The sequence below is a fragment of the Dactylosporangium roseum genome (assembly GCF_025264685.1).
GTDB lineage: Bacteria > Actinomycetota > Actinomycetes > Mycobacteriales > Micromonosporaceae > Dactylosporangium > Dactylosporangium roseum.
Window position 1 is genome coordinate 6,650,022 of the sequence record NZ_CP073721.1, and the last position, 919,861, is coordinate 7,569,882.

The window sequence follows — 919,861 nt, forward strand, 5'->3', positions numbered from 1 at the left end:
CCGTCGATGAACAACTACCTCTTGACAGCGTGATGGGACCGTCCGACAACGGCAATCAGCTAATCAACCCAAGCATTCCGAATAACGCGGAGTTGCGGCTGGAACCTGTCCGCCAAGGCCACGGCGCTACAGTCGGGTCTGCCGACGTTTCCCGCCTGGTGGACTCAACGAAGTTCACCGGCGCTCAGTCGATCGCCTTGGCCAGGGAACTGCCCACCGACGCCCGGCGTGGCCTGCTGCCGCAGGTGATCTCGACGTACGAACCCACCGCAGCCACGTCGACCGGCTTTGACCGGCAACGCCTTGGTAATCTCGGCGAGCAGGCGGCCGGAGACAAGCGTGACACCGTTTCGACCTGCGCTCAACCACGCCGAACTGGCCTTCTACGGCGCGATAGCGTGGTTTCCGGGCACGACGAGGGTGGAGCTGCGACTTCGGCACCGCCCGCACGCAGGTCGCCTTCCAAGTCGAGCCTCAATGAAGGGCAGCTCCGACGGGAGCTGCGACCCAGCCAATCGGCGGTCGGGCCGTCGAGGATGCCCCGGCCTCAATGAAGGGCAGCTCCGACGGGAGCTGCGACCGCCCAGCCGAACTTGATGTTCGCGGCCGCGCTTGTCGCGCCTCAATGAAGGGCAGCTCCGACGGGAGCTGCGACTTTTGCGGGTCATCTCCCTCCATATGGACTGACCCCGCCTCAAGAAGGGCAGCTCCGACGGGAGCTGCGACCCACGAGGGCCTCGGCCGGGCCGGGCGCGGGCTGCACGCCTCAATGAAGGGCAGCTCCGACGGGAGCTGCGACGAACTGCCGCAGGTTCAGCTCGTGCTCGCGCAGCAGGCCTCAATGAAGGGCAGCTCCGACGGGAGCTGCGACGTCGTAGTCCATGGCTGACCCCATGACCGGAAGCAGGCCTCAATGAAGGGCAGCTCCGACGGGAGCTGCGACGCTGCGCGCCTCGCGGACCCGCATGGCGAGCAGCGTGCCTCAATGAAGGGCAGCTCCGACGGGAGCTGCGACGTGCGAGGAACTTTTCCTTCCCGACGACCTTTACCTTGTCGCCTCAATGAAGGGCAGCTCCGACGGGAGCTGCGACCTCGCGAACGGCACGGTCGGGCACGTTGCGTGGCCTCAATGAAGGGCAGCTCCGACGGGAGCTGCGACGTCATCGGATGCCATGCCGGCGGCGATCTGCGCCTGGCCTCAATGAAGGGCAGCTCCGACGGGAGCTGCGACCAAGACGGCGCCGGTGCCGCACAAGACGGCGGGCATGCCTCAATGAAGGGCAGCTCCGACGGGAGCTGCGACTCGGGCACCTGCTGCGGGGCGATGGCCTCGTGCACGCCTCAATGAAGGGCAGCTCCGACGGGAGCTGCGACCAGGACCCGGACGGCAACCCCGAACTCAAGGCGTCGCCTCAATGAAGGGCAGCTCCGACGGGAGCTGCGACGGCTCCGCCTGCTTGACCTCGGCCTCGGCCTGCTCGCCTCAATGAAGGGCAGCTCCGACGGGAGCTGCGACGAGGTACTGCCGGGCGAGCGCCGCGTCCTGCTCCGTGCCTCAATGAAGGGCAGCTCCGACGGGAGCTGCGACTTTCCCCACTGGGGTACCCCGGGACACCCGCCGCCTCAATGAAGGGCAGCTCCGACGGGAGCTGCGACCCAGCCCGGCCACGGCGTCCCAGATCGCCGCGACGCCTCAATGAAGGGCAGCTCCGACGGGAGCTGCGACAGGTACGGACGCCACTGGCCGCGTGTGGTGTGGACGCCGCCTCAATGAAGGGCAGCTCCGACGGGAGCTGCGACATCTCCTTGACGCAACCAAGCCATACCGGACTGCACGCCTCAATGAAGGGCAGCTCCGACGGGAGCTGCGACGACGCCCGCCGGCCTCGTGGGGCTCGGCGGGCGAAGCCTCAATGAAGGGCAGCTCCGACGGGAGCTGCGACGCTCTCCGGCCTGATCTGGCGCCAGATGGTGCGCGCCTGGCCTCAATGAAGGGCAGCTCCGACGGGAGCTGCGACCTGCCCTTGCCGCCCGGGCAGAAGACGCCGCCGCCGGGCGGGCCTCAATGAAGGGCAGCTCCGACGGGAGCTGCGACATCGTACGCGCCAGATGCGCCGCGCCGGCCGCCGCGCCTCAATGAAGGGCAGCTCCGACGGGAGCTGCGACGCCAGGACGGTGTCCCCGCTTTTGGCGGCGGCGGCGCCTCAATGAAGGGCAGCTCCGACGGGAGCTGCGACTGGTACGAGCCAGGGTTCGTGTCGGCGACGCTCGGAAAGCCTCAATGAAGGGCAGCTCCGACGGGAGCTGCGACACTGCTCCTCCTTGATGCCGACGTCTTCGGGGTAGCCTCAATGAAGGGCAGCTCCGACGGGAGCTGCGACTTGCGGTAGCAAGCCGGCGGCAGGTCCGGGCGGGTCCGGGCGCCTCAATGAAGGGCAGCTCCGACGGGAGCTGCGACTGGGTTCAGATTTTAGTACCCGGTGAGCAGCACTGACGTAGGCTCGCCGCGAAGGGTGGGTTCCAACGCTTCGGTACAGGCCTCTCAGATGGCACAGAAGGTCACGCATCAAGGAAAACATCCCTGGCAGGGTGGCATGCGACGGCTCCACGCATACGGCCGGGATGACGGAGGCTTCGCCGACGATCTAGAGAATCGCCGGCCCATGATCCGCGATCGTGCGGCTACGGCCCATCACGTCGAGCGTACTGCGTTGATTATCCTCAATGAGCCTTTCCGAGTAACGGCGCGCGACGCTGGGTAGTCACTTGCGCCACCGTGGTGGTGACACGCCGGACCCGTTACGGTGCAACGAAAGACGCAGCACCCAGGTATGCAGGTGGTCCGCTCACAGATCAACTTCATAGGGCGCTGCGTCGACGATGACACATCGGTCCTGCCGGTACACGACCAGACGGTGGCCTTCCTGGCCGGGCTGCTGACCGCGAAGCGGTGCGGCGCGGTACCCGCACCGGCACGCGGGCGTTGTCCTGCCACGACCAAGCGGTCCTGGTCCCGCGCTGGTTCCTGGACGACACCCGGATGAGTCAGCTCGACCGGGACAACGCGATCGGCAGACCCACCGGCTACGCCTACCTCCACGAAGGCATCGACGTCCTCACCGCCCGCGCCCCAGCCCGCACGGGGCACTGCTGACCGCCAAGGCCGCCGGCCACAGCCACGTCACCATCGACCGCACGCTAATCGAAACGGACCGGTGCCGCACCCCAGGACCCACACCCGGGGAGATCTGTGGTCGTCCGGCAAGCACGCCAACCACGACGGCAACATCCAGGTCATCACCGTGCCGGACGGCTGGCCGACCTGGACCTCCGACGTGCGACCCGGCCGCGAGCACGACACCATCGCGATCCTACCCGCCTCACCGCCGCGGACGGTGACCTGCGCGCCCTCGGCGACCTGGGACTACGAAGGCGAAGCCGACACCATCACCGTGGCGTTCAAGACACCCCCAAGCGCGGCCGGCTCACCCTCGCGCAACAGCAGCTCAACCACGCCCACAACGGCGTGCGAGCCATCGCCCGAACGAGGCAACGCCCTCCGCAAGCTGACCCCCCGGGCGCTGCGTAACGTGAGCCTGTGTCCGGGCAGCTCGGGAAGATCGTCGCCGCAGCGCTCGTTCGCTCCACTTCGAACCCGCCCGCACAACCTGAACCGTCAACTCAAACCGTTGCTCGGAATGGCCCAGCATGCATCTGTCGGCTTCTGCGTCTCGCAGAGTGATCCTTCGCCAATGTCAACTCGCAGCACAGTTGTCAACGCAGCCGCGGGTGGGCAACACGGTCGCTTTGCTTGAGGACGCCCAGCCGCGGACAGTTGACCCGTCACTCGCTCACCAGCATCGCCCGTGCCAGGCTTAGCGAGTGACCGCGACTCCGGCATCAACCGCGTTTACGCCAGTTCTGGCTGCTCGGCTGGCGTCCGATGCCGCAGCGGCGGCCGGGCTGATTCCAGGAACCCCCGAGCTCATCCGTCTCGGTTCGAATGCTGTGCTGCGGTTGTCCGGGGGCGTTGTGGCCCGGATCGCTCGAGATGAGTCATGGTACGCCGTTGCGGAGCGCGAGGTTCGAGTTGCGCGCGAGCTGCATGACGCCGGCGTGCCGTGTGTGCGGCCGTGGCCCGTTCCCCAGCCGATCTCGGTCGACGGTCATCCAGTGACCTTCTGGGCCGAGATCCCGGGACCACGCCGCCGTGCTCCAATAGCCGATCTCGGTGCGGTCCTTCGGCAGTTGCACACTGTGAACGACACATCACTGCGGCAACGTCTGACGCCGCTCGACCCTTGGTCGCATACGCCGGGACGCATCGAGCGGGCCCCCATCCGCGACCGTGACCGACGAGTCCTTCGTGACGTGCTCGATGAAGTACAAGACGCCTGGCCGCTCGCCGAATTCGACTTACCCAACGGGGTTATCCACGGCGATGCTCACGCCGGCAACCTCATTCAGGATCCTGGTGGCGCGCCGGTGCTGCTCGATTTCGATTCCGTGTGTACTGGTCCGCGGGAATGGGATCTGGCCCCGACCGGCTTGTACGCGGTCGCGCTCGGCTGGATCAGCCGGAATGACTACGCCGGCTTCGTCGACGCGTACGGCGGGTTCGACATCACCACCGCGCCGGCGTTCCCGCTGTTGGCGCGCATGCGGGAACTGCGGATGACCGCGTGGCTTGCCATGCACACGACCGAATCCGAACGGCTCGCCGCGGAGGTTGAGCACCGCGTCGCGTGCCTTGCCGACCCTCAGCTCCCCCGGCACTGGTCTGCTCGTTAGTCCTGGCGGACGGCCTTCAAGGTCTGGCTCGCCTCGCTAGCCAGCTCTCGCGCTTCGTCTGTGCCGACTCGCCGTAGCACCCGGCCGAGGTCGGCCAGGAAGTCCAGTGCCCGGCCCGAGCGCAATTGGGCCACCGCCGTTATCGCGGTGCGAGCCGTCGCGTACGACGTACCACCTGGCGCATGCCGAACGTCCAACGTCGCCAGCTTGACCAGCGAGAAGGTGCGTCCCCGAGTGTCTGCCGGATCGTGACGGTCCACCGCCAGGCGCAGTCGCCGGGCCGCGTCGATGTCCGGGTCTGCCAGCGCCAGCGGGTAGAGTGCGTGCCCGCAGTCGCCGAGCAACTGGGCATCGTCGTAGAACCACAGCCACGGCGGGTCGTCCTGCGGGCGGCGCTGCGCATACAGGGCCTCGGCCTGGTCGACCGCAGTGATCGCTTCAGCGGTCCGGCCCAGCACTCCATACGCGCGGGCCTCGAGCACTCGCAGCATCGCGCGGGTCGTCGCGCTCGCCGACCGTTCGCCGGCCTGGGCCAGGGTCGTAAGCTGCAACGCGGTAACGCCATCGCCGAGGTGCACAGCTTGCCGGGTCATCCCCGACAACACGTTGTGACGGCTCGGCCAGCATTGCGCCTCGGCCGCGATCTGCAATGCGATCAGGAAGCATCGCCTCGCGGTTTCGTGGTCGCGGGCGTCCATCGACATGAACCCCGCCAGCCGCCCCAGCCGGGCCACCGCAACCATCCATGCCGCGCGTACCTCTGATGTCCGGAACGACGCCCGCAGCAGGGCGTCCTGCACCCAGGCGAGCTGCCCCAGTGCCAGTGACCGCACCACCGTCCGGCCGCCCCCAGCGTGATCCGCCCGCTCCATCCCGTCGATCACCTGGTGGAGGTCGGCGACGTCGACCTGCCCGATCCGCGTCGGCGTACCGGGGACCAGGCTGGCCGAGAGCCCTGCCAGCACGCCGGAGCCGACAGCGCCGATCGTTGCCCCTGCCGTCAACGCCAGTAACTGCTCGTCAACGTCGATCCGAGCCGCAACAGCCTTGCCGCGGGTACTGCGTCGCGCAACGAAGCCGAGTTCCGCGTCGCTCTTGACGGAGAATACGGCCCGGAACGCTTCCCGGTAGTGCCGTCCTGGCCAAGTGATCACGCCACGCTCGATCCGGCCGACGTGATCGGCATCGATCGGCGGTCGACTGCCGGCCGCCTGCCAGATGTGCTGCGCCACGAGCTCTGCCACCTGCCCCTCGGTCAGCCGCGCTGCCGACCGATGTGCCGCGAACCTCTCGTTCCGTGGCATATCAACCCCAACCGATGGCGAGACCTGCTTCCGGCGCCCCGAGCCGTCGCTCGCGCTCAGAATGCCGGTCAACTTGCCGGTCTGTCTGTCGTGTCGTCCTCCGTTTGCAACGCGGTGACCACCCGTAACAGTGGAACCGCAGCGCGCCACATCGTAGCGCTTGGATCACACAGAACGAACATCATTGATGGGAGGAACTCGACATGGCGCGGGCAGCGGCCGAGTTAAACCCCTTTGCCTCGCCCCGGCACTACCTCGGTGCAGGGCTCCGAGCGTGGCGGCAACTCCGCGGATACTCACTGGCGCAGCTTGGACGCGCCGTTCACGTGTCCGGTGACCTTCTGGGGAAGGTCGAAAAGGCGCAACGCCGACCGGCCGAGGAACTCATCAAGCGGTGCGACTTCGACTGGCGTTTCTAACAGACTTCTGGCCGTCGTGACTGCGGTGGCTGATGGTGGCGGCCAGATCTCACAGTTCCACGCATCGAGGAAGGCATTGGCGCGTCGGCGGTGACGCGCGGATGCGTCATGCCCACCGGCGGCCGGTCGGTGGTTCACGAAAGTCGATTGGGAGGACGAGCGGCGTGAGTACGACACAGCGGCTGCCGATGCCAGGTGGCGGGACGCCCGTGCAGGGCGGTGGGTATCGGCCGGAGTTGCGGAGGACCCTCGGGTTCCGCGATCTGGTGGTGTACGGGTTGGTGTTCATGGTCCCGATTGCACCGTTCGGTATTTTCGGCTCCGTCTACGCCTCCTCCGGCGGGATGGTCGCGCTCGCCTACGCGGTGGGGATGGTGGCCATGCTGTTCACAGCGGCGTCGTACGCGCAACTGGTGAAGGCGTTCCCATTCGCCGGGTCGGTGTACAACTACGCCGGCAGGGGCATCGGCGCGCCGGTCGGGTTCCTGGCCGGGTGGGCAATCCTCCTGGACTACCTGCTCGTGCCGAGTCTGCTGTATCTGATCGCGTCGGTGGCGATGCACGCCACCGTTCCGGCGATCCCGGTCTGGGCCTGGCTGATCGGGTTCGTGCTGTTCAACACGATCGTCAACGTGTACGGGATCAAGATGACCGCCCGGATCACGATGGTCATGCTCGCCGCTGAAGCGGTCGTCCTGGTCATCTTCCTGACCGCGGCCGGGATCGCGCTGCTGGAGGGCAAGGGTCACGGGTCGGTGTTCTCGCCGGTGTACAACTCGACGACGTTCACCTCAGCGGTGGTGTTCGGGGCGGTGTCGGTGGCGGTGCTGTCGTTCCTCGGCTTCGACGGCATCTCGATGCTGGCCGAGGAGAACCGCGGCGGCGCCGCACAGATCGGCAGGGCGATGCTCGCCGCGCTCGGACTGGCCGGGCTGCTGTTCATCGCCCAGACCTGGGTTGCGGCCCTGCTGGTCCCCGACCCGCCCGGCCTCCTCACCAACGGCGACCCGGACGGGGTGGCGTTCTACGACGCGGCCGAGGTCGCCGGCGGGCCGTGGCTCGCCACGCTCACCGCGGTCGCGACGGCCGTCGCGTGGGGCGTGGCGAACTCGATGGTCGCGCAGGTCGCCACGTCCAGGCTGCTGTTCGCGATGGCGCGGGACCGGCAACTGCCGCGGTTCCTGCGCAAGGTGTCGGTCAAGCACGGCGTCCCCGCCAACGCGATCGTGCTGACCGCGGTGCTGTCGGTGGCGATCGGCCTGTACATGGCGTGGCGCTCCGACGGGATCGCGCTGCTCTCCAGTCTGATCAACTTCGGGGCGCTGTCGGCGTTCCTGGTCCTGCACGTCGCCGTTGTCTGGCACTACCTGGTCCGCGGAAAGTCCCGCAACCTCGTCGCGCACCTGCTGCTCCCGGCGGGCGGGTTCGCGATCCTCACCTACGTCGTGATCAACGCCAACGTCGCCGCGCAGCGTCTCGCCCTGATCTGGCTCGGCGTCGGCGTCCTCGTGCTCGCCGGCCTGTACGCGGCCGGTCGACGCCCCACCCTGTCCGGCATGAGCACCCCGACGGAGCGGGAGCGGGCATGACCAACGCAACGAGCACCAACCCGAGCGCGGCGTCGGATCCGCCGACGGTCGTCGAGCATGTGCTGAGCGAGCCGGACCTGACGTACCAGTTCGGCGGCGGCCGGTACCCGATCGCCGACGTGCTGCCCGGCCAGGTACTGCGCACCAGCACCGAGGACTGCTTCGGCGGCGCGGTCCGAACCGTCGACGACCTGCCGTCGCAGGTGTGCCAGGGCCGGTTCAACCCGGTCACCGGCCCGTTCCGCGTCCTCGGCGCCGAACCCGGCGACACCCTCGCCCTGCACTTCGTGCGGATCGACCCGGCCCGTGACTGGGGCATGTCGGCGATCTTCCCGCACTTCGGTGCCCTCACCCGCACCCACGCCACCGCGATGCTGCACGAGCCGCTGCCGGAGACCGTCTGGCGGTACGACATCGACCCCACCGCCGGCCTCGTGCGCTACCGGGCCCGCCGCAGCGCCTACACCGTGGAGCTGCCCCTCGATCCGATGCTCGGCACCGTCGGTGTCGCCCCCGCCGCCGACGAGGTCCGCTCCAGCATCGTCCCCGACGTCCACGGAGGGAACCTCGACACCCCTGAACTGCGGGCCGGGACCACGCTGTACCTGCCGGTGAACGTGCCCGGGGCGATGTTCAGTCTCGGTGACGGGCACGCCCGGCAAGGGCAGGGCGAGGTGTGCGGCGTCGCGGTGGAGACCGCCATGCACGTGACCGTCGCCGTGGACGTCATCAAAGGCGTACCGACCGCGTTGCCGCGGATCGAGACCGACCACCAGTTGATCTCCATCGGCGTGGGTCGTCCCCTCGAAGACGCGTTCCGCGGCAGCCAAAACGACCTCGTCCGGTGGACCACCGAACTGACCGGCCTCGACCTCTACGACGCCTACCAGCTCGTGTCCCAGGCCGGCCGGGCCGCTGCGGGCAACGTCTGCGACCCGAACTACACGATGCACGCCGCCATCGACACCACGATCCTGCGCGGCGCGTCGGCGTACGACGGAGCACACCGGCGGCTGCGCGAGCTGGCCCGGTCGATACGGTCGTGACTGGCGATGACCTACCCGATTGGTGACGCACCGCCCCCGAATCTGCGGCAGCCGCTGCGGGTCGAGCTGTTCTTCCTCACCCACTCCGAAACCGGCGAACCCCTCACCAACGCCAGCGCACACGCCGTCGCCCTCGCCGGTGCGGCCCTCATCGACGACCTGTTACGGCCCGTCGAGCGGATTCGGATCGTCGGACCGCAGGTCGTCGTCGTCAACGCCGACCTGTCCGGCGACCCGGTCGCCGATTGGGTCGTGCGCATAGTTGGCGCGCACCGCGGTACGTCTGTGCTGGACCGGCCGCAGCGGTCGTACTCGGTCCGTGACGCGGTCCGGGCCATCGCGGTGCACGCCTACGACCGCACCGCAGCCGGGATGTACGCCGGGGACCTGGTCCAGGAGCTCAAGCGGCGCAGGTTGAGCGGCGGCCGGCGCCGGTACCCGCCGACGGACCCTGGGGTCATCGCCCGGGTGCGGGGCCGGTTGTGCAGCGTGCTGGCCGGCCACACGCCACCGGACCCGCAGACCGCCGCGCTCGCCGGCCTGGTCCTCGCCCTCGACCTGACGTCCGAGCTGTACCTCGACGGTTCCGGCCTGGACGTCCGCAGCCTGCTCAAAGCGCTGGTCGACTGGGTCGGGCGCGGCATGCCCGAGGTCCAGCAGTTGATTGCTGCTACCGACGACCTGATCGCCGAGGCGGCGGTCGCAGTCTACGGATAGCTGCGACACCTGGCGCCACAGAGGCACGCGGACCGCGACGAGCGCTCGGCCCGTGCGATCGGCGGCGGCCGGGCGCCGGACGGACGACGGACGGCCCACCGCCGAAGCCGCCGCCGTCCACGCGGGGTGGTCCTGCCTTCGTGCCTCCCAGGAAGCCGGGGCCACCCCGCACCACTACCTGTACGCGCGCGGTGCCGCGAATTCATGGAGCAGATGTCACAGTTCTCACCATGGCTGTGGACGATCTGCCGGACTGGTTGGCGGTCTGGTGTCTGAAACGACTCGGCGCCGAGCCTGCTGAGATGCTGTTCGGGCTTGAGCAGATCTCGACGGTGTTCGGTCTTCGGTTGACCTCGGGCGCAGAGGTCATGGTAAAGGCGCGCGAGGATGACGGCCGGGCCGTGTCCTGTGTGGCGGCGCAGTTTCAGTTGGCCGAGCGCGGATTCCCATGCGCGCGGCCACTGACGTCGGTGACGAACGTCGGTTCGCTGGCCGTGCACGCTGAGGACTTCCGGCCCGGTGGCGACATCCTGCACGGGCAGACGCCCGACGTGGCCGTGCGCTATGCGCAGGTGTTCGCCCGGCTGGCAGCCGAGCTGGCCTATGTGACCGTCGCGCCTCCGCTGCCAAATCCGCGCTGGGTTCGCTGGGACCACACTGATACCGGGTTGTGGCCGGCGATCGACTTCCTCGACAGGCGGGACCAGAGCATGGTGCCTGCGCATGTCGTCGACACGGCTGAGCAAGCGCGCGACAGGCTCCTAACCGCCGATCTGCCGTGCGTACTGGGCCATTCCGACTTCGAGGCGCAGAACTTGCGCTGGCACGGCCGGGAGGTGTGGGCGGTGCACGACTGGGACAGCCTGGCATGGCAACCGGAAGCAGCACTGGTAGGAGCGGCGAGCGGAGTATTTCCCAGAGGTGCCGGGCTGCCCACGCTGGCGCCGATCGGGAGTTCCGAGGCGTTCCTGCTGGCTTATCAGGACGTCAGGGGCCGGGCGTTCACAGCCGTTGAGCTGGAGATCGCCTGGGCGGCCAGCCTGTGGCCGGCAGCGCACAACGCCCGCTGGGAGGCACTACACGGCCAACCCCCGGTGTGCGGCAACGCGCTCCAAGCGCAAGCAGCCGAACGTCTCCGCCGAGCGAACGCCTAGAACGCGTCACCATGGCGGGTCCCGAACTGGCGAACACACGAACCTGCCGCCAGCAGGCGGGATCCGAACTCGCCGACAAACGGGCCCCGGTTTCACCGACGAAACCACGCAACCTGCTGCTGAACAACGACAGTGCCACCTGTCCGTTGCCAACGAAGTCTGTCTGTGCCATCAGATCCTGTTTCAGACGAGCTTCTTGTCATTGAAGCGTGTCCGCGTGGACGGCGGTTGCGCACGCTCGCCAAGAACGTCCCGTTACCCGGAGTGACGTTGGGCCAACTCGCGGAATCCTGTCATGCCGATGAGCGGTCGCCGCGACATGCGCATCCTGCGGGCGTCGGTGGATGCGCGTGTCGTACAGGGTAGGACCGAGTGGACGATTTGTGGACCCGTGAGGGCAGGGTCTGGGGCACCGGACACGAGCGCGGTTGTCGATACTGAGTCCATGTGGAAGTGGTGGTCCGTCTGGGGATCGGTAGTCCTCGCGCTTGGCCTCGGTACCGGGTTCTTCCCGGGCAGTTCGACCTGGGCGACGGTCGACCATTGCTACGTACGGATGGGCGACTGGACGCCGGACGAGACCAGGTGCACCGGGCACTGGTCGACCGCGGGGTTCACCGTCACCGGCGGGGTGCACGGGGTCACCGTCGGTGGGTCCGAATGGCCTGCGATCGGGCCGCAGCAGCCCGACGGCTGGTACGAGGTGAGGGTGTCGGACTCGGCCCACAATCACTCGGCTGTGGCGGTGCCGGGCGCGGCGGTGGTGTATCCGGCGCTCGTCTGGTTGGTCCGCGTGGTGCTGCTCCTCGTGGTGGTGGCCTCGGTCGTCGTCTTGGTGAACCGGGCCAGGGATCGGTGGTATCTGAGGGCATACGAGCGGGAGTTGCGAAATCGATGATCGTGAGGTCGAGTTTCCTGGAGGCACCCTTCAATCTGGGTGACCGTGACATAGACGAACTACTGGTCACGAGCTTCCTCGACGCACTGCCCGGACCGACCCGGGCCGGGCATGGACTGGCCAACGAGCTTCTCGAACGCCTCCACACAAGGTTCAACCTGGTCCGACCCTGCGGATGACGTCTATCAAGCTCGGTGGGGGCCATCGCAACATACTCATCTGGCACCCGGATTGATCAAGGTCACGTACTCGCTCATGCCGCCGTTGGTGCGTGGTTGCGGCGGGGTCGACCGTGGCTGGTCATGGACCGTCAACGGCTCGCCGTGGCCGACGCTTCTCTGTCTTGCCGATGTGCGGATGTTCAGGGCAGGGTGGAGCCGGGTACGTTCCGCGCGTGTTCGACGGCTTCATCGATGAGCGGATCGGCGTGGGGGAGGTGGAGCTGCGGGTCCGGCATGCCGGGCGAGGGCTCCCGGTGCTGCTCATCCACGGGCATCCGCGCACGGGTTCGACATGGCACCGGGTTGCCCCACAACTGGTGAGTGATGGCTTTGCGGTTGTCTGCCCTGATATGCGCGGCTACGGGCGGTCCGGCAAGGCAGAGCTTTGTCCGGACCACTCGCAGCAGTCCAAGCGTGCGGTGGCCGGGGACATGGTCCGGCTGATGGTGGCACTGGGACATTCGAAGTTTGCTGTGGTTGGACATGACCGCGGCTGTTACGTGGCGTTGCGGTTGGCGCTGGACCATCCCGGCGTGGTCAGCCGGCTGGTGGTCATGGACGGTGTTCCCATCAGCGAAGCGCTCGCCAGATGTGACGCAACGTTCGCTCGGGACTGGTATCACTGGTTCTTCTACGCCCAGCCTGACAAGCCGGAGCGGGCCATCACCGCCGATCTCGACGCTTGGTACGACAGCGTACGGCCAGGCGCTATGGGCGCCGAGAACTATCGCGGGGTTCGTGAAGCCATCCACGACAAAGCCACCGTGCGGGCGATGTTGGAGGATTACCGGGCCGGCCTCGGAGTCGACCGGGATCACGAGGAAGCCGACCGGCGCGCTGGTCGCACCGTCCGTTGCCCGACGCTGCTATTGTGGTCGACCCGCGACGACATGGAGGGCCTCTACGGCGATCCACTCGCCGTGTGGCGGCCTTGGGCCCCGGACCTACGCGGCGAGCCGATCGAGTCCGGCCATCATGTCGCTGAGGAAAACCCCGATGATCTGGCGGAAGCACTGCACCGCTTTCTCGCTTGATCGACGCAGCCCCCGAGCCATCCGCTCATGTCGCGAAGCGCTCGCTACCGAACGTGGCGGGGGATGCCGCCACGTTGTGCCGATGAGCGTGCACGACCTGAAAGGCGTTGGCGGGCGGAATGTCGCTCGCGCCCGTCAGAACCACCGAGCGCTGTACCGTAGTGCAGTGCGGGGACTGATGATCATTGGTGGCACGCTCCTCGCACTGTCCTGTTTGTCGTGCGGAGCGCTGGGCGTCGAAGCCAACGCCGAGGGGCTGCCTGGCGCTCCCGGACATGACGGCCTCGTCGCCGCGCTGTTGGTCGCGATGTTGGTTCTGCTCGCTGCCGGCTGGCTGTGCGTCGCGTGGGCCTGGACCGGTCGCCGACGGAGCCGGTGAGCCGAAACTGGGCGGGACGCAACGCCTCACGGCTTGTCGGCCGCCGTGAAGGGCGTCGCCTCGCCTACGACTGGGTTCCCAGCAGCGCGGACGGCCGAGCAGACCCTGCACCGGTTCATAGTAGCGGTGTGAGGCATCCGATTCTGTCGATGTGCGCGGGGTGAGCCGCAGGCCTCAGGTGGTTGCAGGAGACGCCGGCTTCAGACGCTTTCGCTCGACAACGCTTGTTGCCGTCACCACACTCAGCGGCGGCACGTCCTTCGCGACAACGGCGCCCGCGCCGACGACCGAGCCGCGACCGATTGTCACTCCAGGGGTGATCGTGGCTGCAGCGCCGATCCACACGTCATCCTCGATGACGATGGGCGCGTGTGTGATGAAGTCGTACCGCTCGTCGAGGTCGACCGGGTGTCCGGCCGTACTCAGAGTCACTCGGGGACCGATCAGGACGCGGTCACCTATGGTGATGCCCCCGTAGTCGAGGAAGAAGCATCCCTGATTGATGAACACGCGCTCTCCGAACGATGCTCCAAGCCCATAGTCGCAATAGAACGGTGGCTGGATGGACAGCGAGTCAGGGATCGGTTTACCGAAGATCTCGGCCAGCACCGTTCTACGCGCGTCGAGGTTGTCAAACGGCAGCACGTTGAGGCGCGAGGTCAGGTTCATGACGAGCTGTACGCGCTCCGCGAAGGCGCGTGACTCATGCGTCCGTGCTCGTAGGCGTTGCTCGTTGCGCACGAAGCGATGCTGGCACAGCGAGTCAGAGACCCGATGACGACCCACCGGTAGGGAACGCGTCACTCCGTGATAGGGGTCCGCCTCTGCATGCCAATTGCCGATCGCCGTGCCGTCACCCGTTCGAGTCGCTGCGGACGAAGTTCACTGGCACACGGACAAACCTCGTTGGCAAAAGACACCACTCTTCCGCAGGTCGCGCCGCGCTTCCGTTGCTCCGAGCGACCCGCCCTCGATAGAGACCTGCGCCACTACAGGTTGACGTCGATGCTGCGTCAGGGCTCGTCTCGACTTGGCGTGCTGAACAAGATCCCGCCGTGGAGGTCGCGTGCCTGCACCGCATTGCCCTCGACGGTTCCGGAGACGTTGTTGGCCACGGCGCCGTCGCTGGCGGTCAGGTGTGGTGCGAGCTCGCGCCACGCACCTCGCAGGTCGGTCTTGAATGCGGGGTCTTCGGCTGCGGTCTGGGCAAGCTGCTGCTGGAGTTCTTCGATCCGGGTCTCGTCCGCCGGGTCGGCTTCGGCGCCGGTGAGCGCGGCCTGCGCGGAGGCCCGTCCCTGGAACGCGCGCTGCACCAACCGTGCCAACGCCTCGAACGCCGCTCTGCCGCCCTCGGTGAGGCCCTCGGCGGCCTTCGTCGCCAAGGCGCCCGCGATCGCAGTGACCATTTCCTGATCCATCCCCACCACACCCGTCCTGTGCAACTAGCTGTCGTCGGCTCCTATCCACCGAGCCATCGGAGCGTAGACGCCGATCTATGACAATGACGCCTGCCCGTCGCACATTCGTCATGATAGCGCCACCGTGGGTAATATTGATCTCGATTCCTGGAGCAGCGTCGTGGCCGAAAAGTGGGAAGCGAAGCCCTCGGCGTCATTCCTGCGGCGTTGGGGGAAGTCGTCCCACGAGTTGGGGCAGACGTCCGGCGACGGAAGTTGCCCGGATATCTGGGAGCTCGACAATGGTGACGTCGCGATCATCGGATCGGACCTGACCGCCGCATATGAGACCAGGTTGCCGGACTGGGTGAGCGTCGATCCCGGGTGAACGGATCGTGATCATCCCGCGGAAGACGATCCTCGCGGCGAAGGTGGACATCCCGGATGCGTGATCTTCTCGCCGGAGCCGCAGACGAACGGATGGAGCTGGACGCCTACCTGGCCGACTTCGAGCGGAGCTTCTGGGCGACGACCGAGCCCGGGTTCTGGAAGTTGGAGCGCCAGCAGTTCTTCAAGGAACCAGGAAATGCAAGCTGGGAAGCGTTCGCAAAAGGAGACCGGGACGAGTCGCTGCGGATTCTCGAAGCCGGTCGTCGTGACATGGCCGACTACTATCGGAGGACCAGCGAGCGAGGGTTCGTGACACGACGCGTTCGCGTTGTCGAAGAGTCCATCATCCCGTATCTGCAGTGGGAACTTCAGGTGTTGCGGATGCGGGACGAGTTCGGCGGTGCCGTGCGCGTTGTGGACCGGGTCGCTGAGTTCGAGCACGACGGCCCGCTCCCGGAGGTCTACACCCTCGGGTCCGGTTGGAGGCGGCGGTCTCGGGCGACGTGGTCCAGGCCCGGGACGTGCACGGTGGGGTGCACTTCCATCGCTCCGGGCCAGGCTTCGAGGTGCTGCCGTCGCAGCTTCCCGGTGATGTACGAGGGTTCGTCAAGAGGAGGTGACTGGGTCGTCCTACGCCCGACCCAGTCACACCTACCAGGATCAACTGGACGGGATGCCGGCGACCTCGACGTCGATGCCGTCGCCGCGCAGCCGCCGAACGGGCCGGTAGAGGGCCACCTGCGAAAACGTGAACAAGGTATTGGCGGTCAGCGCCTTGCCCGAACCGAGGGCGACGCCGTACACAACCTTCTTCGGCTTGAACGCGGCCGTGACGGCACGGCTCGGGTCGGCCGCACGCACCATCCTGGCAACTGGACCCAGGACGGGCACCAGGTGACGTTCTTCCTCGAGTACGACACCGGCACCGAACGGCCACTGTCCCGTCTGGTCGACAAGCCGCGAAAGCCGGACTTTTCGACGTGCTCCTCGTCTACCGACTCGACCGGTTCAGCCGCAGCGTCGCCAACCTCCTCGACCTCATCAACCAACTCGAACAATCCGGCGTCAGGCTCTCCTCCGCCACCGAACCCGTCGACACCGGCGGACCCTTCGGCCGCATGATGCTGCAACTCCTCGCCGTCTTCGCCGAATTCGAACGCAACATCATCATCGACAGGGTGAAAAGTGGCATGACCGCGAAAGCGAACAAGGGCAAATGGGCCGGCGGCAACCGCCCCTACGGCTACCTCGTCGAACCCGGCACCAACACACTCATCCCGCACCCCGAGGAGACACCCACCCTCCGCGAGATCTTCCGCCTCTACACCCAGGACCGGCTCGGCACCCCGCCGACGACATCGACCAACTCGTCCTACAAGCCCTCCACGACTTCTACACCAACACCGACCTGACCCTCATCACCATGATCGAAAACGCCAACGCCCAACACGCCGACACCACCGACGACCGCCACGCCGAACTCGCCACCCGCATCGCCACCGAAGCCGCCATCAACCGCTACCACGCCGCCTTCGAAGCCGGAACCATGGACGACACCACCGCCGGACCCCGCATCCGCGACCTCCGCAACCAACTCGCCCAGCAACAGACCCGCCGCGCCCAACTCGACGCCCAACCAGCCACACCCGAACCCGAAACCCTCGCCCGCGCCTACCTACAACACGTCATCACCACCGCCGCCAGCGAAGCAGCCATCGAAACCCTCATCGCCGAAGTCAAACTCACCGACCAAGGAGTCATCCCCGTGTTCAAGATCCCCGCCCCAGACACACCGATGCCCCCGCCCGACCCGGACGGGGGCATCAACGAAGAAGGATCACCGGTTCGCACAATGGTGCGTTCGGTGGGGCGGGCGGGACTCGAACCCGCGACCAAGGGATTATGAGTCCCCAGCTCTAACCTGCTGAGCTACCGCCCCGAGCGTCGCAAGCTTACCGACCCGCGCAACCCGAATGCGGACCCGAAACGGTGTCAGGCTACCCCAGACATGAAAATGGCCCCGATAAGGGGCCGTTCAGAGCTCCCGCGATAGGACTCGAACCTATAACCTGCCGGTTAACAGCCGGCTGCTCTGCCAATTGAGCTACGCGGGATCGCGCGTCTCCCCGGACGTTGTCCGTCCGAGGGCGACCGGGAAAGAGTACAGCACGAACCGGGGTCCTCCGCCACCGGGTATCCGCCGTGGCGCCGGACTCCACCTCATCGTGTGCCAGATCTTGGCAAAGGGGCCGCAAGATCGATGTGTCGGAACGACGATGGACGGGTAACTCAACACAAGACGGCGTCCAGGCAACCTGGTCGATTCGTGCGCCGTCCAGAAGGAGGTCGTCGCATGCGCGGCAAGCTACTGTTCCTCGGCGGCCTGGCCGCGGGCTTTGTGCTCGGCGCCCGGGCGGGCAGGGAGAAGTACGAAGAGCTTAAGGCCACTGCTCTGAAGATCAAGGAGAGCCCGACGGTCCAGGAAGCCGCCGGGGTCGTCCAGGAGCAGGCGACGCGGCTCTACAGCGAGGGTAAGAGCAAGATGACCGACAGGCTGGCCAACAGCCGCTTCGCCGAGACCGACTTCGGCCAGCGGCTGCTGCACACGTCGGACACGCCGGCGATCGAGCGGGACACGCTGGCCACGACCGGCGCGCCGAGCACGGGCATGGGCTCGAACTCGACGAAGCCGCCGACCACGCCCGGCCTGTAGGGCCAGCACAGCGACAAAGGGGGCCGGCCCCAGCGGGGGCCGGCCCCCTTGTACGGCCAAGAACGCCTCACCGGCGGCCACCCGCACGTCGATGCCATCGGCCGCGGTGACGTCACCGAACCGCTTGACCAGCGCAGTCGCCGCGATCAACGCCCCGCCATCAACCACGCGCCGGCCCAGGGGTACGGCATTCAGCTTTCCGAGGTGTTTACCATGCACGGGTGCGCCTCAACCCGCGCTGGCTGGGGCTGGCCGCGTCCGTCCTGCTGGCAGTCAGCGGTTTTCTCGCCGGCAAGCCCTACCACCACGACGCAGCGTGGATCACCGGCGTCGTGGTCTGGTTCGGCGCGCTGATCCTGCTGGTCCGCGCCTGGTGGGCAATGCGTGACGAGCCGTCGCCGGGCAGCCTCCTGCGCACCGCCGCGCTGTGGAGCCTGCCGGTGCTCGTCGCGCCGCCGCTCGGCGCGCAGGACGTCTACGCGTACGGCTGCCAGGGTCAGCTCTTCAACGCCGGCCTCGACCTCTACCGGGTCGGGCCGTCCGCCCTGCCGTGCACCTGGCTGTCGGCCGTGCCGCCGCTGTGGCGCGACACCCCCACGCCGTACGGGCCGCTGTGGCTCGCGATCGAAGGCGGCGTGGCCGGCCTGGCCCACGGCGACATCCTCGTCATGGTCGGCCTGCTCCGCGTCGTGGCCGTGCTCGGGCTGCTGCTGTGCGTCGCCGCCGCGCATCGGCTGTCGCGGGGCAACGCGCTGCTCGCCGCCAGCCCGCTGGTCCTCGTCCACGTCGTCTCCGGCGCCCACAACGACATCCTGCTGGCCGGCTTCGTGCTCACCGGGTTCGCCCTCGCCGCCCGGCGCCGGCCGGCACTCGCCGGGCTCGCCTTCGGCCTCGCCGTGGCGGTCAAGGTCACGGCCCTTGTCGCCGCACCGTTCGCGGTGCTGCTGATGTGCTTCGGCGGTACGGTCCGGCGCCGCCTCTCCCCCGTGACGTTCACCGCCGCGCTGATCGGCGCGTACGCCGTCCTCGCGGCCGTCACGTCCCACGGTCTCGGCTTCCTCGGCGCGCTCGACTCGACGACGACGATGGTGCAATGGCTGTCGATCCCGACCGGGGTCGGCATGGCCGCCGGATACGTCCTGCGCGTGCTCGGCGCCCCCGACGCCTCCGACACCGCGGTCGCGGCCGCGCGGGCCGCCGGGTTCGTCGTGCTCGCCGCCGCGCTGCTGGTCCTGTGGCTGTGGGCTCTGCGCGCCGCTCGGCGGCGGCCCGACTCGGCCGCCCAGCCGGTGCTCACGGCCGCCGGCGTGGCCCTGCTGGTGGCAGCGGTGCTCGGCCCGGTGTTCTACGCCTGGTACGCGATCGCCGGCATCGCCGTCCTGGCCGGGACGACCCTGACCGGCCGGCTGCGGACCGTGGTGCACGCCGCCGCGGCGGGCCTGGTGTTCCTCACCCTGCCGGACAGCCTCGGCCTGGCCACGAAGACCAAGGTGCCGGGCGCCTTCCTCGACGTGGCCCTGGTGGTCGCCGCCGTGGTCTGGGCGGTGCGCCACCGGCCGGCGGTGCGGGCGCTCTGGTCCGGGCCGCGGTCCCCGGCGACCCCGGAGGTCCTGCGGACCCCGGCGCCGTGACCCGCGGTCAGGGTGTCGGGCCGGCGCCCGTCTTCGCCCAGGCCACCAGCTCGGCCGTCTGTTCGGCGACCTCCGGCGCCGCGGGGTCGACGCCCTCGTCGTAGCGGACCGTCCAGCGCAGCCCGTTGACCCCCGGGACCCGGCGGCCGACGACGCGGACGCCGGCGCGGTCGACCAGCGGGTGGTGCGAGGTGTGGGCGATCGACTTGTTGACCCGCACCCGCACCTGCTCCGGGACCCGGTCCGGGTCCAGCAGCGTGAGGACGAGCGGCGGCAGGTCCTCCATGACCACGTAGTCGCCGCCGTCGGCCGCGGGCAGCTCCCGCGCCGCGATCAGGGAGAGCTGCCGGCCCGACCAGGCCGCCTTGTGGATCTCGTGCCAGCCGAGCCGCGCGTCGGCCCCCGACAGCCAGAGGCCAAGGTTGGTGGCGACCACGACGCTGTCGCCCGTCGTGCCAGCCCACGCCACGATCCGCTCCTCGGCGTCGAGTTTCGGACGCTTGGCCGCCGGGAGCCGGCGCTTCTTCAGGAAACCGAACATGCCATCCGCACCTTCACCAGCGGCTCGCGCCGCGATCACGCAGCGCCCGGGCGTGCTGCTCCAACGACACCAGCTCGCTGAACAGGCGCAGGTGGTCGTCGGCGTTGGTCACCGGGTTGATGCGCTGCAGCTTGGACTTGAGCTCGGCGATCGTACGGTTGAGCGCCGGTAGCTGCAGCCGGATGATCGTCGCCTCGACATATCGCGGGTCCGGCTCGCCGTCGAGCCGCAGCGGTTCGACGGCCAGCTCGGTGACGAGCGCGCTGGCGGCCAGGTCGGTGCACGCCTCGCGGACCCGCTCGATCCACACCACGCCGCCGGTGCCCGACGAGGCGCCGCCCGCCTCGGCGATCGCGGTGCGCAGCGCGGCGTAGGTCGGATGCCCGTAGGCCTGCGCGCCGACCGCGTCGAACATCGGGCCGGCCAGCACCGGTTGCTGGAGCGCGAGCTTCAGCGCCTCGCGCTCGACCAGGCCCTCCGGGCTGTCCGGGGCGACCACACGCCGCTGCGGCGGGACGACCGGGTCGACGACCCCCTTCGCCGCCGCGTTGACCGCCCGCTGGACCGTCTCCAGCTCCATGCCGAGATCGCCGGAGAGTTTGCGGGCGTACTCCGGGCGCAGCGTGCGGTCCTTGATCTTGGCGACCAGCGGCGCGGTCGCCTTCAGCGCACCGACACGGCCCTCGGCGAGGTCCAGGTCGAACCGCTGGATCACCGACCGCAGCGCGAAGTCGAGGAGCGGCTGCCGGTCGGCGACCAGGTCGCGCACGGCCGCCTCGCCCTTGGCCAGGCGCAGCTCGCAGGGGTCCATGTTGTCGGGGCCGACCGCGATGAACGTCTGCGCGACGAACCGCTGATCGTCCTCGAACGCGCGCAGCGCCGCCTTCTGCCCGGCGGCGTCGCCGTCGAACGTGAAGATGATCTCGCCGCCGTAGCCGTCGGCGTCCATGAGCAGCCGGCGCAGCACCGCGATGTGGTCGGCGCCGAACGCCGTGCCGCAGGTGGCGACGGCCACCGGCACGCCGGACAGGTGGCAGGCCATCACGTCGGTGTACCCCTCGACGATGACCACACGGCTCTGCTTCGCGATCTCCCGCTTGGCGAGATCGATGCCGTACAGCACATGGGACTTCTTGTAGAGCGGCGTCTCCGGCGTGTTCAGGTATTTCGGGCCGTCGTCGTCGTCGAACAGCTTGCGCGCGCCGAACCCGATGACCTCACCCGAGATGTCCCTGATCGGCCACAGCAGGCGGCGCCGGAACCGGTCGATCAGGCTGCCGGAACGCGCCTCCCGGGACAGGCCGGCGCTGGTCAGCTCGGCGGCGGTGAACCCCTTCTGCCGCAGGTGCTTCGTCAGCGGATCCCACCCCTCGGGCGCGAAACCGCAGCCGTACCGCTCGGCCGCCTCCCGGCTGAAGCCGCGCTGGGCGAGGAACTCGCGCGCCGCGCGGGCGCCGGGCGTGCCGAGCTGCTCGGCGTAGAACCGGGCGGCCTCCGCGTGCGCGGCGATCAGCCGCTGCTTCTGCCCGGTCTGGCGGATCGGCGCCGGACCCGCCTCGACGAAGCGCAACTGCAGGCCGGCGCGCCCGGCGAGCCGCTCCACCGACTCCACGAACGTCAGGTGGTCGTGATCCATCAGGAACTTGATGGCGTCACCGCCCGCACCGCAGCCGTGACAGAAATATACGTTTCGAGCGGGTGAGACGTTGAAGGACGCGGTCTTCTCGTCGTGGAACGGGCAGAGACCCTTGAGGTTGCCACCGCCGGCCGACTTGAGCGTCACGTGCTCGGAGATGACATCAGCGATCGCGGTGCGCTCGCGCACCAGGGCGATGTCCTCGTCCCTGATCTTGCCGGCCAATCGCCACCTCCCCAGACCCGACGCCTTACATCCTGCCTCGGTCCTGCCCGGGGCCGGACGGCGGCTGCGGCGCTTGGCCTCACCGCACCGACAATTTACGTCTCGCGGGGCGGCGCCGGCCGGTCGCCCCGTGCGATGCTGCCGTCATGCCGAGCCCAGCACCCAGGTTGCGCGACGACCGGCTCGCCTGGCTAGCCGTGCGGGACCGGCTCAGCCGCCGCGGCCGGCGCCTCCGGCCGCTCGGGTGGCTGGTGGTCGTCGCCACATTCGGCATCTGGCTCGTGGCGCGGCCCCGCGGACGCGGCGCCGCGCGGATGGCCGCCTACTCGGTCGCGGTCGACCACGTCACCGGCTACCTGGACGACGAGGAGCGCAAGAGGTTGCGCGCCGACGCAACGCTACCGCCGTGGTTCCTCTTCGAGGTCGAGCGCGCCGCACGGCGCGGCCGCCGGGGCCGCGCCCTGCCGGAGGGCCGGGAGACTCGCCGGGAGCGCCGTCGCCGCCTCGCCGTCCGGTTCGTGCTCGCCGCGGTCGTCTGTGCCGCGTTGGTACTGGCACCGACCGTCTGGATCCGGTTGTCCTCGGCCGGTCGGATCGTCACCGTCGGTGACGCACCCGTCGCGGATGTGGCGATCGTGTTCGGCGCGCAGGTGGCGCCTGGCGGCAGTCAGCCGATGCCCTTCCTGAAGGGCCGCCTCGACACCGCGATCGACCTGCTGGCCGCGGGCAAGGCGCGGGCGCTGCTGGTTTCCGGCGACGCGCGGGGCGGCTCGGGCGACGAGGTCCGGGTGATGCGTGAGTACCTCGCCGGCCGGGGCGTCGACCCGGCGCGGATGGTCGTCGACCCGTACGGCCTCGACACGTATGACACCTGCCGCCGGGCCCACGACGTGTACGGGGTGCGCCGCGCCCTCCTGGTCAGCCAGGAACTGCACCTGCACCGGGCGATCACGCTGTGCCGCCGGCTGGGTGTGGCCGCGGTCGGGGTGCCGGCCCGCTGCGAGGGCTGCCGGTCGGTGACGATCTGGTACAACACGGCCAGAGACGTCGCCGCCGGGCCGAAGGCGGCATGGGAGGCGGTGCGGCACCGGCCGCCGGCCGTACCGTCGCCACCGGACCCTGCGCTCGATCGGGCAATCCGTCCATAGTGGACCAGGTCGGCACTGTTCCCGCCGGATCCGACGCTTCGCGACGACACGCGGATTTTCGCGCGACATGCACCGGACGGGCGACAACCGCTTCCGCCACGCCCGGCCGCGCATCGCGTTTCCGGCGTGTCCGGCGGACCGCACCGGCATACTTGACCAGGTCCGCGGCGCCGACGGGAGATCGGCGCGATCCGATTTCCCGTGTGATGGGTGGTGCGTGTCCGGTGACGGTCACCAGACGAGACGCTGGGCGGCACGGCTGATGGTCATCGTGTTGCGCAACGTGGACGACGTCCTCGCCTGGGCCGGCCGGCTCGTCGACCCGGCCCTGCGCGCCGCCGTCACGCGGCTGCCCGAGCCGTCCCGGCAGATCGCCGACCTGCAGCTCGGATGGGCCGACGGCCCGCGCTCCTGCGCCGCGCACGAGCGGTCCGCGCTTACGCTGGTCTGCGCCGGCGCCGTGGGTGGCGACCCGCACGACGCGGTGCCGGCCGCGGTCGCCGTCGAGCTGCTGCACCACTGGGCCGAGATCCGCCGTGACCTGCGCGCCGGCGACCTGACCCGCAAGCACCGCCCGACCGCCTGGAGCGTCTTCGGCGCACAGCCGGCGACACTCGGTGCCGAGGCCCTTCTGGCGCTCGCGTTCGACGTGGCGGCCACCGGCGACCCGACTCGCCCGGCGGTCCCTCCCGTGGGCCGCACCACCCCCGAGCCGGTCCGCCCGGTGTCCGGTGCGGTGCGCCAGGCGACCTGCGAACGGACCGGCCCGATCACCGGCGGCACGACGGTCCGCGTCCTCGGCGACACCGTCCAGCAGCTCCTGCACGGCGACCACACGACGCTGGTCCTGGGCGACCGGACCACTGGCGATCGGGGCGATCTGCTCCGGGAGTGTCTCGGCGCGGCCGAGCGCCACGCCGGCGCTCTGCTCGGCAGCGCCTGCGCGCTGGGCGCCCTGGCCGGCGGCGGCGACCGTGCGCAGGTCGAGCAGTTACGGCTCTTCGGGGTGCGGCTCGGCTTGGCGGTGCAGTTCGCCGACGATCTGCTGGGCATCTGGGGCGATCCGGCGCAGACCGGCCGCCCGAGGTACGCCGACCTGCGCCGTCGCCGCCGTTCCCTGCCGGTGACCGCGGCGCTGGTGGCCGGCGCGGACGAACTGGCGGAGGTGCTGGGCCGCGAGGACCGCCTGGGCGACACCGACCTGGAGCGGGCCGCGAAGTCGATCGAGCAGTCGGGCGCCCGCGCCTGGTGCCGGCAGCAGGCCGACGATCTCCTGGCTCAGGCGCTGCTCGCGCTCGATCTGGCGATCCCGTCCCCGGCCGCGGTGGCCGAACTGGTGGCCCTGGCCAGACGCGCCACCCGTCACTCGGCCTGACCCGCGGCGGGGTCTGCGCGCGAGACCGCGGTGTCAGGCCAGGGCCGTGACGACCTGCTCCGCTCGCGACGCGTGCTTCTGGTACGCACCCGGGAACGCCGAGCGCTGCACGGCCTGGGCCGCCGCCGCCACGCTCATCCGCTCCCAGCCGCTCACCTGTGCCAGCGCGTTGTAGAAGAGCATCGCCGAGTGGGCCGGGTCCATCAGTTGCGGCACCGTGCCCCAGCCCTGGCTGGCCCGCTGCTGGAACAGGCCGACCGAGTCGTGGTCGGTGGAGACGCCCTGGTGCGGCAACCGCAACGACGACGGCACCGCCGAGCTGGCCACGTTGTGCAGGTCGCTCTCCTGCATCGCGGTCGCGACCGCGACGACCAGCGCCCGCCGCGGCATCCCCTGCGCCTTGCCCTGCCGGACGATGATCGCGGCGTTGTCCATCTGGAGCTGGTCGAGCCCGGCGACCGGCTGGGGCCGTGCGGGTGCGGCCGCCACCGGAGGCGCGGGCAGGGTCGCGGGCAGGGTCGCGGGCGGGGTCGCGGGCGCCGACGACTGTGCCGGCGAGGGCGCCGGGACCGTCTGGACGAGCGCGGTGTCCCGCGCATACGCGGGCGGGGCGCCGAACACCGACAGCGAGGTGTCCACAGTAGACTGCTGGCCGCCGGAGCCGGTGGCCAGCAGCGAGAGGGAGAGCGCGGCGACGGATGCGGTGCCGATCTTGAGCGGCAACAGCACCGACCGCCGGTGACGTGGTTGGAACTGACGTGGCAACGATTTCACAGCAAAGTCCTCAAGCAGGCGGCGCGGAATCAGCGCACGGCGAAGCACGCACCGCAGCGGCGCGTGAACATGGACGACGCACGGGAGAGGGCGCGCGGAAACGGCGCGACACGCGAAGTCGCGCTGGCGTCGGGTTCAGCGGTGGAGCGCTACGACCGAGCGCTCACCCGTCTGCGAGGGAGACGGCGGGCGGCCGCTACGGGAGCATGTGCGTAAGCATGCTTGTGCAAGACCCTGGAACTCCTTCCGAGGCCGCCTACCGGGTTAGCTGACGGGTTCGGGCGGGAGGATTCGCCCTACCACGGCCAGGCCGCGGATACACCCCAGGACTTCTTGGGTCCCCGGCTCGCGATCGGATCGCGACTCGACGGCGCCCGCCCGGCGGCACCGGAATCGGCACTCGACGACCGCGGCGGACGACCCGACACTACTGGGCAGGTTCCGGCCCGGCCAGCCGCAGCAATAGAATCCCACCCGCCGCATCTGCACGCTCACCGTCCGCCATCACACGTCCGGTCACCCCGATCCGGTGTCGATGGCCTTGACCAGGTACATCGCTCGATCGGCCGCTCGCGGGACCGCTCCCCGGACCGTCGAGCGTGGCGTCGATCACCGTGAGCCGACACCGACCCGCACGCACATCTCATGACCGCCGTATCGGCGGTCGCGGGCCCTGATCGCGACCATGGACGCGGCGGGATCGTCCGACCGCGGTTCGTGGATCGCGCAAGGCCGCGAAGCCGAGCCGTGCGGTCGTCCGTCACCCCGGGTGTCGCTACGCGAGGGTGACGCACAGTCGTGCGGGTGGTGCCTGTCGCTCATGATCGCCGCTGGCCCCGGGACGGCGCGTTCCGGGCCGGGCGACTCCATGATCATGGGAAAGATGTGGCTATCGGGGCAGCCAGATCTTTCCCATGACCGGCCGGCGCGGCACTGTCAGCCCAGCAGCTCCCCCAGCGGCACACCGGGGTCGGCGAGGCGGACCAGGTCCACCGGCGTGCCGGACCAGCCGGCCCGGACCAGCTTCTGGATGTCGTCGGTCACGTCCCAGACGTTGACGTTCATGCCGGCCAGCACGCGACCGTCCTTGACCCAGAACACGATGCACTCCGGGGCCTTGCCGTCCACGATCGACGGGTCGCCGCGGAACACCACCCGGTCGTAGCCCTCCGGACCGACGTGACCGCTGTACTCCATGCCCAGGTCGAACTGGTCCGTGAAGAAGTACGGTACCCGGTCGTAGACGACCTCTTCTCCGAGCAGGGCCTTGCCGGCCGCCTTGCCGCCGTTCAGCGCGTTGGCCCAGTGCTCGACCCGCACGCGCCGGCCCAGCAGCGGGTGTTCCTGGTTGACCACGTCGCCGGCGGCGTAGACGTCCGGGTCGGAGGTGCGCAGGCCCGCGTCGACCAGGATGCCGTCGTCCACCGCCAGACCGCCGTCGACGGCCAGCTCGGTGTTGGGCCGGATGCCGATGCCGACGACCGCGACGTCCGCGGGGAGTTCGGTGCCGTCGGCGAGGATCACCGACGACAGTGTGCCGTCGCCGCTGAAGGAGGCGACGGACGTACCGAAGCGGAAGTCCACGCCGTTGGCGCGGTGCAGGTCGGCGTAGACCGTCGCGACCTCGTCGCCGAGCACCTGCCGCAACGGCAGGGCGGCCTGCTCGACCACGGTGACGTTGGCGCCGTGCTTGCGGGCCGCGGCGGCGGTCTCGAGGCCGATCCAGCCGGCGCCGACGACCACGACGTTGTTCGCGGCGCGCAGGTCTTCGAGCAGCGCGTCGGACTCGTCGATGGTGCGCAGGTAGCGCACCCCGTGCAGGTCGGCGCCGGGGACGGAGAGCGTGCGGACCCGGGATCCGGTGGTGAGGAGCAGCTTGTCGTACGGCAGCACGTCGACGCCGTCGAGGGTGACCGTGTGCGCGACGGGGTCGAGGTGGGTGGCCCGGGTGGCGAGGCGCAGGTCGATGCCCTGTTCGTCGTACCACGACAGCGGGTGGACGAACGCCTTCTCCCGTGCCTCCTCCTTGCCCAGGAGATGCCCCTTCGACAGCGGCGGCCGCTCGTACGGCCGCTCGATCTCCTCACCGATCAGCACGATCCGGCCGGTGAAGCCCTCGGCGCGCAGCGTCTCCGCCGCCTTCGCGCCCGCGAGGCTCGCACCCACGATCACAAACGTCCGCTCGTCAGCCATGTCCGTCAGCCTTCCGCAATCGCTCGTGCCACGCCAGCGCCGACAGGTCGGTCAGGCTGGCCACCTGGTCGACGACCACCCGCAGTCGGGCGGCGTCGTCGGGGGCGGCCCGCCACATCGGCGCGAAGACCGGGTCGAGGCCGCCGGGCGCGCGGTCCAGCAGCCCGGCGACCAGCTCCTGCAGGACGGTGACCTCGTGGGCGTACCGCTGCGAGGAGCCCGGGCGGCGCATCACGTACCGCAGGGCGATGCCCTTCAGCAACGCGCACTGCGCGCGCACCAGCGGCGGCACGACCAGGTCGGCGGCGTAGCGCCGGACGGGTCCGTCGCCGTGGACCGCCCGGGTGGCGGTGACCGCCGCGGCGGCGAACCGGCCGGTGAGCACGCTGGTCATCCGCTTGAGCGCGACCTGCGCGGTGTGGCTGCCGTCGTAGTCGTCGAGCGGTGCGAACACCGGGTCGGCGAGCAGGTCGAGCAGGATCAGGTCCAGGTCGGCGGCGGGCTCCCGCGAGTAGGCCGCTGCGACGTCGGCGCACAGCGCGGCCCGCTCGCCGACGTCGGCGCGCAGCGGGGCGAGGTGGACGTAACCGCCGTGGATGCCGTCCTCCAGGTCGTGGACCGAGTAGGCGACGTCGTCGGCCCAGTCCATCACCTGCGCCTCGAGGCAGCGGCGGCCGTCCGGCGCGCCGGCCCGCAGCCACTCGAAGATCGGCAGGTCGTCGGGGTACACGCCGTACTTGCGGCTGCCGGGCCGGCGGGTCCAGGGGTACTTGGAGACGGCGTCGAGCGCGGCCCGGGTAAGGTTGAGCCCGGCCGATCCGCCGCCGGGTGCCGTCACCTTCGCCTCCAGGCGGGTGAGCACCCGCAGCGTCTGCGCGTTGCCCTCGAACCCGCCGCAGGCGGCGGCGACCGCGTCGAGCGCGTCCTCGCCGTTGTGCCCGAACGGCGGGTGGCCGAGATCGTGCGCGAGTCCCGCGGTGTCCACGACGTCGGGGTCGCAGCCCAGCCGGGCGCCCATCTCCCGGGCGATCTGGGCGACCTCCAGCGAGTGGGTGAGCCGGGTGCGCAGGAACGCGTCGGCGCCGGCCGTGTGCACCTGGGTCTTCGCGGCGAGCCGGCGGAACCCCGCCGAGTGCAGGACACGGGCCCGGTCGCGCTGGAACGGTCCCCGCCCGTTGTCGGCGGAGGTCGTGCTGACGTCCTTCAACGGCTCCTCGACAAAGCGCTGGGCGTCTCTCGGCGGCTCTTCGGCACCGCGCTGCGCGTCAGGCGTCACGGTTCGAGCTTAGAGCCGTCCGCATCATGTGGCGCCGGGATCGGTACGGGAGGTGCCGCCGCCGGTGCGCGCTCCGCCGGCGGCTCGTTGAGCGCCTCGACCATCGGGGTCATCAGCACCTTCACGGCCGCGACGATCGGGATGGCCATGAGCGCGCCGACCACGCCCAGGACGGCCGCGCCGACGAGCGCCGCCAGCAGCACCGCGATCGAGGACAGGTCGACGGTGTTGCGCAGCACACGCGGCGCGATGAGGTAGTTCTCCGCCTGCTGATAGGCGACGAAGAAGATCGCCAGCACGACGGTCGCGGGCCAGAGGTCCGTGGTCACCAGCGCGACCACGGCGCAGCCGACGGCGCCGACGGTCGCGCCGATGAGCGGGATGAGGTCGGTGATCGCCACGAAGAACGCCAGCGGCAGCGCGAACGGCACGTCGAGCGCGAACATGCAGACAAACGCCGAGACGCCGGCGAACAGCGAGATGATCAGGTTGCCGATCATGTAGCCGCCGACCTTGTCGACGACCACGTTGATCGCCTGGGCGGCGCGGGGACGGCCGGTCCGGGGCACCAGGCGCACGATCCCCCGCCGCAGCCGGGGCAGGTCGGCCATGAAGTAGACGGTGAGCACGATCACGAGCAGCACGTTGACGAGCGCGCTGAAGATGCCGGTGATGACGCCGACGGCACCGCCGCCGACCTTCTCCGGCAGCGTCCGGGCGAGCTCGGTCAGGCGCTGGGTGAGCCCGTACCGGTCGGCGATCTCACGGTAGGCCTGGGACCGCTCGGGCAGCTCCTGGAGGTACTGCGGCACGTTGCGCAGCAGGTCGCCGGCCTGCCCGACCAGCGGCGGCACCAGCGACCAGACGACGACGGACAGCAGCGCCAGGGCGAGCACGAGGATCACCGCCACGGCGACCGAGCGGCGCACCCCGTGACGGATCAGCAGACGGACCGCCGGGTCCAGGCTGATCGCCACGAACAGCGCGATGATCACCTGGACGAGCACCTGGCGCACCGTGTAGAGCGCGTAGGCGCCCAATCCGACCGTGAGCAGGCCCAGACCGGCGGCGACGCTCAGGCGGTACACCTTGGCGAAGGTCATCTGTCCGGCCGGATGACGCAGAACTCGTTGCCTTCCGGATCGGCGAGCACGATCAGCGCCGCGCCGTCGGGCTGGCCGACGTCCACGTGGCGCGCGCCCATGTTGACGAGGCGCTCGAGCTCGGCGTCGAGGTCGTCGGGGCGCAGGTCGAGGTGCAGCCGGTTCTTCGCGTGCTTCGCCTCGTCGTGGCGCAGGAAGACCAGACGGGGATGCCCGTCGGCGGCCGGGCCGACCACGACCTCGCCGGGCGACACGCTTTCGACCCGGTGGTCGAGCACCTCGGCCCACCAGCGGCCCAGACGCTCGGGGTCGATCGCATCGACGATCAGGGCATACCACCGGCTCCCCAATGCACACCTCCGTGGTCGGCGTGGGGTCACACCTTACGCCCAGCCGGCGGTCGTCGCAGCCGAGCCGCCGTGACCCGGGATGGAGCACGGAGCGCGGCACCTTAGCGGATTTCCACCCGGCCTGTCAGCCAAACGTGCGTTTTGCTAAATTCAAGAACCGATTGGGTTTGTGTTCGTAGACGAACGCATGGCGTAGGTAACGGACGAGCGCACGGTAACTTGCCGGTGTGCATGCTTCCGGCCGCCGCCGGGACCCAGCGCACCCCCGAGCCAGCGGAACGGAAAGACCCCACCTGTGCCTGCGATCGATGACTGCCTGCGCCGTGCCATGACCATCCGCGGGGCCATCGGAGCGAGCCTCATCGACTACACCACCGGGCAGACGCTCGGCCTGGAGGGTGGCCGGGGCGACGTCGCGCCGCACGCCGACCCGTCCGCCGCGGCGCTCGGCACGGCCAGCGTCATCCACGCCGCGATGCAGACCGCCGCGTACGCACCGGCCACACCCGGCGACGCCGTGGAGGACGTGATCATCAGCACTTCCGCGGCCTACCACCTCATCCGGCCGGTGCGCACGAGATTCGACTCCCGCCTGGTCCTGTACGTCTGGCTGGACCGGGCCGAAGGCAACCTGGCGATCGCCCGGCGCCGGGTCCGCTCGCTCGCCGACGACCTCGCGTGAACGCCGGCGGAGCGGAGGCGCGGGCGGCCGCGCCGGGATCGCCGCGGTTCGCCAAGGGCACCACCCCGGCGAAGGCACTCGGCCGGCTGGCCGAAGCGGGCGCCACCGGTGCGCTCACCGTCATCGGCGCGCCCGGTGGCGTGGTGTTCCTGCGCGACGGGCGGGTCAACGCGGTCGACTCACCGGCCGCGCCGGGCGCCGACCGGTTGCTGATCGCCTGTGACAAGGTGCCCGAGGCGGTGTGGGAGACCATCCCCTCCCAGCCCGCCCGCGCGCTGGTCGAAGGCGGCCACGTCACCTCGGCCGAGATGGAGCTGTGTGCCCTCCAGGCATTGTGCGACGCGGCATTCTTCGTCCTGTCGACACCGCGTCCCGAGCTGCGGTTCGCATCCGGCGTCGAGCACTGGCTCGGCGCGGACGGCACCGTGGCGACGGACTGGTTGTGCGACCAGGTCGAGCGTCAACAGCGCATGCTCAACGAGGTGCACCCCTCGGAAGTGATGGACTATGCCCCGGTCGTGCCGGTCCTCCGGCCCGGACTCGACCAGGTGCTGCTGTCCGGTCTGCAGTGGGAGATCGTGTTGCACGCCGACGGTCAGCGCACCCCGCAGGACCTGGCCGGCCTGCTGGGATGCTCGGCCTACGCCGTGACGCTCGACGTGCGCCGGCTCGCGGCCGCGGGACTCGTTGAGGCCCCGGCGACCGAGGCGCCGGCGCCCGTCATCGACGAACCCATGGCATCCGCGAACCCCGCGGAGCGCGCAGTGCTGCCGAAGCGGGTGCCCGGCACGTACACGTTCGACGACCCGCCCGCCGGGACGCGGCGTCAGCTCCCCGCCGGGGTGAGTGCCCTCGCGGTGCTTCCCGGTGCGATCGACAAGGCGCCGGACGACACGCTGCTCAAGCGGATCCGTTCGGCGCTGCAGTCGCTGCGCTGACCTCGCGAACCGGCCGCCCCGGCAGGGGCGTCCCGAAGGAGGAACCAACCGGATGAGAACCGACGCGGAGCTGCGCGGGGAACTGCTCGCGGAGCTGCGCCGGCTGCGACAGGTGGTGCCGGAGATCACCGGCTGCCTGATCGCCAGCACCGACGGGCTGCTCATCGTCGACGACGCCCAGGCGGTGGTGGTCGAGGGCGTCGCGGCGCTCGCGGCGGCCTGCCTCGGCGTGAGCCAGCGGATCGCCGACAGCGCGGGGCACGGCGAGTTCCAGGAAGTGGTCATTCGCAGCGGCGGCGGACACGTCGCGATGTACACCGCCGGCAACGGCGCGGTCCTGGTGCTGCTCGCCGACGCCGACGCCAACGTCGGCCGGCTGCATCACGAGGCCCGCCGGGCGACCCAGGTGGTGACCCAGGTCGTGGCGGCGGCGGCGCTGAGCTTCGCGCAGACACTGCCGGAGGCTCACCGGCTTCCGGAGCCCGAGCCGGCGCCGTGGTGAGCCGCAACGGCGGCGCGCACCGCCGGCCCCGGCGCCCGACGGTGGACGCCGTACCACCTACTCCCCCACCCGGAAATGATTTCGATCGGTCGGCGCCCCTGGCGGCCGACCAGGCACAACTTACGGAGGTAGCAATGGCTGACATGGAGACGGCTCTCAAGGAGCTGATGACCATCGACGGCGCTGTCGGTGTCGCGCTGGTGGACTACAACAGCGGCATGGCGCTCGGCGTGCTCGGCGGCTCGAAGGATCTCGACCTGACCGTCGCCGCAGCCGGGAACACCGACGTGGTGCGGGCCAAGATGCGCACGATCGAGATGCTCAACCTCAAGGACGGCATCGAGGACATCCTGATCACGCTGCACAACCAGTATCACCTGATCCGGCCGCTGACCGGCCGGTCCGGCAAGGGTCTCTTCCTCTACCTGGCGCTGCTGCGCTCACGGGCCAACCTCGCCCTGGCTCGGCACCACCTGAGCCGGATCGAGGAGGAGCTGGAGATCTGACACCTGCCGTGAGAAGAGGCCGGGGCGCCATTGCCCCGGCCTCTTCCGCGGTCACCGGGAGTCGGACCCGGTGGACTCGATGACCGCGCGGCCGGCCTCCAGGCGGGCCACCGGTACCCGGAACGGCGAGCAGGACACGTAGTCGAGGCCCACCTCGTGGAAGAAGTGCACCGACTCGGGGTCGCCGCCGTGCTCACCGCAGACGCCGAAGTGCAGGTCCGGCCGGGCGGCGCGACCCTCCTCGACGGCGATGCGGACCAGCCGGCCGACCCCGTCGCGGTCTATCGACTCGAACGGTGAGACGCCGAAGATGCCCAGTTCGAGGTACCGCCAGAAGAACGCTCCCTCGACGTCGTCCCGCGAGAACCCCCAGCCCATCTGCGTGAGGTCGTTGGTGCCGAACGAGAAGAAGTCGGCCGCCTGCGCGATGTCACCGGCGGTCAGCGCCGCCCGCGGCACCTCGATCATCGTGCCGATCTTCACGTCGACCTCGAACTCGCGGATGATCTTCTCCGCCTCGGCGCGGATCGTCTCGAGCTCCTGCACGGCGCCGACGAGCGGCACCATGATCTCCGGACGCGCGTCCGGCACCTGCGCCGCCGCCTCGACGATCGCCCGCACCTGCATGGCGAACAGGCCCGGGATCACCAGGCCGAGGCGCACGCCGCGCAGGCCCAGCATCGGGTTCTCCTCGTGCATGCGGCGCACCGCGTCGAGCAGGTCCTTGTCGTGACCCGGGTCCTGACCGCGCTCCTCGGCGACGGCGACCTTCACCGCGAGGTCCTCCAGCGGCGGCAGGAACTCGTGCAGGGGCGGATCGATGAGTCGTACGGTCACCGGCAGCCCCGCCATCGCGCGGAACAACTCGACGAAGTCCGACCGTTGCAGCGGCAGCAGCTCGTCGAGCGCCGCGTCCCGCTCGGCGGCGGTGCGGGCCAGGATGAGCCGCTCCACGAGGGCACGACGCTCACCGAGGAACATGTGCTCGGTCCGGCACAGGCCGATGCCCTGCGCACCGAACCGGCGAGCCCGGGCCGCGTCCTCGCCGGTGTCGGCATTGGTGCGCACGCGCAGGCGGCGCCGCTCGTCGGCGTGGGTGAGGATCCGGTGCACCGCCGAGACGAGCGGGTCGGCCTGCGGGTCGAGCGTGCCCTCGAAGTACTGCACCACCGGGGACGGCTGGACGGGCACCTCGCCGAGGTAGACGCGTCCGGTCGTACCGTCGAGGGAGATGAGGTCGCCCTCGGAGACGACGTGGCCGTTGACCGTGAACTGTCCCTTGTGGACGTTGACCTCGAGCTCGTCCGCGCCGCACACGCAGGTCTTGCCCATGCCACGGGCGACCACGGCGGCGTGTGAGGTCTTGCCGCCCCGGCTGGTGAGAATGCCCTGCGCGGCGATCATTCCCGGCAGGTCGTCCGGGTTGGTCTCGCGGCGGACGAGGATGACCCGCTCGCCCTCCTTCGCCATCGCGACCGCGTGCTGCGCGTCGAAGACCGCCTTGCCGGACGCCGCGCCCGGCGAGGCACCGACGCCGCGGGTCAGCCGCTCCGGCTCCTCCGTCAGGTCGAACGTCGGGAACATCAACTGGGCCAACTGGTTGCCGTTGACCCGCTTCGTGGCCTCGTCGAGATCGATCACGCCCTCGTCGACGAGGTGGGTGGCGATGACGAACGCGGCCGCGGCGGTGCGCTTGCCGACACGGGTCTGCAGCATCCACAGCTTGCCGCGCTCGATGGTGAACTCGATGTCGCACAGGTCGCGGTAGTGCTCCTCGAGCTTGGCCATGATGGCCATCAGCTCGTCGTACGACCTCTTGTCCAGTTGCTCCAGCTCCTGCAGCGGCATCGTGTTGCGGATGCCGGCGACGACGTCCTCGCCCTGGGCGTTGGGGAGGTAGTCGCCGTACACCCCCTTCTCACCCGTCGCGGGGTCGCGCGTGAACGCCACGCCGGTGCCGGAGTCCGAGCCGAGGTTGCCGAAGACCATCGCGACGACGTTGACCGCGGTGCCGAGGTCGGCCGGGATGCGCTCCTGCCGGCGGTACAGCACGGCCCGGTCCGCGTTCCACGAGCCGAAGACCGCGCCGACGGCGAGGTCGAGCTGCTCACGCGGGTCCTGCGGGAAGGCCATTCCGGTGTGCCGCCGGAAGATCTCCTTGTACGTCCCGACGAGGCCCTTCAGCCCGTCGGCGTCGAGGCCGACGTCGTCGCGGATCCCCTGGGCGCGCTTCGCTTCGTCGAGCGCGTGGTCGAACTCCTCGCCGGGCACGCCGCAGACGGTCTTGCCGAACATCTGGATGAGCCGCCGGTACGAGTCCCAGGCGAACCGCTCGTCGCCGCCGGCCTGGGCGGCCAGGCCCGCGACGCTCTCGTCGGTCAGGCCGACGTTGAGGACGGTCTCCATCATGCCGGGCATCGAGAACTTGGCCCCGGAGCGGACGGACACCAGCAGCGGATCGGAAGGGTCGCCGAGCTTGCGGCCCATCTTGCCTTCCAGGGTGGCGAGATGCTGTTCGATCTCGTCCCTGGCCGGCACCTCGCCGGTCCGGAGATACTCGCCGCAGGCGTCCGTGGTGATCGTGAAGCCGGGCGGGACCGGCAGGCCGAGGTTGGTCATCTCGGCCAGGTTTGCTCCTTTGCCCCCGAGCAGATCCTTGAGATCGCGGTTGCCTTCTTCGAAGTCGTAGACGAACTTCTCCACAACGCCTCCATACCCTCGCCGCTGCGGCCCAAGTCATCGTTAGGTCCGGGGTGTGCGGCAAACCGTAAGGCGTCGTTCCGGCATTCGGCACCGCCAGGTGACGAGTCGCACAACGATTGGTATTTTCGTCGATTGCCGGAGCTTTTGGGAGCGATCCCACGTGCACAATCGCGCACGAGAGCGCTCTCTGAGACTTAGGCCACTCGCGCGTTTCCACACTTCGGCATGTGTATAGCTGCACCCCACGACGCTTTTCCGCGCACGATCAATCATCACTTCCGCGCACTGCCCACAACCCCTCACCGAGGGATGAAACCCGAGGTGGGCCCGCGAGAGCACACCCCGCCCCCGTTCGCCGATCCGGCGGCCGACTCCCCCGAGGCCCGGATTCGGATCCCGAGGACACTTCTCGACCGACCGCTCCCACGACCAGACCGCTCTTCTCGACCGTGCCGCGGCCGACCGCGGCCGGGACCGGTAAAGCCGCCCGCCTCATCCACCCCCACCCGCCAAGCCACCCCCCACCAACCGCCCCCGCCACCTCAACACCCTGCACCCGCGGCCCAACGCCGGGGTGGCGCACTCCGAGCCGGGCGACTCCATGATCATGGGAAAGACCTGGCTATCGGGGCAGCCACATCTTTCCCATGATCATGAGATCGAGCGGCACGGCGGCGAATTGCGCCGGAACGCGCGCCGGCCGGCACGCCTCGGCGGCGACACCTCCGAGATCCGCATCCGAATTGCCGGCCTTGTTCGGTTTGACCAGGGGAAGTTGAGCTGAACTACGTGGCCTTGTGTCGGGGCGGCCACTTCACATTTCCCTTGATCTACGAACCGCAGCCGTACCACCCGGCCGCCGCACACGTGATCGCGAAAGCATCGCGATCACAGCCACAACCCGGCCAGAGCCCACGACGACAACCCCACCGGGCATGATCGCGGGGTTCGTGACAGCGATCGCAAGTCGTTTGGGGTGGCCGGTGCGGGCATGCCATGCTCAGAGGCGTGCCGCTGCAGCTCGGGACCTTCACGGTCGATCCGCCCGTGGTGCTCGCGCCCATGGCCGGGATCACCAACGTCGCGTTTCGACAGCTCTGCCGTGAGCAGGGGGCCGGGCTCTACGTCTGCGAGATGATCACGACCCGCGCCCTCGTGGAGCGCAACCCCAAGACCATGGGCATGATCACGTTCGGGGTCGAGGAGCGGCCCCGCAGCGTGCAGCTCTACGGCGTCGATCCTGCCACCATCCGCAAGGCCGTGGAAATGGTCGTCGATCAGGACCTGGCCGATCACATCGACATGAACTTCGGCTGCTCCGTGCCGAAGGTGACCCGCCGCGGCGGCGGCTCCGCGCTGCCGTGGAAGCGGCGGCTGTTCGAGTCGATCGTGCGCTCCGCGGTCGAGGCCGCCGACGGGCTGCCGGTCACCGTCAAGATGCGCATCGGCATCGACGACGACCACCACACCTTCATCGACGCCGGGCGCATCGCCCAGGACGCCGGCGTCGCCTGGGTCGCCCTGCACGCCCGGACGGCGGCGCAGCGTTACTCCGGCCAGGCCGACTGGGACGCCATCGCCGCCCTCAAGGCCGCACTCGACATCCCGGTCCTCGGCAACGGTGACATCTGGGAGGCGGCCGACGCCCTGCGGATGATGGCCGAGACCGGCTGCGACGGCGTGGTCATCGGCCGTGGCTGCCTCGGCCGTCCGTGGCTTTTCGCCGATCTGGCCAATGCCTTCGCCGGCCGCCCCGAGCGGACCCTGCCGTCACTCGGCGAGGTGGCCCGGCTGATGCACCGCCACGCGCAGCTACTGACCGAGTGGCTGGACTCCGAGCGCGAAGGCGTGACCGACTTCCGCAAGCACGTCGCCTGGTACCTCAAAGGCTTCCCCGTCGGCGGCGAGCTCCGCCGTGCCATGGCCATGGCGTCGTCGCTCGGCGAACTGGCCGGCCTCCTGGCCCAGCTCGACCACGCCGCGCCGTTCCCGCGCGAGATCCTCGGCCAGCCGCGGGGTCGCACCGGCACCCCGGGCAAGGTCGTCCTGCCCAACGGCTGGCTCGCCGATCGCGACTCGGACGTGATTCCCGAGGGCGCCGAGCTCGACGACAGCGGCGGCTGATCCGGTCCCACGCGTGGAACTTTGGGTGCCGTACCGGCGACAATCCAACCGTGGAGTGTGAGCGGTACCGAGAGGCGCTGTCGGCGAGGCTCGACGGCGAGGACGAACCGATCGAGCCCGGGCTCGTCGACGCCCACCTGGCAGGATGCGTCGCATGCCGGCGGTGGGAGCGGGACGCACAGGCCGTGACCCGGCTGGTGCGGCTCCAACCCGTCGTCGCCACCCCGCTGCCCGTCGAGCGGCTGCTCGCCGGGTTCACCGCGCCGCGGCGGCAGGCCGCGGCGGCAAGGCAGCAACAGCAGGAACAACATGAACAACAGGAGCAACAGCGGAACCGCCACCGGCGGCTGCTGGTACAGGTGCTCCGTGTCCTGCTGGGAGCGTTCGGCGCCGCGCAGTTCGTGCTCGGCATCGCCCAGGCCGCGACCTCCGCGACCACGACCCACGTGCACGACGCCGGGCACCTCTTCCACGAGTCCGCCGCCTGGAACGTGGCGATCGGCGCCGGCTTCGCCTGGATCGCCACCCGGCGGGCCACCCCGGCGGGCGCACTGCCGATGCTCACCGCGTTTGTGGCCCTGCTCGCGCTGCTGAGCACCAACGACCTGGTCACCGGCCGGGTCGAGACGAGCCGGATCGTCAGCCACGCCTTTGTGCTCGCGGGCTACGTGATCGTGCTGGCGCTGTCGCGCCCCGGCCTCGACCCCGGCCGCCCGCCCGCCGGCCGGCAGGGTCCGCCCTGGCGCTGGCGCCGCCCGCCGGTGCTGGACGAGGAGCCGGCCCCGTCCCCCGCCCGGCTGCGCGTGATCCAGGGCCAGGCCATGATGCCGAGCAGCGACCGCAAGGCCGCATAGCGCCTGTTGCGTCGCTGGGGTCGAACGCCGGCCGCCGTGCCGATGGCGGCCGTCGTTACACCGGTTGCCTAGCCTAGGATGTCAGGCCCGCCGCAGCAGGTACGTGTCCATGATCCATCCCTTGGCGGCGCGCGCCTCACGCCGTACCGACTCGATCTGGTCTATCACCTTGTCCAGACGGCCGGCGATGAGCAGCTCGTCGGGCGTGCCCAGGTAGGCGCCCCAGTAGATGTCGATGTCCTGGTCGCGGTACGCGCGGCAGGCGAGGTCGGCGTCCAGCATGATCACGACGTCGTCGCAATCCTCGGGCCAGCCCGCGGCGAGGCGGCGCCCGGTGGTGATGTGGATCGGCCCGGCGACCCGGTTGAGAGCTACCCGATGGCGGGCGGCGAGCACCTGGACGCTGCTGATGCCGGGGACCACCTCGTAGTCGAGTTCGCCGTGTGCGGCGATCGTCTCGAGGATGCGGATCGTCCCGTCGTACAGCGCCGGATCGCCCCAGGCGAGGATCCCGCCGACGCCGTCCTCACCGAGCTCGGCCATGACGGCCTCTTCGAGGATGCGGGCCCGCTCGTCCCGCCAGTCCCGCACGGCCCCCCGGTAGTCGGCGGCGACCCGGTCGCGGGGCGGGTCGGCGAGTGTCACGGTGCGGTAGTCGCGCCCGGTGACATATCGCTCGCAGATCGCCCGCCGCGCCTCGGTAAGGTCAGCCGTCGTGGCTCCCTTGTCGAGGACGAAGAACACGTCGACGGCGTTCATCGCGGTGACCGCCTGCATGGTGACATGCTCCGGATCCCCGGCCCCGATCCCGATGACCAACACCTTGCGCATGCGGTGGACGCTACCCGAACCGCGGACGATGTCCGCACCGACCGGAGACATGATGGAGTCATGAACGAGCGGTGGACCGAAGTGCTCCGACTGCTGGCCGGCGTGATCCCGCCCGGACCGGCCACCGTGGTCGTGGACGGCACCGACCCACAGACCGCCGCCGTCGCCGACCGCCTGGCCGACGCGCTCCGCGCCGCCGGCCGCCCGTGTCACCGCGTGCCCGGCATGGCTTCCGGCGGTGCGCTGGACGCCGCCTCGTTGCCCGGCGGCGCGGTGGCGGTCGCGGATGGTCCCGAGTGGCGGGCGTGTCCTCCCCGCGACGGCTGGCAGGTGGTGGTCTGGCTACGGACCTCGCGGCACCGGCACACGGCCGACGGGAGCCGTGGCGGGAGTGCGGACGTCGTCGTCGACCTCCAGGACCCCGAGTGGCCCGTGGTGCGGCACGTGGACACCCGGCTCGCCGACATCCACCGGTGGTACGTCGCCGAGTCGCGGGCGTTCTTCGGCGCGAAGGCCGCGACCTGGGATGCCAAGTTCGGCGCCGACCTGCCGGCCTATGCGGCCGCGGTCGAGCGGGCCGGGCTGCCCGAGGGCGGCACGGTCGTCGACGTCGGCTGCGGCACGGGCCGGGCCCTCCCGGCACTGCGCGCGGCCGTCGGCGCGGCCGGCGCGGTCCTCGGCCTGGACCTGACGCCGCAGATGCTGGCGGTCGCCCGGGAGCCCGCCCGCGCCGCGGGCGCCGCCCTGGTCCTCGGCGACGCGCGCCGGCTCCCGCTCGCCGCGGCGACGGTCGACGCCGTCTTCGCGGCCGGGCTCGTCATGCACCTGCCCGACCCCGACGCCGGCCTGCGCGAACTGGCCCGCGTGACCCGCCCGGCGGGCCGCCTGGTGCTGTTCCACCCGTCGGGCCGCGCCGCGCTGGCCGCCCGGCAGGGCCGTGCGCTACGCCCCGACGAGCCGCTGGCCGAGGGGCCGTTGACCGGGGCGACGGGCCGCGCCGGTTGGGAGCTCATCCGCTACGAGGACGCTCCCGGCCACTTCTTCGCCCTGGCCACCCGCCGCTGATCCGCTACCTCGCGTTGCGGACCGGGACCTCCGCCTTGAGCAGGCCACGGGCGACGAGGAACGCCCGCGCCGGGTCGCGGTCCGCCTCGGGCAGCAGCCTCCAGGGCAGGGCCAGAGCGCCGGCGCTGTTGTCGGCCACGACCACCCAGAACCCGTCGGTGTCGTCGACCCGCCTCACCGCCTCCCAGCCGTAGCCGATGCTGAAGCTGGGTGTACTGGCGCGCACCTCGTCGTCGGTGAGCTCATACGTCGCGGTCTCGGCGAACAGGCCGGTCCGCGCCTTGGCGACGGCCCTCGGGAGCAGCCACGGCAGCCCGAGCACCGCGGCGCCGGCCGTCAGCGGGGCATAACCGGAGGGGTGACCCCCGACGACCAGGACGACACCGGCGATCACCAGCAGCGCACCCAGCACGTACAGCTTGCGGAACTTGCTCCGCAGCGCCGCGCGCACCTGTCGTCGCGCTCGCACCGGGTCCGGCGGGACCGTGAGTCTGATTTCCATCGCGGCCCCCGATCATCGACGCCTGCCGAGACAGTACGGCACGTCGAGGACGGCCGGCCAGCAGCCCGCGCCCGACGCGTCCGACGGCCCGGACCTCGGCGGTGACCGACGAACCGACGCCGGACGGCAGCGGGTCAGATGCCGTCGGTGGCCGACCCGACCGTCCAGTAGACCTGGTTGTACTCCTCCAACTCCAGCGGCTGTCCGGCGCCCGCCGACCGGTACGTCGTGACGCCGCAGTTGGCCGGCGACTGCCCGCCGGGCCACTTGTGCGCCTGCGAGTAGCTCCAGTCCTCCAGCAGGAACCGGAAGCAGCGCAGCGTGCCGCCGTGGGTCACGACCATGACCTTTTGCCCGACCCGCTCACGGAACAGGTCACTGAGAAACGTGTGGACCCGCCCGGTCACGTCGGCGAGGCTCTCCCCGCCCGGCGGCCGGGCCATGAACCCGCCGAACGTCTGCCAGTACTCGTTCAGCCACGGGAACGCGGCCTCCGCCTCCCCGGTGGTCATGTCATACGCGAAGCCGGGGTCGCGCTCACGGATGAACAGGTCGGCCTTGACCTTCATCTGCCGCCGTTCATCCGAGCCGTACGCACTGAGGATGTCCTCGGCGGTCTGCACCGTCCGCGCGTATCCACTCGTGTAGACGTAGTCGAACGTGCCGAACCGCTCCCGGATCCCGTGTCCGGTCTGGGCGGCCTGCTTGTGCCCGTCGGGCGTCAACTCGATCAGGTGGTCGGGCACCCCGCGGACGACTTGTCGCGCCGCGTCGTCGGCGAAATACACACTGCCTTTCTTCGCCTGATTCCGGGCTGATTCGGCGTGCCGGACGAGCACCAGGAGGGAGGGGCCGACAAAGTCCATCTAAGACTCGTACTGCTCTTCCGGCACCGGGATCAAGGTGACCTCCGACACCTCGATGAACGGGATCGTCTCCCCGTTGACGGTGTCCTTGATCTCGCGGCCGCTGTACTTCCCCGTGACCCGCAACCACTGCTCCTCGGCCAGCCCGTCGGGCAGCTCACCGCCGAGTGCGACCTTGACCGGCCGGGCGTCGGCGGCGCAGCAGCTCACCATCATGCGGGCCAGCAGCCACGAGCCCTCGGGCCCGTGCATGGCGAACCCGGACAGTTGCACCCGCCGCTCCCCCAGCGACACCCCCCGGTCGAACACCGCCCGCGACGCATAGTCGAGCATCGTCAGCTTGACCGGATCTCCCGCCGGCAGCGGCGCGAAGTCGGACTTCGCGACGAGCGCCGACCCGGATCGGCCCGCCGCATACGACCCGAGCGCCGGCGGGGCCACCAGCAACAGGCCGAGCACCGGCGCGAGCAGCAGCCAGGCGACTCTTGGGCCGCCCGCTGCGTGCCCGTGCCCGTCGTCGCTGCGACCGTCGTGACCGTCGTGCGCGTGCGGGTCGTGGCCGTCCGCTGCGTCGCTGTGGGCCTTTCCGGCAGGGGCCGGGACGGTTGCCGGTCGGGGCCTCAACTCATACCACAACGTGAAGATCCCGGCGAGGACCAGGATCGCGCCGGAGAGCACGAGATAGGGCTGGAGGCCGGCCTTGACGTAGTTGAGGTACTGGTCCGTGAGGCTGGCGCGCAGCACCGCTCCCCCGACCAGTAGCAGGACGACCGCCTGTGCCTGCCGGTTCACAACAGCACCGTTCCGACCACGGCCGACACTCCGATCGCGAGCACGAACGTGGCCGGCGCGAATCGCAGGGCGAAGGACCTGCCGAAGATGCCGGCCTGCATGGCGAAGAGCTTGAGGTCGATCATCGGCCCGACCACCATGAACGCCAGCCGGGCCGTCATCGAGAACTGGGTGAGCGACGCCGCCACGAAGGCGTCGGCCTCCGAGCAGATCGACAGCAGCACCGCCAGCAGCCCGAGCACCAGGATCGCGACCGCCGGATCGGCGGCGAGCTGCGCCAGCCACTCCTTCGGCACCACCACCGCGATGACCGCCGCGCACGCCGCGCCGATGACCAGGAACCCGCCCGCGTGCAGCACGTCATGGCGCACCGAGGCCCAGAAGGCCGGCCACTTCGCCATGCCGTCGAGGTGCGGCCGCTGCGGCATGCGCAGCCAACTGCCCTTGCCGAACGCCTGCCACAGCCAGCCCATCAGGCAGGCGACCACCAGGCTGGCGACGGCCCGGGCGACGACGACCCTGGGCTGACCGGGGAACGCCACCGCGGTGGAGACCAACACGATCGGGTTGACGGCCGGCGAGGCCAGCAGGAACGCGAACGCCGCCGCCGGTGTGACCCCGCGCCGGACCAGCGCCCCGGCGACCGGCACCGACGCGCACTCGCAGCCCGGCAGCACCACACCCGCGGCGCTCGCCGTGGGCACGGCGAGCGCCGGATGCCTGGGCAGCGCCTTGGCGAAGAACGAGGGCGGGACGAAAACCGCGATGACGGCCGACAGCACGACCCCGAAGACCAGGAACGGGATCGCCTGCGTCATCACCGAGACGAACACGGTCAGCCAGGTCTGCAACGCCGGAGCGGCGAGTGCGTCCGTGATCGGCCCCCGCAGCAGCACGACGATCACCAGCAGCGCCGCGAGCACCTCGACGGAGCCGACCCGCCGGGCCCGCTTCGGAGGAGCGGCGGCGGGTGGTTCGGTCTGCTGGGTGAGCGTCACGGGAGGAGGCTACCGTGTCGATTGGTACCGTCGGCATGAAGCGCTGACGAATACTTCGGAGAGTGATGGCATGGTGGCGGAGTTCGATTCCATCGGCTGTGCCCTCGCACACGGCGCGGTCGAGCCGGCCCCGGACGGCCGGTCCCTCGTGGCGGTCTTCGACTCCCCGGTGGCGACGCACCTGATGCACTTCGCGGCCACCTTGGGATATCGGGTCGCGCTCGCCGAGCCGGGCCTGGACAAGGTCACGATCGATGCCGACACCGACGTGGTCGTCACCGACCACGACCGCCCGGAGCTGGGCGTGGCGCTGCGGGACGCGCTCGCCTCACCGGCCCGCTGGGTCGGCGTGATGGGCAGCCCCAGGCACACGGCTCCGCACATCGAGGCCCTGCGCGGGCTGGGCGTGCCGGACACGGACATCGACCGGGTGCACCGCCCGATCGGCCTCAACATCGGCTCGAAGACTCCGGCGGAGATCGCGTTGGCGACGCTGGCCGGCCTGCTGGCCGACCGCAACGCCCGCCCGGGCGGCTTCACGTTCTGAGCCGGAAAGTTGACCTTGGCCGAATCCGTGGCCGGGGCACGGCTCGACTTCGCGCTTTGGGGGGCCAGGCGGAGGGTGCGGAGTTCTTCGGTGGCGGGTTGAGCTGGGTATGTGTCAAGAATTCTGGCGGCGACGAGGGTCCGGCGCGCTTGATGATCACGCCAGGCCGCGAAGTTGAGCCCAACGACCTCTTGTCAAACCGGACCAGGCCGACAATTCGGGCGCTGGCCTCGGAGGCGTCGCCGCCGAGGGCGCCGACCGGCACGCGTTCCCGCGCAATCCCGCCGCCAGGCCGGGCGACCCCATAATCATGGGAAAGATCCGGCTATCGGGGCAGCCACATCTTTCCCATGATCAGGGGGTCGCCCGGACCGGAACACGCCGTCCCGGGTCCAGCGGCGACCGCAAGCGACAGACACCCGACCGCACAACTGCGCGTCACCGCCCCGTAGCGGGACACCGGGGGTCGACCGACGACCGCACGGCGGCCTGCCACATGCCACACGCGGTGCGGCGACCCGGTTGGGCGATCGACCAAGATCAACTGGGCTCCGCGGGCCTCAGCAGCCGGGCAGGCGCTCGATCAGGTACGACTCGACCTGGTCGAGGGAGACGCGGTCCTGGGCCATGGTGTCGCGGTCCCGGATGGTGACCGCGTTGTCGTTGAGGGTCTCGAAGTCGACCGTGATGCAGTACGGCGTGCCGATCTCGTCCTGGCGACGGTACCGGCGGCCGATGCCCTGGGCGTCGTCGAAGTCGACCGTCCACCGCTTGCGGAGCTGAGCGGCCAGGTCACGGGCCTTCGGGGACAGGTCGGTGTTGCGGGACAGCGGCAGGACGGCGGCCTTGACCGGGGCCAGCCGCTTGTCGAACCGCATGACCGTGCGCCGGTCGACGCCGCCGCTGGTGTTCGGCGCCTCGTCCTCGTCGTACGCCTCGAGCAGGAACGCCAGCACGGCGCGGGTCAGGCCGGCCGCGGGCTCGATGACATACGGCACCCAGCGCTCCTTCTTCTCCTGGTCGAAGTAGGAGAGGTCGACACCGGAGTGCTTCGAGTGCGTGGTCAGATCGAAGTCGGTCCGGTTGGCGATGCCCTCGAGCTCGGAGAACTCGGTGCCGCCGAAGCGGAACCGGTACTCGATGTCGACCGTGCGCTTCGAGTAGTGGGAGAGCTTCTCCTTGGGGTGCTCGTAGAGACGCATGTTGCCGGACGAGATGCCGAGGTCGACATACCAGTTCCAGCGCTCCTGCAACCAGTACTCGTGCCACTGCTCGTCCGAGCCCGGCTCGACGAAGAACTCCATCTCCATCTGCTCGAACTCGCGCGTGCGGAAGATGAAGTTGCCCGGGGTGATCTCGTTGCGGAAGCTCTTGCCGACCTGCGCGATGCCGAACGGCGGCTTCTTGCGCGCGGCGCCCGCGACGTTGTTGAAGTTGATGAAGATGCCCTGGGCGGTCTCCGGCCGCAGGTAGTGCAGGCCCTCGTCGTTCTCGACGGCGCCGAGGTAGGTCTTCATCAGGCCGTTGAACATGCGCGGCTCGCTGAAGGTGCCCTTGTTGCCGCAGTTGGGGCAGTTGAGCTCGCCGAGCACGAACGGCTTGTCGGCGTGCTTCTCGACCCACGCCTCCTCGAGGTGGTCGGCCCGGAAGCGCTTGTGGCAGGACGCACACTCGGTGAGCGGGTCGACGAACGCCTCGACGTGACCGGAGGCGACCCAGACGTCACGGGCGAGGATGACCGCCGAGTCCAGGCCGACGATGTCGTCCCGCTGCTGGACCATCGTCCTCCACCACTGGCGGCGGACGTTGTCCTTGAGCTCGACGCCCAGCGGACCGTAGTCCCAGGCGGAGCGGGTGCCACCGTAGATCTCGCTCGACGGGAAGACAAAGCCACGGCGCTTCGCGAGGCTGACGACGGAATCGATGCGATCGGCGGGCACGGTTTTCCTCCTAGGCCTCACGGCGACTGGCTGTCGGCAAGGCGGTTGTGTGAAAGACGGTCAGAGCGGGCAAACCGTCAACGTCACCATTGACGGTACGGTTACGCCGGAACAGGCCGCACCAGATTATTCGACGCCCCCGCAGATGACATATCGGGTGCCTTCCTGGCTCATGGTGAACTCCATGAGCCGCTCGACCCGGCCCCTCTGCTGGACGTGCGCCGGCACGACGATGTCCTGCTGAATGACGACCTCGTCCTCGTCGACCGAGAACGCGACCACCGGCGACGATCCGTAGTGGTCCTTGAACCAGCCAACGGAGTGGTTGCGCTGTTCCGCCGCACAGAGATACTCGTCGCGGGCGGCCTGGAAGTTCTGCGTCTGCAGCGCTCCGAGGTAGCCCCGCACGACGTCGGCGACCTGCGTGCGGGTCAGGTTGTCGGCGAACGCGACGAGGAAGCCGCCGCCGAGGACGCCACCCACGCAGCAGATCGCGAGGACGAGCCCGCCGACGCCGAGGCCGATCCAGAGGCTCTTCATGTCGCGGTCGCGCGGCGGCGCGGCGAACGGCGCGACGACACCCGGCCCCGGCGGCGGCGCGGGCACCTCGTCGACCTGCGGCGCCGTCATGTCGAGAAGCCTAGAAGCATGCCCAGCAGCATGCTCGAAAGCCTAGCCAACCTCAGGCCCGATCACTCGCCGTCACCGTGAGCTCGCCGCCCGGCGCCACCGAGGCCAGCACCTCGAACGCCGACGGCTCGTCGAGCGACTGGGCGAGCAGCGGCGTGGCGTGCATCTTCACGTCGAAGTTCGACAGCGCCCGCCGGTACGCGCCGACGGACGCCCATTCGGTAACGATGTTCCAGTGCGCGGGGTCGTCGAACGCACGTCCCAGCCGGCCGCGGAGATACCCTGGGCAGGCCGCGAGCGCGCCGAGCGCGGCGTGCGCCCGCTCCACGAACCCCGACGCGTCGGATTCCACCACGAATCTGGTCACCACGAGCATGTCGCGAAGCATACGGACCCGAGGAGTCAGATGAGCCAGCGTGCCCTGAGCCGGCTGGGCCGGCTCAATCCGACCGTGGCGTTCCTAGGCGTGGGCGCCTACGTGTTCGTCGCGCTGATCCTGCCCGGGATCGTCGGCGCCGCGCTGCTGGTCCTGCTCGCCGCGGGGGCCGGCTGGCTGTTGACGAAGACCTGGCCGGTGCAGCCGCCCGGGACCCGGATCGCCCGGCTCGTCATTCTCACGCTCGTCATCGCGCTCACGGTGGTCAAGGCCACGTAGTTTGACAACGATTATCATTATCGGGCAGGCTCGACACCGTGGTGCTAGAAGTGGAGCAGGCCGTGGTCGCCTACGACGGCCGGCCCGTGCTCGGCGGCGTCTCCCTCAAGGTCGCCCCCTCCGAGGTGGTCGCGATCCTGGGCGCCAACGGCTCGGGCAAGTCAACGCTGGTCAAGGCCGCACTCGGGCTCGCGCCGCTGGTCGGCGGCGAGGTGCGCCTGTTCGGCACCCCGCTGCGCCGCTTCCGTGAGTGGCACCGGCTGGGCTATGTGCCGCAGCGGATCGGCGCCGGCAGCGGCGTCCCCGCCACCGTCCGCGAGGTCGTCGCCGAGGGGCGGCTCGCCCGCCGGGGCTTCCTCCGCCTGCCGAAGCCGGCGGACCGCCGCGCGGTCGGCGAGGCGCTCGCCGCGGTCGGGCTCGCCGACCGGGCCCGCGAGCCGGTCTCCGTGCTCTCCGGCGGTCAGCAGCAGCGGGTGCTCATCGCCCGGGCTCTCGCCGGGGACCCCGAGCTGCTCGTCCTCGACGAGCCGACGGCCGGGGTCGACGCGGCCAGCCAGGAGGCGTTCGCCGCGTGCCTGCACCGGTTCGTCGGGCAGGGCGGCACGGTCGTGTTCGTCGCGCACGAGCTGGGGCCGCTGCGGCCGCTGATCACCCGCGCGGCCGTCGTCCACCACGGCGAGATCGTGCACGACGGCGCGCCGCCGGAGACCGACGACGACCACGTGCACCCCCATACGGGTGCCGCATGAACCTCTTCGCGCACGAATTCATGATCCGGGCCCTGGTGGGAGCCCTCGTCACCGGCGCCGCCGCCCCGGCCATCGGGATCTACCTCGTCCAGCGCCGCCTGTCGCTGATCGGCGACGGCATCGGCCACATCGCGCTCACCGGTGTCGGCTTCGGCCTGCTGTTCCACCGGTCGCCGGTGATCATGGCGGTGATCGCCGCCGTGCTCGGCGCCGTCGTCATCGAGCTGGTCCGCGAGCGGGGCAAGACCTCCGGGGACGTCGCCCTGGCGATGCTGTTCTACGGCGGCATCTCCGGAGGGGTCGTACTGGTGAACCTCTCCGACACGCAGAGCAACCGCAGCCTCGTCTCGTACCTGTTCGGCTCGCCCCTGACGACCAGCCCACAGGACCTGGCGGTGATGCTCGTCCTGGGCTGCGCCGTGCTGGCCGTGGCGGTCCTGCTGCGGCCGTGGCTGTTCGCGGTCTGCCACGACGAGGAGTACGCCCGGGTCTCCGGCCTGCCGGTCCGCACGCTCAACCTGCTGCTCGCCGTCACCACCGCCGTCACCGTCACCGTCGCCATGCGGGCCGTCGGCCTGCTGCTGGTGAGCGCGCTGATGGTCGTACCGGTGGCGACCGCGCAGCAGATCACCCGCGGGTTCAAGGTCACCATGCTGGCGGCCGTCGTCCTCGGGCTGGTCGTGTCCGGTGGCGGCGTGTGGCTGTCCGCGGTCAGCGACACCGGGCCGGGCGCCACGGTGGTCCTGCTCGCGGTGGCCGGGTTCTTCGTGGTCACCGTCGCGACCTCGGCCGTGCGGGCGGTACGGCGCCGGACCCGCTCCCAGCCGCAGGCAAAACCTGAGAACGGTTACCGTTACGCATATGTCGACGAGTGACGGCTACGAGGCGGCGGGTGAGCTGCTGAGGGCCCTCTCGGCCCCGCTGCGGATCCGGATCGTGACGGAGCTCGCCGCAGGTCCCCGATGCGTGCACGAGCTGGTCGAAACGCTGGGCGCGGCGCAGCCGCTGGTGTCGCAGCACCTTCGTGTCCTGCGCGGCGCCGGCGTGGTGCGCGGCGCCCGGCGGGGCCGGGAGATCGCCTACTCCCTGACCGACGAGCACATCGCGCACATCGTCGCCGACGCCGTGAGCCACGTCCGCGAAGCGGACTAGCCGCCCCTCGTCCCGTGTCGATCTTGCAGTTATGGTGCCGCGACACTCCCATGATGTCCGGGTTTGTCAGGCACCACAACTGCATGATCAACGCGGTGAGGGAGGGCGGCGGCGGACGTCCTGCGCCGTCGACGGGCCCGGCTCCCAGGCCGAGGTCCAGGCGCCCTCCGCCGGGGGCGGGATCACGCCCTCCTCCAGCGACAGGTACCGGCCCCGCAGCACCCGCTTCGCGGCGGCCACCTCGATCGAGTCGGCGTTGTCCCACAGGTCGCGGAACAGGGCCTCGACGCGCAGGGTCGCCTGACGGCAGAACAGGTCGGCGAGCTCGACGCCCTCCGGCCGCTCGACGCGCTCGGTGCGGGCCTTCACGCACGCGGCCGACATGGCGAACAGCTCCGCGCCGATGTCGACGATCCGCCCGAGGAAGCCCTGCTTGTGCTCCAGCTTGCCCTGCCAGCGGGCCATGCCGTAGAACGTCTCGCGGGCCAGCTTGCGCGAAGCGCGCTCGACGTATCGCAGATGCGCCGCCAGCGGCCCGAATCCGCCGAACCCGCCGGGCAACTGGCCCTTGCCCGCGACCAGGGTCGGCAGCCACCTGGCGTAGAAGCCGCCGGCCTTGCCGGCCGCCTTCGCCTTGCGGCCCAGGTCCGCGTCCGGGTCGATGATGTCGCCGGCGACCGAGAGGTGCGCGTCGACGGCCTCACGGGCGATCGCCAGGTGCATGATCTCCGTCGAGCCCTCGAAGATGCGGTTGATCCGCACGTCGCGCAGGATCTGCTCGGCCGGGATCGGCCGCTCGCCGCGGGCGGCGAGGGAGTCGGCGGTCTCGTAGCCGCGGCCGCCGCGGATCTGCACCAGCTCGTCGGCGATCTTCCAGGCCAGCTCGCTGGCGTAGAGCTTGACCAGGGCCGCCTCGATGCGGATGTCGTTGCGGTCGTCGTCGGCGAGGCGGCAGGACACCTCGAGCATGGCCTCCATGCCGTAGGTCGAGCCGGCGATGAACGCGATCTTCTTCGCGATCGCCTCGTACGCGCCGATCGGCCGACCCATCTGGACCCGCTCGGCGGCCCACTCACGCGCCACGTTGAGGCACCACTTGCCGGCGCCGACGCACATGGCCGGCAGCGACAGCCGGCCGGTGTTCAGCGTGCTCAGCGCGATGCGCAGGCCCTGGCCCTCGCCGCCGATGACGTTCTCGGCCGGCACCCGGACGTCGTGGAAGCGGGTCACGCTGTTCTCCAGGCCGCGCAGGCCCATGAACGCGTTGCGCCGCTCGATCGTCACGCCCGGCGCGTCGGCCTCGACGACGAACGCGGTGATCCCGCCGCGATGCCCCCCGCTCTTGGGCACGAGTGCCATGACCACGTAGAGGGTGGCGAGGGTGCCGTTGGTCGCCCACAACTTCACCCCGTTGAGCAGGTAGTCACCCTCCGGCGTCGGTACGGCCGAGGTCCGCAGGTTGGCCGGGTAGGAGCCGACCTCCGGCTCGGTCAGCAGGAACGCCGACACCTCGCCGGCGGCCAGCTTGGGCAGGAACCGCTGCTTCTGCTCGTCGGTGCCGACAAGTTTGAGCGGCTGCGGCACCCCGATGGACTGGTGCGCCGACAGCAGCGCGCCGATCGCCGGGCTCACGGACCCGGCGAGCATCAGGGCGCGGCAGTAGTCCAGATTGGTGAGGCCGAGCCCGCCGTACTTCTCGTCGATCTTCATGCCGAACGCGCCGAGCTCCCCCAGGGAGCGCAGCACCTCGTCGGGGATGCGGGCGTCGCGCTCGATCTGCTGTCCGTCGACCTCCGCGGACAGGAACGCGTCGAGCTTGGACCGGAACTCCGCACCCTTCGCCAGGCGCTCGGTGTCGAGGGCGGGCAGCGGGTCGATCAGGTCGAGACGGAAGCGCCCGAGGAACAGCTCCTTGCCGAAGCTGGGCTTGCGCCACTCGGACTCGCGGTTGGCCTCGATCACCTTGCGGGCCTCGCGCTCGGTGTGGACTGCGTGGGTCGGAACCTGCGTAGCGTCGGTGGTCGCCATGCCAACCCCCAGGTAGACGGGCTATACGAGCCAGGTTATTACCCGTCGGTAGCCTGCGCTATACATCGAGCCACGATGGCATCGGCCACAGCCTGCGGGGCCTGGTCCGGGATCCAGTGGCTGATCTCCGCAAGCGGCACGAACCGGTAGTCGGCCGCCACGTAGGACGCGCACGCGCGGGCCGCCGTCGAGCCGATCGCCAGGTCGCCGTCGCTCCAGACGTACGTCGTCGGCACCCGCACCGAACCGAGCCCCAGCAGGTCGAGCTTGTTCATCGCGCGGTACCAGTTCAGCGCCGCGGTCAGGGCACCCGGCTCCAGCAGCGGCCCGAGGTAGGTGTCGACACCCTCGCCGGTGAGCCCGGAGCCGGCGAAGAACGCCCGCAGCCGCCGCGCGTCGTCCTCCAGCAGGAGCGTCTCGGCCTTGCCCACCTGCCGGAACAGCTTCATGTAGGCGGACCGCTCGCGCTGGTCCGGATCGGTCGCGTAGGCCCGCGCGAACGCATGCGGATGCGGCACGGACACCGCGGTCAACGTGCGCACGCGGGCGGAATGCCGCAGCGCCACGTGCCAGGCGCAGATGGCGCCCCAGTCGTGCCCCACAAGATGTACCGAACCGAGATCCAGGGCGTCGAGAACGGCCACGACGTCGAGGACGCACTCGGTGATCCGGTAGGCGTCGACCGGCTCCGGCCGGGCGCCGGGCGAGGTGCCCCGCTGGTCGAGGGCGTAGGTGCGCAGGCCGGCCCGGTGCAGCAGCGGCGCGACCGCCGACCACTCACCGCTGTGCTGCGGGAAGCCGTGCAGCAGCAGCACGGGCGGGCCGTCCTCGGGCCCGCCGGGGAACACGTCGAACACGAGCGAGCGCACCGTGATTTTCATGACCCGAGACTACGAGGGTCGGACATTCACTGTTACCGTCAGGAAACAACTTCACATCCGACAGGGGAGCGCACAGCGCTGAGAGTGCGGCGGCCGCCGGGAGCGGCGTCGCAGACCCTCGAACCTGATCTGGGTAATGCCAGCGTAGGGAGCTCGGTCACCTCCAGCCGCCACGTCCGACACCGGGCGTGGCGTCGCGTCTCCTTCTGGTTCACCCGCGAACTGGGAGGCACCGTCCAATGCAGACCCGTTGGCGCACCGTCGACATCGTCGTCGCGTCGATCATCGCCGTGGCGTTCGCCGCCGTGTTCTACGCCTGGAACAACCTGTGGAACGTCCTCGACGGCTGGGCGCTGCCCTGGCGCGCCGTCATCTACGGCATCTGGCTGGTGCCGGGCGTCCTCGGGCCGCTGGTCATCCGCAAGCCCGGTGCCGGCCTCTACACCGAGATGGTCGCGGCCTCGGTCTCCGCGCTGTTCGGCTCCTCGTGGGGCATCATGGTGGTGGTGTCCGGCCTGGTCCAGGGCATCGGCGGCGAGTTCGGCTTCGCGCTGACCGGCTACCGCGGCTACCGCCTCGGCAACGCGCTGCTCGCGGGCGCGCTGGCCGGCGGCGGCGCCGCGCTGTTCGACCTCGCCAACTACTACGGCGACGTGTTCACCGCCACCCAGAAATGGACCTACGCCGGGCTCGTCGTGCTCAGCGGCGCGGTCGTGGCCGGAGCGGGTAGCTGGGCGCTGCAACGATCGCTGTCGAAGACCGGCGTCCTCGACCGGTTCCCGTCGGGCCGCGAGCGGGTGGCCGTCTGAGCACCGTCGAGTTCCGGGACTTCGGCTGGCGGCACGCCGGGCGCAGGGCCTGGGCCGTTCGCCACGTCGACCTGCGGATCGAGCACGGCGAGCGGGTGCTGCTGCTCGGCGCCTCCGGCGCCGGGAAGAGCACTCTGCTCGCCGCGCTGGCCGGCCTGCTCGCCGAGGACTCCGGCGACCAAGAGGGCCGGGTGCTGGTCGACGGCCGCCCGGCGCGGGAGATGCGCGGTGACGTCGGCATCGTGTTCCAGGACCCGCAGACCCAGCTCGTGATGAGCCGGGCCGGCGACGACGTCGCCTTCGGCCTGGAGAACCGCGGTGTGCCGGCCGCGGAGATCTGGCCGCGGGTCGACGCGGCGCTGGCGGCCGTCGGCTTCCCGTACGGCCGGGACCGCGACACGTCGGCGCTCTCCGGCGGCGAGCAGCAGCGGCTCGCGATCGCCGGCGTCCTCGCGCTCCGGCCCGGCCTGCTGCTGCTCGACGAGCCGACCGCCAACCTCGACCCGGACGGCGCGCAGCTCGTGCGGACCGCGCTCGCCAAGGCGCTGCAGGACGTCGACGCCACGCTTGTGCTCGTCGAGCACCGCGTGGACGAGGCCCTCCCGCTGGTCGACCGGACCGTCGTGGTCGGCGACGAGTCCGACGCGGTGTGGGTGCCGGGCGCGTCCCTGCCCGGCCGCAGGGCGACCGCCCCGGCCGGCGACGCGCTGCTCACGACCGAGCGGCTCGCCCTCCCCCACGACGTCCTCGACACGACCGTGCGCGCCGGTCAGGCCCTGGTCGTCGAAGGGCCGAACGGCGCCGGCAAGTCGACCCTGGCCCAGTTGCTCGGCGGCCTCACGAGGCCGAGGTCCGGTCGTGTCGTCGCCAGTCGTACGCTGGCCGGCCCCGACGCCGCCCGACCGCCGCACCGGTGGCGGGCCGCGAAGCTCGCGGGCCGGATCGGCTCGGTGTTCCAGAACCCGGAGCACCAGTTCGTCACCGACACCGTCCGCGGCGAACTGGCCCTGGGCGGCGCCTCGCAGTCCACTGTGGACGAGCTGCTGACCCGGCTGCGGCTCGACCGGCTGGCCCAGGCCAACCCATACACGCTCTCCGGAGGCGAGCAACGCCGGCTCAGCGTCGCGACCGCCCTGGCCGCCGCCCCGGCGCTGCTGATCCTCGACGAGCCGACGTTCGGCCAGGACCTGCGCACCTGGCGCGAGCTGGTCGACCTGCTCGCCGACCTGCGCGACGAGGGCCGCGGCCTGGTCCTGGTCACCCACGACCCGCAGCTCGTCGAGGCGATCGGCGACCGGCGGCTGGTACTGCGGAGATGACCACCTGGCTCGCCGAGCGGGACGCGACCGCGAAGCTGCTCGCCGCGACGCTGCTGACCGCGGCCGTGCTGACCACGGTCGACCCGCTCGTCACCGCGGTCGCGATCGCGGCCGAGCTCGCGCTGCTGCCGTTCACCGGCGTGCCCGCCGGGGTGCTGTGGCGCCGCGGCTGGCCGATCCTGGCCTCGGCCGCGGGCATCTTCCTGTTCACGGTGCTGCTCGGCGCGCAGGACAGCCCGGTGCTCGCCCACGTCGCCGGGCTCGACGTCCGGGAGAACGCGGCCGGCTACGCGCTGCGGCTCGTCGCCGTCGGCCTCCCCGGGTTCATCGTGTTCGCGACGATCGACCCCACCGACCTCGCCGACTCCCTCATCGCCCACCTGAGGGTGTCGCCCCGGTTCGCCATCGGCGCGCTCGCCGCGTTTCGGCTGGTGCCGCTGCTCGCCGACGAGTACCGCCTGCTCGGCCTCGCCCGCAGGGCGCGCGGCATCGACGCGGGCTGGCATCCCGTACGACGGCTGCGGTTGTTCTTCTCCACCCTGTTCGGACTGCTCGTGACGGCGATCCGGCGCGGGATCCGGCTGGCGACGGCGATGGAGGCGCGCGGCTTCGACCGGGACACCCCGCGCACGACCGCCCGGCCGACGCGTTTCGGCCGGCCGGACGCATTGGTGGTGATCACCGGCGGGATCCTTGCCGCCGTCGTGATCATGCTGAAGTTCGCGCACACATAGACAGGCGGCCACCTGTTGTCCGATCCCCCGACCCGGCCTCCTGCCACTACAACCACCGACAGCGTCGATCTTGCAGTTGTGGTGCCTGACAAACCCGGGCATCGCGGGAGTGTCATGGCACCACAACTGCAAGATCGACGCGTAGAGGAGGGAGGAGGAGGCGTTGCTCAGGTTGTCAGGGTTGGGATCACCGGGTTGGGGATGGCGCCTCCGAAGCGGCGGTCGCGCTTGGCGAACACCTCGCAGGCATACCACAGGTGGCGGCGGTCGAAGTCGGGCCACAACGTGTCCACCGACACGAACTCGGCGTAGGCCGCCTGCCAGATCATGAAGTTTGACGTCCGCATCTCGCCGGAGCTGCGGATCATCAGGTCGACGTCCGGCAGGTCGGGCTCGTCGAGGTACCGCGCGAAGGTCTTCTCCGAGATCCGATCCGCCTTCAGCCTGCCGGCCGCGACGTCCTCGGCGATGCGGGCCGCCGCGTCCGCGATCTCGGCCCGACCACCGTAGTTCACGCACATCGTGAACGTGAGCTTGTCGTTGTGGCGGGTGAGCTGCTCCGCGTATTCGAGCTCGCTGATGACCGAACGCCACAGCCTGGGGCGGCGGCCCGCCCAGCGGACACGGATCCCCATCTCGTGGAACTCGTCGCGGCGCCGGTGGATGACCTCGCGGTTGAAGTTCATCAGGAAGCGGACCTCGTCGGGCGAGCGCTTCCAGTTCTCGGTCGAGAACGCGTAGGCGCTGATGTACTTCACGCCGAGCTCCAGCGCCCCCTCGATCACGTCGAACAGGGCCGCCTCGCCGGCGGTGTGCCCGGCGGTGCGGGGCAGGCCACGCTGCTTCGCCCAGCGGCCGTTGCCGTCCATGATGATCGCCACGTGCTGCGGCACGGCCTCCTTGGGCAGCGCGGGCGGGCGCGCGCCGGTCGGGTGCGGCGACGGTGGACGGAAGTCCCTGGCTCTGCTCACGAAGCGTTGTCCTTTCCGTGGTGACGATCCGCGCCGCGTTCACCGCTGAGGTCACGCGCCGCAGGCGTCGACCGGTCACAGTCGTCGCTGAGGTCACGCGCCGCAGGCGTCGACCGGTCACAGTCGTCGCTGAGGTCACGCGCCGCAGGCGTCGACCGGTCACAGTCGTCGCTGAGGTCACGCGCCGCAGGCGTCGACCGGTCACAGTCGTCGCTGAGGTCACGCGCCGCAGGCGTCGACCGGTCACAGTCGTCGCTGAGGTCACGCGCCGCGGGCGTCGACCGGCTTCGGTGATCTCTGTCGACCAGCGGAAGCGAGCGTAGCGCGCGCTCCAGATGCCACTGGAGGTGCGCGGCGACGAGCCCGCTGGCCTCGCGCCGGAAGACGCCCTCGCTCGCGTCGGCGGTCGCCCAGTCACCGTCCGCGAGCGCCGCCATGAGGTCGATCGTCGCAGGCGCGGGGTGGCCGGCGCCGGGTGGGCGGCAGTCGGGACAGACGGCGCCCCCGGCCGGCACCGAGAAGCCACGGTGCGGTCCTGCCGTGCCGCACACCGCGCACTCGCGCAGCGCCGGGGCCCACCCGGCGACGCTCATCGCGCGCAGCAGGTAGGCGTCGAGGACGAGGCTGCTGGCGTGGTCGCCGAGGGCCAGGGCGCGTATCGCCCCGAGCGTCAGCAGGTACAACCGCAGCGACGGCTCCTGCTCGATCGGCGTGAGGCGCTCGGCCGTCTCGGCGATGGCGCTGGCGACCGTGTATCTCGGGTAGTCGTCCAGGAACCAGCGGCCGAACAGGTCGACGCCCTCGACCTGGCTGATGACGTCGAGCGTGCGCCCCTCCAGCAGTTGTACGTCGACGTGCCCGAACGGCTCCAGCCGGCCGCCGAACTTCGACGTGGTGCGGCGCACCCCCTTGGCGACGGCCCGGATGCGCCCGTGCCGCCGGGTGAACAGGGTCACGATGCGATCCGACTCGCCGAGCTTCTGCAGGCGCAGCACCACCGCGTCGTCCCGATAGAGCTTGCCCCGGAAGCTCATCAGAATCCCAGGCGACGCAACTGCTTGGGGTCGCGCTGCCAGTCCTTCGCGACCCGCACGTGCAGGTCGAGGTAGACGCGGGCGCCGAGGAGATCCTCGATCTCGCGCCGCGCGCGGATGCCGACGTCCTTGAGGCGGCTCGCGCGGTGCCCGATGACGATCGCCTTCTGGCTGGACCGCTCGACGTAGATGTCGGCGAAGACCTTCGTCGCGGCGCCGTCCTCGCCCGGGATGACCTCCTCGACCAGCACCGCGATCGAGTGCGGCAGCTCGTCGCGCACGCCTTCGAGGGCCGCCTCGCGGATGAGCTCGGCCATCAGCACGTGCTCGGGCTCATCGGTGATCATGCCCTCGGGATACAGTTGCGGCGAGCTCGGCAGGTGGCCGATCATCACGTCGACGAGCGTCTCGACCTGCTCACCCGAGACGGCGCTGACCGGCACGATGTCGACGAAGTCGCCGAGGTCCTGCACGGCGAGCAACCGCTCGGCAAGGTGCCTCTTGTCGACCAGGTCGGTCTTGGTGACCACGGCGATCAGCTTCGCCTTGAGCGCGGCGATCTCGCTGCTGATGAACCGGTCGCCGGGGCCGATCGCCTCGTCGGCCGGCAGGCACAGCCCGATGACGTCCGTCTCGCTCCAGGTGGCCCGGACCAGGTCGTTGAGCCGCTCGCCGAGCAGCGTGCGCGGCCGGTGCAGTCCGGGGGTGTCGACCAGCACGAGCTGTGCGTCGGGCCGGTGGACGACGCCACGCACGGTGTGCCGGGTGGTCTGCGGCTTCGCCGACGTGATCGCGATCTTCTGCCCGACGATCGCGTTGGTGAGCGTCGACTTGCCGGCGTTGGGACGTCCCACGAAGCAGGCGAAGCCCGCGTGGTAGTCCCCGGAGGTGTGCTGCACGATGGTTCAGCGTACTCAGACTTCCATCTGCAATTGGCGGGGGCGTTGCGCAGGTGTCGTGACGGTCGCTCCCGGGCGGGCCACCTGGAGCTCGACGGTGCCTTCCACGAGCCCTCGGCCGGCGGAGCGGAGCACGATCCGGCCGGGCATGAGGCGCGCGAGTGAGGTCGGCACGGCGCTGCGCTGCTCGGTGGCGAGCACGAGGTGGACACCGACCGCCTTGCCGTCCGCCGCCACCCTCGTGAGGGTCTCGTTGAGCAGCACATCGTGGCCGTCGACGAGCACCAGCACGCGGGCGCCGTGGTGCTCGGCGAGCGCGGCCCGCTCCATGACGAGGTTCTCGATGGTGCGCAGCAGCTCCAGGGCGGCGGCGCCGCTGACCCGGTAGACACGCACGGCGGTGCCGTCGTAGCGGCGGGCGAAGGCGGCCGCGATCGTGTCGAGCAGCGTGGTCTTCCCCGCGCCGGCCGGGCCGTAGATCAACAGGTGGCCGAGCTCGTCGAGGTCGAGCTGCCAGACCTGGCGGGCCTGCGAGTTCGGCAGGTCGACCATGCCGATCGGCGCCGCGAACGCCGGGCCGTCGGGGAAGTCCAGCTCGTCGAGCGTGTACGTGGCGGCGAGCGGTGGCTGCCAGGCCCGCGGCTGGTCCGGCACACGGGCCTCCCGGTGCGCGGCGCCGATCGCCTCGACCAGGCGCCGCAGGTCGGTCCGGTCGCCGTCCTCGGTCACCGGGCCGGCGGCGTCGGCGTCGAGGCCGGACTCGAAACGGACCTCGGTGATCGTCGTCGGCAGGGTGCGCCGGCTGTTCGGCGAGCGGGCGCCGCCGTAGGCGACCTGCACCGGCTCCGGCTCACCCGCGCCGACGCGCACGAACGCCCGGCCGGGCAGCAGCGGAGACAGGTGGGCGGCGTCCGGCCGTTCGAGCACTTCGAGGCTGTCGACCTCCTCCTCGACCCGCAGTGCGATCCGCAGCGACGCCTCGGCGCGCAGGTCGTCGTCGACCACACCGTGCGGCGCCGCCGTGGCGAGCAGGAGGTGTACGCCCGAAGTCCGCCCTCTGCGGGCCACCTCGCGCAGGCCGGTCACGAACTCGGCCGCCACGGTGGCGAACTCGGCGACCACGATGAGCAGGTTGGCCGGGGCGGCCGCCGGGTGCTTGCGCTCCATCTCGGTGATGTCCTTGACGCCGTGGCGGCGCAGGATCGCCTCCCGGCGGCGGACCTCGGCGTTGAGCGAGATCAGGACCCGGCGGGCCTGGTGCTGGTCGTCGTCGGCGAGGAGCCCGACCGTGTGCGGCAGCGCGACGCACTCGGCGAACGTGTCCGTGGGGATTCCGTCCGCCAGTTCGTCCACGAGCACGAAGGTGAGCCGGTTCGCCGGGTAGGTCGCGGCGAGCGCGGCGAGGTACGACCGCAGCAGCCAGGAGCGGCCCGAGCCGGCGACCCCGGTGACGAGGCCGTGCGGGCCGTCGCGGCGCAGGTCGACGGTGACCGGCCCGGTGCCGCCGAGACCGATGGGCGCGCCCAGGCCGCGGTCGCGGGTCGCCGGCACCCACCGCTTGACGATCGCGCTCGGGGTGACCTCCCCGAGGTTCAGCACCTCGACGAGCGGCGCGATACGCGGCGCCGCGCCGCCGCCCGCGTCCCGGGTGGCGGCGAGGGCCCGGGCGACCCGGTCGGCGACGGCCAGGCTCAGCCCGTCGGCCTGCTGCTTGACCACCCCGGCGGGGAGGTCCTCGGCCCGCTCGGCGCCCACCAGCAGGCTGATGCCACCCCGTGGGCCCTCTTCGACCAGCCGGGCCAGCGCGTCGGGCCGTACCAGATCCGGATCCGGAAGCACGACCACCACGTGCGGTGTGAACGCCTCCGCGATCGCGTGCCGTCCCCGCCGGCGCTGGCGCAGGAGCGCCTCCACCAGCGCGAGGATGCGGTCTCGGTCGTCCTCGTCGGCGGCGACGGTCCGCGCGCCGGGCGCGATCGCGGCGGTCAGCGTGCGGGTGTGCGGCAGCCAGCCGGTCCAGGCCCACCGCGCCACGTCGCCGGGGTGGCACAGGACGACCAGCCCCAGGTCGTTGGGGCGGACGAGGGTGGCCAACTGGACTACCCACGAGCGCAGCACCGCCTCGCGGGTGTCGCCCACGGCACCGAGCGCGCCGAGCGCGCGCAGGTCCACCTCGACCGGCACGTCGAGGTCGACGGCGTGCCGCTCACGCAGGGCGGTGATCCGGTCGGTGTGCGCGGGGTCGAAGTCGCCGGTCGTCGCCGCCTGCTCGAACCGCAGCCGGCTCGGCTGGTCCGCGGTGCCGCCGCGCAGCACGAGGAAGTCCCGGTCGTCGGAGCGGCGGATGGGCTGCTCCCGGCGCTCGGCGGCCCGCGCCAGATGCGCCAGGCTCGGCACCTCGGCCCGCCGGCCGCGCATGACGGACCGGTGTTTGACGGCCGCGTCGACCTCGGCCCGGTCCATGGCCGCGGCGAACTCGGCGGCCGGATCGGCCGGGTTCCGCCGGAACCGGCGCTTCTTGAGCGGTTGCGGTACCGCGGGAAGCCACACGGCCGGCGGCGGCCCCTTGGGCGCGGGCTGCTCCGCCGGCACCTCCTCGACGGTGATCAGGGTGGCGCCGAGGCGCAGTAGCTGGCCGTTCGTCAGGGTGACCGTGCCCTGGAGCGGCTCCCCGTCCAGCTTCGTGCCGACCGGCGAGCGCAGGTCGGTCGCGGCCACCTCGTGGCTGCCGATGCCGAGATGCAGGTGCCGCCGGCCCGCGGTCGGGTCGTTGAGCACCAGGTCACCGGCGGGATCGGTGCCGATGACGAACTCGCCCTGCCGCAGCGGGAGCCAGGTGCCGGCGTCCGGGCCGGCGACGACGAGCAGCTCGAACCGGTGGTCCCCGTCGTCCTTCGGCAGCGGCGGCTGCTCGGGCGGGCCGAGCAGGAGGACGTCGCCGCAGCGCAGGCCCTGCTCGCTGACGGGCTTGGCCGGGTCGAGCCGCTTGCCGGTGCGCTCCAGCCAGGCCCAGGTGGTCTGCTGGGGGCGGTCGGCCGGGTCGAGGGTGGCGAGGTACGCGGTGATCAGCTCGGTGACACTGCCGCCGGGGTCGGCCCGCAGGCGGACCGTCCGGTCCATGGTCGCCGTCGAATCCCGGCGCGCCACCCGCACGTCGATCAGCAGGTCCATGGACCGGCACCTTCCTTCCCGCGCAGCGTTGCCCGTCGTCGGTCTCCAGAAAGCCTGGTGGCGGGGCGGACGCACTGCAGGGCTCCGCCCTCGACAGTAAGCGCCGCGACGCCGAGTGGATCGCATCGACGCGCGCCAGGATTTCGCGCTATACGCTCCTAAAACGGGTGTAATGCCACGCGGGTTACCCTCGCTGGCCACGGCAGTCCGCTTCCGTCGTTCTTGAGCGGCGCTAGTCGGTCACCGTGGCGAAGACGGTCGCGTCCGGGGCGGCCAGGTGAATCGGGGCCGACGGGGACACCGCGCGGACGGCGGACCGGCCCGCGGTGTCCAGCGCGGAGGCCTCCGTCACGACGGCGGCCGCCTCCAGCTTCGTCGCGCCCGACGACACGGCCGACGCCACGGCGAGCTGCAGCGCCGTCAGCGACAGCGACGGCAGCGTCACCGACGCCGCGTTGTACGTCCGGCCGTCGCCGTCGCGAACGGCCGCGCCCTCGGCGGCGCCGATCCTCGCGCGGGCCGCGCGCGCGAGCGTGACCAGCTTGGCGTCCTCGGCGGAAAGCTCAGGCATCGGCGTGTTGCCTCTCGGTCTCGGGAGTCGCCTGCTCCTCGTCCTCGGGCTCGGCCCGGCGGACGAGGAGGGTGTCGATGCGGTTGCGCCGGCCGGCCGTGCCCTCGGCGACGAGGACCAGGCCGCCGACGACTGCGGTCGCGCCGGGGATCGGCACGCGGCCGAGGGCCTGCGCCAGCAGGCCCGCCACCGTCTCGACCTCGTCGGCGGGCAGTTCGACGCCGAACAGCTCGCCGAGGTCCTCGATCGGCAGGCGGCTGGTGACCCGGACCGCGCCGTCGGGCAGTTCCTCGACCGGTGGGCGCTCCGCCACGTCGTACTCGTCGGTTATCTCGCCGACGATCTCTTCGAGGATGTCCTCGATCGTGACGAGGCCGGCCGTTCCGCCGTACTCGTCGATGATGATCGCCATGTGGGTGCGCGCCGCCTGCATCTCGCGGAGCAGGTCGTCGACCGGCTTGGACTCCGGCACGAACGTGGCGTCGCGCATCACCTGGGCGACGGGCATCTCGGTCGCGCCCTTGTCGTCGCCGGCGGTGCGGCGGACGAGATCCTTGAGATAGACGATGCCGAGGACGTCGTCGACGTTCTCCCCGACGACCGGGATGCGGGAGAAGCCGCTGCGCATCGCGAGCATCATCGCCTGGCGGACGGTCTTGTGCGCCTCGATCCAGACCATCTCGGTGCGCGGGACCATGACCTCGCGGGCGATGGTCGTGCCCAGCGCGAAGACCGAGTGGATCATCTCGCGCTCGCCGTGCTCCACCACGCCGCGCTGCTCGGCCAGGTCGACGAGCTCACGCAGCTCGATCGTGGTCGCGAAGGGGCCTTCGCGGTACCCCTTGCCGGGCGTGACGGCGTTACCGATGAGGATCAGCAGGCGGGCGAGCGGCCCGAGCGCCGTGCCGAGCCAGCGCACGAGGGGCGCGGCGATCCGGGCCACGCTGTACGCGTGCTGGCGGCCCATCGTGCGCGGGGCGACCCCGACCACGACGAAGCTGACGACGGTCATCGAGCCGGCCGTGATCAGCGCCGCCAGCCAGTCGCGGTCTCCCCCGACCGCTGCCGCGGTGACCAGCGCGACGAGTGTCGTCGCGGTCAGCTCGCAGAGCAGTCGCAGGAGCAGGAGCAGGTTGATGTACCGAGCCGGGTCGGCCGCGACGACCTGCAGCGCCCGGGCGCCGGGGCGGCCCTCGCGGGCGAGCTCGTGCGCACGGGCCGGCGACACCACGTTGAGGGCGGCGTCGGTCATCGCGAACAGACCCGCGAGCACGACCAGCCCGGCGGCCGTGGTCAGCAGGGTGGCGTCGTTCAACGGGTCACGACTTTCGCCAGCTCTCGAGCAGGCGCGCCTGGAGGCCGAACATCTCGGCCTCCTCCTCCGGCTCCGCGTGGTCGTAGCCGAGCAGGTGGAGCGTGCCGTGCACGGTGAGCAGCGCCAGCTCGTCGATCGTCGCGTGCCCGGCGGCGGCGGCCTGCTTGGCGGCCACCTCCGGGCACAGCACGATGTCGCCGAGCAGGGCCGGCTCGCCGCCGCCCTCCCCGGGGCCGTGGTCGACACTGCCCTCGTCCATCGGAAACGCCAGGACGTCGGTCGGGCCCTCGCCGTCCATCCACCGGTGGTTGAGCTCGGTCATGTACTCCACGTCGACGAGCAGGATCGACAGCTCGGCGAGCGGGTTGACCCCCATCTCGTCGAGAGCGTGCCGCGCCACTGCGAGAATGGTGTCGGAGTTGACGTCGACGCCGGACTCGTTGGCGATCTCGATGGACAACAGGGCTCCTGACTGGGTCAGCGTCGTCGCCCGTGCCGGCCGCCTTGTGCGGCGCGGTCCGGGACGGCGCGCACCGGCTGCTCTGCCTCCTGCGCTTCGTCCCACCGGGCATAGGCGTCGACGATCTCACTCACCAGCCGGTGGCGCACGACGTCGGCGCTGCCGAGCTGGGCGAAGTGCACGTCCTCGACGCCGTCGAGGATCTCACGGACCACACGCAGACCGCTGCGCGTCCCCCCGGGAAGGTCGATCTGCGTCACGTCCCCGGTGACGACGACCTTCGAGCCGAAGCCCAGCCGGGTCAGGAACATCTTCATCTGCTCGGGCGTGGTGTTCTGCGCCTCGTCCAGGATGATGAAGGCGTCGTTGAGGGTGCGGCCACGCATGTAGGCCAGCGGCGCGACCTCGATCGTCCCGGCGGCCATCAGCTTCGGGATGGACTCCGGATCGAGCATGTCGTGCAGCGCGTCGTAGAGCGGGCGCAGATACGGGTCGATCTTGTCGTAGAGCGTGCCGGGCAGGAAGCCCAGCCGCTCGCCGGCCTCGACCGCCGGCCGGGTCAGGATGATCCGGTTGACCTGCTTGGCCTGGAGCGCCTGGACGGCCTTCGCCATGGCGAGGTACGTCTTGCCGGTGCCGGCCGGCCCGATGCCGAACACGACGGTGTGCTGGTCGATCGAGTCGACGTAGCGCTTCTGGCCCAGCGTCTTCGGCCGGATCGTGCGGCCCCGCCGGGAGAGGATGTTGAGCGTCAGCACCTCGGCCGGGCGCTCGGTGGTGTTCTGCTCGAGCATGCCGACCGCGCGCCGGACGGTGTCCGGTGTGAGGGCCTCACCCTTGCGCACCAGCTCGATCAGCTCGCTGAAGATGCGTTCGGCCAGCGCATTGTCCGCGGCCGCGCCGGTGATGGTGATCTCGTTTCCCCGAACGTGCACGTCGCTCTGCACGGACCGCTCGACGAGCTTGAGAATCTCGTCTCCGGCGCCGAGCAGTCTGACCATCGTGTGCGGGTCGGGAACCGTGATCTTGCTGATGGCCCGCACGGGCTGCTCCGACGACGCTGCCGGCGTGGGGGTTGGGGTCTCGGTCATACCTTGGCCGCGTTGGGCCTCAAGCACCTGCTTCCGGGCTCGCTCCTGTCCTGGCCTCTCATGGTATCGGCTGACCGCCCGGACGGCCGTTCCCATTTCTCCCCCGAACCGGTTCAGTCGAACATGTCAACCCCCGGGGAATCCCGTCGAACGTCCGCGGCGTGCCGTCGGGGGCTGGTAAGGAGGCAGATGACCGATTTTCAGGGAGGTCCCCGCAATGGTCGTACGCAGCGGATACATCGACGGTGAGCCGTGCTGGGCCGACGTGGTCGCGCCCGACGTGCCGGCGGCGCGGCACTTCTACGCGGCGCTGTTCGGCTGGACGTACGTCGATACGGGGGCCGACTTCGGCAACTACGTCATGTGCTGCAAGAACGACCGGATCGTCGCCGGGATGAGCCCGCCGATGCCGGGCTCCGAGCCGCTACCGGCGGCCTGGAGCCTGTACCTCGCGTCGCACGACCTGGCGGACACCGCCCGCCGGATCGACGAGCACGGCGGCAAACTGCTCGTCGCGCCCATGGAGATCCCGCACAACGGCCGGATGCTGTTCGCCACGGACCCGTCGGGCGCGGCGTTCGGCGCGTGGGAGCCCGGCCGGCACACCGGCTCGCAACTGTTCGACGAGAACGGCGCCCTGTGCTGGGCGGAGGTGAACACCCGGGAACCGACCGTGACGGACTTCTTCTACCACGGCCTGTTCGGCTATCGGCAGACCCGCGTCAACGGCGGCGGCGAGCAGTTCGACTACGCCGCGTGGAGCCTCGGTGACGCCGACCCGGTCGCGGGCCGGCTGACGATGACCGAGGCGTGGGAGGGCGTGCCGCCGCACTGGATGGTCTACTTCGCCACCGACGACACCGACCGGGCGGTGGCCCGGATCGCCGCGGCCGGCGGCGAGGTGCAGCACGGCCCGTTCGACTCGCCGCACGGTCGCATCGCCGTGGTAGTAGACCCAAACGGCGCCGTATTCACCCTGATCAGCCGCTAGCCCCCCACCCCCTTTTCTCCGCGTCGATCTTGCACTTATGGTGCCGGGACACTCCCTGAATGCCCGGTTTGTGGGGCACCACAACTGCAAGATCGACGCGGGAAGGAGGGGGTGGGCGTCGGGGGGACGGATTAGAAGGCGTGGCCGTCGAAGGCCTCCTGGCTTCTCGTGAAGCGGTAGGTCGCCCAGTGCATGCGCACGACACGGGCCTCGTCGTCGCGGGTCAGGCGGAGCAGCTCGCCGGCCTCGCGCCCGGACACCGTCCGGAACACGTCGGGCTCACCCTCGACCGGCGCGAACACCGCCGGCGGCCGCTTGCCGGGCTGGTCCACGCTCCGCGCGTGCGGCGCCCCGTCGCGCCAGGTGAAGACGTACTCGAAGCCCTCACCCCACCAGCGGCCGAGCATCGAGCGGTACCGCTCGGGCACCTGCGGGCCGGGTGTCCACGGCGTGATGTCGGCCGGGTCGTGCTCGACGACGGCGGCCAGCAACCGGTGCGGGAGTTCGATGATCGCGCCGGCGGTACCTGACGAGCCGAGCGACGCCACCGCGAGCGCACCCGGAGTGCCGCCGCCGACCCTTCCGTAGACGCCCGCCAGGAAGCCCGGCATGGCACCGTCGTGGCCGACGTGCAGGACCCGCTCGCCGCCCGGCTGCGGCTGGAGGACCAGCCCGAGGCCGTACCCGCGCGCCCACAGCACGTCTTCGGTCACGACCTGCGGGGTGCGCATCTCCTCCACGGTCGGCGCGGCCAGCACCGAGCCGGCCGGGTCCATCTCCCGCGGATCGGCCAGGAACGCGGCCCAGCGCGCCATGTCGGCCGCGGTGCTCCACAACTGGGCGGCCGGTCCGATCGCGCCGAAGTCGTCCGGCTGCTCCGGGTGCGCGTAGTCGGACCAGGCGTCGACCATGTACCCGACCAGGGGCCGCCGCGGGGTGACCGTCGTGTCGTGCAGGCCGAGCGGCTCGAGAATGCGGTCGCGCAGCACCTCCTCCCAGGTGCCGCCGCGCAGCCGGCCGACGACGTGGCCGAGCAGCGCGAACGCCAGGTTGGAGTAGTGGAAGCGCAGCCCGGGCCGCAGCACCCGCTCCGCGCGGTCGAGCTGAGCGAGCAGCGTCTCGACGTCGACGGCGGTGATGCTGTCCCACAGGTCGCCGTACGGCTCGCGCTGGAGCCCCGACAGGTGCGAGAGCATTCGCCCGATGGTCAGCTCACCGTGGGCCTTGACCGGCAGGTGCCTGGCGAGCTGGTCGTCGAGGTCGAGCAGCCCGTCGTCGCGGCACTGCATGACGAGCGCCGCGGTGAACGTCTTCGTGACGGACCCGATCCGTAGCTGGCTGTCGGCGCCGACGTCCGCGCCGGCCTGGAACGTCCACAGAGGACGATCGGCCCGGTGCACCGCGACGCTGAGGGCCGGCACCCGGGCGTCCGCCTGCACCTGGCGGACCATCCGCTCGTACCGCTGTGCCGGCTTCATGCCGTAACACCCCGGCGGGATGCCCACCTCCGCCGCGCTCCGGCGGTCATGCCGCGACCATCGGGCCGAGCGGCCTGCCGCCGAGGATGTGCGCGTGGACGTGGAAGACCTCCTGGCCACCGTGCTCACCGACGTTGAAGAGCACACGGTAGCCCCGCTCCGGCAGGCCCTCGGCCTCGGCCACGACCGCGCAGGTCCGCAGCACCTCCGCGGCGAGAGCCGGGTCGGCGGTCGCGAGCTCGGCGACGTCGCGGTGGTGCGCCTTGGGGATCACCAGGATGTGGACCGGGGCCTTGGGTCCGATGTCACGGAACGCGAGCGTCCGGTCGGTCTCGTGGACCACCGTCGCCGGGATCTCGCCCGCGACGATGCGGCAGAACAGGCAGTCATTCGTCACGTTCGCATCTTAGGTTCCCCGCGCGCTGATCATGGACGATAGGCTGCGCGGCATGGCCGGACGCAGAGTGTTGGTGACGGGCGCTTCACGCGGTATCGGCAGGGCCATCGCCCGAGCGTTCGCCGCACAGGGCGACCGGGTCGCGCTGCACCACCGCAAGTCGGCCGGGCTCGCCGAGCAGGTGCGCGCCTCCCTGCCGGGCGAGGGGCACGTCGTCGTCTCCGGCGACCTGGCCGACCCGCTTGCGGTCAGCGCCTTCGTCGACGGCGCGGCGCTGGCACTGGGCGGCCTGGACGTGGTCGTGAACAACGCCGCGATCGCCGTCGAGCACCCGATCCTCGAACAGGACTACGCGCAGTGGCAGGCGGCCTGGCAGGAGACGCTGGCCGCGAACCTCCTCGGCCCGGCGAACGTGTGCTGGTGCGCGGCCCGGCACCTGGGCCCCGGCGGCCGGATCGTCAACGTCTCGTCGCGGGGCGCGTTCCGCGGGGAGCCGCGCTACCCGGCGTACGGCGCGGCGAAGGCCGGGCTGAACTCGCTGACCCAGTCCCTGGCCCTGGCGCTCGGCCCGCACGGGATCGCGGTCTCGGCGGTGGCCCCGGGCTTCGTCGCCACCGACATGGGTCAGGCGATCATGGATGCCGGCGACGGTGCCGCGATCCGGGCACAGAGCCCGTTCAACCGGGTGGCCCGCCCGGAGGAGGTCGCCGACGCGGTCCTGTTCCTGGCGTCGTCGGAGTGGTCGTCGGGCACGGTGCTGGACCTCAACGGCGCGAGCCACTTCCGCTGACCGGACACCCGCGCGGTCGACCCGGCAGCTCACCGCTACCAGCGGCCCAGCCGGACGGACAGCGCCGACAGGGCCGCCGCGCCGGCCGTCGACGTGCGCAGCACCTCGCGGCCGAGGCGGACCGGGGTGGCGTCGGCGAAGGACGCCAGCTCTTCGGGGGCGACGCCGCCCTCCGGCCCGACGACCAGCGTGATCTCGCCGGAGGAGGGGAGGTCGACGGCCGACAGCGGTACCGTCGCCTCCTCGTGCAACACGAGCACCGTCCCGGACAGGGACAGTTGCCTGGTCGTCCGGGCCTCGGTGACCTCCGGCAGCCATGGGCGGCGGGACTGCTTCACCGCCTCGCGGACCGTGGACCGCCAGCGTTCGAGCGGCCTGGCGTCCTTCCAGCGGGCGATCGACCGCGCCGCCTGCCACGGCACGATCCGGTCCACGCCGACCTCGGTCAGCAGTTGTACGGCCAGCTCGCCCCGCTCCCCCTTCGCGATCCCCTGCACGACGGTGATCGAGGGGTCGGCGGCCGGCACGTGCTCGACGTCACCGAGGGAGAGCTCGAGGGCGCCCTTGCGCGCGGCGGTCACCGCGGCCCGGACCAGGCCGCCCCGCCCGTCGGACAGGAGCAGCGCCTCACCCGCGGTGAGACGCTGCACGTCGGCCGCGTGGTGCCCCTCCGGCCCGTCGAGCCGGAAGTCCGGTCCCGCCGGCAGCGACGGGACCAGAAAGAGCGGCAGGCTCACGCCGCCTCCGCTGCGCTCCGGCCGCGCGAAGACCACACCGAACCCATGGTCACGCGTGCCCGTTGAAGGCGTCGCGCATCCGGGAGAAGAAGCCGCCCTGCTTGGACAGCTCGGCGACCTCCTCGCCGCGGGACCGGGCGAACTCGCGCAGCAGGCGCTCCTGCTCCGGCTCGAGGCGCGTGGGGGTGCGGACGTCGAGGTGCACGTAGAGGTCGCCGCGGCCGGTGCCGCGCAGGTGCGGCACCCCCTTGCCGCGGATGCGCAGCGTCGACGACGGCTGGGTGCCAGCCTTGACCTCGACGGTCTCCTCGCCGTCGAGGGTCTTGATGGTCAGCCGCGTGCCGAGGGCCGCGGCCGTCATCGGGACCGTGACCCGGCAGTGCAGGTCGTCGTCCTTGCGGGAATACACGTCGTGGGGACGCTCGTGAATCTCGACGTAGAGGTCGCCGGGCGGGCCGCCGCCGGGGCCGACCTCACCCTGCTGGGCCAGCCGGATCCGCATGCCGTCCTCGACCCCGGAGGGAATCTTCACGGTGAGCGTGCGGCGCGTGCGGACCCGTCCGTCGCCGCCGCAGGTCCCGCACGGGTGCGGGATGACCGTGCCGAAGCCCTGGCAGGCCGAGCACGGCCGGGCCGACACGACCTGGCCGAGGAACGTGCGCTGCACCGACTGGACCTCACCCCGGCCGCCGCAGATCTCACAGGTCTGCGGGTGGGTGCCGGGTGCGGTGCCGGCGCCGGAGCAGGTGCCGCAGACGACCGCGGTGTCGACCGTGATCGGCGCCTCGACGCCGAACGCCGTCTCGTGCAGGTCGAGATCGAGCCGCAGGATCGCGTCGGCGCCGGGCCGGGTGCGCGGGCGCGGCCCGCGACTCGACGTCGTGCCGAAGAAGGCGTCCATGATGTCCTGGAAACCGACGAACGCGCCGCCGGCCGGTCCGCCGCCACCACCGGCGGGCGCCAGCGGATCGCCACCCAGGTCGACCATCTCCCGCTTGCGCGGGTCGGACAGCACCTCGTAGGCGGCGTTGATCTCCTTGAACTTCTCCTGCGCCACGGGATCGGGGTTGACGTCCGGGTGGAATTCGCGGGCCAACCGACGGTAGGCCCGCTTGATCTCATCGGCTGTGGAGTCCCGTTTGACGCCGAGGATCCCGTAATAGTCCTTCGCCACTGAGTCCTATGCCCCTGACTCGTCCATGAGTTTCAACTTTGCGCCAGCAGATCGCCCACGTAGCGTGCCACGGCGCGCACGGTCGCGATGTTGCCGGGGTAGTCCATGCGGGTCGGCCCCAGCACGCCCATGCCGCCCACGACCATCGCGCCCGGCCCGTAGCCCGTCGCCACGATCGAGGTGCCACGCAGGTCCTCGATTTCGTTCTCGTCGCCGATCCGGACCCGGGTCATGCTCGGCTCCACCTCACCGAAGAGCTTGAGCAGGATGACCTCTTCCTCGAGCGCCTCGAGGATCGGCCGGAGCGAGCCCTGGAAGTCGAGCAGGCCGCCGCGGGCGAGGTTGGCCGTGCCGGCGAGCGCGATGCGCTCCTCCGACCGCTCGACCAGCGTCTCCAGCAGCACCGTCGACAGTGCGGTCATCGGCGGACGCAGGTTCGACGAGCACTCCTCGACGAGCCCCTGCACCAGCGGCGGGGTGTCGACCAGCCGCTTGCCGACGAGCTTGTCGTTGATCATGCGGCGTAGCTCGGTGACGTCGTCCGCCAGGATCGGACCGGGCAGGTCGACGAGGCGCTGCTCCACCCGGCCCGTCTCGGCGATCATCACGACCATGAGCCGGGTGGTGGAGATCGGCACGAGCTCGAAGTGCCGGACGCTCGCACGGGACAGGCTCGGATACTGCACCACGGCGACCTGCCGGGTCAGTTGCGCGAGCAGACGGACGGTGCGGTGGACCACGTCGTCCAGATCGACCGCGCCGATCAGGAAGCGCTCGATGGCCCGCCGCTCCGCCTGGCTGAGCGGCTTGACCCGGGACAGCTTGTCGACGAACAGCCGATATCCGGCGTCGGTGGGCACCCGGCCGGCACTGGTATGCGGCTGACGGATATACCCCTCCTCCTCCAGCACGGCCATGTCGTTGCGGACCGTCGCCGGTGAGACCCGCAGGTTGTGCCGCTCGACCAGCGCCTTGCTGCCGACCGGCTCCTGGGTGGCGACGTAGTCCTCGACGATCGCGCGCAGCACCTCCAGCTTGCGCTCGTCAAGGGCCATGACACCTCCTCGAAGACTGGCACTCCCGCGTAGTGAGTGCCAGTCTACGTCGCCGCGGCGACCCACGCGATGATCGTTATGTGCACAATGAGCCGCTTGGGGCATGGTCTGGGGGAAGTTTGTCGACAACAAGTCATGCCGTGTCGCTGGCGTGACTTGATCTGGCCACCTACCGTGACCCCCATGAGTGAACCACCTCGCCCGGGGGACTACGGCTCTCCGTCGGACCCCAACTCCACGCCTCCCTCGTACTCGGTGCCGGGCGAGGCTCCCGGAACCGCGTACCCGCCGCCCACCTCGGGTGCCGGCTACGGCCCGCCGCCCACCTCCGGCGCGGGCTACCAGCAGCCGGGCAACACCTACGGCGCGGGTTACCAGCCGGGCACCTACGGCGCGCCCGGTGGCGCGCCGGTCGGCTACGCCAACAGCGACGAGAAGACCTGGGCGCTCATCGCACACTTCGGCGGCATCCTGGTCGGCTTCATCGCCCCGCTCGTCGCGCTGCTCGTGAAGGGCAACGAGTCGCCCACGGTGAAGGCGCACGCCAACGAGTCCCTGAATTTCCAGCTCACCTGGGGCGTCGGAGCCATGATCATCTCCGTGGTCCTCGGGGTCTGCTCGTTCGGCATCCTGATCTTCCTGCCGTTCCTCGTGTGGATCTTCATCCTCGTCTTCGCGATCATCGCCGGCATGAAGGCCAACAACGGCGAGCTGTACCGCTACCCCGCCACCTTCCGTTTCCTCAAGTAACCCGTCGACCGTGGCGCGCACCCTACGTGAGGGTGCGCGCCACGAGGTCGGCCAGCAGCCGGCCCCGCAGCGTCAGCACCGCCCGGCCCGCCTCGAAGGCGGCGGCGTCGAGCTGACCGTCCGCCAGGCAGTCCCGCGCACCGGCCAGCCCCTCCGGGGAGAGCACCGGCAGCGGCAGCCCGTCCGAGAGCCTGATCCGCAGCAGCACGTCCTCCATGTGACGTTCGTCCGGCGTCAGTACCTCACGTGCCTGCCCCGGCGACACCCCGTCCGCGAGCCGCGCCGCATACGTGTGCGGGTGCTTCACGTTCCACCAGCGCACACCGCCGACGTGGCTGTGCGCGCCGGGCCCGAGCCCCCACCAGTCGCCGCCCCGCCAGTACAGCTCGTTGTGCCGGCAGGGCGACTCCCGCGACCAGTTGGACACCTCGTACCAGCCGAAACCGGCGGCCGTGAGCGTCTCCTCCGCCGCCAGGTATCGATCGGCGGCCACGTCGTCGTCGGGATAGGGCAGCTCACCGCGGCGCATCCGGGCGGCCATGCGGGTGCCGTCCTCGACGATGAGCGCATATGCGCTGACATGGTCCACGCCGGCGTCGATCGCCGTGCGCAGCGAGGACGCGAAGTCCTCGGCGCGCTCCCCGGGTGCGCCGTAGATGAGATCGAGATTCACGCGGGAGAATCCGGCGGCGTGCGCCTCGGCGACCGCGGCCGCCGGCCGGCCCGGCGTGTGGCGCCGGTCCAGGACGGCGAGCACCTGCGGCGCGACCGACTGCATGCCGAGCGAGATCCGGTTGAACCCGGCCGCCCGCAGCTCGCGCAGCGCCGCGCGGTCGACCGACTCGGGATTGGCCTCGGTGGTGACCTCGGCGCCGGCCGCGAGGCCCCAGGTGCGGTCGACGCCCTCGAGGATGCGGCCCAGCTCGGCCGGCGGCAGCAGCGTGGGCGTGCCGCCGCCGAAGAACACCGTGTCGACGCACGGCGGCCGGACCACCTTGGCCGCCAGGGCCAGCTCGTCGAGGACCTGCTCGACGTAGCCGGTGCTCACCACGCCCTCGCCCGCCGTGTAGGTGTTGAAGTCGCAGTAGCCGCAGCGCGTGGCGCAGAACGGCACGTGGACGTAGACGCCGAAGCCGCTCGCGCCGGCGGCGTCGGCGACACCGTCGGGCAACGAACCGTCGGGTGGGATCGGCTCGCCTTCTGGCAGTGCTCCAGGCATTTCACTAGTGTGCCCGCATGTCTCTCGTGCGGGCACAAACCGAGCGGGGCGTGGCGACGCTCACCCTCGACAGCCCGTCCAACCGAAACGCACTGTCGACGGCCCTGATCGAGGAGCTGCTCGCGGCGCTCGCGGCCGCGGAGGCCGACGACACCGTGCGGGTCGTCGTGCTCTCCCACACCGGCCCCGTCTTCTGCTCCGGCGCCGACCTCAAGGAGACGGCGGCCGCCTTCGGCACCGGAAAGCCGCCGATCAACCGGCTCGGCGAGGTCCTGACGGCCATCTGGGAGGGTCACAAGCCGGTGGTCGCCCGGGTGGCCGGCCCGGCGCGCGCCGGCGGCCTGGGTCTCATCGCGGCCGCGGACCTGGCGGTCTGCACCCTGGACGCCACGTTCGCGTTCTCGGAGGTCCGCATCGGCGTCATCCCCGCGGTGATCTCCGCCACAGTTCTGCCCCGGCTGTCGCCGCGGGCGGCCACCGAGCTGTTCCTCACCGGGGACACCTTCGACGGCGCGCGCGCGGCCGAGGTGGGCCTGGTGACCGCCGCGGTGGACGTGGCCTCGCTCGACGCGGCGGTCGCCGGCTACGTCGCGGCGCTGATCCGCGGAGCGCCCGGCGCGCTCGCGGGCACCAGACAGCTCCTGCGCCGACGGAAATCGGACACGTTCCGTGACGACGTGGCGGAGCTGACCGAACTGTCCGTCCGATACTTCGGATCGGACGAAGGGGTGGAGGGAATCCTCGCTTTTCGGGAGAAACGTGACCCGAATTGGATCCCGGACGGGGCGTGACGTCCGAATCTGGTAGCAGCGGGAACGTACGCTGGTCGAGTTCTCTTGACGGGAGGTGACGATGCGTGTCCGGTGGGCGGTCACGGTGACGGCGGTGATCGCCGTCGCCATGGTCATCGGCGCCTATGTCGTCCTGCGGCACTTCGGCGAAAAGCTGCCGTTGCGCCTCCCGGTGGGCAGGGCGTGTGTGGTCAACGCCGGCAACGCCTCGGTCAACGCCGCCTCCGACTCGGCCGCGAGTTCCGGCGCGGTGACGCTGGACGCCGAGCAGATCGCCAACGCCGCGACGATCACCGCCGTGGGCATCACACGCAAGATCCCGCACCGCGGGCTGGTCGTCGCGCTGGCCACCGCTTGGCAGGAGTCCAAGCTGGAGAACCTGTCCGGCGGCGACCGCGACTCCATCGGTCTCTTCCAGCAGCGCCCCAGCCAGGGCTGGGGCAAGCCGGAGCAGATCGCCGACCCGCGCTATGCGGCGAACGCCTTCTACACCGGCCTGCTCAAGGTCAAGGGCTGGGAGCAGATGCGGGTCACCGACGCCGCCCAGGCCGTGCAGCGCAGCGCCCACCCGGAGGCCTACGAGAAGTGGGTCGACGAGTCGGAGATCATGGTGCGCGCGCTGACCGGCGAGGTCACCGGCGCGGTGGCGTGCAGCGTCACCGAGGACGGCAGCCACGGCCCCGAGGCCGCCAGGGCACTCGGCGCGAGCCTGAAGCTCGACTGGGGCAACATCGGCACCGCCGACGCCGCCGACCTCGTCGGCGTGGCGCTGAAGGTCCGCGAGCCGAAGACCGGCTGGCAATATGCGCACTGGCTGGTCGCTCACGCGCAGGAGCACGGCGTCAAGCGGGTCGTCTTCAACGGCATGCAGTGGACGGCAGACAGCGGCGAGTGGGCGCGAGTCACGGAGCGTGGCGGCGTCAATGCCGGTCCGGCCGGCGAGCGGGTCGTCGCCGAGGTCTACTGACAGGCCTTGACGTTCCGCGCGACCAGCGGGTTGTCGCCCGTTCGCACATTGTCAGGAGGCCAACTCCCGAGTCGGGCGGATATGCACCTCGCGTTACGATCGGGCGTTCCCTCGTTGGCAAAAGTAAGGGGAGGACATGACGTCCGCTGCACCCGACTACGACGGTCTCACCGGCTATGAGCCGATCAGCGAGGCCGACCGCAAGGAGTTCCTGGATCAGGGCTTCCTGCTGGTCCGCAACGTCCTGAAGGAAGAGCACCGCGCGCGGCTCGAAGCCGCGATGGACCGGGTCTACGCCGAGGAGAAGGCGGCCGGCTCCAGCAGCATGAAGAAGGACGGCACGCTGCACCTGCTGGGCTTCCTCACGCGTGACGACCTCTTCGGGCACCTGCTGACCCAGCCGACCCTCTTCCCCTACATGTGGGGCCTGGCCGGCTGGAACATCTACACGCACCACAACCACCTCGACATCACGCCTCCGACGTCCGAGGAGGAGCCGCCCTCGTGGGGCTGGCACCAGGACGGGTACCGGCAGAACTCCGACCCGGAGACCATGGACCCGAACCTGCCACGGCCGATGTTCTCGCTGAAGATCGCCTACGTCATCTCCGACCTGTCGGAGACGGGCCGGGGCGCCACCAAGGTCATCCCGGGCAGCCACCTCTGGAACTCGCTGCCCCGCCCGGCCGACACCACGGTGCACAACCCCGACCCCGAGGGCACCGTCGAGATCACGGCCAACCCGGGCGACTGCTTCATCTTCGACCGCCGCCTCTGGCACTCCCGGTCGCCGAACTACTCGGACGTCACCCGCAAGATGCTGTTCATCGGCTACACCTACCGGTGGATCCGCAACCTGGACGACATGCCGATCGACTACAACAGCGAGTGGTGGGCCAACCGCACGCCGGTGCAGCGCCAGTTGCTCGGCGAGGCGACGCACACGGCGAACTACTGGGGCATCAACTGGAACGGGTACATCGACGAGGAGATCCCGCTCCGCAAGGAACTCAAGACGCGCGGCCTTCTCGACCGCTCGATCCCCTGGCTGCGCTAGCGCCGCCGCTCCCCCAGCGCGCCGATCTTGGAGTTGTGGTCCTTCATTTGCCCGGACAGTCGGACAAATCTGGGACCACGACTCCAAGGTCGCGGCACAGAATGGCGGCGCGGACAGCGCAAGGCCCCCGACCGGAAGGGCGGGGGCCGACGCTCGACGGCACTGCGTTACGGCAGCGTACGGCGGCCACGGCCGGCGAAGCCCGCGACCAGGGCCACACCCACGGCGGCCAGGATCACCTGAACGAGCAGCTCGCCCCAGTCGACACCAGGGGTGTCGGTGGAGATGCCGACCGCGTTCGCGATGACGGTGCCCAGCAGCGCGGCGACGACGCCGATGACCATCGTCAGCCAGATCGGAATGCTCTGGCGGCCGGGGACGGCCAGCCGCCCGAGCGCGCCGATGACCAGACCGACGATCAGCGCGGTGATGATTCCGGTGACAGTCACGGTCTCCTCCTCAGAACCTCAACCAGGGGGTTGTGCTTTGCGGTTGAGCTTCTATTGCCCACCGGCTCAGCGGACCAAACGGACAGACGATCGGCTGGTCATCACATCGCGTAACACCGCATCCATGGTTCGGAATGCCATCTCGGGCGGGCTGTCCAGGCGGAACCAGGCATATTCGCTGGCCTCGGCCGGATCGAGGGTGATCTCGCCGGCCGCGATCGTGGCGAGCCAGAAACAGTCGAGCACGGGCAGCGATTCACCCTGAAACTCGTACATGCCAATATACATACCGGTAAAATCACCCAGTTCGATCTCGACGCCCAGCTCCTCGCGGGCCTCCCGGACCGCCGTCGAAGCCGGGTGCTCGAAGCCGTCGCAGAACCCGCTCGGCAGATCCCAGTGCCCCTCCCGCGGCGGCCGCACGCGCCGGATCGCGAGGAATTCCGTGGCGAAGGAGGAGCCGCGGAGGAGCACCACCCCGCCGGTCGGACGGGGATTGACGTAGATGGCATACGAACAGGCGCCGCACACGACCGGCGGCGCCTGTGTGAGCACCCCGCCGCAGCGGGGACAGTGCCTCATTTCTTCGGCTTGTCCCCGCCCGGCGCGTCGGAGGTCGACAGGGCGGCGATGAAGGCCTCCTGCGGCACCTCCACCCGGCCGACCATCTTCATCCGCTTCTTGCCTTCCTTCTGCTTCTCCAGCAGCTTGCGCTTCCGGCTGATGTCACCGCCGTAGCACTTGGCGAGCACGTCCTTGCGGATCGCCCGGATCGTCTCGCGAGCGATGATGCGGCTGCCGATGGCGGCCTGGATCGGCACCTCGAACTGCTGCCGCGGGATGAGCTTCTGCAGCTTCGAGGCGATCGTGACGCCGTAGTTGTACGCCTTGTCCTTGTGCACGATCGAGCTGAACGCGTCGACGGGCTCGCCGTGCAACAGGATGTCGACCTTCACCAGATCGGCCTGCTGCTCGCCGCTCGGCTCGTAGTCGAGGCTCGCATAGCCCTTCGTGCGGCTCTTGAGCTGGTCGAAGAAGTCGTAGATGATCTCGCCGAGCGGCAGCGTGTACCGCAGCTCGACCCGGTCGGCCGACAGATAGTCCATGCCGAGCAGCGACCCGCGCCGCCCCTGACAGAGCTCCATGACCGCGCCGACATAGTCGTTGGGCGTCAGGACCGTCGCCCGGACCGTCGGCTCGTAGACCTGACCGGTCTTACCCTCGGGGAACTCGCTCGGGTTCGTCACGGCGTGCTCGGTGCCGTCGTCCATGATCACGCGGTAGACCACGTTGGGCGCCGTCGAGATCAGGTCGAGGTTGAACTCCCGCTCCAGCCGCTCCTGGATGATCTCCAGGTGCAGCAGGCCGAGAAAGCCGCAGCGGAATCCGAAGCCGAGCGCGGCGCTCGTCTCCGGCTCGTAGACCAGTGCGGCGTCGTTGAGCTTGAGCTTGTCGAGCGCGTCGCGCAGCAGCGGGTAGTCGGAGCCGTCGATCGGGTAGAGCCCGGAGTAGACCATCGGCTTGGGATCCTTGTAGCCCCCCAGCGGCGCGGCGGCCGGCTTGGCGTTGATGGTCACCGTGTCACCGACCCGGGACTGCCGGACGTCCTTCACGCCGGTGATGAGGTATCCCACCTCGCCGACGCCCAGGCCGGTGCTCTTGACCGGCTCGGGCGAGATGACGCCCAGCTCCAGCAGCTCGTGGACGGCGCCGGTCGACATCATGCGGATGCGGTCCCGGGCCTCGATCCGGCCGTCGACGACCCGCACGTACGTGACGACGCCGCGGTAGACGTCGTACACCGAGTCGAAGATCATCGCACGGGCGGCGCCGCCGGACTCGCCCTTCGGCGCGGGGAACTGCCGGACGATCTCGTCGAGCAGGTGCGCCACGCCCACACCGGTCTTGCCGGAGACCCGGAGGCAGTCGTCGGGCTCACAGCCGATGAGGTGGGCGAGTTCCTCCGCGTACTTCTCCGGCTGCGCGGCCGGCAGGTCGATCTTGTTGAGCACCGGGATGATGTGCATGTCGTTCTCGAGCGCGAGATACAGGTTGGCGAGCGTCTGCGCCTCGATGCCCTGCGCGGCGTCGACGAGCAGCACCGCCCCTTCGCACGCGGCCAGGCTTCTCGACACCTCGTACGTGAAGTCCACGTGGCCCGGGGTGTCGATCATGTTCAGCACGTAGGAGCCGCCGGCCAGGTCTCCCTCGCGGACCGCCCACGGCATCCGGACGGCCTGGCTCTTGATCGTGATGCCGCGCTCACGCTCGATGTCCATGCGGTCGAGATACTGCGCGCGCATCTGCCGCGCCTCGACCACCTCGGTGAGCTGCAGCATCCGGTCGGCCAACGTCGACTTGCCGTGGTCGATGTGGGCGATGATGCAGAAATTGCGAATCCGGTCCGGCGCGGTGGCACCGGGCAGGTTCGCGCCGGGGTCGATCATCGGTGGCACAGGCGTCCGTTCTCCGTGCGGGCTTGGGGATCTCGTACATCGTCCCACGCCCGCGCCGTTCCTCCACGCCCCGGCCGCCCCATCCCTCCCCGCTCCGCGATCCCGGCCCCGCGTCCCCCCACACCGCCCCCTTCCGCGTTGATCATGCAGTCCTGGTGCCGAGAAACTCCCAACTTGTCCGGGTTTGTCAGGCACCACAACTGCATGATCAACGCGGAAGGGGGGCCGGGGCGAGGTCCGCGCCGCGACGAAGGGCGGCCAGGGTGAGGGGCAGTGCCGCGACGAAGGGCGGCTAGAGCAGGGCGCCCTCGTCGTGGAGCCAGTCGACGAAGCCCATGGCGACCACCGCGGCGCAGTCGACCAGCTCGGCGATCAGGGCGTCGTGGGCGCCGGAGAGCAGCGGGACCTGCATCTCGGCGTAGATCGGTAGCTGGCCGCGGTCCGTCGGGTCGCCGACGTAGGCCTTGTAGAAGCGCCGCGTGTGGTTCCACTCGTTGACCACACGATAGGACCGGTCGGCCCAGTCCGGCGGGACAGTCGCGTGCGGCCGCGCCCGGATGACCAGGATCTCGTCGGACGGCCCCTCGAGCGTGAACAGCACCGCGTGGCGCTCCCAGAGCGCGAGCAGGCTGCCGTCACCGTCGGTCAGGTATCGGATCTCGAGCTGCTCCAGGGCCTGCATCACCCGCAGCAGCGTCACCGGCGCGAGCTGAGTGCCGTCGTGGGCTCCGTCACACGCCCCGACGGCCTTCGGGGTCTCGTCCTCCCGCGGCAACTGGGCGACATTGGTCCGCGCCTGCTCGACTCGCCATGGCCACCTTGGCATCGTTCCGCGCTCCTTGCTTCCCCGTGCGCCTCCACCCGCATGTGCGGTCCGTCGCCGCTTGTGTTCGCTCGGCGGTGGACCCGAAAGAGGACGGTACCCGTTCGGTCGAGTTTCGGCAGCCCCCAATTTCACCCTTGCACCACCCGTTCGGGTGAGGGTCTTACAGCCGTCTATCCGATGAGGCCATTTCCCGCGGTGCGCTGCCAGGCAGAGCCATATGCGCAGGCCAGGGCCGTCCATGGACCCAAAATTCGGACATCGACAAAGTCTCCGGCCGCCTCGCCCACGAAGCCCATCCGGACGACCCCCTGGACGAGACGCTGCGAGACGGGTATACGCGTGCCGTCACCCATGGTGACCATGATCGGCACATGGTCGAGAAGGGCGTCCCGGAGCATCCGCGAGCCGACGGCCCGTCCGCCGACCCCCTCGGCCGCGGCGGTCCGGACGGTCTGCGCGGCGGCCGTGCCGACCCGGCGGACGTCGAGGGCCGGGATCCGCTCGACGACCTCACCGACACCGAAGGGAATCGACCAACGCCAATCAGTGTCCCGCGATGCGGGAAGCTCGCCGTCCAGACGGGTCAGCAGGTCGGCGCCGAGCACGGTCCGGTCCTGACGCAGCGTCCCCCGGACGCCGCGGCTCACCAGTACACCCCATGGAAGGCGGGACCACAGTGCGACCGCGCCACCCTCCGCGGGCCGCAACCGGACGAGCGCGCCGGGGTCCAGCCGGACCGCCCGGGCGACGAACACCCGGGCGTCGGAGAGGCTGGAACCGGCTAGCCAAGCCACGGCGAGAGGAACTCCCGCTCGATGTCCTTGACCCGGCGGGGCCGGCCGGCCCGCAGGTCGAAGGGCACGCACACGGTGCGCGCGCGGGACGCGATCTCGTCGCCGTCGAAGAGCTCGTAGGCGACGACGAGCCGGCTCACCTTGATCTCCTCCAGCCACAGCTCGATGCGGACCGGATCGCCGTAGTCGACCGGGCGCAGGTAGTCGATCTCATGACGTGAGATGACGATGCCGTCCTCGAACGACGACAACCCGGCCGCCCTCGCCGCGGTGAACATCAAGGCAACGCGTGCCTCCTCGTAGAGCGTGAGGAAGCGCGCGTTGTTGACGTGCCCGTACGCGTCCAGGTCGGACCAGCGCAGGGCGCAGTGGTAGACGAAGCGGGCCACAGTCAGTCGCGGGTGAGCTTGCGGTAGGTGACGCTGTGCGGGCGCGCCGCCTCCTGGCCCAGCCGGTCGACCTTGTTCTTCTCGTACGACTCGAAGTTGCCCTCGAACCAGAACCACTTGGCCGGGTGCTCGTCGTCGCCCTCCCACGCCAGGATGTGGGTCGCGACCCGGTCGAGGAACATCCGGTCGTGGGAGATGACCACGGCGCAGCCGGGGAACTCCAGCAGAGCGTTTTCCAGCGAGGAGAGCGTCTCGACGTCGAGATCGTTGGTCGGCTCGTCGAGCAGGATCACATTGCCGCCGATCTTCAGCGTCAGTGCGAGGTTGAGCCGGTTGCGCTCGCCACCGGAGAGCACCTTGGTCGGCTTCTGCTGGTCGGGGCCCTTGAAGCCGAACGCGGCGACGTAGGCCCGCGAGGGCATCTCGACCTTGCCGACCATCAGGTGGTCGAGGCCGTCCGAGACGACCTCCCAGACGGTCTTGTCACCGTCGAGGCCGGAACGGTTCTGGTCAACATACGACAACTGGACCGTGTCACCGACCCGGACCGTGCCGGCGTCCGGCTTCTCCAGCCCGACGATCGTCTTGAACAGCGTGGTCTTGCCGACGCCGTTGGGCCCGATGATGCCGACGATGCCGTTGCGCGGCAGCGTGAACGACAGGTTGTCGATCAGCGTGCCCCGCTCGTCGAAGCCCTTGACCAGGCCGTTGGCCTCGATGACCACGTTGCCCAGGCGGGGGCCCGGCGGGATCTGGATCTCCTCGAAGTCGAGCTTGCGGGTCTTCTCCGCCTCGTTGGCCATCTCCTCGTACCGCCCCAGGCGGGCCTTCGACTTCGTCTGGCGGGCCTTCGCGTTGGAGCGGACCCACTCCAGCTCCTCGCTGAGCCGCCGCTGCAGCTTGGCGTCCTTGCGGCCCTGCACGGCCAGGCGCTGGGCCTTCTTCTCCAGGTAGGTGGAGTAGTTGCCCTGGTAACCGTGGACGTGGCCGCGGTCGACCTCGGCGATCCACTCGGCGACGTGGTCGAGGAAGTAGCGGTCGTGGGTGACGGCGAGGACGGCGCCCGCGTACTTCTGCAGATGCTGCTCCAGCCACTGGACGCTCTCCGCGTCGAGGTGGTTGGTGGGCTCGTCGAGCAGCAGCAGGTCGGGCGCCTCGAGCAGCAGCTTGCACAGCGCCACCCGGCGGCGCTCACCACCGGAGAGCTGGGACACCTCGGCGTCCGGCGGCGGGCAGCGCAGCGCGTCCATGGCGAGCGCCAGCTTGGAGTCGATGTCCCACGCGTCGGCGTGGTCGAGCTCCTCCTGCAGCCGGCCCATCTCCTCCATGAGCTCGTCGCTGTAGTCGGTCGCCATCAGCTCGGCCACCTCGTTGAAGCGGGCGAGCTTCGCCTTGGTCTCGGCGACGGCCTCCTCGATGTTGCCGAGGACGGTCTTGGTCTCGTTGAGCGGCGGCTCCTGCTGGAGCATGCCGACGGTGAAACCGGGCATGAGCCGGGCCTCGCCGTTGCTGGGCTTGTCCAGCCCCGCCATGATCTTGAGCAGGCTCGACTTGCCGGCGCCGTTCGGGCCGACAACACCGATCTTCGCGCCGGGCAGGAACGACAGCGTGACGTTGTCGAGCACGACCTTGTCGCCGTGCGCCTTGCGCGCCTTCTCGAGCACGTAGATGTACTGCGCCACGGTGCGCCCCTACCTCCGGTCACGATTGCTTGATGTCGGGGTCAATCTTTCCAGGCCCGGCGCCGGACGCCCAATCCGGGCTACGGGCCGGCCGACCGCACGGGGTCGGTGAAGTTCTGGCCCCCGCTGACCTTGAGCTCATCGCGGGTGACCACATACGTGGTGCCGCCGTTCCTCGCGACGAACGCGCCGCCGTTCTGCGTCACGCCGGAGAGGAGGAGGCCGTTGTCACCGGGGACCGGGGTCTCGCCGTCGGCGTAGAAGCTCTTCCGCTTGTCATGGCCTTGATACCACAGCCCGGTGCCGTCGTCCTCGCGGCAGATCCACACCTCACTCTTGTCGGTGCGGACGTACAGCACAACACGCAGCGGCAGGGCCGCATTCCGGTCTTTCGCCCGCACACCAACCCCGATGAAACCCGGGCACTCCTCGGGGGCGCGAGAGCTGGTGACCGTCTTCGTGGGAGACTTTCCGTCACCGGGCAATGACTTACTGTCTTCAATGTTGCGCTTTCCAAGGATATAGCCCATCAGGGCACCGATGATCGTGAGGATGAGCAGTGACAGCAGGACGACCACAACCGTCCGGCTCGACTCCCGCTCGGGCGCGGCCTCGTAGCGCGACATGCTCAGCAGGATCGCACCTGTGAGCCAGCCCGCTGCATGCTGCCAGGCGACCAGAAGGATCAGTAGGCTGAAAGTACGAGGGTGGATCACCCAGGGGGAGGACGCGACACGTGGCTGGAAACAGTTCATTCGTGGTGGTCGCCAACCGGCTGCCGGTCGACAAGGTCGTCGGACCGAACGGCGAGGTGAGCTACCGCAGGAGTCCCGGCGGGCTGGTGACCGCGCTCGAGCCGGTGCTCCAGCAACGCAACGGCACCTGGGTCGGATGGCCGGGCGGGGTCGGCGAGTCGGAGCTGCCGGAGGAGTCCTTTGAGACCGGGGGCGTGCGACTGCACCCGGTCTCGCTCAGTGCGGCGGAGATCGAGCGCTACTACGAGGGTTTCTCCAACTCCAGTCTGTGGCCGCTCTACCACGACGCGGTCGAGACCCCCATCTTCAAGCGCCGCTGGTGGGAGACCTACCGGCTGGTCAACGAGCGCTTCGCGAAGGCGGTGGCCGACGACGCCGCCCCGGGTGCCACCGTGTGGGTGCAGGACTACCAGCTCCAGCTCGTGCCGACGCTGCTGCGGGAGACCCGGCCCGATCTGAAGATCGGCTTCTTCCTGCACATCCCATTTCCCCCCGTCGAACTCTTCATGCAGCTACCCCGCCGGGCCGAACTGCTCAAGGGGCTGCTCGGTGCCGATCTGGTCGGTTTCCAACGACCGCTCGGCGCACAGAACTTCGTCCAGTTGGCCCGGCATCTGCTCGGCACCCGCGTGCGGCGCGGCATCGTCGAGTGGGAGGGCCGGACCGTCCGCGCGGAGGCGTTCCCCATCTCGATCGACGTCAAAGAGATGGAGCACCTCGCCGGTTCGGCGGAAGTGCAGGCCAGGGCCAAGGCGATCCGCACCGAGCTGGGCGAGCCGAAGACGATCATCCTCGGCGTCGACCGGCTCGACTACACCAAAGGGATCGAGCGGAGGCTCAAAGCATTCCGGGAACTGCTGTCAGAAGGACGACTTACAGCGCCGGAGACGGTGATGGTACAAGTGGCTACACCGAGTCGGGAGCGGGTGGAGCACTACCAGACCCTCCGGGTGAACGTCGAACGTGAGGTCGGGCGGATCAATGGTGAGTACGGACGAGTTGGCCAACCGGCCGTGCACTACCTCCATCAGTCGTACAGTCGGGCTGAGTTGGCCGCTTTGTACGTCGCGGCCGACGCCATGATGGTGACTCCGCTGAGGGACGGCATGAATCTGGTGGCCAAGGAGTACGTCGGCGCGCGCGCCGACGGCGGAGGCGCCCTTGTGCTGTCCGAGTTCGCCGGCGCAGCGGCTGAACTGCGTCAGGCGTTCCTGTGTAACCCGCACGACCTCGACGGGGTGAAGGACGCACTCATGCGCGCGATTCACGTCGACCCGGTCGAAGGGCGCAAACGGATGCATGCTATGCATTCCCACCTGCGCTCGCACGATGTCCGTGCTTGGGCGGACGCGTTCCTGGACGCACTCGGCGCAGCGTCATGACACATCCGCAGTCAACCCGCCTAGGGTCTGTTACGTAGTAGAGGCCGGAGCGAGGCGGAGCCCAGGCGCCGCCCGGGCCGCACCCGGCACGGCCGGGCACCGGTGTGGTGTCCGGCCGTGACCGGCGCGGTTCCGGGCGGCGCCTGGGCCCGCCACAGCCCGGCACCGCATCGCGACAGGCCCTTGCCAACCTCCGATGTACAACGACCTCCATCGCTCCCACGGACAGGCCGGACATGAACCAGACCTCGGCGACAGGCAACGTCCTCTCGCTCGACCCGGACCTTCGCGCGGCGGTGCTGCGCGTCGCACGCGTGCCGAACCTTCTGGTCGCGTGTGACTACGACGGCACACTCGCGCCGATCGTCGCCGACCCCACCAAGGCGACTCCCACTGCCGAATCCGTAGCCGCGGTCCGCGCGCTGTCGTCGCTGCCGCAGACGACGGTGGGCGTGATCAGCGGTCGCGCGCTGCGTGACCTCGCCGCTCTGTCGCGCCTCCCCGCCGAGGTGCGACTGGTCGGCAGCCACGGCTCGGAGTTCGACGTCGGCTTCGTCGACGAGTTGCCGCTCGAGCGCCAGCAGCGGCGGACCGAACTCCAGGCCGCCCTCAACGCCATCTGCAAGGACCAGCCGGGCGTGCGCCTGGAGATCAAGCCGGCCAGCGTCGCCGTGCACACCCGGGCCGCGCCGCGGGACGTGGCCCAGCGGGTGTTCGACGCGGTGCGCAGCGGTGCGGCGCTGTGGCCGGACATCGAGATGACCACCGGCAAGGAGGTCATCGAACTGTCGGTGGTGCCGACCGACAAGGGCCTGGCCGTCGACGCCCTGCGCATGCAGGTCTCGGCGAGCGCGATCGTCTACCTGGGCGACGACGCGACCGACGAGAAGGCGTTCGCCCATCTGCACGGGCCCGACCTGGGCATCAAGGTCGGTGTCGGCGACGAGACGCAGGCCCGCTTCAGCGTGAGCGACGCGCAGGCCGCGGTCGCGATCCTCGAGCTGCTGTTACAGACCCGCCGTCGCTGGCTCTTCGGCGAGCAGGCGGTGCCGATCGAGCGGCACTCGATGCTGTCGAACACCCACACCGTGGCGCTGCTCACCCCCTCGGCGCGGGTCACCTGGCTGTGCCACCCGAAGCCGGACTCCGGCGCGGTCTTCGCCGACCTGCTCGGCGATACGGCGGCCGGGCACTTCACGGTCCAGCCGGAGCGCGGCGGGATCCCGCTCGGCCAGCGGTACCGTCCCGGCACGATGACGGTGGAGACCCGCTGGTCGGGGCTCACCGTGACGGACTGGCTCGACCACCACCGCACCGGCAACTCGCTCATCCGCGTGTTGTCGGGCAGCGCGCGGATCCGGATCGACTTCGTGCCGCGGCCGGACTTCGGCCAGGTGCACATCCGCTTGCAGCCGATCGGCGACGACGGCCTGCTGGTGCTGGGGTCCAACGAGCCGATGGTGCTCTACTCCCCCGGCATCGAGTGGGACATCACCTCCGACGGCCACAGTGACCTCGCCCGCGCCACGGTCGACCTCAACGCCGCCGGCGGCACCGCGATGCTCGAGCTGCGCCTCGGCACCGACTCCATCGAGCCGCCGCGGGTGCCGCTCGACGAGCGGCAGATCGCGGCAGAGGCCGCGTGGCGTGACTGGTCCGAGTCGCTCAAGCTGCCCTCGGTCGCGCGTGACCTGGTGAAACGCAGCGCGCTGACCCTGCGCGGCCTGTGGCACAAGCCGACCGGCGCGATCCTCGCCGCGGCGACGTCGTCGCTGCCGGAGGAGATCGGTGGCTCGCGTAACTGGGACTACCGGTACTGCTGGCTGCGTGACGCCTCGCTGACGGCCAAGGCGCTGGTCGACCTCGGCTCGATCGAGGAGGCGGAGTCGCTGGTGCGCTGGACGCTGCGGGTCGCCGAACACACCGACGGCCACCCGGAGCGGCTCCACCCGCTGTACACGCTCGACGGCACCGAGCTCGGCCCGGAGGCGGTCATCGAGGCGCTGCCCGGCTACGCCGGCTCCCGTCCGGTCCGCGTCGGCAACGCCGCCAACGGCCAGGTGCAGCTCGACGTGTTCGGCCCGGTCGCCGATCTGATCTGCGCGCTGGCCGACGTCCGCCCGCCGGACGAGGGCGACTTCGCGCTCATGAACGCGATGGTCGAGGCGGTCGAACGGCGCTGGCACGAGCCGGACCACGGCATCTGGGAGGCCCGCCGCCGGCCCCGCCACTACGTGTACTCGAAGGTCATGTGCTGGATGACCGTCGACCGCGGCATCCAGCTCCTCGAGCGTCAGGGCCGCCCGGTGCCGGACGTGTGGCGCACCCTGCGGGACACCATCGCCGAAAACGTCCTCGACAAGGGCTGGAACGAGAAGATCGGCGCCTACACGGTCGCCTACGGCTACGAGGAGATGGACGCGTCGGTGCTCTGGATCGGCCTTTCCGGCCTGCTCCAGGACGACGATCCGCGGTTCCTGGCGACGGTGCTGGCCGTGGAGTCCGAGCTCCGCGAGGGCCCGACGGTCTACCGGTACCGCTGGGACGACGGCCTGCCGGGCGTCGAGGGCGGCTTCCATCTCTGCACGACATGGATGATCGAGGCCTACCTGCGCACCGGACGGCGGGCGGACGCCGAGGAACTGTTCGCGCAGCTCATCGAGTGCGCGGGCCCGACGGGCCTGCTCCCCGAAGAGTACGACCCGCTGACCGAGCGCGCGCTGGGCAACCACCCGCAGGCCTACTCGCACCTGGGCCTGATCCGCTGCGCGCTGGAACTCGACCACTCCTGACCCGCCCGGCGGGGGCGGGCGCCGCGCCGTGGCGCGACACCCGCCCCTCCCCGCGTTGATCTTGCAGTTGTGGTGCCAGGAAACTCGAAAAATGTCCCGGTTCGTCGCCACCACAACTGCATGATCAACGCGAGGAGGGACGGGGTCAGGCGAGCGTGTTGACCACTGGGCCCACGACGACGACCGCCGGGGGGCGCAGCGCCGCCTCCTTGACCGCGTCGGCGACCGTCGACAGCGTGGCGCGGACCGTGCGCTGGTCGCGCATGGTGCCCTCCTGGACCACCGCGACCGGGGTGTCCGGCGCCCGGCCGTGCTCCTGGAGGATGGCAGCGATCGCCGGAAGGTTCTTCAGGCCCATCAGCACGCACAGCGTGCCCCGCAGCCGGGCCAGGACGGGCCAGTCGACGAGCGACTCAGGGTGACCCGGCGGCAGGTGGCCGGAGACGACCGTGAACTCGTGGGCGACGCCGCGATGGGTGACCGGGATGCCGGCCGCCGACGGCACGGCGATCGAGCTGGAGATCCCCGGCACCACCACGACCGGCACTCCGGCCGCGGCGCAGGCCTGGACCTCCTCGCCGCCCCGGCCGAACACGAACGGGTCGCCGCCCTTCAGGCGCACCACGAACTTGCCCGCGCGCGCCCGGTCCACGAGCACACGGTTGATCTCTTCCTGCGCGACCGACCGGCCATACGGGATCTTGGAAGCGTCGACCAGCTCCACATCGGGCCGCAACTCGTCGAGCAGCAACCCGGCGGCGAGCCGGTCGATCACCACCACGTCGGCGGCGGCCAGCAACCGGCGGCCGCGGACCGTGATCAGCTCGGGATCGCCCGGGCCGGAGCCGACCAGCGCCACCCGGCCGGGGCCGGCGTCGTCGGGCGCGGCCACGGCGTCGACGGCGCCGCCGGCGAGGTCCTCGGCGATCGTGTCGCGGACGGCCACGGCGCGGAGCGGGTCACCGCCGCCCAGCACGGCGACCGTCACGGGGCCGTGCCGGGTGACCGCGGGGGTCCAGGCCGTGGCGGCATGGCGGTCGTCGGCGCGGACGCAGAAGACGCGCCGCTCGGCGGCGGCCTCGCTGACCCGGGCCGCGGCCTCGGGGTCGTCGACCGCGACGTGGACCAGCCAGGCACCGTCGAGGTCGCCGGGCTCGAACCGGCGGGCCAGCCAGGTGAGACGGCCGGCGTCGGCGTGGGACTGGAGGGCGGGGGTGATGTGGGGGGAGACGAGGACGAGGTCCGCGCCCGCGTCGAGCAGGGCGGGCACGCGCCTGGTGGCGACGGCGCCGCCGCCGACCACCAGGACGCGCAGCCCGTCGAGCTGCAAACCGAGGGGGTATGGGGTCACTTGTGGGCTACTCCGGCTGAATCGAAAGTGGCAACCTCGTGCAGCACGCGGACAGCACTGGCCACGATCGGCAGCGCCAGGACGGCGCCGGTGCCCTCGCCCAGGCGCAGGCCCAGGTCGACGAGCGGTTCGAGCTCAAGATAGCCCAACGCGACGGAGGCGCCCGGCTCGGCCGACCGGTGGCCGGCGACCATGGCGGCAACGCTGCCCGGGGCGAGGGCGTGCGCGGCGAGCGCCGCGGAGGCCGCGATGACCCCGTCGAGGAGCACGGGAACGCGCAGCGCGGCGGCCCGCAGGATGTAGCCGGTGAGTGCGGCGTGCTCCAGCCCGCCGACGGCGGCGAGGACGTCGATCGGGTCCTCGGCGTGCAGCCCGACGACGGCAGATGTGACGACCGCCACTTTTCGCGCGTGCGTCTCGCTGTCGATGCCGGTGCCGAGGCCCGTGACGGCCGCCGGGTCGGCATGCGTGAACGCCGCGATGAGCGCCGCCGACGGGGTGGTGTTGGCGATGCCCATGTCGCCGGTCAGCAGCGCCCGGGCGCCCTGCCGCACCAGGTCCTCGGCGACCCGCATGCCGACCTCGATCGCCTCCAGCGTCTCCGCACGGGTCATCGCGGGCTCGACGCTCAGGTCGCGGGTGCCGGCGCGCACCTTGCGGTCCAGCAGCCCGTCCACGGGATCGAGGTCGGCCTTCACCCCGACGTCGACGACCGTCACACCGACCCCGGCCTGCCGTGCGAACGCGTTGACGACCGCTCCCCCGGCGACGAAGTTGGCCACCATCTGAGCGGTGACCTCCTGCGGCCAGGGTGTGACCCCCTGCGCGTGCACGCCGTGGTCACCGGCGAAGATCGCCAGGGCGGCCGGCTGCGGGATCGGCGGCGGGCAGGCGCCGGCGAGTCCGGCGAGCCGCACGGCGAGTGTCTCCAGCGCGCCGAGCGAGCCCATCGGCTTGGTCAGGCGGGCCTGCAGCGCCCGCGCGGCGGCGATCGCCTCGTCGTCCAGCGGACAGATCGCCGCGAGGGTCTCGTTGAGCATGTTCAGCCTCCCAATACGTCGGACAACACGGCGACGAAGGCGTCACTCGTGGCAGTGTTCCGCACGGCAATACGTAACCAGTCCGGGCCGAGTCCCGGGAAGGTTTCGCCGCGTCGCACCGCAAAGCCCCGGGTGCGCAGGGCCGAACGGACCCGCGCACCGTCCGGCACGCGGATGAGCACGAACGCGCTCGCCGGGTGCCCCGCGACCGCGATCCCGGCCTTGTCCAGCGCGGCGACGAGATGCGCGCGGTCACCGGCGAGCCGCACGGCGATCTTCCGCTCGGTCGCCACGGCGCGCTCGGACGAACAGGCGATCGCGGCGGCGAGCGCGGGGGTCGACACGCTCCACAGTGGAGCGTGCTCGGCCAGCCGGGCGATGAGGTCGGCGGGGCCGAGCACGTAGCCGATCCGCAGTCCCGCGAGGCCCCAGGTCTTCGTGAGGCTGCGGACGACGAGGAGCCCCGGCAGGTCCCGCCGCTCGCCGAGCGACTCCGGCTCGCCGGGCACGGTGTCCGCGAACGCCTCGTCGACGACCAGGATCCGGCCCTCCTTGGCGAGGCCGGCGACCGCCGTGGCCGGGTGCAGGACCGATGTCGGGTTCGTCGGGTTGCCGATGACGACCAGGTCGGGCTCCGGAGGTACCGCCGCCAACCGGAACCCGTCGTCCTCCGTCAGGACCAGTCGTTCCACGCGGTGCCCGGCCGTCAGCAGGGCGCTCTCGGGCTCGGTGAACTGTGGATGTACGACCAGCGCCCGCGCCGGCCGGAACGCCTGCGCCAGCAACGTGAACGCCTGCGCCGCCCCGGCGGTGAGCAGCACCTCGTCGACGGGCCGGCGGTGCCGCCGGGCGACGGCGGCCGTGGCCTCCGCCGGGTCCGGATACCGCGCCAGGTGCGCCAGCGATGCCGCGATCGGCCCGCTCAGCCAGGAGGGCGGCGCCTCCTGGCGCACGTTGACGGCGAGGTCGACGAGACCGGGCGCGACCTCCTCGTCGCCATGGAACCGCAGCAGCATCAGGCGATCGTCGCGTATCCGGAGTCGATTTGCCCTAGCTTAAGAATGTGATCGCGCGCACGCTGCGAGTGACCGGCGGTTTCGTCGTCCTCGTCCGGACCGGGCTCGTCGTCGGCCTCGCGGTCGCCGTGCTCGTCTATCCGCTCGTCGCCGTGACGGGCATCGGGGCCAAGCGGGGCGCCGACTCGCTGGCCATGCCGGTCGGTGTGCTGCAAACGGCGCTGTCGGCCCAGACGACACACGTCTACGCCGACGACGGCACCACGCTCCTCGCCCAGTTCTACGAGGAGTACCGCACGTACGTGCCGCTGTCGTCGATGTCCGAGACGATCCGCGACGCCATCGTCGCCGCCGAGGACGCGCGGTTCTGGGAGCACCACGGCGTCGACTACAAGGGTGTCGCGCGGGCGTTCGTCGCCAACCAGAAGGCCGGCAGCGTGTCGCAGGGCGCGTCGACGTTGACGATGCAGTACGTCCGCAACGCCCTGCGCGACTCCGCCGAGACACCGGCCGAGATCAACGCGGCCACCGAGCAGACCGGGGCGCGCAAGCTGCGCGAGATGAAGCTCGCGATCGAGCTCGAGAAACACATGAGCAAGGAAGAGATCCTGGAGCGGTACCTGAACGTGGCCTACTTCGGCCACCGCGCCTACGGCGTGCAGGCCGCCGCCGAGGTGTACTTCTCGAAGCGCCCGGCCGACCTGACGGTCCCCGAGGCGGCGCTCCTCGCGGGGCTGGTGCAGGCGCCGTCGGCGTACGACCCGGCGAACGCCGACCGGAAGGCCGCCACCGAGCGCCGGGACTACGTCATCGGCCGCATGGCCGATCTCCGGTACCTGACCCCGGAGGAGGCGGACGCGGCCCGGAAGGCGCCGATCGCGCTCAAGCTCACCGAGCCCCCGAACGACTGCCTGGCGACCCGGCCCGGCTGGGGCTTCTTCTGCGCCATGTTCCGCTCGTGGTGGAGCGAGCAGGCCGCGTTCGGCGGCAGCCCCCGCGAGCGGATCGACAAGCTCCGCCGCGGCGGCTACCGGGTGGTGACGTCGCTCGACCCGAGGATCCAGGAGATCGCGCAGCAGAAGGTGCTGCAGCGGGAGAAGGCGCGCAGCCCGTACGCGCTGGGTCAGGTCGCCGTCGAGCCGGGCACCGGCCTGGTCCGCGCGATGGCGGTGAACCGGGTCTACTCGCTCGACCGCGCCAGCAACGGCCCGCACTCCGACCCGCGTCAGCGCAAGCGGCTGCGCGGCAACTACCCGAACACGGTCAACCCGTTGCTCGGCGGCGGTGACATGGCCGGGTACCAGGCCGGGTCGACGTTCAAGATGTTCACGATGCTGGCGGCGCTGGAGCAGGGCATGCCGCTGTCGACGTCCATCTACGCGCCGAAGACGTTCGTGTCGAAGTACAAGACCGGCCGGGACAGTCCCGCGCACTGCGGCGCCGACTTCTGGTGCCCGTCGAACGCCTCGGACTCGATGACCGGGCGGCACACGATGTACTCGGGCTTCGGCAAGTCGGTGAACACCTACTTCGTGCAGCTCGAACAGCGCGTCGGGGCCGAGGCCGCGGTCCGCATGGCCGAGCGGCTGGGGCTGCGCTGGCGGACCGGCATCGACAAGCTCCAGGCGTCGGAGGCGAAGGCGAAGACCTGGGGCGCGTTCACGCTGGGCGTCGCCGACACCACGCCGCTGGAGATGGCGGGCGCGTTCGCCACGGTCGTCGCCGACGGGCGCACATGCGAGCCGATCCCGGTGACCTCGATCGTCGACCCGGCCGGTGCCGAGGTCGTCGACGACAAGGGCGTGCCGGTGGCGAAGCCGCGGTGTGCGCAGGTGCTGTCGGCGGACGTGGCGCGGGGTGCGGTCGACGCGGCCCGGTGCGTGACCGGATATCGCGCGGTGACGGGCGACTGCGGCGGCTCGGGCACCGCCGCACGGGTCCACTCGACGGTCCGCCGCCCGGTCGCGGGCAAGTCCGGCACGACCGACGACAACCGGGCCGCCTGGTTCATCGGCATGACACCCGGCCTGACGATCGCCGGTTTCATCGCCGACCCGGACAATCCGCTGCACCGCGTCGGCTCCGGCAACGCCGGCAAGCCGCGGGAAACGGTGGCCGAGACGCTGCGCGACGCGCTGGTCGGCACGCCGTGGCGGGACTTCACGCCGCCGAGCCCCGCGGTCTCCGGCGGTCGAGCCCGCCACTGACCGCCCTCGGCGAGCATCGCCGCCCTGGCGGATGTCGCCGTCCTAGCGGATGTCGCCGTCCTAGCGGATGTCGCCGTCCTAGCGGATGTCGGCGGGGACCAGTGACCAGCTCTCCAGGTCGACCCGTCCGCTGTGTAGCGAGCCGGCGTTGCGCAGCAGCCCTTCATATGTGAAGCCGGCCTTCTCCGCGACCCGGCGCGAGGCCACGTTGCCGGGTGCGACCCGCAGCTCGATCCGCTGGAACCGGTGCTCCAGCAGCAGCGACAGCGCCACGACGGCGACGGCCTCGGGCGCGACACCGTACCCCCGGGCGTCGGCGGCCACCGCGAACGCGATCTCCGTCGACCGGGTCAGCCAGTCGGTGTTCTTCGTCCAGAGGCACCCGACGAGCCGCTCGTCCTCCCGGCGCACGACACCGTAGTGGTCACCGGCCCCGCTGTCGCGCCGCTCCACGGCGAGCTCGGTGCACCAGGCATACCCGTCGAACTCGGTCACGTCGTCCTGCGCGATCGGCAGCCACCGCCGGACGAGCCGTTCGGCGAAGATCTCCCCGACCCGCTTGTCGTCGTCGGCACACAGTGGCCGGACCAGCAACCGCGGCGTCTCGACCAGCAGCGAGGGAAAGCGGCGCAGGGCCACCGACCAGGTCGACACTAGGCAGCCTCGCTCGACCCGCCGGCCGAAGCCGGCCCGGCGTCCTTCGCGGACCCGTTTCCGGGCTTGTCGACGCCCGCGGCCGCCTCGGCCTCCGCGGACCCCTCGGACGTGGCAGCGCGGTCAGCGCCGGTCGCCACGCCCTCGGCGACACCGTCCTCCGGTGGGCCGGACAGTTGCGGCTCGGGGCTCGGCGGCTGCTGCCGGGGCGGTGCGAAAACGGGTGGCGCGGAGATCGGCGACGCCGTGGGAACCGACAACGGCGGCGAGGCGACGTCGTCGACCGGTGCCACCAGGTCGGACCCGGCGGCGGGCATCGCGGTCACGCCCGCCGGCGCCGCGGACACCGGCGCCGGCACCTGTGGCATGGGCGCCGACGAGACCGGCACCGCGGCCGAGGTCGCCGGGGTGGCCGACCGCGGCTGGTCGTCCGCCGACGACGCGGGCGGGGTCGACACGGGCGCGGTCACGCTCGAGGAGAGCCCCGTCAACGGCCGCGGCCCGCCCGAGACCAGGCCCGACCTCTGCTCGGCAACACCGCCGGCCGGGGCGTCGGCGACGTTCGCGGATCGGGTGATCGGCGGCGAGGGCACGGTCGCGGTCGTCGGCACAACCCCAGACGATGGCAGGCCGGCGGCCTCCGCGGGGCCGTTCGCCGAGGAAGGCACCCCAACGCTCGCCCCACCGGCCCCGGTGGACGGGCTGTCCCCAGGCGCCCCAGTGGTACCGGCCGCCGAGGCGCCGACGGCTTCGCCATCGGGCAGGCCCGCCCCTCCCGAGACGGGCGCCACCGGGACGGACGGCGACCCGGTGGGAGCCGACGTGTTCGTGGTCGGCGAGGACGTGGGCGAAGCAGCGGGCGGGACCGACGCCGCGGGCGGCGACGACACACCCGCGGATGCCACGAAGGCCTCGGCCGACGTCCACGGGGTCGGCATCACCGACCCGACACCCGGCCCGAACGGCGAGGACGCCCCGGGTGACGTGGGAGCGCTGGCCGGCCGGCCCGAACCGGCACCGAAGTCCGCCGCGGAGGACACCGGACCGACAGACGGCGCCGAGGACACCGGACCGACAGACGGCGCCGAGGACACCGGCCCGACAGACGGCGCCGAGGACACCGGCCCGACAGACGGCGCCGAGGACACCGGCCCGACAGACGGCGCCGAGGACACCGGACCGACAGACGGCGCCGAGGACACCGGACCGACAGACGGCGCCGAGGACACCGGACCGACAGACGGCGCCGAGGACACCGGACCGACAGACGGCGCCGAGGACACCGGACCGACAGACGGCGCCGAGGACACCGGACCGACAGACGGCGCCGAGGACACCGGACCGACAGACGGCGCCGAGGACACCGGACCGACAGACGGCGCCGAGGACACCGGACCGACAGACGGCGCCGAGGACACCGGCCCGACAGACGGCGCCGAGGACACCGGCCCGACAGACGGCGCCGAGGACACCGGACCGACAGACGGCGCCGAGGACACCGGACCGACAGACGGCGCCGAGGACACCGGACCGACAGACGGCGCCGAGGACACCGGACCGACAGACGGCGCCGAGGACACCGGCCCGGCGGACGGCGCGGAACCGGCCGCGGACGGCGCGGGAGACGACACCGGGCCGGCAGAAGGCACCGGACCGGAGGGCGGCGCGGAACCGGCGGCGGACGGCGCGGCCCAGGGAGAGCGCACGGTCCCGGCGGCGGGTGGCGCGCCCTCGGCGAAGGGGGCGCCGGCCGGGGGCTCGGCATCGCCCGGGAGCGGCAGGGTCGACGCGACGCCGACCGGGCGTGCCGGGCCGCCGGGCGGCACCTGGGCGGTCGGGACCGGGCCGGCCGAGACCTGGCCGGCGGGGACGGTCGTGGGTGGTAGCGGAACCGCCGGAACCTGGGCCGTCGGCACGGCCCGCGCGGCGGGAACGTGGCCGGCCGGGACCTGGGCGGTGGGGATCGCGGAGGACGGGCGGCCGTAGGGGTCGGCGGACGGGGTGGTCCACCGGCCCGGGGCCGGGGCGGCGGTCGCGCTCGCGCCGGCCACGAAGCGGCTGGCGATGCTCGGGTGGCCGGCCCAGTGCAGGCCGAGATAGGAGGCGTGGACGCCGCGCTGGACGAAGCCCTCCGCCGGGCCGCCGGCCCACGTCCACGCGGGCTGCAGGCCGGCCCGCGGAGTGATGGTCGTGCGGTGCATCTTGTGGCCCACGACCTGCGTGCCGATCGGCAGCAGGACGGACGAGCTGCGGGCGGTGGCCTCACGGTAGCCGAGGACCACCAGGTCGGTCTCGCGCGCCGAGGCGTCGACGACCCCGCACATCGGGCGGCCGTTGAAGTCGCGGCAGAGCCAGACCAGGCCGGTGCCCTCGGCGGCGATCGGCTTGCCGGCCGCGGCATGGGCGGCGACGGCGGCGCGCAGGCGGCCGTTGAAGGTCAGCTCCTCCGCATACGACTCCGGCAGGGCGGCGCCGATGACCAGGCCGTCGACGCCTTCGGGCAGGGTCTCGTCACGCAACGGGTCGAACGGCACCACGTCGGCACCGGCGGCCAGCAGCAGCTCGGCGGTCTCCGGGTAGGCGAACGCCACCCCGACGACCGGGCGGCGTCCGATGCGCATGGCGGCGATGGACGCGATCGCGGCGTCGGAGGTGCTGGCGGCGACGATCTCCGCCTCGGCGTTCCACGGGTCGGCGGTGAGCCGGGGCGCCGAGCGGGCCAGCGCCATGGTGCGGTCGATGTCGACGGCGCCGGCGATCACCTCGCCGAGCCGGCGGACGGCGCGCACCGCGTCGAGGTTGTGGTGGACGACCGGGGCGACGCCGTGGTGGCGCGACGGCAGCGGCGCGCCGGCGTCACCGATGTCGGTGAGCGCGTGCCGCCGCAACGCGCCGAGGACCGGGACCCCGATGTCGTCGAGCGCCTCGCGGAGCAACTGCTCGTGCCGTGTGGAGGCGACCCGGTTGAGGATCACGCCGCCGAGCCAGAGCAGCTCGTCGTAGGCCCGGAAGCCGTGCACGAGCGCCGCCACCGACTGTCCCATCGCGCCCACGTCGACGACCAGGATCACCGGTGCACGCAGCAGGCCGGAGATCTGCGCGGTGGACTCGCTGTCGGTGCGCCCCGCGAGCCCGTCGAACAGGCCCATCGTGCCCTCGACCACGGCGATGTCGAGCGATCCGGCCCCGTGCGCGAACAGCGGCCCCATGCGCTTGGCCCCGACCATGCGGGGATCGAGGTTGCGCCCCGGCCGGCCGGCCGCGAGGCCGAGATAGGCCGCGTCGACATGGTCCGGCCCGATCTTGAAGCCAGCCGCACGATATCCCCGCGCGGAGAGCGCCGCCAGCAGGCCGACGGACACCGCCGTCTTGCCGTGCCCAGACGACGGTGCGCTGATCACAAGCCGTGGGATCGTGCTCATCTGTGCTCCTCCGGCGCCAGGGCAGACGTGTGTCCCGGACGATACCGGGTGGGCGCCACCGCGACGGTCCGGAAACGCACGGGATACCGTGCACGGTGTGTACCGGTTTCTCGCGACGCCCCGATGGCTCGGCTATGCCGCGCTGACGGTGGCCGCGGCGGCCGTCATGGTCCTGCTCGGTTTTTGGCAGCTCGACCGATACCATCAGCGCGCGTCCATCAACGAGCGAATCTCGGCGGGCGCCACGGCGACGCCGGTCCCGCTCCCCGAGATTGTCGGCAAGCCGACGCAAGGCCCCGGCTCGGTCGGCCCGGCCCCGCCGGGCGACATCGAGTGGACCCGGGTTCGCGTCACCGGGCACTACGACCCCACGCGGGAGATCCTCGTGCGCGGCCGGACCGTCGACGGCCGGGTGGGGTTCGAGGTGATCACGCCGCTGGTGCTGTCCGACGGGACGGCGGTGCTGGTGGACCGCGGCTGGGTGCCTCCGGCACCCGGGGGTGCGCTCGCCGCGCCGGCCGTGCCGCCGGCGCCGACCGGCGACACCACGGTGGTCGGGCGGCTGCGCCCGCCGGAGAGCCGCGGCGGGGTCCCGCAGGAGGTCAACGGCCGCTCGGAGATCCGCCGGATCACGCCGGCCGCGATCGCGCCCACGCTGCCCTACCCGATCTTCGACACCTACGTGACCGCGGACGAACCCCCCGCCGGGCTGACCGCGGTGCGGCCGGCGAAGGAGAACGCGCTCCAGAACGCCGGCTATGTGCTGCAATGGTGGCTCTTCGCCGCGTTGGCCGTCTTCGGCTTCGCCTACCTGGCACGGCGTGAGGCGCGCGGCCCGGCGTCCGGCGACCTCCTCGCCGACGAGGACGGGGAGAAGGGCGAGGCGGACGGCGCGGACGGCGACGGGGACGGGGACGGCGTGAACAGCGGGGGCGTGCCTCACCGCGCCCCCCGGTGAATCGCCCGCACCGCCTCGATCGTGTCGGCCTCCTCCGGGCGCTTGTCCTCGCGATACCGCACCACGCGCGCGAACCGCAGCGCCATGCCGCCCGGATAGCGCGGTGACGTCTGCACCCCGTCGAAGGCGATCTCCACGACCAGCTCGGGCCGCACCTTGACGACCCATTCCGACTCCTCGACCGCCAGCTCGCGCAGCCGCTCGGTCTGCCAGCGCAGCATCGCGTCGGTCATCCCCTTGAACGTCTTGCCGAGCATGACGAAGCCGCCGGTCTCCGGGTCACGGGCGCCCAGATGGAGGTTGGACAGCCAGCCCTTGCGGCGGCCGTGGCCCCACTCGACGGCGAGCACCACCAGGTCGAGCGTGTGCCGGGGCTTGACCTTGACCCAGGCGGCGCCACGGCGGCCGACGTCATAGGGCGCCGACGCCGACTTGATCACCAGGCCCTCGTGGCCCTCCCGCACCGCGCGTGCGAACGCGGCCTCGGCGTCCTCCGGCGAGGTGAGGATGGTGCGCCCGACCCGCAGATCCGGCGGGACGGCCTGCTCAAGGGCCGTCCAGCGCGCGGACGCCGGCTCGTCGAGGAGGTCGACGCCGTCGAGATGCAGGATGTCGAAGAAGAACGGCCGTAGCACCGACACGCCGTCGCGGCGGGCCGCCCGGCTGAACGTCTCCTGGAACGGGATGGCGCGCCCGGTCTCCTCGTCGACGCCGACCGCCTCGCCGTCGAGCACGACCGACGCCACCGGCAGCGCCCGCACCACCTCGACAAGGCCCGGCACGCGGGCGGTGAGGTCGTCGAGACTGCGGCTGAACACGCGCACGTCGGCGCCGTCGCGGTGGACCTGGATGCGCACCCCGTCGATCTTGATGTCGGCCGCCGCCGGGATGCCCGTGGCGGCGAGGGCCTCCGACGCGCTCTGCGCGCTCTGCGCGAGCATCGGCGCGAGCGGACGGCCGACCGTCAACTGATAGCGCTCCAGGGCGGGTGCCCCGCCGATCAGCGCGGAGACGGCGACGGCCTTCAGGTCGCCGGCCAGGAGCAGGGCGCGGCGGATGGTCGCGGGTGGGAGGCCAGCCGCTCTGGCGAGCGCCTCACCCAGGAGCCCGGCCTGCGCGCCCTGGCGCAGCTCGCCGCTGAGGACGCCGATCAGGAACCGGCGCTCGGGACCGGTGGCGGCGCCGAACAGCTCCCGGACGAGTTGCTTGCGGGACGCCTGCGATCCCTTGCCGGAGAGTGCGGACATCCGCTCGAACGCCAGGTCGACGTCGGCGACGGTGAGGGTGGGCTCGACCGCGGGCGGGGGCAGGTCGCGGAGGCCGGCGTAGCCGACGCCGGTGGTGCGCTGGCGCAGCTCGCCGGAGAGATGGGCGGCACCGGCGGCGATCGTGCGCTCGTCAGCGGTTGCGCCGAGATCGCGCAGCGCCGCGGCGAGAAGGTCGATCTTGACGTTGCGCGCCGAGGCCGCGGCGACCGCATCGGACACCTGTGCCAACTCCAGAAACCGCATACCCGGGATTCTGAACGAAGGGTCCGACAAAAACGGTCGGGAATCGATCAGGGATACGCCAGACGCACCTGATCGAGGACCCAACCCATCCGGCTGACCGCCGTCTCGGGGTGTTCGCCGAACTCGTGGGCCACGAGGGCCGCACAGCCTCGGGGGCCGTGACGCCGGACGCTGATCATGACCGCGCGGCGGATGCGGTCCACGCTGACGTGCTCGGAGGACTGCACGTCGGACACGAAGAGCGCCTCGGCACGGACGTGTTCGAGCAACTGTGGCGTCATGGCCTGCTCCTTTCGCCTGCCATCAGCACACTCTGCGGCCGGAGCACCACGGTGTCCGCCGGGTTGCGGACAGGGTGAGATCGGACGGGCGACAGCCGAACGACACCGGGTGACACGACGGGTGGAATGACCCCCGACGCACGACAAAAGCCCGACTGGTGGACGGCAAACGCGACTTCATGACGGAAAATAGAACACGTGACTACAGTGAGTAAGCATCGATGGGCGACCTTCGTCGCGCTCGGGCTGCTCACCGCCATCGGCGTCGCGATCCTGCAGGTCACCGGCGCCGTGCCGGTGCTGGCCGGCGCCCTCTACACCGGTCTGTCCGCGCTCACCGCGGTGACCGTCCTCGTCGTCACGCACCGCAGGCGGCCGCCCGGCCGGCTCGGCTGGTACCTGCTCGGCGCCGGCCAGGTCGCCTACACGATCGGTGACGCGCTCTACGCCATCGCGTACGCGTCGCACGCCGGCCCGGCGTCGCCGACCGCCGCCGACGCCTTCTACCTCGTGCAGTACCCCCTCCTCGTCGGCGCCCTCGTGGCCTTCGTACGGCGCCGGACGCCGGGCCGGCACACCCCGACGCTGATCGACGCCGGCATCATCGCGGTCAGCGCCGGCCTCGTGTCGTGGGTGTACCTCATCGGCCCGCTGACGGCGGACGAGGGCCTGAGCCCGGCGGCGCGGCTCGTGACCGTCGCCTATCCGGTCGGCGACCTGCTCGTCCTCGTCCTCGGCCTGCGCATCCTGCTCGGCGGCGGTGCCCGTACACCCTCGTATCTCCTGCTCCTGGCGAGCCTTCTGACGACGCTGGGCGCCGACGTCGCCGCCACCCTCTCGCGGGCCAACGTATGGTCGTGCGTCCTGTGGCTCGTGACCTACGCGCTGCTCGGCGGCGCCGTGCTCCACCCGTCGATGAACCGGATCGACGCGCCGGCGCCGGCACACACCACCCGCACGACCGCCGCGCGGCTCGCCGTCCTCGCCGGGGCATCGCTGCTCGCGCCCGCCGTCCTGTTGCTGCGGTACCTCCAGGGCGACGTCAGCGACGTGCCGGTGATCGCGATCACCTGCGCCCTGCTGTTCCTGCTCGTCCTGGGGCGGATGGCCGGCATGGTCGCGGCGCAGTACCACATCGCGGTGACCGACGGGCTGACCGACCTGTCGACCCGCCGGGCGTTCGAGGAGCAGTTGCGCGCCGAGGCCGGCCGCCGGCGGCATCGGGGCTTCGGTGTGGTCCTGCTCGACATCGACCACTTCAAGGCGATCAACGACGAGCACGGGCACGCCGCCGGTGACCGGGTGCTGCGCGACGTGGCCCGCCGCCTGCGTGCGGCCGCACGGGCGGGCGACATGGTGGCGCGGTACGGCGGTGAGGAGTTCGCCGTCCTCGTGCCCGGCGCCGGGGAGGCGGAGGTGGCGGCCCTGGCCGAGCGGGTGCGCCACATCGTGGCGGGCGGCACGGTCGACGTCGGCGACGGCGTTCACCGCCGCGTCACGGTTTCCGTCGGTACCGCGGTGCTGCCGGACGACACGACGGAGCCCGGCGAACTGGTCCAGCTCGCCGACCGCGCGCTCTACGCGGCGAAGCGGGACGGCCGCGACCGGGTCGTCGCCGCGCGGCGCGCCCCGGCCCGTCCGGTCCACCTACCCCGCTCGCGCCGCTCCGAGTTCGAGGCGGCCTAGCAAGGCGGCCAGTTCGGCCGGGGGCACCGGCCGGGAGAACAGGTAGCCCTGTGCGTAGGAGCAGCCCAGCGTGCGCAGCGTCGCGGCCTGCGCCTCGGTCTCCACGCCCTCGGCCACGGTCTGGAGCTCCAGGCCGTCGGCGAGCTGGAGGATCGCCCGCATGAGCGGGGTGTCGACGGCGGTCGCGAGGAACGTCCGGTCGATCTTCAGCACGTCGACCGGCAGGTGGACGAGGTAGGCCAGCGACGAGTACCCGGTCCCGAAGTCGTCGATCGCGATCCGCACGCCCTGCTCGCGCAGCACGTCGAGCCGCGCCGTCGACTCGGCGTCGGCGACCAGTGTCGACTCGGTGAGTTCGAGCACCAGCGCCGCCGGCGGCAGCCCGCTCTCGGCCAGCGCCTGCCGCACCCGGTCGACGAAGTCGGGCTCGCGCAACTGGTGCGCGGCCACGTTGACGGTGACGCTGACGCCCTCGCGCTCGTGCCACTCCCGGGCCTCCGCGCACGCACGGCCCAGGACCCACCAGCCGATCGGCACGATCAAGCCGGTCGCCTCCGCGACCGGGACGAAGACGCCCGGCGGCACCGGATCGCCGTCCGGCGGGTTCCAGCGCAGCAGCGCCTCGGCGGCGGTGATCCTGCCGTCGGCCAGCCGGACCACGGGCTGGTAGTGCAGCGTGAACTCGCCGTCGCGCAGCGCCCGGCGCAGGCCAGCGGCCAGTTCCCGGTACCGGTCGGCGGCGGTGCGCAGCGGCGCGTCGAACCGGACGATCCGGTCCTTCCCGCCGTGTTTCGCCGCGTCGAGCGCCAGGTCCGCGTCGCGCAGCACCTCGGCGGAGGTGCGCTGCTCCGCGACCGTCACGAGGCCCACGCTGGCGGTGAGATGCACCTGACGGCCGGCCACCTGGTACGCCGGGCGCAGTTGCCCCGTGGCCCGCTCGGCCGCGCCTTCCGGAGCGCCGGCCCGCCAGAGCACCGCGAACTCGTCGTCGCCGAGCCGGGCGACGAGGTCGGCGTCCGGCAGCGCGGCCCGCAGACGGTCCGCCACCTGGACGAGCAACGCGTCCCCGGCGGGATGCCCGAGCGCGTCGTTGACCTCCTTGAACCCGTCGAGGTCCAGCAGCGCGACGGTGACGCCGGGCCGCAGGTCGCGCAGGTGGGCGGTGAGCAGGGCCCGGTTCGCCAGGCCCGTCACCGGATCCCGCGTGGCGCGGTGGCGCAGCTCCTGCTCCAGGCCCTTGCGGCGGGCGGACGAACGGGCCAGGGAGCGGGCCAGGCGCTGCGACCGGCGCCGGGCGAGGAGGACGGCGAGGGCCGCCGCACCGAGTGCCACGGCGCCGGCGTGCAGCGACGAGAACTGCCGGAGCATTGCCGGTACCGCCGCGAAGACTCCCACCGCGAGCACGGCGCCGGCGTCGATCAGCAGGCTCGGTCCGCCCGGCAGGGTTGACCTGCGCGGACTGGGACTCGGCTTGCGACGCACGCCATGATGCTATCTACCGAATATCCAATTTTCGGTAGATAACGGACAACACGCGAAAGGCGGGCCCCGTCGGGAACCCGCCTTTCGTCACCGTCTCGGGGCGCTCAGCCCTCGGCGCCACCCCGCCAGTCGAAGCCGGCCTCGACCACGACCTTGTCGGCGGTCGCGGCGATGCGGTCGGCGTAGCGGTTCGCGTGGTGGCCACAGAAGGACAGCTCACCGGAGGTCCCGAAGGTCACCGTCGCCCTGGCGGCAGCGCCGCAGCTATCACACCGCTCCCCCACCAGCTCGGGGACGACATGAACGGCCGGGCGCGAGATCAGCATCGGGGTCATCACAGTCTCCTCGAGTCGAATTGGCGGGGTGCTCGCTGAAATATGGCATTTCCGGGTGTTACGGCTTACCTCGCTAACACTACGTTCGCCTGATTTGAGCGCCTAGTTCAGAAGCGTTGGGTTTGGGTCACACTTGGGTTGCCGAGTCTGTCCGTTCGTCTGATGCGTCGCCGGGGCACTTCACTTACCCGCTCGGCAACATTTCGACACCAGCCTTCCGGCGGACAGCCACTGAGCGCCGGCCGAGCGTGACGAATCCACTGTGGACAGTCGGTCCGGGGCGCGGGCACCCCAACGGCAACTTGCGGCGAACCGCGGGCGTAACCCCGGCTGCCGAATCTTGTGGAGGTCCGGATGACACCGCCGGACGGAAAGCCGCTCCACGAGGATTTCGCCGCCACGGAAGGGCCCGTATCGATGATTCGCCGCCATGCCCGTACATTGATGCCGATCGCCGCACTCGCCATTGGAGCCGGAGTCGGCACCGCCGTCTTCACCGGCAACGCCGGCGCTGAGACGACCGACGTCGTCCGCACGGGCGCGGCGGAGGACGGCTACAGCTCGAGCAGCCGCCCGACCTACAACTTCGGCGCCTCGGACACGCTGGTCGCCGGCCGCCAGGGCGGCGACACGATGGTGACCTACCTGAAGTTCAAGGTCACCGACCCGGGCACCGGGGTCAAGGTCAAGGGCGCCCAGGTGACCCTGAACCGCGAGTCCCGCACCTTCCCCGCCTCGATCTCGCTGAGCAAGGTCGCCGACACGGCGTGGACCGAGAAGGGCCTGACCGGCAAGAACAAGCCGAAGGTCGGCTCGGTCGTCACGACCGTGAAGCCGAAGAGCGGCGCCACGTCGGTGACGTTCGACGTCAGCTCGGTGGTCAAGGGCGCCGGGACGTACACCTTCGCGGTCACCTCGACCGTCGCCAACAGCCCGGCCCGGTTCCGCTCCGCGGAGGCGACCGCCGGCCAGCCGACGCTCGCGCTGACGGTGCTGCGACCGACCACCACCAAGCCGACGACGCCGGCGACCACCGCGCCGGCCACCCCGACCAGCCCGGCCACCCCGACCAGCCCGACCAGCCCGACCAGCCCGGCGACCCCGACCAGCCCGGCGACCGAGCCGACCGGGACCCCTCCGGGCGACTGCACCGTCGACGCCAAGCTGGTGCCGAGCTGCGGCGTGCTGTGGGGCGCGGCGGCCGGCGGCTTCTCCGACGTGCCGCGGGACGAGGCGCTGAAGACGTTCGAGCGCAAGACCGGCCGTACGTCGACCGTCTACCACACGTACCACAAGGGTGACGAGCTCTTCCCGACCAAGAGCGAGATCGCCATGACCAACGACCCGGCCAACCCGCGCGTGCTGATGCTGAACTGGAAGGTCGCCTACGGAACGAAGTGGGCCAACGTCGCCGCCGGCGACCAGGACGCCCGCATCGACCGGCTCTCCAACTACCTGAAGACCAACTACACCAAGAAGTTCTTCATGGTGCTGCACCACGAGCCCGAGAACGACGTGAACCCGACCGCCGGATCCGGCATGACCGCCAAGGACTACGCCGCGATGTTCCGTCACACCGCGCTGCGGATGAGGGCCAACGGAGTGGACAACGCCGTTTTCGTGGTCGCCTACATGAACTACGAGAAGTGGAACAACTCGACGTGGTGGGGCGACCTCTACCCGGGTGACGACGTCGTGGACTGGGTCGGCGTGGACACCTACAACAACGCGCAGCCCGGCGGCTTCCACTACGGCGACTTCAACTACATGATGAACCGCACCACGGACAAGGCGAAGTTCCCGGGCTGGTACACCTGGGCCACCACCAACCACCCGAGCAAGCCGATCATGGTCGCCGAGTGGGGCGTGTACGACTCGTCGCCGACCGTCGTGGGCAAGAACAAGGCCGACGTGTACGCCACCGTGCTGCCGCAGTTGGCCATGATGCCGCAGATCAAGGGCATGGTGTACTTCGAGACCGCGAAGGACCAGAACGGGCACGACATCCGCATGGACGACACCCCGGAGGCGCTCGCCGGCTTCCAGAAGATCGCCGCCGACCCGCGGTTCACCGTAAAGATCTGACACCCCGGTTCCCCCCGGTGAGCGAAGGCCGTCTGGACTAGGTCCAGACGGCCTTCGCCATTCCCCTCTTCTCCCCTCCCCCCACCCTCCGCCCCTTCCTCCGCCCTCCGCGTTGATCTTGCACTTGTGGTGCCGCGACACTCCCACGATGCCCGGTTTGTCAGGCACCACAACTGCAAGATCAACGCGGGGAGCGGGGGCGGTGCCGCCCGCGCGGGGCCGGGGGGCGGGGGCGGTGCCGCCCGCGCGGGGGCGCGGGGGCGGTGCGGCGGTGCCCGCGCGGGGTCCGGTGCGGTGCCGCCCGCGCGGGGGCGCGGGGGCGGTGCCGACCGCGCGGGGGCGGCGCAACTGCGCTGCTACCGCGTGGGTTCTGGATGCGCCACTCACGCGCTCGAACCTTGGTTCTGCAAGCGATCAGAAATGCCAGCTACCGCAAGGGATGCAGACATAATGATGAAGAACACCGCCCGTCGCGCCGTCACCGGCCTCGTCTTCACCCCCGCCGCCGCCGCGGCCGCCGCCTTCTCCTTCGCCGCCGCCGGCTCCGCCGCCCCGGCCGAGGGCGTCGTGCAGGGCGCCGGCGTCGCGGGTGCGCTGCACGACCGGTACATCGTCGTGCTCAAGGACGGATCGTCGGTCAGCTCGGACGCGCTCGCCGGCAAGGTCGGCGGCAAGGTCCGCGCCCGATACGACAACGCGGTGCGCGGTTTCTCCGGTCAGATGAGCGCCACCGCCGCCCGCCGGCTCGCCGCCGACCCGGCCGTCGCCTACGTCGAGCAGGACCGCGTGGTCTCCGTCGAGGCGACTCAGGCGAACGCGACCTGGGGCCTGGACCGCATCGACCAGCAGGCGCTGCCGCTCAACGGCTCGTACACGTACGGCCCGGCGAGCAACGTGACGGCGTACATCATCGACACCGGCATCCGCTTCACGCACACCGAGTTCGGCGGCCGCGCCAGGTCCGGCTACGACTTCGTCGACAACGACGCCGACGCGTCCGACTGCCAGGGCCACGGCACCCACGTCGCCGGCACCGTCGGCGGCGCCACGTACGGTGTCGCCAAGGACGTGAAGCTCGTCGGCGTGCGGGTGCTCGACTGCAAGGGCAACGGGTCGTACTCGCAGATCATCGCCGGCGTCGACTGGGTCACCAAGAACGCCGTCAAGCCCGCGGTCGCCAACATGAGCCTCGGCGGCTCGGCCGGCACCACCCTGGACAACGCCGTCAAGCGCTCGATCGCGGCCGGCATCACGTACGCGGTGGCCGGTGGCAACGACTCCGCCAACGCCTGCGGCAAGTCCCCGGCCCGCCTGCCGGAGGCGATCACCGTCGGCGCGACCGACACCAAGGACACCCGCGCCAGCTTCTCGAACTTCGGCGGCTGCCTCGACATCTTCGCCCCCGGCGTGAACATCACGTCCAGCGCCAACAGCTCCAACACCGGCACGCAGAAGATGTCCGGCACCTCGATGGCGACCCCGCACGTCGCCGGCGCCGCCGCGCTGTACCTCGCCGCGCACCCGGCCGCCACCCCGGCCGAGGTCCGTGACGCCCTCGTCAACGGCGCGGTCAGCGGCGCGGTGAAGAGCCCCGGCTCCGGCTCGCCGAACAAGCTGCTCTACACCGGCTCGTTCAACACCGGCGGCACCGTGACCCCGGCGCCCGCCCCCACCGACCCGGCCACCCCGACCACGCCGGCCCCTTGCGGCGCGGTCACCAACGGCACCGACGTCGCCATCGCCGACCGCGCCACCGTCACCAGCAAGGTCGTCGTCGCCAACTGCACCGGCAACGCCGCGAAGACCTCGACCGTGAAGGTCGCCGTCCGCCACGCCGACCGCGGTGACCTCCGCGTCGACCTGATCGCCCCGGACGGCAGCGCGTACAAGCTGAAGAGCTCGACCTCCGGCGACAACGTGACGAACCTCAACGCGACCTACACGGTCGACCTGTCGACCGAGGCCCGCAACGGCACGTGGACCCTCCAGGTCAAGGATGTCTTCGCCGGTGACACCGGCACCCTGGATAGCTGGACCCTGACGGTCTGACCCGCCGATTTCGCCTACAGCGCCCCGAGTCGCCCGGCTCGGGGCGCTGTAGCGTGGAAAGCAACCGACCAAAACCGCGAATCGGTCTCAACTCGGACGTACCCGTCGGTACGGTGTGGGTCATCATCGAGCCGACCTTGCAAAGGGGACGACCATGAGCACTGCCAGAGAGTCCATCGAGGTGGCGGTCCCCGCACGGATCGCATACGAGCAGCTCGCCCACTTCGAGAACTACCCGCGGTTCATGTCCGGCGTGATGAGCATGGCCCCGATCGACGAGTCGACCGCCCACATGGTGCTCGACATCGGCGGCAGCCGGGCCGAGTTCGATGCGCGGATCACCGAGGCCCGCCCCGGCGAGTTCCTCTGCTGGGAGGCGATGGACGGCCCGCAGGTGAGCGAGGCGCTCCGGCTGGAGCCGATGGCCGACGGCATGACGCGGATCATCGCGGAGTTGCAGATCGACGCCCGGGAACTCATGCCGGCGGAGGAGCATGCGGCGGAGGTACTGAACCGCCGCCTGAAGGCGGACCTGAAGGGCTTCAAGCGTTTCTGCGAAGAGGGTGCGACGCGTATGAGCAACGCGCCGACCAAGGACATCCCGGCCGCCGCGCAGCAGACCTCGGCGGCGGGCACGATCGGCGGCGACCGGGACAAGCCGACGGCCGCGTCCATCGCACGTGGCATCGCGTCCGCGTCCGGGCTGACCCACGCGACGAACGAGCGACCCAACCCGGGCGTGCCGGCCGGCGGCAACCTCGGCCCGATGCACCACAGCATGGAGCGCAACGCCCGCACCCGCCAGGCGCAGCAGCACGACACGTACTGACCCGCCGCGATGGTGGCTGCTGGACCGGGCCGGGCAACCACCTCCGCGTCGATCTTGCAGTTGTGGTTCCGACTTATCCGAAATATCCGGGCAACCCAGGCGCCACAACTGCAAGATCGACGCGGAGGGAGGGGTGGGTGGGTGGGTGGGTAAGGGTGGGCGGCGAGGTGGGCGGAATGCCGGGAATATTGGTTTCGTGCGCATATTATGAGAGTCTGAGTGGCCTAGACGAGCGAGGGGACGATGACCGCGATCCTGGTCGCCGACGACGACATGGACATCAGGGACCTCGTCGCCTTCAAGCTTGAGCAGTCAGGCTACGACGTGGTGGCGGTCGACAACGGGATCGCCGCGCTCACCGCCGCCACCGAGAACCCGCCGGACCTCGTGGTCCTCGACGTCATGATGCCCGGCATGTCGGGGATCGACGTCTGCCGGCAGCTCCGGCAGGACCACGCCACCAAGGGCCTGCCCATCATCCTGCTCACCGCCCGTGCTCAGGAGGGCGACGTCGAGGTCGGCTTCGGCGCCGGCGCCGACGACTACATCGTCAAACCCTTCAGCCCGCGGGAGTTGGTGAGCCGGGTCGAGGCGGTCCTGGCCCGCATGCGCACGTGACCCTCGCCGGCGCCGCGTTCGTGGCGCTGATCGTCATGCTCGTCGCAGTCGTGGTGCTGGGTGGACTCATCGTCGGCGGTCGCGGTGTCCGCCGGACCCGCGAGGCGCGCCGCGCCCGGCTGGCCCGGCCCGCCCGGCAACTGCTGCTGGCCATCGCCGCCGGCGACGACGACCCCGAGCAGATCGAGGAACTGGTGCGCCTGCCCGACGACGTCTGGCTCGCGGTGGAGCCGAACGCGGTGGCCCTGCTCGGCAAGGTCCGCGGCGAGGCGCACGCCACTCTGGTCGACGTCTTCGAGCGCCGCGGCGCCGCCTGGCGGGCCCGGAGCCAGCTTCGCCGCCGCGACCCCGTCGCCCGGGCGCAGGCCGCCGAGGTGCTCGGTAACCTGGGCCGCAAGGACGCGCTGCTGCCGCTGTGCGACCTGCTCGCCGATTCCGACCCCGACGTGCGGGTGGTCGCGGCACGGTCTCTCGGCCGGATCGGCGATCCGGGCGCCACCCAGCCGTTGCTCGCCGCGCTCGCCAGCCGCCGGACGGTGCCCGCGCAGGTGGTGGCGACCGCCCTGACCCGCCTCGGCTCGGGCGCGCAGGCCGCGTTGCTGGCCGCGCTCGACGACCCGCGCGCACCGGTCCGTGCGACCGCCGCCGAGGTGCTCGGCCTGGTCGGTGCGGTCGGTGCGACGGTCCGGGTGGAGAGCGCGCTGCGCGCCGACCCGTCGATCGACGTGCGGGTCCGCGCGGCACGCACGCTGGGCCGCCTGGGCACCCGCACGGCGCTGTCCCCGCTGCTCGACTCGCTCGATCCGGACCGCCCCGCGGTGCTGCGGGCGGAGGCCGCCAGGGCGCTCGGCGAACTCGGCGCGGTCACCGCCGCCCAAGCGCTGACGGCACTGCTGGCCGACCCGGACTACGCCGTCGCGCACAACGCCGCCCGGTCCCTGCTGCGCCTGGGCAACGCCGGGCGGGCGGCCCTGGTCGCCGCCGAGCACCGCGCACACGTCCACCCGCGGCACAGCGCCGAGGACCACGAGCCCGATCCCGAGGTGATGCTCAGCGCCGCGCACGCCCGCGAGGCGCTCGCCGCGGCCGAGCTCGACGATCACCGCAGGCAGACGGCGCCATGATCACCGACTGGGTCCGCGAGCTGCTGCGACTGGCCGACATCTTCATCCTGACGTATTTCCTCGTCATCAACTCGAGCTACCTCGTGTTGATCGGGCTCGCCGGCGTGGAGTTCGTGCACCATCTGCGCCGGGTGCCGTTCGCCGGCCACGAGGAGACGTACCGCAGCCCGCTCACCGAGCCGGTCTCGGTCCTCGTGCCCGCGTACAACGAGTCCGCCGGCATCGTCCAGTCGGTCCAGGCGATGCTCGCCCTGCGGTACCCGGTCTTCGAGGTCATCGTCGTCGACGACGGCTCGTCCGACGACACCTTCGAGCGACTCCGGGAGGAGTTCGGTCTTGTCGAGGTGCCGCGGGTCGTACCCGACGCGACCCCGACCCGCGGCCGGATCCTCTCGGTGCACGTGCCGAAGGACCGCCCCGACCCGCTCGTGGTCGTGCGCAAGGAGAACGGCGGCAAGACCGACGCGGTCAACACCGGCATCAACGTCGCCCAGTACCCGCTCGTGTGCATGGTCGACGCCGACTCGATCCTCGACCCGCAGGCGCTGCTGTCGGTGGCGAAGCCCTTCTCGGACGACCCGGTCCGCACCGTCGCGTCCGGCGGGGTCATCCGCGTCGCGAACGGCTGCACGGTGGTCGCGGGCCGCATCGTCGACGTGCGGATGCCCCGCAACTGGCTGGCCCGGGTGCAGGTCGTCGAGTACCTGCGGGCGTTCCTGCTCGGCCGCACCGGCTGGTCGCGCCTCGGCGGGCTGCTCATCATCTCCGGCGCCTTCGGCATCTTCCGCCGCGACCTGCTCGTCGAGGTCGGCGGCCTCGACCACGACTGCATCGGCGAGGACGCGGAGCTCGTCGTGCGGCTGCACCGGCACCTGCGCCGGCAGAAGCGCGACTACCGCATCGTCTTCGTCGCCGAGCCGGTGTCGTGGAGCGAGGCGCCGAGCACGCCGAAGGTGCTGAGCAAACAGCGTCGCCGCTGGCACCGGGGCATCACCGAGATCCTGACCAAGCACCGCGGCATGATCCTGAACCCGCGGTACGGGCGGATCGGCCTCGTCGCCCTGCCCTACTACGTGCTCTTCGAGCTGCTCGCCCCGGTCGTCGAGCTGGCCGGCGTGATCCTGGTGCCGCTCGGGCTGTACTTCGGGGCGGTCGACGCCGGCTTCGCGCTCGTCTTCGTCGCGGTGGCCTACGGCTACGCGCTCGTGCTCAACCTCGTCGCGCTGGCCGTGGAGGAGTATTCGTTCCACCGGTACCAGCGGTGGACGGACCTGGTCGCGTCGGTGCTCGCCGCCGTGCTGGAGAACGTCGGCTATCGGCAACTGACGGCGGTCTGGCGGACCATGGGCATATGGGCGGCGATCCGCGGCGGCCGCCACGACTGGGGCACGATGACGCGGACGGGCTTCCAGACCGTACTGACGCCGGAGCCGCCGCGGCTGGAGGAGCCGGTCACAGCCAGAGAGGGCGCTCGCGCGGAATCCGGATCGTGAACGTCGTGCCCGCACCGGGGGCGCTGTCGACCGAGATCTCGCCGCCGTGACCCTCGACGATCGTCTTGGTGATGGCCAGGCCGAGTCCGGCGCCCTGCACGGCTTCGCGCACCGCGAACGTGCCGCGGAAGAACCGGGTGAACAGTTGTGGCTGTTCCTGGGGGTCGATGCCGACGCCGTTGTCCCGCACGGTGATCTCGACGTGGTCGCCGGCGGCGCGGGCGGTCAACTCGACGAGACCGCCCTCGGGCGTGAAGTTGACACCGTTGACCAGCAGGTTGACCAGCGCCCGCTCCAACTGCTCGCGGTCGGCCTCGACGGTGCCGAGCTGCCCCTCGACGGCCAGCACCAGCCGGTGACCGCGGCGCTTGGCACGCGGCTCGACGGCGGCGTAGGCGGCGGACAGCACCTCGTGCACGCCGGTCTCGCACGGCTCCAGGTCGAAGACACCGGCCTCCACCTTCGAGATGGTCAGCAGGTCCTCGATCAGCGCGCGCAGCCGGTCGGCGTTGCGGCCGACGACCTCGAGCATGCGCGACTGCGCCGCGTTGAGCTCGCCGGCGTCGCCGGACGTGAGGACCTCCAGGTGCCCGATGACGTTGGTCAGCGGCGTGCGGAACTCGTGCGACACGGTCGCCACGAAGTCGCTCTTCGCCACGTCGAGCTCGCGCAGCCGGGACACCGCCTCGCGCTCGTGCTCGTACGCCTGGCGCAAGGCGTCCTCGGTGCGCTTGCGGTCGGTGATGTCGTGCACGAAGGCGTTGAACGTCCAGCCGAGCATCGGGTCGCGCACGGCCCAGGTGGCGAGCTCCACCGGGAACTCGTAGCCGTTGGCGTGCCAGGCGGAGATCTCGATGCGGTTGTCGAGGACCCGCTTCTCACCCGTCGTCAGGAAGCGGCCGACGCCGAGGTGGTGAGCCTCGCGGAAGCGCGGGGGCACGATCGTGTCGGCGAGTGACCGGCCGATCGCCTCCTCCCTGGACAGGCCGAAGACCTTCTCGGCCGCGGCGTTCCAGCCGGTGATCCGGCCGCCGTCGTCCATCGTGACGAATGCCTCGACGCAACTGTCGAGGATCCGTTCGAGCCGCTGCGCGCCGAACAGCAGCGCCTGCCGGGCGGTCATGCGGTCGGCGACCCGGCCGAGCTGCGTGCCGACGTCCGCCATGATCTCCAGCAGGCCGGGGTCGGGGTCGGCCGGCTCGTGCATGAAGAACTCGAGGACCGCGACCGTGAGCCCACCGGCGGTGACGGGGAAGGCGACGGCCGCGCCGACGCCCTCGACCGGGCCGCGCAGGAACCGTGCGCCGGTGGCGGCGTCGGGGATCCAGACCGGCTGCCCGGTGCGGGCCGCCTCGCCGACGACGCCCTCGCCCTGCGCCAAGACGCGGTTGTCGCTGACCTCGCGCAGCGCGGCGAACTCGCCGGGCCGGTCCTCGTGCCACACGCCGGTGGAGACGAAGAGCCGCGGGTCGTTCTCGTGCGGAAGCCACATGTGCCCGGCCTGCCAGCCGGTCGCCTCGCACACCGCCCGGATCACCGGGAGCCCGGCGTCGATGATGTGGTCGGCCTCGTTCGCGATCCGGGTCGCCTCCTGCAACAGCGAGACGGCGACGAGTCCACGATCCATCGGCACAACATTGATGCTAAAGGTCCGACCCGCCGCCGTTACCCCGTTTCGGGGGAACGACGGCGGGTCGGGCAGCACGGCGGTTACGCGGCGGCAGGAGTGTTGGCCACGGCGGTGACGATCTCCCGCACGTACCGGTAGACACCGACCTCACCGGCGCGGACCGCGTCGCTGGCGGGGACGAGCCGCACGCCGCCCTCGACACAGGCCTGGACCAGCCGCCGGCCGGGCAGGCGGTGCCGCTCGCTGATCTCGATGACGGTGCCGTTGACGCGGCACGCCTCGACCAGTTCGGCGATCGACGCGTCCGGCACCGCCGACTCGTCGATGCCGGCGCGGGCCAGGAAGTCCAGGGGCCGGGCGAGACGGGTCGGCGCGTAGCGGGAGACCCGCTCGACGGCGAGCCCGGTGACGGCGACGACCTGGTCGATCACGTCGAGGGCGCGCATCGTGCCGTTGTCGATGAGACCGCGGACCGCGTCCGGGCTGAGCAGCCCGGCGGGCAACGGCAGGCGGTCGATGCCGACGGAGATGACCTCGAGCCCGTTGAGGTCGGACGGGAAGGCGAGCCAGCCGTCGATGCCGATCGCCTCCACCTCGACGCCGCGGCGCAACACCACGTCGGTGCGCTGCTGCGCCCGCTGGATCGAGGCGAGATACGGCGGGAGCCAGCTCGTGTCCGGGCCGACGCGATCCGCGAACGTGACCTCCGTCAGGCCGGCCTGCTCAGCGGCGGCGACGAGGACGCTGACGCTGTCACGGCCCGACGAGAACGCGGTGTGGACGTGGCCGTCGACGGAGAGGTCGATCATCTGGCGCTCATTTCTGGTACTGGTGGGCGGGACGCGTCTCAGAGTGCCGAGCGTCGGTCCTCCTCGGCGGTCCCGCCTGGGTGCCAGTTGGTTTATTCAGCGCGCTCCATGACCGGGCGGCGGTAGCGGTAGCCGAAGCCGCGCACCGACTCGATCGGTGACGCGTCCGGATCGGTCCACCCGAGCTTGCGCCGCAGCCGCAGCACCGCGAACTTGACCCGCTCCGGCCCGATCCCGGTCGGGTCGTCCCACGCCTGCGCGAGCAGTTGGTTGGGCGACAGCACCGCGCCGGCGTGCCGCACGAGGACGTTGAGCAACCGGAACTCGGTGGGCGTCAGCCGAACCTCGTCGCCGGCGACGAACGTGCGCCGCGCCGCCGGGTCGATGCGCAGCACGCCGTCGTCGTAGACCTCGTCGGCCCACGACGCCGGGCCCGCGCTGCGTCGCAGCAGTGCCTCGACCCGCGCCACCAGCTCGGCGTTGGTGAACGGCTTGGTGAGGTAGTCGTCGGCACCGCCCCGCAGTCCCCGCACCTTGTCCGACTCCTGTCCGTGCGCGGTGAGCAGCAGCACCGGGACGTCACTGACGTCGCGGAGCCGCTCCAGGACCTGCCAGCCGTCCATCCCGGGCAGGCCGATGTCGAGGATCACCAACTCCGGGCGCTCGGTGTACGCGTCGCGCAAGCCGCTGCGGCCGTCCTTCGCGTGCGCGACCTGATGGCCGGCCCGTGTGAGCAGCAGACGCAGTGCCATGGCGATATCCGGATCGTCCTCGACGACAAGAAGTCGGCTCACGATCATCCCCCATTCCGTGCCGGTCGCGTGGGCAACGACAGCGTGACCGTCGTGCCGACCCCTTCAGTACTGGCAACGCTGATGCTGCCGCCGTGCAGTTCGACGATGGCCCGGCTCACGACCAACCCCAGCCCGGTGCCGGGCATCACCTGGCGCCCGACGGCGGCCGTCACGTTCGAGCCGCGGAAGAAGGCGCTGAAGAGCCGTGGCAGGTCGGCGGCGGGGATCCCGACGCCCGAGTCGGCCACGGCGATCGTCCAGCCGTCGTCGGCCGGACCGGCCCGCACGGTCACCCGGCCGCCGCTCGGCGTGAACTTGACCGCGTTGCTCACCAGGTTGTCGACGACCTGGTGGACGCGGGTGTCGTCACAGACGAGATCCGGCCCGTCGGCGCAGTCGAGGGTCAGCTCGAGGCCGGCCGCCAGCGCCGCCGGGATGCGCTCGGTGACGGCCGCCGCCAGCAGCTCCGGCAGCCGGGTCGGCACCGGCTTGAGCTGCAGGGTGCGCGCCTCCAGCCGGGACAGCAGCAACAGGTCCTCGATGAGCCGCAGCAGGCGGTTGGCGTTGCGGTCGATCACGTCGAGGTACGTGCGCTGGTCCTCGGAGAGTGCGCCGCTGGTGGCGTCGCCGAGCAGGTGCGAGAAGGCCACCACCGACGACAGCGGGCCGCGCAGCTCGTGCGCGACCGTCGCGACGAACTCGTTGTTCATGGCGGTCGCCTCGGCCAGCGCCTGGTTGCGTTCCTCAAGCCCGCGGCTGCGCTCCTCCAGCCCGCGCCGCACCGCCACCCGAGCGGTGACGTCCCGCAGGTGGATGAGCGTGCCGCCGTCCGCCTCGCCGGGGCAGGTGACCGGGACCAGGTCGAGCTCCAGGACACGGCCGTCCTCGAAGGCGAGCTCCTCCCCCACGACCGCGCGGCGGCTGCGGAAGCCTTGGCGCAACCGGTCCACCCGGGCGGTGTCGGGGCCGAGCCGCGCGAGGGATCGGGCGATGACCGCGGACCAGTCGAACGGCGCCGGGTCGTCGGGGTCGTGCTCCGGGCTGACGTCGAGCATCCCGGTGTCGAGCAGGCGGTGCGCGGCGCGGTTGGCGAGGCTGACCCGGCCCTCGGCGTCGAGCATCAGCAGCCCGTCGCCCATCGTCTCGACCAACCGTGCCAGGCGCTGCTGCTCGACCCGGGCGGCGCGCTCGGTCTCCCGCTGCCGCGTGACGTCGAGCCCGAAGAAGACGACGGCGCCGACCTGGGCGTCTTCGACGAAGCTGCGGGCGGCGACCTCGATCGTGCGCCACCGGCCGTGGACCGTGCAGACCCGCAGATCCACGGTCCGCTCCGGGTGGCGGCCGGTGCAGCAGGAGAGGAACATGCCGACGGCCGCGGGCCGGTCGTCGGGGTGGATCAGGTCGAGGACGCGGAAGTCGGGCGGGCTGTGCCGGTCGTAGCCCAGCACGGTGGTGAACGAGTCGGACAGCGCGCTCCAGCCCCGGGCCGGGTCGACGAGGAGGATCATCGCCCGCGCGCCGGTGGTGATCGCCCACGCCAGCGGAGAGCCGAGCATCGGCGGTGGCGGCACCGCGTGGCACGGCTGCGCGAGCGCCCGGTCGGCGGCGGCGGCGATCTCACTCGCGGCGGGGAGCAGCTCCGCACGGGCGGGCGCGGCACTGAACTCGACCCGCAGCTCTTGGCCCCACTGCGCGGGACCGACCGGCAGCCGCTCCAGAAGGTCGAGGTCGCCGAGGACCGGGGCGAGCGCGGGGACGATGCCCGCGGTGCGCACCCCCGAGAAGCCGCGCAGCTCGGCCACGAGCCGCTGCGCGTCCACCACGGTGGCCGCGTTCGCCGCACGGACCACCAGGTCGACCACGGCGCCTTCGATCAGGCTCGTGTCGACCAGGCGGTCGGTTTCTCCACGCAAAGCTCTCCTCACCGGCAGCCTTTGCGACATTTGACGCTTACTGTCGGTACACGCATATCCTACGCAATGTAATGACATGTCCTGTAACGTTTCCGGAGGACCGAGCAGGTGCTCATCAGTGGCGGACCGGTTGACATAGCGATCGACGATCGCGGCGTCGTCTGCTCGTGGCCCTCGGAGGCGGCGAAGCTGTTCGGTTACGAACGACAGCGCGCGCTCGGCAGCCGGTTCACCGAGCTGATCCTCCCGGCGCGCCTGCGCGACGTCGCGGTCCCGCCCGGCACCGCGTTCGACGTGCCGGCCGTGCACCGGGACGGGCACGAGCTGCGGATCTCGCTCACGCTCCAGGACGGGCACGGCCTGGTCCAGCAGCTCGCCGAGCGGACACCGCCCGACCTCGAGCTGTTCCTGCGGGCGGAGCGGGCCACCGCGGACCACGACCTCCAGGAGCGCCACCGGCTGCTGACCGAGCTGTCGGACCTGCGCACCGAGTTCATCCGGGTCGCCTCCCACGAGCTGCGCACGCCGCTGACGTCGATCATCACGTTCGCCACGATGCTCGAGGCCGGCGACGACGTGGTCGCGCTGGACCCGACCGACCGGCAGTCCGCGCTCGGCGTCATCCGCCGCAACGCCGAGCGCATGCAACTCCTCGTCGCCGACCTGATGCTGCTCACCCAGCTAGAGACCGCCGAGACGCCGCTGGAGCGGGCGCCGGTCGACCTGACCGCGCTGCTGACCTCGCTGAGCACGGAGGCCGTGGTCGGTCCGGGCCCGGAGCTGCGCGGTGACGACGCCCTGCTGCAGCAGCTCTTCCACACCGCCGTCGCGGTCGCGGCGATCGTCGACGACACCGACCGTCCGGTGTCCGTCGAGGCGTACCACGAACCGGGACGGTGGACGATCCGGGTCGCCGCCCGGACGGCCGTCGCGCTCACCGCCGAGCGCCTGCTGTCGATGCGCATCCCGCACCCCGAGCACCCCGGCGAGCACCGCACCGGCGCGCTCGCGCTCATGCTCGGCCGGGAGATCGCCGCCCGCCACGGCGGCGCCATGGCCACGGCGGTCGACCGGCACGGCGTCACGGTCCGCGTCACGCTCCCGGACGCGTGACGGGCAGGCCCGGCATCTGGCGAACGGCGCCGGCCGCCGCCCAACCGGTGTCCACCGGTGTCCGCCGCTGTCCACCGGTGTCCGCTTGTCCTCCGGTGCAGCTCGGGTGCCGACGAGCGCAGCTCCAGTGCAGCATCTGCCGCTCCGCCGACCCGGCTGCGACGCTTGTCGGGCAACGATTTCCCGTAAACGTGCAGGCCACGGCACACCCCATCGGCAAGGAGCCCAGATGACGATCCGGCTGGTCGCCGTCGACGAACATGTACTGCTCCGGCTCGGTCTCAACCGTGTCGTGGCCACCGTCCCCGACATCACGCTCGTCGGCGAGGCCGGCAACGCCGCCGACGCCGAACGTGTCGTCGCCGAGGCGAAGGCCGACGTGGTCACGATCGACGCGTCGCTGGCCGACACCGACGGCATCAGCCTGGCCCGCCGCCTCCGTGCCGGCAGCCCGGACCTCGGCGTCGTGCTGCTGAGCGCGGTCAGCGACGACAACCTGCTCTACCGGGCGCTCGACGCCGGCCTGTCCGCCTACGTCACCAAGGCGGCGCCGATCTCGTCCGTCCTCGCCGCGATCCGGCACGCCGCCGTCGCGCCCCACTCGTTCACCGCGCCCGGCCTGTCCTCGGCGCTGCCCCGCCGCCGCGGGCAGTCCGGCCTGCTGAGCCAGCGCGAGCAGGAGGTGCTGTCGCTGATGCGCGACGGGCTCAGCCTGCCGGCCATCGCCCAGCGCCTGTCCGTCTCCGAGGCCACGGTCAAGACGTACGTCTCCCGCCTGTACAGCAAGCTGCGCGTGAACAATCGCTCGCAGGCGCTCATGGCCGCCGTCAACCAGGGGCTGCTGGTCTCGGTGGACGCCGCCTGAGACGGCGCTCCGCCTCGGCGCGGTCCGGCGACTTCCGCCGGGCCGCGCTGTCGCGTTTGGTGCGGCTCCGCTCGGTCACCACGTCGACGCGTCACCGCCGAACAGGGTGAGCGCGGCGACCACCGTCATCCCGGCAAGGACGGCCCCGAGACCGTACTCCACGGTGGCGGCACCTCGGTCGCCGCTGAGCGAGCGGGCGCGCAGCTTCGCGAGCAGGTTCGTCATCGGGGATACTCCTTCACGGCACGGGTGACTTTTGGTAGTCACATCATGACTTCAAGTAGCTGCCAGGTCTGTCGCGCACGGGTGTCGACCCGGCGGATGATCACCCAAGACCGGGAAGTTAAGTCGTGAGGGTTGCTGTCAAGGGTGTGTGGTTGCGGTGTGGTGGGGTGATAAGGCAACGGGACTCCGGTAGAACAGGCAGTCGATCAAGATCAGCCTGTGGGGGGAGTCCCGTTGTCGGAGGAGTCTGTCATTGCCGGGGTCGGGTCGGTGCCGGTGGGGGTGTTCGCGGCGGGGCATCTGGGTGAGTTGACCCGGGCTGTGCCGGTGGAGTTGGTGGATGCGGTGTTGGCCGAGACGGGGCGGGTGCAGCGGCGGGTGCGGCGGTTGCCGTCGCGGGTGGTGGTGTATTGGCTGTTGGGGTTGGGGTTGTTCGGCTCGTTGTCGTATCGGCGGGTGTGGGGAGCGTTGGTCGGTGGGTTGGGTGTGGTGGCCGGGTTGGGGGTGTGTCCGTCGTCGTCGGGGTTGGCGCAGGCGCGGCGGCGGGTGGGGGTGCCGCCGCTGCGGCGGTTGTTCCAGACTCTGGCCGGGCCGGTGGCGGGTCGCGACACGGTCGGGGCGTGGTGGCGGGGGCTGCGTACGGTGGCGATCGACGGGTCCACGGTGAATGTGCCGGATTCGCCGGCGAATCGGGCGGTGTACGGCAAGCGGATGGCCCGTGCCGGTGAGCCGGGGTATCCGCTGGTGCGGGTGGTGGCGTTGGTGGAGACCGGGACTCGGGCGGTGTTCGGTGCGGTGTTCGGTACCGGCGTGGGCGGTGAGAGTGGTGAGACCAGTTATGCCGTGGGGTTGCTGGGTCTGCTGCGGCCGGGAATGCTGCTGCTGGCCGACCGTGGCTATGACACCAACATGTTCATGACGAAGGTCACCGCCGCTGGGGCGGGGTTGTTGCTGCGGGTCAAGTCCAGTCGCAAGCTGCCGGTGCTGGACCGTCTTGGTGACGGTTCCTACGCCAGTGTGGTGGCTGGGGTGCGGGTTCGGGTGGTCGAGGCGGTCGTCACGCTGTCCTGTGCGGATGGTTCGACCCGTACCGGTGTCTGGCGGCTGGTCACTACCCTCACCGACGAGCGCCGCTATCCGGCCGGGGCGCTGATCGAGCTCTACCACGAGCGGTGGGAGGTCGAGTCGACCTTCCTGGCGATCAAGCACACCCTGCTGGCTGGGCGGGTGCTGCGTTCGACCACTCCGGACGGCGTCGATCAGGAACTCTACGCACTGCTGACCGTCTATCAGGCGCTGCGGCAGACGATGACCTGGGCCACGGACACCACCGGGGCCGACCCGGACCGGGCCAGCTTCACCATCGCCGTGCAGACCGCCCGCGATCTGACCATCCGCGCTGTCGGGGTGATCACTATCGCGGTCGACCTGGTCGGTGCGATCGGTCGTGCTGTGCTGGCTGACCTGCTACCGGCCCGACGCGCCCGGATCAGCCCACGTGTGGTGAAACGGCCGATCTCCCGTTACGCCTACAAGAACCTGAAAACCCCGAAGATCATCCACCGGATCACCGACATCGCCATCGCTATCGGCACATCAACCAGCCCATTGACAACAGCCCCAGCGGCTTAACTTCCCGGTCTTGGATGATCACCCGACAGCCGGTTGCGGTACAGGTGTCGACCGTCCGGTCAGGGGAATCCTGCGCACCATGGCGTCTCGGGCGCATTTGCGGAAAGTCACCCCTCCGGGGGGTACCGCGGACAAGAATAAAAGGGTGCCAAAGATCGACAGTGGTCTGGCAGCAGCCCGACGGGCACTGATCCCGCTGCTCGTCTGCGCGCTCGCACTGGTGACCGGACCAGCAACGTCCTTCCGAGACGCGGCCGCACCGCTCCACGTCGCGCGTTCCGCGACGGCGCGCGGCTGGCTCCCGGTGATCCCCGCACCGCCGACGGGCGAGATCACCGAGGCCGCACAGGAGAGCAGCCGATGCGCCGACCCGAGCGGCACCTGGCTCGGCATGCGCTGGCGCAACGAATTGCGCTGGCGGGTCAACGAGCGCACCATCCCCGCCTACCTGGGCGACCGCACCGCCGTCGTCGACACGCTGCGCAGCGCGGCAACCACCGTCGACACCGGGCGCAACGACTGCGGCCTGCCCGAGAACCTCGGGATCCAGGAGTCGTACGCCGGGAAGACCGACCACCGGGCCGGCGTGACCGCCGACGGCGGCTGCGGCGAGCGCGACGGCCACAACGCGGTCTCCTTCGGCCGGCTCAACCAGGGACTGCTCGCCGTCACCTGCATCTGGTGGTACGGCGGCAAGGAGAACGGCCGCAGCGTCGAGGCCGACATCCTCATCGACGACACCGAGGGCCTGTTCTTCCTGTCGGTCCCGCCCGGCTGCGGCTCGCGGTGGGACCTGGAGGGCACCATCACCCACGAGTTCGGGCACGCCTTCGGCCTCGGGCACGTGGCGTTCGCCGAGCACGGCTCGCTGACCATGACCGACGGCCTGCCGGACTGCTCGACGGCCTACCGCGGCCTCGGCCTCGGCGACTACCTGACGCTCAAGCAGCAGTACGGGACCAACTGAGCCGCGCGGCCGCGGGCGTTTGCCCGCAACGATCCGGCACCCGGCGCGGAACGAGGCACGCAACCTGACCTGACGACCTTTGAGGGGACCACCCACCCCTCATGGGAGATCAGTTCATGTTGCGCAACCTCAGGAAGTACGTCCTCGCTCCGGCACTCACCCTCGCCGCGACCGCGGCGACGCTCGTCGTGGCCACCGCCCCGGCCGACGCAGCCGTCGTCAGCGTCCAGGTCAAGGGATCGCTGCCGGCCCGCACCGGCGCCGCCAACTGGTGGCCGCAGACCCGAACGATCAAGAACAAGCAGAAGATGACCGTCACCTGCAAGTTCACCGGCCAGTACCTGCGCGGCAACGTCCGCCGCACGGCGCAGTGGGACCGCACCCTGCTCGGCGACTACATCTCGCACGCCTACGTCTCCGGCAACCCGGCGCTGCCCACGTGTGTCGTCGCGCCGCCCCCGCCGGCGCCGGCCCCCACCGCCCCGGCCCCCGCGCCCGCCGTGCCGGCGGGTCCGACCGGGACGATGACCAACGAACAGTTCCTGGCCGCCTCGGTCGGACCGGCCCAGCAGAGCCAGCGCGACACCCGCGTGCCGGCCTCGGTGACCCTCGCCCAGGCGATCCTGGAGTCCGGCTGGGGCCGCAGCTCGCTGTCGGCGAACGACCGGAACTTCTTCGGGATGAAGTGCTTCAACAACAACGCCGGGCAGTACGCCGCGGGCTGCAAGTCCTACAGCACCCAGGAGTGCAACGCGACGGGCGCCTGCTGGACCACGGTGGCGACCTTCCGGTCGTACAACTCCTCGCTGGACTCGTTCCGGGACCACGGCATGCAGCTAAAGTCGTTGAGCCGCTACGCCGCGGCGTTCAACTACACGAACAACCCGAACCAGTTCGTCGCCGAGGTCCACAAGGGCGGCTACGCCACGGATCCCAACTACACGACGAAGCTGGTCACCCTGATGACGAAGTACAACCTCTACCAGTACGACCTGGCGATCTGACCCGCTGACCAGGCCCGCGACGGCGGTCATGCCCGGCTCGTCCCGGGCGTGGCCGCCGTCGCGCGTCCGGGCCGGAACGCGCGCCGGACCTCCGCCCCGGCTTCCAGGGCCGCGACGCACCTCGTGGCGATGCCTTGCGGCGGCCGGCCCCCGATCCGATCAGAAGTCGAGAAGCGCCCGGGTGTCGTCGGCCGTAGTCTTCCCTCGAACGGCCGGCCTCCCGCCGGACGTCGAGCGTCGAAAGGCAGCCCGGAAATGCCAGCGAAGAGTTCCAAGACCGAGTCCGACGGCTTCAGCGCCGAGGAGCGCGCCGCGATGAAGGAGCGCGCCGCCGAGCTGCGCGCCGAGGGCAAGAAGGGGGCCAAGAAGGCCGACGGGCTGCAAGCGGCTCTCGACAGCATCGCGAAGATGGCGCCGGAGGATCGCGCGCTCGCCGAGCGCGTGCATGTGACGGTGACCGCCACCGCTCCCGAGCTGTCGCCGAAGACGTGGTACGGGATGCCCGCCTACGCGAACGCGGACGACAAGATCGTCGTCGCGTTCAAGAACTCGGGCAAGTTCAACTCCCGCTACTCGACCCTGGAGTTCCAGGACGCGGCCAATCTCGACGACGGAGACGTGTGGCCGGTGTCGTATGCGCTCCAGCACTGGAGCCCCGTCGTGGAACAGAAGCTCATCGAGCTGGTGAAGGCCGCGGTCTCCTGACGGTTGTCGGACCGGGCGCTCGGGTCAGCGGTGGTGCGGTAGCAGGCAGGTGACCACCGTGCCCTCGCCGAGGGCCGGCCCTGCCCAGATCCGGCCGCCGTGCCGTTCCACGATGGACTTCGTGATCGCCAGTCCCAGGCCCGTGCCCTGCGTCTGGTGCTCCCGTGAACGGGTCGAACGATAGAACTGGTCGAAGACCTGGTCGATCTCTCCCGGCGGGATCCCCATCCCGGTGTCCGCCACCGTCAACCGCACCTGCTCGCCGTCCAGGTCCGCCGACAGCCGCGCGCTGCCGCCGGGCGGGGTGAACTTCAGCGCGTTGTCCAGCAGGTTGACGACGACCCGCTCCAACTGGTCCGGATCGCCGTGCACCGACAACGGCGTGTCCGGCAGCTCGACGTCCAACCTTACGCCCCGCCGGCCGCGCACCGCCTCCAGCGCTTCCAGCGCACCCGCCACGACGGAGCGCAACTGTACGGGACGAGCGTTGATCCTCACCGTGCCCGCCTCGATCCGCGACAGCATCAGCAGGTCCTCGATCATCGCCAGCAGCCGCCGCGCGTTGCGCTCCACCGCGGCCAGGAGCCGCGCCTGCGCCGGCGCCACCGTGCCCGCGTCACCGTCGACGAGGACCTCCACGTTGCCGAGGATGCTGGTCAGCGGGGTCCGCAGCTCGTGCGACACGGTCGCGACCAGGTCCGCGCGCACCTTGTCCAACTCGCGCAGCCGGTCGGCCGCGTCCCGTTCACGCGCGAGCGCCTGCCGCGTCGCCTCGGCAGCGCGCCGCTCCCGCGTGGCGTCCCGGGCCACGCTGAGATAGCCGATGACCTCCCCGGCCTCGTCGCGGACGGCGCTCACCGCCAGCGTGACGGGCAGCCGGCCGCCGTCGTGCCGCACATATGTCCACTCGCGCGGCTCGGTGTCGCCGGAACGGGCCGGCGCGAGCAGGGTCTCGAGCCCGCCGAGGTCCAGCTCGTCGTGGAACCGCGCCAGGTCCGCCACGCCGACGACCTCCGCGGCGCGGTACCCGAGGAGCCGCTCGGCGCCCGCGTTGAACACCGTCACGACCCCGTGCCGGTCGGCGCCGATGACGGCCCGGTCGGTGGCGGCGGCGAGGACGGCGTGCGAGAAGTCGCGTTCCCGGTCCGCCTGCCGTGTGACCGAGCGCAGGCGCCGGGTCCAGCTCCGCGCCGCGGCGGCGATCAGCGCACCGAGCACGATGACGAGCAGCGTGTGGCGCCACTCCGTCCGGAGCAGGCCCGCGTCACGCACCACGGGGACCAGGAAGACGAGCGCCATCATGGTCACGCCGATCGCGGTGGCGACTCGGCCGTGATGCAGCGCGAGCCAGAAGACCGGCAACAGCGCGAGCGGCTCGTAGCCGGCCGTACCTCCGTCGGCGGCGAGGTCGAGCAGCGCGACGACGCCGAAGAACCCCAGCGCCGGCAACGCCTCGAAGAACGTCGGCAGGCGGCGCCGGAGGGTCATGACGGCGGTCGCCAGCAGTACCACCAGCAGGCCGGTCGCCGAACCGAGGGCCACTGGGCCGGTCCGGGGCGGCAGCCAGGCGACCGCTACCGCGAGGACGGCGACCGACAGGAGTGGCAGGAGGCGCAGCCGGTGGCCGGGTGCGCTCGGCGTGCGCGGTTCGGCGTCGCCGTACAACATCGGTGTCCAATCCGAACCATGAGAACCGGAATCGGGCGACCGGGCCGTTCATCTCCTCAACGATGCCGGCGAGCCGCCGGGCCCCGGTCAGCGAGGTGCCGGCCTCGGCGATGTCCGCGACCGTCGTGGCGATCTCGTTGGTGTGTCCGGCCGCTCTCGCGGTCCGCGGCGGTCCGCTCCTCGCCGGCGCCGGCGACGCTCACCTGGCAGTCGTCGATGCGGGCGATGGTCGCCTCGACGGCGCGGGCGGCCGCGGCGATCGACCGTCTACTGCCGTGCCCTCCCCGAGCTTGTCGACCGGCCTGTTGGCATCGGTGCTGACGTCCTGAGAAGTCGGGTTTGCCGGGGCCGGGTTCGGTGGCTATTTGGCGTCGGAGCGCAGCATGCGGCTCAGCGCGCGGACGGCGACGTCACTCGGCGACGCGGCCTCGCGGTTGACCTTCTGCAGTTCCTGGTAGACCTCTTCGCGATGGACCTGGATGCTCCGCGGTGCCTTGATGCCCAGCCGTACCACGTCGCCGCGCACGTCGAGCACGGTGACGACGACGTCGTCACCGACCATCACGCTTTCACCGGGACGTCGGGTCAGGACGAGCACGAGCCGCTCCTTCGCTGGGCGATAGGCGAACAGTACCCGATTTGTCAGATCACCCGTGCGGAAAGCCCGGGCGCCGCCCCGATCAGGCGACCAGCAGCTTCTGCCGGACCGGCAGTCCGCTGCGGCTGAGCACCAACTGGACCGCCCGGCGGCTGCGCTGGTCGAGCACGATCGGCGCCATCAGGTTGACGGTCGCGTCCTGCGCGCCGTCGCCGGCCGTGACGACGAGCAGCACCAGCAGATCGGACTGATCGGTCACGCCGAGGGCGGCGAGCGTGTCGTCGTCGACCTCGGCCTCGTAGTCCGGGAAGAACTGCGCGGGCGGCACGACCAGGAACCGCAGCCCTGTCGAGTCGACCGAGGTCAGCGCGTAGAGCACGCCGACCTCGTCGAGCCGGACCAGGACGAACCGCCGGTCGTCGGGGAACCCGGGAATCGGCGAGACGAAGTCGATCACCGGCAAGGTGGCGGTCTCCGGTCCCACGGTGGCGACGCTCATAGGTTCCTCACGGTATGGTTCGAGCCGCCCACCTAACGCAGGAAGTCCACCAGCGACGGCTGGATGACCCTCGCGGTCGCGGCCAGCGCGGCCTGGTAGGCGGTCTGCTGCAGGGACAGCTCGGTGATGGTCTTCGGCAGGTCGATGTCCTCGACGTCGGACAACTGGGCTTTCAGGTCGAGCACCCGGTTCTCCGCGGTCTGCTGCATCTGCGAAACCTGATTATATCGGGATCCAACCCCCGAAAGCGCCGCTTGCAGGCGTTTCTGCGCCGTGTCGATGTCGGTGAGGTCGGCCTGCAACCCCGACGGGTTGTTCCGCAGGTTGTCCGAGATGCGGCCGAGGAGGGCGAAGACGGTGTTCGGGCCGGACCCGAAGACCTGGTCGCCACTGGTGTCCACGCGGACCGCGGCGTTGGCGCTGATCATGCGGTTGACCTGGCCGTCGTCGCCCTGGTAGGCGCCGTTGTTGTCGTAGGCGAGGTGGCCGGCCGTCGTGCCGCCGAAGACCGGCCGGTCGAGGTAGGTGGTGTTGGCCAGGTCGATCAGCGACTGGCGCAGGTTGTCGACCTCCAGCGCGATCGCCTCACGGGCCTCGGAGCTGCCGGCCGAGCCGCTGGACAGGCCGGTGAGCACCAGCTCACGGGCACGGTTGATCTGCGTCGAGGCGCTCGTCAGCGCGGTGTCGGCCATGCTCAGCCAGCCCAGTCCGTCGTCGGCGTTGCGGGAGTACTGGTTGAGCGCCGCCATGTCGCTGCGATGCTGCATGGCGATGACGGCACCGCCGGGCGAGTCCGACGCCTTCGTGACGAGCTTGCCGCTGGAAAGCTGGTCCTGCAGCCGCTGGTTGCGGGCGAGATTGACCTGAAGATTGGACAGCGTGTTGGTGGCCATCGACCGTTCTGTGACACGGAAGCCGGGCATCCGTTCCCCCTCCTCGTGCTATCGCTTCATGTTGATCAGCGTGTCCAGCGTCGAGTCGACGGTGCTGATCACCTTCGCCGCCGCCTCGTAGGCGCGCTGGAATTGGATCATGTTGGTCATCTCCTCGTCGAGGCTCACGCCCGACTCCGCCTGCTCGGCGGCGGTCACGTCGTCGGAGATCACCTGCTGGGCCTCCGCGCGCCGGTTGATCGTCTGCGCCTGGATGCCGATGTCGACCACGAAGTTGCGGTAGACGCTGTCCGCGCCGGCGGGGTTCTTCGCGATGTCGGCCATCAGGTTCGCGTTGTCGCCCTGGAACGGGTTGGTGGCAGTACTCGACGCGGCGATCTTCGTCGGGTCGGTGATCGCGACCTTGATGTCCTTGGCGTTGGTACCGCTGAAGAAGTCCCCGCCGAGCTGCGGGCTCGGGGTCGTCGCCGGCGGCACGGTGGTGATGTCGTAACCCTGGTGGTGCTGGGCGTTGACGGTCTGGACGAGCACCGCCGCCACGTTGTCCAGCCCGTCCACGGCGTCCGGCACCGTCTTCGTCAACGCCTCCAGGTGCGAGGCGACCCGGCCGGTCGTGATCGACGCGACCGTGTTGTCGTCGGCGAACCTGACCTGTACCGGCGCCATCGTCCGCCCGTCGACCGAGCTGGTGCCGACCGCCCGCAGCTCCCGGGTGATGTTGCCCTGCACGATCATCGCGCCGGACAGCATCACGTCGACCGTGCCGTCCTGCTTGAGCCGCGCGGTCGCCCCCGTCATCTCGGACAGCTTCAGGACGAGCTGATCCCGCTTGTCGGACAGCTCGTTGACGGGCATGCCCGCCGTCTTGGCCAGCGCGATGCGCGCGTTGAGGTCGGCGACGCCGGCGCTGGTCTGGTTCACCACCGAGAGGTCCGCGTCGAGCGCCTCGCGGGTCGCGCCGAACAGGTTGTCGAGGTTCTGGCGGGTGGTGTTCATCGTCGCCGTGACGGTGTTGGCGCGCGACAGCAGCGCGGTACGGGCGGAGGTGTCCCCGGGCCGGTTCGCCACGTCCGACCACGCCGCCCAGTACTCCGATAGCTGCGACTGCAGGCCGGTGTCCGACGGCTCACCGAGCGCCTGCTCCACATTGGCGAACACCGTGCGGTGCGCCTGGAGGTACTCGTTGAGCCCGTGCTCGGCGCGGGTCCGGTTGGTCATGAACTCGTTGTGCAGCCGCGTGACGGCGGCGACCTCCACACCGTCGCCGCTACCGGTGCTCCTCGACCAGCGGGCCGGGTCGCTGACCGCCTCGCGCGGTGACAACTCCACGCGCTGGCGCGAGTAGCCCTCGGTGTTGACGTTCGCGATGTTCTGGCCGGTGAGGTCCAGGGCGCGCCGTTGCGCGTACAGCGAGGACAGCGCGGCACCCAGGCCGGAAAACGTGCTCATCTACATCGCCTCATCAATCAGCCGCGTGCGGCCGGCGGCGGCTACCGTCTGCCCCTTCGGCCCGTACGTCTCGACGGAGCCGACAACGGCGAGCATGGTCTCGCGAGCCGCCCGGGCGCCGGTGGTCAACAGGTCGCGGTTGGCCTCCGCGAGTGCGCTGACCTCGGCGGTCAGCGTCAGGAACGCCTTGCGGTGCTGGTTGAGCAGTTCCGACCAGGGTGCCGGGGCCGCCTCGGCGAGCTGGGAGAGGCTCGGGTTGGGGCCGAGACCGAGCGAGGCGCCGATGGCCTCGACCTCGGCGGCGCGGATCACCTCGGTGCGCCGGATCTCCTCCAGGACCACTTCGACCTCGCGCGTGGCGTGCGCGAGCCAGCGGGTCCGTCCACCGGCGAGCACGAGCTGCTCCTCCTCCAGCTTGAACAGCAGCAGCTCCAGCATCTCGCGTTCGCGCCACAGAATGCTCGCGAGGTCCGCCAACCCCATGCGCTCCGCCCTTCTGCCGCCGCCGCATTCGTGGTTACACGTCGGCAGGTCGATACGAGGGTTGAGCACAACCTCCTTGCAACTTTGCGTCACCCGGGCGCGCACCCATCGCTTCCGAGGCTGGTCCCGACCAACCAACTCCTGCCACGAAGAGGTTGCCGTGACCACCACCGCCACGCCTTCCGCCACATCGCCGCTGACCGCCTCGGACCTCGACGCCATGGTGCGCAGCCATCTGCCCCTGGTGGGCCACCTCGTCCGGGAGATGCTGGGCCGGCTGCCCGCACACGTCTCGCGCGAGGACCTCGTGTCGGCCGGCATGGCCGCACTCGCCGGTGCGGCAAAGTCGTTCGACCCCGAGCGCGGCATCCCGTTCGGTAGCTTCGCCACCACCCGCATCCGCGGCGCGCTCCTCGACGAGCTGCGCGGCCTCGACTGGGCCAGCCGCTCCGTACGCTCCCGCGCCCGGCGCGTCGAAACCACCCAGCAGGAACTCACCGCGGCCCTCGGCCGCACACCCACCCCGGCCGAACTCGCCGAAACACTCGGCATCACCGTCGACGAGCTCAAAGCCATCGACGACGACGTCCAACGCGCCGTCGTCCTCTCCCTGCAAGGTTTCACCGTCGGCACAGCCGAAGACCTCGTGCCCGAACGCACCGCCGGCCCCGAAGACCTCATCCTGCACCGCGAGCGCATCGGCTACCTCCACCACGCCGTCAACGCCCTCCCCGATCGGCTCCGGCACGTCGTCACCGCGTACTTCTTCGACGAACGCTCGATGAACGACATCGCCGCCGATCTCGGCGTCACCGAATCACGGATCAGCCAACTGCGCGCCGAGGCCCTCGTCCTGCTCCGCGACGGCCTCAACAACCACCTCGACCCGGAGCTGGCCGGTCCGCGCCTTCGCCCCGAGGGATGCGTGGCGCGACGCCGTGCGGCCTACTACACGCAGATCGCCGCCCAGGGCAACCTCACCACCCGCCTGGCGCTGACCACCCCCCTGGGCCTCCCCCGCTCCCCCTGACCCCACCCCCCCTCCGCGTTGATCTTGCACTTGTGGTGCCTCGACACTCCCACGATGCCCGGGTTTGTCAGGCACCACAACTGCAAGATCAACGCTGGGAGGAGCGGGTGCGGGAGGGGTGGGTGCGGGAGGGGTGGGTGCGGGACGGGTTCGTACGGGGTGCGGAAAGTATCTGGATCAGAATGCTTAGTCGTTAACTACGTCTGCCGATAGTTACGGTGAGCGAGCCAGGGACGGCTCGGCAATCACGACCCAATGTCAAGGAGGAACTGTCGTGGGTCTTCGCATCAACAACAACATCGCTGCCCAGAACGCCTACCGGAACCTGTCGGTGACGGACAGCCAGATGAGCAAGTCGCTGGAGAAGCTCTCCTCGGGCTACCGGATCAACCGCGCCGCCGACGACGCGGCCGGCCTGTCCATCTCCGAGGGCCTGCGGTCGCAGATCGGCGGCCTGAAGGTCGCGGTGCGCAACGCGCAGGACGGCATCTCGGTCGTGCAGACCGCTGAAGGCGCGCTCACCGAGACGCACTCGATCCTGCAGCGCATGCGCGACCTGTCCGTCCAGGCGACGTCCACGGGCTCGCAGGACTCCGACGCCCGCGCCGCGGCGCAGACCGAGTTCACACAGTTGACGAAGGAGCTCGACCGCATCGCCACCACCACCAGCTTCGGTGGTCAGAAGCTGCTCGACGTCAGCAGCGCCTACACCGGCACCTTCCAGGTGGGCGCCAACACCAGCAGCGCCGACCAGATCTCGGTCAACCTCAGCACGGCAGCCTTCGGCAGCGGCTCGTCGGTCTCCGGCTTCGACTCGGCCGGTCTCGGTGTGGGCAGCCTCGACATGACCACCTCGGGCACGGCGGCGATCGAGGCGATCGACGCGGCGATCAAGGGCGTCTCGACCGCTCGGGCCACCCTCGGTGCGTACCAGAACCGGTTCGAGCACACCATCAACAACCTCAACGTCGCCGTCGAGAACCTCTCCGCGTCGGAGTCGCGGATCCGGGACACCGACATGGCCCAGGAGATGGTGTCCTTCACCCGCTCACAAATCCTCACCCAGGCCGGCACGAGCATGCTCGCCCAGGCCAACCAGGCACCGCAGAACGTCCTTTCGCTCCTGCGGTAGTCCGGTAGTGACACGCGACGGCGCTCCCGCGGGGGGCGCCGTCGCCGTTTTCCACCGAGGATTTTCCCGCCGAATCCTTCAGTGGCGGCCAGTCGGGCCGATGAGCAGTACGAACGGGCCACGGACGGCCCGGAAACGACCCAACTCAAGGAGGAACTGTCGTGGGTCTTCGCATCAACAACAACATCGCTGCCCAGAACGCCTACCGGAACCTGTCGGTGACGGACAGCCAGATGGGCAAGTCGCTGGAGAAGCTGTCGTCGGGTTTCCGGATCAACCGCGCGGCCGACGACGCCGCGGGCCTCTCGATCAGCGAGGGTCTTCGGTCCCAGATCGGCGGCCTGAAGGTCGCGGTGCGCAACGCGCAGGACGGCATCTCGGTCGTGCAGACCGCTGAAGGTGCTCTCACCGAGACGCACTCGATCCTGCAACGTATGCGTGACCTGTCCGTCCAGGCGTCGTCCACGGGCTCGCAGGACTCCGATGCACGGGCGGCGGCGCAGACCGAGTTCTCGCAGCTCACGCAGGAGCTCGACCGCATCGCCACCACCACCGCCTTTGGCGGGCAGAAGTTGCTCGACATCGGCGGCGCGGGTGCCTACGCGGGCACCTTCCAGGTCGGCGCCAACACCGCCGGCGCGGATCAGATCGCTGTGGACCTCAGCACCGCCGCCTTCGGCAGCGGCTCGACGGTGACCGGTTTCGACTCGTCCGGGCTCGGCGTCAACACGCTGGACCTCACCACGGCCGGGACGTCCGCCATCGAGGCGATCGACACCGCCATCAAGGGTGTTTCGACCGCTCGGGCCACCCTGGGTGCGTACCAGAACCGGTTCGAGCACACCATCAACAACCTCAACGTCGCCGTTGAGAACCTGTCCGCGTCGGAGTCGCGGATCCGGGACACCGACATGGCCTCGGAGATGGTGTCGTTCACCCGCTCACAGATCCTGACCCAGGCCGGCACCAGCATGCTGGCCCAGGCGAACCAGGCGCCGCAGAACGTCCTCTCGCTGCTGCGCTAGGACTGAAAGGGCAAACCTGACGAGGACACGACAGGGCACGGCACCCAGCCAGGGCGCCGTGCCCTGCCACATATCCGGGCGCGGAAGCCTCAAGGGTCCCGGGCGCGGGCCGATGACATGAGCGAACTGACGACACGGCCACGGACGGCCCGACCCGGTCTCAGGGAGAAACGGCATGGGTCTTCGGATCAACAACAACATCGCCGCGCAGAACTCCTATCGGAACCTGTCGGTGACGGACAGCCAGATGAGCAAGTCGCTGGAGAAGCTGTCCTCGGGTTTCCGGATCAACCGCGCGGCCGACGACGCCGCGGGCCTCTCGATCAGCGAGGGCCTGCGGTCGCAGATCGGCGGCCTGAGCGTGGCCGTCCGCAACGCGCAGGACGGCATCTCGGTCGTGCAGACCGCTGAAGGCGCGCTCACCGAGACGCACTCCATCCTGCAGCGCATGCGCGACCTGTCCGTCCAGGCGTCGTCCACGGGCTCGCAGGACTCCGACGCCCGCGCCGCGGCGCAGACCGAGTTCTCGCAGCTCACCCAGGAGCTCGACCGCATCGCCACCACCACGGCCTTCGGCGGCCAGAAGCTGCTGGACGTGGGCAACGCGGCATACGTCGGTACGTTCCAGGTGGGCGCCAACACCGCGGACGCGGACGCGATCACGGTCAGCCTCGGCACGCCGGCCTTCGGCAGCGGCTCGACGGTGACCGGCTTCGACTCGGCCGGTCTCGGTGTGGGCGGCCTCGACCTGACCACCTCGGGCACGGCGGCGATCGAGGCGATCGACACCGCGATCAAGGGCGTCTCGACCGCTCGGGCCACCCTCGGTGCGTACCAGAACCGCTTCGAGCACACCATCAACAACCTCAACGTCGCCGTCGAGAACCTCTCCGCGTCGGAGTCACGGATCCGGGACACCGACATGGCCCAGGAGATGGTGTCCTTCACCCGCTCACAAATCCTCACCCAGGCCGGCACGAGCATGCTCGCCCAGGCCAACCAGGCACCGCAGAACGTCCTGTCCCTGTTGCGCTAGCGGTTTGCCACGCATCGATCTTGCAGTTGTGGTGCCTGACAAACCGGGCATCGTGGGAGTGTCGAGGCACCACAAGTGCAAGATCGGCAAGGGTGGGGTCTATCAAGGAGGTACCGCATGGTCACCGGTGGCAGCGTCGACGGCTTGATCTCAGGGATGAGCACCTCCGCCGTCATCAGCCAACTGATGCAGGTGGAGGCGGCTCCGCAGACGTCGCTGAAGTCGAAGGTCAGCGCACAGCAGAAGGTCGTCACCTCGTACCAGAGCATCAACACGAAGATGTCGGCACTGCTGACCGCGGCGAAGGCGCTCAACGACCCGGTCGCCTGGAAGGGCGCTACGGCGACGTCCAGCTCCGACGCCGTCGTGGCGACCACCACCGCCAGCGGGTCCTCCCAGAGCGGCTCGTTGACCTTCTCCGTGAAGAAGCTCGCCTCCGCGCACTCGCTGGTCTACGGCGGCCGCGTCGCGGAAACCACCGACAGCGTCATGAGCGGCTCCTCGTTCGACATCACGATCAACGGGCAGACGAAGACGGTGACCCCCGCCGACACGTCGCTCAAGGGCGTCGTCGACGCCATCAACAAGACCGCCGACCTCGGCGTGAAGGCGACGGCGATCCAGGCCGCCCCGGGCCAGTACACGCTGCAGCTCACCGCGACCACCACCGGCACCGGCTCGACGTTCACCGTCAGCGGACTCGACGGCCTGGGCGCGGACGCGATCGCGACCCAGGGCGACAACGCCGTGCTCAGCGTGGGCACCACCAACCCGTTCGAGGTGTCGTCGTCGACGAACACGTTCAAGGGCCTGCTCGACGGCCTCACCGTGACCGCGTCGAAGGTCCAGGCGCCGACCGACCCGCCGATCACCGTCACGGTGGCCAGCGACACGGAGGGCATCGCGGCGAAGGTCCAGGCGATGGTCGACGCGGCGAACGCGACGCTGTCGGAGATCGCGACCCAGACCAAGTCCAAGAGCGGCGGCATCGCCGGCGGTCCCCTCGCCGGCAACTCCTCGATGCAGTCGCTCGCCACCACCGTGCTCAGCACCGTGTCCGGCGGCGCCGGCACGTTGGGCAGCCTCAAGGACGTCGGCGTCGAGCTGACCCGCGACGGGCAGTTGTCGTTCAACAAGACGACGTTCCTCGCCGCGCTCAACGCCGATCCGGTGAAGACCCAGTCGTACTTCAACGGCACGACCGACATCGACGGCGACGGCGTCAAGGACGGCTTCGCCGACAAGATGGTCAGCGTCGCGGACAAGGCCACGCAGACCAACACGGGCACCCTCGCCCGGTTCATCACCAGTGGCAACGATGCGATCACCGAGCTCAACGACCGCATCAGCGACTGGGACGTCCGCCTGGCGGCCCGCCAGCAAACGTTGCAGCGGCAGTTCACCGCGATGGAGACCGCGCTCGGCAAGCTCCGCAACCAGTCGAGCTGGCTCGCGGGCCAACTGTCGTCGCTGGGCTAGCGCACGTTTGCTGGCCGGCGCGCGGCCAGGGGCCGGCCTCAGCTCTGAACCAGGCACTCATCCCCTCGGCCCTTGGAGAAACGCATGACCACCCAAGCCCTCCGTAACCGGTACGTCAGCGACAGCGTCGCGACCGCCCCTCCGGCGCGCCTGCTCGTGATGCTGTACGACCGGCTTGTCCTCGACCTGATGATCGCCGGCCAGGCGCTGGAGGACGCCGACCGGTCCACGGCCTCGACCCGGATCCACCACGCGCAGGAGATCATCATGGAGCTCCGCGCGACGCTGGACACCTCCGTCTGGAGCGGCGGACCGGGGCTCGCCGCGCTGTACAGCTACCTGCTCAACGAGCTGGTCCAGGCCAACATCACCGGGGACCGGGCGCGCGTCGAGACCGTCCAGGGCCTCGCGGAGCAGCTCCGCGACGCGTGGCGCGAGGCGGCCGCGCAGGTGACCGGAACGGGACCATGACCGGCGACGGCCACTGGGACTCCGCGTGGAGCACCGCGCTCGACGCCATGGAGCTGGAGGCCGACGAGGTCGAGCAGCTCCTGCGCCACCGCGACCTGCTGGAGCGGCTGCCCGCGGACGCGGCGACGTTCACGCCGCCGCCGGACCTCGGGCCGCTGCCCCTCGCCCTGGAGGACCGGGCCCGCCGGCTGATGCAGCGGCAGCTCGACCTGTCGCGGGAGCTGTCGATCGCCATCGCCGGCAACCGGCAGCAGGCCCGCCTCGTCTCCCGGCTGCACCGTGAGGTCGACCAGAGCATCCCGGTGTTCCTCGACAACCGCACCTGAGAAACCCTCGAAAAGCACCTGAACGCGCCGATACGGGCAGCATGAGCCACATCCCGGTGTCCGTGATCATCGCCGCCGGGGGCAACCCCGACGACTTCCACGCCTGTCTCGAATCGCTCCGGCCTACCCTGGGCATGCGCGACGAGGTCGTCTGCGTCCTGCCCGCCGACCGTCCCGAACTGCGCGCCGAACTGCGGGGGCAGTCCTGGCTCAGCGTCGTGGAGACCGGCGAGCCGGACCCCGGCCGGCGGTGGGCCGTCGGCCTCGAGGCCACCCGGCACCCGATCGTGGTCCTCGTCGACGGCGACGTCGTGCTGTCGGCGTACTGGCTGGACCCGGTGGTCGAGTCGTTCGCCGACCCGGCGGTGGTCGCCGCCGGGCCCCGCTGCCAGCACAGCTACGGGCCGCAGCAGGCGGACCTGCCGGACTCGGCGCTGACGAGCGCCGCGGCGTTCAAGGCGTACGCGCGGGAGTGGCGCCACGAGCACCGCGAGGAGTTCAGCGACGTGGACCGGCTCGGCCCGGTGTGCGTGGCGATCCGCCGGGACGCGCTCGCGATCGCCGGCGGGCCGACGGCGGACCTGCCGTACGAGCGGCTGGCCGTTCAGGGCCGGCTCGTCGTCGCGCAGGCCGCGCTGGTGGCCCATGTCGGCTCGCCGAGGTGCGGGCTCCGCCCGGACGTCCCGGAGCCGCCCGGCGAGCCCCTGCTCTCCGCGAGCCTCATCGTGAAGGACGAGGAGGACGTCCTCGGCCGGTCGCTCGACGCGGTGCGCGAGCTCGTGGACGAGATCGTCGTCTACGACACCGGCTCCGGCGACCGTACGGTCGAGATCGCCCGCGCGCACGACGCCCTGGTCGTCGAGGGCTTCTGGAGCGACCACTTCGGCGACGCCCGCAACCGCTCCCTGGAGCACTGCCGGGGCCGCTGGGTGCTGTGGATCGACGCCGACGAGGTGTTCACCGGCAACGCGAAGGCGGTCCGCGACGCGCTGCGGCACGCCGAGCGCGACGCCTTCTTCGCCACCATCGACAACCAGGAGGGCCACGAGGGCGGCGCCGGCACGAGCACCATCTACTACCCGCGCATGTTCCGCCGGTCGCACGCCCGCATCTACGGCCGCCTCCACGAGCAGGTCGTCGACCGGATCACCGGCCGGGCGCTCAACGGCTCGCTCCTGCCGGACCTCGTGCTCGACCACTCGGGGTACACCCGCCTCCGCGGCCTGGTGAAGAACAAGGCGCAGCGGAACCTCCGGCTGGCCAAGCTGGCCGCCGAGGACATCAGCGGACTCACCGCGGTGGGCAACCTGGCCCGTTCACAGCTCGGCTCGGGCCACATCGAGGAATGCATCGAGACCAGCGAACGGGGACTCGCCCAGGCCAGGGAACACACGCACCACGTGCTGTTCCTCAAGATCCTCGCCGACGCGTACCTCACGGTCGGCCGCCTCGCCGAGGCCAACGAGACGATCGAGCGGCTCCGCGGGATCGCCAACACGCCGTTCACGGTCGGCGAGCACGAGGTCAAGCTGCGGTTCGCCGAGGGCGACTACGAGCGCACGCTGGAGCTCATCGAGGAGCTGCCCGAGTCGGGCGCCAACGACCTGCTCTACGGCGTCGGCAAGGGACGCTTCGCCGGCCTGCACATCGACGCGCTGAGCCGCCTCGACCGCCACCGGGAGGCCGCCTTCCAGTTGCGGCAGGCGTTGCGCGACGGCCGCGTGCCGGTGCCGGTGGCCCGCATGGCGCAGGTGCTCGGCGCCGCGGACGGCAGCCTCGCCGAGGTCGCCGAGCTGCTGCCCCGGGAGGCCCTGCGCGGCCTGCTGTTCAGCATCGCGGAGGCGCCGCCGGAGGCGGCCGACGAACTGCTGGAGGCGTTGTGGCGGCGGTACCCCGGGGAGCCGACGGTGTTGACGCTGGCCGCCCGGGTCGGCCGCCAGGTGCCCCTCATCCGCGCGATGGAGTGGTCCGCCCGCCTGCGCCAGCACGGCTTCCCGGCGCAGTGCACGCTGCTGGCGCTGTCCGCCGACGAGCGCCGGACGCCGCGGGAGCGCACGCTGGCGGCGGCCATCGCGCTGGAGATGTTCCACGACGAGGCCGCGCTGCCCCTCCTCCACGAGGCGCTGTCCTCGGTGCCGGACGCGGAGAGCGAGGCGGTCCTGCACGAGATGCGCATCCTGGCACCCCAGGTGTCCGCGAACATCGAACTGGCCGACGCCTGACCCCGTCGCCCCCGCGCCCCGGGTCCCCGGGGCGCGGGGGCGGTCAGCGGAGCAGGGCCACGTTGTCGAACCAGCCGGCCTTGAGCACCAGGGACAGGTCGACCGGGGCCGCCGAGCCGTCCTGCTGGATCACGGCCAGTCGCCAGCCGTCGGCGACGAGCCCGGCGAGCTGTTCGGCGAACGCCGGCCAGCGCTCGCCCATCCGGTTGCGCACCACCTCGACCGCGATCGCGACGTCGCGCGCCCCGGCCAGCCAGCCCGCCATCCCGGCCAGCACATCGGCCTCGGCGCCCTCCACGTCGATCTTCACCAGCCGCGGGCGGTGTTCCAGCAGCACGGGATCCAGCGGTACGGCGTCGACCGTCACCTCGTCGTGACGGTCGACCCGGAAGTGTCCCGCGTACCAGTCGTCGTGCCGCAGCAGGGAACCGTTGCCCTGGAAGCGCTCGCTCAGGTGGAACGTCAGCGTCTCGGCGCGGGACCAGGCGGCCTGCTCGCGGACCTCGACCCAGTCGTTGTAGTAGTTGACGGCCACGTTGTCGCGCAGCAGGGCCGCCTGGCGGGGACTCGCCTCGTAGGCGAGGACCCGGCCCTGCCGCCCGACGGTGCGGGCCATGAGGACCGTGAGCGCCCCGATGTTGGCGCCGACGTCGAAGGCGGTGTCGCCGGGGCGCAGCCAGCTCCTGACGAAGCCGCAGAGGGCCGGGTCAAAGGCGCCGTTGAGGACCAGGTCCGGGGTGAGGCTCATGTCGGCGCCGTCGCAGTAGAGCTTGTCACCCCACACGGTGCGCACGAGCACCCGCCCGCCGCCGACGTAGACGGCGGCATGCGCCGGCGACGGCGAGGGCGGCGACGCGGCCGGGGCCGGGGCCGGCACCGGGGCGGGACGGCCCAGCGCCCGCAGGGAGCGGGCGTTCTCGGCCGGGTCCGTGCTCAGCTCGACCCGGACCTTCGCGGGCAGGGAGCTGCCCTCCGGCTCGCCGTAGACCACGATGTCGGGCAGGTCGCGCCCGTCGGCGAGCTGGAGCATCACGCCGGCGACGGCGTCGCCCACCGCCTCCGTCGCCTCGGGCACGCCCTTCACGACGAGGGCCAGTTCCGTGCCGGGGACGGACGACGCGGCGTCCAGCGCGCCGGACAGCACGGCCGCGCCGGCCTCCACGAGGTCGGGGTCGACGGTGACGAGGATCCGCTCGGCGGTCCCGCTCAGGGGCGCCACAGGCTTTTCGACGTGCCACGACTTCGCCCAGTGGTGGGCGGCGTACGCGTCCGGGAACTCGTCGCCCGCGCGATGCGGCTCGGTCCAGTGGTACGGGTAGAAGAGCTCCGGCCCGAAGACGCTCGGGACCGGACGGCCCAGGGCGTCCTGCTCGATGAGCGTACGGGTGAGCAGCTCGGGCCCGGTCTGCTCGTTCGGCGGCCGGTCCGGCAGCCAGGCGACCGAGTCGGCGAGCGCCGCCACGACCGCGGCGAAGAAGGGATGGCCGGGCTCGCAGCCGAGCAGCCCGATGCTCGCCCGGAAGCCGTCCTCGCGGGCGCAGAACGCGTCGACCCCGCCGAGGAGGGGTTCGATGTCGCGGAAGCACTCGAAGTCGGTGTCGACGTAGACGCCGCCGTGGGCGAGCAGCAGCTCGTACCGGAAGATGTCGGCCTTCTGCGCCATCGTCGTGGCGGCGTCGAAGGCGGCCTGGTTGACCAGCGGCGGGACGTCCTCCTCCCGCCACAGCCGCAGCTCCCAGCCGGGGTGGTGCCGCGCCCACGTCTCGCCCAACGCCTGCTCGCGGGCCGGCAGCGGACCGCCGAACCAGATGCGGTGGAAGACCCTGGGGATGCGCAATTGCTGGATCACTGCTGTCATCGGAAGCTCCCGACCAGGTCGCGGGTGTGCAGCAGGCGCCGCAGGGAGTCGCTGATCGTGCCGCGCGGCAGCGGGAGGGCGTGCCGGGTCGGGTCGTGGCCGTCGAGCGGGGTGAACGAGGCGACCACGTCGCACGCCCGCCACAGGTCGTCGGCGTCGTCGCAGGCGAGCACCTCGACGTCCCCGACGCCGCTGAACGTGTGGCCGTCCGATCCGATGCCGGTCGACGCCTTCGGCGCTCGGCCTTCTCGGGGCACACCCACGACCAGTACCGCCGCATGCTCCGGCGCGTCGGCCAGCGCCCGCGCCACCTCGCTCAGCAGCGGCGACAACGCGCTGATGCCGACCCGCAGCGGCCGGCCCTCCTCCCGGGCCGCCGCCCGGCGGGCGACCAGCAGCCAGCCGAGGCTCGCCTCGATCGAGCTGACCGTCAGCAGGTCGGAGTGCAGCCGGTCGAGCAGCGTGCCCTTGCCGTGCGGGTCCGGCAGCTTCCGCAGCTCCTCCAGGGTCGTCGGCCAGTTCGCGGTGAGTAGCCGCAGCCGGGCGTCGGCCCGGCGGGCGAGCTTGCGCGCCGTGGCCTCATACGTGCTGCTGCGAAACGCCGGGTGGGTGCGCAGCGCCGGATGCCGCTCGGCGAGGTGTGCCCGGGCCTGGCCGACGCGCCCGGCGCGGCGCATCAGCGACAGCGCGTCGAGCCCGATCCGGACCCGCTGCACGGCGTGCCGGTTGTGCACGACCCTCAGGCCGCGGGGTTTGCCGGCGAGACGGTACGCGAGGTCCGCGTCCTCGGCGAACGAGACCTCGAAGCGGGTGTCGCCGAGCACCGAACGGCGGATCGTCGAGCGGCCGCCCCAGAACTGGTACCAGTCGCCGACGCTCAGGTGCCGCAGGCCCTCGTGGCTCATGTAGACCGTGCCGCGGAACGCCAGCCAGGCCTCGACGCTGGTGGCGCGGTCGGCGGTCGGGCCGGTCCAGCCGAGGACGGCGTCGACCTCGTCGCCGTGTTCGAGGTACGTGCGCAGGTGTTCGGCGAGGCAGCGCGGCGCGGGTTCGTCGTCGTCGTCGAGGAAGAACAGGATGTCGCCGCGGCTCGCCTCGACGCCGACGTTGCGGGCCTCGCCGAGGCCGACGTTCCGGTCGAGCCGGATGAAGGTGAGGTCGAGCCGGTCCAGGAACGGCAGCACGATCGGCTCGGCGCTCTCCGCGGACCCGTCGTCGACCACCACCACGTGGAACCGTTCGCGGGGCAGCGTCTGCCGGCACAGCGCGGCGAGGCACTCGTGCAACGGCCCGGGCCGCTGGTAGGTGGTGACCACGACGCTCATCGTCAGGTCGGTCTCCGGCGGTTCCAGCTCGCCGGCGAGCTCGCGGTACACGTCGGCCCACCCCTTGCCGGCCCGCGGGCTGGAGTGGTCGAGGACCGGGCTGCCCGGGTCGAGCCAGTCCGCCTGGAGGCCGCGGTGGTCGGCGACGCAGACGAGGTCGGCCCGGGTGAACTGGTCGGCGAGGAAGGCCAGGGCGGACTCGCCACGCGGTGGCTGCCAGCCGGCGTGGACGCTGGTGACGAGCGGGATGCCGAGCAGCCACACGCGTTCCAGCACCGCGGCGTCGACCAGTTCCCCGGCGAGGTGCACGTGGACGGCGTCGACGGGCCAGTCGACTAGCAGCTCGGCGAGCAGCCTTTCGGCAGGCGTGTCACCGTGGAACGGCTCCGGGTTGGCGACCTCGAGCAGGAACTTCCGGACCCCTTGGTCCAGCCCGACTTCCCGCAGTGCCGGTTGCTCGGCCCGCACCGGCTCGACGGTGAGCACGTCCCACCCGCGGGCGGCCACCTGCCGGGCAAGATTGGCGCAGCGACGGTACGCGATGGCGTCGCGGGACGGCAGGATGACAGCGACGACCGCCCGGCGTGTGTTGTTCCGCACACGCTCCCCATCGGCACCCGTCCCGCATCGTTGAGAAAACCCCCCCGCCCACCCCGCCCCACCCCACCCCGCCCCACCGCGTCGATCTTGCAGTTGTGGTGCCGGGACACTCCCAGAATGCCCGTTTTGTTAGGCACCACAACTGCAAGATCGACGCACAATGGTTGGCGAGTGTCAGTGGGGGGAGCCGACCAGTTCGCCCTCGACGATCCGGGCGCGGTGGGCGGCCGGCGGGCGGCGGCGCATGAAGCGCGGGGCCCACCAGTTCGCGTTGCCCAGCAGGGTCATCAGCGACGGGAGCACCACCGCCCGGATGACGGTCGCGTCGAGCAGGATCGCCGCCGCCAGGCCGACACCCAACTGCTTCATGTCGATCGTGCTCAGCGTCGCGAAGATGGAGAACACCGCCACCATCACGATCGCCGCGCTGGTCACGACGCCGGCCGAGCCGGTGATGCCGTGCGCCACCGCCGCCCGGGTCGGCATGCCCCGGTCGACCGCCTCGCGGATCCGGCTCACCACGAAGACGTGGTAGTCCATCGAGAGGCCGAACAGCACCACGAAGAGGAACAGCGGTAGCCAGGACACGACCGCGTCCATCGAGGTGAATCCGAGGATGCCCTCGGCCCAGGTGTTCTGGAAGATCAGCACCACCAGGCCGTACGACGCCGCGGCGGACAGCATGTTCAGCGCGATGGACGTCAGGGCGACGACCACCGAGCGGAACGTGAATGCCATCACCAGGAAGGTCAGCACGAGCACGAAGCCCATGACGTAGGGCAGGTTGTGCTTCACGTGGCCGGCGTAGTCGACGTCGGCGCCGACGAACCCGCCGACGGCCGTTTCGGCGCCGGGCACCTGGCCCAGCGTCTGCGGCACGAGCTGCGTGCGCAGCCGGGTCAGCGACTCCTTGGCCTGGTCCGACCGGCCGGTGAACGGGGTGGCGACCTCGAGCGTGGCGACCTTGCCGTCGGCCGAGAACCGGACGTCCGGCGCCTCGTCCAGCGGCGCGAACAGCGGGTCCGCCGCGGCCTTCCGCGCGAGCGTGTCCAGCGCCCGCTCGACCGCCGGTCGCTGCCCGTCGGGCACCCGGACCGCGACGGTGTGCGTGGTGCCGTTGCTGGGGAACGCCCGCACCAGCCGGTCGTACGCCCGCATCGTCGGCGTCGTGCGCGGCAGGTCCTCCATGCCGGGGAAGGCCAGCCGCATGCTGATCGCGGGTGCGGCCAGGGCCAGCAGCGCCAGCACCGAGACGGTGAGCGTCAGGAAGGGCTTGCGGATCGCCGGCCGCAGGATGAAGGACCAGAACCGGCCGCCGGTGCCCTCGGCGCGCGGCCGGGTCAGGCGCCACAGCACCGGCACCCGGGGACGGTCGATCCACCGGCCGAGCTTGGACAGCAGCGCCGGCAGCACGGTCAGCGAGCCGAGCACGGCCACCAGGACGACCAGGATCGAGCCGACGGCGAGCGACGAGAAGACGACGTCACCGGCGAGGAACAAGCCGGCCATCGAGATCGTCACGGCGATGCCGGAGACGACGACGGCGTGCCCGGAGGTCTCGGCCGCGATCTCGACGGCGTCGAGGTGCTTGCGGCCCTTCGCCCGCTCCTCGCGCTCACGGCGCAGGTAGAACAGCGAGTAGTCGACGCCGACGGCCATGCCGATGAGCAGGATGACGCTGGCGGTGGTGTCGGTCGACGGCACCAGGTGCGAGGCGAGCGTCGAGAGGCCGAGCGCGGCGGCGACCGACGACAGTGCCAGCAGGACCGGCACACCGGCGGCGATGAGCGCGCCGAACGCCACGATGAGGATCGCGAACGTCACCGGCAGGCTCAGAAACTCGGCCCGCTTGAAGTCCTTGCCGAGCGTGTCGTCCATGGCCTGACCGATGGACGGGCCGCCGGTCTCCTCGACCCGCAGGCCGGGGTGGCGGCGCTGCACCTCCTCGGTGGCCTTGCGCAGCGGCGCGAGCCGCTCCCGCGCCGTCTCGGGGTCGCCGCTCATGGTCACCCGCACCAGCAGCGCGCTGTTGTCGTGCGACGGCAGCGGCGGGCTCACCTCCGCGACCTCGGGCAGGGCCTTCATCGTCGCGGTCACGTCGTCGGCGGCGGCCCGGGCCTCGGCCGGGTCGAGGGCGCCGGACGGCGCGGTGATCAGCACGCTCTCGGCGGCCGGGGCGTCGAAGTCGCCGTCCTTGACGATGACGTCGGCCCGGCCCGACTCACCGATCGCCTGGTCGGTGCTGGTCGCCTCGACGGTCCCCGCCATGTTGCCGCCGACGAAGCACACGGCGACGAACACGACCCACAGTGCGATCGCGCGCCAAGGATGCTCGGCACTCCACCGTGCCACCCGAACTGTAAGCGGTCTCTTCTCCACGCCGACGACGCTATGGATCGGCGGCGCCGCGAACATCCGGGCCGGACCCCGCTCCCACCCGGATCCGCCCGGTGGGGGCATTCGGGGTTCTCCCTGACACCCGTGACGGGTGAGACGAAAGCCCCGAACCGCCACCGACCTGCCACCGACCGGCAACCAAGCGGCAACCAACCGGCACACCGAACTGCCTCAACATACGACCCCGGGCGCCGATGTGCCCAACGAGCAAGGATCGCTCATCAGTTGCGCCACGGACCGGCGACACACCGACGGGAGTTCGGTCCGTGTTCGAAGACGTCACGTCGGTCGCCCTGCACAGCGCCCTCACCGGGCTGGCCAAGCGGCAGCGGGTGATCGCCGACAACATCGCCAACATCGAGACGCCGGGGTTTCTCGCCGGCCGGGTCCAGTTCGAGGACGCGTTGCGCACCGCTGTCGAGGCGGGTGAGCCCGGCAACGCACCCGTCAGGGTGGCCAGATCGCTGGAGCCGACCCGGGAGAACGGCAACAACGTGAACCTCGACCACGAGGTGCTCTCGAACATCGACACGAATCTGCGGTACCAGACGATGCTGCGCGCCACCGACGACAAGTTCGTCCTGCTGCGCACCGCGATCAGGGGTTGATCATGACCATCTTCAGCGCGATCGGCATCGCCGGCACCGGTGTGACCGTCTACCGCAAGTGGCTGGACGCCATCGCGGACAACGTCGCGAACATCAACGACGCGGTGTCCACGAACGGCGAGGTGTTCCGGGCGCGGTACGTGCAGGCGCAGGCCGTCGGCTACGGATCGGGCGAGGGCGGGGCGGTCGTGGCCGGCACCGCGCTCGGCGACGCCAAGGGCCGGCTGGTGTACGAGCCGGACAATCCCCTCGCCGACCGGGAGGGCTACGTGAAGTACCCCAGCATCGACCTCGGCACGCAGATGACCCAGATGATCATGGCGCAGCGGGCCTACCAGGCGAACCTGACCGTCGTGGACCGCGCCAAAGACGCGTACCAGGCGGCGATCCAGATCGGGAAGGGCTGATCCCCGTGTCCATCGACGCGATCGCTCCCATCGGGGCCGTCTCCGGCCTCTCCCCCGTCACCGCCTCGTCCGGCAGCGGCGGCGAGACCGGCGGCACCGCCGGCGGCGTGGACTTCGGCGCGATGGTGGCGCAGGGCCTGCAACGGCTCCAGCAGGTCCAGGACACCGCCGACGGGCTGGCCGTCCAGGCCGCCACCGGCCGGCTCACCGACGTGCACGACTACATGATCGCGGCGACCCAGGCGAGTCTCGCGACGAGCCTCGCCGCCGCCGTGCGCAACCGCGCCCTCGAGTCGTTCAACGAGATCATGAGGATGCAGGCCTGATGCGCGAGCGGCTCACCGCGCTCGGCCGCCGTGGCGCCGACGGCTGGAAGTCGTTCACGCCGGGGCAGAAGGCGGTCACCGTCGTCGCCGTGCTGGCGCTGGCCATCGGCGGGTACTTCTTCGCGACGTGGGCGGGCAAGCCCACGATGGCCCCGCTGTTCTCGAACCTGGCGGCCGCGGACGCGAGTGCGATCGTCGACCGGCTCAACGCCGAGGGCGTGACGTACTCCATCACCGACGGCGGCGGCACCATCATGGTGCCCAGCGACCAGGTCTATGCCCTGCGCATCTCGATGAGCGGCGCCGGCCTGCCCGCCGAGGGTGACGCCGGCTACGCCCTGCTCGACAAGCAGGGCGTCATGACGAGCGAGTTCATGCAGCAGGTGACCTACCGGCGGGCGCTGGAAGGTGAGCTGGGCAAGACGATCCGGTCGATCGACGGGGTCAATGCGGCGACGGTACACCTCGCGATCCCGCAGAAGGACGTCTTCACCGACGAGCAGCAGCCGCCGACGGCGTCGGTGCTCGTGGACACCGGCACCAAGCCGCTCTCCGGCGACAAGGTGACCTCGATCATCCACCTCGTGTCCTCCAGCGTGGAAGGGATGGAGCCGAACGCGGTCACCGTCGTCGGCGCCAACGGCAAGGTCCTGTCGAGCTCCGGCGACAGCGGCGGCGCAACGGGAGCGGACGGTGCCGCCGGTCTGACCGGCGCGTACGAGCAACGGCTCAACACCGCGTTGCAGCACATGCTCGACACCGTCGTCGGGCCGGGACACTCGGTCGTCAACGTCACCGCCGACCTGGACTTCGACAACACCGAGACGAAGACGCAGCGGTACGTCGCGGATCCGGCCGTGCCGCCGCTGTCGGAGTCGAAGAAGTCGGAGCAGTACACGGGTGGTAACGGCACCCCGGTCGGGGGTGTGCTCGGGCCGGACAACATCCAGGTCCCCAACGGCACCGGTGCCGGCGGCGACGGGCAGTACCAGCAGACGACGGAGACCCGCAACAACGCGGTCGGCATGGTCACCGAGACCCGCAAATCGGCCCCCGGCGCGGTGAAGAAGCTCGCCGTGGCGGTCATCGTCGACAGCTCGAAGGCGCGGATCGACGAGGCGCAGTTGCAGCAACTGGTGTCCTCGGCGGTCGGGCTCGACGCGACCCGCGGCGACCAGATCGCGGTCAGCTCGATGGCCTTCGACACCAGCACCGCCGAGGCCGAGCAGAACGCGCAGGCGGAGGCCACCAAGCAGCAGCAGGCGGAGGTGCGGCAGCAGTACGTCCAGATGGGCGCGATCGTCCTCGCGCTGCTGATCCTGCTGATCGTGGCCGCGCTCCGGCAGCGCAAGAAGCGCAAGGCGGAGAAGCTGAAGCTCACCGAGGAGCAGAACGCCGCGCTGGAGGAGATGCAGGCCGCGATCGAGGCGGCCCGCGCGAAGCTCGCGCTGGAAGGCGGCGGCGGCCCGGGCGGGGCCCCGGCGCTGGAGGGCGGCGGCGCGCCGGGCGACGAGTTCGACCGCGACGGCCGGTTCCGCGACCTGACGACCATGGTGGAGAAGCAGCCCGACGAGGTGGCACAACTGCTGCGCGGCTGGCTCGCGGACCGGCGTGGCTAGGGCGGTGATCCATGACCACGGGTGAGATGACGGGTCTGCGCAAGGCCGCCATCCTGCTCGTGCAGATGGGCAAGGAGGACGCCGCCAAGATCATGTCGCACCTCCGGGAGGCCGAGGTCGAGGAGCTCACCGCCGAGATCGTGCGCCTGGGCCAGGTCGAGGTCGACATCGCCGACACGGTGCTCGCGGAGTTTCACGACATGGCGACCGGCCACAAGTACGTGGGCCAGGGCGGCATGGACTTCGCCCGGGACCTGCTGGAGGCGTCGCTCGGCCGGGAGCGGGCCGGCGAGATCGTCGACCGGCTGAACACCGTCTTCCTGGACGTACCGTTCGGGTTCCTGACCCAGGCGGATCCGCGGCAGCTCCTGTCGTTCCTCCAGGACGAGCACCCGCAGACGATCGCCCTCGTGCTCGCGCACATGACCGCGACCCAGGCGTCGCAGATCCTCTCCGGCCTCCCGCCGGAGCTCCAGGCCGACGTGGCGCACCGGATCGCCGTCATGGACCGCACCTCGCCCGACATCATCCGCCAGGTCGAGGCGACGCTGGAACGCAAGATGTCGTCGGTGCTCCAGCCCAACGACCTGTCCAACGTCGGCGGCCTGGAGCCGCTGGTCGAGATCATCAACCGGACCGACCGGGCCACCGAACGGCTCATCCTGGAGGGCCTCGCCGGGCGCAACCCGGAGCTCGCCGAGGAGATCCGGTCGAAGATGTTCATGTTCGAGGACATCGTCTCCCTCGACGACCGCTCCATCCAGCTCGTGCTGCGTCAGGTCGAGACCAACGACCTCGCCACGGCGCTCAAGGGCGTGCGCGAGGAGGTCCGCCAGAAGGTCATGAAGAACCTCTCGGAGCGGGCCTCGGAGAACCTCGCCGACGAGATCGAGATGCTCGGCCCGGTGCGTCTGCGTACCGTCGAGGAGTCGCAAGCCAAGATCGTCCAGGCCATCCGCACCCTGGAGGAGTCCGGACAGATCGTGATCCGCAGGGGCGATGACGATGAGTTCGTCGGCTGACTACGAGCCGGCCTTCCCGCCGCCGCGGAAGCGGCCGGGCAAGCCGCGGCCGGCCTTCCCGCCGCCGCCACCGCCGCCCGTGACCCCGGCGACACGGGCGTTCCCGCCGCCGGAGCAGCCGGCGACGGTACGGTTCGGCGAGCACGTCCTGCGCGACGACCGTGCCGGTGCGGCCCCGCCGGCCCGGTTCGACGTCGACCTCAGCGAGCGGGAGACGCTGCCGCCCGGCCTCGTCGCCCGGATGCGCGCCGAGGCGGAGGCCGTCGGATACGCCGCGGGCTGGGCGCAGGGCCGCCGGGAGGCGCACGCCGGCGCCGCCGCCGAGGCCGAGCGGATGGCCGCCGAGGCCGCGGAGGTCGCCGAGATGCACCGCCGCCGGGTCGACCGGGCGCTGAAGGCGCTCGGCGCCGCCGCCGACGCCCTCGAGCGCCGCGCCGTGCCCGCCGCGCACGACATCGAGGCACAGATCGTCGAGTCCGCGTTCGCGCTCGCCGAGGCGGTGCTCGGCCGCGAGCTGCGCACCACCGCCGAGCCGGGCCGGGAAGCGCTCACGCGGGCCCTCGCGCTCGCGCCGTCGGCAAGTCCGGTGACCGTACGGCTCAACCCGGCCGACCGGCTGACGATTGGCCGTACGGAACTGGTCATGGACGGCCGCACGGTGACCCTCGTCGAGGACCCGGCCCTCCAGTCGGGCGACGCCGTTGCGGTGTGCGACGCCACGACGATCGACGCGCGGCTGGGGCCGGCGCTCGAACGGGTGCGGGAGGTACTCGAACAGTGACACTGACATCGGCGCTGCGACAGCGGTTCGCGGCGGCCCGGCAGGCCGCCCGTCCCCGCGTGACCGGCCGGGTCAGCTCGATCGTCGGCCTGTCCGTCACCGTGACCGGGATCGAGGGCCGCGTCGGCGACCTGGTCGAGATCGGCGATCCCGAGCGGATGCCGCCGGTGCCCGCCGAGGTCGTGTCGATCGAGGGCGACCGGCTCGCCTGCCTGCCGCTCGGCCCGCTCACCGGGATCGGGGCCGGCAGCCCGGTGCGAAGCACCGGCGGGCCGCTGCGGATCGCCGTCGGCGAACAGTTGCGCGGCCGCGTGCTCGACGGGCTCGGCCGGCCGATGGACGGCGGGCCCGCGCTCTTCGGCCTCGAACAGGTCTCCGTCGAGAACGACGCGCCCGACGCCCTCGCCCGCGGCCGGGTCCAGGAGCCGCTGTCGCTCGGCGTGCGCGCCCTCGACACCCTCGTGCCGTGCGGCCGGGGCCAGCGCGTCGGCATCTTCGCCGGCAGCGGCGTCGGCAAGAGCAGCCTGATGTCGATGATCACCCGCGGTACCGACGCCGAGATCTCGGTGATCGGGCTGGTCGGCGAACGCGGCCGCGAGGTCCGCGAGTTCATCGAGAACGACCTCGGCCCCGAGGGCCTGGCCCGCTCGGTGGTGGTGATCGCGACCTCCGACCAGCCGCCGCTCGTCCGCCTGCGGGCGGGCTTCGTCGCGACCCGCGTCGCGGAGTTCTTCCGCGACGGCGGCGCCGACGTGCTGCTGCTCATGGACAGCCTCACGCGCACCGCGATGGCGCAGCGCGAGGTCGGCCTGTCCGCCGGCGAGCCGCCCGCGACGCGCGGCTATCCGCCGAGCGTCTTCGCACTGCTGCCGCGCCTCCTCGAGCGCGCCGGCCCGGCGCCGGTCGGCAGCATCACCGGCCTCTACACGGTGCTCGTCGAGGGCGACGACCACAACGAGCCGATCGCCGACGCGGCCCGGTCCATCCTGGACGGCCACATCACCCTCGACCGGCGGCTGGCCACGTCCGGCCACTTCCCCAGCATCGACGTCCTGGAGTCGGTGTCCCGGGTCGCCAACGCGGTCACGACCCGCGAGCAGCGCGCGAACGCAACCGTTCTGCGGCGCATGCTGGCCGCCCACCGCGACGTGCGCGAACTGGTCGAGATCGGCGCGTACGTCGCGGGCACCAACCCCGACGCGGACCGCGCGCGCCAGCTCTGGCCGCAGATCAACGACTTCCTCCGGCAGGACATGGACGACACCACCCCGGCGCCCCGGGCGTGGGAGACGCTCGACGCACTGGTGGCGGGTGGCTGATGGCCAAGAGTGGATTCCGGCTGGCCGCGGTCCTTCGGGCCCGCAAGGCACAGGAAGATGCCGCGAAAGCAGCGGTGGTACGCGCACGTGCCGACGCCACCACGGCGGTGGAGATGGTCCGCGCGCGGGAGCGTGACCTCGACGGGCGCAGGGTGCCCGACGCGGCCACCTCGGCGGCGTTCGCGGCCACGCTGACCGCACGCCAGGCGGTCGCGGGCGAGCTCGCCGCCGCGATCGGCGTGCGCCGGCTCGCCGAGGAGACCGTCGAGGACCGCCTGCGCGACCTGACCGAGGCGGCCGTGCAGCGGCGCACGATCGAGAAGCTCCAGGAACGGCACGACGCGACCCGCAAGCGCACCCGGCAGGCCGCCGAGGAGAAGGCCATCGACGACCTGACCACCGCCGCCGCGCACAAGGAGCCCCGCGCGTGACCGGTCCGGAGCGCAGCGGAGGGGCCGGTCACCATGGGCTCAGGGTGGAGGTCAGGCGGCCGGAGCGCAGCGGAGGTCGCGTGACCGTTCCGGAGCGCAACGGAGGGGCCGGTCACCATGGGCTCGGTGTGACGTCAGGCGGCCGGAACGAAGTGGAGGACGCGTGACGGTTTTGGACATGCAGACGCGGATCGCCGAGATCCGCGGCATGATGGGCCTCTCCCGGCCTCCGGCGGCGGCGTCGGGCGACGCGTTCGCGGCGGCGCTCGAGTCCACGATGGCCACGCCCGAGAGCGGCGCGGTCACCGGCGCCGACGTGGTCTCCACCGCGCGGAAGTACCTCGGCACGCCGTACGTCTTCGGCGGCAACACGCCGGAGCGCGGCCTCGACTGCTCGGGACTGGTCCAGCGGGTCTACGCCGACCTGGGGGTCGGCCTTCCCCGGGTGGCCCGGGACCAGGCCCGCGCGGGCACGGCCGTGGCATCGCTCGCCCAGGCCCGCCCGGGCGACCTGCTCGCGTTCGGCAGCCCGGTCGACCACATCGGCATCTACGCGGGCGGCGGCAGGATGATCGTCGCACCGCACTCGGGCGACGTCGTGAAGGTCCAGGACGTGACCACGACGCCGACCGCGATCCGGCGCATCCTGCCGTCGGCCACGGAGCCGCTCGCGCCCGCCTCGGTGGCCGCGTCGGCGATGCGCCCGGCGGCGCTGACCGGCAACGTCCCGTACGCCGACCTGTTCCAGCAGGCCGCCGCGCGGTACGACCTGTCGCCGGCGCTGCTCGCCGCCGTGGCGAAGGTGGAGTCCGGCTTCAACCCGTCGGCGGTCAGCCGTGCCGGCGCCCAAGGCTTGATGCAGATCATGCCGGCGACCGCACGCGGCCTCGGCGTCGACGCGTTGGACCCGCGACAGGCCGTGGACGGCGCGGCCCGGCTCCTGTCGGGCAATCTGCGCCGGTTCGGCGACCTCGACCTGGCCCTGGCCGCGTACAACGCCGGCGGCGGCGCGGTGAGCCGGTACGGCGGCATTCCCCCGTTCCCCGAGACCCAGGCGTACGTGCCGAAGGTGAAGGCGGCGATGGCACAGTTGACGGCGAGGGGGTTCGCGTGACGACCGCTCCCCTGCCCGCTACCCGGGCCGGCACCGCACCGCAGTCCCGCGGCGCCGAACCGGCCCCGACCCAGGACGACGCCTTCGCGGCAGCCCTGGCCGCGGCCGTCCACGGCCGCCTCTCGGAGGGCGCCCCGGTGCACGGCGCCCGCGACGGCCGGGACCGCGGCTCGCCGCCCTCCGGTGGCTTCGCGACGGACCGCGGACGGGCGCGGCCCCTTGCCGAACGCCGGGATCTCGACCACCAGCATGCGGCGGACGCGGTTGCCGCACGCCGCTCGGCCGACGCGTCCGCGGACCGCCGCTCGGCCGAGGCGGCGTCCGACCGCCGCGCCCGGGAAGAGGCGCTCCGGAGGTCTGCGGCGGAGGCGTTCCAGGCCGGCGGCTGGCGACAGCCGGAAAGCATGCGGCAGACAGCACGGCCCGAATCGACCCGGATCGAGTCGGCCCGGATCGAGTCGGCACAGGCCGGCGGGCCGGGCCGAATCGACCGGAACGCTCCCGGACCCGCAGAGTCGGCGCGCTCCTGGAGCAACTCGCCCGCCGGCGCGCCGCCCGCCGGCGCCGCAGCGGGTCCGGCCATCGGCAGGACGGACGTCCCGGCCGGCGTCCGGCAACCAAACGGCGCACGGCCGCCCGTCCCGGCCACGGCCCCGAACGGCACTGTGACCAACGGACCGGCGCCCGACGGGACAACCACGACCGGGACCTCGGCCACCGGCACGACGACTGCCGGAACCCCGACCGCGGAAACCACGACCGCGGAAACCACGACCGCAGGAGCCGCGACGGCTGGAACCAGGGTCGCGGGGGCTACGGCCCCTGAAAGCATGACCATTGGAACGACGGCTGCCGGGACCACGATCGCCGCATCCGCCATCAGGGGCATGACCACCGCCGGCATGACCACCGGAACCGCGGTCGTCGGTCGGCCGGATGGCGTCGGCACCGTGCCGGGCGGCACGGCTGCCGCGTCGCACCGGCCCGGCACCGCTGCCGGAACCCCGGGCGGCGCGACGGCCGCGGACGGGCCGAACGGTCCTGCCGTACCGGGTACCGGGGCCGCCGACGGGACGGACGGCACCGGCCCCGACGGCACCGTGCGGCTGACAGGCCTGTCCGGCAGCAGCCCGACAGGTACCCGAGCCTCCGTCGCCGGGCCGGGCGGCACCGTGCCCGGCACACCGGCCGCAACAGGCGCACCGACGGTCACGGAAGGCGCCGCGACCGGTGCGGCAGGCGCCTCCGGTGCGGCGGCGCCGGGCGCCACCACCGACGCGCCGGCCACTACCACGACGGAGGCGCCGGGCAGTGCCACGACCGGCGCAGCGAGCGGCGCCGCGACGGGCGTGCCGAGCACCGGCGCCACGAACGCACCGAACAGCGGCGCAGCGGGCAGCACCGCGACAGACACACCGAACACCGGCGCGACGGACGCACCGAACAGCGGCGCGACCGGCGCAACGGGCAGCACCGCGACAGACACACCGAACACCGGCGCGACGGACGCACCGAACAGCGGCGCGACCGGCGCAACGGGCAGCACCCCGACAGACACACCGAACACCGGCGCCACGAACGCACCGAACAGCGGCGCGACCGGCGCAACGGGCAGCACCCCGACAGACACACCGAACACCGGCGCGACGGACGCACCGGAACGTAGTGCGACGGGCACGCCTGGCGGCGCTGTGACGGGCACGCCTCGTGGCACCGTGACGGGCGCACCGGACGGCGGCGCGGCCGGGTCACCGGATGACATCGGCGCGGCCCGGTCGGCCGGCACCGGTGGCACCGAGCAGGCGAACACCGACCCCGCGGGCCAGCCGGCCGCCGGCGTCGGGGAGCGGCTCGCCGGTGGAGAGCCGCAGCGCACCGGAGCGGGTGGCGACGCCGGCAGTGGCGGGACGCAGGCCGCTGGGCCGGGCGTCACCGGTGCGGCAGCGGCCGACGGCGGCCAGGGCAGCGGCGCCCAGGGCAGCGGCGCCCAGAACAGCACCGCCCAGAACAGCACCGCCCAGGACAACTCCGCCCAGGACAACTCCGCCCAGGACAACAGTGCCCAGAACACCGCCCAGGGCAGCGCTCAGAACAACACCGCCCAGGGCAACGGCTATCCGACCGGCGGGGTCGTCCAGACCGGCCCCACCACCCGCGATGGGCAGCACGGCCTCACCGGCGGCGGGCAGGCGGCCGCGGCCGTGGCGGGCGCGGCGCACCGCCGTGGCGAGAGTGTCGCCGCCTGGAGCGGACCCGCCGTCGAGGACACGGCCCAGGACCAGGCCACCGCGGCCGGCGGCCGGCAGGAGACGATAGACGTGGCCCAGCCGGGACGGCCCGCGGCCGACGCCGCCATGGGTGCCGCCCTCGCCGGAGACCGCGTGGGCACGCCGCCGGGCCAGCAGGTGACGGCGGCGGGCGGGGCGGGGGCTCAGCAGGTACCGCTGCCTCAGGCGGCCATCGCCGGGCAGGTCGCGATGGTCCTCACGCCCCTTCGGAAGGGGCCCGACGGGGTGCACCGGATGACCATCCATCTCGACCCCGGGGAGCTCGGGGCGGTGAGCATCGTCGCGGAGGTGCGCGGCGGCGCGATCACCGTGCAGTTGCAGGCCGGCAGCGACGCCGGGCGGGCGGCGTTGCAGGCCGCGCTGCCCGAGCTCCGACAGGACCTCCAGCAGGCCGGATTCGGCGGCTGCGAGCTGGACCTGCACCAGCAATCGTCCCCGGGTGGCAACCCGCCGCAACAATTCTCAGGTTGGCACCCCGGGGGTCGATCTGACCAGCGTGCGCCCGAACGTCGCGCGGAAACCCCCGATCGGGGGACGCAGCCGGTGACGGAGGACGCGACCGGCGCGCTGGATCTGCGCGTCTGAGCGAAGGAGACACAGCCATCACCACGCCGACCCCGGTCAGCGGGAACGTCAGCGACTACGTGCCGAAGACGAACGCGCCGGCCAAGAAGCAGGACAGCGACGATCCCGCCAAGCCCGCCAAGCCCGGCGGCGACCTGGGCCGGGACGCGTTCCTCAAGCTGCTCGTCGCGCAGTTGCGGAACCAGGATCCGACCGCGCCGATGAAGAACACCGAGTTCCTGGCGCAGACGGCGCAGTTCACCGTGGTCGAGAAGCTCACCGACATGGCGACCATGGAGCAGAACCTGCTCAACGCGCAGCTACAGCTCGGTGCCAGCAACCTCATCGGCAGGACGGTCACGTACACCGACGCGGAGGGCAAGGAGCACTCGGGCGTGGTGTCGTCGGCCACGTTCGCGGGCAGCAGCCCCACCGTTCGGGTCGGCGACACGGACGTCGCGCTCTCGGCGGTCAAGGAAGTCCGCCAAACCCCGGTAACCCCGGCAACCCCGGCGTCCTGACAACCCGCTGTCGAAAGGAACCCCACCCCAATGCTTCGCTCACTCTTCTCCGGCATCAGCGGCCTGCGCGCGCACCAGCAGATGATGGACGTCACCAGCAACAACATCGCCAACGTCAACACCGTGGGCTTCAAGTCGTCGCAGACGGTCTTCCAGGACACCCTGAGCCAGATGATGCGCGCCGCGGGCGCGCCGCAGCCGGGGCAGGGCGGCACCAACCCGGCGCAGGTCGGCCTCGGTGTGCGACTCGGCGCGATCAACACCAGCTTCGTACAGGGCTCCGCGCAGACGACCGGCCGCGCGACGGACGTGATGATCTCCGGCGACGGCTTCTTCGTGGTCAACTCGGTCAACGAGCAGCTCTACACCCGGGCCGGCGCGTTCAACTTCGACGCCGAGGGCAAGCTGGTCACCCCGACCGGCGCCGCCGTGCAGGGTTGGCCCGCCGTCAACGGCGTGGTCAACACCAACGCGCCGATCGGTGACATCCGGCTGCCGATGGGCACGCTGATCGCGCCGCGGGCCACCACCACCATGGTGATCGCGGGCAACGTGCCGGCGAACGCGCCGGTGAACACCACGATCCCGCGGTCGATCCAGACGTACGACGTGCAGGGCAACGTGGTGACGCTGACGACCAACTTCGAGCGGACGGCGGCGGGCTGGGAGGTCAGCGTCAGCGACGGCACCACGCCGTCGGCACCGGTCAGCGTCACGTTCGGGCCGGACGGCCAGATCACCGGCCCGACCTACACGGACTCGGAAGGCAACACCAAGGTCGGCCTGGTCTACGACCCGGACAGTGACGGTAACGGCGTGACGGTCGACCTGGCCGGGCTCACCGAGTACACCGGCGACACGACCGTCAACGTGCTGAGCCAGAACGGCGCACCGGCCGCGACGCTGCAGTCGTTCACCATCAACCCCGACGGGCAGTTGGTCGGCATCTTCTCCAACGGCAACAAGCAGACCGTCGCGCAGCTCGCCCTGGCCAACTTCAACAACCCGCCCGGCCTGGAGAAGGTCGGCGACTCGCTCTACCGGTTCACCGTGAACTCCGGCCTCGCCCAGGTCGGCGCGCCCGGCACCGTCGGCCTCGGCACGCTGCAGAGCGGCGCGGTCGAGATGTCCAACGTCGACCTGGCGCAGGAGTTCACCAACCTGATCGTCGCGCAGCGCGGCTTCCAGGCGAACTCGAAGGTCATCAGCACGTCGGACGAGGTGCTGCAGGAGCTGGTCAACCTCAAGCGGTAGTTCCTAGGAGGGCTCCTTGATCCTGCTCACCCGCCTCAACGGCCCGGTGTTCGCGCTCAATCCCGACCTGATCGAGCGGGCCGACTGCACCCCGGACACCGTCATCACGCTCGTCGACGGAACCAAGTACATCGTCGCCGAGTCGTTGCCGGAGCTGGTCGCGCTCATCAGGCAGTACCGGGCCTCGGTCGTCGCCGACGCCCAGCACCTGGCCGGGCAGACTCCGGACGAACGTGCGGACGCGGCCGCCGAGCGGATCAAGGAGACCAACGTCGTCCGTCTGCACCGTCGGGAGCGCTGAGCGGTATGGATCCGGCAACCATCGTCGGCATCGTGCTGGCCTTCATCGCGGTCTTCACCGCGCAGATCCTCGAGGGCGGCAGTCCCGGCAGCATCTTCCTCCTACCGCCGCTCATCCTGGTGTTCGTCGGAACGCTGGGCGCCGCGATGGCCGGCGGGACGCTCAAGGACACCCTGGGCCTGGTCGAGTCGTTCAAGCGGGTGCTGCTCAGCAAGGCGGCGACGCCCGACGCGCTGGTCGAGGACATCGTGAAGCTCGCGGAGAAGGCCCGCCGGGAGGGCCTGCTCGCGCTCGAGGACGCGATGAAGGAGGTCCAGGACCCCTTTCTCAAGAAGGGGTTGCAGCTCGCGATCGACGGCACCGACTCCGAGGAGCTGGCCGCCATCCTCGAGGCGGAGGTGGACGCGAAGAAGAAGGCGGACAAGCAGGCCGCGACGTTCTTCACCGCCATGGGCGGCTACGCGCCGACGGTCGGCATCATCGGCACCGTGCTGGGCCTCATCCATGTGCTGGAAAACCTCAGCCAGCCCGAGAAGCTGGGCCACCTGATCGCGGGCGCCTTCGTGGCGACCCTGTGGGGCGTGCTGTCCGCCAACGTCCTGTGGCTGCCGATGGGCGCCAAGCTCAAGCGCATCTCCGAGATGGAGGTCGCGCAGATGGAGCTGGTCATCGCCGGGATCATCAACATCCAGGCCGGCGCGAACCCGCGGCTGGTGGCGCAGAAGCTGCGCAGCCTGCTGCCGCCGGGCGCCGCGAAGCAGAAGGAAGCCGCGTAGCCAGGACCTAACCGCGCTGCACCCCGCCGCAACTCACGCGTCGGCCGGTCGGGCCGATGTCCCCTCCGAGGACAGTACACACCCACGGAGGGGAGGCCGTCGTGAGCGGTGGCGGACACGCGGCCAAAGGCAGCGGACACAGCAAGCGCACCAAGCGCCACGAAGAAGAAGAACACGAGAACCACGAGCGGTGGCTGGTCTCCTACGCGGACATGATGACCCTGCTCATGGTCCTGTTCATCGTCCTGTTCGCAATCTCCCAGGTCGACCAGAAAAAATTCACCGAACTCAAAAACGGCCTCGCCGTCGGGTTCGGCAACCCCTCCGTCGCCTTCAACGGCGGCGAAAGCAACCTGATGGAATCCTCCGACAGCGACTCCCCCATGGACCTGTCCTCCGGCATCGGCGGCACCACCAGCGACGCCACCGCCATCCAGGACGCCGTCGCCGCCAAGGAACGCGCCCAAGCCTCCCAACGCCAAAGCGCCGCCCAGCGCGAAGTCCAGAACTTCGAGCAGATCAAACACCAGATCACCACGGAACTGACCCGCCAAGGCCTACAAGACCAGGTCCGCTACAGCATCGACGAACGCGGCCTCGTCGTCACCATCGTCACCACCGCCGTCGTCTTCGACGGCAACCAAGCACAACTGCTACCCACCGGCCAGCAGATCATCGCCGCGGTCGGACCCGCCATCGCCGCACTCCCCAACACGATCGAAGTCGACGGCCACACCAACCAACTCACCGCCGGCACCGGCACCTACCCCAGCGGCTGGGAACTGTCCACCGCCCGCGCCTCCACCGTCGTACGCCACCTACACACCGACGCCGGCATCCCCGAAACCCGCCTCCAAGCCACCGGATTCGCCGACACCAAACCCCTCTACCCCACCACCGACCCACGCGCCGCCGGCCTCAACCGCCGCGTCGAGATCATCGTCATGTCCAACCTGCCCGCCGACACCCGCGCCCTGCTGCCCTCGGCAGCCACCGACTGAGGGGAGCACCCACATGGCCAACACCGACAAGACCACCACGGACACCCCCAAACCGGGCCGCAAAAAGAAACTCGTCATGATCCTGGCCATCGCCCTGACCGCCCTCATCGGCGGCGGCGCCGGCGGCTACTTCATGTTCCGCCCCACCACCACCAAAGCCGAACCCGAACCCGAACCCGGCGCCGTCATCGTCCTCGACGCCGTCACCATCAACCTCGCCGACGGCCACTACCTCAAACTCAAACTCAGCCTCCAGGCCACCGCCGACGCCGGCGAAGCCCCCGACGGCTCCAAAGCCCTCGACATCGCCATCGCCCTCTACAGCAACCGCGACATGGCGGAGCTGCTGAGCAACGACAACCGCGAGAAGTCGAAGCACGAGCTCAAGGAAAAGATCGTCAAGGCGTACACGGAGAAGAAGACCAAGCTCGTCATGGACGTGTACTTCACGACGTTCGTGATCCAGTAGCCCCGACCGGGCGGATCTGGGGGTTTTTGCGAAACCTCCAGGTCCGTTTCGGCCGTTTTACGTCAAGCTGCACCCGAAAAGACCGATGGTAGGAGAGTGACGCAGTCTTCGTCCGCGACCGGCAGCGGCCGCACGCCCGGCAAGATGAGCCGGCGCGGTGGCAAGAGCTCCGGTCCGGAGCCGTATGACTTCCGGCGTCCGACCAAACTGTCCCGGGAGCACATCCGAACGCTGCAGATCGCCTACGAGACCTTCGCCCGCCAGTACGCCACGCTGCTGACCACGAGCCTGCGCGCCGTGTCCCAGGTCAGCCTGATCTCCATCGAACAGCTCACCTATGACGAGTACATCAGCGGCCTGTCCAGTCCGACGATCGTCGCGATGTTCACCATCGACCCACTGCCCGGTACCGCCATCCTGGAGTTCTCCCTGAGCACCGCCATGGCCTGCATCGACCACATGCTGGGCGGCCCCGGCGGCCCACAGCCGCAGCGACCGCTGAGCGACATCGAGACACCCCTGCTCCACGGGCTCATCGATCGCACGCTCGGCGAGCTCCGCTACGCCTTCGAGGGCATCGTCGCGCTGCGGCCGGAGATGACCACGATCGAGTACAATCCCCAGTTCGCCCAGGCCGGAGCGGCCTCCGACGCCGTGATCGCGTCGTCGTTCGAGATGCGGGTGGGCACCGAGGAATGCGTGGCCACCGTCTGCCTGCCGTTCGGCTCGATCTTCCCGAAGCTGCAGGGTGAGCGCGGTGACGCCGTCCTGACCGACGCGCAGCGGCTCGCCCGGGAGGCCGCCTACCGCAACGTGGTCGCCGGCCTCGAAGGCGCCCCGATCGAGGTCGCGGTGCGCTTCCAGCCGGTCCGGATGCACCCCGCCGACCTGATCGGCCTGCGCCCCGGCGACGTCGTGCCCCTCGCCCACACGACGTCGACCCCGCTGGCCGTCACCACCGCGGACATCACGTTCGCGTACGCCGTGCCCGGCGCGCAGGGCAACCGCATGGCCTGTCTTGTGGTGCCCAACCCGCAGCCGGGTCAACGACCGACGAGCCGGCCCTCCGGACAACTCGGCCAGAAGAACCGTGCTGAGGAGACCAGCCGATGACCATCGCCACCAACGAGGCCCTGCTGGGTCGGGCAGAGGCGGCCGCGCAGGCCGCCGTGGCGCTGCTGCCCGCCAGCTCCCCGCTCTCCGTCGGTGCGCCCACGCAGAACCTCGACGAGCTCACCATCGACGGCCAGGCGGTCCGCGCGCGGTTCGCCGGTGCCGCACAGGGCGAGGTCGCGATCGTCGTCACGCAGGACCTCGTCGAGGCGCTGGCCAACTCCCCCATGGGCAGCCTCGACCTGAGCCAGGCGGTCCGGCCCGCGCTGGAGGCCGCCGCGGCGACGATCGGCCCGGTGGTGGTCGACCCGGGCACGGTGCTCGAGCCGGCCGACGCCATGGGGCAACTGGTCACCGCCAACGGGCTGCTCGTACCGCTGACCGGGGAGGCCGGTGTGCAGGCGGTGGTCGGCATCGCCATCGCCGCCGAGGTGGTCGGCGACCGCGAGGACCGCGACAACGCTCGGCCGGAGCGCGGCGAACGCGGCGGACGGCCGGCGTTCGACCTGCTGCACGACGTCGAGATGGAGGTGACCGCGGAGCTCGGCCGGACCCGGATGAGCGTGCGCGAGCTCCTTTCGCTGGCCCCCGGGGCGGTGATCGAGCTCGACCGCGCCGCCGGCGGCCCGGCCGACCTGCTCGTCAACGGCCGGTTGATCGCGCGCGGCGAGGTGGTCGTCATCGACGAGAACTTCGGCATCCGGATCACCGAGATCGTCGGTCCGGGCGACCGGGCCTGAGCCGGGGAACCACGATGATCGAGCTTGCTTTCCGCGTTCTCTGCTCACTCACAGTAGTATTGGCAATACTCTGGGCAATTGCACGGCTGGTCCGACGCCCGCTCACCGGCCGTGGTGGAGGAACGGTCACCGTGGTCGCACGCCAGCAGCTCAGTCGCGGATCCTCGGTGGCCGTGGTCAAGGTCGCCGATCGCGCGCTCGTCCTCGGCGTGAGCGACGCGGGGGTCTCCCTCCTCGCCGACGCCGACGCCACGCTCTTCCCGGAGCCGCCGCCGGCCGAGAACCCCGTCGGGCAGGCCCTGAAGGTGTTCCGGAGCGCCAGGTGAAAGGGGTCGTACTGGCCGCGGTCGCGCTCGTGTGCGCCGTGCTGCTGTTCGGCCCGGCCGTCGCGGCGGAGGCCGCACCCACGCCACGGCCGCCGGCCCCGCCGAGCGCGCCGGTGGTCGACGGGTCGCCGGACGGCACCGTCAACATCGACATCGACGGCGTCAAACCGAGCCAGTCGATCACCATCCTGATCGCGCTGACGCTGCTCTCCGTCGCGCCCGCGCTGCTGCTCACCTGCACCGCGTTCACGAAGATCTTCGTCGTGCTGAGCATCACCCGCAACGCGCTCGGCCTCAGCAACGTGCCGCCCAACCAGGTCATCGCCGGCCTGGCGCTGTTCATCAGCCTGTTCATCATGTCGCCGGTGCTCTCCGACATGAACAAGGACGGCGTGCAGCCCTACCTCAAGGGCGAGAAGACCCAGGCCGTCGCCTTCAAGGACGGCGTCCAGCCGCTCGAAGCGTTCATGCTCAAGCAGACGCGCAAGGACGAGATCGCACTCTTCACCAAGATCGCCGACCGGCCGATGCCGAAGAACAAGGACGACGTGCCGCTCACCACGCTCATCCCGGCCTTCGTGCTCTCCGAGCTGCGGGCCGCGTTCATCATCGGCTTCGTCATCTTCATCCCGTTCCTGGTGATCGACATGGTCGTCTCGGCCACCCTCATGTCGCTGGGCATGATGATGCTGCCACCGGTGACCATCGCACTGCCGTTCAAACTCCTACTGTTCGTGCTGGTCAACGGCTGGGGACTGATCCTCACCGCGCTCGTGGCCAGCTATCGAGGTTGACCGCCCCGTCCGGGAGGCGGGGGGGTATCCACGGAAGGGTTCCGATGACCGACACCAAGATCATTGAACTCAGCATGCAGGCCATGACGATCGCCGCGAAGCTCGGCGCGCCCGTCCTGCTCACCGCGCTCATCGTCGGCTTCGTCGTGTCGCTGTTCCAGTCGGTGACGCAGATCCAGGAACAGACGCTGTCGTTCGTCCCGAAGGCGGCCGCGATCGGCGTCGCACTGCTGTTCGCCGGCAACTGGATGCTGCACGAGATGGTCACCTACACCGAGCAGCTCTACGCCCAGATCCCGAACCTCATCAACGGCGCCTGATGGACGTCGGCGTCCCGCTGAGCACGGTGCTGGCGATCCTGCTGGCATCGATCCGCGCGGGCGTCTGGCTGGCCCTGTGCCCGCCGTTCAACAACCGTGGCACCCCCGCGACGGTGAAGGCGCTGCTGTCGGTGGCGATCGCGCTGCCGCTGTCCCCGAAGCTGGCGACGCAGGTGCCGCCGGACATGTCGGCCGGCCTGCTCGTCGCCAACGCCGTGGAGCAGGCCGTGGTCGGCGCCGCGCTGGCGTTCCTGACGATGCTGCTCTTCGCCGCGACCCAGATCGCCGGCAACCTCGTCGACCTCGTCGGCGGCTTCAGCCTGGCCTTCGCGTTCGACCCGTTGTCGCTCCAGGGCAACGCCGTCTTCGGCCGGTTCTACGGCCTCATCACGATGGCGATCATGTACGCCACCGACTCGCATCAGCTCATCCTGCGCGGCTTCACCCAGTCGTACAAGGCGATCCCGCTCAACGGCACCATGTCGATGAACAACTTCACGCAGTTGGTGACCACCGGCGCCGGCCAGATGTTCCTGGCGGGCCTGCAGATCGCGGCGCCGCTCATCGCGATCATGCTGTGCGTCGACGTGGCGCTGGGCCTGCTGACCCGCGCGGCCCCGGCGCTGAACCCGTTCGCCTTCGGCTTCCCCGCGAAGATCCTGCTGACGCTCACGGTGGCCGGGACGGCGATGATGCTGCTGCCGAACGCGATCGCCAACCTCACCACCCGGTCGCTGACGCTGGTGCTGCGCCTGCTGAACGGTTGACGACCACAGCAGCGCCGACGCGACGGCCACTTCACGATCCAGCCAGGCCGCGCAGTGGAGCCGTGCGGCCCGGCGGCGCTAGGTCGGCGGGCCCGCGGGCAGCACGTTGGTGTGCAGGCCGGCGGCGGAGCCCTTGGACTTCAGCAGCATGATGAAGGCGAGCACCCGGGCCACCGCGCCGAAGAACTCGGCCGGGATCTCGTCGCCGATGTCGCAGGCGCCGTAGAGCGCCCGGGCCAGCGGCACGTCCTGCACAAGGGGGACGCGATGCTCGGTGGCCACCTCACGGATCTTCGCCGCGATGATGCCCGCGCCCTTCGCGACCACCCGCGGTGCGCCCTTCGCCGGCTCGTAGCGCAGCGCCACCGCCACGTGGGTCGGGTTGACCACGACCACGTCGGCCTTCGGCACGTCCGCCATCATGCGGCTGCGGGCCATCTCGTGCTGCCGCTGGCGGATCTGGCCCTTGACGTGCGGGTCGCCGTCGCTCTTCTTCTGCTCCTCCTTCACCTCTTCCTTCGACATCTTGAGCTGCTTCATGGTTCGCCGGCGCACGACGGCGTAGTCGGCGGCGGCCAGCACCAGACCGGTGGCGGCGGCGACCCGCACGACCCGCAGGACGGTGTCGGCGACCATCCCGATGACGGTCTGCAGCGGGATGGTCGTCGCCGACAGCAGGGCGGGCACGAGGGTCCGCATCGTGTTGTAGACGACCAGGCCGAGGACGATCACCTTGAACAGCGACTTCACGGACTCCCACAGGGCCTGCCCGCCGAACGCCCGCTTGATGCCGCTGAACGGGTTGAGCCGCTTGAAGTCGGGCTTGAAGAGCTTCGTCGCCGGGCGCAGGCCGCCCTGCGCGGCTGCGGCCAGGATGGCGAAGACGAGCAGCCCCACCGTGATCGGCGCGATCAGGACGACCAGGTCCTTCGTGGCGATCTTGACCAGCTCGAGCGCCTTCTCCGGCTCCGGGTCGACGAAGGCCTGCGTGGCGCGGGAGAACAGCATCTCGCTCCGCGACAGCGTCTCCCGGCCCATCCACGGAATGAGGAGGCTCGCGAGCAGCACCCCGCCCCACGCGCCCAGGTCGGGGGTGCGCGCCCGGGTGCCCTCGCGCCGGGCCTGCCGCTTCTTCTGCTCGGTAGGCTGCTCGGTCTTCTCGCCGGCCATCGCTCCTCGCGCTCCGGACGGCGCCTACGCGGCGCTCGACCCCAACGCGCCCTCGATCGTCTTCATCGACCAGCCGACCGCCGCGAGGTACGCCTTGGCCAGCTCGCCGGAGGACACCGGGGAAAGCGACAGCGCCTGCTCGTCGGCCCGCTCGTACGCGCGGACCACCGACAGCACCTGGCCGAGGCGGCCGTGGCCGTCGATGAGCGCCTCGGCGACCTCGACGGTCAGGGGCAGCCGCGACACCAGCTCGGCGACCGGCTCGGCGATGAGCTCCGCGACCCCGGCGAGCAGACCGACGGTGAACGCCGCGTCGCCGGACAGGCCGAGCCGCTCGGCGACCGTCTGGCACAGCCGGGCCCGGGCCATCGTCGACGACAACTGATCCTCGCTCGCCGACTCGGCGACGTCGCTGACGAGCATGAGCGCGGCCCACTGCCGGATCTTGGCCGAGCCGAGGAGGACCACCGCGTCCCGTACCGAGGCCACCTTCCGGGGCAGCCCGGCCGCCGCGGAGTTGGTGGCGCGCAGGACGCGGTACGACAGGGCCGGATCGCTCCGTACGATCGCGCTGACCTTCGTGATGTCGGCGTCCTCGGCGGTCACCGCGCCCAGCAGCTCCAGGCGGCGCAGGCGCGACGGCGACAGGGACACCGCGGTCAGCACCTGGGGACGGCCCACCGCGTACCCCTGAAGCAGATCGAAGCCGAAGCGCTTGGCGAGGAGGATGTGCTCCTCGGTCTCGACCCGCTCGGCGACGAGCTTGACGCCGCTGTACCGGCGGACCTGGTCGACGACCTCGGCGAGCTCCTCGGGCTCACGGATCAGCAGGTCGAGCTTCACGTAGGCGGCGAGGCCGAGCAGCCGCTCGTGACCGAGGCCGAAGACGAAGTCGTCGAGCGCGATCTCGTAGCCCTGTTGGACCAGCCGGGCGGTACCGGCGATCACCGTGTCGTCGATCTCGACCGTCTCCAGGATCTCCAGGATGGCGTGGTCGGGGTCAAACGGCAGCGGCAGGTCGCCGACGAGGAAGTCACGGGTCAGGTTGATGAAGCACTTGTGCCCGCCGACCAACTGCTCCAGCCCGAACTCGGTGAACGCGTTGACGATGACCTGGCTGGTGGCGTACGCGCTGCGCCGGGTCGCCTCGACCTCGCCCGCCGCACCGCGGAACAGCAGCTCGTAACCGACGACGTGACCGCTCCAGTCGTAGAGCGGCTGGCGCCCGATGTGGACGAGCTGCGTCGGTTCGGCCCGGGGCGGGTCGCCGTCCGACCCGGAGCGGGAAGAGGCTGTCGCGCGTTGCACGGTCAGAGGATCGGCACCCGGCGCTGCAACCAAAGGAAAACCCTCAGAACTACCCGTTCGGCACCGATCAGGGGGATGTTCCCCGGTCAGCCTGGAGTGGAGAGCGTGCCGAAGCGCCTGACGCAGTACATCGTGCCGATCGGCATCGTGCTGATCATCCTCATGATGGTCGTACCGCTGCCGGCCGTCGTGCTCGACACGCTGATCGCCGCCAACATCACGCTGGCGCTGGTCATCGTGCTCGTCAGCATGTACGTCAAGCGGCCACTCGAATTCTCCTCGTTCCCGTCGCTGCTGCTCATCGCGACACTCTTCCGGCTGGCGCTGAACATCAGCGCGACCCGCCTGGTGCTCACCGACGGCTTCGCCGGCAACGTCATCGACGCGTTCGGCCACTTCGTCGTCGGCGGCTCGCTCATCGTCGGCCTCGTCATCTTCCTGATCCTCTTCATCGTCCAGTTCATCGTCATCACCAAGGGCGCGGAGCGGGTCGCCGAGGTCGGCGCCCGGTTCACGCTCGACGCGATGCCCGGCAAGCAGATGGCGATCGACGCCGACCTCAACGCCGGCCTGATCGACGAGGCGACCGCACGGAAACGGCGGAGCGAGATCACGGCCGAGGCGAACTTCTACGGCGCGATGGACGGTGCGTCGAAGTTCGTCAAGGGCGACGCGATCGCCGCCATCATCATCACGCTGGTCAACCTCATCGGCGGCTTCGCGATCGGCATGCTGCAGCGCGGGCTGTCGGCCACCGACTCGATCCAGACGTACTCGCTGCTGTCCGTCGGCGACGGCCTGGTCTCGCAGATCCCGGCACTGCTGCTGTCGGTCGCGACCGGCCTCATCGTGACCCGGTCGGCCAACGACGGCGACATGAGCACGACCGTCAGCCAGCAGCTCGGCCAGAACCGGCGCGCGCTGATGATCGGCGGCGGTGCCGCGCTCGCCCTGTGCCTGATCCCAGGCCTGCCGAAGCTGCCGTTCCTGCTCGTCGGCGCGGTGGTGCTCATCATCGCGCAGCGGCTGCCGAAGCAGCGCCCGGACTCGGCGGAGGCGCAGACCGAGGAGGTCCAGGAGGCACCACCGCCGGACCCGACCGAGGTGTTGCTCGGCGAGATGCGGGTCGACCCGCTGGAACTCGCGCTCGCGCCGGACCTGGTCGACCTCGTCGACGCCAGCGGCGGCGACCTGTTGGAACGCGTGCGGGCACTGCGCCGGAAGGTGGCGCTGGAGCTCGGGATCGTCATGCCACCCGTGCGCACCCGCGACGACCTCGAACTGCCGCTGTCCACCTACGTCGTGCGGATCAGCGGCGTCGAGGTGGGCCGCGGGCAGGCACCGCCCGGCACCGTGCTGGCGATCGGCGAGGGCCTCGAGTTCCTGCCCGGCCGGGCCGGCGTCGAGCCGGTCTTCGGCCTCGCCGGCAAATGGGTGCCGGCCGAGCTGCGGCATCAGGCCGACCTCACCGGCGCCACCGTGGTCGACCGCGCCTCGGTCATCATCACGCACCTGGCGGAGATCGTCCGCATCCACGCGAGCCGGCTGCTCGGCCGCGAGGACGTCCGCAACCTCACCGAGGTCGTCAAGCGCACCCACCCGGTGGTCGTCGAGGAGCTGACGCCGGCCGCGCTGAGCCTCGGCCAGGTGCAGCGGGTGCTGCAGACGATGCTGGACGAGGGCGTGCCGATCCGCGACCTCGTACGCATCTTCGAATCCCTGTCGCTACAGGCGAAACAGTCCTCGGATCCAGACTCCCTGGTCGAGGCGGCCCGCGCGGCGCTCGGCCCGGCGATCGCCAACCGCTACGCCCAAGACGGCACGCTCACCGCCATCACGCTCGAACCGAGACTGGAGCAACAGCTCCTGGAATCCTTGCGCCCGACCGAAAGCGGCCTGCAGTTGCTCATCGACACCGGACGCGCCGAGTCGATGCTCGCCGACCTGACCCGACTGACCGAGCAGGGCGAGGAGCGGGGCGTCAGCCCGGTGCTCGTCTGCTCGCCACAGCTTCGCAGCGCGCTGCGCAAGCTGGTACAGATGGCTCTACCACGTTTGCCGGTTTTGTCGTACTCGGAGATCGCCGGGAGTACGCTGCGGGTTGAGACTATTGGGGTGGTGAACGGTGCCTACCCGGTTGCTGCTTGAGGGTCGTGACCTCGAGGAACTGCTCGCGCAAGTCCGCGCGGAGCACGGGCCCGACGCTGTCGTCGTCTCCGCCGAGAAGGTCCGCACCGGCGGTGTCGGCGGCCTTTTCGGGACCCAGAAATACGAACTGACGGTTGAGGTCCCGGATGCCGCTGGGACAACTGAACCACCCGCCGGGCCTACCGGCCAAGACGACACGCCGAAACGAGCACTGAGTATCGAGGATCTGGCTGCGATGGCGGATGCCGCCGAACGACCACGGGCGTCGGGCTCCGGGGCCGCGTTCGCGGAGATGCTCGCGGCGGAGCGCCCGACGACGGCCGCCGACGCGCTGAACCAGCTCCTGGCCGGGGAGGCCGGCGCACCGGCCGAGGAGTCCGCGGCGCCGTCGGTGCGGCCCTTCCGGCCCAGCGCCAACCAGCCCGTGGCGAAGCTCGGCATGCGGCAGGTCAACGCGGGCCCGGCACCGGCGACCACCCGGCCCCAGGCCCCGGCGGGACCGCAGGACCGCGTCGTCGCCGGCCCCAACCGCGGATCCGTCGCCGCCGGTCGCGGCGCCGCCCCTGGTCGCCCGGAGCCATCGGGGTTCGACCGCACCGGCTACGTGCCACCAGGTTCCGTCCGTCCCGACCCGGCCGGTTTCCGGCCGGGTGATTCCCGGCAGGAGTCCGTAATGCCTGTTGAAGCGACCGCCACCGTGGAGAAGCCGCGCACGCCTCCCGCGAGCGAACGGCTGGCCAGCGCGTACAACCCCCAGGGCGGAACGCCGTCCGAACCGGCCGAGCGCATCGAACGGCCCGAGCGGCAGACCGCGCTGTCCCGGAAGCTGCAGTCGCTGGGGGTGCCGACCGACCTCGCGTTGCGGGCCACTTCCGCCGACACGTACAGCGCGATCGTCGAGGCGTTCGCCGCGTTGCCGGACGCCGAACCGGCACCGGACGCGCCGGGCGAGACGCTCGTGGTGGTCGGCGAGTCGGCGCACGCCGTGGACGTGGCCCGCTGGGTCGCCGAGACGCAGCGCCTCGACGGCGACCACATCCTCTTCGCCGGCCGCAACGCCGCCGCGGCGGGGATCGAGGCGAAGCGCCGGATCACCGGCCCGCACGACGCCCGGCTGTGGGCGAAGAAGCTGCGCAAGTCCGACGCGCCGAGTGTCGTCGCGGTCGAGGCGGCGCTGGACGAGGCGCACTGGGCGGCGGCCATCATCGAGGCGGTGCGGCCGGTCGCGGTGTGGGTGGTCGTCGACGCGAGCCGCAAGACCTCTGACGTCGCGCACCACCTTCAGGGCCTGCGCCGGGTCGACGCGATCTGCCTGCGCGGGACGATGGCGAGCGGCGACCCCGCCAGCCCGCTGTCGCTGCGGCTGCCGGTGGCGCTGCTGGACGGGCGGCCTTCCACGCCGTACCAGTGGGCGGCGATGCTGTGCGAGCGCCTGAGCCTGGTGGGCGGCTGAGATGCTGGGCATGGCGCGGTTCTCTACGCTGTTCCTGGCGTTGCTGATCGCGTCACCCGCGCTGTACGCCGGCTTCGTCACCCATGATCTCGACACCCAGACGGCCCTGCTGCGCCTGCTCATCGCCGTCCCGGTCGCCGCGATCATGCTCGCCGTGTTCCGTGTGGTCACCGGCACCTACGGCAAGCCGAAGGAGAAGCCACCGGCCGGGGGCGCCGAGCCGACCGGCGGCGCGCCCTTGAAGGCCGAGGCCGTGGCGGGTGAGCCCTTCCCGCAGCGCCGGGCGGAGGACAGCAACGGATAGGGGTTCGCCCCGAACCTGGAGCGTTCCGGGAGCCGGGGTCGCACGTCTCGCGCAAAGGAGACGGTCACCGGCGGGCGGTGGCAGGCTTCAGGCATGGACGAGTTCGACGTGGTGGTGATCGGCGCCGGGCCGGCCGGTGCGAGCGCCGCGCTCGCCGCGCGCCGGGGCGGGGCGAGCGTGCTGCTGCTGGACAAGGCCGGCTTCCCCCGGGACAAGCCGTGCGGCGACGGCATCGCGCCGCACGCCCTCGACGTCGTGCGCGGGCTCGGGGTGACCGGGCTGGAGGAGGGCTTCGCGCCGGTGCCGGTGCTGCGCCTGACCGGGCCTGGCGGCGGGACCGTGGCGCGACCGCACCGGCGGCCCGCGTACACGATCCCCCGGCTGGTCTTCGACAACCGGCTGGTGGAGGCGGCAGCCGCGGCCGGTGCGGTGGTACGGCGGCACGCCGTGCGCCGCCTGGAGGAGCGCGCCGGCGGCGTGGTGGTCGACGGGGTGATCGGCGCGCGGACCGTGGTCGGGGCGGACGGGGCCTATTCATCGGTACGGAAGGCGCTCGGTCAACCGGCCAACGGTCCCGGGCACCTGGCCCTCGCGATCCGCGGCTACGCGACCGCGCCGGTGGGCGAGCCCGAGCAGCGGATCGTCACGGCGGCGGCCCGCTGGCCCGCCTACGCGTGGTCGTTCCCGATCGGCGACGGGCGCGCCAACATCGGCTACGGCGAGGTGCTGCGCGGCTCGCCGCTCTCCCGCGCCCACCTGCTCGACCGGCTCGCCGCGTTGCTGCCCGACCTCGACGTGGCCGGCGCGACCGATCTGCGCGCGCATCACCTGCCGCTGTCGACGCGGCGCCCGCTCCCGGCGCGGGGGCGGCTGCTGCTCGCCGGCGACGCGCTGTCGCTCATCAACCCGTTCACCGGGGAGGGCATCTTCTACGCGGTGCTGTCCGGCGCGCTCGCGGGGGCCGCGGCGGTCCACACCGACGCGCCGGCGCGCCGCTACCTGGCCTCGCTGCGCCGGCGGCTGGGCCGTCACCTGCGCCACTCCCGCGCGGCGGCGCTGCTGGGCGGGCGCCGCTGGATCGTCGACGCGGCGGTCCGCGCGGCAGCGGGTGACCAGCGGGTGTTCGACACGCTGGTCGAACTCGGCCTGGGCGACGGCCGCCTCACACCGCGCACGATCGGCGCCATCGCCCGCCACGCGGCTCGCCGCTGAGCTCAGCTCAGGTTGGCGGCCATGCGCTCCAGCGTGCGGACCGTGGTCAGGTAGTCCTCGTCCGGCACGCCCGCGGCGACCCGCTGCCGCAGCGTTGCCACCTCGGCCCCGATCCGTTCCCGCGCCGCCGTGCCGGCCTCGGTGAGCCCGTCGGCCGTCATCCAGCCGCGGGCCACGAGATCACCGACCACCTCGGCGTAGGGCCGCTCCCCCGGTCCGAAGAACGGATCCGCGGGGCCCAGCCCGTTGAGCACCTGCCAGTGCCGCCGCCGCAGCCCTTCGGCGGCGAGCACCGCCGCGAACGCGGTCTCGATGCGGCCGTCGAGCTCCTTCAGCCAGTACCCGATAGGCTTCGACACAACAACATCACTCCTGGAATGTAGATAACAAAGATTATGCACATGTCCGAAGGGGAAGCGCTAGCCGCCGTGGAGTCCGCCATGGTCGCGATCCGGCGCCGGCAGACCCGGCGTGCGCTGGCCCGCGGCGGTGGCCTGCCCGACGGCGTCGACCTCGCGGTGTTCGACGTGGTGGACGCCGTCGAGGCGGCCGAGGCGAGCGGCGGGCGGGCGACTGTGACGGACATCGCGGCCGCCCTCGACGTGGCGCAGCCACGGGCGAGCAAGCTGGTCGCGGCCGCCGTCGACGCGGGGCTCGTCCGCCGGGAGGCCGACCAGGGCGACGGCCGGCGGGCCTTCCTGGCGCGCACCGTAACGGGCCGGGAACTGTCCGATCGGGTGCACGCCGCACGCCGGGCCCGGTTCGCCGACGCCACCGCCGGGTGGACCGCCGCCGAGCGCGCGACGTTCGCGCTGCTCCTGACGCGGTTCGTCGACGGGCTCACCGAAACGGCGCCGAACGCGCACTGAGCGTCGATTCTTCAATCCCGGGTGGTGCAGTAATCTTCGCGCCAGGGGTGATGCGGTTGACGGGCGGTGACAGCCAGGGCGGTCATGTCATCGAGCCTGCGCTGTCCGACCTCGCGCGTCACTGGGTGGCCGCCGTCCGCCGGACCAGTTATCTGGACCACGGCGCCGAGGCGTTGCGGCGCCGGTTCGAGGAGCTGACTCGCCGGCTCGCCGGCGCCATGCGCGCCGAGCGGTTCGACCCTCGGATCGGCACGGCAGCCGGGGCCGCGATCGTCGATCTCGGCCTCACCAGTCCCGAGGCCCTGCGCCACTCGATCTCGGTGCTCGCCCGGCTGCCCGCGGTGGTCGACGGCAAGCCCGCCGACACCGACGAGGACCGGTTCGGCGCGCTGCTCGGCGCGTTCGCCGCCGGCTTCGCCGCGGCCAGCCGTCAACGCATCCTGGACGACCAGGAGCGCATCCGCCGTGCCTGGAGCCGCACGCTCACCGACGCCGAGCACAACCTCCAGCGCGAACTGGACCACCAGGCCCACCACGATCCGCTGACCGGGCTGCCCAACCGGGTCCTGCTGTATCGGCACCTCACCGACACGCTCCGCGACGCGCCCGACGGCGCGCGCATCGGGGTGTGCTTCCTCGACCTCGACGAGTTCAAGACCGTCAACGACACGCTCGGCCACGGCTCCGGCGACCGGCTCCTCGTGGCGTTCGCCGACCGGCTGCGGGCCTGCGTCAACGGCGCCGGCCACTTCGTCGCACGGGTCGGCGGTGACGAGTTCGTCGTAGTGGCCGGCGGCACCAGGAGCGCCGAGGACATGATCGGGCTGGCCGAGACGATGCTCGCGGAGCTCAGCAAGCCGGTCCGGCTCGACGGCCAGGAGCTCGCGGTGTCGGCGAGCATCGGCATCGTCGAGCAACCGGCCCGGGGTGCGGACCCGGAGGAGCTGTTGCGCGCCGCCGACGCCACGCTCTACCTCGCGAAGGCCGACGGCCGGGCCCGTTATGCGGTCTTCGACGCCACCCGCAACGCGCAGCAACTGTTGCGGTACGGGCTGACCGGCCGCCTGGCGGGCGCCCTGGAGCGCGGTGAGTTCGAGCTGGTCTACCAGCCGCTGGTATCCCTTGTGGAGGGACGGCTCCGCGGCGCCGAGGCGCTCCTGCGCTGGCGCCATCCCGACCTCGGCACGGTCTCGCCGAACACGTTCATCCCGGTCGCCGAGCAGTCCGGCATGATTCACGCGCTCGGCCGCTGGGTCCTGCGCGAGTCCTGCACGGCGGCTGCCGCCTGGCAGCGCAGCCGTCCCGACACTCCCCTGCTGGTCAGCGTCAACGTCTCCCCGCGCCAGTGCACCGACCCGCGCCTGCTGGAGGACGTCGAGCACGCGCTGACCGACTCCGGGCTGCACCCGGCCAACCTCCAGCTCGAGTTGACCGAGACCGTCCTCATGCAGTCGACCGGCCGGCCGGTGCAGACCCTGCGCAAGATCGCCGACCTGGGTGTGCGCATCGTCATCGACGACTTCGGCATCGGCTACTCCAACCTGGCGTACCTGCGCCACCTCCCCGTCCACGGCCTCAAGCTGGCCGGCGCCTTCATGGCCGGCATCCGCTCCCTGGCGAGCGACCACGTCGACGAGCAGATCGTCGAGACCGTGATCCGCCTGGCCCACACGCTGCGGATGACCGTCACCGCCGAGGGGGTCGAGACCGCCGACCAGGCCGGCCGCCTGGCCGCGCTGGGCTGCGACCTCGGCCAGGGCTGGCATTTCGGCCGCCCGATCGCTCCGGCCGGGATCCCGGCGCTGCGGTGATCCGGCTGTAGCTACGGCATCGAGCGGTTCAGGCGGATCCAGCGGTAACCGTAGGGGCCCAGCTCCAGCGCGCTGAGGTCGCCGACCTCCCGGTACTCCCGGTCGGCGAAGACGTCGTTGGGCTGGCGGCCCTCCGCCGCCAGTTGCCCCAGGTCGACTTCCGCCTCCGCGGTGCCCAGGTTGTGCAGGAACACCATCGTGCCGGTCGGGCCGTCGGCGCGATGCACCAGGACACCCGGCGGCATGGGCTGGTCGATGCAGGTACACGTGCCGTTGCCCACCTCGGGGCTCTCCCGCAGGGTGCGGATCATCCGCTCGAACCACGCCAGCAGCGACCGGTCGTCGTGGCGCTGCGCGGTGACGTTCACCTTCTCGTAGCCGTAGTCGCCGCCGGCGATCACCGGCCGGATCGGTGTGCCGTCGGTGAAGCCGCCGTTGCCGGTGTACGACCACTGCATCGGTGTGCGGATCGCGAAGCGCCCGGGCTGGGAGAGGTCCTCGCCCATGCCGATCTCCTCGCCGTACCGCAGCACCGGCGTGCCGCGCAGCGTGAACTGCAACGAGTAGGCCAGCTCCAGCCGCCGGCGGTCACCGCCGAGCATCGGGGCCAGCCGGCGGCGGATGCCCCGGTCGTACAGCTTCATCGAATCGTCCGGGCCGAACTCGGCGAAGACGTCCCCGCGCTGCTCGGCCGTGAGCCGCGACAGGTCGATCTCGTCGTGGTTGCGCAGGAACGTGGCCCACTGCCCGCCGTCCGGCAGCTTCGGTGTCGTTCGCAACCACTCGACGATCGGCTCGGGGTTCTGCCGCGCCAGCGCCAGCACCAGGCGGCCGTTGAGCATGAAGTCGAAGAGCATGTGGATCCGGTTGCCCGAGCCGCCCGCGTCGCCGAAGTACTCGGGGAGCCGCTCCGGCTCGACGTTGGCCTCGGCGATCAGGACCGCGTCGCCGCGGCGCCATTGGACGTGCTGGCGTAGCTCGGAGAGGTAGGCGAAGTCCATCGGGGCCTCGGCGCGGCCCGGCTCGGTGAGCTCGATGATGAACGGCACCGCGTCCATGCGGAAGCCGGCGACACCGAGCTGGATCCAGAACGCCAGCACCTTCTTGATCTCGGTCCGCACCCGCGGGTTGGCGAAGTTCAGGTCCGGCTGGAAGTCGTAGAAGCGGTGGTAGTACCAGGCGCGGGCCTTCCGGTGGTACGTCCATGTCTCGGACTGCTCGCCCGGGAAGACCATGCCCTGACGCCGGTCGGCGGGCTCGGTGTCACTCCAGATGTACCAGTCGCGGTAGGGCGAGTCCTTGGAGGCGATCGCGGATCGGAACCACGGGTGCTCGTCCGAGGTGTGGTTCACCACAAGATCGATGATCACCTTGATGCCGCGGCCGGCGGCCTCGTGCAGCAACTCCGCGAAATCGCCGAGCGTGCCGAGCCGCGGATCGACGTTGTAGAAGTCGGTGGCGTCGTAGCCGTCGTCCCGGCCGGGCGTCGGATGGATCGGATGCAACCACAGACAGTTGACTCCGAGCCTGGTCAGATAGTCGAGACGACTGATGAGACCTTGAAAGTCACCGATGCCGTCGCCGTCGGAATCCTGGAACGTCTCGACGTCCAGGCAATAGATGACGCTCTCGGTGTACCACCGCTCGCTCATGTGGTTGGGGTAACCCGAATCGGCGTCCGCTCAAACGCCCGCTTGCGTGTGGCATCCCCCGACCGCGAGGATGGCTCTCGGGGGGCTGATGGTCGACTTCGCCGGCGCGTTACGTGACGCCATCCAGGCACGAGGCCTGGGACTGGAGCGCATCCAGGAGCGGTTGCGCGCCGAAGGCTATTCGGTGAGTCTCGCCACGCTCAGCTACTGGCAGACCGGCCGGAGCCGGCCGGAGCGCCGGGAGTCGCTGGCCGCGCTGGCCGAGCTGGAGAAGATCCTCGAGGTGGAGCCGGGCTCGCTGGCCGCGCTGGTCGGACCGCCGCGCCCCCGCGGCCGCCACCTGCACAAAAGCCAGGACACTCACGACCTCGGCGCCTTCTGGACCGAGCGCGACCTCATCGTCGACCTCGCGCAGGGCATCGACACCCGTTGGGACGAGCGGCTGACCCGGCTCAGCCAGCACGACCGGGTCACCGTCGGCCCCGACAAGGGCGAGGTCTCGTTCCTCGTGCGGCAGGTCCTGCGCGCCGAGGCCGACGGGCCGGACCGCTGGGTCCTGATCGTGCGCCTCGACGAGCAGGAGCGCCCATTGCCACTGCTCACGCCCGTGCGCAACTGCCGCCTGGGCCGGGTGGTGGAGCACCCGGAGAGCGGCCTGCTGCTGGCCGAGTTGTTGTTCGACCGGCCGCTCGCCAAGGGCGAGACGGTGATCACCGAACACGCTCTGCACAATTATCCGCCGTTCCCATTGGCGACCAACTATGAGCGCAAGTTCCGGCTGCCCGTCCGAGAATACGTGGTCGAGGTCTGTTTCGACCCCGCGGCGTTACCGCGGGCCGTCTATCAGTTCCAGCAGATGGACGGCCAATCGGAACAGGTGACCACGATCGAGGTCGGCGGCGGCGACTCGGTGCACGCCATCGCCCTCGACTACGGGCCCGGCCGTTACGGCCTACGGTGGGACTGGGAGTAGTACACGCTGGTCACAGCACCTTGGACGGCAGGGAAGAACAGCGGGGCGCCGGTGTGGCCAGCGCCCCGCCTCTGTTCCCGGAAAAAACCGGCGTCACCATCGGAACGGCTGGGATGTCGCCGCGACGGTCAGGGTGGAACGCATGTGCCGCCTCCACAAGGAAGTTCATTCTCCTTGCCGATGAAGTTATTCGGAGGCAGGCCGGCACGGGAAGATCTTCGGCGCCCTTAACAGTTAACGCTCGGCCCTTCGGCCGGATTAACAGTTAAGAGTAAAAGCCGGGCGGTTGCACCCGCCGACTTGTGCGACCGTCCGCGGTGACCGCCGGCGCCGGGCGCCACGGAGTCGACCCGCCGCACCAGCCGAACGGGGAACGCCACCAGCGGCACGCGCCGCGGCGGGCGGAGGTGCGGCGTGTGCCCGCCCGGCGCGACACCGGATCGCGCCGGGGACGGGCGTGTCAGCCGGCCAGGGCGATCGCGATGTTGCCCGCGCCGTAGCCCGAGACCTCGACCTTGAGGTCCAGGCGGCGGCCCAGTGCCAGCAGCCAGTTGACCGCGTCGGCCGGCGGAGTCTCGCCCGGCAGGAACGTCTGGTGCAGTTTCAACCGCGGCGCACCCTCGCGGTTGATCAAGCCGGCCAGGATGTTGCACACCTCGGTGGCGTTCTCGCCGATCATCTTGGAGATTTCATTGTCTTCGATGCATGCCTCCGCCCCGCCCGGCGGGATCAGCCCGATCGCCGCTCCCGCGTACGCGGTGAGCTTGAAGTCCATCCCGATCACGGCGTTCAGGTGCAGGCGCTCGTCGGTGTACAGGGCGACCAGGGTCCGGGGGATGTCGGCCGCGCGGAGCGGATCGGCCGGGCTCACGGTGACCGGCCGGCCGAGGAGGTCGTCAAAAAGATCCTTGACGGCCTTGGGAACGGGCAGAACATGCGACATGGTTCATATCATCCCAAAATAGGGTCGAGTGCGTCGCGGAACGTGTCGGCCGTGAACGGTTTGGTGACCAGGAACAGCGCGCCGGCGTCCTCGGCGGCCTGCCGCATCTCCGGGGTGCCCTCCGACGTCACGAAGCCGAACGGGACCGTGTTGCCGTTGGCGCGCAACATGCGCAGGACCTCGACCCCGGTCATGTGCGGCATGTTCCAGTCCGACAGCACCAGGTCGGGCTTCTCGGAGACCGTCTTGTCGAAGGCCTCCTGCCCGTCGCAGGCCTCCACGAGGTCGTGCCCTTCGTAGCCCGCCTGGCGCAGGGTGCGGGTCACGATCTGCCGCATGACCCGGCTGTCGTCGGCGATGAGAATTTTCATACAGGTGCTCCAGCAAGGTCGGTGGTGCTCTCCAGAACGGTGACGGTGACGGCCTCGTCCATCCAGTTCCCGTCGAGGTGGCACACCTCGGTGACCGCCGGGTACCGCCCGGAGGCCCCCTCGACGTGCACGTGGGGCAGCGACAGGGCGCACGGCTCAGGCAGCAGGCTCTTGACGTTGCCGCCGATGATGTTGGCCAGTTCGCCGAGGGCGTCCGCGACGTCCTCCTCGGTCACCTCGTCGAACTCGATGCCCAGCAGCGCGGCCGCGACGTTGCGGGCGGCCGCGTCGGAGCAGCTCACCAACACGTGGCCGCGCCACGCCCCGGTCACCGAGACCGACGCCGTGACGTCGGCGACATGCTTCTCCGCCGGTGTCGGGACCAGCGGACTCGCCCCGTCGAGGTCGAGATAGGAGGACCAGACCTGCTCGGCGATCACCTGCAGGTCGTCTTCGGTGGGGTTGGTCATGCTGCCACTCCGTTCGGGACGAGGCCAAGCAGAGCAAGCTTGTCGATGATGGCGTCCGGGGTGAAGGGCTTGATCACGTACTCGTGCGCCCCCGAGGCCAGGGCCCGGACGATCTGGCTCTGTTCGCTCTCGGTCGTGACCATCATGAGCGTCATCCCGCGCAGCCGCGGCTCGGCGCGGACGGCCGTGACGAACTCGAGCCCGTTCATCTCGGGCATGTTCCAGTCGACGAGCGCGAGGCCGGGGATCTCGCCACCACCATCGAGAACCTCGGCCTTGAGGTAGTCCATCGCCTCCTGGCCGTTGCCGGCCTCGACCACGTCGAAGCCGAGTTGTGCCACGATTCGCTTCAGGATCAAGCGCATCGCGCGCGAGTCGTCGATCACCATGGTGAGCATCTGGCGTCACCCCTTTCCTACAGCGCTCACTGGAGCGGCGGTCGTCGGCGCCTTGCGCAGCTTGTACGCGGACGTGCGCCCGGCGACCACGCGCTCGAATCTGTCGTCGATCCCGATCGTCGTCTCGGCCGAGCCGAGAAACAGCCAGCCGTCCGGGCGCAGCGTGCCGGCGACGCGCTGCAGTACCGTGCGCTTCGTCTGAACGTCGAAGTAGATCAGTACGTTGCGGATGAACACGATGTCGAACTGGCCCATCGGCGGAAACGGCGCGGCCAGGTTGAGCCGCCGGAAGGACACCCTCTTGCGCAGGGCCGTCGCGACCTGCCAGTGCGCGCCGACGCGCTCGAAGTGCTTGACCAGCAAGGGCGCCGGAAGCCCGCGGTTGACCTCGAGCTGGGTGTAGTGCCCCGCCTCGGCGCGCGTGAGCATCTCGGTGGAGATGTCGGTGCCCAGGATGTCGAAGGACCAGCCGGGCGGGAGATTGTCCTGGAGGACCATGGCGATCGTGTAGGGCTCCTGGCCGCTCGAGCTCGCCGCCGACCACACCTTGATCGAGCGCGTCGCGGCGCGCCGGGACAGCAGATCCGGCAGTACCGTGTCAACCAACTGTTTGAACGGTTCACCGTCGCGGAAGAAGGACGTCTCGTTGGTGGTCAGGGCGTCGACTATCTTGCGGTGGATCTCCGGCTCGGGCCGATGCTGGGCGCGGTTGACGAATTCCGAGACCGTCGGCAGGCCGGACTGGCGGGCCAGCGGCAGCAGCCGGGCCTCGACCAGATACTCCTTGCCGGCCTCCAGCACGATCGCCGCGTCGCGTCGAACAAGGCCGCTGATGAAGGCGAACTCCTGGGCAGTCAAGGTCATCGAGTCACCTCCATGGACTTCGCGCCGCGACCACCTGCGGTACGGCTGATCAGATGGTTCGCGATGTCGCCGAGGGGCAGCACGGCGTGGGCGAGGCCCGCCTGCGCGACCGCTCCCGGCATTCCCCAGACAACCGAGGTCGCCTCGTCCTGCGCCACGATCTCGGCGCCGGCGGAGCGCAACTGCTCCGCCCCGCGCTTGCCGTCCTGCCCCATGCCGGTGAGCACGATGGCCAGGGTCGCGCCGCCGTAGACGCGGCCCACGGAACGGAACAGCACGTCGACGGCGGGCCGGCAGAAGTTCTCCGGCGGTCCGGTGTTGAGCTTGGTGACCACCTCCGCGCCGCGACGGTAGACCTCCAGATGGAAGTCCCCCGGCGCGATGTAGACGGTGCCCGCCTTGACGATCATGTCGCCGGTCGCCTCGACGACGTTCAAGGCGGCGGTACGGTCGAGCCGCTCGGCGAACATCTTGGTGAACACGGGTGGCATGTGCTGGACCACGACGACCGGCACCGGCAGGCTCGCCGGCAACGCGCGCACGACCGTGGTGAGCGCGTCCGGCCCGCCGGTCGAGCAGCCGATCGTGACGACGTCGACGGCGCCGGCGCGAGGCGTCGCACGGATCGGCGGCGCGCCGGGCGCACCGGGCGGCGGCGCCTGCGGTGCGGTGCCGGGTGCGCGGACCGCGCCGGGCAGTGGCGGGACGGCGGGACGGGTCAGCGGCGGCGCCAGGGTCCGGTTGCCGCGCCCGGGACCGGCGGGGGCGCCGGGGCGCGTCGGCGGCGCCAGCACGGCACGGCGGCCGCCGCACAGCGCGTGGATGCGGGGGATGATCTGCTCGCGGACGCTGCGTATCGACTCGGCGACGCTGCCGACGTTGGCCGGCTTGGTGACGTAGTCACTGGCGCCCGCGGCCAGCGCGTCGAGCGTCGCGGTGGCACCGGCGGCGGTGAGCGTGCTGAACATGATGACGGGCAGCCGGGCGTACCGGGCGCGGATCGCGCGCAGCGTCTCGAGGCCGTCCATGATCGGCATCTCGATGTCGAGGGTGACCAGGTCGGGCCGTAGCTGCTCGATCTTCGTCAGGGCGATACGGCCGTTGGGGGCGGTGCTCACGACCCGGATCTCGGGGTCGTCGCTCAGCGCGTCGGTGATCAGACGCCGGACGACGACCGAGTCGTCCACGACCAGAACCGAGATCACGCGCCTTGCCTCCAGCACCGGGGGCCTCCGGTGTTGCGAGGCCCGTCACGTCCAGCGGGCTAATCGGCGCTGTGTTGACGGCGCTGAGGAAATTCCCAAAAGAACCGCCCCTGCCCGGAGCATCCCGGACAGGGGCGGTCTGGCCTTCGACGCCTGGTTCAGCCGGCCAGCGGACCTATCGCGGTGAAGTACGGGTCGAGCAGTCGCCGTGTCGTGGCGGAGTCGAGCAGGTCGCGGACCATGAGCGCCTGGACCGCGCCGCTGAGCAGGTTCCACACGCCGCCGGCGCGGTCGGCGACCGGCACGCCGGACCGGTCGAGCGCCTGCACCAGCAGAAGCTGGGCGGCGGCGCCGGCGCGGACGCGGCCGGACAGGAAGACCGCCCAGGACGCCGAGTGCACCGCGGGCGCCCAGTCGGAGAGGCCGGGACGGGCGCTGTCGGTGACCTTGTTCAGCCGCTGCATCTCGTCGGGCGACAGGGCGCCGACGCGGCTGAGCAGGCGCCGGACGTCGTCCTGCTGCGGGCCGAGGTCATGCCGGCGCTCGGGCAGCGCGCGCTGGGCCGCGGTCCACGGGGCGCTCAGCCGGCGCCGGGACTCGTCGGAGAGCAGTTCGCGCAGGTAGGCAGCGGCGGCGGCGTCGGAGAGCACACCGGTGGCCTTGCTGGCGACGGGGCTTTGCCGCTGCCGCGGGGTGCGCGCCTGGGGCGCCGGCATCGACTGCCGCGCCGGGCGCTTGCCCCACGTCCAGTCGAGCACGTCGTACCGCAGGCAGTGCAGGAGGCCGTCGAGCGTGCCGAGCGGCGCCCGCTCGATGACGGTCAAGGTGCCAGTGTCGGCGACGGCGGCGCGTCGCTCCTGGGCGGCGGCGTCGACGTCCCGCCAGAGGTCAGCCCGGTCCCAGTCGTCATCGGCACGCGCCGACGCGACCGCGTCGAGATCACTCTGAGTGAGCATCAGGCCATGCAACAGCACATCGGCCGCGGCCGATCCGCCCTGCAGACGGGAGAGGTCGAAGCCGAGAACGGGGGCGCTAACCAGGCTGTACATGGCAACTAGTCTGCAACGAAGCTGCACCCCGGTCTGTCCACCGAAAGGGTCGGGGGCAACGCCGGGCAGTAGCCCTGCGTCACCCCCGGAGTGTAACCCGACCGGCGGCTCAGATCTTGAACCGCGCGACGAGCGACCGCATCTCGGCCGACATCCGAGACAATTCCGAGGCAGCGCGTTGCGCTTCAGTCACGTTGCGTGACGTTGCCTGCGCCGCCGACGCGACGTTCGAGACGTTGGCGGCGATCTCCGCGGACCCGGTCGCGGCCTCGCTGACGCTGCGGTTCATCTCGTTTGTCGTCGCGGTCTGCTCCTCCACCGCCGAGGCGATGGTGAGCTGGTAGTCGTTGATCCGGGCGATGATCTCGCCGATCTCGCCGATCGCGCCGACCGCGCCCGTGGTGTCGGCCTGGATCGCCTCGACCCGCCGGGAGATGTCCTCGGTGGCGCGGGCGGTCTCCTGCGCCAGCTCCTTGACCTCGTTGGCGACGACGGCGAAGCCCTTGCCGGCCTCGCCCGCCCGGGCCGCCTCGATGGTGGCGTTGAGCGCGAGGAGGTTGGTCTGCTCGGCGATCGAGGTGATCACCTTGACCACGTTGCCGATCTCGGTCGACGACTCACCGAGACGGCTCACCGCCTGGTTGGTCGACTCGGCCGCGATGACGGCCTGCGACGCGACCTTCGCCGCCTCGCTCGCGTTCTGCGCGATCTCCCGGATGGAGGCACCCATCTCGTCGGTGCCGGCGGCCACCGTCTGCACGTTGCGCGACACCTCCTCGGCCGCGGCCGCGACGACGTTCGCCTGGTCGCTGGCCTCGCCGGTGCCGGACGCGATCTGGGCACTGATCCCGGTGAGCTGGCTCGCCGAGGATGCGAGCGAGGACGCGGTCTGGTCCATCGTCTGCACGGTCGTACGCATGCTCTCGGTGGCCTTGTTGAGCGTCTGGGCCATCACGCCGACCTCGTCCGTGGACCGTACGTCGACGCACTGGCTCAGGTCGCCCTCGGACACGGCGCCGAGCACGTCGGCGACCCGCCGCAGCGGCGCGACGACCAGCGACGTCACCCACAGGCCGATGCCGAACGCGGCGAGCAGCCCGACGGCGGCCGCCAGGATCATGAGGTTCCGGCTGGTCCTGTAGTCGTTCTCGGCGGTGGCGCGCCACTGCTCGGCCTCGGCGACCTCCGCGTCCTGCAGCCGTCCGATCGCATCGTTGGCCTTCTGCATCAGCGGCTGGCCCTTGGCCGTCATGATCTGGACGTACTGGTCGACCCGGCCGGCTTCGATGACCGGATTCGCCTCGGTGTCGCGCACCGTCCGGTAGCCCTGGACCGATTCCTCGATCAGCTTGAGGTCGCCGCCCCGACCCGCCGGCGCGCCGTCGCGGTACCGGCTGATCGCGTCGGCCAGGGCGGCGTCCGCGGCCCTCTGCTGGTTCTCGTTCAGCGCGCCGAGAATGTCCGCGATGCCCTGCCGCATGTCCGCCAGCGCCACGAACTGCTTGTTCTTGGTCGTGAAGTGCCGCATCCGGTCGTTGGCGCCGCTCAGCGAGTTGAGCCCGAGGACCGTGACGAGGACGGTGACGACAGCGGCGAGCAGGACGGCGGCGAGCAGCTTGATCCGGATGCTCCGGTTGGTGAGCCAGCCCATCAGTTCTCCTCGCGGGTGGCGCTGAACGGGTTGGTGTTGACGGCCTTGTTCGTGTCCAGCGCCAGCATCAGCCGGCCGTCGAGCTTGAACGTGCCGGTGATGAGCTGCCGGCTCGGGCCGGTCAGCGTGTCCGGCGGCGGCTCGAACGTGTCGTCCTGGAGCGTGACCACCTCGCCGATCCGATCGACCAGCAGCGACACCGACTCCTCGTCGGTCTTGACGATGACGTTCATCGCCGGCTCCGAGCTCTTCGTCCGCGGCGGCAGGCCGAGCTGCACGCGCAGGTCGACCGCGGCGATCACCTGGCCCCGCAGGTTGAAGAGTCCCCCGACGGACTCGGGCGCCAGCGGTACGGGCGTGTACTGGTCGAAGGAGAGGACCTCCTGGACCTTGGCGACGTCGAGGCCGAACAGTTGGTCGGCGACCTCGAAGGTGGCGTATTGACGGCTGGCCATGCTCAGGCTCCGGCTGGCTGGTAGGTGGTGAAGGCGTCGGTGCCGCTCTGGTACGGCTCGTGCTGCTCGTACGGATCGATCGAGGTGTGGAACATCGGGTCGGCGGCGAGAATGGCCCGGCGGACGTCGAGCAGTTCCGTGACGCGCTGCTGGATGACGGCCGAGCCGAGCAGTCCGTCGTCGCCGAAGTCGCGGCGGGAGTCGTCCAGGCCCTCCTCGACGATGTCGAGGATCTTCTCGACGGCGAGGGCGACCGATCGGCCGTTCTCGGTGTAGACGACCACCGGCACCGTCGGGCCGGGCTCCGTCTCGTAGGCGCCCAGCAGGTGCGCGAGGCGCAGCACGGGCAGGATCTGGTCGCGGTACTGCACGACCTCCCGGCTGCCGGTCCGCTCGATGCGCTCGACCGGGAACTCCTCGAGCCGGGTGACCATGTCCAGCGGGATGGCCACGCGGCGGTCGCCGACACCGGCGATGAGCAGCCGGTCGGCGTTGTCGCGGCGGCGGCGCACCGTGGTGTCCGCCTCGACGCGCTCCCCACCGGCGGCCAGGTGGGCCCGCCGAGCGAGCGACGCGACGTCGAGGATGAGCGCGACCCGCCCGTCGCCGAGCAGGGTGGCGCCGGCGTAGACGCCGATGTCCTTGAACCGCGAGGTGAGCGGCTTGACCACGACCTCCTCGGTGTTGAGGACGCGGTCGACGACGAGGCCGAACCGCTTGCCCTCGGCCTGGAGGACGGCGACGTAGACGTCGGTGTCGTGCTCGCCGTCGCGAGCCAGACCGAGCATGTCGTCGAGGTACACCAGCGGCAGCAGCTTGCCGCGCAGGCGGTAGACCGGCGCACCCATCGCGTGCTCGACCACCCGGCCGGACTGACCGTCCAGGTAGACCAGCTCGTGCACGGCGACCTGCGGGATGACGTACCGCTCCCGCCCGCACTCGATCGTGAGCGCCTGGATGATGGCGAGCGTCAGCGGAATGGTCAGCCGCCAGGTGGTGCCCTGGCCGACGACGGAGTCGACGTCGACGGCGCCGCCGATGCGCTCGATGTTGGTCTTCACCACGTCCATGCCGACGCCGCGGCCCGAGACGTTGGTGACCGCCTTGGCGGTGGAGAAGCCGGGCCGGAACACCAGACCGAGGATCTCGCGCCGGTCCATCGTCGCGAGGTGGTCGCGGGAGACCAGGCCCTTCTCGACGGCGATCCGGGCGATCTTGTCCGGGTCGATGCCGGAGCCGTCGTCGCGGACCTCGACGATGACGTGACCGCCCTCGTGGTAGGCGCGCAGGGTCAGCGTGCCCTCGGCCGGCTTGCCGGCGGCGACGCGCTCCTCCGGGGTCTCGATGCCGTGGTCGACCGCGTTGCGCACGAGGTGGGTCAGCGGGTCCTTCACCGCCTCCAGCAGCGACCGGTCGAGTTCGGTCTCCTTGCCCTCCTGAGCGAGGCGGATCTGCTTGCCGAAGGTCGACGACAGGTCGCGGACGACCCGGGGCAGCTTCGACCAGAGGTGGTCGATGGCCTGCATCCGGGTCTTCATCACCGATTCCTGCAGTTCGGAGGTGATGAGGTTGAGCCGCTGGCCGGTGCGGGTCATGCTCGGGTCGGCGACCGAACCGATGGCCCGCACGAGCTGGTTGCGGGTGAGCACGAGTTCTCCGACGAGGTTCATGAGCTTGTCGAGCAGGTCGACGTCGACGCGGATCGACTGGTCGGCGACGCTGCGCCGGGTGGCACCGTCCTCGCCCGGCTCGGCGCCCGGCCCGCCGGACGGTTTCGGCGCGGCCGCGGCCGGCTTCGGAGCAGCGGGCGGGGCCGGCGGGGCGGCGGGCGCGGCGGCAGGGGCGGCGGGCGCGGAGGCGGCAGGGGCGGCGGGCACGGCAGACCCAGCAGGGCCGGCGGGCGCGGCAGGAGCGGCAGGTGCCGCGGTGGTGGCGGGCTGGGCCGGGGTGGCACCGGCCGGCGGACCGGCGGGCACGGCGGCGGCCTCGATGATCACCGGCTGGATCACGACGGGCTCGACGACAACCGCCTCGACAACATGCTCGACAACATGCTCGACAACATGCTCGGTGACCGGTCCGGCAGTGGCCGGCGCTGAGGCCGGAGGCGCGGCAGAGGAGGCAGCGGCAGCAGGAGCGGCAGGCACGGCCGCGGCGGCGGGCTTCGCCTCGTCGGTGATGCAGGCGTTGACGGCGGCCACGACCTCGGAGTCGTCGCCCTCGAGTTCCCGCCCGTGCTCCTCGATCTCCGACAGCAGCCCGCGCACGGTGTCGACCATGCGCAGCAGCGCGTCGGTGGTCGCCGGGGTCATTCCCTGGGCGCCGTCGCGGAGCCGGGACAGCAGCGACTCCCCGACGTGCGTTACCTTCTCGAGCCGGTTGAAGGCCAGGAACCCCGAGGTGCCCTTGATGGTGTGGATCGTCCGGAAGATCGACGACAGCAGCTCGCGGGAGCCCGGCTGGGCCTCCAGCGCGACCAGGTCCCGGTCCAGTTGGTCGAGGTTCTCGTGGGACTCCACGAGGAACTCCTGAACAATGTCACCCAACTCGCTCACGGCCAGGCGCTCCTTTCGACCCCACCGGGGACACACGCACGCATCGGGACGGACCCACCGGGACAATCGGCACCACGACGGTCCGGTGAAGGAGATTTGTTGCACTTCGGCGAGCAAAAGGTGACGCTGTGTTATCAGCGCGGCGTCGACAGCTCTACCGGGCGGGGGCCGTCGTGCGGGTCGCGGCGCACGAGCGTCGCCTGGCGGATCAGCCGGCGGTCCGTGCTGAGCTTCGGCTCGCAGGTCACGAGCGTGAGCAGCGGGTTTGCGCCGGGCGGCGGCGGCCCGAGCACCTCGTGCCGCTCGGGGCCCACGACGCTCGCGTCCATCACGCGGTAGACGAACCAGGCGTCGCCGGTCTCGAGCAGCACCGGCGCGCCGATCCGCAGCCGGTCCAGGTCCCAGAACACGCCCGGGTACCGGTGGCCCGCGATGCCGGTGTTTCCGGTCGTACCGATCGGTGCCGTGCCGGGAATGTAGCCGGGGCCGAGGAGCAGGTGGGCGTCGTCGACCCCGTCGACCACAACGAGCGCGAGGCCGAGTGTCGGCAGGTGCAGCCGTGCGACCGGGACCGCCGGCGCCGACGGTGTCGCGGCCGGGCGCGCGCCGCCGGCGAAGGGCATCGCCGCCGCCTGCCGGGACCGGGCGGACGGCGTCGCCCCACCGGCCGCCCACTGCTCGTCCAGCACGCCGGTGAGCCGCTCCTGGGCGCTGTGCACCTCACGGACGCGACTCCACCAGTTCCAGGCCGTCGTCCCGCCCAGCGCCACCCCCGAAGCGACCATGAGCACGGCGGCCACGAGGAGCAGGCGCGTCGTGCGATCTGCACGCCGTACACCCATAAATACCACTATAGAGTTTCAAATGCGGGCATATGGGCGCTCCGGCGGGACGCGCAGTCGAGCGCCTGGCCGAGCGGTTCCGGGACCCACCACCATGCCGCCGCGGGTCAGCGGCGACCCAGAGCCGGAAGCCGCGGGAGCTGGGAAGGCGCGCGAGCACCGAAATGCTGATCCGCCATGCACCCCGTCGCGCAACCCGGCTGCACCGCCCGTAGCGGTTCATGGGAGTGTGCGGATCTGGCTCTGGTTCCTGGCGTTCGCCTCGGTGGCGTCGATCGTCGCCGCGGTGCGTTTCCCGATCGGCGAGGGCGTTTACTGGGTTACGGTGCAACTCGTGTGCGTCGCCGCCGGCGTCGCCGGGCTGCGCCGCCACCGGCTCGCGCCGAGCGCCGCGTGGTGGCTGCTGCTGGCGGCCGTCGCCGTCTCGGCGGCCAGCACCGTCGGCCGTACCCTGTTCCCCGGCGGGCCGGACGCGATCCAGAGCGGATACCTGCTGGCCTACCCGCTCACCGCGGCCGGGCTGTGGCTGATCGCGCACCGCCTGCGCCCGTGGTCCTCCACCCGGCTCCTCGACGCGACCATCGTCGCGATCGGCAGTGCCCAGGTGACGTGGGCGTTCGTCCTGTACCCGCTGCTGCACCGCGCCGGGCTGGACCAGCTTGCCACGGCCGGGATCGCCCTGCTCGCCGTCTGTGAACTGCTGGTCGTGGCGCTGTTGCTGCGGCTCGGATCCGCGCTGCGGCCCGGCGTGGCCGCGTTCCTGCTGCTCGGCTCGATCTCCGCGATGGTGCTCACCGACGCGACGTGCGTCGTCATGTACGTGCTGGGCCGCGGCGCCGCCGTGATCAGCTCCGTCACCTCGATCGGCTGGCTCGTCTGGAGCTTCCTGCTCGCCGCCGCGATGCTGCACCCGGACCTGCGCCGGGCCGGTGAGCGGCCCCGCCCCGCCCCGGCCGAGAGCGGCACGCCGATCGCCGGCTTCGTCGGCCTGGCCCTGCTCGGCCCTGCCGTGCTCGTCGCGAACCTGGTCCTGCGCCCGGGTGCGGACTCCTGGCGGCACGCGCTGGTCCAGGCGATCCTCACCGGCGCGCTGATGGTGGCGCTGGTGCTGCGTCTCGGCCGGGCGCTCACGGAGCGCATGAGCCTGCAGCGGGAGCTCGCCTTCCGCGCCCAGCACGACGTCCTGACCGGCCTGGCCAACCGGGAACTCTTCCGCAAGAGCCTCCAGGCCCGGGTCGACGCGCCCGGCGAGCTGGGCCTGCTCGTCATCGACCTCGACGGGTTCAAGGACGTCAACGACACGCTCGGCCATCCGGCCGGCGACGAACTGCTGCTGGAGGCGACCGCGCGGCTACGGTCGGCGGCCTCCCCGGGCGACCTGATCGCCCGGCTCGGCGGTGACGAGTTCGCGGTGGTCTGCGCGCCCGATGCGATCGACGGGCTCGCCGCGCGGGCCGTGCTGGAGCTTGCCCGGCCGTACGAGGTCGCGGGCCGCGAGCTGCGGCTGACCGCGAGCATCGGAGCGTACGCGGGTCGCCCGGCCACGACCGGCGAGGCGGCGCAGAACGCGGACATCGCGCTGTACGCGGCGAAGGAGGCGGGCCGGAACCGGTTTGTGCGGTACCACCAGGCGCTGCGTGCGGCCCACGTCGCGCACACGGTGCTCGCCGACCAGCTACGCGCCGCCGTCGACGGCGGTGGCGGCTTCGCCGTGCACTACCAGCCGGTGGTCGACGTGGAGACGGCCCGCGTCAAGGCGGTCGAGGCGCTGCTGCGGTTCACGGCGCTGGACGGCACCCCGGTCTCGCCGGCGACGTTCGTGCCGGTCGCCGAGGAGATCGGGCTGATCAGCCGGATCGGCTCGTGGGTGCTGGAGCAGGCGTGCGCGGACGCCCGTGCGTGGCACGAGGAGCACGGCATCTCGGTGACCGTCAACGTCTCCGGCCGCCAGTTGCGCGACCCGAAGTTCGCCGACGAGGTCCTCGCCACCCTGAAGCGGACCGGCCTCCCGGGCCCCGCGCTGGTACTGGAGATCACCGAGACGGTGCTCGTGACGGCCTCGCTGCAGGAGACGGCCGAGGTGAGCCGCCGGCTGGCCCGCCTGCGCGCCTTCGGCATCCGCATCGCGATCGACGACTTCGGGACGGGGTACTCGTCGCTCGCCTATCTGCGGACGCTGCCGATCGACGTGCTGAAGATCGACCGGTCGTTTGTCTCCCGGATCGAGGAACGCCAGGAAAAGGCGCTCTTCCGCGCGGTGGTCGAGCTGGCGCGGAGCATGTACCTCCAGCCGATCGCCGAGGGCGTCGAGACGACGGGCCAGGCCTCCGTGCTGCGCGAGCTGGAGTGCGGCCTCGCCCAGGGCTTCCTGTTCGCCCGGCCGATGCCGGCGGCGACGCTGTCGTCGGTGCTGACCTCCGGCCTGGTCAGGCAGTACACCTAGCGCCTCAGGTCCGGCCGTCGCGGTCCTGCGCGGTCCGGAGCGTGGACGAGTGGGGCACCCAGTCGGCGAGCCGCACGGGATGGCCGAGCTTGCGCAGCTTCGCCACCACGTCGGGGTCGTCGTCGACGACGATCTCGATCGTCGACTCCCGCGCCATCCGGGCCAGTTGGCCGGCCTTGAACTCGCGGGCCGGGCGGCGGTCCCCGGCCGGGCGCATGAACAGCAGCTCGCCGGGCAGCTCGTACCGGTGCAGCCAATCCGTGGTGACCTGGCGCAGGTGCTCCGGGCGGCCGGTCAGCCAGACGAGGATGTGCTCCCGCGCGTATCGCCGGGCAAGCTCGATCCCTTCCTCCAGCACCGGGTCGCGGCCGGCCGCGGCGAAGAACCGCGCCCAGTCCTTGGGGCGGCGGTCGAGGTGGCGGAGCCGGTGCCGGACGTCGGCCACGACCCCGTCGATGTCGAAGACGGCCAGCGACGGGTCCATCCGGCCATTCTGCCGAAGTCACCCCAACCACCACCCCAGACGCACCGGCAACGGTGGTGGCCGACGGGCCGCCATCACCCCGACTTCGTCGCCCATTCCAGAGTTTTCGCAGGTCAGCCCGGAGTAGGCTTCGCACCGAAACGCGGCGCCGCGGCAGAGCGACGACGGGGACGGTGCTGGTGTCGCCGGCCTCACCGCGCGAGTGAAGGGGGTGTCCGCTTGATGCGGATCGATGTGTCCGGCCTCCGGGCCGCCCGAGTGGAAAGCTCCCGAGTGGAAAGCTCCCGAGTGGAAGGCTACGCCCATGTGGCCGCCTGAACACGAGCGCTTCGCGGACCGGACGGCCGCCGGCCGTTTGCTGGGCACCGTGGTCGCGGCTCACCTGCGGCAGTTCCCGGCCACCGTTACCGCGCAGACGCCACTGGTGCTCGCCCTGCCGCGCGGCGGGGTCCCGGTCGGATACGCGGTGGCCGAGGCCATCGGCGCCGACTTCGACCTGGTCATCTCGCGCAAGATCGGCCTGCCGTGGCAGGCGGACCACGGGGTCGGGGCGATCGCCGAGAACGGCCCACCGGTCTTCGACCGCAGCGAACTCGCCTGCGTCGGGCTCACCGTGAGCGACATGACCCCCGCGGTCCAGCGCGAGCGTGCCGAGTTGCGCCGGCGCCAGGAGCGCTACCGCGGGACCCGGCCGGCTCCCGACGTGACCGGACGGGTGGTGGTGATCGTCGACGACGGCCTGGCCACCGGGGTGACCGCCCGGGCGGCGGCGCGGGCACTACGGGCGGGCAAGCCGGCCCACCTCGTGTTCGCCGCGCCGGTGTGCGCGGCAGAGTCGGTCGACCTCCTCACCTCCGACGTGGACGCGGTGCTCGACATCCACAGCCCCCGTGAGTTCCACGCGCTCGGGCTCTACTACACCAATTTCGCCCCGCTCACCGACGCGCACGTGGCGGAGATCTGCTCGCTCGCGTGGAGCACGGACAAGGTACCCGCGCCGGTGTAGCCACCAGAAGAATCGCGCTCTGCCCGCCCCTGGTGTTTATAACGCCGCGGGCGGGTAGAGCATCACCCCATGAGGGCGGGAGATCTGCGAGCCAGCGTCGAACGGCGGGGTGACGCCACCGTCGTGCGCCTCGGCGGCGTGCTGGACGTCGATACCTGCCCTTCGCTGCGCTCGGCCGTCATCGCGTGTCTCGCGGCCGAACCCTCGGTGATCGTGCTGGACGTCGCCGACCTGCGCCACCGCGACGATGTGGCGTTGACGGTACTGCCCGCCCTCGCCCAGCACGCCGCCGCGTGGCCCGGCAGCGCCGTCACACTGGCCGCCGCTCCCCCGTCGCTCGCCTCGGCCCTCGACCGCATGGCGGTCGCGCGCTTGGTGCCGCTCTTCCCCACCACCGACGCGGCGCTCGCCCACCGGCCGGACTCCTCGGCGCCGCACCGCCTCCGGGCCACCCTGCAGCCGATGGTCGACGCAACCGCCGCGGCCCGGCACCTGGTCGGCCGCGCGTGCCGGCTGTGGGGGGTCAGCCGGATCGGCGACCTCGCCGAACTGGTCGTCACCGAGCTGGTCAGCAACGTCGTGCGCCACGCCCGGACCGAGATGGAGGTCTGCGTGGGGCTGCGCCGGCGACTGCTGCACATCTCCGTGCGCGACCACAGTTCCGCGCTGCCGCGGCCCGGCGCCACGAACGACTCCCTGCGCGAGGACGGTCGCGGCCTGCTCGTCATCAGTGCGTTGACCGCCGCGTGGGGCTATACGCCCGTGCCCGACGGCAAAGTCGTCTGGGCAACGCTGCGAATTTGACGGAAAAACCTCACCCGCCAGGTCACCCCTTCGCGTGGAAATCGGCGACTTCGCCGTGCGTACAGTGATGCGGAAAGCAAATCCGCCCACGTCCAAGACCGCACGCTCAACCGCGAATCGCCTTGCCCCGCAACGCGATGGGATAGGGGGGAGTCTCCACCATGGAGACAATGCCCATAGAAAAGAACCGATTTGATTCGGTACTTTCACTGGAGATCTGGCGCAATGGCGACGACGAAGTTCTACGCCCGTCCGGAATCCTCGACTACGCGGCAAGCCTCGATCTGCGCGTTGCGCTGTTCGAGCGTCTCGACGCCGGGCAGATGCGCCTGACCGTCGACCTCTCCCGCCTCCGCCTCCTCGACTGCGCCGCCGCCGACACGCTGCTGCGCGCCCAGCTCGAGGCCCAGGAACGCGGCGGTGCCCTGCACGCACCCGGCGCCACCGACCTCGTGCTCGACGTCCTCGAGATCATCGGGGCGGCGAAGCAACTCCGCGCGTACGACGACCCGCCGGCCGGGTCCCCGCCCGTCGAGGAGACCGACGGCGAGGAGACCGAGCCGCCGAGCCAGTGGACCACGGTCAACGAGCTGCTGCGCCAGGCGGCGGCGATGGACCGGAACGACCCGCGGCGCAACGCGTTACGGGAACGGGCGATCGAGCACAGCCTGCCGCTCGCCGACCGGCTCGCCCGCCGGTTCCACGGGATGGGTGAGTCACCGGCCGACCTCAGCCAGGTCGCCGCGCTCGGGCTCATGAAGGCGATCGACGGCTTCGACCCGGACTACGGCACCGACTTCGGCGGCTACGCGACGCCCACGATCGTGGGTGAGCTGAAGCGGTACTTCCGGGACAAAGGCTGGGGCGTGCACGTCCCCCGCCGGCTCCAGGAGCTGCGGATCGAGATCAACCGGGTCCGCGACACGCTCGGCCAGCGCCTGGGCCGGTCACCGACGCCGCGCGACGTGGCGGACCATCTCGGGGTCGACGAGGACCAGATCCTCGAGGCCCTGGTCGCGTCTTCGGCGTACCGGCCGGTCTCGCTCTTCGCGCCGCTCGGCGGGGACGACGACGCCGGCACGCTCGCCGACGTCCTTGGCGACGACGACCGGGACATCGACGGGGTGGAGTTCCGTCAAGCCATCAAACCGCTCATCGCCCGCCTGCCAGAGCGCGAACGGCGCATCCTCTCGCTGCGCTTCTACGGCAACCGCACCCAGGCGCAGATCGCCGCTGACCTGGGAATCTCCCAGATGCACGTGTCCCGGCTGCTCAGCCGGACGCTCGACGGTCTGCGGAGGGCATTGCTGGACGGTTGAAACGGTTGAGATCAGCCGCGCTCGGGTAGTAAGCCCTCCGGTGCGGGCGCCGATGCTGTTGCCTGCGCGGCTGAAGGGGGAGATGTGACTGACCTCCACACGGTGGAGATCGCCGCGGTGCTGCGACAGCTCACCGCACGCCTCATCGCCAGCGACGACCTCGACGAGGCGCTCGAGGATCTCGTCGACACCGCGGCCGATCTCGTGGAGGGCGCGTCATGGTGCGCGGTGACGCTGGTACGGGCGGGCGGGCCGTCGACCGCCGCGGCGTCGTCCGAGTTGCCCGAGGAGCTTCTCGACAGCCAGTACCACAGCGGCACCGGACCCTCGATGGAGGCGATCCGCGCCAGGGATCTCATCCTGAGCGACGATCTCACCGTCGACACCCGCTGGCCGGAGTGGCGTGAGCGGGCCCTCGCGGCCGGTGTGCGGGGTGTGCTGACCGTGCCGGTCGACATCGACGAGCAGGTGGTCGGCGCGCTCACGGTGTATTCGGCCGAGTCGGGCCGGTTCACCGCGGACGTCGGGCTGACCGCGGTGCTGGTCGCCGAACACGCCGGGCTGCTGCTGGCCGCCGTCCTCGACCGCGGCCGCCAGGCCGGGCTGCACGCGGCGCTGGCCGAGGCCCTGGCCGACGGCGAGACCGTGAACCGGGCCATCGGCATCATGATGGTCCAGCGGGGCTGCTCGGCCGAGGCCGCGCTCGACGGCCTGCAACGCACAGCCAGCCGGCTGGACCTGCCGCTGTCGACGGTGGCGCAGCGCCTGGTCGAGACCGTGGAGCGCCGCGCCACCGTGTGAGCGCCCTAGACCGTCAGCGTCCAGCTATCGAGGCGGCCGGCGGCACCCTTGTACGAGTCGCGGACCCGCAGCTTCCACGCGCCGTTCTTCTGGCGGCTCGACATGTTCACGGTGTAGACGGCGTCGAGGTTGGCCGCCTTGTCCTTCTTGCTGGCACCCTTGAGCCGCTTCACCGAGCCGTTCGGCGCGATCAGTTCGACCACCAGGTCGCCGCGCTTGGGGTGCACGACGTGGACCTCGACGCGGGTCGCCCGCGACGCCTTGCCGGGGCAGCCGCTGACGACCACGGGGCTGGTGCCCTGGCCGCGGTCGCGCACGACGACGTCGGCGTCGTTACGCTTCACGTTGCAGGGCAAGACCACCGGGGCCGGGGTGGTCACGGGCGCGGCGACCGGGGCGGTGACGACGACCGGGACGGGCGTGCCGACGGTGACGAGGAGCCGGTTCGGCGAGCCGGCACCGGGGTTGGTGACGGCGTTCTGCACGGCGTTGGTGACGAGGGCGTCACGCACGGCGGCCGGGGTGGCCGCCGGGTTGGCCGAGAGGTAGAGGGCCGCGGCCCCGGCGACGTGCGGCGTGGCCATGGAGGTGCCGCTCATGACCGTGGTGCCGGCGTCCGAGGCGCGGCTCGCACTGGTGATCGCCACGCCCGGCGCGAAGATGTCCACGCACGCGCCGTAGTTCGAGAACGAGGCCCGGGTGTCGTTGGCGTCGACGGCGCCGACCGTGATCGCCTCGGCGGTACGGGCGGGAGACACCGTGCAGGCGTCCTGGTTCTCGTTGCCGGCGGCGACGGCGTAGGTGACCCCGGTGGCGACGGAGTTGCGGACGGCCTGGTCGAGCACGCCGCTGGCGCCGCCGCCGAGGCTCATGTTGACCACGGCGGGCTTCTGCGCGTTGGCCGTGACCCAGTCGATACCGGCGATGATGCCGGAGTAGCTGCCGGAGCCCTGGCAGTCCAGCACGCGCACGCCGACGAGCTGGACGCCCTTCGCGACGCCGTAGGTCGTGCCGCCGATCGTCCCGGCGACGTGGGTGCCGTGGCCGTGGCAGTCGCTCGCGTCGGTGTCGTTGTCGACGAAGTCGTAGCCGGACCGGGCCCGCCCGCCGAACTCGCTGTGCGTCATCCGGATCCCGGTGTCGAGCACGTAGGCGGTGACGTTCGAGGCGGCGGTGGGGTACGTGTACGTTCCGCTGAGGGGCAGGCCGGCCTGGTCGATGCGGTCCAGCCCCCACGGGGCCGAATACTGCGTGTCCGCGAGTTTCACGGTCTTGTCCTGCTGGACGTAGGCTACGAGGGGGTTGGCGGCGAGGCGCTTGGCGGCCCTTTCCGAAAGCTGGGCCGAGAAGCCGTTGAGGGTCTTGCTGAACGACCGCCGCACCTTGCCCCCCACCTTGCCGGCGAGCACACTGGCGTCGGCGTGGGCGGAGTCCTTGAGCACGACGATGTAACGATCGCGGATGACCCCGTCCTCGTTCGCCCCGACGATCCGCCCTTCAGCGGGCGCCGCGACAGCGGCCGCCGAGACCGCAGCCAGCCCGCCGACCGCAACACTGGCGACGATGGCGGCACGCAGGAATACTCGCATCGGGCAGACCCTTCCAACCGGACGACATCGGCAGCCCCAATGCTGAAAACCGCAGGGTGCTGCCCCCGTAGGCGTTCAGTTGCCGCAAGGTTGCGCCCGCGTCCTTCCCCGCCCGCACCCGCGACCCGCCGAGTCCCGGCCCAGCGGCGGAGAACACCGAGAAGCCCCACAGCCCCGTCGGGCACACCACGCCCCGCGAGGCAACACCGTTCCCACCGCCCTCTGGCCACACCCGCTTACCCCGACTCCCAGCTCCCAGCCCCGACTCCCAGCCCCTGGCCCCCGACTCCCGGCTCCCAGCCCCAGCCCCGGCCCCAGCCCCGGCCCCAGCCCCAGCCCCAGCCCCGGCCCCAGCCCCAGCCCCGGCCCCGGCGAGGATGGCCCGGCGAGGATGGCACCGGCTGAACGACCACTCACAACACCCGCCCGGACACCGACGAACCACCGACTGCGGCAACACCCAACCGGGCGGCCGACCGGGAAGCCAGACACCCAATCGGGACAGCGGCCGATCAGTCGGTCGACTGCAACGCCAGACGCCCGGTTGGCTGACACCCAACCACGGCACCCAACCACGGCAACCGATTGGAGCGACGCCCAACCACGGCAATCGACCGCGGTGTCATCGGCACCCGACCACGGCACCCAACCACGGATCTGACCACGGAACCCGGATTGGGACAGTGCCCAACCACGGCACCCGACCAACGGGAACCGCAACTATTCGGCACCCGACCAACGGCGACCGATTGGAGCGACCCCCAACCACAGCGACCAATTGAGCGGCTGGCCAGCCAGGCCGGGACGGCCAAGCGGGGCGGCCAGCCACCGCAGCCAGCCACCGCAGCCAGCCACCGCAGCCAGCCACCGCAGCCAGCCATTGCAGCCAGCCACCGCAGCCAGCCATTGCAGCCAGCCACCGCAGCCAGCCGGCCAAGCGTGACGGCCAAGACGGCCAAGGGGGACGGCCAGCTATGGCGGCCAGGCACGGCGGCGGGCGGCCCAGGTGTGGCGGGGCTTCGGCGCGACAGCCCCGCCCGTGAGCCTGCCAGCCGTCGACACGATCACGGACGAACGCGATGCGCCCCAAGCGGTGGACCTTAGGAGTGCCGCCCACGGCACGGTTGTGCGGCATGGCGGGCCGCCGCCCCTAGCAACCCTCGACGCACGCGGCAAACTACCGGTCAGCGGCGGGAGTGAACGGCCGCTCGGCGGCAGATGACGACCTCAGCACGGCAAGCCGGTGCCCGATCGAGGTCGGCCCCGCTTGTCAGGCTGCCACTCGCGACGGTGGCCCACGCCGGCCCGGCACCGACGTCCGAGCGAAAGGGCACGACCGGGCGAGCCGGGACAGGCCGGCAAGGGCGAACAGCCCGGCCGCCGGCGTGCGCGCGGCGACAGCCGGATCCGCCATGTGTTCCATCCACGACAGGGCGGCACGCCTCCGGGCGCGCGGATGCCGCTGCCGTCGGGCGGGCGGATTCGGGTCGGAGGTCGCTGGACTCTCGCACCGGGCCTCACCCGCGATCCCGGGCGCCGCGTCGCCGTCGTTTCGCACCGGGCGGCACCCCATCGGCCCCTCGTCAAGGCTCCGCGTGTCACGAGGTGACGACGGCTCGGACCTGCGGTCGCCGATGGGCTCACCGGCACCCCGAGCGGACTCAACCGCCACAGGAACCGGCTCAGCGACAACACCGGCACACCCAGCCACCGCACCAATCGGCCCAGCGACAGCACCGGCACGCCCAGCCGCCACGCCAGCCGGCCCAGCGACAGCACCGGCACGCCCAGCCGCCGCACGAGCCGGCCCAGCGCCGGCCCGGACAGGACGGGCGGCCGCGGGAGGCGACTCGGCGACACGGGCGGCAGCGCCGACGGGCTCGACGCCGCCGCGGGCGCCGTGAGTGGCAGCGCCGGCAGGACGGACGGCAGCGCGGGCCAGCTCAGCGGCGGACCAGGGCCGTTCGGCGTCCATGTCGGTGGGCCCGGTCGCTGGCGTCAGCGGCGCTCCACGAGCGGCAGCCAGCCGCGCCAGTTTGGCCGCGTGCCGGGCCCGCAAGCCATGCCGGCGTGCCTCGGCGAACTCGGCCCGTGCCGCGGCGCGGAGATCGCGCTTGCGTTGCCATTCCGCGTGTGCCGCCAGGAATCTGGCATGCCAGTCGATCGGTGCGAACTCCGCCAGTGCCTCACCCACACCGCCAACATAGAACAACCCGTGCCAATTAATGGGTTTCTGTGGGTAGTGATGTGGTGATGCCGCCGTGGCAGAGGTGGATCATTTCGATGAGGTTGTCGAGGTCGGCGTAGCCGTGGGAGCGGCGTTGGATGAGGCGGATGCCGGCGTTGATGCTCTCGAGGAGCGAGTTCGACAGTTGGAGGTGGATGGCGTTGAGGATGCCGGTGCGGTGGCGGCGCAGTCGCCGGGCGAGGGTGACGAAGGCGTTGATACCGCTGCGTTTGGCCCGGTTGATCCAGCGTCGTAGGTGGTCGGCTGCGTCGCTGGTGGGGACCTGGTAGAGGCGGCGGAGGTCTTCTTTGAGGCGCCAGGCGTGGTGGATGCGGGGGTGTTTGCGGCGGAGCTGTTCGATGATCGCGGTGCGGGTGGGGTCGTGTTGCCCGGCGGGCTGGCGCAGGGCGCCGCGGGCCTTCTGCCAGGTTTGGGCGGGTGTCAGTCCAGCCACGGCGATCTTTACGCCCTGTTCACGGCAGGTCTGGTAGGCCAGGTCAAGCGCTTCGCCGGCCCATTTGATCACGTGGAACGGGTCGAGGCAGATCGCCGCGTGCGGCACGTGGGTGGTGGCGGCGCCGCGGTAGATCGCGGTCATGTCCATGCTGACCGCCTCGATCCGGGCTCGGCCGTCCTCGCCGAGAGACTCCAGGAATCTGCCGAAGACGTCCTGCCTGCGGCCCTCGCCGACGAACACCACCCGGCCGGTGTCGTGGTCGGCGACCACGGTGAGGAACTTGCGGCCCCGGCGGTAGGCGATCTCGTCGACGCCGATGCGGTAGATCGCGTCGAGACGCTCGCTGTCCAGGTGGGTATCGACGAGCCTGGCTACGAGGTGGTCGACGGTCTGCCAGGTGGTGCCCAGCAGCGCGGCCGCGGCGCTCTTGGACATCCGTTTCGCCAGCCAGCAGGCCATATCCTCGAAGTCGCGGGTATGCCGGGCGCCGGGCCGGGCCCACGGCATCCACTCGCTGCGGACCTGCCCGCAGCCGCGGCAGTCGACCCGGCGGATCTCCGCTTCGATCACCACCCGGTACCGGCCGAAGTCGACATGACGCCACTTCCTGCGGGAACGGTCGTACCGGGCCCGGCTGGTCCGCCCGCACGGGCAGACCAGCACCTGCGAGCGAAGCCGGACCTGCACCACCATCGCGGTATCCGTGAAACACACGTCGTCCACAACCGTTCCCTCGAAGCCCAGCAGACGGTTGATCACAGCAGCGGCGCGCACGTGGATCCCTTCGCTCACAACGGTCTTCAGCAACCTGGTGAACGAACCGGCATCCCATGCGCGCCGCCATTTTGTCCGTTACAGCCCCCTATCCCCACCCACAGAAACCCACTAATTGGCACACCCGTACGACAAAAATCCTAATGCGACAGGCAACTGATCGTGGAAAGGAGGTTGTTCAGCGGGCGGCCCATGGTCAGCCTCGTGTCGGCCAGCGACAGGCCGTGCACCGAGGTGGCGTGCGGGGCGTTGGCACTGTAGAACACTACCGGCAGGTCGGCCGTGGTTCGGTGGGCGCGCAGGAGGTCGAGCAGTTCGTCGCCGGCGGCCTTGGGCAGGTGCAAGTCGAGCACGGCCACGTCGAAGTGCGGGTGCTCGTCGGCGACGTCCAGCGCCTCTTGCGGGCTTGCCGCGGTGATCACGTGGTGACCGCCGATCTGGAGCCGGATGGCCGTCGTCTCCCGGATCTCCGCGTCGTCGTCGATGAGCAGGACTCGCGCCATGGCAACATGGTTCCCTTCACGGTGGCTCGCAACCTTCCCAATCGGTCGCGATGCCACCGAGGTAAGGGCGAAGCCCGGCGGGCATGACGACATGAGGGACCCGGGCGACCGGGCCCCTCATGCGCCGAGCCTTACTGACGCGGGCGCCGGCGGCGCATCACGATCAGGACCACCACGACCGCGATGATCACGACCACGGCGCAGCAGCAGGCACCGATCAGGCCACCGCTGGCCCGCGGCCGTCGCTTGGCGACCTCGCCGCCGAACTCGAGCGTCGAGGCGTCGACGACGGTGGCGAGGTAGCTGTACACCCACGCGAAGAGTGCGGTCATCCTGCCACGGTAACCGGTCGTGTCACGCGCGCACCCAGGCGGTGGTGTCCGGCGGCAGGCTGCCGTCGGCCGCGAGGTCGCCGCTCACGAGCAGCACCTCACCCGGGGGCAGCGGGACCGGCACGGCGCCGAAGTTGGTGATCACCCGGACGCCGCCGTTACGGAAATCGACCAGATCATCACCATCGAACCACGTCAGGGTCCCCCCGCCGAGGCCGTACTTGCGGCGCAGCCGGAGCGCCTCGGTGTAGAGCGTCAGCGTCGACCCCGGCATCCTGCGCTGGTACGCGACGGCGAAGCGGTCCCAGTCGCCTGGCTGCGGCAGCCACGACCGGCCGTTCGGGCTGAAGCCGTACGCCGCCACGCCCGGCTCCCACGGGATCGGCACCCGGCAGCCGTCGCGGCCCCGTACCTCACGCTTCGACCGAAACCACGTGGGGTCCTGGCGCACCTCGTCGGGCAGCGTGGTGTGCTCCGGCAGCCCGAGCTCCTCGCCCTGATAGAGGTAGGCCGAGCCGGGCAGCGAGAGCATCAGCATCGTGGCGGCCCGGGCGCGGCGCAGGCCCTGCGCCTCGTCCGGCTGCGGGTCGCCGACGCCGATGCCGCCCTGGGTGGAGTAGCCCGGCGGGAAGCCCATCCGGCTGGCGTGGCGCACGACGTCGTGGTTGGACAGCACCCAGGTGCAGACCGCGCCGACCGGCTCGACCCCGGCGATGCTGGCCTCGATCGCGGTGCGCTGGTCCTGCGCCGTCCACGGCGCCATCAGGTAGTTGAAGTTGAACGCCTGGTGCATCTCGTCCGGACGCACGTAGCGGGCCAGCCGCTCAGCCGGCGCCACCCAGGCCTCCCCCACCATCATCCGGTCGCCGCCGTAGCCGTCCAGAACCTGGCGCCACTGCCGGTACACCTCGTGCACGCCGTCCTGGTCCCACATCGGCGGGATCCGGTGCTCGGCACCCGGACTGGTGATCGGCATCTGCGCCTCGGTCCACTCGGGCAGGCCGCTCTCCTTGACCAGGCCGTGGGCGACGTCGACCCGGAAGCCGTCGACTCCCCGGTCGAGCCAGAACCGCAGCACGTCCTCGAACATCTTGCGGACCTCGGGGAGGTCCCAGTTGAGGTCCGGCTGGCTGGTGTCGAACAGATGGAGGTACCACTCACCGTCCGGAACCCGCGTCCAGGCCGGCCCGCCGAAGACGCTCTGCCAGCCGTTGGGCGGCAGTTCCCCGTCGACGCCGAGACCCTTGCGGAAGTGGTACCGCTCCCGCGCCGGACTGCCGGGCCCGGCGGCGAGCGCCTCCTGGAACCACTCGTGGTCCCAGGAGGTGTGGTTGGGCACCAGGTCGACGACGACCCGCAGACCCCGCTCCTTGGCCGCGGCCATCAGTTCGTCGAAGTCGGCCAGGGTGCCGAAGCGCGGGTCGACGTCGCGATAGTTCGCGACGTCGTACCCCGCGTCTTGCTGGGGCGACGGGTAGAACGGCGACAGCCACAGAGCATCGACGCCCAACTCGACCAGGTGGTCGAGGCGCGACGTGATGCCGCGCAGATCCCCGAGCCCGTCGCCGTCAGCGTCGGCGAACGACCGCGGGTAGACCTGATAGATCACGGCATCGCGCCACCACACCAGTTGACTCACCCCTTGACTCCACCGGCCAGCAGGCCGCGTACGAAATAGCGTTGCAGGGACAGGAAGACGACCAGCGGAATGATCATCGACACGAACGCGCCGGAGGTCAGTCGCTGCCAGTCGTTGCCCCTCGTGCCGGCCAGCTCGGCGAGCCGGACGGTCAGCGGCCGGGTGCCCGGACCGGACGTGAAGACCAACGCCACCAGCAGATCATTCCAGATCCACAGGAACTGGAAGATGGTCAGTGACGCGAGTGCCGGCGTGATGAGCGGCACGACGATCCGCCGGAAGGTCATCGCGGGACCGGCCCCGTCGACCCGGGCCGCCTCGAAGAGATCCTTCGGCAGTTCGGACATGAAGTTGTGCAACAGGAACACGCCGAGCGGCAGGCCGAAGCAGGTGTGGGCGAACCACACCGCGAAGAAACCACCGCCCAGGTCTGTGTACCCACTCATGAGCTTCAGTACCGGGATCAGGGCCATCTGGAGCGGCACGATCTGCAGGGCGAACACGCCGATGAAGATCCAGTCCCGGCCGCGGAAGTTCAGCCACGACAGCGCGTACGCGGCCATGGCGGCGATGCTGACCGAGAACAGCACGGCCGGCACGGTGATGACCAGCGAGTTGACGAAGTAGCTGGCGAGCCGGCCCGAGGAGGACGAGGCGCCGAAGACGACCTCGTTGTAGTTGTCCAAGGTGAGGGTGGGGTGCTTGAAGAACGTCCACCAGCCCGTGGTCTTGATGTCGTTCTCGGGCCGCAGCGACGAGACGAACAGGCCGAACGTCGGGATCGTCCAGACGATCGCGATGACGATCGAGATCACGCTCGCCATACGCGAGGAGAGCTTCCGCCGCACGCGGCCGGCCATGGTGCTCGGCTCGGGCCGGTAGAGCGGATTGGCCTCACGAGCATGAGTGCTGACGGTGCTGCTCATCGGGTCTCCGTTCGGTGCCGCAACTGCCGGACCTGGTAGATGACGATCGGCACGACGAGCACGAACAGCAGCACCGCGAGGGCGGAGCCGCGGCCGCTGTCGTAGGCCCGGAACGCCTGGTTGTACATCTCCAGGGCGAGCACGCTGCTCTTGAACTGACCGCCGGTCGAGGTCCGCACGATGTCGAAGACCTTCAGCGTGGCGATGGTGATGGTCACAACCACGACCACGACCGCCGGGCGGATGCTGGGCATCGTCACCCGCCAGAACATCTGCCACGGGTTGGCCCCGTCCATCCGGGCCGCCTCCAGGATCTCGGCCGGGATCGCCTTGATCGCAGCCGACAGGATGACCATCGCGAAGCCGGCCTGAATCCAGATCAGCATCACGATCATGTAGAAGGTGTTGCCCGGCGAGTTGCTCAGGAACTGCCGCGGCTCACCGCCCAGCCATACCAGGACCTGGTTGAGCAGGCCGATCTGCTCCTGGTCCGCTTCCCGGTAGGCGTAGACGAACTTCCAGATGATCGCGGCGCCGACCAGCGAGATCGCCATCGGCATGAAAATCAGCGACTTCGCGACTCCCTCGCCGCGGGCCTTGTCCACCAGTACCGCATAGATCAGGCCGAACCCCGTGGACAGCAGCGGCACGCACACCACCCAGAACAGGGTGTTGCGCAGCATCAGCAGCGTGTCGTCGTTGGTGAAGATCCAGCCGTAGTTGTCGAACCCGACGAACAGGTCGCCCTGTGCGTCGTAGAACGACAGGTACACCGTGCGAACCAGCGGGTACACCAGCCCGGCGCAGAGCAGGACGAGTGCCGGGCCGAGGAACCCGATCGCGTGAAGCCGTTCCCTGCCCTTGCCCCATCTCGGCAGGATGTCCAGCACGAACAGCAGCATGCCGACGACCAGAACGAAGACGCCCATGTACATGAGCGCCGGCCAGATCTTGGCGACGTCTGCGGAGAAGTTGTACTCCATGGGGGTGTCCTCCGACCAGCCGGGTCCGGCGCCGTGACGCGTGACGCCGGACCCGGGTTCAGTTGGCTACTTGGGCCAGGTGCCTTCGATGTAGTCCAGCGTCGCCTTGGTGTCCTTGGTTCCGTTGATCCAGTCGGTCATGCCGGTCCAGAAGGACTTCGAGCCGACCTGGGCGGGCATCATGTCCGAGCCGTCGAACCGGGCCACGGTGGTCGAGTCCTGCAGAATCTTCACCGATAGCTGGTCGATCGCGCCGGTCACGGCGCTGACGTCCAGGCTCTTGTTGGCCGAGATCCAGTCGCCGAGCTTGGCCTTGCTGTTCGCCCAATCGCCGGAGGAGAGGTAGGTCTGCACCTTGACGACCTCGGGACGGTCGGCGAAGGCCGAGACGAACTCGCCACCCACGAGAGCCGGCTTGCCCTTGGTCGGGTCCAGCGGCGGGAAGTGGAAGGCGAAGACGTCGCCGTCCGCGGCCACCTTCGTGCCCTTCGGCCACTGGTTGGAGTAGAAGTTCGCCTGGCGGTGCAGGCCGCACTTCTTGTCCTTGACCGGCAGGCCGGCCTCCTGGAACGAGGTGGTCACGATGCTCTTCGGGTTGCCGACGTACTTCGGGTTCTTGAGGATCGACGCGGTGCGCTCGGCGGCCGAGAAGATCTTCGGGTCGTTGAACGGGATCTGGTGGTTGACCCACTGGTCGTAGACTTCCGGACCCTGGTCGCGCAGGACGATGTCCTCGATCCAGTCGGTGGCCGGCCAGCCGGTGGCCTCACCAGACTCGATGCCCGCGCACCAGGCCTGGATGCCGCTCGCGGCGATGTCGTCGCTGAGCTTGATCATCTCGTCCCAGGTGGTCGGGACCTTCCAGTTCTTCTCCTTGAAGAGCTGCGGCGAGTACCACACCAGCGACTTGAAGTTCGCGCCCAGCGGCACGCCGTAGGCCTTGCCGCCGACCGTGGCGTAGTTCGCCCAGTCCTTCGACCAGTTCTTGTCGAGGTTCGCCTTGACCGGGGCGGGCAACTCCTTGAGCTGGCCGGCCTTGGCGAACGACGCGAGCAGGCCGGGCTGCGGGAAGACCGCGAGGTCCGGCGGCTGACCACCGTCGGCACGAACCTTGATCTGGGTCTCGAACTCGCCGGATCCCTCGTACTCGATCTTGATGTTCGTGCAGGCCTCGAACTGCTTCCACGACTGCGTCAGCCTGTCGGCCTCGATGTCGCGGATCGTCGCGTAGATCGAAACGGTCGCCTTCTTGTCGACCTTGTATTGCGCGAACGGCGCGCACTCAGGCTTGTCGGCGTTGCTGGAGCCGGAGTCGCTGTCACCGCCGCATGCGGCTGCCGCGAGGGCCATTGTGGCCACACCGGCGAGCGCGAACGCCCGACGCCGCCACGAGGGGACGGCCATGGTTAGCCTCCTTTGGGCTAGACCCGGTCCGGGCGGGTGAACAGCGCCGCCCACGTACCGGTGTGTGCTGTGTTCCTCGGATGTAAGCGCTTGCACGGTTGGTTTGTCGAGGCCTTCCACGGCATTCATCGATAACGAGTGAGTAACACGGCGGACATATTGCTGGATGGCCGTGTGTTGCTAGCCTCGCCCTGTGGCCGACATTCCCGGTTCCGTCAGCATGGAAGACGTGGCCCGGCTGGCCGGCGTCTCGACGGCCACCGTGTCACGCACGCTTCGTGGGTTGCCCAACGTCGCCGACGAGACGCGCGACCGTGTCTTGCAGGCCGCCCAGTCGCTGTCGTACGTCGTCTCGCCCTTCGCGTCGCGCCTGGCCACCGGACGCACCCACACGGTCGGGGTGATCGTGCCGTACGCCTCCCGCTGGTTCTTCGGCCAGATCGTCGCGGGAGCCGAGTCGGTACTACGCGAGCACTCGCTCGATCTCCTGCTGTACAACCTCGGCGACATCCCGGCCCGGCAGCGGTTCTTCGGGCAACTCCCGCTGCGCCGCCGGGTCGACGCCGTCCTCACCGTCGCGATGCAGTTCGCCGACGCCGAGCTGTCCGCGTTGGGCAGCCTCGGCGTGCCGATCGTCGCCGTCGGTCACGACGTGCCGGGCGCCGGCTGCGTGCGCATCGACGACGTCGCCGCCGCGGCGACCGCCGTCCAGCACCTCGTCGGCCTGGGACACCGGCGGATCGGCATGATCTCCACGTACAACGACCAGAGCATGTTCCTGCCGGTCGCCCACGCCCGGCGGCGGGCGTACGCGGAGACCCTCGCCAAGGCGGGCATACCGCTGTCGGAGGACCTCGTCGTCTCCGTGCCGCACGGCATGAACGGCGGGGAACAAGCGATGCGTCGCCTGCTCACGCTCCCGGAGCCGCCGACCGCGGTCTTCGCGGAATCGGACGAACTGGCGTTCGGCGCGCTGAGCGCCCTTCGCCGTACCGGACGTCACGTATCGGTCATCGGCTTCGACGACCACGAACTGAGCGCGTTGCTCGACCTGACGACGGTCCGGCAGCGAGTTTTCGAGCAGGGCGTGCTCGCCGCGGGGATGCTCCGCCGCGCGATGACCACGAGCGGGTGGACCCCGGAAGAGCTGCTCATGCCCACGACCCTGGTCCTGCGGGCGTCCACCTGGCCGGTTGCGGTTAGGACGGTCGACGCCGGGTAGGTCGCGGGCACCAGATTGGAACTCGACCGGTACCCCGGGGGTGTGCCATGACAGCTGAGATGCCGAACCCGCCCGCAACGTGGGACCAGCCCGACGACGAACTCGACGAGCTTGTCGGGCCCGACTCCGACCTGATGGAGGAGGAGCCTGACCAGGCCCCGCAGACGGACTTCTTCTGGGAGGACGACGAGGAGTAAGGGCGGAGTCCGGCGGGCGGGGGTATCTCGTTGGTGATGCCCGTGGGGGGCGTGCTACGGTTACCTCCGTTCAGCCGGGCGCCGCTAGCTCAATTGGCAGAGCAGCAGACTCTTAATCTGCGGGTTGTAGGTTCAAGTCCTACGCGGCGTACAAGATCAACAAAGCCACGGCCTGGGGAAATCCTCCCCTGGCGTGGCTTTTCGATTGTCCACGATGGACGATTGTGTGATCGGCGTGCGATCCGTAGCGTTCGCTACACGTCGACACAGCCCGACACCAGGCGATTAGCCGATATGACGTAGGGCACATGCTAATGCGGATATGCGGCGATGAGTGCCATGACGGCGCAGGTTCGAATCCCGCCGGGGGCACGTCACAGAACTGCAAACGCGCAGCGCAACTGGCCGATCACTGAATGCGGACGCTAGTTTCCTGCTCACGTAGACAGCCAACGGTGCCCCGGATGTGAATGCCCGGGCCGCCGTTGCATTTGTCGTATCGAGCCAACGCACCCGCGAGACGGCATACCTGGTCGTGTCCCTGCCCGCCGACCAGGCACAGCCAGCCGACCTGCAGCAATGGGCACGGCTGGAATGGCACATCGAAAACCGGCTGCACCGGGTCCGCGACGAAACCTTCCGCGAAGACGCCCACCAAGCCCGCACCGACAACGGACCCGCCGTCGCAGCCGTCCTCCGCAACACCGCGATCGGGTACCACCGCAGCAACGGCGAACCCAACATCGCCCGAGCCACCAGACGCGCCAACCACCGACCACACGACCTCATCGACGCCGTGACCAGGAACTACCCGACTACGCAATGACCCTGCTGGTCGTGGGTGGGCATCGAGCGTTCGGAACTGTTCGGAACGATCCAAGTGGATTGACCTGCGGATGAGCGGGCTGTTTAGCTCGGAACAGGAAGACGAGCACCCGTCATCAGGAGGATGCATGCGCAAACGCCCACTACTGGCCGGTTCGACTCGTACGCGTCGCATGTTGACCAGTGCGGTGATCGGAACCGCAGTGGTTCTCGGCACAACGGGGGTTCCTGCACAAGCTGCCAGCGCTTGCGTAGGCTCCGGGATCGACCGGGTCGGTGGCACCTACACTGAGGTATCGTCCAACTGCATCGTCGTCGGATCAAGCCATACCACAGTCATGTATGAGGTGTTCGGGGATAGATTGCACCCCAACCAGCGCGCTGTGGTCGAGGTATACGGGATTGAGCACGGCAAATCTACATGGTACTCCCTGGGGACAATCGCTCCGGGGCCGTCTATTCTTTACACGGTGCCGTGGGGCAAGCACACAGGCACGCCGAAGATCCGCATCACGGCAACAAGTGCAGGCGGTGCCACCATCGCGAAGATCATCTTCAATCACTGAGCTTAGAGACCGTCAATAGGGCGGGAGTCGGTCAGGGCAGTGGTTTGAGGTAGCAAACAGGCACGGGCGTGTCGATCATCGGAGTTCTCGACGCTCTGCGACCGACAAGGACGCCCGTGCCTGCCATCCCATCATCGCCGTTGGAACCTGTCTGGGTCGAGTTCGCCACGCTGCTGCCCGAACGCGGCGAGTTCCATCCCGATCACCCGCTGGGCTGCCACCGCCGTCGCATCCCGGACCGGGTGGTGTTCGAGCACCTCGTCGACGCGCTGGTGCACGGGTCGGGCTATGAACGTATCGCCACCGCCGGGTGTTCGGACTGCACCATCCGCCGCCGGCTCAAGGCCTGGGCGGCTGCCGGCGTCCCCGAACGCGTCCACGCGGTGGCCCTCGCCGCCTACGACCGGATCATCGGCCTGCAACTGGCCGACATCACCGCGGACGGGTGCATCACCAAGGCCCCCTGCGGCGGAGACAAGGCCGGACCGTCCCCAGTGGACAGACGCAAGAGCGGCCTGAAACGCTCGACCGCCACCGACGGTGCCGGTGTCCCCCTCGGCATCGTCTCCGCGGGCGCCAACCGCCACGACTCACCCCTGCTCGGCCCGACACTGCAGGCGGCCACCGGCCAGGTCGGTACGCACTGGCCCGACGACGTGACCGTCCATCTCGACGCCGGCTACGACTCCAACGTCACCCGTGCTCTGCTCGACGGACTGGGTCTGCACGGCGAGATCGCCCGCAAGGGCGTCCCCACACTGGTGCAGGTCGGCAAACGGTAGGTCGTCGAGCGTACCCACGCCTGGATGAACGGCTACGGCAAGCTACGCCGCTGCACCGACCGCGACGGCACGATCGTGGACTTCTTCCTCTACCTCGCCGCCGCGTTCGTCACCGTCCGTGCACTCATCCGCGAGGCCCGAACCCGGTACCGCTGGTCGACCAGGCCCACCACCCGCCGCCTCAAGTGATCCAATTGACGGTCTCTCTTACGTAAGCTCGGTCCTTCGATCAAGCGCAGACGTTCTTGATGATTGGCCGCGAATCCGGCGGCCTCTGCCTGGCGGTACATCACGACGATCGGCTGATGGGCCCGGCCCGCTGCGGCGAACGTCGCAGACGGTGACGTGGGAGGCCTTCTGTCGGCGGACCCACCATCATCCGCAGTGGACCGCTATGGGTCAGGCTGTCGTAACCTGAGTGTCACCAGGTACGTGGACGCGCGTGTCGGTCGGCAAGCCCTGAGTGTCGCGAGGCCCGGGCATGCGCATAGCGTGGTCAGCTATGCGTGGCGCGAACAAGATCCCCGATGCCGACCAGGCTGCCGACGACGCAACGGTCCGTTTGACGGGGGCGGAGGCGCTGGCCAACGTGCTGGCCGTGCTGCAGTTGTGCGGCGCGGGCAAGCTGCGCTGCAGCGAGAAGACCCAGCGGCCGTCCGCCGCCACCGTTGCGGGGGTGGCGGAGGTGCTGGCTGGCGGGGACTTCTATCCCACGGAGCCGATCGCGGCGTTCGCCTGGCCGCTGCTGATCCAGGCCGGCGGGCTCGCCGAACTGGCCGGTAGCCGGTTGCACTTGACCGCGAAGGGTCACGCCGCGTTGGGTCGGCCGCCGGCCGAGACGATCCGTACGCTGTGGCGCTCCTGGGTCGGTAAGGCGGTTATCGACGAGCTGAGCCGGGTCGAGCACATCAAGGGCCAGCGCACCGCCAACACGCTGACCTCGGCGAAGACCCGCCGGCAGGCGGTTGCCGCGGCGCTGTCCCGCTGCCCGGCCGGCGAGTGGGTGGCGATCGACGACCTGTTCGACACGATGCGACGCGGCGGGCTGTCGCCGACGGTGGCGCGCAGCGACCGGGCGTTGTGGCGGTTGTACTTCACCGATCCGGAGTACGGTAGCCTCGGCTACGCCGGGTACGCGGACTGGCCGATCTTGGAGGGCCGCTACACCCTGGCGGTGCTGTTCGAGTACGCCGGCACGCTGGGGCTGTTCGACCTCGACTACACCGACCCGGCCGGCGCCCGGGATGACTTCCGCGGCAACTGGGGCACCGACGAGCTGGAGTATCTCAGCCGCTACGACGGGCTGCGGGCGGTGCGGCTCAACGCCCTGGGCGCCTACGCCCTGGGCCTGACCGACCGCTACCAGGCGCCCACGGCGGATGCGGCGGTGGCCGGGGCGTTGAAGGTGCTGCCCAACCTGGACATCGTGGTCACCGGCGAGCTGCCGCCAGCCGACCGGTTGATGCTGGACGCGTACGCGCAACGCACCGCGGACCGGGTCTGGGCATTGCGCGAGGCGACCCTGCTGGCCGCGCTGGACGCCGGCCGCGGGCTCGATCAGCTCCGCGAGTTCCTGGCCGCCCGCGCCACCCATGAGCTACCCAATCCGGTGACCACCCTGCTGGCCGACGTCACGGCTCGTACCGGGCGGCTCCGCAACCTCGGTGTGGTCCGCCTGGTGGAGTGCGCCGACCCGGCGCTCGCCGTCCTGATCGCGGGTGACCGGCGGCTGCGCGGCCTGTGCCAGCCGGTCGGTGACCGGCACCTCGCCGTGACCATCGACCGGGATCCGGAATTTCGCAAGGCGCTACGGGCGCTGGGCCACATCCTGCCGACCGACACCCCCGTCTGACCGCCGCCCGAGCGCACCAAGGAGGATCGGACCAATGCAGCCCACCCCAAGCCCGACACGGGGCGCGCCCCGCGCGACGGTGTACCAGATGGCCTACTTCCCACCCGAGCAGTACGAGGCGGCCTGGGCCCAGGGCCTGCTGAATGCCACGAGCCACCGCGACCACGGCGACTACCGCCGGGAAACCGAACAGACCATGCAGGCCCTCGCCGAGCGGTCCGCCACCTCGATCCGGATCGTCCGGATGGACGTGCCTGACCTGCTCGCCTACGCGCAGCGCACCAGCAAAGACCCAGCGCAACGCCGGACCCGCCTGGCCTACACCGGGTGGCTGCACGAAACCGGCCACACCGGCTACCTCTGGCCGCCCGAGCGCAACTCGCCCTGCTGGTGCGGCTCCGGCGCCAAATACAAGAAGTGCTGTGGCAACCCTGCCTTCCTCGCCATCGAGCCCCCCGACCCGGCCTCGCTCGTCCTGCGCATCGAACTCGACGGCGTCGCGCCGTGCGTGTGGCGGCGGGTAGCCATGCCATCGAACACGCCACTGGACATGGTGCACCGGATGATCCAGGACGCGATGGGCTGGTACGACGAGCACATGTACGCATTCGAAACCGACGAGCACACCATCATCGACCCCCGCTCCGACTCCGGTGAGCCTCACGCCGACGGCGAACGCCTGGTGTCCATAGCCACCGAAGCGGGCGCCACGTTCACCTACGTGTACGACTTCGGCGACGAATGGACGCACACCATCACCGTCGAGGAGATCCGCCCCGGCGGCCCCCACAATATGTTCACCATCCTCGACGGCGGCGGCGCGTGCCCACCCGAAGACACCGGCGGCGCGGCCCGGTACCAGCACCTGCTGGGCGCGCTGGCCGACCCTTCCAGCCCGGAACACGACGACGCGGTCGAGCGGCTCGGCGAAGACTTCGACCCCACCCGCTTCCTCGGTGCAACCACCGGGCAGGGATAGCGGCGGCCACCAGTCGGCGCCGCAAAGCCCGGGTACTCGGCGAGTTCCTGGACGCCACGAAGGCCGCAGGCTGAGGAACCCGTCGACCGGCCCAACCCGAATCGGTAGCGCCTAGCATGCTTGGCCTAGCCCGATAGACTGGGCCTGTGAGCCGCCACACTGACGATGAGCTGCGCGCCGTGATCGCCGAGTATGAGGCGACCAAGAAGGCCGCCCTCGCGAAACGCGACGCCTCGCTGCGAGCCTTTTACGCTGCGGGCTGGCGGGCCGTCGACCTGCAACGCGTCACCGGATACAGCCGCGAGACCATCCGCCAGGCGCTGCACCCGGAGGTCCGTCTCGCCGCCAACACCAGCCGTCGCAAATCGGCCAGCGCCGCCGCCCGGCCACCGGCCGACTACGTCCCCTACGGCGACCGGAAGCAGTACCTCGTCGCGGACAGCCTCGACGACCTCCGCGGCCCCACCTCCGGCACCGTGACGTTGCCCCATCACCTCGACTGGTCCGGCAACGCCGACTACGTCCTGGACCGACCCGCCCGTCTCGCCTCGATGTACAAGACCGTCCTGACCGAGGCGACAACGGTCGACGACCTCCACTACTGGCTCGACGGCGCATCACTCCTCCAGCTCTGGCCACAACTCTGGCTGCCGCCTGCGCTACGCCGCTTGTGGGAGCACCGATTCCCCGAACTCGCCGCAGCTCGAGCCGCGGCGGCCTGATCGTGGACGCCTTCCACGAACGGCTGGCACGGCTCGGCCTGTCCGCCGCCGACCGCTACGGCTTCGCCCTCGCCGGCGGCTACGCGGTACAGGCCGCCGGTCTCCTGCAGCGACCAAGCGAGGATTTGGATCTGTTCACCGCCTGGGACCGCCGCAGCGAGTTCAGCGCCGCGGTGTCCGCGGTCATCGACGCGTACCGGGGCGACGGCCTGGACGTGCGCGTTGATCTCCAGTACGACACCTTCGCCCGCCTCACCGTGACCGACGCACATATGGCATGCACGACCCGGCCCTGACCGCGCTGCGTGCCCGGTTCGCAACATGGCGCGCCGCACTACTCAACGCGGAAACCTGACACGGCGCGCCGACACCGGGTGCTCCACGGGCGCTCGGACGCCGCAGGACAGGTCCCTCTCCCCCGGACGTATCCGAGATCCTCGAACAGCTCAGCGCTGACCAAGGACACCAATGAGGTCTCCGATGCGCTCGCTTGGATGAGCGGGCAGGCCGGGAAGGCGTAGTCCAGGGCACTCGCTGGTGAAGATCGCGATGCCGGCAACGACCTCGACAGCCATCCATCAGGCGGCATGAGTTGCCCTGTGTCAACCTCCGGCTTGCTGATCCGTGTAGCTACCTTCGCGGCGACGATGCGGGTTTGCGACCGTCTACCTGGAGCCGAAGGGCGTGTACGTGCAGCTATGGCCCTCCGTGTTCAAACGCCGGGCGCCCGGCACCGCCCAGTCGTGGAGCACGTCCTCGGAGGCTCGATCAAGCACGGTCAGCGGATCACCGCAATCAGCGACGAACTCCTCGACGTCCTGACGTCGGCATACCGCGAGGCAACCAACCCGACTTCGACTTGATCGACCGCATTTCCGCCACGCAAGCCGCTTTGCCTGAGTGCTCGTGGGTGCTTGGGCTTCAACCCCTAAGCTCGCATAGATGAGCGGTGACGTTGAGCCCGTCCGGCCGCTGGCGTCTAGATGAAGGTCATCTCCAACCCGCGCTGAACGAACGCGGCAAACCGGCGCGGGCGCGGCACCGGCACCGAGCCGGGTCAGGGGCACCGTCGCCGCGCTTGTGGTCGCGCCACCGGCGAATCGATCACCGCGTGATCGACATGCGCATCATGCGACCAGCGCTGGTTTGCGCAGGCCACGGCCGTGCTACGACAGCTCGTCACCACGCGCGATCTGTTCGAGCACCGCAACGGTCTGAGCGGGTCGCTTTGCCGCGACGCCGATGGCGTTCATGTGGACCTTGTAGGGATCGGTTGTGCTCGAGTCCGAAAAGTACTCTGCGTGGTCGAGATGCTCGAGGTAGACCACATCGGGCACCCGCTTGGGCCCCGACCGGAAGATCGAGAAGGAGTTGCCGGTCTCGGCACGCAACCCTTCGCGGCTTGGCAGCACCTGGATGGTGATGTTCGGCGCTTCCGTGGCCTTGACCAGGGCAGCGATCTGCTGCTGCATGACCTGGGGCGCCCCGATCTGTTGGCGCAGTGCCATTTCGTCGATCACTGCCCACAAGACCGTCGACCTGCGCTCGAGCAGCATGCGTTGTCGGTGCAACCGCAACTCGACCCGACGAGCGACTTCGGAACGCGGATAGCGCAGGCCGATCACCTCCTGTGCGTACTCAGGGGTCTGGAGCAGCCCGGGTATGAAGCGGATCTCGTACGTACGGATCGTCTGGGCCGCGGATTCGAGAGCCAGGTACGGGTCGAACCAGTCGGCCACGACGTCGCCAAACTCTCGCCACCACGGCGAATCATTCGCCAGCGACACAACCTCCAAGAACGCCCGCTGCTCGGTTGGTTCGACGACACCGTACAAATGGAGCAGCGCGCCCAAATCGCTTTCCTTGATCTTCACATGGCCGGACTCGATCCGACTGATCTTGGATCCTGAGCTTTGCAGATACCGCCCTACCGCTTCGCAGCTTCGCCCGTTGCGTTCTCGTAAGTTCCGCAGTTGCTCGCCGAGCAGTCGTCGAAAGATATTGGGAGAACCGAGTGTGCCGTTCCCCGCCTGAGCGCCGCTCGCCATGACGTCCTCCTGATCGCGTCGGCGTTTCCAAGGCGTTGCGTCTTGATCAGGGGCGATTGCGCGAAGAGTCTCGCCGCGCTCGCGTTCGGCCTGGCAGCACGTGTCGAGCGAGTCGCCCGGCAAGGCCGAGGCTCGCGGCGCCCGCAGCGGCGGCGAGCGTGGATTGCGCGACGAGCGCCGCACCTATCGCGAAGCCCATCAATGTACAGATCAACAACATGGACGGCCAGATTCCTGGAATCGCGCGGCGGGCCGCGGCATGCGGTGAACGGCGTCGACATCGACGCACCCGGCTGGTCACGGCGGTATCATGCCGACCTACCGGAACCCGTGCAAGCGAACCTGCACGTGTGCATGCACGTGCGGATGTCAGTTTGCCGACCCTGGTTGAGGAGCCATATGGCCCACAGTTCGGCCGGGCACGCGCGCCGTTGTCCTACCGGCGAGGAACCACGCGAGATCCGCGATGACCTTCTCAACATGGCCGCAGTTTCCCGCGACAAAACCAACGCTCAGCGACAGAGCGAATCGAACGGCCGAACCAATTCATGATCGCGACGGAACCGCGGTTGCCAGTAGACCGGGAGAACGATCCGGTGCCGGGTGTGGCCATATTGCCACGGCGGTATGGTCGGCGACCCCGACAGAAGCACGGGGCCGCGGCGCCGACCCGACCACCAGGAGCAGGACGTCCGGCCGCCAACCGAGCCGCGACCCCGAAGCGGCGAGGTCAGGGCTTGAGCTTGAAGTTCTCCAGCGCGATGTCGATGTACTGGACGTCGTGCGCGAAGGTCTTTGCCGGGGACGCGACGATCGCGACGTACAGCCCGGCGCCCTTGCCGTCCGGCACGTTGAACACGACGTAGCGGCCCTGAAGGATGACCGCACCGTCACGAACGACCTCCCAGTCGGCTTGGATCCCGGCCCATTTCTGCACCGTGATGCTCTTCGTCCGTGGGCCTTGAAGATTTGCCGCTGGTACGCCCGCCTTGATGCCCTTCACATAGCGCTCAATGTTGGCGTCCAGCGAGCGCCGGGCGTCCGGCGGCAGCGAGGAGTCCGCCGCGCCGAACGAGAACTTCCGATCGTGGTCCTCCTTCGTTCCCTTGTGGCGCAGCCCGAGGATGCTGTCCGGGTCGAACTCCCATTCCGCGGTGGACGGGACCAGCGACGTGAAGTGTTCACCCTCTGTGGGCCCGGTGGCCAGATCGGGCTGGCCCGCCGACGGAGCACCTGATGACGCCCGCCCGGGCACGGCCGAGGACGACGCCACCGACGGTGGGGTCGACGATGTCGTCCCGTCGGCGGAGCAGCCACCGGCGGCGAGGAGGAGCAGGACCGCAACGCAGGCTCGACCACGATGCACGACAATCTCCGTCCGGGGCGGGCTGGATGTGGCCGAGCGGCGGTCGCCCGGTCCGCTGTCGATGGTGCGCACGGTGCGACATTTGATCAATCGGTCAAGGGCCCGCACCTCGTGCACCGAGTCACGGTGAGGAGGACGGAAAGTATGGTCGCCATGTGTACGGCCGCGCGGAAGATCATCCAGACGTCGGTTGACATCGGGATCACCCAAGAAGGTCCGCTCTCCGAAAACCCCATGACCGGGTCGCGCTGACCTACGTGCGACCGTGCGGCACCTCCCGTAGCGCGACGCCGGGGTTGACGATCGACGAACAGGGCTCCTCACCCTTTCGGCATCCGCGGTCGCCGCGCCGCGAAATCGCGCCTTGATGATGGGCCGAAACGTCGGCGTCCGGTCGGCCCTGGTGCCAGGATCGGGGGCATGAACCAGGAGCAACGGTCAAAGATCGCGCATGGCCGCGGTTTCCTCGCCGCCCTGGACCAGAGTGGCGGCAGCACACCGAAGGCGCTGGCGCAGTACGGGGTGCCGGCGTCGGGCTATGCGACCGAGGGCGAGATGTTCGACCTCATGCACGAGTTCCGGTCGCGAATCATCACCTCGCCGGCTTTCCACGGCGACCGCGTCCTGGGCGCGATCCTGTTCGAGCAGACCATGGAGCGCGACGTGGCCGGCACGGCCGCCCCGCTGTACCTGTGGGAGCACAAACAGGTTGTTCCGTTCGTCAAGGTGGACGAGGGGCTCGCCGACGAGAAGGACGGCGTGCGGCTGATGAAGCCCTTCACCAAGCTGGACGACCTGCTCGCGCGGGCCACCCGCCGCCGCGTGTTCGGCACCAAGATGCGCTCGTTCATCACCCGGGCCGACCCGTCCGGTGTCGCCGCCGTTCTCGATCAGCAGTTCGGCTATGCCGAGCGGATCCTCGACGCCGACCTCATGCCGATCCTCGAGCCCGAGGTCGACATCTCCAGCGACGAGAAGCAGTCAGCCGAGGAGTTGCTGCGGCAGGGCGTCCTCGACCGCCTGCCGGCACTGCCGGACGGGCGGCAGGTGATGCTCAAGCTGTCCATTCCGACCCGGGACGACTTCTACACCGAGTTGATCGAGCATCCGAAGGTCCTGCGGGTGGTCGCCCTGTCCGGCGGCTATTCCCAGCATGATGCCGACGTCCGGCTCGCTCGCAACCACGGTCTGATCGCCAGCTTCTCTCGGGCGCTGACCGAGAATCTGCGGCACCAGCAGACCGACGACGAGTTCAACCGGGTGCTCGACACCTCCATCGCGGGCATCTACAGCGCCTCCACGACGTGAGGGACCTTCCGAGCCTGTGACGGCGACGTTCGCCCCGGGCAAGGCCGCCAAGCCCAGGTGACCCGCCGCCTTCCTCTTCGGCGGGTGCCGGTGCGGCATGGGGCGGGCATGGGGGCCAGCAGGTATCCGCGGGTGCGGAAATCGGTAGCCGGAGAATCCCGCTGGCGTCGAGGTGCTCCCTCACCGGTACGAGAGAACGTGGAGTGAACATCCACACCCCAGTGTGAACAGGTGATCCCCATGACGACTCGCCCGGTCGACCCGGTGCTGAGCATGGCACTGTTCGTCTCCGACACCCCGATGACATACGACCTGGACGACGCGACCGTTCGCGAAATTGTCGACCGCACGCTCGAACGACTCGGCGCGGACGAGTGCTACGCCCGTGCCGCGGAAGTGTTCGGCGACCGCCCCGACGTGGCGCTCGACCGGATCACGTGGGCCCGCGAGCTGTGCTCCCGGGCGCTGACGCCCGCGCTCGCCGGCGTCTGACCGGTGCCGCACGGGCACGGCGACCGGTGCCCGCCGGCTACGGCACCGAACGGATGCGCAGCACGAACACACTGCCGAGGAGGGTCACGACGGCGGTCAGCACGTACAGGACGGAATAGCCGCCCAGGTGTACCACGATCGGCGCCGCGAGTGCAGGCCCCAGCACTTGCGGCGCCGAGTTGGCGATGTTGATGACGCCGAGGTCCTTCGCCCGGTCCGTCGCCTGTGGGAGCACCTGGGTGATGAGGGCGGCGTCAACCGCCATGTAGACGCCGTACCCTGCGCCGAGGACCGCCGCGGCGACCACGGCGACCGGCCACGTCGGCCAGAACGCGAGCAGCAGCGCGGCTCCGGCCATCACGATCCCGGACCAGATCACGAAGACGCGCCGGCGGCCGGTGCGGTCCGAGCGCTGGCCCGCCACCACGGTCGTGGCCATGAGCGCGACGGTGTACACGAGGATGAGAACGAGCAGGCCGGTGTCCGGGTCGGCCACCCGCACCCGGTCCTGTAGGAAGTAGAGCAGATACAGAGTGCCCAGCGCGTTGCCGAGCTGGACCAGGAACCGGGTGATCCAGGCCCACGCGAAGTCGGGGTGCCGGCGCGGGCTGACCCAGAAGCCGGCGAGCGAGAACCTGGGCCGGTCCGCGCGCTGGAGCCGGTCGTCGGCGGTGAACAGCACGAACGGTACCGGCAGCAGCACCACGAGGACCGCGAGCGCGATGTAGCCGGTGCCGGTCCCGGTGACGATCACGGTGACCAGCACGACGCCGAGCACCACCCCGAGCACCTGCGGGATGCCGACCCAGCCGGAGACCGCTCCACGCTGGTCCACCGGCACCCGGTCGGGCACGGCCGCGGTCAGCGTCGCCAGCATGGTGTTGAGGCAGATCTGCGCGGCGACCCAGCCGAGTGCCACACCGAGGATCGTGTGCTGCCCGGCGAGGAGCACGAGGGCGGCTCCGGCCAGGAGCGCACCGCCGAGGGTCCAGCCGTGCCGGCGGCCGAAGCGGGCCGTGGTGCGATCGGAGAGCGCGCCGGCGAGCGGGTTGACCACGACGGCCGCGGCGGCGCCGAGCGCGGTCACGATGCCGAGCATGCTTTCCTTGTCGCCGGGGCTGATCGCCTGGATCTGGTTGGGCAGCAGCACCTGGATCGGTGTGAAGAAGCCCATCCAGACGGCGAGGTCGGCCAGCATGAGCAGGGCGATCCAGCGCGGGCGGACCCGCACGACGGGCTCGGCGAACGCCGGCGCCGTGCGGGCCGCCGGGGGGAGGGAGGGCAACCGGGGCGGGGTCGGCGGCGGCTCCGGCATCGGGACTCCCCACGAGATCAAGAATGCGCAAGGTAGCCGCGACCCTAACGGCGATCGGCGACAACCTCAACGGGCCGTCGGGTATGCCGTCGATACCGTTGCGGAAGACGCTGCCGGAGCAGCGCGACGGCAGCGTCCACGCGGTCGCCGGGCGTCAGCTCCCCGCGGTCCGGTCCGAGCCGGCGGAAAGCCCGGGAAGGCCCGTGAGGTGCCCCTGGCGGGGACTTCGCGGCTCCTGCCGGGTGACCGGGGCGAGGCCGGCGGCCAACTCCTGCAGCAGCGTGGACAGGATGAGCAGCTTGTCGTGGGTGTCGATCGGCAGGTTGCGGAAGCCGGCGATCCACTCCGCGCTGTCCACGGCGTGATCGTTTCGCGGCGGCCGGCTCGCGCGCCGCTCCCGTGCGGGGGGCTCGGCCTCACCGTCGCCGTCGAGGGCGGGCAGGCCACCCGCGAGGATGCGCCGGACGCTGCCCGCGCCCCAGCCCAGGGCACGCTCCAGCCGGCGCAGGATGTGCGGCCGGTACGAACCGCGCTGGCCGCTCTCGAGCTGGTAGAGCGTGGCGGGTGACGGGCCGCCGACGCTGTGGACCTCGCGCTGGGTGAGGCCGAGCTCCGCGCGCCGCTCGCGGACGAGTCGCCCGAGGTGGTCCCAGGCAGCCTGATCGGAGCTCACCTGCTCGTCGCTGCCCCGGCTCATGCTCCACATCATGCCGGACGCCGCCCTGGTCGTTCCGCATCCTGGCGGGTGCATCGAGATCGATTCGTCACATCAGTACTGCCATCAAGCCTTCATAGGGCTAGATAGGGATTCTTACGTCAAGTTATTGACTCCTAGAGCTACATGTGCCTACGGTGGCGAGAACTTGATCGAACGTTTGTGCGATCCGCGATGAGGAGAACCAGCGTGACCACCCTCAGCTTCAGCCGCGCCAGCAAGGAGCAGGCGAAGGCTCGCATCGCCTTGACCGGGCCGACCGGCTCGGGCAAGACCTACACGGCGCTCATCGTCGCCGGGGAGATCGGTCAGCGGGTCGCCCTGATCGACACCGAGCGGGGCAGCGCGTCCAAGTACGCCGACGAGTTCACCTTCGACACCCTCCAGTTGACCCGGTTCGAGCCGTCGGCCCTGATCGACGCGCTGGCGGTGGCCGCGCACGCCGGCTACGACGCGCTGATCGTCGACTCCTTCTCGCACTTCTGGTCCGGCACCGGCGGCATCCTCGAGCAGGTCGACCACGCCGCCAAGCGCGCCGGCGGCGGCAACAGCTTCGCCGGGTGGAAGGAGGCCCGGCCGATGGAGCGGGCGATGATCGACGCGCTGCTGGCGTACCCGGGCCACGTCATCGTCACCATGCGCGCCAAGACGGAGTACGTGGTCGACAGCGACGAGCGGGGGCGCAAGGTGCCGCGCAAGGTGGGGCTCAAGCCGGACCAGCGCGACGGCATCGAGTACGAGTTCGACATCGTCGGCGAGCTGGACCAGGAGAACACGCTCGTGGTCGCCAAGTCCCGGGCGAAGTCCCTGTCCGGCATGGTGATCCACGAGCCCGACGGACGCTTTGCCGGGCTCGTCCTGGAGTGGCTCGACGCCGGCCGGCCGGCCCCGACCGTGGCCGACTACGTCGCCGCCGCCGCGGACCCCGAGGCCGGCTACGACCAACTGCGCAACCTCTATGAGGAGGTGGCCCGGCGCCACCTGCTCGAGGCCGCCGTCCTGGACCCCGACGGGCGGCCGATCACCCTCGCGAAGCTGATCGTGCAGCAGGGCAACAAGGCCAAGAACCGGGTCGTCCGAGCCGCGGACACCGACCAGGACCGCTGGCGCGAAGCGGCATGAGAGACGGTCGCGGTCCGCAGCGCGCGGTGGAGGACGCGTGAGCCTGCATGAGGACGTCACCGCGCTGGCCGTGCTGAAGGCACTGCGCGACACCGTGGACGCCGAGTACCGGGCCGCCCACCGCCGGGTCCTCGACCGGCTGTGCACCGCTCCCGGGCACGGGCCGACGCGGGTGACCCTCCCCGATGGCACGCTCGCGGCCACCGTCACGATGGTGTACCCGGCGCCGGCCGCCGTGGTCGTCGACGACGAGGCCCAGTGCGACCTCACCGGGGTGCGGGTCCGGGTGCGGGCCCGCGCGAGCTGGCAGCGGGACCTGCCCGACAGCAGCGAGGAGATCGGCCGGGCCTGGCAGCGCGGCGAGATCGACCTGCGCGAGCTGCTCCGCGTCCCCGGCGGCGGGCCATGACCAGCGCCCGCGCCCACGACGAGGACTCGCTGAGCACCGCACTGTGGGTGCTGGTCGCGCACACCGGTCACCACCGGTGCGCGGGCTGGACCTTCGAGGAGCGCGACGAGCTGCTGAAGTGCGCCTGCGGCACCCCGCTGTACCAGTTGCGAATGATCAATCAGGAGGCGTCCGAGGATGACCCCCGCTGAGACCGCGCGGCTGGTCACCCTCGTGCGGGTGATCTGTCCGTCGCCCGAGCCGGCAGCGGCCTGGCACCGCTCGCTGGCGGACCTGAACGCGCCCGACGTGTTCGCCGCCGCGATCCGGCTTGCTCGGCGGCGGTGCGACGTCACCGCCCGCGACGTGCGCGCCGAGGTGCTGGCCAGGCACGAACACCCGCCCGCGGACGGCAGCGCCCTCCACGTGGCGTGCCCGTGGTGCGGCGCGCCGCCCGGGCGGCCCTGCACCGTCCGCGGCACCGACGTGCGGCTGCGGAAGGCCCCCGCCCATCCCGTCCGGCTCATCATCGCGGAAGGAACCAGTCATGACCGGTGACACCGTCATCACGATCGTCGGGAACCTCGTTGAGGATCCCGAGTTGCGCTCCACAGCGAACGGGCAGGCCGTCGCGCGGTTCCGGATCGCCTCGACCCCGCGCTATCTCGACCGCCAGACCAACGAATGGAAGGACGGGGAGAGCCTCTTCCTCACCTGCATCGTCTGGCGGCAGACGGCCGAACACGTCGCGCGGTCGCTGGAGCGCGGCATGCGGGTCATCGCGCACGGCCGGCTGCGCCAGCGGTCGTACGAGGCGACCGACGGCCAGCAGCGGACCGTGTTCGAGCTCGACGTCGACGAGGTCGGCCCCAGCCTGCGCAACGCCACCGTGAGGGTCACCAGGAACGCGCCGGCCGGCAACCCGGCCAGGATCGAGGAGAAGGTCCCCTTCTAGCGGGGAACCCGGTTGAATCGGCATCGTGGAACACCTGCCCGTCACCCCTGTCCTTCCCCGGCTGGTCGACGCCCTCGCCGCCGGTAGCGCCGTCCTCGTCGCGCCGCCCGGCACCGGCAAGACCACCCTCGCCCCGCCGGTGCTCGCCGACGCCTTCGACGGACGGGTCGTCGTCGCCGAGCCGCGCCGGATCGCCGCCCGCGCCGCCGCACGGCGGATGGCGGACCTGCGCGGCGAGCGGGTCGGGGACACGGTCGGGTATTCGGTCCGCGGCGACCGCAAGGTGGGGCCGCGCACCCGGATCGAGGTCGTCACCACGGGACTGCTCGTGCGGCGGCTGCTCGCCGATCCCGAGCTCGCCGGCACCGGGACCGTCATGCTCGACGAGTGCCACGAGCGGCACCTCGACACCGACCTGGCCCTCGCCTTCCTCATCGAGGCCAGGAACACCATCCGGCCCGACCTCAGGCTGGTCGCCGCCTCGGCCACCGCCGAGGCCGGGCGGTTCGCGGTGCTGCTCGGCGGGGAGGTCGTCGAGGCCGACAGCCCGCTGTTCCCGATCGAGGTCCGCTGGAGCCCGCCGGACCGGCCGATGCCGCCGCCGCGGGGAACGCGGGTCGACCCGGGGTTCCTCGACCACGTCGCCGCGGTCACCGCACGGGCCTGGCGGGAGACCGGCGGCGACATCCTGGTGTTCCTGCCCGGCGTCGGTGAGATCCGGCACGTCGCGTCGAGGCTCACCGTCCCCACCGCCGTCCTGCACGGGCAACTGCCGCCGGGGCAGCAGGACGAGGTGCTGACGAGGAGCGCCGGACGGCGCGTCGTCCTGGCCACCGCGGTGGCCGAGAGCAGCCTCACCGTGCCGGGTGTCCGGGTCGTCGTCGACTCGGGCCTGGCCCGGGTGCCCCGCGTCGACCACGCCCGCGGGCTGGGGTCGTTGGTGACCGTACGGGCGGCGAAGGCCAGCACCGTCCAGCGCGCCGGCAGGTCGGCCCGCGAAGACGACGGCGTCGTCTTCCGGTGCTGGTCGGAGGCGGACCACGAGCGGCGGCCCGAGCAGCCGGAGCCGGAGGTGCGCACGGCCGAGCTGACCGGGTTCGCGCTCGCGCTGGCCTGCTGGGGCCACCCGGACGGCCACGGGCTGACGCTGCCGGACCAGCCGCCCGAGGGGGCGATGGCGGTGGCCCGCCGGACCCTCCAGGCGCTGGACGCCGTCGACCACGACGGCAAGGTGACCGCGAAGGGCCGGCGCATGAACCGGGTCGGCGCCCACCCACGGCTGGCCCGGGCGCTCCTCGACGGCGCGCCGCTGGTCGGCGCCCGCAAGGCCGCCGAGGTCGTGGCGCTGCTGGCCGAGGACGCGCCGACCGGCAGTGACGATCTCGCACACGAGCTGCGCAACCTGAACGCCGCCACGAGAGCCGAGGCGGAGCGGCTGTACAGGGCCGTCGACAACCCGGTCGAGCGGCGCACCACGGACGACCGGGCCGCGGGTGTGATCGCCGGCCTGGCCTACCCTGAACGGCTGGCCCGTAGCCGGGGCACCGGCTACCTGATGGCCGGCGGCACCGAGGCCGAGCTGCGCAAGGGCTCGGCCCTGGAGGGGCACCGGTGGCTCGCGATCGCCGCCGCCGACCGCCCCACCGGCAGCGTCAACGCCAGGATCCGGCTCGCGGCGGCGATCGACGAGCAGACCGCGCGGGCGGCCGGAGCCGCCCTCTTGTCCACAATGGACGAGATCACCGCCGACGGCGCCAAGCGGGTCGAACGCCTCGGCGCGATCATCCTGGCCGAAAGGGACATCCGGGCGCCGGAGCTGGTCGAGCAGGCCCGACGCGAACGGCTGCGGCAGCAGGGCCTGCCCTGGACGCCGCTGCGCCGCCGGATGGCGTTCCTCCACCGGGCGCTCGGGGCGCCGTGGCCCGAGGTGACCGACGACGCGATCCTGGAGCATGACGCCGGCGCCGTGGACCACACCCTCCAGGCCATGCTGCCCTGGCCCGCCGCCAAGGACCTGGAAACGCTGGCCCCGGAACGGATCCGCGTGCCGAGCGGATCCCTGCTCCGGGTCGACTACGCCGATCCGGAGCAGCCGGTGCTCGCCGTCAAAGTGCAGGAGGCGTTCGGCTGGCTGGAGACCCCGGCGATCGCCGGGACGCCGGTCCTGCTCCACCTCCTGTCCCCCGCCGGCCGCCCGGCCGCGGTCACCCGGGACCTGGCCTCGTTCTGGCGCACCGGATATCCCCAGGTGCGGGCGGAGTTGCGCGGCCGTTACCCGCGTCATCCTTGGCCCGCGGACCCGCTGACCGCCACGCCGACGCGCCGGACGAACCCGCGCCGCTAACCCACCCCGGCCGTCACCCCGGACGGAGCCCGCCACACCGCACGCTGGAGGCAGGACGAGGGAGGCGCGTATGAGAGACGACCTGCCCGCGCTGGCCGCCGAGGCGTACGTCTACGGCTTTCCGTTACTGTGCGACCTCGGTGCGGTCGAGCGCGACGTCAAGACGAGTCCCTTCAACGTGTTCGTCCATCGGCGCGACCTCGCCGCACCCGGACCGCACAGCGCCAACGCCAACCTGGACCTGCTGTACTCCACCGCCCACCTGGACATGTCCGGCGGCCCGCTGTGGCTGCGCGTGCCGGACACCGGCGGTCGCTACCACGTCGTGCAGTTCGTCGACGCCTGGACCGACAACTTCGCCTACGTCGGCAGCCGCTCCACCGGCTCCGAGGAGCGGGAGTTCCTGCTCGTGCCGCCGGGCTGGGCCGGCCGGGAGGCGCCGGGGGCCGACATCATCCGGGTACCGACGATGATCGCCACCCTCATCGCCCGGTTCGCCTGCGACGGCCCACGGGACACCGCGCACGTCAACGCGTTGCAGAACGGTCTCTCGCTGGAGCGGATGTACCCGCACGTGCCGATCGACGGCCTGCCGAAGCCACAGGCCGGCGTTCCGGACGAACTGTGCTTCTTCGAGGGACTGCGGCGGTCGCTGGCCGCGTTCCCGCCGTCGCCGGCCGAGCGGCGTTACCAGCGCCGGTTCGCGGCCCTCGGCGTGCTGGAGCGCGGCAACTCGCCGTACCCGACGATCCCCCGGGAGCTGCGGGACGCCCTGCGCGAAGGGCTGGAGCGCGGCCGGGACGTGCTCGAGGAGGCGGCGACCTCGGGCCACGCGCTGGTCAACGGCTGGATCAACGACCTGCACACCTTCGACTACAACCTCGACTACTTCGAGGTGGGCACCCTGGACACTCCGGAGTGGACGGTCGCGGACCGCGACACCGCCCACCGGATGCGCGCGGTCGCGGCCCGGACCGGCCTGTGGGGCAACCACGCCTACGAGGCCGTGTACCCGACCGTGCACAAGGACCCCCACGGCGACCGGCTGAACGGCACCCGCGCGTACCGGATCCGCTTCGAGCAGCCGCCGCCCGTCGGCGCCCGGTGGTCGCTGACGATGTACGACGCGCCGCAGTCCCGGCTGGTCCCGAACGAACTGGACCGGCACTCCGTCGGCAGCCAGACCCCCGGGCTCCGGTCCGGCCGCGACGGGTCGGTGACGGTGCTGATCCAGCACGAGCGCCCCGCCGACGACGTCAATTGGCTGCCCGCGCCCGAGGGCGCGTTCCGGCCGGTACTGCGCATGTACGAGCCGGACGCCGCCGTTCTGCGCGGTGAGTACCGGCTGCCGCCGGTCGCGCCGGCCTGACGACGGTGCTCACCGACCCGGATCCGCGCCGGGAGGTGGTCGCGACCGCACCCGGCGGTGTCGTGCGGGCCGGCCCCCGCGACGGCGGCGGGCTCGTCGTCACAGTGATCCTGCCCACGGCGGCACCGAGCAGTGAATACCCGACATGACGGCTTGCCCCGGTGCGGCAGACTCGGGGGATGCTCGCGCCGCCCATGTCGACCGCGGAACTGATCCGGCTCATCGAGTCGGGGACCCGCGTGAAGTACCTCCACTTCTGGGGGCACCGTCCGCGCCCTGACGGGTCGATCGGCGCGAGCTGCCTGAGCCAGTGGTGGCCGGTGGAGTTCACCGTGGACGGTGTCGGATTCCCGTCCGCCGAGCACTACATGATGTGGCGCAAGGCGCGGCTCTTCGGCGCCGGCGACGTGGCCGCCCGGATCCTGACCGTTTCGCACCCGAACGAGGCGAAGACGCTGGGTCGCACGATTCCCCGCTTCGACGAGGCGACCTGGGCGCGGGAACGGTTCGGCATCGTCGTCGAGGGCAACCTCGCGAAGTTCGGCCAGCACCCCGATCTGCGCGCGTTCCTGATCGGCACCGGCGACCGGATCCTCGTCGAGGCGAGCCCGCTCGACCGGGTCTGGGGCATCGGCCTCGCCGCGGACGACGAGCGGGCGAGCCGGCCGGCCCGCTGGCAGGGGGACAACCTGCTCGGCTTCGCCCTGATGCGGGTGCGCGCCGCGCTGGTGGCGTCATGACCCGTTCTCCGCGGCGACGCGGGCGGGTGGCCACCCGCGGGAACGAGCCGGAGCCGCTCCCGGCGTGGCTGGCCTGGCCGGTCCGGGTGATCGCGGTCATCGTGGTCGTGCCGTTCAAGCTGGCCTGGGACGGCCTGGTCGCCGTCGGCCGCTTCCTGTGGCGGTACGGGTTACGGCCCGTCGCCTGGTTCGTCTACCGGTGGATCCTGCGCCCCGTCGCGTACGCGCTCCACTACGCCATCTGGGTGCCGGTCCGCTGGCTCGCCGTCCACGTCTTCTGGCGCCCGCTGGCCTGGCTGGGCAAACACGTCCTGATGCCGCTGCTGACCGCGCTGTGGAACGGCCTGGTCGCCTTCCTGCGCTGGACCCTGCCGTGCTGGCGCTTCCTGGGCCGGGTCCTGGTGACGGCGGCCGGTGCGGTGGTCTGGACGCTGCGGTTCCTGTACCGCTACGTGCTGACGCCGGTCGGTGTCGGCGTGTACCGCTTCCTGCTGCGCCCGATCGGCCTGACGATCGCCTGGATCTGGCGCTGGATCGTGGTCCCGATCGGGACGGCGGTGGCCTGGGCGTGGAACCACTCGGTCGTCCTGCTGTGGCGCTACCTCGTGGTCATCCCGGTCTCCTGGACGTGGCGGACGCTGGTCGTCCCGCCGGTGCGGTGGGTCCACGCCGCGATCCTGCGCCCCGCCGCCGACGCCGTCCGCCGCGTCCTGGCCACGCTGGGCCTGCGCTGACAGCGCGGCGGAGGGGCCGACCCGGCACGGTGGCCCCTCCGGCCTGGCTCAGCTCACCGGCTCCAGCGAGCGCCGCGGAGCTTCGTGCCGCTCGACCTCGACGTGCGGCAGCAGGCGGTCCAGCCAGCCCGGCAGCCACCAGTTCGCCTTGCCCAGCAGGGCCATCGCCGCCGGCACCAGCACCAGCCGGACCACCGTCGCGTCGATGAGCACCGCCACCGCCATGCCGACGCCCATCATCTTCACCGTCACGTCCGGATCCAGCGCGAAGCCGACGAAGACCGCCACCATGATGGCCGCCGCGCTGCTGATGACCCGGCCGGTCGTGGACAGGCCGCGGATCACGCTGCCCTGGGCGTCGCCGGTGGCGAGCCAGTCCTCGCGGACCCGGGACAGCAGGAACACCTCGTAGTCCATCGACAGGCCGAACAGGACGGTGAAGAGCAGGATCGGCACCCAGCTCGACACCGGCGTCGCGTGCGGCAGGCCCACCGCCCGCGCGCCGAAATCGGTCTGGAACACGGCCGTCATCACGCCGTAGGCCGCCGCGACCGACAGCAGGTTCATGGCCGCCGCCTTCACCGCCACGACCGGCGCCCGGAACAGCACCGTGAGCAGCAGCAACGACAGCGCCACCACGAACGCGACCACGATCCACAGCCGGGACACGAGCCGGTCGGAGATGTCGGCGAACGTCGCGACCAGGCCGGTCACCAGCACCCCGTCGGAAACGACCGAAGTGCGCAGGTGGTCGAGCAGGTCCGTGGTGCGCTCGTCCTGCGGTCCGGTGGCCGGCTCCACCACGACGACGGCCGCGGTGCCGTTGACCGCCGGCGGGGTGACGACGGCGACGCCCGGGGTGGCACGCAGCCGCGTCACGAGGTCGTCGAGGACCACGCCCTTGGTGAGGTCGACCGCGAGGACCAACGGGCCGTTGGCGCCGGGGCCGAACTCCGCGGAGACCAGGTCGTACGCCCGCCGGCTCGTGTTCGACGTGGGCTGGCTCCCGGCGTCCTGCGGCCAGGTCCGCAGGCCGAGCATCGGCGCGGCCAAGCCGACCAGCACGACGCAGGAGATGACGGCCGCGAGCACCGGGCGCCGGCCGACGCGGGCGGCCCAGCGGGCGGTGAACCCGGGCCGCGACGGCGCGGCGGCCGCCTTGCGGGCCTTCCGCGGGAGCACCCGCCGGCCGAACAGGCCGCACAGCGCCGGCACCAGGGTCACCGCGGCGATCATGACCGCGCCGACGGCGGCGAACGTCGCGTAGCCGAACGAGGAGTAGACCGGCAGCGTCGACAGCTTGAGTCCGAACAGGGACACCAGGACCGTCAGGCCGGCCACGACGACCGACGCGCCGGCCGTGGCGTTGGCCGCGACGGCCGCCTCGCGCGGCGACAGGCCGGCGCGCAGGCCCTCCACGTGGCGGGCGACGAGCAGCAGCGCATAGTCGATGCCGACGCCGAGGCCGACCATCGTGGCGATCGTCGGCGCGGTACCGCTGATGTCAGTCACCCGCTCCAGCAGCGCGATCAGCGCCGTGGCCACGCCGAGACCGGCGATCGCCACGACGATCGGCAGCCCGGCCGCGACGACCGAGCCGAGCGCCGCCACCAGGATCAGCAGCGCCACCACGATGCCGACGGCCTCGGCGGTGCCGCTCGGCGCAGTGATGTTCTCGGCGACCTGGCCGCCGAGTTCGACCTGGATCCCCTCCCGCACCAGCGGCGCGGCGGCGGCGCGCAGCGCGTCGACCCCCTCGGAGCCCTGGAAGTCGGTGACCGGAATGTCGTACCGCACCGTGACGACCGCCGTGTCGCCGTCGTCCGACATCCGCGGCGGCGAGACGATCGCGGCACCGGGAAGGCCCGCGAGCCTGCCCCGCAGCGCCTCCAGCGCGGCCGGGTCGAGCGGCTGCCCGGCGTGCACGACGACGCGCGCGTCGGCGCCGGACATCTGCGGGAAGTGCTCCCGCAGGAACTCGGTGCCGGCCTGCGACTCGGTGCCGGGGACGTTGTAGTCGTCGTGCGGTGTGCCGCCGAAGCCGGTCGACAGCGCGGTCAGTGCGACGAGCACGATCAGCCACGCGCCGATCGTGCGCCAAGGATGGGCAGCGGCCGCTCCACCGAGCCGGCCGAGGAATCGAGACATGCCGCCAAGGTGCGGCAAGCTGCTTTCAGCCGACTTGGAGTCCACTAACGACGGACCAGGCAGGCACCGCGACCGCGCCGCAGCACAGGCTCGCCGCCGCGAACGACCACCAACGCGGAGCCTCGCGCCGGCCGAGCAACGCGGCCGTCACCGCGACGGCCCCGACGACCTGGGCCATCGCCTGCGCGAGCCACCAGCCGGTGACCGGCCAGGAGCGCAGCGCCATGGCCGCGCCCTGCCCGGCGAGCAGCGCGAGCGCGCACCCCGCCGCCACCGCGGCGGCCCGGTCCCCCGATCGGCGGATCGTGTGGCCCAGCCAGCCCAGCAGCGTGCCGCCGACCGCCGAGGCCACCAGCCAGAACAGCGCGGCCTCCCCGACCCGGAACAGGCTCTCCGCCGTGGCGGAGCCCCCGTCCTCGAGCGTGGCGCCCGCCCAGCGCGAACCGTCGACGGCGATCAGGCCGTAGTAGACGACGGTGGCGATCGCGAGGAGCGCGGCCGCGGCGGCCATCGACCGGCCGCGCCGGTCGGCCACGAACCCGGCGACCAGGGCGGCACAGCCCCAGGCGAAGCCGCTGCTCGTCAGCAGCAGTCCGAGCGCGGACCACGGCGGGCCGAGAAAGTCGACGCCGAATGCCACTCCGCCGAGCACCACGGCCGCCCCGGCCACCCATCCCCACACTGATGCGACTTTAGAGGGACTGGGCGGCACTCCGCGCAGGATAGGTGTGGAGTCCTGTGGTGGCCCAGGCGTCCACAGGACTCCACGGCCCGGGGTGCGGCCGGAGCTCAGTTGGAGGTGTAGCCGGGGACGTCCGTGGTGCCGTCGGTGGCCTCGATCCGGTCGACCTCGCCGTCGAAGTCGTCGTCGTGGTAGATCACGTCGATCTTGCCGTCGTGATCGTTGTCGTACGCGACCCGGTCCACCAGGCCGTCGCCGTTGGTGTCCCACATCGCCACGTCGGTCAGGCCGTCGTGATTCTCGTCCGCCAGCAGGACGTCCACGGTGCCGTCGCCGTCGCTGTCGTAGCCGGCCGTCGCGATGTCGCCCGCCAGGGGGTCGGCGGTGGAGACCGAGGGGTCCGGATCACCGGTGTCGGCCGCGCCGAAGCCGGCCGACACGCCCTCGACGCCGAAGACGGCGTCGGGGTCCGCCAGGTCGCTGGGGTCCAGGTCAAGGTCATAACCGTCGGACTGCAGGCCGAAGTCACTCATGTCGGTCACCTTTCCAGCAGCGTCGAGGCGATTGTCACCCGGTAGGCGGCCGACCAGCCAGGAAGAGGGTCTACGCCCTGGGCGCCGGCGTCGACGGGGTGTCCGGCCGGGGGTCGGCCAGGGTGGCGCGGCGCATCCCGTACACGAGATAGAGCACCAGGCCGGCCACCATCCAGATCAGGAACCGCACCCAGGTCACCACCGGCAGGTTGAGCATCAGCCACAGGCTGGCCAGCACGCTCGCCAGCGGCAGCCACGGCACGCCCGGCACCCGGAACGCCCGGGGCAGGTCGGGCCGCTTCCGGCGCAGGACCACCACGCCGAGCGACACGACGACGAACGCGAACAGGGTTCCGATGCTCGTCAGCTCGGACAGCTCGGACAGCGGTACGAACCCGGCCAGCACGGCGACGATGACGCCGGTGATCGTGCTCATGACCCAGGGCGTGCCGAACCGCGGGTGGACCTTGGCGAGGACGGGCGGCAGCAGTCCGTCGCGGGCCATCGCGAACGACACCCGCGACTGGCCGAGCAGCAGCACCAGGATGACCGACGTGATGCCGCAGACCGCGCCGAGCGCGATGAGGTCGGCGGCCCAGCCCTGGCCGACCACGTCGAACGCCTTCGCCAGCGGGGCGGCGGTGTCGAGGTCGGTGTACTTCACCATGCCCGTCACCACGAACGACGTGGCCATGTAGAGCACCGCGCAGATGACCAGCGAGCCGATGATGCCCCACGGCACGTCGCGCTGCGGCCTGCGGGTCTCCTCCGCCGTGGTGGCCACGACGTCGAAGCCGATGTAGGCGAAGAAGACGATCGACGCGGCGGCGACGATGCCGAACCAGCCGAAGTGCTGCGGCGTCATCCCGACGAGGATCTGCAGCAGCGGCGCGTCGGCGCCGGACTGCCGCTCGGCGGTCTCGGCCGGCGGGATGAACGGCTGGTAGTTGGCGGCCTTGACGAAGAACAACCCGAGGCCGATGACGAACAGCACGACGGCCACCTTGACGACGACCAGCGTGCCGGTCACCCGGCCGGAGAGTTTCGCACCCAGGATGCTGACGACCGTCAGGGCCACGACGACGAAGATCGCACCCCAGTCCGGGACCGCCTTGTCCCCGGCGAGCCAGGTCGGCAGGTTGAGCAGGTCCTGGAGGTACGCCGACCAGCCCCGCGACACCACCGCCGCACCGAGCGCCAGCTCGAGACAGAGGTCCCAGCCGATGATCCACGCGATGAACTGGCCGAGCGTGGCGTAGGAGAAGGTGTACGCCGAGCCGGCCACCGGCACGGTAGAGGCGAACTCCGCGTAACACAGCGCGGCCAGCGCACAGACGACCCCGGCCAGCGCGAACGACAGCACGATCGCCGGTCCGGCGTTGCGGGCGGCCTGCTGGCCGGTGAGCACGAAGATGCCGGTGCCGATGATCACACCGACGCCGAAGACGGTGAGGTCCACCGCGGACAGGTTCTTGCGCAGCCGCTGGCCGGGCTCGTCCGTGTCGTGCATGGACTGCTCGATCGACTTGGTCCGGAAGAGCGAGGACATACCGACGACATGCCCGCGGCGGTGCGCGCTTACACGTCGGCCGCCTCCACCGTGCCGATCTTGCAGTAATGGTGCCGAGACACTCCCTGAATACCCGGTTTGTTTGGCACCCCAACTGCAAGATCGATGCGCAACGAGCCGGCGCGCTAGGCCGGCACCCGCTTGAGCGTCATCACGTGCTCGACCAGCGCGATCAGCACGTCCTTGGCCGAGCGGCGGTCGCGGGCGTCGCACAGCACGACCGGCACGTCCGGGTCGAGGTCCAGCGCCTTCGCGATCGCCTCCGCGCTGTGCTTCTGGACGCCGTCGAAGCAGTTCACCGCGACGAGGAAGGGCGTCTTGCGCCGCTCGAAGTAGTCGACCGACGGGAAGCAGTCGGTCAACCTTCGAGTGTCCGCCAGCACGACCGCACCGAGCGCGCCCAGCGCCAGTTCGTCCCACAGGAACCAGAAACGGTGCTGACCCGGGGTGCCGAAGAGGTACAGCACGATGTCGTCGTTGATGCTGATCCGGCCGAAGTCCATGGCGACCGTCGTGGTTCGCTTGTGCTCCACGCCGTTGACGTCGTCGACGAGGACCCCGGCGTTGGTCAGCACCTCCTCCGTCTGGAGGGGACGGATCTCGCTCACCGCGCTCACCAGCGTGGTCTTGCCGACGCCGAACCCACCCGCGACGAGGATCTTCACCGCGAGGGGGATCGAGCCGTCAGAGCGCTCGGAGACCATTGACAACCGCCTTGAGGATGCGATCGTCGGGCCGCTGCGGCCCGACGGATTGTTCGTACTCCGGTTCGTGCATCTCGATGAGCCCCTGCTGGAGCAGGTCGCCCAGCAGGACGCGCACCACGCCGAGCGCGAGATCGAGATGGGAGGCGAGCTCGGCGACCGAGACCGGCTCGCGGGCGCGGGCGAGGATCGCCCGCTGCTCGGGCACCAGGTGCACCTCGCCGGCCCCGTCGGCCCGGCTCAGCACGAAGGCGACGAGGTCGAAGGCGCCGACCGCCGGCCGGGCCCGGCCGCCCGTCACCGCATACGGACGCACCACCGGGCCGGCCTCGGAGTCCAGCCAGTCGTGGTCACCCGACATCGGTGGGCGCGTCCGCTCGTGCCGGCGCGGTGAGGTACTGGCCGACCCTCGTCACCAGCATCGCCATCTCGTACGCGATGACCCCGATGTCGGAGTCGGCGGCGCTGAGCACCGCCAGACAAGCGCCCTGCCCGGCAGCGGTGACGAACAGGAACGAGTTGTCCATCTCCACGATGGTCTGACGGACCGACCCGCCGTTGAACTGCCGTCCGGCGCTGCGGGCCAGGCTCTGAAACCCGGAGGCCACGGCCGCGAGGTGTTCGGCGTCGTCGCGGCCGAGCTCGTCGGACGCGCCCATGAGCAGCCCGTCGGCGGAGAGCACGACGGCATGCTGGGCCGACTCGACCCGCTCGACGAGGTCGTCGAGAAGCCAGTCGAGCTTGCCGGTGCGGCTCGTCGAGTGCGTCACCTATGCGTCCCTTTCCGGAGTGGATTGATCGTCGGCCAGCGCGGCGTCGCGACGCCCGCGCGTGAAGCCGGCCTGCAGCGACGACATCATCGCCCGCGTCTGCTCGGGCGAGCGGCCGCCGACGCCCGTGGTCGCGAACCGCGCCGCCGGGATGCCGTCGACGGTGTGCTCGTCGTCGGAGCGCTCACGCAACTGCGGTGCGAGGTTCGCCTGCCGCCGCCGCCTGGGCAGCCCGTCGTCCGTGAGCTCGGGCTCCTCCGGCCGCGGTGGTGGCGGTGGCGGTACCTCCAGGGTCTCCACCGCCTGCGGCTCGATCGTCAGTTGCGGCGGCGGGCCCACGTCCTCGATCGTCGGCCGCACCACGTCGGCGGCGTCCAGCTCGAGCACGGCCTCGACGGCGTCCGCCTGCTGCTCGGCCGCGGTCGAGGCGGTCAGCTCCGGTGGCGCACCGGCGATGAGGTGCGGCGGGATGAGCACGACCGCCGTCACACCGCCGTAGGCCGACGACCGCAGCGTCACCCGCACGCCGTGCCGGGCCGCGAGCAGCGCCACGACGAACAACCCCAGCCGGGCGCTGTTGCCGGGGTCGAAGTCCGGCGGGTGCAGCAGCCGCTGGTTGGCCTCCTCGATCGCCTCCGGCGCCATGCCCAGGCCGCGGTCCTCGATCTCGAGCGCGTAGCCGTTGGGCACCAACTGGCCGCTGATCTGTACCCGGGTGTGCGGCGGCGAGTAGGAGGTGGCGTTCTCGATGATCTCGGCGAGCAGATGGATGACGTCGGCGACGGCGCGGCCGACCAGCGACGCCTCCGGCAGCGCCAGGAACCCGACCCGCGCGTAGTCCTCGACCTCGGAGACCGCGCCGCGGACCACGTCGACCATCGGCACCGGGTTGCGCCAGCCGCGGCCGGGCGCCGCGCCGGCCAGGATGACCAGGTCCTCCGCGTGGCGGCGCATGCGGGTGGCGAGGTGGTCGACGCGGAAGAGGTCCTCCAGTTCCTCCGGATCGGTGGTGCGCCGCTCCATGCGGTCGAGCAGCGCGAGCTGCCGGTGCAGCAGCGTCTGGCTGCGCCGGGCGATGTTGAGGAAGACCTCGTTGAGACCGCGCCGAAGCTGGGCCTCGTGCGCGGCGGACTCGACGGCGGTGCGCTGGACGGCGCTGAACGCGTTGCCCACCTTGCCGATCTCGTCCGCGCCGTATTCCAGGGGCGGCGCCGCGGCGGCCACGTCGAGCTCCTCGCCGTGGCGCAGCCGGCCGACCAGCTCCGGCAGCCGCACGTCGGCGAGATTTTGCGCGTCCTGGCGCAGGCTGGTCAGGCGGCGGATGAGCGAGCGACCGATCCGCACCGACAGCGCGATCGAGATCGCGACCGCGAGCAGGCCGAGCACCGTGGCGCCGACCAGGCGCACGATGATGCCGACGGCGACCGGCTCGGACTCAGTGATGATCTTCGCGCCGGAGTCCAGGTCGAAGGTGCGTAGCTGTTCGGAGAGCTTGTCGTAGGCGTCGCGCCAGGCGGCGATGTCGATCGGCAGCGGCGCGGTGGCCCGCGCGTCGGCGAGGATGCGGTTCTCGAACTCCCGCACCCGCTTGTAGGCGTCGCCGGCGACGATGCCGTTCCAGATCGTGCGGCCCGGCTCCGGTAGCGCGGCCGTGGCCTCGGCGTAGGCGGTGCGTGCGGCCCCGATCGCCGCGATCAGGTCGGAGCTCTCCGTCTTGACGAACTTGCCGGCCGTGGCGACGCCGTTGACCAGTGCGTCTTCACGGGCGAACAGCTCCCGGGCACGGCTGGTGGCGATGACGGTGCGCCCGTCGCGGCTCAACTCGGCGTGGCTGATGCCGGGCAGCGCGTTGTACCACCGGTAGATCGCGTCGATCGGCCCCGCGTACATCTCCATGGCACCGGCCCGGTCGACCTGCCCGAGCCGGACGCCGGTCCGGCCGCCGGTGAGCTGGTCGAGCGACGTCAGCACCTCACGCAGCCGGCTGCGGGCGAGCTTCGGCAGGGCGTCCTGGACATCCTGGCGCTCGGCCCGGCCGCGGAAGTCGGCGACCGCCTTGTCGGTCTTCGTGCGCTGCTCGGCCAGGGCGGTGGTCGCCGGCTGGCCCTCCACGCGCCCGCTGGCGATGTAGACCAGCGAGAGCTTGCGCTCGCGCTGGAGCTCGACGATGACCGTCTCGGACGGCTTGCCGGTCAGCTCGTAGTACGTCTTGCTGTCGAAGACGGCGAACGCGGCGCCCGCCGTGAGGCTCGTCGCGAAGATCCACATTCCCACGAGCGAGGCGATCGGCGGCAACAACAGCGCGATGATCTTCGCGCGGATCGACCACGTGCGGATTCTCCACGAGCGGCTCTTCATGCGGTCCTCGATGGGTCGCTTGACAGGAGGGGGTATCGCTGCGGTTTTGCACTATCGGTGCTGCTTTTTGTGCTGCGGGAACCCGGTGTTCGTCGCACAGGGGGCAATATCTCCGGGGCATGATACGGACAGCCGGGCCGGGAAGTCATCAACGAGGTGTTCGGCGTTCCGGACCGGGCTCCTCCGTGATCTCCCCCGCGGCCCGGTGTGCGGGCCGCCTGATCTGGGCAGGGCGCCCGCCATGCGTGGTGGACGGTGGATGTTCGCGATCGGCGCCTGGACGATGTGCACGGCGGCCCTGAGCGTGCTGGGGATCAGCAAGGCCGCGCACTTCCGGTCTGAGCTGTTGTCGTCCACGGTCCGCCGACCCGCGCCGGTGGTGGCCAGCGCCTCGCCGTCCGTGTCCCCGTCGCCCGCACCGCGGGTGCTGACCACGCCGGGCGGCAGCGTGGTGGCTCGCTGTGATTCCAAGCTGGTATGGGTCGACTGGTTGAGCCCGGCGGCCGGGTTCCGCGTGGAGGACGCCACCCACGGCCCGGCACCCGAGTCACGGGTGACCTTCAAGGCCGACGGCAAGCTGGTGCGCGTGGTCGTGCGCTGCGCCGCCGACGGGCCGCACGCCGAGGTGACGCCGGGCTGAGGCCGGTCCTACAGGTAGAGGCCGACCTTCGGCGGGTCGTCCTGGACCGCCACCCGGCCGGCGCCGTCGCGCAGCTCGTACAACTCGGCCAGCGTCGCGCCGTCCGGACCGATACCAGCCGCGGTGCCGAGCCAGGCCGCGGCCTCGCCGAACGGCAGCGGCGCCACGTACAACTGGGCCAGACACCGGCCGGGGCGGACCACCGCCGGGTGCAGCCGGGCCAGGTCCTCGTTGGTGGTGATCGCGACCAGCACGTCGCGGCCCTGGCCGAGCAGCCCGTCGGTCAGGTTGAGCAGGCGGGACAGCGCCTGCCCGCTCTCCTGCTTGGCCTCGCCGCGGATCAGCTCGTCACAGTCCTCCAGCAGCAACAGCCGCCACCGGCGCGGGCTGTCGTCGTCGCTGTCGACGCCGAGCGCGGTGTCCATGAGGTACGCCGGGTCGCGGAACAGCCGCTCCGGGTCGAGCACGCAGTCGACCTGGCACCAGCCGTGCCACTCCCGCGCGATCGTGCGCAGCAGTGTGGTCTTACCGGTGCCGGGCGGCCCGTGCAGCAGCAGGAGCCGGCCGCCGACCTGGTCCGCGGTCGTCGCGATCAGCCGGTCGAGGGCCTCGGCGGTCTTGGCGGCGTAGTTGCCCCGGATCTCGCCCCACGACTGGGCGGTGATCTGGCGCGACCTGCGGCGCGGGCCGTGCTGGCCGTGGTGCCAGAACCCGATCTCGACCGACGCGGCGGACTGCGGCGGCGGCTCCTCGGCCCCGGCGACGGCGGATTCCAGGATGCGCTCGGCCAGGTCGGGGTCGACGGCGGTGACCGTCACCGAGCCGTTGCGGCTGTGGTGCCAGCGGGTCGCGCGCAGTGTCCAGCCGTCGCCGGCCGCGAGCGTGGCGCGGTCCTGGTCGTCGACGGCCTCGCGGAGCACGGTCGAGCCGGCCGGCAGCAGGGTCGCGTCCTTGCGCAGATTGGTCAGGCGCTTCGTGCGGGCGTGCGGCTGCTGGCCGCTGACGAAGGCCGACAGCGCCAGGACGTCGAGCACGTCGAGCACGCTGTCGCCGTCGTCGACCCAGGAGGCGACGGGGAGGGCGGTGGCCGGATCGACATGACGCATGCTCTCCAGGATCAGGCTGGTTCTCCTTCCAGTACACCAATTTTCCCGGCGGCCTCGGCAGTTCTCACCAGCAACGGCGGGCACACGGCGGTGCCCGTGCCGCGGATCGCCATCGTCGCGCAGCGCTGCGCGACGCCGGCCGACTCGGGAATGTCCGCGCCGGCCAGGCGGGCGAGCACGAACCCGGCCGCGTACGCCCCGCCGGCACCGGCCGCGTGACTGCGCCGGGCCGGTGCAGCAGAGGTGTGCGCGGTCGCGCCGTCCTGCGTCATCACGACCGAGCCCTCCGCGTCGAGCGTCACCGCGACGATCGCCGCTCCGGTGTGCCGCAGCAGCAGCCCGCGGGCCGCCCCGATCGCGCCGATGCGGTCCTCGTCCACGGCGACCGGGGCCGCCTCGCCGAGGACGCGGCACGCCTCGGCGTAGCTCGGCGTCACCAGGTCGGGGCCGATCGGCGCCCACGGGCCGAGGTTGTGCGCGTCGACGGCGAGCAGCGGCAGGTCGAGCCGGCGCGTGGCGAGCACGGCGCGGACCGCCGGACCGAGGGTGCCGATGCCGTAGTCGCAGACGACCACCGCGTCGGGCCGCTCGCCGAGGGCCTCGTCGAGGCGGCGCACGACCGACTCGGCGGCCGACGGCGGCAACGGCGCGGTGTCGCCGTCGTCGAAGCGGACGAGCACGTGTTCCTCGGCGACCACCCGGCGCTTGGTGACGGTGCGGCGGCCCACGGCGGTGACCAGCCGATCGGCGACGCCGCTGTCCCAGACGCAGGTACGCAGCCGGGCACCGTCGTCGTCGTCACCGACGGCGCCCACGAGCGTGGTACGGGCACCGAGCGCGGCGAGGTTGGCGGCGGTGTTGGCGGCGCCACCACACACCTCCCGGGTGACGTCGAGCGCGATCACGGGGATCGGCGCCTCGCGGCTCAGGCGGGTCGGCGTGCCGGCGAGCCAGCCGTCGAGCAGGGCGTCGCCGACGACGAGCACGGAGGCGTCACGCCACGCCGCGGCGAGTGCGGAGAAATTACCTGGGGACCTCACCGCACGCGCGTACCCGGCCCCGCGCGAATCATGCCCTGCGACAATTGGCTGATCGAACGCGTAGACGTGGCGATCATCGGCGGTGGGATGGCCGGCCTCTCCCTCGCCGCGGAACTCGCCGAACTGGACGGCCGGTTGGTGGAGCGCTCGGGTGGCACCCGGGCGCCGTTGCACGTCGCGGTGCTCGAGCGGGAGAACCAGTTCGGCTACCACACCACCGGCCGATCGGCCGCCGCGCTGCTGGAGAGTTACGGCACCCGGGAGGTCCGTGCCCTGACCCGCGCGTCGCGCACGATCCTCGACGCGCTGGGTGCCGAGTCGGGCCGGCCGCTGCTGCGGACCCGGCCACTCGTCTGGGTCGCGCGCGAGGACCAGCTCGACGCCCTCAACGCGCTGCTGACCGCCAACCCGGCGCTGCGGGCCGTCGACCGGGTCGGCGCCCGGACGCTCTGCCCGGCCCTGCGCCCGGCCGCCGTCGCCCGCGCCGCCGTGGAGCGCACCGCGCAGGACGTGGACGTCGAGGCACTGCAGCAGTTGTACCGCGCCCGGGCCGCCGCGGCCGGCGTCGCGCTGCGCACCGCGATCGGCCTCGAGTCCGGTGAGCGGGACGCCGACGGCTGGCGGCTCACCACCGACCGCGGCGACCTGCGTGCCGGCCTGGTCGTCAACGCCGCCGGCGCCTGGGCCGACGCGGTGGCCGGCCGGCTCGGCGTGCCGGCCGCCGGCCTGACCCCGCTGCGCCGGACGGTCGCGATCGTCAACGCGGCCGGCGTGCCGCCGGCCTGGCCGCTCGTGCTGGACATGGGCGACCGTTTCTACTTCCGCCCCGCGAGCGGTGGCCTGCTGATGTCTCCCGCCGACGAGACCCCGTCGCCGCCGGCCGACGCGGTGGCGTCGCCCGGCGCGGTGGCGCTGGCGGTGGAGCGCGTCCGCGAGGTGACGACGCTCGACCTCGGCCCGGTGCGCACGAGCTGGGCCGGACTGCGCACGTTCACGGCGGACCGCAACCCGATGGTGGGGCCGGACCCGAAACAGGAGGGCTTCTTCTGGTTCGCCGGCCAGGGTGGTACGGGCATCCAGACCGCGCCGGCCCTGGCCCGCCTGGCGGCGTCGATCCTGCTCGGCGAGCCGTACGAGGTGCCCGGCCTCCGCAGGTCCGCCCTCGCCCCGCGCTGACCTCTCCGCGGCTTTAGCCGGGCTTTGCCCCTTTTCACCGGTAGCATCAACGTTACGTGCTTGCGGGTTGGGGGTGACATGCCGCAACTCGATACCGATGTGCTGGCGCAGCCCGAACGACTCGCCTCCCTGAGTCGCGCCCGAGCGCTGCTCACATCCTCGAAGGCGCCCGTCGACGGCCTGGTCCGCCTCGCCGCGCGATCCGTGGTGGCCCCGGTCGGGCTGCTCACGCTGGTCGACACCGAGTGCCTGCACATCGTCGCCAGGCACGGCCTCCCACCGGACCTCGATCTGGCCACGACAGCGCCGGCGACCAGCTCGTTCTGCCGGCACGTGGTCAGCGGGGACATCCCGCTCGTGGTCAGCGACACCCGGACCGACCCGGTGCTGCGCGACCTGGCCGTCGTCCGCGACCGGGGCATCGCCGCATACCTCGGTCAGCCCGTGCACGACCGCTCCGGCCTCACGCTCGGGGCGGTCTGCGTCACCGACTCCGTGCCCAGGCACTGGACCGCCGACGACGTCACCGCCATCGCCGAATGCGCGTCCCTGCTGGAGGTCATGCTGGCCGCCGAGACGACGCGCGAGGACATGGCCCTGGCCGCGGCCGAGACGGATGCGGTACTGGAGACGGCGCTCGAGGCGTTCGTCGGCATCCGGCTGAGCGGCGAGATCACGCGGTGGAACCGCGCCGCCGAGCGCACCTTCGGCTGGTCGGCAGAGGAGGCGATCGGCAGGCGCGTCGACGAGATGATCATTCCCGAGCGCTTCCGCGCCGCCCACCGCGCCGGCCTGGCCCGCATGGCCCGGGGCGGCGTGCCGAAGCTCGTCGGCCAGCGGCTCCAGTTGTACGCGATCAACCGGGCCGGGGACGAGTTCCCGGTCGAGATCACTCTCAACGTGATCGACGGACCGTTCGGCCGGCACGCGCACGCGTTCATCTACGACATCAGCGAGCGGGTCACCGCCGAACGGCAGCTCGCCCGGGACCGGCACTTCCTCGGCGCGCTGCTCGACAACCTCGACGCCGGCGTCGTCGCCTGCGACGAGCGCGGCAAGCTGATCCTGTTCAACCGCGCGATGCGCGAGATCACCGGCACCGACGCGGATCGGTCGGCGGGCCCCGTGTGGGCGGAGCGGTACCGTCCCGTCCTCCCCGACGGCACGCCGATCGGCCCCGACGACCTGCCACTGTCCAGGGCGTTCCACGGCGAGCACGTCCGCGACGCCGAGTTCGTCATCCGCCTGCCCGACCGGCCGCGCCGCGCGTTCACCGCCAACGCGCAGCCGATCCGCGACAGCGACGGCAACCGGCTCGGCGCCGTCGCCGCGCTGCACGACGTCACTGACCGCCGGCGGGCGCAACGGCTCATCGAGTGCGAGCTGGCGGTGTCACGCATCCTGGAGCACACGGCCACGATCGAGGAGGCCGGGCCGCACCTGCTCGAAGCGGTCGCCAAGACACTCCAGTGGCCGCACGGCGAGCTGTGGCTGGTCGACAAGGTCGGCAACGTGCTGCGCAACGCCGCGATGTGGACCGAGCCCGGCTACGAGATCCCGGAGCCCGGACCACTCGCCCCCGGCACCGGAGTCTCCGGCGTCGCCTGGCAGACCGGCCAGTCCGAGTGGATCCCGGACATCTCGGTGGTCGGGAGCCGGCTCAACACACCGTCGCTGGCCGAGCACGGGCTGCGGGTCGGCCTGGCCGTCCCCATCCGCGACGGCTCCGGTGTCACCGGCACGATCAGCTTCTTCGGCGACGCGGCCGAGGAGCCCGAGCAGTCGCTGATCGCGCTGCTGTCCGGCATCGCCGCGCACATCGGGCAGTTCCTCGAGCGCCGCCGCGCCGAGGACCTGGCCAAACAGCTCGCCCGGGCGAAGGACGAGTTCATCGCCCTGGTCGGCCACGAGCTGCGGACGCCGCTGACCTCGATCTCGTCGTACACCGAACTGCTCCTGCACGACCACGACGACGAGTCGACCCGGGCCCATTTCCTCGCGGTCATCGCCCGCAACGCCGAGAACCTCCGCGCGATCATCGACGACCTGCTCGACCTCGCCGGGCTCGAGAGCGGCTACGTGACCATGGTCGAGCGGCCGGTGGACTTCGCCGCCGTGGTCCGCGAGGTGGCCGGGGCCAACGCACCGGCGGCCCGCGAGAAGGATCTTGACGTGTCGGTACGGCTACCGGACCGTCCCGCGCCGGTCTCCGGCGACCTCCCGCGCCTGCGCAAGGTGGTCGATCACCTGGTCACCAATGCGGTGAAATTCACACCGGCCGGCGGGCGGGTGGAGATCGAGCTCGACAGTGATGTGGCGGGAGTCACGCTGCGGGTCACGGACACCGGGGTCGGCATCCCGGCCGAGGAGCGTTCGCGGCTGTTCGAGCGCTTCTTCCGCGGCTCCAACATCCGTAACCAGGGCGTTCCGGGCACCGGTCTGGGCCTTGCCATCAGTCGTACGGTCGTCGAGCGGCACGGCGGGACGATCACGGTAACCGATCACGGCGACAAGCCGGGGACGACGTTTGTCGTACGACTTCCGGCCTACTGCCCCTGAACTGCACGCCGCCGGATCTGAGGCAGACTGGGTGACATGCGTGGACGGCGATGGACCCTGATCGGCGTCGTGGTGAGCACACTGGTGCTCGCCGCGTGCGGTGACTCTGGCAACAGCACATGGAAGGGCGGCTCCTCCGGGCCGTCGGCCGCCGCCGGGAAGGTGCACATCTCCTCCCCGGCCGACGGCGCGAACGACGTGTCCACGGCCACCGCGATCGCGTACTCCGCATCCGGGACGGCGACCGTCACGCTGAAGGACTCGACGGGCGCCACCGTGGAAGGCGCTCCGGCACCGGCCTCCTCGGCCGGCGCCTCGCCCTCGGCCGACGGCGTGTCGTGGCTGCCCGCCAAGCAGTTGAAGTACGGCACGGAGTACACGGCCACGGTGACCGCCGACGGCGCGACGACCTCGGTGAAGTTCACCACCATGGCGAAGCCCGCGAACCTGGCCCGGATCTCCAGTCAGATCGGCGACGGCATGGTCGTCGGCGTCGGCATGCCGATGATCCTGTCGTTCGGCGTGGAGATCCCGAAGGACAAGCGGGCCGAGGTACAGAAGCGGCTCTTCATGTCCTCCAACCCTCCGCAGGAGGGCGCCTGGAACTGGTTCAGCGCCAAGGAGGTCCACTACCGCCCGAAGGAGTACTGGCAGGCTGGGACGAAACTCTCCCTGCGGGCCGCGCTGGGCGGCGTGTCGTTCGGCGGCAAGTGGTACGGCGAGAAGGACATCACCGTCGACGCCGTGGTGGGCAAGAGGCTCATCATGGAGGTCGACAACGCGACGAAGAAGATGACGGTGACCGAGGACGGCGTCCTGCTCAAGACGATGCCGGTCAGCCTGGGCAAGCCCAGCAGCCCGTCGGACAGCGGCAACTTCATCGTCATGGTGAAGAACGAGATGGAGTGGTTCGACTCGTCGACGTACGGTGTGCCGGTCGACTCCCCGGACGGTTACCGCACGAAGGTCCAGTTCCCGCAGCGGATCACGTGGAGCGGCCAGTACATCCACGCCGCCCCCTGGTCGGTGCAGGACCAGGGCAAGCGGAACGTCTCCCACGGGTGCGTGAACATATCGTTGGAGCTGGCACAGTGGCTCTACGGCGTGACCCACATCGGCGACCCGGTCATCGTGAAGAACACCGAGTCGCGCGTGAAGTACGGCGACGGCTGGACCGACTGGGAACTCCCCTGGGACCAGTACGTCAAGGGCAGCGCCCTCCCCGTCTGACACCCGTCGCCTTCAGTCCGGCCCCTTCCCGGCCACGGCCCTCCCCGGTCCGGGTCCCTCACCCGCGGTCGCGACGTTCTTGGGCGCATACCCTCCCCCGGGCACGGAGCGGCAACGCCGCTCTCTTCCTCCGGGGCCGTTTTGGCTGGCCGGGGTGGGACCTGGTAGCCTGATTCATCGCGCACGGTGACGCGTCGCTGCTCCTTGCGCCCAAGAAAACCAACCGAGCTATAAGACGAGGCTGTCGCGTGGCGAACATCAAGTCCCAGATCAAGCGCAACCGGCAGAACGAGAAGCGCCGCCTGCGCAACAAGTCGGTCAAGTCGTCGCTGAAGACGGCCATCCGCAAGTTCCACGAGGCGGCCGCCGCCGGTGACGCCGACTCGGCCACCGCGCTGCTTCGTGACGCTTCCCGCAAGCTGGACAAGGCCGCCAGCAAGGGCGTGATCCACAAGAACCAGGCCGCCAACCGCAAGTCGTCCATCACGAAGAAGCTGCACACGCTGACCACCGCCGCCTGATCAGCAGCTTTCTCCTCGAAAGGCGCCGCCCGGCTGGGCGGCGCTTTCGTGTTTTCCCAGCTCGAGGCACGCCACCACCGAGGTGTACCGCCACCGAGGCACGCCGACCGGCGCGCGTTCCGCCGCGATCCGCCGCCATGCCGCTCGACCTCATGAATGGGAAAGATGTGGCTACCCCGATAGCCAGATCTTTCCCATGATCAAGCAGTCGCCGGCCCGGAACGCGCCACCTCGGGTCCAGCGGCGACCACGAGCGACCGACATCCGCGCACGACTGTGCGTCACCGTCCCGTAGCGCAACACCGGGTTGACAGACGACCGGACGGCTTCGCTTCGCGGCCTCGGCCTATGACCCCGCGAACTCCGTGGCCAAGAAGGCTCCTGCCAAGCGGCGCCGGCCGCACACCCAGCCCTGCCTCCGCCGATCCAGCCCGAAGTTTCCCTTGATCCGCGAACCGCAGCCGCACCGCCCGGCCGGCCTCAACCGCCGCACACGTGGTCGCGAACACATCGCGATCACAGCCGGAACCCGACGACGGCAAACCCCACCGTTTCAAAGATTGTGGAGCGTTTTTGCACCTCTGGGTGCAAAAACGCTCCACAATCATGAAACTGGTCGCCCTGCTGCGTGCGCTTAGGCCGGCGCCCCGGCCGTGACTGCGGCACGTTCACGATCACCAGCACTGCGGCCGGCTGGTTCGGCCACGGTGCTGATGATCACGGAGCCACGGGGTGCGACCTGCTCTCCCCGCTCCACCGCAAGCCCGATGAGGAAGCGGGCCGTCGGAGTCACGGACCGCCACACATGAGTGGAACATGAGCGTCACAGCCCTGGGACCTCGGCGGACGAGCCGCCGCCACCCGGCCCACGGGCCGGCCGCCGTGCTCGCGGCGCTCGAACCGGGCCCACCGGCTGGAGCAGGCAGGTGTCAGGCGTCAGGCGAAGCGGCCCTGGTTGATGCCGCCCGTGCGCTGGCGGGCCAGGTCGTCGTCCATGCGCCACTGGCGTTCGGCGTGGCGGCCGGTGGTGAAGTGGCCGGACGAGAAGTTGTCCGTCGTGTCGTCGGCGCGACGGCGGCCGGCGGACTGCTGCTTCGCGTGCCGCCCGCCGCTGGTCGCCTCACGATTGTACGCCCGCTCGCCCTCACCGTCGCGGAACTGACCGTCGTCGAACTGACCGTCGTCGAACTGACCGTCGCCGAACTGGCCGCCGCGGAACTGGCCCTGACCGTACCGATCGTCGCGGAACTGGCCGCCGCCGTGGTACCCGTGCTGGTCCACCTGCTCCGACCGGTACCCCTCGCCGCGGGCCGCCTGCTCCGGGTCGGTCTGCGCGTACATCGAGCCGTACGAGCCCTCCGCCGAAGCGTAGGCACCCTGCGACGCGTCCCACCCGCTCTGGCCGCTCCAGCCCGAGTGCTGCCCCCACGCCGCCTGGTTCGCCCAGCCGGTGTCGTCGTCCCAGTCGAGCGAACTGCGCTCGTACCGCAAGCTGTCATCGTCAGCGTGCGCCGCCTGCGCTCGCCAGGTGGCCTGGTCGCCCCAAGCCTCACGGCCGCCCCACGCTGTCTCGTCGCCCCAGTTGGCCGGGGTGCCGCCGGTCGCCGGGGCGCTCCACACCGCCTGGTCGCCCCACGCGCCGGTCTCGTCGCCCCACGTCGGCCGGTCGCCCCACGTCGGCCGGTCGCCGCTCGTGGCCTGGCTGCCCCACGTCACCTCGGCGGTCCGGTCGCCGTGGCCGTTCGCCGCGTGCTGCGCGGGAACCTCGGCGTGCTGGTCGGCAACGTCCTCGGCAGGGGTCGCATAGGGAGACTCACGAGGTGCCTCGTACGGCGGCTCGGTGCCAGGCGAGATGCCGTAGTCGGGTGCGGCCTGCGAGTCGGAACCGGAAGCCGCGGCCGCCCGGGCACCGCCGTCACGGGCCGGCACCGTGATCCGGATGACGCCGACCTTCTTGCGCTGCGCCGGCGGCTCGGTGGCCACGGGTGGGCGGGCGGCGGTCCGGGTCGCCGTGCCGGAGCCGGTGTCCGCGCCGTCGGACGAGCCGACCCGGGAGGCGACGGAGCCCCCCGACGCGCGGGCGATCTCGGCCCGGTCGAGCGCGGTCGTGGTACGCCGTGGCACCGACGTGCTCTCGCCGGTCCGGGCATCCGAATCCACCCGAGGGGATGACACCCGATCGGATGAATCCCGCGCGGCGGAACGCGTCTGCGTGCGAGCCCGGCGCGAACTGCCGATCACCATGTCGTTGACCTTCACCATGACGGCGACGACCGCCGGCAGCACGGGCACAGCCCACCAGCTCACGAACTCGGCGAGCGCGAGCAGGACCCCCACCGCGATCATGCATTCGAAGAGCAGGAAGCTCACGAAACCGCCGATGTGCAGGTGGCGTAGCCGCAGTACACGCACGTAGAGCGGCGCCTGCGAGGCGAACCCGTTGCTGGTCGTCATCGTCCTATTCCTCCACCGCGCGCTGCGACCACTGCGAACACAGCCCGCTCGAGCGCATAGCCGCGGTCGTCCGATCCACCTTTCACGGCGGCGTTGCACTCTGCCGCCGCTCGCATGGCATCAACGAGTGCCTCGGCCGTCCAGCCACGGGCTTGGCGCTGCGCACGCTCCACCTTCCATGGAGGCATTCCCAAACTTCCGGCGAGTTGATATGCGCTCCCCTTGCCCGCAGCGGCCACCCGGGCGACGGTGCGGACGCCGTCGGCGATGGCGTCCGCGATCGGCACCGGGTCGACGCCGACGTGCAGCGCCCAGCGCAGCGCCTCCAGCGCACCGGCGATGTCGCCGACCATGACGGCGTCGGCGACGGTGAAGCCGGACACCTCGGCGCGGCCCTTGTAATACCGCGCGACGGTCGCGGCGTCGATCCGCCCGCCCGTGTCCGCGATGAGCTGCGAACACGCCGCGACCAGCTCGCGGAGGTCGTTGCCGACGGCGGCCAGCAGCGCCTCGGCGGCGTCATCACCGATCTTGCCGCCCTGCCGGCGGATCTCGTTGCGCACGAAGTCGACCCGCTCGCGGTGCTTGCCGATCTTCATGGCGGGCACCACGTCGGCACCGGCGGACTTGAGCCCGTCGGCGAGCGCCTTGCCCTTGGCGCCGCCGGCGTGCGTGACGACGAGGATCACGTCGTCTTCGGGATCGGCCGCATACGCGACGAGCGCCGCCGACGCGTCCTTCTTCACGTCCTGCCCGTCGTTGACGACCAGGACCCGCCGGCCGCCGAACAGCGACGGGCTGAGCATCTCCGCCAGCTCACCGGCGACCAGCTCACCGCCGGGACGCTGCCGCACCTCCGTGTCGGGATCCTCGGCACGGGCGGCGTTGACGGTGTCGGTGACGGCGCGCGAGACGAGCAGCTCTTCGTCGCCGACCACCAGGCGGATGCGGGGAAGGTTGGACACGGGACTCATCGTGTCACGGCGGCGAGCCGACCGGCTTCCGCGACAACCGCGAGGTCGCCCTCCTGGTCGGTCCGCAGGACCCTGGCCCCGCCGCGCACGAGCCGCGACAGCAGCACCGGGCTCGGATGCCCGTAGTCGTTGCCCGCACCGACGCTGACCAGGGCGATCCGCGGCGCCACGGCGTCGAGGAACTCCTCGTCTTGAAACGCGCTGCCGTGGTGGGCGACCTTCAGCACGTCGGCACGCAACTCGCCCGGGGCGGCCGCCGACCGGAGGCTGAGCTGCTCCTCGGTCTCCGCGTCGCCGGTCAGCAGCACCCGGACGCCGCCGGTGGTCACCATCAGGACCAGCGAGTTGTTGTTGGGGTCGGACCGGGTGCCGGTCGTCGGCCCCGCCGGGCCGAGGACCGCCAGCCGCACCTCACCGACCGTCATCACCTGCCCGGACTGCGCGTCGCCGGAGCGCAGCCCTCGGGCCAGCACCGCCGACCGGCCCGCCGCAGGCTCCGGGAACGGCGGCAGCAGGAGCCGGTCGACGGTCCGTCCGCGCAGCACCCCGTCCAGGCCGCCGATGTGGTCGACGTGGAAGTGGCTCAGGGCCAGCAACGGCACGTGCCGCACGCCCAGCCGGCGCAGGCAGCCGTCGGCGGCCTCCGGGTCCGGTCCGGCGTCGACCACCACCGCCGAGGCCCCGCCCGCCGACACGACGAGCGTGTCGCCCTGACCGACGTCGCACGCCACGATCAGCCAGCCGGGCGGCGGCCAGCCACCGGCCAGCAGGCGCACGGGCGTCGCGCCGAGCACCGCCGCGACGGCGACGACCAGGGCGAGCCGTCGCACGACGGGCCGCTTCGCGGCGATCAGCAGCACGGCGAGCAGCCCACCCAACAGCAGCCCGCCGAACGTGCCGCCGGGCCACGGCACGACACCGTCGGGCACGTCGGCACCGTGGTGTGCGATGGCCACCAGCCACCGGGCCGGCCAGGAGGCGAGCCAGGCGGTGAACTCCGCGACGGCCGGCAGCACCGGCGACAGGACAGCCGTGACGACCCCGACGACCGTGGCCGGCGCGACGGCCGGCGCCGCCAGCAGGTTGGCGGGGATGGTGGTGAGGCTGACGGTCGCCGACATGCCGGCGATCACCGGTGCGCACGCGGCCTGCGCGGCGGCGGGCACGGCGAGCGCCTCGGCCGCGAACCCGGGCCAGCCCTTGGCCTTCAGTGCCTCGGTCCAGCGGGGCGCCAGGAGCACCAGGCCGCCGGTCGCCAGGACCGACAGCGCGAACCCGGCGTCGACGGCGAGCTCGGGATCGAACACGACGAGGACCAGGACGCCGGCGGCGAGCGACGGCAGCGCCGCGCGCGGCCGGCCGAGCGCCAGTGCCACGAGGGCCAGGCCACCCATGGCGGCCGCGCGCAACACGCTCGGCGACGGGCGGACCAGGATGACAAAGCCGATGAGCGCCAGCACGCATACGACTGCGGCGACCCGCGGACCGGCGCGGCACCAGCGGACGATCATCAGCATCAGCCCGACGACGATCGCCAGGTTGGCGCCCGAGACGGCGGTCAGGTGGGTCAGGCCGGTCGCCTTGAAGTCGGCGGCGAGGCCCGGATCGAGGCGGCTGGTGTCGCCGACCACCAGGCCCGGCAGCAGGCCGCCCGGCTCCGGCGGGAGGGGGCCACAGGCGCGCTGGAGGCCGGCGCGCAGCACACCGGCCGCACGCTGCACCCACGGCGCCGGCGTCACGCGCTCCGGCGCTCCGGCCGAGATGAGCGCCGCGCGCAGGTCGCCGCCGTCGGGCGGGGAGAGCCGCCCGGACGCCTCCACGTCCTGGCCGGGCAGGAGGCCGAGCCAGGCCCGGTCGCGCGCCAGGACCAGCACCCGCGCCCCCAGGTCGACCCGGGTCTCGTCGGCGGTGCGGAGCCACGTGAGCCGCGCCGGCACGACGACGGTCGCGTCGCGGCCCACCGTCGAGCGGCCGAGGCGAGGGTCGTCGGTCACCTCGAGTCCGAAGCGGACAGTGGCGTGGCTGGCGGCAAGGCCGGCGAGCGGCTGCGCGTCACGCTCGCCGACCCGGGCGGCCGAGGAGGCTGCCCCGCAGGCGACGCCGAACAGCACCGCGGTCACGATCCATCGCGTCCGGCGCAAGACCCGCACCGGCGCCGGCACCGGCCGGTCGGCCGTGCCGAGGGCGAGCAGCGAAGGCCAGGCCGCCGCCAGGACCAGCGCACCGATCACCACCGCCCAGCCGGTGTGCGCGGGAAGGAACAGGGCGGCCAGCGCCGAGAGCCAGCAGCCCAGCGCGGCCCCGGTCAGGCGGAAGTCCGTGGTCATACCGTGACCCGGTCCTTCAACTGCTGGAACTTGGCGTCGCCGATGCCCTCGACCTTGCGCAGGTCGGCGACCGCGCGAAAGCCGCCGTGCGCGTCGCGATACTCGACGATGCGCCGCGCCAGCACCTCACCGACCCCGGGCAGGGTCTGCAGCTCGGTGGTCGAGGCCGTGTTGAGGTTGACCGGGACCGGGCCGGTGCCGGCCGCCGACGCGGCGCCCGGCGGCTGCGGGACGCCGACGGCGACCATCTCCCCGTCGACCAGCTTGCGGGCCAGGTTGAGACCGGTGAGGTCGACGCCCGGCAGGGCACCGCCGGCGGCCTCGATCGCGTCCGCGACCCGGGAGCCCGCCGGAAGCCGGACCAGGCCGGGACGGCTGACCTTGCCGGTGACGGAGACGACGAGGAGCGCGGGTGAGGCGGGCGGGGAGGCGGAGTGCGCCGTCTCGGCCCGCGGCGCAGGCGTCACCTGCGGGCGGGAGCGCCAGGCGAGGAAGGCCGCCACGCCGACCACCAGCACCGCCAGCACGACGAGCACCCGCACGCCGCGTCGCCCGGGGTCGAACGCGGACACGGCGGGCCGCGGCGGGGCGGCGGAGTCCCACGGATATGCCGGTGGGTCGGCGGGGTCCGCGGGCAGGCCGACCACCCGGGCCAGCCGGCCGGCCACCGCGGCACGGTCGTCGCCGTCGTCATCACCAGAGCGCCACATGACCCGGCACGGTAGGCCGGATCACCGTCCTTCCGCCGACCGCGGAACCTCGATCTGTGGACAACGCTGCCCTTGTGGACAACCGGCGGTCACTCGGTCCGGTGCACCACCACGGCCACCATTCCCGGGCCGACGTGGGCGCCGACCGCCGCGCCGACCTCGGTCAGGCAGGCGGCCCGCAGCCGCTCTCCCAGCCGCTCCTTCAGCGTCGTCAGCAACGCGTCCGCCCGGTCGGGGGCCGCCAGGTGATGCACGGCCACGTCCACCACGGCGTCCCCCGCGGCCTCGTCGGCGATGTCGACCAGGCGAGCCAGCCCGCGCCCCGCGGTCCGTACCTTCTCCCGCACCACGACACCCTGCTCGGTGGTGTGCAGGATCGGCTTCACCGACAGCGCCGTGCCGAGCAGGGCCGCGGCGGCACCGATCCGCCCGCCCCGGCGCAGGAACTCAAGCGTGTCGACATAGAAGAGGGTGGTGGTACGGCCCACCGCCTCGACCGCCGCCGCCCGCACCTCCTCGAGCGAGCCACCCGCGGCCGCGACCGCGGCGGCGGCCAGCGCCGGGAAGCCCAGCCCCATTCCGGTCGACTGCGTGTCGACGACCTCGACCCGGCCGTCGAACTCCGCACCGGCCAGCACGGCGGCGTCATAGGTGCCGGACAGCTTGGCCGAGAGGTGGACGGACAGCACGGCCTGCGCGCCGGCGTCGAGCAGCCTGCGGTACACCTCGGCGAACGCCTCGGGCGACGGCCGCGAGGTCGTGACGGCGACCCGGCGGGCGTTCAGCGCCTCCGCGACCGTGGCGGAGTCGATGTCGACGGTCTCCAGGCCGGGCACGCCGTTGACGACCACGGCGAGCGGGACGACGGTCAGCCGCCGGACCGGATCGTTGGCCAGGTCGAGAGGCAGATATGCGGTGGAGTCGGTGACAACGGCGACGGAGGGGTGTGAGCCGGCCATGACCGCACCGTAGCCGATCCGGCGTCCCTTCCGGCCTAGCCTTCCTTGATCGACACCACCTGGAACGGCAAGCCCTGCTGGCAGGTGGTCAACATGTCGGGCTGCGGCACGCCGGTCACGGTGAGCGTCGTGCCGCTGCGCAGCTTGGCACGGTCGCCGCCGAGCAGCAGATAGGACTTGTCACCCACGGCCAGCAGGACGCAGCCGGGCTCCACGCCGTCGCGAACCTGCCCGGTGACGGTGATGGCACCCGCCGCGGGCCGGGACGGCACCGCGGATCCCGTCGGCGAGGCGGACTCCGACGACGTGGACGGCGAGGGCGAGGGCGGCGCCGCGGCGGTGGACGGCGGCGCCCCGACCGGGTCCGACCCGTCCGCCGACCCGCACCCGGCCAGCGCGAGAGCGGCGAGCGCGACGAGTCCGAAGTGCCGAAGTCTCATGGTTCCTCTGACGTGGCTGTGCCGCGAACGGTTCCCTCTGACGCTACGGCACGTTGTGCGCCGCCATCCGCCAACCGTGCACTGTGTCATACAACAGTAGCGTGGAGTGACAGTTGTGCAGCGCGCCGAGTGTCGGCGCGAACTCCACCGGCCAGCCGAGCAGGGCACACGTCGCATGCCGGGCCGCGCCCCCGTGGGTCGTCGCCACGATGACCGCGCCCTCCGGTGCCGCGTCGACGGCCTCCTGGAGGGCGGCGGCGACCCGCTTGCTCAGCGCGTCGACCTCCTCGACCCCGGCGTCGTCGACGGGCTCGCCGCGGCGCCACCGGGCGAACGACTCCGGCCAGCGGGCCGTGATCTCCGGATGGGTCAGGCCCTCCCAGTCACCGTAACTCCGCTCACGGAGCCGGGCGTCGTATCGCACCGGCAGGTCCACCAGCGCCGCCAGGCCGGCCTGCGTGTCGGCGGCACGCCGCAGATCGCTGGAGATGAGCACGGTCGGCCCGAGTGCGGCCAGCCGGGGTGCGGCGGCCCGGACCTGCTCGACACCGGTCTCGGACAGGGCGACGTCGGTCTGGCCCTGAATGCGGCCGCCGACGTTCCATTCGGTCTGTCCGTGGCGCCACAGCACCAACAGCGTCATGCGCTGGCCGGCAGGTCGCGATCCACGAACTCGATGGCCGGGCAGTCCTTCCACAGCCGGTCGAGTGCGTAGAACTCCCGCTCCTCCGTGTGCTGCACGTGGACCACGATGTCGACGTAGTCCAGCAGGACCCAGCGGCCACCCCGCTCACCCTCGCGACGGACCGGCTTCGCCTTCTCGGGAAGCTCCAGCAGTCGCTCCTCGATCGCGTCGACGATCGACAGGACCTGGCGCTCGTTGGGCGCAGACGCCACGAGGAACGCGTCGGTGATGACCAACTGGTCGGCCACGTCGAGGATGACGATGTCTTCGGCCTTCTTGTCGGCGGCCGCCTGTGCAGCGGTGAGCGCCAGCTCTCGGGCTCGCTCAGTGGCGGGCACCGGACTCCCTTCGTCGAACGGCCCCGGCTGTCGGAACTGCGAAGTCCGCCGGGCTCGTTCTAGCCTCTCACGCCGGTACGACAGTTTGCTCCTCAGTTGTTGCCGACTTTTCGGTACAAGCCGCGCTTTGCGATGTACTGCACCACGCCGTCCGGCACCAGGTACCAGACCGGCATGCCCGCCTCGACGCGGCGCCGGCAGTCCGTGGACGAGATCGCCATCGCGGGCACCTGGACCAGGCTGACCGTGGAGGCCGGCAGGTGTTCGGCGTTGAGGTCGAACCCGGGGCGCGTCACCCCGATGAAGTGCGCCAACTCGAAGAGATCGCCGGCGTCCTTCCATGACAGGATCTTGTCGAGTGCGTCGGCGCCGGTGATGAAGAACAAGTCAGCTTCAGTACCGTATGCACGCCGCAGATCACGCAGCGTGTCCACGGTGTAGGTCGGCCCGCCACGGTCGATGTCGACACGGCTCACCGTGAACCGCGGATTCGACGCGGTGGCGATGACCGTCATCAGGTACCGATCCTCGGCCGGGCTGACGGCCACATCGCTCTTCTGCCACGGCTGTCCGGTGGGCACGAAGACGACCTCGTCGAGCTCGAACCGGTCGGCCACCTCGCTGGCGGCGACCAGGTGGCCGTGGTGGATCGGATCGAACGTCCCACCCATGATGCCCACACGCATCACCGCATCGTAATGATCAGCGGGGCCCGGTCGGCAACCCGCCGTGGTGCCGCTCGTCACCCACCCACCCGAGCCGTCACCTACGCAGGGTGTCGGGGCCGGCGTCACCCCGTCCACCCGAGTGTCACCCACGCAGGGTGTCCGGGCCGGCGTCACGGCACCGGCCCGGACCGCCCACGTGTAGCGTTGCGCGCATGACACTGCCCCACCCGAAGGGCCAGTTCGACAACTCCCGCGCGCAGTGGCGCTCCGCCCCTGGCGACAGTCACGGCAGCCGGGTCGAGGTCGCCTTCGTCGATGACCTCATCGGCCTGCGCAACGGCGCCGACCCGAAGAGCCCGGTCCTCGTGTTCACCCAGGCCGAATGGGACGCCTTCGTGCTGGGCGCCAAAGACGGCGAGTTCGACGTCTGACGCTCACGTGTAGAGCAGCGACCGGATCGGCGTGAGCCGGCCCAGTCGCGGCGCGAGCGCGCGGATCCGCAGGGCCAGTGTCACCGCGTGCAGCGCCGCCTCGTCGTCCGGCGGCACGTAGCGGCGATGCCGCACCAGCCAGTCCGAGACCTCCCGCCAGTCGAACACGGGCCGCCTGGGATGCGGCCCGACCGGCGGCGGCAGCGGCCAGGACCGCACCGCGTCGAGCGGCTGCCCCACCCGCTCCGCGATCGTCTGGAGTGTGACCAGCGGATCGTCGGCCGCCGCCGAGACCGTCACCATGCCCGCGCCGTCGAGGTCCCGGACTCCCGACACGATCGCGTCGGCGGGGCTCGGTGCGTCGCGGTCGATGGCGACCCAGGATCCGCCCTCGGCAAAGCCGTCCGGCACCACCTCCACGCAGGCGTCACCGGCCCGGTCGAACAGCCGGTCGACCTGCTCCTCCCCGACCTCCCCGGCCACCACCAGCCGGAACTGCCACAGCATCACCGCGACCCCCGCCCGCACACCCGGTGCCGGTGGGTGAACGCGTCGATCCGCCGCGCCACCCGTTCCGCCGCGGCCCCCCGTGGCACCTCGGCCGGCACCCCCAGCCAGCCCCGGCACACCGGGCATTCGAGCCGCATCCAGGCCCGTTCGTCGTCCACCAGCGTCCCCTCCCCCGTCGATCGACGTAACTGCGTGACTCCCAGCCAACACCGGAACGCCTCGCTTGGGAGGGGCCATAGAGGGGGCCAGCACACGTATCGACATATACGGACATAGCATCCGACATGACGTGCTAGGCTGGCGACGTGCGGATGAAGAACAATAGCTGGCGCGCCCTTTAGGGGCGGCCTACCTTCGCGCACGCAGACGCACGATCCCCACACACGACAGGCCGTCCGATCCGGGCGGTCTTTTTGGTGTGCGCCGCGCGGATCCCCCACTCCAGACGGAGGGAAACCCCATGTCCAAGCGACGCATCTCCGGCTTCAAGCCCACTGGCCCACTGCAGTTCGGCAACTACATGGGCGCGATCAGACCGGTGGTCGAGGGCCAGCACGCCCAGCCGACCGTGGTGTTCATCGCCGACCTGCACGCGCTCACCGTGCGACACGACCCGGCCGTGCTGCGGAGATCGTCCATGGAGGTCGCCGGCCTGCTGCTGGCGTCCGGGATCGACCCGGAGAAGACCGTGCTGTACCGCCAATCGGATCTGCCCGCCCACACCGAACTGCACTACCTGCTGGAGTGTGTGGCGAGCTACGGCGAGACGCACCGGATGATCCAGTTCAAGGAGAAGGGCGGCGGTGGCGGCTCACGGCTGTCACTGCTGACCTACCCGGTGCTGATGGCGTCCGACATCCTGCTGCACGACATCGAGGAGGTCCCGGTCGGCCGGGACCAGCGCCAGCACGTCGAGCTGACCCGCGACCTGGCGGTGCGGTTCAACGAGCGGTACGGCCCCGTGCTCACCGTCCCGCGGGCCGTCCATCCGGCGGTCGCGGCGCGGGTGGCCGACCTGGCGGAGCCGACCACCAAGATGGGCAAGACCAACGCCTCGACCGGCGGGGTGCTGTTCCTGCTCGACCCGCCGGACGTGCTGCGCCGCAAGGTCATGCGGGCGGTGACCGACACCGGCACCGAGGTCGTGCACGACCCGGAGCGCAAGCCGGGCGTGTCGAACCTGCTCGACCTCCTGGAGGCGTGCACGGGCGAGCAGCGGCGCGACTTCCGCGGCTACGGCGAGCTCAAGGCCACCGTCGCCGACGCGGTCGTCGCGACGCTCGCCCCGATCCAGCAGAAGTATCACGAAATTGACGAGACCTACATCGAGGAGATCCTGCGGGACGGCGCCGAGCGCGCCCGGGAACGGGCCGACCGGACCGTCAGCAGGGTGCGCGAGGCGCTCGGCCTCACAACCGCACGGCCCGCTCCCGCAGGTAGCCCAGTGAGGCCGGTGACGGCCTCGGCACCGCACTGAAGCGCGCCGGCCGGAAGTCGATCTCCTCGGTCAGCAGGTCGGCCTCCACCAGGAGGGCCCACGGCACGTAGAAGATCTTCTCGCCGGGGATCGATACGCCGACGAAGTCGACCGCCGGCAGCAGCGCCGGAGTCCCGACCGCCCAGACGGCGGTGGTGAACGTGCCGCCGTCCGGCCGGGCGGCCAGCGTGCACTCCACAAGGCTCGGGTCGCCGAGGGTGCGCCGCTGGTGCTCGGCGACGTCGGCGGCGAGCCGGCGCCGGGCCTTGCCCGCGGCGTGGAAGGCGGGGTGCCCGCGCTCCGGCTCGAACGGCACGACCCGGCCGTCGTCGTCGGTGGTGTAGGCCATCGGCGACAGCGGCCGGGGCGTGCGGGCGTACTCGTCGGCGGTGAGCTCGAACAACTGCTCGACGAGCCGCGGCTCGTCGGCGCAGACGAGCAGCATCATGGTGCTCGGCAGGAACGCCACCGCCCGGCCGCCGACCTGCTCGTCGAGCTCGGCGAGCCAGCCGTCCAGAAGCACCCAGGAGACGAGCTGTTCCCCGTCGTAGTCGGGCACGTGCAGTACCGACGGACCGAACAACGCGGCGGAGGACGGCAGCTCGGCCCGGGCGAGGGTCCGGTGGTGGGCGGCGGCGAAGATCTCTTCGGCGGCCACGCCCCAGCGCACCGGGCTGTCGAAATCGAGCGGCACCTCGTCGCAGAGCACCACCTCGTCGAGGTGGGGCAGGGCGGGCCGGCGCAGTGTGCGGGTGCCGCGGGCGGCGTGCCGGAGGGCGATCCGCAGCCTGGGCAGCGCTTCGACGAAGGAGCCGGGTTGTGCGGGCGGGGTGAGGCTGTGCGTGACGAACTCACGCACGAACTGCTTCTTGTCGCCGGGATTTCGTTGGTACTGACTGAATGCCTTGGCCAGGAAGAGCCAGCTATACGCGTCCTGCCCGCACTCGCAGACGATGGCGAACTGACTCGGGCGGAACTCGGCGTCACGGACCCCGCGTCTGCGGAGCTCGGCCAGCACCTGGTCGGCGAAGCGTTCCCGGGGTGTCCGGGCCGGTCGGGTCAGCCGTTCGAGGATGCCCACCGACCAGACACTAGCCTCATGCGAGCTCAGACGCGATGGGCTCCGGCGCGATGGCCAGTTTTTCGTAGCACAGGCTGAGCGGGCTATGGACGTATGGGCTATATCGGGGAATCAGTCGGTAACCGGTCGATTCGTACAAACGGATGGCCTCGGGCCGGCGGGCCCGGTTTCGGGCCGGACGAGCGGGTAGTGCGAGCCCACGGCGAGCAGCGCCCCGCAGGCGACCCCGGCGCCACCGACGACCGCGACGAGATCACGGGCGGTCGCGTCGACCGCGTAGACGTGGCCCTCCCGACCACCGTCGCGCGCCCGCGGCTCGACCTGCTGGTCGACCACGAGCGCGATCACCTCCGAGTCGTCGATGGACGTTGCCCGATCAACATGGAGTGACGAGATCTGTTGCGCGCCGGGTCAAATTTCGCCGTCGTCGCCCTCGGCACCGGGTGAGACTTCCAGCTCCTCATAAGGCTGCCGACGGGCCTTGCGCATGGCCTTGCGCTCGGCCGCGCCGACCCGCTTCGACGGCTCTTCGAGGCGGTAGTCGGTGCCCCGATTGCCTGGCACGAACTCTTCTCCGGCGAAGTGTTCGGGCTGCCAGTCGAATTCACGGACGCCAATGCGGACCGGATCTCCGGGGTTGGCGCCGGCCTTCCTGAGGGCCTCTTCGACGCCGAGCCGGGCGAGTCGGTCGGCAAGGTATCCGACGGCCTCGTCGTTGTCGAAGTTGGTCTGGCGCACCCAGCGCTCCGGCGCCCCGCCCTTGACGACGTAGACGCCCTCGCCGTCGCGGCTGACGGTGAAGCCGCTGTCGTCGACCGCGACCGGGCGGATGACGATGCGGGTGCGCTCCGGCGGCGGTGTCAGCCGGCGCTGCCGCTCGACGATCTCGGACATGGCGAACGTCAGCTCGCGCAGGCCCTCCCGGGTGACCGCGCTGACGTCGTAGACGGGGTGGCCGCGCCGCTCCAGCTCGGGCCGGATGATGTCGGCGAGGTCGCGCCCGTCGGGCACGTCGACCTTGTTGAGCGCCACGATCCGCGGCCGGTCCTCCAGCCCGCCGTAGGCCGCCAGCTCCGCCTCGATGGCGTCGATGTCCGACACCGGGTCACGGTCGGTCTCCAGCGCCGCGGTGTCGACCACGTGCACGAGCACCGCGGTGCGCTCGATGTGCCGCAGAAACTCGAGGCCGAGCCCCTTGCCGGTGGCCGCGCCGGGGATGAGGCCGGGCACGTCGGCGACCGTGAACGTGTTGTCGCCGGCCTGCACGACACCCAGGTTGGGCACCAGCGTCGTGAACGGGTAGTCGGCGATCTTCGGCCGTGCCGCGGAGATCACCGAGATCAGCGACGACTTGCCGGCCGACGGGAAACCCACCAGGCCGACGTCGGCGACGCTCTTGAGCTCCAGGACGACGTCGAGCTCCTCACCGGGCTCGCCGAGCTCGGCGAAGCCGGGCGCCTTGCGGCGGGTGCTGGCCAGCGACGCGTTGCCCCGGCCGCCCCGGCCGCCCCGGGCCAGCTCCAGCTCGGTGCCGGCGCCGACCAGGTCGGCGATGACCTCACCGCCCACCGTTTGCACGACGGTGCCGTCCGGCACACGCAGCACGAGCGACTCACCGTTGGCGCCGTCACGGTTGCTGCCTGCGCCACCGTGGCCGTTGCCGGCCTTCTGGTGGGGGTGGAAGTGGAAGTCGAGCAGGGTGTGCACGCCGGGGTCGACAACGAGCTTGACGCTGCCGCCGTGGCCGCCGTCACCCCCGTCGGGGCCGCCGAACGGCTTGAACTTCTCACGGTGGATGGAAACGCAGCCGTGCCCGCCGTCGCCGGCCTTGATGTGCAACACGGCCCGGTCAACGAACGTGGTCACGACGAAATCTCCTCATTGCCACTCGTCCGCGATCTTGGACTTGCGGTCCCTACTTGTCCGAAAGGTCGGCACACAGCGGGGACCGCAACTCCAAGATCTCGGTGGCGAAAAACGACGGCGGGCCAGGAGCACGACACTGCCCCGGCCCGCCGTCGGTAAAGTGAACTCAGCCCTCGGCTGGGGTGATGCTCACGGTCTTGCGACCGCGCTTGACGCCGAAGGTCACGTGCCCCGCGGCGAGCGCGAAGAGCGTGTCGTCGCCGCCGCGCCCCACCAGGTCACCCGGGTGGAACTTGGTGCCGCGCTGCCGGATGATGATCTCGCCGGCGTTGACCAACTGGCCACCGAACCGCTTCACGCCGAGCCGCTGGGCGGCGGATTCGCGCCCGTTCCGCGAGCTGGACGCACCCTTTTTGTGTGCCATCGCGCTTGCCTACTTCCCGGTGGAGATGCCGGTGACCTTGACCTGGGTCAGCGGCTGACGGTGACCCTGGCGCTTGTGGTAGCCGGTCTTGTTCTTGAACTTGTGGATCCGGATCTTCGGACCCTTGGTGTGGGCGACGACCTCTGCCGTCACCGCAGCGTTGGCAAGCTTGGCCGCGTCGGTGATGAGATCCTCGCCGTCGACAAGCAGGACGGCGGACAGCGTCAACGCGTCACCCGGCTCGCCCGCGAGCTTCTCGACCTCGATCACATCGCCCTCGGCGACCTTGTACTGCTTGCCGCCGGTCTTGACGATCGCGTACATGGGACGCGGACTCCTGTCGTAGCTACTGGCGGGTTTGGTCGGACGCGCTGCGGGGAAGCAGGCACGCAAAAGACCCTGCGCACGAAAGTGCGCTTTAGAGAGAGTACGCCATGGGCGGCGCACTCCCCAAATCAGGGTCGGGTCCGGCGGCGGACGCCACCCCGACGGGTCCGGCGGCGGGCACCGTTGCCCGACGGCTCGTCCTCGTCCTCGTCGGCGTTGTCCGGATCGTCCTCGGTGGCGATCGGCGTGAACTCCGCCTCCTCCTCGACGTCCTCGACGACGTGAGTCGCGTCGACGGCCTCGGCCATCTCCTCCGACGACTCCTCGGCGACCGCAGCGGCGCCACGACGGCCACGCCGCCGCCCCGCACGCGCCGGTGCGGGCGCGTCGGCCTCCTCCACGCCCGTGGTGACGGTCGCGGACGCGACCTTCGCCACGGCCGCGTGACTGTGGCCGTTGCCACCGCCGCCGCCACGCTTCTCCGGGATCGGCTCGGTATGGATGATCAGGCCGCGCCCCTTGCACACCTCACACGTCTCGCTGAAGGCCTCCAGCAGGCCCTGACCGACCCGCTTGCGGGTCATCTGGACCAGGCCGAGCGACGTGATCTCGGTGACCTGGTGCTTGGTCCGGTCCCGGCCCAGGCACTCGGTCAGGCGGCGCAGCACGAGCTCCCGGTTGGACTCCAGCACCATGTCGATGAAGTCGATCACGATGATGCCGCCCAGGTCGCGCAGCCGTAGCTGGTGCACGATCTCCTCGGCCGCCTCGAGGTTGTTGCGGGTGACCGTCTCCTCGAGGTTGCCGCCGGCGCCCGTGTACTTGCCGGTGTTGACGTCGATGACGGTCATCGCCTCGGTCCGGTCGATGACCAGGCTGCCGCCCGACGGCAGGAACACCCGCCGGTCGAGCGCCTTGATCAACTGCTCGTCGATGCGCTGCTCGGCGAACACGTCGCCGGTGCCGGTGTAGCGCCTGACCCGGTCGACCAGGTCCGGCGAGACGTGCGACAGGTAGGGCTCGACCGACTCGTAGGCGTCGTTGCCCTGGATCACCAGCTCGCGGAAGTCCTCGTTGAACAGGTCCCGGACGACCCGGACGACCAGCTCGGGCTCCTCGTAGAGCGGGGACGGCGCGCTGCTGGTGGCCGACTTCTCCTGGATCGCCTCCCACTGCGCCTGTAGCCGCTTGACGTCGCGCGCGAGGTCGTCCTCCGACGCGCCCTCGGCGGCGGTGCGGACGATGACACCGGCACCGTCGGGCACGAGGTTCTTGAGCACGTCACGCAGGCGCTTGCGCTCGACGTCGGACAGCTTGCGGCTGATCCCGGAGGCGTTGCCGTTGGGCACGTAGACCAGGTGCCGGCCGGACAGCGCGATGTGGCTCGTCAGGCGGGCGCCCTTGGTGCCGATGGGGTCCTTGGTGACCTGCACCAGCACCGAGTCGCCGGACTTCAGCGCCTGTTCGATGGTGCGGGTGCGGCCCTCCAGTCCGGTGGCGTCCCAGTTGACCTCGCCGGCGTAGAGCACCGCGTTGCGGCCCCGCCCGATGTCGACGAACGCCGCCTCCATGCTGGGCAGGACGTTCTGCACACGGCCGAGGTAGACGTTGCCGACCATCGAGCTCGACGTCGCCCGGGTGACGTAGTGCTCGACGAGCACCTTGTCCTCCAGGACCGCGATCTGCGTGCGGTCGTTCTTCTGCCGGATCACCATCTCGCGGTCGACGGCCTCGCGGCGGGCGAGGAACTCGGCCTCGGACAGGATCGGCGGGCGGGTGCGGCGCTGCTCACGGCCGTCCCGGCGGCGCTGGCGCTTCGCCTCCAGCCGGGTCGAGCCGGAGACGCCCTGCACCTCGTCACGGGCGACCTGGCGCGGCTCGCGGATCTTCACGACCACGTGCGGGTCGTCGGCGGCCTCGGCGTCGGCGGCACCCTTGCGGCGGCGACGGCGACGGCGGCGGGTCAGACCCTCGCCATCCTCGTCGCCCTCGGTGTCGTCGGAGGCGTCGGCCTCGGCAGCGGCCTCGTCGGTCTCGTCCTCGGCCTCCGCCTCGGCGGCCTCGTCGAACTCGTCACCGGCCGCGCCACGGCCCCGGCCACGACCGCGACGGCCACGCCGGCGGCGCCGCCGGGTGGCACTGTCGAGGTCGTCGTCCTCGTCCTCGTCCTCGGTCTCCGACTCGGCCTCGGACTCGTCGGTCTCGGCCGGCGCCTCGACGGCTGCGGGTGCCTCCTCGGCGACACGGCGGCCACGGCGCCGGCGGCTCCGGCCGACCGGCTCCTCCTCGGCCGCCTCTTCCTCGGCGTCGTGCGGCTTGGTGGGCACGGACGGCGGGACCTGCTCGCTCGGCGGCATGAACAGCAACTGGACGGCGGGGACGGCGCGGCGGCCACGGCGCGCGGGCGGCTGCTCAGCCACCTCGGGCTCCGCCTCTTCGATCACCTCGCCCGCCGGCTCCTCGGCGGCGGACTCCTCGGCGACCGGCTCCTCCAGGGAAGAGGCGGCCGGCTCCTCCACAGGGAAGGCGGCCGGCTCCCCCTCGATCGAGGCAGCCGAGGCCCCCACGGGAGCGGCGCCCGGGACCTGCGCGGAAGCGGCGCCCGAGGCCTCCGCGGGAGCGGCAGCCGAGGCCTCTTCGGGGGCGGTCGCCCGGGTGCGGGTCCGGCGGGCCCGGGTCGCCTTCACCGGCGCCACCGGCTCGTCGATCGGCAGGACCTGCTGTCCGGACTCGCCGATTTCGCCCGTTTCGTCGGGAATATCACTAACCGCCGCTTTCCGTCGCCGGCGTGTGACCGGCGGTGGAACGGCGGCCTCCTCGGCAGCCGCCGGCTCCTCGACCGGCGCCTCAGCGGCGGCCTTGGTGGTCCTGCGGCGGGTCCGCCGAACGGGGGTAGCGGTCTCTGCTTCGTTGGCTGCGGCAGTTGCCACCGGCTCGTCGCCGGTGGCCTCGCCGCTCGCCGACTCGTTGTCGAACATGCGGACGTTCTCCAGTTCTGGCGCTCCCGGGCGCGCGACAACGCAGCCACACAGGGGCACCGCATATATGTTGTGCCGGCGGAGGTATCCGCTCACACGGACGATCCGCCGTTAAGATCCTCACCGACGGGGGACCGCCGGCGCTCGCCAAGTCTGCCAGCTTCGATACCGGCGGCCGGCGGCCCGCCACCTGGCGAAACGCCGAACACTACAGCGACGAAGCCCCTACGACAGCCGCCGGTCGATCCGCGGCGAGCGGGTCGACGAGCTCACCCTGCTCGGTCAGCACGCCCTGAGCCAAACGGGTCGCCCGAGGCGGGACCGGCGGCTCCAGGTCGGCCACAACTCGCAGGCCGGACAGCACATCGTCGGGTCGCACGGTCGGGGTTCCCTGCCGCACGACAAGGTCGAGTATCGCACACGGTATGTCGGTGACCTCGGAAGGTACGTCAGCCGCCGCCGAATCCGACCCCACGACGGCGAGCCGGACGACGGCGGCACGCGTGTCGAAGGTCCGGCGACCCTGCTTGGTGAGCCGCTCGACGAGCACCTCACCGGCGTCGAGGAACGCGCGCACAGCGACCGAGGCGTCGCCGGGCGTGATCCCCGGCAGCTCGACCCGCCAGATCCCGATGTCGATCCGGTCGGCCAGGCTGCCGCCGCCGTTCAGCGGCGACTGGACCGCCTCGAGCACGTCGAGCCCGGGCGAAAGGGCGGCGTCGAGCGCGAGCCGGAGCTCCGCCGGGTCGACCTTGGCCCGCAGGCCGATCTCCAGGTATTCCGCCTCGCTGGCCACCCCGGTCGGGGCGGCCGACGCGTAGGAGACCTTCGGGTGCGGGCTGAAGCCCTGCGAGTAGGCGATCGGCACGTTGGCACGCAGCAGCGCCCGCTCGAACGCACGGGCGAAGTCGCGGTGTGACGTGAACCGCATGGGTCCGCGCTTGGCGTACCGCAACCGGATCCGCTGGACGACCGGCTCCTGGTTGCTCTCCGGCTGCCGCTTAGCCATGCGGCACCCGGAGTCCGGTGCCCACCGGGGTGAGCGGCAGCAGCTTCTTGCCGGTCGGGCCGATCTGGATCTCGGTGTCCTGGCTCGGGCAGACGCCGCAGTCGAAGCACGGGGTCCACCGGCAGTCGTCCTGCTCGTAGCCGGTGAGGGCGTCCTGCCAGTCCTGCCAGAGCCAGTCCTTGTCCAGGCCCGAGTCGAGGTGGTCCCAGGGCAGGACCTCGTTCTGGTCCCGCTCCCGCGTGGTGAACCAGGCGAGGTCGACGCCGAATGCCGGCAGCTCGGCGGCGGCCGCGTCGATCCAGCGCCGGAAGGAGAAGTGCTCGGACCAGCCGTCGAAGCGCCCGCCCGCCTCCCAGACCCGGCGGATGACCGCGCCGACCCGCCGGTCGCCCCGGCTGAGCAGGCCTTCGATCAGCGACGGCTCGCCGTCGTGGTATCGGTAGCCGATCGCCTTGCCGAGCGACCTGTCCGAGTTGATGGCCTCCTTGAGCAGCTTGAGCCGCCGGTCGATCACCTCCGGCTCGGCCATCGACGCCCACTGGAAGGGGGTGTGCGGCTTCGGCACGAACCCGCCGATCGACACCGTGCAGCGGATGTCCCGCGCGCCGGTGGCCGAGCGGCCGGCCCGGATGACCTCGTGCGCCAGTTTGGCGATCTGGAGCACGTCGTCGTCGGTCTCGGTCGGCAGGCCGCACATGAAGTACAGCTTCACCTGGCGCCAGCCGTTGGTGTACGCCGTGACGACCGTGCGGATCAGATCGTCCTCGGTGACCATCTTGTTGATCACCTGGCGGATCCGCTCCGAACCGCCCTCGGGCGCGAACGTGAGCCCGGTGCGCCGCCCGTTGCGGGACAACTCCTGGGCGAGCGTGACGTTGAACGCGTCGACCCGGGTCGACGGCAACGACAGCGACACGTTGGTGCCCTCGTACTGCTGGGCGAGGCCGGAGCACATGTCGCCGATCTCGGAGTGGTCGGCCGAGGACAACGACAGCAGCCCCACCTCGCGGAAGCCGGAGAACTCCAGCCCCTCCTGGACCATCTGCCCCACGGTCGTGATGCTGCGCTCCCGCACCGGCCGCGTGATCATGCCGGCCTGGCAGAAGCGGCACCCACGCGTACAACCCCGGAAGATCTCCACGGCGTAGCGCTCGTGCACCGTCTCGGCCAGCGGCACGAGCGGCCGCTTCGGATACGGCCAGGCGTCGAGGTCCATCGTGGTGCGTTTGTGCACCCGGAACGGCACGTCGGCCCGGTTGGGCACGACCCGCTGGATGCGCCCGTCGGGCAGGTAGTCGACGTCGTAGAAGCGCGGCACGTAGATCGACTCGGTGCGGGCGAGCCGCAGCAGCAGCTCGTCGCGCCCGCCCGGCTCGCCCTCGGCCTTCCACTTCCGGACGATGTCGCTGATCTCCAGCACCGCCTCCTCGCCGTCGCCGAGCACGGCGGCGTCGATGAAGTCGGCGATGGGCTCCGGGTTGAACGCGGCGTGCCCGCCCGCGACGACGATCGGGTGCCGGTCGTCACGCTCGCGGGCATTCAGCGGGATGCCGGCGAGGTCGAGCATGGTGAGCAGGTTGGTGTAGCCGAGCTCGGTGGCGAACGACACGCCGAACAGGTCGAACGCGCCCACCGGGCGGTGGGCGTCGACGGTGAACTGCGGCACGCTCTCGGCCCGCATGAGCCGCTCCAGGTCGGGCCAGACCGCGTAGGTGCGCTCGGCGAGCACGTCGGGCTGCTCGTTGAGCACCTCGTAGAGGATCTGCACGCCCTGGTTGGGCAGGCCGACCTCATAGGCGTCGGGGTAGGACAGTGCCCAGCGCACCGTGGCCGCGTCCCAGTCCTTCACGACAGCGCCGAGCTCACCGCCGACGTATTGGATCGGCTTGCTGATCCTCGGCAGCAGACGCTCGAGTTGCGGAAAGACGCTCGTGACGCTCACGGAGTACCAGCCTACTCACCCATCCATCCGGCGCCGACGGGGCGCCCGGCCGTGTGGCTGGGCCGGCGGCGGGGTGGCCGGGTGCGGTGCGGGGATCGGCAGGGTGACGGGGCTGCCGGCCTTCACCCTGAACGGCTTGCCGTGGTGGCGCAGCGACAGCTCCCCCTGATCCACCACGTACGTCGCGGCGTTGTGGTTGACGTCCACCCGGAGTACGTCGCCGTGGCAGGTGATCGCGAACCGCAGCCGATCGAGCCGGCCGGGCAGCCGGGGCATGAACGCCAGCTCGCCGCCGTGGTCGCGCATCCCGCCGAAGCCGGCGACGAGCGCCAGCCAGGTGCCGGCCAGCGACGCCATGTGGAGGCCGTCGCCGGCGTTGTGCTGCAGGTCGTAGAGGTCGACGAAGGCCGCCTCGCCGAGGTAGTCGTAGGCCAGCTCGGTGTGGCCGACCTCGGCCGCCATGACCGCCTGGGTGCACGCCGACAGCGACGAGTCACGGACGGTCCGCTCGTCGTAGTAGTGGAAGTTACGGGCCTTCTCCTCCGGCGTGAACCGGTCGCCGCGCCAGTGCATCGCCAGGATCAGGTCGGCCTGCTTGACGACCTGCCGGCGGTACAGGTCGAAATAGGGATAGTGCAGCAGCAACGGGTAGTGGTCGGCGGGCGTGCCGGCGAAGTCCCACTCCTGGTGCAGTGTGAAGTGCGCCGACTGCTGATGCACCGCCAGCTCGTGGTCGTAGGGCACGTTCACCCGGTCGGCGGCGTCGCGCCACGACGACAGTTCCTCGTCGTCGACGCCGAACCTCCGGGCCAGCTCGGGGTGCCGCTCGGCCGCCGCGGCGGCCTGGCGCAGATTGTGCTGGGCCATGAGGTTCGTGTAGATGTTGTCGTCCGCGATCGCGCTGTACTCGTCGGGGCCGGTCACGCCGTCGATGTGGAAGACGCCGTGCCGGTCGTGGTGGCCCAGCGAGCGCCACAGCCGGGCGGTCTCGACCAGCACCTCCAGCCCGAATTCGGCCTCGAACCGGTGATCGCCGGTCGCCTGCACGTAGCGCACCACCGCGGCGGCGATGTCGGCGTTGACGTGGAAGCCCGCGGTGCCCGCCGGCCAGTAGGCCGAGCACTCCTGTCCGCGGATCGTCCGCCAGGGGAACGCGGCGCCCTTCAGGCCGAGGGTCTTGGCCCGCTCGCGGGCCAGGTCGAGCGTGTCGTGCCGCCACCGCAGCCCGTCCCGCGCGGCCTGCGGATGGGTGTACGTCAGGACGGGCAGCACGAACGATTCTGTGTCCCAGAAGACGTGGCCGTCGTAGCCGCGCCCGGTCAGGCCCTTGGCCGCGATCGGCCGCGCCTCGGCCCGCGCACCCGCCTGCATGAGGTGGAACAGCGCGAACCGCACCGCCTGCTGGATCTCGGCGTCGCCGTCGATCTCGACGTCGGCCTGGTCCCAGAACCCGTCGAGGAACCTGCGCTGCGCCTTCACGAGCCCGTTCCAGCCGCCGAGCCGGGCCGCCGCGATCGCGCCATGCACCTGATCGCGGATCGCCTGCCGGGAGCGCTGGCTCGACCAGCCGTAGGCGAGGTACTTCACGATCCGCAGCCGCTGCCCCGGCTGCAGCTCGCACGCGAACGTCGTGCGCGCCCAGTCCTCCGTCGTCTCGGTGTGCGCCTGCACCGGCACCGGCGCTTCGACCTCGTGGTCCATCTCGGCGCCGAGCCGCAGCCAGCTCGCGTGGGTGCGGTGCAGCAGTTGCGCGTCGAGGTCGCGGGCGTGGTGCGACTCCCCGGTCAGCGCGTGCCCGAGCGCCGCCGCCACCCGCGGGTCCTTGCTCGGCTCCGGGGTGTCCTCGTTGGCCACCAGCTCCGACTGCACGATGATGCGTGCCGGGTCGGCGACCGGCTCCACCTCGTAGAGGAACGCGGCGACGGACCGCTGCTCCAGCGACACCAGCCGGGTCGTGGTCAGCTTCATCCGCTGCTCGGCCGGCGAGATCCACTCGACGTCGCGGCGCAGCGTGCCCGTGCGCAGGTCGAGGACCCGCTCGTGGGCGACCAGCTTGCCGTACCGCACGTCGAACGGCTCGTCGTCGACCAGCAGCCGGAAGACCTTGCCGTTGGTGACGTTGACGATCGACTGCCCCTCCTCCGGGAACCCGTATCCGGCCTCGGCGTAGGGCAGCGGCCGCTCCTCGTAGAACGAGTTCAGGTAGGTGCCGGGGAGCCCGAACGGCTCCCCCTCGTCGAGGTTGCCGCGCAGGCCGATGTGCCCGTTGGACAGGGCGAACAGCGACTCGGTCTGCGCGAGGTCGTCGAGATCGAGCCGGGTCTCCCGCAGCGCCCAGGGCTCGACCGGAAACTTGGCCATCAGCCCTCCAGAAGCTTCGAGAGATCCGGTACGACCAGATCGGCGCCGTTGCGCCGCAGGTCCTCGGCATGCCCGCCGCCGATCCGGTCGACGCCGACGACGAACCCGAAGCCGCCGGCCCGCCCGGCCGCGACCCCGGCGAGGGCGTCCTCGAAGACGGCCGCGTTCTCCGGCGGCGTGTCGAGCCGGCGCGCCGCCGCCAGGAACGTGTCGGGCGCCGGCTTGCCCTTCAGGGCCTGCTCGCGGATGGTCAGGCCGTCGACGCGGATCTCCAGCAGCCGGTCCAGCCCGGTCGAGGTGATCACCTGCAGGGTGTTGGCGCTGGAGCTCACGACCGCGCGACGGAGGCCGGCCTCCGATGCCGCCTCGAGGTAGCGCACCGAGCCCGGGTACGGCCGCAGGCCCCCCTCCCGCAGCAGCTTCAGCAGCAGCACGTTCTTGCGGTTGCCGAGCCCGTTGACAGTCTTCGCCTCGGGCGGGTCGTCGGGCGTTCCCTCGGGCAGCGTGATGCCGCGGGAGGTCAGGAAGTCGCGGACCCCGGCCTCCCGGGGCTTGCCGTCGACGTAGTCGTTGTAGTCGTGGACCGGGTCGAACGGCCGCTGACCCTGACGGTCGCGCAGGAACTCGTCGAAGGTCGCGGTCCACGCCTTGTTGTGAATGACCGCCGTAGGGGTCAACACACCGTCAAGATCGAACAGGCACGCTGTCACGTGTTCCGGTAGGCCCAGCACATTCGCCACCGTATCCGGGTTCGGCGAGCGCCAAACCTCCGTTCTGCGACACGTGCGCGCGGTGGTTAGCCTTCGAGGTGTGACACAACCGCCGGACGAGTCGCCGACCCTGCGGCAGCCGGCCGAGCCCGGTTCCCCGACCTGGGTGGGATCGGCGTCCGTGCCGCCCGGCGGCTCCCGCCGGCGGCGGCAGTGGGAGGACACGCTCGACCTGCCGGCCGAGCCGCAGACCCTGCAACAGCCGGTGGCTCCGCCACAGCCCGAGATCCGGTACGTCCCGGTGCCGGTGCCCGGCCACCCGCACGGCGGCTACGGCCCCCTGCCGCACGGCTACCGCCCGCCGCCGCCCGGCTACGCCCCTCCCCCGCCCGCCTACCGGCGGCGCCGGAGGAAGTGGCCGTGGGTGCTGCTGTTCCTGTTCGCGCTGTGCGCGGGCTGCTGCGGCGGCTCGTATGCGTGGGCCCGCCCGTACTGGGTGCAGTATCCGGCGACGGTCGACACCGCGGCGACGGTCCCCGGCCTGACCCGGACCAGCGACGCGGCGGCGAAGAAGACCGCCGAACAGTTGCAGACGTCGCTGACCTCGGACCACCTCGACGAGAGCGGCTTCACGGTGACGTACCAGGACGCCACGAACCGGCAGCAACGAGTGATCGTCTTCGGCGCGACCCGGTTCATCACCGACCCGGCGCGCGACCTGGACGCGAGCATCCGCAAGCTGGGCACCAAGATCCAGATCTCGGACGTGCGGGAGGTCGACCCGGGCGTCTTCGGCGGTGAGCAGCGCTGCGCCACCTCCCGCGTGGACGGCCGCTCGGCCGCCGTCTGCGGCTGGTCCGACCACGGCGTGATCGCGATCGCCGTCTTCACCGGCAAGTCGGTCGACCAGGCCGCCACGGCGACCCGGAACCTACGCGGATCGATCGTCCGCCGTGACTGACCGGCCCCGCCGCGTCCACCGTCCACAACGCCGGGATCGGCAGGCAGGTCAGGTCGTCGCCGAGGTTTCGCCGCCCTTGTGGCCGTTGGTGTCGGCGAGTTGGTCCGGCCGCTTCGGGGCGTACCGCCCGACGTACTCCTGGCCGGTGAGCTGCTGGATCGCGTTCATCAGCTTCAAGGTGACCTCGCGCAGGCCCCGGCTGTCGACCTCGCCGCCCTGCCACTGGCTCAGGTCCAGCGGCTCGCCGACGCGGACCTTCACCTGCGGGCCCAGCCTGGGCAGCGAGGCACCGATCGGCTGGACCTTGTCGAAGCCGATCAGGCCGATCGGGATGATCGGTGCCGGCGCGTCCAGCGCCAGCTTCGCCACGCCCGGCCGGCCCCGGTAGAGCCGGCCGTCCGTCGAGCGGGTGCCCTCCGGGAAGATCCCCAGCACGTGGCCCGCGCGCAGGACCGGCAGGGCCGCGTCGAGGGCCATCAGGCTGGCCCGGCCGCCGGAGCGGTCGACGGGGATCTGGTTCAGCCCGTACATGACCTGGCGCATCACGGCGCCCTTGAGGCCGGGACCGAGGAAATACTGGTCCTTGGCCAGGAAGTAGACGTTGCGCGGCATCAGCGCACCCATCATCACCGAGTCGATCACCGATTGGTGGTTGCTCGCCAGGATGGCCGGTCCGGTCAGGGGCACGTTGTCCAGTCCGATGATCTTCGGTCGCCAGAGCAGCCGCGTCAGTGGCGAGGCCACCATCTTGCCGATCGCATAGAGCGCGGACAAATGCCCTCCACCAGGCCGAACAGACGATGCCGCGCACACTCTAACCGCCGCCGACCCTCCGGTCAGCCGGAGATGTCCACAGCGTGTGCAACACCACCCGCGGACTCACGACGCAACGACCACGAGCACGACCGCACCCCCTTTCCGCGTCGATCTTGCAGTTGTGGTGCCGCGACACTCCCGCGATGTCCGGGTTTGTCCGGCACCATAACTGCAAGATCGACGCAGAAAGGGGGGTGCGGTGGGACCTAGCGGGGGGCGCGGGTGATGGCTACGCGGACCGGGGCGCCCTCGCCGACCTCGCCGGCGAAGCCGGCGGGCGGCGGCACCGGGCCGAGCGTCACGGCGTCGGCCAGCGTCTCGCCCGCGACGAAGGACAAGTGCGCGGCCAGGGCGTCGGCGACCGCCTGCGGGCCGTCGACCACGACGGTGATGCGATCCGAGACGTTCAGGTCCGCGTCGCGCCGCGCCTGCTGCACGACCCGCACCAGGTCCCGGGCCAGTCCCTCGGCCGCCAGTTCCGGCGTGACCGTGTTGTCCAGCACGACCACACCCTCGCCGCCGGGCAGGGGCGCCGACTGCGACGGGTCGGCGGCGACCAGCTTCAGGTCGTACTCGCCTTCCTGCAAGTCGACGCCGCCGGCCACGACCCTGCCGCCGACCAGGCCCCAGTCGCCCGCCTTCACCGCCTTGATCACCTGCTGGACCTCCTTGCCCAGCCGGGGACCGAGCACCCGGGGCACGAGCGTGAGGACCCGCGAGCAGTGGGCCGCGACGTCGTCGGTGAAGTCGACCGCCTTGACGTTGACCTCGTCGGCCACCAGCGCGGCGAACGGGCGCAGCGCGGCGGCGTTGGGGGTGGCGACCGTCAGGGTCGACAGCGGCAGCCGGACCCGCAGCCCGCGCGCCTTGCGCAGCGACAGCGCCGCCGAGCAGACGTCCCGGATCGCGTCCATGTCGGCCACCAGGTCGTGATCGGCCGGGAACTCGTCCGCGGACGGCCAGTCGGTCAGGTGCACGGAACGCTCGCCGGTCAGGCCCCGGTGGATCTCCTCCGCGGTCAGCGGCGCCAGCGGCGCGACGACCCGGGTCAGCGTCGACAGCACCGTGAACAGCGTGTCGAACGCGTCGTGGTCGCCCGACCAGAAGCGGTCGCGGGAGCGGCGCACGTACCAGTTCGTGAGCGCGTCCAGGTACGAGCGCACCGTCGCCGACGCGCCGGACAGGTCGTAGGCGTCGAACTGCCGCTCGACCACGGCCACCAGCTCGCCCGTCTTGGCCAGCACGTACCGGTCCAGCAGGTCCGCGCTGTCGGTCCGCCGCCGCGCGGTGTAGCCGTCGGCGTTGGCGTAGAGCGAGAAGAAGTACCACACGTTCCACAACGGCAGCAGGACCTGCCGGACCGCGTCGCGGATGCCGACCTCGGTGACCGGCATATCACCGCCGCGCAGCACCGGCGAGGCGACCAGGAACCAGCGCATCGCGTCGGAGCCGTACTCGTCGAACACCCGGTAGACGTCCGGGTAGTTGCGCAGGCTCTTGGACATCTTGCGGCCGTCCTCGCCGAGCAGGATGCCGTGGCTGACGCAGTTGCGGAACGCGGGCCGGTCGAACAACGCCGTGGCCAGCACGTGCATGGTGTAGAACCAGCCGCGGGTCTGCCCGATGTACTCCACGATGAAGTCACCCGGGTAGTGGTGCTCGAACCACTCGGCGTTCTCGAACGGGTAGTGCACCTGGGCGAACGGCATCGAGCCCGACTCGAACCAGCAGTCCAGCACCTCCGGCACCCGGCGCATCACGGACTGCCCGGTCGGGTCGTCCGGATTGGGCCGGGTGAGGTTGTCGATCTCGGGCCGGTGCAGGTCAGCCGGGCGCACGCCGAAGTCGCGCTCGAGCTCGTCGAGCGAGCCGTAGACGTCGACCCGCGGATACTGCGGGTCGTCCGACTTCCACGCCGGGATCGGCGAGCCCCAGAACCGGTTCCGGCTGATCGACCAGTCTCGGGCGTTGGCCAGCCACTTGCCGAACGAGCCGTCCTTGATGTGCTCGGGCGTCCAGGTGATCTGCTGGTTGAGCTCCACCATCCGGTCGCGGAACCGCGACACGGCGACGAACCACGACGACACCGCCTTGTAGACCAGCGGTGTGTCGCAGCGCCAGCAGTGCGGATACGAGTGGGTGTAGGAGTCGTGCCGGACGACCACGCCGGCCGCCTTGAGGTCGCGGATCACCGGCTTGTTGGCCTCGAAGACCTGCAACCCCTGGTAGGCGGGCACCAGTGAGGTGAACCGGGTGTGCTCGTCGACGGTCACCACCGTGGGGATGCCGACCGACGCGCACGCGTTCTGGTCGTCCTCGCCGAAGGCGGGCGCCATGTGCACGACACCGGTGCCGTCCTCGGTCGTGACGAAGTCCGCGCCGATGACCTGGAAGGCGTTCGGCGTGTCCGCGAGGAAGTCGAAGAGGGGGGTGTACCTCCTGCCGACGAGCTCGGCGCCGCGGACCGACCCGACGCGGGTCGCGTTCGCCAGCTCCTTCTCGTAGGCGGTCACGCGCGAGTCGGCGAGGATGTAGCGGACGCCGCCCTCCTCGAAGACCGCGTATTCGATCTCCGGGCCGACCGCGATCCCCAGGTTCGACGGCAGGGTCCACGGCGTGGTCGTCCAGACGAGGATCCGCTCACCGGTCTCGAGCTGGAACGCGACGGTCAGCGCCGGATCCTGCCGGTCGCGGTAGACGTCCTCGTCCATGCGCAGCTCGGTGTTGGACAGTGGCGTCTCGCAGCGCCAGCAGTATGCGAGCACCCGGAAGCCCTCGTAGACCAGACCCTTGTCGTGCAGGGTCTTGAACGCCCACATGACGCTTTCCATGTAGTCCAGGTCGAGCGTCTTGTAGTCGTTGGTGAAGTCCACCCACCGCGCCTGCCGGGTGACGTAGCGCTCCCACTCGTTGGTGTAGCGCAGCACCGACTCCTTGGTGGCCGCGTTGAACTTGTCGACGCCGAGCTGGAGGATCTCGGCCTTGGTCGTGATGCCGAGCTGCTTCTCCGCCTCGACCTCGGCGGGCAGTCCGTGACAGTCCCAGCCGAACCGGCGCTCGACGCGGAAGCCCTTCATGGTCTTGTACCGCGGGACGACGTCCTTCGCGTAGCCGGTGAGCAGGTGGCCGTAATGCGGCAGGCCGTTGGCGAACGGCGGGCCGTCGTAGAACACGAACTCGTTCGAGCCGTTCACCCCGGCGTCGCGCTGCTCGACCGAGGCCTCGAACGTCCCGTCCTGGGACCAGTAGTCCAGGACCTCGCGCTCGATCTCCGGCAGGTTTGGACTCGCCGGGACGCCCGCACCGGTCTTGTGCATGGGGTAGGCCATCGGGGGCCACTCTCCTCGCGTGGTCTGCGGTTGCCTGTCCACGCGGGGACGAACCCGTCACCGGGTCCGCGGTACCACCCCGCTTGCCGCCGATGGTGCCTTGGCGGCCGCTCGTTGGCCGGCTGTGACGGGCCGGTCCCGTCCGGTTCTACTGAGGCCGCGGTCTTTTTCCGACGCCCGGCCCGTTCTTCCGGAGGCTCACCGGTGATGGCCGGGTCGACGCCTGTACACCGAGGATAGCGCGCCGCCGAAACCCGTTTCCTCGGTGCCATCGACATGCGGTCCACGGGCAGCGGCTACTTCGCCCTCACCTGTCGATCAAGGACATCCTGACGGTCGGCTCCAACAACGGTCACCTTCATCACCGCGCCGTCCTGCGTCCGACTGGAGGACGGTATGCGCCCCGACCAGGTCGCCGTCGGCCTGCCGGGCGACCCGGGCGCCAGGGTGGTCTCCCCGACGTCGTCAACCAGTCGCCGTCCTGCCTAGCGCGTTCCGCCGCCGTGCCGCTCGACCTCATGATCATGGGAACGATGTGACTGCCCCGACACAAGGCCGCGAAGTTCAGCCGTGCGGTCGCCTGTCCACCCCGGTGTCGCGCTATGGGATGGTGACGCACAGTCGTGCGGGTGGTGTCTGTCGCTCATGATCGCCGCTGGACCCGGGATGGCGCGGTCCGGGCCGGGCGACTCCAGATCATGGGAAAGATGTGGCTATCGGGGCAGCCGTATCTTTCCCATGATCATGGGATCGAGCGGCCTGGCGGTGGATCGCGGCGGACCGCGGAACCGCCGCCCGTTCGAGAGCGTTCCTCCACCAACACCATGCGGGGGCGGGTGCCCCGGCACCCGTCCCCGCACGTCTGCGCGCGATCGGCGGGTCAGCGGCCCGTGCCGAACGCCGGGGGCGGCGGGACCACCGGCACCACCGAACCGGGCATCACACCGGGTCCGGCGGTCGTGGGAGCGGTGCCGGGCACCATGCCGGCCGCGGTCGGGCCGGGGATGGTCGCGGTGGGGTTGGTGGGCACCGGCTCGGTCGGGCAGCTCGCGGTCGGAGTGGGGACCGCCGTGCCCGTCGCCGTCGGGTTCGGCACGACCGTGTCAGTCGGGTTCGGCACGACCGTGTCAGTCGGGTTCGGCACGACCGTGTCAGTGGCCGTCGGGTTCGGCGCCGCCATGTCCGTCGCCGTCGGCAGCGGCTCGACAGGACCGGTCGGCAGCGGGGTGGAGCCGTTGCTGCCGGGCGGGATGATGATCGGCGCGCCGGTGTCCGTCGGTGTCGGCAGCAGCGTGCCGGTCGGTGCTGGCGTCGCGGTCGCGCACGGATCGGCGAAGATTCCGCCGCCGTCGGTGGGCGACGCCGTCGGATCGGGCGGAAGGGCGGTCGTCGGCAGCGTCCCCGGAATCGGCGGCAGCGTCTCACCGGCCGCCGCGGGCCGGGCGGTCTGCGCACCGGCACTGGTCTGCTGCGCCACGCCGGCGATCATCACCGCGAGAAAACCCACCGCGCCGACAACGACGGATGTCCGGCGCCGCCGACGGGTATCGCCCGGGTGATTCGACCGGCGCTCTGTCGGATTGTTTTCGTCTGTGACTGGCATTTCGTCACACCCCCGTTGTTCTCGACTCACCCTCAGGCTTGCAACGCGGGTGGACGTTCGGGCGGAAAGCCAGCATTTTCGAGCGGACTTCGCCGCTCTGTGGTATCAGTTCGCGAAGTCCGGGAACCAGAGGGCGATCTCGCGCTTGGCGCTGTCCGGAGAGTCCGAGGCGTGGACGAGGTTCTCGCGGTTCGACAGGGACAGGTCGCCGCGGATGCTGCCGGGGGCGGCCTTGCGCCCGTCCGTCGCGCCGATCAGCGTGCGGACCACGGAGACGGCTTCGTCACCGGAGACGATCAGCGAAACGAGCGGTCCGGCGGTCATGAACTCACGCAGCGGCGGGTAGAAGTCGCGCTCCACGTGCTCCGCGTAGTGCTGGTCGGCGAGTGCGACGTCCATGGTGCGCAGGGTCATCGCGTCGATGGTCAGCCCTTTGCGCTCCAGCCGGGCGATGATCTCGCCGATGAGACCCCGGCGTACGGCATCCGGCTTGATGAGAACGAGCGTGCGCTCGGCCACGACGATCCTCCAAGTAGGTTGGTACTTGCCGGGAGCCTACCCAGCGTCACCGTTCGCGCCCCGCCAGGGTGCCGGAGACTTCCGTTTCCGCGATGATCGGGCATAGCCTGATGTCAGTCGTCTGGGGAGGTCGACTTGCCGTCCAGCAACCGTGCGCCGTCGTCCGGCGGCAGGAGGCTCGCCATCGGGCTGCTCATTGTCGTGGGCGGATTCCTGGCATTCTGCGGATTGGGCATGGCGGAGCCGCTGGTGGTCGCGCTCGGCATTGTGCTGGCCGCCGTGGGCCCGGTCCTCATCGCGGTCCTCAATTCGCGCAACAAGGTGCGCCAATACGTTTACGGACAGGCGACCGTCGACGACATTTCCCCGCGTCCGACGCTGGAGGGACGCACCGCCCGCGGCCGCATCCGCCTCACCATCCGCGCGACCGGCATCAACGGCGTCACCGTCTCGATCCACGATCCGGCCGTCCCGCTGACCAAGTGGCCGGAGCCCGGCGCGACGCTGCCGGTGCGGGTGGTCAAGGGCAACCCGCGCAAGGTGACCATCCAGTGGGACCGGGTGCAGACGCACCGGGAGGCCATGGAGGCCGAGCTGGACGAGCCGGTCGGCGGCATGGCGACCGGCGCGGAGCATTACCCGCTCGCCGGCGACGAATACGGCTCCGACCCGCTGGACCTTCCGCCCGACGACCGTCCCACGCTGACCGACCTGCCGCCCATCACGGCGCCGATCGCCGAGCCGGCCCGCCGACCCGGCGGCCGTATGACGGCGGTGGCGGAGCGGACCTCCACCCTGCGCGCCGCGCCGGCCCCGCGCAGCGAGCCCGACCTCGACGCGCGACCGGTGGCGGAGTCCCAGCCGGAGCCGGTCACCGGATTGCCGGCCGGAGCAGCACCGGAGCACGAGACGGGGCTGCTGGTCGACGCGCCCGCCGAGAAGGGCGGCGACTCGCCCAACGGACCGATCGAGACCCGCGCGGCCCTCGGCGGTGTCGGCGCCCCGGCCTCGGACGAGCCGGCCGCCGGCCGGCTGCCGTCGAAGCCGGTCTCCGGGGGCCCGCACCGCCGCCCGAGTCCCCGGCCGCACCGCCGGCCGGGTTCACCCGACCGCTCCCGCCGACCGGCGAAGGAGGAGCCCGACAGCCTCGACCTGATCGGCACCGTGGCGGCCCCGGAGCAGTACACGATCCCCGAGGGCGGCTCGCTCCTGGCCGCACCGCCCCGGTCTCCGGAGCCCGGGACGCTGCCCCCGGACCCGCCGCCCGAAACGCCGGCCACCGGCTCCGCCACCACGACCGTCGACACCGGGCCGGCACCGACCGAAACCCCGCCGGACGACGTGCCACCCGCGGCCACCGACTCCGCCACCACGGCCGCCGTCTCCGGCGAGACCGGGCCGGTGCCCGCCGAGGCCGTGCCCGACCGGGGCCCCGACACGTCGGCCGAGACCGTGCCGCCGGCCGTGATCTCCTACCCGGACCGCGAGACCGAGCAGCCGCCCACCCGCGTGCCGCGCCTGGACCGCTCAGCCTTCCTGACCGACGAGTCCACCGCCGAAACGGACACCGGGCAGGCCGGGAAGGCGGCCGGCGAAACACCCGCGGAGGCCACGCACGTGACCCCGGTCGAGACGCTCGAGGGCACCATCCTCGACGCGCCCCGCGACGACACCGACGACACCGACGCCGCCGACACCACGGACGAAGCGGCCCCGGACGAGCAGCCGCCGGCCGCGAGCGGCACCGACCGGCCGGTGTCCGCCTGGAGCAACGGGCGGGGGCCGGTGGGCGCGGGGCTGTACAGCGCTCCCTTGATCTGGCCCGCACCGTCCCGCCGCGGACCGGCGGACCACGACGAGGCGGCGACGCCCGACCCGTATGCGACGGAGCACTACCTGCCCGAGGACCAGCTCGAGGAGCAGCCGCTGTCCGAGGGTGCCGTCGCCGAGTTCCTCGCGACCGCACCGCGTCCGCAGTCCATGCCGCTCAACGGGGTCAACGGCGTCAGCGTCACGCTGATCGTCTCCGACCTGCGGCGGTCCCGCCGGTTCTACCGCGACACGCTCGGACTGACGGAGCTGGACAGCGGGCCGACCAGCGCGGTGCTCGCCACCGGCGACGCCCGGGTGGTGCTGCGCCGGGTGGCGGACATGCCGCCGGTGGACCGCCGGGTCGTCCACCTCAACCTCGAGGTGCCCGACGTCTACGAGGCCTACGAGCGCCTCCGCGAGCAGGGCGTCGACTTCGTCCACCGGCCGCGGGTCGTGCCGCAGGGCGAGCAACTGGAGCTGTGCTCGGCGACGTTCCGCGACCCCGACGGGCACGCGATCGCGCTGACCCGCTGGGAGCTGCGCCGCTGAGCGAGCGCTATTCGCGGTAGCGGCGCAGTGTCTCCTCCGCCTGGGCGCGCATCAGATCGCGCAGCTCCGCCGGTTCGAGAACCTCGACGTCCGGCCCGAAGCGGCCCAGGTCGATCCGCGCGTGCTCGAACGACTCGATCGGCATGACGACCCGGACCCAACCGTCCGCGTCCGGCTCACCGGCGGTCTCCCGCAGCGCCCGCTCCGCGACCGGCCCCAGCATCCACCACATGCCGGCGGCGCGCGGCCCGACCCGTACCGTCGCCGCACCACCGCTGTAGAGGGTCTGTTGCAGCCGGTCGGACCACTCCAGCCAGTACCGCCGCAGATCGAACCCCGGCGGGCGCTCGAAGTGTTCGTCGAGCACGGTCACCGCGCCGACGCGGGAGACACGGTAGCCGTTGACGCGCCGGCGGCCGTGGGCCACCAGATACCACACGGTGCCCTTGAGGACGAGGCCCAACGGTTCGAGGGTGCGCTCCACCTCGGTGTTGTCCCACTTCGTGTACCGCACGGCGATCCGCCGCTGCTCCCACAGCGCACCGGCGACGGCGTCGAGGTGCGACGGCGCCTCCGGGTCACGGAACCAGCCGGGCGCGTCGACGTGGACCCGTTCCTGGATGCGCCCGGCCGTCGACCGCTGCTCGTGCGGCAGGGCCGCGAGCAGCTTGAGCCGGGCAGCCTCGAGCGTGGTGCCGAGCCCGAGGTGCTCGGCGGTCGCGCCGCTGCCGGTCAGGAAGAGCGCGGCCGCCTCGTCGGTCGTGAGCCCGGTCAGGTTGGTGCGGTAGCCGTCGACGAGCTGATAGCCGCCGGCCGGGCCGCGATCGGCGTAGACCGGCACGCCGGACGCGGACAGCGCCTCGACGTCGCGGTAGACGGTTCGGACCGAAACTTCGAGCTCGTCGGCGATCTGCCGCGCGGTCAGCCGGCCGCGCGTCTGCAGCAGCAGGAGCGTCGACAGCAGCCGGCTCGCGCGCATCAGTCGGGTTTGTTGGCGTAGACCGACCTGCGCACGTACAGCACGTACAGCCAGGTCAGCCCGAAGAGCACACCCAGCGCCACGAACGACCAGTGCAGCGCGCCGCCGGCCAGCAGGGCGACCTGGACGGCCAGGCCCGCGTACCAGGCCCAGGCGTGCCGCAACAGCCCGCAGAGGGCGAAGCTGACGACGGCGAGGGCGACACAGAACCAGATCGCGGCGGTGTTGTCGCCGTGGCCGAGCTTGGCCAGCGGCAGCAACGCCAGCAGGAGGACGACCCCCTCCACGACGAGCGCCGCTGCCCCGACACCGCGGACGGCGGCGCCCGGATTCTTCAGCCCGGCCGGGGTGGTCATCGCTTCAGCAGCCCTCGGGCGTCGGCGACCGTGACGACGGAGCCGGTGATGAGGATGCCGATCGTCCCGGGAACCGCGTTGTCGGACTCGGCGAGCGTCACCGCCGTGTCGATGGCGTCGGGGAAGTCTGCCACGACGTGCACCCGGTCCGGGCCGAAGACCTCGTCGGCGAGCGCGCCCAACCGCGCCGCCGGCATCGCCCGCGGCGACGAGTTGCGGGTGATCACGACGCTCTCGGTGATCGGTTCCAGCAGCTCCAGCATGCCCTCGACGTCCTTGTCGGCGAGCGCCGCGACGACCGCGACGAGCCCGCTGAACGCGAACTCCTCCGTGAGCGCCTTGACCGTCGCCCGCATGCCGGCGGCGTTGTGCGCGGCGTCGAGCAGGATCGGCGGCGAGTTGCGGATGCGCTCCAGCCGGCCGGGCGAGGTGGCACCGGCGAACCCTTCGCGGACCGCCTCGGCGTTGAGCGCCCGCTCCGCGCCGGCGCCGAGGAACGCCTCGACGGCGGCGAGCGCGACGGCCGCGTTCTGTGCCTGGTGCTCGCCGTGCAGGGGCAGGAAGATCCCCTCGTACACACCGGAGAGTCCCTGGAGCGTCAGCACCTGCCCGCCCACGGCGAGGTCGCGTTGGATCACGCCGAACTCACGCCCCTCGCGGGCGATCGTCGCGCCGACCTCCGCGCAGCGCTCCAGGATCGGGCGCATCGCCTCCTCCGGCTGCAGTGCGCAGATCAGCGTCGATCCTTTGTGGACGATGCCGGCCTTGGCCAGGGCGATGTCCTCGATCGTGTCGCCGAGCCACTCGGTATGGTCCAGGCCGATCGGGGTGATGACCGTGGTCTGCGCCTGTAGCACGTTGGTGGAGTCGTCGGCGCCGCCGAGGCCGACCTCGACCACGGCGACGTCGACGGGCGCGTCGGCGAACGCGGCGAACGCCATCGCCGTGGTCATGTCGAAGTACGTCAACGGCTCGTCGCTGCGCGCGTCGAGGTACTCGGCGAGCGGTGCCACCTCCCCGTACACCTCGACGAACCGCTCCTCGCTGATCGGCTCGCCCTCGATGCTGATCCGCTCGGTGACGCTCCGCAGGTGCGGGCTGGTGTACCGCCCGGTCCGCAGCCCGTGCGCGCGCAGCAGCGAGTCGATCATCCGGGCCGTCGACGTCTTGCCGTTGGTGCCGGTGAGGTGGATCGCCGGGTACGCCCGCTGCGGGCTGCCCAGCGAGTCGAGCAGCGCCTCGATCCGCCCCAGGTCGAAGACCATGCGGGTGAAGCCCCGCCCGAGCAGCGCCTGGTCGACCTCCGAAAACGTCGTCACGGTCACAGGGCTTCCAGTTGGGCGGCGATCCGCGCCAGGTCGGCCTCGGCGGCCTCCAGGCGCTGCCGGACCCTCGCCACGACCTGCTCGGGTGCCTTGTCGGTGAACGCCGGGTTCTCGAGCTTGGCGCGGTTCTGGGCCGCCTCCTTCTCCGCCGCCGCCTTGTCCTTGGTGAGCCGGGCCCGCTCCGCCGCGACGTCGATCGCGCCGCGCGTGTCGAGCTCGACCGTGACACCGACCCCCACCGCCAGCTTGGCCGTGGCGGCGAAGTCGGCGCCGGCCGCGTCGAGCCGCGCCAGCGAGCGGATCAGGCCCTCGTGCCCGGTCAGGCCGGCGGCGTCGAGCCCTTCGAGCCTCGCGACGACCCGCTGCGACGGCTTGACGCCCTGGTCGGCGCGGAACCGGCGGACCTCGGTGACGACCCGCTGGAGGTTGAGCACCTCGGTTTCGGCCGCGTCGTCGATCCGGCCCGCCTCGGCGGTCGGCCAGGCGGCCCGGACGACGGTGCGCTCGCCGGTCAGCGTCGTCCACAGCTCCTCGGTGACGAACGGGACGATCGGGTGCAGCAGCCGCAGCAGGCTGTCGAGGACATGGCCGAGGACCCGCCGGGTCCGGTCCTTCGCCGCCTTGTCGTCGCCGGTGAGGACCGGCTTGGTCAGCTCGAGGTACCAGTCGCAGACATCGTCCCAGGCGAAGTGGTACAGGGTGTCGCAGACCTTGGCCAGCTCGTACGCCTCGAACTGCTCATCGACCTCGCCGATGACGTGCTGCAGGCGGGACAGGATCCACCGGTCGACCGGCGAGAGGTCCGACTGCGCCGGCAGGCCGCCCTCGACGGTCGCGCCGTTGCTCAGCCCGTACCGCGTGGCGTTCCACAGCTTGTTGCAGAAGTTCCGCGCACCCTGGACCCAGTCCTCGCTCACCGGCACGTCCGCGCCCGGGTTGGCGCCCCGCGCGAGCGTGAAGCGGGTGGCGTCGGCGCCGAACCGGTCGATCCAGTCGAGCGGGTCGACGACGTTGCCGAAGGACTTCGACATCTTCTTGCCGTGCTGGTCGCGGACCATGCCGTGCAGCATGATCACGTCGAACGGCTGCCGCCCGTCCATCGCGTAGAGGCCGAACATCATCATCCGGGCAACCCAGAAGAAGAGGATGTCGTACCCCGTGACGAGGACGCTCGTCGGATAGAACTTCGCCAGGTCCGGGGTCTCGTCGGGCCAGCCGAGCGTGGAGAACGGCCACAGCGCCGAGGAGAACCAGGTGTCGAGCACGTCGGGATCCTGGGTCCAGCCCTCGCCGGTCGGCGGCTGCTCGTCCGGGCCGACGCAGACGACCTCGCCGCCCGGCCCGTACCAGACCGGGATGCGGTGACCCCACCACAACTGGCGCGAGATGCACCAGTCATGCATGTTGTCGACCCATCCGAAGTACCGCTTGGTGAGCTCCTCCGGCTCGACGCGGACCCGGCCGTCCCGCACGGCGTCCCCGGCAGCCTTGGCAAGGGGTCCGGTACGGACGAACCACTGCAACGACAGCCGCGGCTCGACCGTCGTGCTGCACCGCTGGCAGTGCCCGACGGCGTGGACGTACGGCCGCTTCTCGGCGACGATCCGCCCCTCCGCACGGAGCGCGGCGACGACCGCCGGGCGCGCCTCGAACCGGTCCAGCCCGAGGAACGGCCCGTGCACCGTGATGACACCGTGCTCGTCCATGATCGTCAGGTTGGGCAGGTTGTGCCGCTGGCCGATCTCGAAGTCGTTGGGGTCGTGTGCCGGGGTGACCTTGACCGCACCGGTGCCGAACGACGGGTCGACGTGCGCGTCGGCGACGATCGGGATCCGCCGGCCGGTCAGCGGCAGCTCGACCTCGGTGCCGACCAGGTGCCGGTACCGCTCGTCGTCGGGGTGGACGGCGACCGCCGTGTCACCGAGCATCGTCTCGGCGCGCGTGGTGGCCACGACGATCGAGTCGTCACCGTCGCCGTAGCGGATCGAGACCAGTTCGCCCTCGTCGTCGGAGTGCTCGACCTCGATGTCGCTGAGTGCCGTGAGGCAGCGCGGGCACCAGTTGATGATGCGCTCGGCGCGGTAGATCAACCCGTCCTCGAAGAGGCGCTTGAAGATGGTGAGCACCGCGCGGGACAGGCCCTCGTCCATGGTGAACCGCTCGCGGCTCCAGTCGACGGAGTCGCCGAGCCGGGTCATCTGCCCGAGAATCTTGCCACCGGACTCGGCCTTCCACTGCCAGACCCGCTCGACGAACTGCTCGCGGCCGAGGTCGTGGCGGGACTTCCGCTCGGTGGCCAACTGGCGCTCGACAACGTTCTGGGTCGCGATGCCGGCGTGGTCCATGCCGGGTAGCCACAGCGCCTCGAACCCCTGCATCCGCTTCCGGCGGATCAGCGAGTCCTGGATGGTGTGGTCGAGGGCGTGGCCGATGTGCAGCGAGCCGGTCACGTTGGGTGGCGGCAGCACGATCGTGAAGGGCGGCCGATCGCTCTTCGCGTCTGCCTGGAACAGCCCGTCGGCTACCCATTGCTCATACCGCCGCTGCTCAACGTCACCGGGGGTGTACTGAGCCGAGAGCGCCGGGGTTGCCTGCCCCGTTCGTGGAGTATCCGTCACAAGCAAAGTCTAGAACTGTCGCACGGGGGGTCTACGCTCGCCAGTGCCCCCTCACTCAGGAGACTGATCGACGGTGACCTACCCGCCAAACGCGCCCGACGACGAGCCTCGCTCGCAGCCGTTCCAGCCGATGTCGTATGACCTCGCGCCGGAGTTCGGCACCCCACCGCCCGCGAGCAACCCGCCGCGGGCGAGCGAGCCTCAGTACGGCGGGTCACAGTACGGCGGGTCACAGTACGGCGGACCGGCAGCACCCGCTTCCGGTGGCTACCAGCAGCCCGGCCCGGCGTACCCGGTGTCTGGCGGCCACCCTCCGCAGCCGGCCTATCCGGGCCCGGTGCCGCAGCCTGTCTATCCAGGGCCCGCCATGGCGTCCCCGGTGCCACCGCTCATGCCGGCGCCGCCGCCGAAGAAGGGCAACGGGCTGAAGATCACGCTCGGCGTCGTCGGAGGCATCTTCCTCATCTGCGCGATCGCCGCCTGCGTCTTCCTCTACCCGGTCTTCTCCGAGTCCGGCGCGCACGTCACCGCTCCTCCGACCTTGCCCGGCAAGCTCACCAAGGCGAACTCGCCGACCATGCAACAACTGGTCGACGAGATGGAGAGCGAGCTCAAGACCGACCTGGGCACGACCGACGAGGTCGCCGCCGGCATCTACAGCGACGGCACCACGGACGACATCTTCATCCTGGTCGCGGCCACCTCCACGATCCTGTTCCCCGACACCGAGTTGGACAACGCGTTCAAGAGCCTCAGCGGGGAGTCGTCAGGCGGCCTGACGCTCGGCGCCAGCACAAAGTACGACCCCGGCAAGTGGGGCGGCACCCTCAAGTGCGCCACCGGCACGAGCGACGACGTCAGGATGACGATGTGCGCCTGGGCCGACCACGGCAGCCTGGGCATCGGCGTCTTCGTCAACCGCGGCGCATCCGAGTCCGCAGCCCTGTTCCGCGACATCCGCGACGTCGTCCAGTCCCGCTCCAGTTGACCTCTGGAAAGTTGACCTTGGCGGATCTCCGTGGCCCTGACCACGGCTCGACTTTCGCACTTTTGGGTGGCTGGGCGGCGGCTTCGGTCCGGGCCAGGTGGACGGCGTGGAGTTCTTCGGTGGCGGGTTGAGCTGGGTATGTGTCAAGAATCTGGCGGCGATCAGGTCCGGCGAAGCTTGATGATCACGCAAGGCCGCGAAGTCAGGCAACGACCGCTAGTCAACCGAACAAGGCCGACAATTCGGACACGGAGCCCGGAGGGGTCGCCGCCGGGGCGTGCCGGTCGGTGCGCGTTCCGCCGCAATCCGCCACCACGCCGCTCGACCTCATGATCATGGGAAAGATATGGCTGCCCCGATAGCCACATCTTTCCCATGATCATGGAGTCGCCGGCCCGGAACGCGTCGCCCCGGGACTCAGCGGCAACCCACGAGCGATCCGACCGTGGGGAGGTCCACCAAGGTCAACTCTTTGTGGGGCGCCGGGGGTCAGGCACGGTGTTCGATGGCGTTGCGGAGCTCGAGCGTCGCCTTGTGGGCGTCGGGCAACTGCCGGCCGGGGAGGAGCGCGATACCCACCGAGCCGTTGTCGGCCCAGCCGCACACTGGTAGACCTTCGTCCTGGGTCTTGGTCACGCCGCAGCGCATGAGCCCGCCCAGATCGCCGGCGTCCATGTCTCGGATGTCGCTCACACCGCCGCTGTTGTCGGACATGACGTCGAACGCGGACTTCAGCGAGGTCTCGGGCTTCCAGATCCTTGCGGTGCCGGCGACGAGAATGACGCTGTTGGCCTGGTCCTTGTAGATCAGCCCGACAGTCTGGTCCAGGTTGACCCCGGTAGCGATGGCGTCGCGGATGTATTCGGCGGTGCTCTTCGCGTCGTCGCTCTGGTCCAGCGTGAATGCGCCGACCCGGTCCGGGGACTGGACCTTTGTGTCGCTCTGCTGGAGCACCCGCACCGCCGCCGGGCCGTACACCGCGCCGGAGACGAGGAGCGCGGCAGCGGCCACCGCGGCGCAAATGATGGCGATCCGCTTGATCGGCAGGCGCGAAGCCACCGTGGACGCTTCCTCCTGTGGGGCGTTCTCCGGCTCGTCCTGCGAGCCGAACAGGCCGGTGTTCGCGGTGTCAGGGTCGACCATCGGCGCAGCGTAGCAGCGCCGGCTCAACGCCGTTCGGCAGCCGCCGCACCCGCCCCGAGCACGGACAACGGGCCGTTGAAACGAGTCGAGGGCCGCCCAACGGGCGACCCTCGATCGAAAGTTTGTCCGGCGGCGTCCTACTCTCCCACACTCTCACGGGTGCAGTACCATCGGCGCTGGAGGGCTTAGCTTCCGGGTTCGGAATGGGACCGGGCGTTTCCCCTCCGCTATGGCCACCGTAACACTATGAACCTATCAACCCCGCACACCCACACACCCCACAACAGGGCCCGCAGAGTGCGACCGGTATTGGTTCAGAATCACACAGTGGATGCGTCAACACCTTCACCACCCATCCCCACCCAAAAGGCGGGAACGGTTACGAGGTCAAGTCCTCGGCCTATTAGTACCGGTCAGCTCAAACCTGTCACCAGGCTTCCACCTCCGGCCTATCAACCCAGTAGTCTCGCTGGGGGCCTTAACCCTCAAGGGGTGGGATACCTCATCTCGAAGCGAGCTTCCCGCTTAGATGCTTTCAGCGGTTATCCCTTCCGAACGTAGCCAACCAGCCGTGCTCTTGGCAGAACAACTGGCACACCAGAGGTTCGTCCGTCCCGGTCCTCTCGTACTAGGGACAGCCCTTCTCAAGTATCCTACGCGCACGGCGGATAGGGACCGAACTGTCTCACGACGTTCTAAACCCAGCTCGCGTACCGCTTTAATGGGCGAACAGCCCAACCCTTGGGACCTACTCCAGCCCCAGGATGCGACGAGCCGACATCGAGGTGCCAAACCATCCCGTCGATATGGACTCTTGGGGAAGATCAGCCTGTTATCCCCGGGGTACCTTTTATCCGTTGAGCGACACCGCTTCCACCTGCCAGTGCCGGATCACTAGTCCCGACTTTCGTCCCTGCTCGACCTGTCAGTCTCACAGTCAAGCCCCCTTGTGCACTTGCACTCAACACCTGATTGCCAACCAGGCTGAGGGAACCTTTGGGCGCCTCCGTTACATTTTAGGAGGCAACCGCCCCAGTTAAACTACCCACCAGACACTGTCCCTGAACCGGCTCACGGCCCAAAGTTAGATACCCAAATCCAACAGAGTGGTATTTCAAGCTTGCCTCCACAACCACTGGCGTGACTGCTTCACCGGCTCCCACCTATCCTACACAATCGAATTCGAGTACCAATGTCAAGCTATAGTGAAGGTCCCGGGGTCTTTCCGTCCTGCCGCGCGTAACGAGCATCTTTACTCGTACTGCAATTTCGCCGGGCCTGTGGTTGAGACAGTGGGGAAGTCGTTACGCCATTCGTGCAGGTCGGAACTTACCCGACAAGGAATTTCGCTACCTTAGGATGGTTATAGTTACCACCGCCGTTTACTGGCGCTTAAGTTCTCCGCTTCGCCGTTACCAGCTAACAGGTCCCCTTAACGTTCCAGCACCGGGCAGGCGTCAGTCCATATACGTCGTCTTACGACTTAGCATGGACCTGTGTTTTTAGTAAACAGTCGCTTCCCCCTGGTCTCTGCGGCCACCAACCGCTCCACCAGCACGTGGTCTCACCATCGGTGGCCCCCCTTCTCCCGAAGTTACGGGGGCAATTTGCCGAGTTCCTTAACCACAGTTCGCCCGATCGCCTCGGTATTCTCTACCTGACCACCTGTGTCGGTTTCGGGTACGGGCCGCTCGAAACTCGCTAGAGGCTTTTCTCGGCAGCATGGGATCACTGACTTCACCTGAAACGGCTCCGCTTCACGCCTCACCCACAAGTGCCGCGGATTTACCTACGACACGGGCTACACGCTTGCCCCGGCACAACCACCGGCCGGGCCCAGCTACCCTCCTGCGTCACCCCATCGCTTGCCTACTACCACCCAAGTTCCCAAACTCCAGCCCTCACCCCGAAAGGATCAGACCATCGCAAGGTTAGTACAAGCAGGTTCAGCATGGTCGCTTCTACGCGGGTACGGGAATATCAACCCGTTATCCATCGACTACGCCTCTCGGCCTCGCCTTAGGCCCCGACTCACCCAGGGCGGATTAGCCTGGCCCTGGAACCCTTGGTCATCCGGCGGCAGGGTTTCTCACCCTGCTTTCGCTACTCATGCCTGCATTCTCACTCGCGTCACCTCCACGACTGGATCACTCCGCCGCTTCACCGGTGACACGACGCTCCCCTACCCATCCACACACCTGGACCCTCAACCGAAGTCTCAGGCCGGGTACATGTGTGAATGCCACAGCTTCGGCGGTGTGCTTGAGCCCCGCTACATTGTCGGCGCGGAACCACTTGACCAGTGAGCTATTACGCACTCTTTCAAGGGTGGCTGCTTCTAAGCCAACCTCCTGGTTGTCTATGCGACCCCACATCCTTTACCACTTAGCACACGCTTAGGGGCCTTAGCTGGTGATCTGGGCTGTTTCCCTCTCGACTACGAAGCTTATCCCCCGCAGTCTCACTGCCACGCTCTCACTTACCGGCATTCGGAGTTTAGTTGACTTCAGTAAGCTTGTAGGCCCCCTAGGCCATCCAGTGCTCTACCTCCGGCAAGAAACACGCAACGCTGCACCTAAATGCATTTCGGGGAGAACCAGCTATCACGGAGTTTGATTGGCCTTTCACCCCTAACCACAGGTCATCCCCCAACTTTTCAACGTTGGTGGGTTCGGCCCTCCACGCGGTCTTACCCGCGCTTCAGCCTGCCCATGGCTAGATCACTCCGCTTCGGGTCTAGGACACGCGACTCAAACGCCCTCTTCAGACTCGCTTTCGCTACGGCTACCCCACACGGGTTAACCTCGCCACGCACCACTAACTCGCAGGCTCATTCTTCAAAAGGCACGCCGTCACCCCAGCCAAACGACTGGACGCTCCGACGGATTGTAGGCGCACGGTTTCAGGTACTATTTCACTCCCCTCCCGGGGTACTTTTCACCTTTCCCTCACGGTACTCGTCCGCTATCGGTCACCAGGGAGTATTTAGGCTTACCAGGTGGTCCTGGCAGATTCACGGCAGATTACAGGAGTCCGCCGCTACTCGGGAACACGCCAACACAGACCGACAGTTTTCGCCTACCGGACTATCACCGTCTACGGCACCGCTTTCCAGCGGACTTCGACTAACCATCGATTTTCTGACTGCGCGACCGGCCGGCAGACCAGTCAAGACACGTCCCACAACCCCGACCACGCAACCCCTGCCGGGTATCACACATGACCGGTTTAGCCTCATCCGCTTTCGCTCGCCACTACTCACGGAATCACAATTGTTTTCTCTTCCTGCGGGTACTGAGATGTTTCACTTCCCCGCGTTCCCTCTATCCACCCTATGTGTTCAGGCGGAAGTGACACCACATGACTGGTGCCGGGTTCCCCCATTCGGACACCCTGGGATCACAGCTCGGTTGACAGCTCCCCCAGGCCTATCGCGGCCTCCCACGTCCTTCATCGGCTCCTGGTGCCAAGGCATCCACCGTACGCCCTCAGCAACTTGACCACAAAGCTTTAAAGATGCTCGCATCCACTGTGCAATTCTCAACCAACACCAAACCCACACCATCTTGTCAGCCCAAGCCTCCACCCACCCAGGGGTGCGGTCCTCGAACTGGTGCGGATCCCGTCTGAAACCAACCCCACACTCACGTGCTGGTTGTTTCAGGACCCAACAGGGTGCCTGCACGCTCCCGCGAACCGCATCCAGAGCCGTTCCACGCCGACTCACGCCAGCAGTACTAGACATCTCGGACCGTTGTCCGCAAAAACTTCGCCAGTGTCTCCGCCATCGAGCACCCCACCGTCACACTCGGACAGTGCGGGCTCCTTGCACGCTTTCACGTGAAGGTGCTCCTTAGAAAGGAGGTGATCCAGCCGCACCTTCCGGTACGGCTACCTTGTTACGACTTCGTCCCAATCGCCAGCCCCACCTTCGACGGCTCCCTCCACAAGGGTTAGGCCACCGGCTTCGGGTGTTGCCGACTTTCGTGACGTGACGGGCGGTGTGTACAAGGCCCGGGAACGTATTCACCGCAGCGTTGCTGATCTGCGATTACTAGCGACTCCGACTTCACGGGGTCGAGTTGCAGACCCCGATCCGAACTGAGACCGGCTTTTTGGGATTCGCTCCACCTCACGGTATCGCAGCCCTTTGTACCGGCCATTGTAGCATGCGTGAAGCCCTGGACATAAGGGGCATGATGACTTGACGTCATCCCCACCTTCCTCCGAGTTGACCCCGGCAGTCTTCGATGAGTCCCCGGCCGAACCGCTGGCAACATCGAACAAGGGTTGCGCTCGTTGCGGGACTTAACCCAACATCTCACGACACGAGCTGACGACAGCCATGCACCACCTGTGAACGGCCCCGAAGGACCCGACATCTCTGCCGGATTACCGAACATGTCAAACCCAGGTAAGGTTCTTCGCGTTGCATCGAATTAATCCGCATGCTCCGCCGCTTGTGCGGGCCCCCGTCAATTCCTTTGAGTTTTAGCCTTGCGGCCGTACTCCCCAGGCGGGGCGCTTAATGCGTTAGCTGCGGCACAGAGAACCGGAGAGGCCCCCCACACCTAGCGCCCAACGTTTACAGCGTGGACTACCAGGGTATCTAATCCTGTTCGCTCCCCACGCTTTCGCTCCTCAGCGTCAGTATCGGCCCAGAGACCCGCCTTCGCCACCGGTGTTCCTCCTGATATCTGCGCATTTCACCGCTACACCAGGAATTCCAGTCTCCCCTACCGAACTCAAGCCTGCCCGTATCAGCTGCAAGCCCACAGTTGAGCTGCGGGTTTTCACAGCTGACGCAACAAGCCGCCTACGAGCTCTTTACGCCCAATAAATCCGGACAACGCTCGCGCCCTACGTCTTACCGCGGCTGCTGGCACGTAGTTGGCCGGCGCTTCTTCTCCAGGTACCGTCACTCACGCTTCGTCCCTGTCGAAAGAGGTTTACAACCCGAAGGCCTTCATCCCTCACGCGGCGTCGCTGCATCAGGCTTCCGCCCATTGTGCAATATTCCCCACTGCTGCCTCCCGTAGGAGTCTGGGCCGTGTCTCAGTCCCAGTGTGGCCGGTCGCCCTCTCAGGCCGGCTACCCGTCGTCGCCTTGGTAGGCCATCACCCCACCAACAAGCTGATAGGCCGCGAGCCCATCCCAAGCCGAAAAACTTTCCACACCATGTGATGCCACACGACATGAATATCCGGTATTAGCCCCCGTTTCCGAGGGTTATCCCAAAGCCTAGGGCAGGTTACTCACGTGTTACTCACCCGTTCGCCGCTCGAGTACCCCGAAGGGCCTTTCCGCTCGACTTGCATGTGTTAAGCACGCCGCCAGCGTTCGTCCTGAGCCAGGATCAAACTCTCCAACAAAAACCTCTGTCAGTGAATCAATCACCCGGCAACAAACATGTTGTCACCAAAGGAATCCCAGACACGATCAAACGACCATGCCACGGGGCAAAACTTCATTTGGCACTGGCTTAACAAGCACCCTGTTGAGTTCTCAAACAACCAACACACACCGCTGCGGTTCACAAGCCTTGATCACCGCATCCGGGGCAACTTCTCTACTTTACCAGTTCGCCCTCCGTTGTCAAGTCCCTAGTTCAGAACTCTTCAACATCGGGCGGTTTCCCGAGCATAACAAGGCTGCCGCTTCCGGCGATCTTGTTCGGGGGATCCAGCAGGACCGGCCGGCACTGGAGCTACACGCTCGCTTGCCCGCCCGGCTCCCCACCGGCCTATCTATTGTACCAGCCCGTTCCGCACTGTCAAGTCCGCGTTTTCCGCTTCCTAGCCGTTCGGGACGTTGCACCCGAGCATGACCCTGTGACCGTTTCCGGCTGAGGTCTTGCTCGGGATTTCGGCGGGCCGGCCGACTCGAATGAGCAGCCCGGCTCCCACCGGCTGACACACCTTACCCGGTCGGCTTCGCGATCGCAAAACCGCTCTCGCACCGCCCTGGCGGTCCCAATCCGACGAGCCGGTCATTGCCGGCCAGCACCTCGGGACCTGGAGAACCGTACGGGCATCGCAACACCGGCGTCAAATCGGTCGTGCAGGACCGGACCCGACCAGGGAGGATGACGGGATGACGCCCAACCCGCGCGCAGACGCGTTGATGGCGATGCTCTTCCCGTTGTGGCAGCTCGTCATCGGTGCGGTCGTCGCCCTGGTCCTCGTCGTGGCGACGATCCGGCTCGCCCGCCGCGGCCCGTCCCGCATGGGAACAGTGTTGCTGATCACGGGCGGTGCGATCGTCGGCATCACCGTCTTCGGCATCCTGACCGCTCGCACCCCCTGACCGACCCTCAAAGCCGGCGGTTCGCCAGGCTCGGCAATGTGGCACGGATCTCGGCCAGCCGATCGAAGTCGAGATCGGCGAACGTGACACCGACGACATCGGGCGCCTGGGCCACCACGGTCCCCCACGGGTCGACCACCATGCTCCGGCCGAAGCAGGTGCGATCCGGATCATGGTTGCCGATCTGTCCCGCCGCCAGAACGTAACACTGGTTCTCGATGGCCCTGGCGCGCAGCAGCACCTCCCAGTGATCGCGACCGGTGTGCAGCATGAACGCCGCCGGCACCACGAGCACGTCGGCCCCGTCGATCGCGAGCCGACGGTACAACTCCGGGAAACGCAGGTCGTAACAGATCGTCAGCCCGACATGGGCCTCCTCGACACGCACCAGCTCGAGCGACGACCCGGGCGCCACACTCGCGGACTCGTGATACGAGACACGGCCGGGGATCTGGACGTCGTAGAGGTGGATCTTCCGGTACGTCGCGGCGAGCGCTCCCGTGCGATCGAAGACGAGCGTGGTGTTGAAGGTGTGGTCCGGGTCCGGCCCGATCTCGTGGAAGGACCCCGCGTGGACCCACATGCCGAGTTCCCGCGCGGCGTCGGCGAAGAAGGCGGCGAACTCCCCGTCGACGGGCTCCGGCTTCGGCGCGGTGTCCGCTCGCCCGAGGTGGTCGACGTATTCGGGCAACACCGCGAGATCCGCGCCGCCGGCGGCGGCACGCTCAAGTAGTGACCGGGCGACCCGCAGGTTTTCCGCCCGGTCGTCACGGGCGTTGAGCTGACACACCGCTACGCGCATACCGGTCAGCCTACGGCGAGCACGAGGGCTACGCTCACCGTGCTGTTACGCGGACTTCTCCTCGCGGTCCGCACGGCGGCGGCCGACCCGGTGCGCGGCGAGGTCCCGCGGCACGATCGTCGGGATGACCTTCTCGAGGACAACCTCGCGAGTGATCAGCACACGAGCAATGTTCGGGTTGCTGGGCACCTCGTACATCACGCTGAGGAGAACCTCCTCCATGATGGCGCGGAGTCCGCGGGCGCCGGTGCCCCGAAGGATGGCCTGGTCGGCGATCGACTCGAGGGCCTCGGGCGCGAACTCCAACTCGACGCCGTCGAGCTCGAACAGGCGCTGGTACTGCCGGACGAGCGCGTTGCGCGGCTCCGTGAGGATCTTGACCAGTGCGTCGCGGTCGAGGCTCTTGACGCTCGTGATGACCGGCAGCCGCCCGATGAACTCGGGGATCAGGCCGAACTTGAGCATGTCCTCCGGCATGACGTCGCTGAAGGCGTCGTCGGCGGTCCGGTCGGTGATCGAGCGCAGGTTGGCGCCGAAGCCGGTGCCGCCCTTGCCGACCCGCTGCTGGACGATCCGGTCGAGTCCGGCGAAGGCACCACCGCAGATGAACAGCACGTTGGACGTGTCGATCTGGATGAACTCCTGGTGCGGGTGCTTGCGCCCGCCCTGAGGCGGCACGTTGGCGACCGTGCCCTCGATGATCTTCAACAGGGCCTGCTGGACACCCTCGCCGGAGACGTCACGCGTGATGCTGGGGTTCTCCGACTTGCGGGCGATCTTGTCGACCTCGTCGATGTAGACGATGCCGGTCTCGGCCCGGCGGATGTCGTAGTCCGCGGCCTGGATCAGCTTCAGGAGGATGTTCTCGACGTCCTCGCCGACGTATCCGGCCTCGGTCAGCGCGGTGGCGTCCGCGATCGCGAACGGCACGTTGAGCATCCGGGCGAGCGTCTGGGCCAGGTGCGTCTTCCCGCAACCGGTGGGGCCGATGAGCAGGATGTTGGACTTGGCGAGCTCGACGCCGTCGCCGCCCGAGTTGCTGCCGGACTCGGCCTGGATCCGCTTGTAGTGGTTGTAGACCGCCACCGCGAGGGCCTTCTTGGCCTGGTCCTGCCCGACGACGTATTGGTCGAGGAAGGCGCAGATCTCCATCGGCTTGGGCAGCTCGTCGAACTTGACGTCGCCCGGCTCGGCGAGCTCTTCCTCGATGATCTCGTTGCAGAGGTCGATGCACTCGTCGCAGATGTAGACGCCGGGGCCGGCGATGAGCTTCTTCACCTGCTTCTGCGACTTGCCACAGAAGGAGCACTTGAGTAGGTCGCCGCCGTCGCCGATCCGTGCCACCTACGATCTCCCTGCCTTCGGCCGGACCATGCGTCCGGATCGCATCTCTTGCCCTTGCCAGCGCCCTTGGAGCTTCCCCGTCGACCGGCGGGCCGCCGCCGACGCTGGCTACTGCCTCGACGTTACCTGGTGGTCGCCCGTATTCCGACCCCCTACACGGGGGTGTCTTTCAGCCTGGCGCCCGACGGCAGTCTTCGGCAACCTCATCGGCTCGCCGAACCGCGTGGTCAGGCGAGCCGATGAGGCGGGTGAAACCGAGTCTGTACCTCAGGCGCCGGAGGCGACCAGGGCGGACTTCTTGCGGCTGACCAGGATGTTGTCGACCAGGCCGTACTCCTTGGCCTCCTCGGCCGTCAGGATCTTGTCCCGGTCGATGTCCTTGCGGACCTTCTCGATGGGCTGGCCGGTGTGCCGCGAGACCATCTCTTCGAGCTGGGTCCGCATCCGCATGATCTCCCGGGCCTGGATCTCGATGTCTGAGCCCTGCCCGTAGCCGCCCTCGGTGGCTGGCTGATGGATGATGATGCGCGAGTTGGGCAGCGCGAGGCGCTTGCCCGGGGTGCCCGCCGCGAGCAGCACCGCCGCCGCGCTCGCCGCCTGGCCCAAACACACCGTCTGGATGTCGGGCCGGACGTAGAGCATCGTGTCGTAGATCGCCGTCATGGCCGTGAACGAGCCGCCCGGCGAGTTGATGTAAACGATGATGTCGCGGTCCGGCTCGTTGCTCTCCAGCGTCAGCAACTGCGCCATCACGTCGTTGGCCGACGCGTCGTCGATCTGCACGCCGAGGAAGATGATCCGGTCCTCGAACAGCTTGTTGTACGGGTTGGTCTCCTTGATGCCGTACGACGTGCGCTCGACGTACGACGGCAGGATGTACCGGTTGTGCACCTCGCGCAGCGCCGGGGGCAGGCTCAGATCCGTCATGGCTTCGCTCCTCAGGCCAGAGTTCCGGCGCCTTCCGGAGCCTGCTGGGCCCCGGTGATCACCTTGTCGATGAAGCCGTAGTCCCGCGCCTCTTCGGCGGTGAACCAGCGGTCACGGTCGGAGTCGGCCTCGATCTGCTCGAGCGACTGCCCGGTGTGGAACGCCACGCGCTCCTGGAACATCCGCTTGGTGTAGAGCATCTGCTCGGCCTGGATGGCGATGTCGGAGGCCGTGCCCCCGATGCCGCCGGACGGCTGGTGCATCATGATCCGCGCGTGTGGCAGCGCCATCCGCTTGCCGGGCGCGCCGGCGCACAGCAGCAACTGGCCCATGGAGGCGGCCATGCCCATCGCGACAGTCGCCACGTCGTTGCTGACGAACTGCATGATGTCGTAGATCGCCATGCCCGAGTAGACAGAGCCACCGGGCGAGTTGATGTAGAGCCAGATGTCGCGCTCCTCGTCCTCGGCGGCGAGCAGCAGCATCTGTGCGCAGATCCGGTTGGCGACCTGGTCGTTGACCTCGCTGCCCAGGAAGATGATGCGCTCCTTGAGCAGGCGGTTGAACACCGAGTCGTCGAGCGTCAGGCTCGTGTCCGCGCCCCTCCCGCGCCCCTGGGGCGCGGAACTGACTGGCGACGCTGGAATATGCAGGTCGGTCATGGCAGCCCTTCGCAAGAGTCTTGTACTTGCCGACCCTAACCGGTGCGGGGAGCGCCAGCTTCCCATGCTCACCGCATTTCGCTATGAGCGCACCGTGGTCGAGCCGGAGGGCGCTCACCCTCCGGCCCACCCGGATCAGTGGTCGTGGCCCTCGTGGTCGCCGTGGTCGTGATCCTCGTGGCTGTCGGCCGCGCCACGCAGGTCGTCGAAGCTCAGCGTGTTGCCCTCGCTGTCGAGGATCTTGACCCGCTCGAGGACCAGCCCGAGGGCCTTGCCGCGGCGCACGTCACCGAAGACCGCACCGGCCACGCCGGCCTGCACCAACTGGTCGTAGTACTGCTGCGGGCCCATGCCCGCCCGCTGCGCCCGGTGGACGATCTCGTGACCGAACTCGTCGTCGCTGACCTGAATGTCCTCGGCGTCGGCCAGGGTGTCGAGCACCAACTGGACCTTGATGCCCTCGACGGCCGCCTCGCTGAGCTCGGCGTCCATCTCCTCGGCCGTCTTGCCCTCGGTCTCCAGGTAGTCGTCCAGGGAGGCGCCGATGCGCTGGAGCTGGTCGTTCATCGACTCCTTGCGTGACTCGACCTCATCCTTGACGACGCCCTCGGGCGCCGGCACGTCGGTCGCGTCGATCACGGCCTTGAGGGCCAGGTCACGGGCCGAGTAGAGCTGCTCCATGCGCTTCACGCGGCTGAGGCGCGCGCGCAGGTCCTCCTTGAGCTCGTCGAGCGCGTCGAACTCGCTGGCGAGCTGGGCGAACTCGTCGTCGAGCTCCGGCAGTTGCTTGTCCTTGACCGACTTGACGGTCACCGACACCTCGGCCTCGCGGCCCTCGAACTCGCCGCCGACCAACTCCGTGGTGAACGTGGTCGAGTCGTCCGCGCCCATGCCGACCAGCACGTCGTCGAGGCCGGGGACCAACTGGCCGCTGCCCACCTCGTGCGAGACGTTGGTCGCGCTGCCGCCCGGCACCTCTTCGCCGTCGACCTTGGCGACCAGGTCGATCTGGACGTAGTCGCCGACCAGCGCGGTCCGCTCGACCGTCTTCAGCGTGGCGAACCGGTCGCGCAGGCCCTTGAGCTGCTCCTCGACGTCCTCGTCGGTCACGCTGATCGCGTCGACGGTGACCTCGATGGCGCTCAGGTCGGGAAGCGTGATCTCCGGACGCACGTCGACCTCGGCGCGGAACTTCAGCGGCTGCCCGTCGGTGAACTCGGTGATCTCGACCTCAGGGCGGCCCAGCGTCCGCACCTCGTGCTCGCGGACCGCGGCGAGGATCTGGGTCGGAATGACCTCCTGCACGGCCTCGTTGAGGACCGCGCCGCGGCCGACCCGCTGGTCGATCACGGCTGCCGGCACCTTGCCCCGCCGGAAGCCGGGGATGTTCACCTGCGAGCCGATCTCCCGGTAGGCCTTCTTCAGGCTGGGCTCGAGCTCAGCGAACGGCACCTCGATTTCGAGCCGCACGCGCGTCGGGCTCAGGGTCTCGACGGTGCTCTTCACAGAACTTCTCCCTCAGTAAGGTCGCGACCGGCCGCTCCAACGGCCGGGTGACGATGGCGGACGCCTGGCATTGTCCCGGTCGGGGTGGCGGGATTTGAACCCACGGCCCCTCGCTCCCAAAGCGAGTGCGCTACCAAACTGCGCTACACCCCGGAGGTTTGCGTCGGCAAGTGTATGCGGTAGGTCCGGCAGCCTGCCGCTCGGTATGCCGATGTCGCACACATCGGACCCCCGTGCTCTGTGCTTGTCCGGATGATTCGGTACGCTGTGAGGCGCGACCGGCAGGCCGGGAGCACGCGGGCGTAGCTCAATGGCAGAGCTTCAGTCTTCCAAACTGACGGTGGGAGTTCGATTCTCCTCGCCCGCTCTCACCCCTATCCCCAGGTCAGACACCTAATCGTCTGACCTGGCGGGATCTTTTCCAAGCCACCGTGCCATTGGCGTGCCATTAGTTGTGGCGGTACTCCATGTGGGGCGCGACGGTCGTCCAGCCGTCCTCTGTCAGACCGAACCAGCCGCTCACTTGGCGAAGCATGTCCGCTTCATCCTTGAATCCTCCGCATTCGCACGAGTAGAGCGGATCGCTCTCCAAGCCGGTCGCCGGCCAACATTCCCGGACGACCAACAGCTTGATCCCGTCCGGCCCGGGCTCGACCCTGACGATCACGGTTCGCCCCGGCCGAGGTGTAAGGGCGAGATCACGGACCAGGTCGTACACCTCGTCCACGAACGCCCTCGGGTACGGCCGAGACATGCTCACCCATCCGGTGACCTCGACCAGGTCACCGGCCCACGCCAGAGCCTTGTCCGAGTCGGGTCCGAACACGTCGGACTCGTGCGCCGGGTCGCCGAGCAGCCCGGTAGCGCCGTCCAACTGCCGGAGCGTCCACGTGCCGGCCGGCTCCGGACTAAGCACCCAGTAGCGGTCAGTGCGCGCCGCCTCGCGGATCAGGTCGACCGCCCGGCGCTCGGGCCGCCGCTCGATCGCCACCCCACCATTGGCCTTGTACTCGGCGTACCTCATGCCAGTCACTGTAGGCGGCATCGGACCACCCTGATCAGGGACTCTTTGGCCGGGAGGGAGAACCGGAACGGCGTGCCGTCCGGGCTGAGGCCCTCCGCCCATGCCCTCACCCGCCAGTTCCCGTCGATACACCCCGTGCTGATCGTGTACTTCCGGCCGGGTGGCGGCGGCGGAATGTCGGTCGCCTTCTGGAAGACGCTGGTCTGCCCGACCTGCAGCCAAGTCTTGCCGTCGCTCGCCTCCCGCTCCAGCCAGAGCGTCAGCGTGTGCCGCTTCGGCGCCGGGTCGCAGTACGCGGTCACGGCCGCCTCGATGGTCCCCTTCCCGCGGCCGGCGATCCACTTCGGCGGCTGAGTCTCCCGCAGGTCGCACGCCTGTTTCCGACCACCGCCGCCGCTCCCCTCCTCGCACTTCGCCGCGATCATGAGCGGAGCCAGGAGTACAAGGGTGACAACAACACCCAATCGGCTGATCATCGCTTCTGTCCCTTCCTCGCTCGTCGGGTGTGCCTCGCGATCCGGCGATCCATGCCGTCCGCGATCTCGCGGTCCCGCTCGCTCGTGGCGTGCTGGTAGATCAGCGCGGCACGCATGCTGGCGTGACCCATGCGGTGCATCAGCTCCCGCGTGCTCGCCCCGGCCGCGGCGGCGAGCGTGTTACCGGTGTGGCGCAGGTCATGGAAGTGGAAGCCGTCCGGTAGGCCGACCTTCCGGACGGTCTCGATCCACCGGACCGACCGGCCGAAATTGCCGGAACGTAGGAGCGCGCCCTTGTCGCCGGTGAAAATCACGGCCTCCGGTCCGTCCGTGACGAACTCACCGTCCAGGTGCTCGCGGAGTACGGCGACCGCAATCTTGGGCAGCGCCACGACCCGGACGCCCGCCTCCGACTTCGGCGCCCCGAACTGGAGACCGCTCCGCAGCGCCGCAAGCTTCCGAGGCACCCGGATCCGGCCGGCGTCGAGATCGACGTCACAGCGCCGCAGCGCCGCAAGCTCACCCCAGCGCAGCCCAGAGAACGCCGCGACCATGATCAGCGCCGAGTGCCGGGGCGGCATGGCGCCGGCGAGCGCGAGGACCTGGTCGACGGTCGCGGTCGGCCGCTCCGGGGTGTGGTACCGGTCGTAGCCCTTGATCCGGCACGGGTTCTCCCGGATCAGCCCGTCCTCTTTGACGGCCGTGTTCAAGATCGCGCGGAGCAGGCTGTACGCCTTGACCGCCTGCGGCTCCGGCGTGCCCGAGTCGAGCAGCCGCTTCCGCCACGACCGGATGGTCGCCGGCTTGATCAACCCGAGCGCCAGCCCGCCGAGGTGCGGCCGGATGTGGAGGCGGTACAGGTCTTCGTAGTTCTCGCGGCTCCGGGGCGCCAGCTTCCGCTCGGCGATCCAGCGAGCGCCGTAGTCGCCGAGCTTGACTTCACCGGCCTCCGGCGCCGTCCAGTCGCCACGGATGATCTCCGCTTCGGTGACCGTCAGCCAGTCCTTCGCCAGTTTCTCGGTGTCGAACGTGTTCGGCGCTGTCCGCTCGATCCCGTCCGGCCCGAGGTACCGCGCCTGAAACCGTCCTGACGGCAGCTTCCGAACGTTGCCGAAACGCCGCCGGCCTTTCCGATTGGCCATTACGCCGCCCTCCCGATCTGCCGCCGCACGTCAGCCCTGCCCAGCGGCGTGATCCGATTCCGGTCGATGTAATCGGCGACGGCTTCCGGGCAGAAGCGCACCAGCCGGCCGACCTTCACGTACTCGATGCGCCGGCCCTGGACGAGTCGCCGGACGAACCGCGGCGTCGTCTTCAGCAGGGCCGCGACCTGCTCTCCCGTCAGCAGCTCCTCACCCAACGGGTGGGTCCTCCTCTCCTCGGTTTGCCGAAAGATCAGGCGGCCCCTGGTCGGCCGCTTCGATCGCTGCTCTGAGCTGGGCGCGTTGCTGGATGCGCGCCGAGATGGCTCGCAAGAGCCGGTGTTGCAGCGGCGGTATGTCCGGGTCGTCGCGGCGGGCCATCTCCCAGGCGACCGGCGCCGGGGTGCCGGGTTTGTGGCCGTCGAGCGCCGAGGTCTGGTCGTGGGCGTCGCTGATGCCGAGCAGGGCTCGGACCCACGCCCGCGTGTCGTACTTGTGGTCAGCCAAGGTCTTGCCGGACCACTGCCGGGAGACGAGCACGCGCCGGCCGCCCATGCCGAGGGTGGTCCGCTGGTGCACCTTCGCCTTGCACCGGCCCGGATATTGGTTCGGCCGCGGGTTCTTTGGCTGCACTCCGTAGCGCAGCCAGTTGGCGCAACGCGGCGAGCAGGGCATATAGCGCAGCTCATGCCAGAACCGCTCAAGGTGCGCCCGCTGCCGGTCCGTCTCGATCGCGTGGCAGGTGTCAACCGACTTGGTCAGGTACTTCGTCAGGTAGCCGATCAGTTTGTCGGCCTTCGGCGTGCCGCCGAGGACGCCTTCGGCGTGGACCTGTGGGCCGAAGCGGGCGACGTGGACTGGTTCGGCGTCCGGGTCGGCGTCGATGGCGTTCAGCGCCTCATCCCATGTCGGCAGTGGCGCTCGGGTGTCCGGGTCGAGGTAGGTCCGCTGGTCGGTGTCCCAGACCGGCGCGTGGTGGTCGGGGTAGACGATCGTGTCGGCGGGCGGCCACCAGACCTGGTGGTAGGTCGCTGCGGTGATGCGGCGTAGCAGGTCACGGGGCATGGTGCCGCGCATCGCGAAGTGCGCGTGCGGGGCGAGCCGGCGCTGTGGCTCGACAGCGCCGAAGTATTGGATGGACCAGCCGGCGGCCCGGCGAGCGTTCTGCCAGAACCGATCGAGCAGGGCCGGGAAGTGCACGGCGTCCCAGGCCGCGCGTCGGTAGTCGTACGTGGTCGGGTCGACCGGGGTGCCGTCCGCGCGGACCCGGCCGTAGCTGTCGAGGGTGAGGGTCAGGAAGGTTGAGGGCTGGAACACCTGTCCGTCGCGGCCTTCGAAGGTCCGGCCGACCGTCTTGGGGGCGATCTTGAGCCGGGGCAGGTCCGGAGTGTCCTGTCGGCGTTTGGTGGACCGGACCCGGCGGAGTGGTTTGGGAGCGTCGGCCTGATCGCCGGCCGGGGTGAGGTGGCCGCGCATCCCCGAGGCGGTGATGGCCTGGTCCAGCTCGGCTATCGCGGCATCGAGTTCGGCGACCTGGTCCCATTCCGCCGCCAGCTCGGCGCGGCCCCGCTCGAAGACGAAGTGCGCGCGAAGGACGATCAGCGAGCGTTGTTCGTCGGTCGGCGCGTCGGGCTCTGGTAGCGGCTCATCGGTGCGGTGCCAGCCTTCCCGGCATTGCTGCTGCCGGAGGCGGCGCGCCCGCTTCGCGCACGGCGGGCACTTGTCTTCGCGCGTGGCGCCGCACGGCAGGTCGATGACTTCGCTGACGCCGGTGGTGAGATCGGTCCGGCGTAGCGTCACCGGGCGGACGCACACGCCGTACTCCTGTGCGAGCTGTTGCAGCGCGTCGACTGCTCGCGGCATGGCGAACCGTGCTGCGCGGGAGCCGGGGCGTTCCGTCGTGACCGTCATCGCCGGGCGGCCCCGTTCACTCTCGCGAACACTTCGGAGAAGATCGGCAGTACCAGCGGCTTCGGCTCCTCCGCGACGACCGGCTCTTGTGAAGGTTCTTCGACGACAGCGGCCGGAGGAACGGATAGGACGAGCTTGATCAGGGCCAGGAAACCGAGGGCAGGCAGAGCCGAGATGCCCCAGCCGGACAGGCCCGGCTTGGCTTCGGCGAACTGGCCTGCGAGGGAGACGGCCACGGCGCCGACGATGAGGACGATCGGGTACCGACCGACCGAGATGCCGTTGCGGCGCCGCCGACGTGCTTCCAGGCCAGCGGCGAGCGGGATCAGCTCGGTGACCATGGCGTTGGCCCAGCCGAACCAGTCGCCGGTGCCGGGTGGCGAGTTGCGCATGGTCCAGTCGTGGACGTGGGTGAACGAGGCGGCGCCGGCCATGCCTGCCACGGCGAGCAGGATCAGGACCTGGGCGCCGCTCTCGATGCGGTGGGTCACCGGCGCACCTGCCCGGCGACCGCACGCTGCAGTTCGGCGGCCATGACCGCGCGGGCCACGACGTCAACGCCCTGGGTCAGCAGGTGCGCCTGTTTGGCCGCGATCGCCTCCTGGCGGTCGAGGTGGGCGCTGAGCCGAAGCTCGATGTGGCTAGCACCGTTGATCGTCTGGGTGCGGGTAGCGACGACGTTTCCGTACGGCGTCGGGCAGGTCAGCGGCCGGGAGCGGTGCTCGCCGCTGGGGTAGCCGTGGCGGGCGGTGCACCGGTGGTCGGCAGCGCACCAGTCGGGACAGACGCGGGTGCTGCGGAACCAGACACGGCCGGTCGCTGATTCCCGGTCGTTGACGCGCAGCGCCGCGACGAACGCGCGGGCGGCGTTCCAGATGTTGGTGTTCATGCTGCCTCGCCTCCGGTGGCGACCGGGCGGAGCCGGCCGTAGGTCTGTGCCAGGTCGGTGACGTCGTTGTCGGTCAGGTAGGAGAAGCGGACGCGCATCGGGGTGGGGCCGCCGTCGAGGACGACGTACGCGACGCCGGGCGAGCTGCGCGGGATGCGGTCGCACAGGGCACCACGGTCCCGGGCGCCTTCGCCGAGGGTGAGGTCGACATGGGCCTCTTCGGTGAGGCGCAGACCGATCCGGGTCGGGAAGAGGTCGCGGAACGGCAGGACCTCTTTGCGCGGGTCTTGCAGGCAGGCGATGACATGGACGCCGACCGCGCGCCCCTGCGTGAGCAGCACGCCGAGCGCCGCTTTGACGCGATCCTTCAGTTGACGATTGGTCAGGTACGCGGTGAGCGCCGCCAACTCGTCGATGACGATCACGATCAGCGGGTCACCGATCGTCGGTACGTGCTGTCGGGTCTTCCCGCGCAGCCGTGCCGTGCGTTCGCGCATGGTGGCGACGGCTTCTTCAAGCATGTCGGCCATGGCCTCGAAGTCGTCGCAGGCGAACCGGGCGAACAGCGGACGCCCAGCGGCCAACTCCATGCCGCCCTTGGGATCGAAGGCCCACACCTGCACGAGGCCGGACGCGATGCCGGCAGCCATGGCCCGCAGCAGGGACCAGATGACCGAGCCCTTGCCCGCATCGGTGGCACCGACGACGAGGACCTGTGTGCCGAACAGTCGCAGCGCGTAGACCTTGCCGTCTTCTCGCCGCCCCAGCGGCAGCGCCGTGAAGTCCGGCACGTCTGCGACCAGGAACGGCTCCACAGTGGCGACGAGCGGATCTGTGCGCAGCAGCGTGACAGTGACCAGGTCGGGCCGCGCACCGGCAGCGACTCGGCAGGCGCGGGCGCCGAAGGTGTGGGCCAGTCGTTCGGAGACCTTGGCGAAGTCGTCCGGGATCTGGCCGGTGACCATCCGGATTGTGAGGACGTCGGCCGCGTCATTGCAGCGGACCCGTTTCAGTACCGGGATCACGGCCCGGCCGTCGAACGTCACCGCGAGGCCGGACGTTGCCATCGCCGGGAGCCAGTGCCGGCGGTAGGTCCAGCGCCGCCATCGGCCGAGCACCGGGTACCCGGCGAACCGCTCGAAGGATGGCCGGTGTGCCAGGAACCATGCCCCGCCGACGACGGCGAGCGCGCCGACCAGGACGACGGGGCCGTACCAGTCGAAGCGCAGGTACAGCCAGCCGAGCAGCAGCGCGGGTGTGGTGACCGGCCAGTGCTTGACCAGGAGCACCCCGAGGCGGAAGCAGTATTTGACCGTCCAGCCGACCAGGACGAGCCAGAGCGGGACCTTGAGGTACGGGGTGCGGACGTTGAACGGTGCCGGTTCGATGCGCTCTCCGCGGATGACGTTGACCAGCGGCACCGCGCTCACCCCCGACCGTCTGCACGACGGACGCGGCGCTCTACCGAGGTCAGCAGGGCGCGGCTGGCCTTGATCGCGGTCGCCATCTGGTCGAGAGCAGCATGCAGGCGCGCCAACTCGTCCGGGCCGCTCCCCCACAGGTCCCACGAGCCCGGTTCGCCGATGTGGTGGTGGTTGATGTCGTGCAGGGCCGCGGCGAAGACGCAGCCGGCTTCGTAGATGCCGTTCAGCTCGATCTCGCCGAACGCTTCGGCTGGTAGCGCGTCCGGTGCCGTGTTGCGGGCAGGGTGAACTACCTTGGCCATAACAGCCTCGCTCCTTTGCTGGGTGGGAGGTTGGGCCGGGGGCGGGAGACTCTTGCCGGAGATGGCCCGCCCCTGCGCGTCCGCTGGGTGTTACGCAGCGGCCTTCGTCGGCCGCGCGGATTCGCCGGGTGCGACCATGGCGCCGGCGCGGATGGACCAGGCGAGCCGGGCGCGGCACTTGTGCGGATTCCGGTCGCCCTTGCAGCCGGTCGAGTCGTTGTACGGCGTCACGGTCATGTCGGTGAACTCGACGGGCGTGACGATGATGCCGCCGGGCAGGCCGATGCCCTCCGGCGGGATCGGCTGGTGCGGCGCGGCGATCTTCACCTTGACCTCGGTGGAGCGGCCGAACTTTCCGGCCTCGGGGTCCTGGTCCATGACCTTGACGACCCACAGCCGGACGCCGTGTTCGTCGCGGGCCTGGTTGTCGGCGTCGCGCAGCTTGTCGAAGTTGACGAGCTTGTCGACGCCGAGGAACAGGGCGCCGTTCGGGAACACGTAGTCGAACGGCACCGGGATCTTGATGGAGCTAGGAACCACGTCTCTCCCCATTCACCGCGGTCGACTTGGCTACTTGACTAACCAAGTCAGTCAAGCGTGACATGGCCGACATGGCTAGTCAAGCTTTTAGCGACGGCGGTTTATGCGAGCGTGAACGAAGAGGCCAGTTCCGGCACATCACGGGACAACACCGCATCGACTGCCAGCAGCGGCCGATCAGCGGCATCAAGCACCGTAAGCAGGGCGACCGCGAGGCAGCGACGGCGCTCCAGGCCGAGCACGGCCGCCTCCCCTTCGGAGGCGAGCCGCGCGCCGAGGCGTTCCACGACGCGATGAGCCTGACCCCGTTCGATGTGGACGAAGAAACCGCCCCCCGGCGGCTCGTTCGTCGCGCCGGCCAAGTCGACGGAGACGAAGACCGTACTGAGCCCGAACGGCGCGGCGCCGGCCAGGCTCAGCAGGTACCGCCGGGCGACGAGCGGCGCACCGACCGGACAGGCGAGCGCCGCAGCGATGCGGACCGTGGCCGCCACCCGCCGGGCATTGAGGAGAGTCGCATGCCGGTCGGCCTGCAACAGGACCTGGACGCGGCGGGGCAGCTCGGACAGGCGGGAGGCCGGACGCTCAAGGACGATCCGGCCCTTGCCTTGCACGCCTTCGACCCAGCCGTGCTGACGCAGGTACTCCAGCGCCCGGACGACGGTGGACCGCGAGGCGCCGAACTCGCGCGTCAGTTGCGCCTCACTGGGCAGCAGGTCACCAGCACGGTAGACCTGCCGGTCGATCCGGCGCTGCAAAGCGTTGATGATCTCGGCGTACTTCGGCGTACTCGATTCGATTGGCACAGCAGCAAAGCCCTTCCGGGGTCAGCTGCGAGCCTCGGCGAGCAGCCTAACCATCGACGCCGCCAGACTCTCGGCCTGCTCCACGGTCAGCTCGGCACCGTCCTCGGCGCCCCGCGGGAATTCGAGCAGCAGCCTTGGCCCTTCACCCCCGTACGTCAGCAGCATCAGGTCGATCACGCTGCCCTCGTCCGGGCCCGAGCAGCCCGTGATCCGCCGTGACTGGTGCATTTCCCACAACACGGTCGGCCGCCCGGCCCCACACTTCGCCCGGTCACACCAATGCGGGTGAACCACTTCAATCTCGCCCACTGCACATCTCCCTGATGCTCGACCTGGCTGCGACAGGCGCAAACGTTCCGTGGAGCGGCACCGGGACGGGCGGGTCTCGGACCTCAGCGTCGGTACCTACCGCCTCCACCCGCCCCGGCGCCAGCCAAACGGGAACCGATAGCCGGTTCGCAGATTTGACTAGCTTGGCTAGTCATATTTTACGGTATGGCTCCCGGTCGATCCGGGCAAGAGGCACACCCAGATGTTTCTCACATGACTAGTCAGGTTCTAGGCTGAGCGCATGAACACCGAAGCGGACGCCCTCGACGGCCTGGACCCGGACGACCCACGCCCGGCCTCGCAGCAAATCGCCAACGTGCTACGCGCCGCAATCCTGACCCGCCGCTTCCAGCCCGGCGAACGCCTGCCTTCACAGAACGAACTCGCCGACCACTACGGCGTCGCCCGGGAGACCGTCAAGTCCGCCTTGCGCATCCTGCGCGAAGAACGGCTGATCGTCAGCCGCCAAGGCAGCGGCGCCTTCGTCCGCGCCCAGACCGAACGCCCGGTCGGCCTCCGCCCGCATATCGAGGCCGCCTTCGAACGCCAGCACGTGTCGATCGACTTCGCCGGCTTCTCCAGCGAAACCCTCCACGGCGCGCTCTCCGAACCGCTCGACAAGATCCGGGCAGGCCGGCTCACCCCGGAGTCGATCGCCATCCGCATCCTGGTCCCCGACCACTCCCAGCCGGCCTCAGTGCCGTCGGCCGTTGACGACCCGGACGCCGACAAGGCCGTCCGCGAACGCGCAACACGGATCAGCCGCCGCCACAGCGAGGCCATCGTCGACTCTGTCCGCGAGCTGGGCGAGCTGGGCCTGGTCCGCTCCGCGACGTGTGAGGTCCGCCAGCACGGAACCGCGGCCCTGTTCAAGGTCTACATCCTGAACAACGCCGAAGCGTTCTTCGGCTTCTACCCGGTCGTCCAGCACACAGTGACCATCAACCGCGACCAGGTCCCGATCTACGACGTCATGGGCAAGGACGTCCCACTGTTCCAGTTCGCCGCCGACGACAATGACGATGACTTGCCCACGCAATACGTGCAGCAGGCCCGAGCCTGGTTCGACAGCGTCTGGAACACCATCGCCCGCGACCAGCAACCATGACGATCTCGGTTGCGGACGTGCTGCGTGGCACAAAAGTCGTCCTACTTGACTTCGATGGGCCTATAGCTGCCCTGTTCGGCGGGGTGTCGGCCACCGCAGCTATCGAGGAGTTGACCGCAATTGCGGCGGCCCACGGGTACGACATCACCGCCGAAGGCCCACCCCAGTTCGTGCAGAAGGTCAGCCAGCTCGGCGACGAGGAACTCCTCCACGCCATCACGGACGCCGCACGAGACGCGGAGGTCCGGGCAGCGGCCAGCGCGGTGCCGACACCCGGGGCCCGCGCTGTGATGCGCGCAGCGCGGGAAACCGGCCGACGAGTCGCCATCGTGAGCAACAATGCCCCGGCCGCCGTCAGCGCCTACCTCGACCGGCACGACCTGGGCCAGGATGTCGACCTGGTCGTCGGCCGGCACGACGGACTGGCGCCGAGGCTGATGAAGCCGCACCCGTACCTATTGACGTTGGCGCTGACGTCGCTCGGCGTGCCAGCCGAGGCCGGCGCCTTCATCGGCGACTCGGTAAGCGACATCGAAGCGGGCCGGGCCGCAGGCGTGGCAGCCATCGGGTACGCCAACAAGCCGGGCAAGCGCGAACGCCTGTCCGCCGCCGGCGCGCACGCCGTCATCGAAACGATGACAGACCTTGCCGACGCTCTCCACGCTGCCGTAGGCAGCGCCTGATGGTCGACTGGCCCGAGTTACCAGCCGGCATCGTCGCCGGTATCGAGAAACGCTGGCCTGATCACGCCCGCGCGTGGGCCGCCGACGTCGAGACCGAGCTGCGCGAAATCTGTGACATGTACGACGCCAAACCCCGGACCGTCCTGCCCGCCCGATACGGCTTCGTTGTAGCAGTCGACAGCCCGCACGGCGGACTCGTCCTGCGGTCCAGCCCTGACCCGGACGCCTCGATACAGGCTGACGTCGCTTCGGCGTTGGCGGACCTCGGCGTGGCTCCCGTCGTCCACGAGACGATCCTGGCACCCTCCGGTCTATGGATGGTGCTGGAGGAGGTCCAACCAGGCACACCCCTCGCGCTCACCGACCGAAGCACCGTCGACCTCAACGCACTCGCGGCCCCATTCGCCGCCATGCTCAACCAGCCGGCGCCACGGCAAGTCCTGCCGTCCGTGTTCGATTGGCTGCGGGAACGGCTGAAGGACGACAACCTCACCGACATGCCCGTCTGGCGGGAAGGACCAGCCCCGCTCAACGAGCGGCAAGAAGCGCTAGGCGTTCTTGATGAGCTAGCGCAAGACACGAAACCGGGGCTGTGCCACGGCGACGCATCAACATGGAACCTCCTAACCAGCGGCGATAGCGGCTGGAAGATCATCGACCCGCGGGGCGTCTCAGGCGAGATCGGATACGACCTGGCAGTGATCGCACTCAAGCTCCGCGGCGACTTGCCGCCGGCTGACTTAGGAAGCCGTCTGGCGAAAGCGGCCGGAACGGATTGGGATCGTGTAAAGCGCTGGATCTCCGTTGCCGAAGCAGCCCGGGTTTAGCGGTTTTGCGCGCCAACGCGCGTTGAAGCTCAACGATATATAGAAAATCAGGGTTACGGCAACCGGGCGTCAACATCCGCAACGAACGACGAGCACACTGCGGCCGCCCTCGACACTGTAGATGAACCGAAATGCATCCGCCCGCCAGAAATTGTTACATCCAACACCGCAATCTGGGTCGCCAGATTGGTATTCTTGCGCTGCTTAGCCGTGAGTTTTCCGAGGCCATGTGCCAGACAATTGCGAACTTGTATAGCCGCCTGCAGGTCACCCCACCCAGCACAGGAGCTTAGCTTCAATTGATGGTGCAGTTGAAATGCACTCTGGCGAGCCCACCAATTGCTAGTTGAGGATAGCTCGATGTCTTCCACCATTCGACCAAGGACAGCAGAGGACATGTCGACACTCTGCAAAAGCAGGCCTATCGAAATAGCATCAATGTACGACTCGGTGATGCTAATAATCCGAAGAAATACCGCCTCCTGGCGCCATTGCTGCTGGTTTGTCGTCGCCTGGAGGGGGCCTTGAGCGATTCTCGGCCTTTGACCTGACCGAGGAGGCCTGCCGCCTAATCTAGTTTCCGCGTGGCGAAGGAGGCGCAACGCCGATTCCGTGAGAGCAAAACGCGGCGTCGCGGATGTAGCCATCACAACTCCAACAGCAATCGGTAGAGTGGAGACGACTGTTTCACTGCAGAAATTTGATTCGCGTTGACCAACCCGATACTATGCAGCTCTTTCATGCCGAGGACATACCACGGACTTAACGCCTCCGGACGTACCCGTAGACTGACATCAAGTTCGCTGAACTCGATCGCCCCTCCTTGCGCCAAGCATAACGACACCTCCGCATGCAGTAGATCGCTGTTCCTCCTTAGTTGACCCCGAACCCAACTAAGTCTCCCGTCCGGCTGCAGAGCCAGCATGCCGCAGATGCGAGCGACATACACCAGCCAGGCTCGCTGCCAATCACTGAGCGAATCCGCGTGATTTTGCGTTAGGGTATCCCATATCTCATCCACAGTGCTAGCATGCGCATCAAACATAGATATGAGGTAGGTACATACCTTCGGGGTAAGAACCGGCACAAATAACGTGAGTGAAACCAAGTACCTAAGGCCACCCTCATCCTCATGATGAGCGAGTGAATTCAGCGCCGACCTGAGCAGTTTAACATCATCATGTCTAAGATTCTTTAGGTCCAACCGGTTCTCATCACGAGGCGGAAGGCTAATGCGCCTCAGAACGCCGTTGGCCTCCTCGGGACTCATAAGACTGCCAGCGTAGTCGTTCGAACCAGGCGACAGAGTTGTGACATCGATCTGAGCGTCATCTTCGTCCACCGGAACTGACGCATTCCTAACAATATAGGTCACAAGTCTAGAAATGTGAGTCTTTTGGTCGCTAAGAACGAGCCCCAGACGTCGGGCCGCATCGCTTACCTGCTCGACCGCCAACTGGGCCTCGTCGTAACCGTTAGCAAGTAACCGGAAATCATCGTTATAGCGCCATAAGACGAGCCCTTGCCTCACAAGGTCTCGCTCTAGCATACGGATGTAGACCTCACTTAGCAGGTCCGAAGGGTCGAGCAGTTGAGGCAGCCCGAAGGCAGTTCCTTGGATTTCCCCAAGTAGGTCTATGAGAACTCCGGTCTCATAGACTCGCCCTACTTGGAACTCAAGCTCGCCTTTCAGGAGATCATGATCGACGTACTGGTAGAACGCTGCAACATCTGCTTCTGCGACGTATTTTGTATGTGCCGGCAAGAGACTCCGGACGTCGCCCGACCCGTCGAGTCCCTGAAGGATAGGACCATTAGCAAACTGACGATAATCTTCCAATGATCTTGTCGGAAACGAAAGCCCCTGGACGACATGATTAGTTAGCGCTCGGTAGGCGATTCGTTCCGCTATACCAACAATCGGGACTGGGCGTACACCCTGTCCGCTCTTCCGGGTATTAACGATCGCTGCTGGGGAGTTAGTCGCACCCACTCTTAAGCGCAGTGCGACCCAGTTTGCGAATTCTTGCGGATATCTTGCCAATACATCTAGCCAAGGTTCGGGCGGAACTAGGTTCCTCCTGGCATTTGCCTCATCTATGACCGCCTGCAAGATGTTGAGCGCTCGGACTTCGGGTTCCGGAATCCGTTCCATCCAAACTCCTACGGTACAGGGGGTCCTAGCGTCCGAACCTCAACGCAACTGCGCTACGATACCCGGTCTTCCGACGAAGCGCAGTAGGGACCTTGGCAGTGCCGAATTCCGCTATGCAGGATCAAGAGGCCGCGCTTGCGCGGCCCCAATGCTCGCTCTGGGCGATCAGCACCATAGCCATCTACTGAACTAGACGAAGCGACGCCGAAGAACGGGCCGACGTCCGATCAACGTGGTCAGGATCGGCGGCATCAGTAGGAGCAACTACAGACGTAACAGTAAGCCCAATCAGCGCCTCTGATAGATCGCTACGAGGTATGCCAAGCTCCTTAGATATACGGTCGACACGCCAGCCGTCCTCTCGCGCAAGGCCTAGCACCTGACGCAACAAGGCTGACTGTTCGTGAGCCTGACCGTCCGGCTCGCTAGATCTGAAGCCCTTCCCACTCAGTTCGATCATCCACGAGCGATATTGCCAATCCGTTATCCGACCCAACTGGTGTAGGCGCCTAACCATCGCGGTGGCCGACACGCGCCAAAATTTCTTCAGACTCATGACGTCGCCAAGCGAGAGTTTTCCAACGATCTGTGACAGCAAGCCGGCCTTCGGCATTAGAAACGCACTAGCGAACGCATTTGCGTCGAGTTCAAACCGCCTAGCGCGGTTCGTCCTCACGTTACGATGCATACACAAGTGGCCAAGCTCGTGAGCCAGATCAAAGCGGACGCGTTCGGCGCTCTTAGATGCGTTCAAGAAGACGAATGGGCGGTCTTCGAACCAGAACGAGAAAGCGTCCACTTCTCGGTCCGTCGCTGGCAAGCCGAAAACCCTGACCCCGCGACTTTCAACCAGTGCAAGCATGTCTCGTACGGGCTTCACGCCCAGCGTCCAGATCGCACGAACCGAATCCGCTGCTTCGACGGGTGAGGGCTCAGCTTCGTAGACCGAAGCCGTCAACTCTTCGATCGATGGTACGTCTACCGGCGGCGTGGCGTACCGCTTATCGATCCATGATGAAAAGCTACGCACCAGCGACGCATGTGTCAGTACACGACGCACTTGGCGGGGCGTCATGCTTGACAACGCCCTAAAGCTTACCGCACCCTCGCCGACCTCATCGATATCTTCGCCATAGAAGAACGACGCCGGAAAGTTTAGAACGTCCGCAATCCGCCCAACCGGAGGACTCTCAACATTTCCTGACTCCCAATCAGTGACAGCTCTGCGGCTCACACCGCAGAGCTGTCCCAACGACTCCTTCGTCAGCCCGCGACGCTCACGGGCCAGCCGAAGTCGGTGTGGATTGAAGTCAGAGGGAATATCACTTACGGTCGACATGAATCTGTGGCGGTTCGTCATCATCGCCGTCCAGATCAACCGGTGTAATGGCAACACCAGTAAATCCGACGTGCGGCAAAATTATGCGTACAGCCCATTGGTCGATTCGACTGTCAGCCCCTAGTGAAACGGGAAGGGACAATTCGCTGTACATCACTTCCTTGCGCGCTTTCAGCAAATAAAACCAAGTCACACATTGCTCGTCATCTTCGGGAGGATCCACGAACTCCGGCAGATTGAACGGCATCTGGCCAATCACGTTCCGCTTAATCCGTCTTGCCGTGATCGGGCCCCGCCTCTTGGCGGTCTTCGGAGGATTAAAGCCGGTGACGCCCGTATTTCCGTCGCCGCCGACTACGGCAATAGCGATTCGGCGCCCAGAGTGATATGAGGTCTCGTAGTTGTTGGTTTGGCCGATCTTCCAGTCTTGGTTGAGATTAAGAAGCTGAGTGCGAAGCTCGCCAACCGTCTCCGCCCACATGACCTGACCCTGGTAGGTCTTCGGGTGCACGGGCAGACAACGCGACGCTCGCTCGTGCCCATGGCGCACCGCTTGTTCAAGGTACGCAGCCCGAAGGCCCATCCGAGCCAGTTCGCGGTCTGCCGCTGCACCCTCGTAGATCTGGCACGCGTCGGACACTGGCCCTACAGCCTGAGTCATTCACCCCTCCCTCAACCAACTTCCTGAAACAGTACCACAGATGCGGTGGTGAAAGAGGAAGATCGAATCGAGAGATCGTTCCACTCAGGCGGGCGTGTCCTGATCGCCTCCGGCGGGGCCTCTGGCTCCGGGGAGGTCGCTCCGCTCCCGCACACCGCCATCCAGGCCGAGCCGAGCAGACCGGCGCCGGGTGGGCCAGGCCGAGCCGCTTCGCGGTCGCCTTCGGCGAGCCTGGCCCGCCCGGCGCCGCCCCGCTCCCCCATGGGTGGACGACGGCATACGGGAGACTCCGCTCAGCGGCCAGCACGACTTGGGGGTGGGAGGCCGGGAAGGAGACGCCGCCCGCGCTCGGCCTGCTGGCGGCGCAAGCGCCGGCATCGGCCGGCGCGGCGGCCCGCATCAGGCTCCGACGCCAGATCGAAACGTGCCATTCGCGTGCCAGAACCACCGTCCGGCCAGGGTCACGAACGGGCACGAGCGGGCGTCAGAATCAACCGCCCACCAGGCCATCCGGACAGATCACCCCGTCGCGAGACGATCTTCCAAACTGACGGTGGGAGTTCGATTCTCCTCGCCCGCTCTCACCCCTATCCCCAGGTCAGACGCCTAATCGTCTGACCTTCCGGGATCTTGGTCTTCCCGCCGCGCTTAGCTGTGGCGGCACTCGATGTCCGCTTCATCCCCGAATCCGGCTCATCCGCGCGAATAGCGCGGATAGCGCGGATCGCTTTCCAAGCCGGTCGCCACCCCACCATCGGCCTTGTACAGACAGCATCGGACCACCCTGATCAGGGACGCTTTTGGCCGAGCGGGAGAAGCCGGGACGGCGCGTCTCCCAGGCTCAGACCCTCCGCCTTGGCCCGCACCCGCCAGTTGCCGTCGACGCAACCGGTGCTGATCGTGTACTTCGGTCCGCCCGGCCCAAGGCCGCGAAGCTGAGCCCGATAGCCCCTTGCCAACCGACCAAGGTCGACAGTTCGGGCGCAGGGCTCGGAGGTGTCGCCGCCGAGGCGCGCCGACCGCCACGCCGCTCGACCTCATGATCATGGGAAACACATGGCTGCCCCGATAGCCAGATCTTTCCCATGATGATGGAGCCGCCCGGCCCGGAACACGCCGCCCCGAGGCCGGCGGCGACCACGAGGCCCACCGAGCGTCCGGTCCTGGTCGATGATTTCCGAACGCTGCCCGGCGAGGTCGCTCCGCTGCTGACGTGGCCGGAGCAGGCAGCCTTCCTCCTGCCGGCGCCGCGGTTTCGGGATCGGGCATTGCGGGCTCAATTCGCCGACGCCGCGCGGGCCCGAGCGAACTGGGGAGACGGCGACCACGGCGAGGCGCTCGCTCTGCGACTGGCTCGCGATGCGCTGTGGGACGCTGAAGTCCGGCGCCAAGCCGTCTAGCCGCACCTGCCGGTGGTCGCCGTCGACGGCTCGCGTGACGTTCCTGACCTCGTCGATGACCTAGCGGCCCGGTTTCGTCTTGGCCGTCCACGGGCGGCAACCGGGGCGCGCGGCGGTCATTGGTGGGCATGAGAGACGCGAAGCCGACGCGACGCGTCGACCTGGAACCTCCTCATTATCGACAGGAATGACCGAAGGCCCACGAGGTAGCTCACCATCGCGAATGCTGTCCGTGTTCAGCGGACAGCCCTCGGACATGGTCACCTCGAAGTGCGACCGCAAGACCGGCTGAGCCTGCCATCGGCCAGCGTTGCGCGCCGCCCCCGTACGAGCAGCGCACGCTATCATCGCTGGCAGCGATGAGACCCGAACGAATACCCGCTACATTCAACTGACCCCCACAAAGGACACCGCGTGCAAGAGCCGCTCAGCCTGGCCGCCCTGAAGCAAGCAGCAAACTCCTTTGCTATCGACTTGAGCAGGAAGAAGATAGCCGAGCTCTATGGAGTTACGGACGGAAAGGCAGTGGGAACGCACGTAGAGGCGGCTTTCAACACGTATATCACCAAATATTACACCCACATCCCCGGCAACGCGGCAAAGGGCATAGACTTCCCCGACCTTGACGTCGATCTCAAGGTCACCTCGATCAAACAACCCCAATCGAGCTGCCCTTTCCGGGACGCGGTCCAGAAAGTCTACGGGCTCGGCTACCATCTGCTGGTGATGGTCTACGAGAAAGCCGACGATCCGGCGACGTCAACCGCCTCTCTCGACATTCGCCACGTGGTATTCATCGATCGCGACCAGACCGCCGACTACCAGATCACCCGAGGGATACGGACGATTCTCAAGAATGCGGGACACACGAGCGAAGCCGCGCAGGACATCGATGCATACCTTGAGGATCGAAACCTGCCGCTAGATCCCGAAAGCCGCAGGCAGCTAGCGCTTCGGATCACCGAAAACCCTCCGGAGCCAGGGTTCTTGACAATCTCGAACGCCTTGCAGTGGCGACTTCAATACGGCCACGCGATCAAGGCGGCACAGGTCGGGAACCAGCTCGGAGTGGAGGATCTTCGTGCCAAATAATGAATTCGGCGACTTTCAGACACCGCGCGCCCTAGCCGCGAAAGTCTTCGAGGTGCTGCCCAAGAAAGAGTGGACCCGGATCCTTGAGCCCACTTGCGGTGTCGGCAACTTCCTTCATGAAGCCGCCGGCTACGCCGCGGACGCGGAGATAGTCGGGATCGAAGTTCAGGCCGACTACGTCGACGAAGCCCGTCTGGCGCGTGCGGAGGTCATCCAGGCGGACATCTTCTCGATGCACCTGGGACAAGACGTGTCGTGGGGCAAGGAGGGACCGCTCCTTGTTGTGGGCAACCCTCCCTGGGTCACCAATGCCCAGCTCAGCAGGCTTGCATCGAGCAACCGGCCGGACCGTGTCAACCTGAGAAATCTCCGTGGCATGGATGCGATGACCGGAGCCTCCAACTTCGACATCGCGGAATTCGTCTGGCTCAAGCTCATCTCAGAGCTTCAGCGGCACAATCCGACCATCAGCCTGCTCTGCAAGACCCAGGTCGCCCGCAACATCCTCGAGTACTGCTCGCAGTTCGGGTTACCGATCTCGTCCGCCTCCGTCCACCTGATCAATGCGAAGCAATGGTTCGACGCGAACGTGGACGCATGTCTGTTCACGGTGGAGGTCGGCACCGGACCGGCCAGTTATGACTGTGCGCTGTACGACTCGTTGGATTCGGTCCGTCCGTCCCGCAGGTTCGGCGTGGCCGACGGTCGCCTGGTGGCCGACATAGATGCATACGGCGAAGGACATCGAGTGGACGGTCATTGCCCGCTCGAATGGCGGCAAGGCATGAAGCATGACGCGGCCGGCGTCATGGAGCTGGTGCATCTGGACGGCCCGCACAGCCGTTCCGGCGAGCCCGTCGACGTGGAGGAGAGCCACGTCTACCCGCTCCTCAAAGGCACGGATGTGTTCCGGGGTAGAACGGGCCTGAGCAAGTGGGTCGTCGTAACCCAGAAGTCGCTCGGCGAGGACACGACGCAACTCGCGCACACCGCTCCCAAACTCTGGTCCTACCTGAACAAAAACGCGGAAGCCCTCGACGGTCGAAAGTCTTCGATCTACCGTAATAGGCCGCGATTCTGCGTTTTCGGAATCGGCGACTATTCGTTCGCGCCGTACAAGATCGCGGTATCAGGTCTCCACAAGTCCGCAGAATTTCGCCTGATCGCGCCGTTGGCGGGAAAGCCCGTGTTCCTGGACGACACGTGCTACCTACTTCCTTTCAACGACCCGCAAGAGGCCGCGCTCGTGCTGGCACTGCTCCGATCGAAGCCGGCTCAAGACTTCTTCCGGACCTTCACCTTCTGGGACGCCAAGCGGCCGATCACCAAAAAGCTCCTGCAGAAGATAGATCTTGGTGCTGTCGCCGCGGTCTGCTCCGACATCGAAATCATTGAATCTGCCGAACGATCCATTCGCGAAATCGGCCCACTGGAAGCGGAGAAGCCCCTCGGTGACTTGTTCGGAGAGATGAAACGCCGATGGGTCAGCACCGAAGCGGTCGCAACCGCCGAGGAACAGCTTTTTTGATGACGGAAGCCACGTGCCGCCCGGACCGAGACCATGGGGTCGGTGGTCAGGAAGATCGCCAACGGACCGGAAACGCGCCGAGCCGGGCCTCGTGCTGGAGGTCGCCGCGGGTCACGTGGTCGGCGGGCTTGGCGCACCGGACCTCCACGTCGCCGGTCGCCGTCGGGGTCGTCTTCACCGCGGTGCAGGTTTCCATGACCGCCGACAATAATCGAACATAGGTGCCAATTAATGGGTTTCTGTGGGTAGTGATGTGGTGATGCCGCCGTGGCAGAGGTGGATCATTTCGATGAGGTTGTCGAGGTCGGCGTAGCCGTGGGAGCGGCGTTGGATGAGGCGGATGCCGGCGTTGATGCTCTCGAGGAGCGAGTTCGACAGTTGGAGGTGGATGGCGTTGAGGATGCCGGTGCGGTGGCGGCGCAGTCGCCGGGCGAGGGTGACGAAGGCGTTGATACCGCTGCGTTTGGCCCGGTTGATCCAGCGTCGTAGGTGGTCGGCTGCGTCGCTGGTGGGGACCTGGTAGAGGCGGCGGAGGTCTTCTTTGAGGCGCCAGGCGTGGTGGATGCGGGGGTGTTTGCGGCGGAGCTGTTCGATGATCGCGGTGCGGGTGGGGTCGTGTTGCCCGGCGGGCTGGCGCAGGGCGCCGCGGGCCTTCTGCCAGGTTTGGGCGGGTGTCAGTCCAGCCACGGCGATCTTTACGCCCTGTTCACGGCAGGTCTGGTAGGCCAGGTCAAGCGCTTCGCCGGCCCATTTGATCACGTGGAACGGGTCGAGGCAGATCGCCGCGTGCGGCACGTGGGTGGTGGCGGCGCCGCGGTAGATCGCGGTCATGTCCATGCTGACCGCCTCGATCCGGGCTCGGCCGTCCTCGCCGAGAGACTCCAGGAATCTGCCGAAGACGTCCTGCCTGCGGCCCTCGCCGACGAACACCACCCGGCCGGTGTCGTGGTCGGCGACCACGGTGAGGAACTTGCGGCCCCGGCGGTAGGCGATCTCGTCGACGCCGATGCGGTAGATCGCGTCGAGACGCTCGCTGTCCAGGTGGGTATCGACGAGCCTGGCTACGAGGTGGTCGACGGTCTGCCAGGTGGTGCCCAGCAGCGCGGCCGCGGCGCTCTTGGACATCCGTTTCGCCAGCCAGCAGGCCATATCCTCGAAGTCGCGGGTATGCCGGGCGCCGGGCCGGGCCCACGGCATCCACTCGCTGCGGACCTGCCCGCAGCCGCGGCAGTCGACCCGGCGGATCTCCGCTTCGATCACCACCCGGTACCGGCCGAAGTCGACATGACGCCACTTCCTGCGGGAACGGTCGTACCGGGCCCGGCTGGTCCGCCCGCACGGGCAGACCAGCACCTGCGAGCGAAGCCGGACCTGCACCACCATCGCGGTATCCGTGAAACACACGTCGTCCACAACCGTTCCCTCGAAGCCCAGCAGACGGTTGATCACAGCAGCGGCGCGCACGTGGATCCCTTCGCTCACAACGGTCTTCAGCAACCTGGTGAACGAACCGGCATCCCATGCGCGCCGCCATTTTGTCCGTTACAGCCCCCTATCCCCACCCACAGAAACCCACTAATTGGCACATAGGTTCTAAAGTCATCCGGATCAAGGATTTGACCTGCGGAAACGTCCGGAACGTGCCCGCAAACGCCCGAACGTCCTGAACGAACCGGGTCACGACAGGCCGGCGGCCCGCGTGTTGAGGTACCGCTGCTGCGGGAGGCTGCTCGTCAGGCTCGCCGCCCGCAGGTAGGCCTCACGCGCCCCCGCGACGTCGCCCGACATCTCCAGCAGGTGGCCGCGCACGGCGTGGAGGCGGTGATCCGACCTGAGGGCCGACAGGCCGTCGAGCAGCGGCAACCCCACACCGGGACCGGACGCCATGGTCACGGCCACCGCGTGGTTGAGCGCCACCATCGGGTTCGGGGCAATGCGCATGAGCAGCTCGTAGAGCGCGACGATCTGCGGCCAGTCCGTGGACGCCGCGTCCGGCGACTCGTCGTGGATCGCCGCGATCGCCGCCTGGAGCTGGTACGGGCCGGTGGCACCCCGCGGCAGGGCCTGCGTGATCAGCGCGACACCCTCTTCGATCATCCCGGCGTCCCACAGGCTGCGGTCCTGGTCGGCCATCGGGACCAGCGCGCCGTCGGGGGTGGTGCGGGCCGGACGGCGGGCGTCGGTCAGGAGCATGAGGGCGAGCAGCCCGGTGACCTCGCTGTCGTCGGGCAGGAGGCGGTGGACCATGCGCGTCAGGCGGACGGCCTCCGTGGACAGGTCGGCGCGGTGCAGCGACGGGCCGGACGTGCTGGCGTAGCCCTCGTTGAAGATCAGGTACAGCACATGCAGTACCGCTGCCAGACGCTCCTGCCGCTCAGCCTCCGGCGGCAGGCCGAAGGGGATGCCGCTGGCCTTGACGCGCTGCTTCGCGCGGGAGATCCGGCGGGTCATGGTGTCCTCGGGCACCAGGAACGCGCGGGCGACCTCGCGGGTGGTGAGGCCGCCGACGGCGCGCAGGGTCAGCGCGACCTGCGCGTCCGGCTTCAGCGCCGGATGGCAGCACAGGAACAGCAGGATCAGCGAGTCGTCGGTGTCGGACACCGCCGGCACGTCGAACGACCAGCGGAAGACCGTCTCCTCGCGCCGTCGGCGGGTCTGGTCGGCGCGCAGCAGGTCGGTCAGGCGGCGGGACGCGACGGTGACGAGCCAGCCGAGCGGGGCGTCGGGGACGCCGGCGGCGGGCCACCGCACGGCGGCGGCGAGCAGCGCCTCCTGCACGGCGTCCTCGGCGGTGTCGAAGTGGCCGTAGCGGCGCACGACGGCGCCGAGGACCTGCGGCGCCAAGGTGCGCAGCAGGTCCTCGGCGGACCCCTCCGGCAGGGCCATCAGAAGCCCAGGTCGGCCGACGACTCCACGACGGGCCGCACGTCGGCGTAGGCGGTGGCGGCCGCACCGGGCGGTGCCGGGCACTCGCCGAGCCGGGCGGCGATCTGGGTGGCCCGGTCGAAGCTCTCGCACTCCACGATCCAATAGCCGGCGAGGACCTCCTGCGTCTCGGCGTATGGCCCGTCGGTGACCAGGCCCGGCACGCCGCCGATCCGGCGGGTGTGCACGGGCGCGTCCAGGCCGCGGGTCTCCACCAGTTCGCCGGACTCCTCCAGCTCGCGGTTGAACTTCGTCATGAACGCGTGCATGGCGGCGAAGTCCTCGGCGGTCCACTCCGTCCCGGTCGGCTTGCCGGCCATCGCGTCGTAGTCCCGCTGCGACGCGTAGGTGAGGATCATGTACTTCACGCGGTCACTCCCTCTCGGCAGGCGCTCTCTCAGCGCATCTCACCGGAGACATCGGTGCCGCCGGAGGGATCCGGACACAGAACCGGCGGAACTGTCTCGCGGAAGAGCTTCACGTGCCGAGCTGGTCCGCGACGTCGTGCAGGGTGCTCACGAGCTGGGTCATCGGCACCGGCTGGCGGCTGGAGTCGGCGATCTCCTTGCCCTCCTTGGTGAACAGCGGCGGGAGGATGTGCAGCCCGGCGTCGAGCGGGCAGTCGGCGACCTCGTCCTGCCAGCCGGGCCAGCGCCAGCTCCGGTAGAACTGGTCGAGGGCGCCGCCGAGCATGGCGTAGAGCCAGTCGGTGTAGCCGAGGCCGAGGTCCTCCCAGCGCAGCGTGTCGGGTGCGAAGTAGTGGATCGTCGGCTGCCCCGACTGACCGGACGGCGCCGGTGACGGCGCGCTGTCACCCTGCCGCCACACGAACTCGCCGCCCATGATGTCCTGCGCGACCACCAGGCCCGCGCCCTCGAACCCGGCGTTGACGGTGTGGATGTCGGGCAGGCGGTGCTCCGGCGCGCCCGAGCCGAGGACGCGCAGCCAGCCCTCGTCGACGACCAGGCCGCCGCTGAGGTAGACGAGCGAGCCCAGCCACGAGTTGGTGGTGACCTGGAGTTTCTGCAGGCAGGACGCGGCCCGGACCGGATCGGTGGGCAGGATCTCGACCGCGCACGGGGAGCCGCTGACCGCTGCCTCGATCTCGGCCCACGCGGACCGGTCGTCGGTGATCAGCTCCGCCAGTGAGCGCACCCGCCAACTGTACGGCCCACGCGGGCACTGGCACGAACGGCGGATTCCCCTTTCCATGATCATAAGGTCGAGCGGCGTGGCGCAACGTGAGCACACCGCCCGCTCAACGCCCGCCGTAGCCGCAGCCCGCGGATGACCCGTCGATCAGCCGGAGGTCAGACGACCAGGGCTGAGCGGAGCGCCGACAGGTCCTTGTCGCGCACGCCCTGCTCGCGGGCCCAGCCGTCCATGCCGCCCCAGCGTTGCCGCACGAGGTCGAGCGTCCGGGCCATCAACGCCGCCTCCGGCTCCCAGACCGTCACCGACGGGGGCCGGGGCGGCAGGCCGAGCCGCTCGACCACGACCCGCACCCGCTCGTGGATCGTCGGCATCGCCGCCGCGGTGGCCGCGTAGTCCTCGGCGATCGCGTCGTCGGGCACGCCGAGCAGGCCCAGCACGACCGCCGCGAGCACGCCGGTGCGATCGCAGCCGGCCTCGCAATGGAACACCGCCGGCAGGGCGTCGAAGCTGGCCAGGAGCCGCACCGTGCCGGCCAGCACGTCGCCCTTCTCCGCCAGCATCGCCAGATAGTGCCCGACCAGGTCGTCGGCGCCGCTGACGTCGGCGATGGGCGCCGGGTAGTAGCCGACCCGCGTGCGGGCCAGCGGCCCCCGGCCGAGCCGCGCCACCTCGTGCTCGCCGCGCAGGTCGATCACGGTCGCGACACCCAGGCCGTCGACGAGCCGGTGCACGTCGGTGCGGGTCGCGTAGGCGAGGGAGTCGCTGCGGAACAGCACACCAGGGCGCACCGCGCCACCCTCCGCGGGCAGGCCGCCCAGGTCGCGGAAGTTGACCAGCCCCTCGAGCGCGCCGTCGAAGGGCCGCCGCCGGCGGAACCACCTCACCAGACGATGCCCTTCAGCCACCCGTAGAAGCTCATGAACCAGCCCACCTCGCGCAGATACGCGATTCCGGCGAGGGTCAGGAACAGGCCGGTGACGGCGTGCGCGCCCTTGGCCGTGCGCCGGACGCGGCCCAAGCGCTGCTCCAGCACCAGCCGGCCGAGCAGGCGGGTCAGCGCGAAGACACCGACCGCGACCGCCAGGACCACGAGGAACGCGAAGAACGGGCCGGTGAGGCTGCCGTCGCTGTCGAGCGCCCAGAGGCCCCAGCAGATGAACGCGATGAACGCGCCGGTGCCGGTCAGCTCCCAGCCAACCTTCAGGGTGCGGGCGCGCTCGCCCCGCTCGGGACGGTACCGCTGCGGCTCGACCGGGTCGACGTCCATCATGCCGGTCGGCTCGGGCGCCGGACGGGTGATCACCTTCGCGCGGCCGCGCATCTGCGGCACGCCGGCGGAGTTGACCGCGACGCTGCCGGGCGAGACGGGCGCGCCGGAGACCGGAGGCGCGGAGACGGGCGGCGCCGAGACCGGGGGCGCGACCGCGGTCGGCGGCGCGGGCTGGTAGAACGAGGTGACTCCCGAGGTGGCCGCCCGCAGGGCGACGAGCTCCCGTTCGAGCCGTTCGATCCGCTGGTACGCGTCGGTCTCCGTGCCCGTCACGGACGGCCGTGCCCGCCCGACGGCGCGGCCTGTCTCGGCGTTGTCGGGCTCGTGCCAGTCGCAACCCACGTCGGGCAGCCCGGCCCGGCGGACGAGGTCGGCGAGGCCGGCCAGCCAGCCCTGCAGCTCACGGGTCTCCGGGCGGTCGCCGGGCCGGTCGGCGAGCGGGGCGTGCAGGTGGTCACGCAGCGCCGGGAGGCCCTCCAGCAGCGGGTGGCGGCGCAGCACGTTCCACGGCGGGGGCGAGGCGTCCTGGTGGCGCTGCCCCTGCTGGTCGCTGCGGCCGTCGACCCGCGGGTAGGCGCCGGTGACCAGGAAGTACGCCACGGCACCGTAGCCGTGCACGTCGTAGGCCGGGCCGAGGTGCTTGACCCCGCCGAACGCCTCCGGGCCGCCGGACTCCGGCGTATAGGCGATCTGGGTGATCTCCTCCTCGCGGTGGTACCGCGCGCCGGTGAAATCGATCAGCCGGACCTCGCCGGTCGCGAGCACCATCAGGTTGGAGGGCTTGATGTCCATGTGCAGGACCGGCGTGGCACCGGTCTCCTGCGGGTGGTGCAGATGCTGCAGTACGACCGCCAGGGTCTTCAGCACGGAGACGGCGTTCAGCCGGCGCGCACCGGGCGCGGACCCGGACCGCTGGGCCACGTATTCCCGCAGGTTGATCCCGTGCAGGTAGTCGTAGACCTGGTAGGGCACCGCGTCACCGGGCGCCGGCCGCTCGCCGGGCCGGTGCGGCGGAGGGCCGTAGAAACCGTCCGCCCGCCGGCAGATGCCCGGCACGCCCCGGTTGTTCAGGTCCATCAGCGCGGCGTCACCCTTGTCCCAGGAACGCAGCTCGTCGGCGATCGGGCGCCGCGGGTCGACCCGGAACACCTTCACCGTCATCGGCGCCGAGGTCACGCCACCGCAGACGCGCACCGCGCGGTAGACGTCGGCCTGCCCGCCCGAGCCCAGATGGGCCACCAGCCGGTACCGCTGGAACGTCTCCGCCAAAGGGCTCGCAGGACCACATACGAGGTCCAGCAACGCACCCTGCGTCATGGTGACACTCCCCCCAGCAACAAATTCGTCCCCCGGACAATTCGAGAGTAACGAGCGCGCAAATCGGTCGCGCTCAGTGAAGGTCACGGGGTAGACACAACCGGATGAGCGACTACGTGCTGCGCACCGCCACCCCCGAGGACTTCGACGCGTTCAGCCGTGTGATCCGCGACGCGTTCGCCGCGCCCGGCGCACTCGACGCCACCGACACGATCCGCACCGTGATCGAGTTCCCGCGGCACCGGGTGGTGGAGCACAACGGCCAGGTCGTCGCCTCCAGCGGCGCCTTCACCCGCGACCTCGCCATCCCGGGTGGCGTGCTGCCCGCCGCGCACGTCACCGCGGTCTCCGTCGCCGCGACGCACACCCGCAAGGGGCTGCTGCGCCGCATGATGACGGAGCAGCTTACCGGGGTGCCCGAGGCGGTCGCCGTGCTGTGGGCCTCCGAGGGGCGCATCTACCAGCGCTTCGGCTACGGCGTCGCGTCCCAGAACGTGACCCTGCGCGTCGACCGGCGCGAGGTCACCCTCCGCACGGCCCAGGAGGACGGCACGCTGCGCGCCGCGGTGCCCTCCGCGGTCGTCAAAGAGCTTTCCGAGGTGTACGACCGTGTGCTTCCCGGCCGTCCCGGCTGGTCGAGCCGCAACGGGACCTGGTGGGCCCACCTGACGAACGACCCGGAGTCCCGCCGGGACGGATACACGGCGACGCGCGCCGTCCTCTATGAGAACCCGGACGGCGGCGTGGACGGATACGCGCGGTTCAAGGTCCGCAACACCTGGGACGACACCGGCCCGAAGCATGAGGTCAACGTGGTGGAGGTGGTGGCCGCCACGCCGGTCGCGTACTCGGCGTTGTGGCGGTTCCTGTTCCGCATCGACCTGAGCCGCACCGTGGTCCTCGGCCTGGGCAACGTCGACGAGCCGCTGTTCCACCTGGTCGACGAGCCGCGCCGGCTGGGCGGCAAGCTGGCCGACGGCCTGTGGCTGCGCATCGTGGACCTGCCCCGGGCGCTGACCTCCCGGAAGTACGCGGCCCCGGTCGACGTGGTCCTCGAGGTCACCGACGCGCTGCTGCCGTCGAACGCGGGCATCTGGCGGCTGCGCGTCGGCGCCGGCGGTGCCCTGGTCAACTGCACCCGGGTCGACTCGGCGCCGGACCTCACGCTGGACGTGGCCGACCTCGGCGCGGCGTACCTGGGCGGGACGAAGCTCGGCACGCTGGCGCTGACCGGCCGCGTGGTCGAGCACCGCCCCGGCGCGGTGGCGGCGACGAGCACGGCGTTCGGCTGGCACGTGACCCCGTCGTCGATCGAGATCTTCTGATGCTCGGCGGGGTGGCCGGGAGGCGGTAGGGTTTGTGGCGTGGGCGGGATTCAGCGCAGGCGGCGCCGCATGCGGCAGCATCAGCCGGTGACGCCTGACCCGGCCGCCACCCCCGCCGACGACCCGGCCCCGGACGCCTCGGAGGAGGCGGACGGCGTTGCCGAGGCGGCGCCGACGAGCCCGGCGCCCGTGACCGCCAAGCCGCACCCGCCGATCCCGCGGCCGCCGCTGCACCCGCCGGTGCCGACATCGGGTGCGCCGGCCGCACCCGGTGCCGCCGGCGGCCACCCGGCACCGCAGACGGCTGCCGGCAGCGACCCGGCCACACGTCCCGGCCCGATCGGCGAGCAGGCCGCCCGGCCCGCTCCGGCAGGCGCGGACGGCCCCGGCGACACGTCCGGCGCGGTCCGTGCGACGGGCGAGCCGACACCCGCCGCCGGGACCGAGACCTCGGACGGCGAGCCGCCGCGGCCGACGCCGCACCATCTCGCGGAGCTGTCGGGGGCGTTCGCGATGACGGCGAGCGTGCACGACCCGGAGGCCGCCGACCACGAGCCGCAACCCGCCCGCGCGGGCCGCGACGACGACCACGACGCTGACCACCATCATCACCACGAGCCGAACCATCACCACCACGACGAGGTGGTGTCGGAGCGCGGCCTGCGCGGCCTGGTCGGCGGGGGCGCCTCGCAGGTGGGTGTCTCGGCGGCCATGCGCGCCCGCGACGCGGCCCGGCCGACCGACGAGGACCTGGCAGCGGCCGAGCGGGACCTCCAGATCATCCGCCGCGGCTGGGTGCCCCGCGAAGAATTGGCCCGCCCCGGCCGCCGGTCCCCGACCGGCTGACCGGTCAGTCCTCCGGCAGCGGCGGGAGGACGTGCGCCTTCTCGTATTCCGCGACCTGGGCGATCCGGCGGACGTGCCGCTCGCCGCCGGAGAACGCGGTCGTCAGAAACGCCGACACGAGTGTCGTCGCCTCGTCGAGGGTGTGCTGGCGGGCGCCGATCGAGACGACGTTGGCGTTGTTGTGCTCGCGGGCGAGCTGGGCGGTTTCGAGGTTCCACGCCAGGGCGGCGCGGACGCCGGGGACCTTGTTCGCGGCGATCTGCTCGCCGTTGCCCGAGCCGCCGATCACAACACCCAGGCTGCCCTCGTCGGCGACGACCCGGGCACCGGTGTGGAAGCAGTAGGCGGGATAGTCGTCGTCGGGATCGAACTTCGCCGGCCCGACATCGACGACCTCATAACCCTGCAGTCCCAGAGCTGAGACCAGGTGCACTTTCAGCTCGTAGCCGGCATGGTCCGAACCAAGGTAGACGCGCATACCCGGCAGTCTGTCAGAACCGGATCAGGCCCAGACACGAGCCTGTCACCAGGACCGCGCCGAGAAGGGCGAGCCCGCCGACCCAGGCGGCGGTGGCGCCCGGCGTGAGCTGCCAGTGCCTCCGCCGGTCCCAGGCAAGGGCCGCCGCGGCGAAGGCGCCGACGCCACTGGCGGCCACCATGGCCGCAACGAAGAACATCATCTGCACATCCCAGGCCGAAGAACAAGCGGCCTAGTGTGTACCACGATCGGGTGACCCGATGAAATTCAGTCGAGCTGCGCGACCACGAGACCGGCGCGGGCCTTGGGGGTGAACCAGGTGCTCTTGCGCGGCATCTTCTGCCGGGCCAGGTTCACGGCGACGAAGTCGTCGACGGTCACCGGCGCGACGAGCACGGCGAGCTCGGCACGACCGGCGTCGACCTCACCGCGCAGCCACTCCGCCGGGTAGTCCCCGCCGACATACGTGATGCGCTTGTCCCCCGGCTCCAGCCCGAGCGTCTCGGCGAAGAGCCGCCGCTCGACGAGGGCGTGGTCGAGGTTGTCGACGACACCGGCCTCCGCCACCCGGGGCAGCGTGGCCGACCAGGCACCGCCGCGCGTGTAGAGGTGCACCCGCCCGCCGGCCGCCGGCACACCGACCGGCCCGGTCAGCGGCTCCAACTCGAGCGCGTCCAGCGGCGCGGTGAGCTCCGCGACGAGGCGGTTGTAGGGCTGGATCGCCACCGACTCGGGCGTGGTGACGACGGCGAGGAAGCGCGGGTAGCCGGCGGTCTGCGCGGCGAGGCTGCGGTGGTTGCCGTCGGCGACGACGAGTTCGCCGCCGCCGGCGAGTGCCAGCAGCCGGTCCCGGATGGCGCCGGCGCCGACGGCCCAGATCTCGTGTGCGCGGCCGGCCGGATCGGTGTCGACGACGGCCGGGCTTCCGGCCTCGGCGACGGCCTGGGCCAGCGCCGTGTGCAGTGCCTCCCCCTGCGCGGTCTGCAGCAGCAGTACGGGCGACAGCAGGTGCTTCGTCGCCTCCGCCAGCGCGACCCGCTCGCGAACCTTCTCGACGAAGACGTCCTCGTTGCGGATGACCGCACCCGGCTCGTCGGCGCTCGTGGAGATCTGGTCGGTCGCCACCATGCACCACAGGCCATATGCCCGGGCGCCGTCCGGCGCGGTGATCCGGTAGAGGACTACCACGTCGCCGGCCGGCACGTAGTGGCCGTCGTCCTTGGCGGCCCGCAGGCGCGCCACGGCGTCGGGCAGGCAGTCCAGGAACGGTCTCCCGACGCTCCCGGGCGCCCGGTGCGGCATCTCCACCGCCAGCGCGCTGGCCGGGTTGGCCGCGATGATCTCGGTGATCTCCGCGTCGTCGGCGAACTCGTCGTAGTTCTGCGCGCCGGTGCCTCCGGTGGACAGCCAGGCGCGTGCGATCGGGTACGCAACCGTCATGTACAGAACGCTATAGCTCAGGCGATCCGGGCCGCGGCACGGGGCACACCCCGTCCCGCAGTGCGGCGCCGCGCGTTGCGGGTCGGCACCGCCGGTGCGAGCGGGTTCGGGGTGCACACGAATGCGAGCGCCGGCGCGGGCTCGGCCGGGACGGGAGCGGCCCACGCGGAGGCGCTCACCACGACCGGCGGCGCGAGCAGCGCGGCGACCTCGTCGGGCAGGTCGGGAAGTTCCTCTTTCCAGGCCCGCTCCTGGACGGTCCAGCGCGTGGTCGAGCTGACGGCGGTCATCTCCGGCCTCCCCATGACGACAGTGTCATTGCACACAGGCAACGGCTCCCGCGCGTGTCGGCGTCGCACCGGCTGTGCGAATTCCAGCGAACGGTACGCGCGACGACCGGGCACGACGCTGTCGCGCTTCGGGCACGAACCGGGCGTACCGCGAGACCTCACACGGTGGCGGGCGAGCGGGTCAGCAGCTTGACGATCCGCAGCGCCACTCCCCCGCGGCGCCGGCGGCGCAGTTCGACCATGTCGGCGAGGGCGTGGATGATGCGCAGGCCACGACCGGTCTCGGCGTCGGGCGGGGCCTCCGGCACGGCGGTCGACTCCAGGCCGAGGCCGTCGTCGACGACGTCGATGATGCACCGGTCGTCCTGGATGGTGACGGTGACCTCGTAGTCGGCGCCCGCCGTGGCGTGCTGGACGGCGTTGGCGCACGCCTCGCCGACGGCCAGGCCGATGTCCTCCCGGCAGTCCCTGGTGACGGCGAAGACGGCGAGGGCGGCGTCGAGGACCCGGCGGGTGAGCGGGACGGTCGACCGGTCGCGCGGCAGCGAGAGCGAAAGCCGAATCTCCATGCCCACCGTCGTGCTCCCTTCGCGTCTGGCGCCGCAGGCTTAGGGTGCCCCGGATCGGGGGCGAGGAAACGCTCGGGAACCGCGTCATATAGCGAACTACGCATAAGATGGGTGCATGGGTCACGGTCACGATCACGGGCCGCGCGCGGACGCCGACCGGCGCTGGCTGACGATCGCCCTCGCGCTGATCGTGGGCTTCATGGCGGTCGAGGTGGTCATCGGCCTGCTCGTCAGCTCGCTGGCCCTGCTCTCGGACGCGGCACACATGCTCTCCGACGCCGCGGCGATCGCGATGGCGCTGTTCGCCACCCGGCTCGCCGCACGGCCGCCGTCGGGCGGGTTCACCTTCGGGCTGAAACGCGCCGAGATCCTGTCGGCGCAGGCCAACGGACTGACCCTGCTGCTGCTGTCGGCCTGGATCAGCTACGAGGCGATCGTCCGGCTCGTCACGCCGCCGGAGGTCGGCGGCGGTGCGGTGGTCGCCACGGCCGTGGCCGGCATCGCGGTCAACCTCGTCGCGGTCCGGGCGCTGGGCAAGGCCAACCGGACCAGCCTCAACATCGAGGGCGCGTTCCAGCACGTGCTGACCGACCTGTTCGCGTTCGTCGCGGCCGCGGTCGCCGGCCTCGTGGTGCTGCTGACCGGGTTCTACCGGGCGGACGCGATCGCGTCGCTGGTCGTGGCCGCGCTCATGATCCGCTCCGGGCTCGGGCTGGTCCGCGACTCCGGCCGCATCTTCCTGGAGGCCGCGCCGTCTGGCATGGACCCGGCGGCACTCGGCCGGGAGCTGTGCGCGGTGCCGGGCGTGGTCGAGCTGCACGACCTGCACGTGTGGCAGGTCACCTCGGGCTACCCGGCGCTGTCGGCACACGTGCTGGTCGCGCGGGAGGGTGACTGCCATGCGGTGCGAGCCGCGATCGAGACCCGCCTGCGCGAGCGATGGGACATCGGCCACACCACGCTGCAGGTCGACCACTGCGAGGACGACCCGCACTGCCTGGACTCACACGGTGCTGCGTACCGGGCTGGGGGCTGAGACGGCCCGCACCCGCCGGGTGACGACCCGCTCGGCGACGAACGACAGGAACGGCACGGTGCCGGCGAGCAGGATCAGCGCCGTGAAACCCAGTGTCCACTTCGCCCGCCGGGCCAGGTCGGCGGCGAGCACCAGATAGACCATGTAGAGGAAGCCGTGTGCCGGCCCGACGAGCGCCACGATGGTCTCGTCCTCGCTCGTGTACTTCAGAACCGTCCCGACCGTCAGCACGATCAGCAGCACACCGACGATCCAGGCGATGACCCGGTAGCGGGTGAGGGCGGGGTTCAAAGGCGTCGCGGACATGTACCTCATCCGGGGAAGTCGCTGGGACGTCGGTCAGGGTTGGCGGCGAGCCAGGCGAGCATGCGGTTGTACTCGGCCAGCTCGGGATCGTCGTCGTGCCGCACGGGCACCGGCACCTGCAGCGGGCGCAGGGGCGGCGGCGCGGGCCTGGGCTCGCTGACGCCACGGGCGTCGCGCACGGCCCGAACCCAGAGGAAGACCACGAACAGCGCGAAGAGCGGCCACTGCACCGTGTAGGCCCAGCTCAGCATGTTGCCCGCCGTCGCCCGCTCGTATTGCCACCAACCCGCCAACATGCAGACGGCCACCCCGGCGAGTGCCAGGACATGCCAGAGCACCCACCGAGGTGTGAAGAACCGCCGCACAGGTAGGCAGCCTACACTTCAGTCGAACGAAGGTCCCACATCGCGGGTGCGCTTGATCTCGAAGAAGCCCGGCGTGCCGGCGACGAGCAGGGTGCCGTCCCACAGGCGACCGGCCGCCTCACCCCGCGGCGCGGGGGTGACGACGGGGCCGAAAAAGGCGATGAGCTTGCCGTCGACGCCCGGAACGTGGATCACCGGAGTGCCGACGTCCATGCCGACCGGTTCCATCCCGGCGAAGTGGCTCTCACGCAACTGCGGGTCGAACTCGGTCGACGCCGCGAACTCGGCGAGCCCGGCGGGCAGGCCGGCCTCGGTGAGCGCGGCGCGGTAGAGCTCCTCGCCCGGCTCCTGCTTCTCGTGGTGGATGCGGGTGCCGAGCGCGGTGTAGAGCGGGCGGAGCACCTCGTTGCCGAACTTCTGCTCGGCGGCGATCGCGACGCGGACCGGCCCCCAACCCTTTGCCAGACCCTCCTTGTACTTCTCCGGCAAGTGGTCACGGCCCTCGTTGAGGATGGACAGGCTCATGACGTGGAACCGCACGTCCACCGGACGGACCTGCTCCACCTCGAGGAGCCAGCGAGACGTGATCCAGGCCCATGGGCAGCGCGGGTCGAACCACATGTCGGCGATGACACGATCTTCGGACACGGGACGATCACCTCTCTAGTGAAAGAGTCGGAAATCCGATTCGATCCTTACTCTTGGGCCACTGTCCGTGCCACCCGGGCAGGAGGTGACCTGAGCCACTCCTCCAGTGTGGCCCTGGAACATGGAAGACTCGGAGTGACGCCGTCGACGGGGACGGCCACAGCGATACGACGGGAGACGACACGTGGCCGGTGTACGCAACCTACGCCAGGTTGAGGCGGTCGAGCGGGCTCGCCTGCTCGACGTCGCGGCGTATGACATCAGCCTCGACCTGACGGATGGCGCCGGCCATCCGGGCGAGGGCACGTTCCGGTCGATCACCGAGGTGCGGTTCACCTGCCACGAGCCGGGTGCCGGCACCTTCATCGAGATCGCCGCCACAAGCCTGCGCGGCGCCACCCTCAACGGCGAGCCGCTGGACATCTCGGGCTGGTCGACCGAGGTCGGGCTGCCGCTGACCGGGCTCGCCGCCGACAACGTGCTGGTCGTCGACGCCGACTGCGCGTACTCGACCACCGGCCAGGGCCTGCACCGCAGCGTCGACCCGGTCGACAAGGAGGTGTACCTCTACAGCCAGTTCGAGACGGCCGACGCGCAGCGCGTCTTCGCGTGCTTCGACCAGCCCGACCTCAAGGCGGGGTTCACCTTCCACGTCACCGCGCCGGCGCACTGGAAGGTCATCTCGAACATGCCGCTGGCGAGCCAGGAGGGCCTCACGCGCCACTTCACGCCCACGCCGCGCATGAGCACCTACATCACCGCCGTGTGCGCCGGGCCCTACCACGAGGTCCGTGACACGCACGACGGCATCGACCTCGGCGTCTTCTGCCGCCAGTCGATGCGGCAGTACCTCGACGCCGACGACATCAACCTGGTGACCAAGCAGGGATTCGACTTCTTCCACAAGGAGTTCGGGATCCGCTACCCGCTGCCCAAGTACGACCAGGTCTACTCCCCCGAGTTCAACGCGGGCGCGATGGAGAACTTCGGCTGCGTCGTCCACGCCGAGCAGCACTACATCTTCCGCTCGCCGGTCACCGACTTCGAGTACGAGCAGCGCGCCAACACGATCCTGCACGAGCTCGCCCACATGTGGTTCGGCGACCTCGTGACCATGCGCTGGTGGGACGACCTGTGGCTCAACGAGTCGTTCGCCGAGTGGGCCAGCCACTGGTGCAACACGCACGCGACCCGCTTCAAGGACGCGTGGACGACGTTCCTCTCCGTGCGCAAGAACTGGGGCTACCGGCAGGACCAGTTGTCCTCGACCCACCCGGTGTACTGCGAGATGCCCGACGTCGAGGCGGTCGAGGTCAACTTCGACGGCATCACGTATGCCAAGGGCGCGAGCGTCATCAAGCAGCTCGTCGCGTACGTCGGCATCGACGCGTTCCGCAGCGGCCTGCGCGCCTACTTCCAGCAGCACCAGTGGGGCAACGCGACCTTCGACGACCTGCTGTCGGCGCTGGAGGCCGCCAGCGGCAAGGAGCTGCGCAAGTTCGCCGCGCAGTGGCTGGAGACCGCCCAGGTCAACACGCTGCGCCCGGAGCTGACGATCGCCGCCGACGGCACCTACGAGCGGGTGCTCGTCCGTCAGGAGGCCCCGGCCGCCTACCCGACGCTGCGCACCCACCGCATCGGCATCGGCCTCTACGACCTGGTCGAGGGCGGCCTGGTCCGCCGCGAGCTGGTCGAGGCGGACGTCGACGGCGAGCAGACCGAGGTCACCACGCTGGTCGGCCGCAAGGCCGCCGACGTGTTGCTGCTCAACGACGACGACCTGACGTACGCGAAGCTCCGCCTCGACCCGCGCTCCATGGCCACCGTGGTCGAGCACATCGACGGCCTCGACAACTCGCTGGCGCGCGCCCTGGTCTGGTCGGCCTCGTGGGACATGGTCCGCGACGCCGAGCTGGCCGCCCGCGACTACGTCAAGCTGGTCACCGTCGGCCTGCCGGCCGAGAAGGACATCAACCTGGTGACGGCGACGATCCGCCAGGCCCAGTCCGCGCTGGTCTTCTACGCCGACCCGGCATGGGCGCCACAGGGCTGGGCCCAGATCGCCGCGACGGCCCGCGCCGCCCTGCGCGCCGCCGAGCCGGCCAGCGGCTTCCAGTTGACATGGGCGCGTTCGTTCGCCGCCGCCGCTCGGACACCCGACGACCTGGCGGTGCTGTCGGGCTGGCTGCGCGGTGAGGACGTTCCCGCGGGCCTCACCATCCAGGCCGACCTCCGCTGGGGCATCCTGCATGCCCTCATCGCCAACGGCGCCGCCGACCCGGCCGAGATCGAGACCGAGCTCGACCGCGACCGCACCGCGAGCGGCGAGCGCCAGGCCGCCCTGGCCCGTGCCCTCGTCCCCACGGCCGAGTCGAAGGCCGAGACCTGGCGCAGGCTGGTCGAGGACCACCAGCTACCGAACTGGCTGCAGCGCTCGATGCTGCAGGGCTTCCAGCACTCCACTCAGACGGCCCTCACCGCGCCGTACGCGGCCGCCTACTTCGAGGCGCTGATGACGGTGTGGGAGAACCGGGACAGCGAGCCCGCCGCGGAGTTCGTGGAGCTCGGCTACCCCGCGTTCCAGGTCGGCGAGGAGACGGTGGCCCGCACCGAGGCCTGGCTCGCCGAGCCCGGCCGCCCGGCACCGCTGCGCCGCCTGGTCGGCGAGGGCCGCGACGGCATCGTCCGCGCCCTGAAGGCAAGGGCCAGGGACGCATCCGCGGTGTAGCTGTATCGGTCGTAGGCCGGGCCCGGAGCCGCCGTTCGTTCGGCGGCTCCGGGCCCCGCCGCTGTTTCGGCGCCGTCGTTCTCTCGGCTCAGCCGCGGTTCCTCGGGTGCGCGTTCCGGCGCAATCCGCCGCCATGCCACTCGAGGTTCAGTCGTGCGGGTGGCGTCTGGTCGCTCATGGCCCGGGACGGCGCGTCCGGGCCGGCGACTTCATGATCATGGGAAGGATCTGGCTATCGGGGCAGCCACATCTTTCCCATGATCATGAGACCGACGGCACGACGGCGGATCACGGCCTTGACCCGGGCCCCCGCATGAACTCCACGATCACGAACCGGGGAGACCGGCCGCCCTGGCGACAGCCGGGTCGCGCGGAACAACGGCCCGCGAGCGACAGCGTGCGTGCCCGCAGCGGTCCGGCCAGCGGCTGACGAAGCGGCTGACGAAGCGGCTGACGAACGGCTCAGGAACGACCGGCGTGGTCGGCCATCTGAGCCAGACCGGCGACCAGGCCGCCGGCCAGGTCACCGCCGCCGAACGCGGCAGCCATGGACAGCGCGGCCAGCTTGGCGGCGCGGTCCGGGAGGCGTCGACGGGCCTCGCCGCCCGTCACGATCTCCAGGACGCGCTGGTTGGGTGACACGGCGATGAGCACCGAGTGTGGCGGGTCGGCGAGCTGACCGTGCAGCTTCTCCGTGCTCTCGCGGGTCGGCTCGTCGAGCTCGCCGACGTAGATGCTGAACGTCAGGCCGGTCGACGAGTCGGCCAGCCGGAGCGCCTCATCGAGGCGCAGCAACTGGCGCGTGGTGAACGGCCCGTTGAGAACGTTGGGCTGGCCGACCAGGCCAGCGCCGCTACCACCGGTCACTTGCGCCTCCCATGACGTGCGGCTGCGCCCTGTCGCCGGACCACTCGGTCACGGCCTCATCGCCGCCCGTGGTCAACTCGGGTCGCCGCGTGCCGGGTAGCTCGCGGGCACTCGTCGTCTTGGTCAACTGCTCCGGTGCGGACAGGAACCAGACGGGCGTGAACTCGAACGGCCGTCCGGGCCGGTAGCGCTTGCTACGCCGGGAACCTCCCCCAGCGTAGACGGCGCCCGCGATCAGCACGATGACCGCTACCGGGATCCCGGCGAAGATCAGCGTCGTCTCGATGATGGACAAGCTCAACGCCCCCAGGCGTCGAAGGGACTAAAAGACCGGCTTCACGTTAGCGGGCGCGCATGACCAGCCCGTTGCCGGGGGTATCCGACCTTGAGAACCGGGGTGCCGGCCTGACGTCACCCACCGTCAAGCTCTCGCGTCAGTATGCCGAAATGCGCGACGGTCATGCCCCGATCGGTCACTTCCGTGCGCGTTTCCACATCCCGAAGCATTTCCGAGGCATTTCCGAAGCGCCGCTCGGCCGGGTGCACGCGCCGGCACAGTGGTGACCGCCACTGCGCCCCACCGGGTGGGAGCCCTCACACCGTGGGATCCGCACCACTCCGGCACAACCCGGGCGGGCGGCGCTGCCGCCACCGCCCGGCGGGCGAACACGGGTCAGGCGGCCCGGCCCAGAGCCAGGCTGTCGGACGACAGGTCGAGCCAGTCCGCCCAGCGCGGGTCGGGGGTGCGGTGACCCAGCACGCGCCACGCGACGCCCTTCGGCGCAATGGGGCTGGTATGCAAACGCCAGCCGAGTTCGGCTGGCGTTTTGTCACCCTTGGTGTGGTTGCACCGGGCGCAGGCGGCGACAACGTTCTCCCAGGCGTGCCGGCCGCCGCGGCTGCGTGGCATCACGTGGTCGATGGTCTCGGCCGGGCCGCGGCAGTAGGCGCATCGCCATCCGTCACGGGCGAATATGCCGCGGCGGGAGAGGCCTATGTGCGTGCGGTACGGCACCCGGACGTAGCGGGTGAGCCGGACGACCGAGGGCACCGGCAACTGGTCGTTGGCACTGTGGAGAATGCCCTCACCGTCGGCGACACAGACAGCCTTCGATGTCAGGACCAAGATGGTGGCACGCCTGACAGACACGACACACAGCGGTTCGTAGGTGGCGTTGAGCACAAGCGCACCCGACACTCGTGCGGGTCGTATGTCAGGCATCGCCGTCCCCCTAGCGCGTGAAGGAATCTCCCTGGTCAAGGTCGCTGCGGCGGCTCCGGAACGGCGCCGTGCGCTAATCGTCCCTGATAGATCCTCGGATTGCACGTACTATTTGCGGCCGGCGGGTGAACCTTCACCCGCCCCCGACGGACGTTTGTGCGGACTTACCCCGGTTCGCACCGGTTTCTGAGGAGCTCCGTGATCAGCCCCCTGGCCTTGCCGCTGGAGGAATCCCCCGCCGCCCCGAACCCCGGACCGAGCTGCGTCAAGGTCAGCGACGTCTGCGAGATCGTCTACGAGCAGACCAAGGTCAAGTGGTTGGCCGAGAGCAGCTACTGGGTGCTGGTCAAGCCGTTGACCATCCTGCTGATCGTCATCGTGGCGATGCTGATCCGGGCCTTGATCCACCGGGCGGTCGACCGGCTGATCAAGCACACCGTCGCGGACAACGAGTCGGGCGGCTCGCTCCTGCGCCCCTTCCGCAACCGCCTCCCCACGGCCCTCGCGCTGCCGGCCGAGCGGCGCAACCAGCGGGCCCGCGCGCTCGGGTCGGTGCTGCGCAGCATCGCCTCCGCGGTGGTCTTCACGATCGCGACCATGCTCGTGCTCGGCGAGGTCGGGCTCAACCTCGGCCCGCTGCTGGCCAGCGCCGGCATCGCCGGCCTGGCGATCGGATTCGGCGCGCAAAACCTGGTCAAGGACTTCATCGCCGGCCTGTTCATGCTGCTGGAGGACCAGTACGGCGTGGGTGACGTCGTCGACGTCGGCGAGACGTCGGGTACCGTCGAGGCGGTCGGTCTGCGGATCACCACGATCCGTGACGCCGCCGGCGTGGTCTGGTATGTGCGCAACGGCGAAATCATCCGGGTCGGCAACAAGAGCCAGGGCTGGGCGGTCGTCAACATCGACGTGCCCGTCGGCTTCATCTCGATCGACCAGGCCACCGCGGTCCTGCGTGAGGCCGCCGCCGCGGTCGCCGAGGACCCGGACTTCGTCGACGACTTCATCGACCCGCCGACCGTCCTCGGCGTCGAGCAGATCACCGCCGACGGCGCCGTCCTGCGGACCACGGTCAAGACCTCGACCGAGGCGCAGTGGCGGGTCGGGCGGGAACTGCGCCGCCGGCTCACCGAGGCGCTCGAGCGGGCCGGCATAGCGGCCCAGTTGACCGCCGCGCGCATGTTCATCCGTCCGGCGGTCGACCACAACAGCGACACGGGGCAGGGCGGCCCGACCTGATTCGCCGGAACGGCTGGTTTGTCCAATCTCTCGATCATCTGCGATCAACCCGTCGGGTAGGGTCGCGCGTCGGGTGGTCAGTCGGTTATCGTCCGTTCGTTCAGGTACATCGCTGCACAGTGTCCCGGTCCGGCGCCAGATGACCCCTTTTGGTGCTGAATTAACTGGTATGACCGCGCCCGCGAACGCATAACGCCGCTGTCGTGACCGATGGAAGGGGGCTCCACCGGTGTCAGACCCCGACGAGTCCGCCAACCACCCGGCGACCATCGGCGAGACGCTTGCCAACCGCGAGTATCTCGCCGTTTTCACCGCAAGCTCGCTGTCGTGGTTCGGCGACAACGTCGCGCGCGCCGCCATCATCGCGCTGGTCTACATGCGCACCGAGTCGCCGATCGCGTCGGCCGCGGCCTTTGCGATCAGCTATCTGCCCTGGCTGGGCTTCGGTGCGGTGCTGGCCGCGGTGGCGGACCGCTACTCGTACCGCAAGATCATGATCATCAGCGACGCGCTCCGCATGGTGATCATGATCGGCCTCGCCGTGTTCGGCGGGCTGCCGGTCTTCCTGTTGATCGGCCTGCTGTTCGTCAACGCGCTGCTCAGCCCGCCGTTCGACTCGGCGCGCTCGGCACTGCTGCCCCGGATCGTGCAGGGCGAGCGGTACATCACCGCGCTCACCATGCAGCGCTCGGCCGCCCAGATCGCCCTGATCGCCGGATACGCGGCCGGCGCGGCACTGACCGCCATCGACGCGCGATACGCGCTGCTGTTCAACGCGGCCACGTTCGCCACGTCCGCGCTGCTGATCTTCCTCCGGGTCCAGGAGCGCCCTCCGAGCCTGAAGGTCGAGCAGCGGACCAACCTGATCCGGGAGAGCATCGAGGGTTACTCGGTCGTCTTCCGTTCGCCGGTCATGCGCGCCATCGCGCTGCTCGTCTTCTGCGGCGTCTGCTTCGGCGTGGTGCCCGAGGGGCTGGCCGCGGCCTGGTCGGCCGAGCTCGCCGGCGGCCCCAGCCCCGGCTACCTCGGCGTCATCATGGTCTCCGCCGCGGCCGGCTTCATGATCGGCAGCGCACTGGTCACCTGGCTGGTCAAGCCGCACCAGCGGATCAGGCTCATCCGCCCGGTCGCGATCATCACACCGCTGGCGCTGGTGCCGTCGTTGCTCCACCCGAACATCGTCGGCGTGGTCGCCATGACCCTGATCTCCGGCGCCGCGATGGCCGGCACGCTCCCCGCCACCAACGGGCTGTTCGTCCAGGTGCTGCCCCCGGCGTACCGGGCTCGCGCCTTCGGCGTCATGCAGAGCGGCGTGCAGCTCATCCAGGGCGCCGCGATCGTCTTCACCGGCTGGTTGGCCTCGGACCACGCGCTCGCCGAGGTGGTCGGATACTTCAGCATGGCCGGCGTGGTCATCATGGCCGTGATCCTCACCATATGGCCGACACCCGCCACCATCGCCGACGCGATCGCCGCCAACAAGGTCCAGATCGCCGCGGAGGAGCAGGCCCGCCGGGCCCCGGAGACCGTCGACGACTTCGGCGAGGTCACCATCGACCTGGGCCGTGTCCCGCTGCCGGCCAGGCGGTCCCGGCCCTCCCCCGGCCCCGGCGTAAGCCAGCCGGCGATGCTCGACCCGGCCGAGCGGACCGTCGACCTCTCGGAGCGCACCGCGGAGCTGGGTGGCCTACCACCGCCGCCACCCTCGCAACCGGCACGGCATAGTTGATGGTGTGACGACGGCCCCCAACTTCTACGAGCTCGTCGGCGGCGAGCCCACGTTCCGCAAGCTGGTCGACGAGTTCTACGCAGGTGTCGCCGACGACCCGATCCTGCGCCCCCTGTACCCCGAGGAGGACCTCGGACCCGCCAACGAGCGGTTCCGGCTCTTCCTCATCCAGTACTGGGGTGGCCCCAGCACCTACTCCGAGCGCCGCGGCCACCCCAGGCTCCGGATGCGTCACGCGCCGTTCCGCATCGGCCCGGCCGAGCGCGACGCCTGGCTGCGGCAGATGCGCCGGGCGGTCGACGCCATCGAGCTCGACCCGGAGCACGAGGCTGTGCTGTGGGAGTACCTCGAGCGTGCCGCCCATTTCATGGTCAACTCGGATGACGACACCCCTTCGGGGCTAATCGGACGGATCGGCTGAACAAGCTTCTTTCGTAACGTTTCCTCGTTAGTGGAATAGCGCCCCATGTTGGGTTTCCACGACGAAGGAGCACGAATGCGCCGACGCCTGATCGCCGCCGCGGCGACAGCACTGGCCGCGGTCGCGGTCGCCATCCCCGCCTCGGCGGCGTTGAACCACCCGGCGCCGGTGTCGACGAACCCCGTCGACTTCACGCCGCACGTCCTCGACGGCGAGGTACGCGCCTTCGCTCTGGTCGGTGACACGGTCGTGGTCGGCGGCGACTTCCGGAACGTGGCCGACGCCACCCGGAAGACGCGGTACAAGCGGAGCAACCTCTTCGCGTATCGTGCCTCGACCGGCGAGATCCTGCCGTTCGCGCCGCAGGTCGACGACGTGGTGCTGGCGCTGGCTCCCGGCCCGGACAACACGGTCTACGCCGGCGGCGCGTTCCGGCGGGTCGGCGGCGCGCCGCAGCGCGGCATCGCGCAGCTCAGCCTGGCCGACGGCAGCCGCGTGACCGCGTTCACCGGCACGATCAACTGGGGCGACGTCCGCAGCCTGATCGCCTTCGGGCCGTGGCTGTACGCGGCGGGCTCGTTCAGCCGGATCGGTACGCTCGACCGGGCCGGCCTGGCCCGCCTCAACGCGAGCACCGGGATCGCCGACCCCACGTTCGACCTCAAGCTGGCCGCGCCGCATCTCACGCGGGTCAAGCTCGAGGACCTGGCCCTGACCCCGGACGGCACCCGGCTGGGGGCGATCGGGGCCGTCGAGCAGGCCGGCGGGCAGTACCGGGCCCAGGTCGTCATGGTCGACATCCCCGCCAACGCACCCGCGCGCCTGGCGGACTGGTACACGGACGCGTACACCAAACCGTGCCGGGCGGGCTTCGAGACGTACCTGCGCGGCATCGACTTCGACCCCACGGGCACGTACGCGACGATCGTCTCCACCGGCCGCAAGTGGGGCGAAAAGCTGATGTGCGACACCGCGGCACGGTTCGACCTGCGCGGGACGGGCATGCACCGGCCGCTGTGGATCAACTGGACCGGGGGCGACTCGCTGTACTCGGTGGCCGACACGGGCGCGGCGATCTACGTCGGCGGCCACCAGCGCTGGATGGACAACCCGCAGGGCCGCGAGTCGGCCGGCCCGGGCGCGGTCGCCCGGCCGGGCATCGCGGCGATCAACCCGGTGACGGGCAAGGCCACGGACTGGAACCCGAAGCGCAACCCCCGGGGCGTCGGCGCGCGGGCACTGCTGGCCACGCCGCAGGGCCTGCTGGTCGGCTCGGACACGGACCGGATCGGCAACGAATATCACGGGCGCCTCGCGCTGCTGCCGATCTGACCCTGTGCACGGTTCCACGTCGCGCGGCCCCCGTCTCCGGACGGGGGCCGCACGCTTGTGCCGCACATGCGGAACGGCCCCCGTCTGCTGACGAGGGCCGCTCTCGAATGGGGTGACTGAAGGGATTTGAACCCTCGACACCCGGGACCACAACCCGGTGCTCTGCCAACTGAGCTACAGCCACCATGAACGTGCCCGCTAATAGTAGGGCATCGCCCCCGGGATCCGTCGACAGGGTTATGGCGCGTTCGTGTCACCTTCCCGGCGCAGCTCCGCTGCGATGACCTTCGCCGCCTCGACGTCCGGACCGGGCAGCGGCACGAACAGGGTCCGGCGGTAGTACTCCAACTCGCGGATGCTCTCCCGGATGTCCGCCAGCGCGCGGTGCGCCAGGCCCTTGGCGGGCTGGCCGAAGTACACCCGCGGGTACCACCGGCGGCACAGCTCCTTGATCGACGAGACGTCGATCATGCGGTAGTGCAGGTGGTTGTCGAGCCGGGGCATGTCCCGCGCCAGGAACCCGCGGTCGGTCGCGATGGAGTTGCCGCAGAGCGGGGCCGTACGCGGATCCGGGACGTGCTGGGTGATGTAGTCCATGATGAGGTCCTCCGCCTCGGGGACGGTCACGGACGACGCCCGCACGGCCTCGGTGAGGCCGGATTTGCTGTGCATCTCGCGGACCACCTCCTGCATGCCGCCGAGCTGGGCCTCGTCGGCGTGGATGACCACATCGACACCCTCACCGAGCACGTTGAGATCCGGATCGGTCACCAGCGCCGCGACCTCGATCAGCGCGTCCTTACCCAGATCGAGTCCCGTCATCTCACAGTCGATCCAGACCAAAAGATCACCCACACCAGACAGCCTAGTGTTCATCCGGCCGACTTCTCACTCCTTGATGTACGCAATCGCCCATAGCGCTCGTTGTCGTTGCCCGCCGCGCGCCCGAAGTGTCCTGTCCCGCGCGGGTGACCGCTCGTGCTCCCGCGCGTCTGATCGGCGCCACGCTGCTGGCGACGCTGGCCGGTGCCCTGGTTCCGGCCACTCCGGCCGCGGCGCACACGACGCTGCGGCAGAGTGACCCCGCCGCGAACTCGACCATGCCGGCGTTCCCGGAAGTGGTACGGCTCACGTTCACCGACACGCTGCAGCGCCTTCGGCGGTGCCGTCCCCGACCGCCCCGGCGGTCGGGCCGGGTTCACCGCCTGCCGTCCTCGCGGATCCGGCGTCGACGGCCGCCGCAGCGTCTTCGTCCGGCGGCGGACCGTGGTGGATGTGGCCGGGTTGTGACGGCTGTACCGCTGGTCGCTGCCGGCGGCGGTGTGGTCGTCCCCCTGACGTCTCAGCGGGTGCTGGAGGCTGCGGTGTCGCGGTCCCTGGACTCCTCGGACTCCTCGGACTCCTCGGACCGCTCGGATTCCCCGGACTCCTGGGATTTCTCCGGCTCCGCCACGGCGAGGGGCGCCCAGGTGAAGTGCAGCTCGATGGCGGGCATGGCCGGCAGCGGCGGCAGCTCGACCGGGCCGCGCTCGCCGAGGTCCAGCTCGGTGTCTTCGGGCACGGGGCGGTCCAGCTCGCTCTCGGGCAGGCTCGCCACGTCGACGTCCTCGTTCTCCGCGGCGGGCTTCCCCGGCGCGTCGGCCATGATAGCCGCCAGCGCACCGGCGAGCCTGGGGTTGGAAAGCGTGATCGGGGCCGCCGGCACCGGTTCGGTCGACGACTCATCATCGGCGTCAGCGTCGGCCGTGGCGGCCTCCCCGCCGACCGGCGCCTCGCCGGTGGCATCGGCCGTCCTGCCGGTGGCCCGAGCCTCGGTGTTCGCGGCGCCGGCCGCCTCGGCGGCGCCGCATGTCTCGCTGTTCGCGGCGCTGGCGGTCTGGTCGGCGACGCGCGCATCGATCCCGGCCTCCGCACCGGCCGACGCCTCGTCCGCCGCGCCGGCACCGGCCACCGCCTCGGCACCCGTCGCGGTGCCACCCGCCACCTCGGCGCACGTCGCCGTCGCGGTACCGCCCGCCACCTCGGCGCACGTCGCGGTACCGCTCACCGCCTCGGCGCACGTCGCCGTCCCGGTGGCGCTTGCCGCCGCGATGTCGTCCGCCGGTCCGGTCACGGTCGGCGCCGACGCGGCCGCGACGGCCGTCGGGGACGGCTCGGTGTCCGCCGCGCCGGACTTCGCCGGCTTGTTGAACATCGCCGCCAGGGCATCCTTCGGCGCCGCCAGGTTGCGGCGCAGCGACGCGTGGGTCCGGGTGGCCGGCGTCGGCTGGGCCGGCAGCGCAGGCAGGGCCGGCGGCTCGGTCCGGCGGCGCTGCGGCCAGGCCAGCGTCAGCAGCGCGATCAGGAACAGAGCCACGCCCATCACGAGCAGCCCGGCCGTCGTCGGGCCCAGCCACACGGGAGCCAGCCGGGCGGTGAGCGCGGCGTCGACACCCGGCGTGCCGTCGGCGTTCATGACGACCAGCGACAGATGCCGGCCGCGCAGCGCCGACGGCGACCAGGAGAGCTCCGCGGCACCGTCGACCTGGCTGCTGCGCCCGATCCAGAAGAGCTGACCGGCGGGGACCGGCAACGGCACGGCGGGGACGGCCGCGTCGGCCGGCGCCGGGCGGGCCGGGACGGCCGACGCCTCGACCGGCAGCGGGCCGCGCGCCAGGCGCACCCGGCTGATCCGCGACTGACCGAGCCCGTCCAGGTATTGGGCGACGTCCTCGTCCGGGCCCAGACCGATGAACAGGGGGCCGCCGGACCCACGCGCCGACAGGCTGAGCGTGGTCTGCCCACCCCGCGCGAACGGCGCGTCGGCCCGCAGCAGCGCGTCGACGTCGGGCACGACCACCGCATGACCGTCCGAGTGGACGCGCTCCAGTCGTGCCGTGAACGTGTCGTCGGCGGCGCGATGCTCCATGGTCACCCAGAGTCCGCCACCGGCGAGCGCCAGCGGCACCGCGATGAGCAGCAGCAGCGCGCCGACACCTGCCCGAACCAGACGCACGACCATTGGCAGCGGCCCCTTCCCCCCAGCGTTCTGGAGCCGACAATACCTGCGAAAACCCCGCGAAATGCCCAAAATCGCCGAGACCGGTCGCAGGTTATTTCACCGGCACCTGCGCCGTGACCGTCGACTGGTTCAGGTCGTCGACACGCGCGGTGATCTTGATCTCCCACGTGCCGGGCGTCACGAACGACACCTGCCCGACGGCGTGGTCCTCCGAGATCGCCAGCGTCGGCACGACCAGCGGCTCGATCCCCTTCGAGGGCAGGGCCGCGGTCGCCTTCCACTCGACGACCTTGAGCGGTCCCGAGCCGTCGGGCTTGAGGGCGTACAGGTGGATCGAGTTCTGCCCGACGGTCGCGGGCGAGACGTCGACCTGGAGCTTCATGAGGTTGGTGCTCATCGTGCCGGTGAACGGCCCCGACGGCGTCCGGTCGGCCTGCGCGCTGCGCGCCGGCGTGGTCTGGACCAGCACCGACGTCACCGCGAGCACCACGACGGCGACGGCCACCTCGGTCAGGACGGTGCGCCGGAGCAGGCGGCGGTCACCCCCGCCCACCGCGGGCGCGGCCCCGTCGGCCTCGTCCTCCGCACCGTCCTCGTCCGCCCGCTCCGCGGCGACGGGGACGAAGCGGCGGTTGGTCAGTTGCCGCGAGTACGCCGCGACCGCGAGGACGACGGCGAGCAGCGCGACCTTCGTGATGACGAGGCGGCCGTACGTGGTGCCGGTCAACGCGTCGATCGTGCCGATCTCCACGAGCGCCTGCGCGGTGCCGGCGAGCACCAGCACGGTGATCGCGAACAGCGCCCAGCCGGACCAGACCGGCACGATCGCGGTCAGTTCACGGGTGTTCGCCTGGCGGAGGAGAAACCCGAAGAGCATGACCAGCCCGCCCAGCCAGACGGACATCGCCGCCAGGTGGGCGACGTCGGCGACGACGGTCAGCGTCGGCACCGGCGAGGCGCTCGGATGCCCGGAGATGGGCCAGGTGGCCAGGCCGACGATGCCGAGGATCACCAGCAGCGTCTGGTCGACCTTGCCGGCCCGCCCGGCGACCAGCGGTCGCAGCAGGAGGGCCGCGGCGACGACGACGGCGAACCGGATCAGGTGGGCGGCGCCGAACGGCGTGCCCAGAACCTCTCGCGCGGCGGCGGACGAGACGTCGAAGACGGACGTGCCGGCGGTGTACGGGATCTGGAGGTACAACTCCAGGATCGTGCTCAACGCGAGCAGGCCGGCGCCGACCAGGGCGACCCGGCCGGGCTGCCGGCCGGAGAGCCGGCGGGGCCAGAGGGCGAACAGGATCAGGGCCGGGCCGATGAACAGCACGAGGCCAGCGAACCCGAGGAAGCGCGCGACCGACATGGCGTTCTTGACCACGCCGTCGGTCTGGACCGTCGCGGCGCCGTCGTCGCTGGGTGTCGCGGACACCTCGCCGTAGGAGAAGCTGTAGCCACCGCTGATCGGATGACTGTCGGCCGAGATGACCCGGTAGCTGACGAGATATGTGCCCTTCGGCCCGCCCGGCTCGAGCGGGATGACCAGCTCGGTGTCGCGGGCGACCGGCTTGCCGGTGTCGGCGCGGCTGCCGTCCGGCCCGATGACCCTGATCTTGTCCGGGACGATGCGCACGGACTCGCTGAAGGTCAGCGTGACCTCGCCCGGCAACTGGTCGAGCACGGTGCCGGCGACAGGGGCCGTCTTGACCAGCGTCGCGTGCGCGCTGGCGGGCGCGGCGGGCAGCACCAGGATGAACAACGCCCCGAGAAGCATCGCCAGGGAGATGGACCATCTACGTCGGGTCATGCGTTCATGATTTCGCGCCGATCATCTGCGGATAGTCGGGGGTCGGTCCCGGAAAGTTCCCCTGACGCACCGTCAATTCGCCATGGACGCACCGCTATGGGCCCCCTCGTCCCGAACCCCCACGCGATAGAGTCCACAGCATGACCACGACGCGCCTGGAGCCGGGTGACACCGCCCCCGAGTTCACGCTGCAGACGGACCGCGACGAGCCGTTGTCGCTCGCCGACCTTCGCGGCCGCAAGGTCGTTCTGTATGCCTACCCGGCGGCGATGACCCCCGGCTGCACCAAGCAGGCGTGCGATTTCCGTGACAACCTTGCGTCGCTGAAGGCCGCCGGCTACGAGATCGTGGGCATCTCCCCCGACTCGCCGGCGAAGCTGGCACAGTTCCGCGAGCGCGAGGCGATCACCTTCCCGCTCGTCTCCGACCCCGACCGTTCGGTGCTGCGGGCCTACGGGGCCTATGGCGAGAAGCAGAACTACGGCCGCACGATCCTGGGCGTGATCCGCTCGACCTTCGTGATCGACGAGAAGGGCCACATCGAGCGCGCCCTCTACAACGTCAAGGCGACGGGACACGTGGCGAAGCTCCGCCGTGACCTCGGCCTCGACTGACCCGGGCGGGTCGCGGGCCGACGCAAGATCGGCGTCAAACACACAGGTAACGCGCTCGAAACGGTTTGCGGCCCGTGGCATTCCCGCGCGGTACGTCTCCGGCTACGTGCACCCGAAGGTCGAGACGGAGGTCGGCGAGGCGGTCGCGGGCAGAGCCGCGCCTGGGTGGCGGAGTGGTGCGGGCAACGGGTCGGTACAGTGTGTCTCGGTTGCTGGGGCCGTAGCCCAATGGCAGAGGCACACGGTTTAGGTCCGTGCCAGTGTGAGTTCGACTCTCACCGGCCCCACAGATATTGGCTGTATTTTCGGCGTCGCCCGCTCGTAACTCAGCCGCATCATGACGAAGCTGAATCAGATCATCGCGGTCGAGAAGGGCGTGAAGTCCCGCACGTATCGGCCCAAGGACGAGGAAGGCGAGCAGCTCCCGCCGGAGTCGACCCGCGTGCAGGTGAAGGCCGAGGAGGTCATGCGCCAGACGGCGACCATCCTGACCCGGCTGTTCGACGTCACCGCCACGAAGGACTGGACCAACTGCGTCGCCCGTGCCGACGTGATCGTCGACGGCGAGCCGCTGCTGCGTGACGTGCCGGTCTCCTACCTGCTGTTCCTCGAGAAGCAGTTGGTCGACCTGCTGACGTTCGTGCGCAAGCTGCCGATCCTCGACGCCGCCGAGGCGTGGGTGTACGACGCCTCCGCGGACTGCTACGCCACCGAGCCGACCCAGACCACGCGCACGAAGAAGATCCCGCGGAACCACGTCAAGGCCGAGGCGACCGAGAGGCACCGCAGCCTCATCCGCACCGCAGCCTCATGTGCATCGCGATCCCACGGGCATCGCGATCCCACGGGCATCGCGGTCCCACGGGCATCGCGGTCCCACGGGCATCGCGGTCCCACGGGCATCGCGGTCCCACGGGCATCGCGGTCCCACGGGCATCGCGGTCCCACGGGCATCGCGGTCAGCGCGACGGCGCCCGCACCCGTCCGACCGCCGCGATGGCGTCCTCGGGTTCATCGACACTCACCGTGAATTGCCGCCCACCGAAGTCGAACACCAGCGCCGGCCCGGACCGCACGATCACGGACCGCCCGAGCCCGGGGACCCAGGTCCACCCCCATCGCTGCCCGAGGCTGGACTGCACGTCGATCGCACGCAACTCCCCCACCATCCGCAGCGGCACGGCGATCGGCGGCATCGGCAGCAGCCCATGGCGGATCCGCACGTTGTACATGCTGATCTCCACCCCGACGTGCGCCATCGCCGCGGCCCAGACCAACGCCGCAAGCCCGGCTATGAACAGCAAGGCGGTCAACGCGAGCCACTTGGTCTGCTCGAACGGCCGCTCCGGCGCGGCTAGGTATCCGGCGACGAAGCACACGACGGCAACCCCGAGCCCGGCACTCGTCCGGCGATATCCGATGGCCCGCCCGGACCACAGCAGAAACGACACGCGCGTTGTTCTACCAGAGCAACCACCGGTGTCGCTGCTGTCCATTCCGTGACCGTCCACACTGTTCAATCTCTCACCCCCTGCGACCGGCTCATACTCCACGCCGACCCCCCGACTGCCGGATTCTGGTCAGTTCACGGAGGCCTTCGTTCATCCCGCGCTGGCGCCATCGGCGTCATGTCCGTGCCCAGCAGCGCTCGGCCGGACCTCATCCGGCGTGACCGTGCCCGCGGCGGCACGGCCAGCCTGTCAGCGGGCCCCCGGCGCCAGCCCGCGCTCCGCCATCGCCTCCGCCAGTGCGATCAGCGACCGTACGACGGCATTGCGCCCCTCACCGCCGTGCAGCATCTTGCGCGGCTCGCGGATCCGTTCCACCCCGATGGCGTGCGCCCCGGCCCGTTGTGTCGCCGACATGGCCGAGAACGTCGCACAGACCACTGCGGTCTGCTCGGGAGCCGCCCCGATCGCCTCCAACACCGGCGCCATGGTCCGCACCGCAGGATTGCGCATCGCGAACCCCCGCCCGAGCGTCGGCCCGACCATCGTCCGCAGCCCGAGCCGGTGCAGGTATCGCCCAACAGCAGACTCGCTGTGCGGCGCGTACACGGCAACCGACCGCCCCGTCTCCCGGCACGCGTCGAGCAGGTCCGCAGCACCGACCGTGACCGGAGCCCATCCCGCGGTGTCGAGCTCGGCGTCGTGGGCGATCTGCTCCGCTCGACGCCCGCTGTCCTCCGACACGCCGTGCGCCTCGGCGAGCATGTCGAACGGGTTTTCGCTCGTGTCGACCATGATCGACAAGCGATGCCCCGATTCGAGCAGCATGTCGCGGATTCGCCGGGCCACCACTCCCGGCTCGGGCAGCAGGTCGCCCAGCACGCTGAACGTCAGGACCACGTGGCTGGTCCGATCGAGGATATCGGCGAGGTGGGGTCGGACCCGCAACAGCGTCACCCGTTGATCATGACTTGGCTTCCGTCTCCCGCGACGCGTTATGCCCCTTTCACCCCGCCGCCAGGCGGACAATCGGCCCCGTTCAGACCGGTTCGTCCGATTCAGTCCGCACGTCAGTCGACCACTGCGACCTCGTCGCCAATGGCGATCTTGCCTCTCCCGTCCGGGATCAGGTTGACCCCGAACATGAGCCCGCCCGGAAACTTCCGGTGCCGTCCGAGCACACGTAGCGGCTGACGGCCCTTCTCACCCGTCTCCGGGTCGATGGTGGTCAGCACACACCGACTGCATGGCTTCGGCACGCGGAACGACACGTCGCCGATCACGATCCGCCTGCCGATCCAGCCGTCCTCCGCCCAGGCCGCGGCGCCACCCACTACGACATTGGGGCGGAAGCGCGTCATCTCGATCGGCTCGCCCCCCTCCTCGACCAGCCAGTCGTTGACCGCGTCGAGCGAGGCCCAGTTGGTCAGCAGCAGCGGGAACCCGTCGGCGAAACTCACCCGGTCGTCGGGCAGGCCGTACTCCGGATCGACCCGCCTCCGCGTCGGGTCGTCCAGGTGGACCAGGTGTGCGCGGCGCCCGATCACCTCCGTCAGCCACCGATCCGCCTCGCCACCCGCCGCCGTGGCGGCGATCCACTGCTTGAAATGCCTGACGTCCGTCGTGGTTCCGGCGGGGAATGGCACCTCGATGCTCGACGCCCCTTGCGCTTGGAGCACCAGACCCTGAGAGACGTACGCCGGACGCACTCGCCCGAGCGCCGGCCACTCCCGCTGCGTGATCAGCTTGAGGTCGTCGTCGACGACCAGCCACCGCCGATCGCCGGCCAGCCCCCACGGCTCGACCTCGGCGGAGTCCGCCTCTACGCGATAGCAGCTCTTGATCGGATAGGTCGCGAGATAGGTCAACCGCACATCCCGAGCGTCCCATGTGGTCCCCCCTTCGAGGCAACATTCTGAATGAATTCATGCTGTTGACGCAACTCTGAAAGGAGGCTTACAGTCGCTCCATGGCAACGTCACCGGTCCAGCGGGTGCTGGAATTGTTCGACGGGCAGCGGTTGACGCCCGCACAGCGGCGCATCGCACGCTGCCTGGTCGACCATGCCGGCCGGGCCGGTTATCTCTCCAGCGGCGATCTGGCGGCGCTGGCCGGGGTGAGCCAGCCGTCCGTCACTCGATTCGCGACCGCGCTGGGTTTCGACGGCTATCCGGCGCTGCGCGACCGGCTGCGGGTGACGTTCGACGGCTACCAGCACGCCTCGTCCACAGTGGACGCGGGTTCGGGAGACGCGCCCACGAACCAGTACCAGCGGGCACTGAGCGCCGAGATCGCCAATTTGCAACGTCTCTCCGAGGCCCTCCGCGATCCGGCACCGCTGGCCGAGGCCGGTCGTCTGCTCATCGAGAGCCGACCGTTGCCGGTCTTCGGCATGCGGGCGGCCGCAGCGCTCGCGAGTTCGTTCGCCTACTTCGCGGCAAAGGTGCACCCCGACGTCCGGCTGCTGCGCGAGCAGGGAAGCCTGCTGGCGGATCGGCTGGAACAGGCACATGCGGCAGGCGCAGTTGCGATGCTGGCGTTTGTGTTGCCCCGCTATCCGCGCGAGGCGGTCGACGCTCTGCGCGACGCGCGGGCCGCCGGGCTCCGCGTGGTGACCGTGACCGACTCACCGGTCAGTCCGGCCGCCGCCGAGTCCGACCTGGTCCTGCCCGCCGCCGTGGGGTCGCGGCTGGTGTTCGACCTGCACGCCGCCCCGTCCGCGATGGTCACGATGCTGCTGCAGGCGATGTGCGACGCCGCACCGACCGAGACCCAGGCACGGCTCGAGGCATTCGAGCGGTCTGCCGCCACCCGCCAGGTTTTCCTGCCCTAGCCGAGGAGTCCCATGGAACCGATCCGCGCCCCTCGGGGCACCCAGTTGACGGCGCGTGGCTGGCAGCAGGAGGCCGCCCTGCGCATGCTCATGAACAACCTCGACCCCGACGTGGCCGAGCGTCCGCAGGATCTGGTCGTCTACGGCGGCACCGGCAAGGCGGCCCGTGATTGGCCGTCGTTCCGGGCCCTGGTCCGCACGCTCACGACCCTGGCACCCGACGAGACGATGTTGGTGCAGTCCGGCCGTCCGGTCGGCGTGTTGCAGACCCACGAGTGGGCACCGCGCGTGCTCATCGCCAACTCCAACCTGGTCGGCGACTGGGCCACCTGGCCCGAGTTCCGCCGGCTCGAAGCCCTCGGCCTGACCATGTATGGCCAAATGACCGCCGGCTCGTGGATCTACATCGGCACGCAGGGCATCCTGCAGGGCACCTATGAGACGTTCGCCGCCGTCGCGGAGAAGCGGTTCGGCGGAACCCTGGCGGGCACGCTCACGCTGACCGCCGGCTGTGGCGGGATGGGTGGCGCCCAGCCGCTGGCCGTCACGATGAACGGCGGCGCATGCCTGATCATCGACGTCGATCGCGCCCGCCTGGAGCGGCGTGTGGCCACCCGCTATCTCGACGTCATCGCGGACTCGCTGGAGGCCGGCGTCCGACTGGCGGTGGAGGCGCAGATCGCGCGTCAGCCGCTGTCGGTCGGCGTGGTGGGCAATGCGGCGCTGCTCGTGCCGGAACTGCTGCGGATGGGCGTGCCGGTCGACATCGTCACGGACCAGACGTCGGCACACGACCCGCTCTCCTACGTGCCGAGTGGTGTCGAGCCGGAAGACGTCGCCGATTACGCGGCGCGGAAGCCCGAAGAGTTCACCGAGCGTGCCCGCCACTCCATGGCTCGTCACGTCGAAGCGATGGTCGGGTTCCTCGACCGCGGTGCCGAGGTGTTCGACTACGGCAACTCCATCCGCGGCGAGGCTCAGCTCGGCGGCTTCGACAGAGCGTTCGCCTTCCCCGGCTTCGTCCCGGCGTACATCCGGCCGCTGTTCTGCGAGGGCAGGGGGCCGTTCCGCTGGGCCGCGCTGTCCGGCGACCCGGCTGACATCGCCGCGACCGACCGCGCGATCCTCGACCTCTTCCCGGAGAATGAGTCGCTGCGCCGCTGGATCACGATGGCCGGTGAGCGGGTCGCGTTCCAGGGTCTGCCGGCGCGGATCTGCTGGCTCGGCCAGGGCGAGCGTGACAAGGCCGGGCTACGGTTCAACGAGATGGTGGCCGACGGCACGCTCGGGGCGCCGATCGTCATCGGCCGCGACCACCTCGACACCGGCTCGGTCGCCTCGCCGTACCGCGAGACGGAGGCCATGCGCGACGGCTCCGACGCGATCGCCGATTGGCCGTTGCTCAACGCGCTGGTCAACACGGCGTCGGGCGCGTCGTGGGTCTCGATCCACCATGGCGGCGGGGTCGGGATCGGCCGGTCGATCCACGCCGGGCAGGTCTCGGTCGCCGACGGCACCGAGCTGGCGGCGCAGAAGCTGGCCCGGGTCCTGACCAACGACCCGGCGATGGGCGTGCTCCGCCACGTCGACGCAGGCTATGAGGACGCCGTCGAGGTGGCCGGCTCGGCCGGTCTCCGCGTACCGATGGGAGAGTCGGCATGATGAGCACCGAGCGGTTCGCCGCGCTCTGGGAATCGCTGAGCCCGATCGGCAAGGTCGGGGACGACGGCGGCTACATCCGCCAGTCGTGGACCGACACCGACCTGGCCTGCCGCGAGTGGTTCGTCGAGGAAGCACTGGACCGCGATCTCGAGGTGGAAATCGACCGCAACGGCAATCTGTGGGCCTGGTGGGGCGAGCCGGAAGGCGACAGGGCGGTCGTGACCGGCAGCCACCTCGACTCGGTGCCCCACGGTGGCGCGTATGACGGCCCACTCGGTGTCGTCTCCGGCCTGCTAGCCGTCGATGTGCTCCGCGAGCGTGGTGTCACGCCCGCCCGCCCGCTGGCGGTGGTCGCGTTCACCGAGGAGGAGGGCGCCCGGTTCGGCGTGCCGTGCCTGGGCTCACGACTGCTCACCGGCGCATTCGACCCGGCCAAGGCGCTGCAGCTCCGCGACCGGGAGGGCGTGCGTCTCGGCGAGGCGATCAGCAGGGTCGGCCTCGACCCGGAGCGACTGGGACCCGATCCCGAGCGGCTGGCACGCATCGCCGCCTTTGTGGAACTGCACGTGGAGCAGGGCCGGGCCCTCGATCACATCGACGCGCCGATCGGCGTGGCCAGCGCCATCTGGCCGCACGGCCGCTACCGGTTCGACTTCACAGGCGAGGGCAACCACGCGGGGACAACCCGTATGTCGGACCGTCACGATCCGATGCTCACCCTCGCCCACACCGTGCTGGCCGCCGAGGAGGCCGCCCGGCTGCACGGCGCCCACGCCACCGTCGGCCGGGTCGACGTCGCCCCCAATGCCACCAATGCGATCGCGGCGCGGGCCTCCGCCTGGCTCGATGCCCGAGCGGCCGACGAGGACACCCTGCGACGACTGGTCGAGGTGGTCCACCAGCGTGCCGAGGAGCGCGCGCTGACCGACGGCACGCTGGTGAAGATGACGGCGGAGTCGTCGACGAGCGAGGTCGCGTTCGCCGGCGAGGTCAGCCGGCTCGCCGCGCTGGAGCTCAACGCCCCCGTGCTCCCGACCGGCGCCGGGCATGACGCCGGGGTGCTCGCCGGGCACGTCGACGCCGCCATGCTGTTCGTGCGCAATCCAACCGGCATCTCCCACGCACCGCAGGAGTCGGCATCGGACGCTGACTGCGCGATGGGTGTCGAGAAGCTCGCGGACCTCTTGGCGCGGCTATGCCAGTGAATCGGTCGCCCGTGCGGTATCACTGCGAGCGCGCCTGGCTGCCGACAGGCGTCGCGGCAGACGTGCTCGTCGAGGTTGCCGACGGTCGGTTCACCGCGGTCACTCCGCGGACACCTCCGAATGCGCCGGCTGCCAGCGACGTGGTGCGGCTGCCGGGACTGACGCTGCCGGGGCTGGCCAACACTCACTCGCACGCCTTCCACCGCGCGCTGCGCGGACGCACCCAGCGAGGCCGGGGCACGTTCTGGACGTGGCGCGAGCAGATGTACGCCGTGGCCGGCGCGCTCGACCCGGACTCGTATCACACGCTCGCCCGCGCTGTATACGCGGAGATGGCGCTGGCGGGCATCACCTGCGTCGGCGAGTTCCACTACCTGCACCACGGCCCCGACGGCACCCCGTATGACGAGCCCAACGCGATGGGCGAGGCGCTGCTCGCGGCGGCCGCCGACGCGGGCATCAGGATCACGCTGCTCGACACGCTGTACTTGTCGGCGAGTGTCGACGGCAAACCGCTGGAAGGCGTCCAGCGGCGCTTCAGCGACGGTTCGCTGGACGGCTGGTCCGAGCGGGTCGAGCGGCTGAAGGCCCAGCCGCACGCGAGGATCGGCGCGGCCGCGCACAGCGTGCGGGCCGTTCCGGCCGACCTGCTGGCCGGATTCGCGTATCGGACCGAGGGCATGCCCACACACGTACACCTGTCGGAGCAACGCGCGGAGAACGAGGCCTGTCAGGCGGTGCACGGCCGCACCCCCACGGAGCTGCTCGCCGACCGTGGGCTGCTCGGTGCGCGGGTGACCGCGGTCCACGCCACGCACCTCACCGACACCGACCGCACGGAGTTGGGCGACACCGGCACCGGCGTCTGTTTCTGTCCGACGACCGAGCGGGACCTCGCCGACGGCATCGGCCACGCCCGTGCGCTGACCGACGCAGGCAGCCCGCTCAGTCTGGGCAGTGACAGCCATGCCGTCATCGACCTGTTCGAGGAGGCTCGGGGCGTGGAGATGCACGAACGGCTGCACACCGAGCACCGGGGGCATTTCACGGCTGACGAGCTGCTGGGCGCGGCGAGCGTCGCCGGGCATGTCGCGCTCGGCTGGCCGGACGCCGGCACGATCGCCGTCGGCGCACGTGCCGATCTGGTCACCGTGGCCCTGGACACGCCGCGGACGGCGGGGTGCGAGCCCGATGCGATCTACTTCGCGGCGACCGCCGCCGACGTGCGGCACGTGGTGATCGACGGGCAAGTGGTGGTCAGGGGCGGCGTCCACATCGCGTTGCCGGACGTCGGCGCCGCGCTGGCGGGGGCGATCCGATGAGGTCCTTGCTGATCACCAACATCGGCGAGCTGGTCACTGCCGACCCCGCGTGGGGCGAGGGGTCGCTCGGCATCCGGCGCAACGCCGCGCTGGTGATCGATGATCGGCGGGTCGAGTGGATCGGACGGGCGGCCGACGCTCCGGCCGCCGATGCGCGGGTCGACGCCGGCGGAGCCGCGGTGCTGCCGGGGTTCGTGGACAGTCACGCCCATCTCGTGTTCGCCGGGGACCGGGCTGCCGAGTTCGCGGCGCGGATGGCCGGCCAGCCGTATACCGGCGGCGGGATCCGCACCACGGTCGGCGCGACCCGCGCCGCCTGCGACGAGCAACTACGGACGAACGTGGCCCGGCTGCGCGGCGAGGCGCTGCGGCAAGGCACGACCACGATGGAGATCAAGTCGGGTTACGGGCTGAACGTCACCGACGAGGCGCGCTCGCTGCGGATCGCCCGCGAGTTCACGACCGAGACGACGTTCCTCGGTGCGCACGTCGTGCCGGCCGAATACGCCGACCGGCCCGACGACTACGTCGGACTGGTCTGTGGCCCGATGCTCACCGCCGCCCGGTCGGCAGGCGCGCGGTGGATCGACGTGTTCTGCGAGCGGGGGGCGTTCGACGCTGACCACTCGCGCGCCATCCTGACCGTCGGCGCGGACGCCGGGATGGGTGTGCGCGTTCACGCTAACCAACTGACGGAGGGACCCGGTGTGCGGCTCGCGGTCGAGCTCAACGCCGCCTCCGCCGACCACTGCACGCACCTGAGCCGGGCCGACATCGACGCGCTCGCCGGCTCCGCGACGGTGGCCACGTTGCTGCCCGGCGCCGAGTTCTCCACCCGGTCGCCCTACCCGCCGGCGCGGGCGCTGCTCGACGCGGGCGCGACCGTCGCGCTGGCCACGGACTGCAACCCGGGGTCGTCGTTCACCACGTCGATGCCCTTCTGCATCGCGCTCGCGGTGCGAGAGATGGCCATGACACCGGCCGAGGCGGTGCTCGCGGCCACAAGGGGCGGGGCGGCCGCACTGCGCCGCGGTGACATCGGCCGCCTCACCGTCGGGGCGCGGGGCGACCTGCTCATGCTCGACGCCCCCTCACACCTGCACCTGGCCTACCGGCCCGGGGTGCCGTTGACAACCACCGTCGTGCTCAATGGGGAGCTGGTTTGATCACCATCACCGCCTCTGGCATCACCCCCGACGACCTCGTCGCGGTCGCCCGGGGCAACGCGCGGGTAACCCTCGCGCAGGACGCACTCGACGCCATGCGTGCGAGCAGGGCCATCGTCGACGGCATCGAGCGGGAAGGCCGCCCGGTCTACGGGGTGTCGACCGGCTTCGGCGCTCTCGCCAACACGTTCATCGCGCCCGAGCGACGGGCCGAGCTGCAGCATGCGCTCATCCGCTCGCACGCGGCAGGCATCGGCGCTCCGATGCCGCGCGAGGTCGTGCGGGCGATGATGCTGCTGCGGATACGTTCGCTCGCCATGGGCCGGTCCGGGGTACGGCCCGAGGTCGCCCAGGCGCTCGTCGATCTGCTCAACGCCGACATCACGCCGTGGGTGCCCGAGCACGGCTCGCTCGGCGCGTCCGGTGACCTGGCGCCGCTGGCGCACTGTGCGCTGGTGCTCATCGGTGAGGGCTGGATCCTGGCCAAAGACGGCAGCCGGATCACCGCGGCCGTCGCCGGCGTCAAGCCGATCGAGCTGTCGTCGAAGGAGGGGCTGGCCCTCATCAACGGGACCGACGGCATGCTGGGCATGCTGCTCTTGGCGATCAAGGACGCCGCGCACCTGTTCACCATGGCGGACGTGACCGCCGCGCTGTCGATCGAGGCGATGCTCGGCTCCGACCGGCCGTTCATGCCCGAACTGCACACCATCCGGCCACATCCCGGCCAGGCGGCGTCGGCGGCCAACATTCACCGGCTTCTGCAGCACTCGCCGATCATGGACTCGCACCGCAACGACCTGGTACACGCCGTGCAGGACGCGTACTCGATGCGGTGCGCGCCGCAGGTTGCCGGGGCGGCACGGGACACACTGGAGTTCGCGATCACGGTCGCCGGCCGGGAGTTGCGGTCGATCGTGGACAACCCGGTCGTACTGCCGGACGGCCGGGTGGAGTCGACGGGCAACTTCCACGGTGCGCCGCTCGGCTTCGCCGCGGACTACCTGGCCATCGCCGCGTCGGAGGTCGGGGCGATCGCGGAACGGCGCGTGGACCGGCTCCTCGACGTGTGCCGGTCGCGGGACCTGCCGCCGTTCCTGACACCCGACCCGGGAGTGAATTCGGGGCTGATGATCGCGCAATACACGGCGGCGGGCATCGTCGCGGAGAACCGGCGGCTGGCGGCGCCGGCCAGCGTCGACTCGCTGCCGACGTCGGGCATGCAGGAGGATCACGTCTCGATGGGCTGGGCCGCGACCCGCAAACTCCGCACCGTCCTCGACAACGTCTGCAGCATCCTGGCGGTCGAGTTGCTGTCCGCGGTCCGCGGCATCCAGCTTCGTGCCCCGTTGCGACCGTCGCCGGCCGGGCGGCTGGCGGTGGCGACGGTCGAGCGGTTCGCGGGAGGGCCGGGGCCCGACATGTTCCTGGCTCCGGTGCTCGAAGCGGCTCGCTCGCTCATCTCATCCCGGGAGCTGCGCGCCGAGATCGAGCAGACGACCGGCCCGCTCGACTGATCGGGAGGACCTGCGGCGTGCGAGAGGGCCAGCGGCACGGCGCGCCAGAGCCGCCGGGACCTCACGCAATCCGCAGCGCCGACGTCGCTGGCTGGGACGCCTGTGACGTCCCAGCCAGCCCGAGCAGTCCGGTGACCGGACGGCCGACCTGAGCGGAAAGGAAGGATCAGAGGTGGGCGGCCAGGGCGCGGAACGCCTTGCCGCGGTGGCTGATCGCGTCCTTGTCCGCTGGGGACAGTTCGGCGGTTGTCTTGTCGTAGCCGTCGGCGACGAAGATCGGGTCGTAGCCGAAGCCGCCGTCGCCGCGCGGGGCGCGGATCAGGTGGCCGCGCATCTCGCCGCGGACCACGACCTCGCGGCCGTCGGGCCAGGCCAGCGCGGCGGCGCAGACGAACGCGCCGCCGAGGTGCTCGTCGGGGACATCGCCAAGCTGGGCCAGGACCAGGCGGAGGTTGGCGCCGTCGCGGTCGGGGGCGCCGCTCGGCAGGCCACACCAGCGGGCAGAAAAGACGCCCGGCATGCCGTTGAGGGCGTCCACGGCCAGGCCCGAGTCGTCGCCGACACTGGGCAGACCGGTGTAGCGGACGGCCTCGCGGGCCTTCATGAGCGCGTTCTCCTCGAAGGTGAGACCCGTCTCCGGGGCCTCGGGATACGTCTCGACGTCGTCCAGGCCGAGCAGCTCGACCTCGCTGGCCGCCTCCTCCAGGACTCGGCGCAGCTCGACGAGCTTCTTCTTGTTCCGGGTCGCGAGCAGCAGCTTCATTCGGCGATCGCCTTCTGCTGGAGGGCGTGGAGCTCGGTGCAGCCCAGGGCGCCCAGGTCGACGAGCGTGTCGAGCTCGGCCCGGCTGAAGACCGACTGCTCACCGGTGCCCTGGACCTCGACGAAGTCGCCGGCGCCGGTGCAGACCACGTTCATGTCGACGTCGGCGATGACGTCCTCCTCGTAGCACAGGTCGAGGCGCGGCTCACCGCCGATGATGCCGACGCTGACCGCCGAAACGGAACGGTGCAGCACCTCGGAAGGCTTGCCGGCCAGCTTGCGCTGCGCCGCCAGCCACGCCACCGCGTCGTGCAAGGCCACGTAGGCGCCGGTGATCGCGGCGGTGCGGGTGCCGCCGTCGGCCTGCAGCACGTCGCAGTCGAGGACGATCGAGTTCTCGCCGAGGGCCTTCAGGTCGATGCAGGCCCGCAGGCTGCGCCCGATGAGTCGGGAGATCTCGTGCGTCCGCCCGCCGATCTTGCCCTTGACGCTCTCCCGGTCGCTGCGGGTCGTCGTCGCGCGGGGCAACATGGCATATTCAGCGGTGAGCCAGCCCAGGCCGGACCCCTTCCGCCACCGCGGCACGCCCTCGGTGACGCTGGCGGTGCACAAGACCCGCGTGGCGCCGAACTCGATGAGCACGGACCCCTCCGGGTGCATGCTCCACTGGCGGGTGATCGAAACAGGTCGAAGTTGGTCTGCTGCGCGTCCATCGGGTCGAGCCATACCGCCCACCCTAGTCAAGCGACCTTGCCCGACACGCCGTCGCCCCGTGCCGCTTCGCGCCCGGCGTCGGGGAGCCGAAAGTCGAGGAGGTCGGCGGTGCCGAGCGGGAAGCCGTGGCGCCACTCGGCCCAGCCGAGGCGGAGCAGGCCGGGCGGCAAGCGAGGGCCTAGATGTCGTACCTCGCGCCGGGTCGAGCAACCTCGATGGGTCCGTCGAAGGCTGACGATGCCGCCTCCAGTGTCAGCGCCTCACTCACCCAGGCCGGCACCAGGTGGGTGAGCAGGAGCTTGCCCACGCCCGCCTTGGTGGCGTGCTCGGCCGCCTCCCGGCCGGTGAGGTGGAGGTCCGGCGGGTTGTCCGCGCCGTCGAGGTAGCTCGCCTCGCACAGGAACAGGTCCGCGCCCTGGGCCAGGCGGATCAGCGCCTCGCAGGAAGCCGTGTCGGCCGAGTAGGTCAGCACGCGGCCCTGGTGCTCGATCCGCACCCCGTAGGTCTCGATGGGATGGTTGACCCGGTCGACGGTCACCTGGAACGGACCGATCGGGAAGCTGCCCGGCTGGAGCGCGTAGAAGGTGTAGACGTCGCTGATCGTCATCGGCTCGTTTTCCCCGCCGTAGGCGGCGGCGATCCGCTCGGGGGCGGCGATCGGCGCGTACACCGGCAGGGGCGGGAGCGAGCCGGAGGGCGCGTAGCGCCGGGCCACGATGTACGAGCAGGCGTCGAGCATGTGGTCGCAGTGCAGGTGCGTCAGGAGGATCGCGTCGATGTTGTAGAGCCCGGAGAACCGCTGGAGCGTGGACATGGACCCCGGGCCGAAGTCGACGAGCAGGCGGAAGCCTTCCGCCTCCACGAGGTAGGCGGAACAGGGGGCCTCCGGGCCGGGAAAGCTGCCGGCGCAGCCGAGAACCGTGAGCCTCATGCTGCCCTCAACCCGCCGTCTCCTGTCTGCACGCCGATCTTTGGATCACTCCGGCCAGGTGAGGATAGATCCCATGATCGGACCGCCGGGGACTGCCCGGCCGGTTGCTGCCGCTGGGCAAGGTCCGTCACCGTGCGCAGCCTACGCCGGACTGGCAGCGGAGGCTGAACGATCAGCCTGGAGATGTCGCCAACGTGACAGGGCAGCGTCACGATCCGCGACCACTGTCGTTGCACGCAGTGAGTTCTGAGGTCACGCGCCGCAGGCGTCGGTCGGCCCGGTGCGGATCTGACCAGAGGAGGCGGACGTGAGCGTTGACGTGTCCCGGGTGGCCCGGCGGCTGCGGCGGCAACTCCCGGCCGCGTTCCGTCTGCCGACCGAGGCCGATCCCGCTCCCGAGCCGCGCCATCTGGCCGCGGTGTGCGCGTGGGCGGCCGCGCTGGGGCTGGGCGGCATGGCGGTGGCCCTGCGGGCGTTCGTGGGCCTGATCGCGCAGTACCGCCCCTGGTACACCCCGACGGTCGTCGTGATCGGCCTGGTCGGGCTGGCGTGCACGATCGGCTCGTTTGCGAGCGTGCACCGCCGCCGGCTCCCGTTCGCGCTGCTCGGCGCGGCGTCGGTGAGCCTGGTGGCCGGCTGGATCGTGACCGGGTGGTAGGTCCGGTACGTCAGGCCCAGAGCTGCCCATCGAGCGCGTTCTCGGCATCGGCGAGCGTGCCGCCGTATGCGCCGGTCGACAGGTACTTCCAGCCGCCGTCGGCGACCAGGAACACCACATCGGCCTGCTTGCCCGCCTTGAGCGCCTGGTGCGCGACCGCGAGAGCGGCGTGCAGAACGGCGCCGGTGGAGAATCCGGCGAACATCCCCTCGACCTCGACGAGCTGGCGGGTACGCAGCACGGCGTCGCGGGTGCCGACGGAGAACCGGCGGGTCAGCACCGTCGCGTCGTACAACTCCGGCACATAGCCCTCGTCGAGGTTGCGCAGGCCGTAGACCAGCTCGCCGTAGCGCGGCTCGGCGGCGATGATGTCGACGTCCTCGACCTTCTCGCGGAGGAACCGCCCGACGCCCATCAGGGTGCCGGTGGTGCCGAGTCCGGCCACGAAGTGCGTGATCGTCGGCAGGTCGCGCAGGATCTCCGGCCCGGTCGACTCGTAGTGGGCGCGCGCGTTGGCCTCGTTGCCGTACTGGTAGAGCATCACCCAGTCGGGGTGCTCCGCGGCGATCTCCTTGGCCACGGCCACGGCCCGGTTGGAGCCGCCGGCCGCCGGCGAGAGGATGATCTCCGCGCCGTACATGCGCAGGAGTGCGGTCCGCTCGGACGAGACGTTTTCCGGCATCACGCACACCAGCCGGTATCCGCGCAGCTTCGCCACCATCGCGAGGGCGATGCCGGTGTTGCCGCTCGTCGGCTCGATGATCGTGTCACCGGGGCGAAGACGGCCGGCTTCCTCGGCCGTCTTCACCATCCAGAGCGCCACGCGGTCCTTGACGCTCCCCGTCGGGTTGCGGTCCTCGAGCTTCGCCCACAGCCGGACCTCGGGGCTCGGCGAGAGCCGCGGCAGCCCGATGAGCGGCGTGTTTCCGCACGCGTCGAGGAGGGACTCGTAGCGCGCCACGGGGGTCAGCCCCGCAGCGCGTGGGCGGCGGCGAACGCCAGTGCGCCGCCCGCGACGGCGGGCAGGATCGTCACGGAGTCGCCGTCGTTGAGCTTCGCGTCGAGCGCGCCGAGGAACCGGACGTCTTCGTCGTTGATGTACACGTTGACGAAGCGGTGCAGGTTGCCCTCCCCGGTGATGAGCCGGTCCTTGATCCCCGAGTGGCGGGTGTCCAGGTCGGTCAGCAGGTCGGCGATGGTGTCCCCGGCGCCCTCGACGATCTTGGCGCCACCGGTGTAGCTGCGCAGGATGGTCGGGATGCGAACCTCGATGGCCATGATGTTTTCTCCTCTGGTACGAGCTGAAGCGGTCGACGACTGGACAGGACGGTGCTGCGGGCGAGGTGGTCAGCCCGCGGAACACTCGTAGTCGACGGTCGCCGGGCTCTGCCCGAAGAGGTAGGACTGGACGGCGTGCTGGTCCACGGCGGCATTAACTACCTGAACTGGCTCTTCGGTGATGACTCCGTCCACGATGCGGAACGATCGAATTTCCGTCCGCACCGGATCACGGGTCGAGACCAGCAGGTAGTGCGCGTTGGGCTCGCCGGCGAAGGACACGTCGGTCCGCGAGGGGTAGGCCTCCGTGGCGGTGTGTGAGTGGTAGACGACGACCGGCTCCTCGTCCGCGTCGTCCATCTCGCGCCACAGCCGCAGTTGCTCCTTCGAGTCGAACTCGTAGAACGTCATCGAGCGGGCCGCGTTCTCCATCGGCACGTGCCGCACGGGCCGGTCCGAACCCGCCGGACCCGCGACGATGCCGCACGCCTCGTCCGGGTGGTCCCGGCGGGCATGCGCAACGATCGCGTCGAGGATCGCGGCGTCGATGGTCAGCACGACTGACAGCCTACCGAAACCTGGGTGCGACTTGCCCGTGACGGGCCTCACCCCATGAGTGCGCCCACCAGAGACTCCTGGAGATAGGTCAGGTACTGATAGATGGATAGCTGACCCACCCGCTGAGACGTGGGGTCCTTGAGGATGGCCTCGTCGAGCTCGGCCTCGATGTCGACGTCGTCGTCGATGATGCCCAGCCGCAGGCCCAGCGTCAGCCGGACGTCGGTCAGCGCGCGCAGCCACGCCTCGGCCTGCTCCTCGTCGAGGGCCACCTCGCCACCCTCCACCGGCAGCGCGTCGAGGAGCATGGCCGCCTGCTCGAGTTTCGCCGAGCGGAGGTCGTCCTCCGTGTAGCGGCGCAGGTCGGCCGACGCGGCGGCGTCGTCGCGGTACACGTCGGGGAACAGCCGCTCGATCACCGGATCGGTCCGGTCGAAGCCCTCGGAGAGGAGGGTGACGACCTCGAGCATGACCTCGTTGAGCACGGCCGCCTCGGCCGGGCCGAACCGTGCCACGCAGACCGTGCCGGAGCGCACGAACATCGTCACGACTTGTCCACCGTCGCCCAGAGGCCATACGCCTGCAAACGGGAGGCGTCGTACTCCATCCGCTCACGCGGGCCGCTGGAGACGATCGCCTTGCCCTTGTGGTGCACGTCGAGCATCAGGCGTTCGGCCTTTTCCTTGCTGTACCCGAAGAGCTTCTGCAGAACCCAGGTGACGTAGCTCATCAGGTTGACGGGATCGTTCCAGACCACCGTCACCCACGGACGGTCGGCCTGGGACACCTCGTCAACCTCGACGTGGGTCTCTTCGATCGGTAGGACCTGCGGCGCCGCCATACCAACATGGTGCCATCAAGCGAGCAGCACGCCATGGTCGACCGCATCCCCAGCGATGACGGCGAGTGCCTGACGCAGCTCGGCGTACCGCTCGCCGAGCTCATGCCCGACCTCGACCTCGACCTCGCGCAGGGCGTGTTGCAGCCACCGCCGACAGTCCTTCTTGTCCGGCAGCTTGGGCGGCCCGCCGGGTGACGCTTTCGGTTGCCACATCGCATAACAGCTAGCGTTGAGCCCGACGCCCAGCGGCGGCAGCACCCCGTCGGCCCCGCCGGCCCAGTCGGCATCACCCACCGCGGACAGGTTGTCGACCGCCGCGGCGCCGGTGAGCACGGCGACGGCCGAGGTGGTGGTCACCAGCAGCGCCCGGTCGCGCTCCCGGCCGTCGTCGTGCAGCGATTCGGCGGCCCGCCGGGCGGCGACCCCGATCCGCCGCAGGATCGCCTCGTCCGGCGCCTCGTCGAGCAGCTCGCCGAAGACCGCGCCGATCACCTCGCGGGTGTCGGCGCGCAGCCGGCGGGTCGTGCGGACGGACAGCGCGTGCAGCTCGCGGTCGAGGACATACGGCAGCTCCGGGCACCCCTTGCCCGACCCGAGCTCCTGGACGCAACGCACGTGGATGGTGGCCAGGTTGATCGAGACCTGCTGGACCGCGGCGAGGCGGCGCGCCTCGACCTCCCGGTCGAGGCGCTCCTGCCAGGTGTCACCGACGGCCGAGACGGTCACCGCGGCGACCGCGGCGGGCCGGGCCGTGGGGGCCGCGCGCTGGTCGGACCAGGCCTCGAGCTGGTGGCGCAGCTCGGCGACGCCGAAGATCCCGGCCGGGTCGAGCGAGACCGGGAACCACGATGCGGTGGCCAGGCGCGGACCGCGGGAGGCGAGCAGCGCCCGGTTCGTGGCGAGCATCTCGGGCCAGTGGTCCTGCTGGTCGATGCGGGTGAGCACCAGCGCGATCCGCTCCACCCGCTCGGCCGCGACGGCGAGGAGGTCGAGGTCGGCGCGGGACAGCGGTGCGCCGGCGTCGACCACGAAGAGCAGCCCGAGCCCGTGCTCGGCGGCGTCGAGGACGATCTCGGCGTTGGCGGTGTCCAGGCCCCCGCTGCCGGGCGTGTCGACCAGGGCCACGCGCTTGAGCAGGGCCGCCGGGTGAGTGATCTCGGTCCGGCGGGCGGGCCGCTGGGCGCCGCTCTTCGACGCGGCCGGCGGCCGGGGCTCGCGATGCCCCGGCACGAACGCCTGCACGCCGGGCTCCTCGCCGTGGCGGAACACGCGCCAGCCGTCCCCCGCCGGCACGTCGTCCTGCGCGGTACGGCAGATCAGCGCGTCGACCAGGGCGGTCTTCCCGCTCGACGGGGAGCCGGCGACCACGACGCAGGACCGCGGCCCCGGCGCCGGTCGGGCCTGGGATGACATCCGCCGATGGCGGCTGCCGCGGATCGGCATCGCGGACGCCGGACTGCCGGTCGTCACCTCGGCGCCGGGCGTCGTGACACTCAGATCGATCAGCGGTGCCTGCATGAGTCCAGACCCCATGTGTGACCTCCTTGTGCGCGCCCGGGATGTACCTTCCGCACGCAATGCGGACCGATCCGCGAGCGGCATCGGAACGCTACGTGAACGTGCACTTACGACAGCAGGGTGACTGCTACTCAACTGAATCCGAACGCCTTACTCAAGTTGTCGCTTCCGCTGGTACTCGCAGTAATCAACCTATCGATATGCTGCGACCGTGCCTCCCTGGAGCTTCGTCGGTCGAAACGCAGAGCTGATCCGAGTCGCCGAGGCCGCATCCGGTTCGACCGGTCGCGGTCTGATTCTCGGCGGACCGCCCGGAATCGGCAAGAGTCGATTGCCAAGAGAAGGCGTCAACGCCCTTGACCAGGACAGACTCGCCGTCTGGACGGCGACCGCCAACGCCGCGACGGCCGGACTCCCCCTCGGCGGACTGGCCCAGGTGCTGCCGCCCGACCAACCCGCGGGCGGCTCGCCCGCCGGGCTGCTGCGCTGGGCGGTCGACGCACTGCACCGGCAGGCGGCCGGCCGGCCGATCGTCGTGGCGATCGACGACGCCCACCTGCTCGACCCGCTGTCGGCGGCACTGGTCTACTACGTGGCCCGCTCCGAGAACGCGACGGTCATCGGCACGGTCCGCACCGGCGAGCCGGTCCACGATCCGATCAGCGCCCTGTGGAAGGACGACCTGGTCGAGCGGTTCGAGCTCAGCCCGCTGACCCTCCAGGAGACCTCCGACCTGCTCCAGCAGGTGCTCGGCGGCCCGGTCGACTCGGCGTCCGTCGATCGGCTCTGGCAGCTCTCCCAGGGCAACGCCCTGCTGCTGCGCGAGCTGGTGATCGCCGCGCACTCCGCCGGCGAGGTCATCGAGAGCTACGGCATGCAGCGGTGGACCGGCAAGGTCGACCTGGCGCCGACGCTGACCGAGGTGGTCGACGCGCGCATCGGCAAGCTCACCCCGCAGGAGCGGGCGGTGCTCGAGCTGGTCGCCTTCGGCGAGCCGATCGGCCTGCCGCTGCTGGTCAACGCGACCGACCTGGCCACCGTGGAGACAGCCGAGGAGCGGCAGCTCATCCGGGTCGTGGTCGAGGACCGGCGCACCACGGTCCATCTGGCCCATCCGCTGTACGGCGAGGTCGTCCGCCGCCGCTGCCCGGTCACCCGGTTCCGCCGGCTGCTGGACCAGCTCGCCACGCTCGTCGAGGACAGCGGCGCCCGGCGCCGTGACGACCTGCTGCGGGTCGCGGTGTGGCGGCTCGACAGCGACACCGCGCGTGACCCGGTGCAACTGCTCAACGCCTGCCGCCTCGCGTTCGCGACGTACGACATGGCCCTCGCGATGCGGCTCGGCAAGGCCGCCGTCGCGGCGGGCGGCGGATTCGACGCGGCCGAGACGCTCGCGACGATCCTGATGTTCGCCAACTGCCCCGAGGAGGGCGCGCGGATCCTCGACGAGAACGAGGACCAGATCATCGACGAGGCGCAGCGCAGCCGCTGGCTCGCCGTCCGGCACATCACCTCGCACTGGGGCCTCGGCGACCCGACGACCGTCGACGAGCTCGACCGGCAGGCGCAGAAGCTCACCGACCTGCGGGAGCGCTCGCTCGCCTTGGCCGTCGAGTCCACCATGCGGCTGCACCGCGGCGACTCCGGCCAGGCCCTGACCCTGGCCCGGACCGTGCTGGACAGCCCGGCCAGCGCCCCGGGCCCCCGCGCGCTGGCCCGCAGCATCATGGGCCACCTCCAGGCGATGCGCGGCGCCCCGGTGCAGACGGTGAAGGCGATGGCCGCACTCGACGCCGACGCCGCCCAGTGGCGGGCCGAGGTGCCGTACATTCAGCTCGGCGTCGAACTGGCCCGCGGCACGGCGATGATCCTCGCCGCCGACCTCGAGGCCGTCGACGCGATCGTCGCCGCCGAGTTCGCCGGCATGGCCGACGCGGGCAACTTCCTGCTCGGCTCCGGTTATCTCCAGATCGTCCGGGCCCAGGCCGCCCGGCTGCGCGGCCGTCTCCAGGAGGCCGGCCGGGCGGCCAGCCAGGCGAGCGCGGCGCTGGCCACCGGCCGGATCTTCGTCGCGCTCGCGCACGCCGAGCGGGCGCACATCGCGGCCCTCTGCGGCGACGCGGCGGCCGCCACCGCGGCCTTCGCCGAGGCCGAGCGGGCGCACTACCACTCGATGGAGGTGCTGTACCCCTGGCTGGAGGAGGCCCGGGCGTGGGTCGCGGTGGCCTCCGGCGACATTCCCACCGCCGCCGAGGTGCTGCGCCTGCTGGCCGCCCGCAACCGCAGCGACGGCTTCGCCGCGCACGAGATGTTCGCGCTCTACCACCTCGGCCGGCTCGGTTTCGCCGCCGAGGTCCACGAGCGGCTCGGCGTGCTCGGGCAGACGGTCGAGGGCCGGCTCGCGCCGGCGATCGCGTGGCACGTGAGCGCCATCGCCGAGGAGGACGGTGGCAGCCTGCTGGCCGTCGCCGAGGAGCTCGCGGAGATGGAGCTGAACCTCTTCGCCGCGGAGGCCGCCGCCGGGGCCGTCACGCTGCTGCGGAGCATCCGTTCGCCGCAGACCCCGCGCGCGGCGCAGCGCCTCGCCGAGCTGCGGGCCGAGTGCCAGCTCGCGGCGACGCCGGCGCTGGTCGTACCGCAGCCGATGCTCACCGGCCGGGAGCGGCAGATCGCCAAGCTCGCCGCCGCCGGCGTGCCGTCGAAGGAGATCGCCGACCAGCTATACCTGTCCTCCCGTACCGTCGACAACCATTTGATGCGGGTGTACGCCAAGCTCGGCGTCACCGGGCGCGCCGAACTGGCGGCCGCGCTGCGGTCCCTGCCGCCGGAGGAGTGACAGGGGTCCTATCCGGGGTGGAATAGGGTTGGCGGTGTGACCACAAGCTCGCTGCTGACCGACCATTACGAGCTGACGATGCTGTCGGCGGCGCTGCGTGACGGCACCGCCGACCGGCGTTGCGTGTTCGAGGTCTTCGCACGCCGCCTGCCGACCGGCCGCCGCTACGGCGTGGTCGCCGGCACCGGCCGCCTGCCGTCGCTCATCGCCGACTTCCGCTTCTCGGAGGAGGACGTCGCGTTCCTCACCGAGCGCGGCGTCGTCGACCGGGCGACCGCGCGGTGGCTCGCCGGCTACCGCTTCTCCGGCGACATCGACGGCTACGCCGAGGGGGAACTGTTCTTTCCCGGTTCGCCGATCCTCACCGTGAGCGGCACGTTCGCCGAGTGTGTGGCCCTGGAGACACTGGTGCTCTCGGTGCTCAACCACGACAGCGCTATCGCGGCCGCCGCCGCCCGCATGGTGACCGCCGCGCGCGGGCGCTCGGTCATCGAGATGGGCTCCCGGCGGACGCACGAGGAGGCGGCCGTCGCCGCCGCCCGGGCCGCCTACCTGGCCGGGTTCGCGTTCACGTCGAACCTCGAGGCCGGCCGGCGGTACGGTATCCCGACCACCGGCACCGCGGCCCACGCGTTCACGCTGCTGCACGACTCGGAGCAGGCCGCGTTCGCCTCCCAGGTGGCGGCGCTGGGCAAGCAGACGACGCTGCTCGTCGACACGTACGACATCGCGCAGGGCATCCGCAACGCGATCGCCGTCGCCGGGTCGGACCTGCGGGCCGTCCGCATCGACTCGGGCGACCTGTCGGTGCTCGCCTCGGAGTCGCGGGCGCTGCTCGACTCCCTCGGCGCCACCGACACACAGATCATCGTGTCGGGCGACCTCGACGAATACGCCATCGCCGCCCTGGCCGCCGAGCCCGTCGACGCGTACGGCGCCGGCACCGCGGTTGTCGTGGGTTCGGGCGCGCCGACCGCCGGACTGGTCTACAAGCTGGTCGAGGTTGACGGCCGTCCGGTGGTGAAGCGGTCGGAGCACAAGGCCACGGTCGGCGGGCGGAAGACGGCGGTGCGGCGGCACAAGCCCACCGGCACCGCCACCGAGGAGGTTGTCGTCTCGCTCGGCGCACCCGCCCCCGAGCCGCACGACCGGCTGCTGCAGCGGGCGTTCCTGCGCGACGGCGTGCCCGTGCCCGACCTGCCGACGCTGCACGACTCCCGTGAGCACCTGCGCCAGTGCCTCATCTCGATCCCGTGGGAGGGGCTCAAGCTCTCCGCCGGCGACCCGGCGGTTCCGGTCACGATGCTAGGAGGCTCCGCATGACCCGGGCGTTGATCATCGTCGACGTGCAGAACGACTTCTGCGAGGGCGGCTCGCTGGCCGTCGCCGGTGGCGCCTCGGTGGCCGCCGCGATCACCGAGGTGCTGGCGTCGACGGCTCCGTCATCCACGTCGTGGGAGCACGTCGTGGCGACGCAGGACCACCACATCGACCCTGGCCCACACTTCTCGGCGCAGCCCGACTACGTCGCGACCTGGCCGAAACACTGCGTGGTCGGCACCGGCGGCGTCGACTTCCACCCGGCGCTGGACACGTCGCGGATCGAGGCGGTCTTCGAGAAGGGTGCGTACGAGGCGGCGTACTCGGGCTTCGAGGGCACGGCCGACGGCGTCGGCCTGGCGTCGTGGCTGCGCGAGCGTGCGGTGACCGACGTCGACGTGGTCGGCATCGCGACCGACCACTGCGTGCTGGCGACCGCCATGGACGCGGCACGTGAGGGTTTCGTTACGACCGTGTTGCTCGACCTCACGGCCGGTGTCGCACCTACCACGACCTCGATGGCCCTGGTCACCCTACGGAAGGCCGGGGTGAACCTTGTGGGTGAACCGGTCGTTGCCGAGGGTTGACCAACCGGCGGATGGCACGTGGTTGGACTTGCTGTGTAACAAGCGGCGTGTACCGTCATGCGGGCAAGCGGTTCCGCGAACGATGTGAGGACTTCTCACGTCACAACGTAAGGAGCACCTACACGGAGCGTGGCGAAAGAGGCAAGATTTCGCTACGCTTGCGGGACCTCGAAGGGTCGTCCATGGTGGACGGCTCAGCACCAGGAGGGTCACGTGAAGTTGTCGATCGAGACTCGCCCTTCGGATCAGCGCGAGGCATTGCTGACACTGAGTGGCGAAATCGACTATGAGACCGCTCAGGAGCTCCGTAACGCAGTGAGCTCAGTGCTCGACGGAAGTATCGACCTGCTCGTCATCGATCTTGCGAAGGTCACCTTCCTCGACTCCACCGGGATCGGCACCCTTGTCGTAGCCAAGCGCATCTGTCACAGCATGGGCGTCAAGCTCGACATCCGCCGCCCCAACCCGTTCATCGCACGTCTGTTCGCCGTGGTGGGTGTCAGCGACATCCTCGGCGTGCCGATCCCACCCGGCACCGTCTCGGGCCGGTTGCCCCAGCCTCGCGAACGCGGAGTGACCCAGCCCGCCTGACGCATAGATCACTCTTCATCCGTTCCACCTTTCGGGTTCATGGCATCGACGCATTTGAGTGGCTCTTGCGGTTCGCTCTTGGGAGCGCCTCCACCTGCACTCGGAGGCGCTCCCAAGAGCATCGGGACACCGCCGCGCCGGACCGCAGGCCTTGGCCGACACACGGCCCCAGCCTCGTGACCACACCCCGGCCCGTGTCGCCTCCCCGTCGCGCCACCCGCCCACATGGCTGGCCGGCTGACCCACGTGACACGTCCAGCCCCGCCAGGCACCTCTTACGCCTCGGCTGGCAGCGCTCCGCCGCGGCCTTAACAGATCGGAGTTTTCTGCGGGGTTCCAGGCCGTCATAGCTCCGCGATCATGAATCAACCCGAGGCGCATCCGGCCAATCCGGGCATCTCGACGCGTTGTGGTTGACACCGATTCGGGTTCATGGTCTGGACGTCTTCGCACTGCCAGACGGCAAGGCCGCGAAGTTCAGCCCAACGGCCCCGGTCAACCCTGCCAAGACCGACAATTCGGGCGCCGAGCTCGTGAGATGTCGCCGCCGAGGCGTGCCGCCGTCGCGCCTGCGGCGCAACCCGCCGCCGCGCCGCTCGACCTCATGATCATGGGAAAGATATGGCTATCGGGGTAGCCACATCTTTCCCATGATCTGTCATGGAGTCGCCCGGCCCGGAACCCGCCATCCCGGGTCCGGCGGCGAGCATGAGCGAGAGACACCACCCGCACGACTGTGCGTCACCGTCCGGTAGCGCAACACCGGGGTCGACAGGCGACCGCTCAGCCGGCGCCGGGCCACGCCGACGCGGGCGCGGCACCCGGGGAGCCGGGACGGTGGCCCGGGAGACGGTGCGGCACGTCGAACGCCCCCGGGCCTGGTCTCCAGGCCCGGGGGCGTTCGACGTGCCGCACAGGCGGCGCTAGCGCTGTTCCCTGTAGGTCGCGCCGCCGTCGGCCTCGTGGGTCAGCGGGCGGGCGCCGCCCGGAGGCGGGGCGTCCAGCGAGTGGCCGGGAGCGTGTGCCGGGTAGCGGGCGTCGAAGGCCGGGCGCTCCGAGCGGATGCGCGGCATGCTGTCGAAGTTGCGCAGCGGGGGCGGGCAGGAGGTCGCCCACTCCAGGGACATGCCGTGGCCCCACGGGTCGTTGACCTCGACCACGCGGCCCGCCTTGTACGACTTCCAGACGTTCCACAGGAACGGCAGGGTCGAGATGCCGGTGATGAACGAGCCGATCGTCGAGATCATGTTCAGCGCGGCGAAGCCGTCGGTGTCCAGGTAGTCGGCGTACCGGCGGGGCATGCCCTGGGTGCCGAGCCAGTGCTGGACGAGGAATGTGGTGTGGAAGCCGATCGTGGTGAGCCAGAAGTGAATCTTGCCGAGGCGCTCGTCGAGCATCCGGCCGGTCATCTTCGGGAACCAGAAGTAGATGCCGGCGTACACCGCGAACACGATCGTGCCGAAGAGCACGTAGTGGAAGTGAGCCACCACGAAATACGTGTCCGAAACGTGGAAGTCGATCGGCGGGCTGGCGAGCAGCACGCCCGAGAGGCCGCCGAAGAGGAAGGTCACCAGGAAGCCGATGGCGAAGAGCATCGGCGTCTCGAAGGTGATCTGGCCGCGCCACATGGTGCCGATCCAGTTGAAGAACTTCATGCCGGTCGGCACGGCGATGACGAAACTCAGGAACGAGAAGAACGGCATGAGGACCTGACCGGTCGCGAACATGTGGTGCGCCCACACGCTCATCGACAGGGCGCCGATCGAGATGGTCGCGCCGACGAGGCCCTTGTAGCCGAAGACCGGCTTGCGGCTGAAGACCGGGATGATCTCGGTGATGATGCCGAAGAACGGCAGCGCCACGATGTACACCTCGGGGTGGCCGAAGAACCAGAACAGGTGCTGCCAGAGCATCGCGCCGCCGGTCGAGGCGTCGTAGACGTGCGCACCGAGGCGGCGGTCGGCCTCGAGCGCCAGCAGGGCGGCGGCGAGGATCGGGAAGACCATGATCACCAGGACGCTGGTGACCAGGATGTTCCAGGTGAACATCGGCATCCGGAACATGGTCATGCCCGGGGCGCGCAGCGTCAGGATCGTGGTGATCATGTTGACGGCGCCCAGGATGGTGCCCAGACCGGACAGGACCAGGCCGACGATCCACAGGTCGGCGCCGACGCCGGGCGAGTGGATGATGCTGTTCAGCGGCGCGTAGGCGAACCAACCGAAGTCGGCCGCGCCACCCGGCGTGATGAAACCGATCAGCGTGATCGAGCCGCCGAAGGCGTAGAGCCAGTAGGCGAACGAGTTCAGTCGCGGAAACGAGACGTCCGGCGCGCCGATCTGCAGCGGTGTGATGTAGTTCGCGAACGCGAACACGATCGGCGTCGCGAAGAACAGCAGCATGATCGTGCCGTGCATCGTGAAAAGCTGGTTGTACTGCTCGGGCGACAGGAACTGCAGACCCGGCCGGGCCAGCTCGGCGCGCATCAGCAGCGCCATGAACCCGCCGATCATGAAGAACACGAACGACGTGGTGAGGTACATCAAGCCGATCTGCTTGGCGTCCGTGGTCCGCAACAGCCGAGCGAACGCCGAGCCCTTGACCGGCTTGTGCACCGGCCAAGGCCTGGTGACGATCGGCTTTGGCGCAACGGTGGTCACGAAAGGCCTCCTGAGGCTGTTGAACAAGCTGGCGAGCCAGCTCCGCGAGGTGCCCGCCCGATCACCTGCGCGATCATCACGTCACCTCGGAGGCAGAATAGTCTGCCCTCCCGGGGGCGAATGCGCTGGGGGCGTGCGGTCTAGCGTGTCGGGGCCGGCGCGCCGCCTTCGGCGCCCAGCGAGAACGAGATGGCGCCGGCCGCGATCGCTGCCAGGACCAACAGGACGATGCCCCAGAAGATCAGCCGGTCTGCCGGCGCCGGGCTCTTGACCGCATCGATGAGCCTGGCGCGGACGGGGGCCGCGGCGGGGGGTACCGCGGGCACCTCGGCGGTGGTCGACTCCGAGTCGACGGGCGCGTGTCCCGCCGGAGCCGGCGTCGACGTGGACAGCGCGCGCATCACGATGAGGGTGGCGCCGGCGAGCACCAGGAGCACGCCGAGCACCGCCACGAGGACGGAAATCCAGTCACGCATCACAGCAGGCTAGGAGATTCACACAGGTCACACCAGAGTCTCTGGTGGCCTCGTTCGTCCAGCCGCCGCTCACGACGGTCAAGCGGCCGGCCGAGGAGATCGGCGCCGCCGCGGCGGGCCGGTTCCCCGGCACCCGGTTCGCCGCCGCCGGACCCGGCCGGAGCGCCCTCCTACCCGGGATCACCCACCTGACCTCGATCGGCATGGCCATATCCGCCTGCACGCGGGTACCCGCGACGCTAGACATGGAGGCATGAAGGCCATCACGCTGACCGAGCACGGCGATGCCGGCGGAGAGTCCCTCCAGAGTTTTTCCCTCCAAGACCTGCCCGACCCGCAGATCGGCCCCGACCAGATCCTCGTCGACGTGCGGGCGGCCGGCGTCAACCCCGCGGACCCGCGTCTCAGCGGCGGCGAGATCCCGGGCTGGGACGTCGCCGGCGTGGTGGTCGCCACCGGGCCGCAGGTTCAGAACTTCGTCGTCGGTGACGAGGTCTACGCCTGCGCACAGAGCACCTACGCCGAGCGGGCCGCGGTGGCCGAGCGGGACGCCGCGCACAAGCCCGCCGCGCTGAGTTTCGTGGAAGCGGCGGCGGTACCGCTGGCCGCGCTCACCGCACTCCAGGCGCTGCGCGCCGCCGGTACCGGGGAGGGTGACGTGGTGCTCGTGCACGGTGCCGCCGGCGGCGTCGGGCACTTCGCGGTGCAGATCGCACGGGCGCTCGGCGCGGAACGGGTACTCGGCACCGCGCCGGACACCGACCACGAGTTTCTACGCGAGTTGGGCGCCGAGCCGGTCGAGACCCCCGCCGAGCCGGTCGACGTGGCACTCGACCTGCGCGGTGGCGCGGCGACGGAGCAGGCCTTGCAGCAGGTGAAGGACCCGGCGCGGGCGGTGTCGACCGTGGAGGGGCAGCGGATCACGGACGGCGGCGGCCGGTTCGTCGCGCCGGAGCCCGACGCCGACGGCCTGCGCTGGCTGGCCGACCTGGCCGACAAGGGCCGGCTACGGGTCAACCTGCACCGTGAGCTGCCGCTCGCCGAGGCGGCCGACGCGCACCGCCTGGTCGAGTCGGGCCACGTGCGCGGCAAGGTGGTCCTGACTCCCTGACCCCGCTCCCCCGGTCCGGCCGCTGTGCCGGAGCGGGGACACCGAGGCTGGTCGAACGGCCCCTCCCGGGTGGTGATCCGGCGGCAGGTGTCGTAGCCGGCGAGCGGCGCCCGGGACGGGGTCGCGACCGTGACGATCACCCTCCGAGCTCGACGCGGGCACCAACACGATCGAGGCCGGGAACACCCCCGGCAGGCGGTGTCCCGACCTCGACCGCATCACCGTTGCCCCCCGCTGACCACCCCAGCTCGGCAACGTGTTGTGGCGCAAAGCCTTTGGCGTGACCGTGCGCCGGTGGACCATCCAGGGAGGCTTCCGGCTTCCGGCGCCGGTCACACTGCAAGAATGACGGCCGGACCTGGGTCGCACCCGCAATCGGGCTGGGAACTTCCTGAGTAACGGGCACGACGCTCACCCGCATGGCCCTCTTCGATCTTCCGCTCGACAGGCTCCGGGCGTACCGTTCCGTCGCCAACGCCCTGCCGGCTAGCGCACTCTGAGGGTCTCGCCCAGCAGCCGCACGACGTCGCCGCGGCGCAACTGCCGCCCGCGGCGCGTCTCCACCTCGCCGTTGACGGTGACCTCGCCCTCGAGGATGACTTCCTTGCTCTCCCCGCCGGACTCCAGGACGTTCGCCAGCTTGAGGAACTGCCCGAGCCGGATCATGTCGCCGCGGATCTCGATCTCCTTCACTTCCCGCGCTCCAGGAGTTCGACCATCCGCGGCAGGTTAAAGAACCGGGCCGTCTCGACCGCCGAGGGACCGCCGGCGTGCGGATCGGCACCCGCGGCGAGCAGTGTGCCGACCGAGTCGGGCGACTGGCGGAACACCGCCGCGCCCAGGGCGGTCTGGCCGCGATCGTTGGCACGGTCGACCTCGGCGCCCCGCTCGACCAGCGCGGCCACCGTGTCCGGGTGGTTGTGGTAGGCCGCCAGCATCAGCAGCGTGTCGCCCTTGTCGTTGGTCAGGTCGACCGGCAGGCCGGCGTCGACGTTGGCGGTCAGCTCACCGGTCGCACCCGACCTGGCCAGGTCGAACATCCGGTGCGCGAAGTCGATCACGTCCTGATCGAGCGGTTCACTCACACTGCCAGCGTAGCTGTCGGGCAGTTGACGCCCGTGCCGCCGAACCTTCTGCCGCGGCCGCCCGTGTCATTGGGCACAGCTATGACAAGGAGACGAGAATGCGGAAGTACGTCATGACCGTCGCGGCGGCCGCGGCCGTCGCACTGTCGCTGACCGCCTGCGGCGCGATCGACCTGACCGACCGGGACACCACCGAGCCCGCCGCGTCCGCCGGAGCCTCGGCCGCGCCGTCGGCTTCCACCGGCAAGTCCGCCGACACCGCCGGCGTCAAGGTCGCCGACACCGCGACGCTCGGGAAGGTGGTGACCGACTGGAAGGGCTGGACGCTGTACCGCTTCGAGAAGGACACCCCGAAACCGTCGAAGTCGGTCTGCGAGGGTGAGTGCCTGGTGAAGTGGCCGGCCGTCCCGTACGTGCAGGACATGAAGATCGAGGGCGTCGACCCGAAGCTCATCGGCAAGCTCACCCGCGGCGACGGCACGCAGCAGCTCACGATCGACGGCTGGGCCGCGTACCGGTTCGCCGCCGACGCCAAGCCGGGCGACATCAAGGGTCAAGGTGTGGGCGGGGTCTGGTTCGCCTTCACGCCCGAGGGCAAGAAGGCCCAGGCCGTCGCGGGCACCACCGGCGGCGGATACTGACGTCCCTGATCGCGGCGCCGGCTCCCACCCCCTCGGGAGCCGGCGCCGCCGCGGTCGTGGAGATCTCGTGACGAGGAGCGCGGGGCGGCGAAGCCGTCGGCGCCGAAAAACCGTTGCGGCCGATCTGGGGCGCTGGCTAGGTTGGTCGTACACGGGAAAGGAGGTGGTCCAAAGTTGTGTAGCAATGGGACTCGTGAGGTGGCTGTCCGCTAGTCGCCGTCCTCTGGACTCGCTTCGCGCGACCGCTGGAAGGTGGCGGTCTGGCGAATACGAGACAGTTACCCAGCCCCCGAGGCTTTCCCGGTGTTCGTCCAACCGGGCCTGCGCGTCAGTGTGGGAACCTCGGGGGCTGTTCCATATTCTGACCCCCATGATCTCGGCCGATCGGCTCCGTGCTCACATCGTCGCGCTGACCGCACACGGGCCGCGCTGCGGCGACCTGCCCGGCGTGCCGGCCGCCCTGCGGTACATCACCGATCAGCTCTCCGCACTGGGTCTGGCCGTCAGCGTCGAGCGGTACGGCGGCGAGCTGCACGAGATCAACCTCATCGCCGAGATCCAGGGCGGCACCTCCGACGACGCCGTGGAGCTCTGCGCGCACTGGGACTCGGTGCAGGACAGCCCGGGCGCCGACGACAACGCGAGCGGGGTCGCCGGGGTGATCGAGGCGGCGCAGGCGTTGCGGGACATGGAGCTGCCCGCCCGGACGATCCGGTTCTGTTTCTTCGGCGGCGAGGAGGTCGACTTCGGTGGCAGCGCGGCCCACGTGGAGCGGATCACGCAGCGGACCGAGTCGATCGTGTTCGAGATGATCGCCTGCACGGCGGAGGCCCAGCGGTACCCGGAGCAGTTCCTCGAGCTGATCGAGCCGCGCGAGCGTGGGGACTTCGTCGCGCTGATCGGCGAACCGGACTCGATGCACCTGGTCCAGGAGTTCGCGATGCACGCCGAGGTACCGGTCTTCCCGTTCATCGTGCCCGTCGTCGCACGCGATCTGGTGATGCGCAGCGACCACGTGCCCTACTGGGAGTCGGGCCGCCGTTCGCTGCTGGTGACCGACACCGCCGACTACCGCAACCCGCACTACCACCGCCCGACGGACACCGTCGACACGCTCGACCTGGAGTTCGCGGCCGGGGTCGTCGCCGCGGCGGTCCGGACCGTCACCACCCTCGCCCAGTAGCGAGTGCTGGTGACGCCACTCGCCAGGCGAGCATGCCCTGATCCGGCGGACGCCCGGGAGGCCCGGCCCGGCGTCCGGCCGCCGGCGCCTCCGGACCTGTTGTCAAGGACACACCCGCGAGGCAGCTCGCCGACGCGGTCCAGCGGTTCGTCTCGCCGACGAGAGCGGTTGCTCGTAGGTCGCCGGGATTTCGATCGAGACGTACAGTCTCGGCATGACCGCACATCTCGCCAGCGGCCGCGACGCGGATGTCTACGCGCTCGACGAGCGGCGGGTCCTGCGGCGCTACCGCAGGGGAGGAGACGTCACGTCCGAGGCGGCCGTCATGCGTTACGTCTCGGACCACGGTTATCCGGTGCCCCGGGTCTACGAGGCCGACGGCGCCGATCTCATCCTGGAGCGGCTCGACGGCCCCACCATGCTCCAGGCCCTCGGCGACGGCACCATGCACCTGCGCGACGGCGGTGTGGTGCTGGCCGACCTGCTGGACCGGCTGCACCGGATCCGGGTGCGGTCGGCCACCGACCCCGGCACCCGCATCCTGCACCTCGACCTGCACCCGGAAAACGTCGTGATGACCGAGGGCGGCCCGGTGGTCATCGACTGGCGCAACAGCATCGAGGGCCCGCCGGAGCTCGACGTGGCGATGACGGCCATCATCGTCGCCCAGGTGGCGGTCAATCCGGACCATTCCTTCACCGATCGCGCCGAGGAGTTCCTCGACGTCCTGCTCTCCTGCACGCGTGACAATCCGCTGTCGCAACTGGAGGCGGCCGTCCGGCGCCGCGCCACAGAGCCGCACCTCACCGAGGACGAACTGGCCCACATCCATGAGGCGAAGCTCCTGGTGACGACCATCGCCCGGGCACACCACTGACCGGGGCCGCACGTCGCGGCGGCACGGGCCACCGGCTCCGAGCACCACGGCCGCCCGCCGTCTCGGCGCATGCCCTAATAACCCGATCGGGGCGGCGTCGCGCTCATGGTGCTCGGCCACGCTTTGCCCCATGGAAGAACTTTTTGTTCGCCAGGTGGACATCGGGGTCGCCGACATGGACATCGCCGTCGACGACCAGTTGACCACCACCCGCGTCGTGATCGAGCGCGCCACCGCCACGGACCGGCGCGGCGGCGCCGACCGGGAGCTCCTGCTCGTCTACGGCGCGGCTGAGACCAGGGCCGTGGCCGAGGCCCTGCGTCGCGCGTCGGAGCTTGCGCTGGAGGACTCCTGACAATTATCCAGACGTCCTGAGCCGGGCCCGGACCTTCTCCTTGGACCGCTCCGGCAGTTCCGCCGCGGCGAGGAGCCGCGGCAGGAGCCCGGACTCGATGGTGAGCGCGCGGAACGCCTCCCCGATCGTCACGTCGTGCGCGGGGCTGTGGATCACGCGGACCTCGTCGCCGGCCCGGATCCGGCCGGGGTGGACGACCCGCAGGTACGCGCCGGACGCCCCACGTGCCGTGAACCGCTTGACCCAGGCCGGCTCCTCCAGCCAGCCGGCGAACGTGCGGCACGGGATGCGCGGCGCGGACACCTCCAGGACGACGTCGTCGCCGATGCGCCAGCGCTCGCCGATCAGCGCGCCGGTCACGTCGAGGCCCGATGTGGTCAGGTTCTCCCCGAAGATCCCGCCGGCCAGCTCCCGGCCCAGCTCACCGGCCCACCAGTCGAGATCCTCGCGCGCGTAGGCGTAGACCGCCTGGTCCGGCCCGCCGTGGTGGGCGAGGTCACAGACCGTGTCGCCGGCCACGCCGGTGGCGGCGCTGCCGCGCGGCCCGGGCATGGAGATCTCGACCGGCCCGGCGACGGGGCGCTTGTCGATGCTGGTCACCGGCACGCTGGAGTGGCCGGTGGGCGCGGGGGTGCCGACATTCACGGAGAGCAGGTAGGCCACGGGTGCACCGTAGCCCCGCTGTCACGCCGTCGTAAGGGCCAGGTCGGCGCCGGCGCGGATGCCGGGCCCGCCGATCGTGGTCAGCGCGCCGCCCGGGTCGGCGTGCATGACGCGGGCGCTGGCGAGGTACCGAATGCTCAGATCCTCCGTGAAGTGGCGCCCGTTGAGCAGGCCGGCCGCGGCCATCACGGTGCCGACGTCGAGGCCCCAGAAGCGGTGCCCCTGGTGGCCGTCGCGGTAGTGCACCGCCACGTCGCCGGTCAGGTAGGCGTCGTAGACCACCCGCACGCCGAGCTTCATCCGCAGCCCGACAAGCTCGTCGCCGGGTCCGCCGGAGGGCAGGTCGACGGCGCACGACTCGATGCTGCCGACGCCCCATTCGTGCTGGTAGTCGAGCATCCCGCCGACGGGGAGTTCGATGCGGTACCGCACGGGCACGGTCGGGCTGACCCCGGCCGCCGGCGACCACACGTGGGACGCCGTGCAGGTCAGCCGGGTCGGCTCGGCGGCCAGCGCCAGGCTCACCGGCTCGGAGCCGACACCGGTGACGGATGCGCTCGCGACCCGCAGCGTGGTCGTGACCGGGGTCCAGTCGTGCGACTGGTGCAGAAACCCGTCGAGCTGGGCCAGGTCGGGCGCCCGCCCGAGGCAGGCGGCGACGGCCTCGGCGAGCGCACCCTCGTCGAGCCCGAACAGCGCCCGCTCGTCGCCGGTGACCGGATGCTCGTCCGCGCCGGACGCGTTGACGCTGGATGAGCTGTAGCACAGCCCCGCGATGATCGACAGCTCCACGCCCATGATCTGCCCCCGACCCGACGCTACGTTACGGTCACGTGACGTACTCTCCCACCCGTATCGCAGGCAGCGCCCGCGAACGCCGAAACCGCTCCGATCTTGCAGCGATGCCCGGCCGCGGCCGGGGTCAGCGGGCCGGTGCCGTCCGGAAGGACGCCGACGCCGAGTGCTCGGGGCGGGTCGCGTTGCGCAGCCGCAGCGCCGCGTCGAAGGCTTCGTCATCGAGGCTGCGCTTGGCGGCGGCGGCAAGGTCGGCGGCCTTCGCGGCCTGCCGCTCCATCTCCGACGCCTCCTGGTACGCCTGGAATTTCCGGTCCCGGATGACGCGGCGCAGCATCAGCTCCTGCGCGAACGGATGAGCCGCCGGGTCCCAGCCGTTGCGGTGCATGAGCGCGTCGGCGAGCTCGAAGGCCGAGATCTCGCCCCGCTGATGCGCCGCGTTGACCAACCGCACCAGGTTTTGCCGCCGGATCGCCGGATCATCCTCGACCAGCGGGAACGCGTTGGCCCTGCGGAGCCGTCGCACGGCCGCCTCGGCCTCCTCGTAGGCCCGCCAGGCCGCGTCCTGGGTCCGCTGCGCGCCCTCCCACTCGGCGCGGCGCCGCTCGGCCATGACGTTGGCCCGCTCGGCGGCGACGGCGATCTCGGCGGAATACCGCTCCAGCTCCTTGATCGCCGCGGCGCTGCGCTCCGCCTTGGCCTGGCGCTCCTTGGCGACCTCCGGATCCTTGATCGCCTTCCGGACGCGGGCCCACCACGACGGGCCGGTCTTCTCGCCGCGCCGCGACAGGAGGGACAGGACGAGGAACGTGATGACCACCGCGGCGAGCAGTGCCAGCCAGATGGCCAGCGCCTCGCGCATTCCCTGGGCGAACTCCTGTGCGGCAGCTTCCATGGCAGCACCTTCGAGGGGTCGGACGGCGAACTGAGGGGGACTCGTCGCTTACACCGAGGTGCGAGGTGGTGCGCGGCCGGCGGCGGCGCCCACCTGGGGGTCGCCGGACGGCCACTGCGGCACCGGAACCGGCACCGGCACGGCCGCCGCGTCCGGCGGCTCGCCGGAGGGCTCCACGACCGCCGGTTCTTCCACAGTGGACTGCCGACTGAACGCGATGGACACCTCGGCGACCGGCGCCGATGTCGACTCCACTGTGGACGGCAGGGCCGGGCTGAAGCCGGCGCCCAGGGCGAGGGCGCAGATCGTCAGCGCGATTCGTCGCACGCCACGCCGCAGACGGCTGGCTGGCGCAACGACGGGCATGACTCAAACATGCCCCCTCACCGCGAAGGTCGCAACCCGGAACGGCCGTGGGTGAGATGTCACACGGCTGAACGGCGCCGGTCGAGCAGGTAGCGTGTCGCCCGTGGACCTGACCGTCATCCTCGGACCGATGAAGAGCGGCAAGTCGCTCGAATTGGTGAGCCTGCTGTCCCCGTTGCAATACACGGCGACACGGCACCGGGTGTTCCAGAGTGCCCGGCACGTGCGCGACGCGGGGGTCGTCTCGCGCAGCGGCGCCGCCCTCACGACAGTGAAGGCGGCGTCACTCGCCTGCGCGCTCGACGAGGAGCTCGACGTCATCGGCATCGACGAGGTCCACATGTTCGCGCTCTCCGACATCGACGTGGTGCGTGCGCTGCTGCGGCGCGGCACCCGCGTCGTCGCGGCCGGCATCGACCTCGACCACCGCGGCGAGCTGTTCGCCCCGGTGCGGGCTCTGCTGGAGCTCGGACCGGCGACCGTCACCTACCGGCGCGCCGTGTGCGACCGCTGCCGGGGGTTCAGCGCGGTGTATACGCAGGTGCTCGAGCACGGCGAGCCGATGCTGCGCGAGCTGGCCCCGTCGACCGCGCTGCCGGACGACGGCACCTACACCTACGAGGCCCGCTGCCGCTCCTGTGTCGTGCTGCCGGGCGACAGCGCCGCGGCCCCGCCGCCGAGCCTGGAGCGCGACCGCAACACCGCGACCGTCACCACGGCGGCGAGCGCGAGGCCGTAGCCGAGCCGCTGGGCGAGCAGCGCGGTGATGCCGAGGTCGGCGGCGTAGAGGACCAGCGACCCGGCGACCGCGACCCCCAGCCACTCGACCCGGCCTCCGGCGGCGGCCAGCAGGACGAGCAGCGTGGCGTACCACGGGTAGCCGGGCGCGGTCACCAGCAGCGCACTGCCGACCATCACGGTGGCGGCGGCCCACGGGCGATCGGGATCGGTGGTGCGCAGCACCCACAGGGCGACGGCCGCCAGGACGGCGACGGCGACCGGGGCGGCCCAGGCGTCCGGGAGGACGGTCGTCAGCAGCGCGAACCGGCCGCCGCCCGCGTAGCCCTCCTCCTGGAGGTAGCCGGGGAGGTAGCCGAGGACCTTCGGGCCGACCAGGGCGACGTGCGGCGCGTACACCACCGTCACCGCGGCCAGTGCGCTGATCCCGACCGCGACGGGCCGCCGGCGGGCCAGTGCCGGCGCCACCAGCACCGGACTGAACTTGGTCGCGATCGCCAGCCCGAGCACCGCTCCCCCGCCCCGGGCCCGGCCGCGGGCGACGAGCAGGATCGCCGTCGCGGTCAGCAGGACGGCGAGGAACTCGACGTGGGCGTTGTTGGCCGCCTCCACCGCGACGGCCGGGCACCAGGCCCAGGCGGCGGCGAACCGCCTGGGCAGGCCGGGTGCGAACAGCAGCAGTACCGTGCTGGCGAGCGCGCACAGCGCGGCGGCCAACTGCATCGGCCCGGTGCGGCTCCCCGGCGGCGACAGCCAGTGCACGACGGTGAAATACGCCTCGGCGACCGGCGGGTAGATCGTGGGGACGTCGGGCCGGTTGATGTGGGTGCACCCGGCCGGCACGCACCACCGCCCGTCGGGCGCCCACAGGAAGTCCGGGTCGCGGTGCTCACGCAGCCGCGGTGACGAGGGCGGGTGCCGGTAGGGGTCGGTGCCCGACGCCTGGATGCGCCCGTCCCACACGTAGCGGTACATGTCGTCGCTGCTGCGCGGCGGCGCGAACCCGGCCGCGAGCTGCAGCGCGACCGCCCCGCCGAGCACGAGCGGCACGACCCGCGCCTTGGGCAGGGTCCAGACCGCGACGGCGAACGCGACCCAGGCGATGCCGAGCAGGACGGGCGCCCGGGCGGGGAAGGTGGAGCCGTCGGGCGGATGCATGGCGGCGCCGACGCACCCGACGACGACGCTGAGCGCCAGGACCGCTCTGACCACGCCTCGACGCTATGCGCCACCCCCGGTGCCCGCTCCTTACAATCCACAAACCCTCCGCCCACCCCCCACCCCCTCCGCCTCCGCCGCGTTGATCTTGCACTTATGGTGCCGCGGCACTCCATGAATGTCCGGGTTTGTCGCCACCACAACTGCAAGATCAACGCGGCGGAGGCGGGGGCGGGAGGGGTGGGGGGTCATGCCGCGGTGGACTGGAGCGCGAACTGGGGGGTCGCGACCGGTCGGCCGAAGTGGTAGCCCTGCGCGTAGCGGTAGCCCAGGCGGTAGAGCTCCCGCGCCTGCTCGGCCGTCTCCACGCCCTCGGCGATGGCCTCCAGGTTCAGCCCGTCGCTGACGTTGATCAGCGCGGCGGCGATCACCGAGTGGCGGCCGGCCATGGTGATGTCATCGACGAAGGACTTGTCGACCTTCAGGATGTCGACCGGGCACGTCTGCAGCAGGCCCAGCGACGAGTGGCCCGTCCCGAAGTCGTCCAGCGCGATTCGCACCCCGAGGGCGTGCACCGCGTCGAGGGCCTCGATCGCCCGGCCGCCGCCGAAGACCGCGGTCTCGGTGACCTCGATCGCGAGGCGGTCGGCCGGGAGGCCGGTCGCCGCCAGTACCGCCGCGACCACCTCGGCGAAGTCGGGCTCGGCCAACTGCCGGGCCGACACGTTCACGCTGACCTTGCCGGGGGCCTCCGTGCCCAGGGTGGCGATCCAGGTGGCCGCCTGTGAGCACGCCTCCAGCAGGATCCACGCGCCCAGCTCGACGATCTGGCCGTTGCGCTCGGCGACGGGGATGAAATCGGCCGGGCTCATGAACCCCAGCCGCGGGTGATGCCAGCGGATCAGGGCCTCGACGCCGGCGATCTCGCCGTGCGGAAGGGCGACGATCGGCTGGTACACGAGCTGGAACTGGCCCTGGTCGAGCGCCTCGCGAAGCTGCGCGCCGAGCTGGGCGACCTCCGCGGCACGCTCGTCCAGCTCCGGGCGGAAGCGCTCCTGGCGGCTGCCGCCCTCCTTCGCCGCGTACATCGCCACGTCGGCGCGGCGCAGGATCTCGAACGGGTCGCGGGTGCCCTCGGCGTCGGCGACACCGATGCTGGCCTGGACGAGCAGGTGGTGCTCGCCCGCGAAGACGGGCTCCTCGAGCGCGGCGGCGAGCTCGGCCACCAGCGCGTCGGCGGCCACCTGGCCGGTGTCGGGCATGAGGACGGCGAACTCGTCGCCGCCCAGCCGGGCGACCACGTCGCCGGGGCGCAGGACCCCGCCGAGCCGCTTGCCGACTGCGGCGAGGAGCTGGTTACCGACGGCATGGCCGAGGCCGTCGTTGATGCGCTTGAAGTCATCGAGGTCGATGAAGGCGACCTGCGGTCGGCCGCGGAGCTCGAGCTCGTCGCGGATCAGCTCCTCGAGCAGCCGCCGGTTGGGCAGGCCGGTGAGGTCGTCGCGCATGGCCAGCTCACTGAGCTGCTCGGTCTGGGACTGGACCTTGCCCACCAGATCGGACATCCGGACCACGACCAGCACGAAGAGGACCACGGCGACGACGCCGATGGGGAGCCAGTCGAGGGCGTCGACCCCGGCGAGCCCCTGCCCGAGCAGCAGGACCGGGGCGACGAGGGAGCTCACCGCCAGTACCGTCAGACGCCCCTTCGACAGCCCCGCCTCGAGCTGCTCGACCGGATCGGCCAGGTGGCGCGCCGACGGGTGCACCGCGGCGGCGCCGACGCACAGGCCGGCCAGCAGCCAGCCGACCTGGAGCAGGGCACCCGGGTCGGGAGCGCTGCCGGAGACCACGGAGGTGGTGGCGTCGGTGGCGACCATGAGCGTGACGCCCGCGGCGAGCAGCCGGAAGCTCGGCGTCCGGGCGGCGCGGCCGACGAGCAGCCGGGCGAGCAGCACCATCAGCAGGACGTTGACGGCGGGGTAGGCCAGGACGAACATCCGCTGCACCGGCGAGGTGCCCGTCGCCTCGACGACCGGCCGCATCACGAACACCCAGAACAGCAGGCCGGCGCCGGCACCGGTGATGCAGGCGTCGATCAGGCCGCCCCGGTCCCGGCCCTGCGCCCGCAACAGCAGCCACAGCCCCACCGCGACCACCGGGTGCGCGCCGAGGAAAAACGCGTCGGCGACGAGCGGGAACCCGGTGTGGTGCAGCAGCCGGGTCTCGACGCCGTACGTCACGCCGCCGAGGAACCACACGAGCAGGGCGCCGGCGAGCCAGTACCACAGCGCGGGCCGGTCGGGCCGGTTGCGCCGCACACCGAGCAGCACGAGCAGCACGGTGCCGAGACCGGCGACGCCGTAGGCCAGGTTGGTGAGGTGGTCGCCGCGAGGCAACAGTGGGTAGGCGGCGACGGATACGCCGCTCACCAGCCACCAGACGAGCCAGAGACGCCTGGCCACCCACGTGCTCACGGGTACGTTATCGGCAACTCGCCCCCGCGGGTTGAGTGTTGTCGCCGCCCATCAGTCGTTTCATACCCCCAGGGGGTTTCGGCCGGACGGGTATGCTGGTTGCCATGACGACGGCCACGCCGCGCGGGTACACCGCCACCAAGGACCAGCTCCAGAGCCGCCTGCGCCGCATCGAGGGCCAGGTGCGCGGCGTGGAGAAGATGGTCGACGAGGATCGCTACTGCATCGACGTGCTGACCCAGATCAGCGCCATCCAGGCCGCGCTCGACAAGGTGGCGCTCGGCCTGCTCGATGACCACGCCCGGCACTGTATGCACCACGGGGCACAGGACGGCAAGGGCGAGGAGATGGCGACCGAGATGATGGCCGCCGTCGGCAGGCTGCTCAGACGCGGCTGACGACGTGGAACTGCAGGGTGTGCGCCAGACGGACGGATTCACCTGCGGTCCCACCGTCGCCATGGTCGCCTCGGCCAACCTCGACCCCTCCTACGCCGCCACGATCGGCGACCCGGCCGCCGAACAGCACCGCATCCACCGCGCCGCCAACCGGATCTGGCCGCGCAAGCTCGGCACGACCCCCTGGGGCGTGGCCGCCGTGATCTCCTCCCACGCCGAGGCGCTCGGCACGCGGTACGGCTGGAAGCTCTTCCGGCAGGATCTGGGCGACGTCGTCGCCGCCGTCGAGAGCGGCTGGCCCGTGCCGCTGCTGGTGGGCCGGATCGTGCCCCGGCACTGGGTGCTGATCGTCGGCCACGCCGACGGGGTGTTCCGGTGCTTCAACCCGTCGTCCGGCCGGATCGTCGACGTGCCGATCGAGGCGCTGCACGGCAAACGGGCACAGGGTGTGGGCTTCCCACGCCCGTATGCTGTGGTGCTGCCGTCGGCGTGAGTTTGTGTCGTACCGCGGTGCCATGATCCCGCGCATGACAGCGCTTCGGTTCGTCCGGCCCCAAGGTCATCGCGCACGTCTGCAACGGCCTGGGCCGTTGGGGCGCGGGCACGCACTGACTGGCATCGGCTCATCAGCGACGTCCACGATCGTAACTGTATGGCTGGCCACCCCAGGGCCACCACGATGCCGGCACAGGGATGCTGAGGCGACACCGTCACCGCAGGCTCAGGTCGCCGCGGCTCCCCGCCATCCCCTCTGACCCACCGGCCCATCCGGCACGGATCTGGCATGGCGCGCCCGAGTGCCACATCTGGTACATGCGACTCCTGGACTGGTACCATATCTGGTACAAGTTGCGGCACGGGGAGGCCACATGACACAGGCGATCAGCGCCAGCGAGGCGCGGAAGAGCTTGTTTCCACTCATCGAGCAGGTCAACAACGACCATACGCCGATCGAGATCGTATCTAAGCGGGGCAACGCGGTCCTGGTCAGCAAGGAAGACTGGGACGCGATTGTCGAAACCAACTACCTGCTGCGCTCCCCCGCCAACGCAAAGCACTTGATGGCAAGCGTCGAGCAGTGGCGCTCGGGGCAGGCGACGGAACGGGACCTGGATTCCGACGCGTGAAGCTCAGTTGGACTGACCTCGCCTGGGACGACTATCTGTACTGGCAGACGCAGGACCGCAAGACGCTCAGGCGCATCAACGCCTTGATCGCAGACATCAAGCGCGATCCAGACGGACCTGGCATCGGTAAACCCGAGCTCCTGAGGAACAATCTGGCCGGCCTACGCTCCCGCCGAATCGACGACGAGCACCGCCTCGTTTACGCCGTCACACCAGACGAAGTAACAATCATCTCCTGCCGCTACCGCTACCAGTGACAAACGCGGAACGCGCTCAGTAGCCGCCCCAATCCTCGACTGCCGAGAAAGCCCCGCGCGATAGGGCCGGAGCGAGTGAAGCGAAGCGAGCGCGAAAAACCCACCCATCGCCAAGGGAAAAGGCGCTCCCGCCTTTGATCAGGGAGCGCCTCCGATGGGTGGAGCCGAGGGGACTCGAACCCCTGACCCCCACGCTGCCAGGACCGGACTCGCAAACGCCGCTGACGTGCGCGCAGGTCAGCGGCATATCGCGTGGCTGGTTCCCCGCGACTCCCCGGTGGGAACCGTGATCCACTTCGGAGTGTGGCACGGATGTGGCACGCCACGCCGCGACAAGATCGCCTCAGATCTACCATTCCCCGGCGCCCGACCCACGCCGCTGTGGCGCCGGTCCGTCACGTTCAGCCATGGCTCCGAACTTCCATGTGACCGCATGAGCTTCCACTGAGCGCATGAGCTTGAACGGCTGCTACGAAGATTTCGGCCTCATCGCCCGCATGCTCAACAACGCAAGAACGCCAGGAAGGACAGCGAAGATGCCGAAGATTGCCGCAGCGATTGAGAACCGAGTGGCCAGGTGGTCACGTTTCCGGAGGAAATAGAAGCCCGCGACGATGATATTCACGGCAGCCAGTACCATTACGGCAGCGAATACGTACCCAAGGGGGTTATGGGAAACGCCGTCAAGGACCCGAACGCCGTCGCTCGTCGTTCTGTAAACAGACCTGTCGGCCGGCCACAAGGCAACGGAAGTCAGCGCCGAAAGGCACGTAACGGCGACAAGGAAAATAACTGTTGAGTTCCGTGTGCGGAGCATTGTCGTCCAATCCCAGCCGGGTGCCCAAGGGATGAGCTTGAGCACCCAGCCTATCCGAGGACCGTGTTACCTAGCAATAATGGCGCAGCGTACTACCGTACTTGGAGTCACAGGTACCATCGTAGTGTCCCCAAATGTCGAGTTTGAGGTTCTGGTCGACCGTCCACGGCACAGTGTTCGAGAATCGACCATTCGTGGCGTGGTGCACCCCGCCCGTCCCATGTCCGGCGAGGACGTACGGGATGAAGTCATTTTGGACGCAGCCTTGGAAGCTCCAGCCGTTCGCGGTCCCCCAGCCAGTAGTGTAGCCGCTGCACTCACCACCCCAGTTTGAGACCACATAATTGCCGGAGTCCCAACACCAGTTTAGACTCTGCGTGTGCCCTCCGAGGTCACCGCCGAGGCTAAAAGTCATCGTCCACCGACCACTAGCCCTGCATCCAGACGCGTAGATGGTCGCCGCGGGCTGCTCCACTGCCACATCGTATGTGATGTACTTGCTAGCCGTTCGAGGATCGCAAGTCAGTTCACTGACGGCCGCCGGGCTCAGCTTACCCTCTTGGCCAAACGCCTTGATCTGTGCTCTGAAGTTGGTGAATTCCCCCGCTCCCACCTTGTAGCAGGTGCTGCCCCCAGGCGCCGCCGATGCAGGAGTTGCGGTGAACGAGATCGCCGCAGTTAGAGCGGCGATGAGCACGGCGTAGAGCACACTCTTCCGCGTTCCCAAAACGGGACTCCTTTGATTGAAGGGTGCAACAGCCGAACCGCGTTGGCGCTAGCCTCCCCCGTCAGGCCATTGCTGCTTACCCGGACCGTGTCACATTGCTGGACCGTCCGGCGACCCGCCAAGGAGCAAAGATCACTTCAGGCTGCGCTCACACGATACTCACCGTCACTTGACCCGCCAAAGGCGCCAGAAGTCGGTGCTCATTCAATAGCGTTAGCAATCGATGTTGGTGACTCAACGTGTTGATAACATTTCGATTACGCCAGTTCGTGAGCCTGCAATATCCCTTCAATGTTCAAATGGTGCAATTAGCTTGACGAGCATCGGTGTATGAGATGACGCCCGGCGCGGCAGCTTGCCATACCGCACCAGCAGGAGGTCACGCCGACAGGCGTAACCCTTGCCGCATCAAGGGCGCCGCGACGGTCAAGGTCGATGAGCGGCCGATTGCGACCCTCGATCAGGTGTTCGCCATTGCCGCCGCCATCCAGCCGCGCTATCGGCTGCTCGTGCTGCTGGCGACATTCGCACAACTGCGGTTCGGCGAGCTGGTCGCGCTGCGCCGCCGGAGTATCGACCTGGAGGCGATGGAGCTACGGGTGCGGAAAGCGACCGCCGAAATGGAGGACGGCACCCAGATTGACGTTGATCCGAAGTCCGAGGCGGGTAAGCGCCCGATCAGCCTGCCGCGCGGGCTGATCGCCGACATTGAGCTGCACCTGGCCGAGCACGCCCAGCCCGGCCCACACGGTCGGCTGTTCGTCGGCCCTCAGGGCGGCATCCCGCGACGCCGCAACTTCCACCGCATCTGGCGGAAGGCGCTCAAGAAGGCGGGCATCTCACCCGATCTCGACCTGCACCTTCACGACCTCCGACACACCGGGAGCACCTGGTCGGCACAGAGCGGCGCCACCCTCAAGGAACTTATGGCGCGCATCGGCCACTCCAGCACCCGCGCGGCGATGATCTACCAACACGCCACTCGTGATCGGGATCACGCCATTGCGGCGGCGCTCGATGCCCTGATCGAGGAAGCGGGAAGCAAGATCAACGCCTGAAGTGGCACGGTAGTGGCACGCGGCCCGCTTAACCCTGAGACGATGAACGCCCTGGTGTCGCGATTGTCCGCGATTACCAGGGCGTTTGTCGTGCAATCCGATGGGTGGAGCCGAGGGGACTCGAACCCCTGACCCCCACACTGCCAGTGTGGTGCGCTACCAGCTGCGCCACGGCCCCATCTCGATGTCCGCTCTCGCGGGCACTCACGGAATAGTACACACCCCCCCCACAGGGGGCTCACACCGGGTTCCTAGTTCTGGGTCGGGTCCGCCGGGTAGTGGGCGACGGCCGCCAGCAAGCCTCCCTGGCGGCGGAGGACCATCTGCCACAGGTCGTCCGGCCGGGGGGCAAACGCGTCGCTGGGCAGGGCGTCGAAGACGAACCACGAACCACCCTCGATCTCGCGCTCCAACTGGCCCGGGGACCACCCGGCGTAGCCGGCGAAGACGCGCACGCCGAGGACGCCGGCGACGAGGAGATCAGGATCGCCCGACAGGTCCACGGTGCCGACGGCGCCCGAGACGCGGTTGAAGCCTGCCAGATCCTCCACGCCCGGCCGGGTGCGTGCCAGGCAGATCGCGGCCTCCGGCTGGACCGGGCCGCCTTCGAAGACGACCGGAGGTTCACCCGCCAGGGCGCCCCAGCCGCCGAGGACGTCGGCCACCTGAACCTCGGTCGCACGGTTGAGCACGACGCCCAGAGCGCCGCCCTCTTCGTGCGCTACCACCAGGACGACGGTGCGCTCGAAGTTCGGGTCGCGGAGCGCGGGGGTCGCCACCAGCAGTCGCCCGGTCAACGACTCCATCGCCCTCCCTCGACGCTGTCTCGACCTGCCCCGGCCGGTGCCGGACGACGAGCCGGGTCGCGGCGAACCGCGACCGGTCGGCGTCTGCCCGGACGAGTGTCCTTCCATCCCACCGAGATCCCCGTGCATGGACATCAGCCCCACCAGCAAACATGTCCGGCCGCGCGGACGAGGACCGCACGCGCTGAATGGATCATCGCAGAGCGGGGTGCGAGGGTCATGCCTCGCACCATAGCCTGACCCGCGCGTCACGGTTAGGGTCTGTTGCGTGACCTCACTCGCCGACGTCGCCGTCATCGGTGGTTCCGGGCTCTATGCGCTGCTCGACGACGCGGCAGAGCACATGGTCGACACGCCGTATGGCCCACCTTCCGACCCGATCACGCTGGCCACGGTGCACGGCCGGCGCACCGCGTTTCTGCCGCGGCACGGGCGGGACCACCGGTTCCCGCCGCACCGGATCCCCTATCGGGCGAATCTCTGGGCGCTCCGTGAGATCGGTGTCCGTCAGGTCCTCGCCCCGTGCGCGGTCGGCGGGCTGCGGTCCGAGCTGGGGCCGGGCACGTTCGTGGTGCCCGACCAGCTTGTCGACCGCACGTCGGGCCGCGTCCAGACGTATTACGACGAGGGCGCCGTGCACGTGAACTTCGCCGATCCCTACTGTCCGGTAGGGCGCGAGGTCGTGAAGAAGGTGGCCGCCGAGCACGGCATCGAGGCCGGCGACGGCACGATGGTGGTCGTCGAGGGCCCGCGCTTCTCCACGCGGGCGGAGTCCCGCTGGTACGCGTCGATGGGCGGCGCTGTCGTGAACATGACGGGCCATCCGGAGGCGGTGCTCGCCCGCGAGCTGGCGCTCTGCTACACCTCGATCGCGCTGGTGACGGATCTGGACGCCGGCGTGGAGGGTGACCACGGCGTCACCCAGGAAGAGGTCTTCCGGGTCTTCGGGGAGAACACCGGCCGGCTGCGAAAGGTGCTGCTCGACGTCATCCCGCGGCTGCCCGAGCTGCCGGATGACCCGTGCCAGCACGCCTTGGACGGTCTGCGTTAGGCGGACGCGCCACCGAGCGGCAGGCGCACGACGAAGCGGCAGCCGCCGTCGACGTTGTCGACGGCCACGGCACCGTGGTGCGCCTCGACCAGGCCACGGACGATGGCGAGGCCGAGTCCTCCGCCCGCTTCCTTCGATGGTGTACGGGCCGGAGCACCGCGAAACGCCACGTCGAACACGCGCGGCAGGTCGGCCTCGGCGATGCCTCCGCAGGTATCGCGCACGGCGAGCCAGCCGCCTGCGGCGTCCTGTCCCCCGGTGACCGTCACCGTGCCGTCGGGCGGGGTGTAGCGGATCGCGTTGCGCAGCAGGTTGTTGACGATGCGGGACAGCTCGGGAACCGAGCCGCGGACGGTCGGCCAGCCGCCGCCCCCGCCCGAAGGCTCAGCGACGATCTTGATGTGGGCCGCGCCGGCGAGCGGGCCGGCGGAGGCGATCGCGTCGGAGACGACGTCGCCGAGCGGCACGGCCGACAGCGACAGCCGCAGCGTGCCGGCGTTGATCCGGGACAGCTCGAAGAGGTCGTCGACGAGCGCCGCCATGCGGTCGGTCTCGGCGCTGATCCGCCGGTGGTAGTCGGCGACCGTATCGGGGTCGGAGACCACGCCGTCGTCGAGGGCCTCGGCCATCGCGCGCAGCCCGGCGAGGGGTGTGCGCAGGTCGTGCGACACCCAGGCGACGAGTTCGCGGCGGCGGGCCTCGGCCTCGCGTTCCCGTTCGCGGGCCTCGGCCGCCCACACGCTGGCCCGGGCCAGCCGGCGGCCGGCCCACAGGCCGGCGGCGAGGCTGACGGTCGCGGCGGTGCCGACCACGATCAGCAGGACGTGCAGGTCGTGGTCGGAGATGAACATCTCCATCGACGCGCCGAGGATGCCGGCGAGGACGCTGAGCACGGTGACCAGCAGCAGGACGACGATGTGCGCGGTCACCGACCGGCCGCGCAGCGGACCGCGGAGCAGGAGCAGCCCGGCGACGGCGACGGCGAGGGAGCCGCCGAGTGCCATCACGAAGGTGAGCAGGACGTCACGCATGTTCGTACCGGTATCCGACGCCCCAGACGGTCAGGATGCGCTTCGGTTCCGCCGCGTCGTCCTCGACCTTCTCCCGCAGCCGTCGTATGTGGACGGTGACGGTGGACTGGTCGCCGAACGTCCAGCCCCAGACCTGTTGGAGCAGCTCGGCGCGGCGTAACACCCGGCCGGGATTGCGCATGAGGAACACGAGCAGGTCGAACTCGCGCACGGTCAGCGCGAGCTCCACTCCGCGCAGGCTCGCCGTGCGGCGCGCGACGTCGACCCGCAGGTCCCCGTCGACCAGCTCGGCGACCTGCGGCGGTGCCGGGCTGGTGCGGCGCAGGACCGACTGCACCCGAAGTACCAACTCCCGGGGTGAAAAGGGTTTGGTCACGTAGTCGTCGGCGCCGATTTCCAGGCCCAGGACCCGGTCGGACTCCTCGCCGAGGGCGGTGAGCATGATAATCGGCAGGTCGCGGTCCCGCTCGCGCAGGCGGCGGCAGACCTCGAGGCCGTCGACGCCGGGCAGCATGAGGTCGAGGACCAGCAGGTCGGGCCGCTCCCGCGCATAGGCGGCGAGTGCCGACAGCCCGTCGCCGGCGAGCCGGACGGCGAAGCCTTCCCGTTCCAGGTATCGACGGACGACGTCACTCACGGTCGGATCGTCGTCGACGACCAGCACTCGCTGCCCCACCGTTCGAGGGTAGAGCGCCGATCATCCCCCGCCGGGCCGGTCGGATGACCGTAACGGTTCCGTCAGGTTTCGCCGCCGAGGTCGGTCTCGTACGCCTCGTACAGCAGGTCGGCGCCCCGCTGGCGGTGCTCCCACATCGCCCGGATGAGCTGCGTCGCCTCGCAGCGGACCTCCTCGTGATCACAACTGTCCAGCCGGCCCTCGAGCTCGTCGAGAGCGGACCGCACGGTCTCATGGTCGTCGACCAGAACCGAGAGGTATCGGGCGAGGCGCGGCGCGTCGCCGACCACCCCCGCGTAGAGGCCGGAAGGGCCTTCGGTCCGATCGACATGTTCTGCGAATGCCGCCCTCAACTGGGCGACCGCCCGGCTCACTCCGGGCCGCCATGCCGGATCCCACACCGGCGTCTGGATGGCGTGTTCCATGCGTTGAATACCGCCGACCAGTTCCATGACGCACCTCCGCCGCGATACGTCCCCTAGAACATGATGTGACCTGCGACACACTTTGTCCAGGTCGGCGCGTTGGGATCTCCTGCTCCAGGCCACCGGCATCTCGTCGGGCGGATGTGACAACCTTTCCGGCGCTAGCGTCCCAGAACGGCTCGCAGGCGCGGCGCGAACCCGGCCGGGTCGTCCACGAAGGCGATGTGACCGCCGGGAAACGGCATCGGCTCCGTGCCGAGGGCCGAGGCCAGTGCCGAAGCGGCGAGATCGCATAGCTGGCCCGCCGACTCCTCCCCCACCCCGACCACGATCCGGGTCGGTGTGGCCCGAAGCGCCGGGATGTCGGGCCGCCAGCGGGTCGACGGCCGCATCTCGTGCAGGAACCAGAAGCGCTCGGCCGCCGCCTGCACCGGGTCCGGCTCCGGCGGCGCACCGGCGCCGTCGAAGTCAGGCAGGGGGATGTTCGCGTTGACGAAGAACTTGACCCATGCGCCCGGGATGTCGCCCGAGTTGTACGTGCTGATGATGTCCTCGACCGCCGCGTGCCGCTCCTGCGGGTTCTCGAGCATCTCGTTGAGCGGCGGCTCGTGGGCGATCACGGTGTGCGCCCGATCGGGGTGGCCGAGCGCCAGTGCCAGCGCGGTGACGGCGCCGCCGCTGGAGCCGAAGACCGCGGCCGACCCCAGATCGACATGGGCGATCAGCCGGGCGAGGTCGTCCGCCCGCATTTCGGGTGTCGAGTCCCGGTCCGGGTCGTCGAGAACGCTCCGGTTGACGCCCCGCGGGTCGGTGGTGAGCACGGTGTGGTCGGTGGCGAGCAGGTCGGCCACCGGCGCGAAGAAGGTGGCGTCCATCGGCGCGCCGACGAGGACCACGAGCGGCCCCCGGCCCCGCACCTCGTAGTACAGGGTGGCGTCGGGCACCCGGAGCGAGCCGGCGGTGACGGTTGACGTGCGGTTCATGGGGACCTCCCGGGCGGTACTGTCGGCTACCGTTCACTAAGGGAGACCGCCGCCACGAGGAGGAATCGTCGCTCGTGAGCAAGATTTCTTCGACACTTTCGACGCCGGACCTCGACCTCGCCCGGCGGGGCGACGACGGCGCCTTCACGCGCCTCGTCGAGCCGATGCGCCGCGAGCTGCACGCCCACTGCTACCGCATGCTCGGCTCCACCCACGACGCCGACGACGCGCTCCAGGACGCGCTGCTGCGCGCCTGGCAGGGGCTGGCCCGGTTCGAGGGCCGTGCCTCCCTGCGGTCGTGGCTCTACACCGTCGCCACCCGCACCTGCCTCGACCTCATCGAGGCGCGCGGGCGGCGGGCCCTGCCGGTCGACCTCGGCCCGTCGAGCGACCGCGCCGCGATCGACGACACGCCGCGCACCGACGTGACGTGGCTGGAGCCCTACCCCGAGACCGGCCTGCGCTACGAGCAGCGCGAGGCCGTCGAGCTGGCCTTCGTCGCCGCCCTCCAGCACCTGCCCGGCAACCAGCGCGCGGCTCTGCTGCTGTTCGAGGTGCTGGCGTTCTCCGCCGCCGAGATCGCCACGATGATGAAGACGTCGATCACGTCGGTGAACTCCGCGCTGGCACGCGCCCGGAAGGTGGTGGCGGAGCGGGTGCCGCCGGCGAGCCAGCAGCAGACCCTGCGCAGCCTCGACGACCGGCGCGTCCGCGAGGTCGTCGCCGGCTACGCCTCGGCGCTCGAGCGCGGCGACGCCGACGCGTTGGTGGCCCTGCTGACCGCGGACGTGACCTGGTCGATGCCGCCGCTGCCGCACTGGTACCGCGGGGTGGACGCGGTGCGCGACTTCGCCGTACAACTCCCGATGGACAGGTGCGGCACCTGGCGTCACCTGCCGACGACGGCCAACGCCCAGCCGGCGATCGCGTGCTACCTCGCCGCCGGTCCCGCGGACCCGCACACGGCGTGGTCGATCAACGTCCTGACCCTGCGTGACGACCGGATCGCCGCGATCACGTCGTTCATCGACCCGGTCCTCTTCGAACGCTTCGGCCTGCCCGCGTCCCTCACGCCACCTCGTACGTGACGCGGGCCCGGTCCAGCCGACCTGCCGCCAGATCCTCCTCCGGCACCACGAACGCGACCCGGACACATTCTCCCCAGGCTGTACCCTGCTCCGCCGTCAACTGCAGCAACGGACGAACGCCGCCGTGGTCCGGATAGTAACCGTCGTCGAGCCAGCCGAGGACCTGATGGGGCGCGTACGGCAGGGCGGTCCGCAGCTCGTTGAGCACGGCCATGAGGTCGGGCGCGTCGGTGTACAACAGGGGCCGCAGTTCCGCCGCGGCCAGGTCCGGAGCCGACAGGTCCGGTGTGGCCGTCAACGGCAGGGCGGGGATGACCTCCGGCCCCGCACCGGCGTCGCCGTCCGGCACGTGCAGGACGCGGCCCGCCCGGTCGTCGTCGCGCAGCTCGTCGTCGTAGAAGAACAGCAGGCTGCCCTCGGCGGGGAAGGCCCAGGCCGATCCGAGGATCTCCGCGAGGACCGCGCACCGCAACTGCGCCAGCAACACCAGCGGCTGCCCGTCGAGGTACGGCGGGTCGACCCCGGGTGGCAGGGCTCCCCCGTACGTGCCGGCGGGCCGCCCGTCGCCGTCGACCGTCAGCCGCACCGATGGCCGTACCATCGACAGGACCGCTTCGACAAGGTCGGTGGACAGCGCCCGCGAGCTGTCGTCGAGAGCCGCGCGTAAGACGCCGACGTCCATGGCGGGCCAGTCTGCCATGCTCGTCTCGGCCATGCTCGTCTCCGCCATGCTCATCGAAACGGGACCGGGCCAGAGGGGATCGCGGGACGTCGTCACCGCAGCCGGGCGATGCGGCCGGCCTCGCCGGAGGCCCAGCAGGCCCCGTCGGCGCACGCGACCGCATCGAAGCTGCCCGTGTCGAACCGCTTCCAGGTCCGCCCGCCGTCGTAGCTCACGTCACTGCCGGTCGGACCCACCGCGTACGCGATGTCGCCGCGGGAGGAGCGCCAGGCCGCGCCGGACCGGAACTCGCCGGGTGCCGCCTTCGCGACCGTCCAGGCACGGCCACCGTCACGGCTGGTCGCGGCCGCGTCGGGCGCACTGGTCGGCGCCGTGAAGTCCCCGCCGACGGCGATGCCGTGCCGGCGATTCTGGAACGCGAGCGAATAGATGCCCGCGGTCGCGCCGCTCGGGATCGGGGTGGCGGAGGCGCTCCAGTGCCGGCCGAAGTCGTCCGAGTGGAACACCCGTGCGGCGGCACCGCCACCGGTGGCGAACCACGCGTCGGGGCCGGGCCGCTTCGCGGTCACCAGGCATGTGCCGCTGGCGGCGAACGCGAACTCCCCGGCGAGCGCGGGCGGCATGCCGTCGGTCGGCTGGACGGCCCAGTGCCGGCCGCCGTCCTGCGTGGCCAGCATCCGGAAGCGCCCGTCGACCGGGTCGGAGAGCGCGAGACCGTGCCGGCGGTCGAAGAAGGCGACGCAGTCGTAGAACGCGGCAGGATCGGTGTTGTGGAACGTCTCGGTCCAGCTCTTGCCGCCGTCGTCCGTCACGTACACGCGGGACAGCTCACCCTCGCCGATCGCCAGGACCACCGCGTGCCAAGCGTCGAAGGCCTCGATGTCGCGGAACTGCAGCCCGGTCGTGTCCGGCGGCCCGACCTGCCGCCACGTCCGCCCGCCGTCAACGGTGCGCAAGACGGTCCCCTCCGTGCCCGACGCCCAGGCAACGCGATCGCTGACCGCCGCGAGGCCGCGCAGCCGCGCCGTCGACCCGGAGTCGAGCAGCTTCCACGACGGCTGAGCCCGGCCGAACCCACTGACCGTGGCGACGGTGACGAGCGCCATCGCGAGCACGATCGACATCCTGCGAAGCCTCATACAGCCGAAACCTACTCCTTGACATCGATCAAGCCAAGTACGTTTCGGCCACTTCCCCCCGATCTCGGCTACCCGCCGGCGCATCCCCGTCTCCGACGATGCATCGGCCGCGGTGTACGGTATGCGCGCCATCGGCAGCTCGGATCGCTCCGAACGCACGCGACGTTCCCATCCGCACCACCGAGGGCTGGCCGCCCTGTCGTGAGGTTCTTCGAGTCGCATCCGTGAGGAGGCCGGGCACGCTGTGGACTACCAGGTCTGGTTCGTCCTCGGAGTGCTCCTCGGCAATGGCGTCGGGTGCCTGCTGGCCGTGTTCTGCCTGGTCCGGATGACCGACCAGCGGCGGACGGCGCGCAATCGCCTCCTGCTGATCCTGGCCGGATCGTGGGCGCTGGTCGAGACCGCGCGCGACGACATGCTCTTCGTGGCCGCCACCGCCATCCACATGAGTGACTACCAGGTCCACTTCCTGCTTGCCCCGAGCATGGTGCTGACCGTGTTCGCCGTGCTGTTCACGATGACGGTCTTCTGGTTGGCCGCCACGCGCCCTCGACCACTGTGGACGATCGGCGGAGGGACGGCGGTTGGCCTGTTGTTGGGCGCGATGAGCCTGCAAGCGGCATTCGCCGGCCGTACCGGATCGGCCATGTCGATCGATGTTGCCGATTCTTTGGTGATTGCCGCCGGGCTCGGCGCGGTGACCGGGTTCGCGGTGTGGCTGGGAACCGGGGCCACCCGCCGGTCCGCCGTCGTCACTGCCGTCACCCTGCTGACGATCTGCCTGACGATCGCGCAGTACCGGATCGCCGCGGAGATGACGACCGGTCCGTCCATCCCGGTCGACAGCGACGCGGGGTTCGATCCGATCCAGTTGGGCGTGTTCACCTCGGTGGCATTCGGAGTCCGGGCCATCACGCTCACCGTCATGAGCATGATCGACGAGAACCGTCCGGAGCCCTTGGTGGAACAGGTCGGCGGCCGCGACAGCCGGTAGGCCGCCCGCGGCCGGCGAGACATGACCCGCCGGCTGAACCCGGTCGAATACGCCGGGCCGGCATCCCGCACTGCTGGCGCGCCGAACCCATCCGCTCGACGGCTCACCGGAGCCACCGACATTCCGGACGCTTGATGCATCGACAGTGGTGCATGTGGTCGAACCTCGTGATCCTGGAGACTTTTGGCACCGAGAGCAGCAAAAAGTCTCCAGGATCGGGAGAACCACCCAAACCGCATCTGCCAACGCTACGGATGCGAGCTCGTTTGAGCTTGCGGCACGATTGGGCAAGGCCACGAAGCTCAGTCCAACAGCCCCCTTGCCACCCCCGGGCCAAGGCCGACAATTCGGGCGCGCAGCTCGGCGGCGGCACCACCGCAGTGCGCCGGCCGGCGCGTTCCAGCGCAATCCGGCGCGATCCGGCACCGGGCCGCTCGACCTCATGATCATGGGAAGGATGCGGCTGCCCCGACAGCCAGATCTTTCCCATGATCAAGCAGTCGCCCGACCCGGAGCCCGCCGCCCCGGATCCGGCGGCGACCACGAGCGACCAGACGCACCCCATGACTGTGTGTCACCGCCTCGTAGCGCAACACCGGAGTTGACGGACGACCGCACGGCTGAAATTCGCGGCCGGCATGATCGAGGCGCAGTGCGACCGACTCCCGGACTCCGCGCGGCGCCGCCGCAGTTGTCACTGGACTCGCCTCCATCGCACCCGCTCCAGCAGCGCCAACCACCACTGACATGAACCCGCCCCAGCACGACGCCACGGTCGGGGGTGCCGGTGGGCGCAGCCCCCACCGCGAAGGAGAGGCCGCCCAGCGGTGGAGCCAACCGTCACTGACCTGACCCGCCATAACACGACGACACGGTCGGGGGTGCGGGTGGGCGCAGCCCCCGCCGCGAAGCAGGGGCCGCCCAGCCTGGACTGACCACCACTGACATGAACCCGCCATAGCACGACGCCACGGCCGGGGGGTGTGGGTGGGCGAAGCCCCCCACCGGGGAGCAGGCGAAGCCTGCGCGGCTAATCCGAAACCACCAACGGCAAGCGGCCCCCGCCGCGAAGCAGGGGCCGCCCAGTGGTGGAGGTGCCGGGAATCGAACCCGGGTCCTTCGTCGCTTTGTTAGGACTTCTCCGAGCGCAGCTCGCTGTGCCTCTACTCGGCCCTACCGATCACGCGAGCGAGTCGGTATGACGGGCCCAGTCGCGATTAGTCTCACCGCACGAGCCCCGCGACGAGGCTCGATTGGCCAGCCTTCTAGCTGATGCCGGTTACTGGGCCGAAGGCAATCCCAGACCGACAGATCTCATCCCTTACTTAGGCAGCAAGAGCGAGATCGGAGCGCTTGAAATTGGCGCTTATTGTTTTCCGACGACTGATTCGCGAGACAACGTCGGCTTCCTCGGCTCGCTTCCCCTAACGCTGCGCACAAAGTCGAAACCAGTCACCCCCGCGCGCGAGGTGGTGTTGGCGTGCTGCACCACGCAGCCGTCCCATCTTACCCCCTCCACGCCCCAATATCACTTCCCATTATCACTTCGGAACCGCGGCGCACGGCCGGCCGTCGATCGTGCAGGTGGCCGGCTCGTTGCGGGCTCCCAGGCCCTCGACCTCGAACGAAAGCTGGACCGCGCCGCCCGGCTTGACGGTCCGGGTCGCGTCGACCGGGGTGAAGATCAACTTCAGGCCAGTGCGCGTCATCACCGCGCCCGAGACGTTCCGTACGGACAGGTCCAGTATCGGCAGCATGATCACAACCGTCCACTCGGCGGCGGCCACCGTGCCGGGGTTCGCGACGGTGACCGTCACGCGGTAGGAGGTCAGTTGCAGGGCCTCGGACCGGTATGTGGCGGTCAGTTGGGGAGGCGTCGGCGTGGTGCTCGGCTGCACAGTGCCCGTCGACGGGGCCGCCGGCGACACGGAGGACGACGTTGCCGGTACCACCGGCGCAGACGTCGATCTGGGTGACTTCTCGGCATTCGGCACACCGGGCACCGTGGCCTGCTCCGGCCCGTCCGCGCCCCCGCCCACCTGCGGCGGGTTCGCCGGGTGCGGAGTGGTCGCCTTGCCCACCAGCAGCGCCACCATCGCGATGAGCAGCAGCACCGCGGCGGCTGCCGCGACCGCCTGGCCGCGCTGGTCCGCGGACCAGTCACGGCTCCGCGCCAGCCACGCCCAGCCACTCCGCACCGCCGCACCGCCACGAGCCAAGGGACCGATCCGCGCGGTCCGCGCGGCCGCAGATGCCGAGGCCACCCGCACGGATGCCGCAAGGCCGCCCGCGGGACCCTGCGCGGGTCCGGCCGCCGCCGTGGCCTCGTCCGAGTCCGACGGTGTGACCTTCGCGACTTCCTTCGACTGAGCGCCCAGCACCGCCGCCGCGAACCCGGGCAGCGTCGCCGTCGGACGCGGGCCGGCCGTGGACCACGCCTCCGAGCTCAACCCCGGCGCCGACCGGCTCGACGCGTTCACCTGCTGGGACAGCCGGCTGAACGGGCCGCCCTGGTTGCGCCACACCGTGGTGCTCCCGGCCTCGCCGTGCTCCCCCGCCGCCGCAACCCTCGCCAGCGTCGCCTTGAAAGGACCTTCGAGCAGGGAGTTGTACGTGCTGAGCAGCACCCGCCGCCGCATCGTCCCCTGCGGACCGAGGAACCCGCTCTGCGTCATCGTCAACCGGCTGCCGGAGTCCAGTTCCTCGATCGTGAGCGCCACGACGGTGTGGAGGTTTTCCGCCGCCCAGCGCATGACCAGGCGATTCGGCGCATCGCTGACGACGATCTCACCCTCGACCGGGTCTTCGAGGCCCTCCAGCCGCTCGGCACGGAACGTGAACGTCCCGTTGTCGCGAACCAGGAACCGGCTCGTCGGCAGCCAATCGGTGACCAGCCGGGCGGTCGTGAGTGCACGCCATACCAACGCCGGCGGGTGCTCGAGGTCGACATCGACCCGAATCTCGGTCACGGACGGACTATAGGGCTTCGACGAATTGCTCGCATGGTGGCTGGACGCTACTCAGCCAGGCGTGGGGATTTACTCCGTCCTGCCCTTGTTGCGGCGGCCCACAACGCGAGCGATCTCCCGGTCGGCGTCACGTTTCGCCAATGTCTGACGCTTGTCGTACGACTTCTTACCGCGCGCCAGCCCGAGCTCGACCTTGGCCCATCCGTCGGAGAAATAGACCGACAACGGCACGAGCGTCAGGCCACTCTCCCGCACCTTCGCCCCGATGCGGTCGATCTCCTGGCGCTTCAGCAGCAGTTTCCGGACACGGCGGGGCGGATGGTTGGTCCAGGTTCCCATCGTGTACTCGGGGATGTGCATCGCGTGCAGGAAGACCTCGCCGTCGGAGATCTGGCCGAACGCGTCGACCAGCGAGGCCCGGCCGGCCCGCAGCGACTTGACCTCGGTGCCGGTCAGCGCGACGCCGGCCTCGAACGTGTCGAGGATGTCGTAGTCGTGGCGCGCCTTCCGGTTGGACGCGACCACCTTGCGTCCCTTTTCGCGCGGCATCGACCCCTCCAACGGCTGACCAGATCAGGACCAATGAAGATTACCGCGCCAGGCAAGGCCGATTTCAGCAGAGACAGCCGGGTAGCCAATCGAGCGGCTGCACGGGCCGTCCGTTCACCCGTACCTCGAAATGCAGGTGGTTGCCGGTCGACGCCCCGGTGGTGCCGACTCTGCCGATGACCTCCCCGCGGTGCACCGTCTGGCCGACCTTCACCAGGATCGCCGACTGGTGCGCGTAGCAGGTGGCCAGTCCCTTGCCCTGGTACAGGCCGTGCGAGACGCAGGTGTAGTTGCCGTAGCCGCCGGCCCAGCCCGCCCGCACAACCTTCCCGTCGGCGCCGGCGAGGATGGGCTGGCCACCACCCGCGGCCACGTCGACCCCGGCGTGGAGCTGGTAGACCTTGTACACCGGGTCGAACCGCATGCCGAAGTTGCTCGACTTCCAGCCGCGCACCGGCATCAGGAAGAAGGCACCCGTCTTCGGCGGGATCGCCGTGTTCGGCGGTGCTCCGCCGGCCTTGGCGGGCGCCTTCTGCTGCTTCGCCTCGGCCGCGGCGGCGGCGCGTAGTTCGGCACCGATCCGGTCGCTGTCGACCTTGAGCTGTTCGTACCTCGCCAGGACCGCCGCCCGCTCGGCGGTGGCGACCGCCTCGGCCTTGGCGCTCCGGTCGAGCAGCGTCCGGACGTCCGCGGCCGCCTGCTCGGCGCCGGCCTGCGCGGCGAGTGAATCCTCCAGCCGCTGGCGGGCCTGGTCGGCCGCCTGCTGTGCCCGGCGGCGGGCCAGCTCCGCGGCGGCACTGCGCTGCTTGGCGGCCATCCGCGCGACGGTCAGCTCGTCGACGGCGCGCTGGTTCTCCTCGGCGATCCGGTCGAGGTACGAGACCCGCAGCGCGAGGTCGTTGGGCGACCCGGAGTCCAGGACCGAGTTGAACATCGCGAACCCGCTGCCCTTGTACGCCGCCGCGACGAACACCGATACGTCCTCGCGGGCCTGTTCGACCTCTTCCCAGGCGACGGCATACTCGTCGTCCGCGCGCTCGGCGACGGCCTCGGCGGCTTCGTGATCGCGCTTGGCCTGGCGGGCCTCGGCCTCGGCCGCGATGACCCGCCCCTTGGCGTCGGCGAGGTTGGCCTCGGCCGCCGGCAGCGCGGCGACGGCCGACTGGTGTTCGGCGGCGGCCTGCTTGGCCCGGTCGGTGGCCGCCTCGAGCGTCGCCTCGGTCTCCTGGAGCTGCCGGTCGATGCGGGCCTTGTCGCCCCGGGGGTCCGCGTGTGCGGCGGTGCCGCTGGTGAGCAACAGCATGGTGGCGCCGATGACGGCGACGAGCCGGATCCGGTTCACAGGTAACCCTCCAGTACCACTTGAGGGTTACCGTACGGCATACATCCGGATTTTTCGTGAAATACCGCCTTCTACGGCGCGCCCGAGAGCGCGGCTCGGCAGGAAACCGGCCACCGCGGTCGTGACCGATGCCGGAGACGCCGAAGGGCGGGCCGGTCGGCCCGCCCTTCGGCGAATGCGCAACCGCGCGGGTCAGACTCGCACGTAGAACCGCAGCGTGATCCAGGCGGTGATGGCACTGACCAGGCCGCCGGCGCCGGCCAGGATCGGGAGCATCAGCCAGATGTTGCTCCAGTCGACCGGGAGCAGCACGCTGGCCAAGGCTTTCAGTGAGCCGTCGATGATGAAGACCTTCGCCGCCACCAAGGTGCCGAAGCCGAGGATCGCACCGATCAGGCCGGCGAACACCGCCTCGAGGACGAACGGCATCTGAATGAACCAGTTCGAGGCACCGACCAACTTCATGACCGCGACCTCACGGCGTTTGCTGTAGGCGGCGACCTGAATGGTGTTGGCCACCAGGAGCAGTGCCGCCGCGCCTTGGACGATCGCGACCGTCAACGCGAGCGTCTGGAGCGCGCCGAGCAGGTCGAAGACCCGTTTGAGCAACTGCTGCTGGTCGACGATCTCACTGATGCCGTCCTGCGTGCGCACCTCGTCGGAGAAGGTCGAAACGGTGTTGGGGTCCTTCAGCTTGACCCGGAAGGACTCGGGCAGCGATTCCGGCTTGGTCGCCTGCACGAGGTCGGGCGCGTCGCGGAACTGCGTCTGGAACCGCTTCCACGCGTCCTCCTTGCTCTCGTACTCGACCTTCTTGACCAGCGCGTTGCCCTCGAGGGCGCTCTTGATGTTGTTGCGCTGCTCGTCGGTGACGTCGACCTTGAGGAAGATGGAGACCTCTACCCGCTGGTAGAAGAAGTCCTCCATCTTGCCGACCTGGAAGAACAGCAGCAGGCTGGCGCCGAGCATGGTCAGCGACACGGTCATCGTGATGATCATCGCGATGGTCATGGTGACGTTGCGCCAGAGCCCGGTCAGGACTTCGGACAGGACGTATCTCACGCGCATCGGGTGGGGTTCCTTCCCAGCGGACCCAGCAAAGTTACAGGTGCGGACGGACTACGGCTCGATCAGCCGTAGACACCGCGTGGCTGGTCCCGCACGATCCGGCCACTTTCGATCTCGACGACCCGTCGGCGCATCTGGTTCACGATGTTGGAGTCGTGGGTCACCATGACGACGGTGGTGCCGGTCCGGTTGATCCGGTCCAGCAGCCGCATGATCTCGATCGACGTGTCCGGGTCGAGGTTTCCGGTCGGCTCGTCGGCCAGCAGGATCAGCGGACGGTTGACGAAGGCGCGGGCAACGGCGACACGCTGCTGCTCACCACCGGAGAGCTCGTGGGGATAGCGGTGCTCCTTGCCGCCGAGGCCGACCAGCTCGAGCACCTCCGGGACGACGCGGCGCGCGACGCCCTTCGACTTGCCGATCACCTCGAGCGCGAACGCGACGTTCTCGTATGCGGTGCGGTTGGGCAGCAACCGGAAGTCCTGGAACACGCAGCCGATCTGCCGCCGGAAGGCCGGGATGCGCCACGAGCGCATCGAGGTGACGTCCTTCTCATTGACGACGACCTTGCCCTTGTTGGGGGTCACCTCGTGCAGCAGCAGCTTGATGATCGTGGACTTGCCTGAGCCGGAGGGTCCGATGAAGAAGACGAACTCGCCCTTCTCGATGTTGACGGAGACATCGTCGAGGGAGGGGCGAGACGCCTTTGGATACGTCTTCGTCACGTGGTCAAGCCGAATCACGGGACGTGAGTCTACGCGGTGTGACAACCCAGCCAAGCACACGAGGTGCGGCATGCACCCTTTGCCGGAATTGCCGACACGTTGAGGGGACAAGAACAACAAGCCAGCACGTGATTCCGCACCGAGGTGTGATGTACACCTCATTTTCTCAGCGATCGACGCCGATCACCCTAGGTGATCGGCGGACTGCGCAGAGACGGTCATGCGGCCGGATCCAGTTCCCGCTGCTTGCGCCAGCGGATGCCCGCGTCGATGAACCCGTCGAGGTCGCCGTCGAACACCGCCGAGGGATTGCCCGTCTCGTGCTCGGTGCGCAGGTCCTTGACCATCTGGTACGGATGGAGGACGTAGGACCGCATCTGATCGCCCCACGAGCCGGCCACGTCGCCGCGCAGCGCGTCCATCTTCGCGGCCTCCTCGGCCCGCTTGACGGCCAGCAGCTTCGCCTTGAGCACGCCCATGGCGGTGGCCTTGTTCTGGATCTGTGACCGCTCGTTCTGGCAGGAGACGACGATGCCGGTCGGCAGGTGGGTGATCCGCACCGCCGAGTCGGTGGTGTTGACGCCCTGGCCGCCGGGGCCGCTCGACCGGTACACGTCCACGCGGATGTCGTCGTCGGGGATCTCGACGTCGTCGGTCTGCTCGACGACCGGCACCACTTCCAGCGCCGCGAACGACGTCTGGCGCCGGCCCTGGTTGTCGAACGGGCTGATCCGCACCAGCCGATGGGTGCCGGACTCGACCGAGAGCGTGCCGTAGGCATACGGCGCCTTCACCGCGAAGGTCGCCGACTTGATGCCGGCCTCCTCGGCGTAGGAGGTGTCGTAGACGTCGGTCGGGTAACCGTGCCGCTCGGCCCAGCGCAGATACATGCGCAGGAGCATGTCGGCGAAGTCGGCCGCGTCGACACCACCGGCCCCGGCACGGATCGTGACCAGGGCCTCCCGGGCGTCGTACTCACCGGAGAGCAGCGTGCGGACCTCGAGCTCCTCGATGGCCTTGGTCAGCCCGGCGATCTCCTCGCCGACCTCGGCCAGCGAGGACGCGTCGCCTTCTGCCTCGGCGAGCTCCAGCAGCACCTGGGCATCGTCGAGGCGCGACCGGAGACGCTCCAGCTTGGTGATCTCGCCCTGCACGTAGGAGAGCCGGGAGGTCACTTTCTGCGCCGCCGCCTGGTCGTCCCACAAGTTGGGCGCGGACGCCTCCTCCTCGAGCCCGGCCTTCTCCTTCCGGAGCCGGTCCAGGTCGAGCACAGCCTCGATGTTGCGCAGCGTGCCATCGAGGCTCTTGAGCGATTCGGCGTGGTCCAGAGCAGTCACACTCAAAGACTACGCCGCATCCCCGGCGGCTATTTGCTGGGCGCGCTCTTGAGCCAGTTGAGCGCGGCCCGGTGGTAGCCGACGGCGAACTCCAGCGAGGAGGCGAAGAAGTCGTCGCCGGATTTCTTCGCCTCCCTGACCATCTCGCGGGCCTCGTTCAGGGCGGCGGTGTGCTGCTCGACGGCCTGCGCACAAACGTCCTGGAGTTGCTGGGCCGACTGCTGCGCGCCGAACGCCACCCGCAGGGCGACCGGGTTGCGCAGCGACTCACGGCCGGCGGGCTCGGAGAGCCAGCGGGCGAACGCCCGCTTGCCCGCGGGCGTGATCGCATATGGCTGACTGGAACGCGCGCCGGGCTTGCCGAGCTTGACGTAGCCGGCCTCGGCGAGTGCGGGGAGCTCACGGTAGACCTGGCTGCGCGTCATCGACCAGTAGGGACCCAGCCGACGCTGCGCGGCCGCCATCAACTGACCACCGGTCATCGGGCCCTCGTGCAGCAGGCCCAGCAGGGCCGCCGCCGTCGCGTTGACTCCAGAATCCGCCATGAGCCCTACGCTGTCATCTTTCTCGGGCGCAGTCCAGGATTTCGGCAAATCCACTGTCGACTGTCGCGCTGCGACTGTCGAGTTAGGACTTCGGGAACGTGGGCATCGACGGGAACGCGGGCATCGACGGGAAGTCCGGCAGCGGATCACCGATGCCGGGGAGGCTCCGTCCCGGCGACGGTGCGGTCGAAGGCCGCTCAGTCGGCGGCTTGCCGCCCGCGCCGGGCTCGGCCGACCCCTCCGCCGTCGGCGCGGCGGTGCTCGGCCCGGCGCTCGCCGGCGCCGCCGAGCCCTCCGGCCCGGAGGCCGACGAGGTGACGTTGACCTGGGCCGGCTCCCCGTCGCCACCCCGGCCGAGGGCGCCGGAGAGCAGCAGGCCACCGACCACGAGCAGCAGCAGGAGCGCCACGCCGCCGACGGCCGCGAGCACACGCGGCTCCGGGCGGCGCGCCGCGGCACGCTCAGTCGGCGGCCGCACCGACGGCAACTCCTGGGACTCCAGAGGTTCCTGGGGCTCTTGGGACTCCTGAGGTTCCGGAGACTGAGCAGGATTCGCGTACGACTCCGTCGGCAGATCCGCCACGCCGTGCGGCTCGGTCGGCAGTTCCTCGATCGGCACGGCCATCATCAGGTCGGCCGACGCCGACCCGGCCGCCGGGGACGTCGGGGCGGTCGGCAGCGGCACCCAGTCGACCCGCCGCACGGGCGCCTGGACCGGCGCGGTCTGCTCCGCCGACCGCTGCCAGAAGGTCACCGCCTCCGCGGCCAGCCGGGGCAGCGGCTCGAATCCGTCGAGCGCGCCCTCCGCGACACGCAACCGGCCCATGATCGCGGACGCCGCCGGGCGCATGCGCGGCTCCAGCTCCATGCACGCCTCGATGATCGGCCAGAGCGCGGCCGGCATGCCGGGCGGTGGGACCGGCACGCAGTCGGCGTGCCGGCGCAGGACGTCGTTGGGTGAGCCGCCACGGTACGGGCTGCGGCCGCAGATCAGCTCGAAGAGCACCACCCCGAGCGCGTAGACGTCGGCGGCGGGGCTGGGCGGTCCACCGGCGACGACCTCGGGCGCCACGTATTCCGGGGTGGCGTGCGTCGGACCGGCCGGCTTGTCCAGCCGCCGAGCGACACCGAAGTCGGCGAGCCGCACCGGCCCGCCGTCCTGCGGGACGAGCAGGTTGCCCGGCTTGACGTCGCCGTGGACGATCCCGTTGGCGTGAACGTACGCCAGCGCGTCGGCCACCTGCGCGACGACCTCGGCCGCCACCGCGGGCGGGAGAGGCCCGTCGGCGCGCAGGCGGCGCCGCAGGTCCGGGCCGGCGACGAGCTCCATCGCGATGGCCGTGACGCCCTGGTCGGTGATCAGGTTCTTGACCCGGATCACCGACGGGTGGTCCAGGCCGGCCAGCAGTTCCGCCTCGCCGAGGAAGCCGTCGACCAGTTCGGGCACCTCGGCCGCTTCCGGGCGGAGCAGCTTGACCGCCACCCACTCGTCGGCCAGCGTGTCGTAGGCCCGCCAGACCGCACCGATGGCGCCGCGGGCAACCTCGGACTCGAGCCGGTAGCGGTTGTCGAGAACCGCCTTCGCGCCGGTGACCGTCTTCATCGCCGTCCCTCCCCCTCCCCCGCGACGTTAGGCCCGCGTCGATGCGGCGATCGTGCCCGGCCGGCGCCTTGGCACAAAGAAGGGAGTCAGCGTAGAGCAGGGCGCACAGCCGGCCGCGCGGCTCCCACGGCTCGGGACACAACCGCGGCCCGGGACGGAGCACAGCTCGGGCGCGCCCTGCTCACCGAAGGGGTACCAGCCCGATCGCCAGCGGATTCGTTGGTCGCGGCCCTAAGCTATAGGGTCACGTGTCGTGACGAGAGGCGCACTGGTTGCCTGGCTGCGGAGTCTGGACGCCGACGAGCTCGGGGAGGTGCTGCGCCGCCGTCCGGACGCGCTGGCCCCGCCCGTGCCGGCCGATCTCACCCAGCTCGCGGCGCGGCTCTCGGCCCGGTCCGGGCTCACCGAGGTGGTGGCGAAGCTGCCGCTACCCGCCCTCCAGGTGATCGAGGCCATGGCCGCCTTCCCGGAAGGCCCGGTGCCGCTCGCCGACCTGGCCGAGCGGCTGGGCAGCGCGCCGGACGACACCGGCCTCGACGCCACGCTGCGGGTGCTGACCCAGCGGGCGCTGGTCTGGCCCGATGGCGACAGGTTGTGGGCGCCGTCCTACCTGTTGTTCGACGCGGCTGCCCGGCAGGTGCCGGACGAGCCGTTCGAGCCGGTGCCGCCCGCTCCCCCGCTGGCGCCGGCCGACCGGACGGCGGTCCGGGCCGCGGCCGGGGCCGCGGCGGCCGAGCTGCTGGACAAGGTCGCCGCGCTGCTCGACGAGGCGGCGGCACGGCCGCCGGCGCAGCACCGCGACGGCGGCGTCGCGGCCCGCGAGCTGGCCCGGCTGGGCGTCGAGCCGCTGCACGCGGACCTGGTGCTGGCGGCCGGACTGCTCGGCCCCGACCGCCTGCGCCTGCGGCCGACCACGGCCTGCGGCGACTGGCACAGCCTGCCGCCCGCCGACCAGCTCGCGCGACTCCTGGGTGCCTGGTGGTCGGGGCCGGCGCTGCGGCAGGTCGTCGTCCGGACGCTGCACGACCTGCCGCCGGACACCGCCGTGCCGGACCCGGCGGCGCTGGCGCCGCTCGTGCGCTGGACCGCCCCGCTGCCGGCCCGCCAGGCCGCGGACCTGCCGGAGGCGGTGGACGCGGTCGTCGCGGCGGCGACACTGCTGGGCGTCTGCGCGCTCGGTGCGATCAGCCCGCTCGGCCGCGCGCTCGCCGACAGCCGGCCGGTCGCCGACGTCGCCGCGAAGCTGCTGCCCGAGCCGCCGCCACCGGACGCACTGCGGGTGCGCGCCGTCGGCAGCGTGGTGCTCAGCGACGATCCGGAACTGCTCGACGACGTGGTCGCGGCGCTGCGCCTGCACCGCCTGGCGCCGACCGTGGCGAGCTCCCCGCAGTCCACTGTGGACATACTTGCCGCGCTGCGGGCGGCGGGCTACCGACCGGCGCGCGACGGCGGCGCCGTGACGGTCCGCCGCGCCCGTCCGGCGCCGGAGCGGTCGAGGTCCACAGTGGACGCGGCTGAGCTGGCGCGGCGGCTGCTCGTACCGTCGCAGCGAAACGCCACACCGCTGGAGCAGATCCGGCACAAAGCGCCCCAGCTACGACCCGAGCAGGCTCGGCTGCTGGCCGACGCGATCGAGCGCGGGACGCCGGTGCGGATCCGCTACGTCGACGCGGCCGGACGCTCGTCCGACCGCGTCATCGATCATCCGGAGCTGGCCGGATCGGTCGTGGAGGCGTGGTGCCGGCTACGCCGCGACGATCGCGCCTTCGCGCTCGACAAGATCGTCGCGGTCGCCCTTCCTCGGCCCGACTAGCCCGAGGCCGAGCGGCCAAGCGGTCATCCGTCGCCCCGGTGTCGCGCTACGGGATGGTGCCGCACAGTCGTGCGGGCGGGCGCTTGGTCGCTCGCGGTCACCGCCGACCCCGGGCGGCGCGCTCCGGGCCGTTCGATCTCATGATCATGGGAATGATCTGGCTACCGGGACAGCCGGATCTTTCCCATGATCATGAGATCGAGCCCCACGACGGCGGACCGCTCCGGGCGGCGCGCCTCGGCGGCGACATCCCGAGCCGCGCGCCCGAATTATTGATCTTGTCCGGGGCTGCCGGGCCTGGCTCGCGGCTTTGTGAACTAGGCCATGTGCGGGTAGCGGTGGTCGGTCGGCGGCACGAAGGTCTCCTTGATCGTGCGCGGCGAGGTCCACCGCAGGAGGTTGTGCCACGAGCCGGCCTTGTCGTTCGTGCCGGAGGCCCGACCACCGCCGAACGGCTGCTGCCCGACGACCGCGCCGGTCGGCTTGTCGTTGACGTAGAAGTTGCCGGCCGCGAACCGCAGGAGGTGCGACGCGCGGTCGATGACCTGCCGGTCGGTGGCGAACACGGAGCCGGTGAGCGCATACGGCGCCACGGACTCGGCCTGTGCCACGACGGCGTCGAAGTCGGCGTCGGGGTAGACGTGGACGGCGAGGATCGGGCCGAAGTACTCGGTCGTGAACACCTCGTGCGCCGGGTCGGTGCACTCGACGACGGTCGGGCGGACGAAGAAGCCCTCACTGTCGTCGGTGGTGCCGCCGGCGACGACCGTGCACGACGGGGAGTTCTTGATCCGGTCGAGCGCGGCGGCGTGCCGCTCGAAGGCGCGCCGGTCGATGACGGCCCCGCCGAAGTTGCCGAAGTCGGTCACGTCGCCGTACGCGAGCGAATCCGCCGTCGACGTCAGGTGGTCCTTCACCGTCTTCCACAGGCTGCTCGGCACGTATGCCCGCGAGGCCGCCGAACACTTCTGGCCCTGGTACTCGAAGGCGCCGCGCACGAGCGCGGTGACGAGCGCCCGCGGGTCGGCGGAGGCGTGCGCGACGACGAAGTCCTTGCCGCCCGTCTCGCCGACGATCCGCGGGTACGACCGGTAGTGCTCGAGGTTTTCCGCGACGGCCTTGTTCAGCGTGCGGAAGACCGCGGTCGAACCGGTGAAGTGGATGCCGGCGAGGTCCGGGTCACGCAGCGCGACCTCGGAGACGGCGAGCCCGTCGCCGGTAACCATGTTGATCACGCCGGGTGGCAGGCCGGCCGCCTCGAACAGCCGCATGGTGAAGTGCGCCGCGAACTGCTGCGTCGGCGAGGGCTTCCACACCACCGTGTTGCCCATCAACGCCGGGGCGGACGGCAGGTTGCCGGCGATCGCGGTGAAGTTGAACGGGGTGATCGCGTAGACGAAGCCCTCCAGCGGGCGGTGGTCGAACCGGTTCCACACGCCGGCGGACGACGCGGGCTGCTCCGCCAGGATCCTCTCCGCGAAGTGCGCGTTGAACCGCAGGAAGTCGATCAGCTCGCAGGCCGAGTCGATCTCCGCCTGGATCGCGGTCTTCGACTGGCCGAGCATGGTCGCCGCGTTGAGGGTGTCACGCCACGGGCCGGAGAGCAGCTCGGCAGCGCGCAGGAAGATCGCCGCCCGCTCCGCGAACGGCAGGTCGCGCCAGGCCGGGGCCGCGCTCTTGGCGGCGGCGACGGCCCGGGCGGCGTCGTCGGTCGTGGCGTTGTGAGTGACGCCGAGCACATGGCTGTGGCGGTGCGGCTGCACGACGTCGATCGGCGCGCCGGAGGCCATCCGCTCCTCGCCGCCGATGGTCATCGAGAGTTCGAGTTTCTCGCCGGCCAGCTCGGTCAGCCGGCGCTGGAGTGCGGCCCGCTCGGGCGTGCCGGGGGCATAACCGTGGACCGGCTCGTTCTTCGGCGCGGGCACGGCGGACAGGCCATCCATGAGGGTCTCCCATGTCGTCATCGGCTTGGGTATCTCTCATCCTCGCACGCCTGCCAGGCGCTGTCGGTGGCTCGCGTACTCTCCTTGTTCGTGGGTGTGAAGCGTGCTGAGACGGTCGAACCGGTCGAGGACCCGGTCGACGAGTGGCGGCCGTCCGGCGCCGTGCTCGTGGCCGGGCTGGGCCTCCTGCTCCTTCTGCTCACCCTCTATTCGGCCTACGGCGTCCTCGCCGACGCCGCCGGTGACTTCATGGCCACGACGTTGGCGGCACTGGTGCTGCCGACCATCCTCGTGGCGACGATTCTCACCGGCGTGGCGACCGGTGTCGTGGCGGTCGGCCGTTTCGCGAACGTGGACAGGATCCGGTCCCGGCTGCTCTTCGGAGCACTCGGCGGCCTGCCGGTCGGGCTGCTGGCGATGGGCGGGACGGTCGCGGCATACCACAGAGGACCCGCCATCCCGTATGTCGCCGTGGTCGTCGCGCTGACCGGGGTGCTCGGTGGCGCGGTCGCCGCGATCCGTCCGGTCAGCGCCGCCGCCGCGGGCGCGGCGGGCGGGGTGGCGGTCACGGCGATCGGCCTGATCGTCGCGTACTTCCAGAACGACCTGACCGACTTCTTCGGCAACCAGGAGACCGTCGGCACGATGGCCATCGCGTCGGCCCGCCTCGAGCTGACCACGTCGATCGTCAGCGGGGTCCTCGGCGGACTGGTCACCTATGTCTACCTGCGCCGCACCGGGGTGACGCTGCCCTGGCCGGCCTACCTGCTGGCGGGCGCCGTCCCGGGCCTGCTCACGCTCGCCGCGACCCTGCTGGGCTGGATCGGCCGCCTGCCGCTCGTCGACTTCGTCCGGGATCGCAGCGCCTTCGACGCGCAGATCATCGCCGGCCGTCTGCCCGAGCAGATCAACCACGGCATGATCGTGCTCTTCGCGGGCGCCTTCACGGCGATGATCGCGGTCGGCCGGACGCTGCGCCGGTCAGCCCAATAGCTGGTCGAGCTCGGACGGGTCGTACCACTCCAGCTCGTGGTCCTCGGCGCCGTCCACGGTGAACTGCGAGTCGGGGTCACCGGCCTCGGCCTCCTCGACGACGTCGGCCGCCGCGGCCACGTCGGCCTCGGCGTCGGCGCCGTCCACGTGGATCGCCGCGACGGTCCGCAGCGGCACCTTGCCGCTGACGTCGACCTGGCTGGAGCCGAGTTCGAGGCTGGACATCCTCAGCGCCGAAGCCGGCAGGTCGACCGAGACCACAATCCGCCGCCTGGGCGCCTTGGGGTCGTGGCGGAGCAGCCGCAGGGCGGCCTGGGCGGCACGAGTGAAGGCGACGTATTCGAGCTCCTCCTCGTCGCCCTCCGCATACCACTCGCGCAGTGCCGGGGTGACGGCGTGCGCCTCGCCCGGCGGCAGCTCGCCACTGTCCCGCAGCATGGCGAGCTGGGCGAGGGTCGCCGGGAGGTACACACGCGTCAGGTCCGTCGTCACGCCCCCTGTCCTACACCCTGAGGGCCCACCTTGTCAGGTCGTCGCAACCAGCAGGAGGCCAACGATGGCAAACTGAGGCTCATGGAGCCGCGATTCCTGCTCATGGCCGACGTCGCCGAGCAGTTGAACGTGTCGACCTCGCAGGTCTACCACATGGTCCGCAGCGGGGAGTTGCCCGCGATCAAGATCGGCGGCCGGGGCCAGTGGCGGATCGAGCGCAGCAAGCTCGAGGAGTACATCGAGCGGAAGTACGCCGAGACGGCCGAGTGGGTGCGCACCAACCCTCTGGTGGAGCGCGACGAGGACGAGCCCGCCTGAAACGACGAATCGGTGCATTGGGTGCACCCGCCTTGACCCTGGGTCGTATGGCCATCTACAAACGTGAGGAGGCAATCGAAAGCAAACGCAAGGATTCGGGGGTCCTGCAATGACGACGACGATCGCCGCGAAACGTCCTCGGCGCCGCCCGCGCACCGTCTACGCGCCTTCCGCGGTCGTCCTCCGGCCCGTGCCACCGCTCGACCCGCCCTGCGAGGAGTCGGTCGTCCGGCTGCCGACCCAGCCACCGTCGGACATGGACCTGCTCCCGGTCGACTGGCCCGGCTCCCCGGCCCCGCCCCGCCCGGCTGCGCCCCGCCGAGCGCACGACCCGACGCTGTCGAGCGCACACACCGCCGCCCAGCGCTTCGTCGGCCTGTGCGTGGAGATCCTCAACGGCTACCGCCCGGCGGCCCAGCTCCGCCCGCTCACCCACCCGCAGCGCTTCACGGACATCTCCGACCAACTGCTCCGCCGCACCGTCCGGATCCGCATGACCCCGGGCCAGGCCGCCCGCCACGGCCGGCTCGTCCGGGTCCGCCGCCTGCTGCTCTGCCAGCCCGTCCCCGGCATCGCCGAGGCCGCGGTGGTCCTCGAGCAGGGCGAGGCGACGTGGGCGATGGCCATACGCCTGGAGCATCAGCGCGGCCCGCAGTCCAGCGCCATGCTCGGCTGGCGCTGCACGGTGCTCCAGGTCGTCTGAAGGCTCCGGTGTGTCCGCTGTGGAGGGGCGGCGGGCACACCGGACTCCACGCACCGGACCGTCCCGGCACGGGGCAGGGCGGCCCGGCCGCATCCGGCGCGGTGGCCCTTCACCGATCGAGGGAAACTTCGCGTCGTCGGGACGACCAACAGTTTCCCTCGATCATGGCTCGACCCGGCCGGCACAGCGCGACGCCCGCCTGGACCGGCCAGGCGGGCGTCGCGACAGGAAGGCGTGGCTGCTACGCGGGGCCGCCCGGGGCACCGTGGCAACGCTTGTACTTCTTCCCCGAGCCGCACGGGCACGGGGCGTTACGCGACGGGCCGTTGCTCGACACCGCCTGGCCGGGCGACGGCTTGCGGCCACCGGACGGCACCGGCGGGCCGGAGCGGCGACCGCCGTCGCCGGACGGTGCCGGTGAGGGCCGCTCCCCGCCGATGCCCAGCGCCGGAGCCCGCTCCTGCTCGATCACCACGCCCGCCTCGCCGTCGACGGTGGGGGACGAATACTGCAGCGCGCGCGGCATGCGGTTGCCGCCCAGGCCCTTCGCCCGGATCTCCACGTGCGAGTCCGGCAGCGGCACGACAGGCTGCTCGCCGTCGACCAGCGCCTCGATCACCTCGGCCTCGGCAGGCGCGGGCGCCTCCTCGACGTGGACCTCGAGGTTGAAGAGGAAGCCGACCGCCTCCTCCTTGATGCCCTCCTGCATCTGCTGGAACATGTCGAAGCCCTCGCGCTGGTACTCGACCACCGGGTCGCGCTGCGCATAGGCCCGCAGGGTGATGCCTTCCTGGAGGTAGTCCATCTCGTAGAGGTGCTCGCGCCACTTGCGGTCGATGACGTTGAGCAGCACCTGCCGCTCAAGCTCGCGGACCGCCTCGACGCCGAGTTCCTCCTCGCGCCGGTCGTACGCCTTGTGCGCGTCCTCGATCAGTTGGACCTTGAGGAACTCGGGGTCGATCGTGCCTCCGGCCTCCTCCTCCAGGTCCTCGATGGTCACGCCCACCGGGTAGAGCTGCTTGAGGTTCGTCCAGAGCTGCTCCAGGTCCCAGTCCTCGGACGTCTCGCCGGTGGCCGTCGCACCCTCGACGTAGGCACCGACGACGCCGTCGATCATGTTGCGGACCTGCTCGCTCAGGTCCTCCCCGTCGAGGACCCGCTTGCGCTCGGCGTAAATGACCTTGCGCTGCTTGTTGAGCACCTCGTCGTACTTCAGGACGTTCTTGCGGATCTCCGCGTTTTGCGCCTCGATCTGGGTCTGCGCGCTCTTGATCTGGCGCGTGACCATCTTCGACTCGATCGGCACGTCCTCGGGGATGTTGAACCGGTCCATGACCGCCTCGACCGCGCTGGCGCGGAAGCGGCGCATGAGCTCGTCCTGCAACGACAGGTAGAACCGCGACTCGCCCGGATCGCCCTGCCGGCCGGAGCGGCCGCGTAGCTGGTTGTCGATCCGGCGGGACTCGTGCCGCTCGGTGCCCAGCACGTACAGACCGCCGGCGTCGACGACCTCGTCGGACTCTTCCTCGCAGAGCTTCTCCCAGCGGGGCAGGACGTCCTCGAACGCCACCACGTATTCGTCCGGGGTCTCCTCTTCGGTGAGCCCGCGCTGACGCAGCTCGGCGTTGGCCAGGTATTCGGCGTTGCCGCCGAGCAGGATGTCGGTGCCACGACCGGCCATGTTGGTGGCGACGGTGACGGCGCCCTTGCGACCCGCCTGCGCGACGATCTCGGCCTCTTTGGCGTGGAACTTCGCGTTGAGCACCGCGTGCGGGACACCCCGCTTGCGCAGGAGCTGGGAGAGCAGCTCGGACTTCTCGACGGAGACCGTGCCGACCAGGATCGGCTGGCCGAGGGCGTGCCGCTCGACGATGTCGTCGACGACGGCGTTGTACTTCGCCTTCTCCGTCTTGTAGATCACGTCGGGGTGGTCGACCCGGATCATCGAGCGGTGCGTCGGGATGGAGACGACGCCGACGTTGTACACCTTGTTGAACTCGGCGGCCTCCGTCTGCGCCGTGCCGGTCATGCCCGACAGCTTGGCGTAGAGGCGGAAGAAGTTCTGCAGCGTGATCGAGGCGAGGGTCTGGTTCTCCTGCTTGATCTCCACGCCCTCTTTGGCCTCGATGGCCTGGTGCATGCCTTCGTTGTACCGCCGGCCGTGCAGGATGCGGCCGGTGAACTCGTCGACGATGAGGACCTCGCCGTCGTTGACGACGTAGTCCTTGTCGAGCTTGTACAGCTCCTTGGCCTTGATGGCGTTGTTCAGGTAGCCGACCAGCGGGGTGTTGACCGACTCGTAGAGGTTGTCGATGCCGAGCTGGTCCTCGACCTTGGCGACACCGCGCTCGGTGACCGAGATGGTGCGCTTGGACTCGTCGACCTCGTAGTCGCCCGAGCCGTCCGTGCCGCGCTGCAGGCGCTTCACCACGCGGGCGAACTCCTGGTACCACCGGGCGGACTGCTCGGCCGGGCCGGCGATGATCAACGGGGTCCGCGCCTCGTCGATGAGGATCGAGTCGACCTCGTCGACGATGGCGAAGTTGTGGCCGCGCTGGACGAGCTCGTCCTTGGACCACGCCATGTTGTCGCGCAGGTAGTCGAAGCCGAACTCGTTGTTCGTGCCGTAGGTGATGTCGCAGTCGTAGGCGGCCTTGTGCGCCGAGGACGGCTGGTTGGGTAGCACGGTGCCAACGGTCAGGCCGAGGAAGCGGTGGACGCGGCCCATCCACTCCGCATCGCGCTGAGCCAGGTAGTCGTTGGTGGTGACGACGTGGACGCCTTTGCCGGCGAGCGCATTCAGATAAGCCGGGAGCACACAGGTAAGGGTCTTGCCCTCACCGGTCTTCATCTCGGCGATGTTGCCGTAGTGCAGGGCGGCACCGCCCATGACCTGAACGTCGTAGTGCCGCTGGCCGAGCACCCGGGAGGCGGCCTCGCGCGCGACCGCGAACGCCTCCGGCAGGATGTCGTCCAGCGCCTGCCCGTCGGCGAGCCGTTCCTTGAACTGGTCGGTCATGCCGCGCAGCTCTTCGTCGGTCAGGTCGGCGAACTCGTCCTCCAGCGAGTTGACGGCGTCGGCCACGGCCTTCAACCGCCGCACCATCCGGCCTTCGCCGGCGCGGAGGATCTTCTCGAAAATCGACACGGGTCAGCGCTCCCTCAAACGTCTGCGACCCATCGTAGGCGGCTTTCCGACCGAACCGCCGCCCCTGCCCACCCACTCTACGGACAGTAAGCGACATATCGGTACAAATCACCCGACGTACCGTAGAAATATCCGTCTCCAGACGGCGACCTTTCCGGCAGGATCGGCGGTCATGGAGCCGATCGAACTCACCACCGGCGACGGGCTCGTCCTGCGCGCCTGGCAGGCCGAGGACGCGGAGGACGTCTTCCGCGCCTGCCAGGATCCCCTGATCCAGCGCTGGGCCATGGTCCCCGTCCCCTACCTGTACGAACACGCCGTCGACTTCGTCGGCGCGGGATCGCAGGCCGGCTGGGCCGCGGGGACCGCCGCGCCGCTCGGGGTGTTCGACGCTCGCACGGGTGAACTCCTCGGCTCCGCCGGGCTCGTCACCCTCGACCTGTCCCATCGCCACGCGGAGCTGGGCACGTGGAGCGCTCCCTGGGCGCGGGGCCGCCGGGTCGCCGAGCGGGCCGGGCGGGCGGTGGCGCACTGGGCGTTCGAGTTACTCGGGCTGCGCCGGCTGGTCTGGCGGGCGGAGGTCGGCAACCATGCCTCCCGGCTGACCGCGGAGCGGATCGGTTTCACGTTCGACGGAGTCGTACGAGCTGGGCTTCCGTCGCGCAACGGCGGCTTCGTCGACGGCTGGCACGGCGTGCTGCTGCCCGGCGAGGTCTGCGACACGCCGCCGGCGTGGGTCACGCCGGGCGGCCCCGGCACGCTGCGCGCCCGCGCGTTCAGCCACCCGCCGGAGCGCCTCCCCGCCGGCCCCGGCACGCTGCGGCAACTGCGCGAGAGCGACCTCATCGACGTGGTCGAGACGTTCCGCGACGCCGAGTCGGTCGCCTGGACGTCGATCCCGCTGGACTACGGCCCGGACCGGGCCCTCGCGTTCATCCGGCACGGATACCCCGACGGCTGGCTGCGCGGCACCGGGGCCGGGTTTTCCATGGCCGACGCCGACGACCGGTTCGCCGGCACGATCGACCTGCGGATCAGCCCGGTCGACCCGGTCACGGCCGAGATCGGGTTCACCGCGGCGCCGTGGGTCCGCGGCAAGGGGTACACCACCGAGGCCGCCCGCGCGATCTGCGCCTTCGGCTTCGACAAGCTCGCCCTGGGCCGGATCGTCTGGCGCGCGCACGTCGGCAACGCCGGCTCGCGACGCGTCGCGGAGAAAGTGGGTTTCGTGATCGAGGGCGTCCAGCGCGACGGTTGTGAGCAGCGCGGCGAGCGCCTCGACGGCTGGGTCGCGACCCTGCTGGCGAAGGACCTCGTGCGATGAGCGGGATCAGCCTGCGCCCGTGGCGCGCGGACGATGCCGACGCTGTCGCCGAGGCCTGCAACGACCCCCTGATCCAGCGGTACCTGCCGATGTTGCCCAGCCCGTACACACGGGACGACGCCCTCGCCTTCTTCGAGCGCGGCGACCGCTCCCGGGCCGTCGTCGACGCGGCGACCGGCCAGGTGCTCGGCTCCATCGGATACACGCCACGCAAGGAGGGCACGGCGGAGGCCGGCTACTGGGTGGCACCGGGCGCCCGTCGCCGGCGGGTGGCCACGACAGCGCTGGAGCTGCTCAGCGCGGAGCTTTTCGGCGACGGGACGCACCGGTTGTACCTCACGACGGCGCTGACGAACGGCGCCAGTCAGCGGGTGGCGGTCGCGGCGGGGTTCACGCGCGAAGGCGTCGAGCGCGGCGCCGCCCGGACGCGGGACGGCGGTTGGCAGGACGTGGTCGTCTGGTCGCGGATCGCCGGTGACCTGGCCGGGCCGAGCCGCCGGCTGCTGCCCGACTTCCCCGGCGGCGAGCTGACCGACGGCATGATCGTCCTGCGACCGCTGACCGCCGAGGACGGCGACGACACGTACGACATGCGCATCCTCCCCGACGTGAGCGCGAGGTCCGTGGTGGGCACGCCGGCGGACCCGGAGCTCGTGCGCCGGCAGTGCGCCGAGTCGGTGTCGAAGTGGATCGCAGGGCAGCGTGCGGAGTGCACCATCCGCCGGGCCGACGACAACGCGTACCTCGGCGAGATCGCGCTCTACTACGCGGAACCCGCCATCCAGGAAGCGATAATCGGCTACAGCCTGTCGCCCGTGGCCCGCGGCCAGGGATACGCGTCGCGTGCGGCCGCACTGTTGACCGACTGGGGCTTCAGCGTCGGCGTGGCCCGCATGATCGCGGGGACGGCGCGGGACAACATCGCCTCGCAGCGCGTGCTGGAGCGGGCCGGTTACACACGGGAAGGGATCCAGCCCGGCAAGCTGCCCGGTCCGGACGGGACGCGTATCGACAACGTCGCGTTCGCCAAACTGCGCCCGGCGGCCACCTGAGTGTCACGTGACGTTGCCATGGGTCCTCTGAGATTGGGCCCATGCGTCGATGTGCGGTGTGTCCGGCATTGGGGGTGGCGGCCGGGCTCCCGCAACGCGCTTGTATGCCGTCGTGCGGCGCTGCCTACGGGCGCTGCGCGGCGGCTGCTCGCCTGTGCCTCGCGGCGCCTCGGTGGTGCGGAAGGCGGGCCCTGGCATCGGGCCCGCCTTCGTCACTGCTCTACATCCCTAGGCTCATGACGCCGTAGTCGAATGCCCGGCGGCGGTACACCACGCTGGGACGGCCCGATTCCTTGTCGTTGAACAGGTAGAAGTCGTGACCGAGCAGCTCCATGTGGAACAGTGCGTCGTCGACCGTCATCGGCTCACCGGGATGCTCCTTCTCCCGGACGATGTGCCACGGCTGGTCATCGGGCTCTTCGATCAATTCGAAGCCGCCGGCTTCGGTCGCCGCGGTCTCGGCCGGATTGCCGGCCGGTGCGGCTGAATACCGCTCGGGTGGTGTGAATGCGAGTGACGCGGTCGCCGCGGCGACGGAGACCGGTGCTCGCCGGCCCCGATGGACACGTCTACGGTCAGCGGCGCGGCTGAGCCGGCTGTCCAGTTTGCTGATCGCGGTGTCCAATGCGCTGTAGAAGTCTCCGGCACAGGCCTCCGCACGGATCACCGGACCACGCGAGTAGCACGTGATCTCGACACGCTGGCAATGGTCCGACTGGCGCGGATTGCGCTCGTGAAACAACTCGACGTCGACGCGGATGAGCTTGTGGTCGTATCGCTCGACCTTCTGCAGCTTGTCAGCGACATGCTGCCGGTAGTGGTCGGGCACCTCGACGTTGAGGCCCTTGACGACGATGTCCACTCCTGACCTCCCCCACGGGTCTTTCTCAAAAAAACGGGTTCGGGTTTGGGTTTATGTCTGGACTGCTCGGCCGGAAACGCGCCTCCCCAGAGGCTGAGCCCACGCGGCACGCGACCGAAACTGCGGGTGTCAGCATCCTCCCTTCGTGGCATGGCCACTCAGAGCGTTGGTCGTCTCTCGAAGTTAAACCGAGGACCGCCGCTAGTCACCCCCGGTTCACAAGAACAAGGGTCTCAAGTCCTGAAACCCTCCTCCGGGACTACCCCACGTCGCCCTCGGCGTAACGTTCTGTACATATCAGGACGAACCAGGTCCTTCACCGCCGACGTTGTGTAGCGGCCAGCACCGCGGTTCGTTCCACCGGGATACCCGCTTCACGGAGGTTTGCAACAGCCGCAACAAGCGTCACACCGGTCGTGACGATGTCGTCGACAAGGACCACCGTCGGTCGGCCGCTCACCGACCGGACGGTCGTCGCTCGCTTGGCAAACGACCGGACGGCCGCCTTTCGCACGGCCCCGGCCCGGCCATCGGCGGCTCCCACCGCGCCTTGCCCGGCCGCCGAGCCGACGGCCTCCCGCAATCTCGCCGCTTCGCCCCTTCTGACGGCGAACGCACTCCCGGCCGCCGCCGCCCGCTCCGCGGCCGTCAACTCGGCCGAGTCCCCCGCTTTCGGCAGCGCCCGGAGCGGGACCGCCACGGCCGCTCCGGGCAGCACCTTCGCGGCGGCCTTGGCCAGCCGCAGGATGTGGTCGCCGTACCGCCGACGCGCGGCGGCCGCGGTAGCGGGCACGGGAACGAGGACGACCGGCCCGCGCGGCCCTCTCCCACTGGACAGCGAGCGCATCACCACGGCGGCCAGGGCCTCGCCGAGCACGCCGGTCAGCTCGTGCCGGCGCTCCTCCTTGTACTGCAGGAGCGCCCGCCGCAACGACCCCGCGTACGCACCCAGCGCGTATGTCGGCGGCAGGCCCGCCGGCTCGGGATCGGGCCGTGTCCGCTGCGGCACCGTCGCGCGGAACGCCGCCCGGCACGGCCCGCACAGCGGCCCCGCCGACGGTTGCTCACACCCAGCGCAGGCCGCCGGCAGGACCAGGTCGACAAGATCAGCGAGGAACACGACTCAGTCCGCGTAGAAGGGTGCCTTCGCCGGCGGCAACTGCTGCGGCCCGGTCGGGGAGGCGGACGGCTGCGGCCCTATGAGCTGGAGCGGCCCGATGTCCTGGCTGTACACGTTGTGCGCGACCCCGTTCGACTCGAACATGATCAGCACGCCGCCCTGCTGCCCCGACGGGCTGGCGATACGAACCGACATCTGGGTGATCACGCTCTGCGCGGTGGCGTTGCGGTCACGCTCCGGCAACGGCTTCTCCGCCGTGCTGTCGACCGTGATCGACACCAGCGAATAGGCGTCGCCGGCCAGCGCCGCCGGGTTCCGCGTGCCGCCGACGGCCAGGCTGGTCTCGGTGAGCCAGCCGACCGCGCGGTTCTCGCCGAGCGAGGTGTAGACCTTCCGGTACGTGCCCAGACCGGTCAGCTTGCCGTTGTCGAACAGCAACGACGCGACGTTCACCGCGCCGTTGGAGATGAAGGCGATTCGCCGCCCGTCCGGTGCGACCGCGAGCGACGAAATACCGCTGGTCGGCGCATCCCCCTGCGGGCCGCTCACCTTCTCGACCCTGGCCGGCGCGGAGGCGGTGGGCGGGGTGACCGCCCAGAGCGCCATACCGTCGGAAACCAGGAATAGCTGAGCGGGCCGTTCGATCCACACCGGGCGGGTCAGCTTCGCACCGCTCACGCCCACCGGGAGGTATTTCGACGGGTTCGTCGTGGCGGCGTCGGCGGCGCTGACGTACAGCGTCTGTTTCCCTCGCGGGTCGGGCTGCCGGACCAGGGCGGCGTGGGTCTTCGAGCGGTTGATGGCGGCCGAGACGACCCACGTGTTGTCGCCGCCTTGAGCGAAGATCGTCGGTGTACTACCACTGCTGAGGTCAACCGGACGGGCCACGCCGTCGACGATGCAGAACCGCTCGGGGCTGATCTCGGCCCCGGCCTCGACGGCGGCGTTGTCGCCCTCGAACCCGTCCGAGTGGATGCCCCGCTCCTTGTTCTCGATCGTCAGGGTCACCCGCGGATGCGCCTCGAGCGACCAGCGGATCTGGTTGGCCGCCCGGCGCAGCTCGTCCTCCTTGCCGATCGCCTTGAAGCCCAGGTTGATCGTCACCGCGTCGCGGGTCACGACCGGGATGTCCTTGATGTCGACGTCGGCGGCCAGGCCTTCCGCGACGGGCTGGACGAGATCCGACGGTCTGGCCAGCCACGACAGCACCTGGGCGACGCGCTGGGCCCGGAGCAGCAGCTTCGACATGTACCGCAGGTCGGGCACCAGCTTCTTCCGGCTGTCGACGCCGGTCTCCCAGAAGTAGATCGGCTGTTGCAGGTACCACTCGTCGAGTGCCCAGTCGCTCAGCAGCATCGTGTCCTTCGGCGCGTCCTCGATCATCAGTGGGCCGCCGACGCTCACCACCTTGAAGTTCCAGACACTCGGTTGGCCCCGGTCCTGCGTCGGTTCCTGGTTGAGGACGCCGCGCTCGTCGAGCGTGCCGATCAACTGGCCCTCGACGGAGACGGTCCAGGTGCCGGCCTCCTTGCCCAACTCCTCCGAGATCCTCGCGACCTTGACGACCTGTAGCTTCTGGCCGGGCAACCACCGTGTGCTACCGGACTGCGTCAAGAAGGTCCGCATGCGCTTCTGTGTCTCGGTGCGGGCCTCTTCGGGGTCGGCCCCGGCGCCGTTGCCGCCGACCGAAGACGCCAGGAACCGGGTGACGAGGTCCGATGCTGTAGCGGCGCCCTCCCTGGTCGGCGGCTGCTCGACACGGTCGGGGGTGGCGTTGGCGGTGGCCGCCGGACCGAGATACCTCGGCTCGGTCCGCCCGGGCAGCCCGCACCCGCCGAGGAGCAGCGCCACGAGAGCGACCGTCGCGGCCGCCGTCCTCCGGTCGCGTGTCCTGCCGCCGGGTCGGCCGTTGCCGCCGCTCCCCGGGCTGGTGAGCCGCGGCTTCCGCGGGCCGGTCACCGCTCCTGTCCGCCGCGCGAGACCCCGGCCCCCGAGACCCTGATCGGCGGCGGATTCGTTCGCGGTTCGTCGGCTCACGACGTCTCCCCGATCAGTGCGGTCTCGTCGGCGCGGGCGTCGTCGGGCACGAGGCGCAACGGCGACGAGACCAGCCGGTCGCCGCTGCGGGTCGGCAGCGTGAGGCGGAACTGGGCGCCCTTGCCGGACGCGCCCCACGCCTCCAGCCAGCCGCCGTGCAGGCGGGCGTCCTCCAGGCTGATGGACAGCCCCAGCCCGGTGCCCCCGGTCTGCCGCGCCCGGGAGGGGTCCGCGCGCCAGAACCGGTTGAACACCAGCTTCTCCTCCCCGGTCTTGAGGCCCACGCCGTGGTCGCGAACGGTCACCGCGACGGCCGAGGAGTCGGCGGCCAGGGTCACCACGACCGGCTTGCCCTCGCCGTGCTCGACCGCGTTGCCGACGAGGTTGCGCAGGATGCGCTCCACGCGTCGCGGGTCGACCTCGGCGATGACCTCGGTGTCCGGCGTGTCGACACGCAGCGGGACGCCGCACCGCTCGGCCAGCGATGCCAGCCGCTCGCCGGCCCGGCGCACGACCGGCACCAGGTCGGTCGGCTCGGCGTCGAGCGCCGCGAACCCGGCATCGAACCGGCTGATCTCCAGCAGGTCGGTGAGCAGGCCCTCGAACCGGTCGAGCTCCGCCTGCAGCAACTCGGCGCTGCGCGCGGCCGCCGGGTCGAAGTCCTCGCGGGACGCGAACAGCAGATCGGCGGCCATGCGGACGGTCGTCAGCGGCGTGCGCAGCTCGTGTGACACGTCGGAGGTGAACCGGCGTTGCAGGCGCGACATCTCCTCCAGCCGCACGATCTGCCGCTGGAGGTTGGCCGCCATCTGGTTGAACGCGGCGGCGAGACGCGCCAGGTCGTCCTCGCCCTTGACCCCCATGCGCTGGTCGAGCAGCCCGGCGGAGAGCCGCTGTGCGGTGCGCGCCGCGACCCGGACCGGTTTGACCACGAGCCGGGTCATCATGGCGGCGATCAACGCGAGCAGCGCGACGAGCGCGATGCCGGTGACGGTGACGACCAACGCGACGAACTGGACGAGCTCGTCCTCCGACTGCAGGGGAAGCAGGTAGTAGAGCTCGACGGGGTCGCCGGCGGTCGCCACGCGGGTGCCGAGGACGAGATACTTGCGCGGGCCCATGCCGACGTCGAGGGTGGCGATCTGCTGATACGTGCCGGGACGACTGCCGACGACCTGACGCATCGGCCGCATGGCCGGGATGTTCATGACCTGGTAGGCGCTCTGCTCGGGCCATGACGCGGGCTTGGAGCCGCGCCGCATCACGATGACCTCGGCGCCGGGCACGTCCATCGAGGTGGCCAGGTAGCCCGCCACGGTTTGCAGCTTGCCGGGCAGACCGGGGTCGTCGGCCTGGGTGAAACCCTCGAGCTCGTGCGCGGCGTAGGTGGCACCGCCGGAGATCTGTTCCTTGGCCGTGTTGATCCTGCTCTCTAGCACGCCCTGGCTGATCAGGGACGCGACCGTGTAGCCGAAGGCCAGCACCAGCGCCGCCGACAGCAGGAGCGTGATGCCGACGACCCGGAACTGCAGCGAACGCCGCCACCGGCGCCGGGTCGCCGCCCAGAATCGACGGGCACGCCGGCTCACGGCGAGCGGAACCAGCCGCTTCGGCCGGAGCCGGCGGACCTGGACGAGGACAGGGTCGATACGCATCGCGGAGGCACGACCTAGCCGGTGCCGGCCTTGTAGCCGACACCACGCACGGTCAGGATGATCTCCGGCTTCTCGGGATCAGGCTCGATCTTGGCGCGCAGCCGCTGCACGTGCACGTTGACCAGGCGCGTGTCGGCGGCATGCCGATAGCCCCAGACCTGCTCCAACAGCACCTCACGCGTGAAGACCTGACGCGGCTTGCGGGCCAGGGCCACGAGCAGGTCGAACTCGAGCGGGGTCAGCTTGACCTCGTCGCCGTCGCGCGTGACCGTGTGCGCGGGCACGTCGATGGTGATCTGGTTGCCGGGTGGCCCTATGGTCAGCAGCTCCGGCGCGACGTCCTCACCGCGACGCAGCCGGGCACGCATGCGCGCGACCAGCTCCTTGGGCTTGAACGGCTTCATCACGTAGTCGTCGGCGCCGGACTCGAGGCCGAGGACCACGTCGACCGTGTCGCTCTTCGCGGTGAGCATGACGATCGGCACGCCGGACTCGGCGCGGATGGACCGACAGACGTCGATCCCGCTCATCCCGGGCAGCATCAGGTCGAGCAGCACGATGTCGGGTCGGGTGTCCCGGAACGCAGCGAGGGCCCGCTCACCGTCCGCGACGAACGAGGGGAGGAAACCTTCGCTGCGCAGAACGATGCCGAGCATCTCGGCGAGGGCGGGGTCGTCGTCGACCACCAGGACACGGGCTCTCATGCGGTCCAATATTTCACCTCCACGCCCGAACATGGGAACCCGGCAGCCGATCTTGAGAAAGATGTGCCCGATTGTGTTCGCCTCGTCGACTCTGCGTGACGTGGGCGATTTTTGTCGCCCCGGCCTACTACGGTGTCCGCGTGGAACAGACCAAGGCCGTGATCCCGATGCGTCCGCTCACCTTCGGTGAGTTGCTCGACGCAGCGGTGTCGCTGCTGCGCGTCCATGGGCCGCTCCTGCTGGCGTCGGCCATGGTGCTGGCCGTCTGCGAGCAGGCCCTGCTCTATCCGCTGCGTTCCTGGGCCGGCATGGCACCGCCGCTCAACCTTCCCCATTCCGAGCGATTGGGTTCGTCGTGGCTGGCCTTCTGCGCCGGCCTGGCCACCGAGGGCGCGATCCTCGCGCTGCTGGGCGGGCTGACGGGTGCCGCCGCCGGCCCCGGGTTGCTCGGGCGACCGGTGCGTGCGCGGGAACTGCTGAGGCAGGTGTTCCGGCGGCTCCCGGCGCTCCTTGTGGTCGCCGTCGTGATCGCGGCGATACTGCTGACGAGTTCGCTCGTCATGCTGCTGCCCTGGCTGTTCCTGCTCGGCCTCGTCGGCATGGCGGGCCCGGCGCTGATCGTCGACCGGATCGGACCCGGCCGGGCGCTGGGCCGTTCGTTCCGCCTGGCGTCGGTCGGACTGCGGGGAGCGGCGATCCGCCTGGGTGGATACGTGAGCTGGACCGCGATCCGGCTGGTCCTCGGGTATGTGGCCTATGGGCTGCTGCAGGTTTCGTTGCGCCCGGGTTCGACCGTCTTCACGGTGCTCATCCTGGCCCTGTGGGTGCTGGTCGACTCGCTCGCCTACGCCACACTGGCGTGCGTCGACGCGGTGCTCTACCTGGAGACCCGCATGCGCGTCGAGGGCCTCGACATCGCGATCGGCCGCATCCGCCGCCTGGGCCGGCCGGTCGACCTGGCCGGCTCCGCCGTCCTCGGAGCGGCCCGATGACCCGCGCCTGGGCATTCTTCCTCGACGCGCTCGATGACGTGTTCGGCGTGGCGTGGGTCGTCTTCGTCCTCTTCGTGGGCTCGGTCGTGTTCGGTCTGCTGCACTACTTCTATCCGCGCTGGGTGCCCGACGGTCTGCCGAGTTTCCTCCGGCGGCGCAAGCGGAAGACGACTCAGGAGCCGGCGCCGGAGCTGGTCGAGCCGTTGCCGCTGCCCGATCCGGAGCCCGACGCCGAGCTGCCCGACCTGCCGGCACACGTCTTCACGTCGCTGGCCGACCGGCTGGCCGCCGAGGGCAGGTTCGCCGAGGCGGTCCGCGAGCGGCTGCGCGCCATTGTCCGCGGACTGGTCGAGCGCAGGATCCTCGAGCACCGGCCCGGCATGACCGTCACCGAGCTCGCACACGCCGCCGCGGCCGTCGTGCCGGCCATCGACTCCCCGCTGCGCAGTGCGACGGGCATCTTCTCCGACATCTGGTATGGCGAACGTCCCGCCACCGCGGAGCACGACAACCGGATGCGCCAGCTCGCCGCGGAGGTCGGTGCATGACCGCGACGCCCGTCGACTCGCCACCCGCCGGCCCACCGGCCGCTAGCACACCACCGACCGGCAACCCACCACCGCCGGCCGGCAACGCCTCATCGGCCGGCAAGGCGAAGCAGCCGAAGAAGCCGCGGAGCTGGCGCTGGCTGCGCCTGGTGGTCCCGCCCGCCGCGGTGCTCGTCGTGGTGCTGCTCGGCACCTGGATCTACCAGCTAGAGCAGCCGGACCAGGACGACCCGGCCTACCTGTCGCCGACCAGCACGGCCGACATCGGCGCCGCCGCGCTCGCGGACCGGGTCCGCGCCGCCGGCGTCGACATCCAGCGGGTGACGAAGTCCTCAGACGCGCTGGTCGCCGCCCACCAGGGCGACGCGACGCTGCTGATCACCACCCCGGAGCTGGTCCACCCGTATTACCTGCGCATGCTCAAGCTGCTGCCGCCCACGACCGACGTCGTGCTGATCGAGCCGCGGCTCGACACCGTCGTCGACGCGCTGTTGCCGCTCTGGTCGGCGAAACGGGCGTATGTCAGCGAGGCCCGCGACCCCGGCTGCACGTATGCGCCGGCCGCCGAGGCGGGCCGCGCGGGAGTCCACCGGACCCGATACGGTCCGGTCCTCCAGCGGGAGGCCAGGGAGCTTGCCCGGTGCTACGACGACGCGCTCGTCGTCTTCGAGCGCGGCGCCTCCCGGGTCACTCTGGTGGGCTCGGCCGACCCGTTCCGCAACGACCGGATCGGCGAGCACGACAACGCGAAGCTGGCGACCGGGCTGCTGACTCGTTCGCCCAGGCTGATCTGGCTGGATCTGCATCGTCACGAGCCCCCGCCACTCGTCGACAACAACCCCGGCCTCGGCGGCGGTTCGGCGGCACCGCCGTCCCTGCGCCCGCCGTCCTCCGGTGAGCCGGGCGATCCCGACTTCCCGGTGCGCGGGAAGGACGGCTCAGACGACCCGCAGACCACGTGGGGCGGCGACAACGGCGAGGAGGAGGAGCCGCCCAACCCGCTGTGGCAGGCGTTCCCGCCATGGACGTATGTCGCCGCCGCGCTGCTCGTGATCGTCTTCGTCTTGTCCGCGCTCGCGCAGGCACGACGGCTGGGGAGCCCCGTCGTCGAGCCGCTGCCGATTGTCGTCCGGGCGTCGGAGACGGTCGCCGGGCGCGGACGTTTGTACCAGCGCGCGAAGGCCCGCGCCGAATCGCTGCGGACACTGCGGGCCACCGCCCTGAGCCGGCTGACGCACCTGCTGCGGCTCGAGCCCGACGTCGACCGCCGGACGCTGATCGAGGGGGTCGCCGCGCAAAGTGGCTGGCCCGCGCCGCTGGTCGAGCAGGTTCTCTTCGGGCCGTCGCCAGAGGACGACGTGCAACTGGTCCAAGCCGCCACGAGCCTGGAGCAGTTGCTCAACGCCGTCGCAACCGAACATCCCGTCGCGGCAACGAACGCGCCGGACGCCGCACCCGAAGGAGAGTCCCGGTGACCGACACCGCCATTCCGTTGCCCCAAGGCGCCGCGCCCGACACCGGCGCGCTCCAGGCCCGTGCGGCGCTGGGCCGGCTGCGTGCCGAGGTCGGCAAGGTCGTCGTCGGCCAGGACGCGGTGGTGACCGGCATGGTCATCGCCCTGCTGGCCCGCGGGCACGTGCTGCTCGAAGGTGTGCCGGGCGTGGCGAAGACGCTGCTCATCCGTACCATCGCGGCGGCACTCGACCTGGACTCCAAGCGCGTGCAGTTCACGCCCGATCTCATGCCCGGTGACGTCACCGGGTCGCTGATCTTCGACGCGCGCAGCGCCGAGTTCCAGTTCCGCCAGGGGCCGGTCTTCACCAACCTGCTGCTCGCCGACGAGATCAACCGGACGCCGCCGAAGACGCAGGCGTCGCTGCTGGAGGTCATGGAGGAGCGGCAGGTCTCGGTCGAGGGCACGCCACGCACGCTGCCCGATCCGTTCCTGGTGGCCGCGACGCAGAACCCGATCGAATACGAAGGCACCTATCCCCTGCCGGAAGCGCAGCTCGACCGGTTCCTGCTCAAGCTGACGGTGCCGCTGCCGACCCGCGACGAGGAGCTCGGTGTGCTCCGGGCGCACCACCAGGGCTTCGACCCGCGACGGCTGCGCGAGGCCGGGGTGCAGGCGGTGGCGACGGCAGCCGACCTGGTCGCCGGCCGGGCCGCGGTGCAGCGGGTCGCGGTCGCCGACGGCGTGCTCGCGTACATCGTCGACCTGTGCCGGGCGACGCGGGTGTCGCCGTCGCTGGAGCTCGGCGCGTCCCCGCGTGGCGCGACGGCCCTACTCGCCGCGTCGAAGGCCTGGGCGTGGCTGACCGGTCGTGACTACGTCACACCCGACGACGTCAAGGCGCTGGCCCGGCCGACCCTGCGCCACCGCGTGCGCCTGCGGGCCGAGGCGGAGCTCGAAGGCGTGACGTCCGACGCCGTCCTCGACTCCGTCCTCGCCACGGTGCCGACCCCGCGATGATCACCTGGCGGCCGCCGGCGCTGCTCGCCGTCGGCACACTGCTGCTGGCGCTGTTCGGTGCGACCCTGGGATCGGGGATCAGCCCGGTGTGGCTGTGGGTCGCCGCCGGCGTGCTCGTGCTCGCCGTCGGCGTCGCCGCGCTGCTCGATGGGCTCGCGGCAGCGTCGCCGAGCGAGCTGCGGATGAGCCGGTCCGGCGACAGATCGCTGTGGCTGGGCGAGTCCGGCAGCGTGCGGCTCATCCTGCACAACGGCTCCGGCCGGGTGTTCGTCGGGCAGGTCCGCGACGCATGGGTGCCGTCCGCCGGGGCCACGCCGACGATGCAGGAGGTGCGCATCGAGCCGGGCCGGGCGGTCGCGGTGACGACGTCGCTGACCCCGACACGACGCGGCGACCGGCCCGCCGTGCGCGTGACCGCACGGGCGTACGGGCCGTTGCGTCTGGCGTATCGGCAGAGCACCCGGAAGTCCGCCGACCGGCTGACGCCGGAATGGCGGTTGCGGGTGTACCCGCGGTTCAGTTCACGGCGCATCCTGCCGGAGAAGCTGGCGCGGCTGCGGGTGCTCGACGGGTCGGTGGTGACGCGCGGGCGCGGGCAGGGCACGGAGTTCGACACGCTGCGGGAATACGTGCTCGGCGACGATGTGCGGTCCATCGACTGGCGCGGCAGCGCCCGGCGGTCCGACGTCGTGGTGCGCACCTGGCGGCCCGAGCGCGACCGGCGGCTGGTGTGCGTGCTCGACACCGGGCGCACCTCGGCGGCGCGTATCGGCGACGAGCCGCGGCTGGACGCGGCGATGGACGCGGCGATGCTGCTCGCGTCGGTCGCGGCGCGGGCCGACGACCGGGTCGACCTGCTCGCCGTGGACACCGCGGTGCGTGCCTCGGTGACCAACGTCGAGCGCCGCTCATTGCTGTTCCGGCTGGTGACCGCGATGGCGCCGCTGGAGCCGGCACTGGTGGAGACCGACTTCGGCCTGGTCGCCAGCGAGGTGCTGCGGCGCGAGCGGAAGCGCGCCCTGGTGGTGCTGTTCACCGCGCTGGAGCCGGGCGCGTTGGGCGACGGCCTGCTGCCGGTGCTGCCGCAGCTCGCCGCGCGGCACAAGGTGATCGTCGCCGCCGTCCACGACCCCGAACTGACGCGGATGGCACAGGTCGGCCGGACGCCGAGCGCCGCCGACGTCTACACGGCGGCCGCGGCCCAGCGGGCGCTGTCCGAGCGGGAACGTGTCGCCGCCGCCCTCCGCCGGCACGGCGTCGAGGTCGTCGATGCCCCCGTCGACGAGTTCGCGTCGAGACTGACCGATCACTACCTGGCCCTGAAACACTCCGGCCGCCTCTGAGCGCCGGCCCCGCGATCGGTGGTGGACCAGGATGCGGGGACGGACTATGCGGTCGGGAGCGGGTCCTCGGCCAGGTCCTCCGGGAGGGCGGTCGACTCGCCCGCGGCGGCGGCCTTTCGGCCGAGGACCACGACGTATGCCAGGAAGGCCATCCAGACGATCGCGCCGACGAAGTCCTTCAGCAGCATGGGGATCGGCGCCGGGGTCAAGAAACCCTCCAGCACGCCGCTGATCAGCAGCACCACCACCAGACCCAGCGCCACCAGCATGCCCTCCCGAGCCGCCTCGGCCAGGGCGCGGCCCCTCGTGCGAAACGGGCCCGGCGCGATCCAGGACCAGCCGATGCGCAGGCCCACGCCGGCGCCGACGAACACCGCCGTCAGTTCCAGCAGGCCATGCGGAATGATCATGCCGAAGAAGACGTCGCTCCGGCCGTACGCGATCATCACGCCGCCGACGAGGCCGACGTTCAGGGCGTTGGTGAACAGGACATACACGGTCGGGAGGATCAGGACGCCGGCGGCCAGGACCTCGCCGGTCAGCAGGGCGTTGTTGGTCCAGACCCGCAGGGTGGAGTTCTGCGGCTGGAACTCGCTGTAGTAGCCGGCGAACTCGCTGTTGACCAGCGACTCGATCGCGGCGTCGGAGACGAAGTAGTTCGCCACCTCGGGGTTCGCCGCGATGTACCCCATCAGACCGAACGTCACCAGACAGAAGGCCGTGGCCACCCCGGACCACCAGGGCCAGGCTCGGTAGACGGCCAGCGGGAACGTCGTGGTGAAGAACCTGCCGACCGTGTGGAACGAGAACGACGGCGTGCCGGTGATCGCGTTGCGGCCGGTGAGCACCAGGCGGGACAGCCACGCGACGAGCGCCGGATCGGGCGACCGGCTGCGCACGAGCGAGAGATGGGTCGCCGCGCGCTGGTAGAGCGCCACCAACTCGTCGGCCTCGGCGGCGGTCAACCGGCGGCGCTTGGAGAGCTCCTCCAGCCGCCGCCACTCTCCGCCGTGCTCGGCGACGTACGCGTCCAGGTCCACCCCGGCAGCGTAGACGGACAGGGCACGCGCCGGGGTGCACCGTTGTAGGACACTGTTCGCCATGAGCGTCGCGTCAGCCCCCGAGACTCCCGGCGACCGGCTGGTCAGCGGTGAGGCGGTCGAGCTCGACGTGCGCGTCGCCCGGGCCGGCTCACGGGTGCTCGCCCTGCTGATCGACATCGTCGGCCAGGCGGTCTTGTTCTTCGTGCTGACGATCGTGGCGGGGATCGTCGTGTGGATGACCGCCAACGTCGGCGTCTTCGACGCCGGTCTGGGCCAGGCCATCGTGGTTGTGGTCCTGGTGACGGTGCTGCTGGGTTATCCGGTGTTCTGGGAGACGCTGCTGCGGGGCCGCACTCCGGGCAAGGCGGCCATGGGCCTGCGGGTGGTCCGCGACGACGGCGGCCCGGTCCGGTTCCGGCACGCGTTCACCCGTGGGCTGGTCGGGCTGGCGCTGGAGTGGCCGGGTCTGCTGATGCCGGTGGTGACCTGGCTGGCGAGCATCGGCACCCTGCTGCTCAACCCCAGCGGCAAGCGCCTCGGCGACCTGGCGGCGGGCACCATCGTCATCCACGAGCGGACCCCGGCTAGCTGGGGCTGGGTGCCGGCGATGCCGCCTCCGCTGGCCCGCTGGGCGGCGCTGCTCGACCTCACCGGCCTCGACGACAGCCTCGCGCTGGCCGTGCGACACTTCCTCGCCCGGAACCGGGAGATCGCCGAGCCGGCCCGCACCGCGCTGGGCCAAGCGCTGGCCCGCGAGGTCGCGATGTACACCACTCCCTCGCCACCGCCGGGGGTCCCCGGTTGGGCATATCTCGCAGCAGTACTTGCTGAGCGTCACCGCCGCGCCGCGCGTCAACTGGTGAAGGCGCGGGCCGCGTCGGCGAGCGTGTGGCCGGGCCTCGCGGCGGCACTCAATCCGACAGCGTCCGCGGCGCCGCCGATCACGGGCCCGGTGCCGTGGACCCCGGCGTTCGCAGTCCCACCGAACGGCACCGCCGCCTGGCCGGGACAACCCCGGCCGGGAATGCCGCGGCCGGGCATGATCCAGCCGGGAACCACGCCGACCGTTCACCCGCCGGCGTCGCTGCGCTGACGGTACCGCGCCGGAGCGGGCAAAGCCGGCGGTGCCGCGGAGGCGGGCCGGCGAAGCGGCGATGCCGCCGGCCACGACAGTGGACGGCGGCATCCCGGGTCGGTTCGGTTCAGACGAGTTTGACCGCCTCCGCGTAGTGGCAGGCGCTGCGGTGGCCCTGGCCGCGGTCGGTCAGCGCCGGTTCCTCCTCGACACACCGCTTCTGCTCCGCCGATGTCAGCATCGAGGCGAACTTCGGGCAGCGGGTCCGGAACCGGCACCCGCTCGGCGGCTTCACCGGGCTGGGCACGTCGCCGGTGAGCAGGATCCGTTGCCGCATGCGTTCCTTGCGCGGGTCCGGCAGTGGGATCGCCGAGATCAGCGCCTGCGTGTACGGGTGCGACGCCTTCGTGAACAGTTCCTCGACCGACGCCGTCTCCACGATCTTGCCGAGATACATCACGGCGACGCGGTGCGCGATGTGCCGTACCACCGAAAGATCGTGCGAAACGAAGAGGTAGGACAGCCCGAGCTCGGTCTGCAGGTCCTCCAGCAGATTGATCACGCCGGCCTGGATCGACACGTCCAGGGCCGACACGGGCTCGTCCAGCACGAGGACCTTCGGGCGCAGCGCCAGCGCCCGGGCGATGCCGATGCGCTGCCGCTGCCCACCGGAGAACTCGTGCGGGTACCGGTTGCCGTGCTCCGCGTTGAGGCCCACGGTCCGCATCAGCTCGCGGACCGTCGCGCGGCCCCCGTCACCGAAGAGGCCGTGGATGCGCAACGGCTCGGCGACGATCTCGAACACCGTCATGCGCGGGTCGAGCGAGGCGAACGGGTCCTGGAACACGATCTGCAGATCGCGCCGCAGCGGTCGCATCTGCGCACGCGACAGGCGCGCCAGGTCCTTGCCCTGGTAGTGCACGGTTCCACTGGTCGGGGTGATCAGGTTGAGCAGCAGCCGCGCGGTGGTCGACTTGCCGCAACCGGACTCGCCGACCAGCCCGAGCGTCTCGTTCGCGCCGATGTCGAAGGAGACGTCGCAGACGGCGTGCACCTCGCCGACCCGCTGCCGCAGAATGCCCCGCGACCGGACCGGGAAGTGCTTGACCAGGTTCTTCGCCGAGATGACGGTCTTGGTGCCGGTGTCCACGACCCCGGTCATGTCCCCTCCTCCGAAACCGTGTCGACGTCGGTCGCGAGCTCGGTCGACGCCACGTCGACCAGGTCGGTGTCCACGTCGATCGAGGTGACCGTGAAGACGTCGGTGGCCGAGGCCGACTCGAGCTGCGAGGTGAAGTGGCACGCCGCCGAGTGGCCGTGGGCGACCGGCACCAGGTCCGGCTCCTCCTCGGCGCAGATGTCCTGCGCGAGCGGGCAGCGGGGGCGGAACGGGCAGCCGGACGGCAGGTTCAGCAGCGACGGCGGGGTGCCGACGATCGGCGTGAGTCGCGCGTCCCGGCCCTCGTCGACGCGGGGAAGGCTGCCCAGCAGCCCCAGCGCGTAGGGCATGCGGGGCCGGTAGAAGATGTCGTCGACGGTGCCCGACTCCACCAGCTTCCCGGCGTACATGACGCAGATCCGGTCCGCATGCCCGGCGATGACGCCGAGGTCGTGCGTGATGAGCACGAGCGCGGCGCCGATCTCGGTACGCGCCGCCTCCAGCGCCTCCAGCACCTGCGCCTGCACGGTAACGTCCAATGCGGTCGTCGGCTCGTCCGCGATCATGACCTCGGGATTGTTGGCCATGGCGATCGCGATGACGACCCGCTGCCGCATGCCGCCGGACATCTCGTGCGGATAGTTGTGCACGCGCTGCTCGGCGTGCGGGATGCCGACGACCCGCAGCAGCTCGACGGCCCGGTCCCAGGCGGTGCGCTTGCTGACCTCATGGTGCACGAGGACCGCCTCGGCGATCTGCTTGCCGATCGGGTAGACCGGGTTCAGCGAGGTCAACGGGTCCTGGAAGATCATCGCCAGGTGCTTGCCGCGCACCTTGCTCATCTCCCGGTCGTTCTTGCCGAGCAGCTCCTCGCCGCGGAACTTCGCCGATCCCGTGATGCGGGCCGACTTCGGCAGCAGGCCCATCAGGGCCAGCGAGGTCACCGACTTGCCGGAGCCGGACTCGCCGACGATGCCGAGCGTCTCGCCGCGCCGGAGCGTGTACGAGACGCCGCGCACGGCCTTGACCAGGCCGTCCTCCGTCGGGAACGAGACGCTGAGATCCTCGACCGACAGCACGACGCCGGTCGCGGTGGAGGGAGGATCAAGGGAAATCTCGGTCATCGGCGCACCAGCGTCTGTCGTGGGTCGAAGGCGTCGCGAAGGCCGTCGCCGACGAAGTTGACGGTGAGCGCGATGAGGATGATGAACAGGCCGGGGAAGTAGAACAGCCACGGCTGGTCCTGCACGGAGAGCTTGGCGTCGTTGATGAGCAGGCCGAGCGAGGTGTCGGGCCGCTGCACGCCGAAGCCGATGAAGGACAGCGCCGTCTCGGACAGGATCGTGGTCGCGATGGTGACCGTCGCCGCCACGATGATCGGTCCGAGCGCGTTGGGCAGCAGGTGCCGCACGATGATGCGCATGTCGCTCGCGCCCATCGCCTTGGCCGCCTCGACGAACTCCTGCTCGCGCAGCGACAGCACGACGCCGCGCACCATCCGGGAGATGCCGGCCCACGCCAGGAACGACAGCACCAGGGCGAGGCCCCACCAGCTAGCGCCGCCGCGGAAGTTGACCGCGAGGGTCACCGCGATGGCGATGCTGGGCAGGGTCAGCACCACGTCGGCGAGCCGCATGAGCAGGCCGTCGAGCTTGCCCCGGTAGAAGCCGGCGATCGCGCCCCACAGCGCGCCGAAGGTGGTCGCGATCAGCGCCACCATCAGCGAGATCTTCAACGACTGCTGGGTGCCGCGCATGCTCTGGCCGAGCAGGTCGTGGCCGGCCTGGTCGGTGCCGAGCGGATACTCCGCCGACGGCGGTGAGAAGCTCGGTCCGTCGATGTAGGTGTGGTCGTACTTCCACACGAGCGGCCCGACGAACGCGAACAGCACGATCAGCAGGAACACCACCAGGCTGCCGACCGCGAGGCGGTGCCGCAGGAACCGCCGGGTGACGAGCTCGAACTGGGAGCGCTGCCGGGTGGTGACCTCCTGAACGTCCTGTGGGGCCTTCGTGGCCAGGGTCGGGTTACTCATAGCGAATCCTCGGGTCGAGCACGGCGTAGAGCAGGTCGGCGACGATGTTGAACAGGATCACCACGAGACCGGAGACGAGCAGCCAGCCCAGGATCGAGTTCACGTCCCGCCGGGTGACCGACTCCAGCAGGTACGTCCCCATGCCTGCCCAGTTGAAGACGGTCTCGGTGATCACCGCGCCGCCGAAGATGCCGCCGATGTCGACGGCCGTGATCGTGGTCAGCGGGATGAGCGCGGTGCGCAGCGCGTGCCGGATCATGACCTGCCGGCTGCGCAGGCCCTTCGCCCGGGCGAGGCGGACGTAGTCGCTGTTGAGGACCTCCAGCATGGCGCTGCGCTGGTACCGGCTCCAGGCCGCGTACGTGATCAGCGTCAACGCGATGGTGGGCAGCACCATGTGCCCGGCGATATCAGTGATCTTGCCCCACGTGTCGAACGTGTCGTGGTTGTAATCCTTGTCGCCGAGGGTGTAGAAGGTCTGCGAGCCGGTGCTCTGGTTGTAGGCGATGCCGGCCTCTTTGAGCAGCAGTGCCAGCCAGAACGACGGGATCGACAGCGCGAGAAACCCGGTGAAGGTGAAGCCGTAGTCGACCTTGCTGTACTGCTTGACGGCGCTGATCACGCCGGAGACGACGGCGAGGAGCACCGCGAGCAGCATGGCCACGAAGACCAGCCGTAGCGTGACCCAGAGCCGGTCACCGAGTTGCTCGCCGATGTCGAGGGTGCGCTCGGTCGACTGGCCGAAGTCGCCGTGCATTACCAGGTTGCCGAGCCACGAGAGGTACCGCTCGTACAACGGCTTGTCCAGGCCGAGCCGGTGGGCTTCCGAGAGCCGGGTTTCGAGTGGGACCGGCGGGTTTCGCGCTTCCATGTCGTCGATGGGGCTGCCCGAGAGGGACGCGACGATGAACACGAAGATCGAGGCGGCGATGAGCACCGGTATTCCGATCAGGAGCCGGCGCACCGCATAGGCGATCATGATCTACCTCCGCTGTGACGCAGGACCCCGGACGCCTGCATCGGCGTCCGGGGTCCCCGTGTGTAGATGAGCCCAGACTCAGGCGGCCTTCTGGCCCCACTCCTGGATGTTGTACGTCGGGGTCCACTGCGTCGCGTTGTCGCGGATGTTGACGTAATCGGAGTACGTGAAGGTCAGCGTCGGCTTCTGCGCGAGCGGCAGCACGTACGCCTCCTTCGCCATGATCTCGTTCGCCTGGTTGAGCAGGTCGGCGGCCTTCTTCGGGTCGAGCTCCTGCGCACCCTGCTTGTTCAGCCGGTCGACGTCGGGGTTGGAGTAGTTGCCGTAGTTGCCGCCGCCGCCGGTGACCCAGTTCTGCTCGGCCGAGTCCTGGAAGAGCGGGCTGCCGACCCAGGCGAAAACGATCATGTCGAAGTCGCCGCTGGTAAGCGTCTTGCCCAGCGTCTCGGTGACCTCGATCTTGACCTCGACGCCGATGTTCTTCAGCGCCGCCTGGACCAGCTCGGCGGTGGTGGCACGTAGCTGGTTGCCCTTGGTGTGGCGGAAGCGGAAGGCCGGGACGGGCTCGCCCGCCTTGGTGATGAGCTTGCCGTTCTCGATCTTGTAACCGGCGTCGGTCAGGATCTTCTTCGCCTTCTCGACGTCACCCGAGCCCTGCCCGGTGGACGAGACGACGTCCTTGTAGTTGGGGTCGCCGGGGAAGAAGTTGTGGCTGCCGAGCGGCTTGGCCTGCTTGTCGAAGACGCCGTAGGTCTTGTCGATGACCGACTTGACGTTGATCACCGTGAAGATCGCCCGGCGCAGCGCGAGGTCGGCAAGGTACTTGTTCTTCAGGTTCAGGTCGATGTGCTCCCAGTTGTATCCGTGGCCGATGCGGTAGATGACACCGGGCGTCTCGGCCGCGCCGTTCACCAGCGCCGCGTTCGGCTGCGGCGACATGCCGGTGATCTCCTTGTTGCGCAGCGCCGGGATCACGGAGCCCTGATCGATGATGAACTTGAAGACGACCTTGTCCAGCGACGGCTTGACCTTGCCGTACCACTTGTCGTTCTTCTTGAGGACCAGCGACTGGTTCTTGGTGAACGACTCGATGAGCAGCGGGCCGCCGGACCACGTGGGCACCGTCTCGCTGAACCAGTTGGCGGCACTGGTGACGCCCTCGGGCTTGCTCAGGTCGAAGCCCTGCTTGGTGGCGAGATGGGCGGGGTAGAGCCCGTCCGTGGAGAACTTGCCCCTCCAGTCGGCGTAGGTCTTGCCGTCCTCGAAGGTCAGGGTCACGGTCTTGCCACCGTCGGAGCCGACGATGCTCTTGATGACGTCGTAGCCGGAGCTGCTGGCCGGCGTGCAGTCGCTGCAGTGCTCCTTCTTCCCGGAGTTCTGCTTCCAGCCGAAGATGAAGTCGTCGGCGTTGATCGGCGTGCCGTCGCTCCAGACCGCGTCCGGCTTGATCTTGTAGACCACCGTCTGGGGATTCTGGTTGGTGAGCTCCGCCGAGACCATGAGATCGGTGTTGAGCTGTAGCTGACCACTCGGATCCGACTTGAAGACCTGGGGGATGAGCCCGGACATGGCCTTGGACGCGTCGAGCGTGTTGCCCTCTTCGGTGTTGACGTTCCAACTGGTGAAGCTCTGCTCCAGCCCGAAGACGTATTCACCGCCCGGCTTGGTCTGACCACCGTTGCAGGTGTTCGGGTTCTTCTCGCAGTCCGCAAAACCGGCGTTGGACGTGGGCGTACTCTTGCCTTTGTCGCCGCCGCCACCGCAAGCGGTCAGGGCGAGCACCGTGGCCGCCCCGACCGCAACGAGGCTGGTGAGCCCCTTCGATCTCGTGCGCATGTCCCCTCCAGTCAGAAACGCACACCCCGGCCACGATGGAGGCTGCGGTCGCGGGCACGACCGTGGGCTAACCGGGCCGCGTTGTGGTGCCTAAAGGAAACGACGCGGGCGGCTACGTGCATAGAGGATGTAGAGATTCGTAACTGTCCCGTTATGCGGACTCTTTCGCGACGATTTTCCGTCCTGAATGGACGCTGCGCATTGCAAAGATTACAGATGGTGAAACTAGATCTTGAGATACCTGTCCGGAATGCCCCGGAAATAATCTCCCGAACCTACCCGAATAGCGCACGCCCCCAGTAGTCGTCGGCCGCTTTGATGCCCGGGGGGCAGGCGAACAAACCACTTGACACATGGCGAATGTACTCGTTGAGTGCGTCCTGCCGGGCGAGCTGCGCCTGCATCGGCACGAACTGCTTGCGCGGATCCCGTTGGTACGCAATGAAGAACAGCCCCGCGTCGAGACGGCCGAGCCCGTCAGAGCCATCGACGAAGTTGTACCCGCGGCGCAGCAGCCGGGCGCCGTTGTTGAAGTCGGGGTGCGCCAGGCGGACGTGGGAGTTCATCGCGATGGCGGGCTCGCCGTCGCCGCCGACGGCGGTGAAGGCCGGCTCGTCGAACTCCTTGCTCTTGCCCAGCGGCGCGCCCTCACCCTTGTCGCGGCCGATGATCGCCTCCTGCTCGCCGAGCGAGGTGCGGTCCCACGTCTCGATGAGCATGCGGATCTTGCGGGTGACGACGTAGGAGCCGCCGGTCATCCAGTCCGGTCCGTCACCCGGCTGGACCCAGAGCTGCTCCCCTAGCAGCTTGGTGTCCTCGGCCTTGAGGTTGGCGGTGCCGTCCTTGAAGCCGAACAGGTTGCGTGCCGTGGTCTGGCTGCGCGAGGTCGACGAGGTGCGCCCGAAGCCGAGCTGGGACCAGCGCACGCTCACCACGCCGAAGCCGATTCGGGCCAGGTTCCGCACGGCGTGGACGGCCACCTGCGGATCGTGCGCGCACGCCTGCACACAGAGGTCGCCGCCGGAGAGCTCCGGCTTGAGCGCGTCCTTCGCGAAGCGCGGCAGGTCGGCGAGGGCCGGCGGCCGCTTGTCGGCGATGCCGAACCGGTCCTTGCCCTGGGCGTCCCGGAAGAGCGTCGGGCCGAAGCCGATGGTCAGCGTCAGCCCGGACGGCGGCAGACCCAGCGCCTCGCCGGTGTCGTCCGGCGCCGCCTCGGGCGCGCCGGCGACCGCTCCGATGCTGCCCGCGTCCTTGCCGGCGGCCATCCGGGCCGCCGCCATGGTCCACTTCTGCAGCAGCTCGACCAGGTCCTCCCGCTTGTCGGTGATGACGTCGAAGGCGACGAAGTGCAGCCGGTCCTGGGCCGGCGTCACGATGCCGGCCTGGTGCTCACCGTAGAAGGGGATGGCGGCGCCGGCGTCGGCAGCGTGAGCGGAGTGGTTCACCCCGTCGAACACCTGCGTGCCGACGACACCCGCGGCCGCGGCGCCGAACGCCCCCGCACCGGCGAGCCCGAGCATCTTGCGGCGGTCCATGTCCAACCCTCCATGGTGGATGACCGCGAGGGTGGTATCCCTCGCGGCCACTGCGCCTACTACCTGCCGGCGACCAGCGGGGCGACCTTGCTGATCGGCTCCGCCAGCGCGTTGATCGAGTCGCCGAGCGACTTGAGCTCGTCCTGGTTCAGCTCGTTGTGCAGCCTCCAGCCGTCGCCCTTGCGATGCTTGTCCAGCTCGGCCTGGGCCGCGGCGAACTTGTCGTCGAGGGTCTTCGCCAGCGCGGCGTCCTTCTCCTCGATCACCGGACGGAGCGCGGCGATCGCGGCCTTCGAGCCCTCGAGGTTGGCCGCGAAGTCCCACAGGTCGGTGTGCGAATAGCGGTCCTCCTCACCGGTGATCTTGCCGGTGGCGACCTCGTCGAGCAGCTCCTTCGCGCCGTTGGCGAGCTGGAGCGGGGAGAGCTCGACGGTGTTGGCCTTCTCGACGATCGTCTTCACGTCGGCGAGCAGCTTGTCGGCGATCGGGCCGTCCTTGCTGACGTCCTTGTTGACCCACAGGTCCTGCTCGATCTTGTGGAAGCCGGTCCACTCCTGGCCGGGCTCCAGGTCGCCGTCGCGCGCGTCGATGGCCGGGTCCAGGTCGCCGAAGCTCTCCGCGACCGGCTCGATGCGCTCCCAGTACGTGCGGGCGATCGGGAACAGCGCCTTGGCCTTCTCGATGTCGTTGGCCTTCACCGCGGCGACGAACTCCGTCGTCTTCTCGATGAGCGCGCCGGTCTGGCTCTTCACGTACCGCTGGTAGTCCTGCGTCGCCTGCTTGAGCTTGGCGTCGTCGGTGAGCGGCTTCGAGTCGCCGGTCGCCTTGAAGACGCCCCGGATGCCCTTGCCGATCATGCCCGGCTTGCACGCCGTCTCGTAGGTGCCGGCCGGCAGTTCCACGATGAGCTCGCGGGTCAGGCCGGGCGCGATGTTCTCGACCTCGCCCATGATCCGGTCACCGGACGCGTACACGTAGAACTCGGTGACCTTGCCACCCTTGTTGCTGACGGCGAAGGTCACCGGACCCGCCGACGCCTCCGCCTTCGAGACGGTGCACTCGGTGTCGGTCGCGGTGACGGTGATCTTTCCGTCGCCGGCCGCCGCGGTGTCGTCGCCGGCCTTGTCGTCGCCGCAGGCCGTCAGGCTCAACGCGGCGACGCCGGCGGCGCCGAACGCGAGCAGTCGTGAAGTACGCATGGTTCTCCTACGAAAAGGGGGACTGCCGGGGTTCTCAGGCGCTCGTGCCGGCCGGCTCCGGCGCCGGCTTGGGCGCGGCCGGCTGCTGTTTGCGCAACAACGGCAGGAGGAAGAGGACGAGGACCGGGATGCCGTAGCCCACCCAGGCGATGGTCTCCAGGACCGTCGGCTGCGGCGTGAAGTTGAACATGCCGCGCAGCAGTTCCGCGTACCAGGCGTCCGGGGGAAGCGCCTTGGTCAGGTCGAACGCGTAGGTGTTGAGGCCCGGCACGAGCCCGCTCTCCTGCAGGTCGTGGACGCCGTACTTGAAGATGCCGGCGGCCACGAGGACGAGCAGCGCACCGGTCCAGGTGAAGAACTTCGTGAGGTTGATCCGGATGGCGCTGGCGTAGAGCAGCCAGCCCAGGACGACCGCCGTCAGCAGGCCGAGGCTGATGCCGATCAGCGGCTGTGCGGTGTCCTTGGCGCCTTGCGCCGCGGCGTAGAAGAGGATCGACGTCTCCAGTCCCTCGCGGATCACCGCGAGGAAGGCCATGCCGGCGACCGCGAACGTGCCGACCTGGATCGCCTCTTCGAGCTTGCCGCGCAGCTCGGCGGCCATGCGCCGGGCCATCCGGCGCATCCAGAAGATCATCCAGGTGACGAAGGCGACGGCGACGAACGACGCGACCGCCTCGAACGTCTCCTGCTGCTCGAAGCTCAGCTCCGTGGCGCCGACCTCAAGCAGGGTGGCGAAGCCGATGGAGATCGCGGCCGCGGCGGCTACGCCGGCCCATACCCACTTGAGCAGATGCCTACGGTCGCTCTTGACCAGGAACGCCACGAGGATCGACACGACCAGCGTGATCTCAAGTCCTTCGCGCAGTCCGATCAGGTAGATCGCGGTCATGTGGAGCTCCGTAGGTTAGCAGTACCTAAGTTAGGTCAGCCATACCTTAGACCTGGTTCGAGGTCCGTGTCGAGCCTGGGGCCCGGCCGCGTGACGCGACCGGGCCCCGATGAACTGCGGCGATCAGTAGCGGTAGTGGTCGGACTTGAACGGGCCTTCGACCGGCACGCCGAGGTATTCGGCCTGCTTCTTGGACAGCTCGGTGAGCTTGACCCCGAGCGCGTCCAGGTGCAGCCGGGCGACCTTCTCGTCGAGGTGCTTGGGCAGGGTGTAGACCCCGACCGGGTACTCGTCGGTCTTGGTGAACAGCTCGATCTGCGCGATGGTCTGGTTGGCGAAACTGTTGGACATCACGAAGCTGGGGTGCCCGGTGGCGTTGCCGAGGTTGAGCAACCGGCCCTCGGACAGGACGATGATCGAGCGGCCGTCGTCGAACTTCCACTCGTCGACCTGCGGCTTGATGTTGATCCGGGTCACATCGTCACGGCGGGCCAGACCGGCCATGTCGATCTCGTTGTCGAAGTGGCCGATGTTGCCCACGATCGCCTGGTGCTTCATCCGGGCCATGTGCTCGGCGGTGATCACGTCGAGGCAGCCGGTCGCGGTGATGAAGATGTCCGCGGTCTCGACCACGTCCTCGACCGTGGCGACCTGGTAGCCGTCCATCGCCGCCTGCAACGCGCAGATCGGGTCGACCTCGGTCACGATCACCCGCGCGCCCTGCCCGCGCAGCGACTCCGCGCAGCCCTTGCCCACGTCACCGTAGCCGAACACGACCGCGACCTTGCCACCGATGAGCACGTCGGTGGCCCGGTTGATCCCGTCGATCAGCGAGTGCCGGCACCCGTACTTGTTGTCGAACTTCGACTTGGTCACCGAGTCGTTGACGTTGATCGCCGGGAACAGCAGCGTGCCGCTGGTCTGCATCTCGTACAACCGGTGCACACCGGTCGTGGTCTCCTCGGTCACGCCCTTGATCCCGGCCGCCACCCGCGTCCAGCGCCGGTTGTCCTCGGCCAGGGACCGCTGCAACAGCCGCAGGATCACCGCATACTCCTCCGAGTCCGCGGTCTCCGGCGACGGCACCGCACCGGCACCCTCGAACTCGGCACCCTTGTGCACCAGCAGCGTCGCGTCACCACCGTCGTCGAGGATCATGTTCGGACCCTGCCCGTCCGGCCACAGCAGCACCTGCTCGGTGCACCACCAGTACTCCTCCAGGGTCTCGCCCTTCCACGCATACACCGGCACGCCCGCCGGACGCTCCGGCGTGCCCTCCGGACCGACCGCGATCGCCGCGGCCGCGTGATCCTGCGTGGAGAAGATGTTGCAACTGGCCCACCGCACCTGCGCACCCAACGCGGTCAACGTCTCGATCAGCACCGCGGTCTGGATCGTCATGTGCAGCGAACCGGTGATCCGCGCACCCCGCAACGGCTGCTGCGCGGCGAACTCCCGGCGGATCGCCATCAAACCGGGCATCTCATGCTCGGCAAGCTGAATTTCCTTGCGCCCGAAGGCCGCCAGAGAAAGGTCAGCCACCTTGAAATCGCCGTCGGCGACAGTCTGCGGGCGGTTTCCCTGGTCGGTCCGCGGCGGCAGCGTGCTGGTCAATGCAATCTCCTGGTCTGCATGAGGCTTTGCGGCGACCCCTCACGGTACGCGGCGAGGCTGGGCGGCACCAATCGCCTCGGGGGTCGTCCAGGATGGCGCAAGAACTTCGGGCGCTGGACAGCGCACGGGGCGGTGAGATCACTCCCACCGCCCCGTGCTTCCCCCCGGTTTGGTTCCCCCGCGTGCGGTTCGAGCGCTTTCCGAACCCTGCGTAGCTATAAGACTACGCTTTGCAACCGTCCTGTCAAGCAGATCCGCTTAATTCGGACAAGTCAGGCCGTGAACTGTCGCTCCAACCGGCGAAAGATCCCGTCCGGCTCCTCGATCGCAAGCCGCACGATCTCGTCGGCGCGATCCTGACTGTCCGCGATGCTGTACATCCGCAACTGCGGCGCATTGTTCGAGGCGCGGATGTGCGCGACGTCGCCGCTGGTGAAGAAGATGCGCACGCCGTCGGTGTCGTCGGTCGCCTTCACCGTGCCGAACCCGCCCTCGGCACCGAAATGCCGCGCCGTGAGCACCCGGGCGTTGTCGTCGCCGGCGGCCAGCGCGGCGATCATCCGCTGCCCTACGTCCGACGGGAAGTTGTCGATGAGGCCGGCCTGCGTGAACCGCTGCGGCAGCGCCTGGAACATCGCGGAGACCGGCACCCCGGCCTCGGCGGCCCGGACCAGGCTCACCAGGATCGGCAGGAACGCGTCCCGGGTGGGCAGCGCCGTGAGCGTGCCCGCACCGGCTGTCAGGTCGGCCCCCGTCAGGAAACCGCCGTTGACCTCCCAGCCGACGGGCCGCCGCGCGCCCGCGGCGGCGGCCTCCTGCATCGCCGCGACCACGTAGGGCGAGCCGATGCGCGTCTGGGCGTATCGGATGCCGCCGGCCTCCTCCAGCCGCATGGTGACCGCGTCGCTGGTGCTCACCGGGAACGCGGTGAAGTCCGCCGCCAGCCACTCCGCCACCAGCACGCCGAGGACGTCACCGCGATGGAAGACGCCGTTCTCGTCGACGACGAACGGCCGGTCGCTGTCACCGTCGGTCGAGACGATCGCGAAGACGTCCGGATGGGCCGCGGCCAGCCCCTCGAAGTAGGCCCGGTCCTTCGCGGTCACGTTCTCGCTGTCGATCGGGACGAACACGTCGGATCGGCCCACCGGCACGACCTCGGCCCCGAGGTCCGACAGCAACCGCGTCAGCATGTCCCGGCCCACCGCGGAGTGCTGGTAGACGACCACCTTCCGGCCGGCCAGCGGTCGCGCCGGGAACAGCGACGTGAACCGCTCCAGGTAGGCGCGGGCCGCCTCGTCGGACGGCGCCGGCAGCGGCTCTTCGCGGCGGAGCATGCCCGCGGCGTCGAAGGCCGCCGTCTCCGCCGGGGTGGCGTAGACGGCGGCACGGACCGCCGCCACCGCCTCCGCGATGGACCGCTCGTCGGGCTTGAGCACCTCGTCGTGCTGCTTGTAGAACTTGATGCCGTTGCGGTCGGCCGGGATGTGGCTGCCGGTGACCATGACGGCCGGCACTCCAGCGGCAAAGGCGTGGCGCGCCAGCGCGGGCGTGGGAATCGCCCCCCAGTGGACGGGGGTGCTGCCCTGGTCCGCGATCGCCGCGCGCACCGCCCGGAGGATCCGCGGGGTGCTCTGCCGCAGGTCCCCCGCGATGTAGACCGGACCGGGCGAGAAGCCCGTCTCGCTCTCCAGGAACCGCAGGAAGCCGGCGGTGTTGATGTAGCACTCCAGGTCGGTCATGTCCGTGACAAGGCCGCGCAGACCGGACGTGCCGAATCGGAGCTCCACCGGCTCGTATTTGAGAGTGTCTATCAACCGCATCATTTTCGCCAATCGTCCTTTTGTCCGATACCTGGACCGACTGTGCACCACCGGGCGCACGTCCGGTATGGATGGGCAGGACCGGGCGGTGCGCGCCGGAGCGCGGCAGGGCCGCCGCGGCGAGCGGGCCGCGCTCGCCAGCTCGCGTCGTGGGCCAGGACCCCGATCCTAGCGCCTGCTGGATACCTGAGGCCGGGCTACGGCGGGCCCCAGCCAGGCGACCGGCGCCGGCGCTCTCGCTCCGCCCGCGGTTCGCACTTGTACGACGGTTCACGTCGCGCCACGGATCACCGACCCGGCGGCCATGACGGGACGTCGGGCCACCCCCGGGTCCACTCTATGACGGCCCGGAGTAGCCACTGTGCCCGCTTCGCCGTGCATTGAGATGAGTCGTACCGTGCATTGGCCTCCTACGATCGGATCCGGCTCAGTTGATCCACCAATGGGTTCCGACGTGGAAGAGCAGGTATGGTCCGACGTTCTCGGGTGGTTCTGGCATTCGTTGCGGCAGGAGCATTGGGCGGCGTCGCGCCGGTCCTGATGAACATCTGGCTGCCGGCGGCCGTCGCGTCCATCGCCGGCGCCGTTCTCGCCGCCATCGGTGGCGTCATCGCGGCGCGCAGCTCCGCGGCGCTGGACCGGCGCACCGCGGAGGTCCGGGCCGTGACCGCCCACGCGTGGGTGGACAACGGTGGGCGGTTCCCCCTGGTGCGCGACGTCACCGACCCGGTGCACATCGGCGTCCATCCGGCGGCCTCGGCGGCCGGCGCCGCCGGTTCGGCCCCGGCCGTGCCGACCGGCAACAGCGTCCCGCCGTTCGTGCCGCGCGACGCGATGCGGACGCTCTGCGAGTCGCTCGAACAGGGCGGTTTCGTGCTCGTGCTCGGCGAGTCGACCGCCGGGAAGAGCCGCCTGGCGTTCGAGGCGATGCGGTCGACGCTGCCCGACCACACGCTGGTCGTGCCGACCAGCCGCGAGGCGCTGCAACACGTCGTGAGCCCGGTGCTGGAGGCCAAGCGCTGCGTCGTGTGGCTCGACGACCTCGAGCGCTACCTCGGCCCGACCGGGTTGACCTCGCAGATGGTCACCCGGCTGATCGGCCAGGGCAACCGCCAGGTCGTGCTGCTGGCCACCATGCGCACCCAGGAGCACGCGAAGCACAGCGCGCGATCGCAGGAGTTCGCGGGTGAGCTGGAACGAGAGTTCGCCCGGGTCGGCCGGGACACCATCCGGATGGCCCGCCCGATCCTGCTGGAGCGCCGCTGGTCGGCGACCGAGTTGCAGCGGGCGCGGAACTACACCGACGACTCCCGCATCGCCGACGCCCTCCTGCACGCGGACCGCTTCGGCGTGGCCGAGTACATCGCCGCCGGGCCGCAGCTCCTCATGGACTGGCGCGACGCCTGGAGCCCGGGCGCCCACCCGAGAGGCGCGGCGATCGTCGCCGCCGCGGTCGACGTGCGCCGTGCCGGCCTCCACCGGCCGATCTCGGCCGACCTGCTGTTCGAGCTGCACACGCCGTACCTGGAGGCCAGAGGCGGCAGCGTGCTGCGCCCCGAGAGCCTCGAGGAGGCCCTGCGCTGGGCGACGCAGGCGCTGCACGCCACGAGCAGCCTGCTCATCCCCGCCGGCGGCAATCGCTACATCGCGTTCGACTACCTGGCCGACGCGCTGCAGCGGGACGTCGACGCCGACCCGGTGCCCGAGCACGTCTGGCGGGCGGTCGTCCGGGAAGCGACCCCGCCGGAGGCCTACGACGTCGGCATCGCCGCCCTCCAGCAGGGAAACCGTGACTACACACGGGCATCACTGCAGTCGGCGCTCGACCCGAGCGGCGCGTACAGCGCGGAGGCGCTCGCCTACTCGTTGGGCGAGTCCGGCCAGCCGACCCAGGTGAAGCAGCTCTTCGCCGAGCTGGTCAACGGCCGGGAACGGATGTACGGCAAGAGCCACCCGTACACCCTGGCCGCGCGGCACAGCTACGCGTACTGGGTCGGCGCGGCCGGCGACCCGAAGTCGGCGGCCGACCTGTTCCGGGCGCTGGCGCGCGACCGGGAGCAGCTCGGCGGCCGCGACGATCCGGCGGTCCTGGCCACCCGGCACAGCCTGGCCTACTGGGTGGGCGAGGCGGGCGACCCGAGCACCGCGGCCCGGATGTTCGAAGAAGTGGTGGCGGAGCGGCGGCGGGTGCTCGGCCCGGACGACCCCGGCACGCTGGCCGCCCGGCACAGCCTGGCCTACTGGGTGGGCGAGGCCGGCGACGAGCACGAGGCCGTCCGGCAGTTGCGCGCGGTCGTCGCCGACCAGACCCGCGTCCTCGGCGCCGAGCATCCCCACACGATGAGCTCGCGGCACGACCTGGCCCGGCGCATCGGCCAGGCCGGCGACCCGCGGACCGCCCTGGCCGAGATCGAGCACGTCTACGCGATCCGGCTGCGCCTGCACGGACCCGACCACGTCTACACGCTGGCGGCGCTGCACAGCAAGGCGCGCTGGACCGGCGAGGCGGGCGACCCGAAGACGGCCGTCGCCCTGTTCCGGCAGGTCGTCGACGGGCGCCGGCGGCTCCAGGGTGACGATCACCCGGACACCCTCTACGCCTCGTACCGGCTCGGCATGTGGGTCGGGAAGGCCGGAGACCCCGAGGAGGCGGTCAGAATCCTCCAGGACGTCGCCGAACGGCAGTCGCGGTCGCTCGCCCTGACCCACCTCGACATCGTGCGGAGCCGGCTGGAGCTGGCGCGATACGGCGCGGCGACCGGCCGGGCCGACGACGCCGTGCGCCAACTGGAGGAGCTTGTGGAGAGCATCGATCCCGCGGCGACGGGCAGCCCGGAGATGGCCGAGGTGAAGCGGCTGCTGGAGCGGCTGCGCTGAGTTGTGGACGATTCGCCGTTTCCGTTGGTGACATACGAATTCGGAGGAGCATCAGACCTGAGACACACCCATCCCGACGGAGGCACATCATGACCGACCCGACCGTGCGGGAGCCGTCCATCGTCATCTGGGACCTGGACGGCACCGCCATCACCTACCGCAACCCCAAGCGCTCCCGATACAGCATCGTCCTCAGCAGGCACTTCGGCCAGCTCGCCGAGTTCGACGAGGCCGAGCTCGTCGGGGCGACCGACGCGGGCATCCTGGAGCTCGGCATGCGCCGGGTCGTGGACGGGGCCGACCCGAAGGACCTGTTGCCGGTGCTGCTGCGCTCGCTCGACCTGGAGATGCGGCGCGAGCTGGTCGCCAAGGAGGCGCCGTACGAGCCCTGTGCCGGCGTCGACGAGCTGCTCGACCTCTGCGCCGCCGGGAACATCCCCAACTCGGTGGTCACCGGCAACACGTTCTACCGTGCCACCGAGAAGCTCACCTCCGCCGGCCTCCTCAACCGGTTCGACATGGAGTGGGGGGCGTACGGCGACGAGGCGACCCAGCGGCACGAGCTGGTCGAGACCTGCCTGCGCCGCGCCGCCGTCCGGCTGCGGGCCGACCGGGACCGGCTCGCCACCGTGATGATCGGCGACAGCCCCGCCGACGCCCAGGCGGCCCGGCGCGTCGGCATCCCGGTGGTCCTGGTGGCGACCGGGCACTACACCGCCGAACAGCTCGCCGACTACGGCGCCGACCTGGTGCTGGAGTCCCTGACCGGCAACGGCGAACGGGTGCTGGAGGTGCTCGCGCCGCAGCGTGCGTAAGGCAACGTCCCCCAGCCCTCTGGCAGAGCAAGGATGCAGACATGCCCCTGAGCAGTGACAGTTCCCAGTGGCTCCGCGAGCGGTACCGGCAAGAGTACGAGACCTCCATCCTGATCGGCGACGGCTGCCTGGGCGCCGGCCTGCGCGCGGCGCTCAGCGGGACACGGGCGGTGTGGATCGTGGCGGACACCGACGTCTGGCCCGGGCTGGAAACCGCCGTGACCGGCTCGGCCGCGGACTCGATCGCCGGTGTTCTCCGGCTCAGGGGCGGCGAGGCGGCGAAGTCGCTGGAGACGTGGCGGGCGATCCTCGAGTGGCTGGCCGCGGAGGGCGCCGCCCGGCGTGACATCGTCGTCGCGGTCGGCGGCGGGACGATCTCCGACGTGGTCGGCTACGCCGCGTCGGCGTATCTGCGCGGGGTCCCGTACGTCAACGTCCCGACGACGCTGCTCGCCCAGGCCGACGGCGCGATCGGCGGCAAGGTCGCGATCAACCTTCCGGGAGCGAAGAACGCGATCGGCGGGTTCCACCATCCCACGCACGTCGTCTGCGACGTCTCGACGCTCGCCACCCTGCCGGTGTCGTACCTGCGGGAGGGTTTCGCCGAGATCGTGAAGGTCGCGGTGGCCGAGGCCGGCGGCGAACTCTTCGAGCACCTGGAGCGGGGCATCGGGGGCGCCGACACGTACAGCGCGGCGGAGCTCGCGGCGATCGTGCGGCACAGCGTTCAGATCAAGCTCGACCTGCTACGCGACGACCCGTTCGAGAAGAACCTACGGCGGATCCTGAACTTCGGGCACACCGTCGCCCACTCCCTGGAGAGCGCCACCGGCTACGTCGCGGCCAGCCACGGCTCGGCGGTCGCGATCGGGCTCGCCACCGCCTGCCGCTACGGGGTCGCCGCCGGCCTCACGCCGACGTCGCTCAGCGAGCGGATCCACTGCCTGCTGGACCGATTCGGCCTTCCCACGTCGGTCGAGCCGGAGGCGTGCGACGACGTCATCAAGTTCCTCGACGGGATCCGCCGGGCCCGCGGCGGAAACCTGCTGTACGTCGTGCCGCGCGGCATCGGCGACTTCATCATCCTCGACAACGTCGACCTGGCGCGGCTCTCCGAATCGCTGGTCCGGCCATGACCCCGAGCGGCGCGCCGATCACCTTCGCCGTCGACGCGGGCGGGACATCCACCCGGATGACCGTCCTGCGCGGCGGCACGGCACCGCTGGACGTCGATCTGCCGTCCGTCAACCCGAGCTCGGTCGGCGACTCGACGGCCGACGACGGGGTGCGCGACGTCTTCGCCGTGCTGCGCCACGCTGCCGGCGGCGACGCGGTCGAGGGCGTGTTCGCCAGCGCGGCCATCGGCGGCGGCACCCTGGCGTACTGGCAGCGCGCGGTGGCCGCGGCCATGCACTCGTCCGGCCTGCGCGGTGCCGTCCACGTGATGAACGACGTCGACCCGCTGCTCTTCGGCGCGCCGTTGCGCGGCGTCGGCGGCGTCCTGGTCGTCGGCACCGGTAGCTGCGTGCTCGCCCGGGACGGGGCCGAGCTGCTGCGCCTGGGTGGCACCGAATACCTCGCCTCCGACGAGGGCAGCGCGTTCCAGCTCGGCCGGGCGGGCCTCGTCGCCGCGGTCCGCGCGTACGACGGGCGGGGCGCCCGCACCGCGATCCGCGACCGGCTGGAGCGCGACGCCGGTGTGCCCGTCGACGGGCTCGCCCGGCGGCTGGCCGAGCTGCCGCACCCGAAGACGGCCGTCGCCCGCCTGGCCACGGCGGTGACCGCGGCCTGGCTCGAGGACGGCGACGACGTGGCCCGGGGGATCGTCGAGGGCGCGGTCGCCGATCTCGCCGACATGGTGCGGCACGTGTCGCGGCGGCTCGGCCCGCTCGACTGGGTCATGACCGGCGGCGTCGTGTGCCGCTGCGCGCCCTTCACGGCGCTGCTGCGCTCCGTGGTCGCGGACCGCCTCGGTCAGGAGGTGACCATGACGCTGACCCCGGACTGCCGCCGGCAGGCGCTGAGCATGGTGGCGGCGGACGGCTCGACGGCGAGCCACGACACCCCGACCGGCGCCGTGGTGGTCACCCGGTGACCGCCACCCGGGTCGCCCTCGGCCTGGCCGCGCTCGGCGACGTGACCTTCACCGAAGCCCTGGATCTGGCGACCGGGCTCGGCTTTCGCGCGTTCGACATCCAACTGGACTCGACGCTGGCCATGACCCGGTCGCTGCCCGCTGACCCGGTCGCGACGGCGGAGCTGCTGGCGCGGGAGCTGTCCGCACACGACGCCGAGATCGTCTGCGTGTCCAACGTCCGCGACGCGGAGCTGCTGCTCGGGCCGTACGGCCAACACACCGACGCGGTCCGGACCGGCGACCGGCCGGCCAAGATCCGGCACGCCCGGGCCGCCGCACGACACGCCATCGACGTCGCGGCGGCGCTGCGCTGCCGGCATGTGCGCCTGTACTTCGGCTGCCCCGACCACCTGCTGATGTTTCCCTGGCACGGGCTTCCGCTGACCTGGCGGCACAACGTCGAGCGCATGGTGGAGGCGATCGCCGGCCTGCTCGACCACGCCGCCGACCGCGGTGTCACCGTGTGCGTCGAGCCGCACCCGCGGCAGGTGGTGTTCGACCTGCCGTCGCTGCTCGACGCCCGGTCGCTGCTCGCGGAGACGGCGCGCTCCATCGGCCTGTGTCTCGACCCGGCCAATCTCGCGGCCGGCGGCATCGATCCGTACTCGTACGTGTACGCGCTGCCGGAGCCGCCGCAGTTCGTCCACATGAAGGACGTCGAGTTCTGGTCGCTGCCGACCGTGCCACCCGGCCCGGGCTGGAAGCACTACGGCCGCGGCCGGCCGGTCCGGTTTCGCAACACCGGGAGCGGAAGCCTCGAGTGGCCACGGCTGCGCGACTCCCTCGTCGACATCGGCTTCACCGGAGTCGCCGTGGTGGAGTTCGAGGACCTCATGGTCAATCGTTCGGTCGGGCTGGCCCGGGCGAGGGCCGCGACCGAGGAACTGTTCGCCGCGCCCGGCACCGAGGCGCAGTGGTGGTGAAGCTCGGCCTCGCCTACCTGAACCGGGGTGGCGCCGCCGATCCCGGGTTCGCGGCGGAGATCGCGATCGCGGGTGAGGAGGCGGGGTACGACTCGGTCTGGGCCTCCGACCACGTGGCGGTCCCCGAGGGACTGGCCGCGCTGTCGCCGAACCAGGCCGACCCACGCACGCCGGAGGGCCCGGGCCGCCGGCTGTTCGTCGACCCGTTCGTGTTCCTGTCGTACCTCGCCGCCCACACCAGCCGGCTGCTGCTCGCCACCGGCGTCCTGGTGCTGCCGCTGCGCCACCCGCTCCTGACCGCCAAGGCGGTGTCGAGCCTCGACCACATGTCCGGCGGCCGGGCCGTGCTCGGTGTCGGCGTGGGCTGGCTGGAGGCCGAGTTCCGGCTCCTCGACGCCGACTTCGCCGCCCGGGGCCGCACCACGGACCGCGATCTTGCGCTGCTGCGCGAGCTGTGGGCGGCGGAGAGCTTCACGCCGGTGCCGGGCGAGCGGTGGACCATGGAGCCCCGGCCACCCACCGGCCGGGTCCGCATCGTGGTCGGCGGGGGCACGCCGCGCGCCGCCGCCCGCGCCGTGGCGCACGGCGACGGGTTCTTCGTCTCGGGCGGGCGCGCTTTCGAGCTCATCGACCGCACCCGGTCGCTGCTCGGCGCCCACGGGCGCGACCAAGCCGGGTTCGAGATCACGATGAAGGCGCCGATGGACCCGGCGGGCCTGCGCGCCGCGACCAGGGCCGACCGGCTCCTGGTGCCCGTTGTCCGCGGCAGCGACCTGGCCGTCTGCGCCGGGCGGCCCGAGGACCTCGCGGGCCTAGCCGAGCGGATCCACGGCCTGGGCTGACGGCGTGGAGGCCTGGTAGACCTCGCCGTGGCCGCTCACCGACAGGGCGGGCCGGGCGTCCGGGGCGAACGCCGCCTGCCCGGACGCGAGCGTGACCGGCACGACACCGTCGTCGACCCGGACGCTGCCGGACAGGCACAGCACGATCCGCGGGCCGCCACCCGGCAACCTCACCGCCGAGGCGTCGGCGCCGACGACCGCGCGGTGGAGGACGAAGTCCTGGATCGGCGCCGGGTAGGCCGTCAAGCCCGGCGCCAGCTCCACCGGCCGCGTCACGGGGTCGGTGAGGACCTCGAAGCGCAGCACCCGCAGCAACTCGTCGACGTCGACATGCTTCGAGGTCAGGCCGCCCCGCAGGACGTTGTCCGACGTCGCCATGATCTCGACGCCGACGCCCTTCAGGTATGCATGGAGGTTGCCCGCCGGCATCCAGACCGCCTCGGTCGGCCGGAGCCGCACCCGGTTGAGCAGCATGGCGACGATCACGCCGGCATCGCCCGGGTATTGCTGTGCCAGCTCGACCGCCAGCGCGTAGGAGCTGTGCTCACGGATGCGCGGCCGGCAGGCGGCCACCACGTCGTCGACCAGCTCGGCGTCGGGGTGGGTGAGCAGGCCGCGCACCGCGTCGTGCAGGGCCTCGGCCGGGTCCGGCCGGCGCAGGGCGTCGATCGTCGACTTGAGCCGCGGCACGGCCAGCGCGGACAGGTCGCGGGCGGTCTCCGCCGGATCGCGGAACCCGCACAGCGCGTCGAAGTCGGTGACCGCGACGAGCATCTCCGGCTTGTGCCAGGCGTCGACGTAGGACGCGTGGCCCGCCGCGAACCGCTCCCGCGCCTGCCGCAGGTCCGGATGGGCCTGCAACGACAGCGGCTGGGCCGCGGCCAGCACCTTGAGCAGGAACGGCAGCCGAGGCCCGAACCGCTCGACGCGGGACTCGCCGAGCAGCGCGACCGGATCGGCGGCGATGGCGTCGACGAGCGACGACCCGCTCACCGAGAGCCGGGAGGGGCTGGCCGGGTGGGCGCCCATCCACAGCTCCGCCTCCGGGTCCGCCGTCGGGGCCGGACGCCCCTGGAGGGTCGCGATCGCCGTGCGCGACCCCCAGGCGTACCTGCGGATCGGGCTCTCGAGCAGTTCCACCGCTAATGCGCCTCCGCCGCGGACGGGGCCACCGGCTCCTCGCCTGCCTTCCCCGCCTGGTAGATGTCGGGCTCCAGGTAGATGACACGGGCGATCGGCACGGCCGTGCGAATGCGGGACTCGGCCGCGTCGATGCCGTTGGCGATCTCTTCGGCGGTCTCGTTGTGCCGGACCGCGATCTTCGCGGCGACCAGCAGCTCGTCGGGGCCGAGGTGCACGGTCCGCATGTGGATCACGCGCTCGACCTCGGGTCCATCGGTGATGGCCTTCTCGATCGCGTCGACCTGCTCGTCGGTGGCCGACTCTCCGACGAGCAGGCTCTTCATCTCGACGGCGAGGATCGCGGCGACCGCGATCAGCAGGACACCGATCGCGGCGGTGCCGATGCCGTCCCAAACGCCGTCGCCGGTGATCAGGGTCATGCTGACGCCGAAGAGCGCCAGGATGAGACCGACCAGGGCGGCGAAGTCCTCGAGCAGGATGACCGGCAGCTCGGGCTGCTTGGCCCGCCGGATGAACTGCCACCAGCCGGCGTCGCCCTTGACCTTCGCGGTCTCGACGATGGCCGTGCGGAACGAGAGGCTCTCCATGACGATGGCCGCCACGAGCACCGTCACCGGCACCCACTGCCACGACGTGATCGGCTCCGGGTGACCGATCTTGTGCCAGGCCTCGTAGATCGCGAAGACGCCGCCGACGAAGAACAGCACGACGGCCACGACAAACGCGTAGATGTACCGCTCCCGGCCGTAACCGAACGGATGGCGCGAAGTGGCACGCCGTTGCGCCTGACGGCCGCCGAACAACAGCAGACCTTGGTTGCCGGAGTCGGCGATCGAGTGGATCGACTCGGCCAGCATCGAGGACGACCCGGTGAGCAGGAACGCCACGAACTTGGTGACGGCGATGCCGAGGTTCGCGAACAGGGCCGCGACGACAGCTTTCGTCCCACCCTCTGTGCTCATGGACTGACCAGCTCCTTCATCTCGGACACGGCGGGCACGGCCATGGGGTCGAAGCCGTGTGCGAGTCCAAGATAAATGGAGGCGAAGTCCGGCACGGCGACGAGCGATGCCAATCGCTCCAGGGCGGATCCACCCTCGGCGGTGATCAGACTCACCCGGACACCCCGGCGTTCGGCCAGCTCCTGGACGGCCTCGGCGCGCCGCTCCTCGACGGCCGTCGGCTCGCCGTCCAGCTCCTCCTCGTCGGCGGCGAGGCCGCCGTCGCGCAGCAGCACGAGCCGCAGCCGGGTCGGTCCGCCGCTCTCGTCGTCGGACGGGTCGGCGAAGATGTCCCGGTCGTCCTCGGCGAGCCCGCCGTAGACCCCGTCGAGCAGGCCGACGCGGCCTCGGCCCGCCTCGCCGAGCGCGCCGGCGACTGCCGGATAGCGCGCGTTGGCCGACAGCGTGTCGCCGAACCGCCGTGCGGCGACCGTCGCCAGCGGCGAGGAGCCCCAGACGATCGGCACCGAGTGGGCGAGGTCGAGCGCGAGGCTCTTGCCCGGGTTGACGAACGACTCGAGCGTCATCCGGCAGCGGTCCGCGTCCGCGTCGAGGCGGGAGGCCGTCTCGGCAAGGTCCGCCTCGTTGACCTTGACCAGGCCGAGCTGGCGGGCGGCCAGCAGGACGGGCACCGCCAGGCCCCAGAGGCTGGCCCGGGCCGGGGCACGCCGCGGCACCGGGATGAACGGTGCGCGGAACCGGTCGGCGAGGGCGTGTAGCTGGGTGTCGGGCGCGCCGATCGCGACCAGCCGGGCGCCCCGCCGTCCGGCGGCCTCGGCGGCGGCGAGCGCCTCCGGGGAGCGGCCGGACGCCGACACCGCGATGACCACGTCGGCGGCGCCGACCCAGCCGGGGATGCCGGCGCTGCGGTGCGCCAGCACCGGCACCGGGCAGCGCGGCCCGGCGACGGTCTCCAGGATGTCCCCGGTGCGGGCGGCGGTGCCCACGCCGGCGACGACCACCGCGCGGGGCCGCCCCTCGTCGGCCAGCGAGCTCAGGTCGGTCTCGGCGGCCAGGGCCGCCGACTCCCGCACCTGGGCACCCGCCGACGCGATGGCTCGCAGCATGCCACCGGGATCGTTGCGCTCCAGCGCTTCGGCGTTGTCCAGGAGCGCGAGGTCGATCTCCCGGTGTCCACGCACCCCGGCGGTGCCTTCCAGCGGGTTCACCGCTGGTCCCCGTCAGCGCCGCCCGGGCTCCGGGCCTCGTCGAGCAGGAGCACCGGGATGCCGTCGCGGATCTCGTAGACCCGCCCGCACTCCGTGCAGGTCAGCGTCTGCTCGTCCGCGTCGAGCGTCAGCTCGGCGTGATGTTCGTCGGGGCAACGCAGAATGGAAAGCAGGGCGGGATCGACGGACACGCGTGCCATCTCCTTCGTGCGGTCGTCAGCGGTGGATCAGCCCAAGCATCTCATCGCGCTCCTACGGAGCTTAGTGCGGTCGCCCGCCGCGCACCTCGCAGTCCGGGTTGCCGAGGTGAGATGGAGTAACGGTTGTGGTACAGGATGAGGCATGGCCGAGGAAGGTAACTCTTTTCGGGCGATTCTCGCCGCGCTCGCCGCCAATCTCGGCATCGCGCTCAGCAAGTTCGTCGCGTATCTGTTCACCGGCTCGTCGTCGCTGCTCGCGGAGGCGGTCCACTCCGTCGCCGACACCGCCAACCAGGTGTTGCTGCTGATCGGCGGGCGCCGTGCCCGGCAGCGGGCCAGCCAGTTGCACCCGTTCGGCTACGCCCGCTTCCGGTACTTCTACGGCTTCCTCGTCACCCTCGTGATCTTCCTCGTCGGTGGGGTGTTCGCCCTGTTCGAGGGGTACGAGAAGCTGCACCACCCGGAGCCGGTCGAGTCCCCGGTCTGGGCCTTCGCGGTCCTGGGCGTCTCGATCGCCCTGGAGTCGTTCTCGCTGCGCACGGCGGTGCGGGAGGCGCAGACGTCCCGGCGCGGGCGGTCCTGGCTGCGGTTCATCCGCACCACCCGCTCGCCCGAGCTGCCCGTGGTGCTCGCCGAGGACTTCGGCGCGCTGACCGGCCTGACGTTCGCCCTGGTCGGCATCACCCTCGCCGTCGTCACCGGCGACGGGCGCTGGGACGCGATCGGGACCCTGGCGATCGGCGTCCTGCTCGTCGTCATCTCGATCACCCTGTCGCAGCGGATGCGCAGCCTGCTGATCGGCGAGTCGGCCGACAACATCACCCTCCGGCGCATCGAGGCCGCGATCGAGAGTGAGCCGCCGATCGAGCGGGTGATCCACCTGCGCACCTCGCACCTCGGCCCCGACCAGTTGCTGATCGCGGCGAAGGTGGCCGTGCCGGCGGAGGAGACCATGGCCCGGGTGGCGAAGGCGATCGACCGGGCCGAGGCGCGGATCCGGGCGGAGGTCGACTACGAGTGCTTCATCTTCCTCGAGCCCGACGTGTTCGACCAGCGGCTCTTCGAGGCCGCCGACCGGCCGCCGGGCTCTTCGCAAAAGCCCGGCGGGACTGACTGACGCGCTAGAGCTGGAGGCCGGTCAGGACCATCACCCGTTCCTCGGTGTAGTCGGCCATCGCCGACGCCAGGCCCTCACGGCCGACGCCGCTGGCCTTGGCGCCGCCGTACGGCATCTGGTCGGCCCGGTAGCTGGGGACGTCACCGACGATGATGCCGCCGACGTCGAGCACCCGGTGCGCCTCGAACGCGCGGTCCAGCCGCCGGGTGAACACGCCGGCCTGCAACCCGTACCGCGAGTCGTTGACGGCGGCGAAACCGGCCTCGTCCGACGGGACCCGCTCCAGGACCAGCACCGGGCCGAAGACCTCTTCCGCGACGACCTTCGCCTCGACCGGTACCGCCGCCAGCACCGTCGGCGCGAAGGCGGCGCCCTCGCGCGTCCCGCCGGTCAGGAGCTTGGCGCCGGCCGAGACCGCCTCGGCGACCCACGCCTCGACGCGCTCGGCCGCGGCAGCGCTGATCAGCGGGCCGACGTCGGTCGCCTCGTCGGACGGGTCGCCGGTCCGCTGCCCCTCGACGGCGGTGACGAGCTTGTCGGCGAGGGCGTCGTAGTGCCGCTCGTGCACGTAGACCCGCTGGACCGCGATGCAGCTCTGTCCCGCCTGGTAGTTGGAGAAGGTGGCGATGCGGGAGGCGGCCCAGTCAAGGTCGTCCCAGTCCTCGCAGACGACCACGGCCGCGTTGCCGCCGAGCTCGAGCGTGACGTGCTTGCGCGGGACGGCGTCGCGGATCTGCCAGCCGACCGGGCCGGAGCCGGTGAACGACACGACCGGCAGCCGCGGGTCGGCGACCAGGGCCGCCGCGCGGTCGTTGGGGATCGGCACGATGGACCACATGCCCTCGGGCAGGTCGGTCTCGGTGAGGATCGCGCCGAGCACCAGCGCGCTCAGCGGCGTGGCCGGGGCGGGCTTGAGCACGATCGGCGCGCCGACCGCGAGCGCCGGCGCGACCTTGTGCGCGACCAGGTTCAGCGGGAAGTTGAACGGCGCGATGCCGAGCACCGGGCCGCGCGGCACCCGCTTGACCAGCGCGAGCCGGCCCGTCGCGATCGGGTCGGTGTCGAGACGCTGCACAGTGCCGGAGAAGCGGCGGGCCTCTTCCGCCGCCCAGCGGAACGTCGAGACGGCGCGGCTGACCTCGGCCCGCGACCACTTCAGCGGCTTGCCGTTCTCCGCGGTGATCAGCTTCGCGATCTCGTCAGCGCGCTCCTTCAGCCGTGCGCTCACGTGGTCGAGCGCGGCGGCGCGGGCGCTGGCCGGAAGCGCGGCGGCCACCGGGGCCACGGCCGCCGCCGCGGCAACCGCCGCTTCCACCTGCTCCGGGGTGGCATTGGCGGTACTACCCACAAGGCGCCCGTCATACGGATGCCGGATGTCGATGACGTCGTCGCTGGTGGCCGGGCGGCCGGAGATGTAGAACGGGGTCACAATCCCCATCCTATGCCCGTTCACGACGCGGAAACAGTTGCTCAATGGGTTGTGCGCTGCGGATTCGATGGAAAGATGTGGCTGCCGGCACTCAAAGGAGTGGACATGACCCAGCAACTGCAAAACTTCGTCGGCGGCGAGCCGGTGGCACCCGTCGACGGCCGCTATTCCGACCTGATCGATCCCTCGACCGGCGAGGTCTTCGCCTCGGCACCCGTCTCCGGCGCCGAGGACGTCGACCGTGCGATGCGGGTGGCCGCGAAGGCGTTCGAGACGTGGCGCGACGCGACACCCTCGGAACGCCAGCGGGCGCTGCTCAAGCTCGCCGACGCCATGGAGGACCGCGCCGCCGAGATCGTCGACACCGAGGTGCGCAACACCGGCAAGCCGCGCGCGCTCACCGCCAGCGAAGAGCTGCCGCCGTCGGTCGACCAGATCCGCTTCTTCGCCGGTGCCGCCCGCGTGCTCGAAGGCAAGTCCGCCGGGGAGTACATGAAGGGGCACACCAGCTACGTGCGCCGCGAGCCGATCGGCGTCTGCGCGCAGGTGACCCCCTGGAACTACCCGCTGATGATGGCGGTCTGGAAGATCGCCCCGGCCCTGGCCGCAGGCAACACCGTCGTGCTCAAACCCGCGGACACCACTCCGGCCTCCACCCTGCTGCTGGCGGAGCTCGCGGCCGAGTTCCTGCCGCCGGGCGTGCTCAACGTCGTCACCGGCGACCGCGCCACCGGCCGGGCCCTGGTCTCGCACCCGACGCCCAACTTCGTGTCGATCACCGGCTCGGTCCGCGCCGGCCGCGAGGTCGCCGCCGCCGCGGCGCCGTCGCTCAAGCGCACCCACCTGGAGCTGGGCGGCAAGGCCCCGGTCGTGGTCTTCGACGACGCCGATCTCGCCGCGGCGGCCGACGCGATCGCCGTCGCCGGCTACTTCAACGCCGGCCAGGACTGCACCGCGGCCACCCGCGTGCTCGCCGGCCCGGGCATCTACGCGGACTTCGTGGCCGCGATCAGCGAGCAGGCCGCGGCGACGAAGACCGGCGCGCCGGACGACGAGGACATCCTCTACGGCCCGCTGAACAACGCCAACCAGCTCGCCCGCGTCGGCGGCTTCATCGAGCGGCTGCCCGACCACGCGAAGCTCGGCACCGGCGGCGCCCGCGTCGGCGACAAGGGATTCTTCTACTCCCCCACGGTCGTCTCCGGCCTGCGCCAGGATGACGAGATCATTCAGGACGAGGTCTTCGGCCCGGTCATCACCGTGCAACGGTTCACCGCCGAGGACGAGGCGGTCCGCTGGGCCAACGGCGTCGAATACGGCCTGTCGGCGTCGGTCTGGACCAAGGACCACGGCCGCGCGATGCGCATGATCCGGCGCCTCGACTTCGGCTGCGTGTGGGTCAACACCCACATCCCGATCGTCGCCGAGATGCCCCACGGCGGATTCAAGCAGTCCGGCTACGGCAAGGACCTGTCCATGTACGGGCTGGAGGACTACACCCGCGTCAAGCACGTCATGCACAACATCGAGCTGTGACGTCCGCCGCCGCCCCCCTGATGCGTTGATCATGCAGTTGTGGTGCCCGACAAACCCGGACATCGTGGGAGTGTTCCGGCACCACAACTGCAAGATCAACGCGGTTTGTCGCCCGCGTCGCGGAGGGCCCAGGGCTCGCCGACGGCGGCGACGATCAGCAGACGCATGGGTATCAAGCCTTTCGGCGCAGGCGCGGCAACTGTCCGATGAGGACGACCAGGAACGAGATGACGAACATGGCGGTGCCGATCACGTTGATCTGCGGCGGGATGCCGCGCTGCGCGGCGCCCCAGACGTACATCGGGAACGTGACGACGGTGCCGGAGTTGAAGTTGGTGACGATGAAGTCGTCGAACGACAGCGAGAACGACAGCAGCGCCGCGGCCACGATGCCCGGCATGATCAGCGGCAGCGTGATCCGCAGGAAGGTCTGCGTCTCGTCGGCGTAGAGGTCCATCGCGGCCTCCTGGAGCCGCGGGTCGAGGCCGGCGAGGCGGGCCTTGACGGTGACGACGACAAACGACAGGCAGAACATGACGTGGGCGATCACGATGGTCCAGAAGCCCAGCGGCACCCCGGACGCGACGAACAGCGCCAGCAGCGACGACCCCATCACGATCTCCGGGGTGGCCATCGGCAGGAAGATGAGCGTGTTGGTCGCGGCGCGGCCGCGGAACCGGTGGCGGGCCAGCGCGAACGACATCAGCGTGCCGAGGATCGTCGCGCCGATCGTGGCGAGCAGCGCGATGCCGATGCTCAGCCAGAACGCGTGACCGATGCCGGCGGCGCCGAACGGGTTCGCCCAGTGCTCCCACGTGAACTTGTAGTTCTGCAGGGTGTAGGGGGCGTTGCGGCCGGCGTCGCGAAACGACATGGCGGCGACCACCGCGATCGGCACGAAGAGGTACAGCAGGACGAGCAGGCCGACCGCCATGACCCAGTGGTCCGCGAGGTACCGGCGGACGCGGTGGAGCATCACAGCATCTCATCCGTGCCGGCGCGGCGGACGTAGACGAAGACCGGCACGAGGATCGCCGCCATGAGCGTGAACGACAGCGCGGCGGCGGCGGGGTAGTCACCCACCCGCAGGAACTTCGACTGGATGACGTTGCCGATCATGTACTGCCGGTTCGTCCCGAGCAACTGCGCGTTGATGTAGTCGCCGGCCGCGGGGATGAAGGTGAGCAGCGTGCCGGCCACGACACCGGGCATCGACAGCGGCAGCACGACCCGGGTGAACCGGGACACCGGCCGGGCATAGAGGTCGCCGGCCGCCTCGATGAGCCGTGGGTCGAGCTTCTCCAGGCTGGCGTAGAGCGGCAGCACCATGAACGGCAGGAAGTTGTAGACCAGGCCGGCGATCACGGCGGGGGTCGTCGCCAGGAGCCGGCCGTCGGGCAGTGGCACGTGCAGCGCGGTGAGCGCCGACACGACCGGGCCCCCGTCCGAGAGGATCACCTTCCACGCCAGCGTGCGGATCAGGAAGCTGGTGAAGAAGGGCGCGATCACGCAGATGAGCAGGAGGCTCTTCCACCGGCCGCCCTTGAGCGCGATCGCGTAGGCCAGCGGATAGCCGATGACCAGGCAGATGACGGTCGTGAGCGCGGCGTAGCCGATCGAGCGGCCGAAGTGCGGCAGGTACTCCTGGACCGCGTCGGCGTAGTTGCCGAAGGCCCAGGTCATCGCGTAGCCCTCCGCCAGCGACCCGTCCGGGTCGTAGAGGCTGGTCGCGAACAACTGCACGGCGGGGACGGCGAAGAAGACGATCAGCCAGAGGCCGCCGGGGAGCAGCAGGAGGTACGGCAGCCACGTCTTCCGCGGTTTCTCGAGCTTCACCGGTTGGGTCGGCGTGGACGAGCCAACATGCCCGAGGGCACTCATGTCGCCGCCACTTCCTCCGTGTCCACGACCGGGGCGTGGGTCTCGTTCGCCGGGCGGGAGAGCAGGAAGGCGTGCTCGGGCCGCCAGGAGACGGTCACCTCGCTGGCCACCGCCAGCGGCGCGGCCACACCCGAGTTGGGCACGAACACGGTCAGCTCGTCCCCCCACGGCGCCCGCACCAGATACTGCGTGCTGACGCCCAGGTAGGAGGAGTCGGTCACGATGCCGCGCACCTCGTGGTGGCCGGCCAGCGCCTCGGTGCCGATGCGCAGTTTCTCCGGGCGGACACCGAGCCAGACGGTCCCGTCGGCGGCGCGGGCGCGCGCGGCCGGCACTGAGTAACGGCCGCCGTACGCCTCGACGAGCACGTCGTCGCCGCCGCGCCCGGTGACGGTCCCGGCGAGGAGGTTGGACCGGCCGAGGAAGTTCGCGACGAAGGCGGTGCCGGGGAGGTCGTACATGTCGACAGGCGAGCCGAACTGCTCGATCTTCCCCGCGTTCAGTACCGCGACCGTGTCGGCCATGGTCATGGCCTCCTCCTGGTCGTGGGTGACGTGGACGAACGTGATGCCGACCTCGGTCTGGATCCGCTTGAGCTCCACCTGCATCTGGCGGCGCAGCTTGAGGTCGAGCGCGCCGAGCGGCTCGTCGAGCAGCAGCACCTGCGGGTGGTTGACGAGCGCCCGCGCGAGCGCGACGCGCTGCTGCTGCCCGCCCGAGAGCTGGGCCGGCTTGCGCCTGCCGAAGCCGTCCATCTCGACCAGGTGGAGCATCCGCTCCACCTGCTCGGCGTACTGCTTCACGCCGCGGCGGCGCAGGCCGAACGCGACGTTGTCCGCGATGGTGAGGTGCGGGAAGAGGGCATAGGACTGGAACACCGTGTTGACCGGCCGCTGGTAGGGCCGCAGCCGGGTCACGTCCCGGTCGTCGAGCAGCACCCGGCCGGCTGTCGGCTCTTCGAGACCCGCGATCATCCGCAGGGTGGTCGTCTTGCCACACCCGGACGCGCCGAGCAGCGCGAAGAACGAGCCCCTGGGCACCGTGAGGGTGAGGTCGTCGACCGCCGTGAAGGTTCCGAACCGCTTCGTCACGCCGACCAGGTGGAGGTCGGCACCGCTGGCGCCGGCCTCTTCGCTCCGCTTCGCATCGGTCATGTGTCAGGCTCCGGAAACCGCTTCGAACTTCGCGGCGAACCTCTTGTCCTCCGCCTCGGTCATGGGCTTGAAGGCGTGGACCTTGCCGAGGGTGCCCGCGTCGGGGAAAATCAGCGGGTTGTCGGCCAGTTCGGGGTCGATCTGCCGCATGGCCTCCTGCGCACCCTGCACCGGGCAGATGAAGTTGACGTAGGCGGCCAGCTCCGCGGCGACCTTGGGGTCGTAGTAGTAGTCGATGAGCTGCTCGACGTTGGCCTTGTGGGTCGCCGAGGACGGGATGACGATGTTGTCCGACCACAGCATCAGGCCCGACTCCGGCGTGACGAACTTGATGTTCCCGTCCTCGGCGGCGAGCTGGATGATGTCACCGGACCACGCGACACACGCGGCGAGGTCGCCCTTGGCGAGGTCCTCCTTGTAGTCGTTGCCGGTGAACTTACGGATCTGGCCCGAGTCGACGGCCTTCTTGAGCTTCTCGATGCCCGCGTCGAAGTCGGCCTCCGAGACGTCGGCGGGGTCCTTGCCCATCGCGAGCAGGATCAGGCCCATCGTGTCGCGCATCTCCGCGAGGACGGCGACCTTGCCCTTCAGGTCGGGGCGGGTCAGCAGCTCGTCGACGGTGCGGATCTCCTTGGTGACCTTGGCGTTGTAGGCCATGCCGGTGAGGCCGGACTGCCACGGCGCGGCGTGGTTCATGTCCTTGTCCCACGGCCGGTTCCGCAGCGTGGCGAGAACATTCTTGGTGAAGTTCGGGGTCTTGCTGTTGTCGAACGGCTGGACCCAGCCGAGGCCGACGACCCGCGACGCCATCCAGTCGGTGAGCACCATGATGTCGCGGTCGATGGACTGGCAGGCCTGTAGCTGGTGGCGGACCTTCCCGAAGAACTCGTTGTTGTCGTTGACGTCTTCGTTGTACGAGACCGTGATGCCGGTCTTCGTCTGGAACGCGTCGAGCGTCGGGCGCTTCTTCTCGTCGTTCTTGTCGACGTCCATGTAGAGCGGCCAGTTCGAGAAGTTGATCTTCTTCTCGGTCGCCGACGCGTCGGTGCCGATGCAGGCCGGGCTACCGCTCGCCTCCGGCTTCTTGACGGGCTTGGTGCCGCATGCCGCCAGCGCACCGCCGGTCGCCATGAAGGCACCACCGGCGAGCAGGCCACGCATGAGAGTCCGGCGGGAGAGTCCGGTCGCGTTCAGGAGGGCGGCCACTTCTGGAGAGAGCGGCGGGCGAGAGGGATTTCGCACGGGTGCTCCTACGGATCTCAGTGTCAGCGCCATCCCGCCGAAACAGGCCGGACCAGTCTGTCACGGCTCGCCGCACGCTCAAACCGATCACGATTCCGTAGATCGCCCGTTTCTCCACCATGGAATTAGTTGCCAACAGGTGGTCCTTGGGTAAAAATCCACATGTGACCGAGCCCGTCCTCGACGACGTCAACAAGCGGATCATCGAGCAGCTCCAGCGCGATGGCCGCATGTCGTATGCCGCCCTCGCCAAGGTCGTCGGCCTCTCGGAGGCGGCTGTCCGCCAACGGGTGCAACGACTGCTGGACACCGGCGTCATGCAGATCGTGGCGGTCACCGATCCCCTCACCCTGGGCTTCGCCCGGCAGGTGATGATCGGGATCAAGGTCGAAGGAGACCTCCGGCCGGTCGCGAAGTCCCTCGCCGCGGTGCCCGAGATCGACTACGTGGTCATCTGCGCGGGCGGCTTCGACCTGCTCGTCGAGCTGGTGTGCACCGACGACGAGCACCTGCTCGACCTTCTCAACGACACGATCCGGAGCATCCCTGGCGTGACGGCCACGGAGACCTTCGTCTACCTCAAGCTCGCCAAGCAGACCTATGCGTGGGGGACCCGATGACCGCTCAGCAGCCCGGCGCGGCCCAACTCGACACGGCCGCGCGCGACCACCTCTGGATGCACTTCACCCGCCTCTCGGCGTACCGGAACGCACCGGTGCCGGTGATCGTGCGCGGCGACGGGCCGTACATCTACGACAGCGCCGGCAAGCGGTACCTCGACGGGCTGTCCGGGCTGTTCGTCGTGCAGACCGGCCACGGACGCCAGGAACTCGCCGACGCCGCCGCCAAACAGGCCGCCGAGCTCGCCTACTTCCCCCTGTGGTCGTACGCGCATCCGAAGGCCATCGAGCTGGCCGAGCGGCTCGCCGGCATCGCCCCTGGCGACCTCGACCGCGTCTTCTTCACCACCGGCGGCTCGGAGGCCGTCGAGAGCGCGTGGAAGCTCGCCCGGTCGTACTTCAAGCACACCGGCAAGCCGCTCAAGACCAAGGTGCTGTCCCGCTCGATCGCCTACCACGGCACGTCGATGGGCGCCCTGTCGATCACCGGCATCCCTGTGCTGAAGCAGGAGTTCGAGCCGCTCGTGCCCGGCGCGTTCCGGGTGCCGAACACCAACTACTACCGCCGGCCCGACCAGTCCATGTCCGAGGAGCAGTTCGGCGTCTGGGCCGCCGACCGCATCGCCGAGGCCATCGAGTTCGAGGGCCCGGAGACCGTCGCCGCCGTCTACCTGGAGCCTGTGCAGAACGCCGGCGGCTGCTTCCCTCCCCCGCCCGGATACTTCCAGCGCGTGCGTGAGATCTGCGACCGGTACAACGTCCTGCTCGTCTCCGACGAGGTCATCTGCGCGTTCGGCCGGCTCGGCGAATACTTCGGCGCCACGCGATACGGCTACCAGCCGGACATCATCACCGTCGCCAAGGGCCTCACCTCCGGCTACGTGCCGCTCGGCGCGATGCTCGCGACGGAGCGGCTGGCCGAGCCGTTCCTGGAGGGCTCGAGCTGGTTCGCCCACGGCATCACCTACGGCGGTCACCCGGTCGCCTCCGCGGTCGCGCTCGCCAACCTCGACATCTTCGAGCGCGAAGGGCTCAACGAGCACGTCCGGACCAACTCGCCGGTGTTCCGGTCGTACCTTGAGCGCCTCCACGACCTGCCGATCGTCGGCGACGTCCGGGGCGACGGCTTCTTCTTCGGCATCGAGCTGGTCAAGGACAAGGCCACCAAGAAGACGTTCGACGACCAGGAGTCCGAGGCGCTGCTGCGCGGGTTCCTGTCCAAGGCGCTCTTCGACGCCGGCCTGTACTGCCGCGCCGACGACCGCGGCGACCCGGTGATCCAGCTCGCCCCGCCGCTGATCTGCGACGAGCGGCACTTCGCCGAGATCGAGCAGATCCTGCGGTCGGTGCTGGCCGAGGCATGGGCGCGCCTGTAGAACGGACCGCCATGAGCTACTGGATGTCCGCCCTGCCCCCGGTCGAGCCGCGGGCGGCGCTGCCCGGTGACATCCACGCCGACGCGGCCGAGCTGCGGACGGGCCGCCCGTCGCGCCGCCCTGATGTCCCGGGTCCTCGGCGCCCGACCGGCGTTAGCTGTCGAGGTCCTCGGGAGATACGCCGAGGAGGTTGGCCACCTGCTCGATGATCACGTCGTGGACCAGGTCGGCCAGGTCGTCGTGGTCGGCGGCCCGGAACTCGAGCGGCCGGCGGTACAGCACGATGCGCGGCGGCACGCCGTGGCGGCCCGGACGGCCGGGCAACAGCCGCGCCAGCGGGACCTCGCCGTCCTCCAGCACGTCGGAGTCGTAGACGTTGAGGTCGGGCGGCACGTCCTCGACGGCGAACTCCACGCCGGCAAGCTCCTGGGCGAACCGCTGCTCGAGCTGCTCGACGGAGTCGAGGACCAGGTCGTCGAACATCTCGGCGCGGGTGCGCGACATCGGCAGGGACGCGGGCACGAGTCGACCGCGCAGCCCCCTGCCGTGCCGGTCGCGACCGCGCCGTCCCGGTCCGCTGCGTCGTCGGTCTGGGCTCGCCACCTAGTCAGCGTACTGCCCGGGCCCGATCGCCCGAGCGGGCGTGTCGCCTGGGTCACCACGGCGTGTCGCAGGGCTACCGGGTTGGGCGGAGCCTCGCGGAGCGATACCGTCTGGCCGTGAGGACCCCACGTCGATGCTCGCGCAACGGTTGCCCCCGACAGCCCGTTGCGACGTTGACGTACGTTTATGCCGAATCGACCGCGGTCGTCGGCCCGTTGGCCGCGTTCGCCGAACCCCACTCCTACGACCTGTGCGAGTCCCATGCCCGCGGCCTCACCGCACCGCGCGGCTGGGACCTGGTGCGGCACGAGGGAGAATACGGCCCGCCCCCGCCGACCAACGACGACCTCGTCGCACTCGCCGAGGCGGTCCGTGAGGCGGCCCGGCCGGCACCCCATCGCGAAGAAACCGACCAACAACACCCGCTCGGACGGCGTGGACATCTGCGCGTGATCCCCCCGGATGCATGAAATTGGGCGCCGGCGATGCCGGCGCCCAATTTGCACATGCACTTCCGATCCCGCTAGGCAGCCCGTCGTTTGAGCTTGCGGCGTTCACGCTCCGAGAGACCGCCCCAAATTCCGAAGCGCTCGTCGTGCCCCAGCGCGTACTCCAGGCAGTCCGCCCTCACCTCGCAGCGCGAGCAGATGCGCTTGGCCTCGCGTGTCGACCCACCCTTCTCCGGAAAGAATGCCTCCGGGTCGGTCTGCGAGCACAAAGCGCGTTCTTGCCACTCCGGAGCGTTACCCAGCAGGTCGGCCACGACTGGTCGGCCGTCCATCAGCGTGCCTCCTTCTTGCGCACCGGCGTCAATGCCGGCGCAACCCCCCACGCGGAAGGCGCATGTCCTACAAGGTGTAGTACCTCGGCGCGGTGTTCCCTTATGTCCGCAAGGTGACTGACTGCGCTCACCCTCGAACATCCCCCGTGAAATTACACGCGTGTAATGCGTGCGTCGTCAAGCCGAACCTGATAAATAGGCCCACCCGGGCGATCACTCGTTACCCACGTGCCGTACCCATACCGATGAAGACCCGCCGGAGGTAACGCGCGACACGCCGGACGCGCCGGAAGAAGTCTTCGTGAGTTTGCTCAAGCCACCGCGTCGATAGCCGAAATGGCGGCAGTGATCCAGCGGCTGCTCCTGGGTGTGGCCCTGTCCGTCATCGTCTTCACCGTCGGGATCGTCGGGCTGGGATGGAAGCCCTACGTCGTGACGTCGAACTCGATGGCGCCGGCGATGCACTCCGGTGATCTCGTGTTCGTCGATCCGCACGCGAAGTCGGTGGCGGTGTACGAGATCGTCACGTACACCGACCCGCGCGGTCCCGTCACGCACCGTGTCGTCAGCCAGGCGGCGGACGGGACGCTCGTGCTCAAGGGCGACGCCAACCAGCAGCCGGACGCCAGGGCGGTCGAGCGGAACCACGTGATCGGGCCGGTGCGGCTGATCCTGCCCGGCATCGGCTGGCCGGTCGTCCAGGTGCACACCCACCCGCTGCGCGTCACCGGTGGTGCGTTGCTGCTGGCGATCCTCGTCCCCGGCCGCCGGATCCTCATGCTGCTGCTGCTCGCCGGGATCGTCGCCGCCATCGCCATGGTGCCAACGACCGGAGCACTGCCCTAACCCCCCCTTTTTTTGCGCGTTGATCTTGCAGTTGTGGTGCCTGACAAACCCGGGCATTCAGGGAGTGTCTCGGCACCACAACTGCAAGATCAACGCGCAAAAAAGGGGCGGACGTCGCACCTAGGTTCGGGCGGACACGCGGCCGTAGACGGTCGTGCGCTGGCGGACCGGGCGGCCCGCGGCCTTACCGATGGCCTCGAGTTCCTCCCTCGTTCGGGCGGAGCCGTGCTCCGAGCCGGCCATCCGCGAGATGGTCTCCTCCATCAGCGTGCCGCCGAGGTCGTTGGCGCCGCCGCGCAGCATCGCCACCGTGCCCTCGTCACCGAGCTTCACCCACGAGCACTGGACGTTGTCGATCCGGCCGTGCAGCAACACCCGGGCCATCGCGTGCACGGCCCGGTTGTCGCGCCAGGTCGGGCCGGGCCGGGCGATGCCGGCGAGGTAGATCGGCGCGCTGTGGTGGACGAACGGCAGCGCCACGAACTCGGTGAAGCCGCCCGTGCGGTCCTGGATCCCGGCCAGCACCCGGAAGTGGCCGAGCCAGTGGCCGGGGTGGTCGACGTGGCCGTACATCATCGTCGAACTCGACCGGATGCCCAGCTCGTGCGCGGTGGTGACCACCTCGACCCACGCCGACGTCGGCAGCTTGCCCTTGGTGAGCACCCACCGGACCTCGTCGTCGAGAATCTCCGCGGCCGTTCCCGGGATGCTGTCCAGGCCGGCCTCCTTGAGCTGGACGAGCCAGTCGCGGATCGAGACGCCGGCCTTCGCCGCGGCGGTGACGACCTCCATCGGGCTGAACGCGTGGACGTGCATGCCGGGGACGCGGGCCTTCACGGCCCGGACCAGATCCGCATACGCCGTGATCGGGAGCTTCGGGTCGATCCCGCCCTGCATGCAGACCTCGGAGGCGCCCGCGTGCCAGGCCTCCTCGGCCCGGTCGGCGACCTGCTCGTAGGACAGGCGGTAGGCGTCGGCGTCCCGCTCGCGCTGGGCGAACGCGCAGAACCGGCAGCCGACGTAGCAGACGTTGGAGAAGTTGACGTTCCGGTTGATCACGTAGGTGATGTCGTCGCCGACCGCGTCACGGCGCAGGCCGTCGGCGATGCCGACGAGCGCCTCGAGCCCGGGACCGTCCACGTTGAACAGTGCCAGCGCCTCGGCCTCGTGCTCCTTGTCGAGCAGCTTCGCCGGATGCTCCGCGGCCAGCCTCAGTCCACTGTGGACGTCGCTGTCGAGCCGCTGGACGCTGGTCGTCCGCACGCGGGCGGCGACCTCCTGCCAGTCGCCGTACACCGTGTCGAAGTCGCCGCGGCGGTCGTCGGTGCGGCCCTCGGTGTCGATCGCGGCGTGCAGGTCGGTGCGGCCACTGTCCTCGTAGCCGCCGTCCGGCTCCTGCCACGGCAGGCCGACCGGCATGGCGCGCTCGCCGGCGAGGCCGGTCTCCGCGTCCATCAGCGCCGCGAGGTGGGCCGTCAGGCGGGCGTCGATCCACGGGACGCCGCGTTTGGCGTACTCCGGGTAGATGGTCAGGCGCTCCCTGAGCGTGAAGCCCGCCTTCGCGCTCTGCCGCGCCAGCTCGTCGATGGCGGGCCAGGGGCGCTCGGGATTGACGTGGTCGGGCGTGATCGGCGAGACACCGCCCCAGTCGTCGATGCCGGCCCGCAGCAGGAGACCGTACTCCTCGTCGATGAGGTTCGGCGGGGCCTGGACGCGCGCCTTCGGGCCGAGGACCAGCCGGGTGACGGCGATCGTGGCGGCCAGGTCGTGCAGCTCGGCGTCGGGCATCCCGCGCATCGCCGTGTCGGGCTTGGCGCGGAAGTTCTGGACGATGACCTCCTGGATGTGCCCGTACTCCCGCATCGTCTTGCGGATCGCGAACAGCGACTCCGCGCGCTCCTCGAGCGTCTCGCCGATGCCGATCAGGATGCCGGTGGTGAACGGGACGCCGACCCTGCCGGCGTCGTCGAGCACCCGCAGCCGGACCGCGGGCTCCTTGTCGGGCGAGCCGAAGTGCGGACCACCCGGCTCCGACCACAGGCGGTTCGCCGTGGTCTCCAGCATCATGCCCATGCTCGGCGCGACCGGCTTGAGCCGCTGCAGCTCGGCCCAGGACAGCACACCCGGGTTGAGGTGCGGCAGGAGGCCGGTCTGCTCCAGCACCGCCACCGCACAGGCCCGCAGGTAGTCGAGCGTCGAGTCGTAGCCGCGCTCGTCCAGCCACCGCTTGGCCTGTGGCCACCGCTCCTCCGGGCGGTCACCGAGCGTGAACAGCGCCTCCTTGCAGCCCTGCGCCGCGCCCTCCTTGGCGATCGCGAGCACCTCGTCGATCTCGAGATATTCGCTGGGCAGCCGGTGCGGGACCGTCGCGAACGTGCAGTAGTGGCAGCGGTCGCGGCAGAGCCGGGTGAGCGGGATGAAGACCTTCTTGGAGTACGTCACCACGCCCGGGCGGCCGGCGTCGGCCAGCCCCGCGTCGCGCACCTGGCCCGCCACGGTGAGCAGGTCGTCGAGGGCCGCGTCGCGAGCGGCCAGGAGGACGGCCGCCTCCGTCACGTCGAGCGGGCGACCGTCGGCCGCGCGACGGAGGGCCCGCCGCATCGCGTTGCCCTCGGTACTTCTGGCTGCAAAGGTCACGCATTGCAGCCTAAGCTGCCGCCGAACGGATCAACGCCTACCGCGAATGTGAGTTAATCCCCGATGCCGCCAGGCGAAAAGATCCCGGAGGCCCACCGGGAGGACCTCCGAGATCTCTCGTCGCTTCAGCCGCGGGGCGGGATCACCTGCGTACGCTGCGTGTCGTCATCGTCCCCGGAGGTGGGTGTCCCCAGCACGGTGGTGGCGTCCGGGTCGGCCGGCCGGTCCGCCCGGGCGTGCTGGACGTGCGAGAACGCCGCGGTGGCCTCGGGGTCCGCGGCCTGGTGGGCCACCGTGGCCGTGGCGTCCGGGTCGGTGGGCGCGATGCCGCCCACCGTCTCGGTGTCCGCCGCTGCCTCGGCGTCGGCGACGACCGCGGGCGGTGCCTCGTCCTGGGAGGCCGGGGCGAGCGCCGTGGTGGCGTCGGGGTCGGCCGGCGGGAAGGCGCCCGTCTTGCCGAACGGCGAAGCCGCCTCACCCTCCGCCTGTGGCGCCGGGGCACTGTCCTGCGGTGCCGGGTGCGTGGAGGTGCCGCCCGGCCAGCCGGCCGCGGCGAAGCCCGACGGCGGGGTCGAGGGGTCGCTGTCGGCCGGCGAGGCGGAGACCGGCTCGTCGGCGGCTGCGGTGGCCGATGCGGTGTACGACGCGAACGGCGAGCTCAGCGGCGATTCGGCGGACGGTGCACCGGAGACGGGCTCACCCGTGCCGAACGACGGAGCGCCGGAAGCGGGAGCGCCGAAGCTCGGCGCCCCGGATGGCGGAGCCGTGTACGCGGGTGCCCCGGTCGCCTGGGCACCCGCGTCCGGGGCCCCGAAGGCGGGAGCGCCGGAGGCCGGTGCGGCGTAACCCGGCGCGCCGGACGCCGGTGCGGCCGAGGTCGGCGCGGGCGCCGCGGAGGTGGGTGCGGTGAACGCCGGAGCACCGGTGGACGTGGGCTGGGCCTGCTGCGCGGGGAAGCTCTGGCTCGCGTAGCCGGCCGCGGCGCCCGGGACGGCCGGGTTGCTGCCCGTCGTCTGCGGATTGGCCCAGCCGCCGGTCTGCTGCTGCTGGTAGCCGGGCTGTGCCGGGTAGCCCTGCGGCACCGGGGCGGTCTGCGCGCCGGCCGGGTAGCCGGGCTGCTGCCCGTACTGCTGCTGGGCGTAGGGGTATCCGGGCTGGCCGTACGGGTACGTCGGCTGGCCGTACACACCCTGCGGCGGCTTGGCGGGTGCATATGCGCCGAGGTAGACGCGGATGACCAGGAACAGGACGAGCCCGAGCAGCGCCAGACCGCCCAGGCGGCTCAGGAAGGCGGCGAACACGAAACCGACGCGCACACCATCGGGCTGCAGGTCCCCGATGAGGCCGGCGAGCAGCAGCACCACGCCGAACAGCGCGGCCATCGCATATTCGATCAGCGCGCCGAGGACGACGAGGCGCGCCTTCGGCACCGCCGGCTCGATGTGCGTGGCGATCAGCACCGCGAGGATCGGCAACGCGATGGTCTCCACGGAGACGAACGAGCCGAAGGACGAGCCCGCGTTGCCCAGGAAGTCGCTGGCCAGCGACGTGAGCAGGGTGATCAGCCCGGCGAGGAGCAGGACGCCGTTCACGCCGAGCAGCACGAGGGAGACAAGCTCCCGGTACGGCGAGGTGAACTGGAGCGCCTTCTTCTCTTCCGCGGGTTTCGGCTGAGCCGCGGCAGGCTGGGCCACGGCTGCGTACGGCGAGGTGGCCGGCTGCGGCGAGAACGCCGCGGACGAGGTCGGGTCTGGTGGCTGGGTGCTCACTGGCTCTCCCGAAATGAACACGCGTGGATGTCGCAAACAGGTCGGTCGAAGCCTAGTCCCTGCTTCCGAATCCTGCGTGCACAGGAAGACCGACGGCCCCGCGGAGAAGTGTCGTACTGGTGGGGCAGGATTGACGGCATGCGGATCGTGGTTCTGGCCGGCGGCATCGGCGGCGCGCGCTTCCTGCTCGGCGCGCGTGCGGTGGCCCGGGAGGTGGGTGCCGAGGTGACGGCGGTGGTCAACGTCGGCGACGACGTCACTCTGCACGGACTGCGGATCTGCCCCGATCTCGACAGCGTGATGTATACGTTGGGCGGCGGCGCCGATCCGGAGCGTGGCTGGGGCCGGGTCGGCGAGACCTGGACGGTCAAGGAGGAGCTGGCGGCCTACGGCGCCGAGCCGACCTGGTTCGGCCTCGGTGACAAGGACATCGCGACGCACCTGGTGCGCACCCGGATGCTCGACGCCGGCTATCCGCTGTCCGCCGTCACCGCGGCGCTGTGCGACCGCTGGCAGCCGGGCATCCGCGTCCTGCCCGCCAGCGACGACCGGGTGGAGACGCACGCGGTGGTCGAGGTCGACGGCGCGACGAAGGCGATCCACTTCCAGGAGTGGTGGATCCGCCACCGCGCGGCGGTGCCGACGCAGCGCTTCGTGTTCGTGGGGGCCGAGACGGCCAAGCCGGCAGCGGGTGTGCTGGACGCGTTGGCCGCCGCAGATGTCGTACTTGTGGCGCCGAGCAACCCGGTGGTCAGCGTCGCGCCGATCCTCGCCGTTCCGGCCGTCCGTGAGGCGGTGGTCACCGGCAAGGCGCCCGTGGTCGGGGTGTCGCCGATCATCGGCACCGCCCCGGTACGCGGCATGGCCGACAAGTGCCTGGCGGTGGTCGGCGTCGAGTGCAGCCCGGCCGGCGTCGGCGGCCTGTTCGGCGCCCGCGGCGCCGGCGGCGTGCTCGACGGCTGGCTGGTCGACGAGTCCGACGCGGGCGTCGAGGTGCCCGGGTTGACGGTGCACGCCAGGCCGCTGTGGATGACCGACGAGGCGGCCACGGGCGCCATCGTCCGGGCCGCCCTGTCCGTGGCAGGCGTGTCATGACCGAGGGGATCTCGGTGCTGCCGGTCGTCGGCATCGGCGACGTGCGCCCCGGTGCCGACCTCGCGGGCCTGATCCGGGATGCCGCGCCCTGGATCGCGGACGGCGACATTCTCGTGGTCACCAGCAAGGTGGTCAGCAAGGCCGAGGGGCAGCTCGTCGAGATCCCGCTCGACGAGCCGGCCCGGGAGACGGCCCGCGAGGCGGTCCTGCGCGCGGAGACGGCCCGGGTCGTCGCGCGGCGGGGTGCGACCCGGATCGTGCAGACGCATCACGGGTTCGTGCTGGCCGCCGCCGGCATCGACGCGTCCAACGTCGACCCGACGCACCTGGTGCTGCTGCCCAAGGACCCCGACGCGTCGGCGCGCTGGCTGCGTGACGAGTTCCGGGAGCGCTTCGGGCTCGACGTCGCCGTCGTGGTCACCGACACCATGGGCCGGCCGTGGCGGCTCGGACTCACCGACGTCGCGATCGGTGCGGCCGGGATCAACGCGCTCACCGACTATCGGGGGCGCCGCGACACATACGGCAACGAGCTCCAGCTCACCCAGATGGCCGTCGTCGACGAGCTGGCCGCCGCCGCCGACCTCGTGAAGGGCAAGACCGATCAGGTGCCGGTCGCGGTGGTCCGCGGGCTGCCGATCCGCGCCGAGGGACACGGCACGGGAGCGGCCGAGCTGATCCGGGGCGCCGACGCCGACCTGTTCTCGCTCGGCACGGCGGAGGCCGTGGCCCGCGGGCTGCGCGCCTCGGCGGAGATCTCGGACGCCGCGGCGTTTCAGCCGGGTCCGGTGACGCTGCCCGATCTGCCGTTTCCGCAGACACGGAGCGTGATTCTCCCGGACAACACCGCGGCGGCGATCGTCGCTTGGGCGCCGGCCGGCGACCTCGCACGGGCCGTTGAGGTCGGCATGGAGATCCAGCGACTGCGGGCCATTCTGGCTGCTGAAGGTCTCGCGACGGTCTGGATCGAGGCCGGCGGTGACCCCCGTCTGACGGCCGAGGTGCCGGAAGGTGGTGTGCCCCTCGGCGTCCTGGCGATCGGTCGCGGTAGCCTACCGTCACTATGACGCTGCACGACGACGCACTTGCGGTTCTGACGAGTTGGACGGCGCCGACGACGGAGGCCGAGGCGACCCGGCAGCGGTTTCTCGGATTCGTGCGGTCCGATGCGACCACCATGTGGCGTGAGCACGCGGGCGGGCACGTGACGGCGAGCGCGCTCGTCGTCGACGCGGCAGCCGAGCGGGTCCTGCTCTGCCTGCACGGCCGGATCAAGCGCTGGGTCCAGCTCGGCGGCCACTGCGAGCCGGGCGACCTGTCGGTGGCCGGCACCGCCCTGCGCGAGGCGACCGAGGAGTCGGGCATCACGGGCCTGCGAATCAGCGAGGCGCCCATAGGCCTGGACGTGCACTACGTGCAGTGCTCGGGCGGCCCGTCGCTGCACTACGACGTGCGCTACGCCGCGATCGCGCCGCCCGGCGCCGTGGAGTCGGTGAGCGCCGAGTCGGCCGCGCTCGCCTGGTTCACCCCCGACGCCCTGCCCACCCCACTGGCCGGCGCAACGGAACCCCTGGTCGCACCGGCGCTCGCCTGGGCCAAGGGCGGCGCATAGCTACGGCGGCGGTCGGCGAGCGTCTTGAGTGGGTCCGCGCCCCCGCCTGACCGGCCGTGGCGCGAACCCGCGTCGCGGCCGGTCAGAGCAGCTCTATCGAGCCGCGCTCCTTCAAGGAGTCCACCAGCTTCTTGACGTCCTGGGCACGTGCCCGCGGGCAGATCAGCAGCGCGTCCGGGGTGTCCACGATGATCAGGTCGTTGACGCCCACCGCGGCCACCAGGCGGCCCGAGTGGGGCACCACCACAACGCGCTCCGACTCCTGCATCAGCACCGTCGGCTTGGATCGGGTCGATGACTCCAGCCCCAGGTCGACCACCACGTTGCCGGCCGTGTCGGTCTCCAGCAGCTCGCCCAGCGTGTGGAAGTCGCCGACGTCGTTCCAGCCGAAGTTGCCCGGCACGGTGCCGACCAGGCCGGCGCGGCCGGCGCCCTCCATGACGCCGAAGTCCACGGAGATCTTGGTCAGGCCCGGCCACAGCTCGGCCAGCACCTCTTCCCGCTCCCGCGTGTTCCACGCTTCGGCGATGCGCATCAGGCCCTCGTGCAGCGCCGGCTGCTGGCGGGCGAGCTCGTCGAGGAAGACGTCGACGCGCCAGACGAACATCCCCGCGTTCCACAGGTATTCGCCCGAGTCGACGTAGCGCTTGGCAACCTCGAGGACCGGCTTTTCGGCGAACTCGGCGACCTTGCACACGTCGCCGGTGCCGGTGGGCTCGCCGACGTGCAGGTAACCGTAGCCGGTCTCCGGATGGTTCGGCGTGATGCCGATCGTCATCAAGAGGCCGTCCTCGGCACCCTGGATCGCCTTGGTGAGCGTCTCGGTGAAGGCCGGCACGTCGCGAACCAGTTGGTCGGCGGCGAAGGCCCCCATGACGGCGTGCGGGTCGCGGCGGGCGATCACGGCGGCCGCCAGGCCGATCGCCGCGCAGGAGTCGCGCGGGGTCGGCTCGACAAGGATGTTGCCCTCGGGCAGGCTGGGCAGTTGCCGGGCCACGGCGGCCGCGTGCGCCACCCCGGTGACCACGAATGTCGTCTCCGGCGCCGCAAGGGCCTCCAAGCGGCCATACGTCGCCTGGAGCAGCGACAACGGCGTGCCGGTGAGCGCGTGGAGGAACTTCGGATGACCGGCTCGCGACAGCGGCCACAGCCGCGTGCCACTACCACCTGCTGGAATCACCGCGTAGAACACGGCCCCATCATGCCCAGGAGAGGGCACCTTCCGACAACTCGACGGTGTCGTGTCCATTACCAATATCGCCTGGCCCGGATTCAGAAGGTGACGTCAAGCGCCGACATGGCGTGACGGGTGAGCAGGGTATGAGTGCCGGCGACACCGTCAGTACCGCGGGCCGGCGGCTCTCGCCCAGGCGGCGAGGTGGACCTCGGCGCTCGACTCCCAGGTGAACTCCTTGGCGCGTGCCGCGCCGGCTTTTGCCAGCGCGTTGCGCCGCTCCGTGTCGTCGAGCAGCGCGGCGAGGTCGCGGGCGATCTCGTCGGGGCTGGGGCCGGTGTAGGCGACGGCGTCGCCGCCGACCTCGGGCAGCGAGAGCCGCGGTGTGGTGAGCACGGGTGCGCCGCAGGCCATGGCTTCCAGGATCGGCAGGCCGAAGCCCTCGCCGAAGGACGGATAGGCGGCGACGGTCGCCCCGCCGAGAAAGCCGGGAAGGTCCGCATACCGCAGATAGCCGGGCCGTAGCAGCCGCAGGCGGCTCGGGACCTCGCTGATCGCGGCGTCGATCTCGTCGTCGTGGCCCTGGCCGCCGGCGACCACGAGGGCGGGCGGGTCGGGCCGGTCCCGCACCGCGGCGATCCAGCCACGGATCAGGCTGGGCACGTTTTTCCTGGGCTCCTTGGCGCCGAGGAAGGCGATGTAGTCGGTCGAGCCGAGGCCGAGCCGGGCGCGGACGCGGGCCTTCTCGTCCTCGCTGGGTGCGTGAAACGCATCCGGGTCGACGCCGTGGTACGCGACGTCGATGCGGGTCGGGTCGGCGTCCAGCAGCCGGATCAGCTCGTCACGGGTGGCCTTGCTGGGCACGATGACCCGGCTGGCCCGCCGCAGCGAGGTCTTGATCGCGGAGCGGAAGAAGGTGCGGCGCGACTTGTCGTAATGCTCGGGCTCGGTGAAGAAGGTGGCATCGTGCACGGTCACGGTCACCGGACAACCGGCACGCAGCGGGCAGGTGTAGAACGGCGAGTGCAGCACCTGCGCGCCGACCTGCTGGGCGAGCATCGGCAGGCCGGTCTGCTCCCAGGCGAGCCGGGCGGGCCGGTGCGCCGCCGCCGCGGGCGCGGACATGATCCGGGCATTCGGCAGCAGCCTGCCGTAACGCTCCGCGTCGGTGCGCTGGCAGACCACCGCCAGGTCCGCGTCGAGCGCGCCCAAGGCGCCGAGCAGACCATCGACATAGCGCCCCACACCGCCTCGGTCGGCTGGGACACTCGTGGCGTCTACGAGCACGCGTGGCGGACGGCCGGGGGTCACTTGGCGACTCCTTCTGGACTCGAGGCGACGTTCCGGCCCAAAGCCTACGCCCGATCCGCCGATGATCGATGTCCACGACGCGACTGGACCCGACTTCCACCCAGGATTCAGCCGAGCGGCATCGCTACGTCGCCGGGCAGCCCCACGTCGTAGCTGCCCACGCCGCGGATTTCGAACCGTCCGTCGTGGAAGACCGCGAGATCGGCTCGACCGTCGCCGTCGAACTGTCGCGTCAACGGCGTGTCGCCCGGGTCGCCCAGCCGGACCGGCGGAAGCCCGCCGATCGTGAACTGCTGCGTCGTCGGTGACCACGTCGCCGGCTCGATGTCGCCGTCGCCGTCGAAGTCGGCCGGCACGGCGATCCCGCCGGGCTCGGCGAAGTGGAACTCACGCAACGCGTAGATCGCCCACAACCCGGTCGACGGGCGCCAGATCGCGGCCTCGGCGCGCCCGTCGCCGGTGTAGTCGCCCGGAACGGGCTGGTCGCCGGGTGAGCCGAGCCGCAGTTCGCCGAGGCCCTTGATGTACCAGGTGCTGTTGGCGGGCCGGAAAACGGTCAGGTCGGCCTTGCCGTCGCCGTCGTAGTCGGCCGGTGCCGGTACGTCTCCGGGCAGTCCCCACTGCACCTTCCGCGGGCCTTCGCCGGTGAGCAGCATGGTCCAGTTACCCGTGGTGGGTGACCAGGTGGCCACGTCGACCTTGCCGTCGCCGTTGTAGTCGGCCGGCACGGCGATCTCGTTGGGCCCGGTCGTGAACACCGGCTGCGGTATCCCTTGCAGCCACACGGTGCCGTCGGCCGGACGGTAGGTGGCCATGAGCGTGCGCACGATGTCCGGCTTCACCATGTCACCGAGCAGTCCGGCGGCCCGGTTGCGCATCTGCGGCAACACTTCCATCGCCTTGTCGCCGGGGCACTCGGTGGGGTTGGTCTGCCGGTGCGGGAACACGCGCGGGACGGTGACGGTGGTGCCGACCGGATACCGCGAGGTCGACCCGCCGCCGGTGAGCGTGACGGTACCGCGGGGATCGATGGCCTGGTTGAGTGAGAGTTTCCACGCGATGTACTTCGCGGCGGACTCCACGACGGCCGGCGGCACGCTCGTCGAGCGAAAGTCGCCGATCATGGCGATGCCCGCGGTGCCGGTGTTGAAGCCGCCGGCCTGCGCGCCGACGACCGGCCGGGCAAGGCCTCCGGAGCGCCCCTCCCAGAGCCGGCCGAACCGGTCGACCAGCACGTTGTAGCCGATGTCGCCCCAGCCCCGGCTGACGGTCTGGTACTGGTAGATCGAGCGGAGGATCTTCGGCACGTCGGCCGGGGAGTAGTTGTTGCTGGTCGCGGTGTGGTGCACGGCGACGGCCTTGACGTAGTTGGCGTACTGCGGGCGCCAGTTCATCTGCTGCTCGTTGGCGCCCCAGGCGGCCCGCCGGTTGATCGGCGGCATGAACGGCGTGAGCCCGACCGGCGCGGCCTCGGTCACGGTGGCGGCCGGTGCGGAGTCCAGCGGCGCGTCGGTGGGGTCGATGAGATCGGCGGTGATGTCGTGCGGCACGGATCCGCTGACCGAGGTCACGGAGAGCTGGATGCCGTCGCTGGGTCCGAGCCACAGCAGGTCGGAGCCGCCGCGCTGGACGTCGCCGGCGCGCTCCTCCGGTGCCCGGACGGGGTCGCGGTCCAGTTCCCCGGCGCTCACCGTCTGCCATCTGCTCCACGCCCCGCCCGGCACGTGGTGCCGGACGGCGATGCTAATCGCGCCGACCCTCCCGCTCTCGCGCCAGGTCAGGCCGACGGCGCTGAACCGGCCGGTGGACGCGCGGGTCGTGGTGAGCGTGCGGGTCTGCCGCGTACGGCGGTATCCCTCGGCGAGCGGAACGTCGCTCAGCGTCCCCGACTGTGCGCTGACCCCGGCGGCCGGCCGGTTGAAGTCGCCGAGCGCCAGCCGGGTGACCTGCGGCGTGACACCCTCGCTACCGGGCACCTTGACGGGGTTGGCCCACGCGAGCGGTTCGGCCAGGTCGACGGGCGCGACCGGCGGAACGAACGGATCGAGCGGGTCGGCCGTGGCGGTGTTGCTGCCCGGTGCGACCAGCGTGAGGGTGCAGGCGACGACGGCGACAAGCTTGCGGCGCCGGTATCGTCGCGTTGCCCGTACATGCATGCCAAGATGCTACGGAAGGGATTTTCCGGACATATGGGGAATACAGTTCCTTCACTCTTTGCGGCAATTGTCGCGAAAGACCCGTCACTTCCGCTGTTCACGTTCTATGACGACGCGAGCGGGGAACGGATCGAACTCTCCGGGGCGACGCTGGGCAACTGGGTGTCGAAGACGGCGAACCTGCTCGTCGACGGCTGCGGCCTCGGCCCCGGCGACCAGGCCACCGTCTGGCTGCCGCCGCACTGGCAGACCGCGGCGGTGCTGCTCGGCGCCTGGTCGGCCGGGCTCACGGTGGCCTACGGCGAGCCGACCGCGGCCGGCGCCGACGTCGAGTTCGCCTCGTCGCAGGCCGTCGAGGCGGGCACCCCGGCCGGACCGGCGGACCGGTTCGTGCTCGGCCTGGCGCCGATGGGGATGCCGCTGCGCGCGGTCCCGCCCGGCTGGACCGACTACGTCGCCGACGTGCGGCAGCACGGCGACCACTTCCCGGGCGCGCCCGTCACCGCGGACACCGTCGCGCTGGTCGACCCGGACGGCACGGCGATCGGCCAGGCCGCGCTGATCGAGCGGGCCGCCGCCCGGGCCGCCGAGCTCGGCATCACCGGCGGGCGGGTGCTGCTCGACGCCGACGCCTACCCGTGGCCGGTCGACTGGCTGCTCGCACCGTTCGCGGCCGGCGCCAGCATCGTGATCAGCACGCACACCGACCTGGCGAAGCTGTCTGCCCGGGCCGAAACCGAGCAGGCGACCCGCCTCGTCGGGCCGACGGTCTAGCGCCTACGACTGGCCGCGGGCGCGCGCGGCCTCGAAGTACCGCAGCGACTCGGGATTCGCCAGCGCGCCCTTGGCCGCCGCCTGCTCGACCGGGGTGCCGGTGAGGATGCGCTTCACCGGCACCTCCAGCTTCTTGCCGGACAGCGTGCGGGGCACCGCCTCGACCTGGAAGACCTGGTCGGGCACGTGCCGCGGGGACAGGGCGGTGCGCAGCTCCCGCGCGATCGTGCCGCGCAGCGTGTCGTCGAGCGTCGCGCCGGGTCGCAGCACGACGAACAGCAGGAGCTCCCCCGCACCGCCCTCGGGATCCTCGAGGTGTACGACCACCGAGTCGACGACGTCGTCCAGGCCCTCGACCACGGAATAGAACTCGCTGGTGCCGAGGCGGACGCCGCCGCGGTTGAGGGTGGCGTCGGAGCGGCCGGTGATCACGCAGGCGCCGCCGGCGTCGACGGTGATCCAGTCGCCGTGCCGCCAGACGCCGGGATACGTCCCGAAGTAGGCGTCGGCGTACCGCGAACCGTCCGCATCGCCCCAGAAGGCGACCGGCATGCTCGGCATCGGCGCGGTGATGACCAGTTCGCCGAGCTCACCGACGACAGGCGTGCCGTCGGCCGCGAACGCCTCGACGCGCGCACCGAGCGCCCGGCAGGCGATCTCTCCGGCGTGGACCGGCAGCAGCGGTACACCTCCCACAAACGCGGTGCAGACGTCGGTTCCTCCGGACGCCGAGACCAGCAGCACCCGGTCCGACACCGCCTCGTAGACCCACTCGAAGCCCTCGGCCGGCAGCGGCGCCCCGGTCGACCCGACCCCGCGCAGCGCGGACAGGTCGGCGATCTCCTTCGGCACGATGCCGGCCTTGCGGCAGGACAGCAGGAACGGCGCGGACGTGCCGAAGTACGTCATCCCGGTGGCGGCGGCGACCCGCCACAGCCAGCCCAGGTCGGGGTGGGCCGGGTTGCCGTCGACCAGCACGACCGCGGCGCCGACGGCGGGGGCGGAGACCAGGTAGTTCCACATCATCCAACCGGTGGTGGTGAACCAGAAGAACCGGTCCCCCGCCCCGAGGTCGTGGTGCAGGGCCAGCATCTTGAGGTGCTCGAGCAGGATGCCGCCGTGCCCGTGCACGATCGGCTTCGGCAGCCCCGTGGTGCCGGAGGAGTAGAGGACGTACAGCGGGTGCTTGAACGGCACCGGCGCGAACTCGAGCGGCTCCTCGGTGTCCCGCGTGAGGTCGGCCCAGCCGCCACCGGTGCCGTCGAGGTAGCCGATCTCGACGACCGTCTCGACCGAGGGCAGCGCCTCGCGGATCGCCGCCACCTCGGCGCGGCGGTCGACGGGCTTCTCGCCGTACCGGTAGCCGTCGACCGCGACCAGGACCTTCGGCCCGATCTGCTGCCAGCGGTCGACGACGGAACGGGTGCCGAACTCGGGAGCGCAGCTCGAGAAGATCGCGCCGAGGCTGGCGGTCGCGAGCAGCAGGACGAACGTCTCCGGGATGTTCGGGGCGTAGGCGGCCACCCGGTCGCCCGCACCGACCCCGAGCCGGCGCAGGCCGGCCCGGGCCCGCCGGACCTGTTCGCGCAGCTCCGCGGCGGTCAGCGTGATCGGCTCGCGGGTCTGCGACACGGCGAACACGATCGGCTCGTCATCGGCGACCCCGGGCATGCGCAGCACGTGCTCGGCGTAGTTGAGGCGGGCGCCGGGGAACCATTCGGCACCGGGCATCCGGGCGTCGGCCAGGGTGGCGGTCGGCGCCGCGTGCGCGACGACCTCGAAGTGGTCCCAGATCGCACGCCAGAACTCGGCGGGTCGGTCCACCGACCACTGCCAGAGCGCCCGGTAGTCACCGCCGAAGTCGAGGCCGCGCTCCGCGGACAACCAGCGCAGGAATGTCCCGATACGGGTGTGTTCGAGCACGTCTGCCGGGGGTCGCCACAGCTCCTTCGCCATGCGATCCATCTTGCTGCACGCTCGGACGATCGCTCAGTGTTCTCCACCCCCACCGGATGCCCTGTTCTGGTGTGGGCCGCACGGATGTTCGACGCAGACCCTCCCGGAGTCGCTCAGCCGTCGACCTCGTTCGAGGGCACCTGGCCGGTCGTCGTGGCCCCGCGGTTCGCGGGGCCACCCGCGCCTTCTGGGCCTGCCCTACTGCTCGCGATTTCGATGTCGCTGGATGGCTTCCCGACGGGCGAGACGGTGCTCACGTCGGATTTCCGCCTCTCGGCGGCGCCCCTCGTTCTCCGGCGAGTCGGGCACCACCGCGGGTAGCGGCCGGGGCTTGCCTTCGGCGTCGACCGCGACGAACACGAGGTACGCCGTCGCGACGACCACCGGCTCGGACTCCGGCACCTCGTCCCAGCGCTCGGCCACCAGCCGGACACCGACCTCCATCGAGGTGCGCCCGGTCCAGTTGACCTGTGCGAACGCGTGGACGAGGTCGCCGACGCGCAGCGGCTCCTCGAACACGATCTCGTCGATCGAGGCCGTCACCGCCGTGCCGCCGCTGTGGCGCGCGGCGGCGGCTCCGGCAACATCGTCGATGAACTTCATGATGATCCCGCCGTGCACCGTCCCGTACAGATTGACGTCCACCGCGGTCATGATCCGACTCAAAGTGACCCGTGAGTAGCCAGTCGGACGGCTGGGCGGTCGGCCAATGTGCTCGGTCATGTCGAAGACGGTACGGTGCGAGCCATGCGACACGTGGGAAGCCTGATCGCGGGGATGTTCATCGCCCCGATCGCGTGGCTGCTGATCGCCGTAGGACAGCAGAAATCCGCGAAAACCGTGGAAGGTTGGATCGAGCGCGGCGCCTTCGACTCCGTCGACCTCCTGGCGCCCGCGGCCTACCTGCTGGGCGCCGGCCTCCTGATCGGCCTCATCGCCACCCTGCGCATCTCCCCGGTCGGCCCGATCGTCGCCGGCCTGGCGCTGCTCGCCACGTACGTGAGCCTGTTCATCGATCCACTGTCGACGATGAGCAGCCTGCCCGACGACCTGAAGGTCGGCGGCCTGACCGTCGACCTGAGGGTGCCGATCGCCAACGGCACGACGGCGGTGCTGGGCCTGGCCCTGTTGATCGCGGCGGCGAGCGTGAAACGGTGGCGGACCTGGCCAACGGTCGTCGAGGTGCCCGCGGAGCCGGCCGGCCCGGTCGACATCCACGAGTACCCGCTCGGTCATGGCCCGAAGCCGGTTCCACAGGTCGGCGCCCGCCCGCCGTACGCCACGGCACCCGACCAGACCGCGGCGCTCCCCGCCGGCGCGACGTCGATCCTGCCCGGTCCGCCCGTGCCGTCCTCGGGAGCACCGGCCGGCGCGGGCAGTGGCCCGGGCACGGCCGGCAGTGCCGGCACGGGTCCGGCCGGTGACTTCGGTGCGGGCGGCGGCTTCCGCGCCGCCGCGGCCGGGAGCGGCTTCGGGCGGCCGACGGACGAGACGCAGCCGGTTTCGGCCCCGCCTCCGCCGTTCCAGCAGCCCTCACCGGTTGGCGCCCCGCACGCCCAGGTGTCGTCACCGCCATCGGTGTCCTCGGCACCGCCGGCCTCGGCACCGCCGGTCGCTTCGGCTCCGCCGGCCGCGCAGCCGGCCGTGGCGCCCGGTTCACCGCCCGGACCGTTCCCGCCCACCCCGCCGGGGATGCCGCCTCGGCCGGTTTCCACCGAGCGTTTCACGCCGCCGGGGGCCGCCCACGGGCAGCCCGCCGCCGGCCAGGCCGGCGGGGCTCAGCCGATGCCGGGCGCGCCGCCGGTGGCTTCCGCGCCGCCCGCGTCGGGGCCGTCCGCGGGGGTGCCCGGTGCGCCGGCATGGTTGACGCCTGGCTCGGCAGCAGCGGAGCCGGCCGGGCCGCAGGCGGGATCCGGCTCGGCCGCCGGGATCGGGCAGCAGGATCAGCCGGTTGCCGGTGGGCGGCCGGTGTCCGGAGTGCCCGGCACGCCGTGGACCGGGGCGCCTGCCGGCATGCCGGGCGCTGGACAGGGAACGGCCGGGCCGGGCGGCTCCGCGTCGGAGGATGCCACCGCTCCGTTGCCTACCCGGCCGCCTACGGTGCCGATGTCGCCGCCGCCACCGTACGGTGGGGGGCATCCCCCCATCGACGCGCGGCTCGCGGCCCTCGGGTCCGGGGCGCCGGTCTCGGGGCAGCCGGCCGCCGTGCCACCAGCCCCGCAGCCCGCCCCGGCGGCACCTGCCGCGCAGCCGACCGTCGCACCGCCGACCGCACAACCGGCCACCGCACCGCCGGGTGCACCGCCGAGCCCGCGGCCCGTCTCGGCACCGCCCGTCGCGCCGTCGAGCCCGCAGCCGGGCGCCGCGCCGCTCGGCTCCGGGGCTACCGCGGGTCTGGGTGGGGTGGAGTCGCCGGCGCTCGGGTACAGCCGGTCGGCCGCCGCGCAGCGTCCGGACGCGGCGACCGATGGGGACGAGGCCACGCAGGTGCTCGGGGACGACGGGACCACCGCGGCCGGGTTGCCGTCGCGGGCCGCTCGCGGGCCGGTGGCCGATGCGCCGTCGATTCTCGACGGGCCCCCGTTCGACGGGTTCACGCCGATCCGGCGGGGAGTGCCCGACGAGGAAACCGAAGCCTTCCACCCCGGGCGGCAGGCTCCGGTGCCCTCCCGGCCTCGGCAAGCCACGCCCGGTGAAATCGGGGAGCTTCCCACCGTCGACGTCGACGCGGACGAGGCCACCACCCGACTCGACCCCGATGCCACCGTCAACCTCGGGTTCGGACCACACAGCGCCGACGCCACGACCCGCATCGTGACCGGTCCGCAGGGGTCCGCCGCCGGGGAAGCCACCGGCAACAGCGCCGACGCCGAGGGCGAGCGGAGGGAAGAAGCTCCGCCGGCCTCGCCGTGGGCCGCCCCGCCCCGCGACCGCGGCTGAACGACGCCGAAGCCGGCCGGCGCGTGCGCAGCCGGTCCCGACGAACGCGTCAGAAACCATGGAGCGGGTTCCGCAGCGTCCCGACGAGTTGCAGTGCGGCCGACGGGTCGGCCAGGTCGACCATCTGCCGGTTGTCGCGCAACTGGAGCCGGTTGAGGCAGGACAGCGCGAACTCGGGGGCGAACAGGTCGTACCGCTCGAACCGCCGCGCCAGGTGCGGCACCCGGTCCTGATAGGCCCGCGCGCTCGCCGCGACGGTGCGCCAGAACGAAGACTCGTCGAGGACACCTTCGGTGTGCAGGATGGCGCTGAGGTACCGCAGGAAGCAGTCGAAGACGTCGGTGAAGATGGACAGCAGCTTCACGTCCTCGGGCACGTCCGCCCGGATCCGCTCGACCGCGGGCGGCAGCTCCGCGGAAGCGCTCATCACCACGATCTCCTCGGCGATGTCCTTGAAGATCACGCGCTCGACGACCCCGCCGTCGAGCACCAGGATGACGTTCTCCCCGTGCGGCATGAACGCGAGGTCGTACGCGTAGAGGCTGTGCAGCAGCGGCACGAGGTACGCGTCGAGGTAGCGGCGCAGCCACTCCCCCGGCGCGAGTCCCGACCCGGCGATGAGCGCCGCGGCGAGGGAGCGGCCTTCGTGGCCGACGTGCAGCAGCGAGGCCATCGTGGCGAGCCGCTGCCCGGGCTCGAGCGACGGCACCGGGCTCTCCCGCCAGAGCGCGGCGAGCATCTTGCGGAACGGCGAGTAGCGGTCGGTCGCCGCCTCGAACTGCGGGTTGCGGTAGCCGATGGCGGCCCGCTCGCGCAGGATCGTCAGCCCGGCCGACTTGAGCACCTCGTCGTTCTCGACGATGCCGGCGAGCCAGTCGTTGATGGCCGGTGTCGCCTCCATGTAGGCCGCCGACAACCCCCGCATGAAGCCCATGTTCAGCACCGACAGCGCGGTCTTGACGTAGTGCCGGTCCGGCCGGCTGGTGTTGAAGAAGGTGCGGATCGACTGCTGCGCGAGGTACTCGTCGGGCCCCTCCCCGAGGTGGACCAGCCGCTGCCGGGCGACCTCGGCCGCGAAGGTGACGGAGAGCTTGTTCCACCACTGCCACGGGTGGACGGGGACGAGCAGGTAGTCGGCCGGGTCCAGCCCGCGGTCCACGAGCGACTGCCGGGACGAGGCCAGGAACTCCGGGCCCAGCTCGGCGAGCATGTGCGCCTCGTACGACGTGTCCGCCGAGCAGGTGAAGGTGGTGTGGTCGCGGTGCGCGGCGAGCCAGACGAGCCGCACCGGCCGGGCCGCTTCCGGGGCGTAGCGGTGGTAGTCCCGGAGGCCGAAGCCCAGCCTGCCGTTGTTGGCGACGAAACACGGATGGCCCTCGGTCATCGCGGTCTCGATCGCCTGGAAGTCCGCGAAGGCGAGATCCACGGCCGGCTTGCCGAGCTTGTAGGCGATGCCGGCCAGGGTGGAGCTGAGCTCCTCCAGGTACACCGGAAGGATCTCGGGGGAAAGGCCGAGGGACGAGCGCAGCTCGGTGCAGAAGTCGAGGACGTCGAGCGGGAGCTCCTCGTCGCCGTGGTGGCGGGAGATGCTGCCGGCGTCGATCTGCCAGTGGTCGAGCGCCAGCACCTCGGCCGCGAACCGGTACTCGACGGTGCCGTCGTCGCTGCGCACCACGTACCGCTGCGGCGACGACGAGACCGTGGGAGTCAGCAGCCGCTCGTGGGAGAACTCGGCGAGGGCCTTGCGCAGGAGGTGCCGGTTGGCGGCGTCCCAGCGCTCGGGTGTCAGGTGAGCGATCATGCCGGTACCGCCGCCGCGAAGGCTTCTCGGGTGCAGATGCTCAGCAAGGCGTCCTTCTCCGGTTTGGCGATCCGGCCGACGACGGTGAACCCGACGGCGGCGTTGAGGGCGTGCACGGCGGTGTTGCGAACGTCGGGCTCGACGACGACCCGCCGCACGGCCGGGTCGTCGAAGAGCCAGGCCATGACGGTGGTGATGACGGTCCGCGTGAAGCCGTGGACGGGTGTGTCGGTCGGCGCGCACAGGAAGTGCATGCCGACGTCGCCCGGCCGCGCGTCGAAGAGGCCGGCCAGCTCGACGTGTGCGGGGTCGTAGCGTTCGGCCAGGAACGCGGGCTCGCCCCGGTGCAGGCCGAGGCAGGCGTGGTGGTGCGGGTGATCGGCGATCCGCCGGTACTCGGCGGCGACCTCCTCGGGCGAGGCGTCCCGCATCATCCAGAAGGCGGCCTTGGGGTGGGTCACCCACCGGTGCAGGTACGGGGCCTCGGGGTCCAGGTGGTCGATCGTGAGATCGCCGCGTTCGAAGAGCGTCACGACGCCACCCCGAACTCCTGGAACGCGATGGACTTCTCGATCGGGTAGTGCTCCCGGCCGAGCATCTCGCGGATGATCCACGAGTTGCGATAGGCGCCCATCCCGAGGTCCGGGGAGGTGATGCTGTGGGTGTGCGTCCCGGCGTTCTGCACGAAGACGCCGCGCCCGGTGTGGTCGACGCTGTAGTTGCGGGCCAGGTCGAAGCGGCCGTGGGAGTCCCAGCGGATCCGGTCGCGGATCGGCTCCAGGAAGGCCGGGGTGCGGTACCCGTAGCCGGTCGCCAGCACCAGGCCCTCGGTTTCGAGCGTGAAGTCGCGTTCCTGCTCGACGTTGCGCAGGCCCAGGGTGTAGACGCCGCGCGTCTCGTCGTACGCCGCCGTGCCGACCTCGGTGTTGGTCATCAGCCGGGTGGGGACGGTGCCGTGGACGCTCTTGGCGTACAGCAGGTCGTAGATGTCGTTGACGAGATCGGAGTTGATGCCCTTGAACAGCCCCTTCTGGCCGGCCTCCAGCCGGTAGCGGGTCGGTTCCGGCAGCGCGTGAAAGTAGTCGACGTAGTCCGGTGACGTGATCTCCAGCGTCAGCTTCGTGTACTCCAGCGGGAAGAAGCGCGGCGAGCGGGTGACCCAGTTGAGCTGGTACCCGTGCGTGTCGATCCCACCGAGCAGATCCTGGTAGATCTCGGCGGCGCTCTGCCCGCTGCCGACGACGGTGATGCTGCGCTTGGCCCGCAGCGCCGCGCGGTGCTCGAGGTAGCGCGAGTTGTGGATGACGTCACCGCCGAGGCCCGCACAGGCCGGCGGGACGTGGGGCGGCGTGCCGGTGCCGAGCACGAGGTGCCGCGCGCGGAACTCCGTGTGTCCCACGTGGACGGTGTAGAGCCCGTCCCGCTCGTCGTGCGTGATCGACGTCACCTCGTGGCCGAAGCGGATGTTCGGCAGCTTCGCGGCGGCCCAGCGGCAGTACTCGTTGTACTCGCTGCGCAGCGGGTAGAAGCTCTCGCGGATGTAGAACGGGTACAGCCGGCCGACCTCCTTCAGGTAGCTGAGAAAGGAGAAGGGCGAGGTCGGGTCCGCGAGCGTGACGAGGTCGGACAGGAACGGCGTCTGCAGCCGCGCCGAGTCCAGCATCATGCCCGGATGCCAGTCGAAGTCCGGCCTGGCCTCCAGAAACAGCCCGTCGAGCTCGCCGAGCGGCGCGGTCAGACAGGCCAGGCCGAGGTTGTACGGGCCGAGGCCGATCGCGATGAAGTCATGGGTGGACAAGAGAGGGCTCCCGGGTCAGCCGACGCTGTAGGTCAGGTCGGGCGTCTGCTCGCGGACGAAGCGGCCCGCGTGCTCGGCGACGAGTTCGAGGACCTCGGCGATGTCGTCGAGTGAGGTCTCCGGATTGAGCAGGGTGAACTTGAGGTGGTGCTGACCGTCCACCGTGGTCCCGGCCACGACGGCGGCACCGGAGGCGGCCAGGGCCTCGCGCGCGTGGAGGTTCGCCCGGTCCGCGAGGTCCCGGGCGAGGTCCGCGGGCAGGTCGGCCGGAAGGCCGGTGGGCACGAACCGGAAGACCACGGTGCTCAGCGGCGAGCGGGTGACCACCTCGAAGCGCGGGTCCTCACTGAGCAGGTCGAAGGCGGCCGAGGCACGGTCGACGACCGCGTCGAACAGCTCGCCGATCGCGTCGGCGCCCATGATGCGCAGGGTCAGCCACAGTTTGAGCGCGTCGAACCGGCGGGTGGTCTGGAGGCTCTTGTCGACCTGGTTGGGGATCCGCTGCTCGACCATCCGGGCGGGGTTGAGGTAGTCGGCGCGGTACGTGGCGTGCCGCAGGACGGCCCGGTCGCGGACGAGGACGGCGCTGGAGCTGACCGGCTGGAAGAACGACTTGTGGAAGTCGACGGTGACCGAGTCGGCGCGCTCGATGCCGTCGAGCAGGTGCCGGCGGGTCTTCGAGGTGAGCAGTCCGCAACCGTAGGCCGCGTCGACGTGCAGCCAGACGCCGGCGGCGAGGCACAGGTCGGCGATCGCCGGCAGCGGGTCGATGGAGCCGAAGTCGGTGGTGCCCGCGGTGGCGACGACGGTCATCACGGTCTGCCCCGCCTCCCGGCAGCCCTGCAGCTCGCGGGCCAGGCCGGTCGGGCTCATCCGCCGGTGGCGGTCCGTCTCGACCACGACGACCGCGTCGGGGCCCAGGCCGAGCAGTCGGGCCGCCTTCTGGACGCTGAAGTGGCCGGCCGCCGAGGTGAGGATGCGCAGGTTCGCCCCGGTCCCGGCCTCTTCCCGCGCCATCAACAGGGCCTGGAGGTTGGACTGCGTGCCGCCGCTGGTGAAGACGCCGTCGGCGGCCGGGCCGAGGCCGATGCGCTCGGCGGTCCAGTCGACGAGGCGCCGCTCGATGAGGGTGGCGCCGGCGCTCTGGTCCCAGGTGTCCATCGAGGAGTTGACGGCCGAGAGCACCGCCTCGCCGAGGAGAGCGGGGATGACCACGGGGCAGTTGAGGTGAGCCAGGTACCGCGGATGGTGGAAGTAGACGGCGTCGCGGAGGTAGACGTCCTCGATCTCGTCGAGGGCCTCCCGGACGTCGCCGAGCGGCCGGTCGAGGTCGACGGCGGACACCTCCAGCGCGAGCTGGTCGGGCGTGACCCCGGTGAACGGGCGCTCGGTGGAGCTGATGCGGGTCGCGACGCGGTCGAGGCCATCGGCCAGGGCGCGTCTGTAGCGGTCGACCGTCCTGTTCGTGAAGAGATGTTCGCGGGCGGCAGGGCGCAGACTCATGGACAGGTCCCTCAGCGGTCGCAGAGAAGGTGACGAATCGCCAGCGGCCGAATTAGGTTACCCTAACCTAAGTTTGAGTCAACAGATTCCGCTCTGGACACGGAGCCGATACCGTAGCTCAAGTTAGGTAAGGTTAACCTAAGAGGCGGATCCGTGAACCGCACGATGCGTCGCGACGCGTGGGGCGTTCCGCACCTGTGGGCCGACACCGTCGACGAGCTGGCCTTCCTGCAAGGACAGGTGACCGCGACCGACCGGCGCGGGCAGCTCGACGCCGAGCACCGGCGCGCCGAGGGCCGGTTGGCCGCGATCGCCGGCCCCGCCGAGGTGCCCTGGGACCGGTTCGCCCGGCGAGCCCGGCTCGACGACACCGCACGCCGCTGCCACGAGACGCTCGACGCCCGCACGCGGCGCTGGATCGCGTCCTACGTGGACGGCGTGAACTCCACGGGCCTGCGGTTCCGGCCGTGGACGCCGCTGGGTATCTTCCTGGTCCAGCACATCCTCTTCGGCACGTTTCCCAACAAGCTGTGGCACGCGCACGTCGAGGCGACGCTCGGGCCGGAGGCCGTCGACCTGTTCGCGGTCGAGGGACCGGGCGGCTCCGGCAGCAACGCGTGGTACGACGCCTCGCGGCGCGTCCTCGCCGGCGATCCGCACCGGCTGCTCGAACTGCCGGGGATCTACCAGCAGATCCAGCTCGCCTGCCCGGCCTTCGACGTCGTGGGCCTCGCGTTCCCCGGCGTGCCGGGTGTCCAGCACTTCGGCCAGACCCGCGGGGTCGCCTGGGCTGTGACCAACGCCATGGCCGACTACCAGGATCTCTTCCGCGAACAGTTGCGCCGGGTCGACGGCCGGGTCCTCGTCCGCGACCCCGGCGGCTGGACACCGGTGCCCGCCTGGACCGAGACCATCGAGGTGCACGGCGCGCCGGACGAGCAGACCGAGATCGTCGAGACGGCGCGCGGTCCGATCGTCGACGTCGACCGCAACACCGGCGAGGGACTGAGCCTGCGCACCCCGGCGCGGGTCGAGTCGCGGCTCGGGTTCGAGGCGCTGTTGCCGCTGCTGTGTTCGTCCACCGTGGACGACGTCGCGGCCGCGCTCACGAGCTGGGTCGAGCCGGTCAACAGCGTGCTCGTCGCGGACACCACCGGTGCGGTGCTGCGGCTGGTCGCCGGGCTGGTGCCGGTGCGCGACGACCGCAACCGGCGCGGGCCGGTACCGGCCTGGGACCCGGCCCACGAGTGGCGGCCGGGCTACGCGCCGCTGCCGCGCGTCACCGAGACGGGCTCGGTGGTGACCGCCAACGACCGGCGCCCCGACGACGTCGCCGCCCTGGGCGCCGACTTCGCCCCGCCCTTCCGCGCGGAACGGATCCGAACGCTGCTCGCGGAGGGCGCGCCACCGGAGGCGATCCACCGGGACACGCTGGTCGACACGGCGCTCCTGCGCCTGCTGGACGGCACGGCGGCAGGCGCACGACTATCCGGCTGGGACGGGCGGATGGACGCCGACAGCACGGCGGCGGGCACCTTCGCGGCCTGGCGCACGGCGCTCGCCGGACGGCTGTACGACCATCCGCGCCTGCGCCCGTTGCAGGCGGCCCGCGGCTACGACGAGCTGTTCACGCCGTGGACCGACCCGCGGGCGCGCATCGGGCACGCCCTCGACGGCGTGGCGCTCGGCCTGCACCGGCTCGGCGTCGACGTGCCGTCGCTCGCGACCGCGGCGTTCGAGGACGTCGCCGCCTCCGGGAGCGGCCCGTGGGGCGAGCGGCACCTGCTCGCGCCCGTCGAACTCTCCCCGGCCTGGGACACGCGCGTCCCGCTGGGCGGCGACACCGGCGCGTTGTTGTGCACCTCGAACGTGCCCGGCGTCTCGGACGCCTGCTGGCGGGGCCCGGTCGCCCGCTACGTGTGGGACCTGACCGACCGGTCCCGCAGCCGCTGGATCGTCCCGTTCGGCGCGTCGGATCGCGCCGAGGATCCCCACTTCGCCGATCAGCTCCCGCTCTGGGCCGACGGCCGGCTCGTACCCGCGACACCGTTTGGAGAGCACGTGTACGTCTACGAGGAGAAGATCCCCGACATCGGCCTGTTCCGCCTGGAGGTGCTCCGCCCGGCCGAGCACGCCGAGCTGGTGCACGGCTGGGTCACCGAGCGGCGGGCCGCGTTCTGGGGCATGGGCGGCCATTCGGTGGACGACGTCCGGGAGATCTACGAGTTCGTCGACAGCCTGCCGACGCATCATGCGTTCCTGATGCTGCTCGACGGCCGGCCGATCGGCCTGTTCCAGACCTACGAGCCGGACGCCGACCCGGTGGGCGAGCGCTATCCGGTCCAGCCCGGTGACCACGGCATGCATCTGCTGCTCGCACCGGGCCGGCACCGCCCACGTGGACTGACGGACGCGGTCGGCCCGGCGCTGGCACGCTACATCTTCCGCGACCCCGAGCACCGGCGGATCGTGGTCGAGCCGGACGTCCGCAACCACTTCGCGCTGCGCCGCCTGAAGCTGGAGGGCTTCGTCCTATCAAACGAGATCGACATGCCCGACAAACGCGCCGTGCTCGCATTCCTGACCCGAGCCGCCTTCTTCACACTAAACCCCTAACCCCCTCTTTCCGCGTTGATCATGCACTTATGGTGCCTCGACACTCCCTGAATGCCCGGTTTGTCAGGCACCATAAGTGCATGATCAACGCGGAAAGGGGGGTCAGCCGGCGGCGTGGCCGTGGCGCCAGTAGCCGATGAAGTCGAGGTGTTGCTTGGGGACGCCGCGCTGCTCGACCAGGAAACGGCGGGCGCCCGTGGCCAACGATGACTCGCCGGCCAGATAGCCGTAGAGCGCACCCCGCGGCAACGCGGCCTCTCGCAGCGCCGCCAGGGCCAGCCTGCCCGGCACGCCCTGGCCGTCGCGGACGATCCACCGCAGTTCCACCCCGGCGGGGACCCGGAAGTCCTGCTTGTCGGCCTCCGACGGGACCTCCACGATCGCCAGGCCCCGGGCGTCGTCCGGGAGCGAACCGCAGATGCCGGCGACCGCCGGCATGCCGGTCTCGTCGGTGACGAGCAACGTCCAGTCGTGCGGGTGCCTCGGGTTGTAACCGACACCCTGGTCCAGGATGCCGACCTTCTCGCCGGGCTCGGCGTTCAGCGCGAACTCCGCCGCCGGACCCGAGGTGCCGTCCGGGTCGACGTGCATGACGAAGTCGATGTCGAGCTCGCGCCGCTCCGGTCGCGCGGCCCGCACGGTGTAGCACCGCACCCAGGGGCGCTGCGCCTTCGGCGTGGCGAGGTACTGCGCGTACCACAACCCGGACGTGCGCGTCGGCAATCGCAGCGTGTCCTGGCCCGCCCTGGGCAGGAACAGCCGGAACCACTGGTCGAAGCCCTGCGGCGTGAAGCCGTCCGGGTCGAAGCGGACGGTGACCCGCACGACGTTGGGCGAGACGCGCGCCGAGCCGGCCACCTCGACGAGCAGGACGTGCGGGTCGACGGCCTTACGAATCTTGAAGTTCGCCACGTCACGCCCCCGCCGAGCGAACCAGGCCGCGGGTCACGCCGGTCTTCGTCACCGGCTGGGCGAGCACCAGGCCCGCCCACGTGGCCAGGCCGGCACTGCCGACCATCAGGGCGACGAAGAGCGCCTGGACGGCGACCGCCGTCGAGGCCACGTCGAAGCCGACGTACGCCATCACGGCGTAGATCGCGGTGTGAAAGGGGGTGAGCGGGACGTTGACCAGCCCGGCGATGAACGTCGTGAGCACCCCGGCACCCGGGCGGCGCGGCAGCGCCAGGCCGACGACGGGGCCCAGGAGCCAGCAGACGAACCTGGTGGTGAGGGACTTCATCGGAACACTCCAAAGGCGAAGGCCCAGCGGGCCAGGACGAAGATCGCGTCACGGATCCGGAACGGCACGCGCGGATGTCCGCCGTCGAGCCGTCCTCGCGCCGGTGGAACACGCTGACGGCACGCATCGCCAGCAGCGGCACCGCCTGCGGTCCGGTCGGCGCCGCGGCCGGCGGGCATCCATCGGGGTCTTCCTCGGGAGACACGAGGTTAGGATAGGCGAACCTAACTTATTGCGGTAGTCGCCCGCTTGACGAGGGCGCCCGAGACCGCGTACGTGACGGGCGGCAGCGTCACCTACGGCTCGATCTGGGCTCGCACCTGCCGATCGCCAGGTGGTAGAAAAACTTGGCCGGTCGCCCAGTTTTCCTACCACCTGGCGTTCACCGCATCTCGCGATATCTGCCGCGCAGGCGGTCCAGGCGCTGCCGCTGCTCGTAGGTGGCGCCGAGGCTGATGAGCAGGATGCCCGTGCCGGTGTAGAGCACCAGTTGCATCCACCAGGGCAGGTCGATCCGCACCAGCTCGTTGATCGTGGCGATGACGGTGACCGCCGCGCCGACCGCGACCGGGGCCTTCTGGCGCCGCGCCGCGCCGACCGCGACCGTGATGACGGCCGCCAGGATCAGCAGGACCCGGCGCAGCTCCGGCGACTCCGCGTCGACGACCGCGATCACCAGGCTGGGTGCGAAGCCGGCGACGAGCGCCGGACCGTAGGCGAGCCAGCTCCCCAGCTCGGGCCGGTTGCGGATCTCGATCAGCCCGGTGATGAGGGCCAGCGCGGCGAACGGCAGGGTGTACGCCTCCAGGAGGGCGACCTTGACGGTCACCAGCAGCAGCCAGATGGCCAGCAGTTCGGCGATCGCCGCGGCGACGACGAGCATCGCCCGCTGGCGGGGGCTGCGGCCCTTGCGCGCCGCGGACAGGCCGAGCACCGCGCCGAGCGCGGTCAGTGCCGCGGCGGTGTGCGCCGGTGAGCCGATCGTGAGCAGGACGGCGACGACGGCACCGGCGTATCCGGCGGTCTCCACCGTCATGGCCTCGCGGGTGATGGTCGTGCTGGGGCGCAGGCGGGGCAGCGCCGCGCCGAGCACCAGCAGCAGCGCGGCCACGATCAGCAGCGGGAACGCGCACTGCTTGAGCGTCAGGCCGGCGGCCAGCCCGGCGGCGAGCGCGAAGCCCTCCGCCGTCGAGGCGGCGACGTGCCAGCCGAGCATCCGGCCATTGGTGGTCCGTCCCCAGATGCCGGCGATCGCCCCGACGATCACCGAGCCGGCCAGCCAGGCGAGCGTCTGCGACCGGGTGGCGAGGCTGCCCGCGCCGCCCGCGCCCGCCGCGAGGACGGCGATCACGAACACCAGGCGCCGGGCGTGGATCATCAACCGCCCGTCCGGGCCGTCCGCCTCGGGCGGCACGGTCAGCGCCAGGCCGAGGCCGGCGATCGTGGCCACCAGCAGCGCGAGCGTCGGCTGCACCGGGTACGGCGCGTCGAGCGCCGCCGGTGCGATGAGCAGTGTCAGGGCCGCGCCGGGCACGACGATCGCGACCGCGCGGTTGGCGACCGCCTGGCCGGTGCCGCCGAGCCCGACCGCCATCAGCGCCCCGGCGAGCGTGAGCAGGAACGCGCCGAGGACGTGCGTGTTGTTGCCCGCGTACCGGCCCAGGTCGCCGAGGCCGCCCGCCGTCGCCGGGGTCCCGGTCCAGGGTTGCTGGATCCAGCGGTACGGGCCGGCGAGCGCGGCGAACACCGCCGGCGTGATGAAGACCACGACGATCACGGCCGGGATCCCGGCCGCGGCGGCCACACCGAGCGAGAAGTCGCGCGGCATCCGGACCCGCTGCCACCGGCCGGCGGGCGCGCCGCCGTGGTCGGGCCGGAACGTGCGGGCCGGCTCGAACCCGGTCGGCTCGTACCAGTTCGCGCGCAGCAGCTCGGCGAGCACCCCCAGCAGCGCCGCGGCGGCGGCGTAGACGACCGCGCCGTCGCGCTGCGCGACCAGGGCGGCGAACGCCGTCGTCGTGGCGGCGACGGCGACTCCGCCGGTCACGTACGGCAGGTAGCCGGGCGCCTGCTGGGCCCCGGCCGCGGCGACGGCCAGCCCGGCGGCGCTGGTCGCCAGCGCGGCGATGAGGATGGTGCTGGTCCGGTCGGGGTACAGGCCGCCGACCAGCGCGGCGGCGGCGCCGGCGAACGCGAACAGCGACCCGGCCACGGCGGTGCCGCCGACGAGTGTGAGCGGGCCGTCCTCGGGATCGCCGCGGCGGGTCGCGATCACCCGGGCGAGTCCGGCGATGAGCGCGCCGCTGACCCCCAGCGCGGTGAGCGTGCCGGCGGTCGCGCCCGGCCGGACGAGGCCGCCGCCGACCGCGAACAGTCCGGCGACGAGGGCCGCGCCGAGCCGGGTGTAGGCGGCGCGCCAGCTCCGGGCGTAGCAGGCCCAGACCGCGACCCCGGTCGCCGCCAGCCAGCCGACGATCATCGGCGCCTGCCAGCCGAGGCCTAGGCCGACGGGTGCGCCGAGGGCGGCCAGCACGACCGCGGCGGCGGCGGTGTCGTCGCCGTACGGCTGGGGCAGCGCGATGGCGGCCGCACCCGCCAGCAGGAGCAGCGCGATCGGCACCTGCCAGCCGAACGTGGCCAGGTCCTGAGCGGTGACCGACCAGCTACCGTCGAGCGCGGCCTCCCACGGCGGGTTGGCCGCCCGGATGACCCCGATCGCGCCGATGACGGCCATGGTCCCGGCGTAGAGGCCGGTGCCCAGCCCGACCATGGCCGCGCCGGCGACCGGTCCGCGCCGCCAGTCGTCGGGCAGGGTGCGAGCGGCGACCGCGACCGCGAACACGACCAGCGCGAGCGTCACCACCTCGATGCCCGAGGAGGCCAGGGAGACGGCCCGCGCGACGGCGCTGATCGCGGCGATCGTGACGGCCGCCGCGGCGGCGTCGGCTCCGGTGAACTCGATGCCGAACGTCCGCCGGTCGTCCATCCGCGGCGCGGCCCACAGCATGACCGCGGCCACGAGCATGAGCAGCGCGATGAGGAGGTCGATGGTCGTGGCGCCGTCCGCGACCACGGCCGCGACGGCGACGGCGACGGCGCCCGCGCTGGCCCCGACGAGCAGCGGCGGGCTCTGCTGACCGCGGGCGACCTGGGTGATCGCGGCGTACCCGAGCGTCACGGCGAGGGCCAAGAAGCTCATCACCAACACGACTGCCGCACCGCCGGGCAGGTCGTCGAACAGGATCGCGGTGCCGGCGGCGGCCGCGCCGGGCAACGCGAAGAGGGCGCCGCCGGCGGCCGCGTCGGCGACCCGCTGCCCGACGGTGGCCCCCTCGGCGTCGGTGCGGTGGGGTCGGGGCAGTATGGCGATCCCGGCGCCGGCGGCGGCGATGACGGTGAGCGTCAGGGCGGTCGAGGCCGGGCGGGCCAGGCTCGCCGCCGCCGCGTAGAGGCCGAGCACCAGGGCGGCGCCGAGGCAGACCCAGGCGGTGTGCGCCTCGGCGACGCGCTGTGCGAGCGCGCCGGCCGCGACGGCGCCGGAGACCGCGAGCGCCGGGATGGACAGCCAGGTCAGCCCGAACGCGGCGGGCGCGATGAGCAGCGTGAGCGCGGCGCCGACCACGAGCACGTCGGCACGGAGCTGGTCGGGCGGCGGCAGGCCGGGCAGGGCGCCGTCGCGTGGTTCGGCCCGGCCGGCGGGTCCGGTGCGCCCGCTGAGGATCAGCGCGACCGCGCCGGTCAGCAGGAGCACCGCGAGGACGTACTGCCAGCCGTCCGGACCGACGGCGGTGCGCACCTTGCTGTGGTACGTGCCGAGGTCGGCCGCCCACACCGGCCACGCGGCCCGTAGCGGGGCTGCGACACCGGGGAGCACGCCCACGACGAGCACCAGGGTGCCGACGACGGCGGCGACCGAGACCGCGGTGCGGGGCCCGCGCCGGGCGTCGGACGGCAGCGCCGGCACCAGGAGGGCGGTGATCGCCACGGCCGCCGCCAGGAACACCAGGGCCAGTCCGGGGAAGGCCACCGCGCCGACCCGGGACACGGCCACGATGACGGCGACGGTCGCGATGCCGGCCGCGACGTCGGGCACGCCGCCGCGCCGCCACGACAGCGAGCCGGCGACACCGACTCCGGCGGCGAGCAGCGTGACGCCCGCCGCCCGCAGCGTCTCGCCGAGCTGGTCGGTGGTGACCAGCGCGAGCCCGGCGGCGCCCAGCGCGACGGCGAACCCGAGGGCGAACAGTGCCCAGGCCATGTCGCGCATCAGCGCGTCGGCGATGAGGTTGGTCCGGCCGGTGTGTGCCGGCTCGTTTTCGGCGGCGGTGTCGTCCTGGTGCGTGTCGAGGCGCCGCTGGACCGGCTGCTTGAACACGACGCCGAACGCTAGGTCGATGAGCGCGACGCCCGACAGCGCGAGGGAGAGGCCGGTGGGGCCCTTGATGGCGTCGAACGTGAGCAGCGGCAGGACCGGTTGCAGGGCGATGAGGGTGGCGTACCTCGGCGCGATGAGATGGCTCTGCACGCTGTAGGCGGCGGCGATGCCGGCCGTGGCGAGGCAGACGAGCCCGAGGTAGACGGTGAACTGGATGCGGTCGGCGCCGAGGAGGCGCTCGGAGCGCAGGACGTAGCCGTCGAGCAGGACCAGCAGGAGCGCGACGGAGGCGACGGTCTCGGCGGTGGCACTCAGGCCGCGCCGGACGAGGACGAGCGGGAGGGCCAGGGCGACGGCCGTGATGGCGGCCAGCGAGACGACCCGGCCGAACGTGCCGATGGCGCCGAACGCGTCGACGGTGAGGACGACCGCCGCGCCGGCCAGGAGCAGGCCGCCGAGCGCGAGGACCGAGGCCTGCATGCTCGACTGCGTCGCCTCGGGCTGGTCGGCGGCGGGCGGTCCGTCGTCGCCGGCGCCGCCGAGGGGCCGGCGCATCTGCGGCAGGGGCGCGATCCTGGGCCGCGCCGGGGCGATCACGGGCCGGGCGGGGCCGCCGGCCGGCGTGTCGATGGCGTGGCCCTTCTCGACCGCGTGCGGGGCTCGTGGCGAATACCGCTGCTGCGCCCCCGGCCGTTGGGCCGCCGGCGGCTCGAACGCGGCGGGCGGCGCGCTCTCCACGGGCACGGCATCCGGCTCGCCGTGGCCGCGCAGCGCCCGGCCCAGCAACGGGCGCCGGTTGCGGGTGGCCTGCTCGGCGTCGACCGCCGCCCGGACCTTGCGCCGCAGGCTGTCGCGCTGCGCGGAAGCGTGGGCCAACTGCCGGCGCAGGGTCAGGGTGTCGTCGGTCAGGTCGCGCTTCTTCTGCTCGAGCGCCGCGACCGTGCGCTGGAACATGGCGAGGGCCGCCGCGTCCGGATCGTGCGGCCGGCCGCAACTGCGACAGCCGGTGGCCTCGGTGGACGGACCACCGCACGCCGGGCACGGGTAGGTGTCCACGCCACTCCTCCCGGATCGCGACCGGGATGACCGCGAGCCGCGATCACCCCGAGTCGTTCACGCCTTACTGGGAAGAATGCCTTGTTTCGTCGATCGACGGAAGCGAACCGCTCGTTCGGGAGGTTCCGGTCGTTCCCGGACCCGCCTCAGGCGACGACTGGCCGGCCCATGCCGCGATACTCCCAGCCGGCGGCGGCCCACACCGCCTGGTCGAGGCAGTTACGGCCGTCGATGACCTTCTTCGCGGCGACCAGGTGGTTGAGCGTGTTGGGGTCGGTGTTGCGGAACTCTTCCCACTCGGTGAGAACGCAGACGAGGTCGGCGCCGGTGACGGCGTCGGTGAGCGTCTTGGCATACGTGACGTCGCCGACATCGACCCGGGCGTTGTCCATGCCCTCCGGGTCGTAGACGGTGACGTCGGCGCCGGAGCGGGACAGCTTGCGCACCACCGAAAGGGCGGGCGAGTCACGCACGTCGTCGGAGTTGGGCTTGAAGGTCGCGCCGAGCACGGTGATCCGGGTGCCGGCGAGGTCCGGGCCGGCCGGCCCGTACTGCCGGTCGAGCAGCTCGGCCGAGAGCTGGACGATCTTCTGCCGACGGCGCTGGTTGATCAGGTCCACCTCGTGCAGGAACCGCAGCGCCTCGCCGACGCCGAGCTCCTGCGCGCGGGCCTGGAACGCGCGGATGTCCTTGGGCAGGCAGCCACCGCCGAACCCGACGCCGGCGCGGAGGAACTTGTTGCCGATGCGGGCGTCGTAACCGATGGAGCGGGCGAGCTGCGTCACGTCGGCACCGGCGGCCTCGCAGACCTCGGCCATCGCGTTGATGAACGAGATCTTCGTGGCGAGGAAGGCGTTGGCGGCGACCTTGACCAGCTCGGCGGTCGCGAAGTCGGTGACGACGACCGGCACCTCACGGTCCTCGGTCAGTGCCAGGTCGAAGACGCCCTTGTGGGCGGAGTAGAGCATGCCGGTCGCCCAGTCGGACTTGACGCCGAAGATGATCCGGTTGGGGCGCAGCACGTCTTCGACCGCGACACCCTCCTGCAGGAACTCCGGGCTCCACGCGACCTCGACCTCGAGGTCCTCGGCGGCGTGCCGGCGGACCAGGTTTTCGATCCACTCGGCGGTGCCGACCGGCACGGTCGACTTGCCGACGATGAGGGCCTTGCGGGTCAGGTGCGGCGCCAGGTTGGTGACGGCGCTCTCCACGTGCGACAGGTCGGCGGCCATGCCGTCGGGACGCTGCGGCGTGCCCACACAGATGAAGTGGATGTCACCGAAGTCCGCGACCTCTTCGTAGGAGGTGGTGAACCGCAGACGACCGGCGGAGAGGTTCTTGCGCAGCAGCTCGTCGAGACCCGGCTCGTGGAAGGGGACGTCGCCGTCCGCGAGCTTCGCGATCTTCGCTTCGTCGATGTCGAAGCCGAGCACCTCGTAACCCAACTCGGCGAAACAGATGGCGTAGGTCGCGCCGAGGTAGCCGGTGCCGAGGAAGGTCAGCCGGGGCCGCGCCGAGCCGGACGGTGGAGCTACGACGGGTGGTGTGCTCGGGTACGCGATGGTCACGCCTTGTCTCCGCTCGATCGAGGACTGCGCTGTCGACCTTCCCCCGCACGATTTCCTGCAAACACCCATAGGAACGGACACTTGTGGCGTATAGGGCGGGTTCGAACCGACGTTGCTTCGGCGAGGATAGTCCCTCACCGCCCGGTGCGCCTCCAGCTCATTCGTTACTCGTCGGTATGCTCACCCTCGCAATGGTCCTGAACCCCTGTTCAGGACTACCGGGACAAGGGGGTTGTCGTGTTCGAGGCGTTCCAGCTACCCGAGGAGCACGTGGCTGTTCGCGAGGCCGTGCGTGCGGTGTGCGACGGGAAGGTCGCACCCAACGCCGCCGCAGCCGACGAGACCGGCGAGTTTCCGCAAGCCTCCTACGACGCGCTGCGCGCCGCCGACTTCCACGCCCCGCACGTCCCCGTCGAATACGGCGGCGCCGGCGCGGACGCCCTGGCCACCGCGATCGTCATCGAAGAGGTCGCCCGCGCCTGCGCCTCGTCGTCACTGATCCCGGCCGTCAACAAACTGGGCACCATGCCGCTGCTGCTGGCCGCGTCCGACGAGCTCAAGCGGCGCTACCTGCCACCGGTCGCCAAGGGCGACGCGATGTTCTCGTACTGCCTGTCCGAGCCCGAGGCCGGTAGCGACGCGGCCGGCATGAAGACCCGCGCCGAGCTCGACGGCGACACCTGGGTGCTCAACGGGGTCAAGCGCTGGATCACGAACGCCGGCGTCAGCGAGTACTACACCGTGTTCGCCGTCACTGATCCGGCCGCGCGGTCCCGCGGCATCTCGGCGTTCGTGGTGGAGAAGTCGGATCCGGGGGTGACCTTCGGCGCACCGGAGAAGAAGCTCGGCATCAAGGGGTCACCGACTCGCGAGGTGTATTTCGACGATGTGCGCATTCCGGCAAACCGGATCATCGGTGAGCCGGGCACCGGCTTCGGCACCGCGATGCGCACCCTCGACCACACAAGGGTCACCATCGCCGCACAGGCCCTGGGCATCGCGCAGGGCGCGCTGGACTTCGCGCTGGGCTACGTGCAGGAGCGCAAACAGTTCGGCAAGGCGATCGCCGACTTCCAGGGCATCCAGTTCATGCTCGCCGACATGGGCATGAAACTCGAGGCGGCCCGGCAGCTCACGTATGCGGCGGCCGGCAAGTCCGAGCGCGGCGAGAAGGACCTGACCTACTTCGGCGCCGCGGCGAAGTGCTTCGCCTCCGACGCCGCGATGCAGATCACCACCGACGCCGTGCAACTGCTCGGCGGCTACGGCTACACCAAGGACTTCCCCCTCGAACGCATGATGCGCGACGCCAAGATCACCCAGATCTACGAAGGCACCAACCAGGTGCAGCGCATCGTCATGGCACGGCAGTTGCTCAACGGCTGAGCCGTCCGCGCAGCGGTGCGCGCCTGATCCGCACCAGCACGCGGTGTTTCGGGGCGGGGGCCACGCGACGGCCTCCCGCTCCGGAACGCTGTCGCGGCAGGTGAGCGGTCCGCTCCGGCGCCGGGGTCAGGGACGCTCGACGAGCGACGCCGACAAGGCCGCGTCCTTCTCGGCGACCAGGGCGCGCAAGGACTCCTGGAAGTCGCGCATCTTCGCCAGCAGGGCCGGGTCGGTGGCGGCCAGGATGCGCACGGCCAGCAGGCCGGCGTTGCGGGCACCGCCGATCGAGACCGTCGCCACCGGGACGCCGGCGGGCATCTGGACGATCGACAGGAGCGAGTCCATGCCGTCCAGGTGCTTCAGCGGAACGGGCACGCCGATGACCGGCAGCGGGGTCGCCGACGCGACCATGCCGGGCAGGTGGGCGGCGCCGCCGGCGCCGGCGACGATGACCTTGAGTCCACGGGCGACGGCCTCACCGGCGTAGTCGAGCATCAGGTGCGGGGTGCGATGGGCGGACACCACGCGTACCTCGTGGGCCACCTCGAACTCGTCCAGCGCCTCGGCCGCCAGTCTCATGACCGGCCAGTCCGAGTCGCTGCCCATGATGATGCCGACGTCGGTCACTGCTGATACCCCTCTTCGAGGATTCGCGCGGCCCGCCTGGCCCGCCTGCGGCAGTCTTCCATGTCGTCGCCGAGCACCGTGACGTGGCCGATCTTGCGGCCCTTGCGGACCTGCTTGCCGTAGAGGTGGACCTTGGCGCCGGGCTCCTCGGCGAAGAGGTGGTGCAGCCGCTCGTCGATCGACATGCCGCCGGGCTCGCCGCCGAGCACGTTGGCCATGACAACCGCCGGGGCCGTGCTGCCGGTGTCGCCCATCGGGTAGTCGAGGACGGCGCGCAGGTGCTGCTCGAACTGCGAGGTGCGGGCGCCCTCGATGGTCCAGTGCGCGGAGTTGTGCGGGCGCATGGCGAGCTCGTTGATGAGGATCCGGCCGTCGACGGTCTCGAACAGCTCGACGGCGAGCACGCCGACCACGCCGAGGCGGGTGGCGATGTCGATCGCGAGCCGCTGGGCCTCGATCGCGCGGTCCTCGTCGAGACCGGGGGCCGGGGCCAGCACCTCGACGCAGATGCCGTCCCGCTGGACGGTCTCCACCACGGGATACGTGGCAACCTGACCGAGCGGCGACCTGGCGACGACGGCGGCGAGCTCGCGCTTGAGGGGAACCAGCTCCTCGCCGATGACCTCGACGCCGGGTGGCACGTCGGCGGGCGACCGGGCGACGAAGACGCCGCGGCCGTCGTAGCCGCCGGTGGCGGTCTTCACGATGATCGGCCAGCCGACCTCGTCGCCGAACGCCGCGAGGTCGCCGGACGTCCAGCGCGGGACCGGGAAGCCGAGCGCGGAGAGGTGCCGGCGCATCTCGCGCTTGTTCTGGGCGTACTTGAGTGCGTCGGCCCCGGGCAGCAGCGTGACGCCTTCGGCGGCGAGCGCGCGGATGAGGTCGCCGGGGACGTGCTCGTGGTCGAAGGTGACGACGTCGCAACCCTTGGCGAACTCTCGCACCGCGTTGATGTCGTCGTGCCGGCCGACGTGCACGTCGGCGGCGACGAGCGCGGCGCCGTCCTCGGGCGAGACGGCGAGCACGCGCAACGACTGCCCGAGGGCGATCGCCGCCTGGTGCGTCATCCGGGCTAGCTGCCCACCGCCCACCATGCCGACAACGGGCAGTTCAGTCCGCGAGTCCATAGTGCGGCACAGCCTAGCGCCCGCCGTTCGCCCGCCCGTCGCGATCAGGGCCACACAGCGCCGGAAATCGCCGTTTATATCCGACTTAGGGCGATTCGTGGGCCTCCGATGGCGCCCGAAGTCACACCGAGGAGAGCCCGCCGACCCCGGGACGGCGCGTTCCGGCCCGGTGATCCCACGATCGCGGGAAAGATCTGGCTGTCGGGGCAGCCACTTCTTTCCCACGATCGTGAAGGGCGGGCCGTCAGACGGCGGGGCCGCGCTTGCGGAGTTCGTCGACGGACTGCATGGCCTCGCGGAGTTCGCGCAGCCAGGTGTCGGCGTGCTGGCCGACCAGCGCCACGCACCAGGCCAGCGCCTCGGACCTCGACCTCGCCACACCGGAGTCCACGAGCGTGTCGAGGACCTGGCGCTCCGACTGACGCAGGCGGGTCATCACCGGCGCCGAGTGCGTCGTGAACAGCTCGCGCGTGTCGCCGACCCGGACGCCCCACGAGACCTTGCGACGGTATCGGCGCTCCAACTGCTGCGCGATGCCGATCCGCTGGTCGCGGGTCGTCTCGCGGAAACCCGCGATCCGGCCCTGCTCGGCCGCGGCCCGGTCCGCCTCGCTCGCGTCCTCGGCCGACGCCGGCGGGCTCAGCCGTCCCACGATGAGGATCTCGTCACGATCGATCGTCACCTCGGCCGGACCGTGGAACCAGGTGTCCGGCAGCGCGCCACCGATCCAGGCGGGCGCGTCGTCGGCGGGCGGGGGCTCCGTGCGCGGGCCGCCGCCCCGGCCCCAGGGAACGTCACCTCTTCGCATCATCATCGCTTACTCCCTTGCTCGCGTTTCTCTGATTACACGATTACACCGTTGTAGAGACACGCCAAGGGTCGCGCTGTTCGCCCCGGGAGAACAGCGTGGAAGAAGAGCTCAGCCGAGCCGGCCGACCAGGTCCTCGAGCCCGGTCACCGGAGCGTCACAGACAAACCCCCGGCAGACGTACGCGGTGGGCCTGCCCTCCCGCAGCACGCGCCCCTCCAGCAGCGGGACACCCGCGCGGTCCGGTTCGCCGGCGACGACGACCGCGCCGGGCGGTGCGTGCCACCACGCGGCCGCCACCAGCGGGTCCTCGGCCCCGCCGTGGCCGTCGGGCGTGGCGATCGCGATCTCGAACGGGCCGGAGAGCAGGGCCTCGCCGACCGCGCACGCGTAGCCGGTGAACCGGCCGTGCGTCGCGGCGACCGCGGCCACCGTCGAGAGCGCCCGCTCGGCCGCCTCGCGATACTTCGTGTCGGCCGTCAGCGCGGCATACGTCACCAGGGCCGCGGTGACGGCCGACAGGCCGGACGGGGTGGCGTTGTCGGTCACGTCGGCGGGCCTGGCCACGAGCGTCTCGGCGTCGTCGGCCGTGTCGTAGAAGCCGCCGCCGGGCTCGGCGAAGTGCTCGAGCGCGACGTCGAGCAACTGCCGGGCGAGGTCGAGCCAGCGCCCCTCGCCGGTGGCCTGGTGCACCACGCAGAACGCCTCGGCGACCGCTCCGTAGTCCTCCAGGACGCCGGCCGGTGCGCCGACGACGCCGTCGCGGGAAACCCGGCGCAGCCGCCCGTCGACGAGGTGTGTTTCGGCCAGGAAGGTGGCCACGTCGACGGCGCGCCGCACGGCGTCGGGCCGGTCGTACACCATCCCGAACTCGATCAGCGCCGTGACCGCGAGCCCGTTCCAGGCGGCGACGACCTTGCCGTCCTTCGCCGGCTGCGGCCGCTCGTCGCGCGCGGCGAGGAGGCGCTGCTTGATGCCGAGCCAGCGCTCGACGTTCCGCGGGTCCTCCGGGAGCTGCAGCACCGAGCTGCCGTGCTCGAAGGTGCCCTCCGGAGAGACCTCCAGGAGGTACCGCGCCCAGGCACCGTCGATCTCGCCGACGACCTCGTCGATCTGCTGGGGCGTCCAGACGTACGTGAGGCCTTCGACGCCGTCGGTGTCGGCGTCGAGCGCGGAGATGAAGCCGTGCCCGTCGTAGAGGTCGCGCTCCAGGAACGCCGCGGTCTCCACCGCCACCCGGCGCGCGGTGTTGTTGCCCGCGATGCGGTCGAGCTGGGTGTAGACCCGCAGGAGCAGCGCGTTGTCGTACAACATCTTCTCGAAGTGCGGCACGGTCCAGGTGCCGTCGACGGCGTACCGCGCGAAGCCGCCGGCGAGCTGGTCGTACATGCCGCCGCGGGCCATCCGCTCGCACGTGTACCGGACGACGTCGACGACCTCCTGTCGGCGGGTGCGCTGGTAGTGGCGCAGCAGGAACAGCAGCGCCATGTGCGGTGGGAACTTCGGCGCACCGCCGAACCCGCCGTGCTCGCTGTCGTAGTCGCGCAGCAGCGTCGCCGCGGCGGCGTCCAGCACCGGCCCGGTCATCGGGTTGGCCGGCGGGCGCGCGGCGACCTGCCGGATCGCGTCGACCACGGCGCCGCTCTGCCGGCGCACCGCGTCGCGCTGGTGCTGCCAGGCGTCGGCCACGGCCCGTACCAGTCGAAGAAAGGCGTCCCGGGGGAAGTAGGTGCCACAGTAGAAGGGCTCACCCTCGGGGGTGGCGAAGACCGTCATCGGCCAGCCGCCCTGCCCGGTCATGGCCTGCGTGGCGGTCATGTAGATCGCGTCGACGTCGGGCCGCTCCTCGCGGTCGACCTTGATCGGCACGGTGAGCTCGTTGACCAGCTCGGCGACACCCTCGTGCTCGAACGACTCGTGGGCCATCACATGGCACCAGTGGCAGGCCGCGTATCCCACTGAGATCAACACTGGGACGTCCCGCCGCTTGGCTTCCGCAAACGCATCACCTCCCCATGGCCACCAGTCCACGGGATTGTCGGCATGTTGGAGGAGGTACGGAGAAGTCGCACTCCCAAGCCGGTTCATGACCCAACCCTCTCACACCTGTCGCGCCCTACCGCGACGGTGGATCGGAAACGTAAGTCGCAACGACCCGCCCAGCCGTACAATGTGGCCGGTGGTAGCGTCGGAGCCAGTGTGGATCATGCATTTCACGCACGTGAGCCACCTGACAGCAATCGCAACTGCCGGACTGCTCAGCGATTCCGCCGCACAGGGTGCTTTGTCGTTCAAGGTCGAGGTCGGTAACACCGGCATCAAACAACAGCGGCGACAGCGCGTAGTGCCCGTGGCTCCGGGCGGCGTGGTTGCGGACTATGCCCCCGTCTACTTCGCCCCCCGCAGTCCGATGATGTACGCGATCTTCAAGGGCCGGGTCCCTAACTATCAGGGCACATGCGACGAACTTGTCTACCTGGTGAGCAAGGTCCAGCACATGATCGACCTACGGCTTCCTACAGTCTTCACCGACAGGAACGCGGTGCTCCAGGTCGCGAGGTTCAGCACCCACGCGTCAGAGCTCGCGTCGATGATCGACTGGTCGCTCATGAGGGCGACGTACTGGACGAACACTGAAGAGGAACCCGACCGGCTTGAGCGCCGGATGGCTGAGTGTCTTGTCCATAATGGGGTACCATGGTCTGCCTTCAGCGCAGTGGTGGCTCGCAACGAAGCGCGCGCCCAGCAGGCGACGGCGGCACTCGCGGCTGCGGGGGTGGCAACGCGGGTTTATGTCAGACCCACGTGGTACTTCTAGGGGCATGAGGCAGCGAACATGATCACGCAGGCACACGGCAACCTGCTTGATGCCGACGTCGAGGCCCTCGTCAACACGGTCAACTGCGCCGGCGTGATGGGCAAAGGCATCGCGCTGCAGTTCAAGCGAGCCTACCCGGCCATGTTCCGCGAGTACGCACGAGCAGCCGAGTCCGGAGAAGTCACACTGGGCCGCATGCACGTCTGGCGAACTGGCCTCCTCGCCGGTCCTCGCTTCGTCATCAACTTCCCGACCAAGGGGCACTGGCGTGCTCGCTCCAGCCTTGTGGACATCGACAACGGCTTGACGGACCTAGTCCGAGTGCTGGAAGAACTCAACATCAAGTCAGTAGCCATTCCCCCCCTCGGCTGCGGCAACGGCGGCCTGGAATGGACCGACGTTGAGCCAATGATCAGAACCGCACTGGTCGCCGTGCCCCACGTCGACGTGGTGTTGTACCCACCTGGACCAGCGCCGACCGCGCAGCAGATGAAGACTGCGACCGTCCGGCCGCCGTTGACGCTCGCTAGGGCGAGTCTTATCGGCCTGCTGTCCCGGTATCTGGAGCGCGCGCTTGAGGCGTCACCGATCGAGATCCAGAAGCTGCTGTACTTCCTGCAGGTCGCCGGAGAACCCCTCAAGTTGCAGTACGCGAAGGGTCTCTACGGACCATACGCAGACAACCTTCGCCACGCGCTTCAAGCTCTCGAAGGTCATTACCTGGTCGGTTTCGGCGATGGAAGCGCCTTGGTCCGCGAAGCAGAGCCGATCCGTCCGCTTCCCGGTGCCGATACCGAAGCCGCGAGCTTCCTCGCCAGCCATCCGGTAACGCTGGAGCGTATCGCTCGCGTGCTCGACCTTGTCGAGGGTTTCGAGTCTTCGTACGGCATGGAATTGCTCGCGACGGTGCATTGGGTCAGCGAGCGCGACCCAAACGCGGCCTCGGACGCCACGGTGGCAGTGTCCGCGGTCCGCGCATGGAGCAGGCGCAAAGAACGCATGTTCATGCCGGATCACGTCACGGTCGCTTGGACGGCACTCCGTGACCGAGACTGGATTGCCGCTGCGTAGCCCCGCGGCGTAACGGCGTTGTCTACACGCCGGGCGCGGACCTGCGGGCCCGACGACCTTGGACGAGCACCCTGGCCCTGGGTGCAGTCCAACCGAGCACTCTCAGACATCGAGGTGGTCCCCGGGCGCGGTGTCGAGGACCCAGCCGAACGGCATCGTCGCGTGGACCAGATACCGGTCACCGGCGAGCCGATGCATGGTGACAGTTTGATCGGGGTCCCGGTCGACGGTCCAGTACTGCGGGACGCCCGCCATGGCGTATTCGTGCCGCTTGGTCACCGTGTCGGTCGCCTCGGAGCCGGGCGACACGATCTCGACGACGAGCAGGACATCCCCGGTCGGTAGCCAGACGCCGCCACCCTGCGGTTTGCTCCACACAACGAGATCGGGAATCCGACCGCCCGCCTCGTCACCAGGTCCGAGAATGCGCAGCCCAACCGCCTGGGTGATCCGCTCGGCAGGCCAGCCCGCGACGACCAGCCAGGCCGTGAGGCGGGTCGTGGCGACAGCGTGCTCGTAGCCTGGGGGCGGCATGACCGAGAGAACTCCCTCGGGACTGGTCTCGTAACGGTGGCCGTGGGGATCCGCAGCCATCATCGCCGTGAGATCGTCGAGCGTCACGACGGCCGGCATGTGCCGTCCGACGGCCTCAGCGCTCATGGGGGCCATGCTATCGGGAGCAGGAGTCGCCGCTGCTGGCCCGCTCGACGCGCCGGTCAGCGGCCCAAGCGGGCCAGCAGCGCGGGATCCGCCGGCTCGGCCGCGGTGCGCAGGGTCAGGGTCATCGTCAGGCCGCCGCCGGGAGTGTCGTCGGGGGTGAGGGTGCCGCCCATGGCCTCGGCCAGGCCGCGGGACAGGGCCAGCCCCAGCCCGACGCCGGTGGTGTTGTCGCGGTCGCCGAGGCGCTGGAAGGGCTGGAAGATCTGGTCGCGGTCGGCGGCGGGGATGCCGGGACCGTGGTCGACCACGCGGATCTCGACCCGGCCGGCGTGCTCGCTGGCCGCCACGGTCGGCGGGGTGTCCGCCGGGCTGTACCGCAGGGCGTTGGCCAGCACGTTAACCAGGATGCGCTCCAGGAGCGCCGGGTCGGCGTGCACCTCGGGCAGATCGTCGGGCACCCCGATCCGTACCGCCGCGCCGAGGTCGTCCACGGCCCGCGGCACGGCGTCGGCGACGTCCACCGCCTGCAAGGTCATGGCCAGTGCGCCGGCCTGTAGACGGGACATGTCCAGCAGGTTGGTCACCAGCCGGGTCAGTTTGTCCAGCGACTCCTCCGCCGTGGCCAGCAACTCCTCCCGGTCCGCCGCCGAGAAGGCCACGTCGTCGCTGCGCAGGCTGCCCACCGCCGCCTTCGCCGACGCCAGCGGCGTCCGCAGGTCGTGGCTGACCGCCGACAGCAGCGCCGTTCGCAACCGGTCCACCTCGGCCAGGGAGTCCGCCACCGCGGCCTGCTCGCCGAGCCGCTGCTGGCGCAGCGCGATGGCCGCGTGCGCCGCGAACGCCTCGATCAGCCGCCGGTCCGCCGCCGGCAGCGGATGCCCTCGCAGTACCAGGGACAGCCCGACGTCCACCGACACCTCGGTCTGGCCCTCCTCCGGCGTCAGGCAGGGCCGGTTCCCCGCACTCGCCGCCACCTGCCAACCCGCCTCGACGCGCTCCAGCAGCGTCACGCACTCCAGGCCGAACGACTCCCGCACCCGCTCCAGCAGCGCCGGCAACGGCCGGTCGCCGTGCAGCACGCTGCCGGCGAGGGTCGACATCGTCCGGGCCTCGGCCCCGGCGCGCGCCGCCTCGCGTGTCCGCCGCGCGGCGAGATCGACGACGGTCGCCACCGCGATCGCCACCATGACGAAGGCGCTGAGCGCGAACAGGTTCTCCTGCTCGGCGACGGTGAAGCGGTGCAGCGGCGGGATGAAGAAGTAGTTGAGCAGCAGGAAGCTGCCGACCGCCGCGAGCAGCGCCGGGTACAGGCCGCCGACCAGCGCGATGCCGACCGTCAGGACCAGGAACGCGAGGATCTCGGTGGGCAGGGCGATGCCGGATCGCAGCGGGGTGAGGCCCAGGGTCAGCAGCGGCAGGCCGATCGCGGCGAACGCGAAGCCGGCGAGCCGGCGGCGGCGGGTGAGCCCACCGCCGGTGGCGCGGGGCCGGGGGCGTCCGCGCCGGACCTGCTCGTGGGTGACGAGGTGGACGTCGATCGAGCCGGACCCGGCGGTGGTGGTGGCGCCGACGCCGGGCGCGAGGATCTGGGCGAGCCTGCCCCGGCGGCTGACGCCCAGGACGAGCTGCGTGGCGTTGACACCGCGGGCGAAGTCGAGCAGTGCGGCCGGCACGTCGGCGCCTACCACCTGGTGGTACGTCCCGCCGAGGCTCTCCACCAGCAGCCGTTGCCGGCTCAGGTGGGTCGGGTCGGCCCGGGCGAGGCCGTCGTCGCGGATCACGTGGACCGCCAGCAGGTCCGCGCCCTTGGTACGGGCGGCGATCCGCGCCGCCCGCCGGATGAGCGTGTCACCCTCCGGCCCGCCGGTCAGCGCCACCACGACCCGCTCACGCGCCTCCCACGTGGCCTCGATGTCGTGCTCGGCGCGGTACCGGTCAAGCTGCTCGTCGACCTTGTCCGCCAGCCAGAGCAGGGCCAGCTCGCGCAGGGCGGTGAGGTTGCCGACCCGGAAGTAGTTGCCGAGCGCCGCGTCGACCTTGTCCGGCTTGTAGATGTTGCCGTGCGCCATCCGCCGCCGCAGCGCCTCCGGCGTCATGTCCACCAGCTCGATCTGCTCGGCACGGCGCACGACCGCGTCCGGCACCGTCTCCCGCTGCGTCGCGCCCGTGATCCGCTCGACCACGTCGTTGACCGACTCGAGGTGCTGGATGTTGACGGTCGTCAGCACGGTGATCCCCGCCTCGAGGAGCCGCTCGACGTCCTCCCACCGCTTTCCGGTGGGCACGTTGGAGTGGGCCAGCTCGTCGACGAGCGCGACCTCGGGGCGGCGGGCGATGACGGCGTCGACGTCGAGCTCGGTGAAGGTGGCGCCGCGGTACACGACCGTCCTGCGGGGCAGCACCTCCAGGCCGGTGAGGAGGGCCTCCGTCAAGGGTCGGCCGTGCGTCTCGACGAGGCCGACGACGACGTCCGTGCCGCGGGCCCGCCGGCGCCTTCCCTCTTCGAGCATCTTGTACGTCTTGCCGACGCCCGGCGCAGCACCGAGGTACACCCGCAGCTCACCGCGCGTCATCACAGCTTCGAGCCTAAGACGTCCGTCAGTAGGGCGGCAGTGCCGCGCCGGGCCCAGTCGCCCTACCGACAGACCCTCTCAGGCCGGCTTGACGCCGGCGCGCCGCCGTGCCACAGTTCTAGAACTGTTAACTGTTCTAGAACTGTGGAGGCCGATCATGGGTGATCTCCTCATCCGCCCTCACCACCGGCCCGAGCCCGCGACGCGGCCGCGCGGCCTGATGGGCGACCCCGGACCGCTCGGCCGGTTCGGCGAGCACGGCGGCCGCTACGTGCCCGAGTCGCTGGTCGGCGCGTGCCGCGAGGTCGAGGAGGCGTTCCGCGAGGCGTGGGCCGACCCCGCGTTCCGCGGGCAGCTCGCCGGACTGCTCGCGACGCACGTCGGCCGCCCCACGCCGCTGACCCCGGCGCTGCGACTCTCCGCCGAGCTCGGCAGCACCCTGCTGCTCAAGCGGGAAGACCTCGCCCACACCGGCTCCCACAAGATCAACAATGTGCTCGGGCAGGCGCTGCTGGCCAAGCGGATGGGCAAGACCCGGCTGGTCGCCGAGACGGGCGCCGGACAGCACGGGGTCGCGACCGCCACCGCCGCCGCCCTGTTCGGCCTCGGCGCCACGGTGTTCATGGGCGAGCGGGACATCGAGCGCCAGGCGCTCAACGTGTTCCGGATGCGGATGCTCGGCGCCGAGGTGGTGCCGGTGCGCACCGGGAGCCGGACTCTGAAGGACGCCACCAGCGAGGCGATGCGCCACTGGGTCGGCGTCGTGGACGAGGCGATGTACTGCATGGGCTCCGTGCTCGGGCCCAGCCCGTACCCCTGGATGGTCCGGGAGTTCCAGCGGGTCATCGGTGACGAGGCCCGCCGCCAGTGCGCCACCGAACTGCGGGCCGCCGTGCCGGACTACGTCGTCGCGTGCGTCGGTGGCGGCTCGAACGCGGCGGGGACGTTCGCCGGGTTCGTCGACACCCCCGCCAGGTTGATCGGCGTCGAGGCCGCGGGTGGCGCGGGCGCCGCCGACGGCACCTCCGGCGTGCTCCACGGAACGCGGTCGATGTTCCTTCAGGACGAGAACGGGCAGGTCACGGAGGCGCACTCGATCGCCGCCGGGCTCGACTATCCCGGCATCGGACCGGAGCACGTCCATCTGCGGGACCTGGGCCGGGCGCGATACGTCACCGTCTCCGACGCCGAGGTGATCGAGGCGGTCATGCGGCTCGCGCGTACCGAGGGGATCGTGGCCGCGCTGGAGTCGGCGCACGCGGTGGCGTGGGTCCTGCGCGGCGAGCTGCCGGCCGGATCCACGGTGCTGATCACCCTGTCCGGGCGGGGCGACAAGGACATCTCCACACTGCGGGAGCTGGTGTGAAGACCCTGATGCCGTACGTCACGGGTGGTGTGACGGCCGACTGGGCGTCCTACGTGCACGCGTTCGCCGACGCCGGCGCGGGCCTGGTCGAGATCGGACTGCCGTTCTCCGAGCCCACGCTCGACGGAGCGACGATCCAGGAGGCGACGGCGGTGGCGCTGTCCCGGGGCGCGACGCTGCGCGGCGTGCTCGCCGCGACCCCGCGCTGCGGTGTCCCGCTCGTCGCCAGCACGTACGCCAACCTGGCGCTGCGGCCCGGGTTCTGCGACCGGCTGGCGGAGGCCGGCTTCACCGGCCTCATCGTGCCGGACCTGCCGCTGGAGGAGTCGGCCGAGCTTTCCGAGGCGGCGCGGTCGCGCGGGATCGGCCTGGCGCTGCTCGCCTCCCCCGTCACGCCGGACGACCGTCTGGCCGAGATCGGCCGCCGCAGCCGCGGCTTCGTCTACGCCGTCTCGGTGATGGGCACCACCGGTGAGCGCACGACGCTCGCCGCGCCGGCGCGGGAGCTCGCCGCACGGCTCGCGCCCCGGACCGAACTGCCGGTGTTGCTAGGATTCGGGATCTCCACGCCCGCCCAGGCGGCCGCGGCGGCGCGCGTCGCCGACGGTGTCGTGGTCGGCGCCGCCGTGATGCGCCGGCTGCTCGACGGGGCGGGGCCGGCCGAGATCGGCGCCTACGTGGGCACGATGCGGGAAGCCATGTCTGGAGGGTGACGATGCCGCGCGAGGCCGAGCCCCGGTACCGCGCGATCGCCGCCGACCTGGCCGCGAAGATCCACGCCGGCCGCTACCCGGCCGGGACGGCGTTGCCGGCGCAGCGCGAGCTGAGCGCGGCGTATGGCGTGACGCTGATGACGCTGCGCCAGGCGCTGCGGCAGCTCAGCGACGAGGGGCTCATCGTGCAGCAGGCGGGTCGGGGCACGTTCGTGTCGCCGCCCCACCTGGCGTATCGGCTCGGTTCGCTGCGCAGCCTCGCCGACGACCTGCGCGAGCAGGGGCACGAGGTGCGCACGGCGGTCGTCTCCAGCGGGGCCGGCGACCCGCCCGCGCCCGTCGCGGCACACGTCGGCTCGCCGGCCCTGCGGCTGGAGCGGGTGCGTGAGTTCGCCGGCCACGCCGCGGTGCACCAGGTCTCCTGGGTCCGCCTCGCCCCGCGACTGCTCGACGTCGACTTCACCCGCGTCGCCCTCTACGCGGCGCTCGCCGACATCGGCGTGGCGGTGGCCCGTGCCTCCGAGACGATCCGGCCGGACGTGCTGTCCGGGGATTCCAGCCGGTACCTCGGGGAGCCCGCCGGCACGCCGGTCTTCGTCAGCGACCGGGTCACCTACACGCTGGACGGCACGGCCGTGGTCGCCGACCGGGCCGTGATCCTGGGCCGCGCGATGGAGATCCGCGCCGAACGGGCCGCGACCGGCCTGTCCATGACGTGGGCCGGCGCGCCACAGGCGCTAGACGTGACCGCGCAGTGAGTCGTCGTACGTGACGCCGGGCTCGGTGCCGAGCACGGCGTAGGCCGCCTTCTGGAAGGCGGTCGCCTCGCTGCGGCGCCGCAGTTGGACGGCGACCTCGTCGCACGGCGCGCCGCCGTCGAGCTTGGCGACGCCCCCGGCCGGCAGCACGGCGACCGCCTCCGACGCGCCCGTCGAGCCGTCGGCCGGCCGGTCGGCGATGCCGACGACGGTGGCCGGGACGACGTGCCCGCCGCGCTCCAGGCTGACCCGCTGGCCGATCCGGACGCCGTGCCGGGCCGCCGTCTGCTCGTCGACCAGCAGTTGCGAGTCGCTCGCCGGATACTGCCCGTCCAGTGCCGTGGCGCGGCGCAGCCCGGGACTGCGCACCGCCGTGAGGACCGTCGAGCCCGGCAGCGCCCCCGTCGGCGCGTAGATCTTGACGCCGTAGAGGGTCGAGGCGCACTCGACCGCGGCCGCCTGTGGAAGCGCCGCCAGGGCGGCGACCTGCTGTGCGGTGAAACTGCCCTTGAACCGGACGTCGACCGCACCGGGCAGGTCAGCGAACCGGTCGGTGCCGCCGAAGCGGTCCAGGACGACAAACGCCCCGATTGCCACGACCACGAACCCCAAGCTGAGGACAACCCCCCGTCGCATGTCTCGTGACGGTACGCAACCATCACCCCGGTGAGCCGCTACGAACCGCCGGTCGGGCGGAAAATCACCCGGTCCCCTCGGCACGGAGGTGGCGGCGCTGCACCTGGCGGCGCTCGCGGAGCACGGCGGCGAGCCGCTCCGGTGGCATCGGCGGGTAGAACAGGAAGCCCTGCGCGGCCGTGCAGCCCAGCTCGGCGAGTGCCGCCCGCTGCTCCGGATGCTCCACACCCTCGGCGACGATCCGCAGGTCGAGGCTGCGGCCGAGATCGATCGTTGCCCGTACGATCGCCCCGGCCTTCGGCAGGTCCGACATCTGCGCCACGAACTCACGGTCGATCTTGACTTCTTGCACGGGCACCCGCGTGAGCACCGTGAACGACGAGTAGCCCGTCCCGAAGTCGTCGACCGCGAGCTGGACGCCGAGGCACCGGATACGGGACAGCACGTCGTCGATGACGGGCGAGCTGGACAGCATCACCGTCTCGGTGATCTCCAGGATGAGCAGCTCCGCCGGAAGCCGATGGCGGCCGAGCAGCTCGTCGATCGCCTCCGGTAGCTGCCGATCCACGAGGCTGCGTGGCGAGATGTTGACGGCCACCGGCACCGCCAGGCCGGAGCGGCGCCAGCCGGAGGCCAGGCCGATGGCCCGGTCGAGCACCCAGTGGGTCAGCGGGCCGATCAGCTCGCTCGCCTCGACCGCCGCCAGGAACTGGCCCGGCGCCAGCTTGCCGCGCCGCGGGTGCTGCCAGCGGACCAGCGCCTCGACGCTGGTGATCTGGCCGTTGAACAGCGCCTTGCCGGTCGCCTTGCCGGTCGGCTTGCCGCCGAGCCCGACCGCGGGCTGCAGTTCGAGGGTGAGCTGCTCCCCGGCCGCGAGCGCCTCCCGCAGCTCGGCCAGCAGGGCGAGCCGGTCGGTGCTGGCGTCGTCGCACGCCGGGTCGTACCACGCCACCGGCTGACCGCCGTGTTTCGCCTGGTACATCGCGATGTCCGCCCGGCGCAGCAGCTCGGTCAGGTCCACCTCGCCGGCGGCGGCGACCACGACACCGACCGACGGCTCCTTCGACAGCGCGACGCCGTCGATCCGCATCGGCGCGGCGATCCGCGCGCCCAGCTTGCGGGCCCGCTCGACCGCGGCGGCGAGCGCCAGGTCGGCGCCGCCCGCCGCGAGATCGGTGACGAGCACGGCGAACTCGTCGCCGCCGAGCCGGGCCAGCAGGTCATCGGCGTTGCCCGCGCCGGTGACCCGCCGGGCGATGACCTTGAGCACCTCGTCACCGGCGGTGTGCCCGAGCGCGTTGTTGACCTCTTTGAACTCGTTGATGTCGAACAGCAACAGCGCGACCGGGTCTCCGGGGGTGCACCGGGCGAGCTGCGCGTTGCCCCGGGTGAGCAGGGCGGCCCGGTTGAAGAGGCCGGTCAGCGGGTCGTGGACCGCGTCGTACGTGGTGCGCTCGCTCATCGAACGCAGGGCGTCCTGGGTGATCGCGTCGTGCAGGGCCGCGGCGAGCGCATCACCGAACGCGGCGAGCATGAGCCGGTCGCGGAGGCGCAGCGGGTTGAGGCCCGCGAGCTGCAACTCCCCCACGGTCATCTCACCGACGACCAGCGGCCGGCTGGTCACGGCGGCGCCCCCGCCGGGCGGGATCGGGTCGCCGTAGGCCCGGCCGCCGGCCAGGACCACGCGGGCGGCGGCGGCCTTGAACAGCCGCTTGGCGCCGACCACCCCGGACTCGGCGGCCTCGCGTTCGTCGAGCCGGTTGAGGTCGCGGGTGGCCTCGGCGAAGTCCTGCCACGCGCGGCGGTCGTCGTTCTCGCCGAGCCGGTTGGCGTAGAACTGGTGCAGCAGCCAGAGCACCGGCGGGAGGAGCAGCAGCAGGAGCGGGTTCGTGACGCAGGCCCAGACGATGACCAGACCGGCGGCCACGTTGCCGATGACCATGAGCAGCTTCCTGCTCAGCATCTGCACGAAGGTGGCGCGCAGGCTGCCCCCGCGGACCACGGCGACGTGGACGGAGACCAGCAGGACGGCGACCAGGTAGTAGACGATCGCGCCCGCGCACAGCGCGGCGATGGTGCGGGGTTCGAGCGGCCGGTCGTACGGCGGGTGCACGATCGCGGTCACGATCGCGGCCAGCGTGCCGGCGACGGTCAGGGCAGAGACGCTGAAGAGCAGGTCACGGAGGTGGCGACGGCGCCCGGCGCGGGCGTCGACGGCGCGCAGCAGGGTGTGTGAGATGCCGACACCGACCAGCACGACCAGCGGGACGAGGGCGGCCGGCAGGCTGGCGCACACGACGACGATCGCGGCCTCACCCCAGGCGAGCCGGGCGTGCCCCTCGCCCGCGCGGACGCGGAGGCCGGCGATCTGGGCGAGCACCACGACGCCGAGCCCGGCGAGGACCGCCGACACCAGCCCTCGATCGACGGCGACGACGGCGTGACGATCGAGCGCACCGCCCGGGACACCCGCCGCCACGAGCGCAGCGACCGCCGCGCCGAGGGCGGCGGCTCCTGCGACGGCGGCGTTGAGGCGCGCCGGAAGCGGTCTCATCACTCGGCCGTATCAACCCGCAACAATAACGCTATGCATCCGTACATTTGCATAGCGTGATCAGGAATGCCGGTAGTGAGGGCCGGCTCGGAACGCGTCGACGCGTTCACCATTCGGCCTCCCTTCCCGGCCCACCGGGGAGGCGCGCCCGGCGAAGGGAACGCGCACCCCGTGAAGGCTAAAGCACGGAAGAAAGGCGGAACAGTGGTCGATAATCCGTTTCTGACTCAGATCATCGGTGGCTTCGGTCAGACAGTCGTCGATTTGTCCTCGTCTGAGGGCTTGCCCGGGCCGTCGTCCTGGCCGGGGAACTCGGCCGGCAGACGACGGATGCGGGCCGTCATGTTGCGGATCAGCAGCACCGTGGCGATCGCCAGCAGGACGATGATGAGCAGGCCCATCGGCCCTGCCAGCCCACCTGACCTGGTGTCGCCGAAGTTGTTCTCCGCGAGGATGTCCAAGGCGAGCATGGTCTCACCTTACGCCGGTGAAGAGATCGTCTTCCGGCCGCCGCGTCTCGACGTGCGACTTGACCAGCTCGTAGTCCTCCGTGGGCCACACCTTCTGCTGGATCGGCAGCGGCACCGCGAACCAGAAACCGTCCGGGTCGACCTGCGTGGCGTGCGCACGCAGCGCGTCGTCGCGGATCTCGAAGTACTCGCCGCACGGCACGCGCGTGGTGACTCGCTCACCGACGTCCCGGCGGTTGTCCCACTCCTTGATCCAGTCCGCGTAGGGCGACTCGCCGGTCGCGTCCAGCATGGCCTCGTGCAGCGCCATCATCCGGGCCCGCGACCAGCCCATGTTGTAGTAGAGCTTCAGCGGCTGCCACGGCTCACCGCGGTCCGGGTAGCGCGCCGGATCGGCCGCCGCCTCGAACGCCACCATCGTGACCTTGTGCGTCATGACGTGGTCGGGATGCGGATAGCCGCCCTCCTCGTCATACGTCGTGATGACGTGCGGCTTGAAGCTGCGGATCAACTCCACCAGCGGCGCCGCGCCCTCTTCGGGATCCACCAGGCCGAAGCAACCCTCGGGCAGCGGCGGCAGCGGGTCACCCTCCGGGTAGCCCGAGTCGACGAACCCGAGCCAGGCCTGCCGGACGCCGAGGATCTCGCGGGCACGGTCCATCTCGGCGCGTCGGATCGCGGCGATGTTCTCCCATACGTCCGGACGGTCGAGCTTCGGATTGAGCACGCTGCCGCGCTCACCACCGGTGCATGTGACGACGAGCACATCGACGCCGTCGGCCGCGTATTTCGCCATCGCGGCCGCGCCCTTGCTCGATTCGTCGTCCGGATGTGCATGCACGGCCATCAATCGAAGTTGCTCGGCCACGAGCTCTCCTAAGGTCTGCGTCCAACCCCGCTGCCGGGGCGCCCCGGGTAACGACCCTATTGTGGTCGGTACCTCCGACAAAACGACGAGGACGCCACCCTGTGACAGAGACGCACGCCACAACGAAGTATCCGCCCGGCCGTTACGGCCGCCGGCGGGAACCACGACCGCGCCGGACCTTGCCGGTGATCCTCGTGGCGGCCGTCGTGGTGCTGGCCGGTGTCGCGATCGCGTGGCGCCTTTTCCAGCAGTACGGGCCGCAGGAGTACGAGCCGCAGGTCCAGCGCTTCTACAACATCACCGACGACGGCATCAACGTCGAGTTCGTGGTGCGCAAGGGCGCCGAGAAGGAGGCGACCTGCCGGGTCCGGGCCCGGTCGGCCAACGGCGAGGAGGTCGGACTGGCGGAGGTCGACGTGCCGAAGGGCGCCGCGCCGGTGGTCTCGTACCGCCTCGCGACCAGCGACCGGCCCGTCACCGTCGAGGTTCCGGCCTGCGGCCCGCACCGCTCCAGGTGACCACTCCGGGTGACCGTCCCGGACGAGCGCTCCGCGTGACCGTTGAGCAACGTCCCGCTGAGCGCGCGTAGCCACGGTGATGCGACTCACTGGTACTTTGGTGGTTTGACCAAGCGTGCCCGTAAGGAGATCTTCAGTGTCGACCACCGACGGCGGACAGGCCACCACCTGGCTGTCGCAGGACGCCTATGACCGGTTGCAGGCCGAGCTGGACGAGCTCATCGCCAACCGCCCGGCGATAGCTGCCGAGATCAACGCACGCCGCGAAGAGGGCGATCTGCGCGAAAACGGCGGATACCACGCCGCACGGGAAGAGCAGAGCAAGGCCGAGGGCCGGATTCTCTACCTGAAGGAGTTCCTCCGCAAGGCGGTCGTCGGCGAGGCGCCGACGAGCGATACGGTCGCCCCCGGCACCGTCGTGACGATCCAGTTCGACGACGACGAGGACGACACCGAGACGTTCCTCCTCGGCTCGCGTGAGATCGCCGCGACGACCGAGCTGACCGTCTACAGCCCCGAGTCCGCGCTGGGCAAGGCGATCCTCGGGGCACACCGGGGCGATGCCGTGAAGTACACCGCACCGAGCGGCGCCGAGATCAAGGTCAAGGTCATCTCGTTCGAGCCCTTCAGCGGCTGAGCGCCACCCTTGTTACGCGTCGATCTTGCAGTTGTGGTGCCTGACAAACCGGGCATTCTAGGAGTGTCTCGGCACCACAACCGCAAGATCAGCAAAGGTGGGTCCGGTCGACGGCGAGGGACACCGCACTAGACGTCGAAGGTCACCGTGTAGCCGGCCGAGCGGAGCGCGTTCACCAGCCGATCGGAGTGCTCGGCGCCGCGGGTCTCGACCGAGAGCCCGATCTCCACCTCGCCGAGCCGGAGGCGCGGATCTTGGCGGCGGTGCGCGACGTCGACGACGTTGGCGCCCTGCTCGGCGATGTACGCCAGCAGCTTGGCCAGGTGCCCCGGGCGGTCGCCGCAGCGGACCGTGAAGGCCAGGTACCGGCCCGCGGCGGCCAGGCCGTGCTCGATCACCCGCAGCATGAGCATCGGGTCGATGTTGCCGCCGGACAGGACCGCGACGGCCGGCGTCTCGACCTCGACGACGCCCGCGAGCAGCGCGGCGACCCCGACGCTGCCGGCCGGCTCCACGACCGTCTTGCCCCGCTCCAGCAGCATCAGCAGCGCGCGGGAGATGTCCTCGTCGGTGACCGTGACGACCTCGTCCACCAACTTGCCGACGTGAGCGAAGGTGAGATCGCCCGGGCGGCCGACCGCGATGCCGTCGGCGATGGTGCCGAACGACTTCAGCCGCACCGGGCGGCCTTCGCGCAGCGAGACCGGGAAGGCGGCCGCGCCCTCGGCCTGCACGCCGATGATCCGCACGTCGGGGCGCTTGGCCTTGACGGCCACCGCGAGGCCGGAGATGAGCCCGCCGCCGCCGATGCCCGTCACGATCGTCCTGGCGTTGGGCACCTGCTCGATCAGCTCCAGGCCGAGCGTGCCCTGGCCCGCGATGATGTCGGGATGGTCGAAGGGGTGGATCAGCACGGCACCCGTACGGTCCGCGAACTCGTGGGCGGCGACCAGCGCCTCGTCGACGGTGGCGCCGACGAACTCCACCTGGGCGCCGTAGTTCTTGGTCGCGGCGATCTTCGGTAGGGGCGCGCCGACCGGCATGAACACGGTGGTGGTGATGCCGAGCAGGCCGGCCGCGAGCGCGACACCCTGCGCGTGGTTGCCGGCGCTCGCCGCGACGACACCGCGGCGGCGCTCCTCCTCGCTCAGCCGGGCGATCCGAACGTAGGCGCCGCGCACCTTGAACGAGCCGGCGCGTTGCAGGTTCTCGCACTTGAGCCACGTGTGCCCGCCGAGTTTGGCGGTGAGTGGCCGGCTGGGCTCCACCGGGGTCCGGCGGATCACACCTGCCAGCAGTTCCTTTGCCGCTTCGATGTCGGCAAGCGTCACGAGTTCCGATGGGACGGCGACGGTCATTCCCTGATCGTGCCACCCACGGTGGTCGGTGTTGCGTGCGCGGGCAGAACTACCGTCCAGTCGTCATTCGCCGGGCGCAGGGCGGTGATCGCGGCCGGCAGCAGGGTGACGCCGCGCAGGCGGGCCACCCGGCCGTACTGCGCGCTGGTCGTCCGGGCGATCAGCAGGAGGGCGAAGACCGCGGCGACGACGAACAGCGCGGCGCCGGGCAGGCGCAGCATGAGCTGGCGGCCGAACAGGTCGGCCACGAGCGCGCCGTCGACCGGGTGACCGGCCGCCGCCTGGTCGCGCACGTCGCCGATCTCGTCGACGTTGTCGAGCCCGGCGACGAGGCCCAGGCCGGTCACCAGGCAGGCGGCCAGCAGGCTCACCCGGAACAGCCAGCTCAGCACGGTCATCCGCCGACGCAGCTCGGGCGACCGGCCGACGCTGCCCGTGGTGACCTTCCGGGGCTCCACGCCGAAGGCGGCAAGGTTGGACCGCGCGCGAGTGAGCCAGCCCGCGAACGCGATCGCCGCCACCAGAGCGGTGGCGGCGAGCAGGATCCACGCGACGATCCGCACCGTGGCGGCGAGGGCCGCGGCCCCGGCGCCGGGGCGGTGGGCGGCCCAGATGTCCGCCAGCGGCACGAAGGCGATCAAGAGTTGCGCGAGCGCGGTGCCGGCCACCCCGAGCATCGCGGTGGTCGCCCAGTGCGAGATGGCGCGGATCCTGGTCACCGCAGCCGGGCCGCCATCCGCGGCCACCCGGGCGCGTGCCGGCGCCACGGTGCCCGCTCCTCGATCTGCCCGGCCAGACCGAGCAGCAACAGCTCAGCGCCCGGCGCTCCGACGAGCTGCACCGCGGCCGGCAGGCCGTCGGGACGCACGCCGACCGGGACGACCAGGGCCGGGAAGCCGGCGAAGTTCCACGGCGCCGCGTAGGGCGCGTATCGGGCGTTGGCCAGCATGTTCGCCGTCCAGGACCGAGCCGACCAGCGCTGCGCGGCCGGCGGTGCGGCCGCCAGGGCCGGGGTGACGAGAACGTCGAACCGGCCGTCGGCGAACCAGTTCTGGCACCGCTCGCGCCAGGTGGCCCGGTCGGCGTCGCGGACGAGGCCCCGAGCCAGCGCCTGCTCGCCGAGTGCGGCGTGGCGCCGGGTCCGCGGTTGCAGACGCTCGCGGTCGGCCTCGACGGTGTCCAGGTGCACCGCGGCGAACCAGGTCGCGAGGACCTTGGTCGCCAGCGACGGCGGGTAGACGGGGTCGGCGCGGACCGCCTCGTGCCCCCGGGCGAGCAGCAGCCGGACCGCGTCGCTGAGCCCCTGCCGCGCGCCCGCGTCCGCGAAGACCCCGGCGACGGGGCTGCGGAGGGAGACCGCCACGCGGAGCGTTCCCGGCGGTGTGAGCGCCTGAGGTGTACGGCCGGCGAGCACCGAGAACCCGAGATGCGCATCGGCGACCGTGGTGGCGAGGATGCCGTTCTCGGCCAGCCCGTACCAGTCGTTGGCGCCGATGCCGGCCGGCACCACTCCCCGGCCGGGCTTGAGCCCGACGATGCCGCAGCAGGCGGCCGGGATGCGCACCGAGCCGAGGCCGTCGTTGCCGTGGGCGATGGGCACCAGACCGGCGGCGACCGCGGCCGCCGAGCCGCCGCTAGAGCCGCCCGGCGTCCGGTCGGTGCGCCACGGGTTGCGGGTCACGCCGTCGGCGTCGTCGGTGACCGCCCAGATGCCGAGCTCCGGCATCCGCGTGACCCCGACGACCACCGCGCCGGCACCCCGGAGCCGCCGGACCACCTCGTGGTCCCGGTCGGCGACCGGCCCCCGGGCGGCCGCCGACCCGTTCCACGTCGCCAGGCCGGCGACCGGGGTGTTCTCCTTGACCGCGATCGGCACCCCGGCGAGCGCCAGGTTGCCGAGCTCGGGCTGCTCGTCGACCGTCTCCGCCTCGGCGATCGCGGCGGCGGCGCGCACCTCACGGAACGCGCCGACGATGCGGTCGTAGGCCCGGATCGAGTCGAGGTGATCGGCCACGACCTGCGTGGCCGACGTGTCACCGCGCCGGACGGCACGGGCGATCTCCCTGGCGGTGGCGCCTACCCAGGTGGTGGAGCGGTGCAGCATTCGGGACACCTTCCGTACCGGCGGCGGGTGCGGTCTAGCGCCTGTTTCAACGTTCGCCGGGTGCGCGCCGGGCTCGGGGCGTTCGGCCCGCCGCAGCCCGGCCTCAGCCATGAAACAGGCGCTAGTGTCTCAACGAGCGAGGGCCTGCTCCAGGTCGGCCAGAAGATCGTCGATTGTTTCGATCCCGACGGACAGGCGGACGAGGTCCGAAGGTACCTCCAGCGGGCTGCCCGCGGCGCTGGCGTGGGTCATGCGGCCGGGGTGCTCGATCAGCGACTCCACCCCACCGAGCGACTCGCCGAGGACAAACAGCTTGGCGCGGTCACAGATCTCGACCGCGTGCTCCTCGCCGCCTCGCGCGCGGAAGCTGACCATCCCGCCGTACCGCTTCATCTGCTTCGCGGCGATCTCATGCCCGTGGTGCTCCGGCAGACCCGGGTAGAGCACCTGAGCGACGGCCTTGTGCCGCTGGAGGAACTCGACGACCTTCTCCGCGTTGTCGCAGTGGCGGTCCATGCGCACGCCGAGGGTCTTGACGCCGCGCAGCGTCAGCCAGGAGTCGAACGGGCCGGCAACCGCGCCCATCGCGTTCTGGTGATAGGCGAGGTTCTGCATCAACTCCTCGTCGACGCCCACGAGCGCGCCGCCGACGACGTCGGAGTGCCCGCCGACGTACTTCGTGGTGGAGTGCACGACGACGTCGGCGCCGAGGTGGAGCGGCTGCTGGAGATACGGCGAGGCGAAGGTGTTGTCGACGACCAGCAGCGCGCCGCGGTCGTGGGCGACCTGGGCGAGGGCCGCGATGTCGGCGATGCCGAGCAGCGGGTTGGTCGGCGTCTCGACCCAGACGATCTTCGTGCGGTCGGTGATCGCCTCGCGGACGGCGTCGACGCTGTGGATGGAGGCGGCGGTCCAGTCGAGGCCCCAGCGCTGCGCGACGCGGGCGAAGAGCCGGTAGGTGCCGCCGTATGCGTCGTCGGGGATGACGACGTGGTCGCCCGGCCGGCAGACCGTGCGGAGCAGGGTGTCCTCGGCGGCGAGGCCGGACGCGAACGCGAGGGCGCGGCGTCCGCCCTCGAGTGCGGCGAGGCACTCCTGGAGTGCGTCACGGGTGGGGTTGGCGGTGCGGCTGTACTCGTACCCCTGACGCGGCTGTCCGACCGCGTCCTGAGCGTAGGTGCTGGTCTGGTAGATGGGCGGGATCACCGCGCCGGTCGTGGGATCCGGCTCCTGTCCGGCGTGGATGGCGAGCGTCTCGAAGCCGTGGTTCATGGCACCGACCATAGTGGCGGATAGGCTGGCATGCGTGTCGGCCTGTCTTTTCTGCGCCATCGCGTCGGGCTCCGCTCCGGCGTTCATGGTGGCCTCCTGTGATTCAGCCGTCGCGTTTCTCGACATCCGCCCGGTCTTCAAGGGACACCTGCTCGTGACGCCACGCTCGCACGTGGTGACCCTGCCGGATCTGCCGTCATCCGAGTTGGCGCCATATTTCGGATTTGTACAGGCTGTGGCGCGCGCGGTGGAGACGGGACTCTCGGCGGGCGGGACCTTCGTCGCGATCAACAACAAGGTCTCGCAGAGCGTGCCGCACCTGCACACACACGTGGTGCCGCGGACGAAGGGCGACGGCCTGCGCGGCTTCTTCTGGCCGCGCACCAAGTACGAGTCGGACGACGAGGCGCGGTCCTACGCGGAGAAGATCGCAGCCGTAATGCCTTGATAAGGCATCTCGCGCGGTGGCGCGGCAGACTTGAGTCCGAGCACCTCAAGTTTAAGGAGCTGATTGTGTTCCTGCGGTACAAGAAGCAGCTAGACCTGCCGACCCCGGAGTCGGCCCTGCCCGGCCGTGACGTCGAGATGCCCGTCGCCGCGAAGCACACCGTCCTCGGCACCCCGCTGCGCGGCCCCTGGCCGGCCGGGCTCGAGGTCGCCTATTTCGGCCTGGGCTGCTTCTGGGGCGCGGAGCGGATCTTCTGGCGTATCCCCGGCGTCTACTCGACGTCGGTGGGCTACCAGGGCGGCATCACGAAGAACCCGACCTACGAGGAGGTCTGCTCCGGCATGACCGGCCACACGGAGGCGGTCCAGGTGGTGTACGACCCGGCGAAGGTGTCCTACGAGCAGCTACTGAAGGCGTTCTGGGAGAACCACGACCCGACCCAGGGCATGCGCCAGGGCAACGACGTGGGCACCCAGTACCGCTCGGCGATCTACACCACGACCCCCGCCCAGGCCGCCACGGCCGCCACCACCCGCGAGGCGTTCGCCCCGGTGGTGCGGGCCGCCGGCAAGGGCGAGATCACGACGGAGATCGCCGAGGCCGGACCGTTCTACTACGCCGAGGACTACCACCAGCAGTACCTCTCCAGTGACAAGAACCCCGGCGGGTACTGCAACCACGGTCCGAACGGCATGACCTGCCCCATCGGCGTCGCAACGGTCCCCGACGCCTCCTGAGGTGGAGATTTCCCTTGCTGTCCGTACAATCGTACGGACAGCAAGGGGGCTCGATGACCATCGCAGCATCCGCGCGCTTCGAGTTCCGCCTGCGGCCAGAAGCCAAAAGACGGATCCAGCAAGCGGCAGATCTCGTGCACGAGAGCACGTCAGACTTCGCACGGACGGCGGCGGAAGAGCGCGCCGAACGCGTCCTGCGAGAGCACATGATGGCCACCGCTGTGCCGGCGGAGTTCTTCGACGAGCTTCTTGCCGCGCTCGACCAGCCGGCAACGCCGAACCAAGCGCTGCAGGCCGCCGCGCAACGGGCTCGCCGCATCGTGGAACGACGATAAGCCCAGGTGCCGTTCATCAGCGAAGCCCTGAGCGAGCAGCACGACACCAGCTTCTTCGACAGCAGTAAGCCCGACCTCGATGACTGGCTCCAGCAGCACGCGATGACGACCGAGGCCCGGCGCACGGGCCGCACGTTCGTATGGGACGAGGATCGTCGCGTAGTCGCGTACTACACAATCGCCGCGCATCTCATCGTGCGCCAAGACCTTCCTCGCGCACTCGGCCGGGGCTATCCAGCTCAGATCCCGGCCGTGCTGCTCGCCCGCCTTGCACTCGACAAGACTCTGCACGGTCAGGGCCACGGCGGCGTACTGCTCTCCGACGCGCTCCACCGGATCGTCGTCGCCACACAGACCGTTGCCGCCAGGTTTGTGGTCATCGACGCGATCGACGGGGCGGCCCACGGCTTCTATCAGCACCACGGCTTCCGAGAGATCCCCGGATCGATGCGCCTGGTCCAGAAGGTCAGCGACATCGCCGCCGCACTTTGCCTCTGAGGTACTCCAACCACCAGCAGTACCTTTCAAGTGACAAAACCCCAACGGGTACTGCAACCATGGCCCCAACGGCATGACCTGCCCCATCAGGGTCGGAACGCTGCCTGCCTGATCCCTCGACGAACGAAACGGGCGCCCCTCATCGGGCGCCCGTTTTGCTACCTGCTGGGGACCATGACGGTCCGGCCGTCGACCACCTTGGCGACCAACAACCCGGTGATCACCACCCCATGCTGGGGGTGAGTTTCGACTCGACACTTGCCGGTGTCGATCAACAGCCGGGCCGTCTGCTGTGCACCGCGTTCCTCCATACAAGCTCCTTATCGCCGCTGATTTCTCGGTGACACGTTGATCAGGCGCCACGGTGAACCGTCCGGCACAAGGTGTGCCGCCTCCATCCCGATGTCGGCGAGCTGGCGGCCGACACATGGGTAGTACTGGTACGGCCGGCACACCTGGCACCAGCCGTCCGGACCGGGTTGGTGATCGCCGAAGAGTCGGCGGCTGACCTGCCACATGAGCCGGTTCCGGCACTGGGCCGGCGGATCGAGCGGCGGATTGGTGCGGTTGTACGGCAGCACGGTCACTGCGAGCCTCCCGTGATGACGACGGCTGGTTTGGACGGCAGCCGGGATGAGCGGGATACGGGACCCGGCGACCGCCCAGCCGCGGTGGTCCCTGACGCCTCCACTCACCCCGGCGCCGACTCCGACCATTCCGTAGGTCTCCCTGCTCGGGCATGGCGTCGACGCATGTCACCGTGACATGACGTGCTCGACTCCTCACCGAGGCCGCCTTACGCTCGGCCACATGGCGCACCGAGCCAGCGACCCGCTGCGCGTCCCGGACGAGTTCTGGGCGCGCGACGACGTGCGAGGCGCGCTCACCGAGCGTGACATCGGCACGCTGTTCCAGCTCGTCCGCCGTCATACCGGCGCCAGCCAGACCCAGCTCGGCATAGCGGCCGGGCTCGAACAGGGCTACGTCAGCCGGATCATGGCCGGGCGCAAGGTGATGGTGATCGACGTCTTGGAACGGATCGCCGACGGATTCGGCATGCCGTCGACACCGCGCGTCCTGCTGGGCCTCGCGCCGGGCGGTCACGCCTCGGCCGGCCTGGAACCCCCGGCGGCGGTGTCCGGGACCTGGCAGGACGGCGTAGCGGCTGCGGTCGAGTTGTGGCGAGGTGACGTGGAACGTCGGGAAGTCCTGCGGTACGGCGCCTTCACGGCGGCGGGCTTCACATTGCCCGCGCTGCGCTGGTTCACCGGTGAGGGTCAGGTCGACCTGGCCAAGACCGGCCAACGGGCGGTCGGTCAACCCGACGTTGACATGATCCGCGAGATGACCGGCACCTTCCGGCAGCTCGACAACCAGTACGGCGGCGGCCGCCTGCGGCAGACCCTCGTGCGCTACCTCGACAACGAGGTCACTCCCCTGCTCCGCGACGGCCGCTTCGACCACGCCACCGGCCGCGCGCTGCTCAGTGCCTCGGCCGAAGCCACACAACTCGCCGGTTGGATGGCGTACGACGACGGCGAACACGCGCTCGGCCAGCGCTACATGATCCAGGCGCTCGACCTGGCGAAGGCCGCCGACGACAAGCCGCTCGGCGCGGAGATCCTGGCCGCGATGAGCCACCAGGCCGTCTACCTCGGCGACTCGGCAGTAGCGGTCGAGCTTGCCCGGGCCTCCGGCCGAACGGCGGACCACGCCGGCGTGCCGGTCCTCGTCGCCGAAGCGCTCGTAATGCAGGCCCACGCGCACGCCCGCCTCGGCGACGCGATGACGTGCGCCGCGCTGCTCAGCCGCGCGGAGGTGGCGCTCGACCGGGCCGATCGCAGCCGCGACCCGCAGTGGATCTCGTACTTCGACGAGGCGTACCTGGCCGCCCGCTTCGGCCACTGCTTTCGCGAACTCAAGCAGGGCAAGCAGGCCGAGCGGTTTGCGGTGCAGTCGCTCAAGATGGACAGCCGTTACGTGCGCGGCCGAACGTTCAACCTGCTCCTCCTCGCCATCGCGTGCGCCCAGGTCGGTGACGCCGCACGGGCCTGCGCGATCGGCGACAAGGCGCTGGAACTCACCACACGACTGCACTCGGCGCGGGCACACGGTTACCTCCGCGAGTTGCAGAACAGCCTTGCGCCATACGGGAAGTCGCCAGTCGTGCGGCAGTTCAACACGCGGGTGAGCGCCCTGCTGCGGTAGCTATTCCTTGCGCATCGCCAGCAACCGCAGCAAGCCCGCGACGGAGGCGGCGCCGACGATCTCACCTCGCGCGATCAGGTCAAGGGCGTCGTCGAGCGGGATCCATCCGATACGTTCGGCCTCGTTGACGTCGATCGGCGCGCCGGTGAGGTGTGCTCCCCTGCCGAGGTACAGCAGGTTCTCGGCGTCGGCGGTGCCGACCATCGGCTGGATCGACAGCAGGAACTCGACCTCACGGGGCCGCCAGCCGGTCTCTTCTTCGACCTCTCGGGCGGCGGCGATGGCCGGGTCCTCGGCATCGTCGACGTAGCCGCCCGGCAGCTCCCACACCCAGCGGTCGATGATGAACCGGTGCCGCCACATCATGAGCACCCGGTCCTCGTCGTCGACGACGAGCATCATGGCGGCCTTGGGCACGCGGAGCACGTACTGCTCGAACCGCACGCCGTCGGGTAGTTCAACTTCGGCGATGCTGAGCTTCGCCCGGCGGGTGTCGTCGACGATGCGCTCACCGTGGATGGTCCAGCGGGTCAACTCGGCTGAGCGTCCGTCCGTCACGCATCGACGATAGCGAAGCCGCCGCGCTGGCCGATGCCGGCGCGTGCGGCGCCAGCAGGCTGAGCGCGAGCGGCGACCACCTCAGCCACTCATCCCGTTGGCAAGCCGCAAAGCGGCGCGGCAGCCGAGCGCCCCAACCAGGACGGTGCTCAGCCACCCACGCGCTCGTCGCAGCCCCGGCCGCTTTCCGATGTGTCTCGCTGGCGGCGTCGCGTTCGCCACAATCTACGTCCTGCGGTGAAAGACAGATCAGGCGACAGAGCCCGACCGGTTCGAGGACAGCGCTGAGTCAGAACCGGCGGGGAAGGTCCTGAGGCGGTATTCGAAGTGGTGGTAAATCCAGGTTAACGCCCTCCAACTCGAACGCCGAACCTCCTCGGTGTGAACCCGGGCGGTGCTCGCCACCGACCAGACGAGCAACCCGACCAGCAGCCAGTTCGCGAGAATTGATCGGATATATACGGACAAAATGGGATCATGAGGGCTCGGGGCCAACCGCCCGTGAACAGGAGGGCGACCGGTCATCGATCACCGCGAAGGATCACCAGCATGCACAACGACGACCTCGGTACCGGTCGGCGCCTCAGGGCCCGACCGATACTTCTGGGCGCGGCCGGACTCATGGCGGTGCTCACCACCACCGGTGCGGCCGCCCAGCAGGGGGCCAATGCGGCGAAGACCGCCGATGCCGCCCGCGCCGAAACACCGTCGGCGGCCGCCGGCGCCGAACCGGGCACCAGCACCGACCCGGGAAGCGGCGCAAGCCCGACCGGCAGCGCAAGCTCGACCGGCAGCATGAGCCCGGGCAGCCCGGGACAGAGCGGCACCGCCCCGATCGGCGCGGGCCAGAGCGGCGGCCCAGGCCCGACCGCCGGAGCCGGCACAGCTCCGGGCGGCGCGACGAGCCCCGGCGCCACCACCGCCGGCCGTGCGAGCGCGAGCGCCAGCCCGAGCGCCACAGCCGGTACACCTGGAACACCCGGCGCCGAACCGGCAATCTCCATCCGCAATACGGGCTCGCTGCAGACCGACCGGGCCACGCTCCGCGTCGTGTCCGGCCGGACGGACCTCACCGGCCAGCGTGAGCTGGGCTGGGTGGCGGGCCAGGGCGAGCCGTTCGGCTCCGCGCGCTGCACGCAGGAGCTGCGGCTCGTACCGGGCGGGCCCGTCGTCACGAAGCCCGAGCTGCTGATCTGCTGGCGGACGAGTCCGGTGAAGAGCGTCTACACCGTCGCCGTCTCCCTCGACGGGCACCCGTCGCGGGAGATCAGCGTCGCCGCGATCGACGAGGCGTGGGACGAACTCCGGTAGCCGGCACAAGAACAGAGCGGGGCGCCCCGGCCGGGGCGCCCCGCTTGTCGTTTCAGCGGATCACAGGTAGGCGGCGACGGTGAAGGTCGCGCCGCTGGAGATGATCGACTGATTGCGCTGGGCCGCGGTGGCGCCGATCGAGCCGTTGGCCACGACGGTCACCGTGTAGGTGCCTTCGGGGACGATGGCGTTGGACGTGCCGCCGTTGTTGAGCTTCAACGTGCACAGCAGTTCGCTGTCCGAGACCGTGATGACGTCGGTGCACTCGATCACCTGGCCGTTGGTCTTCACGCCGCTGTTGTCGGCCGGGTCGTACTGGCCCTTGACGAGGTACACGTGGGCGTTGGCCTCGTCGAAGGTGGCCGCGTCCGGGGCCGAGTTGGCCGTGGAGGCGAAGTTCAGGCCGGAGAAGCCCACACCGAGGACGTCGAGCGTGATGTTCGCGCTGTTCGGCGCGGTGTTCGGCAGCACGGTGATGCCGTTGGTGAAGGTGAAGGTGCCGCTCGACTGCACGGTGCCACCGGCGGTGGTCACCGAGACGGTGAACGGCCCACCGGCGGTGTGCGCCGGAGTGATGGCCGTGAACGTCGTCGCGTTGATCGGCGTCACGTTGGTCATGGCCACGCCGCCGACGCTCGCCGTGATCGAGCCAGCGGTCGTCGGGAACGCCGTGCCGGTCACGGTGACCAGGGTGCCGCCCTGCGCCGGGCCGGTGGTCGGCGAGACCGTCGTCGCGGTCGACGGGGTGGCGACGGAGTAGGAGGCGTTGGAGATCAGCGGGCTGCCCGTCACGCCGGTGGCGGCGACCGTGGTGCCCGAGTAGACGCAGAGTCCGTACTTGCCGGCCACGGTGAACGTGGGCATCTTGATCGCGATCTTGCTCGCCGTGATCAGCGTGACCGAGCCGCCGGCGGTGCCGACGCCGACGCCGATGATGGGCGCCGTGGCCGTGCCGCCGATGCCGGTCGTGGCGTTCACCGTCTGGTAGGTCGGGGTGCAGGTGCCAGCGGCGGAGAACTGGAGCTGGACGTTGACGACCGCGGCCGAGCTGTACGGCTTCGTACCGTCGGCGGTGGACGCCGTGACGGTGTTGCCGCCGGTGAGCGGGCCCGTGATGTTGCTGAGGGTGAGCAGGCCGGCAAAGGCCGGGGCGGCCGTGGCGACGAGCATGCCGGCGGCGAGGCCGGCGACCGCGGTGGCTCTTCCGAGCGACCCGCCGATGAGTTTCTTCACGTGCATGTTTGTGGTCTCCTCCGGTGGTCACCACAGTGGGATACGAACTACATGACGTAAAGTAACAGCGTGATAGCTGAGAGTTACTCAAATCGGCACAAGAACGGCCCCGGCAGAACCGGGGCCCGAAGGGTTTTGGCAGGCGAGGGCACATCATCGCGATATATGCGGGGGAACCACGACCTGTGCCCTCGCCTGCCGGGTAGACCCGCCCGATCCCTGGGGAGGACGCCTGGCCGGAGGCGTTCGGAGCCGGCGGAGGCATGCCGGCGACCGTAACCCGGGCGGGTCTTTGTGTTGCGGGACTGCGTAGCGTTGGCGGGCGCGCCGAAGTCTCCGCTGGATCAACGATCGTGCTAGAGGAAGGTTCCCCGGTTGCCGCCGGCGCGGTGCCAACCGCCTCGCGACCGGGGCTTGCTACCGAGGTCGATGCGCCAGTCGGGCATCGTCCGAAGGCTGTACAGGTCGTGGCGGGCGGTCCACGCTTCGTTCCACGGGCGCCGGGACGCCTCGGCGGCGTTCTCCGCGAGCCGGCGTGGCGCGCACGGCCACTCCCGCCCGCACCAGAGGCACTGGCCGTCGGCGTCCGACTCGCTGTGCCGGCTCAGGATCTGTGTGGCGTCCCGCCATAACAGTCGATCGACCACGTCTGTTGGCTCGGACTGGTCAACACTGACCAACTTCCCTACCCCCAAACTCCATGAGGCTTCCTGAGAACCTCCGGACGAAACGTTAAACAGTCGGGCTCGCCGGCGGGGCGGACAAGCAGTGCGACATCCGCCCGACCACTCGAAAGAGGACGGCGTGGCGTACGGGAAGAAGGCCCGCCGAGCCCTTCGGGCGCTGCGGCGGTTGCCCGCATAATGACGCTATGGAGACCCCCCTCTTGTCACGGATCCGCGATGCGGTGATCGGCGACGACCAAGTGATGTGGGGCCCCTTCGGCGCCCGTCGCGTGACGTACGCGGACTACACGGCCTCCGGTCGCGCCCTCGACTTCATCGAACGGTTCGTCCGCGAGGAGGTCCTCCCGAGGTATGCCAACACCCACACGGAGTCGTCCGGCACCGGCCTGCAGACGACGCGCCTGCGCGAGGACGCCCGGCAGATCGTCAACCAGGCCGTCGGTGGCGACGCGGAGACGGTGGTCATCTTCACCGGCTCCGGCTCGACCGCCGCGATCGACAAGATGGTCCACATCCTGGGCCTGCGGGTGCCGGCCGGCCTCGAGGATCGGTACGAACTGTCCGCGCGGATCCCCGCCGAGGAGCGCCCGGTCGTGTTCATCGGGCCGTTCGAGCATCACTCCAACGAGTTGCCGTGGCGGGAGTCCATCGCGGACGTCATCGTCATCCCGGAGGATCACGACGGCCACATCGACCTGGCGCGCCTGCGGGCGGAGCTGGAGCGCCACGCCGAGCGGCCGCTGAAGATCGGCTCGTTCTCCGCGGCCTCCAACGTCACCGGCATCGTGAGCGACACGCACGCGATCTCGGCGCTGCTGCACGAGCACGGCGCGCTGTCCTTCTGGGACTTCGCCGCCGCGGCGCCGTACGTCGACGTGGCGATGTACGGGCCGAAGCCGGGCGAGCACAAGGACGCCGTGTTCATCTCGCCGCACAAGTTCGTCGGCGGCCCGGGAACCCCGGGTGTGCTGGTCGTGCGGCGCGAGGTCCTCACCAACCGGGTGCCGACCGTGCCCGGCGGCGGCACCGTCGACTACGTCAACCCGACCGACCACCATTACATCGCCGACCCCGCCCACCGCGAGGAGGGCGGCACACCTGCGATCGTCGAGTCGATCCGCGCCGGGCTCGTGTTCCAGCTCAAGCAGGCGGTGGGCACCGACACGATCCGCGGGCTCGAGGAGCGGTTCCTGCGCGAGGCGATCGCGTCGTGGCGGACCAACCCGAACATCGAGATCCTCGGCAACCTCGACGCGGCGCGGCTGTCGATCGTCTCGTTCGTGATCCGCCGGCCGCGGGGCCGCTACCTGCACCACAACTTCGTCGTGGCGCTGCTCAACGACCTCTTCGGCATCCAGTCTCGAGGCGGCTGCTCGTGTGCCGGCCCGTACGGGCACCGGCTGCTCGGCATCGACGTCGAGCGCTCGCACCGCTTCGAGCAGGAGATCATCGCCGGGTGCGAGGGGATCAAGCCGGGCTGGGTGCGGGTCAGCTTCAACTACTTCATCTCCGAGGCCGTGTTCCGGTACATCGTGGACGCGGTCCACCTCGTGGCCACCCACGGCTGGGCGCTGTTGCCGCAGTACCGGTTCGATCCGCAATCCGGGCTGTGGAAGCACCGCGACGGCCTGGTCGAGCCGCCGCTGCGGCTGTCGGAGCTGCGCTACGACGAGGCCGGCGAGCTGCGCTGGCCGTCACGGCACGAGCGGGCGCCCGAGTCCGCCCTGTCGGAGTACCTCCGGTTCGCCCGTGACCTGTTCGAGTCCCTGCCACCGGTCGACGAGCCGGACGGTGTCGTCTCCCCCGGCTTCGAGGCGCTGCGCTGGTTCGACCTGCCGGCGAAATCACTGCTGGCGTAACCGCGCCGCCCGAGTCATCCCATCGTGCGTCGTATCGGCCTCCCGAACCCCCACCCCGTCGATCTTGCAGTTGTGGTGCCTGACAAACCCGGACATTCAGGGAGTGTCATGGCACCACAACTGCAAGATCAACGGACCGAGGGGGTTAGGAGAGTCGCTCCAGGAGCATCGCCATGCCCTGACCGCCGCCGACACACATCGTCTCGAGGCCGATCGACTTGTCGTGCCATTGCAGTGAGTTGATCAGCGTGCCGGTGATGCGAGCGCCCGTCATGCCGAACGGGTGGCCGACCGCGATCGCGCCGCCGTTGACGTTGAGCTTCTCCAGCGGGATGCCGAGGTTGCGGTACGACGGGATGACCTGCGCGGCGAACGCTTCGTTGATCTCGACGAGGTCGACGTCGTCGACCGTCATGCCGGCGCGCTTGAGAGCGCTGCGGGACGCCTCGACCGGGCCGATGCCCATGATCTCCGGCGACATCGCGGTGACGCCGGTCGACACGATGCGCGCCAGCGGCGTGATGCCGAGCTCCCGCGCCTTGACGTCGCTCATGATGACCACGGCCGCGGCACCGTCGTTGAGCGGGCAGCAGTTGCCCGCCGTGACGCGGCCGTCGGGGCGGAACACCGGCTTGAGGGCGGCGACACCCTCCATCGTCACGCCGGCACGGGGGCCGTCGTCGGTCGACACCACGTCACCGGACGGCGTCGTCACCGGCGTGATCTCACGAGCCCAGAAGCCATTCTTGATCGCTGCTTCGGCGAGGTTTTGCGAGCGGACCCCGAACTCGTCCATCTCCTCGCGGGTCACGCCCTCGATCTCGGCGAGGTTTTCCGCGGTCTGGCCCATCGCGATGTAGATGTCGGGCAGTTCGCCGTCCTCGCGTGGGTCGTGCCAGTCGTCGGCACCGCCCTCGGCATGCTTGGCGGTGCGGGCGTAGGCGTCGGCGAACCGCGGGTTCTGCCAAGGGCCGCCGACCGCGCTCTGCGCCTCGGCGGGCAGCGCGTCGGAGTTTCCGCGCGCGAACCGCGACACGCACTCGACACCGGCCGAGATGAACACGTCGCCCTCGCCGGCCTTGATCGCGTGGAAGGCCATGCGGGTGGTCTGCAGGGACGACGCGCAGTATCGCGTGGTGGTCGCGCCCGGCAGGTGGTCGAACCCGAGCAGCGTGCCGACGACGCGGGCCATGTTGAAGCCCTGTTCACCGCCGGGCAGGCCGCAGCCCAGATAGAGGTCTTCAATGTCCCGCGGGTCGAGCTGCGGGACCTTGTCGAGTGCGGCCCGGACGATGGTGGCGGTGAGGTCGTCGGGGCGGAGGTCGCGCAACGATCCCTTCGCGGCACGGCCGATCGGGGACCGGGCAGTGGCGACGATGACAGCTTCCGGCATGACTTCACGCTACGCTTCGGTAACCGAACCGGGCGAGCGGCTGTGACAAACCTGTAGACGCTCTCAGGCGGCACCGCGGACCGCCGTCGCCTCCTCCACGGCCGGCAGCAGGGCGTGAGCCCAGACCCGGTAGCCGTCCGCCGACGGGTGGAATCCGTCGTGGCAGAGCGTGCCCGCGTCGGCCCGGAACACGGCACCCGTGCGGGCCGCCAGGTCGACGACCACCGCGCCGGCCGCCGAGGCGGCGGCCGCCTGCTGGCGGGCCATCCGCCGGCTGCGCAAGCCGAGTAGCTGCCGCAGCGGCGGCGCGAACGCGCGCAGCGCGCCGAAGTCGGGGCAGGTGCCGACCACCACGGGAATGGCGGCGTCGTGGAGCCGCCGGCACGCCGCGCCGAGGTGCTCGGCGGCGTCGACGGCCCGGCCGAGGTGCATGACGTCGTTGGTGCCGACGAGGAGGAGGGCGACGTCCGGCTTCGGCCCGACGAGGGCCCGCGCCACCTGCGTGGCCAGGTCGGACGAGCGCGAACCGGCCACCGCGACGCTGGACAGCTCCACCCGCCGGCCGGCCGAGCCCTCGGCGAGCAGCGCGGCGAGTTGGCCGCCGACGGTGTCCGCCACGCGGTCGACGCCGACGCCGAGCGCGGTCGCGTCGCCGAGCAGCACCAGCCGCATCGGCGGCTTGCCGGCGGCGCCGATCGACGAGCGCATCGCCAGCCGCATGTCGGGCTTCGCATACGTGCGGGTCCGGGCCGCGACCGCCTGGGCGGCCAGGACCGCGGCGCCGCCGACGGTCCCGGCGATCACCGTGACGGTCGCGAGGCGAGCGAACCGCCGGACAACGCTCATGTCAGCTCCTCACTGCGTGCGGCACTGGGCTGTCGCGCGGCCTGTTGCGGCAGCCGGTGCCACACCCGGTGGCGCAACTGCGCCCACCGGCCCGCCGGGCCGCGGTCCTTGCCGGCGACCTGGGTCGCGCTGACCTCGGTGCCGGGCCGGTGCACGGCCTCGACGGCAGCCTGCGGCAGGGAACGGATGCCCTCGCCCGACACGAGCGAGGTCACCGCGGCCGGAGTCGGCTCCGTCAACGCTGCCACGACGGTGGGCAACACGGCCTGGGCGGCGGCCAGGTAACCGGCGCCGGACGGGTGGAACCGGTCGACGCTGAACATCCGGTCGGGCTCCGCGTAGAACAGCTCGCCGAGCAGGTCGCCGAGCGACACCGTGCGGCCACCCGCCTCGACGACCGCGATGGTCTGCGCGGCGGCGAGCTGCCGGCTCCAGTGTCGCGCCAGCCAGCGCAACGGCGGCTGGATCGGCCGGATCGTGCCGAGGTCGGGGCAGGTCCCGACGACCACCTCGACACCGGCCGCGCGCAGTTTGCGCACCGCCTCGACCAGGTGCCGCACCGCGGAGACCACGCTCACCCGGTGCGTGACGTCGTTGCCGCCGACGCAGATGACCGCCACGTCGGGCCGGTGCCGCAGTGCCACCTCGACCTGCGGCGGGAGGCCATTGGACTCGGCGCCGACGACCGCGAGGCAGCGCGTCCAGACCGGCCGACGCTGCTGCTCGGCCAGGCCGGCGGCGACCGCCGCGGCGAAGGTCTCACTGGACTGCTCGGCACCGTAACCGGCCGCCGACGAGTCGCCGAGCACCACCAGGCGGATCGGCTCGCCGTCGTAGTCGGCGCCGTACGTGCCGTCGGCGCGCGGCGGCGGGCTGACCACCTGCGGGATCGTCTTGCGGGCCAGCATCGCCTGCCCGAGCACCAGCCCGTAGAACAGCACACCGGCCCCGGCGATGCCGCCACCGCTGACCGCGGCCGCTGTGGCGATTCGCCGCACCTGCTCTGACCGAAGCTTCAACGCCCCCGCCTTCCGTCCCCGAGGTCACCCGCGATCCCGAGGCTAATCTCCACTCCTCGAGTATTCGTCGGCATTCCTCCGGTTGGCGATCGTCCTCATCCCGACCGATCCGGCCCCGCCCGGGTCAGCTCCACCTGAATCAGCACCCTCTGCTCACGAAGCATCGCCGCACGGTAGTCATCCCAGTCGGGATGGTCCCCTCCGGTTGCCCGACGGTAGTAGTCGACCAAGCCTTCGACACTCTCCGGCGGCGGTACGATCACCGCCTCACCCTCGACCTGAATCCAGCGGCCGAAGAAGCCGTCGGGCAGCACGCACACCGCCGCCCACGGGTCACGCCGCAGGTTCTTCACCTTGAACGCCGCCAGCCGACTGCTGATCACCGCCCGGCCGGCGTCGTCGACCGCAACCAGCACCGGCGACATCTGCACGCCGCCGTCCGGCCGTCTTGTCGCCAGCACGGCGTGATGCTGCTCGGCCAGGACGGCTCGAGCCTCGTCGAGATCCATGTCGTCATTCTTACCGCGCCGATCCCAGCGACGGTTGCCGTTGGATGGTGACGGGCACCATTACATTCAGAGGGACCACGGGGACCACAGGGACCACAGGGACCACAGGGAGGTCTGACGACATGGCGGACAGCGCGCTGCGCCGGCGGATGGCGTGGACGGCCCTCGTGCGGGTCTTCAAGAAGGACACGCCGGGGCTCGGCAGGCGGCTGGCCGCCATCCCGCGAATGATCAAGGCGACCTTCAAGGGCGAATACGACGGCGGCGCCCGGCTGGCCATGATCGCTGCCGCCGGTGTCTACATCGTCTCGCCGATCGACGCCGTGCCCGAGCTCTTCCTGCTCGTCCTCGGCGTCGTCGACGACGTGGCGGTCGCGGGATACTTCGCGGGCGCCCTCCTCGACGAGCTCGAACGCTTCCTGGAGTGGGAGAAGCAGCGCGACAGCGTCATCCAGGGGCAGGTCGTCGGGTGACCCGGATTCGGGCTATACGCTGGGCGACGTGCGCTACTACGACAACGTCGTCGAGTTGGTGGGCAACACCCCCCTCGTCCGTCTCCGCAACGTCACCTCCGGCATCTCCGCCAAGGTCCTCGCCAAGGTCGAATACCTGAACCCCGGCGGCAGCGTGAAGGATCGCATCGCGCTGCGCATGGTCCAGGAGGCCGAGCGATCCGGCCTGCTCCAGCCGGGCGGGACGATCGTCGAGCCCACCTCCGGCAACACCGGGGTCGGGCTGGCACTGGTGGCCCAACTGCGGGGATACCGCTGCGTGTTCGTCTGCCCGGACAAGGTCAGCGAGGACAAGCAGAACGTCCTGCGGGCCTACGGCGCGGAGGTGGTCGTCTGCCCGACCGCCGTCGCCCCCGAGGACCCGCGGTCCTACTACAACGTGTCGGACCGTCTGGCCCGGGAGATCCCCGGGGCGTGGAAGCCCGACCAGTACGCCAACCCGGCCAACCCCCGCTCGCACTACGAAACCACCGGACCCGAGGTCTGGGAGCAGACCGACGGCCGGGTCACGCACTTCGTCGCCGGTGTCGGCACCGGCGGCACGATCTCCGGCGTGGGCCACTATCTCAAGGAGGTCTCCGGCGGCGCGGTCCAGATCATCGGCGCCGACCCGGAGGGCTCGGTGTACTCGGGCGGGACCGGCCGGCCGTACCTGGTCGAGGGCGTGGGCGAAGACTTCTGGCCGACCACGTACGACAAGACCATCTGCGACCAGATCGTCGAGATCTCCGACAAGGAGTCGTTCGAGCTGACCCGCCGCCTGGCCCGCGAGGAGGGCCTGCTCGTCGGCGGCTCCTGCGGCATGGCGGTGGCCGCGGCGCTGAAGGTCGCCCGCGAGGCTTCCGCCGACGCCGTGGTGGTCGTGCTGCTGCCCGACGGCGGCCGCGGCTACCTGTCGAAGATCTTCAACGACGATTGGATGGCGCGCTACGGTTTCCTCCGTACCGCCGAGGAGACCCCCACGGTCGCCGACGTCCTCACCGGCAAGGGCGGGCGGATGCCCGAGATGGTGCACGTCCACCCGAACGAGACGGTCCGCGACGCGATCGACTACATGCGCGAATACGGCGTCTCCCAGCTACCGGTGCTCAAGGCCGAGCCGCCGGTCGTCACGGGCGAGGTGGCCGGCTCGATCGCGGAGCGCGACCTGCTCGACGCCCTGTTCTCCGGCCAGGCCCACCTCCACGACATCGTCGAGCGCCACATGACCTCGCCGCTGCCCATGATCGGCGGCGGCCAGCCGGTCGGCGAGGCCGTGGCCCTGCTGGAAAAGGCCGACGCCGCGGTGGTACTGGTCGACGGCAAGCCCGCGGGCGTCATCACGCGCCAGGACCTGCTGGCCCACCTGACGTAGTCGTCTGCCCTGATCGTGGAGCGTTTTGGTCGCGTCCGCAGCGTCGCGTCCGCAGCGTGGCGTCCGCAGCGTCGCGCCCGCCGCCGAAACGCTCCACGATCATGAGGACAGGGCGCGGCGAACAGCGTTCACGCGGTCCGCGGCCTGGACCACGTCGTCCGGGGAGCCGAACCTTGCGAGGTCCGCGGCGACCACCCGCATCTGGTCCGGCAACGCCAGGTCGTTGTCCAGACGTGGAACCGGGACCGCCGGCCGGCCCTCCGCCTCCGCCGAGCGGTCGGCCAGCCACTGGATCGCTTCGTGCACCAGGTCGGACCGGGCAGGCCCGGACACACTGGACGCCGCCCATCGGGACGGCGTCCAGTGTGCGACCTGTCCGATCAGCTTGCGCACGGCAGCGCCGAGCTGATCTTCGTCGGGCATCAGCGTCGCAAGTAGCTCAGCAGGCGCAGAATCTCGTAGTACAGGAAGATCAGGCCGACCAGGATGCCGAAGGAGCAGTACCACGCGTACTTCTCCGGCAGGCCATACCGCACGCCCTGCTCGACGGCGTCGAAGTCGAGGATGAAGGTCAGCGCGGCCACCACGACCACGACCAGGCTGAAGACGATCGGGAGCCAGCCGACCTTGCCGGTGGCGCTGTACTCACGCAGGCCCAGGTTGACGTCGAAGAGATAGAAGAGGAAGTTGGCCAGGCTGAGGACCACGACGCCGATGAGAGCGCCGACCACCATCTTCGTGAAACGTGGCGTGGCCCGCAGGACCCGCAGCTTGTAGAGCACCGCCATGACGGCGAAGATGCCGAAGGTGCCGATCACGGCCTGGATGACGATGCCGTCGTAGAAGCTCTCATACTGCCGGCTGAACAGGCCCAGCGCGACACCCTGCAAGGCGGCGTAGGCGATGATCACGGCCGGGTTGGTCACCCGCGCGAAGGCGATGACCAGGCCCAGCACGAGGCCGGCCACGACCGAGCCGATGAGGGCGATCGCGGTGGCCGCGCTGCCCGCCGGCAGGAGAACCCAGGCGCCGGCGCCGACGATGCCCGTGATCGCCAGCAGGGCGACCGTCCGGACGACAACGTCGTCCAGCGTCATCGTCCGCGGGGCGGCCTGCGGTGGATATCCCGGTGCGTAACCGGTGCCGTAACCCGCCACCGATGAACGCTCTTGTCGCGCCGCCTCGCCAAGGCGGGTGAGCACCGGATTGGAACTCTGCACGATCAGCCTCCAGGGGCGTCGCATTCACATGTACGACCAGGGTACCGCGAACATGACCATACAGTGGAGCGTGCGAGTTTGAGGGTGCCCGGGGCGGGGTTCGAACCCGCACGCCTCGCGGCAGCCGCTTTTAAGGCGGCCGTGTCTGCCGTTCCACCACCCGGGCGTAGAAACGCGTCTCACGGTAGCCCGTCCGACGAACCATCAACACCGACAAGGGGACGGCCGTTACTGTCGTCCGGGTGACCAGCGCTCCACGGACCGACGAGGCGGAGATGGCGCCGCCGGCGGCCACAGCATCGACCGCTCCGCCGTTGCGTGATCGCCGCGCATGGCCTATGGCGGGGCTCGCGGACACCGGCGTCGGCCTGCTGTTCGCCTTGGCCGCGGCGCTGCTGACGCACGGCCTCTGGGCCGATCCGGCCCGCCGGACACTTGCGCTGAACCCGAACGACCAGGCGCTCGACGAGTGGTTCCTCGCCTACGCCACCCGAGCGTACCGCGGCGACTTCAGCCTGGTCACGGGCATGCTGAACGCCCCCGACGGGGTCAACCTGCTGGCCAACGCCTCGCTCATCGGGATGGGACTGCTGTTCGCGCCGGTCACGCTGGCCTTCGGCGTCCCGTACACCTTCGCCCTCCTTGTGGGGATGAACCTCGCGGCGACGGGAATCGGGTGGTATCTGCTGTTCGCCCGGACCATGGGCATGCACCGGCTGGCGGCGGGGATCGGCGGCGCCTTCACCGCGTTCGCGCCGGGCATGGTCTCGCAGTCGAACGGCCACCTGCACATGACCGCCGGCTGGCTGGTCCCGCCGATCGTGTGGTGCCTCGTGAAGCTGAACCGCGAGCGTGACCACGTCATCCGGCGGGGACTGCTGCTCGGCGGGTTGATCACCGCGCAGTTCTTCGTCGGCGAGGAGGTCCTCTTCCTGGCCGCGGTCACGCTGGGCCTGTTCGGCCTGGTGTACGCCGCCGTGGCACGGCCGCCGCTGCGGTCGGTTCTCGCCGGGCTCGCCATCGCGGGCGGGCTGTCGACCGCGCTCCTCGCCTACCCGATCTGGTTGCAGTTCCACGGACCGCAGAGCGCCGACGGCGGGGTGTTCCTGCCCGACTTCTTCTCCGCCGACCTGCTCAGTTTCACCACCGTCTCACCACTCTCCCTGGCCGGCGGCGACGACGCCGCGAAGCTGGTCAGCGGGCCCGCGGAGTACACCGCCTTCTTCGGCTGGCCGGTGCTGCTCGTGGTGCTCGGCGCGACGCTGTGGATGTGGCGGCGCGCCACGGTGGTCGCGGCCGCGCTCACCACTGTCGTGCTCTGCCTGCTCGCGCTCGGCCCACGGGTCGCGATCGACGACCGGCAGACCGAGCAGTGGGCCCCGTTCGCGCTGCTGTCCGGCCTGCCGGTGATCGAGTCCGCGCTGCCGACCCGGTTCGCCCTGGCCGCCATACCGCTGATCGCCTACATCCTGGCCCGAACCGTGCACACCGCCATCACCCGGACCGAAAGCCTCGGCCTGCTCGTGCCGATGGTCGTCGTGGCCGCGCTCGCCCCGCTGGTGCCGGCGCCGCTGCCCGTCCAGGAACGCCCCGCCGCGCCACGGTTCTTCACGCAGGGGTACTGGCGGGGCTACGTCCCAGAGAACGGCACGGTGGTCCCGGTGCCGCTGCCCGACCCGCAGGACCCGCAGGCGATGCGCTGGGCGGCGGCGACCGGCGTCGCGTTCGCCCTGCCGCAGGGATGGTTCATCGGCCCGTACGGCCGCGACGGCCGGGCCGCCGTGGGCGTCTACTCCCAGCCGACGGCCCAGTTGCTCAAACGGGTCGCGCAGAACGGCACCCCGCCCGGGCTCGGCGACGACGACCGGATCGCGTTGCGCCGGGACATCGCCCACTGGCGCGCGTCGTGTTTCGTGCTCGCCGACTGGCAGCCCAACCACACCGTGCTCAAGGACACCCTCGACGCGCTGCTCGGCCCGGGCGAGCGGGTCGCCGACGTCTGGGTCTGGCGAGCCCGCTCGTGAGCCGCTAAGCCGCGATGCGGTCGTGCCCGGTCCGCACCGGCAGCGGGATCGGCTGGGTGACCTCGGTGAAGGCCTCCCGCGGCTCGTGCAGTGAGCCCAGCGCGACGACCTCGCGGCGCAGGACGAGCTGGAGGGTCCAGTCGACCAGCACCCGGATCTTCCGGTTCAGGGTGGGGATCCGGCTGAGGTGGTACGTCCTGTGCATGAACCACGCCGGCACGCCGCGCACCTTGATGCCGTAGACCCGCGCCGCGCCCTTGTAGAGGCCGAGGCCCGCCACCGAGCCCACGTGCTTGTGCTTGTAGTCGACCGGCGCGTGCCCGCGGACCACGGCGGCGATGTTGTCCGCCAGCCGGGAGGCCTGCCGGACCGCGTGCTGCGCGCTCGGCGAGCACAGCGCGCCGGGCTCGTCCGCGGTCAGGTCGGGCACCGCGGCGCAGTCGCCGGCGCTCCAGGCGCCCTCGACCACCTTGCCGTCGGCGTCCACGACCTGCAGCGTCGGCTTGCAGATGAGCGCACCGCGCTGGTTGCGCGGCAGGTCAGTGTCCTGGAGCATCGGGTGCGGCTTGACGCCGGCGGTCCACACGATGGTGTCGGCCTCGAAGCGGTCGCCGTCGGAGAGCTCGACGACGCCGTCGACACACGACTCGAGCCGCGTGCCGAGCCGGATGTCGATGTTACGCCTGATGAGCTGGGCGACGGTGTAGGCGCCCATCTCCGCGCCGACCTCGGGCAGGATCCGGTTGGCCGCCTCGACCAGAACGAAGTGGACCTCGTCCTTCGGGATCTCCGGGTAGTAGCGCAGCGCGCCGCGGACCATGTCCTCCATCTCGGCCAGGGCCTCGATGCCGGCGTAGCCGCCGCCGACGAAGACGAAGGTCAGCGCGCGCCGGCGGGTCGCCGGGTCGGCGGTCGTGACCGCGACGTCGAGCCGGTCGAGCACGCTGTTGCGCAGGTAGATGGCCTCGCCGATGGTCTTGAAGCCGACCGCCTGCTCGCGCAGGCCGGGGATCGGCAGCGTGCGCGACACCGAGCCGGGCGCCACCACAATGTGGTCGTACGGCACCTCTCGGGCCGGGCCGATGATCGGCTGGACGATGGCGACCTTCCGCGCGTGCTCGATGCTCGTGACCGTGCCGGACAGCACGTGGCAGCGCTTGAGCTCGCGCCGCAGCGGCACCACCGTGTGCCGCGGTGAGATGTTGCCGGCCGCCGACTCGGGCAGGAAGGGCTGGTAGGTCATGTGCGGCTGAGGGTCGACGACGGTGACCTCAGCCTCGTGGAGGTGGAGCTTCTTGGACAGTCGCAGGGCAGCGTAGAGGCCGACGTGCCCGGCACCGACGATGAGGATTCGCTTCGCAGCCACGTCGACAACGCTAACGACGGACAGGGGTTAAGAGCAGTCAGGCCACAGACATGTAACGGGCGTTACCTGAGCTGTTACGCGGACCACACAGCCTCGAAGCCGATCGATGGCCGTCGGCGGTCAGGCACGCCGCGCGACGAGCCATGCCAGCGCACCGGCGGCCACCACGCCGACCAGCGAGGCCACCAGGAACACCGGGCCGGCGACCAGTTCGACCACGGCCAGGAGCACCACGCTCACGATCGCGCTGACCGCGACGATCCCGCCGGCACGCAGCAGCCAGCCGAGAAGCACCCCGGGTGCGACGACGGCGTCGTACGGCAGCACCGCGGCCAGCGCGGCGAGGGAGTGCATCAGGTACAGCGCCGTCGACAGGGCGATCAGCCGTGTGACGGTGAGCGGCTGGTCGTACACGAGGGTCCCGATCAGCCAGCCGAACGCGCAGGCGAAGACGGCCAGGCCCACCATGCGGCCACGCGGGAAGGCGGCCGGCAGCAGGGCGACGACCCCCGCGACGACGATGCCGGCGAGGTTCCGCGTCACCTGGGACGGGAACGCCAGCACCATGGACAGCGCGGCGAACACCGCGATGCCCAGCCGGACCAGCAGCGGCCCGGCGGCGGCCCGTTCCCGCACGTCCTTGAACCGGCCGACCCGCCCGGCGAGGTATTCCTGCAATTCGCCGATCATGCGGTCACCGTCCGTCCGACCGCCACGCGCGCGACGCCGCGCAGCACCTCGTCGAGGCTGCCGGCGCCGCCCCACGCCACCACGGGGACGCCGTGCTCGCGCAACTGGGCGATGATGTTCTGCCGCTCCAGGGCCCACAGCCGCTGCGGGATGTCGCCCCAATCGCCGGAGGAGCGCTTCGGCAGTACGGGCGTGCCGAGCGTGTCGACGGCGACCACGAACCTGCCGGCCCGGGCGAGGTTCGCCAGCATCGCCGCCGAGCGGATGTCCAGCAGCGGGGTGAGCACCATGACCAGGGCGTTGCCCTGCACCATGTGCGGGCCGAACGACGACGGCGGCGGCTCGTCGGCGTTGCCCGCCGGCGCGACGTCGAGCAACCACTCCAGCGTGGTCATGTAGTGCCGGCGGCCGCTGGCGGCGCGCAGGTGCCGGACGGTCCCACCGTACTGGAGCAGCGCCACCCGGTCGCCGCGGTGCAGGTAGTGCTCGGCGATGCCCGCCGCGGCGCGGACGGTCGTGTCCAGCACGGAGGCCCGGCCCTCGATGCCGCCGGAGCGGCCGGCCTCGTGCAGCGCGTCGAGCAGGACGACAACCTCGGCGTCGCGGTCGGACAGCGTGCTCACCACGTGGATCTCACGGGTGCGCAGCGAGACCCGCCAGTCGATGCGGCGCAGCCGGTCGCCGGGGCCGAACCGGCGCACGCCGGCCAGCTCGCCGCCCTCGCCGGTGCGGCGGGAGCGGTGCCCGCCGACGTGCCCGGCGGCGCGGGGCACGGCCTCGGCGGCGTCGAAGTGCTCGATCGCCGGATACGCCTTCAGGGACAGCGCCGGCGCCCGCACGGCCCGGCTGACGAGCAGGCCGTCGGCGGCGATCGCATGCGCGGTGACCGGGCCGAGCGGGTGCCGGCCCCAGCGCAGCACCCGGCCGGCGAGGTCGACACCGGCGACGGTGCCGGGCTGGACGTCGACGGCGTACGGGCGGTCGGAGTGCTGGAGGCGCACCCACTCGGGCACCACCAGCCGGACGACCACCAGGTCGAAGCCGGAGGGGTTGGGGTTGCCGACGTCGACCCGGACGTCGAGGTCGCCGCCCTCGACGAGGAACGGCTCGGCGGCGGTCACGGCGACCGTCGGCGTGCGGGCGGGGTGGCGCACCAGCGAGATCGCGGTGCCGAGCGCGAACGGCACGGCCAGCACGACCAGGTCGAAGCGGCCGGTGAGCACGGCGACGAGCACGAGCACGCCGGAGACCAGCACCGCCCGGCCCAGCGCGTGGGTCGGCTCGAACGGCCGCGCGTGGGACCGGGGCCCCGGTGTGTCAGCCATGCCTTCCGCCGTACGTGGGCATCGCGCCGCTCGCGGGCGCCGGCGTCTGCGCCAGCACCTCCGCCACGACCGAGCGGGGATCGATCCGCTTGAGCCACATCTCCGGCCGCAGCGTGATCCGGTGCGCGAGGGCCGGGACGGCGACGGCCTTCACGTCCTCGGGCACCACATAGTCGCGGCCGCTGAGCGCGGCGGCGGCCCGGGCGAGCAGCAGCAGGGCGAGGGAGCCACGCGGTGAGGCGCCGACCAGCACCTGCGGGTGGACGCGGGTCGCCGCGGTGAGCGCCACGATGTATCGCCCGATGGAGTCCTCGACGGCGACGTCCTCCAGCGCGGCCTGCATGGCCAGCAGCGTCTCGGCGTCGACGACCGGCTCGAGGTTGGCCTCCTCCTGGCGCCGGGACATGCGCCGGCGCAGGACGTCCCACTCCTCGTCGGCCTCCGGGTAGCCGAACGAGACGCGCAGCAGGAACCGGTCGAGCTGCGCCTCGGGCAGCGGGTAGGTGCCCTCGTACTCGATCGGGTTGGCGGTGGCCAGCACGTGGAAGGGGGCGTCCAGCCGGTACGTGGCGCCCTCGACCGACACCTGGCGCTCCTGCATGGCCTCCAGCAGGGCCGACTGGGTCTTCGGCGGGGTGCGGTTGATCTCGTCGGCGAGCAGCAGGTTGGTGAAGACCGGGCCGGCGCGGAACGTGAACTCGTGGGCGCGCTGGTCGTAGAGGAACGAGCCGGTCACGTCGGCGGGCAGCAGGTCGGGAGTGAACTGCAACCGCCGGAAGCCGATGCCGAGCGCCTGGGCGAACGAGCGGGCGGTCAGCGTCTTGCCCAGGCCGGGCAGGTCCTCGAGCAGCACGTGACCGCCGGCGAGCACGCCGGCCAGGACCAGCTCGAGGGCGTCACGCTTGCCGACGACCACCGTGCCGACCTGGTCCAGGACCACCTTGGCGATCCGGCCCACTTCGGCCGGTGCGAGCGTCTTCATAGCGCCTCCACCTTCGCGACGATCGATGCTACGTCCCGCGGGCTCGGCACGCGGGACGGTGTGTAGTGCAGCAACTGCCACAGCTCCGCACCGACGATCCGGCGGGCCTGCTCCGGGGCGCTGCTCAACGTGATGCCGTACCGCTGGCGCAGCCTCCCGTCGACGAGGTCGCTCACGCGCGGTACGACCAACGCGGCGAACCTGCCGGGGTCACGCTCACCCCAGACGAGGCGGTCGTCCCACTTGCCGATCGCGAGCCGCAACCCGTCGCCGGTCGGCACAGGGTCGCGCAGCCGCAGCCGATCGGTGGCGGGGTCGGGCGGGCGGACCGGCTCGAGGCCCTTGCCGGTGACCTCGGCCGGTATCTCTTCGGCGCGGACCTGGCGCAGCACCTCGTGCATGATCTGGGTGGCCACGATCGTCAGGAGGACCAGCGGATAGGAGATGCTGTAGCGGGCCGTCCAGAGCACGCCCCAGCCGACCGTGGTCAGCGCGACCGCCACGAACAGCCGCCGGATCCACCACCGGCCGTCGAACGGCCGCGACGGCCGCCGGACCGGGCGCGGGTCGGCGCGCACGGTCGCGCGCCCGGCGTCGAAGAGCTCGTCGAGGCCGACCATCTCGTCGCGGTCACGCGCCACCCGTCACCCCTCCCTGTGCGACCCCGGCCAGTTCCGCGCGGAGCTGGCGCAGCGCCTCGATCGCGGCCCGGCGGGACCGCTCGTCGACCGGGTGCGTGGCGTACCGCGCCTCGCGGTACACCTCGGCGAGCCCTTCCAGCGTCGGCCGGCTCACCCGGTGGCCGCTCAGCAGCCGCGTGACCAGTTCGGTCGGGCTGTCCCCGATCAGCCGCGGGGTGCCGGCCGCGGCGGCGGCCCGCTCCAGGCGCACCCAGCAGGCGATCACCGCGCGCCTCGGGTCGCCGTCGGTGTCGGACAGCTCGGAGAGGCCGGCGTCGACGGCGGCGATGACCTCCTGCCCGGTGTCGGGCGTCATCGGCGTGGCCGCCTGCGGCTCGACGAACAGGCGCGGCTTCCGCTTCGGCGCGGCGTTGCGCAGCAGCATGACCACGAGGCCGGCGATCAGGGCGAGCACGACCGCCGCGCAGAGCGCCACGGCCGCGTACATCAACCAGTCGGGGGTCGAGAACGCCGAGCCGCCGCCCTGTTCACCGGCGACGGTCGGTAACGCGGTCACCTCGGCGGTCGGCCGGGGCGGCGGGCTCGTGGCCTCCGGCGGCGGCACCGGCAGGTTCGTGATCTCCGGCGACGAGGTGGACGCCGCCACGGCCCCGACGCCGAGCACCGCGACGACGGCCAGCACCGGCAACCAGCGGTTGGTGGTGCGGTCCATGAAATCCCGTCGCTCAGTCGGTTCTTCGGTCCAACCCGGCCAGTCCTTTGGCGCGGGCGAGAATCTCGTCCAGCATTCCTGGCGTGAGCCGACCGGTAAAGGTGTTCTGCTGGCTCACGTGGTAACAACCGAGCAACGCGGGGGCACCCTCGGCCTGCCACAGCACGCCGTGACCGAACGGCACCTTACGTGCCGGTGCTACACCGTAGACGGCCTTCGCGGCGGGCCAGAAGGCGGCCCAGGCGAACCCGCCGAGCGCGATGACGACCCGCAGGTCGTCGCGGATCTCGGTGAGCTCCCGATGCAGGAAGGGCGCGCAGGTGTCCCGCTCGGCCGGCGTGGGCTTGTTGTCGGGCGGCGCGCACCGTACCGCCGAGAAGATCCGGGTCGCGGAGAGCGTGAGGCCGTCGTCACGCCCGGTGCTGGTGGGCTGGTTGGCGAGACCGGCGCGGTGCAACGCGGCGAAGAGGACGTCACCGGAGCGGTCGCCGGTGAAGATGCGACCGGTGCGGTTGCCGCCGTGCGCGGCGGGCGCGAGGCCGAGGATCGCCAGCCGCGGGTGGTGCGGGCCGTAGCCGGGAACCGGGCGGCCCCAGTAGGTCTCGTCGCGGAAGGCGGCCCGCTTGGTCCGCGCCACCTCCTCGCGCCAGGCCACCAGCCGCGGGCAGCGCCGGCAGTCGGCGATCTCGGCGTCGAGGAGGTCGAGCGCGTCGGATCGGCGGGCGGCTGGAGCGGGGGTCACCCCGTAACGCTAGCCGAGCCCGCCGCAGCCGCCAGGTGGCTGCCTCGACTCGCGCGTGGAGCGCTGGTGGAGCCGACCGCGGCGGCCGCCTCGACTCGCGCGTGGAGCACTGGTGGAGCCGGCCGTGGCGGCCGCCTCGACTCGCGTGTGTGGAGCGTTGTGGTCGCCCCGGCCACCACAACGCTCCACGATCAACTCGGCCGTCGCCTCGTCACGGGGTCGGGGACAGCGGCGGGGACAGTGACGGGGTCGCGGAGGGGGCGGTGGTCGCCGTGGGCGGTGGGGTGGCGAGGCGGGGGCCCTTGCACAACGGGTAGCTCGGGGCCGGACGGGGGTCGGTGCCGTCGTGCGGGTCGTTGTTCTGGCAGCGCCAGTAGTCACCCAGGGTGATGGGGTTACCGTCCTGGTCGTAGAGCGTCACATTTTGCAACGGGCGGCCGTTTTCGTCCACCGGGAACACGTCCGTCACGTGCGACCAGCGATCGTAGGGCTCGTTCGACTGGTAGCGGAACGTGTTCGTGAACCGGTACAGGATGCCGTCCGAGTTCGCCACCACGAACAGCGCGCCCACCACGGCGACCGCGGTGACCGCGTAGCCCGGCCACTTCGGGGCACGGGGACGGCCCGTCGCGCCGATCCGCACCGACACGACGACCGCCACCGCCAGCACCAACCAGCCCAGCGGGTCGTCGAAGCGGTCGGCCGGGATGATGTCGGCCGCGAAGATCAGGACCACGATGAAGACCGCCCGGGCGACCCACCAGGCCGGGCGCAGCAGGCGCAGGAAGTCGGCCGCGCGCGGGTAGCCGATGAGCCGGCCGACCTTCCGGTCGGCGACGCCGGCGCCCTTGCGGACCCGCCGGACGATGCCGTCGAGACGGCCGGGCAGCGAGGGGCGGGTGGTGGCGGGGGTTTCGAGGCCGGCCGCGGCGCGCAGCTCCGCCGCGTAGGCCACGGGCGGGCCGAGCCGGTCGACGAGGGTGCCGCCCTGCTCCTCCAGCACCTCGGCGAAGTGTGCCGGGAGGTCTTCGAGCAGATCGTCGCGCACCTCGGGCGGCAGGTCCGCCAGGGCGGCGGCGACCCGCTCCAGGTAGTAGTCGATCTCGAGGCTGCTGGACGCCGCCGACTCCGTCATGCCGTCTCCCCGATCAACTGGTCCATGGTCTGCGCGAAGCCCCGCCAGACCTTGCTGGAGGCGCTGAGCTGGGTGCGGCCGGCGGCGTTGAGCGCGTAGTACTTGCGGTGCGGTCCCGCTTCACTCGGGACCACGTAGGTGGTCAGCATTCCGGCCTGGAACAGCCGGCGAAGGGTGCCGTAGACCGAAGCGTCGCCGACCTCCTCCAGGCCGGCCGAGCGCAACCGGCGCAGGATGTCGTAGCCATAGCCGTCCTCCTCCCGCAGGACCGCGAGGACGGCCAGGTCGAGCACCCCCTTGAGCAACTGGGTGGTGTCCACGCCATGCACAGTAGTGCGCATTGCACAGTAGTATCAAGTACAGAAGTCGTGTCGACGCAAAAGGCGGCCCGCTCACTGCGGACCGCCCCGCGAGAAACGACGGCGCCTCCTCGGCGTCGCCGACTCGCACTTCGCGTCTTGCTTCGCGCTTTAGTTCGCGCCCTACTTCACGCCTTACTTCGCGTCGGCGAGGCAGAGGGCGTCGCCGCTGCTGGGGTTGGGGCCCTGCCAGAGCACGTAGTTCGCCTCCGCGTAGGCGTCGCAGACGGTGGGCTCGCTCTTGAGCGCCTCGGACTGCGGCACGCCGCTCTTGATGCCGATGACCTTGTACTTCGCGTCGGCTGCGTCGCACGCCACGATCTTGACGCTGACGCTCTTGCTGCCGGCCTCGGTGATGGTGTCGCCGGCCAGGCAGTCGCCGACCTTCGCGTTCGCCGAGTTGCTCTCGACACTGTCGACGATGTCGTTCCAGGTGTCCTTGGCGAAGAGGAAAATGCCACCGCAGCAGACGAGCGCGAGCACCAGGATGATGCCGACGACGATCAGAATGATCTTGCCGGCGTTGCTCTTCTTCGGAGGCGGCGGCGGGGCGCCGAACGGCGCGCCACTCGCCGGCGGCCCGTACGGGGCGCCGGAGGAGGGCTGCTGCTGCCCATACGGGTCGTTACCGCCGGGCGGCGGGTAACCGCCACCCCCGCCGGGGGGCGGGTAACTGCCGGGCGGCGGGTACTGATCAGACATGTGCTTCCTTCCGGGGTATGCCGCAAAGATCACCCTAACGGATCAAAAGGGGTGTGAGCTTGGAAAATCCACCCTCTTGCCCGCTGGGGACGGCTCACGATAGCGGGAGAGGGCCAATGCGCGCAGCCTCGTGCACTGTCGTATTACGGTGTGCGCCGTGACCGATCTCCTGAAACGACTCGCCGCAGCCCCTGGCGTCTACCGCGGACGCGGCGACGGATTGGAGTCCGGGCCGTTCGTCGCCCGCATCAAGGTGACCTCGGTGGTGCGCGGCAACGCCGTGACACTGGACTACGAGGCGGTCAGCGACAGCAAGGGACTGCAGCACGTCGAGCACACGATCCTCACCACGAGCGAGGCCGGGCGCCTGGAACTGCACGTCACCTGCCTTGAGCTGCCCGGCGTGACCCGATTCGCGGAAAGCCGGCCCGGCGTCTTCAACGCCTACGAGGGCCCCATGCCGGCCAGGATCATCATGACGATGCCGAGTGACGGCGTGCTCACGTACGGGTGGTGGTGGTCCCGCGACGAGGCCGAGCCGCGGGAGCAGTCCCGGGCCGAGGTCCGCCGCACCGGCTGACCTGCGCTGACACAAATCCGACAGGCGAGGGACCCCCTCCAAGATCACGCCGCCCGACTCCATGATCATGGAAAGATGTGGCTGCCCCGATAGCCAGATCTTTCCCATGATCATGGAGTTGCCCGGAACGCGGCCGCCCGGGGCCGGCGGCGACCGCGAGCGACAGACGCCCGCCCGCACGACTGTGCGTCACCGTCTCATAGCGCGACAACGGGGTGGGCAGCCGACCGCACGCCTCGTCTGCGCGCCCTCGGGGAGGGTCAGGCCAGGGAGAACGCAATGCCGTCCAGGATGTCCGATTCCGAGGCTATGACCGAGTCGGCGGCGGACCGTTCCAGGATGATGCGCAGGATGAGGGCGCCGGCGCCGATCACGTCGGCGCGGCCCGGGTGCATGACCGGGCTGGCGAGCCGCTGCTCGGCGGTCGCCGCCAGCAGGTCCGCGGTCACCTTCGCCACGTCGGCGGCGGCGATCCGGGCGCGGTGGATGCGCTCGGGATCGTACGTCGGCAGGTGCAGCGCCAGGCCGGTCACCGTGGTCACCGAGCCGGCGAGGCCGACCAGCGTGCGGGCCCGCGTGCCGTCGACGGCCGCCAGCGCCCGGTCGACCACCGCCGTGATGTCCGCCTCGGCGGCCGCGATCTGCGCCGCGGTCGGCGGGTCGCCGTGCAGGTGCCGCTCGGTCATCCGGACGCAGCCGATGTCGACGCTGATCGCCGCGTCGACGCCGGTCGAGCCCACGACGAACTCGGTCGAGCCGCCACCGATGTCGAAGACCAGGAACGGCGGCTCGGCGTCCAGTCCCCGCACCGCGCCGGTGAACGACAGGCGCGCCTCCTCGTCGCCGGTGATCACCTCGGGCGCGAAGCCCAGCACGCTCGTGACCATCTGCTCGAAGTCTGCCGCGTTCGCGGCGTCCCGCGACGCGCTGGTGGCCACCATCCGGGCCGCCGCCACGTCCGCGGCGGCGATCTCCGCCGCGTAGTCGACGAGGGCGATCCGGGTCCGCTCGACGGCCGCCGGCGACAGCCGCCCGGTCCGGTCCACACCCTCACCCAGCCGCACGATCCGCATCTGCCGGGTGACGTCCGAGAGTTGCCCGCCGTCGACGTCGGCGATGAGCAGACGCACCGAGTTGGTCCCGCAGTCGATCGCAGCTACCCGCTTCACACCGCTCACACCGCGAAGCCTACAAATGCAGCAGCATCCGCGTGTTGCCGAGGGTGTTGGGCTTGACCCGTTCGAGGTCGAGGAACTCCGCGACACCCTCGTCGTACGAGCGCAGCAGCTCCTCGTAGACCGAGTGGGTGACCGGCGTTCCGTCGATCGGCACGAAGCCGAACGAGCCGAAGAAGCGGGTCTCGAAGGTCAGCACGAACACGCGCCGCACTCCGATGTCACGTGCCGAGCTGAGCAGCTCGGTCACGATGCGGTGGCCGATCTTGTGCCCGCGGATCAGCGGATCGACCGCCACGGTCCGGACCTCGGCCAGGTCCTCCCACATGACGTGCAGGGCGCCGCAGCCGACGATCATGCCGTCGGTGTCGCGCTCGGCCACCCAGAACTCCTGCACGGCCTCGTACAGCGTCACCATGGGCTTCGACAGCAGCCGCCGGTCCGCGACGTACATCGCCACCAGCCGCCGGATCCCCCGAACGTCGGCGGTCCGTGCCCGCCGAACGGTTACCTCCATGGCGGTAAGGGTAGTTGCGCGCGGGTGTGGCATCTGACACGTGACCGGGTGCTCATGGTCTCCACGGCGGTGATGGTCCTCGTGGCGGGCACCATGACGGTCTTGTATCTGACCAAGGACGGCACACCGCCGCCGCCGGCATCCGCCCGCACCGCCGGGCCCACTCCGACTGCGAGCGGACCGCCGTCCGCAGCCGCCGCCGGCACGCATCCCATGAAGGCCGGATACGCCGTACGCAACAAGTGGAAGGACGGCTTCAACGCCGAGGTGACCGTGACGAACCTCAGCGCCCAGCCGGTCGAGGGCTGGACCGTACAGCTCGAACTCCCCGAGGCCGTGGACCTCACGTCGACGTGGGGTGCCAAGATCGAGCAGAAGGCCCGGACGCTGACGCTGCGCTCGCAGTCCTGGAACACGTACCTGGAAGCGGGTGGCACGATCCGGATGGGTTTCGAGGCCAAGGGCGAGGCGGCCCAGCCGACCAAGTGCACCATCAACGGGTCACCCTGCTGACAGTTCGTTGCCCGCCCGGCCACCGGGGCCCACATTGTGCGCATGCATCGAGTCAGCTCCCGGATCCTGTCCGTGGCCACCGCCTCCGTGCTCGGCGCCGGCATGCTGGGCTGCGGCCTGATCAACCAGGTCAAGCAGACCGTCGACAACGTCTCCGCGATCAGCGACCTCGCCGATCGCCTGGGCAAGTCGGGCCAGCTCACGTTCACCGCCGAGTACAAGACCGACGACGGCTCGGCCACAACCGTGGTGCAGCAGCCGCCGAAGGCCGCCTACCTGGGCAAGGAGGGCCGCTTCATCCTCACCGAGAACACGCTGCTGTCCTGCTCCGGCCCCGCGAACAAGACGGTGTGCCACAAGAGCCCGGTCCAGCCCGGTCAGCTCTCCTCCGCCGACCGGGCCGCCCACCTGTCGGCGGTCGCCGGCGGCGGCTTCATCAGCACCGAGATGGCGCTGGCCCTGATGACCGCCGCCGCGGTGGTCCCCGGCGTGAAGATCGCACAGAACACCGCCACGATCGCCGGTCAGAAAAGCGACTGTCTCGATGTGACGGGGATCCCGCGGGACAGCGATCCCAACGCGGTCACCGCGCAGGAGTTCCATGTCTGCGTCGCCGAGAACGGCCTGCTCACCCGGTTCAAGGGGGTCGGCACGGACGACAAGCAGCTCGGTGTGGAACTGACGAAATACAGCGAGCAGGTCGACCCGCAGGCGTTCGTGGTGCCCAGGGGCGCGAAGATCATCGAAGGCACGACCCCGCCCGCGCCGGGCAACTGACGTACCTTGACGGGGTGCTCACGCCACCCCGAGGACTTCCCGACGACGCGCTCTCGTCGCTGCTCGTCCGCGAGTGGGGACTCACCGTCAAGTCGCTGACGTATCGGGCGGTCGGCTTCGGCAGCCACCACTGGGAACTCGTCGACACCTCGGGCTCCCGGTGGTTCGTCACCGTCGACGAGCCGGCCGACGCGAACAAGCTGCACGCCTCCCTGTCCGTCGCGATGGACCTGCGGGCGACCGGACACACGTTCTGCGTGGCGCCCATCCCGACGGCCGGCAACCAGCCGATGCTCCGGCACGGGCCGTTCACCGTCGCGGTCTACCCGTTCGTCGACGGCACCAGCTTCGAGTGGAACGCCTTCGCCGGGCCGGAGCATCGCCAGGCCACCCTCGACATGATCATCCAGCTCCACACCGCGCCGCCGATCGTCCGGCGGCACGCTCGCGTCGACGACTTCGCCGTGCCGCATCGGGACGAGGTCGAGCGGGCGCTGAAGCAGCCGGGGCCGGACTGCGGCCCCTACTCCACGGCCGTCGCCGACCTTCTCGTGGAGCACGCAGAACCCTTGCGGAGGGTCCTCGCGCGGTATGACGAGCTGGTCCTCGGGAGCCGGGCGGAGCCCGTGCGCGCCGTCCTCACACACGGCGAGCCGCACTCGGGCAACACGATGCGCACCCCGACCGGGTGGCGGCTGATCGACTGGGACACCGTGCTCGTCTCGCCCCCGGAGCGGGACCTCTGGCTGATCGAGCCGGGCGACGGGTCGATCTTCGCCGCCTACGCCGACGCGACCGGGGTGCTGGTCCGCCCGTCGACGATCATGCTCTTCCAGCTTCGGTGGGCGCTGACCGACATCGCCGTCGAGGTCCGCCGGTTCCGCCGCCCCCACACCGGCACCCCGGACGACGCCGAGGGCTGGGAGATCCTGCGGTCAGTCGTCACCCGGATCGATTGAGATCAAGCGCCGGAGGCGCCGGCCGAATCGGGGTGGACCGACACACACGGGCCGGCGGCCCACCACGCGCCCGCCTGCTCCCGGGTCTCGTCACCGAACGGGTTCACCCCGGGCCCGACGGCAAGTGCATGCCCGAGGTGTACGTGCAGGCACTTCACCCGCGTCGGCATGCCCCCGGCCGACACGCCGGCGATCTCCTCGACGTGTCCGATCTCCTCGCGCCGGCGCAGGTAGTCCTCGTGCGCCCGCGTGTAGGCCGCCGCCAGCTCCGGATCCTCCGCGAGCCGGGCGTTCATCGTCTTCATCAGCCCGGCCGACTCCAGCCGGCTGCACTCCTGGACCGCCCTCGGGCAGGTCAGGTAGTACAACGTCGGAAAGGGCGTGCCGTCGGGCAGGCGCGGCGTGGTCTCCACGACGTCGGGCAGCCCGCACGGGCACCGGTGGGCGACGGCCCGGGTGCCCCGCGGCCTGCGGCCGAGCTGCGCCTCGACCACCGCCAGGTCCTGCTCGGTGGCCTTCTCGGGTTCGCTCACTGCTTGTCCGCCGCCTCGACGCTCGACCACAACTTGCCATACCACGGCCGGGGGGCCTTCTCGGCGCCCGGCAGGTCGGCCGGGTCGGTCTTCGTGGCCCGGCCCGGATCGACGACAACGTACGACTTCTCCCCCGGCAACACCATGTGCAGCCGCTGCCGGGCCTGACTGATCACGTATTCGTCGTCGTCCCACTTCGCCGCGCGGGTCGCCATCTCGGCGATCTTCACGGCCTGCCGCTCCTGGCTCTGCTCCAGGGCGGCGATCTCCGCCTGCTGGGCGAGGTAGACCCGCACCGGGTAGGCATAGGCGAGCAGCAGGACCAGCAGCACGAGGCTCAGCACGATCGCCCGGCTCGTGAACCGCCGCGGCTGTGGTGCCCGGGTGCGCAGGGCCGTGCCGCCGGCCGACACCGCCCGCCGCGCCACGGTCGGCCGGGCCGGGGCACGTCCCCCGCCCGACCGTTGACCGCGGGGCGCCGAGCCGCGGGAGGGCGCGCTGCGCCCACCCGGCCTGGTGCGCTGCTGCATTCCTCCCCCAGGTGGTTCACCGCGTCTGCGGCCCCCGTGATCAGGAGGCCGCAGACCCGAAAAATCGCACTAACGGTACCGCGGGAAGGCCCCACGACCGGCGTAGCGCGCCGCGTCGTCGAGCTCGTCCTCGATGCGCAGGAGCTGGTTGTACTTCGCCACGCGCTCGGAACGCGCCGGCGCACCGGTCTTGATCTGGCCGCTGCCGACGGCGACGGCGAGGTCGGCGATCGTGGTGTCCTCGGTCTCACCCGAGCGGTGGCTCATCATCGTGCGGAAGCCGGCGCGGTGCGCCAGGTCGACGGCGTCGAGCGTCTCGGTGAGCGAACCGATCTGGTTCACCTTGACCAGCACGGCGTTGGCGGTGCCGGTCGCGATGCCGCGGGCGATGCGCTGCGGGTTGGTGACGAACAGGTCGTCGCCGACGATCTGGATGCGGTCGCCGAGCGCGCCGGTCATCGCCTTCCAGCCGTCCCAGTCCTCCTCCGACAGCGGGTCCTCGATGGACACGATCGGATACGAGTCGACGAGCTGCGTGTAGTACGCGATCATCTCCTCCGCCGACTTGGCGGCACCCTCGAACGTGTAGCCGCCGTCCTTGTAGAACTCGGTGGCCGCCACGTCGAGTGCGAGCACCACGTCGGTGCCGAGCGAATAGCCGGCCTTCTCGACGGCCTCGGCGATCAGGTCGAGCGCGGCGCGGTTGCTGTCGAGGCTGGGCGCGAAGCCGCCCTCGTCGCCGAGGCCGGTGGCGAGGCCCTTCTTCTTCAGCACCGACTTGAGCGAGTGGTACACCTCAGCGCCGGTGCGCAGCGCCTCGCGGAACGTCGGCGCGCCCACGGGCGCGACCATGAACTCCTGGACGTCGACGTTGGAGTCCGCGTGGGCGCCACCGTTGAGGATGTTCATCATCGGCACGGGCAGCAGGTGCGCGTTGGGGCCGCCCAGGTAGCGGAACAGGCTCAGGCCGGCCGAGTCGGCGGCGGCCTTCGCGACGGCGAGGGAGACGCCGAGGATGGCGTTGGCGCCCAGCTCCGACTTCTCCGGGGTGCCGTCGAGGTCGAGCATGGCCTGGTCGATGAGGCGCTGCTCGGTGGCGTCGAAGCCGCGGACGGCCTCGGCGATGCGCTCGTTGACGTTCTCGACGGCCCTCTCGACACCCTTGCCGAGGTAGCGCTTGCTGTCGCCGTCGCGCAGCTCGTTGGCCTCGAAGGCACCGGTGGAGGCGCCGGAGGGAACAGCCGCACGGGCGAGGGTGCCGTCGTCGAGCACGACCTCGACCTCGACGGTCGGGTTGCCCCGCGAGTCGAGGATCTCCCGCGCGCCGATTGCTTCGATAGTGGCCACTGTCGTGGAACCCCCTACGTTGGAACGGTGTGTCCGGCCGCCACGGTGCGGCAGGTTCGAGCCTATCCCTCGCCCTGATCTTGCCTGTTCGCGGTCTGTCACCCCAGCGCGTTGATCTTGCAGTTGTGGTGCCTGACAAACCCGGACATCGTGGGAGTGTCGAGACACCACAACTGCAAGATCAACGCGGTTGGGGCGGGCGGTCAGAGGGACAGCAGCGTGCGGAGGTGGCGCGGAGGCGGGGAGCCGTGTGCCAGCATGCGGTCGTGCCACTCGCGCGGGGACACGCCTGACGGGCGCTCGCGGGCTATCTCGCTCACCTCGGTGTAGCCGACGAAGTACGTCGACAACTGCGTCGAGCTCAACTGTGCCCGGCGCCACTTGCCGGCCGCCTCGCCGTCCTCCTGGAAGCCCCGGCCCATCATCAGGGCCATCGCCTCGTCCTCGGTCATGCCGTCGCAGTGGATGCGCTGGTCGATGATCGCGTTGATGCTCATCCTGAGCTGCATCTTGAGCTGCTGCAACCGCACCGGGAGGCCACCGAAGCCCAGCGTGGCCATGAGCTCCTCGGCGTAGACGGCCCAGCCCTCGACGAACGGGCCCGACCAGCCGATCGCGCGGGCCCGGGTGCGGCCGCGGAACCGGCGGGCATGGGCGAGCTGGAGGAAGTGGCCCGGCGTCGCCTCGTGGACGGTGAGGTCGCGCAGCATGTGGTGGTTGTACTCGCGATAGAACGACGCCACGCGGTCGGCGGACCAGTCCGCCGGGGTCGGCGAGATGCAGAAGAACGTCGGCAGCTCGGCGGACTCGAGCAGGCCGGGCGGGTCGCAGTACGCCACCGCGACGCCCCGCGAGAACTCCGGCATCTCCATGATGACCAGCGGGTCGTCGACCAGCGTGACGAGATCGTGCGCCCGGACGAACTCGGTGGCCTCGTCGAGTGACACCTTGGCCAGGTCGACGATCGTGTCGTTGTCCGGCACGTCGGCGGCGAGCCGCGCGAACGCCTCGCGCACGGTGTCGTCGGTCTCCGGCCCTCCGGTCAGCTCGGCGGCGGCGGCGCGCAGCTCGGCACTCACCTGGTCGAGGTTGGCCTCCGCGCGCTCCAGCACGGTCGCCGCGCCCAGCTCGGTGTCGAGCGTGTGCCAGAGCCGGGCCTCCCACAGCCGGCGGCCCAGCCGGGGATCGCGGTCGGACGCGTCGAGCCGGCCGCGCAGCCAGCCGGCGAAGGCGTCGAGCTCGGCGGCGGCCCGCTCCTGGAGCGGCCGGATCACCTCGGTCAGGCCGGGCGCCTCCTTCAGCAGCTCACCCAGCTCCTCTCGGACCAGGCGGGCCGTGCCCGAGAACTGCACGACGGCCGTCTCCACGTGGACGCGCGGCGACTCCTGGAGGACCTCGCGGGCGGTGGACAGCACATCCGGTACTGCCGAAAGCCGCGACGCGACGGCGACCAGACGCTCCTCGGCCGGCGCGAACGGCCGGGAGATGAGCCCGTGCAGCAGGGTGCCCGGATTGTGCGCGAGCGGGTTCCACTCGTGCTCGCGAACCTCGGTCCGCTCGAACAGCATCCGCTCGACGCGGGCCAGCAGCACCGCGTGGTCGACCTGCTCCTGCACGTCAAGGGTGTCGAGATCGACCTGGCTGAGCGCGGCGGAGGCGTCGCGCAGCATGTCGACGTCGCCGGCGACGCCGTCGGACGAGTAGTCCGGCAGCCGGTCGTCGAACCGGTGGTCACCGGCCGACGCGGCGAGCCGCGGATCTACCTCCAGCAATGCGTCGGCGATGTGCTCGGCCAGTGGCACGAAGTCATGCGGCATCCCAGAACCGTATCCCTTACACGAGATCGGCGAGGATGCGAACCGCCCTCGCCAGCTCGTGCGGGGTGTGCGCGGCGTAGCCGAGCACCAGGCCGGCCGGGCCGCGGCCGCGCTGGCGCAGCGACGACAGCGCGAGCGGCCCGAGGCCGGCCGCCGCCGCGCGCTCGGCCACGGCCCGATCGTCGACGCCCGGCGGCAGCTCGACCACCAGGTGCAGGCCGGCCGCGATGCCGCCGATGCGGGCCTTCGGCAGGTGCTGGCGCAACGCGGCGACGGTCGCGTCGCGGCGCTCGCGGTGCAGGCGGCGTGCGCGGCGCAGGTGGCGGTCGTACCCGCCGCCGACCAGGAACTCGGCGAACGCCAACTGTTGCAGCGACGGCCCGCCGTTGTCGGCGTCGGCCTTGGCCGCGCGCAGGTCGGGCAGCCAGGCCTGCGGCGCGACGAGCCAGCCGAGCCGCAGGCCGGGGGCGAGGACCTTGCTCACCGACCCCACGAGGGCGACGCGGTCCGGCGCGAGCCCCTGTAGGCATGCCACCGGCTCACGGTCGTAGCGGTACTCGGCGTCGTAGTCGTCCTCGATCACGAGTCCGTCGACCCGGCGCGCCCATGCGACGAGCTCGGCCCGCCGGCCCGGTGCCAGGACGACGCCGGTCGGGAACTGGTGCGCCGGGGTGACGACGACCGCTTTGGCCCTCGTTCGACCCAGCGCCCGCACGTCCAGCCCGTTGTCGTCGACGGGGACCGGCACGACGTCGAGCCCGAGCCGGATCAGGTGGTCACGCAGCGCCGCCGGGCCGGGGTCCTCCAGCCCCACACGCTTGACACCGGCGTCCAGCAGCGCCTTGGCGAGCAGCGCGAGCCCCTGGGTGACGCCGGCGGTGACGATCAGGCCCTCCGGAGGCACCAGCGCGGCGCGGACCCGGCCGAGGTAGCCGGCCAGTTCACGGCGCAGGCGGGGCACGCCGACCGCGTCGGTGTAGTCGAAGTCGGCGTCGAGCGCGCCGGCCAGTGCCGTCTCGTAGGCGCGCCGCCACCCGGTCCGCGGGAACATGCCCAGGTCCGGCACGCCCGGGCGCAGCGGGGCCACGGCGACCGGGCGGTCGGGTGCCTCGCCGCGCTGCTTGGGCACGGTGGTGACGACGGCGGCGACCACGGTGCCGGAGCCACGGCGGGTCAGCAGGCGCCCCTCGGCGACCAACTGCTCATACGCCCCGACGACGAGTCCCCGGGACACGCCCAGGTCGGCGGCGAGGTCACGCGTGGAAGGCAGCCGGGTGCCGGGCGCGAGGCGTCCCCGCGTGATGGCGTCCCGCAGCGCGCCGACGAGCTGGTCGCCGACCCGCGGCCGGCCGCGGTCCAGCTCGACCAGTGCCTCCCACACCGACAAGTGGTCCTCCAAATCCCGGTTTCGGTGGCACTGTAGCGTGGACCACTGGCCGCCGTACGTTCGACGCCATGACCCGCCGCTACTCCATCTACTGCGTGTTGACCTGCGCGATTCTCGGCGGCTCGTTCACCGTGAGCCGCTCGATCGTCGACTATCCGATCCTCACCGGGCAGGCGGTGCGGTACGCGCTGGCCGCCCTCGCCCTCTTCGGGCTGCTGCTGTTCCGGGACCGGTTGTGGCCAACGGCGCGGGAGTTGGTGCGGCTGGCGGCGGTCGCGGCGACCGGCCTCGTGCTGTTCAACGTGTTGCTGCTCTTCGGGCTACGCCACGCCGACCCCGCGGTGATCGCCACGATCGTCGGGGCCAGTCCCCTGTTGCTCGCGCTGCTGGGCCCGATGCAGGAGCGCCGCCGCCCGACGCCGCAGCTCGTGGCCGCGGCGGCCGTGGTCGTGGCCGGCGCCGGGATCGTGCAGGGCTTCGGCGACTTCGACGGGCGCGGTCTGGTCGCGGCGGTCGGCGTGCTGCTGTGCGAGGCGGCGTTCTCGCTGCTCGCCGCGCCGCTGCTGCCCCGGCTCGGCCCGCTGCGGGTGTCCGCGTGGAGCACGCTGCTCGCCGTCCCGCTGCTGCTGCTCGCGCTGCCCTTCTCCGGCGAGCGGCCCCGGCTCCCCACCGGCGGGGAGTCGGCCGCGCTGGTCTTCCTGGGCCTGGTGCTGACGGTGGTCGCGTTCGTCTGCTGGTACTCCGGGGTGGCCGGCCTCGGCGTCGAGCGCGCCGGCGTGTACGTCGGCCTGGTCCCGGTCTTCGCGCTGGCAACGATGTCCATCGTCGACGGTGTGCTGCCGGCCGGCGTCCGGGTGGGCGGCGTCCTGCTGGTGTCCTCCGGCCTGGTGCTCGGCGCGCGCCGCGGCAAGCACGTTGCGGAGGATGCATGGGATGCTCCAGCGCGAGAGCCTCGGAAGGCGGCGGCGCTGCGTGATCCCTCCGCGTCATGAGCGCTCGGCGCGGCGGACGGCCTCCCGGTAGGACAGCGCCGTCTCGCGCAGGGCCGCCTCGGCGTCGGCGCCCTCCGCCTGGGCCTTCGCGACCAGCGCGAACAGCTTCGCGCCCAGATCGTCGCCGGACGGCGGCGGGACGTCGAGGCCGGCGCGGGCGACCCGCTGGAGGAGCTTCGCGGCGAGGGCCAGCGCCGGCTGGGAGAGCGCGACGCCGTCGACGGCCGAGTCGCGGGCCTTCTCGGCCTTCTTGATCTGATCCCAGTTGGCGATGATCTCGTCGATGCCGCCGACCTCGGTGTCGGCGAAGACGTGCGGGTTGCGCCGGATGAGCTTGTCGACCAGGTCGCCGGCCACGTCGTCGATGGTGAAGCCGGCGGTCTCCTCGCCGAGCCGCGCGTGGAGGACGACCTGGAGCAGGACGTCGCCGAGCTCCTCGCGAACCGCCTCGGTGTCGTCGTCGCGGATCGCGTCGTACAGCTCGTAGGCCTCCTCCAGGAGGAACGGCGCCAGGCTGTGGTGGGTCTGGGCCCGCTTCCACGGGTCGCCGGCCTCTGGGTGCATCAGCCGGTCCATCACCGTGACCGCGTCGAGCAGCCGCGCGCCGGGCGGATCCCACGAGCCGTAGAGCAGCTCGAGCTCGGCCAGGCCGGGCTCCCGGGCGAGCCGCAGGCCCAGCTCCCGGGCCAGTTGCTCGTCGCCGTCGGGCGCGGCCAGCCAGACCACGGTGCCGTGCTCGGCGATGGCTGCCAGCAGCGAGTCGACCGTGGCGGGCACGACCGTGACCGCGGCGCCGGCGGCCCGCAGGCCCTGTGCCTGCTCGGACTCGGCGGCGGCGAGGACCGGATGCGCACGGACCAGGTCCCAAGCCTGTGCGGTCAGCACCCCGGCGGGCAGCCGGGGCGACGTCACCAGCAGGACCACCCTTGGCGACACGGCCGTCAGGCCTCCTTCACCGGTACTTCGCTGTCGCCCGGGAAGGCTACGTCAATCGGCGTTTCGCCGCTCGGAAGGGCCAGCATCACCGGCATCACCAGCCCGCCGTAGCGCGGGTTGACCGTCATGCGGGCCGTGCGGACCGCCTCGGCCAGGGTCTGCTGCGCCTGGAACGCCGCACCGATCTGGGCATTCTGCTTGACCTGCTCATACGACACGACGCCGGACACCTGACCGATCTCGTCGAGCGCGGCGCAGAAGCGGCCGGCCTCGTCGTCGCTCGGCACCCGGGGCGCGCTGCCCCTGAGGATCGCCTCGAAGGCCGGCCAGTAGTTGAGCCACAGCCGCACGTATTCGTCGGAGGCGGGCAGGCCGAAGACGTCGGCGAACGGCGGCGCACCCGAGGCGGTGAGGTGACGCTCGGCCAGGATCCGGTCGGTCACGTCTCCCCAGACCATCAACGACAGCACCTGACCGGCGCTGGTGTGCACGATCGGCAGCATGGCCTCGGCCGGCACCTCGGGGTATTCGCCGGGCCCCCTGCCCGCCTCGATCGCGTCCATCCGGGCGTCATACGCCCGCTTGCGGGCCGTCAGGCGCCGCTCGGCGACGTCGTTGACGGACCGGACGATCGCGTCGACCTCGGCGACGGTGATCTTCCGGTCGCCCACGTAGGCGGCCACGGTGGGCGCCGAACGGCAACCGGCCAGTGAGACGCCGGTGAGGACGGTGGACACGACGGCGAACACCAGACGACGGACACGCATAGCGGACAACTCTCTCACGTACTGTTACGTCGATCTCATGCGGCTCGCGGTCCGAGAACGGTCGTCAGCAGCTCGGCGGCCCAGTCGAGCAGTTGGGTGTCGCGCATCGGTTCACCGCCGACCCGGCGGGTCGACGGGCGGGGCAGCGAGACCGTCTCGGCAGCCGCCTTGTAGACCGCCTCCGGGTAGAGCCGCTTGAGGCGCATCTGCTTGGAGTCGGGTAGCCGCACCTGGGCGAACCGGATGTGCTTGCCCTGCAACGAGACGTCGGTCAGCCCGTGTGCCCGTGCGAGGAACCGGAACCGCGCGACCGCCAGCAGGTTGGCCACCGGGAGCGGGGGCTCGCCGTAGCGGTCCTTCATCTCGGCGACGATCTCGTCGAGCGCGGCGTCGTCCTTCGCCCCGGCGATCTTGCGGTAGATCTCCAGGCGCAGCCGCTCCGCGGCGATGTACTCCAGCGGCAGGTGCGCGTCGACCGGCAGGTCGATCTTGACGTCGACCTCCTCCTCTTCCGGCCGCTCACCCTTGAACTGCTGGACCGCCTCGCCGACCATCCGCACGTACAGATCGAAGCCGACGCCCTCGATGTGCCCGGACTGCTCGCCGCCGAGCAGGTTGCCAGCGCCGCGGATCTCCAGGTCCTTCATCGCCACATACATGCCCGCGCCGAGCTCGGTGTGCTGGGCGATCGTGGCGAGCCGCTCGTGCGCGTGCTCGGTCAGCGGCTTGTCCGGCGGGTAGAGGAAGTAGGCGTAGGCCCGCTCGCGGCCCCGGCCGACCCGGCCGCGGATCTGGTGCAACTGGGCGAGGCCGAGCAGGTCGGCGCGCTCCACGATGAGGGTGTTGGCGTTGGGGATGTCGATGCCGCTCTCGACGATCGTGGTGCAGACGAGGACGTCGTACTCCTTCTCCCAGAAGCCGACCATGATCTTCTCCAGCGCCTCTTCGCCCATCTGGCCGTGCGCGACCGCGACCCGCGCCTCGGGGACCAGCTCGCGCAGCCGGCGGGCGGCACGCTCGATGGACTCGACCCGGTTGTGCAGGTAGAAGACCTGGCCGTCGCGCAGCAGCTCGCGGTGGATCGCCGCGGCCACCTGCTTGTCGTCCTGCGCACCGACATAGGTGAGCACCGGATGGCGCTCCTCCGGCGGGGTCGCGATGGTCGACATCTCGCGGATGCCGGTGATCGCCATCTCCAGGGTGCGCGGGATCGGCGTGGCCGACATGGTCAGCACGTCGACGGAGGCGCGCAACTGCTTGAGGAACTCCTTGTGCTCGACGCCGAAGCGCTGCTCCTCGTCGACGATCACCAGGCCGAGCTGCTTGAACCGGGTCGCGGTCTGCAGCAGCCGGTGGGTGCCGATGACGATGTCCACGCCGCCCTCGGACACCTTCTCCAGGGTCAGCTTCGTCTCGGTCGGGGTCTGGAAGCGCGACAACTGACGGACCTCGACGGGGAACTGGGCCACCCGCTCGGAGAAGGTGTTGAAGTGCTGCTGGGCGAGCAGGGTGGTGGGCACCAGCACGGCGACCTGCTTGCCGTCCTGCACGGCCTTGAACGCGGCCCGCACGGCGATCTCGGTCTTGCCGTAGCCGACGTCGCCGCAGATCAGCCGGTCCATCGGGGTCGGCTTCTCCATGTCGCCCTTGACCTCTTCGATGGCGGCGAGCTGGTCGGGGGTCTCGTGGTAGGGGAACGCGTCCTCCAGCTCACGCTGCCAGGGCGTGTCGGGGCCGAAGGCGTGGCCCTGCGAATTCTGTCGCACCGCATAGAGCTGGATGAGCTGCGCGGCGATCTCGCGGACCGCCTTGCGGGCGCGGGACTTGGCCTTCTGCCAGTCGGATCCGCCCATCTTGTGCAGGGTGGGCGCCTCGCCGCCGACGTAGCGGGAGAGCTGGTCGAGCTGGTCGGTGGGGACGAACAGCCGGTCGCCGGGCTGGCCGCGCTTCGACGGCGCGTATTCGATCACGAGGTATTCCCGGTCGGCGCCGTTGACGGTGCGCTGCACCATCTCGACGTAGCGGCCGATGCCGTGCTGCTCGTGCACCACGAAGTCGCCGGTGCGCAGCTCGAGCGGGTCGATCTGGTTGCGGCGCCGGCTCGGCATCTTGCGCATGTCCTTGGTGGACGCGCCACGGCCGCCGGAGATGTCGGTGCCGGTGACGACCGCCAGGCGGGCCGCCTCGTCCAGGAAGCCGTTGCCGAGGGAGCCGGTGGTGATGGTGACGACGCCGGTGCGCGGCGGGGTGTCGACGGTCTCCACCAGCGTCACGCCGAGGTCGGCGGCGCGCAGGACCTCGGCGGCGCGCTGGGCCGGACCGGAGCCCTCGAAGACGAGCGCGATCCGCCAGCCGTCGCCGGAGAGCCGCTTGAGGTCGTCGACGACCCGCGCGGTCTCGCCGTGGTAGAGCGGCACCGGCTGGGCGGCCAGCGAGATGGTGATGGCGTCGTCGGTGACGGTGGTGCTCTCGTCCTCCTCGCCGAGCCGCCACGGCTCGACCTCGCGGACGGTGTCCTCCGCGGCGGCGAACGGGCTGAGCGACCACCACGGCTGCCCCAGCGAGGCCGCGGCCGCGCGGACGTCGCCCAGGTGGCGGAACGCCGCCGCGCCGAGGTCGATCGGCGCCTTGCCGCCCACGGCCGCCGCCGCCCAGCTCGCCTCCAGGAACTCGTCGCTGGTGCGGACGAGGTCGTGCGCCCGGGTGCGGATCCGCTCCGGGTCGCACAGCAGCACGTGGGTGCCCTCCGGCATGGTGTGCAGCACCAGCTCGAGGGAGTCGGTGCCGCCGAGCAGGGCGGGCGCCAGCGACTCCATGCCCTCCACGGGGATGCCCGCGGCGAGCTTGTCGAGCATCTCGGCGAGCTGCGGGTGGTCGGTGGACAGCTCGGCCGCGCGGGACCGGACCTCGTCGGTCAGCAGCAGCTCACGGCACGGCGGCGCCCACATCTGCTCGACCTTCTCGATCGTGCGCTGGTCGGCGACCGCGAACGAGCGGATCTCCTCGACCTCGTCGCCCCAGAACTCGACGCGCAGCGGGTGCTCCTCGGTCGGCGGGAAGACGTCGAGGATGCCGCCGCGGACCGCGAACTCGCCCCGCTTGGTGACCAGGTCGACGCGCGCATAGGCCAGCTCGGCCAGCCGGACGACGAGCTCCTCCAGATCGGCCGACACGCCCGGGCGCAGCTCGATCGGCTCAAGGTCACCGAGGCCCTTGAGCTGGGGTTGGAGCACCGAGCGCACCGGCGCCACGACGACCCGCGGGCACGGCGCGGCGGCGGTCGGGTGGGCGAGGCGGCGCAGCACGGCGAGCCGTTTGCCGACCGTGTCGGAGCGCGGTGACAGCCGCTCGTGCGGCAGGGTCTCCCAGGACGGGTAGACCGCCACCTCGCCGGGGTCCAGCAGGCAGCCGAGGGCGCCGGCCAGGTCCTCGGCCTCCCGGCCGGTGGCCGTCACCGCGAGGACCGGCCGCTCGGCGGCGACGGCGGCGGCGACGAGCGCGCGCAGCGCCGGCGGCCCGGTCAGGTCGACCTGGTCGGCGTGCTGTCCGGAACGCCAAGCGCGGGCGAGGTCACGGGCCCGGGCCAGGCCCGGGTCGGCGAGTGCGGCGGCAGTGAGACCGGCGAGCTTCATGGTGGTGTGGAGACCCAATCTGCACGGCAAAACAGCCCCGCGCCCGGAACGGACGGGGGTGGTCGATGCGGGTACCAGAGTATCCGGCCGGTATGACACCTCGCCCGGCTCGTCACCGAGCGTGAGAGGCTGGGTAAAGAGAGATGACTCACCGAGCGCGCCCGGGGTGACGCGGAAGCCGATACGATGCCGGTGAAATCGGACAACGCCGTCCCCCAGCCGAGCCGAAGCCATACCTGAGGGGACGTTCTCCATGTCCGCAGAAGCACCCGCGTCGAGCGCCGCCGACGCAGCGCTGCGCGCCGACATCCGCCGGCTCGGTTCGCTGCTCGGGCAGAGCCTCGTCCGCCAGGACGGCCAGCAACTGCTCGACCTGGTCGAAGAGGTCCGTGCGCTGGTCCGCACCGATCCCGAGGCGGCCGCGGAGCGGCTGCACGGGCTCGACGTCGTGACCGGCACCCAGCTCGCCCGCGCCTTCTCGACGTATTTCCACCTGGCCAACATCACCGAGCAGGTGCACCGCGCCCGCGAGCTGCGCCGCATCCGGGTCCGCGAGGGCGGCTGGCTGGAGCGAGCCGCCAAACTCATCGCCGACCGTGGCGTCGGGACGCGCGAGATCGGCTCGATCGCCTCGAAGCTCGCCGTGCGCCCCGTCTTCACCGCGCACCCCACCGAGGCCGCCCGCCGCTCGATCCTGACCAAGCTGCGGGCCGTCGGCGACGAGCTCGACGCCGAGGCGGTCGCCACCGCGCTCGACGGCTCGCTGGAGCCCGACAAGACCCGCACGGCGCGCACCGACCGGCGCCTCGCCGAGCTGCTCGACCTGCTGTGGCAGACCGACGAGCTGCGCCTGGAGCGGCCGGAGCCGTCCGACGAGGCCCGCAACGCCGTGTACTACCTCGCCGACCTGGCCGAGGGCGCCGCGCCGCAGGTGCTCGACGACCTCTACGAGACGCTCAAGGATCTGGGCGTACAACTGCCGCCGACGGCACGGCCGCTCACCTTCGGGTCGTGGATCGGCGGCGACCGGGACGGCAACCCGTTCGTGACACCGGCGGTGACCCGGGACGTGCTGCTCATCCAGCACGAATACGGCATCCGCAGGGCCGAGGGCGTGATCGACGAGCTGATCGACGAGCTGTCGGTCTCGAAGCGCCTGCGCGGGGTGTCGCTGGACCTCTCCGCGAGTCTCGCGGCCGACCTCGACAACCTGCCGGAGCTGCCGGCCCGCTACCGCCGGGTCAATCTCGAGGAGTCCTACCGGCTGAAGCTGCGCTGCGTCCGGCTGAAACTGCAGCACACCCGCGACCGGCTGGCGACCGGCACCCCGCACAAGCCGGGCCGCGACTACCTCGGCACCGCCGAGCTGATCGCCGACCTGGAGCTGATGCGCGCGTCGCTGGCCCGCAACGGCGGCGCGCTGCCCGCGACCGGCAAGCTCGCGTCGGCGATCCGCACGCTGTCCGCCTTCGGCCTGCAGCTAGCCACCCTCGACATCCGTGAGCACGCCGACGCCCACCACGAGGTGCTCTCGCAGCTCTACCGGCGGGTCGGCGAGATCGACTACGCGTCGCTGGACCGCGACGCACGCCGTCAGTCGCTGATCGACGAGCTCACCGGCCGGCGGCCGCTGGCCACGCGCGACACCTCGCTGACCGACAGCGCGCGCAAGACGTTCGACGTGTTCTCCGCGATCCGCGAGGTGCAGGACCGCTTCGGGCCGGAGGTCATCGAGACGTACATCATCTCGATGACGCAGGGCATCGACGACGTCCTCGCCGCCGTGGTGCTGGCCCGCGAGTGGGGCCTGGTCGAGGTGAGCGCCGGCGGCGGCTTCGGCGGCGCGTCGATGGAGTCGGCCCGCGCCCGGATCGGTTTCGTCCCGCTGCTGGAGCAGGCGCGGGAGCTGGAGATGGCCGGTGAGCTGCTCGACGACCTGCTGTCGATCCCGGTGTATCGCGCGATCGTGCGCGCCCGCGGTGACGTGCAGGAGGTCATGCTCGGCTACTCCGACTCCAACAAGGACGCCGGCATCACCACCTCCCAGTGGATGATCCACAAGGCCCAGCGGCAGCTCCGCGACGTCGCCGCCCGGCACGGCGTACGGCTGCGGCTCTTCCACGGCCGCGGCGGCACCGTCGGCCGCGGCGGCGGGCCGACCCACGAGGCCATCCTGGCCCAGCCGTGGGGCACGCTCGACGGCGCGATCAAGGTGACCGAGCAGGGCGAGGTCATCTCCGACAAGTACACGCTGCCGGCGCTGGCCCGGGAAAACCTGGAGCTGACGCTCGCGGCCGTGCTCCAGTCCGCGCTGCTGCACACCGAGCCCCGCCAGCCGGCCGAGGCGCTCGCCCGTTGGGACTCGGCGATGGAGACGGTGTCGACGGCCGCGTTCGCCAACTACCGGGCGCTGGTCGAGAACCCGGACCTGCCCGCGTACTTCTGGGCGGCCACCCCCACCGAGCTGCTCGGCGCGCTGAACATCGGCTCACGCCCGGCCAAGCGACCGAACGCCGACGCGGGCCTGTCCGGCCTGCGGGCGATCCCGTGGGTGTTCGGCTGGACCCAGTCGCGGCAGATCGTGCCCGGCTGGTTCGGCGTGGGCAGCGGGCTCGAGGCCGCGCGGGAGGCCGGCCTCGGCGACGTCCTGCGCGAGATGCACGAGAAGTGGCACTTCTTCGGCACGTTCCTGTCCAACGTCGAGATGATGCTGGTCAAGACCGATCTGCAGATCGCGTCGCGATACGTCGAAACGCTCGTCCCCGAGCAGTTGCGGCCGATCTTCGGCGTCATCCGGGAGGAGTACGAGCGGACGGTCGAAGAGGTGCTCGCGATCACGGGCGAGTCGGAACTGCTCGACCGCCAGCCCGTCCTCCAGCGCACGCTCAGCGTCCGGGACAGTTATCTGCAGCCGCTCCACCACCTCCAGGTCACGCTGCTCGACCAGTACCGTGCGAGCAAGGTCGCCGACCGCGGCTCCTGGCCCGGCGGCCGCAAGGCCTCCCCCGACCCGGCGCTCGAGCGGGCACTGCTCACCACGGTCAACGGGATCGCGGCGGGCATGCGGAACACCGGTTGACCGCTTTGGCAGACTGTCCGACGTGGCTGTGAACGGTTGGGCTGTCGAGGGATGGGCGTTGCCGGACGAGGTGCTGCGGGATGCACCGACCTATACCCCCAAACCGTCGGAGATCGCCGACCTCGAGCTGCTGCTGTCGGAGGCGTACACGCCGCTGACGGGCTTCCTCGGCTCGGCGGACCTCATCGCGCTGCGGCGCACCGGCCGGCTCGCCGACGGCACGACCTGGCCGGTGCCCGTGACGCTGGAGGTGCCGCGCACCCTCGCCGAGCAGCTCGACATCGCCAACCCGCTGCGGCGGGTCCTGGTGCTCGCCGACCTGGAGGGCGCGCCGATCGCGGCGCTGGACACGACCGAGATCTACCCGGCGCGCAAGACCACCGCCGGGGTCGCCGGACGGGTCCGGCGGCTCGGCGACGGCCGGCACGGCGCCTTCCGGCGGATGCGGCGCACCCCGGCCGAGGTCCGCGAGACGCTGCCGGCCGGCCGGATCCTCGGCGTGATCGCCGACCGCCCGCTGCACCGCCCGCAACTCGCCCAGATCGCCCGGGCGGCCCGGACGCTCGCCGCGCACCTGCTGGTCCTCGTGCCGGTCGACAGTCCGGGCCCCGACGGACTCGCGCCGGAGGCCCTGGTCCGCTGCGTACTGGCGGCCCGCGACCGGATGCCGTCCTCCACGATCGTGGCCCTGCCGCTGCCGCACCACGAAGGCGACGACATCCGCGACGCGATGCTGCGGACCCGGGTGGCCGCCGCCTACGGGGTCACCCACCTCCTGGCCTCCAGCGAGTCGATGCTCTCCGGCGGCGGTCTCCGGGTGTTGGTACCTCGTGAGCTCGCCTACGACGGCCGCGACGGGCAGTGGCGGTCGCTCGACGACATCCCGCCCAAGCACCGCCGGCTCCCGCTGACGACGGGGGAGATCGAGGACCACCTCGACCGCGGCACGATCCTGCCCGAGTGGCACACCCCACCGGCGGTCGCCCGCGAGCTGGCCCGGGCCCGGCCGCCCCGCCGCCAGCGCGGCCTGGTGGTCTTCTTCACCGGCCTGTCCGGCTCCGGCAAGTCGACCATGGCCACCGGCCTCGCCGACGCGCTGCAAGAGTCGGGCGAGCGGACGATCACCCTGCTCGACGGCGACATCGTTCGTCGTCACCTGTCCGCCGGCCTGGGCTTCTCCGCCGAGGACCGGGACACCAACATCCGGCGGATCGGCTGGGTCGCCGCCGAGGTGGGCCGCCACGGCGGCGTGGCGATCTGCTGCCCGATCGCGCCGTATCGGGATTCGCGGGCCGCGGCCCGGGAGTTCGCCCGTAACGCGGGCGCCGGTTTCGTGTTGGTCCATGTGTCGACGCCGTTGGCCGAGTGCGAGCGGCGCGACCGCAAAGGGCTCTACGCCAAGGCACGTGCGGGCCTGATCAAGGGGATGACCGGAATCGACGACCCGTACGAGGTGCCACTGGACGCCGAGCTGACGATCGACACGACGGGCCTGTCCCACGGCGAGGCGGTGACAACGGTGCTGCGGTACCTGGGCAGCAACGGCTGGCTGGACCCCCGCCCCCTACCCTGACCCCCCCAACCCGCGTTGATCTTGCAGTTGTGGTGCCTGACAATCCGGGCATTCGCGGAGTGTCTCGGCACCACAACTGCAAGATCAACGCAGTAGGTGCGGTCCGGTCGGCGTTCTCCGCGTGCGCTGAACCGGGCGAATCTGGCGAAACAGGCCATCACGTCACGGCGGCTCATGGCGTTAGCCCCTGGAGAACCTGACGCCGAAGGGGCCGCCGCTTCATGGACGCCAACCGCCCGCACTCCGCCGAATCCGACAGCCCAGGCGTCGACCTGCTCGGCATGGCCCGGCGCCACTGGTGGCTGGTGCTCATCCTGATGGTGGCCGGCGTCGCCGGCGCGGCGCAGTTCACCTCGATGCAGACCAAGGTCTACGAGTCGGCGACGTCGGTGCTGGTCTCGCCGATCGGCAACGGTCAGGACGCGAACTCGACCAGCGGTCGCACCAAGGGTGACATCAACCTCGACAACGAGGCCCAGCTCGTCACCTCCACCACCGTCGCGACCGACGCCGCCGCCCTGATGCGCTCGACGACCCCGCCGGACACCCTTGCCGGGAACGTGCGGGTGGAGGTACCGCCGAACACCACGTTCCTCGTCATCACGTACTCCGCCGGGGATCCCGCCGTTGCCCAGGCTGGGTCGCACGCGTTCGCCGAGGCGTACCTGCGCAACCGCGAGGAGTCCGCCAAGGCCGAGGTCGCCGCCCGGATCGCGATCCTCAACGACAAGATCAGCCAGCTCAACGCCGGCCTCACCCAGATCAACACCAAGCTCGCGACCCTGCGCCCGACCGACCCGAACCGGCCCAACCTGGAGAGCCAGCGCAGCACGGCCACCTCGCAGATCAACACCCTCGCCGGCCAGCTCAACCAACTGCTCACCACCACGGTGAGCGCGGGCAAGATCACCCGCGACGCCGACCTGCCGTCGAGCCCGGTCAAGCCGAACCGGCTGCTCAACCTCGCCAGCGGCGCGATGATCGGCCTGCTGCTCGGCGTCGGCGCGGCGATGCTCCGCGAGCGCCTCGACCAGCGGGTCCGCCGCGCCGGGGACCTCCCCCGCCGGGTCGACGTGGCGGTGCTCGCGGCCGTTCCCGGCCGGGTGAAGCCCCGCCTCGACGACGTCTTCGCGCCGTTCGGCACCGGAGGACGGATCTTCAACCGGCTCCGCAACGAGGTGCTCGCCAGCATCCCGGCGCCGGCCGGAGGCGACGCGCGGGTCGCGCTCGCCGGTCAGGTGGTCGTCGTCGCGGGCGCCAGCCGCGGTGCCGCGTCGACCGTGGTCGCGGCGAACCTGGCCGCGGCGTTCGCCCGTACCGGCGCCGAAACGGTCCTCGTCTGCGCGCACCTGCCCGACAGCCTCGTCGACACCGCCTCGGTCAACCGCATGCTCGGCGTGCGCGCCGTTCCCGGCCTGTCCGACGTGCTCGCCGGACGGTTCTCGCTGAGCAGCGCCACCCAGCGCGCCCCGCGGCACCCGAACCTGAGCGTCGTCACCACGGGCGGCACCGCGAGCGCCGGCGGGCTGCTGCAGTCGCAGGCCCTCCGGGACACGCTCGCCACGCTGCGCGAGCGGGCCGCGTACGTGGTCGTCGAGGCGCCGTCGACGGCGACCAGCGCCGACGCGCAGAGCCTGGCGAGTCTCGCCGACGCCGCCATCGTCGCGGTGGAACTGCGCCGCACCCGCAACACCGAGATCGTCGACGCCGCCGACCAGCTCCGCCGGGTCGGCACGCCGCTGCTCGGCGCGGTCGTGCTGCCGCGGCTGACCACGCCGCGCACCAGTGACGAGCGCGAGCAGGCGCCCGAGGAGCCGACGGTCGCCGACGACATGACGACGGTGCTGGACAAGCTGCCGCCGAAGGAGACCGTCCCGGCGAAGAAGGACGAGGAGCCGGCCGTCACCAAGCGCATCCGCACCACGCCGGCCGCGGCGTCGTCGACCGCGCCGTCGCCCACCGTCCCGGTGCCGCCGAAGCGCCAGAACCGCACGTTCTCGGTCACCCGTATCCCGGCCGAGACGCCCAGTGAGAACGGCGCCGACAAGCGGCGATGACCCTCACCACGCACCCCTCAGCCGCCGCCGACGCGCTGCCGGCGAGGCCCCCGACCCGGGTCGCCCGCCGGCTGCGCGCCTGGCCGCTCACCGCCGTCCTGCTGCTCTACCCGCTGTGGTGGGCGCTCGGCCTCGGTGTCCTCATCTTCTTCATCGCCGCGGTACCGATGCTGTTCGCACTCGTGCGGCATCGCGCCTCCGGGCAGGTCGTCAAGCTGCCGCCCGCGTTCCTGCTGTGGCTGCTGTTCCTGGCGACCGTCCTCTTCGGGCTGTTCACGCTGGGCGCCGACCCGGTCGGCACCGTGCCGGGCACCGCGGCCAGCCGCCTGCTGTCGTACGGGTTCCGCCTCGCCGGTTACCTCACGCTCACCGTCCTGCTGATCTACGCCGGCAACGTCGACCGCCGGGAACTGTCCCAGGAGAAGCTGGTCCGGCTGCTCGCCTGGCTGTTCACGGTCACCGTCGCCGGCGGGCTGCTCGGCATGGTGGCGCCGCGCTTCGAGTTCACCGCCCCGATCGAGCTGCTGCTCCCGCGCCACGTGCGCGCCGACGGCTTCGTGCAGTCGCTCGTGCACCCGACCGCCGCGCAGATCATGAACCTGCTCGGCGGCGAGACGCCCCGCCCGGGCGCGCCGTGGGGCTACACGAACACCTGGGGCAACAACGCCTGCCTGCTCGTCGGCTGGCTGCTCGTCGCCGGCTTCTGCGTCGCGAAGTCCCGCCGCGGCAAGGTGTACGCGGGCGTCACGCTGGTCGTCGCGATGGCACCGATCGTGTACTCGCTGAACCGGGGCCTGTGGATCGGCCTCGGCGTGATGGCGGTGTACGTCGCGGTCCGCCTGGCGATGCGCGGCAGGCTCGCCGCGCTCGGCGCCATCGGGATCGCGGCCGCCGCGGTGGCGGTCGCCGTCGTCACCACCCCGCTCGGTGACGTCGTCACCGCCCGGCTGGAGGACGGCAAGTCCAACGGCGTGCGCATGTACACCACCGAGAAGGCCGTCACCGGCATGCTCGAGTCGCCGCTGATCGGCTTCGGCTCGACCCGCACGACGATCGGCGGACGCAACTCGATCGCCGTCGGCGAGAGCCCGGACTGCGGCCGCTGCGGCAACTTCACCGTCGGTGGCAACGGCCAGCTATGGCAGTTGCTCTACGCGCACGGCATCCTCGGCACCGCCACTTACCTCGGTTTCTTCGTCGCGGCGCTGTGGCGGTTCCGGCGCGACGCGACCCCGGCCGGGCTGGCCGCGTCCGCCGCGATCGTGTCCAGCTTCGCGGCGATGTTCTGGTACAACGCGCTCGTCACCCCGCTGGCCCTGACCTTCCTCGCGTATGCCGTCCTGTGGCGCAACCAGCAGAGGGGTATCCCGCAATGAGTCCACTCAAGACCGCTCCGGCCGCGCTCCAGGTCGACGACGAACAACTCCGGGCGCAGTACATCCAGGAGGTGCTCGGCGTCCTGTACCCCGGCTCCGGCACCGGCTCGGTCGAGTATCTCGTCATTCCCAACGCCCGCAAGCCTCGCCTGCTGGTGCCCGCCGACGACCGGCGGCTCGCCGCGGCCGCGGTGCGCCGGTACGCCGAGCCGCAGTCCCGCCTGGCGAAGCTCAAGCGTGACGCGGTCGTGACCGCGCTGCGGACCGGCATGTCGGGCCTGCTGCTGCGCGACCGGCTGCGCCTGCGCCCCTCCACCGACACCATCGACACGTACCTGGGCGACGCCCTCGGCGAAGCACTGCGTCTCAGTGTCCACATCGGACCGGCTCGGGCGAACCGCAAGCCGGTCCTGCAACTCCTCGCCGCAGACGGCCGGACGCTCGCGTTCGCGAAGCTCGGCACGTCGGCACTGACCCGCACGCTGGTGCGGGCCGAGGGCCACGCGCTCACGGCGGTCGGCACCGCGCCGCTGACCGCGCTGCGGGTCCCGAAAGTGCTGCACGCCGGGCGCTGGGGCGAGCACGAGGTGCTCGTCCAGTCGGCACTGCCGGTCTGGCGGCCCCGGGTGCCGCTGACCGCGCCCCGCCTGGCCGCCGCGATGCGCGAGGTCGCCACCTGCTGCGGCACCAGCCACGGCACGCTCGACGGCAGCGGCTACTGGATCCGGCTGCGGGCGCGGCTGGAGGCGGTCGCCGACAATGCCGAAGGAGGCGTGCTGCGCGCCGCCGCGGAGCGGATCGTGGCGACGGCGGGCAGCACCGACCTCACGTTCGGCTCGTGGCACGGCGACTGGTCCCCGTGGAACATGGCGAGCCTCGCCGACACGATCCTGGTCTGGGACTGGGAGCGGTTCACGCCGGGCGTCCCGATCGGCTTCGACGCGCTGCACCACGCGTTGCAGGTCGGCATCTCCCGCGCCCCGTCGGCCGGGCAGGCGGTCAACGACCTCGTCGGCGCCGCGCCCGAGCTGCTGCTGCCGTTCGGCGTGGTGCACCGGCAGGCGGTCGAGGTGACCGCGCTGCTGTACCTCATCGACCTGGCCACCCGATACGTCACCGACCGGCAGGCGGAGGCCGGCGCCCGCCTGGGCGTGCTCGGCAACTGGCTGCTGCCCGTCCTCGTCGCGCGAGTGGAGGCACTGTAACCATGCCCGTGCAGGTACCCGAGACGATGAAGCGCATCGTCCACTTCGGATCCCGCAACTACGGCCGGCTCACCGCCAACCGGCGGATGCTCCCGTCGTTCCTCATCTGCGGCGGTCAGCGCTGCGGCACCACGTCGCTCTACCGGGCCCTCGCCGCGCACCCCGCCGTCATCAAGGCGGTGCTGCACAAGGGCGTGCACTACTTCGACGTCGGCTACCACCGCGGGCTGCGCTGGTACCGCGGCCACTTCCCGCTCCAGCGCCGCGCCGACCGGGTGCGCGCCGAGTTCGGCGTGTCCGCGCAGACGTTCGAGTCGAGCCCGTACTACATGTACCACCCGCACGCCCTGGCCCGGATCGCCCGCGACCTGCCCGACGTGAAGCTCGTCGTGCTCGTCCGCGACCCCGTCGAGCGCGCCTACTCGCAGCACGCGCACGAGGTGGCCCGCGGCTTCGAGACCGAGGTCGACTTCGGTCAGGCGCTGCGGCTCGAGGAGTCGCGCCTGGACGGCGAGCGCGAGCGGCTGCTCACCGAACCGTTCTCGTACAGCTTCGCCCACCAGCACCACGCGTACCGGGCCCGCGGCGAGTACATCGAGTACCTCGAGCCGATGGCCGCGCTGCTCGGCCGCGACCGGGTGCACGTCGTGGACAGCAGCCTGTTCTTCACCCGGCCGGAGCCCGTCTACGACGCCGTCGTCGACTTCCTCGGGCTGCCCCGCACCGGCTCCTACCCGCCGTTCGAGCGGCACAACGCCCGCCCGCGCAACCGGCTCGACGACTCGATCGCCTCGATGCTGACCGACCACTACCGGCCGTACGACGAGCGCCTCGCGGCGTGGCTCGGGTACCGGCCGTCGTGGATGTGACCGCCACGCTGGAGCGGCCCGCGCTGGAGTCGCCGAAGGGCATGCTCCGGGGCGCGGTCCGCGGTGGTGTCGCCAACCTGGCCGGCACGGTCTGCACCGGGCTCGCCGGCGTGGGCGTCACCTGGCTCGCCGCGCGGGCGCTCGACCCGCGGACGGCGGGCGCGTTCTTCGCCGCCACGGCCACCTTCGGCCTGGGCGTCACCGTCGCGAAGCTCGGCATGCAGACCTCGCTGGTCTACTGGCCGGCGCGGATGCGCGCCACGGGCGACCTGTCCCGGCTCGGCGAGTGCCTGCGGATCGCACTGGGCTCGGTGGCCGCGGCGGGCCTGGTCATCGCGACGGGCCTGTGGTTCGCGGCGGATCTGCTGCCCGGTCGTGCCGATCTGGTACGGGCCCTGGCGGTCTTCCTGCCGGTGGCGGCGCTGAGCGACGGGCTGCTCGCCGCGACCCGCGGCCTGCGCGTGATGCGCCCGACGGTCCTGCTGGACCGGGTCCTCCGCCCGGCGACCCAACTCCTGCTGCTGGCGCTGGTCTGGGCCGCCGGCTGGGGACAGGACGTCTTCGCCGCGCTGTGGGCGCTGCCGTACCTCCCGGTCGCGCTCCTCGCCGGCCTGGCGCTGGGCCGGGTGCGCTCGACGGTGACGGTGCCGGATCGCGGCGAGCCGACGGACTTCACGCCGCGGCGATTCTGGGGTTTCACCGCGCCGCGGGCGGTCGCGAGCCTCGCGCAGATGGCCCTGCAGCGGGTCGACGTGCTGCTCGTCGCCGCCCTCGCGGGTCTCGCGCCCGCCGCGATGTACGCCGTCGCCGGCCGGTTCATGATCCTCGGCCAGTTCGTCAACCAGGGCGTTTCACAGTCGGCGCAGCCGCGCCTCGCCGAGCGGCTGGCCGTCCGGGACACCGCCGGCGCCAACCTGCTCTACCGGCAGGCGACCGCCTGGGTCGTGCTCGCCGCCTGGCCGCTGTACCTGCTCGTGTTCACGTACGCCCCGCTGTACCTGGGCTTCTTCGGCGAGCACTACGAGGACGGCGTCCGGATCACCCGCCTGCTCGCCGCCACGATGCTCGTGGCCACGGCCTGCGGGATGGTTGACATGGTCCTCGCCATGGCCGGACGCACCTGGTGGAACCTCGCCAACGTCGGGCTGGCCCTGATCGTGATGCTCGGCGTCGACGTGCTGCTGATCCCCCGCAGCGGTGCGTTCGGCGCGGCCGTCGGGCTGTGCGCGGCGGTGCTCGTCAACAACCTCGTCCCGCTCGCGCAGGTGGTGCGGGGACTGGGGCTGCACCCGTTCGGCCGGGCCACGCTGCTGGCGTGTGCCCTGGCGGCGGGGTGTTTCGCCGTACCGCAGCTCGCGCTGCTGCCGGTGCACGGCCTGGTCTTCAAGATTGCCGCCACCGGGGCGGGCATCGCGGCGTACGGCTACGCGGTGATGCGGTTCAAAACAGTTCTGATGCAGGGGGGTCGATGAGAACCGACTACGCGGAGGTCTTCCAGTCGGACGCGGCGGTCGACAAGTACGAACGGGTCGTCTACGCACCGGAGACGTACTCGACGGCCGTGAGCATGCGCCAGCGCGCGTTCCTGCGGCGGCTGGTGCGGCGGGAGTTCACGGCGCGCCGGCCGATCCAGCACGACTTCGCGTGCGGCACCGGACGGGCCATCAAGCTGCTGCACGGCGTCGTGCGGGCCGCGCACGGCTACGACGTGTCGGCGCAGATGCTCACGAAGGCCAGGGAGGCCGGCGTCTACGCCAAGCTGCACCAGGTCGCCGAGGACGGCCCGGTGCCCGAGCCGGCCACCGCGGACGGCCCGGCCCTGGTGACGGTCTTCCGGCTGCTGCTCAACGCGCCGAAGGACGTGCGGGACCGGGCGATCGCGTTCGCCGCGCAGATCCTGCCCGAGGCCGATTCGGGGCTGCTGGTCGTGGAGAACCACGGCAACCGCTCGTCGCTGCGCCACCTGCGGCACCGGCGCAACCGGAGCAACGCCTGGTTCGCCGAACTGCACCACGCCGAGGTCGAGCAGCTACTGGCGCGGCACGGCTTCGAGGTGGTCGACCGGCGCGGCTTCGCGGTCTTCCCGCCGGGTGCCTACCGGCGCGACTGGCTGCGCCCGGTGGCCCGCCGGGCCGACGACCTCGCGACCCGCTCCAGCCACCTCTCGGCGGTGGCCACCGACGTGCTCTACGTCGCCCGGCGCATACCGAAGTGACCCCGAAGGGGAACGCATGAAGCGGAGCGTGCTGACCCTTGCCGTGGTGGCCGCCGTCGTCGCGGCCGCCACGGCGGTCACCCTGAGCGTGATGTCCACGAAGGACGGGCCCGGGCCCCGGCCGTCACCGGCCCCCGACACCGCCGGTCCACCGGCGATCGCGACGTCGAAGGGGCCGTTCCAGGCCGGTCCGGTCGGACCGCCGGCCGAGGGCTCGTACCTCGGTGCGTGGGTGCGACCGGAGCGGCTCACGGAGTCGGGCCGGGTCTCGGCCATGACGACGTGGGAAGAGACGCTCGGGCGCCGGATGGCGATCGTCAACACGTACCGCCGCTTCGACGAGAACTTCATCAACGCCTCCGACCGCTCGTTCACCGACCGGGGCACCACGCTGATGCTGTCCTGGGCCGGTGGTGACACGCGGCTCGTCACGATGGGCCGCTACGACGACCTGATCCGCGAGCGCGCCCGCGAGCTCAAGGCGTTCGGCCGGCCGGTGCTGATGCGGTACCGCTGGGAGATGGACCGGCCGAACCTGCGCGCCCAGATGTGGTCGGGCGCCGACTACATCGCGGCCTGGCGGCACGTGCGCGCCATCTTCACGGCCGAGGGCGCGACGAACGCGTCCTGGGTGTGGTGCCCGACGGCGGAGGGCTTCACCGGCGGGTACGCGCCGGAGTTCTACCCCGGCGACGACGTCGTCGACTGGACGTGCGTCGACGTGTACGCCGGCTCGAAGTACGGCAGCATGAGCACGCTGCTGCGGCCGTTCCTGGAATTCTGCGCCGAGCACCCGACGAAGCCGGTGATGATCGGCGAGTTCGGCGTGGCCCGCACGTGGGGCAGCGAGCAGCGGGCATCCTGGCTGCACGACGCCTCGGCGACGTTCAAGGCCAACCCGCAGATCCGGGCGGTGCTGTACTTCGAGTCGGACCCGACGGACAACAAGGGGCCGACGCAGCAGTTCCAGGTGTCGAACGACCCGGTGGTGCTCTCGGCGTTCCGCTCGTCGCTGGCCCAGGACGCGTACTACACCCCGATGCCCCTGACGCCAGCCACGAAGCGCAAACGCCAGAAGTAGCCCGGCCCGTCCGGCACGGCACGGCACGGCCCGGCACGGCACGGCCCGGCCCGGCCCGGCACGGCCCGGCACGGCCCGGCACGGCCCGGCACGGCCCGGCACGGCCCGGCACGGCCCGGCACGGCACGTTGATCTTGCAGTTGTGGTGCCTGACAACCCGGACATTTTCGGAGTGTCGCGGCACCACAACTGCAAGATCAACGCAGTCGTGCGGGCCACGGGGCGGCGCGGGCCACGGGGCGGGTTACGCGCGGTGGGCGGGGCGGTGGGTCAGGCGGTGGTGCAAGGAGCGGGCCAGGAGCGCGGCGGCGAACGGGGCGTCCTCGCGCAGGTAGCGGCGGGCCAGCCGGCGCGGCTCGCGGGCCAGCCGGTCCAGCCACTCCAGGCCCGCCTTCTGCAGCACCGGCCGCGCCCGCCGGACGTCGCCGGCGACGAAGTTCACCGCCGCGCCGCAGCCCAGGAACCAGGTCTCCGGCAGGTCGGCCCGCAGCCGGGCGATCAGGTGCTCCTGCCGCGGGAAGCCCAGCCCGACGTACACCATGTCCGGGCGGCACTCGGCAACACTCGCGCAGGCGTCGGCCAGCCCCGCGGGATCGCGGTCGAAGCCGAACGGCGGGCAGAGCGTGCCGGCCACCCGGAGTCCGGGACACGCCTCGGCCAGCCGCTCGGCGGCCCGCTGCGCGCCGTCCGCGACGCCGTCGGCCGCGGGAGCGCCGCCCAGCACGAAGACGCTCCGCCGGGTCGCCGCCAGGCCGCGCGACAGCGACCAGATCAGGTCCGATCCGGCCACGCGGGCCGGGAGTGAGCGGCCGGCCAGGCGGGCGGCCCACACCAACGGGGCGCCGTCGGCCACCGCCAGGTCGGCCGCCCGCAGGTGGGCCAGCAGCGCCGGGTCGCGGGAGACCTGGCGGAGGATGTCGACGTTCGGGGTGACGATCCAGCCGCCCCGTCCTTCGTCGAGCGCCCGCAGGACGTGCGTGACGACCTCGGGTTCGGTCAACGGGTCGATGGCCAGATCGCCAACGGGGACGCGCCGGGTGTAGCTGCGCAGCATCGTTCGTCCGCAATTCATCGTTAGAGCAACCAGAAACCAGCAGAGCTGGCATATCTACCAAAACGACCAAGGAGGACGCTTGGTACGCGTTCTGTTCCTCGGCGGCCTCGGCCGCAGCGGCACCACGCTGCTCGAACGCCTCCTCGGCGAGCTGCCGGGCGTCTGTCCGCTGGGCGAGGTCGTGCACCTGTGGGAGCGCGATATCGCCGGCGACGAGCGCTGCGCGTGCGGCAAGCGCTTCTCCGACTGCGACTTCTGGCACGCCGTGGGCGAGAAGGCGTTCGGTGGCTGGCACCACGTCGACGTGTGGCGGGTCCTGGCGCTGCGGCACGCCGTCGAGCGCACGCGGTACATCCCGCGCCTCGCGAGCGTCCGGATGACCGCCGCGCAGCGGCTGCTCGTCGAGGAGTACGCCGACTGGTACTCCCGGCTGTACGAGGCGGCCGCGGCCGTCTCCGGCGCCGACGTGCTCGTCGACTCCTCGAAGCACGCGGCGCTGGCCTACTGCCTGCGGTTCGCCCCCGACATCGACCTGCGGGTCGTGCACATGGTGCGGGACAGCCGGGGCGTCGCGTACTCGTGGACGAAGAAGGTGTCCCGGCCGGAGGCGGACGGGGCCGCCGAGATGACGCGCTACTCCCCCAGCCGCTCCGCCCTGCTCTGGAACGCCCACAACACCGCGCTCTCCATGCTGCACCGCTGCGGGGTGCCGGTGAAGCGGGTGCGGTACGAGGAACTGCTCGAAGAGCCGGAGGAGACGCTGCGCGACCTCGCCGGGTTCGCCGGCCTGCCGGCCACCGACGTCCCGTTCCTCAGCGACGGCACCGCCGAGCTGGGACCGTGCCACAGCGCCGCCGGGAACCCGATGCGGTTCAAGGTCGGCCCGGTGCCCCTGCGCCGCGACGACGCCTGGCGGACCGCGCTGCCGGTGCGCCAGCGGCGGGTCGTGAGCGCCCTGACGGCCCCGCTGCTCAGCGCGTACGGCTACCGGGGCGAGCGATGAACACCGCCGCGCACTGGCCGAGCGTCGGCGTCGTCGTCCCCACCCGCAACCGCCCGGGCCTGCTGGCGCGTGCCGTCGCGGGCATCGTCGCGCAGGACTACCCCGGGCCGGTGCGCACCATCGTGGTCTTCGACCAGCACGACCCCGACGTGGCGCTGTGCCGGGGCGGGGAACGGCCGCTCGACGTGCTGCCCAACCTGCGCCGGCCGGGGCTCGCCGGGGCCCGCAACACCGGCATCGTGGCCCTGGACACCGACCTGGTCGCGTTCTGCGACGACGACGACGTGTGGGTGCCGACGAAGCTGCGCCGGCAGGTCCACGCGATGCAGCAGCGGCCACAGGCGGAGTTCTGCACGTCGGCGATCGAGGTGGAGTTCGGCGACCGGCTCAACACCCGCCTCGCCGGCGCCTCCCTGGTCGGCCTCGACGACCTGGTCCGGTCGCGGATGTCGATGCTGCACTCCTCGACGTTCCTGGTCCGCCGCTCGGCGTTCGCCGAGGACGAGATGGGCCTGGTCGCCGAGGACGCGCCGGGCAGCCAGAACGAGGACTGGGACCTGCTGCTGCGGGCGGCGAAGCGCGGCGAGATCGTCCACGTCGACGAGTCGCTCGTGCGTGTCCTGTGGGGCCGGACGTCGATGTTCGCCTACGAGTACGCCACCAAGATGGCATCGCTGCGCTGGATGATGGCGCGGCACCCGGAGATCGCCGGCTCCGGCACCGGCGCCGGGCGCGTCTACGGCCAGCTCGCCTGCTGGTCCGCCGCGAGCGGCAACCGCCGCGACGCCTGGCGGTGGACCAAGGCGGCGGTCCGCTCCAACTGGCGCGAACCGCGCGCGGCGATCGCGCTGGCCGCCGTCACCGGCGTCGTGAAGGTGGAGCGGGTGCTCGGGGCCCTCCACCGGAGGGGCCACGGGATCTAGAGTCCTCGCATGAGAGTACGCATCGGGGAAGGCGTCTCACTCAACGTTCGGGTCCACGGCGAGGGCGGCTCCGGTGGGCCGTTTCTCCTCGTCCACGGCCTGTCGTCCAACGCCCGCCTCTGGGACGGTGTCGCCGAACGGCTCGACGGGCACCCGGTGTTCGCCGTGGACCTGCGCTCCCACGGCGAGTCCGACAGCCCGCCCGGCGGCTACGACACCGCGACCGCCGCGGTCGACCTCGACGCCGTCTGCCGGGAGCTCGACCTGCCGCCCGCGATCGTCGCCGGGCAGTCCTGGGGCGGCAACGTCGCGGTCCAGTTCGCCGCGAGGTTCCCGGCACGGGTCCGGGCGCTGGCGCTGATCGACGGCGGCTGGATCGATCTCACCACCCGGTTCTCCGACTGGCAGTCGTGCGCGGCACGCCTGCGCCCGCCGGACGTGAGCGGCATGACCGCGACCGAGCTACGCGCCCGGCTGCGCGCCGCCCATCCCGACTGGGCCGGCTGGGCGATCGAGGCCACGGTCTTCAGCCTGGCCGTCGGCCTCGACGACCGGCTCACCCGGCGGCTGCCGATCCCGCGGCACATGCGGATCCTGCGGAGCATGTGGGACGACCCGCCGCAGCCCTACTTCCCGCGGGTCGAGGTCCCGGTGCTGGCCGTGCCGGCCGGCACGAAGACACCCGACCTCGACGGGCTGCGCGACGTGCGCGTCCGGCCCTACCCAAACGGCGACCACGACCTGCACGCCCAGCATCCCGCGTCGATCGCGGCCGACCTGATGAGCCTGCGATGACGTCGGGGCTACTCGTTGTCATGGGGTCGGGCGAGACCGCGCCGACGATGGTCAAGCCGCACCGGGAGATCTTCGAGCGGTGCGGCGACCGGCCCGCCGTGATGCTCGACACCCCGTACGGCTTTCAGGAGAACGCCGACGACATCTCCACCCGCGCCGTCAAGTACTTCGCCGACAGCACCGGCCGGCAGGTGTCCGTGGTCGGCTGGCGCAGCACGCCGGCGCCCGGCCTCGCCCGGGAGCGGGCACTCGCCGAGCTGCGTGGAGCCGGGTGGCTGTTCGCCGGGCCGGGCAGCCCGACCTATGCGCTGCGGCACTGGACGGACACGGAGATTCCGGCGGTACTGGCCGAGGCGCTCGCCCGCGACGCCGTCGTCCTCTTCGCCAGCGCCGCCGCCCTGACGCTCAGCTCGCACACGATCCCGGTGTACGAGATCTACAAGGTGGGCAGCGACCCCGAGTGGGCGCCCGGGCTCGACGTGTTCCGGCCGCTGACCGGGCTGCCCGCGGTGCTGATCCCGCACTACGACAACGCCGAGGGCGGGCATCACGACACCCGCTTCTGTTACCTCGGCGAGCGGCGGCTGTCCGTCATGGAGCGGGCACTGCCCGACGACACCTTCGTCATCGGCGTCGACGAGCACACGGCCGCACTGTTCGACCTGGCCACGCGGACGGTCCGGGTGGCCGGCAACGGCGGCCTCACCCTGCGCCGGCGGGGTGCGTCACGGTGGTGGCCCGCCGGGACGACGTTGCCGTTCGGCGTGTTCACCGACGACCTTCCCGCTGTGCTGGAGGCGACGCCGAGCGCGGAGGCCACGCCGTCACCGGCCACGTCCCTCGGGACGGAGACCGTCGCGGCGGTGGCGCGGTTCGACGCCTGCTTCGAGGCGCGGGACGCCGACGGATGCGTGGCCGCGGCGCTCGACCAGGAGCAGGCGATGCACAACTGGAGCGCCGACACCGACGTGGACGAGCGTGAGCAGGCGCGGGCCGCCCTGCGGCGGATGCTCGTGCGCCTCGGCGCCCTCACCGGACCGGACCGGCTGACGCCGCTGGTGACGGCGCTCGTGGCGCTGCGGTCGTCGGCGCGCGACGCGAAGGACTGGGCGCTCGGCGACGCCCTGCGCGACGCGCTCGCGGCCGGTGGCGTCAGTGTGCGCGACACGCCCGACGGACCCGAGTGGTCGCTCTGAAACGACGCGGCCCCGCACCATCGTGTGGTGCGGGGCCGGCGTCTCGGATCAGGCTGCCAGTCGCTTCGACAGGTTCTGGTCCAGCGCGTTCATGAACTCGTCGGTGGTGAGCCACGGCGCGTCGCGGGAGATGAGGAGGGCGAGGTCCTTGGTCATCTGACCGCTCTCGACGGTGTCGACGCAGACCTGCTCGAGGGTGTCGGCGAAGGTGGTGACCTCGGGGGTGCCGTCGACCTTGCCCCGGTGTGCCAGGCCCCGCGTCCATGCGAAGATCGAGGCGATCGGGTTGGTCGAGGTCTTCTCGCCCTTCTGCCACTGGCGGTAGTGCCGGGTGACGGTGCCGTGCGCGGCCTCGGCCTCGACGGTCTTGCCGTCGGGGGTCATGAGGACGCTGGTCATCAGGCCGAGCGAGCCGAAGCCCTGCGCGACGGTGTCGGACTGCACGTCACCGTCGTAGTTCTTGGCGGCCCAGACGAAGCCGCCCTCCCACTTCAGCGCGGCGGCGACCATGTCGTCGATGAGCCGGTGCTCATACGTGATGCCGGCCTTGGCGAACTCGTCCTGGAACTCGGTCTCGAAGATCTCGGCGAACAGGTCCTTGAACCGGCCGTCGTACGCCTTCAGGATCGTGTTCTTGGTCGACAGGTAGACCGGGTAGCCGCGGTCGAGGCCATAGCGGAGCGACGCGCGGGCGAAGTCGCGGATCGAGTCGTCGAAGTTGTACATCCCCATGGCGACACCGCCACCGGGGAAGTCGGCGACCTCGAACTCCATCGGCGCGCCGCCGTCGGCCGGGGTGTAGGTGACGGTGACCTTGCCCGGGCCGGGCACGACGAAGTCGGTGGCCTTGTACTGGTCGCCGTGGGCGTGCCGGCCGATAATAATGGGCTTGGTCCAGCCGGGGACGAGCCGCGGCACGTTGGACATGATGATCGGCTCGCGGAAGACGACGCCGCCGAGGATGTTGCGGATGGTGCCGTTGGGCGACCGCCACATCTTCTTGAGCTTGAACTCTTCGACGCGGGCCTCGTCGGGGGTGATCGTGGCGCACTTGACACCCACACCGTGCTGCTTGATGGCGTTGGCGGCGTCCACGGTGACCTGGTCGTCGGTCTGGTCCCGGTATTCGATCGACAGGTCGTAGTACTTCAGGTCGACGTCGAGGTAGGGCAGGATGAGCTGCTCGCGGATCTGCTTCCAGATGATGCGGGTCATCTCGTCGCCGTCGAGCTCGACGACAGGGTTCTGTACCTTGATCTTCGCCATCGGCCGGGCGCTCCTCTCGCGTCTACTGCCTAGCAGTACGAGCGTACTGGATTGGTCGGCTCGTCAACACGCCGACCCCTGGCTCGCAACCCCCGCAGCGAGCGAAATCGCACCGATCCGGGCTCGGGGGCCGGAACCGTGCCGCCGCAGGTCGAAATTGTCGTAGGCATTGTGCATCCTGTTGCTCGTGAATCCCGTCGTCCGCCTGTGCGGGCTCGCCGTCCTGGCCCTCGGCACCGCCGCCACCGTGGCCGGCCTGGTGCTGCCCTGGACACTCGCCGGCAGCCGCCACCCCGACCTGCTGACGATCGCCGGCATCGCGTTTCTCGGTCCGCTGCTGAGCGGGTTGTGCCTGGCCTACGGACGCGCGGATCCGCGGCGGTTCCGGCTGATCGCCGGCGTGGCCGCCGTCGCCGGCATCGCCGCGGCACTGATCGCCGTCGGGCTCGTCCGGCTGGTGTCGCCCGCCGCCGGGGTGGCCGTGGGCGGCCCGCTCACCGTCGCCGGGGCGGTGTGCGCGGCCCTCGGCTGGGTGCTGCTGGCGGTCGCCGGCCCGGTCCTGCCGCCGCTGACCGAGCCGCGGCCCTGGCTCGTGGCGGGCCTGGCCGCCGCGCTGCTGATCGTCGGGGCGGGGTTCGCGATCGACTGGGCCCGGGAGGGCCGGTTCGTCGACGCCACGATCGCCGGCAAGCCGCCGACCACCCGGGACGGGGGCTGGCCGCGGTCCTATGCCGGGACGCAGCTCGTCGGGGTCCACGACGGCGTGGCGATCGTGCGCGGCGCCGACGGCATCCGTGCGGTCTGGCTGGACAGCGGCGAGACGGCCTGGCGCTACCTGCGCTCCGACCTGCCCGGCGAGGCAGCCGGGCTGGTCGACGGCGCGGTGGTCGCGGTCTTCGGCACCGTCGACGGCATCCTGGTGACCGGGCTCGACGCGGCGACGGGCCGGGAGCGGTTCTCCCGGCGGTACGCGTCCGGAAAGATCGCGACGGTGCGCGCCGCGGGGTCGATCGCCGTGGTGTCGAGCGCCGGCGTCGGGGCGGGCGACCTGCTCGGCATCAGCGCGCGCGACGGCTCGCTGCGATGGCGCTGGGCCCCGGCCCGCAACGGTGGCCCCTGCGACGTCACCGACCTGGCGGCCACCGCCGAGACGGTCGCGGTGGCGATGCGCTGCCGCGCCGAGGGTGTCGACGACATGGCGGTCGGGCTGACCACCTCCGGCGCCGAGGAGCGGTGGTCGTGGCACGCGATCCAGCGCACCAACCCGGAGCTCAGGGTGTTCGCCGCCGAGAGCGGCTTCGTGACGGTGACCGGCGTGCCGCACCGCGCGGTCTACATGGACGCGGTGACCGGCTCGGTCGGCGCCCGCCACGACGCCGCGGGCGCCTTGGCCGTCCCGTCGGGCACGACGCTGATCTACGCCGAGCCGAGCGGCGACCGGGCCCACCTGACGGCGGTCGACATGCGCACCGGCGGCGTGAAGTGGGAGGTGGGCCTGCCCGGTCTGGGCGCATACCAGCCGGTGGCAGGCGCGGCGGCCGACGGTCGCGCCTACGTGCTGTGGCGCTCTCCGGACGGCGCCCTCCGCCTGGTCGGCGCGGACTCCGAGAACGGCGCCGCGACCGACGACCGCCGGATCTCCTGCACCACCCGTTGCCCGGAGACGTCGGTGTCCACAGCCTCCGGCCGCGCCGTGGTGGCCACCCGCGAGGAGAAGTCGACAACCCTGTCCCTGACCGCCACCTGACGCTATCTGCCGGTCATGATCACAGGAGTGTGGAGTCCGGTGGTCGCCCGGGCCACCACAGGACTCCACGGCCGCGGCCGCCAGGGATCGAGGAGTCGTCGCAGACCGCCGCCTGACGCAACGGCATAACCCCGGAGCATTACGGGCCTCCGCGATGAGTTCCGGCTGGTCGTGACCGTGATCGCGATGCGTTCGCTCGATCCCGCCGCCATGCCGCTCGACCTCATGATCATGGGAAAGATCTGGCTATCGGGGCAGCCACATCTTTCCCATGATGGAGTCGCCCCGCCCGGAACGCGCCGCCCCGATCCAGCGGCGACCACGAGCGACAGACGCCCGCCCGCACGACTGTGCGTCACCACCCCCGTAGCGCACCATCGGGGTGGACAGACGACCGCACGGTTGCACTTCGCGGGCCTTGGATGATCAAGAAATCCGGGTCAGGCCAAGCGCGGAGTGCGACCACCCGCACCACGGAGCACGGACACCGCGGCCCGGCATCGCTTGGCGCAATCCTCACGGACCACGGAGCTTTGACGGCCTGGAGCACCGGAAAAGCTCCGTGATCGCGGGAGTCGGATCCGGACGGCGGCTGTGAACGGACCACAGCCGGAACAGCGGACCCTACGAGGCGGCGCGCTCGGCCAGTTCCACCACGTTGGTCAGGAGCATGGCCCTCGTCATCGGGCCAACGCCGCCCGGCATCGGGGCCAGGTAGCCGGCGACCTCGGCCACGTCCGGGGCCACGTCGCCCACCAGCCTCGCCTTGCCGTCCTCGCCCTCGACACGGGTCACGCCCACGTCCAGCACCGCGGCGCCGGGCTTCACCATGTCCTTCGTCAGCAGGCCCGCCGAGCCGGCCGCCACGATCACGATGTCGGCATTGCGGGTGTGGGCCGCCAGGTCGCGGGTGCCGGTGTGGCACAGCGTGACGGTCGCGTTCTCGCTCTTGCGGGTGAGGATGAGGCCCAGCGGGCGGCCCGCCGTCGTGCCGCGGCCGACGGCGGTCACCTCGGCGCCGTTGGTCGGGACGCCGTACCGGTGCAGCAGGTGGACGATCCCGTTGGGCGTGCACGGCAGCGGCGCCGGGATGTTGAGCACCAGGCGGCCGAGATTCGTCGGGTGCAGGCCGTCGGCGTCCTTGCCGGGATCGATGAGTTGGAGGATCCGCTGCTCGTCGAGGCCCTTCGGCAGGGGCAACTGCACGATGTACCCGGTGCAGGCCGGATCCTCGTTCAGCTCCCGAACCGCGGCCTCCACCTCGGCCTGGGTGGCCGTCGCCGGCAGGTCGCGGCGGATCGACGCGATGCCGACCTCGGCGCAGTCGCGGTGCTTGCCCGCGACGTATGCCCGCGAGCCCGGATCGTCGCCCACCAGGATCGTGCCGAGGCCGGGGACCACGCCCCGGTCCGCAAGGGCCTTCACTCTGCCGCGGAGCTCGTCCTTGATCGCCGTCGCGGTGGCCTTGCCGTCGAGAATCGTCGCCGTCACAAGACCGATCCTGCCACTAGAGTCTCGGGGATGTCCGTGCGGCGCGGCGTTGTCGTCCTCCTCATCCTCGTCACCCTTTCGGCCTGCGGCGGGGGTCACGGAGGCGGCACACCCGGTGCCGCCCCCGTGACCTCCCCGAGCCTGTCGACGGGCGTCACGGCGGAGCCGGCGTCCGCGGCGCCGACGACAGTGCCCTCAGCCGCCCCGTCGAACACCCCGTCGAGCGCCGCGGCGAACCGCCAATCGCAGGCCAAGGCGTTCGTCGAGCGACAGCCCGGCACCATCGGCCTGGTCGTACGGGACCGTACGACCGGCACCGTCTGGCGGGCCGGCAAGACCCAGGCCACCACCTGGACCGCCTCGACGATCAAGCTGGCCATCGCCACCGACCTGCTCGAGCGTCACCGGCAGGGGCGGATCACGCTCGACCGCACCGACCGGACCAACCTCGACAAGGCCCTGATCAACTCGGACAACGACGCCGCCACCGCGCTCTGGAACCGCTACGACGGCCCCGGCATGCTCGACCGGTTCCGCTCCCGGTTCGGCATGGGCGGCCTGGCGGTGGTGCAGGGCTACGACGTCTTCTGGCGCCACCTGCGGTGCGGCGCCGAGGATCTGGAACACCTGATGTCGTACGTGCTGGAGAAGCTGCACGCCGAGGACCGCGCGTATCTGGTGACGACCCTGCGCAAGGTGGCCGGCAACCAGCGCTGGGGCGTCTGGGCGGCCGGCCCGGCACTCAAGCCGGGCAACAAGGACGGCTGGGCCGAGAAGCCGGTCGGCGGCCGGACCGTCTGGGTGACGCACACCGTCGGCTTCGCCGGCGACAACGAGCGCTACGTCGTGGCCGCCCTCTACGAGCAGCCCGCGGGTGGCTCGCTCGCGAACGGCGCCCACGCGGTCAGCGACGCCATCGCGACGTACTTCGGCGCAAAGGTCCCCGCCCCCGTGACACTGCCCTAGCCGAGCCCCACCGCGCCGACCCGACCGGCCCGCCCCGGCCCGCCCCCCTTCCGCGTCGATCTTGCAGTTATGGTGCCGGGACACTCCCTTAATGCCCGGTTTGTCAGGCACCACAACTGCAAGATCGACGCGGAAGGGGGCGGCGGGAGGGGCGAGGGGAGGGCGGTGGGAGGGCGGGAGGGGCGGGGGGAGGGAGGGGGCTAGTGGTAGAAGTGGCGGGTGCCGGTGAGGTACATCGTCACGCCGGACTCGCGGGCCGCCGTGATCACGTCCTCGTCCCGGATCGAGCCGCCGGGCTGGACGATCGCCTTGACGCCCGCGGCGATGAGCTCCTTGGGGCCGTCGGCGAACGGGAAGAACGCGTCGGAGGCCGCCACCGAGCCGGCCGCCCGGTCACCGGCGCGCGAGACCGCGAGGCGGACCGAGTCGACCCGGTTGACCTGCCCCATGCCGACGCCGACCGTGGCGCCGCCGGAGGCCAGGAGGATGGCGTTGGACTTCACCGCTCGCACCGCACGCCAGGCGAACGCCAGGTCGCGCAGCGTCTCCGCGTCGGCGGGCTCGCCGGTGACCAGCTTCCAGCCGGCCGGGTCGTCGCCGTCGGCGTCGATCCGGTCCGCGGACTGGACCAGCACACCGCCGGAGACCTGCCGCGACTCGAACGGCGCGGGTCGCCAGGCCGGGGCCCGCAGGACCCGCAGGTTCTTCTTCGCGGTGAGCAGCCCGACGGCGCCGTCCTCGTAGGCCGGCGCGACGACGACCTCGGTGAAGATCTCGCTGATCTGCTTGGCGAGATCGACGGTGACCGGCGCGTTGACGGCGATCACGCCGCCGTACGCGCTGACCGGGTCGCACGCGTGCGCCTTGCGGTGCGCCTCGGCCACGTCGCCGCCGATCGCGATGCCGCACGGGTTGGCGTGCTTGATGATCGCGACGCAGGGCTCGGCGAAGTCGTGCGCGGCGCGCCAGGCGGCGTCGGCGTCGATGTAGTTGTTGTAGGACATCTCCTTGCCGCCGAGCTGCTCGGCCTGGGCGAGGCCGGGTGCGGCGGCGGGGTCGACGTACAGCGCGGCGGCCTGGTGCGGGTTCTCGCCGTAGCGCAGGGTCGCGGCGCGGCGCAACGCGGTCCCGGCGAAGTCGGCGGTGTCGCGGGCGAACCAGGACGCCACGGCGACGTCGTACTCGGCGATGTGGGCGAACGCCTGCGCGGCCAGGGCGTGCCGCTCGTCCAGCGTGAATCCGCCGTCGGTCAGCGCGGCCAGTACCGCCGGATATGACTCGGGCGAGGTCACCACGGCGACACTCGGGAAGTTCTTCGCGGCGGCACGGACCATCGCCGGTCCGCCGATGTCGATCTGCTCGACGCACTCGTCGTCGGAGGCGCCGGAGGCGACCGTCTCGGTGAACGGGTAGAGGTTCGACACGAGCAGCTCGAACGGCTCGACGCCGAGCTCCGCGAGCTGCGCGGCGTGCGCCTCCAGCCGCAGGTCGGCGAGCAGACCGGCGTGCACCTTCGGGTGCAGGGTCTTCACCCGGCCGTCGAGCGTCTCCGGGAAGCCGGTGAGCTGCTCGACCTTGGTGACCGGCAGGCCGGCCGCCTCGATGCGGGCCGCCGTGGAGCCGGTGGAGACCAGCTCGACCCCGGCGCCGGCCAGGGCGCGGGCGAGGTCCTCGAGTCCGGTCTTGTCGTAGACGCTGATGAGCGCGCGCCTGATGGGACGGCGGTTAGCCACGGCCCAGCCTGACCTTTCGTTCGTTGACGGTCCAGCCTTCGCGCGCCATCCGCCCGACGGTGTCGACCAACTGGCGGCGCTCGGCAACTTTGATCCGTTCCAGGAGCGTGTCCTCGGTGTCGTCGTCGAGGACGGGCACCGCGACCTGCGCGATGATCGCCCCTGTGTCGACGCCGCTGTCGACGAAATGCACCGTGGCACCGGCGAGCTTCACGCCGTAGGCGAGCGCGTCGCGCGGGCCGTGCATACCCGGGAACGCCGGGAGTAGCGCGTTGTGCGTGTTGATGTATCGCCCCTCGAAGGCGGCCAGGAACCGCGGCCCGACGAGCTTGAGGAAGCCGGCCGAGACGATCAGGTCCGGCTCGTAGCCGGCGCAGGCCTCGGTGAGCGCGGCGTCCCACGTGTCGCGGTCGGGGTGGTCCTGGACCCGCGCGACGAACGTCGGGACGTCGTGCTTGGCCGCACGGGCCAGCCCTTCGATGTCCGGGCGGTCGGCACCGACGGCCACGACCGTGGCCCCGTAGGCGGGATCGTCGGAGGCGTCGAGCAGCGCCTGCAAGTTGGAGCCGGAGCCGGACACGAGCACGACAAGCCGAACGGTCACCACAAAACTCTATCGACAGGGTCGGCGCAGCTCAGCGCCGGGCTGGCAGACATTTGGCACAAAAACTGGCAATAGTCCTTCCATTCCTGCGAAGATTTGATCCTGACCAGTACGCTGCCGAAGTTCCGTATCCCCCTCGGGACTACCCTGGTGCGGACCACCACCAGCAGAGTTGTCCCCAGCCTTAGGAGCCATTGCAATGGGCTACCCACCATCGGGCCAGGATCCCTACGGGCAGCAGCCCAACCAGGATCCCTACGGTCAGCCCCAGTACGGGCAGCAGCCGCAGTACGGGCAGCCGCAGCAGCCGTCCTACCAGGACCCGTACGCGCAGCCGCAGCAGCCCGCCTACCAGGACCCGTACGCGCAGCAGCCGCCGGTCTCCGGCTCGCCGTACCCCACGTCGGGCGGAGCCTACCCGGGCCCGACCTCGGGCGGCGCCTACCCGGCCGCCGGTTACGGCACGCCGGGCTACGGCGCGCCGGCGCAGCCGCAGAACACGCTCGGCCTGGTCGGCATGATCCTCGGTATCGCCGCGATCCCGCTGCTGTGCTGCTTCTCGATCGGCCTCCCGCTGGGTATCGCGGCGGTCGTCGTGAGCTACCTCTCACTCAACAAGGTCAAGCAGGGCCTCGCCACCAACCGCAGTCAGGCCATGGCCGGTCTCATCTGCGGCGCCGTCGCGGTCGTCCTCTGGGTCGTGTTCCTGATCCTGTCGCTGGTGCTCAACATCGGCCTGGGCTCGTACTCGTACCCGTAAGCCGCCTTGCCGGAAGGGGCGCGGGTATGGCTACCCGCGCTCCTTCCGCACCCGCAGCACCAGCTTCGTGGCGGTCGTCGCGAGCAGCGTGCCGATCGACGTCATGAGCATCGCCACGAAGCCGACCGCGCCCGAGTGCGGGCCCACGTCGGCAAGCCCGCCTCCGCCGAGCGAGCCGCTCGCCGCCACCGAGAGCAGGGCAAGCACCACGCCGGCGACCGGCCCGGCCAGCGCCGCGGCGCCGAGAAGCGAAAACCAGCTCCGTCCCGCGTCTTCCGGCAGTGCGCGGCGGGCGAGCAGCCATCCGGCGATGAGCGCCGCCGCGAGCGGCAGGCCGAGCAGGAGCGGCGCCCATCCGGTCGCGGGCGTCGACGGCAGTCCGGCCAGCAGTGGTACCGCGGGCAGCGGGCCGACCGACACCTCCGCCGCGCTGATCGAAGTCTCCGTGCCGATCTGGAAGCCGGGTCCGACCACGTAACTGGCGGCCCAGGTGACCACGTTCGGGGCGAAGAACGCGCAGACGACCACGAGCCCGACCTGCCCCGCGATGCCGGTGTGGTAGTCGTCGATGATCTGGCTCGCGTCGCCGCCGCTGAACGCCACCGCCATGCCGGTCACGGCGGCCCCGGCGCCGAGGATCAGCAGAACGGTGACGGTGCCGGTGCGGATCGCGTCACGCAGCACCGTCGGCATCCTGACGGCGAGGCGGGCCAGGCCACGCGCCTCGGTGAACGCCCCCAGCGCGCCGGCCAGCAGGCCGAACACGGCCAGGGTGAGGCCGGCTCGCACGACGGAGACGTCGACGCCCTTGTGGCCGGCGACCGCGGCGGCGAGGGCGCCGCACAGGCCGTACACGACCCCGATCGACAGCGCGGCACGGAGCGCGGGCCAGGGCGACCACCGTGCGTTGCGCGGCCTTGCCCTGGCTCCGACGGCGCGAGCGGTGTGGACGCCCGCGCGGCAGACCCGCCACACCGCCACGGCGGTCAGGCCGAGCGGGGCGAGGCTGATGGGTCCGAGGCCGGTCTGGAGCGGCACCCAGTGCGCCAGCAGCCAGCCGGCCAGCCCGAGGCGCAGCACCTGGCCGGCCGGGGCGCCCGAACTGTCGACGGCGTGCAGCAGCCAGACGACGACGAGGGTCGGGACGAGTGACACGACGGCCGCCCACAGCGTCGTGACCGTCGCGGCGAGCGCGAGCGGGGCACGGCGGGCCGGACGGCGGGCGGGGCCTTTGCCCCGCGTCGGCCGCCGCTGGATCGGCAGGCGTACGGTCTCCCGGTCTTCGAGCCGGGTCTGCGCCCCGTCCTCCGGTTCCTCAGGAGTGATCGGCATCGCTCTTACTGTGCCAAAGACCGGACGGCCGGTCACTCACCCCGGCCGTCCGAATCCGTCGTTCTTTCGCGCTCAGAGCGCGTTGACGAGATCGCGCATCAGGTTGGCGGTCTCGGTCGGCGTCTTGCCGACACGTACACCGGCCGCCTCGAGCGCCAGCTTCTTCGCGTCGGCGGTGCCCGCCGAGCCGGAGATGATCGCGCCGGCGTGGCCCATGGTCTTGCCGGGCGGCGCGGTGAAGCCGGCGATGTAACCGACAACCGGCTTGCGCACGTTGGACTTGATGAAGTCCGCGGCCCGCTCCTCGGCGTCGCCGCCGATCTCGCCGATCATGACGATCGCGGCGGTCTCGGGGTCGGCCTCGAACGCGGCGAGCGCGTCGATGTGCGTCGTGCCGATGACCGGGTCACCGCCGATGCCGATGCAGGTCGAGAAGCCGATGTCACGAAGTTCGTACATCATCTGGTACGTCAACGTGCCCGACTTGCTGACCAGACCGATCTTGCCCGGGCCGGTGATGTCGGCCGGGATGATGCCGGCGTTGGACTTGCCGGGGCTGGCGATGCCGGGGCAGTTCGGCCCGATGATGCGGGTCTTGTTGCCGGTCGCCTGCGCGTGCGCCCAGAACGCGGCGGTGTCGTGCACCGGCACGCCCTCGGTGATGACCACGGCGAGCGGGATCTGCGCGTCGATCGCCTCGACCGCGGCCGACTTGGTGCCGGCCGGCGGGACGAAGATCACGGTGGTGTCGGCGCCGGTCTGCTCCATCGCCTCGGCGACGCTCGCGAAGACCGGGAGCTTGGTGCCGTCGAAGTCGACCTGCTGGCCGGCCTTGCGCGGGTTGACACCGCCGACCACGTCAGTGCCCGCGGCGAGCATGCGCCTGGTGTGCTTGGAGCCCTCGGCGCCGGTCATGCCCTGGACGATGACCTTGCTGGACTCGGTCAGCCATACCGCCATGGTCCTACACCCCACTCGCTGCGAGCTCGGCGGCGCGACGGGCCGCACCATCCATCGTGTCGACCCGCTCGATGAGCGGGTTGGCGGCCTCGTCGAGGATCCGGCGCCCCTCCTCGGCGTTGTTGCCGTCGAGGCGGACCACCAGCGGCTTGGCGACTTCCTCGCCGCGGTCCTTGAGTAGCTGCAGGGCCTGCACGATGCCGTTGGCGACCGCGTCGCAGGCGGTGATGCCGCCGAAGACGTTGACGAAGACGCTCTTCACGTCGGGGTCGCCGAGCACGATCTCCAGGCCGTCGGCCATGACCTGGGCGCTGGCGCCGCCGCCGATGTCGAGGAAGTTGGCGGGCTTGCTGCCCAGCCCCTCACCGGCGTAGGCGACCACGTCGAGGGTCGACATGACCAGGCCGGCGCCGTTGCCGATGATGCCGACGTTGCCGTCGAGCTTCACGTAGTTGAGGTCCTTCTCCTTGGCCGCCTGCTCCAGCGGGTCGACCGCGGCCTTGTCCTCGAGCTCCTCGTGGTCCGGGTGCCGGAAGTCGGCGTTCGCGTCGAGGGTGACCTTGGCGTCGAGGCACAGCACGGTGCCGTCGGTCGTCTTCGCCAGCGGGTTGACCTCGACCAGCGTGGCATCCTCGGCGAGGAACGCCTGCCACAGCTTGACCGCGATGGCCACGACCTGGTCGGCGACCTCGGCCGGGAACTGCGCCTGCTCGACGATCCGCCGCGCGGTGGCCTCGTCGACACCCTTGACCGCGTCGATCGCGACCTTGGCGACCTTCTCCGGCGACTCGTGCGCGACCGTCTCGATCTCCATGCCGCCCGCGACGCTGGCGATGCACAGGAACGTGCGGTTCGCCCGGTCGAGCAGGTAGGAGAAGTAGTACTCCTCGGCGATGTCGGCCGTGGTGGTCACCATGACCTTGTGGACCGTGTGGCCCTTGATGTCCATGCCGAGGATGTTGGTGGCGTGCGTGGTCGCCTCGTCGGCGCCCTCGGCCAGCTTGACGCCGCCGGCCTTGCCGCGACCGCCGACCTTCACCTGAGCTTTGATGACGACCCGCCCGCCGAGCTCCTCGGCGATCGCCCGGGCCTCTTCAGGGGTCTCGGCGACACCGCCGCCCAGCACGGGAAGCCCGTGCTTGGCGAAGAGGGCGCGCCCCTGGTACTCGTACAGGTCCACAGTGGTCCCGATCCGTCAACCGTGCCGCCTGCCCCATCGCGAGGACGGCTCAACGATCGCAGCCTAACGAGGCACTCCGGGGCGCACCGCGCGCGGGTGCCCGCTGTGCCCGATTCCACTCTCTCACTTCCGGTCTCTCACTTCCGGTCTCCCGCTTCCGGTCTCCCGCTTCCGGTCTCCCGCTTCCGGTCTCCCGCTTCCGGTCTCCCGCTTCCGGTCTCCCGCTTCCGGTCTCCCGCTTCCGGTCTCCCGCTTCCGGTCTCCCGCTTCCGGTCTCCCGCTTCCGGTCTCCCGCTTCCGGTCTCCCGCTTCCGGTCTCCCGCTTCCGGTCTCCCGCTTCCGGTCTCCCGCTTCCGGTCTCCCGCTTCCGGTCTCCCGCTTCCGGTCTCCCGCTTCCGGTCTCCCGCTTCCGGTCTCCCGCTTCCGGTCTCCCGCTTCCGGTCTCCCGCTTCCGGTCTCTCAACTTCCGGTCGCTCACTTCCGGGGGACACCGTGTGGGGCACGTAACCCTCCCGCCCGGCCGTCGTTGAGTGCAGTGCCGGCCCGCCCACGGGGCACGAACCCCGAGAGCGGGCCGGCACCAGAAACGGCCGATGCCCTGTCGGTCGAGGGGTGGCGGCGGGGCATCGTGCGATAGAGGGGCCGGACGTGTGAGGGGTGCGTCCGGCCCCTCCCTTTGCCTTTTCTATTTGTCACGGCCTATGGCATGCTTTTGCGCCGCGGGCATTTATGCGGCAGCCGGCACGATATGCGCTCTGGCCCATTCCACGATCGCCTGGGTGGTCGCACCGGGAGTGAAGATCTTCGCTACGCCGAGCCGTTCCAGTTCCGGCAGGTCCGCGTCGGGGATGATGCCACCACCGAACACCACGACATCGTCGGCGCCCCGCTCGGCGAGCAGCTCGATGACCTTGCGGAACAGGGTCATGTGCGCGCCGGAGAGCACGGACAGTCCGACGGCGTCGGCGTCCTCCTGGATCGCGGTCTCGACGATCTGCTCGGGCGTCTGGTGCAGGCCGGTGTAGATGACCTCCATGCCGGCGTCGCGCAGCGCCCGGGCAACGATCTTGACGCCTCGATCATGTCCGTCGAGGCCGGGTTTGGCGATGACGACGCGGGTCCGCGCGCTCATCTTCACCTGTCCTTCCCTAGAGGGTGCGACTTCTGGCCTGAAGGTACCGCAGGCGCAGCGGGACGGCGCCGGCGACGGCTCGGCAACGACCGGGACATGCCTCCGGTTACGCACAACCAACCGGCCGGGGGTGATTGCGCCGCGGCCCCGGCGTGGCGCGCTCCTCGGGTTGTGGGGCCCTTTCGGAATGGCTACGGTGACGTTCGGCTTCATCGAATTGTCGTTCTTGGTTGTGCGTTTCCCGGTCCGATTCGGAGGTTTCGCGTGGACGATGAGATACCGCGCGGGAATTACCGAGGACGACACCGCACGCAGACGCCGCACAGCCGCTTTGCCGCCGTGTTCACGACCGCGGTCGTCGGGGCCGGCATCGTCGCGCTGGGCACCTCCGCCGCACTGCCGGAGCCACGCACCGACACCTTGTCGCTGGAGGCGAGCGGCAGCTTCGACGACATCACCGCCCGTTCAGCCGATCGCGTCAGCCGCGGCGACTCGCACACGTCGACGACCAACCAGCCGGCCCCCGACGTGTGGATCCTCCCCCTGCGCAACTACACGCTGACCTCGTTCTACGGCGCACGCTGGGGCCGCCTGCACCCGGGCGTCGACCTGGGCGCCCCGCAGGGCACCCCGTTCATGGCGGTCGCGGCCGGCAAGGTCGTCGTATGCCGCTGGAACGGTGGCTACGGTTACAACGTCATGATCGACCACGGCGACGGCATCGTGACCGTCTACGGCCACGCGTCGAAGCTCCTGTGCCGCGAAGGCCAGACGGTCCGAGCCGGCGACAAGATCGCGCTGACCGGCAACACCGGGCACTCGTTCGGCTCGCACCTCCACTTCGAGGTCCGCCAGAACGACAGGCCGGTCGAGCCGCTGTCCTTCATGCGCAGGCACGGCGTGGACATCCAGAAACACACCGAGTCGATCTATTCCTAGCTCATTTCCAGATCACGGAGCCGTAGCGCATCCCCGACTCCGTGATCCGCGAACCAGCCGGCCGCAGTGCTGGTGATCATGAACGTGCCGCAACCATGCCCGGGTACTGACCGAGCGCACGGCTCCACCCAGTCTCCTGATCGTGGCGCGTTTATGCACCTCTAGCTGCATAAACGCTCCACAATAATGAAACGGCAGGTTGCCGCCGTGGGTTCCGGCCGGCTCGCGGCCGGTAATCGCGACCACGTACCTGGCGGTTGAGCCCGGCCGGGCGGTGCGGCCACGGTTCGTAGGTCAAGAGAACCTTCGGGTTGCTTGGTCACAAGGCCGCGTACTTGCGCCGCGCGGCCGCCTGCCAACCCCGGTGTCGCGCTACGGGACGGTGACGCACAGTCGCGCTGGCGGCATCTGGTCGCTCGCGGTCGCCACTGGACCTAGGCAGCGCGTTCCGGGCCGGGCGACCCCATGATCATGGGAAAGATCTGGCTATCGGGGCAGCCACATCTTTCCCATGATCATGAGATCGAGCGGCAGAGCGGCGGATTGCGGCGGAACGTGCTCCGGCCGGCGCACCTCGGCGGCGGCACCGCGCCCGCGACGCCAGCGGCATCGCGTGGACCGCCCACGGTCAGACGCGACCGGCGCACGACGCCGCCGGCACATGGCCTGAGTGGTCTGCGCGGCCCCGGGCCGAGCGGAGCGCCGCTACAGCTTGTCGATCGGGGCGTGGCGCAGGACGATCCACATGACCTGTTCGCCGAAGTCGACCTGGGCTTGGGCACGGACGCCCTGGCCTTCGACGGCCAGGACCCGGCCCAGGCCGTATCGCTGGTGGTTGACGCGGTCGCCGACGGCCAGGGAGGGGATGTCACGCTGCAGCTCGCTGGCCGTCGAGAGCTTGGACGCGTCGAGGCCGAGCCTGGCGGCCAGTTGGGCGGCCTTCGGCGTGTTGCCGACGAAGGACGAGGTGCGTGACTGGCTGGTGCCGGAGCCACGGCCGCCGACGCCGGCGCGGCCCGACCAGCTAGTGTACGCAGCCTCCGTGCGCTCCCAGCGCACCAGTTCCGGAGGCAGCTCTTCGAGGAAGCGCGACGGCGGGTTGTAGGCGGGCTGACCCCAGGCGGACCGGGTCACCGCTCGGGAGATGTAGAGACGCTGGCGGGCCCGGGTGATGCCGACGTAGGCCAGGCGACGCTCCTCCTCCAGCTCCTTCTTGTCGCTCATCGACCGCTGGTGCGGGAAGACGCTGTCCTCCAGGCCGGTGAGGAAGACGGCCGGGAACTCGAGGCCCTTGGCGGTGTGCAGCGTCATCAGCGTGACGACGCCGGTGTGGTCGGGGTCGTCGTCGGGGATCTGATCCGCGTCGGCGACCAGGGAGACCTGCTCCAGGAAGCCGGCGACCGTGGGCGGCGGGGCGGCGGTCGCGTCGCCCTGCTCGGCGGCGACGGCGATCGTGGCCTCGGCCCGCTCCGTGTATTCCCTGGCGACGCTGACGAGTTCCTGGAGGTTTTCCACACGGCCCGCCTCCTGCGGGTCGGTGCTCTCCTCGATCTCGCTGAGATAACCGGAGCGCTCCAGCGCGGCCTCCAGCACCTCCTCGGGCAGCGCTGTCTCGGCCATGGCGCGCAGCTCGTCGAGCAGGGTCACGAACTCGCCGATCGCGTTGACCGCACGGGTCGAGATACCGGGCGCCTCCGAGGCACGGCGGAGCGCCGCGCCGAAGGAGATGCGCTCTCGGCTGGCCAGGGCCTCGACGCACGCCTCCGCCCGGTCGCCGATGCCACGGCGCGGGGTGTTGAGGATGCGGCGGATGTTCACCGTGTCGTCGTCGTTGACCACGGCGCGGAGGTAGGCGAGGGCGTCGCGGACCTCCTTGCGCTCGTAGAAGCGGACGCCGCCGACCACCTTGTAGGGCAGGCCGAAACGGATGAACATCTCCTCGAAGACACGGGACTGGGCGTTCGTGCGATAGAAGACCGCCACGTCACCGGGGCGGACGCCCTCGGTGTCGGCCAGGCGGTCGATCTCGCGGGCCACCCAGTCGGCCTCGGCGTGCTCGGTGTCGGCGACGTAACCGACGATCTGCTCGCCGGCTCCCTGGTCGCTCCACAGGCGCTTGGGCTTGCGCTCGGTGTTGCGCCCGATCACGGCGTTGGCCGCCGACAGGATCGTCTGGGTCGAGCGGTAGTTCTGCTCCAGCAGGATCGTGTGCGCGTCGGGAAAGTCGCGCTCGAACTCCAGGATGTTGCGGATCGTCGCGCCGCGGAACGCATAGATGGACTGGTCGGCGTCGCCGACGACGCACAGCTCGCCGGTGTCGCCCACCAGCTCCTTGATCAGCACATACTGCGCGTGGTTGGTGTCCTGGTACTCGTCGACGAGCACGTGGCGGAACCGGCGCCGGTAGGTCTCGGCCACCTCCGGGTGGCTCTGCAGCAGATGGACGACCCGCATGATCAGATCGTCGAAGTCGAGGGCGTGCGCGTCGGTGAGCCGCTGCTGGTAGAGCGTGTAGGCCTCGGCGAGCGCGCGCTCCGCCGGGCCCTTGGCGGCGGCGGCGAAGGCCTCCGGATCGACGAGCTCGTTCTTGAGGTTGGACACCTGCGCCGCGAGGCCGCGGGCCGGGTATCGCTTCGGGTCGAGGTCGAGCTCGCGAGCGACGAGCTGCATGAGCCGGCGGGAGTCGTCGGCGTCGTAGATCGAGAAGGTCGACTTGAGCCCGGCGTGGTCGTGCTCAGCGCGCAGGATGCGCACACAGGCGGAGTGGAAGGTGGACACCCACATCAGCCGGGCACGGTTGCCGACGAGCCTGGCGACCCGCTCCTTCATCTCGCCGGCGGCCTTGTTGGTGAAGGTGATCGCGATGATCTCGCCGGGGTGCACGTTGCGTGCCGCCAGCAGATAGGCGATCCGGCTGGTGAGCACTCTGGTCTTGCCCGAACCGGCACCGGCGACGATGAGCAGCAGCCGACCCTCGTGGGTCACCGCGTCACGCTGGGGACCGTTGAGGCCGGCCAGCAGGTCAGGCTTGGGCGGACGCTGCGCCGAGGGCTCCGGCGAGCGGGACTGAGGCACTTCGAAGAGAGCATGCATCGCAGGGGCGAGTCTATGCCGACCCACCGACACTTCTCGGCGGGCCGCCGACCGAAACGCGACGCGTCCCACCCTGCGGAAGACCTTCACGGAGCCGACAGCCGCGTGCCATACTCGGCTACGTGATCGAGCGGGCGCGCTACTACTTTTTTTACGGCTACGGGAGTCCGGCAGCCGTAGGTCGCGCCTGATCGCAAAACCTACCGACGCCCCGGGCTCCCGCCCGGGGCGTTCGCGTTCCCGGGGCGGAGCACCAGCCAGACCTGACAAGGACAAGAGAATGGCCGCCATCACGATGGAACAGCAGCCCGCCGACACCGAGTCGGCACCCTCACCGGAAGACCACATCACCGGCCTGCGCCACCGGATCGACGAGATCGACGCCGCGCTGGTCGCGCTGTGGAAGGAGCGCGCGGCGATCTCCCAGGAGGTCGGCAAGACGCGCGTCGCCGCCGGTGGCACCCGCCTCGTGCTGTCCCGCGAGCGCGAGATCCTGGAGCGCTTCAGCGCGGAGCTCGGCGCCGACGGCACGCAGCTCGCGCTGCTGATCCTGCGCGCCGGCCGGGGACCGCTCTAAATGGGCTTTCCCCCGTCGGCCACACCGCTGGCCGACGTGCAGCGTGTGCTCTGTGTCCTTGCGCACCCGGACGACGTCGACTTCGGTGCGGCCGGTACCGTCGCCGGCTGGGTCGACGCCGGCCTCGAGGTCGCGTATCTCCTGGTGACCAGGGGCGACGCCGGCGGTTTCGACGACACGCCCCGCGAGCAGATGCCGATCATGCGCGAGGCGGAACAGCGGGCCGCCGCGGCGGCGGTCGGGGTCAAGCAGGTGGAGTTCCTCGACGGCTACCGTGACGGCCTGCTCACACCGTCGATCGAGCTGCGCCGGGACATCACCGCGGCGATCCGCCGCTTCCGGCCCGACCGCGTGCTGACCAACTCGCCGCTGCGCCGCTGGGACCGCATCGCCGGGCCGAGCCATCCCGACCACCTGGCGGCGGGCGAGGCGACGACATGCGCGGTCTATCCGGACGCGCGCAACCCCTTCACCTTCACGGACCTGGAGCTCGAGCCCTGGACCGTCCGCGAGATCTGGTACAGCGGCGGACCCGACCCGGACCATGTGGTCGACATCACCGACGCGTTCCCCCAGAAGGTGGCCGCCCTCCGGGCACACGTGTCGCAGACATCACACATCCCAGACTTCTCAGACATGATCCGTGCTCGGATGGCGGCGACCGCGCAGGCCGCCGGCCTGCCCGAGGGACGGCTGGCGGAGGCGTTCTCGGTCTTCTCGACCGCGTGAACGCCTCCGCCGCAACGTCCGGGGCCGTGAACCCCACCCGACGGCGCCAAATCACCTTCATGCCGGCGACCGGCAGGTGCGGCACCGACAGGGTGACGGTGACCTTCAGACCGGTCCGGCGGGCGCGGGCCTCGGTGCCGTTCGGGTGTCGAGCGTCCGTCTACTTCGCGTTGATGATCTTCGCGGAGGTTTCGGGGTGGCGGTCTCCGAACACTCCGCCATGTGACCCCCGCACAGCAGCGGTCGTCACCCCTGTCAGACCAGACGGCGGTCGGCGGCCCAGCGTGACAGCTCGTAGCGGTTCGACATCTGGAGCTTCCGCAGAACGTTCGACACGTGAGTCTCCACGGTCTTGATCGAGATGAAGAGCTCCTTGGCGATCTCCTTGTACGCGTATCCCCGGGCGAGGAGCCGCAGCACCTCCCGCTCGCGGTTGGTCAACTGGTCGAGCTCGGGGTCGGCCACCGGGGCGTCCGGGCGGGCGGCGAAGGCGTCGAGGACGAACCCGGCGAGCCGCGGGCTGAACACCGCATCGCCGTCGGCGACCCGCCGGATGGCGTCGGCCAGCTCGTCGGGCGAGATCGTCTTGGTGACGTAGCCACGGGCTCCGGCCCGGATCAGGCCGATGACGTCCTCGGCGGCGTCGGAGACCGACAGCGCGAGGAAGCGCACCTGCGGGTGGCTGCGGCGCATCGCCTCCAGGACCGCGCGACCACCACCGTCGGGCATGTGGACGTCGAGGAGGACCACGTCAGGCTCCAGCACAGAGATCTTCTGCACCGCTTCGGCCACCGCGCTGGCCTCACCGACCACGTCGACGTGGACGCCGAGCTCGGCGCGCACGCCGGCCCGGAACATCGCGTGGTCGTCGACCAGGAACACCCGCAGTCGCGGCGTCGCTTCGCTGCTCATCGTTCTCCGCTTTCCATCGCAGTGGCCTTCTTGCGCAATGCCTCCGTGTCGATCGGCATGCTGAGCCGTACCTCGGTGCCGTCACCCGGTGTGCTGCGGATCTCGGCCTTGCCGCCGTGGCGCTGCATGCGCAGCATGATCGACCCACGCACGCCGTGCCGATCATCCTGCACCGTCGACAGGTCGAACCCGACGCCCCGGTCCCGCACGAAGACGCTGACACAGTCGGGCTCGACCTCGGCATAGAGGGAGATCGTCTGTACCTTCGCATGCTTGGCCGCGTTGACCAGGGCCTCACGGGCGGCGGCGACGATCGCCGCGATCTTCTCGTCGACGTCGAGGTCGCCGACGACCACCGTCTCCACCGCGATCGCGAACGTGTCCTCGACCTCCGCCGACGCCTCCTCCAGCGCCGCGCTGAGCTTCTCCATAGGCGAGGCGGTCGGCTTGTACAGCCAGTTGCGCAGCGTCCGCTCCTGGCCACGAGCGAGGCGCTGGACCTCCTTGGCGTCGCCCGCGTTGCGCAGGATGAGCGCGAGCGTGTGCAGCACCTGGTCGTGGATCATCGCGGCGATGTCGGCCCGCTCCTGCTCGCGCACCCGGGCCTCACGCTCGGCGCTGAGCTGGGTGAACATGCGATACAGCAGCGGGGCGAGCGCCAGGCCGACACCGGCGAGCGCGACGGCCGCGAAACCCAGCCCGTATCCGATCGAGGAGAACGGCACGCCGTCCAGCGGCACCCCGGCCACGAACACGCCGATGATGCCGATCACGACCAGCAGGCCGCCGCCGACGAAGCGCAGCAGATACGACTTCCGGTTGTTGTCCACCACCGCGCCGAGCCACGGCATCCCCGGCACGGTCGCCGACCAGCGCTCGCGGCGCTTCGGGTCGGCCTGGTGCCAGATGATGCCGGCGCCGAGGGCGATGACCGCCGCCAGCCAGCCGATCACCGCCTCGACGCCGCCGCCTGGCTGCAACATCAGCCGCAGCAGGACGATGCCGATGCCGAGCGCGAGAAACGAGAAGAGCTGGTTGACGTTGCGGCCGCCGGGACGCACGGACGGCGGCATCGGCAGGACGGCCCAGAACGCGGCATACAGCAACGCGCCGAGACCGTTGAAGGCGGCCAGCGCGACGAAGGCCACCCGGATGAGCACGACCGAGGCGCCGAGATGCTCGGCGAGCCCGGCGGCGACCCCCGCGACGACCCGGTCTCCGGGGTCGCGGTAGAGGCGGCGCGCAGGCATGGGGCTGGTCATCAGACTCGTTTCGGGCTCATCGCGGTCGGCGGTCCACCAAATCGTCACACGGCGGTCCGGGCGCAGACCACTCCGAACGCCCCGGAGCCCGGCAAATCAGGGTGGTGTCAGGGTCGACGCCTGAGGCAGGTACGGCCCGATGTCCGCGAGCATGGTTGATATGACGAACCCGCCTGCCGCCGACGAGCCGGCCGCCGACGCCGCCGCGGAACGGGCCGCGGACGAGCCGAAGGCGGCCGACCGTGACACAGCCGCGCTCGCCTCCGGCGGCGCCGGTGACCACACCCTGGATCTTGACGCGCCCAGCTACGAGGCCGACTACCTGACGGCCGCCGAGACCGACCGGCTGGACGCGCAGCGCGAATACCCCGTGACGAAGCCGCTCGGAGCCGAGCCGCCCGCGAGCGCGCCACCGACCACGCACGCCACCGCCGGACCGGCCGCCCTAGAGCCGCCCGCCAGCGCGCCGCCGGCCGCGCAGGACGGCGAAGACGCCACGCACCGCCGGCCGCCTCAGCAGGACCCGCAGTCTCAGCAGGACCAAGCGAACCAGCAGCCCCCGCAGGACCAGCAGCCTCCGGGCGGGACGCCGCCGCCCGGCGGAACGTCATCCGGCGGACTGCCACCCTTCGGGGGAGCCGGGGCGACGTTCGTCCGCGCCAATCTCGTCCGCCCCCAGCAGGGCCGCTACGTCGCCGGCGTCTGCGCCGCGATCGGCCGCGCCACCAACACCGACCCGACGCTCTGGCGGGTGATCTTCGCCGTGCTGACGCTGGCCGGCGGGGTGAGCATCGTCGCGTACCTCGTCGGATGGCTCCTGCTGCCCGCCGAGGGCGACACCGGCTCGCCGCTGGAGGCGCTGCTGGGCCGCGGCAGGTCCAACACCTCGGCGCCGGTCGCGATCGTGATCGGTATCGCCGCGGTGCTGGCCTTCGTGCTGGTCATGTCGCGCAACGTCGGCGCCGCCATGGTCGGGCTGGCCGTGGTCATCGGGGTCGTCGCGCTGCTCGTCCGCGGGCAGGGCAGCGGTCAGCATACGGCGCCCGCGGGGCCGTACGTGCCGCCGCCGACCCCCTTCCCGCCGTCGGCTCCGCCGTTCCAGCCGCCGTTCCCGCCGTCCGCTCCGGCCGCCGGCCCAGCCGCGAATCCCTCGACGATGCAGTTCGGGGCGCCCGCCGACGCCCCGGTCACGGCGCCGCGGCCGCCGGTCGCGCCACCGCCGACCTTCGGCGCGCCACCGCCGTCACTGCCGCCCCTGCCGCCGCTCCCGCCCTTGCCGCCGGTCACGGCGCCGGGATACCGGCCGCCGTTCGCCCCGCACGGGCCGTTCAGCAGCAAGAGTCCGTATACGGCGTCGCTCGGCTACCCGCCGCCCGGCGTGCCGACCTCGCCGTACCCGGGGCTCGCGCCGGTGCCGCCCAAGCCACCGAAGCCGCCGAAGGAGCGGTCCAAGCTGGGCCGGCTGACGTTCTCGTTGATCTGCCTCGCGCTCGGGGTGCTGACGGTGCTCGAGGTGAGCGTCGTGAACTTCAAGGCCAGCACGTTCTTCGCGGTGCCGCTGGCGATCGTGGCACTCGGCCTGATCGTGGGAGCCTGGCTGGGCCGGGCGCGGGTGCTGATCCTGCTGGGTGCGCTGCTGAGCATCGCCCTGGCGATCGCGACCGCGTCGACCGCGAACGAAGGCCTTCGACCGAAGCGTGTGGCCAGCATCAACATCAGCCCGGCGGCGGTGGAGAAGCTGGACCGCTCGTACCGCACCGACCTCGGCGACATCAACGCCGACCTGTCGCGGCTCGACTTCACCGGGCACGACGAGGAGCTGAGCCTGCGGGTGGGCTACGGCAACCTTCGAGTCGTACTGCCGCCCAACGTCGACGTGACGATCGACGTACGGGTCGAAGGCGGCAACTGCCACATCTTCGGCGGCGCCTGCGGAGGCTTCAACCAGCGCCACGAGTTCATCGACAACGGCGCGGACGGGGTCGGCGGCGGCCGTCTCCACCTGGACCTCGACCTCGACTACGGCAATCTTGAGGTGATCCGATGAAGCCGCACCGCACCGACGGCGTCTCCCTGACCTTCGGCCTGATCTTCCTGGGCATCGTCATCGTCTGGCTGTTCAACCAAGCCGTTTCGGTACACCTGAACGCCGGCTGGATCGTCGCCGTCGGCCTGATCATCTTCGGCCTGCTCGGCCTGCTGGGAGCGCTCCGCTCCGACCGGTCCGAGAAGGGCGACAAGGTGCCGGCCGCCACACCGGTGAGCCCAGCTCAGAAGCGCGATTACGACTACGACCCGGACGACTTGGACTGACGACCGAATATGCTGGCCGGCGGGGTGCATCACCCCGCCGGCCGATACTTTGCGAGGAGTCTTTCCGAGATGACCCAGTTTCCCGTTGGCCGCCCGGTCCAGATCGGTGACCGCGCCGCCCGGGTTCTTGCCTCCGAGCTCGCCCGCCACAGCGGCCCCAAGACCGGCCTGCTGGTCGGCGCGGCCGCCGGTTCCGCCGCCCTGGCCGCCGCGATCGACGCGCTGCTGCCCGAAGACCGGCTGACCGTCGTCGCCTCCGGCGCCGGAGGCGCGGCCGCCCTACGCGAGCACGTGGAGCGGCAGGGCCGCTGGGTGGCCGAGCGCACCCGGGTGGCCGACTCCCTCGACGCCGCCGAGCCGGCCGACGTGGTGATCCACGCCGAGCCGCTCACCGGCGGCGCCGAGGAAGCGCGTGAGGTGCTCGGCACGCTGAGCAAGCTGGTCACCACCGGCGGCGTGCTCACGGTCGTCGTCCCGGCGACCCGCATGCCCAGCGGCGCGGCCGACGAGGTCGAGCGCCAGGCCGCCCTCTACGGCGTCGGCAGCGACCTGGTCCTGCGCAACGTGCCGCCGGTCCGCGTCCACCGGCTGCGCCACACCCCGGCCGACCACGCCTTGGCCGCCAATCTGCTGCCCGCCCTGCGGCCGTCGAGCGTTCCGCTGACCCGTGGCATGAACATCGACTCCAACGGCGTGGCCGCCGCGGGGATCGCGCTGGGCCTGGCCGCCCTGGCCAAGGCCGCCCGCCCGAAGTCCAAACTGTGGCTGGTGCCCGCGCTGGCCGCGGCTCCGGTGGCGGCGTTCTTCCGCGACCCGCAGCGCGAGGCCCCGGAAGACCCGAACGCCGTGGTGGCCGCCAGCGACGGCAAGGTCCTCGGCGTGGAGCGGATGCACGACCAGCGCTTCGGCGAGACGGAGTTCCTCCGGATCGCGGTCTTCCTGTCGGTGCTGGACGTGCACGTCAACCGCTCGCCCGTGGCCGGCAAGGTGGTCGACTACTTCGTGGAGGACGGCGGATACGCCGCGGCGATGAAGCCGGAGGCCGAGCACAACGTGGCCGCCTACACGCTGCTGGAGACGGCCCATGGCCCGGTCGTGGTGGTCCAGCGCACGGGCCTGATCGCCCGGCGGATCGTGCAGCGTGCCCCGGTCGGCTCGCTGCTCGCCAAGGGCGAGCGGTTCGGCCTGATCCGCTTCGGTTCGCGCACCGACGTCTATCTGCCGGCCGACAAGGCGATTCCGGCGGTGGCCCCGGGCGACCGCGTCGTCGGCGGCGAGACGGTGATCGCCACCTGGGTCTGATCGGCCCCGGCCGACAGAAGCGCCCCGGTCCTTCGCGCAAGGGCCGGGGCGCTTCTGTCGGTCGAGAGCGGCGCTAAGCGGGCTGGGTGCGCTGGCGGAGCCAGAGGACCGGGCCGCTGACCAGGTAGGCCAGGACGACCGCCACGAAGGTGATCCGGTAGTCCACCAGGGCGCCGATGACCGGCAGGACCAGGAGCCACGGCGGCAGCTTCGCCAGTCGGGCGAGCTTCGCATACGGGAAGCTGGACACCATGGCCAGGCCGAGCAGTGCCACGCCGGCGACCCGGACGACCGGGGGCATCTCGGGCGCGATCAGCGTGCCCAGGGCGAGCACCGCCGCACACATCGTGGTCGGCACACCGCAGAAGAAGCGGCCGTCCTTCGGCGACACGTTGAACCGGGCGAGGCGGATCGCGGCGCACGCGGCGACCAGGGCGCAGGCGGGCACCAGGACAAGACTCGGAGCGGAGCCGTTGAGCCAGGCGTAGACCACGACGGGCGCGGCCAGGCCGAACGAGCACATGTCGGCGAGCGAGTCCATCTGAGCGCCGAACGGGCTGGCCACGCCGAGGCGGCGGGCGAGGAAGCCGTCGAGGCCGTCGAAGACGACACACGCGATCAGCAGGCCGGCCGCCGCGCGGACGTCGCCGTGGTTGATCGCGATGAAGATCGCCGACAGGCCCAGCATGAGGCTGCTGATGGTGCAGGCGTTGACAAGCGCGAACCGGATACGCCGGGCGACCGTGCGCTCACCCGGTAGCAGCGGGATGCTGAGCGACTGCTCTTCCTCGGCCAGCGCCGGGGCGGACGCCGGCATGGCGGGGCTGACCGGCGCGACGGCGACGACGTCTCGTGACAGTCCGTCACGACGACGCATGCGAAGGCGCGGGAGACGGACCCGTCCGGAGCGGACGTCGGTCTCTGCGGGCGGAACGACCAGCGAGGTGGCTCCCGCGATATTGCCGTCACCGCGGCGCCCGGCCCGTCCGGCGAAGAGCACCTGGCGGGCCAGTGAACCGCTGCGCCGCAGCCGTCCTGCCCATTGCCGGCCCCCTCCCGGACGCGGGCTGTCCGTGGTGCGTCGTCGCTGCCAAGGTGCTCTCGGCACTGATCCTCCATGTAGGAACGGGGTTCCCACGGTATCAATCAGGGGGTTATTTGGCCCCCTGTATCCGTTTTCGCGAGACCATCTCGCGATCTACACCATCGCATATCAGGTCGCGGTTGGCGATGCCTCAGGCGGGAAACCGCCAAAGGAAGGCGAACATGAGGACTACTGAGCGTAGCCGAAAGTTGACCTTTCGTCCATTTTAGCGATCCTCGTCACTACGCCGTCACGGAGGCGTGACGGCCCACTGGACGACCTCCGTGGTGGGCAGTCCAGGCAATTCCTCGAGCGTGAACCACGCCGCGGTCGCGGTCGACCCGCCGGCCGCCTCCGTCACCGTGGGTGGCGACGGCACGGGCACCTCCACCCGGTACAGCGCCCGCACCGCGTGCCAGTTGATCGGGTGCCCCTCCGGCCCGATCGCACCGGGGCTCCGGCGGTGGGTCACGCCGAGCAGCCCCGTGATCTCACCCCGTTGCCCGGTCTCCTCGAACAGTTCACGGAGCAGCGCCTCCCCCGGCTGCTCGCCGATGTCCGTACCCCCACCGGGCAGGTGCCATCGTCCAGCGCCGGGGTATCCGCGGGCGATCTCGGTGAGCAGGACCCGCCCGCGGGGGTCGGTCGCGAACCCGTACGCGGCGAACCGCTGCCCCTTCGGCATGGCGCCGTCGCCCTCCACCGGCTCGGGGACGATCTCGGGCACCCCGTCGGCGGGCACCACGTCGAAGACGATCCGGTCCTCGTGCGACGCAGGGGTCACGATGGCACGCACGTCACGTACCGCCCGAACGGCCACCGACCGCCCTTGGAGCTCCGCGAAAAGCCGGACCACCGCGGACGCCGGGTTCTCACCGTGCCGGATCGGGCCACCGATCTCGGATGTCGAACCGGCCAACCGGCCGTAGGCGGTGATCACGCGCGCACGGGTCATGATCTCAGCGTAAGCCGACGCCGCGCAGGGCTTCCTCGGTGACCTCGGTCAATGGGAGTTCGTCCAGGTCCTCGGGGTCGAACCAGCGGGCCTCGGCGGTCGAGCCGCCGACGTCGCGGATGACCGGGCGACTGGAGCGAGCGACCTGGACGCGGTAGAACGCGCGGACACCGTGCCAGTCGATCGGATACCCCTCCGGGCCGAGCTGCGCCGCGTCACGGTGGCTGGCGACGCCGAGTAGCTCGACGATGCGGCCCTCCTGGCCGGTCTCCTCGACCAGCTCGCGGATGAGCGCGACACCCGGCTGCTCGCCGAAGTCGGTGCCGCCGCCGGGCAGGTGCCAGGAGCCACCACCCGGATACCCGTCGGCGATGCGCGTGAGCAGCACCCGGTTGCGCCGGTCGGTGCAGACCGCGTAGGCGGCGAACCGCTGCGCCCGGTGCAGGCCGTCGGGGCCGGGCACGGCGTAGAACGAGGGGACCTCGGGCACACCGTCGGGCCGGATGTCGGTGGCGGCGTCGGGCAGGCCGAGCGCGTCGGCGGTGAACCGGCGCAGCGGCAGTTTCTTCGCCTCCTCGACGGTCACCCATCGGGCGAGGTCGGTCGGCTGGCCGACGCGGTCGCGCAGCGCGCCGCCGCGCACCGTCACCTCGTAGATCAGCCGGTCGGTGTGAATCGTCAGGCTGCGCGCCGGCAGTGCCCGCATGTCGGCGAGCACGTCACGCAGTTTCACCACCGCGACGGACAGCCCGGTCTCGGCGGCAGTCTCGCGGACGACGGTGTCGACCGGGTTTTCACCGTGGTCGACCGCACCGCCGGGCAGCGACCAGACGCCGGGCGTGCCGGACTTCGCCGAGGCCCGCACCAGCAGGATGTCGTCGCCGTCGGCGCAGACACAGTAGGCCGCGATGCGCCGAAGCGGCTGGAGCGCAGGAGTCACGTCGGTAAATTGTCCGGCATTTGCCGGGCCTGGCAAGGGTGACCGCCGCCTGAAAGGTGATTCATTCCCATTCAATGGTGCCCGGCGGCTTGGACGTAACATCCACGACCACGCGGTTGATCTCCCGGACCTCGTTGGTTATCCGGGTCGAAATCTTGGCAATGAGCTCGTGCGGCAGGCGGGACCAGTCGGCCGTCATCGCGTCGTCGCTGGAGACCGGACGCAACACGATCGGGTGACCATACGTGCGGCCGTCCCCCTGGACACCGACGCTGCGGACATCGGCGAGCAGCACGACCGGGAACTGCCAGACGCTGCGGTCGAGGCCGGCGGCGGTCAGCTCCTCGCGGGCGATGAGGTCGGCCGCCCGCAGGATGGCGAGGCGCTCCTCGTCGACGGCGCCGATGATGCGGATCGACAGGCCAGGACCCGGGAACGGGTGGCGCATGACGATCTCCTCCGGCAGGCCGAGGGCCGCGCCGATCTGGCGGACCTCGTCCTTGAAGAGCGTCCGCAGCGGCTCGACGAGCTGGAACTTCAGGTCTTCGGGGAGGCCGCCGACGTTGTGGTGCGACTTGATGTTGGCGGTGCCCGTCCCGCCGCCGGACTCGACGACGTCCGGGTAGAGCGTGCCCTGCACGAGGAACTCGACGTGGTCCGCGGCCTCCAGCTCACGCGCTGCCTGCTCGAAGACCCGGATGAACTCCCGGCCGACGATCTTGCGCTTCTGCTCGGGGTCGGTCACGCCGGCCAGCGCGCCGAGGAACCGCCGCGACGCGTCGACCACCTTCAGCGTGATGCCGGTCGCCGCCACGTAGTCCTTCTCGACCTGCTCGGCCTCACCGGCGCGCAGCAGGCCGTGGTCGACGAACACGCAGGTGAGCTGGTCGCCGACGGCCTTCTGCACCAGGGCCGCGGCCACGGCCGAGTCGACACCGCCGGAGAGCGCGCAGAGCACGCGCTTGTTGCCGACGCGGGCCCGGATCGCCTCGACCTGCTCGTCGATGATGTTGTTGGACGTCCAGGTCGGCTCGATGCCGGCGACGTCGTAGAGGAACCGCTTGAGGATGTGCTGCCCGTGCACGGTGTGCGCCACCTCGGGGTGGAACTGCACGCCGGCCAGGCGGCGGTCGAGGTCCTCGAACGCGGCGACGGGAGCGCCCGGGGAGCCGGCGGTGACCGTGAAGCCGGCCGGGGCCGCGGTCACGCAGTCGCCGTGGCTCATCCAGACCGACTGCTCCTCTGGCAGGTCGCGCAGCAGGACGCCGCCGCTGCCGGTGACGCGCAACCGCGTGCCGCCGAACTCGCGCAGCCCGGTGTGGCTCGCCTCGCCCCGCAGGGCGACAGCCATCGCCTGGAAGCCGTAGCAGATGCCGAAGACCGGCACGCCGGCGCCGAACAGCGCCGGGTCGACCCGCGGTGCGCCGTCCTCGTAGACCGACGACGGGCCGCCGGACAAGATAATCGCCGCTGGGCGCTTGGCGAGCATCTCCGCGACCGGCATGGAGTGCGGGACGATCTCGGAGTAGACGTGGGCCTCGCGCACGCGGCGCGCGATCAACTGGGCATATTGGGCGCCGAAGTCGACGACGAGAACCGGCGGCGGCGTGGTCATGGGCACCAAGCCTAGTCGGCGCCCCCGGGTGACCTGCGTCTCAGGGCGGCCGGAGCCCCGTCCGGCACGGCGGGCGCCGCCGGCGCGACCGGTGGCACCGGGACATATGGCGCGCCCAGCGGCGGGCGGGGATCCGCCTCGCCGCGGTTCGGCCACATCGACATCGCCCGCTCGGCCTGGGCCGTGATCGTCAGCGACGGGTTGACGCCCAGGTTGGCCGAGACCGTCGCCCCATCGACGACGTGCAGGCCGGGATGGCCGAAGACGCGGTGGTACGGGTCGACGACCCCCTCGTCCGGCGACGCGCCGATCGCCGCGCCGCCCAGGATGTGCGCCGTCACCGGGATGTTGAACACCTCGGACCAGCTACCGCCCGGCATCCCGCCGATCTCCTCGGCCAGCAGGCGCACCGCCCGGTTGCCGGCCGGAATCCAGGCCGGGTTGGGCTCGCCGTGCCCCTGCGTCGTGGTGAGCCGGCGCCGGCCGGTCCACGAGCGGCGGTAGTGCACGTTCAGCGAGTTGTCCAGCGACTGCATCACCAGCGCGATGATGGTCTGGTGCGACCAGCGGCGCACCGAGAGCGCCCGCAGATGCTTGACCGGGTGCCGGAAGAACGCGCCGAACCAGCGCAGCGGCCGCCACGGGCCACCGTCGGTGAGCACCGTCTGGAGCAGGCCCATCGCGTTGGAGCCGGGACCGTAGCGGACCGGCTCGATGTGCGTGCTCGCGTCCGGGTGGAACGAGCTGGTGATCGCGACCCCGTCGGTGAAGTCGGCGTCCTTGCGCAGCGACCGGGCGCCGACGATCGACTCGGAGTTGGTCCGGGTCAGCGCGCCGAGCCGGCGGGAGAGGTTCGGCAGCACGCCGTCGGCCTTGAGCCGGTGCAGCAGACGCTGGGTGCCCAGCGCGCCCGCGGCGAAGACGACCTGGCCGGCCTCGAACGTCTGGCGCCGGCGGCGCCGGTCGGTGCCGCGCGTCTCGACGCGGTAGCCGGCGCCGCCGGGCCGAACCGCGGTGACCGTGGTCAGCGGGTACACGGTCACGCCGAGCCGCTCGGCGAGGTACAGGTAGTTCTTGACCAGGGTGTTCTTAGCCCCGACCCGGCAGCCGGTCATGCACGAGCCGCAGTGCTCGCAGCTCTGGCGCAGCGGGCCGGCGCCGCCGAAGTACGGGTCGACGCCCGAGGGGCCGAAGTAGACGCCCACCGGCGTCTGATGGAACGATCCGCCGACGCCCATCCGCTCGGCGACGGTGCGGATCGCCACGTCGGCGCGGGTCATCCCGCGGTACGTGATCATGCCGAGCATCCGCTCCGCCTGGTCGTAGAACGGCTCGAGCTCGGCCTTCCAGTCGGTGATGTCCCGCCACTGCGGGTCGTCGTAGAAGGGCTGCCACGGGCGGTACAGCGTGTTGGCGTAGACGAGCGAACCACCGCCCACGCCGGCGCCGGCCAGCACGAGGACGTTGCGCAGCAGCGTGATCCGCTGGATGCCGTAGCAGCCCAGCGCCGGCGCCCACAGGAAGCGTCCGGCGTCCCAGGACGTCTTGGGAAACTCGTCGTCGGCGAAGCGGCGGCCGGCCTCCAGCACCGCGACGGAGTATCCCTTCTCGGCCAGTCGCAAGGCGGCCACGCTGCCGCCGAAGCCGGAACCGACGACCACCACGTCGTATCGCACGGCCCCATAGTGACTCACGAGTAACTTGTGGGGAAGAGCTCACCGACATCGAAGCGCCTGCTTCATCACGCGGCCGTTCTGCGGCAAACTGAGGCATCATGGCGAGACTTCCCGGCGGGCTGGCCGTCTGGCGTGGTCGCCGGCTGCTGGGAAACAGCCCGGCGCCGCGCAGCTCGGGGCTGCTCCTCCCGGTGGGGGCCAGCCGCCATCCCGCGCTGCACTCGGTGGTGATCGAGGCGACGAAATACGCCGACGTGCCGCCGCCGGTCTCAGTGCGGCTCGACGGCGCCCCCGTCGTGCGCCACCACGACGGCGAGCTGGTCGTCGGCGTGCCGCTGATCTGGGGCCTCACCGCCGATCAGCTACGCGTCGTGCTGACCCACGAGCTGGCACTGCCCGCGTCCCGCCATCCCGACCTGGTTCGCGGCCTGCTCGACGCCCGGCTGCGCGAGCCGGGATCGGACAAGGCCGCGGCCCGGCACGCGAAGCTCCTGTCCGCCACGGCGTCCCTGCTCGCCGAGGCCGAGCAGGTGCGTGACGCGGCGGCGGTCACCGCGGCCGGCGGCGGGCTGTCCGCCGTCGAGGACGCCGCGCTCGCCCTGCTGCGGGCCGCCACGATCGCCGAGGTGTTCACCGCGTTCGCCGCCGCCGAGGGCACCCGCGTCGTCGACGGCTCCGCGGTGCGCATCGCCGACCTGCACGCGGGCTGGCGGCTGCGGCTGGAGCGCTGGGGCGCCCCCGCGCACGACCCGGCCGGGGTATGCGCCGCGCTGCCGGACCGGCATCCGGGGCTGGCCGCGGAGCTGCGCGCGCTGGACCCGGGACCGCTGGTGACCCTGCCGCCCGAGGCACCGGGGCTGGACGAGCTGTCCGCGGACGAGGAGCGGGCCCTCGCGGAGGCGGTACTCCCCGACGAAGCACCATGGACCCGCTTCGCCGACCTGCCCGTCGACGTGTACCTGATCGAGGTGGAACATCAGGCCCGCGGCTACGTCGAGGCGGTGCACGCCGTCCTCGGCCGGGCGCCGGACAACCGCGACGAGCTCGCCGGCACGCTGCTGCGCCGGCCCGTCGACGTGGAGCGGGCCCGGCGGGGGCTGGACCCGGTCACCGAGGACGACGCCCAACCGCCCGCCTGGATGGGCGCGGCCCTGCTGGCCGTCGTGGTGGAGTACACACTGCTGCGGAAGGGCTGGCGGCGCGAGCACCCGCTGCTCGCCCGGCGGCTGATCGGACCCGACGGCGAGCTGCTCGACCTCAACGAGCTGGTCCGCCGCCCCGAGGAACTGCGGCACCACCTCGGCGCGACGCCTACAGCGTGACGGTCGGCGTCGTGGCCAGCTCGGCCGGGTGGACCACCAGGTATCCGTTGGGCATGTACTGCTCGACGATGCCGGCGGCGAGCCGGTTGTAGCCGTTGCCGTCGAACCGGACACCGTTCCACGGCATGATCGTCTGCGTGGCCGGCAGCGACATCTGCTGCACCGCGCCGCGCACCGACTGCGGCGTGAATTCGGTGACCTGGTCCATCGCCAGCGCGAGCACCATCGTCGCGGTGAACGCCGCCGCGGCGACGTCGGTCAGCTTGGCTTGGAACGCCTGCTCGTACATGCCGCTGACCACCTGCGCGATCGGGTTGCGTCCGGCGAACTCGCTGGACCAACCGGCGGCCCGCAACGCCTGCGAACCGTTGCCGTTCTTGAGCGCGTCGAAGGCGCCGACCGCCGGGCCGAGCGCGATGACCGGTGCGGTGCCCTTGAGCGCGGTGGCCAGTTCGTTGGCGGCGGCCGCCTCGGCGGGGCTGGTGACGACGGCGAGGACGGCGTCGCCCTTCACGACCTTGCCGTCGGACTGGCCCGCGTTCGGCCCGGAGAGCGGCAGCACCTTGTCCTTGCCCGCCACCTCGTAGCCGGCGGCCAGGCTCAGATCCTCGATCGAGTTCCTCAGGAGGTTGACCTCCTGGCCGAGCGCGCCGGTCGGCGTCCCGGCGGCGGTGACGATCCGCTTGAACTGCGTCGGGGTGTCCCGCTCCCGGAACAGCAGGCCGAGCGCGGTGGCGACCATCTGCTGGTCGCTCGGCTGAATGCGGAAGTGTGCGGTGCGGTTGAGCTGCGCGAACGTGTCCGAGGTGCTCAGCGCGTCGACGAGGGAGACGCCGATCAGATCGGTCTCGCGCCCGGCGGGCGAGGCGACGTCGATGGTGTCGGCGAGCACCAGCCCGACCGCGCCCTCGGAGACCAGCCGGGAGGCCTCCTTCTCGACCTTCTCCGGCGCGCTCTCGGTGTTGCCGACGATGAGCGTGAGCTTGGTGCCGTTGCGCAGGCCGGCGCCCGGACCGAGCGGCAGCGGCAGCCGCAGGCCCTCGAAGTCCTGGTTGACCAGCTCGACCGCCAGCTTGGCGCCCAGCGTGGCCTGCTGACCCAGAGCGGCGTTGGCGCCGCTCGTCGGCACCAGCAGCCCGATGGCGATCGTCGGCGGCACCTTGGGCGCCGGGTGCTTGCCACCCGTGCAGGCGGCCATGAGCAACGCCGACGCCAGCACCAGGGCGGTCACTGCGGGCCTGCGGCCCCGGGTGAGCACGGCGTCGGACTCCTTGCGGCGCGCGGGTGGTCGGTCGGCCGTATCCTTCCCCTCCGGTCAAGGCGGAGCAACCCCGGCGTCGAGCATCAAGTATTGTGACCTGCGCCACAGTGATGCGGTTGGTTACCGGTCTCAACCCTGGTTTGATAGGGCCGCACGCTGCTCCGGCGGCGTGCTGACGCATGCGAAAGGTGTGAGGGGTGCAGACCTTCGCTTCGCCGCCTTCCACGAGGGCTCCCGCCGTCGTGATGAAGGTGAACAGCCACCGTCGCCGGCGGCCCGGGGAGCCGCAGCGACGCAGCGCATCGCTCTTTCGGGTGCGCGACTGGCGTGTGCCGACGAAGCTCGCGGCGGTCCTCGTGCTGCCCGCCGTCGCCTTCCTCGTCATCGCCGGGGTGCAGATCAACGCCTCCGTCCAGGACGCATCGAAGCTGGACCAGTTCGCCCAGGGCGTCAAGGTCGGCCGCCAGCTCACCGATCTCATCCACCAGTTGCAGCTCGAAAGGGACCGAACGGCCGGCGTGCTCGCCAAGTCGACCGCCGCCGCGCCGGGCGGCTCGACTTCGAACAGTCAGGAACTGGCCGTCGACTACGCGCAGACCGACGCGGCCCTCGCCGCGTTCTCCAAGGCTGCCCGCCCGCTGGCACAGAACCCGATGTTCGGCCAGACGCAGGACCGTGTCACCGCCGACTTCCAGGATCTGGCCCTGGTCCGGGAGGGCGTGAAGTCGCGCTGGTTGCGTGAAGAGGCCGTGTTCGACCTCTACTCGACCACCATCCAGCACCTGTTCGACCTGGTCCCCGACCGTCCCGACATCGGCGGCGACTCGCAGTCGGTCGGCGAGATCTCCTCACTGCTGGACCTCGCCGAGGCCAAGGAGCTGAAGGACCAGCTACGCGGCCGGATCTTCGCCGCCACCAGCGCCGGCAAGTTCTCCCCCGACGACTTCGAGACGTTCTCGGAGATCCAGGCCCGCCAGGTCGCCGCCGTCGAGAGGTTCCGCTCGTCCGCCAGCCCGCGGCACCTCGCCCTCTACGACCGCAACCTCCGCCAGTCGGCGGTCTCCGCCGTCGCCCGCCTCCAGCAGCAGATCATCGCCCGCGCGCAGGGCGCCGCGGTCGGCGTGACGCCCGAGGAGTGGTGGCTGGCGAGCACCAGCGAGCTCGAGTACATCCGCACCATCGAGATGGAGCTGCTCGAAGACGCCATCGAGGGCGCGGCGCAGCGAAGCACCGACGAGCGCAACGCCGCGTTCCTCGCGACCTCGGCCATCGTCCTCGTCATGCTCCTCGCGCTGCTGCTCTCCTGGCTCATCGGCCGGTCGATGGCCCGCTCGCTGCGGCAGTTGCGCGCCCAGGCCCTCGACGTGGCCCAGCACCGGTTGCCCGAGGCCATCCAACGGCTGCGGACGCTCCCCCGCGGTGAGACCGTCACGGTCGACACGACGACGCGGGTGCGGTCGTCCGACGAGATCGGTGAGGTGGCGGACGCGTTCACCGCCGTACATCGCAGCGCGGTCAGCCTGGCCGTCGAGCAGGCGGTCATGCGGCGCAACGTCAACTCGATGTTCGTCAACCTGGCCCGCCGGTCGCAGACCCTGGTCGAACGCCAGCTCCAGTTGCTCGACCAGCTCGAGTCGGCGGAGACCGACCCCGACCAGCTCGCCAACCTGTTCCGCCTCGACCACCTCGCGACGCGCATGCGCCGCAACGACGAAAACCTGCTCGTCCTCGCCGGCAGTGAGGCCACGCGCCGGTGGGCGCAGCCGGTCTCCCTGTCCGCGGTCACCCTCGCCGCGATGGCGGAGATCGAGCAGTACGCCCGGATTCGGCACGACGTGTCCAACGACGTCCACATCGTCGGGCACGCTGTCGCCGACGTCGTGCACCTGCTCGCCGAGCTGCTGGAAAACGCGACCACGTTCTCCCCGCCGGACACGGTCGTCACCGTCTCCGGCTGGCCCGGCCAGGGCACCAAGGACGCGACGATCGTCATCGAGGACAAGGGCATCGGGATGACCGAGGCCGGCCTCGTCGACGCCAACGAACGCGTCTCCACCCCGATCGCCATCGACGTCGCGGCGTCGGAGCGGATGGGTCTGGTGGTGGTCGGCCACCTCGCGGACCGGCACGGGGTCCACGTGCACCTCACCGCCACCGACGAGGGGGTCACCGCATTCGTGACCCTGCCGGCGAAGCTGCTCGCGGCCCCGCCGGAGGACGCCGGCCTCTACGGCGGCGCCGGCAACCGGCTGTCCGGGCCCGGCCGGCTACCGATCGCGGTGGAGGACATCGCGCGGCCGCCGCTGCCGTCGGCGCCGTCGGCGGCAGGTTCACCGACGCCGGTCGCGCCGGCGCTGCCGGGGCGGCCCGTTCCGGCGGGTGCCGAGACCGACGAGCCTCGTCCGGCGGCGGATGTACCGGCCGTGGCCGCACCCCCGCTGCCCGGCGTCCCCGTGGTGACGACGACATGGCCGGTGGCCTCGTCGGCGCACGCCTCCCCGGACCGGCCCCTGTCCGACGCACCGGCCTCCGCACAGCCCGTCTCCGGCACCCTCGCGTCGGCACAGCCCGTCTCGGGCGCGCCCGCATCCGCGCGGCCCGTCTCCGCGGCGCCGCTGTCGGCTGTACCCGTCTCCGCGGAGCCCGTCTCCGCGGCGCCGGTGTCGGCTGTACCCGTGTCCGCGGCACCCGTCTCCGCGGCTCCTGCCGCTTCGGCCCCGGTGGCCGGGGCGCCGAATCCGGAGGATCGGAGCCCGGGTGCGTCGGTGCCGGATACTCCGGTGTCGGGCGCGCCGGCGTCCGGACCACCCGGGCAACGATCGGCGAACGGCGGTCCGGCCACCGCCGCCCGGCGCGGTCCGAACCGCGCCGAGGACATCATCGGTGCGGCCACACGGGGCAACGCTGTCCCGGCGAGCAAGGGCACCCGCTGGTGGTCGCGCGGCGGTGCCGGTGACGCACCCGCGGCGGCGCCGGTGATCCCCACACAACGCACGCCGGTGACCGCCGGCACCAGCGGCGCCGGCCTGCCCATCCGGGTTCCGCTGGCGCAGTTGCCGGGCGACGACACCGGACCGGCTCCCGCCCCCGACGTCACGCAGCCACTTACGATCAGCCAACACACAGAGCCGGACCCGGCGAGCGTCAGCAACATGCTCACCCGGTTCTACAGCGGCGTGCACCGGGCCGCGAACGAGGACGAGGTGCCCACGGTGCCGATCAACGATCATCGAGGGAGCACGGCGTGACCCTGAGCCAACAAGCACGGGACCTGAGCTGGTTGATCAACGCGTTCACCGAGCGGGTGCCCGGTATCGCGCATGCGGTGGTGGTCTCGTCGGACGGCCTGCTCGTGGCCGTCTCCGACCACCTGCCGCGAGACAGTGCCGACCAACTGGCCGCGGTCACGTCCGGCCTGGTGAGCGTCACCAGCGGCGCCGCGCGCATCTTCGACGGCGACGAGGTGAAGCAGACCGTCGTCGAGATGGGCCAGGGCTACTTCCTCGTCATGTCGATCCGCGACGGCTCCATCCTGGCGGTGCTGGCCGGCCGCGACGCCGACATCGGCGTCGTCGGCTACGAGATGGCCCGCCTGGCCAAGCAGACGGGCGAGATGCTGACGCCGGCCCTGCGCGCCGAGCTCCAACAGGCCCTTCCACGCTGAGTATCCGCTGGCCGTGCTGGGCCGGTGCCCGGCCCGGCGCACCTGCGGACGATCGTCCGCGATAGGGTCCGGGCCGTGATCGACGAGGATGGTTACTTCGGGGAGCGGGTCGCGGCGCAATACGACGAGTCGTCGGCGGACGTGTCCGATCCGGCGGTCGTGGACCCGATCGTCAACGCGCTGGCGGACCTCGCCTGCGGCGGTCGGGTGCTCGAGCTGGGCATCGGCACCGGCCGGATCGCGCTGCCGCTGGCGGCCCGCGGCGTCCAGGTGCACGGCATCGACCTCTCCCGGGCGATGGTGTCCCGGCTGCGCGCCAAGCCGGGCGGCGAATCGATCGGCGTGACGATCGGCGACTTCGCGACGGCGCGGGTGGACGGCGGGTTCTCGCTGGCCTACATCGTGTTCAACACGATCATGAATCTGACGACGCAGGAAGCCCAGGTGGCGTGCTTCCGCAACGTCGCGGCGCACCTCCAGCCGGGCGGCCGGTTCGTCGTGGAGGTCATGGTGCCCGACCTGCGCCGGCTCCCTCCCGGCCAGGACGTCGTGCCGTTTCACGTCAGCCCGACCCGGTGGGCGTACGACCATTACGACATCGCGACCCAGACGATGACGTCGAACTACGTCGAGGTGGTGAACGGGCGGGGTGGGTACCGTTCGATCCCGTTCCGCTACGTCTGGCCCGCCGAGCTGGACCTGATGGCGCAACTGGCCGGCCTCCAGATACGGCACCGCTGGTCGGGTTGGACGGGCGAGCCGTTCACGAACGAGAGCGCCCAGCACGTCTCGGTGTGGGAAAAGCCGGTGCTGACCGACCTCAACTGACCCCCGGCTCGGCAGCGCGGAGAACGCCGCGGCCCGGGCTGTGAACGTGTCACGAGGCCCGGGCCGGCGCGGCAAGCGCTAGCGGTCGAGGATCAGGCCGACCTTCTGGAACTCCTTCAGGTCTCGGTAGCCGCACTTGGCCATCGCCCGGCGGAGGCCGCCGAACAGGTTGAGCGCGCCGTCCGGGTCCTCCGACGGGCCGTAGAGCACCTTCTCCAGCGATCCCAGCGACGGCTCGGCCGCGCCGAAGGAGCCGCGCGGGAGCTTCGGGTGACTGGCGGCCGAGTGCCACCAGGCGCCGCCGGCCGGGGCCGAGTCGCTGCGGGACAGCGGCTCGCCGACCATGACCGCGTCGGCGCCGCAGCCCAGGGCCTTGGCGATGTCGCCCGAGGTCTGGATGTTGCCGTCGGCGATGATGTGCACGTAACGGCCGCCGGTCTCGTCCAGGTAGTCGCGACGGGCGTCGGCGGCGTCGGCGATCGCCGTGGCCATCGGGACGCGGATGCCGAGGACGCGGTCGGTGGTCGACCACTCGTCGGCCCCGATACCGACGATGACGCCGGCCGCGCCGGTGCGCATGAGGTGCAGCGCCGTCTGGTAGTTGGTGCAGCCGCCGACGATGACCGGCAGGTCGAGGTCGGCGATGAACTCCTTGAGATTGAGCGGCTCGTCCGTCGTCGAGACGTGCTCGGCGGAGACCAGCGTGCCCTGGATGACCAGGATGTCGACGCCCGCGTCGAGGATGACCGGGGCCAGGGCCAGTGTGTGCTGCGGGGAGACGCGCACGGCGACGGTGACACCGCCGTCCCGGATCTCCTTGACCCGCTCGCCGATGAGCTCGGGCTTGATCGGCTCCGCGTAGACCTCCTGGAGCCGCGCGGTGGCCGGGCCGTCCTCGTCCAGGCCGGCGAGCTCCTCCAGGATCTTGGCCGGGTCGGCGTAGCGCGTCCAGAGTCCTTCGACGTTGAGCACGCCGAGGCCGCCGTGCCGGCCGAGGGCCACGGCCGTCGCGGGACTCATCGTGGCGTCGGACGGGTGCGCGACGCAGGGGATCTTGAAGGGGTACGCGTCGAGCTGCCAGCCGGTCGACACGTCGTCGACGTCGCGCGTGCGACGCGTCGGGACGATCGCGATCTCGTCCAGGTGGTAGCCACGCCGGGCGCTCTTGCCATGCCCGATCTCGACCACGTCACGCATGTTGGCTCCTAGCCGCTTGGGTGTTCCTACCGCGAGTGGTAGTTGGGTGCCTCGACGGTCATCTGGATGTCGTGCGGGTGGCTCTCCTTGAGACCCGCCGCGGTGATCCGGATGAGCTGGCCCCGTTCGTGCATGTCCGCGATCGTGCCGGCGCCGACGAAACCCATGCCGGAGCGCAGACCGCCGACGAGCTGATGGGCGACCGCCGAAAGCGGGCCCCGGTAGGGTACCTGGCCCTCGATGCCCTCCGGCACCAGCTTGTCGTCGGAGAGCACGTCGTCCTGGAAATACCGGTCCTTGGAGTACGACCGGGCCTGCCCGCGCGACTGCATGGCGCCGAGCGAACCCATCCCGCGGTACGACTTGTACTGCTTGCCGTTGATGAAGATCAGGTCGCCGGGGCTCTCCTCGCAGCCGGCCAGCAGGCTGCCCAGCATGACGGTGTCGGCACCGGCCACGATGCCCTTGGCGATGTCGCCGGAATACTGCACACCGCCGTCCGCGATCACCGGGACACCGAGCGGGCGGCAGGCACGGGCGGCCTCCATGATCGCGGTGATCTGGGGCACGCCGACGCCGGCGACGACACGGGTGGTGCAGATCGAGCCGGGGCCCACGCCGACCTTGACCGCGTCGGCGCCCGCCGCGGCGAGAGCCTTGGCGCCCGCGAACGTGGCCACGTTGCCGCCGACGACGTCGACCGCGGTCTCCTTCTTCAGTCGGGTGACCATGTCGACGACCTGCCGGTTGTGCCCGTGCGCGGTGTCGACCATCACGATGTCGAGCCCGGCGTCGATCAGCGTGCGGGCGCGCTTGTAGGCGTCCTCACCCACACCGACGGCGGCGGCGACGCGCAGCCGGCCGGCCTCGTCCTTGGTGGCGTGCGGGAACTTCTCGCTCTTCGAGAAGTCCTTCACGGTGATGAGACCGCGCAGCTTGCCGGAGTCGTCGACGATCGGCAGCTTCTCGACCTTGTGCTTGCGCAGCAGCGCGAGCGCCTCGTCCTTGCTGACCCCGACCGGGGCGGTGATCAGGGGCGCGACGGTCATGATGTCGCGCACGCGCGTGTTCGGGTCGGAGACGAAGCGCATGTCGCGGTTGGTCACGATGCCCACCAGCATCCCGTCGGGGTCGACAACGGGGACGCCGGAGATCCGGTACCGCCCGCACAGCGCGTCGACCTCGCCGAGCGTGTCGTCGGGGGCGCAGGTGATCGGGTTGGTGAGCATGCCGGCCTCGGACCGTTTCACCAGGTCGACCTGCTGTGCCTGGTCCTCGATCGACAGGTTGCGGTGCAGGACTCCGATGCCACCCTGCCGGGCCATGGCGATCGCCATCCGCGCCTCCGTCACCGTGTCCATCGCGCTGGACACGAGCGGTATCCGCAGGGTGATGTTGCGGGTGATGCGGCTCGAGGTGTCCACAGCGCTGGGCACGACGTCCGATTCGCCCGGAAGCAGCAAGACGTCGTCGAAGGTCAGGCCCAGAGGCAGCACGTCAGGTCGCGGCGAGAATTCCATGAAGCGCATCCCAGCTCTCGGTCGTCCGGCGGGTGCGTCTCATCGTACTTCCGCCGGGGCGGTGCACCCTTTCCGCCATGGCGAAGCCGTGCCCGACCCCACACCGGGGGCGTTTGGGGCTACCGTTGAGGCGTGCACGAAGAGCCCATCGACCCGTTCGCCGGCGATCCGGCCGACCCCTCGGCCGATCTCGACGACAACGGTGCCGACGACCCGTTGACCGCCGCTGAGCGCCAGGACGTTCTCGAGGACCTCGCGGACCTCGAGATCTACCAGGCGCTGCTCACGGCGATCGGGGTGCGCGGGCTCGTCATCGAGTGTGAGGACTGCCACGAGCCGCACTATTTCGACTGGGACCTGCTCCGGGGAAACCTGAAGCACCTGCTCACGTCCGGTCGTCCGCGCGTCCATGAGCCCGCCTTCGACCCCGACCCCGACCATTACGTCACATGGGAGTACGCGCGGGGTTACGCTGACGGTGTCCACGACGCACTGGCGAGTGCGACGGACGACAACGACGGCTGATCTCGCCCTCGTTTAGGGTCGCCATGGTCGGGGTATCGACGCGGCATGCCCCGGAGTGCTAGCTCACCAGCCCGGCGCGGAACGCCGCCGCGACCGCGTGTGCCCGATCACGCGCTCCGAGCTTCCGGAACAGCCGGCGAGCGTGCGTCTTGACAGTGTCCTCGGAGACAAACAGCTCACGGCCGATCTCGGCGTTGCTCTTCCCGTCCGCCATGCCGCGCAGGACCTGGAGCTCGCGCTCGGTCAGCTCGACGCGGCGGCGCGGCGGCTCACCCGGCACGTCACCCCGTTGCTGCGGCACCCCGGCCCCGGCGATCCGCGCGGGCGCGGCCGTCCTGGCGGCGCCGTTGAGCCCGCGGCCGTTCACCGGCAGCACGCCGTTCGCCCCCGCCTGCACGGGTGTGCCGACCCTCACGGGCAGCATCGGCTCACCGTTGGTACGGACCTGGCTGAGCACCAGCAGGACCGCCTTCGCCAGCGTGGTCACCGGGTCCGCCGTATCGACACGGATCACCGCGCGGGCGCCGGCCGCGATCGCGGCAGCGGCCGCCCGCGGCTCCTCCGTGCCGAAGAAGACCACCGTCGCGCCGGGCGCCACCGCCAGGACACGGCGGGAGAACTCCGCACTGTCCGGCCGCGCCAGCGTCGGGTCCGCCAGCACCAGGTCAGCCGGCAGCTCGCTGAGCCGCGCCAGTGCCTCGACCATCGTGACGGCGGTCCGCACCGCGTGCGCCACTCCGAGCCTCGCCGCGGCAGCGGCGACCGTCTGTGCCGCGACCTGCGTCCGCACACACACCAAAACCGTACGCACCGTCGTGCTCCTCTCTCTCAAAGAGAGAAACACGAAATGGCGAGATCTAGACGTGGTTTCGCCGCGATTGGCCTACGAGAAATTGACCGACGGCATGCCGTCACCTGCGGCGGTCTCGCGCGTTGTACAGAAGTTGTGCGACGCGCGAATTCCAGGCCGCATGCCTGGAAGGAGGAGCGAATGACCAATGTGACTCGACTGCCCGGACCGATCGCGGACATCTGGGACTGGCAGCGGCTCGGTCTGTGCCGGGGACGGGACAGCGCGCAGTTCTTCCATCCCGACGGCGAGCGCGGTGCGTCCCGCGGCCGGCGCGAGGCCGCCGCGAAGAGCGTGTGCCGCGCGTGCCCGGTGCGGGCCGAGTGTGCCGCACAGGCCCTGGCCACGCGTGAGCCGTACGGGGTGTGGGGCGGTTTCACCGAGGGCGAGCGGCTGCGGCTGCTGGCGCTCGGCTGGGAGGACTCGGCCGACCGGCGGCGCAGCCGGGTCGACGTGTCCCGGCTGGAGGCGAAGCTCGGGCTCCGGCCGTCGCCCATGTCGACCCCGACCGCCGTCGCGCAGCAGCCGTTGCGCTCCGTGCGCGCCGGGTCCACGCACCCGGCCCCCGGTGTGCCGGCGCAGCGCCGCCCGTCGACGGTGGCGGGGAATCCGAGGTCACGCACAGCCGCCCGCTGATTCGTCCGCTCCCCGGTTTCGGGCGCCGATCCCGATTTCTCGGCACCTCGGGGTCGTCGCCCGTATTGGTCGATCTGGAAGTCCCGGACCGTTCGGCGTTACCATTCCGACCGGATCCGACCGGATCCGACCGGATCCGACCGGATCGGTGTGGATCGGTGCGGATCGGTTACTTGACGTCGACCTCGATCGTGTGCCAGCCGGTCGCGCCGTCGGGGTCGGGCGGGGTCCGGGAGTTCGTCTGGGTCTCCCCGCCGTTGTCGGTGGCCCGGACGCTGATGCTGTGTGTGCCCGGCGTGGCGTCCCAGGTCAGCGTCCACTGCCGCCAGGTGTCGATCGACGGCACGGCGAGCAGCTCGGCCGTCCGCCACGGGTCGTTGTCGATCTGCACCTCGACCTTCGAGATGCCGCGCCGCTGGGCCCACGCCACCCCGGCGATCGTGAACCGGCCGGCAGACAGATCGGCGAACGGCCTGGGCGCGTCGATCCGGGACTGGGTCTTGACCGGGCCCTGCCGCGCCCAGCCGCGCTTGATCCAGTACGCGTCGAAGTCGGCGAACGACGTGAGCTCGAGTTCGGCGAGCCACTTCGTCGCGGAGACGTAGCCGTAGAGGCCCGGGACCACCATCCGCACCGGGAAGCCGTGCTCGATCGGCAGCGGCTCGCCGTTCATCGCGATCGCCAGCATCGCGTCGCGCCCGTCGCGCAGCACGGACGTCGGGGTGCCCGCCGTGAAGCCGTCGACCGAGCGGCTCACGACCTGGTCGGCGCCGGGCTTCGGGCGGACCTCGTCCAGCAGGTCGGCGATGCGGACGCCCTGCCACCTGGCGTTGCCGACGAGGCCGCCGCCCACGTCGTTCGAGACGCAGGCCAGCGTGATGTACCGCTCGATCATCGGCCGCTTGAGCAGGTCCTCGTAGCTGAGGGTCAGCTCCTTCTCGACCCGGCCGTGGATCCGCAGGGTCCACTCGGCGGGCGACACCTGCGGCACGACCAACGCCGTGTCGATCAGGTAGAAGTCCTTGTTCGGCGTGACGAACGGGGCCAGGCCCGGCACGCCGGCGTCGACGTCCGGCGGGAGCGTCGCGGCCGGCTCCCCGATCGAGGGCAGGCGCACGGCGTCACGCTCGGCCCGCACCCCGCGGCGGGTCGACCACCAACGGCTCGCGAACCCGATGACCGCCGCGGCCGCGAGGGTGCCACCGGCGGCGCGCAGGAACCGGCGACGCTGCTCGAAGGTGTATCCGCTCTCGGTCGCCGGCAGGCGCAACAGCCACCCCAGGACCGCCGCGGCGACCAAGGCACCGGCGAGGGTCGGCACGAACGCGTACCACGGGGCGTTGTGGCGGGTGGCCGCCGCGGCGATGCCGATGGCCGCGAAGACCCCGATGCCGGCGAACCCGACCGCTGAGCGCCGCGTCGCGACCGCGCCGATCACGGCGGCGAACCCGGCGAGCAGCACGACCGTCCCGATCAGGAGGGCAAGCTTGTCGTACGTGTAGAAGACGTCGACGGCGAAGTTCTTGACCTCGGCGGGCACGGAGTCGACGATCACCCCGCCGACGGCGACCAGCGGTGCGGTGGTGGCCCCGGTCAGGATCGCCACCCCTTCGGCAACACCGACGGCCGCGGCCGCGGCCGCGATCCCGGCGAGTGCGCCGTACCTTCGACTCTTCACGCGTCAAGCATGCGGCGGTCCGCCCGACGGCACCAAGACCGGTAATCGATCCCTAGTCTTTGCGGCGAGCGTACGAAGAGGGAGCCCCTCGTGGGGCTCCCTCTCGTGGTTCGGGTCGGAACTAGAAGCCCGGGCCGTGCGAGTGGCCGTGACCGTGGCCGTGACCCGCGGCGGCCGGCTCCGGGGCGACCGGCTTGTCGACGATCAGGCTCTCGGTCGTCAGCAGCAGGGCCGCGATCGACGTGGCGTTGGAGACCGCGCTGTGGGTCACCTTCACCGGGTCGACGATGCCGGACTTGACCAGGTCGACGTACTCGCCGGTCGCGGCGTCCAGGCCGTGGCCGAAGTCGAGGCCGCCGACCTTGCCGACCACGACGTAACCGTCGAAGCCCGCGTTTTGCGCGATCCACCGCAGCGGCTCGACGAGTGCCTTGCGCACGATCGAGACGCCGACCTTCTCGTCGCCGGTCAGGCCCAGGTCGCCGTCGAGGGCGGAACGCACCTGCGTCAGCGCGGCGCCACCGCCGGGAACGATGCCCTCCTCGACCGCCGCCCGCGTCGCCGAGATCGCGTCCTCGATGCGGTGCTTGCGCTCCTTCATCTCGATCTCGGTCGCGGCGCCGACCTTGATGACAGCGACGCCACCGGCGAGCTTGGCGACGCGCTCGTTGAGCTTCTCCTTGTCCCAGTCGGAGTCGGAGGCCTCGATCTCCTTGCGGAGTTGCTCGACACGCGCCTCGACCTCGGTCCGGTCGCCGCCGCCGTCGACGATCGTGGTGAGGTCCTTGGTCACCACGACACGACGGGCGGTGCCGAGCTGCTCGAGCCCGACACCCTCGAGCTTGTAGCCCAGCTCGGGGGCGACCAGCTCGGCGCCGGTCAGGATCGCCATGTCCTGCAGCATCGCCTTGCGGCGGTCACCGAAGCCGGGCGCCTTGACCGCGACGATCTTGAACGTCTTGCGGATCGCGTTGACGACCAGGGTCGACAGCGCCTGCCCCTCGACGTCCTCGGCGATGATCAGCAGCGCCTTGTTCTCCTGGACGATCTTCTCCAGAAGCGGCAGCAACTCCTCGACGGCGGCGATCTTCTGCGTCGTGATGAGAACATAGGTGTCCTCGAGGACCGCCTCCTGCGCCTCCGCGTCGGTCACGAAGTGCGGGGAGATGAAGCCCTTGTCGAACTGCATGCCCTCGGTGACCTCGAGCTCGGTCGTGAGGGTCGAGCCTTCCTCGACCGTGATGACGCCGTCACGGCCGACGCGGTCCATCGCCGAGGCGATCAGCTCGCCGATGGCGGCGTCCTGCGCCGAAACCGTCGCGACCTGCGCGATCTCGGTGTGGCTGGCGACCGGGGTCGCCTTGTCCTTGAGCGCCTGCACGACGGCGGCCGCGGCCTGGTCGATGCCACGCTTGATGCCGGCCGGGTTGGCGCCGGCCGCGACGTTGCGCAGGCCTTCCTTCACGAGCGCCTGGGCCAGGACGGTGGCGGTCGTGGTGCCGTCGCCGGCGACGTCGTTGGTCTTGGTCGCGACCTCTTTGACGAGTTGGGCGCCGAGGTTCTCATAGGGGTTGGCGAGCTCGATCTCCTTGGCGATCGTCACGCCGTCGTTGGTGATGGTCGGTGCACCGAACTTCTTGTCCAGGACGACGTTGCGACCCCGCGGGCCGAGCGTGACCTTGACCGTGTCGGCCAGGTGGTTGACGCCGTGCTCCAGCAGGTGGCGCGCCTCGTCGGAGAAGCTCAGGATCTTCGCCATGCTTGTGATGTCCCTTCAAAGCGACACCGCCCCGGCTGCCTCGCGCCTGCGCACGGGTCCGGGGCGGTGGCCACTGCTCTATTTGGTCTTGGTCACTTCTCGATGACCGCGAGGACGTCACGCGCGGAGAGCACAAGGTACTCCTCGCCCGCGTACTTGACCTCGGTGCCGCCGTACTTCGAGTAGATGACCGTGTCGCCGACCTTCACGTCGATCGGAACCCGGTTGCCCTTGTCGTCGATCCGACCGGGGCCGACCGCGAGGACCGTGCCCTCCTGGGGCTTCTCCTTGGCGGTGTCCGGAATGACGATGCCCGAGGCGGTGGTCGTCTCAGCCTCGTTGGCCTGGACCAGAATGCGGTCCTCGAGCGGCTTGATCGCAACCTTCGTCGCGGTAGTCACGGGCATACCCTCCTGGGGTATTGATGCTTCGCTATCGAGTGCCCGGTGAAGCCGTCGTCGCGGGTGCCGGCTCCGCCGGGTTGGCTGGCACCCTCGACACGAGAGTGCTAATCGGAGGTTATGCCGCTCGCTAGCACTCCGTCAAGGAGAGTGCCAAACACGCCACGAAATCACCCCACGCCCAACCCTAACGACAGCGTCGATCTTGCAGTTGTGGTGCCTGACAAACCCGGACATCGCGGGAGTGTCATGGCACCACAACTGCAAGATCGACGCATGATAATTGGGGCGTGGAGACCGACTATGTCCTTGCGTTCGGTACACCTCCTGGAAGGCAGGCGCTCGAAGCGGCGGCCGGGCTCTCGGGCGGCGATCCGCTGGCGGCGGCGTCGGCGCTCCGCGCCCGGGGCGTCCCGCCGGCGCTCGCCGCCGCGGCGCTGACCCAGACAGCGTTGCGGCGCAGGGCCACGGGCAAATTCGGCGCGGACGCGGCGGTGATGCTGTTCACTCGCGCCGGGCTCGAGCAGGCCACGCGGGCCCCGGTGGCGAACCGCCGGGCGCATCGCCTGGCCGCCGCGGGGGTACGTTCCGTGGCCGACCTCGGCTGCGGCATCGGCGCCGACACGATCGCGTTCGCGCGCGCCGGACTGCGAGTCCACGCGGTCGACGCCTCCCCGGTGACGGCGCGGATCGCCGAGGCCAACGTCCACGCGCTGGATCTTTCGGGAGTCGTACGGGTCGAGGCGCGCGACGCCACCGAAGTCTCCCTCGACGAGGTCGACGCCGTCTTCTGCGACCCGGCCCGGCGGACCTCCGGCGGTCGGCGGGTGTTCGACCCGCGCGCGTATTCGCCGCCGTGGGAGTTCGTGGCGGGCCTCGCGGCCCGCGTGCCGCACACGGTGCTCAAGCTGGCCCCCGGCATCGACCACGACCTGCTGCCCGACGGCGCCGAGGGCGAGTGGGTCTCCGTCGACGGCGACGTGGTCGAGGCGACGGTGTGGTGCGGATCACTGGCCGAGGCGCCCCGGCGGGCCACGCTGTTCCGCGGCTCGTCGGTGCACGGACTCACCGGCTCGGGCCTGGCGAAGGCACCGGTCGGCCCGATCGGCGGATACCTCTACGACCCCGACGGCGCCGTCGTGCGCGCGCACCTCGTCGCGGAGTTCGCCGCGGGCCTCGACCCGGCGGCGAGACTGGCCGACCCGACGATCGCCTACGTCTTCGCCGACACCCTGGCCGACACGCCGTTCGCCCGCCGGTACGAGGTGCTGGACCGCCTGCCGATCGCCCTCAAGAAGCTGCGGGCGGCCCTGCGGTCGCTCGACGTCGGCACGCTGACCGTCCTCAAGCGCGGCTCCGCCCTGGACGTCGAGGAGCTGCGCCGGTCGCTGCGACTCAGCGGCACGCGGCCGGCCGTGCTGGCGCTGACCCGGGTCGCGGGCGAACCGGCCGCGCTGCTGCTCAGAGCAGTGGATGCCCCAGCCGCTGCTGGAGGTTGATCAGCACGTCCTCGGCCAACTGGTCCGGCTGGCGGCGGCCGAACTGTTCCATGAGGTAGCGGCCGGTGTCGCGGCACATCTCGTACGTGAGGCGGTCGTGCAGCCAGCGCAGCCACTCCACGATCTCGTTGACGTAGAAGGCGACGCTCTGCTCGGAGTTGCGCTGCCGCCGCTCCTCCACCACCACCCGCAGCGCCGCCGCCAGCCGCTTGAGCGGGAAGTCGTGCCCGGCGAGCGCGTCGGCGAACACGTCGGCCCGGTGCCTCGGCGTCGTCGGCGCGACGGTCAGCTTCGGGAACGGCGGCTCCCCGGCGGTCCAGACCTGGGCGCTGCGCGGCACGAACTCCGGTTCGAGCACGACGTCGACCCGCGAGGCGTGCCCCGGGTCGTCGACGGCGACCAGGACCCGGGGCGCGCTCGAGTTGACCTTGGTCACGAACCGCGAGAGCCCGGTGGCCTCCTCGACGCAGAACCGCCCGTCGGGCAGGGTGAGGTTCCCGTCGAACACCAGCCGCCCCACGCGCGGCCCGGCACCCTGCCACAGCCGCACACGGACCAGCCCGACCTGCGGCCGGGCGGCGACCCGCACGTGGTGCTCGGTCGCGGTGACCGGCCCGTCGCCGTCGAACACCGCGAGGTCGACGGCGGTCGTGGCGCCCAGGAAGATGTGGCCGTGGCCGAGATGTAGCTGGACGGCACCGATCTGCATCTCGCTATTGTGGGCCAGTGGCGAGCAAGGGCACTCCGGCGACCGCTCTGTTGACGCGCGCGAAGATCGCGTTCACCCCGCACACGTATGAGGTGGACCCCAGAGCCGCCTCCTACGGCGAGGCCGCCGCCGCGGCGCTGGGCGTCGACCCGGCGCGCCTGTTCAAGACGCTGGTGACCACGGTCGACGGCAAGCTCACCGTGGGTGTGGTCCCGGTGTCGTCGTCACTCGACCTCAAGGCCCTCGCGGCGGCGGTGGGCGGCAAACGCGCCGCGATGGCCGAGCCCGCGGCCGCCGAGCGCGCCACGGGCTACGTGACCGGTGGCATCTCCCCGGTCGGCCAGCGCTCCCGCCTCCCGATCGTCATCGACAGCTCGGCGTCCACGTTCGCCACGGTGTTCGTGTCAGGCGGCCGCCGCGGCCTCCAGATCGAACTCGCCCCCGCCGACCTGCTCACGGTGACCGCCGCCCGTTCCGCACACATAACCACCCGCTAGCCCCTCCCCCTCCCCTCTCCTGCGTTGATCTTGCAGTTGTGGTGCCGCGACACTCCCACGATGTCCGGGTTTGTCAGGCACCACAATTGCAAGATCAACGCGGGAGGGGCCTATGCTGAAGCGGTGCGCGCCTCCGACGAAGACCGTGAGCGGGTGATCGCGGCCCTGCACCGGCACACCGAGGCCGGGCGGCTCACGCTCGACGAGTTCGCCGAGCGGGTCGGCACGGTCTATGCGGCGAAGACGATCGACGATCTGCGCGCCGCGACCGTCGACCTTCCCGTCCTCGCGCCGGTCGCCGCACCGTCCGGCGCCGCCACCAGCAACGAGCGGCAGCTCCTGCTGACCTTCCTCCTCGCGGTCGTCGCGGTCGTGTTAGTCGGCACCGCCTACGCGCTCTTCAACTGAACCGTGCCACGAGCGCCACAGCGCGGCGTAGGCGCCGTCCGCGGCCACCAGCTCGTCGTGGCTGCCCAGCTCCGCGATCCGGCCGTCCTCCACCACCGCCACCCGGTCGGCGTCGTGCGCCGAGAACAGGCGGTGCGCGATCGCGACGACCGTACGGCCTTCGAGGGCGCCCGCCAGGGACCGTTCGAGGTGGCGGGCGGCGCGCGGGTCGATGAGCGACGTCGCCTCGTCCAGGACCAGGGTGTGCGGATCCGCCAGTACCAGACGGGCCAACGCCAACTGCTGCGCCTGCGCCGGGGAGAGTGACAGGCCCGCCGTGTCGAGACCGGCGGGGAGGGCGGTCGCCCAGTCCAGCGCGTCGACGGTGGCCAGGGCCGCGAGCAGTTCGTCGTCGGTGGCGCCGGGCCGGGCCAGCGTCAGGTTGTCCCGCAGGGTGCCGAGGAAGATGTGGTGCTCCTGGGTGACCAGCGCGACGTGCCCACGCAACTCGTCCAGCGGCAGGTCGACGAGCGGCACGCCGCCGACCTCGACCGCGCCGGAGCCCGGCCCGTGGATGCCGGCCAGCAGCCGGCCGAGCGTGGACTTGCCGGCGCCGGACGGGCCGACCATCGCGAGCCGCTCGCCGGGGCGGATCGACAGGTCGATGCCGTGCAGCACGTCACGGCCCTCGACATAGGCGTACCGGACGTCCCGCGCGACCAGGCGCTCGTCGACGGGGACGCCACCCGACGGGGTCGCCGGATCCGTTCGTACACCCACGATGCGCGCGAACGAGGCCAGCCCGAGCTGCAGCTCGTCGAACCAGGACAGGACGCGGTCCAGGGGATCGACGATCGCGATGAGGTACAGGACGGCGGCCGTGACCTGGCCGACCGTGGCCCAGCCCGCGACGACAAACCAGCCGCCGGCGACGAGCGTGCCCGCGCCGGGCAGCACGTAGCCGAACTCGGTGAGCGGGAACCAGACGGTTCGCAGCCGCAACGTGTACCGGGCGGCGGCGAACGTGTCACGCAACTGCTCCTGGGTGCGCTCGACGCGAACCTGTTGCAGGCGCAGCGTGTCGACCGTGCGCGCACCCTCGACGGTCTCCGCCAGCCCGTCGGTGAGCTGCGCGAACGCGGCGCCCTCACGCAGATAGCCGGCCGTCGCCCGCTTGAAGTACCAGCGGGAGCCGAAGTACAGCAGCGGGACCGCGAGCAGGCAAGGCAGCAGCAGGATCGGGCCGACCAGCGCGATCGCCACGAAGGTCAGGAGCATCTGCAGCAGGGAGACGACGATCTCCGGCAGCGCGAACTGCACCGTGTCGGACGTGCGGCCGACGTCCCGCGACGCGCGGGTCAGCAGGTCACCGGTGCCGGCCCGCTCCACGGTGGACAGCGGGATGGTGAGCACCCGGTCGACGAACTCCTCACGCAGCCTCGCCAGCACCCGCTCACCGAGCCGGGCCGAGGTCAGCCGGGCGTACCGGACCAGCACCGACTGCACGATCACGAACCCGGCGATGGCGAGTGCCACCCGGTCGACGGTCCAGGCCGTCGTACCGGCGGACACGTGCTCGACGAGCTCGCCGAGCAGCCGCGGCGCGGCGAGGCCGGCGACCGCGGCGGCCAGGTGCAGGACGAGCACCAGGACGAGCATCCGCGGATACGTCGTGAACAGGCGCCGCAGGTACGCGCGTACCTCCTTGCCGTCGGCGACGGGCAGCATCAGTCCTCCTCCCGGGTCACGGTCGCGGCGTACGCGGGGCAGGTGACGAGCAGTTCCCGGTGCGTGCCGGTGGCCGCGACCCGCCCGTCGGCGCCGACGAACGCGACGGTGTCGGCGCGGTCGAGCAGCAGCGGGCTGGTGGTGCACACGACGGTGGTCCGGCCGTCCCGCGCGGCGGGCAGCCGCTCGGCGATGCGGGCCTCGGTGTGCGCGTCGACCGCACTCGTCGGCTCCACCAGGACGAGGACCGGCGGGTCGAGGGCCAGCGCACGGGCCAGCCGCAGCCGTTGCTGCTGGCCGCCGGAGAAGTCGCGGCCCCGCTCGGCGATCTCGGTGTCGAGCCCGTCGGGCAACGCGTCGACGATGTCCTGCACGGCCGCGGCGTGCAGCGTCGCCGTGTCGTCGCCGATCTGTTCCCGCAGCGGACCCCGGAACAGCCGGTCGTTGTTGTCGGCGACCACGATGTGCTCCCGCACCCGGTCAAGGGCGAGTTGCGGCAGCGGTACCTCCCGCAGGCGCGCCTTCGACTCCGGCGCCAGCAGCGCGATGCGGTCGGCGATGTCCGCGGCGTCCTCCGGCCGGACGGCGGCGAGCGCGGTGAAGGCACCCTGCCGCGCGACGAACCCGGAGCCGGGGTCGTCGAGATCACCGTCGACCAGCCGGACCGGTGCCGCCGGGGAGGTCAGCTCGGGCTCGACCCGCAGCAGGTCGACCACGCGCCGGGCGGCGACGAGCCCGCGGGTGAGCTTCTCGGCGAACTCGGTCAGCGTGCGCAGCGGTGCGACGAGGAACGCGGCGTAGGCGTAGAAGGCGACGAGTTCGCCGGCGCTGATGCGGCCGCTGACGGCGAACCGCGCGCCGAGCCACGTCACCAGCGCGACGAAGCAGCCGGGCAACAGGATCTGGGCCGCCTCGAGCATCGACTCGACCTTCGCGACCCGGACGCCGGCGGCGCGGACCCGCTGGGACTCCGCCCGGTAGCGGCCGGCGAAGACCGCCTCCCCACCGACGCCGCGCAGGACCCGCAGCCCGGCGACGATGTCGGCGGCACGGCCGGTCAGCTCGCCGGAGAGGTCCCGTTGGAGCTTGCGGCGGTGGTGCAGGGGGCGCAGGAGCAGCCCGACGACGGCGACCAGGATCGGCACGCCGATGACCACCACCAGGCCCAGCGGGACGGAGACCTGGAGGAGCAGCACGGTGACCACGACGATCGCGACGACCGCGCCGCCGAAGCGGGCGGTGATGTCCAGCGTGCTGGCGATGTGGTCGAAGTCGGTGGTACCGATGCTGACGACCTCACCGGTCGCGACCTTCTTCGGCAGCGTGGCGCCCAGGCGGGTGGCGTGCCGGACGGTGACCTGCACGGTGCGGAAGCCGGCGGAGAGGAAGTTGCTGACCGCGAACCGGTGCCGCAGGACGCCGGAGACCGCGGTGACCGCGCCGAGCCCGAGCAACCCCGCCCCGGACCACAACAGGCGGGTGCGGTCGTGCGTGGCGAGCGCGTCGATGCCGACCCCGAGCGCCGCCGGGACGAGCGCCTGGCCGAGCATCCAGACGATGCCGAACACCAGACCGCCCGCGATCAGCCGGAGCTGATGCCGGGCGACCCAGAACAGGTAGCGCGCCGCGGACCGGCTGTCGGGCTCGCCGGGCTCGGGCAGCGGGAGTCGTATCATGGCCCGCTGACCGTAACCCCGGAGGGGCGCTGAACGCCTTACCTTTTTCTACCGGTCGACCTGTGTGAAATCCCAGAACTGCGGCTTGCGCGCGACGAGGTGCGACGGCGGCTCGGCGAACGGCTCGGGGGTGCTGCCCCGCCACTTCGAGATGACGACCAGCCGGTGGTCCGTCGACGAGAACACCTCACTGGCCAGGTGCATCGGGAGCACCTCGACCTTGGGCAGCATCGCCTCGCAGACCCAGGACAGCAGTTCCTCGAACGCCTCCGGGTGCGCCCTGACCTCCCACATGCGCACGATCACGGCGCTGGACTCTACTACCATGACGCCATTCCTTACGCGGTCACCGCGGTGACCGGCATCGCGGAGTCCGACGGCAATCCGAGGTCGCCCGGCGTGGCGCCGGCGGCGACCAGGTGCGAGCCGAGCGCGGCGACCATCGCCCCGTTGTCGGTGCAGAGCTTGGGCCGGGGCACGCGCAGCGCGATGCCGTATTTGTCGCAGCGCTCCTGGGCCAGCGACCGGATTCGCGAGTTGGCCGCCACGCCACCGCCGATCACCAGCGTCTCGATCCCGTGCTCACGGCAGGCGTCGACCGCCTTGGCGGTGAGCACGTCGCAGACGGCCTCCTGGAAGCTGGCGGCGACGTCCTCGACCGGCACCGGCTCCCCCGCCCGTTGCCGTGCCTCCACCCATCGCGCGACGGCGGTCTTCAGCCCGGAGAACGAGAAGTCGAACCGGTGCTCCACCAGGTCGCGGGGCGCGGTGAGCCCGCGCGGGAACGGGATCGTCAGCCGCCCCTCCCGCGCGGCCCGGTCGATCGGCGGCCCGCCCGGGAACGGCAGCCCGAGCAGCCGGGCCACCTTGTCGAACGCCTCACCTGCCGCGTCGTCGATGGTCGCGCCGAGCGGAGCTACCCCGCCCGCCAGGTCGTCGACCCGCAGCAGGGAGGAGTGGCCGCCGGAGACGAGCAGCGCGATCGCCGGCTCCGGCAGCGCGCCGTGCTCCAGCGTGTCGACGGCCACGTGGGCCGCGAGGTGGTTGACGCCGTAGATCGGCTTGCCGGCCGCCAGCGCATAGGCCTTCGCGGCGGCCACCCCGACGAGCAGCGCACCGGCCAGCCCCGGCCCGGCGGTCACCGCGATCGCGTCGACGTCGGACAGGCTCACGCCCGCCTTGTCGAGCGCCCGCTGCATGGTCGGCACCATCGCCTCGAAATGCGCCCGGCTGGCGACCTCGGGCACCACCCCGCCGAAGCGGGCATGCTCGTCGACGCTCGACGCGATCTCGTCGGCGAGCAGGGTGTGCCCGCGCACGATCCCGACGCCGGTCTCGTCGCAGGACGTCTCGATGCCCAGGACCAAGGGCTCAGTCTTTGTGGTCACGCATCATCACCAGTGCATCCGTGTTGCTGGGCTGGTAGTAGCCGCGGCGGACGCCGACGGCCTCGAAGCCGTAGCCGGCATAGAGCTTCTGGGCGGGCGCGTTGTCGACCGCCACCTCGAGCAGGACCTGCCGCGCGCCACGGGCCTCCGCCTCGGCGAGCAGCGCCTCGAGCAGGCGCCGGCCGATCCCGCGCCGCTGGGCGTCCTTGCGCACCCCGATGTTCTGGATCCAGGCCTCGTCCGGCGGCGTGAACGCCAGCCCGGCATAACCGAGCACCCGGTCGCCGTCGAGGGCCACGAGGTAACGGTGGCCGCCGGCCAGCTCGTTCCAGAACATCGCGGCCGACCAGCGCTCCTCGCCGAACAGCTCGTCCTCGATCGGCAGAAGTTGCTCGATGTGGAACCACCGCAGCTCCGCGAGCTCGACCGTCCGGTTCACCGCAGCGCCGGCTTCCGTTCACCGGGCGCCACGGCGTCGGGACGGCGCAGGTAGAGCGGAACGAGCGTCTCGCCGGGCGCCTTGTCCAGGATCCGCTCGGCGGCGAGCTCGGCCAGGGCCTGGACCGACGGGTGTCGCGGGCCGGTGACGGGCAGCCGCAGCACCGCCTCGTATCGCTCGGCGCCCTCGCCGGCCGCGGCCGTCACGCCTGCCAGTGTGAGCGCGACCACATCGGGCTTCGCCACCCCGGGCTCACCGTCGCGGACGCCGTCGGTGTAGGTCGCCCAGTAGATCTCCTTGCGACGCGCGTCGGTCGCGACCAGCACCCGGCCGGGCAGCCGGTGGCCGATGGCGTCGAGCGAACTGACACCGTAGACCGGGAGGGCGAGCGCATGGCCCAGCGCCGCGGCGGTGACGAGGCCGGCGCGCAGCCCGGTGAACGGCCCTGGGCCCACACCGGCCACCACGGCGGCCAGGTCGCCGGCCGTCTTGCCGCAGCCGGCCAGGACGGCGGTGATCTGCGGGGCCAGCAGCTCGCCCGCACCGCGGGCGTCGACGGTCACCCGCTCGTCGAGCAGGGTCACACCGTCGTCACCGACCGTGACAAGTCCTGCGGTCACCGCAGGGGTTGCCGTGTCCACCACCATCACCAGCACGGCCCCAACTGTAGAGGAGCCCACCGCCGATCCCGGCCGCCGACCCGGCCATTGCGACGTCACAACCACGATCAGTTAACCGGGCCGCAACGAGCGGCTCCTACCATCGGCCGACATCTACGCAGGGCGGCGGGTCGAGTCGCGGCCCTGGACCGTGCCGGGCGGCCGCGGCGCCGCCTAGACCGTATCCACGCTCTCGCCGCGTCGATCTTGCAGTTGTGGTGCCTCATGAACCGGGCATTCCGGGAGTGTCCCGGCACCACAACTGCAAGATCGACGCGGGTGGACGGCCATCGCGGTCAGGCGGTGGGCGAGTTGGGCGGCGGCCTCCCGCAGCTCCGGAGGCTCCAGCACCTCCGCCTCGAAGCCCAGCCGGGCCACGTGCATGGCGAGCCGGTGCAGATCCTCCCCGCCGACGACGAGCACGCACCACCCGTCGCGATCGTCCTCGACCCGCCCCACCTGGGGCGGCACCAGCTCCCGCACCCGGTCGGGCCGGGCGTGCAGCCGCACCCGGGCGAGATGCCGATACGGCGCCTCGGTCACGGACCGCTGCACGTAGGCGACCGGGTCCGGATGCTCCGTCGCCCGGAAGCGCCAGGTCGTCGCCACCACCTCGCGCATCCGGTCCAACCGGAAGGTGCGCCAGTCGTCGCGGTCGACGTCCCGGGCCATCAGGTACCAGCGGCGGCCGGTGGTGACCATCCGCAGCGGCTCGACCGTCCGCTCGCGCTCCCCGCCGTCGCGGCCGGTGTACCGGAACCGCACCCGCACGGCGTCGCGAACGGCCCGTGCGAGCGTCACCAGCAGCTCCGCGTCGATCTCGACCCCCGGGCCGACGAGGGTCTCGGTGGCGCCGTGCACCGCCCGCACCTCGGCGCGCAGCCGGGGCGGCATCACCTGGTCGAGCTTCGCGAGCGCCCGCAGCGCGGCCTCGGCCGCCCCGGCGACCGTGCCGCCCGACGCCAGCCGCAGGGAAACCGCCGTCGCGATCGCCTCCTCGTCGTCGAGGAGCAGGGGCGGCAGCCGGGTGCCCGCACCGAGCTGGTAGCCGCCGCCGACGCCCGCCGACGCGTGCACGGGGTAGCCGAGTGTGCGCAGCCGCTCCACGTCGCGGCGCACCGAACGGTCGGTGACCCTCAGCTCGGCGGCCAGCTCGGCGGCGGTCCAGGACGGCCGCCGTTGCAGCAGCGTCAGCAACCGCAGCACCCGCTCGGTCGTCGCCTCGACGGTCACCCGCTCATCGTTCCACAGATCGCGGAACGATCCTGTCCGCTATAGGCGGCAGGCTGGGCCCATGACTGACCGATCCTGGAATCCCCTGCTCCGAGAGCAGTTCGCCGGGCACTGGACCGACCGGCTCGGCGACCTTCGCCCGCACACGCACCTTCCGACCCGGCAGGAGGCGAGCTGAGATGGCCCGCGAGGTCCAGTGCACGTTCGACTGCGCCGACCCGGCCGGGCTGGCGGCCTTCTGGGCCGAGGCCCTCGGCTACCAGGTGCAGAGCCCGCCCGCGGGCTTCGAGTCCTGGGACCAGGCCCTGGACGCGATGGGGGTGCCGCCCGAGCGCCGCAACGACGCCTCGGCGGTGGTCGACCCCGCGGGCTCCGGGCCGCGACTGTTCTTCCAGCGGGTGCCGGAGCGCAAGCAGACCAAGAACCGCGTGCACCTCGACGTGCGAGCCGCTCCCGGGCTCGCGGGCGACGCGCGGATGGCAGCCCTGGAGGCGGAGGCCGAGCGGCTCGTCTCCCACGGCGCCACCCGGCTCGAGCGCCACGAGCCGGCTCCCCCGCTCGACGCCGGTCACATCGTGATGGCCGACCCCGAGGGAAACGAGTTCTGCCTCGACTGATCGGTCGCGCGGCGGGACCGGCGACGTCCAGCTAGCACCGGGCACCCAGGCCCGCCAGGCGGACGTCCCAGTCGCCGCCGCGCGGAATCAGGGCCACCACCCTGGCGTCGTCGTCGCGGCGGTCCAGGCGAACCTCCAGGTGCTCGTCGCTGAGCCGCTCGACCAGGCCCTCGCCCCACTCCACCAGCGTGACCGAGTCCTCGAGCGTCGCGTCGAGGTCCAGCGCGTCCACCTCGCCCAGCGGATCTCGCACGCCGCCGAGGCGGTAGGTGTCCACGTGGACCATCGGCACCTTGCCGCCGCCGGCGGTGTCGGGCTGGTGGACACGGGCGATCACGAACGTCGGCGAGGTCACGTCGCCGCGCACGTGCAGGCCCGCGCCGACGCCCTGCGCCAGCGCCGTCTTGCCGGCACCGAGCGGGCCGGTCAGCACCACCAGGTCGCCCGCTCGGAGCACGGCGGCAAGCTCCCGGCCGAAGGCGCGTGTGTCGTCCACGGTGGACAGAATTCGGCTCACTGCTCCAGCACTTTCGTCAAGAACGTGTCCATGGCCTCGTTGACCACGTCGGCGTGCTCGAGCAGCACGACGTGGCCGCCGTCGGCGACGATCATCAACTCGGCCTCCGGCAGCACCGACGCTATCTCGCGGGTGTGGGTGAGCGGCGTCAACACGTCGCGGTCGCCGCAGACGAGCAGCACCGGCACCGAGCACAGCGGGCCCAGCAGCAGCAGGCGCGCGTGCGTGTAGAGGGTGCGGAGGTACCGCGCGATGACGTCGGTCGACGTCTTCGAGTTCATCTTCTCGACATACGACACCAGGGCCGGGCTGGGGCGCGCGGTCCCGAAGCCGTACCGCCGGGTGAGCAGCCAGGCCAGGTCGGTCGACGCATGGCGGGCCCGGTCGATGACGGCCGAACTGATCGGGCCGGCGAAACCGATGATCGGCAGCAGCGGCCGGCGGAACTTCGCCACGACGTCGGGCAGGCCGAAGTTGACCTGGTCGAGCTTGCCGGCCGAGGTCGAGATCAGCACGACCCCCTCGACCCGGCTCTCGAACAACTCCGGCATCTGTTCGGCCAGAGCCATGATCGTCATGCCACCCATCGAGTGGCCGACGAGCACCACCGGGCCGGTCGGCACGGTCGCCTGGAGCACCGCGCGCAGGCCGGCACCGAGCGCTTCGAGCGAATACTCACCCCTGTGCAACTTGCCCGAGCGGCCGTGGCCCGGCTGGTCGTAGAAGACCATGCGGTGCTTGCCCTCGAACGCCTTGCGCTGGAAGTGGAACGTCCCCATGTCGAGGCAGAAGCCGTGCACGAAGACGAGCGTCGCCCGGCTCGGGCCGTCGACGACCTCGACGTGCAGGTCGATGCCGTCGTCGGTGGTGACGGTCAGCCCCTCGTCGAAGTCCCAGACGCCGAACTCCTCGTCGGCGTGGACGTCTTCGGCCTTCTTCGAGCGGTTGACGATGTATCGCTCGGCCGCGACCCCGGCGGCCACACCCGCGGCGGCCAGGCCGACGACCGCGCCGATGATGCCGGCCTTGCGGCGTTTGCTGCCCTTGGCGACCTCAACGTCCGTCATGCCGGCTCCCCCACGTAGATCCGCGGCGTCCGCTCGCTGCCCATCCGCGTCACGATCTCGTAGTTGATGGTGTCGCCGGCCAGCGCCCAGTCGTCGGCGGTCGGCTCGCCCTCCGTGCCGGCGCCGAACAGCACCGCCTCGTCGCCGACGCGCACCTCGTCGTCGCCGCAGTCGATGACGACCTGGTCCATGCAGACCCGCCCGACGATGCGCCGGACCTTGCCGGCCAGCCAGACGGGGCCCCGGCTGCTCGCCGAGCGCGGAACGCCGTCGCCGTAGCCCAGCGGCACCAGCGCCAGGGTGGTGTCCTTCAAGGTCTTGTACGTGTGCCCGTAGGAGACGCCCTCGCCCGCGGACACGGACTTCACGAGCGCCACCCGGGCGTGGACACTCATCGCCGGACGCAGCGCCGGGCCGGCGCCGGGAACGGGCGAGAGACCGTATGTGGAGAGGCCGACCCGCACCATGTCGAGGTGACTGTCGGGCAACGTGACGGCGGCGGCCGAGTTGGCGAGGTGCCGCAGGCGGGGCGCGATCCCGAACCGCGCGGCGGTGTCGACGGCCTCGTGGAACGCCGCCAACTGCCGCCCGATCGAGGGGTGCCCCGGCTCGTCCGCACACGCGAAGTGGCTCCACACACCGACGACCTCGACGTGCCCGTCGGCCTGCGCCTTGGCGGCCCGCTCGACCAGTGCCGGCCAGTCGGCGGGATGCGCGCCGTTGCGCGAGAGCCCGGTGTCGACCTTGAGATGGACGCCGGCCACACTCCCGACCTTGCGGGCGCCCCGCACGATCTCGTGGAGCGTCCCGATCGACGACGCGGAGAGATCGACCCCTCGCTCGACGGCCTCGTGCAGCGGCCGTCCCGGGCTGTGCAGCCACGCGAGCACCGGCGCGGTGATGCCGTCGGCCCGTAGCCGAAGGGCCTCGTCGAGCGTCGCGACCCCGAGCCAGGTGGCGCCGGCCTGGAGCGCGGCCCGAGCGACGGGCAGCATGCCGTGGCCGTAGGCGTCCGCCTTGACGACGGTCATGAGGTGGATGCGCGGCGCGAGGAGACCACGCAGGGTCGCCACGTTGTGCCGGATCGCGTCAAGATCGATCCGGATCTGCGCCTGCCACATCCCCCTAGGGTAAGGGCTAGTCGGAGGGTGAGCCGGTACGCCCACGTCACACTACGGTGGGCAGCGGATCTCCACCCGTCCCGGCGATCCGGGCGCGGGGCTCGCGAGGCGTCGCCGCCGAGGCGCGATGCGGCGCGATCCACCGCCGTGCCGCTCAAACTCATGATCATGGGAAAGATGTGACTGCCCCGATAGCCAGACCTTTCCCATGATCAAGGAGTCGCCCGGCCCGGAACGCGCCGCCCCGGGGCCCGGACGACGTCAACCCGTCACGACCGTGGCGAACCGCCCGGAGCGGCCGATCATCCCGGCAGGCCGCCGAAGCCGACTCAGGTCGACCACAACGAGCGGATCGCCGGGCGCAGGTGCGTCGCCACATCCGCGGCCGTCACCGGGCCCCCCTCGGCCGCCAGGCGCCCGGCCAGGCCGTGGACGAAAGCGGCCGCCGCCGCGGCGTGCTCCGCCGGCAGACCCGCCGCCAGGAGGGAGCCGAGCAGGCCGGTCAGCACGTCGCCGGTGCCGCCGGTGGCCAGCGCCGGGGTGCCCGTCGGGTTGACGAAGACCCGGCCGTCGGGGGTCGCGATGATCGTGCGGTCGCCTTTCAGCAGTACCACCGATGCCATCCGCTCCGCGAGGTGCACCGCGGCGCCGATGCGGTCGTCGCCCGGAGCCCCGCCGGCCAGCCGCTGGAACTCGCCGTCGTGCGGCGTGACCACCGTCGGCGCGTCGCGGTCACGCAGCCAGTCTGCCATCCGGGCGTCGACGAGCAGGGTGAGCGCGTCGGCGTCGAGAACCGCGGGCACCGGCGCGCCGAGGACCGTGCGCACTTCGGTGTAGGCGCGTTCGTCGCCGCCGAGGCCACTGCCGCACGCCCATGCCTGCACCCGGCCGGCGTCGGCGACCCGGTCGGTCGGGATGGCGGGCGGGTGGTGGAAACGAACCTGTTCGATGGCAGTGCCCGCGTAGCGGACCAGGCCCGCGGGACCGGCCAGGGCACCCGCGACCGAGAGGACGGCGGCGCCGGGGTAGCGGTCGGAGCCCGTGGCGATGCCGATGACGCCGCGGGAGTACTTGTTGTCGTCGGCAACCGGCCTCGGCCACCAGGCGGCGATGTCGTCGACCTCGGGGACGTACAGGGCGGGATCGCCGTCGAAGTACGGGGCGAGACCGATGTCGACCAGCTCGACCAGGCCGCTGTGGACCGCGCCGGCGCCGACGAGCAGGCCGGGCTTGAGGGCGCCGAAGGTGACGGTGACGTCGGCGTGGACGGCCATGCCGGTGACCGCCCCGGTGTCGGCGTCGACGCCGGACGGGACGTCGACCGCGATGACCGGGGCGCCGCGCAGTGCGCCGGAGACCTCGGCGACGCGACCCGCCGCTGGCTCGCGCAGGCCGCCGCGGCCGCCGATGCCGAGGATGCCGTCGACGACGAGGTCCGTTGCGGACGGTACGTCACGGACCACGGACCCGCCCGCGTTCCGCAGGTCGGCGAGGCCCTCACGGTGGACCCGATCGGGGTCGAGCAGCAGCGCCCGGACCCGAGCGCCGCGCCGCGCGAGACGCGCGCCCGCGAAGAGCGCGTCGCCGCCGTTGTTGCCGGGTCCGACCAGCAGAAGGACGCTGCTGCCGTACACCTGCCGCAACGACGCGGCACAGCGGCGCGCCAACCCCGCCGCGGCACGCTGCATGAGCGCGCCGCCGGGCAGGGTCTTCATCAGCGCCTCTTCGGCGGCGCGGACCTGGGCGACGCGCCAAGCAGCTCTCATTCGTGACTCCCTGAGTCGGTGGACAGCCGTTCCGCGACCACCATGGCCGACGCGATCCCGCCGTCATGGGACAGCGACAGGTGCCACCGCGAGATCCCGAGCTCGGCGGCGGCCTGGGCGACGGTGCCGGAGACGGTCAGCCACGGCCGGCCGTCGGGGTCGGTGACGATCTCACAATCGTGCCAGTGCAGTCCGCTGGGCGCGCCGAGGGCCTTCGCGACGGCCTCCTTGGCCGCGAAGCGGGCCGCGAGCGACTCCGCCGAGCGCGGGTTGCCCGAGCCGGTGACCCGCTCGGCGGTGGTGAAGAGCCGGTCGGCGAGCAGCGGCGTGCGGTCGAGCGCCTTGCCGAACCGCTCGACCAGCACCACGTCGATGCCGACGGACACGATCACGGCTCTCACCCTGTCACATCGGACGACGGCCTACTCGACGGTGACGGACTTCGCCAGGTTGCGGGGCTGGTCGACGTCGTGGCCGCGGGCCGTGGCGATCTCGCAGGCGAGCACCTGGAGCGGGACCGTGGTGACGAGCGGAGCGAGCAGGGTCGGGGTGACCGGCACGTAGAAGAGGTGGTCCGCGTACGGCGCGACGGCCGTGTCACCCTCTTCCGCGATCACGATCGTGCGGGCGCCGCGGGCCCGGACCTCCTGGATGTTGGAGACGACCTTGTCGTGCAGCACGCCCCGGCCGCGCGGCGACGGCACCACGCAAACGACCGGCGTGCCCTGGTCGATCAGCGCGATCGGCCCGTGCTTCAGCTCACCGGCGGCGAAGCCCTCGGCGTGCATGTACGCGAGCTCCTTGAGCTTCAGGGCGCCCTCCAGCGCGACCGGGTAGCTCACGTGCCGGCCGATGAACAGCACGCTCTTCGCCTCGGCCAGCTCACGGGCCAGCTCACGGATCGGCTCCATCATCGATAGGACCTGCTCGACCTTCTTCGGCATCTCCTGGAGCTGGGCGACGACCGCGGCCACCTCGTCGGCGTATTTCACGCCGCGCACCTGCGCGAGGTGCAGGCCGACGAGGTAGCAGGCGACGAGCTGGGTCAGGAACGCCTTGGTCGACGCGACCGCGATCTCCGGGCCGGCGTGGGTGTAGAGCACCGCGTCGGACTCGCGCGGGATGGTCGAGCCGTTGGTGTTGCAGATCGCGAGGACGCGTGCCTTCTGCTCCTTCGCGTGGCGCAGCGCCATGAGGGTGTCCATCGTCTCGCCGGACTGCGAGATCGCCACGACGAGCGTCGAGCGGTCGAGGACCGGATCGCGGTAGCGGAACTCGCTGGCCAGCTCGACCTCACACGGGATGCGCGTCCAGTGCTCGATGGCGTACTTCGCGACCATGCCCGAGTGGTACGCCGTGCCGCAGGCGATGATGAACACCTTGTCGACGTCGCGCAGGTCCTGGTCGGACAGGCGCACCTCGTCGAGGAGCAGGTCGCCGTGCTCGTTGAGCCGGCCGAGCAGCGTCTCGGCGACGGCGTGCGGCTGCTCGGCGATCTCCTTGAGCATGAAGTAGTCGTAGCCGCCCTTCTCGGCGGCGGAGGCGTCCCAGTCGATGTGGAAGGTCTTGCCCTCCGCCGGGTTGCCGAGGAAGTCGGTGATGACGATGTCGTCGCCGGTGATCAGCACGACCTGGTCCTGGCCCAGCTCGACGGCCTCGCGGGTGTGCTCGATGAAGGCGGACACGTCACTGGCCAGGTAGTTCTCGCCGGTACCACGGCCGACGACCAGCGGCGAGTTGCGCCGGGCGCCGACGACCACCCCGGGAGCCAGCACGTCGACGGCGAGCAGCGTGAACGCGCCCTCCAGCCGGCGGCAGACCGCGCGCATCGCCTCGGCGAGCCGCTCGCCCGGCGTGGCGCCCTCGGCCGACTGCAACTCGATGGCGAGCAGGTGCGCCGCGCACTCGGTGTCGGTGTCGGACGTGAACTCGACACCGGCCGATTCGAGCTCGGCGCGCAGCTTCGCGAAGTTCTCGATGATGCCGTTGTGGATCACCGCGACCCGGCCGTCGGCGGAGCGGTGGGGATGGGCGTTGCGGTCGGTGGGTCCGCCGTGGGTGGCCCAGCGGGTGTGGCCGATGCCGGTGGTGCCGAGGGCCAGCCCGGCCGCCGACTCCTCCTGCAGCGCCTTCTCCAGGTTGGCGAGCTTGCCGGCGCGCTTCGCGGTGAGCAGCTCACCGTCGAGGTCACCCGCCGCAGGCGCCGACCGGCCCGGATCAGTGGTGACGACGGCGACGCCGGCCGAGTCGTAGCCGCGGTACTCCAGCCGCCGCAGTCCGTCCAGAACGATGTTCAGGGCCGGACGCGCGCCGGCGTACCCCACGATTCCGCACATGGAGGTACCGTAGCAGAAGACCACGCAGGACCCGTGCGCAAAAGTGTCGTCATTGCGCACGGGTCCTGCGCACAATCGACCGATTGCGCACCTGGGCCGCCCCTGCTACGCGATCAACGAGCGGATCTGCGCGCCACCGTCGACGACCAGGGTCTGGCCGGTCATCCAGCGCGACGCCGGTCCGGCGAGGAACGTGATGACGCCGGCCACGTCGTCGGGCTCACCGATTCGCCCGAGCGGCAGCTTCGCGTTGAGCAGGTCCTCGTTGTTCTCCCACAGGCCGCGCGCGAGCTGTGTACGCACGATGCCGGGGGCGACGGCGTTGACCCGGACGGCCGGGGCGAGCTCGGCCGCCATCTGCCGGGTGAGGTGGATGACGGCGGCCTTGGTGGCGTTGTAGTAGCCGATGCCGGGCTCCGTGAGCAGGCCGCCGACCGACGCGACGTTGACGATCGCACCACCGCGGGACGCCATCGACGCCTTCCACACAAGCTGGCTCCACAGGACGACGCCGAACTGGTTGAGCCGGACGGTCTTGTCCGCCCGTACCGGATCGATCCCCATCAGCGGACCGAAGTACGGGTTGGTGGCGGCGTTGTTCACCAGGACGTCGACGGCGCCGAAGCGCCCCACCGCCGCGTCGACCACGGCGGCGGCCTGGTCGGACTCGGCGGCGTGCGCGGCGTGGGTGAGCACACCGACACCCGGGAACCGGTCACCGATCTCCGCCGCGACGGCGTCGAGAGCGTCGATCTTGCGGGAGGTCAGCACGACGTTGCAGCCTTCGGCGGCGAAGGCCATGGCGCTGGCCTTGCCGATGCCGCGGGAGGCGCCGGTGACGAGGACGGTGCGGGCATTGGTCATGCGCCGCAGGCTACTACTGGGTAGGCGACACCGTTCGAACGATGGCGGCGATCCGTTCGGCCGCCTCCTTGGCGGTCGCCTGCGTGCCCGCCTCGACCATGACCCGCACGAGTTGCTCGGTGCCCGAGGGACGCAGCAGCACCCGGCCGGTGCCGCCGAGCTCGGCCTCGACCTGCTTGGCGGCGTCGAGCACCTGCGGCGACTTCGCGGCGGTCGAGCGGTCGAGCACCGGAACGTTGATCATCACCTGAGGCAGGCGGTGCACGACCGAGGCGAGGTCCTTCAGGCTCCGCTTCGTTGTCGTCATACGGCCCATGAGGTGCAGCGCGGTCAGCACGCCGTCTCCGGTGGTCGCGAAGGCCGGCATCACGATGTGCCCGCTCTGCTCCCCGCCGAGAGCGAGGCCCTTGGCCCGCAGCTCCTCCAGCACGTATCGGTCGCCGACCCGGGTCTCCAGCAGCCGGATGCCGGCCTCGGCCATGGCCAGCTTCAACCCCAGGTTGCTCATGACGGTGGCGACGAGCGTTTCCTCGGTGAGGGTGCCCGCGTCGCGCATCGCGAGCGCGAGGATCGCCATGACCTGGTCGCCGTCGACGTCGGCGCCGTCGGCCGCGACCGCGATGCAGCGGTCGGCGTCGCCGTCGTGCGCGATGCCCAGGTCGGCGCCGTGCTCGACCACGGCCGCCCGGAGCTGCGCGAGATGGTTGGAGCCGCAGTCCTCGTTGATGTTGAGACCGTCGGGGTCGGCGTTGATCGCGATCACCGCGGCGCCGGCCCGGCGGTACGCCTCGGGCGCGGCCGACGAGGCGGCGCCGTTGGCGCAGTCCACCACGACCTTCAACCCGGCGAGCGGGCTGGGCAGCGAGGTGAGCAGGTGGCGGACGTAGCGGTCCTCGCCCTCGGCGTAGTCGGTGACCCGGCCGATGCCCGCACCCGTGGGGCGACGATGGGTGCGGTCGTCGATCAGCCGCTCGATCTCGTCCTCGACCTCGTCGGGGAGCTTGTGACCGCCGGCGGCGAAGAGCTTGACGCCGTTGTCGGGCATCGGGTTGTGCGAGGCGGAGAGCATCACGCCGACGTCGGCGTCGAGGACGCCGGTCAGGTACGCGACGGCGGGCGTCGGCAGCACGCCCACCCGGACGACGTTGGCACCGGCGCTGGTCAGGCCGGCCACGACGGCCGCCTCCAGCATCTCGCCGCTGGCCCGCGGATCACGGCCCACGACGGCGACCGGGGCGTGGGAGTGGTCGTGCTCGAACAGCGCTTGCGCGGCCGCGATGGCGACGGCCATCGCCAACTCGGGAGTCAGGTCGGCGTTGGCCCGACCACGAACCCCGTCGGTGCCGAAGAGTCGCCCCATTGCGTACCTCCCATGGTTCGGACTTCCGCGCAGCGCAAATCGGCCGGGCGCTCACCTCTAGGGTGGCACCCGGCCGACAGGCTTGGTTAGCGCTTCGAGTACTGCGGGGCCTTGCGGGCCTTCTTCAGACCGTACTTCTTGCGCTCGGTGGCGCGAGCGTCACGGGTCAGGAAGCCGGCCTTCTTCAGCGCCGCCCGGTCGTCGGGCTCGTTCTCGACGAGCGCCCGGGCGATCGCCAGCCGCAGCGCACCGGCCTGGCCGGTGGTGCCGCCGCCGCGGAGGTTGGCGTAGACGTCGACCGTCTCGGCCTTCTCCACGATCACCAACGGCTCGCGGACCGACTGCTGGTGGACCTTGCTCGGGAAGTAGCTCTCCAGCTCGCGACCGTTGAGCTGGAACTTGCCCGTGCCCGGCACGAGGCGGACCCGGACGATGGCCTCCTTGCGGCGGCCCACGGTCTGGATCGGCTGGCCCGCACGACGCGCCCGCGTCGGGGCGGCGGCAGCGGCGGGCGCCGGGGTCTCGACGGTCGCGACAGCGGCCGGGGTCGGGGCGTCGATGGTCTCGTCGGTCACGCTCTGTCCTTCGTCCGCGCTCACTGCGCGATCTGCTTGATCTCGAACGGCTTGGGCTGCTGAGCGGCGTGCGGGTGATCGGCGCCCGCGTACACCTTCAGCTTGCGGATCTGACGCGCGCCCAGGCGATTGTGCGGGAGCATGCCCTTGACGGCCAGCTCGATCGCCCGCTCGGGGTGCTTGGTCAGCAACTCCTCGTAGCCGACCGCCTTGAGACCGCCCGGGTAACCCGAGTGGCGGTAGGCGACCTTGCTCTGTCGCTTGTTGCCGGTCAGCGCCACCTTGCCAGCGTTGATCACGATGACGAAGTCGCCGGTGTCAACGTGCGGGGCGAACGTCGGCTTGTGCTTGCCGCGCAGCAGCGTCGCAGCGTGCGTGGCCAGGCGCCCGAGCACCACATCAGTGGCGTCGATGACGTGCCACGCGCGCTCGATCTCACCCGGCTTCGGGCTGTACGTACCCACAGGTCTACCTTGTCTTCCACGTCGTCGGTTCTGGGGTGCGCTCTCGATGGCAGCGCTCAGCGCGCACGACCACCCAGCGTACCCGAACGATGGGGACGCCTTGTCATCGCACAACAGCGGTCCACGATACTCGGCGTCCCCCCGCTCCTCAAAATCGGGGCTGAAGAGGAACACGAACCCGGTCACAAACAGCGGCAGGGAGTGCCTTCCCGCGTCGATCTTGCAGTTGTGGTTCCGGAATACCCGAAATATCCGGGCGAGCCAGGCACCATGACTGCAAGATCAACGCGGGAGACGGGGTGGGGCGTCAGGACTTGGTGAAGGTCCAGGTGCCGGTGTCGCCACCCTGCGGCGGGGAGAGCTTGAGGGTGTTGCCGCCGCACTCGTACCGGCTCTTCTTGAGCACCGGCTGCGCGTCGACCGCACCGCCCGTCTCGGCGGAGCCGGAGTCGGCGAACTCGCTGATCGCCACCTTGTCGGCGGCCCGGACCGAAGCGGGTGCGGTCAGGTCGACGGTCACCGTCAGCGTGCTGAAGTCGACGGTGCCGGTCGGCTCGAGCGTGCCGCTCGGCGTGGTGGGGGTCTTGACCGCGCCGTTGACCTTGCCGCCGTAGGAGAAGCTGCCCTTCACGTCGTTGCCGGAGACGGAGAACGTGAAGGTCACCGGCTGCATGGAGCCGAAGTCGACCTGCGTCTTGCCGGCCGAGTCGATGGTCAGCAGCGTGCCCCCGCCACCCTGGAACGTGCCGTCGACCGGCCCGCTGAGCTTGCCGGTCAGGTTGCCGGCCTTCCAGGTGCCGACCAGGCACGACGCCGCGGAACCGGTGCCGCTGCCGCCGCCGCTCGAACCCGAGGCACTGCTTGACGGAGCCGTCGAGGTGCTGCCGGAGGCACCGGCCGAGATCGACGAACCCGGAGTACCACCATTACCACTACATCCGGCGAGCCCGATGCCGAACACCGCAACAGCCGCTGTGGCGACCTTGCCGGTCGTGCGCATCTGCGTCCTCCTTGCTGTTACATAGGGGTCGGTGCTTATTTACCCCGCTGCGAACCGTCGCCACCCTACCGTGCGAGGATCTGGCACATCCGTCCACAGACCGGGACGGCATCGATCACAGTCGTCGTCGGCCTTGTGGTGCCGGGTCCGCCGGGCACCACGAGTGCACCGGATCACTGCAGGTAGTGCTCGACCTCGTCGATCGAGTGCGCCTCGACCTCATCCGGTGAAACACCCTGCGCCCGCGCCGCCCGGCGCCGGCGCAGCAGGTCCCAGAGCTGGTCGAGCTGCGCCTCGACGGCCCGGAGCCGGTCGTGTTCCTCCTGCTCCGTGATCTTGCCCTGCTGCAGTTGGGTGCGGAGCTTGTGCTCGTCGTCGACCAGCGTCGAGATCTGGTGGATCAACGTCTTCTCGTCCATGACTCGCATCATCCACCCGCCGCACCAGCCACCGCTCCCACGGTCCGCTAGCCGCGCCCTTCCCACACCGGCTCGGGCACCTCCGTCACCTCGCCGTCGGAGCGGAACAGCAGGTAACGGTCGAACGAGCGGCTGAACCAGCGGTCGTGCGTCACGGCGATCACCGTCCCGGCGAAGCTCCGCAGCCCTTCCTCCAGCGCCTCCGCGCTGGCCAGGTCGAGGTTGTCCGTCGGCTCGTCGAGCAACAGCAGCGTCGCACCGGACAACTCCAGCAGCAGGACCAGAAACCGTGCCTGCTGGCCGCCGGACAGGGTGCCGAACCGCTGGTCGGCCTGCGCCGCCAGGTCGTACCGGGACAGCGCCGGCATCGCCTGCGGCCGCGGCAGGCCGTCCCGCCACTCGTCGCCCCGCCACAGGATCTCGGCGAGCGTCTTGTCCAGCAGCTCCGGCCGGTCGTGCGTCTGCGAGAAGTGGCCCGGCCGCACCCGCGCGCCCAGCCGGACCATGCCCTCGTGCTCGACGGGTGCCAGGGCGGTGCCGATCGGCGTCTCGGCGGGATCCGTGCCGCCCCGGGCCAGCAGCCGCAGGAAGTGCGACTTGCCGGTGCCGTTGCCGCCCAGGACCGCCAGGCGGTCGCCGTACCACAGCTCCAGATCGAACGGGTACGTCAGGCCGGAGAGCTCCAACTGCTCACACACGACCGCGCGTTTGCCCGTCCGGCCGCCGGAGAGCCGCATCCGGATGTCCTGGTCCTTCGGCGGGCTGGGCGGAGGGCCGGCCTCCTCGAACTTGCGCAGCCGGGTCTGAGCCGCCTGATACCGCGACGCCAGGCCGTCGTTGTAGGCGGCCTTGGTCTTGTACATCTGGACGAGCGCCTTGAGCTTCTCGTGCTCCTCGTCCCAGCGGCGGCGCAGCTCGTCGAGCCGCTCGTGCCGCGCGACCCGCGCCTCGTGCCAGGAGGCGAAGCCGCCGGGATGGACCCAGGCGGAACCGCCCTCGACGGCCACCACGCGGTCGGCCGACCGGGCCAGCAGCTCCCGGTCGTGAGACACGTACAGGACACTCTTCGGCGACTCCCGCAGCCGCTCCTCGAGCCAGCGCTTGCCGGGGACGTCGAGGAAGTTGTCGGGCTCGTCGAGCAGCAGCACCTCGTCCTCACCGCGCAGCAGGAGTTCGAGCGCGAAGCGCTTCTGCTGGCCGCCGGACAGGGTGCGCACCGGCCGGTCCTTCGCGAGGTCCCACGGCAGGCCGAGCGCGGCGACGCCGGCGGTGTCGAAGAGGACCTCGGCGTCGTAGCCGCCCACCTCGCCCCAGGCGGCCAGCGCGTTGGCGTACCGCAACTGGGCCTTCTCGGCGTCCGCGCCGTTCGCCTCGTGCATCGCCCGCTCGGCGGCGGCGAGCCGCTCCCCGGCACCGCGCAGCCGCGGTGGCGCCAGGTCCAGGGCGAGGTCGTAGAGGGTGCGGTCGTCGCCGATCATGCCGATGAACTGGCGCATCACGCCGAGCCCGCCGGAGCGCGCGACGACGCCGGTGTGCACCGGGAGGTCGCCGGCGACCATCTTCAGCAACGTCGTCTTGCCCGCGCCGTTCGGCCCGACGAGCGCCACCTTCGCGCCCTCACCCACCCGGAACGACACCTCGGAGAACAGCTCACGGCCGTCCGGCAGCGTGTGCCCGACTCCGGCTACGTCGACATATCCCACAGCTCAAAGATTTAAGGCGGCATCGGTACGCGCGTCGCCCGGTTTTCGGACGCTGAAGATCCGGAAACCCTTCTGGCTCGCGTGCCGCTCGACCTGGAAACCCTGCTCGACGAGCCAGCGCCGCAGCGAGTCGCCGCCCAGGTTCTTGGCCACGACGAGCCACGCGACGCCGTCCGGGGCCAGCCGCGGCAGCCAGCGCAGGAGCAGTGCGTGCAGCTCGGTCTTGCCGATCCGGATCGGCGGGTTGGACCAGATCTGCGTGAACCCGACAGTCGGCGGCACCTCGTCCGGGGTCGACACGACGACCCGGTCGGCGACGCCGAGCGCGGCGGCGTTCTCCCGGACCAGGTCGAGAGCGCGCTGGTTCACGTCGATGGCGTAGACCGTCGCACGCGGCGCCGCGGCGGCCAGAACGGCGGTGATCGGACCGTAGCCGCAGCCGAGGTCGAGCAGCGCGCCGGTGGTCTCCGGACCGGGCAGCGGCGCCTTGTCGAGCAGGACCGCCGTGCCCGGGTCGAGCCGGGTGGACGAGAACACGCCGGACGCCGAAACCAGGCGAAACTCCTGGTCGAGCGCGGCGAACTCGACCTGGTGCCGCTCGTGCGCGACCGCCGGGTCGGCCGAGAAGTAATGCTCGCCGGACACGATGCCCTCCCTTGACCGCCTTCGCAACGCATTGTCCCCAAGCAGGTGACGGGTCTTCCGGGCGGCCACCCGTTCGGATTGTGCGCGACATCGCCCGTACGACACCGCCACGCCGTGTCGGCTACCCTGTGCGACATGACTTCTGGGAACGAGCCGCGCCGGAAACGGCGAGCCGACTCGTTCCGCCGGGACGAAGCGGACGAAGCCGACAATTGGTTGGCGGGGCTTCGCGGCACCGGCAGGGGAGAGCCCGACCCGTTCGCGGCACCGCCACCGGAGCCGGCACCCTTCGACAGCCCTGCCTTCGACCCTCCCCCGTTTGATCGGGGCGCGTTCCCGCCGGCACCCGGCGGCCAGGACGGCCCGGGACGGTCCGGCGGCCGGCGCTCCCGGGATCGCGAGGAGTCCCCGAGCGGCGGCTTCGGCCGCGCCGACTCCCCGAGCGGCGTCTTCAGCCCGGCCTCGCTGCCACCGGCACCACCTCCGGCCCGGCCCGCGCTGCCCGACGCCACCGAGATGATCGGCGGCCGCCGCCGCGCTCGCGACGACGACTCCCCCAGCGGCACCTTCGGCCGCACAGAGTCCCCCAGCGGCACCTTCGGCCGCGCGGTGCCGCCGCCCGCGCGTCCCCCTCTCGGCGAGCAGCTTCCCACCGCACCCGCGGAGGCCCGGGGCGGCCGGCGCCGCGCCCGCGACGACGAGCCCATCGGGCGCCGCCAGGCCGGCCCTTCCGAGTCGTATGACCACGGTCCGGAGCTGACCCCGATCATCAAACCGCTGGCGGACCTCGTGGCCCAGCAGCCGACGACCGACCCGCCGCCACTCGTGCCGATCTTCCCGACGATGCGCCCCGACGCCACCCCGACCAGCGGCGGCACGACCGGCCGCCGGGCCCGTCGCGAGGCGGAGGAGGCGGAGAATCCGCGCACCGGCGAGGTCGGTGAACGCCGCCGGGCACGCTCCGACGACAGCGGCTCCTTCCGCACCGGCAGCGACTCCTTCCGCACCGGCAACGGCTACGAGGCGACGGGCGGCAACGGTTTCGACACTGCGGGGCGCCCCGAGGCGACCACCGCGTTCCGTGCCGGCGAGACCACCGCGTTCCGTGCCGGCGACGACATCGGCGTGCGGCGGCAGCGCACCGGGCTCGGCGAGGACACCGGCAGCCGGCGCCCCGGCGACCCCGGTGCGCCACACCGGAGTCGCGGCTACGACGCCGAAGGTCCGGCCGGGTTCCGGCGGGACGACACCGGCACCGGACGGCTCGGCCGCGCCGGGGCGCCCGCCGCCGGTGCCACGCCGGCCGACCTCACCGCACCGCGGCGGCGGGCCGACGCCCCGCGCGTCCCGATCGGTGACGATGCGCCGCACCAGCGGCGCACTCTCGACGACGCGATGCCGGGCCGCGGATACGACGATCCTTCGACAGCACGGCGGCGTGGCGGCCGGGGCACCGGAGAATATTCGGGCGACTACATCGGCGGCGGCCAGCGCGCGCTGCGCGAGCCGCCGGGTGGCCGGCCGGTAGGTCCGCCGGGGCGCGGTGAGCGTCCCGGGCGTCCGGGTCGGGGCGGCACCGGGTCACATCCGCGGGCGGTCATCGACCCGGTCCGACCGGAGCACCGGCCGCACCGCTGGATCGCCATGCTCAGCGTGATCGCGGTCGTGGTGGTGCTGGGCGCCTGCGGCATCGGCACCTGGTTCATCCTCAAAGACGAGCGCAACGGCCCCGAGTCGGCGCGGTCCAGCACGACCAGCGGGCCGAAGAAGCGCGACATCAGCAGCCGGCAGGTCGACCCGGCGCCGCTCACCGAGGCCGAGGTCTTCCCGAGCAACAACATCGTGGCGGTGCCAAACGAGCCGCCCTACGTCATCCTCTCGACCAAGGCCTCACCGGACTGCAAGACGGCGGCGACCGACGAGCTGGCCACCCTGCTCATGAACGCGGGCTGCAGCGAGGTCGTGCGGGCGACCATGAAGTCGCCCAACGAGGAGTACCTGATCACCGCCGGCATCTTCAACCTGGACACCGAGAAGGCGGCGGCGCTGGCCTTCGACGGCGTCAAGCCGATCGTCGACGGGCAGAAGGGCCGCTTCTCCGGGATGAGTGTCGGCGCCGGCACCGGCACCGACGCGCTCGTGCGGGCACCGACACAGCTCGGCTGGAACTACAAGGGCCACTTCATCGCCTACTGCGTGATCGCCCGCGTGGACGGCAACGCGTTCGCCCCTGTCGACCCGTATCCGCAGCAAATCACGTTCGACATCGTCGAGACCTACCTGGAGAACGAGATCATCGGCAACCGGGCCGTCGTCCAGCCCGAGGCGACTCCGGCCGCGTCGCTGCCCGCGTCCCCGGCGCCGGGCGCGAGCTGACCGCAGCGCCGTGGCCGGCGCGGCCGGGACACGCGTGGATCAGCCAGCAGCGTCCCGGCGGCGCCTGGTCAGTTCGGCCCGCTCGCGCAGGGCGGACACGTCGGCCGGGTACAGGACCTCGACCAGGGTCAACCCGTGCGCCGGTGCCACCATCACCTCGTCGGCCCGGATGGTACGGCTGAGCAGGCTCGCCGGCCACGACGGCGGCCGCCGTCCGTCGCCGACGACCAACTGGGCACCCACCAGGCTGCGGACCATCGACCAGCAGAACGCGTCAGCCGTCACGGAGGCGACGACGACCCCGTCCGGGTCGCGGCGCCAATGCAGCGCGCTCACCGCCCGGATCGTCGTCGCATGCTCCTTGCGCCGGCAGAACGCGGCGAAGTCGTGCTCGCCGACCAAGCCCGCGGCCGCGGCGTTGAGCAGGCCGACATCCAGCGGCCGCGGCCAGGCGACGGTGTCGCGGCGGCGCAGCGGCTCGGCGCCGTACGGCGCGTCGGCGACCCGGTACTCGTACCGGCGGGACAGCGCCGAGAACCGGGCGTCGAACTCCGCCGGTGCCTCCGTCACCGCACGCACGCGGACGTCGGGCGGCAAGAGCTGGGCCAGCTTGCGCACGAGCGCCCCGCCGATGCTCTCCCACCGCTCGGTGGGCACGTCGACGTGGCAGACCTGGCCGGTCGCGTGGACCCCCGCGTCGGTACGGCCGGCGACCGTCAGCCCCTCGACGCCGCCGAACAGCCGCTCCAGAACGGCGCGCAGCTCCCCGGCGACGGTGCGCCGCTGCGGCTGGGCCGCCCACCCGGAGAAGTCGGTGCCGTCGTAGGCGACGTCCAGGCGAAGTCGCGTGCTCATGAGGTACAACTCCCAGTTCCAAGCAAGGTCGCGACGTGACGCCGCGCGGTCGTCCGTCAACCCCGGTGTTGCGCTACGAGCCGGCGACACACCCCGCCTGAATCGTCGGCCTTATCCGGGTGGGCCAGCGTCTGTTGGGCTGAACTTCGCGACCTTGAGTTTCCAGGAAGGCGGACCTTGAGTTTCCAGGAAAAGAGCCCGGCACCCACGGAGGGTGCCGGGCTCCACGGACCTCAGCCGGTGATCAGGCCTTGGTCTCGTCGTCCTTCGCCTCGCCGGCCTCCGGCTCGGCGTCCGCGTCAGCCTTGGCGGCCGGCTCGGTGTCGGCCTTGGCGGCCGGGGTCGCCTCGGTGTCCTCGTCGCCGGCCAGCACCGCGATCGAGTCGGCCTTGGCGGCCTTCCGGGCGGCCTTGCGCGGCGTCGACGTCGCGGCGATCTCGAGTTCCTCGACCAGCTCGATGATCGCCATCGGCGCGGCGTCACCCTTGCGCGGGCCGGTCTTCACGATCCGCGTGTAACCACCCTGGCGGTTGCTGAAGCGGGGCGCGATCTGGTCGAACAGCGCGTACACCACGTCCTTGTCCCGCACCACGGAGAGCGCTTGACGACGCGCGTGCAGATCCCCGCGCTTGGCCTTGGTGATGAGCTGCTCGGCGAGCGGGCGCAGCCGCTTGGCCTTCGTCTCGGTGGTCTTGATGCGACCGTGCTTGAACAGCGACGTGGCGAGGTTCGCCAGCATCAGCCGCTCATGCGCGGGGCTACCGCCGAGGCGGGGACCCCTGGTGGGCGTGGGCATGGTTGGGACTCCTCTGGTACAACAGCCGGCTAGAGCTGTTCGGTCTCGCGGTAGTCGTGATCGTTGTCGTAGTCCACGTCCGCGAACGAGTCCACGACATGTGCCGGGTCGAACGTCGGGGCGGAGTCCTTCAGACCCAGACCCATTCCGGCGAGCTTCATCTTGACCTCGTCGATCGACTTCTGACCGAAATTCCTGATGTCGAGGAGGTCGGCCTCCGTGCGGCTGATCAGCTCGCCGACGGAGTTGATGCCCTCACGCTTGAGGCAGTTGTACGAGCGGACGGTGAGGTCCAGCTCCTCGATCGGCAGCGCCAGATCGGCAGCGAGCTGCGCATCCTGCGGCGACGGACCGATGTCGATGCCCTCGGCGGTCTCGTCGAGCTCGCGCGCCAGGCCGAACAGCTCGACCAGCGTCGAGCCGGCCGAGGCCAGCGCGGTGCGCGGGGTCAGCGACGGCTTGGACTCGACGTCGATGATGAGCCGGTCGAAGTCGGTGCGCTGCTCGACACGGGTCGCCTCGACGCGGTAGGTGACCTTCAGCACCGGGGAGTAGATCGAGTCGACCGGGATCCGGCCGATCTCCTGTCCCTGCTGCTTGTTCTGGTTGGCGGTGACGTAACCCCGCCCACGCTCGACGGTCAGCTCCATGTCGAGCCGGCCCTTGCCGTTGAGGGTGGCCAGCTTGAGGTCGGGGTTGTGCACGGAGACGCCGGCCGGGGGCTGGATGTCGCCCGCCGTGACGTCGCCGGGGCCCTGCTTGCGCAGGTACATCGAGACCGGCTCGTCGTGCTCGGAGCTGACGCACAGCTCCTTGATGTTCATGACGAGCTCGACCACGTCCTCCTTGACGCCGGGAATCGTGGTGAACTCGTGCAGCACGCCGTCGATCTTGATGCTGGTGACCGCCGCACCCGGGATGGAGCTCAGCAGCGTGCGCCGCAGCGAGTTGCCGAGCGTGTAACCGAAGCCCGGCTCGAGCGGCTCGATGGTGAACTTCGACCGGACCTCGCTGATCGACTCTTCGGCGAGACTCGGCCGCTGGGAGATGAGCACTGTTTCCTCCAGATTCGTTGCGCGCCCGCCATATGACGCGCTCCGAGCAGGCGGGGCCGGATCGGCCCCGCCTGTTGTTGCTTACTTCGAGTAGAGCTCGACGATGAGCTGCTCCTGGACCTGGGTGTCGATGACCTGCCGCGCCGGCAGGCTGTGCACCAGGACCTTGAGCTCGCTCGGGATGAACTCGAGCCACGCGGGGACGGTCTTGCTGCCCGCGAGGCCCTGCGCGATCTGGAACGGCGTGAGCTGACGCGACTTCTCGCGCACCTGCACGATGTCGTGCTCGCGCAGACGGTACGACGGGATGTCGACCTTCTTGCCGTTGACCTGGATGTGGCCGTGGCTCACCAGTTGGCGGGCCGCGTCACGCGAGGTCGCCAGGCCGGCGCGGTAGACCACGTTGTCGAGTCGCGACTCGAGGATCTTCAGCAGTTCCTCACCGGTCTTGCCCGGCTTCGCGACCGCCTCGTCGAAGTAGCCCTCGAACTGCCGCTCCAGCACACCGTAGATGCGGCGGGCCTTCTGCTTCTCGCGGAGCTGCAGGAGGTATTCGGTCTCCTTCGGCCGGCCACGGCCGTGTTGGCCGGGCGGGAAGGGACGCGACTCGAACGGGCACTTCGGCCCGTCGCACTTGCTGCCCTTGAGGAACAGCTTCATCTTCTCGCGACGGCAACGACGGCAGTCGGCACCTGTGTAACGAGCCATGTTTCTGTCTCTTCCCTTAGACCCGGCGGCGCTTCGGCGGACGGCAACCGTTGTGCGGCTGCGGCGTGACGTCAGAGATCTGCCCGACCTCGAGGCCCACGGCCGTCAGCGAGCGGATCGCGGTCTCCCGGCCGGAGCCCGGGCCCTTGACGAAGACGTCGACCTTGCGCATGCCGTGCTCCATCGCGCGACGAGCGGCGGCCTCGGCGGCCAACTGCGCGGCGAACGGAGTCGACTTGCGCGAGCCCTTGAAGCCCACCTGGCCGGCGGAGGCCCAGGAGATGACAGCCCCGGTCGGGTCGGTGATCGACACGATCGTGTTGTTGAACGTGCTCTTGATGTGCGCCTGCCCGTGCGCGATGTTCTTGCGTTCCTTGCGCCGGACCTTCTTGACAGCGGTCGCGCCGGCGCGAGCCTTCGGTGGCATTCTCTATGCGCTCCTAGATATGTTGCTGAACTCGACCTGGCTACTACTTCTTGCCCGGCTTCTTCTTGCCGGCGACCGTGCGCTTCGGACCCTTGCGGGTGCGTGCGTTGGTCCGGGTGCGCTGACCGCGCACGGGCAGGCCCTTGCGGTGCCGGATGCCCTCGTAGCAGCCGATCTCGACCTTGCGTCGAATGTCGGCGGCGACCTCGCGGCGAAGGTCACCTTCGACCTTGTAGTTGGCCTCGATGTAGTCGCGCAGTTGCACGATCTCTTCATCGGTCAGGTCACGAGCCCGCTTGTTCGGGTCGATGCCGGTGGCGGCCAGGGTCTCGACGGCACGGGTGCGACCGATGCCATAGATGTAGGTGAGTGCGATCTCGGTGCGCTTCTCGCGCGGGAGATCGACACCAACGAGACGTGCCATGGGTGGGCTGACTCCTCATGTGTGCGGAGGTCTGTGCCCGCTCCGCTCCCGTCTGCCCACAGACGGGCCCCGGCCTCCGACCGGGGGTCAGCCACGCGCTCCCCGCGCGTCATGCGCGGCGGCCCGAGGCTGGAACGGGCAAGTGCGAGGTGGTGCTGTGTGGATCTGCGCTGCCGCTTCCAGGCGGCGGCACAGAGCGACGCCGGACCTCAGCCCTGGCGCTGCTTGTGGCGCGGGTCAGTGCTGCAGATGACCATGACCCGGCCATGCCGCCGGATGATCCGGCAGTTGTTGCAGATCCGCTTGACGCTCGGCTTGACCTTCACGGTGTGCCTAACTCTCGCTGCGCACCCACATAGGGGCCGCAGGCCCGACCGTTACCTGGAAACCGACACCGAATTACTTGTAGCGGTAGACGATGCGCCCGCGAGTGAGGTCGTAGGGCGAAAGCTCCACAACAACACGGTCCTCGGGCAGGATGCGAATGTAGTGCTGCCGCATCTTCCCGCTGATGTGTGCCAAGACCTTGTGGCCATTGGCGAGCTCCACCCGGAACATCGCATTCGGGAGTGGCTCGATCACTCGGCCCTCGATCTCGATGGCCCCGTCTTTCTTCGGCATGTCCTCCGCTACCTGACATCGGGTCTGGTGGTCGACGCTCGCATCCGTTTCACGAGGTCAACGACGATGTCGAAGTCCTCGTGCCAGCCGCGGCTCCGGTCATGCCCCAGAAGCGCGTGGAGGCATGCCGGAGTGGACGCTTTGCGCCAATGGACGAGTCTACGCGGGGGAAGTCCTGACACCAAATCCGGGGGGTTTCATCCGCTCGGCGGCCCGGAAGTCTGGTCAATCGTCCCGATAGCGCTTCTGCTCGGGGCTGTTGCCGAGCACGCGCATGCTGATCGTCGAAGCCAGCAGCACGGCGCCCCAGGGACCGGCGACCCACATCGGCCAGAAGTACACCGCCTCGCCGCTGGAGATGCTGACCAGGGCCCAGATCACCACATTGACGGAGACCGCCACCAGCCAGGTGCCCCAGATGCCGACCAGCCACGACGGCGTGCGGCCGTTCTTCTTGTCGCTGTCGGCAAATGTGGCCGGGCTCACCGACTCGGCCGTCGTGAGCTGCGAGTCGCTCACCGGCTGGAAGCCGGGCAGATCCCTGAGGACCTTGTCGAGGTCGCCATAGGTGCGCGCGGCGTAGGTCTCCTTGAGCCGGTCGTCGTATTCGCCCAGCGACAGCCGGCCCTCGTCGAGCCCCGCCTTAAGGCGCTCCGCCACGAACTGCCGGTCCACATCGGCCGCACGCACGTTTTCCCGCCGGTCTGCCACCGCTCCCCCTTCGCCCCCATTCGGGTGTCCTCAGCATCCCATTTTGGGGGGCAGCCGTTCCACCCGGTACTTCCCTGCCCGTACCAGGATCGGGGTCCGGTTCAGGAGGTGGAGGTGGGCGCCGGCTCCCGCGACGTCACCAGGTCGCCGAGCCGAGCGCGGCCGCCGTCCTCCGCGGTCAACACCCAGACGCCGTCGTCGCAGATGGCCATCGTGTGCTCCACGTGCGCGGCGACGGAGCCGTCGACCGTGACCACGGTCCAGCCGTCATCGAGCTCGGCCACCTTCGGCTTGCCCCTGGTGATCATCGGCTCGATCGCGAGGGCCATGCCGGACCGCAGGATCGGACCCTTGCCGGGTCGGCCCGAGTTCTCCACGAACGGGTCCTGGTGCATCGCGCTGCCGATGCCGTGGCCGCCGTAGCCGCTGACGATGCCGTACCGCCCCGCCTTGCGGATCGACGACTGGATCGCGTGCGAGATGTCGGTCAGCCGGCCCTTGCCGGACCGGGCTCCCCGGGCGGCCGCCGCGATGCCCGACCACATGGCGTCTTCCGCCACCCGGATCAGGCGCCGCAGGTCGGGGTGCCCTTCACCGACGACGATCGTGACGGCGGCATCGCCGTGCCAGCCGTCGAGCTCCGCACCGCAGTCGATCGAGATGAGATCACCCTCGCGCAGGACCTGCCGCGCGCTGGGGATCGCATGGACCACCTGGTCGTTGACCGAGGAGCAGATCGACGCCGGATAGCCGTGGTAGCCCTTGAACGACGGGATCGCCCCGGCCGCCCGGATGGTCTCCTCGGCGATCTTGTCGAGGTCGGCCGTGGACACTCCGGGCGTGATCGCGGCCCGCATCCGCGCGAGCGCGTCGGCGACGACCAGCCCGGCGCGGCGCATCAGGCCGATCTGCTCCGGGGTCTTGAGTTCGATCTCGACCTGCTGGCCCATGAAGCTTTCAGCCGCCGTACGAACGGAGGGCGTCGATCGCGCGCACGGTGACGTCCTCGACCGGACCCGTGGCGTCGATGCCCACCAGCTTGCCCTGTGCGCCGTAGTAGTCGACGAGCGGCGACGTGTCGCGCGCGTAGACCTTCAACCGCTCGGCGATGGTCTCAGCCTTGTCGTCGTCACGCTGGAAGAGCTCCCCGCCGCAGCGGTCGCACACCCCGTCGTGGGTGGGCGCGTCGAACTCGATGTGCCAGATCTTGCCGCAACCACGACAGGTCCGGCGGCCCGAGAGCCGCCGGATGACCTCTTCGTTCTCGACGACGAGCTCGAGCACGATGTCGAGCCCGGTGCCCAGGTCGGCGAGCAGCTTGTCGAGGGCGTTGGCCTGCGGAACCGTCCGCGGGAAACCGTCGAGCAGGAAGCCGTCGGCGGCGTCGCCCTCGGCGAGCCGGTCGGAGACCATGTTGATGGTCACCTCGTCCGGCACGAGCTGACCCGCGTCCATGTAGCGCTTCGCCTCGATGCCGAGCGGGGTGCCCTGCCCGACATTGGCCCGGAAGATGTCGCCCGTGGAGATTTTGGGCACGGCGAGGTGCGCGGCGATGAACTCGGCCTGGGTCCCCTTGCCCGCCCCGGGGGGACCTACCAGCACCAGCCTCACTACCGGAGGAACCCTTCGTAGTTGCGCTGCATGAGCTGGCTCTCGATCTGCTTCACCGTCTCGAGGCCCACACCAACAATAATGAGCACCGCGGTACCACCGAACGGGAAGTTCTGCAGAGCCTGCCCGCCACCCACGATACCGATGAGCAAGTTGGGCAGGATCGAGATGATGCCCAGATAGAGCGCGCCGGGAAGCGTGATGCGGCTGAGGATGAAGTCAAGATACTCGGCCGTGGGCTTGCCCGGGCGGATGCCGGGCACAAACCCACCGTACTTCCGCATGTTGTCCGACACCTCGGTCGGGTTGAACGTGATCGACACGTAGAAGTACGTGAAGAAGATGATCAGCAGGAAGTACAGGACGATGTGGGCCGGCTTGTCCTGGGCCACGATGTTCCGGTTGATCCAGAGGACCGTCTTGTTCGTGGTGTCGGCGCCGGCGAACGAGGTCACCAACTGCGGCAGGTAGAGCAGCGACGAGGCGAAGATGACCGGGATGACACCCGCCTGGTTGACCTTCAGCGGGATGTAGGTGGACGTTCCGCCGTACATCCGCCGGCCGATCATGCGCTTCGCGTATTGCACCGGGATGCGGCGCTGCGCCTGCTCGAGGAAGACCACGAAGGCGATGACCACGACGGCCAGGCCGACGATCACGAAAAACGTGGTCTTGTTGTCCTGCCAGATCTGCAGGCCCTCGCTGGGGAGGCGGGCCGCGATCGAGGTGAAGATCAGGACCGACATGCCGTTGCCGACGCCGCGGTCGGTGACGAGCTCACCCAGCCACATGATGACGCCGGTGCCGGCGGTCATCGTGATGACCAGCATGGTGAGCGTCAGCCACATCGGGATCTTGCCGGTGTCCGGGATGATCGGGTATCGCGACTGGTCGCACGCGCCGCCGAAGAGCTGGCCGGACCGCGCCAGGGCGACGAACGCCGAGGCCTGCAGGATGCCGAGCCCGAGGGTCAGGTAGCGCGTGTACTGTGTGATCTTCGCCTGGCCGGACTGGCCTTCCTTGCGCAGTTGCTCCAGGCGAGGGATCACGACGGTCAGCAACTGCAGGATGATGCTCGCGGTGATGTAGGGCATGATGCCCAGCGCGAACACTGAAAGTTGCAGCAATGCGCCGCCGGAGAAGAGGTTCAGCAGCGTGAAGATCTGGTTGTCGCCGCTCTCCACGATGTCGAGGCACTTCTGCACGTTGCCGTAGGAGACGCCAGGGCTGGGCAGTGTGGCGCCGAGCCGGTAGATGGCGATCATGAACAACGTGAAGAAGATCTTCTTGCGCAGGTCAGGCGTTCTGAACGCACTGGCAAAGGCGGAGAGCAACTTCATCCTCCTGCGCAAGGCGGCCGATCGGCCGACGAGGTGGGGTCCTGGTGGTTCATGAGACTCTGTCGAACGTATGAGTCGAACGTGGTACTGCGCAACGGACTCTAACAGGATGTTGGGAGCACATCACGCCCGGCTTTGGAACACCGCGTGGCGCCCACCGATCCGGTGGACGCCACGATAGCGCTCTATGCGGTTTCGCCGCCCAGCAGTCGGACCGAGCCGCCGGCGGCCTCGATCTTCTCGCGGGCCGACGTGCTGAACTTGTGCGCGGTGATGTTGAGCTTCACGCCACCCAGCTCACCGTCGCCCAGCACCTTCACCAGCTCGCCCTTGCGGACGGCGCCGGCCTCGACCAGCTCGGCCACGCCGACCTCGCCGCCCTGCGGGAACAGCTCCGCGAGACGAGCCAGGTTGACCACCTGGTACTCGACACGGTTGCGGTTCTTGAAGCCCTTCAGCTTCGGCAGCCGCATGTGGAGGGGCATCTGCCCACCCTCGAACGCCGCCGAGATGTTCTTGCGGGCCTTGGAGCCCTTGGTACCACGACCGGCCGTCTTGCCCTTGGAGCCTTCACCGCGACCCACACGGGTCTTCTCGGTCTTGGCGCCGGGAGCGGGCCGGAGGTGGTGCAGCTTGATCGTCATCGGATTACTCCACCTCTTCCACGGTGACCAGGTGCGTCACGGTGTGGATCATGCCGCGGATCTCCGGGCGGTCTTCCTTGACGACCACGTCGCGGATCCGCTTCAGCCCGAGCGACCGCAGGGTGTCCCGCTGGTTCTGCTTCGAGCCGATCTCGGACCGGATCTGGGTGACCTTCAGGCGCGCCATGGTCATGCACCCGCCCCGGCACGAGCGGCCAGCATGGCGGCCGGCGCGACGTCCTCGACCGGCAGGCCACGACGCGCGGCCACCGCCTCCGGCGACTCGAGCTTCTTGAGCGCCGCCACCGTCGCGTGCACGATGTTGATCGCGTTGGAGGAGCCGAGGCTCTTCGACAGCACGTCGTGGATGCCGGCGCACTCCAGGACGGCGCGCACCGGGCCGCCCGCGATGACGCCCGTACCGGCGGAGGCCGGCTTGAGCAGCACCACACCGGCCGCGTCCTCACCCATCACCGGGTGGGGGATCGTAGCCGCGAGCCGCGGGACCTTGAAGAAGTGCTTCTTGGCCTCCTCGACGCCCTTGGCGATGGCCGCGGGCACCTCCTTGGCCTTTCCGTAGCCGACGCCGACCGTGCCGTCACCGTCGCCGACGATGACCAGGGCGGTGAAGCTGAAGCGACGACCACCCTTCACGACCTTGGCGACGCGGTTGATCGCGACGACCCGCTCGAGGTGCGGAGTCTTCTCGGCGGGCGCGTTGCCGCGGCCACCACCCTCGCGACGGTTCTCGCGACGGCCGCCACCTTCTTGGGTGTTACCGGACCCGCCGCCCCTGCGCTGAGGACCAGGCATGAACGTTTCCCTTCCTAGAATTCGAGTCCGGCTTCGCGGGCGGCGTCAGCCAGAGCCGCGATGCGGCCGGCGTAACGGTTGCCGCCACGGTCGAAGACGACCTTGCCGACACCCGCGGCCTTCGCCCGCTCGGCCAGGAGGGCGCCCGCCTTGCGGGCCTGCGCCTTCTTGTCGCCGTCGGTGCCCCGGATGGTGGCGTCGAGCGTCGAGGCCGAGGCCAGCGTGTGGCCCTTGAGGTCGTCGACGATCTGCGCGGTGATGTTCCGCAGCGAACGCGTGACCACCAGGCGGGGACGCACGGCGGTACCAGTGACGTGCTTGCGGATACGGAAGTGCCGGCGAGCACGCCCAACGCGGCGCGCGGCGGCAGGGCCGCCCGTGTTGCGGCGCTTGAGCAGCGTGGCGCTCATTTCTTACCAGCCTTTCCGGCCTTGCGGCGGATGACCTCGCCCTGGTAGCGCATGCCCTTGCCCTTGTACGGCTCCGGCGGGCGGATCTTGCGGATGTTGGCAGCGACCTCGCCGACCTGCTGCTTGTCAATGCCGTCGATGTGGAACAGCGTCTGCTTCTCGACGGTGAACGTGATGCCGGGCGGCGGGGTGACGACGACCGGGTGCGAGAACCCGAGCGCGAACTCGAGGTCGGAACCCTTCGCGGTCACGCGGTAACCGGTGCCGGCGATCTCGATGCTCTTGCGGTACCCCGCCGTGACGCCGACGACCATGTTGGAGATCAGCGTACGCGTCAGGCCGTGGAGCTCCTTGGCCCTGCGCTCGTCGTTGGGGCGGGCCACCTGGAACGAGCCGTCTTCGGCCCGCTCGACGGTGATCGGCTCGGCGACGGTGTGGCTTAGCTGGCCCTTGGGGCCCTTCACGGTCACCACAGGGCCGTCGATCTTGACGTCGACACCCGAGGGCACCGTGATCGGCTTACGTCCGATTCGCGACATTGGAGACCTTCCTCACCAGACGTAGGCGAGGACTTCCCCGCCCACCCCTCGCTTGCGGGCCTGCCGGTCGGTGAGCAGCCCTTGGGACGTCGAGATGATGGCCACACCGAGGCCACCGAGCACGCGCGGCATGTCCACCGACTTCGCGTACACCCGGAGGCCCGGCTTCGACACGCGGCGGATGCCGGCGAGGCTGCGTTCACGGTTCTGGCCGTACTTGAGGTCGACGATCAGTGTCTTGCCGACCTTGCCCTCCTCGGGCTCCTGAACCAGCCACGAGGACACGTAGCCCTCGGACTTGAGCACCTCGGCGATGTTCGCCTTGATCTTCGAATATGGCATCGACACCCGGTCGTGGTACGCCTGGTTGGCGTTGCGCAGACGCGTCAACATGTCTGCGATCGGGTCCGTCATGGTCATTGCTTTGTCAGCCTTTCTCGCCGCGGTTCCTCGCCGTCACGGCGGGCCTACGGCGAAGGAGGATTACCAGGAGGCCTTGGAAACGCCGGGCAGCTCGCCACGGTGCGCCATCTCGCGGATGCACACGCGGCACAGGCCGAACTTGCGGTACACGGCCTTCGGCCGGCCGCAGCGCTGGCAGCGGGTGTATGCGCGCACCGCGAACTTCGGCTTGGCAGCGGCCTTGAGGATCAGCGCCTTCTTCGCCATGTCAGTTCTCCTTGAACGGGAAGCCGAGGAGCTTGAGCAGCGCCCGGCCCTCGTCGTCGGTCTCGGCGGTGGTGACCACGGTGATGTCCATGCCTCGCGGCCGGTCGATCCGGTCCTGGTCGATCTCGTGGAACACCGACTGCTCGGTGAGTCCGAACGTGTAGTTGCCGTGGCCGTCGAGCTTGCGCCCGTCGAGACCGCGGAAGTCACGGATACGGGGCAGCGCGATCGACAGCAGCCGGTCGAGGAACTCCCACATCCGGTCGCCCCGCAGCGTGACCTTGGCACCGATCGGCATGCCCTCGCGGAGCTTGAACTGCGCGATCGACTTGGTCGCCCGGCGGACCTGCGGCTTCTGGCCGGTGATGGTGGCCAGGTCGCGGACGGCGCCGTCGATCAGCTTCGAGTCACGGGCCGCCTCGCCGACACCCATGTTGACGACGACCTTCACCACGCCCGGGATCTGCATCGGGTTGGCGTAGTTGAACTGCTCACGCAGCTTGCCCACGATCTCGTCGCGGTACCGCTGCTTGAGCCGCGGGTTCACCTTCTCGACCGTCGTCATCACAGTTCCTTACCGGAGCGGCGCGACACACGGGTCTTGGCGCCGTTCTCGTCGATGCGGCAGCCGACCCGGGTCGGGTTGTTGTCCGAGTCGATCACCATCACGTTGGAGATGTGGATGGGGGCTTCCTGCGTCACGATGCCGCCGGTCTTCGAGCCCCGCTGGGTGGTCCGGATGCGGGTGTGCCTCTTGACCCGGTTGACGCCCTCGACGATGACCTTGTCCTCGCGCGGGAGGGCGGTCAGCACCTTGCCGCGCTGCCCCTTGTCCTTGCCGGCGATGACAAGGACGGTGTCGCCCTTCTTCACCTTCATGGTCAGAGCACCTCCGGCGCGAGCGAAATGATCTTCATGAACCGCTTGTCCCGGAGCTCGCGCCCGACCGGGCCGAAGATGCGGGTGCCGCGCGGGTCACCGCCATCCTTGATGATCACGGCGGCGTTCTCGTCGAAGCGGATGTACGAGCCGTCCGGCCGGCGCCGCTCCTTGGTGGTCCGGACGATGACGGCCTTGACCACGTCGCCCTTCTTCACCCCGGCGCCCGGGATGGCGTCCTTCACCGTGGCCACGATGATGTCGCCGATGCCTGCATAGCGGCGGCCGGAGCCACCGAGCACACGGATGCACAGGATCTCCCGGGCACCCGTGTTGTCGGCGACGCGTAGCCGCGACTCCTGCTGAATCACGCTTATCTCCTAATGTCTGCCAGTTCTCGGCGCCGGGCGGCGCCGAGCTTGGCGGAACGACGGCCTTACTTGGCCTTTTCGAGGATCTCCACGACCCGCCAGCGCTTGGTCGCCGACAGCGGTCGGGTCTCCATGAGCAGCACACGGTCGCCGATGCCGCACGCGTTCTGCTCGTCGTGCGCCTTCAGCTTGCTGGTGCGGCGCATGACCTTGCCGTACAGCGGGTGCTTGACCTGGTCCTCGACCGCCACGACGACGGTCTTGTTCATCTTGTCGCTGACCACGAGGCCCTCGCGGACCTTGCGGCGGCCGCGCACCTCGGTGCCCGACTCGGTCGTCTGCTCGCTCATGCTCATGCCACCTCAGCCACAGCGTCGGGCGCGGCCGAAAGACCCAGTTCGCGCTCGCGCATGATCGTGTAGATCCGGGCGATGTCCCTGCGGATGACCTGCAGTCGCCCATGGTTGTCCAGTTGACCCGTGGCCGACTGGACGCGGAGGTTGAACAGCTCCGCCTTGGCTTCCCGCAGCTTCTCGACCAGGCCCTCGTCGGACAGCTCACGCAGCTCGGTCGCCTTGATACCGGCGGCCATCAGACATCAGCCCCTTCACGCGTGACGATCCGGCACTTCAGCGGAAGCTTGTGGATCGCGCGGCGCATTGCTTCCCGGGCGATCTGCTCGTTCGGGAACGACATCTCGAAGAGGATCCGGCCCGGCTTGACGTTGGCCACCCACCACTCCGGCGAACCCTTACCGGAACCCATCCGGGTCTCGGCCGGCTTCTTGGTGATGGAGCGGTCCGGGAAGATCGTGATCCAGACCTTGCCGCCACGACGGATGTGACGGGTCATGGCGATACGCGCCGACTCGATCTGCCGGTTGGTGATGTAGGCCGGCTCGAGGGCCTGGATACCGAACTCGCCGAAGACCACGCGGGTGCCACCCTTGGCCGCGCCGTGGCGGTCCGGGTGGTGCGGCTTACGGAAGCCCTTCGGGGGCTTGCGTGGGATCAGCATTCGTCAGCCCTCCTGCTGCTTTTCGGCCGGTGCCGGCGCGGCCTCGGCCGCAGCGGCGGGCTCGCTCTGCTGCCCGGCGGCCTGAGCCGCCGCAGCCGCACGACCGGCCTCGGTGCCACCGGCGGTCGTGCCGGAGGAGCCGGAACGCCCACGACGCGGCCGCTCGGGCCGGTCGGCACGCTCACGACGACCACGCGGGGCGGCGGCCTCGGCCGGCGCCTCGCGACCCGGAACGGCGTCGCCCTTGTAGATCCAGACCTTCACGCCGATACGGCCGAAGGTGGTACGGGCCTCGAAGAAGCCGTACTCGATGTTCGCGCGCAGCGAGTGCAGCGGCACGCGACCCTCGCGGTAGAACTCGGTGCGGCTCATCTCGGCACCACCGAGGCGGCCGGAGACCTGCACCCGGATGCCGCGCACCAGCGGGTTCTTCATCGCCGACTGCATGGCCTTGCGCATCGCCCGGCGGAAGCTGACCCGGCTGGATAGCTGCTCGGCCACGCCCTGCGCGACGAGCTGCGCGTCCGACTCGGGGCTCTTCACCTCGAGGATGTTGAGCTGCACCTGCTTGCCGGTGAGCTTCTCCAGCTCGGCGCGGATGCGGTCGGCCTCGGCGCCCTTGCGGCCGATGACGATGCCCGGACGGGCCGTGTGGATGTCCACGCGGACCCGGTCGCGGGTGCGCTCGATGTCGACCTTGGCGATGCCGGCCCGCTCCAGACCCTTGGCCATCATCCGACGGATCTTGACGTCCTCGGCGATGTAGTCCTTGTAGAGCTTGTCGGCGTACCAGCGGGACTTCCAGTCGGTGCTGATGCCGAGCCGGAACCCGTGCGGGTGAACCTTCTGACCCATTACTCGGTCCCTTCCTCGGCGTCAGCCGTCGTGGCTGCCGCCTTCTTGGCCGGAGCCGTCTTCGCCGGCGCGGCCTTCTTCGCCGGGCGCGACTCCTCGTCGGTCTCCGGCGTGACGGCCTTCGCGGCCTTGGTCGCCTTGGCGACGCCGGCCTTCGCGGCGCGCGCCTGGGCGGCCGGGACGCTCTCGACCACGATCGTGATGTGGCTGGTGCGCTTGCGGATCCGGTACGCACGACCCTGCGCCCGCGGCCGGAACCGCTTGAGCGTCGGGCCCTCGTCGACGTAGGCCTCGGCGACCAGGAGCGAATCGGGGTCGAGACGCTCGTTGTTCTCTGCGTTGGCGATGGCGCTCGCGAGCACCTTGTAGACCGGCTCGCTCGCCGACTGCGGTGCGAACTGGAGCACCGTGAGCGCCTCGCGCGCGGGCAGGCCGCGGACGAGGTCCACCACACGGCGCGCCTTCATCGGCGACACGCGCACGTGGCGCGCGATCGCCCGGGCACCGGGCAGCGCCGCCTCGCTCTTCGTTGGCATCGGGAAATCCCCTTGATTCCTATCGGCTGCCTTAGCGGCGGCGGCTCTTCCGGTCGTCCTTCTCGTGACCCTTGAAGGTGCGGGTCAGAGCGAATTCGCCGAGCTTGTGCCCGACCATCGCCTCGGTCACGAAGACGGGCACGTGCTTGCGTCCGTCGTGGACGGCGATCGTGTGCCCGAGCATCTCGGGGACGATCGTCGACCGGCGTGACCAGGTCTTGATGACGTTCTTGGAGTTCTTGGCGTTCTGGACTTCCACCTTCTTGATCAGGTGGTCGTCGACGAACGGGCCCTTCTTCAGGCTGCGAGGCATTGCTCAGGCTCCTTAGCCGCGCTTCCGGGTGGCGTAACGCCTACGGACGATGAGACGGTCGCTCGGCTGGCCCTTGCGCCGCGTGCGGCCCTCCGGCTTGCCCTTCGGGTTGACCGGGTGACGACCACCCGAGGTCTTGCCCTCACCACCACCGTGCGGGTGGTCGATCGGGTTCATGGCGACGCCACGGACGGTCGGGCGCTTGCCCTTCCACCGCATACGGCCGGCCTTGCCCCAGTTGATGTTCGACTGGTCGGCGTTGCCGATCTCGCCGACGGTGGCACGGCAGTGCACCTCGACGCGCCGGATCTCACCCGACGGCATGCGCAGGGTCGCGTACTGACCCTCGCGGCCCAGTAGCTGGATGCCGACGCCGGCCGAGCGGGCCAGCTTGGCGCCACCGCCCGGGCGCAGCTCCACGGCGTGGACCGTGGTGCCGACCGGGATGTTGCGCAGCGGCAGGTTGTTGCCCGGCTTGATGTCCGCGCCGACCCCCGCCTCGACCCGGTCCCCCTGCTTGAGGTCCTTCGGGGCGATGATGTAGCGCTTCTCGCCGTCGGCGTAGTGCAGCAGCGCGATGCGCGCGGTCCGGTTGGGGTCGTACTCGATGTGCGCGACCTTGGCGGGGATCCCGTCCTTGTCCGCACGGCGGAAGTCGATCAGCCGGTACTGGCGCTTGTGGCCGCCGCCCTGGTGGCGCGCGGTCACCCGCCCGTGGACGTTGCGACCGCCCTTGTTCGGCAGCGGCACGACCAGCGACTTCTCCGGCGTCGACCGGGTGATCTCCGCGAAGTCGGCAACGCTCGAACCACGACGACCGGGCGTCGTCGGCTTGTACTTACGGATAGCCATCGTCTATACCCCTCAGCTCACCGGTCCGCCGAAGGCTTCGATCCGGTCACCTTCGGCGAGCTTCACCATCGCCCGCTTCGTGTCCTTGCGCTTGCCCCAACCCGTGCGGGTCCGCTTGCGCTTGCCTTCGCGGTTGATGGTGTTCACCGACAGGACGCGGACGTTGAAGATCTGCTGGATAGCGATCTTGATCTCCGTCTTGTTGGCGTCCGGGTGCACCAGGAACGTGTACCAGTTGCGGTTGAGCTCGCTGTAGCTCTTCTCCGAGACCACCGGCTGGATGATCACGTCACGCGGGTCTGCGATCGTCGCCATGGCTCAGCCCTCCTCGTTGCTGTCGGCGTCGGCGCTGTCCGCACCGAACTCGGCCGGCACCCCGAGGAACTCGTTGAGCGCCGCGGTCGTGAAGACGACCTGGTCGGCGACGAGCACGTCGTGGGTGTTGAGCTGGTCGGCGACCAGCAGGTGCACCGACTGCTCGTTGCGCAGGCTCAGCCAGTTGGCCTCGTCGTCCCGCGCGAGGACCACCAGGACCCGGCGCGCGTCGGCGATGCCGCGCAGCACCTTGAGCGCTTCCTTGGTCTTCGGGGTCGAGCCCTCGATGAAGGTCTCCACGACGTGGATGCGGCCGTCACGGGCACGGTCGGAGAGCGCGCCACGCAGAGCGGCGACCTTCATCTTCTTGTTCACCCGCTGGGTGTAGTCCCGCGGCTGCGGGCCGTGGACAACGCCACCACCGGTGAACTGCGGAGCGCGGATCGAGCCCTGGCGGGCACGACCGGTGCCCTTCTGCTTGTAGGGCTTCTTGCCGCCGCCGGCGACCTCGCCGCGCGTCTTGGTCTTGTGCGTGCCCTGGCGGGCCGCGTTGAGCTGCGCCACGACGACCTGGTGCATCAGCGGGATGCTGGCCTGAGCGTCGAAGATGTCGTCCGGAAGCTCGACGGTGCCGTTGGTGGCGCCGTCGACCGTCTTGATGTCAACGGTGGTCACTTGGTGATCCCACCCTTCTGCGACTTCGCCTCGGTCTTGGCCGCGCTGCGCAGCAGCACCAGGCTGCCCTTCGGGCCCGGGAGCGCGCCGCGGACGAGGATCAGACCGTCCTCGGCGTCCACGCGCTGCACGGTGACGTTCTGCACGGTGTAGCGCACGCCACCCATGCGACCGGCCATCCGCACGCCCTTGAAGACGCGACCCGGGGTCGCGCAGGCGCCGATCGAGCCGGGCGAGCGGTGCTTGCGCTCGACACCGTGGCTGGCGCGCAGACCGCCGAAGCCGTGGCGCTTCATGACACCCGCGAAGCCCTTGCCCTTGCTGCGGCCGGTCACGTCGATGCGCTGACCGGCGGTGAACGCGTCGGCGGTGATCTCCTGACCGAGCGTGTATTCACCGGCGTCGGTCGTGCGCAGCTCGACGATGTGCCGGCGCGGCGCGACGTCAGCCTTGGCGAAGTGGCCGGCGCGCGGCTTGTTGACCTTGCGCGGGTCGATCTGGCCCCACGCCAACTGGATCGCCGAGTAGCCGTCGTTGTCGGGCGTGCGGACCTGGGTCACGACGCACGGGCCGGCCTGCACCACGGTTACCGGGACAACCTTGCCGTTGTCCCAGACCTGGGTCATGCCGAGCTTCTCACCCAGGATGCCCTTGACTTGCCTGTCCATAAGTCCGAGTCCCTACAGCTTGATCTCGATGTCGACGCCAGCAGGCAGGTCGAGTCGCATGAGCGAGTCGACCGTCTTGGGGGTCGGGTCGATGATGTCGATCAGGCGCTTGTGCGTGCGCATCTCGAAGTGCTCGCGCGAGTCCTTGTACTTGTGCGGCGAGCGGATCACGCAGTAGCGGTTGATCTCAGTGGGCAGCGGCACCGGCCCAGCGACCTGAGCCCCGGTGCGCGTGACCGTCTCGACGATCTTCCGCGCCGAGGAGTCGACGACCTCGTGGTCGTAGGCCTTGAGCCGGATGCGGATCTTCTGTCCCGCCATGGTGGCTTCAGTTCCTTCTCTCATGCGGGGCCTTGCAACCCCGCGAACCCCGAAGGGTCCGGTGCCGCCTAATGGTGTCTGTCCGACCCCCGCGGTCGGGCGTGTCGCGGCCAAGGGCCAGGCTCCGCCGCCGACGTCCCGCGCGGGACCGCTGGTGGCTTCGGAGACCAACCCCAGGGCGTGCCACGCCCGGATCGCGGAGATGAGCGCCCGTCATATGACTGACGCCGCGCGGAAGCGGTCGAGACTCCTCATTGAGCAGGGCTGTGTGAGTGAGCCTCGACCGCTCCGCGACGCAACCCGACCATTATGCCGCATGTCTACGGCAAAGTGAAATCGGGGTACCTCAGGTGTATTTACTTGATGATCTTCGTGACGCGGCCGGCGCCGACGGTGCGACCACCCTCGCGGATCGCGAAGCGGAGATTCTCCTCCATGGCGATCGGCTGGATGAGCTGCACGGTCATCGTGGTGTTGTCACCCGGCATGACCATCTCGGTGCCTTCCGGCAGCGTGACGACGCCGGTGACGTCGGTGGTGCGGAAGTAGAACTGCGGCCGGTAGTTCTGGAAGAACGGCGTGTGCCGGCCACCCTCCTCCTTGGAGAGGATGTAGACGGTCGCCTCGAAATCGGTGTGCGGCGTCGTGGTGCCGGGCTTGATGACGACCATGCCCCGCTCGACGTCCTCGCGCTTCACACCACGCAGGAGCAGACCGACGTTCTCGCCGGCGCGCGCCTCGTCGAGGATCTTGCGGAACATCTCGATGCCGGTGCAGGTGGTCCTGATCGACTTCGGCCGAATGCCGACGATCTCAACCTCCTCGTTCGGCTTGAGGATGCCACGCTCGCAACGGCCGGTGACGACCGTGCCACGACCGGTGATCGTGAAGACGTCCTCGATCGGCATGAGGAACGGCTTCTCGGTCTCACGCTCGGGCTGCGGGATCGCGGTGTCGACCGCGTTCATCAGCTCCATAAGCGCGCCGGCCCACTTCTCGTCGCCCTCGAGCGCCTTCAGCGCCGAGACGCGCACGACCGGAGCGTCGTCGCCCGGGAACTCCTGGCTCGACAGCAGCTCACGGACCTCGAGCTCGACGAGCTCAAGGAGCTCCTCGTCCTCGACCATGTCGCTCTTGTTGAGCGCCACGACGATGTACGGCACACCGACCTGGCGGGCCAGCAGCACGTGCTCGCGGGTCTGCGGCATCGGGCCGTCGGTCGCCGCGACCACCAGAATCGCGCCGTCCATCTGGGCAGCACCGGTGATCATGTTCTTGATGTAGTCGGCGTGACCGGGGCAGTCAACGTGCGCGTAGTGCCGGTTCGCGGTCTGGTACTCGACGTGGGCGATCGAGATCGTGATGCCGCGGGCCTTCTCCTCCGGCGCCTTGTCGATCTCGTCGAACGGCGTGTACGGGTTGAGGTCCGGGTACTGGTCGTGCAGGACCTTGGTAATGGCCGCCGTCAGCGTCGTCTTGCCGTGGTCAATGTGACCAATGGTGCCGATGTTGACGTGCGGCTTAGTCCGCTCGAACTTCGCCTTCGCCACTGGTGTCCTCCTGTGGACTTCTTGGTTCATGGTGTGCCAGCGCTGGAAGCGCCGACGCACCCTGTCGACGGGTCATCCCCCGCGAACGCGGGGAATCACTACTCTCCGGTCGCCTTCGCGATGATCTCCTTCGCCACGTTCGCGGGAACCTCGGCATAGGAGTCGAACTGCATCGAGTAGCTCGCCCGGCCCTGGGTCTTCGACCGGAGGTCGCCGACGTAGCCGAACATTTCCGACAACGGCACCGTGGCGCGGACGACACGGGCACCGCCCCGCTCCTCCATCGCCTGGATGGTGCCACGCCGGGAGTTGAGGTCGCCGATGACGTCGCCCATGTTCTCTTCCGGGGTGGTCACTTCGACGGCCATCAGCGGCTCGAGGAGCACCGGGTTGGCCTTGCGGGCCGCCTCCTTGAGCACCATCGAGCCGGCAATCTTGAAGGCCATCTCCGAGGAGTCGACCTCGTGGTACTGGCCGTCCAGCAGGGTGACCTTGAGACCCACCAGCGGGAAGCCCGCGAGCACGCCATACTGCATCGCGTCCTGGACACCGGCGTCGACCGAAGGGATGAACTCCTTCGGGATACGACCACCGGTGACCGCGTTGACGAACTCGTAGGTCGGGCCGTCGGCGGTCTGCACGAGCGGCTCGAGCTTGATGATGACCCGCGCGTACTGGCCGGAGCCACCCGTCTGCTTCTTGTGGGTGTATTCGACCTTCTCCGCGGCGGACTTCACCGTCTCGCGGTAAGCCACCTGCGGCTTGCCGATGTTGGCCTCGACGTTGAACTCGCGCCGCATGCGGTCGACGAGGATGTCGAGGTGCAACTCGCCCATGCCGGCGATGACCGTCTGCCCGGTCTCCTCGTCGTTCTTGACGCGGAACGTCGGGTCCTCCTCGGCGAGCCGCTGGATGGCGGTGCCCAGCTTCTCCTGGTCGGCCTTCGTCTTCGGCTCGATCGCCACCTCGATGACCGGCTCCGGAAAGGTCATCGACTCGAGGATGACCGGGTTGGCCGGGTCGCACAGCGTGTCACCGGTGGTGGTCTGCTTGAGACCCTGCACGGCGATGATGTCGCCGGCGCTGGCGCTGGTGCGCTCCTCACGCTTGTTCGCGTGCATCTGGTAGATCTTGCCGATCCGCTCCTTGCGGTCCTTGGTGGAGTTGACCACCTGGGAACCGGACTCGAGCGTGCCGGAGTAGACGCGCACGTAGGTGAGCTTGCCGAGGTGCTTGTCGGTCTGGATCTTGAAGGCCAGGCCGGAGAACGGCTCGTTGACCGACGGCTTGCGCGAGAGCGGGGTCTCGCCGTCGGTGGCGATGCCCTCGATCGCCGGGATGTCCAGCGGTGACGGCAGATAATCGACGACGGCGTCGAGCATGGGCTGCACGCCCTTGTTCTTGAACGCCGAGCCGCAGACGACCGGGTTGAGCTTGCCGGCGATGGTCGCCCGGCGGATCGCCGACTTCAGGTCCTTGACGTCGATCTCGTCGCCGTCGAGGTAGCGGACCATGATGTCGTCGTCGGCCTCGGACAGGGTCTCGAGGAGCTTCTCGCGGTACTCGTTGGCCTGGTCGACCAGGTCCGCCGGGATCTCCTCGATCGCGTAGTCCTCACCCTTCTGGGTTTCGCCGCGCCAGGTCAGCGCACGCATCTCCAGCAGGTCGACGACGCCGATGTGGTCGCCTTCCAGGCCGATGGGGATCTGCAGCACCAGCGGCGTGGCGTTGAGCCGGTCGACCATCATCTGCACGCAGCGGAAGAAGTCGGCACCCGTGCGGTCCAGCTTGTTGACGAAGCACATACGCGGGACGTTGTACTTGTCCGCCTGGCGCCAGACGTTCTCGGTCTGGGGCTCCACACCGGCCACACCGTCGTAGACCGCCACCGCGCCGTCCAGAACGCGCAGCGACCGCTCGACCTCGACGGTGAAGTCGACGTGCCCGGGCGTGTCGATGATCTGGATCGTGTGGCTCTTCCACTCGCACTTGGTGGCGGCGGAAGTGATGGTGATGCCCCGCTCCTGCTCCTGCTCCATCCAGTCCATGACCGCCGCGCCCTCGTGGACCTCGCCGATCTTGTACGTGATGCCGGTGTAGAAGAGGATGCGCTCGGTCGTCGTCGTCTTACCGGCGTCGATGTGCGCCATGATGCCGATGTTGCGGACCTTGGCGAGGGCGGCGTCTGCGGCAGCCACTACAAATCCCTACTTCGTCTCTCGTCGGATCGCTGGGGAAGCGTCGCTTACCAGCGGTAGTGCGCGAAGGCCTTGTTGGACTCCGCCATCTTGTGGGTGTCCTCGCGGCGCTTCACCGAAGCACCAAGACCGTTGCTCGCGTCGAGCAGCTCGTTCATGAGCCGCTCGACCATGGTCTTCTCGCGGCGGGCGCGAGAGTAGGTGACCAGCCAGCGCAGGCCCAGCGTCGTCGCGCGGACCGGCTTGACCTCGACCGGCACCTGGTAGGTCGCGCCACCGACGCGGCGGCTGCGGACCTCGAGGGTCGGCTTCACGTTGTCCATGGCGCGCTTGAGCGTCACCACGGGGTCGGTGCCGGTCTTCTCGCGGGCGCCCTCGAGAGCGCTGTACACGATGCGCTCGGCGAGCTGACGCTTGCCCTCGACCAGGATCTTGTTGATCAACTGCGTGACGAGCAGGGAGTTGTAGACCGGATCCGCCACGAGCGGCCGGCGCGGCGCGGGGCCTTTACGCGGCATGTCAGCTCTTCTCCTTCTTCGCGCCGTAACGGCTGCGAGCCTGCTTGCGGTTGCGGACGCCCTGGGTGTCCAGCGAACCGCGGATGATCTTGTACCGGACGCCGGGGAGGTCCTTCACACGGCCGCCACGGACCAGCACGATCGAGTGCTCCTGAAGGTTGTGACCGACACCGGGGATGTAGGCCGTCACCTCGATGCCGTTACTCAGCCGCACACGGGCCACCTTGCGCAGCGCCGAATTGGGCTTCTTCGGCGTGGTCGTGTACACACGCGTGCAGACGCCCCGCCGCTGCGGGCTTCCCTTGAGCGCCGGCGTCTTCGTCTTGCTCAGCTTCGCCTGGCGGCCCTTGCGGACCAGCTGCTGGATCGTAGGCACTGGGCCTGCCTCTCCCTTCGGCCTCGCGGCCGCACGTCTTCTTCTTCGCTGTCTCCACGGCGTGGACCGGCACCCGCGGTCGGGCGTGTCGCCTATTCCGCGACCCGGCCCGTTTGATCCCAGCCCGGGGTTGTGGTCCGCACCCACCCTCATTCCCGCGGAGGCGGGCCGATGTGGGCGCACGCACGAGTTGCCCGGCAAAGCCGGGCACGAGGGGAAAGAGTACCCACCGTGAGGACGCTGGTCAAAATCGCCCGGGTGCCCCTTGACGGAACACTCTTCACACCTAGAGTACCCGGTCGCGGATCGACGTTGCCGGGGGGCTCCAGATCGAGGTCATGAGGTTGCCAGAAGGAAGGCGAGCAGGAGTGAGAACAGCGCGAATCCCGCCCCCACCGAGCCCAGCACCATCCCCGTGATCGCCATGCCCCTACCGGTGACGCCGCGGCCGGCCAGCCGGATTTGCCGCATGCCGAAGACACCCAGTCCGACGGCGCCCAGCCCGAGGAAGACCGCCAGGGCCGTGAACGCCCCTCCAGCGGCCGGGCCCCAGCCCTCCTGCGCGCCACCCACGCCGAGGCAGGTGACGAACAGCGAGACGAGGATCGAGGCGACGCCGGCCACCAGGCTGCCGATGGACGGCCCGCTCGGCGTCGACTGGACCAACGGATACGCGACCCCGAAGGGGGTGCCCTGCACCACATCGACCCGCATCGCCGGCGCTGCCGCGGGCGTGGGGATCGACGGTGGAGGCGGCGGAGGAAATCCCGGATAGCCACCCGGCTGACCGGCGGGGTAGCCCATCAGTTGACCGTCGGGTCGAAGTCGGTGCCGCGCTGCCGGGCATAGGTGAGCAGGCCGATGATGGCCAGCACCACGAGCATGGCGACGGCCAGCACGATGCCGGTCCAGGCGAGCCGCACACCGGTGCGCAGCCGTTTGGCGCCGAGCAGGAACCCGTCGGCCGCCACCAGCTCGCGGTGCGACTCCTTGGCCATCAACAGGGCGATGGTCGCCGGGATCACCCCGCCGAGGAACGGCCCGGTCACCACGGACAGCAGGCCCAGGCCCAGCACGGCCGATGCCTTCGTCGCGCGGACCGGATCCGGGTCGAGCGGGTGCCGGGTCGTGGACGTCACTCCACGACGATAACCGGTGCGACGCACTGAGGGCGGAGGCACAGGCCCCCGCCCTCAGTGGATGACGCTCGCCGCGGTTAGCGGAACGACCCCAGGTCGAAGTCGTCGAGCGGCACGGCCTGCCCGCTGGCCGGCCCGAAGCCGTAGTCGGCCTCCGGGTAGCCGGTCATGGAGTAGACCTTGGCCTTCGCCTCCTCGGTCGGCTCCACCCGGATGCTGCGGTACTTGCTGATGCCCGTACCGGCCGGGATGAGCTTACCGATGATGACGTTCTCCTTCAGACCGATCAGCGAGTCGCTGCGCGCGTGGATCGCCGCGTCGGTCAGCACCCGGGTCGTCTCCTGGAACGAGGCCGCGGACAGCCACGACTCCGTCGCCAGCGACGCCTTGGTGATACCCATGAGCACGGGACGGCCGGCCGCCGGCTCGCCGCCCTCGGCGACGACGCGGCGGTTCTCCGCCTCGAACAGCGCCCGGTCCACGAGCACACCCGGCAGGAACTCGGTCGAGCCGGAGTCGATGACCGTCACCCGCTTGAGCATCTGGCGAATGATGATCTCGATGTGCTTGTCGTGGATGAGCACGCCCTGGGAGCGGTACACCTCCTGGACCTCGGAGGTCAGGTGGACCTGGACCGCCCGCGGACCCATGATGCGCAGCAGCTCGTGCGGGTCGATGGTGCCCTCGGTGAGCTTCTCGCCGACCTCGACGTGTTCGCCGTCCTGGATGCGCAGCTTGACGCGCCGACTGAGCTTGTCGTGGACGATCTCGTCGCTGCCGTCGTCCGGCACGATGATGATCTTCCGCATCCGCTCGCCGTCCTCGATGCGCACGCGACCGGGGGTGTCGGCGATGGGCGCCTTGCCCTTCGGCACGCGGGCCTCGAAGATCTCCTGCACACGGGGCAGACCCTGGGTGATGTCCTCACCCGCGACACCACCGGTGTGGAAGGTACGCATCGTCAACTGCGTGCCCGGCTCACCGATCGACTGGGCGGCGATGATGCCGACCGCCTCGCCGACGTCGACGGTCTTGCCCGTGGGTAGCGACCGGCCGTAGCAGGCGCCGCAGACGCCCAGCTTCGACTCGCAGGTGAGCACGCTGCGAACCCGGACGGTCTCGACCTCGGCGTTGACCAGCAGGTCCACCACGATCGAGTTAATGTCCGTGCCACGCTCGGCGACGATCTTGCCGTCCTTGTCACGCACGTCGTCCGCGAGGGTACGGGCGTGGACGCCCGTCTCCGCGTGCGAGTGCACGCGCAGCACGCCGTCCTCCAACTCGCCGACCGCCATCGGGATGGCGCGGTCGGTGCCGCAGTCCTCCTCGCGGATGATGACGTCCTGCGAGACGTCGACCAGACGACGGGTGAGGTAACCCGAGTCGGCGGTCCGCAGCGCGGTGTCGGCCAGACCCTTCCGGGCGCCGTGCGTGGAGATGAAGTACTCCAGCACGGACAGACCCTCCCGGTACGAGGCCTTGATCGGCCGCGGGATGATCTCGCCCTTCGGGTTGGCCACCAGGCCGCGGATCGCGGCGATCTGACGGAGCTGGAGGAGGTTACCGCGGGCACCCGAGTTGATCATCTTCCACAGCGGGTTTTCGCGCGGCAGCGCGCTCTCCATCTCCTTGGCGACCTCGCTGGTCGCCTTGGTCCAGATCTCGATCAGCTCACCACGACGCTCCTCGGCCGTCATGAGACCGCGCTGGTACTGCTTGTCGATCCGCTCGGCCTCCCGCTCGTAGCGCTCGAGGATCTCGCGCTTGCGCGGCGGCTGGATGACGTCCTCCATGCCGATGGTGACGCCGGACCAGGTGGCCCAGTGGAACCCGGCAAGCTTGAGCGCGTCGAGGGTCGCCGCGAGGGAGACCTTCGGGAAGCGCTCGGCCAGGTCGTTGACGATCGCCGACAGTTGACCCTTGCGGATCTCGTAGTTGACGAACCGGTACCCGACCGGGAGCGTCTCGTTGAAGAGCACCCGGCCGAGGGTCGTCTCGATCGTGACGGGGTCACCCTGCTGCCAGCCCTCCGGCGCCTCCCACGGCGTGGCACCCACGCCGTTGTCGACGCCGACGATGTCCCGCAGCCGGATGTTCACCGGCGCCTGCAGGTGCAGCTCGCCGTTGTCGAAGGCCATCCGCGCCTCGGCGTCCGAGCTGAACGTGCGCCCCTCACCCGTGAGGTTCTTCTGGATGTGGGTGAGGTGGTACAGGCCGATGACCATGTCCTGGGTGGGCATGGTGACCGGCTTGCCGTCGGCCGGCTTGAGGATGTTGTTGCTGGACAGCATGAGGATGCGGGCCTCGGCCTGCGCCTCGGCGGACAGCGGCACGTGCACGGCCATCTGGTCGCCGTCGAAGTCGGCGTTGAAGGCGGTGCAGACGAGCGGGTGGATCTGGATCGCCTTGCCCTCGACCAACTGCGGCTCGAAGGCCTGGATGCCCAGACGGTGCAGGGTCGGCGCGCGGTTGAGCAGCACCGGGTGCTCCGCGATGACCTCCTCCAGCACGTCCCACACGACCGGGCGCTGACGCTCGACCATGCGCTTGGCCGACTTGATGTTCTGCGCGTGGTTGAGATCCACCAGGCGCTTCATCACGAACGGCTTGAACAGCTCCAGCGCCATCTGCTTGGGCAGGCCGCACTGGTGCAGCTTGAGCTGCGGGCCGACGACGATGACCGAACGGCCGGAGTAGTCGACGCGCTTGCCGAGCAGGTTCTGGCGGAACCGGCCCTGCTTGCCCTTGAGCATGTCGGACAGCGACTTCAGCGGCCGGTTGCCCGGGCCGGTGACCGGACGACCGCGGCGGCCGTTGTCGAACAGCGCGTCGACGGCCTCCTGCAGCATCCGCTTCTCGTTGTTGACGATGATCTCCGGGGCACCCAGGTCGATCAGGCGCTTGAGCCGGTTGTTCCGGTTGATCACCCGCCGGTACAGGTCGTTGAGGTCGCTGGTCGCGAACCGGCCGCCGTCGAGCTGCACCATGGGGCGCAGGTCCGGCGGGATCACCGGGACGCAGTCCAGCACCATGCCAAGCGGCGAGTTGCTGGTGTTCAGGAACGCGGCGACGACCTTCAGGCGCTTGAGCGCCCGGATCTTGCGCTGGCCCTTGCCGCTGCGGATGGTCTCCCGCAGCAGTTCGGCCTCGTCGTCCAGGTTCAGGTTCTCCAGCAGAGCCTTGATCGCCTCGGCGCCCATCGCGCCGGAGAAGTACTCACCGAACCGGTCGCGCAGCTCGCGGTAGAGCAGCTCGTCGGTGATGAGGTTCTTGCGCTCCAGCTTGCGGAACGTCTCCATGACCTCGTCGAGGCGGTCGATCTCGCGCTGCGCGCGGTCCCGGATCTGCCGCATCTCGCGCTCGCCGGCCTCCTTGACCTTGCGGCGCACGTCGGCCTTGGCGCCCTCGGCCTCCAGCTCGGCCAGGTCCTGCTCGAGCTTGGCGGCGCGCTTCTCGATCTCCGAGTCGCGGGCGTTCTCGGCCTGCCGCTTCTCGGCCGACACCTCGTTCTCGAGGGTGGCGAGGTCGCGGTGGCGGGCCTCCTTGTCGACGTTGGTGATCACGTACGACGCGAAGTAGATGATCTTCTCGAGGTCCTTCGGGGCCAGGTCCAGCAGATAGCCGAGCCGGCTGGGCACACCCTTGAAGTACCAGATGTGCGTCACGGGAGCGGCGAGCTCGATGTGGCCCATGCGCTCACGGCGGACCTTCGCCCGGGTCACCTCGACGCCGCAGCGCTCACAGATGATGCCCTTGAAGCGGACACGCTTGTACTTGCCGCAGTAGCACTCCCAGTCCCGGGTCGGACCGAAGATCTTCTCGCAGAAGAGCCCGTCCTTCTCCGGCTTCAGGGTGCGGTAGTTGATCGTCTCGGGCTTCTTGACCTCGCCGTGCGACCACTGCCGGATGTCGTCGGCCGTGGCCAGGCCGATGCGGAGCTCGTCGAAGTAGTTGACGTCGAGCACTTCGTCTATGTCCTCACGATTCAGTTGCTCGGGTAATTGCTAGGTCGCGGGTGCGGCGGCGGCCCTACAGGCTGGGGTTGGACCGACGCCGCCCACGAATCACACTTCCTCGACGCTGCTCGGCTCGCGCCGCGAGAGGTCGATGCCCAACTCCTCGGCGGCGCGGAACACCTCGTCGTCCGTCTCGCGCATCTCGAGGGCCACACCGTCGCTGGAGAGCACCTCGACGTTCAGGCACAGCGACTGCAGCTCCTTGAGGAGCACCTTGAAGGACTCCGGGATACCCGGTTCCGGGATGTTCTCGCCCTTGACGATCGCCTCGTAGACCTTGACGCGTCCGAGGACGTCGTCGGACTTGATCGTCAGCAGCTCCTGCAGTGCGTAGGCCGCGCCGTAGGCCTGCATGGCCCAGCACTCCATCTCACCGAAGCGCTGGCCACCGAACTGCGCCTTACCGCCCAGCGGCTGCTGGGTGATCATCGAGTACGGCCCGGTGGAGCGAGCGTGGATCTTGTCGTCGACCAGGTGGTTGAGCTTGAGGATGTAGATGTAGCCCACCGCGATCGGGTCGGGCAGCGGCTCGCCGGAGCGACCGTCGAACAGCCGCGCCTTTCCGCTCGCCCCGATGAGCTGGTTGCCGTCCCGGTTGGGCAGCGTGCTGCTCAGCAGGCCGGCGATCTCCTCCTCCTTGGCGCCGTCGAAGACCGGGGTCGCCACGTTGGTGTCCGGCTCGGACTCCCCCGCGTTGATGGCCTTCAGCGCGCGCTTCCAGTCGGCGTCCTCACCGTCGATCTTCCAGCCGGTCTTGGCCACCCACCCGAGGTGGGTCTCCAGCACCTGGCCGATGTTCATACGGCTGGGCACACCGAGAGGGTTGAGAACGATGTCGACGGGCGTGCCGTCCTCGAGGAACGGCATGTCCTCGACCGGAAGGATCTTCGAGATGACGCCCTTGTTGCCGTGGCGGCCGGCGAGCTTGTCGCCGTCCTGGATCTTCCGCTTCTGAGCCACGTAGACGCGGACCAGCTCGTTGACGCCCGGGGACAGCTCGTCGCCGTCCTCGCGGCTGAAGGTCCGGACGCCGATGACCGTGCCGGTCTCGCCGTGCGGCACCTTGAGGCTGGTGTCGCGCACCTCGCGGGCCTTCTCGCCGAAGATCGCGCGGAGCAGCCGCTCCTCCGGGGTCAGCTCCGTCTCGCCCTTGGGCGTGACCTTGCCGACGAGAATGTCGCCGGTCGTGACCTCGGCGCCGATCCGGATGATCCCCCGCTCGTCGAGGTCGGCGAGCATCTCCTCGCTGACGTTCGGGATGTCGCGGGTGATCTCCTCCGGCCCCAGCTTGGTGTCGCGGGCGTCGACCTCGTGCTCCTCGATGTGGATCGAGGTGAGGACGTCGTTCTGCACCAGCTTCTGGGACAGGATGATCGCGTCTTCGTAGTTGTGACCCTCCCACGGCATGAACGCCACGAGCAGGTTGCGCCCGAGGGCCATCTCGCCCTCGTCGGTGCACGGACCGTCGGCGATGACCTGACCCGCCTCGACCCGGTCGCCCTCGAAGATCACCGGCTTCTGGTTGACGCAGGATCCGGAGTTGGAGCGGCGGAACTTGTGCAGGAGGTACGTCCGGCGGTGGCCGTCGTCCTGGTGGATCGTGATGTAGTCGGCGCACATGTCCTCGACCACGCCGCCCACCTCGGCCACGACCACGTCACCGGCGTCGACGGCGGCGCGGTATTCCATGCCGGTGCCGACGAGCGGCGACTCGGCCTTGACCAGCGGCACGGCCTGGCGCTGCATGTTGGCGCCCATCAGTGCCCGGTTGGCGTCGTCGTGCTCGAGGAACGGGATCATCGCGGTGGCGACCGAGGTCATCTGCCGCGGTGAGACGTCCATGTAGTCGACCTGGTCGGCGGGGACGTTGTCGACCTCACCGCCCTTTCGCCGGACGAGGATGCGGTCCTCGGCGAAGGTGCCGTCGCTCTTCAGCGGAGCGTTGGCCTGCGCCTTGACGAACCGGTCCTCCTCGTCAGCCGTCAGGTAGTCGATCTGGTCGGTCACCCGGCCGTCGACCACCTTGCGGTACGGCGTCTCGACAAACCCGAACGGGTTGACGCGCGCGAACGTCGACAGCGCGCCGATGAGACCGATGTTCGGACCCTCGGGGGTCTCGATCGGGCACATGCGGCCGTAGTGCGACGGGTGCACGTCACGGACCTCGAAGCCGGCCCGCTCACGCGACAGACCACCCGGGCCGAGCGCGCTCAGCCGGCGCCGGTGGGTCAGGCCCGCCAGCGGGTTGGTCTGGTCCATGAACTGGGATAGCTGCGACGTGCCGAAGAACTCCTTGATCGCCGCAACGACGGGGCGGATGTTGATCAGGGTCTGCGGCGTGATCGCCTCGACGTCCTGCGTGGTCATGCGCTCGCGCACGACGCGCTCCATCCGGGACAGGCCCACGCGGACCTGGTTCTGGATGAGCTCGCCGACCGTGCGCAGGCGCCGGTTGCCGAAGTGGTCGATGTCGTCGGCCTCGTAGCCCTCTTCGCCGGTGTGGAGCCGGCAGAGGTACTCGACCGTGGCGACGATGTCCTCTTCGGTGAGCACGCCCTGGGTGATCTGGACGTCCAGTTCGAGCTTCTTGTTGAACTTGTATCGACCAACCTTGGCGACGTCGTATCGCTTCGGGTTGAAGAAGAGGTTGTCCAGCAGGTTCTGGGCGTTCTCCCGCGTCGGCGGCTCACCCGGCCGCAGCTTGCGGTAGATGTCCAGCAGCGCCTCGTCCTGACCGGCGATGTGGTCCTTCTCGAGCGTGGTCATCATGAGCTCGGACCAGCCGAACTTCTCACGGATGCGCTCGGCCGACCAGCCGATGGCCTTGAGCAGGACAGTGACCGCCTGCCGGCGCTTGCGGTCGATGCGGACACCGACGGTGTCGCGCTTGTCGATGTCGAACTCCAGCCAGGCGCCCCGGCTCGGGATCACCTTGACGCTGGTGAGGTCGCGGTCGGAGGTCTTGTCTGGCTGCTTGTCGAAGTACACGCCCGGGGATCGGACGAGCTGGCTCACCACGACGCGCTCGGTGCCGTTGATGATGAACGTGCCCTTGGGCGTCATCATCGGGAAGTCACCCATGAACACCGTCTGGCTCTTGATCTCGCCAGTGGTGTGGTTGGTGAACTCCGCCGTCACGAACAGCGGCGCGCAGTAGGTGAGGTCCTTCTCCTTGCACTCCTCGATCGGGGCCTTGACCTCGTCGAAGCGCGGCGAAGAGAACGACAGTGACATCGTGCCGGAGAAGTCCTCAATGGGACTGATCTCGTCAAGGATCTCCGCAAGCCCCGAGCGGGCGTGCGGATCACCGGCCGAGCGGCTCTGCCAATTCTCGTTGCCAACCAACCAGTCGAACGAGTCGGTTTGGATCGCAAGGAGGTTGGGAACCTCAAGGTGTTCGGTGATCCTGCCGAAGGAGATCCGGCGGGGAGCGAAAGCGCTCGATTGACTGGTCTTCGCAGGGCGGGAAGCTGCCAAGATGCGTCCTTCCGAGGACCGGTGGTGCAGACAGGCCGTTTCGCGTGCAGCCTGACGACCCCCAGCGTCAAGGGTGCCCACAAAGAGGCCCCTCAAGCCAGAGGTGAAGTCAGAAGACAGCGCAAACTAGCAGTGTAGCCGAAAGGCTAACCGCTGTCGAGCGGTCTCGTGCACGATGTTTCAAACGATCTTTTCCCGAAGATCGTTTCCTCACCGGCCGAGCCGCTCGCGTCGGCCGTGGCCTGCGGCTTCACCAGTCGAGGCGCTCAGAGCCGAACCCAAGAAGGGCCGGAGCGCATCGGTCGGGCCGCTGGCCGCCGCGTCCGCGGAAGGCAGTGCCTGATTAGCGTGCCTGGCCGCTGGTCATCGCGTCAAGGGTTCCCACGCGCGTCGGGGCACCATGACAGATATCTCGCACTCCAACCACTAAGTGTTGTGGTCGACACCCCTAGATCTTGGGTCCTTACACCTCGGACCCGTCCGGCAAACGTGAGGGCGGCCGCCGGAATTCCGGCGGCCGCCCTTCCGGCGATGGGCCAGATTACTTGAGGGTGACCTTGGCGCCCTCGGCCTCGAGCTTCGCCTTGGCCTTGTCGGCGCTCTCCTTGTTGGCCTTCTCCAGGACCGGCTTCGGTGCGGCCTCGACGAGGTCCTTGGCCTCCTTCAGGCCCAGGCCGGTCAGCTCACGCACGACCTTGATGACCTGAATCTTCTTGCCGCCGTCACTCTCGAGGACGACGTCGAACTCGCTCTGCTCCTCGACCTCGGGGGCAGCGGCGGCACCGACCGGGCCGGCCGCGGCAATCGCGACGGGGGCGGCAGCGGTGACGTCGAAGGTGGTCTCGAACTCCTTCACGAACTCGGAGAGCTCGATGAGGGTCATCTCCTTGAACGCGTCGAGGAGTTCCTGGCTGCTCAGCTTCGCCATGGTGGCGGGTTCCTTTCAGAAAGTGTGATGTGGGGCACCGGCCTATTCGGCCGCGCCGCCGGATTCCTTCTCGCGCTTTTCCTGCAGAGCCGCCACGGTGCGGGCCGTCTTGGACAGCGGCGCCTGGAACAGCGCCGCGGCCTTGCTGAGGCTGCCCTTCATGGCGCCGGCCAGCTTGGCCAGCAGCACCTCACGAGACTCGAGGTCGGCCAGGCGACGGACCTCGTCCGCGCTGATGGCCTTGCCTTCGAACACGCCGCCCTTGATGACGAGCAGCGGGTGGGCCTTCGCGAACTCGCGCAGGCCCTTCGCCGCCTCGACCGGGTCGCCGGAGACGAAGGCGAGCGCGGTAGGACCGGTGAACAAATCGTCGAGACCGCTGATGCCAGCGTCCGTCGCGGCACGCTTCGCGAGCGTGTTCTTCGCGACGGCGTACGTGGTCTCACGGCCCAGGCTGCGGCGCAAGGTCTTGAGCTGCGCCACGGTCAGGCCGCGGTACTCGGTCAGCACGGTGGCCGTCGAACCACGGAAGGCCTCGGTGAGCTCCGCGACCGCGGTGGCCTTGTCGTCTCGAACCGGCTTGTCCGCCATGTCCCTCCTCTCTCCTTGCTTCGGTGCTGGTCACCTGCCGGCGATCCGCAGCAACGAAAAACGCCCCGGCGCAGGGGCGCACGGGGCTTCGGAGGGCGCACAGTGGCGCCGACGTTCGCTTTGTCGCGGCCCTGCGCGGGTCGCCCGCGTTGATGCGGGACCTTCGACATCGCCCGCCTGTCGGCAGGGAGATGTGACCAGCGGTCTTCGGGTTTCGCTCCATTTATACATGGCGGAATCGGTACGGCCAAATTACGGCCGGCTCAGCCGCAACCTCGCATGAACGCTGATGGCTACCGCGGTCCACAGGACGCCCCAGCCGGTCGCCACGGCCACGGCCGCCAGGTCCGCGCCGCCGACCGTTTCCCGGGCGGTCGCCATCACCGGGGGCGCGAGCCACGGTGCCGGTGAGCTTTTCAGGCCGAGGACGATCGCCAGCACCACCCCGCCGACGAGGACCGCCAGGCCGCGGGCCGTCTGGCCGGCCGCCGCACGGCTGGCCAGGGCACCCAGCGCCACCGCCGGCAGCAGGAGCAGCAGATGGGCCCAGACGCCGAGCGCGACGCCTTCACCGAGCGAGGGGTCGCCGGCCTTCTCCGGACCCGTCACGCCGCCCACCGCCCACGGCAGGACCAGCGCGATCAAGATGAACGGGAGGCCGGCCAGGGCCGCCGCCACGACCCCTGCGGCGATCTCCCTGCCGGCGCCACCGGCCGCCACGCGGCTCAGCCGCCGCTGCACGTCGGGCTCGACGTCGAGGAGGATCTTCGTCTGCCAGGCGAGGACCGCGAACAGGACCGCGGCGGAGACCCCGTAGGCCTCACCGGCCTGCGCCTGCCCGCCGCCGTAGAGCACCGAGAGCACCACCAGCGCCGCCAGCAGCGGGGCGGCGGCCCGTCCGGTCTGCACGAAGCCGGCCAGTCGCATGCGAACCAGGGCGGTCATCGGATCGCGGCCTCGTCACGTACACCCACGATGTCAAAGCCCTCGGCGCGCAACCGCGCGACGGCGGCCAGCGCGTCCGCGGACGCCACCGCCACCTCGATCACCTGCCGACCGGCGAGCCGCTCGCCCTCGGCGACCTCGCCGTCGCGGACATACCAGCGGCGCGCGTGCGGCAGTCGCGCGACTTCGCCGAGATGGTCACTGACCAGCACCGATCCTCCGCGCTCGACGACCTCCGCGACGATGCCGGGCACCTGCTCGCGGGTCTGTGCGTCGAGTCCCTCCCACGGCTCGTCGAGCACCAGAAGGCCGGGCGGTGCGAGCAGGGCCTGGACCAGGCCGACCTTCTGCGCGGAGCCTTTCGACAGCCGGCTCAGCCGCACGTCGAGGAAGTTGGTGAAGTGCAGCCGGTGTGCCCACCGCTCGATGTCCGCGGTGCCGTCGAGGCCGCGGATCGCCGCCGTGTGGCGCAGATGCGTACGAGCGGTGAACGGCTGATCGGCGGGGAAGCGCTCCGGCACCCACCCGACCACGGCCGGCCGGTCGCTGATCGTGCCACGGCTCGGGCGCAGGATGCCCGCTACGACCTGAAGCAGCGTCGACTTGCCGGCCCCGTTGGGGCCCTCGACGACGGCCACCTCACCCGGCGGCAGGCGCAGGCCGACGCCGCGCAGCGTCCAAGGCGCCTTTCGGCCGTATCGGAACCAGACGTCCTGCAACAGCACCGGGACAGCGTGCCATAGACACGCTGTCCCGTGTTGTCCCGCTGGTCTTGCGAGGTTACTCCGCGGCGTCGTCCTCGAGGAGGTTGCGCGTGCGGTTCGGGTCGACCGGGATGCCCGGACCCATGGTGGTGGTGATGAAGATCTTCTTGAGGTACTTGCCCTTGGCCGCCGAAGGCTTGGCCCGGTTGACCTCTTCGAGGACCGCGGCGTAGTTCTCGACGAGCTGCTGATCGGTGAAGCTGGCCTTGCCGATGATCAGGTGCAGGTTCGAGTGCTTGTCGACGCGATAGGTGATCTTGCCACCCTTGATCTCGTTGACCGCCTTGGTGACGTCCATCGTGACCGTGCCCGTCTTCGGGTTCGGCATCAGGCCGCGCGGGCCCAGGATCCGCGCGATCCGGCCGATCTTGGCCATCTGGTCGGGCGTCGCGATCGCCGCGTCGAACTCCAGCCAGCCTTCCTGGATCCGGGCGACGAGGTCATCGGTGCCCACGGCGTCGGCGCCGGCGGCCTCGGCCTCGGCGGCCTTGGCGCCCTGCGCGAAGACGATGACGCGGGCGGTCTTGCCGGTGCCGTGCGGCAGGTTCACCGTGCCGCGGACCATCTGGTCGGCCTTGCGCGGGTCGACGCCCAGACGCATGGCCACCTCGACGGTGGGGTCGAACTTGACGGTCGACGTCTGCTTGGCGAGCTTGACGGCGGCGGCGGGGCTGTACAGCGCGTTGCGGTCGACGAGCTCGACGACCTTGCGGTAGTTCTTACCGTGCTGCGACATTCTGGCTCTTCACTCCTGTGGTGATCGTGCGGGCACCCCGATGGGTCGCCCTCCCACGTGATCCGGTGTCAGTCCTTGACGACGATGCCCATGGAACGGGCGGTGCCGGCGATGATCTTCTCGGCCTCTTCGATGTCGTTGGCGTTGAGGTCGGACATCTTCTTCTCGGCGACCTCACGCAACTGGGCCTTGGTGATCGAGCCGACCTTGTCCCGCTGCGGCACGCCGGAACCCTTGGCTACACCGGCGGCCTTGAGCAGCAGGCGGGCGGCGGGCGGGGTCTTGAGGACGAACGTGAAAGTCCGGTCCTCGTAGACGCTGATCTGCGCCGGGATGATGTCACCGCGCTGGGACTCCGTCTGGGCGTTGTACGCCTTGACGAACTCCATGATGTTCACACCGTGCTGACCGAGGGCGGGGCCGACCGGCGGCGCCGGGGTGGCCTGGCCTGCCGGCAACTGAAGCGTGAAGGTCTTGACGAGCTTCTTCTTCGGAGGCATGGCTGCTTTCGTCTTCCTGGGCTGGAATTGGTTCGTGCTGTTTTCACGCACGCGTGAGCGCCCGGCATTTCGGGCCGGACGCTCAAGCTTACCGCAGTGGAATTAGATCTTCGTGACCTGGTTGAAGTTGAGCTCGACCGGGGTCTCACGACCGAAGATCGATACCAGCACCTTCAGCTTCTGCTGGTCGGCGTTGATCTCGCTGATCGTCGCCTGTAGCGAGGCGAAGGCGCCGTCGGTGACGGTGACCGAGTCGCCGACCTCGAAGTCGAGGACCTTGACCTCAGGCTTTCCGGGCTTCTTGCCCTCCTGCTGCACGGCCGGGGCCAGCCACTTCAGGACCTCGTCGAGCGACAGGGGCGCCGGGCGGTCGGCGCGGTCGGTCGCACCCACGAAGCCGGTGACACCCGGCGTGTTGCGCACGCAGGAATACGACTCCGGGGTCAGCTCCATCCGGACCAGGATGTAGCCCGGAAAGACCTTGTTCTGCACCTGGGTGCGCTTGCCGTTCTTGATCTCGACCTCTTCACGAGTCGGGACCTCGACCTGGTAGATGTACTCCTCCATGTCGAGGCTCGTGATCCGGGTCTCGAGATTGGTCTTGACCTTGTTCTCGTAACCGGCGTAGGAGTGCACCACGTACCAGTCGCCGGGCGCGAAACGCAGTGCGGCACGCAGCTCGGCGACAGGGTCCTCGGTGTCGGTCGCCACGTTCGCAGTGGCAGCCGTCAACACCGTCGACGTTTCCTCGTGCTGCTCGTCGTCGGTCCCGGGCGTCTCGTCGAATTCCTGCACGCTGCTCACTTCCGTCTTCTGTCCGCGCCCCGTTGGCGCTACCGGCGCCCGCCGCGGGCTGTCGCCCCCGCGCCGCCCCGTCCGGCTCATCTGGTCGCCGGCCGCTCGTTCTGCTCTTTCGAGCGTTACTCGTCAGCGCCGCCGTTGCCGAACGCCCAGAGCACCGCCTTGGCGAAGCCGTAGTCGAGCCCGGCGACGATCGCGAGCATAACGATCACGAACACCACCACCACGAGGGTGTAAGTGGTCAGCTCCTTGCGGGTCGGCCAGATAACCTTACGCAGCTCGGCGACGACCTCGCGGATGAAGTTGATGAGCCGCACGAAGATGTTGTCGGAGCGGCCCTCTTTGTCCTTGGTCTTCTTCTTGTCCAGGTCCTTGGTCTTCAGGTCCTTGGACTTGGTGTCCTTGACACGGCCGTTCTTCGTCGCGCGCGCGGTGTCGCTGTCGGCGTCGTCGAGCTCCTCATCGACGTCGGCGGTGTCGAGGTCGTCCAGCTCTTCGGCGAACTCTTCCTCGATGGCGGCGTCTTCGGCGCTGAGCTCCTCTTCACGGCGATCGTCGGCGGGGTCGGTCCCGCGTCGCCTGCGTTCGGCCACTTTCGCCCTCTTCCGTGATCTCGCGAGTGCTCGGTCCGTGCACAACCGACGGCAAGACCCCGGGCCTTTTGCGACCCAGCAGGACCACCGGTCGCCGCCCGCAGTGCTGTGGGTCGCACCCACAGGACCACCGGCCCGCGACCGCAGAACCACCGGTCTCGATCGCACGACCGACGGTCTCGACCTAGCCGGACCACCGGCATGGAGCCGGCGGCACGCGGTAGGACGAACCGTGACCGCTGCGGTCGTCGTCCCGATCTGCGGATCGGGCGCACGAGACCCAGGTCAGGCCTTCGGCGCAGGGGCGACAGGACTCGAACCTGCAACCTGCGGTTTTGGAGACCGCTGCGCTACCAATTGCGCCACACCCCTTCGTGAAGATCGAAACAACGACATCGGGCAAGCCTGATGTCGGGTTCCTCACCCCACGGCGGACCAGTGTACGGGTTCGGGTCGGAGTTTCCCAACCACCCCCCTCTACCGACCTCTAACGAGTGCCTTCGCGGCTCCCAGGACTTTTTCCCCGCGGCAGGTCGCGGCGATGTCGATCTGCATCAACCCGTCCTCGAGCTGCTTCTTCACGACACCGGTCACCACGACCTCGGTGCCCTTGTCGTCGTCGGGGACGACCACCGGGTTGGCGAACCGGGTGGAGTATTCGACGATCGACGCGGTGCCGCCCACCCAGCGGGCGACCGCCTGGCCGGCGAGCGCCATGGTGAGCATGCCGTGGGCGATCACTCCGGGCAGGCCGACCGAGGTGGCGACCCGGTCGCTCCAGTGGATGGGGTTGAAGTCGCCGGACGCGCCGGCGTAGCGGACCAGGTCGGCGCGCGTGACCTGGAAGGTCTGGGGCGGAAACTCGGTGCCGATCTGCATCTCAGCCTTCCCCTCGGATCACGAGCCTGGTCCAGATGGTCACGACGGCCTCACCGTCCACGGTCGACACCTCGTGGCGGGTCGTCAGGAAGTCGTGCCCCGCACGGCTGCTGATCTCCTCCACGGTCATGACCGTGATGAGATGGTCACCGGCGACGATCGGGCGCTCGTATCGAAACGTCTGCCCGCCGTGCACGACCCGGCTGTAGTCCATGCCGAAGGCCTCGTCGTCGACGAGTTGCTGGCCGGCGTTCTGGCTGAGAATGATCGCGAACGTCGGCGGGGCAATGACGTCGGCGTACCCCTTGGCGCGCGCTTCGGCGAGATCGCGGTGCACCGGATCGGCGGCGAAGACGGCGTCGGCGAACTCCCGGATCTTCTCGCGGCCCACCTCATACGGCGGGGTCGGCGGGAACACCCGGCCCAGGTACGACTGATCCAACGGCATGGTGTGCAACTTACCCGGCCGCCGCCCGTGCGCTCGCAACAGTCTTCCACCCTGCCACCCGATGGCCGGGTGACTGTCGACCGGGTGGCCGTTCACACGTGCGGGTGATGTCGAGGCCGGCTCATGGTCGCGCGCAGCTCCACCGATCCGGCGACTCATGACATGAAACCGTTCGGGGCTTGGGACCCAAGGCCACGCGACCGCCCGCACAACCTCCGCGTTGCGCACCGTCGCGTTCCGGATCGAGCGGTTCCTTGATAGATCATGGGAAAGATTTGGCCGTCAGGGCACATGGCCGCGAAGCTCAGCCCGACGATCCCTTGCCAATCCGGCCATGGCCGGCAATTCGGGCGCAGGGCTCGGAGGTGTCGCCGCCGGGGTGCGCCGGCCGGCACACGTTCCACCACAATCCGCCGCCACGCCGCCCAATCTCATGATCATAGGAAAGATGTGGCTGCCCCGATAGCCAGATCTTTCCCATGATCATGAGATTGGGCGGCACGGAACGCGCGACCACCACCGCATCCACCGCTGCCGCGCGACCGGCCCAGCGTGACCCGGCGGCCCGGCGCGGCGGCCCGGCGCGGCGGTGCGGATCACCCCCAGGCGCGTCCAGCGGCCCGAACGACCGCTCAGCCACGCAAACGAACAGCACCCCGGCCGGCGGCAGGGGCGCTGTTCGTACAGTCGTCGAACGACTACCGGGTCTCGCGGTGGATGGTGTGCTTACCCTCGCGCGGGCAGAACTTCTTCAGCTCGATGCGGTCCGGGTCGTTACGGCGGTTCTTCTTGGTGATGTAGTTGCGCTCTTTGCACTCCGTGCACGCCAGCGTGATCTTCGGACGAACGTCGGTCGCCTTGGCCATGGCGAAGTGCCTTCCTTCAAGCGGGGAGTCAGATCCAGCGAACCAGCATAGCGGCTCACACAGACGGACGCCCAAGTGGGCGTCCTATGGTGCCTCTGTAGCGGTGGCCGGACTTGAACCGGCGACACAGCGATTATGAGCCGCTTGCTCTGCCATCTGAGCTACACCGCCGCGGCGGACTCGATGCCTCAAGCCCGGTCTCGAGCCCCCTTACGGAATCGAACCGTAGACCTTCTCCTTACCATGGAGACGCTCTGCCGACTGAGCTAAGGGGGCGCGTCTGATGCGTTCCCGCACATGCGCCCGCTAAGCGTACACGGCCCCCGCCCAGCCACGAAATCGAGTTCCCCACTTTGGGTTGCTTGCCTACGGAACGGCCCGTAACCAGCGAACTTCCCCCGCCGGGGCGACGGTCGGATCGGCGTCCGTCTGCACCTGGAGCCAGGACTCGAAGCGGTCGTACGGCAACGCGCGACTGAACAGGAATCCCTGCCCCATGTCGCAGCTCATGTCCTCGAGCAGCCCCAGCGTCAGCTCGCTCTCGACTCCCTCGGCGACGACCGCGAGGCCGAAGTGACCGGCCATGTCGACGATCGTGCGCACGATCGCGAGATCGCTCGGCGACGTGGCCATGCCCTGCACGAACGTACGATCGATCTTGACCTCCTGCACCGGCAGGCGGCTGAGGTCGGCGAATGACACGCTCCCTGCGCCGAAGTCGTCGACGGAGAGCCGGACACCGAGGTCACGGAGCCGGCGGAGCGCCGACAGGCTCCGCCCGCCGCTCAGCAGCTCCTCTTCCTCGGAGATCTCCAGGATGAGCCGGTCGGCGGGCACGCCGTGCTCGTCGAGCAGCTCGGAGATCTGCAACGGCAGGTCGGCGTCACTCAGGGTCCGCGCCGAGAGGTTGACGGCCACCGACAGCGGGCGGCCGGCGTCGGCCCACTCCCGGGCCCGCCGGACACCCTCGCGCAGGACCACGCCGTTGAGCCGGGCCAGTTGGCCGGTGTGCTCCGCGACGGCCACGAAGTCGGGCGGCGCCACCTGGCCGTGCACCGGGTGCTCCCAGCGGGCGAGGCACTCGACGCCGACCAGCCGGCGGTCCTTCAGGGCGACCTTCGGCTGGAAGTACACCTCGAGCTCACTGGATGTCAGGGCCGCCTGGAGGTCGGCGGCGAGCCCGACCCGGCGGACCGACCTGGACTGCAGCCCGGCGTTGAACAGTTGGACGACCCCGCGGGACTTGGCGGCGTGGGTCGCCACGTGCGCCCGCTGGAGGAGCACCTCGGGCTCCGCGCCGTGGTCGGGATAGATCGAGACACCGACGTTGGTGTCGATGTCGATGGTCAGCATCTCGATCACCATCCGGTCCCGCAGGCCGGCGCGCAGGGTGTCGGCGACCGTCAGCGCAGCGTCGGCGGTGGCGGTGCGCAGCTCGACCGCGAACTCGTCGTCGCCGACCCGCGCCACCAGGGCTCCCTGCGGGGCCAGGCCACGCAGCCGCCGGGCGACCTCGGCGAGCACCTTGTCGCCGGCGGCATGCCCGAGCGAGTCGTTGACCTGGCGCAACGCGACGACGTCGAAGAGCAGGACCGCGACGACCTCGCGGGGCCCGCGGCCGGTCATCGCCTCGCCGAGCGCCTCCAGCATCCGGCGCCGGTTGGCGAGCCCGGTCAGCGCGTCATGGTTGGCGTCGTATTGCAACCGGTCGACCAGGCGGCTGTTCTCGACCGCCACGCCGACGTGCGCGGACAGCGTCTCCAGCAACTGCTGGTCCTCGATGCCGAAGGCGGTGCGCTCCCCCAGCCGACCGGCGACCTCGAGCGTGCCGACCGTCACACCGCTGGAGCGCAGCGGCACCACGATGATGTCCTTCACCCCGGCGTCCTGCAGCACCGAGCGCAGCTCCGCGTCGCCGATCTTCGGCCCGACCGCGACCGTCCCGCCGGTCCGCATCACCACCTGGCGGAACAGATCGGGCGTCGGCGCGTTGTCGAGCAGGCCCTGGTAGTCGAACCGGGCGGAGAGCAGCACCTCCTGGTGCCGCCCCTGCGCGGGCACCCACAGCGTCGCGGAGTCGGCCGCCAGCAGCGCGCGGACCCGGGCGAGGAGCACGTCGGGCAGGGTCCCGTCGTGGTTGGTGGTCGCGACGTCCCGGGTCAGCGCGTACATCTCGGTGAGGCTCTTGTGCTGCCGGAGGAACTGCGCATATGCCCGATAGGCGACGGCGAGCACCGCCGCCAGTGCGACCAGCAGGATGCTCGCCCACTTGCTCGCGTGGAGCGTCAGCAGCATGACCAGGCCGATGACGATGTTGACGCCCACGACCGCGAACGTGGGCACCGCCGTGCGCAGGAACTGCGGAAGGTAGGCCGGCCCTTGCAGCACCGCCATGACGCCCGAGATCGCCGTCAAGGAGACGATGTTGCCCGCGACGATCGCCGCGCCGAGCACGAACCACGTCCACGGGTCACCGGCCTCGCCGAGACGTAACTGGAGAACGACGAGATTGGCCGCGGCCACGCTGGCGATGTGGCCCGCCGCGTTGAAAGTGACCTTGTGCGGATCGAGCCGGGCGGTCGACACACTCCAGATCAGGCCGGCGACCAGCCGCACGGCGACGGCGAGCAGCGGCGACAGGTAGAACAGCGTGAGCAGGACCGGGATGTCGTTCAGGTGGGCGACGAGCCCCTGCCGCCGCACGTCGAACCGTAGCTGCATGTGCGTTGCGAGCACGGCGAGCAGCAGCAGCACCGGCACGAACTGGATGTCGTGATCGAGCGCCTTGACCTCGTCGGAGAAGATCACCGGGAGCGAGAGCAGCACGCCCAGGACGAACAGCGGCCCGGTGATCAGCCAGGCATGGCGGTCGGTTCGGCTGACCGGCCTCTTCGGAGCTGGCACCCCATTCCCCAATCGCCCGGGCACAGGGCCACGGTCAGCCGAACGACCGATGCGTCAGTCCCAGCTATAGTCCTCGGTCACGTAGAGGTGGTCCTGCTGACCGATGGGCGTCCCACCGATGATCTTCACCGCACCCGGGATCGCAGTGAACCGGGCCGGCGAAACGTCGGCGGCATGCGCCGACAGTGCAGAGACACCAAGGGCGGCGGTACTCACGCCCATTGTCACCGCCAGACGGAACATCCACCGGCCGAGCATCTTGTCGCGCATCAGTCGCTCCCATGCGTTGCAGTGACACCTGGTCCGGTTTGGTTACCCACGATCGTGCCACAGCCCACGCACCTACCAACAGTGCGACGGCCAGGATGACGCGCTCCCGCGGAAGAATCGACCTTTCGGCCGATTTCAACTCTGGCGAATCGGCTATAGCCGCCCGTCGGACGCCCCTCCTGGGCAACTTTTCCGAGGCCCAGGGAGTCGGGGCGGTCAGACCTCCCGCCATCCGGACCCAGGGTCCAGCACGGTGGACTCCACCCACTCGACGGCCGCCGCCCGCGAGTCGAACGTCCGGGTGCGCACCCGCCCGTCCGGCCCACCACGCCGCAGCTCGACCTGCCACCTGTCACCCGCCGCGTTGCGCACGAAGACGTCCCGCCGCACCAGCCGCGACCAGCGCCCGTTCCACCACTGCCTCGAGTTCATGGGACCATCTTAGAACTGGTGTACGACAATTTTGGGTCCGGCCGCCCCGTAGGATGAAGGCTATGGAGTTTCCGGGGAAGGGCCTCGCCAAGGGACTCGCCGTCACGCTCGGCACCATGACCAAGCGGGCGCACACCCAGCAATACCCGGACGTCGAGCCGGACCTGCCGCCCCGTTCCCGCGGCGTGATCGCGCTGATCGAGGAGAACTGCACCGTCTGCATGCTGTGCGCCCGGGAGTGCCCGGACTGGTGCATCTACATCGACTCGCACAAGGAGGAGGTACAGGTCCCCGGTGCGGCCCGGCCGCGCCAGCGCAACGTGCTCGACCGGTTCGCGATCGACTTCTCGTTGTGCATGTACTGCGGGATCTGCGTCGAGGTCTGCCCGTTCGACGCGCTGCACTGGTCCCCCGAGTTCGAATACGCCGAGCACGACATCCGCGAGTTGCTGCACGAGAAGGACCGGCTCGAGGCGTGGGTGGCCACAGTGCCCGCGCCGCCGGTCCACGACGAGCACGGCGAGCCCGCCAAGGAGCAGACCGCCGCCGCGAAACGCTCAGGTCACATCGGCGGCTGACCGACCCGGACCGGTCGGGATCGCCGCGCGGCCCGGCGGTCGATTCCTGTCGGACCTTGGTGGCAGGATGTCGGCCATGAGGGTGGCGCAGCGATGACCACAGCCGATGTGCTGATGGCCGCGCTCGGTGCGGTGGCGCTGGGCGCGGGCCTGCTGGTGGTGACCACCCGGCACGTCGTGCGGGCCGGGTTGTGGCTCGTCGTCGCCCTCGGCGCGATCGCGGGGCTCTATCTGGTGCTCACCGCCGAGTTCGTCGCCTGGGTCCAGGTGCTGCTCTATGTCGGGGCCGTCGTCGTCCTGCTGCTCTTCGCGGTGATGCTCACCCGGGCACCGATCGGCGCCAGCGATGATCTCGACCGGGTCCGCTGGCCGGGCGCGCTCATCGGCGCCGGTGCCGGAGCGGGGCTCGCCGCCCTGCTGATCGACGCGTTCCGCTGGTCGCGAGTCGCGCTTCCGGAGCCCGGCACCGCCGAGCGGATCGGCGCGGCACTGTTCCGCACCTGGGTCCTGCCTTTCGAGCTGATCTCGGTGCTCCTGCTCGCGGCCCTGGTGGGCGCGATCGTCGTTTCCAGGCCCGACATCGGTGCGGGGAGGCGGCGCTGATGCATCCCGTGCTGCCGTTCACCATCGCGGCCCTGCTGTTCGGCATCGGGGTCTACGGAGTCATCGTCCGGCGCAACGCCGTGCTGCTGCTGATGGCCGTCGAACTGATGCTCAACGCGGTCAACCTCGTCTTCGTCACCGCCGACGCCACCATCCGGGCCGCCGTGCCGCACGCCGGCCAGTCGTTCGCACTGTTCGTGATCGTGCTGGCGGCGGCCGAGATCGGTGTCGGTCTCGCACTGATCCTCCAGTTCTACCGGCTGCACCGCAGCGTCGGCGTGGACGAGGTGGCGCTGACCGAGCCGACCGAGCCGAACCGGCCGACCGGCGACGACGTGGAGGTGTCGGCGTGACCGTCGATCCGCTCGGTGCCGCGCTGCCGGGAGTTCCCGTAGCGGTCGGGCTGGCCGGGTTGTTGCTGCGCGGCACCGCCCGCCGCACCGCGGCCGTGCTCGGCGTCGGTGGCGCCGCGTCGGCGCTGGCCTGCGCGGTCGTCGTCGCCCTCCGCGGCGCGCAGGGGCCGGACAAGGGATACGAGGTCGCCGCGTTCGGGCGGCTGGCCGTGACGTTCGACACCTGGCTCGACGGTCCGGCCGGGCTGGTAGCGGTCGCGGTCGCCGTGGTCGCGCTGTGCGTGCAGGTCTACTCGGTCGCCTACCTGCACGACGACAACCGATACGCGCCCTATGCCGCCCAGGTCAGCCTCTTCACCGGGGCCATGCTGCTGGTGGTCGTCTCCGGCGACCTGATCTCCCTGCTGATCGGCTGGGAGGTCATGGGCATCTGTTCCTACCTGCTCATCGGCCACGACCGGCGCCTGCCGGAGGCGCCCCGGGCCGCGGTCAAGGCGTTCCTGGTCACCCGGGTCGGCGACATCGGGTTCCTGCTCGGGATCGTGCTGCTCGGGATCCGGGCGGGCAGCTTCCGCATTGCCGACGTGTTCGCCGCCGACCTGCCCGCCGGCACGGTCACCGCGGCCTGCGTGCTGCTGCTGGCCGGGGTGGCGGGCAAGAGCGCGCAGTTCCCGCTGCACACGTGGTTGCCCGACGCCATGGCCGGCCCCACACCGATCTCCGCGTTGATCCACGCCGCGACGATGGTCGCCGCCGGGGTCTACGTCGTCGCCCGGCTCTTCCCGCTGTTCGAGCGCTCCACCGCCGCGCTCGTCGTGCTCTCGGTCATGGCCTCGATCACGATGCTGCTCGGTGCGCTCGCGGCGCTCGGGCAGGACGACATCAAGCGGGTCCTGGCCTGGTCCACCGTGAGCCAGCTCGGCTACATGACCGGCGCGCTCGCCGTCGGCGCGCCCGCGGCGGCCCTGTTCCACCTGCTCACCCACGCCGCGTTCAAGGCGCTGCTGTTCCTCGCCGCCGGCGCGGCGATCCACGCCGTAGGCACCAACCTGATGGCGGCGATGGGCGGGCTGCGACAGCGGATGCCGGTCACCTTCTGGACGATGACCCTTGCCCTGGCGGCCCTGGCGGGCCTGCCGCCACTGGCCGGTTTCTGGAGCAAGGACTCGATCATCGAGGCGGCCTATCGGACGGCGACCGGCGCGGGCGACGGCCCGCTGTCCGTCCTGGCCGGCGGGCTCGTGCTGGTTTCGGCCTCCCTCACGGTCCTGGTCACCGCGGCCTACACGGTCCGGCTCTGGCGGCGCACCTTCCTGGGTCAGCCGCGCACCGCGGCGGCCGGCGCGGCGCACGAGCCACCCTGGGCGATGCGCGGGCCGCTGCTGGTGCTCGCCGCGCCGACGGTGCTGCTCGGGTTCGCCGGGCTGGCGGCCGGCTTCGGCGGGCGGCTCGGTGCCGGCGGGCCGGTCGCACACCTGACCGCCACGGCGATGATCCCGCTGGTGCTGCTGGCCGTCGGGGTCTCGCTCGACCGGCGCCGCGACCCGGCCGCCGCCCTGCCCGACACCGCGTTCACCAGATTGCTGGCCAACGCCTTCTACCTTGACGCGGTGCAGGACGCGCTGGTCACCCGCCCGGTCACCGCACTCGCCCGGCTGGTGCGCCGCGCCGACGAGCGGCTGGTCGACGGCGCCGTCGAAGGGGTCGGTGCCGCGACGGGTGGCGCCGGTGGCCTGCTCGCCCGTATGCACGCGGCCGCCCTGCCCAGGGCCACGACCGCCGTGCTCGGCGGGGCTGTCGTCCTCGCCGCGGTCATCGCGCTGGTCCTGGGGGTGTCGTGGTGACGACCGGACAGACGCTGCTGCTGGCCGCGCTGCTGCTGCCCGCCGTCGGGGCGCTGCTGGCCGCCGGGCTCCCGGAGCGGCTCGACCGGGCCGGGCGGATCGCCGGCACCGCGTTCGCCGCCGCCACCTTCGGTGTGGTGCTCGCGATGCTGGCGCCGGTCAGGAACCCGGGCACCGGGGCGCGGATCAACCCCTGGTCGGAGATCGACGTGCCGTGGGCACCCACGCTCAGCCTGCGCTTCCACATCGGCGTCGACGGCATCTCCTACCCCCTGGTGCTCCTGACCTCGCTCCTCACGGTGCTCTGCTGCGCGTACTGCCTCTGGAAGGTCCCCGAGCCGGGCCGCGGCCGGCTGCTCGTGGCGCTGCTGCTGGTGCTCGAGATCGGCATCGTCGGGGTGTTCCTCGCCCTCGACCTGGTGCTGTTCTTCGTGTTCTTCGAGGTCGTCCTCCTGCCGATGTATGCGGTGATCGCCGTCTGGGGCGGCGCCGACCGCCGGCGGGCCGCCCGTAAGTTCGTCCTCTACACGCTCTTCGGCTCGGTGCTGCTGCTCGTCGGCGTGTTCGTGGTCGTCTCCTCGGCGGGCACCGGTGACCTCGTCGCCCTGAGCGACCCGGCCACCCGCCCGCTGACCAGCGGCATGCAGTTGCTCGCGTTCGTGCTGCTGGCGGTGGCGTTCGCGGTGAAGAGCCCGCTGTGGCCGCTGCACACCTGGCTGCCGGCAGCACACACCGAGGCGCCGACGGTCGGCTCGGTCATCCTGGCCGGGGTCCTGCTGAAGATGGGCACCTACGGGCTGCTGCGGGTCGCCGTCGGTGTCGCGCCCGACGGCGCCGAGCGCAGCGCCCCGGCCCTGGGCGTCCTGGCCACCGCCGCGATCATCGTCGGGGGCCTGGTCTGCCTGGCGCAGACCGAGCTCAAGCGGCTCATCGCGTACTCGTCGGTCGGCCACATGGGGTTCGTGCTGCTCGGCATCGCGACCCTCACCGCGACCGGCCTGCAGGCGGCCCTGATCGGCAACATCGCCCACGGAATCGTGACCGGCCTGCTGTTCTTCATCGCAGGCGGCATCAAGGACCGCACCCACACCGGCGACCTCGACCGCCTCGGCGGCCTGCGGGAAACGGCACCGGCCCTGAGCGGGGTGCTCGCCTACGCGGCCATCGCCTCGCTGGGCCTGCCCGGCCTGGCCGGGTTCTGGGGCGAGGCGTTCGCGGTGGTGGCCGCGTTCGAGCGCGGCGGGCCGCTGTGGACCACGCTCGGGGTGCTCGCGGCGGTCGGCGCGGCCCTGGCCGCCGCCTACTTCCTGCGGCTGCTGCGCCGGGTGACCCACGGCCCCGCCGCACCGGCGGTCGCCGCTCTCGGCCCGGTCGCCCGCCTTGGCCCGGGTGAGTTGGTGGCCTGGTCGCCGCTGGTGGCACTCACGCTGGTGCTCGGCGTGCTGCCTCCGATCGTCCTGTCGTACTCCGCCGACCCGGTGGCGGCGCTCGCGGAGGTGTTCGGCCGATGACGATCGACCAGGTGGCGCTGCTGCCCACGTACCTGGCCGCCGGCACGGCGGTGCTCGCGTTGATCGTCGACCTGGTGGCCCCGGGCCGGCGCGGCGCCGTCGCCGGTGCGACAGCGCTCGGCATGGCCGGCACCATCGCGGCCGCGGTCGTCGTCGGCCTCGGGTTCAGCGGCGACGCCTCCCCGGGGCACCGCGACGCGTTCTGCGTCGGTCCCGATCAGTGCTCACTCGTGTTCGACCCGGCCGCGGCGATCGTGACCGGGTTGTTCGCCGCACTCGCCCTCGGCGCTCTCGCGCTGTCGGCGCCACTGCTGCGCACGGGTGAGGTGCCGGCCGGGGAATACTGCTTCCTGCTCGCGTGCTCGCTCACCGGCGCCGTGGTCCTAGGCGGTGCCCGCGACCTGATCACGCTGATCGTCGCGCTCGAGACGCTGACGCTGCCGCTGTATCTCCTCGTCGGCCTCCGCCGCGGGTCGCGGACCGGCAGCTCGGCCGCGGTGACGTTCTTCGTGGTGAGCGTGGTGTCGACCGCGGTGGCGCTGCTCGGCGCCGCGCTCGTGTTCACCGCCACCGGCGGCGTCCACTTCGGCGACATCGCCCGGGGCCAGGTAACACCCGCCGCCGAGCCGCTGCTCAAGGTGGGCGTCGTGCTGCTGCTGGCCGGTCTCGGGTTCAAGGTGGCAGCCGTGCCGGCACACGCGTGGGCGCCGGCGACCTACGACGGGGCGCCGCTGCCGGTCGCCGCCTACCTGTCGACCGCCTCGAAGCTCGGCGGCGTGGTCGCCCTGCTGCTCGTCGGCGTGTCCGCGGCCCGCCCGGTGCTCGCCACCGCCGGGCTCACCCTCGCCGTGCTGGCCGTGCTGAGCATGACGGTCGGCAACCTCGTCGCGCTGCGCCAGCGGCGCATGGTGCGGCTGCTCGCCTGGTCGTCGGTCGCCCAGGCCGGATACCTGCTCGCCCCGCTCGGCGCGCTGCTCGCCGCCGGAGGGCGCTCCAGCGAGGCGGTCGCGGTGCTCGTGGCGGCCACCATCGGGTACACCTTCTTCTACGTCGTGCTGGAGTTCTCCGCCTTCGGCGCGCTGGTCGCCGTCCGCGGCGCGGACGACGGCGGGGAGTTCGCCGACTACCGCGGGCTGGCCCGCCGTTCGCCCTGGATCACCGCGGTCCTCGTGATCGCGCTCACCGGGCTCGCCGGCCTGCCGCCGGGACTCGCGGGGCTGTTCGCGAAGGTGGCGGTCGTGCGCGCGCTGCTCGGCGGCGACGCCGTCTGGCTGGCGATCGTCGTCGCGCTCAACGCGGTCGTCGGCCTCGCCTACTACGTCCGTGCGGCAGCGACCCTGTTCGCGGCGTCCCCCGAGATGGTGAAAAGGCGGGTGGCCTGGCCGGTCGCGGCCGCTGTCGGCCTCGCCGCCGCGGTCGCGGTGCTGCTCGGCTTCGCACCGGAAGCGGTGCTCCGGGCCGCCGAGACTTTCAGCTAGTTCACAGCGGGCGCCGGGAAGGTACACCGATAGCCGCGCTGTTATTGAAGACATGCAGCACAGGCATTTCAACGGTCTGAAAACAGCGGCCCTGCTGGGCCTGCTGACCTCACTGATCCTGCTTGTCGGCTACTGGCTCGGCGGTAGCACCGGTCTGGTCATCGCCGTGTTCCTGTCGCTGGCAATGAACGCGTTCAGCTACTTCTTCTCCGACAAGATCGCCCTGCGCGCCATGCACGCGCAGCCGGTCTCGGAGGCGCAGGCTCCCGAGCTGTACGCCATGGTCCGCGAGCTGGCCAACCAGGCGGGGCAGCCCATGCCCCGGCTCTATGTCAGCCCCACCATGCAGCCCAACGCGTTCGCCACTGGCCGCAACCCCAAGAACGCGGCGGTCGCCGTCACCCAGGGCATCCTCCAGATGCTGACCCCCCGTGAACTGCGCGGCGTCATCGGCCACGAGCTGTCGCACGTCTACAACCGCGACATCCTCATCTCCAGCGTGGCCGGCGCGCTCGGCGGCATGATCACGATGCTGGCCCAGCTCGCGATCTTCCTGCCGATCGGTTCGAGCGACGACGAGGACGGCCCCGGCATCGTCGGCATGCTCCTCATGCTGATCCTCGGCCCGCTGGCCGCGATGGTCATCCAGATGGCGATCAGCCGGAACCGGGAGTTCCAGGCGGACGAGTCCGGCGCAAAGCTCACCGCCGACCCGCTGGCCCTGGCCAGCGCACTGCGGAAGATCCACCGTGGGACCCAGGCGATGCCGCTGCCGGCCGACGGCCAGCTCGCGAGCCAGGCCCATCTCATGATCGACAATCCCCTCAAGGGCGGCGGTCTCGCCTCCCTGTTCTCCACACACCCGCCGATGGAGCAGCGCGTCGCCCGTCTCGAGCAGATGGCCGGCGTCACGTACCGCTAACTCCCTCGAATCCTGAAGGGCCTGCCGTTAGTATCGACAGGCCCTTCAGTCCTTACCGGTCGAAACGAGGTCGCGGTGCTCCGGCAGTACGCCTCCGTCTGGCGGCTCCCCGGAGCGCCTGTTCTGCTCGTGGTCGGCGTCCTGGCGCGACTCGGCATCGGGATGGTGTCCCTGTCGCTGTTGCTCCTGTTGCAGCAGACGACGGGGCGGTACGCCGAAGCGGCGCTCGCCTGCTCGGTCTACGCCATCGCCACCGCCGTGGCCAGCCCGGTCGTCGGCCGGCTCGCCGACCGCGTCGGCCCGGCTCCGGTGCTCGTCGCGACCGGCCTCGTCCATCCGCTCACACTGGCCTTGCTGATCTTCGCCGGCCAGCACGCGCTGCCGCTGCCGGTGATCCTCGGCGCCGCGATCCTGGCCGGCATGACGTTCCCGCCGCTGACAGCCGCCATCCGCGGCACCTGGAACGCGATGACCGCCGGCGCGCCGCAGACCCGCATGACCGCGCTGGCGGCCGAGACGGCGCTCTTCGAGATCGTCTTCGTCGCCGGCCCCATGCTGGTCGCGGTCTGCGTGGCGCTGTGGCAGCCGGCCGTCGCCCTGGCCGCCGCGGCCGTGATCACGCTGGTCGGCACCCTGATCGTCGCCCGTGGCCGGGCCATGCGCTCATGGCGCCGCCACCTCGACCACGTGCCCGCCCGGGGCCTCGGCCCGCTGCGCGTGCCCGGCTTCGCCGCCCTGCTGGTCACGGCCTTCGGGCTGGGCTTTGCATTCGGCAGTACGGGTGTGGCCGTGCCCGCCTACGCGACCGCCTACGTCGAAAACGACCCGGAGAGCGTCGGCGGCTTCCTGCTCGGCGTCTGGGGCATCGGCAGCGCGGCCAGCGGCATCTGGTTCGGCGCCCGCCCGCGCGTCGGCGCGCGGCTCGGCTGGCTCCTCTCCGGTGTCGCGGTCAGCCTCGTCGTCCTGGCCGCCATGCCCAACGCCATAGCGCTCGGCGCCGCGCTCGTCATCGGGGGCGCCACGATCGCACCGGCCCTGACCGTGCAAAACTCGCTCGTCGGCGCGATCGTGCCCCGATCGATGCTGAACGAGGCGTACACCTGGCTCGTGACCGTCTCAGTCGCCGCCAGCGCCGCCGGGGTCGCCGTGACAGGTGTGGTCGTCGACCGCCCGGGAGGTGTCGTCTGGGCGTTTCTCATGGCCGGCGGGGCTGTGGCGCTCGGCGCCGTGGTAGCGCTACTGCCCGGCGGGCCGCTCGCCCGTGTGTCGTTCACCCGGAAGGGCGAAGAGGTCGACGTGCCCGTGTAGGGTCACGCCACATGGCCTTACCGACCCACCGCGTGCTGGCGGACCCGGAGCGCTCCGAGCAGCCCGACGTCGAGGTACGGCACACCGACAGCTTCCTGCTCGTCCGGGTTTGGGCCCGCGCCGACGAGCCGCCGTCCCACCCGCACAACGCCCGCGGGCGGGACGGCCTCCACGCCAGGTCTAGCGGTAGTTCGTGAACTGCAGCGCGATGCCGAAGTCCTCCTGCTTGAGCAGCGCGATGACCGCCTGTAGGTCGTCCTTCTTCTTGCCGGTGACCCGCAACTGGTCGCCCTGGATCTGCGCCTGAACGCCCTTGGGGCCCTCGTCGCGGATCTTCTTCGAGATCGCCTTCGCCTTGTCGGACTCGATGCCCTGGATGATCTTGGCGTCGATCTTGTAGATCTTGCCGGAGGCACGCGGCTCACCGGCGTCCAGCGACTTGAGCGAGATGTTCCGCTTGACCAGCTTCTCCTTGAACACCTCGAGCGCCGCGACCACCCGCTCCTCGGTCTCCGCCTGGAGCGCGACGGTCTCCTCGCCGGACCACTTGATCTCAGCCCCGGTCCCACGGAAGTCGAACCGCTGGGAAAGTTCCTTCTCGGCCTGGTTGAGCGCGTTGTCGACCTCCTGTCGGTCGACCTTGCTGACGATGTCGAACGAGGGTGCCGAAGCCATGGCGGATGCTCCCTGTAGCTGCGTACGAAGAACGTTCTGGGCGTGCCGAGGGTACCCGTTTGCGTTGCCCCCGGGGCGTACCGCTATTCTTGCTTGCGCCAGGCGGGTTGCCCGAGCGGCCAATGGGAGCGGACTGTAAATCCGTCGCGAAAGCTACAGAGGTTCGAATCCTCTACCCGCCACTGGCAGTACAGAGAGGGCCGTTACCAGGGGAAACCCCGGTAACGGCCCTCTCGCGTTGGTCCCACTGAGTCTCAGCCGGGACGGCTGAATCTCACCCGTCGCGACGAATGCGCGACAAAGTTTTGGCGCCGAGGTCAGCGGGGGTCGGGCGGTGGTTGGAGCCCCAGCGCCAGGCCGATGCGGTGCAGTGCCGCCGCTGTCCCCCCGTCGAGGCACTTCGCGTAGACGTCGAGTAGCACCTTCACGCTGTTGCCTGCCCACTCGGCAACCTGCGTCGCTGGCACGCCAGCGTTGAGCCACGTCGACAGGCAGGCATGACGCAGGTCGTATGGCCTCCTGGCGAGCGGCGAGCGCGCCTGTGCGGGAGTGAGCGCGCGCTTGCGCGCCTTCCGCCACGCGGTCGTGTAGGCGTTGTTCGGGATCGGCTGTCCGGCTGTCGGGACGTAGCGCCCTCCTGGCCCTCTGCGTGTGACGAACAGGCGCCCGTTGTCGGCTGGCTCGTACTTGGCGATATGCCGCGTGAGTAGCTCGGCAAGCGGCGGCGCCACGGGCACCGACCGGGTTGCCGTCTTGGCTCGATGCTTCAGCCCACGGTGCTCGGTCACCTGGTCGTCGTTGCTCCAGCCCTGGCCGACAGCCACGGTCGCGCCGGTCAGGTGTAGCCAGCCCCACTCGCCCGGCTTCGGTGGCCGCTCGAACTCGTCGTCGGCAAGGTGGAGAACCTCCTCCGGACGAAGCCCGGCGTAGTACATGCAGCCGAAGAACGCCTCAAGCTCGGGGCTGTCGGCGGCGACGGCGGCGAGTAGCGCGACGGCCTGCTTCGGGTTGGCCACCACGGCGCGGTCTACGCCCTCGTCCTTCTTCGGCGCCGTCCAGCTCACCAGCGAGAGCGGATGGACATCGAGTAGGCGCAGCTCCACAGCGTATCGCAGGGCGTTGGAGAACACGGCGCGCTTCCTCGTCACGGTGGCCGCGCTTGCTGGCTTGCCGTCCATGCGCAGCGCGAGTGTGTCGAGCACCTTCCGGACCAACGCAGCGTCCGTGAGCACGGATAGGTTGACGGTGTTGGCCTGTAGCCATGTGACCGCGCTTGTCAGCGCGGCCGGTGGAGGCCCAGCCGCACGCACCGAGGCGTTGAAGACGTAGCCGTACAAGGCGGCGCGCATGGTCTTTTCGTCGGGCACTCCCCGGTCACTGGACAGCAGTACGGGCGTGACGGTGGCGAGCGTTTCGGCGATGCCCTTCCGGTGATTCGGCGACGCGTGCGGCCATTTCATGTCGACGTACTCGGTGGCGTGCTGGTACCACGAGCGTGTCTTGAGTTCGCGCGCCATCGGTTCCGGCAGGCCACAGGACTCATCGAACGCGACGCCTTCCCGCTGGGCCACGATCAGCCGCGACCGGAAGCTCTCCGCCAGCGCCCGCGTCTGGAAGGAGTCACCGAACGTTTTGCCGGCCACCACCCACCGCAACCGCCACGTGCTGCGCGGCTTGCCGGTCTTGCGGTCCTTGCCCTTGTGCTCCTGGATGCCCCAGATCCGAACGTCGAAAGTCGTCATGCGGCTTGCGGCTCCTCTCGGCTGGCCAGCCAGGCGTCAAAGTCCGTGCGACGGATGCGGAGTTGCCCGTTGGGCAGCTTGTAGGTGCGGGGCGCCTCACCGATCGCCTTCCAGCGGAAGAACGTCGACTTCGGCACGTCCAGCTCGGCGAGGAAGTCGGCAAGGGTCAGGAACTCTCGGCGGCCCACGGATCGCGGCTCCCTATCGATGCGTACGGGGCGCTGAGATCGACGCTGACCGCCCGCCGAGCGCGGGGGGTCCTCCGGCTGGTTACGGGCGGGCGGAACGTCTACGGGCGTTTGGGAGGGGGTCTGAGAGGGCCGCAGAGGCAAGATCTTACGCATGTCTATGTCTTCCTAAGCGTCGGTCGGCCTAAGGGGCTCCGAGGCGGTCGGCCTGTCGGCTGGCGTGGTCGCTGAGCGCCGCGAGATGCGGGTGACAGAACTGACAGAACTGACAGAACCTCGGCCGGGATGGGGTTGTGTCAGTTCTGTCAGTTCTGTCAGTGGCCTCACGCCGTTCGTCGTGCCGCGTCGATGGCGTGGACTGTGGCGGCGGGACGGTGTACCTCGGGGTGCACGAGGTAGCTCGGCGACGGTGGCCGTCCGCCCTTGGCGGTACGCGCCGGTGGCTCCAGTAGGCGCAGGTAGCCGTGTGCGTCGAGCACGTCAAGCGCGGAGTCGAGGTCGGCGACGGTGGCGAGCTGGGCGGTCTTTACCGCGCGGAACAGTTCCCGTTTGGTGAACGCGGTGCTGCCGGTGCGTTCGATCCAGGCCAGCACGGTGCGGGCGTTGCGGGTGGCCGGGTCGGCGCCCATGTCGTCGAACGCGGCCAGGGCGTGCGCGGCGAAGTAGTCGCCGAGCAGGGCGGCGCGGTCGATGGTGTCGGCGCTGATCGGCTTGCCCCACCCGTCGCGCAGGTGTTCGGCGAGGTGGATCAGCCCGGCGAGCCGGACGACGGCGCCGGTGTACTTGCTGCCCCAGTCCACGATGTGTCCCCACGCCCCGCCCGGCGCGAGACGCGGCTCGACGGTGCGCTCGATGTCGAGCACCCGTTGGTTGGCCTCGGCGGTGAGGGGCAGCACGGCCGGGTCGGTCCACTCCGCGAGGGACAGCACCAGCGCGGTCAGGTTCTCCGCGTACGTGGTGGCCACGTCGGCGGGTATCGGATCGGCGCCGACCTTGCGGCGGCCCACGGTGTTCTCCGGCAGCGAGAACAGGATGCGGGCGAGCAGGCCGAGGCCACGGAAGCCGGGCATGCCAGCGATGTCGCGCAGCACGTCAGGCTGTACCGCCAGGCCGAGGGTGAGCGCTGGTTTCTCTACGTGTTCGGCGTCGCGGCTCTGCCGGCCGATGCGCATCATGTCCCCGGCGTGGCCCTTGAGGAACACCTCCAGGTTGGGCGTGCCGGAATAGCGCCCGGCGATGGTGGCGAAGATGCCGCCCTCCGGGGACAGCACCGCCAGACGGCCGCCCTGCGCGGCCAGCAGCGACGCTGCTGCCTCGCTCGTCACGTCGTCGGCGACCAACTGCGGCAGCACGGGGACGGTGACCGCGTCGGCCTGCATCGCGGCGGCGGTCGCCTCCGCGAGCAGCGTGTCACGGCCGGACACGTCGGCGTTCGCTGCCGCGTTGGCGGCCCGGTCGGCGGCCTTGCCCGCCACCCGCGCGGCCAGCTCGGCCTCCACGATGACCGGCTTGGTCCGCTCCACCAGCGCCCGCTCAGCGCCGAGCAGTGGCCCGGTCATCGCGGAGAACACCGCCGACTTGCGGGAACCGGGCGGTAGTACAACGACGGTGAACAGGTTCGTTGGTTCCCGCCAGGAGCCGCGTACCTCCACCTCGGCGCGGCCACCGGCGGCCGTGGACAGCGCGGCGAGGGCGATGCTGCCGGGCAGGTCGAGCGGTGTTTGGGTGAACTCCGCGACGGCGTAGACCATTTCGGCGACCCAGTCGGGCAGCACCTCGGCCGGGAACGCGGGCAGGTGCCGCCCGGTGCCGATCGGGATCAGCGTTGGCCACCCGCCCGCGGTGGCGGTGTCGAGCATCGCTCGCCCGGCGGCGACGACGTCGGTGACGTCGGCGCCGGAGGTGGCCAGGTCGGCGAGCTGGGCGCCGAGGTCGACCACGTGACGGCGCCGGGCGTGGTCGGCCACGATCGCGGCGTAGTGCCCGGCGTTGGCCACGCTCGGCACGGCCCGCATGAGTGTGTGCAGGTAGGCGGCGCCGCCGACCTTGGCCAGGTCGCCCGCCTCGGCGAGGTGTGCGGCCACGGCGACGGCGTCGATCGGGCGTCCGGCCGCGTGCAGGCCGAGCAGCGTTTCCCACAGCGCGGCGTGGTCCGGGCGGTGGAAGTCGCCCGGGGCGAGCGTGACGGCCAGGTCGCCGAGCACGTCCGAGGCGAGCAGTACCGCACCGATCACGGCCTGCTCAGCGGCCAGATCGTGCGTCGTTCGGCTCATGGATCGCTCCTCAAAGAACGGTCACGGATCATGCGATCCGGCGACGGGTAGACAGGTCGACGACCGGCGGGATGGGCAGGTCGACCACGACGGCAAGAGGTGCATCGCCGTTGCTGCTCTGGTCGGTCGGCGCGTCCGCTTCGGCTTGCGCGCACACCAGATGGCAGGGCACGTCGCGTTCGTCGCACATCAGCGCGGGACGTCCGCAGATGTGGCAGGGCTTGGGGTTCCAGTTCACGTGGTTGCGGCGCCAGTCCAGCCGTGTGCTCATGCGGCCCACCGCCGACCGGCGCGGGTGGCGCGATCGATCAGGGCGCGCAGGTCGGTGGCGACGCCGAGGAGCTGCACCCGCGCGCACGGCTCGGCGTCGGCCAGTGCGACGGTGAGCCGCACCTCGGCGTGCTCCCGCCCGTCCGCGCCGCGTACGCGGGTGAGGGTGGCGCGGCCGTGGCCGGGGATGGCGATGGTCAGCGGGTCGGCGCGGTGCTCGCCGAGGCCGCAGCGGTGCCCGCGGGCGCACCAGTCGGGGTGCCGCTTCGGGTTGCGGTTCATCGGGCGTCCCGGCGGGTGTTGGACAGGTGGTTGTAGATCCAGCGACCGGCGCGCAGGCGGCGGCCCGAACCACCGCAGCGGCGGCAAAGCCGGAACGCGCGGCCGGTCGGGGAGCGGCGCTTGCCGGTGCCGTCGCAGCGGCCGCAGGCCTTGAACGGCCACACCCAGCACGCGAGGGCGTAACCGAGCGTGACAGCGACGGTGAGCAGGACGAGCGTGATAGTGGCCTTCGTTTGGGGGTCCACAAGTGCCTCCAGGGCCGGTTTTCGGGCGTGAAAGGCCGTGGGCTGCTATCCGCTAGAGCCCAGGTGGATGATCGGTTTCGGTGCTAGCGGGGGTGCTAGCGCTAGCAGGGCTGGCCGCTAGCGCTAGCACCCCCGGCGGGGTCAGTCGCTACGCTGCTTCCGGTCACGCTCCGCAATCGCGGTGAGGAGGTCGGCGTGCTTGATGCCGCGCCGGGTGGTGGCCTTGCCGTCGATGCGGCGGCCGACGTCGCCGACCTTCACCGCACCGTGCGGCTTGAGCGCCGTCGACAGTTGCGCGGGCTCCCACCCGGCGTAGACGTCGGGGCGCAGCTCGGCGAGCAGGGCACACAGCGTCTCGTTCCACGCCGCCTTCTCCCCTGCCGGCCAGATGCGGGCGAGGTCGCCGAGCAGGTCGAACGCCGGTGCCGTGTCGCGGGTCTGCTCCTCGGGGTTGGGCAGCGTCCCGGCGCCGGTGCGCAGCGCGACCGCGCGGGCCACGATGCGCTCGGCAGCGGTGGTGTCGACGTAGAACGACCGCACCGGCGACGGCTTGCCGAACCCGGCCAGGATGCCCCACCCGGCCTCCACCACCGGCTGAAACACCGTGGCCCGGTAGCCGTTCTTGTACGCCGACGTCCCGAGAATCATGTCGTTGGCGGTCTGGTCGGCCACCGACAGGCAGAACCGGGAGTTCACGTTGCGGGTGATGCCGGTCGGCAGGTTGTCCTTGTCCGGGATCTGCGTCCCGATCAGGATGATGACGCCCAGGGCGCGGCCGAGCTTGATGACCTTCTCCAGGATCTCCCCGGCGTCCTTGCCGTACTTGGACGTCATCAGCTCTTGCAGCTCATCGAACCACGCCACGAGCGGGTGCAGCCCGGAACCCTTGAGGGACGCCAACTCCGGCGTCACCTTGTTCTCCGGCGCCTTGCCCAGCTTGGCGTAGTGCTCGATGCGCTTGGAGCGGCGGCGGCACTCCTCGTACAGCCACTCGATGAACGCGAAGCACCGGGGCCAATGTGTCGTCGTCGAAGCCGTTGCCGTACTCCGCCATCACCGGCGACAGGACGGCGAAGTCACCGACGCCCTTGAGCTCATAGCCTCGGATCTCCACCCGGGCGTCGAGGGCGGCGGCCAGGATCAGATCCCGCAGTGCGAACGTCTTACCCGAGCCGGGCTGACCGCCGAAGAGGTAGTTGCGGAACATCAGGTCGATGCCGACCGCGTCGAGGCGCGGCGTGGTCGCGAACGGGAACGTCTTAAACACGTCGACCTTCGCCGACGCCGACAGCAGCGGCCACGCGGGTTGTTTCATCGCCGAGGCCGGTTCGTAGCCGACCCACAACGCGAGGCGGCCGGTGTGTCCCGGCGCCGGTTCCGGCCACACCTGATCCAGCGGCAGCCGCATCGCCGAGGCGAGCTTGCCCCGCCGGGCGACCACCTCGGACGCCTCCACCCCGTACGGGCAGGTCGACCACGGCCAGGTGCCCCGGCCCGTCGCGGTGGATGTCGACCGGGAAACTGATCGCCTTCGAGTCCTTGGCCACGGCAGAGTTGATGGCCGCCATCTGCAACGACGTCAGCGCCCGGCGCACCAGCTCGGCGGTCAGCTTGCGGTAGCGGGTGCCCTCCGACACCCGATCGGTGAGCGGCTTATCCGCCGGGCGACCGACCCGCGCCAACACCGGCACGACGACAGCAGCGGCAGCGTAGCGCCACCACTCCGGCCCGAGCGCGACCACAGTCGCCCCGGCCGCCATCGCAGCGGCCGACGCGCCCAGCACCCACCACCGCCACGTGGACTGGCGTTGGCGGCGGGCGTCAAGCTTCAGCCACGCGTCGGCGTCGCCGCGCTGCGCGGCAGCCTGCCGAAGCGCCCAGTTGCCCTCCTCGGCGCTGGCCCAGCGCAGCGCCCGCCCGGTGCCCCGGAACAGGCCCACCGGCGCCCACACAGCGGTTTTCGCGGCGTACTTCGGCAACCGCACCCCGTGATAGGCGGCCACGTAACCGACGTCCTTGAGCTTGTGCCGCAGCGCGGCGCGGAACGCCCGCCGGGACCGCGCCCAGTCGGCCAGGATCGGCCGGCGGTGCTGCTGGCGCTGCAACACCTCGGCCGGGATGTCGTCGGCCCGGTCGACCAGCCCACCATCGCGGCCGGGACCGTCGTCAACCGACTCGGCGTCGTAACCGTCGTCGTCGGCCTGGTCGTCGGGCTGGTCGTCGTCGCGGCCGGGGTCGCCCGGCGTCGGCGCGCCACGGCGGGCGCGGGCCGCGCCCAGGTCGACCACGTCGGCAACGTCGGTCACCTCGTCTTCGTACTTGGACCAGTCGAACCCGTTCGGGTCATCTCGGTCAGGGGTGCCGTTCATGCCGCGTCCTCCGTCGTGGTGATGGCGTCAATCAGGGCGATGTCGTTGTGGTCCTTGGGTCGGGCAGTGCTCGCCTTGCTCGCTCGCACGGCGGACAGCGGGGCGAACGGGAGCCCGGCGTGGCGCTCAGCGGCGCCGATCAGGCGATCGGTGTCCCACCCGGGCAGCCATCGGTCGGCCACTTCGAGGGTGAGGCTGATCGTGAGGCCGTGCCCGGACGGCGCGGGGGTCGGCTGACACCAGCGAGCCAACCGGCGCCACGCCTCGCCCCGAGCGACCACGTCCAGGTCGCCGAGGTCGCGGCGCAGCCCGTGGGCCAGCAGCGGCCCAGAGCCGAACACCACGAAGTCGTCGGCGGGCAGGTTGAGGCCGGTCAGCATCCGCAGCAGCGGATCGCCAGCGAAGAACGGCGTTGCGGTCACCGGGTCACCCACCGATCGTGATGAGCAGAGCAGCGATGAACAACCAGCCGACGTGCCATGCCTGGTCGAGGGCGTAGAGGCCGCCGCCGCGTTCCAGCCATCCCGGCGACTTGCGCAACGCGTCGGCCATCCGACGCAGCGGCACCCGCCGGTCGGCGATGTGGTGCGTCACCGCCGACACCGCCAACCCGGCAGCGGTCCAGCCCAGGTGCAGGCTCAGACCGGTCACGGCCACGGCCAGGATGAGCGCGGCGACAGCGGTCGCGGTGTAGGTGGCCACGTGCGCAGCGCAGGCGAGGTGACCGCGCCAGCCGGGGTCAGCCTTGTGGTCGGCCTGGTGCTGGGTCTGCACCCAGTGGTCGGCGACCTGGTGTGCGGCGTAGAGGGCGACAAAGACAGCGGCGAGGGTGCCAGCGTCCGTGGAACTTGCCATGATGGGGATCTCCCGACTTCCTGTTGGAGGGATGGGGGACCGGTGCGCGGCCGTGCTTTCCAGGGCTGGGGGCCGCGCACCGGGCGGTGCTACTCGTGGTCGGCGTGGATCAGGTGGGCCAGGGCGGCGCCCATGCCGAGCACGGCCACGGGCAGGCAGGCAACGGCGGTGGTGATCCACCACGGGGCGTTGGTGATCCCGGCGGCGGTCATCAGGTGGTAGGCGATCTGCCCGGCCGCGCCGAAGATCAGGGAGCCGATCGCCGACCAGCGGGCGAACGCCCGCACCGCCTTGCTGTAGGCGCCGGACAGCCACACCGCCAGGGCGTACGCGGCGTACGTCTCGACACCGATCGGCAGCGTGATCGCGGTGTTGATGGAGAACCCGTCCGCGATCCCGGGCAGCGGGTGAACCACCCCGAACCCGGTCAGCTCACCCAGGCCGACCCACCCGGACCAGATGGCCACGAACGCGGGCAGCGCCAGGACCCACACCGGCCACGAGCGCGGCTTGCGCCGGGCGGGCACCTTCACGGGCGGCGCGGCCGGGACGACATCGGCGGCCGGGGCGGTGGTGATGTTGGTTTCCGGGTGTCCGGCACCCGTGGCCAGCGGCGCAAGCTCCGGCGCCTCAGCGACCGGCGGCGCCTCCACCGGCGCGGCAGGCCCGGCGGCGTCCTCGGTGGGGTCGTCCTGCGGCGCCAGGTCCGGCACGGCGCGCAGCGAGCGCGGCGCGGGAATCTCGGCGCGCTCGTCGGCGAGCGCCTCCCGGACCGCGTTGGCCTTCGGCGCGCCGATCCTGAACTCCTTCATGAGCGCGTTGCGCGACGGAATCTCGCCGAGCCGCTCGGCGAGCTTGCGGGCCTCGGGCAACAGGGCCTCGATCGGAGCGGGGTAGGCACTGGAGGCGATAGCGGTGGTCACGTCGTGTCTCCATTCGGGGTAGTGGCCAGGTGCTCGCGGTGGATCAGCGCCCGGTGGACCGCGCTGGGCAGGTCGAGCGGGGGCGTGCACTCGTCCTCGGCGCAGATGCGGCACAGGGTCAGGCACGTCACGCCGACCAAGGTTTCCGCCTCGTAGACGTCGAGGTCGGTGGTGTCGTCGCAGGACTCGCACCGCTCGGCGAGCGGGCAGGGCAGACGGGGCGTGTTCATCAGGCGGCCCGCGCCGGGGCCGGGGTGGTGCGGGTGGCGTGCAGCTTGACCAATTCCCGGCGCACGAGCGCCTCAGCGCGGCGCATCCGGCGCCAGTCCAGCGCGGTCGGTTCGGGCTCGGCGGTGATGACCCTGATCTCGGCGTCGAGCAGGGTCATCTCCGCCTCGATCAGCGGCATCTCCGCCTCAATCGCCGCCAGGTCGGCGGCGGTCGGTTCGTCACGTTCGTGGTTCACGGTCTCTCCTGTGAGATCGAGACGACCGCCCGGCCGAGATAGACCCTAGGTCGGGCGGGAATCGTTGTGTGAAGCCCGTTACAGCGGGGCTAAATTTGGGTGCGAGGGTCAAAACCCTTGCGGTGCAACCTTTTCAATGGAGGTGCGGCCGTTTTCAATTCTCAAAAACCTTGCGGACACGGCGGATCACGGGCGCGCCACACGGAGATGCAGCCATTCCCACGACCCCCGGCCGGGAGTTCGATTGTCTAGATTGACTAGAAAATCTGCCTGCCATCGATATTGAGGGCCGCGTCGGCGCCGCGTCAAGAGGTTTGCCTAGATTGACTAGACAGTCTTCGGGGTGCGGCGTAGAAACGAGGAGTGCACACACCTCGTGGCTCTGCCATGCCCGTCCAGCTCGGCGAGGAAGTCGGCAAGGGTCAGGAACTCTCGGCGGCCCACGGATCGCGGCTCCCTATCGATGCGTACGGGGCGCTGAGATCGACGCTGACCGCCCGCCGAGCGCGGGGGGTCCTCCGGCTGGTTACGGGCGGGCGGAACGTCTACGGGCGTTTGGGAGGGGGTCTGAGAGGGCCGCAGAGGCAAGATCTTACGCATGTCTATGTCTTCCTAAGCGTCGGTCGGCCTAAGGGGCTCCGAGGCGGTCGGCCTGTCGGCTGGCGTGGTCGCTGAGCGCCGCGAGATGCGGGTGACAGAACTGACAGAACTGACAGAACCTCGGCCGGGATGGGGTTGTGTCAGTTCTGTCAGTTCTGTCAGTGGCCTCACGCCGTTCGTCGTGCCGCGTCGATGGCGTGGACTGTGGCGGCGGGACGGTGTACCTCGGGGTGCACGAGGTAGCTCGGCGACGGTGGCCGTCCGCCCTTGGCGGTACGCGCCGGTGGCTCCAGTAGGCGCAGGTAGCCGTGTGCGTCGAGCACGTCAAGCGCGGAGTCGAGGTCGGCGACGGTGGCGAGCTGGGCGGTCTTTACCGCGCGGAACAGTTCCCGTTTGGTGAACGCGGTGCTGCCGGTGCGTTCGATCCAGGCCAGCACGGTGCGGGCGTTGCGGGTGGCCGGGTCGGCGCCCATGTCGTCGAACGCGGCCAGGGCGTGCGCGGCGAAGTAGTCGCCGAGCAGGGCGGCGCGGTCGATGGTGTCGGCGCTGATCGGCTTGCCCCACCCGTCGCGCAGGTGTTCGGCGAGGTGGATCAGCCCGGCGAGCCGGACGACGGCGCCGGTGTACTTGCTGCCCCAGTCCACGATGTGTCCCCACGCCCCGCCCGGCGCGAGACGCGGCTCGACGGTGCGCTCGATGTCGAGCACCCGTTGGTTGGCCTCGGCGGTGAGGGGCAGCACGGCCGGGTCGGTCCACTCCGCGAGGGACAGCACCAGCGCGGTCAGGTTCTCCGCGTACGTGGTGGCCACGTCGGCGGGTATCGGATCGGCGCCGACCTTGCGGCGGCCCACGGTGTTCTCCGGCAGCGAGAACAGGATGCGGGCGAGCAGGCCGAGGCCACGGAAGCCGGGCATGCCAGCGATGTCGCGCAGCACGTCAGGCTGTACCGCCAGGCCGAGGGTGAGCGCTGGTTTCTCTACGTGTTCGGCGTCGCGGCTCTGCCGGCCGATGCGCATCATGTCCCCGGCGTGGCCCTTGAGGAACACCTCCAGGTTGGGCGTGCCGGAATAGCGCCCGGCGATGGTGGCGAAGATGCCGCCCTCCGGGGACAGCACCGCCAGACGGCCGCCCTGCGCGGCCAGCAGCGACGCTGCTGCCTCGCTCGTCACGTCGTCGGCGACCAACTGCGGCAGCACGGGGACGGTGACCGCGTCGGCCTGCATCGCGGCGGCGGTCGCCTCCGCGAGCAGCGTGTCACGGCCGGACACGTCGGCGTTCGCTGCCGCGTTGGCGGCCCGGTCGGCGGCCTTGCCCGCCACCCGCGCGGCCAGCTCGGCCTCCACGATGACCGGCTTGGTCCGCTCCACCAGCGCCCGCTCAGCGCCGAGCAGTGGCCCGGTCATCGCGGAGAACACCGCCGACTTGCGGGAACCGGGCGGTAGTACAACGACGGTGAACAGGTTCGTTGGTTCCCGCCAGGAGCCGCGTACCTCCACCTCGGCGCGGCCACCGGCGGCCGTGGACAGCGCGGCGAGGGCGATGCTGCCGGGCAGGTCGAGCGGTGTTTGGGTGAACTCCGCGACGGCGTAGACCATTTCGGCGACCCAGTCGGGCAGCACCTCGGCCGGGAACGCGGGCAGGTGCCGCCCGGTGCCGATCGGGATCAGCGTTGGCCACCCGCCCGCGGTGGCGGTGTCGAGCATCGCTCGCCCGGCGGCGACGACGTCGGTGACGTCGGCGCCGGAGGTGGCCAGGTCGGCGAGCTGGGCGCCGAGGTCGACCACGTGACGGCGCCGGGCGTGGTCGGCCACGATCGCGGCGTAGTGCCCGGCGTTGGCCACGCTCGGCACGGCCCGCATGAGTGTGTGCAGGTAGGCGGCGCCGCCGACCTTGGCCAGGTCGCCCGCCTCGGCGAGGTGTGCGGCCACGGCGACGGCGTCGATCGGGCGTCCGGCCGCGTGCAGGCCGAGCAGCGTTTCCCACAGCGCGGCGTGGTCCGGGCGGTGGAAGTCGCCCGGGGCGAGCGTGACGGCCAGGTCGCCGAGCACGTCCGAGGCGAGCAGTACCGCACCGATCACGGCCTGCTCAGCGGCCAGATCGTGCGTCGTTCGGCTCATGGATCGCTCCTCAAAGAACGGTCACGGATCATGCGATCCGGCGACGGGTAGACAGGTCGACGACCGGCGGGATGGGCAGGTCGACCACGACGGCAAGAGGTGCATCGCCGTTGCTGCTCTGGTCGGTCGGCGCGTCCGCTTCGGCTTGCGCGCACACCAGATGGCAGGGCACGTCGCGTTCGTCGCACATCAGCGCGGGACGTCCGCAGATGTGGCAGGGCTTGGGGTTCCAGTTCACGTGGTTGCGGCGCCAGTCCAGCCGTGTGCTCATGCGGCCCACCGCCGACCGGCGCGGGTGGCGCGATCGATCAGGGCGCGCAGGTCGGTGGCGACGCCGAGGAGCTGCACCCGCGCGCACGGCTCGGCGTCGGCCAGTGCGACGGTGAGCCGCACCTCGGCGTGCTCCCGCCCGTCCGCGCCGCGTACGCGGGTGAGGGTGGCGCGGCCGTGGCCGGGGATGGCGATGGTCAGCGGGTCGGCGCGGTGCTCGCCGAGGCCGCAGCGGTGCCCGCGGGCGCACCAGTCGGGGTGCCGCTTCGGGTTGCGGTTCATCGGGCGTCCCGGCGGGTGTTGGACAGGTGGTTGTAGATCCAGCGACCGGCGCGCAGGCGGCGGCCCGAACCACCGCAGCGGCGGCAAAGCCGGAACGCGCGGCCGGTCGGGGAGCGGCGCTTGCCGGTGCCGTCGCAGCGGCCGCAGGCCTTGAACGGCCACACCCAGCACGCGAGGGCGTAACCGAGCGTGACAGCGACGGTGAGCAGGACGAGCGTGATAGTGGCCTTCGTTTGGGGGTCCACAAGTGCCTCCAGGGCCGGTTTTCGGGCGTGAAAGGCCGTGGGCTGCTATCCGCTAGAGCCCAGGTGGATGATCGGTTTCGGTGCTAGCGGGGGTGCTAGCGCTAGCAGGGCTGGCCGCTAGCGCTAGCACCCCCGGCGGGGTCAGTCGCTACGCTGCTTCCGGTCACGCTCCGCAATCGCGGTGAGGAGGTCGGCGTGCTTGATGCCGCGCCGGGTGGTGGCCTTGCCGTCGATGCGGCGGCCGACGTCGCCGACCTTCACCGCACCGTGCGGCTTGAGCGCCGTCGACAGTTGCGCGGGCTCCCACCCGGCGTAGACGTCGGGGCGCAGCTCGGCGAGCAGGGCACACAGCGTCTCGTTCCACGCCGCCTTCTCCCCTGCCGGCCAGATGCGGGCGAGGTCGCCGAGCAGGTCGAACGCCGGTGCCGTGTCGCGGGTCTGCTCCTCGGGGTTGGGCAGCGTCCCGGCGCCGGTGCGCAGCGCGACCGCGCGGGCCACGATGCGCTCGGCAGCGGTGGTGTCGACGTAGAACGACCGCACCGGCGACGGCTTGCCGAACCCGGCCAGGATGCCCCACCCGGCCTCCACCACCGGCTGAAACACCGTGGCCCGGTAGCCGTTCTTGTACGCCGACGTCCCGAGAATCATGTCGTTGGCGGTCTGGTCGGCCACCGACAGGCAGAACCGGGAGTTCACGTTGCGGGTGATGCCGGTCGGCAGGTTGTCCTTGTCCGGGATCTGCGTCCCGATCAGGATGATGACGCCCAGGGCGCGGCCGAGCTTGATGACCTTCTCCAGGATCTCCCCGGCGTCCTTGCCGTACTTGGACGTCATCAGCTCTTGCAGCTCATCGAACCACGCCACGAGCGGGTGCAGCCCGGAACCCTTGAGGGACGCCAACTCCGGCGTCACCTTGTTCTCCGGCGCCTTGCCCAGCTTGGCGTAGTGCTCGATGCGCTTGGAGCGGCGGCGGCACTCCTCGTACAGCCACTCGATGAACGCGAAGCACCGGGCCAATGTGTCGTCGTCGAAGCCGTTGCCGTACTCCGCCATCACCGGCGACAGGACGGCGAAGTCACCGACGCCCTTGAGCTCATAGCCTCGGATCTCCACCCGGGCGTCGAGGGCGGCGGCCAGGATCAGATCCCGCAGTGCGAACGTCTTACCCGAGCCGGGCTGACCGCCGAAGAGGTAGTTGCGGAACATCAGGTCGATGCCGACCGCGTCGAGGCGCGGCGTGGTCGCGAACGGGAACGTCTTAAACACGTCGACCTTCGCCGACGCCGACAGCAGCGGCCACGCGGGTTGTTTCATCGCCGAGGCCGGTTCGTAGCCGACCCACAACGCGAGGCGGCCGGTGTGTCCCGGCGCCGGTTCCGGCCACACCTGATCCAGCGGCAGCCGCATCGCCGAGGCGAGCTTGCCCCGCCGGGCGACCACCTCGGACGCCTCCACCCCGTACGGCAGGTCGACCACGGCCAGGTGCCCCGGCCCGTCGCGGTGGATGTCGACCGGGAAACTGATCGCCTTCGAGTCCTTGGCCACGGCAGAGTTGATGGCCGCCATCTGCAACGACGTCAGCGCCCGGCGCACCAGCTCGGCGGTCAGCTTGCGGTAGCGGGTGCCCTCCGACACCCGATCGGTGAGCGGCTTATCCGCCGGGCGACCGACCCGCGCCAACACCGGCACGACGACAGCAGCGGCAGCGTAGCGCCACCACTCCGGCCCGAGCGCGACCACAGTCGCCCCGGCCGCCATCGCAGCGGCCGACGCGCCCAGCACCCACCACCGCCACGTGGACTGGCGTTGGCGGCGGGCGTCAAGCTTCAGCCACGCGTCGGCGTCGCCGCGCTGCGCGGCAGCCTGCCGAAGCGCCCAGTTGCCCTCCTCGGCGCTGGCCCAGCGCAGCGCCCGCCCGGTGCCCCGGAACAGGCCCACCGGCGCCCACACAGCGGTTTTCGCGGCGTACTTCGGCAACCGCACCCCGTGATAGGCGGCCACGTAACCGACGTCCTTGAGCTTGTGCCGCAGCGCGGCGCGGAACGCCCGCCGGGACCGCGCCCAGTCGGCCAGGATCGGCCGGCGGTGCTGCTGGCGCTGCAACACCTCGGCCGGGATGTCGTCGGCCCGGTCGACCAGCCCACCATCGCGGCCGGGACCGTCGTCAACCGACTCGGCGTCGTAACCGTCGTCGTCGGCCTGGTCGTCGGGCTGGTCGTCGTCGCGGCCGGGGTCGCCCGGCGTCGGCGCGCCACGGCGGGCGCGGGCCGCGCCCAGGTCGACCACGTCGGCAACGTCGGTCACCTCGTCTTCGTACTTGGACCAGTCGAACCCGTTCGGGTCATCTCGGTCAGGGGTGCCGTTCATGCCGCGTCCTCCGTCGTGGTGATGGCGTCAATCAGGGCGATGTCGTTGTGGTCCTTGGGTCGGGCAGTGCTCGCCTTGCTCGCTCGCACGGCGGACAGCGGGGCGAACGGGAGCCCGGCGTGGCGCTCAGCGGCGCCGATCAGGCGATCGGTGTCCCACCCGGGCAGCCATCGGTCGGCCACTTCGAGGGTGAGGCTGATCGTGAGGCCGTGCCCGGACGGCGCGGGGGTCGGCTGACACCAGCGAGCCAACCGGCGCCACGCCTCGCCCCGAGCGACCACGTCCAGGTCGCCGAGGTCGCGGCGCAGCCCGTGGGCCAGCAGCGGCCCAGAGCCGAACACCACGAAGTCGTCGGCGGGCAGGTTGAGGCCGGTCAGCATCCGCAGCAGCGGATCGCCAGCGAAGAACGGCGTTGCGGTCACCGGGTCACCCACCGATCGTGATGAGCAGAGCAGCGATGAACAACCAGCCGACGTGCCATGCCTGGTCGAGGGCGTAGAGGCCGCCGCCGCGTTCCAGCCATCCCGGCGACTTGCGCAACGCGTCGGCCATCCGACGCAGCGGCACCCGCCGGTCGGCGATGTGGTGCGTCACCGCCGACACCGCCAACCCGGCAGCGGTCCAGCCCAGGTGCAGGCTCAGACCGGTCACGGCCACGGCCAGGATGAGCGCGGCGACAGCGGTCGCGGTGTAGGTGGCCACGTGCGCAGCGCAGGCGAGGTGACCGCGCCAGCCGGGGTCAGCCTTGTGGTCGGCCTGGTGCTGGGTCTGCACCCAGTGGTCGGCGACCTGGTGTGCGGCGTAGAGGGCGACAAAGACAGCGGCGAGGGTGCCAGCGTCCGTGGAACTTGCCATGATGGGGATCTCCCGACTTCCTGTTGGAGGGATGGGGGACCGGTGCGCGGCCGTGCTTTCCAGGGCTGGGGGCCGCGCACCGGGCGGTGCTACTCGTGGTCGGCGTGGATCAGGTGGGCCAGGGCGGCGCCCATGCCGAGCACGGCCACGGGCAGGCAGGCAACGGCGGTGGTGATCCACCACGGGGCGTTGGTGATCCCGGCGGCGGTCATCAGGTGGTAGGCGATCTGCCCGGCCGCGCCGAAGATCAGGGAGCCGATCGCCGACCAGCGGGCGAACGCCCGCACCGCCTTGCTGTAGGCGCCGGACAGCCACACCGCCAGGGCGTACGCGGCGTACGTCTCGACACCGATCGGCAGCGTGATCGCGGTGTTGATGGAGAACCCGTCCGCGATCCCGGGCAGCGGGTGAACCACCCCGAACCCGGTCAGCTCACCCAGGCCGACCCACCCGGACCAGATGGCCACGAACGCGGGCAGCGCCAGGACCCACACCGGCCACGAGCGCGGCTTGCGCCGGGCGGGCACCTTCACGGGCGGCGCGGCCGGGACGACATCGGCGGCCGGGGCGGTGGTGATGTTGGTTTCCGGGTGTCCGGCACCCGTGGCCAGCGGCGCAAGCTCCGGCGCCTCAGCGACCGGCGGCGCCTCCACCGGCGCGGCAGGCCCGGCGGCGTCCTCGGTGGGGTCGTCCTGCGGCGCCAGGTCCGGCACGGCGCGCAGCGAGCGCGGCGCGGGAATCTCGGCGCGCTCGTCGGCGAGCGCCTCCCGGACCGCGTTGGCCTTCGGCGCGCCGATCCTGAACTCCTTCATGAGCGCGTTGCGCGACGGAATCTCGCCGAGCCGCTCGGCGAGCTTGCGGGCCTCGGGCAACAGGGCCTCGATCGGAGCGGGGTAGGCACTGGAGGCGATAGCGGTGGTCACGTCGTGTCTCCATTCGGGGTAGTGGCCAGGTGCTCGCGGTGGATCAGCGCCCGGTGGACCGCGCTGGGCAGGTCGAGCGGGGGCGTGCACTCGTCCTCGGCGCAGATGCGGCACAGGGTCAGGCACGTCACGCCGACCAAGGTTTCCGCCTCGTAGACGTCGAGGTCGGTGGTGTCGTCGCAGGACTCGCACCGCTCGGCGAGCGGGCAGGGCAGACGGGGCGTGTTCATCAGGCGGCCCGCGCCGGGGCCGGGGTGGTGCGGGTGGCGTGCAGCTTGACCAATTCCCGGCGCACGAGCGCCTCAGCGCGGCGCATCCGGCGCCAGTCCAGCGCGGTCGGTTCGGGCTCGGCGGTGATGACCCTGATCTCGGCGTCGAGCAGGGTCATCTCCGCCTCGATCAGCGGCATCTCCGCCTCAATCGCCGCCAGGTCGGCGGCGGTCGGTTCGTCACGTTCGTGGTTCACGGTCTCTCCTGTGAGATCGAGACGACCGCCCGGCCGAGATAGACCCTAGGTCGGGCGGGAATCGTTGTGTGAAGCCCGTTACAGCGGGGCTAAATTTGGGTGCGAGGGTCAAAACCCTTGCGGTGCAACCTTTTCAATGGAGGTGCGGCCGTTTTCAATTCTCAAAAACCTTGCGGACACGGCGGATCACGGGCGCGCCACACGGAGATGCAGCCATTCCCACGACCCCCGGCCGGGAGTTCGATTGTCTAGATTGACTAGAAAATCTGCCTGCCATCGATATTGAGGGCCGCGTCGGCGCCGCGTCAAGAGGTTTGCCTAGATTGACTAGACAGTCTTCGGGGTGCGGCGTAGAAACGAGGAGTGCACACACCTCGTGGCTCTGCCATGCCCGTCCAGCTCGGCGAGGAAGTCGGCAAGGGTCAGGAACTCTCGGCGGCCCACGGATCGCGGCTCCCTATCGATGCGTACGGGGCGCTGAGATCGACGCTGACCGCCCGCCGAGCGCGGGGGGTCCTCCGGCTGGTTACGGGCGGGCGGAACGTCTACGGGCGTTTGGGAGGGGGTCTGAGAGGGCCGCAGAGGCAAGATCTTACGCATGTCTATGTCTTCCTAAGCGTCGGTCGGCCTAAGGGGCTCCGAGGCGGTCGGCCTGTCGGCTGGCGTGGTCGCTGAGCGCCGCGAGATGCGGGTGACAGAACTGACAGAACTGACAGAACCTCGGCCGGGATGGGGTTGTGTCAGTTCTGTCAGTTCTGTCAGTGGCCTCACGCCGTTCGTCGTGCCGCGTCGATGGCGTGGACTGTGGCGGCGGGACGGTGTACCTCGGGGTGCACGAGGTAGCTCGGCGACGGTGGCCGTCCGCCCTTGGCGGTACGCGCCGGTGGCTCCAGTAGGCGCAGGTAGCCGTGTGCGTCGAGCACGTCAAGCGCGGAGTCGAGGTCGGCGACGGTGGCGAGCTGGGCGGTCTTTACCGCGCGGAACAGTTCCCGTTTGGTGAACGCGGTGCTGCCGGTGCGTTCGATCCAGGCCAGCACGGTGCGGGCGTTGCGGGTGGCCGGGTCGGCGCCCATGTCGTCGAACGCGGCCAGGGCGTGCGCGGCGAAGTAGTCGCCGAGCAGGGCGGCGCGGTCGATGGTGTCGGCGCTGATCGGCTTGCCCCACCCGTCGCGCAGGTGTTCGGCGAGGTGGATCAGCCCGGCGAGCCGGACGACGGCGCCGGTGTACTTGCTGCCCCAGTCCACGATGTGTCCCCACGCCCCGCCCGGCGCGAGACGCGGCTCGACGGTGCGCTCGATGTCGAGCACCCGTTGGTTGGCCTCGGCGGTGAGGGGCAGCACGGCCGGGTCGGTCCACTCCGCGAGGGACAGCACCAGCGCGGTCAGGTTCTCCGCGTACGTGGTGGCCACGTCGGCGGGTATCGGATCGGCGCCGACCTTGCGGCGGCCCACGGTGTTCTCCGGCAGCGAGAACAGGATGCGGGCGAGCAGGCCGAGGCCACGGAAGCCGGGCATGCCAGCGATGTCGCGCAGCACGTCAGGCTGTACCGCCAGGCCGAGGGTGAGCGCTGGTTTCTCTACGTGTTCGGCGTCGCGGCTCTGCCGGCCGATGCGCATCATGTCCCCGGCGTGGCCCTTGAGGAACACCTCCAGGTTGGGCGTGCCGGAATAGCGCCCGGCGATGGTGGCGAAGATGCCGCCCTCCGGGGACAGCACCGCCAGACGGCCGCCCTGCGCGGCCAGCAGCGACGCTGCTGCCTCGCTCGTCACGTCGTCGGCGACCAACTGCGGCAGCACGGGGACGGTGACCGCGTCGGCCTGCATCGCGGCGGCGGTCGCCTCCGCGAGCAGCGTGTCACGGCCGGACACGTCGGCGTTCGCTGCCGCGTTGGCGGCCCGGTCGGCGGCCTTGCCCGCCACCCGCGCGGCCAGCTCGGCCTCCACGATGACCGGCTTGGTCCGCTCCACCAGCGCCCGCTCAGCGCCGAGCAGTGGCCCGGTCATCGCGGAGAACACCGCCGACTTGCGGGAACCGGGCGGTAGTACAACGACGGTGAACAGGTTCGTTGGTTCCCGCCAGGAGCCGCGTACCTCCACCTCGGCGCGGCCACCGGCGGCCGTGGACAGCGCGGCGAGGGCGATGCTGCCGGGCAGGTCGAGCGGTGTTTGGGTGAACTCCGCGACGGCGTAGACCATTTCGGCGACCCAGTCGGGCAGCACCTCGGCCGGGAACGCGGGCAGGTGCCGCCCGGTGCCGATCGGGATCAGCGTTGGCCACCCGCCCGCGGTGGCGGTGTCGAGCATCGCTCGCCCGGCGGCGACGACGTCGGTGACGTCGGCGCCGGAGGTGGCCAGGTCGGCGAGCTGGGCGCCGAGGTCGACCACGTGACGGCGCCGGGCGTGGTCGGCCACGATCGCGGCGTAGTGCCCGGCGTTGGCCACGCTCGGCACGGCCCGCATGAGTGTGTGCAGGTAGGCGGCGCCGCCGACCTTGGCCAGGTCGCCCGCCTCGGCGAGGTGTGCGGCCACGGCGACGGCGTCGATCGGGCGTCCGGCCGCGTGCAGGCCGAGCAGCGGTTTCCCACAGCGCGGCGTGGTCCGGGCGGTGGAAGTCCGCCCGGGGGCGAGCGTGACGGCCAGGTCGCCGAGCACGTCCGAGGCGAGCAGTACCGCACCGATCACGGGCCTGCTCAGCGGCCAGATCGTGCGTCGTTCGGCTCATGGATCGCTCCTCAAAGAACGGTCACGGATCATGCGATCCGGCGACGGGTAGACAGGTCGACGACCGGCGGGATGGGCAGGTCGACCACGACGGCAAGAGGTGCATCGCCGTTGCTGCTCTGGTCGGTCGGCGCGTCCGCTTCGGCTTGCGCGCACACCAGATGGCAGGGCACGTCGCGTTCGTCGCACATCAGCGCGGGACGTCCGCAGATGTGGCAGGGCTTGGGGTTCCAGTTCACGTGGTTGCGGCGCCAGTCCAGCCGTGTGCTCATGCGGCCCACCGCCGACCGGCGCGGGTGGCGCGATCGATCAGGGCGCGCAGGTCGGTGGCGACGCCGAGGAGCTGCACCCGCGCGCCACGGCTCGGCGTCGGCCAGTGCGACGGTGAGCCGCACCTCGGCGTGCTCCCGCCCGTCCGCGCCGCGTACGCGGGTGAGGGTGGCGCGGCCGTGGCCGGGGATGGCGATGGTCAGCGGGTCGGCGCGGTGCTCGCCGAGGCCGCAGCGGTGCCCGCGGGCGCACCAGTCGGGGTGCCGCTTCGGGTTGCGGTTCATCGGGCGTCCCGGCGGGTGTTGGACAGGTGGTTGTAGATCCAGCGACCGGCGCGCAGGCGGCGGCCCGAACCACCGCAGCGGCGGCAAAGCCGGAACGCGCGGCCGGTCGGGGAGCGGCGCTTGCCGGTGCCGTCGCAGCGGCCGCAGGCCTTGAACGGCCACACCCAGCACGCGAGGGCGTAACCGAGCGTGACAGCGACGGTGAGCAGGACGAGCGTGATAGTGGCCTTCGTTTGGGGGTCCACAAGTGCCTCCAGGGCCGGTTTTCGGGCGTGAAAGGCCGTGGGCTGCTATCCGCTAGAGCCCAGGTGGATGATCGGTTTCGGTGCTAGCGGGGGTGCTAGCGCTAGCAGGGCTGGCCGCTAGCGCTAGCACCCCCGGCGGGGTCAGTCGCTACGCTGCTTCCGGTCACGCTCCGCAATCGCGGTGAGGAGGTCGGCGTGCTTGATGCCGCGCCGGGTGGTGGCCTTGCCGTCGATGCGGCGGCCGACGTCGCCGACCTTCACCGCACCGTGCGGCTTGAGCGCCGTCGACAGTTGCGCGGGCTCCCACCCGGCGTAGACGTCGGGGCGCAGCTCGGCGAGCAGGGCACACAGCGTCTCGTTCCACGCCGCCTTCTCCCCTGCCGGCCAGATGCGGGCGAGGTCGCCGAGCAGGTCGAACGCCGGTGCCGTGTCGCGGGTCTGCTCCTCGGGGTTGGGCAGCGTCCCGGCGCCGGTGCGCAGCGCGACCGCGCGGGCCACGATGCGCTCGGCAGCGGTGGTGTCGACGTAGAACGACCGCACCGGCGACGGCTTGCCGAACCCGGCCAGGATGCCCCACCCGGCCTCCACCACCGGCTGAAACACCGTGGCCCGGTAGCCGTTCTTGTACGCCGACGTCCCGAGAATCATGTCGTTGGCGGTCTGGTCGGCCACCGACAGGCAGAACCGGGAGTTCACGTTGCGGGTGATGCCGGTCGGCAGGTTGTCCTTGTCCGGGATCTGCGTCCCGATCAGGATGATGACGCCCAGGGCGCGGCCGAGCTTGATGACCTTCTCCAGGATCTCCCCGGCGTCCTTGCCGTACTTGGACGTCATCAGCTCTTGCAGCTCATCGAACCACGCCACGAGCGGGTGCAGCCCGGAACCCTTGAGGGACGCCAACTCCGGCGTCACCTTGTTCTCCGGCGCCTTGCCCAGCTTGGCGTAGTGCTCGATGCGCTTGGAGCGGCGGCGGCACTCCTCGTACAGCCACTCGATGAACGCGAAGCACCGGGCCAATGTGTCGTCGTCGAAGCCGTTGCCGTACTCCGCCATCACCGGCGACAGGACGGCGAAGTCACCGACGCCCTTGAGCTCATAGCCTCGGATCTCCACCCGGGCGTCGAGGGCGGCGGCCAGGATCAGATCCCGCAGTGCGAACGTCTTACCCGAGCCGGGCTGACCGCCGAAGAGGTAGTTGCGGAACATCAGGTCGATGCCGACCGCGTCGAGGCGCGGCGTGGTCGCGAACGGGAACGTCTTAAACACGTCGACCTTCGCCGACGCCGACAGCAGCGGCCACGCGGGTTGTTTCATCGCCGAGGCCGGTTCGTAGCCGACCCACAACGCGAGGCGGCCGGTGTGTCCCGGCGCCGGTTCCGGCCACACCTGATCCAGCGGCAGCCGCATCGCCGAGGCGAGCTTGCCCCGCCGGGCGACCACCTCGGACGCCTCCACCCCGTACGGCAGGTCGACCACGGCCAGGTGCCCCGGCCCGTCGCGGTGGATGTCGACCGGGAAACTGATCGCCTTCGAGTCCTTGGCCACGGCAGAGTTGATGGCCGCCATCTGCAACGACGTCAGCGCCCGGCGCACCAGCTCGGCGGTCAGCTTGCGGTAGCGGGTGCCCTCCGACACCCGATCGGTGAGCGGCTTATCCGCCGGGCGACCGACCCGCGCCAACACCGGCACGACGACAGCAGCGGCAGCGTAGCGCCACCACTCCGGCCCGAGCGCGACCACAGTCGCCCCGGCCGCCATCGCAGCGGCCGACGCGCCCAGCACCCACCACCGCCACGTGGACTGGCGTTGGCGGCGGGCGTCAAGCTTCAGCCACGCGTCGGCGTCGCCGCGCTGCGCGGCAGCCTGCCGAAGCGCCCAGTTGCCCTCCTCGGCGCTGGCCCAGCGCAGCGCCCGCCCGGTGCCCCGGAACAGGCCCACCGGCGCCCACACAGCGGTTTTCGCGGCGTACTTCGGCAACCGCACCCCGTGATAGGCGGCCACGTAACCGACGTCCTTGAGCTTGTGCCGCAGCGCGGCGCGGAACGCCCGCCGGGACCGCGCCCAGTCGGCCAGGATCGGCCGGCGGTGCTGCTGGCGCTGCAACACCTCGGCCGGGATGTCGTCGGCCCGGTCGACCAGCCCACCATCGCGGCCGGGACCGTCGTCAACCGACTCGGCGTCGTAACCGTCGTCGTCGGCCTGGTCGTCGGGCTGGTCGTCGTCGCGGCCGGGGTCGCCCGGCGTCGGCGCGCCACGGCGGGCGCGGGCCGCGCCCAGGTCGACCACGTCGGCAACGTCGGTCACCTCGTCTTCGTACTTGGACCAGTCGAACCCGTTCGGGTCATCTCGGTCAGGGGTGCCGTTCATGCCGCGTCCTCCGTCGTGGTGATGGCGTCAATCAGGGCGATGTCGTTGTGGTCCTTGGGTCGGGCAGTGCTCGCCTTGCTCGCTCGCACGGCGGACAGCGGGGCGAACGGGAGCCCGGCGTGGCGCTCAGCGGCGCCGATCAGGCGATCGGTGTCCCACCCGGGCAGCCATCGGTCGGCCACTTCGAGGGTGAGGCTGATCGTGAGGCCGTGCCCGGACGGCGCGGGGGTCGGCTGACACCAGCGAGCCAACCGGCGCCACGCCTCGCCCCGAGCGACCACGTCCAGGTCGCCGAGGTCGCGGCGCAGCCCGTGGGCCAGCAGCGGCCCAGAGCCGAACACCACGAAGTCGTCGGCGGGCAGGTTGAGGCCGGTCAGCATCCGCAGCAGCGGATCGCCAGCGAAGAACGGCGTTGCGGTCACCGGGTCACCCACCGATCGTGATGAGCAGAGCAGCGATGAACAACCAGCCGACGTGCCATGCCTGGTCGAGGGCGTAGAGGCCGCCGCCGCGTTCCAGCCATCCCGGCGACTTGCGCAACGCGTCGGCCATCCGACGCAGCGGCACCCGCCGGTCGGCGATGTGGTGCGTCACCGCCGACACCGCCAACCCGGCAGCGGTCCAGCCCAGGTGCAGGCTCAGACCGGTCACGGCCACGGCCAGGATGAGCGCGGCGACAGCGGTCGCGGTGTAGGTGGCCACGTGCGCAGCGCAGGCGAGGTGACCGCGCCAGCCGGGGTCAGCCTTGTGGTCGGCCTGGTGCTGGGTCTGCACCCAGTGGTCGGCGACCTGGTGTGCGGCGTAGAGGGCGACAAAGACAGCGGCGAGGGTGCCAGCGTCCGTGGAACTTGCCATGATGGGGATCTCCCGACTTCCTGTTGGAGGGATGGGGGACCGGTGCGCGGCCGTGCTTTCCAGGGCTGGGGGCCGCGCACCGGGCGGTGCTACTCGTGGTCGGCGTGGATCAGGTGGGCCAGGGCGGCGCCCATGCCGAGCACGGCCACGGGCAGGCAGGCAACGGCGGTGGTGATCCACCACGGGGCGTTGGTGATCCCGGCGGCGGTCATCAGGTGGTAGGCGATCTGCCCGGCCGCGCCGAAGATCAGGGAGCCGATCGCCGACCAGCGGGCGAACGCCCGCACCGCCTTGCTGTAGGCGCCGGACAGCCACACCGCCAGGGCGTACGCGGCGTACGTCTCGACACCGATCGGCAGCGTGATCGCGGTGTTGATGGAGAACCCGTCCGCGATCCCGGGCAGCGGGTGAACCACCCCGAACCCGGTCAGCTCACCCAGGCCGACCCACCCGGACCAGATGGCCACGAACGCGGGCAGCGCCAGGACCCACACCGGCCACGAGCGCGGCTTGCGCCGGGCGGGCACCTTCACGGGCGGCGCGGCCGGGACGACATCGGCGGCCGGGGCGGTGGTGATGTTGGTTTCCGGGTGTCCGGCACCCGTGGCCAGCGGCGCAAGCTCCGGCGCCTCAGCGACCGGCGGCGCCTCCACCGGCGCGGCAGGCCCGGCGGCGTCCTCGGTGGGGTCGTCCTGCGGCGCCAGGTCCGGCACGGCGCGCAGCGAGCGCGGCGCGGGAATCTCGGCGCGCTCGTCGGCGAGCGCCTCCCGGACCGCGTTGGCCTTCGGCGCGCCGATCCTGAACTCCTTCATGAGCGCGTTGCGCGACGGAATCTCGCCGAGCCGCTCGGCGAGCTTGCGGGCCTCGGGCAACAGGGCCTCGATCGGAGCGGGGTAGGCACTGGAGGCGATAGCGGTGGTCACGTCGTGTCTCCATTCGGGGTAGTGGCCAGGTGCTCGCGGTGGATCAGCGCCCGGTGGACCGCGCTGGGCAGGTCGAGCGGGGGCGTGCACTCGTCCTCGGCGCAGATGCGGCACAGGGTCAGGCACGTCACGCCGACCAAGGTTTCCGCCTCGTAGACGTCGAGGTCGGTGGTGTCGTCGCAGGACTCGCACCGCTCGGCGAGCGGGCAGGGCAGACGGGGCGTGTTCATCAGGCGGCCCGCGCCGGGGCCGGGGTGGTGCGGGTGGCGTGCAGCTTGACCAATTCCCGGCGCACGAGCGCCTCAGCGCGGCGCATCCGGCGCCAGTCCAGCGCGGTCGGTTCGGGCTCGGCGGTGATGACCCTGATCTCGGCGTCGAGCAGGGTCATCTCCGCCTCGATCAGCGGCATCTCCGCCTCAATCGCCGCCAGGTCGGCGGCGGTCGGTTCGTCACGTTCGTGGTTCACGGTCTCTCCTGTGAGATCGAGACGACCGCCCGGCCGAGATAGACCCTAGGTCGGGCGGGAATCGTTGTGTGAAGCCCGTTACAGCGGGGCTAAATTTGGGTGCGAGGGTCAAAACCCTTGCGGTGCAACCTTTTCAATGGAGGTGCGGCCGTTTTCAATTCTCAAAAACCTTGCGGACACGGCGGATCACGGGCGCGCCACACGGAGATGCAGCCATTCCCACGACCCCCGGCCGGGAGTTCGATTGTCTAGATTGACTAGAAAATCTGCCTGCCATCGATATTGAGGGCCGCGTCGGCGCCGCGTCAAGAGGTTTGCCTAGATTTACTAGACAATCTTCGGGGTGCGGCGTAGAAACGAGGAGTGCACACACCTCGTGGCTCTGCCATGCCCGCTTACCAGCGGATCGCCGCCGAGTACCGCAATAAGATCGCGTCCGGTGCGCTACGTCCGGGCGACCGGCTACCGACCGAGCAGGAAGTCGCGCACGCCTACACCGTCGCCCGGCAGACGGTAAGGCAGGGCCTCGCAACCCTCGTGGCAGAGGGCCTCATCGTCGCCCAACGGCCACATGGCTACTTCGTCCGGCAGCGGGAACACATGGTCTACCGCCCGCAGGCCGAGTCACGGCCGCAGCCGGCATCACCGGAGATGGACCGCTACTTCCAGCAGATCTCCAGTGAGGGCCGCAAGCCGTCGCAAACCATTGAGATCTCCCTGGTACCCGCCTCGCCGGAGATTGCGCAACGCCTCGACGTCCCGGAGGGGCAGACGGTGGTTGCCCGACGACGGGTCCGATCGATCAACGGCGAACCGGTCAACACCAACGACACACACTTTCCGCTGGACGCGGTGAAGGACTCCGACATCATGTCCCCGGAGGACATCCCACAGGGAACCAACCAGCGGCTCGCAGAGCTTGGGTTCGCCCAGGTCAGGGCCATTGACGAGTTCTTCATACGGATGCCCACGCCGGAGGAGGTTCACCGGCTCGACCTGGCCGCAGGGACGCCCGTCGCGCTGCACATCGTCACCGGGTACACAGCCGAGGGCCGACCAGTGCGCTGCACGCTCAACGTGTTGCCCGGCGACCGGCACGTCATCGTCTATGAGCGGGAGTGGGAATGACGAGCGACAGCCGTGCTAACACCCTTGTAATGCGCCGGGCCGGTCCCGACGACTTCCCCGTCGTGATGGGTCTCCTCGAGGAGAGCATTGCCTGGTTGCGGAGCAAGGGTCTTGATCAGTGGTCTACCTGGCCGCAGTGGCGGGCAAAGATGGTGCCCTCGTTGGAGCACGGCGACGTGTGGCTCCTCTGCGACGGCACGGCCCTGATCGCCACCATTACCGTCGAGTTGCACGGCGACCCCGATTTCTGGACCGACGAGGAGCGCGGCGAGCGGGCCGCCTATGTCTCGAAACTGGCGGTACGTCGAGACCGGTCGGGCGCCGAACTCGGCACGCAGATGCTCGATTGGGCATCCGACTACGCGTACCGGTGCGGCTGTCGCTGGCTCCGGCTCGACGCTTGGAAGACCAACGAGCAACTGCACGACTACTACAGACAGCGCGGGTGGACGCATGTCCGCACCGTCGACAAGGTCAACCGACGATCAGGCGCTCTGTTCCAGCGACCGGCGCGTCTGGCTGGTCGAACGACACTCACCCAAGGGGATGACACCGTGACGATCTTCCCGACTCAGCTCCAGGGCAACGGACTCATGGGCGCCAACGCATCAGGCAGTTGGGTACCGAACCATATGCACCGCGCGGATCAGCTCCAGGTCGACTACCAGTACACCGGCGCTAGTGGCGCTCTCTTCGTTCCGGGCTACCGGTACCGCGTGAGGCAAGCAGAGACCGGCTGGGTGCTTGAGACGGACCAGCCAGGCCGGGGTTGGGTTGTTGAGGGGCCGGTGGTTGCTGGGACGGGCCACTTCGCCGAAGAGTGCGAGTACATCTTCACCCACCGGGACGGTGAACCCTGCACCGTTGAGGTGTCCCCGGTGCCGTCCGCGCGAGGCGCCTCACGATGAGGGCGCGACGACGAAGCACCTTCCGGCAGAGTTTATGCAGCTAGAAGGCCATGTCCGATCAGGACTGTAAATCCGTCGCGAAAGCTACAGAGGTTCGAATCCTCTACCCGCCACCGGCAGAAAGAAGGCCCTCGACCAGAGGAGACTCTGGACGGGGGCCTTCTTCGCGCGTCCGGCCGCGACTGGTTGCGGGCAGGTCGATCTTGTCCGCGCCGCGTGGAGCTGCGGCTCCGGTCGTGAGAAGCTTGAGCCAGGTGTCAGCCGGGAGGTGGTCCGAGATGAGCGTCGCCGTGCTGGAGCACGTCGGTCCGTGGAGCGAGGCGGACTACCTCGCGCTCGGCGAGACGGTCGATCGGATCGAACTGCTCGATGGGAGCCTGTTGGTGAGCCCCGCTCCGACGAAGCGCCACCAGCGGTTGTCCCGGCGGATCGCCAACGCTCTCGACGAGCCGGCTTCGGGGGCCGGCCTGGAGGTCTGGGAGGCGGTCAACGTCCGGCTGCACACCGGCCGGATCGTCATCCCCGACCTGGTCGTGGCGGACACCGACGACGACGGCGCGATGACCGAGGCGTCAGAGGTCGTCCTGGTCGGCGAGGTCGTCTCGCCGGGCAACGCGTCGGCGGGCCGCCTGCTGAAGATGCAGTTGTACGCGGCGGCCCGTATCGCGTGGTACCTGCTGGTCGAGCAGGATTCAGACGCACTGCTGCTGCGGCTGTACCGGCTGGAAGGCGCGCACTACGTCGAGCACGCCACAGCCACGAGCGGCGCCGTGCTCATCTCGGATCGGCCGTTCCCGTTCCGGCTCGACACCGGGCCGCTGTCGGCCCGGTAGCGCCAGTTACGAGTCGACGCCTTGCCCTCCGGAAGGCCGGTGCGCCGGTCGGCCGGTCCGGCTCGGCCTACAGGAGGACGAGATCGTCGCGGTGGACCACTTCGCGCTCGTAGGCCGGGCCCAGCTCCGCGGCCAGTTCCAGCGTCGACCGTCCCAGTAGGGTAGGGAGCTCGGCCGCGTCGTAGTTCACCAAACCCCTCGCGACCGGGACACCGCCCACGTCCACCAGGTCGACCGGGTCGCCCGCGGCGAAGCGGCCGTCCACGGCGGTGATGCCGGCCGGCAGCAGGGAGGCGTGGCGGCGGACCACGGCCTGCACCGCTCCGGCGTCCAGGTGCAGTCTGCCACGCGGGCTGGTCGCGTGGGCCAGCCAGAAGAGCCGCGCCTGGGGGCGCTCGCGCAGACGGTGGAAGAGCGTGCCGATCTCCTCGCCGGCCAGCACCCGGGCGGCCTGGGGAGCGGAGGTCAGCACCACCGGGATGCCGCTCGTCGTCGCGATCCGGGCGGCCTCGACCTTCGTCACCATGCCACCCGTGCCGACGCCGGCCTTGCCCGGGCGGCGGATGTCGACGTTCGCCAGGTCGTCCGGCGACCGCACGTCGCTGATCGCACGGGACGTCGGGAGTGCGGGGTCGCCGGTGTAGAGGCCGTCGACGTCGGACAGCAGGACCAGCAGGTCGGCGTGCACCAGGGCGGCGACCAGGGCGGCCAGCCGGTCGTTGTCGCCGAACCGGATCTCCTCGGTGGCGACCGTGTCGTTCTCGTTCACGATCGGCACGGCGCGCAGGTCGAGGAGGCGCCGCAGCGTCCGGTACGCATTCCGATAGTGCGCCCGCCGTGTCACGTCGTCGACCGTCAGCAGGACCTGGCCGACAACCCGGTCGTGGCGGGCGAACGCGTCGTTGTACGCCCGCATGAGCAGCCCCTGCCCGACGCTCGCGGCCGCCTGCTGGGTCGCGAGGTCGCGCGGACGGCGGGACAGGCCGAGCGGGGCCAGGCCGGCGGCGATCGCGCCCGAGGAGACGAGCACCACCTCGGCCTGGGTGGCGGCGAGCGCGTCGACCAGCGCGTCGACCCGGGACGCGTCGAGCCCGCCCGTCGCGGTGGTCAGCGACGACGACCCGACCTTGACAACGATCCGTCGAGCCTCGGTGACCTGTTCGCGCACGTCGACCATCTTGCCGCCTGCCCCGCCGGAGGCCACGGTAGGTTCCCATATCGTGGCCGACGACGAGTTTGCCGAGCTGGTGCTCACACTGGTGGAACGGATCCCGCCGGGGCGGGTGATGTCGTACGGCGCGATCGCCGAATACCTGGGCCGCGGCGGTCCCCGGCAGGTGGGCGCGGTGATGTCGCACTACGGCGGTGGGGTGCCCTGGCACCGGGTCGTCGCCGCGAACGGCCGGCTCGTCCCCGGCCACGAGGTCGAGGCCCTCGAGCGCCACCACGCGGAAGGCACGCCGCTGCGCGGCGACAAGATCGACATGCGAGCGGCACCCTGGTGGCCCGACGAAACCCAGTCCTGACGACGTCGCCCGTTGCATCGTGCGTTGATCTTGCAGTTGTGGTGCCTGACAAACCTGGCGTTCAGGGAGTGTCTCGGCACCACAACTGCAAGATCAACGCGATTGGAGGGGGCGGCCTATTCCGCCGCGGCGCGGGTCGCCGGCCGCACCGGCCGAGCCGACCGCGCTGACCCCGCCGAAATAGTGGTCGAGCCGGTCCCACTGCTGGACCGTGTACCCCGCCGCGGCCAGCGCGTCCAGCTCCTCGCCGCCGTAGCCGGCCTCGGCGTGTACGACATCCGACACCACGTGGAACCGGGGACGGCGGATCGCCGTGCGCATGTCGTCGCCCTCGACGAGGACGTTGACCAGGGTCTGCAGGAGCGCGGTCCGGATGCGGGTCGCGCCGGCGGAACCGATCGCCATGACAAGCGCAGCGGCGCGGGACACGACCACCGTCGGGCACATGCACGACGCCATCCGCTCGCCGGGCAGCGTGCCGGGCCGGATCAGCTCCCCCTCACCGAGCATCGAATTGAGGTGTACGCCCAGCCCCGGCAGCCAGACGCCCGAGCCGAGCCCCAGCGTCAGCGTGATCACGCAGGCGTTGCCGGCGGCGTCCACGACGGAGATGTTCGTGGTGTCGCCGACCCGCTGGGTGCCGAAGGCGCGCAGGGCGCCGGCCAGCGCCACCGCCCGCTCGCCGCGGGACAGCGACGGCAGGTCGGCGGGCAGCGACGCCACCGTCGGGATGAAGTCGTTGAGATCGCTGCGGGCGAGCACGGACGCGCCGGCGAGCGGCGCGGCGACGACCGGCGGTCGCAGCACCCGGTAGGCGGCCAGGTCGGCGTGCGTGAGCACGCCTCCGCCGGCCTGCACGAGGTCGACCATCACCTGCCCGACCCGCCCGGTGTAGAACGCCGCCGGTCCCTCCTCGGCGAGGATGCCGAGGGCGACGTCCAGCCCCGGGTGGTGCAGCAGGTCACCGCCTTCCAGCAGCTTGCCGCCGGGCGCGTACACCTGGGCACCGAACCCCGGCAGCATCGCCGGCGCCAGCGCGGCCAGCGTGTGCGCGTGCGGCTGCGGAAGGAGGGTGCCGCTGCGGGCGAGGCCCATCGCCGGCTCGACGAGCCGCTGCCAGGGCAACCGGCCCCAGCGGCGATGAATCGCGGCGCAACCGGCCGGGACGCCCGGGACGCCGACGCTCGACTCGCCGATCTCGTACCGCTGCGGGACACCGCCGAACGCGACCGAGATCGGGATCATCGGGGCGGCCCGGCGGCCCGCGTCCAGTCCGGGCACGGCGCAGAAGAAGTCGAGACAGGTGGTGGCGCCGGTGGCCACCTCGTAGTAGGAGGCGAACCCACCGCCGGCGAGGCCCGTCAGCAGGCTCTCGGCGACGCAACTGGCGAGCATCGCGGCGACCCCCGCATCGGCTGCGGTCCCACCCGCCTCGAGGACGCGGAGACCGACCTCGGCCGTGGCGGGGTGGCCGGCGGCGACGCCCGCGGGCACCCGCTGAACGGCCGTTTTTTGTGAAGAAGTCTCGCGGTAGCATCCGTGGACCATGGATCACCCGTCGGGTTCACTGCCCGGCCGAGTGCGTGCTGGCTACGCGCTCGGCTCGCTGGTCACCGGGGCCTTCGGCACGGTGCCCGGGCTGTTGCTGCTGCCCTACCTGACCGACACTCTCGGCGTCGCAGCCGGGATCGCCGGGCTGCTGGTGCTGGCACCGAAGGCGTGGGACGTGCTGATCAACCCGGTTGCCGGGAGCGTCTCCGATCGTACTCGCACGTCGCTGGGTGCCCGGCGGCCTTTTCTGCTCGGTGGCGGGCTCACCCTGGCGGTCCTGTTCGCACTGATCTTCGCGGCCCCGGTGCGGTCGGGGGTCTACGTCGCGCTGGTGTTCCTGGCGGCCGCCACGGCGTTCGCGTTCTACCAGGTGCCGTATGTCGCCATGCCGGCCGAGATGACCGACGACTACGCCGAGCGGACCCGCCTGATGACCTGGCGGGTGGCGATCCTGGCGGTCGCGATCCTGGTCTCCGGCGCCGTTTCGCCGATGGTCACCGAGCAGTTCGGTGGCGGCGTTCCCGGCCACCGTGCCATGGGCGTCTTCGTCGCCGCGCTCATCCTCGTCGGTACGCTCGGATCCTTCTTCGGCACCCGCGGCGCACCCACCGGCAAGGTCCTGCGGAGCGAGCCGTCGTTCGCGGCGCAGTTGCGCGTCGTGCGCGGCAACCGCCCGTTCCGCCTGCTGCTGATCTGCTTCGTCGTCCAGGCCGCCGGCATCGCCATCATGCTCGCCGGGGTCAGCTACTTCGCCACCCAGATCCTGGAGTCCCCGGAGACCGGTGCGACGGTCCTGTTCGCGTGTTTCGTCGGCCCGGCGCTGCTCGTGATGCCGATCTGGACCCGGGTGGGGCGGCGGGCCGGCAAGCTGCGCGCCTACGTCCTCGCCTCGGTGCTGTTCGCGGCCGCGGGCGCGCTGCTCGCCTTGGCCCCGTTCCTGCCCGCCGTCGTCGTGTACGTCGTCACCGGGCTGGTCGGCGCCGGATACGCCGGGCAGCAGGTCTTCGGCCTCGCCATGCTGCCCGACTGCATCGCCTACGACGCCGACCGCACCGGTCGCCGGCAGGCGGGGGTCTTCACCGGCATGTGGACGGCCGGTGAGACGTTCGGGCTGGCGCTCGGCCCCGGTGTCTTCGCGCTGATCCTGTACGCGTTCGGCTACGTCTCCAGCTCGACGGGGGTGGCGGCGCCGCAGACCGACACCGCCAGGCTCGGTGTGCTGTTGGGCTTCACGGTGGTACCGGCGGTGGTCGTCGTGTCGGCGCTGATCACGCTGCGCGGTTACGACCTCGATGAGGAAAGGCTCTCCGCCGCCGTGACGGAGCCCGATCCGGCCTTGGAACAGGGGTGACTGACATGCGGGCACTGCCGGCACAGGGGGTACCGGTCCGGGAGGTCCTCGACGAGCTGGCGGCAATGCGGGCACGCGACCTGCCGACACACGGCGGTCGCCTGTTCGCCTACGTCTACGACCCGGCGGTCGACGGGCTCGACGCGCTGGCCGCCGCGGCCCACTCGGCGTCGGCGCACGTCAACGGCCTGGACCCGACCGCCTTCCCGTCGCTGCTGGCGATGGAGAACGACCTCGTGGCGGCCGCCGCGACGGTGCTGTCCGGCCCGCCGTCGACGGTCGGCAGCGTCACCAGCGGCGGCACCGAGTCGCTGATCCTCGCCGTCAAGGCGGCCCGGGACGCGCGGCCCGACGTGACCGCGCCGCGCCTGGTCATGCCGGTGACCGCGCACGCGGCCCTGGCGAAGGCCGCGTCCTACCTGCGGGTGGCGCTCGACACGGTACCGGTGGATCCCGCGACGCTGCGCGTGGACCCCGCGGCGGTGGCGGCGGCGATCGGTCCCGACACCGTGCTCGTCGCCTGTTCCGCACCGTCGTACGCGCACGGCCTCATCGACCCGGTCCCCGAGATCGCCGCGGCGGCGTCGGCGGCCGGGGTGCGCTGCCACGTCGACGCCTGCTTCGGCGGCTGGACCCTGCCGTTCCTGCGCCGCCTGGGCGAGCCGATCCCGCCGTTCGACTTCTCGGTGCCGGGCGTGACGAGCATGTCGGTCGACCTCCACAAGTACGCGTACGTGCCGAAGGGCGTCTCCGTCCTGCTGCACCGCGACGAGGCCCTGCGCGCACCGCAGTACTTCGGCTACGCCGACTGGCCCGGATACACGATGGTCAACCCGGTGATCTCGTCGACGCGTTCGGGCGGGCCGATCGCGGCGGCCTGGGCCGTCATGCGCCACATCGGTGACGACGGTTACCTCGCGCTGGCCGCGAAGACCCGCGACGCGACCCGCGGCCTGGCCGCGGCGGTTGCGGCGGTGGAGGGCCTGGAGCCGGTGCCGGTGGAGTCGACGGTCGTCGCGTTCATGTCCGCGGCGGTCGACCTCTTCGTCCTGGCCGACGAGCTGGCCGCGCGCGGCTGGCACACGCAGCCGCAGTTCCGTCACGGCGACATCCCGCCGTCGGTCCACCTGACGGTGACGGCGGCCGTGGCCTCCCGGGTCGACGAGTTCGCGGCCGACCTCAAGTCGGCGGTCGCGGCGGCCCGGGCGCTGGGCCCGGTGGGGCTGCCGCCGGGCATCCTCGACCTGCTGGGCTCGGCCTCGGTGGCGGACCTTGCGGGCGCTCTCGGCCTCGGCGCGGGCGGCGCGCTCCCGGATCGCATGGCGACGGTGAACTCGCTGCTCAACGCGGCCCCGCCGCGGGTGCGCGAGCACCTGCTGGTGTCGTTTCTGAGCCTGCTCCAGCGCCCCGCCCGGTAGGCCGGAGGCTCAGAGCACCACCCTGACCGCGGCGGTCAGGACCAACTGGGCGAGGGCCAGCGGCACCAGCCCCAACCAGCACAGTCGTTGCAACTGGTCCTCACGCAGGCGCGGGTAGGAGACCCGCAGCCAGATCACCACGAACGACACGGCGAAAACCTTGATCAGCGTCCACAGCCAGCCGAGCTCGTCGTCCAGGCCGAACGGCCCCTTCCAGCCGCCGAGGAACAGCACCGTGGTCAGGGCCGCGATCACGACGATGCCCACGTATTCGGCGAGCAGGAAGAAGGCGAACCGCAGGCCGGTGTACTCGGTCATGTAGCCGAACACCAGCTCCGAGTCGGCGATCGGCATGTCGAAGGGTGGACGCCTGATCTCCGCGAGGCCGGCGACGAAGAAGACCGCCAGCGCGGGCAGTTGCCAGAGCAGCCACCACGGCCGCCAGGCCTCGACGATGCCGGAGAGGGAGAGCGTGCCGGCCGCCATCGCGACCGACAGGGCCGCCAGGATGAACGGCAGCTCGTAGCCCAGGAGCTGCGCCGCCGCGCGCAGGCCGCCGAGCAGCGCGTACTTGTTCGCCGACGACCAGGCGGCCATGAGCACCGCGACCACGCCGACGCCGACCACCGCGAGGACGAAGAACAGGCCGATGTCGAGCGGCTGCGCGACCAGCCCGTGCGGGCCGATCGGGATCACCAGCAGCACGGCCAGGTACGGCAGCAGGGAGACGACCGGAGCGAGCCGGAACACCGGCCGGTCCGCCGCACGAGGGGTGATGTCCTCCTTCTGGACGAACTTGACCCCGTCGGCGATCAACTGGGCCCAGCCGTGGAAGGCACCGGCGTACATCGGGCCGAGCCGCCCCTGCATGTGCGCCATCACCTTGTGCTCCGCCTGCCCGACGATCAACGGCAGGGTGAGGAACGCGACCACTACCAGCAGGACCCGCAGCGCCAACTCCAGCCAGACCGGCATCAGCCGCGCCCTCCCGGCCATTCGCTCGGATCCGGCACACCCGGCGGGCGCATCGGCGCGCGCTTGCTGACCGTGTGCTCGCTCTCGCCCGGCTCCTTGGCGCCCGGCCAGGGCTTCGCGACCCGGGCGGCGAGCACGAACTCCTTGCGCAGCGGGTGCCCCTCGAACTCGGGTGGCAGCAGCAACGGCTTGAGCCCGGGGTGGCCGGTGAAGTCGACGTCGAACATCTCGTGCGTCTCGCGCTCGTGCCAGGACGCCCCGGGAAACAGGTCGACCACCGAGGCGACGGCCGGCGCGGTGCGCGGCAGGGCGGTGCGCAGCAGCACACCGTGGTGCCGCGCCGTCGACCACAGGTGCGCGACCACGGTGAAGCCCTCGGGCAGCTCGTCGACGGCCGACAGCCAGTCGAAGAAGTCGCAGCCCAGCTCGTCACGGGCGGCGCGCACGGCGTCGGGCCAGCGCTCGGCCGGCACGTCGACGGTGGCCCGGCCGAACCGGCCCCCGGCGGCCTCGCTGATCGTCACGCCCTCACCGAGCACGTCGGCGAGGCGGGCGCCGATCTCCTCGGGTGTCATGCAGCGATCCTACGGCGCCCGTATTCCTCCGGGAACCGACGGCGGCGGCGCCCCGCCGTCGGCCTCGACAACGGTCGCTTTCCTCCGCTGCGGCCGGCGGCGACCCCCTGTCAGCCGGATCGCGAAACCTCACCGGGCCGGACCGGGGGAGCGGAGAGGGCCTTGACGTCGGGGCGGGAGACGCCGCCGATGCCCGACTGCTCCCCCGCGATCTTCTCCTGGAGCCGCATGATCCCGTGCAGCAGCGCCTCGGGTCGGGGCGGGCACCCGGGAACGTACACGTCGACCGGGATGAGCTGGTCGACGCCCTTGGTGACCGAATAGGAGTCCCAGTAGGGCCCGCCGCAGTTGCTGCACGCGCCGAAGCTGATCACGTACTTCGGGTCGGGCATCTGGTCATAGAGCCGCTTGACCGCGGGCGCCATCTTGTCGGTCACGGTGCCCGACACGACCATCAGGTCGGCCTGCCGCGGCCCGTGAGCGAACGGGATGACACCGAGCCGCATGAAGTCGTGCCGGCCCATCGACGTGGCGATGAACTCGATGGCGCAGCAGGCGAGGCCGAAGTTGAACACCCACAGCGAATAGCGCCGCCCCCAGTTGAGCACGAACTTGATCGGCTCACCCAGCACGCTCGACATGGTCCGAAGCCTACCCCCGCGGGCCGGGTCGGCCCCGGCGCCGCGGGTGGCCGCGGCGATCGCCGATCTTCCGCGGCTCCTAGCGGAGTGCCCTGATCGCGGTCAGCGTCGTGTGGACGTTGAACTGGTCGCCGTCGTCGCTCTCCCAGCCGCCGTCTCTGCGCTGGGTCTCGGTGAGCCGGCGCCGGGCCGCGGTCAGCAGCCAGTCCTCCGTCGACATGCCGACCCGGCGCAGGGCGGCGAACAGCGCGGCGGTGTCGGCGGCCGACATCTCCGGCACCCGGTCGGCGAGGGCGACCTGGATCTGCGCCGACTCGTAGAACCAGCCCAGGTGATACAGCAGCGCGCAGCCCAGCCAGCCGGCCACCAGGAACGACGGCCAGGAGCCGTCGGAGCGCAGGGACGCACGGAACGCCTCGGCGGCGCGGGCGATGCGCATGGCGTGATCGCCGTTGTCGCCGAGGTCGGGGCCGCCGACCACCAGCCAGAACGCGGCGTTGGTCGTCAGGTAGAGCTTGGCCTCGTCGTCGCCGGGCTGCGCCCACGGCGGGGCGATCCCGGCGAGCGAGGAGTCCTCTTCCCACATGCCGTCGGGGCGCTGGCTGCGGCCGAGCCAGGCGAGCGCCTTGCGAGCCGCGGGTCGGTTGATGGCACCGAGGTCGTCCAGCTCGGCGAGCCGGAAGCAGGTGGCGTCGACGGAGGGGATGTCGGCGCCCCAGTACGCCGGCCAGCCGCCCCCTGACACCTGGCCGATCTCGGCCTTGTCCAGCACGTCGGCCGGGGGCGCCTGGCTCGTGCGGAGCCAGGCGAGACGAGCGCGGTCCACGTCGTCGCCGTGTGCGACGACGTAGCCGATCGCGGCATCAAGGTCGACCATGCGCCGTACGCTACCGCCCGCTCGCCCGCCCCGCGTGGTGAGTCAGTACACCGGCAATGAAGGATCGACGGTCTTCACCCAGGAGACCACACCGCCCTGGACGTGGACCGCGTCCTTGAAGCCGGCGGCCTTGACCGCCGCGAGCGCCTCCGCGGAGCGCACACCGCTCTTGCAGTAGAGAACGACCTGCTTGTCCTGCGGCAGGTCGGAGAGCGCGGTGCCGTTGAGGAACTCGCCCTTGGGCACGAGCCGCGCGCCGGGGACCCGGACGATCTCCCACTCGGCCGGCTCACGGACGTCGATCAGATCGATCGACTTGCCCGAGTCCAGCCAGCTCTTCAGCTCGGTCGCGGTGATCGTCGAGCCGACCGTCGCGGCCTGGGCCTCGTCGGAGACCGCACCGCAGAAGTCGTCGTAGTCGATCAGCTCGGTGACCGTGGGGTTCTCGCCGCAGATCGCACAGTCGGGGTCCTTGCGGAGCTTGATCTTGCGGTAGCTCATCTCCAGGGCGTCGTAGACCATCAGACTGCCCAGCAGCGAGTCGCCCACACCGGTCAGCAGCTTGATCGCCTCGGTCACCTGGATCGCGCCGATCGACCCGCACAGCACGCCGAGCACGCCGCCCTCGGCGCAGGACGGGACCATGCCGGGCGGCGGCGGCTCCGGGTAGAGGCAGCGGTAGCACGGGCCGTGCTCGGCCCAGAACACCGACGCCTGGCCGTCGAAGCGGTAGATCGACCCCCACACGTACGGCTTGCCGAGCAGCACCGCGGCGTCGTTGACCATGTAGCGGGTGGCGAAGTTGTCGGTGCCGTCGATGATCAGGTCATATCGCGCGAAGACGTCCATCACGTTGTCGTTGCTGAGCGTCTCGTTGTGCACGACGACCGTGACGTAGGGGTTGATCTCGCGGATCGAGTCGCGCGCCGACTCGGCCTTGGGCCGGCCGATGTCCGACTGTCCGTGGATGATCTGACGCTGGAGGTTGGACTCGTCGACCGTGTCGAACTCGATGATGCCCAGCGTGCCCACACCGGCGGCCGCGAGATACAGCAGGGCCGGCGAGCCGAGGCCGCCGGCGCCCACGACCAGCACCTTGGCGTTCTTCAGGCGCTTCTGCCCGGCGACCCCGACGTCGGGGATGATCAGGTGCCGGGAGTAGCGGCGGACCTCGTCAACGGACAGGTCGGCGGCGGGCTCGACCAGAGGAGGCAACGACATGGTTCTCATTCTGCCGCGCCCGACCGGCAAACCCACGTGAGCTACGGCACTTTGGGCCCGCTGTACCGCTGACCGTCCACGAAGGGCCAGGCGTTCGCCACGCAGCCCTTCAGCCCGTACGTCTGCTGCTGCATCACCGGCGCCGGGCGGCCGGCACCCGGGCACGCCTCATGGCCGTTGCCGAGCTCGTGGCCGACCTCGTGATTGATGACGTACGACCGGTAGTCCTCCACCGACGCACCGTAGTCGGGGACCGCGGTCAGCCAGCGGGCGAGGTTGATGACGACCTTGCCGGTGATCCGGCAGGAGCTGTACCCGTCCGTGTGCAACCCGGCCGTGCCGCACATCTGCTCGGAGGTGGTCGGCGTGGCCAGGAAGATCGTGAAGTCGGCCGTCCCCTGGCCGGCTACCCGCTGGAGGCGTAGCTGGCCGCTCGCCGTCCAGCTACGCGGGTCGCCGAGGGTCTTCTCGACGGCCGCCGCGAACGTGTCGGGCTGCTGGTCGCTGCCGTTCTCGACCGCCACGCGGTACTTCTTCAGGGCACCGGCGCCGCCCGCGACGGGACCGGCGGTGGCGGCATAGGCGAACGTGCCGGCGCCGGCCGCCGGACCCGCCTCCCGCGGCGGGTCGGCGGGCTGCGAGGGCGGGGTCAGCATCGGCTTCTGCACCAACGACACGGGTGCCGGAGCCGGTGGGTCGTCGTGGAAGAAGAGCTGCCGCCCGAGCCCGGCCGCCGCGACGAGGCCCGCGAAGGCCATCACGCCGACGACGATGTGGCGCCGCTGGCGTGCCCGCGCACGGCGGCGGTGCCGGGCGGCCCGAACCACCTCGCGCGCCTCCACCGGGTCGCTCGGCAACGGCACCGGCTCCCGCCGGCGATCGCGCGTCCCTGGTGCTCGCGTCCCTGGTGCCCCGGGCCGGTCGACGCCTGCGGCGTCCGACCTCAGCTCGCTTGCCATCGACGCTCAGCTTGCCACGCGCGCCCACGCCCCTCTTGCCCGGACCCCCGTCCGCACCCGTTCCGCAACCGGCCGGTTCTCCGCCAGTTCGTCGAGCAGCCCGAACACGGCACGGGCGACCGTTCGCGGCACCTCCATCTGCGCCACGTGCCCGACCCCCTCGAGCATCATCAGCCGGCTGTCCGGGATGAGCCGCGCGACCTGGGGCGCGGTCCGGATGTCCACAAGCCGGTCCTGGCGGCCCGCGATGACCAGCGTCGGCGCGGTGATCTTCCCGGCGGCCCGCCAGATGGAGCCCTCGCCGGGCAGGTACGCGCGCAGGAAGCTGCCGACCAGGCCGCGCAGACTGCCGACGTACGCCTCGGCGTACCACGGCACGTTGTTCCGCAGCCGGGCCTCCTCGATCGCCTCCAGGCGCCGCTGCTCGGGATACCGCGTGGGGTCGGCGTAGCAGGAGTCGATCACCATGTCGGCGAGCACCTCGGGGGTCATCGCCGCCATCCGGCTCTTCGCGAGGCGGGTCGCGTTGGGCAGGAGCAGCAGCGGCACCAGCCGGCCCTGTAACGAGCGGCGGGGATCGAGGAACGGCATGGCCGGCGAGATCAGCGTCAGCGACCGCACCAGGTCGGGACGCAGGGCGGCGGCCTTCACCGAGGCGACGCCACCCATGGAGTTGCCGAAGAGGTGGACCGGCCCGCGGTCGCTGTGCTCGATCCACCGGATGATGTGGCGCGCCATCGCCTGCATCGAATAGCTGCGGGCCCGCCCGCTGTTGCCGAAGCCGGGCAGGTCGATCGCCTGCCCGTCGAGCCGGCCGGCGAGGATGCCCGCGAGGTCGGTCCAGTTGGTGGACGACCCGCCGAGCCCGTGGACGTACAGGGCGGGCTCGGCATCCGGGGACGTGGCAGGCGTGTCGCGGACGTATGCGACGCTGCCGTCGAGATCCACCGAGCGCCCGGGCCACCGCTCCGGCAGCTCCTCAGGTGACGGGATGGTGAACTCCGGAACAAGAGAAGCTCGCTTCATGCCCCAAGTGTGACGCTCAGGGCAAGAGTGCCTCCAGTCTTCGGTTGACCGCGGCGAGCGTCGCACGCACAACCGCCTGACGCGGATCACCCGTGACCACCGCCGAGCCGGTGAGCTGTTCCACATGGCCGTCGTACATCAGCAGCAGCACGACAACGGCGACCTCGCAGCCGCCCATCGGCACGACCGCGGCGTTCTCTATGTAGCAGCGGGCCCGGGCCGAGACGTCGGCGTCGACGAGGAGCTGGTCGACCGCCGAGGCGGCCGCCGCGGCGGCGAGCCGCAGGATGAAGCCGTCGACGTTGGGGCCGCCGGCGACCCCGACGGCAGGGTGGCCGTCGGCGATGAGCCGGACCTCCACCAGCGCGTCGACACCCTGCGTGTTGACGTCGACCGAGTCGATGACCACGCGGGCCGACGAGATCGAGCCGGCCGGCTGGACCGCCGGGGCGTGCTGCGCGGGGGGCGCCTCGGCCGGGCGGCGCACGCCGCTGACCGGGCGGCGCCGGCGTGCCTCCCGGCCGTATCCGGGCAGGCCGCTGTGCGGCGCGGTGCGCGGCGCGGCCGAGTGGGCCGGTGGCTTCGGCGGCGCGGGCGGCGCGACCGGCGCGACCGGCGCGGGCGAGTCCGGCAGGTTCGGCTCGGCGGCCAGCCCCATGCGCTCGTTGAGCAGCCGCGCGACCGCCCGGCTGACGTGGCCCGGGTCGGCGTCGTCGAACAGCTCCAGACGCAGCTTGTGCAGGCCGTCGGGGTCCTTGCGCACGGTCGCCTCACGGACGCCGGAGACGCCCCGGACGGCTTGGAGCACGGCCGGGATGTCGAAGCCGTCCGGCCGGCCGTCGGCGCTCGTGGGCTCGTCGGCCTCGTCCTCGCGCAGCTTCGTCGCGATCCGGGCCAACTCTGGCGTGCCGGCCGCGCCGACCATCGGCTCGACCTCGGGCACCTGGGGGACGTCGGGCTGCGAGGGCACGCGCTGCGGCAACTCCGGCGGGTCGTAGGCGGGTGGGGCGAGCTCGTCGGCGAGGCTCGGCATGGCGGGCTCGGCCGACATCTGCGTGCCGGATCCGAGCAGGCCGGTCGGGAGCGGACCGACGAGCGGGTCGTCTTCGGGCATCCGCTGGGTCGGCAACGGCTGGGACGGCGCGGCCGCCCAGTCGAACTCGGCGGGATGCTGCTGCGGCGGCTGGGCGTGCTGCTGCGGGCGGGGCGGGGCCTGCGGCGGCGGGGCCCACTGCCGCTGCTGCTCCTGGTAGGCCCAGTCATCGCGCGGCTGCTGCTCGTAGGCGGGCTGCTCGTAGGACTGCTGCTCATACGGCTGCTGGTCATACGGCGGCTGCGGACCGAACGCCGGCGCCGGCACATAGGGCTGTTGCCGCTGCTCGTACTGCTGTTCATACGACGGTGCCGACGAGACCGGGCGCTGGGCCACCGGCACCCGGATCTCGCCCGTGCTGTCGGCGGACCCGTTGCCGTCGCGGTAGACGTGACTGGACATCGCTTGCGTCGATTCCGCCGGATGAGCGGTCGAGGTGGGCCAGCCCTGACCGTCCGGCCCGTAGTGGCCGTAGTGCAGCGTCGAGGTCGGCGGCTGGGCCGGCGGCGGCGCGGAGACGGGCGGGCTCACGGGCGCCAGCGCGTCGGCATAGGGGCTGCGGACCTCGGCGCGACCGCGGGAACCGCCCGCGCCGCTGACCGCGGCGCGACCGGCGATGGCACCGTTCACGGGCTCGCGCCAGGCCGTGACGACCGCCTCGATGGCGTCATCGCTCGGCGTCGAACCGTTGGTCACGCTGGTGTCGGTCACCCTGTGCGCCTCCGCGTACCCTCCCCGGCCGCGAAATGCGGCTGCCACTTCCGGGCTACCGGTTTGCCCCGTTTCGTCCACCGCGTGCTCCTCCGTCGCCCCTAGGTGAGGCTACCGTGTGGGCGGAAAGGGGGTAAGTTGCAATCTCGACCCAAACCCGGATGGTGAACATGACCTCGGCGATGAGCGGCACCCAGGCGACTGGTCGGCCCGTGAGGCTGCCCAGGTCGGCGCGGCGCAAGCAGTTGCTCGCCGCGGCCCAGCAGGTGTTCGTGGCACAGGGATATCACGCAGCCGCGATGGACGACATCGCAGAGCGCGCCGGTGTCTCGAAGCCGGTCCTCTACCAGCACTTCCCGGGCAAACTCGAGCTCTACCTGGCCCTTCTCGACACGCACTGCGACGCGATGGTCGCGCGGGTGCGGTCGGCCATGGAGGCCACCACCGACAACAAGGACCGCGTGCGGGGCGCAATCCAGGCCTACTTCGACTTCATCGACCACGAGAGCGAGGCGTTCCGCCTCGTGTTCGAGTCCGACCTGCGCAACGAGCCGGCCGTGCGCGAGCGGGTCGACCGTGTGGAGAGCGGCTGCATCGCCGCCATCACCGACACGATCATGGCCGACACCGGCGTCAGCCGCGCCCGGGCCGAGCTGCTCGCCTCCGGCCTCGTCGGCGCCGCCGAGATCGCGGCCCGCTTCTGGCTGACCAACGGGCGCCAGGTCGAGAAGGCCGAGGCGGAGGCACTCCTCACCGCCCTGTCGTGGCGGGGCATCGCAAGCTTCCCCTTGCACGGCGACCACACCTGATCGCGTTAGTCTTCAACCACACTGGGTGTGCGCGCCGAAAGGCACGGTCGCGCCACGGCCCGATCAAGGAGGAAGACGTGGAGGTCAAGATCGGCGTGCAGTATGCGCCTCGGGAACTGGTGCTCGAGAGCAACCAGTCACCGGCCGAGGTCGAAGCTGCGGTAACCGACGCGATCAACGGTGGCGATAAGCACGTGCTGTCTCTCGTCGACGACAAGGGCCGACGGGTGATCGTCCCGGTCGGCAAGATCGCATACGTGGAGATCGCTGAGGCATCGCCGCGCCCGGTCGGTTTCTCCGCCGCGCGCTGAGGTTCGCAAACCAAGGTCGGCCTCGGTCGATTTTCGTCGCCCCGGCCACGGAAATCGACCGAGGCCGACCCTGAGCACCGTCAGTTGTTCAGGCCGACCGCGCCCATTCGCGCCGTGTGCGCCGTTGTCAGGCGCTTGAGCAACGCCTGGACGTCGTTGCCGCCGGTCGCCAGCAACGAGGCGAGCGAAGGGCGCTCGGCGGCCACCCGCATCGCCTGCGAGATGCCCTCGCCCACCAGTCTGCGCGCCCACATCGAGAGCCGGTTGGCCACCTTCGGGTCGGCCGCGATCGCGGCACGCAGCTCGTCGGCGGCGAAGTCGGCGTGGCGTGAGTCGTGGAGGACGTCGAGGATCAGGTCGCGGTCGGGGGCGACGAGGACGGCGGCGACCTCGCGGGTGAAATCGTCGGCGATGCCGTCGCCGACATACGCCTTGGTCAGGCCCTCCAGCCAGTCGGCCGGCTCGGTCTGCGCGTGGTAATCGGAGACCGCGCGGACATAGGGCCGCATGACGGTCTCGGGGTCGGCGCCGAGCTCTGTCAGGCGGTCGGCCAGGCGGCAGTAGTTGGTGATCTCGCGGGCCGCCATCTCGCTCAAAACCGCACGTCGGCTCAGGTCAGGGGCAAGACGCGCGTCGGCGGCCATGCGGTCGAAGGCGACGAGCTCGCCATACGCCAGCATGCCCAGGAGGTCGACGACCGCTTCTCTCGGCGGCTCGACGGTCGACTGGACAGCCGGGGTGACATCGGACACGTCGGCACATTACCCCGCCGAACCGCTTCGTGTGCTCTACGCCAGGTAGTACGCGGATCGGCCGACGTACCGGTACAATGGCCACAACAGCCATGGGCGGACCCTAGCCCAGGCGACCGGCGCTTGTAGCCCGCGACCAATTGTTCAAACGGTCGCGTGTGGCCCGCGCCCTATCCATTTGAGCGCACCCGGCAGTTTCAGGGGCGCTCCCGCGAGAGAGACACCCCGAGCAAAACATGACGATCGACAACACCGAGGCCGCCGAGACGGTGGCCCCCCGCGCTCCTGTGCGCGCGGACAGTCCCACATTCGCCGACCTGGGCGCCCGGCCCGAGACCGTGGCCGCGCTGGAGGCTGTCGGCATCACGCGAGCCTTCGCGATCCAGGAATACGCCGTGCCCATCGCGCTGCGCGGCACCGACCTCATCGGCCAGGCGCCGACCGGCACCGGCAAGACCCTCGGCTTCGGCGTTCCGCTGCTCGACCGGGTCACCGCACCCGGCGAGGGCGCCGACGGCCTCCCGCAGGCGCTCGTCGTGGTGCCGACCCGTGAGCTGGGCCTCCAGGTGGCCCGTGACGTCGCCGCCGCCGGCAAGACGCGCGGCGTGCGCGTGCTCCCGCTGTATGGCGGGGTGGCCTACGAGCCGCAGGTCGACGCGTTGCAGAAGGGCGTCGAGATCGTGGTCGGCACGCCCGGCCGCCTGCTCGACCTGGCCAAGGGCAAGCACCTGCGGCTGCACTCGGTGCGCGCGCTGGTGCTCGACGAGGCCGACCGGATGCTCGACCTCGGCTTCCTCGACGACGTCGAGCGCATCCTGACGCTGCTGCCGGAGGACCGGCAGACCATGCTGTTCTCGGCCACGATGCCCGACCCGATCGTGACGCTGGCCCGCCGGTTCCTGCGCCAGCCGATGACGATCCACGCGCATCACGACGCCCACACCGGCCCTTCGCCGCTGACGAAGCAGTTCGTCTACCGCACGCATCCGCTCAACAAGATCGAGATCGTGGCGCGCGTGCTCCAGGCGAACGACCGCGGCCTGACCATGATCTTCTGCCGCACCAAGCGCGCCGCCGACCGCGTCGCCGAGGACCTCGACTTCCGCGGGTTCGCCGCGGCGGCCGTCCACGGCGACCTGGGCCAGGGTGCCCGTGAGCGGGCCCTGCGGGCGTTCCGCGGCGGCAAGATCGACGTGCTGGTCGCCACCGACGTCGCCGCCCGCGGCCTCGACGTCTCCGGCGTCACCCACGTCATCAACTACGACTGCCCCGAGGACGCCGACACCTACACGCACCGCATCGGCCGCACCGGCCGGGCGGGCGCCACGGGTGTCGCGGTGACGTTCGTCGACTGGGAAGACATGCCCCGGTGGCGGATCATCGACAAGAGCCTCGGGATGGACCTGCCCGAGCCCCCGGAGACATATCACACGTCGGCGCACCTGCTGGCCGACATCGACATCCCGGAAGGCACGACGGGGTCACTGCCCACGGCCGACCGCAAGCGCGCCGGCCTCGCGGCCGAGAAGCTCGAGGACATCGAGGTCAAGCCGCGCGGACGGCGGGGCCGCACGCGCGGGCGCGGTCCGGCCGCCACCGTCCCGGAGGCCGCCGACGCGCCGGCCCAGCCGCGCCGTCAGCGGCGCCGCCGGCGGCGGGGCGAGGTCGACGAGGCCGTGTTCACGGACGACGCCACCGCCACCACCAACGAGACCACCGAGGACCGGGCGGTCGTCGTGACCGCGAAGGCCGCGACCGACGAGACCGAGCCCCGCGCCGCCCGCATCCGTCGCCGCCGCCGCGGCGGCCGTGGCCGCGGCGCTGCCGGCGACACGGCCGAGGCCGCCGTCGACGCGGACCCGGAGGCGTAACACCGACAGTGCGACGAGGGGCGGGCCACGTGCGGCCCGCCCCTCGTTCGCTCAGGACGTGACGTCGACCGTGAACTCGGCCCGATGGACGGCGCCGGACCTCTGGAACTCGAAGTACATCCGGTAGCGCCCCGGGCTCGGCGCGGACAGCCAGAACTTCACCGCCCCGCCCACGAGCCGGTCCTCCGGATGCACGTGCAAATACCCCTGGTCCCCCTCGCGGATGACGACCAGGTGACCGTAGGCTCCCAGGTAGCGCTCCAGGTCGGTGACCGGCGAGCCGCCCGCGAGGACCCGGAACGAGAGCGGCTGGGTGGCGTTGACCCGCGGTGTGCCCTCCATGGCGACCGTGAAGCCGCCCACCTCCGCGGTCCGGGCCGCGGGCGGCAGCGCGACCGGGACGTAGTCGCCCGCCACCGTCGCGTCGACCGCCAGGGTCAGCGGCAATTGCTGGCCGGCCGGGTCGAAGGTGACGAAGTCGGCGTACAACCGGAAGATCCCCGGCGACGGCAGCGTCAGCGGAACGGTCCAGGTGCCGTCCGGGGCCGCCTCCGGGTGCAGGTGCTGGAAGCCGGTCAGGTCGTGCCGCACCACGATGAAGTGCATCAGCTTCTCGTGATTGAGCACGAACCGCGTCACCGGCTTGCCGTCCGGTCCCATGACCCGGAACGAGAACTGCCGCTGAGCTCCGGCGGCGAACGACGTGGTGCTCGGCACGAGCGTGAAGCCGCTCGCACTGAGCGACAGTCCGGCGAGGTCGCCGGCGACGGCGCCGCCGTGGGAGTGGGACGGGATCGCGGTGGCGGCCGCGGGTCCGGACGGCCCGGTGCCCGACGAGGCCGACGGCGCCGTCGTACGGGCGATCACGAAGCCCAGCAGGAGCGCGCCGACGACGGCCACGGCGATCAGTGGGGCCTTAAACGACGACGAGTTCATACCCCGCCTCGTCGACGGCCGTGCGCACCTCGTCGAGCGGCAGCGGCCCGTCGCTCACCACCGTGACGGCGCCGGTGGGCAGCTCGACCAGTACCTCATGAACCCCCGGAAGCCGGGTCAGCTCCTCTGTCACGGCGCTGACGCAATGGCCACAGGTCATGCCGTTGACCGTGTATTCGGACGTGAAGGACATGGGAACCACCTCTACCGAGGGACTTTCGATAACTTTTGTCCTATTTGTGGCGTTGGTGACACGTGGGGTTACGCCATACCTTGCGCAGCGCCGCCACGCTCGTCGCCGCAGGATTCATTCTCCTGGGAGCGCCGGGCGCCGGACACGCCGACCCGGCCGCGGACCGGCAACGGTTGCTCGCCAACGCCTGGCAGGAGCTCGAAGGCGTCATCGAACGGTACAACGCCGTCCGGGACGACCTACGGGCCACCGACGCGCAGCTCGAGCGGGTCAACGCCCGGACGGGCCCGTTGCAGGCCCAGGTGGGGGCCGCGCAGCGGGCCGCCGACGAGATCGCCGCGACGCTGTACCGCAGCGGCGCCGTCGGCGGCACGGCCGTGCTCATCGGCGCGGACTCCCCCGAGACGCTGATGGACCAGCTCGCCACGCTCAACCACCTGGAACACCGCCGCACCGGTGCGCTGAAAGCGCTGAAACTCGCCGAGCGCGATCTCGGGGTGCAGCGGGCCGAACTGCAGACGCTGCGCGAACGACAACGCGCGCAGCAGCAGGAGCTCGGCACGCGGAAAGCGACGATCGAGTCGCAGGTGAAAAGGCTGCTGAACGGACGGATCAAGGCACCGCACGGCGCCCTGAACGACGGTTATCGCCCGGTTTTCACCGACGATCCGGCGGGCCGGGCCGTCCAATTCGCGTATGCCCAGCTCGGCAAGGTCTACCAATGGGGGGCGGACGGACCGAATTCGTTCGACTGCTCGGGTCTGACCATGGCCGCCTGGAAAGCCGCCGGAGTCGTACTGCCCCACAACGCCGCCCGGCAGCAGAAGACGGTCACCCCGATCCGGCGCGCGGAACTGCGCCCCGGCGATCTCGTCTTCTACTACAAGGACGTCAGCCACGTGGGGTTGTACATCGGTGCCGGACGGGTCATCGAGGCGCCACGAACGGGTGAACGGATCTCGATGCGGCTGCTCGACTATGCACCGATTGTCGGCTATGGCCGGCCCAATTACGGCGGCTCATAAGATTGTTTGTGTCCTAACGGCGGAGGTGTGAACGTCGGCTAGCCGACAGCATGAAGCGGACGCTGGGCTTCTACTTGACTGTTCCCTGCGCATCCGCCCCCAGGAGTGCTGTCGATGAGGCGTTTCCGCCGCTCCCGTTTGGCAATGGGTCTTGCGCTCGCACTGGGCGTGCCGGCCACCGTCGCATTCACCTCGCCGGAGGCCGCCACGGCGGTGACAGCGCTGCCGAGCGGTTTCTCGGAACAGGTCGTGCTTTCCGGGCTGGACCACCCGACCAAGCTGGTCTTCGCACCGAACGGTCGCGTGTTCGTGGCGGAGAAGGGCGGCACCATCAAGGTGTTCGACAGCCTCTCGGACCCGACGCCGACGCTCTTCGCCGACCTCTCCAGCCGGGTCCACAACAACGAGGACAAGGGCCTGCTCGGCCTGGCGGTGCCGCCGAACTTCCCGTCGAACCCGTCGGTCTACGTGACGTACACCTGGACCCAGCCGATCGGCGGCGGCCTCGACATCGGCGACGGCTGCCCGACCCCCGGCACCGGTTGCATCGTCAGCGGCCGGCTGTCGAAGCTCACCGCCAACGGTGACACCTGGACGGGCACCGAGCAGGTGCTCATCAACGACTGGTGCCAGCAGTTCGAGACCCACTCGATCGGCGACGTCGGGTTCGGCCCGGACGGCGCGCTGTACGTCAGCGGCGGTGACGGCGCCAGCCCGGTCTTCACCGACTGGGGCCAGCAGGGCAACCCGGTCAACCCGTGCGGTGACCCGCCGGGCGGCATCGGCGCGGCGCTCAGCCCGCCGACGGCCGAGGGCGGCGCGCTGCGCTCGCAGGACCTGCGCACCACGGGCGACCCGACCGCGCTGAGCGGCACGATGATCCGCATCGACCCGAACACGGGCGCGGCGAAGACCGACAACCCGATGTACAACGCCAGCACGGACCCGAACGCACGCCGCATCGTGGCGTACGGCCTGCGCAACCCGTACCGCTGGACGTTCAAGCCGGGCACGAACGAGATCTGGATCGGCGACGTCGGCTGGCGGACGTGGGAGGAGATCAACCGGCTCCCCAACCCGCTCGCCACGCCGGTGACGAACTTCGGCTGGCCCTGCTACGAGGGCAACAACCCCCAGACCGGATACCGTGACGCCGGCCTCGCGCTGTGCCAGTCGCTGTACAGCAACAACACGTCGACGGGCCCCGTCTACACGTACGGGCACCACCAGCAGGTCAACGACAACGACGGCTGCCCGACGGGCGGTTCCAGCCCGACCGGCGTGGCCTTCTACCCGACGTCCGGCGGCAGCTACCCCGCGCAGTATCAGGGCGCGCTCTTCTGGGCCGACTACGCGCGCAACTGCATCTACGCGATGAAGACGACCAACGGCACGCCCGATCCGGCGAAGATCCAGACGTTCGCGCCGGGCGCGGCCGGCCCGGTCGACCTGGAGATCGGCCCCGGCGGTGACCTGTACTACGTCGACATCGACGGCGGCACGGTACGGCGGATCAACTACAACGCCGGCAACCAGCCGCCGGCGGCCGTGATCGGCGCGGACAAGACCTCGGGCGCGCCGCCGCTGGCCGTGCAGTTCAACTCGGCCGGCACGAGCGACCCCAACGCCGGTGACGTCCTGACCTACCAGTGGGACTTCACCAACGACGGCACGTGGGACGCGGTCGGTCCGTCGGCCTCGTTCACGTACACCACGGCCGGCACTTATACCGCCAAGCTGCGGGTGACCGACGCCGGCGGGCTGTCGGACACCAAGACACTGCAGATCATGGTGGGCACCAGCGCACCGGTCCCGGTGATCGACACGCCCGCCGCGGGCGCCACGTGGGCGACCAACGACACGGTCACCTTCACCGGCCACGCCACCGACGCGCAGGACGGCACCATCCCGGCGGCCAACCTGCACTGGCAGTTGATCCTGCAGCACTGCGCCGCACCGGACAACTGCCACCAGCACTACATCACCGACCTGGGCGGGGCCTCGGGCTCGTTCATCGGGCCCGACCACGAGTACCCGTCCTACGTCGAACTCCGGTTGACGGCCACCGACAGCAGCGGTCTGAGCACGACCGTCACGCGGCGGGTCGACCCGAAGACGGTGAACATGACGTTCAACTCGGTTCCGTCCGGGCTCAACGTCACGGTCGGCTCGGTCACCGGGGTCACGCCGTTCACCCAGACGGTCATCCAGAAGTCGACGCAGACCGTGTCCGCGCCCAGCCCGCAGACGCTCAACGGCACCTCGTACGCCTTCGGCTCCTGGAGCAACGGGGGCGCGGCGACGCAGGTGATCACGGCCCCGGTGAGCAACACGACCTACACCGCCACCTACACGGCAACCGGCGGCGGGACGTGCTCGGACTCCTTCGGCTACGTGTGCACCACGCAGCCGCGGACGTTCGTCGACGCCGACACGACGGTCCTGCCCCTCACCGGGGACGAGGGCGTGCAGCAGATCACCCTGCCGTTCCCGATCACGTTGTACGGGCAGCACTACACGACCGCCTGGGTCGACACGAACGGCCTGGTCAGCTTCGTCAACCCGAACGGCACCGCCATGTGGCTGAACTCCACGCTGCCCGACCCGGCGCTGCCGAACGCGACGGTCTACGCGTTCCACGACGACCTCGTCGTCGACGGCAACGCGTCGATCAGAACCACCACCGTGGGCACGGCCCCGAACCGGCAGTTCGTCATCGAGTGGCGCAACCCCTACATCTACGGCAACACCAGCCGGCGCGTCACCTTCGAGGCGATCCTCTCGGAGAAGGGCGACGTGGTCACCAACTACGCGAGCCTGGACAACGACTTCGAGAAGGGCAGCTCGGCCACGATCGGCGTCGAGAACGCCGACGGTACGGTCGCCCTCGCGTATTCGGTGAACACGCCGAAGCTGCAGTCGGGCCGTGCGGTGGTCTTCACCGCGCCGGGCGGCGGCTCGGACCCGCCGCCCCCGCCGTCCACCGGAACGATCTCCGGGACCGTCACGGTGGAAGGCGGCGGCGCGGTCTCCGGTGCCTCGGTCACCGTCTCCCCCGGCGGTCTCTCGGCCATCACCGGCGGCTCCGGCGGCTACTCGTTCAGTGACGTGCTGTACGGCACATACACCGTCACGGCGTCCTACAACGGACAGTCCGCGTCGACCTCGGTCACGCTGAGTTCGTCCTCGAAGACGGTCAACCTGACCGTGCCCGCCGCGCCACCCCCACCACCGCCCGGCTCCTACGCGGTGTCGACCCTGACCGCGCCGTTCGTGGCCGCGGAGACGGTGCTGCCGCTGACCGGTGACGACAACATCTTGCAGGTCACGCTGCCGGTGCCGGTGAAGGTGTACGGCCAGACGTACACCACCGCGTGGATCGACACGAACGGCAAGGTGTCGTTCGTCAACCCGGGCACGACGTACGTCGAACACTCGGCCCTGCCGTCCCCCGCCGTGCCGAACGCCACCGTCTACCCGTTCTGGGACGACCTCGTGGTCGACTCGTCGGCCTCGGTGCGCATGGCGACCGTCGACGGCTCGGTGGTGATCGAGTGGCGCAACCCGTACATCTACGGCAACGGCGTGCACAACCGCATCTCGTTCTCGGTGGCGTTCGCGCCCGACGGGACGATCACGATGTACTACGCCAGCCTGGACAACGCGATCGAGCAGGGTGGCGGGGCGACGGTGGGTGTGGAGAACGCGACCGGCACCGACGCTGCGCAGTTCTCCTACAACCAAGCGTCACTGGCCACGGGCAAGGCGGTGCGGTTCACGCCCTGATGTCATACCCGGTTGCTAGCTTCTGGGTGTGCGTCAGGAAGCGTCTGTTGTTCTGAAGAAGCTCGCTGGTCCTTCCGCCGAGTTGCGGGAGGACCAGTGGGTCGCCATCGAGGCCCTGGTCGGCCGGGGCCGCCGGGTGCTCTGCGTGCAGCGCACCGGCTGGGGCAAGTCCGCGGTCTACTTCGTGGCGACCGCGCTGCTGCGCGCCCGCGGCGCCGGCCCGACCGTGATCGTGTCGCCGCTGCTCGCCCTGATGCGCAACCAGGTCGACGCCGCGGCGCGGGCCGGCATCACCGCTCGCACGATCAACTCCGCCAATCTGGAGGAGTGGGACGAGATCACCGCGGAGATCACGGCCGGCGCCGTCGACGTGCTGCTCGTGAGTCCCGAGCGGCTCAACAACCCCGACTTCCGCGACAACGTCCTGCCCAAGCTCGCCGCCACCACCGGCCTGCTGGTCGTCGACGAGGCGCACTGCGTCTCCGACTGGGGTCACGACTTCCGCCCCGACTACCGGCGGCTGCGCACCCTGCTGCTCGACCTGGCCCCCGGCACGCCCGTGCTCGCGACCACCGCGACCGCCAACGCCCGGGTCACGGAGGACGTGGCCGAGCAACTCGGCGACGCCCTGGTGCTGCGCGGCTCCCTCGACCGCGAGTCCCTGCGGCTGGGCTCGCTCACGCTGCCCTCGGCCGCGCACCGGCTCGCCTGGCTCGCCGACCACCTGCGGGACCTGCCGGGCTCCGGGATCATCTACACGCTGACCGTCGCCGGCGCGCATGAGGCGGCCGCCTACCTGCGCGGCCAGGGCTACGAGGTGGCGGCCTACACGGGCCAGTCCGAGGACAGCGACCGCCGCGCCGCCGAGGCCGATCTCCTCGACAACCGGATCAAGGCGCTCGTCGCCACGTCGGCGCTCGGCATGGGCTTCGACAAGCCCGACCTCGGTTTTGTGGTGCACCTGGGTGCCCCGTCCTCCCCAATCGCGTATTACCAGCAGGTGGGCCGCGCGGGCCGGGCCGTGCGCAAGGCCGACGTGCTCCTGCTGCCCGGCACCGAGGACGCCGCCATCTGGCGATACTTCGCGTCGCTGGCCTTCCCGCCGGAGGAGCAGGTGCGCGCCGTCCTCGACGTGCTCGCCGCCGCCGACCGCCCGCTGTCCACGGCCGCCCTGGAGCCCCGGGTCGAGTTGCGCCGCAACCGGCTGGAGCTGATGCTGAAGGTCCTCGACGTCGACGGCGCGGTCCGGCGGGTGCGCGGCGGCTGGGAGTCGACCGGCTTCGTGTGGGAGCACGACACGGCGCGCTACGCGCGGATCTCCGAGGCCCGGGCGGCGGAGCAGGAGTCGATGCGGCAGTATGCGGCGCTGACCTCGTGCCGGATGGAATACCTGCGCTCGCTGCTCGACGACCCGGCGGCGGCACCGTGCGGGCGCTGCGACAACTGCGCCGGGGCCTGGTATTCGACCGAGGTGTCGGGTGACGCGCTCGCCGGCGCCCGGGCACACCTGGGCCGGGCCGGCGTCGAGATCGCTCCGCGTCGCATGTGGCCGACGGGCCTGTCCGCCGTCGGTGTGCCGTTGTCGGGCAAGATCCCGGCCGGCGAGCAGGCCCTGCCGGGCCGCGCGATCGGCCGGCTCAGCGACCTGGGCTGGGGCGACAAGCTCCGGCGCCTGCTGGCCTCCCCCGACGGCCCGGTCCCCGACGACGTCTTCGCGGGCGTCGTCGCCACCCTGGCCGAGTGGGCGAAGGGCGAGGACCGCTGGCCCGAGCGCCCGGCCGGTGTCGTGGTGGTCGGCTCGCACAGCACCCCACGGCTGGTCGAGTCGCTGGGCGAGCGGATCGCCGAGGTCGGCCGCCTACCGCTCCTCGGCACGGTCACCCCGAGCGCCTCGGCGGACGGGGCGTCGCGCACGAACAGCGCCCAGCGCGTCCGCGCCCTGCACGCCGCCTTCACCGTCCCTCCGTCGCTCGCGTCCCGCCTGCCCACGCTGACCGGCCCGGTCCTGCTGGTCGACGACCTGGTCGACAGCGGCTGGACCATGGCGATCGTCGCCCGCCTGCTTTGCCAGTCCGGCGCCGCGGCCGTCCTCCCGTTCGCGCTGGCGTTGTCCGCCTGACATCGGCTCCCGACGCACAGCTTGTCGCGCGTCGATCTTGCAGTTGTGGTGCCTGACAAACCAGGCATTCAGGGAGTGTCCCGGCACCACAACTGCAAGATCGACCCAGCAAGGGGAGGCGCTAGTCGACCAGGCGGAGCGCTACCGTCGGGGCGTCCAGCAGGACCGACGCCGGCTCGGAGCCGACCACGGTCTGGAGACGGTGGTCGCCGATCACCAACTCGACGCCCGTGTACAGCTCAACCGAGTCCCATCCATCCAGTTTGTACGACTTGCGATACAACCGTTCGGTCTCCTCCTTGATGTCGGGAGCCGAGCGCTTCCAGATGACCGTGCCGTTGTCGCTGGTGTCGGTCACCACCAGGCGGTCGCCGTCCACCGCCAGCTTCACGTGCTCCTTGGCGATCCACGCCGCGGCGGCCTCGTGCAGCCAGGAGCCCACGGAGACGTCCTCGGGACCGGCGGGCTCGCGGCCGACCACCACCGGGTGCTCGGAGCTCACCACGAACCGGCGTCGCGCCAGGTCCTCCACCACCACCGCCACCGCGAAGGCCCGCGGGCGGGGGCCCACGTCCTTGAGCGGCTGGCCGTGACGAGGGCAGGCGGGAACGCCGGCACGCATCCTCGGCACCGGCTGGCCGATCTTGCGGAACCGGCCGAACGCGGGGCAGTCGGGCTCGCCGCACTGCCACTCGCGGGCCATCAGCGCGGCACCGACGCCGCTCGGCTCGGCCCTGGTGAAGCGGCGGCGCACCACCCGCGTGCGGCCGAAGCGCTGGGAGCCGCGAGCCTTGAACGACTGCGGCCCGGCCTTGCCGTCCGCGGCCGCCGCAGCCGCGGGAGCCGGCGGGGAGCCATCGGCATCCGCCGCGGACGACGACGACGGGGAAGGGGCCGGTGACTCGTCAGCGGAGGCGTCCGCCGAGGGCGGGTCGACCGGGATGATCGGCAGTGTCGCCTTGCCCATGACCACCAGGCGTTCCTTGCCGTCCTTGGGCGGGACGGGCTCACCGGCGGGGTTGAGCACCGCGCCGCCGGCCCGCGGGATCAGCCGGAGGATCCGCTCGGGGCTGTCGGCGAGCCAGGGGAACCGTGTGGCGTACTGCGGCACGTCCCGGACCACGATCAGGGGAAGCCCGGTGAAGTCGGCGATCTCGACGGGTCGGTCGGCCACCACCGGCGTGACCTCGATCAGGCCGTCGTCGGCCCAGCGGCCCAGGACCATGCGCTCCTTCGACGTCAGCGCCGACTCGGAGAGCACCTCGCGGCCCACCACCGGATAGAGCATGACGCCCGCGTCGATCAGGTAGCGACTCAGCGCGTCGATCGCCATGCCCAGACGCAGCAGGTTGATCGGCCGACCCCCGTCGAGGGCCATGAACCTGGCGACCTCCGCCAGGTCCACCACGGCCTGCGCGAGCGTGACGTCAGTCGTCAGCCGCTGCTCGATCGTGTCCATGACCCGGCTGACCTCGAACCGCACGGCGCCTCCTACCTTCCGACCCCGACACCCTATGGGCAATCGGCCCGCCAGAGGGCCGGACGCCACGAGGATCAGGACTTGTGTACCAGCCGGGAAGGTTGCACGCCATAACCTACAAACTGAAGATCACCCTACGAAAAGGATTCAGTCATCGTCGTCCTTGTCCTTTTCCTTGGGCTTCTTCGGGCTCTTGCCGGAGGAGCCGCCCGACGAACCCTTCGATGAGCTGCTCGAAGAACCACCCGAGGAACCACCCGGTGTGGCCACCCGGGTGATCACCGTGGCCGCGGCGATGAGGACCTGCTGGCAGCCGGTGTCGTTGAGCGCGAAGCCGGTCGGCAGGGCCTGCGGGACGCGGTAGGAGCCGGTGACGGAGAACCGCTGCTCGGCGCCGGGTGCGATCGCGGAGGTACCGATGACCCGCACCGTGGTGCCCTCCTGCTGCCAGCTACCCGGGCCGACCGAGCCGACCGTCTGGCCGTCGGCTAGCTGGAACGTCAGCGCCCAGCCCTGGACGTCGGCGGCTCCGGTGTTGGTCAGGCTGAGATCGGCGGCGAAGGCACCCTTGCTCTCGCTTTGCACGGTGTACCGGACGAGGCAGTCGATGCCGGGCGACGGCGCGGCCGTCTCCGTGGTGTCGGGGGTGGCGGCGGCCGCGACCAGGTTCGGATCGCTGTCGGCCGACGCCGGGTTCCAGGCGGCGCAGCTTCCGGCGCCGCCCAGTGCCAGCGCGACCGCGCCGGCGGCGACCAGCCGGCTGCGGGTCAGGGCCGGGTGCCGGTGGAGCGCCAGGATCGGGCGGGTCGGCGCCGACCGCTGCAGCACGGAGGCCATCTCGGCGGCCGTGGGCCGGTTCTCGGGCCACTTCGCGAGGCAGCGGAGAATGGCGGACGCTACGGGCCGGGGCAGGCTGACCTCCGGCGGCAGGGGCGCGGGCCGCACCTTGTTGTGCGCGTTCAGGACCTCGGTGGTCGTGTCGCCCGCCCACGGCAGCCTGCCGGTCAGCATCTTGTAGAGGACCAGGCCCAGCGCGTACACGTCGGTGGCGGCGGCCGTCGGGAGCCCGCGCAGGCGTTCGGGCGCCAGGTAGGCGGGCGTGCCGAGCAGCTCGTCGTGCTGATCGGTGGTGTCGCCGGCCACCGCGGAGATACCGAAGTCGACGAGCTTGGCCCCACCCTCGGTGAGCATGACGTTGGCCGGCTTGACGTCGCGGTGGACCAGCCCGCGGGCATGGACGGCGGCGAGCGCCGAGGCGAGCTGGGCGCCCAGTCGCATCGCCTCGGCCGCGGACAGCGCGCCGGTGGCGAGGCGGTCCTCGAGCGAGCGGCCGGTGACCAGTTCCATGACCACGAACGGCGCGCCGTCGGGCGTGTGGCCGAAGTCGTGGACGGTCGCGATGTGCGGATGGCTGAGCAGCGCCGCCGCCCGCGCCTCGGTCTGGATTCGCCGCCGGGAATCCGGGTCGGCGAGCAGTTTCGGCGCGAGCAGCTTGACGGCGACGGCGCGCTCCAGCACCTCGTCGTAGGCGCGCCACACCACCGACATGCCGCCAGTGCCCAACACTTCGATCAGCCGATACCGGTCCACAACTCTGTGATGCCCAGATTCACATCAGTCACACCAGCATCCCGACCGGCTCCACGGGACGTGCGCGCTCGTCGACGGCAACCGCGCCGAGGGCATCCCGCAGGGAGAGCACGGGCTCGATCTTCTCGTACAGCAGCAGGACGACGTCGCCGGGCCGGGCCAGCGCCAGCGCGGCGGGCACCGCCTCCCCGACGGTGCTGACGTCGACGCAGGTCGTGGCCGGTGCGACGCGCAGCAACGTCCCGCGGCCCGGGTTCTCGGCGCCGCCGAAGGACCGCAGCCGCTCGGCGAGGCGGGCGGTGGCGACGCCGAGGCACCGCGCTGGGCCGGGCTTTCGCTCGCCGTGGCGATCAGGACGATGTGCGCTTCGGTCCCCCCCCCCCCCCCCCCCCCCCCCCCCCCCCCCCCCCCCGCGTCGATCTTGCAGTTGTGGTGCCGGGACACTCCCACGATGTCCGGGTTTGGGGGGCACCACAACTGCAAGATCGACGCGGCGAAAAGGGGGCTAGTCGGGGGGCGGGGTCGGGGTCCTGGCGTCCGGCAGTGCGGCCGCCAGGGCCGCGTTGATCCGTGTGCCGCCGCGCTTGAAGCCGAGTTCCTTGCGGGCCTCCTCGACGACCTGTTCCTCGGTGCGCAGCAGGGTGTCCGACTCGATCCAGCGGATCAGGTCGACGAGCAGCGCGTGCGGGTACTCCCCGATCGGCCGGCCCGGCGCGAACACCGGCCGGGGCAGCGCACGGGTGTCGTCCGCCGGCGGCGCCTCCTCGACCGGCGGCCGCAGCACCACGGTCGGCTCGTCGGTGCGCTTCGCGTCGGCGACGGCCACCGCCTCGTCGAACGCCGCCCGCGCCCGTGCGGTCTCCGCCACCGGGTCGGCGAACCAGTCCGTCGACCAGATCCGGTGGAACCGCCAGCCGAGCCGCTCCAACTGTTCCTGCCGCAGGCGGTCCCGGTCACGGGCGGTGGAGGAGGAGTGGTACGTCGCGCCGTCGGCCTCGATCGCCAGCACCATCTCCTCGGGGCGCCGGGGGTGCGCGCAGGCGAAGTCGATGAAGTACCCGGCCACGCCGAACTGCGGGGTCACCGGGACGCCGGCCGCGGTGAGCCGCTCCCGCACGTCCTGCTCGAACGCGTTCAGCGCCGGCCGGTCCACGGCCGCCGACCCGAGCGAGGTGCCGCCGGACTCCGCGTACTCGAGGTACGAGCGGAGCAGCCGCACACCGTCGGCGGTGCTGCGGGCCGGGTCCATGTCGGCCGCGGTGAACGAGCTGACCAGCGTCATGCGCCGCCGCGCCCGGGTGACGGCCACGTTGAGCCGCCGCTCGCCGCCGGGCAGCAGCAGCGGCCCGAAGCGGTAGAGCAGCCGGCCGGCCGAGTTCTTGCCGTAGCCGATCGACAGGATCACCGCGTCGCGCTCGTCTCCCTGGACCCGCTCGAGGTTCTTGACGAAGAACGGCTCACCGGCGGTCTCGCTGAAGAACGTGTGCAGCTCGGATCGGGCGGACAGCGCCTTGCGCAGCGCCAGGTCGATCCGCTCGGCGTGGGTGATGCCCATGGTGATGACGCCGAGGGACTCGTTGGGCCGCAGTTCCGCGTGCTGTAGCACCAGCTCCACGACCCGCTGGACCTCGGCGTCGACGCTCTCGCCGTCGCTGAACCCGTCGACGTGGACGTGCTGGAGCGAGCCGGTGCCGGCGATGCCGGGGAAGGTGACGAGTGAACGGTCGTAGATGTACGCGTTGGAGAACCCGATCAGCCGGTCGTCCTGGCTGCGGTAGTGCCAGCGCAGCAGGTACGCCGGCAGCAGCGCGGTCAGCACGTCGAGGATCGACTCGAAGCCGGACGTCAGGGACAGGTCGATGGAGCCGTCGGCGTTGACCCCGAGCGGGTCGGCGGCCGTGCCCTCCTCCGCCGCGGTGAAGAACGACGTGGGCGGCAACTGGTGCTCGTCACCGGCGACTACGACCTGGCGCGCCCGCAGCAGGGCAGGCACCGCGTCGGCCGGGGTCACCTGGCTGGCCTCGTCGAACACGACCACGTCGAAGAGTTCGGCCTGGGCCGGCAGCAACTGCGAGACGACGAGCGGGCTCATCGCCCAGCACGGCCGCAGCGCGGTGAGCATGTGCGGCGCGGCGGCGAACAACTGGCGGATCGGCAGGTGGCGGCGCTTGAGGTTGGCCTGGTGCTCGACGAGGCGGCTCTCGTCCGGGTGTTCGTCGCGGGTGCGCGTGATGTGCTCGGCGACGGCGCGCAGGACGCGGGTCGCGGTCGCGTCGATGTGCCGCCGGTCGGCGTCGCGAAACTCGACGACGGTCCGCGTGTGCAGCGGCCCGTCGAAGGCGCCGATGCGCGGGTCGGTGAAGTTGAGGTGCTGGAGGATCGAGGCGTTCCAGCAGGCGTCGAAGACCGCGCCAGTGAGGTCGGCGTCGGGGTGGCGGCTCCGCAGGTCGGCCACCAGCGGGTCGAGGCCGAGCGCCGTGAACGCGGCGCCCAGCTCGTTGAGCCGGGGCACGCGCCGCAGTGTGCGCTCGTCGCCGGCGAGTCCGGCCACCACGCGGCCCAGCCGGTCGAGGTCCATCGACGGGAGGGAGACGCGAGGCACGTACGTCGAGAGCCGCGCGACGGCCTCGTCCAACTGGTCGAAGACGGCCCGGGCGCGGCCGAGCTCGGCGGGCAGGCGCGGCCCCGGCCCGCCGTCGGCGGCCAGCCGGGACCACTGCTCCCGCTGGGCGAGCGCGGCCGAGAGCCCGGCGAAGAGCTGCTGCCGGCTCGGCGTGCCGGGGCCGCGCCAGAGCGCCGCCGCCTGCTTGCGCAAGCGGCGCCGGGTGAGCCAGCCGGCGTCGGTGCCGGGCCGGCCGGCGTGCTCGCGCCGCCATGCCCGGTCGGCGACCGACGCGATGTGCGGTGGCAGGTCGGAGCGGAACACGTCCTCGCGGAACTGGGCGAAGGTCGCCGCGACCGCGTCGAGGAAGGCGAAGCGCTGCCGCCAGCCGGCGAGGTCGGCGGGCGCGTGCAGGCCGGTGCCGTCCCGCACGTACCGCAGCGCCGGGCGCGCCGCGGGCAACGTCTGCTCGGCGAGCCGCTCGGCCAGGTCGAACGCCGTCTCCGCGTCCTGCGGCGTGCGCACCTCGGCGCCGATCCAGCCGGACTCCTGCCCGCTCAGCGTGAACCCGCCGAGCGTCGCGTAGTCGCGCAACTGCTCGCGGACCCGCCGCGCGGTCGTCCCGTCGAGCGCGGTGAGGACGTGCCCGCGCAGCCGGACCGCGGTCATCGGCCACACCACGGAGGAGAGCGCCATCAGGGTGTTCTGGCACTGGTACGCGCTGATGCCCCACGGCTCGCGGGCGCGGTGCAGCGCGTCGTCGTGGTCGTTGAGCGTGGCCCGGCGGGCGGTGAGCGTCTCGTGCAGCGCGCCGAGGTCCGGCTGAGCGATGCGGGCGGCGGAGTCGAAGGCGGCCTTGAGGTCGGCGGCGACCTTGCGCCGCGAGGTCGTGCCGTCGTGCACGTCCATCACGAGATTGCCCAGGCCACGCCGGTTGAGCCGGTCGGTGACGGCGGTGATCGCGGCCCGCTTCTCGGCGACGAAGAGCACCCGCTTGCCCCGCGCGACGAGCGACGCGATGAGGTTGGCGATGGTCTGGCTCTTGCCGGTGCCGGGCGGCCCCTTGATGACACTGTGCTGCCCGGCCAGCACGGCGTTGATGGCGAAGTTCTGGGACGAGTCGGCGTCGAGGACCAGGAACTCGTCCTCCGGCGGGATCAGGTCGGGATCGCGCGGCTCGATGCCGGTCACCGGGCGCAGCGCCGCCTGGGCCACGCGGTCGCCAGCGATCGCGGCGATGACGTCGTGGCCGACGAGCACCGGCGCGGCGACCCGCAGGTCGGTGACCATCGGCAGCTTCGCGTAGGAGAACGTGCCGAGCACGAAGCGCGGGCTGACCGCAAAACCGCGGACCCGGCCCGAGGCCTCCTTGACGAGCCGCTCGTAGAGCGGCTGCGGGTCGAACCCCGCGGTGTAACTGACCAGTTCCTCGAGCTCGTCGGCGTCGACCCGGACCCCGAAGTCCTCTTCGAGCCGCTGCAGCAGTGTGGGGTTGAGTTCGAGATCGCCGGCGAGCGTGACGTCGAAGTCGTCCTCGGCGGCGCCTCGGGCGCGCAGCACGGCGGAGCGCAGCAACACGGGCGCGGCCGGCGCGGCACCTCCTCCGGCCGGGACGCTCCAGGTGGCGCTGCCGATGGCCGCGAAACAGGTCTCGATGCCCCGCTCCTCGGCGAGCTCCCGGGCCTTGTTCCGGATCGTGCGGGCCCGCTTGACCGCGGCGGAATGCTGGTCCGGGGACGGGAAGAGCTGGCCGAGCGGCATGGCGCGCCCGCCGAGCAGCGCCTCGACCGCGACCCGCTCGGCCCCCGAGAGGTCGAGGGTGCCGGCCTTGAGGTCGCGGTAGTAGAGCAGCGTGTTGCGCCCGCCCAGGTCGATGAGCTGTGACCGCCACCGCCGCGCGGCGGCCTGGACGAGCTCCACCCGCGAGTCGCCGGTAGTGGTGTCCTCCACGGCTGGAGGGTAACCCCCGCCCACCCCCACATGCGTTGATCTTGCAGTTGTGGTGCCCACCAAACCCGGACATCGTGGGAGTGTCCCGGCACCACAACTGCAAGATCAACGCATGTGGGGGTGGGGGTGGGGCTACCGGGCCAGGGTGCGGTGGTCCGGGTGGCGGCCCAGCCAGGCCGAGTAGCGGTCGTTCCTGCGCACCGCGTCCGCGTACGCCTCGATCGCATAGGCCCAGACCTGCCCGGCGACGTCGGCCGCCGGGCCGTCGGGGAGCCAGCCGATCATCTGCCGCCAGTGCAGCGGCGCACCCACGATGGGCGCCGTCACCAGGCCGGCCATCGGGCGCAGCGTCGCCTGGCACAGGCCGACGGCGTCGCCCGACTCGATCAGGTCGATCGCGCCCCGCACCTCGGTCTCGAACAGCACCTTGGGCGTGAACCCCGCCCGGGCGCACGCCGCCGCGTGGCAGGCCGAGAAGCAGCCGTCGCCCGGCGCGGCGACCCACTGCGCGTCGGCGAGCTCCGCCAGGTCCACCTCGTCACGGTCGGCGAGCACGTGGTCCTCGGGCAGCAGCAGGAACACCGGGTCGGCGGCGACGACCCGCCAGGCCAGGCCGGTGATCACGGGCGGCGCGTCGCCGCAGGCGCCCACCAGCACGAAGTCCAGCTTGCCGGCCAGTACCATGTCGCCGAGCTCCGCCGCCGACCACGACGCGTGGGTGCTCACGTGCGCGTCCGGGTGGTTGGTGGTGAGGCGGTGGACGAGCCCGCCGAGGATCGGGCCGTTGACCGCACCGATCCGATAGCGTCCCGCCGTCCCTGCCGTGCTGGCCAGCCGCGTCGCCTCGTCCTGCAGGCCCTTCACCGCGGGCAGCAGCACCCTGGCCCGGGCCAGCACCAGCTCGCCGAGCGCGGTCGCCCGCGCGCCGCGCCGGTCACGCTCGAACAGCACGCCACCGAGCGCCCGCTCGATGCGCTGCAACTGCGCCGTCAGCGCCGGCTGCGCGAGCCCGAGGACCGACGCCGCCTTGGTGACGCTGCCGGCGTCGGCGATCGCACAGACGACCCTCAGATGCCGCAGCTCCAGATCCATACAGTGACGGTAGGGCGTCGGCGGGATAGGTAGAAGACCTCAAGGCATCGAGAGTTGCCATTTCGCGTCCCGCCACACCATCGAAACATCTCACTCCTACCGGAAGGTGCCAGGTGGGCATATAGCCGTTCTACGGATCGGCCAGGCTGTCACTAATCTTGAGTGGTGCTTGATCTCCGGCGCTGGTGTGCGGGCCTGGCCACCGCGGCCGCCTGCCTGGGCGCCGTCGGGCTCGCCGGCTCCGTCGCCGGATCGGCCCCCTTCCGGTACGTCAGCGAGTCCGGCGTCGCGGGCGCTCCGCACGCCGGGCTCTACCGGGCCAGCATGCTGCTCCTGGCGGCGTCGCTGGCGCTGCTGGCGGTGCCGGCGCGGCACACGCTGACCTTCCCCGTCCGGATCGGCGGTCTCGTGCCGGCCCCCATGGCGGCGGTGTCCGGGCTGGGCGGCCTGGCACTGGCCGCCGCGGCGCCGCTCGCGGGCCTGTCCGGGCTGGTGACGTGCAGCCCCGGCTGCCCGCTTCCGCCGTACGAGGCGCCGACGGCAAGCGACCTCGTCCACGCCGCCGGAGCGATCGGCGCCCTGCTGCTGTTGGCGCTGGTCATGCTCCTCTACGCCGCCCAGCCCGACGCCACCGCGCTGCGCCGCGCCGGGCGGTTCGGCATCCTGGTCGCCTACCCGCCGCTGGTCCTCTCCGCGGCCGGCATCGCGCTGCTGGGCCGGGGGCTGTTCACCGGCCTCATGGAGCGCGCCGCCCTGGTGGCGGTGTCGGTCTGGCTGGTCATGACCGCCGTCCTTCACGTCCGCGACAAACCGTGACCCGAACGGTGGTGGTGACCGGGGCCAGCGCGGGCATCGGCCTCGCCGGCGCGAAGCAGTTGGCCGCGCACGGTGACCGGCTGATCCTTCTGGGCCGCGACGAGTCCCGCCTGGCCGTTGCCGCCGAGGTCGTACGAGCCGCGGGCCGCCACCGGCCGATCGCGATCCGGGCGGACTTCGCCGACCTGGCCCAGGTCCGGGCGGCCGCGGTCCGGATCCGCGACTCCTGCGACCGCGTCGACGTGCTGGTCAACAATGCCGGCGGGCTGTTCGGCGGGGTCACCGGGCACGGCCACGACCGGGCCATGCAGGTCAACCACTTGGCCGGCTTCCTCCTGGCCCACCTGCTGCTCGACCGCATGCGCCGCACGAGCGGCCCGCCGTCCCGCCTGATCACGACCGCCTCGCTGGCCGAGGCGTGGGGCGTGCTCGACGTCGACGCCCCGATGCGCAAGCGGCTCCTGCACCGCAGCCGGTGGCTCGCCTACGGCTCGTCCAAGCAGGCCAACATCCTGTTCACGCTGGAGGCGGCCCGGCGCTGGACCGGCTCGGGCGTGCTGCCGCTGGCCTTCTTCCCCGGCCTGGTGCGCAGCCGCTTCGCGTCGACGAGCCCGCTGTTCATGCTGGGCAAGCTCGTCCCCGTGCTGTTCACGTCCCCGGCGCGGGCCGCCGACACCCTTACCTGGCTGGCGACGGCCCCCGAGTCGGCGCTGGTGCCGGGCGGCTACTACTTCCTGCGGCAGCCGTTCGCGGCCACCGCGAGGTCGACGAGCCCGTCCCGCGCCGAGCGCCTGTGGAACGCCTCGCTACAGGCTGCCGGGGAGTGGGATCTCCCGCCAGACCGCTGACGGGCCCGGGTTGGCGGTGAAGTCGTAGCGGACGCCGGGCTCGCCGATGGCGATCAGGGCGGCCGAGCCCGAGCCGTATTCCAGGCCGTCGACCTCCCGGCGGACCAGGATCGGGCGTTCGGCGGCACCGGTGAACTCGCCGCCGGCCAGCAGGCCCACCCAGTCGCCCCAGGCATCGGCGGTGGCCGGGCCGGGCTTCGGGTTCGGGGTCGCGGCCAGGCGCAGCGGCGCGAAGTCGTTGACGTCGATGCCCTGGTTGACGATGACGTGGTCGCCGGGCTCCAGGAGCCGCCGCTCGATCGACCCGCCGTTCCACGAGATCACCTCGACCTCGGTGGGCTCCGCCCGTACCAGATGAAACGCATCGAACGTGCGCAACACCTCGTCGTCCGGAACAGTGCCCAGGGGCAGCGCCCCGCGGGTCGGGCGGTCACCCTGCGAGGGCAGCGGCGGGAAGCCGTTGAGCACGGCGTTGACACCCGGGCGGGCGGGGTCGACGGCGAGCCACGTGCCGCCGCCGGTGCTGTCGCGGCCGCCGAACCGGCCCGGCCAGTGTTCGGCGGGCGGCTCCCAGGGGCGGGCCAGGTATTCGTCGCGGACCGCGGCGAGGAGGACGGGCCACGGACTGCCGGGGTTGAACCGGAGGAGCACGGTGCACATGCCCGAACGTTATGCGCCGCCCAGCATCGGCACACGGGCGGCCAGCCATTCCGCGAAATCGTCCGCCGGCAGCGGCTTGGAGATGTGTTAGCCCTGGAGCAGGTCGCAGCCCTCCCGCCGCAGGTGGCTCAGGGTGTGCTCGTCCTCGACGCCTTCGGCGACGACCATCAGGTCGAGTGCGTGGCCGAGCTGGACCGCCGAGCGGACCACGGCCCGGTCCCGGTGGTCGACCGCGATCCGCTGGACGAACGACCGGTCGATCTTCATCTCGTGGATCGGCAGCTCGCGGAGGCGGCCGAGCGAGGAGTTCCGCTGCACGGAACGTGACAGGCGCCACCGCGGAGGCGTGCCTGCCGGCGCGATCCGTCGTCGGGCCGCACGACTCCATCATGGGAAAGATCTGGCTATCGGGGCAGCCACATCTTTCCCATGATGGAGTCGCGCTCACGGGGTCGGCACCGCGCGGCGGCGGGCGCCCGGGCCGGGCTGTGGGCGCACGTCGCGCGGAGGGATCTCGGTGTGGCCGGCCTCGCAGACCAGGACGGCGTGGACCTCGGCGCCGCAGTCGTGGTGGACGGTCGCCAAGGGCGGGCCACCCGGGTCGGCAAGATAGCGGTCGCCCCACTCGCGGACCGCGACCAGCAGCGGGTAGAGGTCGAAGCCCTTCTCGGTGAGCCGATACTCGTCGCGCGCCCGCGCGCCGGGCTCCCGATACGGAACACGGCGCAGCACGCCGTTTCGCACCAGCATGCCGAGCCGGTTGGTCAGCACCTGGCGGGGGATGCCGGTCCGCTCGCGCATATCGTCGAACCGGAAGATGCCGTTGAAGACCTCCCGCAGGACCACAACCGTCCAGCGCTCACCGAGGATCGCCATCGCCCGGCCGATGGTGCAGTTTTCCACAGACCACTCGAGTGCGGCGGGTCTCATGCGCCCAGGCTATCCCACCTGAGTCTGGTTGACAGATCCAGCAGGGACACGAGCGCCTGAGTCCACATGCGATTCGCGCTGATGAGGGTATGGGTGTTCCGCCAGTACGATAACGTCAAAAGCGGTGAAAGCGGGATTTCTTCATGAATTGCGCGACGGCGTCACGCCGCGCGCCGGTGCGCTGCTCCTCGCGGTCCTCGCCCTCCAGCTCGGCTTCATCGCCAGCTACTTCGGGGCGTTCCACGAGCCGACCCCGCACCGCATCCCGGTGGCCGTCACCGCACCGGCCCCGGCCCTGACCGAGCTGGTCGACCGGCTCAACTCGCTGCCGGGTGCGCCGCTCGACGCGCGGGCCGTGCCCTCCGAGGAGTCGGCGCGCCGGATGATCGACCGCCGGGAGGTGTACGGCGCTTTCGTCGTCTCGGCGCAGGACGCCACCGATCGGCTCATCATCGCCAGCGGTGCCGGAGCGAGCGTCGGGCAGGCCCTCGTCCAGATCTTCACGCCGCTCGAGGACCAGCAGGAGCGGGCGTTCACCACCGAGGACGCGAAGCCGGCCCAGCTCGGCGACGCTCGCGGCCTGTCCGGCTTCCACCTCGCGCTCGGCTGGGTGGTCGGGGGCTACCTCGTCGCGATCGCGGTCAGCGCGAGCAAGGGCTCCCGGCCGGCCAACCCGCGGCGGGCGCTCGTCCGCCTGGGTTCGCTGCTGGCGTACGCGCTGCTGGCCGGCATCGGCGGGGCTCTCGTCAGCGGCGCCGCCTTCGGCGCGATCGACGGGCACCTGGGCCGGCTGTGGTGGTTCGGCGCCCTGCTGGTGTTCGCCTCGGGCTGCTGCACGATGGCGCTGCAGGCCGCGTTCGGCTACGTCGGCACCGGCCTGGCCGTGCTGCTGTTCGTCGTCCTGGGCTGCCCGAGCGCGGGTGGCGCCTATCCCGCCCCGCTGCTGCCGCCCTTCTGGCGGGCGGTCGGCCCGTGGCTCCCGCCGGGGCTCGGCACCGAGGCGATCCGCGGCATCGTCTACTTCGACAGCGTCGGCGTCGGGCGGTCGGCGCTGATCCTCGCCGGCTACGCGCTGACCGGTGCCGTCGGCACCCTGGTCGTGGCCCGGATCACGCGGCCGAGGCCGGTGGTCATCCCGCCCAACCGAAGTCTGGTGCCCGTTTCGCGGTGAACGCCGCGACCCCCTCGGCAAGCTCCTTCTCGTCCTGCGCCGGGGGTTTCCGCCCGTCGACCACGGCCTTGGCCGCGTGGATGGTCAACTGGGACCGCTGCGCGAGTGTCCTCGCGACCGCGCCGGCGTCCTCGCCGATCCCGTCGATCAACCCGATGCGCAGCGCGGCGGGCGCGTCGATGAGCTCCGCGCCGAACAGCAGGAGCTTCGCCCGGGCGGGGCCGACAAGCGCGGCGAGCCGGCGGGTGGTCGACGGCGGGTAGACGATGCCGAGCTTCGCCGGCGTGCTGCCGAACCGCGCGTCCGCGGCGGCGAAGCGCAGGTCGCAGGCGACCGCGAGCTGGCAGCCGCCGCCGACGCAGTAGCCCTCGATCGCCGCGATCGTCGGCTTCGGGAAGTCGGCCAGGGCCCGCTCGGCCCGCACCGCGATGCTCTCGTCGCCGTCCCGGGCCAGCGCGGCGGCCTCGGCGATGTCGGCGCCGGCGCAGAACGTGCCGCCCGCGCCGGTGAGGACCACGACCTTCACGGACGGGTCGTCGCGCAGGCCGTCGAGCAGCGGCGGCAGTGCCCGCCACATGTCGCCGGTCATCGCGTTGCGCTTGGCCGGGTTGGTGATGACGATCGTGACGACCGGCCCGGCGACGCCGAGGGCCAGTTGCCCGGTCGCGCCGCTCACCATTCGTGGACGGGGATGTTGGAGTGCATCCTGGGAAGGTACTCTTGCAGCAGTTTCCGCATCGTGTCGTCCCGCTCGACGGGACCCCTGCCCTCGATGGCATGTGCAGTCTCGACCTGCCAGGTGGCGCCGTTGCGGTGCGACAGGCACCGCTGCTCGATGACGCCGAGCAGCCGGTCGCACTGCGCCGGTGCGACACCCCAGCCCGCCAGCCCTTCGTGGGCGAGCGGCAGCAGACGCCGCAGCACCAGCTCGGTCACCGGCACCGAGCCGAGGCCGGGCCAGAACAGGGTCGCGTCGATGCCGTGCCTGGCGGCGTTGTGGAAGTTCTCCTCCGCCACGCCGAACGACATCTGTGTCCACACCGGTCGGTCCTGTTCGGCGAGCCGGCGCACCAGGCCGAAGTAGAAGGCGGCGTTGGCCATGCTGTCGATGACGGTCGGGCCGGCCGGCAGAACCCGGTTCTCGACCCGGACGTGCGGCCTGCCGTCGACCACGTCGTAGATCGGCCGGTTCCAGCGGTAGACGGTGCCGTTGTGCAGCCGCAGCTCACCGAGGTGCGGCACGCGACCGGCCTCGAGCGCCGCCACCGGGTCCTCGTCCTCGCAGATCGGCAGGAGCGCCTGAAAGTACCGCACGTTCTCCTCGAACAGGTCGAAGATGCTGGTGATCCAGCGCTCGCCGAACCAGACCCGCGGCCGCACGCCCTGCGACTTGAGCTCCTCGGCCCGCGTGTCGGTGGCCTGCTCGAACAGCGGGATGCGGGTCTCCCGCCACAGCTCCCGGCCGAACAGGAACGGCGCGTTGGCCCCGAGCGCCACCTGGGCACCGGCGATGGCCTGGGCCGCGTTCCAGTACGCCGCGAACTGCTGCGGCATCACCTGGAGATGAAACTGTACGGATGTGCACGCGGCCTCGGGCGCGATGGAGTCGCACCGCACGTTGAGCCGCTCGACGCCGTCGATGGCGATCCGCAGGTCCTCGCCGCGCGCCGCGAAGATCTGCTCGTTGAGCAACGCGTACCGGGGGTTGGCCGACAGCACGTCGGGAGTTAGCTGGTCCCGCCGGAGCGTCGGCAGGATGCCGATCATGGCCAGCCGCGTGTCGACGCCGGCGGCGTGCTCCTCGGCGGCGTTCAGGCTCTCCCGTACCTGTGCCTCGAACCTGGCCAGGCCCTCACCTTCGAGCCGCTGCGGCGGCACGTTGATCTCGATGTTGAACTGCCCGAGCTCGGTCACGAAGGCCGGGTCGGCGAGCGCGTCGAGGACCCGCTGGTTGCGCAGGGCCGGATCGTGCTGCTCGTCGACGAGGTTGAGCTCGATCTCGAGCCCGCTCATCCCGAGCCCGTCCTCGAAGGGTGAGTCGGCGAGCATCCGCGCGAAGGCATCGAGGCATTGGTGCACCTTGTCGCGGTACCGCATCCGATCCTCGCGGCTGAACTCGCGTGTCTCGACGTCTTTGCCCATGGGATGCCACCTCCGCGGGTGTGCCGTCCTCATGGCATACCACGCCGGGCGCGTTTTTACTCCCGCATCCCACGGGGGCTCAGCTCGCGTGCGGTCGCGGCCCCAGACCCGCGGGTACGCTACGCACAGCTCCGGAAAACCCTGCAAATGCGACTAATCCTCGCGTAGCGTCATGCGCATGGCCGGGCGCTCCTTCTTGCTCAGAGTCGCCAACGTCAACCCGGCGAACGTGCGCACCCACACCGACCGGGCGCTGTACCGCTCGATCGGGGTGTTCATCCTGTTGTACGGCGGCTACGCGATCGTCGGTGCCGCGACGTTCGTCGACGCCTCCACCAACTACACGCACCCCTGGTGGCAGTGGCTGGTCGGGCCGCCGGTGGCCGCCGCCGTCATCGCCTACGACCGCGCGGTCGTGGGACGGGTCGCGGTGAACTACGAGCACCTCGAGTCGGACGATCCGCACCAGCTCCTGCGACGCCGCACGGTCGGCCTCTACGCCGGCCGGCTGCTGCTCGCCCTGCTCTTCGCGATCGTCATCACCGAGCCGTTGATGCTGGCGCGGTACAAGGGCGAGATCGACGCGTACCTCGGGACGGTCCACAACCACGAGCTGTCCCGGCTGGAGCGGAGCGGCGCCATCGCCGCGTTTCAGGGCCAGGTCGACGCGCTGCGGGCACAGGACGCGGCCGACGGCGCCGCGGTCGAGGACCTGCACCGGCTCGCCGCCGACAAGCGCAAGGAGGCCACGGCGGTCTACGACCAGGCGCTCGCCGACTCCCGCGCCGACGGCGTGAGCCGCCGGGCCGGCTGCCCGCCGGGCGGGTTCTGCGACTCGCTGGTCCAGCAGTCCCGGCTGCTCAACGCGGAGGCGACGCGCCTGGACGACGAGGCGTCGGCGCTGCGCGCGGCACAGGAGCCGGCCCGGCAGTCACGGGCGGCCCAGATCGCCGCGCTCAGCGAGCAGATGGCCGAGCAGCGCGCCGCCAACCGCCGGTCGGTCGAGGCGAACGCGGGCTTCGGCGCGCGGACGACCGCGATGTGGCACCTGGTGCGGGCGGACTTCTGGGGCTTCGGCTTCTTCTACCTCGGCATCGCCGCGCTCCTGGTCTGCCTGGACTGCGCCGCAGTGTGGCTGAAGCTGGTCTCGTACGGCAACGCGTACGAACGCACCGAGGCCCGCGAGGCCCGCCGCCGCGAGCTGTCCGAGACCAGGCGCCACGGGCAGGAGCTCCGCGTGGCCGAGGCCGCGACCGCCGTCGCGGGCGACGGCTTGCACACGGCGGTGCAGGAGCAGCACCTCCTCGACGCCGCGGTGGCGCAGGCCACGGCCCGCCTGATGGCCGAGCTGGAGACCCAGTCCACCCCCACCCGCTGACTTATCCCCCATCTCCCCCGTCGATCTTGCAAGGCCCACGAAGTTCAACCCGGCAACCCCTCCTCGCCCGTTGATCTTGCAGTTATGGTGCCTGACAAACCCGGACATCGCGGGAGTGTCGTGGCACCACAACTGCAAGATCAACGGGCGAGGAGGGGCGGGGAGGACTGCATCGCATGGGCCGTTCGTCCCGAAGTTGGCGAATCGCTTGCCACCCGAACCCCGTCGGCGGGCAGACTGGGCCGGTGCGTCACCGACCGTCCCGCCGCCCGCCGGTGCTGCCCGTCGTCATCGGCATCGTGCTGGCGATCGTCGCCGGCGTCGGGGCGGTCCGTGCGGTGTGGGTCAGCGGCAGCACCGGCGAGGGGGCAGGCACCAGCGAGGCCCGCGTCGACAACCGCGCCGACCGGGCGTCCCGCGGCGACGCGCGGTGCGACGGCGCGCCGTTGACCGCGCCGAGGGAGCTGCGCGGCATCTGGATCACCACGGTCGACAACATCGACTGGCCGAGCCGGCGCGGTCTGCCCGACGATCAGATCAAGGCCGAATACCTCGGCTGGCTCGACCTCGCGCGGCAGCGGAACCTCAACGCCGTCTTCGTCCACGTGCGGCCGAGTGGTGACGCGCTGTGGCCGTCACAGTACGCGCCCTGGTCGGAGTGGATCACCGGGGTTCGCGGCAAGGCGCCCGGCTTCGACCTCATGAAGTGGATGATCGACGAGACCCACGCGCGGAACATCGAGTTTCACGCCTGGTTCAACCCGTACCGGGGCAGCCAGCCGGCCCCCAACGGCGCCGGGCCGGACATCAACGCGCTCGCGCCGGACCACCCGCTGCGCAAGCACCCCGAGTGGGCGGTCGTCTACCCGTCGGTGGGCACGACCGGCAGCCGCCTGCACTTCAACCCCGGTATCCCGGAGGCGCGCGAGTTCGTCGAGGACTCGATGCTCGAAGCCGTCGAGAAGTACGACGTCGACGGCGTGCACTTCGACGACTTCTTCTACCAGTACCCGGTCGGCGATCAGGACTATCCGGACGAGGCGGCCCATCGGCAGTACGGCGGCGGCAAGTCCAAGGCCGACTGGCGCCGGGACAATGTCAACAAGCTCGTCGAGGAGATGAGCCGGCGCATCCACAAGCTGAAGCCGTGGGTGAAGTTCGGCATCAGCCCGTTCGGCATCTGGCGCAACACGACGGCCGACCCGGCGGGATCGCCGACACGCGGCCTGCAGAGCTACGACGAGATCTATGCCGACACGCGACTGTGGGTGCAGCGGGAGTGGCTCGACTACATCGTTCCGCAGTTGTACTGGCACATCGGCTTCGACGTCGCGGACTACGCCAAGCTGCTGCCCTGGTGGGTCAACGTCGTCAAGAACACCCGCGTGCAGCTCTACATCGGGCAGGCCGACTACCGGGTCGGCCAGTCGGGGGTCTGGTCGGACCCGGCCGAGCTCGACCGCCAACTCGCCCTCAACCGCACGTATCCACAGGTGACCGGCAGCGTCCACTTCAGCGCGAAGAGCATGCGCGGGGACGCGCTCGGTTCCGTGTCGAAGTACGCGGCGCACTTCTACTCGACGCCGGCGCTCCCGCCGGTGATGGCGCACCTGCCCGATCACACGCCGGACGCGCCGAAGGTGACCAGGCAGGCCGGCGGCGACAAGGTCACGCTGCGCTGGCAGAGCAAGGGCGCGTCGGCCGCCGTGTACCGGGTCGACGGCGGGAAGGCGCACCTCGTCGCCACGAGGCGCGGCGGCGACGGCGAGTGGAGCGGCGCGGCGGGCACGTATTGCGTGACGGCTCTGGACCGGTCCTGGAACGAGAGCGCACCTGCCATACCGGCCGGGTGAACCTCCTTCATCCGCCGGTTGTCGATGCTTCGCCGCATGACCAGCTTCATCTCGGACCAGGACTTCACCACACCCGCGCACATCCGCGTGACCCTGGACGACGTCAAGCACGAGGAGCGGCGCGAGCCCCGGGCCAAGGGGTCCTCGGCGCCGTTCCACACGCTGGTGTTCCTGGCCGCGGTGTGGCTGGTGGTTTCGGCGGTGCCGATCGGCTATCTGGGCGCCGGCCGCTATGACGTCTTCTGGAGCGACGCCGTCACCGGCATCACGATCGCGATCGTCACCACCATCCGGCTCCTGCATTCGATCCCGGCCTTCGCGTGGGTGACCGGCGGACTGGCCGCCTGGCTGCTCGCGGCTCCCCTGGTCCTCCAGTACGGCTGGTCCAGCGCGACCGCCAACGACATCATCGTCGGGGTGCTGATCCTCGCCTGCACCGCGCTGAGCGCCGCCGACGACTGAACGGGCACCGAAAGGGCCGCCCTCCTCGCCGGTGGGCGGCCCTATCCGTCGCGGCGGGTCAGCGGTCGAACGCGTCCTTCATGTTCCGTCCGGCGTCCTTCACGTGGTCGCCGGCCTGCTTGGCCTGCGCGGCGGCGCGCTCGGCAGCGCCCTCGGCCTCGAGCCGCTCGTTGTCCGTGGCGTCGCCGTACTTCTCCTTGGTGGCGCCCTTGAGCTCTTCAGCCTTGTGCTCGACCTTGTCCGTGAAGCCCATCATCGATCCCTTCCACGTTTCGGGTCTTTGCCTTGCTACACAGATGTCTGCCCGTAACCGCGGCGGCGCAAACGCAACCGCCCGACCCAGGTCGTCACACCCGTCACGGCCAGCGACACCGCCACCCCCAGACACGCCGAGGCGACGGGGTTGGTGAAGACGTGACCGCCCAGGTATCCGAGGCCGACCATGTAGCAGCTCCACAGCAGCGCACCGACCAGCAGCGCCGGCAGGAAGCGGTGGCGCGGGAACCGCGTGTAGCCGGTGACCAGCGCGACCGCGGTGCGGCCCAGTGGTACGAACCGCCCGGCCGCGACGATCGCCCCGCCACGCCGCTCCAGCACGCCGGCGACTCGATGCCGGTGTTCCCGCCGGAGCCACCGGTCGAGCAGGCGGTGCCCGCCGCGCCGGGCGGTCTCGTGGGCCAGCAGGTCGCCGACCGCGACCGCGGTGACGGCGGCCAGCAGCACCACGGCCGGGTGCAGGTGTCCCTCGGCGGCGAGCGCGCCGCCCGCGATGACGCTCGTCTCCGCCGGGACGACGGGGAGCAGGCAGTCCACCACGAGCAGCACGAAGATCACCGCATATGCCCAGCCGGCCAACGCTTCCATGGGTTCCAGCCTGCCGGGACACGGCGGCCAGCGCAGCGGTGCCACCACGCCGAACCGGGGTGGGGATTTCCCTACCCCGGGCCGCACCACGTTGCCGGTCATGCCGGTCATGACGATGCGGTTCCCGCGAGATCACCGGTCCGCTCGAACTCCTCGGCCCTCGTCGCGCCCCCATGCCGCCGTCGTGCGATGTTAGGGCGATGTGGGCGGAGTTTCGCAAGCGCGTGATCCTGGAGGACGACGGGATCCTGGTGCTGGACAAGCCGGTCGGCGTCTCGGTGATGGGTGAGCGGCACGAGTCCGACCTGGTGCGCATGGCCGCCGAGGCCGGCGAGAGGCTCTTCCCGGTCCACCGCATCGACAAGGTCACTTCCGGGGTCGTGCTCTTCGCGAAGGACCTGTCGGTCCACGGGGGCCTGACCCGGCAGTTCAACAAGCGGACCGTCGACAAGACCTATCTGGCGGTCACCCGGCCGGGTGGACTGCCCGGCCGCGGCCGGATCGACCTGCCGCTCAGCGTCGGGCGCAAGAACCGCGTGCGGATCGCCGCACCCCGGGAGAGCATCCAGGCCGACCTCACCGCGGCACCCGTCGCCACCTGGACCGTGCCGCCGGAGGCGGTGTTCGACCAGGTGCCGACGTACCCGTCGGTGACCGACTTCCGGGTCCACGCCGAGACGGACGACGTCGCGCTGCTGGAGGCGAATCCGCTGACCGGCCGGCGGCATCAGATCCGGGTCCAGCTTGCGTGGATCGGCCATCCGATCCTCAACGACCCGCTGTTCGACAAGGCCGCCACCGGCCGCACGCACCTGCACTCGTGGCGGTTGGCGTTCGACCTGGCCGGGAAGCGGATCACCGTGGAGGCCCCGCCCGACGCTGAGTTCCTGGCCCCGACCGGGCGGACGGCGCCGCACTAGCAACCAAGGCCGCGAAGTTCAGCCGTGCGGTCGTCCGTCAACCCCGGTGTTGCGCCCCGTGACAGTGACGCACAGTCGTGCGGACGGCATCTCTCGCTCGCGGCCTTGCACGAGCAACGGTCAGGCGGTCCTGGCACCACCACGGCGGCGGATCAGCCAGACGCCGGCGCCGACCGCGAACATCGCCAGGCCCCACAGCACCGACGGTAGCGGGAGCGTGGCCGCCAGGACGAGGCAGCCCAACAGGCCGACGACCGGGACGAGGCGCCGGGCGGACTCCAGGGTGAAGGCCGAGGCGTTCGCGATCGCGTAGTAGACGAGCACGCCGAACGACGAGAAGCCGATCGCGCCCCGCAGGTCGACGAACAGCACCAGCAGGAGCACCGCGAGGCCGACCACCGCCTCGGCGCGGTGCGGGTTCCGCCGCCCCGGGTGGACCGCCGACAGCACGTGCGGGAGGTGCCGGTCGCGAGCCATCGCGAACACCGTCCGGGACACGCCGAGGACTAGGGTGAGCAGCGCGCCGAGGGCCGCGACCGCCGCACCGGCCCGCACGACCGGCGCCAGCCGTCCCGCGCCGGCCGCCTGCACGACGTCGGCCAGCGGAGCCGTCGACGCGGCGAGCCGGGCCGGGCCGAGAGCGGTCAGCGCGGCAATCGCCACGGCGGTGTAGACGACCAGCGTGATGCCGAGCGCGATCGGGATCGCCCGGGGGATGGTCCGCGCCGGCTCCTCGACCTCCTCGCCGAGGGTGGCGATGCGCGCGTAGCCGGCGAAGGCGAAGAACAGCAGGCCCGCGGCCTGGAGCACGCCCCACCCGGACACCTCCGGACCGCCGCCGGAGGGCGCGTGCGGGCCGGTGACCCCGGCGACCGCAACGGCGGTGAGCACGGCGACGACCAGCCCGACGACGATCCGCGTGGCGAGTGCCGACTTCCGCACGCCGAAGAGGTTCAGCGCGGTCACCGCGGCGACGGCCGCCAGCGCCGTCACCCGCTCGTGGCCGGGGAACGCGTAGGCGCCGAAGGTCAGGGCCATGGCCGCGCACGACGCCGTCTTGCCGATGACAAAACCCCAGCCGGCGAGGTAGCCCCACAGGTCGCCGAGGCGCCGCCGGCCGTAGACGTAGGTGCCGCCCGACTCCGGGTACAGCGCGGCGAGGCGCGCCGAGGACGTGGCGTTGCAGTAGGCCACGACGGCGGCGACGGCCAGTGCGGCGAGGAGCCATCCGCCGGCGGCACGGGCGGCCGGGGCGAAGCCGGCGAAGACGCCCGCGCCGATCATGGCGCCGAGCCCGACCAGTACCGCATCCGGGGTCTTCAATCGCCGGGCGAGCCGAGGAGTCGTCACCCGCAGAGTCCAACACACCGGAGGAAACAGCAGGTGACGTCGGGCCTCCTCCGCCACCTGGCCCGACCGGCGAGGGTAGTGGCGGGCCCACCGTCACCCCGCGGGCCCACACCCGGCCCGCGCCCGGTCATCATGGGCTCTGCCGGAAGTCACGATGCCGGAGCGAAGCGGAGGGGGCATGACGGACCTCAGGGACGCCACCTGTGTGGCCTGCCCGGCGCAGGCGCTCGCCGTCGGCGCGTTCGACGTCACCGACCGGCCGCGTCAGGACACCCGCTACGACCCCGGCCTCGGCTGGCGGGTCCACCGGATCACCGGCGCCCCGACCTGCGTGCACCCCTACCGGGTGGGAATGCCGCCGGGTCGCTACGCGTCGGCGGGTGAACCCCTGCCGTCCCCCGGCGACCATGGGCGCCCGGTGCCGACCGACGAGGACCTCGTGCTCCCCGATGACGTGACGCTGCTCGAGGCGTGGCTGATCGCGACGGTACGGCGAGCGCCGGCGAACGGGCTGGCCCGCACGCTCCGGAGGGCCGAGGAGCGCGCGGCCGCCCGCTTCGGCGATCGGGACGTGCTCATCGCGCTGCGCCGGGTGTTGTCGTACGAACTCTGAAGGCCACGAGGCCGGTCGATATACCCTCGGGGTATATACGCGGAGTATACGCGCAGGGTATGGTCGCCGGTATGAGTGTGCCGCTGACTCTCCTCGGCCTGCTGGAGCGCGAGCCCAGCCACGGCTATGACCTGAAGCGCGACTACGACACCTTCTTCAACAGAGGCAAGCCGCTGCCGTTCGGGCAGGTCTACTCCACCCTCGGCCGGCTCGCCCGCGACGGCAAGATCGTGATCGGCGAGGTCGAGCCGGGTGTCGGGCCGGAGCGGAAGCGATACGTCATCACCGAGCTCGGCGCGACCGAGGTCGACGCCTGGCTGACCGAGCCGGTGGAGGCCGAGCCCAACCTGCAGACGATCCTGTTCACCAAGGTCGTGCTCTCGCTGATGCTGGGCCGGCCCGCCGAGGAGTACCTCGACATGCAGCGGGCCGCGCACCTCAAGCGGATGCAGGAGCTCACCGCGATCAAGCGCGGCGGCAGCCTCGTCGACGCGCTGCTGGCCGACCACGGGCTGTTCCACCTGGAGGCCGACCTGCACTGGATCGACACCACGATCGCCCGGCTGGACGCGTTGCGGAAGGTGGTCCGGCGATGAAGGCGATCGAGGCGCGCGACGTCGTCCTGTCGTTCGGCGAGACCCCGGCGCTGCGCGGCGCGACCCTGTCGGTGGCGCCGGGCGAGATCGTCGCCATCATGGGGCCGAGCGGCTCGGGAAAGTCGACGCTGCTGCACTGCCTGGCCGGCATCCTCGTGCCCGGCGCGGGTGAGATCCACTTCGACGGGCGCCGGATCGACACCCTGAACGAGAACGAGCGCAGTGTCCTGCGCCGCGACCGCTTCGGGTTCGTGTTCCAGTTCGGACAGCTCGTGCCGGAGCTGACCGCGGAGGAGAACGTCGCACTGCCGCTGCTGCTCGGCGGGGTGAAGCGCGCGGCCGCGCTGCGGGAGGCCCGGCCGTGGTTCGAGCGGCTCGGGCTGGGCGGGCTGGAGCGGCGCCGGTCCGGTGAGCTGTCCGGCGGGCAGGCGCAGCGGGTCGCGCTCGCGCGGGGCCTCGTCGCACGACCCGGGGTGCTGTTCGCCGACGAGCCCACCGGCGCCCTCGACTCGCTCACCGGCGAGCAGGTCATGGAGCTGCTGGTCGGCTCCGCCCGGGAGCAGGGCACGACCGTCGTGCTCGTCACGCACGAGGCCCGGGTCGCCGCGTATGCCGACCGGCAGGTCATCGTGCGCGACGGCAAGGTGAACGCGCTGGTGCACTCGTGACCGGCACAACCGGTCCGGAGCGGACCCGAGGGGGCATGATCCGGTTCGGGCTGCGGCTGTCTTTGGCCGGCGGGCGCGAGGCCGCCACGCGGCTGGTCATCATCGCCGCCGCGGTGGCCCTGGGCGTCGGCATGCTCCTGGCGACCGTCGCCGGCATGAACGCGGTCGACGCGCAGAACCAGCGGTACGCCTGGCTCAACACCGCCGTCGCGCCGGACACCGGCGCCGGTGATCCGCTGCTGTGGAGCCTCCGGGAGGACTACTACCACGGCGACTCCATCGGCCGGGTCGAGGTCGCCGGCCTGGGCCCGGGCGCACCGGTCCCGCCGGGCATCCCCCGCCTGCCGGCCCCGGGCGAGTTCTACGTCTCGCCCGCCCTGGCCGACCTGCTGCGCACCGCGCCGCCGGCCGAGCTCGGCGACCGGTTCCCCGGCCACCAGGTCGGTGTCATCGGCCGTGACGCGCTGCCCTCCCCCGACTCGCTGCTGATCGTCATCGGCCGCACCCCCGCCGATCTGGAGCGGCTCGAGGCCAAGCGGGTCACGCAGATCATGACGACCGACCCGAGCGACTGCGCGGGCTGCGTCGTCGGGATCGACGGCGACGGCATGACGCTCGTGCTGTCCGTGGTGGCGGCCGCGCTGCTCTTCCCCGTGCTGATGTTCATCGGCACCGCGACCCGGCTCGCCGCCACCCGCCGGGAGCAGCGCTTCGCGGCGCTGCGGCTGATCGGCGCCACGCCGCGCCAGATCTCGCTGATCTCGGCGGTCGAGTCGACGCTCGCCGCGGCGATCGGGACCGTGGCCGGCTTCGCCCTGTTCTTCGCGCTGCGGCCCGGGATCGCCGCGATCTCGTTCACCAGCGATCCGTTCTACCCGGCCGACCTCTCGCTCACCGTGAGTGACACGCTGCTCGTCGCACTCGGCATCCCGGCCGGCGCCGTCGCGGCGGCCTGGCTGGCGCTGCGCCGGGTGCAGATCTCGCCCCTGGGCGTGACTCGCCGGGTGACGCCCAGGCCGCCGCGCGCCTGGCGGCTGATCCCGCTGGCCGCCGGCCTCGCCGAGCTGACCTACTTCATCGGGCGCCGACCCGAGACGTCGAACCAGCAGATCGTCGCGTATCTGAGCGGGTTCGTCCTGATCCTGATCGGGCTGGTGCTGGCCGGGCCGTGGCTGACCATGGCCGGCGCTCGGGTGCTGGCCGGACGCGCGAGCCGGCCCGCCACCCTCATCGCCGGGCGGCGGCTCGCGGACGACCCGCGGGCGGGCTTCCGATCGGTCAGCGGGCTGATCGTGGCCCTGTTCGTGACCAGCGTGGCGAGCGGGGTGATCACGACGTACGTCGCCAACCGGGGTGAGCCGCGCACGGACTCGGTGGCCGCGACGTCGCTGTCGAAGTTCTTCTACCCGGAGGACGGCCCGGTGCCGGCCGCCGACCAGGTCCCGGCCGCCGAACTGGCGGCGATTCCCGGTGTGCGCAGCGTGACGATCGTGCACGAGAACCCGGACCGGAACCCGGGCGAGCACGGCTGGCAGGGGGTCATCACGTGCGCCGAACTGGAGCGCCTGGCGGTGTTCGGCACCTGCGCGCCGGGCGCCCAGGTCGTGTCGGTCTTCCCGGACCTGATCGGGCCGCGGGCATTCTCGCTCGAGTCGTCGATCGAATGGGAGGCCGCGCCGGTCGCCCCCGCCGACGTCGACAAGCAGCCGATCGTCTCCGTGGTCGTCGACACGACCAGCCGGTCCGCCTTCGAGCGGGCCAGGACGGTGCTGATCAAGGCGTTTCCCCAGGGGCGCTTCCCGGCCAGCGTCGGCGAGTGGGAGGCCAACTCCGCCCAGCTCATCATGCAGTTCCAACAGCTCGCCAACGTGATCATGCTGTGCAGCCTGCCGATCGCCGGTTGCAGCCTGGCGGTGAGCGTGGCCGGCGGCCTCAGCGACCGGAAACGGCCGTTCAGCATGCTGCGGCTCACCGGGGTCCAGCTCAGGACGCTGCGCGGGTCGTCGCCCTGGAGACGGTCGTACCGCTGCTGGTCGCCGCCGCCGTGGCGATCGGCATGGGCTTCCTGGCGGCGCACCTGTTCCTGCGGGCGCAACTGAACTACACGCTGCTCGCGCCGCACGTCTCGTTCTACCTGCTGGTCGCCGGCGGGATCGCGGTGTCGCTGGCGATCATCGCCGCCACGCTGCCGCTGCTGCGCCGGATCACCGGCCCGGAGACGGCCCGGAACGAGTGATCGCCCGGCCTACCAGACGTCGCCGTCGCGCCAGTCGCAGGCGATCGGCTCGGTGAGGTCGAGCCGGAGCCCGTCGGCCGGCGGCAGCACGAAGGTACTGTCATCGTCGTCGGGTGTGCGGGTGAGCCCGTCCGGCGCCACGACCGAGGTGGGCCCCTGCCACGACCGCCAGCCGCGGCGACGGTAGAACCCGTCCACGCCCTCCGCGGCGGACAGCGCGCCGAGGTCGTAGGCGGCGCGGACGACCCGCTCCAGCTCGGCCATCACCAGCCGGGCGTGGCCCCGCCCGCGCCGCTCCTCCTCGACCGCGAGCGCCTCGACGTAACCGGTGCGCAGGGCCCTACCCCGGTAGTAGAGCCGTCGCTGGACGAGAGCGGCGTGGGCGACCACCAGGTCCGCCTCGACGATCACGGCGTGCAGGCCGCCGAGCGCGTGCTCCCAGTCGGCGTCCTCGAACTCGCCGTCGAAGGCCCGATCCAACAACGCCCTGATCTCCCGGCGCCGGTGCGGTCCCAGGTCGGCGGTGTGCATGAGATGAACAACGGTCGCGGTCACGATGCGATTGTCCGCTAGGCGGCTTGAACGAGCGGCCGCCGGGTAGCCACGGGGCGGAAGTCCGGCCGACCCGAATTGGAGATCCCTCGTGACGTCCACCGTGACACCGATGCTCGAGACCTACCCACAGCCCACGGTCATCGACCGGGCCATGCTGGCGACCGCCATCGACGCGATCACCGGCTGCGCCGAGACGTGCACCGCATGCGCCGACGCCTGCCTCGGCGAGGAGATGGTCGACCGCCTCGTGCGATGCGCCCGGCTCGACCTCGACTGCGCCGACATCTGCGCGGCGACCGCGCGGGTGCTGACCCGGCAGACGGGATTCGACGTCAGCCTCGTCCGTGCCCAGCTCGAGGCGTGCGCGGTGGCCTGCCGGGTCTGCGCGGACGAGTGCGCGAAGCACGCCGCGACGCACCAGCACTGCCGCATCTGCGCCGAGTCCTGTCGCCGCTGCGAACAGGCGTGCCGGGACATGCTGTCGGCGATGCGCTGATCCCGTCGGGCGCAACGCTCTGAACAGGTGGCGGCGGGCTCCCCGGCGGTCCGGAGCCCGGCCGCCGTACCTCTCCCTCGCGGGCTCGTCACGCACGTGAAGCGGCCTGCGCCAGCGCTTCCGGGTCGTCCGCGTAGAACCGGACCCTCCGGACCGGTCCGTCGACCTTCTTCAGCGACACCGCCACGGGTCGGCGCAGCTCGATCTCCATGTTGGTCTGGCCCGACACGACGATGTGCACCGTGTCATGCTCCACCTGCACCGTTCCGCTGCCGGCCAGGAACTTGCGACCAGGCCGTACCGCCGCGATGTCCGCCCACGGGATCAGCACGTCGATGAAGAATCCGTGGCGCAGGCGGATCCCTCGGTCGTCGACGACGTGCAGGTGAACCTTGTACGCGGCGAGGATGCCGAACATCCACACCAGCCCGTAGACGCTGAGGAGGTCGACGGCGAGCCGGACGACGGGCCACGGCAGGATGAGATGGAAGGCCACCGTCTCGACGGCGGAGACGATGATGAAGGCCCAGAGGACGGCGTTGAGCGGCTTGATGTAGCCGAACGCCGCGCCACCCGGCCCGTGGGTGGGCCGGCGGAGGATCCACAGCGCCAGGCTGCGCCACATGTTGCCCTCGATGGCCACGACCTTGCGGGCGATCCCTTTGACGGGACTCTCGTTCGCATTCGCGGGGCCCTCGTCCACGGATCTCTCACTCATGAGTCTTCAGCCCTTCGGCCTTGAGCCGGCCGACGACGTCCGCGAGCCCGTCGAGGAGCCCGTGGAATCGTGTGGCCGGCATGTCGGCGAACAACAGTGCGGCGAACTCGCGCTGCTCGGCCTCCAGCGTCTCGACGAGCCTGGTCCCGCGCCGGGTCAACGTCACGAGCGTGGCCCTCCTGTCCGTGGGGTGCGGTTCTCTGCTCACCAGGTCGGCGCCGGCGAGCCCGTCGACCAGCCCGGTGATGTTGCGAGCGCTGACCTCGAGGGCTTCGGCAAGCTCCCGCTGCGTCACCGGGCCTCTCCGCCTGAGGGCCCAGAGAACGGCCGCTCGGGCGGGGGTGAGCTGGTCAGCCGCAAGCCGGCGGCCCATGTCGGCGTTGAGCAGCACGACAAGCTCGAGGACCAGGTCGAGGGCCCGGTGCCGATCCCGCGCGTTCACAGCGCTCATTGTGATGCTCCTTCATCATGATGCTACTTCACTATATCGGATCGCCGACCCGACGCCAGGCCGGCGCCAGAGTGGTGCCATCCTGAGCCAGACTGAGCCAAATTGGCTTGTTTATGGTGCCACCATGTGCCATAGTGATGCCATGGACCTGACCCCGTATGTGGCCTCCCTCGGTCGTGAGCTGCTGACGGCCGTGGAGACCGGTGGTGACGACACCGCGTTGATCGAGCGGTTGACCGTGTCGATGGAGTCGGCGATCCGGCTCGCGCTGCTCGAAGCGCTGTCGGCCGCCGCCGACGAGATCACCAGGGAGCTGGCTCCCGGTTCGGTCCAGGTTCGCCTGCGTGGCCGTGACCCGGAATTCGTCGTGACACCGCACCAGGTGGAGCAGCCGCGGCACGACACCACCGACCGGGGTGCGGTGCCGCCCGACGACGCCGCGACGGGTTTCGAGGACGGTGCCACGACGCGCATCAACGTCCGCCTCCCGGAGCAGCTCAAGGCCGCGGTCGAGGAAGCGGCCGGCAAGGAGGGCCGGTCGGTCAACGCGTGGCTGGTGCGGGCCGCCTCGACCGCGCTGCGAGCAGCGGAACGTGACCGCGGCTCCGACCGGCGCGGCAAGCCCAACGCGCAGCACTACACCGGCTGGGCGCGCTAGCCGAGCCCGGCCCCACGCTTTTCCTTCCACGCCCCCACCAGCGGGGATGTTCTTCCGACCCATCTCGAGGGGACAGCCATGCCTGTTTTCGCCACCCCGGCACCGATTGCCGTCACGATCGAACTCTCCGTCGGCGACGTGCGGCTCATCGCGAGCGACCGCACCGACACCGCCGTCGAGGTACGGCCGAGCGACGACTCCGACGGCTCCGACGTGAGGGCCGCGCAGCAGACCCGCGTCGAGTACGCCAGCGGCACGCTGACCGTGCGCGGGCCGAAGGCCCGGGTGTTCGACTTCTCCAAGAAGACCAGGTCGGTCGCCGTGCTCATCGAACTTCCCGCCGGCTCGGCGGTGCACGGTGACGTGTCGGTCGGGGATGTCCACAGCACCGGCGTGCTGGGGGAATGCCGGTTCAAGACCTCCGTCGGGCACTACCGGCTCGACCGGACCGGCCGGCTCCGGCTGGACACCACCGCCGGCCACATCACGGTCGAGACGATCGCCGGTGACGCCGAAGTCGCCACCGGCAGCGGACGGGTCCGCATCGGCGAGATCGGCGGAGCCGCGGTCATCAAGAACTCCAACGGCAACACCGACATCGGCACCGTCACCGGCGAACTGCGCGTGCGCGCGGCCAACGGCGACATCTCCGTCGACCGGGCCGACGCCGCGGTGGAAGCCAAGACCTCCAACGGAACCATTCGGGTCGGCACGGTCGCACGCGACTCGGTCGCGCTGCACACCGCGGCGGGCGACGTGGAGATCGGTGTCGCCGCGGGCACCGCCGCGTGGCTCGACCTGAAAACCGGGCACGGGCGGGTGGACAACGCGCTGGACGACATCGGCCAAGGACCGCAGCCGTCCGAGGAGACCGTCGAAGTCCACGCGTACACCTCCTTCGGCGACATCACCGTCCGCCGTTCCTGACCAGACCTCGCAGACCCCTCGGAGGGCATCCCATGACCACGCCATCCCAGCCGGCGATCACGGCGACCGGACTGCGCAGATCGTTCGGCGACCACGTCGTGCTCGACGGCATCGACCTGAACGTTCCGCGGGGCACCGTCTTCGCACTGCTCGGCGCGAACGGAGCGGGCAAGACCACCACCGTCAAGATCTTGTCGACGCTGATCCGCGCCGACGGGGGCAGCGCACGCGTCGCGGGCCACGACCTGACCGCCGAGCCCGACGCGGTCCGCGCCGCGATCGGCGTCACCGGCCAGTTCTCCGCGGTCGACAACCTGCTGACCGGCCTGGAGAACCTGACCCTGATGGCCGACCTGCACCACCTCGGCCGGGCGGCGGGCAGGCGCAGAGTCGCCGAACTGCTCGACCAGTTCGACCTGGCCGACGCGGCCAAGAAACCGGTCGCGACCTATTCCGGCGGCATGCGCCGGCGGCTCGACCTCGCGATGACCCTGATCGGCACACCCCAGGTGATCTTCCTCGACGAGCCGACCACCGGCCTGGACCCGCGCAGTCGCCGCGGCATGTGGCAGATCGTACGAGAGCTGGTCACGGATGGCGTCACCATCTTCCTCACCACGCAGTACCTGGAAGAGGCCGACGAACTCGCCGACCGGATCGCCGTCCTGGACCACGGCAAGATCGTCGCCGAAGGCACTGCGGACGAGCTCAAGCGCCGCATCCCCGGCGGCCACGTCCAGCTACGGTTCGCCACCCTCCGCGACCTCGAGTCCGCGGTGCGTGCCGTGAGCAGCACCGCGGGCCAGGCGTCCCGCGACAGCGACGGGCTCGCCCTGCGGGTGCCGCACGACGGCAGCCTCCGCGCGCTGAAAGCCCTGCTCGACCGGCTCGACGCCAACGCGGTCGAGGTCGACTCGCTGAGCGTGCACACCCCGGACCTCGACGACGTCTTCCTCGCCCTCACCGGCAACCCCGACAACCAGAAGGTGGCCACGCGATGAGCACCATGTCGTACGCACTGACCGACTCGGCGACGATGCTGCGCCGCAACCTCAAGCGAATGGTGCGCTACCCGTCCATGACGGTGACGCTCATCGGCATGCCGATCGTCTTCCTGCTGCTGTTCGTCTACGTATTCGGCGGCACGCTCGGCGCCGGGATCGGCGGCCCCGCCGGCGGACGGGCAGAATACGTCAACTACGTCACCCCCGCGATCATCCTGATGACGATCACCGCCGCGGTCCAGGGCACCAGCATCTCCGTCGCCATGGACATGACCGAAGGCATCGTCGACCGGTTCCGCACCATGGCCATCGCCCGCGTCTCCGTCCTGACCGGACACGTCATCGGCAGCCTCGTCCAGACGATGCTCGGCATCGCCATGGTCACCGGCGTCGCACTGCTCATCGGCTTCCGGCCGACGGCCGGCCTCGGCGACTGGCTCGCCCTTGCCGGCGTCCTCGTGATGATGGCCTTCGCCTTCATCTGGCTTTCGGTCGCGCTCGGTCTGGCCAGCAAGACCGTCGAGTCGTCGAGCAACGTCGGCATGCCGCTCATCCTGCTTCCGTTCCTCGGCAGCGGGTTCGTCCCGACCGACTCGATGCCCACCGCACTGCGCTGGTTCGCCGAGTACCAGCCGTTCACCCCGCTCATCGAAACCATCCGCGGTCTCCTGATGGGCACCCCGATCGGCAACAGCGCCGCCATCGCCATCGGCTGGTGCGTCGCCATCGCCCTCGGCGGCTATCTCTGGTCGAAGAAGCTGTTCAACCGCGAGTCCACCCGATAGATCAATCGCGCCGTCACGCTCGCACAACTCGCCGAGCACCCGATGTCACTGATCTGGCGCGATGACAACCCGCATCCCGCACTCGGCCGGCTTCGCGACTACCTCCCCGATGTCATGAGCCAAGGCGACGTGCGCGGTACGCGACAGCGCCTGACGCTGGACCGCAACAATGACCTTGGAGCGTGGCCGACTCGCATGAATGCCACGTGTCATGGGTACTTCGCAACCGTAGACGGTCAACCGCAAGGATGGGAGGAAGACCGATGACCGGCAGGATAGCGACGGCCGCCGTTGACATCGCCGCCACCCCGCAGCGGGTGTGGACGGCGCTCACCGACCCGGACGAGATCGAAAAGTACATGTTCGGCTCCCGGGTCGAAACCGACTGGAAGCCGGGCAGCCCGATCGTCTGGAAGGGCGAGTACGAAGGCCGCCGATACGAGGACAAGGGCGAAGTGATCGAGGTCCAACCCGACCGCCGCCTCGTCGTGACCCACTTCAGCCCACTGTCCGGGCAGCCCGACGAGCCGGACAATTACCACACGCTCACCTACGAACTGCAGGGCTCCGGCAGCAGCACCCATGTCGAACTGCGCCAGGACAACAACGGCAGCGCCGAAGAGGCCGAGCACTCGGCCGCGAACTGGCAGATGATGCTCGGCGGCCTGAAGCAGCACCTCGAGGCCGAGTAGCTGGAGAGGCTCCGAAGCCGCCGGATCCAAGGCGGGTTCCCTGGGGCGCACTGGGTCCTTCCGAGCGCCCGAGGCTTCGGCCAGTCGCGGGCGGCGGGCGCAAACGCTCAGGACGCGTCTTCGTAGCGGGTGACGATCGCGGCGGCCCGGTTGCGCAGGGAGGCGCGCAACGACTGCGGCGCGAGGGCTTCCACGTTCATGCCGAGCTGCCACAGCGCCCATTCGGCGTGTCGTGAATCCTGGTAGGTGACCTCCAGCCGTAGCCAGCCGCCTGCGTCGGGTTCCTCGACGCGGACGGCCAGTGCGGTGCTCAGCAAGTCTTCCCGCCGCGCCGGGTTCACCCGCACCAGCACGGTGATATGTCCGTCGGACAGAAACTGCGCGCAGCGTTCCTGCCAGATCCGGTCCAGATCGACCTGGTTCGGTCGCTGTGCCGGTTCGGGGAGTTCCTCGGCGGCCAACACGCGCGAGAGCCGATAGGTGCGGTCCGCGCCGGACCTCGTGGCCAGCAGGTAGCTCCGGTCGCGCACGGTGACCAGACCGATCGGGTCCACCGTGCGCCACTGTGGTGTCTGGCCCGTGGCCGCGTAGTGGATGCGCAGCTTGTGTCCGGCGAGCACCGCGCGCCGGACCTCGATCATCGTGGTGTGCGGCACCTTCTCGGTGACCAGCCGACGTGAGAGCAGGTCGGTCTCCGGCTCGACGAGAAATCGCTGGGCCGCGTCGCTCGCGGTGGTCCGATGGCTTTCGGGCAGCGCGTCGACCACCTTGCGCATGGCCGAGGCGAGCGCCGAGCCGAGGCCGAACACCTGCTCGCCGCGCCCCGATCCGGCGGTCAGCAGGGCAAGAGCCTCGTCGTGGTTCAGTCCGGTGAGCTCGGTCCGGAAACTGGGCAGCAACGCGAAACCGCCGTGCCGGCCGCGCTCGGCGTGGACCGGGACACCTGCCGCGGACAGCGCCTCGATGTCGCGCAGCACGGTGCGGGTGGAAACCTCCAACTCGCGGGCCAGCACGTCGGCGGTCAGCCGACCGCGCCGGCGCAGCAGCAGCACCAGCGAGACCAGCCGGTCGGCGCGCATACGAGAACTTTATCGGAATACACGACACAGGATGTCGTGATTTGTTGGGAGGCTCGTCGACACGACGTCAGAAAGGCGGCCACCGAGCCGATGGACGTACCTCCTCTCAACGAATCGAACACCGAATCGAATGGAGCTGATGTGGCGATGGAACGAACGGCGGTCAACCCGGTGACGTGGTCGGTGGAGATGGGATTCAACCAGGGTGAGCTCGTCTCCGGGCACACCCGGACCCTGTACTGCTCCGGGCAGACCGCGATGAGCGGCGACGGCAAGCCCCAGCATGAGGGTGACATGGCTGCACAGTTGGCGCTGAGCCTCGACAACCTGGAGGCCGTGCTCGGCGAGGCCGGCATGTCCCTGGCGAACCTCGTGCGGCTCAACGTCTACACCACCGACGTCGACCTGCTGTTCCCGCACTACGGCGTGCTGGCCTCACGGTTGGGCGCGGCCGGGGTGGCACCGACCACCACGATGCTCGGGGTGACACGGCTGGCGATCCCCGGCCAGATGGTCGAGCTCGAGGGAACGGCCGTCGCGTAACGCGACCTCGCCGCCTCCGCTGCTCGTGCCGGTGGCTCCGCGGACATGGCCGAACCCGACCCCGCGCACCCGCGCGGTGTTGGGTTCGGGCCGCCCGGTATTCGCGCTACTGCATGGACAGGTGGACGTGGTTGTAGTGGTCGCCGGCGGGGGTGCCGTCGCCGCCGTAGGACTTCCAGCCGCTGCTGGGCTGCCAGATCCGCTTGTACCAGATCACGTACTTCACGCCGAGGTTCTTCGCGTTGGCCACGCACCACGCCGCCAGGTTGTCGCCGTAGGTCTTGTCGGCGCCGGTCGCTCTGGCGTTGACGAACGTCTTCGCGTTGGCCGAGAAGTCGCATGCCTTGCCCAGCGGGTGATCCCCACCACCGCCGCCGCGGTAGCACGACGTGTAGTGCGTGTAGCCGGCCTGGCGCGCCGCGTTGTAGGCGTTGAGCATGCGGGACGAGATGCAGCCGCTCGTCGTCGGGTCGTCGAGCGTGCAACCCTCCTTCGGGTAGGAACCGTCGGCGTTACGCCCCACCGAACCGGTGGTGACCTTGCCCCCGGCCGGGGCACCGCTTGTCGTTCCTCCGCCGCCGGCCTTGCGCAGGGCGTCCTCGGCGGCCTTCTTGTTGGCCTCCATGATCTTCAGTTGCGCCTGCTGGTTGGCGATCGCCGCGTCGAGATCGGTGCGCTGCTGCTCCAGCCGCTTGCGGGTGGCGGCCAGCTCGCGCAGCGCCCGGTCGTCGCGGGACAGCACGTATTCGACCGTGACCATGTTGTGCAGCATGGTCTCCGGGTCGCCGCTGCCGATGACGACGTTGGCCAGGCTGACCCGGCGCCCGCGATAGGCGGCGCTGGCCACCACACCGGCCGACGCCTCCAGCTCGGACACGCGGGCCTGGGTCTTCGTCAGCTCCTCGCCGATCGCCGCCTGATCGGCGACGGACTTGTCGAGCCGCCCCTTGGCGTCGTTGTACTCCGCGAGCGCCTTGTCCAGCGCCTGCCGGACGGTGAGGTTCTGCCCGCCGTCCTCACCGGGCTCGGCGGCCGCGGGGTTGACGACCCCGATCACCAGCAGGAGCGCGGTGGTCAGCAGGGTAAGGACGAACGGTGCGCGCCGACACGCCATGGCGACCTCCTCGTGACGTTGGCTGACGCCGTGAGTGTCATGCCCGAGCAGTCGTAACCGTCCGGTCCGGCGGCGCCCGAGATGTGAGGTCTGCCGATCAGTGAGCACGCCTTCGTCGCAGCGGTGCCGCCGGGACCACCGGGATGGTCCACCGGACAGGCGACAGGCTTGAGCACGCCGGTCGCGCCGCCGGTGCCGTAGACCTGCCGACGCCGCTTCTGCGATTCGGCGAACTTGCCCTCGATCTCCTTCGCGACGACGGCCGTGACGGCCGCCAGCGCCGGCAGGCTCGGGCGGGCCAAGTGAGTGTGGACGCGTCGTGGACGGCGTAGCGGCACGTGGAACCGACTCCATTCCTCCATGGACCGCCTACCGGGTTAGCTGACGGGTTCGGGCGGGAAGATCGCCCTACCGCAAAACGCGGATGCACCCCAAGACGTGCGATGGTTCCCCGGCTCGTTGCCGATTCGGCGGCGCCGACCGTACAGGCCGACGGTTGCCGAAGATAGTCACTGCCCGCGACGAGCACAAGGCCACCTCCGATTCGATGTAGGAGACGCCTCGATTCACGGCCATGGTTGCCAGAACGGCAATGAGGCCAACACATCCAGTCATCAACATGACGACCCGTCCCTGTTGGCAACGCCACACCGCACCTCACCGTACATCTCCTAGCATAGATAGGATAAAGAACCGCGACGGGCATCGATGATGTGCGAAAACCGGCACCGGATGCCCGCCGCGTGAACCATCGCCCGGCTGAGCAGCGGCGACCCCGGTCCGGTGCGGCCGAGTGCGGCAGGGCACGACGAGTTCCTGTGGGTTCGGCCACACTGGGTCCATGGAGTACGTCGGCCAGGTGCCCGCCCCGCCGCTCGACCGGTTCATCGACGACATGTACTGCCTGACCGGGGTCCCGCGGTACCGCCGAATGAACGTCCCGCCGATGCCGTCGGCACACCTGTTCGTCAACCTGGGCGAACCCGTCCGCGTGTGGGATTCCGACCCTTCGGTGCCGCCGGCACTGTTCACCGACGGGTGGTTCATGGGTGTCTGGACCAGGCGGTTCCTCTTCGAGTACCCCACCCGGGTGCGGCTCGTCGGGGTGCACTTCAAGCCTTGGGGGATGTCGCCGTTCGTCGACATGCCGGCGACCGAGCTGCGGGACCGATGGGTGCCGGTCGACGCCGTCTGGCAACGGTCCTTGGACCGGATTCGCAACCAGGTCGGCGACATCACATCGGCCACCGAGACGCTGCGGGTGCTGGAGGAGGAGCTGCGATCGCGACTTGCTGAGGCGTTCTCGGGCGGTCTCGGCCTGGTCCAGCACACAGGCGGGCGGTTGGCGGCGTCCCACGGCGCGGTCTCGGTCGGTGCACTGGCCGATGCCGCCGGGGTGAGCGGCACCCACCTGGCCACACAGTTCAAGTCCCACGTCGGGGTGACTCCGAAGCGGGTGGCGCGGATCTACCGATTTGCGCGGCTGATCCTGTCCGTGGACGCTCTGCGTCCGGTCGACTGGTCGCAGCTCGCTCAAACGGCGGGCTACTTCGACCAGGCCCACTTCGGCAGGGAGTTCAAGGACTTCACCGGCCACACCCCGACCGAATACCTGGCCCTGCGGCGCCGGTTCCCGGCCGAGCGGGGGTTCCCGCCGGACAGCGGTCCGATGCCCCTTGTTTGATTTTTTACAAGCCCGGTCGCCCCAGAGGGCGACAACATCGGGGGGTCAACTGCGCAAGACGAGTCGAGGAGCACCTGTGGCCACAGTGATCATGCACAACGTGGTGTCGGTGGACGGCTTCATCGCCGACGAGAACGACGACGTCGGGCCACTGCACGATTGGTACTTCAACGGCGACACGCCGATCGCCGAAGGCCGCGACCAGCAGTACGACCATTCCGGAGTCGGAAGCCGCTTCAAGGTCTCGCGCGCATCGGCGGAGTACGTCCGGCCGATGTGGGACGGCATCGGCACGATCGTGCTGGGCCGGCAACTGTTCGACCTGATGAACGGCTGGGAGGGCCATCCGCCCGTGGGCGACCACGTGGTCGTGGTGTCCCACCGGCCCAAACCCGAAGGCTGGCACCCCGAGGCGTCGTACCACTTCCTCGATGACGTGACAGCCGCGATCGACAAGGCCAAGGAGCTCGCTGGGGAGCGAGACGTCGCCGTGAACGCCGGCGATGTGGGCGGCCAGATCTTCGCGGCCGGCCTCGTGGACGAGGTGGCGATGGATGTGGTGCCCGTCGTGTTCGGGTCGGGCAAAAGGTACTTCGGCCACATCGACAGGCAGCATTTGCTGGAGGATCCCCCCGTGGTCGTCCAGGGTGACGGGGTACTACACCTGAGGTTCAAGGTACGCCGATAGACCCGTCGCGCCGCACGACATCGGTGCCGCTGGCGGCGACCGATCGTCCGACAGGAGGGCGTTTTGCGATGACAGCCGACGATATCGCCGCACACGCGCGGCAGTTGCTCGACGCGAACGGTTACCTGACCCTCGGCACGGTCGACCCGAGTGGCCGGCCCTGGACCTCCCCGGTCTACTTCGCCGCGTCCGGCCTTCGTGAGTTCTACTGGTGCTCCCAGACCGACGCCGAGCACTCACGCAACCTCACCGAACGCCCGCACGTGAGCATCGTCGTCTTCGACTCCTCCGTCGCGCCCTACCACGGCCGTGCCCTGTACGCGGTCGGGCCTGCGTGCGAGCTGCGAGGCAACGATCTTGAGCGCGGACTGCAGGTGTACCCCGGGCCCAGCGACCGGGGCGCCACCGCGCTGACCCGGGACGACGTGACCGGCTCCTCCCCGTACCGCCTCTACCGGGCGACGGCGACCGACCTGTGGGTCCTGTGCCCACGCGAGCCGGGACAGCCATGCCCGCTGCACGGTCTCGCCAAGGACCATCGAACCCGCGTCGAAGAGGAATCCGTACTGATGCTCCAGCATCGGGCTGAACGGGATCCGGACGGCAGCGCCGTGGCGCCCTGAGGCCAGGCATAGGCCGCGTTCAGCGCCGGGTCGGCACCGCCGACCAGCGGGGCGGCGTCCGAGTTCATCATCGTTCGTGTCTGTCCGGCAGGTGAGGACGGCTGGTCCCCCGCTGTCAGCGTCCGCCGGTCACGTCAAGCGTCGTACCGGTGACGAACGCGGCATCCGGCGACAGCAACCAGGCCACGGCGCGCGCAACGTCCTGGACCGTGCCGGCCCGGCCGAGGGGCTGCTGCGGGCCGAGGCGCCGGGCTCGGTCCGGGTCTCCGCCAGATGCGTGCATCTCGGTGTCGATGATCCCGGGCCGAACGCTGTTGACACGTATGCCGTGGGGGGCGACCTCGAGCGCGAGACCGCGCGTCAGGGTGTCCACTGCGGCCTTGCTGGCGGCGTAGTCGACGTACTCGTTCGGCGATCCGAGCACTGCCGCCTTGGATGAGATGTTGACTATCGCGCGGTTCGGGATCTGGCTGTCGCGCATCCGGACCACCGCTTCACGGCAACAGGACGCGAGCCCGACGACGTTGACGCCGAGGATCCGGGACCACCGGTCGGGCCCGATCTGGTCGAAGGTGCACTGCTGTTCGAGGATGGCCGCGCTGTTGACCAAGGCGATCAGACTGCCCATCTCGTCAGCGGCGACGAACAGGTCGCGCACCTGCGCCGGGTCGCTGACATCGCATGGCAACGCCCGGACCGGGCTTTCCGGACGGTCGAGCTCGGCAACCACGTCGCGTGCACGCTCGTGGTTGCCGCGGTATCCCAGCACGAGCGCTCGCCCGGGCACCCCGGCCAGTTCTCGGGCGACTCCCGCACCGATACCGCGGGTGCCACCAGTGATGACATAGACGCCGGGTGCCTGCAACTCGATCCTCCTGGGGTGAGTGTGTCGGGCCGTGACCCTACGCCCTGCCGCTCCGGAGCGTGGAAATCGCGTTGCGCTTGCCAGTCGACACCGAGGGTACAATGGTGATACTTGCCACAACCCGCCAAGAGCGACATGGGCTTGCGACAACACGCACAACGATCGTCAGCATGTGGCCGGTCGCCGTCCGGGCCGAGCGCGTCTCCCACACGTCATGGCGCGAAACAACGGCGATCGCTCATGGGACGCCTGATGTCGGTCCTGCCGAGCCGGAGGCCGCCACCGCTCGCGCTCGGGCTCGCGGTCGCTGCGTTGCTCATCATCGCGGAGACACTGCTGCTGTACCCGATCAAGGCAGCCACCGCCGAGAGCCCCAAAGGGGCGATCTACCTGATCGGCGTCCTCGTGGTCTCGACCGTGTGGGGGGCCAGGCTGGGCGCGGTGACGTCGGTGCTCAGCGCCTTCGCCTACAACTACTTCCACATCCCGCCCTTCGGGCGGTTGACCGTCGCCACCTCCGGCCAAGACGTCGTACGGCTCCTGGTCTTCACCGCCGCCGGGCTCTTGGTCAGCATCCTCGCGTCCCGGGCTCGGCTACGCACCGCCGAGGCGACTGAGCGCCGTCGAGAGGCCGACCTCGCGACCGAGCTGGCCAACCTCATGCTGGGCGCCGCCGAGTTGCGCTCCGCACTGAGTGCCGCGTCACAGCGGCTGGCGCAGGCGTTTGAGCTGCCGTCGGCGGCGATCGAGCTCGACGCGGTCGCCGCGGACGAGCGGCGGGCCGCGTTCGCGCTGTGCGACGGCGACACCCGCCTGGGCACTCTCTTGGTCCCCGCCGACCTGTCCGAGCACATACTCGCACGCCTCCAGCAGCGCGTCGTCCCGCCCATGGCTTCACTGCTGCACGCGGCGCTCGACCGCGAGACGATCACCAACTCGCTGAAGACGAGCCGTGAACAGGCCACCTCGCTTGCCGAACAACAGGCCTCACTGCGGCGCGTGGCGACGCTGGTCGCGCGTGGCGCCCCACCGGACGAGGTGTTCGACGCGGTCATCGAGGAGTTGGGCCGGTTCCTCGGATGGGACCGAACGGCGCTGCTGCGCTACGAGCCGGATGGCACGGCCACCATTGTCGCGGCTCGCGGCTGGCTGTCCGGCGTGCGGTCATTCGACCTCGACGGCGACAGTGTCCTCGCCACGGTGTTGCGCACCGGCCGCGCGGCCCGGATGAACAGCTACGAACACGCCGTCGGCAGCATCGCCGAGCTGATTCAGGACATGGGAATCCGCTCGGGTGTCGGCGTGCCGATCGTGGTCGGGGGGCGCCTCTGGGGCGCGGCCATCCACGGGTCCATGGCGCCCGAGCCGATGCCGGCCGACACCGAAGCACGCATGGCCGACTTCACGGAACTCGTTGCGACCGCCGTCGCCAACGCCGAGAGCCACGCGCAGCTCACTGCGTCCCGCGCTCGCGTTGTCGCCGCCGCCGACGACGCCCGCCGCCGCCTCGAACGCGATCTGCACGATGGCGCACAGCAACGTCTCGTCGCGATCGCCCTCCAACTACGCGGGCTAGAAGCGCTGCTGCCGACCGGCCTCGACTCCCTCCGGCAGCAGCTATCGGAAACGGTGAAGAGCGTGACCTGCGTCCACCAGGAGCTGCGGGAGATCTCCCAGGGCCTGCACCCGGCGATCCTGTCCGAGCACGGGCTTGGACCGGCCGTCAAGGCCCTCGCTCGCCGCAGTTCGACACCGGTCGAACTCATGCTGGCCATCGACCGACGGCTGCCCGAGCGGGTCGAGATCGGCGCGTACTACATCGTGTCAGAAGCGCTCACCAACGCCGCAAAACATGCCAGGGCAACTGTAGTCAACGTCGACATCGAAGCGGATCACGCGAACCTCCGGCTCTCCATCCGTGACAACGGCATCGGAGGAGCCACTCCCGGCAAAGGCTCCGGCCTGATCGGCCTGCGGGACCGCGTCGAAACCCTCGGCGGCCACATGGAAGTCGCGAGCCCGCCGGGTCACGGGACCGCGCTGCTGGCCGAGCTCCCCGTCAACGACATCCCCGTCGACGACGCGCAAGGGTGACGGCCGTCCCGTCTGCTCCGGGCGACTCCATGATCATCGGAACGATCTGGCTATCGGGGCAGCCACACATCTTTCCCATGATCATGAACCCGGGCGGCCGGCACACCTCGGCGGCACACCTCCGCGCCCAGCGACCGAGCTATCGGGCCTTGGTCGGTTGGCAAAGGGGCCGTTGGGCTCAACTACGCGGCCTCGTCGCTGACGGTACGTGTTGAATGGCCTTCAGCCGAGTGACGGCTCAGGCCGCGGCGCCGCCCGGACGGTGCGAGCGAGCATGGACCGGACCACGAGCGGGTGCACTCGGCGCACCACCGCCAGGTACATCCGTCCGCGACGGGTGCGTGGCCTGGCCAGCGTGGAACAGACCACAGTGGCTGGCCCGAGGTACAGCGAGATGCGCACGTCGAAGTGGCGGGTGTCGGCGCCGAAGAGGATCTCGTCGTCTACTGTCGCGAGCGGGGCGAACACAGTGCGGCGCTCGAGCCGCTCCAGCCCGGGGATCCGGTTGCGCAGCGCCATGAGGCCGGCGACCCAGCGCGGTGGCCGCGTGAACATTCTCTCCCGCCAGGCTGCCGGATCGGCGCTCGCGCCGGACGGACGGCCGCCCTGCCACGCGTCCATGAGGTCGACGCGGTCGAGAGCGCCGCGTGCCAACCGCGCGTCGGCCGGCAGTGGTACCCGCCGTGGAGCCGGCACACGGAGGCGGCGCAGCAGGCGCACCCACGGCGACCAGCGCGCCGGTCTGTCGACGGCACCCGTGGCGGCCCGCTCGGCGTTGTCGAAGGCGTCGTGCATGAGGGCCTCGTGTATCCATCGGATGGCCAGCGGCCACCTGAGGGTCATCGCGCCGGTTGCTCGGCCGGTCAGCTCGTGGACGAGGACGGCACGCCGACCGGCCGCTTCGACCCGCAGCTCGTGATGACCCTCGAGACCGATGGCCGGATCGAATCGGAACCGGACTCGCCGGCCCGGCTCGTACTCCTCGACGGAGTAGCGGATCGGTCCGTGTCCACCGACGGCACCCACCCGCAGCGGCCGGTCAAGGCGCAGCGGCGGCCAGGCGTGTGCCGGCCACACTCGATCGTCGGGGCTGGCCAGTCGGTCGATGAGCGCGCCTACCACCTCGGCGGGTGCGTCGATGGTGCGGCGTTGGACGTTACGCATCGCTACCTCCATACGGTGCCGTATGGTCGACACCATACGCTACCGTATGGAAATGGCACAACGACGTCTGACCGCCGACGACTGGTCGCGCGCGGCCCTCGGTGTCATCGCCGACTCCGGCCTCGCGGCCGTCGCCGTCGAGCCCCTCGCGGCGCGTCTCGGCGCGACGAAAGGCAGCTTCTATTGGCATTTCCCCAACCGTGACGCGCTCATCGACGCCGCCCTGCGGCTGTGGGAGCAGACCCGCACCGACGCCGTCATCGCCCTGGTGGAGGCCGGTGGCAGCCCGACGGAGAAGTTGCGGGTGTTGTTCACCACGGTCCTGGGCCACGCCGCCGCCGGGCGGCTGGAGGGTGGTCTGATGGCGGCTGCGGACCACCCGTCGGTCGGCCCTGTCGTACACCGGGTCGCTGCCCGCCGGCTCCAATACGTGGTGCAGCTACTCGCCGAAGCCGGCTTCGGCGCCGACGAGGCGCGGCACCGAGCCCTGCTGGCCTATTCCGCGTATCTGGGTCAGTCGCAGCTCGCCGCCCGCCTGCCGGAGCTGCTACCGACGGACGAACGGGAGCGGGAGGCGTACACCACCCAGGTGCTGTCGGTCCTGCTGTCCCACGAGTGACGAAGCTCGATCCACGCCCATCGGACGGCATTCACGAATGGCGGTGCAACCGACATGCACGCCGCCGTTGAGCGAGCCGCCGATACTTCCCAGTGGGGCAACCCCACCGGCCGGCTGCTACCCACCGCCAACGGCGAAAGTGGCGGCGGCGACCCTGTCGGCCAGGAAGACCTGTCCCGTCCACATCGACCCCGCCTGCCCCCCGATACGGTCGCGAAGCTCCGTCGACAGGGTGCTCGCCGCAGTGCCAGGATGGCCGCGATGGACTCTTACGTCGAGCGTCCGCCCTTGCCGGGGTTGGCGGGCGTCGTGCGGACGGTCTGGATCCAGCGCACCGGTGCCGCGGCGTATGCGCAACGACACCTGCCCACGGGCGGGGTCGAGATGCACTTTCCGATCGGCGGCCGTCCCCAGTTGGTCGGTCCGCTGACCGGTCCGGAGATCGAGATCATCCCGCCGCGCACCACCATCGTGGGCGTGCGGTTTCGGCCAGGGACTGCGCCGCCCCTGCCGGCGGTGCTCGACGACCTGGTAGACCAGCGCCTGAGCCTGGCGGAGCTGTGGGGACGTTCGGCAGACCGCCTCGTGGAGGCGATGGCCCGGGCCGAGACGCCCGAGCGGGCGCTCACGGGTCTACAGGCCCACCTCTTGCGGGAGTTCCGAGGCGCGGCGCACGTGGATCCGCTGGTACGCGAAGCCGTGCAGGCGTTGATGCCGTGGCATCCGGTCAACATCGACGCCCTGGCCACCCACCTGGCGCTCTCCGCCAGCCAGCTACGCCGCCGCTGCCTACAGGCGGTGGGGGTGAGTCCCAAGGTCCTGCAGCGCACGTTGCGGTTTCAGGGATTTCTCGCGCTGGCTCAGGCCGGCGCGAGGTCCTCGGGCCGGCCTGGCGCGGACGGCGTGGCGGGGTTGGCGGTCGACGTGGGCTACGCCGACCAGGCACACCTCAGCCGTGAGTGCCTGCGCCTGACCGGCCTCCCCCCGAGCCGGTTCCTCGGGGGCACCGTCGATCGCTGCGCCTGCGGCCATGAACACTCCGCCTCCTACACACCCTTCCTCGCCACTCGTAGCAGGCCGCCACTGCGGGTCTGAGCCTGCGCGTTTCATTCAAGACCCGCCTTCACGCCGCCGATAGCGTCGAGCATGTGCCCGGTCAACCCCGCCTACCGGGACGTCCGTCCCCGGCTCGTGGTGCTGTGCCGCTCGGCTCCGGCGTGACGCACCCGCACTACGAGGTGGTCCGATGATCCTCGTCACCGGCGGGCTCGGCGACCTCGGACACGACGCCGTCGTCACCTCCTACCGCCGGACCGACGTGTACATCGGTCGAACCAAGCCGCATGCGGTCGCCCCCGGCTTGCCTCGGCGCCGACCCCTACCTCGACATCACAATCCCCGCCGAAAGGAGCACTCCCATGCTTGACCCGTACGTGCGCTGCGTCCTCGACGGCGCCTCGATCGCCCATCTCGCCACCGTCCTCCCGGACGGCTCGCCGCACACCACCCCCGTCTACGTCGGCACCCACGGCGATCGGGTCGCCTTCTTCACCGGCCCAGACACGCGTAAGGCCCGCAACCTGCGCCGCGACCCTCGCCTGGCGCTGTCCATCGCACCCGCCGACAACCCGTTCACGCCGGTTGTCGTCCGTGGACGAGTCGTGGAATGGGTCGAGGGCGATCCGGCGTGGGAAATCATCGACCGGCTGGTCACCAAGTTCACCGATCAGCCCTACCCCCGAGGACAGGAACGCGTCGTGGCCCTGATCGAGCCCGAGCGACAGACCGTCGGCGTCGGCTGAGTCGTCGGACCGCCTTCGAGTCCAGAAGTCAACCGCCGCCGGTGCGGTGCGCGTGTCGCACCGGCTGATACACACGGGCGCGATCGCCCATCCCAGCAATCTGGGATGGGCGAGCAGCTTGAAGACCGGCGCTCCGGGCGGGCGACGCCTCGGGCACAAGGCCGCGGAGTTCAGCCCAAACAGCCCCTTCTCAACCCGGATCAGGCCGATAATTCGGGCGCGGGCCTCGGACGCCGAGGCGAGCCGGCCGGCACGCGATCCGCCGCAATCCACCGCCAGCCCGCTCGATCACATGATCATGGGAAAGCTATGGCTGCCCCGCTAGCCAGATCTTTCCCATGATCATGGAGTCGCCCGGCACGCGGCGGTGGTGTCGTCACAGTCCGAGATCTGCAGCCTGGCGCCGTCGAGCGGGTTCGCGCCTGGAATGTCGATGCGGCGACCGCTGTGCTGACCCTTGATCCGCGTCGTGCCGGGCGTCTGACCGCCGCCCGACGTGTAGCCGGACACCCGGACGTAGTCGACGAGCATCCGCTGGGGGAACCGCGTCGAGGCGTCCGGGTGGCCCGGCCAGTTACCGCCCACGGCCACGTTGAGGATCATGAAGAACGGGTGATCGAACACCCACCGGTTGCCGCCGAGCCTGCCCGGATCAACCCGGTGGTACTGGACCCCGTCGAGGTACCAGACGATCGAGTTCGGCCCCCAGTCCACCCGGTAGGTGTGGAAGCTGTCGGCGAGCGGACGACCGAGGTCGCGGCTGCCGGTGATGCCGCCGCCACCGGAGTAGCCGGGACCGTGGATGGTCCCGTAGACGGTGTTGGGCTCCTTGCCGATGTTCTCCATGATGTCGATCTCACCGGCGTTCGGCCAGCCGGCGCTGCCCGGGTCGTTGCCCAGCATCCAGAACGCCGGCCAGATGCCCTGACCCCGCGGAATCTTGATCCGGGCCTCGAAGCGGCCGTACGTCCGCGTGAACGTGGCGGCCGTCAGCAACCGGGCCGAGGTGTACTCGCACCGACCGTAGTGGCACCGGTAGTTGTCAGGATTCTCCCGGCGCGCCGTGATGACCAGGTTGCCCTGCCCGTCGTGGGCCGCGTTCCGGGTGCTGTCGGTGTAGTACTGGCGCTCGTTGTTGCCCCAGCCGCTGCCACCGATGTCGAACCGCCACTTGGCCCGGTTGACCGGTGTCCCGGCCGGCGCGTTGAACTCGTCCTGCCACGTGATGCCGCTGATGGCCGCGTCGGCGGCGCCTGTCCGTCCGGGGAAGACGAGGGTCGCGGTGAAGCCGATGACGGCTGCGGCGGCCACCAAGAGGACCGGTGTTCGCAGGCGGTGACGAGATCTGGACACGGCAGCTCCTAACGACGACTCACCAAGAGAGCGCTCTCACGAGCCGGCCTCGAAATACCGCATTGAGTGTCAATCGCCGTTACGTGGGGCCCCAAGGTACGCACAGTTCAACGCCGCGGCCACCAAGGCGTTGCGGGGACGTACGCCACCATGACAAAGCGGCGCCCGCACAGAGACTGTGCGGGCGCTCGATCCTTGCTTTAGGTCCCTGCCGGGGCAGGTCAGACGCCGCGGACGTTCTCCGCCTGCGGACCCTTCTGCCCCTGGGTCACCTCGTATTCAACCTTCTGGCCCTCCGTGAGCTCACGGTATCCACCGCTGGCGATGGCCGAGTAGTGGACGAAGACGTCCGCTCCTCCGTCATCCTGCTGGATGAAGCCGAAGCCCTTTTCGGAATTGAACCACTTGACGGTACCGCGAGCCACACGTTCCTCCTGATGGTGGTGGGAAGCCCGTCCGTCGCCAATCGCCGGCGACAAACTCCCACCCGGTTCGACCTTACCCGAAGAGGGTTACGATGCACCGACTCCCACCCGGACAGTTCCACACGGCCACCATCCGGCCGTGCGCCGGAGGGTTTCCGTGTGACGATTTCGACCAGATTCGCGGCTAATGCCCCTACCTGGTCGTGTCGCCTTCTCCCGTGCGCTTCTTGGCCTCCTGTACACCCTTGTCGATGTGCTCGGTGTACTTCTGGTCGGTGCGCTGGTCGGCCTGCTCGCCGGCCTTGTTCAAGCCCTTGTCGACGCTGCGATCGTGCTTGGCAAAGAGTTCCTTGGCCTTGTCCAGAAGCTTGCTCACGGCGGGAGTCCTCTCCTCGTCAACGGTGGAAATCCATTCCCGCGACCGACGCCACGAGCCGGCGGTCCACTGCCTACAGTGTGAACATCACCCGCCCGGCGCGCCTGCTCGTTGCGACGCTACCCCAGGATGCCTCGGCCATTCCTCGACGACGACGGCCAGGCTCATCGCTCACCCCAGCTCCGGCGGGGGCGAAAGTCGGGCGCCGGGCCGGGCACGACGAGCGGTGTCGTAGCCACACCGCAACCGCGGGGGGACGGGCTATCCGGCGACCGTGCGTGTTCACGCGGGCCGATACGCACGGTCGGCCCGGCGGTCGACAGTTGCCGCCGTTATGCCTGGCCCGCACGCGCGGCGACGGCAGCCTGGATGCGCCGCACGGTGCGCAGGGCCTTCTTCGCCGCGACGCGGACCTCGCCGTCGAAGACCGTCGCGCCGCGGTCCTCGGCCTGCAGCCGCTCCAGGGTCGGCACGACCCGCTCGTCGCCGGTCGAGCCGAGGGCGACCGCGGCCCAGTAGCGACGGTTCGGATCCCGGTCCGCAGCGGCCTCGACCAGCCGCGGGATGATGTCCGGGGTGAAAAGGGCCAGGCCGCTGGCGATGTAGCCGATCCGCGGGAACCGACGGTGCTCGAACTCGTCCCACAGCGCCTCCAGGGCCTCGGGACCGCCGATCCTCGCGAGCGCGTCGGCGGCACGCTGGCGCACCCACTCGGCGCCGTCGCCGAGCAGCGGGCGCAGCGCCGGGACGGCGGAGACGTCGCCGAGCACACCGAGCGCCTTGATCGCCTCGTCCACGGCGATCCACTGTGGATGATCCAGGAGGTCGACCAGATGGGGCACGGCCTCGCGGACGCCCATCGCGGCACAGCCCATCGCCGCCCAGGCCTGGCAGTTGTACCGCGTGTCCGCCAGCGCGTCGAGCAGCGGCCCGCGCAGGCCGGGGTCCGCGAACACGGCCGCCTGATTCATGGCCCGGGTGAAGAGCGACCGATGGTAGTCGGGGTAGTCGCGAACCATTGCCCGTAGCGCCGCGATCGCCGACGGATCGTCGTGGTCGCGGGCCCGGTCGAGCAGCCGGTAGAGGTGCTCCTCCCGGGTGTCGAGGTCGCCCGTGCGCAGGCCGGCAAGGTCAGGGTTCACAGCAGTCCCCGAACCCGGCCGGCAGGTCGCCGCGCCATCTGTTCGGGGAAAGCCGTCGTCGTGGCGGTCACGACCGGGATCATACGGCGCAGCTAGCGGACCCTTGGCCTTTCCGTCATGACCTGGCCGTTGTGTTGTGGGATCGGCGGTCACGACCGTCTCCAGTTCGGCATTGGCGTCCTCGTCATGCCCCTGGCCGGCGAACCAGCGTCGATTTCGCGCATGTGCACGGTGATCGCGGATTTGGGAGACTACTGCGTCGCCGATCTCGTCGAACGATGAGGTGCAATCCATGTCTGACGAAGGTGTCCAGCCCAACGAGACCACCGTGCCGTTGCTCCCCTGCGTCGCACCGGAGGAGACCCTGGCCTTCTGGCGCGCCCTGGGCTTCGCCGTGACGTACGAGCAGACGAAGCCGTATCTGTACCTGGCGTTCCAGTGGAGCGGGTTCGACCTGCACTACGGGCGCGCACCCAGCGGCGTGGACCCGGCCCAGGAGAGAACCGGCGGGTGCTTGGTGATGGTCGACGTGGTCGCGCCGTACCACGCGGCGTTCACCGAAGCGATGCGCCGCACGTACGGGAAGGTGCTCGTCAAGGGGCTGCCCCGGATCACGCGGTACCGGCCCGGCGCCTCACGGTTTACCGTCATGGACCCGTCCGGAAACTCGATCGTCTTCATCCAGCGCGACGAGCCGGCGGAGCTGGAGTACGGAGGATCCAAGCAGCTTCAAGGGCTCGCCCGGGTCCTGGACAACGCGCGAATCCTGCGCGAGTTCAAGCACGACGACCTGGCCGCGTTCCGCGTGTTGAACTCAGGGCTGCGTCGCCACGGCGACAGCGCGTCGGCCGTGGAGCAGGCGGTAGCGCTGGCCGTGCTCATCGAGCTGTCGACGACGCTGGAGAAGCCGGAACGGGTGCCGGAATGGGGAGCCAGGCTGAGACAACTGGTCCTCACCATGGAGGAGCGTCGTCAGGTCGAGTCCGCCGTCGCCGACCCCACGCTGCTCGAGCGGTGGATGCCCGCCACGACCTGACCCGTCGCCCTGCCGCCTCCGCAGGCCCTCGATCCGTTCTCGCCGCACCGGCGTCGAACGGTAGGTCGGAAGGAAGCCGAGGGCGGGTCCGCTGGTGCCGGGTCCGAGCGCCAAGGCCGGTGGGTGGGGTGGCGGGTCGGCCGGTCCGAGGTCCCGGAGGGGAGGGGACTTCGGTCCCGCCCGGTTGGGGAGGTTCGGCACGAGCGCCCGGCACCGGCCGGGGATGACGATGTGTGTGTCAACAGCGAACGGCAGGAGGCCGAGATGAGCACCGCACACATCCACCAGGCCAGTCACCTCGAGCGGGTCGAGGCCCCCGGCTCGATGCTCACCAAGACCGCCGCCAAAGCCCTCGCGGTGCTGCGCTACACCACCGGCTTCGTCTTCCTCTGGGCGTTTCTCGACAAGACCTTCGGCCTCGGCTACGCCACCCCCGAAGCCAAAGCCTGGATCAACGGCGGCAGCCCCACCAAAGGCTTCCTCGCCAACGTCGACGTCGGACCCCTCCAAAGCTTCTTCCACACCATCGCCGGCACCTGGTACGCCAACTGGCTGTTCATGCTCGGCCTGCTCGGCATCGGCATCGCCCTCACCGCCGGCATCGGCCTACGCATCGCCGCCGCCTCCGGCACCCTCATGATGGCCGGCATGTGGCTCGCCGAATACCCCCTCGCCCAACACACCGCCAAAGGCACCCCCGCCGGCTCCACCAACCCCCTCATCGACTACCACATCATCTACGCCGCCGTCCTCATCGTCCTGGCCCTCGCCTACGCCGGCCACACCTGGGGCCTCGGCCGCCACTGGGCCAAACTGCCCATCGTCCAGCGCAACCGCTGGCTCATCTGAACCCGACACCACCGAAGCCCGGGACGCGCCCGAAGCCGCGCCCCGGGCTTCCGCGTACCAGCCGAACGACAGACCGCAAGTACAACGCCAACACCGGACAACATCCAGCCACCACCATCACGATCTTCGAGCCCGGACGTGACGCACAGTCGTGCGGGTGGTGTCTGTCGCTCATGATCGCCGCTGGACCCGGGACGGCGGGTTCCGGGCCGGGCGATTCACAGATCATGGGAAAGATGTGGCTATCGGGGCAGCCATATCTTTCCCATGATCATCACCGTGGCTCGAACCCGACCGGCCGGTCATGCCGCCTTCAGCTCCGAGGTCAGATCCGCGATCAGCGCCTTGGCGAGCCGTCGCATGGCGAGGTCGTCCGCGCTCTTGCGGGCCCATTCCGCGGGGCACGGGCCGTCGCCGAGCCACGCCGCCACGGCGGACCGCAGCGCGGCTTGCGGGCTCGCGCCGGCGTGCGCCCGCCGCACCAGATCCTGGAGCATCGCGGTCGCCCCGCCGTCGAGGTGCGCGTCGTCGGCGTAGCTGCCCGGATTGGTGTGCTCCAGGTCGTCCGGCAGCGGCGCCAGACCACCTCGATTGGCCAGCGGCAGCAGGAGACACTCGTACAGCCAGCCGTCGCCCGCCGCGCGGCGGATGCCGTCGAGGCAGGCCTCGACGTCGGCGCGCAGCTCCGCCCGGGTCGCCGCGCTGCCGATCGGGCGATCGCGCCCGTCCCGGTCGGACTTGCGCAGCGCGAGCACGTCCAGCGGCCAGCCGTCCGCCTCGCCGCCGGCGGACGCCGCGTAGCCGAGCAGGAACCGGAACACGTCGGCCAGCCAGGGATCGCCGAAGGATCTGGCGACTCGGCCGATCACCCCGTCGTTTCGCTGTGGCTTGGCGACGCCGCCCTTCGTCGCTCGCCGGCGGCGGCCGATCTCCTGCAACTGAGCGCGCGCGGTGGCATTGAAGTAGGCGAGCGCCGCGTCCGTGTCCTCGGGGATGGGGTCGCCGAACCTGGCGTGCATCGCCGTGTGCGCGTGCAGCCATACGTCCATGAACAGGTCCACGCAGCCGGTGCTCTCGCAGGCCTGCCGGGGCAGCCGGGCGGCGAGGTCGTGCGGGCCGAAGGGAGCGGCGCCGCGGCAGCTACCGGCCTGGCGCCCATCGTGTCGGGCCTGCCGTGCCCGGCGCGTCACGCTCCAGGCGATCGCGGCGGTCTGGGGCAGGCAAGTGTGGATGGCGGGGCAGAACGACGAAGGCATGGACGCGCTCCTGGTCAGAAACCCAGCTAGGTGGGATCGGCCACGGTGGCCGGCGCGTCCTGCGCGAAGCGCAGTAGTGAGCTCAAGGCTCGTCCCGCTCAATCGGGCCTTTCACGCTACCAGCGCGGCGTCCGGTGTCAAGGGCCGGGCCATGCGAGCCCCTGTCCGTTAGAAGGGTTCGGCGCGGTCCGGTTCGCGTACGACCCGCCACCACCATCCGGCAGCACAAGGAAGGCAGGACCGCCATGACCACCCAGCTTCGTGACTCGTTCGCCGACCCGCAGTCCCGCGAGGATCGCTCCGTCGTCTTCATCGACCAGGTCGGCTCGACCGCGATGAAGGAGCAGCAGCCTGAGGCCGGCTGGCTTCCCTCGCTGGGCTTCCTGTACGACACCGTGACCACGATCGCCTTCCGCAGCAACCCGGACGCCGAGATCAAGTACCTGGGGGACGGCATCATGATCTCCTTCGACGGCGACCGGGCGACCGAGGCGGTGAACATGGCGATCCAGGTACAGGAGGCGATCAACGACGCCAACCAGGGGCGGACCGGCGGCAAGGGCGCGGTGGACTTCAACTGCAGCGTCGGCGTCGGCACCGGCCCGATCGTCGCGTTCCTCACCCCGACCGGAGGCCGCGACTACGTCGGGATGGTCGCGGACAAGGCACGGCGGCTGTGCGACGCGGCCTCGCCCAAGGGGATCCTTATCGACCGGGCGACCGCGGCAGCGGCCAACATGACGCGGATCGCCAGCCGGGTGGGCACGGCGCTCGGGCGTACCCCGGAGCAGTACCAGGGGGACATCCAGCGCATTCCGCTCAAAGGCTTCGACCAGCCGGTGGACTACTACGAGGTCTTCTGGGACCAGCAGTTGCACGGCCTGAAGTCGGAGGGGGTGACCAGCACCGCGGACCGGATGCGCCCGGTCGCCGCGCCGGTGGTCAGCCCGCAGCTCACCGTCGTCCGGCCGGCCGGCAAGCCGGGTGTCCCGGAGGAGCGACACGTCGGGGAGGTGACCTGCTGGAAGCCCGAGGCGAACTTCGGCTTCATCCGCGACCAGCGGACCGGTGAGGACTTCTACTTCCGCGGCAGCCACATGGTCTACCCCGAGGACGCCGCCGAGTCGCTGGCCGTCGGCAGCCGGGCGGCCTTCGTCGCGGCCGGCCACGCCGACAACAACCGCAAGCGATTCGCCGTCGGCATCCTCGTGGTGGGCGACTACGCCGAGGGGACCCTCCGGCTGCCCGAGGGCAAGGCGCACGGCTGGCTGCGGGTCACCGACGAACTCGGCAACTCGCACCACGTCTTCACCCCCCGGGCCGCTGTGCAGAGGTACGCACCGGGCACCCTGCTCAGCTTCAAGGTCGGGTCCAACGAGAAGGGAGGGGTGGCCGAGGAGATCGAACCGCCGGAGACGCAGGCCGCGGCGTGATCCCGCAGCGGCGGCGCTGACCGGCAGCGCGAGGGTGGGAGGCCTCCCGGGTGTGGGGCCTCCCACCGGTCGTTCTCGTCACCGGATGTACGCATTGTCACCTATGGAGCTACCGGCCGCTTCTTTGCTAAACTGAACGTGCCCCCGCCGCTAGCGCCGACTCTGCGAAGAGCTCTTTTGGCCCCCGGCGGGGTTTCTACTGCCTTCATGGGGTGCGGACATGGCGCGCGGCTGTCTCGTTCTGGTTGATGGGTGGAATCACTACGTCACGACGAGGGCCTGCCTCGGCTACAGCGCCGCGAGAAGTTTCCCGATCGACCGCCTGGCCGCCCATGTCGCGAACCAGACCGGCGAGGAAACGCTGGTCGACGTCGCGGTGGTGATGGCGCTGCCCAATCAGAAGCAGCCCGGCGAGGAGCCCGAGTTCATGACCTGGCGCAAGCGGTTGCGCGGGTTGCGCAACGCCGGGGTGCGTCACGTGGCCGCGAGCTTCCGCTACTCCGACATGTCCTGCGCCGACTGCGGCACCCCGATCGACCGAAAGGTCGTGTGCCCGCATTGCGCGCACGTGAATCCGTTCGCCGGGCGGCGCAAAGAGAAGGGCGCCGACATCAAGCTCGCCACGCTGGCGCTCAACGGCGCCTGGCGACAGGACTATTCGACGCTGGTCATCCTCTCGCAGGACTCGGATTTCGGCCCGCTGGTGAACCAGCTCAAGGAGGTGCACCTGGAGCAGGGCCGGCGCTACGCGCTCTACTCGGCCTTCCCGGTGTGCGACCGGGCTGCCCACGATCACCGCGGGGTGCCGGGCACCCGGCCGATCCACTTGGACGCCGCGACGTATGCCACGTGCGCGGGCCGTCCGAGAAGCGGGCCCGCCGCAGCCCGGCCTCAGCTATGAACAGGCGTTAGGCCGGCTGACCGGCGGCCGACGCCGGGAGCCAGTCGAGGATGTCGCGGCACGCGGCCCGGAAATGCTCCATCAGCGCTGGCGACGTGCCGGCGTTCCGGTTGTGGGCCATCGGGTTGCGGACCTTGGCGATGAGTTCGAGCCGCTGATGCCAGTCCTGCTTGTCATGGCCGAAGAACGGCTCGACCTGCTGCCAGTGCAGCATCATGACCTGCAGCAACTCTCGGGGATGTGTGTAGTCCAAAAGACTGTCTTCGTCGGTCACCTCCCCGAACGCCCGGTCGCGTTCCTGTCGCTTCTGGCATTCCCGGACGAGCCTCGACTGGCTGTCCGCGAGCGTGACCCGCCACGACTCGCCGTACGCGCTCTCCAGGGCCGAGGTGAGCGCGGCGCGCAGTCCGGTCTCCGTCCGGTGCCAGAGCTGCCAGTCGTCCGACGTCCGGGTGTCCTCCAGCAGCAGCAGGTACTGGCCGAAGCTCTCGGAGAAGGCCGCCCAGCCGTCGTTGGTCGGTTTGATGATGCCCTCGCGGGCCATCCGCTCGGCATCCAACGGCCCTGCGGTCTCCTGCGGCCCGAAGAGCACCTCGAGGAGCTTGCCGAGCCGGTTCTCCTCGCGAAGCAGCTCGAGCATCGACTTGTAGTAGTCGACGACGAGCTGGCCACAGGTGGCGACGGCATCCCGGCAGTCCTGGTCCAGAGCCCCGTCCGCGGACAGCCCGTAGAATTCCCACCGCTCGTGCAACACGGACAGTAGCGCTGAGGACAGAAAAGGATGGCCCCCGGTCTCCATCGTCAGCCACGCGGCCAGGGCGTCGCGCAGTTCCCCGTCCGGGTATGGCGACCGCCCGATCAGCGCGGCAAGCTCCGGCGCGGTGAAGCAGCCGAGCGTCACCGACTGCCCGAATATCCCCGGGAACGTCGACATCTCGGCGGTGGACTTCACCACGATCTCGCCCAGGCTGCGGCGGGACGTGATGATCAGCCCGACCCGAAACTTCTCCTCGTGCGCGAGCGTCCGCAGGAACTCGAACGGGGCCGCCCGGGTAAAGACGTTGCGCGCCGCGTCGAACTCGTCGAGCACGGCGACCACCTGATAGCCGGACCGGCGTACCTGCCGGAGGTACGCCTTCAGGCAGCGGCACATGTCGTCCCAGGTGACCGCGGCGTTGAGCGCGGCGTACGCCACGTGCAGCCGATCGGTGGGCTTCCCACGATCGTCGAGCCACTCCTGTATCAGGTCCGCGAGCTCACGAAACAGCGACTGCTCGGAATCGGCGCCGCTGACCGTGATCCAGACCGGGACGAAGACCAGCCCGGCCGGGCTCTCGCCCATGGCGAAGCTGTCGAGGGCCTGCTGGGCGAGGCTGGACTTGCCGATCCGCGGCGCCCCGACGATCGAGACCGGCGCCAGCGAGCTGAACGTCCGGCTGCGGACCGACCGCATCTCGTCCTGGCGCCCGACGAACTCCGCCCCGGTGACGATCAGGCCGTAGTTCGCGTAGGGGTTCACGCCCATTGGTGCTGAAGCCATTCGCTGAACAGCCCGACCCGGATGCGAACCCGGTCGCCGGAGATTCGCTTCACCACCTCCCGGCGCTCCAGATCCTGGATGACCCGCTCGGCGTCCGGGTGGGCGTTGCGATTGATCTCGTGGTACATGTAGCGCCCGGTGTCCCGGTGGGTCGCCCGTAGCACCTCGATGACCAGGTCGTCGCTGATGTCGGTCACCTCGCTGTCGCCCGGCGTCAGCAGGTTGTCGAACTGGTTCCGGTCCAGCTCCGCGATCAGCTTCTTCGCCACCGTGTCCACATCGGCGGGCCCGATGACCGCCGCGCGGACATCGGGCTGGTTCATGTAATGGACCAGGGCGTGACAAAAGAGCTGGATGTAGTAGGGACTGCAGCCGGTGAGGCCGAGGATCAGGTCGACGGCGTTGCCCCGGTACCGGCTCTGCTGACCGGGCAGGGGGATCGGGTCCTCGATGAGCTGCTTGGCGTACACGACGTCGAGGTAGGAGACCCGCTTCTGCAGCGCCACCTGGAACTCGTTGGGGTACTCGAGAATGAACCTGGGCATGAGGTCGTTGCCGACGAGCACGCAGCGGAAGTACCCGCGCTCCAGCATCGCCTTCCAGCCCTTCATGAAGTCGTTGGGCAGCTCGCCGGTGCGGATCTTGGTATGGATCACGGTGAACTCGTCGATGAGCAGCACGAGCGTGCTGTCGGCCAGGCCGGACCCGTCCTTCAGCCACTTCTGCAGGCGCCGCATGTAGTCGTTGAACTTGAGCTGCGGCGCGAGCCTGATCTGCTCGACGTCCGGCTCGGGGGGTGCGTCGGCGCGCAGCGCCTGGTCTTCGACGCGCTCGCTCAGGACCTGGTGCAGTTCCATACCGATGGCATAGAGCAGGTCGCCCAACGTGTTGGCGCCGGCCAGGTCGCCGATGCTGAAGCTCACCGCCAGATAGGGCGGCGGAAGCTTTTCCCGCAGGTGGTAGAGCACGGAGGACTTGCCGGCCCGCTTCTGCCCGTAGACGATGACGCTGCCCCGGGAATCGCCGACCGTCTCGATGAGGTCGGCGATGAGTTTGTCCCGGCCCTTGAACATGCCCGGATCCTCCACCGGCAGGCCGGCGCTGAACGGGTTCGGGATCTCGACCCAGTCGTCGTCCGGGTGCAGGCGGATCGACTTCGGTTCGACGTGCGCCGTGACCCGCTCCCCCGACCGCAGGGTGAATCCGACCCGGGTGTGCAGTGTGATGAGCTCCTGCTCGATCGCGTTCGGGGTGGCCATCAGCGATAGCTGGCACGTCCGGGACTCCCCGGCGCCGATGGACTCGGCCACCGGGACCGTGTTCTTGGCGGCGGTGTACTCCGAGCTGTGCACGACCTCCAGCTCCACGTTGCTCACCGGCATGGCGTCGAACCCGTTGGAAACCTGGAGCTGCACCGTGACCTCGCCGGCGCCCGGCAGGTACCGGTCGAGGACGACCTCCACCTTCAGGTTCTCCGGAGCCGCCTTGGCCGAGTAGCGCTGGAAGTCCTGTTCCAGTTCGTGATCCAGGGCGAACAGGTACGGGTGCAGCGACTCCACCGACAACACCGTTGGCGCGGTCTCGAACTCGGCCACCAGGTCCCGAATGGCGGTGTGCACCGAGCCGAAGAGCCGCTCCCGCTCGACGTACGCGCCCTGCGCCGAGTACTGGCGCAGGCTGCTGACAATTTGCAGGCAGCTCGCGACCCGCGACAGGTCCGTCGTCGAGGCCAGATCGCGCATCTCCTCGTAGATCCGGTTGAGTTCCGCGCCGTGCCGGTCGAGCGCCGCGAGCGCGGGGCCGACCTCGGTCAGCGCATTGATCTGGCGATAGGCCCGCCGGCGGTTACGATCCTGCTCCGCGGCCGCCGCCCACGCCGCGGTGAAGGAGGCCTGCTCGTTCAGCGGTGTCGACCAGCCCAGGTGCGCCGCGACCGCCTGCTGGAACAGTTCGCGGGTGAGGCGATCGGCCCAGATTCGCCGGATCAGCCGGGCGGGGACCTCGCCCTGGGTCGGCAGCGCCAGCAACGCGCCGAGGACCTTGGGCGCCAGGTGCCGTTGCCGCATGACGAGCGCGAGTGCCTTCTCCAGCGGCGGTACCTTGCCGTCCTCGAGCAGTTGCACGTTCGCGAGCGTGAAGGACATGACGAGCTGGCGGAGCTTGAAGTCGACGACGTCGTCCCAGTCCGATTTGACGCTCACCGCCTCGGTGTAATAGGCGCGGATCACGTCGGCGGTGACCCGAGCCTCCAGTGCGCAGGCGTCGCCCATGGCCGCGGCGAAGTACCGCAGTCGCTTCCGGAAGCCGTCGTCGGTGATCCCCAGGTCCTGCATGATGCGGGCTGCGGACAGGTTGGCCTCCGCCCGCTCGCGCGGCAGGTCCGTGCCGAGCAGGCGGGTCCGGGCGCGCCCGGAGACCAGGCGGTCGACCCGCTCGATGTCCTCCTCGGTGTACTGACCTCGTGCCCGGCTCTCGGCCGGGACACCCCAGTACTCGCACCGGTCGAGGTGGAACGCCAGCAGCGGGGAGAGCTCGGTCGTCGTCTCCGCCTGAAGTTGCAGCGTCATCTCGACGACCGACCAGATGTTCGTCTCCATCGCCGTGTTGAGCTGCTCGAGCAGGGTTTCCAAGGACCGCTGCCGGGGGTGCCGCCGCAGCTCCTCCTCCAGCAGCTCCTTGGCCTCCTCGTGCCGGGTGCTCTTGAGCAGGGCCGCGGTCATCCGCCGTACCACCCGGATGCGGTCGTCCCTCGTCGGGGCCGAGGTGATCATCGGGCGTAGCTGCTCGATCGCCTCCGGCCAGCGCCCGGCGTGCTCAAGCACCGTGCTGCGGTCCTGGGACCAGCCCCACAGCTCGGTGGGCGTGCGGAACAGGCGTTTGTTCTCGTCGAGGACCGCCAGCGCCTCCTCGCGGTCCTTCAACCGGGTGGACAGCATGTTGACCAAGCGGCGCACCGCGCGGGTCGGCTGGTCACCCTGCGCGATGGCATGCCGGAACAGGTCCTTGGCCTCTTCGAGGTCGCCCCGGCGAAACGCGTCCTCCGCCAGGGTCAGCGGGCTGCTGCCCCGCGTGGGGTTCCCGGCGGACTTGACCGCCGTCTTGCGCACGGACGCCTTCGGCGGGCCGGGAACCGGCGCGGCCGACGCCGGATCGTTGCGCGCGTTCGACACGGCGCGCTCCGCGTTCCAGGTCAGGGAATCCTGGGGGGCGAGGTTGCGGAGCTGCGCCAGGGCGCGCTCCGCGGCGGGGAGATCCTTACGATTCAAGCAGGCGTGCACATCGAGCGCGAGGGCCTCCACCGAGGGGGCCGCCTCGGCGACCACGGCAGGCTCATCCGTCGCGGCGGCGGGCTCGGTGCTGGGCGGCGGCGCCGGAGCGTCGGCGACCGTGTCCGGCGAGGACCCGGCGTGCAAGGCTTCGGCGAGCACGAGGAACGTCTCCGGCGCAGCGTCGGCCGAGTCCCATTGGTCGCCGGGGAACCCGCTCAGCTCGGCTGGCGACACGCAGATGAGGCCGCAGTGCAGCACCGCGAGCCGGGTATCGCCGGCCGGCCACTGCGCGGCGTCCCGGACCAGTCCGGCGAGCTCGGCCCGTCCGGTGCCCTCGGTCAGCACGATCGCGGTGAGGGCGGTCAGCGCCAGGGCGAGCGGCGGGGAGTCGGCGTGGATGCAGCGGCGGAGCGTCGCCGGGGCATAGTCCCGTTCACCCGTCAGCCACTGGGCCATCGCGAGATCGAAGCACGAGAGGCTGTCTTCCAGCGCGTCAGCCGCGTCGGCGAACAGGTCGCGAGCCTGCTCGCGACGTCCCAACCGCCACAGCATGCGGCCCGCGATCTGCAGCGCGTCCGGGGCCTGGTAGTCGTCCGCGATCTTGCGGAGACCCGACACGCACTGGAGGATGCGGTCCGCCTCCTTGGTCTTGACCGCGTACTCGTACCGGTTCCGCTCCGCCACGAGATCCCGGTGCAACCGCCTACGGAGCTCAGCGCTGAGATCGCCGTCATAGACGTCCCACTCGACCAGCGGTACTTCCAGGGAAATTGCCCGGACCCGCTGCGTCAGCTTGGCGAGCGCCGGTTGCGACGCGGCCGGCAACGCCGCCTGCCGCACCACCGGTTCGCCGACCGGCTCGACCGCCGGCACCGGCGGTCGAGGTTCCTCGCCGCCGCGGCCGGTGCCGACAGCACCGTCCGGGTCCGAGGAGGTACGCACCACCATAGCGATGGCATTCGCTTCAAGGATGATCTCATTGCCGCAAATGTCGCTGATGATCAGGCATTCGTCGTCGATGTCGACAAGGGTGCCCTCAAGTGGGTCTCCGACATACACAGTGACGCGAATGCTGCTTCCCAGCGGCACTCGCGATTTGATGGGGGCGAGCCGCACGAGTGGAAATCTACCGGGCGGGGGCGTCCATGAGCATCAACCATTCGCCGGAGTCAGTCCAAGGTCGGGCGGGGGTTTGACCCTATGATCTCAACTCGCTTTCAGCGGGTCGATCGGCTTGGCGCCCGTAGGTGACTGACGGGCCGGCCATCCTTTGAGTAGGCGACCAAATCCGCTCGAACGAGGACAAGCTGGCAACCTCTTGGAGTGTCCCCTATCGGTTCGGGCCCCTTCGCCGGGTCCGCAACGACGTCTACGACTGCCTCACCGCCCGCGCGGACGCGTTGTCCGAGCTGCTCGACGGACCGTGTTGCCCGGTCCCGGTCCACGATGTCGCACACGTGAGCCGCACCACAGACAACCGCCGCGGCCACGGCAGCGCCTACACCGCTCTGTTCCACTGCGGCATCGACGCCGACCTACTCAGCGACCGGCCGGCGAACTTCGCCGTGGACATCACCACCTGAGCCCGCCGCGACCACCTGTCCCGGCACTCAGCCGGGTGCCTGTAGGCCACCCCGGGCTCCTGGACGCACCGCGCTCCGCACTTCTACGGCGTGGCCTCCATGGCCCCAACGGGCATTACACGAACCCCAGCATCGGCGCACAATCTACAACGCCGCCGGCAAAGGCACATTCGTCCACCTCGACGCCTTCGGCTACTACGCGGCGGCGCCTCTCCGCGAACCCATCGACGACCCCGACCTGCGCCGCCGTCTCCCTCGCCGACCAACAAGTCATCACCATGTGCTACCACCACGCTCGCACCGCCGACGACAAAACGCAGTCCTGCACGACCTGCCGCGCCACGCCGACACCAACAGCCACTCATCGAGCTTTCCAAGCTGATCTTGCAGTTCAGGACGCATGCAGGGAGCCCGGCCATCGATGAGGACGAGGCTTTGGGTAAGACAGCAGTCGACCAAGATCCGATGCCCCCGACTAGGAATCTCGCCTGTGCTGGCTTACCCCTCCACGATGTCGGAGAGCGACCGCAGTCCACCGATGTACGCATCAGGCGCTCGAGAGCCAGCCGAAGAACTCGCCACCCTCCAACAAGCACACACCGAACTCGCCGACGACCTCGCCGCCGTCGCCGTACTGGAACCGGTTGGCATTGATCGACGACGGTCAAGCCAAGCGACGGCGACCGGAGACCGACGCCGCACCGCTACGCGGCACGCCACCGAACCCCAACCGGCCCGGCATACGTCCGACACTCTCCCAGCAGGCGTGATGTGGCTGGGTTGTCCACAGTGGCCAGATTAACTGATACATCGACATTAAATGCACGCGCTTGACGGCAACCCGCACGCACTACGCGGCCATTCGGCGCACAGAGCTACCAGAATGTTGCACAGAGGTTCGATGTGCGAATTTACGCGCATGCAGTCTGACGAGTACATTATCCGTTCTCAATCGCGAACCATTCACTCAGCGGATAATCATCGCTCGCCCCGTGTCAACGCAGCCATCAACTACCGCTACCAGTTTCCTGAGCGCATTGAGTTGATCAATTTTCATCTGCTCCTCCGCTTTCCCCGCATAAGCGCCACGAGACCACAACTCGCATACCTCATGCAGACGAGATTGCATTGCCTGGCACTTCCGTGCGGGCAAACGGCCGCCATCAAAACAATCCAGGTCAAACAACGGCCGAAGGGGCGTCGCAACAGTCGACCACGAATTCTCGCCGCCATAGCCTGACATCTCGGTCAGGTCGACACCCTCCTCTGCGGCAAGGAGACTGGTAAAAGCATGAAAATGCGCCCAGCCATAGCTAGCAATAAGCCTGTCGCGCTCGGGATCTTGCTCATCTGCCCGCTCGACCTCATAAATCGCAGCCACCTTGCCCCCTAGGCTAACCAGCCAGAACATAGAAGCCGGGAGGGCCGCCCACGACTCGCGACGGCCCTCCTAGATTTAATCAAACGGATTGAAGTCGTCGAGCTTCGCTCCGCCATTGAAGAAGGAGACGCTTCCGGCTGAACGGCTCCCCCCGGCCACCGCCCGTGCTACCTGCCTCAGTTCCCAACATGTAGCACAGCTTAGCGGTAGCCCGCGGCCATCGAGCCGCCCGCCTTCTTTGACCGCATTCTGAAATATCTCGGCTGGGTTACTCCCATAGCGCCCGAGCCCGTCTAGCGAAATCGCAATGTCATAGCCATCCGAGTCGTGTACCGCGTCGGACACACGATTCATCCATGCGGGACGGAACTCACCGGGAGCAACTCGCGCAAGCTTCGGGTCGTTATAGGTTTCATAGGTCCTTCCGGGGTTCGCACCACGAAGGTCGTTAGCCAGCTTATTACTGTGCTCCTGGACCCCAAACACTGCCGTCTTCTTGCAGCCGTCATTGTTGTGAACGAGGATCGGCTCGTCGCCGACGATCACATAGTACGTGTGGATGTCGGCAACGGTGAGGTCGCGCATCTCGGCGGCGCCGACGCGGTTGGCGACGGTGGTGACGGTCGCAACTGCTCCATCGGCCGTACGAACCTGGTCGCCGGGCCTGAGGTCCTGGGCGTCGGTCCAGGTGTCGGTGTCTTCGTTCCAGAACGGGTGGTGCCAGGTCGTCTTCAGCACCGCGGTCTCATCGACCTCGCCGCGCTCGACGGTGATCGTGAGGTCCGTGAGATCCGTGTCCTGGTTGCGGTGCAGCGCCTCGACCTGTTTGGCCTCCAGCGTGCCGGTTTCCGGGTCCTGGGCCATCACCCAATCGCCGGCCTCCACCTCCCCGATGGCCTTCGTCGACCCGTCAGCCATGAGCACGCGGGTCGCCGGGTCGAAGCTGTGCGTGTCGCACGACTCGGCACGGTGGCGGCCCTTGTACTCGCCCGAAGAGCCGCCGGAACCACTGCTGCGAGAGGTCGAGCCGCTCGAACTCGACGTCGTCCGGTGCTTGCCATCGGAGCTGGACGTGCTCGGCCGGCCGCCACCGCCGCCGTGCGAGGCACGCGTCGGACTGGGCAGGCTGGCTTTGCTGCCGCCTCCGCCGCCGAAGAGTTTCGGCGCGGCGCTGCCGGCGCCGCCCTTGGTGAAATACTTACTCGCGCCGCCGGTGAACTTGCTGGTCCCGGCACTCAGCGCACCGTCCAGGCCGCCCTGGATCATCGTGTCGGCCAGGCCGCTCCAGGAGAACTCCGCGTCGCCGCGGCCGACATCGATCATGTACCCGGCGCCCGAGGACATCGCGCCCGCGACCGCGCCGGCCAGGATCAGACAGCCCACACCCGTGGCGCACAGGGCGCCGACCGCGATCGTGGCCACGATGCCCACCGCCGCGGTGGCGATGAACTTCCACGGATCCTCCTTGATCGCATTGACGGTGTTCTTGACCGTGTCCTTGACCGACTTCGCCGCGGCCTTCGCGGTCTCCTTGACACACTTCGTCACACCACCGGACAGACACTTCTTGGCGTCGTGGTACTTGTCCTTGACCGTCTGGACCTTCTGCTTGACCCACTTCGTCGTGGACTTGACGACCGTCTTGGCGGCTTGCTTCGCCTTGTCCGCCACGTAGTTGTACGCAGATTTGGCGTCCTGCCAGGCCTGGCCCGAGGCGACGTAGTTGTACGTGCTGGTCACCACGTTGACGACCGGCGCGGCAACCGACTTGACGGCATTCCACGCGGACCTCCAGCCCAAGTGACCGGTGGGGTCGATGGTGGTCAGCGGGTTGCCGTCGCCGTACTGGTACCGGTTGGCGTTGATCGACGACGGGACCGGGCTGTTGTCGGCGGTGTCGCGGCTGTCGAACTGGCCGGTGTCGGTGTTATACCAGCGGGCCAGCATGTTGACCCGGCCGGTGGCCTGCTCGGTGAACTCGGACTGGTAGCCGAGGCTGCCGACCATCCCTGTCGTCGCGAGGACCGTGCCGAGCGGGTCGTAACTGGCCGACCCGGTCAGACTGGAACCGGTCGCGGTGAACTGGCCGACGATGTCGGTGTGCAGGTCGGTCCACACGTACCGCGAATTCGCCCCCGTGCCCGACCCGGCAGCGAGGACTTCCCCGGCCGGGTCACGGGTGTATTTCGTCGAACCGTCGTCGGCCAGGTCGTTGCCGAGCCCGCTGTACTTGAACCCGGCCTTGACCGCCCGGCCGAGCGCGTCGTAGTCGTAGGTGGTCGTGCCGCCGGCCGCCTGCTGGGTGACGATCTGCCCGTAGGCGTCGGCGGTGGTGTTGTACACCCCGCCCGGACCGGAGGTCAGCCGCAGCGTGCCCCGCGCCGTGTACGCGTACGACGTCCCACCGCTCTGCGACAGCAACTGGTTGCGCTGGTCGTAGCTGAAGGTCTTGGCGCCGTTCTGCGTCCGGTTGCCCGACGCGTCGTAGGCATAGCTGGTGGTCGTCGAACCGGACGTCCACGAGGTGAGCCGGTTGGCGAGGTCGTACGTGTAGCTGTTGCTCGACGCGCCCGCGAACCCCGTCGTCACCTTCGAGGTGAGGTTGCTGTTCTCGTCGTAGCCGTAGGCGACCGACCCCTGGATGACGGTGCCGTCGAACGACGACACGGTGTCGGTCTTGAGCCGGTGCAGGAAGTCGTAGGTGAAGGCACGCTTCTTGTTGTTGGCACCGTACGTGATCGTCGACGGCTGGTTCATCGCGTTGTAGGCGACGTTCAGGTCGATGTTCGTCGTCGGATTGGAGACCGTCTTGAGTCGGCCCGCGGTGTCGTAGCCGAAGTTCGTGGTGCCCGCCGCGTCGGTGCGCGACTTCATCAGGCCGTCGTTGGTGTACGTGTACGAGGTGTTGTCCGCCGGGCCGGTGATGCTCAACGGCAGACCCCGGTCGTCGTACGTGATCGCGTTGGTACCACCCGGCACGGACAGCGACGTGATACGGCCCGCGTCGTCATAGCCGAACGTCCGCGCCGCCGTCGCCGCCTCGGCGCCGGAACCGGTCTGCCCGGTGAGCTGGTTCAGGTCGTCGTAGGTGTAGGCGAGCTGCACACCACCGGGCAAGGTCTTCGACGTCAGCCTGCCGGCGGCGTCGTACACGGCGGTGAACGTGCGGTCCGCCTCGTTCGGGTAGGCGGTGGTGGCGGGCTCGATCCGCGACTCGGGCAGACCCCACGTGTTGTAGGTGGTCCAGAACTGGTTGTTGCGACCGTCGGTGAACCTGGTGGGGCTGCCTGACGCGTCGTAGCCGAACGAGGTGGTGATCGACATCGTGCCGGTGACCGGCTGTACCTCGCTGGTGACGTTGCCGACGGCGTCGTAGACCAGGGTGGTGGTGGTGCCGCGGCTGTCCTTGAACGAGGTGAGGTTGCCGTTGTTGTCGTACCCCCGTATCTGCATCGTCAGCACGTTGTAGTTGTTGTCGAGCTGCCGGACACGGGTGACTCGGCCGGCACCGTCGTACAGCATGTCGGTTGCGGTGTTGTCCGCGTTGGTGACGATGATCGGCTGGCCGAGCCCGTTGTAGGTGGTCTTGGTGAGGTTGCCGGCGCCGTCCTTGGACGTCACCGGTTCACCGACGTTGTTGTACGTCGTCTCGGTCGTCACGCCGTCCGGTGAGGTGATCTTCCGCAGCCACGGTCCCGCCTCCGCCTGGCTGCCGTAGACGCCGGTGCCGTAGTCGTAGGTGGTGGTGTTGGCCACCGATGTGGGCTGGCGCACGATCTGCGTGCTCGTCAGCTTCCGGCCGAGATAGTCGTACGTGGCGGTTGTTTTCGCGCCGGTCGGGTCGACCGCCTCCAGCAGGTCGCCGACTGTGTCGTAGACCGCTGTCGACGACTTGCCGGTCGGGCCGGTCACCTTGGTCGTGTTGCCGAACGAGTCGTACTCGTACGACGTGGTCTTGCCCCGCGGGTCGGTCGTGGAGGTGACCTGTCCCAGTCTGTCGTACACCGTCGTGCTGTTCGCGCCGACGATGGTCGTGCCACCGGGGGGTGTGTAGTCGGGCAGGATGACGTTGACCGGTCGGCCTGCGGCGTCGACCCGTACCTGTGTGACCCGGCCGAGTGGGTCCTGCTGCTCGACGACGTCGCCGAAGGTGTTGTAGCCGCGCAGTGACGTTGGCCGCACCGCCAAGGCAGTACTGCCGAACGTTTCGGTCGTCACGCTGGGCGCCATGGTTTTGACCAGCCGGTCGACCTCGTCGTAAACGAAGTTGGTGGTGTTGCCGTTGGGGTCCACTGTCGCGGTCGTCAGGCCGCGGTTGTCCACGGTGTGGTTGGTGGTTAGCTGGCCGGTGCTGGCGGTGGCGTCGGTCGTTCGGCCGTTGCCGCCGGCCCACAGGGTCGCCACGTCGGCTGCGGAGAGGGCGCGCTGGTAGATCTGCACGTTGTCGATCGAGCCGTTGAACTGGTTGACGCCGCCGTTGTTGTATCGCACCCCACCGATGCCGAATGATCCGGTCGATGCGAACGGCGTGGGGTTGGTGCCGTCCGTGCCGCGGACGTTGTTGACGTACAGGGCCATGCCCTTGGTGTTGGCGTCGAACACCCCGACCAGATGCACCCACGTGTTCGCCGCCAGGGCGTTGCTCGACGTGGCCGCAGGGTACGCGGAAGGGCTGGCCGAGTCCGACGACGGTGAGATGAACGCCCATTTGTTCAGCGCGCCGCTGTACTGCAGGTAGAACGCCGCGGAGTTCTCCGCGCCCTGCCCGAGCGCTGTCTGGAACCCGGTCAGGCTGCTGGCCTTGACCCAGGCCGACACCGAGTAGGACTGGGTGGTGTTGAGGATGTTGAAGGCGTCCAGCATGCCGGTGGTGAAGGTGCCGTTGCCGCCGCCGAGGGTGACGCCGTCGTAGCCGGTCGCGTGGTGTTGCGAGGTCGACGAGTCACTGGCCCAGATGGTTTGCCCCGGCTGGCTGGTCTCGTCGAGCTTCCACCAGCCGACCGGACGTGACGCGGCCTGGGTGCTGGTGCTCTCGGAGAGGACCCGGCCCATCGGGTCATAGGTGTATTCGCGGGTCTGCAGGACCGTGGTGTTGCCCCCACCGGCGGCGGCGACACTGTCGCGGATGCCCATGACTCGGTCGTCGGCGTCATACACGTAGTTCGTCGACCTGTTGACCTCACCGACATTCGTCGACGACGACTGCATCCGGCCGACCGCGTCGAACGTGAAGTCCGTGTGCGTGGCGCCGTTGTTCTCGGTGCGCGACAGCAGGTTGCCGGCCTTGTCGTAGGCGTTCTCCTCGAGAACGTAGGTCTTCACACCGTCGGTGCGGGTGACCTTCTTGACCTTACCGTTGTTGTAGTACGTGTATTTCGTCGTCCAGTTCATCGCGTCGGTCTGCGACGCGAGCATGCCGTCCTTGTAGTAGGCGTTGGACACCACCTGGTGGCCGACGCCGTCCTTACCGGTGACGCTGGTGGTCAGCAGGCGGCCTTCGGCGTCGAACGCGTGGGCAACGGTGCGGAGTACGTCGGCGGCCGGGCAGGGCGTGGACGGCGCCGGACTGCTGTCACACTCGACGATCTTGTCTTGTTGGCCGTAGGCGTCGTAGGAGAAGAGGGAGACCGCGCCGGTCGGGTCGACGGTCTTCACCAACTGGCCATAGACGTTGTAGTCGTTGGTGATCGCGCGTGGCGCGTCGCCGCCGGTGGTGTCGGTGACGGTTCGTGAAATGACGTTGCCGTCCGCGTCGTAGACGTCGACGGTCTTTGCGGTGTGCACCGCACCGGTCACCGCGTCGGTGGTCGCGGGTTCGGTCGTCTCGACCAGTTGGCCGTCGCTGTCGTAGGTGTAGGCGGTGACCTTCCCGGTCGGGTAGGCGGTCGAGATGACCTTCTTCTCGGTGACGCGGCCCAGCCCGTCGTACTTGAACTCGGTCACCAGCCCGGCCGGATCAGTGATCCGCACGGCGTCACCGGCCGAGTTGTATTCGGTTTTCTGCTGCTTGCCGCCGGCCGAGATGACGGTCACCGGCAGTCCTGGTGGAGTGACCCCACCACCGACAGCGGCAGTGCTGCTCGTCGTGTAGGTCGTTGCCGTGGTGCGCCCGTTGCCGAATCCGGGCACGGGCGGTGACGTCACCTTCAAGCGGTTGCCGGACGAGTCGTATTCGAGTTTCGTGCTGTGGTCCTGCCACAGGTCGAGTGACGAACTCGGCGGCGTGATCTCGATGAGCTGGTCGTTGCGCGGGTCCGGAGTGAGCACCGCTGGTGCGGGATCCGGCCAGTACTTGTAGTACGTGGTCTCGCAGTTGTCGCCGGCCTCGCCGCCGTAGTGCCCGCAGGTGGTGGTGCGGATGGTGTTGCCGCGTGCGTCCTTGCCGGTCTCGGTCTTCTGACCCAGCGGGTCGTACACCACCGACACGAAGCCGCCGACGTCGTAGCCGTACGTCGTGGTGTTGCCGAGCACGTCGACGTCAGCGACGAGCCGGTTGCCGTTGAGGGTGTCGAACATCTTCTTGGCGACGTTGTTGCCCGGGTCGGTGATGGCCACCGTGGTGACCGGGGTCAGCACCGGACCGGTCTCTGCCGGCGACAGCGAGCTGCGCGACGCCTTGTAGTGCGCGTCGACCTGTGCCTGCGACAGCGCGGTGTTGTAGTAGGCGAATTCGGCGATGTTGCCCTTGAAGTAGCTGACGTCTTGCGTGGAGCCGGGCCACAGCTTCGTCGTGCCCGCACCGACGTACGAATAGTCGGTGAACAGCGTCTGCTGATCGCCGGTGTTCGTGCCGATGGGCACGTTGTCCAGGTACAGCGTCTGCGTGCTCGTGGCCGTCGGGTTGTTCGTGCCGACCAGCACCACGTGGTGCCACTTGCCGTCGTTCACGGGGCTGATGGAGGTGATCGGTGCGGTGCCGCCGCCAGTCCAGTAGCTGCCGCGCAGCTTCCCGTCACCGCCCACGTACAGGGCAGGCACCCAGGACTGGACATTTGACGCGCCGAGCGGTTGATCCTGGTAGCCGTAGAGCACACCACTGGCCGCATGACCGGCCGGGGTCTTGAACCACATCTCGATGGACTGAGGACCGACGTCGGGCGCGAACTCGAACCCCTCCTTCATCTTCACGTACGAGGAGGTGCCGTTGAAGATGCCACCGTAGGAGTCGCTGAACGGGCTGGTGGTGTTCGGTTGCGTGGTGTCGAACGCGACGTTGTTGTAGAGGGCCGTCGTGCCGATCACCTGGTTCGACGGTGAGATCGGCGCACTGATGTCGTTGAACCGGTAGTAGTCGCGTGGCTGAGAGCCGAGTACCGATGAGACGTACACCTGGCTGGAGCCGTAGTTGGCCGGCGCTCCGATCTTCCAGACCCTGCCGTTCTCGTCGGTGACCTGGTTGACCCGGCTGGAGACGGTGTCGTAGCCGATGGTGGCGCGGACACGGCCGGCGTTGCTGGTCACCTTGGTCATCGCCGGCGTCGGGTTCTTGCCGGAGAAGTACAGCGACGAGACGAGCTCCTGGGTGAGCGGTTTGTTGTAGTAGGCGACGTCGGCGATGGAGCCGTTGAAGAACGTGGCGGTCGGGGGGCTGATGGTGCTGCCGGGCCAGGCGTTGCTGAGGAACCCGGCACCGATGTAGAGCTTGTCCTCACCGGTGTTGTGGAGCTGGATGGCACCAGCCATCGAGCCGACCAGGGTAGCGTCGAGGTAGAGCCGCTGGTCGCCGCCATTGCCGGCCAGGGCGACATGGTGCCACTGGCCGTCGTTGACCGCGGTGCCGGTCACGATGGTGTTCGTGGCGCCGTTCCACAGCGAACCGCGCAGCTTGCCGGTGTTGTCGATGTACAGCGCCGGGTTGTAGTAGGCAGGCGTGGTCGCGCCCTGGGTGACCAGGTCCTTCTGGTAGGAGAACAGCACCCCGGTCGTCGCGGTGGTTTTGAACCACATGCTGATCGACTGGTAGGAGCTTTCCGCGGCGAGTTTGACGGGCAGTTTCACCGACGAGTTGGTGCCGTTGAACGAAGCGGACGTGGAGCTGGACCAGGCCAGCGAGGGGCTGCCGCCGAGGGTGACGTTGCTGTAGATACCGTTGTCGATGCCGTCGTTGGACAGCACACCGCTGTACGCTTGGGTCTGGCCGGACGGCTCGTTGAGCCGCCAGAACGAGTACGGGCCGGTGTTGAGCACCATGCTGTTGTGCCGGTTGACCACCTGGTACTGGTAGCCGGCGCAGTCGGTCGTGGTGCCGGGCGGGCAGACCTTCGTCAGCGTGTCGCCGTCGTAGGTGTAGTTCCAGGTCATGGTGCTGGTCGGCACCGCCGGGTCGGTCGGGTCGGTGGTCACCGACGCGATGTGCGCCACGTTCGCCCCGGCTGGTGTCGACCATTGCAGGTTGAGCGTGCGGTTCGAGGCGACCGACTTGAGCTGGTCGACGCGGCCGTTGGCGTCGTAGCGCACGGTGAGCGCCCGCCCGGACGCGTCAGTGATCTTCGTCAGGCCGAAGATGCCGGTGTCGACGTTCTGGGTGAACTCGTAGGCGGTGGAGTCCTTGTCGGTCAGCGAGTAGCCGCCGGTGATCGGTTTGAAGACCGAGAACCGGCCGGGTGGCGGGGTCCACGTGCCGTCGTTGTTGCGGCCGAACGTGATGTCCTGGCCGTTGGGGTAGCGGATGACCGCGGTCTGCAGCGCGTTGTCGGCGGTCCTACCCTCGCGGACCTGCATGTCGGGCAGCGAGGACCAGCCCCGGCCGAAGGCCGAGTTACGGGTATCGAGGCTGTTGTACTCCCGGGCGATCGACAGGGCCGGGCCGACGGTGGCCACCTGGGCATCGACGTCACTGGTGGTGTAGTTGCCGACACTGCCCTCGAACCCCTTTCCCCCGTTCTGCGCCAACGACGAACTCACCAACTGCTGCGGTACGGCGGTGGAGAACACGTACGGCACCGGGTTGGTCGGGCCGACCGACGAGCGGTCGTCGACCTGCACCATGTACATGTAGGTCTTGCCCCACTGCAGCGTGCCGGCCGGCGGCTTCCAATAGCCGTCGGTCCAGCCCGACGACGCGAACTGCGCGCCCTGGTCGTTGTAGAGCAGGAAGTTGTACCGCAGACCACGGTTGGGGTAGTTGTCCGGGTCGCTGCCCTTCGCGGCGAACTCGGGGGTCAGCGTGTTGAGCGTGGTGTTGTTCGCCGGATAGCGGGCGTCCAACTGCGGCGGCGTGTTCGCCGCGTAGTTGACCTCGATGAACGGGTCACACGCGGTGTTACCGAAGTAGCTCGGGCAGATCAGGCTGGTGTCCGACGATGTGAACCGCTTCCATGCCGCCGTGTCGGCCTCGTCCGCGGTCAACGCGAACCCGAAGATCGTGCCCGGATAACTGGCCCAGTCGACCATGTACTGCTTGCTCAACCACGGCGTGGACCACACGCCTTTGTTGCGTACCTGACCCGAGTTCGTGCACGCCAGCGAACTGCTCGGCGAATCCGTCGCGATCAGCTTGCTCGTGTCGTAGCCGGGCATGGCGTTCCACGTCACCGACGACGCGTTCCAGGTGTTCGTGATCGGATACACGTTGTACGGCCGGGCCACACACGGATTCCCGTCGGCGTCGCCCTGATACGTCATGAAGATGTACAGCCGCGCCGAGTCCAGCTTCTGCCCGCCCATCATCGCCGGGAACCCGTCGAAGTTGATGAACGTGCGCGCCTTCTCGGTACCGTTGTGCGAGCCGACCGCCAGTGTCGGCTCGGTGTTCCGGGTCCCGGTCGGAGCGGTGTTGATGGCGTAGGTGTCGTACTGCGTCACCACGAGGGTCTGTGGATCGAGGATGACCGGGAACTGCCGCTTCGGGTCCCGCAGCCAGGACCCGTCGATGCTCACCTTCAACGCCGGCCCGCCGTCGGCCCGGACCAGCTCGTACTTCACGCCGTAGGAGATCTCCCCCGCACCGGCGTGGCTGTTCGAGGCGTCCTCCATGAACCCGACCGGCATCGTCGAGGCCACGTCGCCCTTGGCGGTGACGAACTCGACCTCACCGAAACTGTTCAACCGCGCCGTCAAACCCTTGAGCCGCAACGGATACACGTACTCGGTCGGCACATCCGCCGAACGCAGCACCAGGTTCTCCTTGATGCCGCTCGCCTTCGCCCCGATCTCCAGGTCGACGTTCGGGAAGGCGTTGCGGTAGCTCGCCACGGATCGGTTCACGGAGGCCTTGACCAGCGAGGCGCCCCGCAGGGTGTAGCCCAGCTCCGCACCAGGCCCGAGGGTCATCCGGACCAGATCCTCATCCACCGGCGCGGCCGCCCCGCCGGCGGTTGGGACCTCCGCACCGTCCGCGTCGACCTTCTTGGCCGTGCCAGCGGCGAAACTCACCTTGAACGCGTTGGCGGTAGTCTCCAGCCGGCGACTCGCACCCACCTTGAGTGTGCTGTCGATCGGCTGCCACGAACCGTCAGCCGCCTTGAAGTTCACCGGATTCTTGTAGACCCGCCGCGTGTACGTGCCATCCGCGTTCTCGAACACATCGGCCTTCGCGTCGCTCAGCGCGGCCTTGCGCCTGCTCGTCGCCGCGTCGAAACCCTTCCGCGCCGGCCCGGTCGACTTGTTCTTCACCTCAGGCGTGAACGGCTCGTACCGCGGCAGTTCGCCCTTGGCCTTGCGGGTGCTTTCGGTGTCCTTGGCCCGCGGCGCACTGACGTAGTGCCCGTCGGCGCCCTTGCCGCGCTGCTGCTGCGGCACCTTCGGGTCTTCCTTCGCCCACGACGGCGCCGCCGACAACCAGCCGCGCAACCACGACCAACCCACCAGGCCCCGCCCCGACGGCACCAGCGCCGCCGGCAGGCCGAGACTGAGCATCATCGCCACCACGACGACGACGCTCACCCGGCGACCCACCCGGCCAGCAAGCCGACCAACGGATCGACCAGCAGACGGACTGACAACAGGCACAGTTCGACGACCGCGCACGGCAGGCCTCCCCGTGAAGCTGATGTTGCGAACCAGGGCGCGAGCAGTCTGCGATGCGCCACCGCCCAAGCACAAGACGTTCGTAAATATTGGCGACCTTGATGGTCTGATGTCCCCTTTGGTGCTTTCGCGATCTTTAGCAGAGGGACTATCGGAGATCGACAAAGCGCGCTATCTTCGTGCCTCAAGCTGCACCCGGACGGGGAGGTGAGGCCGTGTTGCACTGGTTGACCGCGGCACGCGCCGCCGTGCGCGCATGGCCCCGGCGGCAGCAGATCATCGCCGGCTCGGCCATGCTCACTGTGCTGGCCGTGCTGGCCACATGGCTGTTGTGGCCGCAGGACCCGCCACCCCCGGCCCCACGCGAACGGCAGTACAAGGCGACCACCGCCTGCCTGCTCACCGACGACCAGGACCTGGCGGCAGAACCCGCCCGCACCGTCTGGGCCGGCATGCAGGACGCCTCCGTACAAACCCTCGTCAAGGTCCAGCACCTGGCCATCAGCGGACCACAAACCACCGCCAACGGCCTGACCTACTACAACACCCTCGGCATGCAGCGATGCACCGTCATCATCGCCGCCGGACCCGTCCCAGTCGCCGCCATGACCGAAGGCATCACCGCCTTCCCCGACATCAAGCACTACGCCGTCGGCGGCAACACCGACGGCAAACCCGTCACCACCATCGACACCACAACCGCCGACACCATCAAGACCGGCGCACGAGCCGCCGTCACCGCCGCCGGCTGACCCCGGCACCAACCTCGCGACAACGATCGACGACGCGCATACCCTCGTCGGTCACGCCCTCGGGCCCGGCCGGCGGCACACACCGGTCGTGCCGAACCGATGACTCGTGCCGGTGGTGCCTGGTCGATCGTGGCCGCCGCCGGAACCCGGGCGGCGCGTTCCGGGCCAAGCAACTCCATGATCATGGGAAAGGTCCGGCTATCGGGGCAGCCGCATCTTTCCCATGATCATGAGGTCGAGCGGCATGGCGGCCGATCGCGCCGGCCGGCGCACCGCGGCGGCGATACCCGCGCCCAAACTATCCACCCGCTCGCTGCCGGGCACCACAGATGATCCCCCGCACGCAGCGCATGCCCACGTAGGACAGCGATCCGAGCCGGAACGAGCACGGGCACGCACTCGCTATTGTCGTACTCCATGGATGGCCTACACCGGCTCGGCGTCGACTTCGGCACGTCGCACACGGTCGCGGTTTGTCAGTGGCGGGAGGGCGGCGGGCAGCCCCTGCTGTTCGATGCCTCGCCGCTGCTGCCGTCGGCCGTGCTCGCCGACGGGCAGCGGCGCCTGCTCGTCGGCCGCGACGCACAGCGAGGAGCCCGCTCCGATCCGGCGGGTTTCGAACCGCACCCGAAGCGGCGTGTCGACGACGGCGTGATCCTGCTCGGGCAAGCGGAGATCGCAGTTGTGGATCTGATCGCGGCGGTCCTGCGACGATGTGTGGACGAGGCGACGCGCGTCGCGGCCAGCCCTGCTGCGGAGGTGGTGCTGACCCATCCCGCGGCGTGGGGGCCGCAGCGGCGGGCGGTGCTCACCGAGGCCGCCCTGCGCGCCGGCATCAGTCGTCCGGTGCTCGTCGCCGAGCCGGCGGCGGCCGCGGTGTACTTCACGGGCGTCCTCGGTGTTCATGTCGACCCCGGTGCCCCGGTCGTCGTGTACGACTTCGGAGCCGGCACGTTCGACGTGGCGGTGGTCCGGCGTCAGGGCGACGCGGAGTGGGCGGTCGTGGCCTGCGACGGGTTCGACGATGTGGGTGGCGTCGAGCTCGACGCGGCGATCGTCGAGGGGCTGGGCGCCCGCTTCGCCGGCCGTGATCCGCAGGCGTGGCAGCGGTTGACCGATCCGCAGACCGCGGCCGACACACGAGCGCGGATGGTGCTGTGGGAGGAGGCCCGGGCGGCCAAGGAACAGTTGTCCCGCAACAGCACCGCGGGGCTGCACGTGCCGATCTACGACGTCGACGTTCACCTCACTCGCGAGGAGTTCGAGCGCGCGGCGCATCCCCTGATCGAGCGTACGGTCGCGTTGACGGCCTCGACGCTGTCCGCCGGTGGCCTCACTCCCGATCAGATCGCGGGCGTGTTCCTGGTGGGCGGGTCGAGCCGCATCCCGCTGGTCGCCACCCTGCTGCATCGGCGGCTCGGCATTGCCCCGACCGTCATCGAACAGCCCGAACTGGTGGTCGCGCAGGGAGCGCTGAGCGTCGCGGTACCCATGGGCCGGGCCGCGTCGCGGGGAGATGCTGTCGCGCCGGTCCCGACAGAGCCCGAGGCGCTCCCGCCGCCAGCGGCGGCCGCGATGGCTTGGCCAGACGTGGCAACGGCTCCTCCGCCGTCCGGTCCCGCCGCGACGGCCGCGGGAACACCGCCGCTGCGTGGTCGCCGGCGAACGCCGCGAGTGGTGGCGATCGCCGTCTGCGCGGTGCTCGCCGCCGCTGCTGGCGCGGTCTACCTGATCCTGACCAACCAGGAGAAGGAGCCCGCGTTGACCGAGGTGGGCCGGCGCAACCAGGAGGTGTTCACCTCCGGGCCCCTGGCGAAGTTCGCCCGGCCATGGCTCAACGACGTTTCCGAATGCCGGCCGAGGACGCCCGATACCTACGGTGGCACCGCAACGGAGTACGTCCTGTGTGCCGGGCCCGGCTGGGAGGTTCAGTTCCGGGCACTCGCCGATACCACCCAACGGGACAAGTCACGCAGCAACCGCACCGCCGAATACGGCGGCAAAGGACAAGGTTTCGCTGGCAAACGACCTGGCTCGGGGCAGCGCATCGACTACCGTTACGGTTCCTCGCGGGTCATCTACTGGGACGACGACGAATCCGCGATGATCGGCGACCTCACCACCGACGTTCTCACACCCGACCAGTTGGCCGAGGTCTGGAAGCGCCACGTGGCGTAGAGCGGTCCTACGAGTCTCCGCGGCAGCCGTTCAGCCGCTCGTTGATGTCGATTCCACAGTCCCGCCACGGCGGAGTGCGATCGACGCGAAGGCGGCTCGCCCTTCGCGGCGTCTGGGCTCGGACCGCACGAGCAACGGCCGTGGCCGCACGACTCCTACGTCGAGCGGCGCGACTCGGCGGGAGCCGGCTACGCCCCACTGCGTATGCGCCGCCGCTCGCCGGCCGACGACACTCGGGCCGCGCGACGCGACGATCGATGCGACAACGGCCCGAACCGAAGGGATCCTCCATGTCAGTGCTACACGTGCTTGCCGCCGGTTACGAGCTCGGCACCGGGCGGCTGGTGCCCACCGTGGCCGCTGTGATCGGGCTGGCCGGCCTGGTGATCGGTGGGCTGGCGCTCGCCCGCCCCGGTCGTACAGGCACCGGCCGAGCGGTCCTCGCGCTCGCGGCGGGGCTGCTCAGCGCGCTCGTCGGCAGCGTGCACGGGGCGAACGCCGCCGGTGGCCTGGGCACCGGCAACGGCCTGGCCGGCGCCGTCATCGCCGTAGTACTCGGGCTTGCCGGCGTCGTCGTCGCCGGGCTGGCCCTGGCCCGCGCCCGCCGCCGTGCGTAGCAGGACGGTGGCTGAGGGGGCACGGGTGGCAGCATGGCTCGGGCCGCTCGATCCCATAGATCATGGGAAAGATCTGGCTGTCGGGGCGGCCACATCCTTCCCATGATCAAGGCGTCGCACGGCCCGGAACCCGCCGCCCCCGGGGTCCAGCGGTAATCGCCGCGTTCGTGGAGGCGGCGCTCATGCCCCGGAGCCGGAGGTGTCCGAGGTTGGAGCGGCGCCTGGCGGCGACAGCTCATCCAGGCGCCGCAGCACCGCTGCCGGCAGTTCGTCGGCTTCGAGGCGGTAGGGGCGCCAGCGGTCGTTGGTTTCGCCCTTCATCGACGCGCCGAAGCGGTATCGTCCGCGGCTGCTGGGCTGGCCGAGGGTGCGTGCGTAGTCCGTGCTCGGAATGAGCCATGCCTTCATGACGGCGCCGCGGGTGATGTCGATCGCGACGAACAGCATGTCCAGTCCGGACCGTGGTGTGAAGGTCTGGGATCGCACGAAGGCGACGAAGCCTTCGGACCGCACGCGTTTGCTGTCCGACATCCGGGCCTTGACCTGGACGGCGAGGGTCGCCGTCGAGTTGCGGCGGTGGAAGATCAGGTCGACGCCCTCGTCGTCGACCATCGAGGTGGACACGTTGAGCGCGCCGCGCGTGGCCAGGACGCAGAAGGCTGCGACGAGGTGTTCAGCGGCCTTGCCCATCCGGCCCGCGTCCGCCGATTTCCCAGCGTCGTCGTCATCGTCGTCGTACATCCGATCACCATACTTTCGGCGGCTGCGCCGGCGCAGCCGTCGCCAGCGGCAACGCCGACGAGCCGGCCACCGCCGCGGCAGGTGGAGAAGTCAGCTCAGCGCGGCCGCCTTGCGCAGCAGCACTGAGCGTTCGCGCTGGTTGGCGCACAGCCGGGCCGCCAGCTCCAGCTCGGCGCGCGCTTCCGGTCGCCGTCCGAGCCGGGCCAGCAGCTCACCGCGTACGGTCGGGACCAGGTGCGAACCGGGGAGCCGGTCCGACGCGATCAGCTCGTCCACGATGGCCAGGGCTTGCGCCGGGCCCGAGGCCATGGCAACGGCGACGGCCCGGTTGAGCTCGACCACCGGCGAGGGTGCGACCCGGCCGAGTGCCTCGTAGAGCACCACGATTCGGTCCCAGTCGGTTGCTTCGACGGAAGGCGCCGACGCGTGGGTCGCGGCGATCGCGGCCTGCAAGCCGTAGGGGCCGAGGCCGCGGGTCGATGCCTTGGCCAGCGCGGCCAGCCCACGGCGGATCGCCGAGAAGTCCCACAGCCGCCGGTCCTGATCCTCGAGCAGGACCGGCGAACCGTCCGGGCCGGTCCGGGCCGGGAAACGCGCGGCCGTCAGCTCGCACAACGCGAGCAGGCCGTGCACCTCCGGCTCGGCCGGTTGCAGCGCGGCCAGCGTGCGGGCCAGCCGGATCGCCTCGTACGCGACGTCGGGGCGCAGCAGCCGGTCGCCCGACGTGGCCGTCGACCCCTCGGTGAAAATCACGTAGATGACGCTGAGCACGCCGCCCAGCCGCTCCCGGCGCTCGGCGGCCGGCGGCAGCTCGAACGGCACCCCGGCCGCCGCGATCGTCTTCTTGCCCCGGGTGATGCGGGCCTGCACGGTCGGCACGGACACGAGGAACGCGCGGGCGATCTCCTCGCTGGACAGACCGCCGACCACGCGCAGGGTCAGCGCCACCTGGGCCTCGGGCGAGAGCACCGGGTGGCAGCTAACGAACATCAGCGCCAGCACGTCGTCACCGATCTTGTCAGGATCGATGTTCTCGTCGGCCGCCGAGTCGGCCGCCAGATCGGCCGCCAGCAGGGCGTATCGGTCCTGGAGGGCGATCCGGCGGCGGATCGCGTCGATCGCCCGCCGCCGGGCCGTGGCCATCAGCCAACCGGCCGGATTCGCCGGAGCGGCGAGCGGCCACGACACCAGCGCCTCGGCCACCGCCTCCTGGGCCGCGTCCTCGGCCAGCCCGAAATCGCCGGTGAACCGGGTCAGCGCGGCGACGATCCGCGCCGACTCGATCCGCCAGACGGCCTCGACATCGGCCGTACCCATCAGAGCTGGCCGTTGCTCTCGTGCCCGGCCCGGTCCTTGACGATCACTCGCGGACCTGCGGGACCTCGTCGCTCCCGGGCACCCGCCGGACCTCGATCTTGGACCCGGGGGCCGCCGGGACCCGCTTGGCCCACTCGACCGCCTCCTGCCTCGATGCGACGTCGAGCAGGAAGAAGCCCCCGAACAGTTCCTTGGTCTCGCCGTACGGCCCGTCGGTGACCACCGGGGCCGCGCCGCTGAAGTCGACCACGACGCCCTGGCCCGGATCGTCCAGCCCTTCCGCCGCGAGGAGAACACCGGCCTTGACCATCTCCTCGATGAACTGGCGGGTCGTGGCCATCATCTTGTCGATGTCGGCCATCATGGCCGCGTTCGACTCGTCGGTGCCACGCATGATCAGCATGTACTTCGGCATCGCGCTCTCCTCATCCGGCGGGGCCACCTCTCGACCCCTCGCACCCACATGTCGAACGAGCGGCCCGCGGATCGACACGGCCCCGGAGAATTCTCTCGCCGCGACGCGGCCGATCCCTCTCCGGACAGGCGGGCGGGTGCGGAGGTCGCGCTCATGAGTCAGCCACTCCCTGGCTTGCCCGGGAAAACCGGACGATCAGGCTACCGATGATGTTGATCAGGACGAGCATGACGAAGCCGACAGCGGCGTCTCGGACGACGAACCCGGCCCACCGTTCGTCATGATGAATACCTTGTCGAACTCGCGGAAGCTGTCCATGAAGCGGATCAGCGCCACCAGCGGTTGCGTGGGTCATGAGTTGCACCTCTGTGGAGAGGCCGATCTCGGTCAAGAACGACAAGAACTGTCGGGTGACGTGCGTGGAGTCGGAAAAGGTGTGTGCGGAGATCGCGCCGGGACCGGTGAACCTCTGCACGCTGTCGTGACCGAGCAGCACCCGATGGGCCGGCCCCGCACGATGCAACTGCGCGACCAGGGACCGCGGTGGGCTCGCGCTCCCAACCTACACCACAACAATTCGTGATCGATGATCATGATTGCTTTGAATGTGTGCCCGTGGCATCATCGACAATGCGTTTGTGCCACGGGGATTTGGGACAAGGTCGCCCAGAACAAGATCCATGCTTCGTTCCATTCCCCGAGTGACGGACCTACGGGGAGTGGACAGGATGGCAAATTCCGTTGTCCAGGACGACACATGGGCACCATTGCGCGCCATCGCGGCCGCCAGGCCCGGCGCGGCGTGCCTCGAGGATCGGCACGGCGTCGTCACCTTCGGGCAGTTCGCCGCCCGGGTGGAGGCCATCGCCAAGGCGCTGCGGGCCGAGCAGACCTCCGGCCGCGTCGCCGCGCTGTTCCTCGAGCGTGATCGCGACCTGCCGGCAGCGATGTTCGCAGCCCACAGCACGGGCGCGGCGTACCTGCCGATCGTGGCCTCGCAGCCGGAGGCAAGGCTGCGGCTGATCCTCGAGGACGCGCGGTGCGCCTTCACCGTGACCACGCGGGCGCTCGCCGACCGCCTTCCGCCCGGCGGCCGCATGCTGTTCCTCGACGACCTTTCCTGGCACGGGTCGGCGGGGACCGAGACGCGCCGGATCCCGGACGGCTGCGCCTACCTGATGTACACGTCGGGCTCGACCGGCAGGCCAAAGGGCGTGCTCATCGGCCACACGGCGCTGACCAATTTCCACGCCGCGGCGGACGCCGACTTTGCCGAACCGGCGCAACAGGTGTGGCTCGCGCAGAGCAGCGAGGGATACGACGTCAGCCTTCCCGAACTGATCTGGGCGCTGACCCGCGGCCATTACGTCTGTCTCAGCGGTGCCGACCCGCTGAGCATCATGAGGTCGGCCCTCTCGACCGGCACCCGCGACGGCCGCCCGGTGAGCCACATCGTGGCGACCCCGTCCCTCGCCCGCTTCCTGAGCGAGCATCCGCAAGCGTCACAAGGGCTGCGGCGGCTGCACACGCTCGCCTTCTGCGGCGAGCCGTTCCCCACCGATCTGATCCCGCGGCTGCTCGCCGACGTCCCGGAGCCGCCGCGGGTGGCGAACCGGTACGGCCCCACGGAGGCCACGGTGTGGGTGGCCGGCGCCGACTACCTCGGCCCGGACTCGCCCGCCACGGAAGTGCGGGTGATCACTCCGCACACAACGGCGCGTGTGCTCGACGAGCACCTGCGGGAGGTGCCCGTCGGCGGGACCGGCCGTCTGTTCCTCGGCGGGCGCCAGCTCGCGCTCGGCTACCTGCGCCCCGACGGCCTCAGCCAGGAGAGATTCCACACCGGCCCGGCCGGCCGCGAGTACGACACCGGTGATCTGGCCCGGGTCGACAGCGACGTCAGCTTCACCGTCCTCGGGCGGGACGACGGCCAGATCAAGATAGCCGGCCATCGCGTCGAGCTCGGCGAGATCGAGGCCGTCATGCGGCGCTGCCCCGGTGTCCGCGACGCCATCTGCCTGCCGGACGCTGTGCCCGCCACCTCGATCGCCGCGCTGGTGAGCGGGTCCGAACCGCTTGCGTCGGATGACATCCGCACGTGGCTGCGGAGACGGCTGCCCGCGCACATGGTGCCGGCCCGCATCGACATCGTCGACCATCTGCCGCTGACCCCGTCGGGAAAGATCGATCGCCTGCGTGCCACGGAGTTCCTGCGGCCCGCGTCGTCCGGGAGGGCCGAATGAGTCAGGCACAGGAGCTCACCGACCCGATCCGCGCGGAGGTGACGCGGGTGTGGCGCATGGTGCTCGAACAGGACCGCGAGTTCGACACCGGCGACGACTTCTTCGCCATCGGCGGGCACTCGCTGCTCGCGCTGCGGGTGGTCAAGGCGCTGTCGTCGCGGCTGGGCCTGGACATCTCGCTGGAAGCGCCGTTCGAGTGCCCGACCTTCGGGGAGTTCGTGGCGGCCGTGCGGTCGGCTGTCAAGACTGGCGCCGCGACGTGACCGGGCATCGCTGGATCAGCGATCATCAGGCGGGGGACGGAGTGCCGGACGTCGTGCTCTACTCCCTCCCGCCGGTCGCGGCGGGCCCGCGGACGCATGCCTGGCTGCCCCGGCATGCCCCGAGCTGGTTGCGCGTGTTCACGCTGCGGCCGGCCGGGCGGGAGAACCGGTACACCGAACCGGCTCCGCGGCGGATGGAAGATCTCGTCGCCGACCTCGGGCCCCGCCTCGCCGCCCACGCCGCCGCCCACGGCCGCCCGTTCCTGCTGCTCGGCGACTGCGGTGGAGCGTTCGGCGCCTACGAGATCGGCCGGTTTCTCGAGGCCAAGGGTACGGCGCCGAGGATGCTCGCCGTCCTCAAGCAGGTGGCACCGCAGGCCCGTACGGCCCGCCGGCCGCTGCACGACCTGCCCACCGACGACCTGTGGTCGCGGCTGCGCTCCACCAACCTGGTCAGCGCCGAACTGACCGCCGACCGGAGGGTCTTCGCGCTCTTCGAGAAGGTGCTGCGCGCCGACCTCGAGCTGGTGGAGACCTATCGGTGGCTGGGGGTGCCCGTGGGCTTCCCCGTGTGTGTGCTGCCACCGGCGGGCGTCGCCGCGGACCCCGCAACCGTGGTGGAGCAGTGGGAGAAGGCCACGACCGGTGCGGTGTCGCGCCTGCCCGCACCGGACGAACCCGGCGCGATCAGCGCCGAACTGGCCCGGCTGGCGACGGCCTGGCTGGAGCCGACCGTCCGAGGGGGCGAAGTACCGGAACCGACACGCCATGGGAGGTTTTGATGCTCGTCCGCGATGTCGAACAGATCCGCGGTACCGAGCGAGACGTCGACTGGGGAAACGGTAAGAGCTACCGCCTCGTTACCGCCGCCGACAATGTCGGCTACACCGTCTGCCACACGGTCGTGAGCGCCGGCACGACGTCTTTCCTGCAGTACCGCAACCATCTCGAGTCCTGCTACTGCATCTCGGGCCTGGGCTGGGTGCGCGAGGTCTCAGGCACACGGCACCGGCTCCGGCCGGGGGTCATCTACATCCTGAACGACCACCAGCCGCACTACCTGTGCGCCGACGAGGACGACGACCTCGTGTTGCTGAGCATTTTCAACCCGCCCCTGGTCGGGACGGAGAAGCACAACCTGAACGACTCGGTCGCGTCCAGCTACTGAGTGGCCAGCCGTGCCTCTAGGGCGAGAGGGGAAATGCCATGTCAGCGGGTCGGACAGACCTACGAGGGTTGAAGGTGCTCATCGGCGGGCCGATTCAGCACGCCTTCCCGCACGGACAGTCCGCCGGTGCCTTGCGCGAGGTCATCGACCGCGTCGCCGGGGTGGTCAGCGACGCGCGCGGCGATGTCTTCTCGGCGCATCGGACCGAAGAGTTCGGCGAGAGCGCCACGGAGTTCAGCCCTGAAGACGTCACGGAGCGCGACTTCAACTGGATGCAGCGCTGCGACGTCTTCGTGCCGATCCTGCCCTCCAACCGCACGGACAGCATCATGCGCACCGACGGCACGCACGTCGAATTGGGCTGGGCTTCGGCACTCGGCAAACCCATCGTGGTGCTCACCGACAGCGGAGTCGTGCACCACGGCAGCCACCTGCTCCGCGGGTTGCACACGATCGCCACGGTCTCGTTCCTCGACATCGACGACGTGATGGTCAAGCCACAGACGCTGCTCGAAATGCTCGACGACGTGCACAGCGCGCCCACGCGGCCGTGAGGAGGCAAGGGGAATGAACAGCGGCGTGGACTCGCGGGTCGACTTCCTGGGCCTGGCGTTGTCCTCACCCATCATCGTGGGCTCGGGACTGCTCACCGACCAGGAGCGCAACATCCGCCGCCTGCTCGAGTGCGGCGCCGGTGGCGTGATCACCAAGACGATTCATCCCAACCCCCCGCGCGGCGGGAACGAGCAGGTGGTCCGCATCGCGACCGGCATGCTCAACAGCACCACGTACTCACGCCGATCGGTGGAGCACTGGTGCGAGGTGCTTCGTGCCGCCGACCGCGACGATCTGAGCGTCATCGCCTCGATCCACGCCGACTCCCCCGCCGAGCTCGGCGACCTGTCCGAGGCGGTCGCCGCGACCGGCTGCCGGGCGCTGGAGCTCGGGATCTCGTGCCTCAACGAGGAGGGCTTCGAGGACTCCCCGCAGCGGGTGTTCGCCTACACCGACGCGGTGCGCCGCCGGGTGTCGATTCCGATCATCGTGAAGCTCGCCGTCGACGGTGGCACTGCGGCGCGCGTCAATGCCGCCGTCCGTGCGGGCGCGGACGCGGTGACGCTCAGCGACACCATCCCGGGTCTCGCGGTCGATCCGCAGACCGGGGAGGTGGCGCTGGGCGGCGCGTTCGGCTACTCCGGCGCGGGCCTCAAGCCCATCGTCCTCGCCGAGATCTTCTCGATGCGCAAACGCGGGATCGACGTGCCTGTCATGGCCTCCGGCGGGGTGCAGACCGGAACCGATGTCGTCGAGTACCTCAGCATCGGCGCCGACGTGGTGCAGGTCTACTCGGCACTGCACCAGAACATGTACGAGACGTTGCGGGCGATCTGCGACGGCTTCCACGCGTGGCTGGCTGAACGGCACACCGATGCGCGCCAGGTCATCGGGCGCAGCCTCGTCAAGGCGGACCGATGACGGCCGCGCGGTCCTTCACGGACCTGACCAGTGCCGAGGCCGGCGCGCAGGTGCGCGGCGCCACGCTGGTCTGGCCGATCGGCACGATCGAGCAGCACGGCCCGCACCTGCCGCTGTCCGTCGACATCGACATCCCGCAGGCGCTGGCCCGCGCGGTCGCCGCCCGGCTCGGCGGATACCTGGTGCCGGTGCACTCCATCGCCGCCCGGTCGCTGCCGCAGAGCGGTGGCGGGCTGAGTTTTCCCGGCACGGTGTACGTGCGGGGAGCCGTCCTGGTCGAGTACCTCCGCGACGCCGTGGCCTCGCTCATGGACCTGCGCCCGGGTCGCCTGGTCGTCATCAACGGCCACTACGAGAACGAGGCGCTGATCTACGAGGCGCTCGACCTGTGCCGTACCGCAGGCGCGCTGGGCTCCGCGGAAGTGTTCGCCTTTAGCTGGTGGAGCCTGGTGCACGAGACCTGGCTGAGCGAGCATGTGCCCAAATTCCCCGGCTGGCACGCCGAGCACGCGGGCTTCACCGAGACGAGTCTCATGCTGCACCTACGCCCCGAGCTGGTGACGCCGGTCCGGCCGGTGCACGACACCCCGCCGCACCCCGGCGTGTACCTGCATCCGGCCGACCACAGGCAGTTGTCGCACCAGGGTGCGCTGTCCTCGTCGGAGCTGGCCAGCGCCGAAGCGGGCGAGTCACTGTTCGGGCACGTGGTGCACAACATCTGCGAGCTCGTCCGCGTCGGGCACGGGGTGCTGCGATGAGCGAGCACGGTACACCCACGGTTTGCGTGGCCAACGCCGTCGACACCCTGTGGGCGCTGGCGGGCCGGGCGGCCGGGCCTGCCGGGCGCCGGGCCGCCCTGGCCGAGGCGTTCGCCCAACAGGACCAGGCCCTCTTCTGGCGGCCGACCGACAAGCTGATCATCACCGAGGTGCCGATCGCGGAGCTCGCCTGGCAGTGCGACTTCCTCGGGTTGCCGCAGGTGTCGAACCTGAGCCCGCGACCACTGACCGGCAACCTGTTCCGCGACATCCTCGCCGACGAGCCGCTGATGCGCGCGCTGCTGGACCACGCGGGCGAGCGCCGCCGCATCCGGCTGATCCCACACACCACCACCGCCGAGCTGTGGGACTTCGCCGAGGCCGCCTCCGCGCGGCTCAGCATCGACATCGAGCTGCCGGAGAGCTCCCCCGACCAGCGGCTGCGCGATCTCGCCGACACCAAGAGCGGCCTGCGGTCGCTGGTGGAGGGCCGCGGTCTGGCGCGCGCCAAGGCCGGCATCGCCGAGGGCGCCGTCTGTGCCGGGATCGCCGAGGCCGTCGAGGTCGCCGGCCGCATGCTCGCCGAGGGGCGGCCCTGCATCGTGAAGCCGGATCGCGGCGAGGCGAGCGTGGGCCTGCTCATCGTCCGGACGGCCGCGCAGGCCGCCGAGTTGCCGACCGTGCTGCGGCGCAGCCCGTACTTCGCCCGGGACGAACCGATCGTCGTCGAGGAGTGGGTGCACGGCGAGGGTGTGGTGTTCCCGTCGGTGGAGTTCGTCGTCGAGGCAGGGCGGGAGCCGTACCTGACGCACGTCTGCCACATGCTGTTCGGCGAACCCACGCAGGTGCTCGGCAACGTCACGTCGGCCGAGCTGCGGCTGGAGCCGTGGTACGGCGGCTTCGTCGCCAGCGCCTCGGTGCTCGCCGCGCAACTGCGCGACCAGGGGTACCGGGGCCACTTCGGCATCGACGCCGTCGCGCGGCCCGACGGCACGCTCGCCATGCTGGACCTCAACGCTCGCCGCACCGGCTCCACCCACCTGCACGACTTCGGGCTGGAGTTCTTCGGCGCCGACTACCAGTCGCGGATGACCATCGGCCACTACGACTACTACGGCCTGCCGCCGGGCGTTTCGCTGCGGGCCGTCCTCGGCGCGCTCGACGAGGTGGTGTGCGCGCCCCGCGACGGTACGGAAGGGTTCGTGCCGTGTGAGCTGACCGGCCTTGCCACGGGCAGGCTCAGCAGCATCATCTTCGCGCCGACGCTACGCCGGTTCCATGAGCTGGCCGCGAGAGCCGGTCACCTCCTCCAGTCGATCCGGTCCACACCAGAAAGGGTTTTGCTGCCGTGACCGCAGATCCGTACCAGACGAGGGTCAGCTCCGTGGAGACGCTGCTGCCGCGCCCGGACCCCGTGGTCTTCGGCGAGCACGGCCCGCTGGAGCCGGAGCAGCTCAAGCGGTACGACACCGACGGCTACCTCGTGCTTGAGGAGCTGTTCGACCGGCAGGTCGTCGGCGAGGCGCTCGGTGAGCTCGAGCATCTCGTGGCGCTGGAGGGCAACCGCGAGGACCCCCGCTTCATCTGGGAACCCGGTTCCACCCAGCTCAAGTCGATCTTCGAGATCCACCGGATCAGCGAGTTCTTCCGGCGACTGATCGGCGATACCCGGTTGACCGGCCGCGCGGCGCAGATCCTCGGTTCGGAGGTGTACGTCCACCAGACGCGCGTCAACCTGAAGCCGGGCTTCGACGGCACGGACTTCTACTGGCACTCCGACTTCGAGACCTGGCACGCGGAGGACGGCATGCCGACGCCGCGCGCGCTCAGCGTCGTGCTCGCCCTGACCGAGAACTTGCCCATCAACGGCCCGCTGATGGTGATCCCGGGTTCGCATCGCACGTTCGTGTCGTGCACCGGCGAGACACCGGAGGCCAACTACCGCACCTCGCTGGTGCGCCAGGAGATCGGCCTGCCGAGCCAGCAGACCCTGAGCCGGCTCGCCGAGCTGGGCGGGGTGGTGCAGTGCCTTGCCCGGCCCGGCACCGCGATCGTGTTCGACAGCAATCTCATGCACGGGTCCACCGGAAACATCACCCCGTTTCCCCGGCAGAGTTTGTTCGTGGTGTTCAACAGCGTGGAAAACGCGCTGTCCGAGCCCTTTTCGGCGCCGGCCCGCCGCCCCGAGTTCCTCGCAGCGCGGGACTTCACCCCGCTGGGTTAGCTTCGGCTGTCACGCTCGTCGAGCAATGCGGTCAGCCACCGCGCGAATTCGGGCGCCTCGAACGGCTCGTCGCTGTCGAACAGGTGCGCGGTGGCGACATGCCCCGAGGTCCGCGACCACGCCGCGGTGAGGTCGCGGCGGTCGCCGTGATAGGCGATCACGTCGACCGGGAATGCGGACGGCTCGCAGCGGTGGCCGCCGGCCGTCACCAGGTACCACGCCCACGAGTCGACCAGGCCCGCGAACCGCTCGAACCCGTGGTCGGAGGCGAGCGCCGCGGTGTCCAGCAACTCGCGATGCAGGTCCGCGACCATCGGGCGCATCCGGGCCAGGGCGGCCGCCTGCCGCTGCGGGGAACGCAGTTCCTCGGCCTCGGCGAGGACGAACGCCTCGATCCGCTTCGCGGCGCTCCCCTCGGCGGCGCTCGCGAACAACTCGTCGAGCAGGAAGAACTCCGGGCCCTTGGCCTTGGCGAGGTCGAATCCCGGCGCGGCCTTGATGGCCAGGAACGTGGCGATCGTCTCGCCGCGCGCGGCGAGACGGGACGCGATCTCGTAGGCGACGATCGCGCTCGCGCAGTGGCCGCCCAGGTGGTACGGGCCGTGCGGTTGCACCGCGAGAATCTCGGCGAGGTAGTGCTCGATCAGCTCGTCGAACGAGTCGATCGGCGGCGCGGTGCCGCTGTAGCCGTGCGGGGTGATCGTCAGAAACGGGCGGTCCGGGTCACTGCGCGACAGCAGACGCAAACCCTGGACGCCCGTGCCCGGATACACGCAGATGAATGGCCGCTTCGGCCCGGCGCCGACTTGCAGCATGCAGGTGTGGGGGACCCCGTCCCGGAGCAGTTCGGCGAGGTGTTCGATGGTCGGCCGTTCGAAGAAGTTCTGCATCGGCAGAGCCGCGTCGAACTCGGCTTCGCACCTGGCCAGCATGAGCACGGCCGCGTGCGACGAGCCGCCGAGGTCAAAGAAGTTCTCGTCCACCTCGATGTCGGTGGCGGGCAGCACCTCGGCCCACAGCCCGGCGATGCGGCTCTCCACCGAGTCCGGCAGCAGGCGCAACGAGTGCACCGACGCGGAGATCCAGGACGGCGTCAGCAGCTTGCCGCGGTCCGGCCGGCCGTCCGCGTCGCGGGGAAGGTGCTCGAGCGGCACCAGCCGGCGCGGAACGCTGTCCCGGGGCAGTTGCTCCAGGAGGAACGCCCGCAGCGACCGGTAGTCGATCGGCGGTGCGTCCGGCTCCGGCTCCATCCACACCACCAGGCCGTCGTCCCCGCTGATGTCGCTCACCTTCGCCGCGACGGCGTCCCGGACCCCGCCGAAGCTGGTCACGGTGCGCTCGATCAGGGCCGTGTCGACGCTAGCCATGACGGGATCCGTTCGCGAGCGGGCCGAGGGCGACGTCCGGCGCGGCCATCGCCCGGTCGAGCAGGTCGAGGTACTGCTCCGCCAGGGCACGCGCGTCCTCGGTGGTGAACAGGGGTTCGCTGTACCGCCAGAGCATGCGCGTGCCGTCCGGCTCCGGAATCACGATGATGTCGATGTCGAACTTCGCGGCGCCGTTGCTGGGGAACGACACCGACGCTTCGATGCCGTCGCCGAGGTCCAACGTCGTGTCCGGCCAGTCGTTCATGGAGAAACTGGTCTGGAACACCGGATTCCGCGACCTGTCGTACGGCGTGCGCAGCCGGCTGGCCACGAGCGCGAACGGGATCTCCTGATTGTCCATGCCGGCCGCCAGCCGGTGGGTCACCTCCCGGCACAGCCGCTCGAAGGTGCTCGACCGCCAGCCGGGGAAGCCCCACGCACAGGTGTTGACGAACATTCCCACGGTACGCTCGACGCCCGCCAGACGACGATTCCGCAGCGCCCCGCCGATGATCGGGCTCGGCGCATCGCAGACATGGCCGATGAGCGCCACGTACGCCGCCTTGAGCACCGCGAACGGGGTGGCGCCGGCGCGCTGGGCGAACGTGTCCACTCGGTGCTGGAGATCGGCGGGCAGGACCAGCTCGTGCGTGTCGCCGCGGTACGGGAACCGGGGCTCCCGCCGTGATTCGAACGGCCACCGCAGCGGCTCGTCCACGGAGCCGAGTTCGTCGAGCCAGTGGTCGATCTGCTGCTTGGCCTGCGGGCCGCGGACCCACTCGGCCTGCCAGCGGCAGTAGTCCGCATAGGACGTCCGGTCGCTGCCGAGATCTGGAGTCCGCCCAGCGCCCAGACTGGTGTACGCCTTCGAGATGCCGTGCAGCACCATCCACAACGACCATCCGTCGTGCGGGAAATGGTGCTCCACCTGTGCCAGCACGTGATCGTCCTCGCCCCGGCGGATGAGCGTCCACCGGATCAGGGGCTCGCGCTCCAGGTCGAAGACGTGCCGTCCGGCCTGGCGCACGATCTCGTCCACGCCGGAGGATGCCTCGACGAACTCGAAGCTCACCTCGGACTCGTCGCGCACCCACTGCTCCAGCGCACCGTCGGCGTTGGCCAGATATCTGGTCCGCAGGGCCGGATGCCTCGCGGTGACCGCCGTGAGCGCCTCGCGGAACCGGGCCCGGTCGAGCGGCCCGCGGATGTCCACGCGAGCGATGCAGTTGTAGCCCACGGTGCCCGGATCCATCTGCTCGATGTACCAGATCACCTCCTGCTGCAACGCCAGCGGTGCGGGATCGTCGTCGTGCCCCGAGATCGGCTGGGCCGCGAGGGCGAGCGGCTCGGTGTCGGTGACGTGGCCGATGCGCGCGGCGAGCGCCCTCGGGGTCCCGGCCTCGTAGACGGCCGCGACGGGCAGGTGAACGTCGTAGACGTCGGAGAGGCGGGCGGCGAGCCGCCCGGCGAGGAGCGACGTGCCGCCCGAGGCGAAGAAGTCGTCGCGCGCGCCGAGCCTGCGGCCGAACACCTCCGACCAGAGGCCGGTCATCCGCGCGACCGCCTCGTCGTCTTCCGCAGCCTCTTCCCCGGCCTCGACGCGTGGCGTCGCGGTCAGCAGGCCGGTCAGCGCCGCCCGGTCCACCTTGCCGGTGCCGGCCACCGGCAGGGTGTCCACCACCCGCACCAGGCTGGGGACCGCGTACTGCGGCAGATGCGCCCGCAGGTGCCCGCGCAGCGTCCCCTCCGAGAGCGATGCCTCGGCGCGGACCACCATGCCCAGGTCCGGCTCCTTCGGGTCCCCGTAGGTCATGGCGAACGCCTCATGCACGCCGGGGAGCTCACGGGCGGCCTGTTCGATCTCGCCGAGCTCGATGCGATACCCGTGGATCTTCACCTGCCGGTCGAGGCGCCCCAGGAACTCCACCCAGCCGTCGGCCGTCCACTTCGCCCGGTCGCCGGTGCGGTACATGCGTGCGTCGGGTCCGGACCACCACGGGTCGGGCAGGAAGCGCTGCCGCGTCAGCTCGGCGTCGTTGAGGTACCCGGCCGCGACGCAGGTGCCGGCGATGTGGAGCTCACCCGGCTCGCCGACCTCGCACGGGCTGCCGTCCTCGCGCAGCACGTAGTAGCGGGCATTGTCCATCGGATGGCCGTAGGGGATGCTCGCCCAGTGCGGTTCGATGCCGGAGACGACGAAGTCGTTCGACCACACGCACGCCTCCGTCGCGCCACCCAGCGCCACCAGCGTGGCCCTCGGAAACTCCCGGGCCACACTGGCGTGGGTGCTCAACGGGACCCAGTCGCCGCTCAGGAAGACCCGCCGCATCCGGTCGCGCCCGGCCGGCGGGCGCCGGCGCAGGAACGGCAGCAGCGCGGTGAACGCCGCGGGCGCCGAGTTCCAGAGCGTGACGCCGTGGTCCAGCAACGTGTCCACGACCGACTCTGGCTCGGCCAGGCGCGCACTCGGCTGCAGCAGGATGCTGCCGCCGGCCGCGAGGACGCCGAAAATGTCGTAGACGGAAAGGTCGAAGGTCAGCGCCGCCATCTGGAGCACGACGTCGTCGGGGGTCACCTCGTGGCGGCGGTTGAACCACCGCACGAGGTTGACGACGCTGCGATGGGTGACCGCGACGAGCTTCGGCTCCCCCGTCGACCCGGACGTGGTGATGACATAGGCCAGATCGCCGGCGTCCGGGCGCGGCAAGGCGACGCTCTCGCCGCCGGACAGGTCGGTCGATCGCAGCGGCCGTTCACCCGATCCCAGGGGCGGCGAAGGCCGTTGTGCGGCGACGGTTTCCGGCACTGTGATGAGCACGTCGTAGCGGTGCCGCAGCGGACTGTCCAGCGCTGTGCCGTCACGCGGGCACACCCGCACGTCGAGGCCCGGATACTGCTGCCGCAGGGCCTCCCACCACCGGCGCGGCAGGCGCAGGCTGCCGGGGAACTGCCCGGACGACGGCTCGACGAGGTCGGCGATGACCAGCGTGGCGCCCGGTCTCAGCGCGGTCAGCAGGTCATGCAGCACGCCGCGCAGATAGTCCGGCCCGGGGAAGTACTGCACCACGCTGGACAGCAGGACGACGCCCACGTCGTCCATCGCCGCGATGTGCGGCGTCATCTCGTGCGCGTAGGCCGCGACCGTGCTCACCGGCAGGCCGCGATCGCGCGAATACGCCTCGAGCCTGCTCATCGCCCCGGCCGCGGGGTCGCTCGCCAGCAGCCGCGACACGCGGGGCGCCAGCTCGCGGGCGATCAGGCCGCTGCCCGTCCCGATCTCCACCACCGCATCGCCGGCGCGATAGTGGTCCATGACGAGGCCGCGGACATGGGTGGCGTAGTCGCCGACCTGACGGGCGTCGTAACGGAAGCCGTCGCGGTCGAGGTTGAATCCCGCCGCCTCGAGCGGATCGGCGAACGCCGTGATGCTTTCCCACGTCCGTGCGATTTCGGGATCGACCGCGGCCTCACCCGTCCGCTGCGCCGATCCGGTCACCAGGACGTGCCGGATCGCCGGGACCTCGTAGGCCAACTCGAACCCGGTCCGGGTGAACTCTTCAGCAACGATCAGGGTTTCGACGGCCAGCGACTCGATCACGGCGACGGCACGGCTGACGGGCCAGCGCCCGTCCAGCGGAACGTAGAACGCCCCGCACCGCACCACCGCGATGATCGCCGCGATCGAACCAGGCAGGTGGTCACCGAGGATCGCAACCGGTTTGCCGGGCCCGGCGCCCAGGGCCGCGAGCGCCTGTGCCAGCCGGACGGTTTCGGCGCGCAGCGCACCGTGGCTGCGCACGACACCCTCGGTGTCGCGGAGCGCGGGCAGGTCGCCGAACCGGTCCGCCGCCGCGTCGAGCAGCTCGGTCAGCACGGTCTCACGATCGAATTCGACCTCGGTGCGGTTGGCCGCCGCAATCAGTTCCGGAAATGTATCGGCACGCGCTGGATGAATACTCAACCGTTCCCCCGTTCCCGTGGCGTGCATATATCGACGGGCTTCGTCAGGCTAGAACCGCACCAACGGACTGTCAAGCTCATGAATTTCGGTCTATTTCGCGACTGATATTGTGATCTCGTGAGTTCGACTGTTGTGATCTCGTGAGTTCGACGCTGATACCACCGAGCTGCGGCAGGGCGATCGCCGTGCGCGCGGGCGGCCTCGTCGAAGTCGTCGACGTGGAGGGAAGTCAGGTCGGCGATCTGTGGGCCATAGACGTCGCCGACCCACGGCGATGGCTGTCCACCAGCCACACCCGGGACACCCTCGAGCAGCTCTTCCCGCGCGTCGGTCAGAGCTTCGTCGACCAGCGGTATCAGCCGATCCTGGAGCTGGTCGCCGACACCTCGCCGGGACTCCACGACATGCTCTTCCCCGCCTGCAATCCGGCGCTGTACGCCCGGGAAGGCTCGCCGCAGCATCCGAACTGCGCCGACAACTTCGTCGCCGCCGCCGGGCAGGCCGGGGTCACCCTGCCCGCGGTACCGGATCCGGTCAACCTCTTCCAGAACTCGGCGCCCGACGCCGACGGGCGCATCGCCGTGCACGCGGCGATCACCCGCCCCGGCGATCGCGTCCGGCTGCGCGCCCTGCGTGACATCACGCTCGTGCTCACCGCCTGCGCGGTGGATTTCTGGCCGACCAACGGCGAGCGATGCACCAGCCTTCGCCTCGACCAGCTCGACGGCGACGGCAACTAGCGCATCAGCGCGTCGCGGGTTCCTCTTCGAGCACGCGCATGGAGCGCAGCGGTGACAGCGCGACCGGCAGGACGGCCAGTAGCATGCCGGCGCACCCGATCCACATCGCCTCGCGGACGCCGAGCCAGCCGCCCAGGGCGCCACCTAGGATCGCCCCCAGCGGCATCGTGCCCCACACCACGAACCGCATCGTGGCGTTCATCCGGCCCAGCAACCGCTCCGGCGTCACGCTCTGGCGGAAGCTCACCTGCGTGACGTTGTAGATGACGATGCACGTGCCGTCGACGACGCTCGCCGCACCCGCCAGCCAGAGCAACCAGCCCGGCTGCGCCAGCGGGATCAGGAACACCATCAGACCCGAGATCAGCACCGAGATCACCAGCGCGGGTCCCTGCCCGAGCAGGCCCACCACCGGCTTGATGGCCAACGCGCCGAGCAGCGCCCCGATGCCGAACGTCGCCATGAACAGCCCGATGACGCCCGGGGACAGCCCGAGCTCACGCGCGAGATAGAGCAGCAGCATCGCCTGAAACCCCGCGCTGAACAGGTTCGTCGTCCCCGTCGTCATCGCGATCGCGCGCAGCAACCGGTGGCCCAGCACGAACCTGATCCCCTCCAGCACCTCCCGACCCAACTGCCCCCGCGGCGGCTTGGGCGGCACCGGCTCGCGACGGCGGACGAACCCCAGGAACAACGCCGAAGCCAGGAAACTCAGCGCGTCGACGGCCACGGCGAAGGGCGCGGTGAACGCCTGTACCAGCACGCCCCCGAGCGGCGGCCCGCCGAGCTGGGCGCCGGAGTGAACCACCTCGAGCTTGGCGTTGCCGTCGACTAGATGCTCCTTGCTGACCAGAAAGGGCAGATAGCTCTGGTACGCCACGTCGAAGAAGACCGTCAGCACACCCGCGACGAGGCCGACGACGTATAGCTGGGGCATCGTCAGCACGCCGGCCAGCCAGGCGACCGGCACGGAGCCCAGCACCACAGCGCGCCCGAGGTCGCCGACGATCAGCACGTCACGCCGCCGCAACCGATCGACCCAGGCCCCCGCCGCCAACCCGATGAGCAGGAACGCCGCCGTCTCACAGGCGGCGAGCAGACCGACCTCCAACGCGGACGCCCGCAGCGTGATCACCGCGACGAGCGGCAACGCGACCAGACCGATCTGGCTCCCGACCTGACTGATCGAGACGGCGAAGAGGAGCTGCCGGAAATCGCGATGAGCAAGGAGACCGGGGCCCGCACGCATCCTGATACTATCGACCATAATCATTCTCCGTGCCACCCTGCTCAGCGATCCACACCGATCTCGCTCTCCAGATCCCTCCTCGGCGACCGGCGCCGTCCGCGACCCGACCGATGACCGCGTGGTCGACAAGCACTACGACTTGACCCGCGGCGCGAATCTTGCAGTGCTGCCGGATGAGCTCGTCGCTCTCCTTGCTGACGATCGTGGGCCGACCGGCCTACTGCGCAGCGTTGCCGGCCATCTGGATGGCGTTGCGCGCCTGGCCGAGGAGCCGGCCCAGCGCCCGGTGGAGCACCTCAGCCTGGTCGAGGGTCAAGTCATGCGGATGCGACTCAATGATCAGCTCCGGATCATCATGATGCTGGTAGACCACCGGCGACCCGCCGTTCCCCGGCCCAGCCACGCCGTCAGCACGCTCCGGCGCGACCACGCCGGCGAGGATGCCGGCCAGCTCCCGGCGCAGCGCGTCGTCAGGCACCGGCGTCACCATCAGTTGCACGAAGTCCCGGCCGCCGTTGCTCCGCCACAACGACGCCGCGACCTCCACACCCGAGATCTCATCGCCGGGTACGACGACCCCGGCGGATCGATGCGACGGACCGGTACAACCTCCGACCTCGCCCACACACCATTGCGGGTGCACGATCGCCACCATCATGGCCTCCCAACGCTCGATCGACCGCCGACGTCCTTGACGGTATGGGATGCGGTCGATCGATGTGAACGTTGTCGCACCAGGTTGGCGTTACGGCGCGATCCGCCGCCATGCCGCTCGCTTTCATGATCATGGGTTGCGGTCCCCTGCCGGCACCCAGCGTGCGGCACGCTAGCATCTGTCGATGGCTCATTCGATGTGGATGACGGGTGTGTCACGCGCCCGTGGCCTGATGATCCTCGCCGCCGCCAGTCTGCTCGCCGCCACGGTCGCCACGCCTGCGGCGTCCGCGTGGACACCGACGGTCTCGTCGTCGGGCGTACCACTGCCCAATGGGGTTTACCCCGGCAAGTCCGGCTATGACACCGCCGGCTATTACCAGTACGCACCGTCCATTGTGCAGACGACGAGTACGCAGCGAGTCATCTACTACTGCGCCAACACGGTCGCGTACGACCGCAGCAAGGGAAACGCCGTTACGGCGACTCACGACCGTGTGCTGTTCAACGTGGGCACCCGTCGGCCGGACGGGTCGTACAGTTGGGGTGCCACCCGGGTGGCGCTACGGCCGCGGCTGAAGCCGGGCGACGCCAACTACAATCCGTCGACACCGAGCTGGGCCGCGTACCACATTTGCGACCCGGAAGTGGTCAAGGGCAGTTTCAGCTACGCCGCGCCTGGCCAGAGCCCGGCGACCTATACCTGGGCGATGTTCTTCACCGGCGCGGACAACGACGACCACGGCGTGGACGGGCGGTTCAACGTGGTGGGCGTGGCGCTCGCCAACTCACCGCTGGGGCCATGGGCCATCGTCGCCCGCCCGATCATCGACATCGACGAGCCGGACTACAACCCCGCCGGGTACGGGGTCGGCCAGCCCAGCGCGACCAGCGTCAACCAGCAGGGCCACCTCCTGCTGTTCTACAGCGGACTCGACTGCGCGGCTCTGGATGCGCCCGATCCGGCCTGCAAGATCGACAACCGGGGCACCGCCGTCCGCACGCTGGACCTCAGCAACGCCAACGCGCCGGTTCTCGGCTCCAGGTCGTTCGTCACCACGGCCGGGCTGACTCCCGAGCCGTTCCTGCCCAACTCCGGACGGTTTCTGCACAATGCCTCCTGGGCCTATGACCCGAGCCGGGACTCCTTCGTCATCTCCCGGGACACCGGCGCCCAGTACGGCAACGAAGTCCAGGTCAACGTTGAGATCGATCGGATAGCCGGAGCGAGCATCTGGTCCGGCGGCGGCACCTGGACGGTCGTCGGCCAGATCACCAGCAGGCAGACCGGATACCACTGGAACCACAACTCGGGACTCGTCCGCGGCGTGTACGGCGGGCTCGCCTACCAGAGTCCGCAAGACTATTCCGGGGTCGACGTCTACTTCGCCACCGAACCCGGCAGCGGCAGCACGCCGCCACCCTGGGACGGCTACTTCACCTACCGGCTTCGGCACTGCACATCCCGCTTCTAGCCTGTTACCCGGGCGTGTTCACCGGGCGTCGGAGGTTCTGTCGAGCCAGGCGAGGTCGGTCTGGTCGCGCTGGCGGGCCTCTCGCTCGCGGGCGAAGAGCGCCTCCGTCTTGGTCAATACCAGGGTGTAGGGTCGTCCGCTACGTCGGGTTTGATGGCGTACCGGCAACTCGTGCTGGTCGATCCGGGCGTGGACATGCCGGCGCCGTTGTTCTGCCAGCGGCCACTCGAAGGAGCGCCGCGCCTTGTCGGTGAGGAACGCGTCCAGGGTCTGGCACAGTTCGCAGTGGCAGCCCGCCGGCAACTCGATCGACCAATCGTCAGCGGACCGGATCGGCCGGGCCAACCGAGTCGCAAGCCGCGCGGCGCAATGGCGCGAAACGACGTCAAGTCCTGCGGCGGCGCGGGTAGCGCGGCTGGCCGTGTGGGCTGCGCGGAGCGCGGACATGGCGCACACGAGCAGATCGTCGTTGTCGACGCTCAGGAAGGCGACCATCTCGTCGCGTAGGTCCGCCGCCGCGAGGTTCGCCGTGCTCAGCAGCAGACCGGCGACGGCCGGCCCGAGTTCACTCAATGCCGCGTGCCGGTGGCTCGGAGCGGGGTATCGCAGCGTCCTGTCCACCGATTCCCGCAGCGGGGTCCAGGCGGCGGCGGACAGCAGTCGGCCCACCGACACACCGTCTTCGGGCGTCTCACACAACGCGTCGCATACGGCCGGCAGGGACTCCAGCCACACCGCCCGCTGTTGCTGCGATGCCAGGTACGCCGGTCGATCGCGGCCGAACCAGACGTCGACCAGTTCGCGGGTCCAGGAATCGCCGTAGCGCACGGCGACCCGGGCGAGCGCCGCGGCATGGGAGCGGCCCAGCATCTCGATCTGGAACGGCGTGAGCAACATGGCCGCGGTGCCGGGCTCATCCAGGTCGTGGGCGACCGTGAGCGCCTTGCCCAGCATCTGCTCGGCGTTCGCCTTCGCCACCACGCTCCAGAAGGGGGCGAGCATGGCGGCCGCGTCGCGGGCCTCGGCCACATCGCCCGCCCGGACCAGGTCGGCGAGCCGATCGAGTGCCCACATGGGCGAGGCCTGCGCACGGATCGCGAAGGCCCACCTGCGCGGCCAAACCACGATTGCCGCTCTGCGGTACCAGCGCTCCAGGGTGTTGCCGTAGTTACCCAGGTAGCCCTCGTACGACGAGGCGTGTGGCGACAGGTCCGCCGTCGGTGTCGTCGCGCATACTTCGTCGTCGTAGACGATCAATGAGGTGGGCGTGGCCTCGTCACCCTCATCCAGCCAGCAGTCGAGGCTGGTCGTCGACTCGATGAGCTCCTGCAGTTCGTAGTCCCCATCCTCCTCCGTCTCATCTCCGTCATCGTCGTCCCAGTACCGGCCGTTTGGTTCGGCGTCCTCGGCGATCCACTGCTCGTGCACCTCCGCCAACGCCAGGGCCACCTCGCAGTCGGCGGCGAGTGCCGCTGCCCGTACCAGCGCGGCGCGGCTGGCGTCGTCTCCCTTGAGGCGGGCCCACCCCAGCCCACGCTGGGTGTATTCGTGATCGAGCAGGTAAACCAGGCGCGCAGGCTCGTCCGAATCGCCGAAGTGCTGGTTGAGGCACTCGGCCAGTTCGGCCGTCAGGCGAGGGTCGGTCCGGCCGGCAGCCGCAGCGACCGAGTCACCTTTGAGCAGCAGGTTGTACGTCAGCACAACCCGGTAGCCCGACGTGACCGGCCGGACGTGGTGACGGCAGTCGGCGTAGAAGGCCACGAACGACAGTGATTCCTTCGATGACCGGTACGTCGCGGTCTGGCCGGCGTGCTCGACCACGAGGACACCGCCCGTGGCTGCCGAGGGCAGCGTGACGACAAGAGTCCCGATCATGCCGTCGGCCTTCTCCGAGTCCTGGTGTGGAGCGAAGAACTGGCCGGGCGCGTACACCAGCATCGCGTGGAACTCGGCCGTCAGCTCGCATCCCTCGGGAAGGCCGAGGTCGGCACGCAGGCGCTCGAGGACGTGCCGCAGCGTGACGTTCCACCGCCGCTTGTCGATCTTCACACGGCTCTTCGGGACCTGCCACGTGTCGCGGACCTTCGCGTCCAGCAGCGTCTGCTCGCCCTTGCCGAACCGGGCCGGCCTACCGATCAGGCAGAGCTCTTTCGCCTGCCGGACCGATACGGGCAGGGTGATCGGGCCGATGTCGGTGACCTCCAGCCGAAGGTCGTCGGGACGCGCGGTGCGTCGCGCGCTGAATGACCCCGCATCTGCGGCCCCGCCCAGAAGGCTCGCGAACCGGTCGCGTGGGAAGATCGTAGCCACCGTTACTCGGCCACCCGTGCCATGGGATTCGATCGTCCTCGGTCGTCGAGAATTCCGGGGAACGGGAGCTCGCCCGACGCGTACGCGAGGCAGCGCTCAGTCAACTCCGCCGACATTGCGGTGTGCTCCGCCAGGAAGCGGATCCATTCGGGCAGCAGTGCGACGAGTTCGGCGGCGAAGTCTTCCTGGTAGAAGTCCCGCAGGTGCAGCACGGCCACCGCGACCTTGTGCGGCGAGCAAAACGGATAGAGCGTGGGGTGATCCCTCGGGGACCAGGACTCGGCCAGTTCCTCGGCAAGTTCGTCGGGGCCGACAGGACCGGCGTCGTCACCTTCGCCGATGATCCCACCGTGATAGTCAAGCTGCCGAAGTCGCTTGGCGAACTGCGCCTTGGCGTCGGTGGCTGTCAACCGTACGAAAGCTCGCCCACGCATCCGGCGCACCGCCTTCCGCGCCGTCCCGCCGAGCCGCCGGCTGCGCAGGAACTCGGCATACTGCTCCTCGCCCTCCCCGCCGATCCGTATCCCCTCGACCTCGCCCCGCAGCAGGGCGTCGAGCGTCTCCGAGTCCTCCACCGCCGTCAGGACCGCCCCACCCGCCGCGACCTGCCCGACCGACTCCCGCCAAGCGGCCACCGCGGACTCGGCCGAAGCATGGAAGCCACTGTGCACGGTGAGCACTTCGTAGCCGCAGGTGTCCACATCCCACAGATACCAGCGATCCGGGCCGGCGACCGACGTGAACGGCGCGACCACCGCCCAACGGGTGCCGTAGACATCGCGCGCCCACAACACGGAACCGGTCACGGCATGCCCGCGCGCGACCCGCTTCGCCGTGGGGGCATCCAGATGCGCGGAGATCAGATCACTCGCTGACTCGCTGAGCGGGAACGGCAACACACCGGCGACGACAGCCAGCAGCCGCTGGAGAACGGCAATGTCCGCACCAGCCTCCGCCGGCTTGTGGAACCGCTCGTCGAGCGCCGACAACAACGCACCGACGAAGTCCTCCGGATTGACGATGCCCTCCACGGAGCCGCCCTCGAAGGAGGCCATCGCCGCGCCGTAGCGAATGCACAAGTCGTCTTCGAGATCGTCGTCGGACCGCCCAGGGGCACTCGCGATCAACGCGTCGATCAGCGCCCCGGCCGCATCCCCGGCCAGCGCGGTGCGATGCTCGGCAAGCTTGTGCCGATGCTCGAACAGCTCACCGAAGACGCCGGCTCCTGCGGACCCGCCGCGCGGCGAGACTACCGGCTGGCGGGAGGACCGGCTGCCGGACTGGGCCTTCTTTTTTCGCTTCCGAGACACGGGCACGGTGGGCATCCTATCCACGAGTATCCAACGCCCGGCCGCGATACCTCTCGACGTGCCGCTTCCAGAGGGGGGAACGCGCCGGCGCGGAACGGCCGCAACGCTGACACGAGTGTGCCTCCGCTCGCCAACGGGCACCCGGACCCTGGATCAAGCCGCTCCGCTGCGCCCACTGCTCGAACCGATCCCCGAGCCAGGGCGAATTCGGCGCCTGAACGTCCATCGACAAGATCGGCTCGGCGGCACCCTTCACGACTACCGACATGCCGCTTGAACAGGGCAGATGATCGATCGGCACCTACAGACCCACCGTGTCCACACTACCGGCACTCCTCGGTGACCCGCCTTACTGTAAACCCTCGTAGTCGGCAAAATATGTGAATCAGAGGTCCGCTCAGTCCGGCGGCTCGGCTCCGAACTCGGCGGCGACCCGGCCGGCCATGGCGGTGCGCGAGCGTACGCCCAGCTTGGCGAAAACGCGCGACAGGTGCGACTCAACCGTGCGGCGGCTGAGGAAGAGGCGGGACGCGATCTCCTGGTTGGTCAGGCCGGCCCGTACCAGCTCGGCTATCTCACGCTCGCGTGCGGAGAGCGCCACGCGGGGCGGGGCTTCGGCCTGATGCCGGTCGAGCACCGACAGGAGCCAGGTCGCGCCGCACGCCTCGTAGTCGTCCCGCGCGCGCCGCAAGGCGTCCCGGGCACGTCCGGGCCGGCCGCCGCGCGTGTGCGTGATGCCGGCCAGGTGCCGCGAGAGTGCCGCCTCGATGGGCGCCTCGGCGGTGGCGAGCCGGTCAGCGGCCTGGTCGGCCAGCGTGCCGGCCTCGTCGAAGCGGCGGGCCTGGGCGGCCACGTACGCGCGAGCACAGGTCGCCCAGCCGATTTCGTAGGGGAGCCCTGCGGCGTCAGCCAGCGATCCGGCCCGGTTGGCAAACCGTCCAGCGCCGCCGATGTCGCCCGACCGGGCCAGTGCGACGGCGCGCAAGGCGTCGCGCGGCACGGCGGTCGGCGGCCCGGTCGGCCACGACTCCGGCGGGCCGGAGACGATTTCCAGGCACGGTCCGGTCTTACCGGCGGCCAGGTGTGCGATGGCGAGGCTGACCTGCGCGACGCGCCACCACATCCGGGAACGTGGCCGGCCGGTCGCGGCGAGGCGGTCGGCGGCGGCGATGGTGGCGGACGGTCCGGCGGTCCACAGCAGCGGGCGCAGCGACACCGCCTCCGCCATGGCCCGCATCTCAACGCTGCCGATCCGGCCGGCCGCAGCCGCGGCCTCCTCGGTAAGCTGGATGGCCGGCTCCAGGTGCCCGAGCCGGGTCTGCAACGCGGCCCGCACGACCAGCAGGTACGGCAGCGCACTGCTATCGCGAGTGCTCTCCACGACCTCCGCCGCCCGGTCGAGCCACCGGGCGGCCGCGTCGACGTCGCCCAGTTGCATGTGGACCCACGCCAGCGGGCCGAGCAGCTCGACGTGCGGGCGCAGCGACGGGCTGGTCGCGGCGTCCGCCAGCTTGGCCGCTGCGGCGGCGTGGTGTCGAGCGCCGGCGACGTCGCCGTCCTGAAGGCTGCCGAAGGCTTGCAGCGCCCGGGCCGCGGCGGCGAGCGCCGGCCGGTCGTCGCCGAACAGGACGAGTGCGCGCTCCGCGTGGCGCAGCGTCGCCTCGCCGTCTTCGCGGAGCGCCCCGATCGCGGCGAGTTCCACGTGCAGCTTCCCCCCGGCCGTCGCGGGTAGCCGCTCGCCGTCCAGCTCCGCGGTGAGCAGCGTCGCCGCCTCGTCTATGTCGCCACGAAGACGGGCGACGACCGCGCGGAAGGCCGCCGCCTCGGTGCGTACGGGCTCGCCGACGTGCGCCAGCTCGCGCAGTACCTCCCGGCTGCCCCCCAGATCGCCGCCGAGGCCCAGTGTGCGGGCGTACTGCAACAACACGGTCGGCCGCCGGTCACCGAGGCTGTCGGGATCCGGCAGCAGGCGCAGCGCCATGCCGAGCCAGCGGGCGGCCTGAGCGGGCGCGCTGTACGTGAAGGCCAGCCCCGCCTCGATCAGCACCTCGGCGGCGGCTTCGTCACCAGGCTGGGCCGAGCGCGCGATGTGGTGCGCCACCACCTGAAGCGATCCGCGATGCGCCCGTAGGTGCGCCGCCGCGCGGGCGTGAGCGGCGACCCGCCACGCCGGGCCGGCCAGCTCGTGAGCGGCGGCGCGTACCAGCGGATGGCGGAACCGCAGCAGGCCGCCGTCGACGTCGATCAGCCCGCGTCGGTGCAGCCGGTCGGCGCCGGCGATGACCGCCCTGGTCGGCAGTTCGGCCACGTACGCGACGAGGTCGATCGGCGCGTGGGCACCGGCGACCGCCGCCGCGTACGCGACGAGCCGAAGCCGTTCGTCGAGATCGGCGATGTCGGTGACGAGCCCGGTGAGGATTTGGCTCTCCGAGGCGTCGAGGTCGTGGTCGTCCACGAGCGCGGCGAGTGTGTCGTCGCGGAGCCGGGACAGGGCCTGGACGTAGAGCGGATTGCCGCCGCTGGCACGCACGATCAGTGCTCTGCGGCGGCGCGGCACCTCCGGCAGGAGTGCGTCGACGTCGGCCGGCCCGAGGTGCGGCAGGCTGATCTGGGTAGCGGCCGGACCGATGTGCGCGATCGCGTCGACCACACCGGACGGCGGCTGCTCGGTGCGGAAGGCGACCGCCACCAGCGTCGGCCGCCGCGGGGGCTTGCGGATCAGGTACTCGGTCAGCTCTAGCGACGGGGAGTCGGCCCAGTGCAGGTCGTCGAGGAGCAACGCGACGCCGGGCGGGCGGGCACCGTCGAGCAGCCGTCGTACCCCTGAATAGATGCGCGCCCGGTCTACCGACGAGGCCGAGCCGGCGGCCCCGTGGCAGTTGACCGCACGCGACACGGCGTCGCCTTCCTCTCTGGCGCCCCGCCCGTGCAGGAGTGGCTGGAGCGCCTCCGCGTACGCCGCGAAGGGCACATCCTGCTCGAACTCGGTAGCCTGGCCCGTGCAGACCAGCAGGCCGGCGGCTGCCGCCCGCTGCTCCAGCGCACGCAGCATACGGGTCTTACCGATGCCCGACTCACCACACAGCTTGACCGCCGCGAACCCGCCGCCGGCCACGGCCGCCACGGCCCCGTCCAGCGCCGCAAGCTGGGCGTCACGGCCGACGAGCGGCCCATCCGCAGCCACGGCGCCTCCCCAGACTCACTGCTGGGCCAAGGATAGGCGGGGCTCGACAGATTCCGTAGTTTCACGGATACCCACGCCCGGCGGGAGACGCGATCCTGACGCAGGGGCCTGGCCGGAGGGTCGGGCTCAGGCGCGGTCACACGGGGCAGGAGACGCGGGATGCGCGATCACGCAGTGGCTGGTCATGGCGGCGCAACGAGGTCGAGACCTGGGCAGGCGCGTCCGACTGACCGCGTCGTGCTCGGTCCCCAGGCGCCTTCGTTGTCGGTCTGGGGGCTGTCTCCGGACGCGGATCTCATCTTCCGCTGCATGCTGATGTTCGGCTCGCAGACGGCCGGGCAGCTCGAGCGCGGCCTCGGAATGTCCCGGCACCGGGTCGCCCGCGGCCTCGACGAGCTGCTCTCGGCGGGTGCGGTCGACCACCGGGCGGGCAACGGTCGCCGGACACTCCAGTGGACGCCGATGAAGCCCAGCAGCTTGATGCCGGCGCTACGCGAGCGGCGGCACGCCAGCGCCCGGGCCGCCCGCCGGTCCATGCCGCTCCACGAGGTCCTGCCCGGTACGGTGCCGCTCGACGACGGTATGCGACACCTGCCGAGCCGGGAGCTGACCCGGGCCCGGCTGGCCGAGCTCGTCGGGGCCGTACGGCACGAGCACCTGGCGATGCAGCCGGAGCGCGCGTACGAGGCCGAGTCCGCCCGCTCGGCGGTGCCGATGGATCGCGCGCTGCTCACTCGTGGCGTACGCATGCGCGTGCTGGGCGCATTGCCGGCGGACGCGGAGGACCCGCTGGTCGCGCACGGCCGGCAGGAGGACGACCTGCGGCCGGAGTACCGGCAGGCGACCGAGACGCCGGTGAAGCTGATCGTCATGGACCGCCGCACGGCGTTCCTTCCGGTCAGTCCGGACGACCTTGACCACGGCTACCTTGAGATCACCCAGGAGGCGGTCGTCGCCGCGCTGGTCGCGCTCTTTCAGCGGCAGTGGGAGGCGGCCCTGGCCCGGCAGGAGCACGGCGTGCCACGGATAACGCTCAGCGAACGGGAACGGGACCTGCTGAGGCTGCTCGCGCAGGGGCATACCGACGCGAGCGCCGCGCGGGCGATGCGGATCAGCCGGCGGACGGTGTCAAACACGCTCCGCGCCCTGATGGACCGGCTGGGCGTCGAAAACCGCTTCCGGCTCGGGCTCGCCGTCGGCGCGCTGAGCCTGATCGAGCCGCCGGGCACCGGGTCCGCGGCGATGGAGGGGGTCCGATGAACCGACCATTGTGGATGCGTCTGATCGTGGCGGCATTGGCGCTCGCCGCGCCATCGGCGACAGCCAGCGCCAGCGGCACGATGACCGTTGGGGCCACCGGCAGACCGTTCGCCCCGCCGCCCCCGCCGGCTGTCATCGACACGACGCCGGGCCAGGTCAGCGAGCCGCTGAAGGACGGCTTCTGCGGCACCTGCGTCTAGTGTCCTGAGTCGTTAGAAGTTTTATTGATCCGGGTGCAGTAGTTGGCGAGGTTGTCGAGGATCTCGTCGGCGGTTTTGGCCCAGACGAAAGGTTTCGGGTCCTTGTTCCAGGCCGCGATCCAGGCGTTGACGTCGTCTTCGAGTTCCTTGACGCTGCGGTGGGTGGAGCGGCGCAGCTTGCGGTTGGTCAGTTCGGCGAACCAGCGTTCGACGAGGTTGAGCCAACTGGCGGAGGTTGGTGTGAAGTGCAGGTGGAAGCGGGGGTGCGCGGCCAGCCAGGCGCGGATCGCCGGGGTCTTGTGGGTGGCGTAGTTGTCGCAGATCAGGTGCAGGTCCAGGTCCGGTGGGGTGTTGGTGTCGATGGTGCGCAGGAACCGCAGGAACTCCTGGTGGCGGTGCCGGCGCTGATGCTGGCCGATCACCTTGCCGGTGGCGATGTCCAACGCGGCGAACAGGCTGGTGGTGCCGTGCCGGACGTAGTCATGGGTGCGCCGCTCGGGCACGCCCGGCATCATCGGCAGCATCGGCAGCATCGGCAGCATCGGCGCGGTCCGGTCGAGCGCCTGCATCTGGGATTTTTCGTCAACGGCGAGGACCATCGCTTTGTCCGGCGGGTCGAGGTACAGTCCGACCACGTCACGGACCTTGTCGATGAACAGTGGGTCGGTGGACAGTTTCCAGGTGTCCACCAGATGGGGCTTGAGCCCGAACGCCCGCCAGATCCGTGACACGGCCGTCTGACTGAGCCCGGTGGCCCGCGCCATCGACCGGGTCGACCAGTGACTGTCCTGATCGGACGGCGCCGATTCGAGCGTCTTGACGATGACCGTCTCGACCTGCGCATCGGTGATCTTCCGCGGCGCGCCGGGACGTGGCTCGTCCTGCAACCCCGCCAGCCGGTTGGCGACGAACCGCTGCCGCCACTTCCCGACCGTCGGCAGCGATGTCCCGAGCCGCCGTGACACCTCACTGTTGGACAGGCCATCCGCACACGCCAATACGATCCGCGCCCGCAACGCCAACGCCTGCGCCGTCTTGGCCCGACGGGCCCAGCCCAGCAACACGTCCCGCTCCTCAGCGGTCAGCGTCAGCTCCGCCAACTTCGGACCACGACCATCACCCATACCATCAATCTACCAACGAACCAACGACTCAGGACACTAGCGCCTGTTTCATAGCTGGGGTCGAGGCGGCCGGTCCTGGACCGCCCAGGAGGCGGTGGGCGGGACGCAGGTTGGCGTGCCGCGGGCAGAAGCAGCCTCAACCGGGGCCATGTGGCGCGCGGCGACGTCACCACCTCGACCGGCTATGCCGGGCAACCGGCCCGCCAGACCCGACATGCTCCTGACCTGGCGCGTCCAAGGCCCGCTTGAAGCGGGCGAGCGGACCGGTTGCGTGATTGGGCAATGTTGGTAACGGGAAGGTCACGGCCACACGCCCGCTGCTGCGCCGTTGCTTGCATGGACGACATCAGCCACGCGACCGCGCTTCGGGCCATCCCGACGCTGCGCGCGGCGCGGTAGGAGGAGGCAACGATGCGAAGAATCGGAGTGCGGGCGGCGAGACCGCTGCTGCGCGGCATCGCCGCCGTCGCGCTGGCTCTGGCCGTGACCCTGTCGGGGACCCCGACGCCGGCGAAGGCCAGTGACAGCAACGGCAGCTACTGGGTGTTCGTCAACATCCTCATCAGCGCCTACGACAAGGGCAGTGACGGCAGGTACACCCCGGCTGAGATCAATGAGCTCATCCAGCAGGTCATCGGCGCTGTCAACGGGGCGAAGACCGACGTGCTCGGGCGGCTCAACATTGAAACCACCAACGAGCTCCGCGCCAAGGCCGAGGCGGCCCTGACAAAGGCCGAGTTGCTGCGGGTGCCGTGGCTCGCCGGCGCGGCGATCAACAGCATGCACGACGCGGCGTACTCGGCGAAGGCGCACCTGGCTACGGTCAAGGACTCGGACGCCGCGCTCAACGACGTGGGCAAGGCGATGATCGTGCTGTTCACGGAGCTCAACGCCGCTTACCTCATGGTCGACGCGGACGAGGGTACGAATCTGGCGCGGGCTCAACGGCCCTACTTCCGGCAAGGGCTGGAATACCTCATCCGGGAGATGACCCCGGACTGCTACTCCGGCGGCGTCCCCAACGCCGGGATGATCTCGTACGAATGCTCGTACAACGGACGGACCGTGCACGCCGTGTACTGGGCGGGCACCAACACGTACTCCATCGACGGCGGCCCTCCGATTCCAGGACGGATCAAGGAGACCGTCGTCCAGGACTTCCTGATGGCCGACTCCGCCAGAGTGCTCGCGCAGCGGGCCTTGGACGTTCTGCTGCGCAATGGCGTCCCACTCCCGTAACGCCCGTGATGCCCGTCCCAGAAGGAAGTGCGTACATGAGACGTAGATTCGTCAAAGGCGTCGTCGCCGCCACCGCCGCCGTGGTGCTCACCGTTAGCGGCACCGCACGGCCCGCCCAGGCATCCTGGGCCAGTTGGGCCGCCGTTGCCGTGTCGGTGGCCCAGAGCCTCCGTAGTGGGGGCGGCGATCTCGAACGGGCCAAGCGAGAGATCATCGCCGCCGTCGAGAACGCCAAGCAGGACATCCTCAACCACATCGACACGATCGCCGCCGCCGATGTCCAGGCTTGCACCGAGGCGGCGGTCACCAAGATCGCTCAGATCGACAGCATGCCGGGGAGCCTGCTCGGCCCGTTCGTCAACGGCGCCGTCGACTGCGCGGCGCTGTCCAAGTCGTACCTCAACGCCGTGCAGAGCCTCCCCGCGGCTGACACCATTGGCAAGCTCATGGGGGTCATCTACGCGATCGCCATGGTCGGCTTCGCCAAGTACGGCCTCTCCACCACCGCCCTGCTCGATGGTCTGATCAGCGGCTACCAGGCAGTCGTCACGAAACTGGCGCCGACGTGCAACGACCAGACAATCCGGGAGTACGACTCCAGGGGGCGTGTGGTCACCGTCGAGATTCAACACACCTGTGTGGCGTACAACGGGGACCAGGCGTGGGACTCGGAGCTGTACTACCGCGGTAAGTTGCAGGGGCCGCCGCTCGACCGTGCTCAGATCAACATGGACGCCACTCGGAACACGAGCCGCTGGATCGCCCAGCAGGCGCTTCCGACTCTGCAAACGATTCGGGCGGGAGCCTGACCCGACCGCCGACTACTCAAGGGCCCGCCGCGGGGGCGCGGCGGGCCCTTGAGTCGAGAGGTTCATGGCTCGACCGGCTGACCGCGCAACCAGGCCGCTACCACGAAAAGGGCCAATACGTGAACCCGCAGCGGTGGCGAGGTCGGTGGTCGGACCGAGCGCACGGAGGCGCTCGGGGTTCCAGGCGCTACGGCTGGACATAGGAGTACGTGCCGTCTGCGATGGCTTCGTCGTACGGCCGTCGCGGATCGTGGATTGGGTGTACGGACGGGTCGAGTTGTTCTGCCTCGGGAAGTTCGTGCAGGGCAAGGCGTTCACCGCGAACGTGCCGGGCGCGGCGTACGCCTCCCAATGGCACCGCTGCTGACCGTCATCGCCGACTCGCGATCTCCCCGGGGCCGTCCTGCGCCAGGCCGCAGCGGCCGACCGGGAACGCCGGCACACGGGAAGCCGACGTTGAGCGCCGCCCATCGGGTCCTCCGCCCGTTCTGGACCTGCGCCGCCGACGGACTCCCCTGGCCGTGCGCCGAGGCGCGGCGGCGCCTGTCGAGCAACGACCTGGCCGTGCTCCGGCAGACCATGGCCAAGCTCATGGCCATCGCCCAAGGAGAGCTGGACGACACCGACCTGGCGACGCTGTACCGGCGCTTTGTGGCGTGGACCCTCGAACCCGACCAGCGATGCGCCATCTGTGGCAGTCGCCGCCACGCCGCGATTTCCGGCGTGGCGCCGCGCCTCATCCCGTGCAACGCCCTGCGAGCGGCCATTGCCGCCAGCGACCTCCCCGGACGACCCTCAGCCAGGTGATTACCGGCCGTAACGGTGGACCACGTACGTCACGTACTTGACGTACTCTGGTGCCGAGTCGCATACTAGTTGGAGAACGCTTGGGGGGCTCATGTCCGTTGCCGCGCATTTCGACAGCTACTCGGCTGCTCGGGCGCACTTCAAGGACCTCCTCGACGCTGCGCGCCGCGGCCGGGTGGCGACCGTGCAGCGGGAGACCGGCCGGGCAGCGGTCGTGGACGCCGACCGTCTGCGAGTCAGCCTCGTCGGTGGTCTGCCATTGCCGCAGGTGGTGACCGAGGACGGCGGATGGTCGGTATTCCTGCCCGGGGTGCCGGTGGCCGCGGACGCGGCGACGTTCGACGAAGCGATCGAGGAGATGATCGTGGCGTTGCGCGAATACGCCGACGACTGGCAGGAGCGCCTCTTGGACGCACCGAACCACCGGAACAACTGGGCGCTGGTCCAGGTGGTCGAGCTCAGCGACGACACGCAGCTACGCGAGTGGCTGGTGGGCTCGGCCCGATGAGCTGGCCGACGCCGACGCGCCAGGATCACCAGAAGTTCTGCGAGATCGAAGGATGGGAGCCCGTCCGGACCGCTCGTGGCCGGACCGGCTCTCATCATGTGACGTACGAGCTGGCGTTGCCGGACGGGCGGATTCTGCGAACCCGGATCTCCCACCCTCCCGACCGCAGTACCTACGGCCCAAGCATCTGGAGCCACATCCTGCGCGACCAGCTCGACGTCACCGAGGACGTCTTCTGGAACTGCCTACGCACAGGCGTCACACCAGCCCGGGGCAAGCCCGAAGCGCCGACAGCCGAACCCATCCCGGCCGAGGTGGTGCACCTGCTCATCACCCGGGTCGGACTCCCCGAACCGGACGTGGCGCGCATGACCAAGGACGAGGCCATCGCCCGGCTGAACCAGCACTGGGCCGAAGGCAACTGACACGCCCACGACGTCTTGGCGAGCGCTCGGCGAAGCGAGCCAGTCAGAGGCCAGCGCCGACCCGACAGGCATGGTGGTCTATTGCCCCGCACTGTCGATCGTTCGTGTCTGTGGATGTTCGGGTGCTTGACCATGCACGCTCAGCCGTGCCCGATCGGAGCCGGCTCGCCATACGGTGTCCTGGGCCGCCGACGTGGACATTCATCGCTGGCTGGCGGCGCCTCGAACTGGTTCACCCAGGCGCTCGGCAAGGCGATGATGCTGCTCGACGATCGGCCCGGCCTTGAGTCGCTCATGGTGCTGCCGGACTATCCGCGGTACCGCGACCTGGCGGCCCGCACACGTACCGGCCGCCGCGCTGCCGGTATCCACGTCCTCCTGCTCGACGCTCAGGGCGGCTTCATGAGCGAGACATGGACACCATGACCGAGCCCATCACCAGCAACCGCGCCGTCGAGAACGCCGCGATCATGTTCGTCATAGCTCACGAGGCGGCGTGCGGCCGGACCGCGTACGACGCCCGCGGCACAGGCGGGGCCGGGGACGTGGCGAGTGAGGGCAGGGTCATCGAAGTGAAGGCGTACGGCGGTTCCGCATGCGGGCAGGACCTGTGGCTCGAACCGCGGCAAATCGAAGAAGCGCTCGGCAACGCCGACTTCTGGCTCTACGTCGTGGAGAACGTCCGCCAGGGCGACCCGGCACAGTTCAGTGCCGTGTACGAGTATTCCGGGAGTTCTCACAGCCCGTGCACGGCACGATGCACGGGACGAAGTTCTATCGTTAGAACCTGGGCACTATGAAGACTTACGGTGAGTTCGTAGGGCTCCTCGACTGGATCATGCCGCTACGCCTGTCATGGGTCGCTGCACGTGAGCTGAAGGAGATGGTTCTGCTTCGGTGCGGCTCGAATCCCGTGCCGATCCAGTCGAACTTGACCCGTGATCATGAAGTGGATCAGCTTTTCGCGGCGATGGCGCAGCGCGCGTACGACGCCCTTCCGTCCAGCAGAAAGGGATGCCGACTGCACGTGGAACGTCAGCGCGCTCCGCGGTTGGCATCCACCCGTTGAGCCATGTGCGTGGCGCAGACATCTTTGCTGTTCGGGTTCCGCGACGCGCGGAGCACGGGCGTACCGGCTCGACTAGGCCGCATCGCATTAAAGTCTCCGCTGCTACAATACCAATCGGTCTGGCCTAATTTCACGAGCAGGAAAAATGCAGAGAGATCTCTCACCTGCGCCACCTCCTTCTGACAGCTCGCGCGTCGCGGAGCGGTTCCATGGCTTATTCATTGGAATCGACCGATGCCGGTCGGAAAAGATCAACCATCTAGCATCCGCGACTCGCGATGCGGTGGCGCTTCACGCGATCTTCTCGGACAACCTCGGAGAGAGCGGGGCTCTCCTCACTGACGCGGATGCGACGAGCGAGGCCGTTCGCAAGGCCCTGGTGGAGCTGAGCTCGCGCAGCACTCCGGATGATGTCGTGGTCGTGACGTTCTCCGGCCACGGCTCCGACACGCATCAAATTGTCACCTACGACACCGATCCTGATGATCTTGAGGCGACGGCGATCTCCCTCCAGGAACTCACCGATCTCGCCTTCGCCGTTCCCGCCCGACTTCTGCTCGTCGCACTCGACTGTTGCTTTTCCGGCGCGGCCGGCATGAGGGTGTTGAACGCAAATTTGCTACGCGAACGATGTCGACTAGCGGCCCGGAGTCAGATGTATCCCTACTGTCGAAGTTGACTGGGAAAGGACGGATCGTCCTTACGGCCTCGACTGCAGACCAGCGAGCTTGGGAGAGCCGATGGCTCGGCCATGGGCTGCTCACACATAGTCTTCTAAAGGCGCTGCTCAACTCGGCACAGATCGCTACCGATGGGCGATTCGACCTGCACGACCTGCTGAGGGACGTTACAGGGCGAGTCAAGGCGAGCGCCTCAGGTTCCGCCGGTGCATTCCAGGATCCGACGGTGAGGTTGGTGACGGAGGGCAACGTCTTCTGGCCTGTCTTTTCGCGCGGCCAGCGGTACAACGCCCTGTTCCCGCCCTTGTCCCCCGTACCTGTCACTAGCGACGTTCGGAGCCTGTCCGATCACGGAATACCAGACGCGATCTTGACCGCCTGGCCTGATGACCTCGTGCTGAACCAACTCCAGCAGGACGCGCCCTTCACCCGCCACGAAATCTCACGGTACGAACGCGGCCTGCGCATCCCGACGGCACCGCTGCTGACCGCCATGGCCGACTCGCTCGATCTCCCCATGGCCGTCCTACGCCGGACCGCAGCCGCCGACCGGAAACGCCGGCACGCGGGGAGCCGACGTTGAACGCCACCCACCGGGTCGTCCGCCCGTCCTGGACCTGCGCCGTCGACGAACTTCCATGGCCGTGCACCGAGGCGCAGCGGAGCCTGCGAACCAACGACCCGGCCATGCTGCGCCAGACCATGGCCAACCTCATGGCCATCGCCCAACAAGAGCTGGACGACACCGACCCCACAACGCTGTACCGGCGCTTCCTCGCGTGGACCCTCGAACCCGACCAGCGATGCGCCATCTGCGGCAGCCGCCGCCACGCCGTGATCCCCGGCGTACCGCCGCGCCTTATCCCGTGCGACGGCCTGCGAACGGCCCTCGCCGGCAGGGACCTGCCCAGGTAACCGAAGCAGAAGACTCCTGAACGTACGTCGTCACGCCTGGTCGTAGTGGATGTACGGGTTCAGGATCTGCCGCTGCCACAGTTGGCCGCGCTCGGCCTTCGTCAGCTGCGCCTCATCGGCGGCATCGTCCCAGTCGCGGCGGATGACGTCGAGCTGGGCCTCGATGATCTGATCGGCGTCGCGGTCGGAGAGCAGGAACTCCGGCGCGGCCTTGCGGCACAACCGGAGCTGGCTGGCGCGTTCGCCGGGGGTGCGGGTGAGGTTCAGGGCCTGATTGGCGGTTTCACCGCTGCGCGGCTGAGGGCACAGGTCGTACGCGGGGGTCAGCGACAGCTGCACGCCGTCCCAGAAGGCGGCGTGGTTGCGCAGATGGTCGTCGGTGTTGCCAATGCAGACGTTGAACACCATCCGCGCGAACAGCTCACGCAGGTGCTGGCCGGCGTCGGTGAACTGCTTGCGGACCGCGTCCGCGAGGTCCGGGTAGCCGGCGTGCCGCGCGCCCATCTCGTCCTCACCGAGGATGGTCAGCGCCGAGACCATCATGCGCCGCTGCCCGGGTGTCGTGGTGCGGTCGAATCGTTCCACGAGCAGCACGTCGCGGCCCGCGCAACGGATGACCTCGCAGGCAGCGACGTTCAGGCCCACCCGCCGCGCGAGAATCATCCCGACAGCCTCCGCCTTGACCACGGGGTAGTAGTCGCTCGTCGAGGACAGCTTGGCGATCAGGTGCCGTCCCTGGTCGAGCACGGTGACCTTGGGACGCGCGCCACCGATGGACGTGCCCCGCGTCAACGCCTCGCCCAGCGCGGGTGACAGCGGCCGGCCGGCCTCCAGCGCCTCGGCAGCGCCGATGAGTTCGGCCAGCTCGGCCGTCTCGTCACGTGCGACGTACTGGGTGGCGCTGGCCTGGAAGTCCAGCCCGCCGACTCGGTCGGAGCCGGAGGTCAGCATGTACGTCAGCTCGTCCAAGGATGCGGTGTCCGCGTCGCGGTCGAGGTGGCCGAACCGGCGGGCCAGGATGACGCGCCGACCCCACGCATCGGGGCTGGCGTCGCGGAGGCAGCCCGCCAGCGGCAGGTTCCGCCGTGGCTCGATGGGCCCTTCCCGCAGCGGCAGCTCCGGCGCATACAGCGGAACCGCGTCCGGACGCGCCAGATAGCTCTGGCCGTACGCGAAGACGTACCGGTCACCGTCCACCGCGACGACCCGCCCCGCGACCACCGGCTCCGTCGCGCCAGGCAGCCACGCCCACACAAAGGCATCCCGCGGTGGTGCCATGCCGCTCCTCCGTACGAGGTCAGAAGTTGTCGTCGACGACAATCGCCGACTTGGTCACCCGAGCCGGCAGCAGAGCCAGCCGCTGCCTCGCGGCCGCGGCCAGGGCGGGCAGTTCCCCCTCCTCCGCACCGAACAGCGGCACGCCGACGACCACCGCAGCCTCGAACGCCAGGCCGACCGCCACGGTCGGCTCGCCCCGCTCAAGCCGCCCGATGGTGTGCGGCTGCACCCCCACACGCTCAGCCAGGTCCGCGGCCGTCCAACCACGCTCCTTGCGGGCCGCGGCGATCTGGGAACCCAGCAGCGCAACGGCAGCCCTGGTCGTCGGCATGTAGGACCTCGTTCGCTTCGGCATCACACCCTCACCTTCGATAAAACAACGCTAACATGCCCTTGCAGTCGTTTTATCAACATCGACGAGGATCTAGCGCGCGTATCGTCAATGCCGTAGGTGAGGAGTGGTCAGTGACGTACGTCGAGCGCGCCGCATGCTGGTCGGAGAACGTCTGGGGGATTCTCGTGTCCGTTGCCGCGCATTTCGACAACTACTCAACTGCACGAGCGCACTTCAAGGACATCCTCGACGCCGCGGGCCGCGGCCGGGTGGCGACCGTGCAACGGGAGACCGACCGGGCCGCGGTCTTGGACGCCGAGCGGCTGCGAGTGAGCCTCGTCGGTGTCCTGCCGTTGCCGCAGGTTGTGGCCGAGGTCGGTGGATGGTCGGTGCTGCTTCCAGGGGCTCCGATAGCGGCGGAAGCGACGACGAGGGGAGCCCGCCCGGACCGCTCGCGGCCCGACCGGCTCCCACCATGTGACAGACGAACTCGCGCGGCCCCAACATCTGGAGCCACACCCGGTGGGCCAACGCGGCAGCACTGGCCCACACGCCTTCACCAGCTATTGAACCCTTTTGGGCACTTGTCTAGTTGGTTAGACAATGTTTGTCTAGTACCCTAGATTCGGGTTGTGGGCCGAAATGAACTGCTTCGGAAGATCCGTAGAGCAGCAGCCGACAAGGACGTCGACTTCGGACTCGTCCGAGAGGGTGGTAGCCACAGCATCTACCGGTGCGGCGCTCAGAAGGTTGTGATTCCGCGCCACAACGAGATCAACGAGCTCACCGCCCGTGGGATCATGCGTGATCTCAGCAGCGAGCTGGGAGAGGACTGGTGGCGATGAACAACTACACCGCGGTCTGCCGACGTTCCGGTGACTGGTGGGCGATCACGGTGCCAGAGGTCAAGGGCATCCACAGCCAGGTGCGGCGGCTCGCCGAGGCCGAGACGATGGTCCGAGAGGCCATCGCGCTGTTCCTGGACGTCGCGCCGGCTTCGTTCACGGTGACCGTGCGACCCGAGGTCCCCGACGTCGAGGACGTCCTTGACGCGCTCCGCGCGCGGCAGGAAGCGCAGCAGGCTGACCGGCGCGCGGCCGAGGCGACGAAGAAGGCGCTGGATCGCCTGATCGCCGACGGCATGACCGTCCGCGATGCCGGCCGCGTGTTCGACCTGTCGCCGCAGCGGGTGTCGCAGATTACCGGCAAGGGCAGAAAGGCGCTCGTCCGCCGCAGGCGGGGCCATGTCGAGCAGGAGCGATCCGCCTGATCTCGCCGTAATCCACCCTCGGGTCATTTGAAGACAACAGCCGCACCAGTGGATCGGCGGCCGGCTCTGAGCGATGCCAGTTCATCAGGTCCGGAGATCTTCGGCGGAGATATCCCGCTCCGCGAGCTGGCGACGATTTGCGGCCTACAGGCCGCGCAATCCCTCCGCCCTGCTGACCGCCTCCGGCGAGCAGGGTCGCGCCCGGGTGGCGTCCACACCGACCATCGGCCGTTGGCGGCATTGTCCCGGAGGCTGAGCCCCGGTAGGGCGGTCGCCTCGCCGGTGCAGAGGGCCACACCACACCCCCACCCTGCAGCCGGCCAACCTCCTCGGTTCAGGCCGGGGTGTCGCTGGGCAGCACGTGGCCCAGCGCCCGCAGCGCCTTGCGGAACTCCGGATCCCGGTCCACGGTCACGGCGAGGTGCCGGTCACCGACCGGCTGGCACAGGCCGCGCAGCCGCCGGTCACCCGCGATCAGGACGGCGAGCGCCGGGTCGGCGCACTCCACCAGGCGGACCACACCGAGGCTGCGGAGCCGCCCGGTACGAGCCGTGACGTCGGCCAGCAGGGTAGTCACCGCATTGGGCAGTTCGTGGGTGGCGCGAGCGGCCAGGAACTCGCGGAGCTGATCGAGACGGCGGCCGGCGTCCAGCGCGGCCAGCAGGGTCGCCTCGCGCAATGCCCAGACCCGGTCCGCGGTGCGTTGCGCATACGCGTCCAGCATCAACCGGTCGGCTGGCGGCAGCTCGCCGGTGACCACGATGTCCAGGTTGGGCAGCACCTTCAACGCCCCGGCCACCGCCGCATCCGCCGTGGGCGCCTGGTAGCGGTCGGTCAGGCCCAAGGCGTAGGCGCCCAGGGCGTTGAGCCGCACCGCCCGCAGCCCGTCGTAGCGGCTGAGATACTCCAGCTCGTCGGTGCCCCAGTTGCCGCGGAAGTCATCCCGGGCGCCGGCCGGGTCGGTGTAGTCGAGGTCGAACAGCCCCAGCGTGCCGGCGTACTCGAACAGCACCGCCAGCGTGTACCGGCCCTCCAAGATCGGCCAGTCCGCGTACCCGGCGTAGCCGAGGCTACCGTACTCCGGATCGGCGAAGTACAACCGCCACAACGCCCGGTCGCTGCGCGCCACCGTCGGCGACAGCCCGCCGCGTCGCATCGTGTCGAACAGGTCGTCGATCGCCACCCACTCGCCGGCCGGGCAGCGGGACAGCGCCGCGGCAACCGCCTGCCGGCGGGTCTTCGCCGAGGTCAGCGTGTTGGCGGTGCGCTGGCCCTTGATGTGCTCGACCCGGCTCAGCTCGTCGATAACCGCCTTACCGACCCAGGAGCGCCACAGCGTACGGATCGTCTCGGCCGGCGGCCGACCCAACGCGGCGTGACCCTTCGCGGTCAAGTGCAACCGGCTACCGGCCAGTTCGGCGAGCCCGCCGGCCTGGATCAGCAGCGGCCAGGCGAACGCCGCGATCGGCTCCGTGGGATAGAAGTCCCCGCCAGCCAGCACCTCCGCCACCCCCGCAACGGTGGCGGCGGACGGCCGCTGGGTCTTCTCGCTGCAGCGCAGCTTGCCCGCGCCGCACAACTGCAGCACGGCCAGCACGTTGGCCAGCGCCTCCGCCCCCGTCAAACGGACCGTTGCGTCGTCGGCAGCCTCATCGACATCGGGCAGCTCGTTCGCGCCATGCATAGCCGACCACGTTAGGCGGATACCTACGCCCGTGACACCTACCCCCTATGCCTTGGCGAAGCCGAGTGCACGGTAGCCGGGCATGCGGCGTTGGAGCGACGCGGCGAGGATTGGGGTGTCGCGGTCGTGGTAGTCGTGGACCTCGGCGACGGCCTTGCCGGGCGCGGCGCGGATCACCCGGCCGGCGCATTGGATGAGCAGCCCGTCGTAGGAGACCGGCGCGGCCAGGAACAGCGTGTCGAGGGCAGGTGCGTCGAAGCCTTCGCCGATGAACGGCGTTGTGCCGATGACGAGGACGCCGTCGCCGGCCTTGGCGTCGGCGAGCAGGCCCACAGCGGCACGCCGGTCGGTGGTGGACATCCCGCCCTGCAGCACAAGGGCCCGGTGGCCGCGCGAAGCGAGCGCGGAGGTGAGCGACTCGACGTGTGCGACTCGACGGGTGAGCACCAGGCAGTTGCGCCCGCGTTGCAGGGCGGCGGTCACGTCGGCGACAAGCTGGGTGTTGCGTGCCTCGTCCACGGCGAGGGCTCGGTGCGCTTCGGCGATTGCGGTGGGAGCGGACGGCTCGGCATCGTCGGAGCGAAACGCGAAGGCAGTCTCGTGCAGGTACAGCAGCCGCCGTGGTCCGGCTCCGGTCTCCAAGACCTCCAGGAGCGTGCCCTGATCCTCGTTGCCGGGTACCTCATGGGTGATCGTGTGCCGGACGGGTCCGAGTTGCCAGAGGACGAGTTCACCGAGTCCGTCACGCCGGGCCGGGGTGGCGGTGAGGCCGAGCCAGAACTGCGCGGCGATGTTCTTGACCGAGTGGTCGTACGCGGCGGCCGCGAGATGGTGGCATTCGTCGACGATGACGTGCCCGTAGCCGTTGGTGAGTTCGGCGACGTCGTCGCGCCTGGCCAGGGAGGGCAGCATGGCGATGTCCACCAGTCCGCTGAGCTTGCGCCTGCCGCCACCGACCTGCCCTGGCTTGATGCCCAGGAACTGCTCGATCCGGGTGCGCCACTGCTCGGCCAGTGCCTTCCGGTCGACGAGTACCAGGGTGGCCGTTCCCCGCTCGGCAATCACCGCGCAGGCCATGACGGTCTTGCCCGACCCCGGCGGTGCGACGAGGACGCCATCGTCATGGGCGAGCAATGCGCCGACCGCCGCGCTCTGTCTGGTATCGAGTTGGGCTGTACAGGCGACGTCGATCTCACGTCCAGGATTTCGCACGTCCGTGATGGCGAGGCGTGAGCCGGCGCGCTCGACGATCGCTTCGACGGTGTGCCGCAGCCCGCGTGGCAGGAGCAGGCGGTCGTCGACGGTCAGGTCGTACCCGCGGATGAACCGCGGCGTGTCCCAGGTGGATTTGCGCAGGCGCTGGAGTTCGTAGAACTTCGGGTTGGCCATGGACGCCGCGTGCTTGAACGTCGACAAGGCCGCAGGCGTCAGCTGGGCCGCGTCGAGGCTTAGCCCGGCGCCGAGCTCCGCGTGCAGGACTGCGGACAGCGGCGGATGCACCTTTGTGGCGTCGGATCTGCTCAGCGTGGCGACGTCGGCGCCGACGACCGCCTGTTTCGCGCGCCGGGCGACCCTGGTCGCGTCACCAGGGCTGAGCCGGTCAAGGGTCGACAGGTACGCCCACTGGTCCTTGTGCGGCTCCAGCGTCGCCAGGTCCAGGAACGCCGTCAACCCGTCCCCGCGGCGGCGGCCCTGCAGCGGCGCGGCGATCAGGTTGCCGAAGCCGCCCTCGGGCAGCACGTCCTGGTTCGGAAACAGCCGGTCGTAGGAGCGCAGGTCCATCGTGCCGCGCAGCACCGTTGCCTCGTGGATCAGCGCGGTGCCGACGCAGCGGGCAGTGGCTGCGGAGATCGCTTCGGTGAAGCACACCCACACGTGTGCGCCACGCCCCGACTGGGAAATTTCGAGCGCCGCTGGTACCCCGTTGGCGCGGGCCGCTTTGGTGTAGGCGAGCGCGTCGAGCATCGCGGCCGGGCCGTCGAAGTCCGCCACGACGAAGTGGCATGAGTTGTCGCCGAGCAGTGGGTACAGCCCGATGAAGACGTCACCCACCAGGTGCGCCGAGAGGACGTCGGCGGTGAGCGGGAGATATGTTGCAGCTCTCCGATCGGCTCCCTTGCGCCAGCCGCCGGCGACCGCGGGCATCCATCCGTTCGTGCCGGTTCGGTTGTTCTCCCAACGCACCGCGTACACGTCGGCCCGGGCCCGGAACCGGTCGGCGTACAGAGCCAGTTTGTCCTCCACCGGCGACGCCATATGGACCAGGCCCGGCGGTGCAATGGCCGCGGACAGTTGCTCCGGCGCCGGGGCGGTGTCCTGACCCCGCAGGTCCAGCAGACGCGACAGGCGGACGTTCTCCGCCCGCAAACGCTCCAGTTCACGGCGCAGCCGGGCAAGCTCGCTCTCCACCGTCACGTCGGCGCCCATGTCAGGATCGTCGCATGCTCTTCATCACCGCTACCGATGGTCTCCGCTATCCTCCGGCGGTGGGTTCGCTGAGCCGGAAAGAACTCGATGTGTTGGTCGAAGACGCGATCGTTGACTGCTACAACGAAGATGAGCAGTTGACCGGCCTGTACACCATGATCGAGGACAACCTCGCACTGCCGTTCACGACGCAGGTCCTCGGTGTCGAGGTCACGGTCCGGAAGGTGGACCTGAGGGGCCAGCGGGTCGTGGCGATCTGCCACCGGGGTCGGGAGCGGCAGGCGATCGCGATCTTGGACCTCCCGCTGCCGGATCCGCCGCCGGACGGTTCGGAGTGGATCGAGGCGTACCGGCACTGGGGTGGATGACTCGTGAGTGAGTACCAGTACTACGAGTTCGTGGCGATCGACCGGCCGCTGACCGCCACGGAGCAGAACGAGCTGCGGGCGGTGTCGACCCGTGGCCGGATCAGCGCGTCGAGCTTCGTCAACGACTACCAGTGGGGCGACCTGAAGGCCGATCCCCGCGACTGGATGCAGCGGTACTTCGACGCCCACCTGTACCTGGCGAACTGGGGCACCCGCCGGATCATGCTGCGGCTGCCGGCGTCGCTGCTGGATCCGGCGCTCGCGGCGACGTACTGCGTGGGTGATGCCGCATCGTCATTCGTCTCGGGTGAGCATGTGATCCTCGACCTGCACAGCGAGGACGAGGACGGCGACGAGGAGTGGTGGGAGGAGGAGGCCGCTCTCGCGTCGATCGTCCCCGCCCGGGCGGAGCTGGCCGCCGGCGACAACCGCCTGCTCTACCTGGCGTGGCTGCTGTGCGTGCAGAACCAGGAGCTGGACGAGGATGCACTGGAGCCGCCGGTACCGCCCGGTCTGGCGCAACTGTCGGGCCCGCTGCGCAGTTTCGCGGAGTTCCTGCGCCTGGATCTCGATCTGCTCGAAACGGCAGCCCAGGCCAGCGCGTCGCTGGCCGCCACGAAGGCGCCCTCCGCGGCGGCGCTGGCCAAATGGGTGAAGCGCCTGCCGGCGGCCGAAAAGGACGAGGCCATCGTGCGGCTGCTGCGCGGCGACGGCGTGCACCTTCGTGCCGAGCTGCTGCGCCGGTACGGCGGCGGCGCGACCATCGAATCGGTCGACGGCGGTCGCACGGTGGGTGAGTTGCTGGCGGGCGCGGAGACCCGCTGGACAGCCCGGCAACAGCAGACTGCAAAGCGCGAGGCAGCCGAACAGGCTCGCCGTGAAGCGGCCGCCGCGGCCGCCCGCGAGCAGCGCCTGGACGAACTGGCCGCCGACCCGGAGCGGGCGTGGCAGCGGGTTGCGGAGCTGATCGCGACCAAGAAACCCAAGGAGTACGACGCCGCGGTCGCACTGCTGACCGACCTGAAGGCACTCGGCGAACGCGACGGTCAACGCAAGGCGTTCCGCGGCCGGATCCACCAGTTGTGCCAGGAGCACGCCCGCAAGCCGAGCCTGCTGGACCGCCTGGAACGCGCCGGCCTGTACGTCAGCACAGCCAGTTGAGCGGGCCCAACCTGATCGGGAGAAGCTACCGATGACCTCGGAACCGCATGCCGCTTGCGCCCCTGTGCCGATCGGCGCCGGCGAGACCACGACGCGGTGGGCGGAGGAGGCCGCCTTCGACCCGAACGATCCCACCGTGGAGCTGGGCGATGTTGCTGCCAGCAGCGGGCGCGTCTTGCTCTACGCCGCCCACGCCACGGACGAGCAAGTGCCACGCCCCACCGCGTAACCACACGCGTGGAAAGCCGATGCCCGGGTCAGTCGATCGAGCCAGGAGCCGCCAGCCAGGTGGTCGGTTGCTGCGTCGTCCGCGCGATCGTTTCGAAGTCGTGGTCGTAGTGCAGCAGCGACAGGCCGGACAGCTCAGCGGTCGCCGCCACTAGCAGGTCGACCGCGCTGGGTCCCTGGTGCTCCGAACCGTCCGCGAGCATCTGCTGGACCTCGGCGGCCCGTTGCCACACGTCGTCCGGGGTCACCACCCACGTAAAGGCCGATCCCAACAGGGCTGCATACCGGTCGTGGTCGGCCTTGGACTGCACTCCGCGGAGGAACTCCAGCTCAGTGAGCGTGCAGATACCGACGACGCCAGCCCGCAACTGCGGCTGCCACAGCTCCTGCACCCGCCGGTTGCTCAGCAGACGCACCACGGCACTCGTGTCGGCAAGGAACCGGACTGTGCTCACGGCCGGTAGTTCCCCTTGTCAAGCAGGTGATCGAACGCCCCGGTAGCGGCGATCTCGGTCAGCTCGTCCAGTGCCTTGGCACGACGCTGGACGGCAGCAACCTCGCGCAGCGCGGTGTTGATGGTGTCCTTCTGCGTCTTCGTCCCAAGCAAGGCTGTCGCCTCCGCCAGCGCGTCCAGGTCGATGTCGATGAGCTTTTTGGTCATGGCAGCTCCCCATATATCCAACCTCGATTGACAGTATATACGTTTGATCGGCGCTCAACGAGTACTCGGCGAGGGACGCCGCCACGCCACTGCCATGATTTCGCCGTGATGATCGTGCGCGCGACCAAGAAGCTCCGCGACCGAATAGGCGCGCCGGACCTGCACGCGGATGAGCAGTCGACCACCGCGCTCGGCGAGTGGTACGCCACTCGGTTCGCGTGGCGACCGGACGTGTTACTGCTGGTCAACGAGACGACCCTGCTCCCGATCCTTCTTCCGCTCGCACCCGCCGCCACCGCGCTGCCCCGTGCCGCCGACCGCATCGCCGCGATCATGGCTGCGTACGGCGCTGACAACGAGCTGGTCGCCGCCGAGGTCGAACATATGAGCAACCGACGGATCGCCCCGACCGCCAACCGCAGCGTCGTCGGGATCATGACCGAGTTCACGTTCCTCGCCGAACGCCGCAAGGGACGGGAGCTCGACGACCTGGAGGCATGGCTGGCCGGCACGCCGTGCAGCCCGCTGTACCGCACCCACACCACTTCGAAGAACGCCTTCCGGCACCGCCTGGCTCGGTGAGCGCTCAGGCGCGGCAGCAATAGGACTCGCCTACGGGTGAAAAAGCATCAACCGTCTGCTCGCGTCACGCCGAGCCGCTGGCGAATGTCAATCAGTTGAGCGCCGCTTACCCAGGCCAGCATCTGCGGCAGGCAGAAGGGATCGCTCTTGGCGATGCCCACAGTTCGAATCTCACCCGCCACGGGTACAGATCACCGAAGATCTCTGCGTGGAACAGGCGCAGGTGGATGAGATCGTAGCCGCCGGGCAGGATCCGGGTGCCGAGGTCCGCCAACGCTGCTGCGGTCAGGTCGGCCTCCACAACGCGGAGACGGTCCGGGTCGGTGATACCGAACCGATTGCGGAGCACCTCGGAGGCCGGGTCGCTGTATGGGTCGACGGTCATGTGGTGTGGAGCTGCCGAACCAGCTCTCGCATCTGGGTCGTACTGAGTTCACCGCGAGCCCAGCGCTCCATGATCGCCTCAGCGTCTGAGCTGATCGTGAGCCCTTCAGCTCGCACGGAGGCGGCGGCTTGCGCAACGGACTGATTCCGTTCGGCGGTCAGCTCGTCGAAGCCCTCGACAGCGCTGATCCATGCTTCGGTCCGTGCCCGTTCCGCGGCCAACGCTTCGCTGTCTCCGTCGTCGAGGTCTGCGCGAATATCCTCCCAGTCGTGGAACTCGGTCATGAATCCTCCTTCCTTGCACGCCAACTCCGTCCAGCTCTCGCAGATGTCCTCGACTACGAAATCGTCGCCTTCTGCCACCCAGGCAGCAGCCGACGGACTAACAATGAGGCGGCGAGCAGGTGCTGCCGCACGGGGCTCGTCGGCCGCCAAGTGCATCGGTTACTGCCAGTTGGAAGGCCGCCCAGTCAGGCCACGTTGAGCTGGATGTTGCCGATGCGGGCGACGATGTCGAGTTGGCCACCGAGCCCGACCACATAGGCCCGCAGCGTCTCCAGGCCGACGGCGTCGCCGTTCTCGATCTGGCTGATACGCGCCTGCGTCAGCCCGGTCGCTTCAGCCAGTTGAGCCTGCGTCACGCCGAGCTGCTTGCGGATCTCAGCCAGTTGAGCACCGCTGACTGAGGCCAGCATCTGCTCTCGCATCTGCTGGCGGCGAGCAACCCGCTCGGCGCTGTCCCAGGTCGGATCGGCGGCGCGAGCCTTTGCCTTCACGTCCTGCCAGTTCGAAGCCTCGGTCACGACTGACCCTCCTCTTTCAGCGCCGCGAGATGGTCGGCGTACCGAGTGTCCGCAAGCGGGATCGCATTGCGATACCACGTCTGCCACTGCCCGGACTTGTCCCCGGCCACCAGAAAGATCGCCTCGCGCGCCGGATCGAACGCGAAGATCATCCTAACCTCGGAGCGACCGGCTGAACCCGGCCGCAGTTCCTTCATGTTCTGGTACAGACTGCCCTTGAGCCGATCGACCAGTGGCCGACCGAGCGCTGGCCCTTGCTCAGTAAGAACGTCGATCGCCTCGGCGACCAGGTCAGCAGTGATCGGGTCGACACGACACAGCTCCAAGAACCACGCCTCGACGTCCGGATGCAGCCTGACATCCCACATCCTCCGAGTATAAGCCGAGCTTATATTCAGTTCCAAGGACCCACCCGGCCCGCCACGGGATCTCGACGAGTGCTCGGCGAAGCGAACCACCCAGGGTCACGGCGAGCCCACCGGGCATGCCGGCCGGACCCACCCATCGCAAACGCCGATTGTGTGATCGAGCGCCGGTCCCACCAGCCCGAACGCACCGGTGCCACGCCGGGGCGGGATATGCCGACGCAGGTCAACGCCCGCGTCGGTACACTGTGCTCCGCGCCCTCGTAGCTCAGGGGATAGAGCAACGGTTTCCTAAACCGTGTGTCGCAGGTTCGATTCCTGCCGGGGGCACCTTCATTCAGGCCGTGAGCTGCGGATACTCTCGCCGGCCGATGTGCAGCCAAGTGCCTCGAAAGCCGCCCTGAGTCAAGTTTGGCCAGGTCAGCACCCGAATTCTCATGCCGCAAGCGCCAGTTCGATACGCTCGCTCATGATCGCCAGATCTCCGTCGTCGGGCGGGGCGGTTACCCGTCGCGCCCCATGCCCGCGAGTTCCCCGCCCTCGCATTCCGTGACGCGCCGCCAGCGCCTCTATTGCCGCTCATTGCGCGCTGGCGGCAATGGGTACTTGGCTGCCGTGGGCCGGCCGCTACTACGAGTCGGCGAGCCCGTTCGGCAACGTGGTCGTCGCGATCAGATGACGCCGGCCGCCGACGGGTGGGCGCCATGTCAGGCGCGGTGGGTGCCCCCGCTGGCGATGCCGAGGAGGGCGAGGGCGGCCTGCCGGGCATCGGCGGCGGCGCGGGCGTGGTCGTGGTGGTTCGCGACCGTCGTCGCGCCGATGACCAGCATGAGAAGCTGCCGTCCCAGCGTGGCCGGGTCGGGTGCGCCCGCCCGGCTCGCGATGCTGGTGAGCAGCTCGAGGCGTCGGGCGAGGTGCCGGCCATGAGCACCGACCTCGGCTGGAGCCTTGCCCAGGTTGGCGCGGTGACCACCGCGAACGGCATCGGATACCTCGTCGGCGCGCTGGTGGCGGCGCCGCTGGCCCGGCTGCTGACGTTGACCAGCACCTTCCGGTGGGGAATGGTCGGCTGTCGGTGCGCTCGGCGTCGCCGCGGTGAGCAGCAGCTACCCCGCCCTGCTCGCCGCGCGCCTGGCGGCCGGCGCTGCGGGTGCGCTGGTGTTCGTCACCGGAAGCGGGATCGCCTCCCGGCTGGCCACCACGGTCGGCTCGGCCACACCGATCGGCGTCTACGTCGCGGGCTCGGGTGCCGGCATCGTGCTCGACGGCGCCACGGTCCCCTCGCTGCTGGACCGGCACCCCGAACGTTGGCCGCTGGCCTGGCTCGGCCTGGCCGTCAACGCCGCAGTCGCCACCGTCATAAGCTGGCGCGCGGCACGCACCGACCCTCGCGACGGCGAGGACACCGAGGCCGCCATATGCCGCCGAGCCCAGGTCCGTCCACTGTGGCGCTTCGCCGCCGCCTACACGCTCTTCGCCACCGGCTACATCACGTACATCACATTTCTGTCGGCCTATCTGGCCGAGCACCGGTGGTCGGCCGCACAGACGTCGCTGACCTAGACGATACTCGGCCTCGCCGTCCTCGCCGGACCACACCTGTGGAGCAGGCCGGCCGCCGCATGGCCACACGCGCGGACCCTCGCCACCCTCCTGACGACGGTCAGCGCAGCCGCCGCCGCGCCGCTGTTGACGCCCGCCCCGGCGATGCTCATCGCGTCCCCAGCCGCCTACGGGGCCGCGTTTCTGTCCGTGCCGGCGGCCATCACCACACTCGTGCGCGACACCACCACCCACGCCGACAGGATGCCGACGCTGGCCGCGTTCACGGCCTGTTCGCCGCGGGCCAGACCGTCGGACCGTGGGTTGCCGGCTGGCTCGCCGACCGTACGACCGCGGGCACCACGCTCGCCTGGACGGCACTGCTCTGCGCCATAGCGGCCGTGCTCGCCGCCGGCCAGGACAACGCTGCGGTTCCCACCCGGGATAGCGAGACCTGAGCGCTGTGAAGGACCGGAACGAAGCCGCCGCCACCGCCGTTTCAGCCGATCGGGTGGACTCAGGGGCAAGATCGTCTTCTGGATCTCTCCCAGCGTGCGCCGTGAGCTACCGCCCCTTGCGTGGGCGCCCACCGGCAGTCACGCGGTGGAGCCCAGCCGCCGGCGCAGTTCGTCGAGCGCCCTTGTTGCCGTGCGCAACTCACGCCGCGCCGCCTCGACGTCTATCGCCGCTGACGTCGCGAGCGCGGCGTTGCGTACGTACGTCGACAACGGCTGGCCGGCTGCGGTCGCTGCGGCAATGATGCTGTCGAGTTCGCCGCGACCGAACCGGACCGACACCACCGATCGGATCTGACCTCTTCGCCAGCGACTTGGTCGCGATGCTCGTACAGACGAACGCCACGGTCACCTTGCGGCCCGTATCCGTGACGCCGAGGTAGGTGGTGTTGGTGTCCCACTGGACCAACAGGACCTTGACCGGCGGCATCTGCCATCCCGCCGGGTGTATTACGTCCAGCATCTCGACGTAATACGATTCAGGCAAGCCGGTGGGGCCAGACCCGACGACCAACACCGCCGTGCGGAGTGCGTGCTATGGCCTTGGAGCACGAACCGCGAGGACGCATGTCAGCGCTGGCCTGAGCTTCGGGCGTCTGTCGCAGTCCCAATCCGGTTACAGCTCCCGATCCACGCGATGTTCCCCCTGACCGAAGCCCACCTCGCGCATCGCGAGGTGCAGACCGGGCATGTCCGCGGCAAAGTCGTCCTGACCGTGCCGTGACTGTCGGCGCCGGGTCGCGTAGCTCATCCCGGTTGACGACGGTGCGCGCTGGTGGCCTCAACGATCTCGGCGTGGCCGAGCCCGTACCGGGCCGTCCGGGCCGGCGTCTGGCCGACGAAGGCGAGCACTCCGGATTCCTTGCCGTTCGAGCCGTTCGGCGGGGCAGCCCTCCCGCGACTACGCTCGGTCTTGAGGGGGTGATCTCGATGTCCAGATTCCTTATCGAGGCGACCTACACGCCCGACGGATTCCGCGGGCTGTTCAAGGATGGGGGCAGCGGACGAGTCGAGGCGGTCCGGAAAATGGCCGAAAGTGTCGGCGGGCGACTCGAGTCGTTCGACTTCAGTTTCGGGGAGCCCGACACGCACGTGATCTGCGAACTGCCGGACAACAAGTCGGCCGCCGCCGTCGCTCTCGCGATCGGCGCGTCCGGTGGAGCCACCGCCAAGACCGTAGCGCTGCTGACCCCGGCTGAGATCGACCAAGCCGTCCAGAAGACCGTCGACTACCACGCACCTGGCACCTGAGCCAGCCGCGTCCGGCCCGCTTGGCGGCCACCGGCATGTGGACTCTAGTGCTCATCCGTGCCACAGGTCGTACAGGCGGGCCGCCAACAACAACATCACTCGGACCTGAATCGAGCTCCTGCGCGGCGCCGAAGTCTGCCGTTCGGCAGATGCGCACCAGAACCGGGTGCGTAGGCTCGGTGCGGTGAGTATCCGGGTGCTGATCGCCGACGACCAGGACATCGTGCGGGACGGACTGCGCCGGATCCTCACCGCAGCGCCCGACATCGACGTTGTCGGCGAGGCCGCCGACGGGGTTCAAGCGCTCGAACAAGCGACGGAGCTCGTGCCCGACGTCGCGCTCGTCGACATCCGGATGCCGCGGATGGACGGGCTCGCCCTCACCCGGCACCTGGCCGGCGGACCGACCAAAGTGGTCGTGGTCACCACCTTCGACCTCGACGAATACGTCTATCCTGCCCTCCGCGACGGCGCCTCCGGGTTCCTGTTGAAACGGTCCGGATCGGCGCTGCTCGTGGAGGCGGTTCGGGCCGCCGTCGCCGGGGACAGCCTGATCAGCCCTTCGATCACCGTGCGGCTGCTCAAGCACGTCACCGCGCCCCGCCCGCCGCGGGCGCCAGTGCCGGAGCCGCTCACCGAGCGTGAGCTGGAGGTGGCCGCACACGTCGGCGCGGGGCGCACCAACGCGGAGATCGGGGCGGAGCTGTTCATCTCCGCAGGGACGGTGAAGACCCACATCGCCGCCGTCCAGCGCAAGCTCGGCGTCCGCAATCGGGTGGGGATCGCCGTCTGGGCCTGGGACAGCGGAAATGTGGCCACGTGAAACACCTCAGGAAGTGGCTCCTGGTGGTGCTCGCGGCGCTCGCGGCGCTGTGCGCGCTGCCGGTGACCGGGCCGTCGGGCATCCTCGCCAGTCTGGCCGCGGTCGGCGCGGTCGCCACTGCCGTCATGCCTCGGCTCGCCCTGCCCGCGGTGCTGTTGTCGCTGGTGGTGGACGCCGCTCACCGTGGGCCGCCCGCACCGGCGGCGTTGTGGTTCCCGGTCGAGTTGGCGGCTTTGGCGGTACTGCAGGTGCGTGTCACCCGTCGCGGGACCGTGATCGAGGCGGCGGCCGTCGGCCTCGCGATCGTCGCTCTGCCGCTGCGGGTGACCCTCCACGTGCCGACCAACCGGTTCGAGGCGTCGGTGCTGCTGGTCGCCACCACGTTCTTCGTCGGGATGTGTGCCACAGGCGCCGGTCTCCGTCTGCGCGCCGGTGACCAGCGACGGCTCCGAGCGGAGGAGCGGGCGCGCCGTGCGCAGCGGCTGGACCTTGCCCGGGACCTGCACGACCTGGTGGCCCACGAGGTGACCGGCATCGTGGTGCAGGCGCAGGCCGCCCAGGTGGCCGGCGACCCGGACGCGCTCGCCCGGATCGAGGCGGCCGGCCTGCGGGCGCTCGACGCGATGGACAACATGGTGCGGACGCTGCGCGGCGCCGACGAGCAGGCGCCGCTGCGGGTCCACGGGCTCGGGGACCTGCCCGAGGTGGTGGCCCGCTTCGACGCCACCGGCCCGGCCCGCGCCACGCTTCGGATGGCGCCGGACGTGACGTTGAGCCCCGAGGCCGGCACCGCCGCGTATCACGTGGTCGTCGAAGCACTGACCAACGTCCGGCGGCACGCGCCGAAGGCGACGACGGTCGTCGTGTCCCTGGACCGGACCGGGCTGCTGACCATTGTGGACAGTGGGGGCGGTGGCCCGCGGCGGCCGCGCCCCGGCGGCGGCACCGGGCTGGCAGGGCTGGCCGAGCGGGTCGGCGCGCTCGGCGGTTCGCTGCACGCCGGGCCGCACGAGGACGGCTGGCGGGTGACGTGCGATCTCTGCCGTTCGGCAGATGTGCGGGCATCCGAATCCCACGACGCTTGAGGGCATGCTCGAACTGCTCGACATCACGAAGGTCTACAAGGGGCAGAAGCGCGCCGTCGACGGCCTCACGCTGCGTCTCGGGCCCGGTCTGCTGGGGCTGCTCGGTCCGAACGGGGCCGGCAAGTCGTCGCTGCTGCGCATCGCCGCGACGGTCACGCGGCCGACGGGCGGGCAGGTGCGCTTCGACGGCGCCGACGCGGTCGCCCGCCCGGGCGCGCTGCGCCGCGCGCTCGGTTATCTGCCGCAGGACTTCGGTGTCTATCCAAACCTGACGGCCCGCGAGTTCCTGGCCTATCTGGCCGCGGTGAAAGGGCTTTCGAGCCGTTCCGCGAGGTCCCGCATCGACGAGCTGCTCGAGCTGGTGAACCTCACCCATGCCGCGCGGCGGCCGCTCGGCGGCTTCTCGGGCGGCATGCTGCGCCGCGTCGGCATCGCGCAGGCGCTGCTCGCCGATCCGCGGGTCGTCATCGTCGACGAGCCGACGGCGGGCCTCGATCCCGAGGAGCGGGTCCGGTTCCGCAACCTGCTTAGTGATCTCGCCGCGGACCGGGTCGTGCTGCTGTCGACGCACATCGTGTCCGACATCGAGTCTGTCGCGACCCGGATCGCGGTGATCAAGGACGGTCGGGTGCGGCTCGACGGGCGCCCCGAGGATCTGTTGCGGACCGTCGCCGGTCATGTCTGGGAGGTGGTGGTGCCCCCTGAGGCCGCGGCCGGCATCCAGCAACGGTTGCTGACGACGCGCCTGGTGCGCACCGCCGACGGCGTGCGGTTGCGTGTGCTCGCGACGGCTCGCCCGCTGCCGGACGCGGTTCCCGCACCGCCGGATCTGGAGGATGCCTACCTGGGTGTGGTGCACCGGTGACGGCGCTGTGGGGCCTGGCGCTGGCCGACTTCCGCGAGCGGGTGCGGCGCCCGGCGTATGCCTTGATGCTCCTGTCGGCGATCGGCCTGGGGTGGCTGGCGGTGCCGGCGCGGGACGCGCACTGGGTGGTGCTGGACGCCGGTGGATATCGGGGCGTCTACACCAGCGCATACGTCGGCCTGGTCACCGCGTTGACGAGCGCGCTGTGGCTCACGTTCGTCGGCTTCTATCTGGCCCGGGACGCCGTCACGCGGGACGAGCGGACCGGTGTGGGGCGGCTGCTGGCCGCGACGCCACTGCGTTCCGGTGTGTATATGGCCGGCAAGTTCCTGAGCAACCTGCTGCTGCTCGGCTCGATGGCGGCGGTCCTGGCGGCCACCGCGCTGGCGCTGCAGTTGCTGCGGGGCGAGTCCCGGGCGGTCGACCCGGCCGGGCTGCTGACCCCGTTCGTGCTCCTGTCGCTGCCGATGCTCGCCGTCACGGCCGCGGCGGCGATTCTGTTCGAGACGACGCCAGTGCTGCGCGGCGGGTTCGGCAACGTGCTGTGGTGCTTCGTCTGGATGGCGGGCGCGCTCGCCGGTCAGTCGCCGGACGCGCCATTGGGCGGGATCGGCATGGCGCACGTGACCGCGTCGATGGCGGCGGACCTGGCGGGCCGCTCCCCCGCACCGGAGGCGCCGGGGCTGGGGCTGATGCTCGTCGACACGCCACTGCGAACGTTCGAGTGGTCGGGCCTGCCGCTGACGGCGCCGTTCGTCGGCGGCCGGCTGGCCCTGACGGCGCTCGCCGTCGGGCTGGCGTTGCTGCCGGCCCTGTGGTTTCACCGGTTCGACCGACCGGCGGCGAGCGGCAGGAGCGTCCAGAGCGGGCCGGAGCCGCGGACGGTCTACCGTGGGCTGCCGCGAACGGTGCCGTCGTCTGGTGTGACCGGGGTCCGGCTCTTCCAGGGCGAGCTGCAAATCCTGCTGCAGGGCACGCCGTTGTGGTGGTGGCTGGGCGCCGGGCTGCTCGCGGTGGCGAGCGTGGCGGTGCCGCCCGGGCTGATGCTCGCAGCCGTCTGGATCTGGCCGGTCCTGCTGTGGTCGCGGCTGGGCACGCAGCACACGACGTCGGGCGTGGCCGCGATCCTCGCCGCCTGTCCGGCCACGCGCGGGCGTCTGCTCGCCGAGTGGGCCGCCGGGGTGGCGCTCGCCGCGCTGACCGGTGCCGGCGCGGCGGTGCGGATGGCGGTCGTCGGTGACGCGGCGGGCCTGCTGGCCTGGGCGGGCGGTGCGCTGTTCATCCCGGCGCTGGCGTTGACACTCGGCACGGTGACCGGCACGCCGCGGGTGTTCCAGGCGGTCTACACCATCCTGTGGTATCTGATGATCAATAATCTGTCGGCGCTGGACGTCATGGATGCGCTCCGCGACCACGGCGAGCCGCGAGGCCCGAGCCCGGTCGTCGTCGCCGGGCTGGGCCTCGCGGGCGTCGCCGTGTCGTTCGCTGTGGCGGCGCTGCGTCACGCTCGTCGCTAGCTGTGCCGCCGGTCACCGGTCAACAGGGGCCGTGCGCAGCAGCGTCGGCGTCCGAAACGCCGCTGCGGCACGGACGGGGTTACCTGGACTTCGGGGAGTCTCCTCGCCGGCTCACGCGATGATCGCCTGGTTCGTCGAGAACACGTTGGTCGGGTCGTACGAGCGCTTGACCCGCAGGAGGCGGTCACGGTCGGCCGGGGACCAGTTGGCCAGCAGCGCCTCCGGGCCGGCGGAGCCGGAGAGGTTCATCAGGCCACCGGGCACGACGTCGTCGCCGGCGGCGGCCAACACCGCATTCATGCCGGCGTCCACCGCCGGCCGCAGGTCGGGCAGGCCGAGGCCGATGACGAACAGGGAGTACGCAGCGCCTCGGCCGCTGACCGCGTTCGGCACCGCGGCGGGCCGGGAGAAGGCGCCGCCCAGCAGCCGCAGCTCCACCATGACCAACGGCAGGTCCACCTGCGGGCCGGCAACGGCGAGAATCCGGTCGACGGTGCCTGCGGAGAGGTCGCCGAGCAGCGCCCCGCACTCGTGGGAGGGCATCGGGTCGACCGGGTCCTGGTGGACGGCGTCGACGGCCGTGTAGGGCAGCTCGCCGACACCGTCGATGAGCGCCGGAGCGACCGCCCGCATCGGGGCAATCAACCGGGTGCCCTCCTCGACGCTGCCCTGATAAGCCACTCGCAGGTGGGCGACGAACGCCCCACGCAGCGGCTCCGGCAACTCCGGCAGCGGCGGGAGCCGCAGCAGCGCCACCGACGTGGTCATCTCCTCCGGCAGGCCGGGCGCCCACTGGCGGAACGCGTGCAGCACCTCGGCGGCGTGAGCCGCCGGGAAGTAGATGCCGCCGCCGAAAAAGGCCGGCACCTCGAACAGGCCGAACTCGATCGCCGTGACGATCCCGAAATTGCCCTTGCCGCCGCGCACGGCCCAGAAGAGGTCGCTCTCGTGTTCGGCGTCGACGGTGCGCACGACACCGTCGGCGGTAACGATCTCGACCGACCGGACGTGGTCGGCCGCGAAGCCGAAGCGGCGGCCCAGCGGTCCGATGCCGCCGCCCACCGTGTAGCCGACGACGCCCACCTGCGACGAGGACCCGTTGAGCGGCGCCAGGCCGTGCGGCGCGGTGGCGTTGATCACGCTCGCCCAGCGGACCCCGGCGGCGGCGCGGGCGGTCCGCGCGACCGGGTCGACGGTGACGTCCTGCATGCGGTTCGTCGTGATGAGGACACAGTCCTCGGCGGGCCGCACCGCGCCGTGGCCGGTCGCCTGCACCGCGACGGCGAGCCCGTGACGGCCGGCCCAACGCACGGCCGCGGCGACGTCATCGGTGCCGGTCGCGCCGACGATCACCAGCGGCCGGTGCTGCGTCGCCACGTTCCACGCGGCGGCCTCGGCGGTGTAGCCGTCGTCGCCGGGCAGCAGCACCGGGCCTTGTACGGCGGCGGCGAGCTCGGGCACGCTCCGCGTCGCGGCGGAGCGGTCGGCCAAGGACATGGTCATGAGAAATCCAATCAGCCGGGCGTCCCACTGTCCAGGACGCCGTTGGCATCACGGTGCGGGAGCCCGCTTGTGATCCAGTTGGTCAGGACTTGAGCTCGGCTAGTAGAGCGACCTGTGCGGCACTGGCCGCCACCAGGTGGGCGGCGCCGATATCACGGTGCAGCGCCAGCGCTGTCTCGGCATGTGCGGCGGCCGCGCCGGTGTCGCCGAGCCGGGCGGCCAGTTCGGCGAGGACGAAGTGCATGGAGCCCCACGTCGCGCAGGAGCTGCCGAGCGTGGACCACTGGTCGGCGAAGGGCAGGATCTCGTCGTACAACTCCCGCGGGTCCGGCGTGCCGAGCCTGGCCGCCACCAGGCCCCACTCGAACGCCACGAAGTTCCAGCCCCACAGCATCTCGCGGGCGGAGCCCCAGCGGCCGAGCAGCTCCCGGGCGAGCGGCTCGTCGCCGGACTCGCACGCGGCCAGGACGGCGGTCGGGCGCAGCAGCTCTAGCTGCGGCTCGTCGGCGCGGCGGACGAGCTCGTCGCGCAGCTCGGCGTGCCGGCCCTGGAAGCGCCGGCTGGTGTAGAGCAGCACGAGGCGGATCCACGGCGCGCCCCACAGGCTGGTGTGCTCCTGCAGGGCGAACGCCTCCTCGACGAGCCGCTCGCCCTCGTCCCAGCGGCCGTCGAGCATGCTCCGCCCGGCACGCGCGTAGGCCACCTGGGCGCCGAGGACCGTCGTCCGGATGCCTTCCATGAGGCGGCGGGAGCGCGCCAGGTCGGCGTCGAACCCGACGACGTCCCCGGCCGTCATCGCGTTCATCATCCGGTGCACCCGCGCGGTCACCTCGATCGTGGGCGGCAGCGGGTCGATGGTGAGCAGCTCGTCGACGATCTCGCGGCGCCGCTGCTCGCGCTGCGGGACCCAGGCGACGTTCCAGTAGTTGTTGAGCGTCCGGACGAGCAGTTCGCGGTCGCCGGTCCGCCGTGCCAGCGCGACCGCCTCCTCCGCGTGCGCCTCGCCGTCGGGGCGCTCCGGGCTGTGGTACAGCTCGACGGCGAGCGTGCCCAGCAGTACCGCCCGGCGGTGCAGGTCGGAGGGGTCCAGGCGGCTCAGTTGGGCGCGCAGGATGCCGATCATGCGCTCGTCGACCACGAGGTACGGCCGCCAGGTCCACAGCGTCACCCCGCCGAACAGCGTCGCCGCGTCCACCGCCAGCTCGTCGTCGCCGAGTTGCGTGGCGAGCGTCAGCGCCTCGTCGAGCACGACCCGCGTGCCGGCCACGTCACCGGCGGCCCGGCGCGCGACGCCCAGCTTGACGAGCAGGCGGCACCGGGTGGCGGCGGCACCCGGCCGGGTCGGGTCGAGGGCACCGAGCGCGGATTCGAGGTAGCGGGCGGCCTGGTCGTACGCAAGCTGCGCCATCGCCAGCTCGGCGGCCCGGCGTGCGTAGCGCACCGCACGGTCCGCGACACCCAGCGGCGCGGCCATCGTGAAGTGGTGTACGAGCAGGTTGAGCTGGTCGGGGTCGTCGGTGCGGTCGAAGGACTCGATCGCCTCGCCCACCCGCTTGTGCAGCCGGGCCCGCTGCAGGCGGCTCAGCCCGCCGTATACGGTGTCGCGCACGATCGCGTGCGCGAAGCGGTAGTCCCAGCGGCCAGGCACCTCGGTGAGCAGGCCCGCGACAACGGCCGGCTCCAGCGCCGACATCACGGCCTCGTTCTCCTGGCCGGTGCTCGCCTCCAACAGGAGCAGGCCCACGTCGCGGCCGATGACCGCGGCGGTGTGCAGCATCGTCCGGGTCTCGTCGGGCAGGCGGGACACCCGGCGCGAGATGACGTCGCGGACGCTCTCGGGCACACCCGTCTCGGCGACGGCCTGCGCGCTGCCCCAGCCGCCGGGGTGCTCGCTGGCCAGCAGGCGCAGCAGTTCCTTGAGGTAGAACGGGTTGCCGCCGGTGCGCTCCAGCAGGGCCAGCACCACCTCGGAGCGCGGCTCGCCACCGGCGCCCGCGAGGTAGTCGGCGATGTCGGCGGCGGTGAACGAGCCGAGTCGCAGCCGCTCGGCGCCGCGCTCGTTGGCGAGCAGCGCAAGCGTCTCGCGCAGCGCCGGGTCGGCGTCGGCGGCCTCCGGCCGCAGCGTCGCGATCAGCAGGATCGGCACCCGGTGCAGCATCGGCGCGAGGTGGGCGAGGAGTTGCAGCGAGGAGGCGTCGGCGACGTGCAGATCGTCGATGACGATCAGCAGGGGACGCTCGGCGGCGGCCTTCCGCAGGGTCTCCGCCACGGCCTCGTGCAGGTGGAACAGGGCGGTGTCCGGATCCTCCCGGCGCCAGGGGCTCTCGCCGCGGCCCGCCAGCACGTCGAGCAGGTGTTGCCGGTGCCCGGTCTCCGGCAGTGCCCGCAGGACCTGCGCCCAGGGCCAGAAGGCCGGCGTGGCGCTGGCCTCGACGCATCGGCTCCAGGCGGTCGCGAACCCGTTCGCGCCGGCCGTCACGGCGGCCCACTCGGCCAGCAGGGTCTTGCCGAGGCCGGCCTCCCCCACGACGAGCGCGACACCGCCCTGGCCGTGGCCCGCCCGGTCGATCCGGTCCCTGATGAGCCCCTCCTCGCCCAGCCGGCCGACGAGGGACGGCGCCCCGGCGGTGGGCTGCCGGCGCGGACCGTCGGGCGGCGGCGGCGCGACGACGGCCGGCACGTGCGGCAGCCCCAGCCCGAGCGCCGGGTCGTGGCGCAGGATCGCCACCTCCAGCGCTTGCAGTTCCGGTCCGGGCGGCAGGCCCAACTCCTCGTCGAGCACCGTCCGGGCGCGGCGGAACGCGGCCAGCGCGTCGGCCTGGCGCCCCTCGCGGTACAGCGCGAGCATCAACTGGCCCCACGACCGCTCCCGGAACGGGTGCCGGTCGAGCAGGCTCTGCGCGGTGGTCACCGCGGCGGCGTTGCGTCCGGTGGCGAGTTGTACCTCCACCAGTTCCTCGACGGCGCTGTCGTACAGCTCACCGAACTGGGCCGCGACCGCCGCGGCGAACTCCTCGTCGGCGAAGTCGGCCAGCGGCGCGCCCCGCCATTCGGACAGCGTGGCGGTGAGCGCCCGCTCGGCCTCGTCGAACGCACCCGCGGCGAGGTGTCTGCGGGCCTCCTCGACGCCGCGGCTGAAACGGACCGAGTCGACCTGGTCGCCGTCGATCGCGAGCAGGTATCCGGGGTCGCGGGTCACCAGCACCGCGGGCGGGGTCCGGGGCGGCCGGCCCGGCTCGAGGACCCGACGCAACTGGGAGACGTACGCCTGAAGGGTGCCGGTCGCGCTCGACGGCACGTCACCGGCCCACAGCCCGTGGACGATCCGGTCCAGCGACACGACCCGGCCGGGCTCCAGCAGCAGGAGGGCGAGCACGGCGCGTTGCTTGCGGGCGCCGAGGTCCAGGGTCGTTCCACTCGGCGTCCGTACCTCGAGCGGTCCAAGGATCCGGAAGTCGAGCCGCGTCACGCGGTCACGATAACGGCTGTTCAGACCCCTGGAGAACGATATCGGCTGTCGGATTTCCGAGCGTCGTCAGCAGATCAAGTCACGCTGGAGCGCGTCGCGACAGAGTGCGTCGATCTTGCAGTTGTGGTGCCTGACAAACCGGGCATTCAGGGAGTGTCACGGCACCACAACTGCAAGATCGGCGAGGAGGGGGGCGGCTGGTGGGCAGCATTCAGTCGGTCACTACCACCTCGACGCCTGCCTCGCGGATCGCGGCCACCCCGGCGGGGTCGGCCGTCGGGTCGGTCACCAGCGCGGCGACGTCGGTGATCGGGCAGATGGCGGCCAGGCAGTTGCGGCCGATCTTCGAGCCGTCGGCGACCACCAGCACTCGGTCGGCGCGGCGGATCATCGTCGCGTTGGTGTGGGCCTCGATCTCGTCGTGGGTCGTCAGGCCGCCCCGGGCCGAGACACCGTCCACACCGACGACCGCGACCTGCATGTTCAGGCCGGTCAGCGTGCGGTCGGCGATCGGGCCGACGAGCTCGTAGGACTGGGTACGGGTGACGCCGCCGGTCATGATCAGCTTCAGTCTGGGACGCAGCGCCAGCTCGGCGGCGATGTTCACCGCGTTGGTCACGACGGTCAGGTCGACCCGTTCGGCGAGCAGACGGGCCAGCAGGTGGGTCGTGGTCCCGCCGGTCATTCCGAGGGTCAGCGGCCCCTTGGGCAGCAGCGCCGCGGCCTTGCGGGCGATCGCGGTCTTCGCCTCACGGTGGTGGCCCACGCGGTAGCGCACCGGCAGCTCGGACGAAGCGTCGAGGGCCACCGCGCCGCCGTGCGTGCGGGACAGCAGCTTCTGGTCCTCGAGGGCCTGCAGATCACGGCGGATGGTGGCGGCGGACACCCCGAACCGCAGCGCAAGCTCCCCGACGTCGATGGTGCCGTCGCCCGACACCCGCTCCAGGATGGCCGACACCCGGTCGGCACGGCGGCGGGAGCCCACCGCTACACCGTCCCGGACCCGGCAGCGGTCGCCACGGTGGGCACGGCACCGGCGGCGGTCGAGACAACGGCCGAAACGAGCATCCGATCGGCTCGGGCGGTGCCGGGGACGGACGGCTCAGACACGGACGCCGTCGCGGGCGGCGCGGGCACCGCGACAGGCGCCCGGCCGGCGAAACGCTCAAACGCGCAGTCTGAAATGCTCACTTGGACAACTTATCTTGTGTCGGCTGCTCGAACGCGCGATGGTGGCCGCATGGCGGATACCTTCCGGGAGATCGAAAGTCAGCCCGACGTCTGGCAGCAGGGCATCGCCCTTGCGGATGTGGGCCGCGCCGCCCTCGCCGCGCCCGGCGAGCGGATGCTCGTGCTCGGCTGCGGCACGTCGTGGTTCATGGCGCAGTGCGTCGCCGAGCTGCGTGAGGCGGCGGGGCTCGGGGAGACCGACGCCGTCTGCGCCTCCGAGTTCGTTCCCCGGCGCCGCTATGACCGGGTCGTCGCGCTCACCCGATCGGGCACGTCCACCGAGGTGCTCGACGCCCTCCAGCGGGTCGACGCGCACAAGGTCGCCGTCACGGCGGTCGCCGGGCAGCCGGTCGACGACCTGGTCGACGAACGCATTCTGCTCGACTTCGCCGACGAGCGCAGTGTCGTGCAGACCCGCTTCCCGACGACGCTGCTGGCGATGGTCCGGGCGGCCTTCGGCGCGGACCTCGGCCACCTCGTCGCCGACGGTGCGGCCGCGCTGCGGGCACCGCTGCCGGCCGACCCCGCCGGGATCGAACACCTGGTCTTCCTCGGCACCGGCTGGACCGTCGGCCTGGCACACGAGGCCGCGCTGAAGGTCCGCGAGGCGGCGCAGGCCTGGTCGGAGTCGTACCCGGCGATGGACTACCGCCACGGGCCGGTCGCCGTCGCCGGCACGAAGAGCCTCGTGTGGTCGTTCGGTGACACCCCGGCGGAGCTCGACGACACGGTGCGCGGCGCCGGAGCCACCCCCTACCGCGACGACCGTGACCCGCTGGCGCAGCTCGTCCTGGCCCAGCGCTTCGCCGTGGCGCTCGCCGCGCACAAGGGTCTCGACCCGGACCGGCCGCGCCTGCTGACGCGCTCCGTCATCCTGCGCTGAAGCCGCCGACGACCATGATCGTGACGGTGACGCTCAACCCGGCGCTGGACCTCACGTACACCGTCGACGAGCTCGTCCGGCACGCCACCCACCGGGTCGGCGCGGTGGCGGAGCGCGCCGGCGGCAAGGGCCTCAACGTCGCGAACGTGTTGCACGCGCTGGGCGAGCCGGTGCTCGCCACCGGCCTGCTCGGCGGCCGGACGGGCGCCCACGTCCGCACCCTCGTGGACGCGGCCGGGCTGGCCGGCTCCTTCGTCGCCATCGGCGATGAGACCCGACGCACGGTCACCGTCGTGGACCGTGCGGACGCGACCGGGCTGTGGGAGCCCGGCCCGACGGTCACGAGCGCGGAGTGGTCCGCGTTTGCCGAGCACTACGAGTCGCTCATGGCCGGCGCGAGTGTCGTGGTGTTCAGCGGCTCGCTCCCGCCGGGCCTGCGCCCGGACGCCTACGCCGTGCTGATCGCCGCCGCGAAGCGCCACGGTGTGCGGACGGTGCTGGACACCAGCGGTGAAGCGCTGGTGCACGGCACCGCGGCCGCGCCGGACGTGGTGAAACCCAACGCCGAGGAGGCGCGGGCGATCGGGCGCACCGGCACGCTCGTCGTCTCCCGTGGGCGGGAAGGGCTCATCGCGTACACCGGGGAAGGCATCTTCGAGGCCGCCCCACCCGAGATCGTCGAGGGCAACCCGACCGGAGCCGGCGACGCGTGCGCCGCCGCGATCGCCCGCGGGCTCCGGGACGGCACGCCCTGGCCGGCCCTGCTCGCCGACGCCGCCGCGCTGGCCGCCGCGGCCGTCGCCGCACCGGTGGCCGGCGCCGTCGACCTGGACGAGTACGACCGCCTGAGGAAGCGAGGACCGCATGTTCAGCCCGACCGGTGAGATCGTCGCCGACGCACAACGCCGCGGCGTGGGGGTGGGCGCTTTCAACGTGATCACCATCGAGCACGCCGAGGCGATCGTCACCGGCGCCGAGGCGGCCGGCTGCCCGGTCGTCCTCCAGATCAGCGAAAACGCGGTCCGCTTCCACCACGGCCGGCTCGGGCCGATCGCGGCCGCCGCACGCAGCGTTGCCGAGCTGTCGTCGGTGCCGGTGGGCCTGCACCTCGACCACGTCGAGAGCGACGAATTGTTCGATCAGGCGGCGGCCAACGGGTTCGGCTCGGCGATGTACGACGCCTCCAAAATGTCCTATGTGGACAATGTGCGGGCGACGGCCGACGCGGTGCGGCGTGGGCACGCGCAGGGGCTGTGGGTGGAGAGCGAACTCGGCGAGGTGGGCGGCAAGGACGGCGCCCACGCGCCGGGCGCACGGACCGACCCGGACGAGGCGTCGGCGTACGTGGCGGAAACGAAGGTCGACGCCCTGGCGGTCGCCGTCGGGTCCTCCCACGCGATGACCACCCGCGACGCACGGCTCGACCACGAACTCGTGCGGGCCCTCGCCGCGGCCGTCGACGTGCCGCTCGTGCTGCACGGCTCGTCCGGCGTCGGCGACGACGAATTGCGCAAGGCGGTGGCGAGCGGCCTGGTGAAGATCAATATCGGAACGGCGCTCAACGTCGCATTCACCAATGCGATCCGCCGGGAGATACAGGTCCAGACGTCGGTCGACCCACGAAAATACCTCCGGCCGGCACGAGCGGAGATGGCCACGACAGTGACGCAGGCACTACGAGTAGTAGCCCTCCCCTAACCACCCCAGGTGCGCGTTGATCTTGCAGTTGTGGTGCCTAACAAACCGGGCATTCAGGGAGTGTCTCGGCACCACGACTGCATGATCAACGCACCAGGGTCGGTGCGCGGAGTCGGTGCGCGGGGTGATCTTTCCCGGTAGCCGCAAGGCAGAGCCACCCGCAAAGCTGTCACGGTGGAGGCATGGCGATCCGCTGCGTCATCGTCGACGACTCCGAACGCTTCCGCGCCAGTGCACGACGGCTCCTCACGACGCAGGGCATCTCCGTGGTCGCCGATGCGGCCGACAGCGGTCAGGCGTTGCAGGCCGTCGAAGAGCAAGAGCCGGATGTCGTACTGGTTGACGTCGGCCTCGGCACGGAGAGCGGTTTCGACCTGGCGGCACGCATCGAGTCGACCGCGGTGATCATGATTTCCAGTCTGGCCCCGGACGACATCCTCGAGCTGCTGGGGCGCAGCCGTGCGATCGGCTTCCTACCCAAGGACCAGCTCTCCGGGCGCGCGATCACCCGGATGCTCACGCAGCCTCAAGAAATGTGAGGACGGCGAGCACCCGGCGGTGGGTGTCGTCGGTCTCGGGCAGGTCCAGCTTGGTGAGGATCGAGCGGACGTGCTTCTCCACGGTGCCCTCGGTGACCCACAGCTCCTTGGCGACACCCGCGTTGGAGCGGCCCTCGGCCATCAGCGCCAGCACCTCGCGCTCGCGCGGGCTCAACACGCCGAGCGGGTCGCGGCGGCGGTGCGCGGCGACGAGCTCCTGGACCACGGCGGGATCGACCACGGTCCCGCCGTCGTGGACGCGGTGCAGTGTCTCGAGGAAATCCTCGACGTCGGTGACCCGGGTCTTGAGCAGGTAACCGATGCGCTCGCCGCTGGCGAGCAACTCGATGGCGTGCTCGACCTCGACGAACGCGGAGAGCACGAGCAGCGCCACCCGGGGGAACCGCAGCCGGATCTCACGGGCCGCGGCGAGGCCCTCGGTGGTGTGTGTGGGCGGCATCCGGATGTCGACGATCGCCAGATCCGGTTCGGTCTTCTCGACGAGCTCCAGCAGATGGTTCCCGTCGTCAGCCAGGCCGGCCACGGTGAACCCGTGCCGGTCGAGCAGGCTCGCAAGCCCTTCGCGCAGCAGGACGTCATCGTCGGCGATCACCACTCGAAGCGGGTCCGCCGTCCCCTCGAATGTCATCAAATCCAACATAACCCCGCGATCGTGGGTAGACACCCCTCATGCGCGGAGGGTTGACCGTCCGTCTCGGGGTGGTCTGCGCGGTGTTCACACTCATGATCAGCACCGCGTTCTTCGCGATCCTCTTCTCGGTCTACCAGCTCCGCAGCTCCGTCCTCGTCGTCACCCAGGCCGAGCGGGCCGTGTCGGCGGCCAACACCCTCGGGCGCCTCCTCCTCGACGTGGAAGCGGGCCGACGCGGATTCGCCCTCACCCACGACCGGTCACTGCTGCGACCGTGGATCCGCGCGCAGCAACAGATCCCCTTGCGGCAGCAGGAACTGGCCGCGGCCGTGACCGGCGACCCGGCGCAGGCTGCCCGGGTGGCCCAGCTCAACGCCGACATCACCGCCTACCTCAACAACTACGCCGACCCGGCGATCGCGAAGGACGGCACCGACCCGACCAACGTCGACCCGCACTCCATCGCCGACGGCCAGCGCCGGATCGCCGAGCTGCGCAACGAGTTCGACCAGTTCACGGTGGTCCAGCGGGCGATCGTCGACGACATGCGCAACGAGGCGGCCCAGGCCGGGCGGCGGGCGGTCTTCGCCGGGGTCGGCGGGCTGGCCGTGGCGCTGCTCGCGGTCGCGCTGCTCACCCGCTCGCTGGCCGTCATGGTCGTACGCCCGCTGCACCGGCTCGTCGGCGCCGCCGACAAGGTCGCGGGCGGCGACCTCGGCGTGCGGATCGAGACCGACGCTCCCGTCGAGGTGGGCAGGATGCAGCGCACGTTCAACTCGATGGTCGACGCGCTGGAGCGCGGCCGGATGACGCTGAGCACGGTGGCGGCGGAGCAGGCGGCGCTGCGCCGGGTGGCGACCGTCGCCGCGCACGGCAGGCCGCCGGAAAAGGTGTTCAGCACGGTGACCGCGGAGGCGGGCAAGCTGTTCGGGGCCGACGCCGCCGTCCTGCTCCGCTTCGAAGCCGACGGCGGCGGCACCATCGTGGCGAGCTGGAGCTACGACCCGGCGCACCGGATCCAGCTCGGCAAGGTGCCGCTCAAGGAGACCGGCATCGCCGGGCGGGTGCTGCGATCCGGCCGGCCGATCCGCATGGAAGGGGCCGAGAGCGCCGACTTCCTGGCCCGCGAGTTCGGCGACATCGCGATCCGGTCGGCGATCTGCGCACCGGTCCTCGTCGCGGGCAAGGCCTGGGGAGCGCTCAAGGCGCTCTCCACGCGTTCCGAGGCCCTGGCGGAGCACGACGCCAGGCGCGCCGCCGAGTTCACCGACCTGGTGGCGAGCGCGATCGCCACCTCGCAGGCCCGGGCCGACCTGACCGCGTCGCGGGCCCGCGTCGTCGCGGCGACCGACGAGAGCCGCCGGCGGATCGAGCGCGATCTGCACGACGGCACGCAGCAGCGGCTGATCGCACTGCTCCTGGCCCTGCGCGCGACCGAGACACAGGCGACCGGCGGCCTGCGTGCGCGCCTCCACTCGATCGGCAGCGATCTGTCGGAGGCGATCGACGAGCTGCGCGAACTGGCTCGCGGCATCCATCCCTCGATCCTTTCGGAAGGCGGCCTGGGCCCGGCGATCAAGTCGCTGGGCCGTCGCTCACCCGTCCCGGTGGAGGTCAAGGTGGACCTGCCGGACCGGCTGGAGACCAAGGTGGAGATCGGGGTGTACTACGTGGTGGCCGAAGCGCTGACCAACGCCGTCCGGCACGCTCGGGCCACGCTCATCAGCGTAGTAGCGTCGATCGTCGACGGGCGGCTGGAGCTGTCGATCGAGGACGACGGCGTCGGCGGCGCCGACCCGAGGACCGGCACCGGCCTGGTCGGCCTCGGCGACCGGGTTGCCGCGCTCGGTGGCGCCATGCACATCGCCAGCCGTCCGGGTGCCGGCACCAAGCTGAGCATCACCGTGCCGCTGCCGGCCCTCGCCCAGGGGGGTGACACGGGATGAGACGATGATGGAGGCCAGCCGGTATCAGGGGGTACGGAAACCCGCAGCAGGGGAATCCCGCTGGCGCCGAGGTTGCGGGTGCGGCCACGAGCGAACGTGGACCTAGACATCCGCACCCCCTTGAACAGGTGATCCACCATGACGACTTGCCCGGTTGACCCGGTGCTGAGCATGGCACTGTTCGTCTCCGACACCCCGACGACCCGCGACCTCGACGACGCCACGATCCGCGCGACCGTGGACAGCACGCTCGCCCGGCTCGGCGCCGATGAGTGCTACGCCCGAGCGGCGGAAGTGTTCGGCGATCGTCCGGACGTCGCACTCGACCGTATCCAGTGGGCGCGCGACCTGTGCGCCCGAGCGCTGGCGCTTCGCTCAGTGGCATAGCTGATCGATGATCCTCACCAGTCTGTGCCAGGTCCCCCGAAGCGAGCGTCAGTAAGGACGGGGGCGGCTCGTTGCGAAGGCCCTCCGCGCGAGCCGCCGCCGTCCGCCCCTCTTCCGTTGCCGTCACGACCTTGGCGCGCCTGGGCAACCACCGGTGAGCCCGCGGCGCCCCGCACCGCTACACGGGGGACAGTTCGCGCGCCTCGGCCCGGCCCGGCCGACGGGACCTGCGCAGCCCGGCGGCGCCCACCAGGATCAGCCCCAGCGCCGCCCAGCCGAGCAGCACGAGCAGGTGCGGCGTCGCCCCGCCGCCGTCGAAGAACGACACACTGCGCAGCAGCGACCCGGCCGCGCCCGGCGGCAGGTACTGCCCAAGTGCGCCCCAGCCGGCCGGCAGCATCTCCGGCGCGCTCGCCAGGCCGGACAGCGGGTTGCCGAGCAGCATCATGACGGCCGCGCCCAGGCCCAGGCCGGCGGTGCCGAAGAGCGACTCGAGACCGAGGACGGTCAGAGCCGTCGCCGCGATGGACAGCGCCACCACACCGCTGTTCGCCCAGTAGTCGCCCTCGATCGAGCCGAGCCAGAACTGCAGGATGGCGACGAGGGCGAAGCCACCGGTGACCGCGAAGGCGAGCGCGCCGGCGACCCGTCGGACGGTACCGGCGATGAGGTTCGTCAGCAGTCCGGCCGCGACGATGCCACCCAACACGAGAGGCAGCGCCCCGGCGGCGAGACCGGCACCACGCGGGTCGTCGGCGGGCAGCGGCACGAGGTCGCGCACGGCGACGGCCGTCCCGCCCGGGTTCAACCCCTGCGCGACCTGCTGGAGCGCCTGCGCGACGGCCGGGCTCGCCGCCGAGGCGATGATCAGGTGAGGCCGGCCGGTGGAGAGGTCGATCGCGCCGTACACCTCCCGATCGCGGATCAACCGCTCGGCGGCGGCGGTGTCGGAGACCTGGACCAGGTCGAACGCGCCGGGCCGCCGGCTCTCCAGTTGCTGGGTGACCTGCGCGACCGCCTGCGGCGGGCCCGCGACGGCGAGCGGGATGTCGTGCACGGTGGAGCGGGTGGCGGGCCACGCGAAAGCGATCATGATAACGCTGAGGAGCGCGGTCAGGAGGAGCACGATCGCGCCGACGCGAGGCCATGGCGACCGGGCGTCCTGCCCGGATTCGGGGTGCTGTGCGGCCATCGGAAGTCTCCCTAAAAGAACGTTCGTTCGTTCACTTTTGAGCATGACCACCCCTGCCGAGGCCGTCAAGAACGAACGTTCGATTTTTCATCGTGACACCCACGACACGCCAAGCCGGACACCGGCCGGAGCAACCGGAGCCGGACGAGCAGTTTCATGATCGTGGAGCGTTCATGCAGCCAGAGGTCAAGATCGCGGAGTCAAGCCCCAACAGCCCCTCGGCTAACTCGGACAAGACCAACAATTCGCGCACGGGCCATCGCCGACCGGCGCGCTCCGGCACAATCCGCCGCCATGCCACTCGACTCCATGATCATGAAACAAAGGCTGAACCGCCCAGCCGCGCCGCCGACAGTGGGGTCGCCACTGTTGCCGAGGGGAGGGTGAAAGCGAAGCGGGAGCCGCCGGCCTCGTCGTCCGTGGCCATGATCGTGCCGCCGTGACGTTCCACTATTCGCTTGCAGATCGCCAAACCCAACCCCGTGCCGGTGTAGCCCGAAGAGCGGTGGGCCCGGTGAAAGTTGGTGAAGATGGCATCGTGATGGCCGGGCGGAATACCGATCCCGTTGTCGACGATCTCCACCCGGACGATGCCGCCCGCATCGTACGCCGACGATATCGTGATCCGCGGGATCACTCCCGGCGCCGTGTACTTCACCGCGTTGCCGATCAGGTTGTCGAACAACTGGCGGAGCAGGACGGGGTCGGCGCGTACGTCGAAGAGGTGGCCGATCGTGAACTGCGGTGGCGGGGTGCCGGCCGCGGCGGCCAGGTCGCCGCGCGCGGTGGTGACGTCGACGACCAGGTCTCGCAGCACCACGTCGACCGGTGCGATGGTCGCGTCGCGGGCCGTCGCGTAGGCGAGCAGGTCGTTGATGAGGTGCCGCATCCGGGCCGAGGCGCGGTTGATGCGGCTCAGGCTGTCTTCGGCCTCGTGCACCGCCGGGTGGTCGGGCATCGACCGCAGCGCGTCGTCGAGAGCCTCGGCCCAGCCGTCGATCGTGGTCAGCGGGTTGAGCAGGTCGTGCGCGACCACGCCGGCGAAGGAGGACAGTTCGTCGCGGTGCCGCCGCTCCGCCGTGACGTCGTGGAAGACCACCACGGCGCCGCCCTCGTCGTCCGGGCCGTCGGCCGGCAGTGCGGTCGCGCTCACGCTGACGACGCGCCCGTCCGGGATGCCCGGGTTGCGCACCAGCATCTCGCGGTTGCGCACGGCGTGGCCGGCGAGCGCCTGGTGGTGCGCCATCTCCTCGGGCGGCAGCGGGGTGCCGTCGGGGTGGAAGAGCCCGTATCGGTCGGATGCGGCGACGTGGTCGCTCTCGCTGGTCACCCCGCCCAGCAGGGCCACGGCGGCGGGGTTGCGCATGATCCAGCGGCCGTCAGGTCGTACCACCGCCAAACCATCGCTCATCGAATCCACGATCGTCGTCAGCAGGTGGGCCTGGGCCGCGGCCGCCTTCCCGGCCGCCGTCAACTGCTCGAGGAGGGCGGCGCGTTCGTCGCGGCCGAGTGCGATGGACAGCCCGACGATCGCGACCATGCCGACGAACGCCTGGGCGACCAGCGCCCGGGTCGGGTGCGCGGTGATCCCGGCGAACGGGCCATCGCCGTTCAGGGTGAACAGGATCGCCAGGGCGCCCAGGCAGAGGTCGTGGAAGACGACGAAGGTGGTGTGCAGCCGCAGCGCGGACCAGACCGTGACCGCCAGCAGCGGGAACGCCAGCGGAAGGCCGTGGTTGAGGGCGAACCCGACGACGTAGGCGGTGACCGAGCAGACGACGAGCGCCACGTACTCGGCGACGCGCAGCGGAGGAGCGAGGCGGAGCCGCCAGCCGGTGGTGAGGTGGTAGCCGAGGCGCATCCCGGCGACGCCGATGAGCAGGATGCTCACCACATTGCGGGTGAACCAGACGGCGACCTCGCTCCATGCCAGGTGCCCGGTGCCGAACCACACCGCCGTGGGGCCGATCATCGTGCTCGCGGCGGCGGCGCCCCCCGCGACCACCAGGAGTCGCCACAGGTCGACGGCGCGGGAGAGCTGCTCGTGGCCACCGGCGCCCCACAGGTGCGGGCAGAGCCGGCGGAAGACGGCCAGGAAGACGTAGACCTGCACCAGGTTCGCGACGACGAAACAGCAGGCCAGGGCGAGCGGAGCGCCGGTCGCGGTGTTGACGACGACGGTGATCACGGTCAGGGCGATCGGGTCGATCCAGCGCAGGCGCCGCCGGCGCTGGGCGGAGAACCAGAGCACCGACACGCCGGCGGCCGGCCAGACCAGGCTCAGGCTGGTGCTGTCCAGGATCGTGAGGCGGCCCGCGAGGGTCGCCGCCAGGTACAGCAGAGCCCACGCAGCGGTAGGGATCATGCGCTGCTCCGCATGGTCCGCTCCACCCCGGACCGCAGCGACTCGGCCGTGAACGGTTTCCGCACGTAGAGCGCGCCGGTCTCCGCGACGCGCACGACCACGTCGCCGCCCCAGAGGACGGTGAGGAACATGGCCGGCAGGTCGGGACGGTGCCGCCGCAGGCGTTGCAGCAGTTCGATCCCGTCCATGCCGGGCATGTCGACGTCCAGGATCACGGCGTCGGGCAGCCCGTGCCGGGCGACGGCGGCGAGCGCGGTGTTGCCGTTTTCGGCGGCGAGCACGTCGTGCCCGTCGGCCCGCAGTCGCTTGACGATCAGGTCACGGACGTCCTGCTCGTCATCCACCACGAGTAACCGGGCCATGTGCGCCTCCCGCCTTCCCCGACGTCTCATCGGCAGGCGGGAGGCGCGTTTTACCGCTTCGCGGGAATGACGTCCTCGAGGTGGCGGCCGTTGACGGCGGCCCGGCGGCCGGCGTCGACCTCACGCTTCCAGGTGCGGACGTAGTTGGAGGCGGTGAGGCGGTCGACGTCGTCGAGGTCGAGCAGGTCGCCGACGAACATGGTGAGTGCGACCACGTCACGCTGGTCGCCGGCGGGGATGTGCTCGTGCAGGATCTGGTGCACCTGGTTGCGCAGTGACCCTTCCCGCACCAGCGGTGCCGGGCTGAGCGTCGGCTCCTCGGCGATCTCCGCGGTCGTCGGCCGGGTCCGCGACTTGCGGGGCGGCGGCAGGATGCCCTCGATCTCCCCGCGCAGCTCACCGAGCGGCGAGAACGACGGCTCCGGCGCCGGCTCGGTCTTCGGCGGCTCGGGCAGTGCGAGTTGCTCCTGGGTGTCGATCACCGGCAGCGGCTCGGGCTCCGGCTCGGCCGGTGCCGGCAGGGCACCGGCCGGCGCGAGGCGTGCCGGGGCGAGGTCGGCGGCGATGAGTGCGGTCAGGCCGTCGTAGTCGGCGCCGTCGGCGAGCCGGTGGGCGATCTCGTCGAGGTCGTAGACGGCGACGGCGATGTCGGCGGTGGTCGGGTCGACCGCGGCGCGGATCTTGCGGTGCAGGACCTTCGAGATGGCGGAGGTGCGCAGCTCCTTGCGCTTCTCGGCCCGGGCCGCGGCGAGGGAGCCGTAGAGCCCCAGGCGGGGGTCGGCCTTGGCGAGGTTCTTCGCCCGCAGCGTCATCCAGGGGTGGCGCGCCCAGTGCCCGACGACCTCGTAGGCCGGCGTGGTGGGCGGCAGGTCACCCTTGGCCCGCAGCCGGTCACGGCGCTGGTTCTCGGTGTGCATGAGCCAGACGAGGTAACCGAGCGCGGACATGCCGGCGAAGAAGCCGGCGAGGAGCTTGTTGTCGTGGGCCATCCAGTTGAACGCCACCGCGAACGCGGCGATGATCGCCGACAGGATGCGGGAGGCGATCGCCCGCTCCCCCAGCCGGCGCCGCACGTCGGCGTTGGCGAGCACGACGATGCCGCCCAGCTCGAGCGCGCCGACCGCGGGGATCGCCCAGATCAGCGGTATGCCGAGGGCCTCGACGGCACCGGAGACCTGCCCGGCCAGGGCGACCAGCAGGACCACCACGTAGAAGAGCTGACGCATGTAGGACGTGCGCCGGACCGTGCGTTGCAGGTCGGCATCGAGTTGGCCAATGCCCGGCGTTGTCACCGGCTTCTCCCGTCATCCGTGGCCGGCAACGGATAGCCCCGTGCCGCGAGGAACTCGGCCAGCGCCAGATCCACCGAGCTCTGCACGGTGGTGTTGTGGTCGCCGACGAACCGCTGCAGGGTCTGCTCGATCTCAACCCGCACACGGGTGTTGAGCTGGACCCGCTCGAACCGCGGCCGCCGCGGTGGCATCGCCACCGTCTTCCCAGTCGACTCCAGCACCATCTCGTCTTTCACCCGGTCGGACATCTTCACCGATCGCTGTTGATCACTTTCGCTAGCCACTTGCTAGCCGGGACGCTAGCAAAACATCCGCCAACGGCCGAATCAGACACGCCGCGCCGGCACCCCCGGCCGGCGTGGCGCCCGGCGGTCCACCGCCCACATAGGACGGTGACGGCGGCCGCCCGGGCCGGGCACCGGCCCCGGGACACCCCTGCCACCCTTCTCGGGGTCCGCTCGGGGTCACTCCCTGATGTGCGCTTTGTACGCTCGGCCATAGCTTCGTCACATGACCTTTCTCGAAGCGGTGCCGGTGCCCTTGTTGGGCCTCGCGCTCGGCGTGGTCATGCTCCTCGACACCGTGCCGATCCTCGGCATCCTCATCCCGGCGGACGTCGCCATCCTCACCACGTCGGGCGTGACCGATCCGTTCAGCAGCCTCGGGTGGATCATCGCCGGCTGCCTGACCGGCTGGTCCCTGAGCTTCCTCGCCGGCCGGCTCCTCGGCGAGCGCCTCCGGTCGAGCCGCTTCGGCGACTGGATCGGCGCGGAGCGCTGGACAACCGCCGACCGGGTGGTCCGCGAGGGCGGCAGCCGCATCCTGGTGACGGCGCCGTTCCTGCCGTTCGTCAACACGCTGGTGCCGCTGGTCGCGGGCGGGCTCCGGATGCCGTACGTCCGGTTCCTGCGCAACGCCGCCATCGGTTCGGCGCTGTGGGGCGGCCTCTACGTCAGCCTGGGCACGCTCGCACAGCAGATCTCCGAGCTGCTGCCGACGGGAAACCTTACAATGATCGCCACCGTCATACTCGCCCTCACGTTCGGCTGGGTGGCACTCAAGGGCACCCGCCGGCTCACTACCGTACGTGACTAGCCGTACGCGTTCTCGGTCCTGCGCGACCAGGCGACCGTTCGGTAATCTGGCGACG

The 919,861-nt window shown here is 70.5% G+C and carries 854 protein-coding genes, 14 tRNA genes, 3 rRNA genes, 1 other RNA gene, 17 pseudogenes, 1 CRISPR repeat array and 3 riboswitches; of the genes and pseudogenes, 366 read left to right on the top strand and 523 right to left on the bottom strand.

From position 1 onward, the window contains the following. Positions 1-471 precede the first annotated feature (471 nt). Positions 472-2,458: a CRISPR direct-repeat array (repeat unit 36 nt; unit sequence GCCTCAATGAAGGGCAGCTCCGACGGGAGCTGCGAC). Positions 2,459-2,831: 373 nt separating this feature from the next. Further along, a pseudogene (locus Drose_RS31120) lies at positions 2,832-3,672 on the top strand (transposase family protein). Between the two features lie 360 nt (positions 3,673-4,032). Continuing rightward, entirely contained in the window at positions 4,033-4,791 is a 759-nt protein-coding gene (locus Drose_RS31125; protein WP_260729877.1) for a phosphotransferase enzyme family protein, read from the top strand. Here the strand turns inward: Drose_RS31125 and Drose_RS31130 are convergent. Further along, positions 4,788-6,035 carry a hypothetical protein gene (locus tag Drose_RS31130; RefSeq protein ID WP_260724838.1) on the bottom strand — a complete coding sequence of 416 codons (1,248 nt, stop codon included), beginning with the start codon at positions 6,033-6,035 and terminating at the stop codon, positions 4,788-4,790. The two genes, Drose_RS31125 and Drose_RS31130, sit on opposite strands and share 4 nt — an antisense overlap. A 263-nt stretch (positions 6,036-6,298) precedes the next feature. On the opposite strand from Drose_RS31130, the gene Drose_RS31135 reads away from it, so the two are divergent. The 8 genes from Drose_RS31135 to Drose_RS31170 all read left to right on the top strand — a co-directional run bounded on the left by Drose_RS31135 (position 6,299) and on the right by Drose_RS31170 (position 13,552). Beyond that, entirely contained in the window at positions 6,299-6,514 is a 216-nt protein-coding gene (locus Drose_RS31135) for a helix-turn-helix domain-containing protein (protein WP_260724839.1), read from the top strand. Positions 6,515-6,702: 188 nt separating this feature from the next. Continuing rightward, positions 6,703-8,103, top strand: a complete 1,401-nt coding sequence (locus Drose_RS31140) for an APC family permease (RefSeq protein WP_260729878.1) — start codon at positions 6,703-6,705, stop codon at positions 8,101-8,103. Then, positions 8,100-9,149 (top strand): acetamidase/formamidase family protein, encoded by a 1,050-nt coding sequence (locus Drose_RS31145; RefSeq protein WP_260724840.1) that lies wholly within the window; start codon positions 8,100-8,102, stop codon positions 9,147-9,149. Before Drose_RS31140 ends, Drose_RS31145 begins: the two co-directional genes overlap by 4 nt. Positions 9,150-9,155: 6 nt before the next feature. Continuing rightward, complete coding sequence (locus tag Drose_RS31150; protein ID WP_260724841.1) at positions 9,156-9,866, top strand: GPP34 family phosphoprotein; 711 nt, start codon at positions 9,156-9,158, stop codon at positions 9,864-9,866. A gap of 230 nt (positions 9,867-10,096) precedes the next feature. Next, positions 10,097-11,020 (top strand): aminoglycoside phosphotransferase/kinase family protein, encoded by a 924-nt coding sequence (locus tag Drose_RS31155; RefSeq protein ID WP_260724842.1) that lies wholly within the window; start codon positions 10,097-10,099, stop codon positions 11,018-11,020. A 445-nt stretch (positions 11,021-11,465) separates the two neighbouring features. Then, the gene (locus Drose_RS31160; RefSeq protein WP_260724843.1) at positions 11,466-11,918 is read left to right on the top strand and encodes a hypothetical protein; all 453 of its coding nucleotides are present in this window, start codon (positions 11,466-11,468) and stop codon (positions 11,916-11,918) included. 394 nt (positions 11,919-12,312) lie between these two features. Beyond that, the gene (locus tag Drose_RS31165; protein WP_260724844.1) at positions 12,313-13,173 is read left to right on the top strand and encodes an alpha/beta fold hydrolase; all 861 of its coding nucleotides are present in this window, start codon (positions 12,313-12,315) and stop codon (positions 13,171-13,173) included. An 82-nt stretch (positions 13,174-13,255) separates the two neighbouring features. Continuing rightward, positions 13,256-13,552 (top strand): hypothetical protein, encoded by a 297-nt coding sequence (locus Drose_RS31170; protein ID WP_260724845.1) that lies wholly within the window; start codon positions 13,256-13,258, stop codon positions 13,550-13,552. A 174-nt stretch (positions 13,553-13,726) separates the two neighbouring features. On the opposite strand, the gene Drose_RS38865 is transcribed toward Drose_RS31170, so the two are convergent. After that, the gene (locus Drose_RS38865) at positions 13,727-14,293 is read right to left on the bottom strand and encodes a sugar O-acetyltransferase (protein WP_313899955.1); all 567 of its coding nucleotides are present in this window, start codon (positions 14,291-14,293) and stop codon (positions 13,727-13,729) included. A gap of 272 nt (positions 14,294-14,565) precedes the next feature. After that, the gene (locus tag Drose_RS31180; RefSeq protein WP_260724846.1) at positions 14,566-14,958 is read right to left on the bottom strand and encodes a hypothetical protein; all 393 of its coding nucleotides are present in this window, start codon (positions 14,956-14,958) and stop codon (positions 14,566-14,568) included. 136 nt (positions 14,959-15,094) lie between these two features. On the opposite strand from Drose_RS31180, the gene Drose_RS31185 reads away from it, so the two are divergent. Together Drose_RS31185 and Drose_RS39235 are read left to right on the top strand one after the other, a co-directional pair. Beyond that, positions 15,095-15,337, top strand: coding sequence for a hypothetical protein (locus Drose_RS31185; RefSeq protein WP_260724847.1), 243 nt, complete (start codon positions 15,095-15,097; stop codon positions 15,335-15,337). Between the two features lie 92 nt (positions 15,338-15,429). Further along, positions 15,430-15,756 (top strand): annotated as a pseudogene (locus tag Drose_RS39235) (DUF6879 family protein); the annotation flags it as partial. Positions 15,757-15,999: 243 nt separating this feature from the next. On the opposite strand, the gene Drose_RS31195 reads toward Drose_RS39235, so the two are convergent. Further along, positions 16,000-16,203, bottom strand: coding sequence for a DUF6119 family protein (locus tag Drose_RS31195; protein WP_260724849.1), 204 nt, complete (start codon positions 16,201-16,203; stop codon positions 16,000-16,002). Positions 16,204-16,319: 116 nt separating this feature from the next. On the opposite strand from Drose_RS31195, the gene Drose_RS31200 reads away from it, so the two are divergent. Continuing rightward, positions 16,320-16,751 (top strand): recombinase family protein, encoded by a 432-nt coding sequence (locus tag Drose_RS31200; RefSeq protein WP_260724850.1) that lies wholly within the window; start codon positions 16,320-16,322, stop codon positions 16,749-16,751. Here Drose_RS31200 and Drose_RS31205 read toward each other — a convergent pair. The 3 genes from Drose_RS31205 to Drose_RS31215 all read right to left on the bottom strand — a co-directional run bounded on the left by Drose_RS31205 (position 16,712) and on the right by Drose_RS31215 (position 17,453). Beyond that, on the bottom strand, positions 16,712-16,975 hold the full coding sequence (locus tag Drose_RS31205; protein ID WP_260724851.1) for a hypothetical protein: 264 nt from the start codon (positions 16,973-16,975) through the stop codon (positions 16,712-16,714). The genes Drose_RS31200 and Drose_RS31205 overlap by 40 nt on opposite strands. 229 nt (positions 16,976-17,204) lie before the next feature. Continuing rightward, a tRNA-Ile gene (locus Drose_RS31210) sits at positions 17,205-17,278 on the bottom strand. Between the two features lie 102 nt (positions 17,279-17,380). Further along, positions 17,381-17,453, bottom strand: a tRNA-Asn gene (locus Drose_RS31215). Between the two features lie 239 nt (positions 17,454-17,692). Between Drose_RS31215 and Drose_RS31220 the strand changes: the two genes are divergently transcribed. Further along, the gene (locus Drose_RS31220) at positions 17,693-18,052 is read left to right on the top strand and encodes a hypothetical protein (protein ID WP_260724852.1); all 360 of its coding nucleotides are present in this window, start codon (positions 17,693-17,695) and stop codon (positions 18,050-18,052) included. A 221-nt stretch (positions 18,053-18,273) separates the two neighbouring features. Beyond that, positions 18,274-19,683, top strand: a complete 1,410-nt coding sequence (gene mptB, locus Drose_RS31225; protein ID WP_260724853.1) for a polyprenol phosphomannose-dependent alpha 1,6 mannosyltransferase MptB — start codon at positions 18,274-18,276, stop codon at positions 19,681-19,683. Between the two features lie 7 nt (positions 19,684-19,690). Here mptB and Drose_RS31230 read toward each other — a convergent pair whose 3' ends face one another. Beyond that, positions 19,691-20,224 carry a hypothetical protein gene (locus tag Drose_RS31230; RefSeq protein ID WP_260724854.1) on the bottom strand — a complete coding sequence of 178 codons (534 nt, stop codon included), beginning with the start codon at positions 20,222-20,224 and terminating at the stop codon, positions 19,691-19,693. A gap of 13 nt (positions 20,225-20,237) precedes the next feature. After that, positions 20,238-22,085 (bottom strand): DNA primase, encoded by a 1,848-nt coding sequence (gene dnaG, locus Drose_RS31235; protein ID WP_260724855.1) that lies wholly within the window; start codon positions 22,083-22,085, stop codon positions 20,238-20,240. 146 nt (positions 22,086-22,231) lie between these two features. Here dnaG and Drose_RS31240 point away from each other — a divergent pair, with 146 nt between their 5' ends. Further along, complete coding sequence (locus tag Drose_RS31240; protein ID WP_260724856.1) at positions 22,232-23,233, top strand: SanA/YdcF family protein; 1,002 nt, start codon at positions 22,232-22,234, stop codon at positions 23,231-23,233. A gap of 217 nt (positions 23,234-23,450) precedes the next feature. Further along, positions 23,451-24,608 (top strand): polyprenyl synthetase family protein, encoded by a 1,158-nt coding sequence (locus tag Drose_RS31245; protein WP_260724857.1) that lies wholly within the window; start codon positions 23,451-23,453, stop codon positions 24,606-24,608. Between the two features lie 33 nt (positions 24,609-24,641). Here Drose_RS31245 and Drose_RS31250 read toward each other — a convergent pair whose 3' ends face one another. The 5 genes from Drose_RS31250 to Drose_RS31270 form a co-directional block, all read right to left on the bottom strand. After that, positions 24,642-25,337, bottom strand: coding sequence for a hypothetical protein (locus tag Drose_RS31250; protein WP_260724858.1), 696 nt, complete (start codon positions 25,335-25,337; stop codon positions 24,642-24,644). A 283-nt stretch (positions 25,338-25,620) separates the two neighbouring features. Further along, positions 25,621-25,762, bottom strand: a riboswitch (cyclic di-AMP (ydaO/yuaA leader). 556 nt (positions 25,763-26,318) lie between these two features. After that, entirely contained in the window at positions 26,319-27,575 is a 1,257-nt protein-coding gene (locus tag Drose_RS31255) for an NAD(P)/FAD-dependent oxidoreductase (RefSeq protein ID WP_260724859.1), read from the bottom strand. Beyond that, positions 27,568-28,851: a deoxyguanosinetriphosphate triphosphohydrolase gene (locus tag Drose_RS31260; RefSeq protein ID WP_343868697.1), complete on the bottom strand. Its 1,284-nt coding sequence runs from the start codon at positions 28,849-28,851 to the stop codon at positions 27,568-27,570. The genes Drose_RS31255 and Drose_RS31260 overlap by 8 nt, the downstream gene beginning before the upstream one ends. Continuing rightward, positions 28,848-29,954: an AI-2E family transporter gene (locus Drose_RS31265; protein WP_260724860.1), complete on the bottom strand. Its 1,107-nt coding sequence runs from the start codon at positions 29,952-29,954 to the stop codon at positions 28,848-28,850. The genes Drose_RS31260 and Drose_RS31265 overlap by 4 nt, the downstream gene beginning before the upstream one ends. Beyond that, positions 29,951-30,304 carry a VOC family protein gene (locus tag Drose_RS31270; RefSeq protein ID WP_260724861.1) on the bottom strand — a complete coding sequence of 118 codons (354 nt, stop codon included), beginning with the start codon at positions 30,302-30,304 and terminating at the stop codon, positions 29,951-29,953. Before Drose_RS31270 ends, Drose_RS31265 begins: the two co-directional genes overlap by 4 nt. A gap of 295 nt (positions 30,305-30,599) precedes the next feature. Here Drose_RS31270 and Drose_RS31275 point away from each other — a divergent pair, with 295 nt between their 5' ends. The 4 genes from Drose_RS31275 to Drose_RS31290 all read left to right on the top strand — a co-directional run bounded on the left by Drose_RS31275 (position 30,600) and on the right by Drose_RS31290 (position 32,932). Next, on the top strand, positions 30,600-30,986 hold the full coding sequence (locus tag Drose_RS31275) for a hypothetical protein (RefSeq protein WP_260724862.1): 387 nt from the start codon (positions 30,600-30,602) through the stop codon (positions 30,984-30,986). Beyond that, positions 30,983-31,924 (top strand): hypothetical protein, encoded by a 942-nt coding sequence (locus Drose_RS31280; protein WP_260724863.1) that lies wholly within the window; start codon positions 30,983-30,985, stop codon positions 31,922-31,924. Before Drose_RS31275 ends, Drose_RS31280 begins: the two co-directional genes overlap by 4 nt. A 52-nt stretch (positions 31,925-31,976) precedes the next feature. After that, positions 31,977-32,426 (top strand): roadblock/LC7 domain-containing protein, encoded by a 450-nt coding sequence (locus tag Drose_RS31285; protein ID WP_260724864.1) that lies wholly within the window; start codon positions 31,977-31,979, stop codon positions 32,424-32,426. 134 nt (positions 32,427-32,560) lie between these two features. Next, on the top strand, positions 32,561-32,932 hold the full coding sequence (locus tag Drose_RS31290; protein WP_260724865.1) for a roadblock/LC7 domain-containing protein: 372 nt from the start codon (positions 32,561-32,563) through the stop codon (positions 32,930-32,932). A 51-nt stretch (positions 32,933-32,983) separates the two neighbouring features. Here Drose_RS31290 and ppdK read toward each other — a convergent pair whose 3' ends face one another. Next, positions 32,984-35,635: a pyruvate, phosphate dikinase gene (ppdK, locus tag Drose_RS31295; RefSeq protein ID WP_260724866.1), complete on the bottom strand. Its 2,652-nt coding sequence runs from the start codon at positions 35,633-35,635 to the stop codon at positions 32,984-32,986. Between the two features lie 601 nt (positions 35,636-36,236). Between ppdK and Drose_RS31300 the strand changes: the two genes are divergently transcribed. From Drose_RS31300 to Drose_RS31310, 3 genes are all read left to right on the top strand, one after another. Further along, positions 36,237-36,419, top strand: a complete 183-nt coding sequence (locus Drose_RS31300) for a hypothetical protein (RefSeq protein ID WP_260724867.1) — start codon at positions 36,237-36,239, stop codon at positions 36,417-36,419. A 212-nt stretch (positions 36,420-36,631) separates the two neighbouring features. Next, positions 36,632-37,759: a tRNA dihydrouridine synthase DusB gene (dusB, locus tag Drose_RS31305; RefSeq protein WP_390891257.1), complete on the top strand. Its 1,128-nt coding sequence runs from the start codon at positions 36,632-36,634 to the stop codon at positions 37,757-37,759. Between the two features lie 50 nt (positions 37,760-37,809). After that, positions 37,810-38,613 (top strand): zf-HC2 domain-containing protein, encoded by an 804-nt coding sequence (locus Drose_RS31310; protein ID WP_260724868.1) that lies wholly within the window; start codon positions 37,810-37,812, stop codon positions 38,611-38,613. A gap of 81 nt (positions 38,614-38,694) precedes the next feature. On the opposite strand, the gene cobF is transcribed toward Drose_RS31310, so the two are convergent. After that, positions 38,695-39,444, bottom strand: coding sequence for a precorrin-6A synthase (deacetylating) (gene cobF, locus Drose_RS31315; RefSeq protein WP_260724869.1), 750 nt, complete (start codon positions 39,442-39,444; stop codon positions 38,695-38,697). A gap of 60 nt (positions 39,445-39,504) precedes the next feature. Between cobF and Drose_RS31320 the strand changes: the two genes are divergently transcribed. Further along, positions 39,505-40,509, top strand: coding sequence for a class I SAM-dependent methyltransferase (locus tag Drose_RS31320; protein ID WP_260724870.1), 1,005 nt, complete (start codon positions 39,505-39,507; stop codon positions 40,507-40,509). A 4-nt stretch (positions 40,510-40,513) separates the two neighbouring features. On the opposite strand, the gene Drose_RS31325 is transcribed toward Drose_RS31320, so the two are convergent. The 4 genes from Drose_RS31325 to Drose_RS31340 all read right to left on the bottom strand — a co-directional run bounded on the left by Drose_RS31325 (position 40,514) and on the right by Drose_RS31340 (position 43,667). Further along, a complete protein-coding gene (locus Drose_RS31325) occupies positions 40,514-41,011 on the bottom strand; it encodes a hypothetical protein (RefSeq protein WP_260724871.1) in 498 nt (165 codons plus the stop codon). 134 nt (positions 41,012-41,145) lie between these two features. Next, positions 41,146-41,877: a histidine phosphatase family protein gene (locus tag Drose_RS31330; protein WP_260724872.1), complete on the bottom strand. Its 732-nt coding sequence runs from the start codon at positions 41,875-41,877 to the stop codon at positions 41,146-41,148. Continuing rightward, entirely contained in the window at positions 41,878-42,669 is a 792-nt protein-coding gene (locus Drose_RS31335; RefSeq protein WP_260724873.1) for a TIGR03943 family putative permease subunit, read from the bottom strand. Next, positions 42,666-43,667 (bottom strand): permease, encoded by a 1,002-nt coding sequence (locus tag Drose_RS31340; protein ID WP_260724874.1) that lies wholly within the window; start codon positions 43,665-43,667, stop codon positions 42,666-42,668. Before Drose_RS31340 ends, Drose_RS31335 begins: the two co-directional genes overlap by 4 nt. A gap of 70 nt (positions 43,668-43,737) precedes the next feature. On the opposite strand from Drose_RS31340, the gene Drose_RS31345 reads away from it, so the two are divergent. Further along, positions 43,738-44,214 carry an XdhC family protein gene (locus Drose_RS31345; protein WP_260724875.1) on the top strand — a complete coding sequence of 159 codons (477 nt, stop codon included), beginning with the start codon at positions 43,738-43,740 and terminating at the stop codon, positions 44,212-44,214. Between the two features lie 560 nt (positions 44,215-44,774). Here the strand turns inward: Drose_RS31345 and Drose_RS31350 are convergent. The 3 genes from Drose_RS31350 to Drose_RS31360 form a co-directional block, all read right to left on the bottom strand. Next, a complete protein-coding gene (locus Drose_RS31350; protein WP_260724876.1) occupies positions 44,775-46,154 on the bottom strand; it encodes a glycine--tRNA ligase in 1,380 nt (459 codons plus the stop codon). A gap of 126 nt (positions 46,155-46,280) precedes the next feature. Next, a complete protein-coding gene (locus Drose_RS31355; protein WP_260724877.1) occupies positions 46,281-46,784 on the bottom strand; it encodes a hypothetical protein in 504 nt (167 codons plus the stop codon). A 52-nt stretch (positions 46,785-46,836) separates the two neighbouring features. After that, complete coding sequence (locus Drose_RS31360) at positions 46,837-47,160, bottom strand: antibiotic biosynthesis monooxygenase family protein (protein ID WP_260724878.1); 324 nt, start codon at positions 47,158-47,160, stop codon at positions 46,837-46,839. Positions 47,161-47,190: 30 nt separating this feature from the next. On the opposite strand from Drose_RS31360, the gene Drose_RS31365 reads away from it, so the two are divergent. Genes Drose_RS31365 through Drose_RS31380 form a run of 4 tightly spaced genes read left to right on the top strand, consistent with a single transcriptional unit; the run spans position 47,191 to position 49,340 of the window. Further along, on the top strand, positions 47,191-47,439 hold the full coding sequence (locus Drose_RS31365) for a DUF6703 family protein (protein WP_260724879.1): 249 nt from the start codon (positions 47,191-47,193) through the stop codon (positions 47,437-47,439). A 41-nt stretch (positions 47,440-47,480) separates the two neighbouring features. Beyond that, the gene (locus Drose_RS31370; RefSeq protein ID WP_260729881.1) at positions 47,481-48,188 is read left to right on the top strand and encodes a metal ABC transporter ATP-binding protein; all 708 of its coding nucleotides are present in this window, start codon (positions 47,481-47,483) and stop codon (positions 48,186-48,188) included. Then, entirely contained in the window at positions 48,185-49,063 is an 879-nt protein-coding gene (locus tag Drose_RS31375) for a metal ABC transporter permease (protein ID WP_260724880.1), read from the top strand. Before Drose_RS31370 ends, Drose_RS31375 begins: the two co-directional genes overlap by 4 nt. Beyond that, entirely contained in the window at positions 49,050-49,340 is a 291-nt protein-coding gene (locus Drose_RS31380; RefSeq protein WP_260724881.1) for an ArsR/SmtB family transcription factor, read from the top strand. Before Drose_RS31375 ends, Drose_RS31380 begins: the two co-directional genes overlap by 14 nt. Before the next feature lie 87 nt (positions 49,341-49,427). Here Drose_RS31380 and Drose_RS31385 read toward each other — a convergent pair whose 3' ends face one another. After that, positions 49,428-51,368: an acyl-CoA dehydrogenase family protein gene (locus Drose_RS31385; RefSeq protein ID WP_260724882.1), complete on the bottom strand. Its 1,941-nt coding sequence runs from the start codon at positions 51,366-51,368 to the stop codon at positions 49,428-49,430. A gap of 38 nt (positions 51,369-51,406) precedes the next feature. Continuing rightward, positions 51,407-52,249, bottom strand: coding sequence for an alpha/beta fold hydrolase (locus Drose_RS31390; protein ID WP_260724883.1), 843 nt, complete (start codon positions 52,247-52,249; stop codon positions 51,407-51,409). A gap of 52 nt (positions 52,250-52,301) precedes the next feature. Then, a riboswitch (TPP riboswitch) is annotated at positions 52,302-52,418 on the top strand. Positions 52,419-52,488: 70 nt separating this feature from the next. Between Drose_RS31390 and Drose_RS31395 the strand changes: the two genes are divergently transcribed. From Drose_RS31395 to Drose_RS31405, 3 genes are read left to right on the top strand one after another with little or no spacing between them, the layout of a single operon-like run. Continuing rightward, entirely contained in the window at positions 52,489-53,058 is a 570-nt protein-coding gene (locus Drose_RS31395; RefSeq protein WP_260724884.1) for an ECF transporter S component, read from the top strand. Continuing rightward, entirely contained in the window at positions 53,055-54,377 is a 1,323-nt protein-coding gene (locus tag Drose_RS31400; RefSeq protein WP_260729882.1) for an ABC transporter ATP-binding protein, read from the top strand. Before Drose_RS31395 ends, Drose_RS31400 begins: the two co-directional genes overlap by 4 nt. Then, entirely contained in the window at positions 54,374-55,111 is a 738-nt protein-coding gene (locus Drose_RS31405; protein ID WP_260724885.1) for an energy-coupling factor transporter transmembrane component T family protein, read from the top strand. Before Drose_RS31400 ends, Drose_RS31405 begins: the two co-directional genes overlap by 4 nt. A gap of 167 nt (positions 55,112-55,278) precedes the next feature. On the opposite strand, the gene Drose_RS31410 is transcribed toward Drose_RS31405, so the two are convergent. The 8 genes and pseudogenes from Drose_RS31410 to Drose_RS31445 form a co-directional block, all read right to left on the bottom strand. Further along, entirely contained in the window at positions 55,279-56,082 is an 804-nt protein-coding gene (locus tag Drose_RS31410; protein ID WP_260724886.1) for an isoprenyl transferase, read from the bottom strand. 296 nt (positions 56,083-56,378) lie between these two features. After that, positions 56,379-57,116: pseudogene (recO, locus tag Drose_RS31415) on the bottom strand (DNA repair protein RecO); the annotation flags it as partial. Continuing rightward, on the bottom strand, positions 57,116-58,015 hold the full coding sequence (era, locus tag Drose_RS31420; protein ID WP_260724887.1) for a GTPase Era: 900 nt from the start codon (positions 58,013-58,015) through the stop codon (positions 57,116-57,118). The pseudogene recO and the gene era, both read right to left, overlap by 1 nt. Before the next feature lie 15 nt (positions 58,016-58,030). Continuing rightward, positions 58,031-61,186 carry an FtsK/SpoIIIE domain-containing protein gene (locus Drose_RS31425; RefSeq protein WP_260724888.1) on the bottom strand — a complete coding sequence of 1,052 codons (3,156 nt, stop codon included), beginning with the start codon at positions 61,184-61,186 and terminating at the stop codon, positions 58,031-58,033. 232 nt (positions 61,187-61,418) lie between these two features. Next, positions 61,419-61,757, bottom strand: a complete 339-nt coding sequence (locus Drose_RS31430) for a cytidine/deoxycytidylate deaminase family protein (protein WP_259859199.1) — start codon at positions 61,755-61,757, stop codon at positions 61,419-61,421. After that, complete coding sequence (locus Drose_RS31435) at positions 61,750-63,072, bottom strand: hemolysin family protein (RefSeq protein WP_260724889.1); 1,323 nt, start codon at positions 63,070-63,072, stop codon at positions 61,750-61,752. Before Drose_RS31435 ends, Drose_RS31430 begins: the two co-directional genes overlap by 8 nt. Positions 63,073-63,076: 4 nt before the next feature. Beyond that, entirely contained in the window at positions 63,077-63,532 is a 456-nt protein-coding gene (gene ybeY, locus Drose_RS31440) for an rRNA maturation RNase YbeY (protein ID WP_260724890.1), read from the bottom strand. Between the two features lie 17 nt (positions 63,533-63,549). Further along, on the bottom strand, positions 63,550-64,623 hold the full coding sequence (locus Drose_RS31445) for a PhoH family protein (protein ID WP_260724891.1): 1,074 nt from the start codon (positions 64,621-64,623) through the stop codon (positions 63,550-63,552). Between the two features lie 217 nt (positions 64,624-64,840). On the opposite strand from Drose_RS31445, the gene Drose_RS31450 reads away from it, so the two are divergent. Then, positions 64,841-65,614, top strand: coding sequence for a VOC family protein (locus Drose_RS31450; protein ID WP_260724892.1), 774 nt, complete (start codon positions 64,841-64,843; stop codon positions 65,612-65,614). Positions 65,615-65,745: 131 nt separating this feature from the next. On the opposite strand, the gene Drose_RS31455 is transcribed toward Drose_RS31450, so the two are convergent. Beyond that, on the bottom strand, positions 65,746-67,092 hold the full coding sequence (locus Drose_RS31455) for a serine hydrolase domain-containing protein (RefSeq protein ID WP_260724893.1): 1,347 nt from the start codon (positions 67,090-67,092) through the stop codon (positions 65,746-65,748). 46 nt (positions 67,093-67,138) lie between these two features. Beyond that, positions 67,139-67,489 carry a histidine triad nucleotide-binding protein gene (locus Drose_RS31460; RefSeq protein WP_260724894.1) on the bottom strand — a complete coding sequence of 117 codons (351 nt, stop codon included), beginning with the start codon at positions 67,487-67,489 and terminating at the stop codon, positions 67,139-67,141. Positions 67,490-67,541: 52 nt separating this feature from the next. Between Drose_RS31460 and Drose_RS31465 the strand changes: the two genes are divergently transcribed. After that, on the top strand, positions 67,542-68,279 hold the full coding sequence (locus tag Drose_RS31465) for an SDR family NAD(P)-dependent oxidoreductase (RefSeq protein WP_260724895.1): 738 nt from the start codon (positions 67,542-67,544) through the stop codon (positions 68,277-68,279). Between the two features lie 35 nt (positions 68,280-68,314). Here Drose_RS31465 and Drose_RS31470 read toward each other — a convergent pair whose 3' ends face one another. From Drose_RS31470 to hrcA, 3 genes are read right to left on the bottom strand one after another with little or no spacing between them, the layout of a single operon-like run. Next, a complete protein-coding gene (locus Drose_RS31470) occupies positions 68,315-69,016 on the bottom strand; it encodes a 16S rRNA (uracil(1498)-N(3))-methyltransferase (RefSeq protein ID WP_260724896.1) in 702 nt (233 codons plus the stop codon). Between the two features lie 49 nt (positions 69,017-69,065). Further along, positions 69,066-70,190, bottom strand: a complete 1,125-nt coding sequence (gene dnaJ, locus Drose_RS31475) for a molecular chaperone DnaJ (protein ID WP_260724897.1) — start codon at positions 70,188-70,190, stop codon at positions 69,066-69,068. Between the two features lie 32 nt (positions 70,191-70,222). Next, complete coding sequence (gene hrcA / locus Drose_RS31480) at positions 70,223-71,245, bottom strand: heat-inducible transcriptional repressor HrcA (protein ID WP_260724898.1); 1,023 nt, start codon at positions 71,243-71,245, stop codon at positions 70,223-70,225. Between the two features lie 183 nt (positions 71,246-71,428). Here hrcA and Drose_RS31485 point away from each other — a divergent pair, with 183 nt between their 5' ends. Next, positions 71,429-71,995, top strand: coding sequence for a DUF4870 domain-containing protein (locus Drose_RS31485; RefSeq protein WP_260724899.1), 567 nt, complete (start codon positions 71,429-71,431; stop codon positions 71,993-71,995). 22 nt (positions 71,996-72,017) lie between these two features. Here the strand turns inward: Drose_RS31485 and hemW are convergent, their stop codons facing one another. Beyond that, entirely contained in the window at positions 72,018-73,214 is a 1,197-nt protein-coding gene (gene hemW / locus Drose_RS31490) for a radical SAM family heme chaperone HemW (protein ID WP_260724900.1), read from the bottom strand. Between the two features lie 17 nt (positions 73,215-73,231). On the opposite strand from hemW, the gene Drose_RS31495 reads away from it, so the two are divergent. The 3 genes from Drose_RS31495 to Drose_RS31505 all read left to right on the top strand — a co-directional run bounded on the left by Drose_RS31495 (position 73,232) and on the right by Drose_RS31505 (position 76,029). Next, complete coding sequence (locus tag Drose_RS31495) at positions 73,232-74,005, top strand: enoyl-CoA hydratase-related protein (protein WP_260724901.1); 774 nt, start codon at positions 73,232-73,234, stop codon at positions 74,003-74,005. A 55-nt stretch (positions 74,006-74,060) separates the two neighbouring features. Beyond that, positions 74,061-74,972, top strand: a complete 912-nt coding sequence (locus Drose_RS31500; protein ID WP_390891258.1) for a hypothetical protein — start codon at positions 74,061-74,063, stop codon at positions 74,970-74,972. A gap of 136 nt (positions 74,973-75,108) precedes the next feature. After that, positions 75,109-76,029 carry a phytanoyl-CoA dioxygenase family protein gene (locus Drose_RS31505; protein WP_260724903.1) on the top strand — a complete coding sequence of 307 codons (921 nt, stop codon included), beginning with the start codon at positions 75,109-75,111 and terminating at the stop codon, positions 76,027-76,029. Between the two features lie 167 nt (positions 76,030-76,196). Here the strand turns inward: Drose_RS31505 and Drose_RS31510 are convergent, their stop codons facing one another. The 8 genes from Drose_RS31510 to Drose_RS31545 all read right to left on the bottom strand — a co-directional run bounded on the left by Drose_RS31510 (position 76,197) and on the right by Drose_RS31545 (position 83,341). Next, a complete protein-coding gene (locus Drose_RS31510) occupies positions 76,197-76,478 on the bottom strand; it encodes a GlsB/YeaQ/YmgE family stress response membrane protein (RefSeq protein WP_260724904.1) in 282 nt (93 codons plus the stop codon). Between the two features lie 66 nt (positions 76,479-76,544). Next, positions 76,545-77,033, bottom strand: coding sequence for an NUDIX hydrolase (locus tag Drose_RS31515; RefSeq protein ID WP_260724905.1), 489 nt, complete (start codon positions 77,031-77,033; stop codon positions 76,545-76,547). 23 nt (positions 77,034-77,056) lie between these two features. Beyond that, positions 77,057-78,934 (bottom strand): translation elongation factor 4, encoded by a 1,878-nt coding sequence (gene lepA, locus Drose_RS31520; RefSeq protein WP_313899956.1) that lies wholly within the window; start codon positions 78,932-78,934, stop codon positions 77,057-77,059. 292 nt (positions 78,935-79,226) lie between these two features. Next, positions 79,227-79,760, bottom strand: a complete 534-nt coding sequence (locus Drose_RS31525) for a type III secretion system chaperone family protein (RefSeq protein ID WP_313899957.1) — start codon at positions 79,758-79,760, stop codon at positions 79,227-79,229. Positions 79,761-79,930: 170 nt separating this feature from the next. Continuing rightward, complete coding sequence (locus Drose_RS31530; RefSeq protein WP_260724906.1) at positions 79,931-80,554, bottom strand: hypothetical protein; 624 nt, start codon at positions 80,552-80,554, stop codon at positions 79,931-79,933. Further along, positions 80,542-80,943, bottom strand: coding sequence for an acyl-CoA thioesterase (locus Drose_RS31535; RefSeq protein WP_260724907.1), 402 nt, complete (start codon positions 80,941-80,943; stop codon positions 80,542-80,544). Before Drose_RS31535 ends, Drose_RS31530 begins: the two co-directional genes overlap by 13 nt. A gap of 2 nt (positions 80,944-80,945) precedes the next feature. Then, the gene (gene ettA / locus Drose_RS31540; protein ID WP_260724908.1) at positions 80,946-82,625 is read right to left on the bottom strand and encodes an energy-dependent translational throttle protein EttA; all 1,680 of its coding nucleotides are present in this window, start codon (positions 82,623-82,625) and stop codon (positions 80,946-80,948) included. Positions 82,626-82,705: 80 nt separating this feature from the next. Beyond that, positions 82,706-83,341, bottom strand: a complete 636-nt coding sequence (locus Drose_RS31545; RefSeq protein ID WP_260724909.1) for a hypothetical protein — start codon at positions 83,339-83,341, stop codon at positions 82,706-82,708. 20 nt (positions 83,342-83,361) lie between these two features. On the opposite strand from Drose_RS31545, the gene Drose_RS31550 reads away from it, so the two are divergent. Both Drose_RS31550 and otsB read left to right on the top strand, forming a co-directional pair. Further along, entirely contained in the window at positions 83,362-84,762 is a 1,401-nt protein-coding gene (locus tag Drose_RS31550) for an alpha,alpha-trehalose-phosphate synthase (UDP-forming) (protein ID WP_260724910.1), read from the top strand. Positions 84,763-84,998: 236 nt separating this feature from the next. Next, positions 84,999-87,554 carry a trehalose-phosphatase gene (gene otsB / locus Drose_RS31555; RefSeq protein ID WP_260724911.1) on the top strand — a complete coding sequence of 852 codons (2,556 nt, stop codon included), beginning with the start codon at positions 84,999-85,001 and terminating at the stop codon, positions 87,552-87,554. Between the two features lie 145 nt (positions 87,555-87,699). On the opposite strand, the gene cobA is transcribed toward otsB, so the two are convergent. From cobA to cobC, 3 genes are read right to left on the bottom strand one after another with little or no spacing between them, the layout of a single operon-like run. Further along, positions 87,700-88,905: a uroporphyrinogen-III C-methyltransferase gene (gene cobA / locus Drose_RS31560; RefSeq protein ID WP_260724912.1), complete on the bottom strand. Its 1,206-nt coding sequence runs from the start codon at positions 88,903-88,905 to the stop codon at positions 87,700-87,702. After that, on the bottom strand, positions 88,902-89,945 hold the full coding sequence (cobT, locus tag Drose_RS31565) for a nicotinate-nucleotide--dimethylbenzimidazole phosphoribosyltransferase (RefSeq protein WP_260724913.1): 1,044 nt from the start codon (positions 89,943-89,945) through the stop codon (positions 88,902-88,904). The genes cobA and cobT overlap by 4 nt, the downstream gene beginning before the upstream one ends. Positions 89,946-89,947: 2 nt before the next feature. Continuing rightward, positions 89,948-90,961, bottom strand: a complete 1,014-nt coding sequence (gene cobC / locus Drose_RS31570) for an Rv2231c family pyridoxal phosphate-dependent protein CobC (RefSeq protein WP_260724914.1) — start codon at positions 90,959-90,961, stop codon at positions 89,948-89,950. 47 nt (positions 90,962-91,008) lie between these two features. On the opposite strand from cobC, the gene Drose_RS31575 reads away from it, so the two are divergent. Beyond that, positions 91,009-93,168, top strand: coding sequence for a transglycosylase domain-containing protein (locus Drose_RS31575; RefSeq protein WP_260724915.1), 2,160 nt, complete (start codon positions 91,009-91,011; stop codon positions 93,166-93,168). A gap of 78 nt (positions 93,169-93,246) precedes the next feature. Here Drose_RS31575 and Drose_RS31580 read toward each other — a convergent pair whose 3' ends face one another. Together Drose_RS31580 and Drose_RS38870 are read right to left on the bottom strand one after the other, a co-directional pair. Beyond that, the gene (locus Drose_RS31580; protein WP_260724916.1) at positions 93,247-93,822 is read right to left on the bottom strand and encodes a GNAT family N-acetyltransferase; all 576 of its coding nucleotides are present in this window, start codon (positions 93,820-93,822) and stop codon (positions 93,247-93,249) included. Then, the gene (locus Drose_RS38870; RefSeq protein ID WP_313899958.1) at positions 93,822-97,244 is read right to left on the bottom strand and encodes a cobyrinate a,c-diamide synthase; all 3,423 of its coding nucleotides are present in this window, start codon (positions 97,242-97,244) and stop codon (positions 93,822-93,824) included. Before Drose_RS38870 ends, Drose_RS31580 begins: the two co-directional genes overlap by 1 nt. A 97-nt stretch (positions 97,245-97,341) precedes the next feature. On the opposite strand from Drose_RS38870, the gene Drose_RS31590 reads away from it, so the two are divergent. Further along, a complete protein-coding gene (locus Drose_RS31590; protein ID WP_260724917.1) occupies positions 97,342-98,202 on the top strand; it encodes an SURF1 family cytochrome oxidase biogenesis protein in 861 nt (286 codons plus the stop codon). Here the strand turns inward: Drose_RS31590 and Drose_RS31595 are convergent. Together Drose_RS31595 and Drose_RS31600 are read right to left on the bottom strand one after the other, a co-directional pair. Further along, positions 98,184-99,713: an ATP-dependent DNA ligase gene (locus tag Drose_RS31595; protein ID WP_260724918.1), complete on the bottom strand. Its 1,530-nt coding sequence runs from the start codon at positions 99,711-99,713 to the stop codon at positions 98,184-98,186. The genes Drose_RS31590 and Drose_RS31595 overlap by 19 nt on opposite strands. 47 nt (positions 99,714-99,760) lie before the next feature. Further along, on the bottom strand, positions 99,761-99,994 hold the full coding sequence (locus Drose_RS31600) for a hypothetical protein (protein ID WP_260724919.1): 234 nt from the start codon (positions 99,992-99,994) through the stop codon (positions 99,761-99,763). Between the two features lie 198 nt (positions 99,995-100,192). Here Drose_RS31600 and Drose_RS31605 point away from each other — a divergent pair, with 198 nt between their 5' ends. Further along, on the top strand, positions 100,193-101,680 hold the full coding sequence (locus Drose_RS31605) for a GGDEF domain-containing protein (protein ID WP_260724920.1): 1,488 nt from the start codon (positions 100,193-100,195) through the stop codon (positions 101,678-101,680). Here the strand turns inward: Drose_RS31605 and Drose_RS31610 are convergent. Together Drose_RS31610 and Drose_RS31615 are read right to left on the bottom strand one after the other, a co-directional pair. Then, complete coding sequence (locus Drose_RS31610) at positions 101,642-103,162, bottom strand: putative bifunctional diguanylate cyclase/phosphodiesterase (RefSeq protein ID WP_260724921.1); 1,521 nt, start codon at positions 103,160-103,162, stop codon at positions 101,642-101,644. The two genes, Drose_RS31605 and Drose_RS31610, sit on opposite strands and share 39 nt — an antisense overlap. 104 nt (positions 103,163-103,266) lie before the next feature. After that, positions 103,267-103,497, bottom strand: a complete 231-nt coding sequence (locus Drose_RS31615) for a DUF7455 domain-containing protein (protein ID WP_260724922.1) — start codon at positions 103,495-103,497, stop codon at positions 103,267-103,269. 444 nt (positions 103,498-103,941) lie between these two features. Between Drose_RS31615 and Drose_RS31620 the strand changes: the two genes are divergently transcribed. From Drose_RS31620 to Drose_RS31645, 6 genes are all read left to right on the top strand, one after another. Then, positions 103,942-105,582 (top strand): CBM96 family carbohydrate-binding protein, encoded by a 1,641-nt coding sequence (locus Drose_RS31620; RefSeq protein ID WP_260724923.1) that lies wholly within the window; start codon positions 103,942-103,944, stop codon positions 105,580-105,582. Positions 105,583-106,035: 453 nt separating this feature from the next. Next, positions 106,036-107,631, top strand: a complete 1,596-nt coding sequence (locus Drose_RS31625; RefSeq protein ID WP_390891462.1) for a S8 family peptidase — start codon at positions 106,036-106,038, stop codon at positions 107,629-107,631. 154 nt (positions 107,632-107,785) lie between these two features. Next, the gene (locus Drose_RS31630; RefSeq protein ID WP_260724925.1) at positions 107,786-108,460 is read left to right on the top strand and encodes an SRPBCC family protein; all 675 of its coding nucleotides are present in this window, start codon (positions 107,786-107,788) and stop codon (positions 108,458-108,460) included. 243 nt (positions 108,461-108,703) lie between these two features. Next, entirely contained in the window at positions 108,704-109,078 is a 375-nt protein-coding gene (locus tag Drose_RS31635) for a response regulator transcription factor (protein WP_260724926.1), read from the top strand. Continuing rightward, positions 109,075-110,202: a HEAT repeat domain-containing protein gene (locus Drose_RS31640; protein ID WP_260724927.1), complete on the top strand. Its 1,128-nt coding sequence runs from the start codon at positions 109,075-109,077 to the stop codon at positions 110,200-110,202. Before Drose_RS31635 ends, Drose_RS31640 begins: the two co-directional genes overlap by 4 nt. Next, the gene (locus Drose_RS31645) at positions 110,199-111,695 is read left to right on the top strand and encodes a glycosyltransferase family 2 protein (protein WP_260724928.1); all 1,497 of its coding nucleotides are present in this window, start codon (positions 110,199-110,201) and stop codon (positions 111,693-111,695) included. The genes Drose_RS31640 and Drose_RS31645 overlap by 4 nt, the downstream gene beginning before the upstream one ends. Here Drose_RS31645 and Drose_RS31650 read toward each other — a convergent pair. From Drose_RS31650 to Drose_RS31665, 4 genes are all read right to left on the bottom strand, one after another. Continuing rightward, the gene (locus tag Drose_RS31650) at positions 111,655-113,322 is read right to left on the bottom strand and encodes an ATP-binding protein (RefSeq protein WP_260724929.1); all 1,668 of its coding nucleotides are present in this window, start codon (positions 113,320-113,322) and stop codon (positions 111,655-111,657) included. The two genes, Drose_RS31645 and Drose_RS31650, sit on opposite strands and share 41 nt — an antisense overlap. A gap of 83 nt (positions 113,323-113,405) precedes the next feature. Continuing rightward, positions 113,406-114,134 carry a hydrolase gene (locus Drose_RS31655; protein ID WP_260724930.1) on the bottom strand — a complete coding sequence of 243 codons (729 nt, stop codon included), beginning with the start codon at positions 114,132-114,134 and terminating at the stop codon, positions 113,406-113,408. Between the two features lie 92 nt (positions 114,135-114,226). Then, a complete protein-coding gene (locus tag Drose_RS31660; protein WP_260724931.1) occupies positions 114,227-114,934 on the bottom strand; it encodes a response regulator transcription factor in 708 nt (235 codons plus the stop codon). After that, positions 114,931-116,841 carry a sensor histidine kinase gene (locus tag Drose_RS31665; protein WP_260724932.1) on the bottom strand — a complete coding sequence of 637 codons (1,911 nt, stop codon included), beginning with the start codon at positions 116,839-116,841 and terminating at the stop codon, positions 114,931-114,933. The genes Drose_RS31660 and Drose_RS31665 overlap by 4 nt, the downstream gene beginning before the upstream one ends. 108 nt (positions 116,842-116,949) lie before the next feature. Here Drose_RS31665 and Drose_RS31670 point away from each other — a divergent pair, with 108 nt between their 5' ends. Both Drose_RS31670 and Drose_RS31675 read left to right on the top strand, forming a co-directional pair. Then, entirely contained in the window at positions 116,950-117,954 is a 1,005-nt protein-coding gene (locus tag Drose_RS31670) for a HAMP domain-containing histidine kinase (RefSeq protein ID WP_260724933.1), read from the top strand. 229 nt (positions 117,955-118,183) lie between these two features. Then, positions 118,184-118,819: a response regulator transcription factor gene (locus tag Drose_RS31675; RefSeq protein ID WP_260724934.1), complete on the top strand. Its 636-nt coding sequence runs from the start codon at positions 118,184-118,186 to the stop codon at positions 118,817-118,819. 75 nt (positions 118,820-118,894) lie between these two features. On the opposite strand, the gene Drose_RS31680 is transcribed toward Drose_RS31675, so the two are convergent. Further along, on the bottom strand, positions 118,895-119,044 hold the full coding sequence (locus Drose_RS31680) for a hypothetical protein (RefSeq protein ID WP_260724935.1): 150 nt from the start codon (positions 119,042-119,044) through the stop codon (positions 118,895-118,897). A gap of 234 nt (positions 119,045-119,278) precedes the next feature. Between Drose_RS31680 and Drose_RS31685 the strand changes: the two genes are divergently transcribed. From Drose_RS31685 to Drose_RS31700, 4 genes are all read left to right on the top strand, one after another. Continuing rightward, positions 119,279-120,676 carry an IS4 family transposase gene (locus Drose_RS31685; protein ID WP_260722692.1) on the top strand — a complete coding sequence of 466 codons (1,398 nt, stop codon included), beginning with the start codon at positions 119,279-119,281 and terminating at the stop codon, positions 120,674-120,676. Between the two features lie 145 nt (positions 120,677-120,821). Beyond that, positions 120,822-121,643 (top strand): zinc metalloprotease, encoded by an 822-nt coding sequence (locus Drose_RS31690; protein WP_260724936.1) that lies wholly within the window; start codon positions 120,822-120,824, stop codon positions 121,641-121,643. Between the two features lie 116 nt (positions 121,644-121,759). Continuing rightward, a complete protein-coding gene (gene gsmA, locus Drose_RS31695) occupies positions 121,760-122,647 on the top strand; it encodes a sporangiospore maturation cell wall hydrolase GsmA (RefSeq protein ID WP_260724937.1) in 888 nt (295 codons plus the stop codon). 255 nt (positions 122,648-122,902) lie between these two features. After that, the gene (locus Drose_RS31700; protein ID WP_260724938.1) at positions 122,903-123,352 is read left to right on the top strand and encodes an iron chaperone; all 450 of its coding nucleotides are present in this window, start codon (positions 122,903-122,905) and stop codon (positions 123,350-123,352) included. A 24-nt stretch (positions 123,353-123,376) separates the two neighbouring features. On the opposite strand, the gene Drose_RS31705 is transcribed toward Drose_RS31700, so the two are convergent. From Drose_RS31705 to Drose_RS31730, 6 genes are all read right to left on the bottom strand, one after another. Further along, positions 123,377-125,020, bottom strand: a complete 1,644-nt coding sequence (locus tag Drose_RS31705) for a sensor histidine kinase (RefSeq protein WP_260724939.1) — start codon at positions 125,018-125,020, stop codon at positions 123,377-123,379. Positions 125,021-125,381: 361 nt separating this feature from the next. Further along, positions 125,382-125,618 (bottom strand): carbon storage regulator CsrA, encoded by a 237-nt coding sequence (csrA, locus tag Drose_RS31710; protein ID WP_343871254.1) that lies wholly within the window; start codon positions 125,616-125,618, stop codon positions 125,382-125,384. A gap of 82 nt (positions 125,619-125,700) precedes the next feature. Further along, positions 125,701-126,117 (bottom strand): flagellar assembly protein FliW, encoded by a 417-nt coding sequence (fliW, locus tag Drose_RS31715; protein ID WP_260724940.1) that lies wholly within the window; start codon positions 126,115-126,117, stop codon positions 125,701-125,703. 32 nt (positions 126,118-126,149) lie between these two features. Further along, positions 126,150-127,010, bottom strand: a complete 861-nt coding sequence (gene flgL, locus Drose_RS31720) for a flagellar hook-associated protein FlgL (protein WP_260724941.1) — start codon at positions 127,008-127,010, stop codon at positions 126,150-126,152. Between the two features lie 48 nt (positions 127,011-127,058). Then, positions 127,059-128,459, bottom strand: coding sequence for a flagellar hook-associated protein FlgK (flgK, locus tag Drose_RS31725; protein WP_260724942.1), 1,401 nt, complete (start codon positions 128,457-128,459; stop codon positions 127,059-127,061). After that, on the bottom strand, positions 128,460-128,942 hold the full coding sequence (locus Drose_RS31730) for a flagellar protein FlgN (protein WP_260724943.1): 483 nt from the start codon (positions 128,940-128,942) through the stop codon (positions 128,460-128,462). A 160-nt stretch (positions 128,943-129,102) separates the two neighbouring features. Here Drose_RS31730 and Drose_RS31735 point away from each other — a divergent pair, with 160 nt between their 5' ends. From Drose_RS31735 to Drose_RS31770, 8 genes are all read left to right on the top strand, one after another. After that, complete coding sequence (locus tag Drose_RS31735; RefSeq protein ID WP_390891259.1) at positions 129,103-129,972, top strand: sigma-70 family RNA polymerase sigma factor; 870 nt, start codon at positions 129,103-129,105, stop codon at positions 129,970-129,972. Between the two features lie 274 nt (positions 129,973-130,246). Beyond that, on the top strand, positions 130,247-131,104 hold the full coding sequence (locus Drose_RS31740) for a flagellin N-terminal helical domain-containing protein (protein ID WP_260724944.1): 858 nt from the start codon (positions 130,247-130,249) through the stop codon (positions 131,102-131,104). 161 nt (positions 131,105-131,265) lie between these two features. Next, positions 131,266-132,129: a flagellin N-terminal helical domain-containing protein gene (locus Drose_RS31745; RefSeq protein ID WP_260724945.1), complete on the top strand. Its 864-nt coding sequence runs from the start codon at positions 131,266-131,268 to the stop codon at positions 132,127-132,129. 175 nt (positions 132,130-132,304) lie between these two features. Continuing rightward, positions 132,305-133,165 (top strand): flagellin N-terminal helical domain-containing protein, encoded by an 861-nt coding sequence (locus Drose_RS31750; RefSeq protein ID WP_260724946.1) that lies wholly within the window; start codon positions 132,305-132,307, stop codon positions 133,163-133,165. A 117-nt stretch (positions 133,166-133,282) separates the two neighbouring features. Next, entirely contained in the window at positions 133,283-134,644 is a 1,362-nt protein-coding gene (fliD, locus tag Drose_RS31755; RefSeq protein ID WP_260724947.1) for a flagellar filament capping protein FliD, read from the top strand. Positions 134,645-134,728: 84 nt separating this feature from the next. Continuing rightward, on the top strand, positions 134,729-135,115 hold the full coding sequence (gene fliS, locus Drose_RS31760) for a flagellar export chaperone FliS (protein ID WP_260724948.1): 387 nt from the start codon (positions 134,729-134,731) through the stop codon (positions 135,113-135,115). Beyond that, positions 135,112-135,441, top strand: a complete 330-nt coding sequence (locus tag Drose_RS31765) for a hypothetical protein (RefSeq protein ID WP_260724949.1) — start codon at positions 135,112-135,114, stop codon at positions 135,439-135,441. The genes fliS and Drose_RS31765 overlap by 4 nt, the downstream gene beginning before the upstream one ends. A gap of 41 nt (positions 135,442-135,482) precedes the next feature. Next, positions 135,483-137,663, top strand: coding sequence for a tetratricopeptide repeat-containing glycosyltransferase family 2 protein (locus Drose_RS31770; RefSeq protein WP_260724950.1), 2,181 nt, complete (start codon positions 135,483-135,485; stop codon positions 137,661-137,663). A 43-nt stretch (positions 137,664-137,706) separates the two neighbouring features. Here the strand turns inward: Drose_RS31770 and Drose_RS31775 are convergent, their stop codons facing one another. From Drose_RS31775 to Drose_RS31785, 3 genes are all read right to left on the bottom strand, one after another. After that, complete coding sequence (locus Drose_RS31775; RefSeq protein WP_260724951.1) at positions 137,707-139,521, bottom strand: FkbM family methyltransferase; 1,815 nt, start codon at positions 139,519-139,521, stop codon at positions 137,707-137,709. After that, entirely contained in the window at positions 139,518-141,446 is a 1,929-nt protein-coding gene (locus tag Drose_RS31780; RefSeq protein WP_260724952.1) for a glycosyltransferase, read from the bottom strand. Before Drose_RS31780 ends, Drose_RS31775 begins: the two co-directional genes overlap by 4 nt. 174 nt (positions 141,447-141,620) lie before the next feature. Then, positions 141,621-143,825: an MMPL family transporter gene (locus Drose_RS31785; RefSeq protein WP_343871260.1), complete on the bottom strand. Its 2,205-nt coding sequence runs from the start codon at positions 143,823-143,825 to the stop codon at positions 141,621-141,623. Positions 143,826-144,109: 284 nt separating this feature from the next. On the opposite strand from Drose_RS31785, the gene Drose_RS31790 reads away from it, so the two are divergent. The 22 genes from Drose_RS31790 (at position 144,110) to Drose_RS31895 (ending at position 162,704) form a co-directional block, all read left to right on the top strand. Then, positions 144,110-144,451: a flagellar basal body rod protein FlgB gene (locus tag Drose_RS31790; protein WP_260724954.1), complete on the top strand. Its 342-nt coding sequence runs from the start codon at positions 144,110-144,112 to the stop codon at positions 144,449-144,451. Between the two features lie 2 nt (positions 144,452-144,453). Then, the gene (locus Drose_RS31795; RefSeq protein WP_260724955.1) at positions 144,454-144,858 is read left to right on the top strand and encodes a flagellar basal body rod protein FlgC; all 405 of its coding nucleotides are present in this window, start codon (positions 144,454-144,456) and stop codon (positions 144,856-144,858) included. Between the two features lie 5 nt (positions 144,859-144,863). Further along, complete coding sequence (gene fliE, locus Drose_RS31800) at positions 144,864-145,184, top strand: flagellar hook-basal body complex protein FliE (RefSeq protein WP_260724956.1); 321 nt, start codon at positions 144,864-144,866, stop codon at positions 145,182-145,184. Continuing rightward, the gene (fliF, locus tag Drose_RS31805; protein WP_260724957.1) at positions 145,184-146,803 is read left to right on the top strand and encodes a flagellar basal-body MS-ring/collar protein FliF; all 1,620 of its coding nucleotides are present in this window, start codon (positions 145,184-145,186) and stop codon (positions 146,801-146,803) included. The genes fliE and fliF overlap by 1 nt, the downstream gene beginning before the upstream one ends. Positions 146,804-146,814: 11 nt before the next feature. Continuing rightward, positions 146,815-147,825, top strand: coding sequence for a flagellar motor switch protein FliG (fliG, locus tag Drose_RS31810; RefSeq protein ID WP_260724958.1), 1,011 nt, complete (start codon positions 146,815-146,817; stop codon positions 147,823-147,825). After that, the gene (locus Drose_RS31815) at positions 147,809-148,606 is read left to right on the top strand and encodes a FliH/SctL family protein (RefSeq protein ID WP_260724959.1); all 798 of its coding nucleotides are present in this window, start codon (positions 147,809-147,811) and stop codon (positions 148,604-148,606) included. The genes fliG and Drose_RS31815 overlap by 17 nt, the downstream gene beginning before the upstream one ends. Next, a complete protein-coding gene (locus tag Drose_RS31820; protein ID WP_260724960.1) occupies positions 148,603-149,925 on the top strand; it encodes a FliI/YscN family ATPase in 1,323 nt (440 codons plus the stop codon). Before Drose_RS31815 ends, Drose_RS31820 begins: the two co-directional genes overlap by 4 nt. Next, a complete protein-coding gene (locus Drose_RS31825) occupies positions 149,925-150,356 on the top strand; it encodes a hypothetical protein (protein WP_260724961.1) in 432 nt (143 codons plus the stop codon). Before Drose_RS31820 ends, Drose_RS31825 begins: the two co-directional genes overlap by 1 nt. A 163-nt stretch (positions 150,357-150,519) precedes the next feature. Continuing rightward, complete coding sequence (locus Drose_RS31830) at positions 150,520-151,470, top strand: lytic transglycosylase domain-containing protein (RefSeq protein WP_260724962.1); 951 nt, start codon at positions 150,520-150,522, stop codon at positions 151,468-151,470. After that, the gene (locus Drose_RS31835) at positions 151,467-154,343 is read left to right on the top strand and encodes a flagellar hook-length control protein FliK (RefSeq protein ID WP_260724963.1); all 2,877 of its coding nucleotides are present in this window, start codon (positions 151,467-151,469) and stop codon (positions 154,341-154,343) included. The genes Drose_RS31830 and Drose_RS31835 overlap by 4 nt, the downstream gene beginning before the upstream one ends. A gap of 59 nt (positions 154,344-154,402) precedes the next feature. Next, positions 154,403-154,843 (top strand): flagellar hook capping FlgD N-terminal domain-containing protein, encoded by a 441-nt coding sequence (locus Drose_RS31840; RefSeq protein WP_260724964.1) that lies wholly within the window; start codon positions 154,403-154,405, stop codon positions 154,841-154,843. A 30-nt stretch (positions 154,844-154,873) separates the two neighbouring features. Further along, positions 154,874-156,097: a flagellar hook protein FlgE gene (locus Drose_RS31845; RefSeq protein WP_260724965.1), complete on the top strand. Its 1,224-nt coding sequence runs from the start codon at positions 154,874-154,876 to the stop codon at positions 156,095-156,097. A 16-nt stretch (positions 156,098-156,113) separates the two neighbouring features. Continuing rightward, entirely contained in the window at positions 156,114-156,398 is a 285-nt protein-coding gene (locus Drose_RS31850) for a flagellar FlbD family protein (protein ID WP_260724966.1), read from the top strand. Between the two features lie 5 nt (positions 156,399-156,403). Further along, positions 156,404-157,174 carry a flagellar motor protein gene (locus Drose_RS31855; RefSeq protein ID WP_260724967.1) on the top strand — a complete coding sequence of 257 codons (771 nt, stop codon included), beginning with the start codon at positions 156,404-156,406 and terminating at the stop codon, positions 157,172-157,174. A gap of 101 nt (positions 157,175-157,275) precedes the next feature. Next, positions 157,276-158,175: an OmpA/MotB family protein gene (locus Drose_RS31860; protein WP_260722792.1), complete on the top strand. Its 900-nt coding sequence runs from the start codon at positions 157,276-157,278 to the stop codon at positions 158,173-158,175. A 13-nt stretch (positions 158,176-158,188) separates the two neighbouring features. After that, complete coding sequence (locus Drose_RS31865; RefSeq protein ID WP_260724968.1) at positions 158,189-158,644, top strand: flagellar basal body-associated FliL family protein; 456 nt, start codon at positions 158,189-158,191, stop codon at positions 158,642-158,644. A 96-nt stretch (positions 158,645-158,740) separates the two neighbouring features. After that, positions 158,741-159,757, top strand: coding sequence for a flagellar motor switch protein FliM (locus Drose_RS31870; RefSeq protein ID WP_260724969.1), 1,017 nt, complete (start codon positions 158,741-158,743; stop codon positions 159,755-159,757). Next, entirely contained in the window at positions 159,754-160,497 is a 744-nt protein-coding gene (fliN, locus tag Drose_RS31875) for a flagellar motor switch protein FliN (RefSeq protein ID WP_260724970.1), read from the top strand. Before Drose_RS31870 ends, fliN begins: the two co-directional genes overlap by 4 nt. A gap of 131 nt (positions 160,498-160,628) precedes the next feature. Next, the gene (locus Drose_RS31880; RefSeq protein WP_260724971.1) at positions 160,629-160,823 is read left to right on the top strand and encodes a flagellar biosynthetic protein FliO; all 195 of its coding nucleotides are present in this window, start codon (positions 160,629-160,631) and stop codon (positions 160,821-160,823) included. After that, the gene (gene fliP, locus Drose_RS31885) at positions 160,820-161,617 is read left to right on the top strand and encodes a flagellar type III secretion system pore protein FliP (protein WP_260724972.1); all 798 of its coding nucleotides are present in this window, start codon (positions 160,820-160,822) and stop codon (positions 161,615-161,617) included. Before Drose_RS31880 ends, fliP begins: the two co-directional genes overlap by 4 nt. A gap of 44 nt (positions 161,618-161,661) precedes the next feature. Next, positions 161,662-161,937 carry a flagellar biosynthesis protein FliQ gene (gene fliQ, locus Drose_RS31890; RefSeq protein WP_260724973.1) on the top strand — a complete coding sequence of 92 codons (276 nt, stop codon included), beginning with the start codon at positions 161,662-161,664 and terminating at the stop codon, positions 161,935-161,937. Then, positions 161,937-162,704, top strand: a complete 768-nt coding sequence (locus tag Drose_RS31895) for a flagellar biosynthetic protein FliR (protein WP_260724974.1) — start codon at positions 161,937-161,939, stop codon at positions 162,702-162,704. The genes fliQ and Drose_RS31895 overlap by 1 nt, the downstream gene beginning before the upstream one ends. Positions 162,705-162,782: 78 nt before the next feature. On the opposite strand, the gene Drose_RS31900 is transcribed toward Drose_RS31895, so the two are convergent. After that, entirely contained in the window at positions 162,783-163,874 is a 1,092-nt protein-coding gene (locus tag Drose_RS31900) for an EscU/YscU/HrcU family type III secretion system export apparatus switch protein (RefSeq protein WP_260724975.1), read from the bottom strand. 24 nt (positions 163,875-163,898) lie between these two features. After that, positions 163,899-165,182, bottom strand: a complete 1,284-nt coding sequence (locus Drose_RS31905; RefSeq protein ID WP_260724976.1) for an EAL and HDOD domain-containing protein — start codon at positions 165,180-165,182, stop codon at positions 163,899-163,901. 105 nt (positions 165,183-165,287) lie between these two features. Here Drose_RS31905 and flhA point away from each other — a divergent pair, with 105 nt between their 5' ends. From flhA to Drose_RS31925, 4 genes are all read left to right on the top strand, one after another. Then, complete coding sequence (gene flhA / locus Drose_RS31910) at positions 165,288-167,330, top strand: flagellar biosynthesis protein FlhA (RefSeq protein WP_260724977.1); 2,043 nt, start codon at positions 165,288-165,290, stop codon at positions 167,328-167,330. Next, positions 167,308-168,783: a hypothetical protein gene (locus Drose_RS31915; RefSeq protein WP_260724978.1), complete on the top strand. Its 1,476-nt coding sequence runs from the start codon at positions 167,308-167,310 to the stop codon at positions 168,781-168,783. The genes flhA and Drose_RS31915 overlap by 23 nt, the downstream gene beginning before the upstream one ends. 10 nt (positions 168,784-168,793) lie before the next feature. Beyond that, positions 168,794-169,087 (top strand): hypothetical protein, encoded by a 294-nt coding sequence (locus Drose_RS31920; protein WP_260724979.1) that lies wholly within the window; start codon positions 168,794-168,796, stop codon positions 169,085-169,087. A gap of 93 nt (positions 169,088-169,180) precedes the next feature. After that, on the top strand, positions 169,181-170,299 hold the full coding sequence (locus tag Drose_RS31925; RefSeq protein ID WP_260724980.1) for a geranylgeranyl reductase family protein: 1,119 nt from the start codon (positions 169,181-169,183) through the stop codon (positions 170,297-170,299). 2 nt (positions 170,300-170,301) lie between these two features. Here the strand turns inward: Drose_RS31925 and Drose_RS31930 are convergent, their stop codons facing one another. After that, a complete protein-coding gene (locus Drose_RS31930; protein ID WP_260724981.1) occupies positions 170,302-170,658 on the bottom strand; it encodes a hypothetical protein in 357 nt (118 codons plus the stop codon). 42 nt (positions 170,659-170,700) lie between these two features. On the opposite strand from Drose_RS31930, the gene Drose_RS31935 reads away from it, so the two are divergent. Both Drose_RS31935 and Drose_RS31940 read left to right on the top strand, forming a co-directional pair. Then, on the top strand, positions 170,701-171,168 hold the full coding sequence (locus Drose_RS31935) for a MarR family winged helix-turn-helix transcriptional regulator (protein ID WP_260724982.1): 468 nt from the start codon (positions 170,701-170,703) through the stop codon (positions 171,166-171,168). Between the two features lie 218 nt (positions 171,169-171,386). Next, complete coding sequence (locus Drose_RS31940) at positions 171,387-172,979, top strand: putative bifunctional diguanylate cyclase/phosphodiesterase (RefSeq protein ID WP_390891463.1); 1,593 nt, start codon at positions 171,387-171,389, stop codon at positions 172,977-172,979. 11 nt (positions 172,980-172,990) lie between these two features. Here the strand turns inward: Drose_RS31940 and Drose_RS31945 are convergent, their stop codons facing one another. Beyond that, positions 172,991-174,631, bottom strand: coding sequence for an alpha-amylase family protein (locus Drose_RS31945; protein ID WP_260724984.1), 1,641 nt, complete (start codon positions 174,629-174,631; stop codon positions 172,991-172,993). 88 nt (positions 174,632-174,719) lie between these two features. Here Drose_RS31945 and Drose_RS31950 point away from each other — a divergent pair, with 88 nt between their 5' ends. Next, the gene (locus Drose_RS31950; protein ID WP_260724985.1) at positions 174,720-175,604 is read left to right on the top strand and encodes a helix-turn-helix domain-containing protein; all 885 of its coding nucleotides are present in this window, start codon (positions 174,720-174,722) and stop codon (positions 175,602-175,604) included. A gap of 460 nt (positions 175,605-176,064) precedes the next feature. On the opposite strand, the gene Drose_RS31955 is transcribed toward Drose_RS31950, so the two are convergent. From Drose_RS31955 to Drose_RS32005, 11 genes are all read right to left on the bottom strand, one after another. Beyond that, positions 176,065-176,547, bottom strand: coding sequence for a hypothetical protein (locus Drose_RS31955; protein WP_260724986.1), 483 nt, complete (start codon positions 176,545-176,547; stop codon positions 176,065-176,067). An 8-nt stretch (positions 176,548-176,555) separates the two neighbouring features. Next, positions 176,556-176,918: a response regulator gene (locus tag Drose_RS31960; protein WP_260724987.1), complete on the bottom strand. Its 363-nt coding sequence runs from the start codon at positions 176,916-176,918 to the stop codon at positions 176,556-176,558. Then, positions 176,915-177,388 carry a chemotaxis protein CheX gene (locus tag Drose_RS31965; protein ID WP_260724988.1) on the bottom strand — a complete coding sequence of 158 codons (474 nt, stop codon included), beginning with the start codon at positions 177,386-177,388 and terminating at the stop codon, positions 176,915-176,917. Before Drose_RS31965 ends, Drose_RS31960 begins: the two co-directional genes overlap by 4 nt. Next, the gene (locus Drose_RS31970) at positions 177,385-177,786 is read right to left on the bottom strand and encodes a response regulator (protein ID WP_260724989.1); all 402 of its coding nucleotides are present in this window, start codon (positions 177,784-177,786) and stop codon (positions 177,385-177,387) included. The genes Drose_RS31965 and Drose_RS31970 overlap by 4 nt, the downstream gene beginning before the upstream one ends. Positions 177,787-177,792: 6 nt before the next feature. Beyond that, positions 177,793-178,650: a CheR family methyltransferase gene (locus tag Drose_RS31975; protein ID WP_260724990.1), complete on the bottom strand. Its 858-nt coding sequence runs from the start codon at positions 178,648-178,650 to the stop codon at positions 177,793-177,795. After that, positions 178,647-179,855, bottom strand: coding sequence for a chemotaxis-specific protein-glutamate methyltransferase CheB (gene cheB, locus Drose_RS31980; protein ID WP_260724991.1), 1,209 nt, complete (start codon positions 179,853-179,855; stop codon positions 178,647-178,649). Before cheB ends, Drose_RS31975 begins: the two co-directional genes overlap by 4 nt. Positions 179,856-180,013: 158 nt before the next feature. Further along, on the bottom strand, positions 180,014-180,904 hold the full coding sequence (locus Drose_RS31985) for a hypothetical protein (protein ID WP_260724992.1): 891 nt from the start codon (positions 180,902-180,904) through the stop codon (positions 180,014-180,016). A gap of 109 nt (positions 180,905-181,013) precedes the next feature. Continuing rightward, the gene (locus Drose_RS31990) at positions 181,014-182,555 is read right to left on the bottom strand and encodes a methyl-accepting chemotaxis protein (RefSeq protein ID WP_260724993.1); all 1,542 of its coding nucleotides are present in this window, start codon (positions 182,553-182,555) and stop codon (positions 181,014-181,016) included. Further along, positions 182,555-183,010 (bottom strand): chemotaxis protein CheW, encoded by a 456-nt coding sequence (locus Drose_RS31995; protein ID WP_260724994.1) that lies wholly within the window; start codon positions 183,008-183,010, stop codon positions 182,555-182,557. Before Drose_RS31995 ends, Drose_RS31990 begins: the two co-directional genes overlap by 1 nt. Before the next feature lie 2 nt (positions 183,011-183,012). Continuing rightward, complete coding sequence (locus tag Drose_RS32000; protein WP_260724995.1) at positions 183,013-185,565, bottom strand: chemotaxis protein CheW; 2,553 nt, start codon at positions 185,563-185,565, stop codon at positions 183,013-183,015. A 134-nt stretch (positions 185,566-185,699) separates the two neighbouring features. Continuing rightward, on the bottom strand, positions 185,700-186,407 hold the full coding sequence (locus tag Drose_RS32005; RefSeq protein ID WP_260724996.1) for a sortase: 708 nt from the start codon (positions 186,405-186,407) through the stop codon (positions 185,700-185,702). Positions 186,408-186,636: 229 nt separating this feature from the next. Here Drose_RS32005 and Drose_RS32010 point away from each other — a divergent pair, with 229 nt between their 5' ends. Next, a complete protein-coding gene (locus Drose_RS32010) occupies positions 186,637-188,850 on the top strand; it encodes a putative bifunctional diguanylate cyclase/phosphodiesterase (RefSeq protein ID WP_260724997.1) in 2,214 nt (737 codons plus the stop codon). Positions 188,851-188,854: 4 nt separating this feature from the next. Here Drose_RS32010 and Drose_RS32015 read toward each other — a convergent pair whose 3' ends face one another. After that, positions 188,855-189,334, bottom strand: coding sequence for a phosphatase domain-containing protein (locus Drose_RS32015; RefSeq protein ID WP_260724998.1), 480 nt, complete (start codon positions 189,332-189,334; stop codon positions 188,855-188,857). A 304-nt stretch (positions 189,335-189,638) separates the two neighbouring features. Between Drose_RS32015 and Drose_RS32020 the strand changes: the two genes are divergently transcribed. The 4 genes from Drose_RS32020 to Drose_RS32035 all read left to right on the top strand — a co-directional run bounded on the left by Drose_RS32020 (position 189,639) and on the right by Drose_RS32035 (position 193,264). Then, complete coding sequence (locus Drose_RS32020) at positions 189,639-190,340, top strand: phosphoribosyltransferase (protein ID WP_260724999.1); 702 nt, start codon at positions 189,639-189,641, stop codon at positions 190,338-190,340. A 69-nt stretch (positions 190,341-190,409) separates the two neighbouring features. Further along, positions 190,410-191,144, top strand: coding sequence for an ATP-binding protein (locus tag Drose_RS32025; protein WP_260725000.1), 735 nt, complete (start codon positions 190,410-190,412; stop codon positions 191,142-191,144). A gap of 170 nt (positions 191,145-191,314) precedes the next feature. Next, on the top strand, positions 191,315-192,463 hold the full coding sequence (locus Drose_RS32030) for a SigB/SigF/SigG family RNA polymerase sigma factor (protein ID WP_260725001.1): 1,149 nt from the start codon (positions 191,315-191,317) through the stop codon (positions 192,461-192,463). An 84-nt stretch (positions 192,464-192,547) separates the two neighbouring features. Beyond that, positions 192,548-193,264: a GAF and ANTAR domain-containing protein gene (locus tag Drose_RS32035; protein ID WP_259859333.1), complete on the top strand. Its 717-nt coding sequence runs from the start codon at positions 192,548-192,550 to the stop codon at positions 193,262-193,264. 5 nt (positions 193,265-193,269) lie between these two features. On the opposite strand, the gene Drose_RS32040 is transcribed toward Drose_RS32035, so the two are convergent. The 8 genes from Drose_RS32040 to Drose_RS32080 form a co-directional block, all read right to left on the bottom strand. Then, positions 193,270-194,853, bottom strand: coding sequence for a S8 family peptidase (locus Drose_RS32040; protein ID WP_260725002.1), 1,584 nt, complete (start codon positions 194,851-194,853; stop codon positions 193,270-193,272). A gap of 2,222 nt (positions 194,854-197,075) precedes the next feature. Next, positions 197,076-198,344: an ISL3 family transposase gene (locus Drose_RS32050; protein ID WP_260723251.1), complete on the bottom strand. Its 1,269-nt coding sequence runs from the start codon at positions 198,342-198,344 to the stop codon at positions 197,076-197,078. A gap of 107 nt (positions 198,345-198,451) precedes the next feature. Continuing rightward, entirely contained in the window at positions 198,452-198,814 is a 363-nt protein-coding gene (locus Drose_RS32055) for a response regulator (protein ID WP_260725003.1), read from the bottom strand. Between the two features lie 131 nt (positions 198,815-198,945). Further along, entirely contained in the window at positions 198,946-199,146 is a 201-nt protein-coding gene (locus Drose_RS32060; RefSeq protein ID WP_260725004.1) for a hypothetical protein, read from the bottom strand. Positions 199,147-199,168: 22 nt separating this feature from the next. Beyond that, positions 199,169-200,785 (bottom strand): glycoside hydrolase family 13 protein, encoded by a 1,617-nt coding sequence (locus Drose_RS32065; RefSeq protein WP_260725005.1) that lies wholly within the window; start codon positions 200,783-200,785, stop codon positions 199,169-199,171. After that, a complete protein-coding gene (locus Drose_RS32070) occupies positions 200,782-201,711 on the bottom strand; it encodes a carbohydrate ABC transporter permease (RefSeq protein ID WP_260725006.1) in 930 nt (309 codons plus the stop codon). Before Drose_RS32070 ends, Drose_RS32065 begins: the two co-directional genes overlap by 4 nt. Next, a complete protein-coding gene (locus Drose_RS32075) occupies positions 201,708-202,694 on the bottom strand; it encodes a carbohydrate ABC transporter permease (RefSeq protein WP_260725007.1) in 987 nt (328 codons plus the stop codon). The genes Drose_RS32070 and Drose_RS32075 overlap by 4 nt, the downstream gene beginning before the upstream one ends. Before the next feature lie 66 nt (positions 202,695-202,760). Next, complete coding sequence (locus Drose_RS32080) at positions 202,761-204,098, bottom strand: ABC transporter substrate-binding protein (RefSeq protein ID WP_260725008.1); 1,338 nt, start codon at positions 204,096-204,098, stop codon at positions 202,761-202,763. Between the two features lie 193 nt (positions 204,099-204,291). Here Drose_RS32080 and Drose_RS32085 point away from each other — a divergent pair, with 193 nt between their 5' ends. The 10 genes and pseudogenes from Drose_RS32085 to Drose_RS32130 all read left to right on the top strand — a co-directional run. After that, positions 204,292-205,320 carry a LacI family DNA-binding transcriptional regulator gene (locus Drose_RS32085; protein ID WP_260725009.1) on the top strand — a complete coding sequence of 343 codons (1,029 nt, stop codon included), beginning with the start codon at positions 204,292-204,294 and terminating at the stop codon, positions 205,318-205,320. A 47-nt stretch (positions 205,321-205,367) separates the two neighbouring features. Continuing rightward, complete coding sequence (locus tag Drose_RS32090; protein ID WP_259859342.1) at positions 205,368-205,517, top strand: hypothetical protein; 150 nt, start codon at positions 205,368-205,370, stop codon at positions 205,515-205,517. A gap of 78 nt (positions 205,518-205,595) precedes the next feature. Further along, a tRNA-Lys gene (locus Drose_RS32095) sits at positions 205,596-205,668 on the top strand. Positions 205,669-205,983: 315 nt separating this feature from the next. After that, a complete protein-coding gene (locus tag Drose_RS32100; RefSeq protein ID WP_260725010.1) occupies positions 205,984-206,343 on the top strand; it encodes a transposase in 360 nt (119 codons plus the stop codon). A gap of 127 nt (positions 206,344-206,470) precedes the next feature. After that, a complete protein-coding gene (locus Drose_RS32105; RefSeq protein ID WP_260725011.1) occupies positions 206,471-206,908 on the top strand; it encodes a hypothetical protein in 438 nt (145 codons plus the stop codon). 116 nt (positions 206,909-207,024) lie between these two features. Further along, a pseudogene (locus Drose_RS32110) lies at positions 207,025-207,879 on the top strand (IS5 family transposase). 313 nt (positions 207,880-208,192) lie between these two features. After that, a complete protein-coding gene (locus Drose_RS32115) occupies positions 208,193-209,542 on the top strand; it encodes a helicase-associated domain-containing protein (protein ID WP_260725012.1) in 1,350 nt (449 codons plus the stop codon). A 34-nt stretch (positions 209,543-209,576) separates the two neighbouring features. Further along, complete coding sequence (locus tag Drose_RS32120; protein ID WP_260725013.1) at positions 209,577-210,521, top strand: IS1096 element passenger TnpR family protein; 945 nt, start codon at positions 209,577-209,579, stop codon at positions 210,519-210,521. Between the two features lie 146 nt (positions 210,522-210,667). Beyond that, positions 210,668-211,243 carry a hypothetical protein gene (locus Drose_RS32125; RefSeq protein ID WP_260725014.1) on the top strand — a complete coding sequence of 192 codons (576 nt, stop codon included), beginning with the start codon at positions 210,668-210,670 and terminating at the stop codon, positions 211,241-211,243. 2 nt (positions 211,244-211,245) lie between these two features. Beyond that, a pseudogene (locus Drose_RS32130) lies at positions 211,246-211,509 on the top strand (nucleotidyl transferase AbiEii/AbiGii toxin family protein); the annotation flags it as partial. 900 nt (positions 211,510-212,409) lie between these two features. Here Drose_RS32130 and Drose_RS32135 read toward each other — a convergent pair. Continuing rightward, the gene (locus tag Drose_RS32135) at positions 212,410-213,291 is read right to left on the bottom strand and encodes a helix-turn-helix domain-containing protein (protein WP_260725016.1); all 882 of its coding nucleotides are present in this window, start codon (positions 213,289-213,291) and stop codon (positions 212,410-212,412) included. A gap of 730 nt (positions 213,292-214,021) precedes the next feature. Next, positions 214,022-214,867 (bottom strand): hypothetical protein, encoded by an 846-nt coding sequence (locus tag Drose_RS32140; RefSeq protein WP_260725017.1) that lies wholly within the window; start codon positions 214,865-214,867, stop codon positions 214,022-214,024. 210 nt (positions 214,868-215,077) lie between these two features. Here Drose_RS32140 and Drose_RS32145 point away from each other — a divergent pair, with 210 nt between their 5' ends. Next, complete coding sequence (locus tag Drose_RS32145; RefSeq protein WP_260725018.1) at positions 215,078-215,965, top strand: fructose bisphosphate aldolase; 888 nt, start codon at positions 215,078-215,080, stop codon at positions 215,963-215,965. A 240-nt stretch (positions 215,966-216,205) separates the two neighbouring features. Beyond that, positions 216,206-216,457, top strand: a complete 252-nt coding sequence (locus Drose_RS32150) for a hypothetical protein (RefSeq protein ID WP_260725019.1) — start codon at positions 216,206-216,208, stop codon at positions 216,455-216,457. Between the two features lie 37 nt (positions 216,458-216,494). On the opposite strand, the gene Drose_RS32155 is transcribed toward Drose_RS32150, so the two are convergent. Then, the gene (locus Drose_RS32155; RefSeq protein ID WP_390891260.1) at positions 216,495-217,772 is read right to left on the bottom strand and encodes an MFS transporter; all 1,278 of its coding nucleotides are present in this window, start codon (positions 217,770-217,772) and stop codon (positions 216,495-216,497) included. Positions 217,773-217,926: 154 nt separating this feature from the next. Continuing rightward, positions 217,927-218,469 (bottom strand): helix-turn-helix domain-containing protein, encoded by a 543-nt coding sequence (locus Drose_RS32160; RefSeq protein ID WP_260725020.1) that lies wholly within the window; start codon positions 218,467-218,469, stop codon positions 217,927-217,929. Between the two features lie 207 nt (positions 218,470-218,676). Between Drose_RS32160 and Drose_RS32165 the strand changes: the two genes are divergently transcribed. The 10 genes and pseudogenes from Drose_RS32165 to Drose_RS32210 all read left to right on the top strand — a co-directional run bounded on the left by Drose_RS32165 (position 218,677) and on the right by Drose_RS32210 (position 226,139). Then, positions 218,677-219,609: an ATP-binding protein gene (locus Drose_RS32165; protein ID WP_260725021.1), complete on the top strand. Its 933-nt coding sequence runs from the start codon at positions 218,677-218,679 to the stop codon at positions 219,607-219,609. Positions 219,610-219,646: 37 nt separating this feature from the next. Further along, complete coding sequence (locus Drose_RS32170; RefSeq protein WP_260725022.1) at positions 219,647-220,018, top strand: hypothetical protein; 372 nt, start codon at positions 219,647-219,649, stop codon at positions 220,016-220,018. Next, positions 220,015-220,209, top strand: a complete 195-nt coding sequence (locus tag Drose_RS32175) for a hypothetical protein (RefSeq protein ID WP_260725023.1) — start codon at positions 220,015-220,017, stop codon at positions 220,207-220,209. The genes Drose_RS32170 and Drose_RS32175 overlap by 4 nt, the downstream gene beginning before the upstream one ends. Further along, a complete protein-coding gene (locus tag Drose_RS32180) occupies positions 220,196-220,555 on the top strand; it encodes a zinc finger domain-containing protein (RefSeq protein ID WP_260725024.1) in 360 nt (119 codons plus the stop codon). The genes Drose_RS32175 and Drose_RS32180 overlap by 14 nt, the downstream gene beginning before the upstream one ends. Continuing rightward, positions 220,545-220,916: pseudogene (locus tag Drose_RS32185) on the top strand (single-stranded DNA-binding protein); the annotation flags it as partial. The gene Drose_RS32180 and the pseudogene Drose_RS32185, both read left to right, overlap by 11 nt. Positions 220,917-220,977: 61 nt before the next feature. Beyond that, positions 220,978-223,296, top strand: a complete 2,319-nt coding sequence (hrpB, locus tag Drose_RS32190) for an ATP-dependent helicase HrpB (RefSeq protein WP_260725025.1) — start codon at positions 220,978-220,980, stop codon at positions 223,294-223,296. 70 nt (positions 223,297-223,366) lie between these two features. Continuing rightward, the gene (locus Drose_RS32195) at positions 223,367-224,665 is read left to right on the top strand and encodes a DUF1254 domain-containing protein (RefSeq protein WP_260725026.1); all 1,299 of its coding nucleotides are present in this window, start codon (positions 223,367-223,369) and stop codon (positions 224,663-224,665) included. 5 nt (positions 224,666-224,670) lie between these two features. Continuing rightward, a complete protein-coding gene (locus Drose_RS32200; RefSeq protein ID WP_260725027.1) occupies positions 224,671-224,814 on the top strand; it encodes a hypothetical protein in 144 nt (47 codons plus the stop codon). A gap of 30 nt (positions 224,815-224,844) precedes the next feature. Next, the gene (locus tag Drose_RS32205) at positions 224,845-225,405 is read left to right on the top strand and encodes an NADAR family protein (protein WP_260725028.1); all 561 of its coding nucleotides are present in this window, start codon (positions 224,845-224,847) and stop codon (positions 225,403-225,405) included. Further along, the gene (locus tag Drose_RS32210) at positions 225,402-226,139 is read left to right on the top strand and encodes a hypothetical protein (protein WP_260725029.1); all 738 of its coding nucleotides are present in this window, start codon (positions 225,402-225,404) and stop codon (positions 226,137-226,139) included. The genes Drose_RS32205 and Drose_RS32210 overlap by 4 nt, the downstream gene beginning before the upstream one ends. A gap of 48 nt (positions 226,140-226,187) precedes the next feature. On the opposite strand, the gene Drose_RS32215 is transcribed toward Drose_RS32210, so the two are convergent. The 8 genes from Drose_RS32215 to Drose_RS32250 all read right to left on the bottom strand — a co-directional run bounded on the left by Drose_RS32215 (position 226,188) and on the right by Drose_RS32250 (position 234,904). Beyond that, entirely contained in the window at positions 226,188-228,287 is a 2,100-nt protein-coding gene (locus tag Drose_RS32215) for an MMPL family transporter (RefSeq protein ID WP_260725030.1), read from the bottom strand. 25 nt (positions 228,288-228,312) lie between these two features. After that, entirely contained in the window at positions 228,313-228,969 is a 657-nt protein-coding gene (locus tag Drose_RS32220) for a hypothetical protein (RefSeq protein WP_260725031.1), read from the bottom strand. 107 nt (positions 228,970-229,076) lie between these two features. After that, the gene (locus tag Drose_RS32225; RefSeq protein WP_260725032.1) at positions 229,077-229,502 is read right to left on the bottom strand and encodes a hypothetical protein; all 426 of its coding nucleotides are present in this window, start codon (positions 229,500-229,502) and stop codon (positions 229,077-229,079) included. A gap of 70 nt (positions 229,503-229,572) precedes the next feature. Continuing rightward, entirely contained in the window at positions 229,573-231,051 is a 1,479-nt protein-coding gene (locus Drose_RS32230; RefSeq protein WP_260725033.1) for an amino acid permease, read from the bottom strand. Between the two features lie 146 nt (positions 231,052-231,197). Next, positions 231,198-231,776 (bottom strand): GTP-binding protein, encoded by a 579-nt coding sequence (locus Drose_RS32235; protein WP_260725034.1) that lies wholly within the window; start codon positions 231,774-231,776, stop codon positions 231,198-231,200. Beyond that, entirely contained in the window at positions 231,757-232,137 is a 381-nt protein-coding gene (locus tag Drose_RS32240) for a DUF742 domain-containing protein (protein WP_260725035.1), read from the bottom strand. Before Drose_RS32240 ends, Drose_RS32235 begins: the two co-directional genes overlap by 20 nt. Continuing rightward, positions 232,127-232,546, bottom strand: coding sequence for a roadblock/LC7 domain-containing protein (locus Drose_RS32245; RefSeq protein WP_260725036.1), 420 nt, complete (start codon positions 232,544-232,546; stop codon positions 232,127-232,129). Before Drose_RS32245 ends, Drose_RS32240 begins: the two co-directional genes overlap by 11 nt. Further along, positions 232,547-234,904: a sensor histidine kinase gene (locus Drose_RS32250; RefSeq protein WP_260725037.1), complete on the bottom strand. Its 2,358-nt coding sequence runs from the start codon at positions 234,902-234,904 to the stop codon at positions 232,547-232,549. It lies immediately after the preceding gene. 241 nt (positions 234,905-235,145) lie between these two features. Between Drose_RS32250 and Drose_RS32255 the strand changes: the two genes are divergently transcribed. Continuing rightward, positions 235,146-235,544, top strand: coding sequence for a hypothetical protein (locus Drose_RS32255; RefSeq protein ID WP_260725038.1), 399 nt, complete (start codon positions 235,146-235,148; stop codon positions 235,542-235,544). 8 nt (positions 235,545-235,552) lie between these two features. Here the strand turns inward: Drose_RS32255 and Drose_RS32260 are convergent, their stop codons facing one another. Both Drose_RS32260 and Drose_RS32265 read right to left on the bottom strand, forming a co-directional pair. Further along, positions 235,553-236,650 (bottom strand): DUF5925 domain-containing protein, encoded by a 1,098-nt coding sequence (locus Drose_RS32260; RefSeq protein ID WP_260725039.1) that lies wholly within the window; start codon positions 236,648-236,650, stop codon positions 235,553-235,555. Positions 236,651-236,661: 11 nt separating this feature from the next. Then, positions 236,662-237,690, bottom strand: a complete 1,029-nt coding sequence (locus tag Drose_RS32265) for a bifunctional heptose 7-phosphate kinase/heptose 1-phosphate adenyltransferase (protein ID WP_260725040.1) — start codon at positions 237,688-237,690, stop codon at positions 236,662-236,664. A 66-nt stretch (positions 237,691-237,756) separates the two neighbouring features. On the opposite strand from Drose_RS32265, the gene Drose_RS32270 reads away from it, so the two are divergent. From Drose_RS32270 to rpsT, 4 genes are all read left to right on the top strand, one after another. Continuing rightward, complete coding sequence (locus Drose_RS32270; protein WP_260725041.1) at positions 237,757-238,866, top strand: NAD(P)/FAD-dependent oxidoreductase; 1,110 nt, start codon at positions 237,757-237,759, stop codon at positions 238,864-238,866. A gap of 78 nt (positions 238,867-238,944) precedes the next feature. Then, complete coding sequence (locus Drose_RS32275) at positions 238,945-241,425, top strand: ATP-binding protein (RefSeq protein ID WP_260725042.1); 2,481 nt, start codon at positions 238,945-238,947, stop codon at positions 241,423-241,425. 36 nt (positions 241,426-241,461) lie between these two features. After that, the gene (locus Drose_RS32280; RefSeq protein WP_313899959.1) at positions 241,462-242,655 is read left to right on the top strand and encodes a L,D-transpeptidase; all 1,194 of its coding nucleotides are present in this window, start codon (positions 241,462-241,464) and stop codon (positions 242,653-242,655) included. A 248-nt stretch (positions 242,656-242,903) separates the two neighbouring features. Then, entirely contained in the window at positions 242,904-243,176 is a 273-nt protein-coding gene (rpsT, locus tag Drose_RS32285; RefSeq protein WP_260725044.1) for a 30S ribosomal protein S20, read from the top strand. A 936-nt stretch (positions 243,177-244,112) separates the two neighbouring features. On the opposite strand, the gene Drose_RS32290 is transcribed toward rpsT, so the two are convergent. The 9 genes from Drose_RS32290 to nadD all read right to left on the bottom strand — a co-directional run bounded on the left by Drose_RS32290 (position 244,113) and on the right by nadD (position 252,734). Continuing rightward, the gene (locus Drose_RS32290) at positions 244,113-245,630 is read right to left on the bottom strand and encodes a hypothetical protein (protein WP_260725045.1); all 1,518 of its coding nucleotides are present in this window, start codon (positions 245,628-245,630) and stop codon (positions 244,113-244,115) included. Next, positions 245,627-246,595 carry a DNA polymerase III subunit delta gene (gene holA, locus Drose_RS32295; RefSeq protein WP_390891261.1) on the bottom strand — a complete coding sequence of 323 codons (969 nt, stop codon included), beginning with the start codon at positions 246,593-246,595 and terminating at the stop codon, positions 245,627-245,629. The genes Drose_RS32290 and holA overlap by 4 nt, the downstream gene beginning before the upstream one ends. A gap of 5 nt (positions 246,596-246,600) precedes the next feature. Beyond that, positions 246,601-248,931 carry a ComEC/Rec2 family competence protein gene (locus Drose_RS32300; RefSeq protein WP_260725047.1) on the bottom strand — a complete coding sequence of 777 codons (2,331 nt, stop codon included), beginning with the start codon at positions 248,929-248,931 and terminating at the stop codon, positions 246,601-246,603. Beyond that, positions 248,928-249,641 carry a ComEA family DNA-binding protein gene (locus Drose_RS32305; RefSeq protein ID WP_260725048.1) on the bottom strand — a complete coding sequence of 238 codons (714 nt, stop codon included), beginning with the start codon at positions 249,639-249,641 and terminating at the stop codon, positions 248,928-248,930. Before Drose_RS32305 ends, Drose_RS32300 begins: the two co-directional genes overlap by 4 nt. Positions 249,642-249,730: 89 nt before the next feature. Next, positions 249,731-250,600, bottom strand: coding sequence for a DegV family protein (locus tag Drose_RS32310; protein ID WP_260725049.1), 870 nt, complete (start codon positions 250,598-250,600; stop codon positions 249,731-249,733). Positions 250,601-250,635: 35 nt separating this feature from the next. After that, positions 250,636-251,040: a hypothetical protein gene (locus Drose_RS32315; RefSeq protein ID WP_260725050.1), complete on the bottom strand. Its 405-nt coding sequence runs from the start codon at positions 251,038-251,040 to the stop codon at positions 250,636-250,638. A gap of 43 nt (positions 251,041-251,083) precedes the next feature. After that, positions 251,084-251,683 (bottom strand): histidine phosphatase family protein, encoded by a 600-nt coding sequence (locus Drose_RS32320; protein ID WP_260725051.1) that lies wholly within the window; start codon positions 251,681-251,683, stop codon positions 251,084-251,086. Beyond that, positions 251,680-252,063: a ribosome silencing factor gene (gene rsfS, locus Drose_RS32325; RefSeq protein WP_260725052.1), complete on the bottom strand. Its 384-nt coding sequence runs from the start codon at positions 252,061-252,063 to the stop codon at positions 251,680-251,682. Before rsfS ends, Drose_RS32320 begins: the two co-directional genes overlap by 4 nt. Before the next feature lie 92 nt (positions 252,064-252,155). Further along, entirely contained in the window at positions 252,156-252,734 is a 579-nt protein-coding gene (nadD, locus tag Drose_RS32330) for a nicotinate-nucleotide adenylyltransferase (protein WP_260729887.1), read from the bottom strand. Positions 252,735-252,943: 209 nt separating this feature from the next. Between nadD and Drose_RS32335 the strand changes: the two genes are divergently transcribed. Then, the gene (locus tag Drose_RS32335) at positions 252,944-253,162 is read left to right on the top strand and encodes a DUF397 domain-containing protein (RefSeq protein WP_260725053.1); all 219 of its coding nucleotides are present in this window, start codon (positions 252,944-252,946) and stop codon (positions 253,160-253,162) included. 3 nt (positions 253,163-253,165) lie between these two features. Here the strand turns inward: Drose_RS32335 and Drose_RS32340 are convergent, their stop codons facing one another. Together Drose_RS32340 and Drose_RS32345 are read right to left on the bottom strand one after the other, a co-directional pair. Then, positions 253,166-253,669, bottom strand: a complete 504-nt coding sequence (locus tag Drose_RS32340; RefSeq protein WP_260725054.1) for a hypothetical protein — start codon at positions 253,667-253,669, stop codon at positions 253,166-253,168. Beyond that, complete coding sequence (locus tag Drose_RS32345) at positions 253,669-253,830, bottom strand: hypothetical protein (RefSeq protein ID WP_260725055.1); 162 nt, start codon at positions 253,828-253,830, stop codon at positions 253,669-253,671. The genes Drose_RS32340 and Drose_RS32345 overlap by 1 nt, the downstream gene beginning before the upstream one ends. Positions 253,831-254,132: 302 nt before the next feature. Between Drose_RS32345 and trpS the strand changes: the two genes are divergently transcribed. Then, entirely contained in the window at positions 254,133-255,149 is a 1,017-nt protein-coding gene (trpS, locus tag Drose_RS32350; RefSeq protein ID WP_260725056.1) for a tryptophan--tRNA ligase, read from the top strand. Here the strand turns inward: trpS and Drose_RS32355 are convergent. Next, positions 255,082-256,230, bottom strand: a complete 1,149-nt coding sequence (locus Drose_RS32355; protein WP_260725057.1) for a hypothetical protein — start codon at positions 256,228-256,230, stop codon at positions 255,082-255,084. The two genes, trpS and Drose_RS32355, sit on opposite strands and share 68 nt — an antisense overlap. A gap of 189 nt (positions 256,231-256,419) precedes the next feature. Between Drose_RS32355 and Drose_RS32360 the strand changes: the two genes are divergently transcribed. Beyond that, positions 256,420-256,620 (top strand): hypothetical protein, encoded by a 201-nt coding sequence (locus Drose_RS32360; protein ID WP_260725058.1) that lies wholly within the window; start codon positions 256,420-256,422, stop codon positions 256,618-256,620. Positions 256,621-256,641: 21 nt separating this feature from the next. Here Drose_RS32360 and obgE read toward each other — a convergent pair whose 3' ends face one another. From obgE to Drose_RS32400, 8 genes are all read right to left on the bottom strand, one after another. Next, the gene (obgE, locus tag Drose_RS32365) at positions 256,642-258,096 is read right to left on the bottom strand and encodes a GTPase ObgE (RefSeq protein ID WP_260725059.1); all 1,455 of its coding nucleotides are present in this window, start codon (positions 258,094-258,096) and stop codon (positions 256,642-256,644) included. 166 nt (positions 258,097-258,262) lie between these two features. Further along, a complete protein-coding gene (rpmA, locus tag Drose_RS32370) occupies positions 258,263-258,520 on the bottom strand; it encodes a 50S ribosomal protein L27 (protein WP_260725060.1) in 258 nt (85 codons plus the stop codon). Positions 258,521-258,529: 9 nt separating this feature from the next. Beyond that, positions 258,530-258,844 (bottom strand): 50S ribosomal protein L21, encoded by a 315-nt coding sequence (gene rplU, locus Drose_RS32375; RefSeq protein ID WP_259859419.1) that lies wholly within the window; start codon positions 258,842-258,844, stop codon positions 258,530-258,532. A gap of 131 nt (positions 258,845-258,975) precedes the next feature. Further along, on the bottom strand, positions 258,976-261,825 hold the full coding sequence (locus Drose_RS32380) for an Rne/Rng family ribonuclease (RefSeq protein WP_260725061.1): 2,850 nt from the start codon (positions 261,823-261,825) through the stop codon (positions 258,976-258,978). Between the two features lie 208 nt (positions 261,826-262,033). Next, positions 262,034-262,756 (bottom strand): TIGR03936 family radical SAM-associated protein, encoded by a 723-nt coding sequence (locus Drose_RS32385; RefSeq protein WP_260729888.1) that lies wholly within the window; start codon positions 262,754-262,756, stop codon positions 262,034-262,036. 70 nt (positions 262,757-262,826) lie between these two features. Beyond that, a complete protein-coding gene (locus Drose_RS32390; RefSeq protein WP_260725062.1) occupies positions 262,827-264,776 on the bottom strand; it encodes a TIGR03960 family B12-binding radical SAM protein in 1,950 nt (649 codons plus the stop codon). Between the two features lie 15 nt (positions 264,777-264,791). Then, complete coding sequence (locus Drose_RS32395) at positions 264,792-267,137, bottom strand: glycoside hydrolase family 65 protein (protein ID WP_260725063.1); 2,346 nt, start codon at positions 267,135-267,137, stop codon at positions 264,792-264,794. Next, positions 267,137-267,868, bottom strand: a complete 732-nt coding sequence (locus Drose_RS32400; RefSeq protein ID WP_260725064.1) for a beta-phosphoglucomutase family hydrolase — start codon at positions 267,866-267,868, stop codon at positions 267,137-267,139. Before Drose_RS32400 ends, Drose_RS32395 begins: the two co-directional genes overlap by 1 nt. 79 nt (positions 267,869-267,947) lie before the next feature. Here Drose_RS32400 and Drose_RS32405 point away from each other — a divergent pair, with 79 nt between their 5' ends. Then, positions 267,948-268,808: a hypothetical protein gene (locus Drose_RS32405; protein WP_260725065.1), complete on the top strand. Its 861-nt coding sequence runs from the start codon at positions 267,948-267,950 to the stop codon at positions 268,806-268,808. A gap of 48 nt (positions 268,809-268,856) precedes the next feature. Here Drose_RS32405 and Drose_RS32410 read toward each other — a convergent pair whose 3' ends face one another. From Drose_RS32410 to ndk, 4 genes are all read right to left on the bottom strand, one after another. Next, positions 268,857-269,582, bottom strand: a complete 726-nt coding sequence (locus Drose_RS32410; protein WP_260725066.1) for a lysophospholipid acyltransferase family protein — start codon at positions 269,580-269,582, stop codon at positions 268,857-268,859. A gap of 248 nt (positions 269,583-269,830) precedes the next feature. Next, positions 269,831-272,953, bottom strand: a complete 3,123-nt coding sequence (gene ileS, locus Drose_RS32415; RefSeq protein ID WP_260725067.1) for an isoleucine--tRNA ligase — start codon at positions 272,951-272,953, stop codon at positions 269,831-269,833. 880 nt (positions 272,954-273,833) lie between these two features. Then, entirely contained in the window at positions 273,834-274,430 is a 597-nt protein-coding gene (locus Drose_RS32420) for a hypothetical protein (RefSeq protein ID WP_260725068.1), read from the bottom strand. Positions 274,431-274,661: 231 nt separating this feature from the next. Beyond that, positions 274,662-275,075, bottom strand: coding sequence for a nucleoside-diphosphate kinase (gene ndk / locus Drose_RS32425; protein WP_260725069.1), 414 nt, complete (start codon positions 275,073-275,075; stop codon positions 274,662-274,664). Positions 275,076-275,210: 135 nt separating this feature from the next. On the opposite strand from ndk, the gene Drose_RS32430 reads away from it, so the two are divergent. After that, positions 275,211-277,436 carry a VOC family protein gene (locus Drose_RS32430; protein WP_260725070.1) on the top strand — a complete coding sequence of 742 codons (2,226 nt, stop codon included), beginning with the start codon at positions 275,211-275,213 and terminating at the stop codon, positions 277,434-277,436. A gap of 7 nt (positions 277,437-277,443) precedes the next feature. On the opposite strand, the gene Drose_RS32435 is transcribed toward Drose_RS32430, so the two are convergent. The 4 genes from Drose_RS32435 to Drose_RS32450 are packed head-to-tail and all read right to left on the bottom strand — an operon-like array spanning position 277,444 to position 282,714. After that, a complete protein-coding gene (locus Drose_RS32435; RefSeq protein WP_260725071.1) occupies positions 277,444-278,415 on the bottom strand; it encodes a helix-turn-helix transcriptional regulator in 972 nt (323 codons plus the stop codon). Beyond that, entirely contained in the window at positions 278,415-278,771 is a 357-nt protein-coding gene (locus Drose_RS32440; protein ID WP_260725072.1) for a DUF4233 domain-containing protein, read from the bottom strand. The genes Drose_RS32435 and Drose_RS32440 overlap by 1 nt, the downstream gene beginning before the upstream one ends. Then, positions 278,768-280,036, bottom strand: coding sequence for a bifunctional folylpolyglutamate synthase/dihydrofolate synthase (locus tag Drose_RS32445; RefSeq protein ID WP_260729889.1), 1,269 nt, complete (start codon positions 280,034-280,036; stop codon positions 278,768-278,770). The genes Drose_RS32440 and Drose_RS32445 overlap by 4 nt, the downstream gene beginning before the upstream one ends. Positions 280,037-280,092: 56 nt before the next feature. Beyond that, complete coding sequence (locus Drose_RS32450; protein WP_260725073.1) at positions 280,093-282,714, bottom strand: valine--tRNA ligase; 2,622 nt, start codon at positions 282,712-282,714, stop codon at positions 280,093-280,095. Between the two features lie 73 nt (positions 282,715-282,787). Between Drose_RS32450 and Drose_RS32455 the strand changes: the two genes are divergently transcribed. Continuing rightward, positions 282,788-283,702: a hypothetical protein gene (locus tag Drose_RS32455; RefSeq protein ID WP_260725074.1), complete on the top strand. Its 915-nt coding sequence runs from the start codon at positions 282,788-282,790 to the stop codon at positions 283,700-283,702. Between the two features lie 489 nt (positions 283,703-284,191). Here the strand turns inward: Drose_RS32455 and Drose_RS32460 are convergent, their stop codons facing one another. The 4 genes from Drose_RS32460 to Drose_RS32475 all read right to left on the bottom strand — a co-directional run bounded on the left by Drose_RS32460 (position 284,192) and on the right by Drose_RS32475 (position 290,217). Then, positions 284,192-284,845 carry a hypothetical protein gene (locus Drose_RS32460; RefSeq protein ID WP_260725075.1) on the bottom strand — a complete coding sequence of 218 codons (654 nt, stop codon included), beginning with the start codon at positions 284,843-284,845 and terminating at the stop codon, positions 284,192-284,194. Positions 284,846-284,969: 124 nt separating this feature from the next. Further along, a 5S ribosomal RNA gene (gene rrf / locus Drose_RS32465) occupies positions 284,970-285,086 on the bottom strand. A gap of 142 nt (positions 285,087-285,228) precedes the next feature. Further along, positions 285,229-288,347: ribosomal RNA gene (locus Drose_RS32470) — 23S ribosomal RNA — on the bottom strand. A gap of 355 nt (positions 288,348-288,702) precedes the next feature. Next, positions 288,703-290,217 (bottom strand): 16S ribosomal RNA (locus tag Drose_RS32475). Together the 16S, 23S and 5S rRNA genes form the textbook arrangement of a ribosomal RNA operon. A 721-nt stretch (positions 290,218-290,938) precedes the next feature. Here Drose_RS32475 and Drose_RS32480 point away from each other — a divergent pair. Further along, positions 290,939-291,151: a hypothetical protein gene (locus Drose_RS32480; protein ID WP_260725076.1), complete on the top strand. Its 213-nt coding sequence runs from the start codon at positions 290,939-290,941 to the stop codon at positions 291,149-291,151. A gap of 7 nt (positions 291,152-291,158) precedes the next feature. Here Drose_RS32480 and Drose_RS32485 read toward each other — a convergent pair whose 3' ends face one another. The 6 genes from Drose_RS32485 to Drose_RS32510 form a co-directional block, all read right to left on the bottom strand. Then, complete coding sequence (locus Drose_RS32485; protein ID WP_260725077.1) at positions 291,159-291,953, bottom strand: carbon-nitrogen hydrolase family protein; 795 nt, start codon at positions 291,951-291,953, stop codon at positions 291,159-291,161. Between the two features lie 45 nt (positions 291,954-291,998). Continuing rightward, complete coding sequence (gene clpX / locus Drose_RS32490; protein WP_260725078.1) at positions 291,999-293,297, bottom strand: ATP-dependent Clp protease ATP-binding subunit ClpX; 1,299 nt, start codon at positions 293,295-293,297, stop codon at positions 291,999-292,001. Positions 293,298-293,564: 267 nt separating this feature from the next. Next, complete coding sequence (locus Drose_RS32495) at positions 293,565-294,224, bottom strand: ATP-dependent Clp protease proteolytic subunit (RefSeq protein ID WP_260725079.1); 660 nt, start codon at positions 294,222-294,224, stop codon at positions 293,565-293,567. Between the two features lie 11 nt (positions 294,225-294,235). Further along, positions 294,236-294,886, bottom strand: a complete 651-nt coding sequence (locus Drose_RS32500) for an ATP-dependent Clp protease proteolytic subunit (protein ID WP_260725080.1) — start codon at positions 294,884-294,886, stop codon at positions 294,236-294,238. 135 nt (positions 294,887-295,021) lie between these two features. After that, the gene (tig, locus tag Drose_RS32505) at positions 295,022-296,392 is read right to left on the bottom strand and encodes a trigger factor (RefSeq protein WP_260725081.1); all 1,371 of its coding nucleotides are present in this window, start codon (positions 296,390-296,392) and stop codon (positions 295,022-295,024) included. A gap of 79 nt (positions 296,393-296,471) precedes the next feature. Beyond that, positions 296,472-296,545, bottom strand: a tRNA-Pro gene (locus Drose_RS32510). Positions 296,546-296,688: 143 nt separating this feature from the next. Here Drose_RS32510 and Drose_RS32515 point away from each other — a divergent pair. Then, positions 296,689-296,759, top strand: a tRNA-Gly gene (locus Drose_RS32515). 81 nt (positions 296,760-296,840) lie between these two features. Here the strand turns inward: Drose_RS32515 and Drose_RS32520 are convergent. The 12 genes from Drose_RS32520 to Drose_RS32575 form a co-directional block, all read right to left on the bottom strand. Next, positions 296,841-297,416 carry a hypothetical protein gene (locus Drose_RS32520; protein WP_260725082.1) on the bottom strand — a complete coding sequence of 192 codons (576 nt, stop codon included), beginning with the start codon at positions 297,414-297,416 and terminating at the stop codon, positions 296,841-296,843. A gap of 5 nt (positions 297,417-297,421) precedes the next feature. Beyond that, entirely contained in the window at positions 297,422-297,892 is a 471-nt protein-coding gene (locus Drose_RS32525) for a hypothetical protein (RefSeq protein ID WP_260725083.1), read from the bottom strand. Next, a complete protein-coding gene (locus Drose_RS32530) occupies positions 297,889-299,034 on the bottom strand; it encodes a tyrosine-type recombinase/integrase (RefSeq protein WP_260725084.1) in 1,146 nt (381 codons plus the stop codon). Before Drose_RS32530 ends, Drose_RS32525 begins: the two co-directional genes overlap by 4 nt. Beyond that, positions 299,034-299,252 carry a helix-turn-helix domain-containing protein gene (locus Drose_RS32535; RefSeq protein WP_260725085.1) on the bottom strand — a complete coding sequence of 73 codons (219 nt, stop codon included), beginning with the start codon at positions 299,250-299,252 and terminating at the stop codon, positions 299,034-299,036. The genes Drose_RS32530 and Drose_RS32535 overlap by 1 nt, the downstream gene beginning before the upstream one ends. Continuing rightward, on the bottom strand, positions 299,245-300,897 hold the full coding sequence (locus tag Drose_RS32540) for a replication initiator (RefSeq protein ID WP_260725086.1): 1,653 nt from the start codon (positions 300,895-300,897) through the stop codon (positions 299,245-299,247). Before Drose_RS32540 ends, Drose_RS32535 begins: the two co-directional genes overlap by 8 nt. 44 nt (positions 300,898-300,941) lie before the next feature. Then, positions 300,942-301,436: a DUF2637 domain-containing protein gene (locus Drose_RS32545; RefSeq protein ID WP_313899960.1), complete on the bottom strand. Its 495-nt coding sequence runs from the start codon at positions 301,434-301,436 to the stop codon at positions 300,942-300,944. After that, positions 301,433-301,834 carry a hypothetical protein gene (locus tag Drose_RS32550; RefSeq protein WP_260725087.1) on the bottom strand — a complete coding sequence of 134 codons (402 nt, stop codon included), beginning with the start codon at positions 301,832-301,834 and terminating at the stop codon, positions 301,433-301,435. Before Drose_RS32550 ends, Drose_RS32545 begins: the two co-directional genes overlap by 4 nt. Beyond that, positions 301,831-303,264 carry an FtsK/SpoIIIE domain-containing protein gene (locus Drose_RS32555; RefSeq protein WP_260725088.1) on the bottom strand — a complete coding sequence of 478 codons (1,434 nt, stop codon included), beginning with the start codon at positions 303,262-303,264 and terminating at the stop codon, positions 301,831-301,833. Before Drose_RS32555 ends, Drose_RS32550 begins: the two co-directional genes overlap by 4 nt. After that, positions 303,261-303,560 (bottom strand): hypothetical protein, encoded by a 300-nt coding sequence (locus tag Drose_RS32560; RefSeq protein ID WP_260725089.1) that lies wholly within the window; start codon positions 303,558-303,560, stop codon positions 303,261-303,263. The genes Drose_RS32555 and Drose_RS32560 overlap by 4 nt, the downstream gene beginning before the upstream one ends. Positions 303,561-303,650: 90 nt before the next feature. Next, positions 303,651-304,100, bottom strand: a complete 450-nt coding sequence (locus tag Drose_RS32565; RefSeq protein WP_260725090.1) for a hypothetical protein — start codon at positions 304,098-304,100, stop codon at positions 303,651-303,653. Between the two features lie 101 nt (positions 304,101-304,201). Then, positions 304,202-304,906: a GntR family transcriptional regulator gene (locus Drose_RS32570; RefSeq protein WP_260725091.1), complete on the bottom strand. Its 705-nt coding sequence runs from the start codon at positions 304,904-304,906 to the stop codon at positions 304,202-304,204. Between the two features lie 21 nt (positions 304,907-304,927). Continuing rightward, a complete protein-coding gene (locus Drose_RS32575; protein ID WP_260725092.1) occupies positions 304,928-305,134 on the bottom strand; it encodes a hypothetical protein in 207 nt (68 codons plus the stop codon). 343 nt (positions 305,135-305,477) lie between these two features. On the opposite strand from Drose_RS32575, the gene Drose_RS32580 reads away from it, so the two are divergent. The 3 genes from Drose_RS32580 to Drose_RS32590 are packed head-to-tail and all read left to right on the top strand — an operon-like array spanning position 305,478 to position 307,854. Then, positions 305,478-306,344 carry a winged helix-turn-helix domain-containing protein gene (locus tag Drose_RS32580; protein ID WP_260725093.1) on the top strand — a complete coding sequence of 289 codons (867 nt, stop codon included), beginning with the start codon at positions 305,478-305,480 and terminating at the stop codon, positions 306,342-306,344. After that, positions 306,341-307,027, top strand: a complete 687-nt coding sequence (locus Drose_RS32585; protein ID WP_260725094.1) for an HAD family hydrolase — start codon at positions 306,341-306,343, stop codon at positions 307,025-307,027. Before Drose_RS32580 ends, Drose_RS32585 begins: the two co-directional genes overlap by 4 nt. Continuing rightward, positions 307,027-307,854, top strand: a complete 828-nt coding sequence (locus Drose_RS32590; protein WP_260725095.1) for a phosphotransferase — start codon at positions 307,027-307,029, stop codon at positions 307,852-307,854. Before Drose_RS32585 ends, Drose_RS32590 begins: the two co-directional genes overlap by 1 nt. Before the next feature lie 646 nt (positions 307,855-308,500). Here Drose_RS32590 and Drose_RS32595 read toward each other — a convergent pair. The 3 genes from Drose_RS32595 to Drose_RS32605 all read right to left on the bottom strand — a co-directional run bounded on the left by Drose_RS32595 (position 308,501) and on the right by Drose_RS32605 (position 311,829). Next, a complete protein-coding gene (locus tag Drose_RS32595) occupies positions 308,501-310,009 on the bottom strand; it encodes an RNA-directed DNA polymerase (protein WP_260725096.1) in 1,509 nt (502 codons plus the stop codon). Positions 310,010-310,190: 181 nt separating this feature from the next. After that, entirely contained in the window at positions 310,191-311,387 is a 1,197-nt protein-coding gene (locus Drose_RS32600; RefSeq protein ID WP_260725097.1) for a helix-turn-helix domain-containing protein, read from the bottom strand. Further along, positions 311,332-311,829: a hypothetical protein gene (locus Drose_RS32605; protein WP_260725098.1), complete on the bottom strand. Its 498-nt coding sequence runs from the start codon at positions 311,827-311,829 to the stop codon at positions 311,332-311,334. The genes Drose_RS32600 and Drose_RS32605 overlap by 56 nt, the downstream gene beginning before the upstream one ends. A gap of 1,994 nt (positions 311,830-313,823) precedes the next feature. Between Drose_RS32605 and Drose_RS32610 the strand changes: the two genes are divergently transcribed. Both Drose_RS32610 and Drose_RS32615 read left to right on the top strand, forming a co-directional pair. After that, a complete protein-coding gene (locus tag Drose_RS32610; RefSeq protein ID WP_260725099.1) occupies positions 313,824-314,501 on the top strand; it encodes a type II restriction-modification system restriction endonuclease in 678 nt (225 codons plus the stop codon). Next, the gene (locus Drose_RS32615) at positions 314,491-316,029 is read left to right on the top strand and encodes a TRM11 family methyltransferase (protein ID WP_260725100.1); all 1,539 of its coding nucleotides are present in this window, start codon (positions 314,491-314,493) and stop codon (positions 316,027-316,029) included. Before Drose_RS32610 ends, Drose_RS32615 begins: the two co-directional genes overlap by 11 nt. A 46-nt stretch (positions 316,030-316,075) precedes the next feature. Here Drose_RS32615 and Drose_RS32620 read toward each other — a convergent pair whose 3' ends face one another. The 7 genes from Drose_RS32620 to Drose_RS32650 form a co-directional block, all read right to left on the bottom strand. After that, a complete protein-coding gene (locus Drose_RS32620) occupies positions 316,076-316,225 on the bottom strand; it encodes a hypothetical protein (RefSeq protein WP_260725101.1) in 150 nt (49 codons plus the stop codon). A 32-nt stretch (positions 316,226-316,257) separates the two neighbouring features. Further along, positions 316,258-317,526, bottom strand: a complete 1,269-nt coding sequence (locus Drose_RS32625; RefSeq protein ID WP_260723251.1) for an ISL3 family transposase — start codon at positions 317,524-317,526, stop codon at positions 316,258-316,260. Between the two features lie 180 nt (positions 317,527-317,706). After that, positions 317,707-318,915, bottom strand: coding sequence for an RNA polymerase sigma factor (locus tag Drose_RS32630; protein ID WP_260725102.1), 1,209 nt, complete (start codon positions 318,913-318,915; stop codon positions 317,707-317,709). Further along, complete coding sequence (locus Drose_RS32635; protein WP_260729891.1) at positions 318,915-319,313, bottom strand: YciI family protein; 399 nt, start codon at positions 319,311-319,313, stop codon at positions 318,915-318,917. Before Drose_RS32635 ends, Drose_RS32630 begins: the two co-directional genes overlap by 1 nt. A gap of 118 nt (positions 319,314-319,431) precedes the next feature. Beyond that, on the bottom strand, positions 319,432-320,109 hold the full coding sequence (locus tag Drose_RS32640) for a DUF2625 domain-containing protein (RefSeq protein ID WP_260725103.1): 678 nt from the start codon (positions 320,107-320,109) through the stop codon (positions 319,432-319,434). A 155-nt stretch (positions 320,110-320,264) separates the two neighbouring features. Then, complete coding sequence (locus Drose_RS32645; protein ID WP_260725104.1) at positions 320,265-320,993, bottom strand: tyrosine-protein phosphatase; 729 nt, start codon at positions 320,991-320,993, stop codon at positions 320,265-320,267. Continuing rightward, positions 320,990-322,696, bottom strand: coding sequence for a serine/threonine protein kinase (locus tag Drose_RS32650; protein WP_260725105.1), 1,707 nt, complete (start codon positions 322,694-322,696; stop codon positions 320,990-320,992). The genes Drose_RS32645 and Drose_RS32650 overlap by 4 nt, the downstream gene beginning before the upstream one ends. 104 nt (positions 322,697-322,800) lie before the next feature. Here Drose_RS32650 and Drose_RS32655 point away from each other — a divergent pair, with 104 nt between their 5' ends. Continuing rightward, complete coding sequence (locus tag Drose_RS32655) at positions 322,801-324,021, top strand: GNAT family N-acetyltransferase (protein WP_260725106.1); 1,221 nt, start codon at positions 322,801-322,803, stop codon at positions 324,019-324,021. A 648-nt stretch (positions 324,022-324,669) separates the two neighbouring features. Continuing rightward, positions 324,670-324,867 (top strand): annotated as a pseudogene (locus Drose_RS32660) (hypothetical protein); the annotation flags it as partial. Positions 324,868-324,871: 4 nt separating this feature from the next. Here the strand turns inward: Drose_RS32660 and Drose_RS32665 are convergent. The 5 genes from Drose_RS32665 to Drose_RS32685 form a co-directional block, all read right to left on the bottom strand. After that, on the bottom strand, positions 324,872-325,345 hold the full coding sequence (locus Drose_RS32665; RefSeq protein WP_260725107.1) for a ribose-5-phosphate isomerase: 474 nt from the start codon (positions 325,343-325,345) through the stop codon (positions 324,872-324,874). A 13-nt stretch (positions 325,346-325,358) separates the two neighbouring features. Next, positions 325,359-325,547, bottom strand: coding sequence for a hypothetical protein (locus Drose_RS32670; RefSeq protein WP_260725108.1), 189 nt, complete (start codon positions 325,545-325,547; stop codon positions 325,359-325,361). 65 nt (positions 325,548-325,612) lie between these two features. Beyond that, positions 325,613-326,785, bottom strand: coding sequence for a DUF1015 family protein (locus Drose_RS32675; RefSeq protein WP_260725109.1), 1,173 nt, complete (start codon positions 326,783-326,785; stop codon positions 325,613-325,615). A gap of 17 nt (positions 326,786-326,802) precedes the next feature. Next, positions 326,803-327,075 (bottom strand): hypothetical protein, encoded by a 273-nt coding sequence (locus Drose_RS32680; protein ID WP_260725110.1) that lies wholly within the window; start codon positions 327,073-327,075, stop codon positions 326,803-326,805. 158 nt (positions 327,076-327,233) lie between these two features. Continuing rightward, complete coding sequence (locus Drose_RS32685) at positions 327,234-327,644, bottom strand: ATP-binding protein (RefSeq protein ID WP_260725111.1); 411 nt, start codon at positions 327,642-327,644, stop codon at positions 327,234-327,236. A gap of 115 nt (positions 327,645-327,759) precedes the next feature. Here Drose_RS32685 and Drose_RS32690 point away from each other — a divergent pair, with 115 nt between their 5' ends. Then, positions 327,760-328,680, top strand: coding sequence for a cation diffusion facilitator family transporter (locus Drose_RS32690; RefSeq protein WP_260725112.1), 921 nt, complete (start codon positions 327,760-327,762; stop codon positions 328,678-328,680). On the opposite strand, the gene Drose_RS32695 is transcribed toward Drose_RS32690, so the two are convergent. Genes Drose_RS32695 through Drose_RS32705 form a run of 3 tightly spaced genes read right to left on the bottom strand, consistent with a single transcriptional unit; the run spans position 328,648 to position 329,972 of the window. Further along, entirely contained in the window at positions 328,648-328,971 is a 324-nt protein-coding gene (locus tag Drose_RS32695; protein WP_260729892.1) for a DUF3817 domain-containing protein, read from the bottom strand. The genes Drose_RS32690 and Drose_RS32695 overlap by 33 nt on opposite strands. 20 nt (positions 328,972-328,991) lie before the next feature. Further along, positions 328,992-329,324, bottom strand: coding sequence for a hypothetical protein (locus Drose_RS32700; RefSeq protein WP_313899961.1), 333 nt, complete (start codon positions 329,322-329,324; stop codon positions 328,992-328,994). Between the two features lie 45 nt (positions 329,325-329,369). Beyond that, positions 329,370-329,972, bottom strand: a complete 603-nt coding sequence (locus tag Drose_RS32705) for a DsbA family protein (protein ID WP_260729893.1) — start codon at positions 329,970-329,972, stop codon at positions 329,370-329,372. 211 nt (positions 329,973-330,183) lie between these two features. Between Drose_RS32705 and pepN the strand changes: the two genes are divergently transcribed. Further along, the gene (gene pepN / locus Drose_RS32710; RefSeq protein ID WP_260725114.1) at positions 330,184-332,727 is read left to right on the top strand and encodes an aminopeptidase N; all 2,544 of its coding nucleotides are present in this window, start codon (positions 330,184-330,186) and stop codon (positions 332,725-332,727) included. Between the two features lie 462 nt (positions 332,728-333,189). Here pepN and Drose_RS32715 read toward each other — a convergent pair whose 3' ends face one another. Next, on the bottom strand, positions 333,190-333,594 hold the full coding sequence (locus tag Drose_RS32715) for a DUF5130 domain-containing protein (RefSeq protein WP_260725115.1): 405 nt from the start codon (positions 333,592-333,594) through the stop codon (positions 333,190-333,192). Then, on the bottom strand, positions 333,581-333,889 hold the full coding sequence (ctaJ, locus tag Drose_RS32720) for an aa3-type cytochrome oxidase subunit CtaJ (RefSeq protein ID WP_260725116.1): 309 nt from the start codon (positions 333,887-333,889) through the stop codon (positions 333,581-333,583). The genes Drose_RS32715 and ctaJ overlap by 14 nt, the downstream gene beginning before the upstream one ends. A gap of 59 nt (positions 333,890-333,948) precedes the next feature. Between ctaJ and Drose_RS32725 the strand changes: the two genes are divergently transcribed. Beyond that, positions 333,949-334,158, top strand: coding sequence for a hypothetical protein (locus tag Drose_RS32725; protein WP_260725117.1), 210 nt, complete (start codon positions 333,949-333,951; stop codon positions 334,156-334,158). A 109-nt stretch (positions 334,159-334,267) separates the two neighbouring features. Here Drose_RS32725 and Drose_RS32730 read toward each other — a convergent pair whose 3' ends face one another. Then, positions 334,268-334,816, bottom strand: a complete 549-nt coding sequence (locus Drose_RS32730; RefSeq protein WP_260725118.1) for an HNH endonuclease — start codon at positions 334,814-334,816, stop codon at positions 334,268-334,270. A 198-nt stretch (positions 334,817-335,014) separates the two neighbouring features. Between Drose_RS32730 and Drose_RS32735 the strand changes: the two genes are divergently transcribed. From Drose_RS32735 to Drose_RS32750, 4 genes are all read left to right on the top strand, one after another. Further along, positions 335,015-336,055 carry a mechanosensitive ion channel family protein gene (locus Drose_RS32735; protein WP_260725119.1) on the top strand — a complete coding sequence of 347 codons (1,041 nt, stop codon included), beginning with the start codon at positions 335,015-335,017 and terminating at the stop codon, positions 336,053-336,055. A gap of 229 nt (positions 336,056-336,284) precedes the next feature. Next, on the top strand, positions 336,285-337,784 hold the full coding sequence (locus Drose_RS32740; protein WP_260725120.1) for an MFS transporter: 1,500 nt from the start codon (positions 336,285-336,287) through the stop codon (positions 337,782-337,784). Further along, complete coding sequence (locus Drose_RS32745) at positions 337,777-338,205, top strand: globin (RefSeq protein WP_313900057.1); 429 nt, start codon at positions 337,777-337,779, stop codon at positions 338,203-338,205. Before Drose_RS32740 ends, Drose_RS32745 begins: the two co-directional genes overlap by 8 nt. Positions 338,206-338,280: 75 nt before the next feature. Then, positions 338,281-339,537: a PKD domain containing protein gene (locus Drose_RS32750; protein WP_260725122.1), complete on the top strand. Its 1,257-nt coding sequence runs from the start codon at positions 338,281-338,283 to the stop codon at positions 339,535-339,537. Positions 339,538-339,645: 108 nt separating this feature from the next. On the opposite strand, the gene Drose_RS32755 is transcribed toward Drose_RS32750, so the two are convergent. From Drose_RS32755 to Drose_RS32770, 4 genes are all read right to left on the bottom strand, one after another. Beyond that, positions 339,646-339,721, bottom strand: a tRNA-His gene (locus Drose_RS32755). Positions 339,722-339,774: 53 nt separating this feature from the next. Beyond that, positions 339,775-340,359, bottom strand: a complete 585-nt coding sequence (gene orn, locus Drose_RS32760; RefSeq protein ID WP_390891464.1) for an oligoribonuclease — start codon at positions 340,357-340,359, stop codon at positions 339,775-339,777. 520 nt (positions 340,360-340,879) lie between these two features. After that, positions 340,880-342,538, bottom strand: coding sequence for a hypothetical protein (locus Drose_RS32765; protein WP_260725124.1), 1,659 nt, complete (start codon positions 342,536-342,538; stop codon positions 340,880-340,882). Positions 342,539-342,629: 91 nt separating this feature from the next. After that, positions 342,630-344,339, bottom strand: coding sequence for a copper resistance CopC/CopD family protein (locus Drose_RS32770; RefSeq protein WP_260725125.1), 1,710 nt, complete (start codon positions 344,337-344,339; stop codon positions 342,630-342,632). Positions 344,340-344,479: 140 nt separating this feature from the next. Between Drose_RS32770 and bcp the strand changes: the two genes are divergently transcribed. The 3 genes from bcp (at position 344,480) to Drose_RS32785 (ending at position 345,983) form a co-directional block, all read left to right on the top strand. Further along, positions 344,480-344,953 carry a thioredoxin-dependent thiol peroxidase gene (gene bcp / locus Drose_RS32775; RefSeq protein ID WP_260725126.1) on the top strand — a complete coding sequence of 158 codons (474 nt, stop codon included), beginning with the start codon at positions 344,480-344,482 and terminating at the stop codon, positions 344,951-344,953. A 214-nt stretch (positions 344,954-345,167) separates the two neighbouring features. Continuing rightward, a tRNA-Leu gene (locus Drose_RS32780) sits at positions 345,168-345,240 on the top strand. A gap of 50 nt (positions 345,241-345,290) precedes the next feature. Further along, positions 345,291-345,983 (top strand): DUF7873 family protein, encoded by a 693-nt coding sequence (locus tag Drose_RS32785; RefSeq protein ID WP_260725127.1) that lies wholly within the window; start codon positions 345,291-345,293, stop codon positions 345,981-345,983. Here the strand turns inward: Drose_RS32785 and Drose_RS32790 are convergent. The 3 genes from Drose_RS32790 to Drose_RS32800 all read right to left on the bottom strand — a co-directional run bounded on the left by Drose_RS32790 (position 345,913) and on the right by Drose_RS32800 (position 348,275). Next, on the bottom strand, positions 345,913-346,404 hold the full coding sequence (locus tag Drose_RS32790; protein WP_260725128.1) for a hypothetical protein: 492 nt from the start codon (positions 346,402-346,404) through the stop codon (positions 345,913-345,915). The two genes, Drose_RS32785 and Drose_RS32790, sit on opposite strands and share 71 nt — an antisense overlap. Before the next feature lie 249 nt (positions 346,405-346,653). Further along, positions 346,654-347,358, bottom strand: a complete 705-nt coding sequence (locus Drose_RS32795) for a hypothetical protein (protein ID WP_260725129.1) — start codon at positions 347,356-347,358, stop codon at positions 346,654-346,656. Positions 347,359-347,471: 113 nt separating this feature from the next. Continuing rightward, positions 347,472-348,275, bottom strand: a complete 804-nt coding sequence (locus tag Drose_RS32800) for an MOSC domain-containing protein (RefSeq protein WP_260725130.1) — start codon at positions 348,273-348,275, stop codon at positions 347,472-347,474. A gap of 95 nt (positions 348,276-348,370) precedes the next feature. Between Drose_RS32800 and Drose_RS32805 the strand changes: the two genes are divergently transcribed. Genes Drose_RS32805 through hutH form a run of 6 tightly spaced genes read left to right on the top strand, consistent with a single transcriptional unit; the run spans position 348,371 to position 356,106 of the window. Beyond that, positions 348,371-349,234: a MurR/RpiR family transcriptional regulator gene (locus Drose_RS32805; protein WP_260725131.1), complete on the top strand. Its 864-nt coding sequence runs from the start codon at positions 348,371-348,373 to the stop codon at positions 349,232-349,234. Between the two features lie 12 nt (positions 349,235-349,246). Then, on the top strand, positions 349,247-350,896 hold the full coding sequence (hutU, locus tag Drose_RS32810; RefSeq protein ID WP_260725132.1) for a urocanate hydratase: 1,650 nt from the start codon (positions 349,247-349,249) through the stop codon (positions 350,894-350,896). After that, complete coding sequence (locus Drose_RS32815; protein WP_260729894.1) at positions 350,896-352,101, top strand: allantoate amidohydrolase; 1,206 nt, start codon at positions 350,896-350,898, stop codon at positions 352,099-352,101. The genes hutU and Drose_RS32815 overlap by 1 nt, the downstream gene beginning before the upstream one ends. Continuing rightward, positions 352,092-353,423 carry a formimidoylglutamate deiminase gene (locus tag Drose_RS32820; RefSeq protein ID WP_260725133.1) on the top strand — a complete coding sequence of 444 codons (1,332 nt, stop codon included), beginning with the start codon at positions 352,092-352,094 and terminating at the stop codon, positions 353,421-353,423. Before Drose_RS32815 ends, Drose_RS32820 begins: the two co-directional genes overlap by 10 nt. Continuing rightward, positions 353,420-354,589, top strand: a complete 1,170-nt coding sequence (gene hutI / locus Drose_RS32825) for an imidazolonepropionase (RefSeq protein ID WP_260725134.1) — start codon at positions 353,420-353,422, stop codon at positions 354,587-354,589. The genes Drose_RS32820 and hutI overlap by 4 nt, the downstream gene beginning before the upstream one ends. Next, positions 354,586-356,106, top strand: coding sequence for a histidine ammonia-lyase (gene hutH, locus Drose_RS32830; RefSeq protein WP_260725135.1), 1,521 nt, complete (start codon positions 354,586-354,588; stop codon positions 356,104-356,106). The genes hutI and hutH overlap by 4 nt, the downstream gene beginning before the upstream one ends. A gap of 166 nt (positions 356,107-356,272) precedes the next feature. Here the strand turns inward: hutH and rdgB are convergent, their stop codons facing one another. From rdgB to Drose_RS32850, 4 genes are read right to left on the bottom strand one after another with little or no spacing between them, the layout of a single operon-like run. Continuing rightward, on the bottom strand, positions 356,273-356,869 hold the full coding sequence (gene rdgB / locus Drose_RS32835; RefSeq protein ID WP_260725136.1) for an RdgB/HAM1 family non-canonical purine NTP pyrophosphatase: 597 nt from the start codon (positions 356,867-356,869) through the stop codon (positions 356,273-356,275). Then, the gene (rph, locus tag Drose_RS32840; RefSeq protein ID WP_260725137.1) at positions 356,866-357,594 is read right to left on the bottom strand and encodes a ribonuclease PH; all 729 of its coding nucleotides are present in this window, start codon (positions 357,592-357,594) and stop codon (positions 356,866-356,868) included. The genes rdgB and rph overlap by 4 nt, the downstream gene beginning before the upstream one ends. 14 nt (positions 357,595-357,608) lie before the next feature. Beyond that, positions 357,609-357,752, bottom strand: coding sequence for a hypothetical protein (locus Drose_RS32845; RefSeq protein WP_260725138.1), 144 nt, complete (start codon positions 357,750-357,752; stop codon positions 357,609-357,611). Between the two features lie 8 nt (positions 357,753-357,760). Then, positions 357,761-358,513, bottom strand: coding sequence for an MBL fold metallo-hydrolase (locus Drose_RS32850; protein ID WP_260725139.1), 753 nt, complete (start codon positions 358,511-358,513; stop codon positions 357,761-357,763). A 307-nt stretch (positions 358,514-358,820) separates the two neighbouring features. Between Drose_RS32850 and Drose_RS32855 the strand changes: the two genes are divergently transcribed. Continuing rightward, positions 358,821-359,171, top strand: coding sequence for a hypothetical protein (locus Drose_RS32855; RefSeq protein ID WP_260725140.1), 351 nt, complete (start codon positions 358,821-358,823; stop codon positions 359,169-359,171). Between the two features lie 10 nt (positions 359,172-359,181). Here Drose_RS32855 and Drose_RS32860 read toward each other — a convergent pair whose 3' ends face one another. The 6 genes from Drose_RS32860 to Drose_RS32885 all read right to left on the bottom strand — a co-directional run bounded on the left by Drose_RS32860 (position 359,182) and on the right by Drose_RS32885 (position 363,381). Further along, positions 359,182-360,132: a PLP-dependent cysteine synthase family protein gene (locus tag Drose_RS32860; protein ID WP_260725141.1), complete on the bottom strand. Its 951-nt coding sequence runs from the start codon at positions 360,130-360,132 to the stop codon at positions 359,182-359,184. 5 nt (positions 360,133-360,137) lie between these two features. Next, positions 360,138-360,449 carry a MoaD family protein gene (locus Drose_RS32865; RefSeq protein WP_260725142.1) on the bottom strand — a complete coding sequence of 104 codons (312 nt, stop codon included), beginning with the start codon at positions 360,447-360,449 and terminating at the stop codon, positions 360,138-360,140. 69 nt (positions 360,450-360,518) lie between these two features. After that, positions 360,519-361,007: a M67 family metallopeptidase gene (locus Drose_RS32870; RefSeq protein WP_260725143.1), complete on the bottom strand. Its 489-nt coding sequence runs from the start codon at positions 361,005-361,007 to the stop codon at positions 360,519-360,521. 47 nt (positions 361,008-361,054) lie between these two features. Further along, the gene (locus tag Drose_RS32875; protein ID WP_390891465.1) at positions 361,055-361,549 is read right to left on the bottom strand and encodes a DUF2017 domain-containing protein; all 495 of its coding nucleotides are present in this window, start codon (positions 361,547-361,549) and stop codon (positions 361,055-361,057) included. A 2-nt stretch (positions 361,550-361,551) separates the two neighbouring features. Continuing rightward, a complete protein-coding gene (clpS, locus tag Drose_RS32880; RefSeq protein WP_260725144.1) occupies positions 361,552-361,848 on the bottom strand; it encodes an ATP-dependent Clp protease adapter ClpS in 297 nt (98 codons plus the stop codon). A gap of 15 nt (positions 361,849-361,863) precedes the next feature. Next, on the bottom strand, positions 361,864-363,381 hold the full coding sequence (locus Drose_RS32885; RefSeq protein WP_260725145.1) for a P-loop NTPase family protein: 1,518 nt from the start codon (positions 363,379-363,381) through the stop codon (positions 361,864-361,866). Positions 363,382-363,577: 196 nt separating this feature from the next. On the opposite strand from Drose_RS32885, the gene Drose_RS32890 reads away from it, so the two are divergent. From Drose_RS32890 to Drose_RS32905, 4 genes are all read left to right on the top strand, one after another. After that, the gene (locus Drose_RS32890; RefSeq protein ID WP_343871073.1) at positions 363,578-366,202 is read left to right on the top strand and encodes a LuxR C-terminal-related transcriptional regulator; all 2,625 of its coding nucleotides are present in this window, start codon (positions 363,578-363,580) and stop codon (positions 366,200-366,202) included. 78 nt (positions 366,203-366,280) lie between these two features. Then, positions 366,281-367,525, top strand: coding sequence for a nicotinate phosphoribosyltransferase (locus Drose_RS32895; protein WP_390891466.1), 1,245 nt, complete (start codon positions 366,281-366,283; stop codon positions 367,523-367,525). Further along, positions 367,522-368,109 carry an isochorismatase family protein gene (locus tag Drose_RS32900; protein ID WP_260725148.1) on the top strand — a complete coding sequence of 196 codons (588 nt, stop codon included), beginning with the start codon at positions 367,522-367,524 and terminating at the stop codon, positions 368,107-368,109. The genes Drose_RS32895 and Drose_RS32900 overlap by 4 nt, the downstream gene beginning before the upstream one ends. A gap of 213 nt (positions 368,110-368,322) precedes the next feature. Beyond that, positions 368,323-368,700 (top strand): STAS domain-containing protein, encoded by a 378-nt coding sequence (locus tag Drose_RS32905; RefSeq protein ID WP_260725149.1) that lies wholly within the window; start codon positions 368,323-368,325, stop codon positions 368,698-368,700. Between the two features lie 923 nt (positions 368,701-369,623). Here the strand turns inward: Drose_RS32905 and ctaD are convergent. After that, on the bottom strand, positions 369,624-371,360 hold the full coding sequence (gene ctaD / locus Drose_RS32910; protein ID WP_260725150.1) for an aa3-type cytochrome oxidase subunit I: 1,737 nt from the start codon (positions 371,358-371,360) through the stop codon (positions 369,624-369,626). 140 nt (positions 371,361-371,500) lie between these two features. Next, positions 371,501-371,836, bottom strand: coding sequence for a hypothetical protein (locus Drose_RS32915; RefSeq protein ID WP_260725151.1), 336 nt, complete (start codon positions 371,834-371,836; stop codon positions 371,501-371,503). A gap of 44 nt (positions 371,837-371,880) precedes the next feature. On the opposite strand from Drose_RS32915, the gene Drose_RS32920 reads away from it, so the two are divergent. Further along, positions 371,881-372,093 (top strand): hypothetical protein, encoded by a 213-nt coding sequence (locus Drose_RS32920; RefSeq protein ID WP_260725152.1) that lies wholly within the window; start codon positions 371,881-371,883, stop codon positions 372,091-372,093. Continuing rightward, positions 372,090-372,947, top strand: coding sequence for an NADP-dependent oxidoreductase (locus tag Drose_RS32925; RefSeq protein ID WP_260725153.1), 858 nt, complete (start codon positions 372,090-372,092; stop codon positions 372,945-372,947). Before Drose_RS32920 ends, Drose_RS32925 begins: the two co-directional genes overlap by 4 nt. Before the next feature lie 486 nt (positions 372,948-373,433). Here Drose_RS32925 and Drose_RS32930 read toward each other — a convergent pair whose 3' ends face one another. After that, entirely contained in the window at positions 373,434-373,640 is a 207-nt protein-coding gene (locus tag Drose_RS32930) for an RNA-binding S4 domain-containing protein (protein ID WP_343871078.1), read from the bottom strand. Then, on the bottom strand, positions 373,637-374,032 hold the full coding sequence (locus Drose_RS32935) for an ankyrin repeat domain-containing protein (protein ID WP_260725154.1): 396 nt from the start codon (positions 374,030-374,032) through the stop codon (positions 373,637-373,639). Before Drose_RS32935 ends, Drose_RS32930 begins: the two co-directional genes overlap by 4 nt. 98 nt (positions 374,033-374,130) lie before the next feature. On the opposite strand from Drose_RS32935, the gene Drose_RS32940 reads away from it, so the two are divergent. The 4 genes from Drose_RS32940 to Drose_RS32955 all read left to right on the top strand — a co-directional run bounded on the left by Drose_RS32940 (position 374,131) and on the right by Drose_RS32955 (position 377,088). Next, a complete protein-coding gene (locus tag Drose_RS32940; RefSeq protein WP_260725155.1) occupies positions 374,131-374,673 on the top strand; it encodes a hypothetical protein in 543 nt (180 codons plus the stop codon). 370 nt (positions 374,674-375,043) lie between these two features. Beyond that, the gene (locus Drose_RS32945) at positions 375,044-375,856 is read left to right on the top strand and encodes a M20/M25/M40 family metallo-hydrolase (protein WP_260725156.1); all 813 of its coding nucleotides are present in this window, start codon (positions 375,044-375,046) and stop codon (positions 375,854-375,856) included. A gap of 214 nt (positions 375,857-376,070) precedes the next feature. Beyond that, positions 376,071-376,733 (top strand): phosphotransferase, encoded by a 663-nt coding sequence (locus Drose_RS32950; protein WP_260725157.1) that lies wholly within the window; start codon positions 376,071-376,073, stop codon positions 376,731-376,733. A gap of 130 nt (positions 376,734-376,863) precedes the next feature. Further along, a complete protein-coding gene (locus tag Drose_RS32955) occupies positions 376,864-377,088 on the top strand; it encodes a hypothetical protein (protein WP_260725158.1) in 225 nt (74 codons plus the stop codon). A gap of 3 nt (positions 377,089-377,091) precedes the next feature. On the opposite strand, the gene Drose_RS32960 is transcribed toward Drose_RS32955, so the two are convergent. The 4 genes from Drose_RS32960 to Drose_RS32975 form a co-directional block, all read right to left on the bottom strand. Further along, positions 377,092-377,751: an MOSC domain-containing protein gene (locus tag Drose_RS32960; protein WP_260725159.1), complete on the bottom strand. Its 660-nt coding sequence runs from the start codon at positions 377,749-377,751 to the stop codon at positions 377,092-377,094. A gap of 21 nt (positions 377,752-377,772) precedes the next feature. Beyond that, the gene (locus Drose_RS32965; protein ID WP_260725160.1) at positions 377,773-378,549 is read right to left on the bottom strand and encodes a hypothetical protein; all 777 of its coding nucleotides are present in this window, start codon (positions 378,547-378,549) and stop codon (positions 377,773-377,775) included. A gap of 124 nt (positions 378,550-378,673) precedes the next feature. Beyond that, positions 378,674-379,441: a hypothetical protein gene (locus tag Drose_RS32970; protein WP_260725161.1), complete on the bottom strand. Its 768-nt coding sequence runs from the start codon at positions 379,439-379,441 to the stop codon at positions 378,674-378,676. Between the two features lie 48 nt (positions 379,442-379,489). Beyond that, positions 379,490-379,807, bottom strand: a complete 318-nt coding sequence (locus Drose_RS32975; protein WP_260725162.1) for a hypothetical protein — start codon at positions 379,805-379,807, stop codon at positions 379,490-379,492. A 103-nt stretch (positions 379,808-379,910) separates the two neighbouring features. Here Drose_RS32975 and Drose_RS32980 point away from each other — a divergent pair, with 103 nt between their 5' ends. Beyond that, on the top strand, positions 379,911-380,546 hold the full coding sequence (locus Drose_RS32980) for a thymidine kinase (RefSeq protein WP_260725163.1): 636 nt from the start codon (positions 379,911-379,913) through the stop codon (positions 380,544-380,546). A gap of 212 nt (positions 380,547-380,758) precedes the next feature. Here Drose_RS32980 and Drose_RS32985 read toward each other — a convergent pair. Next, positions 380,759-381,703: pseudogene (locus Drose_RS32985) on the bottom strand (glycosyltransferase 87 family protein); the annotation flags it as partial. Positions 381,704-381,951: 248 nt separating this feature from the next. Then, complete coding sequence (locus tag Drose_RS32990; RefSeq protein WP_260725164.1) at positions 381,952-384,180, bottom strand: putative bifunctional diguanylate cyclase/phosphodiesterase; 2,229 nt, start codon at positions 384,178-384,180, stop codon at positions 381,952-381,954. A 104-nt stretch (positions 384,181-384,284) separates the two neighbouring features. On the opposite strand from Drose_RS32990, the gene Drose_RS32995 reads away from it, so the two are divergent. The 6 genes from Drose_RS32995 (at position 384,285) to Drose_RS33020 (ending at position 388,564) form a co-directional block, all read left to right on the top strand. Further along, the gene (locus tag Drose_RS32995) at positions 384,285-384,578 is read left to right on the top strand and encodes a metal-sensitive transcriptional regulator (protein WP_259859533.1); all 294 of its coding nucleotides are present in this window, start codon (positions 384,285-384,287) and stop codon (positions 384,576-384,578) included. 4 nt (positions 384,579-384,582) lie between these two features. After that, positions 384,583-385,071 (top strand): cysteine peptidase family C39 domain-containing protein, encoded by a 489-nt coding sequence (locus tag Drose_RS33000; RefSeq protein ID WP_260725165.1) that lies wholly within the window; start codon positions 384,583-384,585, stop codon positions 385,069-385,071. A 376-nt stretch (positions 385,072-385,447) separates the two neighbouring features. Next, on the top strand, positions 385,448-385,705 hold the full coding sequence (locus Drose_RS33005; RefSeq protein ID WP_260725166.1) for a type II toxin-antitoxin system Phd/YefM family antitoxin: 258 nt from the start codon (positions 385,448-385,450) through the stop codon (positions 385,703-385,705). After that, positions 385,702-385,962 carry a Txe/YoeB family addiction module toxin gene (locus tag Drose_RS33010; RefSeq protein WP_260725167.1) on the top strand — a complete coding sequence of 87 codons (261 nt, stop codon included), beginning with the start codon at positions 385,702-385,704 and terminating at the stop codon, positions 385,960-385,962. The genes Drose_RS33005 and Drose_RS33010 overlap by 4 nt, the downstream gene beginning before the upstream one ends. Positions 385,963-386,539: 577 nt before the next feature. Then, positions 386,540-386,761 (top strand): hypothetical protein, encoded by a 222-nt coding sequence (locus Drose_RS33015; RefSeq protein WP_260725168.1) that lies wholly within the window; start codon positions 386,540-386,542, stop codon positions 386,759-386,761. A gap of 1,080 nt (positions 386,762-387,841) precedes the next feature. Then, the gene (locus Drose_RS33020) at positions 387,842-388,564 is read left to right on the top strand and encodes a tyrosine-type recombinase/integrase (RefSeq protein WP_260729897.1); all 723 of its coding nucleotides are present in this window, start codon (positions 387,842-387,844) and stop codon (positions 388,562-388,564) included. A gap of 105 nt (positions 388,565-388,669) precedes the next feature. On the opposite strand, the gene Drose_RS33025 is transcribed toward Drose_RS33020, so the two are convergent. Both Drose_RS33025 and Drose_RS33030 read right to left on the bottom strand, forming a co-directional pair. Beyond that, a tRNA-Ala gene (locus Drose_RS33025) sits at positions 388,670-388,742 on the bottom strand. Positions 388,743-388,815: 73 nt separating this feature from the next. Further along, entirely contained in the window at positions 388,816-389,370 is a 555-nt protein-coding gene (locus Drose_RS33030; RefSeq protein WP_260725169.1) for a YqgE/AlgH family protein, read from the bottom strand. A gap of 268 nt (positions 389,371-389,638) precedes the next feature. Here Drose_RS33030 and Drose_RS33035 point away from each other — a divergent pair, with 268 nt between their 5' ends. After that, the gene (locus tag Drose_RS33035) at positions 389,639-390,421 is read left to right on the top strand and encodes an S-methyl-5'-thioadenosine phosphorylase (RefSeq protein ID WP_260725170.1); all 783 of its coding nucleotides are present in this window, start codon (positions 389,639-389,641) and stop codon (positions 390,419-390,421) included. Here the strand turns inward: Drose_RS33035 and Drose_RS33040 are convergent. The 4 genes from Drose_RS33040 to Drose_RS33055 all read right to left on the bottom strand — a co-directional run bounded on the left by Drose_RS33040 (position 390,418) and on the right by Drose_RS33055 (position 393,536). Continuing rightward, positions 390,418-391,452 carry a sensor histidine kinase gene (locus Drose_RS33040; RefSeq protein ID WP_260725171.1) on the bottom strand — a complete coding sequence of 345 codons (1,035 nt, stop codon included), beginning with the start codon at positions 391,450-391,452 and terminating at the stop codon, positions 390,418-390,420. The two genes, Drose_RS33035 and Drose_RS33040, sit on opposite strands and share 4 nt — an antisense overlap. Beyond that, on the bottom strand, positions 391,445-392,128 hold the full coding sequence (locus Drose_RS33045) for a response regulator transcription factor (protein ID WP_260725172.1): 684 nt from the start codon (positions 392,126-392,128) through the stop codon (positions 391,445-391,447). Before Drose_RS33045 ends, Drose_RS33040 begins: the two co-directional genes overlap by 8 nt. Before the next feature lie 62 nt (positions 392,129-392,190). Beyond that, on the bottom strand, positions 392,191-392,580 hold the full coding sequence (locus Drose_RS33050; RefSeq protein ID WP_260725173.1) for a hypothetical protein: 390 nt from the start codon (positions 392,578-392,580) through the stop codon (positions 392,191-392,193). A 134-nt stretch (positions 392,581-392,714) separates the two neighbouring features. Further along, positions 392,715-393,536, bottom strand: a complete 822-nt coding sequence (locus tag Drose_RS33055; RefSeq protein WP_260725174.1) for an alpha/beta fold hydrolase — start codon at positions 393,534-393,536, stop codon at positions 392,715-392,717. Positions 393,537-393,610: 74 nt separating this feature from the next. Between Drose_RS33055 and Drose_RS33060 the strand changes: the two genes are divergently transcribed. After that, positions 393,611-394,624, top strand: coding sequence for a sigma-70 family RNA polymerase sigma factor (locus tag Drose_RS33060; protein WP_313899962.1), 1,014 nt, complete (start codon positions 393,611-393,613; stop codon positions 394,622-394,624). Here the strand turns inward: Drose_RS33060 and Drose_RS33065 are convergent. Both Drose_RS33065 and Drose_RS33070 read right to left on the bottom strand, forming a co-directional pair. Then, the gene (locus Drose_RS33065) at positions 394,605-395,339 is read right to left on the bottom strand and encodes a YwqG family protein (protein ID WP_260725175.1); all 735 of its coding nucleotides are present in this window, start codon (positions 395,337-395,339) and stop codon (positions 394,605-394,607) included. The genes Drose_RS33060 and Drose_RS33065 overlap by 20 nt on opposite strands. A gap of 59 nt (positions 395,340-395,398) precedes the next feature. Then, positions 395,399-396,430 (bottom strand): WD40/YVTN/BNR-like repeat-containing protein, encoded by a 1,032-nt coding sequence (locus Drose_RS33070; protein WP_260725176.1) that lies wholly within the window; start codon positions 396,428-396,430, stop codon positions 395,399-395,401. Positions 396,431-396,773: 343 nt separating this feature from the next. Here Drose_RS33070 and Drose_RS33075 point away from each other — a divergent pair, with 343 nt between their 5' ends. Further along, positions 396,774-397,439, top strand: a complete 666-nt coding sequence (locus Drose_RS33075) for a hypothetical protein (protein ID WP_260725177.1) — start codon at positions 396,774-396,776, stop codon at positions 397,437-397,439. 1,086 nt (positions 397,440-398,525) lie between these two features. On the opposite strand, the gene ssrA is transcribed toward Drose_RS33075, so the two are convergent. From ssrA to Drose_RS33120, 9 genes are all read right to left on the bottom strand, one after another. Continuing rightward, positions 398,526-398,899, bottom strand: a transfer-messenger RNA (tmRNA) gene (ssrA, locus tag Drose_RS33080). Between the two features lie 81 nt (positions 398,900-398,980). After that, on the bottom strand, positions 398,981-400,408 hold the full coding sequence (locus tag Drose_RS33085) for an SRPBCC domain-containing protein (RefSeq protein WP_260725178.1): 1,428 nt from the start codon (positions 400,406-400,408) through the stop codon (positions 398,981-398,983). Between the two features lie 69 nt (positions 400,409-400,477). Then, complete coding sequence (smpB, locus tag Drose_RS33090; protein WP_260725179.1) at positions 400,478-400,957, bottom strand: SsrA-binding protein SmpB; 480 nt, start codon at positions 400,955-400,957, stop codon at positions 400,478-400,480. Positions 400,958-401,021: 64 nt separating this feature from the next. Further along, complete coding sequence (locus Drose_RS38875) at positions 401,022-402,299, bottom strand: M23 family metallopeptidase (RefSeq protein ID WP_313899963.1); 1,278 nt, start codon at positions 402,297-402,299, stop codon at positions 401,022-401,024. Positions 402,300-402,491: 192 nt separating this feature from the next. Next, the gene (ftsX, locus tag Drose_RS33100; protein ID WP_260725180.1) at positions 402,492-403,367 is read right to left on the bottom strand and encodes a permease-like cell division protein FtsX; all 876 of its coding nucleotides are present in this window, start codon (positions 403,365-403,367) and stop codon (positions 402,492-402,494) included. Positions 403,368-403,429: 62 nt separating this feature from the next. Continuing rightward, a complete protein-coding gene (gene ftsE, locus Drose_RS33105; RefSeq protein WP_259859565.1) occupies positions 403,430-404,110 on the bottom strand; it encodes a cell division ATP-binding protein FtsE in 681 nt (226 codons plus the stop codon). A gap of 200 nt (positions 404,111-404,310) precedes the next feature. Next, a complete protein-coding gene (prfB, locus tag Drose_RS33110; RefSeq protein ID WP_260725181.1) occupies positions 404,311-405,429 on the bottom strand; it encodes a peptide chain release factor 2 in 1,119 nt (372 codons plus the stop codon). Between the two features lie 29 nt (positions 405,430-405,458). Beyond that, positions 405,459-405,974, bottom strand: coding sequence for a PadR family transcriptional regulator (locus Drose_RS33115; RefSeq protein WP_260725182.1), 516 nt, complete (start codon positions 405,972-405,974; stop codon positions 405,459-405,461). Between the two features lie 82 nt (positions 405,975-406,056). Continuing rightward, entirely contained in the window at positions 406,057-407,577 is a 1,521-nt protein-coding gene (locus Drose_RS33120; RefSeq protein WP_260725183.1) for a serine/threonine-protein kinase, read from the bottom strand. Positions 407,578-407,830: 253 nt separating this feature from the next. Here Drose_RS33120 and Drose_RS33125 point away from each other — a divergent pair, with 253 nt between their 5' ends. Then, complete coding sequence (locus Drose_RS33125) at positions 407,831-409,390, top strand: hypothetical protein (protein WP_260725184.1); 1,560 nt, start codon at positions 407,831-407,833, stop codon at positions 409,388-409,390. Positions 409,391-409,707: 317 nt separating this feature from the next. Here the strand turns inward: Drose_RS33125 and pruA are convergent, their stop codons facing one another. Then, on the bottom strand, positions 409,708-411,333 hold the full coding sequence (pruA, locus tag Drose_RS33130) for an L-glutamate gamma-semialdehyde dehydrogenase (protein WP_260729900.1): 1,626 nt from the start codon (positions 411,331-411,333) through the stop codon (positions 409,708-409,710). Positions 411,334-411,423: 90 nt separating this feature from the next. Here pruA and Drose_RS33135 point away from each other — a divergent pair, with 90 nt between their 5' ends. Beyond that, on the top strand, positions 411,424-412,326 hold the full coding sequence (locus tag Drose_RS33135; protein WP_260725185.1) for a hypothetical protein: 903 nt from the start codon (positions 411,424-411,426) through the stop codon (positions 412,324-412,326). Here Drose_RS33135 and Drose_RS33140 read toward each other — a convergent pair. Then, positions 412,315-412,818, bottom strand: coding sequence for a DUF6912 family protein (locus Drose_RS33140; protein WP_260725186.1), 504 nt, complete (start codon positions 412,816-412,818; stop codon positions 412,315-412,317). The genes Drose_RS33135 and Drose_RS33140 overlap by 12 nt on opposite strands. 81 nt (positions 412,819-412,899) lie before the next feature. On the opposite strand from Drose_RS33140, the gene Drose_RS33145 reads away from it, so the two are divergent. Next, positions 412,900-413,136 carry a helix-turn-helix domain-containing protein gene (locus tag Drose_RS33145; protein ID WP_260725187.1) on the top strand — a complete coding sequence of 79 codons (237 nt, stop codon included), beginning with the start codon at positions 412,900-412,902 and terminating at the stop codon, positions 413,134-413,136. A gap of 109 nt (positions 413,137-413,245) precedes the next feature. Beyond that, positions 413,246-413,839, top strand: a complete 594-nt coding sequence (locus Drose_RS33150; RefSeq protein WP_260725188.1) for an Rv3235 family protein — start codon at positions 413,246-413,248, stop codon at positions 413,837-413,839. 241 nt (positions 413,840-414,080) lie between these two features. On the opposite strand, the gene secA is transcribed toward Drose_RS33150, so the two are convergent. Continuing rightward, entirely contained in the window at positions 414,081-416,987 is a 2,907-nt protein-coding gene (gene secA, locus Drose_RS33155) for a preprotein translocase subunit SecA (RefSeq protein WP_260725189.1), read from the bottom strand. Between the two features lie 172 nt (positions 416,988-417,159). On the opposite strand from secA, the gene Drose_RS33160 reads away from it, so the two are divergent. Together Drose_RS33160 and Drose_RS33165 are read left to right on the top strand one after the other, a co-directional pair. Then, positions 417,160-418,311: a GNAT family N-acetyltransferase gene (locus Drose_RS33160; RefSeq protein ID WP_260725190.1), complete on the top strand. Its 1,152-nt coding sequence runs from the start codon at positions 417,160-417,162 to the stop codon at positions 418,309-418,311. Further along, positions 418,308-419,363: a GNAT family N-acetyltransferase gene (locus tag Drose_RS33165; protein WP_260725191.1), complete on the top strand. Its 1,056-nt coding sequence runs from the start codon at positions 418,308-418,310 to the stop codon at positions 419,361-419,363. Before Drose_RS33160 ends, Drose_RS33165 begins: the two co-directional genes overlap by 4 nt. A 220-nt stretch (positions 419,364-419,583) precedes the next feature. Here Drose_RS33165 and hpf read toward each other — a convergent pair whose 3' ends face one another. The 5 genes from hpf to mtrA form a co-directional block, all read right to left on the bottom strand. Continuing rightward, positions 419,584-420,225: a ribosome hibernation-promoting factor, HPF/YfiA family gene (hpf, locus tag Drose_RS33170; RefSeq protein ID WP_260725192.1), complete on the bottom strand. Its 642-nt coding sequence runs from the start codon at positions 420,223-420,225 to the stop codon at positions 419,584-419,586. Between the two features lie 316 nt (positions 420,226-420,541). Further along, the gene (locus Drose_RS33175) at positions 420,542-421,345 is read right to left on the bottom strand and encodes a ComF family protein (protein ID WP_260725193.1); all 804 of its coding nucleotides are present in this window, start codon (positions 421,343-421,345) and stop codon (positions 420,542-420,544) included. Positions 421,346-421,348: 3 nt separating this feature from the next. Next, a complete protein-coding gene (locus Drose_RS33180; RefSeq protein WP_260725194.1) occupies positions 421,349-423,304 on the bottom strand; it encodes an LpqB family beta-propeller domain-containing protein in 1,956 nt (651 codons plus the stop codon). 74 nt (positions 423,305-423,378) lie between these two features. Further along, positions 423,379-425,037, bottom strand: coding sequence for an MtrAB system histidine kinase MtrB (gene mtrB / locus Drose_RS33185; protein WP_260725195.1), 1,659 nt, complete (start codon positions 425,035-425,037; stop codon positions 423,379-423,381). A 14-nt stretch (positions 425,038-425,051) separates the two neighbouring features. Next, positions 425,052-425,741, bottom strand: coding sequence for an MtrAB system response regulator MtrA (gene mtrA, locus Drose_RS33190; RefSeq protein ID WP_259859581.1), 690 nt, complete (start codon positions 425,739-425,741; stop codon positions 425,052-425,054). Between the two features lie 140 nt (positions 425,742-425,881). On the opposite strand from mtrA, the gene Drose_RS33195 reads away from it, so the two are divergent. Genes Drose_RS33195 through Drose_RS33215 form a run of 5 tightly spaced genes read left to right on the top strand, consistent with a single transcriptional unit; the run spans position 425,882 to position 431,097 of the window. Beyond that, complete coding sequence (locus tag Drose_RS33195; RefSeq protein WP_260725196.1) at positions 425,882-426,733, top strand: hypothetical protein; 852 nt, start codon at positions 425,882-425,884, stop codon at positions 426,731-426,733. Then, positions 426,730-427,281, top strand: coding sequence for a DUF4129 domain-containing protein (locus Drose_RS33200; RefSeq protein ID WP_260725197.1), 552 nt, complete (start codon positions 426,730-426,732; stop codon positions 427,279-427,281). Before Drose_RS33195 ends, Drose_RS33200 begins: the two co-directional genes overlap by 4 nt. Continuing rightward, entirely contained in the window at positions 427,278-428,756 is a 1,479-nt protein-coding gene (locus tag Drose_RS33205) for a DUF4350 domain-containing protein (RefSeq protein WP_260725198.1), read from the top strand. Before Drose_RS33200 ends, Drose_RS33205 begins: the two co-directional genes overlap by 4 nt. Next, positions 428,753-429,754: an AAA family ATPase gene (locus tag Drose_RS33210; protein ID WP_313899964.1), complete on the top strand. Its 1,002-nt coding sequence runs from the start codon at positions 428,753-428,755 to the stop codon at positions 429,752-429,754. Before Drose_RS33205 ends, Drose_RS33210 begins: the two co-directional genes overlap by 4 nt. Then, the gene (locus Drose_RS33215) at positions 429,751-431,097 is read left to right on the top strand and encodes a DUF58 domain-containing protein (RefSeq protein WP_260725199.1); all 1,347 of its coding nucleotides are present in this window, start codon (positions 429,751-429,753) and stop codon (positions 431,095-431,097) included. The genes Drose_RS33210 and Drose_RS33215 overlap by 4 nt, the downstream gene beginning before the upstream one ends. Positions 431,098-431,141: 44 nt before the next feature. Here the strand turns inward: Drose_RS33215 and Drose_RS33220 are convergent, their stop codons facing one another. Next, positions 431,142-432,137: a stage II sporulation protein M gene (locus Drose_RS33220; RefSeq protein WP_260725200.1), complete on the bottom strand. Its 996-nt coding sequence runs from the start codon at positions 432,135-432,137 to the stop codon at positions 431,142-431,144. A 61-nt stretch (positions 432,138-432,198) separates the two neighbouring features. Between Drose_RS33220 and Drose_RS33225 the strand changes: the two genes are divergently transcribed. Beyond that, complete coding sequence (locus Drose_RS33225; protein WP_260725201.1) at positions 432,199-433,233, top strand: RDD family protein; 1,035 nt, start codon at positions 432,199-432,201, stop codon at positions 433,231-433,233. Positions 433,234-433,342: 109 nt separating this feature from the next. Here Drose_RS33225 and Drose_RS33230 read toward each other — a convergent pair whose 3' ends face one another. From Drose_RS33230 to Drose_RS33275, 10 genes are all read right to left on the bottom strand, one after another. Beyond that, positions 433,343-434,377, bottom strand: a complete 1,035-nt coding sequence (locus Drose_RS33230) for an ABC transporter ATP-binding protein (protein ID WP_260725202.1) — start codon at positions 434,375-434,377, stop codon at positions 433,343-433,345. After that, the gene (locus tag Drose_RS33235; RefSeq protein ID WP_260725203.1) at positions 434,374-435,498 is read right to left on the bottom strand and encodes an ABC transporter ATP-binding protein; all 1,125 of its coding nucleotides are present in this window, start codon (positions 435,496-435,498) and stop codon (positions 434,374-434,376) included. The genes Drose_RS33230 and Drose_RS33235 overlap by 4 nt, the downstream gene beginning before the upstream one ends. After that, positions 435,495-436,409 carry an ABC transporter permease gene (locus tag Drose_RS33240; RefSeq protein WP_260725204.1) on the bottom strand — a complete coding sequence of 305 codons (915 nt, stop codon included), beginning with the start codon at positions 436,407-436,409 and terminating at the stop codon, positions 435,495-435,497. The genes Drose_RS33235 and Drose_RS33240 overlap by 4 nt, the downstream gene beginning before the upstream one ends. Beyond that, the gene (locus Drose_RS33245) at positions 436,402-437,388 is read right to left on the bottom strand and encodes an ABC transporter permease (RefSeq protein ID WP_260725205.1); all 987 of its coding nucleotides are present in this window, start codon (positions 437,386-437,388) and stop codon (positions 436,402-436,404) included. Before Drose_RS33245 ends, Drose_RS33240 begins: the two co-directional genes overlap by 8 nt. A 78-nt stretch (positions 437,389-437,466) precedes the next feature. Then, positions 437,467-439,224, bottom strand: a complete 1,758-nt coding sequence (locus Drose_RS33250; RefSeq protein ID WP_260725206.1) for an ABC transporter family substrate-binding protein — start codon at positions 439,222-439,224, stop codon at positions 437,467-437,469. 275 nt (positions 439,225-439,499) lie between these two features. After that, positions 439,500-440,759, bottom strand: a complete 1,260-nt coding sequence (gene efeB / locus Drose_RS33255; protein ID WP_260725207.1) for an iron uptake transporter deferrochelatase/peroxidase subunit — start codon at positions 440,757-440,759, stop codon at positions 439,500-439,502. 59 nt (positions 440,760-440,818) lie between these two features. Next, entirely contained in the window at positions 440,819-441,958 is a 1,140-nt protein-coding gene (gene efeO / locus Drose_RS33260) for an iron uptake system protein EfeO (protein ID WP_260725208.1), read from the bottom strand. A 34-nt stretch (positions 441,959-441,992) separates the two neighbouring features. After that, on the bottom strand, positions 441,993-442,847 hold the full coding sequence (gene efeU, locus Drose_RS33265; protein WP_260725209.1) for an iron uptake transporter permease EfeU: 855 nt from the start codon (positions 442,845-442,847) through the stop codon (positions 441,993-441,995). A gap of 123 nt (positions 442,848-442,970) precedes the next feature. Then, positions 442,971-444,461 carry an adenosylhomocysteinase gene (ahcY, locus tag Drose_RS33270; RefSeq protein WP_260725210.1) on the bottom strand — a complete coding sequence of 497 codons (1,491 nt, stop codon included), beginning with the start codon at positions 444,459-444,461 and terminating at the stop codon, positions 442,971-442,973. Between the two features lie 272 nt (positions 444,462-444,733). Continuing rightward, positions 444,734-446,278 carry a phosphohexomutase domain-containing protein gene (locus Drose_RS33275; protein ID WP_260725211.1) on the bottom strand — a complete coding sequence of 515 codons (1,545 nt, stop codon included), beginning with the start codon at positions 446,276-446,278 and terminating at the stop codon, positions 444,734-444,736. 492 nt (positions 446,279-446,770) lie between these two features. Between Drose_RS33275 and Drose_RS33280 the strand changes: the two genes are divergently transcribed. The 6 genes from Drose_RS33280 to Drose_RS33305 all read left to right on the top strand — a co-directional run bounded on the left by Drose_RS33280 (position 446,771) and on the right by Drose_RS33305 (position 453,878). After that, positions 446,771-449,161, top strand: coding sequence for a tetratricopeptide repeat protein (locus Drose_RS33280; protein WP_260725212.1), 2,391 nt, complete (start codon positions 446,771-446,773; stop codon positions 449,159-449,161). An 89-nt stretch (positions 449,162-449,250) separates the two neighbouring features. Beyond that, positions 449,251-449,976 (top strand): HAD family hydrolase, encoded by a 726-nt coding sequence (locus Drose_RS33285; RefSeq protein WP_260725213.1) that lies wholly within the window; start codon positions 449,251-449,253, stop codon positions 449,974-449,976. Between the two features lie 41 nt (positions 449,977-450,017). Then, entirely contained in the window at positions 450,018-451,112 is a 1,095-nt protein-coding gene (locus Drose_RS33290; protein WP_260725214.1) for a 3-dehydroquinate synthase, read from the top strand. Then, entirely contained in the window at positions 451,109-452,071 is a 963-nt protein-coding gene (locus Drose_RS33295) for a BadF/BadG/BcrA/BcrD ATPase family protein (RefSeq protein WP_260725215.1), read from the top strand. The genes Drose_RS33290 and Drose_RS33295 overlap by 4 nt, the downstream gene beginning before the upstream one ends. After that, positions 452,068-453,036 (top strand): sugar phosphate isomerase/epimerase family protein, encoded by a 969-nt coding sequence (locus Drose_RS33300; RefSeq protein WP_260725216.1) that lies wholly within the window; start codon positions 452,068-452,070, stop codon positions 453,034-453,036. Before Drose_RS33295 ends, Drose_RS33300 begins: the two co-directional genes overlap by 4 nt. Then, positions 453,030-453,878: a TIGR03619 family F420-dependent LLM class oxidoreductase gene (locus Drose_RS33305; protein WP_260725217.1), complete on the top strand. Its 849-nt coding sequence runs from the start codon at positions 453,030-453,032 to the stop codon at positions 453,876-453,878. Before Drose_RS33300 ends, Drose_RS33305 begins: the two co-directional genes overlap by 7 nt. On the opposite strand, the gene manA is transcribed toward Drose_RS33305, so the two are convergent. From manA to Drose_RS33325, 4 genes are read right to left on the bottom strand one after another with little or no spacing between them, the layout of a single operon-like run. Next, positions 453,849-455,018: a mannose-6-phosphate isomerase, class I gene (manA, locus tag Drose_RS33310; RefSeq protein WP_260725218.1), complete on the bottom strand. Its 1,170-nt coding sequence runs from the start codon at positions 455,016-455,018 to the stop codon at positions 453,849-453,851. The genes Drose_RS33305 and manA overlap by 30 nt on opposite strands. Before the next feature lie 2 nt (positions 455,019-455,020). Next, complete coding sequence (locus Drose_RS33315; RefSeq protein WP_260725219.1) at positions 455,021-455,983, bottom strand: cation diffusion facilitator family transporter; 963 nt, start codon at positions 455,981-455,983, stop codon at positions 455,021-455,023. After that, the gene (locus Drose_RS33320) at positions 455,980-457,182 is read right to left on the bottom strand and encodes an SIS domain-containing protein (protein ID WP_260729902.1); all 1,203 of its coding nucleotides are present in this window, start codon (positions 457,180-457,182) and stop codon (positions 455,980-455,982) included. The genes Drose_RS33315 and Drose_RS33320 overlap by 4 nt, the downstream gene beginning before the upstream one ends. A 5-nt stretch (positions 457,183-457,187) precedes the next feature. Beyond that, the gene (locus tag Drose_RS33325; protein WP_260725220.1) at positions 457,188-457,382 is read right to left on the bottom strand and encodes a Trm112 family protein; all 195 of its coding nucleotides are present in this window, start codon (positions 457,380-457,382) and stop codon (positions 457,188-457,190) included. A gap of 151 nt (positions 457,383-457,533) precedes the next feature. On the opposite strand from Drose_RS33325, the gene Drose_RS33330 reads away from it, so the two are divergent. Further along, on the top strand, positions 457,534-458,508 hold the full coding sequence (locus Drose_RS33330) for a cation diffusion facilitator family transporter (protein ID WP_260725221.1): 975 nt from the start codon (positions 457,534-457,536) through the stop codon (positions 458,506-458,508). 4 nt (positions 458,509-458,512) lie between these two features. Here Drose_RS33330 and Drose_RS33335 read toward each other — a convergent pair whose 3' ends face one another. Then, complete coding sequence (locus Drose_RS33335; RefSeq protein WP_260725222.1) at positions 458,513-459,937, bottom strand: aldehyde dehydrogenase family protein; 1,425 nt, start codon at positions 459,935-459,937, stop codon at positions 458,513-458,515. A 105-nt stretch (positions 459,938-460,042) separates the two neighbouring features. On the opposite strand from Drose_RS33335, the gene Drose_RS33340 reads away from it, so the two are divergent. After that, positions 460,043-461,473, top strand: a complete 1,431-nt coding sequence (locus Drose_RS33340; RefSeq protein WP_390891262.1) for a gamma-aminobutyraldehyde dehydrogenase — start codon at positions 460,043-460,045, stop codon at positions 461,471-461,473. Positions 461,474-461,645: 172 nt separating this feature from the next. Here Drose_RS33340 and Drose_RS33345 read toward each other — a convergent pair whose 3' ends face one another. Genes Drose_RS33345 through Drose_RS33360 form a run of 4 tightly spaced genes read right to left on the bottom strand, consistent with a single transcriptional unit; the run spans position 461,646 to position 465,714 of the window. Beyond that, positions 461,646-462,449: an ABC transporter permease gene (locus Drose_RS33345; protein WP_260725223.1), complete on the bottom strand. Its 804-nt coding sequence runs from the start codon at positions 462,447-462,449 to the stop codon at positions 461,646-461,648. Continuing rightward, on the bottom strand, positions 462,449-463,309 hold the full coding sequence (locus Drose_RS33350) for an ABC transporter permease (protein WP_313899965.1): 861 nt from the start codon (positions 463,307-463,309) through the stop codon (positions 462,449-462,451). The genes Drose_RS33345 and Drose_RS33350 overlap by 1 nt, the downstream gene beginning before the upstream one ends. Positions 463,310-463,350: 41 nt before the next feature. Continuing rightward, positions 463,351-464,508: an ABC transporter ATP-binding protein gene (locus Drose_RS33355; protein ID WP_260725225.1), complete on the bottom strand. Its 1,158-nt coding sequence runs from the start codon at positions 464,506-464,508 to the stop codon at positions 463,351-463,353. 3 nt (positions 464,509-464,511) lie between these two features. Next, positions 464,512-465,714, bottom strand: coding sequence for a polyamine ABC transporter substrate-binding protein (locus Drose_RS33360; RefSeq protein ID WP_260725226.1), 1,203 nt, complete (start codon positions 465,712-465,714; stop codon positions 464,512-464,514). 155 nt (positions 465,715-465,869) lie between these two features. Between Drose_RS33360 and Drose_RS33365 the strand changes: the two genes are divergently transcribed. Further along, the gene (locus Drose_RS33365) at positions 465,870-466,370 is read left to right on the top strand and encodes an Lrp/AsnC family transcriptional regulator (RefSeq protein WP_260725227.1); all 501 of its coding nucleotides are present in this window, start codon (positions 465,870-465,872) and stop codon (positions 466,368-466,370) included. Continuing rightward, a complete protein-coding gene (locus tag Drose_RS33370; protein WP_260725228.1) occupies positions 466,367-467,746 on the top strand; it encodes an aspartate aminotransferase family protein in 1,380 nt (459 codons plus the stop codon). Before Drose_RS33365 ends, Drose_RS33370 begins: the two co-directional genes overlap by 4 nt. Before the next feature lie 153 nt (positions 467,747-467,899). Here Drose_RS33370 and Drose_RS33375 read toward each other — a convergent pair whose 3' ends face one another. Further along, the gene (locus Drose_RS33375; protein WP_260725229.1) at positions 467,900-468,349 is read right to left on the bottom strand and encodes a metallopeptidase family protein; all 450 of its coding nucleotides are present in this window, start codon (positions 468,347-468,349) and stop codon (positions 467,900-467,902) included. Between the two features lie 116 nt (positions 468,350-468,465). Here Drose_RS33375 and Drose_RS33380 point away from each other — a divergent pair, with 116 nt between their 5' ends. Further along, entirely contained in the window at positions 468,466-468,819 is a 354-nt protein-coding gene (locus Drose_RS33380) for a DUF3499 domain-containing protein (protein ID WP_259859620.1), read from the top strand. A 53-nt stretch (positions 468,820-468,872) separates the two neighbouring features. Here Drose_RS33380 and Drose_RS33385 read toward each other — a convergent pair whose 3' ends face one another. Beyond that, the gene (locus Drose_RS33385) at positions 468,873-469,130 is read right to left on the bottom strand and encodes a WhiB family transcriptional regulator (protein ID WP_033364663.1); all 258 of its coding nucleotides are present in this window, start codon (positions 469,128-469,130) and stop codon (positions 468,873-468,875) included. Between the two features lie 336 nt (positions 469,131-469,466). Here Drose_RS33385 and Drose_RS33390 point away from each other — a divergent pair, with 336 nt between their 5' ends. Next, complete coding sequence (locus Drose_RS33390; protein WP_260725230.1) at positions 469,467-469,976, top strand: signal peptidase I; 510 nt, start codon at positions 469,467-469,469, stop codon at positions 469,974-469,976. Between the two features lie 120 nt (positions 469,977-470,096). On the opposite strand, the gene Drose_RS33395 is transcribed toward Drose_RS33390, so the two are convergent. Beyond that, the gene (locus tag Drose_RS33395; RefSeq protein WP_260729904.1) at positions 470,097-472,577 is read right to left on the bottom strand and encodes a bifunctional FO biosynthesis protein CofGH; all 2,481 of its coding nucleotides are present in this window, start codon (positions 472,575-472,577) and stop codon (positions 470,097-470,099) included. A gap of 161 nt (positions 472,578-472,738) precedes the next feature. After that, positions 472,739-474,382: a hypothetical protein gene (locus tag Drose_RS33400; protein WP_260725231.1), complete on the bottom strand. Its 1,644-nt coding sequence runs from the start codon at positions 474,380-474,382 to the stop codon at positions 472,739-472,741. Positions 474,383-474,520: 138 nt separating this feature from the next. On the opposite strand from Drose_RS33400, the gene cofD reads away from it, so the two are divergent. Genes cofD through Drose_RS33415 form a run of 3 tightly spaced genes read left to right on the top strand, consistent with a single transcriptional unit; the run spans position 474,521 to position 477,089 of the window. After that, positions 474,521-475,477 (top strand): 2-phospho-L-lactate transferase, encoded by a 957-nt coding sequence (gene cofD, locus Drose_RS33405; protein WP_260725232.1) that lies wholly within the window; start codon positions 474,521-474,523, stop codon positions 475,475-475,477. Then, on the top strand, positions 475,474-476,544 hold the full coding sequence (locus Drose_RS33410) for a coenzyme F420-0:L-glutamate ligase (protein ID WP_260725233.1): 1,071 nt from the start codon (positions 475,474-475,476) through the stop codon (positions 476,542-476,544). Before cofD ends, Drose_RS33410 begins: the two co-directional genes overlap by 4 nt. Next, positions 476,541-477,089, top strand: coding sequence for an NUDIX hydrolase (locus tag Drose_RS33415; protein WP_260725234.1), 549 nt, complete (start codon positions 476,541-476,543; stop codon positions 477,087-477,089). The genes Drose_RS33410 and Drose_RS33415 overlap by 4 nt, the downstream gene beginning before the upstream one ends. An 82-nt stretch (positions 477,090-477,171) precedes the next feature. Here Drose_RS33415 and Drose_RS33420 read toward each other — a convergent pair whose 3' ends face one another. From Drose_RS33420 to Drose_RS33430, 3 genes are all read right to left on the bottom strand, one after another. After that, positions 477,172-478,281 carry a mannose-1-phosphate guanylyltransferase gene (locus Drose_RS33420; RefSeq protein WP_260725235.1) on the bottom strand — a complete coding sequence of 370 codons (1,110 nt, stop codon included), beginning with the start codon at positions 478,279-478,281 and terminating at the stop codon, positions 477,172-477,174. A 147-nt stretch (positions 478,282-478,428) separates the two neighbouring features. After that, a complete protein-coding gene (locus Drose_RS33425; RefSeq protein ID WP_260725236.1) occupies positions 478,429-479,574 on the bottom strand; it encodes a glycosyltransferase family 4 protein in 1,146 nt (381 codons plus the stop codon). 107 nt (positions 479,575-479,681) lie between these two features. Continuing rightward, positions 479,682-481,730: an N-acetylmuramoyl-L-alanine amidase gene (locus Drose_RS33430; RefSeq protein WP_260725237.1), complete on the bottom strand. Its 2,049-nt coding sequence runs from the start codon at positions 481,728-481,730 to the stop codon at positions 479,682-479,684. A gap of 33 nt (positions 481,731-481,763) precedes the next feature. Here Drose_RS33430 and Drose_RS33435 point away from each other — a divergent pair, with 33 nt between their 5' ends. Then, positions 481,764-482,504 carry a TIGR03089 family protein gene (locus Drose_RS33435; protein ID WP_260725238.1) on the top strand — a complete coding sequence of 247 codons (741 nt, stop codon included), beginning with the start codon at positions 481,764-481,766 and terminating at the stop codon, positions 482,502-482,504. 3 nt (positions 482,505-482,507) lie between these two features. Here Drose_RS33435 and Drose_RS33440 read toward each other — a convergent pair whose 3' ends face one another. Both Drose_RS33440 and Drose_RS33445 read right to left on the bottom strand, forming a co-directional pair. Continuing rightward, complete coding sequence (locus tag Drose_RS33440; RefSeq protein ID WP_260725239.1) at positions 482,508-484,460, bottom strand: acetoacetate--CoA ligase; 1,953 nt, start codon at positions 484,458-484,460, stop codon at positions 482,508-482,510. Between the two features lie 198 nt (positions 484,461-484,658). Next, positions 484,659-485,183 (bottom strand): acyl-CoA thioesterase, encoded by a 525-nt coding sequence (locus Drose_RS33445; RefSeq protein WP_260725240.1) that lies wholly within the window; start codon positions 485,181-485,183, stop codon positions 484,659-484,661. Positions 485,184-485,207: 24 nt separating this feature from the next. On the opposite strand from Drose_RS33445, the gene Drose_RS33450 reads away from it, so the two are divergent. Then, on the top strand, positions 485,208-487,400 hold the full coding sequence (locus Drose_RS33450) for a hypothetical protein (protein WP_260725241.1): 2,193 nt from the start codon (positions 485,208-485,210) through the stop codon (positions 487,398-487,400). Positions 487,401-487,449: 49 nt separating this feature from the next. On the opposite strand, the gene Drose_RS33455 is transcribed toward Drose_RS33450, so the two are convergent. The 4 genes from Drose_RS33455 to Drose_RS33470 are packed head-to-tail and all read right to left on the bottom strand — an operon-like array spanning position 487,450 to position 492,502. Next, positions 487,450-489,201 (bottom strand): IucA/IucC family protein, encoded by a 1,752-nt coding sequence (locus Drose_RS33455; RefSeq protein WP_260725242.1) that lies wholly within the window; start codon positions 489,199-489,201, stop codon positions 487,450-487,452. After that, on the bottom strand, positions 489,198-489,734 hold the full coding sequence (locus Drose_RS33460) for a GNAT family N-acetyltransferase (RefSeq protein ID WP_260725243.1): 537 nt from the start codon (positions 489,732-489,734) through the stop codon (positions 489,198-489,200). Before Drose_RS33460 ends, Drose_RS33455 begins: the two co-directional genes overlap by 4 nt. Then, positions 489,731-490,999 carry a lysine N(6)-hydroxylase/L-ornithine N(5)-oxygenase family protein gene (locus tag Drose_RS33465; protein WP_260725244.1) on the bottom strand — a complete coding sequence of 423 codons (1,269 nt, stop codon included), beginning with the start codon at positions 490,997-490,999 and terminating at the stop codon, positions 489,731-489,733. Before Drose_RS33465 ends, Drose_RS33460 begins: the two co-directional genes overlap by 4 nt. A 15-nt stretch (positions 491,000-491,014) precedes the next feature. Next, positions 491,015-492,502 carry a pyridoxal phosphate-dependent decarboxylase family protein gene (locus Drose_RS33470; protein WP_260725245.1) on the bottom strand — a complete coding sequence of 496 codons (1,488 nt, stop codon included), beginning with the start codon at positions 492,500-492,502 and terminating at the stop codon, positions 491,015-491,017. A gap of 165 nt (positions 492,503-492,667) precedes the next feature. Here Drose_RS33470 and Drose_RS33475 point away from each other — a divergent pair. Both Drose_RS33475 and Drose_RS33480 read left to right on the top strand, forming a co-directional pair. Then, positions 492,668-494,482: pseudogene (locus tag Drose_RS33475) on the top strand (penicillin acylase family protein); the annotation flags it as partial. Positions 494,483-494,563: 81 nt separating this feature from the next. Beyond that, entirely contained in the window at positions 494,564-495,118 is a 555-nt protein-coding gene (locus tag Drose_RS33480; protein WP_260729905.1) for a GNAT family N-acetyltransferase, read from the top strand. Positions 495,119-495,220: 102 nt separating this feature from the next. Here the strand turns inward: Drose_RS33480 and Drose_RS33485 are convergent, their stop codons facing one another. From Drose_RS33485 to Drose_RS33500, 4 genes are all read right to left on the bottom strand, one after another. Continuing rightward, positions 495,221-496,030, bottom strand: coding sequence for a siderophore-interacting protein (locus tag Drose_RS33485; protein ID WP_260725246.1), 810 nt, complete (start codon positions 496,028-496,030; stop codon positions 495,221-495,223). 1 nt (position 496,031) lies between these two features. Continuing rightward, a complete protein-coding gene (locus Drose_RS33490) occupies positions 496,032-496,358 on the bottom strand; it encodes a hypothetical protein (protein WP_260725247.1) in 327 nt (108 codons plus the stop codon). Positions 496,359-496,740: 382 nt separating this feature from the next. After that, positions 496,741-501,789, bottom strand: coding sequence for an SCO7613 C-terminal domain-containing membrane protein (locus Drose_RS33495; RefSeq protein ID WP_260725248.1), 5,049 nt, complete (start codon positions 501,787-501,789; stop codon positions 496,741-496,743). 146 nt (positions 501,790-501,935) lie between these two features. Next, complete coding sequence (locus Drose_RS33500) at positions 501,936-503,357, bottom strand: UDP-glucose dehydrogenase family protein (RefSeq protein ID WP_260725249.1); 1,422 nt, start codon at positions 503,355-503,357, stop codon at positions 501,936-501,938. A 237-nt stretch (positions 503,358-503,594) separates the two neighbouring features. Here Drose_RS33500 and Drose_RS33505 point away from each other — a divergent pair, with 237 nt between their 5' ends. Next, positions 503,595-504,743: an acyl-CoA dehydrogenase family protein gene (locus tag Drose_RS33505; protein WP_260725250.1), complete on the top strand. Its 1,149-nt coding sequence runs from the start codon at positions 503,595-503,597 to the stop codon at positions 504,741-504,743. 126 nt (positions 504,744-504,869) lie between these two features. Here the strand turns inward: Drose_RS33505 and purE are convergent, their stop codons facing one another. From purE to Drose_RS33525, 4 genes are all read right to left on the bottom strand, one after another. Continuing rightward, entirely contained in the window at positions 504,870-505,370 is a 501-nt protein-coding gene (gene purE / locus Drose_RS33510; RefSeq protein ID WP_260725251.1) for a 5-(carboxyamino)imidazole ribonucleotide mutase, read from the bottom strand. Next, positions 505,367-506,497 carry a 5-(carboxyamino)imidazole ribonucleotide synthase gene (locus tag Drose_RS33515; protein WP_260725252.1) on the bottom strand — a complete coding sequence of 377 codons (1,131 nt, stop codon included), beginning with the start codon at positions 506,495-506,497 and terminating at the stop codon, positions 505,367-505,369. Before Drose_RS33515 ends, purE begins: the two co-directional genes overlap by 4 nt. Before the next feature lie 244 nt (positions 506,498-506,741). Further along, positions 506,742-507,311: a hypothetical protein gene (locus tag Drose_RS33520; RefSeq protein ID WP_260725253.1), complete on the bottom strand. Its 570-nt coding sequence runs from the start codon at positions 507,309-507,311 to the stop codon at positions 506,742-506,744. A gap of 105 nt (positions 507,312-507,416) precedes the next feature. Beyond that, entirely contained in the window at positions 507,417-509,393 is a 1,977-nt protein-coding gene (locus Drose_RS33525; protein WP_260725254.1) for a thioredoxin domain-containing protein, read from the bottom strand. Positions 509,394-509,484: 91 nt separating this feature from the next. Between Drose_RS33525 and darT the strand changes: the two genes are divergently transcribed. Then, positions 509,485-510,123: a type II toxin-antitoxin system toxin DNA ADP-ribosyl transferase DarT gene (darT, locus tag Drose_RS33530; RefSeq protein WP_260725255.1), complete on the top strand. Its 639-nt coding sequence runs from the start codon at positions 509,485-509,487 to the stop codon at positions 510,121-510,123. Positions 510,124-510,141: 18 nt separating this feature from the next. Continuing rightward, a complete protein-coding gene (gene darG, locus Drose_RS33535) occupies positions 510,142-511,194 on the top strand; it encodes a type II toxin-antitoxin system antitoxin DNA ADP-ribosyl glycohydrolase DarG (RefSeq protein WP_260725256.1) in 1,053 nt (350 codons plus the stop codon). A gap of 102 nt (positions 511,195-511,296) precedes the next feature. On the opposite strand, the gene Drose_RS33540 is transcribed toward darG, so the two are convergent. After that, positions 511,297-511,854, bottom strand: a complete 558-nt coding sequence (locus Drose_RS33540; protein ID WP_260725257.1) for a Uma2 family endonuclease — start codon at positions 511,852-511,854, stop codon at positions 511,297-511,299. Positions 511,855-511,910: 56 nt separating this feature from the next. After that, positions 511,911-514,427: a sensor histidine kinase gene (locus Drose_RS33545; protein ID WP_260725258.1), complete on the bottom strand. Its 2,517-nt coding sequence runs from the start codon at positions 514,425-514,427 to the stop codon at positions 511,911-511,913. Positions 514,428-514,584: 157 nt separating this feature from the next. On the opposite strand from Drose_RS33545, the gene trpB reads away from it, so the two are divergent. Genes trpB through Drose_RS33560 form a run of 3 tightly spaced genes read left to right on the top strand, consistent with a single transcriptional unit; the run spans position 514,585 to position 517,264 of the window. Beyond that, positions 514,585-515,793, top strand: a complete 1,209-nt coding sequence (gene trpB / locus Drose_RS33550; RefSeq protein WP_390891263.1) for a tryptophan synthase subunit beta — start codon at positions 514,585-514,587, stop codon at positions 515,791-515,793. Then, on the top strand, positions 515,790-516,506 hold the full coding sequence (gene trpA, locus Drose_RS33555; protein ID WP_260725259.1) for a tryptophan synthase subunit alpha: 717 nt from the start codon (positions 515,790-515,792) through the stop codon (positions 516,504-516,506). Before trpB ends, trpA begins: the two co-directional genes overlap by 4 nt. Before the next feature lie 2 nt (positions 516,507-516,508). After that, entirely contained in the window at positions 516,509-517,264 is a 756-nt protein-coding gene (locus Drose_RS33560; protein ID WP_260725260.1) for a GntR family transcriptional regulator, read from the top strand. Here Drose_RS33560 and Drose_RS33565 read toward each other — a convergent pair. From Drose_RS33565 to mca, 4 genes and pseudogenes are all read right to left on the bottom strand, one after another. Beyond that, complete coding sequence (locus tag Drose_RS33565) at positions 517,244-517,900, bottom strand: ABC transporter permease (RefSeq protein WP_260725261.1); 657 nt, start codon at positions 517,898-517,900, stop codon at positions 517,244-517,246. The two genes, Drose_RS33560 and Drose_RS33565, sit on opposite strands and share 21 nt — an antisense overlap. Before the next feature lie 64 nt (positions 517,901-517,964). Further along, on the bottom strand, positions 517,965-520,454 hold the full coding sequence (locus Drose_RS33570) for a putative bifunctional diguanylate cyclase/phosphodiesterase (RefSeq protein WP_260725262.1): 2,490 nt from the start codon (positions 520,452-520,454) through the stop codon (positions 517,965-517,967). 284 nt (positions 520,455-520,738) lie between these two features. Continuing rightward, positions 520,739-520,924, bottom strand: a pseudogene (locus Drose_RS33575) (hypothetical protein); the annotation flags it as partial. 4 nt (positions 520,925-520,928) lie between these two features. Continuing rightward, complete coding sequence (gene mca, locus Drose_RS33580) at positions 520,929-521,792, bottom strand: mycothiol conjugate amidase Mca (RefSeq protein ID WP_260725264.1); 864 nt, start codon at positions 521,790-521,792, stop codon at positions 520,929-520,931. Positions 521,793-521,893: 101 nt separating this feature from the next. Between mca and Drose_RS33585 the strand changes: the two genes are divergently transcribed. Then, entirely contained in the window at positions 521,894-522,310 is a 417-nt protein-coding gene (locus Drose_RS33585) for a DUF4307 domain-containing protein (protein WP_260725265.1), read from the top strand. Positions 522,311-522,446: 136 nt separating this feature from the next. Beyond that, positions 522,447-522,947, top strand: a complete 501-nt coding sequence (gene greA, locus Drose_RS33590; RefSeq protein WP_260725266.1) for a transcription elongation factor GreA — start codon at positions 522,447-522,449, stop codon at positions 522,945-522,947. Positions 522,948-523,075: 128 nt separating this feature from the next. On the opposite strand, the gene ilvA is transcribed toward greA, so the two are convergent. From ilvA to Drose_RS33610, 4 genes are all read right to left on the bottom strand, one after another. Beyond that, the gene (gene ilvA, locus Drose_RS33595) at positions 523,076-524,305 is read right to left on the bottom strand and encodes a threonine ammonia-lyase (protein ID WP_260725267.1); all 1,230 of its coding nucleotides are present in this window, start codon (positions 524,303-524,305) and stop codon (positions 523,076-523,078) included. Beyond that, complete coding sequence (locus Drose_RS33600; RefSeq protein WP_260725268.1) at positions 524,302-525,024, bottom strand: hypothetical protein; 723 nt, start codon at positions 525,022-525,024, stop codon at positions 524,302-524,304. The genes ilvA and Drose_RS33600 overlap by 4 nt, the downstream gene beginning before the upstream one ends. Continuing rightward, positions 525,021-526,409 carry an amidase gene (locus tag Drose_RS33605; RefSeq protein WP_260725269.1) on the bottom strand — a complete coding sequence of 463 codons (1,389 nt, stop codon included), beginning with the start codon at positions 526,407-526,409 and terminating at the stop codon, positions 525,021-525,023. Before Drose_RS33605 ends, Drose_RS33600 begins: the two co-directional genes overlap by 4 nt. Positions 526,410-526,538: 129 nt before the next feature. After that, positions 526,539-527,681, bottom strand: a complete 1,143-nt coding sequence (locus Drose_RS33610; protein ID WP_260725270.1) for a cystathionine gamma-synthase — start codon at positions 527,679-527,681, stop codon at positions 526,539-526,541. 34 nt (positions 527,682-527,715) lie between these two features. Here Drose_RS33610 and Drose_RS33615 point away from each other — a divergent pair, with 34 nt between their 5' ends. The 5 genes and pseudogenes from Drose_RS33615 to Drose_RS39240 all read left to right on the top strand — a co-directional run. Then, positions 527,716-528,129 carry an HIT family protein gene (locus Drose_RS33615; RefSeq protein WP_390891468.1) on the top strand — a complete coding sequence of 138 codons (414 nt, stop codon included), beginning with the start codon at positions 527,716-527,718 and terminating at the stop codon, positions 528,127-528,129. Between the two features lie 65 nt (positions 528,130-528,194). Next, positions 528,195-528,866 carry a peptide-methionine (S)-S-oxide reductase MsrA gene (gene msrA, locus Drose_RS33620; RefSeq protein ID WP_260725271.1) on the top strand — a complete coding sequence of 224 codons (672 nt, stop codon included), beginning with the start codon at positions 528,195-528,197 and terminating at the stop codon, positions 528,864-528,866. Positions 528,867-528,919: 53 nt separating this feature from the next. After that, positions 528,920-529,201, top strand: coding sequence for a type II toxin-antitoxin system TacA family antitoxin (locus tag Drose_RS33625; protein WP_260725272.1), 282 nt, complete (start codon positions 528,920-528,922; stop codon positions 529,199-529,201). A 6-nt stretch (positions 529,202-529,207) separates the two neighbouring features. Then, entirely contained in the window at positions 529,208-529,699 is a 492-nt protein-coding gene (locus Drose_RS33630; protein WP_260725273.1) for a GNAT family N-acetyltransferase, read from the top strand. Positions 529,700-529,710: 11 nt separating this feature from the next. Beyond that, positions 529,711-529,811, top strand: a pseudogene (locus Drose_RS39240) (peptide-methionine (S)-S-oxide reductase MsrA); the annotation flags it as partial. A gap of 46 nt (positions 529,812-529,857) precedes the next feature. Here the strand turns inward: Drose_RS39240 and Drose_RS33635 are convergent. After that, positions 529,858-530,010, bottom strand: coding sequence for a hypothetical protein (locus tag Drose_RS33635; protein ID WP_260725274.1), 153 nt, complete (start codon positions 530,008-530,010; stop codon positions 529,858-529,860). A gap of 499 nt (positions 530,011-530,509) precedes the next feature. On the opposite strand from Drose_RS33635, the gene Drose_RS33640 reads away from it, so the two are divergent. Next, the gene (locus tag Drose_RS33640; protein WP_260725275.1) at positions 530,510-531,907 is read left to right on the top strand and encodes a helix-turn-helix domain-containing protein; all 1,398 of its coding nucleotides are present in this window, start codon (positions 530,510-530,512) and stop codon (positions 531,905-531,907) included. On the opposite strand, the gene Drose_RS33645 is transcribed toward Drose_RS33640, so the two are convergent. Beyond that, the gene (locus tag Drose_RS33645; protein ID WP_260725276.1) at positions 531,908-532,465 is read right to left on the bottom strand and encodes an NUDIX hydrolase; all 558 of its coding nucleotides are present in this window, start codon (positions 532,463-532,465) and stop codon (positions 531,908-531,910) included. 549 nt (positions 532,466-533,014) lie between these two features. On the opposite strand from Drose_RS33645, the gene Drose_RS33650 reads away from it, so the two are divergent. Beyond that, positions 533,015-533,776: a hypothetical protein gene (locus Drose_RS33650; protein ID WP_260725277.1), complete on the top strand. Its 762-nt coding sequence runs from the start codon at positions 533,015-533,017 to the stop codon at positions 533,774-533,776. Between the two features lie 60 nt (positions 533,777-533,836). On the opposite strand, the gene Drose_RS33655 is transcribed toward Drose_RS33650, so the two are convergent. Both Drose_RS33655 and Drose_RS33660 read right to left on the bottom strand, forming a co-directional pair. Further along, entirely contained in the window at positions 533,837-535,015 is a 1,179-nt protein-coding gene (locus tag Drose_RS33655; protein WP_260725278.1) for an IPT/TIG domain-containing protein, read from the bottom strand. Positions 535,016-535,365: 350 nt separating this feature from the next. Then, complete coding sequence (locus Drose_RS33660; RefSeq protein ID WP_260725279.1) at positions 535,366-535,656, bottom strand: hypothetical protein; 291 nt, start codon at positions 535,654-535,656, stop codon at positions 535,366-535,368. A gap of 224 nt (positions 535,657-535,880) precedes the next feature. Here Drose_RS33660 and Drose_RS33665 point away from each other — a divergent pair, with 224 nt between their 5' ends. Next, complete coding sequence (locus Drose_RS33665; RefSeq protein ID WP_260725280.1) at positions 535,881-537,554, top strand: aminotransferase class V-fold PLP-dependent enzyme; 1,674 nt, start codon at positions 535,881-535,883, stop codon at positions 537,552-537,554. A gap of 145 nt (positions 537,555-537,699) precedes the next feature. Here Drose_RS33665 and Drose_RS33670 read toward each other — a convergent pair whose 3' ends face one another. The 4 genes from Drose_RS33670 to Drose_RS33685 form a co-directional block, all read right to left on the bottom strand. Then, entirely contained in the window at positions 537,700-538,947 is a 1,248-nt protein-coding gene (locus Drose_RS33670) for an acetyl-CoA C-acetyltransferase (RefSeq protein ID WP_260725281.1), read from the bottom strand. A gap of 63 nt (positions 538,948-539,010) precedes the next feature. Next, the gene (locus Drose_RS33675) at positions 539,011-539,793 is read right to left on the bottom strand and encodes an SGNH/GDSL hydrolase family protein (RefSeq protein ID WP_260725282.1); all 783 of its coding nucleotides are present in this window, start codon (positions 539,791-539,793) and stop codon (positions 539,011-539,013) included. Further along, entirely contained in the window at positions 539,790-540,812 is a 1,023-nt protein-coding gene (locus tag Drose_RS33680) for an SGNH/GDSL hydrolase family protein (protein WP_390891264.1), read from the bottom strand. Before Drose_RS33680 ends, Drose_RS33675 begins: the two co-directional genes overlap by 4 nt. A gap of 95 nt (positions 540,813-540,907) precedes the next feature. Then, on the bottom strand, positions 540,908-541,321 hold the full coding sequence (locus Drose_RS33685) for a PPOX class F420-dependent oxidoreductase (RefSeq protein WP_260725283.1): 414 nt from the start codon (positions 541,319-541,321) through the stop codon (positions 540,908-540,910). A 122-nt stretch (positions 541,322-541,443) separates the two neighbouring features. On the opposite strand from Drose_RS33685, the gene Drose_RS33690 reads away from it, so the two are divergent. Together Drose_RS33690 and Drose_RS33695 are read left to right on the top strand one after the other, a co-directional pair. Further along, positions 541,444-541,794, top strand: coding sequence for a YkvA family protein (locus Drose_RS33690; RefSeq protein ID WP_260725284.1), 351 nt, complete (start codon positions 541,444-541,446; stop codon positions 541,792-541,794). Positions 541,795-541,822: 28 nt separating this feature from the next. Further along, positions 541,823-543,187, top strand: a complete 1,365-nt coding sequence (locus Drose_RS33695) for a cystathionine beta-synthase (RefSeq protein ID WP_260725285.1) — start codon at positions 541,823-541,825, stop codon at positions 543,185-543,187. Between the two features lie 99 nt (positions 543,188-543,286). Here Drose_RS33695 and Drose_RS33700 read toward each other — a convergent pair whose 3' ends face one another. The 3 genes from Drose_RS33700 to Drose_RS33710 all read right to left on the bottom strand — a co-directional run bounded on the left by Drose_RS33700 (position 543,287) and on the right by Drose_RS33710 (position 544,573). Continuing rightward, entirely contained in the window at positions 543,287-543,610 is a 324-nt protein-coding gene (locus Drose_RS33700; RefSeq protein ID WP_260725286.1) for a hypothetical protein, read from the bottom strand. Beyond that, positions 543,610-544,407: a Bax inhibitor-1/YccA family protein gene (locus Drose_RS33705; protein ID WP_260725287.1), complete on the bottom strand. Its 798-nt coding sequence runs from the start codon at positions 544,405-544,407 to the stop codon at positions 543,610-543,612. Before Drose_RS33705 ends, Drose_RS33700 begins: the two co-directional genes overlap by 1 nt. A gap of 85 nt (positions 544,408-544,492) precedes the next feature. Continuing rightward, a tRNA-Leu gene (locus tag Drose_RS33710) sits at positions 544,493-544,573 on the bottom strand. Positions 544,574-544,649: 76 nt separating this feature from the next. Between Drose_RS33710 and Drose_RS33715 the strand changes: the two genes are divergently transcribed. Then, positions 544,650-546,431: a hypothetical protein gene (locus tag Drose_RS33715; RefSeq protein WP_260725288.1), complete on the top strand. Its 1,782-nt coding sequence runs from the start codon at positions 544,650-544,652 to the stop codon at positions 546,429-546,431. 4 nt (positions 546,432-546,435) lie between these two features. Here the strand turns inward: Drose_RS33715 and Drose_RS33720 are convergent, their stop codons facing one another. The 10 genes from Drose_RS33720 to Drose_RS33765 all read right to left on the bottom strand — a co-directional run bounded on the left by Drose_RS33720 (position 546,436) and on the right by Drose_RS33765 (position 555,085). Beyond that, positions 546,436-547,797: an NAD(P)/FAD-dependent oxidoreductase gene (locus Drose_RS33720; protein WP_260725289.1), complete on the bottom strand. Its 1,362-nt coding sequence runs from the start codon at positions 547,795-547,797 to the stop codon at positions 546,436-546,438. Between the two features lie 120 nt (positions 547,798-547,917). Continuing rightward, entirely contained in the window at positions 547,918-548,487 is a 570-nt protein-coding gene (locus tag Drose_RS33725; RefSeq protein WP_260725290.1) for a hypothetical protein, read from the bottom strand. Further along, the gene (locus Drose_RS33730; protein ID WP_260725291.1) at positions 548,484-549,812 is read right to left on the bottom strand and encodes a DUF58 domain-containing protein; all 1,329 of its coding nucleotides are present in this window, start codon (positions 549,810-549,812) and stop codon (positions 548,484-548,486) included. The genes Drose_RS33725 and Drose_RS33730 overlap by 4 nt, the downstream gene beginning before the upstream one ends. Beyond that, positions 549,805-550,794: an AAA family ATPase gene (locus Drose_RS33735; RefSeq protein WP_260725292.1), complete on the bottom strand. Its 990-nt coding sequence runs from the start codon at positions 550,792-550,794 to the stop codon at positions 549,805-549,807. The genes Drose_RS33730 and Drose_RS33735 overlap by 8 nt, the downstream gene beginning before the upstream one ends. Next, the gene (locus Drose_RS33740; RefSeq protein ID WP_260725293.1) at positions 550,791-551,435 is read right to left on the bottom strand and encodes a hypothetical protein; all 645 of its coding nucleotides are present in this window, start codon (positions 551,433-551,435) and stop codon (positions 550,791-550,793) included. Before Drose_RS33740 ends, Drose_RS33735 begins: the two co-directional genes overlap by 4 nt. Next, complete coding sequence (locus Drose_RS33745; RefSeq protein WP_260725294.1) at positions 551,425-552,147, bottom strand: DUF4129 domain-containing protein; 723 nt, start codon at positions 552,145-552,147, stop codon at positions 551,425-551,427. Before Drose_RS33745 ends, Drose_RS33740 begins: the two co-directional genes overlap by 11 nt. Before the next feature lie 13 nt (positions 552,148-552,160). After that, the gene (locus tag Drose_RS33750) at positions 552,161-552,889 is read right to left on the bottom strand and encodes a uracil-DNA glycosylase (RefSeq protein ID WP_313899966.1); all 729 of its coding nucleotides are present in this window, start codon (positions 552,887-552,889) and stop codon (positions 552,161-552,163) included. A 211-nt stretch (positions 552,890-553,100) separates the two neighbouring features. After that, a complete protein-coding gene (locus Drose_RS33755) occupies positions 553,101-554,024 on the bottom strand; it encodes an HAAS signaling domain-containing protein (RefSeq protein WP_260725295.1) in 924 nt (307 codons plus the stop codon). Beyond that, entirely contained in the window at positions 554,021-554,344 is a 324-nt protein-coding gene (locus Drose_RS33760; protein WP_260725296.1) for a PadR family transcriptional regulator, read from the bottom strand. The genes Drose_RS33755 and Drose_RS33760 overlap by 4 nt, the downstream gene beginning before the upstream one ends. Before the next feature lie 174 nt (positions 554,345-554,518). Continuing rightward, positions 554,519-555,085, bottom strand: coding sequence for an LppU/SCO3897 family protein (locus Drose_RS33765; protein ID WP_260725297.1), 567 nt, complete (start codon positions 555,083-555,085; stop codon positions 554,519-554,521). Between the two features lie 157 nt (positions 555,086-555,242). Here Drose_RS33765 and Drose_RS33770 point away from each other — a divergent pair, with 157 nt between their 5' ends. Continuing rightward, positions 555,243-555,665 (top strand): hypothetical protein, encoded by a 423-nt coding sequence (locus Drose_RS33770; RefSeq protein ID WP_260725298.1) that lies wholly within the window; start codon positions 555,243-555,245, stop codon positions 555,663-555,665. A 260-nt stretch (positions 555,666-555,925) separates the two neighbouring features. Here Drose_RS33770 and Drose_RS33775 read toward each other — a convergent pair whose 3' ends face one another. Further along, positions 555,926-556,834, bottom strand: coding sequence for a Ppx/GppA phosphatase family protein (locus Drose_RS33775; protein ID WP_260729910.1), 909 nt, complete (start codon positions 556,832-556,834; stop codon positions 555,926-555,928). Positions 556,835-556,853: 19 nt separating this feature from the next. Further along, entirely contained in the window at positions 556,854-557,357 is a 504-nt protein-coding gene (locus Drose_RS33780; RefSeq protein ID WP_260725299.1) for an amino-acid N-acetyltransferase, read from the bottom strand. 24 nt (positions 557,358-557,381) lie between these two features. Here Drose_RS33780 and Drose_RS33785 point away from each other — a divergent pair, with 24 nt between their 5' ends. The 3 genes from Drose_RS33785 to Drose_RS33795 are packed head-to-tail and all read left to right on the top strand — an operon-like array spanning position 557,382 to position 559,606. Beyond that, positions 557,382-557,870 (top strand): cellulose-binding domain-containing protein, encoded by a 489-nt coding sequence (locus Drose_RS33785; protein WP_260725300.1) that lies wholly within the window; start codon positions 557,382-557,384, stop codon positions 557,868-557,870. A 42-nt stretch (positions 557,871-557,912) separates the two neighbouring features. Next, entirely contained in the window at positions 557,913-558,647 is a 735-nt protein-coding gene (locus Drose_RS33790) for a hypothetical protein (protein WP_260725301.1), read from the top strand. A gap of 14 nt (positions 558,648-558,661) precedes the next feature. Continuing rightward, a complete protein-coding gene (locus Drose_RS33795; protein WP_260725302.1) occupies positions 558,662-559,606 on the top strand; it encodes a phosphotransferase in 945 nt (314 codons plus the stop codon). Between the two features lie 2 nt (positions 559,607-559,608). Here the strand turns inward: Drose_RS33795 and Drose_RS33800 are convergent, their stop codons facing one another. From Drose_RS33800 to pdxR, 5 genes are all read right to left on the bottom strand, one after another. Beyond that, the gene (locus tag Drose_RS33800; protein ID WP_260725303.1) at positions 559,609-560,139 is read right to left on the bottom strand and encodes a DUF501 domain-containing protein; all 531 of its coding nucleotides are present in this window, start codon (positions 560,137-560,139) and stop codon (positions 559,609-559,611) included. Then, on the bottom strand, positions 560,136-560,669 hold the full coding sequence (locus tag Drose_RS33805) for an FtsB family cell division protein (RefSeq protein WP_260725304.1): 534 nt from the start codon (positions 560,667-560,669) through the stop codon (positions 560,136-560,138). Before Drose_RS33805 ends, Drose_RS33800 begins: the two co-directional genes overlap by 4 nt. Positions 560,670-560,738: 69 nt before the next feature. Beyond that, positions 560,739-562,016 (bottom strand): phosphopyruvate hydratase, encoded by a 1,278-nt coding sequence (eno, locus tag Drose_RS33810; protein WP_260725305.1) that lies wholly within the window; start codon positions 562,014-562,016, stop codon positions 560,739-560,741. 203 nt (positions 562,017-562,219) lie between these two features. Further along, on the bottom strand, positions 562,220-563,833 hold the full coding sequence (locus tag Drose_RS33815) for a DUF885 domain-containing protein (protein WP_260725306.1): 1,614 nt from the start codon (positions 563,831-563,833) through the stop codon (positions 562,220-562,222). Positions 563,834-563,849: 16 nt separating this feature from the next. After that, on the bottom strand, positions 563,850-565,214 hold the full coding sequence (gene pdxR, locus Drose_RS33820; protein WP_260729911.1) for a MocR-like pyridoxine biosynthesis transcription factor PdxR: 1,365 nt from the start codon (positions 565,212-565,214) through the stop codon (positions 563,850-563,852). 74 nt (positions 565,215-565,288) lie between these two features. Here pdxR and Drose_RS33825 point away from each other — a divergent pair, with 74 nt between their 5' ends. Further along, positions 565,289-566,212, top strand: coding sequence for a DMT family transporter (locus tag Drose_RS33825; RefSeq protein WP_260725307.1), 924 nt, complete (start codon positions 565,289-565,291; stop codon positions 566,210-566,212). Here the strand turns inward: Drose_RS33825 and Drose_RS33830 are convergent. Genes Drose_RS33830 through mfd form a run of 3 tightly spaced genes read right to left on the bottom strand, consistent with a single transcriptional unit; the run spans position 566,207 to position 571,547 of the window. After that, positions 566,207-567,148 carry a MazG family protein gene (locus Drose_RS33830; RefSeq protein WP_260725308.1) on the bottom strand — a complete coding sequence of 314 codons (942 nt, stop codon included), beginning with the start codon at positions 567,146-567,148 and terminating at the stop codon, positions 566,207-566,209. The two genes, Drose_RS33825 and Drose_RS33830, sit on opposite strands and share 6 nt — an antisense overlap. Positions 567,149-567,153: 5 nt before the next feature. Next, a complete protein-coding gene (locus Drose_RS33835) occupies positions 567,154-567,915 on the bottom strand; it encodes a hypothetical protein (protein WP_260725309.1) in 762 nt (253 codons plus the stop codon). Positions 567,916-567,950: 35 nt separating this feature from the next. After that, a complete protein-coding gene (mfd, locus tag Drose_RS33840) occupies positions 567,951-571,547 on the bottom strand; it encodes a transcription-repair coupling factor (protein ID WP_260725310.1) in 3,597 nt (1,198 codons plus the stop codon). 253 nt (positions 571,548-571,800) lie between these two features. Between mfd and ppc the strand changes: the two genes are divergently transcribed. From ppc to Drose_RS33885, 9 genes are all read left to right on the top strand, one after another. Beyond that, entirely contained in the window at positions 571,801-574,626 is a 2,826-nt protein-coding gene (gene ppc, locus Drose_RS33845; RefSeq protein ID WP_260725311.1) for a phosphoenolpyruvate carboxylase, read from the top strand. A gap of 28 nt (positions 574,627-574,654) precedes the next feature. Next, entirely contained in the window at positions 574,655-576,199 is a 1,545-nt protein-coding gene (gene cysC, locus Drose_RS33850) for an adenylyl-sulfate kinase (RefSeq protein ID WP_260729912.1), read from the top strand. Positions 576,200-576,420: 221 nt separating this feature from the next. Continuing rightward, complete coding sequence (locus Drose_RS33855) at positions 576,421-578,256, top strand: Wzz/FepE/Etk N-terminal domain-containing protein (RefSeq protein ID WP_260725312.1); 1,836 nt, start codon at positions 576,421-576,423, stop codon at positions 578,254-578,256. Continuing rightward, positions 578,253-579,632 carry an O-antigen ligase family protein gene (locus Drose_RS33860; protein WP_260725313.1) on the top strand — a complete coding sequence of 460 codons (1,380 nt, stop codon included), beginning with the start codon at positions 578,253-578,255 and terminating at the stop codon, positions 579,630-579,632. Before Drose_RS33855 ends, Drose_RS33860 begins: the two co-directional genes overlap by 4 nt. Beyond that, a complete protein-coding gene (locus Drose_RS33865; protein WP_260725314.1) occupies positions 579,629-580,837 on the top strand; it encodes a hypothetical protein in 1,209 nt (402 codons plus the stop codon). Before Drose_RS33860 ends, Drose_RS33865 begins: the two co-directional genes overlap by 4 nt. Before the next feature lie 2 nt (positions 580,838-580,839). Then, entirely contained in the window at positions 580,840-581,706 is an 867-nt protein-coding gene (locus tag Drose_RS33870; RefSeq protein WP_260725315.1) for a sulfotransferase domain-containing protein, read from the top strand. Next, positions 581,676-583,178, top strand: coding sequence for a lipopolysaccharide biosynthesis protein (locus Drose_RS33875; RefSeq protein WP_260725316.1), 1,503 nt, complete (start codon positions 581,676-581,678; stop codon positions 583,176-583,178). The genes Drose_RS33870 and Drose_RS33875 overlap by 31 nt, the downstream gene beginning before the upstream one ends. Continuing rightward, positions 583,175-583,921 (top strand): methyltransferase domain-containing protein, encoded by a 747-nt coding sequence (locus Drose_RS33880; RefSeq protein WP_260725317.1) that lies wholly within the window; start codon positions 583,175-583,177, stop codon positions 583,919-583,921. The genes Drose_RS33875 and Drose_RS33880 overlap by 4 nt, the downstream gene beginning before the upstream one ends. 16 nt (positions 583,922-583,937) lie before the next feature. Then, on the top strand, positions 583,938-585,002 hold the full coding sequence (locus Drose_RS33885; RefSeq protein WP_260725318.1) for a glycoside hydrolase family 26 protein: 1,065 nt from the start codon (positions 583,938-583,940) through the stop codon (positions 585,000-585,002). A 244-nt stretch (positions 585,003-585,246) separates the two neighbouring features. Here Drose_RS33885 and Drose_RS33890 read toward each other — a convergent pair whose 3' ends face one another. Beyond that, a complete protein-coding gene (locus tag Drose_RS33890; protein ID WP_260725319.1) occupies positions 585,247-586,056 on the bottom strand; it encodes a WecB/TagA/CpsF family glycosyltransferase in 810 nt (269 codons plus the stop codon). A gap of 79 nt (positions 586,057-586,135) precedes the next feature. Here Drose_RS33890 and Drose_RS33895 point away from each other — a divergent pair, with 79 nt between their 5' ends. From Drose_RS33895 to Drose_RS33910, 4 genes are read left to right on the top strand one after another with little or no spacing between them, the layout of a single operon-like run. Beyond that, entirely contained in the window at positions 586,136-587,059 is a 924-nt protein-coding gene (locus Drose_RS33895) for a sulfotransferase (protein ID WP_260725320.1), read from the top strand. Next, positions 587,056-587,982, top strand: coding sequence for a glycosyltransferase family 2 protein (locus Drose_RS33900; RefSeq protein WP_260725321.1), 927 nt, complete (start codon positions 587,056-587,058; stop codon positions 587,980-587,982). Before Drose_RS33895 ends, Drose_RS33900 begins: the two co-directional genes overlap by 4 nt. Positions 587,983-587,991: 9 nt before the next feature. Next, positions 587,992-588,777, top strand: a complete 786-nt coding sequence (locus tag Drose_RS33905) for an alpha/beta fold hydrolase (RefSeq protein ID WP_260725322.1) — start codon at positions 587,992-587,994, stop codon at positions 588,775-588,777. Further along, positions 588,774-589,973 carry a CysS/YqeB C-terminal domain-containing protein gene (locus tag Drose_RS33910; RefSeq protein ID WP_260725323.1) on the top strand — a complete coding sequence of 400 codons (1,200 nt, stop codon included), beginning with the start codon at positions 588,774-588,776 and terminating at the stop codon, positions 589,971-589,973. Before Drose_RS33905 ends, Drose_RS33910 begins: the two co-directional genes overlap by 4 nt. A gap of 48 nt (positions 589,974-590,021) precedes the next feature. Here the strand turns inward: Drose_RS33910 and Drose_RS33915 are convergent, their stop codons facing one another. Next, entirely contained in the window at positions 590,022-591,239 is a 1,218-nt protein-coding gene (locus Drose_RS33915; protein ID WP_260725324.1) for an NADP-dependent isocitrate dehydrogenase, read from the bottom strand. 187 nt (positions 591,240-591,426) lie between these two features. Here Drose_RS33915 and Drose_RS33920 point away from each other — a divergent pair, with 187 nt between their 5' ends. Further along, the gene (locus Drose_RS33920; protein ID WP_260725325.1) at positions 591,427-592,986 is read left to right on the top strand and encodes a PQQ-like beta-propeller repeat protein; all 1,560 of its coding nucleotides are present in this window, start codon (positions 591,427-591,429) and stop codon (positions 592,984-592,986) included. Between the two features lie 624 nt (positions 592,987-593,610). On the opposite strand, the gene Drose_RS33925 is transcribed toward Drose_RS33920, so the two are convergent. Beyond that, positions 593,611-594,477, bottom strand: a complete 867-nt coding sequence (locus Drose_RS33925; protein ID WP_260725326.1) for a bifunctional methylenetetrahydrofolate dehydrogenase/methenyltetrahydrofolate cyclohydrolase — start codon at positions 594,475-594,477, stop codon at positions 593,611-593,613. 30 nt (positions 594,478-594,507) lie between these two features. Between Drose_RS33925 and Drose_RS33930 the strand changes: the two genes are divergently transcribed. Further along, on the top strand, positions 594,508-595,443 hold the full coding sequence (locus Drose_RS33930; protein ID WP_260725327.1) for a serine hydrolase: 936 nt from the start codon (positions 594,508-594,510) through the stop codon (positions 595,441-595,443). Between the two features lie 200 nt (positions 595,444-595,643). Here Drose_RS33930 and purH read toward each other — a convergent pair whose 3' ends face one another. Next, a complete protein-coding gene (purH, locus tag Drose_RS33935; protein WP_260725328.1) occupies positions 595,644-597,176 on the bottom strand; it encodes a bifunctional phosphoribosylaminoimidazolecarboxamide formyltransferase/IMP cyclohydrolase in 1,533 nt (510 codons plus the stop codon). Continuing rightward, positions 597,169-597,780: a phosphoribosylglycinamide formyltransferase gene (gene purN, locus Drose_RS33940; protein WP_390891265.1), complete on the bottom strand. Its 612-nt coding sequence runs from the start codon at positions 597,778-597,780 to the stop codon at positions 597,169-597,171. The genes purH and purN overlap by 8 nt, the downstream gene beginning before the upstream one ends. A 199-nt stretch (positions 597,781-597,979) precedes the next feature. Between purN and Drose_RS33945 the strand changes: the two genes are divergently transcribed. After that, entirely contained in the window at positions 597,980-598,540 is a 561-nt protein-coding gene (locus Drose_RS33945; protein WP_313899967.1) for a DUF4190 domain-containing protein, read from the top strand. Between the two features lie 30 nt (positions 598,541-598,570). On the opposite strand, the gene Drose_RS33950 is transcribed toward Drose_RS33945, so the two are convergent. From Drose_RS33950 to Drose_RS33965, 4 genes are all read right to left on the bottom strand, one after another. Further along, positions 598,571-599,872 carry a cell division protein PerM gene (locus Drose_RS33950; protein WP_260725330.1) on the bottom strand — a complete coding sequence of 434 codons (1,302 nt, stop codon included), beginning with the start codon at positions 599,870-599,872 and terminating at the stop codon, positions 598,571-598,573. 72 nt (positions 599,873-599,944) lie between these two features. Continuing rightward, the gene (sucD, locus tag Drose_RS33955) at positions 599,945-600,832 is read right to left on the bottom strand and encodes a succinate--CoA ligase subunit alpha (RefSeq protein ID WP_260725331.1); all 888 of its coding nucleotides are present in this window, start codon (positions 600,830-600,832) and stop codon (positions 599,945-599,947) included. Positions 600,833-600,836: 4 nt separating this feature from the next. Next, the gene (gene sucC, locus Drose_RS33960; protein ID WP_260725332.1) at positions 600,837-602,012 is read right to left on the bottom strand and encodes an ADP-forming succinate--CoA ligase subunit beta; all 1,176 of its coding nucleotides are present in this window, start codon (positions 602,010-602,012) and stop codon (positions 600,837-600,839) included. 727 nt (positions 602,013-602,739) lie between these two features. Continuing rightward, the gene (locus tag Drose_RS33965; protein ID WP_260725333.1) at positions 602,740-603,144 is read right to left on the bottom strand and encodes a cobalamin B12-binding domain-containing protein; all 405 of its coding nucleotides are present in this window, start codon (positions 603,142-603,144) and stop codon (positions 602,740-602,742) included. Positions 603,145-603,408: 264 nt separating this feature from the next. Here Drose_RS33965 and Drose_RS33970 point away from each other — a divergent pair, with 264 nt between their 5' ends. Then, on the top strand, positions 603,409-604,083 hold the full coding sequence (locus Drose_RS33970) for a M23 family metallopeptidase (RefSeq protein WP_260725334.1): 675 nt from the start codon (positions 603,409-603,411) through the stop codon (positions 604,081-604,083). 705 nt (positions 604,084-604,788) lie between these two features. On the opposite strand, the gene pcrA is transcribed toward Drose_RS33970, so the two are convergent. Then, positions 604,789-607,176 carry a DNA helicase PcrA gene (pcrA, locus tag Drose_RS33975; protein ID WP_260725335.1) on the bottom strand — a complete coding sequence of 796 codons (2,388 nt, stop codon included), beginning with the start codon at positions 607,174-607,176 and terminating at the stop codon, positions 604,789-604,791. Positions 607,177-607,471: 295 nt separating this feature from the next. Here pcrA and Drose_RS33980 point away from each other — a divergent pair, with 295 nt between their 5' ends. Together Drose_RS33980 and Drose_RS33985 are read left to right on the top strand one after the other, a co-directional pair. After that, positions 607,472-607,753, top strand: coding sequence for a chorismate mutase (locus tag Drose_RS33980; protein WP_260729914.1), 282 nt, complete (start codon positions 607,472-607,474; stop codon positions 607,751-607,753). 45 nt (positions 607,754-607,798) lie between these two features. Next, a complete protein-coding gene (locus Drose_RS33985; RefSeq protein ID WP_260725336.1) occupies positions 607,799-608,482 on the top strand; it encodes a PIG-L deacetylase family protein in 684 nt (227 codons plus the stop codon). A gap of 255 nt (positions 608,483-608,737) precedes the next feature. On the opposite strand, the gene Drose_RS33990 is transcribed toward Drose_RS33985, so the two are convergent. Then, positions 608,738-609,394, bottom strand: a complete 657-nt coding sequence (locus tag Drose_RS33990) for a response regulator (RefSeq protein ID WP_260725337.1) — start codon at positions 609,392-609,394, stop codon at positions 608,738-608,740. Next, positions 609,391-610,656 carry an ATP-binding protein gene (locus tag Drose_RS33995; protein WP_260725338.1) on the bottom strand — a complete coding sequence of 422 codons (1,266 nt, stop codon included), beginning with the start codon at positions 610,654-610,656 and terminating at the stop codon, positions 609,391-609,393. The genes Drose_RS33990 and Drose_RS33995 overlap by 4 nt, the downstream gene beginning before the upstream one ends. A 160-nt stretch (positions 610,657-610,816) precedes the next feature. Here Drose_RS33995 and Drose_RS34000 point away from each other — a divergent pair, with 160 nt between their 5' ends. The 3 genes from Drose_RS34000 (at position 610,817) to Drose_RS34010 (ending at position 614,271) form a co-directional block, all read left to right on the top strand. Continuing rightward, positions 610,817-612,703: a PspC domain-containing protein gene (locus Drose_RS34000; protein WP_260725339.1), complete on the top strand. Its 1,887-nt coding sequence runs from the start codon at positions 610,817-610,819 to the stop codon at positions 612,701-612,703. Beyond that, positions 612,700-612,969 (top strand): hypothetical protein, encoded by a 270-nt coding sequence (locus Drose_RS34005; RefSeq protein ID WP_260725340.1) that lies wholly within the window; start codon positions 612,700-612,702, stop codon positions 612,967-612,969. The genes Drose_RS34000 and Drose_RS34005 overlap by 4 nt, the downstream gene beginning before the upstream one ends. Before the next feature lie 69 nt (positions 612,970-613,038). Then, the gene (locus tag Drose_RS34010) at positions 613,039-614,271 is read left to right on the top strand and encodes a phosphatidylserine decarboxylase (protein ID WP_260725341.1); all 1,233 of its coding nucleotides are present in this window, start codon (positions 613,039-613,041) and stop codon (positions 614,269-614,271) included. Between the two features lie 73 nt (positions 614,272-614,344). On the opposite strand, the gene Drose_RS34015 is transcribed toward Drose_RS34010, so the two are convergent. The 5 genes from Drose_RS34015 to Drose_RS34035 all read right to left on the bottom strand — a co-directional run bounded on the left by Drose_RS34015 (position 614,345) and on the right by Drose_RS34035 (position 620,541). Next, complete coding sequence (locus Drose_RS34015) at positions 614,345-615,301, bottom strand: CDP-alcohol phosphatidyltransferase family protein (RefSeq protein WP_260729915.1); 957 nt, start codon at positions 615,299-615,301, stop codon at positions 614,345-614,347. Between the two features lie 304 nt (positions 615,302-615,605). Further along, positions 615,606-616,310 carry an NUDIX hydrolase gene (locus Drose_RS34020; RefSeq protein ID WP_260725342.1) on the bottom strand — a complete coding sequence of 235 codons (705 nt, stop codon included), beginning with the start codon at positions 616,308-616,310 and terminating at the stop codon, positions 615,606-615,608. A 4-nt stretch (positions 616,311-616,314) separates the two neighbouring features. Further along, positions 616,315-617,250 (bottom strand): NUDIX domain-containing protein, encoded by a 936-nt coding sequence (locus tag Drose_RS34025; protein ID WP_260725343.1) that lies wholly within the window; start codon positions 617,248-617,250, stop codon positions 616,315-616,317. A 61-nt stretch (positions 617,251-617,311) separates the two neighbouring features. Continuing rightward, the gene (gene guaA / locus Drose_RS34030; protein ID WP_260725344.1) at positions 617,312-618,865 is read right to left on the bottom strand and encodes a glutamine-hydrolyzing GMP synthase; all 1,554 of its coding nucleotides are present in this window, start codon (positions 618,863-618,865) and stop codon (positions 617,312-617,314) included. Positions 618,866-618,876: 11 nt separating this feature from the next. After that, the gene (locus Drose_RS34035; RefSeq protein ID WP_260725345.1) at positions 618,877-620,541 is read right to left on the bottom strand and encodes a GMC family oxidoreductase; all 1,665 of its coding nucleotides are present in this window, start codon (positions 620,539-620,541) and stop codon (positions 618,877-618,879) included. A gap of 98 nt (positions 620,542-620,639) precedes the next feature. On the opposite strand from Drose_RS34035, the gene Drose_RS34040 reads away from it, so the two are divergent. Continuing rightward, complete coding sequence (locus Drose_RS34040; RefSeq protein ID WP_260725346.1) at positions 620,640-621,863, top strand: M48 family metalloprotease; 1,224 nt, start codon at positions 620,640-620,642, stop codon at positions 621,861-621,863. On the opposite strand, the gene Drose_RS34045 is transcribed toward Drose_RS34040, so the two are convergent. Then, positions 621,853-623,121: an ABC transporter substrate-binding protein gene (locus tag Drose_RS34045; protein ID WP_260725347.1), complete on the bottom strand. Its 1,269-nt coding sequence runs from the start codon at positions 623,119-623,121 to the stop codon at positions 621,853-621,855. The genes Drose_RS34040 and Drose_RS34045 overlap by 11 nt on opposite strands. Before the next feature lie 317 nt (positions 623,122-623,438). Here Drose_RS34045 and Drose_RS34050 point away from each other — a divergent pair, with 317 nt between their 5' ends. The 3 genes from Drose_RS34050 to Drose_RS34060 all read left to right on the top strand — a co-directional run bounded on the left by Drose_RS34050 (position 623,439) and on the right by Drose_RS34060 (position 627,616). Beyond that, entirely contained in the window at positions 623,439-626,372 is a 2,934-nt protein-coding gene (locus Drose_RS34050; protein ID WP_260725348.1) for a sensor histidine kinase, read from the top strand. Further along, positions 626,369-626,788 carry a roadblock/LC7 domain-containing protein gene (locus Drose_RS34055; RefSeq protein ID WP_260725349.1) on the top strand — a complete coding sequence of 140 codons (420 nt, stop codon included), beginning with the start codon at positions 626,369-626,371 and terminating at the stop codon, positions 626,786-626,788. Before Drose_RS34050 ends, Drose_RS34055 begins: the two co-directional genes overlap by 4 nt. 75 nt (positions 626,789-626,863) lie before the next feature. Continuing rightward, positions 626,864-627,616 (top strand): class I SAM-dependent DNA methyltransferase, encoded by a 753-nt coding sequence (locus Drose_RS34060; protein WP_260725350.1) that lies wholly within the window; start codon positions 626,864-626,866, stop codon positions 627,614-627,616. Between the two features lie 78 nt (positions 627,617-627,694). On the opposite strand, the gene Drose_RS34065 is transcribed toward Drose_RS34060, so the two are convergent. After that, positions 627,695-628,813, bottom strand: a complete 1,119-nt coding sequence (locus Drose_RS34065; RefSeq protein ID WP_260725351.1) for a GuaB3 family IMP dehydrogenase-related protein — start codon at positions 628,811-628,813, stop codon at positions 627,695-627,697. A gap of 26 nt (positions 628,814-628,839) precedes the next feature. Continuing rightward, the gene (gene guaB, locus Drose_RS34070; protein WP_390891266.1) at positions 628,840-630,342 is read right to left on the bottom strand and encodes an IMP dehydrogenase; all 1,503 of its coding nucleotides are present in this window, start codon (positions 630,340-630,342) and stop codon (positions 628,840-628,842) included. A gap of 123 nt (positions 630,343-630,465) precedes the next feature. Here guaB and Drose_RS34075 point away from each other — a divergent pair, with 123 nt between their 5' ends. After that, positions 630,466-630,858, top strand: coding sequence for a DUF5319 domain-containing protein (locus Drose_RS34075; RefSeq protein ID WP_259859758.1), 393 nt, complete (start codon positions 630,466-630,468; stop codon positions 630,856-630,858). Between the two features lie 58 nt (positions 630,859-630,916). On the opposite strand, the gene Drose_RS34080 is transcribed toward Drose_RS34075, so the two are convergent. Beyond that, the gene (locus Drose_RS34080) at positions 630,917-631,669 is read right to left on the bottom strand and encodes a helix-turn-helix domain-containing protein (RefSeq protein WP_260725353.1); all 753 of its coding nucleotides are present in this window, start codon (positions 631,667-631,669) and stop codon (positions 630,917-630,919) included. A gap of 180 nt (positions 631,670-631,849) precedes the next feature. On the opposite strand from Drose_RS34080, the pseudogene Drose_RS34085 reads away from it, so the two are divergent. Continuing rightward, positions 631,850-632,215: pseudogene (locus tag Drose_RS34085) on the top strand (WhiB family transcriptional regulator); the annotation flags it as partial. 298 nt (positions 632,216-632,513) lie between these two features. Here the strand turns inward: Drose_RS34085 and Drose_RS34090 are convergent. The 3 genes from Drose_RS34090 to groES form a co-directional block, all read right to left on the bottom strand. Further along, positions 632,514-634,022 carry a molybdopterin-dependent oxidoreductase gene (locus tag Drose_RS34090; RefSeq protein WP_260725354.1) on the bottom strand — a complete coding sequence of 503 codons (1,509 nt, stop codon included), beginning with the start codon at positions 634,020-634,022 and terminating at the stop codon, positions 632,514-632,516. 121 nt (positions 634,023-634,143) lie between these two features. Further along, the gene (gene groL / locus Drose_RS34095) at positions 634,144-635,781 is read right to left on the bottom strand and encodes a chaperonin GroEL (protein ID WP_260725355.1); all 1,638 of its coding nucleotides are present in this window, start codon (positions 635,779-635,781) and stop codon (positions 634,144-634,146) included. Positions 635,782-635,873: 92 nt separating this feature from the next. Continuing rightward, complete coding sequence (groES, locus tag Drose_RS34100) at positions 635,874-636,188, bottom strand: co-chaperone GroES (protein ID WP_190249331.1); 315 nt, start codon at positions 636,186-636,188, stop codon at positions 635,874-635,876. Positions 636,189-636,472: 284 nt separating this feature from the next. Here groES and Drose_RS34105 point away from each other — a divergent pair, with 284 nt between their 5' ends. After that, positions 636,473-637,681: a class I SAM-dependent methyltransferase gene (locus tag Drose_RS34105; protein ID WP_260725356.1), complete on the top strand. Its 1,209-nt coding sequence runs from the start codon at positions 636,473-636,475 to the stop codon at positions 637,679-637,681. Here the strand turns inward: Drose_RS34105 and Drose_RS34110 are convergent. Further along, positions 637,644-638,390 carry a hypothetical protein gene (locus Drose_RS34110; protein ID WP_260725357.1) on the bottom strand — a complete coding sequence of 249 codons (747 nt, stop codon included), beginning with the start codon at positions 638,388-638,390 and terminating at the stop codon, positions 637,644-637,646. The genes Drose_RS34105 and Drose_RS34110 overlap by 38 nt on opposite strands. A 17-nt stretch (positions 638,391-638,407) precedes the next feature. Between Drose_RS34110 and ybaK the strand changes: the two genes are divergently transcribed. Further along, a complete protein-coding gene (gene ybaK, locus Drose_RS34115; RefSeq protein ID WP_260725358.1) occupies positions 638,408-638,887 on the top strand; it encodes a Cys-tRNA(Pro) deacylase in 480 nt (159 codons plus the stop codon). A 123-nt stretch (positions 638,888-639,010) separates the two neighbouring features. Beyond that, positions 639,011-639,295, top strand: coding sequence for a DUF1707 SHOCT-like domain-containing protein (locus Drose_RS34120; RefSeq protein WP_260725359.1), 285 nt, complete (start codon positions 639,011-639,013; stop codon positions 639,293-639,295). Here Drose_RS34120 and Drose_RS34125 read toward each other — a convergent pair. The 7 genes from Drose_RS34125 to Drose_RS34155 all read right to left on the bottom strand — a co-directional run bounded on the left by Drose_RS34125 (position 639,263) and on the right by Drose_RS34155 (position 646,397). Next, positions 639,263-641,002: an ABC transporter ATP-binding protein gene (locus Drose_RS34125; protein ID WP_260725360.1), complete on the bottom strand. Its 1,740-nt coding sequence runs from the start codon at positions 641,000-641,002 to the stop codon at positions 639,263-639,265. The genes Drose_RS34120 and Drose_RS34125 overlap by 33 nt on opposite strands. Further along, positions 641,002-642,678 carry an ABC transporter transmembrane domain-containing protein gene (locus tag Drose_RS34130; protein WP_260725361.1) on the bottom strand — a complete coding sequence of 559 codons (1,677 nt, stop codon included), beginning with the start codon at positions 642,676-642,678 and terminating at the stop codon, positions 641,002-641,004. The genes Drose_RS34125 and Drose_RS34130 overlap by 1 nt, the downstream gene beginning before the upstream one ends. 48 nt (positions 642,679-642,726) lie before the next feature. After that, a complete protein-coding gene (locus Drose_RS34135; RefSeq protein WP_259869407.1) occupies positions 642,727-642,984 on the bottom strand; it encodes a hypothetical protein in 258 nt (85 codons plus the stop codon). A 32-nt stretch (positions 642,985-643,016) separates the two neighbouring features. After that, a complete protein-coding gene (gene tsaD, locus Drose_RS34140; protein WP_260725362.1) occupies positions 643,017-644,066 on the bottom strand; it encodes a tRNA (adenosine(37)-N6)-threonylcarbamoyltransferase complex transferase subunit TsaD in 1,050 nt (349 codons plus the stop codon). Beyond that, positions 644,050-644,505: a ribosomal protein S18-alanine N-acetyltransferase gene (gene rimI / locus Drose_RS34145; RefSeq protein ID WP_260725363.1), complete on the bottom strand. Its 456-nt coding sequence runs from the start codon at positions 644,503-644,505 to the stop codon at positions 644,050-644,052. Before rimI ends, tsaD begins: the two co-directional genes overlap by 17 nt. Further along, entirely contained in the window at positions 644,502-645,161 is a 660-nt protein-coding gene (tsaB, locus tag Drose_RS34150; protein WP_260725364.1) for a tRNA (adenosine(37)-N6)-threonylcarbamoyltransferase complex dimerization subunit type 1 TsaB, read from the bottom strand. The genes rimI and tsaB overlap by 4 nt, the downstream gene beginning before the upstream one ends. Before the next feature lie 177 nt (positions 645,162-645,338). Further along, the gene (locus Drose_RS34155; protein ID WP_260725365.1) at positions 645,339-646,397 is read right to left on the bottom strand and encodes a helix-turn-helix transcriptional regulator; all 1,059 of its coding nucleotides are present in this window, start codon (positions 646,395-646,397) and stop codon (positions 645,339-645,341) included. Between the two features lie 179 nt (positions 646,398-646,576). On the opposite strand from Drose_RS34155, the gene Drose_RS34160 reads away from it, so the two are divergent. Further along, positions 646,577-647,014 (top strand): VOC family protein, encoded by a 438-nt coding sequence (locus Drose_RS34160; protein WP_260725366.1) that lies wholly within the window; start codon positions 646,577-646,579, stop codon positions 647,012-647,014. A gap of 31 nt (positions 647,015-647,045) precedes the next feature. On the opposite strand, the gene tsaE is transcribed toward Drose_RS34160, so the two are convergent. From tsaE to Drose_RS34230, 14 genes are all read right to left on the bottom strand, one after another. Next, positions 647,046-647,519, bottom strand: a complete 474-nt coding sequence (tsaE, locus tag Drose_RS34165; RefSeq protein ID WP_260729916.1) for a tRNA (adenosine(37)-N6)-threonylcarbamoyltransferase complex ATPase subunit type 1 TsaE — start codon at positions 647,517-647,519, stop codon at positions 647,046-647,048. Between the two features lie 8 nt (positions 647,520-647,527). After that, positions 647,528-648,598 (bottom strand): alpha/beta fold hydrolase, encoded by a 1,071-nt coding sequence (locus Drose_RS34170; protein WP_260725367.1) that lies wholly within the window; start codon positions 648,596-648,598, stop codon positions 647,528-647,530. Continuing rightward, positions 648,595-649,719 carry an alanine racemase gene (alr, locus tag Drose_RS34175; protein WP_260725368.1) on the bottom strand — a complete coding sequence of 375 codons (1,125 nt, stop codon included), beginning with the start codon at positions 649,717-649,719 and terminating at the stop codon, positions 648,595-648,597. The genes Drose_RS34170 and alr overlap by 4 nt, the downstream gene beginning before the upstream one ends. Positions 649,720-650,048: 329 nt before the next feature. Beyond that, on the bottom strand, positions 650,049-651,485 hold the full coding sequence (locus tag Drose_RS34180; protein WP_260725369.1) for an NAD(P)H-hydrate dehydratase: 1,437 nt from the start codon (positions 651,483-651,485) through the stop codon (positions 650,049-650,051). Then, the gene (locus tag Drose_RS34185; protein WP_260725370.1) at positions 651,482-651,877 is read right to left on the bottom strand and encodes a holo-ACP synthase; all 396 of its coding nucleotides are present in this window, start codon (positions 651,875-651,877) and stop codon (positions 651,482-651,484) included. Before Drose_RS34185 ends, Drose_RS34180 begins: the two co-directional genes overlap by 4 nt. Positions 651,878-651,907: 30 nt before the next feature. Next, on the bottom strand, positions 651,908-653,821 hold the full coding sequence (gene glmS, locus Drose_RS34190; protein WP_260725371.1) for a glutamine--fructose-6-phosphate transaminase (isomerizing): 1,914 nt from the start codon (positions 653,819-653,821) through the stop codon (positions 651,908-651,910). 105 nt (positions 653,822-653,926) lie between these two features. Then, a complete protein-coding gene (locus tag Drose_RS34195; protein ID WP_260725372.1) occupies positions 653,927-654,685 on the bottom strand; it encodes an SDR family oxidoreductase in 759 nt (252 codons plus the stop codon). A gap of 13 nt (positions 654,686-654,698) precedes the next feature. Further along, positions 654,699-656,045 carry a phosphoglucosamine mutase gene (gene glmM / locus Drose_RS34200; RefSeq protein ID WP_260725373.1) on the bottom strand — a complete coding sequence of 449 codons (1,347 nt, stop codon included), beginning with the start codon at positions 656,043-656,045 and terminating at the stop codon, positions 654,699-654,701. A gap of 86 nt (positions 656,046-656,131) precedes the next feature. After that, on the bottom strand, positions 656,132-656,605 hold the full coding sequence (gene rpsI / locus Drose_RS34205; protein ID WP_390891469.1) for a 30S ribosomal protein S9: 474 nt from the start codon (positions 656,603-656,605) through the stop codon (positions 656,132-656,134). Between the two features lie 35 nt (positions 656,606-656,640). Next, on the bottom strand, positions 656,641-657,084 hold the full coding sequence (gene rplM / locus Drose_RS34210) for a 50S ribosomal protein L13 (RefSeq protein WP_260725374.1): 444 nt from the start codon (positions 657,082-657,084) through the stop codon (positions 656,641-656,643). 307 nt (positions 657,085-657,391) lie between these two features. After that, the gene (locus Drose_RS34215; protein WP_260725375.1) at positions 657,392-658,084 is read right to left on the bottom strand and encodes a hypothetical protein; all 693 of its coding nucleotides are present in this window, start codon (positions 658,082-658,084) and stop codon (positions 657,392-657,394) included. A gap of 173 nt (positions 658,085-658,257) precedes the next feature. Next, on the bottom strand, positions 658,258-658,503 hold the full coding sequence (locus Drose_RS34220; RefSeq protein ID WP_260725376.1) for a DUF2630 family protein: 246 nt from the start codon (positions 658,501-658,503) through the stop codon (positions 658,258-658,260). 47 nt (positions 658,504-658,550) lie between these two features. Then, the gene (locus Drose_RS34225; RefSeq protein WP_260725377.1) at positions 658,551-660,206 is read right to left on the bottom strand and encodes an ABC-F family ATP-binding cassette domain-containing protein; all 1,656 of its coding nucleotides are present in this window, start codon (positions 660,204-660,206) and stop codon (positions 658,551-658,553) included. A 3-nt stretch (positions 660,207-660,209) separates the two neighbouring features. Continuing rightward, positions 660,210-660,851 carry a class I SAM-dependent methyltransferase gene (locus Drose_RS34230; protein WP_260725378.1) on the bottom strand — a complete coding sequence of 214 codons (642 nt, stop codon included), beginning with the start codon at positions 660,849-660,851 and terminating at the stop codon, positions 660,210-660,212. Positions 660,852-660,986: 135 nt separating this feature from the next. On the opposite strand from Drose_RS34230, the gene Drose_RS34235 reads away from it, so the two are divergent. Next, positions 660,987-663,227 carry a hypothetical protein gene (locus tag Drose_RS34235; protein WP_260725379.1) on the top strand — a complete coding sequence of 747 codons (2,241 nt, stop codon included), beginning with the start codon at positions 660,987-660,989 and terminating at the stop codon, positions 663,225-663,227. A gap of 39 nt (positions 663,228-663,266) precedes the next feature. On the opposite strand, the gene truA is transcribed toward Drose_RS34235, so the two are convergent. From truA to Drose_RS34525, 58 genes and pseudogenes are all read right to left on the bottom strand, one after another. Continuing rightward, a complete protein-coding gene (gene truA / locus Drose_RS34240; protein WP_260725380.1) occupies positions 663,267-664,082 on the bottom strand; it encodes a tRNA pseudouridine(38-40) synthase TruA in 816 nt (271 codons plus the stop codon). Positions 664,083-664,326: 244 nt separating this feature from the next. Beyond that, on the bottom strand, positions 664,327-664,878 hold the full coding sequence (gene rplQ / locus Drose_RS34245) for a 50S ribosomal protein L17 (RefSeq protein WP_260725381.1): 552 nt from the start codon (positions 664,876-664,878) through the stop codon (positions 664,327-664,329). Positions 664,879-664,907: 29 nt separating this feature from the next. Further along, entirely contained in the window at positions 664,908-665,933 is a 1,026-nt protein-coding gene (locus Drose_RS34250) for a DNA-directed RNA polymerase subunit alpha (protein WP_259859793.1), read from the bottom strand. Positions 665,934-666,014: 81 nt separating this feature from the next. Beyond that, positions 666,015-666,641 (bottom strand): 30S ribosomal protein S4, encoded by a 627-nt coding sequence (gene rpsD / locus Drose_RS34255; protein WP_259859794.1) that lies wholly within the window; start codon positions 666,639-666,641, stop codon positions 666,015-666,017. Between the two features lie 16 nt (positions 666,642-666,657). After that, entirely contained in the window at positions 666,658-667,068 is a 411-nt protein-coding gene (rpsK, locus tag Drose_RS34260; protein WP_259859795.1) for a 30S ribosomal protein S11, read from the bottom strand. A 43-nt stretch (positions 667,069-667,111) separates the two neighbouring features. Beyond that, positions 667,112-667,492: a 30S ribosomal protein S13 gene (rpsM, locus tag Drose_RS34265; protein ID WP_190249365.1), complete on the bottom strand. Its 381-nt coding sequence runs from the start codon at positions 667,490-667,492 to the stop codon at positions 667,112-667,114. Positions 667,493-667,701: 209 nt separating this feature from the next. Beyond that, entirely contained in the window at positions 667,702-667,818 is a 117-nt protein-coding gene (gene rpmJ, locus Drose_RS34270; protein WP_014687778.1) for a 50S ribosomal protein L36, read from the bottom strand. A 73-nt stretch (positions 667,819-667,891) separates the two neighbouring features. Beyond that, positions 667,892-668,113 carry a translation initiation factor IF-1 gene (infA, locus tag Drose_RS34275; RefSeq protein WP_007073013.1) on the bottom strand — a complete coding sequence of 74 codons (222 nt, stop codon included), beginning with the start codon at positions 668,111-668,113 and terminating at the stop codon, positions 667,892-667,894. Positions 668,114-668,338: 225 nt separating this feature from the next. After that, positions 668,339-668,824: a DUF1707 SHOCT-like domain-containing protein gene (locus tag Drose_RS34280; protein ID WP_260725382.1), complete on the bottom strand. Its 486-nt coding sequence runs from the start codon at positions 668,822-668,824 to the stop codon at positions 668,339-668,341. A gap of 101 nt (positions 668,825-668,925) precedes the next feature. After that, positions 668,926-669,774: a type I methionyl aminopeptidase gene (gene map, locus Drose_RS34285; RefSeq protein ID WP_260725383.1), complete on the bottom strand. Its 849-nt coding sequence runs from the start codon at positions 669,772-669,774 to the stop codon at positions 668,926-668,928. Between the two features lie 7 nt (positions 669,775-669,781). After that, positions 669,782-670,435, bottom strand: coding sequence for an adenylate kinase (locus Drose_RS34290; RefSeq protein WP_260725384.1), 654 nt, complete (start codon positions 670,433-670,435; stop codon positions 669,782-669,784). Next, a complete protein-coding gene (gene secY / locus Drose_RS34295; RefSeq protein ID WP_260729918.1) occupies positions 670,435-671,769 on the bottom strand; it encodes a preprotein translocase subunit SecY in 1,335 nt (444 codons plus the stop codon). Before secY ends, Drose_RS34290 begins: the two co-directional genes overlap by 1 nt. Positions 671,770-671,960: 191 nt before the next feature. Then, positions 671,961-672,419 (bottom strand): 50S ribosomal protein L15, encoded by a 459-nt coding sequence (gene rplO, locus Drose_RS34300; protein WP_260725385.1) that lies wholly within the window; start codon positions 672,417-672,419, stop codon positions 671,961-671,963. A 4-nt stretch (positions 672,420-672,423) separates the two neighbouring features. Next, complete coding sequence (gene rpmD / locus Drose_RS34305; RefSeq protein ID WP_190249371.1) at positions 672,424-672,606, bottom strand: 50S ribosomal protein L30; 183 nt, start codon at positions 672,604-672,606, stop codon at positions 672,424-672,426. A 2-nt stretch (positions 672,607-672,608) separates the two neighbouring features. Beyond that, entirely contained in the window at positions 672,609-673,232 is a 624-nt protein-coding gene (gene rpsE, locus Drose_RS34310; protein ID WP_260725386.1) for a 30S ribosomal protein S5, read from the bottom strand. A gap of 14 nt (positions 673,233-673,246) precedes the next feature. After that, the gene (gene rplR, locus Drose_RS34315) at positions 673,247-673,642 is read right to left on the bottom strand and encodes a 50S ribosomal protein L18 (RefSeq protein WP_260725387.1); all 396 of its coding nucleotides are present in this window, start codon (positions 673,640-673,642) and stop codon (positions 673,247-673,249) included. Next, the gene (rplF, locus tag Drose_RS34320; protein ID WP_260725388.1) at positions 673,639-674,181 is read right to left on the bottom strand and encodes a 50S ribosomal protein L6; all 543 of its coding nucleotides are present in this window, start codon (positions 674,179-674,181) and stop codon (positions 673,639-673,641) included. The genes rplR and rplF overlap by 4 nt, the downstream gene beginning before the upstream one ends. A 12-nt stretch (positions 674,182-674,193) precedes the next feature. Next, a complete protein-coding gene (gene rpsH / locus Drose_RS34325; protein WP_260725389.1) occupies positions 674,194-674,601 on the bottom strand; it encodes a 30S ribosomal protein S8 in 408 nt (135 codons plus the stop codon). Positions 674,602-674,664: 63 nt separating this feature from the next. Further along, the gene (locus Drose_RS34330; RefSeq protein WP_033342853.1) at positions 674,665-674,850 is read right to left on the bottom strand and encodes a type Z 30S ribosomal protein S14; all 186 of its coding nucleotides are present in this window, start codon (positions 674,848-674,850) and stop codon (positions 674,665-674,667) included. A 1-nt stretch (position 674,851) separates the two neighbouring features. After that, positions 674,852-675,415, bottom strand: coding sequence for a 50S ribosomal protein L5 (rplE, locus tag Drose_RS34335; RefSeq protein WP_260725390.1), 564 nt, complete (start codon positions 675,413-675,415; stop codon positions 674,852-674,854). Further along, on the bottom strand, positions 675,415-675,735 hold the full coding sequence (gene rplX, locus Drose_RS34340) for a 50S ribosomal protein L24 (protein WP_260729919.1): 321 nt from the start codon (positions 675,733-675,735) through the stop codon (positions 675,415-675,417). The genes rplE and rplX overlap by 1 nt, the downstream gene beginning before the upstream one ends. Next, the gene (gene rplN / locus Drose_RS34345) at positions 675,732-676,100 is read right to left on the bottom strand and encodes a 50S ribosomal protein L14 (RefSeq protein WP_203845087.1); all 369 of its coding nucleotides are present in this window, start codon (positions 676,098-676,100) and stop codon (positions 675,732-675,734) included. Before rplN ends, rplX begins: the two co-directional genes overlap by 4 nt. Positions 676,101-676,165: 65 nt before the next feature. Then, positions 676,166-676,450, bottom strand: coding sequence for a 30S ribosomal protein S17 (gene rpsQ, locus Drose_RS34350; RefSeq protein WP_238007611.1), 285 nt, complete (start codon positions 676,448-676,450; stop codon positions 676,166-676,168). A gap of 2 nt (positions 676,451-676,452) precedes the next feature. After that, positions 676,453-676,692, bottom strand: coding sequence for a 50S ribosomal protein L29 (rpmC, locus tag Drose_RS34355; protein ID WP_190249380.1), 240 nt, complete (start codon positions 676,690-676,692; stop codon positions 676,453-676,455). Further along, the gene (gene rplP, locus Drose_RS34360) at positions 676,692-677,117 is read right to left on the bottom strand and encodes a 50S ribosomal protein L16 (RefSeq protein ID WP_260725391.1); all 426 of its coding nucleotides are present in this window, start codon (positions 677,115-677,117) and stop codon (positions 676,692-676,694) included. The genes rpmC and rplP overlap by 1 nt, the downstream gene beginning before the upstream one ends. 3 nt (positions 677,118-677,120) lie before the next feature. After that, on the bottom strand, positions 677,121-677,972 hold the full coding sequence (rpsC, locus tag Drose_RS34365; protein ID WP_260725392.1) for a 30S ribosomal protein S3: 852 nt from the start codon (positions 677,970-677,972) through the stop codon (positions 677,121-677,123). A 95-nt stretch (positions 677,973-678,067) separates the two neighbouring features. Next, positions 678,068-678,508: pseudogene (rplV, locus tag Drose_RS34370) on the bottom strand (50S ribosomal protein L22); the annotation flags it as partial. A 31-nt stretch (positions 678,509-678,539) separates the two neighbouring features. After that, positions 678,540-678,821: a 30S ribosomal protein S19 gene (rpsS, locus tag Drose_RS34375; RefSeq protein WP_190249384.1), complete on the bottom strand. Its 282-nt coding sequence runs from the start codon at positions 678,819-678,821 to the stop codon at positions 678,540-678,542. Positions 678,822-678,833: 12 nt separating this feature from the next. Further along, entirely contained in the window at positions 678,834-679,673 is an 840-nt protein-coding gene (gene rplB / locus Drose_RS34380) for a 50S ribosomal protein L2 (RefSeq protein WP_260725394.1), read from the bottom strand. Between the two features lie 12 nt (positions 679,674-679,685). Continuing rightward, positions 679,686-679,988, bottom strand: a complete 303-nt coding sequence (gene rplW, locus Drose_RS34385) for a 50S ribosomal protein L23 (protein WP_033357665.1) — start codon at positions 679,986-679,988, stop codon at positions 679,686-679,688. A gap of 3 nt (positions 679,989-679,991) precedes the next feature. Continuing rightward, complete coding sequence (gene rplD / locus Drose_RS34390; RefSeq protein WP_260725395.1) at positions 679,992-680,663, bottom strand: 50S ribosomal protein L4; 672 nt, start codon at positions 680,661-680,663, stop codon at positions 679,992-679,994. After that, positions 680,660-681,331, bottom strand: coding sequence for a 50S ribosomal protein L3 (gene rplC, locus Drose_RS34395; RefSeq protein WP_260725396.1), 672 nt, complete (start codon positions 681,329-681,331; stop codon positions 680,660-680,662). The genes rplD and rplC overlap by 4 nt, the downstream gene beginning before the upstream one ends. A gap of 12 nt (positions 681,332-681,343) precedes the next feature. Then, positions 681,344-681,652, bottom strand: coding sequence for a 30S ribosomal protein S10 (gene rpsJ, locus Drose_RS34400; protein WP_018347762.1), 309 nt, complete (start codon positions 681,650-681,652; stop codon positions 681,344-681,346). Positions 681,653-682,008: 356 nt separating this feature from the next. After that, positions 682,009-683,202, bottom strand: a complete 1,194-nt coding sequence (gene tuf / locus Drose_RS34405) for an elongation factor Tu (protein WP_260725397.1) — start codon at positions 683,200-683,202, stop codon at positions 682,009-682,011. Between the two features lie 98 nt (positions 683,203-683,300). Then, a complete protein-coding gene (gene fusA / locus Drose_RS34410) occupies positions 683,301-685,400 on the bottom strand; it encodes an elongation factor G (RefSeq protein WP_313899969.1) in 2,100 nt (699 codons plus the stop codon). A 47-nt stretch (positions 685,401-685,447) separates the two neighbouring features. Continuing rightward, positions 685,448-685,918, bottom strand: a complete 471-nt coding sequence (rpsG, locus tag Drose_RS34415) for a 30S ribosomal protein S7 (RefSeq protein WP_260725398.1) — start codon at positions 685,916-685,918, stop codon at positions 685,448-685,450. 1 nt (position 685,919) lies between these two features. Then, complete coding sequence (gene rpsL / locus Drose_RS34420; protein WP_033357671.1) at positions 685,920-686,294, bottom strand: 30S ribosomal protein S12; 375 nt, start codon at positions 686,292-686,294, stop codon at positions 685,920-685,922. A gap of 336 nt (positions 686,295-686,630) precedes the next feature. Then, positions 686,631-687,098, bottom strand: a complete 468-nt coding sequence (locus tag Drose_RS34425) for a hypothetical protein (protein ID WP_260725399.1) — start codon at positions 687,096-687,098, stop codon at positions 686,631-686,633. Continuing rightward, positions 687,098-687,433, bottom strand: coding sequence for a hypothetical protein (locus tag Drose_RS34430; RefSeq protein ID WP_260725400.1), 336 nt, complete (start codon positions 687,431-687,433; stop codon positions 687,098-687,100). The genes Drose_RS34425 and Drose_RS34430 overlap by 1 nt, the downstream gene beginning before the upstream one ends. Positions 687,434-687,510: 77 nt before the next feature. Beyond that, the gene (locus Drose_RS34435) at positions 687,511-691,398 is read right to left on the bottom strand and encodes a DNA-directed RNA polymerase subunit beta' (protein WP_260725401.1); all 3,888 of its coding nucleotides are present in this window, start codon (positions 691,396-691,398) and stop codon (positions 687,511-687,513) included. A gap of 99 nt (positions 691,399-691,497) precedes the next feature. Next, on the bottom strand, positions 691,498-694,926 hold the full coding sequence (gene rpoB / locus Drose_RS34440; protein WP_260725402.1) for a DNA-directed RNA polymerase subunit beta: 3,429 nt from the start codon (positions 694,924-694,926) through the stop codon (positions 691,498-691,500). 541 nt (positions 694,927-695,467) lie between these two features. Beyond that, positions 695,468-695,854, bottom strand: a complete 387-nt coding sequence (gene rplL / locus Drose_RS34445) for a 50S ribosomal protein L7/L12 (RefSeq protein WP_260725403.1) — start codon at positions 695,852-695,854, stop codon at positions 695,468-695,470. 42 nt (positions 695,855-695,896) lie between these two features. After that, positions 695,897-696,445, bottom strand: coding sequence for a 50S ribosomal protein L10 (gene rplJ, locus Drose_RS34450; protein ID WP_259859822.1), 549 nt, complete (start codon positions 696,443-696,445; stop codon positions 695,897-695,899). 252 nt (positions 696,446-696,697) lie between these two features. Continuing rightward, positions 696,698-697,390, bottom strand: a complete 693-nt coding sequence (locus Drose_RS34455) for a hypothetical protein (protein WP_260725404.1) — start codon at positions 697,388-697,390, stop codon at positions 696,698-696,700. Beyond that, complete coding sequence (locus Drose_RS34460; protein WP_260725405.1) at positions 697,387-698,115, bottom strand: ATP-binding cassette domain-containing protein; 729 nt, start codon at positions 698,113-698,115, stop codon at positions 697,387-697,389. The genes Drose_RS34455 and Drose_RS34460 overlap by 4 nt, the downstream gene beginning before the upstream one ends. Positions 698,116-698,170: 55 nt before the next feature. Further along, positions 698,171-698,890, bottom strand: a complete 720-nt coding sequence (rplA, locus tag Drose_RS34465) for a 50S ribosomal protein L1 (RefSeq protein WP_260725406.1) — start codon at positions 698,888-698,890, stop codon at positions 698,171-698,173. Positions 698,891-698,958: 68 nt separating this feature from the next. Beyond that, entirely contained in the window at positions 698,959-699,390 is a 432-nt protein-coding gene (gene rplK / locus Drose_RS34470; RefSeq protein ID WP_260725407.1) for a 50S ribosomal protein L11, read from the bottom strand. Positions 699,391-699,492: 102 nt separating this feature from the next. After that, entirely contained in the window at positions 699,493-700,125 is a 633-nt protein-coding gene (gene nusG, locus Drose_RS34475; RefSeq protein WP_390891470.1) for a transcription termination/antitermination protein NusG, read from the bottom strand. Positions 700,126-700,310: 185 nt separating this feature from the next. Beyond that, entirely contained in the window at positions 700,311-700,784 is a 474-nt protein-coding gene (gene secE / locus Drose_RS34480; RefSeq protein ID WP_260725408.1) for a preprotein translocase subunit SecE, read from the bottom strand. 299 nt (positions 700,785-701,083) lie between these two features. Continuing rightward, positions 701,084-701,156 (bottom strand) — tRNA-Trp (locus Drose_RS34485). A 105-nt stretch (positions 701,157-701,261) separates the two neighbouring features. Next, the gene (locus Drose_RS34490) at positions 701,262-701,663 is read right to left on the bottom strand and encodes a MaoC/PaaZ C-terminal domain-containing protein (RefSeq protein ID WP_260725409.1); all 402 of its coding nucleotides are present in this window, start codon (positions 701,661-701,663) and stop codon (positions 701,262-701,264) included. Position 701,664: 1 nt separating this feature from the next. After that, the gene (locus tag Drose_RS34495; protein ID WP_260725410.1) at positions 701,665-702,111 is read right to left on the bottom strand and encodes a MaoC family dehydratase N-terminal domain-containing protein; all 447 of its coding nucleotides are present in this window, start codon (positions 702,109-702,111) and stop codon (positions 701,665-701,667) included. Between the two features lie 698 nt (positions 702,112-702,809). Beyond that, positions 702,810-702,977, bottom strand: a complete 168-nt coding sequence (gene rpmG, locus Drose_RS34500) for a 50S ribosomal protein L33 (RefSeq protein ID WP_260725411.1) — start codon at positions 702,975-702,977, stop codon at positions 702,810-702,812. 98 nt (positions 702,978-703,075) lie between these two features. Then, a tRNA-Met gene (locus Drose_RS34505) sits at positions 703,076-703,148 on the bottom strand. 32 nt (positions 703,149-703,180) lie between these two features. Beyond that, positions 703,181-703,253 (bottom strand) — tRNA-Thr (locus Drose_RS34510). Positions 703,254-703,343: 90 nt separating this feature from the next. Next, positions 703,344-705,881, bottom strand: coding sequence for a putative bifunctional diguanylate cyclase/phosphodiesterase (locus Drose_RS34515; RefSeq protein WP_260725412.1), 2,538 nt, complete (start codon positions 705,879-705,881; stop codon positions 703,344-703,346). Positions 705,882-705,935: 54 nt separating this feature from the next. Beyond that, complete coding sequence (locus Drose_RS34520; RefSeq protein ID WP_260725413.1) at positions 705,936-706,151, bottom strand: hypothetical protein; 216 nt, start codon at positions 706,149-706,151, stop codon at positions 705,936-705,938. Between the two features lie 216 nt (positions 706,152-706,367). After that, a complete protein-coding gene (locus tag Drose_RS34525; protein WP_260725414.1) occupies positions 706,368-706,583 on the bottom strand; it encodes a hypothetical protein in 216 nt (71 codons plus the stop codon). Positions 706,584-706,645: 62 nt separating this feature from the next. On the opposite strand from Drose_RS34525, the gene Drose_RS34530 reads away from it, so the two are divergent. From Drose_RS34530 to Drose_RS34570, 9 genes are all read left to right on the top strand, one after another. Next, entirely contained in the window at positions 706,646-707,161 is a 516-nt protein-coding gene (locus tag Drose_RS34530; RefSeq protein WP_260725415.1) for a NuoI/complex I 23 kDa subunit family protein, read from the top strand. A gap of 93 nt (positions 707,162-707,254) precedes the next feature. Beyond that, positions 707,255-707,764, top strand: a complete 510-nt coding sequence (locus Drose_RS34535) for an NADH-quinone oxidoreductase subunit J family protein (protein WP_260725416.1) — start codon at positions 707,255-707,257, stop codon at positions 707,762-707,764. Continuing rightward, entirely contained in the window at positions 707,764-708,117 is a 354-nt protein-coding gene (gene nuoK / locus Drose_RS34540) for an NADH-quinone oxidoreductase subunit NuoK (protein ID WP_260725417.1), read from the top strand. The genes Drose_RS34535 and nuoK overlap by 1 nt, the downstream gene beginning before the upstream one ends. Further along, complete coding sequence (locus Drose_RS34545; protein ID WP_260725418.1) at positions 708,114-709,961, top strand: NADH-quinone oxidoreductase subunit 5 family protein; 1,848 nt, start codon at positions 708,114-708,116, stop codon at positions 709,959-709,961. The genes nuoK and Drose_RS34545 overlap by 4 nt, the downstream gene beginning before the upstream one ends. Further along, a complete protein-coding gene (locus Drose_RS34550) occupies positions 709,958-711,472 on the top strand; it encodes a complex I subunit 4 family protein (RefSeq protein ID WP_260725419.1) in 1,515 nt (504 codons plus the stop codon). The genes Drose_RS34545 and Drose_RS34550 overlap by 4 nt, the downstream gene beginning before the upstream one ends. Next, on the top strand, positions 711,469-712,950 hold the full coding sequence (locus Drose_RS34555) for an NADH-quinone oxidoreductase subunit N (RefSeq protein ID WP_260725420.1): 1,482 nt from the start codon (positions 711,469-711,471) through the stop codon (positions 712,948-712,950). Before Drose_RS34550 ends, Drose_RS34555 begins: the two co-directional genes overlap by 4 nt. Before the next feature lie 52 nt (positions 712,951-713,002). Next, positions 713,003-713,872 (top strand): zinc metalloprotease HtpX, encoded by an 870-nt coding sequence (htpX, locus tag Drose_RS34560; protein ID WP_260725421.1) that lies wholly within the window; start codon positions 713,003-713,005, stop codon positions 713,870-713,872. A gap of 75 nt (positions 713,873-713,947) precedes the next feature. Further along, positions 713,948-715,180, top strand: a complete 1,233-nt coding sequence (locus Drose_RS34565) for an MFS transporter (protein ID WP_260725422.1) — start codon at positions 713,948-713,950, stop codon at positions 715,178-715,180. A gap of 11 nt (positions 715,181-715,191) precedes the next feature. Beyond that, on the top strand, positions 715,192-715,377 hold the full coding sequence (locus Drose_RS34570; RefSeq protein WP_260725423.1) for a hypothetical protein: 186 nt from the start codon (positions 715,192-715,194) through the stop codon (positions 715,375-715,377). Here Drose_RS34570 and Drose_RS34575 read toward each other — a convergent pair. Continuing rightward, the gene (locus Drose_RS34575; RefSeq protein WP_260725424.1) at positions 715,361-715,855 is read right to left on the bottom strand and encodes a YajQ family cyclic di-GMP-binding protein; all 495 of its coding nucleotides are present in this window, start codon (positions 715,853-715,855) and stop codon (positions 715,361-715,363) included. The two genes, Drose_RS34570 and Drose_RS34575, sit on opposite strands and share 17 nt — an antisense overlap. Positions 715,856-715,956: 101 nt before the next feature. On the opposite strand from Drose_RS34575, the gene Drose_RS34580 reads away from it, so the two are divergent. Beyond that, a tRNA-Tyr gene (locus Drose_RS34580) sits at positions 715,957-716,037 on the top strand. Positions 716,038-716,172: 135 nt separating this feature from the next. Here Drose_RS34580 and Drose_RS34585 read toward each other — a convergent pair. From Drose_RS34585 to Drose_RS34740, 31 genes and pseudogenes are all read right to left on the bottom strand, one after another. After that, complete coding sequence (locus tag Drose_RS34585; RefSeq protein ID WP_260725425.1) at positions 716,173-717,597, bottom strand: tyrosine-type recombinase/integrase; 1,425 nt, start codon at positions 717,595-717,597, stop codon at positions 716,173-716,175. Next, positions 717,594-717,785, bottom strand: coding sequence for a helix-turn-helix transcriptional regulator (locus Drose_RS34590; RefSeq protein WP_260725426.1), 192 nt, complete (start codon positions 717,783-717,785; stop codon positions 717,594-717,596). Before Drose_RS34590 ends, Drose_RS34585 begins: the two co-directional genes overlap by 4 nt. A gap of 323 nt (positions 717,786-718,108) precedes the next feature. Next, positions 718,109-720,058, bottom strand: a complete 1,950-nt coding sequence (locus Drose_RS34595; RefSeq protein WP_260725427.1) for a DUF3987 domain-containing protein — start codon at positions 720,056-720,058, stop codon at positions 718,109-718,111. Positions 720,059-720,086: 28 nt separating this feature from the next. Continuing rightward, positions 720,087-720,329, bottom strand: coding sequence for a hypothetical protein (locus tag Drose_RS34600; protein ID WP_260725428.1), 243 nt, complete (start codon positions 720,327-720,329; stop codon positions 720,087-720,089). Beyond that, the gene (locus tag Drose_RS34605) at positions 720,326-720,610 is read right to left on the bottom strand and encodes a hypothetical protein (RefSeq protein WP_260725429.1); all 285 of its coding nucleotides are present in this window, start codon (positions 720,608-720,610) and stop codon (positions 720,326-720,328) included. Before Drose_RS34605 ends, Drose_RS34600 begins: the two co-directional genes overlap by 4 nt. Next, entirely contained in the window at positions 720,607-720,855 is a 249-nt protein-coding gene (locus tag Drose_RS34610; RefSeq protein ID WP_260725430.1) for a hypothetical protein, read from the bottom strand. Before Drose_RS34610 ends, Drose_RS34605 begins: the two co-directional genes overlap by 4 nt. A gap of 141 nt (positions 720,856-720,996) precedes the next feature. Further along, positions 720,997-723,224: pseudogene (locus Drose_RS34615) on the bottom strand (cell division protein FtsK). Further along, positions 723,221-723,646, bottom strand: coding sequence for a hypothetical protein (locus tag Drose_RS34620; RefSeq protein ID WP_260725431.1), 426 nt, complete (start codon positions 723,644-723,646; stop codon positions 723,221-723,223). The pseudogene Drose_RS34615 and the gene Drose_RS34620 overlap by 4 nt, the downstream one beginning before the upstream one ends. A 4-nt stretch (positions 723,647-723,650) precedes the next feature. Then, complete coding sequence (locus Drose_RS34625; RefSeq protein ID WP_260725432.1) at positions 723,651-724,079, bottom strand: DUF3307 domain-containing protein; 429 nt, start codon at positions 724,077-724,079, stop codon at positions 723,651-723,653. An 89-nt stretch (positions 724,080-724,168) separates the two neighbouring features. Next, entirely contained in the window at positions 724,169-725,002 is an 834-nt protein-coding gene (locus Drose_RS34630; RefSeq protein WP_260725433.1) for an ABC transporter permease, read from the bottom strand. Beyond that, complete coding sequence (locus tag Drose_RS34635) at positions 724,999-725,232, bottom strand: hypothetical protein (RefSeq protein ID WP_260725434.1); 234 nt, start codon at positions 725,230-725,232, stop codon at positions 724,999-725,001. Before Drose_RS34635 ends, Drose_RS34630 begins: the two co-directional genes overlap by 4 nt. Further along, the gene (locus tag Drose_RS34640) at positions 725,232-725,468 is read right to left on the bottom strand and encodes a DUF6284 family protein (RefSeq protein WP_343870190.1); all 237 of its coding nucleotides are present in this window, start codon (positions 725,466-725,468) and stop codon (positions 725,232-725,234) included. Before Drose_RS34640 ends, Drose_RS34635 begins: the two co-directional genes overlap by 1 nt. Positions 725,469-726,235: 767 nt before the next feature. Beyond that, positions 726,236-728,185 carry a DUF3987 domain-containing protein gene (locus Drose_RS34645; protein ID WP_260725427.1) on the bottom strand — a complete coding sequence of 650 codons (1,950 nt, stop codon included), beginning with the start codon at positions 728,183-728,185 and terminating at the stop codon, positions 726,236-726,238. 28 nt (positions 728,186-728,213) lie between these two features. After that, positions 728,214-728,456, bottom strand: a complete 243-nt coding sequence (locus Drose_RS34650) for a hypothetical protein (RefSeq protein WP_260725428.1) — start codon at positions 728,454-728,456, stop codon at positions 728,214-728,216. Continuing rightward, the gene (locus Drose_RS34655) at positions 728,453-728,737 is read right to left on the bottom strand and encodes a hypothetical protein (RefSeq protein ID WP_260725429.1); all 285 of its coding nucleotides are present in this window, start codon (positions 728,735-728,737) and stop codon (positions 728,453-728,455) included. Before Drose_RS34655 ends, Drose_RS34650 begins: the two co-directional genes overlap by 4 nt. Continuing rightward, on the bottom strand, positions 728,734-728,982 hold the full coding sequence (locus Drose_RS34660) for a hypothetical protein (protein WP_260725430.1): 249 nt from the start codon (positions 728,980-728,982) through the stop codon (positions 728,734-728,736). The genes Drose_RS34655 and Drose_RS34660 overlap by 4 nt, the downstream gene beginning before the upstream one ends. A 141-nt stretch (positions 728,983-729,123) precedes the next feature. After that, positions 729,124-731,349 carry a cell division protein FtsK gene (locus tag Drose_RS34665; RefSeq protein ID WP_260725435.1) on the bottom strand — a complete coding sequence of 742 codons (2,226 nt, stop codon included), beginning with the start codon at positions 731,347-731,349 and terminating at the stop codon, positions 729,124-729,126. Continuing rightward, the gene (locus Drose_RS34670) at positions 731,346-731,771 is read right to left on the bottom strand and encodes a hypothetical protein (RefSeq protein WP_260725431.1); all 426 of its coding nucleotides are present in this window, start codon (positions 731,769-731,771) and stop codon (positions 731,346-731,348) included. Before Drose_RS34670 ends, Drose_RS34665 begins: the two co-directional genes overlap by 4 nt. A gap of 4 nt (positions 731,772-731,775) precedes the next feature. Next, a complete protein-coding gene (locus tag Drose_RS34675; RefSeq protein WP_260725432.1) occupies positions 731,776-732,204 on the bottom strand; it encodes a DUF3307 domain-containing protein in 429 nt (142 codons plus the stop codon). An 89-nt stretch (positions 732,205-732,293) separates the two neighbouring features. Next, positions 732,294-733,127: an ABC transporter permease gene (locus Drose_RS34680; protein ID WP_260725433.1), complete on the bottom strand. Its 834-nt coding sequence runs from the start codon at positions 733,125-733,127 to the stop codon at positions 732,294-732,296. Next, the gene (locus Drose_RS34685) at positions 733,124-733,357 is read right to left on the bottom strand and encodes a hypothetical protein (protein WP_260725434.1); all 234 of its coding nucleotides are present in this window, start codon (positions 733,355-733,357) and stop codon (positions 733,124-733,126) included. The genes Drose_RS34680 and Drose_RS34685 overlap by 4 nt, the downstream gene beginning before the upstream one ends. Continuing rightward, positions 733,357-733,593, bottom strand: a complete 237-nt coding sequence (locus Drose_RS34690) for a DUF6284 family protein (protein ID WP_343870190.1) — start codon at positions 733,591-733,593, stop codon at positions 733,357-733,359. Before Drose_RS34690 ends, Drose_RS34685 begins: the two co-directional genes overlap by 1 nt. A 767-nt stretch (positions 733,594-734,360) precedes the next feature. Next, positions 734,361-736,314 (bottom strand): annotated as a pseudogene (locus Drose_RS34695) (DUF3987 domain-containing protein). Between the two features lie 28 nt (positions 736,315-736,342). Then, positions 736,343-736,867: a hypothetical protein gene (locus tag Drose_RS39245; RefSeq protein WP_390891267.1), complete on the bottom strand. Its 525-nt coding sequence runs from the start codon at positions 736,865-736,867 to the stop codon at positions 736,343-736,345. After that, on the bottom strand, positions 736,864-737,112 hold the full coding sequence (locus Drose_RS34710; protein WP_260725430.1) for a hypothetical protein: 249 nt from the start codon (positions 737,110-737,112) through the stop codon (positions 736,864-736,866). Before Drose_RS34710 ends, Drose_RS39245 begins: the two co-directional genes overlap by 4 nt. A 141-nt stretch (positions 737,113-737,253) precedes the next feature. Further along, positions 737,254-739,479 (bottom strand): cell division protein FtsK, encoded by a 2,226-nt coding sequence (locus tag Drose_RS34715; RefSeq protein WP_260725435.1) that lies wholly within the window; start codon positions 739,477-739,479, stop codon positions 737,254-737,256. Beyond that, positions 739,476-739,901 (bottom strand): hypothetical protein, encoded by a 426-nt coding sequence (locus tag Drose_RS34720; protein WP_260725431.1) that lies wholly within the window; start codon positions 739,899-739,901, stop codon positions 739,476-739,478. The genes Drose_RS34715 and Drose_RS34720 overlap by 4 nt, the downstream gene beginning before the upstream one ends. A gap of 4 nt (positions 739,902-739,905) precedes the next feature. Then, entirely contained in the window at positions 739,906-740,334 is a 429-nt protein-coding gene (locus Drose_RS34725; RefSeq protein WP_260725432.1) for a DUF3307 domain-containing protein, read from the bottom strand. A gap of 89 nt (positions 740,335-740,423) precedes the next feature. Further along, on the bottom strand, positions 740,424-741,257 hold the full coding sequence (locus Drose_RS34730; RefSeq protein ID WP_260725433.1) for an ABC transporter permease: 834 nt from the start codon (positions 741,255-741,257) through the stop codon (positions 740,424-740,426). After that, complete coding sequence (locus tag Drose_RS34735; protein ID WP_260725434.1) at positions 741,254-741,487, bottom strand: hypothetical protein; 234 nt, start codon at positions 741,485-741,487, stop codon at positions 741,254-741,256. Before Drose_RS34735 ends, Drose_RS34730 begins: the two co-directional genes overlap by 4 nt. After that, positions 741,487-741,723 (bottom strand): DUF6284 family protein, encoded by a 237-nt coding sequence (locus Drose_RS34740; protein WP_343870190.1) that lies wholly within the window; start codon positions 741,721-741,723, stop codon positions 741,487-741,489. Before Drose_RS34740 ends, Drose_RS34735 begins: the two co-directional genes overlap by 1 nt. Before the next feature lie 363 nt (positions 741,724-742,086). Between Drose_RS34740 and Drose_RS34745 the strand changes: the two genes are divergently transcribed. The 3 genes from Drose_RS34745 to Drose_RS34755 all read left to right on the top strand — a co-directional run bounded on the left by Drose_RS34745 (position 742,087) and on the right by Drose_RS34755 (position 744,592). Then, positions 742,087-742,851, top strand: a complete 765-nt coding sequence (locus tag Drose_RS34745) for a GntR family transcriptional regulator (RefSeq protein ID WP_260725437.1) — start codon at positions 742,087-742,089, stop codon at positions 742,849-742,851. Next, complete coding sequence (locus Drose_RS34750) at positions 742,848-743,759, top strand: GNAT family N-acetyltransferase (protein WP_260725438.1); 912 nt, start codon at positions 742,848-742,850, stop codon at positions 743,757-743,759. Before Drose_RS34745 ends, Drose_RS34750 begins: the two co-directional genes overlap by 4 nt. Before the next feature lie 278 nt (positions 743,760-744,037). Continuing rightward, positions 744,038-744,592 carry a Uma2 family endonuclease gene (locus Drose_RS34755; RefSeq protein WP_260725439.1) on the top strand — a complete coding sequence of 185 codons (555 nt, stop codon included), beginning with the start codon at positions 744,038-744,040 and terminating at the stop codon, positions 744,590-744,592. 67 nt (positions 744,593-744,659) lie between these two features. Here the strand turns inward: Drose_RS34755 and proB are convergent, their stop codons facing one another. Next, positions 744,660-745,760: a glutamate 5-kinase gene (gene proB, locus Drose_RS34760; RefSeq protein WP_260725440.1), complete on the bottom strand. Its 1,101-nt coding sequence runs from the start codon at positions 745,758-745,760 to the stop codon at positions 744,660-744,662. Positions 745,761-745,812: 52 nt separating this feature from the next. Between proB and Drose_RS34765 the strand changes: the two genes are divergently transcribed. Beyond that, a complete protein-coding gene (locus tag Drose_RS34765) occupies positions 745,813-746,118 on the top strand; it encodes an MGMT family protein (protein WP_260725441.1) in 306 nt (101 codons plus the stop codon). Positions 746,119-746,211: 93 nt separating this feature from the next. Here Drose_RS34765 and Drose_RS34770 read toward each other — a convergent pair whose 3' ends face one another. Beyond that, positions 746,212-747,612, bottom strand: a complete 1,401-nt coding sequence (locus Drose_RS34770; protein ID WP_260725442.1) for a gamma-glutamyltransferase family protein — start codon at positions 747,610-747,612, stop codon at positions 746,212-746,214. 52 nt (positions 747,613-747,664) lie between these two features. Between Drose_RS34770 and Drose_RS34775 the strand changes: the two genes are divergently transcribed. Then, entirely contained in the window at positions 747,665-749,020 is a 1,356-nt protein-coding gene (locus tag Drose_RS34775; RefSeq protein WP_260725443.1) for an MFS transporter, read from the top strand. Beyond that, positions 749,017-750,438, top strand: coding sequence for a pyridoxal phosphate-dependent decarboxylase family protein (locus Drose_RS34780; protein ID WP_390891268.1), 1,422 nt, complete (start codon positions 749,017-749,019; stop codon positions 750,436-750,438). Before Drose_RS34775 ends, Drose_RS34780 begins: the two co-directional genes overlap by 4 nt. Positions 750,439-750,447: 9 nt before the next feature. On the opposite strand, the gene nuoH is transcribed toward Drose_RS34780, so the two are convergent. From nuoH to Drose_RS34820, 8 genes are all read right to left on the bottom strand, one after another. Further along, entirely contained in the window at positions 750,448-751,413 is a 966-nt protein-coding gene (gene nuoH / locus Drose_RS34785; protein WP_260725444.1) for an NADH-quinone oxidoreductase subunit NuoH, read from the bottom strand. Continuing rightward, positions 751,413-751,988, bottom strand: a complete 576-nt coding sequence (locus Drose_RS34790) for an NADH-quinone oxidoreductase subunit C (protein ID WP_260725445.1) — start codon at positions 751,986-751,988, stop codon at positions 751,413-751,415. Before Drose_RS34790 ends, nuoH begins: the two co-directional genes overlap by 1 nt. 110 nt (positions 751,989-752,098) lie before the next feature. Then, positions 752,099-752,629 (bottom strand): NADH-quinone oxidoreductase subunit B, encoded by a 531-nt coding sequence (locus tag Drose_RS34795; protein WP_260725446.1) that lies wholly within the window; start codon positions 752,627-752,629, stop codon positions 752,099-752,101. Positions 752,630-752,708: 79 nt separating this feature from the next. After that, the gene (locus Drose_RS34800; RefSeq protein WP_260725447.1) at positions 752,709-753,506 is read right to left on the bottom strand and encodes a prenyltransferase/squalene oxidase repeat-containing protein; all 798 of its coding nucleotides are present in this window, start codon (positions 753,504-753,506) and stop codon (positions 752,709-752,711) included. Positions 753,507-753,548: 42 nt separating this feature from the next. Further along, on the bottom strand, positions 753,549-754,727 hold the full coding sequence (gene moeZ, locus Drose_RS34805) for an adenylyltransferase/sulfurtransferase MoeZ (RefSeq protein WP_260725448.1): 1,179 nt from the start codon (positions 754,725-754,727) through the stop codon (positions 753,549-753,551). Positions 754,728-754,768: 41 nt separating this feature from the next. Next, on the bottom strand, positions 754,769-755,590 hold the full coding sequence (locus Drose_RS34810) for a DUF3152 domain-containing protein (RefSeq protein ID WP_260725449.1): 822 nt from the start codon (positions 755,588-755,590) through the stop codon (positions 754,769-754,771). A gap of 102 nt (positions 755,591-755,692) precedes the next feature. Then, on the bottom strand, positions 755,693-756,712 hold the full coding sequence (locus tag Drose_RS34815) for an alpha/beta fold hydrolase (RefSeq protein ID WP_260725450.1): 1,020 nt from the start codon (positions 756,710-756,712) through the stop codon (positions 755,693-755,695). A 16-nt stretch (positions 756,713-756,728) separates the two neighbouring features. Next, positions 756,729-758,516 carry a hypothetical protein gene (locus Drose_RS34820; protein ID WP_260725451.1) on the bottom strand — a complete coding sequence of 596 codons (1,788 nt, stop codon included), beginning with the start codon at positions 758,514-758,516 and terminating at the stop codon, positions 756,729-756,731. A gap of 170 nt (positions 758,517-758,686) precedes the next feature. On the opposite strand from Drose_RS34820, the gene Drose_RS34825 reads away from it, so the two are divergent. Together Drose_RS34825 and Drose_RS34830 are read left to right on the top strand one after the other, a co-directional pair. Then, positions 758,687-759,325 (top strand): TetR/AcrR family transcriptional regulator, encoded by a 639-nt coding sequence (locus tag Drose_RS34825; protein WP_260729924.1) that lies wholly within the window; start codon positions 758,687-758,689, stop codon positions 759,323-759,325. Between the two features lie 77 nt (positions 759,326-759,402). Further along, positions 759,403-759,636 carry a DUF3107 domain-containing protein gene (locus tag Drose_RS34830; protein WP_260725452.1) on the top strand — a complete coding sequence of 78 codons (234 nt, stop codon included), beginning with the start codon at positions 759,403-759,405 and terminating at the stop codon, positions 759,634-759,636. A gap of 80 nt (positions 759,637-759,716) precedes the next feature. Here Drose_RS34830 and Drose_RS34835 read toward each other — a convergent pair whose 3' ends face one another. Then, positions 759,717-760,388: a ferritin-like domain-containing protein gene (locus tag Drose_RS34835; protein ID WP_260725453.1), complete on the bottom strand. Its 672-nt coding sequence runs from the start codon at positions 760,386-760,388 to the stop codon at positions 759,717-759,719. Positions 760,389-760,624: 236 nt separating this feature from the next. Between Drose_RS34835 and Drose_RS34840 the strand changes: the two genes are divergently transcribed. Beyond that, positions 760,625-762,259 (top strand): DEAD/DEAH box helicase, encoded by a 1,635-nt coding sequence (locus Drose_RS34840; RefSeq protein ID WP_260725454.1) that lies wholly within the window; start codon positions 760,625-760,627, stop codon positions 762,257-762,259. A gap of 51 nt (positions 762,260-762,310) precedes the next feature. Here the strand turns inward: Drose_RS34840 and Drose_RS34845 are convergent, their stop codons facing one another. Beyond that, complete coding sequence (locus tag Drose_RS34845; RefSeq protein ID WP_260725455.1) at positions 762,311-763,195, bottom strand: hypothetical protein; 885 nt, start codon at positions 763,193-763,195, stop codon at positions 762,311-762,313. After that, positions 763,176-763,388, bottom strand: coding sequence for a heavy-metal-associated domain-containing protein (locus Drose_RS34850; protein WP_260725456.1), 213 nt, complete (start codon positions 763,386-763,388; stop codon positions 763,176-763,178). Before Drose_RS34850 ends, Drose_RS34845 begins: the two co-directional genes overlap by 20 nt. A gap of 62 nt (positions 763,389-763,450) precedes the next feature. Between Drose_RS34850 and Drose_RS34855 the strand changes: the two genes are divergently transcribed. The 3 genes from Drose_RS34855 to Drose_RS34865 all read left to right on the top strand — a co-directional run bounded on the left by Drose_RS34855 (position 763,451) and on the right by Drose_RS34865 (position 770,318). Next, positions 763,451-764,413, top strand: coding sequence for a C40 family peptidase (locus Drose_RS34855; RefSeq protein ID WP_260725457.1), 963 nt, complete (start codon positions 763,451-763,453; stop codon positions 764,411-764,413). A 144-nt stretch (positions 764,414-764,557) separates the two neighbouring features. Beyond that, positions 764,558-768,199, top strand: coding sequence for a PQQ-dependent sugar dehydrogenase (locus Drose_RS34860; RefSeq protein WP_260725458.1), 3,642 nt, complete (start codon positions 764,558-764,560; stop codon positions 768,197-768,199). A 22-nt stretch (positions 768,200-768,221) separates the two neighbouring features. Next, positions 768,222-770,318 (top strand): RecQ family ATP-dependent DNA helicase, encoded by a 2,097-nt coding sequence (locus Drose_RS34865; RefSeq protein WP_260729925.1) that lies wholly within the window; start codon positions 768,222-768,224, stop codon positions 770,316-770,318. Positions 770,319-770,439: 121 nt separating this feature from the next. Here the strand turns inward: Drose_RS34865 and Drose_RS34870 are convergent, their stop codons facing one another. The 5 genes from Drose_RS34870 to Drose_RS34890 form a co-directional block, all read right to left on the bottom strand. Beyond that, a complete protein-coding gene (locus Drose_RS34870; RefSeq protein ID WP_260725459.1) occupies positions 770,440-771,801 on the bottom strand; it encodes a hypothetical protein in 1,362 nt (453 codons plus the stop codon). Positions 771,802-771,945: 144 nt separating this feature from the next. Beyond that, positions 771,946-773,346, bottom strand: coding sequence for a serine/threonine-protein kinase (locus tag Drose_RS34875; protein ID WP_260725460.1), 1,401 nt, complete (start codon positions 773,344-773,346; stop codon positions 771,946-771,948). Between the two features lie 70 nt (positions 773,347-773,416). Then, the gene (locus tag Drose_RS34880) at positions 773,417-773,626 is read right to left on the bottom strand and encodes a hypothetical protein (protein WP_260725461.1); all 210 of its coding nucleotides are present in this window, start codon (positions 773,624-773,626) and stop codon (positions 773,417-773,419) included. A gap of 267 nt (positions 773,627-773,893) precedes the next feature. Then, the gene (locus Drose_RS34885; RefSeq protein WP_260725462.1) at positions 773,894-777,940 is read right to left on the bottom strand and encodes an AAA domain-containing protein; all 4,047 of its coding nucleotides are present in this window, start codon (positions 777,938-777,940) and stop codon (positions 773,894-773,896) included. A gap of 132 nt (positions 777,941-778,072) precedes the next feature. Further along, positions 778,073-779,032 (bottom strand): LysR family transcriptional regulator, encoded by a 960-nt coding sequence (locus Drose_RS34890; protein WP_260725463.1) that lies wholly within the window; start codon positions 779,030-779,032, stop codon positions 778,073-778,075. 165 nt (positions 779,033-779,197) lie between these two features. Here Drose_RS34890 and Drose_RS34895 point away from each other — a divergent pair, with 165 nt between their 5' ends. Continuing rightward, the gene (locus Drose_RS34895) at positions 779,198-779,848 is read left to right on the top strand and encodes a DUF998 domain-containing protein (RefSeq protein ID WP_260725464.1); all 651 of its coding nucleotides are present in this window, start codon (positions 779,198-779,200) and stop codon (positions 779,846-779,848) included. Then, positions 779,845-780,696, top strand: coding sequence for an SDR family NAD(P)-dependent oxidoreductase (locus Drose_RS34900; protein ID WP_260725465.1), 852 nt, complete (start codon positions 779,845-779,847; stop codon positions 780,694-780,696). The genes Drose_RS34895 and Drose_RS34900 overlap by 4 nt, the downstream gene beginning before the upstream one ends. Here the strand turns inward: Drose_RS34900 and Drose_RS34905 are convergent. From Drose_RS34905 to Drose_RS34915, 3 genes are all read right to left on the bottom strand, one after another. Further along, positions 780,655-781,356, bottom strand: a complete 702-nt coding sequence (locus Drose_RS34905) for an NRDE family protein (RefSeq protein WP_260725466.1) — start codon at positions 781,354-781,356, stop codon at positions 780,655-780,657. The two genes, Drose_RS34900 and Drose_RS34905, sit on opposite strands and share 42 nt — an antisense overlap. 87 nt (positions 781,357-781,443) lie before the next feature. Then, positions 781,444-781,674 carry an EAL domain-containing protein gene (locus Drose_RS34910; RefSeq protein WP_260725467.1) on the bottom strand — a complete coding sequence of 77 codons (231 nt, stop codon included), beginning with the start codon at positions 781,672-781,674 and terminating at the stop codon, positions 781,444-781,446. Between the two features lie 126 nt (positions 781,675-781,800). Continuing rightward, positions 781,801-782,286, bottom strand: coding sequence for a winged helix-turn-helix transcriptional regulator (locus Drose_RS34915; protein WP_260725468.1), 486 nt, complete (start codon positions 782,284-782,286; stop codon positions 781,801-781,803). Between the two features lie 148 nt (positions 782,287-782,434). On the opposite strand from Drose_RS34915, the gene Drose_RS34920 reads away from it, so the two are divergent. Further along, entirely contained in the window at positions 782,435-783,457 is a 1,023-nt protein-coding gene (locus Drose_RS34920) for an ABC transporter permease (RefSeq protein ID WP_260725469.1), read from the top strand. Here Drose_RS34920 and Drose_RS34925 read toward each other — a convergent pair. Beyond that, a complete protein-coding gene (locus Drose_RS34925; protein ID WP_390891471.1) occupies positions 783,417-784,133 on the bottom strand; it encodes an enoyl-CoA hydratase/isomerase family protein in 717 nt (238 codons plus the stop codon). The two genes, Drose_RS34920 and Drose_RS34925, sit on opposite strands and share 41 nt — an antisense overlap. Further along, positions 784,130-785,599 carry a glutamate--cysteine ligase family protein gene (locus Drose_RS34930; protein ID WP_260725471.1) on the bottom strand — a complete coding sequence of 490 codons (1,470 nt, stop codon included), beginning with the start codon at positions 785,597-785,599 and terminating at the stop codon, positions 784,130-784,132. Before Drose_RS34930 ends, Drose_RS34925 begins: the two co-directional genes overlap by 4 nt. Positions 785,600-785,777: 178 nt before the next feature. Between Drose_RS34930 and Drose_RS34935 the strand changes: the two genes are divergently transcribed. The 3 genes from Drose_RS34935 (at position 785,778) to Drose_RS34945 (ending at position 789,292) form a co-directional block, all read left to right on the top strand. Beyond that, positions 785,778-786,977: a DUF4407 domain-containing protein gene (locus tag Drose_RS34935; protein WP_260725472.1), complete on the top strand. Its 1,200-nt coding sequence runs from the start codon at positions 785,778-785,780 to the stop codon at positions 786,975-786,977. A gap of 245 nt (positions 786,978-787,222) precedes the next feature. After that, on the top strand, positions 787,223-788,830 hold the full coding sequence (locus Drose_RS34940; RefSeq protein WP_260725473.1) for a glycoside hydrolase family 10 protein: 1,608 nt from the start codon (positions 787,223-787,225) through the stop codon (positions 788,828-788,830). 36 nt (positions 788,831-788,866) lie between these two features. After that, the gene (locus Drose_RS34945; RefSeq protein WP_260725474.1) at positions 788,867-789,292 is read left to right on the top strand and encodes an SPW repeat domain-containing protein; all 426 of its coding nucleotides are present in this window, start codon (positions 788,867-788,869) and stop codon (positions 789,290-789,292) included. Between the two features lie 58 nt (positions 789,293-789,350). Here the strand turns inward: Drose_RS34945 and Drose_RS34950 are convergent, their stop codons facing one another. Together Drose_RS34950 and Drose_RS34955 are read right to left on the bottom strand one after the other, a co-directional pair. Beyond that, on the bottom strand, positions 789,351-789,548 hold the full coding sequence (locus tag Drose_RS34950; protein WP_313899970.1) for a CsbD family protein: 198 nt from the start codon (positions 789,546-789,548) through the stop codon (positions 789,351-789,353). Between the two features lie 32 nt (positions 789,549-789,580). Further along, positions 789,581-790,156 (bottom strand): DedA family protein, encoded by a 576-nt coding sequence (locus Drose_RS34955; protein ID WP_260725475.1) that lies wholly within the window; start codon positions 790,154-790,156, stop codon positions 789,581-789,583. A 200-nt stretch (positions 790,157-790,356) separates the two neighbouring features. On the opposite strand from Drose_RS34955, the gene Drose_RS34960 reads away from it, so the two are divergent. After that, entirely contained in the window at positions 790,357-791,076 is a 720-nt protein-coding gene (locus Drose_RS34960; protein WP_260725476.1) for an RluA family pseudouridine synthase, read from the top strand. A 120-nt stretch (positions 791,077-791,196) separates the two neighbouring features. Here Drose_RS34960 and Drose_RS34965 read toward each other — a convergent pair whose 3' ends face one another. Further along, positions 791,197-792,360, bottom strand: coding sequence for an APC family permease (locus tag Drose_RS34965; RefSeq protein ID WP_260729927.1), 1,164 nt, complete (start codon positions 792,358-792,360; stop codon positions 791,197-791,199). 244 nt (positions 792,361-792,604) lie between these two features. On the opposite strand from Drose_RS34965, the gene Drose_RS34970 reads away from it, so the two are divergent. The 5 genes from Drose_RS34970 to Drose_RS34990 all read left to right on the top strand — a co-directional run bounded on the left by Drose_RS34970 (position 792,605) and on the right by Drose_RS34990 (position 796,539). Next, entirely contained in the window at positions 792,605-793,039 is a 435-nt protein-coding gene (locus Drose_RS34970) for a hypothetical protein (RefSeq protein WP_260725477.1), read from the top strand. A 71-nt stretch (positions 793,040-793,110) separates the two neighbouring features. Beyond that, positions 793,111-793,635, top strand: coding sequence for a PadR family transcriptional regulator (locus Drose_RS34975; RefSeq protein ID WP_260725478.1), 525 nt, complete (start codon positions 793,111-793,113; stop codon positions 793,633-793,635). Continuing rightward, positions 793,632-794,303 (top strand): ABC transporter ATP-binding protein, encoded by a 672-nt coding sequence (locus Drose_RS34980; protein WP_260725479.1) that lies wholly within the window; start codon positions 793,632-793,634, stop codon positions 794,301-794,303. The genes Drose_RS34975 and Drose_RS34980 overlap by 4 nt, the downstream gene beginning before the upstream one ends. Further along, positions 794,300-796,402, top strand: a complete 2,103-nt coding sequence (locus Drose_RS34985) for an FtsX-like permease family protein (RefSeq protein ID WP_260725480.1) — start codon at positions 794,300-794,302, stop codon at positions 796,400-796,402. Before Drose_RS34980 ends, Drose_RS34985 begins: the two co-directional genes overlap by 4 nt. Continuing rightward, entirely contained in the window at positions 796,360-796,539 is a 180-nt protein-coding gene (locus Drose_RS34990) for a hypothetical protein (RefSeq protein WP_260725481.1), read from the top strand. The genes Drose_RS34985 and Drose_RS34990 overlap by 43 nt, the downstream gene beginning before the upstream one ends. A 9-nt stretch (positions 796,540-796,548) precedes the next feature. Here the strand turns inward: Drose_RS34990 and Drose_RS34995 are convergent, their stop codons facing one another. Further along, positions 796,549-797,070: a GNAT family N-acetyltransferase gene (locus tag Drose_RS34995; protein ID WP_390891472.1), complete on the bottom strand. Its 522-nt coding sequence runs from the start codon at positions 797,068-797,070 to the stop codon at positions 796,549-796,551. 133 nt (positions 797,071-797,203) lie between these two features. Between Drose_RS34995 and Drose_RS35000 the strand changes: the two genes are divergently transcribed. Further along, positions 797,204-797,590 carry a four-helix bundle copper-binding protein gene (locus Drose_RS35000; protein ID WP_260725483.1) on the top strand — a complete coding sequence of 129 codons (387 nt, stop codon included), beginning with the start codon at positions 797,204-797,206 and terminating at the stop codon, positions 797,588-797,590. A gap of 88 nt (positions 797,591-797,678) precedes the next feature. On the opposite strand, the gene Drose_RS35005 is transcribed toward Drose_RS35000, so the two are convergent. Further along, positions 797,679-798,308 (bottom strand): PH domain-containing protein, encoded by a 630-nt coding sequence (locus tag Drose_RS35005; RefSeq protein WP_260725484.1) that lies wholly within the window; start codon positions 798,306-798,308, stop codon positions 797,679-797,681. Continuing rightward, positions 798,301-798,759 (bottom strand): MarR family transcriptional regulator, encoded by a 459-nt coding sequence (locus tag Drose_RS35010; protein ID WP_260725485.1) that lies wholly within the window; start codon positions 798,757-798,759, stop codon positions 798,301-798,303. Before Drose_RS35010 ends, Drose_RS35005 begins: the two co-directional genes overlap by 8 nt. A gap of 142 nt (positions 798,760-798,901) precedes the next feature. On the opposite strand from Drose_RS35010, the gene Drose_RS35015 reads away from it, so the two are divergent. From Drose_RS35015 to Drose_RS35035, 5 genes are all read left to right on the top strand, one after another. Next, a complete protein-coding gene (locus tag Drose_RS35015; RefSeq protein WP_260725486.1) occupies positions 798,902-799,417 on the top strand; it encodes a ribbon-helix-helix protein, CopG family in 516 nt (171 codons plus the stop codon). A 78-nt stretch (positions 799,418-799,495) separates the two neighbouring features. Beyond that, positions 799,496-800,344: a DUF4097 family beta strand repeat-containing protein gene (locus Drose_RS35020; protein WP_260725487.1), complete on the top strand. Its 849-nt coding sequence runs from the start codon at positions 799,496-799,498 to the stop codon at positions 800,342-800,344. Between the two features lie 32 nt (positions 800,345-800,376). After that, complete coding sequence (locus Drose_RS35025; RefSeq protein ID WP_260725488.1) at positions 800,377-801,345, top strand: ATP-binding cassette domain-containing protein; 969 nt, start codon at positions 800,377-800,379, stop codon at positions 801,343-801,345. Further along, positions 801,342-802,133, top strand: coding sequence for an ABC transporter permease (locus tag Drose_RS35030; protein WP_260725489.1), 792 nt, complete (start codon positions 801,342-801,344; stop codon positions 802,131-802,133). The genes Drose_RS35025 and Drose_RS35030 overlap by 4 nt, the downstream gene beginning before the upstream one ends. Before the next feature lie 263 nt (positions 802,134-802,396). After that, positions 802,397-802,825: an SRPBCC domain-containing protein gene (locus tag Drose_RS35035; protein ID WP_260725490.1), complete on the top strand. Its 429-nt coding sequence runs from the start codon at positions 802,397-802,399 to the stop codon at positions 802,823-802,825. Between the two features lie 107 nt (positions 802,826-802,932). On the opposite strand, the gene Drose_RS35040 is transcribed toward Drose_RS35035, so the two are convergent. Continuing rightward, positions 802,933-803,904, bottom strand: coding sequence for a helix-turn-helix transcriptional regulator (locus tag Drose_RS35040; RefSeq protein ID WP_260725491.1), 972 nt, complete (start codon positions 803,902-803,904; stop codon positions 802,933-802,935). Positions 803,905-804,051: 147 nt separating this feature from the next. Here Drose_RS35040 and Drose_RS35045 point away from each other — a divergent pair, with 147 nt between their 5' ends. Continuing rightward, a complete protein-coding gene (locus Drose_RS35045) occupies positions 804,052-804,447 on the top strand; it encodes a RidA family protein (protein WP_260725492.1) in 396 nt (131 codons plus the stop codon). A gap of 106 nt (positions 804,448-804,553) precedes the next feature. Here the strand turns inward: Drose_RS35045 and Drose_RS35050 are convergent, their stop codons facing one another. Next, the gene (locus Drose_RS35050) at positions 804,554-805,561 is read right to left on the bottom strand and encodes a coiled-coil domain-containing protein (RefSeq protein WP_260725493.1); all 1,008 of its coding nucleotides are present in this window, start codon (positions 805,559-805,561) and stop codon (positions 804,554-804,556) included. A gap of 351 nt (positions 805,562-805,912) precedes the next feature. After that, positions 805,913-806,044: riboswitch (cyclic di-AMP (ydaO/yuaA leader) on the bottom strand. Positions 806,045-806,402: 358 nt separating this feature from the next. Here Drose_RS35050 and Drose_RS35055 point away from each other — a divergent pair. The 3 genes from Drose_RS35055 (at position 806,403) to Drose_RS35065 (ending at position 808,556) form a co-directional block, all read left to right on the top strand. Further along, entirely contained in the window at positions 806,403-807,245 is an 843-nt protein-coding gene (locus Drose_RS35055; RefSeq protein WP_260725494.1) for a helix-turn-helix domain-containing protein, read from the top strand. Positions 807,246-807,321: 76 nt separating this feature from the next. Further along, a complete protein-coding gene (locus tag Drose_RS35060; protein WP_260725495.1) occupies positions 807,322-807,933 on the top strand; it encodes a dihydrofolate reductase family protein in 612 nt (203 codons plus the stop codon). A gap of 68 nt (positions 807,934-808,001) precedes the next feature. Next, positions 808,002-808,556, top strand: a complete 555-nt coding sequence (locus Drose_RS35065) for a pyridoxamine 5'-phosphate oxidase family protein (protein WP_260725496.1) — start codon at positions 808,002-808,004, stop codon at positions 808,554-808,556. Positions 808,557-808,671: 115 nt separating this feature from the next. On the opposite strand, the gene Drose_RS35070 is transcribed toward Drose_RS35065, so the two are convergent. After that, positions 808,672-809,421: an SDR family oxidoreductase gene (locus tag Drose_RS35070; RefSeq protein WP_260725497.1), complete on the bottom strand. Its 750-nt coding sequence runs from the start codon at positions 809,419-809,421 to the stop codon at positions 808,672-808,674. A gap of 240 nt (positions 809,422-809,661) precedes the next feature. Between Drose_RS35070 and Drose_RS35075 the strand changes: the two genes are divergently transcribed. Beyond that, a complete protein-coding gene (locus Drose_RS35075; protein WP_260725498.1) occupies positions 809,662-811,515 on the top strand; it encodes a sensor histidine kinase in 1,854 nt (617 codons plus the stop codon). A 222-nt stretch (positions 811,516-811,737) separates the two neighbouring features. Here the strand turns inward: Drose_RS35075 and Drose_RS35080 are convergent, their stop codons facing one another. After that, positions 811,738-812,679 (bottom strand): DUF2867 domain-containing protein, encoded by a 942-nt coding sequence (locus tag Drose_RS35080; protein WP_260725499.1) that lies wholly within the window; start codon positions 812,677-812,679, stop codon positions 811,738-811,740. Between the two features lie 52 nt (positions 812,680-812,731). Here Drose_RS35080 and Drose_RS35085 point away from each other — a divergent pair, with 52 nt between their 5' ends. The 3 genes from Drose_RS35085 to Drose_RS35095 all read left to right on the top strand — a co-directional run bounded on the left by Drose_RS35085 (position 812,732) and on the right by Drose_RS35095 (position 815,100). Continuing rightward, positions 812,732-813,298, top strand: a complete 567-nt coding sequence (locus tag Drose_RS35085; RefSeq protein WP_260725500.1) for a TetR/AcrR family transcriptional regulator — start codon at positions 812,732-812,734, stop codon at positions 813,296-813,298. A gap of 261 nt (positions 813,299-813,559) precedes the next feature. Next, the gene (locus Drose_RS35090; protein WP_260725501.1) at positions 813,560-814,393 is read left to right on the top strand and encodes a helix-turn-helix domain-containing protein; all 834 of its coding nucleotides are present in this window, start codon (positions 813,560-813,562) and stop codon (positions 814,391-814,393) included. Positions 814,394-814,716: 323 nt separating this feature from the next. Further along, positions 814,717-815,100: a PPOX class F420-dependent oxidoreductase gene (locus Drose_RS35095; RefSeq protein ID WP_260725502.1), complete on the top strand. Its 384-nt coding sequence runs from the start codon at positions 814,717-814,719 to the stop codon at positions 815,098-815,100. Positions 815,101-815,442: 342 nt separating this feature from the next. Here Drose_RS35095 and Drose_RS35100 read toward each other — a convergent pair whose 3' ends face one another. From Drose_RS35100 to Drose_RS35115, 4 genes are all read right to left on the bottom strand, one after another. Beyond that, positions 815,443-816,453, bottom strand: coding sequence for a glycoside hydrolase family 16 protein (locus tag Drose_RS35100; RefSeq protein WP_260725503.1), 1,011 nt, complete (start codon positions 816,451-816,453; stop codon positions 815,443-815,445). A gap of 221 nt (positions 816,454-816,674) precedes the next feature. Further along, a complete protein-coding gene (locus Drose_RS35105) occupies positions 816,675-816,878 on the bottom strand; it encodes a cold-shock protein (protein ID WP_259865589.1) in 204 nt (67 codons plus the stop codon). A gap of 193 nt (positions 816,879-817,071) precedes the next feature. Next, complete coding sequence (locus Drose_RS35110; protein ID WP_260725504.1) at positions 817,072-817,254, bottom strand: antitoxin; 183 nt, start codon at positions 817,252-817,254, stop codon at positions 817,072-817,074. 332 nt (positions 817,255-817,586) lie between these two features. Then, positions 817,587-818,396 carry a HEAT repeat domain-containing protein gene (locus tag Drose_RS35115; protein WP_260725505.1) on the bottom strand — a complete coding sequence of 270 codons (810 nt, stop codon included), beginning with the start codon at positions 818,394-818,396 and terminating at the stop codon, positions 817,587-817,589. Between the two features lie 117 nt (positions 818,397-818,513). Between Drose_RS35115 and Drose_RS35120 the strand changes: the two genes are divergently transcribed. The 3 genes from Drose_RS35120 to Drose_RS35130 all read left to right on the top strand — a co-directional run bounded on the left by Drose_RS35120 (position 818,514) and on the right by Drose_RS35130 (position 820,281). After that, positions 818,514-818,678: a hypothetical protein gene (locus Drose_RS35120; protein ID WP_260725506.1), complete on the top strand. Its 165-nt coding sequence runs from the start codon at positions 818,514-818,516 to the stop codon at positions 818,676-818,678. A 10-nt stretch (positions 818,679-818,688) separates the two neighbouring features. Next, positions 818,689-819,432: a VOC family protein gene (locus Drose_RS35125; RefSeq protein ID WP_260725507.1), complete on the top strand. Its 744-nt coding sequence runs from the start codon at positions 818,689-818,691 to the stop codon at positions 819,430-819,432. A 264-nt stretch (positions 819,433-819,696) separates the two neighbouring features. Continuing rightward, positions 819,697-820,281, top strand: coding sequence for a hypothetical protein (locus tag Drose_RS35130; protein ID WP_390891269.1), 585 nt, complete (start codon positions 819,697-819,699; stop codon positions 820,279-820,281). Between the two features lie 302 nt (positions 820,282-820,583). On the opposite strand, the gene Drose_RS35135 is transcribed toward Drose_RS35130, so the two are convergent. Continuing rightward, entirely contained in the window at positions 820,584-821,537 is a 954-nt protein-coding gene (locus Drose_RS35135; RefSeq protein WP_260725508.1) for a hypothetical protein, read from the bottom strand. A gap of 245 nt (positions 821,538-821,782) precedes the next feature. On the opposite strand from Drose_RS35135, the gene Drose_RS35140 reads away from it, so the two are divergent. Both Drose_RS35140 and Drose_RS35145 read left to right on the top strand, forming a co-directional pair. After that, positions 821,783-822,970 (top strand): adenylate/guanylate cyclase domain-containing protein, encoded by a 1,188-nt coding sequence (locus tag Drose_RS35140; protein ID WP_260725509.1) that lies wholly within the window; start codon positions 821,783-821,785, stop codon positions 822,968-822,970. Between the two features lie 220 nt (positions 822,971-823,190). Continuing rightward, on the top strand, positions 823,191-823,871 hold the full coding sequence (locus tag Drose_RS35145) for an NYN domain-containing protein (protein ID WP_260725510.1): 681 nt from the start codon (positions 823,191-823,193) through the stop codon (positions 823,869-823,871). A gap of 7 nt (positions 823,872-823,878) precedes the next feature. On the opposite strand, the gene Drose_RS35150 is transcribed toward Drose_RS35145, so the two are convergent. Together Drose_RS35150 and Drose_RS35155 are read right to left on the bottom strand one after the other, a co-directional pair. Continuing rightward, complete coding sequence (locus tag Drose_RS35150; protein ID WP_260725511.1) at positions 823,879-825,390, bottom strand: ATP-binding protein; 1,512 nt, start codon at positions 825,388-825,390, stop codon at positions 823,879-823,881. Beyond that, positions 825,387-829,622 (bottom strand): hypothetical protein, encoded by a 4,236-nt coding sequence (locus Drose_RS35155; protein ID WP_260725512.1) that lies wholly within the window; start codon positions 829,620-829,622, stop codon positions 825,387-825,389. Before Drose_RS35155 ends, Drose_RS35150 begins: the two co-directional genes overlap by 4 nt. A gap of 515 nt (positions 829,623-830,137) precedes the next feature. Between Drose_RS35155 and Drose_RS35160 the strand changes: the two genes are divergently transcribed. Beyond that, the gene (locus tag Drose_RS35160; RefSeq protein ID WP_260725513.1) at positions 830,138-830,263 is read left to right on the top strand and encodes a hypothetical protein; all 126 of its coding nucleotides are present in this window, start codon (positions 830,138-830,140) and stop codon (positions 830,261-830,263) included. A 967-nt stretch (positions 830,264-831,230) separates the two neighbouring features. On the opposite strand, the gene Drose_RS35165 is transcribed toward Drose_RS35160, so the two are convergent. Further along, positions 831,231-831,644 carry a hypothetical protein gene (locus tag Drose_RS35165; protein ID WP_260725514.1) on the bottom strand — a complete coding sequence of 138 codons (414 nt, stop codon included), beginning with the start codon at positions 831,642-831,644 and terminating at the stop codon, positions 831,231-831,233. 75 nt (positions 831,645-831,719) lie between these two features. Then, a complete protein-coding gene (locus Drose_RS35170; protein ID WP_260725515.1) occupies positions 831,720-842,528 on the bottom strand; it encodes a LamG-like jellyroll fold domain-containing protein in 10,809 nt (3,602 codons plus the stop codon). A 299-nt stretch (positions 842,529-842,827) separates the two neighbouring features. Here Drose_RS35170 and Drose_RS35175 point away from each other — a divergent pair, with 299 nt between their 5' ends. The 3 genes from Drose_RS35175 (at position 842,828) to Drose_RS35185 (ending at position 846,159) form a co-directional block, all read left to right on the top strand. Then, positions 842,828-843,364 (top strand): hypothetical protein, encoded by a 537-nt coding sequence (locus Drose_RS35175; protein WP_260725516.1) that lies wholly within the window; start codon positions 842,828-842,830, stop codon positions 843,362-843,364. A gap of 417 nt (positions 843,365-843,781) precedes the next feature. Then, positions 843,782-845,542 carry an Hsp70 family protein gene (locus Drose_RS35180; RefSeq protein ID WP_260725517.1) on the top strand — a complete coding sequence of 587 codons (1,761 nt, stop codon included), beginning with the start codon at positions 843,782-843,784 and terminating at the stop codon, positions 845,540-845,542. Positions 845,543-845,832: 290 nt separating this feature from the next. Then, on the top strand, positions 845,833-846,159 hold the full coding sequence (locus Drose_RS35185) for a DUF6223 family protein (RefSeq protein ID WP_260725518.1): 327 nt from the start codon (positions 845,833-845,835) through the stop codon (positions 846,157-846,159). Between the two features lie 180 nt (positions 846,160-846,339). Here the strand turns inward: Drose_RS35185 and Drose_RS35190 are convergent, their stop codons facing one another. From Drose_RS35190 to Drose_RS35205, 4 genes are all read right to left on the bottom strand, one after another. After that, positions 846,340-846,900, bottom strand: coding sequence for a hypothetical protein (locus Drose_RS35190; RefSeq protein ID WP_260725519.1), 561 nt, complete (start codon positions 846,898-846,900; stop codon positions 846,340-846,342). Positions 846,901-846,990: 90 nt separating this feature from the next. After that, complete coding sequence (locus tag Drose_RS35195; RefSeq protein WP_260725520.1) at positions 846,991-848,217, bottom strand: RNA polymerase sigma factor; 1,227 nt, start codon at positions 848,215-848,217, stop codon at positions 846,991-846,993. A gap of 43 nt (positions 848,218-848,260) precedes the next feature. After that, positions 848,261-848,632 carry a YciI family protein gene (locus Drose_RS35200; RefSeq protein ID WP_260725521.1) on the bottom strand — a complete coding sequence of 124 codons (372 nt, stop codon included), beginning with the start codon at positions 848,630-848,632 and terminating at the stop codon, positions 848,261-848,263. A 151-nt stretch (positions 848,633-848,783) separates the two neighbouring features. Then, complete coding sequence (locus tag Drose_RS35205) at positions 848,784-849,128, bottom strand: hypothetical protein (protein ID WP_260725522.1); 345 nt, start codon at positions 849,126-849,128, stop codon at positions 848,784-848,786. A gap of 232 nt (positions 849,129-849,360) precedes the next feature. On the opposite strand from Drose_RS35205, the gene Drose_RS35210 reads away from it, so the two are divergent. From Drose_RS35210 to thpD, 9 genes are all read left to right on the top strand, one after another. Then, positions 849,361-850,875, top strand: a complete 1,515-nt coding sequence (locus tag Drose_RS35210; RefSeq protein WP_260725523.1) for an amino acid adenylation domain-containing protein — start codon at positions 849,361-849,363, stop codon at positions 850,873-850,875. Further along, positions 850,872-851,138, top strand: coding sequence for a phosphopantetheine-binding protein (locus tag Drose_RS35215; RefSeq protein ID WP_260725524.1), 267 nt, complete (start codon positions 850,872-850,874; stop codon positions 851,136-851,138). Before Drose_RS35210 ends, Drose_RS35215 begins: the two co-directional genes overlap by 4 nt. Before the next feature lie 53 nt (positions 851,139-851,191). After that, on the top strand, positions 851,192-851,920 hold the full coding sequence (locus tag Drose_RS35220) for a thioesterase II family protein (RefSeq protein WP_260725525.1): 729 nt from the start codon (positions 851,192-851,194) through the stop codon (positions 851,918-851,920). Continuing rightward, positions 851,920-852,306: an ectoine synthase gene (locus Drose_RS35225; RefSeq protein ID WP_260725526.1), complete on the top strand. Its 387-nt coding sequence runs from the start codon at positions 851,920-851,922 to the stop codon at positions 852,304-852,306. Before Drose_RS35220 ends, Drose_RS35225 begins: the two co-directional genes overlap by 1 nt. Before the next feature lie 74 nt (positions 852,307-852,380). Then, positions 852,381-852,860 carry a nucleoside 2-deoxyribosyltransferase gene (locus Drose_RS35230; RefSeq protein WP_260729929.1) on the top strand — a complete coding sequence of 160 codons (480 nt, stop codon included), beginning with the start codon at positions 852,381-852,383 and terminating at the stop codon, positions 852,858-852,860. 13 nt (positions 852,861-852,873) lie between these two features. Beyond that, the gene (locus tag Drose_RS35235) at positions 852,874-853,782 is read left to right on the top strand and encodes a beta/alpha barrel domain-containing protein (protein ID WP_260725527.1); all 909 of its coding nucleotides are present in this window, start codon (positions 852,874-852,876) and stop codon (positions 853,780-853,782) included. Beyond that, the gene (locus Drose_RS35240) at positions 853,779-854,540 is read left to right on the top strand and encodes a creatininase family protein (RefSeq protein WP_260725528.1); all 762 of its coding nucleotides are present in this window, start codon (positions 853,779-853,781) and stop codon (positions 854,538-854,540) included. Before Drose_RS35235 ends, Drose_RS35240 begins: the two co-directional genes overlap by 4 nt. Then, a complete protein-coding gene (locus Drose_RS35245) occupies positions 854,537-855,892 on the top strand; it encodes an ATP-grasp domain-containing protein (RefSeq protein ID WP_260725529.1) in 1,356 nt (451 codons plus the stop codon). The genes Drose_RS35240 and Drose_RS35245 overlap by 4 nt, the downstream gene beginning before the upstream one ends. After that, the gene (gene thpD / locus Drose_RS35250) at positions 855,889-856,764 is read left to right on the top strand and encodes an ectoine hydroxylase (protein WP_260725530.1); all 876 of its coding nucleotides are present in this window, start codon (positions 855,889-855,891) and stop codon (positions 856,762-856,764) included. The genes Drose_RS35245 and thpD overlap by 4 nt, the downstream gene beginning before the upstream one ends. Here the strand turns inward: thpD and Drose_RS35255 are convergent. Continuing rightward, a complete protein-coding gene (locus tag Drose_RS35255) occupies positions 856,761-858,131 on the bottom strand; it encodes a thioesterase domain-containing protein (protein ID WP_260725531.1) in 1,371 nt (456 codons plus the stop codon). The genes thpD and Drose_RS35255 overlap by 4 nt on opposite strands. Further along, entirely contained in the window at positions 858,124-862,005 is a 3,882-nt protein-coding gene (locus Drose_RS35260) for an amino acid adenylation domain-containing protein (protein ID WP_260725532.1), read from the bottom strand. The genes Drose_RS35255 and Drose_RS35260 overlap by 8 nt, the downstream gene beginning before the upstream one ends. Positions 862,006-862,232: 227 nt before the next feature. Between Drose_RS35260 and Drose_RS35265 the strand changes: the two genes are divergently transcribed. Then, entirely contained in the window at positions 862,233-862,832 is a 600-nt protein-coding gene (locus Drose_RS35265) for an urea carboxylase-associated family protein (RefSeq protein ID WP_260725533.1), read from the top strand. A 4-nt stretch (positions 862,833-862,836) separates the two neighbouring features. Here Drose_RS35265 and Drose_RS35270 read toward each other — a convergent pair whose 3' ends face one another. Continuing rightward, a complete protein-coding gene (locus Drose_RS35270) occupies positions 862,837-864,081 on the bottom strand; it encodes an MFS transporter (RefSeq protein ID WP_260725534.1) in 1,245 nt (414 codons plus the stop codon). Between the two features lie 217 nt (positions 864,082-864,298). Next, positions 864,299-864,628, bottom strand: a complete 330-nt coding sequence (locus Drose_RS35275) for a hypothetical protein (RefSeq protein ID WP_260725535.1) — start codon at positions 864,626-864,628, stop codon at positions 864,299-864,301. A 292-nt stretch (positions 864,629-864,920) separates the two neighbouring features. Between Drose_RS35275 and Drose_RS35280 the strand changes: the two genes are divergently transcribed. After that, positions 864,921-866,210 (top strand): glycoside hydrolase family protein, encoded by a 1,290-nt coding sequence (locus tag Drose_RS35280; RefSeq protein WP_260725536.1) that lies wholly within the window; start codon positions 864,921-864,923, stop codon positions 866,208-866,210. Between the two features lie 18 nt (positions 866,211-866,228). Here Drose_RS35280 and Drose_RS35285 read toward each other — a convergent pair whose 3' ends face one another. From Drose_RS35285 to Drose_RS35295, 3 genes are all read right to left on the bottom strand, one after another. Next, positions 866,229-868,520: a 2OG-Fe(II) oxygenase gene (locus Drose_RS35285; protein ID WP_260725537.1), complete on the bottom strand. Its 2,292-nt coding sequence runs from the start codon at positions 868,518-868,520 to the stop codon at positions 866,229-866,231. Positions 868,521-868,522: 2 nt separating this feature from the next. Next, a complete protein-coding gene (locus Drose_RS35290) occupies positions 868,523-869,836 on the bottom strand; it encodes a hypothetical protein (RefSeq protein ID WP_260725538.1) in 1,314 nt (437 codons plus the stop codon). A gap of 391 nt (positions 869,837-870,227) precedes the next feature. Then, on the bottom strand, positions 870,228-873,014 hold the full coding sequence (locus Drose_RS35295) for an ATP-binding protein (protein ID WP_260725539.1): 2,787 nt from the start codon (positions 873,012-873,014) through the stop codon (positions 870,228-870,230). Between the two features lie 309 nt (positions 873,015-873,323). Here Drose_RS35295 and Drose_RS35300 point away from each other — a divergent pair, with 309 nt between their 5' ends. Next, entirely contained in the window at positions 873,324-874,274 is a 951-nt protein-coding gene (locus tag Drose_RS35300) for a helix-turn-helix transcriptional regulator (RefSeq protein ID WP_260725540.1), read from the top strand. Then, on the top strand, positions 874,271-874,474 hold the full coding sequence (locus tag Drose_RS35305; RefSeq protein ID WP_260725541.1) for a hypothetical protein: 204 nt from the start codon (positions 874,271-874,273) through the stop codon (positions 874,472-874,474). Before Drose_RS35300 ends, Drose_RS35305 begins: the two co-directional genes overlap by 4 nt. Here the strand turns inward: Drose_RS35305 and Drose_RS35310 are convergent. Continuing rightward, the gene (locus Drose_RS35310; protein WP_260725542.1) at positions 874,471-875,598 is read right to left on the bottom strand and encodes an IS630 family transposase; all 1,128 of its coding nucleotides are present in this window, start codon (positions 875,596-875,598) and stop codon (positions 874,471-874,473) included. The two genes, Drose_RS35305 and Drose_RS35310, sit on opposite strands and share 4 nt — an antisense overlap. 411 nt (positions 875,599-876,009) lie before the next feature. On the opposite strand from Drose_RS35310, the gene Drose_RS35315 reads away from it, so the two are divergent. The 11 genes from Drose_RS35315 to Drose_RS35365 all read left to right on the top strand — a co-directional run bounded on the left by Drose_RS35315 (position 876,010) and on the right by Drose_RS35365 (position 882,050). Then, on the top strand, positions 876,010-876,837 hold the full coding sequence (locus Drose_RS35315) for a hypothetical protein (protein WP_260725543.1): 828 nt from the start codon (positions 876,010-876,012) through the stop codon (positions 876,835-876,837). A 35-nt stretch (positions 876,838-876,872) separates the two neighbouring features. Next, positions 876,873-877,646, top strand: a complete 774-nt coding sequence (locus Drose_RS35320) for a hypothetical protein (RefSeq protein ID WP_260725544.1) — start codon at positions 876,873-876,875, stop codon at positions 877,644-877,646. Positions 877,647-878,102: 456 nt separating this feature from the next. After that, on the top strand, positions 878,103-878,453 hold the full coding sequence (locus Drose_RS35325) for a hypothetical protein (RefSeq protein WP_260725545.1): 351 nt from the start codon (positions 878,103-878,105) through the stop codon (positions 878,451-878,453). Between the two features lie 91 nt (positions 878,454-878,544). Beyond that, positions 878,545-878,961: a hypothetical protein gene (locus Drose_RS35330; protein WP_260725546.1), complete on the top strand. Its 417-nt coding sequence runs from the start codon at positions 878,545-878,547 to the stop codon at positions 878,959-878,961. Between the two features lie 98 nt (positions 878,962-879,059). Then, the gene (locus Drose_RS35335; RefSeq protein WP_260725547.1) at positions 879,060-879,386 is read left to right on the top strand and encodes a hypothetical protein; all 327 of its coding nucleotides are present in this window, start codon (positions 879,060-879,062) and stop codon (positions 879,384-879,386) included. Positions 879,387-879,512: 126 nt separating this feature from the next. Continuing rightward, the gene (locus Drose_RS35340) at positions 879,513-879,812 is read left to right on the top strand and encodes a hypothetical protein (protein ID WP_260725548.1); all 300 of its coding nucleotides are present in this window, start codon (positions 879,513-879,515) and stop codon (positions 879,810-879,812) included. Further along, positions 879,800-880,186, top strand: coding sequence for a DUF3883 domain-containing protein (locus Drose_RS35345; RefSeq protein WP_260725549.1), 387 nt, complete (start codon positions 879,800-879,802; stop codon positions 880,184-880,186). The genes Drose_RS35340 and Drose_RS35345 overlap by 13 nt, the downstream gene beginning before the upstream one ends. After that, positions 880,183-880,455, top strand: coding sequence for a hypothetical protein (locus tag Drose_RS35350; RefSeq protein WP_260725550.1), 273 nt, complete (start codon positions 880,183-880,185; stop codon positions 880,453-880,455). The genes Drose_RS35345 and Drose_RS35350 overlap by 4 nt, the downstream gene beginning before the upstream one ends. Before the next feature lie 145 nt (positions 880,456-880,600). Further along, the gene (locus Drose_RS35355) at positions 880,601-881,134 is read left to right on the top strand and encodes a caspase family protein (RefSeq protein WP_260725551.1); all 534 of its coding nucleotides are present in this window, start codon (positions 880,601-880,603) and stop codon (positions 881,132-881,134) included. Positions 881,135-881,529: 395 nt separating this feature from the next. Then, the gene (locus Drose_RS35360) at positions 881,530-881,718 is read left to right on the top strand and encodes a helix-turn-helix domain-containing protein (RefSeq protein WP_260725552.1); all 189 of its coding nucleotides are present in this window, start codon (positions 881,530-881,532) and stop codon (positions 881,716-881,718) included. Further along, complete coding sequence (locus Drose_RS35365; RefSeq protein ID WP_260725553.1) at positions 881,715-882,050, top strand: hypothetical protein; 336 nt, start codon at positions 881,715-881,717, stop codon at positions 882,048-882,050. Before Drose_RS35360 ends, Drose_RS35365 begins: the two co-directional genes overlap by 4 nt. A 30-nt stretch (positions 882,051-882,080) precedes the next feature. Here Drose_RS35365 and Drose_RS35370 read toward each other — a convergent pair whose 3' ends face one another. Continuing rightward, positions 882,081-883,328, bottom strand: coding sequence for a type II toxin-antitoxin system HipA family toxin (locus Drose_RS35370; protein WP_260725554.1), 1,248 nt, complete (start codon positions 883,326-883,328; stop codon positions 882,081-882,083). A 19-nt stretch (positions 883,329-883,347) separates the two neighbouring features. Then, positions 883,348-883,659, bottom strand: a complete 312-nt coding sequence (locus Drose_RS35375; RefSeq protein ID WP_260725555.1) for a helix-turn-helix transcriptional regulator — start codon at positions 883,657-883,659, stop codon at positions 883,348-883,350. An 844-nt stretch (positions 883,660-884,503) separates the two neighbouring features. Here Drose_RS35375 and Drose_RS35380 point away from each other — a divergent pair. Next, complete coding sequence (locus Drose_RS35380) at positions 884,504-884,932, top strand: type II toxin-antitoxin system HicB family antitoxin (RefSeq protein ID WP_260725556.1); 429 nt, start codon at positions 884,504-884,506, stop codon at positions 884,930-884,932. A 334-nt stretch (positions 884,933-885,266) separates the two neighbouring features. On the opposite strand, the gene Drose_RS35385 is transcribed toward Drose_RS35380, so the two are convergent. Together Drose_RS35385 and Drose_RS35390 are read right to left on the bottom strand one after the other, a co-directional pair. Continuing rightward, positions 885,267-886,616, bottom strand: coding sequence for a helicase-associated domain-containing protein (locus tag Drose_RS35385; protein ID WP_260725557.1), 1,350 nt, complete (start codon positions 886,614-886,616; stop codon positions 885,267-885,269). A 45-nt stretch (positions 886,617-886,661) separates the two neighbouring features. Beyond that, the gene (locus Drose_RS35390) at positions 886,662-889,043 is read right to left on the bottom strand and encodes a DEAD/DEAH box helicase (protein ID WP_260725558.1); all 2,382 of its coding nucleotides are present in this window, start codon (positions 889,041-889,043) and stop codon (positions 886,662-886,664) included. A gap of 59 nt (positions 889,044-889,102) precedes the next feature. Here Drose_RS35390 and Drose_RS35395 point away from each other — a divergent pair, with 59 nt between their 5' ends. Both Drose_RS35395 and Drose_RS35400 read left to right on the top strand, forming a co-directional pair. After that, positions 889,103-889,411 carry a calcium-binding protein gene (locus tag Drose_RS35395; RefSeq protein WP_260725559.1) on the top strand — a complete coding sequence of 103 codons (309 nt, stop codon included), beginning with the start codon at positions 889,103-889,105 and terminating at the stop codon, positions 889,409-889,411. Positions 889,412-889,414: 3 nt separating this feature from the next. Beyond that, on the top strand, positions 889,415-890,572 hold the full coding sequence (locus Drose_RS35400; protein WP_260725560.1) for a hypothetical protein: 1,158 nt from the start codon (positions 889,415-889,417) through the stop codon (positions 890,570-890,572). A gap of 257 nt (positions 890,573-890,829) precedes the next feature. Here the strand turns inward: Drose_RS35400 and Drose_RS35405 are convergent, their stop codons facing one another. Together Drose_RS35405 and Drose_RS35410 are read right to left on the bottom strand one after the other, a co-directional pair. Beyond that, entirely contained in the window at positions 890,830-891,255 is a 426-nt protein-coding gene (locus tag Drose_RS35405; RefSeq protein WP_260725561.1) for a PIN domain nuclease, read from the bottom strand. Then, positions 891,252-891,461, bottom strand: coding sequence for a type II toxin-antitoxin system VapB family antitoxin (locus tag Drose_RS35410; RefSeq protein WP_260725562.1), 210 nt, complete (start codon positions 891,459-891,461; stop codon positions 891,252-891,254). Before Drose_RS35410 ends, Drose_RS35405 begins: the two co-directional genes overlap by 4 nt. A gap of 108 nt (positions 891,462-891,569) precedes the next feature. Between Drose_RS35410 and Drose_RS35415 the strand changes: the two genes are divergently transcribed. Beyond that, positions 891,570-892,043, top strand: a complete 474-nt coding sequence (locus Drose_RS35415) for a DUF6933 domain-containing protein (RefSeq protein ID WP_390891473.1) — start codon at positions 891,570-891,572, stop codon at positions 892,041-892,043. A gap of 381 nt (positions 892,044-892,424) precedes the next feature. On the opposite strand, the gene Drose_RS35420 is transcribed toward Drose_RS35415, so the two are convergent. The 3 genes from Drose_RS35420 to Drose_RS35430 all read right to left on the bottom strand — a co-directional run bounded on the left by Drose_RS35420 (position 892,425) and on the right by Drose_RS35430 (position 893,598). After that, positions 892,425-892,712 carry an antitoxin VbhA family protein gene (locus Drose_RS35420; RefSeq protein WP_260725564.1) on the bottom strand — a complete coding sequence of 96 codons (288 nt, stop codon included), beginning with the start codon at positions 892,710-892,712 and terminating at the stop codon, positions 892,425-892,427. Between the two features lie 185 nt (positions 892,713-892,897). Further along, positions 892,898-893,230, bottom strand: coding sequence for a helix-turn-helix domain-containing protein (locus Drose_RS35425; protein WP_260725565.1), 333 nt, complete (start codon positions 893,228-893,230; stop codon positions 892,898-892,900). Further along, positions 893,227-893,598, bottom strand: coding sequence for a type II toxin-antitoxin system RelE/ParE family toxin (locus Drose_RS35430; protein WP_260725566.1), 372 nt, complete (start codon positions 893,596-893,598; stop codon positions 893,227-893,229). Before Drose_RS35430 ends, Drose_RS35425 begins: the two co-directional genes overlap by 4 nt. 254 nt (positions 893,599-893,852) lie before the next feature. Here Drose_RS35430 and Drose_RS35435 point away from each other — a divergent pair. After that, positions 893,853-893,925, top strand: a tRNA-Arg gene (locus Drose_RS35435). A 377-nt stretch (positions 893,926-894,302) separates the two neighbouring features. On the opposite strand, the gene Drose_RS35440 is transcribed toward Drose_RS35435, so the two are convergent. Continuing rightward, positions 894,303-894,425 carry a hypothetical protein gene (locus tag Drose_RS35440; RefSeq protein ID WP_260725567.1) on the bottom strand — a complete coding sequence of 41 codons (123 nt, stop codon included), beginning with the start codon at positions 894,423-894,425 and terminating at the stop codon, positions 894,303-894,305. Positions 894,426-894,518: 93 nt separating this feature from the next. Between Drose_RS35440 and Drose_RS39250 the strand changes: the two are divergent. Together Drose_RS39250 and Drose_RS35445 are read left to right on the top strand one after the other, a co-directional pair. After that, positions 894,519-894,563: pseudogene (locus Drose_RS39250) on the top strand (hypothetical protein); the annotation flags it as partial. Between the two features lie 127 nt (positions 894,564-894,690). After that, positions 894,691-895,533, top strand: a pseudogene (locus tag Drose_RS35445) (YbfB/YjiJ family MFS transporter). 200 nt (positions 895,534-895,733) lie between these two features. Here Drose_RS35445 and Drose_RS35450 read toward each other — a convergent pair. Beyond that, a complete protein-coding gene (locus Drose_RS35450; RefSeq protein WP_260725568.1) occupies positions 895,734-895,937 on the bottom strand; it encodes a hypothetical protein in 204 nt (67 codons plus the stop codon). Between the two features lie 352 nt (positions 895,938-896,289). Here Drose_RS35450 and Drose_RS39255 point away from each other — a divergent pair, with 352 nt between their 5' ends. From Drose_RS39255 to Drose_RS35475, 6 genes are all read left to right on the top strand, one after another. Next, entirely contained in the window at positions 896,290-896,376 is an 87-nt protein-coding gene (locus Drose_RS39255) for a hypothetical protein (RefSeq protein ID WP_390891474.1), read from the top strand. 41 nt (positions 896,377-896,417) lie between these two features. Next, a complete protein-coding gene (locus tag Drose_RS35455) occupies positions 896,418-896,903 on the top strand; it encodes a GYD domain-containing protein (protein WP_260729930.1) in 486 nt (161 codons plus the stop codon). Between the two features lie 184 nt (positions 896,904-897,087). Further along, on the top strand, positions 897,088-897,726 hold the full coding sequence (locus Drose_RS35460; RefSeq protein WP_260725569.1) for a response regulator: 639 nt from the start codon (positions 897,088-897,090) through the stop codon (positions 897,724-897,726). Further along, the gene (locus tag Drose_RS35465) at positions 897,723-898,811 is read left to right on the top strand and encodes a sensor histidine kinase (RefSeq protein ID WP_260725570.1); all 1,089 of its coding nucleotides are present in this window, start codon (positions 897,723-897,725) and stop codon (positions 898,809-898,811) included. Before Drose_RS35460 ends, Drose_RS35465 begins: the two co-directional genes overlap by 4 nt. 4 nt (positions 898,812-898,815) lie before the next feature. Further along, positions 898,816-899,676 carry an ATP-binding cassette domain-containing protein gene (locus Drose_RS35470; RefSeq protein ID WP_260725571.1) on the top strand — a complete coding sequence of 287 codons (861 nt, stop codon included), beginning with the start codon at positions 898,816-898,818 and terminating at the stop codon, positions 899,674-899,676. After that, entirely contained in the window at positions 899,673-901,193 is a 1,521-nt protein-coding gene (locus tag Drose_RS35475) for a hypothetical protein (RefSeq protein WP_260725572.1), read from the top strand. Before Drose_RS35470 ends, Drose_RS35475 begins: the two co-directional genes overlap by 4 nt. A 111-nt stretch (positions 901,194-901,304) precedes the next feature. Here Drose_RS35475 and Drose_RS35480 read toward each other — a convergent pair whose 3' ends face one another. The 3 genes from Drose_RS35480 to Drose_RS35490 form a co-directional block, all read right to left on the bottom strand. Then, positions 901,305-902,696 (bottom strand): FAD-binding oxidoreductase, encoded by a 1,392-nt coding sequence (locus tag Drose_RS35480; RefSeq protein WP_260725573.1) that lies wholly within the window; start codon positions 902,694-902,696, stop codon positions 901,305-901,307. Between the two features lie 82 nt (positions 902,697-902,778). After that, positions 902,779-906,165 (bottom strand): BTAD domain-containing putative transcriptional regulator, encoded by a 3,387-nt coding sequence (locus tag Drose_RS35485; RefSeq protein ID WP_260725574.1) that lies wholly within the window; start codon positions 906,163-906,165, stop codon positions 902,779-902,781. A gap of 211 nt (positions 906,166-906,376) precedes the next feature. Further along, entirely contained in the window at positions 906,377-907,150 is a 774-nt protein-coding gene (locus Drose_RS35490) for a DeoR/GlpR family DNA-binding transcription regulator (RefSeq protein WP_260725575.1), read from the bottom strand. A gap of 255 nt (positions 907,151-907,405) precedes the next feature. Here Drose_RS35490 and Drose_RS35495 point away from each other — a divergent pair, with 255 nt between their 5' ends. The 4 genes from Drose_RS35495 to Drose_RS35510 all read left to right on the top strand — a co-directional run bounded on the left by Drose_RS35495 (position 907,406) and on the right by Drose_RS35510 (position 910,515). After that, on the top strand, positions 907,406-908,278 hold the full coding sequence (locus Drose_RS35495; RefSeq protein ID WP_260725576.1) for an SIS domain-containing protein: 873 nt from the start codon (positions 907,406-907,408) through the stop codon (positions 908,276-908,278). 26 nt (positions 908,279-908,304) lie between these two features. After that, entirely contained in the window at positions 908,305-909,162 is an 858-nt protein-coding gene (locus Drose_RS35500) for a 1-phosphofructokinase family hexose kinase (protein ID WP_260725577.1), read from the top strand. Then, the gene (locus Drose_RS35505) at positions 909,143-909,976 is read left to right on the top strand and encodes a class II fructose-bisphosphate aldolase (RefSeq protein ID WP_260725578.1); all 834 of its coding nucleotides are present in this window, start codon (positions 909,143-909,145) and stop codon (positions 909,974-909,976) included. The genes Drose_RS35500 and Drose_RS35505 overlap by 20 nt, the downstream gene beginning before the upstream one ends. 182 nt (positions 909,977-910,158) lie before the next feature. Next, on the top strand, positions 910,159-910,515 hold the full coding sequence (locus tag Drose_RS35510; RefSeq protein ID WP_260725579.1) for a response regulator: 357 nt from the start codon (positions 910,159-910,161) through the stop codon (positions 910,513-910,515). Here the strand turns inward: Drose_RS35510 and Drose_RS35515 are convergent. Beyond that, positions 910,493-911,164, bottom strand: coding sequence for a response regulator (locus Drose_RS35515; protein ID WP_260725580.1), 672 nt, complete (start codon positions 911,162-911,164; stop codon positions 910,493-910,495). The genes Drose_RS35510 and Drose_RS35515 overlap by 23 nt on opposite strands. A gap of 41 nt (positions 911,165-911,205) precedes the next feature. Here Drose_RS35515 and Drose_RS35520 point away from each other — a divergent pair, with 41 nt between their 5' ends. Both Drose_RS35520 and Drose_RS35525 read left to right on the top strand, forming a co-directional pair. Then, a complete protein-coding gene (locus Drose_RS35520; protein ID WP_260725581.1) occupies positions 911,206-913,113 on the top strand; it encodes a CHASE3 domain-containing protein in 1,908 nt (635 codons plus the stop codon). A gap of 138 nt (positions 913,114-913,251) precedes the next feature. Then, positions 913,252-913,500: a hypothetical protein gene (locus Drose_RS35525; RefSeq protein ID WP_260725582.1), complete on the top strand. Its 249-nt coding sequence runs from the start codon at positions 913,252-913,254 to the stop codon at positions 913,498-913,500. Positions 913,501-913,678: 178 nt separating this feature from the next. Here Drose_RS35525 and Drose_RS35530 read toward each other — a convergent pair whose 3' ends face one another. From Drose_RS35530 to Drose_RS35550, 5 genes are all read right to left on the bottom strand, one after another. Beyond that, positions 913,679-914,692 (bottom strand): ABC transporter permease, encoded by a 1,014-nt coding sequence (locus Drose_RS35530; protein ID WP_260725583.1) that lies wholly within the window; start codon positions 914,690-914,692, stop codon positions 913,679-913,681. A gap of 313 nt (positions 914,693-915,005) precedes the next feature. After that, positions 915,006-917,057 carry an ATP-binding protein gene (locus Drose_RS35535; protein WP_260725584.1) on the bottom strand — a complete coding sequence of 684 codons (2,052 nt, stop codon included), beginning with the start codon at positions 917,055-917,057 and terminating at the stop codon, positions 915,006-915,008. Further along, positions 917,054-917,419, bottom strand: coding sequence for a response regulator (locus tag Drose_RS35540; RefSeq protein ID WP_260725585.1), 366 nt, complete (start codon positions 917,417-917,419; stop codon positions 917,054-917,056). The genes Drose_RS35535 and Drose_RS35540 overlap by 4 nt, the downstream gene beginning before the upstream one ends. A gap of 50 nt (positions 917,420-917,469) precedes the next feature. Further along, complete coding sequence (locus Drose_RS35545) at positions 917,470-918,711, bottom strand: hypothetical protein (protein ID WP_260725586.1); 1,242 nt, start codon at positions 918,709-918,711, stop codon at positions 917,470-917,472. Next, positions 918,708-918,959 (bottom strand): hypothetical protein, encoded by a 252-nt coding sequence (locus Drose_RS35550; RefSeq protein ID WP_260725587.1) that lies wholly within the window; start codon positions 918,957-918,959, stop codon positions 918,708-918,710. The genes Drose_RS35545 and Drose_RS35550 overlap by 4 nt, the downstream gene beginning before the upstream one ends. Positions 918,960-919,221: 262 nt before the next feature. Here Drose_RS35550 and Drose_RS35555 point away from each other — a divergent pair, with 262 nt between their 5' ends. Beyond that, complete coding sequence (locus Drose_RS35555) at positions 919,222-919,806, top strand: DedA family protein (protein ID WP_260725588.1); 585 nt, start codon at positions 919,222-919,224, stop codon at positions 919,804-919,806. Positions 919,807-919,861 lie beyond the last annotated feature (55 nt).

Excerpts from the sequence above, each read along its gene's own strand:
- Drose_RS32850 (WP_260725139.1), bottom strand. The coding sequence starts at position 358,513 with ATGAGGCTCACGGTTCTCGGCTGCGCCGGCAGCTTTCCCGGCCCGGAG.
- Drose_RS34845 (WP_260725455.1), bottom strand. The coding sequence starts at position 763,195 with ATGAACTCGTCGTCGTTTAAGGCCCCACTGATCGCCGTGGCCGTCGTC.
- Drose_RS31975 (WP_260724990.1), bottom strand. The coding sequence starts at position 178,650 with ATGACCTTGACTGCCCAGGAGTTCGCCTTCATCAGCGGCCTTGTTCGA.
- rpmG (WP_260725411.1), bottom strand. The coding sequence starts at position 702,977 with ATGGCCAAGGCGACCGACGTTCGTCCGAAGATCACGCTGGCGTGCACG.
- bcp (WP_260725126.1), top strand. The coding sequence starts at position 344,480 with ATGACCACGACGCGCCTGGAGCCGGGTGACACCGCCCCCGAGTTCACG.
- Drose_RS35355 (WP_260725551.1), top strand. The coding sequence starts at position 880,601 with ATGCAGAGAGATCTCTCACCTGCGCCACCTCCTTCTGACAGCTCGCGC.
- Drose_RS35410 (WP_260725562.1), bottom strand. The coding sequence starts at position 891,461 with ATGACCAAAAAGCTCATCGACATCGACCTGGACGCGCTGGCGGAGGCG.
- Drose_RS34170 (WP_260725367.1), bottom strand. The coding sequence starts at position 648,598 with ATGACGGACGTTGAGGTCGCCAAGGGCAGCAAACGCCGCAAGGCCGGC.
- Drose_RS32380 (WP_260725061.1), bottom strand. The coding sequence starts at position 261,825 with ATGTTCGACAACGAGTCGGCGAGCGGCGAGGCCACCGGCGACGAGCCG.
- Drose_RS33455 (WP_260725242.1), bottom strand. The coding sequence starts at position 489,201 with ATGATCGCTCACCTGACACCCGAGCGCTGGGACGCCGCCAACCGGCAC.
- Drose_RS35240 (WP_260725528.1), top strand. The coding sequence starts at position 853,779 with ATGACGGCCGCGCGGTCCTTCACGGACCTGACCAGTGCCGAGGCCGGC.
- Drose_RS32395 (WP_260725063.1), bottom strand. The coding sequence starts at position 267,137 with ATGGCCAAGTTTCCGGTCGAGCCCTGGGCGCTGCGGGAGACCCGGCTC.
- Drose_RS35030 (WP_260725489.1), top strand. The coding sequence starts at position 801,342 with ATGAGCACCATGTCGTACGCACTGACCGACTCGGCGACGATGCTGCGC.
- clpS (WP_260725144.1), bottom strand. The coding sequence starts at position 361,848 with ATGGCGGCGCCGCAGGTCCTACCGATCGAAGAGACCCACGTCGAGGTT.
- Drose_RS34520 (WP_260725413.1), bottom strand. The coding sequence starts at position 706,151 with ATGCGCGACAAGATGCTCGGCCGGTGGATGTTCCGTCTGGCGGTGACA.
- Drose_RS33525 (WP_260725254.1), bottom strand. The coding sequence starts at position 509,393 with ATGAACCGGCTTGGGAGTGCGACTTCTCCGTACCTCCTCCAACATGCC.
- Drose_RS33290 (WP_260725214.1), top strand. The coding sequence starts at position 450,018 with ATGCCCCTGAGCAGTGACAGTTCCCAGTGGCTCCGCGAGCGGTACCGG.
- Drose_RS31445 (WP_260724891.1), bottom strand. The coding sequence starts at position 64,623 with ATGACCGAGACCCCAACCCCCACGCCGGCAGCGTCGTCGGAGCAGCCC.
- Drose_RS35000 (WP_260725483.1), top strand. The coding sequence starts at position 797,204 with ATGCTCGAGACCTACCCACAGCCCACGGTCATCGACCGGGCCATGCTG.
- Drose_RS31795 (WP_260724955.1), top strand. The coding sequence starts at position 144,454 with ATGACCATCTTCAGCGCGATCGGCATCGCCGGCACCGGTGTGACCGTC.
- Drose_RS31940 (WP_390891463.1), top strand. The coding sequence starts at position 171,387 with ATGCGCGCCGAGCGGTTCGACCCTCGGATCGGCACGGCAGCCGGGGCC.
- Drose_RS33395 (WP_260729904.1), bottom strand. The coding sequence starts at position 472,577 with ATGCGGCGGGCCCTCCGTCGCGCGGCCGACGGTCGCCCGCTCGACGTG.
- Drose_RS31935 (WP_260724982.1), top strand. The coding sequence starts at position 170,701 with ATGTCCGAAGGGGAAGCGCTAGCCGCCGTGGAGTCCGCCATGGTCGCG.
- Drose_RS35125 (WP_260725507.1), top strand. The coding sequence starts at position 818,689 with ATGTCTGACGAAGGTGTCCAGCCCAACGAGACCACCGTGCCGTTGCTC.
- Drose_RS35080 (WP_260725499.1), bottom strand. The coding sequence starts at position 812,679 with ATGCGTAACGTCCAACGCCGCACCATCGACGCACCCGCCGAGGTGGTA.
- ftsX (WP_260725180.1), bottom strand. The coding sequence starts at position 403,367 with ATGCGCGTGAGATACGTCCTGTCCGAAGTCCTGACCGGGCTCTGGCGC.
- Drose_RS35530 (WP_260725583.1), bottom strand. The coding sequence starts at position 914,692 with ATGGCCGCACAGCACCCCGAATCCGGGCAGGACGCCCGGTCGCCATGG.
- flgK (WP_260724942.1), bottom strand. The coding sequence starts at position 128,459 with ATGAGCACGTTTTCCGGCCTGGGTGCCGCGCTGTCCTCGCTGTACGCG.
- Drose_RS35065 (WP_260725496.1), top strand. The coding sequence starts at position 808,002 with ATGACAGCCGACGATATCGCCGCACACGCGCGGCAGTTGCTCGACGCG.
- Drose_RS34995 (WP_390891472.1), bottom strand. The coding sequence starts at position 797,070 with ATGCACACCGCCGACCTGGGACCGCACCGGCGCCGGGAGATCAGGGCG.
- Drose_RS33915 (WP_260725324.1), bottom strand. The coding sequence starts at position 591,239 with ATGGCGAAGATCAAGGTACAGAACCCTGTCGTCGAGCTCGACGGCGAC.
- Drose_RS32055 (WP_260725003.1), bottom strand. The coding sequence starts at position 198,814 with ATGGCGCGAGTCCTGCTCATCGACGACGACGCGGAGATCCGGGAGACG.
- cobC (WP_260724914.1), bottom strand. The coding sequence starts at position 90,961 with ATGCTGCTGCGGTTCCATGGCGACGAGGAGGTCGCGCCCGGTCTCGTC.
- ppc (WP_260725311.1), top strand. The coding sequence starts at position 571,801 with ATGTCCGCAGAAGCACCCGCGTCGAGCGCCGCCGACGCAGCGCTGCGC.
- Drose_RS33905 (WP_260725322.1), top strand. The coding sequence starts at position 587,992 with ATGAGAGTACGCATCGGGGAAGGCGTCTCACTCAACGTTCGGGTCCAC.
- Drose_RS33215 (WP_260725199.1), top strand. The coding sequence starts at position 429,751 with ATGATCACCTGGCGGCCGCCGGCGCTGCTCGCCGTCGGCACACTGCTG.
- Drose_RS33860 (WP_260725313.1), top strand. The coding sequence starts at position 578,253 with ATGACCCTCACCACGCACCCCTCAGCCGCCGCCGACGCGCTGCCGGCG.
- Drose_RS34040 (WP_260725346.1), top strand. The coding sequence starts at position 620,640 with ATGGCGAGACTTCCCGGCGGGCTGGCCGTCTGGCGTGGTCGCCGGCTG.
- rpsE (WP_260725386.1), bottom strand. The coding sequence starts at position 673,232 with ATGCCTGGTCCTCAGCGCAGGGGCGGCGGGTCCGGTAACACCCAAGAA.
- rpmC (WP_190249380.1), bottom strand. The coding sequence starts at position 676,692 with ATGGCCGCCGGTATCAAGGCGACCGAGCTGCGTGAGCTGTCCGACGAG.
- Drose_RS34600 (WP_260725428.1), bottom strand. The coding sequence starts at position 720,329 with ATGAGCACACGGCTGGACTGGCGCCGCAACCACGTGAACTGGAACCCC.
- Drose_RS32080 (WP_260725008.1), bottom strand. The coding sequence starts at position 204,098 with ATGGCCGTCCCCTCGTGGCGGCGTCGGGCGTTCGCGCTCGCCGGTGTG.
- Drose_RS33745 (WP_260725294.1), bottom strand. The coding sequence starts at position 552,147 with ATGGACCGCACCACCAACCGCTGGTTGCCGGTGCTGGCCGTCGTCGCG.
- Drose_RS32895 (WP_390891466.1), top strand. The coding sequence starts at position 366,281 with ATGCTGTCGGCGGCGCTGCGTGACGGCACCGCCGACCGGCGTTGCGTG.
- alr (WP_260725368.1), bottom strand. The coding sequence starts at position 649,719 with ATGTGGCAGGCGCAGATCCGGATCGATCTTGACGCGATCCGGCACAAC.
- Drose_RS31485 (WP_260724899.1), top strand. The coding sequence starts at position 71,429 with ATGAGTGAACCACCTCGCCCGGGGGACTACGGCTCTCCGTCGGACCCC.
- Drose_RS35305 (WP_260725541.1), top strand. The coding sequence starts at position 874,271 with ATGAACCGACCATTGTGGATGCGTCTGATCGTGGCGGCATTGGCGCTC.
- Drose_RS32150 (WP_260725019.1), top strand. The coding sequence starts at position 216,206 with ATGACGACTCGCCCGGTCGACCCGGTGCTGAGCATGGCACTGTTCGTC.
- Drose_RS33780 (WP_260725299.1), bottom strand. The coding sequence starts at position 557,357 with ATGGAGGTAACCGTTCGGCGGGCACGGACCGCCGACGTTCGGGGGATC.
- Drose_RS34840 (WP_260725454.1), top strand. The coding sequence starts at position 760,625 with ATGACGATCGACAACACCGAGGCCGCCGAGACGGTGGCCCCCCGCGCT.
- Drose_RS33685 (WP_260725283.1), bottom strand. The coding sequence starts at position 541,321 with ATGGATCTCGACGAGGCTCGAGCCGTCCTGGCCGAGCAGCATCACGCC.
- Drose_RS31865 (WP_260724968.1), top strand. The coding sequence starts at position 158,189 with ATGGCCAACACCGACAAGACCACCACGGACACCCCCAAACCGGGCCGC.
- Drose_RS32040 (WP_260725002.1), bottom strand. The coding sequence starts at position 194,853 with ATGCGAGTATTCCTGCGTGCCGCCATCGTCGCCAGTGTTGCGGTCGGC.
- Drose_RS31985 (WP_260724992.1), bottom strand. The coding sequence starts at position 180,904 with ATGTACAGCCTGGTTAGCGCCCCCGTTCTCGGCTTCGACCTCTCCCGT.
- Drose_RS32435 (WP_260725071.1), bottom strand. The coding sequence starts at position 278,415 with ATGCGCGCGAGCCGGCTGCTGTCGACGCTCCTGCTGCTGCAGACGCGC.
- Drose_RS35350 (WP_260725550.1), top strand. The coding sequence starts at position 880,183 with ATGAAGACTTACGGTGAGTTCGTAGGGCTCCTCGACTGGATCATGCCG.
- Drose_RS32005 (WP_260724996.1), bottom strand. The coding sequence starts at position 186,407 with ATGGGTGTACGGCGTGCAGATCGCACGACGCGCCTGCTCCTCGTGGCC.
- Drose_RS31155 (WP_260724842.1), top strand. The coding sequence starts at position 10,097 with ATGGCTGTGGACGATCTGCCGGACTGGTTGGCGGTCTGGTGTCTGAAA.
- Drose_RS33430 (WP_260725237.1), bottom strand. The coding sequence starts at position 481,730 with ATGCATGTACGGGCAACGCGACGATACCGGCGCCGCAAGCTTGTCGCC.
- Drose_RS32340 (WP_260725054.1), bottom strand. The coding sequence starts at position 253,669 with ATGCTGTGGCAGTTCCGGCTGGTGGTGGCCGGGGAGGTCGGGGAGGAG.
- Drose_RS32500 (WP_260725080.1), bottom strand. The coding sequence starts at position 294,886 with ATGACCGACCTGCATATTCCAGCGTCGCCAGTCAGTTCCGCGCCCCAG.
- Drose_RS31145 (WP_260724840.1), top strand. The coding sequence starts at position 8,100 with ATGACCAACGCAACGAGCACCAACCCGAGCGCGGCGTCGGATCCGCCG.
- Drose_RS31345 (WP_260724875.1), top strand. The coding sequence starts at position 43,738 with ATGGTGGCGGAGTTCGATTCCATCGGCTGTGCCCTCGCACACGGCGCG.
- Drose_RS31920 (WP_260724979.1), top strand. The coding sequence starts at position 168,794 with ATGGCGCGGTTCTCTACGCTGTTCCTGGCGTTGCTGATCGCGTCACCC.
- Drose_RS31895 (WP_260724974.1), top strand. The coding sequence starts at position 161,937 with ATGGACGTCGGCGTCCCGCTGAGCACGGTGCTGGCGATCCTGCTGGCA.
- rpmA (WP_260725060.1), bottom strand. The coding sequence starts at position 258,520 with ATGGCACACAAAAAGGGTGCGTCCAGCTCGCGGAACGGGCGCGAATCC.
- Drose_RS35330 (WP_260725546.1), top strand. The coding sequence starts at position 878,545 with ATGTCCGTTGCCGCGCATTTCGACAGCTACTCGGCTGCTCGGGCGCAC.
- nuoK (WP_260725417.1), top strand. The coding sequence starts at position 707,764 with ATGCATCCCGTGCTGCCGTTCACCATCGCGGCCCTGCTGTTCGGCATC.
- Drose_RS32385 (WP_260729888.1), bottom strand. The coding sequence starts at position 262,756 with ATGCGGTTCACGTCACACCGCGACTTCGCCCGTGCGTTCGAGCGGGCG.
- Drose_RS32650 (WP_260725105.1), bottom strand. The coding sequence starts at position 322,696 with ATGACGCAGGGTGCGTTGCTGGACCTCGTATGTGGTCCTGCGAGCCCT.
- Drose_RS32290 (WP_260725045.1), bottom strand. The coding sequence starts at position 245,630 with ATGACGACCAGCAACGGGTTCGCCTCGCAGGCGCCGCTCTACGTGCGT.
- groL (WP_260725355.1), bottom strand. The coding sequence starts at position 635,781 with ATGGCGAAGATCCTGAGCTTCTCCGACGAGGCGCGCCACCTGCTGGAG.
- Drose_RS33245 (WP_260725205.1), bottom strand. The coding sequence starts at position 437,388 with ATGATCGCCTATGCGGTGCGCCGGCTCCTGATCGGAATACCGGTGCTC.
- Drose_RS33285 (WP_260725213.1), top strand. The coding sequence starts at position 449,251 with ATGACCGACCCGACCGTGCGGGAGCCGTCCATCGTCATCTGGGACCTG.
- Drose_RS32300 (WP_260725047.1), bottom strand. The coding sequence starts at position 248,931 with ATGACCACGGACTTCCGCCTGACCGGGGCCGCGCTGGGCTGCTGGCTC.
- pruA (WP_260729900.1), bottom strand. The coding sequence starts at position 411,333 with ATGGATGGCCTGTCCGCCGTGCCCGCGCCGAAGAACGAGCCGGTCCAC.
- rplP (WP_260725391.1), bottom strand. The coding sequence starts at position 677,117 with ATGCTGATCCCACGCAAGCCCCCGAAGGGCTTCCGTAAGCCGCACCAC.
- fliS (WP_260724948.1), top strand. The coding sequence starts at position 134,729 with ATGACCACCCAAGCCCTCCGTAACCGGTACGTCAGCGACAGCGTCGCG.
- Drose_RS33390 (WP_260725230.1), top strand. The coding sequence starts at position 469,467 with ATGGCGGCAGTGATCCAGCGGCTGCTCCTGGGTGTGGCCCTGTCCGTC.
- Drose_RS32665 (WP_260725107.1), bottom strand. The coding sequence starts at position 325,345 with ATGCGCGTCTACCTTGGTTCGGACCATGCCGGCTACGAGCTGAAAGTG.
- Drose_RS31230 (WP_260724854.1), bottom strand. The coding sequence starts at position 20,224 with ATGTTCGGTTTCCTGAAGAAGCGCCGGCTCCCGGCGGCCAAGCGTCCG.
- Drose_RS31855 (WP_260724967.1), top strand. The coding sequence starts at position 156,404 with ATGGATCCGGCAACCATCGTCGGCATCGTGCTGGCCTTCATCGCGGTC.
- Drose_RS33725 (WP_260725290.1), bottom strand. The coding sequence starts at position 548,487 with ATGATCGGCGAATTGCAGGAATACCTCGCCGGGCGGGTCGGCCGGTTC.
- Drose_RS35135 (WP_260725508.1), bottom strand. The coding sequence starts at position 821,537 with ATGCCTTCGTCGTTCTGCCCCGCCATCCACACTTGCCTGCCCCAGACC.
- Drose_RS35515 (WP_260725580.1), bottom strand. The coding sequence starts at position 911,164 with ATGACATTCGAGGGGACGGCGGACCCGCTTCGAGTGGTGATCGCCGAC.
- Drose_RS33145 (WP_260725187.1), top strand. The coding sequence starts at position 412,900 with ATGGAGCCGCGATTCCTGCTCATGGCCGACGTCGCCGAGCAGTTGAAC.
- Drose_RS32275 (WP_260725042.1), top strand. The coding sequence starts at position 238,945 with ATGCCGCAACTCGATACCGATGTGCTGGCGCAGCCCGAACGACTCGCC.
- Drose_RS32560 (WP_260725089.1), bottom strand. The coding sequence starts at position 303,560 with ATGGCCAAGGTAGTTCACCCTGCCCGCAACACGGCACCGGACGCGCTA.
- rpsJ (WP_018347762.1), bottom strand. The coding sequence starts at position 681,652 with ATGGCGGGACAGAAGATCCGCATCCGGCTCAAGGCCTACGACCACGAG.
- Drose_RS34000 (WP_260725339.1), top strand. The coding sequence starts at position 610,817 with ATGACGAACCCGCCTGCCGCCGACGAGCCGGCCGCCGACGCCGCCGCG.
- smpB (WP_260725179.1), bottom strand. The coding sequence starts at position 400,957 with ATGCCGCGCGAAAAGGGACGCAAGGTGGTCGCGTCCAACCGGAAGGCG.
- Drose_RS34675 (WP_260725432.1), bottom strand. The coding sequence starts at position 732,204 with ATGGCAAGTTCCACGGACGCTGGCACCCTCGCCGCTGTCTTTGTCGCC.
- Drose_RS33980 (WP_260729914.1), top strand. The coding sequence starts at position 607,472 with ATGGAACAGCAGCCCGCCGACACCGAGTCGGCACCCTCACCGGAAGAC.
- Drose_RS32525 (WP_260725083.1), bottom strand. The coding sequence starts at position 297,892 with ATGATCAGCCGATTGGGTGTTGTTGTCACCCTTGTACTCCTGGCTCCG.
- Drose_RS31625 (WP_390891462.1), top strand. The coding sequence starts at position 106,036 with ATGAAGAACACCGCCCGTCGCGCCGTCACCGGCCTCGTCTTCACCCCC.
- glmM (WP_260725373.1), bottom strand. The coding sequence starts at position 656,045 with ATGGGGCGACTCTTCGGCACCGACGGGGTTCGTGGTCGGGCCAACGCC.
- Drose_RS34535 (WP_260725416.1), top strand. The coding sequence starts at position 707,255 with ATGACCACAGCCGATGTGCTGATGGCCGCGCTCGGTGCGGTGGCGCTG.
- Drose_RS32225 (WP_260725032.1), bottom strand. The coding sequence starts at position 229,502 with ATGAGTGACTTCGGCCTGCAGTCCGACGGTTATGACCTTGACCTGGAC.
- fliG (WP_260724958.1), top strand. The coding sequence starts at position 146,815 with ATGACCACGGGTGAGATGACGGGTCTGCGCAAGGCCGCCATCCTGCTC.
- Drose_RS31955 (WP_260724986.1), bottom strand. The coding sequence starts at position 176,547 with ATGTCGCATGTTCTGCCCGTTCCCAAGGCCGTCAAGGATCTTTTTGAC.
- Drose_RS31660 (WP_260724931.1), bottom strand. The coding sequence starts at position 114,934 with ATGATCGTGAGCCGACTTCTTGTCGTCGAGGACGATCCGGATATCGCC.
- Drose_RS33050 (WP_260725173.1), bottom strand. The coding sequence starts at position 392,580 with ATGGAACTGGTCGGCGGTATTCAACGCATGGAACACGCCATCCAGACG.
- rplQ (WP_260725381.1), bottom strand. The coding sequence starts at position 664,878 with ATGCCCACGCCCACCAGGGGTCCCCGCCTCGGCGGTAGCCCCGCGCAT.
- rpsC (WP_260725392.1), bottom strand. The coding sequence starts at position 677,972 with ATGGGTCAGAAGGTTCACCCGCACGGGTTCCGGCTCGGCATCAGCACC.
- Drose_RS33415 (WP_260725234.1), top strand. The coding sequence starts at position 476,541 with ATGACGCTGCACGACGACGCACTTGCGGTTCTGACGAGTTGGACGGCG.
- Drose_RS32320 (WP_260725051.1), bottom strand. The coding sequence starts at position 251,683 with ATGACGCTGTTGGTGCTGTGGCGCCACGGACAGACCGAATGGAACGTC.
- Drose_RS34555 (WP_260725420.1), top strand. The coding sequence starts at position 711,469 with ATGACGATCGACCAGGTGGCGCTGCTGCCCACGTACCTGGCCGCCGGC.
- fliN (WP_260724970.1), top strand. The coding sequence starts at position 159,754 with ATGACCATCGCCACCAACGAGGCCCTGCTGGGTCGGGCAGAGGCGGCC.
- Drose_RS31170 (WP_260724845.1), top strand. The coding sequence starts at position 13,256 with ATGAGCGTGCACGACCTGAAAGGCGTTGGCGGGCGGAATGTCGCTCGC.
- Drose_RS35200 (WP_260725521.1), bottom strand. The coding sequence starts at position 848,632 with ATGCCGAAGTACATGCTGATCATGCGTGGCACCGACGAGTCGAACGCG.
- Drose_RS31765 (WP_260724949.1), top strand. The coding sequence starts at position 135,112 with ATGACCGGCGACGGCCACTGGGACTCCGCGTGGAGCACCGCGCTCGAC.
- Drose_RS33440 (WP_260725239.1), bottom strand. The coding sequence starts at position 484,460 with ATGGCGAAGGAGCTGTGGCGACCCCCGGCAGACGTGCTCGAACACACC.
- Drose_RS32115 (WP_260725012.1), top strand. The coding sequence starts at position 208,193 with ATGCGTGGCGCGAACAAGATCCCCGATGCCGACCAGGCTGCCGACGAC.
- Drose_RS31815 (WP_260724959.1), top strand. The coding sequence starts at position 147,809 with ATGAGTTCGTCGGCTGACTACGAGCCGGCCTTCCCGCCGCCGCGGAAG.
- Drose_RS32730 (WP_260725118.1), bottom strand. The coding sequence starts at position 334,816 with ATGCCTGACATACGACCCGCACGAGTGTCGGGTGCGCTTGTGCTCAAC.
- Drose_RS32950 (WP_260725157.1), top strand. The coding sequence starts at position 376,071 with ATGACCGCACATCTCGCCAGCGGCCGCGACGCGGATGTCTACGCGCTC.
- Drose_RS34570 (WP_260725423.1), top strand. The coding sequence starts at position 715,192 with ATGGCCTTACCGACCCACCGCGTGCTGGCGGACCCGGAGCGCTCCGAG.
- Drose_RS34655 (WP_260725429.1), bottom strand. The coding sequence starts at position 728,737 with ATGAACCGCAACCCGAAGCGGCACCCCGACTGGTGCGCCCGCGGGCAC.
- Drose_RS39255 (WP_390891474.1), top strand. The coding sequence starts at position 896,290 with ATGTTCCCCCTGACCGAAGCCCACCTCGCGCATCGCGAGGTGCAGACC.
- Drose_RS31620 (WP_260724923.1), top strand. The coding sequence starts at position 103,942 with ATGCCGATCGCCGCACTCGCCATTGGAGCCGGAGTCGGCACCGCCGTC.
- glmS (WP_260725371.1), bottom strand. The coding sequence starts at position 653,821 with ATGTGCGGAATCGTGGGGTACGCCGGCGCGCGTCCGGCCCTGAACATC.
- trpB (WP_390891263.1), top strand. The coding sequence starts at position 514,585 with ATGGGTGATCTCCTCATCCGCCCTCACCACCGGCCCGAGCCCGCGACG.
- Drose_RS32690 (WP_260725112.1), top strand. The coding sequence starts at position 327,760 with ATGGGTCACGGTCACGATCACGGGCCGCGCGCGGACGCCGACCGGCGC.
- Drose_RS32020 (WP_260724999.1), top strand. The coding sequence starts at position 189,639 with ATGTGGCCGCCTGAACACGAGCGCTTCGCGGACCGGACGGCCGCCGGC.
- Drose_RS34180 (WP_260725369.1), bottom strand. The coding sequence starts at position 651,485 with ATGAGAGCTGCTTGGCGCGTCGCCCAGGTCCGCGCCGCCGAAGAGGCG.
- Drose_RS33545 (WP_260725258.1), bottom strand. The coding sequence starts at position 514,427 with ATGACGCGCGGTGAGCTGCGGGTGTACCTCGGTGCTGCGCCGGGCGTC.
- Drose_RS33070 (WP_260725176.1), bottom strand. The coding sequence starts at position 396,430 with ATGTCGATCGTGCTCGCGATGGCGCTCGTCACCGTCGCCACGGTCAGT.
- Drose_RS34585 (WP_260725425.1), bottom strand. The coding sequence starts at position 717,597 with ATGACGACTTTCGACGTTCGGATCTGGGGCATCCAGGAGCACAAGGGC.
- Drose_RS31645 (WP_260724928.1), top strand. The coding sequence starts at position 110,199 with ATGATCACCGACTGGGTCCGCGAGCTGCTGCGACTGGCCGACATCTTC.
- rdgB (WP_260725136.1), bottom strand. The coding sequence starts at position 356,869 with ATGAAGCTGCTGCTCGCGACCCGGAACAAGAAGAAGCTCGTCGAGCTG.
- Drose_RS32135 (WP_260725016.1), bottom strand. The coding sequence starts at position 213,291 with ATGGCGAGCGGCGCTCAGGCGGGGAACGGCACACTCGGTTCTCCCAAT.
- Drose_RS32205 (WP_260725028.1), top strand. The coding sequence starts at position 224,845 with ATGCTCGCGCCGCCCATGTCGACCGCGGAACTGATCCGGCTCATCGAG.
- Drose_RS32260 (WP_260725039.1), bottom strand. The coding sequence starts at position 236,650 with ATGCGTCATGTCGATCCGGCCACCGCCCTCCCCGTCGCCTCCTGGGTC.
- Drose_RS35020 (WP_260725487.1), top strand. The coding sequence starts at position 799,496 with ATGCCTGTTTTCGCCACCCCGGCACCGATTGCCGTCACGATCGAACTC.
- rplB (WP_260725394.1), bottom strand. The coding sequence starts at position 679,673 with ATGGCTATCCGTAAGTACAAGCCGACGACGCCCGGTCGTCGTGGTTCG.
- efeO (WP_260725208.1), bottom strand. The coding sequence starts at position 441,958 with ATGCGTACTTCACGACTGCTCGCGTTCGGCGCCGCCGGCGTCGCCGCG.
- Drose_RS35315 (WP_260725543.1), top strand. The coding sequence starts at position 876,010 with ATGCGAAGAATCGGAGTGCGGGCGGCGAGACCGCTGCTGCGCGGCATC.
- Drose_RS34665 (WP_260725435.1), bottom strand. The coding sequence starts at position 731,349 with ATGAACGGCACCCCTGACCGAGATGACCCGAACGGGTTCGACTGGTCC.
- Drose_RS33230 (WP_260725202.1), bottom strand. The coding sequence starts at position 434,377 with ATGACCGGGGTCGTGGACACCGGCACCAAGACCGTCATCTCGGCGAAG.
- Drose_RS35520 (WP_260725581.1), top strand. The coding sequence starts at position 911,206 with ATGCGCGGAGGGTTGACCGTCCGTCTCGGGGTGGTCTGCGCGGTGTTC.
- Drose_RS32925 (WP_260725153.1), top strand. The coding sequence starts at position 372,090 with ATGAAGGCCATCACGCTGACCGAGCACGGCGATGCCGGCGGAGAGTCC.
- Drose_RS32875 (WP_390891465.1), bottom strand. The coding sequence starts at position 361,549 with ATGTTCGTGCGCTCCGGCACGGTCTGCGTGGCACGGTTCGGCCCGGCC.
- Drose_RS32595 (WP_260725096.1), bottom strand. The coding sequence starts at position 310,009 with ATGGAACGGATTCCGGAACCCGAAGTCCGAGCGCTCAACATCTTGCAG.
- Drose_RS31240 (WP_260724856.1), top strand. The coding sequence starts at position 22,232 with ATGCCGAGCCCAGCACCCAGGTTGCGCGACGACCGGCTCGCCTGGCTA.
- Drose_RS32030 (WP_260725001.1), top strand. The coding sequence starts at position 191,315 with ATGCCCATAGAAAAGAACCGATTTGATTCGGTACTTTCACTGGAGATC.
- Drose_RS33885 (WP_260725318.1), top strand. The coding sequence starts at position 583,938 with ATGAAGCGGAGCGTGCTGACCCTTGCCGTGGTGGCCGCCGTCGTCGCG.
- Drose_RS33865 (WP_260725314.1), top strand. The coding sequence starts at position 579,629 with ATGAGTCCACTCAAGACCGCTCCGGCCGCGCTCCAGGTCGACGACGAA.
- htpX (WP_260725421.1), top strand. The coding sequence starts at position 713,003 with ATGCAGCACAGGCATTTCAACGGTCTGAAAACAGCGGCCCTGCTGGGC.
- Drose_RS33120 (WP_260725183.1), bottom strand. The coding sequence starts at position 407,577 with ATGAAGACGGTCACCGGCGCGAAGGCGGTTCTCGACAACCGCTACCGG.
- Drose_RS34010 (WP_260725341.1), top strand. The coding sequence starts at position 613,039 with ATGACCCAGTTTCCCGTTGGCCGCCCGGTCCAGATCGGTGACCGCGCC.
- Drose_RS34575 (WP_260725424.1), bottom strand. The coding sequence starts at position 715,855 with ATGGCTTCGGCACCCTCGTTCGACATCGTCAGCAAGGTCGACCGACAG.
- Drose_RS33655 (WP_260725278.1), bottom strand. The coding sequence starts at position 535,015 with ATGCACGTGAAGAAACTCATCGGCGGGTCGCTCGGAAGAGCCACCGCG.
- Drose_RS33445 (WP_260725240.1), bottom strand. The coding sequence starts at position 485,183 with ATGACCGAGCACATTGGCCGACCGCCCAGCCGTCCGACTGGCTACTCA.
- Drose_RS32590 (WP_260725095.1), top strand. The coding sequence starts at position 307,027 with ATGGTCGACTGGCCCGAGTTACCAGCCGGCATCGTCGCCGGTATCGAG.
- Drose_RS32915 (WP_260725151.1), bottom strand. The coding sequence starts at position 371,836 with ATGCGTGACTGGATTTCCGTCCTCGTGGCGGTGCTCGGCGTGCTCCTG.
- Drose_RS31375 (WP_260724880.1), top strand. The coding sequence starts at position 48,185 with ATGAACCTCTTCGCGCACGAATTCATGATCCGGGCCCTGGTGGGAGCC.
- Drose_RS34850 (WP_260725456.1), bottom strand. The coding sequence starts at position 763,388 with ATGTCCTTCACGTCCGAATACACGGTCAACGGCATGACCTGTGGCCAT.
- rplJ (WP_259859822.1), bottom strand. The coding sequence starts at position 696,445 with ATGGCGGACAAGCCGGTTCGAGACGACAAGGCCACCGCGGTCGCGGAG.
- Drose_RS32675 (WP_260725109.1), bottom strand. The coding sequence starts at position 326,785 with ATGACGGTTGCGTACCCGATCGCACGCGCCTGGCTGTCCACCGGAGGC.
- Drose_RS35390 (WP_260725558.1), bottom strand. The coding sequence starts at position 889,043 with ATGGGCGCCGACGTGACGGTGGAGAGCGAGCTTGCCCGGCTGCGCCGT.
- Drose_RS31775 (WP_260724951.1), bottom strand. The coding sequence starts at position 139,521 with ATGACAGCAGTGATCCAGCAATTGCGCATCCCCAGGGTCTTCCACCGC.
- Drose_RS35215 (WP_260725524.1), top strand. The coding sequence starts at position 850,872 with ATGAGTCAGGCACAGGAGCTCACCGACCCGATCCGCGCGGAGGTGACG.
- Drose_RS33055 (WP_260725174.1), bottom strand. The coding sequence starts at position 393,536 with ATGAACCGCACGTCAACCGTCACCGCCGGCTCGCTCCGGGTGCCCGAC.
- Drose_RS34330 (WP_033342853.1), bottom strand. The coding sequence starts at position 674,850 with ATGGCGAAGAAGGCGCTGATCCTCAAGGCCGCTGCCAAGCCGAAGTTC.
- Drose_RS34775 (WP_260725443.1), top strand. The coding sequence starts at position 747,665 with ATGGATCACCCGTCGGGTTCACTGCCCGGCCGAGTGCGTGCTGGCTAC.
- Drose_RS31635 (WP_260724926.1), top strand. The coding sequence starts at position 108,704 with ATGACCGCGATCCTGGTCGCCGACGACGACATGGACATCAGGGACCTC.
- Drose_RS35310 (WP_260725542.1), bottom strand. The coding sequence starts at position 875,598 with ATGGGTGATGGTCGTGGTCCGAAGTTGGCGGAGCTGACGCTGACCGCT.
- Drose_RS31945 (WP_260724984.1), bottom strand. The coding sequence starts at position 174,631 with ATGAGCGAGCGGTGGTACACCGAGAGCGTCATCTATTGCCTGGACGTC.
- Drose_RS33965 (WP_260725333.1), bottom strand. The coding sequence starts at position 603,144 with ATGAGCGCGCGGACCCGCGTCGTCATCGCCAAACCCGGCCTCGACGGA.
- Drose_RS33605 (WP_260725269.1), bottom strand. The coding sequence starts at position 526,409 with ATGCTGCACCGCTCCACCACCTGGGTAGGCGCCACCGCCAGGGAGATC.
- Drose_RS32440 (WP_260725072.1), bottom strand. The coding sequence starts at position 278,771 with ATGACCACCCCGGCCGGGCTGAAGAATCCGGGCGCCGCCGTCCGCGGT.
- fliW (WP_260724940.1), bottom strand. The coding sequence starts at position 126,117 with ATGAGCGTCGCCACCGTGGGACCGGAGACCGCCACCTTGCCGGTGATC.
- Drose_RS33075 (WP_260725177.1), top strand. The coding sequence starts at position 396,774 with ATGACCGACCAGCGGCGGACGGCGCGCAATCGCCTCCTGCTGATCCTG.
- Drose_RS34945 (WP_260725474.1), top strand. The coding sequence starts at position 788,867 with ATGACCAGCTTCATCTCGGACCAGGACTTCACCACACCCGCGCACATC.
- Drose_RS34490 (WP_260725409.1), bottom strand. The coding sequence starts at position 701,663 with ATGCAGATCGGCACCGAGTTTCCGCCCCAGACCTTCCAGGTCACGCGC.
- Drose_RS34970 (WP_260725477.1), top strand. The coding sequence starts at position 792,605 with ATGACGGACCTCAGGGACGCCACCTGTGTGGCCTGCCCGGCGCAGGCG.
- Drose_RS32215 (WP_260725030.1), bottom strand. The coding sequence starts at position 228,287 with ATGTCTCGATTCCTCGGCCGGCTCGGTGGAGCGGCCGCTGCCCATCCT.
- Drose_RS34990 (WP_260725481.1), top strand. The coding sequence starts at position 796,360 with ATGGGCTTCCTGGCGGCGCACCTGTTCCTGCGGGCGCAACTGAACTAC.
- rplO (WP_260725385.1), bottom strand. The coding sequence starts at position 672,419 with ATGACGATCAAGCTGCACCACCTCCGGCCCGCTCCCGGCGCCAAGACC.
- Drose_RS32765 (WP_260725124.1), bottom strand. The coding sequence starts at position 342,538 with ATGGTCGTGCGTCTGGTTCGGGCAGGTGTCGGCGCGCTGCTGCTGCTC.
- Drose_RS35280 (WP_260725536.1), top strand. The coding sequence starts at position 864,921 with ATGGCTCATTCGATGTGGATGACGGGTGTGTCACGCGCCCGTGGCCTG.
- Drose_RS31495 (WP_260724901.1), top strand. The coding sequence starts at position 73,232 with ATGTCTCTCGTGCGGGCACAAACCGAGCGGGGCGTGGCGACGCTCACC.
- Drose_RS31395 (WP_260724884.1), top strand. The coding sequence starts at position 52,489 with ATGCAGACCCGTTGGCGCACCGTCGACATCGTCGTCGCGTCGATCATC.
- Drose_RS31425 (WP_260724888.1), bottom strand. The coding sequence starts at position 61,186 with ATGGACCTGCTGATCGACGTGCGGGTGGCGCGCCGGGATTCGACGGCG.
- Drose_RS32520 (WP_260725082.1), bottom strand. The coding sequence starts at position 297,416 with ATGAGGTACGCCGAGTACAAGGCCAATGGTGGGGTGGCGATCGAGCGG.
- Drose_RS35130 (WP_390891269.1), top strand. The coding sequence starts at position 819,697 with ATGAGCACCGCACACATCCACCAGGCCAGTCACCTCGAGCGGGTCGAG.
- hemW (WP_260724900.1), bottom strand. The coding sequence starts at position 73,214 with ATGCCTGGAGCACTGCCAGAAGGCGAGCCGATCCCACCCGACGGTTCG.
- Drose_RS33570 (WP_260725262.1), bottom strand. The coding sequence starts at position 520,454 with ATGAGACCGCTTCCGGCGCGCCTCAACGCCGCCGTCGCAGGAGCCGCC.
- sucD (WP_260725331.1), bottom strand. The coding sequence starts at position 600,832 with ATGGCGGTATGGCTGACCGAGTCCAGCAAGGTCATCGTCCAGGGCATG.
- Drose_RS33330 (WP_260725221.1), top strand. The coding sequence starts at position 457,534 with ATGGCCGAGGAAGGTAACTCTTTTCGGGCGATTCTCGCCGCGCTCGCC.
- Drose_RS31465 (WP_260724895.1), top strand. The coding sequence starts at position 67,542 with ATGGCCGGACGCAGAGTGTTGGTGACGGGCGCTTCACGCGGTATCGGC.
- Drose_RS32995 (WP_259859533.1), top strand. The coding sequence starts at position 384,285 with ATGACGACGGCCACGCCGCGCGGGTACACCGCCACCAAGGACCAGCTC.
- Drose_RS33700 (WP_260725286.1), bottom strand. The coding sequence starts at position 543,610 with ATGCCCGACGAAGATCAGCTCGGCGCTGCCGTGCGCAAGCTGATCGGA.
- Drose_RS35380 (WP_260725556.1), top strand. The coding sequence starts at position 884,504 with ATGAACAACTACACCGCGGTCTGCCGACGTTCCGGTGACTGGTGGGCG.
- Drose_RS34595 (WP_260725427.1), bottom strand. The coding sequence starts at position 720,058 with ATGAGCCGAACGACGCACGATCTGGCCGCTGAGCAGGCCGTGATCGGT.
- Drose_RS35510 (WP_260725579.1), top strand. The coding sequence starts at position 910,159 with ATGGCGATCCGCTGCGTCATCGTCGACGACTCCGAACGCTTCCGCGCC.
- Drose_RS33635 (WP_260725274.1), bottom strand. The coding sequence starts at position 530,010 with ATGGAGGAACGCGGTGCACAGCAGACGGCCCGGCTGTTGATCGACACC.
- Drose_RS31700 (WP_260724938.1), top strand. The coding sequence starts at position 122,903 with ATGCCAGCGAAGAGTTCCAAGACCGAGTCCGACGGCTTCAGCGCCGAG.
- Drose_RS35195 (WP_260725520.1), bottom strand. The coding sequence starts at position 848,217 with ATGGGTACGGCCGATGTCGAGGCCGTCTGGCGGATCGAGTCGGCGCGG.
- rpsK (WP_259859795.1), bottom strand. The coding sequence starts at position 667,068 with ATGCCACCGAAGGCTCGCGCCGGCGCGACCGCTGTCAAGAAGGTCCGG.
- Drose_RS33160 (WP_260725190.1), top strand. The coding sequence starts at position 417,160 with ATGGAGCCGATCGAACTCACCACCGGCGACGGGCTCGTCCTGCGCGCC.
- Drose_RS33520 (WP_260725253.1), bottom strand. The coding sequence starts at position 507,311 with ATGATGATGCGAAGAGGTGACGTTCCCTGGGGCCGGGGCGGCGGCCCG.
- Drose_RS33020 (WP_260729897.1), top strand. The coding sequence starts at position 387,842 with ATGACGCCCGGCGCGGCAGCTTGCCATACCGCACCAGCAGGAGGTCAC.
- Drose_RS32785 (WP_260725127.1), top strand. The coding sequence starts at position 345,291 with ATGACGAAGCTGAATCAGATCATCGCGGTCGAGAAGGGCGTGAAGTCC.
- Drose_RS33995 (WP_260725338.1), bottom strand. The coding sequence starts at position 610,656 with ATGACCAGCCCCATGCCTGCGCGCCGCCTCTACCGCGACCCCGGAGAC.
- Drose_RS31750 (WP_260724946.1), top strand. The coding sequence starts at position 132,305 with ATGGGTCTTCGGATCAACAACAACATCGCCGCGCAGAACTCCTATCGG.
- Drose_RS32210 (WP_260725029.1), top strand. The coding sequence starts at position 225,402 with ATGACCCGTTCTCCGCGGCGACGCGGGCGGGTGGCCACCCGCGGGAAC.
- Drose_RS33200 (WP_260725197.1), top strand. The coding sequence starts at position 426,730 with ATGACCCGCGCCTGGGCATTCTTCCTCGACGCGCTCGATGACGTGTTC.
- Drose_RS33930 (WP_260725327.1), top strand. The coding sequence starts at position 594,508 with ATGTCCGTGCGGCGCGGCGTTGTCGTCCTCCTCATCCTCGTCACCCTT.
- Drose_RS33765 (WP_260725297.1), bottom strand. The coding sequence starts at position 555,085 with ATGTCTGATCAGTACCCGCCGCCCGGCAGTTACCCGCCCCCCGGCGGG.
- Drose_RS32495 (WP_260725079.1), bottom strand. The coding sequence starts at position 294,224 with ATGACGGATCTGAGCCTGCCCCCGGCGCTGCGCGAGGTGCACAACCGG.
- Drose_RS34725 (WP_260725432.1), bottom strand. The coding sequence starts at position 740,334 with ATGGCAAGTTCCACGGACGCTGGCACCCTCGCCGCTGTCTTTGTCGCC.
- Drose_RS33450 (WP_260725241.1), top strand. The coding sequence starts at position 485,208 with ATGCGACACGTGGGAAGCCTGATCGCGGGGATGTTCATCGCCCCGATC.
- rplK (WP_260725407.1), bottom strand. The coding sequence starts at position 699,390 with ATGCCTCCGAAGAAGAAGCTCGTCAAGACCTTCACGCTTCAGTTGCCG.
- Drose_RS35370 (WP_260725554.1), bottom strand. The coding sequence starts at position 883,328 with ATGGCACCACCGCGGGATGCCTTTGTGTGGGCGTGGCTGCCTGGCGCG.
- Drose_RS31845 (WP_260724965.1), top strand. The coding sequence starts at position 154,874 with ATGCTTCGCTCACTCTTCTCCGGCATCAGCGGCCTGCGCGCGCACCAG.
- rplE (WP_260725390.1), bottom strand. The coding sequence starts at position 675,415 with ATGACGACGGTCGAGAAGGTGAACCCGCGGCTCAAGCAGCGGTACCGC.
- Drose_RS35055 (WP_260725494.1), top strand. The coding sequence starts at position 806,403 with ATGGAGTACGTCGGCCAGGTGCCCGCCCCGCCGCTCGACCGGTTCATC.
- Drose_RS33755 (WP_260725295.1), bottom strand. The coding sequence starts at position 554,024 with ATGACGGAGTCGGCGGCGTCCAGCAGCCTCGAGATCGACTACTACCTG.
- Drose_RS31705 (WP_260724939.1), bottom strand. The coding sequence starts at position 125,020 with ATGTTGTACGGCGACGCCGAACCGCGCACGCCGAGCGCACCCGGCCAC.
- Drose_RS35555 (WP_260725588.1), top strand. The coding sequence starts at position 919,222 with ATGACCTTTCTCGAAGCGGTGCCGGTGCCCTTGTTGGGCCTCGCGCTC.
- Drose_RS33005 (WP_260725166.1), top strand. The coding sequence starts at position 385,448 with ATGACACAGGCGATCAGCGCCAGCGAGGCGCGGAAGAGCTTGTTTCCA.
- Drose_RS34425 (WP_260725399.1), bottom strand. The coding sequence starts at position 687,098 with ATGGGCTACCCCGCCGGTCAGCCGGGTGGCTATCCGGGATTTCCTCCG.
- efeU (WP_260725209.1), bottom strand. The coding sequence starts at position 442,847 with ATGACCGCGATCTACCTGATCGGACTGCGCGAAGGACTTGAGATCACG.
- Drose_RS34495 (WP_260725410.1), bottom strand. The coding sequence starts at position 702,111 with ATGCCGTTGGATCAGTCGTACCTGGGCCGGGTGTTCCCGCCGACCCCG.
- Drose_RS31990 (WP_260724993.1), bottom strand. The coding sequence starts at position 182,555 with ATGGGCTGGCTCACCAACCGGAGCATCCGGATCAAGCTGCTCGCCGCC.
- Drose_RS34975 (WP_260725478.1), top strand. The coding sequence starts at position 793,111 with ATGAGTGTGCCGCTGACTCTCCTCGGCCTGCTGGAGCGCGAGCCCAGC.
- otsB (WP_260724911.1), top strand. The coding sequence starts at position 84,999 with ATGAACCAGACCTCGGCGACAGGCAACGTCCTCTCGCTCGACCCGGAC.
- Drose_RS32105 (WP_260725011.1), top strand. The coding sequence starts at position 206,471 with ATGCGCAAACGCCCACTACTGGCCGGTTCGACTCGTACGCGTCGCATG.
- Drose_RS31135 (WP_260724839.1), top strand. The coding sequence starts at position 6,299 with ATGGCGCGGGCAGCGGCCGAGTTAAACCCCTTTGCCTCGCCCCGGCAC.
- mtrB (WP_260725195.1), bottom strand. The coding sequence starts at position 425,037 with ATGCGTATCGACCCTGTCCTCGTCCAGGTCCGCCGGCTCCGGCCGAAG.
- rpmD (WP_190249371.1), bottom strand. The coding sequence starts at position 672,606 with ATGGCGCGCCTGAAGGTCACCCAGATCCGGTCCGAGATCGGCTCGAAG.
- Drose_RS35225 (WP_260725526.1), top strand. The coding sequence starts at position 851,920 with ATGCTCGTCCGCGATGTCGAACAGATCCGCGGTACCGAGCGAGACGTC.
- mtrA (WP_259859581.1), bottom strand. The coding sequence starts at position 425,741 with ATGAGAGCCCGTGTCCTGGTGGTCGACGACGACCCCGCCCTCGCCGAG.
- Drose_RS32310 (WP_260725049.1), bottom strand. The coding sequence starts at position 250,600 with ATGGCCGGCTCACACCCCTCCGTCGCCGTTGTCACCGACTCCACCGCA.
- Drose_RS35235 (WP_260725527.1), top strand. The coding sequence starts at position 852,874 with ATGAACAGCGGCGTGGACTCGCGGGTCGACTTCCTGGGCCTGGCGTTG.
- Drose_RS32955 (WP_260725158.1), top strand. The coding sequence starts at position 376,864 with ATGGAAGAACTTTTTGTTCGCCAGGTGGACATCGGGGTCGCCGACATG.
- Drose_RS32075 (WP_260725007.1), bottom strand. The coding sequence starts at position 202,694 with ATGGAGTACAACTTCTCCGCAGACGTCGCCAAGATCTGGCCGGCGCTC.
- Drose_RS32575 (WP_260725092.1), bottom strand. The coding sequence starts at position 305,134 with ATGCACCAGTCACGGCGGATCACGGGCTGCTCGGGCCCGGACGAGGGC.
- Drose_RS33900 (WP_260725321.1), top strand. The coding sequence starts at position 587,056 with ATGAACACCGCCGCGCACTGGCCGAGCGTCGGCGTCGTCGTCCCCACC.
- Drose_RS31180 (WP_260724846.1), bottom strand. The coding sequence starts at position 14,958 with ATGGTCACTGCGATCGCGGGCGCCTTGGCGACGAAGGCCGCCGAGGGC.
- Drose_RS33345 (WP_260725223.1), bottom strand. The coding sequence starts at position 462,449 with ATGCTCCACCGCGTCCGCCGGTACCTCGCGGACCACTGGGTCATGGCG.
- Drose_RS35190 (WP_260725519.1), bottom strand. The coding sequence starts at position 846,900 with ATGTACGACGACGATGACGACGACGCTGGGAAATCGGCGGACGCGGGC.
- rplC (WP_260725396.1), bottom strand. The coding sequence starts at position 681,331 with ATGGACAGGCAAGTCAAGGGCATCCTGGGTGAGAAGCTCGGCATGACC.
- map (WP_260725383.1), bottom strand. The coding sequence starts at position 669,774 with ATGGGCCAGCAGGTCGAGATCGAACTCAAGACCCCGGAGCAGATCGGC.
- Drose_RS33690 (WP_260725284.1), top strand. The coding sequence starts at position 541,444 with ATGGCGGACAGCGCGCTGCGCCGGCGGATGGCGTGGACGGCCCTCGTG.
- Drose_RS31600 (WP_260724919.1), bottom strand. The coding sequence starts at position 99,994 with ATGACGCCACAGTTGCTCGAACACGTCCGTGCCGAGGCGCTCTTCGTG.
- Drose_RS33670 (WP_260725281.1), bottom strand. The coding sequence starts at position 538,947 with ATGCCGGAAGCTGTCATCGTCGCCACTGCCCGGTCCCCGATCGGCCGT.
- Drose_RS33065 (WP_260725175.1), bottom strand. The coding sequence starts at position 395,339 with ATGGCCGAGACGAGCATGGCAGACTGGCCCGCCATGGACGTCGGCGTC.
- Drose_RS31365 (WP_260724879.1), top strand. The coding sequence starts at position 47,191 with ATGAGCCAGCGTGCCCTGAGCCGGCTGGGCCGGCTCAATCCGACCGTG.
- Drose_RS33410 (WP_260725233.1), top strand. The coding sequence starts at position 475,474 with ATGACCGAGGGGATCTCGGTGCTGCCGGTCGTCGGCATCGGCGACGTG.
- Drose_RS35430 (WP_260725566.1), bottom strand. The coding sequence starts at position 893,598 with ATGTGGGATGTCAGGCTGCATCCGGACGTCGAGGCGTGGTTCTTGGAG.
- Drose_RS33370 (WP_260725228.1), top strand. The coding sequence starts at position 466,367 with ATGACCGCTCAGCAGCCCGGCGCGGCCCAACTCGACACGGCCGCGCGC.
- Drose_RS34125 (WP_260725360.1), bottom strand. The coding sequence starts at position 641,002 with ATGCTGCCCGTCGCCGACGGCAAGGAGGTACGCGCGTACCTGCGGCGC.
- Drose_RS31965 (WP_260724988.1), bottom strand. The coding sequence starts at position 177,388 with ATGACCAACCCCACCGAAGACGACCTGCAGGTGATCGCCGAGCAGGTC.
- Drose_RS31925 (WP_260724980.1), top strand. The coding sequence starts at position 169,181 with ATGGACGAGTTCGACGTGGTGGTGATCGGCGCCGGGCCGGCCGGTGCG.
- fliF (WP_260724957.1), top strand. The coding sequence starts at position 145,184 with ATGCGCGAGCGGCTCACCGCGCTCGGCCGCCGTGGCGCCGACGGCTGG.
- Drose_RS32705 (WP_260729893.1), bottom strand. The coding sequence starts at position 329,972 with ATGTGGTTCGACCCGCGCTGCCCATGGGCCTGGATCACGTCTCGCTGG.
- Drose_RS32685 (WP_260725111.1), bottom strand. The coding sequence starts at position 327,644 with ATGGAGATTCGGCTTTCGCTCTCGCTGCCGCGCGACCGGTCGACCGTC.
- Drose_RS31960 (WP_260724987.1), bottom strand. The coding sequence starts at position 176,918 with ATGAAAATTCTCATCGCCGACGACAGCCGGGTCATGCGGCAGATCGTG.
- Drose_RS32635 (WP_260729891.1), bottom strand. The coding sequence starts at position 319,313 with ATGATCCTCACCTACGCGTCGCAGCGGGACTACGACGCGATGGCCGGC.
- Drose_RS31360 (WP_260724878.1), bottom strand. The coding sequence starts at position 47,160 with ATGCTCGTGGTGACCAGATTCGTGGTGGAATCCGACGCGTCGGGGTTC.
- Drose_RS31730 (WP_260724943.1), bottom strand. The coding sequence starts at position 128,942 with ATGGGGTTGGCGGACCTCGCGAGCATTCTGTGGCGCGAACGCGAGATG.
- orn (WP_390891464.1), bottom strand. The coding sequence starts at position 340,359 with ATGACGGGACTCGATCTGGGTAAGGACGCGCTGATCGAGGTCGCGGCG.
- Drose_RS31770 (WP_260724950.1), top strand. The coding sequence starts at position 135,483 with ATGAGCCACATCCCGGTGTCCGTGATCATCGCCGCCGGGGGCAACCCC.
- Drose_RS31655 (WP_260724930.1), bottom strand. The coding sequence starts at position 114,134 with ATGATCGACCTCTCCGTCGACGGCCACGTCCACACCGCGTTCTCGTCG.
- Drose_RS35140 (WP_260725509.1), top strand. The coding sequence starts at position 821,783 with ATGACCACCCAGCTTCGTGACTCGTTCGCCGACCCGCAGTCCCGCGAG.
- Drose_RS32230 (WP_260725033.1), bottom strand. The coding sequence starts at position 231,051 with ATGTCCTCGCTCTTCCGGACCAAGTCGATCGAGCAGTCCATGCACGAC.
- Drose_RS33030 (WP_260725169.1), bottom strand. The coding sequence starts at position 389,370 with ATGGAGTCGTTGACCGGGCGACTGCTGGTGGCGACCCCCGCGCTCCGC.
- Drose_RS34800 (WP_260725447.1), bottom strand. The coding sequence starts at position 753,506 with ATGGTCGACCTTGATGCCGCGATCGGCTACGTCGTCGCACACGGCGAC.
- hutU (WP_260725132.1), top strand. The coding sequence starts at position 349,247 with ATGGAACCGATCCGCGCCCCTCGGGGCACCCAGTTGACGGCGCGTGGC.
- Drose_RS34965 (WP_260729927.1), bottom strand. The coding sequence starts at position 792,360 with ATGATCGGCGCGGGCGTCTTCGCCGGCTTCGCCCCGGCCGCCCGTGCC.
- Drose_RS35495 (WP_260725576.1), top strand. The coding sequence starts at position 907,406 with ATGGCGGATACCTTCCGGGAGATCGAAAGTCAGCCCGACGTCTGGCAG.
- Drose_RS31430 (WP_259859199.1), bottom strand. The coding sequence starts at position 61,757 with ATGCCTGAGCTTTCCGCCGAGGACGCCAAGCTGGTCACGCTCGCGCGC.
- Drose_RS34065 (WP_260725351.1), bottom strand. The coding sequence starts at position 628,813 with ATGCGTGACGTGGTCGAGATCGGGCATGGCAAGAGCGCCCGGCGTGGC.
- Drose_RS32940 (WP_260725155.1), top strand. The coding sequence starts at position 374,131 with ATGCGGAAGTACGTCATGACCGTCGCGGCGGCCGCGGCCGTCGCACTG.
- rpsH (WP_260725389.1), bottom strand. The coding sequence starts at position 674,601 with ATGACCATGACGGACCCGATCGCAGACATGTTGACGCGTCTGCGCAAC.
- Drose_RS31595 (WP_260724918.1), bottom strand. The coding sequence starts at position 99,713 with ATGCGGTTTCTGGAGTTGGCACAGGTGTCCGATGCGGTCGCCGCGGCC.
- Drose_RS35210 (WP_260725523.1), top strand. The coding sequence starts at position 849,361 with ATGGCAAATTCCGTTGTCCAGGACGACACATGGGCACCATTGCGCGCC.
- Drose_RS31650 (WP_260724929.1), bottom strand. The coding sequence starts at position 113,322 with ATGGATCGTGGACTCGTCGCCGTCTCGCTGTTGCAGGAGGCGACCCGG.
- Drose_RS34755 (WP_260725439.1), top strand. The coding sequence starts at position 744,038 with ATGAGCGTCGCCGTGCTGGAGCACGTCGGTCCGTGGAGCGAGGCGGAC.
- Drose_RS32965 (WP_260725160.1), bottom strand. The coding sequence starts at position 378,549 with ATGGGCGTGGAGCTGTCGATCATCGCGGGGCTGTGCTACAGCTCATCC.
- rph (WP_260725137.1), bottom strand. The coding sequence starts at position 357,594 with ATGGCTCGACCCGATGGACGCGCAGCAGACCAACTTCGACCTGTTTCG.
- Drose_RS31825 (WP_260724961.1), top strand. The coding sequence starts at position 149,925 with ATGGCCAAGAGTGGATTCCGGCTGGCCGCGGTCCTTCGGGCCCGCAAG.
- Drose_RS32460 (WP_260725075.1), bottom strand. The coding sequence starts at position 284,845 with ATGGTCGACCCTGACACCGCGAACACCGGCCTGTTCGGCTCGCAGGAC.
- rpsS (WP_190249384.1), bottom strand. The coding sequence starts at position 678,821 with ATGCCTCGCAGCCTGAAGAAGGGCCCGTTCGTCGACGACCACCTGATC.
- Drose_RS35145 (WP_260725510.1), top strand. The coding sequence starts at position 823,191 with ATGGCGCGCGGCTGTCTCGTTCTGGTTGATGGGTGGAATCACTACGTC.
- darG (WP_260725256.1), top strand. The coding sequence starts at position 510,142 with ATGATCACGCAGGCACACGGCAACCTGCTTGATGCCGACGTCGAGGCC.
- Drose_RS32305 (WP_260725048.1), bottom strand. The coding sequence starts at position 249,641 with ATGTGGCGCTCTGGTGATGACGACGGCGACGACCGTGCCGCGGTGGCC.
- Drose_RS34860 (WP_260725458.1), top strand. The coding sequence starts at position 764,558 with ATGGGTCTTGCGCTCGCACTGGGCGTGCCGGCCACCGTCGCATTCACC.
- Drose_RS32725 (WP_260725117.1), top strand. The coding sequence starts at position 333,949 with ATGACCAGCCCGTTGCCGGGGGTATCCGACCTTGAGAACCGGGGTGCC.
- Drose_RS32025 (WP_260725000.1), top strand. The coding sequence starts at position 190,410 with ATGAGGGCGGGAGATCTGCGAGCCAGCGTCGAACGGCGGGGTGACGCC.
- rplA (WP_260725406.1), bottom strand. The coding sequence starts at position 698,890 with ATGTCGCAGCACGGTAAGAACTACCGCAAGGTCGTCGAGCTCGTCGAC.
- trpS (WP_260725056.1), top strand. The coding sequence starts at position 254,133 with ATGTCCAAGCGACGCATCTCCGGCTTCAAGCCCACTGGCCCACTGCAG.
- Drose_RS34020 (WP_260725342.1), bottom strand. The coding sequence starts at position 616,310 with ATGACCCGTGCGCGCGTGATCACCGCCTACGGCCGGTTGGCCGGTTCG.
- Drose_RS35300 (WP_260725540.1), top strand. The coding sequence starts at position 873,324 with ATGCTGATGTTCGGCTCGCAGACGGCCGGGCAGCTCGAGCGCGGCCTC.
- Drose_RS35255 (WP_260725531.1), bottom strand. The coding sequence starts at position 858,131 with ATGGCTAGCGTCGACACGGCCCTGATCGAGCGCACCGTGACCAGCTTC.
- Drose_RS31320 (WP_260724870.1), top strand. The coding sequence starts at position 39,505 with ATGAACGAGCGGTGGACCGAAGTGCTCCGACTGCTGGCCGGCGTGATC.
- Drose_RS35470 (WP_260725571.1), top strand. The coding sequence starts at position 898,816 with ATGCTCGAACTGCTCGACATCACGAAGGTCTACAAGGGGCAGAAGCGC.
- Drose_RS35385 (WP_260725557.1), bottom strand. The coding sequence starts at position 886,616 with ATGCATGGCGCGAACGAGCTGCCCGATGTCGATGAGGCTGCCGACGAC.
- fliD (WP_260724947.1), top strand. The coding sequence starts at position 133,283 with ATGGTCACCGGTGGCAGCGTCGACGGCTTGATCTCAGGGATGAGCACC.
- Drose_RS33890 (WP_260725319.1), bottom strand. The coding sequence starts at position 586,056 with ATGCTGCGCAGCTACACCCGGCGCGTCCCCGTTGGCGATCTGGCCATC.
- Drose_RS32670 (WP_260725108.1), bottom strand. The coding sequence starts at position 325,547 with ATGATGTTCTTCGTTGCGGCCATGGTGGCCGCCAGTGGCGTCGGCGCC.
- Drose_RS32540 (WP_260725086.1), bottom strand. The coding sequence starts at position 300,897 with ATGCCGCGAGCAGTCGACGCGCTGCAACAGCTCGCACAGGAGTACGGC.
- Drose_RS33870 (WP_260725315.1), top strand. The coding sequence starts at position 580,840 with ATGCCCGTGCAGGTACCCGAGACGATGAAGCGCATCGTCCACTTCGGA.
- mfd (WP_260725310.1), bottom strand. The coding sequence starts at position 571,547 with ATGAAGCTCGCCGGTCTCACTGCCGCCGCACTCGCCGACCCGGGCCTG.
- Drose_RS31160 (WP_260724843.1), top strand. The coding sequence starts at position 11,466 with ATGTGGAAGTGGTGGTCCGTCTGGGGATCGGTAGTCCTCGCGCTTGGC.
- Drose_RS31675 (WP_260724934.1), top strand. The coding sequence starts at position 118,184 with ATGACGATCCGGCTGGTCGCCGTCGACGAACATGTACTGCTCCGGCTC.
- Drose_RS33825 (WP_260725307.1), top strand. The coding sequence starts at position 565,289 with ATGACCCGCCGCTACTCCATCTACTGCGTGTTGACCTGCGCGATTCTC.
- Drose_RS32530 (WP_260725084.1), bottom strand. The coding sequence starts at position 299,034 with ATGGCCAATCGGAAAGGCCGGCGGCGTTTCGGCAACGTTCGGAAGCTG.
- Drose_RS31355 (WP_260724877.1), bottom strand. The coding sequence starts at position 46,784 with ATGACGGCGCCGCAGGTCGACGAGGTGCCCGCGCCGCCGCCGGGGCCG.
- Drose_RS31300 (WP_260724867.1), top strand. The coding sequence starts at position 36,237 with ATGATCATGGGAAAGACCTGGCTATCGGGGCAGCCACATCTTTCCCAT.
- Drose_RS33610 (WP_260725270.1), bottom strand. The coding sequence starts at position 527,681 with ATGAACCACGGCTTCGAGACGCTCGCCATCCACGCCGGACAGGAGCCG.
- Drose_RS31630 (WP_260724925.1), top strand. The coding sequence starts at position 107,786 with ATGAGCACTGCCAGAGAGTCCATCGAGGTGGCGGTCCCCGCACGGATC.
- Drose_RS32580 (WP_260725093.1), top strand. The coding sequence starts at position 305,478 with ATGAACACCGAAGCGGACGCCCTCGACGGCCTGGACCCGGACGACCCA.
- Drose_RS35525 (WP_260725582.1), top strand. The coding sequence starts at position 913,252 with ATGACGACTTGCCCGGTTGACCCGGTGCTGAGCATGGCACTGTTCGTC.
- pcrA (WP_260725335.1), bottom strand. The coding sequence starts at position 607,176 with ATGCATGCTCTCTTCGAAGTGCCTCAGTCCCGCTCGCCGGAGCCCTCG.
- Drose_RS31285 (WP_260724864.1), top strand. The coding sequence starts at position 31,977 with ATGAGAACCGACGCGGAGCTGCGCGGGGAACTGCTCGCGGAGCTGCGC.
- Drose_RS31450 (WP_260724892.1), top strand. The coding sequence starts at position 64,841 with ATGGTCGTACGCAGCGGATACATCGACGGTGAGCCGTGCTGGGCCGAC.
- moeZ (WP_260725448.1), bottom strand. The coding sequence starts at position 754,727 with ATGTCGTTGCCTCCTCTGGTCGAGCCCGCCGCCGACCTGTCCGTTGAC.
- Drose_RS32070 (WP_260725006.1), bottom strand. The coding sequence starts at position 201,711 with ATGAGCAGCACCGTCAGCACTCATGCTCGTGAGGCCAATCCGCTCTAC.
- Drose_RS32280 (WP_313899959.1), top strand. The coding sequence starts at position 241,462 with ATGCGTGGACGGCGATGGACCCTGATCGGCGTCGTGGTGAGCACACTG.
- nuoH (WP_260725444.1), bottom strand. The coding sequence starts at position 751,413 with ATGCCGGTCTGGCTGGAGTTGGCGCTGCGGGTCCTGCTGGTAGTGGTC.
- Drose_RS32255 (WP_260725038.1), top strand. The coding sequence starts at position 235,146 with ATGCGTGGTGGACGGTGGATGTTCGCGATCGGCGCCTGGACGATGTGC.
- Drose_RS31950 (WP_260724985.1), top strand. The coding sequence starts at position 174,720 with ATGGTCGACTTCGCCGGCGCGTTACGTGACGCCATCCAGGCACGAGGC.
- Drose_RS32680 (WP_260725110.1), bottom strand. The coding sequence starts at position 327,075 with ATGACCGCCGTCAGCTCGACCACGCGCTGGACCGTCCAGGAGCGGGCC.
- Drose_RS31380 (WP_260724881.1), top strand. The coding sequence starts at position 49,050 with ATGTCGACGAGTGACGGCTACGAGGCGGCGGGTGAGCTGCTGAGGGCC.
- Drose_RS35040 (WP_260725491.1), bottom strand. The coding sequence starts at position 803,904 with ATGCGCGCCGACCGGCTGGTCTCGCTGGTGCTGCTGCTGCGCCGGCGC.
- Drose_RS34605 (WP_260725429.1), bottom strand. The coding sequence starts at position 720,610 with ATGAACCGCAACCCGAAGCGGCACCCCGACTGGTGCGCCCGCGGGCAC.
- Drose_RS31330 (WP_260724872.1), bottom strand. The coding sequence starts at position 41,877 with ATGGACTTTGTCGGCCCCTCCCTCCTGGTGCTCGTCCGGCACGCCGAA.
- Drose_RS32015 (WP_260724998.1), bottom strand. The coding sequence starts at position 189,334 with ATGGACCCGTCGCTGGCCGTCTTCGACATCGACGGGGTCGTGGCCGAC.
- Drose_RS31220 (WP_260724852.1), top strand. The coding sequence starts at position 17,693 with ATGCGCGGCAAGCTACTGTTCCTCGGCGGCCTGGCCGCGGGCTTTGTG.
- Drose_RS32885 (WP_260725145.1), bottom strand. The coding sequence starts at position 363,381 with ATGGGGTCTGGACTCATGCAGGCACCGCTGATCGATCTGAGTGTCACG.
- Drose_RS32250 (WP_260725037.1), bottom strand. The coding sequence starts at position 234,904 with ATGAAGAGCCGCTCGTGGAGAATCCGCACGTGGTCGATCCGCGCGAAG.
- Drose_RS32160 (WP_260725020.1), bottom strand. The coding sequence starts at position 218,469 with ATGAGCCGGGGCAGCGACGAGCAGGTGAGCTCCGATCAGGCTGCCTGG.
- Drose_RS35085 (WP_260725500.1), top strand. The coding sequence starts at position 812,732 with ATGGCACAACGACGTCTGACCGCCGACGACTGGTCGCGCGCGGCCCTC.
- guaA (WP_260725344.1), bottom strand. The coding sequence starts at position 618,865 with ATGACCACGCCGCCGCCGGTTCTCGTCGTCGACTTCGGCGCCCAATAT.
- gsmA (WP_260724937.1), top strand. The coding sequence starts at position 121,760 with ATGTTGCGCAACCTCAGGAAGTACGTCCTCGCTCCGGCACTCACCCTC.
- rpsD (WP_259859794.1), bottom strand. The coding sequence starts at position 666,641 with ATGGCTCGTTACACAGGTGCCGACTGCCGTCGTTGCCGTCGCGAGAAG.
- Drose_RS32750 (WP_260725122.1), top strand. The coding sequence starts at position 338,281 with ATGCGCCGACGCCTGATCGCCGCCGCGGCGACAGCACTGGCCGCGGTC.
- truA (WP_260725380.1), bottom strand. The coding sequence starts at position 664,082 with ATGAGCACGCGACTTCGCCTGGACGTCGCCTACGACGGCACCGACTTC.
- Drose_RS32620 (WP_260725101.1), bottom strand. The coding sequence starts at position 316,225 with ATGGAAACCTGCACCGCGGTGAAGACGACCCCGACGGCGACCGGCGAC.
- Drose_RS35185 (WP_260725518.1), top strand. The coding sequence starts at position 845,833 with ATGTCAGTGCTACACGTGCTTGCCGCCGGTTACGAGCTCGGCACCGGG.
- Drose_RS32655 (WP_260725106.1), top strand. The coding sequence starts at position 322,801 with ATGAGCGACTACGTGCTGCGCACCGCCACCCCCGAGGACTTCGACGCG.
- Drose_RS35010 (WP_260725485.1), bottom strand. The coding sequence starts at position 798,759 with ATGAGCGCTGTGAACGCGCGGGATCGGCACCGGGCCCTCGACCTGGTC.
- rpsQ (WP_238007611.1), bottom strand. The coding sequence starts at position 676,450 with ATGAGCGAGCAGACGACCGAGTCGGGCACCGAGGTGCGCGGCCGCCGC.
- Drose_RS32175 (WP_260725023.1), top strand. The coding sequence starts at position 220,015 with ATGACCAGCGCCCGCGCCCACGACGAGGACTCGCTGAGCACCGCACTG.
- Drose_RS35045 (WP_260725492.1), top strand. The coding sequence starts at position 804,052 with ATGGAACGAACGGCGGTCAACCCGGTGACGTGGTCGGTGGAGATGGGA.
- Drose_RS31615 (WP_260724922.1), bottom strand. The coding sequence starts at position 103,497 with ATGACCCCGATGCTGATCTCGCGCCCGGCCGTTCATGTCGTCCCCGAG.
- Drose_RS35035 (WP_260725490.1), top strand. The coding sequence starts at position 802,397 with ATGACCGGCAGGATAGCGACGGCCGCCGTTGACATCGCCGCCACCCCG.
- Drose_RS33540 (WP_260725257.1), bottom strand. The coding sequence starts at position 511,854 with ATGAGCGCTGAGGCCGTCGGACGGCACATGCCGGCCGTCGTGACGCTC.
- Drose_RS35090 (WP_260725501.1), top strand. The coding sequence starts at position 813,560 with ATGGACTCTTACGTCGAGCGTCCGCCCTTGCCGGGGTTGGCGGGCGTC.
- groES (WP_190249331.1), bottom strand. The coding sequence starts at position 636,188 with ATGCCCGTGACTACCGCGACGAAGGTTGCGATCAAGCCGCTCGAGGAC.
- Drose_RS38870 (WP_313899958.1), bottom strand. The coding sequence starts at position 97,244 with ATGAGCACGATCCCACGGCTTGTGATCAGCGCACCGTCGTCTGGGCAC.
- Drose_RS34215 (WP_260725375.1), bottom strand. The coding sequence starts at position 658,084 with ATGCGCACGACCGGCAAGGTCGCCACAGCGGCTGTTGCGGTGTTCGGC.
- Drose_RS33815 (WP_260725306.1), bottom strand. The coding sequence starts at position 563,833 with ATGCCGCATGACTTCGTGCCACTGGCCGAGCACATCGCCGACGCATTG.
- Drose_RS31150 (WP_260724841.1), top strand. The coding sequence starts at position 9,156 with ATGACCTACCCGATTGGTGACGCACCGCCCCCGAATCTGCGGCAGCCG.
- Drose_RS33240 (WP_260725204.1), bottom strand. The coding sequence starts at position 436,409 with ATGAGTAACCCGACCCTGGCCACGAAGGCCCCACAGGACGTTCAGGAG.
- Drose_RS33565 (WP_260725261.1), bottom strand. The coding sequence starts at position 517,900 with ATGCGACGGGGGGTTGTCCTCAGCTTGGGGTTCGTGGTCGTGGCAATC.
- Drose_RS35015 (WP_260725486.1), top strand. The coding sequence starts at position 798,902 with ATGGACCTGACCCCGTATGTGGCCTCCCTCGGTCGTGAGCTGCTGACG.
- Drose_RS34220 (WP_260725376.1), bottom strand. The coding sequence starts at position 658,503 with ATGGACGAGAAGACGTTGATCCACCAGATCTCGACGCTGGTCGACGAC.
- Drose_RS35440 (WP_260725567.1), bottom strand. The coding sequence starts at position 894,425 with ATGCTGGTCATCGGCGCGACGACGGTCGCGAACCACCACGACCACGCC.
- infA (WP_007073013.1), bottom strand. The coding sequence starts at position 668,113 with ATGCCGAAGAAAGACGGGGCCATCGAGATCGAGGGCCGAGTGATCGAG.
- Drose_RS32865 (WP_260725142.1), bottom strand. The coding sequence starts at position 360,449 with ATGGCCATCGAGGTTCGCATCCCGACCATCCTGCGCAGCTACACCGGT.
- Drose_RS32240 (WP_260725035.1), bottom strand. The coding sequence starts at position 232,137 with ATGTCGGGTGACCACGACTGGCTGGACTCCGAGGCCGGCCCGGTGGTG.
- Drose_RS32145 (WP_260725018.1), top strand. The coding sequence starts at position 215,078 with ATGAACCAGGAGCAACGGTCAAAGATCGCGCATGGCCGCGGTTTCCTC.
- Drose_RS32820 (WP_260725133.1), top strand. The coding sequence starts at position 352,092 with ATGCCAGTGAATCGGTCGCCCGTGCGGTATCACTGCGAGCGCGCCTGG.
- Drose_RS32770 (WP_260725125.1), bottom strand. The coding sequence starts at position 344,339 with ATGACCCGACGTAGATGGTCCATCTCCCTGGCGATGCTTCTCGGGGCG.
- Drose_RS33165 (WP_260725191.1), top strand. The coding sequence starts at position 418,308 with ATGAGCGGGATCAGCCTGCGCCCGTGGCGCGCGGACGATGCCGACGCT.
- Drose_RS39245 (WP_390891267.1), bottom strand. The coding sequence starts at position 736,867 with ATGAACCGCAACCCGAAGCGGCACCCCGACTGGTGCGCCCGCGGGCAC.
- Drose_RS35120 (WP_260725506.1), top strand. The coding sequence starts at position 818,514 with ATGACCTGGCCGTTGTGTTGTGGGATCGGCGGTCACGACCGTCTCCAG.
- Drose_RS32120 (WP_260725013.1), top strand. The coding sequence starts at position 209,577 with ATGCAGCCCACCCCAAGCCCGACACGGGGCGCGCCCCGCGCGACGGTG.
- Drose_RS33040 (WP_260725171.1), bottom strand. The coding sequence starts at position 391,452 with ATGCGTGACGTCCTGCTCACCTTCGTGATGGCACTCGGCGGCTCCCTC.
- Drose_RS33315 (WP_260725219.1), bottom strand. The coding sequence starts at position 455,983 with ATGAGCACAGAGGGTGGGACGAAAGCTGTCGTCGCGGCCCTGTTCGCG.
- Drose_RS34825 (WP_260729924.1), top strand. The coding sequence starts at position 758,687 with ATGACCTCGGCGATGAGCGGCACCCAGGCGACTGGTCGGCCCGTGAGG.
- Drose_RS33115 (WP_260725182.1), bottom strand. The coding sequence starts at position 405,974 with ATGGCGGATTCTGGAGTCAACGCGACGGCGGCGGCCCTGCTGGGCCTG.
- Drose_RS34195 (WP_260725372.1), bottom strand. The coding sequence starts at position 654,685 with ATGACCAATGCCCGCACCGTCCTCGTCACCGGCGCCTCCCGCGGCATC.
- rplL (WP_260725403.1), bottom strand. The coding sequence starts at position 695,854 with ATGGCGAAGCTGAGCAGCCAGGAACTCCTCGACGCGTTCAAGGAGATG.
- Drose_RS33235 (WP_260725203.1), bottom strand. The coding sequence starts at position 435,498 with ATGACCGAGATTTCCCTTGATCCTCCCTCCACCGCGACCGGCGTCGTG.
- Drose_RS32970 (WP_260725161.1), bottom strand. The coding sequence starts at position 379,441 with ATGGAAGCTGCCGCACAGGAGTTCGCCCAGGGAATGCGCGAGGCGCTG.
- Drose_RS33355 (WP_260725225.1), bottom strand. The coding sequence starts at position 464,508 with ATGACCGATGCGAAGCGGAGCGAAGAGGCCGGCGCCAGCGGTGCCGAC.
- Drose_RS31900 (WP_260724975.1), bottom strand. The coding sequence starts at position 163,874 with ATGGCCGGCGAGAAGACCGAGCAGCCTACCGAGCAGAAGAAGCGGCAG.
- Drose_RS35245 (WP_260725529.1), top strand. The coding sequence starts at position 854,537 with ATGAGCGAGCACGGTACACCCACGGTTTGCGTGGCCAACGCCGTCGAC.
- Drose_RS32335 (WP_260725053.1), top strand. The coding sequence starts at position 252,944 with ATGACACTGCCCCACCCGAAGGGCCAGTTCGACAACTCCCGCGCGCAG.
- Drose_RS32815 (WP_260729894.1), top strand. The coding sequence starts at position 350,896 with ATGAGCACCGAGCGGTTCGCCGCGCTCTGGGAATCGCTGAGCCCGATC.
- Drose_RS31290 (WP_260724865.1), top strand. The coding sequence starts at position 32,561 with ATGGCTGACATGGAGACGGCTCTCAAGGAGCTGATGACCATCGACGGC.
- Drose_RS35505 (WP_260725578.1), top strand. The coding sequence starts at position 909,143 with ATGTTCAGCCCGACCGGTGAGATCGTCGCCGACGCACAACGCCGCGGC.
- Drose_RS31405 (WP_260724885.1), top strand. The coding sequence starts at position 54,374 with ATGACCACCTGGCTCGCCGAGCGGGACGCGACCGCGAAGCTGCTCGCC.
- Drose_RS33385 (WP_033364663.1), bottom strand. The coding sequence starts at position 469,130 with ATGGACGGCCGACCAGTCGTGGCCGACCTGCTGGGTAACGCTCCGGAG.
- Drose_RS35180 (WP_260725517.1), top strand. The coding sequence starts at position 843,782 with ATGGATGGCCTACACCGGCTCGGCGTCGACTTCGGCACGTCGCACACG.
- Drose_RS34625 (WP_260725432.1), bottom strand. The coding sequence starts at position 724,079 with ATGGCAAGTTCCACGGACGCTGGCACCCTCGCCGCTGTCTTTGTCGCC.
- Drose_RS31505 (WP_260724903.1), top strand. The coding sequence starts at position 75,109 with ATGACGTCCGCTGCACCCGACTACGACGGTCTCACCGGCTATGAGCCG.
- Drose_RS31455 (WP_260724893.1), bottom strand. The coding sequence starts at position 67,092 with ATGAAGCCGGCACAGCGGTACGAGCGGATGGTCCGCCAGGTGCAGGCG.
- Drose_RS32235 (WP_260725034.1), bottom strand. The coding sequence starts at position 231,776 with ATGGTCTCCGAGCGCTCTGACGGCTCGATCCCCCTCGCGGTGAAGATC.
- Drose_RS31325 (WP_260724871.1), bottom strand. The coding sequence starts at position 41,011 with ATGGAAATCAGACTCACGGTCCCGCCGGACCCGGTGCGAGCGCGACGA.
- Drose_RS33295 (WP_260725215.1), top strand. The coding sequence starts at position 451,109 with ATGACCCCGAGCGGCGCGCCGATCACCTTCGCCGTCGACGCGGGCGGG.
- Drose_RS32975 (WP_260725162.1), bottom strand. The coding sequence starts at position 379,807 with ATGCCCGTCGTTGCGCCAGCCAGCCGTCTGCGGCGTGGCGTGCGACGA.
- Drose_RS31390 (WP_260724883.1), bottom strand. The coding sequence starts at position 52,249 with ATGAAAATCACGGTGCGCTCGCTCGTGTTCGACGTGTTCCCCGGCGGG.
- rpsG (WP_260725398.1), bottom strand. The coding sequence starts at position 685,918 with ATGCCGCGTAAAGGCCCCGCGCCGCGCCGGCCGCTCGTGGCGGATCCG.
- Drose_RS33910 (WP_260725323.1), top strand. The coding sequence starts at position 588,774 with ATGACGTCGGGGCTACTCGTTGTCATGGGGTCGGGCGAGACCGCGCCG.
- Drose_RS32315 (WP_260725050.1), bottom strand. The coding sequence starts at position 251,040 with ATGAGACTTCGGCACTTCGGACTCGTCGCGCTCGCCGCTCTCGCGCTG.
- Drose_RS34980 (WP_260725479.1), top strand. The coding sequence starts at position 793,632 with ATGAAGGCGATCGAGGCGCGCGACGTCGTCCTGTCGTTCGGCGAGACC.
- efeB (WP_260725207.1), bottom strand. The coding sequence starts at position 440,759 with ATGGACCGCCGCAAGATGCTCGGGCTCGCCGGTGCGGGGGCGTTCGGC.
- Drose_RS33365 (WP_260725227.1), top strand. The coding sequence starts at position 465,870 with ATGGAATTAGTTGCCAACAGGTGGTCCTTGGGTAAAAATCCACATGTG.
- Drose_RS35415 (WP_390891473.1), top strand. The coding sequence starts at position 891,570 with ATGATCGTGCGCGCGACCAAGAAGCTCCGCGACCGAATAGGCGCGCCG.
- Drose_RS33515 (WP_260725252.1), bottom strand. The coding sequence starts at position 506,497 with ATGGACTCGCGGACTGAACTGCCCGTTGTCGGCATGGTGGGCGGTGGG.
- hutI (WP_260725134.1), top strand. The coding sequence starts at position 353,420 with ATGAGGTCCTTGCTGATCACCAACATCGGCGAGCTGGTCACTGCCGAC.
- Drose_RS34915 (WP_260725468.1), bottom strand. The coding sequence starts at position 782,286 with ATGAGACCCGCCGCACTCGAGTGGTCTGTGGAAAACTGCACCATCGGC.
- Drose_RS33340 (WP_390891262.1), top strand. The coding sequence starts at position 460,043 with ATGACCCAGCAACTGCAAAACTTCGTCGGCGGCGAGCCGGTGGCACCC.
- Drose_RS35540 (WP_260725585.1), bottom strand. The coding sequence starts at position 917,419 with ATGGCCCGGTTACTCGTGGTGGATGACGAGCAGGACGTCCGTGACCTG.
- Drose_RS33490 (WP_260725247.1), bottom strand. The coding sequence starts at position 496,358 with ATGAAGTCCCTCACCACCAGGTTCGTCTGCTGGCTCCTGGGCCCCGTC.
- Drose_RS32945 (WP_260725156.1), top strand. The coding sequence starts at position 375,044 with ATGATCTCGGCCGATCGGCTCCGTGCTCACATCGTCGCGCTGACCGCA.
- Drose_RS32605 (WP_260725098.1), bottom strand. The coding sequence starts at position 311,829 with ATGTGGGCGGAGACGGTTGGCGAGCTTCGCACTCAGCTTCTTAATCTC.
- Drose_RS34750 (WP_260725438.1), top strand. The coding sequence starts at position 742,848 with ATGACGAGCGACAGCCGTGCTAACACCCTTGTAATGCGCCGGGCCGGT.
- flgL (WP_260724941.1), bottom strand. The coding sequence starts at position 127,010 with ATGGCCACCAACACGCTGTCCAATCTTCAGGTCAATCTCGCCCGCAAC.
- Drose_RS35480 (WP_260725573.1), bottom strand. The coding sequence starts at position 902,696 with ATGACCATGTCCTTGGCCGACCGCTCCGCCGCGACGCGGAGCGTGCCC.
- Drose_RS34795 (WP_260725446.1), bottom strand. The coding sequence starts at position 752,629 with ATGTCGAGCGTGCTGGGTGAGCCGATCAAGTTCGTGCTCAACTGGGGG.
- Drose_RS33225 (WP_260725201.1), top strand. The coding sequence starts at position 432,199 with ATGAGCGTCGCGTCAGCCCCCGAGACTCCCGGCGACCGGCTGGTCAGC.
- ilvA (WP_260725267.1), bottom strand. The coding sequence starts at position 524,305 with ATGACCGTCGCCGTCCCATCGGAACTCGTGACGCTTGCCGACATCGAA.
- Drose_RS33880 (WP_260725317.1), top strand. The coding sequence starts at position 583,175 with ATGAGAACCGACTACGCGGAGGTCTTCCAGTCGGACGCGGCGGTCGAC.
- Drose_RS31680 (WP_260724935.1), bottom strand. The coding sequence starts at position 119,044 with ATGACGAACCTGCTCGCGAAGCTGCGCGCCCGCTCGCTCAGCGGCGAC.
- Drose_RS33855 (WP_260725312.1), top strand. The coding sequence starts at position 576,421 with ATGGACGCCAACCGCCCGCACTCCGCCGAATCCGACAGCCCAGGCGTC.
- Drose_RS32480 (WP_260725076.1), top strand. The coding sequence starts at position 290,939 with ATGACGCCCAACCCGCGCGCAGACGCGTTGATGGCGATGCTCTTCCCG.
- Drose_RS33665 (WP_260725280.1), top strand. The coding sequence starts at position 535,881 with ATGGAGACCCCCCTCTTGTCACGGATCCGCGATGCGGTGATCGGCGAC.
- Drose_RS34525 (WP_260725414.1), bottom strand. The coding sequence starts at position 706,583 with ATGAACTCGAGGCAGTGGTGGAACGGGCGCTGGTCGCGGCTGGTGCGG.
- cofD (WP_260725232.1), top strand. The coding sequence starts at position 474,521 with ATGCGGATCGTGGTTCTGGCCGGCGGCATCGGCGGCGCGCGCTTCCTG.
- guaB (WP_390891266.1), bottom strand. The coding sequence starts at position 630,342 with ATGCGCTTCATGGAATTCTCGCCGCGACCTGACGTGCTGCCTCTGGGC.
- Drose_RS33150 (WP_260725188.1), top strand. The coding sequence starts at position 413,246 with ATGACGACGACGATCGCCGCGAAACGTCCTCGGCGCCGCCCGCGCACC.
- hrcA (WP_260724898.1), bottom strand. The coding sequence starts at position 71,245 with ATGGCCCTTGACGAGCGCAAGCTGGAGGTGCTGCGCGCGATCGTCGAG.
- Drose_RS33730 (WP_260725291.1), bottom strand. The coding sequence starts at position 549,812 with ATGGCTGACACACCGGGGCCCCGGTCCCACGCGCGGCCGTTCGAGCCG.
- Drose_RS34715 (WP_260725435.1), bottom strand. The coding sequence starts at position 739,479 with ATGAACGGCACCCCTGACCGAGATGACCCGAACGGGTTCGACTGGTCC.
- Drose_RS32805 (WP_260725131.1), top strand. The coding sequence starts at position 348,371 with ATGGCAACGTCACCGGTCCAGCGGGTGCTGGAATTGTTCGACGGGCAG.
- Drose_RS34160 (WP_260725366.1), top strand. The coding sequence starts at position 646,577 with ATGGCCCGCGAGGTCCAGTGCACGTTCGACTGCGCCGACCCGGCCGGG.
- Drose_RS35320 (WP_260725544.1), top strand. The coding sequence starts at position 876,873 with ATGAGACGTAGATTCGTCAAAGGCGTCGTCGCCGCCACCGCCGCCGTG.
- ileS (WP_260725067.1), bottom strand. The coding sequence starts at position 272,953 with ATGGCCTACCCCATGCACAAGACCGGTGCGGGCGTCCCGGCGAGTCCA.
- fliQ (WP_260724973.1), top strand. The coding sequence starts at position 161,662 with ATGACCGACACCAAGATCATTGAACTCAGCATGCAGGCCATGACGATC.
- Drose_RS34005 (WP_260725340.1), top strand. The coding sequence starts at position 612,700 with ATGAAGCCGCACCGCACCGACGGCGTCTCCCTGACCTTCGGCCTGATC.
- rplU (WP_259859419.1), bottom strand. The coding sequence starts at position 258,844 with ATGTACGCGATCGTCAAGACCGGCGGCAAGCAGTACAAGGTCGCCGAG.
- Drose_RS35025 (WP_260725488.1), top strand. The coding sequence starts at position 800,377 with ATGACCACGCCATCCCAGCCGGCGATCACGGCGACCGGACTGCGCAGA.
- Drose_RS33835 (WP_260725309.1), bottom strand. The coding sequence starts at position 567,915 with ATGCGTGTCCGTCGTCTGGTGTTCGCCGTCGTGTCCACCGTCCTCACC.
- Drose_RS35375 (WP_260725555.1), bottom strand. The coding sequence starts at position 883,659 with ATGCCGACGACCAGGGCTGCCGTTGCGCTGCTGGGTTCCCAGATCGCC.
- Drose_RS35075 (WP_260725498.1), top strand. The coding sequence starts at position 809,662 with ATGGGACGCCTGATGTCGGTCCTGCCGAGCCGGAGGCCGCCACCGCTC.
- Drose_RS33735 (WP_260725292.1), bottom strand. The coding sequence starts at position 550,794 with ATGAAGACGCTCGCACCGGCCGAAGTGGGCCGGATCGCCAAGGTGGTC.
- Drose_RS31255 (WP_260724859.1), bottom strand. The coding sequence starts at position 27,575 with ATGGCTGACGAGCGGACGTTTGTGATCGTGGGTGCGAGCCTCGCGGGC.
- Drose_RS33950 (WP_260725330.1), bottom strand. The coding sequence starts at position 599,872 with ATGCCGATCACTCCTGAGGAACCGGAGGACGGGGCGCAGACCCGGCTC.
- Drose_RS34790 (WP_260725445.1), bottom strand. The coding sequence starts at position 751,988 with ATGACACCCGAGGAGATCGGCGCCCGCCTCGCCGACGTGCTCGGTGAG.
- Drose_RS32585 (WP_260725094.1), top strand. The coding sequence starts at position 306,341 with ATGACGATCTCGGTTGCGGACGTGCTGCGTGGCACAAAAGTCGTCCTA.
- Drose_RS31265 (WP_260724860.1), bottom strand. The coding sequence starts at position 29,954 with ATGACCTTCGCCAAGGTGTACCGCCTGAGCGTCGCCGCCGGTCTGGGC.
- Drose_RS34110 (WP_260725357.1), bottom strand. The coding sequence starts at position 638,390 with ATGCAGATCGGTGCCGTCCAGCTACATCTCGGCCACGGCCACATCTTC.
- Drose_RS33790 (WP_260725301.1), top strand. The coding sequence starts at position 557,913 with ATGCATCGAGTCAGCTCCCGGATCCTGTCCGTGGCCACCGCCTCCGTG.
- Drose_RS34960 (WP_260725476.1), top strand. The coding sequence starts at position 790,357 with ATGTGGGCGGAGTTTCGCAAGCGCGTGATCCTGGAGGACGACGGGATC.
- Drose_RS32090 (WP_259859342.1), top strand. The coding sequence starts at position 205,368 with ATGACAGCTGAGATGCCGAACCCGCCCGCAACGTGGGACCAGCCCGAC.
- cobF (WP_260724869.1), bottom strand. The coding sequence starts at position 39,444 with ATGCGCAAGGTGTTGGTCATCGGGATCGGGGCCGGGGATCCGGAGCAT.
- Drose_RS35005 (WP_260725484.1), bottom strand. The coding sequence starts at position 798,308 with ATGAGTGAGAGATCCGTGGACGAGGGCCCCGCGAATGCGAACGAGAGT.
- Drose_RS32180 (WP_260725024.1), top strand. The coding sequence starts at position 220,196 with ATGACCCCCGCTGAGACCGCGCGGCTGGTCACCCTCGTGCGGGTGATC.
- Drose_RS34130 (WP_260725361.1), bottom strand. The coding sequence starts at position 642,678 with ATGATACGACTCCCGCTGCCCGAGCCCGGCGAGCCCGACAGCCGGTCC.
- Drose_RS33805 (WP_260725304.1), bottom strand. The coding sequence starts at position 560,669 with ATGCAGCAGCGCACCAGGCCGGGTGGGCGCAGCGCGCCCTCCCGCGGC.
- Drose_RS31525 (WP_313899957.1), bottom strand. The coding sequence starts at position 79,760 with ATGCCAAGGTGGCCATGGCGAGTCGAGCAGGCGCGGACCAATGTCGCC.
- Drose_RS31385 (WP_260724882.1), bottom strand. The coding sequence starts at position 51,368 with ATGGCGACCACCGACGCTACGCAGGTTCCGACCCACGCAGTCCACACC.
- Drose_RS33205 (WP_260725198.1), top strand. The coding sequence starts at position 427,278 with ATGACCGCGACGCCCGTCGACTCGCCACCCGCCGGCCCACCGGCCGCT.
- Drose_RS33435 (WP_260725238.1), top strand. The coding sequence starts at position 481,764 with ATGGGGAATACAGTTCCTTCACTCTTTGCGGCAATTGTCGCGAAAGAC.
- Drose_RS32445 (WP_260729889.1), bottom strand. The coding sequence starts at position 280,036 with ATGGTCTTCGACCTGGGGCGGATCGAGGCGCTGCTCGACTCGCTGGGC.
- Drose_RS31970 (WP_260724989.1), bottom strand. The coding sequence starts at position 177,786 with ATGCTCACCATGGTGATCGACGACTCGCGCGCGATGCGCTTGATCCTG.
- Drose_RS34235 (WP_260725379.1), top strand. The coding sequence starts at position 660,987 with ATGACTTCTGGGAACGAGCCGCGCCGGAAACGGCGAGCCGACTCGTTC.
- Drose_RS34905 (WP_260725466.1), bottom strand. The coding sequence starts at position 781,356 with ATGTGCACCGTGCTCCTCCGGTTCAACCCCGGCAGTCCGTGGCCCGTC.
- Drose_RS35095 (WP_260725502.1), top strand. The coding sequence starts at position 814,717 with ATGCTTGACCCGTACGTGCGCTGCGTCCTCGACGGCGCCTCGATCGCC.
- Drose_RS34635 (WP_260725434.1), bottom strand. The coding sequence starts at position 725,232 with ATGAACACGCCCCGTCTGCCCTGCCCGCTCGCCGAGCGGTGCGAGTCC.
- Drose_RS33945 (WP_313899967.1), top strand. The coding sequence starts at position 597,980 with ATGGGCTACCCACCATCGGGCCAGGATCCCTACGGGCAGCAGCCCAAC.
- Drose_RS35550 (WP_260725587.1), bottom strand. The coding sequence starts at position 918,959 with ATGTCCGACCGGGTGAAAGACGAGATGGTGCTGGAGTCGACTGGGAAG.
- rplF (WP_260725388.1), bottom strand. The coding sequence starts at position 674,181 with ATGTCGCGAATCGGACGTAAGCCGATCACGGTGCCCTCGGGTGTCGAC.
- Drose_RS32195 (WP_260725026.1), top strand. The coding sequence starts at position 223,367 with ATGAGAGACGACCTGCCCGCGCTGGCCGCCGAGGCGTACGTCTACGGC.
- Drose_RS31140 (WP_260729878.1), top strand. The coding sequence starts at position 6,703 with ATGCCAGGTGGCGGGACGCCCGTGCAGGGCGGTGGGTATCGGCCGGAG.
- Drose_RS34455 (WP_260725404.1), bottom strand. The coding sequence starts at position 697,390 with ATGACCGCCCTGGTTCGCATGCGACTGGCCGGCTTCGTGCAGACCGGA.
- Drose_RS33560 (WP_260725260.1), top strand. The coding sequence starts at position 516,509 with ATGCCGCGCGAGGCCGAGCCCCGGTACCGCGCGATCGCCGCCGACCTG.
- Drose_RS32630 (WP_260725102.1), bottom strand. The coding sequence starts at position 318,915 with ATGGCCCTGCCGGAGGGGTCCGCCGAGGACCTGCTGCGCACCTTGGCG.
- Drose_RS34530 (WP_260725415.1), top strand. The coding sequence starts at position 706,646 with ATGGAGTTTCCGGGGAAGGGCCTCGCCAAGGGACTCGCCGTCACGCTC.
- Drose_RS32155 (WP_390891260.1), bottom strand. The coding sequence starts at position 217,772 with ATGCCGGAGCCGCCGCCGACCCCGCCCCGGTTGCCCTCCCTCCCCCCG.
- Drose_RS34645 (WP_260725427.1), bottom strand. The coding sequence starts at position 728,185 with ATGAGCCGAACGACGCACGATCTGGCCGCTGAGCAGGCCGTGATCGGT.
- Drose_RS32900 (WP_260725148.1), top strand. The coding sequence starts at position 367,522 with ATGACCCGGGCGTTGATCATCGTCGACGTGCAGAACGACTTCTGCGAG.
- Drose_RS33470 (WP_260725245.1), bottom strand. The coding sequence starts at position 492,502 with ATGAGTCTGCGCCCTGCCGCCCGCGAACATCTCTTCACGAACAGGACG.
- nadD (WP_260729887.1), bottom strand. The coding sequence starts at position 252,734 with ATGGGTGGGACGTTCGATCCGATCCACCACGGCCACCTGGTCGCCGCC.
- rplR (WP_260725387.1), bottom strand. The coding sequence starts at position 673,642 with ATGAGCGCCACGCTGCTCAAGCGCCGCAACACGGGCGGCCCTGCCGCC.
- Drose_RS34890 (WP_260725463.1), bottom strand. The coding sequence starts at position 779,032 with ATGGATCTGGAGCTGCGGCATCTGAGGGTCGTCTGTGCGATCGCCGAC.
- rplW (WP_033357665.1), bottom strand. The coding sequence starts at position 679,988 with ATGGCGACGATCGCAGACCCGCGTGACGTGATCATCCAGCCGGTGGTC.
- cobT (WP_260724913.1), bottom strand. The coding sequence starts at position 89,945 with ATGCTCAACGAGACCCTCGCGGCGATCTGTCCGCTGGACGACGAGGCG.
- Drose_RS32060 (WP_260725004.1), bottom strand. The coding sequence starts at position 199,146 with ATGACCGCACTCTTCGCGTGGGTGTACAGCTACCTCGCCACCGTCGTC.
- Drose_RS33250 (WP_260725206.1), bottom strand. The coding sequence starts at position 439,224 with ATGCGCACGAGATCGAAGGGGCTCACCAGCCTCGTTGCGGTCGGGGCG.
- Drose_RS34955 (WP_260725475.1), bottom strand. The coding sequence starts at position 790,156 with ATGGAAGCGTTGGCCGGCTGGGCATATGCGGTGATCTTCGTGCTGCTC.
- Drose_RS32485 (WP_260725077.1), bottom strand. The coding sequence starts at position 291,953 with ATGCGCGTAGCGGTGTGTCAGCTCAACGCCCGTGACGACCGGGCGGAA.
- Drose_RS34815 (WP_260725450.1), bottom strand. The coding sequence starts at position 756,712 with ATGAAGCGAGCTTCTCTTGTTCCGGAGTTCACCATCCCGTCACCTGAG.
- Drose_RS34685 (WP_260725434.1), bottom strand. The coding sequence starts at position 733,357 with ATGAACACGCCCCGTCTGCCCTGCCCGCTCGCCGAGCGGTGCGAGTCC.
- Drose_RS33625 (WP_260725272.1), top strand. The coding sequence starts at position 528,920 with ATGACCATCGCAGCATCCGCGCGCTTCGAGTTCCGCCTGCGGCCAGAA.
- Drose_RS33675 (WP_260725282.1), bottom strand. The coding sequence starts at position 539,793 with ATGAGCGTTGTCCGGCGGTTCGCTCGCCTCGCGACCGTCACGGTGATC.
- Drose_RS35535 (WP_260725584.1), bottom strand. The coding sequence starts at position 917,057 with ATGATCCCTACCGCTGCGTGGGCTCTGCTGTACCTGGCGGCGACCCTC.
- Drose_RS31195 (WP_260724849.1), bottom strand. The coding sequence starts at position 16,203 with ATGGTGCGTGCGGCCGACCCGAGCCGTGCCGTCACGGCCGCGTTCAAG.
- Drose_RS34650 (WP_260725428.1), bottom strand. The coding sequence starts at position 728,456 with ATGAGCACACGGCTGGACTGGCGCCGCAACCACGTGAACTGGAACCCC.
- Drose_RS35270 (WP_260725534.1), bottom strand. The coding sequence starts at position 864,081 with ATGCGTGCGGGCCCCGGTCTCCTTGCTCATCGCGATTTCCGGCAGCTC.
- Drose_RS33640 (WP_260725275.1), top strand. The coding sequence starts at position 530,510 with ATGGCGCACCGAGCCAGCGACCCGCTGCGCGTCCCGGACGAGTTCTGG.
- rpsM (WP_190249365.1), bottom strand. The coding sequence starts at position 667,492 with ATGGCACGTCTCGTTGGTGTCGATCTCCCGCGCGAGAAGCGCACCGAG.
- Drose_RS33650 (WP_260725277.1), top strand. The coding sequence starts at position 533,015 with ATGCACAACGACGACCTCGGTACCGGTCGGCGCCTCAGGGCCCGACCG.
- Drose_RS33990 (WP_260725337.1), bottom strand. The coding sequence starts at position 609,394 with ATGAGCAGCGAAGCGACGCCGCGACTGCGGGTGTTCCTGGTCGACGAC.
- Drose_RS35050 (WP_260725493.1), bottom strand. The coding sequence starts at position 805,561 with ATGGCGTGTCGGCGCGCACCGTTCGTCCTTACCCTGCTGACCACCGCG.
- Drose_RS34875 (WP_260725460.1), bottom strand. The coding sequence starts at position 773,346 with ATGTCGGTGGTGTGGCGCGCCTACGACGAGGTGCTGGAGCGCGCCGTC.
- dusB (WP_390891257.1), top strand. The coding sequence starts at position 36,632 with ATGCTCAGAGGCGTGCCGCTGCAGCTCGGGACCTTCACGGTCGATCCG.
- Drose_RS35345 (WP_260725549.1), top strand. The coding sequence starts at position 879,800 with ATGGACACCATGACCGAGCCCATCACCAGCAACCGCGCCGTCGAGAAC.
- Drose_RS34950 (WP_313899970.1), bottom strand. The coding sequence starts at position 789,548 with ATGATGGGCTTCACGGACAAGGTCGAGCACAAGGCTGAAGAGCTCAAG.
- Drose_RS34930 (WP_260725471.1), bottom strand. The coding sequence starts at position 785,599 with ATGGGCAAAGACGTCGAGACACGCGAGTTCAGCCGCGAGGATCGGATG.
- Drose_RS35420 (WP_260725564.1), bottom strand. The coding sequence starts at position 892,712 with ATGACCGAGTTCCACGACTGGGAGGATATTCGCGCAGACCTCGACGAC.
- Drose_RS34735 (WP_260725434.1), bottom strand. The coding sequence starts at position 741,487 with ATGAACACGCCCCGTCTGCCCTGCCCGCTCGCCGAGCGGTGCGAGTCC.
- Drose_RS32550 (WP_260725087.1), bottom strand. The coding sequence starts at position 301,834 with ATGAACACCAACATCTGGAACGCCGCCCGCGCGTTCGTCGCGGCGCTG.
- Drose_RS34935 (WP_260725472.1), top strand. The coding sequence starts at position 785,778 with ATGGCCGGGCGCTCCTTCTTGCTCAGAGTCGCCAACGTCAACCCGGCG.
- Drose_RS31995 (WP_260724994.1), bottom strand. The coding sequence starts at position 183,010 with ATGGCCAGCCGTCAATACGCCACCTTCGAGGTCGCCGACCAACTGTTC.